The sequence below is a fragment of the Polaribacter gangjinensis genome, assembly GCF_038024125.1.
Lineage (GTDB): Bacteria > Bacteroidota > Bacteroidia > Flavobacteriales > Flavobacteriaceae > Polaribacter > Polaribacter gangjinensis.
In genome coordinates this window covers 767,229-1,689,974 of sequence record NZ_CP150662.1, presented here as the reverse complement: position 1 = coordinate 1,689,974, position 922,746 = coordinate 767,229, and the positions used below count along the sequence as shown (strand labels likewise).

The window sequence follows — 922,746 nt, the reverse complement described above, 5'->3', positions numbered from 1 at the left end:
GGTGTATTATCCTGGATTTGAAACGCATCCAAATCATGACATTGCCAAAAAACAAATGAAAGATTTTGGAGGAATGGTTTCATTTCGATTGAAAGATACTAGCAAAGCTGCTGCTTTTCAATTTTTGGAAAATACAAAAGTGTTTACGTTGGCAGAATCTTTGGGCGGTGTTGAAAGTTTGGTGAATCATCCAACAACAATGACACACGCATCCATTCCTGAAAAAGAACGTTTAAAAATCGGAATTACAGATTCTTTAATTCGTTTAAGTGTTGGAATTGAAGATATTGACGATTTACTGTCAGATTTAGATCAGGCTTTGCATGCGTAAAATCAAACTGATTTTCTAATCAACATCAAACGTTTCTTCTAAAAAGAAATTAGCCCTCAATTCAAAATTTGAAAGTTGATTATGATAGATAATTCGTTCAGGAAATTGTTTTTTGAGGAAATCTCCAGTATCCCATTGATTGTTTTTGTTTTTATCAACAATAACTCTAATCGTGTATTTTTTGGGTTCTAATAAATCAAAAACAATTTTATCAGAAGTATTTAAAAATTGTTGTTCAATCAACATATCTTGTTTGTTTCCAGAGAGCAATTCAACAATCAGGTTTTCGTTATTGAGATTATTGACATTTAGGGTAATTTTTCCATAATCTTCAATTTTTCTGGTTCCGAATTTTACAGAAATCGTATCATTTTTAAAAGCATAAATATCCTGAAAAGCTGCAGGTAGTGCTGTTAAAGTGTATTTTTCAGAAGGTTTTTTATCAAAAATAACCGCAATTTTATTTTCTTTTTCTGAGAATAATGTTGAGAAATTAACGGCCAATGTATCTTTATCAACCAAACTTATTTTAGAGCTATCAATTTGCAAAATAGGATGATTGCTATTTACATAAATAGTGTCTCTAAAATTCAGCGTGTTTTTTGGAGAAATATCAATGGATAAAGAGTCCATTTTTTCTTTGCGTAATTTTACAGTCAACGTATCTGAAAAAATGGCATTGGTTACAATAAAATTCAAAGAATCTGTTTCAAAAGGAGTAAACCAATAATTCAAAGAATCTTTGTTTTTTTCGAATTTAAAGACACTTTTAAAATTTTCAGGAACTTTTGAAGTTACGTGAATTTTCATATCAGTTTGTTTTCCTTCAAAAGCAAATTGCAATTTTCCTTTTGAAATCTCTCTTGCTCTGACAAATTTATAAGGCTGAATTTCCTTAAACAACGTAATTGGTTTTACTAAAATACTGTCTTTGGGCAACTGAATAGTGTCTGCTAAAAATCCTATTTTATCTAATTTAGGATTGAATATATAATCGCTCACTTCTTCTTTTAAAGCAACTACAAAATACTTTCCTTCTCTAACATTTGTGAATTTAAAATTCGTTGTATCTAGGGTATTTGTAACGTAATTTGGTTTCTTTTTGTAGATGATAGAATCTTTATACGAACTATCAATTCTATATAATAGTACATTTACGTTTCTTGGAATTTCTTTTAAAATGGCATCATTAATACTTCCTGCAGTAACTAATGAATCAATATAAGTTCCTGTTGAAAAAACATATTTAAAATTTTCTAAAACATTTGATTCATTGTTATCTTGAACAGCATTACCAAAGTTGAAAATATAGGTTGTGTTTTCTTGTAAAGTATCTAAAATTTGAATTTTGATTTCTTTACTTGGCGCTCCTTGAGGTGAAATTAAAGGCGGATTTTTCATTGGTGGAGAAATCACCAATTGTTTGTTTAATTCTTTTAAAGTTATGAATTCATTGAAATTTAATTTCACTACTTTTTTATCGAATTTTACGGTATTGTAAGGTGGAATAGAATTTACAAATAAGGGCGCATCTTCATCTTTTGGCCCCCCTTCAGGTCTTCCTGTTCTTGCGCAATTGGCTACAAAAAGTACCATTGTAAAAAGAAAAATAATTCTATAAAATGTTTTCACTCAAAATTAATTTTGACACAAATTAACGATTTATTCTAGGAATTTTAAATGTAAAAACCGAAATATTATCTTAAAATAGTAAATATCAATACATCAATTCTGCAATTGCCATAGTTAAAATACTGATTTTACAATTTTCTGATTTTTGAAACTCATTTGCACAAGATTCTAAAGTAGCTCCTGTAGTAATTACATCATCAATCAATACAATATGTTTGTTATCAAAATATTCAGGATTTTTCAATAAAAATTTAGTGTCAATGTTGCTAAATCGTTCAAAACGAGCTTTTAAAGTTTGTGTTTTGGTTGATGAAACTCTCACTAATTCATTTTCTAAAAACGGAATAGCCAACTGATTTGCTAATGTGATTCCAAATTTTGTAACTTGATTGTAGCCCCTTTGTTTTAATTTTTTTGGATGTAATGGCACAGGAATTATAAAATCTACATCTTTAAATGCTTCTTTTTCAAGTATAATTTCACCAATCCAATTTCCAAACAGTTCACCAATTTCTTCATTTCCACGATATTTTAATTCGTGAATTAATTTTTGAGTGATACCTTCTTTTCTAAAAAATAATAATGCATAGCCTTTTTCAATGTCAATTCTGCCATAAAAAGTTTTAGTTACAGAATTGTTCGTAAAACTTAAAAAGTTAGTTAATGGTAAATCGTGTCTGCAAAGTGTGCAAATCGTTTTTTCATTAAAAACTAATTGTTCTTCACAATTTCCACAAAGTTTTGGATAAAATAGATGAAAGAAATCCCTAAGAATTCTCATTTTTTGCAATTTTTTTGTTTAAAAGTACTCAATATTTTTAAAAATTAAAGCTCTAGTGTATAACTTTTTTAAAGACAAAAAACTACTGTTACTTTTTTCTTGAAAAAAACACGCAAACGTTTATCTTTGCGCTCATTATGGCAATACAAGAAGATCACTTTAAAAAAGTTTTATCGCACGCAAAAGAATACGGATATGTATTTCAATCATCAGAAATTTATGATGGTTTAAGCGCGGTGTATGATTACGCTCAAAATGGTGTTGAGCTTAAAAAAAATATCAGAGAATATTGGTGGAAAGCAATGGTGCAAATGCACGAAAACATTGTTGGTATTGATGCTGCAATTTTAATGCATCCCACAACTTGGAAAGCTTCTGGGCATGTAGATGCTTTCAATGATCCTTTGATTGATAATAAAGATTCAAAAAAACGCTACAGAGCAGATGTGTTGATTGAAGAATATTGTGCAAAAATTGAAGCAAAAATTGATAAAGAAGTTGAAAAAGCTGCCAAACGTTTTGGAGATGCTTTTGATAAAGAAACTTTTTTATCAACCAATCAACGTGTTGTTGAATATCAAGAAAAAATCAATGCGATTTTATCAAGAATGTCAAAATCTTTATCTAATGAAGATTTGGCAGATGTAAAAGCCTTGATTGAAGAATTGGAAATTGCTGATCCATTAACAGGTTCTAGAAATTGGACAGAGGTAAAGCAATTCAATTTGATGTTTGGAACTCAAATTGGAGCATCAGCTGAAAATTCGACACAAGTATATTTACGTCCAGAAACTGCTCAAGGAATTTTTGTAAACTTTTTAAACGTTCAAAAATCTGGCAGAATGAAAGTTCCTTTCGGAATTGCTCAAACTGGAAAAGCCTTTAGAAATGAGATTGTTGCAAGACAATTTATCTTTAGAATGCGTGAATTTGAACAAATGGAAATGCAGTTTTTTGTAAAACCAGGAACTCAAAAAGAATGGTATGAACAATGGAAACAAACGCGTTTAAAATGGCATTTGAGTTTAGGAATGGGCGCAGAAAATTACCGTTTTCACGACCATGAAAAATTAGCACATTATGCGGATGCAGCTGCAGATATTGAATTCAAATTTCCTTTTGGATTTAAAGAATTAGAAGGAATTCACTCAAGAACTGATTTCGATTTAAAAGCACATGAACAATATTCAGGAAAAAAATTACAGTATTTTGATCCTGAAGAAAACAAAAGTTATGTGCCTTATGTAGTGGAAACTTCTGTTGGTTTAGACAGACTATTTTTAGCTGTTTTTTCTAATTCTTTGCAAGAAGAAGCGCTTGAAAACGGAACTTCAAGAACGGTTTTACGTTTACCAGCAGTTTTAGCACCTTATAAAGCTGCTATTTTGCCATTGGTAAAAAAAGATGGTTTGCCAGAAATAGCACGTGAAATTTTTGAGGATTTGAAATGGGAGTTTAACGTAGATTATGACGAAAAAGATGCTGTTGGAAGACGTTACAGAAGACAAGATGCCAATGGAACTCCGTTTTGTATCACAGTTGATCATGAAACCTTGCAAGATAATTCAGTAACAATTAGACATAGAGATTCTATGGAGCAAAAGCGAGTACCTATTACTGATGTAAAAGCAATTATAAAAGCAGAAGTTGATGTAAAAAATTGGTTACAAAGAATGTAACTTTTATAAAAAATAAATTAAAAACGCATCTTGAAAAAGATGCGTTTTTTTTATGTTATTTATTATTTTGATTTACAAGTTGAAATTCCAAATGGAACGTATAAAGGACAAAAACTGATGAAACTTGTTGCTAAAAAAATACCTCCGAAAATCAGTAGAATCAATCCTAAAGTTCCTGAAATTGTTCCCGTAAAATATAAAACTGCAATCACAATCGCAATAACACTACGAATGATTTTGTCTGTTGAGCCCATGTTTTTTTTCATAATATTGAGAATTAATTGATTATAAATTCAAATAAATAAACAGCAAGAAACCTTAGTTGTTTTCTGTAAAGTTTTATTTTTTACGAGAAACTACTTAAAATCTCCATCCAACATTTAAGCCTAATCTTGGGACAATTACAGGAGAATCTGAACCAAATAAATTACGTCCCAAACCTCCATAAACATCAATCACTAAACCACCTTTTGCAATGTATTTCATTCCAACTGCAACTCCTAGTGCACCATCAGTATAAGAAATGTCATAATTTCCAGAATCTTTTATTGTTTCTTTTTTCCCAGAATTTATTCCCACAAAACCTTCTCCGAAGAAATTCCAATCAGCACTAGTAGTAAAATAATGGCGATAATAAGGAGTGATCATAGTATTTTCGTTATAACGAAACCCAACATCTTGTTTGGATAAATTAAACAAAGCAGACACACCTATAGACGATTCTTCAGATAAGTATTTTTCGTAAGAAAACTCTAAACTTCTTATAATCAAAGCATCAGCAACATCCAATTTAATTTCTTGTTGCGAAAATCCTAAAGAACTGATACAAAGTGTAAATGCAAAAAATAATTTTTTCATAATTTTTCTTTAATTAAATAACTTTTTCATGTGTTGTAATTCTATACAAACATACTAAAACTAAAGATGTTTTAAGATATGAATTCTAAAATTATAGCATAAATCCGCCTTTTAATAGAATGTTTTTTCCTTTAAAATCCGTAAAATTGATAATCTGTACATAATTTTCGTCCTTTTTTCCTAAAGTAACAATTACTTTTTCAAAAACAGTTTCTTCATTTTTTTGGGATTTTACCACATAAATAAATGTTTGATTTTCTTCCGTATGAATTGCTGAAATTGGCAATCCAAATTCGATAGAACTTTCAAAAATAATTGATGCTTCTACAAACATTCCTGCCATGAATTGTTGTTTTTCATCATCAATATGACCATGAACTTTTACTGTTTTATTTTCAGTAATTGTGGTTCCAACCAAATAAACAGAGGCATCAAAATAAGTATTTGAAGATTCAGGAACTTTGAATTTAATTTTTTGTTCTTTTTTCACATTCAAAATATCTTTTTCAAAAACATTCAGTTCTAAATGAATATGATTGGTATTTACAATCTCCAAAATTTCGCTTGCCGATGAAACATAAGCCCCTGTGCTAGTCATTACTTTTGTGATATAACCATCAATTGGTGCATATAAATTGATATTAGCACTTATGTTTCCTTTCTCGACTTCTGTTGGATTGATGTGCAACATTTCTAGTTTTTTTCGCAAACCATTATAAATTGCCAAATTACTTTTGTACGAACTTTCGGCTCTTAAATAGTTTTTTTCAGAGGAGATTTGTTCGTTAAATAATGTTTTTTGACGCTCAAATTCATTTTTTAAAAAACGATTTTGTGAGGCAACTTCTAAATAATTTTGCTGAATATCTACAATTTCGGTATTTGTTAATTGAGCAACAAATTGTCCTTTTTTTACAAAATCTCCAATCAATAATGGAATTTTTGTAACATAACCACTCACAAAAGTGCTCACACTTGCTCTGTTTTCTGGCGGAACATCAATCATTCCATTGGCATTAACAACTGATAAAAATGGATGTTCTGCTATCGAACCAATCTCCATTTTTTCATTGTCAAATTGTTGTTTTGTGATGGTAATTTCGTTGCTATTTTCAGAGTTTTCTGAGGTGCTTTCTGCTGGAATTTCCTTTTTTCCACAAGCTACAAATGCTAATGAAATTAAGAATATAGATATATTTTTCATGATTAAAATGTATTTAAAATAAGATGATTGATGTTGATAACAGTTTGGTTGTAGCCATTTAAATTGTCTAAATATGACAATTCAATATCTTTGGCTGTTTCCAAACTTTGGATGTATTGAAAAAAGTCGATTTCACCTTCAGCAAAATTTCTATTTGCAGTTTTTATAATTTCTTCTTTTAACTTTTTTCCTTCTGCTTCGTAATAATTGATGGCTTCTTCAAACTGATTTAGTTTTGCTAAAAGTGCTTTATAATTACTTTCTAAAGTAGTTTTATATTCTTTTTCTTTCTCAAAAATGGTATTTTTTGCCAATTTTGAGGCTTTAATTTTGGAGGCATTTCCACCAAAAAACAAAGGAATTTTCAAGCCAATTTGATAACCTCTTAAAAATGTATTTAATTGATTATTAGTTCCTTGAAAATATTCTACACTAATATCAGGCAACAACGTTTGTTGTTCTTTTTTAAACAACGCATTTTGAACATTGGTTGCTTTTGAAAAATATTCCAAACCAAGATTTTGATTTATAGCATTTTCTTGCAAATCAACTTTTGATAAAGGCATGTCAACAATGTCAATAGTTTCAATTTGAACTACGCTTTTCAGCTGTTCTTTTGCCAATTCAACTTCTTGCAAAGCCTGTTTATATAAAGTTTGCAATTGTTTTTGTTTCGATTTTGCAGTAATCATTTCTAGATAATTGGTTTCACCCAATTGAAATCTACGTTCCGATTTTTTCGCAAAATCTTGATACAAACTATCTAAAAACTGATATGTTTTTGCTTTGTTTTTAGCATAACTCAATTGATAAAAATTCATGGTAACTGCTTTCTCCAACTGATTTTTAGTGATGTTATAATTCACTTCTTCTAAACTTGCTTGGGCTTTTTTTACCTTTTTATCAGCAAAATAAAACGTTGGAAATTTAAAATCTTGGGCAATTCCAAAAACACGAATTGGAAAATTATTGATGGCTAAATTATTTTCATCATAACTATAATACACACTCGTTTTATCAATTTCAAAAGCACTTGAAATCAATGCCTTTTGTTCATCAAGCTGAGAAAGTGAAGCTTTTAAACCCGAATTATTTTTAAAGGCTAAATTGAGCGTTTCTTGTAAAGTTACTTTAGTTTGCGCATTAGAATTTGGAATCAAAAAGAAACCAATCAAAAGTAAAAGCAGTTTTTTATTCATTTTTATCACTTTTTTTTCTTCAAACCAAGCATATAAAACTGGTAAAACTATCAATGTTAAAACAGTTGCAGAAACTAAACCACCTACAACAACAGTGGCTAAAGGACGTTGAACTTCTGCACCAGCATTGGTTGAAATTGCCATTGGCAAAAATCCTAAAGCTGCAGCAGCAGCTGTTAAAACAACAGGACGTAGTCGTTCTTTTGTTCCTTTTTTGATGCGCTCTTCAATATCTTCAATACCTTCTTCTTTGAGTTCTTTAAAATGTTCTATCAATACAATTCCGTTTAAAACAGCAATTCCGAAAAGCGCAATAAAACCAACTCCCGCAGAAATACTGAAAGGTAAATCACGCATCCATAATAAAAATACTCCTCCAACTGCCGAAAGTGGAATGGCAGAATACACTAATAAAGCTTCTTTGATAGAGTTGAAAGCGAAGTATAATAGTAAAAAAATTAAAGTTAAAGCGATTGGCACAGCAATCATTAATCTTGCTTTTGCGCTCAGTAAATTTTCAAATTGTCCTCCATAAGTAATGTTGTAACCTGAAGGCAATTGCAATTTTTTATCGATGATTTTTTGAACATCATCAACCACAGATTGTAAATCTCTGTCACGAACGTTTATTCCCACAACAATTCTACGTTTGGTATCATCTCTTGAAATTTTTGCAGGACCAGTTGTATATTTGATAGTTGCCAATTCACTTAAAGGAATTTTATTGCCATTTGGCGTATCAACATATAAATTTTGCAAACTTTCTAGGTTTTGACGTTGATCATTGTCAAAACGAATAGCCAAATCAAATCGTTTTTCACCTTCAAAAACATTTCCAACAACACTTCCTGCAAATCCCATTGTAATCAGTTGATTGATGTCAGCAATATTCAATCCATAACGTGCAATTTTACTTCGATCATAAGTAACGCTCATTTGGGGTAATCCTTCTACTTTTTCAACAATAATATCTGATGCACCAGGAACTTTTGATATTAAACTTTTAACTTCCTCAGCTTTTGCAGCTAAAATGGATAAATCTTCTCCAAAAATTTTCACTGCAACATCTGCTCTTACACCAGTTATGAGTTCATTAAAACGCATCTCAATAGGTTGTGTAAATTCGATTTCAATTCCCGGAATTACAGCCAAAGCCTCTTTAAATTTACTTGCTAATTCATCTTTACTTTCGGCACTTGTCCATTCGCTTTTTGGTTTCAGTTTGATAATTACATCACTTTCTTCCATAGACATTGGATCTGTTGGCACTTCTGCAGCACCAATTCTACTTACAACTTGATCAACTTCAGGAAAGTTTTTTAATAAAATTTGTTCAATTTTAGTAGTTGTTTCGATTGTTTTTCCCAAAGAAGTTCCAGTTTTTAAAACGGGCTGAATTACAAAATCTCCCTCATCTAAGGTTGGTACAAATTCTCCACCCATTCTACTGAATAAGAAAACACTTGTTGCAAGAAGCAAAATAGCCATAGAAACCACTATTTTTTTATGTGCTAAAGCCCAATGAATGGAAGGTTTGTAAAAATGATTCAATAGTTTCATCAAACGAACAGAAACATTGTTTTTTCCTGGTTTATCAGGTTTTAAAAATAATGATGAAACTACAGGAACATACGTTAAACATAAAATCATTGCGCCAACCAAAGCAAAGCTAAATGTCATTGCCATGGGTTTAAACATTTTTCCTTCAACACCACTTAATGATAAAATTGGGATGAAAACTATCAAAATAATAAGTTGTCCAAAAATGGCAGAATTCATCATTTTTGAAGCACTTTTTAGGGTGATTTTATCTACTTCATTTTGTTTTTCATCTTTGGATAAAAGCCCTAATTTTTCACTTTCTCGCATGATTCTAAAGGCAATAAACTCAACAATAATAACTGCTCCATCTATGATAATTCCAAAATCAATTGCGCCTAAACTCATCAGATTGGCATCAACCCCAAACAAATACATCATTGAAATTGCAAACAATAAACTTAATGGAATTACTGAGGCAACCACTAATCCAGAACGTAAATTTCCAAGCAATAAAACCACCACAAAAATTACAATTAAGGAACCTAAAATTAGGTTTTCAGAAACGGTAAATGTGGTTTTTCCTATCAATTCACTGCGCTCTAAAAACGGATTTATATACACTCCTTCAGGTAAAGAATTTTGAACTTCAGCAACACGTTCTTTGACATCATCAATAATTTTTTTTGAATTTCCGTCTTTCAACATCATGATTTGACCCAAAACTTTTTCACCCTCACCATTTCCAGTAATGGCTCCAAATCGAGTGGCACTACCAAAACCAACTTTGGCAACATCCTTTATGTAAATAGGATTTCCATCATTTTTTACAACGATATTTCCTATATCTTCAAAGTTTTTTACCAAACCTTCTCCTCTAATAAAAAAAGTTTCATTGGTTTTTTCAATATAACCACCACCTGCAACACTATTGTTTTTTTCTAAGGCTGTGAAAATCTCAGAAATTGAAATATTCATAGCAACCAATTTTTTTGGATTGATGGCAACTTCGTATTGTTTTAAATAACCACCCCAAGTATTTACTTCTACAACTCCAGGAATTCCTGATAATTGACGTCGTACAATCCAATCTTGAATCGTTCGCAAATCAGTAACTGAATAGCGATCTTTAAATTCGGGTTTTACATCTAAAATATATTGATAAATTTCGCCTAAACCAGTTGTGATTGGACCCATTTCTGGAGTTCCAAAACCTTGTGGAATTTTTTCTGAGGCTGTTTTTATTTTTTCTGCAATCAATTGTCTTGGTAAATACGTACCAATTTCGTCAGTAAAAATTATGGTTACTACAGACAATCCAAATTTTGAAACAGAACGAATTTCTTCAACTCCAGGCAGGTTTGCCATTTCCAATTCTACAGGATAGGTAATAAATTGTTCCACATCTTGTGTGGAAAGATTTCGTGAAGTAGTGATTACTTGCACTTGATTGTTGGTGATGTCAGGAACAGCGCCAATTGGAATTCTCATCAAAGAGAAAAATCCGAAGCCAATAATAAAGGCTGTAAAAAGAAAGGTAATCAGTTTATTTTTTAAACTGAATTTGATAATATTTTCTAACATTATACATAATAAATTTAAGATTTATAATTTTTCTACTTTGTTGTAGAAACTATTTCTAAAATATATTATGAATGTTTTGGTGGTTGAAAAATGCTAGGTTTTTCAAAATTTGATTCACTTTCTTCGTAAAAAAAGCAAGGTTTTGAAAATAGGTTTTTTGGAATTTTCAGTTCGAATTTGTTAGAATTTAACTCTAAAACTGGTGAAATATGATTGAAGTGAGAAATACCTTCTTTAAAAGGCAAATCTTGATGTTCTTGATGTTGTTTATCTGCAGGAATTTCTCTTTCTATGTAATGTTCAAAAACAAAGTCAACAAAAGAATCTCCGTATTTTTCTTGATGCAATTTCGCATGATTTAAAAGCACACTGAGTTTGTCAATGTCTTTAAAATCAACATGTAAACTTTGTAAAAGTACTAAGTTTGTTAATATGATTGCAATTGTTTTCATCTTACAGAATGCAATATTAGATATTTTTTTCAGATAAAAAATGATAACCTTGTTAATATAATTTTAAAAAATGGCTCTTAGTTGCACATTTCCAGTGTGAATTGTTTTCGAATTTTCACTTTTTCTGCCTAAGTAATTCAATTGTAAATTTAAAAATGAATTCAATTTTTTATTGAATAACACATTCCAAGTGTAGTTTTTCCCAGCTTGCAAACCCTCTAACATTTGGTATGCAACTGGCGAATTGGCATTTCCTGTAAAATCATTCAAAAATAACGTAACATTGGCAGATATCTGATTGCTATTTTCACCCAAATAAAAATATTCCAACCCAAATTTTTGCTGTTGCAATTGTTCTAAATTCTGAATGTTATTTTGCTTGTTTTTAAAGTGATAAAATGCAGAAAATCGATTGTTTTGACTGTATAAAAAACTGATTTTTGGTTCAATTTCATAGGAATTAATTTCGTAATTTCTGTCGTCAAAATTTTCTGTAGTTAAGTCATTATTTGTGAGTTTTCCAGTTACATCAATCAACCAAAAATTGGCAAATTTATGTGCATAATCTAGTTGATGTAATGAAATGGTATTTTCTTGATTTCCAATAAAATACTGTTGCTTTAAACGAGAATCTCCAAAGGTAAAAGTTACACTGTGATTTTGCAGATCTTTATGGTAAAACAAGCTGTTTTTAAAGTTGTAATTCAATCCAATAAGTGCATCACTATTGATGTCAAATGGATTTAATTGAAACGTATTTCCTGTTCGTTTTTGCTCATTTTCAACAGTTAAAAAAGTGCTGTTGTAAAAGTGAGAAATCAGCTTTTTCAATCCTGATTTTACGGCCCAATTTTTCGGATTTAAAGTTAGTGTTTGTTTAAAACTTGCTCTTTGTGTCGCCAAAAATCGCAAGTTGGGTTTTGGCAATCGCAAATATTCAGCTTGGTCTTGAAATTGTGCAATTTCAAACTCATTAAAATCTTGAATTCCGTCATTATTATAATCAATCCACGTATAAAATCCCAAACCAGGCTCTGTTTTTACATACACAAAATCTTGTCTTGCAACATTTCCTGAAGAAGTTTCATAAATCGTAGATAAATTGATGAAATTATCAAACAATTTTTGACTAAAAACTACTCTTGAATTCAGTGTTTTTTCATCCTCTGTAAAACTATTTTCGGTGATTCTATAATTGGCAAAAATGCTCAAATTGGTATTTTTATTTTTGATGAGTTTGCTATCAACATAAAATGTTTTTCGATTGTTTATTTCTGCAAATTGATTGGATTTGATACTGTCATTTGTGCGATAATTCACTCCAAATTTGGCAAAAATTGCAGTGGTATCTCCAATTCCAAAATACCCTTCATACTCTTTAAAACGATGACTTGTATTGACAAATTCATTAGTATTGATGTTTTTTCTTGAGTTATTTTCGAAGTTTACAAAAGAACCAATCCACGATTTTTGAAAGCGATGTTCCAATTGTGCTTTTGCTATATAAAACGAATTGTCTTCTAAAGTTGAGGTGTTTGTAAGGAAACTTCCTTTTCCAGAAAAAGTGGTGTTTTTAAGATTAAATTTCGCCTGAATCTCATTTTTATTTCCTTTAAAAGCACCTGTATATTGCAAATTTTCATATTTGTATAACAGAAAATGTTGCTCTTTTTTTTGCAATACAATTTCTGATTGAAAAAAGTTTTTGGTGGGTAAATTGGTTAAAATATTCCATTCTCTATTAAATTCAATAGGTTCCCAACGTTGAATAGTTTGAAAATTTCGCTGTACAAATTGATGTTTCAGATTGCTTTTCAATTGCCAATTTTTATCAATATAGGTTTGTTGCCAACCAATTGTTGCAGCAACAGCAACATTTTTAGTATCATCAATTGATGAAAATAAATTTTTATCATTATTTGAAATAGCAATTTCAGTATTCAATTTTGTTTTTTCTGATGGAGCAAAATCAGATTTTACCACAAAAGTTTGAAATTTATTTGGTGGAATTAGTTTTACAATCGGACTAAAATCTCCTTGATTTACACCAACAAAAACAAAAATACTTCCAATTGCTGTAGTTCTATCTAGTTGATAATCACCATTATTTTGACCAACATTTGAAAAAGAAACAAAATACAATTCATCACTTGGATTTGTGGAATATTCAAAGATTTCTGAGGCTCCTTGTACAATTTTTTTGTAGAGAATTTTATTGTCATCAAAAGTGTCAATAAAAGCACTTTCTGCAGTCATTTCCTCTGTATTATTGCCTGCATTTGCTAAAATTTCTTTTTGTTCATTGGTTAAACTTTGTTGCAAAGGTTGATTTTTCGCATCATTTTCCGAATAGAAAAATCCACTAATGGCAAATTTTTCACTTTTGTAAGAAGCTTCTTCAAAAGTTACAAATCGCGTATAATTTCTTTCTGCATATTGAAATTCGACCACAATTCGCATGTCATTGGTAATTGGAAAAGTCGTATTGAAAATGATTTCACCCAAATTGTAATTGATGATATAGTCTTTATTTTCGCCACGTTTTATTTGAATTCCATTTACAAAAACACGTTCACTTCCTTCAATAATCAGAATTACAGCTTCATTATTTGCGCCAAAAAGTTTGTATGGACCTTGATTTCCTTCAATAGCCGTAAATCGAAAATTGTTGAATTTTCCTCTTACTACAGCTCCAGAAGCACCAATTTTAAAATTTTCATTGATGTTGGCTGCTACCTGCAAACCCGAAATTTGTTTGTTGATAGGCATAAACAAACTTTCGGTATTTTCTAGTGCAATATTACCAGCTTTTACACGCCAATTTTTGCTATACATTTCAATAAAAATTCGATCAAAATCAGTTAAATTTTGCGAATATCCATTTTGTTGAATAGGAATATTGGTATCAAAAATTTTTGCTCGTAGACTGGTATTTTCTGATAATTTGCCTGAGATTTCTAAATCTAAAGAAGCATTTGTAACCGCATTTTGATTGTTTCCAGAAGTGATGCCTCTTGTGATAAATCCACGTGTTTGCAATCCTTCAAAAAGTGTAATTTCTGATTGCTTTTTATTGGTAGTTAAACTGTATAAAACGCCTTCATTTGTGGAATTTGGTAAAATACGACTTTCATCAAAAGGGGTGTATATTTTGGTTAAAAATTCAGGAAATACAAAATACTCAACTGTAATTTTTGGATATTTTTTGGAGTTGATAATGACTTTTGCTTTGTTGAAATCAATACTATATTCAAGTGTTGGAATTTCATTTTTTAAAGCATCAAAAAGCTTGAATTTTTGGGGATTTATAGGGACAGAATCAAGCTGAATCGTATCATTTTTGATTTCTAAAGTTTTGGTTTTAAATTCACTAGAAATTGTTTGTGATTGGATGGAAAATCCAAGCAACAATACAATAAAAATGAATCCTTTTTGAAACATAAAAACTAGTTATCTAACAAACGTAAAAATATGTTTTTATGTTTTAAAGTAAAGAAAATTAAAAAAGCGATTCTTGTTTTACAGGATTTTCATGCGCTAACAACCATTTTTTACGCCAAAGTCCTGCTGAAAAACCTGTTAATGAACCATCTGAACCTAAAACTCTGTGACAAGGAATTACAATTAAAATCGGATTTTTCCCATTTGCTGATGCAACAGCCCTAATGGCTTTTTTATCTCCTAAAAGAGAACTTTGTTCTAGATATGAAGTTGTTTTTCCGTAAGGAATTTGTAGCAAAGATTTCCAAACTTTGATTTGAAAAGCAGTTCCTTTTGGATTGATTGTTAAATTAAAACTAGCTCTTTTTCCTCCAAAATATTCGGTTAATTGATTTACACAATCTTGCAAACATTCAGGAGTTTTTTTTAATTCATCCACTTTTTCATCAATTATTGAAATAGTTTGAATGCCGTTTTCATCTCCAGTAATTTTTACTGTTCCAATAGGAGTTTCTAAAAAAGCAGTTTCTATTGTCATTAAATTCCGAAAATATCTTTTGAATTTTGGGTGGTTATTTTGGCAATTTCATCAAAAGAAAGTTGGTAAATAGTAGCTAATTTATCAACAACTTCAGTGATATAAGCACTTTCGTTTCTTTTTCCTCTGTAAGGAATTGGTGCTAAATAAGGAGCATCTGTTTCTAAAACAATGTGTTTGAGTTCAATTTCATTCAAAAACTGATCAATTTTTCCGTTTTTAAAAGTCACAACTCCACCAATTCCGAGTTTCATATTGTAAGAAATTGCTTTTTCAGCTTGTTGTTTTGTGCCTGTAAAGCAGTGAAAAATCCCGAATAAATCATCGCTTTTTTCACTTTCTAACACTTCAAAAATTTCATCAAAAGCATCTCTGCAGTGAATTACAATTGGCCATTTTTTTTCTTTTGCCCACTGAATTTGCGTTTTAAAAGCCTCTTGTTGCTGCTTTAAAAAACTTTTATCCCAATACAAATCAATTCCAATTTCGCCAATTGCGTAAAAATGTCGTTCATCAATCCATTTTTTTACGTGTGCTAATTCTTCTAAATAATTTTCTTGAACATGAGTTGGATGTAAACCCATCATCAAAAAAACATCATCTGGAAAGTCTTTTTCCAATTGAAACATACTTTTTGAATACGAAGAATCGATTGCAGGAATAAAAAATCGAGAAACACCTGCATTTTTTGCACGCTGCATCATGGCTTTTCTATCGTCATCAAACTGCTCTGAATATAAATGGGTGTGCGTATCAGTGATCATTTTTATCTTAAGTTTTCGATGGCAAAACTACTAAAAACCAAAGTAGAATACTATTGAAACCCATTTTTTAAAACGTATCTTTGCAAAAAAATAAACCATGACTTTTGCAGATTTAGACCTTTCAAATCAGCTTCAATATGCCATTGATGACTTAAAGTTTGAAAAACCAACACCCATTCAGCAAGAAGCTTTTCCGGTAATTCGTTCAGGAAAAGATGTTGTTGGAGTTGCCCAAACTGGAACAGGAAAAACGTTTGCTTACATGTTACCAATTTTAAGAGATTTGCCTTTTTTAAAGACGCAACATCCAAGAGTTTTAGTGTTAGTTCCTACTCGTGAATTGGTTTTGCAAGTTGTTGAAGATATTGAAAAATTATCTAAATATCTCAATATTCGCGTTTTAGGGGTTTATGGTGGTGTAAATATCAATACGCAAAAACAAGGAATTGCTCAGGGGCAAGATATCATTGTGGCAACTCCAGGACGTTTGTACGACTTGGCTTTAAGCAACGTTTTAAAGTTGAAAACAATTCAAAAATTGGTGATTGATGAAGTTGATGTAATGTTGGATTTGGGTTTTCGTTTTCAACTGATGAATATTTTTGATTTGCTGCCAGAAAAAAGACAAAATATCCTATTTTCTGCTACTATGACTGAAGAAGTTGCTTTTTTGATTGAAGATTTTTTTAAAAATCCAGAAAAAATATCAATTGCAGTTAGCGGAACTCCACTCGAAAATATTTCGCAAATCGCTTATGATGTTCCTAATTTTTTTACGAAAGTAAATTTGTTACTTCATTTGTTGAAAGACAAAACAACTTTCAAAAAAGTATTGATTTTTGTTGGATATAAACGAACCGCAGATTTGTTGTTTAAACATTTAGAACCTGTTTTTGGTGATGAATCTTGTATCATTCATTCCAATAAAACTCAAAATTATAGAATTCGTTCAATCAAACAATTTGATGAAGGTTTTAATCGAATTTTATTGGCAACTGATGTGATGGCTCGTGGTTTAGATTTTGACAATGTGAGTCATGTTATCAATTTTGATACTCCTGATTTTCCGGAAAATTATATGCATAGAATAGGTAGAACTGGTCGTGCTGAAAAATTAGGAAATGCTATTTTATTATCTACCGCAAAAGAACAAAAATTTAAAGAAGCAATAGAGGCTTTGATGGATTACAAAATTCCATTGAATAAGCTTCCAGAAGAAGTCAAAATATCGGAATTATTAACCGAAGATGAGCGCCCAAATCAAGAGCATTTGCAATCTAAAAACCGAGTTACAGCTGAATTTAAATCAGGTGATGCTTTTCATGAAAAAAGTGAAAAAAATAAGAAGGTAAATTTGGGCGGTTCGTATCGAAGAGAAATTGCAAAAAAATATAAAAAGCCCAAAACAAGAGGGGATAAAAATTACAACAAACGAAATAAGAAAAAATAATGCAAATTTTAACCAAGCAAGAATTGCACAATTTGGCCATGAATATCGTAGGTGAAAAGTTGGTTGCTATGGGATATGAGTTTCAAGCAATTAATAGTCAGTTAAAAAGACATCCTCAATTTGTATTGTTTAAAAAAGGAGAACCTACCATTTTTGTATTGGTAAAAGCTACCAATAATCTACAAAATCCAAATGAGTATGATGCCATTTGGATGGAGACTTTTGTTTCGCATGCCAAACTGCAAAATGCCAAAGTTTGGTTTGCAGGTGTAGGAATAGCTAATGCTGAAAGTGTTGAAAATCCTGTTTTTAAAGACCAACCTTACTACGTAGCTTTTGATGATTTTGTGAAGATTTTGTAGTAAAGAAATATAATAGAATTTATTTAAAACAAAAAAACCATCTGAAATTTAGATGGTTTTTTTTGTTTTTTAAGATGGTTAAAATTATTTTCCATCTTGCTCTAATAAACTAAAAAACTGATCTAGTTTAGGCATGATGATAATTTTTGTTCTTCTGTTTTTTGCTTTGTTTTCAGCAGTATCATTTGCTGCTAAAGGTACATATTGACTTCTTCCAGCTGCAATTAATCTTTCAGGTTTTACGCTGTATTTTGTTTGCAAAATTCTAGTGATTGATGTTGCTCTCAATACAGATAAATCCCAATTATCTTGAATCAAATCTTTTTTGATTGGAGTTGAATCTGTATGACCTTCAATCATTACCTCCATTTTAGGTTGGTCGTTGATTACTTTTGCAATTTTTTCTAACACAGTGTAAGCATTGTCTGAAATATTGTAGCTTCCACTTTTAAATAAAAATTTATCAGAAATAGAAATCATAACAACTGTTTTTTCAACATTTACTTCAATGTCTTTGTCTTGAATTCCGTCAGTTAAATTTTTAGTTAAATGATATTTGATTGCCAAATTCAATGAATCTTTAGCAGTCATTGCTTTTCTGATTCCATTGATATACTTGTCTTTTTCACTCAATTGAGAAATAACATTTTTAATGTTATCAGAAGATGATTGCGTTAAAACTGTTAAGTTTTCAACTTGTTTTAAAGCTGTTTTTTTGTCTTCTTGTAAGTATTTTACTTGTTCAGTCAAAGCAAAAACTTTAGAATCTTCTTTTTCTTTTTCAATCAAACACTTTTGAAGGTTTGCTTTTACATCTACTAATTCTGTTTGAGCTTTGTCGTGTTTTGCTTGCAATTCAACAAATTCTTTTTTAGAAACACAAGAGCTAATTAGAATTGCAGTTACGAAAACGATTATGATTTTTTTCATGATTTACATATTAAATTTATGATTGCAAATTTAGCAAAAGCAACTGATAAATGGTTGATTTTTCTATAATTTATGAAAATTTTAAATACTATTTTTGTCTTAAATATTCACAAATTCATGAAAAATAAATTTACAAGCTCATTAATTATCTTATTATCAATTTTTTTAAGTTGTAATGATGATCTTCAAAAAAAAGACTTCGTTTTGCAAGGTGAGGTTTTTGGCACAACTTATAAAATCACCTATTTAAATGCATCAAAAGACTATCAAAAATCACTTGATAGTTTATTTTACGATTTTAATCAATCATTGTCAACCTATATTCCAACGTCTGATATAAGTAAAATTAATGATGGAAATACAGCTGTAGAAGTAGACAATTATTTTGTAGAGGTTTTTGAAAAGTCAAAAAAAATTCATCAACAAACTGATGGTTTTTTTGACCCTACTGTTGGAAACTTAGTCAATGCTTACGGATTTGGGCCTGAAAAAGGAAAATTAAATCCTTCTGATTCATTAATAAGTGAATTAATGAAAACAGTCGGTTTTGAAAAAGTTTCTCTTAAAAACAAAAAAATTTACAAAGAAACACCTAATATCTATTTAGACTTTAACTCAATTGCCAAAGGTTTTGCCATAGACATTGTTGCACGTTTTTTCGATTCAAAAAATATCGATAGTTATTTAATTGAAATTGGTGGTGAAATTAGAACAAAAGGCTTTAAAAAAGATCAAAAACCTTGGGCAATTCAAATTGTAAATCCTTCAAATGTTGAGGAGGAAAATGGTTTTACAATTTTAAAACTTTCTAATATTTCAATGGCAACTTCTGGAAACTACAGAAAATTTAGAATAACCAATGATGGAAAAAAATACGTACATACCATCAATCCAAAAACAGGTTTAGCCACAGAAAGTAATTTGTTAAGTGCCTCTGTTTTCACCAAAACAGATTGCGCAGATGCAGATGCGTACGCAACTGCTTTTATGGCTATGGGTTTTGAAAAATCTAAACAATTTTTAGAAAAAAATCTGGATATTAAAGCGATTCTTATTTACACAGACGCATTTAACAAAATTCAGGTTTTCGATAATTTCACAGAAAATTAAATTTTTTGGAGTGTTTTTTTAATTATATTTTTTAATTTTAGAGAAACAAAAAATAATTACAATGAAAAAGTATTTGCTAGTAGTTTTATGTTTTTTCTATTTCTTGCAATTTCAAGCGCAATCAAACAATGAAATTGCGAGTGTTTATATAAAAAGAGCTAATGAAAGTCTTAATAATCTTGATTTCTCTTTTGCAAAAGAACATTTTGAAAAAGCCATGAAATATTTAGACACCATCAATACATCTGATGTTGCAAGACTTGGTACTTTCATCTACTTTGAATTAAAGCAATATGAAGAGGCAAAAAAGTATGCTAGTTATTATTTCTCTTTGGCAAAAAATAAAAAAAGTGAAGAATATACAGAAATGTTAACACTTTCTGTTGATATAACCGAATTTTTAGAAAAGATTGCTATAGAGAAAAAAAGGCAAGAAGAAGAGAGAATTCGCCAAGAAAAAGAGTACAAAAGAATCGATTCTTTACGATTACTTTGGATGACAAAGTCTGATATGTTATCAATTAAAGTTGATAGTATTTATCAATTTAATGCAAATAACGTTGCGATTTACAAGAAGAATGATTTTTTTGGATTAATGAATGATCTTGGCAAAGTTTTAGTTGAGGCAGATGAATATGAAGATATTGTAAGTTTTGATGGATATTTTATCTTTAAAAACAAAGAAAATGAACCAACAAAATTGTTTTGCTATAACTCTAAAACAAGCAAAGGATTTTTAATTCCTAGTATTTCAGATTTTAATACGCTAGCTACAAATTACGGAAAAGTAATGTTGCCAAGAGGTAATGGAAGATTGGTTACGTATCCAAATAATGCTAAAGAACCCTTTGTTTTTGACTTAAATGAACAAAAAACAGTTAAGTTTTTACAAGTAGAAGAGGTGTTAAAAAGCCTAAAAAAATCTAATTTTATCGATAAGTATAATAATGATGGTGAGGTTAAAATTGATAAGGAGTGGTATCTTTTTGGTGGACATTTAGGAGGAGGGATTCATCCAATATATTCTCAAGAGGGGTATGATTTAGAGGGCTTTTTATGTTCAATTGATGGTCGATTTTTAAAGAAAGATTCTCATTTCGATTTTGTTGGATTTTTCTATAATAATAGTGCTCAGGCTGTAAAAGGTTCGCAAGTTTTTTGGATAAATCAAAACGGAACTGTGTTAAATGAGACAATCGATGAAGATGTAGATTATCAAGGCAAAACAAAATTGACAAAATTATCAAACAAAAACTATCAGCTTCTAAGAGATGAATTAATTATTCTTGGAGATGAAAAACTTGAAAAAATGGAGGATTTTATAAAAAAATCTTCTGAAAATTAATTTTTATAACAAACAGGTAATATTTCGCCTTTCATTAAACAAAATCGTTCTAGTTTTTCTGGGGCGATTTTTTTAGTATAATCAATTTCATCTACTTTAAAACCTACGTTTCTTAATCTGTTAAAATAATCTTTTCCATAAACCCGAACATGATCATATTGCCCAAAAATCTTGGCTCTTTCTTTTTTTTCAGTGATAGAATTATCTTCAAAAGTAGTTTTTCTACTTAAATCTTGTGGTACTTGAAAAATTCCAAATCCGCCTTTTTTTAATACACGAAATAATTCTTGCATCGCTTTTGTATCATCATGAATGTGTTCTAAAACATGGTTGCAAAAAATAACATCAAACGAATTGTCTTCAAAAGGAAGATTGCAAATATCTGCTTTTACATCAGCAATGGGCGATTCTATATCACTCGTGATATACTCTAAATTTTGCTGTTTTTTAAATAGGGATAAAAAACATTGTTCAGGTGCAATGTGGAGTGTTTTAAGCTTTTTTGTTGATGTAAAAAAATCAGTTTCATTTTTTAAAAACAACCACATCAATCTGTGTCTTTCTAATGATAAGGTTGATGGTGAAAGTGCATTTTCGCGTTGTTTTCCATAACCATAAGGCAACATTTTTCGGAAACTTTTTCCATCAATTGGATCTGTAAAATTATTTCCTTTTAAATAAAGTGTGATGATTGGACGAATCCAATAACTCATTTTGATGAGCCAAGGTCTTGGGATTGTATTTAATATTACTTTGAATATAGACACGAATTACACAAATTTCACAAAATAACTCTTTTGTAGGTTAAACTATCTTCTCCAAAATTCACTAATATTCCTAATTTTAATTTTTTGATGCTGCCAAATAATTGAGTGTTTGTTTTACATGGCTATTGTTGAGAATTTCTATTGCCTTAATTTCCAAAACTATCTTATTTTCAATTATAAAATCTGCCACATAAAAATGTGGTAGTAAGTTTTCTTTATAGGAGATGTTAAATTTTACTTCTCTTTTATAATTTACACCAGCATTAATTAATTCAATTTCTAAAGCATCCCCATAAACATTCTCTGAAAAACCTTTTCCTAATTCCTTATGAACTTCCATACAGACTCCAATAATATTATAACTTTCTTGTTTGTAAATTAGTGAATTCATTTTTTGTGAAATTAGAGAAATTAGTGTCTAAAAATTATTTATAATCTTCTCTAACAGGACAAAAAACATCTGTAAGTTTACAAGCTGTAATTGCTTTTCCTCCATGTTTTGCAAACGAAGGAATTGTTACTAACATTCCAGGAGTATAAATTTTTGTAACACCATCAACAGTCATTTCGAATTCGCCCTCTATGACTTGAGTGGTTTGTTCGTGAACATGGGAATGAATTGGAATTTCAGCACCAGCTTCAACTTCCCAAAAAGCAAGTGTAAAGGTTTCCATGTGTACAAATCTTCCTTTATAGCCTTTTACAATTTCTTTTTGTTCGATATCTTGAATGTTCATTTTTGTAATTTTTACAATTTTTGTCTGAATTCTTTTTCTTCATCAGAAACGATTCCTAATGCATCATAAATGTATTGAAAGGTAGAAAGTAATTCTGGTTTTCCGTTTACAATTGCCACATTGTGCTCAAAATGCGCAGAAGGTTTTCCATCTAAAGTTGTAATTGTCCATCCATCTTTGTGTTGCTTAATTCTGTGAGTTCCCATATTTGTCATGGGTTCAATAGCAACTGTCATTCCTTCTAAGAATTTTTTTCCAACACCTTTTCTACCGTAATTTGGCATTTCTGGATCTTCGTGCATTTTACGTCCTAAACCATGACCAACCAATTCTCTTACAACTCCAAAACCATGTTTTTCAGTAAAATTTTGGATGGCAAAGCCAACATCTCCAACTCTATTTCCAGCTTTGAATTCTTTAATTCCAACATATAAACTTTGTTTTGTGATATCTAATAATTTTTGCGTTGCTTCATCGATTTCACCTACTGCAAAAGTATAGGCATGATCGCCATAAAATCCGTTTTTGATGGCACCACAATCAATAGAAATAATATCTCCTTCTTGTAAAGGTTCTTTGTTTGGAATTCCATGAACAACTTGTGAGTTTGGACTCATACAAAGTGTATTTGGAAAATCATACAACCCTAAAAATCCTGGAATTGCGCCTTGTTCTCTGATAAAATCTTCTGCTAATTTGTCTAGATATAAAGTAGAAACGCCAGGTTTTACTTCTTTAGCAAGCATGCCTAAAGTTCTCGAAACAACCAATGCACTTTCGCGCATGATTTCAATTTCTTCTTTGGTTTTAATTACAATCATTTTCAAAAATAAAGCGCAAAGTTACTATATTTATTGATAAATGGATTTATTTATAATCTACATAAGAATGCTTGTAAGGCATACCAGAAACAATTTTTAAGAAGTCTTTTTCAATAGTTTCTCTTGGATATTCTACAAAACGTCCAATTTCTTTGCCGTTTTTGTAAAAAATGATGGTAGGAACTCTAAAAATAGTGAGTCCTTTCTCGTAATTGTCATATTTTTTTGATCTGTCAACCGCAATCAACTGTAGATAATTGACATCAAATTTTGTTTCATCTAAAATTTTATAAAATCTAGGAATTTCTCTTCTGCTATCACCACACCAAGTTCCCATAAAAACTTTGATGGTTAGTTGATGAATATGTTTTGATATTTCACTAATCACTTGTTTATCAGTTGTATATTCTTCGTAACGACTATCAAACCATTCTTTGTAAGCAGTATCTTGAAAATCAAATCTATTCGCAATTCCTACTAAATAACCATCTGCATCTTTTTTTGAAGTAACTAAAGTTTCAAAAGGGATTCTTGTAATAACTTCTTTTTTTTCTATTACAGGAGTTACAATTGTCGATTTTTTATCAATAGTTGGCTTTTTAGTTGAACATCCAAAAAAACAAACAATACATCCTAAAAGAAAGCTTTTTTTGATCATTATAATAAAGATTTTTGAGTCATTTCTGGAGGTTGTTGCACACCCATTAATGCCAAAATTGTAGGAGCAATATCACCCAAAACTCCACTTTTTACAGATTTAATTTCATCATCAATCAAAATAAAAGGAACAGGGTTTGTGGTGTGTGAAGTGTGTGGTGAACCATCAGGATTCATCATCGTTTCGCAATTTCCATGATCGGCAATTAAAAGCGTTGTATAACCATTTGCCAAACCAGTTTCTACGACATCTTTTGTACAGATATCAACAGCTTCACAAGCTTTGATGGCTGCTTCCATGATGCCTGTATGGCCAACCATATCGCCATTTGCAAAATTTAAACACACAAAATCAGCTTCGCCAGTTTTTAAATCTTCACACAATGCATCACGCAATTCGTACGCACTCATCTCAGGTTTTAAATCGTAGGTTGCTACTTTTGGAGAATTTCTTAAAATTCGTTTTTCTCCTTCAAAAGGAGTTTCTTGCCCTCCAGAAAAGAAGAAAGTTACGTGTGGATATTTTTCAGTTTCAGCAATTCTGATTTGTTTTTTTCCGGCTTTTGATAATACTTCTCCTAAAGTATTTTTCAAATTATCGTTGTTGTAAATCACATTAATTCCTGTAAATGATTCATCATACAAGGTCATTGTAGTGAAATACAAATTCAGTTTTTTCATGTTTTGCTCAGGGAAATCTTGCTGAGAAAGTGCATTTGTCAATTCTCTTCCTCTGTCTGTTCTGTAATTAAAGAAAATTACAGCATCACCTTCTTTGATGGTTGCTGTCGGATTTCCATCAGCATTTGTCAAAATAATTGGCTCTAAAAATTCGTCAGTGATATCTTTTGCATAATTTTCTTTGATCAAACTAATGGCATCTGTCGTTTTTGTTCCAATTCCATGAACCACACAATCATAGGCTTTTTTGACACGTTCCCATCTATTATCTCTGTCCATTGCAAAATAACGACCTGTAACTGTTGCCAATTTTCCGGTAGTTTTTTGCATATAATCTAATGCTTCTTTAATAAAAAATGCACCCGATTTTGGATCGCAATCACGACCATCAGTAAACGCATGAAGAAAAACGTTTTCAACATTATTTTCTTTAGCAACATCCAACAATCCCTTTAAATGATTGATGTGAGAGTGAATTCCTCCATCAGAAACCAATCCTAATAAATGAACATTTTTGTTATTTTTTTTGGCATACTCAAACGTATCAATCAATACTTTTTCTTCGCCCAATGTTTTTTCTCTTACAGCTTTATTGATTCTTGCCAAATTTTGATACACGATTCTTCCTGCACCTAAATTCATATGACCTACTTCTGAGTTTCCCATTTGTCCATCTGGCAAACCAACATGTTCACCATCTGTTCTTAATTCAGCATTTGGATATTTGTCATATAAGGAATTGATAAAAGGCGTTTTTGCATTGTAAATTGCAGACACTTTTGGGTCTTGAGTGATGCCCCAACCATCTAAAATCAGTAAGATTACTTTCTTGTTCATTTTGAAAAATTAAAGAGTAAAATTACGAAAGTTTTCAAAGGTATTTTTAAAATTTTACGAAACCGATAACGTAAATGAGTATAAAAATCACAATTGTGATGAGGATTATATTTTTTTGAAACGCTTTTTTATTCTCTTCTTGAATTTTTTCTCGAATTCTGATAAGTTGACTTTTGGTTGCTTTATTTTTAAAAGTCACTTGAAAATTAGTTCCTTTTTTAAAATTTTTGATTTTATCGTAAGTTGAAGCGCGTGATCTTTTATCACTTTTTATGGTTTCAAAAATATGTGCAACAAATCCTTCTTTAGCCATTTTTAGAGAAAAAACTAAATGTACCTAATTTTATTTATAAAAATCGTTAATTAAGTTTTAACAGGTATTTTTTTAAGAATGATTTACAAAATCCGTAATTTTACGACATAATTTTTATGAAATATACAATGGAATCTCATTTTGAGCTGAATGAAGTCACTAAAAAATTACCCAAACATTTGCATAAGTTTGTTGTAAAGCAACCTTATGAAGAATATACTCCACAAAATCAGGCTGTTTGGCGCTATGTAATGCGCATGAATGTAGATTATTTAAGTAAAGTTGCTCATAAATCGTATTTACCTGGATTAGAAAAAACAGGTATTTCTATCGAAAATATTCCTCAAATGGAGGGTATGAATCGTATTTTAAAAGAAATTGGTTGGGCTGCAGTTTCTGTTGACGGATTTATTCCACCAAATGCTTTTATGGAATTTCAAGCGTACAATGTGTTGGTGATTGCTTCTGATATGCGCACCATCAATCACATTGAATACACGCCAGCTCCTGATATTATTCACGAAGCTGCTGGTCATGCACCCATCATTTCAAATCCTGAATACGCTGAATATTTAAGACGTTTTGGCGAAATTGGTAGCAAAGCAATTTCATCATCCAAAGATTATGAAATGTATGAAGCTATTAGATTGTTGTCTATTTTGAAAGAAGATCCAAATTCAACAGAAGATGAAATTTCAGCAGCTCAAGAAAAAGTAGAATTTTTACAGGAAAATATGGGTGAATTGTCTGAAATGGCTCAAATCCGGAATTTGCATTGGTGGACTGTAGAATATGGCTTGATTGGAACCTTAGAAAATCCTAAAATTTATGGAGCAGGATTGCTTTCATCAATTGGCGAAAGTGCTTGGTGTATGCAAGATACTGTAAAAAAAGTTCCCTATTCTATTGAAGCCGCAAATGTAAGTTTTGATATCACAAAGCCTCAACCTCAATTGTTTGTAACGCCCGATTTTGCTTATTTAAGTTTGGTTTTAGATGAATTTGCCAACACAATGGCTTTGAGAACTGGAGGCTTAAAAGGCATTCAAAAATTGATTGATTCCAATAATTTAGGAACTATTGAATTGACTACAGGAATTCAAATTTCAGGAGTTTTTTCGAGAGTCATTCAGGATAAAAATAACAAAGTTGCCTATTTTCAAACAATTGGAGAAACAGCTTTATCTAACAGAGATAAAGAATTGATTGGTCATGGAATTTCGCATCATAAAAACGGATTTGGAAGTCCAGTTGGGAAATTAAAAGGCATCAATTTGCCAATTGAAGACATGAGTCCAAGAGATTTAAAAGCTTACGGAATTTATGAAGGCGAATTTATGACGCTCGAATTTGAAAGTGGAGTGATTGTAAAAGGAAAAGCAATTACAGGAACTAGAGATTTGCGTGGAAAAATTTTACTAATTACATTGGATGAATGCACAGTAACTTTTAAAGACGAAATTTTATTTAAACCTGAATGGGGAATTTATGATATGGCTATTGGAAAAGAAGTAATTTCAGCGTATGCAGGTGCTGCAGATGTAACTTCTTTTGGTGATGTAGGAAAAGTTTCAACCACAAAAACACATAAAATAACCTATTCAGAAACTGAAAAAAGATTGTTTTCATTGTATGAAAAAGTGCGTGAAATGAGAAATTCGAATGTTATTTTAGAGCAGCGTATCAAAACAATTTTTGAGGAAGTTTCTACAAATTTCTCTAAAGATTGGCTGTTGTTATTAGAATTATATGAAATGGCTATCAAAAATGAATTTGCTATTCAAAATGATATTTTAAAAGTTTTGATTGATTTGAAAAGTAATAAAAGTTACACAAAATTGATTGAAAATGGTTTAGTTTTGTGCCAACATTAAAAACAGATACAACATGGGTTTTTTTGACATGTTTAAAAGAAAAGATATGAGTGCACAAATTAAAGAGTATTTAGAAAAAAATGCGGTAATTCTTGATGTAAGAACTCAAGAAGAATGGAATGATGGTCATATTGATGGCGCAAAACACATTGTTTTGAATTTAGTTCCTGTAAAAATGGATGAAATAAAATCTTGGAAAAAACCAGTTATTGCTGTTTGTAGAAGTGGGGCAAGAAGTGGACAAGCAACACAATTTTTACAACAACATGGGATTGATATTATTAATGGTGGTCCTTGGCAAAATGTTGATCAATATATTGGGAAATAGTTTTTTCTAAATCAAATTGCGTTTTTGAGCCAACATTACAGCTTCCATTTTACTGTGAACTTGTAGTTTTTTGTAAATATTTTCAATATGTTTTCTAACAGTAGAAGGAGAAATGATGAGGTTGTCAGAAATTTCATTGTAATTTAATCCTTTGCTCAATTGCATTAAAATTTCGATTTCTCTTTTGGTGAGTTCAACTTCATCAAATTCTTCTGATTTTATTGAAATTCTTTCAGGATTTCTCAATAAATTCAAGGTCTTTAGTGCAATACTTGGTGTCATTGGTGCGCCACCTTGCGTAACTTCTAGAATACAATTGTGCAAATTTTCGGCTTCAATTTCTTTTAACAAATAGCCATTTGCACCTGCTTTTATTGATTTAAAAACATCTTCATCATCATCAGAAACTGTTAGCATGATGATTTTTATATGCGGATATTTATTTTTGATTAGTTCTGTTGCTTTAATTCCGTCCATTACTGGCATTTGAATATCCATCAAAATAACATCAATATGATGATTTTCTTCTAACTTACCAATCAATTCAGCACCATTATTTCCTGTAAATTTTATAGAAATATCATCAAAAAAAGAAAGCTTTTCTTTGATAGCTTTCATTAAAAAGTAATTGTCTTCTGCAATGCAAATTTTTAAATTCATAAATGCTATTTTAATTTTTCAATGGCAACTGAATCATGATTTTTGTTCCTTTTTCTAGAGTTGAATCAATTGAAATGGAGGCATTTATCTCAGAAATACGTTGTTCCATGTTTGCCAAACCATTTCCTAAATCTACTTTTTTAATATCAAATCCTTTTCCATCATCAATAATTGAAGCTTTAAAAACGGTTTCATCTTTAAACAAGTGAATCGTAATTTTTTTTGCATCAGCATATTTAATGGCATTGTTGATGGCTTCTTGAATAACCCTAAAAATATTGATGCCAACTAAAGATGAAAATCCCATATTGGTATCAATATCATAATTGATATCAAATTCGGTATTTGGAACCGCTTTTTTGGCTTTTTGAACAAAAGATAAGACTCTTGTATGCAAATCTTCTACTGAAATTTCGGCTTTATTCATTGCCCAAATTGTGTCTCGCAGTTGAAAAATAGTATCAGATGTAAACGAACTGATGTTGGTTAATTTTTCTTTTAAAGAATCGTTTGCGTCTTTAGAAAGGTATTTTAAATTGTCTAAAGATGAAATGATAAAAGTGAGTTGCGCACCAATATTATCATGCAAATCTCTTGAAATTCTAAGGCGTTGCTCTTGCAATCTATTTTGAGTTTTGATGGTTGCCAAAGCATCTTTTAAGTCAATTTCTTTTTGCATTTGTCTGCGTTTAAACTGATTTTTCTTGAAGTTCGCAAAGAATAACAATCCTAAAAATAGCAAAGCAAAAGTTACAATGGTTGCATATAAACTTTTGTTTTTAAGTGCCAATTCTTTTTGTAAAACGATTTCTTTTTGTTCGGCAATTTCAGCTTCTTTTTTAGCAGTTTGGTATTTTGTTTCTAATTCTGAGAGTTGTTGAATTACTTTGTTATTTATCAACAATTCTTGCATTGCTATGAATTTTTCTTTGTAAAAGCTTACGCTATCAGGCTGTTTTAAATAAGCTTTTAATTCCATGAATTGTTTGTAAGCATCTTGCTGCAATTCATTGGCTTTCACTGTTTTTGCAATGGATAATCCTTGATGCAAATATCTTTCTGATTCCAGATAGTTTTTTTGTTTCATTTGCAAATCGCTTAAACTTAATAAAGTACTTGCAATGCCATAATTATCTTGAAGTTGTTGCCTTATTTGCAATGATTTTTTGAAGTTTGCGAATGATTTTGTAAAGTCGTTTTCGCTTTTATAAAGGGTGCCTAAGTTGTTGTAGATTGTAGATAATTCGTTGATAGCGTTTAGTTTAGTGCCAATTTCTAAACTTTTTTCATAGTAAACTTTGGCACTGTCGTTATTTTTAAGTGCAATATGAACATTTCCAATACCCACAAACGACTCTAAAATTCCTTTTTCATCATTTAATGAAGTTCTAATTTTTAGTGCTTCTTGATGTTTTTCAAAAGCTTTTTGGTATTGTTTTGTGTCTTTGTAAAGATTTGCAATGTTATTTAAATTGGCAGCTACAAACTTTTTTTGACCTAATTTTTCATAAATTTTTAAAGATTCGAAAGCATAAAAAATGGCAGAATCTAATTGAAATAATTGATTGTGAGCAATACCCATTTTGTTGTACAAACTGGCAATACCTACATTATCATTTATTTTTTTTCTGATAGTTAATGATTTTCTATAATAAACTAATGAAGAATCAAATTGCGACAAACGATAATGCACAATTCCCAAATCGTTATAAGCTTGTGAAATTCCTCCTAAATTGTTTGTTTTTTTGGAAAGTGCTAAAGCAAGTTTGTTATATTTAAAAGCAGAATCTGATGAAAAACTTGAGTAATACCAACCTAAATCACCCAAATATTTTATTTTAAGCGAATCTGAAAGTGAGCGATTTTTAAGTTGCTCTTTTAACGCATCAATTTGTTTTTGTTGTGAAAAATTTGAAATTGAAACAATGCAAAATATCCAGAGAAAAATAATACGCAATTTGATGTGTTTCATATGAATATATTAAGTCTCTAAATTTATAAAATTTCTTGTAAAGTAAACTCTAGGTTTACAATGCCAACTCTAATTTTTAAAAATTGTTGTTGTGTATTTTTTTCTAAATGGCTTATTGTCTCAGAAACAGCCAATAATTTAGCCTCATTTTTTCTTTCTTTTTCAATTTCAACCTCTAAAAAAGTATTTTTTTTAGAAATTGTTTGCTGATATTTTTGAAGTCCTAAAAATATCCAAATCGAAAAAATCAGAAATAAAAAGGTCAAAAAGTAGGGGATTGTATCCATTTTTATAATAAGTAAAATGATATTTTATTATCTTCTGCACCCATCATCAACAAACCTTTTACAGTTTTTTCTCTTAAAACCATAGGAGTTTGAAAGATGCACAAAGTTCCTTCGCTCACATTATTGGTAGTTTTCATCAACCAAAAATGTCTTTTTGTTGCTTCATCATAATAATAACTATTTACATTATACTCTAAAACTTTTGTTTCTGCACCTGTAATTTCGACCGTAAATTTTGCTTGAGCTCCTGAATCTAACTTTGATTTCCCTGAAACAGTCATGAAAATATTTCCAGAAATATCTGAAATTTTTTCTTTCATGTTTACAAACGTATAACTCCAATTGGTGTTGCCAATTGTTGGCATTCCAGAGTTTGTATTGTTATTTACAGTGTTATTATTGGTGTTATAATTTGTTTGTTTTTTTACAATTGGAACAATAGTTACATTCGGAAAATTTCCATATCTGTTGATATATTGTTTATCAAAATCGATGCTTCCTGTAACTTCACCATTATCAAAATGAATTTCTCTGAAATAAAAATATTGGTATTTACCTGATTTATAGTGCTTTTTTATCCAATTGTCTTTATTATCATATTCATAATCATAGGTTGCAGTGTAAGTGTTTGTTTTTCCAACATCAACTGATTTTGTGATATTCCCAAATTTATCATACGAATAAGTGGCTTTGTTGTCACTGTATTTACCTTTTGATAGATAGGTGGTTTTTATATCGTTTTCATACAAAGTTGTGTAGGTACCAATAATGCTTCCATCTTGACTACTGTAACTTATGTGAACATTTGTTTTGTCTTTTCCACTATATGAATTGGTGTTTTCGGAAGTTAATTTTCCGGTATTATCAAAATTTTGTTCTTTGATTTGTCTTCCTTTATTGTCAAAGGTATAGATGGAATATGAGCCACCTCCACTTTTATAAATTGTTTCTTTTTTTGCAAGATTTCCTTTTGAATCGTAAGTGAAAATGTAGTTTGATGAATACTTACCAATTTCATCACTAATATCAGTAATTTCGGTAAGTTGCCCTTTAGAATTGTATTTGTATGCTTTTTTTACAGGTTTTGGCTCTCCATATTTTCCATCGTAAAATGAATAGGTTTCTATTAAGTTTCCTTCATCATTATACATATTAATATTTACAGATGTTTTTACAAAACCACCACTTTCCTCATCATAATTGTAATAGTGTTCAATGGTTTTTCTAACTTTTTTGTGTAAATTTTGTGAAGCTAAATTATACGCTTCTGTTTGTCCGAACGTGCATAAGTTTGAAATACAAAAGATAAAAACTAAGTTGATAAAATGTTTCATTTTTTTTCGATTTATAGATGATGAAAAAGAAAATAGTTTGGATTGTTGGGTGTGTTACCTAAAACACACCCAAATTTTCCTAAAATACTACTTGTTCTCTTTCAATGATTATCGCATAATTGAAGTATCAAAATTGTAAGAAATTCAATCTTATTTCAATAAGGCATCTGCCTTATATTTGCCTAATTATCATCACTATAAAAATTTTCAACTAATTTTTCGGCTTCTGAAAGTTTGTTTTCTGGAATTAAAATTCGGAATTCATCATTCGTTGGACCTTTTCTTGTAGCCCATTGAATGTCAACTTCTAAGAGTTTTTTATTGCTTTTTGCATCAATAATTTTTAAATTTTTAATTCTTTTTCTTTTTGATGCGACTTCAATTCTATGATTATTTATCAACATGTAATCATTGTATAGTATTACATGCGGGTTGAATACATTTTTTTGCAAATGTTTATAGCTGAATTTCATTCGTAAAAACGGAATTAAAACAGCAAACGGAATAGAAAATAGCAATGAAAATAAGAAAGATGTGCCTCTGTAAAACATCAATCCAAAAGGTACAATGAGTAGAATTGCAAGGCCAAAATAAATATTGTCTTCTTTTTTGTTGGCTTTTTCAATATCCACAAATTCATTCCATTCTTCCTGAGAATACTGCCATTGTATTAGTGGATTTTCAGTTTTCATGAAATAAAAATTTACTTTTAAAATATAGTAAAATATTGATTATCAATTGTTTTTGGAATAGTTACTTGCCTTTATTCCGTAAAATTGATGAGTTGTTTTTTGATTGTTTCTTTAGGTGCTTTATCATTACTTAATTTTTCTGAAACAAAATCCAACACTTCTGAGTTTTCTTTGATAGCTTCCATCACCAAATCAATGAAAAATCTGAAAAGGATTAAAAGAATCGCCGCAAAAATTCCTGATTCTGAAATTATGATAAAAAACGAAGATAAAATCACCACAAATTGCTGAATAAAAATGCGAACATAAGGAGAAAACATAATCTCTTGAATATCGAATTTCAAGTATTTTTGATGTCCTATAAAATCCGTAAAAAACTTTCCAAGATGTGTAAAAATGATGGCTGGCAATGCATATTTTATATCTTGTAGATTTAAAATTATGCCATAATTATGAATCAAATCAAAAGGTTCTTTAAAAACAACAGTGTCACCAATACTAAAAATAGCAAATGCAAAAATTGATTGTATTGCTATAAAAAATCCGTAGTGAAATAAGAAAAAAATAATGGTTCCATATCCTTTAGAATTGCCAAGCTGAATAGTACATAACATTTTTACAGCATTAAAAATTCCAATGATGATGGTTTCTAAAAAATAGACAAAAAGTACAGTTAGTGGATTTATTTTACCCAAATAAAGTAAAAACAAAAGGTAAACAGTACTTAGCCAAATAAACACATTTTGTGAAGTTGGATAGAATATATTTTTAAGCATGTTTGTTTTTTCTGGTAAAGTAAGCAAAAAATCAATATGATTTTACATACGTACTTTGACGTATTTTTCAAACGATGCTTTTAAAATCTTGGATGCTAAAAAACTAAAATTGAATTGAAGTAAATTGTTTTTGAATTTCGGCTATTTTAGAATTTACTTGTTTTAAGAAAGCTCGATGTTGTTCAGAATTTTCGTGAAAAGGTCTGTGTAACATTGCTTTTTGAATACTATCAACTTCATTCATAATAGGAATGCTATCTTCAGAAAACCAAGTAGTTACTAATTTTTTCCAAATATAATCAATGGCAATTTTAGATGGATGAATCATGTCTTCTGCATAAAAGCGATAATCGCGCAATTCATCCATCATGATTTCATAAGAAGGAAAATAACAACCATTTTTACCTTTTAAAACCGAATGAATTCCTGCAATTAAATGCGCTTTGCTTTGAGTATTTTCTACAAAACCATCCTTTAAATGTCTTACTGGCGAGACTGTAAAAATTATTGTAATTGTTGGATTTATAGATTGAATTTGGGCAATAATATTTTGTAAACTTGCTGATATTTCAGCTACAGAAAGCAATTCTTTGGTAAAATTTTTTTGAGGAATTTTATGACAATTTGCTACAATTTCATTGGTTTCAATATTTCTATAAATCCATGAAGTTCCTAGAGTTATAAAACAATGAGTTGCGTTTTTGAGCGCCAAATTTGTAGATTCAATCTCTAAATTTAGGTTTGATAATAAAATTTCTTTGTTTGAAGAACTCAAACTAGAATGCGCGTCAAAACAATGCCAACGCTCATTTTCAAAGAAAATATCGTTTTCAGAGAATACTTTTTTGGAGATAACTTGTTGTATGAACTTTTCAATCGCTTTTGGATGAAAAAAAATTCCGAACGGATTTTGCAAATTTTGAAACTTAAAATAGTCAAACTTCGCTCCAATATTTTCAGAAAAACAAGAACCCAACAATACCATTTTTGAATGGTAATTGATTGGGTTTTTAGTTTCTTTTTGAAGCGGAATTTGCGTTTGAAGTTTCATGTTATATTACATATTCTTTGGCTTTTTCCAATGCTTTTGGAATTCCTCCTGGATTTTTTCCTCCTGCAGTGGCAAAGAAATTTTGACCACCTCCACCACCATGAATCAGTTTTCCTAATTCACTTACTACTTTTCCTGCATCAAAACCGCGTTCTTTTGCCAATTCTTTTGATATATAGCAAGTAATCATGGCTTTGTCATTACCTGAAGAAGTTGCAAAAACCAAGAATAAATTTTGGTGTTTTTGTCCCAAACCAAAAGCAATATTTTTAATGCTATTGGCATCTAAATCCACTTTGGTTGCTAAAAATTGTACGCCACTAATTTCTTGCAATTGATTTTGAATGGTTTCAGCAACGTTTGCAGCTTTTTCTTTTAATAATTGTTCTATTTGTTTTTTCAAATCAGCATTTTCTTCTTGCAAATTTTGAACAGCTTTAACGGGTTCTTGAGCATTGTTCAAAACACTTTTAATTTCAGAAAGTGTGCTATGCGTATCAAAATAAAAGTTTTTTACAGCTTCATTGGTAATTGCCTCAATACGTCTAATTCCTGCAGCAACTGCACCTTCAGAGATAATTTTAAAATGCCAAATATCACTTGTGTTTTTCACATGAATTCCACCACAAAGTTCTACTGATTTTCCAAATTTGATACTTCTAACTGTATCTCCATATTTTTCTCCAAACAATGCCATTGCTCCGTCTTCAAGTGCTTGTTTTAATGGAATATTTCTTTTTTCTTCCAAAGGAAGTTTGCCTTCAATACGTGCATTTACAAAATTTTCGATATCTCGCAATTCATCCGCAGTTACTTTTGCAAAGTGCGAAAAGTCAAAACGCAAAGAAGCTGGTTTCACTAACGAGCCTTTTTGTTCTACATGCGTTCCTAAAATACTGCGCAATGCTTGATGTAATAAATGCGTTGCAGAGTGATTACTTGCTGATAATTTTCGATGTTCACTACTTACAACTGCTTGAAAAACATCATTCAAATGCGAAGGTAAATTTTTGGTGTAGTGAATGATAAGGTTGTTTTCTTTTTTGGTATCAATGATGTAAACCAAGTCCCCTTGATGATCTTTTAAGAAACCTTTATCACCAACTTGACCTCCTCCTTCAGGATAAAAAGGTGTTAAATTGAACACCAATTGATACAATTCTCCGTCTTTTTTTGAGGTTACTTTTCGGTATTTGGTAATTTTAACTTCGGCTTCTAAATAGTCATATCCAACAAATTCTTCAAAAGCATCTTCTCTAATTACAACCCAATCTTCGGTAGAAGTTTCGCTTGCAGCTCTTGAGCGATTTTTTTGTTTTTGTAGTTCTTCTTGAAATCCTTTTTCGTCCAAAGTAAATCCTTTTTCGGCTAAAATTAACGATGTTAAATCGATAGGAAAACCAAATGTATCATACAATTCAAAGGCTTTTTCGCCAGAAATTTGAGTTGATTTTGAAGATGAAATAATGCCATCTAATAACAATAAACCTTGTTCTAAAGTTCTTAAAAATGAGGCTTCTTCTTCTTTGATTACGTTTTCAATGAGTTGTTTTTGCTCTTTCAATTCCGGAAAAGCAACACCCATTTTTTCGCTCAAGACAGTCGTCAATCTATAAATAAATGGTTCTTTTTTGTTTAAAAATGTAAATCCATAACGCACAGCACGTCTTAAAATTCTACGAATTACATAGCCTGCACCAGTATTACTTGGCAATTGGCCATCAGCAATTGAAAAAGCAACTGTTCTTATATGATCGCAAATAACGCGAATGGCAATATCTTGTTTGTCATTTACGCCGTACTTTGTATCAGAAATCGTTTCAATTTCTCTGATAATTGGTGTAAAAACATCAGTATCATAATTGGATTGAACACCTTGCAACACCATGCACAAACGCTCAAAACCCATTCCTGTATCAATATGTTTATTGGGTAAATTTTCAAGTGAGCCATCTGCTTTTCGGTTGAATTGCATAAAAACCAAATTCCAAATTTCTACTACTTGAGGATGGTCATTGTTCACCAAATCTTTGCCATCAATCTTTGATTTTTCCTCTTTTGAACGAATATCCACATGAATTTCAGAACAAGGTCCACAAGGTCCTTGATCACCCATTTCCCAAAAATTATCTTTTTTGTTGCCTTTTAAAATTCGATTTTCTGGGATAAATTGCTTCCATAATTCATAAGCTTCAGTATCCATAGGAAGATTGTCTTCTTCACTTCCTTCAAAAACAGTAACATATAAAATGTCTTTGTCGATTTTGTAAACTTCCGTCAACAATTCCCAAGCCCAAGCAATTGCTTCTTTTTTGAAATAATCTCCAAAAGACCAATTTCCCAACATTTCAAACAAAGTGTGATGATAAGTATCATAACCAACTTCTTCCAAATCATTGTGTTTTCCTGAAACACGCAAACATTTTTGAGTATCTGCAATGCGATTATTTTTAGGAATACCATTTCCTAAAAAGTATTCTTTAAAAGGCGCCATTCCTGAGTTGACGAACATTAATGTTGGATCGTCTTTTGGAACTAAAGGTGCAGATGGAACAATAAGATGCGATTTTTCTTCAAAAAAGCGTAAAAAAGTAGCACGAATATCTTGAGATTTCATAGATAAATGGATTCTAATGGAAGTTAGATTGTGTTAATTAATTTTAAAAAAGCCATGTAAAAAAAAGTACTAATAAAATATTTTTTAGATTTGTAAGTTCATAAACATGGATTTTTCAGTTAAAAATCTATTTAACAGGGCAAAAATAGTACATTTAGCAATATGGCGAAAGTAAAATATTATTATGATGAACTCACTTTATCTTATCGAAAAATTAAGGTAAAAAAAGGAGATTATTATCGAAGAATACTTTTTAGCTTTTTAGCGATAATATTAATTGCTTTTTTAGGATTTATTACTTTTAGTCAGTTTATCATGTCTCCAAAACAACGTGCTCAAAAACGTGAATTAGAGAATTTAAAATTGCACTATGAATTGTTAACTAAAAGGTTAGAAGAAACTGCTGTTATTTTAGATGAAATTCAACAACGAGATAACAATATTTATAGAAGTTATTTTGAGGCAAATCCTATCACTGATGAGCAGCGAAAAGCTGGTTTTGGAGGTATTAATAGATACAAAGATTTAGAAGGTTATGACAATTCGCAATTAATTATAAACCTAACCAAAGAAGTAGATATTTTATCAAAACAATTGGTGGTTCAATCAAAATCTTTGGATGAAATTGTAAACCTAGCAAAAGATAAAGAAAACATGTTGGCATCAATTCCGGCAATATTACCCGTAAAAAAAGAAGATTTTTATGTAGCATCGGGTTTTCAAATGAGAATGCATCCTATCTTGAAAATCAATAAATTCCATAAAGGAATGGATTTTTCTGCAGCAAAAGGAACTCCAATTTATGCCTCTGGAAATGGCAGAGTTATTTTAGCTGAAAGAAGCAGTACTTACGGAAATGTTGTGTATATTAGTCACGGTTATGGATATCAAACAATTTATGCTCATATGAGTAAAATTGCCACTGCAAATGGCAGGTATGTAAAAAGAGGCGATTTAATTGGATATGTTGGTAACACAGGATTGTCAGTTTCTCCACATTTGCATTATGAGGTTTTGAAAAATGGAGTATCATTGAATCCAATAAATTTTTACTATGCTGATTTGACTTTAGAAGAGTTTGCAGCATTGCAAAAAGCATCAGAAGATAGCCAATCTTTAGATTAAAAAATATGCATATAGATTTACCCGAAAAAAGATATTATAAAATTGGTGAAGTAGCACAAGCATTTCAAGTAAATACTTCGTTAATTAGATTCTGGGAGAAAGAATTTGATGTTTTAAAACCCAAAAAAAACGCCAAAGGAAATAGGCTATTTACACAAGAAGACTTAAAAAATATCAAGTTAATCTATAATTTGGTAAAAGAAAACGGATTTACTTTAGAAGGAGCCAAACAAAAATTAAAGAAAAATCCAACAGCAATTTTTCACAATCACGAAATTATTAGCAGATTAGAAGCTGTAAAAGCAGAGCTTATCAAAATAAAAAATCAACTTTAAATTATTGCTAAAAAGTATGTACTTGAAGGTTTTGTAAAATACATACATAGTAACTTTCAGAAGGAATTTTTTCAATAAAAAGAGTACCAAATATCAAAATTTTGGATGAATTGGTTGGATAAGAGATGTAACCAAAAAGTTTACAAGAGTTCATCAATTTAGCTTTACATGTTGTCAAAATATATATTCAAAAAAAACTTATAGAAAAGGATCCGTTGTCCGCATTTAATGGTACTTATTGATGCAAGTTTTCAAAAAAAAGACAATTATGCATTTTAAAAATAAAATTGTAATCATCACAGGAGCAGCTTCAGGCATTGGAAAAGCCTGTGCATTTCAATTTGCAAAAAAGGGTGCGACTGTCGTGGTTGCTGACATCAATTTAGAAAATGCGCAAAAAATTGCTGATGAAATTGTAACAAATCAAGGAAATGCGCTTCCAATAAAAGTAAATGTGGCAAAGTTTACTGATGTTGAAAAACTAATAAATACCACAGTAGCTGAATTTGGTAAAATTGATATTATGATCAATAATGCAGGTATTGGACCTAGTTATTTAAAAACCCACGAAGCAACTTTAAGAGATTGGGATCGTGTAATTTCTGTAAACCAAACAGGTGTTTTTTATGGGATGAAACTCGCATTGCAGCAATTTTTGATTCAAGGTTATGGAAACATTGTAAACGTTGCTTCTTTGGCAGGTTTAAAAGCTTCATCTCACAATATCAGTTACAGTGCTAGTAAATTTGCGGTCGTAGGCATGACTAAATCTGCAGCTATGGAATATGCTTCTCAAAACATCCGAATCAATGCGGTTTGTCCTGGGTATACAGCATCTCCTTTATTAGATCAATTGCGAAACACCAAACCCGAAATGGATGCTAAGTTAAAAAGTGTCATTCCAATGAAACGATATGCAAAACCTGATGAAATTGCAGCTGCTGTACTTTGGTTGGCTTCTGATGAAACTCAATTTATTACAGGACAAACAATTACCTTGGATGGTGGCACATCTTTGTAAAAGTGTAACGCAGATTTTGTAAATTTGAAAACTAAATAGAAATAATTCATAAAAATCATCAACAAAAAATAAATTTTAAATCAAGGAAATTATGAAAAAATGGCTTATCCCAGTAATTATTATAGTAGTTGTCATCTTCGGATTTTACAGTTGGGCAAAAAACTTTAACAATACAGCAGTTGTTTTACAAGAGGATGCAAAAACTACTTGGTCTAATGTAGAAAGTGCTTATCAACGAAGAAACGACTTGATTGGAAACTTGGTAAAAACAGTACAAGGTGCTGCAGATTTTGAAAAAGAAACGTTGACTCAAGTGATTGAAGCACGATCAAAAGCAACCTCAACAACTATTGATGCCAATAATTTGACAGCTGAAAATATGGCGCAATTTCAACAAACTCAGGCTGGTTTAACGGGTGCGTTATCAAAATTATTATTGGTGGTGGAGCGTTATCCTGATTTGAAAGCAAATGCTAACTTTTTGGAATTACAGAGCCAATTAGAAGGGACTGAAAACCGAATCAATGTAGCAAGAGATCGTTTTAATGAAGGTGTAAACAACTACAATAAACATATCAAAGTATTTCCAAACAGCTTTTTAGCAGGGATTTTTAATTTTGATGAAATGAGTCGTTACAAATCAAATCCTGGTTCAGAAAACGCACCAGATGTAAACTTCGATTTCAATAAGAAAAAAGAATAAATGTCTGAAATAGAAGCTTTTTTAACTCCAAATGACGAGCAAGAAATTGTTGCAGCCATAAAAATCGCAGAAAAAAACACTTCTGGTGAAATACGCGTTCATATTGAATTTTCTTCTGAAAAAGATCATTATGAACGCGCATTAGAGGTGTTTTATTTATTAGAAATGGATAAAACAGCTCAACAAAATGGCGTTTTGATTTATGTGGCTGTTCACGATCATAAATTTGTGATTTGTGGCGACAAAGGCATTAACGATTTAGTACCCAAAGATTTTTGGAATACGACTAAAGAAATTATGCAAGCACATTTCAAAAAAGGAAATTTTAGGCAAGGGTTGATTGATGGAATTCTCAAAGCAGGTGAGGAGTTGAAAACGCATTTTCCTTGGGAAAAAGATGATGAAAACGAACTTTCTAACGAGATTTCAAAGTCATGAAAGAAAAAGTTTTTAGTTTTCAGTTTTTAGTTTTTAGCAAAAAGTGGTTTCTTTTAATTTTCACTTTTTGTATCCAATCAGCTTTTTCTCAGGGATTTAAAATTCCTGAAAAGCCTTCTTTTCAAACCAGTGTTTATGATTATGTAAACTTATTAACGAAAGAACAAAAAGCCAGTTTAGAAAGCAAATTAGTTAGGTATTCTGATACAACTTCCACTCAAATTGTAGTGGCAATTATTGCTTCAACAGAAGGTGAAAATATTGCCTATTTAGCAGCAAATTGGGGCGAAAAATGGGGAATTGGAGATGCTACAAAAGATAACGGAATCCTAATTTTATTAGCTAAAGATGACCGAAAAATTACCATTCAGTCAGGAAAAGGTGTTGAAGAATTTTTGACTGATTTTCAATCTAAAAGAATTATTGATAAAGTAATCATTCCTGAATTTAAAAAGGGTGATTTTTACAGTGGTTTGGATTTGGGTTCTGATTATATTTTTAAGACACTGCAAGGTGAATTTAAAGGTTCAAGAAAAAGTGATGCTGAAGGCGATTTTCCTTTTGGCGTCGTTATTTTCGTGGTTATTGTAATAATCATTATTATTTTATCCTCTAAGGGAAATAACAACAATGGAGGAAAAAAGTACCGAACTCAATCCCCACTTGAAACTATTTTTGACACCATCATTTTAACAAATGCAGGTAGAAGAAGTGGCGGATTTGGAGGTGGTTTTGGAGGAGGATCTTCAGGCGGAGGCTTTGGTGGTTTTAGTGGCGGATTTGGTGGTGGTAGTTTTGGAGGTGGAGGTGCCTCTGGAGGATGGTAATTTCAATGAAAAAAAGGTTTTATTTTGTTAGTTTTTTGATGATTTTAAGTTGTCAAAAAGAAAAAGTAGAACCTGTTTTAGCCAATTTACCAAATATTTTACGTGAAGTTTCAGGAACTGAAGTTTTGATAAATTCTTCATTCATTTGGATGATTAATGACAGTGGAAATTCTTCGAATTTATTTGGGGTAGACAAGCAAGGAACCATTCAGAAGGTATTAAAAATCAACGCTAAAAACCACGATTGGGAAGATTTAGCCAGTGATGAGAAAGGCAATTTATATATTGGCGATTTCGGTAATAATTCTAATACTCGTAAAAATTTACGAATACTAAAAGTAGCGTCATCAGATTTAAAAAAGGACAAAGCTAAAGCTGAAATCATTGAATTTAAATTTGAAAATCAGCGCGATTTTCCTCCGAAAAAAAGTCAGCTTTCTTTTGATGCAGAGGCATTTTTCTATTTTCAAGATCACTTTTATATTTTTACAAAAAGCAGGATTCCTGAAAAATATGGTCAAACATTTTTGTATAAAATACCTGCCAAAAAAGGGAAATATAAAGCAAAATGTATAGGTAAATTTTTTAATGGTAAAGAAAATTCAAGTTGGATTACTGGGGCAGATATTTCTAATGATGGGAAGACAGTTGCTTTATTATCCCAAAAAAATGTGCTGATTTTTTCTAATTTTACCGGAGATGATTTTTTCTCTGGCTCGCTAAAAATAATTCCCTTTATCAAACAAACTCAAAAAGAAGGAGTTTGTTTTACAAATCACAAAACGCTATTGATTACAGATGAAAAATTTATATTTAAAGGAGGTAATTTGTATGAGTTTTCCATAAAATAGCGAAGTGATTTCTGTTTTACTTCATTTTTTTTGACAATTAATGTGGTTGTATTTTTTTAAGGAATTAAGTTAATGATATTTCTCTTTTAAAAATAATTTTAATTCAAATAATGCCTAAATGCTTTGATACCAATTATCTTAGAATTTAACAAATCTTCTATAAAAGTTAAAATTTAAATTTATTTAAACTTAATCTAAATAATATTTGCGTGACAAAAATTCTGTTTTTACATTTGCAAAATAGAATTAATCTAAATAAACTTTAATGAAAAATCTTTATGCTATTTTCGCTTTTGGATGTTGTTTTTTTACACATGCACAAAATCAGAATTTTATTTTAAATGATACGATTGTAAAATTAGATACAGTCGTGGTTTCAACCATTAGGTTGAGTCCAGAAAAAATGCCCGAAACAAAAAAGAATGCCATTTATTCTGGAAAAAAAAGTGAAGTATTAAAATTATCTTCTTTTAGTGCCAATTTAACTACCAATAATGCTCGTGAAGTTTTTTCGAGAGTGCCAGGGGTAAATATTTGGGAAAACGATGGTTCAGGAGTGCAAATAAATGTTGGGGTGAGAGGTTTAAGCCCCAATAGAAGCTGGGAATTGAATGTTAGACAAAATGGCTTTGATATTTCTTCGGATGTTTTCGGCTATCCAGAAGCGTATTATAACCCTCCATTAGAAGCTGTTGAAAGTATAGAGTTGATAAGAGGTGGTGCTGCATTGCAATATGGGCCTCAATTTGGTGGGATCTTAAACTATGTATTAAAGCGTGAAAACACCAAAAAATTCTCGTTCGAAACTCAAAATACCATTGGCAGCTATAATTTAATGAGTAGCTACAATGCTATTGGTGGAAAATTGGGTAAATTTTCTTATTATGCCTATAATCATTCTAGAAGTGCAGATGGATGGAGAGAAAATAGCCAATACAAAGTGCGAAACACTCATCTCTTTTTGGAGTATGCTTTTACTGAAAACACCAAACTATCAGCAGAATATACGAATATGGTGTATGAGTTACAACAAGGAGGTGGTTTAACTGATGCACAGTTCAATGATAACCCACGTCAGTCTTTGAGAGACCGTAATTGGTTTGGTGTGCCTTGGAATGTATTTTCTTTGAATTTTGATACCAAAATATCTGAACGTTTAACTTCCAATACTAAGTTTTTTGGTTTGGTTGGAGAGAGAAACAGTGTAGGTTTTACAGCTACTCCAAATATTCCAGATGAAATCAATCCCGCTACCAACCAATTTGCCAATCGAAGAGTGGACAGAGATTTCTATGAAAACTTTGGATTAGAGAATAGAAATTTATTAAAATATAAATTAGGAAATATAGAGAATAATTTGACATTTGGAGTTCGATTATATCGCGCAAATACCACCCGAAATCAACAAGGACGTGGAACTACTGCTTCAGATTTTGATTTGAGTGTGGAGGATATTTTTCCAAGATCGTTAGATTTTTTCACAAACAATGTAGCTGCCTTTGCAGAAAATCAATTTAAAATTACTGAGAAATTCAGCATTATTCCCGGAGTTCGATATGAATATATTGAAAACATTGGAAGTGGTAGATTTGGTTTGCAATCTGGTAACGAAATACCTTTTGATGACAAAAATATTTCCAGAAGTAAAGCTTTATTTGGTTTAGGATTGGAATATAAGTTTGGTTCCACAAATTTGTATGCGAATATTACACAAGCATTTCGTCCGGTATTGTTTTCTGACTTTACTCCACCAGCAGTTACTGATGTAATTGATCCTAACCTTAAAGATGCTGATGGTTACAATGCCGATTTAGGTTATCGCGGGTTTATAAACAATTATATTAATTTTGATGTAAGTTTGTTTTACTTAAGATATAATAACCGAATTGGAGGAATTCGTCAGTTTATAAACAACGATCCAAGCCAAGGAACTTTTTTATACCGAACCAATTTAGGTGAAACTGTTAACCAAGGGATAGAAAGTTTTGTAAATTTTAATGTTGCACGATTTTTTAATATTTACAATACCTTTGGGAGTTTAGAACTATTTGCCACTATGAGTTTTATTGATGCTCGTTACTCGGATTTTAGTGTGTTTAATACTAGTGGTACTGCACCTAATGAAGTAATTACAGAGAGTAATTTAAAAGGCAATCGCGTAGAAAATTCTCCAAGATATGTACACAATTTTGGGTTGGTTTACAGCAAAAATAATTTTTCTTCCACCTTGCAATACCGCACTTCAGGGGGTATTTTTACAGATGCCAACAACACTCAAAACCCCTCTGCTAATGGAGTTACAGGTTGGTTAGATGGCTATGAGGTGATGGATTTTTCTTCAGAGTACAAATGGTTAAACAACTATAATATCAAAGCAGGTATTAATAATTTAATGAACCAAATGTATGCGACTAGAAGAGCTGGAGGTTATCCAGGACCAGGGATTTTACCTGGTGAAGGCAGAACCTTTTTTGTATCTATTGGGGCTAAGTTTTAAAATGGAGCTTTAAAATTAAGCGACATTTTTTTTAGTAAAAATATGTGAAATAGCTTTGTGAATTTTCAGTTTGCAAAGCTATTTTTTACAAAGCTCTACTAAGTCTAACATCTTTAGAGGATATCATACGTTTATATATTTAAAAAAGAGGTATCAAAAGCAAATTATTTTGTCTCTATAATTAATAAATAAAGGGATATAATTACAAATCAACTGATAAATTGATTCAATTTGTCATTCGGAATAAATCCTTTTAACATTAAAAAAACGCCACAAACAATCAAAATAATACCCATGATTCTTTTGATGCGAAAAATCAAAATAGGCGTCATTTTATCTTTCAGTTTTTTTGCTAAAAATATTTTTCCTAAATCTGTGATGAAATAGCCTAAAATAATGATTCCGAAATAAGAAAAAATGGCATTTCTACTCATGTCTAATGAGGGACCAATAACCAAAACAGCTCCCAACCAGAATGTTAAAACACCAATATTGATAAAGTTTAAAAAATAACCCTTTAAGAAAAGTTTTAAGTAATTATTTTTTACGGAAATATTTACCAACTCTTCACTTTCTTCAACCTGTTTTTTGTTTTCTTTGTCAAAATAAGTAATCAAACCGTAAATAATCAGTACCATTCCACCAATAAAAAATAATCTAGGATCATCTTTTATTTTTTCTAACAAAGGTCTACTTCCATAATACGCTAAAAGAATAAAGCTAATATCACCCAAAATAACACCCAAATCAAAAACAATGGCTGCTCTAGCACCTTTTAAAATACTGGTTTGAATCAGCATAAAAAAAACAGGTCCTATCATGAAAGCCATGAAGAAACCAATTAGAAGTGCATTTTTAATATCAAAAAAACTCATAGAGCGTAAAAATACAAATTTTATACGTCATCAAAGTCAATTGTTATTTTTGGTGTTATTGGATGTGCTTGACAGGTTAAAATAAATCCTTCAGCAACTTCTTTGTCTGTTAAAATAGAGTTTTTGACCATTACAGCTTTTCCGTCTGTAACTTTTCCTAAACACGAACTGCAAACACCACCTTGACAAGAATAAGGTGCATCTACATGATGTCGCAAAGCAGCAGCCAAAATGGTATCAGTTTGAGTCATGGTAAATGTGGTAGTTTCATCATCCAGTAAAATCGAAATTTCAGTAGTTCCGTCTTTTATTTTTGAGGCTTCTTCTTCGTTTTCAGAAGTTGTAAACAATTCAAAATGAATGTTTTCTGATGGAAATTCGGCTTCTTTTAAGGTGTCAGAAACTGTGTGAATCATTTCTTCAGGACCACACAAATAAGCGCTATCAAAAGAAATGTTTTTGTATTTATTTTTGATAAAAAAGTTGGTAAATGCTTTGTCAATTCTACCAAATAAGGCATTTTCTTGACGCTCTCTACTACAAATAAATTCTAAATGAAAGTTTGAATATTGTTTTTTAAACTGCAACAATTCTTCATAAAACATGGTTTCTGCCACAGTTCTATTACCATAAACGAGTGTAAAACTAGCACTTGGTTCGTTTTCTAAAACGGTTTTCAACATCGATAAAATCGGCGTAATTCCACTTCCTGCAGCAAAAGCAATATAATTTTTGTTTGGTTTTGGTTGCAATTGAAAACGACCTTCAGGAGCTGAAATTTCAATACTATCACCCACTTTTAATTCGGATGTTGCATAGCTAGAAAATACTCCTTTTTCTACAGCTTTAATAGCAACTTTTAGGTCGCCACTTTGTGGGGTTGAACAAATTGAATAAGCTCTTCTAACCAATTCACCATGAATTTCTTTTTGCAAGGTGATGTATTGTCCTGCTGTAAATTGAAAAGTTTTTTCTTGATTTTCAGGAATTTGGAATAACACAGAAACCGCAAATGCGGTTTCGTGTGTAATTTCTTTAATAGTGGTTTTATAAAATGTTGACATTATAAAAATTAAAATTATACCAAGTTGTGTGCGATTAAATATTCAGCAATCTGAATTGTATTTGTTGCAGCACCTTTGCGTAAGTTGTCAGCAACAATCCACAAATTTAAGGTATTTTCTTGAGATTCATCTCTTCGAATTCGTCCTACAAAAACTTCGTCTTTGTCATTGGCAGTAATTGGCATTGGATAAATATGGTTTGCCAAATCGTCTTGCACAACAATTCCAGGAGTTTCACTTAATATTTGACGAACTTCATCCAAATCAAAATCATGCGTAAATTGCACATTCACAGCTTCTGAATGTCCTCCAGCAGTCGGAATTCGAACAGCAGTAGCAGTTACCGAAAAAGAATCATCACGTAAAATCTTTTTTGGTTCTTTTACCAATTTCATTTCTTCTTTGGTATAACCATTTTCTAAAAAAACATCACATTGCGGAATGGCATTTCTACCAATTTTATAATGATATGCCATTTCGCCATCAATTCCGGCTTCTTCATTTGCCAATTGTTGCACCGCTTTTACTCCAGTTCCAGAAACAGATTGATAGGTAGAAATCACCACGCGTTTCATTTGATATTTTTGATGTAAAGGTGCTAAAGCCATTACCAATTGAATGGTAGAACAATTAGGGTTCGCAATGATATAATCGTCTTTTGTCAACACATCACCATTGATTTCAGGAACTACCAGTTTTTTATCAACATCCATTCTCCAAGCAGAAGAATTGTCAATCACTTTTGTACCAACAGCTGCAAATTTTGGAGCCCATTGCAACGAAGTTTCACCTCCTGCCGAAAATAATGCAATGTGTGGTTTTAATGCAACAGCTTCTTCAAGGGTTACAATCGTGTATTCTTTACCTTTGAAAGTCAATTTTTTACCTGCAGATTTTTCAGATGCAACAGGAATCAATTCTGTGATTGGTAAATTGCGTTCTTCTAGAACTCTTAACATAACTGTGCCAACCATTCCTGTGGCACCAACAACTGCTATTTTCATTGTAAATAAAATTTCAAAAAATTATGAGTGCAAAGATGCTAAAAAATTGAAGGACAAATTGGGTGATCAATACCAAAAATTCGCTAAAGTTTAAAATTAGAGCAACTAAATTTGTGGTGTTTAAAATTTAACTTTTCAATTAAAAAGACAATATACTTATGCAATACTTAACTCCTTAATTCTTTGTTTTTCAGATTTTAAAATAGAAAATTTCATTAAAACTGAGATGATAAAAGCAATTACAAATAAGCCTGCAAAAATCAATAATGTTGTATCAAGAGATCCTGTTTGCTCTTTTACCAAATCGTAAATAGTTGGGCCTGCAACACCAGCTAAAGCCCAAGCTGCTAACACATATCCATGAATTGCGCCTAATTGTTTGGTGCCAAATAAATCGCCTAAAAATGCTGGTAATGTTGCAAATCCTCCACCATACATAGTAATAACTGTAAAAAGCACTAATAAAAACACACTTTCAATTCCTATTTTTGGTAATAGATAAAAGGCCAAAATTTGAAATGCAAAAAACAATATATAGGTGTTTGCTCTTCCTAAATAATCAGAAAGGGTTGACCATAAAAGCCTTCCTAAGCCATTGAAAACTCCAATAAATCCAACAATTGTTGCTGCTTGCATAGAGGTATAATTTAGTTTTTCTTGCATCATGGGACTTGCAGCAGAAATGATGGCAATTCCGCAAGAAATATTGATAAACATCATCAACCATATGTAATAAAATCGTTCAGATTTTAGTGCTTCATTGGCAGTAACATTCGAAATATCTTCTTTTATGGCATTTTTTGCTTCACCTTCAAATCCTTCAGGAAAATAGCCAACAGGAGGTCTTTCAATATAACTAGCGGATGCTAAAATGATAATAGTATAAATTGTTCCTAAAATATAAAATGCATTTGCAACGCCCACTGTTTCAAATAATTTTGCCATGATTGGGCCAAAAATTAGTGCTGCAAATCCAAATCCCATAATTGCCATTCCTGTAGCCAAACCTCTTCTGTCTGGAAACCATTTTACCAAAGTACTCACGGGAGTTATGTAACCAATACCCAAGCCAATTCCGCCAATAACTCCATAACACGCATAAAACAACCACAAAGAACCGAATTGAACTGCCAAACCTGAACCTAAAATTCCAGCTCCATATAAAATTCCTGCTGTAATTCCACTTTTTTTAGGACCCACTTTTTCAACCCATTTTCCTAAAAATGCGGCAGACAATCCTAACAATAAAATAGCAATTTTAAAAGCCCATTTTACAGTACTTCCCTCTACTTCAAAAATATCTTTTACAGGATTTGTCATCACAGAATAGGCATAAACTGAGCCAATAGAAATGTGAATTCCAACTGCAGATGCTGCAATTAGCCAACGGTTTTTAAGTTTTTGTGCAATCATAATTAATTAATTTTTACTTTTTTAAAGTAGTTTTCTAAAATTGATTTTGCAGTTTGTAATTCTTCAGGGGTATTTTCTCTGGCATCTTTTAACTCATATTCCCAACCCAAAGCTTCCCATTTATGGACACCTAATTTGTGATAAGGCTGAATTTCTATTTGCTCAATGGTTGTAAAATCTTTGAAATAGTTGCCTAATTGATGTAGCAACTCAGGACTGCTTGTGATTCCGGGAATCAATACGTAACGCAACCACATTTTTTTTCCAGAAGCCTCCCTGTATTTTGCAAGATGAAAAGCAGTTTCTTTATTTTTTTGTCCTGTTATTTTTTGATATCCTTCTTCAGTCATGTGTTTGATATCAAGCATGATCAAATCTGCGTAATTGTCTAACAGTTCCATCACAGGATGGTTTAGAATACGCCCATTGGTATCGATATTTGTGTGGATATTTTCCTCTTTTAATCGTTTAAAAAAGTGAACCAAATTATGTGCTTGCAACAAAGGTTCTCCTCCAGAAACAGTAACACCTCCAGTTTCTCCAAAATACGATTTCATTCTGATGGCTTTTTGTACCAATTCTTCAATCTCGATATCTTCTCCACCTTGTGTATCAATGGTATCAGGATTGTGGCAATACAAACATTTTAGTTTGCAACCTTGTAAAAAGACAACCATTCTGATGCCTGGACCATCATGAGTCCCAAAAGATTCAATGGAATGAACTCGTAATATGTTTTCTGTTGTTTTGATAGTGTTTGGTTTTCTTTTAAATAAAAAGGGATTCAAAAAAGAATTCTTTTTTGAATCCCTAAATCAACTAATTACAATTTATAAAGACTCGTGAAATGATCTTGAGATTACTTCCATTTGTTGTTCTTTGGTCAATCTAACAAAATTGACTGCGTAACCAGAAACTCTGATGGTTAACTGTGGATGATTTTCAGGATGTTCCATCGCATCAATCAAGGTTTCTTTATCAAAAACATTGACATTTAAATGCTGTGCACCATGCTCAAAATAGCCTGTCAAAGTGTTAACTAAATTGTCAATTTGTTCTTCTTTGGTTGCTCCTAATGATTTTGGAACAATCGAAAACGTATTTGAAATTCCGTCTAAAGAATCACGATAATCAATTTTTGATACTGAGTTTAAAGAAGCAATAGCTCCGTTTGTATCTCTTCCATGCATTGGATTTGCACCAGGAGCAAAAGCAACTCCATAGGCTCTTCCATCTGGAGTAGCACCTGTTTTTTTACCATACACCACATTGGATGTAATGGTTAATACAGACATGGTTGTTTCGGCGTTTTTATAAACCGTCAATTTTTTTAATTCATCATTAAATGCTTTTACGGCATTTTTGGCAAGTAAATCTACTCGATCATCATCATTTCCGTATTTTGGGAAATTACCTTCGATTTTAAAATCAACACTCAAACCTTCTTCATTAAAAATAGGCGTTACTTTGGCATATTTAATGGCTGATAATGAATCTGCTACAATTGATAAACCTGCAATTCCGTAGGCAATATTTATTTGAGGATTGGTATCAATCAATGCCATTTGTGCTTTTTCATAATAATATTTATCATGCATATAATGGATGATATTCATGGCATCATTATATACTTGAGCTACTTTTTTCATAGCAATGCTAAAGTTTGCCATTACTGTATCAAAATCTAAAACACCTTGCAGAGGTTCAATTCCGTCAACAATTTTTTCGCCTGTAATTTCGCATTTTCCTCCATTGATAGCTAATAAAAGTGTTTTTGCCAAGTTGGTTCTTGCCCCAAAAAACTGAATTTGTTTTCCCAATTCTTGGTAAGACACACAACAAGCAATTCCGTAATCATCAGAGCCTCTAAGAGTTCGCATCAACACATCGTTTTCAAATTGAATTGATGAGGTATCAATGGCAACTTTTGAACAGAATTTTTTAAAGTTTGATGGTAAATATGGCGACCATAAAACCGTAATATTTGGTTCTGGTGATGGACCTAAATTGTATAAAGTATGTAAAAATCGGAACGCAGTTTTGGTAACTTTTGTTCTACCATCATTCAGCATTCCGCCAATTGCTTCAGTAACCCAAGTTGGATCGCCTGCAAAAATTTCGTCATAAGACGCCATTCTTAAATGACGTACCATTCTCAATTTCATCACAAATTGATCAATATATTCTTGCGCTTCTGATTCAGAAATAAGCCCATTTTCTAAATCTCTTTCAATATAAATATCAAAAAAAGTAGAAACATTTCCTAAAGACATGGCAGCACCATCTTGCTCTTTTACAGCCGCCAAATACGCCATGTAAGTCCATTGAACAGCTTCTTGAGCATTTTCTGCAGGACGATTTAGTTCCAAATTGTAATGTTTTCCCATCACAATCATGTCTTTCAAGGCTTTGATTTGTTCAGCTACTTCTTCGCGCAAACGAATTACAGCATCCGTCATTGGGCCTTTGATGGCTGCTAAGTCTTGTTTTTTAGCTTCAATCAAACGATCTATACCATATAAAGCAACTCTTCTGTAATCACCAATAATTCTTCCTCGCGCATAATTATCTGGCAAACCTGTTAAAAATCCTAAGCTTCTAAGTTTTTTTATTTCGGAATTGTACACATCAAAAACACCATCATTATGGGTTTTTACATATTTGCTAAATAAAGTATTGATTTCTTCACTAGGTTGTAAACCTTGCTCTTCTAGGGCTTTTTGTACTACTTTATATCCGCCAAAAGGTTTCATCGCTCTTTTTAAAAGAACGTCTGTTTGCAAACCAACAATCACCTCATTTTCAGGGTCAATATACCCCGCTTTAAAATTGGCAATTCCCGAGATTGTTTCTGTATCTACAGAGTGAACACCATTTCTTTCACGTTCTTCTTTGGTAAATTTTTTACAAATAGTCCAAAGGATATTCGTTCTTTTACTTGGACCTTCTAAAAACTCATCATTGCCAAAATAAGGGTTGATGTTTTGTACGATAAAATCACGTACATTAATTTTTGTATTCCAAATTCCTTTTTTAAAATTCTTTTTGTCTGTTTGTATTGCTACAAGTTCTTCTAAGACCATATATTTGAGATTTATTTTTTTACTTTTTGATGAGTACAAAATTAGGCTCACAATTCACCTAAAAACATGATAAATGTTAGGTTTTGACTATTTATTTAAGAAAACGTTATAGTAGTAAATAGCTGTTAATCAAAAGATTAGTATATTCAAATAATTGTCTAAATTTGTACCAAAATAACGTCTAACTTAAAAACGTATAGCATGCAACTGTACAACAAGTTAAGCGCACAAGAACGCGCTGCATTAATTGATGCTGCTGGTAAAGACCGCATCACAATTTCTTTTTACAAATACCATAAAATTGAGAATCCTCAATTGCTGAGAAACAAACTTTTTTTAGAGTGGAATACCTTGGATGTTTTAGGCAGGATTTATGTGTCTTATGAAGGCATCAATGCACAATTATCTGTTCCGTCAGAAAATATGCACGCATTAAAAAATCAATTAGATGCTATTGATTTTCTGAAAGATATCCGTTTGAATGTTGCTATTGAACAAGATAATAAGTCATTTTTAAAACTCAAAGTAAAGGTTAGAAACAAAATTGTAGCAGATGGTTTGAATGATGATACGTTTGATGTAACTAACATTGGTGTACACGTAAATGCAGCTGAGTTCAACAAGTTATTGCAAGATCCAAACACAATTTGTGTGGACATGCGCAATCATTACGAAAGTGAAATTGGACATTTTGAAGGTGCAATTACACCTGATGTTGACACTTTTCGTGATTCTTTAGACATCATTGAAGAAGACTTAAAAAACCACAAAGAAGATAAAAATTTATTGATGTATTGTACTGGCGGAATTCGTTGCGAAAAGGCCTCTGCTTATTACAAACACAAAGGATTTAAAAATGTTTTTCAACTGGAAGGTGGCATTATTGAATACACACGTCAAGTAAATACTTTAGGAATTGAAAACAAATTTGTTGGAAAAAACTTTGTTTTTGATGACAGAAGAGCAGAAAAAATTACTGATGATGTGATTGCTCATTGCCATCAATGTGGAAAACCTGCAGATACGCATACCAATTGCGCCAATGAAGCTTGTCATTTGTTGTTTATTCAATGTGATGAATGTGCTGAAAAAATGGAAAATTGCTGCTCAACTGCATGTCAAGAAATGATTCATTTGCCTTACGAAACTCAAAAAGAATTGCGCAAAGGAAAACACGCTAGTAACAAGATTTTTAAAAAAGGACGAAGTGCCGTTTTGAAGTTTAAAGGATGATGAGGTTGTTTGATTTTATCTTTAATTAAAATAATAACCTCATAGAAAATAGTTTTTAATCCTTTTTTTCTATGAGGTTTTATAAGTGTTCTATTTTAAAATTTTAGTGGTAAAACTCAAGATTTTTTATTTTATAAATCTGAAATTGGACGGTATTTTGGCACCAATAGTTTCATCACAAACCAAGCAATTAAATAGGCCACAGCACAAAGTACAAACATAATGGTATAACCAGTTTGTATATGACCCAATCCATCATAATAATCAAAAATATAGCCACCTAATTTTGAGACCAAAACGCCTCCAATTCCACCAGCCATTCCTCCAATTCCAATGATAGATGCAACCGCTTTTTTAGGAAACATATCAGATACTGTTGTAAAAATATTGGCAGACCAAGCTTGATGAGAAGATGCTCCAATTCCGATTAATAAAACAGGAATCCAAAAACTGATATAACCAAGAGGTTGCGCCAATAAAACTACCAAAGGAAATAATGCAATTACAAACATGGCTTTCATTCTACCAATATAAGGATTGTAACCTTTGTTGATAAAATACATTGGAAACCAACCTCCACCAATACTTCCAAACATGGTCATACTGTACAAAACTGCTAAAGGAAGTACAATGTCTGTACCTTTCATATTGAATTGTGCTTCTAAATATTTTGGCAACCAAAACAAGAAAAACCACCAAATTCCGTCAGTCATAAATTTACCAAATACAAAAGCCCAGGTTTGCTTGTATCCTAACAACTTGACCCAAGGTACTTTTACCGTTTTTTCTTCGGTTTCGATTACTTCTTCAGAATCTTGATGAATATAATCAAACTCTGCTTTTGACAGACGTTTTTGTTTTGAGGGAGCATCATATAAAATATACCAAAAAATTATCCATACAAATCCTACTGCACCAATCAATATAAAGGCAAATTCCCAACCGTAAAATTCAGCAATAACAGGTACTGTTAAGGGAGCTAAAATTGCCCCAATATTAGAGCCTGAGTTAAAAATTCCGGTTGCAAATGAACGTTCTTTTTTAGGAAAATACTCAGCAACAGCTTTAATTGCAGCAGGGAAATTTCCTGATTCTCCAAATCCTAAAACCGCCCTAGAAATCATAAAACCTGCAATGGATATTGGTACAGCACCCAATCCAACCCATACCATAAGTTTTGAGAAAGCAGTTCCAATTGGCAATGAATATGCATGCATAATAGCACCTAAAGACCAAACTGTAATTGCCAAAATAAACCCTGTTTTAGTACCTAATTTATCAATAATTCTTCCGGCAAAAATCATGGAGATTGCATAGACAAATTGAAAAACAGCTGTAATATTCGCATAATCGCTATTAGACCATCCAAATTCTTCAGACAAACTTGGAGCTAATAAACTTAGTACCTGACGATCCAGATAATTGACAGTCGTTGCAAAAAAAAGCAAGCTACAAATTGTCCATCTGTATTTGCCAATTGTGGTGTTGGTTGTTGTCATTGCTTCTTAGTTTAGTTATTTTTAATTGTTTGAATCAGGCTCAATACTTTTTTGGTTTCAGATTCTATACTTGCATAATCGTTGTTTGCCATGAGTGTTTTGCTCACTAATTTACTTCCCATACCCACTGCAGAAACACCTGCTTTAAACCATGCATTGATGTTTTCGGCAGTTGTATCTACACCTCCTGTTGGCATGAAAAGTAAGTTGGGAAAAATATCTTTTATCGAACTTAAAAAATCTGGTCCCAACATATTTCCGGGGAACAATTTGATAAATTTTATGCCTGCATTTTCTGCAACTATAATTTCAGTTGGAGTCATACAACCAGGACTGTATAAAATTTCCTTTTCTTTAAGTAATGCAGCTACCTCTGGCACAAAACCAGGACTTATAAAAAAATCAGCACCTATTTCAATATATGCTGCTGCTTGTTCTTTAGTTTTAATAGTGCCAATTCCTAATAATAAATCGGGCATTTCTTCATTCCTCAAAGCTACCAATTTGGTAAAATTTCTTGCGGCAGTTTCACCTCTACTTGTATATTCTATGGCTTTTATGCCAGCGCGATACAAAGCTCTCAGCACGTCTATAGTGATATTTTCGTCTGCATGGAAATACAATGGAAGCATGCCTTGTTGAACAATGGTATTGATGACGTCTTGAATTTTGCTCATTTTTTTAGATTTTAACTTTAAAAACCAATTTTTTAATTATATCAGTACTTATCATAGGTGCATGAACGTCTTCTGGAAAAAAAATCACAAACTGACCTACATTTAATTGAAAAAACATATCAGGGACATCATCAAAAAAAAGTACATCTTTTTCTGGACTATAATCGCCTTTTGGATTGTTACATTTTTCTCTAGGTTTCCATCCCATAGTTTCTGTACCTTGCAAACATACCTGAATATCAATGTTTTGGTTGTGACACTCAAAACTAGTAAGACTCATTTCTTTTGATTTGCCCTGAGCTGTATTTACAATTACTTTTAAACCCTCTTCAATTATAATGACATCATTTTCGATTGATGAAAAATCATTTTTTTGAATATAATCAAAAGCTCTCGCAAAAAGAGGATGCAAGTTGGTGTATTTTGAAGCGTTGTGAAGAGAATCTATGATCATTTTATTTAATTTATCTTGCTACTTTTCCAGAGGAATCTCCTTCCATTAATTTGGTAACTTCTTCAACAGAGACAAGATTTACATCTCCTTTAATGCTGTGCTTTAAACAAGAAGCAGCCACTGCGAAATCTACTGCTTTTTGATAATCGTCAGTGTACGTATTTAATCCATAAATCAAACCAGCCATGAAAGAATCACCACCACCAACTCTATCTACAATCGGATTTAATTGATGTGTTTTTGTTTTGTAAGTATTTTCTCTATCGCACAAGATTGCAGACCAAGTATTGTGCGAAGCTGAAATGGAAGTTCTCAGTGTTGTAGCAATTTTTCGTGCGTTCGGAAATTTTTTAAAAAGTTGCTCAATTACCGATAAAATATCATTTTCTCTGTTAGTTTCTGTTGCTGATTTTGCGGGATGAATTCCAAAAAAAACAGCGGCATCCTCTTGATTGCAAAGGATGATATTGCAATAAGAGCTTAATTCGGTCATGATATTTTTTCGAAGATTTTCATCACAATAATTCCAAAGTTTTGCTCTGTAATTGAAATCTGTTGAAATGGTAATTCCTTTTGCGCTTGCAACTTTTAAAGCTTCTAAGCAAACATCTGCAGCACTTTGCGAAATGGCAGGAGTGATGCCTGTCCAGTGAAACCAAGTGACGCCATCTAATGCTTTTTCCCAATCAATCATACCTGGTTGAATGGTTGCCATAGACGAATGTGCCCTATCATAAACCACTTTACTGCCTCTTGAGATGGCTCCTGTCTCTAAGAAATAAATCCCTAAACGTTCACCACCATATACAATTTTATCAACTCCAACTCCGTGTTTTCTGAGTTCCATTTTTGCACAATCTCCAATATCATTATTAGGTAGTCGTGTAATAAATTCTGTAGAAAGACCAAATTTAGACAACGAAATAGCTACGTTAGATTCACCTCCGCCAAACTCAATATCAAAATGTGAAGCTTGTGAAAATCGTAAAAATTCAGGCGGAGATAATCGAAGCATAATTTCTCCAAATGTGACTATTTTGCTCATTTTTGATTGTTTTTAATTTCAATAATTAGCGGATTATTGATTTTTTTTGAAAAATCATTCAAATAATTTTCCCAAGCGAGTTTGTCTTTAAACTGATTGGATTTTTTCCAAGTAAAACCGGCGTAATAGATAACCTTGTTGTTAATGACATTTAAATGCATGTATGCGTTGCTTTCATCTTTTAATGATGTTTCATACTTTTCATCACCTGCAAAATAGTTTTTTTGTGTAACTATGGCAGTTGCAAGTTCAGAGTCTGCATGCGGTTGCCAATAACTTACCCAATGATGGTTTTTATCAGAATTTACCACGCCATCATTTTCGTGCAATGTCAATCCTACAGAGATTTGTGCTGATCCTTTTAAAGAAATATCAAATTTTGAAAAATTATTACCATAATCAAGAGTAATTGTTTTTGATTCGCTGATGTTTTTATCTCCGGCTTTCCAATCTTCGTAATCTAACACAAAACTTGTGCGTATTGGCCCTGTTGTAATGGTTCGCCATTTGGAGAAATTCTTAGAATAATGATAGGTATTTTCATCTTTAATTGCAATTCCTCCAACACCTCTGCTAACACCAACATGAAAATTATCCAATCCTTCACCAGAATCTTCATGATAGCTGCCTTTTTTTTCAGCATCTTTTTTATACCACTTATTAATGATTGGATAGTCAACTCTTTTCAACCAAGCGTCAATTCCACTTGAAAGTGTTCCTCCTTTTATATTTTCTTCAACCATTTTTTGAGCAGTAGGTCCATAAGTTCTAAACGCAACTTTGTCATTTTCCCAAGCGTAATCATCTGTTCTTTCTGGAACAAATCGAGAGTAGCAATGAATAGTATCTGGAGTTTTTTTGGTTTTGGAAATTAAAACAATTTCAAAATGTTTGGTATCATTTGCTTTTATTTTTGGTTGAAAAAGCAATTGATCTGAGATTCCATCTCCATCTAAATCAACAGTTTGTGTGACTAAAATTTCATTTGATTTTGCATCTTTAATTGTGTAAAGGTGTAAATCTTTTAAATTTAATTGTTCTTTTGTTAGTTCAACAGTTTCAAATTGTCTGTTAATTGTAAGGGTATTTTTTACATTGATTATAATTTTTGATGAACCTTTATTGCAAGAAAAAAACAATGATATAAAACTTGCCAAAAATAAAATGCGATAGTTTTTCATTATTTTATTCATTAGAAGGTTTACCAATAGTAGCTAAAATACCACCATCAACATACAAAATATGACCGTTTACAAAATCACTTGCCTTAGAACTTAAAAAGATTGCGGCACCTTGTAAATCTTCAGGTTCTCCCCAACGTGCGGCAGGCGTTCTTTTGATGATAAACTCATTAAACGGATGTCCATCAACTCTAATAGGAGCGGTTTGGCTGGTAGCAAAATACCCAGGTCCAATACCATTTGTTTGAATATTGAATTTTGCCCACTCAGTAGCCATGCTTCTGGTTAGCATTTTTAATCCTCCTTTTGCGGATGCATAAGCACTTACAGTATCTCTACCTAATTCACTCATCATAGAGCAAATATTGATAATTTTTCCACCACCTCTCTGAATCATCCCTTTTGCTACATTTTTTGAAACTATAAAAGGACCCACCAAATCAACATCAATCACCATTTTAAAATCAGATACTTCCATATCAACAATTGGAGTTCTTTTGATGATACCAGCATTGTTTACCAATATATCAATAGGACCAACTTCACTTTCAATTTTTTGTATGGCATCAAACACTTCATTTTCTTTGGTGACATCAAATACATATCCAAAAGCCTTAAATCCACAGGCTTTGTATTCAGCAATAGCATCAATAAGAGCCTCTTCTGAGTTGTTATTTACAACAATTGTGGCACCAGCATTTCCAAGTCCTTTGGCCATAGCCATTCCAAGTCCGTGAATTCCACCAGTGATTAAGGCTGTTTTTCCAGTTAAATCGAATAAATTGATTGACATAATTTTGTAAGGTTTATTAATTATTTTAGTTCGTTAATTTTACAATGATCCATATCTCCATAATCTAAATTTTCACCAGCCATTCCCCAAATAAAAGAATAACTGCTAGTACCAGAGCCTGAATGAATAGACCAAGGTGGAGAAATTACAGCTTGATGATTTGCCATCCAAATATGTCTTGTTTCTTGTGGCTCTCCCATAAAATGACATACTGCTTGGTTTGGGTCAATTTCAAAATAAAAATACACTTCCATTCTTCTATCATGCACATGTGCTGGCATTGTGTTCCAAGAACTGCCAGGTTTTAGTGCGGTCATTCCCATTTGTAATTGGCAAACATCTACAACAGTACTAACAATATATTTTCTTAAAGTTCTTGCGTTGGCAGTTTCAGGAGAACCTAATTCAATGGTTTCAACATCCTCTTTTCCAATTTTTTTTGTTGGATAGGACTTGTGAGCGGGAGTAGAGTTTATATAAAATAGTGCAGGATTTTCTGAATTTTTACTAGAAAAAATAACTTCTTTATTTCCTTGACCAACATATAATGCTTCTTTATTTTCTAAAATATACTCAGTTCCATCAACAATGACACTTCCAGACTCACCAACATTGATGATACCCAATTCTCTTCTTTCTAGAAAAAATTCCGATTTCAAAGCATCAATACTTTCTAATTTTAAGGTATCACTTTTTGGAACAGCACTACCAGCAATAAACCTGTCAAAATGTGAATAAACCAAACTGATTTTATCTTCTTGCATCAACGTGTCAATTAAAAATTCTTCACGTAATCGTTTGGTATCGTAAGTTTTAACATCTTTTGGAGAAGAGGCGTATCTTGTTTGGTATCTTGTTTTCATTTTAGAATTATTTCAAAATTTTGGTAAAAATAAAAAATTATTTCAAAAATACAATCGATTGTATAAATAAAATTTTCATATTTTTGTTTTAAATATTTCGTTATCTTTAGCTTATGAATCAAAAAAAAGTAACCATTCACGATATTTCTAGGGTCTTAGGAATAGATAGCTCAACCGTTTCAAGAGCTTTGAATGATAGTGATAGGGTCACAAAAAAAACGAAAGAATTAATTTTACAAAAGGCCAAAGAATTAGGTTATCAACGCAACATATTAGCTTCTAATTTACGAACAAATAAAACCCAAACCATAGCTATTGTATTGCCTCGAATTTCCAGATACTTTTTTGCTACGGTTATTGCAGGAGTTGAACAAATTGCTCAAGAAAAAGGATACAATGTAATCATTTGTCAAAGTTTTGATAGTTTTGAACGAGAGAAAAAAATCATTTCAAATTTAATTTCAAATAGAGTTGATGGTATTTTAATTTCCATCTCAATGGAAACTTCAAATTACGATCATTTAAAGTCGTATCAATCATTTAAGAATCCGATTGTTTTTTTTGACAGACCTTGTAATTTAGAAAACTGTGTAAACATCAATATTGATAATTTCCGTGCAAGTTTTTTAGCAACTGAACATTTATTACAAAAAGGATGCAAACATATTGCTCATTTTTCAGGAAAACAGAATATCGAATTATACAAACAACGAAAAAATGGCTATTTAGATGCATTGAAAAAACATCAAATCGAACTTGACGAAAGTTTAATTTTCGAATCGAATCTTTCAGAAGAAGATGGTATTTTGATGGCTAAAAAAATACTTGCAAATCCAAAAATTGATGGACTATATTCTTCGAATGATACTGCTGCCATCAGTGCCATTCAATATTTAAAATCAGAAGGAATAAAAATTCCTGAAGATATTGCTGTTGTCGGTTTTAACAACGATCCAATTGCAGCTGTAATTGAACCTTCTTTGACCACTGTAAATCAGCCTGCATTTGAAATGGGGAAAAAAGCTTCTAGTTTATTAATATCTCAAATTGAAGATAAATCAACTGTAAATCAATCATTTTTGTTGGAGTCAGAATTGATCATAAGAGAATCTTCAAATAAAAAATAATTCCATGAGAATTTTTACTGTTTAATTATCAATAATTAAATAAAAATCCATCATCAAAAAGCTTCTTTCTTTATTAGCAAAAATTTAAACTTCACTTCTCAATCAGATTTTATATATTTACTGATTGTACTTTGTAAAGTTGTAATTTTACAAATACTTAAAAATCAATAAAATAATTTACAAAAGCAGTACGCTTTTCTAAAAATAAAAGAATTACATGGCATGTGGAAGTTGTGGAACAACCGTAAATGGTGTTCCTAGAGGTTGTAAAAGTAATGGAAATTGTGGCACTGGCACTTGTGGTAGTGGCAGTGAAAAATTGGCTGTTTTTGACTGGTTATCAAATATGACATTACCAAGTGGTCAAGAACGATTCAATATTTTTGAGGTACGTTTTAAAAACGGACGCAAGCATTTTTACAGAAATACCGAAAATTTAACCATTTCAATGGGTGATGTTGTGGCTGTAGAAAGTTCACCAGGACATGATATTGGTGTGGTTTCTTTGGCAGGAGAATTGGTAAAAGTGCAAATGAAAAAAAGAAATATTGCTATTGATAGTGATGAAATCAATAAAATCTACAGAAAAGCAACCCAAAAAGATATTGATATTTGGCAAGCAGCCAGAGACAAAGAAGAGGAAACTCAACGAAAAGGAAGAGAAATTTTAAGTCGTTTAGGATTGCAAATGAAACTCTCTGACGTTGAATATCAAGGAGATGGAAACAAAGCAACCTTTTATTATACAGCCGAATCAAGAGTCGATTTCAGACAATTGATTCGCGATTTTGCAAGCGCTTTTTCAGTGCGAGTAGAAATGAAACAAGTGGGCGCAAGACAAGAGGCAGCAAGATTAGGAGGTGTAGGTTCTTGTGGAAGAGAGTTGTGCTGCTCAACTTGGTTAACAGATTTTAGAAAAGTTACTACTTCTGCAGCACGTTACCAACAATTGTCATTAAATCCGTTAAAGTTAGCGGGTCAATGTGGCAAATTGAAATGTTGTTTAAATTTTGAATTAGATTCTTATTTAGATGCATTGAAACCTTTTCCAAAACAAGAATTGGTTCTAAAGACAGAAAAAGGGGAAGCTATTTTCGTGAAAATGGATATTTTCAAAAACTTTCTCTGGTATACATACAAAGATGAAAGCTCTAAATGGTATCGTTTAACGCTAGATCATGTTCTAGAGATTATTGAGTTGAATAAAAATAATGAGCTTTCAGCTTCGTTAGAAGAATATGAATCAGAAATTGAATTACCAACAAAAGTAAGTTTTGAAGATGCTGTAGGTGAAGATAGTTTAACTCGTTTTGATGTACCTATCAAAAGCAAAAGAAGAAAAAAATCAAAAAAGAAATTTACAGAAGTTGCTGAAAAATCGATTGTTGATACTCCTCAAAAATCTGGAAATCAACCTAGAAAACCACAACCTCAAAAACAAAAACAACAACAACAGCCTCAAAAGCAAGCTCAAAAACCAGCGTCTGTTAACAATCCAGAAAATGTAAATCAGCCGAATGCAACCACTCAAAGCACTAATAAAAAAAGGTATAATAACAGAAATAGAAAAAATAGAAAGCCAAAAAATGATTCCAATTCGCAATAAAAAAAGCGTCTTTTTAACATTGTTTTTTGTAATCTCTTTTTTATCCTGTGATGATACTATTGAGTTCATACAATTTGAACCCATAGAAAATGCTGCATGGAAAACTTCCCAAAAAGTTAGGTTTGATTTTACAATTCAGGATACTATTTCACCCAAAAACTTGTTCATTCATGTTAGAAACACCAGTGAATATCCCTTTAGCAATTTGTATGTCATTACAACACTAACATTTCCTGATGAAACAAAAGTTATAGACACTTTACAATATGAAATGGCAGATGTCTCTGGGAAATTTTTAGGAAAAGGCATCACAGATATCAAAGAAAGTAAGTTGTTTTACAAAGAACAAAAAATATTTCCAAAAGCAGGAAAATATCAATTTCAGGTGCGTCAAGCAATGAGAAAAAATGGCGAAGTAAAACCATTACAAAAACTAAATGGAATTCAAGATATTGGATTCAGTATTGAAAAAGTCAACGAACTATGAAAAAACAAGAAACGCAATTTAAAAAATACATCAAATGGTTTTGGAGCATCTTTTTAGGAGGATTTGCTTTCGTTTTTTTGCTATTTATCATTGCAGCTTTGGGCGGTTTTGGTCCTTTACCTTCTTTCCAAGATTTAGAAAATCCACAATCTAATTTGGCAACTGAGGTCATTTCAGTTGATGGAGTAACTATTGGAAAATATGCCAAAGAAAACAGAACACCAATTAAATATAAAGATTTGCCTCAAAATTTGGTTCATGCATTAATTGCTACTGAAGATGAACGTTTTTACGAACATTCAGGAATTGATTTTAAAGGAACTGCAAGAGCTGTTGTAAAACTAGGAAGTGGTGGTGGAGCAAGTACAATTACCCAACAATTGGCTAAAAATTTGTTCACAAAAAATGCGTCAAGTAATAAAATAAAACGTGTTTTACAAAAATTAAAAGAGTGGGTTGTTGCCATCAAATTAGAAAGGCAATATACCAAAGAAGAAATCATTGCCATGTATTTGAACACGCAAGATTTTATTTTCAATGCTGTTGGAATTCGTTCAGCATCAAGAATTTATTTTGGAAAAGAAGCCAAAGATTTAGATGTGCAAGAATCAGCCATCATTGTGGCAATGCTAAAAAATCCAAGACAATACAATCCGAATAGAAAAATTTCTAAAGAAAAATCTTTAGAAAGAAGAAATGTAGTGTTTAGTCAAATGGAAAAAAACGGTTACTTAACTGAAGAGGAAAAAGATTCGTTACAAAAATTGCCTCTAAAAATCAATTTTACTCCTGAAAGTCATAGTGATGGATATGCCACTTATTTTAGATCGCATTTGCAAAAAGTAATGCGTGATTGGGTAAAAAATAATCCAAAACCAGATGGCGAGTATTATGATATTTTTAAAGACGGATTAAAAATCTACGTAACTATTGATTCTCGAATTCAAAAATACGCTGAAGAAGCTGTAAAAGAGCACATGGCAAACTTACAATCGTATTTTTTTGCTGAGCAGAAATACAACAAAAAAGCGCCTTTTTACGATATTGATAAAGAACAAATTGATGGTATTTTAGAACGTGCAAAAAGGAATTCTGACAGATATTATCGCTTAAAAGCAGCAGGAGTCTCTAAAAAAGAAATTGATAAAATTTTCAATACAAAAACTGATATGAGTGTGTTTTCTTGGAAAGGAAACATTGATACCATCATGTCACCAAATGATTCTATCAAATATTATAAGTTTTTCTTACGATCTGGATTGGTTTCTATAGAACCACAAACGGGTTACATCAAAGCTTGGGTAGGTGGTATTGACAACAAACACTTTAGTTATGATGCTGTTTCTCAACAAAAAAGACAAGTAGGCTCTACCTTTAAACCATTTGTGTATGCGACAGCAATCAATCAATTAAGTATGTCTCCTTGCGAAGAATTGCCTAACATCAGATATACAATTCCTACCGGAAAATATGGATTAATTCAAGATTGGACTCCAGAAAATTCTGACAACAAATACGGAGGAATGTTAACCATAAAAGAAGCTTTAGCGGGATCTGTAAATACCATTTCAGCAAGATTGATTGATATGGTTGCTCCAGAAAATGTAGTGCGTTTGGCAAAAGCTGCAGGAATTGAAACTCCCATCAAACCAATGCCATCCATAGCTTTAGGAGCTGTTGATTTGTCTTTGCTAGAAATGACAAGTGCATACAGTACTTTCGCCAACAAAGGTTTGCGAGTCGAACCTATGATTATTACCAGAATTGAAGATAAAAACGGAACAGTTCTTAAAGATTTTACACCAAAAACACAAGAGGTGTTGAGCGAAGAATCAGCATACGTAATTATTGATTTGTTAAAAGGTGTAACCAATGCTGGCTCAGGAATTCGTTTGCGCTCAAATTATACATCCGCAGGAAAAGTAGCTACAGGGTTTCCTTATAGTTTTACAAATCCAATTGCAGGCAAAACAGGAACTACTCAAAATCAATCTGATGGATGGTTTATGGGAATGGTGCCTAATTTAGTCACTGGAGTTTGGACAGGTGGAGAAGATAGAGCAACACACTTTAGAGGAATTATAAAAGGTCAGGGAGCAACAATGGCGCTACCAACTTGGGCAATTTTTATGAGAAAATGTTATGCTGATAAATCATTGAACATCAGTAAAGATGATTTTGAAAAACCTGAAAATGTAACGATCAATATCAATTGTAGTGGAACTTCAGAAAATACATTGAATGAAATTCGAGGTGGAGACACGGATTTTTAATTAAGAATTAAGAATAATTTTTATCATTTAAACTAAAAACTAAAGACTCAAAACTAAATCTGATGATCAACAAAAAAGTAAACAACGTAACAGAGGCACTCAAGGGAGTTGAAAACGGCATGACACTTATGTTAGGCGGATTTGGATTGTGTGGCATTCCAGAAAACGCAATTGCTGAACTTGTTAAAAGAAATATTAACGAACTTACATGTATTTCTAACAATGCAGGTGTAGATGATTTTGGATTGGGATTGTTATTGCAAAAAAAGCAAATCAAAAAAATGATTTCATCTTATGTTGGTGAAAATCAAGAATTTGAACGTCAGATGTTGTCGGGAGAATTAGAGGTTGAATTAACTCCACAAGGAACTTTAGCTGAAAAATGCAGAGCTGCACAAGCAGGTTTTCCTGCTTTTTACACACCTGCAGGATTTGGAACTGAAGTAGCAGAAGGCAAAGAAACTCGTGAATTTGATGGCAAAATGTATGTATTAGAACCTGCTTTCAAAGCCGATTTTGCATTTGTAAAAGCTTGGAAAGGAGATGCAGCAGGAAATTTAATTTTTAAAGGAACAGCTAGAAATTTCAATGCAAATATGTGTGGAGCTGCAAAAATTACAGTTGCTGAGGTAGAAGAATTGGTTCCTGTTGGCGAATTAGACCCAAACAATATTCATATTCCAGGGATTTTTGTACAACGAATTTTTCAAGGAACAAATTATGAAAAAAGAATTGAACAGAGAACCGTAAGACAAAAACAATAACCATGGCACTAGACAAAAATTTAATAGCAAAAAGAATTGCTAAAGAAGTAAAAAACGGATACTATGTGAATTTGGGAATTGGAATTCCAACGTTGGTTGCGAATTATGTTCGTGAAGATATTGAAGTAGAATTTCAATCAGAAAATGGGGTTTTAGGAATGGGACCTTTTCCTTTTGATGGTGAAGAAGATGCTGATATTATCAATGCTGGCAAACAAACAATTACTACTTTACCTGGAGCAAGTTTTTTTGATTCAGCAACAAGTTTTTCCATGATTCGTGGAAAACATGTCCATTTAACCATTTTAGGAGCAATGGAAGTATCACAAAATGGTGACATTGCCAATTGGAAAATTCCTGGAAAAATGGTCAAAGGAATGGGAGGTGCCATGGATTTAGTGGCCTCTGCAGAAAATATCATTGTTGCCATGATGCACACCAATAAAGAAGGAGAATCTAAAATTTTAAAACAATGTACGTTGCCATTAACTGGTGTTGGTTGTGTTAAAAAAGTGGTGACTAATTTGGCAGTTTTAGAAGTTAAGAACAATGCTTTTTATCTCTTAGAAAGAGCTCCTGGAGTTTCAGTAGAAGAAATTCAAAATGCTACTGAAGGCACTTTAATTGTAGAAGGTGAAATTCCTGAAATGAGTTTTTAATCATTAAAACGCATCTTCTCTTTATCAATTTTTGTTTAATTCCTTAATTGATTCTTAAAATTTTGAATAATGAATCAAATATTGTTAATATTGCCAATTCAAAAAAATATTTTCCAACAGTTTACACTGTTCATAAAGTAAAACGTTTCTGAAGAGCAAGTTAAATAATTGTTTTTCAATAAATAAGAAAACAATAAGATTCAGATTTTTGCGTTTCTCAACTTTCGGAAAATTAAAATTTAACTTTTAATGAAAATCATATCATATAACGTAAACGGAATCAGAGCTGCTTTAAACAAAGGATTTATACAATGGTTACAAGCTGCAAATCCAGATGTGATTTGCATTCAAGAAACCAAAGCACATCAAGAACAATTGGATGTTTCTGAATTCGAAAACGCTGGATATCCTTATCATTACTGGTTTTCTGCACAAAAAAAAGGCTATTCTTCAGTCGCAATTTTTTGCAAAGAAAAACCTAAAAATGTGGTGTATGGAACAGGAATTGAATCCATGGATTTTGAGGGCAGAAATTTACGGGTTGATTTTGATCAGGTTTCTATTATGAGTTTGTACCTTCCTTCAGGAACAAATGATGACAGGTTGAGTTTTAAGTTCAATTATATGGATGAATTTTTAGCCTATATCAATGAGCTAAAAAATGAGATTCCGAATTTAGTGATTTGTGGCGATTACAATATTTGTCATGAAGAAATTGACATTCATAATCCGAAAATGAAAGACGTTTCTGGATTTTTACCTGAAGAGCGTAAATGGATGAGTGAATTTATAAATAACGGATTTATAGATAGTTATCGTTATTTGAATCCTGAAAAACAAGAATATTCTTGGTGGAGTTACAGGGCTAATTCTAGAGCAAACAACAAAGGTTGGCGTTTGGATTATGCCATGGTTGCAGCTCCACTAAAAAAACATATTTCAAGAGCATATATTTTGTCAGAAGCAAAACATTCTGATCATTGTCCAATTGCACTAGAACTAAAATTTTAAAGATTATGAACAGGTTTTTAATAATTCTCTTTTTTTCATTCACCGCTTTTTCACAGACAAAAGTTGACAGTATTTCAATAAAAAAAGATTCTTTAAGAGCATATAAAAACAAGCCTTTTTTCTCAGACAAAGATTTAAAAAAAATTGATAGTTTGTTAGTACAACAATCTTTTAGTGCCTCTTTTGTGGATACGCTTAATTTTGTGATGAATGACAAAGACATTGAAAATAATACTGTTGTTGCTTTAACAACAGATGTTTTAAAGGCCAGATTGTATCAATTAAATCAAAATACGCCTTTCAATTTAGCCTATAATCCAGCATTAGAAAAAGTAATCAATAGTTATTTGGTTCAAAGAAGAAAACAATTTCCAGAGTTGATGTCTAGAGCTAAATACTATTTTCCAATGTTTGAAAAATATTTGGATAAGTATGATATTCCGCTAGAAATGAAATACTTAGCCGTTGTTGAATCAGCATTAATTCCAAACATCAAATCGCATGCAGGTGCAACTGGTTTGTGGCAATTTATGTTTGGTACAGGAAAATTATATGATTTAAAAGTAAGTTCGTATGTTGATGAACGTCAAGATCCTGTAAAATCAACCATTGCTGCTTGCGAATATTTGAGCAGATTGTTTAAAGTTTTTGGTGATTGGGATTTGGCATTAGCAGCCTATAATTCAGGTCCAGGAAATGTTTTAAAAGCCATTAAACGTTCAGGAGGACAAAAAAATTATTGGAATATTCGTCAGTTTTTACCAAGAGAAACCGCAAGTTATGTGCCTGCTTTTTATGCCACAATGTATATTTTTGAATATGCAGAAGAGCATCAATTGTATCCAAATATGCCTAGATTTTATGATTTTGAAACCGATACAGTTCAAGTAAAAAGAACCATTGGTTTTGATCAAATTTCTGAAATTATTGGGTTAGAGCAAGAGGTTTTAACATTTTTAAATCCGTCTTATAAATTAGATGTGATTCCTTATGTTGAAAATAGAAATTATGCATTGCGTTTGCCAAAACACAAAATCATTGATTTTTTAGACAAAGAACACGAAATTTATGCTTTGGCAGATTTAGACGACTCTAAAAGAGAAAAACCATTACCCGAAAATTTTGCAATGGACAAGAGCATCCGTTACAAAGTAAAAAGTGGTGATAATTTAGGAAAAATAGCTATGAAATTTGGTGTTAGAGTTAGTGATTTAAAAAGTTGGAACAAGTTAAAAACCAGCAATATAGATGTAGGTCAAAGGCTCAATATCTTTCCTAAAAAGAATGCTACAATAGCAAAAGAAGAACCTAAAAATCAAGTGAAAACTACTTTTGTAATTCCTGAAAATGCGAAATTTGATATTTATGAGGTGAAAGAAGGAGATTCACTTTGGATCATTTCTAAAAAATTTGATAAAGTTTCTATCGATGATTTGAAAAAGTGGAACAATATTTGGAATGAAAATATTTTGAAACCCGGAATGAAACTCAAAATATTAAAAAGCTAACTTTATGAAAAATTTTCTATTTATTGCAATTACTTCCTTTTTATTGATCTCTTGTACAGGAAATGACAAATACGTTTTAAAAGATTCTATTGGAAGCCTCAACAAAGTGATGGTTGTTGCAAAAGTAAGCGATTGGACAAGTGACATTGGTCAAGAAATTAGAACTTCTTTTGGTGAACTTATGGTAGGATTGCCTCAACCTGAACCAATTTTAACACTTTCACAAGTTGCACCAAGTGGATTTTCAGCAATGATGAAAGCACACAGAAATTTATTAATCATTTCAGAATCAGACAATGAAGGATTTTCTGTTAGAAAAAACGTTTTTGCCCAACCACAAACCATTGTATATGTTCAAGGAAAAAATGATGAAACCATCATCAAATTACTACAAAAACATAAAAACGATATCAAAGAAATTTTTATTGATGCAGATGTAAAGTTTACACAAGCAGTTTTTGAAAAAGATAAATTGGCAGAAAACCAATTTAAAACCATCAAAAATTTAGGAATTTCTTTAACCATTCCAACATCATATAAATTGGTTGACGACACAGGAGAGTTTCTTTGGTTACGTCAGCATTTATTAAGTGGTATTGCAAAAACTGGTAGCAATAACATTTTAGTATATTCCATTCCATTAGAAAATGAACAAATAGTTTCCGAAAATATTGTAGCTGTTAGGGATAGTATTGGTAAAAAATACATTCCAGGTTCGTTCGAAGGCATGTATATGATTACTGAAGCAGCTTATACACCATTTATTTTTGATGCAACTATTGATGGTAAAAAAGCCTATGAGACTCGTGGAAAATGGGAAGTAAAAGATGATTTTATGGCAGGTCCGTTTTTAAATTATTCAATCATTGACAAAAAAAATAACAGAGTTGTTGTTTTTGAAGGATTTACCTATGCGCCTTCAGTAAACAAAAGAGCTTTTGTTTTTGAATTAGAAGCGATTGCAAAATCGATAAAAATTAACTAAATCAATCAATTTAGTCAATAAAAAAATCCCAATTAAATTGGGATTTTTTTATGTTTAGAATTTAATATCCAATTTTTTTACGAACTCTTTTCAAAACTTCATTTGCAACCAAAGTTGCTTTTTTAGCACCAATTTCAAGAGCAGCGTCTATTTCTTCTTTGTGTGTTATAAAATGATTATAACGTTCTCTAATCGCTGAAAATTCTGATAAAATTAATTCATACAAAGCTTGTTTTGCATGACCATAACCATAATTTCCTGCTTCATAACTTGCTTTCATTTCTTGAACTTGCGTTTCTGAAGCCAGTAATTTATACAATGCAAAAATAGTGTCGTTTTCAGTATTTTTAGGCTCTTCTAAAGGAGTACTATCAGTTTGAATAGACATTATTTGCTTACGCAATTGTTTGTCTGGTAAAAAAATATTGATAGTATTTTCTCTTGATTTACTCATTTTTTCACCATCAGTACCAGGAACTAATTTTGTGTCATCCTGAATTTTTGCCTCAGGAATAATCAATGTTTCACCAATCAAATTATTGAATCTACTAGCTACATCACGCGTCATTTCTAAATGTTGCAATTGATCTTTTCCAACAGGAACAATTTCAGCATCATATAGTAAAATATCTGCAGCCATCAACATTGGATAGGTAAATAATCCCGAATTTACATCAGCTAATCTATCAGCTTTGTCTTTAAAACTGTGAGCCAACGTCAATCTTTGGTAAGGAAAAAAACAGTTTAAATACCAAGAAAGTTCTGTTACTTGGGGTATATCACTTTGTCTGTAAAATACGGTTTTGTTAATGTCTAAACCGCAAGCCAGCCAAGTTGCAGCTGTACTGTAGGTATTTTCTCTCAATTGTTTGCCGTCTTTAATTTGTGTTAAAGAATGCATATCAGCAATGAATAAAAACGATTCATTTTTAGGGTCATTTGCCATTTTTATGGCAGGTAAAATAGCACCTAATAAATTCCCTAAATGTGGCGTTCCTGTACTTTGTACTCCCGTTAAAATTCTAGACATAAGTTTGTTTTTTACAATTTTTTGACGCTTCAAAAAAATGTGTTGGCAAAAATAAGGTTTTGTTTCAAAAAATCAATCAAACAACAAAATATTAGTATTTTTGGATCGTATGAAATTTTTGAAAATTCCGTTTTTATTTCTTTGGAGGATGTGGTTTTACATCCTTTTATTGATTACAATTTTAGCAATGATTCCATTTTTGCTAATTCTTACTACTAGTGAAAAGTACTATCCAACTTTTTGGAAAATGGTGCGTATTTGGGCTAAAATTTTGGTTTATGGAATGGGTTTTCGTTTAAAACTGATTGCAGATCAACACATTGAAATGAATAAAAGTTACTTGTTTTGTCCCAATCATTCTTCATTATTAGATGCTTTTATTTTAATCATTTTGAGTAAAAATCCCATCGTTTTTATTGGAAAACAAGAGTTTGTGAAAATTCCTATTTTCGGATTTTTCTACAAAAGAGTGGTAATCATGGTTGACAGAAGTAGTCCTGAAAGCAGAAAAAATGTATACGAAGAAGCTAAAAAACGTTTGAAAAATGGTGTTAGTTTGGGAATTTTTCCAGAAGGATTAGTGCCTACAGAAAATGTAATTTTAGCACCCTTTAAAAACGGCGCTTTTAGCTTGGCTATTGAATTTCAAATTCCCATTGTTCCTCAGGTTTATTTTGATGGAAAACGCTTATTTTCTTGGGATTTTTGGAAAGGTGGCCCAGGAACAATAAGAGTGCGCCAACACAAATTTATTGAAACATCTCATTTGCAAATGCAAGATGTGGAATCATTGAAACAACAAACTTTTCAATTGATTTACAATGATTTGGTAAATGACAAAAAATATATGGACGACACAAACAGACCGAATAATGACAAAGAATTTAAATCACCATTATCCTGAAAAAGAAGAAACACTTAACATTATTTCTCATGGTTTTGGGTTGGTATTAAGTGTTGTTGCATTTCCTTTTTTAATTTTAAAATCTCAAGAATTTGAGGGTTTTTGGAAACCCATCAGCTATATAATATATGGGCTAAGTATGATACTTTTATATGCTGCTTCTACATTTTATCATGCAGCTAAAGAGCCAAAAAAACGAAGAAGACTCAATATTTTTGATCACGCAGCTATTTACATTCTCATTGCAGGCAGTTATTCCCCTTTTTGTTTGGTTGGTTTGGATTCAAAATTAGGTTGGTATATGTTTTTGTTTGTGTGGATTTTTGCATTGGTAGGCGTTATTTTGAAGCTATTTTTTACCGGAAAATACGACAAAATTTCAACGGCTATGTATTTGTTAATGGGATGGCAAGTAATGGTTTTTATCAAACCTTTGATGCAACAATTAAGTGTAGAAAATTTTCAATATTTGGTTGCTGGAGGAATTTTTTATTCAGTGGGAGCCATTTTGTATTCCATTAAAAAAATTCCATACAATCATGCAATTTTTCATGTTTTTGTGTTGTTAGGAAGTGCAAGTCATTTTTTAGCGATTTATAATTTATAGCTAAAAATATAGCTATTTATTTCCAAGATGAAAATGGTAATTTACTCAAAGAAGCATTGTAATACTTAGAATTTCCAGTGACTTCTTCACCCAACCAAGAAGGTTTTTCAAATGTTTCATTTTCTGAATTTAACTCAATTTCGGCTATCAATAAGCCTTTATTTGCTCCAAAAAACTCATCAATTTCAAAAATATGAATTCCTTTTTTTACTAAAAATCTCGTTTTTTCGATAATATTGGGTTCGCAAAGTGTTAGCAATTGTTTTGCTTCTTGTACATCAATTTCTTTTTCCCATTCAAAACGAGTGGTTCCTGAAGTGTTAGAAACTCCTTTTATGGTAATAAATCCTTGATTATCAGCAATTCGAATACGAACTGTTCTGTGTTTGTCTGAATTTAAATAGCCTTGTTGTAGTATTTTTTGTTGAAAAGCAACTTTTTTAAAATCATCATTTTTTACTAAAAATTTTCTTTCTATTTCTAAACTCATAAATTTATCTGATTTTTACACGAATATACCCGTTTTTATCGTTATTCTATAATATTTAAATATCTTTGATTCTCTGAATATTTTTATGAAAAACATACTCAATTTATTGTTTTTTTTGTTATCAACAAGTGTATTTTCACAAGTTGATTATAGTGATTCTTGGGAAGACTTCTATTCATACAACAATGTTAAAGATTTTGTAAAAGTTGATAATCAAATTTTTGCTTTGGTTGATAATGCCGTTTTTACGTTCGATGAAACAACTTCTGAGACCAAAAAATTCTCTTCTATTCAAGGTTTATCAGGCGAAATTACTTCTGCAATTTATTACGATACAACCTCAAAAAGATTGGTAATTGGCTACGAAAATGGCTTGATTGAAGTAATTGATGAAAATAATTCCATAACAATTTCATCAGATTTGGCGAATTTTAATCAATCACAAGAAAAAAGAGTCAATCATATTTCGGGTATTGGAAACACTTTGTACCTCTCAACACCTTTTGCAATTGTTGAGTATGATATTGAACAATTAGAATTTGGTGATACTTTTTTTGTAGGAAATAATTCTTCTTCTGTTCGAATTAACGAGACAACTATATTAAATAATACCATTTTTGCGGTTACTGAAGAGGGAATTTTTACGGCAGACATTACTAATAATTTATTAATCGATTTTAACAATTGGACACAACAGTTTCCTGGAAGAGATTTCACGCATATTGTACAATTTAATAATCAAATTTTTGTAACGGAAAACTCGAAATTATTTCAATTAAATGGGGCAAGTTTGATAGAAACAAAAGATTATTCTCAACCCATTTTAGGAGTAAAATCATCTGCTACTCATTTGGCAATTTCACTTCAAAAAAGTGCTAGTATTTTAAATTTATCAATGAATGAAATATTGAATTTTGGTACTACATCTGATTTTGATTTTTCACTTTCCAATGCTTTTTTTGAAAATAACACCATTTATTTAGCCACTCACGAATTCGGAATTTTAAAAACAACGTCAACTCAATCAACCAATTACCAGGAGATTCATCCTGAAGGGCCATTATCAAACGATGTTTTTTCAATAGATGCAGAAAATGAGCATCTTTGGGTTGTTTTTGGAGGTTATGATGCAACATATACGCCATTGCAAAGACGAAGAGGTTTTAGTCATTTTGATGGTCAAAAGTGGATCAATACTCCTTTCAATCCCACTTTTCCTTTTATTGATTTGAATCATGTTACCATTGATCCGAATGCAAAAAACAAGGTTTTTATCAGTTCATTTGGTGATACTAGAGAAATAAATTCTGTTTCAACAGGTGGTTTATTGGTGGTTGAAAATGATCAAATTACAACATTTTATAATCATTTAAACAGTACTTTAGAAGATATTGTACCCAATGAAATCAATAGAGTAACCATTAGGGTTAGTGGAACAGCCATAGATCGTCAAGGAAATTTATGGGTAAATAATATCAATGCAAATCAAGAATTGAAAAAATTATCAAACTCTGGAGCCTGGAGTAGTTTTGATATAAGTTCATTAAAAACGGATAGTGCATTAGGGTTGTCAGAAATTTCGATTGATAGAAATAACACAGTTTGGATTGGAACAAGAAGAAATGGGGTCTATGTTTTTAATGAAAATGGCAATCGTAAAGCACGTTTAATTGCTACTCCAAACCAAGGAAATTTACCAGATTTGCAAGTTTTTTCGGTTGCTGTTGATAATAGCAGCAGAGTTTGGATTGGCACAAGTAGAGGCTTGGTTGTTTTTAGAGGAACATCCTCAGTTTTTGATGCTACGGTTTTGAATGCACAACCTGTTATCATTGAAGAAAATGGTGTTGGAGAACGTTTGTTGGGAGATTTAAGAGTCAATTCTATTGAAATTGATGGTGCAGATAATAAATGGTTTGGAACTGATAGTGGAGGTGTTTTGTACACAAATCCTTCAGGTCAAAGAACTTTAGCAAATTTTAGTAGGCAAAATTCTCCATTGCCATCTAATAGAATTTTGAAAATTAGAGTTGATGATAGTTCTGGAAAAGTGTTTTTTGCCACAGATAGAGGTATTGTTGCTTATAACAGTAAAGTAGCCCCTTTTGGTGAAGTTTTAGGAGATGTATATTCGTATCCAAATCCGGCATTGAAAAATCATGAGACAATTACGATTACTGGTAGAAATGGTACTAGTTTACCACGCGGAACCAATGTAAAAATTTTGGATGTTGCCGGAAATTTAGTCTATGAAACCAATGTTGTAGAAGGTCAAGAAGTGCAAGGTGGAAAAGTAGTCTGGAACAAAAAAAATTTGGCTGGTAAAAAAGTTGCATCAGGAATTTATGTTGTGTTATTAGCTGCTGAAGATGGTACACAAACCGCTGTTACTAAAATTGCGATTGTTAATTAATGCCCATTATTACTACAAATGCTATTGTTTTAAGTTCGCTAAAATTTGGTGACTCGAGCTTAATTGTAAAATGCTTTACTCAACAAGATGGCGTAAAATCGTATCTAGTAAGAGGCATTTTAAAAGCTAAAAAAGGCGGATTGAAAGTTGCCTATTTTCAACCGTTAACTCAGTTGAAATTGGTGGCAAATCACAACATAAAAAGCACTTTAAATTCGATCAAAGAAATTCAAGTTTTACAGCCGTATCAAACTATATATCAAGATATTGTAAAACAATCCATCACTTTCTTTTTATCAGAAGTAGTTTCGAATGTTATTCAAGAAGAAGAGACAAATTCAGCATTGTATGATTTCTTAGAAAGTTCTTTTCATTGGTTGGATTCTCATGAAAAAATTTCGAATTTTCATTTGGTATTTTTAGTAAAATTAACCAGTTTTTTAGGATTTTACCCAGACATTTCAGATTCTAATAAAAAGGGTTTTCATTTATTAGAAGGCTTTTTTACGGATGAAACCTATGATAAAAATGTAATTTCTGAGAATGTTTTTTTTCTATTTAAAAAATTATTGAATGTCAATTTTGAAAATAGCGATCAACTTTCTTTTAGTAAATTTGAAAGGCAACAGGTACTGCAAGTTCTCATTTCTTATTACAAATTGCACATAGATAGTTTTAGAAATCCAAAATCATTGGATGTTTTAGAGGCTGTTTTTCGTTAGATAAGTTTAAGAAACCACTTTCAAACCAACAATGGAAGCAATTAATGTCGAAATAAAAAACAATCGCCAAAATGTGGTGGGTTCTTTAAATATAAAAATTCCTACGAGTACAGTTCCAACTGCGCCAATTCCTGTCCAAACAGCGTAGCCAGTTCCAATCGGAATTGTTTGTGTTGCTTTTACCAATAACGACATGCTGATTCCTAAACAAACCAAAAATCCCAAATACCAATAAAAGGTTTCATTACCTGAACTTTCTTTAGCTTTTCCTAAACAAAAGGCAAAGGCAACTTCAAAAAGTCCGGCAATGATGAGAAAAATCCAGTTCATATTCTAAAATCCAATAGTTCATTTAAAAAAAGCCAACAAATTATTTTTTCAAAGGTCGCAACAATCCTTCTTGTGCAAAAGAAGCTATTAATTTTCCGTTTCTTGTAAAAATATTTCCTCTTGATAAACCTCTTGCACCAAAAGCATTGGGTGATTCAGCTGAATATAACATCCAATCATCAAAATCAAAATCTCTAAAAAACCACATAGAATGATCTAAACTGGCTGTCATTGTATTGCCAAAATGATAGTTTTTTGCATTCGGTTTAAAAATAGGATTCAACACATTGTAATCAGAAATGTAAGTCAAAATTTGATGTTTTTTCTGAATTGTCATCTCAGGAATTGGACCTTTTAATTTGAACCAAACTTCTTCTTTTGGTGGTAAATTTTGCCTTTCTAAAGGATTTTGGATATGAACAGGTTTAAAAGCAATTGGACGTTCAATGCTTAAAAACGATTTGGTTGATGCAGGTAAAAATTCACCAAATTGAGCTAACATTTCATCCCAACTTAATAAATCTTCTGGTTGTTTAATGTCTTGATTCATTAAGGCTTGATGCTCAAAACCTTCTTCTCTTTGATGAAAAGAAGCTGCCAAGATAAAAATCGTTTTTTCCTGTTGTTTTGCAGTAATTCGTCTTGTAGAAAAACTGCCTCCATTTCTGATAATTTCCACATGATATTGAATATCCGTTGTTAAATCTCCTGCTTCTAAAAAATAGCCATGTAATGAATGTAAAAATCGGTTTTCAGGAATTGTTCTATAAGCGGCATTTACAGCTTGCGCTAAAACTTGTCCACCAAAAACAATCGCACTTCCAATGGTAACACTTTGTCCACTAAATAAGTGTGTTTCCAATTGTTCAAGATGTAATAAATTGATTAATTCCTGAGCGTTTTTCATATTGTTTCTGTGTTTTTAAAAGGAAATTTTTGTTGAAATGCAGTGGGTTGCACGCGTTGCAAAAATAGGTGTAAAATTCGGTTTGTGATTCGTTTTTTGTGACGAAAATAGATGGTTAAATCTTGTGGAATGGCACCAACAGAACTTTTTATTTCACTTGCTGTGCGTCCAAAATTAACAAATTTTAAATTTTTATCAATGGCAATTTTAATATAATCATACAACATTCGTTGATAAATGGCATATTGTTTATTTAGCGAATAATCAATACCAACAAAATGTGCATCCAAAGAATTGTTTGTAATCATTCCTGATAAAAATCCCACCATTTTGTCATCAATCCAATACGATTGTAATAGGTAATTTTCGCCAAAAGCCTGCTTCAAATCTTTGTAGGTAGCCACATTAAAATTTGCCAAATTAAAACCTGCATTCGAGCTTACTTTTTGGTATAATTCTGTCATTTTTATCAATTGATGTTCACAGTTTTCTGGACTAATTTCAATCAATTTTAATTCAGAGCTTTGTTGCAACGCTTTTTTTGCTTTTATTCGAAATTTGGTTTTTAATGCAGATAAATAATCATTAAAATTTTTCCAATTCTCATTAATTTCCATAACTAAGTTAGGTTCAACAGAGAATCGCTTGAATTGAAATTTCTCGAAAACTGAGGTACTTGATAAGGATTCATATTTAAAATCTTTACACAAAATAGCATCAATTTGTAGTTGGCTTTGAGAATTTGAAAACTGTAAAATGGCTTTTGAAAATTCTTTTAAAACCAATTTTTTATCCAAAGTTTCTTTGATAAAAAATCCATGTTCGCCACTTATAAAAGTGTTCCCAACAATCAAAATTTTGAAAGGTCTGCTTGATGGTAAAAACGGAATTTTATTGGTTACTTTTTGAATTTTTTTGATTAAAAGTCGAAAATTATTTTTAATACTATTAATTTCAAAATCAATTATTTGAATAGAAAAAATAGCGCAAGCTTTTTTGTTATTATCAAACAAAATTTGATAATAAAAATCAATTTCTGGATGATTTTTTTCAACAGATTTTAAAAAGTTACGATGAAAATAGCGATTATTTTCGCAATCCAAATCTTCCCAAATTTCTATTGAAATGGCATCAATTCTAGAAAAAAAAGAATGATTGAAATTTTTAGTTTGATAATTCAAAAGCGTAATTGCTGTTTTTTGCATTTCAAAAGTAGCTGAATTCGAACTTTACTTACGAAAATCATAGAATTATAACGTTTCTTTAACAAACAAAAAATTCTTTCCCGGGAATTTAATTTATTTAAAATTATCTTTGCTCTCTCAAAAATAACAATTTCTTTTTTCGAACCAAAAGTACAATTATCACATCATGAGGAATATCATTTTATCAGTTCTAGGAATTATTTTGGTTGTTGCCGCTATTTTTTTAGGAAAATATATTGTAGATAAAAACATGGCTCCGAAACCTACGTTTAAAAAAACAATCAATACCGTTTTTACAGAGCCAATTTTAAATAAAGAGATTCCAATTGTGTTATCGGCAAATGGCAATTTGATTGCTAAAAATAAAATCGAACTTTTTTCCGAGGTTCAAGGTGTGTTGCAATCTTCAAACAAAGCATTTAGACCAGGAACAATGTATGTTCAAAATGAAACTTTACTAAGTATTAATAGTGATGAGTTTTACGCAAGTTTGCAATCTCAAAAAAGCAATTTATTCAATTTAATAACTTCGGTTTTACCTGATATTCGTTTGGATTTTCCATCTGAATTCAACAAATGGGAAACCTATTTGCAAAGTTTTGATATCAATAAAACAGTTCCTAAAATTCCATCATTTTCATCTGAAAAAGAAAAATATTTTATCTCGGGAAGAGGTATTTTAACAGCGTATTTTAATGTTAAAAACCTTGAAGTTCGTTTGTCAAAACATCTAATAAAAGCACCATTTACAGGAGTTTTAACAGAGGCGTTAGTGACTCCAGGAACTTTAGTAAGATCAGGACAAAAGTTAGGTGAATTTATTGATACAAGTGTGTATGAAATGGAAGTGTCTATCAGTGCTAGTTATGCTGATATGTTGAAAGTTGGCAATACAGTTGAGTTGACCAATTTAGATAAATCAAAAATGTACACAGGTAAAGTGGTTCGTGTTAATGGAAAAATAGATCAAGTTTCACAAACCATTACTGCATATATCGAATTGAAACATCCAGATTTAAAAGAAGGCATGTTTTTAGAAGCCAATTTAGTGGCAAAATCGGTTCAAAATGCCGTAGAAATTTCAAGAAAATTAGTAGTTGACAATAAAGCCGTTTATACCATTGTAAATGATAGTATTTTAACATTAACTCCCATAAATCCTTTGTATTTTGGAAAAGATAAAGTAGTTGTTGGAGGTTTGAAAGATGGTGATATTTTGGTGTCAAAACCTGTTCCAGGCGCATTTGATGGAATGATTGTAAAAGCCATTAAAAACGACTAAGCATGAAAAAAATAATTACATTTTTTATCAAATATTCAGTTGCTGTCAATGTATTGATTTTGGCATTTATCATCTTAGGAACTGTAGGGATTTTCACCATGAAATCTTCCTTTTTTCCTTTGGTTGATTCACGTTTAATCATTATTAGCTTAGCATATCCTGGAGCTTCTCCTGCTGAAATTGAAGAAGGAGTTGTTTTAAAAATTGAAGATAATTTAAAGGGAATAGTTGGTGTAGAAAGAGTTACCTCGGTTTCTAGAGAAAATTCAGCTGTGGTAACTGTCGAGGTTTTTAAAGGACAGAATATTGATGTTGTTTTGTCTGATGTTAAAAATGCGGTTGATAGAATTCCCTCTTTTCCTGTAGGTTTAGAACCTCCTGTAATTGCAAAAGTGGAGAATTTACGACCAACTATTAGTTTTACAGTGAGTGGTCAAGGCGTTACTTTGAAAACCTTGAAACAATATGCCAGAAATATAGAAAACGATATTCGTGGTATTGAGGGAATTTCACAAATTGCCATATCTGGTTTTCCTGAAGAAGAAATTGAAATTGCGGTTCGTGAAAATGATTTATTAGCCTATAATTTATCGTTTACTGAGGTTGCAAATGCCGTAAGAAATGCCAATATTTTAATTACTGGTGGAAATATAAAAACACCTCAAGAAGATTATTTGATCAGAGCAAGCAATCGTTCTTATTATGGAGATGATTTGCAAAACTTAATTGTAAGAACACAACCAAATGGAACCATTATCCGTTTAAAAGATGTTGCAAATGTTAAAGATACTTGGTCTGAAATTCCTGATAGACTGTATTTTAATGATGATTTAGCAATTGATATTACAGTGAGTAATACCAATAGCGAAGATTTGCTATCTACAGCCGATAAAATCAAAGACTACATTTACGAATTCAATCAAAAGCAACAAAATATTCAGTTAAATGTAACCAGTGATAGAAGTACAACATTAAATGGAAGAACAAAATTATTAATAGAAAATGGTATTGTCGGCATTTTATTGGTACTCTTTTTCTTGGCACTTTTTCTAAATGTTCGTTTGGCAATTTGGGTAGCTTTTGGTTTGCCAATCGCATTTTTTGGGATGTTTATTTTTGCAGCGCAATTCAATGTTACCATCAATGTATTATCACTTTTTGGGATGATTATTGTAATCGGAATTTTGGTGGATGATGGAATTGTAATTGGTGAAAATATTTACCATCATTATTACGATTTAGGAAAATCAAAAATTAGAGCCGCAATTGATGGAACTATGGAAGTAATTCCGCCCATTGTTTCTGCAATTTTAACAACATTGATTGCCTTTTCTACCTTCTTTTTTGTAGACGGAAATATCGGAAGTTTCTTTGGTGAAGTTTCTACCATTGTAATTTTAACTTTGTCAGTTTCGTTATTAGAAGCGTTAATTATTTTACCTGCACATATTGTTCACTCAAGAACTTTAGAAAGAAAGAAAACTGAAAATGGCGAAGAAATCAAACAAAATAAATTTGATACTTTTTTCAATAAAGTAAATCTAGTTGCTGATAGTTGGTTAGTAAAAGTAAGGGATAATTATTACATGCCGTTTTTGAGATTTTCTTTAAAAAACAAACTATTTGCTTTTTCAATTCCTTTGGCTTTATTGATTTTTAGTTTTTCAGCAATTGGTGGAGGCATTGTAAAAACCTCGTTTTTTCCCTCTATTGCAAGTGATCAGATTCAAATATCCTTGAAAATGCCACAAGGAACCAATGAAAAAATCACAGATTCAATCATTTCTATGATCGAAGAAAAAGTGTGGTTAGTTCATAAAGAATATACAGAAAAACAAACTGGAAATATTCCTGTGGTTGAAAATATCATCAAAAGAATTGGTCCTGGAAGTGCAAGCGGGAGTTTGACAGTCAATTTATTACCAGGTGAGGCAAGAGATTTTTCATCTCCAGAAATTACTAATAGAATTAGCGATGTTGTTGGAAAAGTCTATGGTGTTGAAAGTCTAGTATTTGGTTCTGGTGGAAATTTTGGAGGAAGTCCTGTTGCAGTTTCTTTGCTTGGTAATAATATTGGAGAATTGAAAGCTGCCAAAGAAGAATTAAAACAATCGCTTTTAAATAATGCCGCATTAAAAGATGTTGTTGATAATGATCCTGCAGGAATCAAAGAAATTAAAATCACTTTAAAAGACAATGCGTATTTATTAGGCTTGAATTTACAGTCAGTAATGGCGCAAGTGCGTGATGGTTTCTTCGGATTTCAAGCACAGCGTTTTCAACGTGGTCAAGACGAAATAAAAGTGTGGGTTCGTTATGACAAAAAAGATCGTTCATCGATTAAAAATTTAGATGAAATGCGCATTATTGCTCCAAATGGAAGTAGAATTCCTTTTTCGGAAATTGCCAATTATACTATTGAGCGTGGTGATATTGCTATCAATCATTTGTCTGGAAAACGTGAAATTCAAGTAACTGCGGATTTAAAAAACAAAGCAGATACAGCTACAGAAATTTTAGAGGATATTAAAACACGTGTGATGCCTCCAATTTTATCAAAATATCCTTCAGTTTCACCTTTGTATGAAGGTCAAAATCGAGAAGCAAAAAAAACCACAGATTCTGTGAATGTTGTAGGCCCTATCATTTTATTGTTAATTTATTTAGTGATTGCATTTACATTCCGTTCTTACAGTCAGCCAATTTTATTGATTTTAATGATACCTTTTAGTATGATTGGTGTGGTTTGGGGACATTATATTCATAGTTTTCCAATCGGAATTTTATCATGGTTAGGAATCATTGCTTTAATCGGAATTATGGTAAATGATGGTTTGGTTTTGATTGGTAAATTTAATGGTTATTTAAAGGAAGGTGTTAAATTTGATGAAGCTTTAATTATGGCTGGTCAATCAAGATTTAGAGCTATTTTATTAACCTCAATCACTACAATTGCAGGGTTAGGGCCGCTGATTTTTGAAAAAAGCAGGCAAGCTCAATTTTTAATTCCGATGGCAATTTCCATTGCTTACGGAATTGCCATTGCAACCCTTTTAACTCTTGTAATGTTACCTATTTTATTATCTGTTTCAAACTCCATAAAAGTGGGTATCAAATGGTTAAAAACAGGAAATAATGTTACTAAAGAAGAAGTAGAAAGAGCTTTAATGGAAATTGAATATGAACAAGAAAGTGATGATAATGATGCTGAAGATGCACTTAAAAAATAATCTTATGAAATCAATAAAATACAATCTCTTAATAATTATATTTCTTTCGGTTTTTCAAGGATTTTCTCAAGAAATTTTAACCAAAAAACAAGCGCTGGAAATTACACTTGAAAACAATTTCGGAATTAAAATTGCCAACAACAATCTAGAAGTTGCCAAAAACAATGCCTCTGTTTTAAACACTGGATTTTTACCAACAATTGCAGCAACATCAGGTACAAATTACAGAAGAGAAAATCAAGATGTAACATTTCAAGACGGAACAAATAGAAGTATTGATGGTGCTGTAACAAAATCGTACAATGCAGCTTTGAGTTTAAATTACACTCTTTTTGATGGTTTAGGACGAAAATACAATTATCAACAATTAAAAGAAACCTATAATTTAAGCGAAATCCAAGCTAGAGAAACCATTGAAAATACCTATGTCCAATTGTTTACCATTTACTTTCAAATTGCTAGATTGTCTGAAAATACTCAAAATTTATCTGAGGCACTTTTAATTTCAAAAAGACGTTTAGAGCGTGCTAATTATCAATACAATTTCGGGCAATCAACCAAATTAGAATTGCTAAATGCTGAGGTAGATGTAAATAATGATAGCATTTCTTACATCACCGCAAAGCAACAACTAAACAATGCAAAACGTGGTTTAAACGTCATTTTAGGAATTGACAAAGAACCAAATTATGCTGTTGAAACAGAGGTTGATTTCAATAAAATGATGAATTTTGATGATTTGTTGCAAAAAACAATGGCAAACAATGCGTTGTTAAAACAAAACGAACAAAATATTGCCATTAGTGAATTCAATATCAAAATTAATAAATCGCAATATTTACCAAGGTTGGGTTTGACATCTTCTTACGGATGGAATCAAAGTGACAACCCTGCAACATCATTTTTGGCTGGAGCAACTATTACAGGTTTAAATGCAGGATTGAATTTAACATGGAATTTGTTTGATGGAGGCGCAACAAAAACACGAGTTGCCAACGCAAAAATAGCCTTAGAAAATCAGCAAATTTTGTTAGAACAACAAAAAACAACCATCCAAAATAATTTAAAAAATACCTGGGAAAACTATCAAAATCAGTTGTTTGTGTTAAGTGCTCAAGAAAAAAATGTGTTGACAAATCAAAATAATTTCAACAGAACAGAAGAGCGTTATAAATTAGGACAAGTAACATCTATTGAATTTAGACAAGCTCAAATCAATTTAATCAATGCAAAAACGGCATTCAACAATGCAAAATTCGATGCAAAATTAATTGAAATTCAGTTATTGCAATTGAGTGGAGATATTTTAAATGTTGCCTTTTAATAGTATTTTTTTGAGTACTATTTACTAACTTTATCTTTTTACTAAAATTAGTATCTATGTCTGATGAAAAACACTACTTGCAAACCAATTTTGGATATTTATTTGAAGAGGAATTAATTGATGAAATTCAAAAAGTTGGTGTGTACAAAACCATTCCCAAAAATACTCCCATAATTGGAGTTGGAGAATATATCAAATCCATGCCACTCATTTTAAAAGGAGCAATCAAAATCTTGCGAGAAGATGAGCAAGGTGAGGAATTGGTTTTGTATTATTTAGAAAAAGGCGATACTTGTGCCATGACATTGTCTTGTTGTCTAGGACAAACCAAAAGCAAAATTGCTGCAATTGCCGAAACTGATGTTGATATCATTATGATTCCCAAGGAAAAAATGGGAGAATGGTTGGCAAAATACAAATCTTGGCAAGCTTTCATATTGCAAAGTTACCATGCGAGAGTAGATGAATTGTTAGAAGCTATTGATACGATTGCCTTTTTAAAAATGGATGAACGATTGTATAAATATCTGAAAGACAAAGCAATGATTACGCATGATGATGTAATTTACACAACCCACAATGAAATTTCTGATGATTTGCACACTTCAAGAGTTGTTATTTCAAGACTTTTAAAAAAGTTAGAAAACGAAGGTAAAATCAAACTGTTTAGAAACAGTATCAAAGTATTAGTATTGTAACTTTTGTTACTGAAAAAAATGTTTAAAGAATATAATTTTGTAATCAAATGAAACAGTATATCACCATTTTTATAATTGCTATTTTTTTCGGATGTCAAAAATCTGAAAAACCAGTTTATGCAATGAAATCTATAGCACCAGATGTTGTTCAAGAAAAACATCCAGGAAAAAAACTTATGGAAATGCAATGTTACATTTGCCACAATCCAAAAACAGCAGAACAAAACAGAATTGCTCCTCCTATGATTGCCATCAAGAATCATTATTTAACAAAAGGGATTAGCAAAGAAGATTTTATCAAAGACATTCAAAAATTTGTGAAGAATCCTACTGTTGAAAACTCCAAAATGCCAAACGCAGTAAAGAAATTTGGATTGATGCCAAAACAATATTATTCTGATAAAGCCATTCGTGAAATTGCAGATTATTTGTTTGATAATGACGTAGAAAAACCTCAAGGATATGATGAAAATCATGGAAAAAAAGGGCAAGGAAAAGGCATGATGAAAGAGCAAAAAAATGAAGCAAATCTTTATAAATCAACTAATTCTTTTAAAGAGTATGGGTTGAGAATTGCCTTAGAAACCAAAGCTGTTTTGGGTAAAAATTTGATGGGAAAAATACAAAAACAAGGCACAATTGCTGCTATAGAATTTTGTAATATCAAAGCATTGTCTTTAACAGATAGCATGGCTTTAGTGAATAATGTTTCTATAAAAAGAGTTTCTGATAAACCAAGAAATAGTAAAAACAAAGCAACTTTAGAAGAAGAAAAGTACATTGATATTTTTAAAGAAGAAATCAAAAAAAACATAGATTCTGAGCCAATTCTAGTTGAGAAGAATAATATTGCTAGTGTTTATTATCCAATTGTTACCAATAGTATGTGTTTGCAATGTCATGGAAATCTAAAAGGTGAAGTTTCGGATAATACTTTTGCAGTTATTCAAAAAAAGTATCCAAATGATAAAGCTATTGGCTATGATATTAATGAAGTAAGAGGAATTTGGAATATTACGTTCAAAAAATAAAATAAATTATGAGCAATTTTTCATCACTAATCAATCAAGAAAAACCAGTTTTGGTCGATTTTTTTGCAGAATGGTGTGGACCTTGCAAAATGATGAGTCCAATTTTAAAAGAAGTAAAAGATGAATTGGGTGAAAAAGTTTCCATCATTAAAATTGATGTAGACAAAAATCAAAATTTGGCGTCTCAATTTCAAGTGAGAGGTGTGCCAACATTGGTTTTGTATAATAAAGGTCAGCAAGTTTGGAGACAATCAGGCATGGTTCAAAAAAGAGAGTTAGTTTCAATTATTAATAAATTTAGTTAGTTTTTTATAATAGTTGGTTAGTTGGCACCTGGAATTTATTTCAGGTGCTTTTTTTATCATAAAAAGTATAATTTTAGAGGATGGATTTATCAGCAGATTTTTGGAATACAAAATATAAAAACAATCAAATTGGATGGGATTTAGGCGAAATTTCTCCGCCATTAAAAGCATATTTTGAACAACTTACACATAAAAACATCAAAATTTTAATTCCTGGTGGAGGCAATTCTTACGAGGCGGAATGGCTTTTTAAAAACGGATTTCAAAATGTTTTTGTAGTAGACTTGTCAGAAATTGCGTTGAAAAATATCCAACAAAGAATTCCTGATTTTCCAACTTCACAGTTAATTCATGCTAACTTTTTTGACATCAATAATTCATTTGATTTGATTGTAGAACAAACCTTTTTTTGTGCTATTCATCCAAATTTAAGAGCAAATTATGCCAAAAAAATGAACGAACTTTTAAAGCCAAATGGCAAATTAGTTGGTCTTCTTTTTGATGCAAAACTGAATGACAATCATCCGCCTTTTGGAGGCAATAAAGAAGAATATAAAGCCTATTTTGAACCTTATTTCTCCATAGAAATTATGGAAAATGCTTTTAACTCAATAAATTCTAGAGCAGGAATGGAGTTGTTTTGTGTTTTTAAAAATACAATAACTAAGACTTAAATATTTTAGTTTAAAGAGGACATTTTTTAAAAAATGTCCTCTTTTTAATTTAGATTTTAAAATACATAATTCAAATTCACATAAAAATTCCTTCCCATTCTTGGAATATTGTTCCAATCAGCATAGGTAGAATAATTTTTATCAAATACATTTTCAACTCCTGTTTTTAACATCAAATCATTTTTGTCAAATTTAAATGTATAACCAGTATTGGTATTTATAATCGCAAAATTAGGTGTTTGATCTTCGCCAAATTCAGGATTGAAATTGGATTGAGTTGCATTGCCAACTAATTGAATTTCACTAATAAATTTATTTTTTTTGAAACTCAACGAACTTATATAACTAAATGGACTGATAAATGGCAAATATTCGTTGTCATTGGTTTTACCTAGTGCATACGTTGTTTGTACATTCCAAGTAAAAAATTGATTTATAAAATATTCAAATGAAAGGCTGGTATTTAAAATTGCAGCATTTTCTAAGGCCGAATAAACACGAACACCATTTGCTCCAAGTGTCATTGGTGATAAACTTGAATCTGTTTTAGCAATGATATAATCATAAAAATAAAAGTAAGAGGCATTTGCTTTTATCCTAAATTTTTCTTTTTTCAATCCAATTGAAAAATTGCTTTCAAATGCTGATTCATTTTTCAAATTTGGATTTCCAATATTGTCATAACCATCAAAACTATTGAACAGGTAAAATCCATAACCTTCAGATACAGAGGGTGCTCGTTCACTATAAGCAATTCCAAAATGATACTCAAATCCTGATTTAGAAAAATGGTAATTAGCCCCAAAACTTTTTAGAAATCTATTTTTTTTATCAGACATTTCTGGATAAAAAATTTGTAAACTTTTCAATCCGAATTGACAAGCAACTGTATTCAAATGGTTTCCTAATGAAATATTCAATGTAAGATTTGAATTTTTACTCACATTAAAACTGTCTTCAATAAAAACACCATTATACAAAGTTCGTACATCTGGCCAAGTAAGCATAAACATCAAGTTTTCGTTTGGATTATTGGGATACATCGTCATTTCAGCCAGTGATTTATTGTAAAATGAATTCAAATTGACTAAAAAATGATGTTTTTCAAAACTATATGTCAACTTTGAATAAAATCCAAATGTTTCGCTCCAACCTGGCATATCCATATGAATAGGTACATTTGGACGCGTTGTATCATCCATTACATGTTTTATGGTGTTAAAATAAATTTTGGTTTCCCAATTTTCGATTGTTGAATTCTTAGGAATTACTTCATATTTTAAGGATGTTATGAGAGCTTCAGCCAAAGAAACATCCATAGTCAATGCAGGATATCCAACATCAGTTGCTTTATCATAAATTACAGAGGTTTCTAGCAATTTGTTTTCTTTTATTTTAAAACCAAAAATATTCGAAAAATTGAGTTTGTTAAACTGAGAATATAAAACTTCTTGATTGTTTGCTGCGCTATAGTTTTCTGCATTTCTGATCATTACATCCAAATCAAAGTAAAATTTATCATTTTTAAAATTCAAGGAACTTCCTAATATTTTTTGACTATTATTTGATTCAAATCCCGATTGAAATTGGACTTCCAGTTTTTTTTCTCCAAAAATTGTTTTGTTCCTTTTTAAATCAATAGAGCCACCAATTGTATTGCCAAAAAGACTTCCTGATTGTCCATCTTTTACTGTTGCTTCTGAAAGATTGGTAACTTCAACATACGATGTTATAGGATCCATTTTATCAGTACAAGCACCAAAAATTCGCATTCCATCAATTGTTACCAAGGTTCTTTCAGTTGCCATATTATTGATGATTGGTTCCCAAGCATACGCTCCACGTTTTATCATATTTATGAGTGAAGATTGGTTTAAATACCCATCAATACTACCCAAAGACTTTGCTTGATTTTGATAAATAGCTGCTTTTTTACCTATTAAAACAATTTCTTTTAATTGTATGATTTTAGTAGTGTCTTTTTCTTTGTTTTGAGCTGATAAAAATCCAAAACCCAAAAACAGCAAAAACACTGTTGATAAATCTCTCATTTAGAAAGGTTTAAATCAAAGTTCAAATTTGAACTTTGATTAAATTAAAATTCAATTTCAAAGAAAATACTGCTAGATTCAACAGTACTTGTAATTTCTTCTCCTTTCAAAATAGTACCATCCGCTTTTGCCAATTGCAGATTTATTTTCCAATAACCAGTCATTGTTAATGATAATTTTCCTTCATAAAAATCATCAGGATTGCTTTGAGTTGCATTTTCATTATTGGGTGATGAGTGATTTCCCATACTTGGCATTCTTGGGTCAATTTTCACGGTGTAATCATTTACCATTGGAAAACTCATCATATTTTCCATTTTCCAAACCCCAATTTTCATGTCGTTAATGGCAACTTTAGGTTCAGTTGGTTCTATGTAAGTGACTAAATATCTTTCATTATCTGAACCAGTAAATGAATTAACAGTTCTTTTTTCAGTTGCAAGCACATCAATTTCAGAAGTAATTGAATAGTCAACACCATTTATGGTATAATCAATTGTTAAATCCCAATATTCTGATGCATTTTCAGCCATTTGAAACATGATATATCCTTCGTATAAATTTCCTTCATCAGCCACTTTTTCTACAGTTGATTTTGGACAAGAATGATTCATCATCATCATGTGCATTACTGGCATCCAAGAAACTTGTGCATTTTTTACAAAAATATCTGAAGTGTTATCTAAAATTCTTAGTTTTATTTCATTAAAACCTACAGTTAATTCTCCTTTTTTTGAGTACAATTCTATAGTATGTGTTGAATTTGACAGTTCTCTTATTTTAGTTAATCCCTCTAATTCATTCATTTCTGTTTCATTTACCTCTTTTGAACAAGATGCAAATGCAATGGTTGCAACCAATAAGATTGCTATTTTTTTAAAATATGGTTTCATTTTAATTTTATTTATTTTTAATATATGTGTATAACAAAAACCTTTAGTTTAAGAGGTAAAACTTAAACCAATTGATACATTTTTGCATGATTCATAATCTAGAATCAAAAAAATAAATTAAACTTTTGGTGGATGAAAACTCGATTCTGTATTTAAATAGGTATAGTTGTTTAAATACGAAAATAAGGTGAGATTTTTTTCAAAAAAAGACAATTTTGTATAAGATTGTAGAGTTTCTTTGTATAAGATAAGTTCTTTAAAATCAATTAAATTGACAGGTACTTTCTCTGAAGATTGACTACTTTCTGATACCTTTTTTAATTGACATTTTCCATTACATTGCATTTCTGGAGTGTCTTTGTTTTCGCACAATTCTTCAATAAAACCAATTGGATCAACAGTATAATATATATACGTAAATGAAACCCTCAAAGTGCTATACAAAAGGATGAAACTGAAAAACACTGAAAAAAATAATGGATGTTTTTTCATGGGGGTAAAATTACTATAATGGATTCTAATATTTGAGCAATTAGACTTTTTTTTAAATGCTTTTTCGGTAACATTAGTTACCAAAATCACGCAGTAATTTTCAGAAATTTGTAAATACTAACCTAACAAATTATGAAAAATCATACCTTTTTACTACTAAATTTATTTCTTTTGATGACCACTTTATTGGTTTCTCAAGAGCAATTTACAGTACAAATAGAACCATTAACCATTGCAAATGCCCCAAATGTTCATTCATATTCTGTAGGAAAAACTACGGATGGAAAATGGATCATACTAGGAGGAAGAATAGATGGTTTGCATCAAAGACAGCCTTTTTCATCGTTTTTAGAAAATGACAATAACAAAAATGTTTTTGTTGTTGATCCCCAAAATAATCAAACTTGGAGTGCTTCTTTGAGTGTTTTATCAGCCCCAATTTTTGAACAATTACAAGCAACCAATCAAGAGTTTTATCAGCGTGAAAACACCTTGTATATTATTGGGGGTTATGGTTTTAGTGCAACTCAAAATGATCATGTAACGTATGATAAATTAACTGCAATTAATGTAGATGGTTTGGCAAATGCTGTTATCAATAATCAAGCAATTTCATCTTTTTTTAGACAAATTTCAAATCCGAATTTGGCAGTAACTGGAGGACAATTGGGTTTTTTGAATAACACTTTTTATTTGTGTGGAGGACAGTATTTTAAAGGAAAATACAATCCACAAGGACCAAATAATGCCACTGGTTTTACCCAAGTTTATACCGAAGAAATTAGAACTTTTCAAATTATTGATGACGGAACAAATCTTTCAATAACAAATTATAATGCCCAAAAAGACAGCAATAATTTACACAGAAGAGATTATAATATGGCGCCTCAAATTTTTCCTGATGGTTCTCAGGGATTTACCATGTTTAGTGGTGTTTTTCAACATTCTGTGAATTTACCTTGGCTAAATACAGTTGATGTTTATGAAAATGGGTATACAGTAAACAACACTTTTAATCAATATTTGAGTCAGTATCACAGTGCAAAAATTCCGGTGTTTGATAGCGAAAATAACTCTATGCATACTTTATTTTTTGGAGGAATGAGTCAGTATAAATTAGATGCAAACAATAATTTGATTAAAGACGACAATGTTCCTTTTGTAAATACCATCAGTAAAGTATCAAGATTTGCTGACGGTTCAATGCTCGAGAGTATTTTAGATATTAAAATGCCAACACTTTTGGGTTCAGGGGCAGAATTTATTCCGATTTCAAATGCAAGTTTATACATGAATCACGAAATTTTGAATTTAAACAATTTACCAACCGAAAAAACTTTGATTGGTTACATTTTTGGTGGAATTGAAAGTACACAAGAAAATATCTTTTTCATTAATAATGGCACTCAAAGTTCTGCTAGTAATTTAGCATTCAAGGTTTTTATCACAAAATCAACCTTGAGTCTTCAAGAAACAAAATTGACAGATAAAAATGTGTATCAACTAAATTTATATCCAAATCCTTCAAAAGATTCTATTACGCTCGAAGTTTTTATTCCAAATATTGAAAAAAGTACTGTTGAAATTTTTGATTTATTAGGAAGAACTATTCAGAAAATTGATATTGAAAAATCAATTGGAAATAAAAAAATACCTATTGACATCTCAAAATTTGCATCAGGAGAATATGTGCTGATTTTTAAAAATTCCTCGAAAATCATTGAAAAGAAATTTATAAAAAATTAATTTTCAGTATCAATAATGTATTGATTAGATTTTGATAAACGTCAAAATATATCAATTTTGTTAAGTAACTAATGTTACTGACTACACTTTTTTTTCATCCTAATTTTGCTTCATCAAAAACATATAAATGAAATATCAAATGAAGTATCTTACCATTTTTATCTTGATTTTGTATATTCCAATACAAGCGCAAGAAATGATTACGATTGAAAAATCTGCAGTCATTCAAAAAATAAAAGAACGCAATTTATCATTGAAAATTTCTTCGGAAGAATTCAATAAAGCAAAAGCAGATTATCGTCAAACCAACGCAATTTTTTTGCCCAATATCACTGCAAGTCACACAGGATTTGCCACCACAAATCCTTTAATGGCATTTGGCTCAAAATTAAATCAAGGGATTTTAACTCAGGCTGATTTCAATCCTGCGTTGTTAAACAATCCAACTCAAACTCAAAATTTTGCTACAATTATTAAAGTTGAGCAACCTTTGATCAATTTAGATGGAGTTTTTCAACGAAAAGCAGCCAAATCAACCATGGAAGCAAAATCGTTGCAAACTCAAAGAACAGAAGAATATTTACTTTTTGAAGTTGAAAAAGCTTACATGGAATTGCAATTGGCTTATAAAGCTTTAGCAGTTTTAGAAAAAGCGTTAGAAGCTGCAAATGCGAATAAACAATTGGCTGAAAATAGTTTCAAACAAGGCTATTTGCAAAAAGCAGATGTTTTGAATGTTGAAGTTCGCGTTACTGAGGTTCAAAATCATTTGCAACAAGCCAAAAGTAATGTGCAAAATGCATCCAATTATATGTCTTTTTTGATGAACGATGAAAGCTATGTGCAATACATTCCTAGTGATGAATTAAATATTCAAACTGTTTCAATGATTGATGCGAAAATTTCTGAAAATCGTAGTGATATCAAGGCAATGCAATTGGCAACTGAAGCATACAAAGACATGAACAAAGCTGATAAAATGGCTTTTTTACCACGTTTGAATGCCTTTGGAAGTTACGAATTGTATGATAACAACATTTTTCAAGCAGATGCCAATGGATATTTAGTAGGTGCGCAATTGAGTTGGGATATTTTTCAAGGTTCAAAACGCATTGGAAAAGCACAAAAAAGCAAGGCCGAATTTGAAAAATCAAAAATGGAATATACTCAATATGTTTCTAAAAGTAATTTAGAATTAAACAAAGCAAAACGTATGTTGATAGATGCTGAAAACAAACTTCAGCTTTCAAAATTAGCGTTAAATCAATCAGAAGAATCTTTGCGAATTAGAACCAATCGTTTTAAAGAAGGTTTAGAAAAAACAACGGATTTGCTGAATGCTGAAACGCAATTTTCTCAAAAACAATTAGAGTATTATCAAACAATTTTCGAGTACAATTATGCGCAAGCGTATGTTCAGTTTCTAACAAAAGAATAATCAATTTAAGATCAAAATTTAAAGTTTAAAAAATCAATATAAAATGAAAAAAATATCCATAATTATATCACTTTTAGCGACTGCATTTCTAGCAAGTTGTGGTAGTGAAGACACAAAAAAAGCTGTTGATAATACAGCAGCAATAACAGTAACAGTGAGTCAAATTTCAGAAAATACCAACAGCCCACTTTTATCCGTAAGTGGAAAAATTCAATCAGAAAAAAGTGCGACACTAAGCACAAGAATGATGGGTTTTGTAACCAATGTTCCTGTAAATGTGGGTGATAAAGTAAGCAATGGTCAATTGTTAGTTGCCATTAATAATGATGATTTACAAGCAAAAAAAGCTCAAGTAAATGCGAGTATTTTAGAGGCAACTGCCGCTTTTAAAAATGCTGAAAAAGACTACAATCGTTTTAAAAATTTGTTTCAAGACAAAAGTGCTTCTCAAAAAGAATTTGACGATGTAACTGCTCATTATCAAATGGCAAAAGCACGTTTAGAGGCAGCCAATCAAATGAAAAATGAGATCAATTCTCAATTTGCATATACCAATATCACAGCACCTTTTAGTGGAGTGATAACTGCCAAAATGATTGAAAAAGGTGATATGGCAAATCCTGGTCAACCGTTAATTTCTATGGAAGCTCCAGGCAATTTTGAAGTAATTGCTATGGTTCCAGAATCTGAAATTTCTGTTATCAAACAAGGAATTTCTGTAGATGTTTCTATAAAATCAATCAATGAAACTGTAAAAGGAATTGTAAAAGAAGTAAGTACTTCCTCTAAAAATACAGGAGGTCAATATTTGGTGAAAATTCAATTGACAAAAACTCCGAATACTATTTTATCAGGAATGTTTGCAACTGTTCAGTTTCCTGTAGCTAAAACTGCGAAATCAAATAGTATTCTAATTCCAAAGGATGTTATTATTTCAAACGGACAATTATCTGGAGTTTACACGGTAAGTCAATCAAATACAGCCATTTTACGATGGTTGACTTTAGGAAAATCGTATGGTAATCAAGTAGAGGTTTTATCAGGATTGAATGCAAACGAAAGTTACATTGTTTCTGCTAATGGAAAATTGTTTAATGGAGCTAAAGTTAGTATTCAGTAATCAGTATTCAGTAATTAGTATTCAGTGATCAGTTTAAAAAGATAGTTATTAATTAAAAAATACCCGCAACAATTCCCTTTCTTTTGGAAAGGGTTAGGGATAGAAATATGAAAGAAGGTTTAGCTGGCAAAATTGCCAAAGTTTTTATGAATTCGAAATTAACAGTGCTGTTGATGATTGTTTTTATGGTCATTGGCGTGTACAGTTCGTTTCTAATTCCGCGTGAAGAAGAACCACAAATTGATGTGCCAATGGCAGATATTTTTGTGGGATATCCAGGAGCAAGTCCTACAGAAGTAGAATCGAGAGTTATCAAACCACTAGAAAAATTGATTTCCAATATCAAAGGTGTTGAGTATGTATATTCAACTTCTATGAAAGAGCAAGGAATGGTGATTGTTCAGTTTTATGTGGGTGAAGATATTGAACGTTCGTTTGTAAAATTGTACAACGAAATCAATAAACACATGGATCAAATGCCAAAAGGCGTTACGTTTCCATTGGTAAAAACAAGAGCTATTGATGATGTACCTATGTTAGGATTGACACTTTGGAGTGAAAATTACGACGATTATCAATTAGGCCAAATGGCGCAAGAACTGGAAGCTGAAATTAAAAAAGTGAATGATGTTGCAGTTACTAACAAAATTGGTGGAAGAGAGCGTCAAGTGCGTGTGGTATTGGATAAAGATAAATTAGCATCAGCTGGATTGGATTTCTTGTCTGTTTCTGAAATGATCAATGCGAATAATGCACAATTAAATTCAGGTTATTTTGATAAAAATGATACTGAATTTATCATCAATACTGGTAAATTTTTAGAAAGTGCACAAGATGTAGAAAATTTAGTAGTTGGCGTTCAACAAAATCAACCCATTTATTTAAAACAAATTGCTACAATTATTGATGGACCAGAAGTTCCTAAAAACTATGTGAGTTTAGGTTTTGGAAAAGCGAGTGAAAAATCATCCAAATTCAATTCAGAATATCCAGCAGTAACGATTTCTGTTGCCAAAAGAAAAGGTGCAGATGCCATGAAAATTGCAGATGTAATCATCGATAAAGTGGATCATTTAAGAACCACATTAATTCCTGATGATGTTCATGTTGAAATCACCAGAAATTATGGGGAAACAGCTTCTCATAAAGTATCAGAATTGTTGTTACACCTTATAGGATCTATCATTGCTGTTACTTTGGTGGTAATGTTAGCCATGGGTTGGAGAGGTGGATTGGTCGTGTTTTTATCAGTACCAATCACATTTGCATTGACATTGCTGAGCTATTATATGTTGGATTATACCCTGAACAGAATCACACTTTTTGCGTTGGTTTTTGTAACAGGAATTGTGGTAGATGATTCCATCATCATTGCCGAAAATATGCACAGGCATTTTAAAATGAAGCGTTTACCATTTAAACAAGCAGCGTTGTATGCGATTAATGAAGTAGGAAACCCAACAATTTTAGCAACTTTTACAGTAATTGCATCAGTATTACCAATGGCATTTGTATCAGGATTAATGGGGCCTTACATGGCACCAATGCCAATTGGAGCTTCAATTGCCATGATTTTATCGTTGTTTGTTGCGTTGACAATTACTCCTTATTTAGGATATATTTTTTTAAGAGAGAAAGACAAAGCTGGAGCTGAAGAAAAACCAGAAAAACCTATTGAAGAAACCTTAATTTACAGAATTTATAGCAAGTTTGAAACACCTTTATTAGAAAATAAAACAAAACGTTGGATTTTTTTAGGAGGTACTTTCGCCCTTTTATTAGCAACTTTTGGATTGTTTTTTACCAATTCTGTTGCTGTAAAAATGCTTCCTTTTGATAATAAAAATGAGTTTCAAGTAGTCATTGATATGCCAGAAGGAACCACGTTAGAGAGAACTTCGTTGGTGGCAAAAGAAATTTCACAATACTTAGCTACAAGACCAGAAGTGGTGAATTATCAGAATTATGTGGGTACTTCTGCACCTATTACTTTCAATGGTTTGGTGCGTCATTACGATTTGCGTGGAGGAAGCAATATGGCAGATATTCAAGTAAACTTAGTTGATAAAAGCGAACGTTCTGCACAAAGTCATGATATCGCAAAATTATTACGAGCTGATATTCAAAAGATTGCGTCAAAATTTAATGCCAATGTAAAATTAGTTGAAGTTCCGCCAGGACCACCTGTTTTATCAACAATTGTTGCTGAAGTTTATGGGCCTGATTACAATCAACAGATAAAAATTGCAGACAATATTCAAAATATTCTAAATAATACAACTGATGTAGTTGATGTTGATTGGATGGTAGAGGCTGACCAAACTGAATATCAATTTACCATTGATAAAGAGAAAGCCATGTTATATGGTGTTGCTCCTCAGCAAATTGCCTATACCATGAATATGGCATTATCAAACAGAGCCGTTACTACATTGTATGATGAAGATGCTGTAAAACAAATTGGTTTGGTGTTGGCTTTGGATGAAAGTGACAAATCTACTGTAAAAGACATAGCGCAATTAAAAGTAAAATCAAACCAAGGAAATTTAGTTCCAATAACTGATTTGGTGACAATTGAAGAAACTACTGCTGCAAAAAGTATTTATAGAAAAAACCAAAAAAGAGTAGTGTATGTTTTGGCAGATATGGCAGGAGAATTAGAAAGTCCTGCATATGCCATCTTAGGAATGGACAAAAAACTAAAAGAAATTCCATTGCCAAAAGGATATGAATTGAACGAAATGTATTTAGGTCAACCAGATTTTGAAGATGATTATACGGTAAAATGGGATGGAGAATGGCAAATTACCTTAGAGGTTTTTAGAGATTTAGGAATCGCATTTTTAGGCGCAATTATCTTGATTTACATTTTGATTGTAGGCTGGTTTCAAAACTTTAAAGCGCCTGTGGTTATGATGGTTGCTATTCCTTTATCATTAATCGGAATCATTTTAGGACATTGGATGATGGGAGCATTTTTTACAGCAACATCTTTTATTGGAATGATTGCTTTGGCGGGAATCATGGTGCGAAATTCGGTTTTATTAATCGATTTTATCAACCTTAGATTAGAAGAAGGAATTCCGTTAAAACAAGCAGCTATTGAGGCAGGAGCAGTGAGAACAACTCCTATTTTGTTAACTGCAGGAACTGTTGTAATAGGCGCTTTTGTGATTTTATTTGACCCAATTTTCCAAGGATTGGCAATTTCATTAATGGGAGGAACCATTGTTTCTACAATCCTTACTTTGCTGGTGGTGCCTTTAGTGTATTATATGATCGAAAAAAAGAACTATAAATAAAAATTAACTATCATGAAATTAGTAATCGTAACAGCAGTTCAAGAGTTTCATAATGATATTTTGAAGCTCTTCAAAAAAGCAAATATTGAGAATTTTAGTGAATCAACTATTGATGGATATAAATCATCAAACGGATTCGTAGTTACACCAAATTGGTTTGGCAGTAATAAAGGAGGTAATGAGTCTAATATGTTTTTCTCTTTTACAGAGGAAACTCAGATTGATGCATTACTCGAACTTATAAAGGAATTCAATATTCATTTAGAAACTAATAATCCAGTTCGGGCCGTCGTTTTACCCATAGAAAAATCAATATAAATTTTAAAAATCAAAAACAATGTTAAACAAATATTTTAGAGCAATCGTAGGCACTTTCATCATATTAAGTGTTGTATTAACTGTTTATGTTCATCACAATTGGATGTGGTTTACCGTTTTTATTGGCGCAAATATGTTACAATCAGCATTCACAAAATGGTGTTTGTTAGAAATCATCTTGCAAAAATTAGGTGTTAAAAAGTAAGTGACAAACTTATAATTCAGAAATTAAAACAGCATGTTAAAAACCTGATTTTTATCATAAAATAGAAGAATTCTTCTCGTTATTTTTGATAAAAATTTGAAAGATGACATCACAATTATACAATATTTCGTTGGTTTCATGGACGAATGGTATTATCATGATCGGAATTTTTGTTCTGGTTGTAGTAGGGTTAGTAGCAGCTGTTTTAATGTTAATGAATAGCGATAAACCAAAGAAATAGAAAAGGGCATGTATTGGGGGATTCATGCCTTTTTTCTTGTTTTATTTTTATTTATTCTAAATAAATAGTATTTTTGTACTTTATTTAGAAAAAATATGATTGTTTTTTATACTAATAGCAAACGAACCATCCAACTTTCTGAAATATCAAATTGTAATGCAAACTGCGCTATCAATTGTGTAAAACCTAAAGGGAGTTGCTGCGAGAAGTACAAAAAAAAGGGCATCAATTGTAAAAGATGCCCTCATATTTTAGTAAAACATGCTTCTTAATTCTGAATTTTTTCCAACGCAAAAGGCAATATTCTTCCAACAAATTTTGTGTAAGCCAATGTTGATGGATGCAAGTTATCTGAAGCAACTAAAGCAGTATTTGTCAATCCTTCACGAGTAATGTCTGTAATATTTACAAAAGTAATTCCATTGGCTTCACAGTAATTTTTTGCAAAGTTGTTATAGTTATCTATATCACTTGAAATACTTGTATTTCCTCTTCCAAAAGGAGTAAAAGCATAATCAGGAATTGAAACTGTAAGCTTCCCCAAAATTCGGCCATTTAAAAATAGAATTCGACAAGCGACGAAGGAGCGCGTTCAGTAAAAATTATTAAATTTAAAGCCGAAAACTTATGAAGACAACCCAATTTACCGAAAACCAGATTGTTGCCATGTTAAAACAACAAGAGCAAGGAGTTAAAGTTACCGATATTGCCAGAGCCAATGGTATATCCGACAAAACGTTTTATCGTTGGAAAAGCAAATATGGAGGTATGGATGCCACAGAACTAAAACGCATAAAAGAACTAGAAGCAGAGAATTCAAAGCTCAAAAGAATGTATGCCGATTTAGCACTGATGAATCAAGCATTAAAAGATGTGATTGAAAAAAAGCTTTAACGCTTTGCGAGAAAAAAGAACTAGTCACTTACATCACAAGTAATTATGCTATAAGTGAACGTAAAGCGTGTAAAATAGTCACAGTTCCTAGAAGTAGCTTCAGTTACAAGGCGGTTGTTAAGCAAGATGATGTATTTATAAAACAACTTGATTTGCTGGTACAAAAACATGTAACCATTGGTTTTTGGCAAAGTTATCATCGCATACGAAAGTCAGGAACTCTTGTTAATCACAAAAAATTATATCGCATTTATACATCCATGAAATTAAATATAAGAAGACGTTCCAAGAAAAGATTACCTGCAAGAGTCAAACAACAACTATTTCAGCCAACGCAAATGAACGAAGTTTGGAGTATTGATTTTATGAGTGATTCTCTGTGGAATGGTAGAAGAATCCGATTATTAAACGTTATAGATGATTATAATAGAGAAGTATTGATGATTGAAACAGATACCTCATTACCAACACTAAGAGTTATTAGATGCTTAGCCCAAATAGGCGAACGTAGAGGATTACCAAAAATGATTAGGGTTGATAATGGTCCCGAATTTATAAGTGCAAAACTCGATAGTTGGTGCAAAGAAAATGAGATTAAACTCATATTTATCCAACCAGGAGAACCAACACAAAATGCTTTTATTGAAAGATTAAACGGGACTTTTAGAAGAGATATACTCAATGCTTACGTGTTTAAATCTATCCAAGAAGTAAAAGATATAAGCCAAGAGTGGATAAACGATTATAATTACAATAGACCACATAAATCACTTAAAAATAAATCACCAATTGAATACAGATTAAATGAATAAAATTCTATTTTTGAATGGATCGAATTTAAGGGAAGCTTACAAAACTACAATTATATTTTTTTTGTCATTATTGCCTGCTTTGATAGCTGTATTTACCAATTTTGGAAATTCAGACTCATAAATAGAAAAATCTTTACGTTGGTATTGGTTATTTACACCAATTAAAAGCGTTACCAAATCATAATCTGCAGTGAGATTTTCAGCATCAATTGCATCAATTAAATTGGTTGTTGTCCAACCAGTTCGTGCAATTACTTTCAAATCAATTGTTGTTTCTGAGCTAAATTCTTTTAGCAAACTGTCTTTCAGCTGTTCAGGAAATTTACATTTTACACAAACACTTTCACCAATGGTATAACTATCTCCTAAAGAAAGGATTTTTAGATTTTTTTTGATGTTTGTTTCTTTTATTGGATTGTCTTCAGGAATAGTAATTTCTTGTGATGTTTCTTCTTCCAAAGTATTTCCACAAGAAAAAACAATTAAAATAGTTACAAAAAATATCCACCAATGTTTCATAAAAAAGAATAGTTACTTATTTAAACGCATTCAATCCTGTAATATCTAATCCTGTAATTAATAGGTGAATATCGTGAGTTCCTTCATAAGTAATTACACTTTCTAAATTCATAGAATGACGCATGATAGAGTATTCTCCAGTAATTCCCATACCACCTAGAATTTGTCTTGCTTCACGTGCAATATGAATTGCCATAGCAACATTATTTCTTTTTGCCATTGATATTTGTGCAGAAGTTGCTTTGCCTTCGTTTCGTAAAACACCCAATCTCCAAGCCAATAATTGTGCTTTGGTAATTTCTGTAATCATTTCAGCTAATTTTTTTTGTTGCAATTGAAATTGTCCAATTGGTTTTCCAAATTGTTCTCTTTCTTTACAGTAACGCAAAGCTGTGTCATAACAGTCCATTGCTGCACCAATTGCGCCCCAAGCAATTCCAAAACGTGCAGAATCTAAACATTGCAAAGGCGCTCCCAATCCAGATTTGTTGGGTAACAAATTTTCTTTAGGAACTTTTACGTTGTTAAAAATCAATTCGCCAGTTGCTGAAGCTCGCAAAGACCATTTGTTATGAGTTTCGGGAGTTGAAAATCCTTCCATGCCACGTTCCACAATCAAACCATGAATTCTTCCTTCTTCACTCTTGGCCCAAACCACTGCCACTTGTGCAAAAGGTGCATTCGAAATCCACATTTTTGCGCCATTTAGCAAATAATGATCGCCCATATCTTTGAATTTCGTTTCCATTCCTGCAGGATTTGAGCCGTGATTTGGTTCAGTCAAACCAAAACAACCCATCCATTCTCCAGAGGCTAATTTGGGTAAATATTTTTTACGTTGTGCTTCATTTCCAAATTTATAAATAGGATACATTACTAAGGATGACTGCACAGAAGCTGTAGAACGCACACCAGAATCTCCACGTTCTATCTCTTGCATGATCAATCCGTAAGCAATTTGATCTAAACCTGCGCCTCCATATTCTTCAGGAATATAAGGACCAAAAGCCCCAATGTCTGCCAAACCTTGAATGATTTGCGTTGGGAATTCTGCTCTTTGTGCATAGTCTTCAATGATTGGAGAAACATCTCTTTTTACCCAATCACGAGCAGCTTCTCTAACCAATTTATGTTCATCAGTTAGTAAATCATCAATATTGTAATAATCAGGAGCTTGAAAGTTATCTGGTTTCATTTGTTGGTTTTTATTCAATTTTACCACAAATTTATTGAAAAAACCGTAAAAAGAAGTTCTTTTTCTAAGAATAAAATAATCGAATTGCAACACTAGTATCTTTTTTACCTCAATACAACTTGAATCCTTTTTTTTTGGCAAAAGTCTGAGTAAGTTTGTTGCAATGAAATTGACCTTAGGAAAACAAGAACGATTAAAAAGTAGAAAGTTGATTGAAAAACTTTTTACAGATGGAAAATCTGTCAAAAATTTTCCACTAAGAATGGTTTTTTTACAAGTTCCACATACATCAACATTTCCAATTCAGGCTGCATTTTCAGTGCCAAAAAGAAATTTTAAAAAAGCTGTTGATAGAAATAGAATCAAAAGATTGTTGCGCGAAACCTATCGTTTGCAAAAAGAAATAGTATATTCGAAATTAGATAAGCCAACTATTTGTATGATTTCGTATATTGGTAGAGATGAAATGCCTTTTGACCAACTTTTTTTGAAAATGACAAATTTGTTACATTTATTGATTAAAGAAACAAGCAAAAACGATGAAACAGTTTAAGTTTAAAAACCTCTTTTTGATACTTATTTTAATTGGAGCGATTTCTTTATCGTTTTCATTTAAATCAAACTTTTTTGAAATAGCAAAACAGATTGAAATTTACAATACACTTTTCAAAGAGTTAAATATGTATTATGTGGATGAAATAAATCCGGCAGAATTAACCGAAAAAGCGATTAAAAATACCCTAAATTCTCTAGACCCATATACCAATTTTTACAACGAACAAATGGTTGAAAATGCCAAAATTGCTAGAGAAGGCGAATATGGTGGTGTTGGAGTAAATGTGTTTTATACCAAAGAAGGAATTCATATCAGAGAGATTTACAAAGGTTTTTCAGCAGACAAAGCAGGTTTAAAACCTGGAGATATTATTGTTTCTGTAGGTAATCAATCTTTAAAAAATATGAATGTTGATCAGCAATCAGAGTTTTTAAAAGGTGTTCCAAATAGTAAAGTATTGGTTGAAATTGAGCGTCAAGGAAAAAAAATCCAAAAAGAATTGACTAGAGAAAAAGTGGTTTTAAACCCAGTGCCTTTCTCTGAAATGATTGATTCAGAAACAGGTTATATTGTTTTGACAGAGTTCAATGAAAAAGCATCTTTTGAAGTAAAAAAAGCCTTTAAAGATTTGCAACAAAAAGGGATGAAAAAGCTGGTTTTTGATTTGCGTTCCAATCCAGGAGGATCACTTTTAGAAGCAATCAATATTACCAATTTCTTTATTCCGAAAGGAAAAACTATTGTTTCAACCAAAGCAAAAGTAAAAAGTTTGAGCACTGTTTATAGAGCCTCAAATGATCCTTTGGATTTACAAATTCCGATAGTAGTATTAATCAATAGACGCTCAGCCTCCGCATCAGAAATCGTGATTGGCGCTTTGCAAGATTATGACAGAGCTGTAATCATGGGACAACGTTCTTTTGGAAAAGGTTTGGTTCAACGTTATAGAGAGTTGACTTATGGTACGCAATTAAAAGTAACCATTTCTAAATATTATACGCCAAGTGGACGCTGTATTCAGGAGTTAGATTATACAAACAGAGACCCAAAAACAGGCGAAGTTCCGAAGTTTTCTGATAGAGGAATTCAGGCTTTCAAGACAGAAAATGGACGAACAGTATATGATGGAGGAGGTGTAACTCCAGATATAGTTTTGGAAACAAGCAAAAGATTGCCAATTACAGAAACACTTTTAGATTCGAAAGCTATTTTTAATTTTGGTGTTGCCTATTTATATAAAAATCCGAAAATGGAGTCTTTTGAAAATTTCCGTTTTACAAATGCTGATTTTAAAGAGTTTACCAACTTTTTAGCCATTGACACCACCTTTGTTACCAAGCAAGAAAAGCTATTTCAAGATGCTTTTGAGGCTTCAAAAAATGCCGATATCAATAAGGAACATCAAAAGATAAAAGAAAAATTAGTACAGGATAAAATCAGTGAAGTTGCAAAAAATGAAGATATTATCACAGAAATCATCAAAGAAGAAATCTTAAAAAATTATTTTTACGAAGAAGGATGGTTTCAATATCAATTGAAAAATGATCAAACGATTTTAAAAGCAACGCAACTACTCAAAAACAGTAAAAGTTACACTCAAATTTTATCTAGTAAATAATTTTATCTTTGCCCCTTAAAAAACAAGCATGAAACCAATCAGAATTATAGAACGCACAAGAGCTCAAGAGTCTACAAACGCAATTGAAAAATTGTATATTTCAATGCGTCATTTATTCACAAGAGGTTTTTACAAACCAATGGGAGTTTCTGGTGAAACTTTGCGAAAATCACTGTTGTTATTGCGTCCTGAAATTTATGGATCAATTGCAGAAGACAGAGTAGAGTTAAATGGATTGGTGTATGTAATTGAACGTTTGCCAGAAGGAATTGAAGAGTGTCAATTCATTAATTTAACTACGGACGAGGGCTATAAGAATTCTCATTTTAAAGCCATTGTTCCACCAAAAAGAAGACGAAATTGCTACAGAATTGATAAAGATCAAATGAATATTGAGATTACCAGAGGAAGATCTGAAATCTATGATATTTTAACCCATTTGACGTTTTTATTTATTGAATCTCATAAAATATTCCAAAGAATTTCTATCAACGAAGGAGAAGATTACATTCGAGAATGGAAACATTTAGAGGATGTTGTGTTGTATCAAAAACCAATTTCTGACAAAGAAAAAGAAGTACTTATTGTTCATTTAGGAAATATTTTGGGACGAACTTTTGATGAAGTTTCATCAGTTTATAACAGTTTTTCATCGGAACAAAATCCGCATAAATTTTTCAATTTAATTTATTGGTTAGGTAAATTAGCCATTAATGAATTGATAGAATCAAAAAAACGAACGATTACATTTAGTTCAGTTTTAGTAGAAGAAATTGGGCATCATATTTATGGGGAAATTTGGGCAAATGACATCAAAAAAGTTTTAAAAGAGCATAATTTATTACAAAGACCAATTCACATTATCAGTGCCAATATGCACAGTGTGATGAATTCGATTTACGCAAAAAATGCCTTGCCAGAAGAGGCAAAAAAACACAAAGATTTTGAATTATTCCGATTGTTAAGTTCATCTGAAAGCAAAAATTTACAACATAAAGTAAAAGAATTTGCTTCAAAAAATGGCTTAATTTCTATAGATTTCACCTCAGGGACAAATATTGATGTACAAATAATTGATACCGATAAAATAAACTTCGATGTTTTTTCGTTTCAAAAAGGAAAATCATCTGAAAATCCTGTCATATTTGTAATGGATTATGCTTTTGGAGAACAGGCTTTTGAGACTATGGACGAGTTGTTAAAACCGTATAAAGAAGGAAAAAAGAAAATTCATTTAGATGTAAAATCAATCTCAATTATGGGAAAAGCAGGAATTTTAGAGGGAGGAAAAGGAGATATCATGATTCCAACATCACATATTTTTGAAGGTACAGCTGATAATTATCCTTTTAAAAATGAATTATCAAAAGAAGATTTAGAAGGTTTTGGAGTAAAAGTTTTTGATGGAGCTATGATTACTGTTTTAGGAACCTCACTTCAAAATAAAGATTTACTGAAATTTTTCCATGACTCTACTTGGAATGTTATTGGATTGGAAATGGAAGGTGCACATTATCAAAAGGCAATTCAATCTGCATCAAAAATCAGAGGGAACATTTCTGAAAATGTAAAAGTAAGATATGCGTATTACGCTTCTGATAATCCAATTGAAACTGGTGCTACTCTGGCTTCAGGAGGTTTAGGAATGACAGGAGTCGTACCAACTTATGCTATCACACAACGAATTTTAGAACAAATTTTATAAAATATTTAAGCTAATTTTTTTTATAATGTTAACAAACCAAACGCAAAAAAGTAACGAAGAAGAAGTAGATTTAGGATCGTTATTTGTAATTATTGGAAGAGGATTTTCTAAATTTTTCAATTTTATTGGAAGTATTTTCAAAGGAATTTTTCATGTTGTTATTTTATTTTTGATTTTTATAAAAGAAAATATTTTAAAAATAGGGATAGCCACCGTTATTGGTTTAATAGTTGGAGTTTTTTTAGAAGTAAAATCTCCAAAAACATATGGGTCAGAATTGTTGATTGAACCCAATTTTAAAAGTAGTTTACAATTATACAACAATGTGAATTATTACAATGATTTGGTAAAACAAAAGGACACGTTAAAGCTGCAAGAGACTTTCAATTTAACAAAATCAGAAGCTGCTTCTCTAAAAAAGTTTGCCATTGAGCCAGTAAAAAACGAAAAAGATATCATCAATGCTTATGATGAATTGATTTTGTCTGTAGATACATTAACTATAAAAAGTTATGAATTTGATAAATTTAAAACAGCATTCACTAATTATGACTACAAAATTCATAAAGTATCAGTAATTGCTGAAAAAAGCGATGTATTTGATAAATTGGATGATGTCATCATATCTTCAGTGGTAAAAAATCAATATTTCAATAGATTGAAAGAATTGACAAACGAAAATTTGAATAGAACAGATTCTGTTTACAAGGAGAATTTATCACAAATAGATTCGTTGCGAAAAGTGTATATGCAAGTAATGTTAGATGAAGCAAAAAAAGTAACTTCAGGAACCAATATCAATATGAGTGGCGAAAAGGAAACTACTAAGGAATTAGAACTCTTTGAAACTAATCGAAAAATAAATAACGATTTAAAAAATATTGCATTTGAAAAGTCAAATAAATATGAAGTTATCAATGTAATTTCTAACTTTCAGCCAGTAGGTTATGAAATCAAAGGAATTACAAAAAATTATGCTTTTCAATTAGGAGGTTTAGGTGCAGTTTTAATGATTCTTTATTTAATGATGTTGAAATTGAATATTTATTTGAATAATTATAAGAAATAAAAATTTTTATTAAATATTTTAAAAGTTAATAAAACCTCTCTTAATTGGTATTTGGAAATAAATAAAATGATAGTTTGTAAATTAAAGTGATAGAAAAAAGTTTATAAGAGTGTTTTATATGGTACCACAATCTTTTAAAGATAACATCGACAGTTTTTTAATTTGTTTTAATCAATCTGAGTTTGAGAAAAAGAAGGGTATTGAAACGAATTTTATTTTAGACAACCAGTCAATTTCACATTATGGGGTTTTAAAAGGTTTGCACATTTAAAAAGGTCAATTTGCACAAGTAAAATTAGTACGAGTTACAGAGGGAAAAGTATTAGATGTTGTTGTTGATGTCCGAAAAAATTCTCCAACATTTGGACAGAAATTTTCAATCATATTTTCCTCTATAGATAACCAATAGTTATTTATTGCAATGGGGTTTTTACATGGATTTACAGTATTAGAAAACAATACAATTTTCTCTTATAAATGAGATAATTATTACAATTTTGATGCTGAAGTTGGTGTAATTTAAAATGATTCCACTTTGAATATAGAATAGATGTTGAAAAAGAGGATATTATTTTATTATAGAAAGAAAAGACATTAAAAGAATTTAAAGATTTTATTTTTTTAAACTTTAATTAATTTCGTTACAATAATATTTTTTAAAACTTAAGATTTAATTTTTATTTAAAAATATTATCAAATAATTTAATAGCATAAAATATCTATAACTAAATCAGCAAAAACCCACAAGAAACTCAGAAATAGTAATTATATGACTAAGATTTTTCAAAAAAACATCTATGAAAACTTTATTTATTACAAACTTACCAAGTCCTTATAGAGTTAATTTTTTTTCGGAACTATCAAAATATTGTGAATTAACTGTTTTTTTTGAAGGAAGGAGAACAAAAGATAAAGAAATAATATTTAATTGGAATGATAAAACTATTTCCTCATTTAAAGCTATTTTCTTTAATGAATTTTTTGATGAGTATAAAGTTATATTTCCGATTATTAAAAAAGTAATATTTGGCGACTTTGATAAAATTGTAATTTCTACTTATAATACTAGAACACAATCTTTATTAATTCTTCTATTTAAAATTTTAAATAAGAATTACTATTTTGAGACTGATGGTGGTTTGATAAGGGATAATGAGTCAAAATTAAATAAATTTTTTAAAAGACTCTTAATTGGGAATGCAAAATCCTACTTCAGTACTGGTGATCAATGTGATAAGTATTTAATAAGTTATGGTGCTAAGCCAGAAAATATTACTAGATATACCTTTACAAGTTTATTTAAAAAAGATATACTGAAAAACATTGTTTCTAAAGAAGAAAAAAGTAAATTCAAAACTGAACTTCATATACCATACGAAAAAATAGTTATTGGAGTAGGAAGATTTATCAATATTAAAGGATTTGATATACTTATCAAAAGTAGTATTTTTTTAGACAAAAATGTTGGAGTTTACATTATAGGTGGAAATCCTACAGAAGAGTATCTCGATATAAAAAATAAACTAAATTTGAGTAATATACATTTTATTGATTTTTTACTAAAAGATGAATTAGAGGTTTGGTTTTTAGCTGCTGATATTTTTGTATTACCTACAAGAGGTGATGTTTGGGGTTTGGTGATAAACGAAGCTATGTCAAAAGGCCTTCCAGTAGTTACAACAGATAAATGTCCTGCTGGTCTTGATTTGTTAATGGATAAAGAATGTATCTTTCCAGTAGATGATTATGTTTATTTGGGTAAAATTCTAAAAAAAATTAGTGAAGATGATGATTATGCTCATAAGTTGAGTTTTAATAATTTACAAGTAATTAAGAACAAAACCTTTGAAAATATGGCTATTGAACATATGAATGAATTTAGAAAGAATGATTAAATCTAATATTCAAAAACACTTTCACAATTATTTTTCTTCTTTTTTGCAAAGGTTTTGTATGCTGATTTCACAATTGTTTTTAATTCCTGCATTTATTTTTAATTTAGGAATTGAGCAATATGGAGAGTGGCTAATTTTAACGACAATTCCAAATTATTTGCTTTTAAGTGATTTAGGTTTAACATTAACAGTAACAAATGAAATTTGTAGGTTAATAAACCTAAAAGAGTTTTCTAGTCAAGAAAAATTATTTAAAGCTACATTAAGTTTTCTTTCCGTAATTGTAGTATTTCTTATTTTTATTTTTTTAATATTATCTAATATTATTGATTTTAAGACTTTATTAAACTTACTGTTTTTTTCAAATAAAGATGTTCTTCTTATCCTAGGGGCATTTATGATAAATATTTTTAGTTATTTAATTTTCCTTGTTACGATAGGATATTTTAAATCTTTAAATTTATTTCATAAACACGAGTATTTTTTAGCCCTCACTCTTTTTTTAGATTTTATTGCAACATTAATTATTTTAAACTTTAAAATAGCGCTATATTTTATTCCAATCACAATGTCAACTATACGTTTAGTAATGATATTTATAGTCAACAAAGAATTAAAGAAATTCAAATTTTATAAATTTGGTTTCTCATTAGATTGGAGTAAGGCAATAAAATTGTTGCCTGTATCTTTAAAGCTTAGTTTTTTTCAGTTGGGAACTGCTTTTTTTATCCAAGGAAGTACTTTTTTGGTAGGAATGGTATTAGGTTCATCTATGGTTGTAATATTCAATACAATTAGAACTTTAGTAAATTCATTAAGATCTTTTATAAATATATTATATATTCCTACAATGCAGGAATTTACAGTTTTATTAACAAAAAACTTAAAAGAAAAAGCATTTGTTAAATTAAAAAAATTATTAGCTTTAATTTTTTTGGTATCATTGATTTCTTGCTTTGGGATATACTTTTTTAGAGATTTTATTTTTGAATTATGGTTTAAAAATAGTTTTTTGTATGATGTTAATTTTTTAATATTAATGTTATGTTCAATAATTGTGTATAATATCTGGAATGCTGCTAGTATGTTGCCATTATCCATTAATAGAATGGATAAGTTAGCATATTATCCAATCTTAAGTATTTTAGTATTAGTAGTCCAATATTTTATATTACCAATAACAGGGCTTACAGGTTTAGCGGTTAGTTTTATTTTTATAGATTTAATAATGTTGATTATAGTTTTGAAACTTAATTATTCCATATTAAATAAAAATTAAAAGAATATAAAAAGTTATATAAATGAAAAAACGTTTATTTATTTTATTAATTTTTCTTATTGTTTTTATAGTTCTTCAAGTAAGTAACTCTGCACCAATACAACATAGAGTATTGTTTATTGTTAGTTTTTCAATAATATTTTTCTTTACAGCATTTTATTTACTCAATGAAAAAGACTTTTCTCCCTTTATTGGCTCATATATAGTGTTTTCATTTTTGTTTTTTATTATGGCGCCAATTTTGCAATTAGATGAATTTTTTAATAAAGAAAACCAACGGTTTTTTAACGGTTTAATTTATTCTAATTCACTTATTTTAAAAGCTAACTTTTTAATAATTTTATTTAATCTTATTTTTTTTACTGTTTATTTTTCATTCAACAAATATTTTAAGAAGCAAAAAAAAATAATACCAAACAGATATATTCCTTTTTACATTTTATTTTTTTTTCTTGTGAATGTTATTATTTTTATTTTAAAATATGATTATTTGATAACTAAAATTAGTTTAACCTCATATATAAACAATACAAGTAAAATGAGTGGGATACTTAGCGATAAGTTTTTATTCTTTCTGCCTTTCGCTCCTCTTATTCTTGGAGTAAATTATTTAAAAAATAATTGGAAAAATAAAAGGCAAAATTTTTATATAATTTACTGTATCGTAATTGTAATCCTATTTATTTTTTTACTATATAAAAACCCTTTAACAGAAAAAAGAAATGCACTTGGTCCTGTTTATATCTCTTTAATTTTTCTGTTTATCCCAAAATGGATTAATACAAATTTTAAGATTTTATCTATATTATTGTTAAGTTTAGTTATTTTTTTTCCACTATCAAGTTTAATCACACATAGTAATAAGAATTTGTCGGAAATGTCTTTTAAAGAAATGATTTCTTATAAGAATGTAAAAAAAAGTGTTTCTAATCAGTTTACAAGTTTAAATTTTGATGCTTTTTTAATGACGGCATCTACAATTGATTATGTTGAAAAGAATGGTCACTCTATGGGTCGTCAGTTATTGCCCACTGGATTATTTTTTATACCAAGAGCTATTTGGAAAAATAAACCAATTTCATCAGGAGAGTTGATTGGTAAACATATTCAAAAGCATCATGATAAAAGTAAATGGTTTCATAATTTAGCATTACCTTTTGTAGCTGAATCTTATATAGATTTTGGAATTATAGGAATTATAATTTATGCTATTCTTTTGGCTTTTCTTTGTTTAAAGTTTGTGAATTGGTTAAAATCCGATGATCCTTTAAGACAATTAAGTGCATTTTATTTTGCAATTCATCTTATTTTTTTATTGAGAGGAGATTTTACAAACGGGTTTGTATATTTTTTTCTTCCATTTCTAGCATTCTTTATTTTTCCTAAAATTTTTATGAAATTATTAAAATGATACTTAATAAAAAATTCAATTTAATTTTTACAATTATTCTTTGCTTAAACGCAACTTTACTTCTTTTTCCAAGGAACTTCAAATTTATACCAATCCTTTTTTTATTCATTCTTTCCTTCTATAGTTATATGACAACTAGGAGAGTAGATAAATATTTTTTTGTTTTTACATCAATACCTTATTTAATTTTACTTTTGGGCATGTTAAATACACAAAACATTTATTATGGTTTAAAAGCATTAGAGACTAGATCATCACTTTTATTATACCCTTTATGTTTTGCCTTGATTCCAAAAAAAGAAATAAAATGGCAAATAGAAAATAGATTAAATTATATTTTAGGTTTTTTCTGCTTTGCTACCTTTATCTTTTCTTTATCTATTTTTTTTTACTTTAAAATTTTCGAAGAGCGAACTTTAAGTTATATAATACAGCATAATAATACTTTGATGAACATATCTATTTATTCAAAATATCAAATACATCCAATTTATTTAGCCTTAAATGTAGGTGTTAGTCTAATTTTTTCTTTTTTTATTCATAAAACCTTAAAAAATAATAATCTGAAATTATTAAATTCAATATTCATTTTATTTTCAGTTTTGCTTTTAGCGATAATTAATAAAAGAATGGCAATAATATCTCTAATTATTGTAGGTTTAATTTATTTAATTTTAAATTTTAAGAAAAATGTTAATAAAAATCGAACTTTGTTTTATTATGTCATTTTTATTATTCTTATTTTTTTAGGAGTTGTTTTTTTTCCAAGATATAAAGACCAAAATAGTTTTAATGAATTTAAAAAAATATCATCAGTTATTTATGATCCAGAAACCTCAATTGGTAAGAGAGTTTATTTATATAGAACAGCCATTGATATATTTTTAAAAAATCCTTTATTAGGTATTGGCACTGGAGATGCTGATATTAATTTATCAGATAGATTAGTAAATAAACTTCAAATTAAATATCAGAATTATAACACACATAATCAATATTTAAGTTATTTAGTATCTCTTGGATTATTTGGGTTTATTATATTTATGGTTTATTTATTTTATATTTTAAAAATATCAATAATTAGAAATGATATTTTGTTTATCTGCTTATTTGTTTTTTTATGTTTAAATATGTTGTCCGAAAATATTTTAGAGAGAGAATCAGGAGTTTTAGTTTATGCTTTTTTTATAAATTTCTTGCTTAAGTCTAATTGGAATTTTAAGAATAAAAATATCAAATGAAAAAAATTTTAATGATTGGCCCATTTCCAGATCCTATTTCAGGAGTTTCAGTCTCAAATAAAGTAGTAAAAAACATACTTAAAAAACAAAGCGAAGTTTCAATTATTAATACTTCTTTTCCAATTTTTAGTGATTCAATTGGATCATTCTCATTCAAAAAATTATTTTTTTTTTTAAAACTTAATGTTTTTTGTTACAAAGTTTTCAAAAGTGACATTATTTATACAACACCAGGACAAACTTTTTTTGGAATTTTAAAATATACGACTTTTATATTACTAGCCTCTTTACTGAAAAAAGAACTTATTATTCATGTTCATGGAAATTATTTAGGACTTCAATACAAACAATTAAAGGGTTTTAAAAAGAAATTATTTAAGTTTTTGATTTCTAAATTCACAAAAGGAATTGTTCTTTCATCTTCATTAAAAAGCAATTTATTGCCATTTATAGATGAATCTAAAATTACTGTCGTTCATAATTTTGCGGAAGAATATCTGTACCAAAATATGCATGAAAAAAGTTTCGACAGCATTAAAATTGTTTTTTTAAGTAATTTAATGGAGGAAAAAGGAATTTTCAATTTGTTAGAAGCTTTAAAACAGCTTGAAGCAGAAAATATTCAATATGAAGCAAAAATTGCTGGAAATATTGATGGTTCCTTAGAATATAAAATTTTAAGCAAAATTAACGAATTGAAAAACACTCAATATGTTGGCATAGTTTCAGGAGAAGACAAGAAACAATTATTACAATGGAGCACTATTTTTATATTGCCAACGTTTTATAAAATGGAAGGTCAGCCAATATCAATTTTAGAAGCTTTAGCAACTGAAAATTTGATAATTACGACTAATTTCGCAGGAATTCCTGATATTTTAAAAGAAGGGATTAATGGATTTTTTGTAGATGCAGAAAATTCAAATGATATTGTTATGCGTCTTTTAGAAATTGATAAAAATAAAAGTATAATAAAGCAGATTGCAACTAACAACAAAAACTATTTTTTAGATAATTTTACCGTTTATAAATTCTCAGAGGAAATATTAAAAGTATTTTATGCAAATTCAACAACTTAATAAGTCAATATTACCAAAGAATTTTAGGGGAAGAAATGCCTTTACAGTTCAACTTTGGTGGTTAGTACAGAGTCTTTTTTTTGGAACATCTCCACAATTTATGTATGGTTTTAGACGTTTTTTATTAAGACTTTTTGGCGCTAAAATTGGCAAAAAAGTTATAATAAGACCAACAGTTAGAACAACATATCCATGGAAAGTTTCAATAGGAGATTTTTCTTGGATTGGTGATGATGTGGTTTTATATTCTTTAGGAGAAATTGAAATTGGAAACAATGTTGTTATCTCTCAAAAATCATATTTATGTGCCGCATCTCATGATTATACAAGAGAGGATTTTTTGATTTATTCAAAGAAAATTACCATCAAAGATCAATGTTGGTTGGCAGCAGATGTTTTTGTTGCTCCTGGAATTACAATTGAGAAAGGTACTGTAGTTGGATCTAGAAGCAGTGTTTATAAAAATTTACCAGAAAATAAAGTTTGCATGGGTAATCCTGCGAAAGTTATAAAAAATAGATTTAGTTAATTTTAAAATACCTATCACCAATTTAAATTATTTATTTTTAGCATTTGTTTATTTATTGTTTAATTTAAAAGTATCAATCTATTTTGAAAAAGAGGATTACAATTATAGGAATAAACTATTTTCCAGAGGATACTGCAATTGGATTGTATACAACTCAATTTGCTGAATATTTAAATGATAATGATTTTGAAGTAACTGTTGTCACAGGTTTTCCATACTATCCAGCATGGAAAATAAATGAAAAGTATAAGTTTAGAAAATTTTTTTTAAATGAAAATATTAATGGTGTAAATATTTTTAGGTATAAACAATATGTTCCCAAAAACCCAATTTTAACAAAAAGAATTCTTCATTTAATTGATTTTTCTTTTGGAACTTTAATTAATTGTTTTAAAATAAAAAAAGCAGATGTAGTTCTTTGTATAGTTCCTTTTATAGGAACAGTTTTAATAGGAAAGATGTTGTCTAAAGTTAAAGGAGCAAAACTTTGGGTTCATATTCAAGATTTTGAATTTGACGCAGTTTCCGATTCTAATTTGATTAAAAATAAAGTCAATGTTGGTATATTATTTAAAACTTTATTTTGGATAGAAAAAAGACTATTAAAATCAGCTGATTTTTTAAGCACTATAAGTAATTCAATGACTTTTAAATTAAGCCAAAAAGTTGGTAATAATAAAAATCAAAAATTATTACCAAATTGGGTTGATCCTAATTTTATTAAACCGAATAACTTTAAAAGGCATAAATTTTTAAGTTCTTTAAAGTTTAAGATTCTTTATTCAGGAAATATAGGAGAAAAACAAGATTGGGAATTTTTTATAGACTTTGTAAAATATTTAGAGCCTTTAAAAGATATTGAGGTTATTGTGGTGGGTAATGGAAGTAAAAGAGTTTGGTTAGAAGAAAAATTATTAGATTTAAATAATATTTATTTTTATAGCCCAGTTAAATATTCTGAACTTTCTGATTTATTGTGCAGTGCTGATTTACATGTTTTATTTCAGAAAAATGATGTAATAGATACAGTTATGCCATCAAAGATTTTAGCAATGATGTCAAGTAAAAGACCATCAATAATAACAGGTAATTTAAAATCTGAAGTAGCAACAATAATAAATTCATCCAATGCAGGTAAATATTTTCATGAAAAAGATATCAATCAAGTAGTAGATTTTGTAAAAAAAATTAAAGAAGATTATGAATTAAAAGAAATTTATGGAAAAAGTGCTAGAGAGTTTGTTATAAAAAATTTCTCTAAAGATATGATTTTAAATGAGTTCAAAAATACTTTAAATTTAATAGTTAAATAGTGTTTGCCAAAATAAAAAAATACTCAATTCTAATAAGTCCACTTATAATTTTATTTGATTTAGTGACTATTAATACTGTTGTATATTTATTCTCAGATATTGAGATTTTAAATTTAAAATTCAGTGCTTATTTAACTTTACTTTGGTTATTAATTTCTATCTATACGAAATTTTATTATGTTTATAGATATACTCATTTACTAACTCTACTTAAATTATTATTTACTCAGTTTTTTATTTTTACTTTAGCATTTTTCTCTTATTTTTCTATTTTTGAAGAAGGGCATGTTGTAAGTAAACAATCAAATATTTTTTTTTCTATTATTATTTTCATTACTCTTTTTAAATTCCTTACCTTTTTTCTTTTAAAATACTATCGTCAAATTGGAAATAATTATAGAAGAGTTGTTATTTTTGGACAAAGTAAGTCAGCTCAAAGCGTAGCAAGCTTATTCAATAAAAGACAAGATTTTGGATATCGTTTTCATGGATTTTTTTCAGATAAGCAGAGTAAATTAAATAAACATATAGGAACAATAAAAGAAGGTTTAGAATTTATAGAAAAAAACGAAATAGATGAAGTCTATTGCGAAGAAGAATCTCTTGCAATTCATAAAATTCATGAAATTAGAAAGTTCTGTGATAAAAGAAAGATTATGTTTAGGTTAATTCCTGAAAATAAAGCTATTTATAGTAAAGATTTTACATTAGAATACTATGGTACTTTGCCAATTATAAAACCAAAGGAGCTTCCTTTCGAAAAGATTGAAACTCATATAATTAAAAGACTTTTTGATATTATATTTTCTTTAATAATATGTATTTTCCTTCTTTCTTGGTTATTACCAATACTTTGGATTGTTGTAAAAATTGATTCTAGAGGAAATTTTTTTTTCAAACAAAAACGAGATGGTATTAAGGGAAGGCAGTTTTACTGTTATAAAATTAGATCCATGAAGAATAACGATTTAGCAGATAAAATATCCGCATCAAAAAATGATCATAGATTAACAAAAGTAGGTGCTTTTTTAAGAAAGACAAGTTTAGATGAATTACCTCAATTTTTCAATGTTCTTTTAGGAGATATGAGTGTTGTTGGTCCAAGACCTCATATAAATGTTCAAACTGAAAAATACCTTTTAGAAATAGAGAATTATATATTAAGAAATTCGGTAAAACCTGGAATAACAGGTTTAGCTCAAGTTTCTGGATATAGGGGAGAAATAAAAGAAAAATCAGATATAGAAAATAGAGTTCGATTAGATATATTTTATATTGAAAATTGGTCTTTATTTTTAGATATAAAAATTATTGTTCTGACAGTTTTAAATGTTTTTAAAGGGCAAGACAAAGCATACTAAAAATGGAGGAAAAAAAAATAGATATTTCAGCATCTATAGTATTATACAAAGAAAACATTGAAGAATTAACACATACCATTCATTGTTTTTTAAACACTCCTCTAAAAAAAAAGCTTTTTTTGATTGATAATAATGAAAAGAGTGATTATAAGAACTCATTTAATCATATAGATATAGAATATATTGCTGTAGGAAAAAATATTGGTTTTGGAGCTGGTCATAATATTATTTTAAACAAAATAAAAAACCTCTCTAAAAATCATTTAATATTAAACCCTGATGTAAGCTTTCTTCCTGAAGTAATTCCAAACTTAATAAAAAAGCTAAATAGGCACGAAATTGTTTCAATGATTGCTCCAAAGGTAATTTTTCCAGATGGGAAACATCAATTTTCATGTAGAAGGTATCCAAAAATACTTGAGTTGATAGCAAGGAGATTTAAGTTTTTAGAGTTTTTTTTTAAGAATTATATTGAAAAAGGAAAGTATAATGACAAAGATTTACATTCTTCTTTTTTTGCAGAATATATTACTGGTTGTTTTCATATATACAAAACTAAAGACTTTTTAAGGTTACAAGGTTTTGATGAAAGATATTTCTTATATATGGAAGATGTTGATATTTGTAAAAAAATTGAACGTTTAGATATGCAAAAATTATATTATCCCAAAGAGGAAATTATTCATGTGCTAAAAAAAGGCTCATCTAAAGATTTTAATTTGTTTTTAAGACACACTTCATCCGCAATAAAATATTTTTTAAAATGGGGATTTTAATTGCCAACTTTTTTTAAAATATATTTGCAGTCAAATCAAAACAAAAATCATGAATGTACTTATTTTAGGATCAGGAGGAAGAGAACATGCTTTTGCATACAAATTATCTGAAAGTAAAAGGATTTCTAAACTTTTTGTAGCTCCAGGAAATGCAGGGACTCAAGAAATAGCAATCAATGTAAATATCAATCCAACTGATTTTAAAGCGGTTAAAAAAATAGTTTTAGACAACCAAATTCAAATGGTTGTGGTTGGTCCTGAAGCTCCTTTAGTTGCAGGTATTCATGACTTTTTTTTGTCAGATGATGAGTTGAAAAACATTCCAGTTATTGGGCCAAAAAAAGACGGTGCTTTGTTAGAAGGAAGTAAAGATTTTTCAAAACAATTCATGCAAAAGCACGGAATTCCAACTGCTAAATACCAATCATTTACAAAAAATAACTTATCTGAAGGCTTTGAATTCTTAGAAACCCTACAACCTCCGTATGTTTTAAAAGCAGATGGTTTAGCTGCAGGAAAGGGCGTTTTGATTTTAAACTCTTTAGAAGAAGCTAAATCAGAATTAGAAGAAATGGTTTCTAATCAAAAGTTTGGTGAAGCCTCATCAACAGTAGTTATTGAAGAGTTTTTAAAGGGAATTGAATTGTCAGTTTTTGTTTTGACAGATGGAAAATCGTACAAAATTTTACCTTCAGCAAAAGATTATAAACGAATTGGTGAAGGTGATACAGGATTAAATACTGGTGGAATGGGAGCAATTTCTCCTGTGCCATTTGCTGATACTACTTTCATTAAAAAAGTAGAGGATTTGGTTGTAAAACCAACAATTGCTGGATTACAAAAAGACGGAATTGATTATCGCGGTTTTATTTTTATTGGATTGATGAACGATGCTGGAAATCCATCAGTAGTTGAATATAATGTAAGAATGGGAGATCCTGAAACAGAGGTAGTTATTCCAAGAATTGAATCGGATTTGTTTGATTTATTTGAAGGTGTTGCCAATCAAACTTTGGATGAAAAATCATTCCAAGTTTCCTCAAAAACAGCCACAACAGTCATGTTAGTTTCTGGAGGATATCCTAATGATTATGAAAAAAACAAAGAAATCTCGGGTTTTGAATCTGTAGAAAATTCGATTGTTTTCCATGCAGGAACTTCAATAAATAATGGTAAAGTTGTTACAAATGGAGGTAGAGTAATGGCAATTACCTCATTTGGAAATACAATTGATGAAGCACTTTCAAAAAGCTATAAAAGCATTGATAACATTTGTTTTGATAAAATGTATTTCAGAAAAGATATTGGGTTTGACTTACTGTAAGTTTTAATTATTTTGCTTTTTCTACCGTAAAAGAAAATTCAGAACCTTCGCCATAAGTGCTTTTTAGCAAGATATTTTCATCATGTGCTTCCAAGATGTGTTTTACAATTGATAAGCCTAACCCAGAGCCACCTTGCTCTCTTGACCTGCTTTGATCAACTCTGTAAAAGCGTTCAAACAATCTTGATAAATGTTGTTTTTGAATACCTTCGCCGTTATCAATCACTTTTACAATGAATTTTTTATCATTATAACTTTCCACACCAACAATGGTGGTGCCATTTGGTTTGCCATATTTAATTGAATTTACAACAAGATTTATCAATACTTGTTCAATTTTTTCAACATCAGCTTTAACAAAAACTGGGAATTCATAAATACGATCAAATTTTAAAGAGATATTTCTTTTTTTGGCTTTCATCTCAAACAAATCAAACACATTTTGAATGAGCTCTAAGATGTTAAATACTTCAATATTTAGCTTTAAACTCTCCGTTTCAAGTTTGGCAATCATATCTAAATCTTTGATAACAGCCACCAATCTTTCAACACCTTTATTGGCTCTATCCAAGTATTTCATCCGGATTTGCTTGTCATTGATAGCGCCTTCCATTAAGGTTAAAATATAACCCTGAACAGTAAAAAGGGGCGTTTTTAGCTCATGAGCAACATTGCCTAAAAAATCTCTTCTAAAAGAATCTCTTTCCGTTAAACTTTTTATTTCTAGCCTTTTACCTTCTACAAATTCTTCCATACTTTTAGATATATTATCAATATCGGTAATGGTAGAATCTTTTTTTAATTTTTTTTCATCTAAAATAGAAACATCGTTATAAATCTTTTTTAAACGCCTATAAATAAAATGTTCTGCTCTGTATTGTATGAAAAAAAAGGAAATTAAAAAGAAAAATAATATATCAACCAAAATGGTATAATTACCTAAAAAATCCCTGAAATAAAAATAAGAAAGAGCTGCAATAATTACAAAAAGCAACGTTAAATATAACGCTGACCAAAATGCATATGCGTAGGTTTTTTTAAATTTCATACCTACAAAACTACTTATCTTGACCTTTTAATACAAATTTATAACCAACTCCTTTTACGGTTTTAAAGTAATCATCACCAATTTTTTCGCGAAGTTTACGAATATGAACATCAATAGTTCTTCCGCCAACAACCACTTCATTTCCCCAAACTGTATCTAAAATAGCTTCTCTTTTAAAAACTTTTCCTGGTTTTGAAGTAAGTAATGAAAATAATTCAAATTCTTTTCTTGGAAGTTCAATTTTTTTATTGGATTTGTAAATTACATACTCATCTCTATCGATTACAATATCACCAATTTTTAAGTTATCTTCTTCTTCAATCGTGTCTGATTTTAGCCTTCTTAACAACGATTTGATTTTGCTAATCAATACTTTTGGTTTGATAGGTTTGGTAATATAATCGTCTGCACCAGCTTCAAAACCAGCGACTTGAGAATAATCTTCGCCTCTTGCAGTTAAAAATGCAATGATTACATTTTCTAAGGTTTTTATTTTTCTGATTTTTTCACAAGCTTCAATACCATCCATTTCTGGCATCATAATGTCTAATAAAATCAAATGAGGCAATTGTTTTTTTGCGACTTTTATAGCCTCTAAACCATTTTCTGCGGTAAAAACTTCGTAACCTTCGTTTTTAAGATTATAACCAACTATTTCTAAAATATCTGGTTCGTCATCTACCAATAGAATTTTAATATCGTTTTTATTCATAAAACTATTATTGATAAGAAATCGTTCAAATTTACTCATAATTCTTTTAGAAATTGTTGTTGTTAACAATCATTTAATTTTGAATAATTTTGGTTACAATAATTTAATATGAAGTAATGGGTTGATATACAAGTAATTTTTATTGATTTTTAAGGACTTAACAATTTCTTAATCGAATTTTTATGAATCATACATCAAAAAAATTTGTAGTTTTGAAAGATTAATCAATTAAATTCAAATTCAATGAAAAAAAATTACTTTTTAAGTTTATTCACTTTACTTTTTATTACAGTTTCAGCATTCGCACAAGATCCTGTTATTAATGAATTAGATGCTGACACTCCAGGAACTGATACTGCTGAATTTATCGAAATAAAATGGACACCCAATACTTCATTAACAGGCTATATTGTTGTTTTGTATAATGGTAGCAATGATTTAAGTTATTATACAATTGATTTGTCTGGTAAATCAACAGATGCAAATGGCTTTTTTATGATAGCAAGTGCTGGATTAGCCTCAGGAGATGATATTGTAATTCCAGATAATACTTTACAAAATGGTGCAGATGCAGTTGCATTATATCAAGCAGCTGCAGGAGATTTTCCAAATGGAACAGCTGTAACCTCAACAAACTTAATTGATGCATTAATCTATGATACTAATGATCAAGATGATGCTGGGTTATTAAGTGGTTTAGGTGAGACTGTACAGTATAATGAAGATGGCGGAGGAAATAAAGACAATCATTCCATACAAAGAAAAGATGATGGTACTTATGCAGTTGCCATACCAACATATAGAGCAGAAAATGTTTTTGGAGATCCATGTGTTTTAAATTTAACGACCATTAACACTACTTGTGATGCAAATACAAATGGAGTAGATACTTACACAACAACTATTGATTTTACGGGTGGTAACACTGGTATTACATACACTATTACTGCAAAAGATGGAAGTAGTGCAGATGTGGGTTCAATAGGTGGCGATAATCCAAATTCTGTTGAATCTGGAACTATAATAATTACAGGGGTTAATGAAGTTGTAAACTTTACGGTAAACGTTAAAGGAGGAGCAGGTAGTAGTTGTGATATTGATAGAAGTATCAATGCTCCAACATGTTTACCAGCCGCAACTTGTCCTGCACAAGGAGCTGTAATAATTACCGAAATTATGCAAAATCCAAATTTTGTAGGTGATGATGCTGGTGAGTATTTTGAAATATACAATACAACAAATACTCCCATAGATTTAAAAGGTTGGATTATTAAAACTGCATCAACTGGCTCACCTGTAGAACATGTGATTCCAACTTCTTTAATTTTACCTGCAAACGGTTATTTAGTTTTAGGCGAAAATGCTGATATTAATTCAAATGGAGGGGTAACTGTAGATTATCAATATGATGCTGCTCTTTTTTTAGGAAATTCAACGAGCACTGTTACCATCGAGTGTAGTCAGTCTGTTTTTGATACAGTTACTTATGATGATGGAGCAACTTTTCCAGATCCAAGTGGTGCTAGTATGGAATTGGCGACAAATAAATATTCTCATACAGATAATGATAATGGTATAAATTGGGCAACTGCCACTGCAGAAATAATTACAGGCGGAGATAAAGGTACTCCAGGTGCTGCAAATTCATTTGTATTGAGTGTTATTAAAAACAATATTATCGAAGGTTTTGCAACTTATCCAAATCCAGTAATAAGTGACAACTTTACAATTACTAGCAATAGTGCTGATAAAAAAGAAGTTACTATTTTTAATGTTTTAGGTAAAAAAGTATTGTCAACAACTTTTTCAGGAACAAAATCTGACATTAATGTTGCTACAATTTCCTCAGGAATTTATATTTTAAAAGTTTCTGAAGGTTCAAAAATGTCAACTTCAAAGTTAATCATCAAATAAAATCATATTTTTTTGATGAATTTATAAGCCCTGATTTTTCAGGGCTTTTTTTTACTATTTTTAGCAAGAAGAAAAATTACTTGCTATGAACCTAACTTATTCCTTAAACGACATTTTATTTTTAGATATTGAAACAGTTCCTCAACAACAAGATTGGAGCAATTTATCAGAGGAAATTCAAGAATTATTTGAAAAAAAGACCCAGTATCAACGAAAAGAAGAGTTTTCTGCTGATGAGTTTTATGAAAGAGCTGGAATTTGGGCCGAATTTGGCAAAATAATCTGCATTTCTGTGGGTTATTTTGTCGAAATAGAAAATGTAAAACAACTCAGAGTTACTTCTTTTTTTGGTGAAGATGAGTATAAAATTTTAATAGATTTTAAAATATTGCTCGATAAACATTTTGCCAAAAAGCAACATGTTTTATGTGCACATAATGGCAAAGAATTCGACTTCCCTTTTATTGCTAGAAGAATGATTATCAATAAAATAGAGTTGCCTAAAAAACTAAATTTATTCGGGAAAAAGCCTTGGGAAGTGCCGCATTTAGATACTTTAGAATTATGGCGTTTTGGAGATTACAAACACTATACATCACTCAAATTATTAACCGCAATTTTAGGAATTCCCTCTCCAAAAGATGATATTGATGGCAGTGAAGTAGCAAAAGTGTATTATATCGAAAAAAATTTAAAAAGAATTGTTTCTTACTGTGAAAAAGATATGATTGCTGTGGCTCAAATAATTTTACGATTCAACAATGAAAATTTGCTTCAAGAACATCAAATTGTGAAGGTGTAATGCTGAAATAACCTATTTTTGAGGAGTTTTGAAAAAGGATCAATTGTAAACTGTTAATAGTATTAATTTTTATTTTCCATGTTCTCAAAAAAAAATATTGGTTTATTGCTTGGTCCAATCGGTTTTCTATTGGTGAGCTATTTTTTTCATCCTAAAGGATTGTCATCAGAGGCAAATGCCATTTTAGCGGGTACAATTTGGATTGCCATTTGGTGGATTACAGAAGCAATTCCGATCGCAGCAACTGCTTTGTTACCCATCATTTTATTTCCATTAACAGACGGTTTGAGTTTGTCAGAAACCACAGCTTCATACGGACATATGTATGTTTTCTTATACATTGGCGGATTTATTTTAGCAATCGCTATCGAAAAATGGAAATTGCACAAACGAATTGCGTTAACAATTATCAAAATTGTAGGAACGAACGTGCAATTCATCATCTTGGGATTTATGATTGCTACTGCCTTTTTATCCATGTGGATTTCAAATACAGCTTCTGCAGTGATGATTTTACCAGTTGGAATGGCAATTGTATCGCAATTGAGAGACAATCCTGCAACCATCGAAAATGAAAATATCATTTTTGGAAAAGCGTTGATGTTGGCAATCGCCTATAGTGCGTCTATTGGCGGAATTTCAACGTTGATTGGAACGCCTCCAAATTTGGTATTAGCAGGAATTATCAAACAAACTTACGGAATTGAAATATCTTTTGCTCAATGGTTTTCATTCGGATTTCCCATCGCAATCATCCTTTTATTTTTGTGTTGGATATATTTAACACGTGTTGCTTTTCAATTCAAACAAAAAGAATTTCCTGGTGGAAGACAAGAAATCAAAAAGCAATTGAAAGAATTAGGACCCATTTCTTATGAAGAAAAAGCGGTGTTTTTAATTTTTTTATTGACGGCTTTTGCGTGGATTACCCGTTCTTTTTTGCTAAAGAATTTCATCCCAAAAATTGATGATACCATAATTGCCATATTTTTTGCTGTTTTGCTATTTATTGTTCCTTCAAAAAATAAGGAAATCAAATTAATGTCTTGGGAAGATGCTGTAAAATTACCTTGGGGAATTGTATTGCTTTTTGGTGGTGGAATGGCTTTGGCTTTGGGATTTGAAACTAGTGGTTTGGCAATTTGGATTGGCAAACAAATGACTTCTCTAGAGGCAGTTTCATTATTTACACTTTTGTTAATTTTGGTAGCTTCTGTGAATTTTTTAACCGAAATCACGTCTAATTTAGCAACAACAGCCATGTTATTGCCTGTTTTGGTTTCATTAGCAGCAGCTTTAGGATTACATCCGTTTTATTTGTTAGTTGGAGCAACTTTGGCAGCTTCTTGTGCATTTATGTTGCCAGTTGCAACGCCTCCAAATGCAGTAGTTTTTGGTTCAGGATATTTAAAAATTGAAGATATGGTTAGGAAAGGGTTTGTCCTAAACATTATTTCGATTTTTTTAGTAACTTTTTTTGTTTACTTTTTACTACCAATCATTTGGGATTTACCAGAAATTACTGCACTAAAAAAATAATCCTGAATCTTGAATTTTAAATTCTAGTCCTCTAATTTCATAGAAAGTTCCAACCAACGTTCTTCTTTCTCCTCTAAAGAAGTAATGATTTCTTGCAGTTCTTCTGATTTTTTTTGAATTTCATCAGTGGAAATTTCAACATTCAAAAACTGATTTTCTATGGTCAATTTTCTGTTTTGAAGACGGTCAATTTCGGCTTCTAAAGCACCAAATTCTCGTTTTTCTTGAAAACTCAAACTATTTTTTGAGGGCTCACTTGCTGTTTTTTCAATGACAATTTTCTCGATTTTTTCTTTCGGAGTTGAATCTTCATAGGCTCTAAAATCGGAGTAATTTCCTGGAAAAGTTTCTACAACTCCTTCACCACGAAATACAAAAAGAGCATCCACAATTTTGTCCATAAAATAACGATCGTGCGAAACTACCAACAAATTTCCTGGATAATCTAACAAGAAATTTTCCAGGACATTTAAGGTGACAACATCCAAATCGTTTGTTGGTTCATCCAAAATCAAAAAATTCGGATTTTGTATCAAAACTGCACACAAATACAGTCTTTTTTGTTCACCTCCTGATAGTTTTTCAACAAAATCGTATTGCTTTTTTTTGTCGAATAAAAAACGTTCTAACAATTGTGATGCTGATATTTTTTGACCTTTGTTTAAAGGAATATAATCCCCAAATTCTTTGATGACTTCAATTACTTTTTGCCCTTCTTTGATCGTAATTCCTGATTGTGTGTAATAGCCAAATTTGATGGTTTCACCAATAGAAACTGTACCTGCATCTAAAGGATTTTTTTCAGTAATGATATTTAAAAAGGACGATTTTCCTGTCCCATTTTTTCCAATAATTCCAATGCGTTCTCCACGTTTAAAAACATAATCAAAACCGTCTAAAATTTTCTTTTCTCCATACGATTTTTTCAATTTATGCAGCTCCAAAATTTTACTTCCCAAACGCTCCATATTGATTTCCAACTGCACTTTATGCTCTGTTCTTCGTTGTTGCGCTTTTTCTTTGATTTGATAAAAATCATCAATACGCGATTTAGATTTGGTAGTTCGTGCTTTAGGCTGTCTGCGCATCCACTCCAACTCTTTTTTGAATAAGTTTTTTGCTTTTTCTGTGGTAACTTGCTCTAATTGAATGCGTTCTTCTTTTTTCTCAAGATAATAAGAATAATTTCCTTTGTATTTATAAATGTTTCCTTCATCCAATTCTATGATTTCATTACAAACACGCTCTAAAAAATAACGGTCGTGAGTTACCATAAAAAGGGTGATTTTTTCTTTTGCAAAATACGCTTCCAACCATTCAATCATTTCTAAATCTAAATGATTTGTTGGCTCATCTAAAATCAAAAAATCAGGTTTGTGAATCAACACAATTGCCAATGAAACACGCTTTTTTTGTCCTCCAGAAAGAGAAGAAACTTTCTGACTTAAATCGTCAATTTTTAATTTTGATAAAATTTGTGTGTATTGCGTTTCAAAATCCCAAGCATTGTATTGCTCCATCAACTCAAAAGCTTTTTGATAAGCCTCTGAATCATCTAAATTTTTCAGCGCTTTTTCATATTGATTTACAATAGAAAGTATTTTATTTTCGGTCGCAAAAATCGTTTCTTCAATTGTTAAATCAGGATTTAACACATCATTTTGTGATAAATATGCCACAGAAATTTCTTTTCTACGGATAATTTGACCAGTATCAGGAGTGTCTAAACCAGCAATCATATTTAAAATGGACGTTTTTCCACTGCCATTTTTTGCTACGAAAGCTACTTTTTGGTCTTTATTGATGCCAAACGAAATGTCTTCAAACAATACACGTTCTCCATACGATTTCGAGATATTTTCTACTGATAAATAATTCACTTTTTATAAAATTTTTGCAAAGAAACGAAAAATTGAGCGCATAAATCGTAAACACTCGATGTGTTTTTGTTTTTGAAACTTTGTAAACTTAGCGAAAAATTTGCCTCTTTGAGGTTCAACTTTTTTTGATGAATTTGTCTCTAAAAAGTATTTTTTGTATCACTCAATTAATAGTATCTTGCATCAAAATTTGAAATTTTAAAATATGAAAATTATAGTTCCTATGGCAGGAATTGGTTCGCGTTTAAGACCTCATACGTTGACTGTTCCAAAACCACTAACTGTTATTGCTGGCAAACCAATTGTACAACGTTTGGTAGAAGATATCACAGGTGTTATCAATCAAAAAATTGATGAAATTGCATTTATTATTGGTCCAACAGCAAAAGGTTTTCCTGCAGATACTGAACAAAAATTATTACAAATAGCATCAGAATTAGGCGCAAAAGGAAGTGTGTATGTACAAGAAGAAGCGCTTGGAACAGCACATGCAATTTATTGTGCAAAAGAATCTTTGAGTGGTCCTTGTGTTGTGGCGTATGCAGATACTCTTTTTAAAGCTGATTTTACTTTAGATACCAATGCTGATGGTGCAATTTGGGTGAGTAAAGTAGACAATCCAAGTGCTTTTGGTGTGGTAAAATTAGAAGGCGGATTTATCACCGATTTTATTGAAAAACCCAAAGATTTTGTCTCTGATTTGGCAATCATTGGAATTTATTTCTTTAAAAGTGGTGAAAAACTATTGGAAGAAATTCAATATTTAATCGATAATGATTTGCGTGAAAACAACGAATATCAATTGACAAATGTATTAGAATCTTTAAAATCGCAAGGCGCAAAATTCATTCCTGGAAAAGTATCAGCTTGGATGGATTGTGGCAAAAAAGATCCAACAGTTGATACCAATAAACAAGTATTGGGTTTTGAACATGCAGATGGAAATAATTTGGTTTCAGAAGATGTTGTTTTGAACAATTCAGAAATTATTCAGCCATGTTTTATTGGAAAAAATGTGGTTTTAACCAATTCAAAAATAGGACCTTATGTTTCTTTAGGCGCTAATAGCGTTGTGAACAATTCAACTATCGAAAATTCGTTAATACAAAGTAACGTAACCATTTTAAATGCCGATTTAAACAATGCAATGATTGGGAATCATGCCATTTATAATGGAAAATTTACCTCAGTAAGTATTGGAGATTACACAGAATTGACATAAAAATGAATCAAAAAGTAGCGATACAACATCATAAAACAGCTAAAAAAGTGTCTTTGCTGCCTTTTTATGGGTTATTTCTATCCTTATTTTTTAGTAGTTTATATACATTTTCTCAAGATAGTATTCCTGATAAAAAAGATTTAACAGAAGAAAAAACAATCAAATTTCAAGAATTTTTTTTCAAGGCATTATCAGAAAAATCCATTGAAAATTACCAAAAAGCAATTGAAAATTTAGAAAGTTGTAACCAAATTATAGAAAATCAAGTAGCCGTTTTTTTTGAGTTTTCAAAAAATTATGTTGCGCTCAATAACTACAGTTTAGCCAGAGAATACGTGCAAAGAGCTTTGCAAAAAGAACCTGAAAATTTATGGATGTTGAAACATTTGGTAACGATATATGAACGAGAATCTAATTTTTCAGAAGCAGTAAAAACTCAAGAAAAAATAGTAGCTCTTCATCCGAAAGAGCGAGAATATTTGGTGCGTTTGTATTTTATGAACAATCAATTGAAAGAAGCTGCAGCTTTGTTATCAACCTTAGAAAAAGAAACAGGATTATCATCTGAGTTTTCTTTTTTAAAAAATAGGTTGGATAATTCCAAAGTTCCAGATGTAAAAGAGGTGAAATTAGAGGATTTAGAGGGTTTAAAACTTCAATTTGAAAACGACAAATCCTATCAAATTTTGGAAAAAATTCTCCAAAAATTAGAGAATAATTTTGATGATTTATTAAAGTTTGGCAAAGAAGGCATCACACTTTTTCCAGAACAACCTTTGGTGTATTTACAATATGGCAAAGCATTGAATCACCAAAATGAGTTTCAAAAAGCACTAAATTCTTTGAAAAATGGCTTGGATTTTGTGATTGATGAGTCTATGGAAATTGATTTTTATACTGAAATTGCAAAAGCATACAAAGGTTTAGGAAACACCATTGAAGAGAAAAAATATTTACAAAAAGCAACCAATTTGAAAAGTTAGCATGAGGTTTTTTATATATAGTGCCATTTTTATACTTTTATTCACTTCTTGCAAATCCACTAAAAATATGGTTGATAAGACTGCAATTGCTTCTGAAACTTCCGCTAAAAAAGTGGCTAAAAAGCATGTGGATGCAAATTTTGATAAAAAAACAATTGATGCAAAACTAAAAGTGAATTTTGATAATGGAAAAATAAATCAAAGTTTGTCAGTGAATTTGCAGATTGAAAAAGACAAAGTAATTCATATCAAAGGCACCAAATTTATTACTGTTTTTAAGGCGAAAATAACACCAACTTACGTGAGTTATTATTCGCCATTTGCAAAAAATTATTTTGAGGGTGATTTTTCATTATTAGAAGAATTATTAGGTGTTGAAATCAATTTTGAACAATTGCAAAATTTATTTTTAGGACAAGCTTTACAAAACCTAAAAAAGGAAAAGCAACAACTCGAAATTTTTAATAATACTTATGTTTTGTCGCCTGAAAAACAATCAGAATTATTCAATATCTTTTTTAAAATCAACCCTTCACATTTTAAATTAGAAGGTCAAACCATTGTAAATGAAACTAAAAATTTGCGTTTAGATATTAATTATAGTGGATATAACATTATTGAAAAAACACTTTTTCCTGAAGAAATTAAAATCATTGCAAAAGTGCCAAATACAGTTACCAATATCGATTTAATATACAAATCAGTTGTATTTAACACCTCATTCAATCCTCTTTTCGAGATTCCAAAAGGGTATAAAAGAATAGAATTCTAATGAAAATAAAATCAGTTTACTTCCTCTTTTTTCTTTTTTTGTTGATTGGTTTTTCATGTTTTGGACAAACCAGAAAACAATTGGAAGAACAGCGCAAAAAATATCAAGCTGAAATTGTGCAGCTCAATAAATTGCTTTTTAATGAGCAAAAAAAGGAACAAAATGCCATGGATGATTTGAAAGATATCAAACAAAAAATTGAAGTTAGAAATAAATTGATTGCGACAATCCAACAAGAATCGTTATTATTGTCTATAGAGATTACCGAAAAACAAAGAGAATTAAACAGGTTAAACAAAAAATTAAACGATTTAAAGGCAGATTATGCTGATATGATTTACAAATCTTACAGAAGTAAATCACAACAAAGTAGATTGATGTTTATTTTGTCATCACAAAATTTTTATCAAGCTTACAAACGCCTAGAATACATGAAGCAATATACGTCTTTTCGAAAAAAACAAGGAGAAGAAATTATTGTTCAATCAACAGAAGTTAAAAAACTTTTTGACGCTTTAAGCATTCAAAAACAGGAAAAAGAAACGTTGTTAGCCTCTGAAGAAGCTGAGAAAAAAGAGATGGAGTTGGATAAAATAAAGCAAGAAAACTATTTGGCCATCATCAAAAAGAAAGAATCTCAATACAAAAGAGACATTCAAAAAAGAATCAATGATGAGAAATTGATTGTAGCTAAAATTGATAAATTAATAAAAGAAGAAATTGAAAGAGCCAATAGAAAGATTGTAAAAAAGGATGTTAAAACGACCAAAGATGAGTTTTTTTTAACGCCCGAAGCAAAAGCATTGGCAAACGAATTTATCAGTAATAAAGGAAGATTGCCTTGGCCAGTAAAAGAGGGCATTGTAGTGCGTAAATTTGGTGATCAACCTCATCCAACATTTCCTGGAATTACCATTTCAAGCCCAGGATTACACATTGTTACAAGCAATGGAAGTTATGCGAATGCCATTTTTAACGGAGAAGTGATGAATGTTTTAGTAGGTACAGGAGGTGTGAAAAATGTATTGATAAGACATGGAAATTTTATAACTTCATACAATAATCTAGAAAATTTGTTAGTGAAAAAAGGGGATAAAGTAGTTACTGGTCAACGAATAGGGCAGATTTTTACAGACAGGCTATCTAACAAAACAACACTTATATTTGTAGTGTTTAAAAATACCACTCGATTGAATCCTTCTGAATGGATTTTACCAAGGTAATGCTTCTTATTTCGATTGAAATTTGATGTTTTTTTGTAAAATAATTGAATTTGGAATGGTTACAAATTCATTTTCTTCGGTTTTGAGTGTAATGAAAAAAGCCCCAATATCTTTAATTTCACCACTAACATTGTTGTCTTTTTCTAAAATGGTAATGGTGTCACCGATTTTTACAGGATAATTTACAAAAAGTATCAATCCTGCTGTAATATTTGATAAAATAGACCATTGAGCAAAAAAAGCAATTCCTAAAATGGTTAAAAATGATGAAACAAATAAAAACAATTCTTTTTCATCTACACCCCAAATAAAAGAAATGATAACGATAACAGAGGCGTAAATTAAAAGGGTGATTATTTTATTGATTAGAACTACTCTGTTTTTTTGAAATCCAAATTTTTTTCGAACATTGGTGAGTGATTTTGTTGCAAAAATTCGTAATAATGTTCCTAAAGCAATCACAATGATCGATTCAATAGTTCTAAAATTGACAAAAAATTCTTGGATTTCTTTCATAGGATAAAATTTAAAAATATGCTATTTCTATATATGAAGCTTTTTTTCAAAGCCATTTGTTCATCGAAATTTTTTTTATAAAAACAATGCCTTAAGTTCAGTTGCTTCACTAGGTTTTAATTTTCCTGCTAATATTAAACTGAGTTGCTTTCTTCGCAAAGCACCATCAAATCGTTCTTTTTCTAGTTCAGTTTCTGGAATAATTTGAGGGATTTGAACAGGTTTTCCTGTTTCGTCTACAGCAACAAACGTATAAATTCCCTCGTTTACTTTAGTTTTTTGTCCTGATTGACGGTCTTCAATCCAAACATCTACATAAATTTCCATCGAAGTTTTAAAAGCTCTAGAAACTTTTGCCTCTAAAATAACCACACTTCCAACAGGAACAGATTTGTTAAACGCTACATGATTTACAGAGGCTGTAACCACGATTCTTCTTGAATGACGTCTTGCTGCAATACTACAAGCTCTATCCATTCTCGCCAATAATTCACCTCCAAAAAGGTTGTCTAAATAGTTGGTTTCTCCTGGTAATACTAAATCCGTAAGAATTGTCAAAGAATCGTTTGGTGTTTTTGCGTCCATTAAAAAAATTTCTGCAAAGATACGTATCAACGCATTAAAAAACTAGTTTTTAATCAGTAACCAAGCGTCTTTTGAAGTGGATTTTTGAATTTTGTATAAATAATTGGTGGCGTCATTTTTATCAGAAAAACTGGCAAAAACTACCTGAGTTAATCCCCATTTATTAACACCAATAATAGATGCATCATGGCCTTCTGCTTTTAATTGAGCCACTTTTCTTTCAGCATTTTCTGGTATTTGAAAAGCACCTGCTACTACATGATATGGTTTTGGAAGTTCTTTAGCAACAGTCAAATCAATGGTTGGTAATGGGTTTGATATTACAAAAGTGGCTGTTTGAATTTTCTTTTCTAAAGCTTTTTGTTGTTTAGCAAATACTTCTTTTTGAACAGTAGCTTCGTAATTTGAATACAAAGAAACGCCTAATGCCACTAAAATTGCAGCAGAAGCAGCGTATTTTATAAAAGGCGGAATGCCTTTTTTATTTTTTACAGTTGTTTGTGGAATGAATTTTTTAACTTCTTTTTGATGTCTTTCTATAGTTAATGCCTCAAAAGAGTTCAATCCGAAAGCATCAGTTAAAAAATTCACTTGAACTGTAGGTTCAAAAATTATCTGACGATTTTCATTCAATTTTAAAACTCCAATTCCTTCTAAATCAATAGGTTTTGTTTGAATTTCATTTTGCCATTTAATAACAGACAAAGCAATTGCATTGGATGCTTTCTCGAAAGAAATATTTTCAACAGAGGCAATATAATTTGCCAATAAACCATCATTATTGTTTAAATTTCTATTGAAAGAAAGTTGTTTTGATGGCGGAAAAAACTGATGCGTATTTTCATTGATTTTTGCACTAACTCTTTTGGTTACAAAACCACCAAAATCAGGAACAATTACGCAATCGTATCTGTATAATAAATCTTTGATGTAAGTTACTAAATTCATAAAACAAATATAGTTTTTTTGATTTTTTATGGAAGAAAATCAATAAAAATTTATCAACAAAATTCTATATCTTGTTCGATAAAATGGAATGTCTTGAAAAATGAAAAATTACTAGCCATTTTGCGACTCCAAAAAAGCAAAGCAATTGGCGATATTTTAGCAAAAAAACTCATTGTTGCAGTAGGTGATGTTGAACAAATTTTTAGAGAGAAACCCTCTAAACTTCAAAAAATACATGGAATTGGAAGTTTTGCAATTCAACATTTGTTCGACAAAGAAAATACTAAATTGGCTGAGCAAGAGTTGGCTTTTCTAGAACAAAATAACTATGAAGCTATTTATTTTTTAGATGATGCATATCCTCAAAACCTACATCAATGTATTGATAGTCCTATTTTATTATTCAAAGACGGCAATATCAATTTACAAAATAATAAAATACTCTCTATTGTAGGTACCAGAAACATGAGTACGTATGGAAAGGATTTTTGCGAACAAATGATTGAAGAATTAGCGGTTTACAATCCGATAATTGTAAGCGGTTTTGCTTACGGTGTTGACATTTGCGCGCACAAAGCAGCCATGAAAAATGGGTTACAAACCATTGCAGTGTTGGCTCATGGATTTGAACAAATTTATCCAAAAGTGCATAAAAAGTATATGCGTCAAGTAATGGAAAATGGGGGATTTTACACAGAATTTGGGTTTGAAGAAAATCCACTCAGAGAAAACTTTTTAAAAAGAAATCGCATTGTAGCAGGAATTTCAGAAGCAACCATCATTATAGAAAGTGCTGAAAAAGGTGGTTCGTTAGTCACTGCAGATATTGCCAATTCGTACGATAGAGAAGTGTTTGCATTGCCAGGAAGAACCACTGATTTGTATAGTAAAGGATGTAACAATTTGATAAAAAATAATCAAGCAGTATTGCTAACATCTAGTAGTGATATTGTAAAAATGCTCAATTGGGATATCGTTTCAACACCCCAAAAAGCAATTCAACAAGAACTCTTTATCACGTTAACAGATCAAGAACAAATCATTTACAATCATTTAAAAACGCATGGAAAACAATTGTTAGATGAAATTTCATTGGATTGTAACATACCTATGTATCAATTATCGTCCATTTTATTGCAAATGGAGCTCAAAGGAATTACAAAACCTTTGCCAGGAAAGATGTTTGAATTACAATTTTTATTGTAAAACAGTTATTTTTCTTCAAGAGATTTTAAAATATCCTCTTTTGTATACTCTCCAAAATAGGTAGCTTTTAATGTTTTTTCTTTTAATATTTTTTGATATTCTTTTACTTTTTGAATGTCTTTTAAGCTTTTATAATTTTCAATCATATCCACATAAAAATCTAAATATTCAGGATAATAACTAATGCCAAGTTGTATAAAGTCCAACGCAGTTTTAAAATCCTTTTTATCATAGGCATAATTACTTGATAAAGAAAAGAGTTGTGTGAGATTGGGGTTTAATTTCACTCCCAACTCTTCATTCACATTTTCTATGTCTTTTTTAAATTCATCAACAGGATTTGCAATAGTTTCTTTCTTTAGTTTTTGATCAAACCAAAGGTTTAAAATTGAATTATAAGGTGCATAAGCATCCATTAAAATGGTGGGTATAGAAACCCAAAAATTACTGATGTGATTGGCATTTGGTGTTTCTTGAAAAAAAGTTTTTACATTTTTTGGTAAGGTGATTGTTTGTAAATATGAATTTAATTGCCTGTATTGTTTTAAATAGTTTTCTTCTTCTGAAGTGGTTCCAGCAGTAAAATAGTAAGAGAATTTTTTAGGAAAATTAGATGATTCTGATAAAAATTCTTGAAAAGTGTTTATTGATAAGGTGTCCTCTTCAAAAAATCCACTCAATGCAATGCCAATCGAAACTTTATTAGAGGGATTTGCGGATAAATAATTCACCAAAAAAGCGGTTCTTGAATGCCCAATCAGGGTAATAAATTCATTGGCTTTGTTTTCTTTTTGGAATTTTGGTATCAATTCTGAGAACAAAAAACGCTCCATTCGTTCAATGCCTGAAAGTGAATCTCCTTGTTTTTTTTGATTAGAGGTAAAATACAATCTATTATGCATCGTAAAAGGAACTCCAATGATAATACTTTCAGGAATTTGTGATTCACTAGTTAATAAATCAAAACTATGAATAATGTGGGGATATGTTCTTTCATGTTGGCTATCAAATACAATCGTAATTGGATATTTTGTATTGCTTGATGAAAAATGAAAAGTCTCAGGAAAATGAATTCGTAATTGAATGGGTTCATTCAAAAAAGAAGTATTTATGCTTAGACTGTCATTAGAATACAAATTAAAATTTTGACAATGACTAATTTTTGCATTAAATACAAATAGAAAAAAAAGTATAGGTGTAAAAACTTTCATTTTCAAAGAATTTAAGGTTGTTAAAATTATAAATTTTCGTATAAAATTCCAAAATATAGCCTACATCTTAAAAATCAATTCTTAAAAAACCTTTGTATGAAAGATGTTTGAACTCGCTTAATATTTCTTATTTTTGAAGGAAATCAAAAAGAATATCATGAATTCTCAAGAAAAATTAATTTCAAAAAAAAAGCCCACTTTTCCCATCTCAAACTTACTAAGTGATTATTTAAAAGAGCACAGCAGAAGTATAAAAATTCCTATTTTTTATGATGATTTGTTGCGTTTTCATGGTTGCGTAATTTTATATGATAAAAATGAAGAAGATACACTTTGGGTACGAACTTATTTTTCGGAATTTGAAAGAGAAGAAATTGATTTGTGCTTAAAAAAAATATACACATTATTACATTCTGATGGAAATGAAGAAACCATTCCTTTTTTAAATGTGGATGCAATTGACTATTGTACCTTTGGAAATTCAAAACCATTTCGAATTAAAATCAGAAATATTCTCAATGACAATTACACCTATTTTTATGTAAAAAAAGCGGATGCTTCTAGGGTTTACGGATTAGAATTAGAACATATTTTATCTCCTCATAGCATCAATTTTTTAATTTACAAAGACACCTTAATTGAAGAGCATATTGCAGGAATTCCAGGAGATGTTTTTATCACAGATTTTTTACCCAAATGTTCTGAGTCCGAAAAATCCCAAATTGCCAAAGAGTTTGTAAAGTTTAAAGAGCGTTGTTTGGTTCGTTTATTGGGCGACATGCGTTCATACAATTACGTCATTGCACCAACACACGATTTTGATCAAATTGTATATAAAATTCGAGCCATTGATTTTGACCAACAGTCATTTGAAGGAAACTTAAAAGTATATGACCTTCAGTTTATGAAAGAAAATAGAAAAATGATTGAAATGGTGAGCGAAAAACTAAAAACAAGTTCCATCATACAATATAAAATTGAAGAACGTTCCTACATGGCGAAACGAATGATTATGTATCCTAACAGAATAGAAACGTTATTGAACTGTATGAAAAATGATGTTATTTCCTATCCAGAAAATATCAAAAATCTAAAAAAACAAGTTGAAGATTATACTAGTGATCCTAAATTTAGAGATTGCGAAAATATGGGAGATATTTTAGAAAGTATTTTAGCTTTTGTAAAACGAAATTATTTGAATATTAGCAATAAAGAACTTTTTTAATAATTTTATTGAAATTATTATAAAAAAGCGCAATTACTAACCCTATTTTGAACAATTAGTCCCTTTTCTATTCATGAAATAAATTTATATTTGTTTTCTTAAATTATAATGTATTGTTTTTTAAGCAAAAATTTAGATATTGCATGCAATCTACAATATAGTATCAATCAAACTAAACTAATTATTATTCTATGACAGCAAGTTTCGAATTTTTAGATTACGCCATCTTTGTAGCCTATGCTATTTTAATTTTAGGTGTAGGATTATGGGTTTCTAGAGACAAAGAAGGACATCAAAAAAACGCAGAAGACTACTTTTTGGCAAGTAAATCTTTGCCTTGGTGGGCAATTGGAGCCTCATTAATTGCGGCAAATATTTCAGCAGAACAATTCATTGGAATGTCAGGTTCAGGTTTTGCATCTGGTTTGGCAATTGCCTCTTATGAATGGATGGCAGCAATCACATTGATTATTGTTGGTAAATATTTCTTACCAATTTTTATCGAAAAAGGCTTGTACACCATTCCTGAATTTGTTGAAAAACGATATTCAACCAACTTAAAAACCATTTTAGCTGTTTTTTGGATTGCCTTATACGTATTTGTAAACTTAACAACCGTTTTGTATCTAGGTTCTTTGGCATTAGAGACCATCATGGGAATTCCGATGATGTATGGTGTGATTGGTTTAGCACTTTTTGCGGCTGCATATTCATTATATGGTGGACTTTCTGCAGTGGCTTGGACAGATGTAATTCAAGTAGTATTTTTAGTAATTGGAGGATTAGTAACTACCTATTTAGCCTTAAATACAGTTTCTGATGGACAAGGAATGTTTGCAGGATTATCAACTATTTATGAAGCAGTTCCTGAACGATTTGCGATGATTTTAGACGAATCAAATCCTGAATATAAAAACTTACCCGGAATTGCAGTTTTAGTAGGAGGGATGTGGGTTGCGAACCTGTATTATTGGGGTTTTAATCAATACATCATCCAAAGAACTTTGGCAGCAAAGTCATTAAAAGAAGCGCAAAAAGGGATTTTATTTGCAGCAGGTTTAAAATTGGTAATTCCATTAATCGTGGTAATTCCTGGAATTGCAGCGTATGTAATGGTAAATGATCCTGATATTATGGCACGTTTAGGGGCAGCAGGTTTAGAGAATTTACCAACAGCAGCTCAGGCTGACAAAGCTTATCCATGGTTATTACAATTTTTACCAACCGGATTAAAAGGTGTAGCTTTTGCAGCTTTAGCAGCAGCCATTGTATCGTCTTTGGCTTCTATGTTGAATTCTACTTCAACCATTTTTACAATGGATATTTATAAACAATACATTAATAAAAATGCTTCTGATAAAGCTACTGTAAACATGGGAAGAATTTCAGCTTTTGTTGCTTTGATTATTGCATGTATTATGGCACCATTATTAGGAAACTTAGACCAAGCATTCCAATTCATTCAAGAATACACTGGTGTGGTAAGTCCAGGTATTTTGGCAGTATTTTTATTAGGATTATTCTGGAAAAAAACCACCAACAAAGCAGCAATTATTGGAGCTTTAGTTTCCATTCCAATTGCCATGTATTTTAAAGTAGCTCCAAAAGGATGGTCAACAAGTGCATTTTTTGTAGATGTTCCTTTTATGGATCAAATGGGATATACTTTGTTATTAACAATGGGAGTAATAGGATTGGCAAGTTACTTGCAGCACAAAGGTGCAGATGATAAAAAAGGAATTGACATCACCAAAGAAATGTTTAAAACAAGTCCGTTGTTCAACATTGGCTCGTTTGCAATCATCCTTATTTTGGTGGCATTATATTCAGCTTTTTGGAATTAATAATTCCAATTTCATAAAATATAAAACACGTTGTTTGATAAAAGCAACGTGTTTTTTTGTTTTTTTTAGTCACGAATTTCACGGATTTTCACGGATAGGTTTTGGTAAACTATTTTTAAAAGAATTCAATTCGAGTAATCAGTGCAATTAGTGTCTTAATTTTTACAAATCACTTTTTCTTCAACTTTTCAATCAATTTTAAAAGTGCTTCTCTGTTTTTAGCTTCGTGATAAAATTTAGGTAATTTTTCTAACAAGGTAAAATGCGATCGGTCTTTGTGTTCACGTAATTTAGCGCCAATATATTGTTCTAAATACAATAGGTGAGCTTCATTATACGCAAAAAAATAATCGTTTTTAAAAGAAGCTGCATACCAAAGAGCTACATCAAAATAACTATTTGCAGATGTTTGATAGTGCGCAGCAAAGCCCAAATGCGTTAAAAGGGTAGATTTTGATTCATAAAAACCACAATGAATACAAGCAAGTTTGGCTTTTTTTTCTTCAAAATTTACAGATGCTTGCGCTTTCTTTTCGCATCTTGGACAAGTTACTGCTACTTCTTCTTGAAAATCTTTGAGGCGTAAATTTTGGTCTTGAAAACGGTTTTGCATTTTTTAACAGTAATTCATTGAAATGTAGTAAATATTTTTTGAAAAACGACAGTTGAAATTCTACTGTAGAAAATTCATATTATATAACTACATTTTTAATAATGATTCCCTAATAGAATATTAAACTCTAAGTTGTTTATATAGTCTGATAATGGTTGATGATGTTACCAAAATAGACTAATGATAAAATGACTTATAAAACTTGAAATTTTTAATTGATAAATTGTTTCAATACCAGTCAATTGAAAAAAAATAACATAAAAAAAGGGTTAAAAGTTATGTAACCTTTAGCCCTTTTTTTTTATATTTCTAACCTCTAACCTCTAACCTCTAACCTCTAACCTCTAATACTTACTCTTATCCATCTGATATTGCCAACTCTTCACCACCACATCATTTTCAAAAATCAATTCTAGGCATTCTTGTTGGGTATTTAAGGCGCCAGGTTTAAAACCTAAGTTGTAATTCCATTTGTCGGGCGAATTTGCTTTGATGCGGTCATCCCAACCATACCATTCACTAGTGCCCAGTAACTCTTTTACTTCGCTTTTTGTTTTTCCTTTAAACAAATCGTTATTTACAATTTCAGTACTCATTTCATAGCGCAAAGCAGGTTTTGTTTTCCAAGCAACTGCATCAAAATGTTTTTCATGATGAAAGGTGCTAAACACGTTCAACAACGGATAAAAAATATAAAAATACACCACTGGTGTCAACACAACACTCACTAAAATATTGAGCCATTTACGCTCATCAATGGTTCTAACAAAAAGCCACACCAATACAAACGTAATGAGTAGCATAACAATAAAAAAAGGAGTGAGTACCATACCCTAATAAGCTATAAATAATGTAATGTGTTTGTTTTCAATAAAACAGTTGCAAAATTACAAAACAGAAACTACTTGGGCAATAACCGAAAATCGATCATCGACTAACGATCATCGATTTTCGCCTTACGCCTTCGCCTTATGCCTAAGTTTTCAAACTCTGTTTGTCAGTGCAGCCTGTCCCGAACTTGCTTCGGGAAGTTTGGTTTCGAGGCATGAGAAACCAAGTATCAAGAACACGCGTCTTCTCTTTAAAAATTTCTTTTAAAAAGTTAGCATTTATTGCATGAAGCTCATTAATATACTTTTTTAAGCTCAATGTAAATACATTTTGAGCTATATTTTGATTTCTAATGAGCTTTATTTCAATAAAACAATAAACCAATGTAATCATGTAGCATTGAAGCAGTAAAGAAATATTGCATTGAGTACAAAAATCGATGAAAGCCTAAGTCTAAGTTTTAGCCTTATCCTTCGCCTTTTGCCTTCGTCCACCAAACAAAAAAAACTCGGCGAAACCCCCAGCCTGCAGCAGCCAGGTGTGTAAAACTCCGCGAAACTTTGTGAAACAAAAAAAACACTAAAAACAATTTTTTTCCCTATTTTAGACCCACCAAACACACCAAAAAAAGCCAACTATGAAAAATCCAAAGAAAAGCCTTCACCTTAACTTTGATAAAAACCCGGTAAACATTGAGTATCTAAAGCATGCCAATGGCATGAGCTACATAGAAATTACCGAAACTGCCCCCGACGAAAACGGCAAAAAGAAACAAGCTCGTTTAAGCAAAGCTCAGTTTGATACATTTGTAAACGGCCTTTTACAATTTCAAAAAAACTTTCAAGAAGCACTAAACCAAGAGTTTCAAGCATTGACCGATGCTGAAAAACAACACATTACCCAGCAATACCAAGCAGGTGCTGCTGCCAAAGAATTGGGCGACAGCCTACACACCACAGAAGCCCTGATTAAAATGGTGTTGCAAAGCCAAGGGATTAAAAATCCTTAGAGAGGGATTGAAAGGGGAATTGGGGAGGTTGTTGGAATTTTAATGTTTGGGTATTAATAAAATTTGCTTTTTATCAATTATTTATTAAATTTTATTGGGATTTTTCATAATTGTTAACTACAAAAAATAATTAAATGATAAATGTAACTTGTGCAATTATTGAACATAATGAAAAAATAGTAGTAGTTCAGCGCAGTGAATTTATGAATTTACCTTTAAAATGGGAGTTTCCAGGAGGTAAGATTGAAAATAACGAGACAGAAGAAGCGTGTATAAAAAGGGAAATTAAAGAGGAATTAAATATTGAAATTGAATTGATTTCAAGACTTTCTCCAGTTACTTATAAATATCCTTCTTTTGAAATAAAGTTAATACCATTTATTGCAAAGTATATAAATGGGGAAATAAATCTCTCTGAACATAAACAGTTTGATTGGCTTACAAAAGATAGACTGAATAATTTAGATTGGGCTGAAGCAGATATTGCAATTTTAAAAGAATACCAAAGCTTATGATTGAAGGAATTTATGAAGAATTAGTAACAAAACTTGTTTCTCAAAAACTTAAAGAGATTGATAGAAATCTTTTTTATGTAAATAAAAATGTTTTAGATAAAGAGGAAGCGTCTTCAATTTTGGCTAGGCATCTTTCTTTAACTATCAAAAATGCACTGAATTACATTAAAGGTGAAAATCAAATTGAACTTCAAATTGCTATTGCCAATAAAATCATTTTATTCCTAAAAGAAGAACTTAAAAAAGAGGATTTCAATAATGATTTGATTGAAATTGAAGGAGAAATATTAAAAGCGGTATTTTCAAAAATTGATTCTCATTTTTCAGATTTTAATCTTCACTTAAAAGAAATAACACCTTATACAAGATTAACACATAGTGAATTATTTACAGGAGGAAATGTTGGATTATCTCTTGAAAGTGAATTGAAAAAGGAAATTTCATCTTCTAATAGAATCGACCTTCTTGTTTCGTTTATAAAGTTCAAAGGAATCATAATTCTTGAAAAAGAGTTAAAAGAGTTTACTTCACGTGGTGGAAAGCTAAGAGTAATAACCACTACTTATATGGGGGCTTCTGACTATAAAGCAATATTATTACTTTCTAAATTAGAAAATACCGAAGTAAAAATATCTTATAATTCTGGAAACGAAAGGTTACATGCTAAAGCGTATTTATTTAAAAGGAATACTGGATTTCATACTGGTTATATAGGATCTTCTAACTTTTCTCGTTCAGCTTTAACGGATGGTTTGGAATGGAATATTAAGATAACAACAAAGGAAGTAAGTCATATTATTGATAAATTTCAGAAGACTTTTGATTCATATTGGCAAAGTGATGATTTTGAATTATTTGATGATGATATTCACAAAGAAAAATTAATTGAATCACTAAATAAGGGTAAAATTGGAAAAACATTAGACTTAAATCTTTCCTTTTTTGATATAAAACCATTTCCGTTTCAACTTGAAATTTTAGAAAAATTAGAAGTTGAGCGAACAGTTCATTATCGAAATAAAAATTTAGTAGTTGCCGCAACAGGAACAGGGAAAACTGTCATTTCAGCTTTTGATTATAAAAGATTTAAGACGGAGAATAAATCAGCAAAATTACTTTTCTTAGCTCACAGAAAGGAAATTTTGGTACAATCAATGACCACTTTCAGAGGGATATTAAAAGATAATAACTTTGGGGAATTATGGGTAGATGGTTTTGTTCCTAATTCTTATGAATTCGTTTTTGCATCTGTCCAAACAATTAATAATCGTTTAGTTGATTTAAATCTTTCTCCTGAATATTTTGATTTTATTGTGATAGATGAGTGTCATCATTTAACTGCGTCAAGTTATCGCGGAATCATCAATTATTTTAAACCAAAAATCCTAATTGGTTTAACTGCAACGCCTGAGAGAATGGATGGAGGAGATATACAAGAGGATTTTCATCATAGAATAGCTGCTGAAATTCGATTACCAGAAGCATTAAACAGAAAGTTGCTTTGTCCATTCCAGTATTTTGGAATTACAGATAGTGTTGATTTAACTAATGTAAGTTGGATAAGAGGTAAATATGTTGCAAGTGAATTATCATCTGTATATACCGCAAATGATAGAAGAATAGGAGAAATTATTGATGCGCTAGATAAATATACCAAAGACTTAAATGATGTTTGTGCAATTGGATTTTGTGTAACAATGGAACACGCTAAATTTATGGCAGAGAAATTCAGCCTTGCTGGTCTAAAGGCAGATTATTTAACAAGTGCAAACAATCAAAATAGAGATAACGTTAAAAGTTTATTGTTAAAAAAAGAAATAAATTACTTATTTGTAGTTGATATTTTTAATGAAGGTGTTGATATTCCTGAGATTGATACAGTTTTATTTTTAAGACCAACAGAAAGTCTAACTGTTTTCCTTCAACAACTTGGCAGAGGTTTAAGACTTGCAGATAATAAAGAATGCTTAACAGTTTTAGATTTTGTTGGCAATACAAGACCTGAATATAATTTTGAAAATAAATTTAGAGCACTAATTGGGAAAACTAAGACAACAGTTATAAAAGAAATTGAAGATAACTTTCCTCACTTGCCTCTGGGCTGCTCAATTATTTTAGAACAAAAAGCAAAACAAATCATCCTTGAAAATATTAAAACTGCAACATCCATTAATAGAAATCAGTTAATTCAAAAGATTCAAAATTTTCAACATCAAACAACTTTAGTCTTAAATCTGAGAAATTTTGTTGAGTTTTATAATATTCCTTTGCAGCTTATTTATAAGAGAGGAGGATGGACAAGACTTTGTCAAGATGCAGGCAAACTTGAGAATTTTAATAACAAAAATGAAAAACAAATTGTTAGTGCAATTTCAAAAAAATGGTTATCATCAAGTTCATCAAGTTATTTTCAATTCATTTTAGATTTAGCAAAAAAACATTTTAAAATAAAGCTTTTTGATTTTAATGAAACTGAAAAACAGATGTTGTTAATGTTGCATTATGATGTTTGGCAAACAGCAGCTGGTTTTGTTTCTCTTGAGGAGAGTATAAATGAAATTGGAAAAAGTGATTTGATGGTTAAAGAAATTATTGAAGTTTTGGAGTTGTTATTAGATACTATTGATTTTAAAGAAATTAATATTGAGTTACCATATAATCAGCCTCTTAAACTTCATGCTCGATATACTAGAGATCAAATTTTGGCTGCATTTCGTTTGAGTACTTTCGAGAGAAAATCACCAAGTAGAGAAGGTATTGCTGAAAATGTAAAATTAAACACTGAACTTCTTTTCATTAATCTTATAAAATCAGAAGAAAATTTTTCTCCTACTACAATGTATGATGATTATGCAATTAATGAGACTTTATTTCATTGGCAAAGTCAAAATTCAGCTGGTCCTGAGACACCTAAAGGAATCTCTTACATCAAACATCAGAAAGATGAAAAGAGAATTTTACTTTTTGTTCGTGAAAAAAATAAAGATGAGTTTGGTAATACTATGGGTTATATTTTTGTTGGTGAAGGTACATTAAAGGAATACTATGGCGCTAAACCTATGAATATTAAATGGGAACTAAATGAACCATTGCCTCACTATCTATGGAATAATGCCGCGAAATTAAGAATAGGGTAATTAAATGAATTATAATAATTTCTTAAAAATTAACTATCAGTAAAATATAATTTACATTTATTTCAGCGCAAAAAAAAATACAGAATGAGTCACAAATAGATACTAGGGAGATACTTAGGGGATACTAGGGGGATACTTAGGGGATAGTGTTGGGTAAGCCAAAAAAGGGGCTAATAATGTACACCTTACATCCTCAGCTCAACTTGCCAAGATGCTCAGAAAGGGTTATAGCGCACCAAAGCCAATGCAAAGTCAATACAAAGCCGATGTAATCCAATACTCAAATTTTAAAAAAAATACTAAGATTTCGTGCCATTCAAAGTTGCAAAACTACATTGGTGAAATTTGTGCAATTAGTGTCTAATGCTTAAAAAACTAAATCTTCGCTTGGTAGGTATACAAATCATAATAGCGGCCTTGCGAGGCAATCAATTGCTCGTGCGTACCTCGCTCAACAATATGCCCAGCTTCAATTACTAAAATTTGGTCTGCTTTTTTAATCGTACTCAGTCTGTGAGCAATCACAATCGTGGTGCGATCTTTGATTAATTCCGATAAACTTTTTTGAATCAGTGCCTCACTTTCGGTATCTAAACTAGAAGTCGCTTCATCCAAAATAATAATTTTTGGGTTTGCCAAAATAGCACGCGCAATCGCCAAACGTTGGCGCTGACCTCCAGAGAGTTTCACACCACGCTCACCAATCAAGGTATCCAAACCATCGTCAAAACGATCGGTAAATTCGTTTACATAGGCTGCTGTGACCGCATTTTGCAATTCAGCTTCAGTAGCATTCGGTTTGGGAAACAAGATATTTTCTCTGATGGTACCTTCAAACAAAAACTCATCTTGCAACACCACTCCCAAATATTGGCGATAACTGGGCAACACTACTTTCGACAAATCATGCCCATCAATCAACACTGTTCCAGAAGTAGGCGTTAAAAAAGTAGCAGACAATCCTGCAATGGTCGATTTCCCTGAGCCCGAGCTACCAACCAAGGCAACTACACTGCCTGCTGGGGCAGTAAAACTGATCTCGTGCAACACCTCTTTGCCTGCTTCATACGAAAAAGAGACATTGCGAAAAGTAAGTTCGCCTTTCAAATCTTGCAACTCAATATCGCGTTGATGGTCATCGGCTTCAGAGGTAGCGTTCATCAATTCTTCGGTACGATCCAAACCCGCCAAAGCTTCTGTCAATTGACTCCCAATATTGCTCATTTGTACAATGGGCGCAATCATAAACCCTAAAATAAGGGTAAAAAACAAGAAATCACCCGTAGTCATTTCCCCTTGTATCATATAATAGCCGCCAATTCCCATAATTCCTGTGGTAGCCACCCCAATTAAAAAGGTAGAAGCACTCGTCATAAAGGCAGTGGCAGTCAAGCTTTTTTTGATATTTTGATAGAGTTTGTCCACGCCTTTTTCAAAAACTACTTGTTCTTGCGCTTCTGCATTGAAGGCTTTGATGACACGTACACCTGCCAAAGTTTCGGTCAATCTACCAGTTACTTCCGCATTGATTTTTCCACGAGTTCTAAAAATAGGGCGAATGTATTTGAACGCTTTCAAAGCGATATAACCAAAAATAGACAAGGGCACAAACACAAATAAGGTCATCCATGGATTCAATTTGATCAAAATCACCAAAGAGACAATAGCGGTAAAACTTCCACCCACCAATTGCACCAAACCAGTACCAATCAAGTTTCGTACACCTTCAACATCGGTCATAATGCGCGAAACCAAAGCTCCTGATTTGGTATTGTCAAAAAAACGAATGGGCAATGACAACACCTTTTTTTGCACTTGTGCGCGCAATTCACTAATCAAATATTGGGCTTGCACACTCAAAATGCGCGTTAATAAAAAAGAAGAAACCGCTTGCACCAAAATAGCGCCCAATACAATGCCAATGAGTTGGTACAAGTGCGAGAGGTCTTTATTCGGTATCACCACGTCTAACAACACCTTACTTTGCCAAGGCAATATCAATCCTGACAAACTTTTAATGACAATCAATCCCAAGCCAATAAATACCAAATTGCGACGAGGCCAAATGATGGTGGTAAAGGCTTTCGCCATCGTTACTTTTGGGGTAGAGGTATCGGTTTTTTTGGAAGCGGTTTGTAACTGTTTCATGCGATGAATGGTTTCCTTATTTTGAGATGTAAAATTAACCATTTTAATGGGTAGTTTGGTCAAATTTGCTGTATAAAAAAACCACTCTTAATGAGTGGTTTTAAGAATTTATATTGTTTTTACACATTTGTGTTTTGATCTTGGTTGATTTTACAGAGTAAAATATCTACCAATATAAAACCTATGCTTTGCGTATCTGTTTTTATAAGATCTAAAAATTTAATTTAACAAATTCTGTTATTCATTTTTGATACAACGAACAGAAAGACCACTAGTTCTCTCAATGTTTTGAATTCCGGCACCGTTTAAAAACACGTCTAATGCACGAGAGGTACCGATATTGCTGTCACTTGTAATTGTACTACTCCAATAGTAACCGTTTAAATTTGCATAAACTTCACCATTACCACCATTGCGTCTTGATGCTGCAGGTAAAGCTATCATGTTGAAAGCACCATCAATGGTCTGTGCCGACCAACTTTCTAGTTCACTTTGCCATTCTGCTTCAGTTGGTAAACGGTATCCTGTTGGACAGGGGTTGTTTATGCCATTTTCACCTTGCCACAAATCTGTGTTGGATGTGTTGAGCCAATTGTTCTCAGTAATTGAAATTATAAAATTACCATGATCGGGCTGGGCAGTACTACTTATCACAGTTGTTGTAGTAGAGGTGCGACATTGATGGCCGTCCGATCGCCTTCCCCATTGATACAAATCACCATAGGCTTCTTGATCACTCTTATTAGTTGCTCTTCTCGAAGCTCCTAAATTTCTATCCATCCAGGTTTTTCCTGTAAAAGGATTTCTAATATCAACAATAGTTGTAAACTCAGAAGAGCAAAGTATTTGGGCGATTGATGTTAAACCTCCCGCTAGATTGGTCCAAGCTGTTCCATTAAAAACTTGAAGTTCTCCATTTCTACCACAGTTATTGCACCATATGATTAATCCATCTGGCGGACGGCTAATATTGTCGCGCTGAACATTAGACATTCGCGGAGGTAAAAACCCTTTTTCAGTAGATGATATTTCAAGAGCTGCAGAACTATTGGAATCAATTGCACCTATTTTTAACTGACAATAAGACGTGTTTTTAATCAGTAAGAATGTTAATAAAAGAAATGTATATTTCATTGATTCATTGTGTTTTTTAACAATAAAGTTTAATTTTATGATTGATTACTACAATCTTCATAATAACTGGTTTATTCTAATAATTTCAATTTTTTAATCTTTGTAAAATAAAAATAAATGGGATTTGTTTATAAAAGCAATTTTGTCCGATTTAATACTTTTCAATAAAATCCATATAATTGAAATAGTTGTTTTTTTAAAAAAAACCTTTACCCATTATAAGTTTTTAATGCAACGAACAGGAAGCCCACTTGATTTTGCTGCAGTAAAACCACCAATAGAAGTTGAAGTAAAAGCCAAAGCTTTAGCTGATGTGTCGTTATTAATGGTACTGCTCCAATATAATCCAAAAGTAACAGATATTGACCCATCTGAGCCGGATCTAGTACTGGCCACTGGAAGTTTTAAAAATGAGTTAGAAGCACCAGCACCATCATCATTCCATCCTGTTAATTCGGTAGTCCACTCGGCTGATGTTGGTAAACGATAACCCGTTGGGCACGGATTATTAATTCCGCCATCATTACCTTGCCATAAATTATTGTTTGGTGAGCTTCGCCAATCACCTGTATTAGATAGAATAAATTTCCCATTAACGGGATTGTCTATATCACTTAGCGTAAAGGTTGTTGATTGAGATCTACATTGATGCCCGTCGTTTCCTCTTCCCCATTGGTATAAGTCCCCAAAACTATCAACATCATTTGCTGAAGTAGCCACTTTTGAGGCACCTAAATTTCTATCCATCCAAATTCTGCCTGTATAGGGGCTGGTAACTTCAATTATTTGTGTATTATAAGTGGGACAATTTATTGGGTCTAATTCACCTGATTGTGCTGCACCTCCTGTTACATTGGTCCAAGTGTTTCCATTATACACCTGTAATTCTCCATAAGAGCCGCAGTTGGTACACCAAATCATTAAACCAGATGTTAAAGTACCACTTATGTTTTCTCTTTGGCTATAAGTTAATCTTGGTAATAAAAAACCCTTGTTTGTAGAAGTAATATCTAAAGCAGCAGCAGCATTAGGTGTCGTTGTACCTATACCAACTTGGGCAACAGTTGTAACAGTTACGAATACTGTTGCTAAAAGTGTAAATAGTTGTTTCATTTATATCAAATTATTTTTTTATTTATTTATTGCCTTGAACTAAATACCAATCTACCCAAGCATCCATCTGATTTACGGAGTTAGGCCTCAATATGATTTCTCTTTTATTATCTAATAAAAACATTGTTGGTGTTGAAAAAACATAGTAATCTTTCACTATATTACTTTCCCATTTTTTTAAATCGGAATAGGATGGAAATGGAAATGTTGCACTAAAATCAGCAAAAGCCTTTTTATCTTCCTCTAAAGCTATAAAAATAACTTCTACTCCTTTTGATTTCCATTTATCGTAGTTTTTAGAAATTGAAGGCAATTCTTCAGTGCATTTAGGGCACCAACTGCCCCCAAAAACGATTACTGTATAAGGAGACTTAATATCTGATAATTTAGTAAGTGTGGTTTTTGAATTTACGAAGTTTGATTTGTCAAAAATAATATCAGCTGCAATATTCCCTTTTTTCATGGCTCGGTAGGTTTCTAATTGATTGGCAAGGTCATTATTAATTGTACAACTACTCTCATTTAAAACCTTTAACGCCAAGTATTCTGATGCTTCAAACAAACTGTGTTTTTCTAATAAGTCGAATAAGTAATTGGTAACTTCGTTGAATATTTTTTCGTTAGTTGCTAATTTTGGCAGCATAGCATCAATAGATATTTTCATTTCTTGAAATACCTTATCTAAAGGATTGCCACTATTTTCTAATAACCAAAAATGACTTTCAATAGCATCTTTAAATAACCCACTTTTGTACAATCTTATATCGGTATAATCTAAGTTTCTAAAAGCATTGATAGTTGCAGGGATTTCTTCGGTACGATATTGAGCTATGGTAGAAGCATTACTTACCAATTTTCTGGTAGGTAAAAACCATTTTACATAGCTATCTTTTGGTAATTGTTCTAAAAAAGCAGCATCTTCATTTTTTATACGAAGTTTTTCTTCTTGTATGGCTTTTATAGGTGCTTTTTTAACTAAAAACAAGGTATCTGTTGCATATATTTTCTCTAAAAATAACCAAGCGCTTAAAGCTTGTTCACGCTTTGGGTGTTCTTTGGCATATTGTTCAAACCATTGGTTTTGTTGTCCTTTTTTTATGTTGATGGTTTTTGGATTACTTAGTGATTCACCAGCTAATTCTATATCTTCACCACTTAATATAACAAATAAGGGTTTGTTATCTGAAGCTAGTAAATACCCTATACCAATATCATTTTCAGAATAATTAAGTGTAAAATTACCTTTTTCATCAACAGTGGTCTTATCTATAAGATAAGTTTTTAAGCCGTCAAAACCATCTAGATGAAGATTTTGTCCTGCTAATTGCTTTAAGTTACCGCTAATGCTTTGTGCATTAAAAAGCGCTGTGTAAAGCAAAACTGTAAGTAACGTTGCGATTCTTATTTTCATCAAATCATTTTTCAAAATAAATTTTACTACTCAAAAGCTTTGCTAATATTTTTTAAAATGTAATGAAAAATACTTAGCGTTATAAGGATCAATTAATTCTTGATACAACGAATAGACATTCCAGTTGCTGGAAAGTATTCTGATGTACCAGAGCTACTACTTCTTAAGCTAAGGGTTTGGGGGGCTGAGGAATAAGTACTACTCCAATAGCTTCCAAGACTTCCCACGCTAAAAATATTAGCACTAGACCCAGAACGGTACCCCGCCATAGTTAATTTTAGTGGTGATGTTAAAGCGCCTTGGCTATCTGGACTACTCCAGCTTCCGCGCTCAACATTTAGCTCTGCTTGTGTGGGTATACGATATCCGTTTGGGCAAGGATTGTTAACGCCATTTACACCTTGCCATAAATTGGTATTCGTCGGGCTACGCCATTCCATGTTACTATAAGTGTCAAGGGTATAATTGTTATCTATTATAAAATCACCGTGTCCAGGTTGATCAGTGCTACTTAATATTGTTGTAGTCGCTGAATTTCGGCATTGGTGCCCATCTGCACCACGACCCCATTGGTATAAATCGCCATAACTGGCTGCATCTGTTGAACTTGTAGCTACTTGTGTAGCTCCTAAATTACGGTCCATCCATATTTTTCCGGTATTAGGATTTATAACATCCACAATTTGTGTTGGTCCAGAAGCACAAAATACAGTACCTTCTGGATATTCCAGATAAACATTTCCGCCACAGGTATTATGCCAAATGCCATTACCAACATAAAATTCTAAACATTTAACTGTGGTATTATAAATCACCAAACCATCCCCCGGCGAGGAAATGGAGTTACGTTGAGTTGTAGTCATTCTTGGTATTAATAATCCTTTTGTGGTAGAATTAATTTCTAAGGCTGCTGAGTTGTCTGGATTTGTTGTGCCTATACCCACTTGAGTATAGGTTGTTATAGTTAAAAATACTATTGCTAAAAATGTAAATAGTTTTTTCATTGGTCTGTTTATTTTTATTTATTTGATAGGTTTATTAGTTGTTCATTTATTACCAGTTACCCCCAGGATTTGGAGGTGCAGATGTTGCTTGTGCTTTTTTAGGGTTTAAAATTAAAAATGTACCCATAGCGGTTAAGGCAGCATACTTACTCATTTTCTTGATGGCCTCTTTTCTGTTGATATCGGTTGTCTCTTTAGACGAATGGTTGTTATTTTTCATGAATATTTTGTTTAATCTATGAATATCTTTTTAGTATAAACACTCTTGTTATAATTTATTTGAAGTATATAAACCCCTGCTTTGATACCTATTGTAGATAGCGTTTCTTTTTGTGAGGGGTTTGGGATGTTCTTTGATTGTATTTTCATCCCTAATAAATTATAAAGGCTAAAGTTTGCCGGTTGTGAAAACTGCTGCAATCCTTCTATTGAGATGTAGGCATTGCCTACACCTTTATATGCAGTTAAGAATGAGGTACTGCTTACTGTATCTGCAGAAAGAGTACTTCTAGTAAAGTGTATATAAAACCTACCTGAACCACTTAGCTTAGTCGTTGGTATTAACTCAAAAGAGTTGTTGGTTAGAAGTGTAAAGGTTTTTTCTAAAGTATCCTCTATATATACATTAATGTCTTGTGGTATTGTACTGTTAGCAATTTCAATTTTAAGCGAAACCCCAGCCTCTTGGTGTATAACAAGCGGTACTGTTACACTACTCATATAATCTACAGACATTGCATTGATACCCATACCAATACCCTTGTCCTGTTCTAAAAGTCGTGAACTTATTCCTTTCGTTTGATTAAAAGCTCCTGCATCAAATCCAGGGTCTAAACCTAACGTAAGACCTTCTTTAAAATAAAACTTTGTGTTTCCTAGTTTCTGCTTGTTTTGATACATATCCAATACCAACTCATAACTTGTTGTAGCGTTTTTTGAGGCAATAAAATCATCTGTTCCCACTACTGTTTGCATAGCTTTGGTAAAATTGATTGTTTGATTCTCTCCAGTTCCAGCTGCGGCTACAAAAAAACCTTGACCAGGCGCTATGTATGTAGCTGCGCTTGTGTTGTTGTAGATGGTATATCCTGTTCCATCAGCATTCCAGCCATAGATTGCTTCAAAAGCATCGTCTATTGCTGCTGCGTTTACTGTTAAAAAATTGTTAGTCGTTTCTGAAGGACTGTTAGCAAATACATACGATGCAAATGGATTGGCAATCAAATTCCAACGTCTTCCCGCACCAGAATTGGCAGCATCATTATTAACGATACTAACGGTTTGATCACCATTGGCAATAGTACCCGTAAAGGCTAAGGTTGCTCCACTAGTGGTAGCCATTTGGTATCCTTGCCCTAACATTAAATTACCTGCGGTGGCATTCGTTGCGTTTACCCAAGTGTCTGTGGTATTATCATAAGCACCCACTGCATAAACACCACTACCATTATTTGCAATATTGGCATCTTGTATCAATGTACTAAATGCCATCCCAGATACTGGTGCACCTATTAAATCCCACTCACCAGAGCCTACTATATTAACATAGCGATTGTAGGTAATTGTACCAGAAGTAATACCATTTACCAACAACGATGAAAATTCATCAGAATCGGAGTTTAAAGTAACTATTCCTGAAGCGTTAGTAAAATCACCGCCAACAAACAAATAACTGTCTTTTGAGATTGATAGAGATCCTCCATTGCTAACTGTAAAATTCTGGGAGTGTGTATAGCTTTGGAAAAGTAAACAAATAATAATCGTTAACGTAATTTTACTCATAGGATTGATTTTTTCAAATTAGATTGATAAGAATTCTAAAATTTTTGATTTAAAATACTCGCAAAAATATCCTATAAAAACAATTAAATTTAAAATCCACTTTTAAAATTGTGTCATTATGCTATTTTGAGACATTTTAAAAAAAATGTTATTCAAAAAAATATGAGTTTAATTTCATTAAATTATATTTTTGTCAAAACTAGAGGATTGTAAAAATTTTGTTTTTTACTTAAGATTCTCAAAATAATTATGTTTGTTATTAATTAGCAATACATTTATTTTTGTAAATCAGAAATATATTTCTTCTATTGAATTGTATATAAGTAAACTTTTTATGATTATTGACCTTTTATTTTTTCTTACAGTAAGTTTTTCATTGTTTATAGGTTTTTTTTTAATTTTTAAATTAAAACCACGTAAAGAAAAATTTCATATAATTACAATTGGTTTGTATTATATTATCCATGCCTTGTGTTTTAGTTTTTATTTATTAATTAAATATGAATTGATTATTTATTTTCCTTACTTATATAAAATACCCGCACCGCTTACTTATTTAATTACACCTCTTTCTTTTTTTCATATTCGCTCTCTTATTTACAATAAAAAATCATTAAGGGCTTTTGACATAATTCATTTTACACCCTTTATAATTTTCTTAATTTCGTATTTTCCTTTTTACTTTATGCCTTTAGCAGAAAAAGTAAACTACTTAAAACTAGTTTTTTTAGATTTCAATTTAACTTTTACTGATAATATTGGTTTGATACCAGAAAGCATCAATTCTCTTGGCCGTATTCTACATCCATTATTTTATTTGTTACTTCAATGGATGATGATCTATTCAATGAAAGGTAAAAACTTTAAGTTAATAAATAATAAATTGTACAGTTGGGTGTTTAATTTAACACTGATGCAATCATTTTTTTCAATTAGTCTTGTTGGAGTAGTTATTTTTTCATTTTTATTTCCTGTTTATTTTAAGTTTAGAATATTTGAATATCTGCCTACAGTTTTTACAATTATCTTTTTCTTTAGTATTAGTGTTTATCTAATATGGAATCAAGATGTTTTACTAAAATTAAAATATTTTTCTTTTGAAAACGACATGAATCATACGTTTAATGAAATTAATTTAGGTTCCTTAACTGATATAGTTCAGGAGAAGTTATACTTCACAGATAAAAATTTATCTATCTCTAAATTATCTTTATTATTAAATATAAGCCAAAATGATTTGTCTAAAATTATTAACAAAAGCTATCCCAATTATAATTTTTGGATAAATGAAATAAGAGTTAAATATAGTATTGATTTGATAAAAGAGGATTTTTTAAAAAATTACTCGGTAGAGGCTTTAGCTGAAAAATCAGGATTTAAATCAAAGAATACTTTTTATAGATCTTTTAAAAAATACACGAATACAACTCCAATAATTTTTGAAAAGGAATTAAACTTTTTGTAATTATTTTTCAATAAAAAAGAAATATTGAAAATGTTTAGAAATGTTTTACACAAGTAGGCATTTATAATCTCTTTGTTAATTTAGGTATTGATTAAATTAGGAAATAGGCAATGACAAGACCTATTTTTGCACTTGTGCACGCAATTCACTAATCAAATATTGGGCTTGTTCACTCAAAATGCGCGTCAATAAAAAAGAAGAAACCGCTTGCACCAAAATAGCGCCCAATACAATCCCAATCAAACTATACAATTGCGTCATGTCTTTCTTCGGAATCACCTCGTCTAACAAAATCTTGCTTTGCCAAGGCAATATCAATCCTGACAAACTTTTAATGACAATCAATCCCAAGCCAATAAATACCAAATTTCTACGTGGCCAAATGATGGTGGTAAAGGCTTTCGCCATGGTAACTTTTGGGGTAGAGGTATCGGTTTTTTTGGAAGCGGTTTGTAAATGTTGCATGGGTTGTATTCGTATAGTAATGAATGACAAAAATAACCATTTTAGTGGGTTTATTGCTAAAATACGATATACAAAAAAAACCTTATATTATTTAACCACATAGTAAATATAGAAAAAGGGTTTCATAGCCCAATTCTTGGGATTCACATAGCTATGGTCTACTAAAATTGAGTGAAACGTCTATAAAAAACAATAAAGCTATGTGCCTATGTGGTTTATAACATAAGTTTCTAGAATTATTTACGATTCGCTTTCTTTGCAGTTTTAGCAGCTTTCTTTTCTTTGGGTGTTAACACCGCTTCTTTTTAACGTTCTTTTTTGCGTCTTGTGATTTTGCCATGGTGGTTATTTTTTATGAGTTGATGAATGTTTTGAAATAATTTTAGCCACATAGTAAACACATAGCTATTTGACTCCTAAAATATGGGAATCTATTCCTTTTTCTATATATTCTATGTGGTTAAATACTGTTGCGATAATTACACTTTCAACACAATTCGAAAACGCGCTTTTCCAGCTTCTAAATGTGCAATGGCAGCATTCACGTCTGCCAAATTAAATTCTTCCACTGTGGGATAAATATCATGACGTACACAAAATTCCAGCATTTTTTTAGTCAAGCCAATACTACCAGTCGGACTTCCACCAACCGATTTTTCGCCCATAATCAAACTAAATGCAGGGATGGCCATAGGCTCTAAAACCGCACCAACTGTATGCAATTTTCCTTGAGGAGCCAAAGTAGTCAAGTAAGAATTCCAATCGAGGGTTACATTGGTGGTATTCAAAATAAAATCCAACGAACCTGCAATGCCTTGCAAAGCATCTGGATTGGAAGAATCCACTACTTGGTGAGCTCCCATTTTTAAAATCTCAGCTGTTTTATTCGGATTCGAGCTAAAAGCAGTAACCTCACAACCCCAAGCTTTTAGGAATTTAATAGCCATATGACCCAATCCACCAACACCAATCACACCCACTTTGTCTGTAGGTTGCACGCCCGACAATACAATGGGACTAAATACAGTAATACCCCCACAAAACAACGGACCTGCTTTTGCCATGTCTAAGTCTTTTGGCAACGGAATTACCCACGACCAATGCCCACGAACATAATCTGCAAAGCCACCATGACGTCCTACAATGGTTGCTTGCGAGTCACCGCACAAATGCTGTTTGCCATCTAAACATTGGTTGCAATGCATACACGCTGCCGAATTCCAACCCATGCCTACTTTATCACCAATTTGTAGCCCTTTCACATCCTTACCAATGGCTGCCACTTCACCCACAATTTCATGACCAGGCACTAACGGAAATTGACTCATGCCCCAATCGTTGTTGATCATACTAAGGTCGGAATGGCACATGCCACAGTAAGACACTTTGATGTCTATTTCTTCGTTACCAATGGCAGGCAATTCGTATTGAAAGGCAGTTAATTTTGATCCTGCTTCAGTAGCAGCATAAGCGTTGATGGTTCTCATAATCAATTTTTTAAATGAATGTTGTAAGATACAAAATAAAACCGAACTTCGAACATCAAGTTTCGATCATCGACCATCGGCCTTCGATCATCGAAAATCGCTCATCGAACAAGAAGATACATAGGGGATACGTACGGGATACTTGGGGGATACTTACGGGATACTAGCGGGATAGTGTCTGCAAACTTGTCACAGCAATTTACTATTGTATTTAATTAACAATATTTGAATATTGATTAAGGATAAAAGTATTATTAATATTTACAATATCTTTAAATAAAGTAAAAATCCTATTCGTAGTTTTTATAAAACCTTAGTGTCAATAAATCATGAACAATAAATAAATAGTTTTTAGGGAGCTGTCGTAATAAATTCACTCACAGATACACCTATAAATTTTTTAAAATTTTGAGAAAAAGTATATCGAGATTTAAACAAACTTTCTTCTCCAAGTGAGGCTACAGTATGTTTTTTTAAATAGCCATTTTTTATCAATGATACTGCATAATTAATTTTAACGAGGTTACTAAAATCATTCACAGAGTAATGACAGTAGTATTTAAAAATGACATCCAAATGATGTTTAGGAATTTTTAATTCTTGAGCCATTGTTTTGGTTGTCAACGTTATTGTTGAAATTATGGAGATATTTTTTTGAAGCATTTGAATATCAAGTAAAATCATATCAATTTTGGGAAAAACAACATCAAATACTTTTCTGTCTTTTTGCTCAATGGTTTTTAAAGGTTTTGCGTTCCAAATCAAAATTTCTTGAGGTGTGTTTTCTCGTATTTTTTTTATTAAATGCTGCTCTCCAAAAATTATGACAGGGTTTCTAAACATATAAACAATAAGGATAAGCCATAATAAAGAGGAAAATTTATAGAAAATATTTAAATTTTGATGAGGATTAAATTCACTAAATAAAAAATAATTGGAATAAATTACCAGTAAAAAAGTAATTGTAGCCATTAAAATGGCCCATGTTTTTATAGTTTGGTAATTTTTTTTTTCAAATTGTGAAAGTTTATTTTTTAATACGAGTTCCTTTAGTAACAATACTATTGAAAAAAAATAAGAGACAGAGAAAATAAGATACAGCAAATAATGAATTTTAAAAGAATCCACATAAATATCAATCAAAACTATTGAAATTGGGACAAAAAAATGCAATAATTCTTTCCATCGATTATTATTTTCACGGATAAGTCTGTAGAAGAATAAGTAAAAGATTGGAACTATAAAAAAAGCCAAACTCATTCTAAATTTTAATGGACTATAGGTGTTAGTTGAATACCCTAAAACTTCAATCCCATTTAAAAACCGCTGCAATCCAACAATCAATAAAATAATTAAAAAATAAACATTTGTTTTACGATTTGGTTTGGTATAGCAAATCATTAGAACCATAACAAAGAGACACAAGAATCCTATTAGGAGGGATAAAAGGTTTAATAGCATGTGGCAAATACTTGAAATATGTAACAAATATAGTGTAATATCACTTTACACTCTCAGTTTTGTTTTTACAATGCAGTTATTTGTAAGATGATAAATCCCGATTAATTAAAATAATGAAAAAATCTTACCTACTTTTAGAATTCATCACTCTTTTACTTCTTTCTATTTCCAATTCAGGCGCACAAACTAATGTAACTTCATCTGGAATGTCTATTCAAGGAATTGCTCGTGATGACAAAAATGAAGCGCTAGCAAACATAGATCAATTGGATCTTACATTTATGGTATATTACTTAGTAGGCAGTTCAACCTCACCAACGGAAATTTTACGGAGTACAGCAACAGTAAGAACAGATAATTTTGGGGTATTCTCTTATGTTTTAAATATAAGTATGGATCATTACAATCTTATCAGTAATCAATCTTCGTATTTAAGAGTCAGCTCAGGAAGTGTAATTTTTTCTGATGAAAAATTACAAGCTGTTCCTTATGCAATTCATGCTCAAAATGGGGTACCTACAGGTACTATTGTTGCATTTATTGGTTCAGTAGCACCTTCAGGATGGTTACTTTGTGATGGTTCAGCTATTCCTAACACCCCTTTTACGGAAAATTTAAAAACATTGTTAGGAGCAAATAACACACCCGATCTTAGAGCCATGTTTTTACGCGGTGCTGGAAATGGTAATGGAAAAATAGGTCCTACTTTAAAACAAGTGGTGCAAGATGATATGAAATCGCATTTACATGCTGTAAATATCAATACTAATACAACAGGGAATCATAACCATACAATAACTTTCTCAAATGACGATTTTAATGGTAGTGGAGGTTCTAATAAAAATGGATTAGAAGATGATACCAATGGCGATTCTAGATTTAACCGAAATTTAACGACAAATACAACAGGGAATCATGCTCACAATGTAAATGGCAATACAGCCGATACTGGAGGTGAAGAAACACGCCCAATAAACTACGGAGTTAATTATATTATAAAAATATAAAAACAAAGCACATTTTATCATTATTTACAATCCCTCATTAAATTTTAATGTAATGAAATATATTATTGTATTGCTTGTTTTTTTATTTTGTTGTAATGACATCTTTTCTCAAGACAAATCTGGTGTAAAATCTGTAATTGGAGCTTCCTCATCTCAAAAAAAGAACATAAGGAATACCCGAACACAAACTGTTAACGGAGTAAATAAAACTTTTACTATAGAGAGTGTTAATATTTTAGTGGGGTCCCCTTATCTAGGCTTAACAAAAGGAGCTACTTCTGGAGCCCCATCTACACAAAACTATCAGAAAGATTTGGGTTTCCCTTGGGGTATTCGTTACCTATACAATACATTTTCTGAAGATGCTTTTACAGTTTCTAAAGGCTACTACAGTGATCGAATAGAAATTAATTGGGATATAAAAAAGAATCAGGAAAAAATAGTAAGCATCATAGTTTTTAGAACTGAGGATATCACAAGTACAATACCCAATTGGGGAAATCCACTTAAAATATTAGCTGCGGATGTAGGTACTTTTTCAGATACCAATGTAGAGGGAGGAAAATTATATCGATACAAACTACTAGCAAAGGGTGTTGAGGCTGAAGGCTTAGAAGTTCAATACTCAAATTTTATTACAGGAATTGGGTATAGAAATCCAACAGGCGTTATTACTGGAAATATCAGTTATACTGGAGGAAATCCAGTAAGAGATGTGTTAGTTACTGCAAATCCAACAGGTGCTACTTTGCGTTTTGGGAGTTCACTAAAACTACCCACAAACAGTTACATTTCAGTTCCAAAATTGCACAAAGGATTAAAAGACTCTATTACAATGCAAGCTTGGGTAAAACCTCTAGGTAATTTTACCAATGACGAATTAGTTATTTTTAATTTATTAGGAACGGGAGCAAATGAATCTATCCCTTTTAGCATTGCGTTGCATAACAACATTTTATCTGCAAAAGTGCTAAATCACACCATTTCCTTAAGTAATTTTATTCCAAGTGGTGAAATAGATAATAAAGGCGATGATGTATTGATTCCCATAAATAGCATTAATAACGCTTTCAACCATTTTAGTGTCGTATTGAGAAATAATGAAGTTCCTGAAATTTATATAAATGGACGATTAATCTCTCAAGAATACATTCAAAAAATGAATGCAGTATTAGCGCAAAATAGTTCCACAGCATCACAAACAGTTGCGTTTTCAACGACAAACAAACCTGTTAATATAAATATTCACACAGATAGGCCAACATGGATTAGTTTTAGATCCGGAGGTAAAAAATCAGCATATATTGATGAATTAATAGTGTGGGAAACAGCACTAAATTCATCTCAAATTCAAAGAGATTACAGACGTTATTTGAAAGGAAATGAATCGTATTTACATACATATATCAGAGCTAATGAAAAAACAGGGGATTTTGCTTATGATTTAGCTCATACTGGTTTTAATTTTCATGGTAACGATGCTAAATTAAGTCATTCGCCCATAGCGCCTAGTTGGGCTAATAGTGAAGATAATATCAACAACATTCCAACAAATACTCAATTAGGGGTTTTAGGGGTTTCTGACGAGTTTGGCAATTACGTTATATCTTCTGTCCCCTTCAGTGGTAATGGAGATTCTTTTACAATTGTTCCTTCTCTTGGTAAGCATGAATTCAATCCAAAACAAGTATTGGTTTTTTTAGGAGTAGGATCAACAGTGGTAAATAATGTAGATTTTATTGATAAGTCTTCGTTTGTGTTTAAAGGATTGGTTGTTTATGATAGTAGAGGGGTTTTTCCAGCGACGTCAGATGCTCCTATAACAGGAGATATCAAAGAAGATGAATCATATAATGCATATGTAATAGGAAATCTTAAATATCAAAAAGGAGAATATTGGGCAGAAAAAGACAAAGATGGTACTATTATCCAATTAAATAGATATGCAACCATACCTGTGCCTGATGCATATGTTTATATTGATAATATCCAAGCAATTGATGCAAATAATGTTCCTGTTCAAACAGATATTCATGGTCGTTTTACCATCGAAGTTCCAATAGGAAAGCATGCAATTAGTGTAAGTAAAAGTGCACATACCTTTGATTTTGAAGGCCGATTTCCTGCTAGAGATAGTACTATAATAAATGGAGTAACCTATTTTACCAATACCTATAAAGATTTTTTTGAAGACAGCGACGAACCAATAACTTTCATAGACAATACCAAAATAACTGTTATAGGAAGAGTTGTAGGAGGAAAAATAGAATCCGATAAAACCATTGGATTTGGATTTGATGGTAAAAAAACATTTACATACAATGACACCTCAGGTGCAGAAATAACAACAACTTACACTTCGATTAACAATATTGGTAGCGCACAATTAACTTTAGGTTATATGCCTGTGGGTGCAAATTCAATAACAAATGAATATAAAACTAGTTTTACAACTAATAACGAAACAGGAGAGTTTAGGGTTAATTTATTGCCACTAAGTTATATAATTTCTCAAAATGATTTGAGGTTTGTAAGTGGTATAAATCCAGACAATAATCCACTTTTAACGGCAGATATGCCAATAAATTTTACAGCTATAAAAGCATTCCAATACCCAACATTTGTTCAAGGAAGCACAACAATTACTGGCGAACCATATCAAGAAATTCTAAAATTTACTCACATTGCAATTCCACAACATAATGTAATAAATCAAACTAGTGATACTACAATTACTGCAGATGGCATTAATTACACCATATCACCTAACCAAAATCCACCAATTTATACCCAATTTGCAGATTATTCCATAAGTATTCAAAGCTTAGAAAGGTATTTCAACTACGATATCAATCCTAATGATCCTGAGATAAGTGTTGTGCCTGTTGTAGGGAGCACTTTAATTAAAACTAATAATTTAGCTCTAGAAAACAGTGAAAGTATCAAAGTCTCAGATTTAGATCCAAGCATACTTATTTATAGTTTTAAAGGAGGTATTCCTAACACAGATTCAGCAACTAATTTTAAAAGAACTCTCAATTTAAAAATTAGATCTAACGGTATTGATTATCCTGTAATAAACTATAAAACTGAGGGTATTATATTAGGAGGTGTTGCTGATGGAAGTCAAACTTTTGTGACTGCAGGTCCTGAAATTCCTGATTTTGTATTGCGTGATCCTCCAGGATCGTTTAGTTCTGCTAGTATTGAAAAAGGGTCTTCTTTTAGTTTTTTAAGAGAAAATACCTCAAATACGACCATTGGTAATGAAACAAATGCGACTGTATCATTGGGTTTTACATTAAGTGTAGGTGGTGGACTTGCTGGACCAGTGATGGAATCAGAAACGGTTGCTGATACCACCACAGGAATACTAATGCAACAATCTTCATCTAATGGAAAAAGTATAACAAATACCTATACTTTTAACCAAACAATTACTACAAATAGCGATCCAGATTGGATAGGTAGTGACGCTGATTTGTACATAGGAACTTCGGCAAATCAGTTTTACGGTACGTATGATGAATTGGTGGTTTCAAGTACCTCCACTAATTCAACACCTATTAACGTATTGAATGCTTCAGGTGTTTCGATGATTTTACATCCTAAAATTAATAAAGCACTGTATTTTAGTGAATCACCAGAAAAAACTTTGTTTGTATATTCTCAAAGAAATATTTTGAATGATGTGATTCCAAAATATCAAAACTTTATCGATCAAATAGATAATGGAACTTTACTAGAAAATCAAAATGGGGTACTTTCTAGGGAAGCATATGTTTCTTCAATAAATCTTTGGAGAAAAATTATTCTTAACAATGAATTGGTGAAATATCAAGCTTTTAAAAATAGAAATGCTCTTAAAACCTCTTTAGATGACATTGTTGAGAGCTTGAAAGATCCAGAAACTGGAGCACTCTCTGAAACAGCAAAACAACTAAAAGACTTATTGGATGCTACTTTCTATGAAAACATTTCTTTTGATGCTGGTGTAGGCGAATTTACAAAAGGATTTTCTGTAGAACGGTTAACTACTAGCACCCTTTCATATGAATTACAAATAGATAGTTCAGTGGCAGTGGCTATTGGTGCAGATTTTAATGATACAGGGTTTCAAATGGAAACTACAACAAATAATACGGGTAACTCTTCAAATACAAATGAAGATACTTCAGATGAAACAACTACAATAAGTTATACACTAAGTGATACAGATCCTGGGAATATATTTAGTGTCGATGTAATCAATCCTTTTGATGGAAACGGTCCTATTTTTATTACCAAAGCAGGAGAGACATCTTGTCCTTACGAAACAGAAGAGCTTTCTTATTTTTACAACCCAAATCATGAAAATGTAAAAAACCCATCTGCATTAATAATCAATCTTCCAGAATCTGAACGCATTCCATTATCAGTTGCAACGATAGCTATTGAAAGACCCGAGATAACAGTTGCAGATGCTGACGTATCAGATATTTTTGAAGGGCGTAATGCAGAGTTTGTGCTTAATTTAAGAAATACAAGTACCATCAATAAAGACGCAACCTTTATTTTGATGGTAGATCAATCTACCAATCCAGACAATGCGGATATCAATATAGAGCCAAATGGAACTTTAATTACAATCCCTGCAGGGAAGACAGTGTTTTATACAATGACATTAAAAAAAGTAAAACAAGACCAATATGTATATGATAACATTCGTATATTTTTAAAATCTTCTTGCGATGATGATGCAATAGATGAAGTATTTGTATCTGCTAGTTTTGTTCCTGCATGTTCTCCAGTGACTATCATGGAGCCATCTAACAACTGGCTTCTTAATAGAAATGCTGCATTTGATGGAGTAAATACGAAACCATTAAACATTAAATTAGGTGATTACAATACTACTTTTGATAGTTTTGAAAAAATTAATTTAGAATATAGGTTAAAAGGCACACCCAATTGGGCTAGGATAAAAACCTATTACAAAAACCAATCGGATTATGATATTGCATTGAATGGTGGTGATACTGATATTGAACTTATTGTTGGAAATCAGTTAAATTATGCATGGGATATTGCAGGACTTGGTTTGCCAAACGGTACCTATCAACTCCGTGCTCGTTCTTCTTGCTACAATAATACTACTTTTGAGTCAGATATTATTGAGGGGAATGTAGATCTTACAGCTCCTGTAGTTTTTACTACACCAACTCCTAAGGATGGCATATTAAATCTTGGTGACGATATTACCATTAAGTTTAACGAACCAGTAAAAACAAACAGTACTGTTACAAGATTCGAATTTTTAATTCAAAAAAACCAATTACCTGTAGAACATGGTGTATCGTTAGCTTTTAATGGAGAAAGCAATAAAGGTACGATTACCAAGCCAGCCATTGCAAACGGAGATTTTAGTATTGAGTTTTGGTTAAAAAATTCAAATCCAAATGGAACTTCTACATTATTAATGCAAGAAAATGGCTTAAAAATAGAGCTGTTAAATAACGTATTGAGATATACCATTGGTAACGAAAGTATTGAAGCTTTTATAGCTAATGATGATACGTTTAATCATTATGCACTTTCCTATGATAATTCGGGATTAGTATTAAGCATCATAGAAAATGATATTGAAGTGCAATCTCAACAAGTTTCCAACAGATTGCAATATACCAATAGCGAATCAATTGTTATTGGTGGAAATACTTTTAAAGGAAATATACACGACCTTCGTTTTTGGAAAAAATATATATCAAGAGAAGAGGCTGTTGCCAATATGAACACCATTTTAAATGGAAACGAAAAAAGTCTTTTAGGCTATTGGCCAATAAACGAAGGAAATGGAAACATTGCCAATGACTTGGCTCGTTTTAAATCACTAGTAATAACAAACGCAAATTGGGATATAAAGCCAAAAGGAACATCGTATGAATTTGACGGGACTAATTATTTAAATTTTGATAAAGCAAATAAAGTAATTATTTCTGATGAGATGGACGCTACACTTTCTTTTTGGATGAAAACAAATCAAACTACACAAGGTACAGTTTTATCTAATGGTAAAGGAAATACTACCGATCCAATTGAAGCGAATGGATTCCGAAATAAGTGGGCAATTAGCATAAACGCAAATAATAATCTTGAGTTACAAACAGAAGGAAAAACATATTCTTTTGGTAATAAAAACATAAATGATGACACATGGCATCATTTTGCATTAAGTTTAACTAGAAAAGGAACTATAAGAATGTATGTTGATGGGGAACAATTAGGCTCTTTTTCAAGTGCAGAAATTGGTGGTTTCTCTTCAGCTAATTTATTTTTAGGAGCAAGAGGACAAATACAGGCTTCAGGTGAAATTATCATAGATAATTATTTTAATGGATTCGTTGATGAACTTTGTATTTGGAATATGGCTAGAAATGCTGAACAGATAAAAAATGATCAGTTTTTTGAGTTGGATTATGAAAGTACTGGTTTACTCCTATACTCACCGCTTAATAAACCAGAGGTTACAAATTCTTTTGGACCAAAATATTACTATCCATTCAATGCTTTTGAAAAAACAAGTGATTATGCAGTTTCTAACAAATCAATTTCATTTTCAGAAGTTACCCCTGGCATTAAGCCTTTTCGTCCAACAGAATCGATTGTTTTAAATCCTATTTTTAATGGAAGTGAAATTGTACTTGTTCCAGATATTGCAGATTGGGCAAGTATTGAGGGTAAAGTAGCGCACATCAAGGTTTCTAACCTTAATGATTTATCGGATAATAGTCAGCTTTCACCAGTAACATGGACTGCTTTTATCAATAAAAACCCTGTAAAATGGTTTATTGAAGGACAAAGTGGAATTGTTAATTTAATGCAGCGCACCAATGAAAGCATGTCTTTCGAAATTACTTTAATAAATAAAGGTGGAGTAGAACAACCTTACTCTATTGATCTGCCTAACTGGATATCTGTATCTGCAAAATCGGGAAAATTAGCACCAAATACGACACTTATATTAAATGCCACTGTAGACAAAAACTTGGCAATTGGGAGCCATAACGCTGTTTTATCATTAACAACAAATTATGGTTATAATGAACAAATTCATTTAGATTTTAGAGTGCTTGAAAAAGAACCAAATTTATTTTTAGACCCTACCAAATATACAGAGTCTATGAATATTATTGGGAAACTAAAACTTAATGCTGCCTTTACAGATGATTTTTATGATAAAGTTATTGCAGTTGTAAATGGTGAAGTTCGTGGAATTGCTAGTGTTGTATTTGATGATACTTTCAACGAGTATTTTGTTTTTTTAACTATATATAGTAACCAAGTGAGTGGAGAAAATGTAATTTTTTACATTTGGGATGCATCTGAAGGAAAATTAAAAGAAGCAACTTTAAATGATACTCTTTCTATTGCGTTTCTAGCCGATGAAATTATTGGTAGCTATACAAATCCTGCAATATTTAACAATACGCTTGTTACGGGTCAACAATTATTACTAAATCAAGGATGGACATGGGTATCATTTAACGTAAATGATGAACGTTTCAATAGATTAAATAATCTTACTAAAGATTTAGTACTAAATACCGGTAATTTATTTCAATCTTATGCGCCTGCACTTTTAGATGTTTACCAATATGATGAGCTGAATCCATCCGAAAGTAGTTGGAATGGAACTATTTCTAGCAATGGTGGAATAACAAGTGATAAAATGTATAAAATCAAGTTGTCCTCGCCTCAAAATTTTAATATCAAAGGAATACCAGTAGATTTAAAAACATGGTTTTTTGATGTTTCACAAAATTGGAATTGGCTACCTTATGTAGTTTCAAAAAATACACCTATTGGAGAGGCATTAGCTAATTTAAATGCCACTGAGGGTGACTTTATAAAATCTCAATCTCTGTTTGCTTCTTTTAGTAGTAGTGTTGGCTGGAAAGGATCTTTAACTTATTTAAAAGCAGGTGAAGGTTATATGTTAAGATCAAATTCTGCTCAAAGATTTACATATCCTGATTATTTAAATCAAACAAGTGCAAAAAACAGTTTTATCAAATCAAATAAAAAAGGTGACATAGAAGATGATATTTTACCTTATCAATATGCCCAGTTTCCTAATACAATGAGTATCATAGCCAAATTACCAGATGGTTTTGAGAATCTTTACTTTTATAATGACATGGGTCAACTTAAAGGAAACGCAACAACTCAAGATGTTAATGGAAATAACCTTGCCTTTATAACAGTTTATGGTGACAAGCCCGAAAAACTTATCGCGTATATTGGTTCTGGAAACACTAAACAAGTAACTAATAAATTGTTTAGTTTTTCAACAGATGCCATAATGGGAAGTATTTTAGAGCCTATTATAATTGATTTATTGGAGGATAAAATAACCTTGTATCCAAATCCGTTTCAATCAGATTTAGAAATCGCAATTAATGCAGATGAGGTTGGGGTTGCTCAAATAACAATGAATAACATGTTAGGACAATTAGTTTATGAAAATACATTTGATTTAAAATCAGGTCTGAATAATTTGAAAATAAATCCAAACATTGCAAATGCTACCTATATTCTTAGAATCAAAATAGCAGGAGAAACAATGGTTTATAGGATAATTAAAAATTAAAATAATTATTCAGCAAAAATTGTAGCATCATTTTTATGAAGTAAATTTTAAAATATGAAAATAATAACTTTCTTATGTATTCAATTTTTTTTAATATCAAATTTAGTTGTAGCTCAAGTACCAAGTTGGAAAGTTGATGAAAATACATATCAGTACTCTATGACCTTTTTAGCAAAACTAAATGCTAATGGTAAACAATTAGTGAGTGCAAATGATAAAGTAGCAGCATTTTTTGGCAATACATGTAGAGGTGTAAGTGGACTAACATATGTAGCCTCTAAAAATAACTATTATGCGTATCTTACAGTATTTTCAAATACTCAAGGTGAGGTAATAAAATTTAAATTATATGACAGCACCAATGACAAAGTCATTGAAGTAAGTAAACAAATTTCATTTAATGTAAATGAACACAAGGGGAATTTATTTCAATCTTATAGCATTGCAGAACCTACATTAAATAATAAAGCAGAGGTATTAACTTTTGATTTTATGAATATAAAAACGGTATCATCATCAATTAATAATGGAAAGATATCAATTAATATTTATGATATTAATGATCTAACCTTATTAAAACCAATTTTTAATGTAAGTAAAGGAGCTAAATTATTAAAAAATAGAGTTTTACAAAAATCAGGAGAAAACACAGTTAATTTCACCTCCGAAATACTGTATGAGGTTTTGTCTGAGGATGAATCGAGTTTAAACAATTACATAGTATTTGTACAGAAAGTTCCCACACCTACTTTATTTTACAAAAAAGATGCTGTATGTTATGCTCGTGGAGCCATAAAGGTAGTATCAAATAAAGAAGGGAAAACGGTTACAATTAATAAAAATGGGAAAGTAATTTTCACAAAAAAAATTATAAATGGAGAGGCTACTTTTACTGATTTAGAGGTAGATTCTTATATAGTTTCTATTGATTCTGAGGTGAAACTCATAAATATTGATTTAAAAACAAAATAATTATGAAACAAATAAATAGTAATAAATTAAAGGTAGTATTGGTTCTTTCAATTATACTTTTATTTTTACAGTGCGAGAAAGGTCAAGATTTGAGTTGTAATGAGGTTTCTCAAGGGGATTTTGTTTTAGTGGAGTAATTTTTTAACCTACCAAAAACGATAAAAGGAATTAATTGAAATTTTAGATAAAACATAGCTAAATTTTATCTAAAATTTCAATTATATTCTTAAACTATTCTAATTGTTAATTTCAATAAAACTTAAAGAAAAAACTTTAAACTTATTGAACAACAATCTTTTGAGTTCCAAAATTCACTTCCGAACTGATTACTTTCATCAACACAATTCCGGGAGCCAAAGAAACAGTCATTTCAAATGCATTCATTCCTTTTTGCAAGGTCATTGTGCTGCTGTATACAACTTTTCCGGTAACATCCATTAACAATACGGTTGCTTGGGTGGTATGTGTACTGAATAAGGTTGTTTTTAAATATCCTTTAGACGGATTTGGATACGTTGAAAAGCTATTCTCTTTGAGGCCAAATTCAGTTGCATCATTTCTAGCTTCAAAGTTATCTTTGATAGCTGTTTTTGATTGAGCTTCTCCCACAGTTACAGTAACATAGCCTGTATCTGCAAAACCTTTTGCATCGGTAATCGTATAATCAAAAGAATCAATTCCTGTAAAACCGTTTTTAGGAGTATAGGTAACTTTTCCGTTTACTATGGCAATGTCTCCGCCTTTTACACTCGCATGAAATATTTTACCATTGGTTAAGGTCAGTGCATGCGTTGCGTTAGGGCCATTGGCGCCAAAGCTATCGTTGGCAAGCACATCAATAATGGTATTAGAATTTCCAGGTTGAACGGTAATAGCATCGTTCACAGCATTCAAAGGGCCACTAGCAACAACGGCTTCTTTTATAGTAAGGGTAACTATGGCAGTGGTTTCATCGCCATTTGCATCGGCAATAGTATAAGAAAAACTGTCTGTTCCTAAAAAACCTCCAGTTGGAGTGTAAGTTAACGAAGAAGAGTTACCGGTAACCGAAAATCCTTGAAGGCTATTAGCATCATAAGAAATAATATACAAACCTGTACCAGTATCGTTGGCCAATACGTCTAAATTAGTAGCCGTATTCAAGATCACATCAAAAGCATCGTTTGTAGCAACACCAGATACGTTTCCTCCAACAGTTACTGTTACAATCCCCTGAGCAGCAAATCCTTTTGAATCGGTAAGCGTATAGGTAAAAGTGTCAATACCTGCAAAGCCTGCTTTAGGCGTATAATTTACTTTTCCATTGACTACGCTGATGTCCCCACCATTATTACTTGCATGGAATATTTTACCATTTGTCAGTGTCAAAGGATGCGTTGCGTTAGGGCCATTGACACCAAAATTGTCGTTAGCAACAACATCAATAGGAGTGTTGGTACTATTGATACCTACTGTAACTGCGTCATTCACGGCGCTGAGTACACCACTTGAAACCACAGCTGCTTTTACAGTAAGGGTAACTGTAGCTGTAGATTGGTTTCCATTGGCATCTTCTATGGTATAATTAAAACTGTCTTGTCCAACATATCCTCCAGTAGGAGTATAGGTCAACAATGAGCTAGTGCCTGAAACGGAAAAACCTTGTGCGCTTGTTACATCATAAGAAACTATGGTAGAATTGGCAGTATCATTGGCTAAAACATTTAAGGGGGTTGCTGTATCAACCTCTACGTCAAAAGCATCATTTACAGCCACAGCTGCTACTGCACCACCAACAGTAATGCTAACAATTGCTTTGTCTGCAAATCCTTTGCTATCTGTTAGAGTATATTCAAAAGAATCCACTCCTGTAAATCCGGTTTTAGGAGTATAGTTTACCTTGCCATTTACCACGGCAATATCTCCTCCATGAACGCTCGCAGTTACTAATTTCCCTCCGGGTAAGGTCAAAGGATGTGTGGCGTTAGGGCCATTTACTCCATAATTGTCGTTAGCAACCACATCAATAGGGGTGTTGGCGCTATTGATGCCCACAGTAATAGCATCATCTACAGCATTCAGCACACCAGCTGAAACCACAGCGGCTTTTACAGTTAGCGTAACTGTAGCAGTAGATTGATTTCCGTTAGTATCTTGAATGGTATAACTAAAACTATCTTCACCTAGATATCCTCCAGTTGGAGTATAGGTTACATTTGAAACAGTTCCTGAAACTACAAAACCTTGGGCACTAGTTACATCAAAAGAAACTATGGTAGTATTGGTAGTATCGTTTGCTAAAACATCTAAAGCAGTAGCTGTATCAACTACTACATCAAAAGCATCATTTACAGCCACAGCAGCCACAGCACCACCAACAGTGATAGTAACCAATCCTTGGTCAGCATATCCATTGCCATCTGTAATGGTATACACAAAAGTATCAATCCCTGCAAATCCGGCTTTTGGGGTGTAGTTTACCTTACCATCAACTACGGCAATATCTCCGCCATTGGCACTTGCAGTAACCAATTTACCTCCAGGCAAAGTCAATGGGTGAGAAGGATGCACTCCGTTAGGACCATAGGCATCATTCGCAGTTACATCAATTGGAGTATTGGCACTATTGACGCCCACAGTAATGGCATCATCAACGGCACCAAGAGGCGCAACATAGGCTTCTACAGTAATAAATACAGTAGCAGTTGCTTGCCCTCCATTGGCATCTTCGAGGGTATACGTAAAACTATCTTGACCGATAAAACCAGTTGCAGGGGTATAGCTTAATAATGAGGCAGTATTGCTAACTGGAAATCCTTGTGCACTCAAAGCATCAAAAGCAACAATACTTGTATTGGATGAATCGTTTGCCAAGACATCCATAGAAAGCGTAGTGTTTTCTACCATGGTATACTTATCATTCGTAGCAAAAGTGATGCTTTCTAAAGGTTCAATTTTTAAATAGTCAATAACCATTGTATGTGTACCTCCCCAATTAAAGGCTCCTGCCCAAGGCAATTGACGAAATCCGATGATAACCTCAGAGACTCCTTTTGCAATGCTAGTAGTGATGGTTTCTTGCAAAACACCATCAATAAAAAAGTCTATTTTGTCTTCTCTCCAGTCAATGGTGTAGATATGAAATTCATCATCAATCAATGATATTTTTTCATTCAGTTGATTCACCACAGGTTTCATAGTACCCGTAAAAGGTTGGTTGGTGTTTTCATTGGCGTTGCCCCAAGTGTTGTATCGAGCATCTGTCCAACCTCCATTAAAAGGGAGAGTTTCATGCCAAGGAACTGCGCTATCTCTTGCAACAACCTCAATATCTACTTCGTTAAAGATTTCTCCTTCTTGATTGTAGGTAAAAAGAAATCCGACCAAACCGCCATCAACAACGGCACCTTTCATACGAACTTCTAGGCGATGGTTTTGGGCAACACCACCAAATTCGAGGGTTTGAAAGGGATGAATCCAATCCAAATCATTACTGATATCGGCATCTACCGTTAAATAGGCATAACCGTCACCAGGCATAAAATCGGTCCATGAAACTTGGTTTGGATATATTTCATTGTGAAATGTCCAATAGCTTCCAACGGGCAGATTCGTAGGATATCCTTGCGAATTAAAATCTTCAAAATAGGTAATGGAATTTGCGTTTGTTTGTGCAAATACATTGTAGGAAAGTAAAAAAAGTGCACACAAAGATGCCATTCTTTTACGTATTACTAGTATACTAGTAATGCTAGGGGTATGCTTTTTAATCATTTTTAGGGTGTGGGTTTAGGGGTGATTAAAAGTCTGATTAAAATTATAATGAACGTGAAAGGTTGCAAATATATAAAAAAATCATTTGAAAATTACAATCATATAAAAATGAAGTGAATAGAGCAATGAAATGAAAGGTTTTCCAAGCAAACAAAAGGCATCAGAAAGTATATGCTAAAGAACCCACGAATATATTTTAAAAGAAAATAAAAATGCGAAGCTCCAATAACCAACCAACAAAAAAACAGGCAACCATTTTTTAAAATGGCTTTCCTAAGCCATAAACTAACAACCAAAGGAAACTGGTTTACGCTTTTTGAATTGTTATCGTTTCAGATTGGAATTTGTTTTTACCAAAATCTAACGTACGAATTGGAAACGGAATATTGATAGCATGAGAATTATAAGCCGTTTTGATGGCCATAATGCCATTACTTTGCGCCTCTAAAATCTCTCTTTTACCAGTGGCATCTGTCCAAAAACGAATCATATAGTTGATGGAGCTATCTCCGAATGCAGTGTAAAAAAATTCAATTTCTTCTTGAGGTTTTTGTTTAAAAATACCTGCAATTGCTTGAATGGTTATTTTTTTCACATCCTCTAAATTGCTCTCATAACCAACACCACAAGTAATGGTAATTCGAGAGCGTTTGGTAGCACTGTAATTTTTAAAAGGTGCATCAATAATTTTAGAATTCGGAATAGCAACCAAATTATTATCTGCCTCTTTAATGGTTACATTTCGTAAATTGATGTCTGTTACTTGACCTTCATGACCATTAGACACAATCCAATCTCCAATCTGAATATTGGGTAAAAAAGACAAGATAAAACCAGAAAAGGTATTGTGTAATGTGCCTTGCAATGCCAAACCAACCGCCAATCCAACCACACCTGCACCTGCAAGTACAGAGGTGAGTACTTGGTCTAAATCTAAGATGGCTAAAGCAGTGAAAAATCCAATCAGGGTAATGATGATAGACGAAGTGCGGCCTAAAATCACTTTGATAGATTCTTGCGAAACCTTTTTTAAAACCACATTTTTGATAAAGGTGCTCACATATTTGGCAGCGTACCAAAAGATTGTAAAAACAATGATTGCGAGTATAAAGTTGGGAAGTTTTAAAATAATCGATTCGCCCCAACCATACATTTTTTCTACTACTTTTTCAAACGTTTTGCTGAGATCGAAGTTTTTAATAAGTAAAGAGATCATGTATCAATGTTGATTTTTAGGTGTGAGAAATTCAAAGATACTATTTTTTGAGTTTTGATAAAAGTGGGAGATAGTTAGAATTTGTAATGAAGCTTTAGTTTACACCCTTACATGTCCATCACCAAAAACATAATATTTATTAGTAACCAATTGTTTCAGTCCTAAAGGACCTCTGTGATGCAACTTATCCGTACTTATTGCCAACTCAGCACCAACACCCATTTGCCCTCCGTCTGTAAAGCGAGTTGAGGCATTGTGATATACAGCAGCACTGTCCACCTGCTGCATAAATGTAAGGGCAGTATCTTTGTTTTCAGTGATAATACTTGCAGAATGCCCCCCAGAATATCGATTGATTTTTTGTACAGCTTCTTCTAAACTGCTTGTTTTTGCCACTACTATTTTCATTGCTAAAAACTCCTCATACCAAATTGTCTCTGAGTTAATTGTTGGGACATCATTTAGTATTTTTGAAGTTGCGTCATCTGTTAAAATCGCTACCTGATGTTCATCAAGCATGTTTTTAAGTGCTTTGAGTTTTTCAGGAAATTGGGCAATATCTTCATGAATCAATACTTTGTCAAGGGCATTACATCCTGATATTTTATGAGTTTTTGCATTGAGAATTACGCTCATGGCTTTTTCCCAATCTGCATCTTCATGAACATACAAAAAATTATTTCCTCTTCCACTTATCAACACAGCACAAGTAGCGTGCTCTTTTACAAACTGAATCAAACGTTCTCCACCACGTGGTACAATCAAATCTATTTTTTCAGGCGGGTTTTTTAAAAATGATTGAGTTTCTATTCTGTTCAAATGCAATAAGCGAATCCAATCTTTTTCAAGTCCGTTTGCTGTTAAAGCTTCGTGCCAACATTGTTCTAAAATACGATTGCTATGAAATGCTTCTTTACCTCCTTTTAATAAAATTTTGTTGTTTGCTTTAAATGCCAATACAGCAGCTTCAATTGTTACATCGGGTCTGGATTCGTAAATAATCATGATAGTTCCAAAAGGAGCCGTTTTATTGATGATGTGTAAGCCACTATTTAAAGTAATATTAGAAATGTCTTTGCCAACAGGGTCTGATTGCGCTTGGACTTCTTTGATGGCTTTAATCATTTCATCTACTTTTTTTGAATTCACCACCAATCGATCATAAAGCGCTTTGTCTTCTTGATCAAAAGCAGCTAAATCTTTCTTGTTTTCAGCGATAATTTCCTCTCTTTTACAATCTAATAGATGTATCATCGTTTCAAGTACATTGTTTTTTAGGTGGCTAGGTATGAGTTTCATATAGAGTTTTTTAAGGTTATAAAAATGATAGAATAGGCGTTATAAAATAAATTTAGTCCCTATTTGTTTGTGGTCGATAATGTCAACAATTACGTTGTGTTTTTTACCATTGGCGATATAAGTGGGGATATTTTTTCGAGCAGTACCTTTGGCAACCTTTAATTTAGAAGCCATTCCACCACGACCTTCACCTTCTTTTTTATCAGACGATTGCACATAATGTTCTACTTTTTGATCTGTAGTAACCACATTGATTTTTACAGAATCTTCATCATCAGGATGACCAGTAAACAATCCGTCTGTATCCGATAAAATAATCAATCGATCTGCATCTAACAATTCAGCAATCAAACTTGCCAATTCATCATTATCAGAAAACATGGAAGTGGTTAAAGAAACGGTATCATCTTCGTTGGCAATCGGAATAACCCCTTCTGAAAGCAATCCTTCGTAACAATTGATCATATTTTCACGATACTTACCCGGATCAAAATCTCGTTTGGTCGCCAATACTTGTCCACAACGCATTCCGAAATCCTGAAAAAGCGTGTAGTAGCGACGCATGATTCTTGGTTGACCAACAGATGAGTAAACCTGTCGTCTTTGTGATTTGTCTTTTATCTTGGTATCGCCTAAAATTTCAATTCCTGCAATGGCTGAGCCCGATGAAACTAAAATTACTTGAATGTCTCTTTCGTACAAAACGGCAATTTGCCTCACCAATTCTCTTAATATAGGACCTTGAATTCTGTTGTCCTTGTTGGTCAATACATTGGTTCCTACTTTTACTACGATTCGTTTGATTGTGTCTTCCATATTATGAGTCTTTTCCTAATTCAACAGCCCTATCAAATGCAGCATAGGCAGCATCTTGAATGAGTTGTTTTACATTATTATCGTCCATAGAATCTATGGCTGCTTGAGTGGTTCCTCCTTTTGAGGCAACTCGACTAATCCATCCTTCAGGAGATAAATCAGATTGACTGAAAAGTTCAATAGCACCTTCAAATGTATTGCTAACCAATACTTTTGAGTCGTATTCTGAAAAGCCCATTTTGAGAGCAGCTTCCAACATGGATTGCATAAAGTAAAACACATAAGCAGGACCACTTCCTGAAATTCCGGTTGATGCATCAATAAATTTTTCGGTTTGTACATGAATTGAGGTTCCTGTAGTATCTAAAAAATGACGAATACTCATCAATTCTACTTTTGATACTTCTTTGGATGCTGTGTAAGAGGTAACTCCTTTACCCACCTTAGCAGGTAAATTAGGCATGGTTCTTACTACTTTTTTAATGCCCAAACTATCTTGAATGGTTTGAATATTGACACCTGCCATTAAAGAAACCACTATATGCTCTTGATGGATATACGGAATCATGTTTTCAAAAAGGGTAGCACTGTGATAGGGTTTTACAGCGATAAAGACAATGTCTGCACTCGGCAAACAGTCTTTTAAATCTGTATAAACTTCAAAATGATTTTCTTTTTTTAGAGCTGCAATTTTATTGGGATCAGTATCATAAATTTTAAGTCTTTTACTCCCTAATAAGGTAGATTTGGACATGCTTTCGGCGTAGGTGAGTCCCATATTTCCTGCGCCTATTACTAATAGTTTCATTTGATCTTTTGTTTTATTTACATCAATAATGCCGCAAGGACTGTGCAATAGTGCCAAAAAAATAAAGAAATTTCAGGAATTAAGAGATTGCCACCAAATACGCTGTTTTGTTACGAACTTCAAAATAGATTCATACAGCAGCTATCATATTGAAAAATGAGGCCTTAGTTTTGGTGACAGGCTGTCAGTGACAAATGTGGGAAAAACAGCTTTTTATTTTAAAAACTGTTTTTAAAACACATTATTTTATTGATTATGAACTTCTTATCATCTATTTGTAAAAATGTATTGAACAAAAAAAAGACTGTTTATATAAACAGTCTTTTTAGAATATAAGGAAGCGTTAAAGATTAGTCTCTTCTTGGCTCTCTTGGTTTACGATCATCACGCCCACGATTGTCACGACCGCGATTGTCACGATTGTTGTCTCTTGGACGATCGTTATTTTCTCTTGGTGGTCTTGCTACGTAACCTTCTGGTTTTGGTAAAATTGCTTTTCTAGATACTTTTTCTTTGCGCGTTTTAGGATCAATTCCGAAATATTTCACTTCAAAAACATCGCCTAAATTCACAACGTCTGTAACGTTTTCTGTGCGTTCCCAAGCCAATTCACTTACATGCAATAATACTTCATTTCCAGGAGCAGCTGTATATTCAACAACAGCACCAAAGTCAAGCATTTTAATTACTTTCACTTCATATACATTGCCAACTTCTGGTTTGAAAAGCATTGATTCTAAACGTTTCAAAACCGCTTCAACACCTGCTGGTTTGGTACCTAAAATTTCAATAATACCTTCTCCAGTAGTTGGGTCTTCATTGATAACAATGGTAGTTGCAGTTTCTTTTTGCAATTCTTGAATGTGTTTGCCACCTGGACCAATAAATGCACCAATCAAACTATTAGGAATTGTTCTTGTGATGATTTTTGGAGCATGAGCTTTTACTTCTGGGTTTGGTACAGCAATCGTATCTGTCAACTTACCTAAAATATGAATACGTCCATCACGTGCTTGTTTCAATGCTTGGATAATTACATCATAAGGCATCCCTTTGATTTTCATATCCATCTGACAAGCCGTAATTCCATCAGCAGTACCAGTTACTTTAAAGTCCATATCACCCAAGTGATCTTCATCACCCAAAATATCAGACAATACTGCAAAACGCTCTCCATCAGAAATCAATCCCATAGCAATACCAGATACGGGTTTTACCATTTGTACTCCTGCATCCATCAACGCCATAGTTCCTGCACAAACAGTTGCCATAGAGGATGATCCGTTTGACTCTAATATTTCAGAAACGATTCTTACAGTGTAAGGACAATCTGCAGGAATCATATTTTTTAAAGCACGTTGTGCCAAGTTTCCGTGACCAATTTCTCTACGTGAAGTGCCTCGTAAAGGTTGTGCCTCACCTGTAGAAAAAGGAGGGAAGTTATAATGCAAATAGAATTTTTCCTCTCCTTGATACGAAGGCATATCTACTTGATTTGCCTCTCTTGAAGTTCCTAAAGTTACGGTTGCTAACGCTTGAGTTTCTCCACGTGTAAAAATAGATGAACCATGAACTGATGGTAAATAATCTACTTCACACCAAATAGGTCTGATATCGGTAGTTTTTCTTCCGTCTAAACGCAAACCTTCTGATAAGGTCAACTCTCTTACCGCTTCTTTTTCAACTTTATAAAAATAGGTTTTAATCAAACCTTCATTTTCAGCCAATTCTTCTTCAGTAAATGCAGCAATTACTTCATCTTTTACAGCTGAAAAAGCATCACTTCTGTCTTTTTTACTATGAGCTCCTTTTGCAATTGCATAAATTTTGTCATAGGCTAATTCTCTTACTTTTGCAGCAATCGTTTCGTCTGTTTTTGCAGGCGTATATGTCCTAGGTTCTTTTTTACCAAAAGCCTCTGCCAATCGTACTTGTGCTCTACATTGGATTTTAATAGCTTCGTGGGCAAAACGGATTACTTCTACCATTTCTTCTTCAGAAATTTCTTTCATCTCGCCTTCAACCATCATTACAGAATCTTCTGATGCACCAATAACCATATCTACATCCGACAATTCTAATTGTGCTTGATTTGGATTGATGATCAATTCACCGTTAATTCTTCCTACACGAACTTCAGAAATTGGGCATTCAAAGGGAATATCTGATAATTGGATTGCTGCAGAAGCTGCTAATCCTGCTAAAGCATCAGGCATTACATTTTCGTCATGAGACATCAACTGAATCATTACTTGTGTTTCTGTTCTATAGTCTGATGGGAACAATGGACGTAAAACACGGTCTACAATTCGCATTGTCAATACTTCACCATCACTAGGACGTGCTTCTCTTTTGAAAAATCCTCCAGGAAAACGACCTGCAGAGGCAAATTTTTCACGATAATCAACAGTTAATGGAAAGAAATCTAATCCGCTTTCTTTGTATGAAGAAACTACGGTACATAATAACATGGCATTACCCATTTGAACAACAACTGAACCGTGCGCTTGTTTCGCTAATTTACCGGTTTCTAAGGAGATGGTTCTTCCATCTCCAAGGTCAATGACCTCTCTAAATACTTTTGGAATCATAAATGTTTACTAATAAATTTTTTAATTTGTTTGTTGTTGTTGTGTTGTGGTTGTTTGCCATGGAAAATCAAAAATGCTGTTACTATTTTTGAAGTTTTTTTATGCTGTTTTTTTAAAACTTATTTTAAAGCAACTAAGATATTGAAAAAAACAGTGTTGGAAAGTATGCTTACTTATTTTTTTGATAACAAAAGAGGCACATTTTCAGTGCCTCTTTTAAAAACATTATTTTCTAATGTTCAATTCTTTGATAATTGTACGGTATCTTTCGATATCTTTTTTCTTTAGATAATCTAATAAACTTCTACGTTTTCCTACCAACATTACTAACGAACGCTCTGTGTTGAAATCTTTACGATTTGCTTTTAAGTGATCTGTTAAGTGGTTGATTCTGTGCGTAAATAACGCTATTTGACCTTCTGTAGAACCGGTATCATTCTTTCCTTTACCGTATTTTTCGAAGATGTTTTCTTTTACTTCTTTTGTTAAGTACATGCCAATATTATTTAAATGATTTTTATGCAGTTCAATGAATTTTTTCCATTGAGGGTGCAAATATAGGATTTATTTTTTAAAACAATAATTTTGATATTATTATTAATATTATTATTATGAACTTCTTGGCTATGAAGACAAAATAAATTTTAACAAATTAAAAAAATTATTACGAAAACAACATTTTTTTCAAGATTATTTGTATCATTATTTTTTCAATTTTTTTTATGAGCTGCACAGAAAATGAAGCACATCAATTTTCTCACAATGAGGATATAAACCAATGGGTAAATGAAAACAAAATACAATTACTAAACTTCGAAAGAAAAGAAATAAAGGAGTTAGATTTCGAAAAGCAAAAAGCAGTAATGAGACTATTGCCTCCTGAAAAAAGAAGGAAAGTATGGGCGCAAAAAATAAATTATATTTTACAAATGAATTTATCAGAAGCAGAATTAAATCATATGAAATATTTTGCTGAGGAATTCAAAAAAATAGATTATAAAGCACCTATTTCAGATGAATTTTCAGACGAATTGTATGAAAAAGTAATGATAGGGGCTAAGAAATTTAATTGGAATGAAGAGTTTATTTATACAGCTTTTTTTACTGTAGGTGATGTAAGTTATTCAAAATTAAATGAAGATTTGAATTCAAATAATTTAACAACAGAAGGTATAGATCCTCCTTGTGTTTGTAGATATAGTGCCTCGTGTTTTGGGTATAATAATACTTGTCATAAACCCGATAAATGTACAGTAGCAAATACTGATTGTGGTGTATTTGGAACTTCAACCTGTAATGGATATTGTACAGATGATATTTTTATACCTAATTAGTATAAAATGTTAAAAAAAGTATTCATAAATGGTGGTTTAGTCATATTATTATATATTACTTTCGTTTTTCTATTTAAAACACAAACTATAATTTTTCCTTTATTTATGATAGGAGCATTTGTAGCTAGTATGTACATGAGCTATAAAAATGTTCTGGCTTCTTTTGCTCCTTTATTAGCAATTTGGTTTATTCAATTATTTTTGCCTGATATAAAATTGAGTTCTGTAATAATTTATATAGTTTTTACTCCTCTATCTTTTTTATTAGGTTATTATTTAAAAAATAAATCCATATTTTTAAAATTAGGGTATCCTATTATCATAGTTTTTGTAGGTATTTATGGTTTTGTAAATTTCTTGTACGTTGTTGAAAATCATGATTCTTTTAAGAGGATTCAATCCCCTAAAATGGAATTTTCACATAATGAAAATCAAATAAGAGTTGATACTATTCAAAATAAAGTAATTGTTTTAGATTTCTGGACAACAAGTTGTGGAGCTTGTTTTCAACAATTTCCAGAATTTGAAAATATTTTTAAAAAATATAAAAATAGCACATCTGTTTCACTATTTGCTGTAAATATTCCTGAGAGACGAGATACAATTGGCTATGCAAAAACTCGTATTGAAAGATATAATTATCAATTTCCTGTTTTATTTTCAGATTCAGATACGATTCCTAAACAGTTAGGTTTTAATAAATATCCTACACAAATAATTTTAAAAAATGGGATTATACGTTTTATAGGAAATTTAAATATGAATGAAAAAAATGTTTTTATTTATAAATTGGAATATGAAATTGAAAAATTATTAAATGAGTAACAAAAAAGCCAGCAAACGCTGGCTTTTTTGTTATTTCCTTATAGGTAAATTCTGAATCAAATCGATATACAAATTAACCATTTTCTTTAGGTCTTTTCGTTCGTAAATAGCATCTAAAAAACCGTGTTCCAAAACAAATTCTGATCGTTGAAATCCTTCAGGCAATTCTTTTCCTGTTGTGTCTTTTACAACTCTTGGCCCTGCAAAGGCAATCAATGCATTGGGCTCAGCAATGTTAATATCTCCTAACATGGCATAAGAAGCGGTTGTGCCTCCTGTTGTTGGGTCTGTACACAAAGAAATATACGGAATTTTAGCATCTGCCAACTGCGCTAATTTTGCAGAGGTTTTTACCAATTGCATCAACGAAAGTGACGCTTCCATCATACGTGCACCACCTGATTTTGAAATCATCAAAAACGGAATTTTATGTTCAATAGAATAGTTGATGGCACGTGCAATTTTTTCTCCCACTACAGATCCCATAGAACCTCCAATAAAAGAAAAATCCATAGCAGCAATTACCAAATCTTTACCTAATGATTTTCCAACAGCTGTTCTTACAGCATCTTTTAATTTTGTTTTGGCTTGGGCTTCTTTTAAACGATCAGGATATTTTTGAGTATCTTCAAATTTCAATGGGTCTTTTGAAGTCAAGTTTTCGTTTAATTCTGTGAACGTATTGTTGTCAAAAAATAATTCAAAGTATTCTTTACTTCCAATTCTTACGTGATATCCGTCTTCTGGACTTACGTATAGATTCTTTTTTAACTCTTCTGTATCAATTATTTTACCACTAGGAGTTTTGTACCAAAGACCTTTGGGCGTGTCTTTTTTATCCTCAGTAGCTGTTTGAATTCCTTTATCTGTTCTTTTAAACCAAGCAGTCATATGATTCTTTATTTAAAGTTGTTGTTTGTATTTCAAAAGTACTTTCAACTTTTCTGAACAGCAAATGTAAAAGATTTTTTGTAGACGATTAAAATTTACTCCATAAAAAAAGCATCTTTCATTTTTGAAAGATGCTTTTTAGTTATTTATGAAAACTTTTTACAAAGTATTTACGTTATTCAAGTCTTGAAAGGCTTGTTTTAAACGAGCTTTAAAAGTTTCTTCGCCCAAACGCAACCATTTTCTTGGATCGTAATGTTTTTTATTGGGTTGATCTGCGCCTTCTGGATTTCCAATTTGTGACGCCAAATAAGGTGCCATTTTTTGCATATAATCTCTGATACCTTCTGTGTAAGCGAATTGTAAATCGGTATCAATATTCATTTTGATAACCCCATAACCAATAGCTTCTCTGATTTCTTCAACAGTTGACCCTGAACCTCCATGAAATACAAAATCAATTGTATTATGAGGTACATTGTAGGTTTTTGAGATGTATTCTTGTGAATTACGTAAGATTTTTGGAGTCAATTTTACGTTTCCTGGTTTGTAAACTCCATGTACATTTCCAAATGCTGCAGCAATAGTAAATTGTGGAGAAACTTTTAATAATTCTTCGTAAGCATACGCCACTTCTTCTGGTTGCGTATATAATTTTGAAGAATCAACATCCGAATTGTCAACTCCATCTTCTTCACCACCTGTAATTCCCAATTCGATTTCTAAAGTCATGCCCATTTTGCTCATTCTTGCCAAATATTCTTTGCAAATTTCGATATTTTCGTGCAAAGGCTCTTCTGATAAATCAATCATGTGGGAACTGTACAAAGGTTTTCCAGTTTCTGCAAAATGTTTTTCAGATGCATCTAACAATCCATCAATCCAAGGTAATAAGTTTTTGGCACAGTGGTCTGTGTGTAAAATTACAGTAACTCCGTAAGCTTCAGCTAGTTCGTGAATGTGTTTTGCACCAGCAATTCCGCCAGCAATAGCTGCTTTTTGATTTTCGTTTGATAGTCCTTTTCCTGCATTAAATTGCGCTCCACCATTCGAAAATTGAATGATTACAGGTGCATTTAATTCTTTGGCAGTTTCTAAAACGCCATTAATGGTACTAGAACCAATTACGTTTACAGCTGGGATTGCAAATCCTTTTTCTTTAGCAAGTTGAAATATTGCTTGAACTTCTTTTCCTGTGGCTACTCCAGGTTTTATTGTATGACTCATGTTTGATGTATTGATATTATTCTTCAAAAGTACTAAAAATATGCCTTTTTTTAATTGAAAATTGACTTTAAAATAACGAAAACGATGTATTTTTTAGAATGGATAGTTGATTCCGATGTTATACACAGCATTCGAAAAATTATAGTTGCGAAACCATTTATTGCCTTCTAAATAAGGTTCGTAGGTTTTAAATCCGATGTCAAAACGCAGAATTAGAAAGTTAAAATCCAACCTTGTTCCAAATCCTGATCCAACTGCAATGTTTTGTAAAGAGGATAGATTTTTGAATTTTGCATCATCATCTACAAAATCAGAGCCTGTAATATCCCAAATGTTTCCTGCATCCACAAAAAATGCGCCTTTAAGTTTGCTAAACATGTCAAAACGATATTCAGCACTTGTTAAAATTTTAAAACTACCAGTATTAAATTCTAGTCCGGTATTTCTTCTTCCTGGACCTAATTCGTAGGTTTGCCAAGCTCTGATATCATTAGAGCCTCCAGCAAAATAACTTTTGATAAAAGGAATGTCAGAATTGTCATAAGTTATAATGGCTCCTAATTGAGTTCTAAAAGCAAAAACGGAATTATTTCCTGTATCCCAAAATTTCTTGTATTCAATATCAAACTTAAAATATTGCGCCAAAGGAATATTTAAAAATGTTTTCTTGTCGTTACTATTTCTGTTTTTAGATAAAAGTCCTAGTATATTTCCTGAGTTGGCAATTCTTACTTTTAAGAATGAAAAATTATTGTCTTTAACGCCCAATTGATTGTTATATGTAAATGAATATCCAATAACTGGAATTAAGAAATCGGAAGTGACAATATTGAAACGATTTTGGATGTTTAAAACAGTGTTGTATTCGTCAGGATTTGTAGCTTGAAAACCAGCATCATTGGCAACTGACGACATAAATTGTACAGTTTCATCAAATTTGGTTTCATCAGTTGGTAAATTTCCTCCAATTCCAGGATAGATTTGCGCAATTTCATTCAGTCTTGAAAATTCGGAACTATAAATATCAAAAAAGCTAGTAACATTCAGATTTTTAACATATTGCGTATTTAAAATTTCTAATTGTACTGTTTTTTTAGCATTGAATTGCCATTTAAAATCGGTCATAAATGTAAAGGTTTGTCTATCCAAACCAATATTTTTTTGAAAACTAGAACCCAATGAAATATAGGTTCTTGGAGACATCTCTTTAGGAACAAGTCTACTAAGTCTAAAAGGCGCTAAAAAACGAGGAACTTCTATAGAAATATCAGCACCTAATTCCCATCCAGGACCATTATTGGAGTTGAACCAAGATCCTAAAACAGACATTTTTAACAATTCTGCTCCTTTAAAAGCATTTCTATTTGTGATAGAAAATTTGGCTGATGTTCCAATATTTCGAATGTTAGAGTGGGTAATTTCAGTTTCCAATCCCAAGTTGTATTTTTCTAAAGGAGTTAAAAAAACATCCATACGTAAATCGCCAGAATCTTCTGATATTGGTGTGAATTTTAAAGTAGTTGACTTAAAATTTTGTAGCGATTTTAAATGATTTCTTGTTAAATTCCTTAGAGTATCTTTATAAACTTCTCCCGGTTTTAAGAAAATAGATTGCGATAAATATTTTGGATTGAATTTGATTTTGTCATTTGCATAGAATGAAATTCCGTCATAAGAAATTGTATCCTTACTAATTTCATCTTTTTTGGTAAATGAATAATCCGTATGAACAGCAACTTCTTTTATTTTATGAATTTTATAGGGTTTTTCAACATAATTCCCATTTTCCTCTGTCAATCTATTGGCTGAAATTAAAAACTCTACATTGGTTTTATAATCAGCTCTTGTTGAATCTACATAAAATCCTAAAGCGGCCTCTGTAAAATGAAATATTCCGCTATTTCTAAAAAGTTTTACCACACTACTTGCCTCGTTTCTAAAATCTTGGTCTTTGTACTGATTGCCACTTTTTAAATAACTATCACGTTTGGTATTTTTAAAGATAGAATCTAAATCAGGGGAAGCAATTTTTACAAGAATGCTATCTAACAAGGTTGGTTTTCCTTTGTTAATGTGATATTCAACTAGGGCTTTTTTATCGTTATTTCTTTTGATAACAGTATCTACACTCGATTTAAAGTATCCTTGAGTTTTATAATATGCCCATAAATTATCGGCTGTTTTTTTAATTTTATTTTCGTTTAAAATTACGGGAGCATCATTTTTTAAATACCAATTATTCAAATTAATAAACGAGTTTGCATAGGCAATACTTTGTTTTTCAGAAAAAATACTTTTGATAAATTGATATGACTTTGGGTTTTTTACAGCCCATTCTGAAGGGGTTTTGGGTTTGTCAGGATTTCCTAAATTGTAAAAATACAATCCAAAAGGAAGTCCTAATAGGCGATTGTTGGGTTTTTGTAAGATATATTTTTCTAAATCGCCACTTTTTGATTTTACGCTATCAATAAAAAGTACATTTTCTCTAAGTAGGTACTTTCCCTCTGTAACCCTTTTAGTAGAATCACAGGATGCAAAAAAGACTGTCAATAAAAAGTAGAAAGCGAGTTTTTTCATTATTTTAGCAACGGTAATAATGCCAAAAATAGTATTTTTCATTGGTATATTTTTATTTACAATCAATTAATGAGCATCTCTAAAAATCAATTAAAACTCATACAGAGTTTAACTCAAAAAAAATACCGATTAAAGCACCAATTATTTTTGGCTGAAGGCGTAAAAGTGGTCAATGAATTACTGCAATCTTCTTTTGAAATCTTCCAATTATTTGCCACAAATGATTTTAGTTGTGAAGATTTTCAAGATAAAAGAACCCTCATTTCTGAGGCTGATTTAAAAAAAATTAGTCAGCTAAAAACACCCAATGAAGTGGTAGGATTGTTTAAAATTCCGACACAAAAACCAATAAAAAGTTCAGGTGTAACAGTAGTTTTAGATGCCATAAACGATCCTGGAAATTTAGGAACTATTATCAGATTGTGTGATTGGTTTGGGGTTACACAATTGATTTGCTCTGAAGATACTGTAGATTGTTACAACCCAAAAGTAGTGCAAGCAAGTATGGGGTCTTTACCAAGAATTGCGATTCATTATACTACATTAATAACTTTTTTGCAGCAAAGTAATTTGCCCATTTTTATGGCAGATATGGATGGTGAAAATGTGTATAAAACCAAACTTCCTGAGGAAGCAATTTTAATTATGGGAAATGAAGCAAATGGTGTTTCATATGAAATAAAACAATTGGCAAACCAAATTATTTCAATTCCGAGATTTGGAGAAATACAACAAACAGAAAGTTTGAATGTAGCCACTGCAACAGCTATTTTGTTGAGCGAATTTAAAAGAGGAAATTAATTTTTTAAACAGCTATTTACTCAAAAGCAAAACTCAAGAAAACACCACGTGTTCCCATATAATTGATAGGAGCTGTCCATTGACTATTAGGGTCATCATCATATTTTACCTCGTTATTAATGGCAAAAACGCCACGAATTGACGGTGAAAATTTAAAGAAATACAAGTAAATGTCAATGCCAATGCCAACTTCATACATGAAATTGTGCGTTTTCATTCGGAATTCGCCAGCCGAATTATCATCTTGATTGGCTTCATTACTCGAAAAATTATGATCATAAGAAATTCCTGCCAACACATAAGGGCGAATATTTTTATAACGATCTGTGCTAAATTTCAGTAATAACGGAACGTGTAAATACGTAGAACCAATTTCGCGAACACTATCTCTAGGAATTGCCAAATGATTGAAATAAATTTTCTTAGAATTGGTAACCAAACCTGGTTCAAAACGCAGATTTAAATTTTTGTGTAAGCGCAAATCTGCAATCAAACCCACATTAAAACCTGCTGTGGGTGATACTGTAATGTCGGCATTTGCTATGGTGCTATTTCGTAAATTCAGTTTAAAATCATTCTGATTAAGACCCAAGTAAAAGCCATAATGTAATTTTTTATTATCAAAAGTGGGTAGGTTGTCAACTCGTTCTCTTTGTCCAAAAATAGTCAAAGAAGAAATAAAAAAGATTGTTGTAAAAACCGTTTTTTTTATCATATTATTTTCTCGCTGTATAAATTGTTGCTACTCCAAAAGTAACAGGATTGTGCTTTACATCACTAAACCCATTTTTACGCAAAATATTGTTGAAGACCTCACCAAATGGAAAAGAATTTGCAGATTCTGAAAGATAAGTGTACGCAACTTTGTCTTTAGAAAACAATTTTCCAACCAAAGGCAATATGAAATTCGTATAGAATTTATAACCCTGTTTGAAAGGAAATTTTGTTGGATTGGAGGTTTCTAAAATTACTAAAACGCCTGTTGGTTTTAAAACTCGTGCGATTTCTTTGATGCCCTTATCAAGATTTGCAAAATTTCGAACGCCAAAAGAAACCGTAATCGCATCAAAAGTATCATTTTCAAAAGGCATTTCTTCTGAGTCGCCCACAATCATATCTATTTTTTTTGACAGATTTGCTTTGTTGATTTTTTGTTTACCAACTTCGAGCATTCCAGCAGAAATATCCAAACCAATAATTTTATCAGGATTCAAATTTGCCATCATCAGCGCTAAATCTCCAGTACCAGTAGCAATATCTAAAATTTGTTTGGGTTTATTTTCGCCTACAATTTTCACTACTTTTTTTCGCCATTTTACATCAATTCCTAAAGAAATTACTCGGTTTAAACCATCATAATTGGTTGAAATGGTGTCAAACATTTGAGTAACTTGTTCTTTTTTTCCTAGTTGAGAATCTCTGTATGGTTTTATAATTTCAGACATTTAAAGCATTTTTATCCATTAATTGCAACAACGCCATTGATTTGGTTTGGCAACATTTCTTTCAATAAATTTTCAATTCCGTTTTTTAAGGTTGCAGTTGATGATGGACAACCACTACAAGCACCTTGCAATACAACACTTACAATTTTATTGCTTTCATCATACGAACGAAATGCGATGTTTCCACCATCACCAGCCACAGCAGGTTTGATGTATTCATCTAAAATATCAACAATTTGTCCAGCAATTCCGTCTAATTTTACTTCAGGAATTACAGTTGATGAAGTTGTTGAATTTTGTTGAGAAGGCAATTCAGAAAAAATGGTTTTTCCTGCAACTAAATATTCTCTGATAAAACTGCGAACTTCTGCAAAAATTTCATTCCATTCAACCATATTGTATTTGGTAATGGAAATATAATTGTCGGAAATAAACACTTCTTTTACAAATGGAAATGAAAAAATAGCTTGTGCTAATGGTGAAATTTTACTGGCCTCTTCTATGTTTTTAAACTCAGCATCAGTTTGAGTTAATACTTTGTTGGTGCCAAATTTCATTACTGATGGATTTGGAGTTACTTCAGCATACACTTCAATTGCTTCTTTTTTAGAAGCAGCAGTTTCTTCATTTACAACAACATTGCCTTCGTTGATATAATTTTCAATTTGCTCACGAACTTCTTCTTGTACATCATCCCAAGAAACAATATCATAACGTTGAATGGCAATAAAATTGGGAGTTATAAACACTTTTTTTACAAACGGCAAATAAAATAATTGCTGCGCTAAGGGCGATTTTTTCGCTTCATCAATATTTCCATATTCATAACTTCCTGCATTGATTAATGTAGTATTGCTATTGAATTTTAAAATGGTTTCGTTGGATGAATTTTGAATGCTAATTTTAGTCTCTTGCATGATTTTCAAATAAAAAGCAAAATTACGGCAAAAAAATCATTTCTAATAAAAAAGACCTTGCATGTTTTTGATGCAAGGTCTTTTTTAATGTGTTAAACTTCTTATAAATTGATAGAAACGGATGCTGTAAATATGCGATTGTCTAATGTTAAATTTGCAGGGTTTACATTAAATCCTGAGTAAAAATTGTAGGCTGCAGTTCGATTATTGGTTCTGTAAGCAAAATCCAATTTAAAATTTCCGAAGTTGTAGCCTGCCCCAAATGAATATTCATTCAAGTCATCTGAATTCAATGCAAAAGCATCTGGACTTTGCTCAAAACGATAACCACCTCTGATGCTGAATTTATCAAAACGCCATTCTGTTCCGATTGAAAAATTGTGGGTATTTACAAAATCGTTTTGAAATGCCTGATTTTCTTGCATAAAATTGGCGCCTGAAAGTTTTGTTCTGGTGTAATTCATGTTTGAATAATCAACACTAATCAATCCTATTTTTCCAAAGACGAATGCAGTGCTCGCAGTTAATCTACTTGGAGTTCGTAATCTGTAAATAAGAGATTGTGAGGGGAAAAATCCGCCAGCTGTATTGTTATAAACTGCATTATCATTGCTTACGGCAATTTCCGTGTCTCCAAAATATCCGTCGTTATTTACAATATTGCTGTCTTCTATAATTTCTGAAAACCAAGTTGGGGTTTGATAAGATAATCCAAATCGAAAACTATTGTTTACTTTATAAATAAATCCTGTATTGAAAGAAAATCCAGTTCCGGTAGTAAAATTTTCTTGGTATAAATTGGCATCCAATTCATTGCCATTGATATCACTGTTGAACTCTGTTAAATTTGAGCGTTGCGTAAAATTCAAATCATAAAAATTTAAAGATACTCCAACATGTAATTTTTCTTGATACACGGATGAAAATCCGATATTGAATTCGCTCAAATCGCCATTGTAGGTATTGTTAAAGAGTTGTTCATCAGCAATATCATATACAAAAGGATTTGTATTGGTGTCTAAAGGAAAATCAACAAAAGTGGCAACTCCACTATTTCCTTGAGCGATGAATCCATCAGTAAAATCTTTAGTGATTCTGTAATTAAATCCCATTGCAAATTTGCTCCAATTACTTCTATAAGCACTATCAAAAACCAATACACCACCAGCTTGAGATAAGTCTATGAATTGATCTTGAGTTGTAAGTCTGTTGCCATAATAATCAGCTATAATATCTGAACTTCTAGAATTAAAACTTCCAGAAAACATACTATTATTAAATACAGATAAACCTGCAGGATTGATGTTAATGCTTGATATATCTCCTCCAAGAGCTCCAAAAGCACCACCCATTGCTGTAAAACGCGCAGTTCCGTTATTATCATTTTGAGAGAAAAGGATTCCTAAATCTTGATATCCTAAAGATTGAGCATTTGTAGCAGCCACGGTTGCCAACAAAATTGCTGATGCGATAATTTTTTTCATTTTAAAACCTTTTGTAACTAAAAGTGATGATTTAATTTCCTCCTCTTCTTCCTCTTCCAGAAGTAGAACCTCTGCCAGAGTTCGAAGTATTTCCACTACTTCTTGAAGAAGTTGTTGTTGATCTTCTTGTTGATGAATTGGTATTGTTATTTGTGTTTGAACTATTTCTTGATGAATAATTTGAGTTTCGATCATTATAATTATTTCCTCTAATAGTAGAGCTTCTTCTTACAGGAGTTCCAATAGTGCTTCTTCTAAAATTATTTGAATTCTGATTGTAATCAAAATAGTTTCTTCTGTTGGTTATAGAATTGTTTCTGATAATTCCGTTTGAATCTCTTCGCCCGTAAGCATAATTTGTATTTCTTCGTCCGTAAGTATTATTTCTGTAATACCCGTTATTTCTCCAAGAATTTCCATAAAAATAAGGATTGTAAAATCCACCATTCCAGCCCCAATTATAAGCATACGGATGCCAATATGGGTTTCCATAAAAACCCCAATTGTTCCAACGATTCCAACCCCATCCTACATTCCAATTGTTCCATCCCCAATTGTTCCATCCCCAATCATTCCAACCCCACATTCCAAAACCATTTCCATACCAAAAAGGGTCATTCATCAAATTTACATTGACAATTACATTGTCATTTTGATATCCCCAAGGTTCATTTTGATTGTAATTTCCATTAGGATCCGAATAATTTGGATTTGAACTATATGAATCGATGTCAGTAAATATTTCATACTCAGAGATTCGTTCTAAGCTGTCTAATTTTTTTGTAAAATAGTTTTCTTCAAAATTATTGTTGTTGTTTCTTTCAACAACAACAATTTGTCGTTTTTCTATATTATTTGGAGAGCTATAAATACCATCTTCATAATACGCAGTTTGGTATGTTCCGCATGAAACCAATACCAAATTAGCGGTTGCAAAAATTATAAATGATTGAATGCTGAATAGTTTATTTTGTAGTTTCATGATCATATGTTTTTATAAAAGTACTGAATTAATTATAAAATTTGTGTTAAAAAGACTTATTTATAGTAGTTTTGTAACCGTTTTAAAAAAGAATTAACACGAAATTAATAGTTAAAAAATAACAATATTTGTGCCAAAGTAAAGAAACATGAGCAAGAGTTTAACAAAAAGAGAAGAAGATTACTCAAAATGGTATAATGAGTTGGTTGTAAAAGCGGATTTAGCAGAAAATTCAGCGGTAAGAGGTTGTATGGTTATCAAACCTTATGGATACGCAATTTGGGAAAAAATGCAAGCAGAATTGGATAGAATGTTTAAAGAAACAGGACATCAAAATGCGTATTTTCCATTATTTGTTCCTAAAAGTTTGTTTGAAGCAGAAGAAAAAAATGCAGAAGGTTTTGCCAAAGAATGTGCCGTTGTTACCCATTATCGTTTGCAAAATGATCCTGAAAATCCAGGAAAATTACGAGTTGATCCTGAAGCAAAACTAGAGGAGGAATTGGTTGTAAGACCAACATCCGAAGCAATAATTTGGAGTACTTACAAAGGTTGGATTCAATCCTATAGAGATTTGCCTTTACTAATCAATCAGTGGGCAAATGTAGTAAGATGGGAAATGAGAACGCGATTGTTTTTAAGAACCTCAGAGTTTCTATGGCAAGAAGGGCATACAGCACATGCCTCAAAAAGTGAAGCAGTTGCAGAGGCAAAACAAATGCAACATGTCTATGCAACATTTGCTGAAGAGTTTATGGCGATGCCTGTTGTAAAAGGAGTAAAATCAGACAGTGAGCGTTTTGCAGGAGCTGAAGATACGTATACCATTGAAGCTTTAATGCAAGATGGAAAAGCGTTGCAAGCAGGTACAAGTCATTTTTTAGGACAAAATTTTGCAGAAGCTTTTGATGTTAAATTCACGAATAAAGATGGAAAGCAAGAATATGTATGGGCAACTTCTTGGGGAGTTTCTACACGTTTAATTGGAGGTTTAATTATGACACACTCTGATGATTTTGGGTTGGTTTTGCCACCAAAATTAGCCCCAATTCAAGTAGTTTTTGTTCCTATTTATAAAGGAGAAGATCAATTGTTATTGCTTTCTGAAAAAATTCAGACGTATGTGAGTGCTTTCAAAAAATTAGGAATTTCTGTAAAATATGATGACAGAGATACATTAAGACCTGGTGCAAAATTCGCAGAATATGAACTAAAAGGAGTTCCTGTAAGGATCGCCATGGGAAGTCGTGATTTGGAAAACAATACTGTTGAAGTTGCCAGAAGAGATACGCTAACTAAGGAGAGTATTTCACAAGACAATCTTGTGACGTATGTTTCAGAGTTATTAGAGAAAATTCAAATTAATTTGTTTGATACTGCCTTACAATTCAGAAACAATCACATTACTCAGGTGAATTCTATGGATGAATTTAAAGATGTAATTGAAAACAAAGGTGGATTTGTTGCTGCACATTGGGACGGAACTGCAGAAACTGAAGAAAAAATAAAAGAATTGACAAAAGCAACTATTAGATGTATCCCAAATGATGCAATTGAAGAGGCTGGAAACTGTGTGTTTACAGGGGAATCTTCTTCCAAAAGAGTGCTTTTTGCGAAAGCGTATTAATTTTTAAAATTTTTTTAAAAAAAAATTGTAGGATTTTAAAAACGTTGTATATTTGCATCCGCAATTAAGGAATACAAAATTGTGATGGTCCGTTCGTCTAGGGGTTAGGACGCCAGGTTTTCATCCTGGTAACACGGGTTCGATTCCCGTACGGACTACAAAGTTTTAAATAAAAACGAAGAATACAATATTATGGCAAATCATAAGTCAGCATTAAAAAGAATTAGAAGTAACGAAGCTAAAAAGTTACGTAATAAATATCAACACAAAACAGCAAGAAATGCTGTAAGAGATTTGCGTGTTTTAGAAGATAAAGCTGAAGCTGAAGGAAAATTAGTTAACGTTATTTCAATGTTGGATAAATTGGCTAAGAAAAATATCATCCACAAAAATAAAGCTGCAAACTTAAAATCTAAATTGACTAAGCACGTAGCTGCGTTGTAAGATTTTACAGTTTTAACAATATAAAGGCTCTGAATTTTCAGAGCTTTTTTTATGACCTATATTGAGATTATCAATATTTTACAAGAGGAGTATTGCTATATAAAACAATTCAATTACTTCATTTTAAATTACCAATCGTATTTTTTATGAGCGTCTAATCTGATAAAAATAAAAAGTAATATGGTAAAACCCCACAAAGAAGAACCTCCATAACTGAAAAAGGGGAGAGGTATCCCTACAGTTGGCAGCAATCCAATCACCATTCCAATATTTACAGTTACGTGGAAAAAAAGTATGGATGCTACGCCATATCCATAAATTCTTCCAAATTTATTGGTATGTGTTTCGGCTAAATAAATGATTCTAGCAATCATCAGCATGAATAAAATGATAACCAAAGAACTTCCTAAAAATCCCCATTCTTCGCCAACAGTACTAAAAATATAATCTGTATGTTGTTCAGGCACAAAATCGCCTTTGGTAATATCTCCGTTTAAAAATCCTTTTCCAGTTAAACCTCCAGAGCTGATAGTTAATTCAGATTGATAAGAATTATAACCAATGTCTTTGGTATCAATTTTCAATCCTAATAACACTTCAAAACGATCTCTATGATGTTGCTTAAAAACATTTTCATATACAAATCCAGTTCCATAGATAAACATTCCTAAACCTATATATGTTATTAATATTTTATGCCAACTAAAACGTAACAATCGTTTTCCGCCTTTGTAAATGAGGTAAAATAAAATGATTGTTATAATTGAAAACAACCAAACAGATATTTTGTAAGTACCAACATAAATTGTAAGAATAAATAAAGCTATTGATAGAGTTCCGAAGATGATGTAGTTTAAGGTTAATCCTTCTCTATTGAGAACTAAAATGAAGGCTAAGTAAATTAATGCAGAACCTGGGTCAGGTTGTAAAACAATTAAAATGGCTGGTAAAAAAATAACTGTAAATGCCTTTATTTGGTTTTTTATCAGTGAAAGATTGTATTGACGATCACTTAAAAGTTTAGCGATTGCAAGGGCTGTAAACGTTTTTACAAATTCTGCTGGCTGCAAACTCATAGAACCAAAATTATACCAAGCTTTAGCACCATTGATTTCTTTTCCGAGTGGAAAAATTAATACTAGTGAGAGAATTGCTAAAAGGTAGAAGATACTTGCAAAACGTTCGTAAAATTTAGAATTAAAAAATAAGACTAAAATAATGATCGGAAAACAAAGGGAAATCCAAAGTAGTTGTTTTCCATAGTTTGTATTGAAATTAAAAACATCAATATATTCGTCATTTTGTGAGGCAGCAATAATATTTAACCAGCCAAAGCCAACTAGAATTAGGTAGAAAAAAACTAGAATCCAATCAATTCCTTCAAAAATATTATTCTTCTCTTGACGCAACTTCTCTATTTTTTGGTCTGTAATAATTGTAAATATCTTGCAAACTTAGGTTCAACATGTTTGTTTCTCTTAGTTTGTTTTCCTCTGAAATAAATCCGTTTAAGTATTTTTCAATTATCAAACTGGTAATTGGTGCGGCAATTGTAGAACCATAACCACCATTTTCTACAAATACTGCCAATGCAATTTTTGGATTTTCTTTAGGGGCAAAAGCTACCAAAATGGAATGGTCTGGCAATTGTTGTTTGTAGCCATTTATGCGTATAAAATTTTCTGATGTACCTGTTTTTCCACAAATTTCAATTCCTTTAACTTGACTCCATCTTCCTGTTCCGGTTTTAAAAACTTCATGCATTGCTTCAATTACTGGTTCAAAATATTCGCTTTTAATAGTAGTTTGCTTTTTGATGGTATAATTTGGATTATTAATAGGTTTTCGTGCTATTTTTTTAACGATGTGAGGTGTGTAAAAATATCCTTTATTGGCAATTGCAGCAGTAAAATTGGCCAATTGAATAGGTGTTGTTAAAATTTCACCTTGTCCAATTGCATTTGAAATGGTGGTTGATGCACTCCATCTATATTTGTAACGGCTGTCATAATAAGCACCATCAGGTATCAATCCTGGGGATCCTGAGGGCAAATCATAACCAAGATAACCGCCTAAACCAAAGCTTGTTACGTGCTTATTCCAAATATCAAGAGATTCGCTTGCTTTTCTTTTTTTCTCAACAATTTTTTTATAGGTATTGGAAAAATAACTGTTGCAAGATTTTGCAATAGCTGTTTTTAATGCGATGGGTGAATCGTAAATTCCGCAATGGCAACGCATAAAATCTATTGCTTTTCCTCCATATCTGTAGCCACCATAACATCTAAAACTTGTTTCGGTATTGATGGCATTTTCTTGCAAACCAACCAAGGCATTCATCATTTTAAAGGGTGATCCAGGAGGATATGCAGCTAGTAAAGCTCTATCAAAAGTTGGTTTTTCTGGATTTTTTGGATTCATTAAAATCAGCGAATTTTTAGTACGATCACGTCCAACCAACATATTTGGATCATAAGATGGAGACGTTACTAATGCTAAAATTTCTCCAGATGATGGTTCGATTGCTACAATTCCCCCTCTTTTGCCATTCATCAATTGTTGTGCATACATTTGTAGCTCAATGTCAATGGTTAAGGTTAGGTCTTTGCCACTTTCAGGTAATGTATCCATTTGTCCATTTTTGTACGAACCTGTAATTTTATTAAATCGGTTTCTATTGTAATATTTTTTACCTTTTCTACCTCTTAAAACTTTTTCATATTCTCTTTCAACACCTTCTTTTCCTTCCAATTCACCTTGTTCATAATCATCGTTTGTTCGGGCTTTTTCTTCATTTACTTCACCTATATACCCTAAAACATTGGCTGCTGCATTCACTGGATAATCTCTAATAACCCTTTTTTGAATATAAAATCCATTGAATTTATGAAGCTTTTCTTGCAAAAAGGCAAAGTCATCTTTGGCAAGTTGTTTTAAAAAAACTGATGGTAAATAGGTTGCGTAATTTTCGGCTTTTTGGAATCTTTTTATAAAATCTTCTTTGTCAATTTTAAGGAGTTTACACAACTCAATAGTGTCAAAAGATTTCACTTGATTAGGTTGCACCATCACATCATAAGAAAGCTGGTTGGCAACTAAAAGTTGACCATTTCTATCATAAATGTAACCTCGTTCAGGATAATCATACTCAATTTTTACGGCGGCATTATGCACAGGATCAAACTCAACTCCTTTTACAATTTGCAATTGAAAAAGTCTTCCAATAAAAAATAATCCAACAGCTGAGATTAAAAAATAAAGTAAAAAACTTCTTTGCATTATTCGTTTCTTGTGAAAATAGCTGAGCCAATAAAATATAAAAACAGTGTAAAAATACTCGAAAAAAATGTATTACTCAGTACATTAAAAAAATTATGAAAGCTAAAGTTAGCCAAAGAAAAAAATATAAAGTGATGTATGACTGTTAAAGTTACTACATAGTTGAAAATTTTTCCAAAAGATTCTGTTTTTAAACTAAAAAATGGAAAATCTATTTCTAATTTATTAAAATAAACTTTTACAAAAAACAGGCGTATGTAGGCAATAACTGTTAATGAAAAAGCATGAATTCCTCCTGTATCTGAGAAAAAATCTACTCCTAAACCTAATAAAAAGGAGAAAAATAATATGGGTATTTTATTTTCTTTTAGCGGATATAAAAAAACAAAAACAATATATAAATACGGATTTATAGCATCGAACAATAAAATATTATTCAATATGAATACTTGAAGAAATAGCAGTGAAAAAAATAAAAAAAACAGTTTGAATGGATTATTCATTTTCTAAGTTTTCGATTTTTTGTATTTCAAGTTTGTCAAAGTTTTTAATTACATAAACAGTGCCTAAATTACTCATATCATTAAAAAGTTTTATAACAACTCTATTCTCTGCAGAGTTTCCTTTATTAATTTTTGAAACAGTACCTATTAAAATTCCTTCTGGAAAAATGGTTGATTTTCCTCCAGTTTCAATGGTATCACCAATTTTTAAGGGAGCTTGTCTTGGAATGTCAATCAGCTGAACTGTTCTGTAATCATCTCCATTCCAATCTAGAGTACCAAAATAATTGCTGTTTCTTAAACGAGCATTGATTTTACTATTCTTATTTAAAATAGATTGAACTCTTGCATATTTATCAGAAGTATTATCAACAATTCCCACAATTCCCAAGCTATTGATAACTGCCATTTCTTTTTCAATTCCTTGATTTTTTCCGATGTCAAGCGTTAAAAAATTGAATTCTTTATTGTAATTATTATTGATGATTTTGCCTGTTGTAAATGAAAATTTTTGAAAATATCTTACAGTATCAACAATCGTTGAATCGATTACCTGAGAAGTGATAACTTTTCGCTGAAGCTCATTTTTTAAGCGTGCATTTTCAGCAGCTAACAATTCGTTTTCAGATTTTAGATTGAAATAAGCTGTAATTTTTGATTTTTGAAAATAAATTTCACCAACAATTGAATTGGTTGAATTCACGAATTTGCTTTTTTGAAAATTTAAATTCGTTAAAATCAAGCTAAACGCAATAGATTCTAGCAATAAAAAAAATAAGAAATATTTAAACCTCTGAATAAAAAAAATCAGTTGTTGCATTGATAGAATTTAAAGACTAGTTCATAAGTACATTCTTATATTTTACAAGTTCTTTTAAAGCAACTCCAGTTCCGCGAACTACGGCTCTTAGAGGATCTTCTGTTACATAAACTGGCAAATCTGTTTTTCTTGATAAACGTTTATCCAAACCTCTAAGCATAGAGCCACCTCCCGCTAAATAAATCCCTGTATTGTAAATATCTGCGGCTAATTCTGGTGGAGTTTTTGATAAAGTTTCCATCACAGCATCTTCTATTCGTAAAATTGATTTGTCTAATGCTTTTGCAATTTCGCGATAAGAAACTTGTACTTGTTTTGGTTTTCCGCTTAATAAATCTCTTCCTTGAACCAACATTTCATCTGGTGGATTATCTAAATCTTCTGTAGCTGCTCCAATAGTAATTTTTATTTTTTCCGCAGTTGATTCTCCAACATGTAAATTATGTTGGGTACGCATATAATACATAATATCATTCGTAAACAAATCGCCCGCAACTTTTACAGATTGATCGCAAACTATTCCTCCCAAAGCAATTACCGCGATTTCTGTAGTTCCACCACCAATATCAATAATCATGTTTCCTTTTGGCTCCATAATATCAATGCCAACACCAATTGCTGCAGCCATTGGTTCATAAATCAAGTAAATTTCTTTGGCATTCATATGTTTTGCAGAATCTCTTACAGCGCGTTTTTCAACTTCTGTAATTCCTGATGGAATGCAAATAACCATACGCAAAGCTGGAGGAAATAATTTCTTTTTGATGGAGGGAATTTGTTTTACAAACTCTTTAATCATTTCTTCAGATGCTTGAAAATCTGCAATCACCCCGTCTTTTAAAGGACGAATTGTTTTGATGTTTTCATGGGTTTTTCCCTGCATAAGACTTGCTTCATGACCAATTGCAATGATTTTACCTGTAATTCTATTTCTTGCAACTATTGATGGACTGTCAATTACTACTTTACCATTATGAATGATTAATGTGTTTGCAGTGCCTAAATCAATGGCAATATCTTCCGTCATGAAATCGAAAAAACCCATAAATTTCTATGTTATTTTTAAATGATGTAATCTTACAAAACTACTAAAATAAATTTGTATTTTAGTTGCTATTTTATTAATGTTTAAAATGCCTAATTCCAGTGGTTACCATTGCTAAGTTGTGCGCATTACAGTAGTCAATACTCAACTGATCTTTGATGGATCCTCCTGGTTGAATCACGCTTTTAATACCTGCATTATCAGCAATTTCTACACAGTCAGGAAATGGAAAAAATGCATCACTTGCCATGGCAGCTCCATTCAAATCAAAACCAAAGTTTTTTGCTTTTTCAATGGCTTGATTTAGAGCATCAACTCTACTTGTTTGTCCAGTTCCACTTGCCAATAATTGTTTATTTTTTACCAAAACAATGGTATTAGATTTGGTGTTTTTGCACAATTTTGATGCAAATAACAAATCTTCAATTTCTGCTGTATTAGGTTTTAAATTGGTAACGTATGTTAAGTGCTCAATAGTATCTGTTATGAAATCTTTATCTTGTACTAACAACCCGTTTAACGAAGTTCTAACCAATTGCTGTGGTAATTTCACGTCTTTTTGCACTAAAATAATTCTGTTTTTCTTTGCCTTTAAAATTTCTAATGCATCCTCATCGTATTTTGGAGCAATAACCACCTCGCAAAATAAATCATTTATTTCATTAGCGGTAGCAGCATCAAGAGTAGTATTTGCAATTAAAATTCCACCAAAAGCAGATACAGGATCACCAGCCAAAGCATCAATATAAGCTTGTTTTAAGGTGTCTCTTTGCGCAAAGCCACAAGCGTTGTTGTGTTTTAAAATGGCAAAAGTGGGAGCTTCACCTTTAAATTCATCCATCAAATTTACAGCCGCATCAACATCTAACAAATTATTGTAGCTCAATTCTTTTCCATTCAATTTATCAAACATCGCATCTAAATCTCCAAAGAAATAGCCCTTTTGATGTGGATTTTCACCATAACGCAATACTTGAGATTGTTGTTCGCTAGCTTTAAAAACCACTTCATCTTCATTAAAATAATTGAAAATAGCAGTGTCGTAATGCGAAGAAACATTAAACGATTTTGCAGCGAATTTTTTTCGTTGTTCTAGGGTTGTAATGCCTTTATTTTCGGAAATGATATTTAAAAATTCTTCATATTGTTCCATAGACGAAACAATAAAAGTGTCTTTAAAATTTTTGGCAGCTGCTCTGATTAATGAAATTCCTCCGATATCAATTTTTTCAACAATATCAGCTTCTGATGCTCCAGAGGCCACTGTTTTTTCAAAAGGATACAAATCAACAATCACCAAATCTATTTGCGGAATTTCATATTCTTTCATTTCAACAATATCTCCTTTGTGATCTTGTCTATTTAAAATTCCACCAAAAATTTTTGGATGTAAAGTTTTTACTCTTCCGCCTAAAATAGATGGATAAGAAGTAACATCTTCTACTGGAATTACATCAATCCCTAGTTCTTTGATAAAAGTTTCTGTACCTCCTGTAGAATAAATGGTAACGTTTAGTTCGTTTAATTTTTGTACAATTGGTGCTAAACCATCTTTATGAAAAACGGAAATTAAGGCAGATTTGATTTGTTTTGAAGTGCTCATTTTATGTAAAGTTGTTAAGCCCGCAAAAGTACACAATCATACCTTGAACCGCAATAAAAAGATAGTAACAAATTTGGTAATTAATTAACAGTCAAAAGAATTTAGAATAAGTTGGCTACTTTTTCACAAACATATTCTAAAAGTATTTCATCATCTTTGGTAAATGGACTCACGGAATGCGAATCAATATCAATTTGACCAATATTTTCGCCGTTTACAAAAATCGGAATTACAATTTCAGATTTTACTTTCCAACCACAAGAAATGTAATTTTCTTGTTCACTAACATCTTGAACAACAAAGTTTTGATTGCTTACAGCTACTTGTCCACAAATTCCTTTTCCAAACGGGATGATGGTGTGTTCAGTTGGTTCGCCAGTAAATTGTGCCAATTTCAACTCTCTTTTATCTCCGTTTTTGAAGTAAAAACCTACCCAATCATAATAGGAAATTTGACTTTCTAAAAAATCACAAATTGCTTGTAGTTTTGCTTCTCTTATTTTTTCAGAGTTGATGATGGTATCAATTTCTTGTTCTAAAAATGCTAAATTCATATTGATAATTTTGAAATGCAAAAATAGTTGAAAATTTGGAGTGATTTTTTTCTGAATTTATTTTAACAGAAAATTTGCATGAAGTTTTGTAAATTTGCAACGAATTATGAAACAGCAATTTATTAAAATTACTTCTTACGCACTTTCATTATTGGTGCTTTTTTCAACGGTATCTTTTACAGTTGAAAAGCATTTTTGTGGCGAATTTTTGATGGATGTTTCATTTTTAGGGGATGCTGATGATTGTGGCATGGATATGGAAAAAGTAGCAACTACCAAGAAAAAAGGATGTTGTAAAGACGAAGTTCATCAAATTGAAGGTCAAGATGAATTGCAACAGTTTTCTTTTGAAGATTTTGATTTAGAAAAACAACAATTTGTTGTCGCTTTTGTACATTCATACCAAGCACTTTTCTTAGAAAAAAGCACCAAAAAGGACTTTTATAAAGATTTCTCTCCACCAGATATTCCTAAGGATTATCAAGCACTTTTTCAGGTTTACATCATTTGATTTTTATTTATTGACTCGTAAAATCTTCTTATTTGAAGATTTAAAACACGTTAATACATTAAAAATCATTTAATATGAAAAAATATATCCTCAGTTTTTTACTGTTTTTTGTTGCTTCATTCCTTTTTTCACAAACCTCTTTTACAGGAATGATTATGGATAAAAACAACCCAACAAATGCTTTGGGAGTAGAAGGCGCAAGCGTTCATTGGTTGAATACCAATGTAAGCGCAATCACAAATAAAAAAGGTTGGTTTACCATTGATTATAAATCAGAGTATAAAAAATTGGTGATAAGTTATGTTGGATTTAAAACGGACACAATAACAATAACTAATTTAGAGCCCATTCATCATTTTCTAACTCCAGAAGGTGATTTAGATGAAATTACCATCAAAAGTAAAAAGAATACCGTACAAAAATCACTTTTTACAACAACCAATGTTTTTACAGTAAATAGTGCAGAGTTGCTAAAAGCAGCATGTTGTAATTTGGCAGAAAGTTTTGAGACAAATCCATCTATTGATGTGAGTTTTTCTGATGCTTTAACTGGAACAAGACAAATCAGAATCTTAGGATTGACAAGTCCGTATTTGTTAATTACCCAAGAAAATATTCCTTCTGTAAGAGGTGCAAGTCAGGTTTTCGGACTCACTTTTACACCTGGAACTTGGGTGGAAAGTATTCAAATTACCAAAGGTGCAGGAAGTGTTGTGAATGGTTTTGAAAGTATTTCTGGACAAATCAATACAGAATTGGTAAAACCATCAACAGACAAAAGTTTCTTTTTGAATGCGTTTGCATCACAAATGGGACGTTTTGAATTGAATACTCATTTCAATAAAAAAGTGTCTGATAAATGGGACACAGGTTTGTATGTTCATGGAAATTATACCGGTCAAAAATTCGATATGAATGACGATAATTTTTTGGACATGCCACTTTCAAAACAACTCAACGTATTGAATCGTTGGCAGTTTACAGACGCTGAAAAAGGTTGGGTGAGTTTTATCAATGTGCGTTTTATGAATGATGAAAAACAAACTGGCGAACTCGATTTTAATCCTGAAATTCACAAAGGAACAACACAATTTTGGGGAAGTGAAATTGATACCAAACGTTTTGAAACTTCTGCAAAATTAGGGTACGTTTTTCCAGAAATGCCCTATCAAAGTTTTGGTTTTCAAATTGCCTATAGCAATCATCAACAAGATTCTTATTTTGGGTTGAATTCGTATGATATTCAGCATCAAAGTGTGTATTCGAATTTGTTATTTAATTCGATTATTGGTGATACTCGTAATAAGTTTAAAACTGGTTTGTCTTTTACGCACGACAATTACGATGAATTAGTAAACCTGTTGGATTTTGGCAGAAAAGAAACTTCTGTAGGTGCTTTTTTTGAATATACGTTTGATAATTTGGATGATTTTTCATTGGTTGCAGGTTTGCGAGTAGATTCTCATAATTTATTGGGAAATTTTATCACTCCACGTTTGCATTTGCGCTACAATCCTTGGGATGATGGAGTAATCAAAGCTTCTTTTGGTAGAGGAAAAAGAAGTGCGAATATTTTTGCTGAAAATCAACAATTGTTTGCAAGTTCAAGACAAATCAATATCGAAAATAACAACGGAAATATTTATGGATTAAATCCTGAAATTGCTTGGAATTATGGGATTTCGTATTTGCAAAAATTCAATATTTTCAATCAAAAAGGAGATATTACGTTTGATTACTACAGAACTAATTTTAGCAATCAAGTAGTTGTTGATTGGGAAAACCCACAAGCGATTTCTTTCTATGATTTGGATGGGAAAAGTATTGCCAATAGTTTTCAATTGGAGGTGAATTATACACTAGCTACCAATTTAGAATTGCGAACTGCCTATAAATATTTTGACATTGTAACGACTTATAAAAGTGGAAATTTGCAAAAACCAATTCAACCACAACATCGATTTTTTGCAAATCTTTCGTATGAAACTGAACCTCAAAATGCAAAACAATGGCGTTTTGATGTTACTTTCAATGCCATTGGAAAACAACGTTTGCCAGATACAAGTTCAAATCCTGCTCAATATCAATTGCCTGAATTTGCTGCCCCTTATCAGTTGTTGAATTCGCAAATCACAAGGGTTTTTTCAGATAGATTTGAAGTATATATTGGCGCAGAAAATTTGACAAATGTGCAACAAAGAAATCCTATTTTAGGAAATGACAATCCTTTTGGACCCAATTTTGATACCACTATTGTATATGCACCCATTTTTGGACGTGCCATTTATACAGGCTTACGATTTAACATAAATTAACCATTAACATAAATAATCATGAAAAAAATCATTGTAGTAATTAGTATTTGTTTGATTGGATTTTCGGTTCAATCTCAAGAAGTAAAAAAAGATAAAAACGCCAAAGTTACCATGGAAGTTGACGGAATTTGTGGCATGTGCAAAAAGCGAATTGAAACAGCATCTTTAAAAACTCCTGGAGTAAAATTTGCTTTATGGGATGTAAAAACGCATCAATTAAATTTGATCTTGGATGAAAATAAAACAGATGTTACTACCGTTCAAAAAAATATTTTAGCAGTTGGACATGATATTATTTTGAGCAAAGACAAAAAATTATCAGCAAAAGAAGAAGCTTACAATGCTGTTCATCCATGTTGTAAATATCGTGATGAAGAAATTATTTTGGATCATGAAGGTGGAATGAAAAAACAAAAAAAACAATAATGTCATGAAAAAAAATCTAATCATTATCGCAATTATTCTTGTTTCAAGTTTTTCAGTTATTTCCTGTAAAAAAGAGAAAACAGCACCTCAAAAAGAGGAAGTGGTTACTGAAAAAGTAGCATATCAATGTCCTATGAAATGCGAAGATGAAAAAACCTATGATAAAGAAGGTACTTGTCCTGTTTGTAAAATGAAACTGAAAGAAAAAGTTTCAGAGGAGGAAAATCATGATCATAAAGATCATTAAAATTATAAAACCGCCTTTATTTCTTATAAATACTGGCGGTTTTTTATATAAACTATAAAAAAAAATTAAAATGAAACATACTTATATTGTAAGTGGTATGACCTGTAATGGATGTAAAGCTAGCGTCGAAAAATCGATTACTTCTTTAGAGGATGTTACAAATGTAACTGTTGATTTAGAGACTGCTGAAGTAGTAATTGAAATGAAAAATCATATTAAGTTATCAAAATTGCAGGAAGCTTTATCATCAAAATATACAATCTCAGAAAAGAAAATTGAAAAAGTAACAATGTTTGATTTATCAAAAGAGAAATCAGAAATTCAACAACTATTTCCGTTGTTTTTGATTTTTGGATATATTACAATTGCAGCAATTATTTCGGCAATAAATCCTTGGAATATGAATGATTTTATGCTCAATTTTATGGGACTTTTTTATATTGTTTTCAGCTTTTTTAAGTTGCTAAATGTAAAAGGTTTTGCAATGAGTTTTGGAATGTATGATCCATTGTCAAAAGTTATTCCGACTTATGGTTTTGTATATCCATTTATTGAGTTGGCTCTAGGAATTTTCTTTTTAATGCGTTTTCAAATTTTTGCTTCGTTAGTAATTACGATAATCATTCTGGGAATTACAACTGTGGGAGTTACAAAATCGTTGTTAGATAAAAAATCGATACAATGTGCGTGTTTAGGATCAGTACTAAATTTACCTATGACCAAAGCTACATTTATTGAAAATTCAATTATGATTTTGATGGCTATTTTTATGATTTTACAGTAGTATTCGTTTGATTTTTATTTATAGCTGTTTGTTATTTTTTTATTTGTATTTGTTTTACAAGTAATTTTCCGAGTTCATCTGTACCCTCTAAATTTAGCAATATAGAATCTATATTATTATCAGGAATTGTAATTTCAAAAGTTGAATTAGCTTCAATTTCTATTCCAGCTTTCCAGAAAATTGCACCATAATCAAGGTATGCTTTTTCAGAAAATGATGGGTATTTTGGAGCATAATACTCTTTTGTTTTGCTAAAGCCAAAAGGCACTACAATTGTTGATGGATCATACAGCTTTTTATCTGTAAAAATAGGTTCGGACAAACTACCATAATCTCTAAACTTTACCATGTTTGATGTTGATACGATTGATTGAAATTCATTGTTAATACCAAAGTTTACATTCCAAGCATTCCCACTTCTATTATTTAAAAAACCATATTTATCAGTTCCAAAATAAAAGCTTTCAATATAATTGTAGTATTTTGAAATCACTTTCATTTGTAGTGCACTATTTTCTTGTTTTTTTTGATCTTGTAGCTTACTTTTAATAATAACATCATCTAACATTATGTAATCATCAAATAAATAGGAAAAATTAGAAAGTTCATTTGGCGTATTAACTAACTCCTTTATTTGATTTTTGTTGATGTTGTCATATATAAATGTGTTTGTGTATGAGATACTAGGACTAATTTTATATAAATTTTCGCCTGATTTTATTCCAAAGTGCAACATCGTATTTTCTGTAATAAAACTGTTTTCTAAGGTGAAATGGTTATTCTTATTAAGAGGAATCGTTAACGCATAGTTTTCATTATTCTCGTCATCAACATACTGCATTTGAACTTGTTGTGAAGGGAGTATTTTGCGATTAAAAGCGAATGTGATGTCAATTCCATTTTCAAATTTAAAATTTTCAGATGGTGGATTAGTGAATATTTGATTCCAATCGAATTTACTCCAACCCTGAGTTAAGAGTAAGAGGTCTAAATCTACTAGTCTGTTTTTTTGTTGTTCATTGAAATAATATGCAGCATTTTCAATATTCCCTTTTATGTAAGGATTTAATAAAATTGATGAAGCAATATTTTTGTCAGGGCGATAAGCCTTTGTGAGAGGTGGTAAAAAAGAACCACTTATAAAAAGTTTTTCAGAGTGATTATTTGTCAAGGTAACTTTTAAAGAATCGTTTATTTTAGAAGTTATTGAGGCTTTAATTGAGTTTGTAAGTAAATTGTTAGTTTCATTGTAGAAAACGCGCTCTAAAATAGGTTTGTTTTCTTCATTAAAAACAGTAATAATATTAATTCCTTTTAAAATGTTGCTTTTTTCAAGTATAATAGCATATACTTTTTTTGATTCATCAAATTTTAAATCATAATGAATGTATTTTCTAGTATTATGAAGCCATATCTTGTAATTTTTTCCGTGAATATTTTGAAGTGTTTTTGAATTTGTAAGGATATTGACAATGACGTTTTGGTTTTTTTCATCATTGATTAAGTTGAGAGTGATTCCTAATTTTTTTACAACAGGTGTAATAACTTCAATTCTCTCGCCACTTGGCAGTATTGCCTCAAAGATATATTTTTGATTTTCTTTAAACGGTAAAAATGCTTCACCTAAACCAAAGGAGTTGGTTTTAAATACATCAATTTCTTTTCCGGTTTCATCTTTAATAGTTCCTTTTGAAATCTCAATACCTTTGTTATTTGCATCTTTAAGCAAAATTCCAATTCTATTAAAAGTATTGGCAACAATATGTCCACCTTCGGGAAATAATTGAAAATCAAAAAAGGAATCTTTTTTGATTTTTTGAGCACTGGTTTCTCTATTTTTTACCACAATAATTTTTTGGGAAAACGAAACATCTTCATTAAAGTTTCTCATCCAATTTGTAGAGGCTTTGATAAAATAAGAAGCATTTGTAAAAGAGGAGTCAATTTTAAAGTTTCCTTTTCCAATGCCATTTTGAATATGAATGAGTTTTTGTTTTTTTAATTTACCCGATTCATCAAACAATGAAACATATAAATTTGAGGTTGGATTATGTAGTTTCTGAGAGTTTTGCTCAAAAACATAAGCCTGAAACCATATATTTTCACCTTGCAAAAATGAGGTTTTATTAAGATGTAAATGCGGAATTTCACGAACTTTTTTAAAATAGTTATTATAGGCACTATCAATTTTTTGAACAGATTGGCTTTGTATACTTACATTAAAAAATAGGATACACGTAAAAAGAAAGTTTTTTAAATTCATAGCTTAAAATTAAAATTTAATACTAAATAGAAATGCAATTTGATTGCTTATTTTTTCTTTAAAGAATCAATAAATATTTCTGTATCAATTCCTGCTCTTACTCTTTTGATGGTTTTAACATCTTTCATTCTCACTTGATCAATAATGTAAAGTCTATTGATGCCTTCACCAAATATTATTTCACCATTATAAAAAATAGTTGTTAAACTTGGACTTGCATAACCAAATGATTTCGTGCTTCTCAAGTTTTGATTCTCGTAACTTCCTCCATTTGAATTTCTCTGTTCTTCAATCATTTTTGATAATTTATCATTGCTAGATCTAGCATCTCTTGTTAAAAATTCAAGTAATAATTGATTTTGTTTGAATTCACCATCCACATTAATAATGTCGAAAGCTTTTTTATCAGTATCCTTTTTTTCTCTTGTGCTGAAAGAGTAAAAGATAGTAAGGTAATGATCGCAAATAGGTAGTTTCTTTTTTTCATAATGTTTTGGTGTTTAGTTTAAATCATTGAAAAATTATCAATAATTATGCCTAAAATTAAAAAATACAATAAAAAAATCCGTTAGAAATTTTCTAACGGATTTTTGTAAATAAATATTTTGATGATTTTTACATCATTCCTGGCATTCCACCACCCATTCCTCCTGGCATTGCAGGAGCATCTTCTTTGATGTCAATTAAGGCACATTCTGTAGTTAAAATCATACCAGCAACAGAAGCAGCATTTTCTAAAGCGATTCTAGTTACTTTTTTAGGATCAATAATTCCAGCTTCTAACATGTCTACATAAGCGTCTGCTTTAGCATCATATCCAAAGTTCTTTTTACCTTCCAACACTTTGTTAATAACTACTGAGCCTTCACCACCAGCATTTTCAACAATAGTTCTTAAAGGAGCTTCAATAGCTTTGTTTACGATTTGAACTCCTGTAGTTTCATCTAAATTAGAAGTTGTTAAACTTTCTAATACTTTTTTAGCACGCACTAAAGCAACTCCACCACCTGCAACAATTCCTTCTTCAACTGCAGCTCTTGTAGCATGTAATGCATCGTCAACTCTGTCTTTTTTCTCTTTCATTTCAACTTCAGATGCTGCTCCAACATACAATACTGCAACACCACCAGCCAATTTCGCTAAACGTTCTTGCAATTTCTCTTTGTCATAATCAGAAGTTGTAGTTTCGATTTGCGCTTTGATTTGGTTTACTCTTGCTTTGATGTTTTCTGCATTTCCAGAACCATTTACAATGGTAGTGTTGTCTTTATCAACAGTTACAGTTTCAGCAGTTCCTAATAAATCTAACGTTGCATTTTCAAGTGAAAAACCTCTTTCTTCCGAAATTACAGTTCCACCAGTTAAAATAGCAATATCTTCTAACATTGCTTTTCTACGATCGCCAAAACCAGGAGCTTTTACAGCTGCGATTTTTAATCCTCCACGTAATTTATTTACTACTAATGTAGCCAATGCTTGTCCGTCAACATCTTCAGCAATAATTAATAATGGTCTTCCAGATTGTGCTACAGGCTCTAAAATTGGAAGGATTTCTTGTAAGTTTGATATCTTTTTATCAAACAATAAAATATAAGGATTGTCTAAATCAGCAACCATTTTATCAGCGTCAGTAACAAAATATGGAGATAAATATCCTCTGTCAAATTGCATTCCTTCAACAACGTCCACATAAGTGTCCATTCCTTTTGCTTCTTCAACAGTAATTACACCTTCTTTACCAACTTTTGAGAATGCTTTTGCGATTAAATCTCCAATAACATCATCATTATTTGCTGAAATTGCAGCAACTTGTTTTATTTTTTCAGAAGAGTTACCAACTTGCTGTGATTGTTTTTCTAAATCAGCAACGATTGCAGCAACTGCTTTGTCAATTCCGCGTTTTAAATCCATAGGATTTGCTCCTGCAGCTACATTTTTCAATCCTTCTTTTACAATTGCTTGCGCTAAAACTGTAGCAGTTGTAGTTCCATCACCAGCTAAATCATTGGTTTTTGAAGCTACTTCTTTTACCATTTGCGCTCCCATATTTTCTAAAGGATCTTGCAATTCAATTTCTTTTGCAACAGAAACTCCGTCTTTGGTTACAATTGGAGATCCAAAAGATCTTGAAATAATTACGTTTCTTCCTTTTGGACCTAAAGTTACTTTTACTGCATTTGCTAATGCATCTACTCCACGTTTTAATCCATCACGTGCTTCAATATCAAATTTTATATCTTTTGCCATTTTATTATAAATGTTTAATTGTTTAAAAGTTTATTTGTTTTACTGTTTACTGAAACTGTAAACTGATTTTTTAGATAATTGCTAAAATATCAGATTCACGCATCATCAAATAATCTTTTCCTTCTAATTTTAAGTCTGTTCCTCCGTATTTACTATACAAAACAGTGTCACCAACTTTTACGGTTAATGGCTCGTCTTTTTTTCCATTTCCAATGGCAACAACAGTTCCTTTTTGAGGTTTTTCTTTTGCATTGTCTGGAATGATAATTCCTGAAGCGGTTTTTGTTTCTGCTGGAGCAGGTTCTACAAGAACTCTGTCTGCTAAAGGTTTAATGTTTACTCCCATTTTTTATATAAATTTTAGTGATTTAAATATTTTTTTCAGTTTCTAGATTAGTCAGAAACTATGCCAATTTGATGAAACTGACATTTTTTCGTTGATTCTCTTTTTTGATTTTCTGAATGGTAAAAAAAAATGCCAACGTGTCATTTTCGTTGGCATTTTTTTGTCTAAAAACGGTAGCTTATTTCAGCGTATCGTTTGTTGTATTTGTAGTTTTTGGAGCAGTTGACTCAACTCCATCTAAAGTTTTGTCTAATTTAAAATCTTTCTCTCCTTCTCTTGGAATGGCAAAATTCGCTAATAAAATCAACGCAAACATTGCAATTGCCAATGTCCAAGTTGTTCTGTCAAGAAAATTATTGGTATTTTGAACACCTCCTAAAGTTTGTGCTCCACCACCAAAAGAAGAAGATAGTCCTCCTCCTTTAGGATTTTGTACCATCACAATTAATATTAATGCAACAGCTACAATCAAAATCAGAATTAAAAATGCGGTATAATTCATTGTTTGTATTTTTGTAAAATTTGTACTCTTTTAATTTGGTCTGCAAAGAAACCACTTTTTTCTGGATATTTCAAACTTAAAATTCGGTAAGCTTGAATTGCATTTTCATATTTTTTTTGTTCTAAATATACTTTTGCCAAAGTTTCGGTCATTAAAGACGAATCTGGTTTGGTCTCTTCAACCGTAACTATGATATTTTTGTCTTTTGGAAGTGGAATTATTTTAGGATTGTTTTGAATAAACTTTTCGATAATTTCTTCTTTTTCAGGTGCAATTTTTGAAGCTGTATTTTCTATTCTTTCAATTGGTTTTTTTGAGGCTAATTGCAGCCATTGATTGAAAGAATAAGTCTCAGAACTTTTAAAAGAGATAGGTTTTCCAATCGATAGTTTTTCTTCTATTTCTTCGGATGAATTTTCAATAATTGATGTTTGTTGAATCTCTTGAACTTCTATTTTTTTCTCTTCAGAAATCTTTTCTTTAAGTTGTTGATGAATGTCTTTTTGGGGATTATCAAAATTAGCAGCTGTGATAAAATCAAACAAAACAGTTCTATCTGTGGTATAAGCTGCTGTGATTTTTAGTTCGTTATTGTATTTAAAACTTTCTTGATTTTTTAATCCTTTCAAATACAAAGCTCTGGCTGATTGAAAATATGGAAAAGCATCAATAATCCCTTTTAATTCAGCAGTTTCTACCTGTTGAATTGGGCTATTTTTTTGCAATATGTCTAAAAAACTTCCTTTTTTCATCTGCTTAGATTTTTACCATTTTGCTACAGAAGCGTTGAAAATATCTTGTGTAATTCGTTCAACAATTTCATCTAGTGCATTTTCTAAAACAGCTCCTGTTAATTGCGCATTTGCATCATAATCTGAATAAAATGAAAAGGTTTTCTCGAAATTATCTTTTTCAACCAGCTTGTTTACAAAACGGACATTTACAGAAACTGTCAACCTGTTTTGAGCGGCAGTTTGATCTGATGTACCACTCATTGGAGTTACTCTAAAATCAGTAATTTCTCCACTAAAATGCAAATCTCCATTAGCGTTTGTCAATGTTAAATTGGTTTGACGTGTAAATAAATCTTGCAAATCGTTTGTAAAACGCTGTGTTAAAGCAGGTTCAACTAAAGGGGCTTGATTTGGAAAAAAATCAATTTGAATGGTTTTGGCATCTCCAGTATTTCCACCAGTAAATGAATAGGCACCACAAGCAATCATTAGCAAACTTGTGATTGCGAAAATGGAAATATATAGTAGTTTTTTCATGCTATCAGTTTAAAATTCAAAATTCAAAATTTAAAGTTCAAAGCTTAACCTTGAATTTTAGACTTTAAATTTTGAACACTTTATAAATCGTATTGTTTTATTTTTCGATACAACGTTCTTTCAGAAATGCCCAATTCTTTCGCTGCTAATTTACGTTTATTATTATTTTTTTCTAAAGAACGTTTGATCATTTCGATTTCTTTGTCTTGTAGGGATAAACTTTCGTCTTCTTCAATGGTCTCAATGAAATCATAATTTTTTTCAACAGCGACTTTTTGTGGGATGTTTAACACCTCAATATTCGAACTTTTTGGTTCTTTATTTCCGTAGATTTTTTCAATCAATTGATGATTTTCTTGCTGAACTTCTTCAATATTCTCATTGTTCAATAAATCTAAGGTCAATTTTTTCAAATCGTTGATGTCATTCCGCATGTCAAATAAAATTTTGTACATGATATCACGCTCATTTGAAAAATCATTTTCTTTTTTTGAACCTCCAATAATTGCGGGTAGATTTCCTTTATTGTCAGGTAAATATAGTTGTAATTTTGATGCAGAAATGTTTCTACTTTCTTCAATTACAGATATTTGTTCTGCTAAATTTTTTAGTTGACGAATGTTTCCTGGAAAACGATAATTTAGTAAAACTTGTACTGCATCATCTTCTAATCTTACAGCTGGCATTCTGTATTTCTGAGCAAAATCCGAAGCAAATTTTCGAAATAATAGGTGAATATCTTGATTGCGTTCTCTAAGTGCAGGAAGATGAATTTCTACAGTACTCAATCTGTAATATAAATCTTCTCTAAAACGTTCTTTTTCAATTGCTTGAAACATGTTTACGTTGGTGGCAGCTACAATTCTTACATCGGTTTTTTGCACGATGGATGAACCTACTTTTATAAATTCGCCATTTTCTAAAACACGTAATAACCTTACTTGAGTTGTTAAAGGCAATTCACCCACTTCATCTAAAAAAATTGTACCCCCATCAGCCACTTCAAAATAGCCTTTCCTGTCTTGAGTTGCGCCAGTAAAAGCCCCTTTTTCATGTCCAAATAATTCACTATCTATAGTTCCCTCAGGGATTGCTCCACAGTTTACAGCAATGTATTTTGCATGTTTTCTGTGTGATAATTGATGTATAATTTTAGGAATATTTTCTTTTCCAACACCACTTTCACCAGTAACCAGCACAGAAATGTCAGTAGGAGCAACTCTTACAGCTTTCTCCAAAGCCATATTGAGATGCACATCATTTCCTATGATGCCAAAACGTTGTTTTAATGCTTGTAAATCTTCCATAAGCCCCTTTTAATTTCCCCAAAGAGGAAAAATACTAAACTTTATATTTTGTTTTTTTACAACTGTTACTTTCTTTTTGGGAAGGAAATGATGGGATATTAGTTATTATCAGAATATCCAACAGCAGTTCCTCTTAAAGTAGCAGAGGTGCAATCTTCTACTTTTACCATTACAAAATCTCCTAATTTATAATGTTCTTTTGGAAAAACAATCACTGTATTTTGGGTATTTCTTCCTTTCCATTCATTCGGATTTTTCTTAGAAACGCCTTCAATCAACACTTCTTCTACTTTTCCTAAATGTTGTTGTGTTCTAAACAATGCGTGCTTTTGTTGTAAGGCAATCACTTCTTCTAAACGTCTTTTTTTCACTTCTTCAGGAACATCATCAACCATTTTTTTTGCTGCTAAGGTTCCTGGTCTTTCAGAGTAGGCAAACATAAATCCGAAGTCATATTTTACGTATTCCATCAAATTCAATGTATCTTGATGATCTTCTTCTGTTTCGCCACAAAATCCAACAATCATGTCTTGAGACAATGCCATTTCTGGAATTATTTTAAAAATATTATCCACCAATTGCATGTATTCTTCACGAGTATGTTGTCTGTTCATGGCTTTTAACATTCTGTTACTCCCACTTTGTACAGGTAAATGAGTGTATTTGCAAATATTTTTGTGTTTTGCCATTACTTTAATTACATCCAAACTCATGTCTTGTGGATTGGAAGTTGAAAAGCGAAAACGTGTTTTTGGAAATTCGGTAGCACACATGTCTAACAATTGAGCAAAATCAACTGCAGTAGCTTGCGCCATTTCTGATGCTTTATTGAAATCTTTTTTCAAACCACCACCAAACCAAAGGTAACTGTCAACATTTTGTCCTAATAAGGTAATTTCTTTGTAATTGTTGGTGACCATACTTCTAATTTCTTCTATGATACTCTGTGGATCGCGACTTCTTTCACGACCACGTGTAAAAGGAACCACACAAAAAGTACACATATTATCACAACCTCTTGTAATAGAGACAAATGCAGAAACTCCGTTTGAATTTAAACGAACTGGAGATACATCACCATACGTTTCGTCTTTTGATAAAATGACATTTACAGCATCTCTTCCAGCTTCAATTTCTTCTAGTAAATTGGGTAAATCTCTATAAGCATCTGGTCCAACAACCAAATCAACAATTTTTTCTTCTTCTAAAAATTTTTCTTTCAAACGTTCTGCCATACAACCCAAAACACCCACTTTCATGTTTTTATTGATTTTTTTAACAGCATTGTATTTTTTTAAGCGATTGCGAACTGTAGTTTCTGCCTTTTCGCGAATAGAGCAGGTATTTACCAAGACTAAATCAGCTTCTTCTAATACTTGAGTAGTATTAAATCCTTGATCAGCAAGAATTGAGGCAACAATTTCACTGTCATTCATATTCATTTGGCAGCCGTAACTTTCGATGAATAATTTCTTTGTATTACCTTCTCTAGATTGTGTTACAAGTGCTTTACCTTGTAGTCTTTCGTCAATTACTTTTTCAACAGATTCCATGTGTTCAATTTACCTTTAAATGGTTTGCAAAGATACAACCAAAATTCGTTTTCTATGACAAATTGGCAGAAAAAATATATGTGTCTTTTGTTAAATCGAAACGAAATTTTAAGAATAAATTTGAATTAAAAAAAAACTACATACTTTTGCAGTCCATAATGAAACACTGAAACAGCGTGTTTTTAGCTACAAATCAAAAAAAATGGCAAAAAATTTAGTTATTGTTGAGTCTCCTGCAAAAGCAAAAACCATTGAAAAATTTCTTGGAAAAGATTTTCAAGTTGAATCCAGCTATGGGCATATTGCAGATTTACCCTCTAAAGAAATTGGAATTGATATTGAAGGAGATTTCTCACCAAAATATATAGTTTCTGATGATAAAATAGCATTGGTTGATAAACTAAAAAAATTAGCTGATAAAGCTGATACAATTTGGTTAGCGAGTGATGAGGATCGTGAAGGAGAGGCAATTGCATGGCATTTAAAAGAGCAATTAGAATTAAAAGATGCCAAAACAAAACGTATTGTTTTTCATGAGATTACTAAAAACGCCATTCTAAAAGCCGTTGAAAATCCGAGAGACATTGATTATAATATGGTGAATGCTCAACAAGCACGAAGAGTGTTGGATAGACTTGTAGGCTATGAATTATCACCCGTTTTATGGCGAAAGGTAAAAGGTGGTTTGTCAGCAGGAAGGGTGCAATCAGTAGCTGTAAGATTGATTGTTGAAAGAGAAAGAAGCATTCAAGAATTTGTTTCAGAAACCTATTATAAGGTTATTGCTGAATTTTTAAATTCTGAAGGAAAAACATTTAAAGCAACCATTCCTAAAAATTTTGATACAAAAGAGGAAGCACAAGAATTTTTAACATCTTGTAAAAATGCTATATTTTCTATTGCTGATTTATCAAAAAAACCAGCAACAAAATCGCCAGCTGCACCATTTACAACATCAACCTTGCAACAAGAGGCATCTAGAAAATTAGGTTTTGCTGTTTCAAGAACCATGCAAGTTGCACAACGTTTGTATGAAGCAGGATTGATTACTTATATGAGAACAGATAGTGTAAATTTATCTGTTGAGGCCAGAAATGCTGCTGCCAAAGAAATTACCAATTATTATGGAAAAGAATATAGTTTTCCGAGAGTTTTTAAATCGAAAGCGAAAGGTGCTCAAGAAGCTCACGAAGCAATTAGACCAACAAACATGGAAATGCATGCTATAGATGTTGAAAGTGATCAAGACAGATTGTACGATTTGATCTGGAAAAGAACTTTAGCATCGCAAATGAGTGATGCGCTTTTGGAGAGAACCAATGTAAGAATCGAAAATAATGCAAATGATAAAATTTTCACAGCAAATGGCGAAATGATTCAGTTTGATGGTTTTCTAAAAGTATATTTAGAAGGCAATGATAATGAGGATGAAGAGCAAGATGGCATGTTACCAAACTTATTCGTTAATGAAAAATTAGGCTATCAATATATCAACGCAACTCAGCGTTTTTCAACGCCACCTTATCGTTTTACAGAAGCATCTTTGGTAAAACAATTAGAAGAATTAGGTATTGGACGTCCTTCAACCTATGCACCAACAATTTCTACCATTCAAAAAAGAGGGTATGTAGAAAAAGGTCAAAATGAAGGAGAATTAAGAGAGTATGAACAAATCAGTCTGAAAAAAGGAACTGTTTCTAGTAAAATTTTATCAGAAAAAACAGGAGCTGATAAAGGAAAATTAGTTCCAACTGATATTGGAAATATCGTAAACGACTTTTTAGTAGCCAATTTTTCATCCATTTTAGACTTCGGATTTACCGCAAAAGTAGAATCGTCTTTTGATGACATTTCAGAAGGAACAGAAAATTGGACAGCCATGATTCGTGATTTTTATAAAAAATTCCACGATAATGTAGAGGATGTAAAAGAAAATGCGGAAAGAGAAAGTGGTGAGCGAATCTTAGGAGTGCATCCTGAAACAGGAAAAACAGTTTTAGTTCGTTTAGGAAAATTTGGTGCAATGGCTCAAATTGGTGCTCCTGATGATGATGAAAAGCAATTTGCAAGTTTAAATCCTGATCAAAATTTAGGAACAATTACTCTAGAAGAAGCGCTTGAATTATTTTTATTGCCTAAAACATTGGGTAAATTTCAAAATGAAGATGTTATTGTTTCTAACGGACGTTTTGGACCTTATGTGAAATTCGGAGATCTATTTGTTTCTTTAGACAGAAATGAAAATCCTATGGAAGTGGATTTAGAAAGAGCCAAAGAATTGATTATTGCCAAACAAAAAGCTGATGCTCCAGTTGCCACTTACGAGAATTTACCAGTACAAAAAGGTGTTGGACGTTTTGGTCCTTTCTTAAAATGGAACAATATTTTTATCAATGTATCTAAAAAATACGATTTCGAAAACTTATCAAAAGGAGATATTGTTGAGTTGATAGAAGATAAAAAACAAAAAGAGCTAGATAAAGTAATTTACGACTGGCAAGATGTTGGTATTGTAGTTGAAAAAGCAAGATGGGGTCGTTTTCATATCTTGAAAGGAAAAATAAAAATTGAGTTGCCAAAAACTACCAACATCGAAAAGTTGACCAAAGAAAAGGCAGTTGAATTAGTAGAAGCAAAAACGCCAAAGAAAAAACCAGTAAAAAAGAAAGCGACTGCAAAAAAGAAATAAGGATTTACTATCTTGCGACTGCAAAAATAATACATGAATACAGCCTTTTTAACCCCTGTTGAAGAACATGCCATTGCACATTTGGTGCTTCATTCGCCATCATGTATTGGTAGAAAAATTCAAATTCATACTCAAAGAGAAGGTTTTCCTGATTTGGATAATGTGAAAATTGCCATTTTTGGTGTTCAAGAAGATCGTAATTCAGAAAATAATTTTGGATGTGGTGATAATTTGCATTTCATCCGAAGAAAATTTTACGAACTTTTTCCTGGAGATTGGCACACTGAAATTGCAGATTTAGGAAATGTTTTAAAAGGAAATGAAGTAAATGACACCTATTTTGCTGTGGCTGAAATCATCAATTATTTGTTGAAAAAAAATATTATTCCAGTAATTTTAGGAGGAGGTCAAGATATTACGTACGTAAATTATCGCGCATATGATACGTTAGAGCAAACTGTAAATATTACAGCTGTTGACAGTCGTTTTGATTTGGGAAGTTTTGAAGAAGGATTGACTTCACAATCGTATTTGAGTAAAATCATCATGCAAGAGCCTAATAATTTATTCAATTATACGAATGTAGGATATCAAACGTATTTCAATCCGCAAGATGAAATTGATTTATTAGAGAGTCTTTATTTTGATACTTTTAGATTAGGAAAAGCCAAAGAATTAGAAAATATTGAGCCTGCTTTTCGCGATGCAGATATTGTTTCTATTGATATTGGTGCAGTAAAACAAAGTGATGCGCCAGCCAATAATAATGCTTCGCCAAATGGATTTTATGGAGATGAAATTTGTGCAATTGCAAGATATGCTGGTTTGAGTGATAAAGTTTCTTCCTTCGGAATTTATGAATACAATTCAAAATACGATCAAAATCATCAAACAGCCAGTTTGATAGCGCAAATGATGTGGTATTTTATTGAAGGTGTGAATTATAGAGTGAAAGATTATCCGTTCTCAAACAAAGAAAATTATCAGAAATTTACAGTTTTATTAGAAGATGATGATCCATTGGTTTTTTACAAAAGTCACAAAACTGGCAGATGGTGGATAGAAGTTCAAATTTTATCAGATAATAAATTTAAAAGGCATGCGTTAATACCATGTACATATCAAGATTATCAGCAAGCAACAGCGCATAAAATTCCTGAAAGATGGTATAAAGCAATGAAAAAATTGATGTAATCAAAAAAATATTAAAAATTGAAAGTTAAAAACATTCGTAAGATTGTATTTTAGCAAAAAAAATAATAGGTTTACGAACTTTTAGTAAAGACAAATTTTTTATGAAGAAAGCAGCAGTATTTGCACTTTTAATAACCTTTTTTTATAGTTGCGGTTCCAAAGATAGAGGAGAATTAGTAGGAGTAAAAGCCAAGAAAAAGTGGTTTTCTGAAAAACCTTTTGGTATGGCGCTAATTCCAGGAGGTTCATTTACCATGGGAAAACAAGATCAAGACATGATTGGTACTTTAAATGCACCAACAAAAACGGTGACTGTAAGACCTTATTACATGGATGAAACTGAAATCACAAACAATGAATACAAAGAATTTGTATATTGGGTAAGAGATTCAATTGTAAGAACTCGTTTGGCATATCAAGCAGAATTTGCAGCATTAGGAAATACAAATCCTGATCCGAATGGAAGAAATCGTGCTGCAGGAATTCAGCAATACGCTTTTAAAACAGCAGACACAACCAATTTATCTCCGTATCAAAAATACATGTTTGAAAACTATTATCAGTTTGATACCATTCAACCTTTGAATTGGGAAACAGAATTGGTTTGGAAAAAAGATGAATATCCTGATGCAGATTATGTAGAAGTGATGGATTCTTTATACATCAAAAAAGAAGATGCTGTTGATGGAGTAAGAACTTTCAATACCAAGTTTTTAAATTATAAATATTCTTGGTTTGATAGAGATAATGCCGCAAGAAAAGGTGGGGACAGAAAAAAATTCGTTCAAACGGAAGTGTTGAATATTTATCCAGATACCACAGTTTGGGTAAAAGATTTCAATTATTCGTACAACGATCCAATGCATCAAGATTATTTTTATCATCAATCTTATGGAGAATATCCTGTTGTTGGGGTAACTTGGAATCAAGCAAATGCTTTTTGTAATTGGAGAACCAAAAAGAAAAATAGTTTTTTAAGAACTCAAAAAAATGTAACGCTTGTTCCAGATTTTAGATTACCAACAGAGGCTGAATGGGAATATGCTGCAAGAGGTGGTTTGGAATTTGCAACCTATCCTTGGGGAACAGGAAGCACTACAAGTGACAGAGGTTGCTTCTTAGCAAACTTTAAACCAGTTAGAGGAAATTATGCAGTAGATGGTGCATTGTACACCATGGAAGCAAAATCGTTCAATGCAAATGATTATGGTTTGTATAATATGGCAGGAAACGTTTCTGAATGGACAAATACTGCATATAATTTGTCTTCTTATTATATGGCATCAACAATGAATCCTAATGTAGAAGATCGAAAAAATAGAAGAAAAATAATCAGGGGTGGTTCATGGAAAGATGTAGCTTATTATCTAGAAGTTGCATCAAGAGATTTCGAGTATGCAGATACTGCAAGGAGTTACATTGGTTTTAGAACCGTTCAAAATTATTTAGGCACAGAAAAAAAATAATAAAAATTAAAATTACATAATAACATTAAAAATGGCACAGTCAAGATCTTACAAAAAAACAATGAATTTCATATACGGAATGGGAGCTGCAGTAGTAATCATTGGGGCGTTATTCAAAATTCAACATATTACTTTAGGTCCAATTACAGGTGGTTTAATGCTTACAATTGGTCTATTAGTAGAAGCAGGAGTTTTCGCGGTTTCTGCTTTTGATACTCCAGAAGAAGATTTTGATTGGACAAAAGTATATCCTGAATTAGGACAAGAAGGATTGGTTGCAGATGAAAAAGTTGGGGCTGAAGGAATGCTTTCTCAAAAATTAGACAACTTGTTGCAAGAAGCAAAAATCGATGCTGCGTTAATGGCAAGTTTAGGTTCAAGTATGAAAAATTTTCAAAATGCTGCTGAAGGATTATCTGCAGCTTCAGAAAGTGTAGCTTCAACAAACAAATACAATGAGCAAGTTTCTTTGGCAGCTGTTCAAATGGAAACATTAAATAATTTGTACAAATCTCAAGTTGAAAATTCTAGTAAACAAGCAGAATTAAATGCTGAGGTTGTTGAAAATACACAAAAATTAAAAGAGCAAATGGAATCCTTAGCTAAAAACTTATCATCATTAAATGGAGTTTATGGAGGAATGCTTTCTGCAATGACTGTTAAATAATTAGTGAAAATAATCACGTAAACTTTACAAAAAAAACTAGTTAAAAATGGCAGCAGGAAAAATGTCGGCAAGACAAAAGATGATTAACCTAATGTACCTCGTTTTCATTGCAATGTTAGCAATGAACATGAGTAAAGAGGTGTTGTCAGCTTTTGGTTTTATGAATGAAAAACTTACAGAAAACAATCTTTCCACAACGTTAAAAAATAATAGTGCTTACGAAAATTTAGCAACCAAAGCTTCTGAACAAGCAGCTAAATTTGGAGTTTTATACGAACAAGCAAAAGAAGTTAAAAAATATTCATCGGATTTTTATACCTATTTAGATAGTTTAAAAACGAAGATGACTGCAAGCATTGAAGATAAAACAGATTACGAATCTATGGATAAAACTGACTTTTTAGATGCTTATTTCTTTAAAGGTGATGGTTTTACAAAAGAGGGAAAAGAGTTTCTAAATCAAATCAATAGCTACAGAACAAATTTGATAAAAATTGTTGGTGAAAAAAGTCAGTTTGCGTCTGTAATCAATAAACGATTCAATACAGATGATGTTCCTGTTCCTGATACCAACAAAAAAACAGCTTGGTTAAAAGCACGTTACGAAGGTTTTCCAATGGTAGCTTCGTTAACAAATTTTACACAAATGCAAGCGGATATTAAAAATACTGAAAGTGATATTGTAACAAGTTTATTAGGTGGAAAATTAGAAGAATCCTTATCTCTTAGCAATTATACAGGAATCGTAAGTTTAGACAAAACTGCCTATTTTGCTGGTGAAAAAGTTACTGGAAAAGTAGTTTTAGGACGTTATGACGCTACATTAGTACCAAACAAAGTAATTTTAAATGGCGCTGATGTTACCAATACAGTTAAAGACGGACAAGTACTTTTAAACATGCCTGCAGGAAACGTAGGTGAAAAAACCATCAAAGGAACTATTTTCTTTATGGAAAATGGACAACCAATTCCTGTGGATTTTGCAAGTGCTTATTCTGTAATTCCAGAGCCAAGCAGTGCTGTTGTTTCAGCGGATAAAATGAATGTGGTTTATAGAGGTTTAGACAATCCGATTTCGGTTTCTTTGCCAGGTGTTGGTGCAAACAATATCAATGTTTCTGCTTCAGGTGGTGCTTTATCAGGAAGCAATGGAAAATTTAGCTTAAAACCAGGAGGTGGCAATGAAGCAGTAGTTACTGTAAGTGCAAAATTAAGCAGTGGAAAAACGGTTACTTCAAAAGCTGTTTTTAGAATCAAAGATATTCCACCTGCAATGGGTTCTGTTCGTGAACAATATGGTATTGTTTCCATGCCAAAATCAGGATTGGCAAATGCTCCAATCGCGGCTGGATTGCCAGATTTTGAATTCGATTTACAAATTGCAGTACAAAGTTTTAAGATAAAAGTTCCAGGACAATTAACAATTATTGTAAATGGTTCAACCTTAAATGCAGCTGCAAAAGCAGCTTTATCAAAAGCGCAAAGAGGTGACATTATTAATATTTACGACATCCAGGCAACTGCAAATGGTGTACCTATCAAAAAAGTATTGCCTGTAAGTATTGACATTACAAATTAGAAAAAACAAACACTATGTTTCAAAAGATTTATATCGTATTTTTCATAAGTATTTTCAGCTCAGCTGTTTATGCACAAACCAACTTGTTAAACGCAAAAACCGTTGAACAAATTGGTAAAAAAAATGAAAAACAATTGATGGCTGATAATGATGGTCCAATTCCTTATGGTTATGTAGATGACAGAGACATCATGTGGTCGAAAGTAGTTTGGGAATTTGTTGATTTGAATCAAAAAATTAATTTGCCTTACTATTTTCCTATTGATACTACCAATATTTCTTCTGACAGAAGATCATTATTTGATACCTTAATTCGTGGCATCAAACAAGGAAAAATCAAAGAAGCATATTCAGATTCATTTTTTAATTCAAAAATTACACAAAATGAAATTGAATCAAGATTGGTAAATATTCGTGAAGAAAACGGTTATAAAGATACTTTCAGAATCCAAACGCAAGATGTACAAGGTTATATGTTGAAAGGAATGTGGTATTTTGACAAACGTCAAGGAGAATTAAAATATCGTTTATTGGCTCTAGCGCCAATGGGTAGAGACGTGCAAACATTGGGTGTAAAAGAAATTGAAGATGAAAATCTATACGAATTATTTTGGATATTTTTCCCATCAGCAAGAGAGGTTTTACACGATACCAAAGTATTTAATCCAGACAATGCTGTCAATGCAATTTCTTTTGATCACTTGTTAAACGCACGAAGATTCAGCTCTGTAATTGTCCGTGAAGAAAATATTTACGGTAACAGAGCTATTGCAGATTATGTTCGCGGAAACTCATTATTCCAGTTATTAGAAGCTGATAAAATCAAAGAAGACATCAGAAACAAAGAAATAGATATGTGGAATTATTAAAACTCCAATTTCAATAAAACTACAAAACGTTTGCGAAAGCAAGCGTTTTTTTATTGAAAGCTATTTCCTGCTTTTCGCTTCAATCAGGGCTAAGCCAATTTACAAACTCAGTTTAATTTTCTAGAAATTAGCGTACAACTTGCGTATTTTTGTCCTGTGAAAATAGATTATATAATTGTAGGTTTAGGATTAGCAGGTCTTGCTTTTGCAGAAGAATTATTGCATGCCAATAAATCATTTCTCGTTTTCGAAGACGATTCTCAAACGTCATCTTTGGTTGCAGGTGGTGTGTACAATCCTGTAATTTTAAAACGGTTTACGCCAGTTTGGAATGCCAAAGAACAATTGGAAATTGCCTTACCTTTTTATGAAAAGTTAGAGCGAAAATTCAATCAAAAGTTCGATGAAAAGTTTCAAACAAAAAAAGCATTCAAATCAATTGAAGAACAAAATAATTGGTTTGCAGCACTAGATAAACCAAATTTAACGGATTATTTAGATTCAATAATTGACACCAACAAATATCAAGGTGTAATAGGTGATTTGGGTTTTGGAAACGTCAAAGAAACAGGCAGAATTGATACACTTACATTAGTGGAATCATACCGAAACTATCTTCAAAAAGAACATAAAATACGATTCGAAAAATTTGATTATTCTCAAATAGTTTTTCAAGAATCTACAATAAGTTATAAAGAACTCACAGCAGATAAAATTGTTTTTTGTGAAGGATTTGGAATGAAACAAAATCCGTTTTTCAATCAGTTGCCTTTAAATGAAGCAAAAGGTGAATTATTAATTATTCACGCTCCAGATTTGCAAATTGATTTTTTATTGAAGTCAACTTTATTTGTGTTGCCTTTAGGAAATGACTTGTACAAAGTAGGCGCAACTTTCAATTGGAAAGACAAAACTTCAACACCAAGTGAAGAAGGAAAAAATGAATTGATTGAAAAATTACAAAAAGTACTAGATATTCCATACGAAATCATAGATCAAACTGCCGGAATTAGACCAACTGTAAAAGACAGAAGACCTTTGGTTGGTGTACATTCAAAATACAAACAATTGGCACTATTAAATGGTTTAGGAACGCGTGGTGTAATGATTGCACCTACAGTTGCTAAACAATTGTTTCAGCATTTAGAACATCAACAAAAATTAGATGCAGAGATTGATATCAATCGTTTTTCTTCGTAAATCTTTTATCAAAACTTACAAACATATTGATCCAAAGAATTCTGGAAAGTCTCAGATTAAAAGGTGCTAAAACTACCAAAACCAAGAAAATACTTAAAAAAGATTGTAATAAATTCAGTTCAATAAACACTTTCGTAATTACAAAAACAGCCACAGAAATTGCCACTGTAATTCCATAATTTACATACATGGCACCATAAAAAAATGAAGGTTCCATCATGTATTTCAAATTACAATTCGGGCAATGAGAATGTATTTCTGTCACTTTTGAAGGTCGATAATTGAACTTATTTTTATAGAACTCACCTTCATGACATCTAGGGCATTTTGCCTTGAAAATACTATACAATTTGGTGCCTTTTTTAAACATGATACAAATTAAAATTTACATACTTTTGCAAAAGTAAAATTAAAAACTCATACTGAGTAACAATTATCACATTTTATGTTAAACGTACACAATTTAACAGTGACCTTTATGGGAACTGACTTATTTTCAGGCATTACTTTCAAATTAAATAAAGGCGATAGAATTGGTCTTATTGGAAAAAATGGTGCTGGAAAATCCACTCTATTAAAAGTTTTATCAAGAGATATTGAAAGTAGTGGAGGAACTATGGCTTTTGACAAAGATGTGAGAATTGGTTTTTTACGTCAAGATATTGACTTTGTTCAAGGACGAACTATTTTAGAAGAAGCATACCAAGCTTTTGTAGAAATTAAAGAAATTGAAGTTCGCTTAGAGCATATTAACGAACAATTGGTAACAAGAACCGATTATGAAAGTGAAGAATACAGTCAATTAATTCATGATTTGACAGATTTAACAGAGCGTTATGAATTGTTGGGAGGTTACAATTATCAAGGAGATACTGAGAAAATTTTACAAGGTTTAGGATTTCAAAGAGAAGATTTTGATAAATTGACAGATACCTTTTCTGGTGGATGGAGGATGCGAATTGAATTAGCAAAACTACTTCTACAAAACAACGATATTTTATTGCTAGATGAGCCAACAAACCACTTAGATATTGAATCTATCATTTGGTTAGAAAACTTTTTAAAGAGTTATCCAGGTGCAATTGTATTGGTTTCGCATGATAAAATGTTTTTAGACAATGTAACCAATAGAACTATTGAAATTTCGTTAGGTCAAATTTACGATTACAAAAAACCCTATTCTCAGTTTTTAGAATTGCGTGGAGAAATCAAAGAAAAACAGTTACAAGCACAAAAAAATCAAGAAAAAGAAATCAAAGCAAAACAAATGTTGATTGATAAATTCCGTGCAAAAGCCAACAAAGCTTCTATGGCACAATCTCTTATCAAACAATTGGATAAAGTAGAACGCATTGAAGTTGATCAAGATGATAATGCTGTGATGAATGTGCGTTTTGCCATTTCAAAAGAACCAGGAAGAATCATTGTTGAAGCTGAAAATGTTTCTAAATATTATGGAGATAAAAAGATTTTAGAAAACGTCAATTTATTGATTGAACGCAATAGTAAAATCGCTTTTGTAGGTCAAAATGGACAAGGAAAATCTACATTAGCCAAAATGATGGTTGGCGAAATTCCGTTTAAAGGACATTTAAAATTAGGTCACAATGTGCAAGTAGGGTATTTTGCCCAAAATCAATCTGAATATTTACCGCCAGAAAAAACGGTGTTAGAAATCATGGAAGAAGCCGCAACTGATACCAATAGAATGCGCGTTAGAGATATGCTTGGAGCATTTTTATTTGGAGGTGATGCAGTAGATAAAAAAGCCAAAGTGTTGTCAGGTGGAGAACGTAATAGATTGGCTTTGTGTAAGTTATTGTTGCAACCATTCAATGTGTTGATTATGGATGAGCCTACAAATCACTTGGATATTGCCTCTAAAAATGTATTGAAAGAAGCGTTGAAACAATTCAATGGAACATTGATTTTAGTTTCTCACGACCGTGAATTTTTACAAGGATTAACCACAACAGTTTACGGATTTAAAGACCACGTAATCAAAGAATATTTAGGTGATATTGATTATTTCTTAGAACAACATAAAATGGAAAGTTTGCGTGATGCAGAAAAAAGAACCGTAATCAAAGAAGAAAAATCTGTTGAGAAAAAAGAAAATATCCAAGCATCAAAAGAGCAAGATAAAGATTTGAAAAAGCTGAATAACAAGCTTTCTAAAATTGAAGCAGAAATTTCGGCTTTAGAATTAGAATTGGAAAAATTAGATGCTGAATTAGAAAAAAATTATGCAGAGGTTTCTACAAAACCAGAATTCTTTGAGAAGTACAATGCCAAAAAAGCATCTATGGAACAATTAATGCACGAATGGGAACGTATTGAAGCCGAAGTTGAAAGTTTTAGTTAATGGTATTAAAAGCGTAAAGAAACTTTTATTTGGAAACAACTCCTGATTTTTTTAACCAACTAATTTCAACAAGAAACCAATCCATTTTTTTGCCGATATTAGCTGAAAAACAAGTGGAATTGTTTATCAAAAGAGAAGATGAAATTCATCCTTTTGTGTCAGGAAATAAATTTCGAAAACTTAAATACAATCTTCAAGAAGCTAAAAATCAAAGTTATAAAACATTAGTAACTTTTGGTGGCGCGTTTTCTAATCATATTGTGGCTACTGCAGTTGCTGGAAAAATAATGGGTTTTAAAACCATTGGAATTATTAGAGGTGATGAGTTGGCAATGAATTTTCAACAAACAATTCTTGAAAATCCTACTTTACACGAAGCTCACAAAAACGGAATGACTTTCGAATTTGTTTCAAGAGAAATTTATAGGAATAAAACTTCAACTATTTTTTTAGAAGAGTTAAAACAAAAACTTGGTGACTTTTATTTGATTCCTGAAGGTGGAACAAATGAATTGGCAATCAGAGGTTGTGAAGAAATTTTAGTAGCTGAAGATTCAATTTTCGATTATATTTGTTGTGCAGTTGGTACAGGAGGTACAATTTCAGGATTTATAAATGCTTCTGAAAATCATCAAAAAGTAATTGGATTTCCTGCGTTGAAAGAGGATTTTTTATCATCAGAAATTGAAAAGTATGCAAAGAAGTCTAATTGGGAGTTGCAAACCAATTTTCATTTTGGTGGATATGCAAAATATAATCAAACATTGATTCGTTTTATCAATGATTTTAAAAAAGAAACAAATGTGTTGTTAGACCCAATTTATACTGCAAAAATGATTTTTGGTTTGTTGGAAATCATTAAAAATGACGGATTTCAAAAAGAATCAAAAATTTTGGCAATTCATACAGGGGGTTTGCAGGGAATTCAGGGAGTAAATCAAAAATTACAGAAAAATAACGAGGAAATTATACATTGATAATGAGTTTTAAAAATATACTATTTTGCTTTATTTTACTGGTTGCAGCAAGTTGTGCATCCAAAAAAACGTTCGTAAAACCAGGAAAGAAAAAAGTGGTAAAAGTTGTTGAAAAAGAACCTGTTAAATTGCCATCTGTCAACGAAACAAAACATGTTGAAAAACTGAAAGATACTGAAGTAAATCTGAATAAGTTTACATTAGAATATATTGAAAAATTTGCTCCAATTGCGGTTAAAAAAATGCATACTCATAAAATTCCTGCAAGTATTACATTGGCCCAAGGAGTGTTAGAATCTGGAAGTGGAAGAAGTGAATTGGCCTTGAAATCAAACAATCATTTTGGCATCAAATGTCATACAAATTGGACAGGAGAAAGTGTTACGCATGATGATGATGAAAAAGGCGAATGTTTCCGAAAATATGAATATCCAGAGACTTCATATGAAGATCATTCTGCATTTTTAACACAAAGAAAAAGGTATGAATTTTTGTTTTCTTTCGGAACAAAAGACTATAAAAAGTGGGCTAGAGGTTTGAAAGATGCTGGATATGCAACAGATCCAAAATATCCTGAAAAACTCATTAAAATTATTGAAGATTATAAATTACATGAGTTTGATGATGTCAAAGAGAAGGATGTTAAATACGCAAAAGTTGATAAAAAAATCGATGAAAATCCTGAGGAGAAAATAGATAAAAATGTTTTGTACGAAGTGCAAAAAGGAGATACTTTATATTCTATTTCTAAACGATTTATGATTTCTGTTGAAGATTTAAAAGATCGTAATGGGTTGAAAGACAATACGATTTCAATTGGACAAGTATTAAAAATAAAATAAGCTCCAAATTTTGGAGCTTATTTTATTCATTTATTTATTAATTGTTATTTACCAAGAATAATTTTTCAACAAAGCTTGTTTTTTAATTGATTGAATCATCACATTCTCTAAAACATCTTTTTCATTTGTTTCGAGTTGTTTTGTAGCAATAAACTTTTTTCTTTTAGTATCTAATTCTCTAATTTTTGTTTGAATTTCTTTGCGTTCTTTTGTTTTTAACGCAATGAAATTTTTCAATTCACTAGCTGATTTATTTTGAAGTTCTTTTGGCAAGGATTTTTTGTCAATTTTCTCTAAATCAACATTCTTTTTCTCTAAAGCATCTACAAGATCCCACGTTGAGTTTTCATATAAACGTGAGCTTTTACTGATGGCTCTATTGACAATAACCATTTCATTTAGTTCTGCGGCATTTACATCTTGTTTGTATTGTTTTGATTTATTTTCAGAACCCTTTTCTCCATAATAAATATATGTTCCGTTTAATTTTTTATTCAAAATGATAATTTCATCATCATAAGGAGTAATGATTTGAACAATTTTTTTATTGTGATCAATCGTCATATAATCTCCTCCACCCAATGCTGCACCATCTTTCCACATTCCTGAAATGCCATTAGAATAGTCTCCACAAAAAATAGTATTTACTAAAATTCCTTTTTCTTTTGCAGTTGAAATGGCTTCTTTATAACTAACTTTTCCTTGTGTAAATGGCTCATTTCCAGCTATAAAAAGCAGTTTTAAATCATCTTCATTTTTTCCCCAAGCCAATTCTTTTACAGCCATATCAATCACTTGTCCACAATATTCACTTCCGCCATTGGTTTTTAAAGAAAATAATTTTTCTGAAATTTCATCTAAATCACTATTAAAAGGTAAAACCATTCTTATAAATCCTTCTTCAGCAGCCAAACTTGCATTTCCATATTCATAAATTGAAATTTCTAAATCGGGTTTTGTAATGCCATATTTTGCATAAGACAATTCATTTACAATTTGCCAAAGTTGTGCTTTAGCTTGATCAATCAAACCATCCATACTATTGCTAGTATCTAAAAGAATTGCCATTTTAATGGTTTGTTTTTTAACTTTTTTTGAAGAAGTTGGATTCGCAAATCCAATTTGAGTACAAATGAAAAAAAGTGCTGTAGTTTTTAAAATTAGTGATTTCATAAGAATGTTTTTTGAGATGATATTTTTTATAATTTATATTTTTTGAAATATCAATTGTGATGCCAAAAAATATTTTGGGTTAAAATCAGTACAAATTTCTAGAGCGAGTTTGATTGTTTTTTATATCTTTATTGATGAAATATAATCTCAAAAACCATTATAAAATGCCCATTATAAAGCCTGTTAACGGAAAACATCCACAAATTTCTGAAGATTGTTACATTGCAGAAAATGCGACCATTGTTGGTGAAGTTTTTATTGGTAAACAATGCAGTGTTTGGTTCAATGCTGTGATTAGAGGTGATGTGCATTACATAAAAATGGGTGATAAAGTAAACATTCAAGATGGAGCTGTAATCCATGCAACGTACCTAAAATCTCCCACAAATATCGGAAATAATGTATCAATTGGACACAATGCAATTGTGCATGGTTGTACAATTCACGATAATGTTTTGGTTGGTATGGGAGCTATTATTATGGATGATTGTATTGTTGAATCAAATTCAATTATTGCTGCAGGAGCAGTTGTAACCAAAAATACACATGTTGAAAGTGGCAGTATTTATGCAGGCGTTCCTGCTAAAAAAGTGAAAGATATTTCTAAAGAATTAATTTCTGTAGAAATAGACAGAATTGCCAACAATTATGTAAAATATTCCAGTTGGTTTAAAGAATAAAAAAGCTCAACTTTACAAAGAAAGTTGAGCTTTTAAAAACCAATTAACCAAAATTACTATTTTTTACCCTCGTTTTCGTGCATTCTTTTTTTCATGCCTTTTCGAGCTTCCATCATTTTTTTACCTTTCATTTTTCTCATTTTAGCCATTTTTTCAAATTTATCAAATTGCTCTTTTGTTAAAATTTCTTTCATTTTGTTTTTCATTGCAATTTGATTGTCCAATTTTTGATTTTCCATCGCAAAGATTTCTTCATCAGTAGGTCTTTGTTTGTTTTCTCTGGCTTTTTTAATTTTTTCCATGGCAGCTTTTCTTTGAGTAGCTTGTGCCATTAACAAAGGTTTGATTTGATTTTGTTGCTTTTCGTTCAAATCTAACGCTAAGGTCATTCGTTTTACAGTTAATTCTGTATGTTGTTCAACAGTAAACTGAGGTCTGTTTTGTTTGTTTTTTTGTGCTGTTTTTTCTTGAGCATTTGCTGTAAATGTAACTGCAATTGCAAGTAAGATTAATGTTGCTAAATTTTTCATTTTTTAGATTGTTTTATTTTTTATTGTTGCTCCTTTGACATATAATTTTGTAAAAGGTTTAACTTTGCAGTTGATTTTAATTTACAATTAACATCCAACCACTATGAAAAAAATCATTTTTCTTTTTTTATTTTCTACTCAATTTTTTGTTGCTCAAGAAAAAGTCAATGTCGATTTAAGCAATCCTAATGCTACAATTTATACGCATTTGTATTTTTTGCAAGAAGAAACATTTCAACCGATAAAAGCTTCCAAAACTTTTTTTGGATTGAAACAAAAGGATGCGATTGATAAAGCCATCAAACTGAAAAAAATTTTGGATGGAAAGGGTTTATTTATTGATTTCAATAAAATCCCAAATGATCCAAATTATAATGATACCATTGGCTATAGAAGGGTTTATAAATATGTCATTTTTCCTCTAAGAATGCCGCAAATTTCTGTAGAAAAGATAAATGGAAGCTGGTATTATTCTGAAGAAACTGTTGCACAAATAGATACTCTTTACAATCAGGTTTTTCCCTGGTATGTGCATAAATTGCAAGAAATGATTCCTGTTTCTGGTTATAAAAAAGTATTCGGAATTGAACTTTGGCAGTTTGTGGGTATTTTACTTTTACTTGCTTTTACTGTTTTGATGGTAATTATTATCAAAAAAATATCCTTTTGGATTTTGCAAGCTCTTCAAGAAAAAATCACTCATAAAGATTCTAATTCTGAAGCAAAATTAATACTCAAAAAATTAGCACATCCAATTAGTTTGGTAGTTGGAATTAAAATTATTGATGCGGTTTTTCCTTCATTACAGTTCTCTTTAGATGTAAATGCTTGGGTTTTTATGACTTTAAATATTGCAGAAACTATCTTTTGGATTTATGTTTTCTTAAAGTTAGTGAAAGTTGTAATGAAACTTTATGAAGATTTTACAAGTAAAACTGAATCGAAATTAGACGATCAATTGGTACCTATTTTACGTAATTTTTTAACAGTTGTTGTAGTAGTAATTGGTTCTTTTAGAATGTTACACATTTTAGGTGTTGATACAACAACTTTATTAGCAGGTGCAACAATTGGAGGTTTGGCATTTGCATTGGCGTCTCAAGATACTGTTAAAAATTTGATAGGAACTATCATGATTTTTATTGACAAACCGTTTCATATTGGTGATTGGATTGTAACGTCAGAATTAGAGGGTACAGTTGAACAAGTTGGTTTTCGCTCCACAAGAGTACGTGCAGCTGACACTTCAATTTTTCAAATTCCGAATAGTAAATTATCTGAAATTGTAATTAATAACAGAGGAATGTTACTTTTTAGAAGGCATAGAACTGAGCTGGGTTTGCGCTATGATACACCACCAGAATTAATTGATGCTTTTGTAAAGGGAGTTCGTGAACTAATCATGGTTCATCCAGATTCTAGAAAAGATGCTTTTAATGCCGAATTTATTGGATTTGGTGACTCAGCTTTATTGATTTTGGTAAATGTTTATTTTAGAAGTTTAGATTGGAATTTAGAGCAATCTTCAAAACACAAATTACATATTGCAATCGTAAAATTAGCCAAAGAATTGGGTGTAGAATTTGCGTTTCCATCAACAACTGTTACTATCGAAAATTTCCCTGAGAAAAAAGGAATTAATCCAAGGTATGATACTGATAAAGAACGAATTGAGATAGCTATTTCATCAGTGGTCTCTAACTTTGAGGAAGAAAATCCTACAGAGAAAAATGAAATTTAAGATTAATTAATTTTTGAAATTTGTTAAAACTCAAAATTTTATACATCTAATTACGCTTTAGATTGTAACAAAACAAGTTTATATTCGACTTGTTAAAAAAATATTTTATGAAAAAAAGCATTCTATTTGGATTTTTTTTGATGACGTCAATAATTTCAGCGCAAGTTAAAGGAATCATTACTGATACCAATAAACAACCACTTTCTTTTGTAAGTATTTATTTGGATAATACCATTACAGGAACAACGTCTAATGACAATGGTTTTTATATTTTAGATATTAAAAAAACAGGAAAATACACTATTGTTTTTCAGTTTTTGGGTTATAAAACACTTAAAAAAGAAGTTTCAATTACATCTTTTCCATTTCAATTGGATGTTGTTTTATCAGAAGAAAATATTGAGTTAGAAGGAATTTCGATTTCTACAAAAGACAATCCTGCTAACAAAATAATGCGAAATTTAATCGCCAATAAAGACAAAAACACAGATAAATTTGCAACATATACAGCCCAGTTTTATTCTCGTGGTTTGTATAAAATAAAAGATGCTCCAGAGAAATTTTTAGGACAAACTTTGGGCGATTTTGGTGGTGGATTGGATTCAACCAGAAGCGGAATTATTTATCTTTCTGAAACTGTTTCTGAAATAAAATTTCAAAAAAAACCAAAGCGATTTCAAGAAAAAATCATTGCCTCTAAAGTTTCAGGTCGCGATAATGGCGTAAGTTTTAATAGAGCAGAAGATGCCAATATCAATTTTTATGAAAACAGTATTGAGTTTGGAAATGAATTGGTTTCACCAACATCAGTCAACGCTTTTGGATATTATAACTTTAAATTGGTAGGAACTTTTACTGATAAAAACGGCAAACTCATCAATAAAATTAACATTATTCCAAAACGAAAAAATGACAGAGTTTTTGCAGGTTTTTTATACATTGTAGAAGATGATTGGGCAATTTATGGAGCTGATGTTACTGTTACAGGTGCACAAATTAATATTCCTGTGGTAGATTTATTGCACCTTAAACAAGATTATAATTACTCAAAACAGCATGATGCTTGGGTTTTAATTAGTCAAAGTATTGATTTTAAAGTAAATTTCTTCGGATTTAAATTTGATGGACGATTTTCATCTGCTTACAAAGATTATAATTTTAAACCAAATTTTACAGCAGCAACTTTTACAAATGAAGTATTGTCTTTCGAAAAAAATGCTACAGAAAAAGATTCTTTGTACTGGAATTCCTTACGTCCTGTACCTTTAACGATTGAAGAATTGAAAGATTACAAGGTAAAAGATAGCATAAAAATCCTTAGAGAATCAAAACCGTATTTAGATTCTTTGGATCAAAAACGCAATAAATTTAGTTGGAGTTCACCAATTAGTGGTTACACATATAGAAATTCTTTCGAAAATAATTCATTTTCATACAATGGACCTTTGTTGCAAACAGGTTTCAATACAGTACAAGGATTTTATACTTCAGTTGGACTGAGTTATTTTGAACAAATTAATAAAAAAGGAAAATGGTGGAATGCAGGTTTGAATGTTAACTATGGTTTTTCTGATGAAAAAGTGCGTCCAACTTTTTTCTACTCCAAAAAATGGAATAATTTTTCCAGACCAACACTCACTTTTTCCGGAGGTAATACAATTGCTCAATTCAATGAAAGAGAGCCAATTATGAAATTAAATAACACCATTAGTTCTTTGTTGGATCGTAACAATTACATGAAAATATATGAAAAATCATTTGCTAAAGTCAATTATTCTGAAGAAGTTGTCAATGGAATTTATCTCAATACATCCTTAGAATATGCCAATAGAAAACCACTTTTCAATACCACTGATTATTCATTTGCTGCTCAAAATAAAAACGGAGGATATACCTCAAATAACCCCTTGAATCCAACAGATTTTGTCAATTCAGCGTTTGAAGAACATGGTATTGCAACGTTAAAAGTGGGAGCAACATTTGTGTTTGGTCAAAAATATTTGTCATATCCAAATAGTAAATTCAATATTGGAAATGAAAAGTTTCCTACCATAAATCTTACATATACAAAACGCTTTGGAGCAGGCAATGGCGAATTAAATTCTGATGTTTTTATCACCACAATTCGTCAAAATATAAATGCTGGAAATTACGGAGCATTTCAATATAATATTAGAGCAGGAGCATTTTTAAAGCAAAAAAATATTGCATTCATGGATTTTTTACAAGCTAATGGAAACCAATTTTCTTTTCCATTAGACAATCAATTGACAAGCTTTAATTTGTTAGAATACTATAAATTTTATTCAAATAATAGTTACTCAGAAGCACATGTTGAGCATAATTTCAAAGGATTTTTACTTGGAAAAATTCCGTTGATAAACAAACTCAACTTTCATTTAGTTTGCGGAGCAAAAACACTAATGATGGCTGATAAAAAACCATATACTGAATTTTCAGTTGGATTAGATAATATTGGCTTTGGAAAATGGCGATTTTTACGAATTGATTACGCAAAATCCTATTATGGAGGCATTCGTAATGACGGATTTTTATTTCGCTTGAATTTATTGAACCAGTAATTCGTTGTATTTTTGATTTCTATGAAACTAAAAATTCTTTTTTTTGGGATTGTTGCTGAGCTGGTAAAAGCATCAGAAATAGAAATTTCTTTATCTGAAAATGCTACCGTAAAAGACTGCAAAATAGCATTACAAAAAGCATATCCTAACTTACAAAATCTCAATTCGTATGCAATTGCTGTGAATGAAAGCTATGCAACTGATGATTTTATGGTAAAATCAGGTGATGTTTTAGCTTTAATTCCACCTGTAAGTGGAGGTTAATTATTGTAAGTATTTTTTATCTACATAAAAAGTTCCAAATGGAATAATTGAACCTAAAAAGACAATTGTCAAGTCTTTTATTTTCCATTGCATTTCATCTTTGATTAAATAAGCCAAAATCAAATATAGCATAAACAATATTCCATGAGGCATTCCAAAAAGTTTTACAAAACTTGGGTCATTCAAAACATATTTATAGTATAAACCTAAAGACATCAATAGTAAATAGGAAATTCCTTCTAAAAATCCGACAATTCTAAATATTTTTTTCATGATGGCAAGTTCAAGATTTTAAATTCTAGATTCAATATTTTACAAAGTTGCAAAGATCCAAAATCTAACTTTTGAAATCTAACTTTTAATAGCTAAATCTTTGTTATTTTTGTACAATTATGCAACGAACTTCTATAAAAATTTCCACTGAAAAACTCGATTTACAAACGTGCTACGATTTTGTTTTTGATGAATCTTGTGGTGGAATTTCAGCTTTTATAGGCACAGTTCGTAATGATACTTCAGGCAGAAAAGTAACTCAACTCGATTTTTCTACCTACAAACCAATGGCAATCAAAGAAATGCAACTTATTGCTGATGAAGCTTTGGCAACATTTGATATTCATAAAATTGCCATTCATCATGCTGAAGGATTGCTGCAAATTGGTGATGTTCCTGTAATTATTACAGCTTCAGCAAAACACAGAAAAGCTGCATTTTTAGCTTGTGAATTTGCTATTGATTCGCTTAAAAAAACAGTTCCTATTTGGAAAAAAGAGTTCTTTGAAGATGGCGAAGTTTGGGTAAATGCACATCCTTAAAATAGTTTAAAGTTTCAAAGTTTAATTTTCACTAAAAACTAAAAACGAACTTTCTTACTTTGTTGCCACAGGTAAAATTGCAATCCGAATAAAAATGCACCTGCTAATAAATGAATTGCTTGAGTTCCCATAGGGATTTCAGCATAATACATTAAAATTCCAGTGATAGTTTCTAGAAAAATCAAAAATACAATCCAATTAACCAATTTGTAACCCAAATTTTTTACTTGATTCAAATAAAACATTCCAAAATTTACCAACACAATTGCAATGGTAAAAGACCTATGAAAGTAAAATTTAAAACTGGGGTTCATCAAACTATAATTTTTGTTTTCAAAACCATATAGCTTTACTTGTTCATCAATAAATTGACGAACTTGAGTTCCCATGGCAATTTGTATCAATGAAAAAATTACTGAAATAATCAACAATCTGTTGAATAGTTTGTCATATTTATATACCGTATTTTTTTCTGAAATGATGAATTTCAATCGTAATAAAATTCCAATAATGATCAAACCAACAACCATATGAATGGTAATAATTGTAGGAGTTAAATTAGAATCTACGACTGTTTTTCCAAGCCAAGCTTCAAAAAGCATCAAGAAAAAGGCTCCAAAAGAAAGTAATGGAATTGTTTTATTTTCTTTCCAGAATTTAGTGGATGCGTAAATCAAAAATAAAAAGACAAATCCTGCTAAAACCGAAACTAATCTGTTGATATATTCTGTCCATGTATGAAATTTATTGAAAGTTGCATAATCGTGTTTGGTGTATTCGCTCCAATTATTTGGGTTGAATTCAACACCAGTTTTCAAATCATTTTCTGCAACAAATAAGGTTTCATTTTTAATGATTATCATTCCTTTTTTGAACTCAGTATTGGGTTTCCATGTAATTTGTGCTACTTCAGTTGGTGGAATATAATACCCAAAACACTTAGGCCAATCAGGACAACCCATTCCTGAGCCTGTCATTCTAACAACTGCGCCAGCTAAAAAAATAAGATATAAAGAAATGATAGCAATGGTAACAATTTGAGGAAACCTTTTTTTCATTTTGTATAAAGTTTTTGCAAAAATACAACAAAAGAAAAGTCGCTTAAAATATTTTAAGCGACTTGTACTAATGTAAAAAAATTCTAAATAGTTATATAACTTTTACGTTAACCGCGTTTAAACCTTTTCTACCTTCTTTTAATTCAAATTCAACAGTGTCACCTTCTCTAACCTCATCTACTAAGCCAGAAATGTGAACGAAATGTTCTGTTTTTGAACCATCTTCAGTAATGAATCCAAAACCTTTAGATTCGTTGAAGAATTTTACTGTACCGTTTTTCACTTTAAAAAAATAAATGTTAATAATGTATCAAAGATACATTTATATTTTTTGATTTTTACTTATTTTAAAAAATAAATTTCTGATACTCTTTTTATTATAAAAATATAAGTCAATTTTTTTGCAGGATAAGCGCTTATAAAAGAATTTTTTAAGAAAGTCCCTAAAATGAATGGTTTGCAAGGTTTTTATTTTTTAACTTGTTGATATTTAATGAATTGTATTTTTTAGGTTTTTGTCTAAAATTCCTAAAATTACCAAAATTGTTAAAAACTTTAAGCAATTTGTGAATAAGTATCGCTTTCATTTTGCTTTAAAAATTTCAATCTTTGTAAACATCGTTTAAAGCAATTATTTTCGATTTTTTAACCTTCAAAACAATATATAAATGTCTTTTACAGAACCAATTTTAAAACCTAATGACAATCGCTTTGTAATTTTTCCAATTCAGCACAATGATTTATGGGAATGGTACAAAAAACAACAGGCTTGCTTTTGGACTGCCGAAGAAATAGATTTACACTCAGATATCGTTGATTGGACAACCAAGTTAACAGACGATGAGCGTTTTTTTATAAAACATATTTTGGCGTTTTTTGCAGCATCAGATGGAATTGTGAATGAAAATTTAGCTGAAAATTTCGTGAATGAAGTACAATATTCTGAAGCAAAATTTTTCTACGGTTTTCAAATCATGATGGAAAATATTCATTCAGAAACGTATTCTTTATTGATTGATACTTACGTAAAAGATGAAGTTGAAAAAGATCGATTGTTTAGAGCAATTGAAGTCTTTCCAGCTATAAAAAAGAAAGCAGAGTGGGCATTGAAATGGATAGAATCTGATTCTTTTGCAGAACGTCTAATTGCTTTTGCAGCTGTAGAAGGAATCTTTTTTTCAGGTGCCTTTTGTTCTATTTTCTGGTTGAAGAAAAGAGGATTGTTGCCAGGATTAACATTTTCTAACGAGTTGATTTCAAGAGACGAAGGCATGCATTGTGATTTTGCAGTTCACTTACATAACAATCATATTGTTAATAGAGTTCCTCCTGCAAGAATTAAAGAAATTATTGTAGACGCATTAAATATTGAGCGTGAGTTCATTACAGAATCTTTACCTGTAAGTTTGATTGGGATGAATGCCAAATTAATGACTCAATATTTAGAATATGTAACAGATAGATTGTTGCAAGAATTTGGTTGTGAAAAAGAATACGAATCAACCAATCCATTTGATTTTATGGAAATGATTTCACTAGAAGGAAAAACCAATTTCTTCGAAAAAAGAGTTTCTGAATATCAAAAAGCGGGAGTAAAATCAGGAGGAACAGGAAGTATCAGTTTTGATTCTGATTTTTAATCCAGTTTTGCTCAATAAGAAAAAGTGATCCTGTTAACTGAATAATTTCAGTATAAATTTTAAAAACTCCCAAAATTGGGATGTTTTGGTGGCTAAAAAAACAACTAACAAAATTAAACAAGTAAACAATGTTCGTAGTAAAAAGAGATGGTAGAAAAGAACCTGTGATGTTCGATAAGATCACAGCTAGAGTTAAAAAAATGTGTTATGGATTAAACATTATTGTTGATCCAGTAAAAGTTGCAATGCGTGTTATTGAAGGATTATATGATGGTGTAACTACCTCAGAATTAGATAATTTAGCAGCGGAAATTTCGGCAACTATGACCACAGCTCACCCTGATTATGCCAAACTTGCCGCACGAATTGCTGTTTCTAACTTGCACAAAAACACCAAAAAATCATTCTCTGAAACGATGGATGATTTGTATAATTACGTAAATCCGAGAACAGGAAAAAAATCGCCACTGATTGCAGACGATGTGTATGAAGTTATCAAAGAAAATGCTCAAAAATTAGATTCTACCATCATCTATAATAGAGATTTTAGTTACGATTATTTTGGTTTTAAAACTCTTGAACGTTCTTACTTGTTAAAATTAAATGGACATATTGTTGAGCGTCCACAACAAATGTTGATGCGTGTTGCAGTTGGAATCCACAAAAGTGATATTGATGAAGCGATTGCAACTTACGAATTGATGAGTAAAAAATATTTTACACATGCAACACCAACATTGTTCAATGCAGGAACACCAAAACCACAAATGTCATCTTGTTTTTTACTACAAATGCAAGATGATAGTATTGATGGAATTTACGATACGTTAAAACAAACTGCAAAAATTTCACAATCTGCAGGCGGAATTGGTTTGTCTATTCACAATGTAAGAGCCACAGGAAGTTACATTGCAGGCACCAATGGAACATCAAATGGAATTGTACCAATGTTACGTGTTTTCAATGATACTGCACGTTACGTAGATCAAGGAGGAGGAAAACGTAAAGGATCATTTGCAATTTACATTGAAACTTGGCATGCTGATATTTTTGATTTCTTAGATTTAAAGAAAAATCATGGAAAAGAAGAAATGCGTGCAAGAGACTTGTTTTATGCTATGTGGATTTCAGATTTATTCATGGAACGTGTGCAGGAAGATGGAAAATGGACATTAATGTGTCCACACGAATGTCCACATTTGTATGATACTTATGGCGAAGAATTCGAACGTTTGTACACCAGTTATGAAGCCGCTGGAAAAGGAAGAAAAACCATCAAAGCACGTGAATTATGGGAGAAAATCTTAGAATCGCAAATTGAAACAGGAACTCCTTACATGTTATACAAAGACGCTGTAAACAGAAAGTCGAATCAAAAAAACTTGGGAACTATTCGTTCGTCAAATTTGTGTACAGAAATCATGGAATACACTGCTAAAGACGAAGTAGCAGTGTGTAATTTGGCATCTATTGCTTTGCCAATGTTTGTTACAGAAAACGAAAATGGCGAGAAGTTTTTCAATCATAAAAAATTATTTGATGTCACTAAAAAAGTAACTCGTAATTTAGATACAGTGATTGATATGAATTATTATCCTGTACAAGAAGCAGAAAATTCAAACTTTAGACATAGACCAATTGGATTAGGAATTCAAGGTTTGGCAGATACTTTTATCAATTTACGTTTGCCTTTTACATCCGAAGAAGCCAAAAAATTAAACCAAGATATTTTTGAAACTATTTATTTTGCTGCAGTAACTTCTTCTATGGAAATTGCAAAAGCAAAAGGCGCTTATTCAAGTTTTAAAGGTTCACCAATGTCTGAAGGAGAATTCCAATTCAACATGTGGGGTATTAAAGATGAAGAATTGAGTGGCAATTGGGATTGGGCAAAATTGCGCAAACAAGTCATGAAACATGGTGTAAGAAATTCATTGTTAGTAGCGCCAATGCCAACTGCATCTACATCACAAATCCTTGGAAATAATGAGGCATTTGAGCCATATACTTCTAATATTTATACAAGAAGAGTATTGTCTGGAGAATTTATTGTGGTAAACAAACATTTGTTAGAAGATTTAGTGGAGCTAGGTTTGTGGGATAATGATATGAAAGAAGACATCATGCGTGCAAATGGTTCTATCCAACACATCGCAAAAATTCCTGCAAACATCAGAGAATTGTATAAAACAGTTTGGGAAATGAGTATGAAAGACATCATTGATATGGCGCGTCACAGAGGCTATTTCATTGACCAATCACAATCTTTAAACTTGTTTATGAAAGATCCTGATTTTGGAAAATTAACCTCAATGCATTTTTACGGATGGAAATCTGGTTTGAAAACAGGAATGTATTATTTAAGAACAAAATCGGCTGTAAATGCAAAACAATTCACGTTGAATGTAGAAAAGAAAGAAGAAGAAGTTTTGGTTGAAAAACCAATGACACCCGCAGAATTTAGAGCAATGGTGGAAGCTTCTAAAAATGCAGGACCAGATGATTGTGAAATGTGTGGATCTTAAATAATTATCATTCTGAATTCTTTTCAGAATCTATAAAATAAAAAATAAGATATAAAGAGAAGTAGCAATGCTTCTCTTTTTGTATTTTCGAAAACTTAAAATAGTTACTGAACTAAATTCAGCATACCATGAACTGGGAACAACTCCTTTCTTTAAAACGATTTGGCGATACACAAAAACGACCAAGAATAGCTCAAGATGAAACACGTTTGGGTTTTGAAGTAGATTTTGATAGAATTATTTTTTCTGAAGCTTTTAGAAGTTTGCAAGATAAAACTCAGGTAATTCCACTTTCTGAAACGGATTTTGTACACACACGTCTTACGCACAGTTTAGAAGTTTCGGTTGTGGGTAGAACTTTGGGCAGAAGAGTTGGAAAAGTATTGTTAGATCGTCATCCAAATTTGGTTGATTTGGGCTATACTTTCAATGATTTTGGAGCTATAGTTGCAGCAGCTTCAGTGATGCATGATATTGGAAATCCACCTTTTGGACATTCAGGAGAAAAAGCAATTGGAGAGTATTTTAAAACAGGAAATGGTACTAAATTCAAAGATCAATTATCTCCAAAAGAATATCAAGATTTAGTCGATTTTGAAGGAAATGCCAATGGATTTAAAATCTTAACAGAGAACAGAGAAGGCATCTCAGGGGGTTTGCGTTTAAGCTATGCAACTTTGGGTGCGTTTTTAAAATATCCAAAAGAAAGTTTGCCAAAAAAACCTACATCGCACATTGTAGATAAAAAATTCGGATTTTTTCAATCGGAAAAGGAAGCTTTTTTAGATGTTGTTCAAGAGCTTGAAATGAGTCAAAAATCATCAGAAAACATCTCATTTTTTAGACATCCATTAGCGTATTTAGTAGAAGCTGCTGATGATATTTGTTACACAATAATCGATTTTGAAGACGGTATCAATTTAGGTTTGATCGAAGAAGAATTTGCTTTAGAATACTTAATCAAACTAGTAAAAGATACCATTGATATCAAGAAATATCATTCTTTACAGCATAAAAAAGACAGAGTTAGTTATTTACGAGCATTGGCAATTGGAGTATTGATTAATGAAGCTGTTGCTATTTTTTTAGCTAATGAAGCAAAAATTTTATCAGGAGAATTTGAACGTTCTTTATTGGATAAATGCCAATTTGAAGCGCAAATTAATGACATCATCAAAATTAGTGTTTCAAAAATTTATCAAAGTAAAGAGGTTGTTGAAAAAGAAGTTGCAGGTTATCGAATTATTGCAGATATGTTAGATGTTTTTATCACTGCTTTAAATAACGATTATAATGGAACAGCGTCTAATTATGATTCTTTGATTTTGAAGATGTTACCAGAAGAATATAAATCAAATATAGCTACAGAATATCAAAGAATTATGAGTATTTGTAGCTATATTTCTGGAATGTCTGATGGTTTTGCCATCAGAATACATAAAAAATTAACAGGGAATAGTATTTAAATCCGGTTAATATTTTACAATTTTTTCAGTGAATCTCAAGTTAGATGAGGTATTTGTGATTGTCATAAAATAAATTCCTTTTTGTATACTTCCTAAATCATTCAAGTAAATTGAATAATTTCCATCGTAAGTAATTTGTTTGGAAAATATCATAGAACCTTTGATATCAAACAGTTTTATCTGTAATTTAGTACTATTCAAATTCGTAAATCCTACAGAAATTTGATCCGTAAATGGATTTGGCCAAACATTCACTTTTGATGAAACATTCACTTCATCAATACTTAATGTAGAGCAGATTCCCCATCCCATATCTTTAAAAAAACCTATAGTGATATCTCCGGGATTGTGATTAGCCTCGCCACTTGCTATTCTTGGTGTCATTAATGAGTTTGAGTTTCCTGCTGGAAATACAAATTCGTCCCAATGACTGTAGCTTGATCCTTGATTAAATTCAGATGGAGCATATATTTTTGGTAAAATGTTATTATTTCCAGAAATTGCATTTTGACTATTTGAAAATAAATTATTACTTGTCAAACTGGCAAATAATTCCGAAGATGGATCAGGAAGTGAAAGTATAGATAAATTTTCACTATTTACAATGAAGTTATCATATATTGAAGCTCTGTTATTAGATCTAATTTTACCATTTAAGCCATCTATGTTAGCAAAACCTACAAATCCTAAACCATGACCAAGTTCATGTAAAACAACTGAAACAAAGTCGTGTTTACCTGAAGGAGGATTTCCATCTAAACCAAAATAAAAATCGAATTCACTGTTAAATCTTGTATTAATGTCGTTTGCCTCCTCAAATTCACCTCTATCTTGCCCTAATAATTTTTCATATAGTGCAGCTGGATACCATTTATTAGGATCAATTGTAGGAACTCCGCTTACAGTGTTAAAACTTGCAGGAGATGCGCTCCCTAGCGTATTTTCATCTAAAGGTTCAAATCTTGCTACTATTCTTATTAAAACGGGGGATTCAATTATGTGAGACCAAATATCTACTGCATGTTGAAATGCAGCTTGAGCCTCTGGAGTAAAATCTATGTATGTTACATCAAAATTTGAACAAGGAGAATTGGTAAGATTTACACTTTTTCTTAGAGCTTCTATTTTTGATTTATCAAATGGCTCTGGATCAGGATGGTAAACACAAATTGGTTCTGTTATTTTTATTTCTCTAAAATTATATTTTTGTGAAAAAGTATCACAAAACGACATTACAAAAAGTATTACTAACATGCTGTTTAATACTTTTCTTGTTTTTAAAAATGTAATTTTTTTCATTTATTGGTTTTTTTTACTGCTTTTTGAATTAGAATTAAAAAAAGCTAAAATAATCTTTTTTGATTATTTCTTTATATTAAATGCCTTATATGTTATTTGAAAAAATTATAATATAATTTGTTTTTCTAATTTTAGTAATTTTAAAAATTTAACAGTCATTGAATTTTATAAATAAAATTAAAGTGCTACTTTTAAAACTTAAAAACAGTAATTTCTAAAATATAATTGAATGTTAAAAAAATACTTAGTTGTTATTTTATCTCTTTTATCAATTACAATCTTCACAAATTGTAAATCAAAAATGATACAAACCACTGACAAAAAGGAAATTGTGATTCAAAATAATACTATTCAAAAAGAAATTCCAAGTCCAGATAAATCAAAAGTTTTAGTTTTAGAGTATGTTGATAAGATGGAAATACCAATATCATTCAACTATAGAGTAATAGATGTCCAATCAAAAAAAGAATTGATTTCTGGCATATTTTCTGGAGTTAAAATGGAATGGGAAACCAATACAAGCATAAAAGCTCACAGTTATATTGGCATTGTAGAAAAGGATAATCAAAATCCTGAAAAATTATTTGAAATAATAAAAGTTGAATAAATAAATCCTCATATGAAAAAAATAATACACATTTCAAAATACGTTTTCTTTTCTTTTTTATTTTTAACAATATCTTGTAAAAAAGAGATTGATAAAAATTCAATTAATGAAGATTTCAAAATTACCCCAATTCAATACAAAAAGGCTAAAAGAAATCCTAATCAAAACCATAAAAAAGGGATTGAAGAAATGGCTGAATATCAGTTTCAAATTAGAAAAATAATTACTGATAAAGAACCTACTTACAAAAAAGGATATTTATTTGAAGAGTTTAAAAAAGCAGTTGAAACTAAAAAACGCTATAAAAGTGCAAAAACTTTAAATCCTGTATTTATTGACAGAGGACCTGCAAATGTTCCCGGAAGAACAAGAGGAATTGCGATAGATCCTACAGATAATAAACGTTGGTTTGTGGGAACTGTAAGTGGAGGTGTCTGGTTGACAGAAGATGAGGGAGTCACATGGAAAAACTTAACAGACAATACAATTCCTAATTTATCTACTTCAACAATTGTAATTAGCCCACAAGATAAAAATACTTTGTATGTTGGTACAGGAGAGCCTTTTGGAAATTTAGGAGCAGTTGGAGGAGCAGGACTTTTTAAAACAACAAACGGAGGAACAACTTGGACAAGCTTAAGTAATTCAGCTTCTTTTGGAGATGTTGGAAGAATAATTTTAAATCCAACAGATAAAAATAATGTTCTTGTTGCAGCAACAAAAGGAATTTTTAGAACAACAGATGGAGGTTTGACTTGGATACAAACGTATGTTTCTCCAAATTCATCTAATTGGGTTCAAGATTTAGATTTTGAACCTTCTAATTTTAATATTCAATACGGTTCAGTAAGGAATTTTGGATTGGTAAAAAGCTTAGATGGCGGAATAACTTGGTCAACAATTTTTGATAGAGCTAATTTTAATTCTAGTCACAGCAGATTTGAAACTTCTGTTTCACCTGCAGATACTAATACTCTTTTTATAAGTGTTTATACACCAAATTCTCAGGCAACTACAGGAGTTAATACTGATTTTTATGTATCAAGAAATAAAGGCGGAACTTTTACAAATCTTAAAACATCAGGTTCAGCTGCAGCAGCAAATTTAGTAACTGGTCAAGGTTGGTATGATAATATAATCATGGCTCATCCTTATGATACCAATGTATTTTATGTTGGAGGAGTTGCCGTTTTTAAAGTAACTATAACAGGAACAAATTTTATTTCAACTTCTATTGCTTCTGGATATGACGCTTCAAAAATCAACAATGAAGTTCATGTTGATCAACATGGAATGGAGGTAATTCCTGGAAATAATCAACAATTTAGAATTTTATTAGCCAATGATGGTGGCGTGTATAGTACTTCGTTTAAAACAGATCCAGGAAATACTGAAGGCGATTGGTCTGGTATTGCAATTGGAAAAAACAGTACACAATTTTATGGGGCTACAAAACAAAATGGAGCAGATAATTATTTAGCAGGTGCTCAAGATAATGGAACTTGGATTAGTTTTGGAAATAACTCAAACTCAACAAAAAATTATCAAGCTATACTTGGTGGTGACGGTTTTGAAGTGATTTGGCATTACAACAAACCTGGCAACTTTCTCGGAGTTTCTCAAAATTACGGTCAAGTTGGCAGATTTATAAACTATGATGGAGTATTATCTAATTTTGCGGATTCTGGTAATGGTGCAGTTGCTCCTTTTTATGCAAAATTATCGAATGCAGATAACAATCCGGATGTAGTATTTGCAGTTACAATGAACGGAGTTTGGCGCTCAACTGATTTTGCAGGAAGTTGGAATTTAATTCCAATTACTGATGGATTTAAACCAACATATAGTAGTTCTTTAAATGTGGAAGTTTCTACTGCCGATCCAAATGTGGTTTGGGCTGGAGGAGCAATGACCGAAGATGGGTTAATATCACTTCATGTATCAGAGGACAATGGACAAACATTTACCAAAACCAATACTTTCGATAATCCAAAAAATGATCATAGTTTAAACATTTCAGGCATTGGAACTTCATTAATCGAAGGAAAAAGGGCCTATGCATTGTTCTCTGCACAAGGTGCTGCAAAAATTTTAAAAACAGAAGATTTAGGCGCAACATGGACTGATATTTCTGGTTTTGCAGGAACAGCAAAAACAGGGTTTCCTGATGTGGCAGTTCATTCAATAATAGAAATGCCATTTGATAAAAACATTATTTGGGCAGGAACTGATATCGGAATTTTTGAAACAACTAATGGAGGAGCGAATTGGAGTTTGCTCAGTAATTTCATTCCTGTTGCAGTATATGATATGAAAATTGTAAACGATCAAGTAGTAATTTCTACTTATGGAAGAGGAATTTGGTCAGCCACTTTATCACAACTTGCAAATTATACATTACCTGCTTATTTATCAGCTCCTGAAATAACTTCAAATCAAAAATCAATTGAAAGTTTGCAAACAATTATTAATTACAATGTAACAACTGATGCAGTGAATAAAGTAAAAATATTTATTGATGGTAATGAGCAACCTGAAATTATTCAAGATTTCAATACCGGAATAACATATCAGTATGAAACGTCAAATTTATCAGAAGGAACTCATAAATTTGGAATTCAGTTGTTTAATGATTCGAATGGTTCAAAATCGATCTTGAAAGAGCATAATTTTTTAGTAATCGATTTTGATGCGCCCTCTCAAAGTGTTGGAATCAGTGAATTTACGAATCAAGATTTATTTACAATTAACGGAGAATTTGTCATTAATACTATAGCAGGGGCTATTTCTCAAAATGTATTAAATAATTTAAATCATCCTTATGAAAATAGTAAAGTTTCCACAACTTTTCTGAGAAAACCATTGACAATTTCGGAAGTAAATAAAAATTTCACCTATGAAGATGTTACAATTGTAGAGCCTTTTACTGATAATTTATCAGATTTAAATAGTTTTTTTGATTTTGTAATCATTGAAGCTTCATCAGATTTAAAAAATTGGAAAACGTTGGATAAATACGATTCTAGAAGGTTTCCTGAATGGCTAGAAGAATTTAACAAAGGTGCACAAGCTACCATAAATGATAATTTGTTCAAACCACAAACAATAGTATTAACAGATAAGGGTTTTTCAATAGGTGAGACGATTGTGTTGAGATTTAGGTTGGTAACTGATCCTTCAGTAAACTCTTTTGGTTGGGCAATAAAATCCATACAGGGTGCAACTGCATCTATCCAAGAAGTGTTGAATGATGTAAAAGTGTTTTCAGTTTATCCAACAATTTCAAAAGGAAAATTTACTGTTTTTGCAAAAAATACATTAGGGCTTTCTAAAATTCAAATTGTTGATGTAAATGGGAAAAAAGTCTATGAAAATAAGATTGATTTCGTTAAAAACGAAAGACAACCAATTTCGGTAAACCTTAAAAAAGGAGTTTATATATTGCAACTTATTGGAAATCAAAAAAGAGCCAGTAAGAAAATAATTATTGAATAAAAAGATTTTAAATATTACAAAAAAAAGACGTCAAAAATTGGCGTCTTTTTTTATAATAAATCAAAATATTTTGCCAAACTTTTCACATCCAAATGCAATTTATTTTGGAGTTGTTCAACACTTCCATGTTCAATAAATTCATCCGGAATTCCTAAAATCTTGCAATCGTTTTTGTAGTTATTTTGTGATGCAAATTCTAAAATTGCACTTCCAAATCCTCCTGAAATAACGCCATCTTCAATTGTAATTATTTTTTCGTGATTTTTGAAAATGTCGTGTAATAAATTTTCATCTAAAGGTTTTACAAAACGTATGTCATACAAAGAAAATTCATCACTATTTTTTGAGTTTTTAATAGCTTCTTGAACTGTTTTTAGCATTGTACCAATTGATAAAACTGCTACTTTGAGTCCTTTTTGTAAACAAATTCCTTTGCCAATTTCAATTGCTGAAAACGGTTTTTGCCAATCTGCAATGGCTCCAAATCCTCTTGGATAACGAATGGCAATCGGATTTTTCAATCCTTTTTGAGCAGTAAATAACATATTACGCAATTCAATTTCATTGCTTGGTGCAGCAATAATCAAATTTGGAATGCAACGTAAATAAGCAATATCAAAAACTCCATGATGTGTTGCGCCATCTTCGCCAACCAAACCTGCTCTGTCCAAACAAAAAATTATAGGCAAATTTTGCAAAGCAACATCATGAATTACCTGATCATAAGCACGTTGCAAAAAAGTTGAGTAAATAGCACAAAAAGGAATCAATCCTTGTGTTGCCATTCCTGCAGCCAAAGTTACTGCATGTTGCTCAGCAATTCCCACATCAAAAGTACGTTTTGGAAACTGTTCCAGCATTAAATTCAAAGAACTTCCTGTCAACATTGCTGGCGTAATTGCTACAATTTTATCATTTTTGGTTGCCAATTCAACCAGCGTTTTTCCAAAAATATCTTGGTATTTTGTAAAAACACTTTTTTCTTTTGGAATGCGTTCTCCAGATATTTTATCGAATTTTCCTGGTGCGTGATACGTTACTTGGTCTTCTTCTGCTTTCTGCAATCCTTTTCCTTTTGTGGTGATGACATGCAAAAACTTAGGTCCTTTAACCGCTTTTAATCTGGAAATTTCTGAAAGTAATTTTGGGATATCATGACCATCAATTGGACCAGAATAATCAAAATTCAATGCTTTAATAATATTGTTTTGAGCAGCGAGTTTTTTATCAGTTTTTACTTTTGTTAAATATTCTTTCAAAGCACCAACTGATGGATCAATTCCAATAGCATTGTCGTTTAAAATAATCAAAATATTCGCATCAGAAACCCCTGCATGATTCAAGGCTTCAAAAGCCATTCCACTCGCAATTGAGGCGTCTCCTATAACAGCAATATGATGTTTTTTTTCATCGCCTTTTATGTGAGATGCAATTGCCATTCCTAAAACCGCAGAAATTGAAGTAGAAGAATGTCCAACTCCAAAAGCATCAAATTCGCTTTCATTTCTTGATGGAAATCCAGCAATTCCTCCAAATTGTCTATTGCTATTAAAAATATTTTTTCTTCCAGTCAAAATTTTATGACCATAGGCTTGATGACCAACATCCCAAACTAATAAATCATTTGGCGTATCAAACAAATAATGCAAGGCAATTGTGAGTTCAACTACACCTAAACTTGCACCTAAATGTCCTTCTTTAGTAGCAATAATATCAATGATAAATTCTCGCAATTCCTTTGCCAAATCGGGCAATTGAGTTGGATGTAATTTTTTCAAGTCTGATGGATTTGAAATTGTATCTAACAACGATTTTATCATGTTGCAAAAATACGATTTAACTTTAGTGTTTTTAAAATTGATGAAAAGAATTGTAAATCTATCTTAAAAAAGTGTACTTTAGAATTTGAAAATGTAATTTTTTATGATTAATCCATTTGACGACACTTATTTTATGAAAAAAGCCTTACGAGAGGCTGAAACTGCTTTTGAAAAAGGCGAAGTTCCTGTGGGTGCTGTCATTGTTTTTAACAATCAAATTATTGCAAGAGCTCACAATTTAACTGAAACTTTGAATGATGTAACTGCTCATGCTGAAATGCAAGCTTTTACTGCAGCAGCAGATTTTTTAGGAGGTAAGTACTTGAAAGATTGTGTTTTATATGTCACTTTAGAACCTTGCCAAATGTGTGCAGGCGCAAGTTATTGGACCCAAATTGGCAAAATTGTTTATGGAGCTTCTGAACCTGAAAGAGGATTTGTTCATCTCAAAACCACCTTACATCCTAAAACCGTTGTTTTGGGTGGAATTTTAGAAAATGATTGCTCGCAAATTTTAAAGCGTTTTTTTATTGAAAAACGAAATTTAAATTGATTTTAATTTGTTAAAATTTTAACAAAAAAGGGGGAATAATTTGTCATGTAAATCCTTTTAAGGAACTTTAGCTTTTTAATTCAAATTTAATCAAACACTTTTTTATGAAAAATTCAGTTGTCATTTATCTTTGCGCACTGTTTACCACCATAGTTTTTGCGCAAGAAACTCCCAAACCAAATTACAGACAGGCTGCCAGATTTTCTCCTGAAAATATCGCAAAAATGGTTCATTCAACCACTGTAAATCCGAATTGGTTACAAAACGGAAATCGTTTTTGGTATCAATACAAAACAGCTTCAGAAGGTTCTAAATATTATTTAGTTGATGCAGATAAGAAAACCAAAACTCCACTTTTTGATAATGTAAAAATGGCAAAATGGCTGTCAGAAATCACTAAAGATCCTTATGAAGCGAAGCATTTGCCTCGTTTTAATTTTACATTTACCAAAGATGAAAAAGCAATTCGTTTTTATGTGACTTCTAATGAGGAAGTAGATGCAAAAGAGGATGATGCAAAAAAGGATGATAAAAAAAAGAAAGGAACTCCAAAAAAAGAAAAGAAAATTTATCATTTTGAATATACTTTAGGAGGAAATGGTTTAAAAGTTTTAGACAACGAAAAAGCTCCTGAAGAAAAGTGGAAACAATGGGCAAATATTGCTCCTGACAGTTCAATTGTGTTGTTTTCTAAACACAATAATATCTATTGGATGGACAAAGCTAACTTTTTAAAAGCGGTTAAAAATGAAAAGGATTCTACAATTGTAGAAAATCAATGGACCAAAGATGGCGTTGAAGATTTTAGTTATGGTGGAGGTTCTTTTGGTAAAACAGATAAAGAAAAAATCAAAGAAAAAGATGATAAAAAATATTTAGGAGGATTTTGGACACACGATTCAAAAAAATTCGTAACCACAAGAACAGATTCAAGACATATTGAAGATTTATGGGTAATTCATGCTACAAAAAGTGGCAGACCAGAATTGGAAACCTACAAATATCACATGGCTGGAGAGCAAGAATTTTACAAAGAAGAAATGTTAGTTTTTGATATGGCAAGCAAATCTAAAATGGAAATAAAATTAGATTCTACCATTCAACAATCCATCAGTATTTATAGATTTCCTAGAAAAAAATCATCAAGAAGAGATGAGCATAATCCTACTTTATTATTGTCAAAAAAAGGAAAAATTTATTTCAATACAGTAAGTAGAGATCGCAAAAGATTGGATGTTCATGTAGCAGATATTGCTACTGGCGAAGTGAAAACGATTATCAAAGAGCATTCGAATGTGTATATTGAAAATCGTGGAAAGTCGATTGTATTATTCAATAATGAACAAGAAATATTGTTCTGGGCAGAAAAAGATGGTTGGGGACATTTTTATTTATATGATGCGAATGGAAATTTGAAAAATCAAGTTACAAATGGTCCTTTCCATGTAGATTCTTTTGAAGGAATTGATGAAAAATCGCGCACTTTGTATTTTTCAGCAAATGGAATTCCGAAAGATGAAGATCCTTACTATTTGCATTTGTATAAAATCAACTTAAATGGTTCAGGATTAACTGCTTTGAATCCTGGAGATTTCAATTCGAGCATTGAAATGGCAGATTCTAATCAGTATTTTGTTAGTAATTTTTCAAGAGTAAACACCGTTCCAAAATCAGAATTAAGAGATTCCAATGGAAAATTAGTAATGAAATTAGAAGAAGCAGATTTATCTCAATTATTTGCAGCTGGATATCAATTTCCAGAACCTTTTAAAGTAAAAGCTGATGACGGAATTACAGATATTTACGGAGTGATGTACAAACCATATGATTTTGATTCTATCAAAAAATATCCAATCATTGAATATGTATATCCAGGACCACAAACTGAAGCTGTAAATAAATCATTTTCAGTGAGTATGGATAGAACAGACAGATTAGCGCAAGTTGGTTTTATTGTAATTACACTTGGAAATAGAGGAGGACATCCTGATCGTTCTAAATGGTATCACACATTTGGATATGGAAATTTGAGAGATTATGGTTTGGCAGATAAAAAATATGTAGCGGAACAATTGGCTGATAAACACGCTTTTATCGATATTGAAAAAGTGGGGATTTTCGGACATTCAGGAGGTGGATTTATGTCAACTGCAGCCATGTTAGTGTATCCTGATTTCTTTAAAGTAGCGATTTCATCTGCAGGAAATCATGATAATACTGTGTATAATAGTTGGTGGAGTGAAACGCATCATGGAATCAAAGAAGAAGCTGATGAGAAAGGAAATATCAAATACAAATATTTGATTGACAAAAACCAAACGTTAGCGCAAAATTTAAAAGGAAAAATTTTATTAGCAACTGGTGATGTTGATAATAACGTGCATCCAACAGGTACCATTCGTATGGTGAATGCCTTTATAAAAGCCAACAAGCGTTTTGATTTTATGTTGTTTCCAGGAAGCAGACATGGATTTTCTGACAGAGAATACTGGTTTTGGAAAAATGCAGATTATTTCAGCAAACATCTTTTAGGAGTTGAAAATACTGATGTTGACATGATTGAAATGAATCGTGATAAGCCATTAAAAAATTAATTTCTAATGATTTTATATAGAAAACGCTGAACGAAAGTTCGGCGTTTTTTTATGAATTTATTTTTCGGTAAATTTTAAAAACTATAATTTTTTAATCACATTGGTTACAATTCCCCAAATCATAAAATCGTTTTCTTCTGTGATTTTTATGATAGGATAATCTGGATTTTCAGGTTGCAACCAAATGCCATTTGCATCAACTTTGAGTCTTTTTACTGTAAAATCGCCATCAATAAAACAGACTGCAATTTTGTTGTTTTCAGGTTGTAAACTTCGGTCAATTACCAACAAATCATTGTCATTCAAACCTGCACCAATCATTGATTGACCTTTTACTTTGGCAAAAAAAGTAGCATTTTTATTTTTGATGAGTTCTTCATCTAAAGAAACTTTGGTGGCTTCAAAATCATCAGCTGGAATTGGAAAACCCGCTGAAATTCCAGTGTCTAATAAAAATGCGCCTTCAGAAGTAGAAGGTTTTGGTGTAAAAAAAATAAGATTTTTTGAGGTAATCATTGATGAATTATAACCTTGTAAAGATACCAAAAAGTATGAAGAAATTTAAAAAGAAGTTCAATCAAAAAGGTGCTTTTTTAAAACCAACTCATAAGCATCTTTTAGTTTTTTTACAACAATTTCAATTTCTTCTTCGTTTAAATGTCCAAATCCAAATCGAATTGCACAGTTTTTTTTATCTTGATACAAAATTGTTTTTGGAATGAAAAGATCTTGTTTTTCAGCTTCTTCAGCAAGTTGTAATAATGATATTTTTGTTTGAAATTGCAACCAAATAGCCAAACCACCTGCAGGTTTTTCCCAAGAAAGGATGTTTTTAAAATGAATTTCTAACTGCTTACAAAAAGCTTCTTGTCTTTTCTTGTAAACGATTCCATTTTTTTTCATTAAACGAACAATTTCACCTTCGTGAATCAATTCTGACAACATTTGCTCTTGAATCAAATCTCCTTGACTGTCTAATAATTGCAAATAATTTTTAGCTTCAGAAATTAAATTTTCAGGAGCAACTACAAATCCTGTTTGAAAACTAGGAAATAACGATTGCCCTAATTTTCCTAAATAAATAACCATTCCATTGGAATCTGAACTTGCCAATGGTAAAATTGCATTGCCTTCAAACTGAAACTCATAATCGTAATCGTCCTCAATAATTGCAAATCCGATTTCTTTTGCAAGTTGCAATAACTCCAATCTACGTTCAGCACTCAATTTTACGGTTGTTGGATAATCTCTGTTTGCACAAACATAAACGCATCTAATTTGTTGATTTGCAAAGTTTTGTTTGATGTATGAAATATCCAATCCATCAGCATCTACAGGAATAGTTTTGATAGTAGCACCTGCTTCTTGAAAAATCATATTGGCAGCATAATTGCTCAAATTTCCTACCAAAACCAACTCATTTTTTTTTATTAATAACTGAGAAACAATATATAAGCTCATTTCTGTGCTTCGTGTATTCAAAATATTTTCTGGTAAAATTCGAAAATCTCTAGTCGCATTTAAATAATTACACAATTCAGATTGAAATAATGAATACGAAAGATCATTTTTTTTATTCCATTTTTTGGACAAGGTTTTTCGTTTCATAGCAGCACTGTACCATCTGTTAAATTCATTCACAGGATGCAAACGTAAGTCTGGTTTTCCATCATTTATGATGAATTTTGCATGAGATATTTGTACTGTAGAAGCTAAATGAAATGATTTTTGAAACGGAAATCCGGTAGTATTCGCATACGCATAAACCTCATTTATTTTCTCTGAACTTCCCTTCATTTTTATGCTTTTTCTGGGCGTTTCTAATACAAATGTGCCTTTATTCGGAATAATTTCAACCCAACCTTGTGAGGCCAATTCATTGTAAATAGCAACTGCTGTATTTCTATGAACCTGTAACAATTTTGATAATAAGCGAGTTCCAGGAAGCATGGTGCCTTTTGAAAAATAATTGCGCTGAATGGCATTGATGATTTGCTGAGAAACTTGAATATAAATCGGATTTGATGCATTTTTTTCAATACCAATCAATTGTTTGAAAAAATTAAAATCCGGACTATCATTCATTTTAAAACTGGACTATTTTTATAGTCCGGAAAATTACGACTTTTACCTCGTTTTTTAAATCATTATTTATGAAAGTTACAATTATGTTTTTAGGATTTTCTTTGCTGAGTTTGATGCAATTTCAAGCACAAGACGAAAACTCAAAAAGAGATACTTTAAAAGAAGTAATTATTACATCCACAAGAATTGAATTGCCTTTTAAAAAAGATTCTAGAACAATGATTATTATCAATGCAGCAACTATCAAAAATAGTGCAGCAACCAATGTCGCAGATTTGTTGCAACAAGTTGCTGGAGTGGATATTAGAAGACGTGGAACTGGAGGAGGACAAGCAGATTTATACATTAGAGGTGGAGGTTTTGACCAAACTTTGTTGTTGATTGATGGTATTAAAATGGACGATGCACAAACTGGACATCATACTTTAAATGCAGCTTTACCCATTGAAGTGATTGAGCGTATTGAAATTATCAAAGGTCCTGCAGCAAGGGTTTTTGGACAAAATGCATTCACTGGAGCCATCAATATTGTAACAAAAAAATCACTAGAAGATACAGTTTCTTTAAATGCTGAAACAGGTTCATTTGGTCAAATTAATAGTTCAGTAACTGTAGGAAAAGAATTTTCGAATAGATCAATTATAGCACATGCAGGAATTTTGACTTCTGATGGCTATCGAAATAATTCTGATTACAACAATGCCAATTATTTTTTAAAGGGAACTTTTAATAAAAAAAATCAACCTATTGAATTGTTAGCGACATTTTTTGATAAAAAGTTTGGAGCTGAAAATTTTTACACAACCAATCCAACTTTCAATGAATATGAGGAAACTCAAAATAGTTTAGTAGGTGTTTCAACCACATTTCAAACAGAAAAATTGAAAATAAAACCCAGAGTTTATTGGAGACGTGGTCAAGATATTTTTTTATTGCGAAGAAACAATCCTGCTTTTTACAGAAATTTACATATTACCAATAAAGTGGGTTTTGAAACCAATGCTTCATACACTTCTAATATAGGAATTACAGGTTTTGGAATTGATATTTCACGCGTTTCTATCAGTAGTAATAATTTAGGAAAACGTGATAGAATGATGGCAAATCTATTTTTAGAACATCGTTTTCAATTGTTGGATGCTAAATTAGACATTACACCAGGAGTTGCTATTACCTATTTTTCGGATTTCAAATTTCAGGCATTTCCAGGAATTGATGTTGGATATCAAGTTTCAGAAAATGTAAAAATTTATGGAAATTTAGGAACAACCTACAGAATTCCAACCTATACAGATTTATATTATGCTGATCCTGTGACTATTGGAAATCCGAATTTGCAACCAGAAGAAGCATTTTCTCAAGAAATAGGCGTAAAGTTCAATCGTGGAAATTTCTCAGGAAGTGTGGCTTTTTTCAATAGAGATGCTACCAATTTGATAGATTATATCAGACCAAATACCAATGAAACTGTTTTTTCTGCCAATAATATTACAGAAGTGAATACCCAAGGTTTTGAATTTGATGCCAATTATAATTTTAAAATATCTGATTTTTATCAAACATTAGCTATTGGATATTCGTTTTTAGAAGATGATATTTTAGATCAAAACAAAGACTTATCACGCTATTCTTTAAACACTTTAAGACATCATTTTACAACGCGTTTTTCAAGTAAATTTTTCAAAAATGTTACTCAAAATATTATTTATAAACACGCAGAAAGAACAACTGGGCAAAGTTATAATGTGTGGGACGCATCAGTAATTTTTAATGTATCAAAATTTGATATCACTTTTACAGCCAATAATATTTTCAATACAAATTATATCGAATCTGGATTTGTGCCTATGCCAGGAAGTAATATTTTGTTGGGATTAAGATTTGGAATGTAATATTTTTAAAAGCCTTTTTTAATTTTTATTTAGGATTTTCAATCATTTTTTTTGAGCAAAAATTTCATAACCTTTTCTTAACTTTGCAGTTTTAAAATTGTTAGTTATGAGTTTGAATTTATCTCAAATTGATAGGGTTGATACTATCACAAAAGAAGAATTCTTAAAAAAATATTTCAAGCCTCAAAAACCAGTTGTTATTGAGCGTTTTATTGAAGATTGGCCCGCTTTTTCAAAGTGGAATTTGAGTTATATCAAAGAAGTTGCTGGAGATAAAATTGTACCTCTGTATGATGATAGGCCTGTAGATCATAAAGACGGATTTAATGAACCTCATGCCAAAATGAAAATGGCTGATTATATTGATCTGATTGAAAAAGAACCTACCAAATTCCGAATTTTTTTGTGGAATGTTTTAAAAGAAGTTCCTGTTTTACAAAAAGATTTTACCTATCCAGATTTTGGATTAAAATTGTTGAAAGGTTTACCAATGCTATTTTTTGGTGGAAGAGATTCTTACACTTTTATGCATTATGACATTGATTTGGCAAATATTTTTCACTTTCATTTTCATGGAAAAAAAGAAATTATTTTGTTTGATCAACAACAAAACGATTTTTTATATAAAGTTCCTCATTCTTTAATTACTAGAGAGGATATTGATTTTTCCAATCCGGATTTTGAAAAATGGCCTAGATTAAAACAAGCCAAAGGATACATTACCAATTTAGAACATGGTAATGTTTTGTACATTCCTGAAGGTTATTGGCATTATATGAAATACATTACTCCAGGCTTTTCAATGAGTTTGCGTTCTATTGCTCAAAAGCCTAAAAATTTGGCAAAAGCAATCTATAATATTTTTGTCATGCGTAATTTTGATAACGTAATGAGAAAAATTCAAGGTCAAAAATGGATAGAATGGAAAAATGAGCAAGCGATTTTAAGAAATCCTTAATAATTTGTTTCTTTTTTGGTAAGTGCCTGAATATAAGTATCTTTGGTGCTCACCTAAGAAAATTGAAATGAAAAGATGCCCAAAATGCAAATGTGAGTCTAATCATAGACTTAGAAGAAAAGGTTTCGTTAGATTAATTCCAGGTACCAAAAGTTATTCTTGTGATAAATGCAATACACATTATACTTGGTTTTCATTTATAAATAGCTCGTTCAGAATATAATAAAAAAGGCACTCAAATTTTTGAGTGCCTTTTTTATTAATCTGTAATAAGGATGTTGTTATTTAAAAAGTCTTATAACATCATTTCCATTTGCGAAAAGTAGCAATGCTATCAAAATGATAAAACCAGCAACTTGCGCATATTCTAAGAATTTATCTCCAGGTTTTTTCCCTGTAATCATTTCCCAAAGTGTAAAAACTACGTGACCACCATCTAATGCAGGAATTGGTAATAAGTTCATAAAACCAAGCATGATTGATAAAAATGCAGTAATATTCCAGAAAGTTTGTGCACTCCATTCTTCAGGAAAAATACTTCCAATTGAAATAAAACCGCCCAAACCTTTGTAAGCTCCTGTGTTTGGATTGAAAATCTTTTTCAATTGTTTTACGTAATCTGTCAAAGTTTTCCATGATTTTTCGAAACCAGCAGGAATTGCTGCTGCAAAAGAATATTCGATGGTTGCCAAATCATAGTAGCCTAATTTTTGCATATCATCAAAAGATAAGGCTCCTAAAGCAACTCCAATTTTTCCTTGATTAGTTACTTTTAGTGAAACCTCTTTAGTTTCATTACCTCTTTTTACAGTGACTGTAATTTCTTCATTTTTGTATTTATCCAACTCTGCTTGAGCTTCATCAAAATAAGTGATTTTATTTCCATTAATGGCTGTTACAATGTCTTTTGATTTTAAATCAGCATTTTTATTTGGAGAATCTTCAGAAATTTCTGCAATTGCAAAAGGATATCTTGGAAATAAAAACGGACCAGCATCTTTGCCACGATCCATCAATTGAGAAATGAAATCTTCGGGAATTTCTTTTGAAATTACTTCGCCATTTCTTTCAATTTCATACTTATTTCCGTTGATAAATTCAAGTGACAAATCAGAGAATTTTTTTACTTTTTCACCATCAACACTTATGATTTTATCACCAGTTTGCAATCCTAGTTTTGTGGCTAATGAATCTTGAACCCAAATACCATCTTTTAAATTTTCGTTTGGTAAATATTTTTCACCATACGCCCACATCAGGCATATATAAATAAAAATACCCAACACAAAGTTTACAAAAACACCACCCAACATAATAATTAGACGTTGCCAAGCTGGTTTTGAACGAAATTCCCAAGGTTGTGCAGGTTGCTTCATTTGCTCAGTATCCATGCTTTCATCAATCATTCCAGAGATTTTTACATAGCCTCCTAAAGGAATCCAACCAATTCCATAAACAGTTTCACCTACTTTTTTCTTGAAAAGTGAAAACTTGTAATCAAAAAATAAATAGAATTTTTCAACTCGGGTTTTGAACAATTTTGCGGGAATAAAATGTCCCAACTCGTGCAGTACAATTAATAAAGACAAGCTTAAAATAAATTGCGATGCTTTGATAAGTATTTCCATGCAGCGTTACATCAAATTTTTAAAACGCACAAATGTACGTTTTTACAAAGAGTTTCAAAAGAACTAAATTCAGTTGATTTTTATTTTAACAAAGATTTTTGACCGCTTTTGGCAATACTTGTTTTTTTGCCGTTTTTTTAAGTCGTAAATTTGTATCATAAATCAATTTTATGGAGCTCAAGTTTTTTAAAAAATCACTTCCAACACTTATTTTTTTAGCTATTTTTTCGGCAATTGCTATTCCAATTTTCTATCATTTACTAAAAGTTGATGAAAAATTGAAGGTTTACAGTCCTGCAGATGTCAATCCGAGTTTGGTTGATTTTTCTGTGAAACACATTACAAAAGATCATACAATCGCTGATTTTTCACTTATCAATCAAAATGGCGAAATCATCACTCAAAACAATTATAAAAACAAAATTTACATAGCAGATTTTTTCTTTACAAGATGTACAAACATCTGCATTGCAATGGCTTATAATATGAATCAATTGCAGGAATATTATAAAAATGACGATGATATTTTATTCTTATCCCACTCTGTAACTCCTGAAATTGACAGTGTTTCTGTTTTAAAAAAATATGCGATTGATAAAGGTGTGATTGATGGAAAATGGAATGTGACCACAGGTGATAAAAAACATATTTATGAACTTGCCAGAAAAAGTTATTTCGCCGTAATTGATGATGGAGATGGAGGAGAAGATGATTTTATCCATACAGAACAATTTGTTTTGATTGATAAAGAGCGCAGAATTCGTGGATTTTATGACGGAACAGACTTAAAAGATATGGACAAACTAAAGCAAGATATGATATTGCTAAAAAAGGAATATGAAAATTGATAAAATTTATTTAACAAAAAAAATCAGGGTAATAACTTGTTTAGAATCATTCTAAACTTGTATCTTTGTGTCAAACTTAATTCCCGCTTTTTGCGGGACTTTTTTATATCAAAATTTGAGCACAATAGCGTCTTTACAAATTGGTGAAATAGGGTATATTTCTGAAGAAACTTTGGATAGTATTCCTTTAAAATTATTAGAAATGGGTTGTTTGCCTGGTGCAGAAGTGCAATTGATTCAAATCGCGCCTTTAAATGATCCAATTTATATTTGTGTAAATGGCAGTCATTTAGCTATCAGAACAGAAACTGCTGCGCAAATAAAAATCCTAAAAAGCGAGTAAATCAATGGCAAATAAGCATATAAAAGTTGCCTTAATAGGAAATCCAAATACAGGTAAAACACTACTTTTTAATCAATTAACAGGTTTAAATCAAAAAGTGGGAAATTATCCTGGAGTAACTGTTGATAAAAAAGAAGGACTTAGCAAACTTTCATCAACGCAAACTGCCATTATTACTGATTTGCCAGGAACCTATAGCATCAATCCAACATCTATGGATGAAAGTATTGTGCTAAAAACCTTACTCAAAAAAGATATCAAAGAATCTCCAGATGTAATTTTGGTTGTGGCAGATATTGAAAATTTAAAGAGAAATTTGTTGCTTTTTTCGCAAATCAAAGACTTAGAAATTCCGACAGTTTTGGCAATCAATATGGTTGATCAAATGCACAAAAAAGGCATCAGTATTGATGTTTCTGTGTTGAAAGAAGAATTAAATACAGAAGTAATTCTAATCAGTGCCAAAAAAAATGAAGGAATTAAAGAGGTAAAAGAAGCCATAATTCGTTGTCATGTTGCTGCAAAAGCTTCGCCTTTGTGTGGCATCAATCATAAAATAGATCCTGATTATTTTGCCAAATTAAAAGAAATCAGCCCAAATCATACATTATACGAATTGTGGTTGATGATTACTCAAAATAATTTTCCCGAAACCATTACAGCTTCTGAAAAAGCGGCTTTATTATCTTTCAAACAAGACATTTCAAAACTCAAAAAATACCAACATAAAGAAACCATTTACCGCTATCAAGAAATCAACAGAATTCTGAAAAAAACGTATCTGGTTGATAAATCTAAAGCAAGTGATGTTCGTAGTAAATTGGATAAAATCTTTACACACAAAATCTTTGGGTACATCATTTTCTTCCTGATTTTACTGGTAATTTTTCAATCAATTTTCGATTGGGCTTCAGTGCCTATGGATTTCATTGACGGACTTTTTGCTCATTTTTCTGAGCTTGCCAAAGAAGCACTTCCTGTGGGAGTTTTTACAGATTTATTAACAGATGGCATCATTCCAGGGATTGGAGGAGTGGTTATTTTTATTCCACAAATTGCCATTTTATTTCTTTTCATTGCAATTTTAGAAGAAACAGGCTACATGAGTCGCGTTGTTTTTTTGATGGATAAAATCATGCGTCGTTTTGGAATGAATGGCAAAAGTGTTATTCCGTTAATTTCTGGGACGGCCTGTGCAATTCCTGCAATTATGGCAACAAGAACTATTGGAAATTGGAAAGAACGATTGATTACCATTTTAGTAGTTCCTTTTACAACATGTTCAGCAAGATTACCAGTTTATGCTATTTTAATTGCATTAATTATTCCAGATACTAAAATTTTTGGATTGCTAAACTTACAAGGTTTGGTATTACTTTCTTTATATGCTTTGGGTTTCGGAACAGCTATTTTGGCAGGGTATATTTTGCACAAAACATTGAATATCAATTCGAAATCATTTTTTGTAATAGAAATGCCGAATTATAAAATTCCGTCTTTTAAAAATGTGTTTTTTGAAGTTGTAGAGAAAACTAAAGCTTTCGTCTTTGGGGCAGGAAAAATCATTTTGGCATTGTCAATTGTTTTGTGGTTTTTAGCTTCAAATGGTTCATCTGATTTTAAAAATGCGGAAAAGAATGTCACAAATATGGAGGTTTCTAAAAACTTACCATCAGAAGAATTGGACAAAAAAATTGCCTCTTACAAACTCGAAAACTCTTACATTGGAATGTTAGGCAAATCAATAGAGCCTGTTATCAAACCTTTAGGTTATGATTGGAAAATAGCTATCGCTTTGATTACGTCATTTGCTGCACGTGAAGTTTTTGTAGGAACTTTGGCTACCATTTATAGCGTAGAAGCCAATGATGATGATGTTACAACCATCAAACAAAAGATGGCTTCTGAGATGAATCCTGAGACAGGAGAGAAGCGTTTCAATTTTCCAGTTGGAATGTCATTATTGATTTTTTATGCTTTTGCAATGCAATGTATGGCAACGTTAGCAATTGTTAAAAAAGAGACAAAAACATGGAAATGGCCTTTGATTCAGTTAGTTAGCATGGGTCTTTTAGCTTATGTATCATCGTTAATTATCTATCAAATTTTAAGTTAATGCAACAAATTTTAGTTTATGTTTTAGTAGGTGCAGCCGTTTTATTTCTGTTGAGAAAATATGTATTCAATTCAAAGAAATCTAAAAATTGCTCAAGCGATTGTGGCTGTCATTAAAATCTTAACACAAATTTAGTACCTTTGATAATCAAGGTTTTATAATTTTGATTTTCAAAATAAATCCAATAAATTTAATTCACAAATACATGAAAAAATCTATTTTATTCTTCGCATTGTGTGCGATTTTTTTAGGAACAAGCTCTGATATTACAGCGCAAAAATTTGTCAAAATTGATGCAAGTCCTATGGATGCTGCAGCTTTTCCATCAAATTGGAGAGAAGCAAACAAATTGGTAAAAGTAGTTTATAGTCGCCCTCAATTAAAAGGGAGGACTATAGACAAGTTAGCGCCAAATGATAAAGTTTGGAGAACAGGAGCTAATGAGGCTACAGAAATTACATTTTATAAAAATGTTGTTTTTGGAGGAAAAGAAGTTGCTGCAGGAACCTATACATTGTTTACAATTCCAACAAATGAAGATTGGACAGTAATTTTAAGCAAACAAAAAAATGTTTGGGGTTCTTATTTTTATGATGAAAAAGACGATGTTGTAAGAGTTAAAGGAACAGTTACGACTTCAGAAGAGCCAATTGAAGCTTTTTCAATTGTTTTTGAAGGAGAAAATAATGATGCAACCATGTATTTAGGTTGGGGAAATAAAATAGTTTCTGTGCCTGTAAAAGGATAATTTCTTAAATACCTTTAAAACGAAAGCCTCAAAATATTGAGGCTTTTTTTATGTATTAAAATTTGTAAGTTTTGTGAAAATAATAAAATGAAAAAGCCTTAAAAATCTTATGATTTTTAAGGCTTTTTGCGGTCTGGACGGGACTCGAACCCGCGACCCCATGCGTGACAGGCATGTATTCTAACCAACTGAACTACCAAACCGTTGCTACCAATAGTGGTATTGCGGATGCAAATATACTCTTGTTTTTATTTCTGACAAAGAAAATTATAAAAATTTTCTTCTACTTATCAAATAGTTTGTGAGCACTGTGTTAAACCCACTTTTAATATCAACAGCAACATAATCTATTTTGTATTGTAAGCATTTATTTTTCAATGCTTTAAAGTAGTTTTCAATCAATATTTTGTAGCTACTTTGAATATTTTCAGCATATAAATCTATAGATTCTCCTGTCTCAACATCTACTAATTTTTTGGGCGAATTGTCAAAATTGAAGTTCAATTCTAATTCAGCATCATACGTGTGGAATAAAACTACCTCATGTTTGTTGTATTTTAAATGGCGCAAAGCTTCAAACAAAGCTTCACTTTCGTGATCTGTTTGAAACATATCTGTAAATAAAAATATCAAAGATCTTCTGTGTATTTTTTCTGCAATTTCATGTAAATATTTATAAGTATCTGTAGTTGTTTTAGAGGTTGAAACCAATAACTGCTCTAATTGATGCAACAACATTTTTCTGTGTCGCTCACTGCCTTTTTCAGGAGCATAATATTCGTAGGTATCTGAATAAATACTCAATCCAAAAGCATCTCTTTGACGTTTTAAAATTTCCATCAAGCAAGCTGCAGCAACTGTAGAAAATCCAATTTTATTTAAAGAATCCAATTTTTGTGATTTTACGATCGGAAAATGCATAGATGCTGAATTGTCAATGATAATATGGCATCGCAAATTGGTTTCTTCTTCATATTTTTTGGTATATAATTTTTCGGTTTTTGCGAATAATTTCCAATCAATATGTCGCGTGCTTTCGCCTTTGTTGTATAATTTGTGTTCAGAAAATTCCACTGAAAATCCATGAAACGGACTTTTATGCATTCCTGTAATGAACCCTTCTACAACTTGTTTTGCCAACAAATCAAGGTTTTTTATTTCTGAAGTTTGAAGTTGAGATAATTCCATATTATTTTTTGATGCTTTGAGCTCTATTTAAATTATCTGTAGTTTGTTGTAGTTTTTTCAATAAAATAGGATTGTATTTTGGGTTTTCATTCAAAAAATCCTGTAGAATTTTATAGGCTTCTTTCGATGAATAGTTACCAATAGAACTTGCTAACCATCCTTTTGGAAAGAAAATATCGCCAGTTAATTGTACTTCTTCTAATTTTTCTAAAATTGATTTTAGGTGTTTTACTGATGATTTTTGACGCAAAGGATGATGTAAGTTGTTCAAAGCAACTTCAACCCAAGATTCATTTTCTCTGTTTTCTTTTTTCAAAAGTGATTTCATAAACGAATCACGTACTTTTTCATCTGCAGAAAGTGAAGGTAACAACCATTTAAAACGCGCTAATCTGTCTTGATTTGTAATGTTTTTAGCTTGCTGTTCTAAAATTTCTGATGCTTTTGGATGTTCATAAATTGCCAATACCATCGCTAATTTTGTAAAATCATTTTCATTCAAGAAAAGATTGTCAACTCTTTTTTTGTTGCACCAAAGTTGGTATAAAATTTCTTTTCCATGATTGGAAATTGCGATTGATTCATACAGTCCAAAAATAGTTTTTTTGATATTTGCAGGTAAATTACTTTCAAGCAATTTTAGTAAATTTTCTTCCGTAATTTTTTGTACTTCTTTCTGTTGATTGTCAGTCAAAAATGTCCAATAAATAGTTTCTAAAACTCTCGATAAATAGCTGCTTATCAATTCGTTTTTTTCAGATTTTATGGCTTCTAAAAAGATGTTGTACGTTTCAGTTGCTGAAATTTTTTGAAGCAACATATTTTCATATAAATTGATGATTTGATAGCCTCTAGAAACTTCATTCGAAAGGTTTTTATATTCGTGAATTTTATCTTTATAAATTGGAAAAACACCATAACCAAATCCGTTAGAATTGTAAATAATTTGTCCCGGTTTAAAATCTTTTACAGCAGATGAAATATCAAAAGATTTTCCAATATTTTTAAGATTGATGGTTTTTTCATAACCTCTTTCATCCTTTAGCATGATTGAAAATGATTGTGTCCAAATTTTATTAGAACCATCTTCTGCTTTTTGATGAATCACAAATTTGGTCACATTTCCTTTTTCATTCAATTCAATTTCTTCATAAAAAATGGGTCTTCCTGATGAATTTACCCAAACATCACTCCAAGATTTCAAATCTCCAGCAAAATTTTCATCTAAAATTGATACCAATTCTTCCCAATCTGCATTGTTATTTTCATAGGATTTGAGATACTTTTGAATGCCCTTTTGAAACAATTCTTCACCCAGCAAAAACTCCAATTGACGCATCATAATTGGTGCTTTGTTGTAAATGATTCTTCCATAAAGCGAACCAGCATCTTTTAAATTCGCTAAATTTTGACGAATGCTATTGGTGCCTTTTGTGCGATCTTCAGAATAAGCACTTGGATAATGCGTCATCATAAAACTCAGATTATGATTGATTTCAGGAAACTCAGGATTTACGATTTTATCCGCCATAAAATTGGCAAAAACTTCTTTCATCCACACATCATTAAACCATTTCATAGTCACTAAATCGCCAAACCACATGTGAGCAGTTTCGTGCGCAATGAGTTTTACACGACCTAAAAGTTGATTTTGAGTGGCATATTTATCTAAAAAAAGTGAAGATTCTCTGTATTGAATAGCACCAACATGTTCCATTCCACCATATTGAAAAGGCGGAATTGCCGCAAAATCCATTTTTTGAAATGGGAATTTTATTTGAGTATAGTTTTCTAAATACGAAATAGCATTTTGATGCAATTCAAATATTTTATTGACACTTTCTTCAATTTTTTCAGGATTGTTTTCTCGGTATAAAAAGCGCATGACAAACTTGCCAGGATTTTTTGTGATTTCAGAAAAATTACCTGCCACAAATGAGAATAAATAAGTGCTCATTAAATCGGAAGTTGCAAATTTATGTTGTGTAAAATCGCCTTTTTCGATGGTTTCTTTTTCAAAAGCACCACACATCACTTTCCAATCTTTTGGTGCTGTGATAGTTAAATTATATTTCGCTTTGATGCCTGGTTGGTCAAAGCATGGAAATAATGTGCTTGCTCTGTCAGGAACCAATAAAGTGTATAAAAAATCGTCATTTCTGTTGAGTGATTTTTCACCAGCATTAAAATGAATTTCAATCGAATTTTTGCCTAAATTCAGTTGGTTTTTATCTATAATGAGATGCTCTTTTTGGTGATTAATCTTTGCATTTTTCTTATTGACTTTTAGAGATTTTAATTTGGAAGTTTTTTCATTAAAATCCAAAATTAAGTCATTTTCAAGATCATTAATAGTGATTTCAAGATATAAAGAAGATGGAATTGGAGCCGTTTTTTCTCTCGGAATTTGAAATTCTAAATTGTAAACAACTTCTGAAATTTGTTGTTTTCTGTATTGAGCAAGTTCATAAGAAATGCCTTTTTCAATGGTAACTTTATGGTTTTTATTATTACAAGAAATTGCAATAAAAAAATAAATTAAAAGGAAATAAAAGTATTTCATGAGTTGATTTTCAATCTATAAAAATAAAAAAAGGTTTGACCTAAGCCAAACCTTTTGCAATATATAAATTGTTAATTACTACTATAAAGCAGCATCAATTTTACTTGTATATACATTTTTTGGAGCAACACCCACTTGTTTGTCAACAACTTCACCGTTTTTAAAGATTAAAACAGTTGGAATATTTCTAACCCCATATTTAGCTGCAAACTCTTGATTTGCATCTACATCTACTTTTCCAATGATTGCTTTTCCTTCGTATTCTGCGTGAATTTCGTCAACGATAGGACCTACCATTCTGCAAGGACCACACCAAGCAGCCCAAAAATCTACCAATACTGGTTTGTCTGATTTTAATACAACTTCCTCAAAAGTTGCATCTGTTATTTCTAATGCCATTGTATGTTTGTTTTATTTAATGAATTGATTTCTTGATTACAAAAGTACGTAAATTATTTACTTACAAGATTTCAAAAAATTGCTTTTCCCTATTTGCCTATCAATTCAAGCTATGCTTACATTTAGAACAATTCTTTTGCGATTTCGCGAATATTATCACTTTTTCCCATAGAATAATAATGCAAAACTGGCACTCCAGCAGCTAACAATTCTTTAGATTGTTGAATTGCCCATTCAATGCCAACTTGCCTTACTTGTTGATTTGTACTACATTTTTCAATTTCTGATATCAAAGTTTCTGGTAAATCAATTCTGAAAACTTGCGGTAATAATTGCAAATGACGTTTAACAGCCAACGGTTTTATGCCTGGAATTATGGGTACAGTGATTCCCATTTTTTTGGCAGCTTCCACAAATTCGAAATATTTATTATTATCAAAAAACATTTGAGTAACAATATAATGTGCGCCTGCATCAACTTTTTCTTTCAAGCGTTTTAAATCAGTTTGTAAAGAAGGCGCTTCTAAATGTTTTTCAGGATAACCAGCAACACCAATACAAAAATCTGCTTTGTTGTTTCCTTCAACAACATCATGCAAATATTTTCCACGATTCAAATCATGAATTTGAGCAACCAAATCTTTGGCATATTCATGACCACCTTCAATGGGTTCAAAATATTTTTGATGACTCATGGCATCACCTCTCAAAGCCATTACATTGTCAATTCCTAGGTAATGACAATCTACCAAAACATATTCAGTTTCCTCTTTGGTAAAACCTCCACACAACACATGAGGCACAGTATCCACATTGTATTTGTGTTTTATTGCAGCGCAAATTCCCACTGTTCCAGGACGCATTCGAGTGATTTTTCTGTCTAATAATCCATTGCCTTTGTCAATATAAACATATTCTTCTCTTGATGTGGTAACGTCTATAAATGGAGGTCTAAACTCCATTAAAGGATCAATATTATTGTATAATTCTTGAATGCTATTGCCTTTTTTTGGCGGAATAATTTCAAAGGAAAACAACGTTTTTCCGTTTGCATTTTTAATGTGATCTGTTACTTTCATAATCCTCCCTTAATCCCTCCAGAGGAGGGAAATTTATGCTCCTAAAACTCTTTTTTAATGAATAAAGAAGCTGTTTAATTTTATTTTATCTTACAAATTCGTTTTTGTTTTCCAAAACCAGTTCCTTCCCTTAGGGAAGGTTAGGATGGGTTTTTATTCTTCTGCTAATGAAGGGAATAACCATTTTTTTGCTTTTTCTAAGGAAATTCCTTTTCTGTTTGCATAATCTGCAACTTGATCTTGAGTGATTTTTCCCAAACCAAAATATTTGGCTTCTTCATTTGCAAAATAATATCCAGAAACTGCTGCTGCTGGCCACATTGCCAAACTCTCTGTTAAAGTAACACCAATCTGATTTTCAACGTCTAACAAATTCCAAATGGTTTCTTTCTCTAAATGATCTGGACAGGCTGGATATCCTGGAGCTGGACGAATTCCTTTGTATTTTTCTTGAATAAAATCATCGTTTGTCAATTGTTCATCCTTTGCATAACCCCAATGTTTTGTTCGGATTTGATGATGCAAATATTCTGCAAATGCTTCTGCAAAACGATCTGCAATGGCTTGCACCATAATTCCGTTGTAATCGTCTTCTTTGGCTCTGTAACTCTCTGCGAGTTCTTGCGCTCCAAAAATTGCGACACAAAATGCACCCATATAATCTGTTTTTTGAGATTCTTTAGGAGCAATAAAATCTGCCAAAGCAATGTTTGGAATGCCTTCTCTTTTTGATAATTGCTGACGCAAGGTTCTAAAAACAGCAATTTCTTTTTCTTTTTTGTAAATGGCAATATCATCATCATTGATGGTATTTGCCTCAAACAATCCAAAGATTGCTTTGGGCTTTAATTGTTGTTTCGAAATGATTTGTTGTAGCATTTTTTGAGCATCTTCAAACAATTCTGTTGCTTGATTGCCAACAATTTCATCTGTTAAAATGGCTGGAAATTTTCCATGCAAATCCCAACTTCTAAAAAATGGACTCCAATCAATATAAGGTACCAATTCTTTCAAACTGAGTTGTTCAAAAACTTGAATTCCGAGTTCTTTTGGTTTTACAATTTTTGAGTTTTTCCAATCTATGGCATATTTTCTTTTTCGAGCTTCTGCAATAGAAATGTAATTTTTTTCTTTACCTCGTTTTAAAAATTGAATTCTGAATTCATCGTATTCTTTTTTGAGATTGGCAACATATGTTGAGGATGTTTTTTTATTTAATAAATCGCCAACAACAGTTACTGCCCTTGAAGCATCATTTACATGAACCACCGCATTTTTATATTGAGGGTCGATTTTTACGGCTGTGTGCGCTTTTGATGTTGTTGCACCACCAATTAATAAAGGAACTGTAAAATTTTGACGTTCCATTTCTTTGGCTAAATACACCATTTCATCCAAAGAAGGTGTAATTAATCCACTCAAACCAATAGCATCTACATTTTCTTTTTTGGCAGTTTCAATAATTTTTTCAGGAGGAACCATCACTCCTAAATCTACAATTTCATAGTTATTACACGCCAATACAACACTCACAATATTTTTACCAATATCATGTACATCGCCTTTTACAGTTGCCATCAAAATTTTTCCAACAGGTTCTTGTTTGTCAGATTTTTCAGCTTCAATAAATGGATTTAAATAGGCTACCGCTTTTTTCATCACTCTAGCTGATTTTACAACTTGTGGTAAAAACATTTTTCCGGCACCAAATAAATCGCCCACAACATTCATCCCAATCATTAAATGTCCTTCAATAACATCAATTGGTTTCGTTGCTTGTTGTCTTGCTTGCTCAACATCTTCAATAATAAAAGCATCAATTCCCTTGACTAATGCATGTGTAATTTTATCTTGCAAAGAGCCTTCTCTCCAAGATAAATCAGCTGTTTTTTCAACAGATTTTCCCTTAACGGTTTCAGCAAAATCGAGCAAACGTTCAGTTGCATCTTCGCGTCTGTTAAGGATTACATCTTCAACGCGTTCTAATAAATCTTTCGGAATTTCATCATACACTTCTAACAAAGCAGGATTTACAATTCCCATATTCATGCCAGCCTGAATAGCATGATATAAAAACACTGAATGCATAGCTTCTCGCACAGTATCATTGCCTCTGAACGAAAAAGAAACGTTGCTAACGCCCCCACTTACAGAAACATTTGGCAAATTTTCTCTTACCCATTTAGTAGCTTTTATAAAATCGAGTGCGTTTAATTTATGTTCCTCCATTCCTGTGGCAACTGGAAAAATATTCAAATCGAAAATAATATCTTCAGGTGGAAAATGAACTTTATTGACCAAAATATCATACGAACGTTTGGCAATTTCTATACGTCTTTCATAATTATCAGCCTGACCAATTTCATCAAAAGCCATAACAATTACTGCAGCACCATATCTTTTAATTTGTTTAGCCTCCCAAATAAATTTTTCTTCACCTTCTTTCAATGAAATGGAATTCACTACACATTTTCCTTGCACAACTTGCAACCCTGCTTCAATAATTTCCCATTTTGAGCTGTCAATCATGATAGGAACTTTTGAAATATCAGGTTCAGCAGCGATTAGATTTAGAAAGCGAATCATGGCCTCTTTTCCATCAATCAAACCATCATCCATATTGATGTCGATAATTTGTGCACCACCATCAACTTGATGTCTTGCAATCTCAAGCGCTTCATCAAATTTTTCATCTTTAATCAATCGCAAAAATTGACGAGAACCAGCAACATTTGTTCGTTCACCAACATTTATGAAATTGCTGTTTTCATTTAAAATCAGAGGTTCTAACCCTGATAAGCGCATGTATTTTGTTTGCTTCACTTTCATTAATCTATCAGTTCTAAAACTTTACGAGGCTTGTATTTTTGTGCAATATTTGCAATAACTCTGATATGTTCAGGAGTTGTACCACAACAACCACCAATAATATTGATGAGATTTTTTTTGAGATATTCTTCAATTTGTTCGCCCATTTCTTCAGGAGTTTCATCATATTCTCCAAACGCATTTGGCAAACCAGCATTTGGATGTGCAGAAATTGCAAAATCCGTTTTGTTTGAAATTGCTTCTAAGTGAGGTTGTAATAAATTTGCTCCTAATGCACAATTAAATCCAACAGATAAAAGCGGAATATGAGAAACAGAAATCAAAAAAGCTTCTGCAGTTTGCCCAGAAAGTGTTCTTCCTGAAGCATCTGTAATAGTGCCACTCAACATGATTGGGACATTAATTTTTCGTTCTTCTTTAACTTCTTCAATCGCAAATAAAGCTGCTTTGGCATTTAAGGTGTCAAAAACGGTTTCTACTAATAATAAATCAACTCCGCCATCAAGTAAAGCTTCCACTTGTTGTTTGTAAGCAATTCGCAAATCGTTGAAAGTTACGGCTCTAAATCCTGGATCATTTACATCAGGAGACATGCTTGCTGTTTTGTTAGTAGGACCAATAGAACCTGCAACAAAACGAGGTTTTTGAGGTTCTTTTGCTGTAAATTCATCAGCAACTTCTCGTGCAATTTTTGCAGATTGAAAGTTTAGTTCATAAACCAAATCTTCCATTTGATAATCTGCCATAGCAATTGTTGTTCCTGAAAAAGTATTGGTTTCTACAATATCAGCACCAGCTTCAAAATATTTAGCATGAACTTCTTTGATTGCTTGTGGTTGGGTAATGGAAAGCAAATCATTGTTGCCTTGCAATGAAGTTGGATAATTTTTAAAGCGTTCGCCCCTAAAGTCGGCTTCAGTAAATTTATATTGTTGAAGCATGGTTCCCATAGCTCCATCTAAAACTAAAATTCGCTCTTGTAAAGCTTTGTATATGTTTGACATTTTTGATGTTTTTAATCAATTTGTCATCAGGAAAGTGTGAGATTTCGCTGTTATCTGTCAAGAAAATGCCAATTTAAAAATAGCCATAACTTGTAGAATGTAGCACCTTTTCTTTTTAAAAAAGGAGGTTGCTAAGGTTTCAACGGGTCTAATCCCTCTGCCTTTCGTGATAACGTTTTGTAAGTGTAAGAACTCGCTGCAAAGAAACGTAATATTTTTTTATTTGCAGCCTGTATTGGATTTAAAAATTAGTTTTTATCAAACAAATCCGAAGATAAATAACGATCACCTCTGTCGCAAACAATGGCAACAACTACTCCCTTTTCTAATTTTTCAGCAACTTGAATAGCACAAGCAATGTTACCACCACTACTCATTCCTGCGAAAATTCCCTCTTCTTCAGCCAATCTTTGTGTCATTGCTTTTGCCTCAGCTTCTGTAACTTCGTACACTTCATCAACCTTTTTTCGATTAAAAATAGCAGGAATATAATCTCCTTCCCATTTTCTAATTCCAGGAATTTTAGAATCACTATCAGGCTGAACACCTACAATGGTGATGTTTTTATTTTTTTCTTTTAGATAATCAGAAACGCCCATAATGGTTCCTGTTGTTCCCATAGATGACACAAAATGAGTTACTTCACCTTCAGTATCTCTCCAAATTTCGGGTCCTGTAGTTTTGTAATGCGCTTTGGAATTGTCAGGATTATCAAACTGATTTAATCTGTAATATCCTTTTTTATATTTTAATTTTAGTGCGTAATCTCTTGAGCCTTCAATGCCTAATTCAGCAGGAGTTAAAATTACTTTTGCACCATAAGCACGCATGGTTTGAACCCTTTCAATGGTTGAATTTTCAGGCATTACCAACACCATATTTACGCCTAAGACTTTTGCCATTAATGCCAAAGCAATTCCCGTATTTCCGCTAGTTGCTTCTACTAAAGTGTCGCCTTTTTTGATGTTTTTTTTATTGATTGCTTCATTTATCATGTTGAAAGCTGCCCTATCTTTTACACTTCCTCCAGGATTGTTTCCTTCTAGTTTCAACAACAAAGTAACTCCGTCTTTTTTAAAAATATTTTGAACCTCTACTAAAGGGGTATTTCCTACAAAATCAATGATGTTTTTTGTCTTCATAATCCTTCTTTTTTAAATATTTTATTTTCGTATTGTACAGTTACTACCGAATTTTTTTCGATAGATTCTCTGATACAAACGTTTGCGCCAATCACTGAATTTTCACCAATCACAACATTTCCTCCTAAAATAGTAGCATTTGCATAAATGATAACATTATTTTCGATTGTTGGATGCCTTTTTGTGGATGCCAAACTTTTTTTCACTTGCAAACCTCCTAAAGTTACACCTTGAAAAATTTGCACATTATTTTTGATGATGGTGGTTTCACCAATGACAATTCCAGTTGCATGATCAATGAAAAAAGAATCTCCAATAATTGCTCCAGGATGAATATCTGTTCCAGTATATCTGTGAGCAAATTCGCTCATCATTCTTGGTAAAACTGGTACATTCATTTGCAATAATTGATGGCTTAAACGATATACTGCAATGGCATAAAAGCCAGGATAAGCTAAATAAATTTCTTCTAAACTTTTTGCTGCAGGATCATTTTTATAAGCAGCTTCTGCATCTAAATCTAATTTTTGACGAATCAATGGAAATGAATTTTTATAAGATGTCCATAAAGTGTCACCTTCTTTAATACGAAGTCTTTCTAAAATTTTCAGAAATTTTTCTTCAGTTTTTTTTCCATGAATTTCTTGATATTGTTCATCAAAAACACCATTTATGAGTTCTTTTGTAAAATTTTCAACAGCATCTCTTAAGCACATACTGTAGTTTTTTACTGTCGAAAGTTCAATAGTTTCTTTCATATTTTCTTATGATTCAGGTGCTAACGTTACTTCTAAACCATCCAAATTTGGAGTCATTTGAATTTGACATCCTAATCTGCTATTTTCTTTTACATGAAAAGCTTCTGCCAACATTGCATCTTCATCATCAGACATTTCTGGTAATTCGTGATTAGAATTTACGTAACATTGGCAAGAGGCGCACATTGCCATTCCTCCACAAATACCAATAGTTCCTTCTTCAGCAAGTTCGTATGAACGAACCACTTCCATCAAATTCATAGCCATATCTGTAGGTGCAACAACTTCGTGAGTTATTCCATTTCTATCCGTAATTTTCAGTTGGATGTCTTGCATGTTTGTTTATTCTAATTTGTCGCAAAGTTACTGAAACCTAACAAGAATTTTATCAATCTATAGATTTAATTACCGCTTTTGGAGCTTCTTTTCTTGTACCATCAAAACCTTCAACTCCACCAACTGTGGTGTATTTCATTACGTATTTTTTATCTGGAAAAATGCGTTGATAGGCGCTTTGACACATTAATGTTGCTTCGTGAAATCCGCATAAAATCAATTTTAATTTCCCTGTATAGGTATTTACATCACCAATAGCATAAATTCCAGGAATGTTGGTTTGATAATCTAAAGCATTGTTCACTTTAATCGCATTTTTTTCGATTTCTAAACCCCAATTCGCAATCGGACCTAATTTTGGTGACAATCCAAAAAGCGGAATAAAATGATCAGCATCAATAATGAAATCATCAAAACCTTCTTTTTCTACGACGACTCCTGTTAATTTTTCTTTGCCCAAAAGTGCTTTTACTTCAGCTGGAGTTATCAATGTAATTTTACCTAAATTTTTTAATTCTTGTACTTTTTCAACAGAATCTAAAGCACCTCTAAATTCATTTCTTCTATGGATTAATGTAACTTCGGAAGCAACATTTGTTAAAAATATTGACCAATCTAAAGCAGAATCTCCACCTCCAGAAATAACCACTTTTTTATTGCGATACAATTCTGGGTCTCTAATGATGTATTCTACACCTTTGTCTTCAAAATCGGCAATGTTATCAATTAGTGGTTTTCTAGGTTCAAAACTCCCTAAACCACCAGCAATAGCAACAACTTTTGCGTGATGTTTAGTGCCTTTATTGGTTGTTACAATAAAGGTTTCATCTGCTTGTTTTTCTATGGTTTCAGCACGTTCACCCAAAGTAAACCCAGGTTTAAATTGCTTGATTTGTTCTAGCAATTTATCAGTCAAATCACCTGCTAAAATTTCAGGATATGCAGGAATATCATAAATAGGTTTTTTGGGATAAATCTCAGAACATTGTCCTCCAGGTTGTGGTAACGCATCAATTAAATGACAGCGTAATTTGAGTAAACCTGCTTCAAAAACTGTAAATAATCCTGTTGGACCTGCACCTATTATTAAAATATCTGTTGTAATCATTTTTTTTAATGCTTTATACTATAAGCTTTTTGATAATTGCAGAAAGCTAAAAATTATTTTATTTTTCTACTAAACTCTTTGTGAATTCATTCAATTTTTCCACTTTCTCCTCAAAATTTCCTTTGATTGTTTTTCTATATTTATTCAAATTTTTTACCAAATCATCAATATTATCAGGAATTACATCCTCGAAAAATTGACGTAATCTTTTGGCTGTTGTTGGCGATTTTCCATTGGTTGAAATGGCAATTTTTACATTTCCTTTTGTGACAATTCCGCCCATAAAAAAATCGCAGTAAGGTGGATTATCAGCAACATTTACTAGAATATTTTTCTCTTTGCAATCGTGATAAACTTGAATGTTTACCTCCAAATTATCGGTAGTTGCAATCACCATTTGTTTGTTTTCTAGATATGATTTTTGATACGAATCATGAATCATATGTAGTTGAAATTTTTCAGCCAATTCTTTAGTTTCTTCTCTAAAAAATGGCGCAACCAACGTAACTTTTGAATTGGGACTAGATTTCAATAAAAAAGAACATTTTTCAAGTGCCACAAATCCACCACCAACAATTAAAATTTCTAATTGATGTACTTTTAAAAAAATAGGATAGAGTTCGTTTTGTTCCATAATTTTTATGAATTATAAGCAACAGCTACTTGCTCTTGAATGTGTAAAATTGATTCACGATGACGCACAACTTCTCCTAAAACGATGATTGCAGGATTACTTAACTCTTGATTTTCAACAACTTTAATAATTGTGTCCACAGTTCCAATTCCGATTTTTTCATCAGCAGTTGTTCCATTTTGAATGATGGCAACAGGCAATTGATTTTTTCCTTGAGCTTGAAATAATTGTACAATTTGGGGCAATTTACTCATGCCCATCAACACCACAATTGTAGCATTTGATTTTGCTGCCAATGCAATATCTGCTGATAATTCGTGTGTTTTTGTAGTTCCAGTTATTACCCAAAAACTTTCAGAAAATCCACGTTTAGTTAAAGGAATATGTTGCGTTGCAGGAACAGCCAAAGCTGATGAAATTCCTGGAACAACAGCAGTTTCTAATCCGAATTTTGCAGCGTATTCTAATTCTTCTGCACCACGTCCAAAAATGAAAGGATCACCACCTTTTAAACGAACAACATGTCCAAATTTTTGCGCACGAGCCACAATCAATTCATTGATTTGTTCTTGTTGATAGGCATAACAACCTTTTCTTTTTCCAACAAAAATGAGTTCAGCAGTTGGATTTGCATACTCCAAAATTTCTTCATTTACGAGTGCATCAAACAAAATAACATCTGCAGTTTTTAAAACTCTGATGGCTTTCAAAGTGATTAATTCTGCATCTCCTGGACCTGCACCAACAACCGTTAATTTTGGATTTTTAAATATCATTTTTTCTAATTATTATTTTGCAACTGCAAGTGATTCAGCTCTATAGCTTCTTACTTTTTTTAGAAAATAAAGAGCATCTTTTGTATATTTTTCTGAAAACTCAGCTGATGGTTCGTGTTGTTGAATTTGATAAATCAATGCTGAAAAACTAGTTTGTAATTCTATTTTTTGAGAGTTAATAAAGTAATCATCAAATTGTTGAATGATGCTTGCATGTGAATTTGTACTGATGTCCTCTGCCAATAACAATGCTTTTGCAGCATTTACCAGTGCTGAATATGAATGATAAATTGCGCTTGGAAAAATCTTATTTTGATGACATTCTTTTGCTTTTTCAATTTTTTCTTCACTTTCTAAAAACAAGGTTTCTATCAAATCAATGACAACTCCTGCACATTCTCCAATACCAATTTCTTGCACATAAGTTTCGTTATTTCCCCAGTCAATAAAATCATCTGGAGACAAATTGGATGCATCTTGCAAATCGTTTAAAAAATCATAAAAATATTTTTTCCCTTTTTCTTTATAATATGTTGTAAAATCAATTCCGTTTGCATTTTGTTCAAAATCATTTAATATTCTACGCAATGCCTCAGGACCTCTTTTACTAGGGATTTTTACAACTTTATCAGCAAAAATGCCATTTCCATTTCCTAAATTTCCTCCACCTAATAAGACTTGTAAAGCAGGTGCAACTAGTTTTTCTGGAGTTCTGACAGACATTCCTTGGAAACCAATATGCGCCATATTGTGTTGTCCACAAGCATTCATACAGCCACTAATTTTAATAACCAAATCTTGATTATTTAAAAACTTTGGATAGTCATTTTTGATAACATCTTCTAACTTTTCTGCAATTCCTGTGCTGCTTGCAATTCCCAAATTACAAGTATCTGTTCCAGGACAAGCTGTGATGTCTACAACTTTATTGTATCCAGCTTCTGCAAAACCTAACGCATTTAGTTCGTTATAAAAAAATGGAATCAAATCTTTTTTTACAAAGGGAATTAATAAGTTTTGACGCAATGAAAATCGGATTTCTGATGCTGCATATTTTTCAACCAAATCAGCCAATTTTCTGGCAACATCTGTAGTGAAATTTCCTAATAAAACTTTTACTCCAATTGCTACAAAACCCTCTTGTTTTTGAGGAATGATGTTGGTTGATTTCCAAGTTTCAAAGGCTTTTTCATCAGTAATAGTTGCGTTAGGAATTGTTGAAATAGTTACTGGTTTTGAGTACGAATAATTTTCTGCATCAATTTCAACGGTTTTAAATTCGATGGCATTTTGTTCAGCATCAACCAATTTGATGAATTCTTCCAAACCAATATCATTGATTAAGAATTTTAAACGTGCTTTTCCACGACTTTTACGCTCTCCATATCTGTCAAAAACCCGTAAAATTCCCTCCATAGTTGGAATGATTTTGTTGGATGGTAAAAACTCATACAACACATCTGCATGACGTGGTTGTGAACCTAAACCTCCTGCAATCATTACTTTAAAACCATGAATTCCATTAGAAATTTTAGCAATAAAACCCAAATCATGCATGTAAGAAAGTCCTGAATCTGCATCAGAAGCTGAAAAAGAAACTTTGAATTTTCGTCCCATTTCTTGACAAAAAGGATTTCTTAAAAAGAATCTAAAAACGGCATCTGCATAAGGAGAAACATCAAAAGGTTCGTCAATATCAATTCCTGCAGTTTCAGAAGCTGTTATATTTCTAACCGTATTTCCACAAGCTTCACGTAACGTAACATCGTCTTTTTCCAATTCAGCCCACAATTCAGGGGTTCTGTTTAAATCAACATAATGAATTTGAATATCTTGACGTGTAGTAATGTGCAATTTTCCGGTGGAATATTCATCAGAAACTGCTGCAATTCGTCTTAATTGTTTGCTGTTTACTTTTCCATAAGGCAATTTGATGCGGATCATTTGAACGCCTTGTTGACGCTGACCATAAACGCCTCTTGCCAAACGCAAACTTCTAAATTTTTCTTCATCAATTTGTAGATTATTGTATTGTGCAATTTTATCTGCCAATTCAATAATATCTTTTTCTACAACCGGATTTTCAATTTCTGTTCTAAAACTTCTCATACTTTCTATTTTATAAAACCAACCCCTACAGTATTGTTTGTTTTTGGATTGATAAGGATAAAAGCGCCATTGTATTTGTGCTGTTTATAACTATCAAAAAAGAGTGATTTACTCACTTTTAATTGCACATCACCAATTTGATTTAATGTTAATTTTGATGGATTTTCCTCCAATCCAGAAAAATCAGTATGTAAAATAGTTGACAAATTTGTGATTTTTGCTTGTACATCATTCACGCCATGTTTTAGATAGTATTTTTGTGAAACTTCTAAAGGCTCTTTATCCATCCAACAAATTGTTGCTTCTAAATCTTTAGAAATTGTAGGAGTTTCATCAACTTTTACAATCATATCACCTCTACTGATATTTACATCATCAGTCAAAGTGATTGAAACGGAACTTCCTGAAGTTGCTTTGTCAAATTCTTGATCAAAAAAGTAAATGTTTTTAATGGTTGATTTTGTTAAAGAAGGCAACACAATTACTTCATCACCAACTGAAAAGTCTCCTCCATAAATTTTGCCAGCGTAGGCTCTAAAATCATGATAATCAGTAGTTTTTGGTCTGATTACAGTTTGTACAGGAAAACGTGCTTTTGCGTGATCACTAGTTAATGTTGTATCAATTTTTTCTAGATGATGCAATAAAGTTTCTCCTTGATACCAAGGAATTTGGGTTGATTTTTCAACAACATTATCTCCCTTCAAAGCAGAAATCGGAATGAACGTAATTTGTTCTTTTTTAAAATCGCTTTTGGTAGCCAAATACTCAATTTCATTTTTGATGTTTTGAAACTTTTCTTCTGAAAAATTTACCAAATCCATTTTGTTTACGGCAACAATTACCTCTTTAATTTTCAATAAATTATTGATAAAAAAATGACGGTATGTTTGTTCAACAACTCCATTTCTTGCATCAATTAAAATGATGGATGCTTGCGCAGTTGAAGCTCCAGTAACCATATTTCTGGTGTATTCTATATGACCAGGAGTGTCTGCAATGATGAAGCTTTTATTGGGTGTAGAAAAATAAATATGTGCTACATCAATCGTAATTCCTTGTTCGCGTTCTGCAATCAAACCATCAGTTGCTAAAGAAAAATCGAGGTAATCAAAACCACGTTGCTTGCTTTTTTCTTCAATGGCTTTTAATTTATCAGTAGTTAATGATTTTGTATCGTATAAAAGTCGCCCAATTAAGGTGCTTTTTCCATCATCTACACTGCCTGCTGTTGCTATTTTTAAGAGTCCCATCCCAACCTTCCCCAAAGGGGAAGGAGTTGAATTCGTTTGTGTTTTAATATCAATCATAAAATTTAATTTTCTTGTTAAGAAAATATAATAGTGTTTTTTTTGTTATAATTTTTCCCCCTTTTGGGAAAAGGGGGATTAAAAATATCCTTGTTGTTTGCGTTTTTCCATGGCTGCTTCTGAACGTGAATCGTCAATTCTTGCTCCTCTTTCTGAAATTGATGAATCTCTGATTTCTTCTACAACTTTTTCAATAGTTGTTGCATCAGAAATAACTGCAGCTGTACAACTCATGTCACCAACAGTTCTAAAACGGACAATTCTTTCTGTAATTTCTTCATATTCATCTCTATACACAAATTCGTCATTGGCTGACCAAATGAAACCATCTCTTAAAAATGTTTTTCGTTTGTGTGCAAAATAGATAGAAGGAATTTCTAATTGTTCTTTTTCGATGTAAGACCAAACGTCTAATTCTGTCCAGTTAGAAATAGGAAAAACACGCACGTTTTGCCCCAATTCAATGCGACCATTTAGCATGTCAAACAATTCAGGGCGTTGATTTTTTTCATCCCATTGTCCAAAATCATCTCTAACCGAAAAAATACGTTCTTTGGCTCTTGCTTTTTCTTCATCTCTTCTTGCGCCACCAATACAAGCATCAAAATCAAACTCTTCAATAGTATCTAAAAGTGTTTCTGTTTGCAAGATATTTCTGCTGGCATATCTTCCTTTTTCTTCTTTTACTCTACCTTTATCAATATTGTCTTGCACATTTCTAACAATCAATTCTACGCCTAATTCTTTGACCAATTTGTCTCTAAATTCAATAGTTTCAGGAAAATTATGACCTGTATCAATATGCAATAATGGAAAAGGAATTTTTGCAGGATAAAAGGCTTTTTGTGCCAAACGCACCAAAGTAATGCTGTCTTTTCCGCCAGAAAAAAGCAAAACCGGTCTTTCAAATTGTGCAACAACCTCTCTTAATATATAAATTGCTTCACTTTCTAAAGCATTTACTTCAAGGACTTTTTGACTCATTTTATTCTTTTTTTAAGAATGTAATCCACATTCTCTATTGTTTTCTACTTTTGTTGGATCAAAATATACAAACTCATTAGGTAGTTGTTTTTCAGATAAATACGTATCTAAATCTTCATCTGACCAATGATAAAATGGACTCACTTTTAACACACCATCTTTACTTTGAGAAACAATATCAATACTATCTCTGAAAGCAGTTTGTCCTTTTCGTAAGTTTGTGAACCAAACATCTGGTTGATGTTCTTTCATCGCTCTCGAAAATGGTTCTAATTTTACTTGTTCAGTAAAAAGTTGATGTTTTGGATCATCAATACTTGGCACACCCAAAACCACATTTCTATGCGCAACTGTTTGTTTTGGTGTGTATAAATGAATGTTTAAATTCAATGTTGAAATCAATAATTCTGCGTGTTTGTATGTTTGAACAGTATTGTAACCTGTATCACACCAAATTACTTTGATGTCTTTTTTAACTTCTGTAACTGCATTTAAAATCGCCACTTCATAAGGGCGAAAATTGGTTGTAATTACTGGATTTTTTGCAATACTGATTGCCCAAGAAATAATTTCATTCGGGCTTTTATTTTGCAATTCTTTGTTTATTTTTTCGATATCTAAACTCATTTTTTTCCCCATTTTACTGTGTTCCAAATTCTTTCGTGAAAAAAATACAACACCATTTTTGTCAAAACTTCAAGAGATGCAATTGATGCTGCTAAAGATATTTTTTGAGTGATAAAAAATGAGATTATCAATGTATCAATTGTACCAACAATTCTCCAACTGATGGCTTTAACAACGCTTCTTAATGGTTTTTCGGATTTTTTATCTTCTTCAAAACTTGTTTTGGATGTTGTTTTACTGAAAATCATTTCACTTGCAATCATATTTATATAAATCCTATCGTTTTAATAGGGTATGCAAACTTACGGCAAATAGAAAAATAAAACAGTAAAAAAAATGTGAAATTTATTTTAATCCTATAGTTTTAGTAGATTATAAAAAAATCAACTAAAATATTGTCAAATTAACAGTATTTGTAATAAAATTATCAAGTATTGAAACACTAAAAGGAGATAATCAAACCTAAATTAAATATTTGGACTAAAATGTTTTTCCGAGAGTAAATTGCAACGGAATTGCAACACCATCATTTCTAGTAAAAATATTTCCATTAGAATAATGCATAATACGCAGTTCAGCATTGTATTTTCTGTTTTTTCCGAAGAAAACTCCAAAACCCATCGTGTCTTGAAAAATTACTTTTGGACCTGTTTCTAATCCGTCAATATCACTTTTAGTCAATAGAGTAGGTCCAATTAAGGAGTAATTTGTGTAAAAATCATAGCCATTTCTTCGTAATAAATAAAAACGCAATACCGGGAAAATGGAAAAAGCAAACACATTTTCATTGTTTAAAGACGATTGAAAAGCAGTAACACTTGCACCCCAATCCAATGAAAATATTTTTTCTGAACGATAAATCAATCTTTGATATGTTAACGAAAATGCATTGGTAGCTTTGGCTTCACCAACCCAAAATATCGGAATTCCAAAACTCTCGAAATTGCCCACTTTTAAGCTCATTCCGAAAAAACGATTCACACCAAAACCAAGTGCACTTGTTCCATAACTGACTTGGAAAATGTTGTTTGGAAAAAAATATTCGTTTTTTGCATAATCATCCGCAGTTTTATCATCTACTTGTTTTAAATGATATTCAAAACCCAAACTTGCTTGCGAAATAGAAGGTTGATTGTGTTTGGTTGATTTTGGTAAAAAAGTACCATTTGCAGACAAACGCCATTTATCTGATAACCAATATTGTATGCCAAAACCATATAATAAACTTGCAAAATGAGCATCCTTATAAATTATTTGATCATTGATTGAAAATCCAAATCTGGTGACATTTGCTATACCAGATTCTACATAAAATGAAGTTTTTTCGGCAAGTTTAAAATCTTTTTTTAACGATAAAGACCAAGCATTGATCCAAACACTTCTGTCATAACCTATATTATTTACGTTGTCATATTTAAACCAAGCTGCTGGACGCATTGTACCAAATTGCACCGAAAAATCATCCGTAATTTTGTGACCTAACAACAATCTTCCAGAAAACCAATTGCGACTAAAAGTTTCCGTTTCGAAACCGTAAATCAAATTATCATTAGAAAATGGATAAAAAATTCCACCTAAATTGATGCTGTAATATGATTTTGATAAAAAATTGGTAAACTTTGTTTTTAAAGGTTTTTCTGTTTGAGAAAAATTTTGAAGTGAGTAAAAAACCACTAAAATGAGGATTGTTTTTTTCATCAAATCAAAACTCATTATTTGTCAATTTTTCTAAAGAAGTATTTTTGAAAATTTGAAGTGTACTATCTCTAACTTGAATCATCAAATTGTGCACTGAGCAGGCATTTTCATCAGGACAATCATCGCATTTTTCGTAAAAATTCAAACTAACACAAGGAATCATTGCAATAGGACCTTCTAAAACGCGCATTACATCTGTCATTAAAATTTCTGAAGGATGTTTTAACAAATAATAGCCTCCGCCTTTTCCTTTTTTAGATCCTAAAAATCCTGTTTTTCTGAGAGTTAACAGGATACTTTCTAAAAATTTCAGTGAAATATTTTCACTTTTTGAAATCGTAGCAATTTGCACAGGACTTTTGTCATGTTGCTTCGCTAAATAAGTCAGCGCTTTGATTCCGTATTTTGTTTTTTTAGACAGCATGAAACAAAGCTACACAAAAAAAGCAATTATTTAGCATCCAAAGCTTGTGCAATGTCCGAAATTATATCTGCGACATTTTCTAAACCAACAGAAACGCGCACTAAACCATCTGTAATACCAACTTCCAATCTGTCTTTTTCAGCTAATTTACTGTGAGTTGTGGAAGAAGGATGTGTTACAATTGTTCTTGTATCTCCCAAATTTGCTGATAATGAACACATTTTGATGTTATTTAAAAAAGTTCTACCAGCATTAATTCCGCCTTTTATTTCAAAAGCTACAATATTTCCACCCAAACTCATTTGTTTTTTAGCAATTTCATATTGAGGATGTGATTTCAAAAACGGATATTTTACCATTTTTACATTTGGATGACTTTCTAAAAACTCCGCAACTTTTAACGCATTTTCAGCATGTTTTTCAACTCTGATTGCCAAAGTTTCCAAACTTTTTGACAAAACCCATGCATTGAAAGGCGACATTGCAGGCCCAGTATTTCTAGCAAAAATGTAGATTTCATGCATTAATTCTTTGTTGCCCACAGTAATTCCGCCCAAAACTCTTCCTTGACCATCCATCAATTTTGTAGCGGAATGAATTACTAAATCTGCCCCAAATTTAATAGGTTGTTGTACGTAAGGTGTTGCAAAACAATTGTCTACAATAAAAATCAAGTTGTGTTTTTTTGCGATTTTTCCAACTTTTTCCAAATCCAAAATATCTACAGCCGGATTTGTAGGTGTTTCAATGTATAAAATTTTGGTGTTTTCTTGAATCAAACTTTCAAGTAAATCTACTTCATCAACCTTAAAATAGGAAGTCTCAATATTCCATTTTGGTAAAAATTTCGTAAACATTGCGTGTGTAGAACCAAAAACAGAACTGCAAGAAACAATGTGATCACCCGCTTTTAACAATGCTGCAAATGTGGTAAAAATCGCAGCCATTCCTGTAGCAAAAGCGTAACCAGCTTCAGCACCTTCCATGGCAACAACTTTATCAACAAATTCTGTGGTATTTGGATTTGTAAAACGGCTGTATAAATTGCGTTCTTTTTCTTCAGCAAATGAAGCACGCATGTCTTCTGCATCCTCAAAAACAAAGCTAGATGTTACATATAAAGGTGTGGAGTGTTCCAAAAACTGACTTCTTTCAGTTTGTGTTCTAATGGCTAGTGTTTCGAAATGTTTTTCAGTACTCATTTTTTATGTTTATCAGATTCTGAAACATGTTCAGAATGACATTATGTGTCAATTATTATTTTTTGCCAATCGTAAAATATCTCCAAAAACGCCTCTCGCAGTGACTTTTGCGCCTGCTCCAGCACCTTGAATTACAATGGGTTGCGCTCCATAAGATTCTGTGTAAATTTCAAAAATAGCATCAGAACCTTTCAATGAACCTAAAGGTGAATTTTTAGAAACGGAGACTAATTTCACTTCTAAAATTCCTTTTTCTTGTGATAGATCGCCACTCAAATCACCAATATAACGCAATACATGATTGGGTTTTTGATTGTTTTTTAAGGTTTGATATTCATCATTCAACAACGCTAAATTATTGATAAAATCAGTTGCAGTTCCACCTCTCAAATTTTCTGGAATAAGATTTTGAACATCCACTTCATCTAATTCGTTTTCTAAATCCAATTCTCGTGCTAAAATTAGTAATTTTCTTGCCACATCAACACCTCCTAAATCATCTCTTGGATCAGGTTCTGTAAATCCTTTAGAAATAGCATCTTGTAAAACATTCGAAAATGAAATTTCTTCTGCTGAAAAAGTATTGAATAAATAGCTCAAAGTTCCTGAAAAAACACCTCGAATTCTTGTGATATTTTCTCCTGATTCGTGCAATAATCTGATGGTATCAATCAAAGGTAAACCTGCACCAACATTGGTTTCGTATAAATATTGTTTTTTGTATTCTTTTAATTTTGAGCGTAATTTTTTATAAAAATCAAAGGATAATGTATTCGCAATTTTATTGCAAGAAACCAAATCAAAACCAGCTTCAATCAACGGAATATATTGCTTTACAAAATCGGCACTTGCAGTGTTATCAACTGCAATTAAATTTTCTAAATGATGCGTTTTTGCAAAATTAATGACATCAATTATGCTCGCATTTTCATTACCATTTGTTGCTAATTCCTGTTCCCAATTAGTAGAAACACCTGATTTATTCAACAGTATTTTTTTAGAATTTGCTACTGCAAAAACATTCAACTGAATTTTTCTTCTCTCTAAAATGGAAGCACTATTTTCTAAAATTTGATTGATTAGTGTGCTTCCAACCAAACCTTTTCCAAAAATTGCGATGTTCACTTTTTTAGAAACTCCAAAAACTTGTCCATGAATCACATTGACAGCTTTGTGCAATTGTTCTTTTTTCACAACAATACTCACATTTTTTCCTGTGATGGTATTGTTGAACAATAACGGAATAATTTGATTTTTAATCAACGCATTGAATGGATGATGAAATTCGCTCAAATCCTGACCAATAATCGAAATAACAGCTACATTTTTGATAATTGAAATTTGATTGACATCTTGCGAATAAAAATCACTTTCAAACTCATTTTCTAATGCCTTTACAGCCTCTTCAGCTTTGTTTTCTTCAATTACAAAACCAATTCCTCTTTCTGAAGAACCTTGAGAAATGATGCTCACACTGATATTTTTTGCACTCAACGTTTTAAAAATTCGTGCATCAACACCTACTTTTCCCAACAAACCTCTTCCTTCAAAATTCAAAAGACAAACATTGGTAATCGTGGAAATTGATTTGATGCCTTTTGCATCACTTTCTGAGGTGATTAACGTGCCTTTGTCCTCTTTATTAAACGTATTTAAAATACGTAAATTGATGTTTTTTTCTAATAACGGAATGATGGTTTTTGCATGCAAAATATTGGCTCCGAAATTGGCTAATTCATTTGCTTCTGAAAAAGAAAGTTGTTCGATTTTTTTGGCATCTGCAACCAATTCAGGATTTGCAGTGAAAATTCCGTTGACATGCGTGTAGTTTTGCAATTCATCCGCATCTAAAAAATTCGCTAATAATGCAGCTGTATAATTGCTGCCATTTCTACCTAAAGTAGTGGTTTCATTTTTTTGATTGCTCGCAATAAAACCCGTAACAAGATTTAGTGTTTTTGAATTTTCTTTGAAAAATTGTACCACATTTTCTTTGGAAACTGTTTTTAAAGGTTGCGCATTTCCAAAATTTTCATCTGTAATAATTAGTTTTCTTGCATCAACAATGGCAACAGGAATTCCTTGATTTTCTAATAAACTTGCCAACAATTTTACTGAAAGCAATTCTCCATGAGCCAAAACTTCATCTTTTATTTTTTCACTATAATCACCCAACAAAGAAACGCCTTCAAAAATGCTTTTTAGTTTGTTGAATTCTGATGAAAAATCTACAGTTAAATTAGGAGCAGATTGATAAGCTTGCAGTTTTTCAAAGTCATTTTGATAGTCTTTTTTTGCAGCTGCTTTTTCTAAAATGGCTTCCAATTCATCTGTGGTATTTCCTCTGGCAGAAACGACAATCGTGAATTTTTCTTTTTGTTTGATTTTATCAAGAATGATGTCAATGGCATAAGGCAATCCAGTTTCATTTGCTAAAGATTTTCCTCCGAATTTTACAACTTTCATTTTTTTAGCTCTGTAATCTTTATTAAAAATAGGTTCAATAATTTTTTGCAATTGGTCGTATTCTATTAAAAATGCATCATGACCATGTTCAGAATTGATTTCATTATAGGTCACATTTGCTTTTGTCAAAGCCAATTTTCTATGCGTTTCTCTGTTTTCATCTGCCGTAAAAAATAAGTCAGAATCAACACCAATAATGTGAATATTTGCCTCAATAGTGTCTAAAATTTTTATCGGAATTTTTCCATTATTGGTTACATCAATTGATTTTAACAACTGATTCATCAATTTATAAGAAGACAATTGATAGCGTTCTTGCAATTTTTTACCATGATGCAATAACCAACTTTCTACATTAAATATGTTTGAATTTTCATTTTTAGAACGTTGAAAACGTTTTTTAAAAGATTCAGGTGTTCTGTAGCACAACATGGCATGCATTCTTGCATCGTGCACAGGATTGTTGGAATTCACCAAAAATTGTTCTTGAATTTGACAATTGGCAATCAACCAATCTGTGGATTTCCAATCTGTAGCAACAGGAATAAAATGTTGGGTTAATTTGGTATTTAAAACCACCATTTCCCAAGCAATTCCTCCACCTAACGAACCTCCAATCAAGGCAAAAAGTTGGTTGATTTGTAACTCTTTCAATCCGATTAAAAAAATGCGAGCAATGTCTCTTGCTATAAAACTTTTATAATCGTCAATTACAAATCCGTCAAAACCATTTCCAGGAATATTGAAAGTAAGTATGGTATATTTTAGCGTATCAATCGTTTTTTCATCACCAATAATATCAGACCACCAACCATTTTCGCCAGCAACATTGCTATTTCCTGTCAATGCATGATTTACTAAAACCACAGGCGCAGTACCCAATTGCTGCCCAAATAATTGGTAGCTCAATTCAATATTTTGAAATTCAGTGCCACTTTCTGTAGTGAAAGTTGGAATGATGATAAAAGGCAAATCGTGCTTCACAGTTTTTTTTATTTTGATATTTTAGCAAATGCTGCTTTTAAATCGGCTTTTAAATCTTCAACATCTTCAATACCAACAGAAAGTCGAATTAAATCAGTAGTTACTCCAGTACTTTTTTGTTGCTCTTCATTTAATTGTTGATGAGTTGTGCTTGAAGGATGGATAATCAACGATTTTGTATCGCCAATATTTGCCAATAATGAAAATAATTTGGTTTCATCAGCAATTGTTTTTGCAGCTTCAAATCCGCCTTTTGCACCAAAAGTAACAATTCCACTTTGTCCATTTGGCAAGTATTTATCAGCCAATGATTTGTAAGCACTACTTTCCAATCCTGGATAATTTACCCAAGCAACCTCATCTTGTTGTTCTAACCATTTGGCAATTTCTAGGGCATTTTGAGAATGTTGTTTGATTCTAACAGAAAGTGTTTCCAAACCTTGAATGATATTGAAGGCATTTGTTGGACTCAATGCGCCACCAAAATCACGCAATCCTTCTAAAATCAATTTGAAAGTATAAGAAGCTGCTCCAAGTGTTTCATAATATTTCAACCCATGATAACCAGCAGAAGGCTCTGTAAATTCAGGGAATTTTCCATTAGACCAATCAAAAGTACCTGCATCAATAATGGCTCCTCCTAAAGAATTTCCTTGACCACCAATGTATTTTGTTAACGAGTGAATTACAATATCAGCACCATGTTTTATGGGATTTAATAAAGCAGGAGTTGCCACAGTATTATCAACTATAAAAGGAACTTTTGCTGTTTTTGCTTCTTTAGAAATGGCTTCTAAATCCAATACATCCAACTTCGGATTTCCCAAAGATTCTACAAAAAAGGCTCTCGTATTATCTTGAACTGCTGTTCTAAAATTATCAGGATTTGAAGCATCAACAAACGTAGTAGTTATGCCTAATCTTGGTAAAGTTACATTTAGTAAATTATACGTTCCTCCATACAAACTACTAGATGCAACAATGTGATCGCCCGCTTTTAGTAAAGTTAACAATCCTGTTGAAATAGCAGCTGTTCCAGATGCAAAAACAACAGCGCCAATTCCACCTTCAATGGCTGCCAATCTGTCTTGTAAAATTTGATTGGTTGGATTGTTCAATCGTGTGTAAATAAACCCTAATTCTTTCAATGAAAAAAGGTTTGCAGCATGATTTGAATTATTAAAAACATACGACGTTGTTTGGTAAATAGGCACAGCCCTTGTTCCTCCATTTTTTGTTACATCATGTCCTGCGTGTAACGCGTTTGTTGCGATTTTTTGTGTACTCATTTTTCTATTTTTTTTTGAGTTAATAAATAATTAAACCAAAAGCCAACTACATCAATTTTGTTGATGTACTTACTAGAAAAATGTTATTAAGAATAGTAGAAATTTCTGTAGTGTAAGAAATTTCTTTTTTGTTATCTATCCATTTTATTGGGTAGAATTTAGCACCTTTTCCAATAATTGGGAGGTTGCTAAGGCTTCAAAGGGTCTAGTCCCTCCACCTTTCTTGATAACATTTCAATAAGTTATTGAACTTTGTGAGCACAAATATTGCAACAGAAAATTGGAATATCCAAATAAAAATCTATTTTTTTTCGGTAAAAGAGATTTTCTAAATTCACGAGCTCTTTTTTATTCTGATAATTTTTTCTTAAAAATGCAAATCAATTTAGAATTTAACTCTAAATTTGCAACTCGAACAAAGAGGAAAAATTTGAACTGATTGCAACCTCTAAAACTGAAAGTGTTTCAGTTTAAACAAAAATGCTAAAGCAGTACATTTCTACTACTTTTAGCTATTTGCAATCCGATTTTATTTTTCACAAAAACAGATTAAAACTATAGTTATGTCATATTTATTTACGTCAGAAAGTGTTTCTGAAGGACATCCTGATAAAGTTGCCGATCAAATAAGTGATGCATTGATTGATCATTTTTTAGCTTTTGATAAAAACAGTAAAGTTGCTTGCGAAACGTTGGTAACAACAGGTCAAGTAATTTTGGCGGGTGAAGTAAAGTCTCAAACTTATTTGGATGTGCAGCAAATTGCAAGAGAGGTTATCAATAAAATTGGCTACAACAAAAGTGAGTATATGTTTGATGGCAATTCTTGTGGCGTTTTATCGGCAATTCACGAGCAATCTCCAGATATCAATCAAGGAGTTGATAAAAAAAATCCAGAAGAACAAGGTGCAGGAGATCAAGGAATGATGTTTGGTTATGCCACTGACGAAACTGAAAATTATATGCCTTTAGCGTTAGAATTATCTCACAGATTGTTGAAAGAATTGGCTGAAATCCGAAGAGAAAATACTCAAATTACGTATTTAAGACCTGATGCAAAAAGTCAAGTTACCATAGAATATTCAGACGATAATGTACCGCAAAGAATTGATACGATTGTAATTTCAACGCAACATGATGATTTTATCAAACCAGCATCAAAAAGTATTTCTGATAAAAAAATCGCTGAGGATGCTATGTTAAAAGTCATCAATAATGACATTAAAAATATATTAATTCCAAGAGTGATTGCAAAGTTGCCCAATCATATTCAACAGTTGTTCAATGATAAAATCAATTATCACATCAATCCAACTGGTGTTTTTGTAATTGGAGGTCCACATGGAGATACAGGATTGACAGGCCGTAAAATTATTGTTGATACTTATGGTGGAAAAGGTGCTCATGGAGGAGGAGCTTTTTCTGGAAAAGATCCTAGTAAAGTAGATCGTTCAGGAGCTTATGCAACAAGACATATTGCTAAAAATATGGTTGCAGCAGGACTGTGTAAAGAAGTTTTAGTACAAGTTTCGTACGCTATTGGTGTTGCAGAGCCTACAAGTATCAATGTAAATACATATGGAACATCCAAAGTGAAAATGTCTGATGGTGAAATTGGAAAAAAAATCAAAGAAATATTTGACATGCGTCCATATTTTATCGAAAAGCGATTTAAATTGAGAACTCCAATTTATTCAGAAACTGCTGCTTACGGTCATATGGGAAGAACTCCTGAAATAAAAACAGTAACATTTACAAATCCAATGGGCGAGACAGTTTCTCAAGAAGTAGAAACCTTTACTTGGGAGAAATTGGATTATGTAGATAAGATTAAAGAAGCTTTTTCTTTGTAGAAAAGTATATAAAAAAGCCTCTTGAAATTTTCAAGAGGCTTTTTTATTCGATATGGGTGTATTTAAAATCTCTTTAACATTATTTTAAGACCTCATCTTTACAGGTTTGTGTACTTTGTGCGGCAATTCAAATCACACACAATTATGACAAAAAAAATAGTATTGCAGCTGCTTTCAGTTGCATTTGTTTTTGCTTTTTCTTTGGATGCAACTGCACAAAGAAAGAAAAAAGAAAGCAAAGACGACAAAAAAGCCCCTGTAGTTACTCCAGCTACAAAACCTGAACCTAAAAAAACAGGTCCTCAACCTTATGCAAAGGTAGTTACAAAAGACATGACAACTGACAAAGGGTTGTTCAATGTGCATTCTAAAGATGATACTTATTTATTTGAAATTCCAGATTCACTTTTCGAAAGAGAAATGTTGATGGTTACTCGTATCGCAAAAACCGCTAGCGAAATTGGTTTTGGTGGCGGAAAAACTAATACACAAGTATTGCGTTGGCAACGTAAAGGTGAGCAAGTATTATTGAGAGTTGTTTCTCATGATGTAGTTGCTGACACCATTTTACCAATTCATGAAGCTGTTGTAAACTCAAACTTCGAACCTGTTTTATTTGCTTTTCCAATCAAAGCATTCAACAAAGACACTACAGCAGTAGTAATTGATGCAACACCATTATTGAAAGAAGATGTAAAACCATTAGGATTTCCTGAAGGATACAGAACTCGTTACAGAGTATCAAGATTAGACAACGCACGTTCGTATATTGAGCGAGTAAGTAGTTATCCGCAAAACATTGAGTTGAGACATGTAAAAACATACATTGCTTCAGCACCACCATCAAACCAAAGTGTGGGTTCTATCTCTTTAGAGATGAGTAATTCTATGATTTTATTACCAAAAGTACCTATGAAACGTCGTTATTTTGATGAACGCGTTGGATGGTTTGCACGCGGTCAATACGATTATGGATTGAAAGATCAACGTAGTAAAACAGTTACCTATTTAGACAGATGGCGTTTGGAAGTGAAAGATGAAGACATCGAAAAATTCAAAAGAGGTGAATTGGTAGTTCCTAAAAAACAAATTGTATATTATATTGATAGAGCAACTCCAAAAGAATGGGTTCCTTACATCAAACAAGGAATTGAAGATTGGCAAGTAGCATTTGAAGCAGCTGGTTTCAAAGAAGCTATCATCGCAAAAGATCCACCAACGAAAGAAGAAGATCCAGATTGGTCTCCAGAGGACGTACGTTATTCTGTGGTGAGATATTTGGCTTCTCCAATTCCAAATGCAAACGGACCTCACGTAAGTGACCCACGTTCAGGAGAAATTTTAGAATCAGACATCAACTGGTATCACAACGTAATGACATTGTTGCACAATTGGTTTTTTATCCAAACTGCAGCCATCAATGAAGATGCTCGTGGTAACTCATTCAAAACTGAAGTTATGGGACGTTTGATTCGTTTTGTATCATCACACGAAGTAGGTCATACCTTAGGATTGCCTCACAACATGGGAAGTTCAGTGGCATATCCTGTAGATTCTTTGCGTTCAGCATCATTTACAGCAAAATACGGAACCGCACCATCTATCATGGACTATGCGCGTTTTAACTATATAGCACAACCAGAAGATAAAGGAGTTGCATTGATGCCAAACATTGGTATTTATGACAAATACGCTATTGAATGGGGTTATAGACCTATTTTAGACAAAGATGCTAAAGGTGAAAAAGAAACGTTGGATGCTTGGATTTTGAAACATGCAGGAGACCCAATGTATCGTTTTGGACATCAACAAGCATCAGGCGTTGTAGATCCAAGTTCACAAACCGAAGATTTGGGTGATGATGCTATGAAAGCGTCTATGTACGGAATTAAAAACTTGAAACGTATTTTGCCTAAATTAGAAGAATGGACCTCTGAAAAAGGAGAAACGTATGCTGAGTTGAGCACCATGTATGGCGAATTGTTAGGTCAGTTTAACAGATATATGGGACACGTAACTGCCAATATTGGTGGTGTATATGAATACTACAAAACTACAGATCAAGAAGGCGCAGTTTATACACACGTTAACAAAGCAAAACAACAAGAAGCATTGAAATTTTTGATTGATAATTTATTCAAAACTCCTACTTGGATGTTGGATAAAAATATCTTTGGAAAAATTGAGTTTTCAGGTTCAGTAGAAAGAGTAAGAGGCTTGCAAGCACGTAACTTGAACAACATTTTAGATGCAGGAAGAATGGCACGAATGATTGAAAACGAAACACTTAATGGTACAGCAAAAGCCTATACTTTGGTAAGTATGATGAATGATTTAAGAGCAGGTATTTGGACAGAATTGTATAATGGTGCTGCTATTGATACCTACAGAAGAAACTTGCAAAGAGCTTATTTAGATCGTATGAATTATTTATTAAACGAGGCAAAAGACCAACGTGAAATCAATAATGGTTATGCAAAACAAAGTGGTATTACTGTAAATCAATCTGATGTAAAAGCAGTGGTTAGAGGCGAGTTGAAACGCATTCAACGTGATGCAAAAGCAGCTGCAGCAGCTGGCAATACCTTAACAAGATACCATTTGCAAGATGTTGCAGATCGTATTGGAATGATTTTAGATCCAAAGTAGCTATTGGCTTCTAGCTTTTTGCTATTAAAATTGAAAAACCCTGTACAATTTGTTCAGGGTTTTTTATTTAAAAGATGAATAAGATTAAAAACTATCCCTGTTTCAACTGCCATTTCCAAGCAGAAGCTAAGGCTTCTTCTAAGCTGATTTCTGTTTTCCAGTTCAATTCTTTGTTGGCAATAGTTGTGTCTGCATACGCAGCAACAACATCTCCTTCACGTCTGCCAACGATTTTATAATTTAATTTTAGGTTGTTTACTTTTTCAAAAGCGTTGATCACTTCTAATACCGAACTTCCTTTTCCAGTACCAATATTAAAGTACTCAAAAGTAGTTTTGTTTCGTTTTTCCATCAAGCGTTTTAGTGCAGCAATGTGAGCTTTTGCCAAATCAACCACGTGAATGTAATCTCTTACAGCTGTTCCATCAGGAGTTGGGTAATCATCTCCAAAAACAGACAATTCTTTGCGAATTCCTGCAGCAGTTTGTGTAATAAATGGAATTAAATTTTGTGGCACACCTAATGGTAATTCTCCAATTTTAATACTTGGATGCGCTCCAATTGGATTGAAATAACGCAATGCAATACAATTAATTTTATGCGCATTGCTGGCATCTCTAATGATTTCTTCGCCAATTTGTTTGGTGTTACCATACACAGATTCAGCCGCTTTTACAGGTGCTTTTTCAGTAACTGGTAATTCATCTGCCTGACCATAAACTGTACAAGAGGAAGAGAAAATAAAGTTGTCTAAGTTACGATCTCTCATTTCTTGTAATAAATAAATCAACGAACTTAGGTTGTTTTCATAGTATTCTAAAGGTTTGCCCATACTTTCTCCTACAGCTTTGTACGCTGCAAAATGGATAATGCCATCAATATCATGGCTATTGAAAAGTGTTTTTAAATCCTCTTTTTTACGAGTATCCATTTGATAAAAAATAGGCTTTTTACCAGTAATCGAAGTAATATTATCTAAAACATTGATAGTTGTGTTTGATAAATCATCTATAATGACTACTTCAAAGCCTTCGTTTTGCAATTCTACGACTGTGTGAGATCCAATAAAACCTAAACCTCCTGTTACTAAAATTTTTTTCATGATGGGTTGTTGATTGATACTTTTTTAATTTAAAAATTTAATGATGGTTTCTGTGATAAATGTCAATTGTTCTTCATCCAATTCTGTATGCATAGGTAAAGAAATGACTGTTTTTACCAATTGATTGGTTACAGGAAAATCTGCTTCCTTATATCTTTCATCTTGATATGCTTTTTGTGCATGCAAAGCAACAGGATAATAAATGGCATTCGGAATTCCGTTATCTAACAAATGTTTGTGCAAAGCATCGCGTTTTCCATTGGTGATTTGTAAGGTATATTGATGAAAAACATGGCAATCACAAAAATCACACAATTCACCACAGTTTTTGGTAGTGTTCGATTGTGTAGTTGGAGTTATGATTGCTGGATGATTTTTAAGCGCTTTTGTATAAAAACGAGCTGCGTTTCTACGCGTATTACAATACGTATCTAAATGCGGCAATTTTATTTTTAAAACGCCTGCTTGAATAGAATCCAATCGCGAATTTACACCTACAACATCATGGTAATAACGTTCGTACATTCCGTGATTTACAATACCACGCAATTTGTGCGCTAAATCATCATCATTGGTAAAAATCGCACCTCCATCTCCATAACAACCTAAGTTTTTAGATGGAAAAAAAGAGGTTGTACCAACAGTGCCAATAGTTCCTGCTTTTTGTTTGCTTCCATCAGAAAATGTATAATCAGCACCAATTGCTTGCGCATTGTCTTCAATGACATATAAATTATGCTCTTTGGCAATTTCTAAAATGGCTTCCATATTGGCAACTTGCCCAAATAAATGCACAGGAACAATTGCTTTGGTTTTTGGAGTAATGGCTTTTTTAATCGCTTCAATATCAATATTGAATGTTTTTTGATCCACATCAACCAACACAGGTGTTAATTGTAGTAATGCAATTACTTCAACGGTTGCTGCAAATGTAAAATCGGCTGTAATAACTTCATCACCAGGTTTTAAATCCAAACCCATCATGGCAATTTGCAAGGCATCTGTTCCGTTTGCACAAGGAATGACGTGTTTTACATTCAGGTATTTTTCTAAATCTTCTTGAAATTCTTTTACTAATGGGCCATTGATATAGGTGGCAGTATTGAGTACCTGTTGAATGGATTGATCAACAGCATCTTTAATTTTTTCGTATTGACTTTGCAAGTCAACCATTTGAATTTTCTTCATGTAGCTATAGATTCTTTGAACATCAAAAATACGATTTAAATCTGTTATCTTTGACAAGTTCAAAAACTTTCCAGATGAAAAATTTAAAAAAATTTTTAAAAATAAGTGGAATCGTGTTGATTCTTTTAGTGATAGTCGTTTTAATTTATGCAAATTCACTAAAACCTACCTATGATGGAAAAATTAGTATCAAAAATCTTTCTCAGGAAGTTGCTGTTCATTTTGATGAATTTGGTGTGCCTCATATCAATGCCAATAATCAAGAAGATGCCTATGTTGCTTTGGGATATTTGCATGCACAAGAGCGTTTGTGGCAGATGGAATTGATTCGCAGAATTGCTCCAGGAAGATTGTCAGAAATTTTTGGAAAAGATTTACTAAAAACAGATGTTTTTTTCAAAGGTTTAGGCATTGAAGAAGCTGCTTCAACCACGATTGCAACTTTAGATAAAAGTTCAAAAGCATATATTTTAACTCAAAAATATTTAGACGGAATCAATCAATTTATTGAAGAAGGAAGCACACCCATTGAATTTACTTTGGTAGGTGTAAAAAAAGAAAAATATACTATTAAAGATGTATATAATGTTTTTGGATACATGGCTTTTAGTTTTGCTGTGGCGCATAAAACAGATCCATTATTAACAGAGATCAAAGAGAAATTGGGTGATGCGTATTTGAATGAATTGATGAATTCTTATAATGAGAATTTGACTATTATTCCAACAGAAATCAATCCTATCAAAGCCAATTTATCAGTTGCTGTGAATGACATTATGAAAACCTTACCAGTATCTACATTTATTGGAAGTAATTCTTGGGTTATTGGCGCTGAAAAGACAAAAAATGGCAAAGTTATTTTTGCAAACGATCCTCATATTGGTTTTTCTCAACCCTCAGTTTGGTATCAAAATCACATCAAAACTCCTGATTTTGAAATATATGGTTTCAATATTGCGTTGATGCCTTTTCCTTTATTAGGTCATAATAAAAAGTTGGCTTATGGTTTAACGATGTTAGCAAATGACGATTTGAATTTTTACACAGAAGAAAATAATCCGAAAAATGATAATGAATACAAAACTCCAATTGGATTTCAAAAATATAAATTGCGTACAAAAACCATTAAAATTAAAGACAATCCTGATACTACTTTTGTAGTAAAAGTTAGCAAACATGGCCCAATTATGAATGGTTTGGTTGAACATATTCAGGATGAAAAACCCATTGCCATGTATTGGTTGTACACACAATTGGAAAACAAAACCTTGGATGTTGCTTATGGAATGAGTCACTCAAAATCCTTATCAGAATTTAAAAATGCGGCTGAAAAAATTCACGCTCCAGGTTTGAATGTGATGTATAGTGATGCAGACAATAATATTGCGTGGTTTGCTTCTGCAAAATTGTATCAATTGCGCGAAGGTTTGTCATCAAAAATGTATTTGAATGGTGCTTCTGGCGAAGATGAAATTTTAGAAATTTTACCTTTTGAAGAAAATCCGCAAGCCATCAATCCAAGTCAACATTTTGTGTTTTCTGCGAATAATCAACCAGATTCTGTTCGTGGAAAATTGTATCCTGGATACTATCAGCCAGAAGATAGAGCCAAAAGAATTGTGAGTTTGTTGAAAGATAAAAATGATTTTACCAAGCAAGATGTTGCCAAAATGTTGTTTGATGTTACTTCATCAACAACACCAGAAATCAGTAAATATTTACTTAAAAACATCAACAAATCTAACTTGTCAATTGCTGAAAAAACTGCTTTTTCAATTTTAGAAAAATGGGATGGAAATCATTTAAAAAATGCTGTTGCGCCAACCATTTACAATCGATTTTTGTATGAGTTTTTAGCGGCAACTTACCAAGATGAATTGGGTGAAAGCTTTGAATTATTTTTAAATTCACAATTGCAAGATCAAGTGTTGGTATCGCAAATTAATCATGAAAATTCGGTTTGGTGGGATGATATTACCACGAAAAATATTAAAGAAACACGATCAATAATCATAGAAGAATCATTTAAAAATGCGATTTCATTTTTAGAAAATCAATTGGGTAAAAATGTAGAAAGTTGGAAATGGGAACGTGTTATTTCAGTAGAACATGAGCATCCAATTGGAAAAGCAGGAGGTATGTTGCGAAAACTATTCAATGTAGGTCCATTTCAAACAATTGGAGGAAATGAGGTTATCAACAATCAAATTTTTAAATTGGATAGCACAGGAATTTACAAAATCACAGCAGGTCCTTCAACAAGAAGAGTGATTGATTTTTCGGATATTGAGAATAGTTTGTCGATTTTACCAACAGGACAATCAGGAAATTTATTCAGCAAACATTACAAAGACCAAGCTGAAAAATACTTGAATGGAGCGTTTATCAAAATGGCTTTAAATGCGGAAGAAATCAAAAAAATGAAAAATGTGTTGATTTTGGTTCCTGAAAAATAGCAAATTTTTAATTTAAACTTGTTTATAAACTTCCTCAAAAGGAATTCGAAAACGTTCTCCGTAAACACCTTCAGGTTTTCTGATGCCGCAAGAAACAATCATATTTATTTCTGCGCCAAAAGGCAAGCCCAACAATTTTTTTACACGCAAGGTATCAGAACCCTCCATTGGACACGTGTCATAACCTGCTGCTGCCATAGAAAGCATAAAGGTTTGTGCTGCCAAACCACAAGTTTTGTGTGCCACAATGCGCATATCACTATTGCGAACTTCTCTGTAAATTGGTCTAAAAATTCCAACAAGTGAAAAAAGTAAAAACTTTAAATACCCGAAAATTCCTAAAAAATCAGCATAGGTAAATGGAATCAGTTTTCCATAATAATTTCTGGCAACTTTTTCTCTTTTAGATTGTTCAGATTTTGGTTTATTCGCTCCAAAATTTTGATCCATAAAAGACAAATTTGCTTTTGCTCTTTTTTTCCATAAATCTTTTCTAGTGACAAAAACTACTAATTGTTGTGCTGTTCTAGCAGCATTTTGGTTGAAACAAAACGGAGCAATTTGTGCAATAACGTCTTTAGAAGTGATGTGATAAAATTCCCACAATTGCATATTGCTACTATTTGGTGCCAAAGAAGCTTGTTCAATGCATTTTTTCACAACTAAAGTATCAATCGTTTTTTCAGCATCATACACACGTACAGATCGTCTGAAATGTATGGCTTCAGAAACCGTTTTTTCTTGATTCATTTTTGATATATTGATTATTCAGTATTTTTATTTTTTATTTCTAAAAATATAAATTTCTTAATTCTTTTATTCATCACCCAAAACCATAAAGGAGGAAAAAGTGATAATAACATCATTCCTGGATAACCTGTTGGCATTTGCGGACTTTCTGGCAAGCTTTTCAATAACTGATAATGTTTGCTGCCATTGTAATGATGGTCTGAATGACGTGATAAATTGAACAACAACACTTGTCCAACTTGATGATTTGAATTCCAAGAGTGATTTCTTTTTACTTTTTCATATCGCCCAAATTCGTTTTTGTTCCGCAACAAACCATAATGTTCAATATAATTTACGGTTTCTAACATGATGATGCCAGAAACTGCAGCAGCAATAAAACATAGCAACACGAATTTTCCGAAGAAAAAGAAAATGAAACTCAATAATAAAATATTGCAAATAGTATAGATAAGCATTCTATTTTGATAGTGAAACCAAGAACGATTTTCTTCACGCATTCTCTTATTTTCTAATTTCCAAGCTTCTACATAACTCGAAAAATGAGAACGAATCCAAAAAAGGTATAAAATTTCATTTTTTCTTGCTGTTGCAGCGTCTTCAGGAGTTGCCACATTGTAATGATGACCTCCATTATGATAAGGCAAAAAATGCGTATTGAGCGATGTTAACAATAAAATTTCGCCAATAAATTCGTCAAAACGATTGTTTCTATGACCCAATTCGTGACCAACATTAATACCAATTACACCACACATAATTCCCATGGCAAAAATTCTTCCAGCCAATTCCGAATTTGAAAGTGGCTCTTGAATGATATAAAAAAAGAAAATTAAAAAACCAATTTGAATTGGTAAAGTGAGGTATAAAAGATAGGTATATAACTTATTTTCTTTTTCTGCTTGCTCTTCTTCAACAGAAAAATTTGACGTATTTGGTTTGATAAAAAACTCCAAAAGCGGTACAAATCCAAAGAAAATAATGGCAGGTAAATGTGTTAACCAACCTTTGTTTGTGAAAGAAACCCACACAACAATGGGCAAAATAAGTATCGAAAAATATTTTAATGCTTTCATATCCCAAAAAATGATTCTAAAGATACTGATTAGTTGCATTCGTTCCAAATAACATCATTTGGAGTTGGAGCTATAATACTTATAAGTTCTTTAGATACAGGATGTTGAAACTCAATTTTACGGGCATGCAAATGAATACTTGCATCTTTATTGGATCTTGGAAAACCATATTTTAAATCACCTTTTATCGGAAATCCAATAGCCGATAATTGCGAACGAATTTGGTGATGTCTGCCAGTTTCCAAATCAATTTCTAACAAGGAATAATTGTCTAATTTTTTTAACAATTGATAATGTAATACTGCTTTTTTGGAATCTTTTATTTCGTGATTGTAAACAGCAGATTTATTGTTTGTTGGATTCTTTTTCAAGAAATTGATAAGTGTGTCTTTCTCTTTTTCTGGATGATTTTTTACAACAGCCCAATAGGTTTTTTGTATTTTTTTATCTCGTAACATTTTGTTCAATCGTTCCAAAGATTTGGAAGTTTTAGCGAAAATAATCACTCCAGATGTTGGTCTGTCTAAACGATGTACAACTCCCAAAAATACATTTCCTTTTTTTTGATATTTATCTTTCAGATATTCTTTCACAACATCACTCAAAGGAATATCGCCAGTTTTATCACCTTGTGTGATATCTCCTGCACGTTTATTGACAATGATGATATGATTGTCTTCAAAAAGAACCTGTAAATTATCTTTGGTTGATTGCATTTTAATTTAGTTGGAATCTTTCTCCATGTTTTTATTGATGTTGTCAATAAAATCTAAAAATTCTTTTCTCCCGAAACCAGTTTCTGATGAGGTAATGAATGAAGTTGGTAAAGGTTCCCAAAAATTCAGCAATTCTTTTTTATAAGATGTTAACTGTTTTTCCAATTGATTGGCACTTAACTTATCAGATTTTGTAAAAACAATGCAAAAAGGCAATTGATTTTCGCCCAAAAATTGCATGAATTCCAAATCGATTTTTTGAGGATTATGTCTAGAATCAATCAGTACAAAAGTGCAAACCAATTGTTCTCTTTCTTTGAAATAATTTTCAATAAAATACTGAAAAATAGTACGCTTTTTTTTAGAAGTTTGAGCGTAACCATAACCAGGTAAATCAACCAAAAACCATTCATCATTGATTTTAAAATGGTTGATTAATTGCGTTTTTCCTGGTTTTCCAGATGTTTTTGCCAAGTCTTTACGTTCCATCAACATATTAATTAATGATGATTTTCCAACATTTGATCTTCCAATGAATGCATATTCAGGAATTCGTTCTTTGGGAGCATTGATTACATTACTGTTGCTCATCACAAATTCGGCAGATTTTATTTTCAAAACGGTACGTTTTAGATTCCTTTTTTAAAAAGAAAAAGGTGTTATATTTTTTTAGAAATCAACCAATTATGAAGAAATTTGTTGAACTCTTCAGGTTTTTCCATCATGGCAGCATGACCACATTCATCAATCCAAAACAGCTCAGCATCAGGTAACAATTTTTGAAAATCAATCGCAACTTCAGGTGGAGTTACAGTGTCTTGTTTTCCCCAAATAATGCAAGTTGGTTGTTTCATTTCAGGTAAATCGTTTGCCATATTATGGCGAATGGCGCTTTTGGCAATTGCCAAAGTTTTTAAAACCGTGTTTCTGTTATTTACAATGGCATAAACGCCATCAACAATTTCTTTGGTTGCAACCTCAGGATTGTAGAAAACAGCTCTCGCTTTTTGCTCAATATATTCGTAATTTCCTCTTTTTGGGAAACTATCTCCCATTGCTTTTTCGTACAAACCAGAACTTCCTGTAAGCACTAAAGCACTCACTTTTCCTTTGTAATGTTTTGTAAAATATAGTGCAATATGACCACCTAACGAATTTCCTAATAAAATTGCTTTATCAATTTTTTTATGAGCTAAAAAATCTTTCAAAAACAATGCTAAATTTTTCACATTAGTCTTTAAAAGCGGCAATGAGTATAAAGGTAATTCAGGTATCAAAACTTTGTAACCATTGTTAGAAAAGTAATTAAAAGTAGCTTCAAAATTACTTAAAGCACCCATTAATCCATGTAAAACAATGATTGCAGGTCCTTCTCCAGCTTCTGCATATGTAAACTTTCCTTCAGTTTTTAACTTGTCAGTCATTGAGTTTTGTTTGGTTTCACTTTTCGCAAATGTAGGTTTTTTTTATTACATAGAAATTCTTTTTGCATTAAGTGAAACAAGGTTTTTAACAGGGTAAAAATACCCCAAAATAAAGGGAATTTTAATTATTTATTAACAATGTGGTAAAAAGTGGTAAAAAGTGGTAAAATTTATATATTTTTGATGTTAAATTATTTTTTACGTGATACATCTCATTGGAACATACGAATGCAAAGCAGACACCAAAGGAAGGGTGATGTTTTCGGCTGCTTTTAAAAAGCAGTTATCGCCTGTTTTTGAGGAAGGTTTTGTAGTAAAAAGAGCCGTTTTTCAACCTTGTTTGGAACTCTATCCAATGAAAGAGTGGAATTTGATGATGGAAAAAATCAACAAATTGAATCGATTCAACAAGAAAAATAATGACTTTATAAGAAGATTTACAGCAGGTGTAAAAATCGTAGAAGCAGATGCTTTAGGAAGAATACTAATTCCAAAAGAATTATGCGATTTCGCTAAGATAGACAAGGAAGTTGTAATGGCTTCATCTGTAAATATTATTGAGATTTGGGATAAAACGAATTATGAAAAAGCCATTGACGAAGCAGCTAATGATTTTGCTGATTTAGCTGAAGAAGTAATGGGAAATACCAATGCAGATGAGTTATCATAATCCAGTTTTATTACACGAAAGCGTTCAAGCGCTGTCAATCAAAAAAGATGGCATTTATGTGGATGTTACTTTTGGTGGAGGTGGACATTCAAGAGAGATTTTAAATCATTTGGGCGAAAAAGGAAAATTAGTTGCTTTTGATCAGGATGCAGATGCATTGCAAAATAAGATTGATGATGAACGATTTGTGTTGATTCCAGAAAATTTCAGATTCATTTCGCGCTATTTACGTTTTTACGGAATCAAAAAAGTAGATGGAATTTTAGCTGATTTGGGCGTCTCTTCTCATCAATTTGATGAAGCTTCAAGAGGTTTTTCAACACGTTTTGATGGAGATTTAGATATGAGAATGAATCAAAAATCGAAAATTTCTGCCAAACATATCATCAATAAATATTCTGAAGAAAAACTTTCTGAAATATTGTTTTTGTATGGCGAATTAAGAAATGCAAAAAGCATTGCAAAAACCATTGTTGAAGAGCGAGAAAAAGAAAAAATTGATACGAGTTTTCAACTAAAAAAAGTGTTGGAAAAGTATTTGCCAAAAGCAAAAGAACACAAAATATTGGCGCAAATCTATCAAGCTTTTCGAATTGAAGTGAATGAAGAATTGGAAGCTTTGAAAGAATTTTTAAGTCAAACTCCCAATTTATTAAATGAAAATGGACGATTAAGTATCATTTCATACCATTCTTTAGAAGATAGATTGGTAAAGAGATTTATCAATTCAGGAATGTTTTCTGGAGAATTGGAAAAAGACATATTTGGCAATACAAATGAGCCTTTAAAAAAAGTTGGAAAATTAATTGTGCCATCAAACGCGGAAATTAAACAAAATAATAGAGCTAGAAGTGCAAAATTGAGAATTGCAACTTTGAAAAAGTAAGATATGGAAACAAAAAGAAAAAATATTTACGATTTTCTTCGTGGAAGTTTTTTAACGGATGAATCCTCATTTAATAACTGGCGCATCATCATTTTTGTGGTTGTGTTGTTGTTAATCATGATTTCAAGTGCGCATAATATTGATAGAAAAGGTGTTAAAATTTCTGAATTAAATAAAAAGAAACGAGAATTAAGAGCTGAACATATTGATATTGGGACCATTTTAATGCGAACCAAAATGGAATCAACCATCAGAGAAAAAGCCTTAAAAATTGGGTTAAAACCATCAGAAACACCACCTAAAATAATTAAAGTAACTCAAAAAAAATAATACACCTTGGCAACTCATAAAAAAAATATTATACAAAAAGTTCTTTGGATAGGAGCCTTTATGACTATTTTTTTTATTGCAATAGTGATTCAACTTATTGATATTCAATATTTTCAGGCGAAAAAATACAAAGCTTTAGCAACCGAACTTACGATTAGACAAGATACTGTTTTTGCTAATAAAGGAAATGTGTATGCTGCTGACGGAAATTTATTGGCAACCTCCATGTCAAAATTTACTATTAGAATGGATGTTGTTGCAGTTGATGATAAAGATTTCAGTGAAAATGTTGATGATTTGGCAAAAGAATTATCGAAAATGTTGGGTAAGCCTGCCTCGTTTTATTTATCAAAATTAAAATACGCTAAAAAAACCAACAACCGATATTTATTACTTGCCAGAAATGTTGGATATACAGATTATCTAAAAATGAAAGAATTTCCAATCTTTAAATTGGGAGTTTATAAAGGTGGTTTTATAGCTGAACACAAAACAGTGCGTGCACATCCAATTGGAAAAATTGCAGAAAGAACCATTGGTTATGATGATTTTAGAGGAGAATCAGGTATTGAAGGTGCTTTTGCAGATTATATGCAGGGTGAAAATGGTTTGCGTTGGAAACAAAAAATTGCCAAAAATCAATGGAAACCAATTTCTGATGTCAATGAAAAAGAACCAATTGATGGTCATGATATCATCACAACAATTGATGTAAATATTCAAGATATTACACATCATGCATTGTTGCGTCAACTAGAATATTTCAATGCAGAGCATGGTTGTGCAGTCGTTATGGAAACCAAAACTGGCGAAATCAAAGCTATTTCAAATTTAGGAAGATCTGATGTAGGTACTTATTTTGAAAAAAGGAATTATGCCATTTGGGAAAGTCACGAACCTGGTTCTACGTTTAAATTGGCGAGTTTGATGGTTGCTTTAGAGGATAAAGCAATTGACACTTCAACAGTTGTTGATACTGATGGCGGAATTATGTTTATTCACGGTTCAAAGGTAGAAGATTCTAGAAAAGGCGGATATGGAAAAATTTCTGCTGCAAGAGTTTTTGAAGTTTCATCCAATGTTGGAATTGTAAAATTGATTAGACAGCATTATGATGATAATCCTCAAAAATTTTACGAAAAAATAAAAAAATTCGGTTTTACAAAACCTATTGGATTTCAAATTAAAGGTGAGGGAATACCTTACATTCCAAATCCAAAAGATAAAAATCGTTGGAATAAAATTTCATTAGAATGGATGTCTTGGGGATATGGAATTTCGGTTACTCCTATGCAAACCTTAATGTTTTATAATGCAGTTGCCAATGATGGAGTGATGGTAAAACCTCGTTTTGTAAAAGAGTTGCGAAAACAAGACAAAACAGTAAAAACTTTTAAAACGGAGGTTGTAAACCCAAAAATTGCTTCAGATGAAACGTTAAGAAAAGTTAGAAAAGTAATGGAAAATGTAGTGATTAAAGGTACTGCTACAAACATTTACTCACCCAATTTTTCTATGGCAGGTAAGACAGGAACTGCAAAAAAATATGTGGCTGCACATATCAATGAACTAGGAGAAAGAATTCCAGGTCAATATTCTAGTGAACGATATGCAGCATCATTTGTTGGCTTTTTTCCGGCTGATAATCCAAAATATACCTGTATTGTAATTGTTCATGACCCTGAAAAAAGAAAGGGATATTATGGCTCTACAGTTGCTGGACCAATTTTTAAAGAAATCGCTCAAAAAATTTACACATCAACACCCATCGATTTTCAATCTGTTGATGATTCAGTACAATTTGCATCCATTGAAAACGATTTTAAAAATTACGAAAAATTACTTCAAAATGGGCAAGATTCTATCCCTAATGTAATTGGTATGCCTGGAATGGACGCAGTTTCATTATTGGAAAATAAAGGATATAAAGTAAAAGTTTCTGGCATTGGGAAAGTGAAAAATCAATCTTTTTCAAAAGATAATAAATCAGCAAAAGAGGGTACTATCATTTTAAAATTATTATAGTTGAAAAATTTAAAAGACATATTATACAAAGTTGCTATCCAAGAAGTTTTTGGAGTTACTGATTTGTCTATAAATCAGCTAGTTTTTGATTCGAGAAATGTATCAAAAAATGATGTTTTTATTGCAGTCAAAGGTGTCTCTGTAGATGGACATTTATACATTGATAAAGCAATTTCATTGGGTGCAATTGCCATTATTTGTGAGGAAATTCCCGCTGATAAAAGAGAAAATATTAGCTATATAAAAGTGGCTGATTCTCAAGTTGCATTAGCGATTATGGCAGCGAATTTTTATGAAAATCCTTCTTCAAAATTATCATTGGTTGGGGTAACTGGTACCAATGGAAAAACCACAATTGCATCACTTTTATATCAATTATTTAAAAAAGCTGGCTATAAAGTTGGATTGATTTCAACAGTAAAAATTTTGGTTGATGATACTGAATTCAAAGCTACACACACCACTCCAGATTCGTTGACCATCAATTATTATTTAGATATGATGATTGAAAATGCTGTTGAATATTGTTTTATGGAAGTGAGTTCGCATGGGATTCATCAAAAAAGAACTGAAGGTTTAGTATTTGCTGGTGGTATATTTTCAAATCTTTCTCACGATCATTTAGATTATCACAAAACTTTTGCAGCGTACAGAAATGTAAAAAAATCATTTTTCGATAATTTACCATCAACCGCTTTTGCTTTGACAAATCTTGATGATAAAAATGGGTTGGTAATGCTGCAAAATACCAAAGCAACCAAAAAAACATATGCTTTAAAAACCATGGCCGATTTTAAAGCAAAAATTTTAGAAAAGCAATTTTCTGGAACACTTATTACCATCAATGGAACTGAAGTTTGGACAAAATTAATTGGCGAATTCAATGTCTATAATTTGTTAGCAATTGCTGCAACAGCTGAATTATTAGGGCTAGAAAAAATAAAAACTCTTACGATTTTAAGTCAATTAGAAAGTGTAAGTGGCCGTTTTCAGTATGTAGTTTCCTCAAATGGAGTGATTGCAATTGTTGATTATGCTCATACTCCAGATGCGCTAAAAAATGTGTTAGAAACTATTAATGATATTAGAACTGGAAACGAAAAAGTAATTACTGTTGTAGGATGTGGAGGAGATAGAGATGCAACAAAAAGACCAAAAATGGCGCACATTGCATCACAATTAAGTAGCCAAGCGATTTTCACTGCAGACAATCCTCGTAGCGAGAATCCTCAAACAATTATTGATGAAATGGAAACAGGAGTTGCTCCTGAAAACTATAAAAAAACACTGTCAATTTTAGACAGAAAACAAGCTATCAAAACCGCTTGTAAATTATCATCACAAGGAGATATAATTTTGATTGCTGGAAAAGGACATGAAAATTATCAAGAAATTAACGGAATTCGAATGCATTTTGATGATTTGGAAGAAGTAACCAATTGTTTTAATCAACTAAAAATGAACTAATATGCTGTATTATTTTTTCCAATATTTAGATAGTCAATTCAATATTCCTGGAGCAGGAGTGTTTCAATTCATAACTTTTAGAGCTGCAGCAGCTTTCATTTTATCATTATTGATATCTGCCATTTATGGAAAAAGAATCATCAATTTTTTAAGAAAACAACAAGTTGGTGAAACCATTAGAGATTTAGGTTTAGAAGGTCAGCAACAAAAATCAGGAACGCCAACAATGGGAGGAATCATCATCATTTTGGCAACATTAATTCCTGCAATTTTATTGGCAAAATTGGATAATATTTATGTGATTCTATTGCTAGTAACCACACTTTGGATGGGTTTTATAGGATTTTTAGATGATTATATCAAGGTATTTAAGAAGAATAAAGAAGGATTAAAAGGAAAATTCAAAGTTTTAGGACAAATAGGTTTGGGGCTTTTTGTGGGTTCTATGTTATATTTTAATGACAATATTACCATCAAAGAAAAATTACCCATTTCACAGCAAATTGAAGATGAAAATGGAAAAAGAATTGTTTTTGGTGACGCACATAAATCAATAAAAACAACGTTGCCATTTCTTAAAAATAATGAATTAGATTATGCGAAAGCATTAAGTTTTTTGGGAGATGGTTTTGAAAAATATGGTTGGATAATTTTCATTTTCGTAACTGTTTTTATTGTAACAGGAATTTCAAACGGAGCAAATTTAACAGACGGAATTGATGGTTTGGCTGCAGGTTCATCAGCCATTATTGTGGTCACTTTGGCAGTTTTTGCATGGGTTTCTGGTAATATCATTTTCGCTGATTATTTAGATGTGATGTACATTCCAAATTCAGGAGAAATGACAGTTTTCATCCTTGCTTTTGCAGGAGCTTTGATTGGTTTTCTTTGGTATAATACCTACCCAGCTCAGGTTTTTATGGGCGATACAGGAAGTTTAACAATTGGAGGGATCATTGCTGTAATTGCGATTGCTGTTCGTAAAGAATTATTACTTCCGGTTTTAGCAGGCATTTTTGTGATTGAAAATCTCTCTGTGATTTTACAAGTTTCTTGGTTTAAATACACCAAGAAAAAGTTTGGCGAAGGAAGACGCATTTTTAAAATGTCGCCTTTACATCATCATTATCAAAAGTTGCAATATCACGAAAGTAAGATTGTAGTTCGCTTTTGGATTGTAGGGATTTTATTAGCCGTTTTTTCAATTGTAACATTAAAATTGAGATAAAGCCCACCCTAACCCTCTCAGAGGGAAGGGATAAATTGAAAAAAATATAAGTTTTTATAAAGAAGTTAAATAATGAATCAAGATACAAACAATAAGAACGAATTCTCCCCTTTGGGGGAAAGGGGGCTTTTGGTTGTTTTAGGTGGAGGAGAAAGTGGCGTAGGAACTGCCATTTTAGGAAAGCAAAAAGGCTTTGATGTCTTTGTATCTGACAGCAAACAAATTGTCGAAAAATACAAACAAGTTCTTTTACATCATGAAATAAATTTTGAGGAAAATCAACATACAGAAAATCTGATTTTTAGGGCTAATGTGGTTATGAAGAGTCCTGGAATTCCTGAAAAAGCACCTATTGTAAAAAAACTATTGGAATTGAAAATCCCTGTGATTTCTGAAATTGAATTTGCAGGTCAATTTACAAATGCCACTATTGTAGGAATAACAGGTTCAAACGGAAAAACAACAACAACCTTATTAACGCATCATATTTTGAAAAGTGCAGGATTGAATGTTGGAATGGGAGGCAATATTGGAAAAAGTTTTGCGCAATTAGTTGCTGAAGAAAGTTATGAAAATTTTGTTTTAGAATTGAGTAGTTTTCAGTTGGATGGCATTGAAAAATTTAACAGTCATATTGCTATTATAACCAATATTACGCCTGATCATTTAGACAGATATGACTATGATTTTAATAAGTATATCGCTTCAAAATTTAGGATTACAAAAAATCAAACAGAAAATGATTATTTGATTTATGATGCAGATAACGAAGCCATTAATAATTGGCTTCAAACGAATACAACAAAAGCAACCTTAGTTCCATTTTCTATAGAAAAAGAACTCGAATTTGGAGCGTTTTTAAAAGATAATACACTAACAATCAACATACAAAAAGAAATATTTACTATGCCATTATCAGGGTTAACATTAAAAGGAAAACACAATACTAAAAATGCGATGGCTGCAACTTTAGCAGCACAATTACTGAAAGTTAGAAAAGATTTTATTAAAGAAAGTTTAGAAAATTTTGAGGGTGCTGAACATCGTTTAGAATTTGTGGCAAAAATCAATGGAGTTGAGTTTATCAATGACTCTAAAGCTACAAATGTCAATGCTACTTTTTATGCCTTAGAATGTATGGACAATACTACAGTTTGGATTGTTGGTGGTGTTGATAAAGGAAATGATTACACAGATTTGTTGCCTTTAGTTCGTGAAAAAGTAAAAGCAATAGTTTGTTTGGGGATTGATAATGAAAAAATTAAAGACACTTTTGGAAGTGTGGTAGACATCATTGTAGAAACTCTTGGTGCTGAAGAAGCAGTGAAAGTTGCTCAAAAATTATCAGAAAAAGGTGATGTTGTTTTGTTGTCTCCTGCTTGTGCAAGTTTTGATTTGTTTGAAAACTACGAAGACAGAGGGCGTCAGTTTAAAAATGCAGTGAAAAACCTATAAATAAATTAATTAAAAATAAATAATTTTCACTAAACAGTAAAAATTGAAGACTATTTTAAAACACATACAAGGAGATAGAGCTATTTGGGCTATTGTTGCAGTTTTAGCAATTTGTTCATTTATGCCTGTATACAGCGCAAGTACAAACTTGGTGTATGTTGTTGGTACTGGTGGCTCTACTTTTGGATATTTACTCAAACACATGATGTTATTGCTTATGGGTTTTGCCATCATTTATGGGGTGCATAAAATTCCTTATCGATATTTTTCAGGAGGATCTTTGCTGATGTTGCCAATTGTAATTGTATTGTTAATTTTTACGTTATCACAAGGAACTACGATTGGTGGTGCCAATGCAAGTAGATGGATTCGAATTCCATTTGTTGGTATTGGTTTTCAAACATCTACTTTAGCAGGTTTGGTTTTGATGGTGTATGTTGCAAGGTATTTAGCGAAAAATAAAGAAAAAGTAATCAGTTTAAAAGAGAGTTTATTAACACTTTGGTTGCCAATTGCAGTTGTTTTAATGCTCATTTTACCTGCAAATTTTTCTACTACAGCCATCATTTTTGTGATGATTTTAATGCTTTGTTTTGTAGGGGGTTATCCAACAAAACATCTTGGATTAATTCTAGGAATTGGAGTGATAGCATTGGTATTTTTTATTTTGATAGCCAAAGCTTTTCCTGATGCAATGCCTAATAGAGTTCAAACTTGGCAAAGTAGAATTGAAAATTTTTCAGATGAAGATGGTAAAGATGCTTATCAAGTAGAAAAAGCGAAAATTGCCATTGCAACAGGAGGTTTAGTTGGAGTTGGACCTGGAAAAAGTGTGCAAAAAAACTTTTTACCGCAATCAACTTCCGATTTTATCTTTGCTATTATTGCTGAAGAATATGGATTAATAGGCAGTGTTTTTATCCTGTTTATTTACTTTTTGTTACTATTCCGAATTTTTATTGTGGTCAAAAAAACCAAAACCATTTTTGGTTCCTTATTGGTTGTTGGAGTTGGAATTCCTATAATTTTTCAAGCTTGTATCAACATGGCAGTTGCCACCAATTTATTTCCAGTTACAGGACAAACTTTGCCGTTAATTAGTAGTGGAGGAACATCAATTTGGATGACTTGTTTTGCACTTGGAATGATTTTAAGTGTAAGTGCATCAAAAGAAGAAACAGAAGAAGATATTTTAGAAGATAACCCTTTAGATATTTTGCATGAAACCGTATAATATTTTAATTTCTGGAGGCGGAACAGGAGGTCACATTTATCCTGCAATTGCGATTGCAAACGAAATAAAAGTGCGTTTTCCTGATGCTAAATTTCTGTTTGTTGGCGCAAAAGACAAAATGGAAATGGAAAAAATTCCACAAGCAGGATATGAAATTAAAGGTTTGTGGATTTCTGGAATTCAACGTAAACAATTGGCAACCAACCTTTCTTTTCCGTTTAAAATGATGAGTAGTTTGTGGCGTGCAAAACGAATTATTGATACGTTTAAACCAGATATTGCAATTGGAACTGGAGGTTTTGCAAGTGGGCCAACATTAATTATGGCAAACAGAAAAGGAATTCCAACGTTGATTCAAGAACAGAATTCATTTCCTGGAATTACCAATAAATATTTAGCAAAAAAAGCCACTAAAATTTGTGTGGCTTATGACAATTTAGAACGTTTTTTTCCTGCATCAAAAATGATAAAAACAGGAAATCCAGTGCGTCAAGATTTGTTGAATATTCATACAAAAGTTAAGGAATCTCAAGATTTTTTCCAACTAGACAAATCAAAAAAAACAATTCTGATTTTAGGAGGAAGTTTGGGAGCCAAAAAAATAAATCAACTAATTGAAAACAATTTAACTTTCTTTAAAAATCAAGAAGTTCAATTGATTTGGCAATGTGGCAAATTGTATTTTGAAGAATACAAAAAGTACAATTCTCAAGAAAATGTGCAAGTTCATCAATTCATCAACAGAATGGATTTAGCATATGCAGCTGCAAATATCATTATTTCTAGAGCAGGTGCAAGTTCAGTTTCTGAATTGTGTATTGTAGGCAAACCTGTCATTTTTATTCCTTCACCCAATGTTGCTGAAGATCATCAAACCAAAAATGCGAAAGCAATTGTGGATAAACATGGTGCAATTTTGTTGAAAGAAGAAGAATTAGATACGTTTCCGATTGTTTTTGAAACGCTTATAAAAGATAAAGGAAAACAAGAACATTTGTCTGAAAATATCAAAGAATTGGCATTGCCAAAAGCAACAACTGATATCGTAAACGAAATAGAAAAATTATTAGAAAAGTGAATTTAAATAGCATACATAACGTTTATTTTGTCGGAATTGGAGGCATTGGAATGAGTGCCATTGCTAGATATTTTGTATCGTTAGGAAAAAATGTTGCTGGTTATGACAAAACGCCTTCTCAAATTACGGACGATTTAAGTGATTTAGGTGTTCAAATTCATTTTGACGATGATATCAAAAACATTCCGATTTCTTTTTTAAATACAGAGAAAACCTTGGTGATTTTTACGCCAGCAATTCCGAAAAATCATTCAGAGTTGATATATTTTAAAGAAAATAATTTCAACATTTTGAAAAGAGCTCAGGTTTTAGGAATGATTTCAAAAAATACATTTTGCTTGGCTGTTGCAGGAACTCATGGAAAAACAACCACTTCTGCAATTTTAGGGCATATCATGACAAGGGTAAATGCAACTTCATTTTTAGGTGGAATTTCAGAAAATTACAATTCGAATTTATTTTTGGGTGAAGACAAAATTTGTGTAGTTGAAGCAGACGAATTTGACAGATCTTTTTTGCAATTGTATCCAAATATTGCTTGTGTAACTTCTATGGATGCTGATCATTTGGATATTTACAAAGAAGCTTCTGCTTTAGAAGAATCGTTTGTAGCATTTTCTCAACAAGTTTCTGAAACCTTGATTGTTGCAAAAGGATTGCCTTTAAAAGGATTGACATATGCTATTAATGAAACCGCAGATTATCAGGCATATAATTTAAAAATAGCAAGTGGCAAATATATTTTTGATGTAAAAACACCTGTTTCAGAAATCAAAAATATTGAATTTCATTTGCCAGGAAAACACAATGTCATGAATGCTTTAGCAGCTTTGGCAATGGCGGATTCTTATGGAATTTCTTTGGAAGAAATCAAACAAAGTTTGGCAAATTTTAAAGGAGTTAAAAGAAGATTTACTTACAAAATTAAAACCAACGATTTTGTATTGATTGATGATTATGCACATCATCCAACAGAAATTTCAGCAGTGCAAAATGCCATCAGAGAAATGTATCCAACTGAAAAAGTGTTGGTCGTTTTTCAACCGCATTTATTTTCAAGAACACAAGATTTTGTGGATGATTTTGCGAGTGCACTTTCAAAATTTGATGAAGTGTTGTTGTTGAATATTTATCCAGCAAGAGAATTGCCAATTCCGGGTGTAACAGGAGAGTGGTTGTTAGGTAAAATTAACAATTCACATAAAAAAATGACTCAAAAAGAGACACTTTTAAAAGATATTCAACAATCGTCAGCAAAAGTTGTAGCGATGTTAGGTGCTGGAGATATTGGCGTAATGATTTCTGAAATTACAAGTCAACTTTTAAAAAAGAATCAACATGAAGTTTAAAAAAATTTTAAAATACATCTTGTTCTTTTGCTTGTTGATAAGTGTAGGGTTTTTGTACAGTTTTTCAGCTGCTAGAAATCACCGAAAGAAAGTATCAAAAATTGACATCAAAATAGAGTCAGGAATTAGTAAGTTTTTAAATCATTCAATGGTTAATAAATTGTTAATACAAAAAAATGAAACTGTAAAAAACCTACCAAAATCCGTGATAAATTTATACGGTTTAGAAAGTAACATTTCAAAAAACCCTTATGTAGAAAAGGCTGTTGTTTTTTTAACAATCCGGGGAGAGTTAAAAACAGCAGTAAAACAACGCACACCTATTGTTAGAATTATTCAAGATGATGAGGTTTACTATGTTGATAAACAAGGTGTAAAGGTTCCTTTATCAGAGAATTATTCAGCGAGAGTTTTGCTGGTTTCTGGGGTTAAAAACGATGTTGAAATGAAAGAAATAATGCCTTTAATTTCAACAATTTTAGAGGATAATTTTCTAGAAAAAGAGATTGTTGGCGTTGAAAAATTAAAGAATGGAGAGGTGCAATTGGCGGTAAGAAGTGGTGATTATAAAATCGATTTTGGAACTGTCTCTGAAATCGAATCAAAATTTAGAAAGTTAAAAGCGTTTTATAACAAAACATTTAGTGATAAAACGATTCAGAATTATAAATTAATAAATGTAAAATATCACAATCAAGTTGTGTGCACAAAATAAATCAAGATGGGAAACAATAAAATAGCTGTTGGTTTAGACATTGGTACTACCAAAATTGTTGCCATGATTGGTCGTAAAAATGAATACGGCAAAATTGAAGTTGTTGGCACTGGAAAAGCGAAAAGTTTAGGTGTTAAAAGAGGTGTTGTTAGTAATATTACACAAACCATTCAATCTATTCAGCAAGCTGTAGAAGAAGCAGAAAGTGTTTCAGGAATTACCATAGATAATGTTGTTGTAGGTATTGCAGGTCAACACATTCGTAGTTTGCAACACAGTGATTATATCACAAGAAACAATGCTGATGAGGTAATTGATGATAATGATATTGAAAATTTAGTAAACCAAGTTCACAAATTAGTGATGTTGCCTGGAGAGGAAATTATTCACGTTTTACCACAAGAATTTAAAGTAGATTCTCAACCCGATATCAAAGAGCCAAGAGGTATGTATGGTGGACGTTTAGAAGCAAATTTCCATGTGGTTGTTGGGCAAGTTTCATCCATCAGAAACATTGGAAGATGTGTAAAAAGTGCTGGTTTAGATTTGAATCAAATTACGTTAGAACCTTTAGCATCAGCATCAGCAGTGTTAAGTCAAGAAGAAAAAGAAGCAGGAGTTGCATTGATTGATATTGGAGGAGGAACTACAGATTTAGCGATTTTTAAAGACGGAATTATACGTCACACAGCTGTGATTCCTTTCGGAGGAAATGTGATCACAGATGATATTAAAGAAGGATGTTCCATCATCGAAAAACAAGCAGAATTGCTAAAAATCAAGTTTGGTTCAGCTTGGCCAGGTGAAAATAAAGAAACAGAAATTGTGTCAATTCCTGGATTGAGAGGAAGAGAAGCTAAAGAAATTACGCTTAAAAACTTGTCAAAAATCATCCATGCTAGAGTTCAAGAAATCATTGAATATGTGTACACAGAAATCAAAGATTATGGTCATGAAACCCAGAAAGGAAAATTGATTGCAGGAATTGTGTTGACAGGTGGAGGTGCTCAATTAAAACATTTAAGACAATTGGTTGAGTATATCACAGGAATGGATGTAAGAATTGGATATCCAAATGAGCATTTAGCTGGTGATTCTGAAGATGCATTGTCGAGTCCAGCTTATGCAACCGCAGTTGGTTTGTTGATTGAAGGATTGAAACATGAAGAAAAAGGAGATCAATTAGTTCAGGAGCCAACACCACAAGTTGTTCCAGAAACTAAAACAATGATTAGTGAGAGAATAGAAGAATCACCAAAAGTAGAAGAAAATCCAAAGCCTAAAATGAAAACTTTCTTAGAAAAATTTACAGATCGTTTCAAAGATTTTTTAGACAATGCTGAGTAATTCACTCAAAAAACAATACAGTAAAGAAAACAAACAATAATAAAAACCCAAAAATAGATACGTTATTATGAGCGCAGAATTTGATAACATTTTATTTGACATGCCAAAAACACAGTCTAACACTATTAAAGTAATTGGTGTTGGTGGTGGTGGAAGCAATGCAGTAAATCACATGTTCACCCAAAACATCAAAGGTGTTGATTTTGTAATCTGTAATACAGATGCACAAGCCCTTGAAAACAGTCCAGTTCCTAACAAAATTCAATTAGGTGCCAATTTAACCTCTGGGTTAGGTGCAGGTGCAAATCCAGAAATTGGAGAACAAGCAGCTAAAGAAAGTATTCAAGAAATTCAGCAAATGTTAAATACCCAAACAAAAATGGTATTTATCACTGCAGGAATGGGAGGTGGCACAGGAACAGGTGCTGCACCAATCATCGCAAAAATTGCGAAAGATATGGATATTTTAACAGTAGGAATTGTTACAATGCCATTTCAGTTTGAGGGAAGAATGCGCTCAAATCAAGCTCAAATTGGTATCGATCAATTGCGAAAAAATGTTGATTCATTGATTGTTATCAACAACAATAAATTGCGTGAAGTTTATGGAAATTTGGGTTTTAAAGCAGGATTTTCTAAAGCAGACGAAGTTTTGTCAACTGCTTCAAGAGGAATTGCTGAAGTAATTACACATCACTACAAGCAAAATATCGATTTGCACGATGCAAAAACCGTGCTTTCAAATAGTGGAACAGCGATCATGGGTTCTGCAAAAGAAGAAGGTAAGAACAGGGCAAAAAACGCCATTGTAAAAGCACTTGACTCTCCGTTATTGAACGATAATAAAATCACAGGAGCTAAAAATGTATTGCTATTAATTGTTTCTGGAACATCCGAAGTTACTTTGGATGAAATAGGAGAAATTAACGAATATATTCAGACAGAAGCTGGCTATGATGCTAATATTATCATGGGTATTGGAGAAGATGATGAACTAGGAGAAGCTATTTCTTTAACAGTTGTTGCAACAGGTTTTGCACTCGATCAACAAAGTGCGATCACAAATACTGAGGCAAAAAAAATCATTCACACTTTAGAGGATGAGCAAAAAGCAACCTATAATTTTGGTGAGAAAACACTTACAAAAGCACCTTCTTTAAACGAACCCGAGCCTGTAGTAAATGAGCAAAAAGTGACTTATGTGTTAGAGGATACTGAAGATGAATTGCCAAAAATGGATTTGATTCCAACTTCTAATATCATAGCTGAAATTCCTGTTGTTTACGAAGAAATTGCCTTAGAATTTATTTCTGATGATGATTTTTTCATTACAGAAGCTCCAAAAAAAGAAGTGAAATCTGAATTTAAAGAAGATGAAATTTCACAAGAATTAATTTTTGAATTTCCTCTGAATTCTTTTACAGAAATTAAAGCAGAAAAAGAAAGTCCGAAAATTGATAATCAAAGAAATATCAACGAAATTGAGGTTTTTGGTGCTCAAGAAATTACTTTTAAAAGACATGTTTTAGAAGATTTTGATGTGAAACCAACAATTTCTAAAAGTTCGAATATTACCGCTAAAAAAGAATTGGAAGAAGATGCTTTCGGATTTACTTTAAAAACAGCTAAACAATCAGAAATCAATCAAATTGAAACTGACAGTGAAGAAATTTCTCCATTGAGTTTAACGATTGCTGAATTAGCTAAAAGAGCTGATGACAGACGTAGTAAAATGAAAAGTTTCAATCATAAATTCAACGAAAAATATAACAAAAACGTTGATGAAATTGAACGCGAACCTGCTTTTTTAAGAAATGGTATTGATGTGGGAAGAAATTCACCTATAAGTAAAACAGAACCTACGTTAAAAAAAGAATCTGAAGATTTGAATTTTAAATCGAATAATTCTTTTTTACACGATAATGTAGATTAATTTTCCCAATCAAATTTCAATTATTAAAATCACATCTCAAAAGGATGTGATTTTTTTTATTTCTAATTTGTTGATTCTCAAAACTTCATTTTGTAACAATTTATTTTTGATGTCGTCTAAATTTACAATCAATCAATATACAAAATCATGAAATCAACACATTTATCCCCGATAGAAAGAGGTATTTTAACATCATCTTATAAAAGAGAAATTAGAAATAATATCAGAAATATGAAAGCTGACTCTTTATCGAGAATCAAAGAATCTATCTTATATCAGTATGCAAATTCATTAAACAGTACTGTTGAGATTTTAAGAGTTTCCTTCATTTTAGTTGCCATTTTTATAATAGTGGCATAAAAAAATCTCATAGGAAACTATGAGATTTTTTAAAGGAAGTCTGTATGTTTTAGCTAACTGCTACTTTAATTCTTTTCATGGCTTCTCTAATTTGGCTTTCTGAAGCTGCATAAGAGATTCTTATACAATTTGCAGCGCCAAACGCTTCACCACTAACTGTTGCTACATTAGCTTTTTCTAATAAAAACATGGAGAAATCTCCTGCATTGTTGATTGTGTATCCATCAATTGTTTTGCCTATAAATGCAGAAACATCTGGGAAAACATAAAATGCCCCATCAGGAATATTAATTTTAAAACCAGGAATTTCATTCAATAAATCAACGATGATGTTTCTTCGAGTTTTAAACTCTTCCACCATAAATTGAATTTTTTCAACAGGAGCTAAAACTGCTGTAATTGCCGCTCTTTGTGCGATACAGTTTGTTCCGGATGTAATTTGCCCTTGCATTTTTGTACATGCTTTTGCAATCCACTCAGGGGCTCCAAGATATCCAATTCTCCAGCCTGTCATAGCGAATGCTTTTGCCAAACCATTTACAGTGATTGTTCTATCGTACATACTTTCAATGGCTGCAAAACTGAAAGGTTTTACATCATAATTGATGTGTTCGTAAATTTCATCAGACAGAATATAGATATTTGGATGTTTTTCTAAAACTTCAGCAAATGCTCTATACTCAGCTTCTGTATAAATAGTACCACTTGGATTATTTGGTGAATTAAAAAATACCATTTTTGTTTTTGGTGTAATGGCAGCTTCTAATTGCGCTGGTGTAATTTTGAAATTCGTTTCAATTGTTGAGGGAATTTCAATAGAAATAGCCTCACATAAAGTTGCAATTGCTGAATAACTAACCCAATAAGGTGCAGGTAAAATTACTTCATCACCAGGATTTAATAATACTTGAGCAACATTTGCAATAGATTGTTTTGCGCCTGTAGAAACAACAATTTGACTTGGTTTATAAGTCAAATCATTATCACGTTTAAATTTCGTGCAAATGGCTTCTTTCAATTCTACATATCCATCAACTGGTGAATATGAATTGTAATTTTGATTGATGGCTTCAATAGCTGCATCTTTGATAAAATCAGGAGTGTTAAAATCTGGTTCTCCTAAACTTAATCCGATAATATCTTTTCCTGCTGCTCTTAATTCTCTTGCTTTAGCAGCCATGGCTAATGTTTCAGAAACAGGTAAACTGTTAATTCTGTCCGATAATGGATGTGACATTTTTATAAAAAAATTATTTAAGTTATGCTAATTCTGGTTTTTTTCCTAAAACTCCTAGGTGTCTAAAATGCTCAAAAATGGCTTTGCGTGTAGTTTCGTACTCATTATAAGGCAAATTAAATTCTTTGGCAGTTTCTTTGACAATTTTAGCTAATTTGTCATAATGAACATGAGAAATATGTGGAAAAATATGATGTTCAACTTGATGATTTAAACCTCCTGTATAGAAGTTTACCAACCAATTACTGGGCGCAAAGTTTGCAGTTGTGTATAATTGATGGACTGCCCAAGTATGCTCTAAATTTCCATTTTCATCAGGAATTGGCATGATAGTTTTTGGAACGATATGAGCCAATTGAAAAACCAAACTCAAAATCATCCCTGCTGTGTAATGCATCACAAAAAATCCTACCAATACTTTCCACCAAGCGATATCTAAAACAGCAATCGGTAATACAATCCAAAGTGAATAATAGACCAATTTTGAGATAACCAATTTCGTCCATTCAGTAGCAGGATTTGGAAACTCTCCATAAGAAAGTTTTCTTTTCAAATACCTGTGCATTTGTTTGATATCGGTTGTTATTGCCCAGTTGATGGTTAATAATCCGTATAAAAAAATTGAATAGTATTTTTGAATTTGATGAATTTTAAACCATTTAGAATGCTGAGAAAAACGAATAATTCTTCCAGCATCAATATCTTCATCATGGTCTTTGATATTGGTAAATGTATGATGTAATACATTGTGCTGAACTTTCCAATTGTACACATTACCAGCAAGAATGTAAATACTACTTCCCATCAATTTATTTACCCATTTTTTGCTCGAAAAAGATTCATGATTGCTATCATGCATCACATTCATACCCACTCCAGCCATACCAATTCCAGTAATAACTACCATGAGAATCATTAACCATTGTGACATTGAAACTGTTAAAATAAGAATGAAAGGAACTAAAAAAAGTAAAAACATAATGATTGCTTTACTGTATAATTTCCAATTTCCTGTTTTTTTAAGATTGTTTTCTTTGAAATAATCGTTTACACGTTTGTTTAGAGTTTTAAAGAATTTTGCGTTGTCAACTCTAGAAAAGTTTATAGTACTCATTAATAAATATTAGATTGCAAAAATATGCATTTTGGTATACACTAAATACAAAACGAATAAAATTCTTACTAATTGTATGAAAATAGTAACTATTTTTGTGCTTCTATTCGATTTTTATGGAAATTATTCAAAAGTATTTTACAAATTTAACTCCTCAGCAAATTGAACAATACACAAAGTTGCAGGACTTATATCAAGATTGGAATTTGAAAATTAATGTTGTGTCAAGAAAAGATATTGATGAGTTGTATTTAAGACACGTACTTCACTCGTTAGGAATTGCAAAAGTGACGCAATTTCAACCAAATGCAAAAATAATTGATGTTGGAACTGGAGGTGGTTTTCCTGGAATTCCTTTAGCAATTTTTTTTCCTGAAACCCATTTTCATTTGGTAGACGCTATTGGAAAAAAAATAAAAGTGGTGGATGAAGTTGTTGCAGGTTTGGGATTGAAAAATGTAAAAACTTCCAACTGTAGAGTAGAAGAAGTAAAAGATACCTATGATTTTATCGTGAGTAGAGCAGTAGCGCAAATGGAAACTTTTGTGCATTGGACAAAAGGTAAAATAGCTAAAAAACAAAATCACGAACTCAAAAATGGGATTTTATATTTAAAGGGAGGTGATTTAACAGAAGAATTGCAAAAATATACCTCAGCAACAATTTACGATCTAACCAATTATTTTGACGAACCATTTTTTGAAACCAAAAAAGTCGTGCATTTGGGGTTGAAGTTTAAAGGATAATTTTTTAATGAAATTATGTTGAAATTTTAATTAGTTGATTTTAGATTTTTTACTAAAAAAACTATCAATTTCAAAAGATTAAAAGCGGTTATTTATAGGTATTCATTTATGATTTTACAAAAAAGATAATTGATTTTACTTTAGTTAAGTATTCTAAAACTGATATCTACTGTTGCAAAAGTGGTACTTGTTCCTCTATCAAATCTCTCTACAATAAGTTCACCATTGACATAAATTTGAACTCTTAACTCAGATGTGCTAAAATTATTTCGAAAAGCTTCACCATCTAAAAACTTATATTTGTAATCATCAAATTTTAGAACTAATGGCAATGGTTTTCCGTCATTATCGTAAACGAAATTGTGTGGTCCAGAAACATTATCTGCTTTAGCAATGTCATAATAAGTGATCATTATTTCATCAGTATTTGGCTCGGTAGTTGTAAAAACAATTTCTACATTATTAATCTTGTTTTGAGGTAAATCTGGATTATCGGAAGTTGTTGTACAAGAAATTGTACCAAGAAGTAACAAAAACAAAAAGAATTTTTTCATTTTAACTGATATTGATAAGCAAAAGTAATTAATATCAAGGATTTTTTTATTTTTAATTTTCAAATTTTATGTCTAAAAAGCCATTTCAATTCAAAGAATTTACAATTCATCAAGACAAAACTTCAATGAAAGTTGGCACTGATGCTGTATTATTGGGTGCTTGGACTTCTTTGGATAATTTACCAGATAAAATTTTAGATATTGGCTCAGGAACTGGAATAATTTCGTTGATGTTAGCACAACGTTCTGATGCCGGAACTATTGATGCTGTTGAGATTGATGAAAATGCGTATGAACAATCTGTTGAAAATTTTGAAAAATCAGATTGGGCAGATCGTTTGTATTGTTATCATTGTTCATTTGAGGAATTTGTTGATGAAATTTCATCCGAAGAAGAAACTTATGATTTGATAGTTTCAAATCCGCCTTTTTATACTGAAAATGCTGAAACTTCTTCTAAAAGCAGAACTAAAGCACGTTTTACAAGTGCATTGTCTTTTGAAAATTTATTATTGGGTGTTTCTAAAATTTTAGCAGAAGAAGGAGTTTTTTCAGTAATTATTCCATTTAAAGAAGAGGAAAATTTTGTAAAAATCGCAAACAATCAAGGATTCTTTTTGAATGAAGTTTGCAGAGTTCAAGGCAATCCAACATCCGAATTGAAAAGAAGTTTATTGTCTTTTTCTTTTCAAAAAAAGGATGTTACAGAATCTTATTTGATTATTGAAATGGAACGTCATCAATACACAGCAGATTATATCAATTTGACGAAAGATTTTTATCTAAAAATGTAATTATCCAATGACATTGTTTGGATTATATCCTAAATAAGGCACTTCTTTTTCAATAAATTTAATATCGCATTTCTCCAATTCTTTTAAAATTGGTTCATATACTTCTCTTGAAATGGGAATTTGAACTCCAGGAGTTGTTATTTCCTTTTTTAGAATTTTGATTGCTGCAATAGCAACAGGCAATCCTACTGTTTTTGCCATTGCTGTAAATGATTGATTTTCACCTAAAACTACCAAACTACTTTCTATTTGTTGTTTTTTTCCATTTAATTCAAATCCAAAAAGATGCTGCATTACAATCATATCTTTGTCATTTTCTTGTAAAGTCCAAGAATTTTCTAAGATTTTTTGCAACATTTGAGCAGGTGTAGCATTTTTCAAACCAATTTTTTTGTTTGGATTGAAAATATCTAACTCAACTAATTTTTCCCAAATCAAATCATCTTGATCAATTTTTAAATATGAACGCAATTTTAATTCTACAGAATCTGAAGGTGAATAGGCTAAAAATAAATTCACAAAATCTCTGTAACTCATATGTTCAGAATTTTCGATTGTGTAAGAATCATCTGTCATGCCTAATTGTACAAAAATATTCCAAGCTCTCGAAAAACCAACCCTTCTAATGGTACCTCTATACATGGTAGGAATATCATCCAAACCATAAACACTTCTATATTTTAAGGAATCTCTGTTGGCATACGCTTCAAATTTTCCATATTCATTGATGGATAAAAATTCCGTTCTTCGAAATAATTTGTGATATGGAATGTATTTATAAGTTCCCTCTTGAATAAACATGGCTGCTCCACCTTGACCAGCTAAAACAACGTTTCTTGGATTCCAAGTAAATTTATAATTCCATAAATTTGTATCACTTTCAGGTGCTACCAAACCACCACAAAACGACTCAAAAAGCAACATTTTTCCGCCTTTATTTTTGATGTTATCAATTACTTTCATGGCACTCATATGATCAATTCCTGGATCTAAACCAATTTCATTCATAAAAATAAGTCCATTTTTTTTCACAACCTCATCCAAAGATTTCATTTCATCTGAAATGTAGGATGCAGTAACCAAATGTTTTTTAAATTCTAAACAGTCTTTAGCAGCTTGAATATGCAATGAAGCAGGAAGCATAGAAATAACCAAATCAGCTTTTTCAATTTCTTTTTTACGGTTATTTTCATTGAAAATATCCATAATAATCGCTTTTCCTCTTGAATGATTATTGATGATTTTTGAGGAATTTTCAATGGAAATATCACCAATTGTTATAAATAAATCTTCTTTGATAGAATTTTCTAAAAGATATATTATTAACGATGAACTCGATTTTCCTGCCCCAATAATTAGAATATTTTTCATAAAGAAAGCTGTATTTTTGTAATCCTACGAAGATACTATTATTGTTTAAAATTTAACAAAAAGCTTTTAAAATGTTTAAAAATTTAGTTATCGCTTGTTTTTTTGGAGTTACAGCGATTGTATTAGGTGCTTTTGGATCGCATGCTTTAAAAGAAATTCTCACATTTGATCAATTACAAAGTTTTGAAACTGCAGTTCGTTATCAAATGTATCATGCAATTGTGTTGTTATTTATTGCCATTTTTGATGGAATTTCAGCAAAACAAAAACAACTAATAAATGCTTTTTTTTACTTCGGAATTTTATTTTTTTCAGGCTCAATTTATCTCATTCAATTAACCTCTATCCAAGCCAAATCAATTTGGTTTATTACGCCTTTGGGTGGCCTATTTTTAATTGTTGGTTGGATAAGTATGATTATACTATTCATAAAAAAAGTGAATATGAAATTATAATTCAATAATTTTAATCAAGAAAGTTAAGTTTTTGTATTTTTTTCATAATTTTGCATGCAAGAAATTTAAAAATATTGATATGGTAGATTCAAATACGAAATCGATTTCGTTACAATATCTAGGAATCAAAAATCCAATTATTCGTTATCAGTTAACATCCAATGAGTTACATGACGAAACAATTCAAAAAGGTCAGGGAGTCGAAACTTCTTTAGGTGCCATTACAGTAAATACTGGTGAGTTTACAGGAAGATCTCCTTTAGATCGTTTCATCGTAAAAGATGAAATTACTGAAAACGAAGTTTGGTGGAGTAACATCAATATTCCTTTTTCTTCAGAAAATTTTGACAAACTTTATGATAAAGTTGTTGATTATCTCTCTGAAAAAGAACTCTTTGTAAGAGATTGTTTTGCCTGTGCTGATGAAAATTACAAATTATCCATTCGTGTTGTGAATGAATTTCCTTGGAGTAATATGTTCGCTTACAATATGTTTTTACGTCCAACTGAAAGCGAATTAGATCATTTTTCAGCAGAATGGACAGTAATAAATGCACCAGGATTTTTAGCAAATGCAAAAGAAGATGGTACAAGACAACACAATTTTGCGATTTTAAATTTTTCTAGAAAAATTGCTTTGATTGGTGGAACTGGTTATACTGGCGAAATTAAAAAAGGAATTTTTTCAGCGCTGAATTTTATTTTACCAGTTTATAAAAATACGTTGCCAATGCATTGCTCAGCCAATGTTGGAAAAGATGGTGATACTGCTATCTTTTTTGGATTGTCAGGAACTGGAAAAACAACCTTATCAACAGATCCAAACAGAAGTTTGATTGGAGATGATGAACATGGCTGGACTGCAGAAAATACAATTTTCAATTTTGAAGGTGGTTGTTATGCGAAAGTCATTAATTTATCGCAGGAAAATGAGCCTGAAATTTATGCAGCTATAAAAAAAGGTGCCATTTTAGAAAATGTGGTATTGAAAGATAATGGTGATGTAGATTTTTCGGATACTTCTATTACCGAAAATACCAGAGTGAGTTATCCTTTGTATCATATTGATAATATTCAAAATCCATCCATTGGAAAAAATCCAAAAAATATTTTCTTTTTAACTGCAGATGCTTTTGGAGTATTGCCTCCCATTTCTAAATTAACGCCGGCACAAGCAGCATATCATTTTATTTCAGGTTATACTGCAAAAGTTGCAGGAACTGAAGCAGGCATTACAGAACCAGTGCCAAGCTTTTCTGCTTGTTTTGGTGCGCCATTCATGCCTTTACATCCAACAAGATATGCTGAGATGTTGAGTAATAAAATGAAAGAATCTGGTGTAAATGTTTGGTTGGTAAATACAGGTTGGTCTGGTGGAAAATATGGTGTTGGAAAACGAATGCCATTAAAATATACACGTGCCATGATTACAGCAGTTTTAAACGGAAGTTTGGGTGATTATACTTATGAAAATTATCATATTCATTCCGTTTTTGGAGTAGCGCAACCAAGAAGTTGTCCTGGAGTGCCAACAGAATTGTTGAGCCCAAGAAGCACTTGGGATAATGATGAAGCTTACTATGAAACTGCATTTGCATTGTCAAATGCTTTTAGAGTTAATTTTAAAAAGTACGAGGAATTTGCTAGTGAAGAAATTCGTAGAGGAGGACCTCAAAGGTATGCATTTTAGTATGTAATTAAAATTTTTAGTTTTTAGAAACACCTCTTTTTGAGGTGTTTTTTTGTTTAAAAAAACTATCTTTAGTGTTTCAATAGCATTTTTTAAATGAAAAATTGGTTTAAAAATATTGGTCCAGGTCCATTAATTGCTGCTGCATTTATAGGTCCAGGAACAGTTACTTTATGCACGCTTGCAGGTGTTAATTTCGGATTTAATTTATTGTGGGCAATGTTATTGTCAATTGTTGCAACTATTTTTTTACAAGAAATGGCAGCAAGATTGGGGATTATTTCTCAAAAAGGATTGTCTGAAATCATCAAGCAAGAAATCAAAAATCCGATTTTTAAAAAAATAATTATTGGACTTATTTTAGTAGCAATTGTCATTGGAAATGCTTCTTATGAAGCAGGAAATATTAGTGGCGGAATTTTAGGCTTGGAAACTATTTTTGGACAATGGATTGTAAAAAAATCTTTTTTTTCATTCAATCTTATGAGTATTTTGGTGGGTGTTATTGCGTTTGCAATGTTGTATGTAGGCAGTTATAAATTTTTAGAAAAAGCGCTTATTTCTTTTGTGATTTTAATGAGTTTGTCGTTTTTTATTACTGCTATTATTACCAAGCCTAATTTGCTTGAAATTATGAAAGGTTTGTTGGTTCCAAAACTTCCAGAACACAGTTTATTAACGGTTATTGGATTAATTGGCACCACAGTTGTTCCGTATAATTTATTTCTTCATGCTTCTCTAGTAAAAGAAAAGTGGAGTACTAAACAAGATTTAAAATTTGCCAAAAGAGACACTATCATTGCGGTTTTATTGGGTGGTTTTATTTCAATTGCTATAATTATTTCAGCAGCTGCAATCTCTGTAAAAGAAATTTCAAATGCGGCTGATTTGGCTTTAGGATTAGCACCTTTGTATGGTGATTTTGCAAAATATTTTTTGTCAATAGGATTGTTTGCAGCAGGAATTACCTCTGCTATTACAGCGCCTTTAGCAGCAGCTTATGTTGCTAAAGAATGTTTTGGATGGAAATCCAATTTAAAATCGAATTCATTCAGAGCAGTTTGGATGACAATATTAATTTTGGGTGTAATTTTTTCATCTGTAGGAATCAAACCTATTGAAATTATCAAATTTCCACAAATTGTAAATGGATTATTACTACCTATAATCACAGTAATTTTACTGTGGATGATGAATCAAAAATCGGTTTTGGGAGATTTTACAAATTCTAAAATGCAAAATAGTATCGGATTTTTCATCTTTCTGATTACCTTATTTTTAGGAATAAAAATGATTTTGAAAGTATTTAATTTATTTTAAAAATGATTGTTATCAATTGTGATGTTGGCGAAGGAATTGCAAATGAGCATTTATTAATGCCCTACATTACGTCTTGTAATATTGCTTGTGGAGGTCATTTTGGTGATAAAAATTCAATGGATACAACCATACTTTTAGCCCTGAAAAATAATGTTTTGATTGGTGCGCATCCTTCTTTTCCTGATACAGAAAATTTTGGACGAAAATGGATAACAATTTCTGATGAGGAACTACAAAAAAGTATCGAAATTCAATTGGATATTTTTCAGGAAAGAATGAAAATTCATAAAGCAAAATTGCATCACATAAAACCACATGGAGCGTTGTATAATGCGATTGCTGTAGACGAACATTTGGCAACTGTTTTTGTGAATTCTATAAAAAAATATACTGAAAATGTATATTTATTTGTACCATATAAATCAGAAATTGAGAAAGTTGCATTAAATAATAACATCAAAATTATTTATGAAGCTTTTGCTGACAGGAATTATAATGACGATTTAACTTTGGTCAATAGAAATCACAAAAATGCACTAATTACAGATAAAGAACATGTTTTTCAACACGTTTCAAAAATGGTTTTTGACGGAAAAGTGAAAACCTTATTAGGATTTGAAAAATCGATTAAAGCTGATACTTTCTGTGTGCATTCTGATACTGAAAATGCGTTGGAAATTGTTCAATATTTATCAAATAGATTCAATAAAATCACTATTTGATGCACAAACTTCAATACAAATCTTTTGGAGAAAAAGCAATTCTGATTGAATGGCAACCAACAATTTCAATTGAAATTTTAGACGACATATTGCAGTTTAAATCAAAAATTTTGTTTAAAAAAGCAGCATCGATTGCAGATATTATTATAGGATATCACTCATTAACAATTGTATATAAAACGTTTATTTCCAATCATGTAGAAGAAGTAAAGATATTGCAGTCAATCTATATTTTGGAGGTTACAATTGAAAAAAATCCACATTTTCTGTGGGAAATTCCAGTATGTTACGAGGATGAATTTGGGTTGGATTTGGAAGAAATTTCCAAGAAAACAAAACTCTCTAAAAGTCAAATTATTCAAATTCATTCAGAGGCAATTTATACTGTTTTTTTCATCGGATTTTTACCCGGATTTTTATATTTAGGAGGCTTGAATTCAAGATTATTTATAGATAGAAAATCAAATCCACGTTTACAAATCGAAAAAGGATCTGTTGCAATTGGTGGAAAACAAACAGGAATTTATCCATCTAATTCTCCTGGAGGTTGGAATATCATTGGCAAAACGCCCATTACTTTTTTTGATGTTGAAAATGTAAAACCCTGTTTTGCTTCACTAAAAGATCGAATTCATTTCGTTTCTGTTAGCAAAGAAGAATTTTTTGAAATTCAAGAAAAAGTGAACAATAAAACCTATCAACTTCAACAAAAAGTCATCCATGATTAAAGTTTTAAATCCAGGTTTTTATACTACAATTCAAGACAAAGGAAGAGTTGGTTTTGCTACATTTGGTGTGCCAATTTCTGGAGTTATGGATTCGTTTTCAGCCGATTTTGCCAATATAATTTTGAATAATTCACTTGAAGATGCCTTTCTAGAAATCACTTTTGGTGGATGTTCTTTGCAATTTCTTGAAAAAACGATCATTTGTATTTCTGGAGCAGATTTTTCTCCTACTTTAAACCAAACAAAAATCAATTTGAATACCAAAATTGAAGTTCAAAAAAATGATGTGCTGACTTTTGGAAAAAGAAATTTTGGAGCGTATGCTTATTTGGCAGTTAAAGGAGGTTTTCAGACAGAAATTAAATTAAAAAGTCGCAGTTTTTATCAGAATATTACTAAAAATTATCTTTTAAAAAAAGGTGATTTACTTCCTATTTTGTCTATTCATGAAGAACTTTCAACATCCAATGCTAGTATAAAATTTCCAAATTATCACTTTGATTCAAAAGAAATTTTTTGTTACAAAGGGCCAGAATTTGAGTTGTTGAATGAGTATCAGAAAAAAATTCTTTTCAAAAATTCATTTACAATTTCGAAAGACATTAATAGAATTGGATTTAAATTAGAAGAATTGATGGAAAATGAATTGCCTCAAATTTTAACATCCGCAGTTTTTCCTGGAACTGTGCAATTAACACCTTCAGGAAAATTGATTGTTTTGATGAGAGATTGTCAAGTTACAGGAGGATATCCAAGAATATTACAATTGAGTGAAAAAAGCATCAATCAGTTTGCTCAAAAAACAACCAATGATACTTTTCGATTTTCACTTTTGGAAAGTTAACATCAAAAAAAATCGCTTAGATTTATTTCTAAGCGATTTTTTCAATTTTATTTTATAGAATAATTACTTATTTCCATTGATTTCATTGGCTTTCTTTTCAATTTCTTGAAGTGTGCCTGAAATAGTTTGTGTTTCTGTAAATGTTTTTCCGTTTACAGTTTTCGTTGTAATAATAATTGCAGAAGCTAATTGATCATTTTGACTGTTTACAGTTACTTGAATTTCTTTTTTCACTTCTTCTTTAATAGTGGAAACTGGTTCAGTATGACCCCCTAAAATTGGCGCAATTACCAAACCAATCAAACAAGTTAATTTGATTAAAATGTTCATTGAAGGCCCAGAAGTATCTTTAAAAGGATCGCCAACAGTATCTCCAGTTACAGCAGCTTTATGTGCATCAGAACCTTTAAAAGTCATTACTCCATTAATTTCAACTCCCGCTTCAAAAGATTTTTTTGCATTATCCCAAGCACCACCAGCATTGTTTTGGAACACAGCCCAAAGTACACCAGAAACAGTAACTCCAGCCATATAACCACCTAACATTTCAGCAATTAATTGGTTGTTATCACCATAAACAAGTTTGCCTAAAATTACAATTGCAATTGGAAAACCAATGGTTAAAATACCAGGCAACATCATTTCACGTAAAGCTGCTTTTGTAGAAATTTCCACACATTTTCCGTATTCAGGTTTTCCAGTTCCTTCCATAATTCCAGGAATTTCTTTAAACTGACGACGAACTTCATATACCATATCCATTGCAGCTTTTCCAACAGAATTCATAGCTAAAGCTGAGAAAACTACAGGAATCATTCCACCTACAAATAACATTGCCAATACAGGAGCTTTAAAAATATTGATACCGTCAATACCTGTAAAAGTAACATAAGCAGCAAATAAAGCTAACGAAGTTAATGCAGCAGAAGCAATTGCAAAACCTTTTCCTGTTGCTGCTGTTGTATTTCCAACTGAATCTAAAATATCAGTTCTTGTACGAACTTCTTTTGGTAATTCGCTCATTTCTGCGATTCCACCAGCGTTATCAGAAATTGGTCCAAAAGCGTCAATGGCTAATTGCATTGCTGTTGTAGCCATCATTGCAGAAGCTGCTAAAGCCACACCATAAAAACCTGCAAAAGCATAAGAAGCCCAAATTGCAGCTGCGAATAGTAATACTGTTGGGAAAGTAGAAATCATACCAGTTGCTAAACCTGCAATTACGTTTGTTCCAGCTCCAGTTGATGATTTTTGAACAATTGCCAAAACTGGTTTTGTTCCTAATCCAGTGTAATATTCTGTTACTGATGAAATAACTCCACCAACAACCAATCCAACAATAGTTGCATAAAAAACACGCATTGAAGAAATTTCTTTTGCACCTTCTCCATAAAATTCCATAGTCATTACTTCTGGTAACATAAAATCTACCAAGAAATAACATGATACTAATGTTAAAATAATTGAAACCCAGTTACCAATATTTAATGCACCTTGCACTTGCTTTTCTTTTGCGTCATCAGATGAAATTTTTACCAACATAGTTCCAATAATCGAAAATAAAATTCCAAAACCTGCAATTGCCATTGGTAATAAAATAGGACCAATACCACCAAAAGCGTCATTGATACTTCCTCCCATATCTTTAATTACGTAATTTCCTAAAACCATTGCTGCTAAAACTGTAGCCACATACGAACCAAATAAATCTGCTCCCATACCAGCAACATCTCCCACATTATCACCCACGTTATCTGCAATTGTTGCAGGGTTTCTTGGATCATCCTCAGGAATTCCTGCTTCAACTTTTCCAACTAAATCTGCTCCAACATCAGCAGCTTTTGTATAAATTCCACCACCAACTCTTGCAAATAGTGCAATGGATTCAGCTCCTAATGAAAATCCTGCTAAAGTTTCTAAAACGATGGTCATTTGTTCAGTTGTTGTCCAAGCTCCACCCATAAAATAATGATAGAAGAAAATAAAGAATGCTGTTAAACCTAAAACTGCTAATCCAGCAACACCTAAACCCATTACTGTTCCACCACCAAAAGAAACTTTTAAAGCTTGAGGTAAACTTGTACGAGCTGCTTGTGTTGTTCTTACGTTTGTTTTGGTTGCGATTTTCATCCCCATATTTCCAGCTAATGCTGAGAAAATAGCCCCAAAAATAAAAGCTACTACAATTAAAATATGTGTAGTTGGAACGATAAATGAAATTCCTGCTAAAAGGATACTTGCACCAATTACAAAGAAAGTTAATAATCGGTATTCTGCTTTTAAGAATGCCAAGGCTCCTTCATAGATATAATCTGAAATTTCTTTCATTTTACCATCTCCAGCATCTTGTTTCAAAACCCAAGCTCTCTTGACATACATAAAAAGTAAGCCAATCACTGCCATTACAACTGGCACATAAATCATTAATTCCATAAGATATAGTTAAATTGATTAGTTAAAAATGGCGGTAAAAGTAATAAAATCATAATGAAATAAAAAACCTCAAAAAGGTTTAATTTTTTGAGGTTCTTATTTTTTAGAGTGATATTTTATTAAATCGAAAAATAATTGGTCTTTTTATATTCACTATTGTTATATCTCTCAACACAATCTTTATAGATTCTCTCAGCTTCTGATGCATCTCCCCAACCTCCAACAGCTACTTTTTTCTTTTCTAAATCTTTATATACTTGAAAAAAGTGTTCGATTTCTTTTAATCTATGAGGATTTAAGTCGAAAATATCTTTTCTCTTACTCCAAATTGGATCGGAAACAGGTACACAAATTATTTTTTCGTCTGGACCTTTTTCATCTGTCATGTGAAAAACTCCAATTGGTTTTACTTCCATAACACACATTGGAAAACTAGGTTCATGACCTAATACTAAAACATCTAATGGATCACCATCTAACGCTAAAGTCTCAGGGACAAAGCCATAATCTGCAGGATACATCATGGATGAAAATAGCATTCTATCAAATCGGATTTTATTCAATTTAAAATCATATTCGTATTTGTTTCTACTTCCTTTAGGAATTTCAATTAGCACATCAAAAGTTATATTCATTTTTTTATTTTTTGTCAACAAAAATAGGGAATTGTATGACTACAAATAGGAAATTTTAAACAGAATTACGCAAAGGTTTTCGAATTATAGCAAGAAAAAAGCCTTTCATTTTTTGAAAGGCTTTTTTAGTTTTTAGTTATTTTTTCAAATACAATACTTCTTTTACAGCTTTGATAACATCATTTGAATTTGGAATCCATTTTTCAAATAATGCTGATGAGTAAGGAGCAGGAGTATCAGCAGTGGTGATTCTTTTGATTGGCGCATCTAAAAAATCGAATGCTTCACTTTGTATTCTGTATGTAATTTCTGATGAAACACTGGCAAATGGCCAAGCTTCTTCTAAAATTACCAATCTATTTGTCTTTTTTACTGACTTTATAATGGCAGCATGATCCATAGGACGCACTGTTCTTAAGTCAATAATTTCTATAGAAATGTTTTCTTTCGCCAATTCATCTGCAGCTTTGTATGCTTCTTTGATAATTTTTCCAAAAGAAACTACAGTTACATCTGTTCCTTCTCTTTTGATATCTGCAACTCCAATCGGAATTAAATATTCACCTTCAGGAATTTCCATTTTATCACCATACATTTGTTCAGATTCCATGAAAATTACTGGATCATCATCACGAATTGCAGCTTTCAATAATCCTTTTGCATCATATGGATTTGATGGAACAATTACTTTTAAACCTGGCGTATTTGCAAACCAATTTTCAAACGCTTGTGAGTGTGTAGCGCCTAATTGACCTGCAGAAGCTGTTGGGCCTCTAAAAACAATAGGACAATTGAATTGGCCTCCAGACATTTGTCTAATTTTTGCTGCATTATTTATAATTTGATCAATTCCAACCAACGAAAAATTAAACGTCATGTATTCTACAATTGGTCTATTTCCATTCATGGCTGATCCAATAGCAACTCCAGCAAAACCAAGTTCTGCGATAGGTGTATCAATTACTCTTTTTGGACCAAATTCATCCAACATTCCTTTACTCGCTTTGTAAGCACCATTGTATTCAGCAACTTCTTCACCCATTAAATATACGCTCTCATCTCTGCGCATTTCTTCACTCATTGCTTCACAAATAGCTTCTCTAAATTGAACTGTTTTCATGTAAAATTAAATCTAGTATTGTTTTCAATTTTGCAAAAGTAAGCAATTAATTATCATTTTTTTTGAATCAAAATCAGAATCTACTCTTAAAAATTCATTTCAAAAGCGCAATCGTTTTCGAAAAATGTTAAAATCTTGAAAATTTATTATGCATGCATAGTATTTTTTAAAAAAAAGATGTAATTTCGTTGCGAATAAAAATGATAAATTAGAGAGATTATGAAAATTTTGGTTTGTATAAGTCATGTGCCAGACACCACTTCTAAGATTAATTTTACAGATAATGATACAAAATTTGATACAAATGGAGTGCAGTTTGTAATCAATCCTTATGATGAATTTTGTTTGACAAGAGCCATGTGGTTTAAAGAAAAACAAGGAGCTACTGTAACTGTTTTAAATGTTGGAAACGCAACTACTGAGCCAACTTTGCGAAAAGCATTGGCGATTGGAGCTGATGATGCAATTCGTGTGAATGCTGAACCAATTGATGGTTTGTCTGTAGCCAAAGAAATAGCTGCTGTTGTAAAAAATGGAAATTATGATTTGGTTTTAGCAGGAAGAGAATCTATTGATTATAATGGAGGAATGGTTCCTGGAATGATTGCTTCTCTCGTAAACTATAATTTCGTAAATGGTTGTGTGGGAGTTGAAATTGATGGAAATTCAGCAACTCTTGTAAGAGAAATTGATGGAGGAAATGAAACATTGAGTTCGTCTTTGCCAATGGTCATTGCAGGTCAAAAAGGAATTGTTGAAGAAAAAGATTTACGCATTCCAAATATGAGAGGAATCATGATGGCACGTCAAAAACCATTGCAAGTTGTTGAACCTGTGTCTACTGCAAATGCAACTGAAGTTCAATCATATCAAAAGCCAGCTCCAAAAGGTGCTGTAAAATTGGTAAGTGCAGACAATATTGATGAATTGATCAATTTATTGCATAACGAAGCAAAAGTGATTTAATTTTTTGTAAAAAAATAAAATCACTCCGAATTTATTTCGGAATCAAAAGAAAAATAATAATAATAATACCCTGAAACAAGTACAGGGTGAAAAAATAAAAAATATGTCAGTTTTAGTTTTTGCAGATGCCGCAAATGGCAAATTTAAAAAAAGTGCTTTTGAAGTAGTTTCTTACGGAAAAAAAGTAGCAGAACAATTGGGTACAAATTTAGTTGCACTTACTATCAACGTTTCTTCAAACGAAGAATTGTATAAATATGGTGCAGAAAAAGTAGTTTCGGTTTCAGAAAATAAGCTAGCTACTTTCAATGCAAAGGCATATGCATCTATCATAAAACAAGTTGCAGACGCTGAAAATGCAACAGTAATTGTGTTGGATTCAAGTATAGATACGTTATATCTTGCGCCTTTAGTTTCAGTTTCTTTGGATGCTGGTTACGCTTCAAATGTGGTTGCATTACCAAGTTCAACAGCGCCTTTTACCATCAAAAGAAAGGTTTTTTCAAATAAAGGATTTGCAAATACTGTGATTTCAACAGATAAAAAAATTATTGGAGTTGCAAAAAATTCATTTGGGATTCATGAAAATCCTGTTTCAGGAACTGTTCAAAATATGGAAGTTTCTCTATCAGATGGAGATTTCACAGTAAAATCAGAAAAAGTAGAAAAAGTTTCAGGAAAAGTGACCATTGCTGATGCTGATGTGGTGGTTTCTGCAGGAAGAGGTTTGAAAGGTCCAGAAAATTGGGGAATGATTGAAGAATTGGCCAATGTTTTAGGAGCAGCAACTGCTTGCTCTAAACCAGTTTCAGATTTAGGTTGGCGTCCTCATGGCGAACATGTTGGGCAAACAGGAAAACCTGTTGCATCTAATTTGTATATTGCTATTGGAATTTCGGGAGCTATTCAGCATTTAGCAGGAGTCAATGCATCAAAAGTAAAAGTTGTTATCAATACTGATCCAGAAGCCCCGTTTTTTAAAGCTGCTGATTACGGAATTGTTGGTGACGCTTTTCAAGTTGTACCTGAATTAATTACAAAATTAAAAGCATTCAAAGAAGCCTAGTCATTTCTTTTTGAGTGTTTTACCTTTAAAAACCCATTAGTTTAAATGCTTTTGGGTTTTTCTATTTATAAAAACAACTAAAATTAATTTATAGACTACATATTTTTAGTAAATTGTGCCACAATTCTACAAAACAATTTTCTAGTTTTAAATAAGGTGTTTTTTAGTTTTTTGTTGAGATATTTATGAGTTTAATACAACTAACAATCAAAGGAATTTCATACAGTCAAACACAAACTGGTGCTTATGCATTGGTTTTGAGTGAAATAGAGGGTACTAGAACTTTGCCAATAATAATAGGTGCTTTTGAGGCGCAATCTATTGCAATTGCTTTAGAAACTGAAATAAGACCTCCAAGACCATTAACTCATGATTTATTTAAAACATTTTCTGATACTTTTGGCATCAAAATCAAAGAAGTAATCATTCATAAATTGGTTGATGGTGTTTTCTTTTCTAGCATGATTTGTGAAAAAGATGGAAAAGAAGAACAAATTGATGCTAGAACTTCGGATGCAATTGCGATCGCTGTTCGTTTTGATGCGCCAATTTATACCTATGAAAATATTTTAGACAAAGCAGGAGTGTATCTAAAAATTGAAGAAGAAATGGCGCTTGAAGGAAAAAAGGAAGTTGAAAAAATTCCTGCTGATTTGAGCGAAACAAAAGATAAATCGAGTTTTTCAAAATTTACTTTATCACAATTGCAAGACCAACTAAACCAAGCTGTTGTTAATGAAAATTATGAATTAGCTGCAAAAATAAGAGACGAAATAAGCAAACGCACCTAAAATTTTAAAATATGAAAAATAGCATTATAGCGCTTTTTTGCTTTTTTACTTCAATTACTTTTGCTCAACAATTAGAAAAAAATTGGAAATTTTCATCTGTTAAAAATCAATCAGAATCAGTTTCAATTGCTATTGATTCTTCTGATATTTTATCGCTAATTGATGGGAAATTTACTTTTCAACTAAAAGAAAAAACGAGCTCTGCAAATACAGGAAATTTCATCCGTCAAAATAATTTATTGATTTTTCATTTCAAAAATCCAAAAGACACAGTTCGTTATTTTAACATCGTTTCTTTAGATGAATCATCCTTAGTTTTAAATGAAAATGATATTGTTTATAAATTAGTTTCTTCTGAAATTTTACAAAAAAACAGTGTTGATGAAGCTAAAAATACCCAAATTGATGCTTCCAATTCTATAAAACCAAGTCAAGGTTTTTCTATTGAAAGTTTTTGGCGAGGTGTTTTAGGAATGGTAGTATTGATTATAATTTCCTTTTTATTTAGCAGCAACAAAAAAGCGATTGACTGGAAAAAAGTAGGAATTGGAATTTCCTTGCAATTAATCATTGCAATTGGAGTGTTGAAAGTACCTTTTATCCAACATATTTTTGAATTTGTTGGTGGAATTTTCATTTCTATTTTAGAGTATACCAAAGCTGGAAGTGAATTTTTATTTGCAGGAATGGTGGGTGATATGACTACTTTCGGATACATTTTTGCATTTCAAGTATTACCAACAATTATCTTTTTCTCGGCATTAACATCCTTGCTATTTTACCTTGGAATTATCCAAAAAGTAGTAAAATGGTTGGCAATTGCTTTGTCCAAATTTCTTGGAATATCAGGAATGGAAAGTTTATCAGTTGCAGGAAACATTTTTTTAGGACAAACAGAAGCACCTTTATTAATCAAAGCATATTTGGAGAAAATGAACAAATCCGAAATGTTGTTGGTAATGATTGGAGGAATGGCAACTGTTGCAGGGGCTGTTTTAGCAGCATACATTGGTTTTTTAGGTGGAGGTGACAAAGCGTTGGAATTGGTTTTTGCCAAACATTTATTAGCAGCATCAGTAATGGCAGCACCTGGCGCAATTGTAATTTCTAAAATTCTATATCCTCAAACTGAAAAAGTAAATACAGATGTAAGTGTTTCACAAGAAAAAATTGGCTCTAATATTTTAGATGCGATTGCAAACGGAACTACTGAAGGCTTGCGTTTGGCGGTAAATGTAGGAGCAATGTTGTTGGTTTTTGTAGCAATCATTGCAATGTTAAATGGTATTTTGGGTTGGATAGGAGACATCACTTCTTTAAATGATTGGATGGCAAAAAACACTGCTTATACATCCTTTTCAATTGAAGCAATTTTAGGTTATTTATTTGCGCCTTTAATGTGGTTGATTGGTGTTGCCAAAGAAGATATGGCTTTAATGGGTCAATTATTAGGAATAAAATTAGCAGCAAGTGAGTTTATTGCATATATTCAATTAGCTGATTTAAAGAATATTACAAGCGTTATTCACTTAAATTACGACAAATCAATCATTATGGCAACTTACATGTTATGTGGTTTTGCCAATTTTGCATCTATCGGAATTCAAATTGGTGGCATTGGTTCATTAGCACCAAAACAACGAAAAACCTTGTCAGAATTTGGAATGAAAGCATTGATTGGAGGTACCATTGCATCCTTAATGTCTGCTGCCATTGCAGGTATGATTATTGGTTAATTTAATAATGATAAAAGTCTAAAGTCAAAAGTTGAAAGTTTAGGAAATGAGGAATTTTAGAAAACTAGATATATGGAATGAAGCTAGGTTTTTAGCTAAAGAAGTTTATTTAGTTTCATCAAAATTACCATCTTCTGAGCAATTTGGATTGATCTCTCAAATAAATAGGTGTGTAATTTCTATTCCTGCAAATATAGCTGAAGGTTCAGCAAAGGATTCTCAAAAGGACTTTATTAGGTTTTTGCAAATTAGTTTGGGTTCTGCATTTGAACTAGAATCTCATTTAATTTTATGTATTGAATTAAATTTTTTTAATGAGAATGATTTAAATTTAACAATTGATAAAGTTCAAGTTTTGCAAAAACGAATCTCAGCATTAATAAAATATAATCAAAATTCAACTTTAACCTTATAACTAAAATCTTTCACCTAGAAAATGAAACAATACCATGACTTAGTAAAACACGTTTTAGAAAACGGAAATGAAAAAGGAGATAGAACAGGAACTGGAACAAAAAGTGTTTTTGGTTATCAAATGCGTTTTGATTTGAGTGAAGGTTTTCCTATGGTAACCACAAAAAAACTACACTTAAAATCAATTGTATATGAATTATTGTGGTTTATAAAAGGAGATACCAATATCAAATATTTACAAGAAAATGGCGTCAGAATTTGGAATGAATGGGCAGATGAAAATGGTGATTTAGGGCCAGTATATGGACATCAATGGCGCAACTGGAATAGTGATGAAATTGATCAGCTAAAAGAAGTAATTGAAACATTGAAAAAAAATCCGAATTCAAGAAGAATGTTGGTTTCTGCTTGGAATCCATCAGTTTTGCCTGATACATCCAAATCTTTTTCAGAAAATGTTGCCAATGGAAAAGCAGCTTTGCCTCCTTGTCATGCATTTTTTCAGTTTTATGTAGCAGATGGTAAATTGTCTTGTCAACTATACCAAAGAAGTGCTGATATTTTTCTAGGAGTTCCTTTCAATATTGCATCATATGCACTTTTTACTATGATGATTGCACAAGTTTGTGGTTATCAAGCAGGTGAATTCATCCATACTTTTGGAGATGCCCATATTTATAACAATCACATTGAACAATTAGAATTGCAATTGTCTAGAGACATTAGACCTTTGCCAACCATGAAAATAAATCCAGCAATAAAAAATATTGAAGATTTTACTTTCAAAGATTTTGAATTGATTAACTACAATCCACATCCTCACATCAAAGGAATCGTTGCTGTTTAGAATAAAAACAAAAAGAGCTTTCAAACTATTTGAAAGCTCTTTGTAATTTTTACAAACTCAATACGCTGTTTTCTGCTCCAGCAAAATCGCTCCAAGCATATCCATCAGCTTCTTCATCATTTACATAGTTTCCATCAACTAAGTATCTAAATTCATATGAAGTTCCTGATTCTAAATCAATTGTGCCTTTAAATGTACCATTTTTCAATTTACTCAAAGGAGTTGCACTTTCATCCCAACCATTAAAACTTCCTACAACTGCAACATTTTCAGCTTCTTCAGGTTGTATAGAAAAAGTTACTTTACAAACTGGTTTACTTTTTAAAAATTGTTTTTTAATTGCCATAATTTTGTATTTAAATTATGTGGTAAAAGTAGATAACAACTTTTTGATGACAAACTTTAATGCTTTCTAATTGATTCGATTTGCGAGTTCAACAAAATCTTTGCTAAAAAATACAAGTATTCAAAAAATATCAATAAGTAAATTATGGGATTTTTAATTTTTTGAAGATTATTTTTATCCTGATTTTCAGTACTTTTGCTCCTAAATCGGTTTCGTAAAGGGGTATTTTTTTGTCAAAAATGAAGAAAAACGTCAAATTTCATCACTTTTACATTATTTTTGAAATATGAATAGAACTTTTTTTGTTTTTTTTTTAGTGTTCACCAATGTTGTTTTTTCACAAGAACAAATAAAATCATTTAATTTATCGGAACTTGATGAGTTACCCATTTTTCATCAATTCGAAATTCCCAAGAGTCAAAAAAATAACATTCTATTATTTCAAGCAAAATTGCAACAGTTTTTTATCACTAATATTGATTCAAAATCGTTGATTTATTTTAATGAACAACCTTCTTATGCATTGCATCTAAAAACTACTTTTGATGGAAGTATAAAAATCAATAATTTATCAGAATTTACAAATATTCAAAAAGAAGCTTTAGAAAAAGTACTTGAAAAATTGAACATCAAAAAAGGGGCTCAAAAAAATGGACAAGTCGTTTCAGTTGAATTTTCAATACCATTACAAATTAAGTTTACTGAGATTAAAACCATCAAATAACCCATGATTACACTCATTGCAGCCATTGCCAAAAACAATGCTTTAGGTAAAAATAATGATTTGATTTGGCATTTACCTGCTGATTTAAAGCGTTTTAGACAACTTACAACAGGGCATCATATGATTATGGGAAGAAAAACGTACGAATCTATTGGAAAACCTTTGCCCAATAGAACCACGATTATTGTGAGTAGAAATCCTGAATATTTTCAAGAAGGTTGTTTGATGGCTTCAAGTTTAGAGGATGCTATTCAAATCTCTAAAAATGAAGAGGTTATTTGTATTGTTGGTGGAGAGCAAATTTATAGACAAGCGTTAGAAAATGATTTAGTTGATGCTTTAGACATTACTTTAGTGCATCATGAATTTGATGCGGATGCTTTTTTTCCTGAAATTGACACAAAAATTTGGGAAGAAATTTCAAGAGAAGATTTTAAAGCTGATGAAAAAAACAAGTTTGATTACAGTTTTATAAAATACCAAAAAAGAGCTAATTAATTCGGATATTGTTAAATCCTCCACCTAAATTCATTCGATATTTTTGTTGTGCAAATAAAAAATAATTGAATAATTTATAATTTACCTCATAACCATAATCTATATTTGGTTGATAATCAATGGTGTTTTCGTAAATATTAGGATTGTACTGCAAAGGATTTTGTGCTCTCAAATTCCAAGTTGTTACCCAAGCAATATTACGAGCTTCCATATAATTTTGAGTGTAATAACCAACAGGTTGTGCAACTGCATTTAAAAAATAGTTAAATCCAGGATCTATAATGATAATTTCATACTCTAAACTATCATTGGCAATCACAACAGGTTCCTCATTTTCAATGTTTTTTTTTGATATTGGCACAGAACTACAAGCCCATAAAACAAGTGTAATTAGCGATAGAAAAATAAGTGATTTTAGAATTTTCATTATTCAAAGAATTTCACATTGGTAAATTTGCAAAAAATATTTCAGATTTGATAGGTTTTCAATTCTTTTAACAGTATTTTTAAAACGTAAAAAAATAGATAATGCTTAAAAATTTCTTGCTCATTTGCCTCTTTTTTCTGTGTTTTTCTTGTCAACAAAACACTGAAAATCAAAAACATTATGATATTTTATCTGAAAAAGAAAGAGCCATTTTAAAAGACGAACTTTTAGAAGATCGCTTGTCAAATTTATTACCAATCTTAATGGATGATACAGATATTGACATGTGGTTGTTAATTTCAAGAGAATACAATGAAGACCCCGTTTTAAAAACATTGTTACCTGCAACTTGGTTAAATGCACGCAGAAGAACCATTATTGTTTTTTATCGAAATAAAGAAAAAAATACCCTTGAAAGATTGGCTGTTGCCAGATATGATATTGGGAAAAGCATACAATCTGCTTGGAATAAAGAGCAACAACCCAATCAATGGGAAGCTTTAACAGCCATTATCAAAGAGAAAAATCCAAATAAAATAGGACTGAATTTTTCAAAACATTTTGCCTTGGCAGATGGTTTGGTAAAAACTGATTATGAAGAATTTTTGGAGAATTTACCTGTAGAATTTCACTCAAAAATTGTTTCCGCAGAAAATTTAGCCATAGCTTGGTTAGAAACCAGAACAGCAAAAGAAATGGCTTTATACAAAAATTTGGTAAAAATTACACATGATATTATTGATGAAGCTTTTTCTGAAAAGGTTATAAAACCAGGCATTACAACCACAGAAGATGTTGTTTGGTTTATGCGTCAAAAAGTTACAGATTTAGGTTTAGAAACTTGGTTTCATCCAACAATTGATGTACAAAGAAATAACGAAGCTTTAAAATCGCATATTGAATCTTTTTCAAAACAAAAAGCCGAAGAAATCATTCAAGAAGGTGATTTGCTGCATTGTGATTTTGGCATCACTTATATTGGTTTAAATACTGATTGTCAGCAACATGCTTATGTTTTAAAAAAGGATGAAAACGAAGTTCCAGCGTTTTTGAAAGCTGCTTTTGAGGATGGAAATCGTGTGCAAGATATCTTAACATCAAACATGAAAATTGGAAAAACTGGGAATGAAATCTTAGCAACTTCTTTAGCTCAAGGAAAAAAAGAAGGTTTAAGACCATCAATTTACACACATCCTTTAGGAACTTTTGGGCATAGTGCAGGAACCACAATTGGTATGTGGGATTCTCAAAATGGTGTACCTTTTAATGGAGAATATCCTTTGCACAAAAATACAGTCTATGCCATTGAATTGAATACCACTGTTGCTATTAAAGAATGGAAAAAAGATATTAGAATTATGCTGGAGGAAGCTGGTTTTTTCGGTAATAACTCATTTGAATATGTCAATGAAAGACAAACTAAAATCAAACCAATTAAAACAAATTAGCAATGAAAAATCGATGTTTTTGGGTAACAGATAGCAAATTGTATCAAGAATATCATGATTCAGAATGGGGAGAACCTGTGTATGATGATGCAGTTTTATTCGAATTTTTATTACTAGAAACTTTTCAAGCAGGGTTGAATTGGTTGACAATTTTGAACAAAAGAGAGAATTTTAGAAAGGCATTTGACAATTTTGATTATCAAAAAATTGCTAATTATTCTGATAAAAAGCAGCAAGAATTATTACAAAATGAAGGTATTATCAGAAACCGTTTAAAAATACAAAGTGCCATAACAAATGCGCAATTATTTATGGAAATTCAGAAAGAATTTGGGTCGTTTTCTAATTTTATTTGGCGTTTTGTAGATGGAAAACCAATTGTGAATTGTTTTCATCAACGAAATGAAGTTCCTGCAACTACCGAAATTTCGGATGCAATTTCCAAAACTTTAAAAAAGCGAGGCTTTAAATTTGTAGGTTCTACAGTTATGTATGCGTTTATGCAAGCAGTTGGCATGGTCAATGATCACACATCATCCTGTTTTAAATTTCATCATTCATGCTTGTAAGCATCAATTTTTAAAATACTGGCTTATTTTTATATACAGCCTTAGAAATTATCTGTTTTAAAAGAACTAAAAAATTAAAAAAAAATGAGAATTTGGAATTAATTTCCTAATAGTATTCTCAACGCAACAAAAATGGCAATGATAATTCCGCCATAAATAGCTACTTTTTTTCCTGCATTTTTATAATATCGTTCATGATTTTTGGTGTCTTTTTTGTAACTCCAAACTAATACTGCTGAAAAAGCAATTACAAAAAAAATGATAAAAATGATTCTTCCAGTTGAAAAAAAAGCGTTTAAAAACATCATATAGTTTTTGATTTTTTATGCAATATTCTCAAAATTTACTTCAAAAGTTTTGCTATATTGTCAGTTGCAAAATTACATATTTATTCACAAAAAATATACAATAAGTGAATGTTAAAATCTAATAAAAACAATACAAATGAAAGATAAAATTAATGCAGTTCATCAATTTCATACAGCTTTTAAATTGGGTATCAAAAATAAACCCACAGCAGATATTGGCGAAGAACGAAATTTATTACGCTATAAATTGATGCGTGAAGAAAATGAAGAATATCTAGAAGCTGCCAATAATAATGATTTGGTTGAGGTTGCAGATGCTTTGGGTGATATGTTGTACATTCTTTGTGGTACTATTATCGAGCATGGAATGCAAGATAAGATTGACGAAGTTTTCAATGAAATTCAACGAAGTAACATGAGTAAATTGGGCGAAGATGGCAAACCCATTTACAGAGAAGATGGGAAGGTTTTAAAAGGACCAAATTATTTTAAACCTAATATTGAGGAGATTTTGAAAAAATAAAAATCACTGATCAATTACAAAAATCTTATTGGTAATCTTCCACTTTTCCTCAATTTTTTGAATTGATAAAATATCAATATAAGTGATTTTCTCTACTTTCATACTGATTTTTGCACTTGCCATTTGTGTATTTACATTGTCAATATTTAGAATTGTTAACTTACATTTTTTTATTATTTCTTCAGTCAATTTTTCTCTTGAGCTCCATTTTTGAATCAAATGTTTGAAGAAGTTATTTTGATAACCTATGATTTTTTCATCCTTCAAAATGGGTACTTTCATGGTGCCATTTTCAGTATCAAATGCTTTTTCTAAAAGAGAATAATCTCTTAGTATATAACCATTATAATAGTTTTCAATAGTGGTAATGATGTTTTGTAAATCATCATCTTTTTCTTGTGAAATCAAAGAAAACGAAGCAAACAAAAAACAACAAATAAAGATTTTTCTTAAAAGTATTTTCATGAAATTTATTTTTCCTTAAAAGATTCCAATTCTAATTTCCCTGTTTTCAACCCTTTTCCAGAAACTTTCAATGCTATTTTTCCTGCTTCTTTGGTCGTTTTTACTAGTACAACCAATTTTCCACTAAATAGTTTCATAGTTGGTAAATGAAAAAGTTCTAAAGAGGTTGCATCTCCATTGCAAGCAGCTCTGTAAGTTCCTTTTCCTGAAACTTCAAACTGTAATTGATTGGTGGCTGTTGGACAAAAAACTCCGTTTCTATCAACTACAGAAACTGTAACAAAACTTATATCATCACCATCAGCAGTGAGTTTTGTTCTGTCAGCTTCTAAAATAATTTGATGTGGTTTTTCGGCAGTTTTGATTTCTTTTTCAGCAGTTGGTTTTCCGTTTTTGTCAAATGCAATTACTTTCAACGTTCCAGGTTCATAAACAACATCATTCCAGATCAAGCGATAACGTACTTGTGGATTTCCATTTTTGATTTTTTTCTGAATTCCTTGACTTTTTCCGTTCACAAATAATTCAGCACTTTCATAATTTGTATAGACAAAAACAGGCGTTTTTTCGCCTTCACGTCCTTTCCAATTCCAATGTGGTAAAATATGTAAAGTTTCATCTTTGGTGTTCCATCTGCTTCTGTATAAATAATAACGATCTTTAGGAATTCCTGCTAAATCAATCATCCCAAAATACGAACTTCTTGATGGCCATTTTTCGTCATAAGGTGTTGGTTCGCCCAAATAATCAAAACCTGTCCAAACGAATTCGCCAATAACCCAAGGTTTATCATCTTGCAAAATGAAATCATCTTCAGGCAAATTAGACCAACTACAATATTCCAAATCATAAGATGAAGATTGAAAATCATCATATTGTTTCATAGACCCTTTTTCAACTGGGAATTTATAAACACCTCGTGAACTTACTGTGGATGCTGTTTCTGAACCTAAAATAAATCCTTGAGGAAATTTTTCGAAAGCCTCTTCATACAAATGAACGCGATAATTCAATCCAGGAATGTCCATAATTGCTCCAAAACCAGATTCCATTACTGCTTTTACTTGATCCATTCCAACAGTTACAGGACGAGTTGGATCTTCTCTGTGAAAAATATCTTGCAACCATTTGGCACGTTTTACACCTTCAGTTCCCCATTGATCAGGCACTTCATTTCCTGAACTCCACATGACAATGGAAGGATGATTTCTTGTAGCACGAACTAAATTTACAATGTCTTTTTCTGCATAATCATCAAAAAAACGATTGTATCCATTTTCGACTTTTGGTTTTTTCCATTCGTCAAAAGACTCAGCTAAAAATAAAAATCCGAGTTCATCAGCCAATTCCAATTGTTCAAAAGAAGGCATATTATGCGAACTTCTGATGGCATTTACGCCCATATCTTTCAAAAGTAACATTTGTCTTTTCAAAGCAGCTTTGTTGATAGCAGTTCCTAAAGGACCCAAATCGTGATGCAAACAAACGCCTTTGAATTTGGTGATCTTGTTATTCAATACAAATCCTTTTTCACGATTGTATTCAATTTTTCGGATGCCAAAACGAGTTGTAGTTTCATCAGAAAGTTGATTATTTATAAAATATTGAGTTTTTGCAGTATATAAATAAGGTTGCTCAGGACTCCATAATTTCGGATTTTTTAGCGGAATATTTTGTTCAAATTCATTACCGAATAAATTTTTGGATTCTTGTGAAGTGATTTCAATTCCTGCTGCATCATAAATAGTTGTTTTTACAAAACCACGATTCGAATTTATACTAGTTTTGATATTGATTTTGGCAAGAGAATCTGTCACAAAAGGCGTTATAATAAAAGTGCCCCATTGCGAAATATGTTCTTGATTTTTGATAATCAAACGCACATTTCTATACAAACCAGCTCCAGGATACCAACGTGAAGCAAACTCTTTGTTGGTTAGTTTTACTGCTAAAGTATTGTTTCCCTTTAAAATAGCTTTTGAAATATCAAAGTAAAAATAGCTGTAACCATATTTCCATTCGCCCACTTTTTTTCCATTCAAAAAAACCTCTGGTTCGCTCATGGCTCCTTCAAAAAGTAGGGTGAAATTTTTGGATAAATCATTCTCAGAAATATCAAATTTTGTGCGATACCATGCTTCTCCAATATGAGGTAATGAGCCTGTTCTTCCAGTTTTTTCAGTTGGAATTTCCTCCCCATTTTGAATAATCGCTACATTCTGTTTGTCAATTTCTTTATCAAAAGGACCATAAATTGCCCAATCATGAGGCACTGAAACATTTTGCCATTTTGAGTCATCAAAAGAAATGGATGTAGCATTTTTTTGGTTGCCTTTTTGAAATTTCCATCCATCATTAAAAGTGATGATTTTTCGGTTTTGAGAGTTGATTGTATGTGAAAAAAAGAGCACGATAAAGAGTGCAAAAAAATGTTTCTGATAAAATAGTTTCATGCTTTAAAAAATCGAAATTTCAATTATTGAACAATGGTCAAAGCGCCAGAAGGACACTTTGCAACTTGGTCAATAATGGCTTGTTTGGATGCATTTTCTGGATGAATCCAAGGTTGATCTTTAGGTTTAAAAACGGCTGATAATCCTTTTACACAATTAGCAGAATGCGTACATTTTTCTGGTTGCCAACCAATTTTAATTTCTTCTTTTGGATATGTTTTCATCAGATAAGTTTTAGTGATTTGAAAGATACTTAAAATTTATCAAACAAAAAAAACACCAACTTTTGGTTGATGTTTTCTGTATTTTTAATATTTGGTTACTATTTCAAACTATACAAATATTCTCCATCCATAAGGATCTGCTACTTTATTTGTTTGAATATCAGTAATTTTTTTCTTTAATTGAGCCGCAAATGAATTTTCTAAAACGGGCAATTCATAATCATTTTCTTGATATCCAAAACCAGCAATTGGCGAAATTACAGCAGCAGTTCCTGCTCCAAACATTTCTTTTAAATTGCCATTTTTAGCAGCTTCAACTACTTCACCAACAGAAATTTTACGAACTTCTGTTTGAATTCCTGCATCCTCAGCAATTTGTAAAATACTTTTACGTGTAATTCCATCTAAAATTCGATCGCTTGTTGGACTCGTAATTAAGGTGTCATTGATGCGAATAAAAATATTCATGGCACCAGCTTCTTCAATAAATTGATGCGTGTTATCATCTGTCCAAATAACTTGATTATAGCCTTTATCCATAGCTAATTGAGTTGGATAAAATTGTGCTGCATAGTTTCCACCGGCTTTTGCATAACCAACACCACCATTTGCTGCACGTGCGTATTTTTCTTCAATCAATACTTTTACTTTTCCAGCAAAATAAGCTCCTGAAGGTGCAGTTGCAATGATAAATTTATATTCATTTGCAGGCGATGCATGAAATCCTGATCCTGTTGCAAACATAAATGGTCTTATGTATAGAGAACTTCCTTCATTTGTAGGAATCCAATCGTTGTCAACTTTCAACAAAGCTTTTAAACCTTCCATGAAAATTTCTTCAGGAATTTGAGGAATCATCAAACGCTCTGCAGATTTATTTAAACGTTTCCAATTGTCTAAAGGTCTAAAAAGCAAGGTATTATTTTCTGCATCTTTGTATGCTTTCATTCCTTCAAAAATAGATTGTCCGTAATGAAAAATCTTAGATGATGGATCTAATGAAATTGGTGAAAATGGCTTAATTACAGGAGTTTGCCAAGCGCCATTTTTAAAATTACACTCTAACATATGATCAGAATACACACTTCCAAAAGGTAAGTTGTTGAAATCTACTGAAGCAATTTTCGATTTTTCAATACGTTGAATTTCTATTTGAGAGGACATTAGTTTTTGATTTATTTTATGCGATGCAAAGTTACACAAATTATTTATTGGAAAAAGTGCTAAAAGCGAGCTTTGTTTTTTAAAATTCATACCTTTGTATTTCAAAATCAAAATCAAAAAACATGAGAGTATTTTTTAAATTTTTGGCTGTTGCTATTTTATTTGTAACTGCTTGTAAAACAGATAAAAAATCAACAGAATCTAACGAAGATCAAACAGAAATTGCTACAAATTTTGATACATTTGGAGCAGTTATTTCAGCAGATAATGCGTTGTCATCCAAAGAAATGTTGACAAAATTCAATTCATTACAAGTTGGTGATACTATCAATATCAAATTTGCTTCATCTATAAAAGAAGTTTGTTCTAAAAAAGGTTGTTGGATGAAATTGCCATTAGATCAAGAAGCTGAAACAATGGTTCGTTTTAAAGATTATGGATTTTTTATGCCTTTAGATTCAAAAGATCGTGAGGTAATTGTTGAAGGAAAAGCATTTGTAACGGAAGTTTCTGTTGAAGATTTAAAACATTATGCTGAGGATGCTGGAAAATCAGCTGAAGAAATTGCTAAAATAACCACTCCAAAAAAGGAATTTGCTTTTGAAGCGAATGGTGTTTTGATGAAGAAATAATGAAAAACTTCTTTATTTTTTGTGCATTAATGTTAATGATTTCTTGTTCTGAAAAAAAACAAGAAAATCAAAATCATCAAAATGAAAAAATTGTAAAGCAGTCAGAAATGGCTGCTTTAATGTTAGAAATGTATTCGTTGAATTTTGAGAATAAATCACTCATTTTAGCTGGTAAAAACCCTCAAAAACTACCCAAAGAATTTTATAAAATTCATTCCGCAAAATTGACTGATTCTACTGACAGAAATGCTTCATTTGAAGCTTTTTCGGAATTTTATTTAGATACCTATCAACAACTAATGAATTCTTCAAAAGATTCATTAATTTCAAATCACAACAAAACAGTTAATAGTTGTATTGCTTGTCACAAAACAACTTGTATTGGACCAATTCCTAGAATAAAAAAGCTGCTAATTTCAACAAATTGAAAAGAGAAATTCTCCATACTTCAGATGGTTCTACAACCATTTATTTGATTGATTGGGATGAACATTATCATTCCAAACATGGGGCGATTCAAGAAGCATATCATGTATTTATCAAAAATGGATTAGCACAAGTTTCTTTGGATGAATTTTCGATTTTAGAAATTGGTTTTGGAACAGGTTTAAATGCATTTATCACTTTTTTAGAAGCTCAAAAAAGTTCAAAAATCATTGATTATGTTGGAGTGGAAGCATATCCAGTTGAAATTTCGGAAATTAAACAACTCAACTATGTTTCTGAATTAAATGCGAATGAATTTCAGTCAATTTTTGATGAAATGCATCATATCTCTTGGGAAGAAAAAAATCAAATTTCAACCAATTTTTCATTGACTAAAAGGAAACAATTTTTTCACAATATTGATGATGAAAACACCTTTGATTTGATTTATTTTGATGCATTTGGGGCAAGAGTTCAGCCTGAACTGTGGACAGAAGAAGTTTTTGAAAAAATGTATAAAGCGTTAAAAATCAATGGCATTTTAGTGACTTATGCAGCCAAAGGAAGTGTTAGAAGAGCTTTGCAAAAAGTTGGATTTAATGTAGAGCGTTTACAAGGTCCTCCTGGAAAAAGAGAAATGTTACGTGGAGTAAAATAATTGTTTTATAGAGGAGTAAGTCAATAAATTGTATAAGCTTATTTTAATTTATCTTTACATTTTTAGAGTCTTAAAAATAGAATCATGGAATTTAGAAGGAAATTTGGAAGGAAAAAAGAAAAAAAATCAATAAAAGGATTGTTTTTAGTTGTTTTATTGGTGGTGGTTTTATATTTGTGGTTCAATGCTGATGCTTTGATAAAAGCATTTTTTTAAATCCTACTTTTTGATAACAGAAAAAATTATTTTAGGGATTGATCCAGGAACAACCATTATGGGTTTTGGACTCATCAAAGTGGTTGGAAAAAAAATGGAATTCATTCAAATGAACGAATTGCAACTCTCAAAATACGATGATCATTATCTAAAATTAAAGCACATTTTTGAACGAACTATTGAGTTGATTGACACTCATAATCCTGACGAAATTGCCATTGAAGCGCCATTTTACGGTAAAAATGTACAATCCATGTTAAAGTTGGGAAGAGCACAAGGAGTTGCCATGGCTGCTGGTTTATCACGCCAAATTCCAATTACAGAATATCTGCCAAAAAAGATAAAAATGGCCATTACAGGAAATGGAAATGCGAGTAAAGAACAAGTTGCTTTGATGTTAAAATCGCTTTTAAATCTCAAAAGTTTACCAAAAAATTTAGACGCTACAGATGGTTTGGCTGCTGCAGTTTGTCATTTTTACAATTACGGAAAAATAGAAGGTGGAATTAGTTATTCAGGATGGGAGAGTTTTGTGAAGAATAATGAAAAGAGAATAAAAAAATAGTTTTCAGTCTCAGTTTTCAGTTGGGTTATTTAATATATAATTATTAATTATGGATTTTACAAGTCTTTTAGCATTCAAAAAATCATTTCAATTGGCAATGAGAATTTTTGAAATTTCAAAGTCATTTCCAATTGAGGAAAAGTATTCACTTACAGATCAAATAAGAAGATCATCAAGAAGTGTTCCTGCAAATATTGCTGAGGCCTATAGAAAAAGAGCATACCCAAAACATTTTACAAGTAAACTTAGTGATAGTGATGCTGAAAATTCAGAGACCTTTACTTGGCTCTTGTTTGCAAATAAATGTAATTACATAAATTCAGAAATATTCCAAGAACTTTCAAATGAAATTGAAGAAGTTGGAAAATTGACACATTTTATGATGAACAATCCATCAAAATTCGGAGTTAAATTAAAATGAATCTCAAACTGAAAACTGAGACTGAAAACTGAAAACTAATTCAATGGGGGCCGTTTATATTCACATTCCATTTTGCAAACAAGCTTGTTATTATTGTGATTTTCATTTTTCTACTTCTTTGACTCGAAAAGATGAAATGATTGCTGCCATTTGTCAAGAAATTGAACTTAGAAAAAGTGAACTGAATAATACCATTATTGAAACCATTTATTTTGGAGGAGGAACTCCTAGTATATTGTCAATCAATGAGATAAATAAAATTATTGATGTTGTTTATCAACGTCATTCAGTAGTTTCATCACCCGAAATTACGTTAGAAGCAAATCCTGATGATTTATCTAACGAAAAAATAATTGAACTTTCTGAATCAAAAATAAACAGATTGAGTATTGGTATTCAGTCTTTTTTTGAACAGGATTTACAATTGATGAATCGCGCTCATAACTCAGATGAAGCAAAAAAATGCTTGGAAATTGCCACTCATTATTTTAAAAATATTTCCATTGATTTGATTTACGGAATTCCAGATTGCAACAATAAACAATGGATTGAAAATATTGAAACTGCACTCAGTTTCGGAATTCCTCATATTTCTAGTTATGCTTTAACTGTTGAGCCAAAAACAGCTTTGGCAAGTTTTATACAAAAAGGCATCATCAAAAATGTGGATGATGAAAAAGCGCAAGAGCAATTTTACATCTTAAAAGACATTTTAAAAAAGCATGATTTTGTGCATTATGAAACCTCCAATTTTGGGAAAGAAGGGTTTTTTAGTAAAAATAATTCGGGGTATTGGCAAGGAAAATCTTACCTCGGAATTGGTCCTTCAGCACATTCTTTTGATGGAAATCAGCGCAGTTGGAATGTGAGAAATAATACCAAATATATCAAAGCAATTCAAGAAAATAGCCTGCCAATTGAACGTGAAATTCTGTCAATAACTGATAAATACAATGAATATATCATGACAGGTTTACGAACAATTTGGGGAGTTTCTGTAGATAAAATTACCCAAGATTTTGGAGAAAAATATGCATCGTATTTGGCAATGCAATCTCAAAAATACTTGGATGACGAATTGTTGATTTTTGAAAATGGAATCTTAAAAACAACTGCAAAAGGTCAGTTTTTATCTGACGGAATTGCATCTGATTTATTTATGTTGAATTTGGTTTGATTTCTTTCAAAAAGAAAATTTCAAAATAAAGTTTTGAAATGCTATCTTTGAGAAACATCAATCAACAATTACTAAGTTCCCTTTATGAAAGCAACCATCGAATACAATTCTAGAAAAATTCAAATAGATGTTTCAAAACCAATTGATATTTCTATTGCAATTGATCCTCATAAACAAGCTGTAAATGCTTGGTATATTGATGATCCAAAAATTTTTCCACAAGAATTTGATGATGAAAAGGTCTTGGTTTCTGAAGGGGCTGTAGTTAATTTTAATAACATTCATTTCAATCCGCATTCGCACATTACGCATACAGAATGTGTAGGTCATATCACTGAAAAAATTCATTCTGTAAATCAAAATTTAAAGCATTATTTTTTTGTTGCAGAAGTTATAACTGTTGCTCCAGAATTTAGAGATGGTGATTTTGTAATATCTCAAAAACAATTGCAAACTGCGTTGAGAAATAAAAAACGAGATGCAGTTGTCATTAGGACTTTGCCAAATTTAAGAAGTGATAAAAAAGGAATGAGATATTCCAATACAAATCCGCCTTATTTATTAGAGGAAACTGCCATTTATTTGAGAGAAAAAGGTATCAAACATTTGTTGGTTGATTTACCTTCTGTAGATAAAGAAAAAGATGGAGGCGAATTATTGGCACACAATGCTTTTTGGAATACAGCTGGAGAAATCAGGATGGATGCAACAATTACAGAGTTCATTTACGTTTCTAATAAAGTAAATGATGGCGAATATTTATTGAATTTGATGATTGCACCTTTTGAAAATGATGCCACTCCAAGCAAACCAATTTTGTATGAAATTTTATCATAATTTATGAGAAAAGGATGGCTTTTAAAACGGTTTTTTTTGGGAGTTTTATTATTGATTATTGTGCTTCTTTACCAAGGATTTTACGCTGATATTTCACCAGAAGAACTCAAAAAAAATTATGCAAACGAACATTCTAAATTTATTGAAATTGATGGAATGCAAGTGCATTACAGAGATGAAGGAAAAGGATTTCCAATTGTTTTAATTCATGGAACTGCAGCTTCTTTGCATACTTGGGATGCTTGGAATCAAGAGCTTATCAAAAATTACAGAGTCATCAGAATGGATTTGCCAGCATTCGGAATTACAGGTCCCAATAAAAATGCAGCTTATTCTATTAAAAATTACACCCAATTTTTACATCAGTTTTTATCAAAATTACACATCGAAAAATGTTATTTAGCCGGAAATTCTCTAGGAGGAAATATTGCATGGAATTACACAGCTGAACATCCTGAAAAAGTTACCAAACTCATTTTGATTGATGCAAGTGGATTGCCAACTAACAAATCACAACCTTTTGTTTTTAAAATGGCAAAAACTCCCATTTTAAATTCACTTTTCTTATACTTTACTCCAAAATATTTTATTGAAAAAAATATCCAAGAAGTATATGCAGATGATTCAAAAATTACAGATGAATTGATAACGCGTTATCACAAAATGGCTTTGCGAACTGGAAATAGACAGGCTTTTATTGACAGAGCAAAAACCGATTTTACACCAAATGAATTCAAAAATTCTGAAAAATTGAGAAGTATTCAAACACCAACAATTTTAATTTGGGGAGCAAAAGACGAATGGATTCCGTTAGATAACGGAAAACGAATGAACAATTTACTGCCAAATGCAACTTTGTATGTTTTGGAAAATTCAGGTCATGTTCCAATGGAAGAAAATCCTAAAGAAAGTTTGTTAATTTTAAAGGAATTTTTAAATTGATGTTTTTTGCTGAAAGCAAATCAAAACCACTTTTTTCTTTTAAAATACCAAACAATAAAAAGGCTAATTACAAACATAAACCCAAGTAATAAAAAATAGCCATACTGGAATTTCAATTCGGGCATATTTTCAAAATTCATTCCATAAATTCCAGCTAAAAATGTCAATGGAATAAAAATGACAGATAAAATTGTTAACGTTTTCATGACCTCGTTCAAACGATGTCCTTGAATACTAAAAATCAAATTGATTTTACTCTCTAATTCTTGCAATTCAAAATCGATATTCGTCAATAAATTATTGATTTGTTCTTTTAATTCACTAAAGTATTTGTTGTTAAATCCTTTAATTTCAATAGTTTCCAATTTCATAACAACATCTCTTAAACTCAATGTTGCTTTTTTAAAATTGAACAATTCTTGCTTTCTTTTTTCAACTAAAGATGTAAATTCAGGCGTAGGTTTTACTCTAGAAATATCCAATTGATCAGAACTAATGGCTGCATTTTTTTGATACGTTTCTAAGTAATTATCCACAATAGATTCTAATAACAAAAACAATAAATAATCACTTTTTTTCTTTCTAACAACACCTTTATTTCCCTCAATTCGTTCGCGAATCCAACCAAAATAATCGCCCTTTTTTTCTTGAATACTCCATAAAGAATGAGTTGAAATCATGAAAAGAATTTGTTCTGAACTTAAATTCTTTTGATCCGTTTTTAAAACTCTAATTGTTAAAAAAATCAAATTATCTAGTAAAATTACTTTGTTAGGATGTTCATCATCACTCAATAGTTTTAATAAAAAATCATCTAAATTCGAATTTTGAACGACTGTTTTAAATTCATTTTTAAAATACAATCCATACGTATTTAACCATTTTATTTCATCTGGATTATCTGTCAATAATATTTCAGAAATATCAGTAAAAGTAGTTCTTTCGTGTTTTTTTGGTGCGTATGTAATTAATGAAGTTTGGCTAAGAAAATCTGGTTGCATATTCAAAAGAATTGTATTTTTGAAACGAAAGATACTTTTTTTAGTTGGAATTTGAGTTGTTTTTTTTAAATCATTCTTTATGCATATTGATGAAATTCGGGATTTTTGCCTTTCCAAAAAAGGTGTTACTGAACATTTTCCTTTTGATGATGTTACACTTGTTTTTAAAGTCATGAACAAAATGTTTGCATTGGTAGGCTTGGATTCTTGGGAAAAAGGCGATCAAAAAATCAATCTAAAATGCAATCCAGATTGGTCTGAAGAATTGAGAAGTGAATATGAAGGTATCAATCCAGGTTGGCACATGAACAAAAAATTATGGAATACAGTAACATTGAATACTTCAGATATTTCTGATGAATTGGCCAAAAAACTCATCAATCATTCTTATGATGAAGTTGTGAAAGGTTTAACCAAAAAATTACAAAAAGAATTAGCTGAAATGTAAATCATATTTTCCTGCAAGGTTTTCAAAACCTTGTAGGTATTAAAATGATGAATCACTTTTACCCATTTTTCATAGATTTTCAATAACTTTAAAGCATCAAAAAAAAACTTCAAATATGACATTCAATTGGGAAGGTGTAATGCCTGCAGTGTTTACATGGTTAAAAGAGTCAAAATCAGGTGGTCTTGAAATTGACTTTGATACAACGCAAAAACAGGCCGCAGGTATTTTAAAAGTTCAAGGAAAGGGTGGAAGCAGAATGAGCGGACTTGTCGGTTCTGGTACTCTGGGTGAGAATAGTTATTTGAGTACCAAACAGCGACTTTCTTTGCTTACATCCCTTTCTGAGGTTGCTAAAGAATACAATGTTCCATTGATTAGCGGAGCTTCTGCAGAAACTAAGGAAGAGCTTACTAGAATCATTGAAGGACTTGCAAAAGTCGGAGTTGATACAGTCATGGTTATGCCACCAAAAACGAAGGCGGTTCCTTCTGAAAAAGAAATGTATGAGTATTTTGCACTTTCTGAAGCCACTGCAAAAGATGTACATGTAACCATTATGCCTTATAACAATCCTGATGCAGCTGGTTATCATGCGCTATCAACAGACCTTCTCTTAAGGCTTTCAGTGCTTCCTAAAGTAACTGCGCTTAAAATATCGACTATAGATGTTTCAATTATTGAAACGCTGATGTTAGAGAACAAAGATTTAAAAATTTTAGTAGGAGTAGATACAGTTACTGTACATGCAGGACTAGCAGGAGCATGTGGTGGAATTACAGGTGTTGGTTGTATCTTTCCAAAAGCTAGTGTTACTATGCAGGAGTATATTTTAAATGGAGAATGGGCTGAGGCAAACAAAATTTCACAGGCTCTAAATTCGATGTCGTATTTAGATGCTCAACCGCTGCTTTTGGAATATCTTAAGTTAGCTATGGGAATTCATCACAATGATGTTGCAGGAGGTTTACGAACCTTTGGCAAGAAATTAACAAAACAGCAAATTGATGATGTACATGCAAGATACATTCTGGCGAAAGAAAGACTTGAAGTTTTAGATTTAATAAGTTGATTTTTTAAAAAAATCGCAAATGACAAATTTTCATTTTAAACAATAATCACAGATACACTCATCATAAAAACACTTACAAAATAGTAAATTTACAAAAGTTCATTTAGAAAAAAAGTAAAGATGATTACAGGAAAAAACTACATAGGAAATCAAGTATCAGCCAAAGGGAATAAAACATTTAAAACGTTTAATCCTGAATTAGACCAAGAAAACGATACCGTTTTTGTAGAAGCAACTCCTGATGAAATTGATGAAGCAGTTTCGCTTGCTTACATAGCTTTCAAAGAATACAGTAAAATTTCAGGTGCTAAAAAAGCGGCTTTTTTAAATGCAATTGCAGATGAAATATTAGCTTTAGATCAAGAATTGATTAACATGTATTGTTCAGAAACTGGTTTGCCAGAAGCAAGAGCGCTTGGAGAAAGAGGTAGAACTGTTGGGCAATTGCGAAGTTTTGCAAATTTAGTAGCAGAAGGTTCTTGGTTAGAAGCAACTATTGATTTGGCCCAACCTAAAAGAGAGCCATTGCCAAAATCAGACATCAGAAAAATGCTCATTCCTTTAGGACCAGTCGTTGTTTTTGGTGCTAGTAATTTTCCATTGGCATATTCAACTGCAGGAGGAGATTCAGCTGCTGCATTGGCTGCAGGTTGTCCTGTAATTGTAAAATCGCACCCAATGCATGCTGGAACAGGAAGTTTAGTGGCTTTAGCAATTGTAAAAGCTGCGCAAAAAACAGGCATGCCTAATGGAGTTTTTTCCAATTTAAATTCAAGCGGAATTGAAGTTGGCCAGCAATTAGTTTCACATCAAAAAGTAAAAGCTGTTGGATTTACAGGAAGCATCAAAGGAGGAAGAGCTTTGTACGATTTAGCTGCTAAAAGAGAGGAACCAATTCCCGTTTTTGCTGAAATGGGCAGTATCAATCCAGTTGTAATTTTACCAAATGCTTTAAAGAATAGACATCAAGAAATTGCAAAAACCTATGCTAATTCAATCACTTTAGGAACAGGACAATTTTGCACTAATCCAGGTTTGTTATTGGGAATTAAAAGTGATGCTTTAACTAGTTTTATAGAAAATTTATCAGAAGAAATCCTAAAAATTCAACCTACTTGCATGTTGCATCCGAATATTAAAAATGGATATGAAGTAAATAAATCCAAAATCATTTCTCAAAAAAACGTTTCAATAGTTGCAAATTATGATTCAGAAGTTTCAGATAATTTTGCTCAACAAGCAATTGTAAGTGTTGATGGAGCTACTTTTTTAGAAAATCCAACGTTGCATTTGGAGGTTTTTGGTCCTTTTTCTATGGTTGTTCAATGTGAAAATGAAGCTGAATTGGAAAACGTAATTGCTCATTTAGAAGGGCAATTGACAGGAACTATAATTGCAGCTGATCAAGAAATTGAGGATTATCAAAACATCATTTCAGCGTTGCAAAATAGAGTTGGACGCATCATTTTCAATGGTGTGCCAACTGGTGTTGAAGTATGTGAATCTATGGTTCATGGTGGTCCATATCCAGCTTCTACTGATAGCAGATTTACTGCTGTTGGTGTGAATTCCATCAAACGTTGGGTTCGTCCTTTTTCTTACCAAGATTGGCCTAATGAATTGTTGCCAAAAGAATTGCAAAATGAAAATCCGTTAGGAATTATTAGAAAAGTTGACGGAATTAGCACCACTGAAAAAATATACTTATGAAAAACCTGATAGCTTATTTTTTATTCTTTTTTGTTGTTTTCAATTCTACTGTAAATGCAAATGAAAAATGTGAATCATCAAAAAAACAACTTGAAAAAATTATCAAAACTTATGAAAGTCATGAAGGTTTTGATCGTCAAAAATTTCCTTTAGGGCTTTACACCAAAGAATATTACAAAGCTGAAGCCGATTTTGCTACCTCACTTTTAAAAGAATTTGAGTGCATTCAATTAGATGACTTATCAGAAACTGAAAAGATTTCTTGCAAATTATTGCAATTTGTTTTGCAAGATGACATTGATTTTTACAAGTTTGAAAGGTTTTTAAATCCGCTTTTATCAGATGCTGGTTTTCATAGCAGTTTAAATTATCAAATTAGACCCATCAATAATTTATGGCAAGCAAAAGCGTATTTGAATAAATTGAATGCGTTGCCAATATTTGTAGATCAACATTTTGTCAATTTAAGAGAGGGTTTGCAAAAAGGAGTTTCACAGCCAAAAGTAATTTTTATTGGATACGAATCTACTTATAATGATCATATTGTGGATGATTTTAGGAAAAGTCCCTTTTATAAGCCATTTCTAAAACTGCCTGAAAGTCTCTCTGCAAAACAAAAAGATTCTATTTTATTGGCAGCAAAAGATGCCATTGAGAAAAAAGTTGTTCCACAATTTCAACGAATTAAGACATTTTTTGAAAAGGAATATTTACCAAAAACCAGAACCACTCTAGGCGTTTCACAAACCCCAAATGGAGCAGCGTATTATCAAAACAGAATTAATTTTTACACTACAAGTAAACAATATACAGCTGAAGATATTCATCAAATCGGATTGAAAGAAGTAGCAAGAATCAAAGCTGAAATGGAAAAAATCATCCAGGAATTGAATTTTAAAGGAAGTTTTGCTGATTTTTTTCAATTTTTAAGAACTGATCCACAGTTTTTTGCAAAAACTCCTAAAGAAATTTTGATGATTGCAAGAGATATTGCCAAAAGAGTAGATGCTGAGTTGCCACGTTTTTTCAAAACCTTACCAAGAAAACCTTATGGAGTTGCACCTGTACCAGATGCAATTGCGCCAAAATACACAAGTGGACGTTATATTGGAACATCCAAAAACAGCACAGAACCTGGTTATTATTGGGTAAATACCTATGATTTGCCAAGTAGAACTTTGTACACATTACCAGCATTAACCGTTCATGAAGCAGTTCCAGGACATCATTTACAAGGCAGTTTGAACAATGAATTGGGAGAATCTATTCCGCAATTTCGACGAAATTTATATCTTTCTGCATATGGTGAAGGTTGGGGATTGTATTCCGAATTTTTAGCAGATGAAATGGGAATATACACAACACCTTATGAACAATTTGGAAAATTGACTTACGAAATGTGGCGTGCTTGCAGATTGGTTGTTGATACAGGAATTCATGCAAAAAATTGGACAAGAGAGCAAGTTGTCAAATACATGTCAGAAAATACAGCGCTTTCATTACACGAAATCAATACTGAAACTGACAGGTATATTTCTTGGCCAGGACAAGCCTTGTCTTATAAAATGGGAGAAATTAAAATCAGAGAATTACGAACAAAAGCCGAAAAAATCCTTGGAAATAAATTTAATATCAGAGATTTTCATGAAGTTATTTTAGAACAAGGAACAGTTTCTTTAGCCATTTTAGAAGAGCGAGTTCTCAATTATATTCAAAGAGTTTTAAATGAGTAAACATACTTTTGTGTGTATTGATGCACATACTTGCGGAAATCCTGTAAGAGTAATAAAAAGTGGAGGTCCTGATTTGGTGGGAAAAACCATGAACGAAAAGCGATTGCATTTTTTAAAAGAATTCGATTGGATTCGCAAAGGCTTAATGTTTGAACCAAGAGGTCATGACATGATGAGTGGCAGTATTTTGTATCCTCCACACAATCCTGAAAATGATTTTTCGATATTATTCATAGAAACTTCAGGCTGTTTGCCTATGTGTGGACATGGAACAATTGGCACGATTACCATTGCAATTGAAGAAGGATTAATCACTCCAAAAATTCCTGGAAAAATCAAAATGGAAGCTCCTGCAGGTTTGGTTGAAATTGAATATCATCAAAAAAATAATAAAGTTGAGTGGGTAAAACTAACTAATGTGAAAAGTTATTTAGCTGCTGAAAATTTAACGATTGATTGTCCAGAATTAGGAGAAATTACGTTCGATGTTGCTTATGGAGGAAATTTTTATGCGATTGTAGATCCTCAAAAAAACTTCTCTGGAGTTCAAGATTTTACAGCATCAAAAATCATTCAATATTCGCAAATAATTAGAGAGCGCATCAATCAAAAATACCCAAATTGGTTTGTGCATCCTGAAAATGAAAGTATCAAAAATGTAACACATTTATTATGGACAGGAACTCCAATCAATCTAAATTCTAATGGAAGAAATGCTGTTTTTTATGGTGAAAAAGCGATTGATAGAAGTCCTTGTGGCACAGGAACATCAGCAAGATTGGCGCAATTGTATGCTAAAGGAATACTTAAAGTGGGTGAAAAATTCATCCATGAAAGCTTTATTGGAAGTACTTTTATTGGTTGTGTTGAAGAGGAAACTACTGTCAATGAAAAATTGGCAATCATTCCAAGTATTCAAGGTTGGGCAAAAATTTATGGTCAAAATACCATTACAATAGATACAGAAGATGATCCATATGCCTATGGATTTAGTGTTATTTAGTGTGATTTAATGATTTAATGAATTAATTTGAAAATGATTTAATGGAAAAATTAAATGAAAATTTATGAATAAATCAGATTTTATTGAAGTTTTAAAACAGAGAACTAAACAGTTAGCAATTGATGTAATTCATATGTATGATAAAATTCAAAAAACTGATGCAACAAGAATAATTGGAAGACAATTAATTAGGTCTGTTACATCTACTGCTGCAAATTATAGAGCGACTTGTATTGCTCGATCTCAAAAAGAATTTTTTTCAAAAATAAGCATTGTTGTTGAAGAAGCAGATGAAACTTTATTTTGGTTAGAAATATTAAAAGAGGCAAATTTTGCTTCATCAGAAACTATTGATCCATTGATTAACGAAACATTAGAAATATTAAAAATAATGTCTAAAGCCAGAAAAAATGCAGGCAATAACTAATTCATTCAATCATTCATTAAATCATTAAATCAATGAAACATTGTATCATTATAGGTGGTGGAATAATAGGTTTATGTTCGGCATATTATCTCCAAAAAGAAGGTCATCAAGTTACTGTTATTGACCAATCTGATTTTTCAAGTGGTGCATCTTATGTAAACGCAGGATATATTACACCAAGTCATATAATTTCATTGGCTGCTCCAGGAATCATTACAAAAGGGATAAAATGGATGTTTAATCCAGCAAGTCCATTTTATGTAAAACCACGTTTTGATTTGGATTTTTTTAAATGGGCAATTGCTTTTAAAAAATCGGCAACTGCAACAAAAGTGGCTAGTTCCATTCCTGTTTTAAAAGATATGAATTTGATTAGCAGGACATTATATGAAGAAATGCAAACATCCAAGGATTTTGATTTTTTCTACGAACACAAAGGTTTGATGATGTTTTACAAAACCGACAAAGCTGGAGAAGAAGAGTGGAATGTTGGAAAAAAAGCCATTGAATTGGGTTTGAAAGTCGAAAATTTATCAAAAGAAGAAGTTCAAAAAATTGAAAAAAATATCGATTTAAATATCAAAGGTGCTGTATATTATCATTCAGATGCGCACATGACTCCTAATGAATTTATGCCTCAATTAAAATCATATTTATTAAAAAATGGAGTTTCAATTTTAGAAAATCAAACCATTGAAGAACTGCAAATTTCAGGTGATAAAATATCTGCTGTCAAAACAAAAAATCAAGAATTTAAAGCGGATGAATTCGTTATTGCAGCTGGTTCTTGGACTCAAGAATTGGTTAAAAAATTAGGAATATCCATTCCAATTCAAGCAGGAAAAGGATATAGAATCAATGTTGAAAGAACAACCAATATTAGCATTCCAGCAATTTTGATGGAGGCAAAAGTAGCAGTAACACCTATGAACGGATTTACACGTTTTGCAGGAACAATGGAAATTGGCGGCATCAATCATACCATAAATCCAGTTCGTGTAAATGCAATTGCAAATGCCGCTGAAAATTATTATAATGATTTGAAAATTTATCAAGAAGAAAAAGCTACAGCACAATGTGGTTTGCGACCTTGTTCTCCTGATGGATTGCCATTTATTGGAAGAATTTCATCCGTCAAAAATGCAACAATTGCCTCAGGACATGCCATGATGGGTTGGAGTTTGGGACCTGTAACTGGAAAATTAGTTTCGGAAATTATTGATAATAAAAAAACATCTTTAGATATTCAACCATTTTCTGTGGAGAGAAAATTTTAAAATTGATTTTACAGTGAATAAAAAGCAACTCAGAGCAACATATAAACAAAAAAGAGAGAATTTATCATCTGCTGAAAAGAACTTTTTACAAGAAAATATCTATCAGCAAATTTATAATTTGGATATTTCTGATGTTAAAATTATTCATATCTTTTTAAGTTTAGAAAAGTTTAATGAGATAAACACAAGCCCAATAATCAACTATTTTAGAACTAAAAACATAAAAATAGTTGTTCCTAAAACTAATTTTAAAAACAATTCCTTAACTCATTTTTATCTAGAAGAAGATACTGAATTAGCAATCAATCATTATGGAATTCCTGAACCTAAAGATGCCATTGAAGTATCAGAGAATGACATTGACTTGGTTTTTGTTCCTCTTTTAATTTCGGATAAACAACATCACAGAATTGGTTATGGCAAAGGCTTTTATGACCGATTTTTAAGTAATTGCAGACCCAACTGTAAAAAAATAGGTTTAAATTTCTTTAAACCTATTTCTGAAATTAAGGATATTAATGAGTTTGATATTCCTTTGGATTTGGTATTGTATCCAAAGTAATAAAATCAATTACTCATGACAACTACAATTCGGAATTGTAAAACTATTCGTTTTTAAATTCAAAGGAACTCCTTCATTATAACCATTCATTTCAAAATAAAATTGGCTGCGTTTCACATCATAATTACCAATTTCGTTCATGGTTTTTACATCGTATAAACGACCATTAATCATCGTATAAATTACTGAATTTGAGTTTTTTATGTCTTCTAAAGGGTTTTTATCCAAGATGATTAAATCCGCTAATTTTCCTTTTTCTAAAGAACCCAATTCATCTCCAACTCCAATATAATGTGCGCCATTTATTGTTGCAGCTTTCAACGCTTCATGATTGGATAAACCACCTTGTTGCAACATCCACAATTCCCAATGAGCGCCCAATCCTTGCAATTGTCCATGTGCGCCTAAATTGACTTTTACGCCTAATTTTGCTAAATCTGTTACGGTTTTTGAGGTTAAAATATGCCCATTTTCATATTCTTCTTCAGGAACCATAGTTCTATGTCTTGCACGTGTGTCAACTACAAATCTTGGTGTGTATTTTAACAAAGTTTCATTTTCCCAAACATTCATTTTTTGATAAAATTCAAACTCACCATTCATACCTCCATAATTTACAATCAGCGTAGGTGTATAGCCAGTTTTACTGTTTTTCCAGAGTGATAAAACATCCTTATAAACCGGATTTACAGGGATATTATGTTCAATTCCTGTGTGGCCATCAAAAATCATACTCATGTTCGCATAGAAATTTGAACCTCCTTCAGGCACTACATTTACGCCAAATTCTTTAGCAGCTTGCATGATTTGTTGACGTTGTTCTCTTCTTGGTTGATTGTAACTTTTGATTGATTTTGCGCCAAAAGCTTTGGTTCTTGCAATCGCAAAACGAGCATCTTCTAAATTATTGATTACGGCTTTAAAATCGCCTTCAGCACCATATAAAATAAAGCCTGTTGAAAACATTCTAGGTCCAACTGTTTGTCCATTTTTTTGTAGTTCTTCTAAAGTAAATGCAGCAGCTGTATGTACAGAAGGATCATGAGAAGTAGTTACACCAAATGCCAAATTTGCATAAAATTGCCAATGTTTTTGAGTGCTCAATCCATTTCTAAAAGCACCCACATGCGCATGAACATCCACCATTCCTGGCATAATAGTTTTGCCATTCATGTTATAGACTTTTGCATCTGAAGGAATCGTGATATCATTGGTATTTCCAACTTTTTCGATTTTATTTTTATGGATGATAATAGTGCCATTTTCAATTACCTCATTGTCATTCATAGTGATGATTCGTGCATTTTTAAAGGCAATTCGTCCTTCAGGAATATCTGATGTTACTTTTAAATTGATGTCAATTCCTGATGCTTCTTCAGCAACTAAATTCGTTTTTACAAACGGATTTGTGGTATTGTTTACAATAGATTTTGAATAATATTTGTCACCCAAAGTCCAAAAAACTTTGTCATTTTTTTGATTCCAATGCAAATTGATTCCTGCATTTTTTGACAAGCTTTCTACTTTTACAAATTGTGAATTTTGGTCAACATTAATTTCTGAACCATTCATCACTAAAGGAGCCATAAACAATTTGTGCAAATGGATAAACGCAATCCAATTGTTGTCTTTGCTAGGCACTAATCTGTTTGCCAATTTTGAAGAAATATGACTTCGTTCTTCTTTTCCTTGCAAATCAACACTCATTAATTTTTTGGTCAAACCTCCAAAAAACTCTCCTCCAGTTTGAAAGAAAATGCGTTTGTCATCTGCAGAAAATTGAGGAAATTCTCCTGTTTTTGAAACTAATTTAGCTTCAGAGCCATCTGCATTTGCGATATAAATTCCGGTATTTTTAGTGTAATCAAAACCTTGGTCACTGTTTCCTTCTTCTTTTACAAAAGCCATTTTTGTTCCTGAATTGTTGTAAGTTGGCATTCTGTAAATCCCTTTTTCTTGGGAAATTTTTTTCAATTCTGAACCGTCTAAATTTACGGTGTAAATAGCACCTGAATTTTCATCATTCCAAGTAACAAAAACGACTGATTTTCCATCTACTGAAAAACTAGGTTCTGCTTCAAAATCAGTCAAATTTGTGATTCTTGTCGGAATTCCATCAGGCAATGTTTTTTTGTAAATATGTCCTAAAGAAGTAAAAATTATTGTTTTTTCATCTGGAGAAGTTTGTACATTTTTTATCATTTTCGATGTAAATTCGGCTTCAAAAGCAGCTCTTTTTACACGATGAGTTTCTGCAAGTTTTATAGTTGCATCCACTTGAAAAGGAATGTTTTCAATCTGTTTGGTGTCAATATTTATTTTATTGATTTTTCCTTGTGCCCAAATAATAATGTCTTTGTTATTTGGCAACCATGCAAAATAAGGATACACTCCAAAAACCGCCCAAGCTTCTTGTTGGTCTTTGCTTAAATTTTCATAAATTGGATATTCTTTTCCAGTTTCCAATTCATGAATGTATAAAACCGATTTTGTTCTAACTCGTTTTACGAAAGCCAATAATTTTCCGTCTTTAGAAATTACAGGTCTTGCTGCACCCCCTGGACCACCAGTAATTTGTGTGATTTCGCCAGTTTCAAAATTGTATTGATAGATGACATAAATTTGATTATTTGGATCTTTATTATATTGAAAATAACCTCCAGGATACATATCTTCAGCATAGTACAAATATTTTCCGTCCGAAGAAATAGACGGATCATTTACATCTTGTTGATCATTTTTACGTTTTGTTAATTGCAATCCTGCAGTTCCAGAAAGTGGATATTGCCACATTTCGCCTGCACCAACTGAACGTGTTGAGGTAAAATGTTTTCTAGCCACCAACGATTTTCCATCTGGAGTCCAAACAGCATTATTTAATAATTGGAATTTTTCTTCGGTAATTGCTTTGGCATTTTTACCATCTGCAGTCATCACCCAAATATTATCACCACCTTCTGCATCACTAGTAAACGAAATATATTTTCCATCTGGACTAAATCTTGGTTGTACTTCATATGCCAAACCAGCTCTCAAAACAGTGGCTTTCCCTCCAGAAATTGGCATGGAATAAATATCACCCAACATGTCAAAAACAATGGTTTTTCCATCAGGAGAAACGTCTAAATTCATCCAAGTTCCTTCGTTTGTATTCAACTTAAAAGTGTTGAATTTCCAATCTTTATTTGGATTGTTTACATCCCAAGTTACAGGTTTTTCGTCTTTTTTTTGTGCGTTTAAAAGAATGGAAACGCTCACAAAAAGTAGCGAAAGAAGAGGTTTTTTCATAATGATGTTTGTATTAAGATTGTGCTATAAAAGTACTAATAAATTCAAAGACCTTCCAATTTAAAAAGTAAATTCGGATTTGGGCAGGTGTTTTTCCAAGCTTCCAATTCACTTTCAAAAGCTACTCCTGGAAAATCATTTTGATAATCTAATAAAGTTAACATGATTTGAAAATGCAAATGTGGCACCCAATCTCCGTTTTCAGATGCATCACCCAAAACAGCAATTTGTGAACCTTTTTTGATAAAATCTCCTGATTTTTTCTCAGAAACACTTTTTTTAGACAAATGTCCATACAAAGTAAAAAAGTGAAAATTTTCAACTTTATGTTTTAGAATTATCAAACCTCCATAACCTTTGTGTTCATTGTCATTTGTTGAAAAGATAACTTCTCCATCCAAAATTGCATACACAGGAGTGTTTTTTGGAAGCCAAAAATCAACGCCTAAATGGGTGTTTCTTCTATCAAAAGTTTCGTTTATTTTTCTGACATACATTTCAGATGTGTACAAAGCACGCTTTTCTAAATAGCCACCTGCAATAATTTTTGTTGGATTTTCAGTTTGTAATTTTTGCAATTTTTCTTCAAAAAATGGCAAATTGTTAAACTCTTCTTCACCACCAATCCAAGTACTATTGATGCTAACATCCAAAGGACAAATCGAATTTTTTTGTATGGAAGGAAATAATTCTTTGAGAGAAAAAGTATTGTTTTTTGTCCAATTGTTAAATAGGGTTTCATTTGGATGTTTTAAAAACCCAAACTTTTTTTCAAAAGCTTTTAGAAAATCATGTTCTTTCATGAAATAAAAATAGGATAAAGTTTAGAAATGCGAACAATTTCATTTTTTATTCTTTGTAAATTTGTGTTAAAAATATTCGAAATGATCATTCAAGGAAACATTGTTGATATTCCAAATCACACAATTTTTAAAGGTGAAATTCTTATTGAAAAAGGTAAAATAGTTGATGTTCGAAAAGTCAATCATAATATAGAAACTTTTATTTTACCGGGTTTTGTTGACGCACATATTCATATTGAAAGTTCAATGTTAGTCCCATCAGAATTTGCTAAAAAAGCAGTGATTCATGGAACAGTTGCCACAGTTTCTGATCCTCATGAAATTGCCAATGTTTTAGGAGTGAAAGGTGTAGATTTCATGATTGAAAACGGAAAAAAAGTACCTTTTAAATTCAATTTTGGAGCACCAAGTTGTGTGCCTGCCACTAATTTTGAAAGTGCAGGAGCCATTATCAATGCTGATGATATTAAAAAGATGATGGAAAATCCGGACATCAAATATTTAGCAGAAATGATGAATTATCCTGGAGTGTTATTTGATGATGCTGAAGTTTTAGCAAAAATTCAACACGCAAAAAACAATCAAAAACCTATTGATGGTCATGCACCAGGTTTAAGAGGTGAAAAAATCTCAAAGTATATTGCAGCAGGAATTTCAACAGACCATGAATGTTTTTCGTATGAAGAAGGTTTGGAAAAATTGCAAAAAGGAATGAAAGTCATTATCAGAGAAGGAAGTGCTGCAAAAAACTTTGATGCTTTGATTGATTTACTGCCTGAACATTACGAAAATATGATGTTTTGTTCCGATGATAAACATCCAGATGATTTGTTGTTGGGTCATATCAATCAGTTGTGTAAACGCGCTGTTGCTAAAGAAATGGATGTTTTTAAAGTGTTGCAAATGGCGTGTATCAATCCTGTAAATCATTATAATTTGGATGTTGGTTTGTTGCAAAATGGAGATGCTGCTGATTTTATTGTAGTCGATAATTTGAAAGATTTCAACGTTTTACAAACTTTTATTGACGGAAATTTAGTTGCTGAAAAAGGAATTTCCTACATCAATTCTGTTTCTTTTAAGATTTTGAATAATTTTTCTGCTGTTAAAAAACAAGTTTCAGATTTTCAATTTTTATCAAAATGCGATAAAATCAATGTGATTGAAGCCTTAGAAGGTGAATTGGTTACTAATAAAATAGCAGCAACTTCCTTGATTGAAAATGGAAATTTGGTTTCCAATACAGCAACTGATATTTTAAAAATGGCTGTTGTAAATAGGTATAAAAATGATGTCCCAGCAATTGCATTTATCAAAAATTTTGGATTGAAACATGGCGCAATTGCAAGTTCTGTTGCACATGATTCCCACAATATTATTGCAGTTGGTGTTTCTGATGAGTTGATTTGCAAGGCTGTAAATTTAATCATTGAGCATAAAGGAGGAGTTTGTGCAGTGTCAGAAACTGAAGAGAAAATACTGCCTTTGCCAGTTGCAGGAATCATGTCTGAAAAATCTGCTGAGGAAACAGGAAAAGCGTATGCATCAATTGACAACATGGCAAAAGAAATGGGAAGCACTTTAAAAGCACCTTTTATGACACTTTCATTTATGGCTTTGTTGGTAATTCCGTCTTTAAAATTATCTGATAAAGGTTTGTTTGATGGAAATGCGTTTCAATTTACATCCTTAGAAATTAAATAAAAAGAAGCAGTACATTTGCAAAAATCAACCAAAAATGAGTTTATTATCAGAATTACAAAACAGAAGCAATCATCAATGTGAATTGTGTACAAGTCAAAAAAATTTAGCTATTTACGAAATAAAACCAGTTTCAAATGGAGGTTTTGATGGCAGTATTTTAGCATGTGAAACCTGTATTCAACAAATTGAAAATCCTGAAATGATGGATTCCAATCATTGGCGATGTTTGAATGATGCTATTTGGAGTGAATTTTCACCTGTAAAAGTGATTGCTTGGCGAATGTTACATCGTTTAAAAAATGAAGGTTGGCCCAAAGATTTGTTGGAAATGATGTATTTATCTGATGAAGAATTGGCAATTGCAAAAGCAACTAATGAACATTTGGATGATAGTGAAAAAGTAATTCACAGAGATTGCAATGGAGTAATTTTGGAAGCTGGTGACACAGTTGTGTTGATTAAAGACTTAAAAGTAAAAGGCTCAAGTATGGTTGCAAAACAAGGCACAGCAGTTCGTAGAATTTCGTTAGATCACGAAAATGCCAACTATATCGAAGGCAAAGTTAATGGAACTCAAATTGTCATCATCACAGAATATGTGAAAAAAATGGCAGATAAAGAGTAACCAAAAAGTACATTTTCACTTCATTTTATATTGCTATTTTCAATAAGCATTTTATTGAGAATCCTGTTTTACATAAAAAAAGAACTAAAAAATTAGTTCAAACTAAATATTTAGTTATATTTGTCAAATCAAACTAAAAAATTAGTTGTAAAATGAAAAAACAATTGACCAAAGCAGAAGAGGAGATTATGCAGGTTTTGTGGGATTTGCAAGCAGGTTCCGTAAAAGATGTTATTGATAAACTTCCTGAGCCAAAACCAGCATACAATACTGTTTCCACGATCATCAGAATTTTAGAAACCAAAGAATTTGTGGCGCACAAACCTCAAGGCAGAGGCTATGATTATTATCCTTTAGTTGATAAAGAAACCTACAGCAATCAGAGTTTGCATAAAATTATGAATGGTTATTTTGATGGATCATTCAAAAGTATGGTGTCGTTTTTTATGAAAGAAAATGACATGGATATTGCTGAATTAGAATCGATTATGAAAGAAATTAGTAAAGACAGTAGTCAGTAATCTGTTGACAGTAGACAGTTAGTTTCAAATATTAAAACAAAAAAGCTATGATACATTACATCCTTCAAGTCATTTTATTTCAGGTATTATTTTTGGCTGTGTATGATTTCTTTTTGAGCAAAGAAACATTTTTCACCAAAAACAGATGGTATTTATTAAGTACACCATTGTTGTCTTTTTTAATTCCATTAATAAAAATACCAAGTTTTCAAAAAGCAGTTTCAGAGGAATTTATAGTGGTTTTACCTGAAATTGTGTTATCTCCAGAAAAAACAATTCAGAGAACTTTTCATGAAACAACCATTGTTGATTCTGTAAATTATGTAACTATTTTATTTTGGGTTGGAGTTGCTTTCTTCTCACTATTATTTTTGTTCAAATTCCTTAGAATTTTTAGCCTTACCAAAAAACACGAAATCATCAAAAAATCGAAATTTATATTGATTTTGATTCCGAATCAAACCAAGGCTTTTTCGTTTTTCAATTACATTTTTTTGGGGAAAGAAATTCCAGAAACACAACAAGAAAAAATCATTCAACATGAAATGGTTCATAGTCAACAAAAGCATTCTCTTGATTTGTTTTATTTTGAGTTTCTTAAAATCAGTATGTGGTTTAATCCTATGATTTATCTCTATCAAAAACGAATTTCGTTGGTTCACGAATATATTTCTGATGCCATTGTTGCAAAATCAGAAACCAAAGAAACCTATATCAATAGTCTACTTTCCCATTTTTTTCAGGTTGAAAATATTTCATTTGTCAATCAATTTTATAAACCCTCTTATCTAAAAAAACGAATTATGATGATTACAAAAAAACAATCCCGCAAAATGAATCAACTCAAATATTTGGTTATGATTCCAGTATTATTGAGCATGCTTTTTTATAGTGCTTGTTCTGATAATGAAAGAACAACAAAAGATTTGCAAGGATATATTCCAGAAAAATCAACACAAATAGTTTATTATGAAATTGATGGAAAGGTCATAAAAGGACGTGGAGATAAAAAAACATATTTAGATAGTTACATTGGAGTTAATATTCCTGAAGGAATAGAAGTTTCTTATGATGATTTAAATAATTTTGAAAGAGAAGAATTTGATGTAATATTTAATAGATTTAAACAGAGAGAGTCTTCAAATAGAACCAATTTTAAATCTTTGAAAATTTATCAGAAAAAAAATGGAAGAAAAACTTTGGCAGCATTTTTAGACTTAGATAAAATGTCCAGTTTTAAAACAGAAAAAAAAATGTTGTCTGATGGTTCGTTTTCTGTTTTAGATGTTCAAAAAACCCCAGTATTTCCTGGTTGTAAAGAAAGAGATTTAGATTGTTTTTTTAAAAAATTAGATGAACATTTCAAGAAGAACTTTAATACAAACATTACAAAAAATTTAGGATTAAGTTCTGGAATAAAGAAAGCTTTTGTCTCGTTTAATATTGATACAAATGGAAAAGTTGCAGATATTAATGTTAAAGCACCACACGAAATCATTAAAAAAGAAGTTGAGCAAATTATAAACTCTTTACCAAAAATGACTATTGGAGAAAATGATGGAACGCCCGTAAAAGTAAAATATACTTTACCATTTTCTTTTTATGTAGAATAAAAAATATGCTTTTATGAAAAAGAAAATTATATTCATTTTATTATTTGTAATTGTAAAAGTTGGAGCGCAAACTCCAACTTTTCATTTTTCTTCAATTTTATAAAAGGCTACTTTACTTAGATATTAAATAAGTTTTAAAAAAGACTATTTTTTAAAAGGAGAAACTTTGGATTAAAATTCGGTAAAATTTATTAATTTCACACAATAAACAAATTTATGTTTTTGCGTGTTTTTTTTGTGTTTTTTATATTGATTTTTTGCAGTGCTTGCGATTATTTTCCGCTATCAAAAAAACAACAATTGCTTGATTTAGATACGATTATCAATTTTAATGAAGTTGATTTTTCACCTTCTTTTGCAATGTGTGATTCCTTAGTAGAAAAAGAAGCAAAATCCACTTGTTTTAGAACGAATATCCATCAAAAAATAGGTGAGGAGTTACAAAAGCAAGTTTTTACCATCAAAGATTCTATTGATGAAATTGTTACCGTTCATTTATTAATCGATAACAAAGGTGATGTGAAATTAGAACAAATGGAAGCCTCAGAAATCATCAAAGAGCAATTGCCATCATTGGATAGTTTATTAGCAATCAGTGTTCAAAATTTACCTAAAATCTATCCAGCAATCAAAAGAGGAATTCCTGTAAAAACAAAGTATATTTTGCCAATCAGAATTCAGTTGAAAGAGTAGTTTTGTAAGATTTTAGTTTACAAATGAAGAATTTTCCACAGTTTGTCTTTCAACTCCATTAATCCAATTTCAGCTACAGACGAAATAAAAACGGTTTCAATTCCTTTAGGAAGTGTCTCTCTAATTTCTGTTTTTAATTCTTCATCTAATAAATCTGATTTAGAAATTGCCAATAAACGATGCTTGTCTAACAGCTCGGGATTGTATTTTTTGAGTTCATTCAATAAAATATCATATTCAGTATTGATATCATTGCTGTCTGCAGGAATCAAAAATAACAATACTGCATTTCGTTCAATGTGACGTAAAAAATAATGTCCTAATCCTTTTCCTTCAGCAGCACCTTCAATAATTCCTGGAATATCTGCCATTACAAAAGTTTGATGATTTCGATATTCAACAATTCCTAAATTTGGTTTTAATGTAGTAAAAGCATAATCTGCAATTTTAGGTTTTGCAGCTGTAACCACAGAAAGTAAGGTTGATTTTCCTGCATTTGGGAAACCTACCAAACCAACATCAGCCAAAATTTTTAGTTCAATGCGAAACCATCCTTCTTGGCCGTCAATTCCGGGTTGTGCAAATCTTGGAGTTTGATGAGTTGCTGTTCTAAAATGCCAGTTTCCTAGTCCGCCTTTACCACCTTCTAGTAGAATAACTTCTTTTTTATCTTCGGTAATTTCTACAATAATTTCATCAGTATCAGCATCTCTAATGATGGTTCCTAAAGGAACATCAATATACACATCTTCACCATCAGCACCAGTACTTCTACTTTTGCTTCCTGCACCACCTTGAGTTGCTCTAAAATGACGTTTAAACTTTAAATGAAAAAGTGTCCATAAATTTTTGTCACCTCGTAAAATGATATGTCCACCACGTCCGCCATCACCACCATCAGGACCGCCTTTTTCGATAAATTTTTCTCTATGCAAATGCGTTGAACCTTGTCCGCCTTTACCAGAACTTGCATAAATTTTTATATAATCAACGAAATTGCCTTCGGTCATTTGGAGTTTTTAGTTTTTAGTGTTTAGTTTTTATTTCAAAACTTTGAACTTATAAAGTTTCAAATACAGTTGAAATTCGATGGGTAATATCTTCAATACTTCCAACACCATTGATGCCAAAATATTTGTTTTGAGCTTGGTAAAAATCTTTTAAGATAGCGGTTTTTGTATTGTATTCGTTGAAACGATTTCTTATTTTTTCTTCATCAGTATCGTCTGTTCTTCCACTTGTTTTTCCACGTTCTAAAATACGTTCAACCAAAATATCTTCAGGCACTTCTAACGCAATCATGGCATCAATTTGCATGCCTTTTTCAGTTAAAAATGCATCTAAAGCAGTTGCTTGTGAGGCTGTTCTTGGAAATCCATCAAAAATGATTCCACAAGCATCACTATTTTTTTCAACTTCATCCTTTAACATATCAATAGTAACTTCGTCAGGAACCAAATCGCCAGCATCAATATAACTTTTTGCTAATTTACCAAGTTCAGTTTCGTTTTTGATATTGAATCTAAAAACATCTCCTGTAGAAATATGTACTAAATTATATTTCTCTTTTAAAACGATTGCTTGTGTCCCTTTTCCTGCTCCTGGAGGACCAAATAATACAATATTTTTCATTGTTGGTTTGTTTGTTAATTGATAAATTGCTGGATAATTTCTGCCTAAACCATTGTAATCTAAGCCATATCCAACAATGAATTTGTCTTCAATACTTTTTCCAATATAATTGATATGCAATTCTTTTTTAAAAACATCAGGTTTAAAAAATAGCGTAACAATTTTTAATTCTTTTACATTTTTATCTCTAAAGATATTATAAATTTCTTGTAAAGTGCTTCCGGTATCAATAATATCCTCTAAAATAATAATGGTTCTTCCTGTTAAATCCTCATTAATACCTACCAAATGTTTTACATCATCTGTTGATTTTGTTCCGTTATAAGAGGCTAATTTTACAAATGAAACTTCACAATTTCCTTGATACGCTCTTATAAAATCAGCTGCGAATAAAAAACATCCATTTAAAATTCCGACAAAAATAGGAATTTCATTTTCAGATAAATCTTCTTTTACTTGCCAAGCTAAGTTTTTTACAATCGCAGCAATTTCATCCTTTTCAATAAAAGAACTAAAATATAAATCGTGTAGTTTTATAATTTTCATCAGGATGTAAATATAATGCCTATCTGTGAAATGAAAAAACCGTTTTTAATCTGATAATCAGTAGTTAAAAACGGTTTTTAAATAGGTTTAAAAAGTTAACTATTTTTATCTTCTTTTTTTGTGGTATCGTACATAATTGGTGTTGCCACAAAAATAGATGAGTATGTTCCAACCACAATACCCACAATCAATGCGAACATGAATCCTTTGATGGAATCCCCTCCAAAGAAAAAGATTGCTAATAATACCAATAAAGTTGTTAATGAAGTATTGATAGTTCTTCCTAAAGTTAAATTGATGGCACTATTGATTAATTCGTTATGTTTTCCTCTTCTTTCGTTAGTAAATTCTCTAATTCTATCGAAAATAATTACAGTATCATTCAACGAATACCCTACAACTGTTAGAATTGCAGCTATGAATGATTGATCAATTTCCATGTCAAAAGGCATGAAAGTGTATGTTAAAGAGAAAACTCCTAATACAATCAACACGTCATGGAAAACTGCAGCAACTGCTCCAATTGAGAAAGATACTTTTCTAAAGCGTAATAAAATGTATAAGAAAACAATTAATAATGAACCAATAACTGAATATAAAGCTGAAGTTTTAATATCATCAGCAATTGTTGGTTCAACTTTTAAGAAACTCATAATTCCTGCACCTTGTTTTTCAAATCCAGGTTTAAAGTTTTCGTAAGAAGTTTTTGCCAAATATGGTTTTAAACCATTGTATAAAGTTTCTTGAATTTCTTCATCAACTTCTTGTCCTTCTTCATCAATTCTGTAAACCGTAGTGATTTTTAATTGATTTGCGTTACCATAAGTTTTAACTTCTGGAGCACTTCCAAAAACCGATTTCAATTCTTGAGCAACTTTTGTAGGTGTCATTTCTTGATCAAAACGAACTACATAAGAACGACCTCCTTTAAAATCAACTCCTTGTTTTAATCCGATAGTAAATATAGAAACTAAACTGATGATAACTAATGTACTTGAAATTACATAAGCAACTTTACGTTTTCTAATAAAAGCAACATTGATATTTGTAAACCAACCTTTTGAGAAATTCGTGTTGAAAGTTAAATTCATTTTTTTGTTTACAGCGCTATCAACCAACAATCTAGTAATAAATACGGCTGTAAATAATGAAGTTGCAATACCAATCATTAATGTCAATGCAAAACCTTTAATTGGTCCTGTTCCAAAAACATATAAAATGATACCTGTTAATAATGTAGTAATGTTTGCATCAATAATTGCAGAAAGTGCTCCTTTGATTGAGAATCCTTCTTCAACTGCTTGTTTTAAGCCCATTTTTGCAGCCAAACCTTCTTTGATTCTCTCAAAGATAATTACGTTTGCATCAACAGACATACCAATAGTTAAAATAATACCTGCAATACCAGGTAAAGTCAATACAGCGTTGAAAGATGCTAAAATTCCGAAAATGAAAAGAATGTTCACAACTAAAGCAATGTTTGAGAAAATTCCTGCCTTTCCGTAATAAAAAATCATCCAAAGTAATACCAAACAAATTGCAATCATGAATGAATTTACAGAAGCATCAATTGATTGTTGACCTAAAGACGGACCAACAACTTCTGCTTGAATGATTCTTGCAGCAGCTGGTAATTTACCTGCTTTCAATACAGTTGCAATGTCTTCAGCTTCAGCAATCGTCATTGTACCTCCAGAAATAGATGTTCTTCCTCCAGTGATTGCTTGGTTTACAGAAGGAGCTGTATATACATAATTATCCAAAACAACAGCTACAAACTTGCCTACATTGTCTGCAGTCATTTTTGCCCATTGTTTGGTTCCTGTACTATTCATGGTCATACTAACTTCTGGTTTGTTCAATTGATCAAACACTTGAGCAGCATCTAAAATAACATCACCTTCAATTGGAGCAACATCATTTCTATTTCCTTTGATAGCATATAATCCAATCAATTCTGTACCATCAGTTCCTTTTTCAGATTTGTAATCCCATAAGAATTTTACATAGCGCAATTCAGTAGGCAATAACGCTCTTACTTCTTTTTTAGCTAATAAATTGTTTACAGTTGCAGTATCTAAAACTCTAGCTTGACCCACTAAAGAGCTAACTTGTTGTTGAGATTGTGCTACATTTGGGAATAAATAAGTAAAAAGATTTTTTTGAACTTTTGTAGAATCAGTAGTTTCTCCTAACAAGTCATCAATATTTCCTTTCTTTAGAGTATCTTTTTCAACAGCAGTATCGTCTTTTAACATTTCTGCAACTACTGCATTTGCTTCAAAGAAAAAGTTTTGAACTTCTACATTCGAATGCACTTCCCAAAACTGTAATTCAGCTTTACTTGTAATTAATTTTGTAACACGTTCAATATCTTTTGCACCTGGCAATTCAATTTGAATTCTTCCTGAAGTTCCGATTCTTTGAATGTTTGGTTGTGTAACTCCGAATTTATCAATTCTACTTCTTAAAACTTCAAAAGCAGTTCCAATTGAGCTATTAATTTCTTCTTGTAAAGTTTCTTTAACAGTAGCATTATCTTCATTTAAAGAGATTTTTTCACTCAATGCTTTTGTTCCAAAAATTGATGGATCACTTAATTTTGTTTTACCAGCAATTTTTTCAAATTCTTCAAAAAAGAGGGTTAAATAATCTGAATTACTATTTTTTTGTCTTTCGTCAGCAGCCGCTAATGCTTTGTTAAATACTTCATTCTTAGAATCGTTAGATAAGCTTATCAACACTTCTTTTACAGAAACTTGTAAAATGGCATTGATACCACCTTTCAAATCAAGACCAAGATTCATTTCTTTATCTTTCACATCATTGTAGGTATATTTTGTAACACCTAAGTCAATAATGTCTTTGTTAGCAACGCTGTCTAAATACTTTTTTTCGAAAGCAGCTTTTTCTCTAGCATTGTTATTTTTATCCATATTTTTAGCGTAGGCAGCAGCATCGTTTTCTACTTTGGTTGCCAAAAATGTGAATGATAATTGATATAAACTTACCAATCCAAAAAGGATAGCAAATAATTTAATAAGTCCTTTGTTTTGCATCTTCTTTAATTTATGTCGACTTCTTTTTTTTAAAACGTGCAAATATAGTATTTCATAGTAGGCTAAGCAATTATTTTATAATATTTATTGTATTAGCCTAAAACAGGCTTTTGTACTTTTAAATTTATACCGACAAAAACCTGTTAAAATTCATTATATTTAAACTCTAATTTCTATAAATATATAAAATGAGGTATTTAACTGATATTGAGATTGCTCAAGCAAAAAATCCTTTACACATCAAAAATATTGCTGAAAAATTAGGTATAGATGAAGACGATTTGGAGATGTATGGAAAACACAAAGCAAAACTACCTTTGTTTTTGATTGATGATGAAAAAGTAGCACAAAACAATTTGGTTTTAGTAACTGCATTAACGCCAACTCCAGCAGGAGAAGGAAAAACTACGGTTTCAATTGGTTTGACAGAAGGGTTAAATAAAATTGGAAAACAAGCTGTTGTAGTGTTGAGAGAACCTTCTTTAGGACCTGTTTTTGGTATGAAAGGTGGAGCTGCAGGAGGAGGCTATTCTCAAGTAATTCCAATGGAAGAAATCAATTTGCATTTTACGGGTGATTTTAACGCAGTTGAAAAAGCTAATAATTTACTTGCAGCGTTGATTGATAACAACATCCAAAATAAAACCAATAATTTAAATATTGATCCAAGAACAGTTCTTTGGAAACGTGTGATGGATATGAATGATCGTTCTTTACGAGAAATTATTATTGGTTTGGGAGGCACTGCAAATGGTGTTCCGAGACAAGATGGATTTAATATTACACCTGCATCAGAAGTGATGGCGATTTTATGCATGTCAACTGATTTAGATAATTTAAAAGAACGTTTGGGAAATATTTTTATAGGGTTTACTTTTGATAACAAACCTGTTTTTGCCAAAGATTTGAAAGCTGAAAATGCGATGGCAATTTTATTAAAAGAAGCTATTAAACCAAATTTAGTGCAAACTTTAGAAGGAAATCCTGCAATTCTTCATGGAGGTCCTTTTGCGAATATTGCACAAGGAACCAATACCATTATTGCCACAAAAATGGGACTTTCTTTGGCTAATTATGCAGTCACTGAAGCGGGTTTTGGAGCTGATTTAGGTGCAGAAAAGTTTCTAAATATCAAATCAACTTTTGCGAAACTCAATCCAAAATGTGTGGTTTTGGTTGCTACAATTAGAGCGTTACGTCATCATGGAGGTGCAAAAAGTGAAGAATATAATACGCCAAATTTAGAACGAGTTTCTGAGGGATTTAAAAATTTAGAAAAACACATAGAAAATGTTCGAAAGTTTCATGTTGAGCCAGTAGTTGCAATCAATTCATTTATTTCTGATTCTGACGAAGAAGTGGCATTTGTTATTGAAAAATGTGCTAAGTTAGGTGTGAAAGCAGTGGTTTCTGAAGGTTGGGCAAAAGGTGGTGAAGGAACCAAAAAATTAGCTGCAGCTGTTGTTGATGTTGTTGAAAACAAAGCAACTCAATACAAACCTTTATACGATTGGAAAAGTCCTATAAAACAAAAAATTGAAACTATTGCCAAAGAAATGTACGGAGCAAAAACGGTTGAATATAGCAAACAAGCTCAAATTGATTTGAGAAGAATTGATAGGTTAGGGTTCAATGATTTTGCAGTTTGCATGGCGAAAACTCAAAAATCATTTTCTGATAATGAGTTTTTAATTGGAAGGCCAGAAGGTTTTACAGTTACAGTTCGTGAAATAGAAATTGCTGCAGGAGCTCAATTTGTAATTCCTATTTTAGGAAAAATGATGCGAATGCCAGGATTGCCTGTTATTCCTGCATCTGAAAATATGACTATTGATAAAAACGGAGTAATTTCTGGGTTGTCATAAATATAGATTAACACTTATTAATTGTTAGACAATAGAAATAAAAAAACCTCACAAATGTTAGTTTGTGAGGTTTGTATTTTTAATGGAATATTATCTAAAAAGATTAAAAGTTTAATAAGTCGTTTACAGCAGAAACACCTTCAGCAGAGGCAACCATAGTTTCTTTTTCTGCATTATTCAATGTGATTTCAACAATACTCTCAATTCCGTTTTTTCCTATAACAACAGGAACTCCTAAGCAAATATTATTCATTCCGTATTCACCACTTAAGAATGTTGAACAAGGAAATACTTTTTTCTGATCACAAGCAATTGCTTGAACCATAGCACTTACAGCAGCTCCAGGTGCATACCAAGCTGAAGTACCCAATAATTTGGTTAAAGTTGCACCACCAACTTTGGTATCTTCTTTTACTTGTTCTAATCTTTCAGGTGAAATGAATTCAGAAACAGGAACAGAATTTCTTGTTGCTAATCTTGTTAAAGGTACCATTCCTGTATCAGAGTGACCACCAATTACCATTCCATCAACATCCGAAATTGGAGCATCTAAAGCTTCAGCCAATCTATATTTAAAACGAGCAGAATCTAAAGCTCCACCCATTCCAATAATTTTATTTTTTGGTAAGTTTGTTGTTTTGTGAACCAAATATGTCATTGTGTCCATAGGATTTGAAACTACAATCAAGATTGTATTTGGGGAATAAGTTAGCAAATTTGAGGCTACTGTTTTTACAATTCCGGCATTGATGTCAATCAATTCTTCACGTGTCATTCCTGGTTTTCTTGGAATTCCAGATGTAATTACGCAAACATCAGAATTTGCAGTTTTTGAATAATCGTTTGTACTTCCCGTGATTTTGGTATCAAACCCATTTAAAGAAGCAGTTTGCATCAAATCCATTGCTTTTCCTTCAGCATAACCTTCTTTGATATCTAGTAAAACTACTTCGGATGCGAAGTTTTTAATAGCAATATACTCTGCACAACTTGCGCCAACTGCACCTGCACCAACAACTGAAACTTTCATATTTTTTAGTTTTTAATTAATGATTAATTGTAAGCTACAAAAATACGATATTCTCAATAATTTATATGTGATAATTTTCATAAAAAAAGACACCTTTTGGTGTCTTTTTTTATGAAAATATCTTATTATTTTATCTGATACTTATTGCAATTCCTGCATTTAAAGCATTGTATTCTTGTAAGGTATAAGAGGCAAATATTTTAAAGAAACCTAAACTTAATCTCGCTCCTACAGATGTAGTAAATCCGCTTGCGCTAAAATCTAAATTTGGAGCACTTAAATTGATTGTTTCAGTATATTGTTGCCCTCCAACTGTATAGTTATAATTACCTTGATAAGTTCCTGGCATTCTATAAGATGAACTACCACTACTGTAACCAATACCACCAAATAAATTGATAATCGGAAAATTCAATGAAGCTAAAGCTTGAACAGTGAAGGCTTTTAATTCAAATTCAGCTGAAGCATTGTTTATAATTAAACTCCCAGAATTTTGATTCTCTATACCATATGTTACACCCATTGTTGTATATGCAGCAAGAAGAGCAACGTGTAATGGTGTTTTTTCCATTGGTCCAAACCAACTTGTAATTTCTTTTTTTAATCCTAATCCTAACATATTTACTTGACCTCCATCATCTCCTAAATCTATTTTTGGAACGATTCTTAACATACCTTCTAATTTCCAAGGCAAACCAACATTTAATTGGGCTATTGGTGCTGGTATTGCATTTAAAGGTAAATCATCTTTAATACCTCCAGGAAGTGTTAATCCAGCAGTAACAACCTGTGATTGTCCAAATGCAGGTGAGTTTGGGTTTTGAATGGTAACGGTTCTAGTTACAGTTAAGTTTGTTTGTGTTCCAACTCCAGCAAAAGAAGGTGCTGTTGAAGCGCCAGATATTGAAGTCAGTCCAGAAAGACTAAAAATTTCTTTTTCTGAAGGTACCATAGAAGCACTCAAACCTAAAGTTAAGTCAAAACCTAAAACTTTATGAACTTTCGCTGTATGTGCCCATCCATTATTCATACCATAAATAAATCCCTCCATAGCAGGAGCAAAATAACCTTGCATTATTTTGTTTACATCACTACCTTCTGCAAGTAGGATGTTTTCAAAACCGTCTTGCGCTTTTGTATTGGTTGATAGAACAAATACGCCTATAAAAATTAAAGTATACTTTTTCATTTTTTTTAAATAGTTTAGATTCGTTGATAAATTTGGTTAATTTTTTCTTAAATTCTAGGCTAAAGTAAAAAAAAAATGCACAACTTTAATAAAAGTGTGCATTTATTATATGTTGTTAAATTTTATTAAACATCTATTTTAGCATATTTCGCATTCTTTTCAATGAAATCTCTTCTTGGAGGAACTTCATCACCCATTAACATAGAGAATACTCTGTCTGCTTCAGTCATGCTGTCTATAGTAATTTGACGTAAGGTTCTAAATTCAGGATTCATGGTTGTGTCCCATAATTGCTCAGCATTCATCTCTCCCAAACCTTTGTAACGTTGAATGGTAACTCCACCACCCATTTTTTGAGAAATTAAATCACGTTGATTGTCGTCCCAAGCATATTCTCTTTTTTGTCCTTTTTTCACTAAATACAATGGAGGAGTAGCAATATAAATATAACCCTGTTCAATCATTTCTCTCATAAAACGGAAGAAGAAAGTTAATATTAAGGTTGCAATGTGCGAACCATCAACGTCAGCATCACACATAATTACTACCTTATGATAACGAATTTTTGATAAATTCAATGCTCTTGGATCTTCTTCTGTACCAATAGAAACCCCCAATGCAGTAAACATATTTTTAATTTCTTCGTTTTCAAAAACTTTGTGCTGCATGGCTTTTTCTACGTTCAAAATTTTTCCACGTAAAGGTAAAATAGCTTGGAAGTTTCTGTCTCTTCCTTGTTTTGCAGTTCCACCTGCAGAATCTCCCTCAACCAAGAAAATTTCACATTGAGCTGGATCAGTTTCAGAACAATCAGATAATTTACCTGGCAAACCACCAATACTCATCACCGTTTTTCTTTGAACTAATTCACGGGCTTTTTTGGCTGCATGACGCGCTGTTGCTGCTAAAATTACTTTTTGTACTATAGCTCTAGCATCATTCGGATTTTCTTCTAAATAAATAGTCAACATATCAGAAACAGCCTGAGAAACTGCTGCTGTAACCTCTCTGTTTCCTAATTTGGTTTTTGTTTGACCTTCAAATTGAGGCTCTTGAACTTTTACAGAAATAATGGCTGTTAATCCCTCTCTAAAGTCATCACCAGCAATTTCGAATTTTACATTTTTCAACAATCCTGAATCGTCAGCATATTTTTTTAAAGTAGTGGTTAAACCACGTCTAAAACCTGCTAAATGAGTACCTCCTTCATGCGTATTGATGTTGTTTACATATGAATGTAAATTTTCAGCATAGGAAGTGTTGTAAACCATCGCAACTTCTACTGGAATACCATTTTTTTCTCCTTCCATAGAAATCACTCTTGCAGTCAAGCTTTCACGAGTTGAATCTAAATATCTTACAAATTCTGGTAATCCTTCGTCTGAATAAAAAGTCTCTGAAATAAAATTACCTTCATCATCTGTTTTTCTTTTATCTGTTAATTTGATGGTTACACCTTTATTTAAAAACGACAATTCGCGCATTCTGTTAGCTAATGTTTCATAGCTGAATTCAGTAGTTTGCTGAAAAATTGATTTATCTGGTAAAAAGGTAACTATAGTTCCTGTAAAATCGGTCTCACCAATTGTTTTTACAGGATACAATGCTTTTCCGCGTTCGTATTCTTGTTGCCAAATTTTTCCATTTTTATGAACAGTAGCTGTTAAATGGTCAGAAAGTGCGTTTACACACGAAACTCCAACTCCATGCAATCCTCCAGAAACTTTATAAGAATCTTTATCAAATTTTCCTCCAGCACCAATTTTTGTCATTACTACTTGTAATGCAGAAACGCCTTCTTTTTTGTGAATATCTACTGGAATTCCACGTCCATTATCTTTGGTTGTAACAGAATTGTCTTCATTGATAGTAACTTCAATAGTGTCACAGTGACCACCCATAGCTTCGTCAATGGAATTGTCTACAACTTCGTAAACCAAATGATGTAAACCACGCACTCCAATATCGCCAATATACATGGAAGGACGCATTCTTACATGCTCCATTCCTTCTAATGCCTGAATACTATCTGCTGAATATTCGTATTTTTTTTCTTCGCTCATTGTTCAATGAATTGTTTGATTTTTAAAAATTTCAAACTCAAATTTACAATTTTATGAATTGATTTCAAGACTTTTTAGCAAGATTCTTTTAAAATTATCAACATTTATTAAAAAAGAGAAAGTGTCTTAAATCGTCTATAAATGGCTTTATTTTTAAAATTTCGAATTTTTTATGTTTTAAAAAAGTTGTAAATAAAAAAAATCTCGCATTTGCGAGATTTTGAAATTTAATATTTTTTAAAAAGCTTACTTTTTGATGACTTTAACGTTCATTTCTTCTACTTTTTTGTCAGAAAGTGGAGATGGACTTCCAAAAAGTAAATCTTCTGAGGTACCTGTTTTTGGGAATGCCATTACTTCTCTGATAGATGATTTTTTCTCTAAAATCATCATCAAACGATCTATTCCCCATGCAATTCCTCCATGAGGTGGTGCTCCATATTGAAAAGCTTTATACATGGTTCCAACGCTTTTAAGCATTTCTTCTTTGTTGTACCCCATGTTTTTATAAGTTGCTTCTAAGATTTCTGATTTGTGCGCTCTCACAGATCCACCACCAATTTCGTAACCGTTTAAAATCAAATCGTATTGTTGCGCAATAATACTTCCAATTTCATTGTCATTGCCATCCAAATGTTTTGCTAAATCTTTTACAGCAGGCATTGAAAATGGATTGTGGGTAAAAGTCCATCTTCCATCATCGTTTTTTTCAAACATTGGAAAATCAATTACCCAAGCAGGTCTCAGTTCTTTTGGATTGATGAGTTTTAGAATTTTCCCCATTTCTTGACGAACTGCATCCAATGCTTTATTAGCAGTTGCATAATCAGCAGCTGAGAAAAATACAATATCACCAATTTGAGCTTTGGTTGCTTCAATAATTTTTACGGCAATTTCCTCTCCTAAAAATTTAATAATTGGTGATTGCAACTCATTTTCATTGACAATAATATACGCTAAACCTCCCAAACCATGTTGTTGTGCAATCGCAGTTAAGTTTTCAATTTGACCTTTTGACATTCGTTTATTGCCTTGTTCTTTTGCTGAAACTTTAATGCATTTTACAATTCCGCCATCTTCAATAGGTTTGCTAAATACTTGAAAAGTAGTTTCTTTTACAATATCAGTAATGTCTTGCATTTGCAATCCAAAGCGTAAATCAGGTCTGTCACAGCCATAAAAATCCATGGCTTCTTTATAAGTAATGATTTCAAAAGGTTTTAAAATCCATTGATTTCCATAGATTTTTGTAACCACTTCATTGAATAGTTTTGTATTCAAATCGATGATTTTTTGCATACTTGTGTATGCCATTTCCATGTCTAGTTGCGTAAATTCGGGTTGACGATCTCCACGCGAATCTTCGTCTCTAAAACAACGCGCTATTTGAAAATATTTTTCAAATCCACCAACCATCAACATTTGTTTGAATTGTTGTGGCGCTTGTGGTAAGGTATAAAATGAACCTGCTTGTTTTCTTGTTGGCACAATGAATTCTCTTGCTCCTTCGTCAGTTCCTGCAGTTAAAATAGGTGTTTCAATTTCTAAGAATTCTTCTTCATCCAACAAATCACGTAACAATTTAATCACTTTATGACGATTGATAATTGCCTTGCGAACTTCCTCATTTCTATGGTCTAAAAACTTATATTGAAAGCGAACATTTTCATTCGATTTTGTAGCTCTTTTGATTTCAAAAGGCAAGGTTTTGGATAAATTCAGAATTTCTAAATGGGTTGTTTCCAATTCTATTTTTCCAGTTCTTAAACTCAAATTATAGTCGTCTTCATTTCTTTGGACGACAATTCCTGTAACCATAATGACAGTTTCAGGTTTTAATTTAACCAAATCATCTAAATTCGGGAAAGATTCTCTACTCAAACGAACTTGAAAAATTTCGTAACTAGAATCCCGAACATCAATAAAAATCAATTCTCCATGATCACGAACACTTGAAACCCAACCAGCCAAAGTAATTTCACTAGAAATTGAGTTTTCAGAAAGTTCAGAAATTTTATGAGTTCTGTAGTTTTCTTTGATGATGATTGGAATTTTTTGTAATTCCTCTTCGTCTTTATTTTCAGATTTTTGAGTTTTTACTTTGGATAAAACTGAATTAGCTCCAATTTTTTGAGGGATAGTTATTTCTGAATCGCTTTCTAATTGTCTCAAAATTTCTTCACGAACAATTTTCCCTGAAGCGCCTTTTCCGATAATTGCAATTACTTTTCCAACTAAAATTCCTGATTTTCCTTCATTTCCTGCTTTTATTTCATCCGCAATTGAACTATTATCTTGAATCACTTTTTGAACAGCTGCAATTATTTTTTCGTTTGAAATGGTATTTTCATCAAAATATTTATTGTAGTCAAAAGTTTGATCTTTCAAATAATTTAAAATAGCATTTTGAACTAAAACAGCCGTGATTTTTTCATCCTTAAAAAGTTGAAAAATCTCTGTCAAATGCGAAACATCGTGGATGTTTTTATATTCGTCAGCGCCAATATTATTCACCAATGTTTTGGCAACAAAAGATGGATCTTGAAGTACATTATTGATTGCTACAAAAGTTTCTGAACGCAAAGAATCTGCTGTGAAAAATTTGGCATCTTGAGGCAAAACTCCGCCTTTAATCAAAATAGATTCCACCGCAAAAGGCAATGAACTAATATCAACATCAATCGAATCAATTGCATTTTTGATATTTACAAAAGGAATATCTGGCTCAGTTATAAATCGATAATCCGCTTCAAATTCCTTTTTACGCATGGTTTTGGTTTGCTTCAAATCAGCATCAAACAAAACTGTGGTTTGTTCGGGTCTAAAAGCTTTATTTTCAATAAAGTAGTTGAGTTGTTTTTCAACTTCTTCTTTCAAAGCTTCCACCATAAATTTGAATGAATTCAAGTTTTTAATCTCCGTTCTTGGATTCAAATGATAGCTGTGTTTTTTTCTGAGTGATACAGAAACATCCGATTTAAACTCACCTTTTTCTAGATTTGCCTCAGAAATTTTTAAATTCTGAACAATTCTATGAATGTATTGTGCATACGTTGAAGCATCTTCTATATGACGAATGCAAGGTTCTGTAACAATTTCAATCAAAGGAACACCCGCTTTGTTGAAATCAACTAGCGAAATTTCTTTTTCATGGAGCAATTTTGCGGCATCTTCTTCAATATGAACTTGCGTTAAATTTACGGTAAATTGCGATCCATCATTTCTGAAACAAGACACTTGTCCATCAGGAATGATAGGATTATGAAATTGCGTTATTTGTATATTTTTTGGGTTGTCAGGATATTCGTAATGTTTTCTATCCCAAGAAATTATCTCATTTGAAAAGGATGATTTTACTGCTTTTCCAAAATAAATTGCTTTTTTAATCGCTTCTTTATTTACAGCTGGCAAAACGCCCATTTGTCCAGTACAAACCGAACAAATATGTTGATTTGGTTGATCAGTTTCTTGAGTTGGACAAGAACAAAACAATTTTGTTTTTGTATTCAATCGCACATGCGTTTCCAAGCCAATTACGAGCTCTAAATCATGTATTTTCAGCAATTCGTTTACTTGTTCTAGTTCCATTATATGACCTCTTTTAAGAAGTTTGCGAATTTTAGTAACAATTCGTCGTTATTTTTTGCGGCAGAAAGTTGCATTCCTGTTGATGTTCCTTGTGGAATTGTAAGCGTAGGCAATTGCCCTAAACTAAATCCAACTGTGTAAGCATCAGACAGATACATAGCTAAAGGATCTTTTAAACTATCGCCAATTTTTGGAGGTGAATTTGGAGTAACTGGAGATATAATTACATCTACTTCTCGAAAATCATTTTCAAAATTTTCAGCAATTTGATCTCTAATACTCAATGCTTTTAGATAAATATCATCAGAAAAACCTTGAGATAATACTTGATTTCCACCCACAATTCTTCTTTTTGTTTCTTCAGAAAAATTTTCAGAGCGAGTAATTGAATAGGTATCTTTTAAATTTTTTTCTTCCATTCTATTGCCATAATTTGTACCATCTAATCTTGATAAATTAGAGGCAGTTTCAGCCATAGCCAATGTGTAATAAGTTGCTATTAAAATTTCTGAGTCAAAAAAATCGAGTTCTTTCACTTGAATTCCTGCAGCTTTTATTTTTTCAATTGCTTTTAAAAAATCTGATTTTATGGTTGCATCAATAGCATCATTTTCAATGAAATTTTTAAAATATCCAATTGTTTTTATTTCATCGGATTTTGAAATTTTTTCATCAGAAATTTCTTCAGAGAAATATGTGGTTTGATCTTTAATATCAATACCACTAATGGTATTTAATACAATTCTGAGGTCTTCAATACTTGTTGTAATTGGACCCACACAGTCTGTAGAAGAAGCGTATGCAAGCAATCCAAAACGTGAAATGCGTCCATAAGTTGGCTTTAAACCATATACTTTATTGTATCCTGCAGGTTGCCTAACTGAACCTCCAGTATCACCACCAATTGAAAAAGTGGTATAGTTTTTTGCCACATTTACAGCAGATCCTCCACTTGATCCACCTCCAACTAAATCTGAATTTAAGGCGTTTTTTACAGCGCCAAAAATAGTATTTTCAGAAGATGAACCATGGCCAAAACTATCACAATTTTCTTTTACAATAGGAATTGCACCAGCATCTATCAATTTTTGAATGGCAGTTGCAGTGTATGCAGCTTTGTAGTTTTTTAAAAAATTAGCACTTGCAGTTGTGTAAGTTCCTTGAAGCATAAACACATCTTTTACGCCAAAAGGGATGCCTTCTAAAAGTCCTATTTTTTCGCCTCTTTTAATTTTTTCATCTACTTTTTGCGCTTTTTCCAAAGCCAAATTTTCTAAAAGTGAATTGACAGTGTTGTACGTGTTTGGTTTAAGTAAATTCAATTTTTCTTGAACCAATGCTGTACAAGTTATTTTTTTATCAACGAGTTGTTGATGAATTTCTCTAATTTGTGATTCCATATTTATTCTTCAATAACTTTGGATACCACTAAATATCCATTTTTTTCTTTTGGAAAGTTTTCAATGATAATTTTTTTCTCTAAATCGCTACTTTCTATGATGACATCTTCTCTTAATTGTTCCAATGAAACTGCATTTTGATGATTTTTTGAGCTAAAATTGGATGATGATGAATTGGCATTTTTAATAACATCAAACAATTTAGATACAGTTTCAGAAGGTTTTGCGCCTTTGATACTCGACAAAATATCAACAGTCATTAAGTTACTCATCAGTCAATTTTATTTAAATTATCTTTTAATTCCGGGTCAAAACTACAAAAGTTTTATGAGTGATTAAACTTTCTATAAATAAAACACACCAACAATTTTAATAAAAAATCATTGGTGCGTAGATTAATTCAGTAAATTCAAATCAAACACATGTTTTGAAATGCAAATGACCAATATATTATGATTAATGTAAATTAAAAGTCTATAAATGATTATAAAATATAACTAAAATATTGAAATAAGTTATAATTTGTAATTAAAAAATTTATAATTTAAGAAAGTGTTAAGAAACTTAAAAAAATCATCATAAAATTTGTGCAACTAAAAAACCCTTTCTACATTTGTTGCTCAATGAAGAATCAAAAAAACATATGGTGGTGGAACTCTCTTAACTAACTAAGTGAGAAAAAATCCTATACTTAAAAATATATAAAAGGCTTATCTCACGATAAGCCTTTTTTTAATGATATTGAAATCAATTCAATGAAATGATGAAAAAAATTCAATTTAAAACCATTTTTAAAACAAAAATTGCAGATACTATAACGCCTGTAGGCTTGTATTTGCGTTTTCGTGACAAATATGCAAATACATTATTATTAGAAAGTTCTGATTATCATAGCAAAGAAGAAAGTTACTCTTTTATATGTATTGAACCTCTGATTACAATTCAAGCTAAAAATCATTGTTTGAGTTTTTCTTATAAGGAAGAAGTATTGTCTAATGAAAAAATAGGAAAAAATTTCAATCAACTTTTTGAAAATTACAGCAAGAAAATCAGTTTAGATTGTCCTGATGAATTGAAATCTTTCAACGGATTGTATGGTTATACAACCTATGATTCCGTTCAATATTTTGAAAATATTGTATTAAATGTAAAGGAAGCACCTTCTGCAATTCCGTTGTTACAATATAGCTTTTACAGATTTATTATTGCCATCAATCATTTTAATGATGAAATGATGTTGATTGAAAATATTGAATCAGATCAAGAATCTCGTATTCAAGAAATTCAAAAAATCATTGATGCTCAAGCGTTTAATACTCAAAAATTTGAAACTGTTGATGAGGAAACTTCCAATTGTACCAATGAAGATTTCAAAGAGTATGTAGTCAAAGCAAAATCGCATTGCAAACGTGGAGATGTTTTTCAATTGGTTTTATCACGTCAATTTCAACAAAAATTCAAAGGAGATGAATTCAATGTTTACAGAGCTTTACGTTCTATAAATCCTTCACCATATTTATTTTATTTTGATTATGGTTCATTCAAATTGATGGGTTCATCACCAGAAGCCCAAATTAAAATTTCAAAAGGAAAAGCCATCATTAATCCAATTGCAGGTACTTTCAGAAGAACAGGTGATATGGCGCAAGATATTCAATTAGGAAAAAAGTTAGCTGCAGATAAAAAAGAAACTGCTGAACATGTAATGCTGGTTGATTTAGCACGAAATGATTTGAGTAAACATGCTGATAATGTTGAAGTAGAGGTTTTTAAAGAAATCCAATATTTTAGTCATGTAATTCATTTGGTTTCTACTGTTTCTGGGCAATTAAAAGGAAATCCCATAGAAATTGTGGGGGATACTTTTCCTGCAGGAACCTTGAGTGGTGCTCCAAAATACAAAGCAATGCAATTGATTGATACCTATGAAAATCAATCTCGTGGATTTTATGGTGGTGCAGTTGGGATTATTGGTTTGGATGGTTCTGTGAATTTGGCAATCGCAATTCGTTCTTTTGTAAGTAAAAATAACGTGTTGTATTATCAAGCAGGAGCAGGAATTGTGATTCATTCTGATGAAGAAAAAGAACTACAAGAAGTAAATAATAAGCTAGCAGCTCTAAAAAAAGCGCTGATTTTAGCGGAGAAAATATAAATCAGCTATTAGCCATTTGCTAAAAGCTAAAAGCCAAAAGCTAAAAGTAAAAAAATGAACATATTAATTTTAGACAATTACGATTCCTTTACATACAACCTAGTTCATATGGTTGAAAAAATCACTGGTAAATTTCCATCAGTTTTTAGAAATGATGAAATTAGTATTGAAGATGTTGGAAAATTTGACATGATTGTGTTGTCTCCAGGTCCAGGAATTCCTGATGAAGCCGGAATTTTAAAAGAAGTTATTAAAACTTATTCAGGAAAAAAACCGATTTTTGGAGTTTGTTTAGGATTGCAAGCAATTACCGAAGTTTTTGGAGGAAAAATCATCAATTTAGACGATGTTTTTCATGGAGTTGCAACAGAAATGACAGTTACAGATTCAACAGCTACCATTTTTAAAGATGTTCCTGAAAAATTTATGGCAGCAAGATATCATTCTTGGGCAGCAACTGATGAAGGATTTCCAGAGGAATTGAAAGTTACAGCTCGAGATGAAGATGGTGGAATTCAGGCATTAGAACATATTCATTTTCCAATTTCAGCAGTTCAATTTCATCCTGAGTCAATTTTAACAGATGTTGGTGAACAGTTGGTTCGTAATTTTATTGAAAGTCAAAAAGCTAAAAGCCAATAGCGAGTAAAAAAATGAAAGAAATTCTAAACAAACTATACAATCACGAACGTTTATCAAAATCGGAAGCAAAACAGGTTTTGAAAGATATTGCTGCTGAAAAATTCAATGAAACTCACTTAGCATCTTTCATGACAGTTTTTATGATGAGACCAATTTCTGTAGATGAATTGGCTGGTTTTCGTGATGCGTTGAAAGAATTGGCTATAAAAATTGATTTTTCTGATTTCAATACGATTGATATTGTTGGAACTGGAGGAGATGGAAAAAATACGTTCAATATTTCAACAATAACCTCATTTATTGTTGCAGGAACAGGACAAAAAGTTGCCAAACATGGCAATTATTCTTTGTCATCGCAATCTGGCTCTTCAGATATGTTAGAAAGTTTTGGATACGAATTTACGAATGATGAAAGCATTTTAAAAAATCAACTAGAAAAAGCAAATATTTGTTTTTTACACGCACCCAAATTTCATCCAGCCATGAAAGCAGTTGGGCCCACAAGAAAAGCGTTGGCTTTGAAAACATTTTTCAATATTTTAGGACCTTTAGTAAATCCAAGTTCGCCAAAAAATCATTTTTTAGGAACTTATAATTTAGAAGTTGCACGTTTATATCATTATATTTTACAAGATGAAAATTGCAACTACGGAATTGTACATGCTTTGGATGGTTATGACGAAATTTCATTGACAAGTGCTTTCAAAATTTTTAGAAAAACAGGAGAAATAATGATTTCTCCAGAAGAATTAGGATTTAGAAAAGTTCCGCAAACAGCCATTTTTGGAGGAAATTCAGTAGCAGATGCTGCAAAAATTTTCAAAACAATTTTAGATGGAAATGGCACAGAAGCACAAAATAATGTAGTGTTAACAAATGCTGCTTTTGCCCTGCAAATTGTAGATGAAACCAAAACTTTTGAAACAGCTCTAGAAGAAGCAAAAAATTCGCTTTTTGGATTAAAAGCAAAATCAACCTTAGATAAATTAGTAAGTATAAGATAATGACTATTCTCGATAAAATCATCGCATTCAAAAAAAAGGAAGTTGCAAAAATCAGAGCAGAAGTTCCTTTGAAAAAATTAATAGAAAGTCCAAATTTTAACAGAGACGTTTTTTCATTAGAAAAATCCTTACTCGATTTGAATTCTACTGGAATTATTGCCGAATTCAAACGTCAATCTCCATCAAAAGGAATCATCAATGACAAAGTGAGTATTACCGAAGTTACACAAGGTTATTTAGATGCCAATGTTGCTGCACAATCTATTTTAACAGATTTGTCTTTTTTTGGAGGAACTATGGCAGATTTGATGGAAGCAAGAGTTATCAATCAAGAAAAACCCATTTTAAGAAAAGATTTTATTGTAGATGGATTTCAAATTGTGGAAGCAAAAGCCATTGGTGCTGATGTTATTTTGTTGATTGCAGCCTGTTTAACTCCTTTAGAATTGAAAAATTACGGAATTCTTGCTAAAGAATTGGGGTTGGAAGTTTTGTATGAAGTGCATACTCAAGAAGATTTGGATAAAATTGGTGATTTAGACAATAAAATTATCGGAATCAATAATCGAAATTTAAACACTTTTGAAGTTGATTTAGAACATTCCATTAAATTGGCAAGTCAAATTCCTGATAGTTCTATTAAAGTTTCAGAAAGTGGAATTTCTGATCCAAGAATTATTACAGGATTAAAAGAATACGGATTTCAAGGATTTTTGATTGGTGAAAATTTTATGAAAGAAGAAAATCCAGGAGAAGCTTGTTTGGAGTTTATAAACCAAATAAAATAATAAGCCTATCCTAACCTTCCCAAAGGGAAGGAACTCATGCTTAAAAGAAATAGAGTTACGATAAATTAATGAATAGTAAATTTTGAATAATAAAGAAGTAAATAAATCAGAAATTTCAGGATTTCCCCCTTTGGGGGGAAGGGGGCTTTTATTAAAAGTTTGTGGAATGAAATTCACGGAAAACATCCTTCAAGTTGCTGAATTGCAACCTGATTATTTAGGATTTATTTTTTATGAAAAATCAAAAAGAAATTTTGAAGGAATCATTCCAACATTATCAAAAAGCATCAAAAAAACAGGTGTTTTTGTTGATGAATATATAGAAATTGTAGTTTCATTATTAGAAGAATATCAGTTAGAAGCTGTTCAATTACATGGAGATGAATCTGTTGATTATATCAAAGAATTGAAAAGTCATTTACCAAAAGTTGAAATTATCAAAGTTTTCAGTATCAAAGATTCGTTTTATTTTGAAACTTTAAAACCATATTTAGAAGTGGTAGATTATTTTTTATTTGACACCAAAGGCGATGAAAAAGGAGGGAATGGAATTCAGTTTGATTGGCGCGTTTTAGAAAAATATCCTTTTGAAAAACCTTTTTTTTTAAGTGGAGGAATTGGTTTGGAAGATGTTAAGAAAATAAGAGAGATTACCAATTCAACATTGCCAATTTATGGTATTGATATCAATAGTAAATTTGAAAGTAAACCAGGATTTAAAAATATTGAAGAGATAAAAAACTTCAAAAAACACATATTATGACATCAAAATATCAACCAGACAAAAATGGTTATTTCGGACAATTTGGAGGAGCATTTATCCCAGAATTATTGTACCCAAATGTGAAAGAATTGGAGGATAATTACATCCAAATTATTGAATCAGAAGAATTTCAAAAGGAATACAAATCCTTATTGAAAGATTTTGTGGGACGTCCAAGCCCTTTGTATTTTGCAAAACGTTTATCCGCAAAATATGGTGCTCAAATTTATTTGAAAAGAGAAGATTTAAATCACACAGGAGCTCATAAAATCAACAATACTATTGGACAAATTTTAATTGCTCAAAAATTGGGTAAAACAAAGATTATCGCTGAAACTGGTGCTGGTCAACATGGAGTTGCAACAGCCACAGTTTGTGCATTAATGGGATTAGATTGTACCGTTTTTATGGGCGAAAAAGATATAGTGCGTCAAGCTCCAAACGTTGCAAGAATGAAAATGTTAGGTGCAAAAGTAGTACCTGCAACAAGTGGCTCAAAAACTCTAAAAGATGCAACAAACGAAGCAATTCGTTATTGGATTCAACATCCTGAAACTTTCTATTTAATTGGATCTGTGGTCGGTCCACATCCTCATCCTGATATGGTTGCGCGTTTACAAGCTGTCATTTCCGAAGAAATGAAATGGCAATTGAAAGAAAAAACGGGTAATGAAAATCCTGACACCATTATTGCTTGTGTTGGTGGTGGGAGTAATGCTGCAGGGGCATTTTATCATTATATGGATGATGAAGAGGTTGAATTAATTGCTGTGGAAGCTGCAGGTTTGGGCGTAAATTCTGGTGAAAGTGCAGCAACCTCTCAACTAGGTCAAGTAGGGATTATTCACGGGAGTAAAACCATTTTAATGCAAGATGAATATGGACAAATTGTGGAGCCTTATTCCATTTCAGCAGGATTAGATTATCCTGGAGTAGGTCCTTTGCACGCGTTTTTATACGAAAGTGGCAGAGCAACATTTATGAACGCAACTGATCAAGAAGCTTTGGATGCAGCTTACGAATTGACAAAAATTGAAGGAATTATTCCTGCTCTAGAAACGGCTCATGCTTTGGCAGTTTTACCAAAAATGACTTTGAAAAAAGACCAAGTGATTGTGATTAATTTATCAGGTAGAGGTGATAAAGATTTAGAAACTTTTATCAAACATTTAAAAGAGTAATCAATGAATTCAGTTAAGAGAATTTTTCAACATAAAAGTCAGCAAATTTTATCCATTTACTTCACAGCAGGATTTCCAAAATTAGCAGATACAACTACAATTATTAAAGAATTAGAAAAATCGGGAGTTGATTTTATTGAAGTTGGTTTGCCATATTCTGATCCTTTAGCAGATGGTCCAACTATTCAAAAAAGTAGTCATGAAGCATTGCAAAATGGTATCAATTTAGATATTGTTTTTGAACAATTGATGTCTATCAAAAACACGAATAAAACACCACTAGTTTTGATGGGTTATCTAAATCAAATGCTAAAATATGGTGAACATAAATTTTGTCAAAAAATAGTTGAATGTGGAATTGATACGGTTATTTTGCCAGATTTACCAATGGTTGAATTTGAAAATCACTATAAAGAATTGTTTGATGCTTATGGCATAACAAACGTATTTTTAATTACACCACAAACTACTGAAGAACGTATCAAAAAAATTGATGATTACACCAAAAGCTTTATTTATATGGTAGCTTCAAGTTCAATTACAGGTGCAAAAGGCGAAATTTCTAAACAGCAAATTGATTATTTCGAGCGGATTAAACAAATGAATTTAAAAAGTAATTTGGTAATTGGTTTCGGAATTTCTGACAATAAAACATATTCAAAAGCTTGTGAGTATGCCAATGGTGCAATCATTGGTTCAGCATTTATTAATTTTTTAGAACAAAATAGCGTTGCTAAAATTGATGAATTTGTATTGTCTATTAAAAAATAAATAATTATTTTAAAGTGTTTGAACAATAATTACTCCATTTGCGCCCCTTGAGCCATAAGCTGAGGTTTCAGTTCCTTTTAATACTTTAATATATTTAATGTCAGTAGTTACTATATTACTAAATGCATCTTGCTCTATAGGGTTTCCATTTAATATTAACAAAGGATTTCTACTGCCATTAATAGAATTATAACCTCTAATAATAATTCTGTTTTCAGAATCTATATTAACACCTGGTACTTTACCTCTTAGGTAATCGTAAATATTTCTGTATTGTATTGGATTGTCATTTTTGTAATTAGTATTTTCAGATAATAGATTAAAATCCTTGTTTTCAGTTAAAACTAATTCAAGGTTAGTTTCTCCTTTATATTTTATTTTTTTTATTCCAATACTTGGAAAAAATGCGGCTATTTCATCTGGAGCAATCTTAGAAGATATTTTAAAATTTCCATTTTCATTTGTTGTTCTATTTTGCTTTTTGTTATTAATTAAAATAATTGCCCCAGGAATAGGTTTGTTGTTGAAATCTTTTACGGTTATTGTTAATTTGATGTCTTCGTCTTTTTCTTGAGAGAAAGTTATTGCTGATAATAAAATCAGAGCAAATAGAAATGTTTTTTTAAGGATGTTCATGATTGAGAAAATTTATATTTTTAAAAATTGATATTAATTTACACTAGGTAAAAATACTGCATTATGATTTTTTTTAAATACAAATTTTGTTAATTTTTAAAAAAACTACAAATAAAGTCAGATTTTAAAGCGTATTTTAAATTTTAATAGACTTTTTCTCCATGTAAAAAAGTTGATTTAACATTAGTTTTTGGAATTTCTTTTCCTTCAACTTTCATGATATCTTGACTTAAAATCACGAAATCTGCAAATTTCCCCACTTCAATACTGCCTTTTTCATGTTCTTCAAAATTGGAATAGGCTGCCCAAATTGTCATTCCCTTCAGTGTTTCTTCTCTTGATAATGCATTTTCCATTTGAAATCCTTTTTCAGGATAATTTGCTTTGTCTTTTCTAATAGTTGCTGCATAAAATGTTAAAAACGGATTAACTTCTTCTACTGGAAAATCAGTTCCTAAGGCTATTTTGCCGTAAACGTTTAATAAATCTTTAAAAGCATAAGCTCCTTTCATGCGTTCTTTTCCAATTCTGTCTTGTGCCCAATACATATCAGAAGTTGCGTGTGTAGGTTGCACAGAAGGTAAAATATTATCAAAATTTTTGAAATCCTCTGGAGAGATTATTTGTGCATGCTCAATTCGCCAACGACTATTTTTTTTGTTTTTCAACACTTCTTTATACGTTTTTAATAGCCAAGTGTTTGCTGAATCTCCAATTGCATGTGTATTCATTTGAAATTCTGAAGCAGCAATTTGTCTTGCAATTTCACGATATCTTTCAGGGGCATAAATTAATGCACCAAAATGATTTTCTCTATCTGAATACGATTTGCGCATTGCAGCGCCTCTTGAGCCTAAAGCGCCATCACCATACACTTTAAATGAGCGAACATTTAATTTATCAGTTTTGTAAATTCCTTTGTTGATGTAGTAGTCAATTTGTGCTTGATTATCTCCTGAAATCATGGCATAAATCCGCATTTTTAAATCATTAGTTTGATGTAAACTATCTATCAATTCAATCGTATTTTTGTCAATTCCTGCATCATCAACTGTTGTTAAACCGTAAGAAAAACAAATTTTTTGTGCATCAAGCAAACCTTGAATAGCTTCTAGTTTTGATGGCTCAGGAATTTTGATAAAATCCATAGCAGCATCAATTAAAACTCCTGTCATTTTTCCATCTTTTACGATGATTTCACCACCCGAAACTTTGGTGTTTTCATCAATTCCTGCTAAATCAATGGCAGCTTGATTTACCAAAAGTGCATGACCATCAACTCTTCTAATTGCTACAGGAATTTTTGGAAACAACGCATCTAGTTTGTCTTTTGTTGGAAATTCTTTTACCTCCCAATCATTTTGGTCCCAACCACGACCTGTAATAAAAGTGGCATTTTTTTCTTTTTGAAAAGCAACTAATTTTTCTAATACTTCATCATAACTTTTGGTACCTTCTAAACTTACTTTTTGTTGTTGTAAACCCATTCTATAAAAATGGCAGTGAGCATCAATCAAACCAGGAACTATGGTTTGATTTTGAGCATCAATTAAATTATCAGATTGATATTTTTTCTGAATTTCTTCATTGGAACCTACAGCAACAAATTTTCCGTTTTTCACAGCAAATGCTGCTACAACATCAAATGAATCGTTAACAGTATAAGTATTAGAATTGATGACAATTAAATCTACTTTTTCTTTTTGACAAGCGATAAAAAGAAACAAAAAAGCAATAATTAAACTTAATTTTTTCATGATAATTTATGAGTTTATATACACAAAATAGATTCCGTATAAGAGTAAAAACTGCAAAGGAATTCTAGCAATTGCAACTTTTTTAGAACCAATTGCGGGTCTTTTTTTAGTAACATCCCAAATATGGATAGGCAAGAAAATTACCAATAAAATGATGATTCCAAGAGAAGCTAGTTTTATGGTATCTTGAAAAAACAAACCAAATCCAACACTAAATTCTAAAATTCCAACAACATAATTCACCAATTTTTTAGGTAAAAAATCAGGAATGAAATGTTTGAAAAAATTTGGTTTTACAATATGCATTATTCCTGCAAAACAGAAAAATCCACCATAAATAATTTTCAATACCAACATTGTAATTACCATACAATTAAGGCTTTACAGGAGTATTATTGTAAAGATATTTATCCATTAAATAAATGATTCCTGCCATTGAAGCACTTCCTAATTCTAGTTCACGTTTGTTAACTTTATCAAAAGTATCTCTGCTTGTGTGATGATAATCAAAATAGCGTTGAGAATCTGGTCTGTACCCAACTAAAGTAATATTTTCGTTTTTTAAGGGACTAATATCTGCTCCTGATCCTCCTTTTTCAATATCATGCAAACCATAGGGAGCTAAAAGTTTTTTCCAACTAATCAATAAATCTGTATTTGCTGTATTTGCATCAATTGAAAATCCTCTTGGAGTGTGGCCACCAGCATCTGATTCTAAACCTCCAATATGATTTTCTTTATTCAGTTTTGCCAATTCAGCATATTTTTTTGCACCTCTTGTGCCATTTTCTTCATTCATAAAAAAGACAACTCGCAACGTATTTTTTGGTTTGATGTTGTTCTTTTTGAACAAATAAGCCACTTCTAAAGATTGTACAATTCCTGTTCCATCATCATGAGCGCCTTCTCCTAAATCCCAAGAATCTAAATGACCACCAACTACAAAAATATTTTCAGGAGTTTTGCTTCCTTTAATTTCCCCAACAACATTGAATGATGGTGCGTCTGTCAAATTTTTACAACTTTGTTTGAAGTAGAATTGTAAGGTTGGATTTTGTTTCAAATCGGCACTCAGTATTTCAGCTGCTTGACTACTAATTGCAGCTGCAGGAATGTATTTTTCTTCTGGTAAATCAACATAACTCATGGTTCCTGTGTGTGGAAAATCGTCAATAGAATTGGTCATTGAACGAACAATTACGCCTTTTGCACCAAATTCTCCACAAACTGCTGCGCCTTGAACACGTTGATCAACACAACCTCCATAAGCTTTAAAAGTATGTATTTGTGTGTTGTCAAAAGCTCTATTGAAAAAGACAATTTTTCCTTGCATTTTAGTTCCTAAAGCTCTAGCTTCATCTAAACTTTTTACTTCTATGACTTCTGCAGAAATACCTTCAGATGGTGTTGCAATAGAAAAACCGAGCGCACAAATTGCTACATTTTTTTGTTTACCATTGATGGTGTAATTTGCAATTTCTTTTTCACCACGAATCCAATGTGGCACCATAACAGGTTGCAACCAAACAGAATCTAAACCTACTTCTTTCATTAATTTTTCACCCCATTCAACTGCTTTTTGAGCTTGAGTAGAACCAGACAATCTTCCTCCAATATTTTGAGTTAAATCGCGCAACCATTCGTACGATTTTCCTTCGATTAAAGCGCTGTCAAATAGTTGTTTGATGTTTGTAGAATCCTTTATTTCTTCTACTGATAATGCATCAGAAATAATTGCTTTTTCTTGCTTTTGTGCACATGAAAAAAACAAAAAAGAAGTAAAAATTAAAAGTGTGATTGCTCTCATTTGTGAATTGTAAATTTAGTTGCTAAAACTACAAAAAATAAAATGAAGAGTAATCTACCAATTTTTAAAAATCAAATTTATAAGTAACACCAGCTAAAAGCTGAAATCCTTGAACTTCAAAATTTGAAAATCGTTGGTAATTCGAATTTAACATATTATTCATTTTTAAAAACACCGTAAATTTGTCATTAAGATGGTATCCTCCATTCAAATTCAAGTCTAAAAAAGATGGGATGGATTGAGTTGTGCTGGTTGTTGAAGGAAAAACATTGGTATAAAGAACGTCTTTTCGGTTTCCAACAAATAATAAAGTTGAGGTTGCATACCATTTTTCATTTTTATATTTAGCCATGAAATTTGCTTGAATTGCGGGTAAATTCCAAGCTTCGTTTTGATTGGTTGTTGTATAATTATCAAATTGAATATGCGTTTCAAAATTGAGTCTTTTGCTAAACTCGTAATTCAATTCTGCGAAAATCGAAGTTGTTTTTACATCATCATAAACTACTCCAAATGAATTTCCGTATTCATAACCTCTCAACACAATTCCGTTTGAAGAAGTAGTTGTACCATCGGATTTTGAATTATTTTTTATAAACAAAGGTTTGTCTTGTTCGTTTTTGAAACTTGCAGAAATTGTATAGCTAATAGAATTGTTTAAAACACCATTAAATCCAACAAAAGCATTGAATCTTTCAGCTGTTTGTGTAATAAACATTGTTGGTGAAACAAACGGATTATCATCAACAAAATCTTTGTACGTATTAGTTTTTAAATTTCCTGAAATTCCCCCAAAAAACTGTAAATTTTCTTTTAATAATGCTTTTTGAACTTTAACATCTGGATACACTAAAAAATTAGTTACACTATTTTCTGCATCAAATGAAGTAAATATTTTTGCTCCTAATTTTATAGTAAAATCTTTGTAGGTTGTGTTGTATTCAGGAGCAATTTTTATAGTAAAAATATTGTAATTCAACACATCTGTAATTGCATAATTTGAAGCAAATGAGCCATTTAAATACTCTAATTTGGTTCCTATTTTTACATTTTCTCTTAAAAATCTTGTTGGAATGTCTAAATCAGTATTCAAGCCAATTAGAATTTCTTCACTATTAAAATCATCATTAAAATAAGAGATTGACAAATTACTTTTATCTACATAGGCATCTAAAAAATCCATTTCTCCAGTAGCATTGAAAAAATTGTACTCTTGTCTTTCATTGATAAATCTTGTGGTAGCATTGTTAATGAAATTCTGGTCAATTCCATACCAATTGTAATGATTTCTTTCTGAGTTTATAGTTACTTTCCAGTCAAAATAGCGTTCATCTTGTTTGTAAAAAATACTCATTCCGAGGTTTGAAAAATCACTATTTAAAACCGTATTTTCAATATTGTCAAAAGAGGCATTGTACTTGGCTGATAACCCAAATTCACTCTGAAAACGAGTGTTTTTATGTAAAAAAGTTTCGAAATAGGGTGAAGTATAATTTCCAAAACCAGCTGCTAAAAAATTGTCGTAGATTCTTTCTTTAACACCAACATCAATACCTTTTATAACCCCACTTTTTGGAATAAATGTAGAGGCAACAGGCACTGAAAAAATGGTATATTTTAGTGGTTGTTTTTTTGTTTTTTCTAATAAATTAATGCTTGGATTTGTAGATATTTTATTAGCATCAGCTATTTTTGGATTGTAAGTTGTTACAACTTCAACCACTTCTGTTTTTACGGTGTCTTTTACTTTTTCAGTTGTTTTCTTTTGAGAAAAAACATTGAAAACGCTTATGAATGCAAGAATTAGAAAACCTTTTTTCATTAATTTTTAATTTGTGGATTGATAGAATTATTCGTTTTAGATTCTGCGTCTTTAATTTTTATAAGTTCTGTTTTTGCTTCTCTGACAACATCTTCAAATTGAGGAAAATTTTTAATTACATTTTCTAAAATAAAAGTTGCTTGGTAGGCATCTTTTAAACCATAATAATTTTTTCCCATGATTACATAACTTTTCACTCCCCAATATTTGTAAGATGCATATTCAGCAATCAATTTTTTTACAATTTCGTTTGATTTTCCAAACGCTTTTTCTTGATTTTGAAAAAATGCTTCGTGATATAAAATTTCTGCTTTTAATTCTCCAACTGCTTTATTTTCAATGGTTTTATAATATTCTTTAGCTGTTTCAAAATCATTTAATTTAAATGAAGATCTTGCGATAATAGATTTTGCGTCAAGCTCTAAAGTAGGAGAAATACTCTCTTTCGATAATACTTTCTTGGCAAAAGTCAAAGATTTTTCAAAAGCTTCTTTAGAAAAATAAGCTTTCATTAAATTACTTTGCGCAAAAGCTGCATTTTCTGTAGCATATGCTTCTTGTTCTAAACGTTCTAATAATGGAATTGCAACATCATAATTTTCTTTTGATAGTTGAATTTCAGACAATTTTGCTAAGGCATCTTCACTAAAATTTGATTGTCCTGCTTTGATTACTTTCTCAAAATATGGAATGGCATTGTCAAACTCTTTTTCTTTAAAATAGGTGCTTGCCAAATAGTAATTTGCCTTTAAATCATTGGCTCCATCAGGATAATTTTGCAAATATTTTGTCAAACTTAAAATGGTATTTTGATTATTTGTGTCGTCAAAATATTTTCTTTCAGCAATTGTAAAAGCTGATTTTTCAAGCTCAGATTCACTCACATTTACAAAACGCAATGTTTTTGTCCAAGCCACAAAATCATCCAATTTATCTTCATCTATATAAATGTTTTTGGCATTGTTTACAGCCTCTAAAGCATCAGGCGAATTCGGAAATTTTGTAGTCGTAAGCTTGAATTTTTCAAGTGCTTTCCCGTTTTCATTACCATTGTAATACAACAAACCTTGTCTCACCAAAGCTCTTGGAATGAAAACACTTTTTGGGTAGCTTTTTTGCAAACGATCATAAGCTTCATGGGCTTCTTTCGAATTTTTTAAAGTTGTAAACGTGTTTGCTAATTGAAATAAGGCATCATCTTTTAAATCAGAATTTTCAAAATTATTGACTACTTTTTTTAAAGCATCAATTTTTTGCAAATTTTCGCCTCTAAAACCATGACTCATCCCAATTTGGTATTGAGCATAATCAGCTCCAATTCCGGTTTCATTTACAACTAATTGATAAGATTTAATAGCATCACCAAAGTTGCTAATTGCAAAATAACTATCAGCCAAACGCAAAGTTGCATCTTGTTTGATGGTATTTTCTAATTCCTTTTTTTGAAGCACCATTTTAAAAGAACGAATGGCTTCTGCATATTTATTAAGCTTAAAATAACAGTATCCCAAATTATAATCAACTACTTGAAGTTCTGGAGTTTTGCTTGTTTTTTCTAAGGTTTGTGAAGATAAAAATTTGGTCAAAGCTTCTTCAAATTTATTCAATCTGAACAATGCTTCTGCTTCCCAATAATAGCCTTTTTGAAAAATTTCGGGCGCTAAAGATTTCTTACTGATTGTAAAATAAGGCAATGCTTCTGCGTATTTTTTATCTGTAAATAATTGAATTCCTCTGTATAAAGAAACCTCTAATGTGAGTGTTGTATTGTCTTCTGATTTTTTCTTTTTCAAATAATTCAAGGCGCCTTCATAATCTTGTTGATGTATAAATGAATACACAACTAATTGATTTATTTCTTTGTAAGAAGTTGAATTTGGATAATTTTTCAGGTAATTTTGAAGTACATCAGCCACATTTTCAAACGGATTTCCTTCTTCATAACTCAATTTAGCATAATTTAAAGCTGCATCTTCTTTGATTTTTTGATTAAAATCCATTTCGCTTGCTGTTTTAAAAGCATTTAATGCCTCATTTTTTTTCTTAGTATTTAAATAACATTCAGCCAAATGATAATAGGCATTTTGAGAAACAGCATTTTTTTGATCGATAATTTTATTGAAAAAAGCAATGGCATTTTCAAAGTCATTTTGTTTGTAATAGGCATAACCCAATTGATAAAAATCGGTATTATTCCATTTTCCTTTTGTCCCTTTATAGTTTTTTAAATAAGGAATTGCAGCTGCATAATTTCCTAAATTGAAGTAACTTTCACCCACAATTTTTGAAATATCAGAAGCATCATCTCTCTTTTTATCCTTTAATAATTCCTCACCAACTTTAATACATCTTTCAAATTTTCCTGATTTAAAACTGATATCCAATAAATAATATGAAATTTCTGCTTTGTAAGATTCATTGTCAGCAATTTCTTTCAGAGTAGATTCTGCAATGCCATAATCCTCTAATTTATAGGCAATAAATCCGTAATAATATCTTGCATCATTACCATATTTTCCATCATTTATCAAGGGTAAAAAAAGATTTTTGGCTGCTGATAAATCTCCAGAAACCAATAAACTATATCCTGATTTAAAATTGAGTTCTTTTCTGTTTTCTTCCGAAAGCACTTCTTTATTTACTTTTTGATACCATTTTAAGGCGTATGCAGGTTTTTTGTTGGCGAAATAATAATTGCCAACATTAAAAAAAGCTTGATTTTTCTTGGTGCTGTTTGGATATGTTGCCACAAAATCCAATATTTTTTGATCAGCTGAAGTTTGCTGCAATTTTAAGGCGCACATTGCCTCAAAATAGGCTGCATCTGCTTTTAAATTTGAGTTTTCTTGACTATTTCTTACTACTTTTTCAAAAGATTTTTGAGCAGCTGTATAAGCTTTATTCTGATACAATTGCAGCGCATTAGTAAAATCGGTTAAAATACTCGTTTCAATACTAGATTGCTGGGAAAACTGCAACCCAGTTACTAATAAAAATAGGAAGGTGAGCAAATGATTTTTTGAAAAGCATTTTTTCATATCAATGAATTTAGTTGTATGGATAACGAATAAATATTCGATTTGTTTGAATAAATGTAAAATTTTATAAAATTTTAATACTTCAAATGTAAGAATTGTTATGATTTATTGAGGTAAAATCAATAGAAACTTATAAGTTTGTAGTGTTAACTTTTTTTTATGGAAAATACTGTTTTGCATCTAGAAAATGCAAATATTTATCAAGGAGATTCACTCGTTTTGTCGAACGTAAATTTAACCATCAATAAAGGTGATTTTTTTTACATGATAGGAAAAACTGGAAGTGGAAAAAGCAGTTTGATGAAAACTTTATATGCAGATATTCCTTTACTGGATGGAAAAGGAACTGTTGTTGGTTTTGATTTGGAAAAATTAAAAGATAAAAATATTCCGTATTTAAGAAGAAAAATCGGCATCGTTTTTCAAGGTTTTAAACTACTAACAGATAGAACTGTTTTTGCCAATTTGGAGTTTGTTTTAAAAGCTACAGGTTGGAAAAATAAAGAAGACATCCATAAAAAAATCGATGAAGTTTTAGAAAAAGTAGGAATGCAATCAAAAGCATCCAAAAAAGCCTACGAACTCTCGGGAGGTGAACAGCAAAGAGTTGCCATTGCAAGAGCTTTATTGAATGATCCAGAGTTGATTTTGGCAGATGAACCAACAGGAAATTTAGACCCTAAAACATCTCTAGAGGTTATGGAATTATTGAATAAAATTCATCAAAGTGGTAAAACCATTTTAATGGCTACTCATGATTATCAATTGATTGTAAAATACAAACACAAAACGTTGAAAGTGGAAGCAGGAGAGGTGTTTGAGGTGGTGCAACAACTTGCAAACTAGCTTTAAAATCAATAACTTTTGAAAAAAAAACTCTTTGTTGCAGTTACAAATGATATCTCTACAGATTATCGAGTGCACAAAGTTTGTTCATATTTGCTCCAAAAAGGCTATCAAATTGAGGTTTATGGAAGAGTTTTACCCAATACTATTTTTGTAAAAAGAGATTACGAAATTGTCCGTAAAAAGCATTTTTTTAATCACAATTTTCTGTTTTATGCAGAGTTTAATATCCGCCTTTTTTTCTATTTACTTATTAAAAAGTACGATTGTATTTTAGCAAATGATTTGGATACGTTGCCAGCTTGTTTTTTTATTAGTAAGTTTAAAAAAACGCCATTAGTCTTTGATAGTCACGAATTATTTTCAGAAGGTCCTGAATTGCAAGGAAGAAAATTTGTACAAAGTTTTTGGCGAAAATTAGAAGATTTTTTTCTTCCAAGAATCAAAAAATCCTATACAGTTAGTCAATCAATTGCGGATTTTTACCATAAAAAATATCAAAATAATATGGGAGTAATCAGAAATATTCCATTAAAAAATCAAGCATATATTTCTGAAGAAGTTTCTTTTCCAACACTACAAAGAACTATTTTATATCAAGGAGTTTTAAATCCAGGTAGAGGTATAAAACCGATGATTGAAGCCTTACAATACTTAGAAAATTTAGATTTGATTATCATTGGTTATGGCAAAGTTGAAGCCGAATTGAAACAATTTGTAAAGGATAAAAAAATGGAAAATCGAGTTTTTTTCTTGGGTAGAATTTCGAGAGAAAAATTACTAAATTACACTCAAAAAGCAACTTTAGGAATGGTTTTAGAAGAGCCTTTAGGATTGAGTTTTCAATATTCATTACCCAATAAATTGTTTGATTATATTCATGCTCAAATTCCAATTATTGCTGGAAATTTGATAGAAATTTCAAGCATTATAAATGAATATAAAGTTGGAGTTATTGTAGAAAATTATACTCCAAAAGCAATTGCAACTGCGATACAAGATTTATTGAATGATGAAAATAAAATGTTAGCAATTAAACAAAACCAGCTAAAGGCATCTGAGGTTTTGTGTTGGGAAAAAGAACAGCAAAAATTAGATATTTATTTTAACTAGCATACTTATCGAACCAAAAATTTCCATAATAATTCCTGTTTTAAACAATCTTTCTGGATTGCAAAAAAGTATTAAAAGTATTCAAATACAGACATTTACAGATTTTGAAGTTTGGATTATTGACGGAAAATCCTCCCAAGAAACACAGCATTATTTACAAAATTTAAAACCTCCATTTCATTTTTTATCCGAAAATGATACAGGAATTTATGATGCTATGAACAAAGGAATTTCACTTTCTAAGGGTGAATGGATTTATTTTTTAGGTGCTGGAGACTGCTTTGAAAATGCGCAAATTTTAAAGGAAGTTTCAACTTTTTTTTCATCAGATATTAAAATCGTTTTCGGAAATGTTCGTTATAAAAATCAGCAATTCAAATCTTCATTTTCAAGATTACTTTGGATAAAAAATTCGATGCATCATCAAGGAATATTTTATCAAAAATTAGTATTTGAAAAACATCGATTTACAACAAAATATAAAATTTTAAGTGATTACGAATTGAATTTAAAATTGCTTATTGACAAAGTAACCTCAAAAAGAATACTAAAAACTATTGCTTTTTGTGAAGATTTTGGTGTTTCAAAAAAATACGATTGGTCATTATATGAAGAAGAAATCGCAATAAAATCAGATTTGACTACTGTTGCATTTTATCCTTTATTTTTAATTTTAGGGTTATTTAAGTTTTTATTTAAAAAAATATAACCCTGAAATACAATGTATTACAGGGTTAAAAGTGGAGACGCCGAGAATCGAACTCGGGTCCAAACAAGCAGCTAAAAAGCTTTCTACATACTTAGTTTTTGTTTGTTTTTTCGTTGAAAAGCTGGTCAAAAACAACCTACTTTTCACTTAGCTTTTTTGATTTTCGAAAACCCCTCAAAGCAAAAGATTTTCTATGTTTACTTTTACGATGCCCATAAATGAAACGCCGTAAACCAAGGCTTTTCGTGGACATAAAGCTTGCTCACCTTGTGAGCCGAGGCTAATCTTACTGTAAATTCAGATTAAGCAGCTAAAGCGTAGTTATCTTCGCCGTTTATAGGTTTGAAATAAGTTTTACAAGAATAATTTCATTCCTTGGTATGCTTACAATTTCACTGACCTTGCTGTCAAAACCAGTCGTCCCCAAATTGTCAAAGATTCTTTTAAGTTACTAAAAAGAGGATTGCAAAAGTATAAAAAAAACTCATTGCGATTCTCTTTAAAACCAATATCTTCGAAGAATATTTATAAAAAAATTAATACTTTTCTACTTTAAAATATTAAAATACTCAACATATGAAATTTGGCATTATCAGAGAACGTAAAAATCCACCAGATAAAAGAGTAGTGTTTTCACCTGAAAAATTACAAGAATTGATTGGAAAATATCCGTCAGCAAAATTTGTAGTTGAAACTTCTGATATTCGTGTTTTTTCTGATTTAGCCTACAAAAATGCTGGATTTGAAGTGGTTTCAGACGTGTCAGATTGTGATATTTTATTGGGTGTAAAAGAGGTTCCAGTTGATGCTTTAATTCCCAATAAAAAATATTTTTTCTTTAGTCATACCATCAAAAAACAACCTTATAATCGCAAATTATTACAAGCCATTTTAGCTAAAAATATTGAATTGTATGACCATGAAACAATTGTCAAAGAAAATGGTGCACGTTTAATAGGTTTTGGACGTTATGCAGGAATTGTAGGTGCTTATAATGGATTTAGAGCTATTGGTTTTAAATTGAATTTATTTCAGTTGCCAAAAGCAGCGACGTTGGAAAATCAACAAGCGTTAATTGCTGAATTACAGAAAATCAACATACCAAATCTTAAAATATTGTTGACAGGAAATGGTAAAGTCGCTTATGGAGCGAAAGAAATGTTGGATGCTATGCATATTAAACAAGTTTCTGTTGAAGAATATTTACATCAAAACTTTAGTGAACCTGTTTTTTGTTTTGTAGATGTGTTGGATTATAACAAACGAAAGGATGGAAAAATCTTTGACAATGCTGATTTTTACAATCATCCTGAAGCTTATCAAGCTAATTTTTTACGATTTGCCAAAGTAACCGACTTTTTTATTGCAGGACATTTTTATGGAAATGGAGCACCTGTATTTTTTACCAAAGAAGATGCTAAAAATCCTGAGTTCAAAATCCGTTTTATAGCTGATATTTCTTGTGATATCAATGGTCCAATTCCAACTACAATTCGTGCATCTACCATAGAGAATCCTTTTTATGGATATCATCCTGAAAAAGAAACTGAAGTTGATTTTCTTGATGAAAATGCGATTGTTGTGATGGCTGTTGATAATTTACCCTGTGAATTGCCTAAAGATGCTAGCGAAGGTTTTGGAGAAATGTTTCTTGAAAATGTCATTCCAGCTTTTTTTGATGGAGACAAAAACGGAATTTTAAGCCGTGCAAAAATCACTGAAAATGGAAAATTAACGGAACGATTTTCTTATCTACAGAATTATGTTGATAGTATGGAATAATTACGCAGTAATCTTTTGCAGTTTTTTAGTGAAAATGTTTTTAAAAAATTAATAAATAAAAAAAATGAAATCTAAAATTATATCAATTTTCATTCTAACTTTTTTAATATCAAATTGTAAAAAAGAAAATTTATCATTAGAAAATAATCTTAGAAATTTGATTTTTAATTTTAGTGAGAATACCTCTATTAGTTATAGTTTAGATTATAAAATGAAGTATTTTGATTATCCTGATACAATTAATACAAAATCAAGTGAAATTATAATAAGGGAAAAATCAGATTCACTTTTTGGGGGTTATATTTGGCATCATAGAAAAGATAGTACAACTGATTATATAAAATATTACGATTTAACATCTTTTTATATCATTGATAATAAAACAAAAAAAGTAACACGTTTTAATCCTAAAGAACCAATTCCCTATGGTTTTACTGGTAATTTTGATGGTGATTTATTAAATACTTATTTTCTTAAATATAATGGTCTTTATAAATTTATTGAAGATTCTATTTACAATGCTAAAATTTCTAAAAATAAAGAATCACTTTCATTAAAAGTTTTTCATCCTGATGAAGTTGATGTGAAGAATAAATGGAAAGAAATATATTTTGATGATACAAAAAATGCAATCAATAAAATAGTTTTTAGGGCAGAATTGGATAGTTTATATCAATATAATGAGTGGAATTTGAGCGCGATAAAATTTAATAATTACACTGCTAAAGATTTAGCAGATAAGTTTGTTTTATTAACTAAAAACTATGAGTTTACAGAATATCAATCACCTTCCAAAGAAGAGAATCTCCCATTATTAAAAGGACAAAAAGTAACGAATTTTAAAGGAGAATTTTTAAATAAAAATAATTTTGTACTTAGTGATTTTTATGATAACATAATTATTCTTGATTTTTGGTATAAAAACTGCCCACCATGTATAAAGTCAATTCCTCAATTAAATAACATTTACAAAAAATATAAATCTAAAAACATCAAATTATTTGGAATAAATGATGTTGATGTTGATTCGATTTCTAGAGAAAATTTGTTGCCCTTTATTAAAAATATGAAAATTATGTATCCAACTATTATAGTAAATCAGACAGTTTCAAATAATTTTAAAGTTAAAGGTTATCCAACATTTTACATAATCAATAAAAAAGGAGAAGTTCAATATTCTAAATTAGGTTATTCAGAATTTCTAGAAAAAGAAGTAGATAGTGTTTTAAAACAACTTTTAAAGTAAAAAAATGGAGCAAAACAAACAATTTCTTATAGATTTAGCAACTGCTAAAATGCCTTTTGGGAAATATAAAAATCAGTATTTGATTGATTTGCCTGAATTTTATATAGTTTGGTTTAAAAATCAAGGTTTTCCAAAAGGAAAACTGGGGAATCAGTTGGCATTGATTTATGAGCTAAAACTGAATGGTTTAGAGGATTTAGTGAAAGGAATTAGAAATAAAAACTAATCTTTTACCACAATTCCAAAAGTAATATGTGCAATTCCAAGAATAGAAATGGAAGCATACCAATAACTAGGAATTAAAAAACAAATGACAGCCAATAACGCGCAAATTCCTGTGATAATTTGTAGTTTTTTATTTGATTTTTGATTGATTAAAAATAAAATCAATCCATAAAAAAACATAAAAATGGGTGAAAGTAAATCAATAAAACCTTGACTCATTAAAAAGTAGAGAAGTAAAAAAAGTATTAAAAAACTTCCTAAATACCTCCATATATTATTTTTTGAAGCGGGATTCCAAAGTGATATTTCCATTTTTTTTGAACGTCTTTTAGCGCTAAAAAATAAAGCTAATGACGAAAATAAAAATAAAAAAATCAAAATTGAAATGATAGTGATTTCAATAATTTGTGCAGACATCATTCCCATTGGATTGTCATCAATCAAAAAACCATCTAACATATTTTTTATCAAATAGGAAGCTGCTAAAAAATAAATTCCTATTTGAATTGCTGTAAATCCTTTCAATGAAAATGGAGAAGAAAATTCCATTTGATTATGAATTAAACTGATTGATTGTTTTTCGAATTGCCACCAAATTCGATAATAATTGTTCTAAATTATTTAAATGCAACATATTAGCACCATCGCTTTTTGCATTTGCAGGATCAAAATGAGTTTCAATAAATAATCCGTCAACATTATTCACAATTCCAGCTCTGGCAATGGTTTCAATCATATCTGGTCTTCCACCTGTAACTCCAGTTGTTTGATTGGGTTGTTGTAAAGAATGTGTTACATCTAAAATTGTTGGCGCAAATTGTCTCATTTCAGGAATTCCACGAAAATCAACAATCATATCTTGATAACCAAACATAGTGCCTCTGTCTGTAATCCATGCTTTTTCATTTCCAGCATCTTTTACTTTTTGAACGGCATGTTTCATAGAAGCAGGACTCATAAATTGGCCTTTTTTCAAATTTACCACTTTTCCAGTTTTTGCAGCAGCAACCACTAAATCTGTTTGACGCACTAAAAACGCAGGAATTTGCAAAACATCTACATATTCTGCAGCTTTTTCAGCATCCGAAGTTTCGTGAATATCTGTAACAGTTGGCACATGAAAAGTTTCTGAAACTTTTCTCAAAATTTTTAAGGCCTTTTCATCGCCAATTCCTGAAAAACTATCAATTCTGCTTCTGTTTGCTTTTTTAAAACTGCCTTTAAAAATGTAAGGAATTTGTAATTTATCGGTAATTGCAACTACTTTTTCAGCAATTCTTAATGCCATTTCTTCGCCTTCAATAGCACAAGGTCCAGAAAGTAAAAAAAAGTTATTTGCGTTTGTATGTTTAATTTGTGGAATTTCTATTAAAATCATTTTGATGAAAATTTCTGTAAAAGTACAAAATTATATTTGCTATCTTTCAACTCTTAAAATTCAAAATTATGAAAAAATTAAACTTCCTTTTAGGATTCATTATCTTAATTTCCTCAATAGAAACAAGTGTTTTAGCGCAAACTAAAAATATCAACAAGACAAATAACACTTTTTTTATCGATTCAACTTTGGTAAAAAAGCATCTATACATGTTGGCTTCTGATAAAATGGAAGGAAGAAAAACAGGAACTCCAGGAATTGAAAAAGCAGCGCAATACATTGAAAATGAATTTTCTAATTTGGGTTTAAAAACATTTGATGGATTAGATTCTTACAGGCAAACCTTCACTTTTACCAACAGAAGAACCAAAGAAGAAATTACAAGTGCTAATATTATAGGTGTTTTAGAGGGGAAATCAAAAAAAGATGAATATGTGATAATTTCTGCTCATTATGACCATTTAGGAATCATTAAAAAAGACGGACAGTTAGATAGTATTTATAATGGTGCAAACGATGATGCATCAGGAGTTACTGCAGTTTTGGCTTTGGCAAAATATTTTAAAGAACAAAATTCCAATGAAAGAACCATTGTTTTTGTGGCTTTCACAGCAGAAGAAATGGGATTGATTGGGTCAACTCATTTCGGAAAAGGTATTGATGCAAGTAAATTCGTAGCCGGAATCAATTTAGAAATGATTGGAAAAACGCCAAGTTTTGGACCAAATACAGCTTGGTTAACTGGATTTGACCGTTCTGATTTTGGGAAAATCATACAGAAAAATTTAGTAGGTACAGGATACCAATTATTTCCTGATCCCTATGCTAAATTCAATTTATTTTTTAGATCTGATAACGCTTCTTTAGCAAGATTGGGCGTTCCATCACACACATTTTCAACGACACCAATTGATGTTGACAAAGAATATCACCAAGCTTCTGATGAAGCTGAAACTTTGAACATGACTGTAATTACACAAACAATTCAGGCAGTTGCAAAAGGTACTGAAAGTATAATCAAAGGAATTGATACACCATCAAGAGTAATTATTGAGGAAAAAAAGTAAGCTTATGAAATATCTTTTAATCGTTTTTGGATTTTTTTTGATGAGTTGTTCATCTGCAAAAGTGATTACAGATTTTGATGATAAAACTGATTTTGAAAAGTTCAAAACTTACGGATTTTATGAAAATGTTGGTAAAGATTTAAATGATTTGGATATTAAAAGGATACTTAAAATTATTGATACAACATTGCAACAAAAAGGATTGACATTTAGTGAAACACCCGACTTTTTTATTGATTTCAATATCGAAAAATCAGCTGAAGTTGCCAGAAATACAGTCGCTGTTGGATTCGGAAATGCAGGTCCTAATAGTATTTTTGGAGTTTCTGGAGGAATCCCAATTGGATCAAAGAAAATAAGAGAAGTTTTAACAATTGAATTTTTAACACCTATCAAAGAAGAACTTTTTTGGAAAGCATCTTTAGAAAGTACCGTAAAAGAAAAACGATTACCACAAGAAAAAGAGGTTTATTTTCAATTAATCGTTCCAAAAGTATTGAGTAAGTATCCACCAAAATAAAAAATCCTCAACAGCTGTTGAGGATTTTAGTCATTTTAGATTTTCAAAAATTGAAAACCTTCTATTTAAAATTGATATCTTACTGATAAAGCAATATCTGATTCCAATCCGTTTAAACCACCTGCTACACCAACTTCTGGACGATAGTCAATTGAAAGTAAAATTGGCGCTTTAAAGTTATATTCAATTCCAATAACACCAGCAGCGTATATTCCAGTACCTCCTGCAGAAACCAATCCTCCACCAACACCTGCATACCAATTAAATCTGTCTTCTAAATTCCAAACCCATTGATACAAACCTGTTGCTTTAAAGTTGGTAAACTCATTTGCCAACCCTAAATCAATTTCTAAACGATTGCTACTTCCTAAAGCTTTTTGATAAGAAATTTCACCTCCAACACCATTTCCTCCACCAAAACGTAGACCAATTGCATTTTCTGAAATTTCTTGAGCTGTCAAAGTCAATGAACAAGCTAGGATGAAACCTAAAGCAAAAATTATTTTTTTCATATGTTATTTGTTTTTTAGTTATACAAATGTATCAATTAAAATATATTTCGATGGTAAATGTTCTCTTTCTTTTTTGTTAAAATCATTTTTCAAGTTGTTATAACATTCTTTTAGTCTGTGAAAATTGATTTTTATTTCTTTAGATTTTCTGAAAATTCTTAAAGTTTTTTGAAAAGCTTTTTATCAAAAGCCATCATTCAGCCCCATTTATTGCCATCACTTTTGTAATTTTACGGATTAAAATTTTAGACATGAACATTCATTTTATTGCAATTGGTGGAAGTGCCATGCACAATTTGGCAATTGCTTTACATCAAAAAGGAGAAAAAGTTTCAGGAAGTGATGATACCATTCACGAACCTTCAAAATCAAGATTGGAAAAATATGGTTTGTTGCCTGAAAGTTTTGGTTGGTTTCCTGAAAAAATCAACAAGACTATTGATGTGGTTATTTTGGGAATGCATGCTAAAAAAGACAATCCAGAATTGGTAAAAGCGGAAGAGTTAGGGTTGAAAATTTATTCATATCCTGAGTTTTTATTCGAGCAATCTAAAAATAAAACTCGTGTGGTTATTGGAGGTTCACATGGAAAGACAACCATAACTTCTATGATTTTACATGTAATGAATTATCATGAAAAAGCTGTTGATTATATGGTTGGCGCACAATTAGAAGGTTTTGAAACGATGGTGCATCTTACAGAAGAAAACGAATTTATGGTCTTAGAAGGTGATGAATATTTGAGTTCGCCCATTGATAGACGCCCAAAATTTCACTTATACAAACCCAATATTGCGCTTTTGAGTGGTATTGCTTGGGATCATATCAACGTTTTTCCAACATTCGAAAACTACAAAGAACAATTTAAAATCTTCACTGATTCCATGATTAATGGTGGAAGTATGGTGTATAATATCGAGGATGAACATGTGAAAGATGTTGTGGAATCGTCTGAAAATCACATCAAAAAATATCCTTATAAAACGCCCAATCATTTTATAGAAAATGGAATTACTTATTTAGAAACCGCTGAAGGTGCTTTGCCCTTAGAAATTTTTGGCAATCACAACCTACAGAATTTAGCTGGTGCAAAATGGATTTGTCAACATATGGGAATTGACGAGGATGATTTTTATGAGGCGATTGCTAGTTTTAAAGGTGCAAGCAAACGTTTAGAAAAAATTGCAAGCAACAAAAACACTGTTATTTTTAAAGATTTTGCTCACAGTCCAAGTAAAGTAGCAGCAACTACAAAAGCGGTGAAAGAACAATTTAAAGATTGGACATTGTTAGCATGTTTAGAGCTGCATACCTATTCTAGTTTGAATGCCGAATTTTTAGCAGAATATCAAAGTGCTTTGGATTCAGCAGATAAAGCAGTTGTTTTTTATTCGCCAGATGCAGTTAAAATAAAACAATTAGAAGCCGTAACTCATGAGCAAATCGCGAATGCTTTTCAACGAGAAGATTTGATTATTTATACAAATCCTAAAGAATTTAGTGATTTTTTATTTGATCAAAATTTAGCAAAAACAGCTCTTTTATTGATGAGTTCTGGAAATTATGGTGGATTGGATTTTGAAAAATTGAAGGGATGCAATTAGAAGTATGATATTAAAAGTTAGATTTTCTTGAGCTATTTCACAAAACCCACAAAGTGATCTAAAAGTTTCACAAAGTTTTTTTATTAAGAATCTCTTTGTGTTTTTTGTGTCTTCTTTGAGGCTTTTGTGGAACAACTTTCAACCCTCAAACAATAGAAACAACAGAAACCTTTAAACCCTTGAAACCTCAAACAATTCACGAACTGCTGCAATCATTTTTTCATTTTCAGAGTATTTGATTTGAAAACATTCTAATTGTGCAAACCAATCCAGAAAAATAGCTGCATTTTCAGGTAAAGGCGACAACCAAGAATCAGGAATGAGTTGTTGAAAAGCGTCTAATTTCGAAATGGAATTTACTTGTAAATCTACTTCTTTTTCATATTTGATGAAAATCAATTTTTTACAAGGCAAATGCGTTGTAAAGTCAGCATTATTTGGAGGTAAATAACGCACAATTTTGTTCAAACGGATATAATCATATTCAATAGCATCTGCTAAACTTGGATACAAAGAATCCAATACTTGCAAACTATTTTTTTTGATGGAAATGGCTGCAGGAAAACTATACACTTCTTTATTTTCTGCTGCTATTGGCACAAAATCATCCGCCAAACAAGTAAATCCATTGGCTTGTAACAAGGCCAATGAAGTACTTTTCCCATTGCCAGAATCCCCCAAAAAAAGGATGCTTTGTTTGCCATCACTCACAGCAGAGGCATGAAAAACTCCCATCCATTTTGATTCTTCTTTTTGATGAATTTTTTGAATCAATTCCATCGAAAATTTTCCTTGAAAATAATGAACTTCTTCAGGATGCCAAGTGCCAATAAACGAATTATTTACGTATAAAATAATTTCATTATTATTGATAAACACTTCAAACAAATGATGATGTAAAGGCGCATCAGTAGTTACCAAATGTGCAAATTTAGGATGCACCAATTCACGTTCTTTTTTAGATAAAAACGAGACTTTACAGACAACATCATTGATCAAATAAGTTTCAGAAATTTCAAATTTCTTTGGCTTTTGTATTTTTGATGCTTCTTTTTCTAACGGAATGTGTTCAACCAATGTTTTGTTTAAAAACTGTTCTTCTAAATTTTCAATAAAGTCTTTAATTTCGGTAAAAGGAATGTCCATTTTACTAGAAATTTCCAATGCAATTTCATCAATAGAACTTCCAGAAATGCGCTGTTGTAATATGCTGGCAACCTCATTTTCAAAAACCACATATTCATTGCTAGCAGCAAACCAAACAATGGTTTTGTCTTCAATAGGCAACAAAAGGATTTTTTTGGGTGTAGTCATATAAAAATTTAGTCAATCCAAAAGTACTATTTTCAATGGTACTTTTTTAGATTTTTCTAAATTTTATTGAAAGATCTTACAATTATTCAAACATGATTTTTTTCTGAAGGATTCCCTTTTCAGAAACCAAATGCACTACATAAATTCCACTAGCTAATTTTGGCAATTGCATGTCTTTTACAGCAGTTGCATTGAAAGAAGTTTCAAACACTTGTTTTCCATGGATACTGTAAATTTTCACACTTGCTTTTCCTTCTGATAACCCAGCAATTCTCAGTGTTGATGCATCAATAGAATAGATACTTATGTTATTCAATGCAATTGTGTCTATACCTAAAACTCCAGATGATTTAGTGTGTAAATAAAAACGTCCAATACCATCTAAAGCATCAGTCAATGTTACTTTGTAAGTAGCATTAGCTTCGCTTAATAAAGTTACAGTGTTTGCAGTTTTATCTTCTAAATACACATTGATGCCATCAGGAATGTTCATAGATTCTACAGAGAAAGTAATTTCTTTTCCTGTAACAGCTTTTACACCCACAGGAACAACCATGTTTTCAAAATCGGAGTTTGGTAATGATTGTACTTGGTATTTTTTACCTTCGCTGTTTGCTACTAAATGTGTAAAAACATCCAAAGTATTTTCAATTCCACCAAAAGTTTCTCCATCATAACCATTGTCAAAACCAGTGGTTGCATTGTATAGATAATAGATTTTTGTAAATCTAGAATGTGTTCCATCAGTTATGTTTAGTTTGATTTCATTTTTGATGCTTTTTTGAAAAACATCACCTGTTTTTACTTGACGAAATTTTGCAAAATTCAAGTTGGCAGAAGTAGTTGCTTTTACAAAAAATCCCTTAGCAGGAGCTAAAACAATGGTTTCAATCAAATTTTTTACATCGTAATAACTCGTTTGTGAATTCCAAACCCAAATCTGATTTCCTGAGATATTTGCACTATTATCATTGATAAAAGTTTCATTATTTACATACGATGTAAAAGGATTTCCAATCAAATTAAATCCACTTCCGCTATTGTTAGGTGTAATTGTGATATTAGTGGTGTTGATGTTTCCTGTAAACGAAATAGTTCCTGCACCTTGTCCTGTTGCTCTTCTAACAGAATATCCTTTTCCAGTAATAAAGTTTGTGACTGCTCCAGTTTGCATGTAAGACCAAGTGTTGTTCAATGTTGTATAGGTTGCAATGGCATTGTTTTGACCATTAATTGCCAAATTATTGGCACTTACAAAGTCATTATCATAGGTTTCTCCTGAAACCGGACTTGAAACCAAATACCAATTTTCGCTCGGTAAGTTTCTTTGATAGGTTACATTTCCTGTTGAAATTCCGTTGACAATCAATGATCCACCTGAATTGATGGTTAAGCCTTCAGGTTCATCAATTATCAAATCATTTACTGTATTATTGGTGCTATTACTGATAATTGGCGCATTCAAAACATCTGGAATGATTGCATTTACAATGGCAGTTGGCACACCTGCTGTCCAATTAGTTGGATTTTCCCATTCATTGCTAACACTTCCGTTCCAAGTGGAATTAATAACAGGTTCGCTTTCTGCAACATAGATGAAAAATCGTCCAAAACTATCTATTGCTTGATTTGTAGTAAAGGTATAATGGGTATTTTGTTCGTCAATTCGTGTAATGGTATTTGTCAGTTTGTCTTCGAAATAAACTTTCAATCCAACAGGGAAATAAAAAAGTTCGGATGTCACCACCAACTGTTTTCCGGATATCGATCTAATATTTATGGGAATTATCATCGCTGATATTTCATCCAATGGCAATGATTGTACTTGAAATTTTCTTCCGTCATTTCCTGAAAGCAGATGTGTAAAAATATCGAATGAGCTTGTAATGCCGCCAAAAGTTTCGCCATCATAACCATTGTCAAAACCTTTGGTAGCGTTTTCTGACAAATAATAGACTCTACAAAGCCTTGTTGTGCTACCATCACTTAGATTTACTTTTAATTGAGTGAAATTATTAATTTCAAAAGGCTTTTCGATTTTTGAATTCGCAATCAATAAAAAGTGGCAAAATACCAACAAAAGAAGGGTTACTAATAAGTGCTTTTTCATTTTTCAATTTTTGCCAAAAAATACTCAAAAATGCTCAATAGAATATGTGTCTTTATAACTATTTTTTTAAAAATAAATGATACAAAAAACGCCTCACTGAAAAATGAGGCGTTTGTAAAAATAACTTTATGTTAAAATTAAAAACCAGTTCCTGGTGCAGCTGGGCTTTGCGCTTGTGCTTGTTTTGGACTCAAAATTAAATAAGTTCCAATAGCAGTTAAAGCTGCATATTTGCTATAAGTTCCTATTCTTTTGATAGCTTCTTTTCTTGTAATTTCTGTTGAGTTTGTATCTTGATTTTTCATGGTTGTGTCTTTATTTAGTTGATTGGAAAATTACTCTAACGTTATTTTTTTGTTCAACGTTCCTTTTTCAGTAGCCAATTGCACTACATAAATTCCACTAGCTAATTTTGGCAATTGCATGTCTTTTACAGCAGTTGCATTGAAAGAAGTTTCAAACACTTGTTTTCCAAGGATGCTATAAATTTTCACACTTGCTTTACCTTCTGATAACCCAGCAATTCTTAATGTTGATGCATCAACTGAATAGATACTTACGTTGTTTAAAACAATATTCTCAATGCCTAAAACACTAGAAGATTTGGTGTGTAAATAAAAACGTCCAATACCATCTAAAGCATCAGTCAATGTTACTTTGTAAGTAGCATTAGCTTCGCTCAATAAAGTTACAGTATTTGCAATTTTATCTTCTAAATACACATTGATGCCGTCAGGAATGTTCATAGCCTCTAAAGAGAAAGTAATTTCTTTTCCAGCAGCAGCTTTTACACCCACAGGAATTACCATATTCTCAAAATCTGAGTTTGGTAAGGATTGTACTTGGTATTTTTTACCTTCGCTGTTTGCTACTAAATGTGTAAACACATCTAACGAATTTGTAACTCCACCAAAAGTTTCTCCATCATACCCATTGTCAAAACCAGTAGTTGCATTGGCTAAATAATAGATTTTTGCAAATCTGTTATTTGAACCATCATTCATATTTAGAGAGATTTCTGTTTTTGAAGTTTTTTGGAAAGCGTCTCCTGTAGAGGTTTGGTAGGATTCTGCAATCGTTAAATTGGTTGCTTTGTTTGCTCTTACAAAAAAACCTTGAGTAGGAGCTAAGACAATAGTTGTTGATAGGTTTCTTACATCATAATTATTGGTTGTTTGATTCCAAACCCAGATATCCTTAGTAGTTAAATCATTTGAATTATCATTTAAAAAATCGACAGTATTTAAGTACGATGTAAAAGGATTTCCAATCAAGTTATAATTATAAGTACCACCCAAAACTACTCCAACAGAAACATTTGTTGTGTTGATGGTACCAGTAAAAGATATATTTCCAGCGGCACTTAATTTTGCAGAATATCCCTGACCAGTAACCAAGGCATCTGCTGAACTTGTACTAAAATAGTTCCATTTAGTAGTTGCTTGAGAATCATCATAAGTGGCAAAACCAATTTTAGTATTATCATTTGGACTAACTAAAAATGAATTATTAGTTCTCATGGAAATCATATTTTCTCCCACAATTGGACTTGAAACCAAGTACCAGCCTTCTGCTAGTGCAACCTTAAAGTCAAGGGTTCTTTTATAAGTTACAATTCCATTTAAATCTCCTGATGAGGTTACTAAAGTAGCATCATTATTAATTGTAGTGATTCCTTTATTTACAATTGCTCCATTTATAACCAAACTTGCTCCAGTTTGTAAAGTAATATTTCCAGTATTGAATGAACCTGTAATTATTGGGTCATTTGTTACATTAGTGATGAAAACATTTGAGTCTGAAGTTGGAATTCCATTATCCCAATTTCCGGCTTCATTCCAATCTGTAGATATATTTCCTGTCCAGTTAGTAGTGTTTATAGTAAAGGCTTCTTGGGAGAAGGGTAGAACTGTTTGTCCATTACTTGTTTGAGAAACCCATTTTGTTTTATCGATTATTTCAGGTAAATACAAATTATAGGATAATTTATCGGATCTAGAACTATTGAAAAACCCAGCATTAGGACTTGAAGTTATGTTAAATTCTAAAAAATTAGCACCAGCAGTAAGACCTGTTCCATCTAACTCATTCACTGATAAAGTGGAATTTTTTAGACCTGTTAAAAAAGTTGTTGGTGTATCTTCATTACTACCCAAGTAAGCCAAAAGAGTATCTCCTGCCTCGGATAGGTTAAAACCTGAGTCAGGTTCAGTTATACTTCCAATACTTACTGTTCTTGTCTCATCTACAGTAACACTCGAAAAAACAACGATTGTTCCAACTTTGATAGTTTCATTACCAGATGACCACTCTAAAGTTCCTTCAGTGCTATTTGGAAATGAAGTCCCACTCCAATTATTATCGGTAAAATAAATTGTAGTATTCGGACTGATATCTACCAATACAACAATTGAGAAATCGTCTTTGTCATCAAAGTTAAATGCAGTGAAAGCAATATCACCAGTATTTTGAGCCTTCAATCCATAGGACAGTGTTAGCGTTAACAAAAACGCAATAGCAATTTGTAAAAAGTTTTCTTTTTTCATTATTTTTTGTTTTTAAGTTGACTTGAAATCTAAAAACAAAAAAGTTTAAATGATAGGGGAAAAACCCTGTTTTTTTTAAGGAAAAATCCTGTATGCCAAACAGTATAAAAATAATAATCCTAAAAAAAGGAACCTTTAATATATGATATTCCTAAAATAACTGTGTTTTTTTCTTTAAATAATAAAAAGAAGAAATTAGTTTTTACTCCAAAAGAAAGGTGTAAATAAAATCAAAACTGTAAAAAGTTCTAAACGCCCAATGAGCATTAAAAATGAGCAAAACAGTTTGGCAGCATCCGTTAAATGGTTAAAGTTAGCTACTGGGTTTACTGAGCCAACAGCAGGGCCAATATTGCCTAATGAAGAAGCTGCTGCACCTAAGGCTGAGAAAAAGTCCATCCCAAAAAGCGTTAGTATCACTGATGCCAAAATAAATATCAACATGTAAATGATAAAAAACGACAAAATGTTGAATACAATTTGGTGCTGTACCGATTTTCCGTCATAACGCACAGGGATAATCGCACTGGGGTGCAAGGCTTTTTTAAACTCTAAAAAGCTATTTTTTAGCATGATGATGTGGCGAACAATTTTTACGCCTCCACTAGTAGAGCCTGCTGAGCCGCCTGTAAAAAACAAGGCAAAGAAAATTCCAGTGGCAAATAAATTCCAAGTTGTGTAATCAGCAGACACAAAACCTGTGGTGGTTACTACGGATGTTACCATGAATAACGAATGCCTGATGGCATATTCCAAATCGCCCCAAACTTTGGGATGTACAATAGATGATGACAAAGTAGGGTCTTGAAAGTGGTGTACTATTACAGTAACAATTGCGGATACCCCAATAATACCAAACAAATAATATTTAAATTCCTCACTTTGAAAAACTTTCTGAATTTTTCCTTTCAATGCGAAATAGGTCAATACAAAATTGGTACCTGCCACCATCATAAAAAAGATGATGATGTATTGCACCAAAGGCAAGTGATTGTAAAAAGCCACACTGCTGTTTTTGGTTGAAAATCCTCCTGTACTAACGGTTGCCATGGCATGATTGATGGAGTCAAACCAAGTCATTCCTGCTGCTTTTAACATGAAGAATTCAGCGAAAGTAAGCGTCACATAAATCAAGTATAAACGTTTGGCAGTATCAGTAATTCGTGGATGCAATTTATCTGCTGATGGTCCAGGAGCTTCCGCCATAAAAAGCTGCATTCCCCCAATGCCTAACAAAGGTAAAATAGCGATGGTGAGCACGATAATTCCCATGCCACCAATCCAATGTGTTGCAGAGCGCCAAAACAAAATGCCTTTAGGCATGGTCTCAATATCGGTTAAAATAGAAGATCCTGTGGTTGAATATCCAGAAATGGTTTCAAAAATAGCATTGATAACATTGGGGATACTGCCTGATAATAAGTATGGCAACATCCCTGTAAACGTTAGGGTTAACCAACCTAAAGTTACGATGAGATAACCCTCTTTTTTTTGAATATTGGTGTTGTTGGGTTTGTTAAAGTAGTATAACAATGCTCCAATAAGTATAGTTATGATACCTGCATTTAAAATTCCCCAAGCGGCTTTTTCGTCATTAAAAAAACTGAATGGAAAAGAAATGAACATGAAAAATCCGTTTAAAATAGCAGTAATGCCCAAAAAACGATAAATGATTTTTACGTTGAGCGATGCCATTTTTATTTGAATAAGTTTTCTACAGTTTCAATGGCTTCAGGCAAACTGAATACAATTACTTTATCGCCTGCAAGAATTTGCATGTTTCCAGAACACATCATGGCTTTACCATTTCTAATGATGCCTCCAAAAACAGCTTCGCGAGGAATTCGCAATTCTCTGATTGGTTTTTTAGTGACTTTGGCATCTTCACGAACTTCAAATTCAAAAACTTCAGCATCAATATTGTGCAAGTTTGCCATTTCTAAAATTTCACCTTTGCGAATGTGTTTGAAAATATTACTTGCAGCAATTAGTTTTTTATTAATCAACGATTGGATACCTATGGTTTGAGAAATATCGATATAATCCATGTTTTCAACCAAAGCAATGGTCTTTTTCACGCCTTTTGATTTTGCGACCAAACACGACATGATGTTGGTTTCAGAATTTCCAGTAACTGCAATGAAAGCATCCGTTTCGCGAATGTTTTCTTCTTCTAGCAATTCTAAATTTCTACCATCACCATTGATCACTAAGGTGTCACACAATTCTTCGGCAAGCGCCTCTGCTTTTTCTTTATTTTTTTCAATGAGTTTTACATTGAATTTTTCTTTTCCTAAGTTTCTAGCTGTTTTTTCGCCAATACTACTGCCACCTAAAATCATTACATTTTTAATATGAAATTGTTCTTTTCCAATGATTGGATACAAATCTTTCATACTGTAATTGGGCACTGAAAAATACACTTGGTCATTCATTTCAAAAGTAGTATCTCCTCTTGGAATGATGGTTTGAGATACGTTTTCTCTTTTGATAGCTATGGCAGTATAATCGATATTCGGAAATGTTTGTCTAGCTTCTTTTACGGTTAAATCAATCAAAGGAGATTTATAGGTTAATGTAGCACCCAACACATTAAAAACACCACTTTCAAAAGCCACAGTATCATTGAATGATGCTTGATTTAGCAACATTTTAATTTCATTGGCAGCCAATTCTTGTGGAGAAATCATAAAATCTACACCCAGTTTTTTAAAATCTACCTCACAGCCATTTAAAAACTCAGGATTGTCAATTCTGGCAATTGTTTTTTTGGCGCCCAATGATTTTCCAATAACGGAAATGGTAAAATTGGTATTTTGACTTTCGGTAACTGCAATTAATAAATCAGCAGAATGTACGCCAATTTCTTTCAATAATTTGATAGAAGTTGCATCGCCTTTTTTAGTGATAACATCTAAATGATTGTTGATGTAGTTTAAACGCTCACCATCAAAATCTATAATATACGTGTCTTGAGACTCGTAAGAAAGCAGTTTCGCTAAGTGAAAACCAACGTCTCCAGCACCTGCAATGATAATTTTCATTTTTTCAATGATCTAAGAAAACGTTGCAAAGATAGAAAGATTTATGAACTAAGAATTGACAATTATGGATTGATTTTTTTTGAGCTTGATATTGTCTTTTTTTTAAACTAACAAATATTTTAAACGCAAAGGACATAAAGGTTTTTCGCAAAGGGTACAGAGTTTTTTAAAAGTTTCTTTTTGATTTTTATGAATATTCATAAAATTTGGCTTTGCTAATTTGTGTTTACATAAAATAATCTCTTACTTTTAGAGAAAAAAATTACATGGAAAAGTTATCAATAAAATCATGGGCTTTGGATGACAGACCTCGTGAAAAATTAGTCGCCAAAGGAAAAACAGTTCTGTCTGATGCTGAATTGATGGCAATTTTAATTGGCTCTGGAAACAGGCAAGAATCAGCAGTGGCTTTATCACAAAGAATGTTGCAATCTGTAGCAGGAAACATCAATGAACTTGCCAAATTATCGATTGAAAAGTTGATGACTTTTAAAGGAATTGGAGAAGCAAAAGCCGTAAATATTGTTGCAGCTTTAGAATTAGGTAAAAGAAGACAGTTAGAAAACTTGCTCGAAAAACCAAAAATAGGAGGAAGCAATGACGTTTTTAAACTGATGCAACCCATTATTGGGGATTTATCACATGAAGAATTTTGGGTACTTTTTTTGAATAATTCCAACAAAGTTTTGGCAAAACATCAGGTCAGTAAAGGAGGTATGACAGCAACAGTTGTAGATATCAGATTGCTTTTTAAACAAGCATTAGAGCTTTTTTCAGTGGCCATTATTGTGTGTCACAATCATCCTTCAGGAAAATTAAAACCTAGTGATGCTGATATTCAGCTAACACAAAAAATTAAAAATGCAGGAAATACTCTGGATATAAAATTGCTAGATCATTTGATAATTACCGAAAAAGCGTATTTTAGCTTTGCAGATGAAGGCATTTTGTAATGATTTACTGAATATATGAAATAATGAGAAAATGTAGCAATTTGTGTATGATTATACTAATAATTAAACACTCAAAACTAAACACTTAAAATTCAATACTCATTTTGATTTTAATTTATACCCATAAAATTACTCCTAGAGTTCGTTATATTTTCAGACATATATTGTCTAGAATATTATTGATTCCTGTAAGTTTTACATCAAAAATTGAGGATTTTGTTGCGCATGATGGTCCTAAAATTTCATATACCAAAATGCCTTTGGGAAATGAATTTTTTATCAAAAGCAATGAGTTACTTTTTGAGCAAGGTGTAAATGATTTGGAAATTAGCATGCAAAAGTGGGATGACATTCCTTGTTTTTTTGCAACCAATGCAAGGTCTGCAATTCCGTTTGACATTTTTGCCGCAAGTTTTTATTTGATTACTCGTTATGAAGAATATTTACCGCACGTAAAAGACCATCATGGACGCTATATTGCTACGCAAAGTTTGGCTTTTAAATACCGATTTTTAGAAAAACCTGTGGTAGATATTTGGGCTTTTAAACTCTTGAAAATTTTACAAGAAAAGTTTCCAAATTATACCTTCAAAAAAAGGACTTATAAATTTATCTCAACAATTGATGTTGACAATGCATTTGCCTACAAACACAAAAATTTGATTAGAACTTTTGGCGGATTTTTCAAAGATCTCATTCAATTGAAATTAGGAGAAGTTTGGTCGCGTTTGATTGTTTTGCTCAACTTTAAAAATGATCCATTTGATACTTTTCAAAAGTTATTGCGACTAAAAAAAGATTTAAAAGTTCCTACAATTTTCTTTTTTTTAATTGGCAATTACACTTCATTTGATACCAATGTTTCTGCGTCAAAGAAAAAGTTTCGATTGCTCATCAAAGACATTGTAGATTATGCGCCTGTAGGCTTGCATCCATCGTATTTTTCTTCACAAGATGCATCCATTATTAAAAAAGAAAAAGAGCGGTTAGAGAATATTACAAACATGCCTGTGGTAAGATCAAGACAGCATTATTTGCGATTTAATTTGCCAGAAACGTATCAAATTTTGATTGATTTAGAAATTCAAGAAGATTATTCAATGGGCTATGCAAGTCATATTGGTTTTCGAGCAAGTACGTGTACGCCATTTTATTTTTATGATTTGGATTTTGAAATTCAAACCCCTTTAAAAATATTTCCTTTTGCCTTGATGGATACTACGTTGAATGATTATATGAAGCTAACACCAAAGCAATCTTTAGGTAAAATAAAAGAGTTGAAAGATGAAGTAAAAGCCGTAAATGGTACTTTTATTACTTTATTTCACAACGAAAGTTTGAGCGATTATTTGCGATGGAAAGGTTGGAAACGATTGTATGAATCTATGATAAAAATCGCTACTTCATAATATGATTTCTTTCGTTAAAAGAGCCAATTTAGATATTGAAAAATACGATTTTTGTATAGAAAACTCCTTGCAATCAAGAATTTATGCTTTTTCTTGGTTTTTGGATATTGTTGCTGATAATTGGGATGTGATGGTTTTGAATGATTATAAAGCTGTAATGCCCATTCCTTGGAAACAAAAATTAGGATTAAAATATATCACACAACCCAATTTTTGTCAACAATTGGGGATTTTTTCAATGGAAGAAATTTCAGAAGAATTGCAACTACAATTCATAAATAAAATACCCATTCAATTTTTAAAAGTTTCACTTGCTTTGAATTCTCAAAATAGATTGATTGGGCAACAAACAAAGAAAAATTTGTTTTTACAATTGAATAAAAATTATGAGTTGTTGCGTAAAAATTTTTCAAAAGGAAGAAAACACGCATTGAAAGTTGCAGAAAAAAATCAATTACAAGTTTTAGAATCTTCCATCGAAAATTTAATTGAACTTCAAAAAAAGTTATACAAATATCAATTTTCAGAAGAAAAATTGATAAAACTATCCAAAAATGTTTTACAGCAAAAAACAGGTAAAGTTTTGGGAGTTTTTAAAGACGATATTCTTTTGGGTGGTGCATTTTTTTTATTCTCTAAAAAACGGATTGTGTATCTATTTTCAGCATTTTCAGAGCAAGGAAAGGAGTTACAAGCAGCCAGCTTTTTATTAAATTATATGTTGAAAAAGCACGAAAATTCTTCGCTTATTTTTGATTTTGAAGGAGGAAACATGCCAAATATGGCTACTTTTTACAATAGTTTTGGTGCTGAGGTAGAGACTTATTCTTTGGTAAGGAGAACTTTATTGTAAATTTTCCAGAATACAATCATAGAAATAATTCCTGAAAGCCACATTAAAATAGCTGTTGTTATTGCAGCACCTAAAATTCCGTATTTGGGAATCAAATAATAATTAGTTACGATGTTGAGAATCAAGGAAAAAGTAGCGATATAATAATTAACATGGGCTTTTCCAATTGACGACAACAAATTGCCATACAATCCTCTGAAAATATAAATTCCAACAATTCCTATCATCAAAATCAGAAAACTATCAGAAAATTTTACAAAATTCTTATCTAAAAGAGCGAGGATAACATCTGAAAAAAGAAAACTTACCAAAAGCATTAAAACACTGATAATCAAGAAAAAAAGCATGTAGCTTTTCATATAATTGACAATGTATTTTTTATCAAAAATATTTTCTGTAAATACCACAAAATCAGTGGACATAAAAACTCTTGGCAAAAACAGCAAGCTAAAAGGAATCAATGAAACGTATCTATAATTTGTAACCATTTCAGTGTCTTTTAGCAAATATCCAATTAGTAAAATATCAATCACAAAAAGCAATTGCGTAACTACGTTTGATAAACTTGCGAAAAATCCGTATTTCCAAAACTCAAAATTGATGTTATTTACTTTTTTTGATACTGTAAATTTAATTTTTAGTTTTTTGATAAATAGGAGTGAAGTGATTAACGGAGCAATAATCAAGGCAATTGCATAGCCAATTTCTTTGAAAAAGTAACTTAACACAAACACATTGATTACTAAAAAAAGACTCATAAAAAACTCGGTATACGCAAAAGATTTGTTGTCGTGTTTCAATCTAAATTGTGCCCTTATAACTTCAAAAAAATAAGTTGGAATCAACACAAATGATAAAATAATAACATACAATTGTGTATTTTGAAACTGAAAATCAATTAGAAAACTTCCCAGAATAATTAGTAAAATTAGTGCAATAGTAGCCCAAAATCCTTTTTTTGAAACATACACAAAAAGCGCATCTTTTTCTTCTTGAGTTTGTAAAAGGGCTCCATATCGAATCAAACTTTGGTTCAAGCCAAAACCACTAATTGGAATCAAAAATACGATGAAATTATAGGCAAAAAGAACTACTCCCAATTCTTTATGATCGATCAATTGTAAGGCAATCCATGACGCTAAAAAAGACAAGGCTTTTGAAGCCAAAGTTGCCGTAAAAACATAGCTTCCTGCTCTACTTAAAAAATTTTGGATGTAATTTCTAAGCATATTTAAGCATGGGTTTTTAAAGATGAATGATACAATTCAGAAAACGAATTTGCAATAGCATTTTTACCAAAATTTTGGATTGCATATGCATGCATCTTGTCTTTATTTATCGGTTGTTTTTTGGAAAATTGCAGCAAACTTTCTAACAATTGTTCTTCGTTTTTAGGTTGAATGAGGGTTCCAAAATCTTCAGGAAAATATTCATGAATTCCACCAACATTCGTTGAAATAGCTTGAATTCCGCACGAAAAAGCTTCTAAAATTACACAAGGTAAATTTTCGTAATTGCTAAACAAAACAAAAACATCCGCAGATTGCAAATGACTTACCATTTCTTGTTGCGGAATGTGATTGATAAATTCAATTTTAGCTTGTTTAAAATCGTGTTTTTTAAGTTGATTTTTAAAATGATCCTCAGTTCCACCAATAAATTTCCAGGTGAAATTTCCTATTCTTTCTTCCAGTTTTTTGGCAACATTCAACATTCCAGAAACATTTTTATGAGCATCATTCAAACTAGAAATGTGAATAATGATAAAAGTCTCTTTTGTATTTTTTATTGGATAAAACATATCAGTATCCACCACATTTGGCACTTTGCAATAGTTGCCTTTTAAACCCAATTGCAGCATAGAATTTGCTAAATCATCACTTACAGGACATACAAAAGAGGCGTTTTTGACAATGATTTTTGATGCTATTTTTTGAAAAAATCCAATGTTTTTTGATTGTGGAAAATGATATCCAGTCCAATGTTCAGAAATGATGTAAGGTATGTTTTTTGTCATTTTCAAACACCAAGCAAAAATCCCAAAAGGAAATAAAGAATTTACATGAATTATTTGAAAATCATCAATCTTAGAAGTCAACTCCATAAACATGGTTATATATCTTTTCCACTTTAAAATCGGATTTTTTGTCTTTTGTATATAACCAATAAAAGTATCAACTCCATTTATTTTAGAATATTCAATTTCTTTTTGGGTGGCTAAATTTTCATCAGTAATAATGTGCACAACACTTACTTTTTGTTGGGTAGCAACAGCTTCAGCATGCCTTTGAATAAAGTCGCCATTTGTTGGTAAAATTCGTGAAGGATACCATCCACAAAGAAAAAGAATGTGCAATTTATTGTTCAAAAGTTTTACTATTAATTCACACAAATATAAAGGTATTCTGTGGTTTTGTTTTTATTTTTGATACATGAAAATTCAACACGTTTTTTTTGATTTAGATCACACACTTTGGGATTTTGAAAAAAATTCTGATTTAACCTTTCAAAAAGTATTTGACAAACAACAAGTTCAGGTAAATCTGCAAGATTTTTTAACGGTTTATAAACCCTTAAACAGAGAATTTTGGAAATTGTATCGTGAAGAAAAAATCAGTAAAGAAGCCTTAAGATATCAGCGTTTAAAAAAAACGTTTGACACCATAAACTACTCAATTTCAGATGCTTTGATTGATGTAATTGCCATAGAATACATTGAGTTTTTACCACATTTCAATCATCTTTTCGATCATACTTTTGATGTTTTAGACTATTTAAAACCAAAATATCAATTGCATATTATCACCAATGGTTTTGAAGAAATACAAACAAAAAAAATGCAATCTTCAAACATTCATCATTATTTTGATAAAATAATTACTTCAGAATCTGTAGGAGTAAAAAAGCCAAACCCGAAAGTTTTTGAACATGCTCTTGCGATTGCAAATGCCACAAAAGACAATTCCATTATGATTGGAGATAGTGTTGAGGCAGATATTGAAGGTGCATTGCAAGTTGGCATGGAAGCAATTCACTGCAATTTTGAAGGAGAAGAAGTTACTGCAACAAATTTTAAAAGCATTACTTCTTTGCTAGAAATAAAGCAATATCTATAAACAAATAACGTTTTAAAACAAATAGTATTCCTTATGAAATCCTCTTCAAAATTTGCAATCATTGCAAGCTTTTTTCTGTTTATTTCTTGTGCTGAATCATTGGATTTCAATCAGATAGATGATTATGTTTATAAGCCAATTTTTACAGGTTCATTGACATATTTTACAGTGGTTCCTGCTGATTTTTTTGATTCTTCAGGTACAATCCAACAAAATAGTATTTCAGAAACCACCAATTTTGATGTACTTCAATCGCAATTTGTTAAAGAAAATTTAGTGAAACTCGATTTGGATGTGGCAGTTAAAAATGAATTCAATAGAGAAGTTACGATTCGTGTTGAGTTTTTAAATAGTAATAATGTAACTGTTTACACATTTACACCCATTATTATTCAAGGAAGTAACTTAAATTTTAAGTATAAAGAAGAGATTGAGATTTCTGCAAATCCATCAATCCTTAATACCACCCAAGTAAAAATTACTGCTGAACTAGAAAATACAGGAATTCAAATGAACTTAAACGATCCAAGTGAATTCGAATTCAAATCATCCGTTACAATGTATATTGAATCTAGTTTCTAAAACATGAAAAAACTTTTATTAGTTATTGGTTTGTTTGCAACAACCATTATTTCTCAAAACAAACAAGTTTTGTATGATTTTGCTGATTTACCTCAGTCATTATTATTAAATCCTGCTTTAGAAAATAAAAATAAGTTTCATGTAGGCATTCCTTTATTATCAGGGTTTTCAACCCAAATTGGTTCATCAGGAGTCGTTTTAACAGATGTTTTTTCGGTTGATAATCAAAACATCAATGATAAAGTATCACAGGTTTTAAATTCTTTGACAGCTGATGATTTTATGATGTTAAATACACAAGTTGAGCTTTTAAATATTGGGTATCGTTTAAATGAAAAAACATATTTAAGTGCTGGTTTTTATCAAGAAATTGATGCAATTGGATATTTTCCTAAAGATTTATTAGTATTATTTTCTGAAGGAAATGATGCTTTTTTGGATAGAAGTTTTAGTGCTTCACAAATAGGTTATAAATTTGATGTTTTAGGCGTTTTACATGCTGGAATCACTAGAAAAATTGATGAGAAATTGACATTAGGAGGGAGGTTTAAAATTTATTCATCAGCCTTAAATTTAGAGTCATTTAACAATACAGGAACATTTACTACTGTGCAAGGAACCAATAATTTGTTTACTCATTACATAAGCAATGTAAATTTAGAGGAACGTTCTGCAGGATTTATTGATAGTAATGACGAAGTTTTTGATGATCCAAATGACTATTTAAAACGTACTTTTTTAAGTGGTAATTTAGGAATTGGTTTTGATGTTGGAGTTAATTACCATATAAACAAGCAATTACAATTTTCTGCAAGTCTAATTGATATTGGTTTTGTAAATCATAAAAAAAATGTCAAAAATTATAAAGAGGAAGGAAGTTTTGTTTATGAAGGCTTTGAATATGAATTTGATGCAAATAGCAACAGGGATTTTTGGGAAGAAATCAATGATCGTTTTAATGAGGAATTACCTACAATAGAAAATGAAGATTCCTATATATCATGGAGACCTACAAAAATGAACATGGCTTTAAAATATAGTTTTGGTGAGAGAAGAAGTGCCATTTGTTATGATAATAGTTATCAAGATTTTTATACAGATGCAGTTGGCGCACAACTTTTTTCAGTTTTTAGACCTTTATCCACCAATTTGGCATTGTCAGCATTTTATCAAAAGTCATTTTCAAGAAAAGTCCATGCAAAAGTGACTTATACTATAGATGATTTTTCGTATTCGAATATAGGAGCAGGATTGTCTATGCAACTTGGAAAAGTCAATTTTTATGGCATGTTTGATAATATTTTATCCTACGGAAATTTATCTTCTGCGAATTCAGTATCTTTACAATTAGGAATTAATTTTATAATGAATTGATATGTATAGATTTACCTTTACTTTATTGGTTGTGTTTTCATCTTTTTTTGCAATTGGACAAGAGTTAAACTTAGACAATTATAAGTATATAATTGTTGCTGATAAATTTCATTTTGTGAGAGAAGTTGATGGATATCAAACAAGTTCTTTGACAAAGTTTTTATTAGAGAAAAAAGGATTTCAAGTTTTTGTAAGCAATGAAAATTTTCCAGATGATTTATCCCTAGATAAATGTAAAAATGCCTTATTTGCTGATGTAAAAGACCAATCTGATTTCTTAACGACAAAATCAATCATTCTTTTAAATGATTGTAAAGGAAATATTATTTACACCTCAAAAGTAGGAAGAAGTAAACTGAAAGAATATAAAAAAGCATATCATGAATCCATTAGAAATGCCTTTAATACTATGACTGACGTAAGATACAGTTATAAACCATCAGAAAAAATCGAACCAAAAGTTAATATTAGCAACGATTTATCAAATAAAAATAATAGTAGTAAAGACACTTTAATTGAAAAGAAAATCGAGTTTAAAGAGATTTTAAACCCAGAAATTTTATATGCACAACCCATTTTAAATGGATTTCAATTGGTAAATGCAATACCAAAAGTTGTGATGATGATTCAAAAAACAACTCTCAAAGACTTGTTTTTAGTGAAAGATAGTCAAGGGATTGTTTATAAAGAAGGGAATGATTGGTTTTTTGAATATTATGTTGACAATCAAATCGTTAAAAAACAACTTCAAATTAAATTTTAATATTCGTATTTATCTTTCCATCGATTTTTTAGCAATTCTCTGAATTGTTGCTCACGCTGATTGTTGCCAGGTTCATATAATTTCGTATTGGCTATTTCATCTGGAAGAAATTCTTGATTTACAAAATTGCCAGGAAAATCATGTGCATATTGATAGTTTTTACCATAATCTAAGTCTTTCATTAATTTTGTTGGTGCGTTTCTTAAATGAAGAGGAACAGATAAATCTCCCGTTTTACGAACCAATTCTTGTGCAGCATTAATTGCCAAATACGAAGCATTACTTTTGGTTGAATTTGCCAAATAAATAGCACATTGACTCAATAAAATTCGAGATTCAGGATTGCCAATCACAGCAACTGCCTGAAATGTATTATTGGCTAAAATTAGTGCAGTTGGATTTGCATTTCCAATATCTTCTGATGCTAAAATGAGTAATCTTCGTGCAATAAATTTTACATCTTCACCAGCTTCAATCATTCTTGCTAGCCAATAAACAGCTGCATTTGGATCACTTCCACGAATCGATTTTATAAAAGCGGAAATAATGTCATAATGTTGTTCGCCAGTTTTATCATATCTGGCAGTATTTTTTTGAACTTTCTCTAAAACGAGTTTGTTTGTAATTTCAATGTCATTTTCTGATGCTACTAATAATTCAAAAATATTCAGCAATTTTCGAGCATCACCTCCTGAAACTTGCAACAATGCTTCCGTTTCTTTTAAAATTATTTTTTTAGATGCTAAAAAAGCATCTTCTTTCATAGCTCTTTCAAGCAACGCAATTAAATCTTCTTTATCAAAAGAATTTAAAATGTACACTTGACACCTTGATAACAAAGCAGGAATAACTTCAAAACTTGGATTTTCAGTAGTGGCTCCAATCAATGTAACCCACCCTTTTTCAACGGCTGCTAAAAGAGAATCTTGTTGAGATTTACTGAATCTGTGGATTTCATCAATAAATAAAATGGGATTTTTGGAAGTAAATAAACCACCACTTCGTTTGGCTTTGTCAATGACATCACGAACATCTTTTACACCTGCATTAATAGCGCTTAGCGTGTAAAATGGTCTTTTAGATGTTGTTGCAATGATGTTTGCCAAAGTTGTTTTTCCAATGCCAGGAGGTCCCCAAAAAATTAAAGAAGGAATGACACCTTGTTGAATTAATTTTGTTAAAATGCCATTTTTTCCCACCAAATGTTGCTGACTGATGTAGTCATCAAGGGTTTTAGGACGGATTCTTTCTGCCAAAGGTTCATTCATTTTGTAAAATTACTAAAGATTTCTGACAGAAATTGTAAAATTGAGAAATGGTTTATTTTTTGTTATTTTTATGGATATGCAAAATGAAAATCAATTAACATTCAAAACTTCCATGCTTGTAATTCCTGCAATTTTTGTGGGTTTTATTTGGATTGTGTATTGGTTTGAAATTCAGTTTGGATATAATTTTAATAAATATGGTGTATTTCCACGAACAATAAAAGGTTTGAGAGGTGTATTTTTTACCCATTTTATTCATGGTGATGCGAAGCATTTATTTAATAATTCAATTCCTTTAGGTGTGCTTTTAAGTTCAATATTATATTTCTACAGGGAAGTTGCTTTAAAAGTACTTATTTATGGAGCTATTTTGACAGGTTTTTTAACTTGGTTGATTGCACGAGAATCTTATCATATTGGCGCAAGTGGCATTGTCTATGTATTGTTTAGCTTTATTTTTTTTAGTGGAATTTTAAAGAAACATTATCGATTAATTGCTCTATCATTAATCGTCATTTTTTTATATGGAAGTATGATTTGGTATGTTTTACCAATAGAGGAGGGGATGTCTTGGGAAGGACATTTATCAGGTTTTTTAGTAGGACTTTTCTTTGCCTTTTTCTATAAAAATAAAGGAATTGTAAAAGAAGAATTTCAATTTTCACCATCTGAAATAGATGCTTTCATTGATGAAAATGGAAATCTTATAGAAACTACAGAAGAAAACTAAATTTTTATTTTTGACTAAAGAATAAAGACTAAAGACTAAAGATACCTCTTTGTCTTATGGTTTCATATAATATTGCTCCACAAGCCACAGAAACATTTAAGGATTCTATTTCACCAAGCAATGGTAATTTTGCTTTATAATCTACCAATTTTAAGATAGAAGGATTTACACCTCTATCTTCAGATCCCATTATAATAGCAATTGGTTGATTTAGATTGATATCATAAACTGAATCATCCGTTTTTTCAGTTGCAGCCACTGTTTTAATTTCGGATGCTTGTAATAAATACAAAGCATCTTTAATGTGTTCTACTTTACAAATAGGCATTTTAAATGCTGCTCCAGCTGATGTTTTTACAGTTTCAGCATTTACAGGAGCACTTCCATTTTTTTGAATGATGATTCCATTAACTCCTGCACATTCTGCTGTCCTGATGATTGCACCAAAATTTCTAACATCAGATATTTGATCTAGAATTAAAAATAATGGTATTTTATTTTTTTGAAGTGTATCTTCAATCAACTGTTCTAAATCATAAAATGTAACAGGTGATATTTGCGCAACTGCTCCCTGATGATTATTGTTTTTTGATAAGCGATTTAATTTCTCAACAGGAACTATACTTGTAGTTAAACGATTTTCGCTTATTAATTTTTCTAATTCTACATAAAGTGAACTTCTCAGTCCTTTTTGAAGATATATTTTATTAATAATTGTTCCACTTTGAATGGCTTCAATGATGGCTCTTAATCCGAAAATAATAGTGTTCTCTGTTGTCATATTGCAAATGTATGGTAATTTTTGAGCAAAAAAAAACCATCTCGAAAGATGGTTTTTAAAATTTGTTATTAGGTTATTTTGTATCGAATGCAGTTGCTTGACTAGCTCCAAAATCACCACCTCCGGTAGCTTTAACAACACCACCAATAGTAAGTGAATATGAACCATTTGCTGGGAAACTTAAACCATCACCGTAAGAATCAGTGATTGTGAAAGTATAATCTCTTCCGGCACACAATGTAATAGTTTCTGATGCAGAAGCTTGTCCATCAGCGTAAGCACCAGCAGTTTTAGAAGCAACAACTCCTCCTAACGCGTCAGTAACTGTCCAACCAGTTTCACTTCCATAACCGTCAAATGTAATACTTAATGTTGCAGTAACTTCTGAACAATTTTGAAAGTAACTTAAAACTGTGTTGGGTCCTGTAGATAAACCTTCTTGTACACCAAAACTTAACCTTAGGGTATTTATTCCAATTCCTAAATTTGTATCTGATAAAGCAATTGATAATGTACCTTCATTTGATCCAGCTGGTATTGTTATTGTTTCTGGAACTGTATAAGATCCTGCAGCTGCGGTTGATGTTGGTAAAACTGATATTACAAATGATCTATCAGAACTAGTGATATTAGCTGTGTAAACAGGGATTTCAACAGTTTCTGAACCTCCGATATCTATACCAGTAGAGTAAGTTGTAGAAGCAAAAGTAATATAATTTGTTTGTCGAGGCTCAACTTCTTCAGTACAACTATTAAAACTTAATAGAAATGTAAAAGATAATAATATTAATAAAATTTTTTTCATAAAATTATGTTTTTAAAATATAGCTACTTTTTAAGATATTATTCTTAAAAAGTAGCTATTAAAATTATTGATTTTGTTCGCTTACGAAAGGATTGTTTTGAATTTCATCTAAAGGAATTTCAAACTGCATTCTTTCATCATTATATGGTATTGGGACACCAACGAAAGATAAATGATTAGTTCCTCTTACTGTTGTAGCTTTATTTCTCTTCATGGCTAAATAACTTTTGCCTTCTCCCCACAATTCAATTCTAGTTTGCTTATAAATTTCATCTTTTAAAGCCTGTCCAGATAGACCATCTATATATGATGCATCTGGAACTCTTCTAGATACCAATGCTTTAAGACTAGTTCTAGCTAAACCATCATTTCCTGCATTTGCATTAGCTTCAGCATTAAGTAAATAAGCCTCTTCAACACGCATGTAAACATAGTCAGTTGTTATTGGTCTTGGAGCAGATCCAATTGCGTTTGATGCTCTAAACTTAAATAATGGTTGTAAATATCTTCCACTTGCTGGATTGTTTAAAAATTGTCCTTTTCTTCCATCATTTGCAGGTATCATATCATATAAGCTTTTATCAATAACTTTATAATCTCCTGCCCATGCATAACTGTAAGACCATGCATCTACCTGACCCCACCAAGAAACTAACCCTAAACCATTAGTTCCAGTAATATCAAAGCCCCACATCCAACTTGGTGAATTTACATCAATGAAGCCATTCACACCAGCCGCAGTAGAAACTAATTGAGTCTGTGAAAGCATTGTATAATTACCAGAATTAATAACATCTCTTGTAAGAGAGGCTACCTCAGCATCTCTACCACCTTTAGCCCCAAGTACATATCCTAAAATCATTTTGGCAACATCCTGATTCACTTGGTTTTTTGCCTCTCTATTGAATCCATTTAACAAGCTTATTGCATCTTCTAAATCTTTTTCCATTAAATTATAAATATCTTCAGCACTTGATTTTGGTAAATTTGTACTGATAGCTTCTGTATATAATGGTAAAATCATTTCGTTTGCTACATACTCTTTTTGAAAGTATTGTGTTAGGTAAAAGTAACTATGGGCACGCATGGCTTTTGCTTGACCCATTGCAAATTTATTTTCATCTAATGAAGGTACAAAATCATTACCACCTAAACTTTTAATAACATTATTACAAGATCTAATAATTCTGTAATAATATCTCCAAACCATTCTATTTCTGCCTCTTGTGAAATCTAAAGGGGCTTGAAACTCTGTAATATCTGCACGATACCAACCATAGTTACTTACACTTAAAGCCATATCTCCTGACAACATATCTCCAAATATATCATACCCTTTTTGACCAAAATCATCATGGTTTGTCGTGCCTCCAGTACCAGTTTGTACCATTTGTGCATAAATACCATTAACGAATGCTGCAGGAATGTCAGGATTTGTAATTGCCCCTTGTTCTAGTTGTGCATTTGTAAATACATCTGTAGGATTACTTGCATTAGAAACCCCATCATTTCTTAAAATATCTTCGCTACAACTATATGTTATAATTAAAGATAGTAGCATTACTAAATTAAAATGTTTTTTCATTTTTATTATGTTTTTTAAAATTTAACTCTTACTCCCATTGTAACAGTAGTTGCTGGCGCATAAATATTTCTTCCAGAGTTACCAGCTTCTCTTATTGATGGGTTAAAACCATCTCTCACTGTTCTTTGAAATAAATTATCACCTGAAACCCATAGATTAACTTCATCTAAACCAGATTTTGATAAAAATGATTTTGGAACTGTATATCCAACTCTTGCATTGTTTAAAGCTATAAAATCAGTACTAGTAATAAAACGAGTAGATTGACTAGCCCCATCTGTTACAAAATTATCAGCTAGAACAGGAACATCTGTCAAATCCCCAGGATTTTGCCATCTGTTTCTAATATCTGTATGGTAATTTTGACCAGCAGCACCGAAACGATCTTGCATCAATTCGCCATATTGTGCATCATATGCATATCCACCAAGACTGTAGGTGAACTGTGTAGAAAAATCGAAGTTTTTAAATCTTCCAGATAATCTAAAAGCACCTCTTAATTTTGGAATAAAAGACTTTCCGATATATGTTTGTGTTGCATTTGCATATGTTTTTGTAACTGTCTTTTTTATATTCGCATTCGGGCTTAATTTTTGATATTCAAACAAAGAACCTGAAGTGTTAGTCTCTAAGTTATTAGCATCAAGAACACTAAATGAGCCTTCACCACTATCTAAAATTCCATTATTATTTTTATCATCGTAATATTGATACCACATTGGTTTTCCATCAGCAGGGTCAACACCAGCCCATTCTCTCATCCAAAAATCAAAAATTGATTTACCAACTGCATATGCATAAGCTCCATCACCACTTGAGTTAGAATCAATTACTTTTTGTCTTCCTGTAGATGGCTCTATAGGCATTGCTAACAATTTATTTTGAAGCATTTCTCCATTAACAGAGAGATCTAATGAAAAGTCTTCTTTTTTAATTAAATGGCCAGTTATATCAAATTCAAATCCAGCATTTAGAACCTCTCCATCATTTACTAATATACTTGATAATCCGTTTGATGGACCAACTCTTTGGTTAAAAAATAAACCATCTGTATTTTTTCTATAGTAATCAAAGTTTGCATCGATATATTTACCTAAGGATAATTCTAATCCTGCTTGAATTTGACTTGTAGTTTCCCATGTCAAATCAGGATTACCATTCAACCTTTCAACTAATGCTAAACTTCCACCAGCGATATCACTATTGAATGTATCAAATGATCTAGATGTAGATACTCCTCCTTGATCTCCAGTTAATCCCCATGATGCTTTTAATTTCATATAAGAAATAAAACTATCTTTAAGAAAATTTTCTTCACTAATTACCCATGATCCACCAATAGAACCAAAAACACCCCATTTATCATTTATGAATCTTGAAGATCCGTCCGTTCTTAAAGATCCTGATAAAAAGTATTTGTTTGCATAATTATAGTTTAATTGTGTAAAATAAGATTCTATACCAGAACCATCTGCATATCCAAAAGCATCTCCAGAATTGGATAAATAGTTATTGAATTGATAGACACCTGGTACAATCACATTTTGTTTTGTTGATTGATTTGTTGTAAATCTTTCTCTAAAAGTCTCACTAGCCAACAATATATCAAAATTATGATCCTTTATTGATTTTTCGAATCTCAATATGTTTTGAATCGTTTTAGTCCATCTTATTTGATCTGTTATACTTAATGTTCCATTTAAAGGTCTAGCAGTTCCATATGCATGATTTGACATGTTATTTCTTCTTAAAGCAGAGTATTGCCCTCCAAATTTAGTCTCAAAAGTTAAACCACTCATAATTTGAAACTTTGCATAAAAGTTACCATTCAAACCATGAGTATCTCTACCATCAAAGTCTAACATTGCTTGACCTATAGGATTTAATAAATTAGCATTTGGCCTAGCTCTTTCAAAACCAAAATTATTGATATCAGAAGTAGGAGATCCATAATCATACTGAAAGCCACCAAAAATTGGATCTGGAATTTTGTCACCTGTACCAGGAAATCTTGCAAATACAGGATAAATTGGAGCCATTTTATCAGCTTGTTCAGAAAGATTTTCTGAACCATTAATTTGTCCGTTGTTCGTGGATTCTGAATAAGCATAACCAAGATTAGCGCCTACATTTAACCATTTGTTTACTTCTGATGAAACATTTAATCTCGTACTATATCTCTTAAAATCTGAATTGATGATATATCCTTTATCATTTAAATACCCTACAGATACAAAATATTTTGTTTTTTGAGAACCTCCTCCAATTCTTACATTTGTTTCTGTTCTGAATCCATTTCCAAGACCTAAATCAGCATATCTTTCTGGTGTAAATAATCTATTAACACCGGTTCTTACTGTTTTTGTAACAGGATCTATTAATCCACCGCCTACAGGTGAGACATCCCACATATTATATCCACGACCAGCTCCTGTTCCAAAACCTGATCCACCTTCACCAAAAAGTGAACCATTTGCATAATCGATAGCAGGTCTTGTAATTGTTCCATCACGAAGTGCTCTGTTATATAGCCCTTCCCAAACGTAACCAATATATTCTTCAGGAGATTTAATTACATCATATCTCGCAATACCTTGCCAGTTTACACCAGATTTAACATCAACCTCAACGTAACCTTTTTCACCTGCTAGAGAACCACTTTTAGTTGTTATTAAAATTACACCATTTGCCCCTCTTGATCCATAGATTGCTGTTGCAGTTGCATCTTTTAAAACAGTTGTACTCGCAATATCTGATGGATTTATTGAGTTTAATTCAAAAGTTCCGTCAAAAGGAATGCCATCAACTACATAAAGTGGAGCTCTATTTCCTAAAGGAGATCCATAACCTCTGATACGAACTGTTCCAATTGTTCCTGGTTGACCAGATGTATTGATTACTGTTACACCAGCAACTTCACCAGCTAAAGCTTGAGTAACATTGGTAAAGTTTTTTGCTTCTAAATTTTTAGAAAGCACTGTTGTTGCAGTTCCAACGTAAGATTTTTTTGTTGTTGTACCATATCCAACTACAACTATCTCATCCAATACATTACTTTCTTGTTCTAACTTTACGTTAATTATGTTAGCACTACCTACAGTTCTTTCTACAGTTTTGTATCCTAAATATCTAAATACTAACACATCGCCAGCTTTAGCTTTAATAGAATACTTTCCATCGAAATCTGTTTCTTGACCACTTAAGGTTCCTTTTACAAGAACACTTACGCCTGGCAAAGCACCAGATTCTTCAGTAACCGTACCAGAAATAGTCTTTTCTTGTGCAAATGAAATTTGCACCACCAACGCTAGTAATAGCGTTAAAAATCCATTAAACTTTGTCTTCATTGTATAATTATTTGAATTAATTAATGCCAAAAGTCTTAAATTAAACTTAAAAAAACAATTTTTTAACATTAAAAAAAATAGTAACTATGTTAAATAAATAAAAAAACCAACCTAAATAGGTTGGTTTTAATGCGAATTATGTTTTTTTATTATTTAAATAGCCACAGTTTAGTGTCTAATTCGTCTGGTCCTTGCGCCGCAATTGCAGCATTATAGTTTGCTTCATTTAATGAACCTGCAGTAGCTGAGTATCCATGTCTTTGAGGAATTCCAGTTGCATTCGATAATAAATCTGCAGCAATAATTAACGGAATTTTTGAGTCAGTACCTTCAGCTTTGAATCTTCTCCATTCTGCCCAGCTGTTGTAGCCTTGCATGAATAAAGAAACCCATTTTTCATATGCAATATCTGCGATTCCTGTATATGGATTCGCTGCAATGTAAGTAGTAATGTCAGATGCGCTAACACCCCATTGTTGCATTGAAGCAGTGATTCCTTGAGCATATAGTGTAGCTGCATTTTCTGTTGTCCATCCTTTTGCAGCAGCTTCAGCTCTTGCAAATAAAACTTCAGCATAAGTGTAAATCATCAACGGAGCATCTCCTTTAGTGATAATGTTAGATGTAATGAATGAATAATTTGCTGTAGCTGAGTTTGATTTTCCATAAGGAGCACCTACAAATGTGTTTGAAGAAGTTGCACGATCAGCAAATTTTGCTAGTCTTGGATCTTCTGGAGCAACATTTGTTCCTGAACCGATTAATGCATTTACAAAAACATCACTCATTAAGTAATCTTTTCTTCCTTGATCAACAAAATGATCTTGCCATGGATTGTCATTAGTATCTTCAGTTAGGTAAGTGTATTGAATGTTACCTGCATTTGAAGAGATAGCTCCAGTTCTTGCTTCATTAAATTTGGTTCTACCAGTTGTTGGATCTGCTTTTGATAAACGTAATCCCATTACCATTTTAATGGTGTTGGCAAAAGTTCTCCATCTTGTCATATCTCCTCCAAAAAGAATGTCTCCATCAGGACCATTTCCTGAATCAATCATTCCAATTGCTGAATCTAATTCTGATAATAATCCCATATAGATATCTTGTTGAGAGTCATATTTTGGTTTTGTATTATTAGCAGCATCGTTAGCTTCTGAGTATGGTAAATAACCCCATCTTTCAGTCATTAATTGGAAATAATAAACTTTAAGAATTGTTGCAGCAGCTATTTGATTTCCATTTGAACCATAAGCTTGCGCTCCTACTTTTAAGTCAGCATTGGTATTGATTCTGATGATTTCTTTGATATCTTGCATTAAAGCATAAAAACCATTTGGATCCCAGTTTAAAGTTTGATATCTAGATTCTTCGTCATATTGTCCATTTGATAAATATTGAACATATAAATTTGAAGTAGTGCTTGATACAACTCCATTTATACCTCTTTGAACATTTGTTAAAAGAAGTGATGGAACGGCATTACTCGGACTATTTGGGTCAACATTCGTATCTCCAAAATCTACTGTTTCACAACCTGTAAATGTTATAAATACAGAAAGGATTAGTAATTTTATTTTGTTAATTTTTTTCATTTTTATACTATTTTTAAATTAAAACGTCATTCTAACATTGATACCAATCGTACGTACGTTTGGTAATTGTCCTCCTTCTGTCCAGTTTACACCATTTGCAGTTTCAATCTCAGAAGGATCTAATCCTGGGATAGCTGAATGAATTAACCAAACATTATTTGCAAACACCCCTAAATTTAATTTTTTAAACGGAGTTTTTTCTAACAATTTTGCTGGCAAATCATAGTCTAATCTTACTGTTCTTAATTTTACATAAGAAGCATCATATAACCATCTTTCGTGCAAAGCAAATAAACGACCCCAATATGTTTGCGCTTCTACATTGTATGAAGCTGGCAATCCTGTAGTAGCATCAACACCTTCAATTAAAACACCACCACCATCAGCTACAGCGTCTCTAACAGGGTTTCCTAAGTTGTTTAAACCAACAGTTTCTATTCCTAAACCAGAGTAGTTGTTGAACATTCTAGTTACAGAAAATACTTTACCACCACTTTGGAAATCAATATCAAATCCTAAATTGAAATTTTTGTATCGAATGTTGTTTGATAAACCTCCTGTAAAATCTGGTAATACGTTTCCTAAGTATTGATTAGTATCGTACAATGGATTTCCTGTTGATGATAAAATCATATTTCCATCAGCATCTCTTCTGAAAGCTCTACCATAGATAGCTCCCCATTCTTCACCAACTCTTTCTTGTAATTGAATACCTCTCCATGATTCTGATAATACGTTTACATCAACTCCATCAGCAATAGCGTCTACTTTTCTTTTTAATGTAGAGAAGTTAGAGTATACATTCCACTCAAAATCTTCAGATTTGATTGGAGAGAAATTTACACCAATTTCTATACCACTTGATGTTTGTTGACCGCTGTTTAAGAAAGTTTGAGTAAAACCAGTAGATCCATCTAAAGATACTCTTGATGGTAAGTTTTTATCTTTTCTGCTGAAGTAGGTCACATCTAAATCTACTTTATTATTAAATAATTTTAGCTCTGTACCAAACTCAAAATCTTGTCTTTGTCCACCAGATAATTGTGGGTTTGCAAAAGTACCTTGACTGCTTAAAGTACCAGAACTTCCATAAGGAGTTCCAATATCAAAAGTTGGGCTCAATACGTATCTTGCAGGTAAAAATGGTCCAGATGCAGCACTAGCTCTTAATTTTCCGAAAGAAATAATGTCGTTTTGTGGAATCAATTTAGAGAAAATAAAACTCACAGATCCACCATATGTTTCTACTCTATTATCATTTGGATTTGCAGTAGAACCCCAGTCAAATCTTGCAGAACCGTCTACAAATAACATGTCTTTATATCCAAAAGAAACTTTAGAAAATACTCCTTGAGATTTTTGTTTGTATTGAGAGTTTGTTACTGTAGGTCTGTCAACTGAGGTACTTAAACTATAGAAATTTAAGGTAGTTAATCCTCCAACAGTACTTCCATTCAATGTTTCACCTCCTAAAGTGATCAATTCAAAACCAGCACTTGCATTGAAATCAAGATCTTCACTTAAATCTTTTGAATAATTCATAATTCCAAATACCTCATCTCTATAATCAAAACTATCGCTTTCACTGTATGATGGTAAATTTAGACCGCCAAAAGCAGTTCTGTCATTTGATGTATATGAACTGTATGTTTTTCTTAGTTCAATATATCCATTTAAATTATCATTAACTGTATAATTTAAACCCATTCTACCATAGGTAGCATTTTTAGTTTGAAAATTTAAGTTTTCATTCGTTTCAAAAAATGGAGAATCCCAATATAATGGTCTTGTGTCTGTTGGTCCATTAATATTCCATGACACAAAAGAACCATTTCTGTTATAGTTTCTTACTCTGTCCATGTCTAATTGACGTTGCCACCATTGATTAAAGTTAGAAGCTACGTTTCCATATCCATTGTCTGGAAAGTTTCTAGTTCTACGATCTTGATAGTTGATATTAGCATAAGCTTCTAATTTATCAGTGATATTAAAACGAATGTTAGTATAAGCTTGTACTTGTCTTCTGAATGAGTTTGGCATAACACTAGTTCTATCAATATTTACGATACCACCTTTAATGTTATAGCCTTCTCCACCTTTTGTGAAATCTACTGTAGTATTGTTTACAACACCTGTATCAAAAAAGTTTTTTACGTTATTTGGATTTGGAGAAAATGGTCTTAATTTTCCAAACTCAGGATCACCTTGAATCCAAGAATCCCAATGACGAACCATTTGACCATTCATTTTTGGTCCCCAGCTTTCATCTGCATAATACTCAACCATAGATTGTCCGTCAAAAGCAGCCCATGAAGCTGGGTGTTGTGCTGGATTGAAGTTGAATGTATTAAATTCTTGTGAATATCCACCACCATATTCATTTTGATAATCTGGCAATAAATACACATTTTCCATTGCTGTACTGTGATTTAATGTAATTGTAGACTGCCCTTGTTTGGCTGATTTAGTAGTAATGATAATGATACCACTAAATGCCTCAGGACCATATAATGCTGTTGCAGCTGCTCCTTTAAGTACTGTTAAATCAGCAATATCATCAGTGTTGATGTCTGAGATACTATTTACTTTTACGTTATCAACGATATAAAGTGAAATACTTTGACCTCTTAAACGAATCCCAGAATTACCAAAACCTGCAGAAGGAGCTCCAACTGCTTGTACCCCAGAAACTCTACCAGCTAAAGCGTTGTTTAAGTCAGTTTCTCTTGTTCTTACTAAATTTTCTGGTTTAACTGATTGTTGAGAAAAACCAAGAGCTTTTTTATCTCTTTTAATACCTAGTGAAGTGATTACAATTTCATCTAATAATCCAGCATCTTCTACCAATACTACATCAATAGTATTTGAAGCTCCAACTTTTTTATCAGAAGTTTTGTAGCCTACATAACTAAAACTCAAGATGTCACCCACTTTTGCTTTAATTGTGTACTTTCCATTAAAATCAGTTTCTGTTCCGGTTTTGGTTCCTTTTATAAGAACACTTACCCCAGGTAAATTCCCAGAGCTATCGGAAACAGTTCCAGAAACTGTTTTTTCTTGTGCAAATGAGACTTGCACAACCAACGCCAATAATAGCGTTAAAATTCCTTTTAACTTTGTTTTCATTGTTTGTTATGTTTGAATTAATTGCATCAAATATCTTAATATTTTGTTAACAAACAAACGAAAACCGTTAAAAAATGTTAAATTGGTTAATATTTTTGAAAATATTTTACTCTTTTTATTTCAGAAAAATTCCTTTTAAAAGTAATTTTTCCAGTTAATAATTAGTTTAACTTCCTTAAAATCAATAGTATTACTATCATTTTTTCCCACTGACGCATTTAAATTTATTTGTGAATTTCCAGTGTTAAAAAGATATCCAATTCCTAAGCCTAAAACATTTTTTTGTTGATTAATTGATGAAAATTGACCAAAATCAGTAATCGTATACAAATAAGAAGTCGGATTTGTTAAAATTCTATACTCAATATTGAAAAAAGTGTACCTTTCTGAGAAAATGCTTTGTTCGTTAAAACCTCGAATTGAATTTGCACCACCAATTCTAAAAAGCTCATTGGTCAAATAAGAATCGGAATTTAAATATCCTGTTTCATTTTTGATAAAAAGACTGTTTCTTAGATTTAAATCCCAAATGTAAGAGATGCTTGATTTTATTTTAAATTGATTTGAAATATCATTTGTTGATTTTCTTTTTCCGAATGCGGGACTAATCTCAAATTGAAATTTATTAAAATAAAAAACATCATTTCTTGGTTTTGTGTACGAAAAATATATTCCATAAAAATTATTTGAGAATGTTTTTATATTATTTTCAACTAATTGCGCTAAATTTTCTGATGACTCAGATTCATACTGAATCCCTAATTTATAAAAATGATCGAGGTTGAATTTTAAATTTGCTTTAAAATTCGTGTTTAAAAATGTAGAATCTTGTTTGTAAATTGAAAATGCAATTTCAGGACTTAAAATCGAATTGATAATGTAAGGTATTTCTTTGGTAATTTTTAGTTCTTGTCGTTCTTCAGCAATACTATTCCAAAAAATTTCAAATCGTTCGCCTGTATTAATAATGTTTTGAAAACGCACATCCAACATTCCATTAAATAAAACACCACCATTTTCCTTAGATGCGAAATTTATAATTCCGTCTATACTATTATTTTCTCTTTTTGATAAGTATATAAAAAGTTGTGTGGAATCTTTTGTAAACAAGACTTCAGGAGGTTTTATTTCGTTGATAAAAGGTAAATTTTTGCTATTAATTGAGATTTCTTCCATTTTTTTCTGATTAAAAATGGTTGACGGTTTAATCCTAAAGTAATACTTCAAAAATGAGGGTGGAAAATTTTCGTATCCTTTAATATTAATTCTTTGGATAGTTCTTTTTTTGGAAGGATTAATTTCTAAATCAGCAAAAAGAGTCTTGTTTTTAATTTGGATGTTTTTCAATTGAACTTTCGAAAAGGATTTTCCTTGATTGTCTAAAGATTCAGAAATGGAAACTAAAATTGATTCTAAATTTTTGATAGGAGTTTCAAAAGAATTATTTTCAATTTTGATGTTTTTAATAATACTGCTTTCAATTGAATCAACCTTAATGATTGCTTTTTCTATAAGTTCGTTTAAAGAAAAAAAGGCAAAATATTTTTTGTCAATATTTTTGATGCTATCTAGAGTATTTGTGAAATACCCCAAATTTTTTAAAACATTCGCAATTTTCTCAATTTCCGAATTTATTGAAGTACTGTTTTTTGATTTCTTTTGATAATTAATTTTATCTAAAATAATTTGTTCTTGTTTTTTTTTTGAAATCAATTCTAAAGAGTATTCTTGAGAAAATCCCTCCAATGAAATTATTAGAAAAAAAACTACATATATATAATGTATAAAAGTAACTCTCAATATTTGATTTATTAGACTGTAAATGTACTTCAAATTGATAAAAATTTAGAGCTCAAAAATTTCTGATAAAAAAATAACTTATTGATTTTTGAATAATTAGAAATTAATTGTACATTTGCACACCCAAAAAATAGGGGAAAGTTTAAATATAAACGAAAAACAGTAATAATTTAGTATGCCAACTATTCAACAATTAGTTCGTAAAGGAAGAACCAAAATAACTAAGAAGAGTAAATCGGCTGCTTTGTCGTCTTGTCCTCAAAGACGTGGAGTTTGTACGCGAGTTTATACTACAACACCAAAAAAACCTAATTCTGCAATGCGTAAAGTTGCCAGAGTTAGATTGACAAATGGTAATGAGATAAACGCATACATTCCAGGTGAAGGACACAACTTACAAGAGCACTCGATAGTATTAGTTAGAGGTGGAAGAGTAAAAGATTTACCAGGTGTAAAGTATCACGTAGTTCGTGGAGCTTTAGATACAGCAGGTGTTGCAGGAAGAACGCAACGCAGATCTAAGTACGGAGCAAAACGTCCAAAACCAGGTCAAGCAGCTGCTGCACCAACAAAAGGTAAGAAAAAGTAATTTAAAATCTTTTAATGTAAAGACATGAGAAAAAGAAGAGCCAAAAAAAGAGAGCTTTTACCAGATCCAAAGTTCAATGACCAATTGGTTACACGTTTTGTAAATAACTTAATGTGGGATGGTAAAAAATCTGTGGCGTTTAAAGTATTTTACGATGCATTAGATATCGTAGAACAAAGAAAAACTGACGAAGAAAAGTCAGCTTTAGAAGTTTGGAAAGAAGGATTATCAAATGTAATGCCTCACGTAGAAGTTCGTTCAAGACGAGTTGGTGGTGCTACATTTCAAATCCCAATGCAAATTAGACCAGATCGTAAAGTGTCTATGGCAATAAAGTGGATGATTACGTACACAAGAAAACGTAATGAAAAAACCATGGCTCAGCGTTTAGCTGCTGAAATTTTAGCTGCGGCTAAAGAAGAAGGGGCTGCTGTTAAAAAAAGAATGGATACACATAAAATGGCAGAAGCTAATAAAGCATTCTCTCACTTCAGATTTTAATAGAAAATGGCAAGAGACTTAAAATACACAAGAAATATTGGTATTGCAGCGCATATTGATGCTGGAAAAACTACGACTACAGAACGTATTTTGTACTACACAGGTGTTTCTCATAAAATTGGTGAAGTACATGATGGAGCTGCAACAATGGACTGGATGGAGCAAGAGCAAGAAAGAGGTATTACAATTACTTCAGCAGCAACAACTTGTACATGGCAATTTCCAACTGATAATGGTAAACCAGTAGACAATACTATGGGATATCATTTCAATATTATTGATACTCCTGGTCACGTAGACTTTACAGTAGAGGTTAACAGATCTTTACGTGTTTTAGATGGTTTGGTTTTCTTATTTTCTGCAGTTGATGGTGTTGAGCCGCAATCTGAAACTAACTGGAGATTAGCTGATAATTACAAAGTGCCAAGAATTGGTTTCGTAAATAAAATGGATCGTCAAGGATCAGATTTTATGAACGTAACCAAGCAAGTAAAAGAAATGTTAGGTTCTAATGCTGTGCCTATTGTATTGCCTATTGGTGAAGAAGCTGATTTTAAAGGTGTAGTTGATTTAGTTAAAAATAGAGCTATAATTTGGCATGATGAGTCTTTAGGAGCAACTTTTGATGTTGTTGAAATTCCTGAAGATTTAAAAGAAGAAGCAAAACAATACAGAGCATTGTTAATTGAAGAGGTTGCAGGTTATGATGAAAATCTTCTTGAAAAATTCATGGAGGACGAAGAATCTATTACTGAAGAAGAAATTCATGCTGCATTAAGAGCTGCTGTTATGGATATGGCAATCATTCCAATGATCTGTGGTTCATCTTTCAAAAATAAAGGAGTTCAATTTTTATTAGATGCTGTTTGTAGATATTTACCTTCTCCTTTAGATAGAGAGAAAATTGTGGGTACAAACCCTGAAACAGGAATGGAAGTATCTAGAAAACCAGATGCAAAAGAGCCATTTGCTGCTTTAGCTTTTAAAATTGCAACAGATCCTTTCGTAGGACGTTTGGCTTTCTTTAGAGCTTATTCAGGAAGACTTGATGCTGGTTCTTATGTGTTAAACAATACCTCTGGAAAGAAAGAGCGTATTTCAAGAATTTATCAAATGCATGCGAATAAGCAAAATGCAATTGATTTTATTGAAGCTGGTGATATTGGTGCTGCTGTTGGATTTAAGTCAATTAAAACAGGTGATACACTTTCTGATGAAAAACATCCAATTGTTTTAGAATCAATGAATTTTCCTGATCCTGTAATTGGTATCGCTGTTGAGCCTAAAACAAAAGCTGATGTAGATAAATTAGGAATGGCTTTATCAAAATTAGCTGAAGAAGATCCTACATTTACTGTAAGAACAGACGAGGCTTCTGGTCAAACTATCATTTCAGGTATGGGTGAGTTACACTTAGATATCATTGTAGATCGTTTGAAACGTGAGTTTAAAGTTGATGTAAATCAAGGTCAGCCACAAGTTGAGTATAAAGAAGCTATTACAGCTGCCGCAGAGCATAGAGAAGTTTATAAAAAGCAATCTGGTGGACGTGGTAAATTTGCGGATATCGTTTTCAGAATGGAGCCTGCAGATGCTGGAGTACAAGGTTTACAATTTGAGTCTGTAATCAAAGGTGGAAACATTCCAAAAGAATTTATTCCTTCTATTGAAAAAGGATTTAAAGAAGCAATGAAAAATGGTCCTTTAGCTGGTTATGAAATGGATTCTATGAAAATCACTGTATTAGATGGTTCTTTCCATGCTGTCGATTCTGATCAATTGTCATTCGAATTAGCTGCAAAAATGGGTTACAAAGCTGCCGCAAAATCTGCAAGAGCAAAAATTATGGAGCCTATAATGAAGCTAGAAGTATTGACACCAGAAGAAAATATGGGAGATATTGTAGGTGATTTAAATAGAAGAAGAGGTCAAGTATCAGACATGTCTGATAGAGCTGGTTCAAAAGTTGTTAAAGCTACAGTACCATTATCAGAAATGTTTGGTTATGTAACAGCTTTAAGAACAATGTCTTCAGGTAGAGCTACATCAACAATGGAGTTCTCACACTATGAAGAAACTCCTACTAACATAGCTGAATCAGTAATTGCTGCTGCAAAAGGATAATCTACTAAATACAAAACGATGAGTCAAAAAATTAGAATAAAATTAAAATCTTACGATTACAATTTGGTAGATAAATCTGCTGAAAAAATCGTAAAGACAGTAAAGAGTACAGGAGCTGTTGTAAATGGTCCTATTCCTTTACCAACAAATAAAAAAATATTTACGGTTTTGCGTTCACCTCACGTAAACAAGAAATCTAGAGAGCAATTTCAATTATCTGCTTACAAACGTTTGTTAGATATTTATAGTTCTTCTTCAAAGACAATTGATGCTTTGATGAAATTAGAACTACCAAGTGGAGTTGAAGTAGAAATTAAAGTATAAATTTATTAATTATTTCGGTTTATCTTTTGGTAAACCGAAATAATTTAATACTTTTGCAACCCGAATCAAAGTAGGGTTCGGCTATTTTTCTGATTTCATTAAAATAGTAACATGTCCGGAGCGTTTCGCGAAGGAAAAACGGTAAAAACAAATTCAGCGTTGAAAGTGTTTTTGCGCTTTTTTTTTTTTTTAATGAAATTCATAGGAATAAAAACAAACAATAAAAATTAATTAACAATTAAAACATGTCTGGGTTAATAGGTAGAAAAATTGGAATGACCAGCTTATTTGATGAAAACGGGAAGAATATTCCTTGTACAGTAATTGAAGCAGGTCCTTGCGTTGTTACCCAAGTCAGAACCAAAGAGGTTGACGGCTACAATGCGTTACAACTTGGTTTCGATGACAAAAAGGCAAAGAGTTCTAACAAAGCGTTAGACGGTCACTTTAAAAAAGCTGGCACTTCTGCTAAGAAAAAAGTCGTTGAATTTCAAGGGTTTGAAGAAGATTATAAATTAGGGGATTCTCTTACAGTAAGTGTATTTGCTGAAGGTGAATTCGTTGATGTATCGGGAGTTTCTAAAGGTAAAGGTTTTCAGGGTGTTGTTAAACTTCATGGTTTTGGTGGAGTTGGACAGTCTACTCATGGTCAACATAACCGTTTGAGAGCTCCAGGATCTGTGGGTGCTGCGTCATATCCAGCTAGAGTGTTTAAAGGAATGCGTATGGCAGGTAGAATGGGTGGAAATAATGTAAAAGTTCAAAACTTAAAAGTATTAAAAGTAGTTCCTGAGAAGAATTTACTTGTTGTTAAAGGAGCAATTCCTGGACACAAAAACGCTTTTGTAACTATTCAGAAATAATGGAAGTAGCAGTTTTAGATATTACAGGAAAAGATACAGGTAGAAAAGTTGAACTTTCTAACGATGTATTCGGGATAGCGCCAAACGATCATGCAATTTATTTAGATGTAAAGCAATTTCTTGCAAATCAAAGACAAGGAACACATAAATCTAAAGAAAAATCAGAGGTTGCTGGTTCTACAAGAAAAATTAAAAAACAAAAAGGTACTGGTACTGCAAGGGCAGGTTCAATTAAATCAGGAGTTTTTAGAGGTGGAGGACGTTTTTTTGGGCCAAGACCAAGAAGTTATTCTTTTAAATTGAATAAAGGTTTAAAGCGTTTAGCTCGTAAATCAGCTTTAAGTATTCAAGCTAATCAACACAATTTAGTTGTTATTGAAGATTTTAATTTTGAATCTCCAAAAACTAAAAATTTTATTGATGTTTTAAAAGCTTTAGAGTTAGATACAAAAAAATCATTATTTGTCTTTGGTGAGATGAATGAGAATGTGTATTTATCTTCAAGAAACCTTAAATCATCAAAAGTTATAAGTACATCAGAATTAAATACTTATGGTATTTTAAATGCTAATAAGGTTGTGATTACTGAAGGTTCTTTAGAAGCAATTCATACAAATTTAAATAAATAGGGATTCAAAATGAGTATTTTAATTAAACCTATTATTACAGAGAAAGCAACTAACGATAGTGAAGTTAACAATCGTTATTCATTTATAGTTGCAAGTAAAGCTAATAAATTAGAAATTAAATCAGCTGTTCATGCAGCTTATGGGGTTTCTGTAGAAAGCGTTAAGACTTTGAATTATCCTGCTAAAAAAAATACAAAGTATACTAAAAAAGGTTTAGTAACTGGTGTTAAAGGTGGATTTAAAAAAGCGATCGTTCAATTAGCTGAAGGAGAAAGTATTGATTTTTATAACAATCTATAAGAAAATAGACAACAATGTCAGTTAGAAAATTAAAACCAATAACGCCAGGTCAGCGTTTTAGAGTTGTAAATGGGTTCGACGCCATTACAACTGATAAGCCGGAGAAAAGTTTAATTTCTTCGAAAAAAAGTACTGGTGGTCGAAATAGTCAGGGTAGAATGACAACACGTAATATAGGTGGTGGTCATAAACAAAAATATCGTGCTATCGATTTTAAAAGAGATAAAACTGGTATCCCTGCAACCGTTAAAACTATCGAGTACGATCCTAATCGTACAGCATTCATTGCATTGTTATTTTATGCTGATGGTGAAAAACGTTATGTAATCGCTCAAAACGGTTTAGAAGTTGATCAAGTAATTATTTCTGGTAGCGGTATTGCTCCTGAGATTGGCAACACATTACCACTTAGCGAAATTCCTTTAGGTACAACTATTTCTTGTATAGAATTACGTCCAGGTCAGGGAGCTGTTATGGCTCGTTCTGCAGGTTCTTTTGCTCAATTAATGGCAAGAGATGGTAAATATGCAACTGTAAAACTTCCTTCAGGTGAAACAAGACTTGTTCTTTTAACTTGTATGGCTACAATTGGAGTTGTTTCGAATTCTGATCACCAATTATTAGTTTCAGGAAAAGCTGGTAGAAGAAGATGGTTAGGAAGAAGACCAAGAGTGAACGCTGTAAGAATGAACCCTGTTGATCACCCAATGGGAGGTGGTGAAGGACGTTCTTCTGGAGGTCACCCAAGATCTAGAAACGGAATTCCTGCTAAAGGATACAAAACTAGATCTAAGACGAAAGCTAGTAACAAGTATATTGTAGAACGTAGAAAGAAATAATAAGTTATGGCAAGATCATTAAAAAAAGGACCTTTCGTTCACTATAAATTAGAGAAAAAAGTGTTAGCTAATGTAGAGGCTGGAAGCAAAACTGTAATTAAAACTTGGTCAAGAGCAAGTATGATTACTCCAGACTTTGTAGGACAAACGATCGCTGTTCATAACGGGCGTCAGTTTGTACCAGTATATGTTACAGAAAACATGGTAGGGCACAAATTAGGTGAATTTTCACCAACTCGTTCTTTTAGAGGACATGCAGGTGCTAAAAATAAAGGTAAAAAATAGTAGGAAATGGGAGTTCGTAAAAAAAACATGGCAGATCAGATAAAAGCAGACAAAAAGCAACGTGCTTTTGCAAAGCTTACTAACTGTCCTACATCACCAAGAAAAATGCGTTTGGTTGCTGATCAAGTTAGAGGAGTTGAAGTTGAAAAAGCTTTAGCAATTTTAAAATTCAGCCCAAAAGATGCATCTAAAAATTTAGAGAAATTATTGTTATCTGCAATTGCCAATTGGCAAGCTAAGAATGAATCATCTAGTATTGAAGATGCTGGTTTGTTTGTAAAATCTATTTGTGTAGATAGTGCTGGAATGTTAAAAAGACTAAGACCAGCTCCACAAGGACGTGCTCATAGAATTCGTAAACGTTCTAATCACGTTACATTAGAATTAGGAAGTAAAAATTTAAGTAATTAATCTAAGTAGAAATGGGACAAAAAACGAATCCAATAGGAAATCGATTAGGAATCATCAGAGGTTGGGAGTCTAACTGGTATGGTGGAAATGACTACGGAGATAAAATTGCTGAAGATGATAAGATAAGAAAGTATGTAAATGCTAGATTATCAAAAGCAAGTGTTTCTAGAATATTTATTGAGCGTACTCTAAAACTTGTAACCGTTACTATCACTACAGCACGTCCAGGTATCATTATTGGTAAAGGAGGTCAAGAGGTAGACAAGTTAAAAGAAGAGCTTAAGAAAATCACTGGAAAAGAAGTTCAAATTAATATTTTTGAAATCAAACGTCCAGAGTTAGATGCAAATTTAGTTGCAATTAGTGTTGCTCGTCAAATTGAAAATAGAATTTCATACAAGAGAGCTATAAAAATGGCAATTACTTCAACTATGAAAATGAATGCTGAAGGAATTAAAATTCAAATTTCAGGTCGTTTGAATGGTGCAGAAATGGCACGTGCTGAACATTTTAAAGAAGGAAGAATTCCTTTATCAACGTTCAGAGCAGATATTGATTATTCACTTGCTGAAGCTCATACTACCTATGGAAGATTAGGAATTAAAGTATGGATTATGAAGGGTGAAGTTTATGGAAAAAGAGAGTTATCTCCTTTAGTTGGCTTATCTAAAAAGCAAGCTCCTACAAAAGGTGGTGCTGCAAGTCCTGCTAAACGTCAACCTCGTAAAAGAAAATAATTTTTAAATTAGAAATTAAAAATGTTACAGCCAAAAAGAGTTAAATACCGTAAGGTACAGAAGTTGAAAGGAAGTATGTCTGGAATCTCAGGAAGAGGTACCCAACTTTCTAACGGAATGTTTGGTATCAAATCTTTAGATCAAGATTTATTAACTTCAAGACAAATTGAGGCAGCTCGTATTGCAGCTACCCGTTTTATGAAGAGAGAAGGGCAGTTGTGGATTAAAATATTTCCAGACAAACCTATTACTAAAAAGCCTTTAGAGGTACGTATGGGTAAAGGTAAGGGAGCACCAGATCATTATGTCTCTGTCATCAAGCCAGGAAGAATTTTATTCGAAGTTGGTGGAGTTCCTCTTGAAGTTGCTAAAGAAGCTTTAAGATTAGCTGCACAAAAGCTTCCTGTGAAAACAAGATTTATTGTAGCAAGAGATTTTGATTTTAACGCATAATTCTAACTAAAATGAAACAAGCAGAAATAAAAGAATTATCATTAGCTGATCTTCAAGAGAAGCTAGTAGTGTTGAAAAAGAACTACACAGATCTTAAAATGGCACATACAATTACACCGCTCGAAAATCCGTTGCAATTAAGAAGCCTAAGAAGAACTGTAGCAAGAATTGCAACAGAGTTAACAAAAAGAGAATTACAATAATTCTATAGTCAGTTTTAAAGATGGAAAAAAGAAATCTTAGAAAAGAGAGAATAGGTGTTGTTTCTAGTAACAAAATGGAAAAATCTATTGTTGTTTCAGAAGTAAAAAGAGTTAAACACCCAATGTACGGAAAGTTCGTATTAAAAACTAAGAAGTACGTTGCACACGACGAAAAGAATGATTGCAACGAAGGTGATACTGTTAGGATTATGGAAACTAGACCTATGAGTAAATCTAAACGTTGGAGATTAGTAGAAATCCTAGAAAGAGCGAAATAATATGTTACAAACAGAATCAAGATTAAAAGTAGCAGATAATACTGGAGCTAAAGAAGTTTTAGTAATCAGAGTTTTAGGAGGTACAAAAAAGCGTTATGCTACTATTGGTGACAAAATTGTTGTTACTATAAAAGCTGCAACTCCTAACGGTACTGTAAAAAAAGGTCAAGTATCTAGAGCAGTTGTTGTTAGAACTAAAAAAGAAGTAAGACGTAAAGATGGTTCTTACATTCGTTTTGATGACAATGCTTGTGTATTATTAAATCCTGCAGAGGAAATGAGAGGTACACGTGTATTTGGTCCTGTAGCTCGTGAACTTCGTGAAAAACAATTCATGAAAATAGTATCATTAGCACCTGAAGTGCTTTAAATCATTACACAATGAAGAAATTTAAAATTAAATCAGGTGATACTGTAAAAGTAATTGCTGGTGACCACAAAGGTTCAGAAGGCAAAGTATTACAAATCATCAAAGACAAAGACAGAGTTTTAGTAGAAGGTGTAAATTTAGTTTCTAAACACACAAAACCTAGTGCACAAAATCCACAAGGAGGTATCGTAAAAAAAGAAGCTTCTTTACACATCTCTAATGTTATGTTGGTTGATGGTGGTGTAGCTGTAAGAGTAGGTTATAAAGTTGATGGAGATACTAAAACTAGAATCTCTAAAAATACTAAAAAATAAGAATAATCATGAGTTACGTACCAAGATTAAAAGCAGAATATAAAGAAAGAGTAATTAGTGCTCTTACTGAAGAGTTTAGTTATAAGAATGTAATGCAAGTACCAAAATTAGAAAAAATTGTTATTTCTAAAGGTGTTGGTGCTGCTATTGCTGATAAAAAATTAGTTGATTATGCTGTTGAAGAGTTAACTAAAATAACTGGTCAAAAAGCTGTTTCAACAATTTCTAAGAAAGACGTTGCCAATTTTAAATTGCGTAAAGGCATGCCTATTGGCGCAAAAGTAACTCTTAGAGGTGATAAGATGTATGAGTTTTTAGATAGATTAATTACAGCTTCTTTACCTCGTGTTAGAGATTTCAATGGAATAAAAGCTAACGGTTTTGATGGAAGAGGTAATTATAACTTAGGTATTACTGAGCAGATTATATACCCAGAAATCAATATTGATCAAGTTAAAAAAATTAATGGTATGGACATTACTTTTGTAACTACTGCCAATACTGACAAAGAAGCTAAATCATTATTAGCAGAATTAGGTTTACCATTCAAAAAAAATTAAGAAATGGCTAAAGAATCAATGAAAGCTCGTGAGCGTAAAAGAGCTAAAACTGTTGCTAAATACGCTGAGAAAAGAAAAGCTTTAAAAGAAGCTGGAGATTTTGAAGGATTACAAAAATTACCAAAAAATGCATCTCCAATAAGAATGCATAATAGATGTAAATTAACTGGTCGTCCAAGAGGATATATGAGACAATTTGGTATTTCTCGTGTTACATTCCGTGAAATGGCAAACCAAGGGTTAATTCCAGGTGTTACCAAAGCAAGTTGGTAATATCAAAAATAAATTCATAAAAATAAAATAGAATGTGTATCTTTGCGCGCTCTATTTTTTTGAGTAATAGAATTTTTAACTGATTATAGGTTCAAACATCACAAGTTAATCTTGTAGGTTCAATAGAGATTTTGAAAACCGTAATCGCAATTTAAATAGATATGTATACAGATCCAATTGCGGATTATCTTACCAGAGTAAGAAATGCAATCTCTGCAGGCCATAGAGTTGTAGAGATTCCTGCTTCAAATTTGAAGAAGGAAATGACTAAAATCTTGTTTGATCAAGGTTATATTCTTAGTTATCAGTTTAATTCTGATAAAGTACAAGGCTCTATTAAAATTGCCTTGAAATATGATAAAGACACGAAAGAGTCTGTTATCAGAAAAATCCAACGAATCAGTACTCCAGGTTTACGTAAATACGTTGGCTCAAAAGAGATGCCAAGAGTATTAAATGGTCTTGGAATTGCTATTGTTTCTACCTCAAAAGGTGTAATGACAAACAAGCAAGCTCGTCAAGAGAATGTTGGAGGTGAAGTTTTATGTTACGTTTATTAAACCTTAAAAGATGAGTAGAATAGGAAAAAATCCCGTTAGCATCCCACAAGGTGTAGATGTAAACATAGATGGTAATTTAATTACTGTTAAAGGAAAGTTAGGAACTTTATCGCAAACTATTTCTGAAGGAATTACTATTAAAGTTGAAAATTCAACTGTTTTTTTAGAAAGATCTTCTGATAGTAAAATTCATACAGCTCAACACGGTTTGATGAGAGCTTTAATCAATAACATGGTTGAAGGTGTAAGTAAAGGTTGGACTAAAGAATTGGAATTAGTTGGTGTTGGATATAGAGCTTCAAGTCAAGGACAAAAATTAGATCTAGCACTTGGTTTTTCTCATAACATAATTTTCGAATTAGCTCCTGAAGTAAAAGTAGAAACTATTTCTGAAAAAGGTAAAAATCCAATCGTTAAATTAACCTCATTTGACAAACAATTGGTAGGTCACGTTGCTGCAAAGATTCGCTCTTTCAGAAGCCCTGAACCATACAAAGGTAAAGGTATTAAGTTTGTAGATGAAAAATTAAGAAGAAAAGCAGGTAAATCTGCATAATATATAGGTATTATGGCATTATCAAAGCTAGAAAGAAGAGCTAGAATTAAAAGTAGAATTAGAAAGATTGTTTTCGGTACAGCTACCAAACCAAGACTTTCTGTTTACAGAAGTAATAAAGAAATCTATGCTCAATTAATAGACGATGTAAACGGAGTAACATTAGCTTCTGTTTCATCAAGAGACAAAGATATTCAAGCAACAACGAAAGGAGAAGCAGCAATTGCAGTTGGTACATCAATTGGAAAAAAAGCTTTAACAAATGGTATTGAAAGTGTTGCTTTCGATAGAAATGGTTATTTATACCATGGTAGAGTTAAAGTATTGGCTGATGCTGCAAGAGAAGCTGGTTTAAAATTTTAAGAATTATGCAAGGATATAAAAACGTAGAAAGAGTTAAACCAAGCGGTTTAGAGCTTGTAGATAGATTAGTTGGTGTACAACGTGTTACCAAAGTTACAAAAGGAGGTAGAGCATTTGGTTTTTCTGCAATTGTAGTTGTTGGTGATGGAAATGGAGTTGTTGGTCATGGATTAGGAAAATCTAAAGATGTTTCTTCTGCAATTGCTAAAGCAGTTGAAGATGCAAAGAAAAACTTAATCAGAATTCCTTTAGTTGACGGAACACTTCCTCATGAACAAAAAGGAAAATTCGGTGGAGCAAATGTATTCATCAAACCTGCTTCTCCTGGTACAGGAGTTATTGCTGGTGGTGCAGTACGTGCGGTATTAGAGTCAGTTGGAGTTCATGATGTGTTATCAAAATCACAAGGTTCTTCAAATCCTCACAATGCTGTTAAAGCTACATTTGATGCTTTATTACAATTACGTAGTGCAGCTTCAATTGCTAAACAAAGAGGGATTTCTTTAGAAAAAGTGTTTAACGGATAAATCTAAGAAAAATGACAAAAATTAAAGTTACACAAGTAAAAAGTCAAATTAGACGTCCTAAAGATCAAAAAAGAACTTTAGTGTCCTTAGGTTTGCGTAAAATGAACCAATCTGTTGAGCACGACGCAACGCCTTCAATTTTGGGAATGGTAAATAAAGTTTCACATTTAGTTTCTGTAGAGGAATTAAAATAAGATATTTAAAATGAGTAGTTTACATAACTTAACACCTGCAGAAGGATCTGTAAAAAAAGATAAAAGAATCGCTCGTGGAGAAGGTTCTGGTCACGGAGGAACAGCAACTAGAGGTCACAAAGGTGCAAAATCTCGTTCAGGTTATTCTAGAAAAGTAGGTTTTGAAGGAGGTCAAATGCCACTTCAAAGACGTGTGCCAAAATTTGGTTTCACAAACATCAATCGTAAAGAATATCAGGGAATCAATCTAGAGAAATTACAAGCTCTAGTTGATAGTGGAAAAATAACTGATACAGTAAATCAAGACATTTTAGTTTCTTTAGGTTTAGTTTCTAAAAATGATTTGGTTAAGATTTTAGGAACTGGTGAATTAAAAGCCAAACTTACTATTACTGTTCACAAATTTACAGCAACAGCAAAAGCGGCTATTGAAGCTGCTGGTGGTCAAGCTGTAACTTTATAAGATTTTGTAAATGATGAATTTTATAAATACATTAAAAGACATTTTCAAGATTGAAGAACTTAAAAATAAGATTCTTCTTACAATCGTTTTAATAGCGGTTTACCGTTTTATGGCTGCAGTTCCTTTACCTGGAATTGATCCATTACAGTTAGCAGCTTTAAAAGAAAGTACTTCAGGAGGTCTTTTAGGTTTATTAAACGCATTTACTGGAGGTGCATTTGCAAGAGCATCAGTAATGGCTCTTGGTATTATGCCTTATATTTCTGCATCTATTGTAGTTCAGTTAATGGGAATTGCGGTTCCTTATTTGCAAAAATTACAAAAAGATGGAGAAAGTGGAAGAAAGAAAATTACACAGATTACAAGATGGTTGACTATAGGTATTACTTTAGTTCAAGCTCCAACGTACATCACTGCTATTAAAACTCAGTTTGGATTAGGTCCTGAAGCGTTTTTAGTAAGTGGTGCTACATTTTGGATTTCATCTATCATTATTTTAACCGCTGGTACTATTTTTGCAATGTGGTTAGGAGAGCGTATTACTGATAAAGGTATTGGTAATGGTATTTCATTATTAATTACAGTTGGTATTATTGCTAACTTCCCTGCTGCATTTTTACAAGAGTTTGTTGCTAAAACAACAAATGCTGGTGCAGGTGGTGTAATGATGGTTTTGATTGAAATTATCCTTTGGTTTGTTGTAATTTTATTGACTGTTTTACTAGTTACTGCTGTTAGAAAAATAGCTGTTCAGTATGCTAGAAGAACTGTTGCAGGAAATGTTCAAAATGTTGCTGGTTCAAGAGATTATATTCCCTTGAAATTAAATGCTGCTGGTGTAATGCCAATCATTTTTGCTCAGGCAATTATGTTTTTACCAGTTGCTTTGGCACAAAAATTTCCAGTTATTTCAAGTTTACAAGACATTAATGGTTTGTGGTATAATGTAATATTTGCAGTTTTAATTATTGTTTTCAGTTTTTTCTATACTGCAATTACAATACCTACCAATAAAATGGCTGATGATCTGAAGAGAAGTGGAGGTTTTATTCCTGGAATAAGACCAGGAAAAGATACTGCTGATAAATTAGATTCTGTTTTATCTAAAATTACATTTCCAGGTTCTTTATTTTTAGCAGCTTTGTCTATTTTACCATCAATTGTTGTTCAATTTGGTGTACAACAAAGTTGGGCTATGTTTTATGGTGGTACTTCATTAATCATTATGGTTGGTGTAGCAATTGATACCATGCAACAAATAAATTCGTATTTGTTAAATCGTCACTATGATGGTTTAATGAAAACGGGAAATAGCAATAGAAAATCGATTAAATAATATGGCTAAACAATCAGCGATTCAACAAGACGGAACAATTACAGAAGCATTATCAAATGCTATGTTTCGTGTAGAATTAGAGAATGGACATATTGTAACAGCTCACATTTCAGGAAAAATGCGTATGCATTACATCAAGTTGTTACCTGGTGATAAAGTGAAATTAGAAATGAGTCCATACGATTTATCGAAAGCAAGAATTACTTACAGATACTAAATAAAAGACAACGCAGATGAAAGTTAGAGCATCAGTTAAAAAAAGAAGCGCCGACTGCAAAATAGTTCGCAGAAAAGGCAGATTATATGTAATAAATAAACAAAATCCTAGATTTAAACAAAGACAAGGGTAATGGCAAGAATAGCAGGTATAGACATTCCAAAGAACAAAAGAGGAGTTATTGCTTTAACTTACATCTTTGGTATAGGTAACAGTAGAGCTAAAGAAATTTTAGCTAAAGCAAACGTTGATGAAAACATTAAAGTTCAAGACTGGAATGATGATCAAATTGCAGCAATCAGAGAACAAGTTGGAGCTTTCACAATTGAGGGTGAATTACGTTCTGAGGTTCAATTAAACATTAAGCGTTTAATGGACATTGGTTGTCAAAGAGGAATTCGTCACAGATTAGGTCTTCCTTTAAGAGGACAAAGAACTAAAAATAATTCTCGTACTAGAAAAGGTAAGAGAAAAACAGTTGCTAACAAGAAAAAATAAGTTAGAGATTAAACTAGCTGATGTATTTAGTGTGCCGTATTTTTATAAATACAATTTACTAAACAACATCGCTTAACAACAAAAAATTATGGCAAAAGCAAGTGCAAAAAAACGTAAAGTAATCGTAGATGCGATTGGAGAAGCTCACATAAATGCAACTTTCAATAACATCATCATTTCTTTAACAAACAAAAAAGGAGACGTAGTTTCTTGGTCATCTGCAGGTAAAATGGGCTTTAGAGGTTCTAAAAAGAATACTCCTTATGCAGCTCAATTAGCAGCAGAAGATTGTTCAGGAGTTGCTAAAGAAGCAGGTTTACGTAAAGTAAAAGTTTTCGTAAAAGGTCCAGGAAATGGTAGAGAATCTGCAATCAGATCTTTACACAATGCTGGTATTGAGGTAACAGAAATTATTGATGTTACGCCAATTCCACACAACGGATGTCGTCCTCCAAAAAGAAGAAGAGTATAATTTAATTATTTAATTCTGATAGGATTTAGATTATCGAAGGATTAGCCTTAATTCATAATCCCTATCTTTAAAATCAAAACAAATGGCAAGATACACAGGACCAAAAACTAAAATTGCTCGTAAATTTGGTGAAGCAATTTTTGGTGAAGACAAAAACTTCGAAAAAAGAAATTATCCTCCAGGACAGCATGGTGCTGCAAAACGTAGAGGTAAAAAATCTGAATATGCTACCCAGTTAATGGAAAAGCAAAAAGCAAAATATACTTATGGTATTTTAGAGCGTCAATTCAGTAATCTTTTCAAAAAAGCTCAAGCTTCTCAGGGAATTACAGGTGAAATTTTATTACAATTATGTGAGTCTAGATTAGACAATGTTGTTTATAGAATGGGAATTTCTCCTTCAAGAAGTGGAGCACGTCAATTAGTTTCTCACAGACACATTACTGTAAACGGTGAAATCGTTAACATTCCATCTTACAGTTTGAAAGAAGGTGATGTTGTTGCTGTAAGAGAAAAATCAAAATCTTTACAAGCAATTGAAAATTCTTTAATCGCTTCAAGTAATACTGTTTATGAATGGTTGACTTGGAATTCAGATAAAAAAGAAGGTACTTTTGTAAAAGTTCCAGCTAGAATTCAAATTCCAGAAAACATCAAAGAACAATTAATAGTAGAATTATATTCTAAATAATAAATTATTCATATTGGTATTTAGCCAAAGGGTTTATTCGTACTTCTTCACACTTATAAATCGCGCAACTAAATAACAATTAAAACGAAGAACAAAAATATGGCAATTTTAAATTTTCAAAAACCTGATAAAGTAATCATGATCGAATCTACCGATTTTAAAGGTAAGTTCGAATTTAGACCTCTAGAACCTGGATTTGGTTTGACTGTAGGAAATGCTTTAAGAAGAGTTTTATTATCATCTTTAGAAGGTTTTGCAATTACTTCATTAAGAATTGATGGAGTTGAACACGAATTTTCTACTGTAAGTGGTGTTGTTGAAGATGTTACAGAAATCATTTTGAATTTAAAACAAATACGTTTTAAAAAGCAAATAGATGAAACAGATAGAGAAACAGTTTCAATAAACATTTCTGGTCAAGAACAATTAAAAGCTGGTGATTTACAAAAATTTATTTCTGGTTTTCAAGTTTTAAATCCAGAGTTGGTTATTTGTAATATGGATAAATCTGTAAAATTAAATGCAGAAATTACCATTGAAAAAGGTAGAGGTTTCGTACCTGCTGAAGAAAACAAGAAGCCAGGTGCTCCAATCGGAACTATTTTTACAGATTCTATTTACACACCAATCAAAAACGTAAAGTATTCAATTGAAAACTTTCGTGTTGAACAAAAAACGGATTTTGAAAAATTAGTATTTGATATTGACACAGATGGTTCAATCAATCCAAAAGAAGCATTAACAGAAGCTGCAAAAATTTTGATTCACCATTTTATGTTATTTTCTGATGAGCGCATTACTTTAGAAGCTGATGAAATTGCACAAACAGAAACATATGATGAAGAATCATTACACATGCGTCAATTGTTAAAAACAAGATTAATTGATATGGATCTTTCTGTTAGAGCTTTAAATTGTTTAAAAGCTGCAGAAGTTGATACTTTAGGAGATTTAGTATCATTTAACAAAAGTGATTTAATGAAGTTTAGAAACTTTGGTAAAAAATCTTTAACAGAACTAGAAGAACTAGTAATTGTAAAAGGTTTAAGTTTCGGAATGGATTTAGCAAAATATAAATTAGATAGAGATTAATCTTTCATATTTTGCTCCTCAAAATGAGTTGAGCAAGATGAAAGCATAAAACAAACGTCATGAGACACGGAAAAAAAATAAATCATTTAGGAAAAAAGACAGCTCACAGAAAATCAATGTTGGCTAATATGGCTTGTTCTCTTATTGAGCACAAACGCATCAATACGACTTTACCAAAAGCAAAAGCTTTGAGAGTATTTTTAGAGCCAATCATTACAAAATCAAAATCAGATTCTACTCATAATAGACGTATTGCTTTTGCAGTTTTACGTGATAAATATGCTGTAACTGAATTATTTAAAGAAATCTCTGTAAAAATTGCAGACAGACCAGGAGGTTACCTACGTATTATTAAATTAGGAAACAGACAAGGTGATAATGCTGCAATGGCTATGATTGAATTTGTTGATTACAACGAAATTTACAATCCAAAAGGAGCAAAAGCTAAGAAAACTACACGTAGAGGAAGAAGCAAAAAAGCTGCTGCACCACAAGTAGAAACAATTGCAACTGAAGAAAAATCAGAAGAATAAATGATTTTATCATTCACATATAAAGGGATAAACAGTACTGTTTATCCCTTTTTTTATATTTTTACATCAAATTAATTATTACAAAAATCAATGAAGTATCAAACTCGAAAAAAAGCACTTATTTTATTAGCAGATGGCACCATTTTTTACGGAAAATCTGTAGGAATTGAAGGAACTGCAACTGGAGAAATTTGTTTTAATACTGGAATGACAGGATATCAAGAAATTTTTACAGATCCTTCTTATTTCGGTCAACTAATGGTTACCACAAATGCACATATTGGGAATTATGGTGTTAATGATTTAGAAGTTGAATCTGAAGGAATTAAAATTGCTGGTTTGATTTGCCGAAATTTTAGTTTTGTTCACTCAAGAGTTGATTCAGATGGTAATTTATTAGATTGGTTTAAAAAACATAATTTGGTAGCAATTTCTGATGTTGATACAAGAGCTTTGGTTTCTTACATTAGAGATAATGGCGCAATGAATGCCATCATTTCTACTAATATTGACGATATACAAGGTTTAAAAAATCAATTAGCAAACGTTCCAAGTATGCAGGGTTTAGAGTTGGCCTCTAAAGTTTCCACAAAAGAACCGTATTATTTTGGTGATGAAAATGCTGATATTAAGATTTCAGCATTGGATATAGGTATCAAAAAGAACATTTTAAGAAACCTAGCTAAAAGAGGAGCTTATATAAAAGTGTTTCCATACAATGCTACTTTCCAAGATTTAGCTTCTTTCAATCCTGATGGTTATTTTATTTCAAATGGTCCTGGAGATCCTGAGCCTTTAGTAAACGCTCAAAAATTAGCTGCAGAAATTATCGAGAAAGATTTGCCTTTATTTGGTATCTGCTTAGGACATCAAGTAATTGCACTATCACAAGGAATTTCTACCTATAAAATGCATAATGGCCATAGAGGAATCAATCATCCTATAAAAAATTTATTGACAGGCAAAGGAGAAATCACCTCTCAAAATCACGGATTTGCTATTAATAAAGAAGAAACAGAAGCGAATGAAAATATCGAAATTACACATGTTCATTTAAATGATCATACAGTTGCAGGTATTCGTATCAAAAATAAAAATACATTTTCTGTGCAATATCATCCAGAGGCAAGTCCAGGTCCTCATGATGCTGAATATCTTTTTGACCAATTCATAGATACAATTAAAAAAACGAAAGAGTTGGTTTCATAAAAATTTACTCAATCCCCATTATAATATCTACTTAGTTTTCTGAGTAGATTTTTTTGTTTGATAGGAATAGTCTATAGGAATCGTTTTCGTAATTATTCAAATTCAATTTATAAAATGCGTTCAATATTTTGTAAATTAGCGGTCATTAAATAATAACCAAAACTTACCGAAACTAAGTTTATAAATTTTAAAATCCATGAGTATTATAATAAACATTCACGCACGTCAAATTTTTGATTCAAGAGGAAATCCAACAGTAGAAGTAGATGTAACTACCGAAAACGGTATTTTAGGGAGAGCTGCAGTTCCTTCAGGAGCTTCAACAGGTGAGCACGAAGCTGTAGAATTGAGAGATGGTGGAAAAGCCTATATGGGAAAAGGTGTGTTGAATGCCGTGAAAAATGTGAATGAAATTTTAGCAGAAGAATTGTTAGGAACTTCGGTTTTTGAACAAAACTTGATTGACAAAATCATGATTGATTTAGATGGTACCCCAAATAAATCAAAATTAGGAGCAAATGCTATTTTAGGTGTTTCATTAGCAGTTGCAAAAGCTGCTGCAGCTGAATTAGGAATGCCATTATACAGATATGTTGGAGGTGTTTCTGCAAATACATTGCCTGTTCCAATGATGAATATTATCAATGGTGGTTCGCATTCTGATGCGCCAATTGCGTTTCAAGAATTTATGATTATGCCAGTAAAAGCAACATCTTTTTCACATGCCATGCAAATGGGATCTGAGATTTTTCATAATTTGAAAAAAGTGTTGCATGACCGTAATTTGTCAACAGCTGTTGGTGATGAAGGAGGTTTTGCACCAAATTTAGCTGGTGGAACAGAAGATGCTTTAGAGACTATTGCATTGGCTGTTAAAAATGCTGGATATGTTTATGGAGAAGAAGTGAAAATAGCGTTGGATTGTGCCTCAGCAGAATTTTATGTAGATGGAAAATACGACTACACAAAATTTGAAGGAGAAACTGGAAATGTGAGAACTAGTAAAGAACAAGCAGATTATTTAGCAGAATTAGTAAGTAAATATCCAATTATTTCTATTGAAGATGGAATGGATGAGAATGATTGGGAAGGTTGGAAATATTTGACTGAAAAAATTGGAGACAAAGTTCAATTAGTCGGAGATGATTTATTCGTTACTAATGTATCACGTTTATCAAGAGGTATTGAAAACGGAATCGCCAATTCAATTTTGATTAAAGTAAACCAAATAGGTTCTTTAACAGAAACTATTGCAGCTGTAAACATGGCAAAAAATGCAGGTTATACTACTGTAATGTCTCATAGATCTGGAGAAACAGAAGACAACACGATTGCTGATTTAGCAGTAGCATTGAACTGTGGACAAATTAAAACTGGTTCTGCTTCACGTTCTGACAGAATGGCGAAATACAATCAATTATTGCGTATTGAAGAAGAGTTGGAAGATGTAGCTTATTACCCACAAGAAAAAGCTTTTAAAATTTAATATAGTTTTAAGTTTTATAAATCAATCCTCCTAGAATTTCTAAGAGGATTTTTATATTTTTACAGAAATTCAAATCTATTTTTAGTTTTGATTAAAAATTAAAATGAAGAATCTAATCCTAACATTTTTTTTATCGTTTTCAGTTTTGACAATTTGGAGTCAAATAAGTATTCAAGATGCATTAAGAACTGGTGCTGAAATTTCGAAAAATGATAAAAAATTCAATGAATTACCAGCAGAATTAATTCAGACTTTCAGTTTCGGAATTTCTTTACCAGATGATATTTCTTATCATTTTAAAAATGGTGGTGGAGAAACTTTAAAAAGTAGGTTGTCATTTGAGTTGTTTTACACTATCAATTATCCTATTTTTAAAAAAGTAACTTTTGGTTTAATTACAGGATTTCAACATCAATCTCAAGGAAGTATTACTGCTTATAAATTAGGTGGTTTAGTTCGATATTATTTCAAAAATTATGATTCTACAAACTTTTATATCATGACAGCTAGGGGTTTTGGATTAGATTCTAAAGTTGAAAATTCATCAGGATATGGAAATATTAGATTTGGATTAGAATTTCCAATTGAAAAATATGATGATTACAATGTTATTTTTAAAATATTTTGGGATAATGATTCTTATAAACTAAAAAAGCCACTTATCTCCAATGAAAATCCTAGAGATATAATTTATCATAGTGGTTATGGATTAGGAATAGGAATTCGATTTTAAATATTTTTTCAAAACTATATGCGTTTTACTTAAATCCTCTTAGAATTTCTAAGAGGATTTTCTTTTTACTAAAGAATTGTTAAATCAGTAATATTTATTTTTAAGTACTAAAAATCTATCATTTTCAACTTTTTAAATTCTTAATTTATTGGTATCTTCGCAAAACACTTCAACAAAAAAAATAAGATTGAATATGTCAAATACTGCAAAGTTAGTAATAGGAGAAAATTCGTACGAATTTCCATTAGTGAAAGGAACTGAGAATGAGGTTGCTATCGATATAAAAAATTTAAGAACAGCCACTAATGGCGTTATAACTTTAGATTCTGGTTACAAAAATACAGGTTCTTGCGAGAGCAGTATTACGTTTTTAGATGGTGAAAAAGGAATTTTACGTTACAGAGGTTATGACATAGAAGAGTTGGCTGAAAAAGCTACTTTTTTAGAAGTTGCATACGCTTTAATTTTTGGAGATTTACCTACTAAAGAACAATTAGAAAAGTTTTATGCCGATATCAAAGTACAATCTGTAGTTGATGAAGATGTTAAAAAGATCGTAGATGCTTTTCCAAAATCAGCCCATCCAATGGGAGTTTTATCTTCTTTAACAAGTGCATTGACTGCGTTCAATCCTTCTTCGGTAAATGTAAAATCTGAAGAAGATATGTACAAAGCTATATGTAAAATTATGGGAAAATTCCCAGTTTTGGTAGCGTGGACAATGCGTAAAAAACAAGGTTTGCCTTTAAATTATGGTTCAAAATCGTTGGATTATGTTGAAAATATTATGAAAATGATGTTTGAGCAACCAAACGAACCTTATGTTGTAAATCCAATTATTAAAGATGCGCTAGACAAATTATTGATTTTACACGCAGATCATGAACAAAATTGTTCTACATCAACTGTAAGAATTGCAGGTTCATCTCATGTTGGATTATTTGCTTCTTTATCAGCCGGAATTTCTGCACTTTGGGGACCTTTGCATGGAGGCGCAAATCAAGCAGTTTTGGAAATGTTGGAAGCTATTAAAGCGGATGATGGTGATACCAAAAAATACATGGCGAAAGCAAAAGACAAAGATGATCCTTTCAGATTGATGGGTTTTGGTCACAGAGTGTATAAAAATTTTGATCCAAGAGCAAGAATTATTAAAAAAGCAGCTGATGATGTTTTAAATGATTTAGGCGTAAATGATCCAATTTTAGCTATTGCAAAAGGTTTAGAGCAAGAAGCTTTAAATGATCCGTATTTTGTAGAAAGAAAATTATATCCAAACGTAGATTTCTATTCGGGAATTATTTACAGAGCAATGGATATTCCAACAGATATGTTTACAGTAATGTTTGCTTTAGGACGTTTGCCAGGTTGGATTGCACAGTGGAGAGAAATGCGATTAAATAATGAACCAATTGGAAGACCACGTCAAATTTACGTTGGCGAAACTTTGCGATCATTTAAATCTATATCAGAAAGATAAAAACTTTTGTTATTTTTACGACCGAAAGCTTCATGATTCATGGAGCTTTTTTTATCTCTAAAGCATGTTACAACTCAATATAACAAACGAAACTTCTCAATTAAAAGCGGTGGTTTTAGGCATTGCAAACAGCAATGGCTCAATTCCTAAGCTAGAAGATTGTTATGACCCAAAAAGTAGAGAACATGTTTTGAATGGGACTTATCCAAAAGAGGAGGATATGATTGAAGAAATGGAAGCTGTTGCTGCTGTTTTTAAAAAATATGATATCGCCGTTTACAGACCCAAAGTCATCAAAAATTACAATCAAATTTTTTCTAGAGATATTGCATTCGTCATTGAAGATAAATTGATAAAAGCCAATATTTTGCCAGATAGAGAAAAAGAATACATTGCAATTCAGCATGTTACCAATCAAATAAATCCTATAAATATTATTGAGCTTCCAAAAGAATGCCATATTGAAGGTGGAGATGTCATGCCATGGAATGAGTATATTTTCGTTGGAACTTATACAGGTGATGATTATGCAAGCTTTATTACAGCTCGTACAAATAAACATGCAGTCTTAGCATTACAACAATTATTCCCAAACAAAATTGTAAAGTCTTTTGAATTAAGAAAACATAATACTGATCCAAAAGAAAATGCATTGCATTTAGATTGTTGCTTTCAACCTATTGGAAAAAACAAAGCAATTTTACATAAAAATGGCTTTTTGATTGAAGAAGAATATAATTGGTTAGTAAATTATTTTGGGAAGGAACACATTTTTGAAATAACCAAGGATGAAATGTACGACATGAATAGCAATGTTTTTTCAATTTCTGAAGATGTTATTATTTCCGAAAAAAACTTTACAAGACTTAATAATTGGTTACGCAAAAATGGATTTATAGTCGAAGAAGTTCCTTATGCAGAAATTGCAAAACAAGAAGGTTTGTTGAGATGCTCAACATTACCTTTAATTCGAGAATAAAAAAAAGCTGCATTTAATGCAGCTTTTTCCTCTTGAAACAAGAATGGTAATTATGGCAACAAGACTGTGTCAATTGCATGGATAACTCCATTTGTTCCTTGTACATCATTTGTTGCAGCTCCTACTAATATATTCACAGTTTGAGAACTCGATGTTTGAATTTGAGCCCCATCAGTTAGATTTATTGTGATGCTTCCACCAAGAGTTGTAACACTTCCATTGGTTAATTGATTAGCTTGTACATTTGCTCCATTAACAACGTGGTATTTTAAAACTGCATCTAACGTTGCAATTGGCACATCAGCTAATGAGTTCCAATTTGGATTTGAATCTAATAATGCCTGAAAAGCAGCATTTGTTGGAGCGAATACTGTAAAAGGACCATTTCCTGATAAAACTGAAACGAAATCAGTTGTATGTCTACTATCAGTTAAAGCAGCAACTAAACTTGTAAATCCTCCATTGTTTAAAGCTAATGTTACAATATTTGGAGGTAACATTACTTTGTTAATTACATGAACAATTCCATTTGATGCATTCACATCAACATTAACTGGAGTTGCATCACCATTAAAAGCAACACCACCTGTAACTTTAACTTGCAAAGACAAGGGCTCATCATTTGGTCCTGTTGACAAAGTATTTACATAGGTATCTGATAAATCTGTAGATCTTACAGTCCCATCTAAAACGTGAAATAATAATACTGCTTGTAAAGTTTCAACTGGAATATCATTTATTGAATTCCAATTCTGATTTGAATCTAATAACGCTTGAAAAGCTTCGTTAGTTGGGGCAAAAACCGTAAAAGAGCCATTGGCAGATAAAGTTGATGCTAATCCTGCTCTTTGAACAGCAGCTACTAAACTAGTTAAATTGTTTTTAACTGCAACATCAACAATCGTGTTTGTTTCCATTACAGTGTCATTGTCGTCATTGCAAGATGTAAAAACGATTCCTGCAAATAATGCTAAAATAATACTCGTTACTTTTTTCATAATATATTAGTTTTAGGTTTATGTTTGTTTAACAAATCTAATAATTGATTAAACAATAAAATCTTATCATTTTGTTAAACTATTATAAAAAAATGTTAAACAAAATATTTTATTGCTTTTTAAATTGGTTATATACAAACTTCATTAAAAAAGTATAATTTTGTTGTACATAAAATTCATATGCAACAAACAACTAATTCTATTTTAATGATTCGTCCGATTAATTTTAGGATGAACGAACAAACAGCCGTTAATAATTATTATCAAGAAGCGTTAGATTTAAAAAATGCTGAAATCAATAAAAAAGCTCAATTTGAATTTGATACTTATGTTGACAAATTAAAAAGTCATGGAATTGAAGTTGTTGTCATCTCAGATACAGATGAATTTGACACTCCTGATGCACTTTTTCCTAACAATTGGATTTCATTTCATGAAGATGGCACAGTAGCATTATATCCTATGTTTGCTGAAAATAGAAGGCATGAAAGACGTGAAGATATTTTAGATATTTTAGAGGAAAAAGGTTTTTTGATTGAAAATGTAATAGATTATACAAGTGCTGAAGAAGAAGAAATATTTTTAGAAGGTACAGGAAGTTTGTTGTTAGACCGTGTAAATAAAAAAGCATATTGTGCCTTATCACCAAGAGCTGATGAGGATTTATTTATAGAGTTTTGCGAAGATTTTGAATATACTCCTGTAATTTTTACAGCATATCAAACTGTTGATGGAAAAAGAAAACCAATTTATCATACCAATGTTATGATGTGTTTGGCAGAAACTTTTGCAGTGATTTGTTTGGATACCATTGATGATAAACAAGAACGAAAAAATGTTGTAAAACATTTAAAAGAAGACAGAAAACACATCATTGAAATTACGGAAAACCAAGTCACTCATTTTGCAGGGAATATGTTGCAAGTAAAAGGAACAAATAACGAACGATTTTTAGTGATGAGTCAAGCAGCTTTCGATTGTTTAACTCCAACCCAAATTCAACAAATTACCAAACATTGCAAAATAATTTCTAGTTCTTTAGAAACCATTGAAACTTGTGGAGGGGGGAGTGCACGTTGCATGATGGCTGAGATTTTTTTACCAAAAATGTAAAAAATGAGTTTACTTTTATTGGCAATTGCGCCAGCAATGATTATCATTCTGTATATCTATTTCAAAGATAAATTTGAAAAAGAACCTGTTCGTTTTTTATTCAAAAATTTCTTGATGGGCGCTATAGTAAGTGTTGTTATTACATTGATTTTAAGTGCAGTTGCAAATCATATTTATCCATTGACTGATACAACTAGTATATATCAACAATTTATAAATGCTTTTTTTCTTGTTGGTTTGGTCGAAGAATTTTCGAAATATATTATTGTAAAATATTATGCTCAAAAGAACTCAGAATTCAATGAACCTTTTGACGGAATTGTATATGCAGTAATGGTTTCTATGGGATTTGCAGCCTTAGAAAACATTTTATATGTTTTTGAACATGGAGCTGCAACAGGAATTCTTAGAGCTTTTACAGCAGTTCCTGCACACGCAACTTTCGGAATTTTAATGGGCTATTTTATGGGATTAGCTAAGTTTTCAAAAAACAAACAATTGTTAAATTTTACAGGATTGGTAGTTGCAACCTTTTTTCATGGATCCTATGATTTTTTCTTGTTCATTAATTTTATTCCTGGAATTGCAATTGGCGCTTTTGTTTCACTAATTATAGGAATTATTTTATCCAAAAAAGCGATTAAAATTCATCAAAAAAATTCACATTTCAGATTTTAATTTTTACTTAAAAACTTCTTCAATAATTTTTCCTGTAGTCGAATTTGGTGCCTCAATTTTTAATAAATTGGCGATTGTTGGAGCGATATCTGTAATTTCATAACGCTTTTTTGTAGTTCCTTTTTTAATACCATTTCCATAAAAAATAATGGGAACGTGCGTGTCATAAGAAAAACCAGAACCATGAGTAGTTCCTGTTCTTTTTCCTGAAATTGTTCCTGGATTGGGAATCAGCAGTACATCTCCAGACAATTTTTGATTGTATCCGTTTTGTAAAACGTTTAAAATTCCTTTTGTAAAATTCGTTTTTTGCAAAGTTTTTGCAGTTACAGCTTTATTTATTGTCTCAAAATTTACCAATTCATCAGCAAATATTTCAGCAACTTCGTCCAATTTAAATCCAAGAGTACTTATTTTTTCTTTATCTAAAAACAATTGATAATTGGAAAAATTCTCAACCAATTCTGTGGATTTAAAATGTTTTGTTGAAACAGAATCTAAAAAGTTTTTAAATTTTCGAGTGTTAAAATATTTTGCAGGAATTTTTAAAGAATCTAAATATGCAGGAACTCTTATAGCACCATGATCTGCAGTTAAGAAAATGGTATATTTTCCTTTTCCAACTTTTTCATCTAAAAATCGAAATAATTCTGCTAAATCTCTGTCTAATCTGAGATAAGTGTCTTCAGTTTCAACAGCATCAACACCATATTTATGGCCTACATAATCTGTACTTGAAAAACTAATAGCCAAAAAGTCAGTATCTTTTCCTCTTCCTAAATTTTCTCCAATGATGGCTGCTTTTGCGAAATCTAAAGTCAATGAATTTCCAAAAGGAGTTTCTGAAATGATGCTTAAATTTCCATTTTCTTTTTTCAAATTCGGAATGTCGTGTGGAAAAACAGGTAATTTTTCTCCTGTAAAAACACCTTCAAAAATTGAATTATCTGCAGTGCTGTTTGTGTAAGTTTTAATGTCATACAATGTATTCCAAAGTTTTGAAGTGTAATAATCCGCTTTTTGCAACTTGTTAAAATCAGTTACCCAAGTTGGCAAATCATTTCTATAAAACGAACTTGTTATAAAATGACCTTTGTCTTTTCCTTCATACCAATATGCAGCAGTTGCAGTGTGTCCAACAGGCAAAATGGCAGATCTATCTTTTAAGGCAATTCCAATAGATTTTCCACGCATATTTTGCGCCAATAATAATTGGTCTGTAACAGTTGTTGTGGCCAATCTGTAAGGTGATTTTTGCCCATAATCTGACTCTGTTCCTACAGAAGTGTAGTTAAAATCATCTACGCAATAAATGGATTTTTTTAAAAATTTATCATACCAATTATTCCCGATAATTCCATGATGATCTGGAGTTGTACCTGTATAAATGGATGTGTGACCAACAGCTGTATAAGTTGGGATATAATTAAAATGAGCATTTTCTACTGAAAAACCTTCATTTAAAAGACGTTTAAATCCATCATTTCCAAAGCGATGATAATATCTTGTAAGATAGTCATAACGCATTTGATCTACCACAATTCCAATTACTAATTTTGGTTTTTCAGAAGTTGTTTTTTCTTCCGTAAAATTTAAAAAAATGAAAGATAAAAAGAGAATAAAAATGATTTTTTTCATTTCGAATTAGTTTTTTTTGAATGCTCAAAAGTAATTATTTTATAGTTTGATTTTAGTAATTTTACATTCTATTCATCTAAATTTAATACTTTAGCATAAAATTACATCTATGAACTACATAGAACATGTTGGTAAATATTTCATGATGCTTTTTCAGGTTTTTAAAAAACCTCAAAGACGTCGTTTTTTTTACGAATCACTTTTCAAAGAAATTGAAGAATTAGGGCTGAAATCTTTAGGAATTATCATGTTTATTTCCTTTTTTATTGGAGGTGTTATTGCTTTGCAAACAGCATTAAATGTTGAAAGTCCTTTTATACCAAAATCTCTGATTGGTTTTGCCGCAAAACGATCGGTAATTTTAGAGTTTGCTCCAACTTTTTGTTCAATTATTTTGGCAGGAAAAGTAGGGTCTTATATTACGTCAAGTATTGGAACTATGAGAGTTACAGAGCAAATTGACGCTCTTGAAGTAATGGGAATTAACTCTCTGAATCATTTGGTTTTGCCAAAAGTAATTGCCACTGTTTTCTTTTACCCTTTTTTAATTTCTTTGGCAATGGTATTGGGTATTTTTGGAGGATGGGTTGCAGGTATCATATCTGGATTATTTAGTGGTCTAGATTATATAGAGGGTTTGCAAATGGAATTTAAACCATTTTTGATAACCTATGCTATGATTAAAACCTTAGTTTTTGCATTTTTAATTGCTACTGTTCCATCTTACCATGGATATTATGTAAAAGGAGGTTCGATTGCTGTTGGAAAAGCAAGTACCAAATCTGTTGTTTGGACCACAATTTTGATTGTAATTTTTAATTATTTCTTAACTCAAATGCTGTTGACGTAATTATGATAGAAGTTGATAATATTCATAAAGGATTTGGTGGAGTTAAAATTTTAAAAGGAATTTCAGCAAAATTTTTACCAGGAAAAACAAGCTTAATCATCGGTCAAAGTGGTTCTGGAAAAACGGTTTTTTTAAAATCTTTGATTGGTTTACATACGCCAGAAGAGGGTTTTATTTCTTTTGATGGAAGAATAAATACGAATTTTACAACCGAAGAAAAACGTCAATGGAGACAAGAAATTGGCATGGTTTTTCAAGGAAGTGCACTTTTTGATTCTCAAACTGTAGAAGAAAATGTAATGTTTCCGTTGAAAATGTTTACCAAAAAAACAAATTCTGAAATGTTAGATCGTGTGAATTTTGTTTTAAAAAGAGTCAATTTAGAGAATGCCAATAAAAAAATTCCAGCAGAATTATCAGGAGGAATGCAAAAAAGAGTTGCCATTGCACGAGCGATTGTAATGAATCCAAAATATTTATTTTGTGATGAACCAAATTCTGGTTTAGACCCTCAAACAGCTATTGTTATTGATAATTTAATTCAAGAAATTACCCAAGAATATAACATTACAACTGTTATAAATACTCATGATATGAATTCTGTAATGGAAATTGGAGAAAAAATTATTTTTTTAAAAAATGGATTAAAGGCTTGGGAAGGAAGTAGTGAAGATATATTTAGAACTGATAATGAGGCGGTTGTGGATTTTGTATATTCATCAAACCTTTTCAAAAAAGTACGAGAGGCATATTTAAATGAAACAAAATAAAAAATAGGTTTGTTTTTTAGAATATAACTCATATATTTGCACCCGCTAAAAAGAAAAGAAGACCTGGTAGCTCAGTTGGTAGAGCATTTCACTTTTAATGAAAGGGTCCTGGGTTCGAATCCCAGCCCGGTCACATAAAACTCCGTATTTTTTACGGAGTTTTTTTATTTACACTCCTTTTAAACGTATTTTTGTAATGTTTACAATCGCGATGCAAAAAAGTTTAACTTCAATTTTATTTCTTTCTTTATTCATGAACTCAGGGCAGCTTATTTTTGATTTTTCAAGAGATACAGATGTTTCTGTTTGGAAAGTAGTTAATGATGTTGTAATGGGAGGCAAATCTTCAGGAAAATTTAGTATCAATAACGAAGGTAATGCCGTTTTTTATGGAAATGTATCTCTAGAAAATAATGGCGGATTTTCATCTGTAAGACATCAGTTTCTAAAGAAGAAAATAAATTCTTCAACTAAAATCAAAATTCGGTTAAAAGGAGATGGAAATGCATATCAACTGAGAATTAAAAAAAATCAGAGTGATTATTATTCATATGTTGCAACTTTTCAAACGAACAATAATTGGGAAATTATCGAAGTTAATCTTTCAGAAATGCAACCAAAATTTAGAGGAAAATCGCTGAGTTTGCCTAATTTTTCAGAGAATAGTTTCGAGGAAATAGCATTTTTAATCGGTAATAAAAAAGCACAAGATTTTTGTTTAGAGATTGATAAAATTTATTTAGAATAATATTTTAGCCGCAAAACTTAGTAAGATTTTTGTATCTTACATTTTTTAATATTCAATTATGAGAGAAGATTTCACGAATCAAAATGGTAAAAATGAAGAAAAAACGATTTCTGAAAATAAAAAAGAAGACTTTTCTAGAGTTTTTACTCATGCAAAAACATTTCTAAACAATCTTTTTGATTTTAGAGATGATACAGATCATGAAGCAACCATCGAAGCAATAAAAGCCGATATCACTTTTAAAGGTGCAACTGCTTGGATTTTGATTTTCGCTGTATTTGTGGCCTCTATTGGCTTAAATGCAAACTCAACAGCAGTTGTTATTGGAGCCATGTTGATCTCTCCTCTAATGGGACCTATTTTAGGAATAGGAATGTCTTTTGCTTTGAATGATATCAATACCTTAAAAAAATCAGTCAAAAATTTGGGTGTGATGATTGTGCTGAGTTTGTTTGCATCTTTCATGTTTTTTTATCTTTTTCCTTTAAGTGAAGATACCTCAGAATTATTAGGAAGAGTTAGTCCAGATATTCGTGATGTATTGATTGCATTTTTTGGTGGGACAGCCTTAATGGTTGCGAAAACAAAAAAAGGAACTATTGCTTCAGTGATTTTTGGTGTTGCCATTGCCACAGCTTTAATGCCTCCTCTTTGTACTGCTGGTTATGGATTGGCAAAAGGGAATTTTTCCTACTTTATTGGAGCTATGTATTTGTTCACAATCAATGCAATTTTTATTGCCTTAGCAACTTTTTTGGTACTGAAATTATTGAATTTTCCAATGTTTGAATATGCCAATGCAAAAAAGAGAAAACAATATGCAACCATGGCAACAATTATTGGAATATTAGTAATGATTCCTGCAATTTTTACCTTTGTAAAGGTTTTTAATGAAAATAAAATCAACAATCAAATTTTTAATTTTATTAAAAATGAAATCAAAGAAAACGAATCTTTAACTTTAATTGATTGGGAGAAAGATTTAGAAAATAAAGAAATATTATTAAATTTTTTCAATGAAGTTTCTGATGCTACAAAAAACGACCTAAATAATGAATTGACTAAAAACATTTTGTATCCGAATTTGGCTGATTTTAAATTGAAAATTAAAGGAAGTGATACTAAAAGTTTCGAGTTGATAACTACTGCTTACAAAGAAAAAAGAGAGGAATTACAACAAAGTAAAGAGAGAATTACTGAACTTGAAAATGAAATTTCACTTCTACAGCAAACCATTTTTCAACTCAATACACGTATAGAGCAAGATGCGCTTGCAAAAGACAAAAAAGCAATAGCTTTTAGTAGAATTGCGAAAGATGTAAAGATAAGATATAGTGAGGTTGAGCAAATTGGCTTTGCAAAAATGCTGTACTCAAAAGATTTTATAAAAATTGATACAATTCCGATTGCAACAGTTAAATGGAATCCAAAAACACTTGAAACTACCATCAATCTTAAAGAATCAGAATTGCGTGCTTGGCTTCAAAAAGAAATGAAATTGGATACATTATTTATCAAAAGAGAAAGATAGTTTTAGAATAAATTAGTTGCTAAAAACTTCTGTTACTTCAACATTTTGATGAAATAAGTAGTTTTTATGTGTTTTGATATTCTGGCATTCAATCCTTGTTCTTCGTTGATTTCCACGTTTGTAGATGGTGTTTTTAAATTCAAAAAAACCTCCATTCGGAATGTTAAAAACAAATAATTTTCCAGATTCAGCTTCATTACCTCTCAAGGCAAGTGATAATTTAGCATCTGCATCTGTACTCGCTTTTGGATTTTTTAAGTAGGTTGCTAAAGGTCTTAAAATCTCTGGAGGATAAATTTCAGGATGTAAAAAAGGCAACATCAAATGCTGGAAAACCGTTTTCCATTCTTTTCCATGAGGTTGTGCTCTACCAAATTTTTCATGGGTAACATGATGTGCAATTTCGTGAACCAATGTCAATAAAAATTGATATTTATTCAGATTATTATTGATAGTTATTTGAAATTTTCCATTCGGAAGTTTTCTAAAATCTCCATGTTTGGTAGCTCTTTCATTGACAATTTTTAGCGCAAAAGAATGTTTTTCAACTAAAAAGTCAACAAAAGGAATGGCTTTTATCGGAATGTAATTTTGATAATCTGATTTCAAAAACTATGGTGTTGTTGAGGAAACTTGCAATACTTTTCCGTTATAAAATTTGTTGCCATTCAAAGCAAAATCATACATATATTCAGCCATTTCTGTAGCAGAAAGTGGCGCTTTATAATCAGGGAATGCTTCTGCTAACATTTCAGTTTGAACAGCTCCAATTGCCAAAACATTGAATGCAATTTGCTGCTCTTTGTATTCTTCAGCCAACAATTCTGATAAGGTAATTACTGCGCCTTTTGCAGATGAATAGGCCGCTAAACCCGGAAATTTCATACTTCCTTGAATTCCACCCATAGAACTGATTGTTACTACATGACTGCCTTTTTGCAAAAACGGAATCATATTTTTGGTAAGTTCAGCAACTCCGAAAACATTTACTTTATACACTTCTAAAAAATCGTCAGTAGTTAATTCAGTAAAAGGTTTATTGATGAGTTTCCCTGCATTATTGATGAGAATATCTACTTTTTTCCAATTGATTTCTACAAATTCGCTAATTTTTTTCAAATCAGATGTTTTAGAAACATCCACAGAAATTGTAGTGATATTTTCATGATTTATTTTTGATAAAGGGGTAGTATTTCTAGAAATTGCCAATACTTTATGTCCATTGTTTGCGAAGATTTTTGCCAATTCAAATCCAATTCCTCTACTAGTTCCTGTAATAATTACATGTTTCATCTATCAAAAATTTATTCAGCAAATTACTCAAATTTTCATACATTTAGAAACTAAAATAATCCAAATGAAAAAAATATTCTTATTTCTAAGTGCACTTTTTTTGATTCAAACTAGCATTGCCCAAACAACACATATTTTATGTGGAAAATTGATTGATACCAAATCAGGAAAAATAGAAACTAATAAAACTATCATCATTGAAAAAAATAAAATTATTGATGTTGTTGACGGATTTTTAGTAGCAAAAAGTAAAAATATTACCACTATTGATTTAAAAAATAAAGTGGTAATGCCAGGTTTGATTGATTTCCATGTGCATATAGAACAAGAATTCAATCCAAAAACGCAACTAGAAAAATATGTTTTGAACGAAGCAGATGTAGCATTTAATTCAGTTGGTTTTGCAAAAACTACTTTATTAAACGGATTTACAACAGTAAGAGATTTGGGTGGAACAGGCGTAAATATTTCCATCAGAAATGCTATAGATCAAGGAAAAATTCCTGGACCAAGAGTTTTTACTGCAGGAAAATCATTGGCAACAACTGGAGGTCATGCTGATCCAACAAATGGTGGAAATAAACTATTTATTGGTGATCCAGGACCAAAAGATGGCGTTGTAAATTCTATTGACGATGCTAAAAAAGCGGTTAGACAGCGTTATAAAAATGGTGCAGATTGGATTAAAATTACGGCAACTGGTGGTGTATTGAGTGTTGCAAAATCAGGAGACAACCCACAGTTTACTATCGAAGAAATCAAAGCTATTTGCGAAACTGCCAAAGATTATGGAATGTTTGTAGCTGCTCATGCTCATGGAGATGAAGGTATGAAAAGAGCTATTTTAGGTGGCGTAAAAACCATAGAACATGGTACTTATATGAGTGAAGAAACTATGGATTTGATGATTAAATATGATGTGTTTATGGTGCCAACAATTACAGCAGGGAAAGAAGTTGCAGAGAAAGCTACCATCAAAGGTTTTTATCCAGACATTGTTGTTCCAAAAGCATTGGCTGTTGGACCTCAAATTCAAGGGACTTTTGGAAAAGCGTATAAAAAAGGTGTAAAAATTGCTTTTGGTACAGATGCAGGTGTTTTTAAACACGGAAATAATGGTAAAGAATTCGGATTCATGGTTGCTGCAGGAATGCCAGTTATGGAAACAATTCAATCTGCCACAATTACTAATGCGATGTTATTGAAAATGGAAAATGAATTAGGACAGATCAAAAAAGGCTTTTTTGCTGATATTATTGCTGTTGATGAAGATCCATCAAAAAACATTGCAACAATGGAAAATGTTGTTTTTGTAATGAAAGATGGAGTTGTTTATAAACAATAATCAATCAAAAATGATGTGTTGATATGCACCAATATCTGGAGAATTGGTTCTGTTTACGCCTAAAATATCAAAAGGAAAACTGCTTGATATGGCTTTGTTAATTCCTGCAGAATTTTCGCCAATTATAAAATCTTCATTTTGTGTATTTCTGAAATCAGCCAAACCATTTAGGATGATATTTTGATAATTGGGATTGTTTGTAAAAATCATTTCTGCGTTTCCAACAAATGAATTATTTGAATCTGTAAACGAAATCATACAATTTCGGATGTTATAATTGAACAAACTTCCTTCAACTTTATCCAATAAAAATTCGATGTTATTGTTTCCTTCAAAAATACAGTTTGTAAAATTTGCAGCTTTTAAATCTCTAGTTTCTATAATTTCTTGTCCTGATGCATTTTCATAAACGAAAAAATTATTCACCAAAACTGCTGGTAATTGCCTGATACCATTATTCCAAAAATTGGCAAAAGTACTGTGCGTAAAATTATAAGTTCCTCCAACTGTTGCAGCTAAAGAAGCTTGTCCTGCAGAACCAATCACCACATTAAAAGCTTCGATGTTTGTTTCTCTTGCTAGAATCCCGAAGTTGGAATGATTGTAAATTTCAGTATTTGAAAGTTGTAAAGTAGGAGTGGAGTTGGATCCAATACTGTCAATCAAGATGCCAATAACACCATTTTTTATTTGTGCATGATGAATTTCGTTGTCTTTGCTTCCTGCTCTCATCCAAATAGTGCCCCATTGTCCAGGAATTTTACTGAAACTATTTTCCAATCTGTCACCTTCAAAAATTACCTTTTCATTCAAATTTCCATTGACTTTTAAGGTCGCTTTTTTGTCAATAATCAATCCTGAATTGCTGTGAAAATGAACTCTTGCTCCTGCATTTATGGTTAAGGTTTTGTTCTCTGGAACTGCTGCATATCCATAAATTACAGTTGGTTTTGTATTGCTAAACGTTAATTCAGCATCTGTTAAAAAACGTCCTTTTATGGTAGTTGGTTGACCATCAATAGTTAAACTATCAATTTTCATTGAAATGGGATTTCTTCCTGGAAAAATAAAATTGGCATCTTTTACCAAAGTTACCAAATCCACATCTTGCTGATTGTTGCCATTATCAAACAAAATTCGGTCTGTATATAAAGGATTTGAAACAGCATTTACGTCAATAGTTGTTTCAATAAAAATATAAATACTGTCTTTGGCTAAAATGTCAATATCCACAAATTCTTTTCCAGGAATTCCATCAACATTCAATCTGTAGTTGGATGATGTTCCATTTTCGAGTGAAATTCTAGGAATTGTAATTGCTTTATTTCCTCTGTTATACACCTTTAAATTGTAGGTTGCTGAACCAATATTGGTAAAAATGGTATCTAAAAAAACGGTGTCTTTAGAGAATTCTAAATTTCCAAAACTGGGAATTGTAGAAAAATCTTTTCTACAAGAACTTACTGAAATCAGAGCTATAAAAAGTAAAAAAGCTAAAAAAGTACGCATGCTAAATTTTTTATAAAAATAGAACTTTTAAATGATTGATTTATTGTTTTTTAATCAATTCAATTTCGAAAAGTTTCCCCCAGTTTTTTCCAGTTACAAACAATCGGTTGTTTTCTTTATCGTATGCAATTCCGTTTAAAACTTCGTCGTTGGCAACTAATTTTTGAGTTTTTTCCATTTCTGTTTTCAAACCTGTCAAATCAGCAACTCCTAAAACTTCGCCAGTTTTTATGTCAATAATCACAATGGCATTTTGTTGGTATTTGTTTGCGTATAGTTTATCATCAATTAATTCCAATTCATTCAAATCATCAACTGCATATTTATTGGTATAAACCTGAATAAATCGTTTTTCTTTTTGAGTTTTCGCATCTAAAAACCAAATTTTGTGAGTTCCATCAGATTTTATCAATTCTTCACCATTATTAGTAAAACCCCAACCTTCAACGCTATTATTGTAAGAAAATTCTTTTTCTTGAGTAAATGTTGCTAAATCAAATACAAAACCTTTTTTAGCTTGCCAAGTCAACCAAAAGATTTTTCCATTCAAAATGGTCATTCCTTCTCCAAAATACTGTTTGTCTATATCTATTTTTTGAAGTACTTTTCCAGTATTAATCTCAACTTTTCTTAAAGTTGATTGTCCTCTTCTTCCAGTTGTTTCGTATAAAAAACCTTGATGATATTCCAATCCTTGTGTGTACGCTTTTGTATCATGAGGATAAGAATTGATAATTTTATAGGTATAAACTTCTGGTGATTTTGACGCTAAAACTTCAAAAGAATTGTTTAATTTTTTTGTTTTTCCAGGATAAAAAATCAATGCTGAAATTTGATGTTTACCAACGCCAAAATCTTTCGTATTAAAATTAGCAGTATTTACTGAAGAGATACTTTTTATTCCGTTGATATAAAAGTGAACGCTATCAATTGGTTTGTTATTTTTTTCTTTAACAATGGCTGAAATTGATTTATGTAAAGAGGTGTTTTTAGGGACTTCTAAAGTGAATTTGTAATTATCATCGCATGAAATTATAAAAAGAGATGAAATTATTGAGAAAATAATGATAATACGAATTTTCATATGTGTTGTTTTGTCTTAATTATTGCTTGATGTACTCAAGAATTGTATTGTTTTCTGTGAGCTAATTTTTAGTTACAAATAAATGTAAATTATTTATTTGTAAATTAAAAAAATAACTTAAATTTGCAACCTCAAAATAGTAATATTTAGCTATTTAAAGAAATCGTGTAAAACCTTACCAACTTTACGCAAGCAAACATAACAATAAAGTATTAAAATATTATAAAATGAAAAAAGGAATTCATCCAGAAAATTATAGAATGGTAGTTTTTAAAGATATGTCTAATGAAGATATCTTTATTACACGTTCAACTGTTGACACAAAAGAGACTATTGAAGTTGATGGTGTTGAGTATCCTTTAGTAAAATTAGAGATTTCAAGAACTTCTCATCCATTTTACACTGGTAAATCTAAATTGGTTGATACTGCAGGACGTATTGATAAGTTTAAAAACAAATACTCAAAATTCAGCAAATAATTTTTCTGAATTTAAAAAATATAAAACCTCAACAATTTTGTTGAGGTTTTTTTTATGTATAAAAAAACCACTTTTTGAAAAAAGTGGTTTTTGTTTATTATAGTTTTAAAATATTAAACATAATCTTCAATTGGATTGCATGAGCAAATTAAATTTCTGTCTCCATAAGCATCATCAACTCTTCTTACAGTTGGCCAAAACTTATTTTCAGCAATATAATCTAAGGGAAAAGCAGCTTGTTTTCTAGAATAGGGTAAATTCCATTCATCTGAAGTTAGCATAGATTGAGTGTGTGGCGCATTTTTTAACGGATTGTTTTCATCCTCTTTGTTTGCAGCATCAATCTCTTTTCTGATGGAAATCATCGCATCACAAAAACGATCTAATTCTGATAAACTTTCAGATTCTGTTGGTTCAATCATCATTGTTCCTGCTACAGGGAAAGAAACTGTTGGCGCGTGAAAACCATAATCCATCAAACGTTTTGCGATGTCAACCACTTCAATTCCGTTTTGTTTAAAATCTCTACAATCAATAATCATTTCGTGAGCAGCACGTCCTTTTTCACCAGTATATAAGGTGTCATAATGTCCTTGCAAACGAACTTTGATGTAATTTGCATTTAAAATGGCATTTTTTGTAGCATTAGTAATTCCGCTAAATCCAAGCATTTTAATATATCCGTAAGAAATTAAACATACCAAAGCAGAACCCCAAGGTGCAGCAGAAATTGCTGTTATGGCTTGTTCTCCTCCAGTTGCAATCATCGGATTTGTAGGTAAAAATGGTACTAATTGAGGAGCAACACAAATTGGACCTACTCCTGGACCTCCACCTCCATGTGGAATTGCAAACGTTTTATGTAGATTTAAGTGACACACATCTGCACCAATTGTTGCCGGATTTGTCAATCCAACTTGCGCATTCATGTTAGCACCATCCATATACACTTGTCCTCCATGATCATGAATAATTTGCGTAATTTCTTGAATAGCACTTTCGAAAACTCCATGTGTTGATGGATATGTAACCATCAAAGCTGCTAAGTTTGCAGAATGTTCAATAGCTTTTGCACGCAAATCTTCTACATCAATATTTCCTTTTTCATCGGTTTTTGTAACCACAACTTTCATTCCAGCCATAACAGCTGAAGCAGGATTTGTTCCATGAGCAGATGCAGGAATGATACAAATATCTCTGTGTTCATTTCCGTTTGCTTGGTGATAAGCTCTGATGGTCATCAAACCAGCAAATTCTCCTTGTGCACCTGAATTTGGCTGCAAAGAAGTTCCTGCAAAACCTGTGATGATATTTAATTGATGTTCTAATTTTTTCAACACAATTTGATATCCTTCCGCTTGATTTAATGGCACAAATGGATGAATATTTCCCCATTGTGGATTGCTTAAAGGCAACATTTCTGAAGCTGCATTCAATTTCATAGTACAAGATCCTAATGAAATCATAGAATGATTCAAAGCTAAATCTTTACGTTCTAATTTTTTGATATAACGCATCATATCTGTTTCTGAATGATACGTATTGAAAACAGCATTTTCTAAAAATGGGGTGTTTCTTTTTAAATTTTCTGAAATAACTTCAAAATTTGCAGAGAAAGATTCTTGCGTTAAGATTTGATGAAAATCTCCTTTTCCTTCAGCTTCAGCAGTATTAGGTTGTTTTTTTAATTGACCAAAGATGGTAAACAAGGTCATTAAATCTTGTTGAGTAGTTGCTTCATTAATAGAAATTGACAGTAAATTTTCATTAATGTAATTGAAGTTTACTTTATGCGATTCTGCAATTGGTCTTATTTTTAAACAATCAATTTCTACTAATAAAGTATCAAAATAAGAAGTGTTTAATTGTTTAAATCCTGATTTTTCTAAATAATCAGCAAGTAATTTTGTTTTATTATGAACAGCATCAGCAATGTATTGAATGCCTTCTTTTCCATGAAAAACAGCATACATTCCAGCCATTACAGCCAATAAAACTTGCGCTGTACAAATATTTGAAGTTGCTTTTTCGCGTTTAATGTGTTGCTCACGCGTTTGCAATGCCATTCTCAACGCACGATTTCCATCTCTATCTTTTGTAACTCCAATAATTCTTCCTGGAATACTTCTTTTATAAGCTTCTTTGGTAGCAAAAAATGCTGCATGTGGTCCTCCATAACCTAATGGAATTCCGAATCTTTGCGAAGTTCCAACAACAACATCAACTCCAAATTCTGCAGGAGCTTTTAATTTTACCAACGATAAAATATCAGCAGCAACTGCTACTTTAATGTTATTAGCATTTGCTTTTGCTACAAAATCTGTGTAGTCAAAAATTTGACCATGTTTTCCTGGATATTGTAAAATAGCTCCAAAAAAATCATCAGAAAAATCAAAATTTTCATGATTTCCAACTACTAATTCAATGCCAATTGGTGCTGAACGTGTTAATAAAACAGACAACGTTTGTGGTAAAATTTCTTCAGAAACAAAGAATTTTGATGCTTCAATTTTCTTTTTATCACGTTCTCTTACATCAAACAACAAAGCCATTGCTTCAGCAGCTGCAGTTCCTTCATCTAACAAAGAAGCATTTGCCAATTCCATACCTGTCAAATCACAAATCATAGTTTGATAATTCAACAAAGCTTCCAATCTTCCTTGTGCAATTTCTGCTTGATAAGGCGTATAAGCAGTATACCATCCTGGGTTTTCTAATATATTTCTTTGAATAACACTTGGCACAATTGCTTCATGATAGCCTAAACCAATGTAACTTTTAAAAACTTTGTTTTTTTCAGAAAGTTCTTTGATATGAGCTAAATATTCATACTCGCTCATGGCAGGATCTAAATCTAAATCATTTTTTAAACGAATATTATCTGGAACAGTTTCATTGATTAGCTGCTCTAAACTATCAACTTTAATAGCTGATAACATGATTTCTTGTTCCTTTTTACTGGGACCAATATGTCTTAGTTGAAACGAATTTGTATTCATTAATTTAGGTTAAAGTGTCTATATTTCAAACGATTTAGTAAGTTCTAAATCCACAAAAAATATTATTAATTTTTGCGACACAAAAGTACGGATTTTATAACGTTATTTTTTGTTAGAATTTACCCAAAATTAAATTATTATCAACCGTTTTTTAAGGTTATCAACAGAAACACTATTTTTGTGAAATGGATGTACTAAAAAAAATTACTAATTTTTATCTCAATGCTAGCATTCATGTAGCTTTTGCTGTGTATGCATTTTTGAGAATTACGGAATTTTATTTTGATTTTTCGTATCAAAAAAATCTTGACTATTTTATTTTTTTTGGAACCATCACAGGTTATAATTTTGTGAAATATGCAGGAGTTGCCAAATTGCATCACAGAAGTTTGACAAGTGACTTAAAAATCATTCAAATTTTTTCCCTTTTTTGTTTCGTTGCAATGTGTTACTATGCATTTTTACTTCCATTAAACACTTTGTATATCAGTTTTCCATTTGCAATGTTGACATTTTTATATGCTGTGCCTTTTTTTGGTGGATTTGAAAAAAACTTACGAAATATTGGATATTTAAAAATCATTATTGTTGCCTTGGTTTGGGCAGGTTTTACAGTTTTAGTTCCTTATTTTCATAAAACAAATGCTATTTCGTATCAAGCTTTTTTACTGTTTATTCAACGATTTTTAATTGTAATTGTACTGATTTTACCTTTTGAAATCAGGGATTTACAATTTGATGCGATTTCATTACAAACCATCCCTAGAAAAATTGGCATACCTCAAACCAAAAGATTGGGTTTAATTTTGATACTCATTGCTTTATTGATTTCTTATGCTTTAAATACCAATTTCGAGACTAAAAATACCTTTATGATTTTCTTTTTTTTAGTTATAATTTTCTTGATGCGAGCCAAAGTGAATCAATCAACATATTATAGTTCATTTTGGGTGGAAAGTTTACCCATATTTTGGTGGCTACTTCTTTTAGGATTTCATAATTTTTAGGGATTAAAAGTTCTATTTTTATCAACTTTTATGCATAAAAGCACAAATAAAATTGATATGATAAAACTGCATCAATCTTTTATCAATCTGATTGATATTTGTAGATTTACATCTTGAATTGAAGCGCTTTTTTACGCATGATAACCACCAAAAGAAATTACGTTTTTGACTTTGACAGCACGTTAACTCGTGTAGAAGCTTTGGATGTTTTAGCAGAAATTACGTTGAAAAATAATCCCAAGAAGGATGAAATAATTCAACAAATCATTGATATCACAAATCTTGGTATAGATGGTGAAATCTCTTTCACAGAATCTTTAAGACGAAGAATTGCATTATTAAATGCCAATAAAGCTGATTTGAGCGAATTGATCAAACAACTCAGAAAACAAGTTTCATCATCCATTGAAAGAAACAAAGAATTTTTTCAAGAGTTTAAAGATGATATTTATGTAATTTCTTGTGGATTTAAAGAGTTTATTGATCCAATTGTTGCAGAATATAACATTCCTTCTCACCGTGTTTTTGCCAATACTTTTGAATTTGGTGAATCTGGAGAAATTATTGGTTTTGACGCAAAAAACGTACTTTCGCATCATAATGGAAAAATTGAATGTTTGCGAAACATGCATTTAGAAGGCGAAATCCAAGTGATAGGTGATGGTTACAGTGATTATGTAACGCGCGAAGCTGGAGTTGCAGACAAGTTTTTTGCTTACACAGAAAACGTTTCTAGAAAAAAAACAACGGAGAAAGCAGATCATATTGCTCCGAATTTTGACGAATTTTTATACATCAACAAGTTGCCAAGAAATATTTCATACCCAAAAAACAGGATTAAAATTTTACTATTAGAAAATGTTCATCCTGATGCATTTAAAAAATTATCAACAGACGGATTTTCAGTAGAATCAATCTCAAAAAGTTTGTCTGAAGAAGAATTGATTGAAAAAATCAAAGATGTTCACGTTTTAGGAATTCGCTCTAAAACAGATGTAACTCGTAAAGTAATTGAAGCTGCTGAAAAATTAATGGTAGTAAGTGCATTTTGCATTGGTACCAAACAGATTGATTTAGAGGCTTGTAAAGAACATGGAGTAGTGGTTTTCAATGCGCCTTATAGTAACACACGTTCTGTGGTTGAATTGGCAATTGGTGAAATTATCATGTTGATGCGTTCTACTTTTCAAAGAAGTACTGAAATTCATAACGGAAAATGGAACAAAACTGCTGATGGCTCAAAAGAAGTTCGTGGTAAAAAATTAGGAATTGTTGGTTATGGAAACATAGGAAAGCAATTGTCAATTTTGGCTGAAGCACTTGGAATGGATGTTTGTTATTATGACATTGAAGATAAATTATCTCTTGGAAATGCTACCAAAATGTATTCTTTAAACGAATTGTTAGCAGTTTCAGATGTAGTTACTTTGCATGTTGATGACAATCCTGCCAATAGAAATTTCTTTGGTGAAAATGAATTTGCACAAATGAAAGATGGTGCTCATTTCATCAATTTAGCTCGTGGATTTGTGGTGGATATTGAAGCGTTGGTTGCTGCTTTAAAAAGTGGAAAATTAGCGGGTGCTGCAGTAGATGTGTATCCATCAGAACCTGCAAAGAATGGTGAATTTTATACAGAATTACAAGGTTTACCCAATGTGATTTTAACACCTCATGTTGGTGGAAGTACAGAAGAGGCGCAAAAAGATATCGCAGATTTTGTTCCGAATAAAATTATGGCTTACATCAATTCTGGGAATACAGTTGATGCTGTAAATTTCCCCAATATTCGTTTGCCAAGACAAGTAAATGTGCATCGTTTTTTACATATTCACAAAAATGTTCCTGGAGTAATGGCAAAAATCAATAAGATTTTAGCAAAATACGACTTAAATATTAATGGTCAATATTTGTCAACAGATCCAAAAGTGGGTTATGTAATTACAGATTTAGACAAAGAATACAACAAAGAAGTAATTGAAAAACTACGAAATGTTGAGGGCACAATTAAGTTTAGAGTGTTGTATTAAAATGAATAAAAAAATCCTTTGAAATTTTCAAAGGATTTTTTTTGAGATATATTATTATACAGTTACTGCTGCTTTTTTAATTTTTCTATATAAAAACGAATTGAAAATATTTCTTCTTCCAAAGTTGTTCATCGATTTTGCATTGATAAATTTTCCAAAAAGAATTTTACTCACACCAAAATATTCATAAGTATTTCCATCAGAAAAAGTAACTTCCAGCAACATACTTTTATGGCGCCAATCAACCACTTGACATTCAGAAGTTGTAATTTTGTATTCCTCTAAATTTGCCACTTTTGTTTCAGGTGCAATGCTCACCAAAAAGTGGTATCCATCAATAATTTTTGTACTAATTTCTTCAGCTTCTTGTTTCGCTGTTTCGTCCAAAAATTTATCTGGATGATATTCTTTTACTAAATTTCTGTAAGTAGTTTTCAACTCTTTTAAATCAATTTGACCTTCAATGTTGAATAATTTTTTGTATTCTTTAATTCGCTTCATGTATTTTTATTGAAATAGCGCGCAAAAGTATGGATAATAAATGGATAGGTATCTTTTTTGATGTTAATTAAAGATGAAATTTTACTCTTTTAAGTTAATTGTGGTCTTTAAATCAACAATTTGTGCATCTTTTTCGCCCAAATAACGTTTGCTACCTAAATATCTATTTTTATTTAGCTCATCAAAATGAGGTTGAGTTGAATCCATAGAACTAATGTGTACATTTCCAGAAGCATGAATAAATTCTTGTTTATCATTTCCCAACCAAATGCCAACATGAGTTACTTTTTGTTTGGAATTTTCAGTAGCTTTTTTACCAAAAAAGAGCAAATCGCCTTTTTGTAAATCAGCAAAATTGAGATTTTTATCAACAATTTTTCCTGCATTGATTTGTTGTGAAGCATCTCTTGGAATGATAAAACCGTTCATCAAATACACCATTTTTGTGAAACCACTGCAATCCATTCCTTTGGCAGAAGTTCCTCCCCACAAATATGGGAAACCTTCCATTTTTTTTGCAAAAATCTCAATATTTTCTTCTGAAGGAATTACGGATTGCAACCAATTTTCATACAAATTTGCTTCACTTTTTTTCAAATATCCAACAGTATTATCAGGCATTTTTACTTGATAAAAATTAGTATCTTCATCCAAATATTGTAAAATTCCGCCCAAAGAAATATCAGAGACAATGCCTTTTTCAGTTGATTTTTCTTTGTAAACAAATCCAAAAATTTCTGTAAAAATCACTTTTTTTGAGGCGTTCCAAGCGTCAAATTCGGTTTTTGTCATTCGAACAATTCCACCTTTATCAACCCAAGAAATATACTTATCTGGAGTTTGAATTTGATAAAAATCGCCCTCTCTATCCAATACTTTTAAAGGCATTCCTAGCAAAGCTTGTGTTCCTAATTCAGCTGAATGTTTTGCCTCTGAACGAATATTGATGACTGAGTTTTTTGCTACAGCAAATTGTTGATTTCCAACAGCAGTATCAGGCAAAACGCGCACCTTATTTTCAATGGAAATATTTCGTTTTTGAAGGCTGTCTAATAGCATTTGCAATGCCATTTTCGATGTTGTTTTTCCTGATAAAACAATCATTTTATCATTATTTTCAAAAGCAATATCAAACAATTCAACACGGCTGTCAGGAGCCATTTCTTTTTTGATTTCATTGGAAATTTCAGATAATTCTGAAAGATTTACAGTGTCATTTTTACATGAAAAAAGAATCAAAACACTAAAAAATGCTATAATATTTAAAAATTTCATCCGAAGTAATTTTTAGCGAATTTACAAAAAATCAAACCTTAAAAAATTGAAATCTCAAAAGGATTGTTTTATATTTGATGAATATCAATTAATTTCATGCAATATCAAAATTCTTTGGCATTTGCCAAACAGTTAGACCAAGAAGATTCTTTGGCTTTTTTGAGAGATGAATTCCACATTCCTAGAGATGCTCCCGAAAATTCGGGAGGAAAAGAATGGATTTATTTTACTGGGAATTCATTGGGTTTACAGCCAAAAATGACTCAAAAATATCTGCAACAAGAATTGGATGATTGGGCAAATTTAGGAGTAGAAGGTCATTTTGAAGCAAAAAATCCTTGGCTGAATTATCATGAAGATTTGTCGATAAAAATGGCAAAAATTGTAGGTGCAAAACCCATTGAAGTTACCATTGCAAATACACTTACTGTGAATTTGCACTTGCTGATGGTTTCATTTTACCAACCCACAAAAAACAAATATAAAATTCTGATAGAAAGTGATGCTTTTCCATCTGATAGATATGCTGTAGAATCGCAATTGAAATTTCATGGTTTTGATCCAAAAGAAAGTTTAGTAGAATGGAAATCTAGAAAAGGAGAAACCTTGTTGAACTTGGAAGATTTAGAGCAAATCATTCAAAATCAAGGAGATGAAATTGCTCTGTTGTTGATTGGAGGCCTGAATTATTACACAGGACAATTCTTAGATTTGAAAAAAATTGCTGCAATTGGACATTCAAAAAATTGCAAAGTTGGCATTGATTTAGCGCACGGAGCTGGAAATATTCAACCCAATTTACACGATTCTAATATCGATTTTGCAGCTTGGTGTACTTATAAATATTTGAATTCAGGACCAGGAAGTTTGGGTGGAATTTTTGTCCACGAAAAATACGCAAAAAATAACGATTTACCACGTTTTGCAGGATGGTGGAATCACAATAAAAAAACACGTTTCAACATGCGAATGCCTTTTGATGTAATGGAAGGTGCAGAAGGTTGGCAATTGTCAAATCCGCCAATTTTATCAATGGCAGCCATCAAGGCTTCTTTGGATATTTTTGATAAAATAGGAATGGATGCTTTGAGAGCAAAATCAGAAAAACTAACAGGTTTTTTCGAGTTTTTAATTCATCAATTAGATTCTGATAAAATCAAAATTATTACGCCAAAAAATCCATCAGAAAGGGGTTGTCAATTGTCTATTCAAGTCAAAAATGCAGACAAAAGTTTACACAAAAAATTATCAGCGAATAATATCATTACAGATTGGCGTGAACCAGATGTAATTCGTTGTGCGCCTGTGCCAATGTACAATAGTTTTGAGGATGTATTTCAAATGGTTTCAGTTTTAAAAAATCTTATTAATGAACAATAAAAACGAAAGTGTATTGATTATTGGTGCTGGTTTATGTGGAAGTTTACTGGCTTTAAGACTCGCACAAAGAGGCTATAAAGTAGCAGTTTATGAAAGCAGACCCGATTTACGAAAAGTAGCTATTTCAGCAGGACGTTCCATCAATTTAGCTTTGTCTGACAGAGGTTTGAAAGCCTTGCGTTTATGTGGAGTAGAAGAAAAAGCAAGAAAAATTTGCATTCCCATGAAAGGAAGATTAATGCATGATGCACTTGGAAATACGTTTGCATCCAATTATTCTGGCAGAGAAGGTGAATTTATCAACTCCATTTCTAGAGGAGATTTGAATGCATTATTGTTAAACGAAGCTGAAAAGCACAAAAATGTTACCATTCATTTCAATCAAAAATGTAAAAAAGTGGATATCGAAAATAACATTGCTTTTTTTATTGATGAAGAAACCAATGAAGAATTTTCAGTTACTTTTGATGTGATTTTTGGAACTGATGGAGCAGGTTCAGTGTTGCGTAAAAGTTATATTTCTGAACGAAAATTTTTGTTTAGTTATTCGCAAAATTACTTAAATCATGGATATAAAGAATTGGAAATTCCTGGAGATAAAAACCGAAATCATCAAATAAGCAAAGAGTATTTGCACATTTGGCCAAGAGGCGATTTTATGTTGATTGCCTTACCAAATATGGATGGAAGTTTTACAGTGACACTTTTTTTAAGTTATGATGAGGGTGAATTTAATTTCAATAATTTAACATCCGAAGAAACTATTACAAAATTTTTTGAACAAGAATTTCCTGATGCTTTGGCATTGATTCCCAATATCAAAGAGGAGTTTTTGAACAATCCAACAGGTCCTTTAGGAACTGTAAAATGTGCACCTTGGTGTTATAAAAATACCCTTTTGTTAGGTGATGCAGCGCATGCAATTGTTCCGTTTTATGGACAAGGAATGAATGCTTCTTTTGAGGATGTTTTCGTATTGGATGAAATTTTGAATCAAGGTTTTGAAGATTGGAATTCGGTTTTTAAAGCCTATCAAAAAGCAAGAAAAAAAGATACAGATGCTATAGCAGATTTGGCGATTGACAACTTTTATGAAATGCGTGATCATGTGGCAAATCCGTTATTTAAAGAAAAACGAAAAATAGAAATGGACTTAGAAAAGCATTTTCCAAATCAGTATTTTTCGAAATATTCTTTGGTAACTTTCAATGAACATATTGGTTATGAAGAAGCTATGAAAAAAGGCAGAGCTCAAGACAAAGCCTTGCTAAATTTGATTGCTGATGATACTGTGCAAACTCATGAAAACATGACAAAAGAAGAATTAAAAACAATTTTAGAACTTGTTATTGATCAAACAAACGAAATTCTTGCAAAAGATTCTGTTGCAGGATTAAAAATATAAAAAATGGAAGAAAAAAAAGTTACACCAAGAGGCGCTTATCCACATGTAAAAGTTGTTGGCGATTTTATTTTTGTATCAGGAACTAGTTCAAGAAAATCGGATAATTCGATTGCAGGAGTTCATATTATCGATGAAATGGGCACTAAAAAATTGGATGCTTACATTCAAACCAAAGAAGTTTTACAAAATATTGACAATAATTTAAAAGCTATTGGAGCTAGCTTAAAAGATGCAGTAGATGTAACATCATTCTTAGTAAATATGAATGATTTTGCTGATTATAACAAAGCGTATGTTGAGTTTTTTAATAGAGAAACTGGACCTGCAAGAACCACTGTTGCTGTGCATCAATTACCTCATCCTGATTTGGTGGTTGAAATTAAAGTGACTGCTTATAAAAAGAATGAAGCTAAAGAGTAAAATGATGACCATCCAAAACTACATCAATGGCGAATTTGTAAATCCGATTGCTAACAATTGGTTGGATAATTACAATCCTGCAACTGGTGAAATTTATGGACAAATTCCAAATTCTGATGCAAATGATGTAGAAAAAGCAGTGGAATCTGCTACACTAGCTTTTCTAAAATGGTCAAAAACAACGTTGGATGAACGCAGTAAAATCTTATCAAAAATTGCCAATTTAATTGTAGAAAAAATCGACTTTTTAGCAGCAGCAGAAAGCAAAGACAATGGCAAACCAATAAGTTTAGCTAAACAAGTTGATATTCCAAGAGCTGCAGCAAACTTTCAGTTTTTTGCAAATGCAATTACGCAGTTTTCATCAGAAAGTCATGAATCTGTTGGATTAAATGCCATCAATTTTACATTAAGACAACCAATAGGAATTGTAGGTTGCATTTCGCCTTGGAATTTACCTTTGTATCTTTTTACTTGGAAAATTGCTCCAGCAATTGCTGCAGGAAATTGTGTCATTGCTAAACCAAGTGAAATTACGCCAATGACAGCTTATTTGTTAGGTGAAATTTGCAATGAAGCAGGTTTGCCAAAAGGAGTTTTGAATATCGTTCATGGTTTAGGAAATACAACAGGTCAAGCAATTGTGCAACATCCAAAAATAAAAGCAATATCTTTCACAGGAGGCACAAAAACAGGTGCACAAATTGCAAAAATTGCAGCACCAATGTTTAAAAAATTGTCTTTAGAATTAGGAGGGAAAAATCCCAATATCATTTTTGCAGATTGCGATTATGACCAAATGTTAGCAACTACTGTGCGTTCGTCATTTTCAAATCAAGGTCAGATTTGTTTATGTGGAAGTCGCATTTTGGTAGAAGAATCAATTTATGAAAAATTCAAAATTGATTTTATCGAAAAAGTTTCTCAACTAAAAATAGGAAATCCAGCTGATGAAACTTCAGATATTGGCGCATTAGTCTCTAAAGAACATTTAGAAAAAGTAAAAAAATACATTGATATTGCAGAAAATGAAGCAGGAAAAATTTTGTTTGGTGGGAGAAATATAATCATTAAAGGTTGTGAAAATGGCTATTTTCTACAACCAACTATCATAGAAATTACGGATAATCAATGCAAGTTGAATCAAGAAGAAATCTTTGGGCCTGTTGTTACTATCCTATCTTTCAAAACTGATGAAGAAGCATTATCTTTAGCCAACGAAACAAAATATGGTTTATCTGCAACAGTTTGGACAAACAATTTAAAAAGAACGATGCATTTTTCACAAGAATTACAAACCGGAATTGTTTGGGTAAATACATGGATGTTACGTGATTTAAGAACTCCTTTTGGTGGAATCAAAGATTCTGGAATTGGACGTGAAGGTGGTTTTGAAGCATTACGCTTTTTTACGGAAGCAAAAAATGTTTGCATAAAAAGCCTCCTTTAATCCCTCCAAAGTAGGGAAATATTGGAGCGAATAATAAAAATAATTATTAACACTTAATAAACTCCCTTCCCTTTGGGAAGGGTTGGGGATGGGCAAATGAACTTAGGAATTCAAAATAAAAACGCACTCGTTTGCGGAAGTACAGCTGGAATAGGAAAAGCAACAGCAATTCTTTTAGCAGAAGAAGGTGTAAACGTTACTCTGTTGGCAAGAAATGAAGAAAAATTAAAGTCAGTTTTGGCAAGTTTGCCAAATCCTGAAAAACATTCTTATTTGGTAGCAGATTTTTCAAATCCTACTGAATTAAAAGAACTTGTACAAAATTTCATTGCTAAAAATCATGGGTTTCACATTGTCATTAACAATACTGGTGGCCCAAGAAGTGGTACTCTTTTAGATGCAACTTTAGCTCAATTTGAAGACACATTTACCATGCATTTAAAATGCAATCATGTGTTGTCGCAAGCTACAATTCCGTTTATGAAAACACAATGTTTTGGTAGAATTGTCAATGTAATTTCTACCTCAGTAAAAGAACCAATTCCTGGTTTGGGAGTGAGCAATACCATTAGAGGTGCAGTTGGAAATTGGAGCAAAACTTTGGCAGATGAAGTTGCTGCATTCGGAATTACCGTAAATAATGTTTTACCTGGTTTTACAGAAACAGAACGTTTGAACGAAATTATCAAAGTAAAAGCTACCAAAGAAAACAAAACTTTTGATGAAATGGCTGAAATAATGAAACATTATACACCAGCAAAACGTTTTGCGAAGCCAGAAGAAACTGCTAATGCAATTGTTTTTTTAGCAAGTGAAAAATCAAGTTATATCAATGGAATTAATGTTCCTGTTGATGGAGGAAGAACAAAAAGTTTGTAGCCCATCCCTAACCCTTCCCAAAGGGAAGGGAATTGATAGCGAATAATAGTTACATTATAAAAAAATAAAATTTAGTATAAACCAAAAATTCCAAATTTACCCAGTTTGGAGTTCCTTCCCTTTGGGAAGGCTAGGATGGGCTTTAGATATGAATTTAGTACAGCCTTTAAATTTTAAAAAATGGATTGATGAACATCGTCATTTGTTAAAACCTCCTGTTGGAAACAAACAAGTGTGGGAAAATGGCGAATATATTGTCATGGTTGTTGGTGGTCCAAATAATCGAAAAGATTATCATTATAATGAAACTCCTGAGTTTTTCTATCAATTAGAAGGGAATATGATTCTTAAAATTATTGATGAATCTGGAAAAATGATTGATGTTGAAATCAATGAAGGAGATATTTATTTATTGCCTGCAAAAGTGCCACATTCACCTCAAAGAAAAGCAAATACTGTTGGTTTGGTCATTGAATATCCTCGCACAAAAGAAATGTTAGATGCTTTGGAATGGTATTGTGAAAACTGTGGTAATCAGCTGTACAGAGAATCTTTTGCCTTAGCAAATATAGAAACTGATATGCCAAAAATATTTGATAAGTATTATTCAGATGTTCAAAAATGCACTTGTACAAAATGTGGAACTATCATGCAACCACCTCAAAAAGCTTAAAAAATGTCTCGCAAATTAAGAATTAACGGTCATTCGCATTTATTGCCTTATCCTGAGGAAATACCTCAGTTTATGAAAGAAAAAGAAATTTTTTGGGTAGATGATGAACGCAAACACATGTTTCAAAAAGGATGGAAACGTCCAGTAACAGATTCTAGTTTTTTCTTAGATGAAAAACTAAAATGGATGGAGCGCAATAAAATTGATCACGCTGTTGTATTGAATTTATCTCAATTATATGGCAATGGTTTGCGTTTGGAAGAAATGAAAAAAGCCTTGCGTTTTCAAAATGATTTCAATGCGAAAGTGCAAAAAAATCATCCTGATAAATTTACGTGTGGTTTTGTAGTACATCCTGGATTTATATATGGAGCTTTAGATGAAATGAAACGTTGTGTAGAAGAATTACAATTGAAAGTTTTATGTTTACCTACACATTTTATGGATTCAATTGGTCAATGGAGGAGTATTTTTGATGAAGAAAATGACCGAATTTTTGAGTTGGCTAACCATTATAAATTAGCCATTGAAATCCATCCTTATGATGGAGATAAAATGATCAAATTAGAAAATTCCAATTGGCGTTTTCACCTCATTTGGATGTTGGCACAATGTGGAGATGCCTATCATTTTTACACCTTAAATGGCATGCAAGAACGCTATCCAAATATTCGAACTTGCTTTGCTCATGGAGGACAATTGGCGCAAATGAACTTAGGAAGACGCATTCAAGGTTTTGATGGCAGACCTGATTTATTTGTTGGTAAACATCATCCAAGAAAAGCTGTTGGCCATCCTAATATTTTCTTTGATACCTTAGTTCACGATACAGATTCATTGCATTTGATGTTTAAAAGGCAAGGAACCAAACAAGTTTTGATGGGTTTAGATGATCCATATCCTTTAGGTGAAATGGAAAGTGATGCACAATCTTCTTATCCTGGAAAAATTTTAGATTTAGCCATTCAGAAAAATATTATTACTGAAGTAGAGAAGGAGCAAATTTGGGAAGACAATGTATTGCAATGGCTTTTTGGAAATGATGAGGAAGCCAAACAAAACTTGATTCAAAAGATTTTGAGTGAAAATTAAAAGCTATACAGCTATCTTTTTGATTTTCAAAATATTAATTAATGAGAGTTCGATTTATAAGTCATTGAATATCATTAAAATACATTTGTATTCTAGACAACTTAGTGTTTTTTGTGTCTTCTTTGTGAATTTTGTGTAATAGCCATAACACAAAGCCACACAAAGGAAGCACAAAGTTTCTCAAAGAATAATTAAAAAAGAATGATCACTAGGATACAGAAAAAGTAAAGTCGAATTTATGTTAATTAAGTTTTATAGCAATAGTTTTATCAGCGTTCAAACTAATTTTTGAATCTTTAAAACTTGGTGGTCCCATAAAACCAGTGGCATTATTTGAAAAAGCATAGGGTTCTTTCGGAATTCCTATAAAATTAGTGTCCAACTTATTGTTGTTATTTTTATCATGAAACAATGAAAGGGCATAATCGCCTTTTTTTAATCCTTTGAATTGTGCTATGGCTTTGTTATTTACAATAATAACACTCATTCCTTTTACTTCTTTGTCTGTTTTTAAAAATGTTCCTTCGTTATCGAAAACAGCTAAAAAAACTTTTCCTGTATTTTTTTTAAGTCCGAAAACTTCAACAGTTAATGTAAAAGTTTCGTCTTGAGCTTTTATGGTTTGAAGACTGAAAATTATAAAACTGGTAAAAAGGAAAATCTTTTTCATTAAATATAAATTGTAAATGATTTTTTATTCTGAAACACTATCAATTAAAATAGTCAATAAATCAATGGCAGCTTGTGCGATTTTTGTGCCAGGACCAAAAACACCAACAGCACCTGCATCAAACAAAAACTGATAATCTTGCGCAGGAATAACGCCTCCAACAATGACCATGATGTCTTCGCGACCGTATTTTTTTAGCTCCTCAATAACCTGTGGTACTAGTGTTTTATGACCAGCAGCCAAAGAAGATATACCTAAAATGTGTACATCGTTTTCTACAGCTTGTTTCGTAGCTTCTTGTGGCGTTTGAAAAAGCGGACCAATATCTACATCAAAACCCAAGTCTGCATAGCCAGTTGCAACTACTTTTGCACCTCTGTCATGGCCATCTTGCCCAAGTTTTGCAATCATAATTCGTGGACGTCTTCCTTCTAATTCGGCAAACTTATCTGCTAATGTTGCTGCTTTTTTATATAAGGAATCGTCTTTTATTTCTTTACTATACACGCCAGATATGGTTTTATGAGCGGCTTTATGTCTGCCAAAAACAACTTCTAAAGCATCAGAAATTTCGCCTAAAGTGGCTCTGTTTTTTGCTGCTTTTACTGCCAAAGCTAGTAAATTTTCTGATTGATTTTTTGCAGCATTAGTTAAAGCGACTAAAGATTTTTGCACTACATCCGAATTTCTTTCGGATTTTAATTTTTGAAGTCGTTCAATTTGTGATTTGCGAACGGCTTCATTATTCACTTCTAAAGTATGAATTGGATCTTCTTCTTTCAATCGGAATTTATTAACACCCACAATGACTTCATTGCCACTATCAATTTTTGCTTGTTTGATAGCAGCAGCTTCCTCAATGCGCATTTTCGGAATTCCTTTTTCAATGGCTTTGGTCATGCCTCCTAATTTTTCAACTTCATTGATAAGTTTCCAGGCATTTTCGGCAATTTCAGCAGTTAATTTTTCCAAATGATAACTGCCAGCCCAAGGATCAACAGTTTTGGTGATTTGGGTTTCTTGTTGTAAATAAATTTGGGTGTTTCTAGCAATTCTTGCAGAGAAATCTGTAGGTAAAGCAATGGCTTCATCCAAAGCATTTGTATGCAAACTTTGTGTTCCTCCAAAAACAGCAGCCATGGCTTCAACAGTGGTTCTAGCAACATTGTTAAACGGATCTTGTTCCGTTAAACTCCAGCCACTTGTTTGAGAATGAGTTCGCAAAGCCAACGATTTTTCGTCTTTTGGTTGGAATTGTTTTACGATTTTCGCCCATAACATTCTTGCCGCTCTTAATTTGGCAATTTCTTTGAAATGATCCATGCCTATTCCCCAGAAAAAAGACAATCTTGGTGCAAAAGTATCAATATCCATGCCTGCTTCAATTCCTTTTCTGATGTATTCTAAACCATCTGCCAAAGTGTAAGCCAACTCAATTTCTGGAGTTGCACCTGCTTCTTGCATGTGATAGCCAGAAATGGAAATCGAATTGAATTTTGGCATATTTTTACTTGTGAATTCAAAAATATCCGAGATAATTTTCATAGATGGAGAAGGAGGATAGATGTACGTATTTCGTACCATAAACTCTTTCAAAATATCATTTTGAATCGTTCCTGAAAGTTGATTCATTGTAACTCCTTGTTCTTCAGCAGCCACAATATAAAATGCTAAAATGGGTAAAACTGCGCCATTCATGGTCATTGAAACCGACATTTTATCCAATGGAATTTGATCAAAAAGTACTTTCATATCTTCAACAGAATCAATGGCAACACCAGCTTTTCCTACATCACCTTGCACACGTTCGTGATCAGAATCATAACCTCTGTGCGTTGCTAAATCAAAAGCAACTGACAAACCTTTTTGACCTGCTGCTAAATTTCTTCTGTAAAAAGCGTTGCTTTCTTCGGCAGTTGAAAAGCCTGCATATTGCCTGATTGTCCAAGGTTTTTGGACATACATTGTTGGATAAGGACCTCTTAAATTTGGCGCAATTCCGGCTGCAAAATCTTCATGAAGATAAGTTTCACCCAAAATCCTTGAAGGAGTGGAGTTTTTGTTAGTACTCAATAATTTAATATTTGAAAAGTCTTTTCTACTCATTGTCAAGTCTTTCTTTTTCAATGGTTTCTGAAATTCGTTTTCTTTGGATTGGCGTTAGCAAAGTTTTGATATTTCGTTGTTTTGCAAACGGATAAATTTCCAAGTCATTTTTCATAAAATCCTTGTTATTTTGCTGAAAATTGGTTCCAACTAAAACAACTTTTTTTGCTAAAAATTCGGCTTCTTCTTTCTTTGCGCTTTCTTTGATTTTTTTCTGAATGATGCCTTCTTTCAACTGTTGTAAAAATCCACCACCTTTTTCAATTTGCTTGAAAATCAATAATGCTTTTTCAGCTAATTGTGCTGTTATGGACTCAATATAATAACTCCCGTCAGCAAAATTTTGGGCTTCTTTTAAATAGCTTTCTTGCTGTAAAATGAGTAATTGATTTCTTGAAATTCGTTCTCCAAATTCATTTGATTTATGAAAAATAGCATCATAAGAAACATTAGAAATGGTGTTTGAACCTCCTAAAATTGCACTCATACTCTCAGAAGTTGTTCGTAACATATTTACATTATAATCGTAAATAGTTTTATTTCGCAAACTTGGCTGTGTAAAAATATGCGCTTCACAATTTGTGATTTCGTATTCATTTAATAAGGTTTCCCACAAAATTCGGAAAGCTCTGATTTTTGCAATTTCAAAGAAATAATTGCTTCCAACTGCAAACGAAAAATGGATATTTTCAGCAATTTCTTTTCCAAAATGAATTAGATATTCATTGGTATGTGCTAAGGTATATCCCAATTGTTGGGAAATAGTTGCCCCAGCATTTTGATACAAATCCAAGGAAACTGAAATTGAATTTTTGCAATCGTTTGCAATATTTTCGAGTTTTTTGTGATCCTCTTTTAAATTAACAAACCAATTGCCAGTTTCAGCTAAATTCCCAATGATATCATTTTGAAAAAAAGTGTTTTTTGAATTACAAAAATTGTAGAGTTCAATTTGAAAATCGTCATCTAAAAATGAAAACTGAAAATAGATGTTTACTGATTTTATATCAATATGTTGCAATACTTTTTGATAGTCAAATTTTTTAGTTGCTTTGAAATGAATGGCTGAAGCACCTCTTTGCAAAGCATCTTTTGCTAAGAAATTGGCTGTTTTTTCACTGTCGATAAAAACTTTTTGGCAAATTTCAAATCCTTTTTTAGGAAGTAGAATGTTGAGGTTTGTTCTGTCTTCTTTGGTGTAAAAGGGTTTTACTGTAATGCCTTCGTCAGTTTTCCAAAGTAAGGTTTCGTTATAATCAGCGCCTTTTAAATCCGCCTGAATTTTTTGTTTCCAAGCTGCTGCTGAAACAGGTGAAAATTCGTTAAATAAAAAAGTGCTCATTTTTTTGGAATGGTATCAAATTCAATCAAATAAATTTCTTCATTTTCTTTTTTCATCAAATATTGTTCTCTCGCAAATCGTTCTAATTCTAGTGAATCTTGCAACTTTTTTATCGTGCTTTTGTCTTCTTCAATTTTGTTTTTGTAGAACGTAATAGAACTCTCTAATTCTTCAATTTCTTTGTCAAATTTCCTATGAACTAAATACGAATTTTCATCAAAGAAAAGCATCCAAATGATGAAAGGAATCAAAATCATTACAAAAATATTTGTAAAGAATTTATAAAATCTATTGCCTTTTATGTTGTTTAAAAAACCCATTTTACAAACGCTCGTTAATTACAGTTCGAACAATATCTACAGCTACTGTATTGAATTTATCATTTGGAATAATGATGTCTGCAAAATTCTTAGTTGGCTCTATAAACTGCTGATGCATAGGCTTTAAGGTGTCTTGATAACGATTTAAGACTTCGTCAATATCTCTGCCTCTTTCTGTAATATCTCTACGAATTCTGCGAATTAAACGTTCATCTGTATCTGCGTGTACAAATATTTTGATGTCAAATAAATTCCGCAATTCTTCATTGTTAAAAATCAAGATTCCTTCAACAATGACCACTTTTCTTGGATGTGTTTGAATGGTATCAATCGTTCTGTTATGCGTTACAAAAGAGTACACAGGTTGTTCAATAATTTTTCCTTGTTTCAACTCTTTTAAATGTTGCACTAACAACTCAAAATCGATGGCTCTAGGATGATCAAAATTGATTTTTGTGCGTTCTTCGTAAGACAAATTGTCTGTTGCTCTGTAATAAGAATCTTGAGAAATTACGCAAACTTCATCCGAAGGAAAATGTTTAATGATTTGATTTACAACAGTGGTTTTTCCACTTCCTGTTCCTCCAGCAATTCCTAAAACTAACATAATTGATTCCCTTTTTTTGTAAATAAAGTACTAAAGTAATGAGATTTTACAAATTGATGAAATTATTGATGCGAATGTCTTTTGCTTTTAAATCAAACATTAAATTATACAATCCAAAAAACGTGCGATTCATGTAAATAAAATGTTTGGAACCTCTACTAGCATTGTAGGAACGCAATTCCGTATTTTTTGAATAACGTTCGCCAAATTCAGCAATTTTTCCAAAGAAAGTTTCATCCGAAAAATCAAATGTTTCCACGTGAAATGGTTTCGAAAAAATACCTAACATTTCATGAAACATTTCGCTAAAAAACTCTAATTCCTCTTTACTATCATCTTTTCTCAGAATTTCTAATTCGAACATTTTTTCTTCAAAAAGTGTCTTATCTAAAAGGGTTTCTGCTTTTGCCAATTCAAAATACGGATTGTAAAAATCTAGAGGAATGGTTTTCATACAACCAAAATCTAAGGCAATTAATTCTCCTTTTTCAGACACTAAAAAGTTTCCAGGATGAGGATCTGCATGTACTTTTTTTAGATTATGTATTTGAAACATATAAAAATCCCACAAAGCTTGCCCTAATTTATTGGCAACATCTTGATTGGTATTTGTGTTTGTAAATTCGGACAAATGAATGCCATTCATCCAATCCATTGTAATGATTTGTTTGGATGATAATTCTTCGTAATAATTTGGAAATAAAAGGTTTGGAATGTTTTTACAAGCTTCAACAACAGCTTTTCCTTGTGCAACTTCTAAGACATAATCTGTTTCTTCCAACAATTTATCTTGGACTTCAAAAAAGTATTCATCAGAAGTTTTTCCTTTCATGTTGAACATTCTAATCACAAAAGGTTTTAGCAATGCCAAATCTGATTTTATACTTTCAGAAACGCCTGGATATTGAATTTTTACAGCTAATTTTTTACCATTTTTTTCGGCTTTGTGAACTTGACCAATACTTGCAGCATTGTAGGCTTTTGTATCAAATTTATCAAAAGTTTCTGATGGAAATTTTCCGAAACTTTTTTTGAAAGTTTTTAAAACCAACGCTTCAGAAAGTGGAGGTACAGAAAACTGCGCTAATGAAAATTTTTCTACATACGCTCTTGGTAAAATACTTTTTTCCATGCTGAGCATTTGCGCCACTTTTAGTGGACTACCTTTCATGTCTTTAAGGCTGTCATAAATGTCTTCAGCATTGTTTTTATTGAGATTTTCACGGGCATCTTCTTCAGAATTCACCATTTTTTCTCCATAATATTTGAGGTAATTTACCCCAACTTTTGCACCTGTTTTTACCAACTTTGATGCACGTTGGATTTTTGAAATTGGAATACTACTGGCTTTTTTCATTTCTTATTGGGCGTTTTTTTGAAAAGATTCTTTATAAATAAACTTCCCAAGGTCAAAGGCATTTTTTAGAAATTTGTTTTCCAAAAGTTCGAAGCTGGTGTTGATTGATTTTTCGATAAAAATGTCTGTTTTTTCAAAAGATTCTGAGGTGTCATCCAACCAAAATTTTATGGTAAAAAACAGTTGAAACCACAATGATTGACTAATTAATTTTTGTTGAAATTTTTCTAAACCTTCAATAGGCAATATGCTTTCTGAAATTTGTAATTCGTCAATAAAAAGGATGAAACTTTTTTGTAAGCTTGATAAAATACTGAAAGATTGCACTTGATTTTTACAGCCTTTCAATGAAACTAACACAAATTCTCTATTAAGCGTTAGATTTTCAAAAAAAGTAAAATACAGACTGATTAATTTGTTTTTTGTATCAAAAGTTGAAAATTCTTCACTTTCATGAAGCACTTCTAATGAATTTAAAAAGAGTTCTTTGTAGATTGCTTTTTCTACTTTTTTTAAGGAAGTAAAATGCGCTAAAAAATCATCTTCTTTGATTTTTGTTTCTATGCAAAAGTCATTAATATCAGATGGTTTCTCTTCATTTTTGATGACATAATCCATGTAAATGGTAAAAATGTCATCTCTCGTAATTTTCTTCTTTTTAGCCATACAAAAATTTATTGTGCAAAAATACGAAACGTTTTACTGTTCAAAGAAAATCTGACGCATATAAAACAAAAAACCAAGTTAAAATTAACTTGGTTTTTTAAAATTGAAGTGGAAAATTTTAAGCGAATAATTTGCTGAATCTTTTTTTTCCTTTTACTAAATGATTTTTGTAAGTTTCTAAAGCATCAAACACAATATTTTGTTGATTTTCCATCAATTTAATACCTGATTTCAACGCTTTGTCAGTTACTTGTTGCCATTGAGTGGCTACAGAAATTCCCTCTGTAACTACTTCTTCTGTTTTGTTTAACGCAAATTCATTTGCTTTTTTTGCGTTTACTTTTGCTGTTTCTATCGCTTTTGTTACTGTTTCAGCGATGTTTACTTTTTTAATTTTAGTATTCATAATTTCTGAATTTTAAAAGATTAAATTATTTTTTTGACCAATTTTTTACGGCTTCTAAATCGCCTTTCATCGCTAATTTAGCCTGAGCTTTCCAACCTGATAAATCGTAAATTTTTGCATTTACACCAGCATCATTCAACAAATTTGTCAAATCTTTGATTGTCATATTTGCAATTTGTGCATACGAAGTGATGTTCAATTCATTCAATGATTTTTCTAAAACAGGACCAATTCCTTTGATTGCTTTTAAATCATCCACAACATCTGTTTTTTCTACAACAACTTTTTCAGTCGTTTTTTTTACAGGAGTATTTTTTTTAGCTTTTGGAGCTGCTTTTTTTGGTTCTTCTGTTAAAATATCTTCTGTATAGTTCTCAACTTTTTCTTTCACTTCTTCAATAGTTTCAGTGATGTTTTTCTTGATTTTATCAGCAATTTTTTCAGCTTTTTTTACAAATTTATTGTTTGCAACTTCTTTTTCAATTTTGTTTTTTACCTCTTCAGCTTTTTCAACTAAAGGATTTTCAGTAATTTTTTTCTTTGCATTTTCTACCATTTTGTGGTCATAACCAACCAAAGTTTTCAATCGTTCAGTACCATTTTCTAATTGACTTTTGATTGATTCAGCAGTTTCAACCATCATATTGATTTGTTGCTTTGTTAATGGTTCTGCTTTTTTAAGCAATTTAGCCGTTAATTTTTGCCATTTTTCTCCAGTTTTTACGGTAGTTTCAATAGCATTGAAAGAAGCATCAATCAAATCATTATTGATTTTTTTTACGATTGCTTTTGCTTTTCCTATGTTTTCTTTTTTTGACTTTTTTGTTGCCATGATATATTGTTTTTTATATTTTTTTAAATTTGATAATACAAATGTACGTTTGATGAGTTACAACTGAGTTACATTTACAAGTTGACTAATTTTTCTAAAACTCAGTTTCCTAAATTTTTATACAAATGTAAAATACAGGAGTTGCAAATGAGTTACAAAAATATAACTTATTGATAATTAATGTATTTCTTCTATGAGTTGTAGTAATTTTTTCGTTTCAGGCAAAGGTGCAATTCCATATTCTTCCTCTAAAATAACTTCACATTTTAGATAGGTTTTTAATGCTTGTGGTCTATTTCCTTTTATAAGGTAACCTTGCATTTGAATACGATAAGCGTCTTCCCAAGTAGCATCAATTTCTAGTGCATTTTGCGCCAAACGAATGCTTTCTAGTGGGTTTTCATCCAACATTAATTCGGCTAAAGTAATGTAGGTTCCTAAAATCAATAACTGATTTTTTTCGCGTTCTTCTGATGTCCAATCTTCATAAATTCTTGATGGTAAAAAGGAGCCTTTATATAATTCAATAGCGTTTTTGTAAGCAATTTTTGCGATTGATTTGTCAATGGTAAAAGCTTCATTACCAATAATTACGTATTTTTCTAAAGCTTCTACATCAATCCAAACTTTTTCTAAATCAATTTGATAACTTACTCCTTGTCTGATGATAAAATTGGGTTCAGTTCTATTGATTCTATTGGGTTCTAATACTTTTTGAATGCCATGAAGTGCGACTTTAAAATCGCGATCATCCCAATCTTCCCACAAATGATCCATGATTTTTTCTTTGTGAAGCGCATTTTTTTTTCTGTTGGAAATAAAGTATTGAAATAGTTGCATGGATTTATCACGACTCCATTCTTTGTCGTTAATTTTTTCTTGATTTCTCCACAATACAAAATTCCCAAGTGTCTGAATTTTAATTTCAGCTTGTTCTTCAAAGGATTTTAATTGTTTTATTTGTTGGAGTAAATCAGACATTTAACAAGAATTATTTCTTTTGATTGTCTATTTTTTTTGACAATTTTTTGATTTCAGCAGTCAAATCTTCAATTTGTTGTTGCACTTTGTGAAAATCAGATTTTGAGGCATTTTTCCATTGATCAATTTGTACTTTTTCACTGATTTCTTCACCAATTGTAGTGATTTGGTCTTGCAATTGATCTTGTAAATTATGTAATTGTTTTTTAGGATCTTTTAAAGTTTCTTTCAGTACTTTTGGACCTACATCTTTAATGGTTTTCCACATAGAAAGACTTTTTTGTAAGATGTTTTCTTGCTCCTCTTGAGGTTGATTTTTGGTAGCTTCTTCAGTTAGGGCATTTAATTTTTTTTGCATGAATTGAAGTGCATCCTTGAAATCAGCAAAACGTTTTTCATCACCATCTTGAATGTGAGATATTTTCCCTTTCCATTGTACTTTTGATTCGCCATTTTCTTCAAAAATCTCTTGCTGAAAACGAACCATAAAAGAGGCAGTTTGTTCTTGTTTTTTGTTCATAATCGCATGTTTAACCTGGTTCTTTTTCTGAACCAACTTCATATTTAATCAATCCTTTAAAGGCGTCATTTACGGTATTTCCTTCGTATAAAACTTTGTAAATTTCTCTAGAAATTGGCATATCAACTTGATATTCTTTCGCTAATTCCATCACGACTTTTGCGGTTTTTACACCTTCAGCAACTTCATTCATTTCACTGATGATTTCTTCCAATTTTTTGCCTCTTCCCAATTGAAATCCAACGTGATGATTTCTACTTTTTGAACTTGAACATGTGGCAACCAAATCTCCCATTCCAGCCAAACCAGCAAATGTACTTTTTTTACCACCCATAGCAACTCCCAAACGTGTCAATTCAGACAATCCTCTTGTAATAATGGCTGCACGTGTGTTATCACCAGCATTTGCGCCATCACCCATTCCAGTTGCAATGGCAATAATATTTTTTAAAGCTCCACCTAATTCACAACCAATTACATCATCATTTGTGTAAACTCGAAATAAACCTGAGCTAAAAACAGTTTGTAATCTTGAGGCTATGTTGTGATCAACCATAGCAATTACAGCTGCAGCTGCTTTTCCAAAATGAATTTCTTTCGCCAAATTCGGACCTGTTAATACTCCTGCAGGATTTTCGGGTAAAATTTCTTCGATAATTTCTGTCATTCGTTTTTTGGTGTTCAATTCTAATCCTTTTGCCAAATTAATTACAGGAACCCAAGGTCTTATGTATGGTTTTGCCTCTTCTAATACTTTGCGCAAACTTTGAGAAGGAACTCCCATAACTATGACATCAGCATCTTCAACAGTTTCTTTGATGGAGGTTGAAGCTCTTAATGAAGGTGTTAGTTTAGCATGAGGTAAATATTTTTCGTTTGTATGAAATTCATTGATTTCATTAACAATTTCTTCATCTCTTGCCCAAATTATGGTTGGGCTATTTTTTGCAGTTAATGAGGCAACTGTTGTTCCCCAAGAACCTCCTCCCAACAATCCAACTTTTAGTTTCATAAGTATTGATTTTAATTTTCTAACTCTTTTATGAACATATTTCTAACTTCCTCCACATACAAATCTATGTTTTTAGGTTTCCATTCAGACGTGTCAACAGGATCTAAAATTACCACTTCAATTGCAGTAGGATTGAAAATATTGCTTCCTTTTGGCATAGCCAAATATGCATTTTTAATGACAATAGGTACAATAGGAACACCACCTTTCATTGCCAAGTGAAAAGCTCCTTTTTTGAAAACTCCTAATTTTTTGCTGCCACTTCTGGTTCCTTCTGGAGCAATTACGATTGATGTGCCATTTTTCAGTGCTTCAACAGCTGGTTTCATTGCTTCAATGGCTTTTTTCTTATCAGCTCTATCAATAAAAATAGCTCCTAAAGCTTTAAAAACAGGTCCTAAAGGTGTCATTTCAAGTTCCTTTTTTGCAACTCCTGCAATATCTTTTCGCAAGATTTTTAATAAGATGAAAAAATCAGCAGAACTTTGGTGATTGAAACAAAAAACAGCGGGTCTATTTTCTTCTAAAATGTGTTTTCCTTTGATGGCAATTTCCAAACCTGCAAATTTGGTTCCTAAATCGCCAATACTTGCCAAAGTAGTGTTTCTACCCTCTTTGACATCTAACAATAAACTTCCTTTTAGCAATCCTTTCAATGCTGATGGATAAATACTGGCAGCTGCTAAACCTGTTCGTAAACCATTGACAAGTGGTTTTTTACTGTTTTCTTTGAATCGTAAAATGGGCCAATTATTTTCAAAAGCCACTTGCGAAAGTCTTGAATCTGGATTTGTAGCAATGGGTTTTCCAACCAATTCTAATAGAGGGAAATCATCAAAACTGTCTGTGTAAAAAAAGCTTTTTGATAAGTCAATGGTGTTTTTTTTAGCGAATTTTTTGGCAGCTTTTGCTTTTCCTTCAGCCCAACAAATCTCATTGATTTCTCCTGTGAATTTTCCTCTTTTTACTTCCAATTCTGTTCCGAAGATGTCTTTTATTCCTAACTCTTTTGCAATTGGTTCAATTTGATAACTTGTTGCTGCAGAAATAATTACAACTCTATGTCCTTTTTTAAGATGAGAATCAATCAAAATTTTAGCCTCTGGATAAATCGTATTCATTAAATAATCTTGATATACTTCTTCACCCAATTTAATAAATTCATTTTCTTTGACGCCTTTGATTCCTAAAGCAGCAATTTTAGTAAGCGTTTCAAAATCACGATTTCCTGCTGCATACACTAATATGGAAGCAAATTGAGATAAAATTTCTTTGGTGGTTGATTGTCCACTTAACAATCTTGATTTTAAAAATTGTTTCGCTGAAAAATCATTGATTAATGTTCTATCTAAATCAAAAAAAGCAGCAATATGACTTCCTTCTTCATCATCTAAAACAACTTGGTTTGTATCAATTCCAGGAACAAGCTTTTCTGTAAAATCTTCTTTTATTTTTTTAGAATTGACCAATTCTAATTTTTGTAAAAATTGCAAACGATCCGTCAAATTTTCTAATAAAATCATCCAATCAGCTAATAATTTAGAATTAATTTTATTGTTTGAGGGTGTTAATTTGCTGTTTTTTGCCAATCGCAAAGCACTGATTAAAAACGGTTTAGTTGCGCTCTCTAATCTGCTAATCCTATTTTGCCAATGCAATTCTTTTCCTTTGAAAAGACACAATTCTACGAAAGTTTCTTCATTAAATTCATCCTCTAAATCCCACGTTTCTAGTGTGTAACAAACAACTTTGTTGGCTTCTAAGTAAGTTAATAACAATGCTTTTGAAACAAACAATTCTTGTTTTGAAAGTAATTCTTCAATTGTAGCCTCAGGATTTGATAAAATAGTTCGCCAATTTTTATCAAACAATTTCATTTCTGCTTCAATTTCTGAACTAAATTGGGGCTTATTTGTGTAGAAAAACTCAAATTTAAAGAGATTTCTGAGGTTCATAATTTCTTCCCAAAAAGCAACAATTCGTTCAGAAGCTTCAACTTCTCGAATTTTTACCAAAGCCATTTCTATAAAAGCTCTGTGGTACAAATGCGCAGCAGCCATGTTTGCATAATAGGTGGCTGATAAAAATTCTGACGCATCTATATTGTATTGTGTTTTGTAGCCTGCTTTGTTTTTTTGAATGATACCTGCACTTTTCAATAAATTCAATGCTTTTTGAACAGCTGCACCAATACTTTTTCCACGTTCAATCAATACATTTTTTTTGCGCTGCTCAATATAATTCATCAATTTAATGACATTGAATTCTATTTCCTTTTTTGTCAATGCAAAATTGTTCAATAAAATCGTACAAACCAGTGAAACTGTGGTTACAGGAGTTATCATATTTGCTTTATGAATCAGTTCAAAAGCAAATCTTGGTAAGGTATTTTGATGCGCATAATTGTCTTCATCAATATCTGGAATTAGTGCATTTTGATGTTCAGAAGCATCAACAGGATCTCCAAAACGTATGGCTGCTTTTCCAAACTCATTGCCTAATTTTTTGATATAATTCACAAAAACACCAATATCTTCGGATTTTTTTTCTTTGCCTTTTCCTTCTTCCGTCATTTCTTTTACATCAGGAATCAAGTCGTACACAATAGAAACAGGAACATATTTGATGTTTCTGCTGCTAGCTTTTTCACCTTCCATGATGTATTTTAAAATCCCCATTTGAGGATATACAATTTTTCCAGTTCTAGAGCGAGTGCCTTCAATATTCCAAGTTAAATGATCGCCATTTTCAATCAAACATGAAATATAATGTTTTAAAGAGGCTTTATAAATTTGATCATCTTTAAAACTTCTTCTGATAAAAATAATACCCGATTTTTTCGCCAATTGTTTAAAACCTGGAAATGCTAAATTGATTCCGCCAAACGAATATGGAATTGGCATTCCGTAACTTGCTAGTGTTGAAACAAGTACAACTGTGTCTAAATATGTTTTGTGAGTCAAAATAAATGCTACTGAATTTTGACGCATGAGTTTCATCAAATTTTTGATTTCTTGCGTATTAACATCAATTTTGTTGTTATAAGCTTTTTTCATCATCAACTGGAATCCTTTGATCGAAAGCATGTTTGCAATAGGATGCTGTTCAGAAAAAAGTTCTTCCATGCAAATAGTACCTTTTTTTTGAACTTCAGTCAAATCCATTTCAAGTTCTTGAGCTATTTTGGCAAGCTCTTCTTGAAATTTTGGATGTTTGATACAGTTTTCTAGAGTATGATTCATAGCTTAACTAAAAAAAAGATTTGTAAATTTTGAGATGCCTTTTTGTTTCCAAAAATGAGGATAAAAAAGTTTTTCTGCTTTAGAAATAATTCCTTTTTGATGCGAGTTTTCGATATTTTCATGCAAGGTTTTAGCAACAGTTAAAAGCACAGTTGCATTTGCGCCCATGCCTGAATGACTCCCAAAAACCTCAATATTTTTGATATCATCTCTAAACGTTTCTGCCTCTAAACAATGTTTCCAAGGAACTAATCCGTCTGTTTTTGTATAAATACATGTAATTGGAATTTTAGGAATTTGTTCTAATTCTTTGATGAGTTTTTCATTTCTCTCGCGCAATTTTCTGCCTCTTAAAAACTCTAAAGATCTGATTACAGGTGTTTGCATGTGTTTTATTCCCCAAACTGGAGATCCAATTGTAATGAGTTGAGCTACTTTTTCAGGATGTCTGTTGGCAATTATTTTCGCAAAAATGCCACCTCCACTCCAGCCAACTAAACTTACTTTTTCTTGATGTTTTTCATAAATTTCATCGAGTTTTTCAATCAGTTTTGGCAAGGATTTAGAATTGATCATGTTGATACCTAAATCCCATTTATAAGTTTTAAATCCGGCTGATTTTAGATATTTCCTTACAAAAGTGGTGGAATAGTCATTTCCTAAGTAAGGAGGCATCAGCAATACAGGTTTTTCATGCGCACTTTTATATCTTGGAATCAAATGATACAAACCAATCATAGTGGTCCATTCTACTAAAGATCTACTTTCTAGCAACACATTGTACAAAGGAGGAGGAGGGATTTTAGCATTGATTCGTTCAATTTCTTTTCTAAACTTTTGGATGATATTTGCAATGGTATCTTTTTCGATTTTTTCTACAACTTCTTTTTTGTAGATATTTTCGAGCAATAAAATCAAGGTGATATAATCTCTGTCAGGTCCAAAATCTTCACAAATTGTAATGCAATTTTGACTTAAAATAGTGAGATTCTCTTTTCCTAAAGTTGTTTTTTTGATGATTTCATTCAACTGCTTTTTATTTGGATGATTTTCAAATTCTTTACGAATACGATTCTTAGCTTCTGCTAAAGTTTCGCCTTGAGAAACAGCGATTGCAATTGCAAATTTTATAAAAGAGGTATATACAATTTTGATACTTTCCATAAGTTATTTGTTGGCTGTTACTTTTTGGTTTAGCCAGTTTAAAAGGTCTGTTTCAACCTCGATTTTATTAATTTCGTTCAGCATTTCGTGTCTTCCGTTTTTGTAAAGTTTCAGGGTAAGGTCTTTTATGCCTGCTTTTTTATAATTTTCTGCAACTTTTACAACCCCTTTTCCCATTTCTCCAACAGGATCTTGGTCCCCTGAAAATAAGTACATAGGGATGTTTTTTGGAGTTTCTAAAAAAGCATCAAATTCGTTTATTTTTTTTGTTGCTTGTAAAATATCTAAGAAAATACTCAGCGAAAAATCTTCTATTCTTAATGGATCAGCCTCAAATAAATCCACTTGTTTTTCATCACTACTAATCCAATCAACTGCTGTTCTGTTGGGTTTAAAAGCTTTGTTGAATTGTGTAAAAAATAAATTTTTAAGCAATTCATTACTTTTATGTTTGCCATTCATTTTAGTGAAAAACTTAGCACTTAAAATTCCGAAAGCGCCCAAACCTTTCATAAAACTTCCAGTTCCTGATAAGATTAAAATTTTTACATCTTTACCAAATTTGATCACATAAGCCCTGCTTAAAAAGGAGCCCATGCTGTGGCCAAATAAAATGATTTTATTTTTTGGATGCTCTTTTTGAATTATTTGAGATAATTGACGCATATCATTTAGCGCGTCTTCAAAATAATCTTCACCATCATAGTAGCCCAAATAATCTTCATTTTTTATTGAATTTCCGTGATTTCTATGATCGTTTGCATATACTTCAAATCCTTCGTTTTGAAGTTTTTCAGCAATAGAATGATACCTTCCTGCATGTTCTCCAATTCCGTGAGCTATTTGAACAACTCCTTTAAAAGGTTTGTTTTCAGCAGCAAACCATTTGTAATAAAAAATGATTTGATTTTCAGGAGTTTTAAAAGTATCTGTTGTAAAATTCATGGATTATTGATTGAAAAAAGCAGTTAATGTTTTTAAAAACAACGCTTTATTTTTTGAATTTCCAGCAATTTTAATTCGCTCTTGAATTATCACTTCTTTTAAAAGTAATTTTTTTCGGGATAAATGATACAACACCAAATCATCAATTTCTAAGGTTATTAAGGCATTTTCTGAAGCTTCTTTTTTCACTGTAACACCTTTTTCTGAAACCACTATTTGAGTAGGAAAAACAGTTTTTTCGGCAGTGATTTGAAAATCAATTATGCCTTCAAAATCACTTTTAAAATCAATAGTTTCAGTTAAATATTTCTTGAATTTTATAAAAAATGAATAGCTTTTCAAGGTTTCGTTTTGAGGTTTTGGATGACGTTTTCCTCTCTCTAAAATAACAGCTTCCAATTCATTGGCAGCTTCTCTAATATATCTTGAAAACTTATCAGCATCAGGCATTGTTTTAGCGTCAGATGTTGTAGTTATAGAAACTAATCCATTGTAACTGAAAGCAGCAATAATCAATCCAAATCCATCCAAAACAGGGGTCAATCCAAAAATAGAAAGTATTTTTTGACCTCTTAAATACAGAGGGCTTTGAGGGCCAGGAACGTTGGTTATTGTTACGTTAAATGGTGGTTTGATAAACTCTTTGATATTGTATTTGCTATACAGGCCAGCTGCCAAATTTGCCAATCCAAAAGGAACAGCTTCAGCCATTTGTGCCAACGATTTTGCTCCTACTGTTTTGTGTTTTTTTTTGCCTAAACTTGTTTGCTTGTAAATATATTCTAAACGCTCAATGGGATCTTTGATATGAGTGGCAATTTTAACCAACATATTCGAAATTTGATTGTTCATTGCTTGGTTTTCTTCATTTCCGCGAATAGAAATAGGAACATTGGCTACCAAAGGCTGTGAAGGAAGTTTTTCTCTTTCTTCTAAATATCTTCTAATTCCGCCTGCACAAATAGTTAAAATCAAATCATTGACAGTTACACCCATTATTTTGCGAAGTGTATTGATTCTTTCAAAAGATAAAATGGCAGTTCCCCAAGTTCTTTTTGGAGAAACATTTTTATTGAAAATAGTATTTGGAGTAGCAAAATTTTTGAAAACGGTTTTTTTTGGACTCAGCTGTTTGCTAATTTTTCCTTGTAAAAAATACAAGGCTGTTTCACTGGCTAATTTTGGAATTTTAAAAGGACTTTTAAAAAAATCTTGAGAACTTTTAATCAATAATGAGATTTCATCTGGTAAAGGTTCAGGATCAAAAGGAATTGGTTTTGGAATTTCTTTGTCTTTTTCATCCGCAGTTTTATCGAACAAAATACCCATAATTCCGACTCCTGATGCACCATCAATCATCACATGATGTACTTTTGAAACAATGGCAACTGAGCCTTTTGGTACTTGCGAAACTTCGTCTAATCCTTCAATAAAATCAATTGACCACAAAGGTCTTCTTAAATCTAATGGATTGCTAAAAATAGAGGATGTCAATTCGCGCAAAGTTTTCCAGTTTGCAGGTTCAGGAAGTCTGATTCTGTTGATGTGCAAATCAATATCAAAATTTGGATCATCTACCCAATAAGGATAATCTAAATTCATAGGAAGGTTTAGCAATCTTTTTCGAAACTTTGGAATTAAATGCAATTTCGAAGCAACAATTGCTTTGAAGTCCTCAAATTTTAACGAACCTTCTACAATTACCAAAGTTGCGACATGCATAGGACTTGTGGGCGATTCTGCATATAAAAAAGTGGCATCTTGTCCAGAGATTTGTTCAAAAGAATTGCTTTTAACTTCTTCTAATAGATTTTTTATTAGCTTTTTTGCCATAAAATTTTACCGTTATTTAATTTTTTGCACTTAAAAATAAAGTAAAACTAGTTTTTTGCTTTACATTTTAGCAACTCTGCAAGATAAAGAATTTTCAGAAGATTTTCTAATAAATTAGGATGTGCAATTTTAATAAAATCAATAGCACTTAAATAAAGTTGAATGTAGTTTTTTAGAAGAAATCAATAAAAAAATCCCAAAAATGGGATTTTAAATTTTATGATTTTGATTTGATATTTGAGGGATTTTTTTTGATTTTTAAGCGGATTCTTTAAATCCTTTTACAATTTTTACAAATTCTTCTGGTTTTTCTAACATAGGAAAATGTCCACAATCCTCAATCAATGCCATGTTTTTTGGATTCAATTCGAGCAAATCTTTTATTTTTTCGAAGGTTTCAACTGAATCATTCTCATCATTTTTGCCCCAAATTACAAACTTGTTGAATGTTGATTTTTTTAGATTTCTGAGTCTTCTTTTTCCAAATTTTGTGGTTTCTAACACATAATTATCAATATAATTCATTGTTTTGATACCGTTGTTATACGTAAGTAATTGCCAATGATTTTGGAGCTCCTCTTCACTAACGGCCTCTTTTTTGTAAAAAGATACTTTCATGTATTTTTGAAACATTTCGTAAGAAAGTGACAGTTTTAATAAAGATGAAGTAATTTTTTTTCTTTGATTTTCAAGGTCTTTATCATCTTTAGTTAGTGCCATCTGAATTCTTGAGTTTAAAAAGAAAACATTTTTTATAGCTATATCTACAAAACCAAGATCAAGAATACTTTCAATTTCGTCTAAAATACAAACTCCAAAACCTTGTGCCATGATGGAAAGATTTTCGATTTTTAGTTCTCTTAAAAAGACTGTTAAAAGACTTGCTTGGTCTTTTGCTGTGTAAAAATAATGTTTGGGTTTTGATGAATATCCAAAGCCAATCAAATCAGGAATAATAACTCTGTATGATTTTTTTAATTCATCAACGATTTTATGATAATCATAAGAGCTTGTTGCAAAACCATGAAGAATTAACAAAGTTTCGTCTCCTTGCTCAGAATCTATATACGAAATATTTTGTTCGTGTAAACGGATTGTTTTATGATGCTTTTTCCATTCCATATCATTTTTTTTAGATTAACTTACAAATGTTTCTCTTTTTAAAATATGGTAAGTTGACTTATTTATTTCTTCTAAAATCATTAATAACCAACTTTTAGGCTCGTTTTCTATAGTGTAGCAATTTTTATTTTCTACCATCACAAAATTTTCTTTTTTGTAAGTAGATGATAACAATAATGCATCTTGAATATTGGTAAAATCATCTTTTCTCCAGAAATAGTGAATTCGTACATTTGACTCTTTCATTGCATTGATCCACCTGTGCCAGTACAAAAATATTTCTTCATTGTAGTTGCTTAAAATCAATACCTCTTTCTGTCTTTCTTTGGTTTGAAAGTTTTCCCAAATTACACGAACTTTTTCTTCGTCTTTATATTTTTCATCAAATACACCATTATCATGAGTGTTGAAAAGTGCTTTATCATCATGATTTGCCAATACTTCTTTATATTTTGGGATATGTTTGTTGCTATTTAAATAGTAAATAGCATTGATGCTTGAGTATAACTGATCACTATTGTTTTTTGTGATAACAACGTCTTTGATGTTGAAAGGAATTAAGTTGTAATTTTTTTTATGCAATATTTCTTTTGCAATCATTGCTCCATATTGTGATGCTAAAATGGTGAAGTCTTTTAACTTTAATTTGCTATACAATTTCACACAATCATTGGCATGATCAAGAATAGAGTAGTTGAAATCTTTTGGTTCGTCAGAAAATCCAAATCCAGCATGATCATGAATGATTACTCTATAATAATCTTTTAACATGTCAATTATTTGATGGTAATCAAAAGAGTTTAAAGGGTAGCCACTAATAATTACGATGGTTTCTTTATCGGATGTTGCTGGATCTGTATCAATTACAAAAAGTTTATTTTCGTTGATATCTATAAATTTTCCTGAATCTTTCCAATCTTGAGCAGTCATGTGTTTAATTTTAGAGGATTAAAATTCTTTTTTTAATAAAAAGACATCACAAAGTTATTCTATAATTATAGTTTCTTAATGAGAAATTGTAAAAGGGTATTACTTGAACATTAGGTATAATAAGTGGAGTGTTTTAAGGAATAAGTGGATTTTTACAATAAGCTATAATGATGAATTTTTGACGAAACTGTAATTAATTTTAATGTTTTATAAAATTGTTGTGCTTTAATTTTGATTCATTACTAACAACTTTAATCAAAATATATATCATAAAAAAAACTTCTAGAATTAAGGGGAAATTCTAGAAGATTTTTCAGATTTAGGGGAATCAGGGGTTTTGTTGAGGGGTTTATTTTTAGTAACTTTATTTGATCTTTTTTACACTATAAAGGTACAAATTTAAAAGGGGTAAAATGCCTAAAATCTAATTGGGTAAGTATTCGAACTTTTTAGAAAATAACTGTTTGTTTTATTGGAATAACTGTTTTTGAAATTGAATTATGAATGAAAATTAATTCAAAAAAAAATCTTCTAGAATTGATGGGGTGAATTCTAGAAGATTTTTGAAGATTTAGGGGTTTTAGGGAAAATGGGGATTTATTTTTATGAACTTTATTTGATCTTTTTTACATGGTAAAGTTACATTTTAAAAAGCGTTTTAGAAAGTAAAAAGGTGTTTGGTAAGTTCACGAACCTTTAAACATATAAGTGTACTTTTATAAGGAATAAGTGGTTGAATACAGTGATTTCAGTATGATATTTCGTTTATTTTTAATGTTATAATTTCATTTATTTTGGAACTGTATTTTTTGTTTAAAATAAAACTCCTAGAATTCGGGGGAATATTCTAGGAGTGAATTTCTAACAATTTGCATGTTAGTTAAAACTAAAATTACACTATGAAACATTATTATTAACAAAACAAAATTATATGAAATTTATATCTCTATAAATTAAAATCAATTTCAGTTATTAGTTGTGCTTATTTAAGTATAACTGTATTTTTTTTTTGGAATAAATGGATATTTATTCCAAATATTTGAAATGTTTGTGCTAAGTATTTTATTATAAAACGAGATTAAAATCTTAGATATTTGGCACTTTTAAAATAAAAGTAGAGCCTTTATCTAAATCAGATGCTAAAGTTATTTCAGCGTTTAAATTGTCAGCAATTTTTTTGCAAATAGCCAATCCTAAACCAGAGCCTTCGTATTTTGAGTTCGGATGTAAGCGTTTGAATGGTTTAAAAATATAATCGAAAAACTTTGACTCAATGCCAATTCCATTGTCTTTTATTGAAAAAATCAAGAATTCATCATCCTGTAAACAATTGATTTCAATAATTAAAGGTTCTTCATCTTTTTTATACTTGATAGCATTTGATAAAAAGTTGGTAAACAGAACCGTAAACGCAATTTTTGATGAGTAAATTTTTGGCATATCACCACATATCAATGTAGGTTTTTCATTCAAATTGAAAATTAGATTTTTGAAAAGTTCTATTACTAATTCTTTAACATCAAAGGTTTCAAAATTTTCATCTGATTTTGTGCTTTTTGCATATTCTAACAAATCAGTAATTAAATTGGTCATTTTAACAGTGCTTTGCAAAATGAATTCAATATACTTTTGGTCTTTATCATCCCAATTTGCTTGATGTTTTTTGTCTAAAAGTTTCATGAACGAATCAATAGACCTTACAGGAGCTTTTAAATCATGAACAGCTATATTCACAAAATCTTCCATCTCTTTAGCAGCTTTCTCAATTTTTTGTTGGTATTCGTTTATCAATTTTGTTTTTGAGCGCAACTCAATCAAGTATTCTACGTGTTTTGATAAAATGATTAACATCTCTTTTTGTTCATCTGAAAGTATTTTTTCTTTGTAATCAATTACGCACAAAGTCCCTAAAGGTATACCTGAAGTTGATTTTAAAGGAACTCCATGATAAGAAACAATTTTTGGATCGTCATAAACTAAGGGATTGTTTGAAAAACGACTGTCAATTCGAGCATCTTTAACGCTGAGTATTTCATCAGGTTTCTCGATAGCTATTTTACAAAAGGCTTGTTCAATAGGAGTTTCTGAAATTGACAAGCCAAATCTTGATTTAAAAAGCTGTTTATGGATATCTAAAACAGTGAATAAAGCGACTGGTGTTTCGCATATTTTTGAGGCTAATTTTGTGATATCGTCAAACATTTTTTCAGACTGCGTATCTAATAGACTCAATTCAACTAGCACTTTATGTCTTTGAATATCATATATTTTCATTGTGGTAGGGATTTTGCAATAAATATACTAAATTATTTGTATTTTTGAAAAATAACAGCTCATATCCTATCAAACTAAAATGAAAGTTTTACAAGCAATAGTTATTGAAAATGACATTGAAGTAATTAAATTGCTACAACAATTTGAGATTGAAAATTCTGTTTTATTTTCAATTTTAGATATTGTTGAAGATTGTAAAAACATCACAAAACTTATAAATGAAAAAAAGCCAGATGTTCTTTTTATCAGTCGAGATGAGCATGTTTTTGATCCTAAAATATTAAATGATTTAACTGTAAGAAAACCAAAACTCTTATTTGCATCCAAAGATAAATGCCAGGCTTTTGAGGCATTTGGTTTTAATGCAATTGATTTTTTATTAAAACCTTTAACCACCAATTCGCTAATAATTTCTATTTATAAAACCATCAAATATTTAGAGATGGAAACTGTTTTTCAGGATGATGTTTTAGGTAAAATCAAAACTATCAATGCGTTGCCTCAAAATTTCGAATATGTTTCTATTTCATCTGTTGATAAAATAGAGCTGCTTAAAATGGATGATATTATTTTCTGTAAAGCTGATGGGAAATACACTGAATTCAATACAATTAATGCTTCAGTAATAATTTCTAGTAAAAATCTTGGAGAGTATGCGCTTTCTTTTAACAATAATTTTTTTAGAATACATCATTCATATGTTGTGAATATTAAATATTTAGTGAAAATTATTAAAAATAATGGCCTTTTTTGCGAATTAAAAAATGGTCACATTTTGCCAGTTGCAAAAAGAAGGCAAGAAGAATTTATGAAATTTATCAACCATCAATAACCTTTTAAAAATTAATTACCATGAGTTTCAAATACAAAACAATAATGATTGTCGATGATGATGCTATTGATAATTATTTAGTGAATGTTCTTATAAAAACAAATAACATCGCAGAAACTATTTTAGAGTTTGATAATGGTGAAAAAGCAATTGAGTATTTACACAATAATAAAAATAACCATGATAATTTACCAGAAATTATTTTATTAGATATTTATATGCCAAGAATGAATGGTATTGAATTTATAGATAAACTAGATGAATTAGATATTAAATGTGGGAAAAAATGCAAAATTTGTGTAGTATCAAGCAGTATTAATGACAATGATATTTTGAGAACAAAATTGAATGCCAATGTATTTAAATATACTACAAAACCGATAACACCTGAGTTTTTATTATCGTTATAATTTAACTGGCTATTTTTTGTATTGCAGTTTCAATGGTTTCTTTCAATAACGTAGGATTTAAATCATCTTTCAGTAAAAATTTAAAAGCTCCCATTTTCTTAGTTTTCTCTATAATATTTTCATTTTTGTGTCCTGACATTAGTATAACAGGAATTGAATTAGCATTTTCTAAAAGATTGTTTACTAATTCTAAATCATTTGCATCAGGTAAGTTTAGGTCAGAAAAAATCACTGAAATTGATGAATTTTTTTCTAAAAATGATACTGCATTTTCTAGATTTGAGCAATGATTTGCCACTATGTTTGGTGAAGCTTCACTCAAGTATTCTTCTATTAAGAAAAAATCTCCAGGGTTATCTTCAATTACCAAAATATTTATTAAAGATAATTCACTAATAATTTGATTCATTAATTACTCTGCTAAATTTGATATTTTAAACCAAAATTCTTCGATTTTTTGAATTGTTTCTAGGAAATCTTGAATTTCAATTGGTTTCGTAATGTAACTATTTGCATGATTTTTATAAGCCCTATCAATATCTTGCTGATTTGAAGAGGTTGTTAGCATAATTACAGGTATTTTTTTTAAATGAGAATCATTTTTAATTTTTTCAAGTACTTCATGACCATTTAATATTGGCATGTTGATGTCTAAAAGAATTAAATCTGGTTTTTCAGCATTAATAAAATCTCCTGTCTTGTACAAAAAGTCTAATGCTTCCTGTCCATTTCTTGCGACGCTTATTTTCGGATTGATGTTACTCTCCTCAAAAGCTTCAGTTGTTAAGAGAATATCTCCCTCATTATCTTCAACAAGAAGAATGTGTGCTTGACTAAAATTCATATTATTAATTTTGGAGGATACACAAATATAATAAAACGAAATCGATTTTAATAATTTTTTTAAAAATGATATGTTAAGAAGCTATTATCATTTTGGGAATTGTAAAGAAAAATGTAGCACCTTTTCCAATTTCTGAAATAACCCCAATTTCTCCACCCCAAGATTCTACTTGCTTTTTAGCAATTGCCAAACCAATTCCAGTTCCCTCATAAGTATCTTTATTGTGAAGTCTTTGAAATATAACAAATATTTTTTCATGGAATTTTGGGTCAATACCTATGCCATTATCTTGAATGGATATTTTATAATGATCATCTTTTTCTTCAGCAAAAATGGTAATTTTTGGGGGTATATCTTTTGAAGAATATTTAATGGCATTATCTATCAATCCATGTAATGTTTGAATGAAGGGGGATTTATAACATTGAATTACAGGTAATTCTGAGAAAATAATTTCTGCATTTTTTTCTTTAATTATTTGATTTCTTAAAAATTGATATTCTTTAATTATATCAGTTATAGCAAATGTTTCTCGTTTTTCATTTATTTTTCCAGCCCTTGAAAAATCTAATAAGTCTAAAATTATTTGTCGCATTCTTTTAGCGCCATCATTTGCAAAATTGATGTATTGATTACCTTTTTCATCTAATAAAGTTTCGTACCTTCTTTTCAACAACTCCATGAAACTAGTAATCATTCTTAAAGGCTCTTGCAAATCATGTGAAGCAATAAAAGCAAATTGTTCTAATTGTTGGTTTGTTAATTCTAAATCTTTGGTATATTTTTTTAAAGAATTATTTAAAGTTATTAGCTCTTGTTCTTGATTTTTTTGTTTGGTTAAATCTGAAATTGAACCGAACATTTTTTCAGCTTTTTGATTGTTATTTCTTAAGAAAAGACCTCTATCTATTACAAATAGTTGTTCTCCATTTTTTTTGATAAAACGATATTCTTCAGCCCATTTCATGATGTTTGGATTTTCAATAGCATCAAATACACTTTTTCGAACACGTTCTACATCATCAGGATGAATCTGATCTAACCATAATTTTGACGATGGTTTTTCAGTTTTTAAATCATAGCCCAAGATTGTTTCAAAACCTGCACCCCAATAATGCGTGTCATCAATAATTCCCCATTCATAAATGGCATCACTTGTTGCTACTGATACATTTTCAAATCGTTCATTGGCTTCAAGTAGTTTTAAATCGGCTTTTTTTCTTAAAGTAATATCTTTAAAATATACAGATAAGCCACCATTTGAAGGATAAGCATTAATTTCTAACCATTTTTTTAAGATTACTGAGTAAATTTCAATATTCAGATTTTGTTTTGTTTCTAGAGATTTTTTAAGGTTTTTATAGATGCCAAGATTTATACCTTCTTTGAAAATTTCCCAAAAATTTTCTCCTAAAATTTCGGATCGTTTTTTTCCAATTAAATTTTCAGCTTCTCTATTCCAATAGGTTACAATCCATTTTTTATCAACTGCAAAAAAGGCATCACCAATACTTTCTAATATTTTGTTTTTTTCATTTAAAATTGAAATCGCTTTTTCATCAGCCATTTTTTTCTCTGTGATATCAATTCTTATGGCCATAAATTGAAATGGCTTGTTATTTGAGTCTAAAAATGGGATTACAGTACTTAATGCCCAATAAAAAGAACCGTCTTTTGCTTTGTTTTTTACTTCTCCTCTCCAAACTTTTCCTGCTGTTATGGTGTCCCAAAGTTCTTTAAAAAAGGCTTTTGAATGGTATTTTGAATTGATAATTTGGTGCGTTTTTCCAACTAATTCTTCTCTTGAATATTTAGAAAGATTACAAAAACTATCATTTACATATTTTATAATTCCATTTGAATCGGTAATTGTAATACTTGCAGATTCGTCAAGAGCAAACTTATAATCTTCTATATTTTTTAAACTTGCTTTCAGAGCAATTTCATTGAGTTTTTGTTGATTAATATCTTGAATACTTCCATAAATTCTTATGACTTTTCCATTGATTATTTCAGCATTTCCATGGGTTCGTATCCAAATTTCATTATTTTTTGCGGTAACCAAAACTGCTTCAAAATTATATGGTTTTCCGTTTTTAATACAATCCTGAACTCTGCATGCAATCAAATCTCGAAAATCTTTTCGATAAAAATTAATTGCTGTATCAATATTTGGATTAAAATCAGTTATTGAAGTTTCATGAATTTCATAAACAATATCAGACCAAAATAATTGGTTATTGATCAAATCAACCTCCCAACTTCCAATTCTGGCTAATTTTGATGTTTGCTCTAATAATTCCTTGTTTTTTTCTTCATAGGTAACATCTAAAACAACTGAGTTAAAAAGTATGGTACCATCAATTAAATAACTAGGAGTTCCTAATCCTAAATAGGTTTTAACTTCGCCATTTGGTTTTACATTTCGCCAAGTTGCAGTCCATTTTGATTTTGATGTGATAGAATCTAAAACGGCTTGTTTTACTCGTTCTAAACTTCCTCCAAGTTCAATTTGTTTCCAAAGTAAATTTATATTAGCAATTACCTCCTCAGGACTATATCCCCAAAGTTCATATGAACCTTTCGTGACATATCGAATAGAATCAGTACCATCAGGATGTATTAGATATTGATATGCAACACCAGGTAAATTATCTGCTAAGGATTGATAACGTAATTCAGTTTGTTTGCGGTCGTTAATATCTTGAAAACTACCAAAAATTCTATGACATTTTCCATTGACAAATTCAGCATTTCCAATGCTTTTTATCCATAATTCATTATTTTTTGCGGTAACTAAAACAGCTTCAAAGTTAAAAGGTATTCCAAATTCAACACAGTCATTTACTTTTTTTGTAACTAAATTTTTAAAATCTTCTCTATAAAAATTTATACTTGATTCAATTTCTGGAATAAATTTTTGAGGGTCAGTTTCATGAAGTTCATGAACCATATCTGACCAATAAATTTTGTTATTAATAGTATCAACTTCCCAACTTCCAATTCTTGCTAATTTTGATGTTTGTGTTGTTAAGTCTAAAAGTTTAATTTCTTGAGTAATATTTTTTGCAGACGCATAAATTAATCCTTCCACTAAATTAGCATTACTTGTCCAGCTTAACCAAACAATTTCACCATTCTTTTTAATGTATCTGTTCTGAAAATTTATAATGCTTTTACCACTATTAAGAATTTCTAAATCTGAATTAGAGATATTTTTATCTTCAGGATGAATAAATTTTTCAAAATTGTAATGCAATATTTCATCTTCATTATATCCAATCATTTCACAGCCTGCTCTGTTTATCTTTAGAAATTTTCCATTCAAATCAGTTACACAAATTAAATCAGGAACAGCATCATATAAATGGTTTAAATCATTTTCTAGTTTTTTACGATTGATTTCAGAGCCAATAAATTCTTTTAAATCTTCAAGAGTTTTTTGATGGTGTTTTAAACAAGTAGATTTGTTTTTTGTTCCAATCATCATCACACCAATTACTTCATTATTAAATAAAAGTGGAATACCAAGTGCTGTATTAATACCTGAATTTTCAGCAGCATCTTTCCTTACAAAATCTAAGTTTTTACCAAGATCACCCCATATTACTGATGATTTTTTTTGCCAAACTACTCCTGGAATTCCTTCTTGTGGGTGTAAAGAAGTTATATCAAAAGATGATTTATAAAATTTTTCAGCAATTTTCGAATTGCTATTTTTTGTGATAAGATTTATTTTTGTTTTATCAAGATTTGGGAGCCAAATTTCTACAAAATCAAAATTTCCATAGTCACAAATTGTTTGACAAACTTTGTTTGTCGAAGAAACTAATGAGTCTTCATTTTTAAAATTAGCACTGATTTTAGCTAATAAATCTTTTTTAAGTTGATTTTGTTTTTCTTCTGTAACATCTCTTTGTATTGATATCCAATTTGTAAAAGTGCCAATTTCATTTGCAATTGGAGTAATTGAAAGATTTACCCAAAATTCTTCTCCATTTTTTTTATTATTGATTGTAGTTATTTCGCAAGGTTGCCAGTTTTTAAGGGCATTTTTAAGTTTATTTAGCTCGCTTCTATCAGAATTAGGTCCTTGTAAAATACGAGGAGTTTTTCCTATAATTTCTTCTACTGTATAACCAGTCATTTCTGTAAAAGCCTTATTTGCATAAATAATTTTAGGACCGGTATTTTCAATAGGTTCTGCTTCTGTGATTAAAATAGCATCATTAATATTTGTTATAACGCTTTCAAGTAATTTTAATCGGTCTTCTTCCTCTTTTCGTTCTGTGATATCTTGTACAGTTCCTTCTAAACTTATTGGATTTCCGTTTTCATCTTTTTTTAAACTACCTATTTCATGAACCCATTTTATTGTTGAATCTGGTAAAACAATTCTATGGATAGCATCATGAAAACCTTCTTCTCTGATGGACTTTTCATAACGTTCTAAAAGATTTTCTAAATCATTTGGATAAATGGTATCAAGGACACCTTGAAGGGTTAATTGTTTTTTTTCATTTTTTCCACCCCAAATTTGACTAACTTCTTCTGTCCATGTAATTGTATTTGTAGCGAGTTCAAGTCTCCAATAACCTAATTTAGCAATATTTGCAGCTTCTTTAAATTGTTCTTCTGTTTTTTTAAGTTTTGCTAGTTGAACCTGTTTTTCAGTAACATCTTGAGAAATAGTTAAAATAGATTTTTTATTATTAAAGTTTACTTTATGACCCACCATGTCTATTTGAATAAGGTTGCCATTCTTTTTTTGATGAGATAAAATTCCGAAGTGAATTTTTCCTTCAGTGGTATCAATGTTTTTTAAAGAACCATCTAATTTTAAAAAAGTTTCTTTTGGTTGTAAATCTTTTAAAGTAAGAGAAAGAAACTCTTTTCTAGAGTACCCATAAAGTTCAATTGCAGCCGCATTTACTTCCAAAATTTGAAATGTTGCAATTTCATAAATCCAAGAGGGAAGAGGATTTAAATTGAAAAAATCAGTACAATTAATATCTATTTTACTCATTTCAAATTCAAAGATTAATAAACTTTTATGTAAATCTTTCGATTATAAGTTTGTTAGTATTAGCAATATGAGTAAATGTAGTAAAAAATTAGTTAAAATTATTTAATAATATTATCTAAAAAATATCAAAAAATAACTATCTATTTTAGCCAAAATGTGTCTTGTAATAAAGCTGTAATTGCTTGAAAAGGAAACATTAAAATTGTCGGGATGACAGGATTTGAACCTGCGACCACACGACCCCCAGCCGTGTACGCTACCAGACTGCGCTACATCCCGAAAATTAATTAAAAAAGAAAAGTCTCAAAACTCATTTTGAGACTTTTTAATTGAGCCGATAGAGGGACTCGAACCCACGACCTGCTGATTACAAATCAGCTGCTCTAGCCAGCTGAGCTACATCGGCTTTTGATGCCGCAAATTAATGATAAAAAAAGTAGATGTACAAGAAAAAAATAGTTGTATTCAATATTTTTTTATGTTTTTTATTATTATTAGCCTAAGGCTTCTTTATAAGTTTTCAAACAGCGATCTCTCGCAAAAGAATGTTCTACAATAGGTTTTGGATAAGTAAATTCTTGAAAATCAGGAACCCATTTTTTGATATATGTTAAATTTTTATCGAATTTTTCAATTTGTGATGTTGGATTGAAAATTCGAAAATAAGGCGCTGCATCTACTCCAGAGCCAGCAACCCATTGCCAGTTACCAACATTACTTGCCATTTCGTAATCGTGTAATTTTTCTGCAAAATAGGCTTCTCCCCATCTCCAATCAATCAACAAATGTTTGCATAAAAAACTACCAACCAACATTCTAACTCTGTTGTGCATAAAACCTGTTTCGTTCAGTTGACGCATTCCTGCATCCACTAATGGATAACCTGTTTTTCCTTCGCACCAAGTTTTGAAGTCAGTTTCATTATTTCGCCATTCAATTCGATCGTATTTTGGTTTAAAACTATCTGAAACTGTGTGCGGAAAATGCCATAAAATTTGCATGAAAAATTCTCTCCAAATCAATTCTTGCCAAAAGATTTCATTTTTCTCTGCGATTGCTTTCGCAACCATTTTACGAATACTTACGGTTCCAAAACGCAAATGGGGTCCTAATTTTGATGTAGCATCTTTTGCAGGAAAATTTCGAGTTTCTTCATATTCTTGGATCAATTTTGAAGAAACTGTGTAAGGAACAATTTTTTGATTGGATGTTTCGAATCCAATATCAGTAAGTGATAAGTTTTGAAAATCAAACTCTTTTAAAAGATTGTTGAGATGATTTTCTGAATCGAAATGTATTAGTTTTTCTGCTTTGAACTTCTCTTTCCAAGCTCGCATAAATGGCGTGTAAACTACATACGGATTTCCATCCTTTTTTACAATTTCATTTTTTTCAAAAATTACTTGGTCTTTAAAAGTATGAAATTGAATATTTTTTTCATTTAAAAAATTTGCTATTACTTGATCGCGTTTTGTAGCATAAGGTTCATAATCATGATTCGTAAAAACGCACTCGATTTCTAGTTTTTCACTAATTTGATTGAAAATTTCTATTGGTTTTCCGTTGAAAATTGCAATATCTCCTAAGTTTTTTTCCTGTAATTCTAAACGCATTTGTTGTAACGTTTCATGGATAAAAGTTACTCTTGCGTCATTTTTTGGTAATTTATAAAGAATTTCAGTGTCAAAAATAAATATAGGAAGTACCTTATTTTTTGATTGCAAGGCATTGAAAAATCCACAATTATCATCCAAACGCAAATCTCTTCTAAACCAATATATGTTTATTTTCTCTTTCATTTATTTACATTTTTCCGAATAATTCGCTCATCTTTTGTTGTCTGTATTGAAAAATTTCTTCCAATTTAGGTTTTACCAAAAATGGATGTACCATTTGTCCTAAAATTCCTAATGGAACTTTGTAATCAATGATATCTTCTAATTCAACGCCACCATCAATTTCATGGATAAAATGTTTGTGATGCCACAAAGCATAAGGACCATATAATTGAACATCAACAAAATATTTTTTTTCTTCAAAGTGTGTGATTTCTGAAACCCATTTGGTTTTAATTCCTAAAATGGGCGTTACTAAATACTGGATAATTTGACCAGCAAACATGGGTTTTTCGGCTCCAGAAATAATATCAAAACTCATGTAAGCAGGAGTGATGATTTTTAAATTTCTGGGATTTGACAAAAAAATCCAAGCTTCATCAACAGCTATTGGAAGTTGTTGCTTTTTGTGAACTGTATAAATTTTCATTTTAATTATTAACTAATACATATAAATTTAATGAAGTTGCAATGCACAACCAAATCATATATGGTAACAATAGAAATTTATATTTTTGAGCGTTTTTACTAAGGCTAAAGTAAAAATAAAACACTACGAATGTAAGTAAAATGATGCCTATTAAAGCAATAAATACCCAATGTTTATTGAAAAATAAGTAGTTCCAACTCACATTTAATACAAACTGAATTAAAAATGTGATAGAAATAATTTTTTTGTCATTTTCGGTAGTGAAAAGTTTTGTCAAATAAAATGAAAAACAAATCATAATAGTTGTCCAGGCAACTCCAAAAACCCAGCCTGGAGGCGTCCAAGGAGCTTTATTTAAATTCAAATACCAATCAGAAGTTGGACCGTTATTCATTAACCAACTTCCAAAAGCTAAGCCTCCAAAATTGAGTACAAAGAATATAAAAAAATAGGTAATTGGCTTCATTTTTTTTGTTCTAAAAGCGTTATTTTCTTTAAAATTTCATCAGCTTCTACATATTTTTGATCACTTTCACTTCTATTTACGGATTGTAATTGATACGCTTCTTGCATAAGTTTTTTATATTTTTCATGAAGTTTTTCTACTTCAGACTTTTTTTTAAACAATCCAAACATTGGTTTATTTTAAGTGATTTGTAATTTTTGAACTTGTTGGTTTTGTGATGGAAAAGTAATAATCAATCAATTCGCCATTTTTATCAACTAAATATTTTTGAAAGTTCCATTTTACAGAAGAACTTTTCTTTCCATTCAAACTTTTTGATGTTAACCAAGTGTATAAAGGATGTTGATTCTCGCCTTTTACATCAATTTTTTCTAACATCAAAAAAGAAACTCCATAATTTACCTCGCAAAATTCTTGAATTTCAGTTGCATTTCCAGGTTCTTGTTTTCCAAATTGATTGCAAGGAACTCCAATCACAACCAATGTATCTTTATACATTTGATGTAGTTTTTCCAAATCTTCATATTGTGGTGTAAAGCCACATTTAGAGGCAACATTTACAAATAGCAAGTATTTACTTTTAAAATCAGAAAGATTAACTTGTTTTCCTTGTAAACTATTGATTTTGATATCGTATAAACTCATTTTTTTAGATTTTAAAACTTACAATGCCACAATCCAATTCAAAAATTTGACCAGAAATTGACAATGCTTTTTCAGAAATTAAAAAACTTGCCATGGCTGCAACTTCTTTAGGATTTAAAAACTTTTTCAATGGATGACGTTCAGTGATGTTTTCAATCATTTTTTCGTTGCGCAATAACTTCGAAGCTAAATCAGTATTGGTAACTGTTGGAGCAATAGCGTTAACGCGAATTGTTGGTGCTAACTCAGCACCCAATGATTTTGTTAAACCCTCAACAGCTGATTTTGCAGTAGCAACACTTGCGTGAAAAGGCATGCCTAATTTTGCTGCAACAGTACTAAATAACACAATTGAAGGATTTTTTCCATTCTTTAAAACAGGTAAAAAATGCTGAATAGCTTTTACAGCACCAATCACATTGATTTCAAAATCTTCTCTGAATTCTTCCAATTTTAATCTTGATATTGGTTTCAAATTAATGCTTCCAGGACAATAAATTAGACTATCTATGGCATCAATTGTTGGTAATTCGTCTGTTAAAATATCACAAGAGTAATGTACTAAGTTTTGATGTGTTTGTTCAGGATGATTTCTACTGATGTTGATGATTTGATTTTCAGAAACCAAGGCGTTTACAATAGCATTTCCAATTCCTCTACTTCCGCCAATTACAACTATTTTTTTCATTTTTTTTGAAAATCTTTAGGTTAAATGTAATTCAATTTTATTACACAAATGTTAATTTATATTTTATTTAAAAAACAGGTTCTTCATGTTAATAGAAAAACCTGTTTTTATATCAGTAAAATAAAAGGAATTTTCTTTTGATACTTAAAAGTGAATCCAAAGAAATTTTAAATTATGCAGCAGGAACTTTAAAACCTTTCAAACGTTTTTCTATTTTTTGTTTGATAGCAGTTAAACGCTTCATAATTTCCATGATTTGTTGATCTTTTGTTTGTTTATAAATTTCATTCAAGCTTAAAATCAACGATTTTACTTCTCTTGAAGCTAAAATTCTATCACTTGTAGTTACGAATTTCATTGGTCTTTGCTCGAATTCAAGCGCTTTATTAATGATTTCCATGTCTTAGTAATTTAAAGTATTTTGTAGTTCAGCGATTTTTTCAGGAGTATTGAAAGCACCCCCAAAATATGAGGTTACTGTAGCAGAGGTATCATCTTTAATACCTCTTGATGAAACACATAAATGTTTTGCATCAATAATTACAGCTACATTTTCAGTTTGTAAAACAGCTTTCAATTCTTCTGCAATTTGATTGGTTAAACGTTCTTGTACTTGTGGTCTTTTTGCGAAATATTGAACAATTCTATTCAATTTTGATAGCCCAATTACTTTTCCTGATGAAATGTAAGCAACATGCGCTTTTCCAATAATTGGCACAAAGTGGTGCTCGCAATTAGAGTAGAAAGTGATATTTTTTTCAACCAACATTTGGTTGTATTGATATTTATTGTCAAACAAAGCAATTTTTGGTTTGTTAGCAGGATTTAATCCAGAGAAAATTTCGTCAATGTACATTTTAGCAACTCTGTTTGGAGTTCCTCTCAATGAATCGTCAGTTAAATCTAAGCCCATTACATCCATAATTTCTGCAAATAATGATGTAATTTTTTTCTTTTTTTCTTCATCAGAAATGTCAAAAGCATTTGGTTTCATAGGAGTTTCAATTCCTGTGTACAAATGGTCATCTCCAATTTCTTCGAATGAAAATCCATTGAACTTTTGCTCTGTTTCTTTTTCTTTTAATACGACTTCTGTAATCATCTTTTTGTTTCTTTTTAATGTGCTGTCTTTAAGTACTCCAAGCTTAAAAGCAAAGCACGAGGTTTATCTTTTTGATATAGAGTTATTTGATATTGATTTTTGTCTTGAACATTTGAAGCGTCCTTGCTCAAAAGTTCGTAATTTTTCATGTTTTGTTTTTCGTCCTTGAACACGTTCTTTCCACATTTTGAAACTTTTTGGTTTCATCTCTTTGCGCATCAATTCAATGACTTCTTGTTCTTTTAGGCCAAATTGAAACTGAATTGCTTCAAAAGACGTTCTATCTTCCCAAGCCATTTCAATGATTCTATCTATTGCTATTGTGTCTAAATTTTCCATTTAATATAATTCGTACAATTTTCTGTTTTCAATTTTTAAATCAACTAGTTTGTCGAGAAAACTTTTATTTTCTTTCAACAAATTATTCTTTTTAAATTGAACGAAATTTCCTTGAGCATGAATACTAAAAGTTTGTGTGTTATAAATGTGCAATTGATAAAAAGGAATTGCCCAACTGTAGTTTTTTAAACCTTTGTTGATGTGAACTAGTATCCCTTTTTCTCTCAGTTCAATATTTCCATAATTGATATCAGAAACATTGTTCATCATTGATGAAAATTTAGGACTTACTTTTTCAATCATCATCCTTTTTGAACCAACTCCACCCAATTTTAATGCCTTCAAAAATGAGTAAGGTTTTCCTAATAAGTCCTCAAATACTTCTTTGGCTTCTATGTTGGTATGTGTTGTGTCGTAAATCATAACTATGTCAAAGATAGTTATGTTTAATTAATATTTAATAACGTTAAACAGAAATTAACAAAAAATTATCTTTTAAAAAACCAACTTTTTTACTCATTTCTAAGCATTCTTGTTCGATCTTTAAGGGTATGCTTTAGTAAGATTTTGGTGCTTTCGTGAATAACTTCAGGATCATTTCTTAAATTCCACAAAATTTCACTAGCTTTTTTTCTAGCAGATTTTGCATTTATAATAGGATAAGGATAATCAACACCCAATTCAAAATTGTTAAATTGTTGGTCTAAAGGTGTCATTAAATAGGGCTCATGAATAAATGCCAAAGGTAAATTTCTCAATTCAGGAATCCATTCTTTGATGAAAGTAGCATCTTCGTCATGATCTAAACTATTTTTTACAGGATTGTAAATTCGGATGTTATTGATGCCAGTTTCTGCAGCTTGCATTTGCAATTGAGGGAAATGAATTCCCGGTTCAAAATCTAAAAACATTTGTGATAAATGATGCGTTGCTTCTTGCCAAGGTTGCCACAAAATATGTGTAAAAAACGATACTAATAATGAACGCATTCTAAAATTTAAATAACCAGTTTCATTCAAACAGCGCATGCTTGCATCAACTAAAGGAAATCCAGTTTTTCCTTCAATCCAAGCTGTTTTATATTCTATAGAAATACTTTTTTTTAGTTTGTGATAGCCTTTATTGATACTTGCATTTTCCATAGTATGCTCCATTTCAAACTTTTGGATGAAGTGTGCTTGCCAACGCAATCTGGAAATAAATGCACCTAAATGACGTTTGTTTTGGTCGGTTTTTACAGTTTGTGCTTTTTGAAAAACTTGTCTGATAGACAAATTTCCCCAAGCAATATAAGGCGATAGTCTGCTACTACTTTTTCTTGATAAAGCCGGTTTTGAAATATGAAACATGTAATCTTTGTGGCGATCTTCAAAAAATGAATTTGCATATTTCCACCCTATTTTTGTTCCCCCTTTTTGAAATTTTTTATGGTCAGGAGTTGATAGATCCGTTACTAAAAATGATTTTTCTAACTGATTTATTTCGTCAATACTTAGTAATTTTTCTGATTGAAATTCATTGAAAATTTGAGGTTCATTCATGTAATCTTCCCACTTTGCGAACCAATCTTCTCTATCAAGCAAACCTCTTAAAACACCATTATTGATGTTTTCAATCCATTCAATACTATAGTTTCTGCAAAATCTTTTAAATTCTTTATCTCGATTAAAAGTGATGAGTAAACCTGTTTCTTGATGCGAAAAGACACTTTGGATGGAATAATAATTTAAAATTTGATTGAAAGCAGTTACAACTTCAGTAGTTACGCACAAAACTTTCGAGTTGTAAATTGCCAAATCTTGATTCAAATCCACCAAAGATTGTTTGATGAAATTCCAATGACGTTCATGATAATGAGGATCTTCTAACAAAGATTTTTCGAAAACATACAAGAATAGTACTCGTTTGTTGGATGATAAAGCATTGAAAATGGCCTCATTATCTTGCAAACGCAAGTCACGTTTTAACCAAACAATTGATATTTCTTCTTTAATATTCATCCAAATTATTGATAATGTGATGCGCTTTTTCTTGAATTGCAGCTATTTCTGATGCAGTCATTTTGTTGAGTAAACTATACATCATTTTCATCCTAAAATTGGAGGATAATTGTGCTTTTTTTTCATCTAAAAAATTCCAATATAAACTATTGAAAGGACAAGCATTTTTGGTCGTTTTTTCCTTGTAATTATAGCTGCAAGAATTGCAATAATTGCTCATTTTTTGAATATAACTTCCTGAGGAAATATAAGGTTTTGTGGCAATTTTTCCACCATCAGCAAACTGACTCATGCCTCTTGTATTGGGCAATTGTACCCATTCAATCGCATCAACATAAATTCCCAAATACCAAGCGTCAATTTCATCAGGATGAATTTGTGTGAGCAAAGCAAAATTCCCAGTAATCATCAAACGTTGAATGTGATGTGCATAGCCATTTTCTAATGAATTTTTAACGGCATTTTTTACACAATTCATTTTTGTATTTCCAGTCCAGAAAAAATCTGGAAGTTTGGTTTTATTATCCAGAAAATTTTCAGTTTTGTAACTTGGCATCAACATCCAATACATGCCTCTCATATATTCGCGCCAACCAATAATTTGACGGATAAAACCTTCCACTTGCGAAATGTCAATTTCAGCTGAATTTTCACGATAGGTTTGCAACACTTTTTCGATAATTTCTTTGGGAGAAATCATTTTGGTATTCATTGCAAAAGACAATTTTGAATGAAAAAGAAAAACGGTATCTGTATGCATAGCATCTTGATAATCACCGAAATGAATTAATAAATGCTCGCAGAAATAATTTAATTGTTCTAATGATTGTGATCTATTTATGGGATATTCAAAATACCTTTCATTGATATTTCCAATGGTTTTGATGTTTGCAATTTTGATTTCTTGAACAATTGTTGATACATCATTGTCAAAATTTTTTGCAGGCGGAATCAATACTTCTTGATTCCATTTTTTTCTGTTGGATTTATCATAGTTCCAGATGCCACCTTCAGGTTGATTATTCACCATTAAAATCTGGTGTTTTTTACGCATTTCTCGATAAAAATTTTCCATCAAAAATTGCTTTTTTCCTGAAAAAAATGTCGCTAAATCTTGCTTTTCTGTGTAAAAATGTTCTGTTGAAAATACTTTTGATTTTATATTGATTTCTTTGCAGAAATCTGACAATTGTTTGTCTAATCGAAATTCATCCGGTTCTTGATATTCAAAATTTTCGATCTGAAATTCATCAAAAATGTTTTGTAAATTTTGAGTTAGATGTTGACTATTTTTTGGGTCGTTAATTTTTAAATAAATAACCTTGTGATTTGCTTTTTCAAGTTCCTTTGCAAAAGTTCTCATAGCAGCAAAAAATCCGATCACTTTTTGAATATGATGCGTTACATAATCAGTTTCTTGACGCATTTCAAACATGCAATACATTACATTTTCATCCACTTTGGTAAACCAAGAATGATTGCTATTTAACTGATCACCAAGAAGTAAGCGTAGTATTTTCATTTTAAAACAAGGTTTTTTCTAACCAAAGATTTCTGAATTTATAGTTTCCATCATAATTTTGTGCTTGCAACTTCGTATTGAATTTTCGATCTCTAGGATCATTGCCAACTCCTGAAACATACAACCAATTTCCGTAATTGCTATGCACATCATAATCCATCAACATCGATTCAAAATAAGCAGCTCCAATTCTCCAATCCAACAATAATTCTTTGGCAAAATAAGAAGCTACATTTTGTCTTCCTCTATTACTCATCCAACCAGTTTCTTTAAGTTCAATCATATTTGCATTTACAAAATCGTCTTTTGTATTTCCTTCAATCCAATTATTGATGTTTTTTAGATTAGAATTCCAATAATAATTTCTGTCTAAAATTCCTCCAATTGAAAAGATTTTATTGCCATATTTTAATGAAATATATTTGAAATAATCACGCCAAATCAATTCGAAAATCACCCAATATGTTGAGTCGTTTGCAGTGAATTCTTTTTCGAATTTTTTAAGTTCCCAATAAATTGTTTTGGGAGAAATGCTACCATTTGCCAACCAAGGAGAAAATTTGGTGCTATAATCAACGCCCACCAAACCATTTCTAGTATTTTTATAAACCGCTACTTTTTTAGATTCAAAAAGGTAGTAATTCAATCTTTTTAAAGCTTCATTTTCTCCGCCTTTAAAAGGAAAAGCTGAATTTCTATGCGTGTCAAAAGTTTCAAAACCCAACTCTTCTAAACTCGGAATTTTTGTAAAATTTTCAATCAAATTTGATTCATTCAATTTTGAAATCGGAATTTCAGCATCAATTTTTACTTTTTTTTCAACTCCTTTTCTGAATTCAGTAAATACATTCGGAATGTTTGAAAAATCAGTTGAAACCGCATTTGGATGATATAAAAATTGATTAAAATCTTCTATTAACTGAACAGTTGGTACCTTTTTTTTAATTGCTTTGTTCGTTTCAACTTCGTCTCTAGTCCATTCTTTTTGCGTGTAAATTGATTGTACAGAAAAATCAGCACAAATTTTGGATAAAATTTCCTCAGGATTGGAAAAATAGGTGAGGAGTGTAATGTTAAGATTCGCTAAATTCTGTTTTAATTCAGTTACAGTTTCAATTAAAAATTGAGCTCGGAATTTTTCTGTTTTTTTAAATCCGAAAGTATCTTTTTCAAAATACTTAGGATCAAAAAAATACACTGCAATTACTTTTTCATGATGGTGAATTGCTTTAAAAAGAGAGACATTGTCATGAATTCTTAAATTATTTCGAAACCAAATTATGCTTGTTTTTTCTTGTTTCTGCTGCATTTTTCACTACAATATTTTACGTTTTCCCAATTTTTCTCCCATTTTTTTCTCCAACTGTAAGGTTTTTTGCAAACCAAACAAATTTTTTGAGGAAGATGTACTTTTTTCACTTTTTACTTATTGATGTTATTGATCATTCCATTAAAAACAAACCAATGAAAAGGCATTACAGCATACCAATACAATCTGCCAGCAATTCCTGTAGGTCTAAAAGTGGCAGTTTGAAACAGATAATTTCCTTCTATTTTAAACTCTAACCAAGCTTCTCCAGGTAAAATCATTTCTGCATATAATAGCAATTTCCCTTTTTCTTTATCAGCATAAATTACGCGCCAAAAATCCAATGCATCACCAGCATTCAATTCTGTTGGATGCCTTCTGCCTCTTCTTAAACCAGCTCCACCAAAAAATTGATCTAAAAAACCTCTGATTTTCCACAAAAAAGTACCATAATACCAACCCGTTTCACCTCCAATTGCCCAAATTTTATTCAATGCTTTTTCTCTATCTTTTAGTTTTCGTTTTTTATAATCCTTAAAACATCCATACTCAGGAACATTTATAAATTCGTGAACGTAATTTTTTAATTTTCCACTACTGATGTAGGAATCTTTCCAACTTGAAATGATGCTATTTTGTTCTATTTTTTTGAAAGCCAATGCTACAGCTTCTTTGTAAGTCATTGGATTGACATTCAAAATTTTATTGATATCACTTTTATTCCCAATTACTTCAACACCCATTGAATTTACAAGTGAACTCGCTAATTTATAAGAAGTTGATGTTACAAAATACAACCAGTAAGAGGATAATTTTGGGGTCATTACTGGAACCGTTAAAATCCATCTTTTTAGTTTTCTAACTTCAGCAAATTGTAATAACATTTCTTTGTAAGTCAATATTTCAGGTCCAAAAATGTCAAACGATTTATTGAAAACTTCCTTTTTATTTAGTGAATTTTGCAGAAAGCTCAAAACATCTCTGATTGCCAAAGGCTGCGTTTTTGTATTCAACCATTTTGGAGCAATCATAGCCGGTAATTTCTCAACCAAATCTCTAATGATTTCAAAAGACGAACTTCCTGATCCAACAATAATCCCAGCTTTAAAAGTTGTTAGTGCATATTTTTCAGAGGATAATGTGTTTTCAACATTTTTTCTGGATAATAAATGTTTAGAAAGCTTGGTATCATTGGTAATTCCGCTTAAATATATTACTTGTTGTATGCTCGATTTTTCAGCAAAACGTTTAAAATTCAACGCACATTTTTCCTCCAAAATATGAAATTCTCTGGCAGAATTCGTCATAGAATGAATCAAGTAATATGCAAAATCAATATCTGTGGGAATTTTTTCAATACTTTTTGAATCTAAAAAATCAGCTTCAACTAAAATGATTTGATCTCTGTTTTTAAAGTAATTTTCAGCTCTTTTTAAATCTCTTACAGGGCAAATGATGGTGTGACCATCATTTAATAATAATGGAATCAGGCGTTTTCCAATATAGCCTGTTGCACCTGTAACTAGAATTTTCATCTTATTCTGTGATTTTTTTGGGTCTTTGATAAGAAAGTTGTTTCTTAAAATTTGGAGTAGCATACGTATCCAAACCGTTGATAGCAACCACTTTTCCTAACGATAAATTGATGAGACCATCCTCTTGTAACAATTCATCTTTTACATACAATTCCTGAATTTGCGCAACAATCAAAATTACATCATTAGAAGGAACATAAATTTCTTCTATAAATTTCATGCTCATTTGCACTGGTGAATTTTTTACAAAAGGAGCTTTGAAATTTCCTTTAAATTCAGGTTCTAAATTTGTCATATCAAACTCAGAAATCTTCTCATCATATTTTGCAGAAGTATGATGCGCATCATCTATAATTTCCTCCCAAATATGATTGATAGTAAAAAATCCAGTTTCTTTGATGTTCTTATAAGTATCTCTAGGAACTGTTGTTGGCCTTAAAATAAATCCTAAAGTTGGTGGATTTGATCCTAAATGAGTCACTGAACTAAAGATTGCAACATTAGTAATTCCTTCATTAGAAACTGTTCCTAATAAATTTGCTGATTTAAATCCAGAACAACTGTTGATGAGATTTATTTTATAAATTTTATGAAGTTCACTTATATCATTTGCGTCAAAAAATTTCATTGATTCAATTTTATAACACAAAGGTACAAATTGTTTAATCAACAACTATTTTTGTTAAACAAAAATTACGTTAAAATTTGGTCGAAAAAAAACCTCGTAATTTCTTACGAGGTTAAAAGTCGGGGTGGCAGCTCCGAAATTTTGGATGAACCTGCGACTGTAATTTATAAATAAGAATATTTTAAAAAGAAGTTATAAAAAAACCTCGTAATTTCTTACGAGGTTAAAAAGTCGGGGTGGCAGGATTCGAACCTGCGACCTCCTGCTCCCAAAGCAGGCGCGATAACCGGGCTACGCTACACCCCGAATGTATTTTCATTGGGATTGCAAATATACATTCTTTTCACAGATTACAAAGAAATCGAAAAATTATATTTAAAGTATTTTTAAATTAGCACTTCTTATGTTTTGATTGTAAAAACTTATAAACATTCATATTGATAAGAATTAAAAAATTCTATTTTTACAACTTAAATTAGTTAGCAGTATGTCAAATTCAATTGAAAAAATAAAATGTCTAATAATTGGTTCAGGACCTGCAGGTTACACAGCAGCAATTTATGCTGCAAGAGCAGATATGAAACCAATCATGTACACAGGAATGCAAATGGGAGGTCAGTTGACAACCACAACTGAGGTTGATAATTTTCCTGGATATCCAAATGGAACAGATGGAACCATGATGATGGAAGATTTAAAAAAACAAGCTGAGCGTTTTGGAACAGATGTTCGTTTTGGGTTGGTTACTAAAGTTGAATTGAGCAAAGAAATTGGAGGAGTTCATAAAATAACAGTTGATGAGTCGAAAGAAATTGAAGCGCAAACTATTATTATTTCAACTGGAGCAACCGCCAAATATTTAGGTATTGAAAGTGAGCAAAGATTGATTGGAGGAGGAGTCTCGGCATGTGCAACTTGCGATGGATTTTTTTATAAAGGACAAGATGTTGTTGTAGTTGGAGCAGGAGATACAGCTGCTGAAGAAGCTACTTATCTTTCAAATATTTGTAGCAAAGTTACCATGTTGGTTCGTAAAGATTTTATGAGAGCTTCAAAAGCGATGCAACACAGAGTAAGTAAAACTAAAAATATTGAGGTTTTATATAATACTGAAATTGAAGAAGTTTTAGGTAAAAACGTAGTTGAAGGCGTACGAATTATCAATAATAAAACAAAAGAAACTTCAATAATTCCTGTTACAGGTGTTTTCATTGCAATTGGTCATACTCCAAATACTGATTTATTTAAAGGTGTTTTAGATATGGATGAAACAGGATATTTAATCACTAAAGGAAAATCGACAAAGACAAATTTACCAGGGGTTTTTGCTGCAGGAGACGTTCAAGATAAGGATTATAGACAAGCTGTTACTGCTGCAGGGACTGGTTGTATGGCTGCATTAGATGCCGAGCGTTATTTAGGATCTTTAGAATAAATTAAAAATTTATCAATAAAAAAGAGCATTCAATATTTATGTATGCTCTTTTTTATTTTGCATTAAAATATTACTTTTTTTCTATCAGATATGCATCTAAAGCTTCAATTGATCTAATAATTACTTTTACAGACTCTGTGTAAAATTTTTGATTTATAGTAGCAAATTTATCAGTTGGTCTGTGGTAATCTTTATGATCTTCAACTCCAAAATATAAAAACGGAATTTTTTCTTTATAAAAAACTTTGTGATCAGAAGAAAGTGTCCAATCAGATTGTTCAATTTTTTCAGGATCATCATGACCAAATAAAATGGTTACTTCATCTGATTTTACTCTTTCTAAAGTCTTTTTTAAGTTTGGATGATGGTACGTACCGCAAATGTATAATTCGGGATAATAATCACTATGTGCAATCATATCCATATTAATGTTTAGTGCGATATTATTTTTATCAGAATAATTTTTTAAGAAAATTTCTGCTCCTACTGAGCCAATTTCTTCACCATCAACAGCTGCAAAAATCAAAGTATGTTTTATTGGATTATTCTTAAAATATTCGGCAATAGTAAACAATGCTGCAACTCCAGATGCATTATCATCAGCACCATTAAAAATCAATTTATCACGAATACCTAAGTGATCATAATGTGCAGTAATGACAATTGTTTTGTTAGAACTTCCTCTTAATTTTCCAATAACATTTGATCCAGAGGCAGTAGTATCTTTAACATTTGAAAAATTGATTCCTGGATTTTCAATAGGAAAAGCTTCTTGTCTTTTTTTACCTTTAAAAGTGTAATCAAAAGCTTCTATATAGCTTCCATTTTTATATTTTTCTAATCCAATTTCAGAAAATCTTTTCTGAATAAATTTTTGAGCTTTTATGTTTCCTAGGGAAGAGAAAGCTCTTCCTTCCATTGAATCGCTTGCTAAAATTTTTATATTTTCAAGCAATCTTTTATTATCAATTGAAATTGGTTTGGGTGGTTTTGAACAGCCCCAAAGTAATGTCAATAAAATAATTATTGAAAATAGATTTTTTTTCATCGCTTTTTATTTATGACCAACAAAAATGGGGGGAAAACTATTACAAATATAAGAAAAAAGACCATTTACGAAAAATGGTCTTTTCAAATTAACAACTAAATTTCAAAATTTTTGATTTTGAAATGCTAACTAAATTTTAAAAGCAATATTTACCTTCTGATTTTAATTTTTCAGCAATTACATCTCTTAAGGCAATTACGTTTGGATAGTTTTGATATTTAGTAAATCGCTTTAATCCCATTAATAACATGCGTTGTTCATCACCTTCAGCAAATGAAATGATTCCTTCTTTTCCGTTTTTAGCGATAATTTCAACAGCATTGTACAAATATAATTTTGCCATTGCAATTTGAGCTTCCTGCTCTTTTTCACCAAAGCGTTTTGCATTTTTTTCAGCTCTTAATAAAGTAGATTCTGCCATATAAATTTCATTCAAAATATTTGCAGCTGCTAAAAGTAATTGTTGGTGTTGTTCTAAATCAGGCCCATATTTTTGAATTGCAGATCCAGCTACCATCAAAAATACTTTTTTCAATTTAGCAATCATTTCTTTTTCTTCGGCAAACAATTCAGAATAATCTGGAGTTTCAAATGAAGGAATTCCCATCAATTCTTCACCAACAGCAGTTGCAGGACCTAATAAATCAACATGACCTTTCATTGCTTTTTTGATTAACATTCCTACAGATAACATTCTGTTGATTTCATTGGTTCCTTCATAAATTCGAGCAATTCGTGCATCTCTCCAAGCAGCTTCCATAGGTGTTTCTTCAGAAAAACCCATTCCTCCAAAAATTTGAATTCCTTCATCAGCACAATTTTGCACATCCTCAGAAACCGTAACTTTTAATATAGAACATTCAATAGCATATTCTTCAACACCTTTTAATTCAGCTTCTTGATGTGAATTTCCAGCTGCAATTCGCATTGCAATTCTATCTTCAATGTCTTTTGCAGCTCTGTAACTTGCAGATTCACCCGCATACGTATTGGTTGCCATTTCTGCCAATTTTGCTTTTATAGCGCCAAAATCGGCAATTGGAGTTTTAAATTGTTTGCGTTCTAAAGCGTATTTTAGTGCATAATCAGTAATTCTTCTTTGAGAATCTAAACAAGCAGCCGCTAATTTAATTCTTCCAACGTTTAGTGCGTTTACAGCAATTTTAAATCCACCACCTCTTTCTGATAACATATTTTCTGCAGGAACAATGGTATCATTAAAAAATACTTGTCTTGTTGATGAAGCACGAATTCCGAGTTTGTGTTCTTCTTCGCCTAATGTAATTCCATTTGGATTTTCTTTATCATATTCAACGATAAAACCAGTAATATTTTTATCATTTTCAATACGTGCAAACACAATCATCAAATTGCAAAAACCTGCATTTGAAATCCACATTTTTTGGCCATTGATTTTGTATGATTTTCCGTCAGCAGAAATTTCAGCAGTGGTTTTTCCAGAATTTGCATCTGAACCAGCTCCAGGTTCTGTTAAACAATAAGATCCCATCCATTCACCAGAAGCTAATTTTGGAACATATTTTTTCTTTTGCTCTTCTGTACCGTATAAAGTAATTGGCATGGTTCCAATTCCTGTATGCGCACCAAATGCAGTACTGAAAGAGCCAGTTCCACTGGAAATATAATCGCAAGTAAGCATGGTAGAAACAAATCCCATTCCCATTCCTCCATATTCTTCAGGAACAGCAACTCCTAGAAAGCCTAGCTCACCCGCTTTTTTCATTACATCTTCTGTAAGTTTGTAATCTTTGGCTTCAAAACGAGCTTTGTGTGCAATGATTTCACGTTCGTTAAATTCTTTTACAGCTTCACGCATCATGATTTGTTCTTCTGAAAAATCTTCAGGTGTAAAAATATCTTCGCAGTTTGATTCTTTCACCAAGAATTGACCACCTCTTAATACGTTTTTTTCTAATGTTTCCATGATTTTATATTGTTTACTAATTAGTTTAAAAATTCAAAAATTCCTGCAGCACCTTGTCCTGTTCCAACACACATGGTTACCATTCCATAGTTGTTTTTCATGTTTCTTTGACGCATTTCATCAAATAATTGCACAGACAATTTTGCTCCTGTACAGCCTAAAGGATGTCCTAAAGCAATAGCTCCACCATTTACATTGATGATAGTTGGGTCTAAACCTAATTCGCGAATTACCGCTAAAGATTGAGAAGCAAAAGCTTCATTCAATTCAATTAAATTGATGTCTTTTTGTTGCAATCCTGCTTGTTTTAAAGCCTTTGGAATTGCAGCAATAGGTCCAATTCCCATAATTCTTGGTGGTACACCAGCTGCAGCATAACTTACCAACCTTGCAATTGGAGTCAAGTTTAACTCTTTTACCATGTCTTCACTCATTATTAAAACGAAAGCAGCTCCATCACTCATTTGTGATGAATTTCCTGCAGTTACACTTCCATTGGCAGCAAAAACAGGACGTAAACTTGATAATCCAGCTAGAGAAGTATCTTTTCTTGGACCTTCGTCTTTAGAAACAGTATATTTTTTAGTTTCTTTTTTTCCGTTTTCATCAATATAAGTTTGAGAAACTTCAATCGGAACAATTTGTTTTTCAAATCGATTTTCACTTTGAGCTTTCAACGCTTTTAAATGCGATTGTAATGCAAATTCATCTTGATCAGCTCTTGAAATTTTGAATTCGTTGGCAACAGCTTCTGCAGTATTTCCCATTCCCCAATAATATTCTTCATGACCAGCAGCAATGGTGTCGTAATTTAGTTCAGGTTTAAAACCTGTCATTGGCACTGAACTCATGCTCTCTGCACCACCAGCAATGATACAATCTGCCATTCCTGATTGAATTTTTGCAGCAGCCATTGCAATTGTTTCTAATCCAGAGGAACAAAAACGGTTTACAGTAACTCCAGGAACATCTTCAATTTTTAATCCCATCAACGAGATTAAACGTGCCATATTTAATCCTTGAGCTCCTTCTGGCATGGCATTTCCAACAATAACGTCGTCAATTCTTTTTTTATCAAAATCAGGCAGTTCATTCATCATAAATTGAATGGTTTCTGCGGCTAATTCATCAGCTCTTTTAAAACGGAACAATCCTTTAGGAGCTTTTCCAACGGCTGTTCTGTATGCTTTTACGATATATGCTTGTTTCATAATCCTATCCCTAACCCTTTCCAAAGGAAAGGGAATTTGTTCGGGCTATTTTTTTTAAATTTTAAACTTCATTTTAGTTTTACACTTTTAAGTCTTCCTTTTGGGAAGATTTAGATGGGATTTAATTACGCAATGGTTTCCCGGTTTTTAACATGTGTTGAATTCGTTCTAAAGTTTTGCGTTCTGTGCACAAACTCAAAAAGGCTTCACGTTCAATGTCTAATAAATATTGTTCAGAAACTCTGGTTGGTTCTGATAAATCTCCTCCTGCCATTACATACGCCAATTTGTTTGCGATTTTTTGATCGTGAGCTGAAATGTAGTTGCTAGCTTCCATAGAATCAGTACCAACTAAAAACATTCCTAAGGCTTGTTTTCCTAAAACGAGAATATCTTTACGTTTTACAGGTTGTGTATAGCCTGCTTCTGCCATCAAAACAGCGTGTTTTTTAGCTTCCGCAATTTGTCTGTCTTTATTTACAACCACCACATCTTTTCCTTTTTGTAGCAATCCTAAATCAAAAGCTTCATATGCAGATGTTGCTACTTTTGCCATTCCAATGGTTAAAAAATGTTCTTGTAAAACATTGAGTTGAACATCACCTTTGTGAAACAAGTCTTGTGCTCTCAGAGCCATTTCTTTAGATCCTCCACCACCAGGAATTACGCCAACTCCAAATTCAACTAAACCAATATACGTTTCAGCAGCAGCAACAACTTTGTCAGCATGTAACGAAATTTCACAACCACCACCTAAAGTCATTCCATGTGGAGCAGCAATTGTTGGGATTGATGAATAACGCATACGCATCATAGTATCTTGAAAATATTTGATAGCCATGTTCAATTCTTCATATTCTTGCTCTGCAGCCATCATAAAAATCATTCCGATATTGGCACCAACTGAAAAATTAGCGGCTTGATTTCCAACAACCAAACCTTGGAAATCTTTTTCTGCTAAATCAATTCCTTTGTTGATAGCAGCCAAAACATCTCCACCAATCGTGTTCATTTTTGATCGGAATTCAATGTTTAAAATTCCATCTCCTAAATCTTCAATTACAGCACCTGAATTTTTCCAAACCTCGTTTGATTTTCTGATATTGTCTAAAATAATGAACGAATCTTGTCCTGGTTTTTTAACTTGAGATTTTGAGGGAATATCATAATAATACGTTGCTCCATTTTTAACGGTGTAAAAAGAAGTTTCGCCATTTGCCATCATTTCAGTAACCCAAGTTGCAGGTTGATGACCTTCAGCTTTCATAATTTCAATTCCTTTGGCAACTCCAATAGCATCCCAAATTTGAAATGGTCCATGCTCCCAACCAAATCCGGCTCTTAAACCATCATCAATTCTATACAGTTCATCAGAAATTTCTGGAATTCTATTTTGAACATATGCAAACATGGCTGCAAATGATTTTCTATAAAATTCACCAGCTTTGTCTTTTCCTCCAACCAAAACTTTGAATCTGTCAGAGACATTATCAATCGATTTCGTGAGCTCTAAAGTGGCAAATTTTGCTGATTTTTTTGTGCGATATTCTAAGGTATTTAAATCCAATGACAAAATATCTCTATTTCCTTGAGCATCTTTGGTCATTTTGTAAAAACCTTGTTTGGTTTTGCTTCCCAACCATTTGTTTTCCATCATTTTATTTACAAAATCAGGAATCACAAATTGGTCTCTCATTTCATCATTTGGACAATTGTCTTTTACGCCATTTGCTGTGTGAACTAACGTATCTAAACCAACTACATCAATCGTTCTGAAAGTTGCTGATTTTGGACGACCTATTACTGGACCTGTCAATTTATCTACTTCTTCAATCGTTAAATCCATTTCTTTTACAACGTGAAACAAACTCATGATTCCGAAAATTCCGATTCTATTTCCAATAAAAGCAGGTGTATCTTTTGCTAAAACAGCTGTTTTTCCTAAAAATTTATCTCCATGCATCATCAAGAAATCAGTAACTTCTTGTTTGCATTTTGCACTTGGTACCACCTCAAATAACTTTAAATATCTTGGAGGATTGAAAAAGTGCGTAACTGCAAAATGTTGCTGAAAATCTTCACTTCTGCCTTCACTCATAAATTTTATTGGAATTCCAGAAGTATTGGAAGTAATCAAAGTTCCTGGAGTTCTGAATTTTTCAATTTTTTCAAAAACACTTTTTTTAATGTCTAAACGCTCCACAACAACTTCTACAATCCAATCAACATATTTGATTTTGTGTAAATCGTCTTCTAAATTTCCAGTAGTAATTCTGTCTGCAAATTTTTGATTATAAATAGGAGAAGGACTTGATTTTAATGAAGCAGTCAATGCGTCATTTACCAAGCGATTTCTTACCACTTTATCATTTAGCGTCAGTCCTTTTGCTTTTTCAATTTCATTTAATTCTCTTGGAATAATGTCCAATAAAAGCACTTCTACGCCAATATTTGCAAAGTGACAAGCAATCCCTGAACCCATAATTCCAGAGCCAATGATTGCTACTTTTTTAATTTTTCGTGTCATTAAAATATAGTTTTTAATTTTATTTTTCTTGATGAATTGATTCAAAAATCTTTTTTTCTGCAATTAATTTGTTGATAGTAGCAGTAACTTTAAAAAAACCATCGAGATCATTTTCAGTTACTTGCGATTTCACAAAATCATTAAATTGATACACATGACCTTTAGAAATTTCTCGCATTTGTTTGCCATATTCTGTCAATTTAATCATTACACTTCTGCCATCCTCAGGATTTTTTTCTCTATAAATGGCACCTTTATCTTCCATTGATTTTAAAATTCGTGAAAGACTTGTGGGTTCCATTCCCATCATAGGTCCTAAAGCAGTTGAGGGTGTTCCATCTTCTTTGTGAATGCTCAATAAAACGAAAGCCATGGCCATAGTACTTCCATGATTTGCAGCTTGCTCATTATACATTTTTGCAACTGCTTGCCATGTGGCTCTTAATTGATGATCGATTGTTCTATTTTTATCCATACAAGTTCAAAGATATAAAAATTTATTATGCACGCATAGTAAATTTAAAAAAAGTTATGCGCGCATAGTAAATTTAACATTTTATTTTACTGTAACGAATGCTAAAATTCACTGTCTAATCTCATTAAAATATGTAGTTTTGTACAAAAAGTACTTTTAAATAAAGGATTTTCTATGAAAAATTTACTCGAAATTAACAATGTCATTAAAACGTATGGCGATTATACAGCATTGAATAACGTTTCATTGCAAATTCCAAAAGGAAGTGTTTTTGGTTTGTTGGGTCCAAATGGTGCAGGAAAAACATCGTTAATCCGAATTATCAATCAAATTACCATGCCAGATTCTGGAACGGTTTTCTTGGATGGAGAACCTTTGTCGCCAAAACATATTGCTGATATTGGCTATTTGCCAGAAGAACGCGGTTTGTATAAATCCATGAAAGTGGGTGAGCAAGCTTTGTATTTGGCGCAATTGAAAGGATTATCAAAAGAAGATGCTAAAAAACGATTGAAATATTGGTTTGAAAAATTTGACATTGCTTCTTGGTGGGACAAAAAAATTGAAGAGCTTTCGAAAGGAATGGCCCAAAAAGTTCAGTTTATTGTAACGGTTATGCATCAACCAAAATTATTGATTTTTGATGAACCTTTTTCTGGTTTTGACCCTATAAACGCCCAATTGATTGCGAAAGAAATTTTACAATTGCGTGATGAAGGTGCCACCATTATTTTTTCAACACACAGAATGGAATCTGTTGAAGAATTGTGTGATGACATTGCATTGATTCATAAATCCAACAAAATTTTAGACGGAAAATTGATTGATATCAAACGAAAATTTCGTTCAAATGTGTATCAAATTGGTGTATCAACCGAAAATAAAGAAGCAGTCTCATCCTTATTACATCAAAATTTTGAGGTATTGCCTGCTGATTTTAAATTGTTTGGTGATGAATTTATTTGCAATGTAAAACTTTCAAAAAATCAATCTTCTAATGATTTGTTATCAGTTTTATCAAATCATGGAGAAGTGAAACATTTTGTGGAAATGATACCAAGTGCCAACGATATTTTTATTGAAGCTGTAAGTAAAAACAACTAATTATGAGTAAGTTACAACTAATTATTAAAAGAGAATTTATTGCGAAAGTGCGTAATAAATCATTTATAGTGATGACTTTTTTAAGTCCATTAATCACAGTTGGTATGGGAGCTTTGGTTTATTTTTTGATGAAAAAAAATGACGAAAAAGTAAAAAAAATCGTTTATGTTGATGAATCACGAATGTTTTCTGAAGAAGATTTTACCGATTCAAAAACGGTTCAATATGTCGATTTTTCGGCAATGGGAATTGAAGAAACTAAAAAACGAGTTGAAGCGGGTGATTATTATGGAGCGTTATATATCCCGAAAATTGACAGTTTAGAAATCTTAGCAACATCCATCGAATTTTATTCAAAAGAATCTCCAGGTTTGTCGATCATGAATTCTTTAGAATCAAAAATTGAAACCAAATTACGCAATAACAAACTCACAAATTTGGGAATTGATTTGGATAAAATAGCTTCTTCAAAAATTAAATCCGACATCAAAATGTATAATTTTTCTGGAGAAGAATCTTCGAAATTAATCAATGGTTTAAAAATTGGAGTTGGTGCAATCTCAGGCTATTTATTAATGATGTTTGTCATCATTTATGGAAGTTCTGTAATGAGAAGTGTTATTGAAGAAAAAACAAGCAGAATTATCGAAATCATAGTTTCATCAGTAAAACCATTTCAATTGATGTTGGGAAAAATTATCGGAAATGCCTCAGCAGGATTGTTGCAATTTTTGATTTGGGGAATTCTAATACTTATTTTAGGAACGATTGCCACTTCTGTTTTTGGAGTAAATATGTCCGAAATGCAAACTTCAGGATTGTCAGCTGAACAAATCGAAACCGCAAAACAAGCTGCAGGTGTTGATAAAATGCAATTGATTGTTCATGAAATTATGCGTTTACCATTGTTGAAAATGTTTGTGTTGTTCATCTTTTATTTTTTAGGAGGCTATATGTTATACAGTTCACTTTTTGCGGCTGTTGGAGCAGCAGTTGATAATGAAACAGACACGCAACAATTTATGTTACCTATTATGTTGCCATTAATTTTGGGAGTTTATGTGGGTTTTGCTACTGTAATTAACGATCCTCATGGACCTATTTCTGTCGCATTTTCTTACATTCCGTTAACAAGTCCAATTGTCATGTTAATGCGAGTTCCATTTGGAGTTACTTGGATAGAATTGGCAATTTCTATGACCTTATTAATTGTTACCTTTGTAGGTATGGTTTGGTTGGCTGCTAAAATTTACAGAGTCGGAATTTTAATGTACGGAAAAAAACCAACCTATAAGGATTTATATAAATGGTTGAAATACAAAGCATAATTACATAAAATATAGATCAATCATATTTCAAATTAAAAAACAAAACATGCCAAAAATACTGATTATTGAGGATGAAGCTGCAATTCGTAGAGTATTGAAAAAAATAATTTCCGAAGAAAATGAAACCTATATTGTTGAAGAAGCAGAAGATGGTTTAGAAGGATTAGAAATGCTCAAAAACAATGATTTTGATTTGATTTTGTGCGATATCAAAATGCCAAAAATGGATGGTGTTGAGGTACTTGGTAAAGCAAAAATGCTAAAACCTGAAGTACCAATTGTCATGATTTCTGGACATGGAGATTTGGATACTGCTGTAAACACCATGCGTTTAGGTGCATTTGATTACATCTCAAAACCACCAGATTTAAATAGATTACTGAATACCGTAAGAAATGCTTTGGAGCAAAAAGTATTGGTGGTTGAAAATAAATTACTGAAGAAAAAAATCAGTAAAAATTACGAAATGATTGGCGAAAGTGAAGCCATCACTCATATCAAAGAAATTATAGAAAAAGTTGCCAATACAGATGCAAGAGTATTAATAACTGGTCCAAATGGAACAGGAAAGGAGTTGGTTGCACATTGGTTGCACGAAAAATCAAGTCGTTCACAAGCCCCATTGATTGAAGTAAATTGTGCTGCAATTCCATCAGAACTTATTGAAAGTGAATTGTTTGGACATGTAAAAGGGTCTTTTACAGGCGCTGTAAAAGACAGAGCAGGAAAATTTGAATCTGCCAATGGTGGAACTATTTTTTTAGATGAAATTGGCGATATGAGTTTGTCAGCGCAAGCAAAAGTATTACGTGCTTTGCAAGAAAATAAAGTAGCCAGAGTTGGTTCTGAAAAAGATATTAGTGTAAATGTAAGAGTAGTTGCAGCCACCAATAAAGATTTGCAAAAAGAGATTGCTGAAGGAAATTTCAGAGAAGATTTGTATCACAGATTGGCTGTTATTTTAATCAAAGTTCCTGCGTTGAATGATCGTAGAGAAGACATTCCGTTGTTGGTCGATTTTTTTGCGGACAAAATTTCTGAAGAGCAAGGCACTGTAAAAAAGCAGTTTTCAAAAGAGGCAATTCAGTTGTTAAAAGAATATAATTGGACAGGAAATATCCGTGAATTGCGAAATGTTGTAGAACGCTTGATTATTCTTGGAGAAAAAGAAGTCTCTGCAAAGGATATTCAACTATTTGCTCAGAAATAATAAATCATTTTTTTTGAAACACACTCAAACGTTCTAAAATATTTTGAATTTAATATTCAAAATTGAACTACCTTACACAAACAATTGAATCTAAAATTTTAAATTTTGAACCTAAACCTAACAAAACCGATTGTATTTTTTGACTTAGAAACCACAGGAGTAAATATTGCTACTGACAGAATTGTAGAAATTTCAATTTTAAAAGTTTTTCCAAACGGAAACAAAGAAAGCAAAACTTGGTTGGTAAATCCTGAAATTGAAATTCCTGCTGAAGCCTCTGAAATTCATGGAATTACCAATGAAAAAGTAGTGATGGAACCAACTTTCAAAGAATTGGCAGCAACTGTAAATGATATGATTTATGATTGTGATTTGGCAGGTTTCAACTCCAATCGTTTTGACATTCCGTTATTAGCGGAAGAATTGATGCGCGCAGGAATTGATTTTGATATGAAAAACAGAAAAGCCATAGATGTGCAAGTTATTTTTCATAAAAAAGAACAACGAACTTTGAGTGCTGGTTATCAATTTTATTGCGGAAAAGAATTGGCAGATGCACATAGTGCTGAAGCTGATACCAATGCAACTTACGAAATTTTGTTAGCACAAATAGAAAAATACGATGATATTGAAAATTCGGTGGAAGCTTTAAGTGACTTTTCATCACATAGAGATAGAGCCGATTTTGCTGGATTTATATTGTATAATGAACAAGGAAAAGAAATTTTTTCATTCGGAAAATACAAAGGAAGAACAGTAGAAGAAGTTTTAATAGAAAATCCAGGGTATCATGCTTGGATGCAAAATGCCGATTTTCCTTTATATACCAAAAAAGTGTTAAAAGAGATTAAAGAGCGCATGAATTCTACCAAAAATGAATTGTCTGATGCAGAAAAATTAAGAGCTTTGCAAGAGAAGTTTAATCAGAAATAAGGTTTCAAAAAACAATAGTATGTTCACCGAATATAAAAATTTACCAAGCAATTCCAGAGTTTGGATTTATCAATCAAACAGAGCGTTTTCTGATTCAGAAATTGAATATATTTCTGAAAAAGCAACTGCTTTTATAAACAATTGGACACGTCATGGAGATGATTTAAAAGGTTCATTTACAATAAAATATAATCAATTTTTGATTTTAGCAGTTGATGAAAATTTCAACAATGTTTCTGGCTGTTCTATTGATGCTTCTGTGCGTTTTGTGCAGCAATTAGAACAAGCATTGCAATTGGATTTGATGGATAAAATGAACATCACTTTTAAAGATGGTGACAATATAAATTTGATAAAATTACCACAATTTCAAGAGTTTGTAAAATCAAAAAAAATCAATGAAGAAACCATTGTTTTCAATAATTTAGTAGCAACTAAAGACGATTTTGAAAACAACTGGGAAGTTCCTGCAAAGCAAAGTTGGCATAAACGATTTCTGGTTTAAATTTTTAGTTTAAAATTTCTGATATTCCTCACAAAATTGACCTCATAATTTTCCAATGAAAAAAATAATTTTTCTATTATTTCTTGTCCTTTTTACGAATCTTTTAGTTGCACAAAGAATAGATCCTTTGAAAACGAGCGATTTTCAAAAGCAAGAAATTTGGGTTGATAGCATCCTAAAAAACATGACAATTGACGAAAAAATTGGTCAATTATTCATGATGCAAGCGTATTCTAATTCTGATAAAAAACACGAGGATTTCATATCAGAACTTATCACCAAATATCATGTTGGAAACCTGATTTTTATGCAAGGAACTCCTGAAAAACAAGCAGTTTTAACTAATAAATATCAATCAATTTCCAAATTACCATTGATGATTGGTTTTGATGGTGAATGGGGTTTAGATATGCGTTTAAAAAATACGTACAAGTTTCCTTGGAACATGACTTTAGGTGCCATTCAAGATGAAAATTTGATTCAGAAATTTGGAGAACATCTTGGAAAGCATTGCAAAAGATTGGGAATTCATATCAATTTTGCACCAGTTGTTGATATTAATACAAATCCTGAAAATCCCATTATTGGCAATCGTTCTTTTGGAGAAAATAAAGAAAACGTTACCGAAAAAGCCATTGCATTTTCAACAGGAATCCAAAAAATGGGTGTGTTAGCCAATGCCAAGCATTTTCCTGGTCATGGAGATACAGCAACAGATTCTCATTTAACTTTACCCACAATTTCTTTTGATAAAATCAGATTAGATTCTGTAGAAATTTATCCCTACAAAAAATTATTTGATACAGGAATTGCTAGTGTTATGACTGCACATTTGAGTGTTCCAAGTTTAGAATCGGATGCAAAATTACCTACTTCACTTTCAAAAAACGTCATCACGAATTTATTGAAAAATGAATTAGGTTTCAATGGTTTGATCATTACTGATGGATTAAACATGAAAGGTGCTTCTAATTATGCAACCTCAGCCGAAATCAATTTGGCAGCAATTATGGCTGGAAATGATTTGTTATTAATTCCAAATGATGTTCCAGGAACTGTAAAAATCATCAAACAAGCCTTAATGCTAAAAACCTTAACAGAAGAGCGCATTAATTTTTCTGTAAAAAAAATCTTAAAAGCCAAATATTGGTTGAGTTTGCAAAACTACAAACCAGTTGATTTAGTGAATCTTAATGAAGATTTAAATACGATTCAAGATGAATTATTACACAGAAAATTGGTTGAAAACTCATTAACGCTAATTAAAAATAATCAAAATCAATTGCCATTTACTGATTTACAAACAAAGAAATTTGCTTATGTAAAATTGGGTGATGATGCTGGAACTGATTTTTTACAAATGCTAAAAAATTATACTAAAGTTGATGAAATTTCTGATCAAAATTTAGATGGATTAATCAGCAAATTAAAACCCTATTCACATGTGATTATTGGTTTTCATAAATCCAATGCAAATCCTTGGAAATCTTATAAGTTTACCGACAAAGAATTGGTTTGGTTGCAAGAAATTGCGCGGGTAAAAAATGTGATTTTAGATGTTTTTACAAGTCCTTATAGTTTGTTGCAAATCAAGTCTTTTACCAATATTGAATCAATTGTGGTTTCGTATCAAAATAGTACCATTTCTCAAGAATTATCAGCGCAATTATTGTTTGGAGTTTTTCAAGCAAAAGGAAAATTACCTGTTTCAATAGGTGAAAATTTTGAAGAAGGAATAGGTTTTGCAACCCCCAATTTAAGCAGATTGGGCTATACAATTCCGGAAGCTGTAAACATGTCCTCTCAAAAATTGGCCAAAATTGATGCTTTTGCAGATACCATTTTAAAAGAAAAAATGGCTCCAGGTTTTCAAGTATTGGTTGCCAGAAAAGGCAAAGTAATTTTTCAAAAAAGTTATGGATATCACACAGATGAAAAAAAGATCCTTGTAAAAAATTCAGATGTGTATGATTTGGCTTCATTAACCAAAATTTTAGCCTCTTTGCCTATGATTATGAAAGCAGAGCAGGAGCAAAAAATTCCCATAAATGCAAAGCTTTTCGAAATTTTACCAAGTTTTAAAAACTCCAACAAAGCCAATATTTCCGTAAAAGAATTGTTGTCACATTATGGTAGATTGCCAGCTTGGATTCCGTTTTATCAAAAAACGCAAGTTAAAAATACCAAAGAAAACTCACCAAAATTTTACAGTGCAACCAAAAGTGATTCGTATCCTTTAGAAGTTGCTGAGAATTTATACATCACAAAATCCTATACAGACAGCATTTACAAGCTTATAAAAAAGGCCGATCTTATTGCTAATCAAGAATATTTGTATAGTGATTTAGGGTATTATTTATTCAAAGAAGCCTTAGAAAACAGCTATAAAAAACCATTAAATACATTGGTTGATGAATCTTTTTATCAATTTTTAGGTGCAGACAGAATGACGTATTTACCGCTAGAAAAGTTTGATAAATCGCAAATTGTCCCAACAGAAAAAGACGATTATTATCGCAATCAATTGGTGCATGGTTATGTGCATGATATGGGCGCAGCTATGCTTGGTGGAGTTGGAGGCCATGCAGGTTTATTTTCAAACGCAAATGATGTGGCTAAAATTATGCAACTATATTTGCAAAAAGGCTATTATGGAGGCAAACAATTGCTGAATCCAGAAACTGTTGACAAGTTTAACAAACGCTATTTTGCCAAACAAAAAGTGCGTAGAGGTTTAGGTTTTGACAAACCTGAATTGACAAAAAATGCTGCTGCAACTTGTGGTTGTACTTCTGATGAGAGTTTTGGACATTCTGGTTTTACAGGCACATTTACTTGGGCTGATCCAAAATCCGAAATTGTGTATGTGTTTTTATCCAACAGAGTGTATCCAAATATGAACAATACAAAGTTGGTAAAATCGAGTGTAAGAACCAAAATTCAGCAAGCAATTCAAGATGCAATTATTGATTAGAAGCTAATCCTGCTTTCGCTACTCGCTTTTTTCGTTCCTCAAAAGAGCTCAAACAAACCGCTCAATCAGGGCTAAGTTTCCTTGCCAATTTTCAGGTTTTTATCAATCTTCAGTGTTTGTTGGCGCAGTTTTCGTGTAGAAAAAAACCAATAAAATCGAAAACAGAAAATAAAAAAATCCTGTTTTAATATCAAAAAGTACACTTAAAATCAATGCCTGTAAACTATAAAAAAATAGACAACTCAACAAGTTTACTGAAAATTTCATGGTATCAACAAATTCAATTTCTTTGATGTTTTTTGAAAATCGTTTCCAAATTAAATATGGTAAAATACTATTGATTAGAATCAAATAATACAAAGGTCGTAACAAGTTGATTTGTTTTTTTTGCGCTTTAGGGAATGTATTTGTTGCAATGAATTTGTTTACCAAATCTACATTTGTAAAATCTACATTTGCTGCATTTAATTTTGACAACGTAGATTCGTATTTTTCATCATCAGGAATGTGAACTGTCAATTTTTTCAACTGATTACTCACTTTTTCTTTTAAAATCAAACTTGCTTTTGCAGCTGGATTTTCAAGAAAAATCTGTTTAGAATCTATTACTTCTCCAAATTGAACACATACTTTGCTTGGATAAACAGACGAATTTTGATAGGTAATTCCAACAGGAATCACTGTAATTTCCAATTCAGGAAAACGTTCTAAAGCCCCAAAAACAATGCGTGTAAATCCTTTGCTCAAAGGTTGAATGGTTCGTTTTCTTGAATGTCCACCTTGTGGAAAAATAATCAAAGTTTGTTGTTTTTTTAGAATTTTAAAGCACTTTTCAAAAACTTCGTCATTGTTAGACAATTGTTTGATGCCATCTCGAATTCTGAAAATAGGCATTAAATTTAAACTTGCTAAAAATTTGCGAATCAAAGGTTTTTTAAACACATCAGCTCTTACCAAAAAATGATTTTCTCTTGGGTTAAAAGTAGTCACAAACAAAGGATCCATCAATGCATTTGGATGATTTACAGCAAATAAAATAGCACCTTTTTTTGGTATATTTTCCCTACCTGTAATGATGATTTTTTGCGCATAAAAATGCAAGCTAATCTTCAAAAATAGCTTTACAGATTGATACCAAATTTTTTTCAAAATCATTTCTCAACTTTTTTTCTACCCCAAAAAGCAGCTAATGCCATTCCAGAAAACACATCCCAAATTCCCCAAAAAGCAGCCAACAATGCCATTCCTCCTAAACCATCAAAAAATCCAAAAATCAATAATAAGCCTAAACCACCATTCTGAATTCCAGTTTCAATGGATATTGTTTTGGTGTCTTGTTCATTCAAACCAAAAGATTTGGCTGCATAAAATCCAATAATATATGCAAAAATATTATGAAAAACAACCAAGTAAATGACATGATGAATATGATTTACAAATACATCTAAATTTTGAGAAAAAGCAATGAAAATCAATGCAATAAAAACGAGCATTGATAATGGTTTTAACAATTTTTCAATTTTATCAGCCATCTCAGAATGATAATGTTTGATGAGCATTCCAAAAAACAACGGAATTCCCAATATCAAAGAAACAAGTTTTAGTAAATCCATCCAATTTAACTCAACTGTTTTTAAAATTTCATTGGTTGGTTCGTACAAACTTCCCCAAAATTGTAAATTAAAAGGCGTCATTACAATGCAAATCAACGTTGAAAAAGCCGTTAAACTTACTGATAAGGCTGCATTTCCTCCAGCCATTTTACTAAAAAAGTTGGAGACATTTCCTCCAGGACAAGCTGCAATAAGCATCATTCCCAAAGCAAAACTAGGATGAGGTTTTATGAGTAAAATTGCCAAAAACGTCAATGCAGGTAATAAAAAAAATTGCGATAAAACACCCACAAAAACAATTTTTGGATTTTGAAACAAGCGTTTAAAATCATCCAGTGTAATTCCTAAAGCAACACCAAACATGATAATAGCAATCGCAATATTCAATACCCACAAACCACTAGAGTCAAAGTTTATTTTGATGGCATCAATGTCAATTTCTGTGGTCATAGTTTGTGGTTCGATATTTAAAATTCAAAATTCATTTTTTTTGACTGAAGCTTATAAGCCTAATTCTTAAACGCATATTCAATAATATTTGCGCCCATTTTTAAGGCTTTTTCACGAACTTCTTTTGGATTGTTGTGTATAATTTCATCTTCCCAGCCATCACTTAAATCCGTTTCAAAATCGTAAAATACAACCAACCTTCCTTCGTAGAAAATACCAAAAGCTTGTGCTGGTTTTTTATCATGTTCATGAATTTTAGGAATGCCATTTGGAAACGAAAATGTCTGATTAAAAATAGGATGTGAACTCGGAATTTCTTGCAATTCTAAATTTGGAAATACTTTTTTAAGTTCTTTTCTTATGAATTTATCCAAGCCATAATTATCAGAAATATGCAAAAATCCTCCAGAAATTAAGTATTTTTTGAGGTTTTCAATTTCATCATCAGAAAAAACAACGTTTCCATGACCAGTCATAAAAACGAGTGGAAAGTTGAAAATATCTTCACTATTTACCTGAACTGTAATTGGATTTTCAGCAATTTGAGTGCGAATATTTTTATTCGCAAATTGTATCAAATTTGGAACAGCAGTTGGATTTGCGTACCAATCTCCACCACCATTGTATTTTAAAATCGCAACGTCTTGTGCTTTAGAAAACGAAAAAATCAAAAAGAAACTTATCCATATCAATTGTTTCATTGGAAAAATGAAAATTAAGAATTTGAAGCAAGATAGTGAAAATCACAATTTCCTTTATCAAGTAAGAATGTAATTTTTACAAACAATTACGGAAAACTTACTCCAATTGCATTTCCTACTCCTTTTAAAAGTAAATTTAAAACTATAAAGAGAAGTGAAATGGAGATAACACCTCCTAATAAACTCGTTTTTAATAATGAAAATTCTCTCTTTTTTATTTTTTTAATTTCTGAAATTGAAATGTTTTTAGTTTTTGATATTGTTTTTAAGAAAATTTCTTCATTCTCAATATTGATGATTTTTCCTTTTATTATTTTTGAATCGAGTAATTCTATTTTTACTTTCTTAGGTTTTATTTGCGGATAATTTTTTAAATCAAAAGTCTTGTAAGAATAACAACTTTGAAATAAAAGTAAAATTGATAAGAAACACGCTATTTTTTTCATACTGACGGTTTTTAAGTTCATCACAAAAGTAGCATCCATAAAAAATAAGGAGTCCAGAATTTCTCGAATTCAAGAAATTCTGGACTCATTTTATCCCGAAATTTCGGGACTGGACTAATTTGTTTGCTCTAAATGATTTTTTTGAAAATCAAAAGGGGTAATTCCTGCGTGTTTTTTGAAAGTTGCATAAAATCCAGATTTCGAATTAAAACCTGATTCTAATCCAATTGCAGTAATTGTATAATGTTGATAATCCGAATCAATAAGTAATTTTTTGGCAAAGTCAACCCTGAATTCATTGATAAAATCATTGAAATTTTTATCAGAAAATTGTTTGATAATGATTGATAATTTGGTGGCATTTACATCAGCTTCATTCGCTAAAAATTCTACTGTTAGTTTTGGCTCTGTAAACAATTGTTTTTCTAATAACAATGATTTTATGTTATTGAAAAGTTCTTGTTGATTGGTATTTTTATCTTCAATAATTTTAGAAGAATCCTTTTTTATGGATGAAACAGCCAATTGTTTTCGAAGTTTTTTTCGTTCTTTAAGCAATCTCAATTGATTTATTGCTTGATAACCAATCCAATAAATTAAAACCGTTGTTAAAACTCGTAAAGGATAATACGAATAAATAAATTCTTTAAAATTCAAAGCAACTGTAATTGCTAAGGCAATCATCCAAAAAATGTAGGTGAATAATCCTAATTTAAAAAAGGTATAAATCCATTTTAGATTGTCAAAAGATAAAATTTTAGCAAATAATTTTTCTTTTTTTGTTAAAATATGAAATGAATACACAAACACAGCCAATGAAACTAGCAAACTAAAAATCTCTTCTATGGAAGTATATTTTTCGAAAATATACTCCGTATTTTCAGCAGTTTTTTTACTATAAAAATAGATAAAACCAATTCTTACAACAATGGTTAACAGAAAAGTGGGAAGTATGATTTTTAAAATATTTTTTTGCTGTTTTTCGATTTCTAAATAATAGATTAAAAACATATAAAAAAACGGCGCAATCAAAAAATGCCAAGGAATATGACTGTAATCAAGGATAAAATAATTGCTAAAAAAGTTTTTGGTAACAATCCACGATTGCAAATTGTTCAAAGAAATTGTGAGCACCAAAAGATTGATAAATTGCATGCTTTTTTCAGTGCCATTTTTAGAAAAAAGAATAATGCAACAAAACAGAAATCCATGCAAAGCACTGATTAATAGAAATAAATTAAAGATTTCTGAAACAGCCAATTTTTAGTGGGGATTGAGTTTTTATATTTTTATGATTGCTAAATTAGTGAATTTTGAATTGTTAAATATTAATAAATTTTGTGTTTTTTATGCTTAACTTTTAGGCAGTTGTTCGTAGCAACTGCTTTTTTTTAATTCTTTTTACTGTCTATTGATAAATTAAATTTTCCATTTGTTACTTTTAATTCATCTCCATTATCATTGTATAAAGTACATTCAAATGTTCCAATTGCTCTGGTTTCTGAAAATTCCGTGAATGTGATGGAACCATTATTCTGATTATTTTTTGTATTGTAGAAGATTCGTTCATTTTGTAAAATCATTCCTGAATGAGAGAAATCAACAGTGTCATCTAATTTTTGATTAAGATTATTCACTCCAATATTTGGCTCAATAGAAACAATTGATAAAGTATACTCACCCCCACTTTTTATTTTAAAAAACATTGGAATATTAGAGTTATTCAAATTTGAGTACGCCCATGAAAAAGGTCTAATATCCCCGCCATTAATTCCAGTACCAGCAGAAGGTATGTAAAGTTTACCATTAATGTAGCAAGAAAATGTGTCATTGCCAACAGAGTCATTATTTAAGTTAGTGTTGTCTTCGCAATTATAAAATGTAATTGCAAAAAGTAAAATTGTTGTTTTTAAAAATAATTGTTTCATAATTATTGGGTTTTAGATTTTTACTGTAAAAATATTTTATAATTAAGTTTTAGGAGTCCAGAATTTCTTAAAAACAAGAAATTCTGGACACATTTGTGAAAAAAAACAAATGAGTTTCTAAAGATTTTTTAAGAAAAAGTAAAATAGAAGCTATTTCAAAAATTCATATTGAAATAGCTCAAAAAAAGTTGAGAGTGATAAAAAACAGTAAATCAATTATTGATTGATAAAAGAAACCAAATTCACAGCAACCAAACCAGCAGTTTCTGTGCGCAACCTACTTTCGCCCAAAGAAATAGGAATGTAGTTCTTTGCTATTGCTTTTTTGATTTCATTCAAAGAAAAATCACCTTCAGGTCCAATTAAAATCGTGGTTTTTTCATTGGGTTTTAGAATCTCTTTCAACAATTTTTTTTCCTGCTCTTCACAATGAGCAATGCATATTTTTCCTTCAAATTCTTGATTGATAAATTCCGAAAATTTCACAGGTTCATTCAGTTTTGGTAATGTAAATTTTAAGGATTGCTTCATGGCAGCTTGCATGATTTTTTCAAATCGGTCGTTTTTAACAACACGTCTTTCTGAATTTTCGCAAATAATGGGCGTGATTTCGTCAATGCCAATTTCAGTAGCTTTTTCTAAAAACCATTCAATTCTGTCATTATTTTTGGTTGGTGCAATTGCAATGTGTAAGTAATAATTCCAAGGTTTTGGTTTTGGTTCGGTTTTGATGATGTTTGCCAAACATTTTTTGTCGTTAGCAATCACAATTTTTGCATCAAACAAGCATCCTTTTCCATTGGTAATGTGTAAAATATCACCCTCTTTTTTTCGCAAAACTCGCACAATATGAGCACTTTCTACCTTATTAAAAATAATTTCTTTGGTGGTTTCTAGGATTTCAGGATTGTAGAATAGTTGCATAAATCAATAGTAAAAGTTAAAAGTACAAAGTTGAAATTTACCAAACTTCTTTTTTATTGTAATGAGGATTTTAAATTTCTTAATCAAATAGTTAATATCAAACTTTTAATATTTAATATTGAATATCTTTTTTATAAGTTCTTCTCCTTTTATGAGTAATTGGATTGAAATCTTCCCAAATCTTTTTGATGGCCAAATTGTCTTCCAACTCTGGAGTTCTGATGCAATTTACAATGCCTTTTTGTGAAAAAGTTTTGTGATATTGTTCAAAGATAATGGCATGCACACCTTTGTTTTGATAGTCTGGATGCACACCTATCAAATAAAATGTAACATCCTTTGCATATTTTCTAGCATATAGTAAATGAAAAATTCCGAAAGGAAATAATTTTCCTTTTGCTTTTTGCAAGGCTTCTGAAAAAGAAGGCATTACAATCGCAAAAGCAACTATTTTATTATTTTTGTCAACTACAAACTTAATGTACTCAGGATTGATAAATGAAATGTATTTCTTTTTAAAAAAGGCAATTTGCGCTTCAGAAATGGGCACATAACTGGATAATTTTGAATACGATTTGTCAAAAACTTCAAACATTTCATCCACATAAGGCAAAATAGCTGAGGTTTTGGTAAAATCTAAACCAGTTAATTTAAAACGTCTTTTGATGATATTGCTAATTCTGTCAAAATAAACACCATCTACGTTTTTAAATAAGAATTTATTTTCCAAATATTCTTTCTCTTTTACAAATCCCAATTGCTCTAAATGTTCCTTATAATATGGATGATTATACCACGTAATCATGGTGCCAATATGATCAAAACCTTCAATTAAAACGCCAGTTTTATCCAAATTATTGAATCCGATTGGACCTTCTATATATTCCAAATGATGTTCTTTTCCAATTTCTTGCACTTTTTCAATCAATATTTTTGAAACTTCCAAATCATCAATCACATCAAACCAACCAAAACGCATTTTTTTAATTTGTTGTTGATTCACTTCAAACCAATTGATAATGGCTGCAACTCTTCCAACAATTTGATTGTTTTTATACGCCAAGAAAAATTGCGCTTCTGCATTTTGAAAAACAGGATTTATCTTTGGATCAAAATTGGCAATTTCGTCTTTGATAATAGGAGGAACCCAATATTTATTGTCTTTGTATAACGAAAAAGGAAAAAGTACAAACGCTTTTAGTTCCTTTTTAGAAGTCACTTTTTTTAGTGTAATCTCACTCATAAATCATCAATTATTGCGTCTTCTTTTAGTTCTTTTTCGGTTTGATTTCTTCTGATTTTTGTTTTTTGAACCAAAAATTCTACTGAAAAAACTGCCTTGTTTTTTGTTGTAACGACTTATTGGCGTGTCAGAAATTTCATTGCCATTATCATCAACATTTATAAAACTGTCTTTGTGTTTGTCAATTCGATAAGAAACTCCCAAACTTCCGTAAAAACCACTCGCATTTCCTTCTGCTAAAAATCTTGCTGAGGCATTGAATTGCATGTTTTTTGTAAATAAATACGCTAATCCACCACCAATATTGGTATGATTGAAATTTTCTTGAAAAATGGTTTGATTTTCTATAAATCCTGACCAACGTTGATTGAAGTTTTGAGTAGCAGTTATGATGTATGAAAACTCAGGAAAATCAGTACCTACTTTGTCGTAAAAAATGTTGGTGATTAAGTTAAATTCGTTCGTTAAATCATTTTGTAATAAAATTCCGAATTTAGGAGACATGCTTCCAGTTTTGTAATTTTCGGATACAAAATCGGTGTTAACTCCTGCATAAACTGCCACTGAAGGAATCAATCTTTTTTTATCAAAAGCATTTCTACGAACCCAACTTCTTACTTCTTTGCTTTTATCCTCATATTTTTGCTCAAAAATCAGGTATTTTGCGCCAATCACAAATCGTCCAAATCCAGTAACATTCATTTTTTCTGATGGATTTATGGAAGAAAAAATTTGATCTCTTTGCAATGACATTTGGGCATTCAGTTCCAATCTTTCTAAGAAAAAACTAGTTCTAAAAAGCATGTCAAATCCAAAAGATTTTGGGACTGAAAATGAATTATCAGTATTTAAATTTCTCAAAAATAAGCTGTTTTCAAATTGATAAACACCTGTTCCAACGCTATAAGGACTCTCAGAAAAGCCTGGTTTATTCGAGTTGATAACATCAGTATATTGTGCGAAAACACTTTCAAAACCCAAAAAAAGAATCACAATTGCAAAGAGTATTTTTGGTTTTTTCATCCTGAAAAATGTGTTTTTAGTTTAAAAATGATGCTTCACAAACTTACCATAAAAAAGCTATTTTTTAAAAGCTTTGCATACTTTTTTACTTTTATCAAAGTTTTATCCTTTGTAAACGTTTCAATTGTTCTCAAATTGTTACTTTTGATTGATTTTTTAAAAATAAATACCACATGCTTATAGGTTTATTAAGAACAATCCTTTTTATCATTTTTTTTTATTACGTTGTTAAATTTTTAATGCGTTTATTTGCGCCTTTTTTAATCAAAAAAGTAGCTGAAAAAATGCAACAGCAAGCCAATCAACAATATGGAAATCAACAACAATCTACTGTAAAAGAAGGTGAAACTGTGATTGACAAAGCGCCAAGAAATCAACGTCAAACTAAAGATGATGTTGGCGAATATGTTGATTTTGAAGAAATAGACAAACCATGAATTTAAAGAAATTTATACCTGCCATTGTTGCAATCATTATTTTTATTGCTGCATCTGTTATTTATTTTCATCCTGTTTTAAAAGGACAAAAAATTCCACAATCAGATATTACTCAGTTTCAAGGAATGGCGAAGGAAATCAGCGATTTCAGATCAGAAAATGATGCAGAACCTTATTGGACAGGCGCTTCTTTTAGTGGCATGCCAGCCTATCAAATCAGCGCTTATTATCCCAATGATTTTGTAAGAAGTTTAGATAGTTTGATTCGTTTTTTACCAAGACCAGCTGATTATACTTTCTTGTATTTTCTGAGTTTTTTTGTGCTGATGTTGGCATTGAAAGTGGAATGGAGATTGGCAATTTTAGGGTCACTTGCTTTCGGATTTTCAACCTATTTGATTATTATTTTTATTCCAGGACACAATGCAAAAGCACATGCAATTGGTTATATGCCACTAGTTTTAGCAGGGATTTTATGGATTTTTCAAAGAAAATACATTCTAGGATTTTTAGTTACAGGTTTGGCAATGGCACTAGAAATCTACGCAAATCACATTCAAATGACCTATTATTTAGGGTTTTGTTTATTGATTTTAGGAATAGTAGAAGCAATTCATGCCATCAAACAAAAAACGCTTCCTGAATTTTTAAAACAAGTTTCAATCATTTTGATAGCAGTAATTTTAGGAGTTGGAGCAAATTCTTCAAGATTATTAGCAATGAAAGAATATGCAGATGAAAGTACGAGAGGAAAATCAGAATTGACAATCAATCCTGATGGAAGTTCAAAAGAAGCTACAAAAGGATTGGATAAAGATTATATTACGCAATTTAGCTATGCAAAATTAGAAACTTTCAATTTGGTTATTTCTCGTTTTATGGGAGGAGGAACTGTAGAAAAATTGGATAAAAATTCTGAATTTTATAAATTAATTGAAGAAAAAGCAGGCAAAAAAATAGCTGATGATTATTCAAAACAAGTACTTACGTACTGGGGAGATCAGCCAATTGTTGAAGCACCAGCCTACATTGGAGCTGTTATTTTCTTTTTGTTTTTCCTCGGAATTTTCTTAGTAAAAGGTCGATTAAAACAATGGTTAGTTGCGGCCACTGTATTTTCAATTTTGTTGAGTTGGGGACGAAATTTTGAGTTTTTGACCAACTTTTTCATTGATTATGTGCCTTTATATAACAAATTTAGAGCGGTTTCATCCATTCAAGTGATTGCAGAATTGTGTGTTCCTATTTTAGGAATTTTGGCATTGAAAAACTTCTTTTCATCAGAAATTTCAATGGATGAAAAGAAAAATTCGTTGAAAATGGCAGTGTACTTTTTTGGAGGTCTGATTGTATTTGGATTTTTTGCAGCTCATTTTTCTGCCACTTTTGAAGGTTTGAGAGATGATAATTACAAAGATTTACCTGGTTTAATTGATGCAGTAATTTCAGATAGAAAAGCTTTATTGTTTTCAGATTCCATTCGTTCTATCATTTTTATGTTTATTGCAGCAACACTTTTATGGTTTGTACTTCAAAATAAATTAAAGCAAGTGCTTGTTTTTGTTGGATTGGGATTGTTGATTTTAGTCGATCAAATTTCTGTTAATAAAAGATATTTGAATGAAGATGATTTTGTATCTGCCAGAAAAGTAGAAAAACCATTCACAGCTTCTGAAGCTGATAAATTGATTTTAGAAGACAAATCACATTTTAGAGTTGCCAATTTCTCCACAAATTTGATGGAAGATGGTGCAACTTCTTATTTTCATCAATCAATAGGAGGCTATCATGCTGCCAAAATGAGACGTTATCAAGAGCTATTTGAATATCAAATTGCCAAACAAAATATGCAAGTGTTGAACATGTTAAACACTAAATATTTTATGATTCCTGATGATAATGGCGTTTTACAAGTGCAACAAAATCCGGAAATAAATGGCAATGTTTGGTTTGTAGAATCTCTACAAAAAGTACAAAATGCTACTGAAGAGATGAATGCGTTAGATTCTTTAGATACTAAAAATCAAGCTGTTATTGATGTTTCAAAATTTTCTGAACTTAAAAATTACAGCGTACAAAAAGATTCAACTGCAAGTATTTCCTTAGAAAAATATGGTGTAACAAACCTAACCTATCAATCAAAATCAGCAAAAGAACAATTCGCAGTTTTTTCTGAAATATATTATGACAAAGGTTGGAACGCCTATATTGATGGAAAATTAGTGCCTCATTTTAGAGTGAATTATGTATTGAGGGGTCTAAAAATTCCTGCTGGAAATCATATGATTATTTTTAAGTTCGAGCCAAAAGTCATTCAGCAAGGAAGTTTAATTTCATTATCATCATACGCATTATTACTATTGATTTCTGTAGGATGGTTTTTTATGAGAAGAAAAAAGAAGTCAAATAGTGAGTTTTTTCAATAAAAGACTTTAAAAAAATCAATCTTTATGAACATTGGGATGATTCTTGACGCCACTTTTCCTCCAGATCCAAGAGTGGAAAATGAAGCGATTTCATTAATTGCAGCTGGTCATAAAGTGTTTCTTTTTTGTTTGAAATATGATGCAAATCAGTCAGATGAAATAATCAATGGAATTCAAGTTAAAAGGTTTATATCTAATAAGTTAGAGTATAAATTGTCAGCTTTAGCTTATACAATTCCATTGTATTCTTTTTTGATGAAAAAGAAAATTGTACGATTTTTACAATCAACCAAGATTGATGTGTTGCACATTCACGATATCAAAATTGCTGAAGCTGTTTTTTGGGCAAATAATCAATATAAACTTCCAGTAATTTTGGATTTGCATGACAACTTGCCAGAAGTGATGAAATTGTATCCTCATCTTCAAAAGTTTCCAGGAAAATATGTTATTTCTCCAAAAAAATGGAAAGAGAAAGAGTCAGTATTTATCAAAAAAGCGGATAAAGTAATCACTGTTTCTCCACATTTTATCAACTCTTTGCAGCAAAGAATTCCTTCTGAAAATAAATATGTTTTAGTACCAAATACAATTCGTAAAGCATTTTTTGAAGAGTATATGGTAGATAATTCCATCATCGAAAAATATAGAAATCATTTTGTGATGTTGTATTTGGGCGATACACATATTAGAAGAGGTTTGCAAACAGCAATTGCAAGTATTCCAAAATTGAAAGATGCAATTCCCAATATCAAATTGGTAATTGTTGGAAAAAATACAACAGATTCCATTTTAAAATCACAAGTTGCAGCTTTAGGAATTGAAGATTTTGTAGATTTTGAAGGATGGCAAAACGTAAATTTATTTCAGTCATATATTATTAGTAGTGCTATTTGCATTTCTCCATTGCACAGAAATTTGCAACATGATGTGGCGTATGCAAACAAAATTTTTCAATATATGAGTTTTGGAAAACCTTTGTTGGTGAGTGATGCCACTGCTCAAAAAGAATTGATTGAAAAAGTGAATTCGGGTTTGGTACATCAAGAAAAAAATGTTGATGATTTTACCAATCAGTTTTTAAAATTATACCATGATGAAAACTTGAGACAAACTTTAGGTAAAAATGGTCAAGATTTTGTGAGAAATGAATTTTCTTGGGAACAAACTTCAAAAAACTTAGTACATTTATACGAAACTATAGGCCATTGAAAGCATTAATTATTACTTATTATTGGCCTCCTGCAGGAGGAAGTGGCGTTCAACGTTGGCTGAAGTTTGTAAAATATTTACCGCAATTTGGCATTGAACCCATTGTATATACAGTTGATAATGCGAAATATCCAAAAGAAGATTATAGTTTGCAGAATGAAATTTCAGAAGATATTGTTGTTTTAAAAAATCCAATTTTCGAACCTACAGATGTGTTTTTTTGGAAGCAAAAAGGAGTAAAAAAAGAAGATGTTGCCAACAGTACCAATAATGGTTTGTTGTCTTTTATCAGAGGAAATTTTTTTATCCCTGATCCAAAGATTTTTTGGGTATCGTCCTCTGTAAAATTTTTGCAAAAGTATGTGAATGAAAACTCTATTGACGTTATTATTTCAACAGGTCCACCTCACAGTATGCATTTGATTGCAAAAAGAATTAGCAAAAAAAACAACATCAAATGGATTGCTGATTTTAGAGATCCTTGGACGGATTTGTATTATAATAATGAATTCAAACAGCTTTCTTTTGCGAAACAGAAAAATAAAAAATTAGAAAAATCGGTTTTAGAAAATGCTGATTTGATTTTGACAGTAAGTAATGCGTTGAAAAATGATTTTTTAAAAATTGCCAAAAATGTTTCAGTGATTACCAATGGTTTTGACTCGGAAGTTTTAAAAGATGAACAGGTAATTTTGGATTCAAAATTTACGATTTCATATATTGGTTTATTACCAAAACAAAGCAACCCAAAAGTGTTTTTTAAGGTTTTAAAAGATCTTTGTGATGCTAATCAAGATTTTAAAAATGATTTAAAAATGCTTTTTGTAGGCGATATTTCACAAGAAGTTCTTTTGGAAATTGAAAAAAATAACTTGATTGAAGTTACGGAATTTAAAGGATATGTTTCTCATTCAGAAGCAATTGAATGTCAAAAAAAATCGCAAGTGTTGTTGTTGTTAATTCCGAATGTGCCAAAATCAGCCGGAATTTTAACAGGAAAACTTTTTGAATATCTAACCGCAAAAAGACCTATTTTAGCCTTGGGTCTAGAAGATGGTGATTTGGCTGAGATTCTGGAAAATACGAATGCAGGTGTTGTAATTGATCACCAAAATGAAGCAAAGTTATCAACAGAAATTTTGAAACTTTATAAACAGTTTAGAGAAGGAAAATTGAGCGTAAATTCTAAAAATTTGGAGCAATATCATCGTAAAAACCTGACAAAACAATTGGCAAAAATCATCAAAAATCTATAAAAATCATATGGGAATTGTTTTAAAGCAATCATTCAAAAACACCCTTTTTATCTACCTTGGTTTTGTCATTGGTGGTATAAATACCTTGTTTTTATATACTCGTTTTTTAGAAGATGAATATTATGGATTGGTTACTTTTTTATTATCAACCTCGAATATTTTAATGCCTTTGATTGCTTTAGGCGTTCATCATACCATCATCAAATTTTATTCGAGTTATTTTACCAAAATTGAGCAAGATAAATTTTTATCTTCTGTACTTTTTTTGCCTTTATTGGTTGCTATTCCAATGGGATATTTTGGGAATTTATTTTATGAAGAAATTAGTGATTATTTATCCATAAATAATTCAATCATAAAGAATTATACGTTTGTTATTTACTTGATAGCCTTTACGTGTGCGTATTTTGAGGTTTTTTATGCATGGGCAAGAGTTCAATTTCATTCTGTTTTTGGAAATATTTTAAAAGAATTATGGAATAGAGTAGTAGTAATGTTGTTGCTTTTTGCGGTCTATTTTCAATGGATTTCAAAAGAAAATTTCATCTATTATTTAACAGGTTTCTATTTTTTAAGAATGTTTGTGATGATGGTGTATGCGTTTTATTTGTATTTCCCAAAATTCACTTTTTCTAGACCTGATAATTTCGCAGAAATTTTTCGATTTTCATTATACATCATCATGGCAGGAAGTGCAGGTGCCATTATTTTAGATATTGACAAATTCATGATTCCCGGAAAAGAAGCCATTCAGCAAGCAGCTTATTACTCGGTTGCAGTTTTTATTGGTTCGTTTATTGAAGCGCCAAGTAGAGCTATGATGAATATTTTACAACCATTGACATCTAAAACTTTGAATGAAGAAAATCATACAGAAGTGGCTTCATTATACAAAAAAAGTTCTATTAATTTACTGTTAATCAGTGGTTTGTTTTTTGTGTTAATCAATGCAAATGTCAATCAATTATTCAATTTATTACCGCAACAATATGCAGGAGGAGAATTAGTGGTATTTATGATTTCATTTGTAAAAATGTACAATGGATTTTTAGGAAATAATGGAGCAATCATCAATAATTCTCAATATTACAAAATTACGTTGCCTTATAGTTTTATGATGGCTATTTCAGTGTATGCTTTAAATTGGTTATTTTATTATAAACTAGAAATGGGTACAGATGGCCTTGCATTGGCAACGCTTATCGTGATCTTTTTTGCAAATACAGGAAAAATATTGTTTGTAAAAAGAAAATTTTCAATGACTCCTTTTACAGATAAATCGTGGTTGATGATTGGAATTATTTTGGGAATTTACATAATTTTTACTTTTTGGGATTTTCCATTTCACAGTCTTTATATATGGAAAGTTCCAGTTCATCAAATGATAAATATTCTTTTGAAAAGTATTTTAATAACAATTTTGTATTTGTATTTGGTAATGAAATTGAAAATTTCAGATGAAATAACCAAACTTTTAAAACGATTTTATAAATAACAGTCTATAAAATCCGTCAATAAGTGGAATAATAATGCAAAAGATAGGATATGCGTTTTCCTAAAAAACAATCCAAATACATAAACGATTGCTGCATAATATGTATGTAAAGGATGAAAATTGATGCTACATCTATTGCTATCAAAAATAGGATTTGCCAATAAATGATCCATATCAATTAGCATAGAAGCTAAAAAAATCAAATACACTTTTTTCCAATTTTCTTTGAAAAAAAAGTAAGAAAACAAGAATGGAACTAAAAAGTGAAGGCTATAATGAATAATGAATTTCAGTGTCATTTTAAAAATAACTTACTGCATTTGGGCCTTCCATAAACAATAAATCTAAGATGGATAAATTGGGTATAAAACCGTGTTTATCATCAAACATTTGTTTGTAAATAGTAAACTCTTTTTCTGGTTGTAAATTCTTTTCAGCTAAAAATCGAAAGTCATTTTCTGTTTTTTCCAATTCGTAAACTGAAGTTTTTGAAAAATTCGGATTTAATTCCAACGCATCAACAATAAACAAATAAGAATCAATATTTACATCGTGTAAAAACTTGTATTTTTTGGTAAAAATAGGCATTAAATCATCCTCAAAATATTCAAAATACGGAGAAACTCTGTAGGATGTTTGTAAAGATTTAAAATGCTGATCTTGCCATGGAAAATCATTTTCTACAAGGGTATCTTTGGTTTTTTTTCTTCCTATTTTATCAGATTGTTTTACAGGTATACTCAGTAGTTGTTTTCCATTGCCATTATAGATATAACAACGGTTTCTGTAGCTTTGTTTTTGAAAATTATCTTCCATTTCAAAAATAATTTCGTCAGATTTTACAATTTCCGCGTATTGAGAAATTGGCGAAAAATAAGTTGGAATAAATAATGACATTCTTTGAGTATTCAGTTTTGAGTATTCAGTTTTCAGTGTCAGTAAACAGTGGTATTTTACAATTGAAAAGCTAACTGAAAACTGCGACTGTAAGCTAAAAACTATTTTGTAACTTTCTTTTTTCCTTTAAAATAACTCCATCCAATATACATTGCAATCAATGCAAAAACAATATATCTGTAAGAAACAGGTTCTCCATCACCATGAACTGTAGTAAACATTCTGTCCCAACGAATTGATTTTATTTTTGCGACAAAACTTGGTGCATTTGCATCCCAGCTAAACCAAACCATAACAGGTTTTCCTAAAACATGATCAAATGGAACATAACCCCAATAACGGGCATCTAAAGAATTGTGTCTGTTGTCACCAACCAACCAAAAATAGTCTTGTTTAAAGGTGTAAGTTGTTGCTTTTTTTCCATTGATAAAAATATCATCACCATTCACAACCAAATCATTATTTTCATAATTTTTGATGATTTGCTCGTAAAAAGGCAAAGATTCAGCATCTAATTTTACAGTAGCACCAGCTTTTGGGATATAAATAGGGCCAAAATTATCTTGACTCCATTGTAATTTTTCAACATGTGGAAAAATTGCTTTGTCTGGAGCGTGATTTATTTTTGTAACAGAAACTGCTAATGGATACTTTTTCAATCTATCAACTTCTTCTTGTGTTAAATTGATGTTGATTTTTGTATTTACAGAACTCATTTTTAAACGCTGAGCTAAATCAGGATTGATACCACCAGCAACTTCAGTATATAAAGAATCTTGTCCAATTTTCGTCAAACTTCCATTCTTTTTGATAGCTTCTTGTACTTTGTCATTTTCCCAATATTCAGACAAAATTCGGTAAACCCCTGTACGTTCTTTATCAAGTAAAAATGCAGGAAATGTATTCGCATCAATAGGTGATTTTGATTCATACGTATAGTAAAATTGCAATTTGGCTCTGTAAGGCAAGTCGTTCTTTTTTCCATTGATGTAAAAATAACCATCAATCATTTGCAAGGTGTCACCTGCAATTCCCACACAACGTTTTACATAATTGGTCTTTTTATCAACAGGTTTGTAGGTGAATTTCCCAGAAGTATCACCCCACATTGTCGCCAAAGAATCAGCAGGCCAATTGAAACATACAATATCATTATTCTTTATTTTTTGCAAGCCTGGCAAACGCAAATAAGGCAATTGTGGCCATTTTAAATAAGATGCAGTTCCCGTAAAAGGCAATGAGTCATGAACCATTGGCGCTGCAATTACAGTAGATGGAACTCTTGCTCCATAATGAAATTTACTTACAAATAAATAATCTCCAACTAACAACGATTTTTCTAAAGACGAAGTTGGAATCGTAAATGGCTGCATAAAATAGGTGTGTACTAAAGTTGCAGCAATTATTGCAAAAGTGACGGAGCTAATCCATTCACCCAACTCTGATTGAGGTTTTAAACTTCTGTCCTCATTAAATGTTGCATCTTTTGTATAGTTGATGTAAAAAATATACAACCCTAAAGTGGCAATGACTAAAAACGAATCTAATTTTTTATAAAAACCAAAAGTTCTGATGGTTTCTATCCAAATTACAGGAAATAGCAATAAGTTGATGATTGGAATAAAAAGTAGGATAATCCACCATTTTGGACGCTTTATAATTTGCATTAAAATGATTCCATTATAAATAGGAATGGCAGCTTCCCAAGCTTTTCTACCTGCTTTTTGATACAATTTCCAAGTACCTAAAAAATGAATAATTTGGATACTAATAAAAAAAAGAAACCATTGAGTAAATGTCATAATCGATATTTTTTTTCCAAAAAGGAAATTTATGTCAAGTTTATAAGGCGCAAAATAGCAAAAAAGTTACAGTTTTTAACGAATGTTTAAGACATCTTTCATTGAAAATACGCCTGTTTTTCCAACAATCCACTCTGCTGCAATTACTGCTCCTAGTGCAAATCCTTTTCTACTATGAGCTGTGTGTTTTATTTCGATAGTATCAACTTCGGATGAATACCAAACTGTGTGCGTTCCAGGAACATCAGGAATTCTTTTTGCTTCAATCGGAATATTTTCAAAACTTAAATTTGTGCCCAATTCCCAACCTTTTTTTGAGGTGTTTTCTATAATTCCTTCAGCTAAAGTAATGGCAGTTCCACTTGGTGCATCTAATTTTTGAGTATGATGAATTTCTTCCATAGAAATTTGATAATCTTCAAGATTACTCATCATTTTTGCCAATTGTTTGTTGAGCTCAAAAAAGATATTGACACCCACACTAAAGTTGGATGCATATAAAAAAGCGCCTTGTTTTTGATTACAAAATGCTACAGCATCATCATATTTTTCTAACCATCCTGTAGTTCCAGCAATTACAGGAACGTTGTTTTCAATACAATTGGTTATATTGTTATAAGCAGCAGTGGGAATACTAAAATCAATAGCAACATCTGCTAAAGTGATGTCAATTATGTCTTCAACATCTTTTCTGATGACGATTTCATGACCACGAGAAAGGGCGATTTTTTCAATTTCTTTTCCCATTCTTCCATAGCCTAATAATGCGATTTTCATTCTAAAAATTATATTTAAAAGTGAGTCCAATACTCGGAGTTTCAATGCGTATTGGATCAAAAATTAATTGAGGTTTTACAGTTAAATTATCATCGGTATTAAATTGAATTAAATGTGCATTTACACTCGCTTCAACGATTTGTAAAATATACAAAATAACACCTGTTAATAAAGACATATCTCTGTTTTCGCGCAATTGCTCTTGTGCAGTTTCTAAAGTTTGTGTGGAAACAATTTCAACGCCATCAACTGTAAATTCATCTGGCAATCCGTTTTTTCTGAGTTTATAAGCTGTTCTGTAACGTTTGTAATCGCTATTGTTTATCTGATAATAATATACTGGCAAAGCCAATGCTCCCCAAACTATTGGTGCTTTCCAGTACTTTTTATTGTAAATCTGACCCATTCCTGGAAAAATTGCTGAGTAAAATGCCGCTTTTGATGGTGCTAAAGGATCGTAAATTGCAGGTTTTTTTTCTTTTTTCTTTGAAACTTTTAAAGTATCAATTGTTTCAATTTTTAATAATTTTACTTTTGTTGTATCTATTTTTAGTGAATCATTTTGCGCAAAAAAACTTTCAGATAAAAAACTGAGACATAAAATAAGTATGATTTGTTTTAAATTCACTTATTTTAATAGATTTTTAATACGGTTAAAATCTTCTTCTGAGTTAAAAGGAATACTAATTTTTCCTTTGCCATTTGAACTCATGTTTACAGTAATTTTTTGACCAAAAAAATCACTCAAGGGCTTGATATTGTTTTTAACAAAATCGGGAATTTGTTTCGCTTTTGGCTTAGAAACAGGACCTGATTTTAAGTTTTTCACCAAATCTTCAGTTTGTCTTACCGAAAGTTCTTCTCTTAAAATGCGTTCGTAAATTGCCAGTTGATCTTCGGTATTTTCAACATTAATCATGGCACGTCCATGGCCCATTGAAATAAATCCATCACGCATTCCTGTTTGTAAAATAGGATCTAACTTTAGCAAACGTAAATAATTGGTCACTGTCGATCTTTTTTTTCCAACTCTTGTGCTCAATTCTTCTTGTGTCAACTTTATTTCGTCAATCAAACGTTGATAGGAAAGTGCCACTTCAATAGGATCTAGGTTTTTTCTTTGAATATTTTCAACCAATGCCATTTCTAGCATTTCTTGGTCATTGGCAATTCTGATATAAGCAGGGATTGTAGTGTTTCCAATCAATTTTGATGCTCTAAAGCGTCTTTCTCCAGAAACCAATTGAAATTGATTTCCTTCCATTTTACGAACCGTAATTGGCTGAATGACTCCTAATTCTTTGATAGAATTGGCTAATTCAACCAAAGATTCCTCATCAAAATAAGTTCTTGGCTGAAATGGATTTACATCAATACTGCTCAATTCAATTTCAATAATTGAACCAATTAGTTTGTCTGCATTTTTGTCTGAAGCACTATTGATATTAGGTGTTTCTTGTAATAATGCTGATAATCCTCTTCCTAAAGCTTGCTTTTTGGTTGCTTTTGCCATTTTATGAATTCTTTTTTAAGATTTCTTGCGCCAAATTTAGGTAATTTACTGCACCTTTGCTAGTAGCATCGTACGCAATAATGGTTTCACCATAACTTGGAGCTTCTCCTAAACGTGTATTTCTACTGATAATTGTATCAAAAACCATACTAGAAAAATGTTTACGAACTTCATCAACTACTTGATTTGAAAGTCTTAAACGCGAATCAAACATGGTTAATAATAATCCCTCTATGTCTAATTGTGGGTTGTGAATTTTTTGAACACTTTTAATGGTATTTAATAATTTTCCTAAACCTTCTAGTGCAAAATATTCACATTGAATAGGAATCATCACAGAATCTGCTGCAACTAAAGCGTTTAAAGTTGTTAATCCTAAAGATGGAGCACAATCAATTAAAATATAGTCATAGTCATTTTTAACATCCTTTAATGCTTTTTTGAGCATATACTCACGATCTTCTTTATCAACCAATTCAATTTCAATAGCAACCAAATCAATGTGAGCAGGAATTATATCAACATTAGGTGAAGTTGAAGGAATAATTGCATCTTTTGCATCGCAAGTAAGTTCTAAAACTTGATAGGTGCCAATTTCAATAGTATCCATTTGAATACCCATTCCTGAAGTTGCATTTGCCTGAGGATCAGCATCAATCAATAATACTTTTTTTTCTAAAACACCTAAAGAAGCAGCAAGGTTAACACAACTTGTTGTTTTTCCAACTCCTCCTTTTTGATTTGCAATTGCAATTATTTTTCCCATTAAAATAGACTAGTTTAATAGGGTAAAATTACAATTTATTCTGTTTTAAAAATCTGAAAGATGTTAACAAAAAGATAAAAATATAAATTACTGAATAATAGTTTATTGTAATTCATTTTTTAAAGTTTTTAAACAAATAACAACCTATTAAAAATGCATACTTATACACAATTCTCTGTAAAATTTATATTTTTTTTTCAGGAATATTTTTCAATACTTCTTGCAATAATTTCCAAAATTTTTGAGTGGATGAAATTTGTGCTCTTTCATCTGGAGAATGTGCTCCTTTGATGTTTGGACCAAAGGAAATCATATCCATTTTTGGATAATTTTGTCCTAAAATGCCACATTCTAATCCTGCATGACAGGCCATTATTTTGGGTTCACTATTAAATAATTCTCGATAGTTATTTGAAACAATTTGTAAAATTTCAGAATTCATGTTTGGTAGCCATCCAGGGTATGCTCCTGAAAATTCCACTTCAAAACCTGCCAATTCAAATGATGAGCGAATGGAATTAGCCAAATCTAATTTGCTACTTTCAGAAGAAGAACGAGTCAAACATCCTACCAAAATCTGTCCATTTTTCACTTCAACTTTGGCGATATTGTTCGAAGTTTCAACCAAACCTTCAACATCAGGACTCATTTTATAAACGCCATTCAAAGCTGCATACATCGCTCTTGAAAAACCTTCTTGAACACCTAAATCCATCACTTTTTTGGGTGGTTCAGTTGTTTCAATAGTTATTTTTAGTTGAGGTTCAATGTTTGAAAATTCATGTTTTATTTGATTGATGAATTCGTTGCTTTCAAACAAAAACGGTTCTTTTGAAATCGAATCAACAACTACTTTAGCAAAACTTTCTCTTGGAATTACATTTCGTAAACTTCCGCCATTAATTTCAGCAATTCGCAATCCAAAATTGGTAAATCCATCAAACAACAATCGATTCAAAATTTTGTTGGCATTTCCCAAACCTTTGTGAATATCCATCCCTGAATGTCCACCTGTTAAACCAGTAATTGAAATGGAAAATGCAGTGGTGTTGTCAGGAATTTCCTCTTCGTCATAGTTTCTTGTGGCTGTAACATCCAAACCTCCTGCACAACCAATTCCGATTTCATCATCTTCTTCTGTATCTAAATTCAGTAATATTTCGCCAGTTAAAATATTAGCATCCAAATTCATAGCTCCAGTCATTCCTGTTTCTTCATCAATTGTAAACAAAGCTTCAATTGCTGGATGAATGATTGTTTTTGAAGATAAAACTGCCATAATTGCAGCAACTCCCAAACCATTATCTGCCCCCAAAGTGGTTCCTTTTGCTTTTACCCAATCACCTTCTATAAACATATTGATTCCTTCTTTTTCAAAATCAAAATCAGTAGTGGCATTTTTTTGATGCACCATGTCTAAATGACCTTGTAAAACAATGGTTTTCTTCGTTTCCATTCCTTTAGAAGCTGGTTTTTTGATGATGACATTTCCAACAGCATCAGTAAAGGTTTCCAAGTTTAAATTATTTCCAAAATCAACCATAAATTGAATGATTTTTTCTTCTTTTTTTGATGGACGTGGAACTGAATTTAAGGCTGCAAAATGTGACCAAACTTCAATAGGTTCAATATTTTTAATATCTTGGTTCATGGAAAGAATTTCTTTTTTGAGGCTCAAAAATACGACTATTATTGGCTAAAAAAAAGCCTTCATAAAGAAGGCTTTTCAAATTTACTGAGGATTTATGAGAAGTTTATAACCACTTCATCTATATTTTTTCGAACCTTTTTCAAATCTTTCATGTAATCATCTTGAGCTCTAAAACCAACAGGCAATACTAAAACTGAGGTTAAGTTTTGCTCATGCAATTGTAAAACTTCATCATATTTTTCAGGAACAAAACCTTCCATAGGACAAGAATCGATATTTTCTAAAGCACAAACCGTAAGTAAGTTTCCTAGAGCCAAATACGCTTGATTTTTATTCCAAATAAGCAATTCTTCTTGCGTTTTTTTCTCAATTTCTGCTGTTAAAAACTTTTTAAAAGGATTGATAATTTCATCAGGAGTGTTTCTGATTTTTTGAACTAAATTAAAATAATTTTGTACTTCTTCTGTACTGTAACTTTTTGGAACACAAATTACTAATAAATGTGAAGCGTCAACAACTTGCCTTTGATTCCAAGAATGTGCCATCAATTCATTTTGAATTTCTTTATTTTGAATTACCAAAAGTTTTGCAGGTTGCAATCCATAAGAAGTTGCTGTTAAATTAAATGCTTCTTTTAATATTTGTATTTGTTCATTTGATAAAAATTTAGTGTTATCAAATTTTTTCACTGCATATCGCCATTGTAATTTTTCTATAGTCTTCATTGCTTTTAAATTTCCCGCAAAATTAGATGATTTGATTCTGTTACTTTTTTGAATTCTATTGTTAATATTTATGAGGAAATAAATTTTTCAGTATCTTCAACCAAAAAAAAGATGAAAGAGGAATTTTTATACTACGTTTGGCAATATCAGTTATTTTACAAATCGAAATTAAAAACGGTTCATAATCAGGAAATCACTTTGTTAAAAATAGGAGTTCAGAATAAAAATGCTGGTCCTGATTTTTTAAATGCGCACATAAAAATTGGTGATAAAACTTGGGTTGGCAATGTTGAAATGCATGTAAAATCGTCTGATTGGTATGTTCACAATCATGAAAATGATTCCAATTACGATGCTGTAATTTTACATGTTGTTTGGGAACATGATGTGGAGGTTTTTGCAAAAAATAATCAACCAATTTTTACTTTAGAATTGAAAAATTATATTGATAATGATTTGATTATCAAATACAATTCTATTGTAAATGATTCAAAAAGATGGATTCCTTGTGAGCAACAAATTCATCAAATTGAACCATTTTTACTGAATAATTGGTTGGAAAGATTGTATTTTGAACGATTGGAAAACAAGTCTGAATTCATCAAAGAATTGTTGCAAAAAACACATTTCGATTTTGAAGCTGTACTTTTTATGCAACTTGCTAAAAACTTTGGATTGAAAATAAATGGCGAAGCTTTTTTTAAATTGGCAACTTCCTTAGATTTTTCAATAATTCAAAAAGTGCGTTTTGATGAAATGCAATTATCAGCCTTGCTTTTTGGACAAGCTGGATTTTTGGATGAAGATGTAGAAATTCCTTTTCACAATCAATTGCGGACAGAATATTACTATTTAAAACACAAACATCAGCTCCAATCCATTCATAAAAGTCATTTTCAATTTTTTAGAATGCGTCCTCCTAATTTTCCTACAATTCGTTTGGCACAATTGATCAATTTGATTCATCAACATCAAAATTTATTTTCTAAAATCATCGAAATTGACCAAAAAGAGGATTTTTATAAATTATTTAATGTAGATGTTTTAGACTTTTGGAAAACGCATTTTACGTTTGAAACAACATCCAAAAAAAGTGCCAAAAAACTCACAAAATCATTTGTGGATTTATTATTGATAAATACTATTATTCCTCTAAAGTTTGTCTATTTACAGACCAAAACCGATTTTGATGAAGAAACAATTTTACGATTAATTCAACAAATTACACCTGAAAAAAACAGCATTATTGATACTTTTTCTTCTTTACAAATTACAGCTAAAAATGCGATGGAAAGTCAGGCTTTGATTGAGTTAAAAAACAACTATTGCACAAAGAAACGCTGTTTACATTGTGCAATAGGAATAAAATTGATAAAAAATAATTAGTTTATTTTGGGTCTAAAATTTTGTTTATTTTCTCTAAACAGTCTGCATAATGATATTTAGAAATTTTGTTGATAAACCTACTTTTTGCAATCGATAATTGAATCTTCATAGTATCCAATTCTCCTCTAACAATAGATGGAATATCAGTATTTTGCAAATTTTTATCATTCATTAAATCGCCCATTTTTTCAATAAAAGCTTTTTGTAAATTTCTTCTGAAAAGATCTACATTGCTTGTGTAATTTGCTTCAGAAAAAATACCATTTCTCAAATCCTTGAATAGGTCTTCAACTGGATAAAAATCTGTTTGGATTACTGATGCATCCAACATTCTTTTTAAGCGAGATTCATTTAATAATCCATTTAATTGTCGGGTTTGTAAATTCAGCATATTTGTTGTGTACCCACTTTCATTAATATTCGCCAAGATGTTTTTATCCAATAACCAATTTTGCGTTTCAAATACATTTTTGAGCAACCATTGCAAAGATTCTTGCTGTTTTGCTTTAGAAACATACTCATAAACAACGCCAGTCTCAACTGGTTTTTTATTGAATTCATACACGCCACCAATATTTCCTGCAACATGACCTGCATATCTGCTCCAAACGCCTAATAATTCATCAAACAATTCTGATAAATCTTCGTAATTATTGGTTTTATCTGATGTCCATTTGGGTAAATTTTTAGCAACAATTTTTAAGTTTTTAATTCCGTATGTTGATGCTTTTATTTGGTCATTTCCAATTCCTTCAGTTTGCGCTGAAGGGTCAAAAGACTGACCTCCAAATCTGTAAATCGGATTTCCTGCTTTGTCAGAAATCCATTTATCTAAAGTTTTTACTTCTTCTTCTGGAGTAGTAACATTTGGAATTTTGCGATATCCCCAGTTGATGGCATAATGATCATAAGGCCCCATTTGTCTGATGTAACGTACATTTTTATCTTCAGGTTGTGCTACATAATTATAACGCGCATAATCCATAATAGTAGCAGCAATTCCCATTTTTTGAGTAAAACTCGCTGATCGTAAAGAATCTACAGGATAGGCAAAACTAGCAGCCATATTGTGAGGCAAACCAAGTGCATGACCAACTTCGTGTGCAATAACCATGCGCATCATTTCACCAATTTCTTCATCAGGAGTGTCTAACGTTCTTGCAGATGGATTTGCAGCACCCGTTTCTAGTAAATATCGATTTCTATAAGAACGCAAATGATTATGATACCAAATAATATCACTTTCTATAATTTCTCCAGAACGTGGGTCTGAAACACTTGGACCAACTGCATTTCTGGTGGTACTTGCTACATATCTAATAGAAGAATAACGAATATCTTCCATGCTAAATTCTGGATCTTCTTCAGCAGTTGGTGGCATTTTTGCTACAATGGCATTTTTAAATCCTGCAGTTTCAAAAACTTTTTGCCAATCGTCAACACCTTGTTTGATGTATTTTCTCAATTTTTCAGGAGTTGCAGGATCTAAATAATAAACAATTTGTTTTTTGGGCTCTACTAATTCTCCACGATTGTAAGCAGCTTCATCTTTTGGTTCTAAACGCCAACGTCTGATGTATCTTTTTTCATCAGATTTTAAGGCTTCTGAACTATAATCGATGTTTTCAATGGAAAAATACCCCACTCTTTTGTCATAAATTCTGGGCATCATGGGTTTTTCTGGCAATAAAATCATGGATTGATTGATGCTCATTGTAATGGTACCTGCAGCAGCATTGCTTGGTGGTTCGTCAGCTTCGTATGTGAAATTTTGGATCACTTCAATATTTTCAGGATAACTTTTAATGCTGTTGATAAAACTTCTTGATGGATCTAATCTTCGAACTTTATAACGTGATCTATAAGAAGCTGGTAATGCTGAAATCGCTTTTACATCCGAAGAAAAAAACGAAGTTACATCAATCAAAACAGCAGTAGAATCATTGTTTTGCGTTTTGATGTCGAAAGCATAAATAATGGGTTCTAAATTATTTGCTTTTACAGATTTGTAAATTGGCAATGAATCGTTGGCAATAGCATTGTATGATTTTACTTTTAACAACATCTTATTTTTATAGTGTTCCCAAACTACAACCTGAGTATTTGTTTTTGAGCCGGCATTTACGTAACCACCACCCAATCCTGAAGGCAATTCTTTGATGCGAGTTACCAACAGCATTTCTTTTCCAAAATAGGATTTCGGAATTTCATATAAAAATGCTTCTTTATTTTCGTGAACTGTAAATAAACCTTTATCTGATGTAGTATTTTTGGTTACAAAATCGCTATAACTAGGTGATTTCTTTTTTTGAGGAGTTGCAATTACTTCTTGATTTTTGTCTTTAGATTTTTTTCTTTGAGCATTTATTTCAGAAGGAAAAATAACTCCTAAAATAAATGAAAAGAGTAAAATATTTTTCATGTTTAATAGATTAGAAAATTGAATCGTCTAAATTAAGGAAAACTTGTTCTAATTTTAATAATTGATTTGTTAAAAAATAAATCCCAATCAAATTTGATTGGGATTTACAAAATTTTAAATTATTTTTTTAATACAATCTTTTAAATTTATAAGGATTGTATTCGTGCATCATTTCATATATTTTTTCAAAAATATCTTCTGTTGAAGGTTTTGAAAAATAATCTCCATCAGTTCCGTAAGCAGGTCTGTGAGCTTTTGCAGTTAATGTTGCAGGTTTGCTGTCTAAGTACAAATAACCATTTTGGTTCTCTACAATTTCTTGTAAAATATAAGCTGATGCTCCACCAGGAACATCTTCGTCAACCACTAATAACTTGTTGGTTTTTTCCAAACTTTTTACACATTCGTGTTTCAAATCAAAAGGTAATAAACTTTGCGCATCAATAATTTCAATATCAATACCCACTTGTTGCAATTCTTTGGCAGCTTCTTCTACCAAACGTAAGGTTGAACCATAAGAAACTACAGTCATATCTGAGCCTGATTTTATTGTTTCAACAACGCCAATTGCCGTTTTAAATTCGCCTAAATTGGTGGGTAATTCTTCTTTTAAACGATACCCGTTTAAACATTCAATCACCAAAGCTGGGTCATCACCTTCTAATAACGTATTGTAAAATCCTGCTGCTTTTGTCATATTTCTTGGAACCAATACATGAATTCCTCGTAAACTATTGATGATTGCTCCTAAAGGTGAACCTGCATGCCAAATTCCTTCCAATCTGTGACCACGAGTTCTAACAATTAAAGGTGCTTTTTGTTTGCCAAAAGTTCTGTAACGAAGTGTTGCCAGGTCATCACTCATAATCTGGAGCGCATATAGTAAATAATCCAAGTATTGTACTTCAGCAATTGGACGTAAACCACGCATTGCTAATCCAATACCTTGACCAATAATAGTAGCTTCTCTGATGCCTGTATCTGAAATTCGGATGTTGCCAAATTTTTCTTGCAAGCCTTCTAAGCCTTGATTTACATCGCCAATAAAACCTGCATCTTCCCCAAAAATTAAAATTTCGGGATGCTTTGTAAGGAGTGCATCAAAATTATCTCTCATGATTACCCTTGCATCAACTATATTTTTTTCTTGAGAATAGCTGGGTAGTTTTTCAGAAATATGCAACACACTTTTTGAAGATTCATTTGTTAAATGTGATGAATATTTGTCAAAAGCAATGTCAATGGCATTTTTTATAAATTGTTGTAAAGCTGTTTTTTCTGCTATATTTTCATCTTTTAAATATCGTAAACATTTTCTTGCAGTACTTAAAACATCTTTTTTAGTAGGTTCTATAAGTGCTGATAAATCAGATTTGTATTTGTTGATAAAAGCACCATTTTTACTTTTTTTAGCAACATCATCTAAAATTGAAACAACTTTAGAAAGATCCAATTTAATTTCATTCAAATATGCATTCCAAGCTTCTTTTTTAGCTTCAGCAACTTCTTTTTTAGCTTGTTTTTCTATCAGAATTAACTCTTCTTCAGAATCTACAAAACGTAAAATTTCTCCATCTTGAGTTTCCAATTCAAATTCTAAGATCCATTCGCGCATTTTGTTAATACAATCATGGTCTTTTTCCCATTGCAAACGCTCTTTTTCTTTATATCGTTCATGTGAACCTGAAGTAGAATGCCCTTGAGGTTGCGTCAATTCTTTAACATGAATCAACACAGGAACGTGCTCTTCTCTGGCGATATTTGCTGCTTTTTGATACACATCCATCAATTGCACGTAATCCCAACCATTTACTACAAAAATTTCGTAACCATTATGTTTCGAGTCTCTTTGAAATCCTTTTAATATTTCAGAAATACTTTCTTTGGTAGTTTGATATTTTGCGTGAACTGAAATTCCGTATTCATCATCCCAAACACTCATTACCATAGGTACTTGTAACACACCAGCAGCATTGATAGTTTCGAAAAATAGACCTTCACTGGTACTTGCGTTTCCAATTGTTCCCCAAGCAACTTCATTTCCATTGATAGAAAAATGGGTATTTTTTTGAACACTTTTTTCGTTTCGGTATACTTTAGATGCTTGTGCTAAACCCAACAAACGAGGCATTTGCCCAGCAGTAGGTGAAATATCAGAACTTGAATTGTATTGTTTTGTAAGATTTTTCCAACTTCCATCCTCGTTCAAACTATGTGTTGCAAAGTGGCCTCCCATTTGTCTTCCTGCAGACATTGGATCAGCTTTGATGTCTGCATGAGCGTACAATCCAGCAAAAAATTGTTGAGCAGAAAGTTCGCCAAGAGCCATCATAAACGTTTGATCTCGGTAATAACCAGATCTAAAGTCGCCTTTTTTAAAGGCTTTTGCCATAGCTAATTGGGGCACTTCTTTTCCATCACCAAATATCCCAAATTTTGCCTTTCCTGTTAAAACTTCACGTCTGCCTAATAAACTACATTCTCTACTAATTTTGGCTATTTTATAGTCGTTTAAAACTTCTTTTTTAAAATCACTGAATGAAATTTCATTAGAGGTAATTGATTTTGTTTCTTGCAACATGTTTATTTATTTAAACTGCAACAAATATAAAATATTTTAATTGATATTTAAAAATATTTATAAAAATTAAGAATATGATAATATTAATAACAAATTCCATTGCATTGTTATAAAATATACAATAAAAATCAATTAGTTTGAGTTTACAAAACTCCTCTTCTTATGAAGCTAAAAATTGCGTTTAAATCAGCAGTGAAAGTAAATCGGATTTTTTCTTGGTAATTTCCTTTAGAAATTTCCCATCCATTGTTTGAGTATAATGGAAAATAGACTTCTAAAATTTGATGAACAAAGTTTAAACGAATTCCGTTGTTATAAGCAAAAAATACGGGTGAGTTTCTGCTTTTTAAAAATGCAACATCATTATAAAACTCAACCCATTTCCACAGTCCAAAACTCGAGTTGAATGAGGCCATGAATTGATTGGCAAATCTGGTTGGTAAAACTGATTTGAATCCACCTTCTGCAATAATAAACTGTTGACTAAATAACCCTGTTGCTTCAGATCGTCCAAAATAATTAAGTTGAAATAAGTAATCATTGGCTCTATCCAAACCAAAACTAAAATAATCTCCAGTGGTTTTATTGCTTAAAAATGTACCTATAAAAAGTCTGAAATCTAATTGAGTATCTGAAGTTGTTAAAGAACGAAAACGTATATCAGCTGCTATTTTTGAGAAATTTTTAGCAAGTTCAGCACTAAAATTGTAACGAAATTCTTTAACAATATCAGGATTTATATAGCTATAATTAACACTTAAAACACTGTAATTGTCTTGATCAGTTTTAATGGCATTTGGTAAAACTTCCTTATCAATGTGTACCATTCTTGCACTCAAAATTTCGGAAGTTGCATCTCTTAAATCCTTTCTTTTAAATTCCATATTTATAAATGGCATTAAGGAAGTATAGGATAAATTAGGTGCATAATCTAGTGTCAATCCCGATAACCCATATCGAATTCTATAGATGGATGTTTTTTCGAAATATTGATTTAACAACAATGAAAATTGACCAATTACTGAAGCACTATTTGTTGCGTAAGCTGGTGCAAATGAAGCTTCTAAGTTTCTTTTAATCAATGGTTTATTGTGTATTCTTACTCCTAGAATGATGCCATTGTAAAAGTTATAACTAACATTTGGTTGATAAAAAAGTTGATTGTAATAAGGGTCGTCAATATCCTTTATCAAATTGAATTTCAGTGGTTTGTTAAATATTTTTTTCTCTAAACTTTTCCAATTATCAAGTGTGTTTAATTCTGGATAAGTATTTTCATAATTCAATGCAACTTTGTTGATATTTTGATTGGGAATACTCACTGTTGTTGTATCATCAATATTTGTAAACCATTTTTTAAAAATGATTTCTTTATCATTCAAACCATATAATAAAACTGGAGCTGTAATATTCCTTTTGTTTCTAATAGCAATTTTTATACTGTCTTTTTCGGTAAAAACATCATCAATTGTATAATCGATTTTTTTATTGGTTTTTATAAAATCTTCAAAAAACCAATCTAAATTCTTGGTTGTTTTTTTTGTGATAATCTCTCTAAAATCAGCTGTTGAAATTAATTTTGTGCTTTTTTCTTGATACAATTCTTTAATGCTACTATTTAAAATACTGTCACCCAAATAGTTTTTTAAATACTTTATTGCCAAACCTGCTTTGTATTTATTGGCAATTTTTCTGTTGAAATTAGACAAAGAATCAACAGGAGTGTCTAGAGCTTGATCTAAAAATTGCCTAGAAACAAATTGATAAATTAATGGATATTTTTCATTGAATTTCAGTTTCGAAATATTGAAATTTTTCAAATACCATTTGTCTGAAACTTTTCCTAATAATTTTATTTCTGGATAATACGTTTCTATATATTCAATCATCAAATAATTTTGAATACCGTCTAAAAGCCAATATTCTTCTCTTAAATTTAGAAACATTCTGTTCTCTAAATACGCAATTGAAAGGGCTTTGAAAAGGGTAATATCCCATTTGAATTCCTCTGAAAAAGGACGAATAAAACTTGGCAACTGACTTAATCCTACAATCGGATTTTTATCTTGCGTAATTTTGTCAATGTAAATTTCTTTATGAGGATATTTTCCCAAATATTTTTCGATAAAAAGAAGTTCACGACTCAAAATATCAACGCATTTTGAGTCTTCAATTTTATCATTTAAAATATCTGTATAAATAGCAACATCATTGACTTTATAGGTTTTTAATTGAGGCGTTTTATTGATAGATAAAATAACATTTGTTTTGTTTTTTCCTACCAAATAATAGTCTGTATCCTTTTCATTTTTAGTTTCATATTGATACAAATTACTCTCTAAAACGTATGGTTTTGGAATTTGAATTTCGATGGTAAAATCGGTTGTATTTTCAAATAAATCATCTGTATTTAGATTGCTCATCAATTTCCATTCATTTTGATAAATGGCTGGCGTCATATACCAAAAACGAAGGTGATAGCCAATAGCTGTTTTTCCGTAACTTGTAAATTTTGCATCCGGAATTTTTAAACTATATGCAATAGTGATGGTTTTTTTTTCTGATGGAAGTAAAGGTGTATTTAGTTGAATATCAATTATATCAGCCTGTTTTGGGACTTCATTAAAAACAACATTTTCAAAATCAACCGTTAAATTTTTGATGGTTGTAAAACCAACTTCATCTGGTTTTGCAAAGTATAATTCTTTCTTAAAATCTTTAATCAATCTTTTTGATAAAGGAGTTTTTCGATCTCTAAAACTATTTCCCCAATTGTGAAGATAAATATGGTTTAAAATAGAATCTGAATTGTTGATAAATACAATTTCTTGCTGAATTTTCAGTTCATCTTTTTCTGGATTAAAAGTTGCTTTTATGGCAATTGTGTTATTTTGAGCCATTGAAAAAACGGACCAAAACAGAAAAAATGTTTTTATGATTTGATGTATTTTCAATTTATAATTTCACAAATTTTAGCGGTCTAGAAGTCGCAGTTTTTAAATAATATATTCCTTTTGGAAATTTACTTGTTGCAATTTTGAGTTCAGTTTTCTGTTGAACTTTCGTTTCAAAAATCTTCTGCCCTAATTGGTTGTATATGATTATCGATGTTATTTCTTCGGATAAATGTAAACTTAAAAAATCAGAAACCAAATTCGAACCTATAAATTTAATAGGATTAACACTTTTAGTTACTGACAACGTATTTTCAGGAGTTTCCAATTCTAAAGAAATGGGCAAATGATCACTAAAAAAATACAACGCATCTCTTAAATTTTTCGAATATTCTCCAGTGCAATCAAAATTATTAACAGATGAATTGTAGCAGTTTTTATTGTTACCAATGGTTTTGTAACTATTTTCAACAAAATACAGTGTTGAATTTGTTTTTAAATTTTCGGACATCATAATGAAATCAAAACGATCATCCATTCCACCTCCAGCACCATCACCATTTAGTTGTGATGATCTTGTGGATTGTGAATGCACGTCAGCAAATGACGAATTGTTCCAAAAATAGGTATTGTTAAAATTGTCTTCATTAAAATAATCAACCCCATTTTCAGGAAAAGGTGGGCATAATCTATTAATAGGATCTATTATTTTGATTGAATTTGAAGTGTCAATTAATTTTAAAAATCCTTCTTCATTACTGGTATAAAAATTAAAATCGCCTGCGAATAAAATGTTACTATTGTTAGGTAATTTGTCCAATTCAGCAACAAAACGTTCAACAGATTGTAATCTGTCCATTCTATTGTTAAAGCCTGTTGAGGCTTTTAAATGAGTCACAAAAACCTCAATTTTGATTGGATTTATTTCTATATTTTCAGTGTTGATTTTAAATGTGTAATGATTAATGTCTCTTACGTTTGTCGTAATAACTTGATTTGCTAATAAAGTCAGTTTTTCGGAATTGTAATACACCATTTGTGACAAATCTTTTGCAGGCGATTGCACAATTCTGTAAGGTGCTTTTTTGAAATTTGCGTTGAAAGGAATAATGGCATTTTCAAAAAGATAATCAGAAGCTGGCTCATTTTTTATTTCACAAATCATGAATAAATCTGGCTGAACAGTTTCTAAAATTGTTTGTAAATACGGCGTTTTTTCTTGACTTACAATATCAATCGTATAATTTAAGGTATTGTAAAATAGTGTTTTAATTCTTGTTTGAGAAAACAAACAAGAACTTAAAATCACAAAAAAAACAACGAGCTGTTTTCTTAAAAAGTACATTAAAAGTTTGGTTTTAACTTGTATTTCTCGTAGAATTTATTGAAATGTTCTACAGCTTCATCAGCAGTATCAACCAATCTAAAAAGATTTAAATCTTCTTCTTTAATGTTTCCTTCAGCAATCAAAGTGTCTTTGATCCAATCAATCAATCCACTCCAAAATTTCTTACCAACCAAAACAATTGGAAAACGACCAATTTTTTTTGTTTGAATTAAGGTAATGGCTTCAAAAAGTTCGTCCATAGTTCCAAAACCTCCAGGCATTACCACAAATCCCTGTGAATATTTTACAAACATTACTTTTCTTACAAAAAAGTAATCGAAATCTAAACTCTTTCCTTTGTCAATCCAAGGATTGTCATGCTGTTCAAAAGGCAATTCAATATTCAATCCTACAGATAAACCTTTGCCTCTGTGAGCACCTTTATTTCCAGCTTCCATAATTCCAGGACCACCACCAGTAATTACTCCAAATCCACTTTGCGTTAATTTGAAAGCAATTTCTTCTGCTAAAATATAATATGGATTGTCAGGTTTGGTTCTTGCTGATCCAAAAATAGAAACACAAGGACCAATTTTACTCAAAGTTTCATAACCTTCAACAAACTCAGCCATGATTTTAAAAATCGCCCAAGAATCGTTTGTTTTTATTTCATTCCAAGTTTTTTGTTGGAGTCTTTCTCTTATTTTTCTGTCGTCATTTGTCATAAATTCTGATTTTTTAAAACGTCTAAATTAATTCTTTTTTCAAAAAAGCAGCCGTATAACTTTTTTTGTTTTCAGCAACTTCTTCAGGAGTTCCTGTACATAAAATTGTGCCACCTTTTTTACCACCCTCCAAACCTACATCAATAATATGATCTGCCAATTTTATGACATCTAAATTGTGTTCGATAATCAATACAGTATTTCCTTTGTTGGCGAGTTTGTTTAATACTTCCATCAACACACGAATGTCTTCAAAATGCAAGCCAGTTGTGGGTTCGTCTAAAATATAAAACGTATTTCCAGTATCTTTTTTTGATAATTCTGATGCTAATTTTATTCTTTGTGCTTCACCACCAGAAAGTGTGGTAGATTGTTGTCCAAGAGTGATATAACCCAAACCAACATCTTTAATAGTTTTTAATTTTCGATGAATTTTAGGGATATTTTCAAAAAAAACAGTGGCGTCTTCAATGGTCATATTAAGGATATCAGCAATTGATTTTCCTTTGTATCGAACTTCCAAAGTTTCTCTATTGAAACGCATTCCTTGACAAGTTTCACATTCTACATGCACATCTGGCAAAAAATTCATTTCTATAATTCGAACTCCTGCACCTTCGCAAGTTTCACAACGTCCGCCTTTAACATTGAATGAAAAGCGTCCAGGTTTGTAACCACGAATGGAAGCTTCAGGAGTTTGAGCAAATAAAGTTCTGATTTCATCAAAGGTTTTGGTGTATGTTGCAGGGTTTGAACGCGGTGTTCTTCCAATTGGCGATTGATCAATGTCAATTACTTTGTCAATATGTTCTAAACCTTCAATTTTTTTGTAAGGCATTGGTTTTTTTACACCTTTGTATATGTATTCGTTCAGAATAGGATACAAGGTTTCGTTTATTAAGGTAGATTTTCCACTTCCAGAAACTCCTGTCACACAAATCATTTTTCCCAAAGGAAACTCAACTGACACATTTTTTAAATTATTTCCTGATGCACCTTTTAGTTTGATGAATTTTCCATTGCCTTCACGTCTTTTTGTAGGAACTTTAATTTTCTTTCTTTCAGTCAAGTAATCTGCAGTTAAGGTGTAATGTGTTTTTAGTTCTGTAAAAGTTCCTTCACTTACAATTTGACCTCCATGTCTTCCAGCTTCAGGACCAATATCTATCACATAATCAGCATGTTCAATCATGTCTTTGTCGTGTTCAACAACCAAAACTGAGTTGCCAATATCGCGTAATTTTACCAAAGAATCAATCAGTTTTTGATTGTCACGTTGATGTAAACCAATACTTGGTTCATCCAAAATATATAGAACACCCACTAATTGTGAACCAATTTGTGTTGCTAAACGAATACGTTGTGCTTCACCACCAGAAAGCGATTTTGACGTTCTATCTAAAGTTAAATATTCCAAGCCAACATCCACCAAAAATTGAATTCTAGTGCGAATTTCCTTTAAAATTTCGGAGGCTATTTGTTGCTGTTTAGGAGATAGTTTTTTTTCAATATTTTCAAACCAAGTAGCTAATTCAGTAATGTCCATTTGCACCAAATCACTGATGTTTTTATCCGTGATTTTAAAGTGAAGCGCTTCTTTTTTTAAACGTTTTCCTTCGCAAGTTGTACAGGTTATTTCGTCCATAAAACCATTTGCCCAACGTTTTATACTGGTGCTTTCTGCGTTATTGTATTGATTTTGAATGAATGAGATGATGCCTTCAAAATCAATTTTATAATTTCGGGTAACACCAACAGTTTTAGAAGTAATTTGAAAAGACTCATTGCCGCCGTTCAAAATCATATCCAAAGCTTCTTTTGGAATATCTTTGATAGCATCCGTTAATTTGAATTTGTAACGCTCAGCTATGTGTTCAATTTGTTTAAAAATCCAACTATTTTTTTGATCTCCTAAAGGAATAATTCCTCCATTTTTGATAGAAATTGCATCATTAGGAATCACTTTTTGCAAGTTGATTTCATTGGTAATTCCCAATCCATTACAAGTTTCACAAGCACCTTTTGGAGAGTTGAAAGAAAATGTGTTTGGTTCAGGATTTGGGTATGCAATTCCGGTTTCAGGACACATCAATTCTCTACTAAAATAACGTGGTTGATTTTCATCAATCGCAAGTACCATCATAATATTATCTCCAGCATACATAGCTGTTTTGATGGTTTCTTCTAACCGTTTTTCAGAGGCAGAATTCACCAATAATCGATCAATTACCACTTCAATATCATGTGTTTTATAACGATCTAAACGCATGTCTTTTTCAATATCTCTGATTTCGCCATCAACACGAACTTTTAAAAAGCCTTGTTTGGAAATTTGTTCAAAAAGCTCTCTGTAATGTCCTTTTCTCGATTTGATTAAAGGTGCTAAAACTGCAATTTTTTTATCTGTAAAATCACTTAAAATCAATTCTTTTATTTGCTCGTCAGAATAGCTAACCATCTTTTTTCCAGTATTATAGGAATAAGCATCAGCAGCTCTTGCAAATAATAAACGTAAAAAATCGTAGATTTCAGTAATTGTTCCAACTGTAGATCTTGGACTTTTATTGGTGGTTTTTTGTTCAATAGAAATAACTGGCGAAAGGCCTTCAATTTTATCTACATCAGGTCTTTCTAATCCTCCTAAAAATTGACGAGCGTAGGCAGAAAATGTCTCAATGTAGCGTCTTTGGCCTTCAGCATAAATGGTGTCAAATGCCAATGATGATTTTCCACTGCCGCTTAAACCTGTTATTACAACCAATTTTTCGCGTGGAATTTTTACGTCAATATTTTTTAAGTTATGAACTCTTGCTCCATAAACTTCTATGTACTCTTGGTCTTTCAAAAAAATGCGGTTTTTTAAAGAAAAACGCAAAGTTACTTAATATAAAATCAATTTTAAATGAAAAATAATCAACAAATAAATGGATTGTACTATCTTGCATCCAAAAGAAATATTATGAATTTTATGCATTCTATCCGCTATTTTTTTGAACGTCATGGTTTTGGCGTTTTCACAAGATTGGCTGATAGGTTGGGAATGAGAGCAAAAAATGTTCGAATCTATTTTATTTATGTGACTTTTTTCACAGTTGGATTGTCTTTTGGATTTTATTTGACTTTAGCGTTTTTAATAAAATTAAAAGATTTAATTTACACCAAAAGAAGTTCTGTTTTTGATTTGTAAAAAATTGAATTATTGTTTTAAATGAAAAAAATTGTAATCACTGGGAGTAATGGATTATTAGGGCAATCTTTATTGAAATTATTGCTTAAAGAAAAAAACAATTATGAAGTTTATGGTTTTTCAAAAGGAGAAAATAGGAGCGGAAGAACTGATTTTAATTATGTCTCTATAGATATTACTGACGAAGAAAATCTTAAAAAAACTTTATTAAAAGTAAAACCTGACGCGATCATAAATACGGCAGCAATGACTCAAGTAGATGATTGTGAAATCTATAAAGAGACATGTGATATTTTAAATATTGATGTTGTTAAATGGTTGAAAGAAACATCTGAAATCATTAATTGTCATTTAATCCATTTATCAACTGATTTTATATTTGATGGTGAAAAGGGCTATTACAGAGAAACTGACAAAGCAAATCCATTGAGTTATTACGGAAGGTCAAAAGTAAAATCAGAAGAAATTTTACAAGAATCAAATATCGATTTTACCATTATAAGAACTATTTTGGTTTACGGAAAAGTGTTTGATATGAGTAGAACGAACATTGTACTTTGGGTAAAAGAAATGCTTGAAAATGGAAAAGAAATAACAATTGTTAACGATCAATTCAGAATGCCAACTTTTGTAGATGATTTAGCGCTTTCGTGCAAATTAGCAGTTGATAAACAGGCAACAGGTATTTTTCATATTTCTTCTACAAAATTGATGAGTGTTTTTGAAATTGTGCAAGAAATAGCCAATGTTTTTGAATTGGATTTAAATCTAATCAAGCCAACATCATCTCATATATTAAATCAAAAAGCAAAAAGACCGCCAAAAACGGGTTTTGATGTCTCAAAAGCCAAATCAATTTTAGGGATAAATCTGCAAACTTTTGAAGAAGATTTGCGAAGATTTAAAGATATCTTATCATTAAATTGATATTTCGTAATAAAAAGTTGTGATAAGGGCTTTTTTTTAAGATATTGCGTGCTCAATTAAGAATCATAAAAATCATTTAGAATATAGTATTATGAAGAAAAAACTTCTATCGTTATTATTTTTAGTAGCTCCATTTTTTATTTTTTCGCAAGAAAAAGGTTTAGATGAAAAAATCAATGATGCATTCATGCCAATCGCTTCTTGGTGGGAAGGATTTGTTTTAACAACAGTACCATTAGGATCTTACAATGTGCCCTTTGTAGTGCTTTTATTAGTTGGTGGAGCCACTTTTTTTACAATATATTTTAGGTTTCCGAGCATTACAAAATTCGGAACTGCAATAAGAACAGTAAGAGGTAAGTATGTTGATATTGAAAAGCATGGAGTAGATAAATTGTATAATAATGACGAGACATTAGGTGTTGAGGATATTAAAGACACTATTCGTGATGAAAGTGCTCATGGTGAGGTTTCTCATTTTCAAGCTCTAGCAACAGCTGTATCAGGAACAGTGGGATTGGGGAATATTGCAGGAGTGGCAGTAGCTATCGGTTTAGGAGGTCCAGGTGCCACTTTTTGGATGATTATTTGTGGTTTGTTAGGAATGTCAACCAAATTTGTTGAATGTACTTTAGGAGTTAAATATAGAGATGTTGGACCTGATGGTACAGTTTATGGAGGGCCAATGTACTACTTGTCTAAAGGTTTGAAAGAAAGAGGTTTTACAACTTTTGGTAAAATATTAGGGGTTCTTTTTGCTGTGCTTTGTGTTGGTGCTTCTTTTGGTGGAGGTAATGCATTTCAATCAAATCAAGCAGCAGTTCAAATTAGCTCATTATTAAAATTAAATTCTGGTTCTGACGGTGTGATTATCGGAATTTGTTTGGCAATTTTAGTCGGAATTGTGATTATTGGTGGAATTAAAAGAATTGCAAAAATTACTGAAAAAATAGTCCCTTTTATGGCAGGGATTTACATCTTAGCTTCATTAGTCATTATTATTGCTAACTTTAGCGATATTGGCTTGGCATTTACCATTATTTTTGAAGGAGCTTTTACGCCAATGGCTGGATTGGGTGGTTTAGTTGGAGTATTGATTGTTGGTTTTCAAAGAGCGGCATTTTCAAACGAAGCAGGTGCAGGTTCAGCTGCAATTGCACACTCAGCTGTAAGAACTAAATATCCAGCATCAGAAGGTGTTGTGGCGCTTTTAGAACCTTTTATTGATACCGTTGTGATTTGTACAATGACTGCACTTGTTATTGTGTTTTTCAATATTGATGGTACAAATGTTCAAAGTGTATTCAATTACAGTGCAGAAACAAGTAGTGTAATTTTAAACGCTGATGGGCGTTCTATAGGAGGGGTAGATTTAACTTCTATGGCTTTTGATTCTGTGATTCCTCATTTTTCTTATATACTAACTATTGCCATTGTTTTATTTGCTTTTTCAACGATGATTTCATGGTCTTACTACGGTTTACAAGCTTGGAAATTTTTATTTGGAAAAACCAAAACAGCTGATATAGTTTATAAATTATTATTCTTAGTTTTTGTTGTCATTGGAGCAGGAGCAACTTTAGATGCGGTTATTAAATTCTCAGATGCTATGATTTTGGCACTGGTATTTCCAAATATGATTGGTTTATTTTTCCTTTATCCAAAAGTAAAGCAAGAAATGAATCGCTATTTGAATGCAATTTCAATTAAAAAAGAAGCAATTGAAGAGGGAGCTATTGATGTGACAAAACACATGTAATTTTCTTAAAATGATAAATTTTACATCCCATTTCTGGTACCACAAAAGCCAAAAAAATGGGATTTTTTTATTGGCAATTCTCATCATTTGCCTTCAAGCATTCATTTTTCTAGATGTTTTTTCATCCGAAGAAAAAATAGCCAAAAAAACTCCTGAAGTTCTGGCATTTCAGCATCAAATAGATAGTTTGAAAATGATTGCTATCGAAAATAGAAAACCTAAAATATTTCCTTTCAATCCCAATTATATTACCGATTTTAAAGGCGAACAATTAGGCATGTCTTTAGAAGAAATTGATAGACTGCTAGCTTTCAGAAAAACAGGGAAATTTATCAATTCAAAAAATGATTTTCAAAAAGTAACAAAGATTTCAGACAGTTTGTTGGCGAAAATTGCACCATTTTTCAAGTTTCCTGATTGGGTAGAAAAGCAAAATTCACATCAAAAAGAAAATTCATTTTCAGAGAAATTCACGTATCAAAACTACAAGAAAACAGCAAAAAGTGATTTGTCAACCAACGATCTAAATAAAGCAACTGCAACAGATTTGCAATACATTTCAGGAATTGGAGAAAAAATAGCAGAACGTATTATTCAGTATCGTTCTAAATTACAAGGATTTACTTTCAAAGAACAATTGTATGAAGTTTGGGGTTTACAAAAAGAAATTGCAGATAAAACCCTAGAAACCTTTATTATCAAACAAAAACCAATTATCAAAACTGTTAATATTAATTCATTATCTTTCAAAGAGTTATTGCGAATTCCATATATGAATTATGAACTTTGCAGGAAAATTTTTGATTACAAAGACGAGGTAGCTGAAATTCAACAAATATCAGAATTAAAAAATATCAAGGATTTTCCATTAGATATATACAATAGATTAGTCTTATATTTGCACGCTGAATAATTAATTCAATTTTATCAAATGAATAGCATGTACTTTACAGAAGAACATCACGCATTTCGTGCGAGTTTTAAAGATTTTTTGCAGAAAGAAGTAGTTCCTCACATCGAAAAATGGGAACAAACAGGAACAATTGAACGCTTCATTTGGAAGAAATTTGGAGAAATGGGTTATTTCGGATTGTCAACTCCACAGGAATATGGTGGTTTAGATTTAGATCTTTTTTACACTGTAATTTTTTTAGAAGAATTACAAAAAGTAAATTCAGGTGGATTTGCAGCCGCAATGTGGGCACACGAATATCTAGCAATGACACATTTAAATAAAGAAGGAAGCGAAGCCATCAAACAAAAATATTTAGTACCAAGTGTTGAGGGTGATATGATTGGTTGTTTGTGTATTACAGAGCCTTTTGGAGGAAGTGATGTTGCAGGAATGCGTTCAACAGCCATCAAAAATGGAGATCATTATATATTGAATGGTTCAAAAACATTCATCACAAATGGAGTGTACTCTGATTATTTGATAATTGCTGCAAAAACAGATCCTTCTGATAAATATAAAGGAATCAGCATTTTTGTTGTTGATAGAAATACAAAAGGAATTTCAGCAACCAAATTGAATAAATTGGGTTGGAGAGCTTCTGATACTGGAGAAATCGCTTTTGATAATGTAAAGATTCCTGCTGAAAATTTATTAGGTGAAGAAGGAAAAGGCTTTCCTTATATCATGCAACATTTTGCATTAGAACGTTTAATTATGGGAATTAATGCACATGCAAGAGCAGAATTTGCCTTAGATTATGCTATTCATTATATGAAAGAGCGAGTTGCTTTTGGTAAGACAATTGATCAATTTCAGGCATTAAGGCATAAAATTGCAGAAATAGCAAGTCAGGTTGATATGTGTAAAGAGTATAATTATTCCATTGCGAAACGATTGAATGACGGTCAATATGTGGTGAAAGAAGCAAGCATGTCTAAGTTGTTATCAACCAAAATGGCTGATGAAGTAATTTATGATGCACTTCAATTATTAGGAGGTTATGGTTATATGGAAGATTATCCAATGGCACGATTGTTTCGCGATAGCAGATTAGGCCCAATAGGAGGAGGTACTTCTGAAATCTTGAAAGAGATTATCGCAAAAATGGTTATTGATAGTAAAGAGTATAAGCCAGCAACTTAAATGAATTCAGAGATTTAAAATGCTGAATTTGAAAAAAAACTTGATTCTTAATTCTAAAATCAAAATTAATTGTACCTTTGCAAACCAAAATTTAAATAACAACAGTAAATCTGTTTAAAATATAAAAGATACGTATGAAGGGAGGTGCTAACTTATGTTAATTATACCAGTAAAAGAAGGAGAGAATATAGATAGAGCTTTAAAACGTTACAAACGTAAATACGATCGTACAAAAACGATGAAACTTTTGCGTAACAATAAAAACTTTACAAAACCTTCAGTAGCAAAGAGAGCTCAAAAAATTAAAGCCTCTTACGTTCAAAGATTAAGAACACAAGAAGAAATAGGTTAGTAACTTACTAAAATGAACAAAAACTCGTATCAATATTTTGATACGAGTTTTTTTTTGATTGAAATTTTGTAAATTTACAGAAACCAAAACTTTTAAATTTTGATTGATTCATTTCTCGAATATTTGTTTCTTGAAAAAAAGTATTCAATAAATACAATATCTGCTTACAAAACGGATTTGTTAGCTTTTAAGGATTTTTGTGAAACAGATTTCAATGTCAATAATTTATCAGAAGTAGAATATCCAATAATCCGAAGTTGGATTGTGAATTTGGTACATCAAAAGATATCAAATAGGAGTATCAATCGTAAAATAACCTCTTTAAATTCTTTTTACAAGTTTTTGCAGAAAACTCACCAAATTGAAATAAATCCACTTTCAAAACACAAATCGCTAAAATCAGTTAATAAGTTACAAATACCATTTAGTGTAAAAGAAATTAATGATGCCATAAACAGTGTGTCAGAAAACTCCGATTTCAAATTGATTAGAAATAAATTAATTATAGAACTCTTATATTCAACAGGCGTCAGAAAATCTGAATTAATTCATATAAAGGAAAGCGATATTGATTTTGGTAATAAAACAGTAAAAGTTCTTGGAAAGAGAAATAAAGAACGATTTGTTCCGTTATTAGAATCAGTCATTGCAAAGATAAAACAATATCAAATTTTAAGAGATGAATTTTCAGAAGGTGCAGAGGAATTATTGATAACTGAAAATGGAAATAAATTAAGCAAATCACTTGTATACGGAGTTATAAATTCGTACTTTAGTAATGTCTCAACAAAGACAAAAAAAAGTCCTCATATTTTAAGGCATTCATTTGCGACACATTTGTTAAATGAAGGTGCAAATTTAAATTCGGTTAAAGAATTACTAGGGCATTCAAGTTTAGCCTCCACTCAAGTCTACACACACAATAGTCTTGAAGTTATTAAAAAAGTGTATAATCAAGCTCACCCTAGGAGTTTAAAAAAATAATATCTTATGAAAGTATTCACTCAATCAGTAAACTTTAATGCAGACAAAGATTTAATTAAGTATGTAGAAAAAAAGGCAAATCAATTGGTAAAGTTTCACGATAAAATTGTTGATGCCGAAGTATTTTTAAAAGTTCAAAACACCAGCGACAAGGAAAATAAAATAATAGAGATAAAATTAAACATTCCCGGAAGTGAGTTGATTGTAAAAAGAGAAACCAAAACTTTTGAAGAAGGTATCAATTTAGCTATAGATTCACTGAAAAGACAACTAAAAAAATCTAAAGAAAAAACAAGGGATTCTTTGATTTCATAAAAAAATAAAAATTATTACAAAAAGTTTCTCGAAATAAAAAAAACTTTATACATTTGCAATCCGTTAGAAATAGCGGATTGTTTTTTTGTAAAAAAGCCGATGTAGCTCAGCTGGCTAGAGCAGCTGATTTGTAATCAGCAGGTCGTGGGTTCGAGTCCCTCTATCGGCTCAAAAAAATAAAGTTCATTTACATAGTGAGATTTATCTTTTTTAGGGGAGATTCCAGAGCGGCCAAATGGGACGGACTGTAACTCCGTTGTTTTACGACTTCGCAGGTTCGAATCCTGCTCTCCCCACAAAAAAAATATTGCGAGAGTAGCTCAGTTGGTAGAGCTTCAGCCTTCCAAGCTGAATGTCGCCGGTTCGAACCCGGTCTCTCGCTCGAAATTAATTCCAACAAAAGCCGGTGTAGCTCAGTTGGTAGAGCGCATCCTTGGTAGGGATGAGGTCACGGGTTCAAATCCCGTCATTGGCTCATAGAGCATTTACAAGAGTATTATTAGACACTAAATATAACTTAAGAATTAAAATTAAATATTATGGCAAAAGGAACTTTTGACCGTTCGAAACCACACTTAAATATTGGTACAATCGGACACGTAGATCACGGTAAAACTACCTTAACAGCAGCTATCACTAAAGTATTAGCTGATAAAGGATATTCTGAAGCAAAATCTTTTGATCAAATTGATAACGCTCCAGAAGAAAAAGAAAGAGGTATTACAATCAACACTTCTCACGTAGAATATCAAACAGCTAATCGTCACTATGCTCACGTTGACTGTCCAGGTCACGCGGATTACGTTAAAAACATGGTAACTGGTGCTGCTCAAATGGACGGTGCTATTTTAGTAGTTGCTGCAACAGATGGTCCAATGCCACAAACTAGAGAGCACATCTTATTAGGTCGCCAAGTAGGTATTCCACGTATGGTTGTTTTCTTGAATAAAGTTGACATGGTTGATGATGAAGAGCTTTTAGAGTTGGTTGACATGGAGGTAAGAGAATTGTTGTCTTTCTATGAGTATGATGGAGATAATGGTCCTGTTATCCAAGGTTCTGCTTTAGGTGCTTTAAATGGTGAAGCAAAATGGGTTGATACTGTTATGGAATTAATGGATGCTTGTGATTCTTGGATTGAAGAGCCAGTTCGTGATATGGATAAGCCTTTCTTAATGCCAATCGAAGACGTATTCTCTATTACTGGTCGTGGAACTGTTGCTACAGGTCGTATCGAAACAGGTATTGCTAAAACTGGTGATCCAGTAGAAATTATTGGTATGGGTGCTGAGAAATTAACTTCTACTATTACTGGTATCGAAATGTTCCGTCAAATCCTTGATAGAGGTGAAGCAGGAGATAATGCTGGTATCTTATTAAGAGGTATTGCAAAAGAAGATATCAAAAGAGGAATGGTTATTTGTAAGCCAGGTTCAGTAAAACCTCATGCTAAATTTAAAGCTGAAGTTTACGTTCTTAAAAAAGAAGAAGGTGGTCGTCACACGCCATTCCACAATAACTATCGTCCACAGTTCTATGTAAGAACAACAGACGTTACAGGTACTATTACATTACCAGCTGGTGTTGAAATGGTAATGCCTGGTGATAACTTAACAATTAACGTCGATCTTCTTCAACCAATCGCATTAAACGTAGGTTTACGTTTTGCAATCCGTGAAGGTGGTAGAACAGTTGGAGCTGGTCAGGTAACTGAGATTTTAGACTAATTTTTTAGTTTTTCACTTAAAATATGAAGGTGTTCCGTTTTTTACGGAACACCTCTATTAATGATTAAGAAACGGGTTTAGCTCAGTTGGTAGAGCACTGGTCTCCAAAACCAGGTGTCGAGAGTTCGAGTCCCTCAACCCGTGCAAAATAAAAGTAACATGAACTTTATACAATATATCAAAGATTCTTTTGACGAGTTAAATAACAATATGACTTGGATATCAAAAGAAGATGCTCAAAAAACAACAGTTACTGTTGCTGTTTTTACGATTTTATTTGCATTGGCAGTTGCTGGTATTGATTTTGTTTTTCAAACTGGATTAGATAACTTTTTTAAATTATTTTAAGAAAATAAGATTATGACTGATTCTGTAATGAAATGGTATGTTGTTAGAGCTATTGGCGGACAAGAGAACAAAGTAAAATCTTACATTGAAACTGAAATTTCAAGAGTTGGATTATCTGATTTTGTAAGTCAAGTAATTGTTCCTACAGAAAAAGTTGTTCAAATTAGAAATGGGAAAAAGGTAAATAGAGAAAAAGTTTATTTTCCTGGATATATCATGATAGAAGCAAATCTATCTGGAGAAGTTCCTCACGTAATTAGATCTATTACTGGAGTGATTGGTTTTCTTGGAGAAACAAAAGGCGGTGATCCTGTTCCAATGAGAAGATCAGAAGTTAATAGAATGCTTGGTAAAGTTGATGAACTTTCTGTACAAGATGAAAATATTGCGATTCCTTTTAATGTAGGAGAAACAGTAAAAGTTATTGATGGACCATTCAACGGTTTTGATGGTACTATTGAAAAAGTAAATGAAGAAAAGCGAAAACTTGAAGTAATGGTAAAGATTTTTGGAAGAAAAACACCATTAGAATTGAGTTATATGCAAGTAGAAAAGATATAAGTGTTACATATTATATACCGATTTGTTTTTTAGCTTCCAATTTTAAAACAGGTCACTAAACATTTTTATAATGGCAAAGGAAATTAGTAAATTAGTTAGATTACAAGTAAAGGGAGGTGCAGCGAATCCATCGCCACCGGTTGGACCTGCTTTAGGATCTGCTGGAGTTAACATTATGGAATTCTGTAAACAGTTCAATGCAAGAACGCAAGACAAACAAGGAAAAGTTGTTCCTGTTGTGATTACTGTTTACAAAGACAAATCATTTGAATTTGTTACCAAAACAGCTCCTGCAGCATTACAATTACTAGAAGCAGCCAAGGTCAAAAGTGGTTCGGGTGAACCAAATAGAAAGAAAGTAGCATCTGTTACTTGGGATCAAATCAAAGTTATCGCAGAAGACAAAATGGCAGATTTAAATGCTTTTGAATTGACTTCAGCAATGAAAATGATTGCAGGTACAGCTCGTTCTATGGGATTAACAGTAACTGGTGTTGCACCAAATTAATCTTTATAAAAAAGTAGTAAAATGGCAAAATTAACAAAAAAGCAAAAAGAAGCTCACGCAAAAATTGATAAGTCTAAATCTTATGATTTGGCAGCAGCTTCATCGCTAGTCAAAGAAATTACTAATGTAAAGTTTGATGCATCAGTAGATATTGCAATTCGTTTAGGTGTTGACCCAAGAAAAGCAAATCAAATGGTGAGAGGTGTTGTTACACTTCCTCATGGAACAGGTAAAGACGTAAAAGTTTTAGCATTAGTTACTCCAGATAAAGAAGCAGAAGCTAAAGAAGCTGGCGCTGATTATGTTGGATTAGATGAATATCTTCAAAAAATTAAAAACGGTTGGACCGATGTTGATGTTATTATTACATTACCAAGTGTAATGGGTAAATTAGGTCCTTTAGGAAGAATTTTAGGTCCTAGAGGTTTAATGCCAAACCCAAAAACTGGTACTGTAACAATGGATGTTGCAAAAGCAGTTCAAGAGGTGAAAGCTGGGAAAATCGATTTTAAAGTTGATAAAACTGGTATCGTTCATGCTGCAATAGGAAAAGTATCTTTTGATGCTGAGAAAATTGCAGAAAACGCAAAAGAAATTTTACAAACTGTTATTAAATTGAAACCAACCACTGCAAAAGGAACGTATTTAAGAAGTATCCATATTTCTAGTACAATGAGTCCTGCTGTAATTGTTGATGTTAAAACTGTTTAATACGTTAAAACTTAGAATTATGACTAGAGAAGAGAAATCACAAGTAATACAAGATTTAACTACAACATTAGCAGATACAAATACAATTTATCTAGCAGATATTTCTGGAATGGATGCATTAACAACCTCTAACTTACGTAGAGCTTGTTTTAAAGCAGGAATCCAATTATCAGTTGTAAAAAATACATTACTAGCGAAAGCAATGGAAGCTTCAGACAAGGATTTTGGAGCATTACCATCAGTATTAAAAGGCAATACATCCATAATGATTGCAGAGTCTTCAAATGCTCCTGCAAAACTAATCAAGGAATTCAGAAAGAAAACTAAAAATAAACCTATTTTAAAAGGTGCATTTGCAGAAGAATCTGTTTACATTGGTGATGATCAATTAGATGCTCTTATTGAAATTAAATCAAAAGATCAACTACTTGGAGAACTTATTGGATTATTACAATCGCCAGCGAAAAACGTTGTTTCAGCGTTGCAATCTGGTGGACAAAAACTTTCAGGAATTGTTAAAACATTATCTGAAAAATAATTAAGCGCACAAATAAACTATAATAAACAAAAATTTTTAAAAACAATTAAAATGGCAGATTTAAAAGATTTCGCAGAGCAATTAGTTAACTTAACAGTAAAAGAAGTTAACGAATTAGCTAAAATTTTAAAAGACGAGTATGGTATTGAGCCAGCAGCAGCAGCAGTAGCAGTAGCAGCAGGTCCTGCAGCAGGTGGTGGAGAAACAGCTGAAGCTGAAGAGCAAACAGAATTCACAGTTATCTTAAAAGACGCTGGTGCTTCTAAATTAGCAGTTGTTAAATTGGTTAAAGAATTAACTGGTTTAGGATTGAAAGAAGCTAAAGGTGTTGTTGATAGTGCTCCTGCACCAGTAAAAGAAGGCGTTTCTAAAGATGAGGCTAACAGCCTTAAAGTAGCTTTAGAAGAAGCTGGAGCTGTAGTAGAGCTTAAGTAATCACTTATCCCGCTTTATTTTTTAAAGCGGGAAAACAAATTTAGGTTTAGGTACTAAAACGCAGGTTTTAGTCCTAAACCATTTTGTGTATATATTCGTTCTTTATTTTAATTCAGATTTTAATCAAAAATATATTCTCTTTTGGCAACGAAAAACACTACTGAAAGAATCAACTTCGCAACTTCTCAAATGATTAAAGAATATCCAGACTTTTTGGATATTCAGGTTAAATCTTTCCAAGATTTTTTCCAACTTCAAACTAAAGCAGAAGAAAGAGGTGAAGAAGGTTTGTACAAAACCTTCATGGATAACTTTCCAATTACAGACACAAGAAATCAATTTGTACTCGAATTTTTAGATTATTTCGTTGATCCTCCTAGATACAGTATTCAAGAATGTATTGAAAGAGGTTTAACATACAGTGTGCCGTTAAAAGCACGTCTAAAATTATTTTGTACAGACCCAGAGCACGAAGATTTCGAAACTATTGTTCAAGATGTCTATCTTGGTACAATTCCTTATATGACAAACTCAGGTACCTTTGTTATCAATGGTGCTGAGCGTGTTGTTGTTTCTCAATTACACAGATCTCCAGGTGTATTTTTTGGTCAATCTTTCCATGCAAATGGAACAAAGTTGTACTCAGCTAGGGTAATTCCTTTTAAAGGTTCTTGGATCGAGTTTGCAACAGATATTAATCAAGTAATGTATGCTTACATTGATAGAAAGAAAAAATTACCAGTAACCACATTATTCAGAGCCATTGGTTTTGAAAGAGATAAAGATATTTTAGAAATTTTTGATCTTGCAGAAGAAGTAAAAGTTTCTAAAGCTGGATTGAAAAAAGTTTTAGGACGTAAATTAGCAGCTAGAGTTTTAAAAACTTGGCATGAAGATTTCGTGGATGAAGATACAGGTGAAGTAGTATCAATTGAAAGAAATGAAATCATTTTTGATCGTGATACAATTTTAGATAAAGATCATGTAGATGAAATCATAGAATCTGGTGCTAAAACTATCTTGTTACACAAAGAAGATAATCAGCAAGCAGATTATGCTATTATTCACAATACATTACAAAAAGATCCAACAAACTCTGAAAAAGAGGCTGTTGAACATATTTATAGACAATTACGTAATGCAGAACCACCAGATGAGGAAACTGCAAGAGGTATTATTGATAAATTATTTTTCTCTGAACAACGTTATAATTTAGGCGAAGTTGGTCGTTTTAGAATGAACACCAAACTTGGTTTAGATATTAACATGGATGAGAAAGTATTGACAAGAGTTGATATCATTACCATTATTAAGTATTTGATTGAGTTAATCAATTCAAAAGCTGAGGTGGATGATATTGATCACTTATCAAACAGACGTGTAAGAACTGTTGGTGAACAATTAGCAGGTCAATTTGGTGTTGGTTTAGCACGTATGGCAAGAACCATTCGTGAGCGTATGAACGTTCGTGATAACGAAGTGTTTACACCAATCGATTTGATCAATGCTAAAACATTATCATCAGTAATCAATTCTTTCTTTGGTACAAACCAGTTATCTCAGTTCATGGATCAAACAAATCCGTTAGCAGAGATTACCCACAAACGTAGATTATCTGCATTAGGACCTGGAGGTTTATCAAGAGAAAGAGCAGGTTTTGAGGTTCGTGACGTTCACTATACACATTATGGACGTTTGTGTCCAATTGAAACTCCTGAGGGACCAAATATCGGTTTGATTTCTTCACTTTCTGTTTTTGCAAAAGTGAACAATTTAGGATTTATTGAAACTCCATACCGTAAAGTTGAAAACGGAGCAGTTGTAGGTGATGATTTGATTTATTTAAGTGCAGAGGAAGAAGAAGGAAAGAAAATAGCACAATCAAATTTAGAGTTGAATGCTGATGGAACTTTTGTTTCTGATAGAGTTATTGCTCGTGAAGAAGGAGATTTCCCTGTAGTTTCTCCAGATGTAATTGATTATATGGACGTTGCTCCAAATCAAATTGCTTCGATTTCTGCGTCATTAATTCCATTTTTGGAACACGATGATGCAAACCGTGCTTTGATGGGATCAAACATGATGCGTCAAGCAGTTCCATTATTACGTCCTGAAGCTCCAATTGTTGGTACAGGATTAGAAAGAAGAGTTGCAAAAGATTCTCGTATTTTGATCAATGCTGAAAGAGAAGGAGTTGTAGAATACGTTGATGCCAACAAAATTGTTATCAAATACGATCGTTCAGAAGAAGAAAAATTAGTAAGTTTTGATTCTGATGAAGTAACCTATAATTTGATAAAATTCAGAAAAACCAACCAAGGAACATCAATCAACTTGAAACCAATTGTAAAAAGAGGTGATAGAGTAACTGAAGGACAAGTTCTTTGTGAAGGCTATGCAACACAACAAGGAGAATTAGCTTTAGGAAGAAACATGAAAGTTGCTTTCATGCCTTGGAAAGGATACAACTTCGAGGATGCAATTGTAATTTCTGAAAGAGTAGTTCGTGAAGATATTTTTACGTCTATTCATATTGATGAATATTCATTGGATGTTCGTGATACCAAATTAGGGTCAGAAGAATTAACGAATGATATTCCGAACGTTTCTGAAGAAGCTACTAAAGATTTGGATGAAAACGGAATGATTCGTATTGGAGCAGAAGTAAATCCTGGTGATATCTTAATTGGTAAAATCACACCAAAAGGAGAATCTGATCCAACTCCCGAAGAAAAATTATTACGTGCCATTTTTGGTGACAAAGCAGGTGATGTAAAAGATGCATCATTAAAAGCTTCACCATCGTTAAGAGGAGTAGTAATTGATAAAAAATTATTCAAAAGAGCTGTTAAAGATAAAAACAAGAGAATTAAAGATAAAGAAGCAGTTGCTGCATTAGAGGCATCTTTCATATCAAAATTCGAAGCTCTAAAAGATCAATTAGTTGAAAAATTATTCAACTTAGTAAGCGGAAAAACATCTCAAGGAATCTATAATGATTTGGGTGAGGAAGTATTGCCAAAAGGTAAAAAGTACACTCAAAAAATGCTAAACTCTGTAGATGATTATGTTCACTTATCAGGTTCTTGGACAACTGATGATGATTTAAATGTTTTAGTAGGAGAATTAATTCACAACTACAAAATTAAAGTAAATGACTTGCAAGGAAATCTTCGTCGTGAGAAATTTACCATTTCAGTTGGGGATGAATTACCAGCAGGAATTTTAAAACTTGCCAAAATTTACATTGCTAAAAAGCGTAAATTAAAAGTAGGTGATAAAATGGCTGGACGCCATGGAAACAAAGGTATTGTTGCTCGTATTGTAAGAGCAGAAGATATGCCGTTCTTAGAAGACGGAACACCAGTTGATATTGTTTTAAATCCATTAGGTGTACCTTCTCGTATGAATATTGGTCAGATTTATGAAACAGTTCTTGGATGGGCTGGTCAAAAATTAGACAAAAAGTTTGCAACACCAATTTTTGATGGAGCATCTTTAGACGAGATCAACAAATATACAGATGAAGCAGGCGTGCCAAGATTTGGTCATACCTACCTATATGATGGTGGTACTGGAAAACGTTTTGATCAACCTGCAACTGTTGGGGTAATTTATATGATTAAGTTAGGACACATGATTGATGATAAAATGCACGCGCGTTCTATTGGTCCTTACTCATTAATTACTCAACAACCTTTAGGAGGTAAAGCTCAATTTGGTGGTCAACGTTTTGGAGAGATGGAAGTTTGGGCATTAGAGGCTTATGGAGCATCTAGTATCCTAAGAGAAATCTTAACTGTAAAATCTGATGATGTAATGGGTAGAGCTAAAACTTACGAAGCTATCGTAAAAGGCGAACCAATGCCAGAACCAGGTTTACCAGAGTCATTTAACGTATTAATGCACGAATTGAGAGGTTTGGGCTTAGACGTAAGATTAGAAGAATAATTTTTTATAGTTAATGGTTGATAGTTTTTAGTTGGTAGTTTCAAAACCAACTAAAAACTAAAGACTAAAAACTAAAGACTATAACAAGACATGACAAGAAAACAAGAAAAGTACACCGTAAAAAAGTTTAATAAAATCTCTATAGGTTTAGCGTCTCCTGAATCTATTTTAGAAGTTTCTAAAGGAGAGGTTTTAAAACCAGAAACGATTAATTACCGTACACACAAACCAGAGAGAGATGGTTTGTTTTGTGAGCGAATTTTTGGTCCTGTAAAAGACTATGAATGTGCTTGCGGAAAATATAAAAGAATTCGATACAAAGGAATTGTATGTGATCGATGTGGAGTTGAAGTTACCGAAAAGAAAGTTCGTAGAGATAGAGTTGGTCACATCAATTTAGTAGTTCCTGTTGCGCACATTTGGTACTTTAGATCATTGCCTAATAAAATGGGATACCTTTTAGGATTGCCATCTAAAAAATTAGACATGATTATTTACTACGAGCGTTACGTAGTAATTCAAGCAGGTATTGCAAAAAATGCTGACGGTGAACCGTTACGTAAATTAGATTTCTTAACAGAAGAAGAATATTTAGATATTTTAGACAGTCTTCCAAAAGAAAATCAATATTTAGACGATTCAGATCCAAACAAGTTTATTGCTAAAATGGGTGCTGAATGTTTAATCGATTTATTAGCAAGAATTGATTTGGATGCATTGTCATTCGAATTAAGACACAAAGCAAATACGGAGTCTTCTAAACAACGTAAAACGGAAGCTTTAAAAAGATTGAATGTTGTTGAGGCGTTTAGAGAATCTGTTTTAAACAGAGAAAATAAACCTGAGTGGATGATTATGAAAGCAATTCCAGTAATCCCACCAGAGTTACGTCCATTAGTGCCTTTAGATGGTGGTCGTTTTGCAACTTCCGATTTGAATGATTTGTACAGAAGAGTAATCATCCGTAACAATCGTTTAAAAAGATTGGTTGAAATTAAAGCTCCTGAGGTAATTTTACGTAATGAAAAACGTATGTTGCAAGAATCTGTAGATTCATTATTTGACAACACACGTAAATCATCTGCTGTAAAAACAGAATCTAACAGACCTTTAAAATCATTATCTGATTCCTTAAAAGGAAAACAAGGACGTTTCCGTCAAAACTTATTAGGAAAACGTGTTGATTATTCAGCTCGTTCTGTAATTGTTGTTGGACCAGAATTGAAAATGCATGAATGTGGATTGCCAAAAGATATGGCAGCAGAATTGTACAAACCATTTGTAATCAGAAAGTTGATTGAAAGGGGTATTGTAAAAACTGTAAAATCTGCAAAGAAAATTATTGATAGAAAAGAACCAGTTGTTTGGGATATTTTAGAAAATGTAATTAAAGGTCACCCAGTATTACTAAACAGGGCTCCAACGTTACACAGACTTGGTATTCAGGCATTTCAACCAAAATTAATTGAAGGAAAAGCTATTCAATTACACCCATTAGTGTGTACTGCTTTCAACGCCGATTTTGATGGTGACCAAATGGCTGTTCATTTACCTCTAGGACCAGAGGCTATATTAGAAGCTCAAATTTTAATGTTGGCTTCTCACAATATCCTAAATCCTGCAAATGGTGCTCCTGTAACTGTACCTTCTCAAGACATGGTTCTTGGTTTGTACTATATGACAAAAGAAAGACTTTCTACTCCTGAGGTAAAAGTGAAAGGAGAAGGCTTAACTTTCTATTCTCCTGAAGAAGTTACGATTGCTTTCAATGAAGAAAAAGTAGACTTGAACGCAAGCATCAAAGTAAGAACACAAGATATTGATGATAAAGGAAATCAAGTAACTAAAATTATCAAAACTACTGTTGGTAGAGTTTTGTTTAATGAGGTTGTTCCTGCTGAAGCTGGTTTCGTAAATGAAGTACTTACTAAGAAAAACTTACGTGGAATTATTGGTAAAATTTTAAAAGTTACTGACATTCCTACTACTGGAAAATTCTTAGATGAAATTAAAAATATGGGATTCAAATTTGCCTTCCAAGGTGGATTGTCCTTCTCTTTAGGTGATATCATTATTCCTGAAGAAAAATATAAGATGATTGCTGAGGCTAATGAAGAAGTAGATATCATTGTTACAAACTATAACATGGGTATGTTAACGCAAAAAGAGCGTTACAATCAGGTAATTGATGTTTGGGGATCAACCAACAATAGATTGACTGAATTATCTATGAAAAACTTACGTGAAGATAAGCAAGGGTTTAACTCAGTATATATGATGCTTGATTCTGGTGCAAGGGGTTCTAAAGAACAAATTCGTCAGTTAACAGGTATGCGTGGTCTGATGGCAAAACCTAAAAAATCTACCGCAAGTGGAGGTGAAATTATTGAAAATCCAATTCTTTCTAACTTTAAAGAAGGATTATCAATCTTAGAATACTTTATCTCAACGCACGGAGCACGTAAAGGTTTGGCGGATACAGCTTTAAAAACTGCGGATGCTGGATATTTGACTAGAAGATTGGTTGACGTTTCTCAAGACGTAATCATTAATGAAGAAGATTGTGGAACTTTAAGAGGATTAGAGGTTACTGCATTAAAGAAAAATGACGAAATTGTTGAGTCTTTAGCTGACAGAATTGAAGGTAGAGTTATTTTACAAGATGTATATCATCCATTAACTGATGAGTTAATTATCAAAGCGAATCAACCAATATCATCTAAATTAGCTGAAGAAATTGAAGCTTCTGGAATTGATGTTGTTGAAGTACGTTCTGCATTAACTTGCGAATCTGCTCAAGGAATTTGTGCAAAATGTTATGGACAAAGTTTATCAACATTAAACAAAGTTCAAATTGGTGAAGCTGTGGGTGTAATCGCTGCTCAATCAATTGGTGAGCCTGGTACACAGTTAACTTTACGTACATTCCACGTTGGTGGTGTTGCTGGAAATATTTCAGAAGAGAATAAATTAACAGCAAGATTTAGTGGAAATGTAGCTATCGAAGATTTAAGAACAGTGGAAGGAAAAGATAATGATGGAAACAAAGTTGATATCGTTATTTCAAGAACTGCTGAAATCAAAATTATTGATAACAAAACAGGAATTACGTTAAGTACAAACATCATTCCTTATGGTTCTATAGTTTTTGATAAAGACAGAAAAACCATTAAAAAAGGTGAAGTAATTGTACAATGGGATCCATTTAACGGTGTAATTGTATCAGAATTTGCTGGAATCGTGAAGTTTGATAATTTAGAGCAAGGTATTAACTATGCTGTAGAAATTGACGAACAAACAGGTTTCCAAGAAAAAGTAATTACTGAGTCTAAAAACAAACGTTTGATAGCTTCTTTGATTATCGAAGATAAAGATGGCAATGCTTTGCGTTCATACAGTTTACCAGTTGGTGCTCACCTAATGGTAGATAATGGAGACAAAGTTGAAAGTGGAAAAACATTGGTAAAAATCCCAAGAAAATCAGGAAAAGCTGGGGATATTACAGGAGGTTTACCACGTGTAACTGAGTTATTTGAAGCAAGAAATCCTTCAAACCCATCAGTAGTTGCTGAAATTGACGGAGTTGTATCATTTGGAAAAATCAAAAGAGGAAATAGAGAAATCATTATCGAGTCTAAAACTGGCGAAGTAATGAAATATCTAGTAAAACTTTCGAATCAAATTTTAGTTCAAGAGAACGACTTTATCAAAGCTGGTATGCCTTTATGTGATGGAGCAATCACTCCAACTGATATTTTAAATATCAAAGGTCCATCTGCAGTTCAAGAATTTATCGTAAATGAAATTCAAGAAGTATATCGTTTACAAGGGGTAAAAATCAACGACAAACATTTTGAGGTTGTAGTACGTCAAATGATGCGTAAAGTTAGAATTATTGATTCAGGTGATACATTATTCCTTGAAAATCAATTAGTTCATAAAAATGACTTTATCGAAGAAAATGATGCAATCTACGGAATGAAAGTGGTTGAAGACGCTGGAGATTCTGAAAACTTAAAACCTGGTCAAATTATTTCTGCACGTCAATTGAGAGATGAAAACTCATTATTGATTAGAAATGATCAGAAATTAGTGGAAGCAAGAGACGCAAGACCAGCAACAGCTGAGCAAGTGTTACAAGGAATCACAAGAGCTTCTTTACAAACAAAATCGTTTATTTCTGCTGCTTCTTTCCAAGAAACAACGAAAGTATTGAACGAGGCTGCTGTAAGCGGAAAAGTAGATACATTAGAAGGATTGAAAGAAAATGTAATTGTAGGTAAGAAAATTCCAGCAGGTACTGGTATGAGAGCTTATGACAACATTATTGTAGGTCCTAAAGATGAAATAGAAAGAAGTTTCTAAAAAAATAGAAAACTTCAAATTTTTAAAAAGTTGAATTGTTTATTGTAGTTTTTACATTATTCAATTCAACTTTTTTTATTTTTACAAAATAAGAATCTAAAACACGAAATCATGGAAGAAAATCAACATAAAGACGGACAATTAAATATAGAATTAGATCAAGAGATTGCTGAAGGAACGTATTCTAATCTAGCAATCATAAATCATTCTATTTCAGAATTTATTGTCGATTTTATCAATATCATGCCAGGAGTCCCAAAAGCAAGAGTAAAATCAAGAATCATTTTAACGCCACAACATGCCAAAAGATTGGCAAAAGCGTTGGCAGATAATGTACGTAAATTTGAACAAGCGAATGGAGAAATTAAAGATTATGAGCAGTCTCCAATTCCTATGAATTTTGGACCAACAGGACAGGCATAAAAAAAGGTGAAAGAAATATTCTTTCACCTTTTTTTATAGTTTCCTACTTTTATTAATCAACCAAAAATCGGCTAAAACTAAAGCAGTTAAAGCTTCAATAATAGGAACAGCTCTAGGAACAACACAAGGATCATGACGTCCTTTTCCGGTAATTTCAGTTTCTTCACCTTCAGAATTGATAGTTTGTTGATTGGTCATAATGGTAGCAACTGGTTTAAAAGCCACTCTAAAATAGATGTCCATTCCATTGCTAATTCCCCCTTGAATTCCTCCAGATAAGTTGGTTTTTGTTGTGCCATCAGCATTAAAAATATCATTGTGTTCAGAACCTTTCATTCTAGCACCACAAAATCCACTCCCAAATTCAAAACCTTTTACGGCGTTTATAGAAAGCATCGCTTTTCCTAACTCAGCATGTAATTTATTAAAAATAGGTTCACCCAAACCAACAGGCATGTTTTGTGCAACACAAGTTATGGTACCTCCAATAGTATCACCTGCTTTTCTAATTTCTTTGATTTTTTCAATCATTTTTTCAGCAGAAGCTTCATCAGGACAGCGTACAATATTCGATTCTATTTTTGAAAAATCGACTTCTTGATACGGTTTTTCCATAAAAATATCTCCCACAGAAGAGGTGAAAGCATTTATTTTGATGGATGAAATTAATTGTTTTGCCAAAGCACCAGCAACTACCCAGTTGGCAGTTTCACGAGCAGAACTCCTACCTCCACCTTTGTGATCGCGAATCCCGAATTTTTTATCATACGTAAAATCAGCATGTGAAGGTCTGTAAACGTTGGTGTTATGATTGTAGTCGTGACTTTTTTGATTGGTATTTTTGATGATAAAACCAATAGAAGTACCAGTAGTTTTTCCTTCAAATATACCTGATAAAAACTCAACAGTATCAGGTTCTTTACGCTGAGTAACGATTTTAGATTGCCCAGGTTTACGTCTGTCTAATTCTTCTTGAATCGCCTCAAAATCAACTTCTAAACCAGCAGGAAAACCATCAATAATTCCGCCAATAGCAGTACCATGAGATTCACCAAATGTTGTTACTTTTAATAAATTTCCAAAAGAATTAAATGACATTGAAATAAATTTAAAAAAAACAAAGATAGCAAACTGAAATTCATCAAATGTGATTTTTAAAATCATTTCTATGAATTTCTATATGAATTTGTAATCTTTTTACCATTGATTTTTAAATACTTATTGATTAAAATCAATGATATTCAAATTTCAAAAAAAATATTGATATTTTTGTTTCAAGAAATAAAAAAGCTTTCTATATTTGCAGCCGCAATCAGTTAAACCTGATTTTCTGGAGAAATGGCAGAGTGGTCGATTGCGGCAGTCTTGAAAACTGTTGACTGTAACAGGTCCGGGGGTTCGAATCCCTCTTTCTCCGCTGAAAAAATCCTAAACGGTAGCAAAACCCTGTAAATCTTATGATTTACAGGGTTTTTTCTTTTGCAGACATACCAAATTATTCATTCAATCTTATACTAATCGAGATAAAATCGAGACCCTAAAAAATTACAAAATTAGGGTCTCGCTAAATTCTCGAAAGCATTGCAAATAGGCAGTTTAATGACTTGTTCAATAGCTTGTTCATTCATCAAACATCTTGTTTGTTTTCAATTAGAAAATTAAATTGAGTAATAATTAATTGGTCACCACAATGAAAACAAAAATCACTCTTCACTTTTATGCCAAAAGCACAAAAGCCAATGCAAACGGACTACTTCCCATTTATGTAAGATTAACAGTTGATGGAAAACGTTTAGAATTTAGTACCAAAAAATTTGTAGAAAAATCAAAATGGTCTAATGAGTTATCCAAAATGAAAGGTACTACAGAAGAAGCACGTTCAATCAATAGCTACCTTGATTTGATGAAATCAAAAGTATTAGATGCACAAATGGAACTAATTCATCGGAACCAGACTCTATCTATTGAAAACTTCAAAAGCAAACTACTTGGTACTGAAGAAAGACAAAGAATGTTAGTCCCTATCTTCAAAGACCACAACAACAAAATAAAAGAGCTTGTTGGAAAAGAATACGCTCCAGGAACATTAGAACGCTACACTACTTCACTCAAGCATACTATTGAATTCATGCAGTGGAAATACAATGTTTCCGATATCGATATTACAAAAATTGATCATGCTTTTATAACCGATTATGAGTTTTGGCTAAGAAGCGTAAGAAATTGTGCGAATAACACAGCTGTAAAATACATCAAGAACTTCAATAAAATTATCAAGCTATGTTTGGCCAATGACTGGTTAGATAAAAACCCATTTGCTAACTATAAATCAAAAGTCAAGGAAGTTGAAAGAGTTTATCTTACTGAAGAAGAAATTCAATCTATGATAGGAAAAGACTTCAAAACAGAAAGACTATCACTAGTTCGCGATATATTCCTTTTTAGCTGCTTTACTGGTTTGGCTTACATAGATGTCAAAAACTTAACAAAATCACATATAAGCTACGGAATCGATGGCGAGAAATGGATATTCACTCACAGACAGAAAACCGAAAGTGCTTCCAAAATTCCAATCCTACCAGTTACACAAATGATAATAGATAAATACGAAAATCATCCACAATGTAATAACGAGTATAAACTACTACCTATCCTATCGAACCAAAAGATGAATGCGTATTTAAAAGAAATAGCTGGAGTTTGTGAAATTGAAAAAGAATTAACCTTTCATATTGCTCGACATACTTTTGCTACTACGGTAACGCTTACCAATGGCGTTCCAATTGAAAGCGTGAGCAAAATGCTTGGGCATAAAAATTTAAGAACTACACAACATTATGCAAAAGTATTGGATAGGGAAGTAACTTACTTTCTTTTATTTGTTAACCCATTGTTATTGTTGACTTTATAGTATTTTATCTTCTTTTATTTGTTGTTTATTTGCTCTTTTTTGATTAAATTTGTTGTATATCTGTTGCTTAAAATATAGAATTGTTGCCCATTTCTGTTGGCGAAGATACTGGCGAAATGATGCACCATAACGCACCACGTTGCACCATTACGCTACATAAAGCACCATTTATGAGCAGTAATTTATTCATTCCTAAAACTTGTAAGCATTGCGGTAATGCTTTTACAGCACGTACAACAGTTACTAAATACTGTGGTGATACTTGTGCAAAAAGAGCCTATAAAGCACGCAAGCGCAAAGAAAAAATTCAAGCTACTCTTACTGAAGATATACAACAACAAAAAGAAATTGTTGAGGTTCACAATTCTAATGCTGTAAATAACAAAGATTTTTTAAGTGTTACAGAAGCCTCACAACTTATTGGCGTGAGTAGATGGACCATTCAAAGAATGATACAACAAGGACGTTTAAAAGCAGTTCCTTTTGGTAGAAAGCGTATTGTGGCCAGATGGCAAATAGAAAACCTCTTTAATTAATTCCATTATGAAAGTAACATTAAGACAACGCAAAAAGAATAATAAGATTAGCCTGTATTTAGATTACTATCATAAAGGTAAACGTAAAACTGAATACTTGCGTTTATACCTTACACCAAATCCTAAAACCAAAACGGAAAGAGAGGTCAACAAGAAAACCAAGCAATTGGCTGAAACTATTTGTGCTCAAAGACAGATTGAAATTCAAAACGGTATTTATGGCTTTCAAGATATTGAAAAGCTAAAAGGCAGTTTTATTACTTACATCACAGCTTTAGCAGAAAAGAAAAATACAAGCTCTGGCAATTATGGTAATTGGAATAGTATGCTAAAACATTTAAAAAAGTTTTGTCCAACAGATGTTAGTTTTCAAGATATAGACAAATCGTTTGTTGAACGTTTCAAAGAGTATTTAGATAAAGATGCAATAGGTAGAGCAGGTAAGCAACTGTCTCAAAATTCAAAATATTCGTATTACGGTAAATTTTCAGCTGCATTAAAACAGGCGGTCAAGGATGGCATATTAAAAGTAAATCCTGCAAATGGTGTAGAGTATTTTAAACAAGGCGAACCTCAACGAGAATTTTTAACGCTTGATGAATTACAAAAGGCAGTTAATACAGAATGTGAACTGCCTATTTTAAAGAATGCTTTTATTTTTTCAGCTTTAACCGGATTACGTTGGTCAGATATTGAAAAACTAATATGGTCAGAAATCCAGCACTCAAAAGAAATGGGATATTATATCCGATTTAGACAAAAGAAAACTAAAGGTGTCGAAACCTTACCAATATCAGACCAAGCAAGAAATCTATTAGGAGAAAAAGGTAATCCAGATGATAAAGTATTTGATGGTTTACATTATAGTGCCTGGTCTAATTTAAAATTACAACAATGGATGATGAAAGCAGGCATTACTAAAACTATTACTTTTCATTGTGCGCGTCATACCTACGCTACCTTACAATTAACTTTGGGTACAGACATATATACTGTATCAAAATTATTAGGTCATAAAGAGTTACGCACTACACAGATATATGCCAAAGTAATTGACGATAAAAAGAAAGAAGCTGCTAACCGTATTCAACTGGATTTATAATGAAAGGAAGTATATTTTCAAGTTTGGTTTCTATAACCAATGGCTTACATAGAGATAATAGACAGGAAAAGGATTTTAAATACTTATTGTCTGATTATAAATTGAACCAAAAAGCTAATAACGCAGTTTTTAAAGTAACCTTTAAAAAGCCTTTAAATGCCAAAAAAGAATATTATCAAAAGCTAATATTTAATGAAACAGAAAATGCAGTAGCATCATTTGCGAAGGAATTTCCGAAAAATGCAACTACACCAGAAAATAAATACAGCTATACCATTCTACTTAATAAATTTGATAAGTACTTAAATGACATTTCAACTTATATCAATAAAAGAGGAATAACAGCAGATTTAAATAATGATGACAATTATATTATAAACTACTTAAAAGTATCTGTAATAAGGTTGTATGCTGAACTACAAGAGCAATGCGGACAGTTTTCGGAAAATACAAAATTCTCTATTTCTGAAATTGCAGAAAAATACTTTAATGATGAAACTTTTGATGTTAGCTTAATAGAAAAGAACACCACTAAAAAAGTTGCTACCAAAAAAACATCAAAATCTAAAGCAACACCCAAGACTTCTTTTGGATATAAAAGTAATGACACTTCAACTTTGCTAACTGTACTTAAACAAGTAAATCTAAAAATCGATTTGTTAGATAACCGCACAACTGTTGAACAGTTGCACCAATTGTTATTAGCAAAAGATTTTGCAAATACAGAATCGCAAATTTATCTTCAATGTGAAACTACACAGTTTAGTTACCTTGTAACAAAACTTAAACCATTTTTTAATGGTTTCAATCCTACCTCAATAGAACGTTCTGGAAAATTTGTTACTAAAACAGGTACGCTATTAAAGGCGAATAATCTTCACAAAAACAAAGTTCACAACCCAAAAGAAAAGGAAGAAATAGATAAAATCATCCAACAACTGCAATAAAAAACAGTAAGAATAGTAAGAAACCTTACTGTTGTCTTACCCTTGTTTTACACTCTTACTAAAATCGGAAAGCCAATTTTGAACCTTTGTCCTGTTCTTGAAAACCAAGAATGACATTTGGCCAGATGTCCATTTACTATAAACTAAAATTTTATTAGTTATGGACGAAATATTAGAACGTCTCAAAATTATCGAACAGCACGTTTTAGACAGAAACATTATTGTAAAAAACGTATTGAGTTTTAACGAAGCGTGTAAGTTTTTGGAATTATCACAATCCCATTTATATAAACTTACAAGTACGGGAGCCATTCCACATTATAAACCGAATGGAAAAAAAATCTATTTCCAACGTCAGGAGTTAGACCAATGGTTACTGCGTAACCGTATGGATTCCCAAGATGAAATCGAACAGCAAGCTGCCGATTACCTAATCAAAAAAGGAAAGGTAAAGTTATGACTGAAATCATCGATTTACTCTTGGCACTCTCACAAGAGATTAAGGATTTAAAAGCACGTATCGAATTAATAAAAGCTACGAGAGCAGAACGCTTAAAAGATACGTGGATTGACAATCAGGACGTAATGCAAACGCTACATATTAGCCAACGCACATTGCAAACATTCCGTTCAAATGGCACGATTCCATATAGTAAGATACAAGGAAAGTTTTATTACAAAGTATCTGACATAGAGGAACTATTACAAAGCAATTATTATAACCCAAATTTTAAATGCGATGGAAATAAGTAAAGAAAGCATTTTAAAGAAAACGCATTACGGGTTAAATATTTATGCTTATGTATTAAGGCAGTATTATCCTAAAACAACAGTCCTTTCCTTAAAAGGAAGGGACTGCGGGTTAACCCGTAACCCTTTTAACGGTGGTAAATCAACATTACAAATTAATGTTGTTGAAAATAAGGCAATGCATTACGATACTGAATTAACCGATTTTAAAGGCGATGTATTCGATTTTGCATCCTATCATTTTAAAATCATTAATGAAGAAGATTTGTTACTTAAAATTAATGAGGAACTGCATCTAAATTTTGAAGTTAAAAAAGAAGATGAATTATCCTGGTTAGATGAACCCGATGATACTTGGTATGCTTACAGCAGTTTTTATAAATCACCAATTAGAAATGTTTTTCCAACTGAAAAAGTAAGATTACATCAAGTGTTTGAGCGTATTACAAGCGATAAGTATAAAAGTATCACAGAGCAATTTAGAGCGATTAAAGACCCTAAAGAAGCACGGAAATTTAAAGCAAATCATTTTGATTATGTAACATTTTCAGGTGTGTTTTCTAAACGAAATGATGATAGCTTAATTGAGCATTCATCATTATTGACAATCGATTTTGACCATTTAGAAAATCTTGAAGAACTAAAACAACAATTATTAAACGATGAATATTTCGAAACCGAAATGTTGTTTACATCACCTTCTGGAGAAGGTTTAAAATGGATAATTAGAATCGATGTATCTAAAGTGTCACACAACGAATATTTTATTGCGGTGGCCAATTACATAAAACATACATATAACATAGAGGTTGACCAATCGGGTAAAGACATTTCCAGAGCGTGTTTTTTATCCCACGATCCATTGGCATACCTACATAAAAGACATCAAAAGATATGACAAAGATATTCAACCCGAAAGATTGGTTAGCTGTTCCAGAGCAAAAAGAAGTACCTAAAAAACTAATCAACAACAAACCGACAACGGTTGTTGCAAATGATATTGAAACATATATCAACGCTTTAGAACAATCAGGTATCGATATTACTGATACTTATGAAAAGTGGCGTGATATTGGTTTTGCTATTTCAGAGGAATACGGTGAAGCTGGACGTGATTACTACCATAGAATTAGCAGAAATTATTCAGGTTACGACCATAAAGAATGCGACGAACAGTATAATAAATGCTTACAAGCAAAAGGACACGGTATAAGCATAGCAACCTTATACCACCATTTGCATCAAGTCGGTATTAAACCAAAACAGCAACAACAAGTTGTTGAAATGTTGCAGCAACCAGAGGAAATTAAACAACCATTGCCAACAATACCTACAACAGTTTACGACAATATTCCAACATTTTTGCAACAAGTGGTACAACCATCAAGCAGTAATGAGGAACGAGATATTTTGTTGTTGGGAGCATTAACAGCGTTTAGTGCTTGTTTTACTAAATTGTTTGGCGTGTACGACCAACGTAAAGTGTTTAGCAACTTGTATTTATTTGTTACTGCACCAGCTTCAGCAGGTAAAGGAAGATTAAACCAAATTAAAAATTTGGTAAATCCTGTTCACAAACAAAAACGCGAACAATCCAAAACCCTAAAACAACAGCATCAGGTTGAAATGGCTACTTATAATATAAATAAGGGCAAAAGTGAAACTATGGAAAAACCAAGTAAACCACCTGAAAGAATGTTGTTTATTCCAGCTAACAATAGTGTGACAGGTGTATATCAATTAATATCTGATAATGAAGGTAGAGGGTTAATTTTTGAAACAGAAGGAGATACATTGGCACAAGCTTTTAAAAGTGATTACGGTAATTATTCCGATGGATTTCGTAAAGCATTTCATCACGAAACCATTAGTTACTATCGTAGAACCGATAGAGAGTATGTAGATATTGAAAGACCTTGTTTGTCAACTGTGTTATCTGGTACACCAAAACAAATTCAAGCATTGGTTCCAAGTGCTGAAAATGGGTTGTTTAGTCGATTTATGTTTTATTATATGAACATCAAACCTACTTGGAAGAACGTTTTTCAAACGGATACAACCAATGGTTTAGATGAATATTACGACCAATTAGGAAAAGAATTTTTTGGGTTATACAAAACCCTAAAAAACAATCCTGATATTGAAGTTAGGCTAACAACAGAGCAACAACAAAAGTTTAATGTGTTTTTTGAGAAGCTTCAAACCAAATACCTCAATCTTCAACCTGATGACTATATAGCAACCGTTAGACGTTTGGGGTTAATAGCATTCAGAATTATAATGTTGTTTTCTGTATTTCGCATTATGGAAGATGGTGATGTAAACCAAGTACGATATTGTGAGGATATAGATTTTGAAAACACATTGGAAATGATAAGCGTATTAGTAAAGCACAGTAGTAAGGTGTTTAACGATTTACCTATCGAACAAAAAGAAGTAAAAAGAGCCAATCGTAAAGAGCGTTTTTTAGAAGCACTACCTTATCAATTTTCAAGACAAGATTACCTAAATATAGCCGACAAAAACAAGATTCCTCATAAAACAGCAGAAGGCTATATTACTAAATTTGTTGATGCTGGTTTAATACATAGGGAAGCACATAACAATTATACAAATCCCACAAAAGCACAATAAGGATTTTGAGGATTTTAAGGAAACGAGGATTTATAAAAATACTTTATATCCTCAAATCCTTAACTTCCTCATTTCCTGTTTATAATTGTTAATATCTTTTTGTTAGTTCTTATTTTCTTTTTCTTACATTAGACAAATATTGACAAGTCAAAATATCCCCAAAATGACGTTTGGAGAATACATCAGAGAAATACGAGAAGAAAAGCAATTATTATTAAGAGAAGTTGCTTCTCAAATGAATATTGATACGGCACTTTTAAGTAAAATTGAACGTGGTACTCGTATAGCTCGTAAAGAACAAGTTGAAGCGTTAGCTAAAGCATTAAAGCAAAACAAAAGCGAATTACTTCAATATTGGTTAGCAGATAAAATTGTCTTTATGTTAAAAGAAGAAAAAAACATTACGGAAATCCTCAAAATTGTAGAACAAAAAATTAATAGATTGAGCAAGAAGTAGAATTAATAAACCCAAGTCTTATGAGTCAGGAACTTTATTTTAATATCATAACATTTGATTTACCAGACAAACCAATAACTTTTTATTTAAGTAAAGAGAAAATTGGTAATGCTCAAAAGTTGTATAAAACAAAGTTTCCAACCAATATAGAAGATTTGTTTCCTGGTATAAAAGAAGAAAATCCTGATTTTATCTACACATCATTTATTTATGAAAAGGAAGGTTATTTGCCTTTAAAACTCAATCTAAAAGAACAACCAACCGACCTAATAAAGCATTACTATAATTGGCGAATCAAAAAATTCTTTAAAAGCATAAAAAAACTTGTTGGTCAAAACTTTGTGAATGATAATCAAATTTGGATAGGTAATAGATCATATCAAAATAAAAGTTTTGCACAGTATTATAAGTTTACTGTCAAAGTACAAATTAAAGAAGTTAGTGAATATGGTGAGTTAGTTATTTCTTATGATGGTATGGCCAAAGTGTTTAAAAAACCTATTTCTGAAATTATAAAACATACCTCAACAACAAATCTTAATAAAGTTGTATATAAAATGAGGTTATTAAAATATCATAAGGAAAAGGAATTTATTGATGATAACACAAAGGCTTTTGCCATTTTGAATAACGATTTACGAACAGCTTTTAATATTCAACCAGAACCAAAAGATGAGTCCAATAAATATATTGGTTATAAACACAAAATCGATAAGTTTATTCAACATTTCATTTTAAGTGAAGAATTTAAGAAAGTTATCCCTGTTAATAATAACGATTACTTACCTGTAGAAATAAATCGAATTGGTGAAGTTACTGATGAAAGCAATGATTTAGTGTTTCAAAATGGTGTTGGTAGAAATCCCAAAATAGATTTTAAAAATTTAAAGCCTTTAAATCCTTGTCAGTTAGATAATGTGCATTTCTTCTTTATACATCATACAAGTTATGCTAAAGAAGTAGAAGCATTGCAAAAATTATTGGAAGATGGTACAAGTTGGTATAAAGGTTTAAATATTTATGCAGGTGTTTTAGCACATTTCGATAATAATGTCAATATAGTATTTGATGATTTAGAAAATCCATTACCTCAAATAGCAAAGGGTATAAAAGATTTTAAATCAGACCCTAATATTAATTATGTTGCTATTTATTTAAGTCCTTTTAACAAGCACGAACCCAATCTTGAAAAAAAGTTAGTGTATTATAAGGTTAAAGAACAGCTTTTATATAAAAGAATTATATCTCAAGTAATAGAGTTTGATAGATTTAGAAGAAATCAACATAAGTTCATATATGATTTAACAAACATTTCATTAGCCTTATTAGCAAAATTAGATGGTACACCTTGGCAACTAAATGTTAAACCTAAAAATGAATTAGTTATAGGTGTAGGTGCATTTAAAAATACCGAAGAAAACATACGATATGTAGCTAGTGCATTCAGTTTTAAAAATAATGGAAGGTTTAATGAATTTCATTATTTCAGTAAATCAGATACAAAGGGATTAGCAGGAGCAATTAGTGAAGCTATATGGCAATATGTTCCAACGAACAAAACACCTGAAAAAATAGTTATTCACTTTTATAAGGATATGAAGGATGAGGAAATACAACCTGTTTTAGAAATGATGGATAAACTTAAATTGCCTTGTCCTCTATTTGTTCTAAATATCAATAAAACAAAATCAGAAGATATAATTGCTTTTGACCAAAATTGGAATGGCGTGTTAATTCCAATGAGTGGTACATATATAAATATTGGTCCCAAAGGAGTATATAAATATTTACTCTTTAATAATTTGAGGTATTACAATACTGTAAAATATCCAAGTAATTCAAGTTACTCATTTCCAATAAAACTTAAAATATCAAGCCCAACACCAGAGGCTTTAAATGATAGTAAAATGATTAGAAAGCTAATAGAGCAAGTGTATCAATTTAGTAGACTGTATTGGAAGTCATTAAGACAACAAAATGTACCTATAACTATAAAATACCCTGAAATGGTGGCAGAAATAGCACCTCGTTTTAATAGCAAGGAAATACCACCTTTCGGTCAAGAAACCTTATGGTTTTTATAATCCGAAGCCTTTTTTCTTTGCACAACCATTGCATTAAAAAATTCTTATATTTGCCTTAATGAAATTTTTAGCATTCATATTGTCAATCTATATCTTCACACTAAATTTAGTGCCTTGTGAAGATACAGGTACTTTTGACAATGAAGTTAAAACAGAAATTTCTCAAGATTTAGGTGATAACCACCAACATCAAGATGCAGATTTATGTTCCCCATTTTGTATTTGCCAATGTTGCCATTTAAACGTAACTTATTTCAAATTCGCAGAAATAAAATTTGAGTTTAAATACATTTCTTCTCAAGATTTTCTCTACTTAAACGGTATAAAAAAAGATTTTACCACTTCCATTTTACAGCCACCACAGGCATAATTCAGTTTTTTAAAGGATAGCTATATCCTTACGCAATGCTTTTTAACAAAAGCATTGCTTCGCTTTTATTTTGCGCGAAGCGCAAAATGATATGTTTAACTGAATTAAAATTTTACTATGATTAATAAAATCATTGATTTTTCAATCAATAACAAATTCATTATTGGTTTGCTTACGCTTACCATAATTGGAGCAGGTATTTGGAGTATGACCAAAGTGCCAATCGATGCTGTTCCAGACATTACCAATAACCAAGTACAGGTTATTACACAAGCACCTAATTTAGGTACAGAAGATATTGAACAATTTGTAACCTACCCTGTGGAAGTTGCAATGAGCAACCTTCCCAATGTACAGGAAATTAGGTCTATTTCTCGTTTTGGTTTATCTGTGGTTACCATCGTATTCGACGATGATATGGGAACCTATCTACCTCGCCAATTAGTAGCCGAAAAACTAAACGAAGTCAAAGAACAAATTCCTGCTGGTTTTGGAGAACCTACTATGGGACCTATTTCCACAGGATTAGGGGAAATTTATCAATACACCTTAAAAGTAGCACCAGAGTATAAAGACAAATACGACATTGCAGATTTACGCTCAATGCAGGATTGGATTGTACAACGTCAAATGGCAATGGTAGAAGGTGTGGTTGAGGTTAACGCCATAGGCGGTAAAATTAAACAATACGAAGTCGCGGTTGACCCAAACGATTTAAACGCAATTGGATTGACCATTACAGATGTCTTTAATGCACTTGAAGCCAATAATCAAAATACAGGTGGTGCATATATTGAAAAGAACCATCAGGCTAATTTTATTCGTGGAGAAGGCTTGGTACGGAGTTTAGAAGACATTAAAAAAATTACGGTAAAAACCGTTAATAATATTCCTGTAACTATTAATGATATTGCAACTGTGCAATTCGGTTCTGCCATACGTTACGGTGCATTAACCCAAGATGGTGAAGGTGAAGTTGTAGGTGGATTGGTGATGATGCTAAAAGGTGCAAATTCCAATGATGTTATTGCCAATGTAAAAGAGCGAATGGCTCAAATTGAAAAGTCATTACCTGAAGGTGTAATTATTGAACCCTTATTAGACCGAAGTAAATTAATTGGAGAAACAACTTCTACTGTAACCACAAATCTTATTGAAGGTGCATTGATAGTTATTTTTGTGCTTATCTTCTTATTGGGTAATTGGCGAGGTGGTTTAATCGTTGCTTCAACAATACCATTATCCTTATTATTCGCTTTTATTTTAATGAACGTGTTCGATGTGTGGGCAAATTTAATGAGTTTAGGAGCAATAGATTTCGGTATTATAGTTGATGGCGCTGTAATTATTGTAGAAAGTACAGTATTTCTCATTGCATCACAAGTACTAAAAAAGAAACAGCTTACATCCAAAGAGCGAGATAAAGTGGCGTCTAATGCTTCAAAAAAGATGATGAACGCTGCGTTTTTCGGTCAGTTGATTATCCTTATCGTTTTTCTACCCATTTTAGCCTTACAAGGTATTGAAGGAAAGATGTTTAAACCAATGGCATTGACCTTTATTTTCGCTATGATTGGTGCAATGGTACTGTGTTTAACCTATGTGCCAATGATGTCTGCTTTAGTGTTAAGAGCACCAAAAAATGATAAAAAATCTTATGGAGATAGATTTGTACATTGGGTTGAAGACAAATATCAACCTTTATTGGTTAGAGCCTTGCGAAAAGGTAAATGGGTAATTGGTATTGCAGTTGTGTTGTTTGGGATAACCGTTTTTATGTTTTCAAGAATGGGTGGTGAATTTATCCCGCAACTCGATGAAGGTGATATTGCATTTCACGCTATTTTAAAACCAGGTAGTTCCCTTACTGAAACCATTGAAACTACCACTAAAATAGAGCAAATAGTAAAAGCAAAATTTCCAGAAGTAGAAAAAATTGTTAGTCGTATTGGTGTTGCCGAAGTGCCTACAGACCCAATGCCGATGGATTTTGCGGATATTTTTGTAATCCTAAAACCTAAAAGCGAATGGACAACAGTGTCTTCAAAAGATGAACTCATTGAAGAAATAAAAGAGGCAGTCGAAATTATTCCTGGCGTTAATTATGAGTTTACCCAACCTATTGAAATGCGTTTTAACGAGTTGCTTGAAGGTGTTCGTGAAGATATAGCCATAAAGCTCTATGGTGAAGATATTGACATCCTATCCCAAAAAGCTGAAGAAATATCTAAAATTATTGCAGGTACAGAAGGCATTGGCGATATGAAAGCGGAAGCCACAACTGGGTTGCCACAAATGACCATTACTTACAATAGAAATAAATTGGCACAATACGGACTTCAAATAAACACGTTAAATCAAATTGTGCAATCAGCTTTTGCAGGAGGAGTAGCAGGTACTATATTTGAAGGAGAAAAGCGATTTGATTTGGTGGTTAGGTTAAGTTCTCATAATCGTAAAGACATAACAGATGTGCAAAATTTGTTTATCAACTTACCTTCTGGTGCACAGATTCCACTTCGCGAAGTAGCTGATGTAAGTTACAAAGCAGGACCAATGCAAATAAGTAGAGACAATACCAACAGAAGAACCTATGTAGGTATCAATGTCAGAGGTCGAGATGTAAAATCTTTAGTAACTGAAATAAAATCAAAATTAGATGCACAATTGGAACTACCATCGGGTTATTTTATTCGCTATGGTGGTGCATTTGAAAATCTGGAACGTGCCAGCAACCGATTACAAACCGTTGTTCCTATCGCCTTATTACTCATATTTATACTAATATACTTTGCATTAAAATCACTACCTCAAACCTTAATGATTTATATAGCCATCCCAATGGCAACTATTGGTGGTGTAGTAGCCTTATGGTTGCGTGATATGCCATTTAGTATTTCGGCAGGTGTTGGTTTTATTGTGTTGTTTGGTGTTGCGGTATTAAATGGATTGGTAATGATAAGCGGACTCAACGAATTAAAAGAAGAAGGTGTAACCAATCTAAAGGATAGAATAGTTGAAGGTACTAAACGAAGAATCAGACCTATTATGCTAACTGCTTTTACAGATGTATTAGGCTTTCTACCAATGGCTATTTCATCATCAGCTGGTGCAGAAGTACAGCGTCCTTTGGCAACTGTAGTTATTGGTGGATTATTAACTTCAACTTTGCTTACCTTATTTGTTTTACCAATTTTATATCATTGGGTAGAAAACAAATCTTTTACGTTTAAGCCAAATAAAAAGTTAGTAACAGCAACAGCAGTTGTATTATTACTATTTGGCTTTTCACCACAAAGTAATGCACAAGAGTTGAATGATACAATTCCCGAAATTTCATTACAGGAAGCTGTTAAACTCGCAAAAAGTAATTATCCATTATTGAAGCAAAAGCAGTTGGAAATTACAAAACAAGAACAATTAAAAGCGACTGCCTATGATTTCGGAACGACTCAAATTTTTACAGGTGGAGAAGAAGTTAATAGTGACAATGGTATTTATACAACCATAGGTATTGGTCAATCTAATATTGATGTGTTTGGTATTGGTTCAAAAAGGAAGTTACAAGAACAACGCATTCAGTTAGCACAAAAAGCCTTTCAACTTTCCGAATTGGAACTGGAATTGGAAGTAAAAAAAGCGTGGTCTAAATGCTATCAAATGAAACGGAACTATAACTTGTATAAAGAACTGGATTCCATTTATTCCAAATTTGAACAAGCAGTAGCTTTAAATTATGAAGTCGAAGCCATTTCTAAATTAGAATATTCAGCAGCAAAAAATCAAGCATTTCAAATTCAGAATAAAAAAGCGCAAGCCTATAGTAATTATCTTATTGCCTTACAACAATTCAATTTGTGGTTGGTATCAGAAGAAGTTTTTACAGTTTCAGATGAGTTTGACGTAGTGATGGAGAATGATATGGAAACGTTCAGTATTGAAAATCATCCATTGTACAGTATGTCGCAGAACATTGTAGATGAAGCAGAAGCCAAATATAAAGCTGCAAAGGCAGATAATTTACCGAAGTTCAATCTTCAAGGTGGCTTACAGCGTGTCAATGGCAATTCAGGATTTTACACCTATCAAGCAGGAATTTCAATTCCGTTTTTATCAGGTTCTAACAAAGCACAAGTTAGAAGTGCCAGAATTGATAAAGAAATAGCAGAAACCAACGTAGCGTTCAAAAAACAGGAAGTACAATCAAGGTTTGTTCAGGCTAAAGAAAATTATTTCAAATGGAAAACGTCTTGGGAGTTTTACAAAGACCAAGTTTTACCATTAACAAAAGAGCAAAAAACAGGTGCATTACTGGCATATAGAGAAGGCGAAATTGATTATACTGCATTTACGCAGTTGATAAAAGAAGCAATTCAATCGGAACTTGAAGCACAGACTGCATTAGTAAACTATTTAGAAAGCACATTTCAATTACAATATTTTAATCAATAAGACAATGAAAAATAAAATATATAAAATTCTTACCGTAATGGTGTTAACCATTTTTGTTTCAGCTTGCGGAAATAAAGAAAATCATAACGAGAATGATGGTCATTCCCACGATGAGGAAGAAAAAACAGAAGTTAATGAAGAACATAATGAAAGCGAAGAAGTAATCCTATCACAACAGCAATTCGATGCTTTAAAAATGAAAATAGATACGTTGGCATTACGTAATATGAGCGGCTATGTAGAAGCAAACGGAACGTTAGAAGTACCACCACAAAACGAAGCAGCTATTACTACTGTTGTTGGTGCAAATGTCGTTTCAATTGAAGTGATTGAAGGTGATAAGGTTAATAAAGGTCAAGTTGTGGCTTATCTATCGCACCCAAATATCATACAAGCGCAAACGGATTATTTAAACGCTTATAGCAATAGCGAGCTTGCAAAGAAAAATTATGAACGTCAACAAAAATTATACGATGCTGGTGTTGGTTCTGGTGCTAATTTCCAGAAAGCAGAAGCAGAATATCAAGCATCAAAAGCAATGGTTAATGGTTTAGAAGCGCAATTAAGAATACTCAACGTTAACACTACATCAGTTCGCAATGGAACAATTGCACAGCGCATAGCATTGCGAAGTCCAATAGAGGGTTTCGTACAAAAAGTTAAAGTAAAAACAGGTCAATATGTAGAACCGCAAACCGAATTATTTGAAATTGTAAATACGCATCACGTTCACGCCGATTTAATGGTTTTTGAAAAAGATGTTTATAAAGTACAGAAAGGTCAGAAAGTTAACTTTACGGTACAATCCATACCAGATGCAGAGCTTATCGCAGAAATCTATTCCGTAAGCAAAACCTTTGAGGACAACCCAAAAGCAGTCCACGTTCACGCAGAAATAGAAAACAAAAAAGGTAACTTAATTCCTGGTATGTATATTCAAGGTAAAATTCAAGTAAATAATACCCAAACTAAAGCATTACCGGAAAGTGCCATTTTTAAAGAAGGAGATAAACATTATATATTTTCAGGAGAAAAAGAAAATGATGATTGGAGCTTTAAACCTGTTGAAGTGATTGTTGGAGAAAAAGATGGCAAATGGGTAGCAATTAAATTTACTGAAGAAATAGATGAAAACACAAAATTCGCTTATAACAATGCTTATTATCTTATGGCAGAAATGAAAAAAGGAGAAGCGGAAGACCACGATTAATTATGGAAACAATAGAACAAGTATTAGAGTCAAAAAATATACGTGTTACCGCAATGCGTATGTTAATTTATAAGTTTCTTGCAGAAAAAGAGGTCGCTGTTACTTTAAGTGATATTGAAAATGCTTTCTCAAAAGCAGACAGAACCACTTTATATAGAACTATTAAAACCTTTGAAGAAAAGGCTATTGTGCATCAAATAGACGATGGTACAGGGATTACAAAATATGCATTATGTGAAAAGGGATGTAATTGTGAAATTGAAACCGATTTGCACTTACATTTCCATTGTAATAATTGCAATGAAACCATTTGCTTAACAGAACATAAAATACCTCAAATAAAAGTGCCAAATGGTTTTGTGTCAGAGAATGTAAATTTGGTGGTAAAAGGTATTTGTGATAAATGTAGTGGACAATAATTGCACTTCCATTGCACTGTTTTTAATTGCATTTTTGTAATCAAAGAATTAAGTAATTATGAAAAGTAAATTAGCGATAACAAGTTTGCTTACAGCAATTACAGCTTCATTATGTTGTATAGCCCCAGTTTTGGCTCTAATCGCGGGAACAAGTGGATTTGCTTCAACTTTTTCTTGGATAGAACCATTTAGACCTTACTTAATAGGGCTAACAATAGTAGTTCTTCTATTTGCTTGGTATCAAAAACTAAAACCAGAAAAAGAAATAGACTGTGAATGTGAAACGGATGAAAAACCAAAATTTATGCAGTCAAAAACCTTTTTAGGTGTTGTAACAGTATTCGCAATAGTGTTGTTGGCTTTCCCATACTACTCAAGTATGTTTTATCCCAATTCAGAGAAACAAATTGTTGTCGTTGATAAATCAAATATAAAAACAACAGAGTATAAAATAAGTGGAATGACTTGTGCCAGTTGTGAAGCTCACGTAAACCACGAAGTAAATAAACTTAACGGAATTGTAAACTCAAAAACATCATACGAAAATGGTAACGCAATCATTGAGTATGATAAAACTAAAACAAATGAAGCGGAAATTGAGAAAGCAATTAACGCAACAGGTTATAAAGTAACTGATAAAAAAGAAAATTAATGAAAACCATATTAAAATCGGAAATCACTTGCCCTAACTGCGGACATAAAAAAGAAGAAGATATGCCAACAAATGCTTGTCAATTCTTTTACGAGTGCGAGAATTGTAAAACGGTACTAAAACCAAACGAAGGTGATTGTTGTGTGTATTGTTCTTATGGTACAGTTCCTTGTCCACCAATTCAACAAAACAAAAGTTGTTGCTAAAACAAAACTAAATGAAAAAAAAGAAAGTCAATTTAAGAGATTTAAAACCAAATTCAGAAGAACAACATTCTCACGATGATGGTCACAATCATAGCAATCCTAAAAGTGTTTCAAATTTAAACACCTATTTACCAGCTATTTTCAGTTTCGTAATGTTAATAGTTGGTATTGCTGTAGATTATTTTGAAGCATTTCCTCATTTTTCTGGATGGATTCGTATTCTTTGGTATGTGGTAGCCTATATTCTTGTTGGTTTTCCTGTGGTAAAAGAAGGATGGAAAAATCTTATAAAAGGCGATGTTTTTACCGAGTTCTTTTTAATGTCTATTGCCACAATTGGTGCGTTTATAATTGGTGAATATCCCGAAGGTGTTGCAGTAATGCTATTTTATGCAGTAGGAGAATTATTTCAAAACGCAGCAGTTAATAGAGCAAAAGGAAATATTAAAGCCTTATTAGATGTTCGACCAAAAGAAGCCAATGTATTTCGTGATGGTGCTTATAAAAGTGTGTCGCCAGAAGACGTAACTATTGGTGAAAAAATCCAAGTTCGAGTAGGCGAAAAAATTCCGTTAGATGGTTTATTATTATCCGAAAAAGCATCATTGAATACCGCAGCTTTAACAGGCGAAAGTAAACCCGATTCTATACTTAAAAAAGCGAAAGTGTATGCAGGTAGCATCAATTTGGAAAGCGTTATTGAAGTTGAAGTTACTAATACCTTTGAAGATAGTTCCATTGCCAGAATATTAGAGTTGGTTCAAAATGCAACAGCACGTAAATCTAAAACAGAATTATTCATCAGACAGTTTGCTCGTATCTACACACCAATTGTAGTGTTTTTAGCTATTGGTGTTACTTTTATACCTTACTTTTTTGTAGATGATTATGTGTTTAGAGATTGGTTATACAGAGCATTAATTTTCTTGGTAATATCTTGTCCTTGTGCGTTAGTGATTTCAATTCCATTAGGATATTTCGGTGGATTGGGAGCAGCTTCAAAAAATGGAATCTTATTTAAAGGTGCTTCATTTTTAGATGCAATGACCAAGATAAATACTTTGGTAATGGACAAAACAGGAACCGTAACTAAAGGTGTTTTTAAAATCAAAGAAGTAAAAGCAATTGATTGGAAAGAAACCGAATTTATGCAATATTTAATGGCGATGGAAGAACAATCCACGCATCCAATTGCTAAAGCAATTTTAGAGTATAAATCAGAAGGAGAAGATTTTGAAGCTCAAGACGTTTCTGAAATTGCAGGTAAAGGATTAAAAGGAATTGTAAATGGTAAAACAGTTTTAGTAGGAAATAAAGCCTTAATGACTGCGAATAATATAAATGTTCCAACGGAAACGGAATCTATTGTAGAATCGATAGTATTAGTTGCAATCGATAATCAATTTGCAGGTTATGTAGTCATAGCAGATGAATTAAAGGAAGATGCAAAAGAAACAATTACAGCATTACACAAAGTAGGCATTAAAAATATTATGATGCTTTCTGGTGATAAAGATTCCATTACTCAACAAGTCGCTAAAGAACTAAATATTGAAAATGCTAAAGGTGGTTTATTACCAGAAGATAAGTTAAACGAAGTTGAAATTTTAAAAAAGAATCCTGAAAATAAAGTAGCATTTATAGGGGATGGTATAAACGATGCGCCTGTTTTAGCAGCAAGTAACGTTGGAATTGCAATGGGTGGTTTGGGTAGTGATGTAGCTATTGAAACAGCAGACGTTATCATTCAAACCGACCAACCTTCAAAAGTAGTTAGAGCCATTAAAATAAGTCGTTCCACACGAAAAATTGTTTGGCAAAATATCATTTTAGCGTTTGGAGTTAAAGTTATTGTCTTGATATTAGGAGCAGGTGGTTTAGCCACAATGTGGGAAGCTGTTTTTGCAGATGTAGGAGTAGCATTATTAGCAATTTTAAATGCAGTTCGATTGCAGAAAATGAAATGGGATTAAGCAGATTAATCAATTAAACTTCTGTTAAACAAAATCAATAGTTGTTAAAATTTTTTATACCTTTGCAAATAGATATGAAGCAATTTTTCCATAAAATAATGTCTTTAGCAATGGCTTTTGTAGTGTTATTCTCTACAATGTCATTTACTGTGAATATGCATTATTGCGGAGATACGTTAGTAGAAACTGCTATTTTTCATAAAGCCAAAGGGTGCGGAATGGAAATGGAAAAGCCTTCAACCGAAGGATGTTCTATTACCAAGAAAAATTGTTGTGATGATAAACAATTAGCAATTGAAGGTCAAGACGAATTACAATTGCAAGTTGACAAAATCACATTTGAACAACAAGTATTTTTAGCTTCATTTGTTTACACTTACATTAACCTTTTTGAAGGTTTAGAAAATAACGTTTCTACTTACGAAGAATATAAACCGCCACTCGTCATAAGGCAACTCTACAAGATTGACGAAACATACTTAATTTGATTTTTAAACAATAGACTTTTTTATCCTATGACTGCAATGTCGTAAGGATAATTTGCTGTATTCGGTGTTTTTCTTACACCAATGTCTAACTGTTTAATAATCAAAACCAATGCTCAATAAAAGCATCAAATTTTTAATAGAAAACAAACTCGTAGCAGTTCTGCTACTCGTCCTTTTTGTAGGATGGGGAACGGTTAATGCACCTTTCAATAGGGATACTGGTTTCTTACCAAGTAATCCAGTTGCTGTAGATGCCATACCAGATATAGGCGAAAACCAACAAATCGTTTTTACCAAATGGGATGGTCGCTCACCACAAGATATAGAAGACCAAATTACCTATCCATTAACCACATCATTATTGGGTATTCCTGGAGTAAAAACCATTCGTAGTTCCTCTATGTTTGGCTTTTCAAGTATCTATATCATTTTTGAAGAGGATATAGAATTTTACTGGAGTAGAAGTCGTATTCTCGAAAAACTTAATTCCTTACCAAGTGGTTTATTGCCCGAAGGTGTTAATCCTGCTTTGGGTCCAGATGCAACAGGATTAGGACAAATATTTTGGTACACTTTAGAAGGTCGTGACGAAAAAGGAAATGTAACTGGTGGTTGGGATTTACAGGAATTACGAAGTATTCAAGATTACTACGTAAAATATGCTCTGTCCTCTGCAAGTGGTGTTTCTGAAGTCGCCTCTATCGGTGGTTATGTTCAAGAGTATCAAGTGGATGTCAATCCAGAATTGATGCGTCAGTATAATATTGGATTGCATCACGTTGTAAAAGCGGTTAAGGAAAGTAATAAGGATATTGGTGCACAGACTTTGGAAATTAACCAAGCCGAATATTTAGTTCGTGGTTTGGGTTATGTGAAATCCATTTCAGACATCGAAAATGCAGTAGTCACTTCAGAAGATTATACTTCAATTAGGATAAAGGATATTGGTAATGTTTCATTAGGTCCTGCAACAAGACGTGGTTTATTAGATAAAGAAGGTGCAGAGGTTGTTGGTGCTGTTGTGGTGGCTCGTTATGGCGCAAATCCAATGGAAGTCATTAATAATGTAAAAGAGAAAATTAACGAGTTAAGCGCAGGTTTACCTTCGAAAGTATTAGCAGATGGAAGAACGTCCCAAATAACCATTGTGCCTTTTTATGACAGAACTGAACTCATACAGGAAACCCTTGGAACACTTAATGAAGCACTGACTTTAGAAATACTGATTACCATTTTGGTCATCATTGTAATGGTTTTTAATCTGCGTGCATCTATACTTATTTCAGGATTATTACCAGTGGCAGTGTTGATGGTGTTTATAGCCATGAAGCTCTTTGGTGTTGATGCTAATATTGTTGCTTTATCTGGTATTGCAATTGCAATTGGTACTATGGTCGATGTCGGCGTGATACTTTCAGAAAACATTATAAGGCATCTGGATGAGGATGATAAAAAACTACCCATAAACACCGTTGTTTATAATGCTACAGCCGAAGTTTCAGGAGCTATTGTTACAGCAGTTGCGACAACAATCATCAGTTTTATCCCTGTATTTACCTTGATAGGAGCCGAAGGCAAATTGTTTAGACCATTGGCATTTACAAAAACCTTTGCTTTAGTTGCAGCACTTGTTATTGCACTCTTTTTAATTCCACCATTCGCTGCTTCTATATTTAAAAAGGTTAACATCCGTAAAACAACGAATTACGCTTTAAACAGCTTGATGGTTGTTATTGGTCTTTTGATTATGATTTATGGCTATTGGATTGGAGGATTATTGATTGGTTTTGGCATTACTGCTGTTTGGTTTGCAGTGAAGCAACGAGAGGCATATAGTTTTTCGGTTGTGAATTTTAATTTTTTAATCACTAAAAATACCATCAATATTGTCTTATCAGCAGTAGCTATTGTTTTTCTATTAGCAGAATATTGGAGACCATTGGGCCTTGATAAAAGTATTTTTTTAAATCTGCTTTTTGTCAGTATTGTTTGTTTTGGACTGCTTGGCATTTTTGTTTTGTTTCAGAATTATTACGGTAAAATCTTAAAATGGGCATTAGAAAATCGATTGCTGTTCTTGACGATACCGACAACCTTGTTGATTTTTGGTTTTGTCATTATGAAAAACACAGGCAAAGAGTTTATGCCATCCTTAAATGAAGGTTCTTTTCTCTTAATGCCAACCTCGATGCCTCATTCTGGCGTGGAAGAAAATAAACGCGTTTTACAGCAATTGGATATGGCAGTAGCCAGTATTCCAGAAATTGAAACTGTAGTTGGTAAAGCAGGACGTACAGAATCCGCATTAGACCCAGCACCTTTATCAATGTATGAAAATGTGATTCAATATAAATCAGAATATATGCTGAATGAAAATGGTGAACGTCAACGCTATAAAGTAAATGATGATGGTGAATATATATTAAAAAACGGAATGTCATTGCGAGCGGAACAGCGTGAAGCGTGGCAATCTCTTAATGCAAAAGAACAACTCATTCCAGACAAGGATGGCGAGTTCTACCGCAATTGGCGTCCAGAAATTGAATCACCAGACGATATTTGGAATGAAATTATAAGAGTAACCAAATTACCTGGGGTTACTTCTGCTCCTAAATTGCAGCCTATTGAAACACGACTGGTGATGCTTCAAACAGGAATGCGAGCACCCATGGGAATCAAGGTAAAGGGTCAGGATTTAAAACAAATTGAAGCGTTCGGTGTACAATTGGAAAATATCTTAAAACAATCAGAGGGTGTTAAGCAGGAAGCTGTTTTTGCAGACCGAATTGTAGGTAAACCGTATTTACTGATTGATATTGATAGAGAAAAAATAGCACGTTATGGCGTTACCGTTGAAGAGGTTCAAAACGTATTGAAAGTTGCAGTTGGCGGTATGGTGTTAACCCAAACGGTTGAAGGTCGAGAACGCTATGGTGTACGTGTGCGTTATCCAAGAGAATTAAGAGCAAATCCAGACGATTTAAAACAGATTTATGTGCCAGTAGAAAAAGGCAGTCCTGTTCCATTAAGTGAATTGGCAACCATACGATACGAACAAGGGCCGCAAGTCATTAAAAGTGAAGATACTTTTTTAATCGGTTATGTATTATTTGATAAGTTAGATGGTTTTGCAGAAGTGAATGTAGTTGAAAATGCACAAGCACTTATTCAACAAAAGATTGATTCAGGAGAACTCATAGTCCCAAAAGGCATCAGTTATAAATTCACTGGTACTTATGAAAATCAACTTCGTGCAGAAAAAACCTTGTCGGTTGTTGTGCCATTGGCATTACTCATAATTTTCTTGATTCTGTATTTCCAATTTCGTTCAGTTTCAACGTCATTAATGATTTTCACAGGAATTACTGTGGCGTTTGCTGGAGGTTTTATCATGATGTGGTTGTATGGTCAAGATTGGTTTTTGAATTTCAACTTCTTTGGAGAGAATTTAAGAGACTTGTTTAATATGAAAACCATCAATTTAAGTGTTGCCGTTTGGGTTGGATTTATTGCCTTGTTTGGTATCGCAACAGATGATGGAGTTGTTATGGCAACTTACTTAACACAAACTTTTGATAAAGAAACGCCAACAGACAAGAAAGGCATTCGTTTAGCAACTTTAGAAGCAGCAGGAAAGCGAATCCGACCATGTTTAATGACTACAGTGACAACCGTTTTAGCATTACTTCCTGTATTAACATCAACAGGACGTGGTAGTGATATTATGATACCAATGGCAATCCCCATTTTTGGAGGTATGATTATCGATATCACATCTTATTTTATAGTTCCTGTTCTGTTTAGCTGGAAAAAGGAATTTCAACTTAAAAAGATAACAAAATGAAACATAGAAGTATATATATAAAATTCGTTTTGGCTCTTGGTTCTTGTTTCTTGGGTTTATTTGCAAATGCACAGCAATTAGAAACATTAATCAACGAAGCTGTAGAGAACAATCCAGAGATTCAAAAGTTCGAGTTGCAATATAAGAGAGCTTCCGAAAAAGTAAACGAGGTCAACACCATTCCTAATACCGAATTTGGTGTTGGTTATTTTGTGAGTGAGCCAGAAACACGAACAGGTGCACAACGCTTTAAAGTATCTGCTAAACAAATGTTACCGTGGTTTGGGACTATTACTTCGAGAGAAAATTACGTGAGTTCATTGGCAGATGCTAAATACGAAGACATTGTCATCGCAAAGCGAAAACTAATGGCTTCGGTATCACAATCCTATTATAATCTATACGCTAACAAAGCAAAGCAAGAGGTTTTAACTGAAAACATCAAACTATTAGAAACTTATGAAACGTTGGCATTAACTTCTGTAGAGGTTGGTAAAGCATCCGCAGTAGATGTGTTGCGATTGCAAATGCGTCAGAACGAAATGCAACAATTAAAAGATGTATTGCAACAACAGTTTTTAGCAGAACAAACTAACTTCAATAATCTATTGAATAGAGATAATGATGTTACCGTGAATGTGGTAGATAGTTTAATGATACCTTCAGAAGACTTTGATATTACTTTTGAAAAATTAGTATTACATCCTGAATTACTAAAATTTGATAAACTCTATCAATCCATAGAGCAATCAGAATTATTGAATCAAAAAGAAAGCAGTCCAATGATTGGTTTTGGATTAGATTATATCAATGTTGCTGAAAGACCAAATATGGATTTCAGCGATAACGGTAAGGATATTGTAATGCCAATGGTTTCGGTATCTATCCCAATTTTCAATAATAAATATAAGTCCCAAACTAAACAGAATAAGTTGGAACAGCAAGAAATTACTGCTCAAAAACAAGAACGTTTAAATTCATTGGAAACACTTTTGGACAAAGCCATTAACGAACGCATTTCTGCAAGAATAAGCTATGCAACCCAAACCAAAAACTTAAAGCAAGCCAAAGATGCAGAAGACATTTTAATCAAAAGCTACGAAACAGGAACTATTGATTTTAATGATGTTTTGGATATTCAAGAGTTGCAACTAAAGTTTCAAATGAACCAAATAGAATCCGTGAAGACCTACTATGTGCAGACAACAATTATTAATTACTTAACGAATTAAAGATGAAACATACATTATTTATAAAAAATATGGTCTGTAATCGCTGTAAAATGTCAATTCTTAAACTTTTAAATGATGAAGGCTTCGAAGTAGAAGCTATTCAACTTGGAAAAATAACAGTTAAAGAAAATCCAAATAATGATTATTTAAAATTTGAAAAGAATTTAAATGAATTAGGTTTTGAATTGATTAAAGACCCTACAAAAGCATTGGTTGAAAAGATTAAGGTGAATCTTATTGAACACATAGAAAAGAACGATACAAATGTTATTCTCGCTAAACTTGAAAGTGAGATGGGTAAGAGCTATTCCATATTGAGTAAAACCTTTAGTAAGTCAGAAGGTATAACATTAGAAAAATACTTTATAAACCTAAAAATTGAAAAGGTTAAGGAATATATCCAGTTACAAGAGCTGAATTTTTCAGAAATAGCATATAGTCTCAATTATAAAAATAGTAGCCATTTAGCAAAACAGTTTAAGCAGGTCACAGGAATGTCTATGACTGATTTTAAAAACCTACAAATTGATAACAGAAAACCATTAGACGAAATTGTATAAATATTATCCAATATTAGGAAAACCATACTAGGAAGTGAAAGGTAGTTTTGTGGGTTAATTTTAAAATATGAAAATAATGAAACACAAATATCAAATTCAAGGAATGACCTGCAAAGGTTGTTTGAGAACTGTTAATAATGCTATATCAGAAGTTGAGGGTGTAAAAAATGTAGAGATTGATTTTGAAACATCAACAGCTGTTATAGAAATGGAAAAGCATATTCCATTAGTTACTTTTGAAAAAGCATTGCAAGAAAAGAAAGCAAAGTACCATATTCATCCCTACAAAAACGATGAAACTGTCACGCGTACTTTTCCTGTAAATGGAATGACCTGTAATGGTTGTAAATCTCACGTAGAAACTGTGTTATCTAAAGTAGATAGTGTTACGGATGTTTCTGTTAATTTGGAAAAAGCCGAAGCTACCATTAATATGAAATCTGAAATCCCGATTGAAACATTTCAAGACATTTTTAAAAATGACGGAGGCACTTACAGCATATACAAAGCAGGTCAACGACCAGAATCTAACCAAGAAGAAGAACAGAAACCCAATGGAAAAGGCACAGGCACATTTTATTGTCCTATGCATTGCGAAGGCGATAAAACTTATGATGAACCAGGCGATTGCCCTGTTTGCGGAGTGGATTTGGTGGAAGAACAAAATTTATCCACAGCTTCAGCAGAACAATGGACGTGTCCTATGCATCCAGAAATTGTCAAAGACGAAGCAGGTTCGTGTCCTATTTGTGGGATGGATTTAGTACCAATGGAAGCAGATAGTTCAGCAGAAGAAAAAACGTATAAGAAGCTATTAAATAAATTTTGGATAGCATCTGTATTCACATTACCCATTTTCTTAATTGCTATGAGTGAAATGCTTAATAACAATCCATTGTATGATATAATGGAACAGAAAAATTGGAACTGGATTCAATTTGCATTATCCATTCCAGTTGTCTTTTACGCTACGTGGATGTTCTTTGAGCGTGCTTATAGAAGCATAAAAACGTGGAATCTCAATATGTTTACACTCATTGGAATTGGTGCAGGTGTGGCTTGGTTATTTAGTGTATTTGGGATGTTGTTTCCAGATGTATTTCCTGAACAATTTAAAACTGAATTAGGCGCAGTTCACGTCTATTTTGAAGCAGCAACGGTAATTCTAACATTGGTGCTTTTAGGTCAATTGTTAGAAGCTCGTGCGCATAGTAAAACCAATTCGGCAGTAAAAGAGTTATTAAAGTTAGCACCTAATAAAGCCATAAAAATAGTAGATGGTGAAGAAATTGAAGTCAGCATTGACGAGATAGAACTCAACGATATTCTCAAAGTAAAACCAGGCGATAAAATTCCTGTTGATGGTGTGATAATCGAAGGTGAAACAACCATTGACGAATCTATGATTACAGGTGAACCTATTCCTGTAAACAAATCTCAAGAAGATAAAGTAAGTAGCGGAACAATTAATGGTAATCAATCCTTTTTAATGAAAGCCGAAAAGGTAGGAAGTGACACGCTATTATCGCAAATCATTCATATGGTTAATGATGCCAGTAGAAGTCGCGCACCTATTCAAAATTTAGCAGATAAAGTTTCAGGTTATTTTGTGCCAGTTGTAGTTCTTATTTCTATTATCACTTTTATTGTATGGTCTATTTGGGGACCAGAACCAGTTTATGTGTATGCGTTTGTAAATGCGATTGCAGTACTAATCATTGCGTGTCCTTGTGCTTTAGGTTTAGCAACACCAATGTCTGTAATGGTTGGTGTGGGTAAAGGTGCTCAAAATGGTGTATTGATTAAAAATGCTGAAGCTCTTGAAAAAATGGATAAGGTAAATACGCTTATCGTTGACAAGACAGGAACAATTACCGAAGGAAAGCCAACAGTTGAAACCGTTGGTGCTTTTAATGATGCTTTAAGCGAAAAAGAAGTGTTACAATACATCGTTTCATTAAATACCAATAGCGAACATCCTTTAGCAGAAGCGACAGTTAAATATGGCAAAGAACACAACGCAGAAATTTTAAAGTCCGAAGATTTTAGTGCAGTCACAGGAAAAGGTGTTGAAGCGACCATAAAAGATAAAAAAGTAGCATTAGGTAATCCTAAAATGATGGAATATGCCAAAGCAGATATTATCTCTAAAATGAAAGACGAAGCTAAATCTTACCAAAAACAGGGTAAAACAGTTTCTTATTTGTCAATAGATGAAACCGTTGTTGGGTATGTAGTTATAGGCGATAAGATAAAAGAAACAAGTGCTAAAGCGATTAAAGCACTTCAAGATAAAGGGATAGATGTAATAATGCTAACAGGTGATAATCACGATACAGCACAAGCAGTAGCATCAGAACTAAATCTTGCAGATTTTAAAGCCAGTATGCTACCAGAAGACAAACTCAAAGAAGTAGAGAAACTACAAAAAAATGGAAAAGTAGTTGCTATGGCAGGTGATGGAATTAATGATGCACCAGCATTGGCAAAAAGTGATGTAGGTATTGCAATGGGAACAGGAACAGATGTAGCGATAGAAAGTGCTATGATAACTTTAGTAAAAGGCGATTTACACGGTATTGTAAAAGCAAAAAATTTGAGTAATGCTGTAATGAAGAACATTAAGCAAAACCTATTTTTTGCACTTATCTACAACACTTTAGGTGTACCTATTGCAGCAGGTGTGTTGTTTCCATTCTTCGGAATACTACTCTCGCCAATGATAGCAGCTTTAGCAATGAGTTTTAGCTCTGTTTCGGTAATAGGTAACGCATTACGATTAAGAACAAAAAACATTTAATTATATGCAGAAAACAGTTTTCAAAATATCAAAAATGGATTGTCCTTCTGAAGAAAATCTAATCAAAATGAAACTTTCTGATATAGATGGTATCAAACAACTTGATTTTAATTTAGAAGAAAGAATCTTAACACTATATCATAATTCAAATGTAAATGAAATTGGTAATGCCTTAAAAGAATTAAAATTAAATGAAAGTTTAATCAGTTCAGAAGATACCGACACAATTATTACTGAATCTACAAGGAGTCAATCCAAACTGTTGTGGACAGTTCTAATCATCAATTTTGCATTTTTTATTATTGAAATGAGTACAGGACTTATTTCAAAATCAATGGGATTAGTTGCTGATAGTTTAGATATGTTGGCAGATTCATTTGTTTATGGATTGAGTTTAATAGCGGTTGGTGGTACAGTTTTAAAAAAGAAACGTATTGCAAAATATGCAGGCTATTTTCAGATAACACTTGCAATTATCGGAATCGTTGAGGTAATACGTCGGTTTTTAGGCTATGAATCGCTACCTGTATTTTCAACAATGATTATCGTTTCAGTATTTGCTTTGATTGCAAATGGCATTTGCTTGTACCTCTTACAAAAATCTAAAAGTCAAGAAGCACATATGCGTGCCAGTATGATTTTTACCTCTAATGATATTATAATAAATCTTGGCGTAATTACAGCAGGCGTTTTAGTCAATTGGCTGCATTCTGGTATTCCAGATTTAATTATAGGAATCATTGTATTTGGATTGGTGATACAAGGTGCATTCAGGATATTAAAATTAAGTAAGTAAAAAGTTTAACTATAAAATCAAAAAATATGGAAAATTCAAAAGAACACTCAAACAAAGGAAATTACAAAACCTTCTTTATAATGTTGGCTTGCTCATTTGTAGCAATGTACATCACAATGTACTTAAACACCTATTCCATAGACCACGTATGGTTTAGTTTAACACGATTCTATATGACGTGTTTAGGAATTTCAACAATGGCAGTAATAATGTGGTTTTTTATGCGAAAAATGTATAATGATAAAAAGAAGAATATCGCCATACTCGCAGGTAGTTTTATTCTGTTTGTAGGTGCATTAGGGTTGGTAAGAACACAAGCACCAATTATTGGTGATGTCCTTTGGATGAAAGCAATGATACCACACCATTCTATCGCTATTTTAACAAGTGAAAGAGCAGATATTCAAGACCCAGAAGTTAAGAAATTAGCAGAAGACATTATAAAAGCACAACGTAAAGAAATAGGAGAAATGAAAGCAATGATAAAACGATTAGAGAATGAAAAATAATAAAATAGTCATATATATTGGCATACTCGTAGTAGGTGTGTTATTGGGTTGGTTGCTTTTTGGTGGTTCATCAAAAAAAGATACAGAACATAATCACGATACCATTTCAGAAACCAATCAAATGTGGACGTGTTCTATGCATCCACAAATTATGCAACCAGAATCAGGCGATTGTCCTATTTGTGGTATGGATTTAATTCCTGCTGATGGTGGAAGTGATGGTTTATTAGCAGACCAATTCAAATTGACTGAAAACGCAATGGCTTTAGCTAATATTCAAACATCTATTATTGGTAAAGGCAATGTTGAAGGCAATACTATCAAATTATCTGGTAAAATTGCTGAAAACGAAGAAGCTAATGCAGTACAAGTCAGTTACTTTTCAGGTAGAATTGAACGCTTGAATGTGAGTTTTACAGGTGAAGAAGTTCGTAAAGGTCAATTATTGGCAACCATTTATTCACCAGAACTCTATGCAGCACAACAAGAATTAATTACAGCAGCATCTTTAAAAGAATCACAACCTGCTTTATACAAAGCAGTCCGTAATAAATTGAAATTATGGAAGCTCTCTGAAAATCAAATCAATCAGATTGAAGAAACAGGGAAAGTAAAAGAAAACTTTCCTGTTTATGCAACCGTTTCGGGTACTGTTACAGAAAAATTGGTAGAGCAAGGCGATTACATTAAACAAGGACAACCCTTACTTAAAATTGCTAATCTAAACACGGTTTGGGGAAATTTTGATGTGTATGAAAATCAGATTGACCGCTTTAAAAAAGGACAGGAAGTGATGATAACAACCAATGCTTATCCTAATAAAGAGTTTAAAGGTAAAGTAGATTTCATTGACCCAGTTTTAAACACGAAAACAAGAACTGTAACCTTACGTGTTGTTTTAAGTAATAAGGACGATGTATTTAAACCAGGAATGTTTGTAACCGCAAATATTGAAGGCAGTACAGCTAATAATGATGACCTATTAACAATTCCTTCATCTTCTGTGTTATGGACAGGTGAACGTTCTGTGGTGTACCTTAAAACAAATCCAGACCAACCTATTTTTGAAATGCGTGAAATTAAATTAGGCAATCAAATTGGTAATGAATATGAAGTTGTAGAAGGATTATTTGTTGGAAATGAAATAGTGACTAACGGTACATTTACGGTTGATGCAGCAGCACAATTACAAGGGAAAAAGTCTATGATGAATAAAGATGGTGGTAAAGTAATGACTGGACACGAAGGTCATTTAGGTATGGATAACAATGCATCTAACAAAGAAAGTGACCACACTAATATGAATGAGCGTTTGGAAGTATCAGCGAAATTTCAAGAGCAGTTAAAAGCTGTTTTCAATGCGTATATCAATTTAAAAGATGCTTTAGTAAAAGAAAATTCAAAAAGTACTTCAACAAGCACAAAAACTTTATTAAATGAATTGAACAAAGTAGATATGAAATTGTTGTCAGATAATAAGGCGCATAACCATTGGATGTCATTAGAAGGCGAAATAAAATCTTCTGCAACTTCAATTTCTGAAACGTCCGATATAAAATCACAAAGAGACCATTTTAAACACTTATCATCACATCTAATCAATGCTGTACAACTATTTGGTGTCAATGAAAAGGTCTATGTGGAATTTTGTCCAATGGCAGATAACAACAATGGTGCATATTGGTTGAGTAAAGAAGAAAAAGTAATCAATCCATACTTTGGCGAAGCAATGCTAACCTGTGGTGAAGTAAAACAAGTAATAGAATAATAAATCAAGTAATAACAATTAAATTTTAAACAATGAAGAGAGTAATCTTAAGTATCGCTGTAATAGCAGCATTAGGTTTCACAAGTTGTAAAAACGAAACCAAAAAAGAAACAGAAACCACAACTACTGAAATGTCAAAAGATATGGCAATGACAGACCTGTCTTTTGGTGTAAGAGGAAATTGCGGAATGTGTAAAAGCACTATCGAAAAAGCAGCTAACGGTGTTGAAGGTGTTGCAAGTGCTAATTGGGATGTCGATAAAAAGAAGATTGACGTGTCTTTTGATGATACAAAAACCGATGTAATGGCAATCCATAAAGCAATCGCAGCTTCAGGTTATGATACCGAAAAAGTAGCAGGTGATGAAGAAGCATATGATGGTTTACCAGGTTGTTGTAAATACGACCACGAAATGATGATGAATCAATCTGGTGAAGAAGAAAGTGATGACCATTCAAATCACGACCATTAAACAAAAATGAAAGAGTCTTTTTCGGAAGGCTCTTTTTTTATTCGCCACAACCCAAAACCCAGTTTTTTCGTACCTCAAAATCCTCTGTCTTTTGTGTTGTTCCGCACGCCAATGCATAATTGGTTTTATGTCATAATACTTGTAGCCAACGCTATAATAGCACATTTCTTTTTTTATTTAAAAGTATCCATTTTAATAAATTGGTACAATAAAAAAGCAAAGAGCTATTGCCAACGCTCAAAACAACTATTCCGCCACAAAACCAATCCCAAGCTATGTTACATAATAGAAGTTATAGGAGCAAAAATCCTTTCAGAGGTTGCCTACGGCGTGTTATTATATTTTCGTCGCTATAACTGCTATTATGTAAAATATCCACTCACCATCCGCACAAATCGGAACTAAAATTAAACTGTGGATATTCACGAGTACATTAATTTAAAATAAAAATGAAACGAGCTAAATATCCGCTCATCCAACGCTCACATCCAAATTTCTAACCACATTTTGAACAAGCATTAAACAGTCGCACATTCAAAGGATAATGTTAATTTATTATAATATTCGTTATCTCACTCATCTGCACAAAACCATCGTTAAGTCCAAGTATTCCTTACCTCAAGTCTTTGTTTGTCTCATTTCGTTAACAAATATTAAAGACCACTTTTCCCCACCACCCAAGAAATAGGATATAAAAAAATAGGTTTACAATATTTTGTAGTACGCCATAGCACATTACTTTTTATCGTGCCTCAAAAAAGCAATAAGCTATTGTCTAAAAGTCCTGTATAAGTAGCTTGTTTAAATGCTGTTTTATCAAACAACTATTTAAAACGCTACATATACAAACGCTTCATCCAACGCTCAAATACGAACTGAAACCTATTTTTTTAAGTGTTAATTCCCCAGAAAAGTTAAAAGTAAATTGAATCAAGTTTAAACCGATTTGAAATATTAAAATAAAAAAAGATGGCAAATATATGTGGCTACCTCTGCCAACCGCACAAGGCTATAAAGGTCAAGCCCTACGGGTTTTGAATAAAACTTTTTTCAATACCCTTTTTCTTTTGATTTAGACATTCAACTCAAAAAACTTTTATCCAAAAACCTTGACAGCCTTACCCACGCCACAACAACTATAGCTATCTTTTTTCTTTTCAAAAAAAATAATGGCGCGAAGCGTAGCGAAGCAATTTTAAATTGGATAGCTATGTCAACTTTTGAACTAAAAACACACCAAATCGGAAGAACCTACTCGAACCCTCATTTTTTCATTCTAAATAAAGGTCTAAACAGCGGAAAACCACTCTTAAAATCCTGTGCTAACTGTTTCGTTGTCACTACTACAACAGAAGAGGTAAAACACACACTTTTTCACTTATCTATGATGTTGCAAATAGGCGGTTTTTACGCTTACTATTTAAAAGGTAGTGTTATTCCGTTTATTTCAATAGATGATTGTAGGAACACTTTGAAAAACAGCTACAGCTCATTGTTTTATGATGCAATTCAGTTGCAAAAACATATTAATATTGTGTCAGCAATTAATAAAAAGGAAAAGGAGCTTCATAAAATCATTTCAAAAATGGGAGATTTGAAAGTATCATATATTCAAAGTTTATTTTCTAAAATGCAAAAAGAAGCAATCTAAAGCAATAAAATCCATATCAAAAGAATAGCATAAAACTTGCCATATATTTCAGCGGAAGGTACAACTTCGTGTTAAGTCCGTACCAAGTCCGAAGAAAATTATGTTTCATTTAAATTATTTATGTTATGGGTAAAATTGCTCAAGGTATTTTAGGAGGTCTTTCAGGTAAGGTTGGTAACGTTATCGGTGGAAGCTGGAAAGGAATTGATTACATTAGAATTAAACCTTCAAGTGTAGCCAATCCAAGAACTGTTGGTCAAGTAAACCAAAGAACCAAGTTTACTGCCACTTTAGAATTTTTACAGGCTGTAAAGCCTTTTATTAAGTTAGGATATAAAGGGTTAGCTGTTAAGAAAACAGAATTTAATGCTGCAATGTCGTATGTATTGAATAATGCGATTACAGGTACTGAACCTAACTTTGTTGTTGACTATCCAAACGCTTTAGTAAGTCGAGGAGGTTTATCTGGTGTGCTAAACCCAACGACTGATTTAGCAACTGCTGGAGAAGTAACGTTTGGTTGGGATGATAACTCTGCTGAAGGTAACGCAAATGCTACTGACAAGGCGATGTTATTGGTTTACAATCCTTCAAAAAAGGAATCCATTTCTTTACTTGATGGAGCAGACAGAACAGTAGGTTCTCAAATTATTCCAATCCCAACAACTTATGCAGGAGATACAGTAGAGCTATTTATGGCTTTTATTTCTGCTGATGGTAGTCAAGTATCAAACAGTATTTATTTAGGCTCTGGTACAGCTAATTAATGCTTGGTGTTTTTATTTGGAAACCGCTCTAATCGAGCGGTTTTTTTTATGCTATATTTGTTGCTCTATTTATTAATAGTTGTTACTAATCTTCTCTTATTATCCATTTTTTGTATGCTATTTGTTGCCCAAATACAATAGCACCAATGAATACAAAGGTAGTTAAATATTGTATCGGAAAGTTAGTGATGATATGAAGATTTTAAAAGATAAATTTTCAATTTTAGACAATAATATATTGAAAAAATCTTCAGTCACAAACTAAAAATTTCTAGTAATCAAGGCTATTTAAAGCTATTAAGACTTTATTATTTGTTAAAAAAAGCATAAATACTATTTTAGTAATTTTATTTTAGTAAATTTGTTAACCAAATAGTTAAACTATATAATTAAACAATATGGATAAAATTAAAACTGAAAATACTGAAACTGAAATATTAATAGCAGCAAAAGAAATCTTTCAGCAAAAAGGAATGGCAGGTGCAAGAATGCAAGAAATAGCAGATAAAGCAAAAATTAATAAAGCATTATTGCATTATTATTATAGGAGCAAACAATTATTATTTGAAGCTGTTTTCAAAAGTGCTTTTTCGCTTTTAGCACCACAATTAAATAAAGTGCTAAATGATGATAGCGATTTATTTGAAAAAATAAGAAAATTTACTGAAAATTATGTCTCGTTTGTAATCAGACATCCCTATTTACCAAATTTTGTAGTACAAGAATTAAATAAAAACCCAGAATTTGTTCAAAAGCTTCGCTCTGAAAAAAATTTTCCTTCCATTGAAAAATTTAAACTTCAAGTAAGTGATGCTATAAATCAAGGAATTATTAAACCAATCGAAGCCGAACAGTTATTTATCAATATTATCTCTTTAAATATTTTTCCTTTTATCGGAGAACCGCTATTGATGGCGCTTGTTAATGTGGATAAAGAAAGCTACAATAAAATACTAGAAAATAGAAAAACGGAAGTGGCTGAGTTTATCATTAATTCAATAAAAATATAAATTATGAAAACTAAGTTAATCATACTGATAGTATTGTTTATATCAATATATGCAAATGCACAACAGACTTTAACCTTGGAAGATTGTTACTCATTAGCTACAAAAAATTATCCTTTATCAAAACAAACAGGTTTATTAGAACAGAAATCAAGTTATGAAATTGACGCATTAAGCAAAGGAAAATTACCAAAAATCGATGTAAACGCACAAGCAACTTATCAATCTGATGTGATTGGATTACCTACTTCACTTCCAGGGGTTCAATCTTTAAATAAAGATCAATATAGAGCAACTTTAGATGTAAATCAATTAGTGTACAATGGTGGAATAATTGATGCAAATGCAAAATTAAAAGAGGCACAAACCAAAACACAACAACAACTAATAGAAGTTAGTTTATACCAAATAAAAACTCGAATCAGTCAATATTTCTTTTCTATTTTGTTACTTCAAGAAAAAAAAGCACTACTATCTTCAAAAAAAGAGTTATTAATTTCCAAAGTTAAGGAAGTGAAATCGGGAGTCAAATTTGGAGCAATTCTTCCGTCATCAGAACTGGTTTTAGAAGCAGAAATTATTAAAATAGACCAGCAATTAATAGAAATTAAATTCGAAAACATCAAATTATTAAATAATCTTTCTGAATTAACTTTTTCTGATATTGATACCGAAACAACTTTAATAAAACCAGTTTCATATCCAAACAGCACAAATATAACAAGGCCCGAAATTGCTTTTTATGATTTACAAAATCAGCAATTAGAGTTCTCAAAAAATGTTCTATCTAAATCAAATCTTCCAAAAATAAATGCTTTTGGTCAAGCGGGTTATGGTAATCCCGGATTAAACATGTTAGACAATTCTTTTCAAACATTTTATGTTGTTGGCCTAAAAGCGAATTGGAATATTTTTGATTGGGGCAAAACCAAAACAGATAAAAAAGCATTGGATATATCTAAAGAAATAGTGACATCTGAGAAAGAAACATTTGAATTAAATAACAAAATACAATTAGAAGAGCAAGATTTTGAAATTAAAAAATTAGAACAACTGCTGCTTTCTGATACCGAAATAATTCAAATACGTGAAAAAGTTATTAAATCCTCAGATGCCCAATTAAAAAATGGTGTGATAACATCGTCTGAATATCTTATAGAATTAACCAATTTATTTGAAGCAAAAAACACTTTAAAGATGCATGAAGTTCAATTAGCAGCAGCTAAATCAAATTACGAAATAATTAAAGGAAAATAAAATAGTACCCGAAAAATTTAAAAAAATGAAAAAAATAAGCATAATAATTTTAGCAACGATAGGGTTAATTTCTTGTAACAAAAATAACGACAAAGCTGACGGTTATGGGAACTTTGAAGCAACTGAAATAACTATTTCTTCAGAAGCTAACGGTAAAATAGAGTTTTTAAAAGTCGAAGAAGGAGATGAATTAAAATCTCAATTACAAGTAGGATTAGTTGATACATTACAATTACATTTTGCGAAACAACAATTAATTGCCTCTAAAAGCACCGTGTCGTCAAAATCCGCAAATATAATATCACAAAAAAGCGTCTTAAATGAACAATTAAAAACAGCTAAATTAGAGAAAAACCGAATCCGTAATATGTATGCTGAAAATGCTGCAACTAAACGACAAGTAGATGAAATTGAAGGAAAGGTAAAAGTTATCGAAGAGCAAATTAAAAGTGTCGGAACTCAAAACGCACCTATTTTAAATGACTTAAAATCGATAGATGTACAAATTGCTAAAATCAATGACCAAATAGCAAAAAGTAAAATTATTAATCCTATTAATGGAACTGTTTTGACTAAGTATGCAGAACCAGGCGAAATATCAGCATTTGGAAAACCACTATACAAGATAGCTGATGTTTCTGAAATGACTTTGCGAATCTATGTAAGCGAAACACAGTTGTCAAAAATAAAAGTTGGACAAAATGTATCGGTAAAAATTGATGCTGAAAAAGATATGAAATCATATCCAGGAACCATTTCATGGATTGCATCTTCGGCAGAGTTTACTCCTAAAATTATTCAAACAAAAGAAGAACGAGTAAATCTCGTTTATGCCGTAAAGGTAAAAGTAAAAAATGACGGTAGTTTAAAAATAGGAATGCCTGCAGAAATGTGGATTAAAGATGGAGATTAAATAATTAATAATTATGAAAAAAAAGCTTCATTATCTAATCGCATTATTGTTAGCTACTTTTGGTTTACTTACTATGTTTTTGAGTGCTTCAGTAATTTTTGACTTATTTGGAATTAGAGCCAAAGAAGGAAATTATGTTTTGTTCATAGTTTGGACAAATTTCATCAGTAGCATAATCTATTTAGTAGCAAGTTATGGTTTCATTAAAAACAAAAATTGGACATCAACTATTTTAGGAATTTCGGCACTAATTCTCGTAAATGCATTCATAGGTTTTATTATTTATATCAACGCAGACGGAGTGTATGAAACCAAAACAATCGGAGCAATGATTTTTAGAATTGTCGTAACCATAATCTTTGTTGCATTTGCTTATTTCACTATCAATAAGAAGAAACAAATTAATATTAATTAAAAAATTACAAGAAATGTTAAAAATAAAAATTGCCTTTTTAGCTACAGTTGTATTACTCCTTTTCTCTTGTAACACGAAATCAAAAGAAGAAAAAACTACTGAAATTAAAACTGAAGAACACCAACATTCTGAAAGCGAAACAATTCAATTAAACAATGGTGAAAAATGGAAGGTAGATGATAATATGATGCTACACATTCGTAATATGGAAAAAGATGTAGTCCATTTTGACCAAGAAAAAGGCACTAATTATTCATTATTAGCTAATAAATTAAAGACAAATATTGATATACTAACATCAAATTGTACCATGAAAGGACAAGCTCATGACGAACTTCACAAATGGTTAGTTCCATATATAGAATTAGTCGATTCGTTTTCTAAAGAAAAATCAGCAAATCAGTTTACAGAAATTCAAAATTCGTTCCTAACATTTAATCAATATTTCAAATGATTTTAAAAAACTTACATACCGAAAATAAACCAGTTCAAACACAATTATTATTTGAACCAAAAGACGCTAAAGTAATTTCATTGCAAATAGCAAAAGGAGAAACACTTAAAGAGCACATTTCAAAAATACCAGCATTGTTGGTTTGCATTTCAGGAAATGCTGTTTTTACAAATGAAAAAGGAACAGTCATTAATCTCAATTCTGGCACTTATGTAATGATTGAAGAAAATGTAAAACACGCTGTAAAAGCAATCGATGAAAGTAATTTCTTATTGATGAAATAATGAGTATTGCTGTAAACAACATATCAAAATCTTACAAAAAGTTAAAAGCTGTCGATAGCATTACTTTTAAGGTAAATGACGGAGAATTATTTGGTTTAATTGGACCTGATGGTGCAGGGAAAACAACTATTTTCAGAATACTAACTACGCTTTTAGTTGCTAATGAAGGAAGTGCAGAAGTCGCTGGATATGATGTAGTCAAACAACTCAAAGAAATCAGAAACTCTGTTGGCTATATGCCAGGAAAATTCTCGCTATATCAAGATTTAACTGTTGAAGAAAACTTACATTTTTTTGCCACTATTTTCGGAACCACAATTGAGGAAAATTATGATTTAATTAAAGACATATACATTCAAATTGAACCATTCAAAGACAGAAGAGCAGGTGCTCTTTCGGGCGGAATGAAACAAAAATTAGCATTATGTTGTGCGTTAATTCATGCTCCAAAAGTATTATTTCTTGACGAACCAACTACAGGAGTTGATCCCGTTTCTCGAAAAGAATTTTGGATAATGCTAAAAAGATTGCAACAAAAAGGCATTACAATATTAGTTTCAACACCTTATATGGATGAAGCTTCTCTTTGCGATAGAATTGCATTAATTCAAAAAGGCAAAATTTTAAAAATAGATACACCTCAAAATATCATTAACAACTACGAAAAAGTAATTTATGATGTACAAGCAAAAAACACACACGGATTGATTCACGATTTAAAAAATTATCCTAATCAATACAGTGTTTATGCTTTTGGTGAGTTTGTACATTACATAGATAAAAATGCAACTTTCAATCCAAACGATTTACAAACCTATTTGAAAAATAAAAATCATACGGATATAATTATTAAACCTGCTACAATAACCATTGAAGATGTTTTCATGGACTTATAAACAAAAAAATGGAAAGAGAAAAAATAATATCTGTAAAAAATTTAACGAAAGAGTTTGGTCATTTTACTGCTGTAAAAGGCATTTCATTTGATGTTTATAAAGGAGAAATTTTTGGTTTTTTAGGAGCCAATGGAGCAGGGAAAACAACAGCTATGAAAATGTTGATTGGAATTTCAAATCCTACTTCAGGTGAAGCCAATGTTGCAGGTTTTGATGTTCACTCACAAGCCGATATGGTAAAAAAAAGCATTGGTTATATGAGTCAAAAATTCTCAATGTATGATGATTTAACTATTAAAGAAAACATTACTTTTTTTGGTGGAATTTATGGATTATCAAGAATACAAATCAAACAAAAAATCGCACAATTAATAGAAGAATTAGAACTTCAAGAAGTAGCCAATAATTTAGTAGGTTCGTTACCATTGGGTTGGAAACAAAAATTGTCGTTTTCAGTTGCATTACTGCACGAGCCAAAAATTGTTTTTCTCGATGAGCCAACAGGAGGCGTTGACCCAATAACCCGAAGACAATTTTGGGAAATGATTTATACACAAGCTTATAAAGGTACTACCATTTTTGTAACCACACATTACATGGATGAAGCAGAATATTGCGACCGTGTTTCTATTATGGTTGACGGCTCTATTGAAGCTTTAGACACCCCAAAAAATTTGAAAGAACAATTCAAAGTAGATTCTATGAATGATGTGTTTTTAAAATTAGCGCGGAATATTGAATAAATAATTAAAAAAGAGGAGAAGATTGCTTCGTTCCTCGCAATGACAATTATGAAAAGATTTATCGGATTTGTAAAAAAAGAATTCTACCATATTTTCAGAGATAAACGTTCTTTGTTTATTCTGTTTGGTATGCCGATTGCCCAAATTTTATTGTTTGGTTTTGCCATAACAAATGAAATTAACAATGTTGACATTGCCATTTTAGACCAATCAAATGATATAGAAACACAAAAAATTATCTATAAAATAAAAGCATCACCCTATTTTAATGTGGCAAACCAAATTGAAAAAGAAAGCGACATAGAATCAGAATTTAAAAAAGGAAAAATCAAGGCAGTTCTTATTTTCGAACCAAATTTTAGTAAAAATCTAGAAACCAAAAAAGTAGCAGTAGTTCAAGCAATTACCGATGCGACCGAACCTAATGTTGCCAACACAATTGCAAATTATACCTCAGCAATTATACAAAATTATCAATCGCAAAAAAAACAATCCAATAGTAATCCGGTAAAGGTTGAAGTACAATCGAGAATGTTTTATAATCCTGAACTCAAAAGTGTTTTTAATTTTGTTCCAGGTGTAATGACTGTTATTCTAATGCTTGTTTCAGCTATGATGACCTCTATTTCTATCACACGAGAAAAAGAATTAGGCACTATGGAAATTCTTTTAGTTTCTCCATTAAAACCATTTCAAGTAATTATTGGAAAAGTATTTCCTTATATTTTTCTTTCAATTATCAATGCAATAGTAATATTAACATTAGGCTATTTTGTGTTCAAAATGCCTATAAATGGAAGCATCTTTTTGTTAGCTTTTGAAAGTATATTATTTATCATTTCTGCTCTTTCATTGGGGATATTAATTTCTACCGTTTCTAATTCTCAACAAACCGCAATGATGTTATCATTAATGGGTTTGATGCTACCAGTAATTATTCTATCAGGATTTATATTTCCTATAAATAGTATGCCTTTACCCATGCAAGTAATCAGTAACATCATACCTGCAAAATGGTTCATTATTATTGTAAAAGCCATTATGCTCAAAGGTGTCGGAATTCAATATATATGGAAAGAAACCCTTATATTAATAGGGATGACTGTGTTTTTTATAACATTGAGCATCAAAAAATATAAAATTAGACTAGAGTAAGAATAGTATTACTGTAAAGGTTTAAAAACAATCATTGGGATATAAAAATAAATTATGAAATCGCCATTAACAAAAGTTTGCGCAAGCAAACACCAATGAAAAAAGCGATACATATGCACCAAAAAACAAATAATATTTACATATGAAAACAATATTATTCATCATACAAAAAGAATTCAAGCAAATTTTTAGAGATAAAAGCATGCTTCAACTTATATTTATATTACCCATTTTGCAATTATTAATTTTGTCAAATGCAGCTACATTCGATGTTAAAAATATTGCAATAACCTTTGTTGACAATGACCAAAGTCGGGAATCAAGAGATTTAATAAATGCTTTTAAATCCTCAACCTATTTTAAAGTTACAGCACCTCATTTTTCTGAAAAAGAAGCTATCCAAGAAATGCAAAAAGGGAAAACCGATATTATTGTAAATATTCCTGTTCACTTCAATCGTGACCTGCAAAAAGACCAAAAAGCGAGCATTTCAGTAAGTATTAATGCCATTGATGCCGCAACGGCTGGCGTTGAAAATGTATATGTAACACAGATACTAAACTCCTACAATCAAAACATTCAAATGCAGTCAAAATACTTCTCTGAAAATAAAGAAGTCCCCCAAAACATAATGGTTATTCCCTCTTTTTGGTACAACAATACTTTAAATTATAAAACTTTTATGGTGCCTGGTATTTTGGTTTTATTGGTTACCATGCTTACTTTATTTCTGTCATCAATGAATATAGTTAGAGAAAAAGAATTGGGCACATTAGAACAAATAAATGTAACACCCATAAAAAAATACCAGTTTATTATTGGAAAATTATTTCCGTTTTGGGTGCTTGGATTAGTGATTTTAACGGTGGGTTTAGTAATATCCAAAGTTGTTTTTAATGTTCCTATGTTAGGTAATATTTTCCTTGTTTATGGCTTCACATCGGTGTATTTACTTTTAATTTTAGGTTTCGGACTGTACATATCTAATCATACCGAAACCCAACAACAAGCCATGTTTATTGCCTGGTTTTTTATGGTAATTTTCATATTAATGAGTGGTTTATTTACACCTATCGAAAGTATGCCAAAATGGGCACAAAGCTTAACATTGTTAAACCCTATTCGATACTTTGTAGAGTTCATAAGAATGGTTCTACTAAAAGGATCCGGATTTTATGAAGTATTGCCAAACCTATTAATTGTTACCGGATTTGCAGTATTTGTAAACGGCATGGCGGTTTGGAGTTATAAAAAATCAAATTAGAAGTTTAAGTTTTTAAAAGGTATTAAAAATGAATGGTAATAAATTAGTTACGAATGAATCTTTATTCTTTCGAGGTCCACTATCGAGATTTAAAGAGCTAATGTTCACATTTAGGGTTCAAATTAATTTTATAAGAGCATTTAGAAAATTACATTTCCTTGGTCCATGTGTAACTATTTTTGGTTCGGCTCGGTTTACACCAGAATCAGAACATTATAAAAATGCTGAAAAAATTGGTGCAGAAATTTCTAAATTAGGTTTTACAATAATGACAGGTGGCGGACCAGGAATAATGGAAGCCGCAAATAAAGGAGCATTTGAAAATGATGGTTATTCTGTTGGTTGCAATATTGTATTGCCAAGAGAACAAAAACCAAATCCATATTTACATAAATGGATAGATATTCCTTATTTTTTTGTTCGTAAAGTTGTTTTGATAAAATATTCGTATGCCTTTGTAGTGATGCCAGGTGGAGTTGGTACTTTAGATGAATTATTTGAAGCACTTACATTGATACAAACTAAAGTAATTAAAAACTTTCCGATAATTATTTTTGATTCAGATTATCATAAAGAACTTTGTCATCATATTAAAATTATGCTTGAAAATGAAAGCATCAGTCCAGAAGATATGAAGCTCCTTTTTGTAACTGATTCTATTCCTGATTTAATTACACATCTTGAAACGCATGCAATCAAAAAATTTGGGTTAGTAAATAAACAATATAAACCAAAATGGTGGTTTTTAGAAAAATAAAACAATTCTTGTCTATGTCTTTTTAATTAATACTAAAATGTAGAAAAATATTATTTTCTTTCTTGTAAAATATCTGAAAATATAGACGAATTAGCAATAAAATATGAAAAAGAATATAGTATTAGTTTTTATTATTGTAATAACGACCATAACTTCAGCTCAAACTAAAGTAGATACAACAGCAATTCTATCTTTAGATAAAATTACACAAGTAAATCAAGGAGAAAGTTATGTTACTTTTCCCTTTGATATTGGGAATTTAGAACCTTTAATGTTTGAGGCAAATGTTAGTCCTAATTTTAAGATCAGAGAACGTAAAGATTCAAGATTAATGGCAGTGTTAACTTCTCAAATTATTATAAGAATGTTTGATGAATATTCATATCCTGTAAAAACACCAAGTTATATACCTCAAATTGCGTTCTATTTTTTAACAGGACATAAAGATGCAGCCAATAAATTAACTTTATTTGGTAAAATTGCACATCACTCTAATGGTCAAGATGGTAATTTTTATACAGATGATGGAAAAGTCAATTTACAATCCGGAAATTTTGCAACAAATTATTTAGAATTAGGATTTTTACAATCATCATATAGTCAAAACTTGAAAGCTTTCAAATTTATAAAAAGCTCATTTGAAATCCACCCAAAGAGTTGGATGTTAGAAGAACTTCAAGGTCAATATAGTGGATTGCGATGGCACAATACCTTTTTAGCTTATAAACTTCCTATGAAAACAAATCCACTTCCAAACGAAAAACAAAGAGCAAACTTCTCAATTAAAGCTGAAACGACAATAATGTTAGATAATTTTAATAATTGGAACTATTTTGACGCCAAAAGATTAAATGCAAGTCTAATTCTCTATTATCACCCAAAATTCTTAGAAGATATTGGATTTTTTGTTCAATTCTATCATGGTATGGATTATTATAATATTTATTTTCAACATCAAATCAGCTCAATAAGATTTGGTATAATGACAGAAACTTTACGTTTTTAATATTTTAATTATGAAACAAAAACCAATTTTTATTAAAAAGAATTCTTTTGATGTTGAACCATTTTCAACTCAAAAATTAGAACATTCACTACTACGTAGTGGTGCATCTGAAGAAGAAATTGAAAACATTATTTCAAAAATACAAACTGAAATTTATGATGGTATTTCTTCAATTGAAATATATAAAAAAGTGTTTGCTTATTTAAAAAAATCAAACAGAACATCTGCTTCTCGATATAGTCTAAAACGTGCCATTTTTGATTTAGGTCCAACAGGTTATCCTTTTGAAAGATTAGTTGCAGCATTATTGAGAGAAAAAGGATTTAAAACCTCGGTCAGTGTAATTTTAAATGGCGAATGCGTTACCCACGAAATAGATGTTTTAGCTGAAAAAGAAGGAAGCGTTTATGCAATTGAATGCAAATTTCATTCTGACGCTAATGCAGTTAGTAATGTAAAAATTCCTTTATACATTAATTCAAGATTTTTAGACATCCAAAAACAGTGGAATACTAATTCTAAAAACACTACACATCTCAAACAAGGCTGGTTGGTTACTAATACCAGGTTTACTATTGATGCAATAAATTATGCGAAATGCGTTGGTTTAACTTTACTTAGTTGGGATTATCCGTTAAATAACGGAATTAAAGACAATATTGATTCATTTGATCTTTATCCAATTACTACTTTAATAAATCTTTCAAAAGACGAAAAAACAACTCTTATTTCTAAAGATATAATTTTAGTTAAAGAACTTTATGAAAATAAAATTGTATTAGAAAAAATGCAGATTACATCTGATAGAATAGTAAAAATTCTGAATGAAGTAAAGGAACTTTATAAAATATAAATATTTATTCGATTAGGAACTCATCAAATTATTAAAACTATATCCTTAAATATTTTAAGACTTTGAATCAAAAAATAATAAATCTACAAACAGACCTAAATGAACAACTTAATTTCATTGATCTTGAAATAGACAATGAAATTAAGCGTTGTGAAAAGGCTATTGAGATAACTTTAAAAGCTAAAGAGAATTTAAAAAATGTAGTTATTAAAAGTCAATTCAAAAGTCAAGATGAAGAAATATATTTTTTTAAGGAAATTAAACCCCAATTTACATCAAAGATTATTTATTACAATTCAATCCTTAAAATTGAAATGAAAAAGCCAAATGGAGGCAATCGTATTTTAAAAAAATATTACAATAATGAACTTATAAAACTTAAATCATTTTTTGATAATGAATTAGAATTTTACAAATATTTTCGCTCTGGAAATAATTATTTGGATTACAAATATTTTCTAAGAGGGAAGTTTGATGTGAAATTAGCATTAAATAGCTATTATTTTGAAACAGATACTAATTTTTCAACTTCTCATGATTATAAAGTAGCAAAAATATTAGCTAATGACTTAATTCAATTATATCTTGAAAATAAACTAATTATGATTGAAAATAAAGGAACTACTGAAAAATCACAACGCCAACCGAACATAAAAATGATGTGGACAGGCTCAAAAGTAGCGTTAACTGAACTTCTTTTTGCATTACATACTGAAGGAGCTTTTAATAATGGTGCTGCAGACCTTAAAGATATTGCTGAATATTTTGAGCATATTTTTGAAATTGATTTAGGGCAATATCGTAGAACATTCCTTGAAATTAAAGCCCGTAAGAATGATAGAACAAAGTTTATAACAACTTTAAATGAAAAATTATTGACTAGGATGAACAATTCAGATGAGGTACTTTAAATAAAAATCGTTCACAACATGAACCCCGTTGTGAAAGAAAATAAATCAAACGCCACAATTTTGTACCATAACAATCTAAAACATCAGTTATGGCAGTACAAATTATTACTATCGAAGATTTAAACGAATTCCGTAGTCTTCTTTTGAATGATTTAAAAGAAATCATTCAATCCAAACCACAACAAACAAAACAGTGGCTCAAATCCAATGAAGTCCGTAAACTGTTAAACATTTCTTCAAGTACTTTACAAAACCTCCGTATCAATGGAACACTAACTTACACCAAAGTTGGTGGGATTATGTATTATGACAATACAGACATTCAAAAGCTCCTTCACGGCAATAAAGTAAATGCCTTGCCTACACTTTTCAAATAAATGTGCTTTGTCAACCTGAACTTAAATCCAGAGCTTGACGAAGGACAGGTTCTTGTCTTAATACTTAATACTCCAATCTTAATACTTCAGCAATGAATTACATAAAACACCTAACCGGTTTCTTCATTCGCATAGCATCTGAAGAAACCATTTATCCAACACATATAAGTCTATATCTAGCTTTATTTCAAAGTTGGAACATCAATCGGTTTAAGAACCCAATTGCAATTTCTCGTGATGAAATGATGAAAACCAGTCGCATAGCTTCCAAAGCTACTTATCACAAATGCATAAAAGAATTGCAAAACATGGGATTTATTGATTATCTACCTTCATATAATCCGTATTCAGGTTCTGAAGTAATTCTACATGATTTATCAGATAGAAAAGCGGTTTTTAAAAGTCAAACCAGTTCAATTATTGTCCAAACCATACCAATAAATAACCAAGCTAATAGTAACGTCACTGAACAAGTCAATGAACCCAATATATATAACAATAACAAAACATCTAAAAACAATAAAAACATATCTATAGACACCAATTTTAAAATTTTTAATGAAGGTGAATTTTTAGAAGTTGAAAAAAAAGAGAAAAAAAGTTCCGCGAAAAAAAGAGAAATAGAAAATCCATCAATCGAACAAGTCAAAGAATATTTCAAACAAGAAGAGTATTCAGAATTTGAAGCCGAACGATTTTATAATTATTACACTAGCAACGGTTGGCTTATTGGTGGTAAAACAAAAATGATAGATTGGAATGCAGCAGCTCGGAATTGGATGCTAAATACCGCAAAATTCACAATAAATCTTCCTCAAAATAATCAAGTTAAAGAACAACCAAAAGCGAAACATTTACAAGTTGTAGAAGACAAAAATTATGCAGAACCATTGTGACAATCTTGTCATCCTGAACTTGTTTCAGGATCTGTTCATATTACAAACAATCTGTAAACTGGTAACCGTTAACTTTCAACTATGGGCTCACAATACAACTATCCAGAAATCCTAACATGGTTAGAGACAAAAGCCAAACAAGAGTATGGCCCAAATTTTCATTTCATCGATGACGATATGGAAAACATTACAAAACTGATAGCTTATTTTTTAAAAGATGAGAGAACAACAAGTCGATTTGGTATTGATCTATCAAAAGGAATTCTTCTTTCTGGACCGGTAGGCTCGGGTAAAACCTCATTAATGACAATAATGAAATACATAACCCAAAAAGAAAATAAATTCTTTATAAGAACATGTCGCGATATAAGTTTTGAATTCATAAAAGAAGGCTACGAAATCATACATCGATACAGCCGTGGTAGTTACTCTCAATCCCAATACAAAAATTATTGCTTTGACGATTTAGGAGTAGAAAGCAATTTAAAATATTATGGAAATGAATGCAATGTGATGGCAGAAATAATTCTCTCAAGATATGATCTATTCATCTCAAGAAAAGTTATAACACACATCACTACCAACCTATCAGCTTCAGAAATCGAAACGATGTACGGCAACCGAGTTCGCTCAAGATTACGAGCCATGTTAAACCTCATCGCATTCGATAAAACCACACAAGACAAACGCTAAATTAATATAATCCAACTGCTTTGCGAACATTGCGAAAATCTTTGTGCTCTTTGCGGTTAAATAAAACAAACTATGAGAAAAATAAACACCTTCTGGAACTGGTTCCAAGACAACAACCAAACCATAAAAAACTTCCTCAACGAAACACCAAAATCGCAAAAGCAAATCAGCCATTGGATAAAACACCGTTTAGGTTTCTATTGCAAAGAACTCGATTACATGATTATATTCCCCAAAAAGCCAACCGAAAAAACCGAACTAATCATTACGGCAAACGGAAATCCTGAATATTTTACACGGGTAACCGAATTAATAAAACACGCTCCAGTACTCAAACATTGGAAATTCACAGCATTTATTCAACCTACAGTACATATTGAAAAAATTATGGATGGTTTAGACGAGCCGTATGTATTTCAAGAAATAACTATAAAAACTAGCGAAATAAAATTTTTGCCACTAGCTTACGACGAAAAAACAAAAAAACTCAACATCATAGTGTATTTAAAAAACTACAACATCCATTGCGATACCAAAACTTGGAACCAAGCAATCTACATCATCATGCAAGACCTATTGGGAGAAAAATCATTATATCAGAATATTAACTTTGTGCAATTAGCATGTTTACCAACCAACACAGAGGAGTTGATTGAATTGTATGATTTACAGTTTTACATTGATACTATTAATAAAAATGATGTTTCGTAGTAAAATAATCAGGTTTATCCTGACAATGCTACTATAAAGAATAAATTTAAAACAAATGATACAAACTATAATTATATTTTGTATCATTGTAGTCAGGTTAATCCTGACAATAAGACTATGAAGCATAAATACATCTCAACACAGTCAAACGAACTTTTATCATACTTCAATGATAAAGGGAAAGTGTGTTTTGAGTCTAAAACAGCCTTAAAAGCGTTTCCTGATGCCAAAGAAAGCACCGTTAGAGAATTATTAAGCGACATGACCAAAAGAGGTTTATTAATGCGTATTAAAGACGGTGTGTATTACATTATCCCTTACGAAGAAAATGCAGAAACCTTTATGCCCGATTGGCATATATTGGTAAAGTATTTAGTTAAAGATGCCAAGCATTACATAGGCTATTATTCTGCATTACAAATCCATAATCTAATAACACAACCATCATTAAAAGAACAAATTGTGGTGGCAAAACAAATCAGGCCTTCTGAAATAAAAATCAAAGACATCACTTTTCAATTTATCTATCATAACGAAAGTCACTTTTTTGGAGAAAAGAAAACATGGATTGATAATTTCAATAAAGTAAGCTGTTCTGATATAGAAAAAACAATAATAGATTGCCTTTTTAAACCGGATTACGCAGGAGGAATTGTAGAGGTGGCAAGAGCAATTTATAGTACAAAAGAGAAATTAGATTATAAGAAGCTTTTAGAATACACCATAAAATTCGATTCTCAGGCAGTAATAAAAAGACTAGGGTATATTTTAGAACTCTTTGAAATAGAAACAGAAATAATCAAAGAACTACAAAAACTAAAAACCGCTTCTTATGTAGTTTTAGATACCGAATTACCTAAGACTGGTAAAAGAAATAGCCGTTGGAGTATTCAACAAAATTTAGACATAGAAACCATTAAATCAGCCATGTTCACATGATTAAACCGGGCGAAATACAAAAGAAAGCCAACCAAGTTGGAGTTCGCGACCAACAAATCGAGAAAGATTACATTTTATCCTGGATACTTTGGGGTGTAGCAAATCACGAACAACTTTCAAAAATATTAGTATTCAAAGGAGGAACCGTATTAAAGAAAGTATATTTTGAAGACTATCGATTCTCAGAAGATTTAGATTTTACATTGTTGAATAATGAAATTTCAAACGAACAAATTTTTGAATGGTTCAAAGAAACTTTCGAAGAAATAAAGGAAGAATCCAATATTCCTTTAGAAATAATTGATGATAACGAGCACGAAGATGGAGGCATCAATTTTTATATAGGTTATGTAGGTCCATTGGGTGGTTTCGGTAACAACAAAAAAGTAAAAGTAGACATCTCCAGAAGTGAAAAATTAGAGTTTGAACCAGTAGTAAAAAATGCTATTGTAGATTATTCAGATTTAGAGGATTACAAACTAGTATGCTATCCTTTAGAAGAACTATTAGTCGAAAAATTACGCTGCACTATGCAACGCACACAACCGAGAGACTATTATGATATCTGGTATTTAGTAGAAGTAGAAAAAATGGAGGTAGAATATTACACCAATGAGTTCCGGAACAAATGCATCAGTAAAGAATTAAAACCCGAAGATTTTCATGCCAAACTAGAGCAAAAACTACCACAATACAAAGCAAGATGGCAAAAATCCATGAGTGACCAAATCAAAGATTTACCCGATTTTGAACAAGTGGAAAGAGAAGTGAACAGAAAGATTAAAAATTTTATGGTATAACCAACGAAATAAACAAAAGAAAAATAATGACAAGCATAATTCAAAAACAAGAATTACAAAATAAAATTTGGAAAATCGCTAACGATGTAAGAGGCTCTGTGGATGGATGGGATTTCAAACATTTTGTATTGGGAGCACTTTTCTATCGATTTATCAGTGAAAATTTCACAAAATATATAGAAGGTGGTGATGATAGTATTGATTACGCTAACATATTAGACAAAGTAATAACACCAGAGATAATTGATGATGCTGTTAAAACAAAAGGATATTTCATTTACCCTAGCCAGCTTTTTGTAAATGTTGCTAAAACTGCTAATACTAATCCAAACCTTAATACAGATTTAAAAGCCATCTTTAATGCAATCGAAAGTTCTGCAAATGGGTATCCTTCAGAAGAAGATATAAAAGGCTTATTTGCCGATTTTGACACTACCAGTACTCGACTTGGAAACACCGTTGAAAACAAAAACAGTCGTTTAGCTGCCGTTTTGAAAGGTGTTGAAGAACTCAATTTTGGTGATTTTGAAGACAGTGAAATAGAACTTTTTGGTGATGCCTATGAATTTCTAATTGGCAATTATGCAGCCAATGCAGGAAAATCAGGTGGTGAATTTTTTACACCTGTGCACGTGTCTAAACTCATTGCTCAATTGGCAATGCACAAACAAGAAAAAGTGAATAAAATTTATGATCCGGCTGCAGGTTCAGGTTCATTATTATTACAAGCCAAAAAACATTTCGATAACCACATCATCGAAGAGGGTTTCTTTGGCCAAGAAATCAACCATACCACCTATAACTTGGCTCGTATGAACATGTTTTTACACAACATCAATTACGACAAGTTTAATATAGCTTTAGGCGATACGCTTCATCATCCTCATTTCATAGACGATAAACCTTTTGACGCCATTGTATCAAATCCTCCTTATTCGGTAAAATGGATTGGAGATGACGACCCAACGCTGATAAATGATGACCGTTTTGCTCCTGCAGGAGTTTTAGCTCCAAAATCGAAAGCTGATTTTGCTTTTGTATTGCATGCATTAAGTTATCTATCCAGTAAAGGAAGAGCAGCCATTGTTTGTTTTCCTGGAATTTTTTATCGTGGTGGTGCCGAACAAAAAATTAGGAAGTACTTAGTTGATAATAACTTTGTAGAAACCATTATTTCAGTAGCACCGAATTTGTTTTATGGTACTTCTATAGCGGTAACAATTCTGGTACTTTCAAAGCATAAGACCGATACTAAAACTCAATTTATTGATGCAAGTGGTGAAGATTTCTTCAAGAAAGTAACCAATAACAATATGATGACAGATGATCATATTGATATGATAATGGAGCTATTTGATAGCAAAGCAGATGTTCCTCATGTAGCCGTTTCAATCGACAATTCTAAAATCGCAGAAAACGATTACAACTTATCCGTTAGTTCCTATGTGGTAGCCAAAGACAATAGAGTGAAAATTAATATTGAGGAATTAAACAACGAAGTTTCCAAAACTGTAAAAAAAATTGACAAACTTCGTACAGATATTAATGCCATCATAAAAGAAATTGAAGCATGAGTTATCTAGAAAAATTATTAAACGGTATTAAAGTAGAATGGAAACCATTGGGTGAAGTCACCGAGCTTAAACGAGGTACGACTATCACTGCAAAAACAAAAATCGACGGCAATATTCCTGTAATTAGTGGTGGTCAAAAACCAGCATACTATAACTCTGTACATAATCGAGATGGTGAAACAATCACAGTAGCGGGTAGTGGTGCTTATGCTGGTTTTGTTATGTATTGGAATGAACCGATATTTGTTTCAGACGCTTTTTCGGTTATACCTTATCCTTCAGTTTTAAATACTCGGTATGTTTATCATTTTTTATTAAATAACCAGACATGGATTCATAATTTACAGAAAGGTTCTGGTGTTCCGCATGTGTATGCAAAAGATTTAGCAAACCTGACAATCCCAATTCCATGCCCAGATAATCCCAAAAAATCACTTGAAATACAACAAAAAATAGTTGCAATTCTCGATTCATTTACAGAGCTTACAGCGGAGCTTACAGCGGAGCTTACAGCGGAGCTTACAGCACGAAAAATGCAATATAGTTATTATAGAGAAAAGTTGTATTCCTTAGATAAAAATAAAGTACAATATTTACCTTTGGGAAATGAAAATATCGGCAAATTTATTCGTGGTGGTGGTTTACAGAAAAAAGACTTTACTGAAACAGGAGTTGGTTGTATTCACTATGGACAAATCTATACCTACTATGGGACATATACAGATAAAACTAAATCATTTGTTTCAGAAGAATTTGCTAAGAAAGCGAGAATGGCAAAATGTGGAGATTTAGTAATAGCAACCACTAGTGAAACCGATGAAGATGTTTGTAAAGCATTAGCATGGCTTGGAGATGAAGAAATAGCTGTAAGCAGTGATGCTTGTTTTTACCGACATAATTTGAATCCAAAATACGTTGCCTATTTTTTTCAAACAGAACAATTTCAGAAACAAAAAAGACCTTTTATTACAGGAACAAAAGTCAGACGTGTAAACGCTGATGATTTGGCTAAAATTAAAATTCCTGTTCCTTCCAAAGAAGAACAAGAACGCATAGCTACAATTTTAGATAATTTCGACACGCTTACCAACTCATTAAGCAAAGGTTTGCCCAAAGAAATAGAGTTAAGAAAAAAACAATATGAGTATTATAGAGATTTGTTATTAACTTTTAATAAGTAAACCGTATGTCTAAGGTTTCCATACGTTTTTTTGATGATCGCGAAGTACGGGCCGTTTGGGACGATGAAAATTCCAAATGGAGGTTCTCGGTATTAGATATTGTAGCGGTATTGCGAAACCAAGACGATTATACTAAAAACCGAAACTATTGGAAATACCTAAAAGCCAAACTTAAAAAAGAAAATAGTGAGTTGGTTAGTAGCACTACCCAACTGAAATTAGTAGCCAATGATGGCAAATGCTATTTGACTGATATGCTCGACTACGAAGGCATTATAACCTTAGGAAAAGAATTTCCCAGCAAAACTGCCAACCGATTTATAGAATGGTTTACGTATAGCCCAGAAAGCATAGATGGTAAAAGTAAAACCAAGGCGTATGCCTTATTTGAAACCAGTTTTGCAGATAGCATTGAAGTAGGCACAGCCAAAGGATTACAACAAATACACGCCTACATTTTTGGCGGATTATATGATTTTGCAGGGCAAATAAGAACCAAAAACATTGCCAAAGGGGGCTACAGATTTGAGTATGCAAACTATTTAAATAGCACTTTGCTACAAATAGATAGTATGCCACAAACCAATTTTGATGAAATTGTAGAAAAATATGTATCGATGAACAAAGCCCATCCATTTATGGAAGGTAACGGCAGAAGTACCCGAATTTGGTTAGACTTGATATTGAAAAAGCAATTAAAAAAATGCGTAGATTGGAGCAAAATAAGCAAAACTAATTATATGAATGCAATGATTATAAGCTCGGTAGATAGCAGCATTTTAAATTCACTACTCAAAACAGCACTTACCACCAACATCAACAGCAGAGAAATGTATATGAAAGGCATAGATTATTCATACTATTATGAAGAAAATGAATAAAATAGGCTCAATAACTAAACAAACATGACACAATTTAAAACCATAGCAGAATCGAATAATTTTATTGTTTTAGATAAATATACCAAATATTCAGAGGTAAATGAACCACCTGCGGTTTATCAAACGGAAGCCGCTTTGGAGAAAGAATTTATCCAAGACTTATTCAATCAAGGATATGAAAATCCAAGTATAACTAATATAGAAGCCATGTTGGCAAATGTTAGAGTGCAATTGCAAGCACTTAATAACATGGAGTTTTCAGATAGCGAATGGACTCGTTTTTTAGAAGAATACTTAGACAAGCCAAGCGATAATTTGATTGAGAAAACTAGAAAAATTCATGAGAATTATATCTACGATTTTGTTTTTGACGATGGACATATCCAAAATATTTATCTGGTAGATAAAAAAAATATAGCTCGTAATAAAGTACAGGTCATTAAACAGTTTGAACAAAAAGGAACGCATGCCAATCGTTATGATGTGACCATTTTAGTCAATGGCTTGCCTTTGGTGCAAGTAGAATTAAAAAAACGAGGCGTAGCCATTCGTGAAGCATTTAACCAAGTACATCGTTATACCAAGGAGAGTTTAAATAGTTCGAATTCTCTTTTTAAATACTTGCAGATTTTTGTAATTTCCAACGGAACGGACAGCCGCTATTTTGCGAATACGGTGGAACGAAACAAAAACAGTTTCGACTTTACCATGAACTGGGCAAAAGCCGACAATACACTGATTAAAGATCTTAAAGATTTTACGACAACATTTTTTGAAAAACGCACGTTGTTAAACGTATTGCTAACCTATTCAGTTTTTGACACAAGTGATACCTTGCTGATTATGCGACCATATCAAATTGCAGCTACTGAAAGAATGTTATGGAAAATTCAAAGTTCCTTTCAAGCTAAAAATTGGTCTACGGTAGAAAGCGGTGGCTATATTTGGCACACAACAGGTTCCGGAAAAACATTGACTAGTTTTAAAGCGGCTCGTTTGGCCACTGAATTAGATTTCATTGATAAAGTATTCTTTGTAGTGGACCGTAAAGATTTGGACTTTCAAACCATGAAAGAATACCAACGTTTTTCACCGGATAGTGTTAACGGTTCAGATAGTACAGCAGGATTAAAGAGAAACTTAGAGAAAGACGATAATAAAATTATTGTCACCACTATTCAAAAGCTCAACAATCTTATGAAAACGGAGAGTGATTTGGCTATTTATGAAAAACAAGTAGTTTTCATTTTTGATGAAGCACATCGTTCTCAGTTTGGAGAAGCTCAAAAAAACCTTAATAAGAAGTTCAAAAAATTCTACCAATTTGGATTTACAGGTACTCCAATTTTTCCTCAAAATGCTTTAGGTGCTGAAACTACAGCTAGTGTATTTGGTCGTGAGTTACATTCTTATGTAATAACAGATGCGATTAGAGATGAAAAAGTATTGAAATTCAAAGTAGATTACAATGATGTTCGTCCACAGTTTAAAAGCATAGAAACAGAGATTGATGAAAAGAAATTAACGGCTGCAGAAAATAAAAAAGCATTTTTACATCCTGCACGTATTAAAGAAGTTTCGCAATACATTCTTAAGAATTTTAGAATTAAAACGCATAGAAATCAAGGTACCAACAAAGGTTTTAATGCCATGTTTGCGGTGAGTAGTGTGGATGCGGCCAAATGTTATTACGAAGAATTAAATCGCCTACAAAAAGAAAGTGAAAAACCATTAAGAATAGCAACGATATTCTCTTATGCTGCCAATGAAGAGCAAAGTGCTATTGGTGAAATTGTCGATGAAAATTTTGAACCAACTGCATTGGATAGCAGTGCCAAAGAATTTTTAACGGCAGCAATAAACGACTACAACACGATGTTCAGAACTAGTTTTGGAGTCGAAAGTAAAGAGTTTCAAAATTATTACCGTGATCTTGCAAAACGTGTGAAAAGTAAAGAAATTGACTTGATTATTGTAGTGGGTATGTTCCTTACTGGCTTTGATGCTCCAACATTGAATACCTTATTTGTAGACAAGAACCTGCGTTATCATGGTTTAATGCAAGCTTTTTCACGTACTAATCGTATTTATGATGCTACAAAAACCTTTGGAAACATCATTACTTTCAGAGATTTAGAAACTGCTACTGTAGATGCCATAACGTTGTTTGGTGATAAAAACACTAAAAACGTAGTACTTGAAAAAAGCTACAAAGAATATTTAGAAGGTTTTACAGACATTGCAACAGGACATGCACGTAGAGGTTTCATAGAGGTAGTAAATGACTTAAATGGAAAGTTCCCGAATCCCGATAAAATTGTAACGGAAAAAGATAAAAAAGAATTCTCAAAATTATTTGGAGAGTATTTACGAGTGGAAAATATCTTGCAGAATTACGATGAGTTTACCAATCTCAAAGCGTTTAAAACTATTGATATAAATGATGCGGAAGCTCTTCAGGAATTTAAAGAAGCTTACTTTGTATCAGACAACGATATTGCAATAATGCAAGAGATAAGTCTATTGCCGGAACGAACAATTCAAGATTATCGTTCTACTTATAATGACATCCGTGATTGGTTAAGACGTGAAAAAAGTGGCAAAGAATCAGAAGAATCCACAATCGACTGGGACGATGTAGTCTTTGAAATAGACCTACTAAAATCACAAGAAATTAACCTTGATTATATTCTTGAATTAATTTTTGAGCATAACAAAAAGAACAAAGACAAAGCTACTTTAATAGAAGAAATCCGCAGAGTGATTCGTGCAAGTATAGGCAATAGAGCAAAAGAAAGTTTAGTGGTAGATTTTATTAATGAAACTGACTTGGAAACTATTCAAGATAAAGCAAATGTTATAGATTCATTCTTCAAATATGCTCAAGAAAAACAGAAAAAAGAAGCTTCAGAATTAATTACGGAGGAGAACTTAAATGAGGAAGAAGCAAAACGATACATTGCAGCATCGTTGAAGCGAGAATTTGCAAATGAAAACGGAACAGAACTAAGCAATTTATTACCAAAAATGAGCCGTTTAAATCCTGAATATTTGACTAAAAAGCAAAGTGTTTTTCAAAAAATTGTTGCTTTTGTAGAGAAGTTTAAAGGTGTTGGTGGCCAGATATAAAAGTTATTTTACAACATCGGAGGGATAACAGGTTATGTCAAACAAAACAATCTTTACTTTAGAATCTAGAGAAAATTTTTATTTGGAAGTTATGAAAGAAAATTTCAAACTTTCCGATAAGCAAATGTATGAGGCTATTCAGCAAGCTTTTAATCATTTCATTGAAAATTTACATTCAAAAAAGAGAATAGAGTACAAAGATTTAAGGAATGCATTAACACCCAATATCAACAAAAAAGAAATCGCTCTTGTTTTTGATAGTTCAAAAGTAAAATCCGCTTGGTATGGTTATGAAGTTTTTGACAAAGTAATTCCAATATTTGATAAAAAGACAAAACATAGTATTCTTTCAGGGGATTTAATCATTGATCAAAATTTTCACTATTAGAAAGATGTTTTTTTTGAGGAATTAATATCAGAAAAGAATACAAATTTCTTAAACATAAATGACTGCTATATAGTTTATATTAATAATCTTTCAAACACTTTTTTTAATAAATTTCATCATCAATTAAGTTACTATGAACCATATGTTGGATTTCTTGATACAACTACTCAGACGAATCTTAAAACAATGTTGTCATTCATTTTATGTAAAGTAGCCATTGTAAACAATAAAGAAGTAATTCTTCCTTATGAAGATGAGGACTGGGAAACAAATGAAAATACCCAAGGATTACCTTTTGACAGCAATAACTTTTCAATCAAAAGTATTCCAAGTCTTTACTATGATTTGTTTTTATCTTATAAAATTGAACGTGAGGATTTAAAAGGATATAGTTTAGACACTAAAATTGCTTTAAATGCCATAACACCCATTGTTACCGATTTAGAAAAACTCAATATTGAAATTGAAGAGCAAAAGTTTGATTATCTTATAACTACAAAAGGTGGTAAACTCAAAAAAGCACAATTAGAAAACTATACAATCAAAGATTTTGAAAAATTAATAAAAGAAAAAATAAAAGATAACTACATTTACGAAATGTCAGAGTTAAGAGAATATAAAGTAATTAAATTTAATGTGATTATTGAATTAGAGGTTCTATATTCAAAAGAAAAAGTCAAATGTCAAATAACACTTCATTATCAACCAGAAGAAAACAAATTAAAATTGATTACATTTTTTTAGTACTTTCGAAATAGGAATCTAGAAAGTATCCTAGCAATCCCAGCAAATTTAAAAATTCATTATCTCATTCAGACTGCACAAAAACCGTCTTTAGTCCAAGTTTTCCTAAAGCCAATTCTTTGTTTGCTTCATTTCGCTAATTTCATTGACTAAAAAAACTTTTAAAAAAGATAGAATTATATTTTAAATTGATAATGGTTTTATATCCATATTTTACAAAGTAAAATTCAAGCACTTTTTTAATCATATACAAGTCATTCTATTTGTGAAAATTAAAATTGTATTAAACATTTTTTTCATAAACACCCCACGTATCAATATCTAGTGTTGGGTAAATATAATCTTTAGTAATTCCATCTTCAGCAAGCTTTTGCTCAATATATGATGCAAGTTCTTTGTTAATATTAAAGCATTCGCAAAATCTGTACTCGTCAGGATTCGCATTTTCTTTATCTGCAAAATACAGCTCTGCACCAACAACTTCCAAAGGTTTGCTCGGACTTGCATTCCAAACAAATACTCCAGATTGGTTCAATATATTTTTGCTATTATTTAACGAAAATATAAAACCAGTATTCGCATCCTTGTCACTGAAGAAACTAAGTGGAAATTCTATCATATGTTCAACCCTCGTTACGTATTCTATCATACCAGAACCAGGAATTCTATCTTTATCAAAGATCTTCCTTCCCTTAAAATGTTCTGTCATTTCTAAGCGTTGAGCTTCATCCTTAGAATACTTCGCAATCATTTCTGCAGAGTGTTCTTCATCAAACACATCAAGGCTGTCATCCATTACTTGTCTCATCCCACCACCTTCCATATCTTTTTGGTTGATAAAATAAACACTAAAATAATTATCAATTTCACGAGATCCAGTATTTTCTTCTAATTTATCTAATCCAAAATAGAGAGCTGTTTGAAATTTATAGGTCCAGTCTAGTAATGGTGTCGGACATCCATGATGTTGTAAAAAGCCAAGTACTGAAATATTATTTATTACATCAATATGATGAACATCTAGAATTCCAAGAATCATTTCTTCAAAATCAGCTTTTCCATCAATAACAAACTTTGACAATAATTCTTGATAACTATATCCTTTCTCATAAAGGTTATCTATAATCCACTGTCTTTGCAATCTGTTGTATAAACGCCAACTTGCTTCACGTTGACCACGAAACAGAATGTCTTCTGACGTTTTATACTTTTCATAGATTTCATCAAACTGCTCTTTTGTATCAATAGCATATTGGTCAAAACAAAATGATTTTTGAACAAGCGATTTATACTCTGAAACTGATTGTTCTGAAAAAAAAAGGCGGTCGTGAATGCATATTTAACTGCAAATTCATAAAAGCTCTCATTCTACTAGTAGTAGTTTCTGGTCTCAATTCATCAAAATCAATTATATCTTGTAGCAAATATGGGTCTTCTATTTTTTGAGTACCACCACTTCTTAAGTATTCGTTTGTTAGTTGAACTTTTAGTTTAAAAATTTCATCTTCATTCATAATATCAATCTTTTAGAATTGCAAAATTACGAAATATTAAAGTACAAAACCCCTTTGCAATTGCCACTCCTTCCCAACGCTCCAAAAGTTTTTGTATGCCAGAAGTTTATCCCTCCGATAGATAAATAGTGCAAGGCAACAAAAACTTTTCCCAAAGCTTAGTTACATAATGTGGCATTATAGGGCAATAAAGAAAAGAGTGCTCCAAATCAAGATGGTGCATTGCCCTATAATAACATTATGTAAAAAAGCCGCTCTCCCCACGCTCAAGTGCCCCGCTCCAGCCACACATTTTTGGCAGCTTTCCTCGCACCACCCAGCTACCAAAAACACGTGGCTTCGCGGGTCACCCTTCGGGTTTTCATAAGAACGTTTATACTTTAAAAGAAATTTAATACTTCGTAGGAAATCCATCAATTGTTTTTATCAGCTGTGTGTTTAAAGCGGTAGTGTTTGCATTATCTTTTGAAGGTGCTTCCCATCTACGAAACAACTGTACACTATAATCTGAATACTGAACACTTTCAAGCACCCTCAAAAGATAAAATTGCCCAGCAAGAGTGTGGTTTTTTGATTTGTCAGAATATGGAGTAGTAATTGCTTTCCGGTTGCTGATGTTTTTAGAATTTCTAAGAAAATTATTCAAACTTCAAGCCTTTCTATTCAATGACAAGTGAAGCATCTGCACCCAAAAAAGCAATCAGAAAGTAAGTGCAAACAAATCAAAAAAACCACATACTTGCTTTCGCTACTGCCAACGCACTCGGTAGTATTTGCATTGTTTTTTGAGGTGCTTCACATCTCCGAAACAACTGAATGACTTGTCCTGAATTAGGTTTACACAAAAAGTGTAAAAATGAAAGAAAAAAGCAAAGTGATTTTAGGACAATGGCGCAACAACAAGCTGTATTTTTCAGATCATGAAAAAAAGTTAATAATCGATGATTATTTGTCTGGAAATGAGACTAAACAATCGATTTATAAGCGTTATACGGGCTATCCAACAGAAAATGGTAAAATAGGGATGTGGATGCGCAAGTTTGGTATTGAAGATAAGTTTGTGAAAAACACTAATTTTGTTAGCATGTCAAAGAAAAAAAAACAACAAGAGGAAAGTTCGGATGATTTTGAGATGCTAAAACTCAAAAAGCGAATAGCTGAACTAGAAAAACAACTTCAAACAGCAGAGATGAAAGCTATTGCGTTTTCGACAATGGTTGATATTGCTGAGAAAGAGTTTAATATTCCTATTAGAAAAAAGCACAATACCAAGCCATAGAAACAATGAAGGAAAACTTCAAGGGCATAGGTTTAGCCGACTTATGCTCTTGGTTTGGTGTAACAAGACAGGCTTATTACCAAAGTAAAAAACGCGTTTTACAGGACTTAATTGAGCAGGAGATATTGCTTGATAGAATCAGTAATATTCGTAAAGATCATAAGCGTTTAGGTGGGCGAAAATTATTTTATAAACTAGAAGATTTTATGAATGAACATAATATAAAAATGGGTAGGGATGCGTTTTTCGACCTACTCAGAGAGCATAATTTGCTCATAAAACAGCGTAAAAGATATCATATAACAACAAACTCCAACCATTGGATGAAGAAGTATCCGAATTTGATTAAAGGTCTGGAACCACTCGGCCCCAACCATATATGGGTAAGTGACATAACGTATTGGAAGACAAAAGGCGGTCATTATTATATAAGCTTTATCACAGATGCATATTCAAGGAAAATCGTTGGTTATCATGTTGCAGATACTATGGAGGCTATAGAAAGCATTGCAGCTTTAAAAATGGCTATAAAAACGCTGACCCCAGAAGCGACAGGACTTATACACCATTCAGACAGAGGTTCTCAATATTGCAGCTCCGGGTATGTGAAAACATTAAAGAACAAAGGCATAAAGATATCAATGACCGAAAATGGAGATCCATTGGAAAATGCTATAGCAGAACGTGTTAACGGAATAATCAAAGGAGAATATTTGTTTGATTACGAAATAAAATCACTTTCAAAAGCAAAAGAAATACTGAAATCGGTTGTCAAGCTATACAACGAGGATCGTCCTCATTCGAGCATTGGGAATGCAACTCCCTCTGAACTACACGATAATTTTACGGATAAGGAAATAAAACGATTATGGAAAAACTACTATCGAACGTACTCAAAATGCGAAACTGTAACATAGATTACTCTGAACGAGCTTCACGAGTACATCAAAAAAAATGTAATACTATTTTAGGACTAAATTTAAAGTGTAAATTTGTCTCAGGACTATCAATAAATAAAAGTTAAATCTGTAAACTTTTTTTAGGACGGGTCAGAACACTTATTTGTGCATACTGAACACTTCCACGCACCCCAAAAAATCAAACAGTGCAGCAAGAGTTTCAAATTTCGGTTCTGGACAAAAGCGTTTATAATTGACTTTTTGTTTTTTTTCCAGCCCCAAAATTTGAAACCCTTGCAAGACGACCCCAACTCTGTAACAAAAAAATCCGCCCTCAAAAGAAAATCCTGCTCCGTGATCAAAAAAATAAAATAAAAAAAAGAGAGCAAAGGTAAGTTCCAGGTTTACAAAAAAGCAAGTTCAAGCCCTGCGGGTTTTTTAAAAAATCTCCACCACCCATACGTTCTCAAAACAACTTTTCTACCAAGCAACAAATTCCGACTTCCAAAGGACGAATTAGGGTGGTAGTATTTTTTAAAAAAAACTTGCTTTTTTGAAACCCTCCACTAGACGAATGGCTTTCTTTTTTTTCTTTTTTTCTTTTGAAATGAATATTCTTCGCTTCCAATTTAAAATAACATTTGGCGAAAAAATTTTAATGGGCGAAGCGTAGCGAAGCAATCCAGTATTTCAGATGAAAATAAGAGCAAAAGAGAAGCTAATATTTAAAATCGGAAGTCATGCTAAACTTTATTATTAAAACCCATCAGAAAGGAACGTTTTACCCACAACCACATCTATTTATTCTAAACAAAGGGTTAAATAGTGGAAAACCTCAAAAAGAACCATTTACAAACAGCTTTGTTATTATCTTTAAAAATGATGAAGATTTAGAAAATGTATATTTCATTGCTTATAGTCTATGGAAAACAAAGTTTTGGCATCAATATTTAGTAGGTTCAGTAATTCCATTTTTAAGGTTACCTGATTTCAAAAAAGAATTTTTCCCAAAATCTAAAGCATTAATGGCAGAACATGAAGAGCATGTAAAACATGTTGAAGCTTTGAAAATTTTAGAACAAAAAGAAAATCAATTTCATCAAAACATCAATCTAATTAACGATATGCGTAGGGTAATTTTATACCGCTATTGCAATAAATAAATAAATAAAGCCTGGTCTTACGACTAGGCTTCATTTTATTTAACCCAAAGGTCACCACAACTAGGGCTAAACTTATTTTTTGTGCTTCCTGTTAAGGCTTTTAAGCAGTAACGAAATTGTAAAACTAACAATTGCTCCAACGGTAGCTAAGATAACCGTTTTGGCAATATCTTCAGATTGAATATTCGGAACAATACTTAAAAATGTGCCTCCAGCTGTACCCATTAAAGTATGGTTATTCGCTGTCATTCGTTGTGGTCAACTGACTTGCAGCTGTCAAAACTCCACCAGCTACTGCAACATATCCACCAATAGTAATAACAATTGTGGGCAAAGCAACTGGAGCAGCCAAAATAGTTCCACCAACAGCAGCCAAAGTCAAACCAACAGTTCGAAGCACTTTAAAAAACTTTGGTATAGGAGCAGAAACTCGATTCAATATCTTTTTCATAATTTATAATTTAGAAATAATTAATAATTCAACAACTTCTTGTCTGTCTAAGATTGTATAAACTAAAGTTTTAAGCTTCTCAAAAGCTTTTCTTGATAGTAAACCTAAACCTGGTCCAGAAAGCTTAGTAACGGGAGCGATACAACCATTTAATTCTTTCATAGCATTATTAGCAGGATGAAATAAAATCAAACTTCTATTTTCAACATCTACCACTTCTAAATGCCATCTAAATTTCTTACTATATCGCTTTCTAATAAAATATTTCCCTTCCGGAATACAGGAAACTCTCTTTCGGTTCATTCTCCAAGTCAATTCAATTGTATTACAAATCAATTTACCTTCGTATTCGAGTTTACCATTGGTTCCATCAGGGAAATAAGTTCTAGTTAATAAAAGTACCATTACTGAATACTGTCAACTGTGACTGAATACTGATTATACACCGCTATCAACTTTTGCAATCGATAATGGGTTAAAAGCACCATTTTTCAATGGATACATTTGCCCATTAATCTGTTGATAAAACTCAACACCTAAAGCCAAAAACAAAGGTTTTGTACTAGCTGGTGTAACCGCATTCACTTGATTAATTGGAGCAGTAGCAGTTCCGTCCCATGGCAAAATTGCCGTTTCCGAGGTAGCAACTACATACGTTTCAGCTTCAAAATCAATTTCAGCTCCACCAGAAATGATTTTATAGTGAGTTGTTCCGCTTGGAGTAGCAATCATATTCGCAGGAATAAATGATGCCAAATCCACAGTAATTTCACCAGCCACACGGTCAATAGTTGCTACAAAAGGAGCAAACAGAGTAGTACCAAGTTTTCCACGAATATTAAATTCAAAACCAAATAACAATTCTGCTTCACCATCAATCACGTTACGTAAACCACGTTCACTAACCAAATCCGCTTGAATAACCTTCATCATTGCTTGCGTTAATCTGCTCACCATTCTACCATCCGCAGAATTTAAAAGCAATGGTCGTAAAGCGTTTCTAAGCATTTTTCCTGCTTTACCAGCTCTACCAAACTCGGAACCATTCTCACGAGTTCTTTGAAACGCAGGATCACTCGCAATTCTGCTCGCGTCAATTCCACCTTTTTCTCTTGCTAAGTGACCATCTTGCGTTTTGTAAAAGGTAATATCTCCGATAGTACCTTTTAGTTTAATTATGCCTTTCTGTCTAGCCATAACATCAAAATTTTGTTAAACATTCATCTAAAATCTCCTTCATTCTATACATCAGTTGCAACTATTCTTGAATGATTTAAAGCAAATTTGAAACAAGATTATATACAAAAAGAAACGATTGTCATTTTATGACACAGATGACCATAATCTACACAAAAGGCATTACAACAAGTTCATTAATCGTTTCTGAACCAGTTCAAAGAATGATTAATTTTATGGCTTCAAGTGTTTAATTCAGATAGGTTTTAGGTAACTCAAAGCCTAGTCAAAGGCATGGATAAAGTATGAAAATTGAAAAAAAGAGGTTGTGTATCTACCCAAAGGACATACAACGCATTACAGGAAAGAGTTATAGACAAAGTGCAAGATTATTGCAAAAGATAAGAAGTGACCTGAATAAGCTTGAAAATGAGTTTGTATCAGTTGAGGAGTTCTGTAACTACACTAGCTTAAAGATTGAACAAGTAGAACCTTTGATTATCGGATGAGGTTTATAAAAAATGTATCAATTATTAAACTTCATTCTACATACTTTTTACAGTAATAACCAGTTCAATAAATGAACAATAATTTCAGTAAATCACTTTGTTTAATCATCTAATTTTCATAGATTTGTACTATAAGATTTCGAAAAATTTGCACGTCATTTATAGATGCAAAAGCGAGACCCTAGGAATTCAAAAGATATTAAAATCAACAATATCAATCGGTTAGAAATGGATGACAAATCCCTCTTTCTCCGCGAAAACAATTTCAAAATGAATCAAAACCCTTTAAACTCAACGTTTAAAGGGTTTTTTCTTTTCCAGATATACCAAATTGATTTATAAATCTTTAAATTGTAAACAGAATAATACTTTAATTACCGTAAGAAATAAATTTTTTAATTGTTGAAAACTATTTTGATTTTGAAAATATTTTAGTATTAAGTTCAAACTAAATTAAAAAAAACACAATCCTTATTACTTATATTATATTGGTAGTGGCTTTTACATTTTATCTATGATTTATTTTATAGAAAAGAAAAATGCTTAGTTTATAGGATACTTAATCTAATTAAATTGGTTTTCATGAGAGATTTTAAAAATAAAAATTGGAATACTTACGATTTTGAAAAGACTCTCTAGTTTTATTTTTAAATAAGTCTACTTTTTGCTACCGATTTAATAAAATGGAGCTAATTATTTAAGTTGTTTGTAAATACAAAATGTAAGCGCCTATTGAAATTATTGTAATTGATAAACTGTTTTTAAGTGAAATAGTTTCCTTAAAGAAAAGAGAACTAAATAAAATAGTGGTTAATGGACTAGCTAAAAAAAACAACCCAGAAATTAAAGGGTTTGTAATCTTTAAACCTAAAAAACTAAACAATAGAGCACATAAAATTACTATACTCATAATGATGGTATTTTTAAACCGACTTTTTAATAACTTTAAGAGATCAACTTTTTTATATTGATTCATTGTTACACTTAAACCAACGATAAAAACTAAAAATTCTTGATTGGCAATAATAAAAATTGGTTCAATTTCTTTTGTTAAATTTTTCCAATGTATCAAAGAAGATATTGTAAAGCAGAGTATCATAGTCAATAAAAGCAAATGTTGCTTTAAAGTAATTTTAAGATTAGTATTTAAACTATCAAATACATAAAAAGTAAAACCTAAAATGATAATTAAAAAACCTAAAAGACTTTTATAGATATCTAAATCTTCAAAAATCCAAAGGTATACTGCCGTGAATACAATCCCTATTAAATTGTAAATACCTAGCCATTGTAGAGATTCTTTTTTAATGACATGCAACATGGAAAACAATCCAAGAACTCCAAATAAAGACCCTAAAGAAATCTTCATAAAATTGACAAAAGTTAATTGTTGATTAGAGAAAAAAAGCACACTAACTAACAGAGCAAAAACACTAGTAAAAAATGCTCGATATGAAACTAAAAAGGACACATTAGTGTTAGTTAAGTTTTTTTTCCACAAAACATTATTAAAAGAAAATAATAAAACACCGAGTACAATATAAATCATCTTTTAACAACTATTTGATTGAGTATTTCTTAGCTTCTGAAATGAATTTTTTAAATCCAGTAATTTTTACTATTTTTTTTATCATCTCAAAACAATGTTTGTTTTTTACTTTATTATTTTCTAAAAGTGATACCTTAAGTTTAATAAGGTAATAAAATAGAGAAACATAGTTTTCATAACTAAGTTCTACTTTATCCAATTCAACTAATTCGAGACTAGAAATAGCTGATTTAATGTTATTATTAATAAAATTTACATTTGCTAAAGCAATTAAATATATAGCTGTTGATGTCACATGATCCCATCTATCAGATTCAAATAAATCCTCATAATATAGATATATCAATTCTTCTAAAAAAGCAAATTCTTCTTTAATAATTAATGCGGGAACTATTTCCTGTAAAAATTTATCGACTCTTACACTTTTACAAATTTTAAGGATCTCTTTTGTTAAATCTGAATCTAATTTTTTACTTTTCAAAATACAATATCCATAAAATCGTCCTCTAAGCACAACATGAAAAGTTTCAAATTCTTTAGGCTTTTTGATATCTAAAATTGATAGCTCATTAACCTCAATATAGAAATTACTGTAGGCTCTCATCAATTCTAAAAAAAATAAATCTGAAGGATTATTGCTTGTTTTTTTTACAATATTTAGAATTTTTCCATACCTACCATTTAAGTTGGTATAATCTATATACAACAAAGGAACATTATTTTTAAAAACATCATAAACCATTAATTTTTCATATATAAAAAGTGCTTTTTTTTCTGAAACACTTAAAAGGGTTGAAGATATTATTGTTGAAAATTTATGAAAATTTGTACCAGTTATGGGTTTGAAATTCACATTTTTAAAAATAAAATCCAGAATTTGTAAATTATTTTCTTGAATTTGAAAGGATAAGAAATAAGCTAAATAAACAATATTTGTATCATTTAGAAGGCCAAAATTTATAGAAATTACATCATCAACAGTTATTTTTTTTAACAATTGTATACGTCTTAAATTTTGTTGAAAATACCATTCGTCATAATTTAATTGATGATTCTGATATTTATAAAATGAATTAAAACCAATATAGGCAGCTAACGTATTTAATGTTTTAATCGAAGGTTTGGTTTTCTCCAAAAAACCAAATAATCTTCGTAGTGTATTAAAGCCAATGTTATTCGTTGTTTCAATCTCAATTTCCTCTTTTAAAAACTTAATGTCTGAAATATTACTAACAACAATATTTGCTTTTTTTTGAACATCAATTAATAATTGAGAATAGTTGTCTAACATGTGAATTTTTAAATGGGCTGTAATTGGGCTAAGTTAATAAACTAGAATTATATATTTGTAAATATTCAACAAATAAAATCACAAAAAAAGCATGAAAAAATTTGTTACATTATTAATTGTAATTTTTGTTTTTATAATGTAGCCATGAAGAATACTTAGTTCTAGGAAATGATACCAATAAGTAATAATGAAATTTTATATTCTACACATAAGTAAAAAAATTATTACAAATAGTTGTAAAAGATTATTAAATTTTAAAAAATCAAAAAAACAATGAAAAATCAAATAAATACTTATAACAATAGTTCTTTCTTCGAATCAGTTGCACATCATAATCTCGAAAGATTTCATTCTGAGAAAATAGCTTGGATTTTTAATACTAATTATGAAATTAAATTTTATTAAAAATATTTTTTCAAATGAAAGTATTAATAAATTTCAAACTTTTGGTTGGCTTAATAGTAAATTATAAAAAAGTTTTAAAAAGTAACAAATAAAATAAGCGTTAATTAAAATATAGGAAAATGATAATATGTAATAAATGTTCTAAATTTGGGTTAGAATACAACAACTCAAATTTAAATTCTCCTTCAGATTTTATTGAAGGAAATTTAGATGCCAAAGTTTGGATAATTGGCTTAAATCCAAAAACAAATCAAAATGAAATATTTGATCCTTCATTTGATGATTTAAGAAATTTCAAACCCAGTAACCACAGTTACTTCAAGGATTTTAAAAAAGTATCGAATAAACTCTATGAAAATTGGGAGAGCAAAAATTCAAAAATAGCACATACAGATTTGGTCAAATGTGGCTCTGCTTCATTTCCTCCAGCTCATCCAGTAACATCAAAAAAACTTTCAAATAAAGAAACAAATGTGATAATTAATAATTGTTTTGAACACTTGAAAAATCAACTTTTAATACATAAACCCTTACTTCTAATCTGTAACGGTTCTTATACATCTGAATCTATCTTCAATTTCTTTTCTCCAGATGACTTATCAATTAAATCAATTAAATCTGTTGGGTCCTACAAATCAACTTTTGAAGGACATACTTTCACAATCGTTCTATCAGGTTTTATTGGTCGAATTGATGATTGGAGTAAAAGAAGATTAGGCCTTGAAATTGAAAATGCTATTGATAATTTAGGAATTAAATTGTGAATTAAAAAAAAATGAGAGTTCTCTCTAAATCACTATTCAAATTAGGCCTTGAATGTCCCAACAAACTCTATTTTACAAACGATAAAACATTTGCAAATAAAAAGTCAGAAGATACCTTTTTACAATCGCTGGCAGAAGGTGGTTTTCAAGTAGAAGAATTAGCTCGTTTGCATTATGAAAATGGGGTGTTTATTGATGCTGAATCTTTTGAATACAACAAACCAGTAGATTTGACTAATAAAGCTCTTTTGAAAGATAATGTGATTATTTATGAAGGAGCTTTTTCAGTAAATGATTATTATGTACGTTGTGATATCATTGAAAAGAAAGGTAACAAAATACGTTTGATTGAGGTGAAAGCCAAATCATTTAATCCTACAGATGATTATCTTTTTATTGGCAAAAACGGTAAATTAGTCAGCGGTTGGAAACCCTATTTGTTTGATTTAGCCTTTCAAAAGAAAGTGGTTCAAATGGCATTTCCAAGTTATGAGGTGGAAGCTTATTTGATGATGGCTGATAAAACCAAAAAGGCATCAATTGATGGATTAAATCAACTTTTTAGAGTTCCAAAAAATGGCAATCCAAGAACAGAAATCGTTAAAAGAGTAACCAAAATTGAAGAAATTGGTAAATCCGTATTATCTGAAATAAATGTAGATAGTATAATCAATTCTATCCTTGAAAATAAATTTTCGTATTATGAAAATTTAAATTTTTCAGAGGCAATGTTGCTGTTTAGGGAGGCATATAAACAAAAGAAATACTTAAATTGGCCATTAAAATTTAGCAATTGTAAAGCCTGTGAGTTTAAAACTTCTGAAGAAGAAAAGCAACAGGGTTTGAAATCTGGATTTGAGCATTGTTTTAAAAAGCAATTAAACTGGAGTGATGCGGATTTTAAAAGACCGAATGCAATGGAAATCTGGAATTATAGAGGTGGGAATTTGATAGAAGAGAACCGTTTATTTTTAGATGATTTAACTGAAGATGATTTGAAAGTCACGCCTATTGCCAATAAAATTTCTCCAAGTGAAAGACAATGGATTCAAGTTGAAAAAGCAAGAACAGCAGATGCATCGGTTTATGTTGAAAAAGAAGGTTTAAAAGCCGAAATGGAGCGATGGATTTTTCCATTACACTTTATTGATTTTGAAACGAGTACTGTGGCGCTTCCTTTCACAGTAGATAGACATCCTTATGAACAAGTAGCTTTCCAATTTTCACATCATGTTTATCATGAAGATGGTACAATTGAACACAGAACAGAATTTATTAGTAATACACCTGGTGAGTTTCCAAATTTTATATTTGCAAGAGCACTTAAAGAGGCGTTAATCCATGATGATGGAAGTATTTTTCGATTTGCAACACACGAAAACTCCATATTAAATGCTATTATTCAACAACTTAAAAATTCAAGTGAAGCTGATAAAGAGGAGTTGATTTCATTTCTTAAAACAATAACAGTATCTAAAAAAGATAGTGCTGAATCTTGGGATGGAGATCGAAAAATGATTGATTTGAATGTAATTGTAAAGGACTACTATTATAATCCATATACTAAAGGGTCCAATTCCATAAAAGCAGTTTTACCAGCATCTTTAAATTCTAGTGAATTTTTAAAAAAGAAATATGAAAATTGTTTAGAAAAAATTAATGTGAGTAGCAAAAATTTTAGTGGAAACCATATTTGGTTATCAATAAAAAACAATGAAATAATTAACCCATATAAAATGTTACCTCCACTTTATGAAGGCTGGGATATTGAGGAAATAGAAGATACAGTTTCGGAAATTGAAAACATTGCAGATGGTGGTTCTGCATTAACAGCATATGCAAAATTACAATACGAAGATATGACCGAAAAGGAGCGAGGTGAAATTACAGCTGGACTATTAAAATACTGCGAATTAGATACGCTTGCTATGGTGATGATTTATGAGCATTTAAAAGAACTTACAATTTAATTAAAATGGATTTGAATTCTTTTTGTGAATTATATGCAAAAGGTATTATTTTATTGGAGGGTAAGCGAAATGTTCCTGAAAAAGATAAAATAAAACTGATTGAAATCGGTAAATTATTAGCTGAAAAAATGCCACATGCCACTTTTAGAAGTGGTAATGCTGATGGTAGTGATTATTTTTTTTCTCAAGGAGTTGCTTGTGTTAGTCCTAAACAACTGCAAGTAATAACTCCTTATGTGAATCACCGTAAAAAATATAATTTAGCTGAAACCATCTTCGACTTAGATTCCATTGATTTATTAAATGAACCCGATATTGTGTATCATTCAAAGAATCATAAAGGGACTAAATCATTGGTTGAAAAATATGTAGCAGGAGACAAAGATAAATATGCCATAAAAGCGGCTTATATTTTACGAGACACTATAAAAGTGATTGGAACACAAGCTGGGATACCACCTATTTCAGTTGGTTTGTTTTACGAAGATTTAAATAATCCAATGCAAGGTGGAACAGGTCATACACAAAGGGTATGTATAAACAATGCCATTCCATTATTTACCCAAGAAACTTACTTTAATTGGTTAGAATAAAATCATTTGTTGGTCAAAATATTTAAAATTAATCAAGCAAAAAAATGAAATCAATTGACGAAATCAAACAAGAAATAATTGAACTGCATAAAAAATGGTCATCTGTTGGAGAGAGTTTAAGTGATTTTAAAAATGCTGAATATTTTGAACAAGCAGTCAATGAATTATTAATTACTTATTGCGAGGACAATAAATATGAAATTGATGGATTTCCTTTTGTTCATAGGGAATTAAGTAAAACAAATGACGAATTTGATGATGATTATTTTTCTGAACGATATGATTTATATCTTTTTCGAGTTGCCAAAGAAAAGGATGATGTTTTTGAATTATTAAATTACTACTGGAATTTGTTTTGGCCTGATACCATTGAAAACAAAGAGGATACCCGTAATTCAATTCTACAAGAGATTCACTCTAATTTATTAAATTTCCACATAAAATAATTTAAGAACTGTAAATCGACAGTAAAAAGCTAACTAATTGAAATCAAATACAAGGCAGTGTTAAGTAAAACAATAAGATTTTTTACTAAAATATTTTTTTAGAAGAAGTAAAGTTTGCTTCTTATAAACTTATCAATAAGTATCAGCTGCCTAAAAAAAACTCATTGCATTAATGCAATGAGTTTTTAGTGAAATTAGTATTAGTTATAGGAAAAATAAATTAATCATTCTTTTTTTAATTCTTATGAAGGCTTTTTTCTTTGATCCTCTCGAGATTTCAAATGGTAATAAAATAAATAATTGAATGATTTTTAAAAACTTTAATAATCTTTTCATAGTTATTTCTTATCAATATTTAGTTTGTAATAACAAGAAGTTTAGTTTTTGATAAGTAATTGATTTTTTGAGTAGTTTAAATTGGTATATGTAAAAATATAAGAACCTTTAGATAACTTATTCACATCAATTGTATTTATACCTTCTATAATTTGATATTTCATAATAGACCTTCCTGAAATATCAAATACTTCAAGTAGAAATGTTTTAGAGCTATTAATAATAATATAATCTTTAAATGGGTTTGGATAGCTTTTAAAACCAATACTACTGAAATCATCTGTACTTAAAACCGATCCTAAAAGAGTAATTAAATTCCCTTCTTTTTTGTAATAAAGTAGTTCGGGTTCACCTACGTTACCATTTGGATCAGTAACTATCAATTCAAACTTATAAACACCATTCTCTAAAGTTTCTAACGCTATATTTTCTATTGTGTTTGATTCAGCAAGTAGAACTCCCTCTAATTGTAATTCATTGACTTGAGAATTGGATTTAGGGGAATTATTGTTATTTATATTTAATTGATAACTTCCTCCAACATCTACAGACTCCACAACTACATCAATAACAAAATCGTCTAAAGAGCTACTGCCATTATTTTCTAAATTTGTTCTAGAATAATAGGCTTTTGGGTAAATTACATCTTTTGTGTATGCTGTCGTTTTTGTAGCTACTAATCTATCTTCAGCATCTGTAAGTTGTACAGTTAAATTAACTTCTCCATCTAAAATACCAGTAGTATTTAAGTTTTCTACTATAACCTCATCTGCACTTAATACTCCTTCACTTCTCACTACTGATCCTCCTCCAAAACGAGAATAAATAGTTGCAACATAATTTAGATTCATACAAGGCTTGCAGGACATTTTTGCTTTTACGGAGTCCACATTTCCAGCATTAATCACCTTATCGATAATTTCTACCTCTAAAGGAACCTCTAAAACAATGTCAGAAGCAATAATGTCAAATCGTATATATTCTTCAAAATTATAACTTTTTGTATTTCCTACTTTATCACGGATAACAATATCAGAAATCCCCCATAAGCCTGGTGCAGAGCCTACTGGTAATGTTAAGTCAAACCGATAATTTCGCCATAGCGAATCTAAAACGGGTTCTGTATCTCCTGGGTTAAGATCAGGATGATTCATGGTTGAATTGCCCGTTTGATAACCAAATTTCTTGCCTTGAGGATCTCTTAAAGTGAGATCAACTAGATAAACCCCTGCCTCATGCCCTGGAAAATCAGACAAATCTCTTGCATTAAAATTAATATCTACTCTTGTTTCTCCATTGGGTGCTTGTGGGTTGGTAGGCTCAGCAATTACTTTAATATTGTTTAGGTCTATTTCTGGTTTTCTAATATCTGGATATTTGGTTGATACATAAACACTGTCTTTTAAAGCAGAAAAGCTATTAATCCCATTAGCCCAGCCATTATTAGCAGGGTCATTTGAAAAATTTACCCAACTAAGATTGCCTGCTTGATCTCCTGTATAAGCGTTTGTTACACTATAATAACCAGAAGGATAATAATCTTCTATAAAGAAGAACCCAGTTCCTTGTTTAATTAATGCTTCTGGTTCTTTCATTACAGTTCTCGATTCTTTGAAATAAGTTTCGGCTTGATCTGGGTTAGGAAAGTCTATTCTGTAAGTTGCTCCATTGCCACTAACCAAGAGAGGCTCTTCCCATTTATCTTCTAATTTTATAGCTTGCCCAAGTTCTCCACTAGGGTCTATTTCTTTATTAGAATTAAAAGTACTATCTATAACTGACATTTTAAATTCTAAAAATTTTGGAGGTACTATATCTTCTAAAGGGTTTTCTATAAATAATTTTGCTCCAACTGTTGAGGTGTTTTCAAACCTTTGATTGCCCACTTTATCCCAAGTTCTTAAACTAGCTAAACTCCAATAACCAGATTTAGCAAATTTACTCAACGTTGAAGAACCAACTAAAACTGAGTCTAAATCTCCGTTTTGAGCATGTAAGCCAATATCAAAAACAGTTCCTATGGAAGATGAAAAGCGAACATAACCTTGTTTTGCTCCATCTATGGCAGGGTCATTAGAATTTAACCGAATTTTCATAGTCACTTTTTTATCTTCCTCTGATCCTCCTTCAACTACTAAATCAAGTTCTACAATTTTTCCTGGAAAAGTATAATCTGGGTATAAATTGTATACGGTAAAGGTTAAATCTTCTCTAATAAGAGATATGTAGCGTGTACCATGCATGATACGATCTCTTATGAATTCATATTTTTTCTGAGAAACATTAATAAGTCTATCAGGGTTGGTCAAATAAATGGCAATAGATTCGGCCATATCTTCATTTGGGTTTTTTGAGTGCGCGTAAGCAGAAACAAACTCGGTGGTATTATAAGTAGACCAACCAGAGGCAGAAGTAGGGTCTTGAAACCATCCTCCAATCTCAGCCCAATCATCTTTTGTTTTATCATCAAAAGTGTATTCCCATAAAAAGTGTGCTTTTTCATGAAGTATCAAACGTCTTACATCACTTAAATTACCACTGATAAAGGCTTTGCTCATAAATTCTATGGTTTTTAAGCCTGTCCAAGCAATAGCAGCAGCTTCTCTATACGCTGGGTCTGGATGGTCTTGACCATCGATTCTTCTTGCAAGGTATTGCAGTCCTTCTTGTTTGTGAAAACCTTCTGGTAATTCTTCGAACATGGCTAAAATCTCTAACTTTTCGGTCTTATAAAATTCTTGAAAGTTGGATTTATCATCTCCCATAAAGGTTCCATTTTCTTCTTGAAAAGCTCCGCTAAAATCAGATGGTTTTAAAAATTGTATTCCAAAACGCTCTCTAGCCAACCAATTTAAAACTTCCTCATTATTCGCAAAATCGGTAATAAAGTTTACCACAGCATGGTACAATCTTTTAGAAAAAAACTTACCTCGTATACCATCTATTTTAACAATTTGTGGCTCTGCATAGGTAAATGCACTTTGACTAACGGTTGCATGCGGAATTCCCTCTTTTTTTTCAATAGAAATATCTTCGTAAATTTCATCTTTAGATAAATAAAATACACCTCTAATATTTGTGCCTGTAATATAATCTAAAGTGCTTCCCTCTCCAAATTTATGATAAGGTAAATTTGAAAACATTTTGTATAACCTATATGCATCCTCATTCGTCCACTTTTCCTTATCATCAGACAATATGACACCATATTCAGTCCTTAATTTTATAGAAGAAAAATCTGTTGGTACAGATATCGTATCATTTAAAACTATAATCTCCGTAGGTTCTGCAATGTAAGATTGTGTTGCATGGCCTGCAGCAGAATCATCATCTACCCAATTATATGTATAGTTACCACCCATCATTTCTGTTAAAGCAAACGTTGCCGATACATCATTAGGAATAGTAACTACTTTTTGCGAAGGGTAGGTGTAACCAGTCGCATCTATTTTAATAGCCCAATCGCCTGTAGATAAATTAAAAGTAGCTGCATTTGGGGTATCTGAACTTTTTACCCATTTTTTGTAAAACTTATCTGAACTTTGTATTGCAATTACTGTTACAGAATCACCTTCTTTCAAGTTCTCAATATTTACTGTAAAGTTTTGTGAAGAAATTGCAAGGTTAGTGATAACAAATAAAATGGTAAGTAATTTTTTTATCATAATAAAACTAAATTTTTCATTGTCAAAAATATATTTTTTAAAATTGAATTAAGCCCACATATAGCCCATATATTTTTTTTATAAGTTGTAAGCAGATAGCGAGCTGATTTAATTAAAAACTAACTGATAACTTTCACAGAAATATTCAGCTTAATTTCTTTCAATCTCTTATCAAACTCATTATTTCTTGTTAAGAAAACCGATTCTTTTGAAATACCTAAAAGTGAAGATATCTCAAGCGCTAATTCTTTTAAAACACGTTCACGTCTTTTATTTATGGTTATATAATTTTCTTTATCTAAATCTTCAGATAAAATTATATTCAATTCACATATAGAAATAAAAACTGATATTATCAATAAACAGTGTTGGGTTTGGTAAATTAGTTATCGCTCCTTTTAGTTCGGATAAAGCTCTACTGGAAGTAATAAGTTTTTTTAAAATTACTTTCGTTTCTATATCAGCTTTAGGAGGTAAAAACGGTAATTCGTTATAAGGTTTTTTAGAATCATAATTTGCTACCATTGTATGTTATTTTATGAAGGTTATTTTTAGGGTTATTTACCTTCGTTATATTTTCGAGAATAAAAATAGTAAAAAATGACCTTCGAAATGATTTTCAAGAGTAAAAATGTAGATATTTTACCTTTGTATAATATTTGAAATGTAAAATTTATTGAAATTGACTCTCATTCTTTTCTAAATATTAGAATTGCCAACAGCATTGTCTGATTCTTAAATAATGATTGTGGTTTATTTTTGTTGTGTCTTGTCCTAAAATAGCTATACATAAAACGAGTGTATATGAAACACGAAGAACAAGAGATTTATGCAAAACGCGACAACAAACAAAGTCGTTATGACAAGCGTTTAATTTTAAAGATTGTACAAGAAGTTGAAAATGGCTTGCCCAGAAAAGAAGCCACCCGGATTTATGACTTAGGTAAGAATTCCATAAGTTCCTGGATGCGCGAGTATGGCTCGAACAAATATCAAGAAACTATCAAACGAAGAAGTTATACAAAGCTTGAAAAACGTACCATTGTAAGTGCTATAGAACAGGGTAGATTCAATGTAAAAGAAGCTAAAATAGCTTATAATATTAAAACAGAAAAAATAATTCGTGGCTGGATTCTACAGTTTAAATCAGAAAAAGTCGAGATTTGTACTGCAAATACTTCTGCAATGACTCAAGATAGATCATCTTCAAATGAAATAGAGAAAGAAGCTCTGCAAAAAGCTTTACAAGAAGCAGAGCTTAAAATTAAAGCCCTGAACACGCTCATTGATGTGGCTGAAGAACAACTCAAAATTGAGATTAGAAAAAAGTCTGGTGCCAAACAGTCTTAAGAATGAAACAAGACTTTCCTAAGTTAGGAATAGCTGTTTTATGTCGATTGTTTGGCAAAACAAGGCATGCCTATTACGATTGTTTATGGCGAAAAGAAAGTAGTTTAGTCAAAGAAGATATCATCCTTCAGGAAGTACTTAACATAAGGAAACACTTACCAAGGCTAGGAACGAGAAAATTACATTATGTATTGCAAAACAAGTTGACGTCACATCAAATAACCTTTGGTCGAGATTATTTATTTGATTTATTGTCAGAACATAAATTGCTAATTCGTCAAAGAAAAAGAAAAGCGATAACAACCGATTCTAGACATTGGATGAGAAAGTATAGTAATCTAATAAAAGAGGTTGATATAACAAGACCAGAGCAAGTTTGGGTTAGTGATATTACTTATATTCGATTACCCAACCAATGGGGCTATCTAAGTTTAATAACGGATGCTAATTCTAGAAAAATAATGGGATATAGTTTTCGTCAGGACTTAGCAGCAGAGGGATGTATAAATGCATTAAAAATGGCTCTGAATAATAGACTGTATAAGGAATCAATCATTCATCATTCTGATAGAGGTTCACAGTATTGTTCACACAATTATGTTGATTTATTACTAAAAAACAACATTGGTATTAGCATGACCGAAAATGGAGATCCCTATGAAAATGCATTGGCAGAAAGAGTAAATGGGATCATTAAAACAGAGTTTAATCTTTACGCTAGTTCCTTAGGTTTTGAACAAACAGGGTCTCAAGTTAACAAAAGTATAAAGTCTTATAATGAATTAAGACCTCATGCAAGTTGTGATTATTTAACTCCGAATCAAGCACATTTGCAATCAGAGAAATTAAACAAACGATGGAAAAAATATTATAAAAATTTTAATCATGAAAAAACAGATGTATAGTTCGTTTAGGATTAAAATTTATATTTGTATAACTATAATAGGATTTATTTAATAACCTGTATAGTTATTTTAGGACGGGTCATATAGTTATTTTAGGACGGGTCATAATAGTAGTTATAGCATAGTTATAGCGTAGTTATAGCGTAAATTACTATGGGTTATATCGTACCATACCCATTACATATTCTGGTAATATAATACTTAAAGACTAGCCTAAATTATATTTTATTGCTGCTTTTAGAGCAATAATCGAATTGGAATAAGTAATGTAGAGTCAGTAAAAAGGATAAATTTTTAGTTAATTAATGTCAAAATAATTCATAATTTCTGCTTTCAAACTGCCAATTATATTTCATTTTTGATTTACTAATTTCAGCAAATTTTCGGTGCTTTTTCAATTGGTTTTTTACCTACATTTGAGCCGTTTTAAACACCTATAAAAATGAAATATTATTGTTTTTCACTTTTTCTTTTTCTTGCAAGTTCAAATGTTTTTTTCTCGCAAAATACGGCAGTTAATACAAATGAAAAATTAGTATACACAGCATCCTACACATTATCAGGATTGTTAACCGAAATTGCACAAATTTCTTTGGAAACCAGTCCTGTAAAAACATCAACTGCCACTTTATTGAAATTAAAATTTACTGCTACAACCTTTAGTAAATTTGATAACTTTTTTAAAGTGAGAGATTTATATGAGAGTTATGTAAATCCAAAAACCTTAACTCCTCTGTTATATAAACGTGACATAGCGGAAGGTGGATTTAAAAAAATGGAGCAATACAAGTTCAATCACAAAGATAAAAATATTGATTGTGTAATTCGTAAGTTTCAAAAAGATGGTGAATTTGAAGACAAATTAACTGTTCCGAATACTGGAAATACAAGAGATTTAGTAGCTACTATATACAACGTTAGAAATCTTGATTTTTCTAAATTAAAAACGGGAGAATCTAAAAGTTTTTCTTTTTTATTTGATGCGAAAGAAAAATTTATGATCATAAAATATCTTGGAAAAGAAACGATTAGTACCAATTTAGGAAAAAAAGAATGTTACAAACTGGCAGTGAGTTTAAAAAATGACAATTCGTTAAAAGGAGCGAATGATAATTTGTTATGGCTTTCTGCTGATGTGGTAAAAATTCCTGTTTTGGCAAAATTTAAAATTGCCATTGGAACAGGTGAACTAAAAATTAAATCTGCAACCGGACTTTTAAAATAAATATCATGGAAAAAATTGTAAGTATTTTTGCTTTTACTTGTGCTATTTTAGCATTAATTTTATCATTACTTCCCATTTTCATAATCGCTTATATTCCTGCAGCAATTGGCATTATTTGTGCGTTTATTTTGTGGAAAATCAATCATAAAAACAATTCGAATTCAATTTCTCTTAAAGTGTTGGTTCTCTTATTATTTGTTTCATTAAGCATCATTTCATACCAAGTTTTTTTTACAAAATCTGAGGTTACTGATACTAAAAAATTAGAGCAAAAAGAGCAACAATCTGAAGAAGAGGCAATTGAAGAGTTAGAAGGTTTAGAATTGGAAGAGTAAAATTGATTGTAGGAAAAGAGTCAATATCTCATTTTTTACTATTTTTATGCAATGGATTTATTTACTACTGAAAAAGTCATCAATATTTTACCTTTTGACGGTATTACCAATAATCACGGTGTTTTTTTAACAAAAATTGAAGCCGATTTTTATTATAAGAATTTCTTTGAAACCATTCCTTGGGAACATGATCAAGCCATTATTTTTGGTAAAATCATCACTACAAAACGAAAAGTAGCTTGGTTTGGTGACGAAGAATTTGATTATACTTATTCCAAAATAACCAAAAAGGCTAATATTTGGACGAATGAATTACTAGCATTAAAACAAATTGTTGAAAAAGAGTCTGAGGAAACCTATAACTCTTGCTTGCTAAATTTATATCATTCAGGGGAAGAAGGCATGGCATATCATTCAGATGGAGAAAAAATGTTGAAAAAAAATGGCGCAATTGCCTCAGTTTCTTTGGGGGCTACTCGCAAATTTTCGTTCAAACATAAAGAAAACAATCACAGAGTTGATGTAATTTTAGAACACGGAAGTTTGTTGGTGATGAAGGGAGAAACACAAACACATTGGTTGCACAGATTGCCTCCTTCAAAAAAAGTGATTTCTCCTAGAATTAATTTAACATTTAGAACCATTCAACGTTAATAGATTGCCTATTTTTGCAACTGAATTGTATAAAAAATCATGACTCTAGATTCAATTAATCTTAATAAATTTATAAGTTCCACAGGTATTTGCTCACGCAGAGAAGCTGAAAAATTTATTTTAGAAGGAAGAGTTACCATCAATGGAAATCCTACAAAATTAGGCAATAGGGTTTCAAAAAATGATGTGGTAAAATTGGATGGACGTGTTGTCAATTTCAAACCAAAAACACTTTACATTGCTTACCACAAACCAGTTGGAATCGTTTCAACTACGGATACAAAAGAGAAAAATAACATCTTAAAAGAAATCAAACATCCTGAACGTTTGTTTCCTATTGGACGTTTAGATAAACCATCTGAAGGCTTGATTTTTTTGACAAATGATGGCGATATTGTCAACAAAATTTTACGTGCTGGAAATCAACACGAAAAAGAATATATTGTGACTGTTGACAAAGTTATTGATGATGTGTTCATTCAAAAAATGAGCAATGGAATCCCAATTTTAGGAACCACCACCAAAAAATGTAAGGTTGAAAAAATATCAGAAAAAGTCTTTAAAATTATTTTAGTTCAGGGTTTGAACCGTCAAATTCGAAGAATGTGTGAATATTTGAATTACGAAGTTGTAAAGCTAAAACGCACTCGAATTATGAATGTTGAGTTGGGCAATTTACAATTGGGTGATTGGCGAGAACTCACTGAAAATGAGCTTTCTGAAATTCAAAAAATGATAGCAACCTCATCAAAAACAGAGGAAGCTTCAATAGAAGAAAAACCAAAAAAAAGTACCAAACCTAAAAAGAAACTCACTTCTTTGAAAGATGATTTCAATAAGAAAAGCAGTGTTTTTAGAAAATCTTCTCCAAAAAACAAAAAGAATAATTCTGGCTTTTCATCAAAATCAAAGCGAAGATTTTAACACGTATCTTTAAAATTATTTTAGTTTTTCACTTCTCACAATATTGGTATCTTTGCCGACAATGAAATTCGATTTAAAACTCACAGACCCAAAAAGTAAAGCCAGAGCAGGAGTTATCACTACTGATCATGGCGAAATTCAAACACCTATTTTTATGCCAGTTGGAACAGTTGGTACTGTAAAAGGTGTGCATCAAACTGAATTGAAAAACGAGATCAATCCTGATATTATTTTAGGAAATACCTATCATCTTTTTTTACGTCCTAAAACATCCATCTTAGAACAAGCTGGAGGTTTGCATAAATTTATGAATTGGGATCGAAATATCTTGACAGATTCTGGCGGTTATCAAGTGTATTCTTTGTCAAGCAATCGTAAAATTAATGAAGAAGGCGTAAAGTTTAAAAGTCATATTGATGGCTCAACACACGTTTTTACTCCCGAAAATGTGATGGAAATTCAGCGTGAAATTGGTGCAGATATCATCATGGCTTTTGATGAATGCACTCCTTATCCTTGTGATTACAATTACGCAAAACGTTCTATGCATATGACTCACAGGTGGTTGGATAGATGTATCAATCATTTAGAAAAATTGCCATTCAAATATGGTTATGAACAAACGTTTTTTCCTATTGTTCAAGGAAGTACCTATAAGGATTTGCGCAAACAATCTGCAGATTATATCGCCAATGCTGGTGCTCAAGGAAATGCAATTGGCGGACTTTCAGTAGGTGAACCTGCTGAAGAAATGTATGCAATGACCGAAATTGTAACCGCAATTTTACCAGAAGATAAACCTCGATATTTGATGGGAGTTGGCACACCTATCAATATTTTAGAAAATATTGCACTCGGAATTGATATGTTTGATTGTGTAATGCCTACAAGAAATGCCAGAAATGGAATGCTTTTTACGGCACATGGAACCATAAATATCAAAAATAAAAAGTGGGAAAATGATTTTTCGCCAATTGATGAAATGGCAATAACTTATGTAGATACTTTATACACAAAAGCCTATCTTCGTCACTTATTTGCTGCAAATGAAATGTTAGGAAAGCAAATTGCAACCATCCATAATTTAGGATTTTATTTGTGGTTGACAAGACAAGCTAGAGAACATATTTTAGCGGGCGATTTTAGAGAATGGAAAGACAAAATGGTCATTCAAATGGATAAACGTTTGTAGTTTTGAAAATTATAGATAGGTACATATTAAAGAATTTTTTGGTAACTTTTTTGTTTACCTTATTGATATTGATTCCTATTGCGATTGCCATTGATATTGCAGAAAAAGTAGATAATTTTTTGCAACATCCTAACTTGGGTTTATCAGAAATTGTGAATGATTATTACATCAATTTTACGATTTACTATACCAACACATTCATGCCATTGGCACTCTTTTTGGCAGTAATTCTATTCACAACAAAACTCTCTAATAACACAGAAATCATAGCAATTAATAATGCAAAAGTTTCGTTTGTTCGTTTTTTATATCCTTATTTCGTTGGCGCAACTTTGGTCACATTTTTATCACTTTTGATGAATCATTTTGTGGTACCCAATAGTAGTAAAACACGGAAAAAATTCGAACAAGAATACCTTGCTAGTAATACTCAACAACAAGAATTTAAATTTGTAAATGATTTTAGTTTACAACTTACAGATAGTACCTATATTTTTATCAAAAGTTTTAATACAGATAATAATTCTGGGTATGATTTCACCACAGAAGTGTATGATGGATTACAATTGAAATCGAAATTGGTAGCTGATTATATCACATTCAATCCAAAAGATTCTGTTTTTTCATTGACAAATTGGCGATTGAGAAAATTATACGACAAAAGAGATTTCATTTCTTCAGGAAATAAAATAGACACACTTTTTAATTTTACACCTAAAGATTTGATATACAAATCGGCATTATCTCAAGAAATGCCATCTCCTGAATTGATCAATTTTATTGATGTTTCTCAAAAAAGAGGTGTTAAAAACCTCAATGCCTATTTGGTTGAATTGCATAAAAGAACAAGCCTGCCCATTGCTTCTTATATTTTAACTTTGATAGCTGTTTGTTTGGCTTTCAGAAAAAGAAGAGGAGGTACAGGTGTTAATTTGGCAATTGGTGTTGGTTTGATGTTTGTGTATGTTTTTTTACTGAAAATATCCGAAGTTTTAGGAGCAGTTGCAGGCGTAAACTCGCTTTTATACGTTTGGATGCCAAATATGATGTTTGCAATTGTGGCATCTTATCTTTTTTATCATGCTAGAAAATAAACTGAAGAATTATCTTCTATTACACCTCATCGTTTTTATTTGGGGATTTACAGCAATTTTAGGTGCCTTGATTTCTTTAGAAGCAATTCCACTAGTCTTTTTTAGAATGGGATTAGCAGTTTTCTTTATCTTCTTGTTTTTTTTATATAAAAAAAAGTCATTTTTACTGGACAAAGAAGGAATTGTAAAATTTTTATTAACTGGAATAATCATTGCAACTCATTGGATTTTCTTTTTCAAAGCAATCAAAGTATCTAATGTTTCTGTGGCTTTAGTTACCATGAGCACAGGCGCTTTTTTTACATCGTTAATTGAACCTGTTTTTTTTAGAAGGAGGATAAAATTCCTTGAAATTGTTTTGGGATTATTAGTAATTGCAGGATTGTATATCATATTTAATTTTGAAAGCCAGTATCAATTAGGAATTATGTATGCATTGCTTTCTTCCTTTTTAGGATCACTTTTTGCAGTTTTCAACGGACTTTTCGTTAAAAAATATGATGCTAATAGTATTTCGTTATATCAACTTTTTTTTGGGACAGTTTTCGTAGCAATCTATTTATTTTTTTCAAACGGATTTTCATCAACTTTCTTTATAATTCCTACTATGGATTGGGTTTTCCTAGCGATTTTAAGCAGTGTTTGCACAGCTTATGCATTTATTGCTTCTGTAAAAGTCATGAAATATCTATCTCCTTACACAGTAATGTTGACTATTAATTTAGAACCAATTTATGCAATTATCCTAGCTTTAATAATTTTTGGAGAGAAAGAAAAAATGAATCCAGCATTTTATTTTGGAGCTTTAATTGTTTTCGGAGTCGTTTTAGCAAATGGCATTATTAAAAACCAGGCAACAATCAAACAAAAGTTTAAAGAACATACACAGCTAAAAAAGTAACTTTTTTTCTGAAAAGAGTATTTTTTATAGTATGTTTGTTACATCAAATAATGAATTCAAAATACCTACAAAATGGAATATCTAGACTTTGAAATGCCAATTAAAGAACTTCAAGAACAACTTGAAAAATGTCAAATAATTGGCGAAGAAAGCGATGTTGATGTTACTGCAACTTGTAAAAAAATTGAAAAGAAATTAGCGGAAGCTAGAAAAGATATCTACAAAAACTTAACTCCTTGGCAAAGAGTTCAATTGTCAAGACATCCAAACAGACCTTATACCATGGATTATATCCGTGCAATTTTTGGAGAAACTTTTATGGAACTTCATGGTGATAGAAACGTAAAAGATGACAAAGCAATGGTGGGTGGTTTAGGAAAAATTGGTGATCAATCGTTCATGGTAATTGGTCAGCAAAAAGGATACAATACCAAAACTCGTCAGTATAGAAACTTCGGAATGGCAAATCCTGAAGGATATAGAAAAGCGTTGCGCTTAATGAAAATGGCTGAGAAATTCAGAATTCCAGTTGTTACTTTGTTAGATACTCCTGGTGCATATCCTGGATTAGAGGCAGAAGAACGTGGACAAGGTGAAGCCATTGCCAGAAATATTTTTGAAATGACACGTTTAAAAACTCCGATTATTGCCATCGTTATTGGTGAAGGAGCTTCTGGTGGTGCTTTAGGAATTGGAGTAGGAGATAGAGTGTATATGATGGAAAATACTTGGTATACTGTAATTTCTCCTGAATCTTGTTCATCTATTTTATGGAGAAGTTGGGAGTTTAAAGAGCAAGCTGCTGAGGCTTTAAAATTGACTGGTGCTGATATGAAAAAGTTAAACTTGATTGATGGCATCATTAAAGAACCAATAGGTGGTGCACATACAGATAGAGAAGGGGCTTTTAAAGCAGTAGAGGCTCAAATATTGGAAGCTTTTGATGAATTAAAAGATTTGTCTGATGCTGATTTAGTAGCGAAAAGAATGGATAAATATTCAGAAATGGGTGTTTATAAAGAATAATATCTTATTGCAAACATTAACAAAAAAGGCAAAATTCAATTGAATTTTGCCTTTTTTGTTTGCTTAATTTTAGAAAACCGAAACTAGTTCGTCTAAAAAATATTTCCGTTTATCGACACTTATTTGCAGTTTAACTAATAATAAATTTTAAAATCAATATTATGTAGAACTTTGGGGTATAATTTTAATATAAACCCTCTAAAACTTAAATTATGTACAAGAGCACTTTTCAACAAATTATCTTTTTCCTTATTACTTTTTACATCATTATGAAAGCTGGAAAATATTTAATGAATTTGAATGACGTAGAATCATTTTTAGATTTCGGAATTATCATGGTGTTTTTTAGTTCATTAATTCTTTTCATCAATTTCTTTACAAGATTGACAAGCAAATTAATCAAAATTTTAAGTTTCTAAGAATATAAAATTAGATTCATTTGATTTATAAATCAAATGAATCTAACAATGTTCTTAAATTTGGATCAGAAGGGCGAGGAGCATCAGCACTTACAATTTTTCCATCTGGATCTATCAAAATAAATCTTGGAATTGCGTTGATTTCATAAGCTTGTTGAAAACTAAAATCTCTTCCTGACCAAAGTTGCACATCACCAAGATTTTTTTCTTTTACAAAGTCACGCCATTTTTTTTCAGCAGCTTCCCAAGAGCCTCCATTTCTTGAATCTTCGTCTGTTGAAATTCCCACAAAAACAATATTTTTATTTTTATAAACTGTTTTTAACTCTTTTAAATACGGAAATTGTGCAATACAAGGACCACACCAAGTTGCCCAAACATCAATATATACATATTTACCTATGAATGAATCTAGTGATTTTTTACCACCTTTGTAATCTACATAATTTTCAAATTTTGGTGAAGGCTTTCCTTCTCCCATAATTTGATTTTTTGCATAAGCACTCTCAAAATAACCAATCAATTGCTGATTTTGAGATTTAACATTTACAAAAAGAGTACTATCTAAGTTTTTATAAGAATGTAAAATACTATCGTACGAATTTTTGATTTGATTAAGTTTTTTTTGAAACTCAGAAGATTCTAACGCTAATATATCTTTTGGATCTCCTAAACTTCTGCTTTGTTTTATTTGAGCGATGATAAAATTGCTGTTTTCAGCACCTTCTCCTGAAAATACGAAAGTTTCAAAAAAGTCTGATGCTTCGCCCTTAATCGAAATATCATATCCATTTTTTAAGAAAATTGGCACATTTTTGTTGCTTTCTGTGGTAAAATTATAAATTGCTGCTTCCTTCACTTTTAGTGTATCTTTAAAACTTCCGTCTTTATTGATAGCGAATTCTTTTACAATACCTTCTCTGTTAAAAATTCTGATAATAGAATCTGTATTATTTTCAATGTTTCCTGAGAGGGTTACAAAATCTTTTTTTTCAGAGTTTTTACAGGCACTTAAGAGTAAAATACTAAGAAAAAGAATACTAATATTTTTCATCGATGTTTATATAAATTTTTGCAAATATATAGTTTTTAAAACGCATAATATTGTTAAAATCGTTTGCATATACAATTGGGAATTTGCACTTTTGGGGTTCAATCAAATCAATATGAATTTCATTCACTTAATAGATACAAATCCGTTAGATTTATCAAAAATTCAACAAATCATTGTTGAAAATAAAAAACTTATCCTATCAACTTCAGCCATAGATAGTATTAACAAGTGCCGTCTTTTTTTAGATCAAAAAACGAAATCGATTGCGAAACCTTTGTATGGTATTAATACTGGTTTTGGCGCTTTGTATAATGTTAAAATTTCAGAAAATAATTTGCAAAAATTACAAGAAAATTTGGTGAAAAGTCATGCTTGTGGAACAGGGGAAGAAGTACCAAAAGAAATTGTAAAATTGATGATGCTTTTTAAGATTCAATCGTTAAGCTATGGTCATTCTGGAGTGCAATTGACAACTGTGCAAAGGTTGGTAGATTTTTATAATAACGATATTATTCCAGTTGTTTTTTCACAAGGTTCTTTAGGTGCCTCAGGAGATTTATCTCCCCTAGCTCATTTGTCATTACCATTGATTGGTCTGGGTGAAGTTTATTACAACAACGAAAAAAAATCATCCAAAGAAGTTTTAGAAATTTTTTCTTGGGATATCATAAAATTACAATCAAAAGAAGGTTTGGCTTTGTTAAATGGTACACAATTTATGACTGCTTTTGGAATTTTTTGTCTGTTAAAAGCGCACAAATTATCGTATTTATCTGATGTAATTGGAACAATTTCTTTGGAAGCTTTTGATGGTAGAATTGAGCCATTTAATGAATTGATTCATTTGGTAAGACCACATTCTGGTCAATTAAAAACTGCAGAAAGAATAAGGGAATTATTAGATGAAAGTGAATTGATTGCACAAGAAAAACAACATGTTCAAGATCCGTATTCATTTCGTTGTATGCCACAAGTTCATGGTGCATCAAAAGATACTATTCGTTTTGTAACCCATACTTTTTTAACAGAAGTTAATTCAGTTACTGATAATCCGAATATTTTTGTTGATGAAGATGAAATTATTTCTGGAGGAAATTTTCATGGTCAACCTTTAGCCTTAGGATTGGATTTCTTAGCCATTGCATTATCGGAATTAGGAAATATTTCTGAAAGAAGAACCTATCAATTGGTTTCGGGTCACAGACATTTACCTCCTTTTTTGATTTCAAATCCAGGCTTAAATTCAGGATTTATGATTCCACAATATACAGCTGCAAGTATTGTAAGTCAAAACAAACAATATGCAACTCCAGCAAGTGTAGATTCGATAGAATCTAGCAACGGTCAAGAAGACCATGTTTCAATGGGCGCAAATGCCGCTACAAAATGTAAAAAAGTGGTTGATAATTTACAAACTGTTTTAGCCATCGAATTGTTTACAGCCTCGCAAGCATTGCATTTTGCAAAAGCAAAGACATCCCCTTTTTTAGAAACATTTATCAATGCTTTTAGAGAAGAAATATCATTTGTTAAAGAAGATAGAGTATTACATTATGATATTGTAAAAGCTTCTGAGTTTATAGAAAATTTAGAAATTGATAACGAAGAATTATTTTAATGAAATGGTTCAAAGTTATTGATTGGTAAATCTTTTCAAGTCTTTATTTTCTCCGTAAATAACCAATATATCATTTTCTTCAAGAATTGTATCAGGTGAGGCAACTCCTTGCACTTTATCCTCATTTCTAGATTTTCCAACGACACTTTTTACTTCAGTTTTTTTGATGGTAGTAAGGGCTAAAATATTGTAGTTTTTGCGTAACTGGATTTCGAGAATTGTTTTTCCTACATATTTTTTAGGAATACTGATTTCAATAATACTATAGTTATCACTCAATTCAAAAGAATCTACCACATTAGCCATGCATAATTTTTTTGCCCAACGCTCAGCAGTTTCTTCCTCAGGATGTACAATTTCATGAACACCAATTGCGGTTAAAACCTTTTCATGGAGAGGGTCAATAGCTCTACTAATTAGTCTTTTTACCTGTAAATTTTTAAATAATGCAGTGGTCATCACATTTGCTCCTTTATCTTCGCCAATGGCAACAATCACCACATCTGTTTCATTTAATGGCAAACCAGATACAGTAAACTCATCAGTAGAATCCATGCATATGGTATGGGTAATTTTTTCTTTATATGCGTCAACTTTGGTCATATTGTTATCAATTCCTATGACCTCATTTCCTTGAGAAGTTAATTTTATTGCCAAAGAAGCGCCAAAATTTCCAAGTCCAATAATTATATATTTCATTTTATTCATTTAGTTGATGGTTATTTCTTCAGTTGGATAGCGATAATTTTTATGCTTTATTTTCTTAAAAAATGCTACAAAGATAGATAGCATACTGACTCTTCCAATAAACATGACACCTATTAGGATGAATTTACTGGCTGTACTTAAGTTGGCAGTAATTCCTAAACTCAAGCCAACAGTACTGTATGCCGAAAAACTTTCAAAAGCAATTTTTAAAAGTTCAATTTCAGGATCAAAAGTGGTGATTAAAAAAATAGCACATCCAATTACTGCTAATGACAATGAAATGGTTGCAAAAGCTCTTTTTACAGAAATGTCAGCAATTTCTCTTCTATAAATTTCAATCCTACTTTTACCTTTTGCCAAGCTTAAAATATTTAAAGTGGCAATGGCAAAAGTACTTGTTTTAATTCCACCACCAGTTGAAGCAGGTGAGGCACCTATCCACATTAGTAAAACAGTAATCATGATAGTTGGGGTTGCCAAAGCAGTCATGTCAACAGTATTAAATCCTGCAGTTCTTGGGGTTGCAGCACCAAATAAAGCATTGACTAACTTTCCAAAAAACGAGTGTTCTGCTAAGGTATTGTTGAATTCTAAAATTAAAAATAAAAAGAATGCTATAAATGTTAATGTCAAAGTTGTTATCAAAGTTATTCTGCTATTCAAATTAATTATCCAAGGTTTGTAAACCCTTTTATTATCTTGAAATCGAAATAAATTAGTGAGTTTGTGTTTGCAATATTTTACAATATTTACCACAATAGGAAATCCTAGTCCACCTAAAATGAAGGTTGCTATAATTACTAGTTGTAAAGGATAATTGAATCGAAAATCACCTTCGTAAATACTGTTTGTAAGTGTTGAAAAACCAGCATTACAAAATGCAGAAATTGAATGAAAAATAGAGAAAAATGCCCTGTCTGAAAAACGTTCTATTAAATTTTTATCAAGTGTAAAAAAAAGTAAAATTGCCGCAACAAGTTCTACAGTAACTGTTATAATAATAATATGTTTTAGGGTTTTAAATACATCTCCAATTTTTTGTGAATTGGTCATTTCTGAGAGTGTAAGTTGATTTTCGTAGGTTGTACCACCTTTAAAAAAATAACTAAAATAGCTTGCAAAAGTTAAAATTCCCAAACCGCCAACTTGAATCAAAAATAAGATGATAGTTTGTCCAAATACAGTGAAATAAGTACTCGTATCTACCACAATAAGTCCTGTAACGCAAACGGCACTTGTGGATGTAAATAAAGCATCAATAAATGAAATTCCGTTATAGGTTGCTTTTGGAAGCATCAATAATAAAGAACCAATGAAAATTATTGATAAAAAACTAAATATAAATAATTGTGCAGGATTAAAATAAGTACGTGTTAAATTTAATTTTAATTCAAAAAATTCTCTTATAAATGATAAAATTACCGCCAAAACTACCCATGTTGGATTGGCTAAAATTAAATCGGTTTTAAAGGCTTCTCCAATAAAAATGTATAAGAAAAGAATGTAAAGAGAGTAGCTAATTGTTATAAAATCAAAAAAGAATAATTTTCTTTTGAAAAGCGTTTTATTAGTAAGGTATCTTGCAATTGTTGATGAAATTCCTAAGGTGATTACTATAAAATAATATCCATCAATAATTTGTTGATAAACTGTATTTTGAGCAAATCCAAAATCTATGATAAAGGCAAGAAAACCTAAAACGCTTGCCCAAAAAGCGATAGTATGTAATTTGTTTTTATTTAAAATCATTTTAAAAGTATGCACAACTTATTAGACATTCAGCAACAAAAAAGTATGAAAAAACCTCAAACTTTCGCTTGAGGTTTTTAGGTTTATAAACCCGTTTCTGTTCTTGTTTCTGTCTTTTTTGAGCCTTTTCTAATTTTTACAAAAAGTTCACTTTTTTCTTCATCCAATTCCATAGTAATAGTGTCACCTTCAGAGAGTTTTGAGTTTACAATTTCTTCTGCAAGTGCATCTTCAACATATTTTTGAATGGCTCTTTTTAAAGGTCTTGCGCCATACTTTTTATCAAAACCTTTATCAGCGATAAAGTCTTTTGCTTTATCACTTATTTGCAAGGTATATCCTAAATCTGATATTCTTCGCAATAATTTATTCATCTCAATATCAATGATAGCATGGATGTCTTCTTTTTCAAGAGCATTGAAAATGATAACATCATCTATTCTGTTTAAAAATTCAGGGGCAAACGATTTTTTTAAAGCACCTTCTATCACAGATTTAGCATATTCTTCAGTTTGAGCAGTTTTAGCTGCAGTACCAAATCCAACTCCACTTCCGAAATCTTTAATTTGACGAGCACCAATATTAGATGTCATGATGATTATCGTATTTCTAAAATCGATTTTTCTTCCTAAACTATCCGTAATATATCCGTCATCTAAAATTTGTAACAACATGTTAAAAACATCAGGATGCGCTTTTTCAATCTCGTCTAAAAGTACTACTGCATAAGGTTTTCTTCTTACTTTTTCAGTCAATTGTCCTCCTTCTTCATAACCAACATAACCTGGAGGTGCACCAATTAAACGAGAAATTGCGAATTTTTCCATGTATTCACTCATGTCAATTCTAATCAAAGAATCTTCAGAATCGAATAATTCTTTGGCTAAAATTTTAGCCAATTGCGTTTTTCCAACGCCAGTTTGTCCTAAGAAAATAAACGAACCAATTGGTTTGTTTGGATCTTTTAATCCAACTCTATTTCTTTGAATCGCTTTAACAACCTTAGTTACAGCTTCATTTTGGCCAATTACTTTTCCTTTAATTAACTGGGGTAATTCATATAAACGATGACTTTCTGCTTCTGCAACTCTGTTAACAGGAATTCCAGTCATCATAGATACTACTTCAGCCACATTATCTTCTGTTACAACAACTCTATTTAATTTAGAATCTTCTTCCCATTGTTTTTGAGCTGAATGCAATGCGGCTTCCATATTTTTTTCATCATCACGTAATTTGGCAGCTTCTTCATATTTTTGACCATTTACAGCTTTCGTTTTGCGTTCACGAATTACTTCCAATTGAGCTTCCAATTCCAAAACTTGTTTTGGAACCACAATATTTGTAATATGAATTCTAGATCCAGCTTCGTCCAAAGCATCAATCGCTTTGTCAGGTAAATAACGGTCTGTCATATATCTATTTGTTAATTTTACGCAAGCTTCAATAGCTTCATTGGTATAATTAACATTGTGATGTTCTTCGTATTTATTTTTGATATTGTGCAATATCTGAATGGTTTCTTCAACAGATGTTGGGTCAACAATTACTTTTTGAAAACGACGTTCTAAAGCACCATCTTTTTCGATATTTTGACGATATTCATCTAAAGTTGTAGCACCAATGCATTGAATTTCACCTCTTGCTAAAGCAGGTTTCAACATGTTTGATGCATCTAAAGAACCGGTTGCACCTCCTGCACCAACAATGGTGTGAATTTCATCGATAAATAAAATGATATCATCATTTTTTTCCAACTCGTTCATCAAGGCTTTCATGCGCTCTTCAAACTGACCTCTGTATTTTGTGCCAGCAACCAAACTTGCCAAATCTAGAGAAACAATACGTTTGTCGAATAAAATTCTGGAAACTTTTCTTTCGATAATTCTAAGTGCCAAACCCTCAGCAATTGCCGATTTTCCAACTCCAGGTTCCCCAATTAACATGGGATTGTTTTTCTTTCTACGACTTAAAATTTGTGAAACACGCTCAATTTCTTTTTGTCGACCAACAACTGGATCTAATTTTCCTTCTTCAGCTAAAACAGTTAAATCTCTTCCGAAATTATCTAAAACAGGAGTTTTTGATTTTTTTACGGTTTTACCTCTTTGAGATTGATCAAATGGATTGCTTCTTTCAGATGAATAATCATCATCAGAAGGAGTTTCTGCTATAGGATTTGAGGGTAAATCTTGGTCATTATCAGTATCATTTTCTTCAACATGTAATTGTTTGTATAATGCTTTAGCATCATCATAATTTACATTGTATTTTTGAACTAACTTTGTGGTTGGATCGTTCTCATTTCTAAGAATGCACAACAACAAATGTGCTGTATCAATAGATTCACTTTGGTAAAGTTTAGCCTCTAAAAATGTCGTTTTTAGCGCTTTTTCTGCTTGTCTTGTTAGTTGTAAATTAGGTTTATTAGCATTGTCTACAAATGTTGGATTTGAAGGGTTTAATTGCTCTAATTTTCTGCGCAATAAATTCAAATCAACATCAAATGCAGTGAGTATTTCAATGGCTTTTCCATCGCCTTTTCTAATCAATCCTAATAATAAATGTTCAGTTCCAATAAATTCGTGCCCTAATCTTAAAGCTTCTTCTTTACTGAAAGTAATTACATCTCTAACTTTTGGTGAAAAATTATCGTCCATACTTTTATCTATATTGATGTAAATTTAAGTCTTTTTTTTTCAAAATTTAGACAAAAAAAATGCCAATAAAAAAAACTGACAAGTTGGCAAGTTTTTTATGAAGCGAATTTACTGAAAATCAAGTAAATATAAACATGTTAAATTTTATTAAAAAATGTTGATAACTAAAGGGGTTAAAGCGCTTTAAAAGCTTTGTCAAAAGGGTAATAAATTGTATCTTGCCTTGTTTTAAAAATCAACAATAAATAGTAAAAATACATTTATGGCAGAAGGTGAAAAGTTAATTCCAATTAATATTGAAGACCAAATGAAATCAGCTTACATTGATTATTCAATGTCAGTGATTGTTTCGAGAGCATTACCAGATGTAAGAGATGGTTTAAAACCAGTTCACAGAAGAGTACTTTTTGGAATGCATGAATTAGGAATTAAAGCAACAGGAGCGTATAAAAAATCAGCAAGAATTGTAGGAGAGGTACTAGGTAAATACCATCCACATGGAGATACTTCAGTATATGATTCTATGGTGCGTATGGCACAAGATTGGAGTGTTCGCTATCTAATGGTTGATGGCCAAGGAAATTTTGGTTCTGTAGATGGTGATTCTCCAGCTGCAATGCGTTATACAGAGGTTCGTATGCAAAAAATATCAGAAGAAATGTTAGCTGATATTGAAAAAGAAACTGTAAAATTTCAATTAAACTTCGATGATACCTTAGAAGAACCTACAGTTTTACCAACAAGAATCCCTAACTTATTAGTTAATGGTGCATCAGGTATTGCAGTTGGAATGGCAACAAATATGGCACCTCATAATTTAACAGAGGTAATTAACGGAACTGTAGCTTACATTGATAATAGAGATATTGAAGTTGAAGAGTTGATGCAACACATTACAGCTCCCGATTTTCCTACAGGAGGTATAATTTATGGCTATGAAGGTGTTAAAGAAGCCTTTGAAACTGGTCGTGGAAGAGTTGTAATTCGTGCTAAAGCAGCATTTGAAGAGGTTCAGGGTAGAGATTGTATCATTGTTACTGAGATTCCTTATCAAGTGAATAAAGCTGAAATGATTAAAAAAACAGCTGATTTAGTTAATGAAAAGAAATTAGATGGAATTGCAAATATCAGAGACGAATCTGATAGAAATGGAATGCGCATTGTTTATGTTTTAAAACGTGATGCAATTCCGAATATCGTTCTAAACAAATTATATAAATACACCCAGCTTCAAACGTCATTTAGCGTAAACAATATTGCATTGGTTAATGGACGTCCTGAACAATTAAACCTAAAACAATTAATTCATTATTTTGTTGAACACAGACATGAAGTAATTGTAAAAAGAACAGAGTTTGAACTTAAAAAAGCAGAAGCAAGAGCCCATATTTTAGAAGGTTTAATCATTGCATCTGATAATATTGATGAGGTAATTGCCATTATTCGTGGTTCAAACAATGCTGATGAAGCTCGTGAAAAATTAATGGAACGTTTTTCATTGACAGAAATTCAGGCGAAAGCTATCGTTGAAATGCGTTTACGTCAATTAACGGGTCTTGAACAAGATAAATTGCGATCTGAATATGAAGAAATTATGCTTGCAATTGCTGATTACAAAGATATTTTGGCCAATGAACCAAGACGTTATCAAATCATTAAAGACGAATTATTACTCATCAAAGAAAAATACGGAGATGAACGTAGATCAGCCATAGAATATGCTGGTGGTGATATGCAAGTTGAAGATATGATTCCTGATACCCAAGTTGTAATTACCATTTCAAATGCAGGGTATTTAAAACGTACCAATTTAGACGAATATAAAGTTCAAAATAGAGGAGGACGTGGTCAAAAAGGAGCAACAACCAGAGATGAAGATTTCTTAGAACATTTATTTGTAGGAACCAATCATCAATACATGTTGTTCTTTACTCAAAAAGGAAAAGTATTTTGGATGCGTGTGTATGAAATTCCTGAAGGAGGAAAAAACACTAAAGGAAGAGCTATTCAAAACATCATCAATATTGAGCAAGATGATAAAGTGAAAGCATTTTTAGTTACCGAAGATTTGAAAGACGAAGCCTATGTTAATAGCCATTACGTCATCATGGCAACTAAAAAGGGCCAAGTTAAAAAAACATCATTAGAGCAATATTCTCGCCCAAGAGCAAACGGAATTAATGCGATAACAATCAAAGAAGATGATGAATTGTTAGAAGCAAAATTAACAACAGGAGATAGCCAAGTTATGTTGGCTTTAAAATCTGGAAAAGCCATTCGTTTCGAAGAAGCTAAAACAAGACCTATGGGAAGAACTGCTTCTGGAGTTATAGGTATAACCCTTCAAGATGAAAATGATGAAGTAATTGGCATGGTTGCTGTGAATGATTTGAATTCAGATATTTTGGTGGTTTCTGAAAAAGGCTATGGAAAACGTTCGAGTTTAGAAGATTACAGAATTACCAATAGAGGAGGAAAAGGTGTAAAAACACTAAACATTTCAGAAAAAACAGGTAGTTTAGTAGCCATCAAAAATGTGGATGATAAAAATGATTTGATGATTATTAATAAATCTGGATTAACCATCAGAATGGCAGTGGAAGATTTAAGAGTTATGGGGCGTGCAACACAAGGAGTTCGTTTGATAAATATCAAAGAAGATGATGCAATTGCTGCTGTAGCAAGAGTTGTTCATGAAGATGAAAACGAAACACAGGCAGAAAGTGACTCAGAAATTGAAAATGGCACAGATATTGAAAACGAATCAAACGAAAATCAAGAATAATTTTAATCTAAATTAAGTAACAATGAAAAATCAATTAGTAGCGCTATGTTTAGGATTCATGACTATTGGAACTTTTGCGCAAAAGGACGAATTAAAAGATGCCGAAAAAGCTATAAAAGGGGGAGATTTTAAAGGAGCTCTTGCTATCATTGAATCTTTGAGTAGTATGGAAGATACAATGGATGATAAATACAAAGCTCAATATTATTTCTTAAAAGGAGAAGCTTATGGTACAAGAGATGTTAAAAAAGCTGCAGAGGCTTACAATAAATTAACAGCTTTTGAAAAACAAATTGGTAAACAAAAATATACCAAAGAGGCTGAGCCAAAGTTGAACAATTTATTAACTTTTGTATCAAAAAAAGCCATTGATCAATACAATTCAGGAAATGACTATAAAGCAGCTTCTGAAAATTTTTATTTAACTTATCAATTAAGTCCTAAAGATACTTCTTTCTTATATAATGCAGCTATAAGTTCATCATTAGCGAAAGATTACACTACTTCTTTAGAGTATTACAAAAAACTTCAAGAATTGGGTTATACAGGAATTGAAACTGTTTATTATGCAGTTAACAAAGCTTCAGGTGCTAAAGAAAATCTTGGTTCTAAACAAAATAGAGACACTATGGTTAAATTAGGTCAGTATTCTGATCCAACTACTGAAGTTACAAAATCTAAAAGAGCAGATATCATCAAAAATATTGCTTATATTTATGTTACTGAAGGAAAAACAGAAGAGGCTATGACTGCTTTGCAGGAAGCTAGAAAATCTGATCCAAAAGACATTAATCTAATTTTGAATGAAGCTCAATTGTACATTAAATTAGAAAAAATGGACAAGTTTGCTAAATTGATGGAAGAAGCTATTGAGTTAGATCCAAATAATCCAACGTTGTTTTTCAATTTAGGTGTTGTAAATCAAAATGAAAAGAAAATTGAAGAAGCTATTGGATATTACAAAAAAGCCATTGAATTAAAACCTGACTATGCAGATGCTTATATGAATACTGCTGTTGCAATTTTAGCGGGTGAAGAAGCAATTGTTAATGAGATGAATAAAAATTTATCGAATAACAAAAAATATGAGGAGTTAGAGAAGCAACAAAAAGAGTTGTATAGAAAAGCATTGCCTTATATTGAAAAAGCTGATGAATTAGCAAGAACTGAAGATACTGTTAGATCTTTAATGAATATTTATGATATCTTAGAAATCACTGATAAAGCTGATAAATTAAGAGCTATCTATAAAAAAATGAGAGAATAGTATTTAAATCTTACATAAAAAAGCCGAAATCAAATTTGATTTCGGCTTTTTTTATATCATTTTTTTGATAACTCTTAATTTATGCGTATGCTTTTGAAGTTCAGCATTAAAAATTCCACTGTGGTCAAGCGTGTCAATTCTAACTTTTCCAAAAGCATGAATGATATGATAATCTTTTAAGATGATTCCTACATGGGTAATTTCGCCATTTTCATTGTCAAAAAAAGCCAAATCTCCAGGTTCACTTTCTTCAATAAAACTTAAAACTTCACCTTGAGTGGCTTGGTTTTTTGCATCTCTCAAAAGTTGGTATCCACATAGTTTATAGACTATTTGTGTAAAACCTGAGCAATCGATTCCGAAAGGAGTTTTTCCTCCCCATAAAAAAGGGGTGTTTAAAAAAATAAATGCCTTTTGAATAATTTCTTTTTTAGGAAGTTTTTCAGAATAGACTTTTCCATCATAAATGTATCTTTTGGTGTTAATAGTAAATTCATTTTTGAAAAAAAAAGGCAATCTCGATCCTATAGGAATTGTGGTAAAATCATTATTTGAGTCAGAAATAAAATCAATAATTTCTCCTGAGTAAATTGGCTCAGAAGTTGAAAGCTTTGTAAAGTAATCTTCAGTAATTTCTTCAAATTGTTTATTATCTACAAATCCTTCATAACCATCTGAAAAAATCTTTATTTTACTCCAATTTTTATGTTTTTCAAGAATTGTAAAGTGCTCACCAAAAAGCAATTGCGTAACCATTTCTGATTTTTCTGAAGCTTCAAAACGAACAGCAACAATACTAAGATTACAAATTCCGTAAAACAAATTTGATATTTTAAATGGTTGATTATAATTACAATCTTTCTATTACAATAGCGCTTGCGCCACCACCACCATTGCAAATTGCAGCAGCCCCAATTTTGGCATTATTTTGTGCTAAAATTGATGTCAATGCAATAACGATTCTAGCACCAGAAACACCTAAAGGATGTCCTAGAGAAACTGCACCACCATTTACATTTACGTTTTCTTTTGACAATCCTAAAATTTTCATATTTGCTAAACCAACAACCGAAAAAGCTTCATTCAACTCAAAATAATCAACATCATTTATAGTGATATTTGCTTTGGCAAGGGCTTTTGGCAATGCTTTTGCGGGTGCAGTAGTAAACCATTTTGGCTCGTGAGCAGCATCAGCATAACTCAATATTTTTGCCAAAGGTTTCAGGTTTAATTCAGCTGCTTTTTCTGTAGACATTAAAATCAACGCAGCACCACCATCATTAATTGTTGAGGCATTTGCAGCTGTAACTGTTCCGTCTTTTGTAAATGCAGGTCTCAAAGAAGGAATTTTATCTAAAAATACATTTTTATATTCTTCATCTTCTGAAAAAAGAATTGGATCGCCTTTTCTTTGAGGAATTTCAACAGGTACAATTTCGTTAGCAAATTTGCCCTCTTTCCAAGCATTAGCTGAACGTTTATAAGATTCTATGGCAAACGCATCTTGGTCTTCTCTTGTAAATTCGTAGGTTGATGCACATTCATCTGCACAAACACCCATGGCAACTTTTTCGTAAGCATCTACCAAACCATCTTTTTGCATACCATCTTCCATAGTAATAGAACCAAATTTCGAACTTACTCTTGCATGTTGGTAATGAGGAATCAAGCTCATATTTTCCATCCCACCAGCCACCACAATTTCTGCATCACCCAATGCAATTGATTGTGTTGCTAACATGATTGATTTCATCCCTGATGAACAAACTTTATTTATTGTAGTGCAAGGAACCGTATCTGGAATTCCAGCATGAATTGCTGCCTGTCTTGCAGGAGCTTGTCCTAAACCTGCAGAAACTACATTTCCCATGAAAACTTCATCAACCAAACTAGGATTTAAATTTATTTTTTGTAAAGCTCCTTTGATTGCTGTAGCTCCCAATATTGGTGCTGGAATTGTAGATAAACTTCCCATAAAACTACCAATTGGAGTTCGTGCAACAGATACAATTACGACTTCTTTCATTTGTTTAGATTTTGTTTTATCAATAAATTGTAGCGTAAAATTAACCATTTTTAATCAAAATGAAATCTTTATAGATGTCTAATTTTTAACCTTCATAATTTTATGCTAAGTTTGTTGTTATTAGCCAACATTTATGAGCGAATTAGTAAATAAACTTTATAGAAATAATTCGATTATTTATAAAATAATCCTATTCATACTTACCACAATTGCAATTGTTTACTTGTTTCCTAAAGGAGGACAATTTAAATATGATTTTAGCAATGGACAACTCTGGAAATATGATAACTTGTATGCTCCTTTTGATTTTGCCATTCAAAAAACGGCTGATGAAATTGCTACCGAAAAAAATGAAATCATTGCCAATGCAACGCAATATTTTGAGTATAACACAAAAATTGTTACTGAGGTAAATGAAACATTTGTAAAAAAGATATATTCAATTAAATCAAAAGATTCTTTGAGTGATGAAGATGTAAAATCGCTCAGAAGAATTGGTGAAAAGGTGTTACAAAAAGTTTATGAGCAAGGATTTTTAGAGGATTTAATTACGGATGTTTCTTTTAAAAATGATGAGATTGTTGCATTAAAAAAAGACAATGTTGTTTCTGATGTACTGTTTAAAAACTTGTTTACTACCAAAGATATTTTATCGATAATTAATGCAAACCTTGGAAAAAAACCTTACGATTTTAAACAAGAAATATTGTTGAATATTTTGGTGAATTCGATAAAACCAAACGTTTTTTATGATGAAGAATTTACTGCTAAAATCATCAATAATCAACTTAAAAATATTTCCTTAACACAAGGAAAAGTTGCATCTGGAGAATTAATTATTTTAAAAGGCGGCATTGTTGAAGGTAAAAAATTAGCCATGCTGAACTCTTTAAAAACAGAATCTGAATCGAAAATATGGACAGAATCTAACTACAATTGGATTGTTTTAGGTTATACAATACTAGTTTCATTGGCATTGCTGATGTTGTTGTTATTTCTTCATAAATATAGAATCGAAATTTTCAACAACAATAACAAGGTAACGTTTATATTTTTCAATGTTTTTGCGATTATATTCGTTCAAACATTGGTTATTAAATACAATGCAGATTATTTATATGTTGTTCCATTAAGTATTCTGCCAATAATTATAAAAGCCTTTTTTGATGCGCGTTTAGGATTATTTACTCATGTTTTAACAGTATTACTTTTGGGATATATTGTTCCCAACAGTTTTGAGTTTATTTATTTGCACATTATTGCTGGAATTGTAACAATTTTAACGGTTTCAGAATTATACAAAAGAGCCAATTTATTTATTTCTGTTGCGCAAATTACATTTATTTACATGCTTACTTATTTTGCTTTTTCGGTCATTAAAGAAGGCAATGCATCGCAATTAAATTTTGATTATTTCACTCTATTTGCCGCAAATGGATTGTTATCTTTTTTGTCAATAATTCTAATTTATTTATACGAAAAAGTATTTGGATTGGTTTCGGATGTTACTTTATTAGAGCTTTCAAACACAAACACAAAATTATTAAGAGAATTGAATGAAAAAGCACCAGGGACTTTTCAGCACTCCATGCAAGTTGCCAACTTAGCAGAAGCTGCAGCAAATGAAATTGGCGCAAATTCAATGTTAGTAAGAACTGGAGCACTATATCATGATATTGGAAAAATGTATAACCCTTTATACTTTGTTGAAAATCAGACTACAGGAGTAAATCCACATAGTGATTTATCTCCAAAAGATAGTGCGAAAATCATCCTTGATCATGTTATAAAAGGTATAGAATTGGCAAAAAAGCACAATATTCCTGATCGAGTAATAGATTTTATTAGGACACATCATGGTACAACAACTACATACTATTTTTATAAAAAAGAACAAGAGTTAAATCCTGATTCAAAAGTTGATATGAAGCAATTTCAATATCAAGGACCCATACCATTTTCTAAAGAAACTGCCATTTTAATGATGTGTGATTCATCAGAAGCAGCTTCAAAAAGTATTAAAAACCCAACAGCACAATCTATAAGTGATTTAATAGATAAAATTATTGAAAAACAAATGGCTGATAATCAGTTTTTAAATTCCGATATTACTTTCAGAGAAATTAAAATAATTAAAAAAGTAATTAAGAAAAAATTGATGAATATTTATCATTTACGAGTAGATTATCCTGAATAAAAAAAGAATTATAAAAAGAATAAAAAGTCTTGCTAAATTGTTTTTGGAGTAGTACATTTGCACTCGCAATTTTTATTTTTAAAGTTTTCGGATTTTAAATGTAAGGAGAGGTGGCAGAGTGGTAATGCAGCAGATTGCTAATCTGTCGACCTTTGGGTCGCCAGGGTTCGAGTCCCTGTCTCTCCGCTAAATTGCTTTCGGGGTGTAGCGTAGCCCGGTTATCGCGCCTGCTTTGGGAGCAGGAGGTCGCAGGTTCGAATCCTGCCACCCCGACATTATAAGGTTTTCTTGTTTAAAGCAAGATTGAAATTTTAAAGACTTAGGTCGCGTAGCTCAGTTGGATAGAGCAACTCACTTCTAATGAGTAGGTCCCAGGTTCGAATCCTGGCGCGATCACATAAAGAACTGTTAATCTGTTGATTTTCAGTTCTTTTTTGTTTATAAGATGTTTTTATTTTAATATAAAACAAAAAAACTTGAGAAATTATTCCTCAAGTTTTTTTATTTTGTTTTAACGACAAAATATAAATTTTTACTTCAGTCCTTTAAATTAATAGTTTCTAAAACTTAATAAAGATTTTAAAAATCTAATAACGAAAATTGTAAAAAGACTTAAAAATGGGAATAATGAAAAGAAAAAAATCATTACTACCAATCCATCAAATAAACTTTTTAATTCTCCAATTGTAGTCAAATAAGATCCGCAAAAGTAAAGGAGCACTGAGGTAACTACAAGCATAAATACTTGTTTCATGGTATCTTTATCCATTCTGTAGGGGTATAAGGGGTTAATAGTTTTCAAAAATACAAATATTTTTTACAAATCAAAATTTATTTTCATTTTCAAAAGAATTATAAAAAATTATTTTTTAACTTTTTCCAAATTTTTGATAATAAGTAAATTGAAATTGTAACCAACAGTGTTATAGAAATTGCAGTTTTGGTATTTCCATAAATCCAATGGCCAGTTGCGAAAAGTATGGAGTAAATCAATAAACATCCTAGTAATATTGCTTTGATTTCAGAGGATAGATTCCAACTTTTTTCATAATTAATATCAATATTTTTTTCTTTTACAATTGAGGTAAAATAAAATTTCCAACTAGGTCCACCTGGAATGGTCTTTTTATAAAAATTAGTGAGAGTTTCTTCATTTTCTGGTTTTGTAAGATAAGTAACTACTATCCAAATTATGGAAGTTATCAAAACAGTTAAAGGAAATTTTGCCCAACTAGGAAAAAATCCTTGCGCTCCAAAAAATAGTTCGTTTATAACATCTGACGAAAATAATAGAGAAATAACTCCAGAAACAATCATTGCTGATATTTCACTCCATGCATTTATTCTCCACCAAAACCATCTTAAAATAAAAATCAATCCAGTTCCTGCACCAAACATAATGATGATATCAAAAAGTTGCTTGGCATTTTGAAGGTATAATGCAAATAAGGCACTAAAAATCATCAAAATTATTGTTGAAATTTTTCCTGTAAATACCAATTCTTTTTCTGATGCATTTTTGTTGATATGTTGCTTGTAAAAATCATTGACAATATAAGATGAACCCCAATTTAAATGAGTAGAAATAGTGGACATGTAAGCAGCAATTAGCGATGCCAATACAAGTCCAAGAAGTCCATTCGGTAATTTTGTAAGCATTGCAGAATATGCCAAATCATGTCCTAATTTATTATCGGCAATATTCGGAAAAGCTTCTTTAATACTTGCAACATCTGGAAAAACTACTAACGAAGCTAAAGCCACCAATATCCAAGGCCATGGGCGCAAAGCATAATGCATGATATTAAAGAAAAAAGTAGCTCCAATAGCATTATTTTCATCTTTTGCAGCCAACATTCTTTGTGCGATGTAACCACCTCCTCCTGGTTCGGCTCCAGGGTACCATGAACTCCACCATTGAACAGAAAGCGGAATAATGAGTAATGTGATGATAGCTTCAGTGTTTGAAAAATCTGGAAGAATGGATAATTTATCAGTAACATTTTCATTAGATAATAACGCTTGAATTCCGCCAACTTCAGGAATATTTACTAAATAAATTGCGGCACCAATTGCACCAGCCATAGCTGTGAAAAACAAAATAAAATCAGTGTAAACAACGCCTTTAAATCCTCCTAAAGTACTAAAAATGACTGTAACTGTTCCTGCATAAATAATGGTTTCCCAAGGTTCTAACCCTAACATTATTCCACCAATTTTTATAGCAGCCAAAGTAACGCCGGCCATTGCAAAAATGTTGAATAAAAACCCTAGATATAAGGCTCTAAAAGCTCTTAAAAATTTGGCAGGTTTTCCTCCATAACGCAATTCATAAAACTCAATATCTGTTTTTAAATCTGATTTTCGCCACAATTTTGCATATACAAATACAGTTAATAACCCTGTTATTAAAAATGCCCACCACATCCAATTTGCTGAAACTCCGTCTTTTCTTACAATATCTGTTACAAAATTTGGTGTATCTGTAGAAAAAGTTGTGGCAACCATTGAAACTCCCAAAAGCCACCAAGGCATATTTCTTCCAGAGAGAAAATATTCAGTAGAATCTTTACTAGATTTTTTTGAAACATAAATTCCAATGAATAGAGTAAGAGCAAAAAAGCCAATTATCAAAATATAATCAAAAGTATTGAGTGAAATCATAAGTTATTTTTAGTTCAAAAAAATGTTTGTTATATTGAATTTTACCAGTTCAAATTTTCTGGGTAATGATTTTTTAAATATTCTTTGATGATGCTAATATCTTCTTTTGAAGTCAAATCAGGAACATGCTCTGAAATCGGAATTCCCAAAAAAGCTCTTGCATCATCTTTTACACAATTCAACACAGCTGTTGGTAATTCTTTTTCATTTCTTTCAGGATTTACAGGGCAATTTTTCAAATATGAAAACATATTTTCACCATCAAACTTAAAAATATTCATGCTTACACGAATTTTTCCTAAAGAATCTTTATGATTATTGGCAATTGCTTCAGATGGTTTTTCAATAATTGACTTCAAGTAGTTTTGGGAGTCTAAATTCATGACAGCAAAACCTAATATTTTATCAGTTGAAAAATGTAAAGCATCTCTATCATAAGAAATAAACGCATTTTTATTTTGAGTTTCTCTTAAGATTTTCAAAGATTTTTCTGAGTATAAATTATCGCTATTGCAAATGGTATATTGTTGATGATTTAACTCAGGAAACTGTTCAACTGTTTGAAAAACAGCATCTGCTGTTCCAAATGGTTTTTCTCTATTTTCAGGAATATATTGGATTGCAAAAGAAATTGATAAACCGTGAAATGGATTGTTTTCTTTTTTTTGACCATACAATTCTTTGAAAAGTGTTGCTTTTTCATTGATGACAATATAGATATTTTTATATCCTGCTTTTTTAGCATTGAACAACAGATAATCTAATAACGGTCTGCCATTATTTCCTACACTTATCAAACTTTTACTTCTTTCATTGGCTTGAATTTCCTCTTCTTTTGACAAAGAATTAGAAGTTGAATTTTTCTTCATTCTGGAAGACATTCCACCAGCTAAAATTATCAGATTATCGTGCATTTTTTATTGTTAAAAGTGATTTACAAAATGAACATTGGCACCTCTATCAACAGAAACTGCATACGCATCTTTGGCTCCTGTAGCTAAAATTGCATCTAAAATTTGCTGTTCATTTTCTTTTTTAGACAGCACAACAATACTTCCACCACCACCAGAACCAACTATTTTTGCTCCTAATGCTCCAGCTTTTAAAGCAGCATCAATCATATCGTCAATTTTTGGAACGGTAATTTTTAGGAGATTTTTTAAATAATGGTGATGTAAATTCATCAAACTGCCTATTTTTTCGAGATTTAAAGTTTCTTTTTTAAATTCGTGAAGTGCTTTTTTGGTGACATCATAATTTCCTAAAGCTGCTTCAAAATAAGGTTTTAAATCATCTGTCAAACAATCAAAATACATATTTAAATCTTCGATTTTAGCATCATTTATTGAAAAATTTGGAATCTGTTTTTCAACTTCTTTAATGGCTTTCCAAGAATTTTCTTTGAGTGTTTTTAGCAATCCAATAGTATCTTTTTTTACTCCAGATTCAGCAATAATTAATCCATCTAAAGGCGAATTTATAACATCAACCAAAAAATCATGTCCAGTTTCTAAATAAATTATATTGCCCAAAGAAATACTAAATTGATCCATTTTTCCACCAGGAAAATTGTATTCTAAAACTTCCGATTCAAAAGCAATTTGAGCAATACTTTTTGGAGATAATAATTCTTGTGGACCAAATGCTTTCAATAAAAATTGTACCCAAGCAACTACAACTGCTGACGAGCTTGATGTACCCGCATTTATTGGAATTGTTCCTGTAATTTTTATGTCATAACCGCAATTTGGAATGCAACCATATCTTTTTAAAACTTGTAATGTTGATAGGAAAAAATCTGCTTTTTCAGGTAAAATAATATCATTTTTAAAATAGATTTTTCTTTTTATTTTGATATCTGGTTTGTCTAGAAAAAAATAATCTTTATTATTTTTTACAGCCATTAAAGTGATGTGCCTGTTGATTGTACAGGCTATAATTGGCAAACCTAAATAATCCTGATGATCCCCAAATAGGCAAGTTCTTCCTGGTGCAATTGAAAGTATTTTATCCAATTTTAAAAAATTTAATTTTTTTCAACTTCAGCATTTGGCGCAAAATAAATACCCTTTTCAGTCCATCTTTTTTCTAATGATGATAAGTTTGATTTGAAAGAATCAAAATCTTTCAATTCTTTTTTTGTCCATCCAATTTCGGCATAAGCAGCAATTCTCGGAAAAACTTGAAAATGCATATTTCCTCTTGTAGGAATCCATTCTCCCCACATTTGACAACCTAAACCGATAATTTTATCATGATATTTGGCATCCAAATCTTCAGGAATTGGGTCAAAACTGTACGCTTTTGATAAAGGTAAATTTTTATAGTGGTAATCTAAATACGAAAAATTGTGAAACGAATTTACGATTTCATAACCATTACTTGCTGCAGCTGTTGCTAATTCAATATCTCCTTTCCAAAAATGGACAATAGTTTCTTTAGCAAGCATTTGCGAAGTTTTTGTGTCATTTTTTTGTTGATAATCATGCAAATTGTGTCCCATAATTTCATTCCAACCCATCATTCTTCTGTTTTTACTTTGAATAAAATTTGAAATATTATTTGTAAAATGAACTTGTAAATCAGCAGGGGTTTTTAGGTTGTTTTTCTTCATGTATTCATTCACTGATTTTGATGATTTCCAATGATTGTATTTCACTTCATCACCACCAATATGAATTACTTTTGATGGGAAAAGCGCCATAACTTCCTCTAAAACATCCGTTAAGAATTGATAGACTTTTGGGTCAGCAACATCATAAACATCAGTTCCAACGCCAAATTTGATGGGAACTTCAATGTCATTTTTTGAAGTTCCTAGCCAAGAATAAGCGGCAATTGCTGCTGAAGAATGACCCGGCATTTCAATTTCAGGAACAATGGTAATGTGTCTTTCATTTGCATACTCAATAATTTCTTTGATATCCTCTTGTGAGTAAAAACCCTCATGAACTTCTCCTGATTGAATGGGGCTATCCCATTCTAAAGGACCAATTTGAGTACTTTTTCTTGTTGCTCCAATTTGGGTTAAACGTGGGTATTTTTTTATTTCGATTCTCCAACCTTGATCATCTGTCAAATGCCAATGAAATACATTCATTTTTAAATGCGCCATTTCATCTAACAGTAATTTTACTTGTTCTTTTCCTTTAAAATAACGTGCTTCATCCAACATAAAAGCTCGCCATTTAAATCTTGGAGCATCATTTATGGTGGCTTCCTTAAGTTTTAAACTTTTTAATTCTTTTGAATAAAAAGCATTGTAATCACAAATTTGAATTAGTGTTTGAATGCCATAAAACCAACCTTTTTCTGAGGAAGCCTCAATGTTTATAATTCCGTTTACAATTGTTAATTTATAACCCTCATCAGCAATTTTATCATCAAATTGAAATTGAATTACATTCGTTTTTTGAATGGTTTTCTCTGAAATTTTCAATGATATATCAAATGAATTTTTAAAATATTCTTTTAATAAATAGGCTGATTTATAAGTCTTTTCATTAGATAAAATGATAGTTTTTTGATCAATTTGAAAAGTTTCTTTCCTAAAAGAAATTTCATTTGGTTTTGGTATAATCACATCGTTTTGAGAAATTAGATTCAAAATGTTAAGAAACAATAAAAGGATGAATATTGACGAATTTTTAGGGTTCATTTATGAATTTATTTTTGATTCATTTTTAAAAATGAAATGTTGTAATTGATTCCAAAATTAAACATTGGACTACTTAAATTTCCCCCTTTTGCTTTTACATAGCCACCTTCAACCCTGAATCCTAAGGTATTTGTAACCTCATAATTCAAACCGGCACTTGGTTTTATGATGAGCCCTTGACCAGTACTTATATCACCACCACCAGCTGCACCAGCCAAACCTTGCAAGAAAAGGGTAGTTCTATCATTCATGAAAGGATTGGTTTTTACTCCCAAACCAACAATTCCTTCTGCGTAAGCACCTGCATTTCCATAAATTGCAAAGGATGTTTGCCCTGCAACATAGATGTTTTTGTTGAGGTTTAAATTAACTTGAAGTGAAATTTGATGTAAATCTTCCGTTGGTTGACCATCTCTTACTGCATCAAAGTAAATATCGTGTTTGGTAATTACTTCAAGGCCTTTGAATTTTCCTGAAGAGAATGATTTTTCATCAGCAATAATTCCGTTTCTTTCTAAATAATATTTTAAACCAATACCGTAAGAAGAGGTGTAAAAATGTGAATTAGGTGACATGACGTATCCCTTGTTAATAGCAATAAAAGTGTCTTCAAATAATCGCTGTTCAATTGATAAATCAGGATAAATTAAAAAACCTCCTTCGCTATCAACACCACCACCACCACCTGCGCCAGCTCCAAATTTCACCAAAATATTGGTGCGATTTTTATTAAATGCATAATGATAACCAGCACCTAAAAAAACATCCATATAACCAGCTTTGATGCCATCGTAAGCTCCATCAACTTTTACAAATCCGAACCAATTTTTTGAAAAATAGTTTGCAAATTCAAAACCAGCTAGACGAATTGTATTTCTTCCTAATAATCTTACATTTCTATTATCGTCATTTCCACTAATTTTTAAATTATTAAAATGTAGCATGAATGAAGTTCTTTTAGAAGGGATATTCCAACCTGATTTTTGTAAACCTTCAAAATTGTATTCACTTTCTGAGGCATCATAATCAGCATATTCGTAGTTTAATGGAATTTCTACACCCACATTCAATTGATGACTTTTAATTTCTCCACCATCAAAAAAATTCACATAACTCCATCCTGCATTGATTCCGAAATTTTTGAATTGATATCCTAAGTTTACATGAGGTTTTACAAAAATTCCACCACCATCTGGAGCACCTGCACCACCACCACCACCATAATGAAACCCAAAATCGGTGTACAAATTATCAGTGATGAATTTTTTGATTCCAGCATTTACTCCCAATGTAAAAAATCCACCTCTTATACCTGAAACGGCTCCATAAATTCCTAAACCAGCATAAGCGTAGTCATTTAAAAATATGTTGTAATGTATTCCTGTAAAACCCATATCTGCCTCGTTATTAGGCATGTTTATTGGTAGGAAATCCATTTTTGCAAACCCTTTTTGAAACTTCATTTCTGGAATTTCTTTTTCTTGAGAATAAGATAATTGTGCTAAAAATAATGAGGCAACTACTAAAATAATTTTTTTCATAAACATTTAATTGATTTTTTAATACTTATTATAATTGTCTTTGAAGTGGGCGTATTACTGATATCTGCTACACTGTTAAAAGGTACTAAAACATTTGTTTCTGGATAATAAGTTGCGGTACATTGTTTAGGGATATCATAAGGAATCACTAAAAATTGATGGGCATTTCTTTCTTCTCCATTGAAATGACTGGTTAAATCAACCAAATCTAGTTTTTGTAAACCAAGATTTTTCATGTCTTCTTTGTTCATAAAAATGACTCTTCTTTCATTTAAAATGCCTCTATATCTATCGTTTAAACCATAAATAGTTGTGTTATATTGATCATGAGTTCGAATGGTCATCATTAAAAATTGATTTTCTTTTAGATCAATTTCTGAAGTTTTATTGATGCTGAAATTTGCTTTTCCTGTTTTGGTTGTTGAAAAATTATTTTCTCTGGCATTGTTTGGTAAATAAAATCCGCTTTCTTGACGAATTCGTTTGTTATAATCTTCAAATCCCGGAATTGTTGCCTCAATTTTATTGCGTATAAAATCATAATTTGAGATGATATTTGTCCAATTTGTAGTTGAATTTTTCAATGTTGCATTGGCAATTCCTGCAACAATAGCAGCCTCACTAAACAAACTTTTTGAACAAGGTTCTAAATGACCTTTTGATTGATGTACAATTCCCATTGAGTTTTCAACAGATACAAATTGTTCACCAGAAGCTTGAATATCTTTTTCAGAACGTCCTAAACAAGGTAAAATCAATGCTTTTTTTCCATGAATCAAATGACTTCTGTTTAGTTTTGTAGATATTTGAACCGTCAAATTACAATTTTGTAAAGCGGTTGCTGTATAATTAGTATCGGGAGTTGCTGAAATAAAATTTCCTCCCATTCCTATAAAAACACTTGCTTTTTTTTGATGCATTGCTTCAATAGCATCAACAACATCATAGCCATGATTTCTAGGAGTTTTAAATCCAAATTCTTTTTCCAAACTATCTAAAAATTCCTTTTTGGGTCTTTCCCAAATTCCCATAGTTCTATCTCCTTGCACATTTGAATGTCCACGAACAGGGCAAGTTCCTGCACCTTTTTTCCCAATACTTCCTTTTAAAAGCAATATATTGACCAATTCTCTAATATTATCAACCGCATTTTTATGCTGTGTTAAACCCATTGCCCAACAAATAATGATTTTCTCATTGTTGATGATTAATTGAGTTGCTTCTTTAATTTTTTCATACGAAATGCCAGTTTGAGGTAATAATTCTTCTATAGAATAACGATCTAGATCATTCAAAAAATCATCGAAACCAGCTGTTTTTTCTTGAATAAATGAATAATTAAATACCGAATTTGGATGCAATTCTTCTTGCTCTTTCATCAATTTAAGAATGATTTTCAACAAAGCTACATCACCATTTATTTTAACTTGTAGAAAAATATCTGTTAAACTCTCACCTGAACCAACCCATTTTAAGGGATTTTGAGGGTCTTTATAACGCATCAAACCAACTTCGGGCAATGGATTTATGGTGATTATTTTTCCACCATTTTTTTTGGTTTCATGCAATGCTGTTAACATTCTTGGATGGTTTGTTCCTGGGTTTTGGCCTATTACAATGACCAAATCTGCATGATTAAAATCATCTAAAGTAACAGAACCTTTTCCAATTCCCAATGTTTCAGAAAGCGCTACACCACTAGATTCATGACACATATTAGAACAATCTGGTAAATTATTGGTACCAAATTCTCTTACAAAAAGTTGGTATAAAAATGCAGCTTCATTGCTGGTTCTTCCTGATGTGTAAAAAATGGCTTCATCAGGAAAATTCAAGGCGTTTAATTCTTTTCCAATCAATTCAAAAGCATCTTTCCATTCGATTTTTTGATAATGTTCAGCACCTTCTGCCAAATACATTGGATGTGTAATTCGTCCGCTTTTTCCTAATTCAAAATCTGACATTTCAGATAATTCTTGTATAGAATGTGTTTCAAAAAAAATAGGAGATACTATATTTTTACTGGCTTCTTCAGCAATTGCTTTTGCGCCATTTTCGCAATATTCAGCCAAAAATGCTCTTTTTTCATCAGGATCAGGCCAAGCACATCCTGGACAATCAAAACCATCTTTTTGATTTAAGTTTTTGAGTAATCCAATGCCTTTTAAAAGTCCTACTTCGTTATTTATGGTTTTAAAAACAGACGTTATTGCCTTAAAACCAGCAGCAGAAGTTGGAATTTCTGTGAGTTCAATTCCTGTCAATTTTTCTGGAGGTGTTGCTTGAATTTTTTTTGACATCTTACGTAGTTTTTAAATTTGGATTCGCATACACTGTCATTTTATCTTCTCTTGTAAAACCTATTAGACAAATTCCAAATTCTTTTGCAAAATCAACTGCTAATGAAGAACATGCTGAAACTGCTACAATAATAGGAATTTTTGCAATAAAAGCTTTGGTGACAATTTCATAGGAAACTCTGCCACTCACTAATAAAAATTGAGCTTTTTTTAAATGATTTTTTTGAAGTAAATCACCAATAACTTTGTCAACTGCATTGTGTCTACCAATATCTTCTTTGATGCTTAAAAGTTGGTTTTTTTCATCAAAAATTGCAGCAGCATGACTTCCTCCTGTTTTTTTGAAATTATGTTGAAATGAACTCATTTTTGAATACATTTCTTGTTTTTTTTCAAGAGAAATTGCTTGATTTTTCTCAAATTTTTCTCCAGAAATTTCAATATCTTTTAATTCTTTTTTACCACAAATTCCGCAAGAAGAAACGGAAAGAAGTGTTCTTTTATTTAAATACCCTTTTCCAAGATTGTTATCAGGAATTGTAACATTTACAATTGTTGGAATTGAGTTTTGAGATTCAATAATTGAAAAATTAAAATTGACGACACTTTTATAAATATCCTCTGCAAATAGCAATCCTCTAACCAATTCCATATCATCATCAGGAGTTCTCATTACGACCGTATAAGGTTCATTGTTGATGTTTATTTGAAGAGGCGCTTCAACCACCAATTCATCTTCAAAGACTTGATGAGAATTTCTTGTGATTTTTATTCCTTGATAAATGTGTGATTGCATAAAATATTACAGCATTTTATACAAACTTAGTGAAAAAAGTGTAGCCAAAAAAAAAGTCTCGATACGAAATCGAGACTATGTTTTTAGTGTTTTATACCCCTAAAAATAAAACACATAAAGTTATGCAAATATAATACTTTTTTTTAATTTAAATTGTTTTAATCGAAAATTATTCTTTAAATCTTGTTAATTTATTAACATTTTTTTGTTAATAAACATATTAGCTTTTCGTTTATATCTGTTGTGAAAAAAAGATACAAATTTCCACCATCTTTTAGGTTGGTTTCTTTTCGAATTTGAGCCACAGTTTTTGGGAAATTTCTAGTAGTAATATTTGCTTTATTTTCTGGAATCAATTTCTTAAAAATCTTTTTATCGTATTTAAAAATATTTTCAATTTTAAAACGTCTTCCAGGAAAATCAATCAATGAGTTTGAAGTGTATAAATGTGAATGTTTATGTAGTTTAAAAAGATTGAATTCAGTGCCAATTTGGTCAAATCCACCTGACTTTAAAATAGCTGCATTTGGTTCGTATAAATAGGAGAGAGGTAAGTTATACTTTGCTGTTATTTGATTGTTGATAAAAAAATCAAATTTTTGATTTTCGGTATTTAAAATATTGATAGTTAATATTTTAATTTCTTTAGTTGAATTTTTATTAATCAAATAAAGTAACTCTTTTACCTCGTTTTGAACAGCGATAATATGAATTTCTGAAACAAATTTTAACTCATTTATGGTGTTTGTGATATCTAAAATCGGAGAAACTTTGATGAGAATTTGATTGGTTTTTGTAAATAGAAAATCCAAATATTTTGTAACGTCAGGCAAACAATCTTTCAATAAAAACACTTTTTCTTTGTGATCGTTTCTTCTTGATGGATCTATGTAAATCCAATCAAAAAAATCATTGGTTTTTTCTAAATAATCAATTCCATTACCCGAAATTGTGGTTATATTTTTTGCATTTAATTGTTGATAATTATGCGCCACAATTGTTGATAAGTCAGGGACAATTTCACAATGAAATACTTCTGAAATTTGTTTAGAAAAATAGTAACAATCTACTCCAAATCCACCTGTAATATCAATCAATTTTTTTCCTGAAACTAATTTTGATTTGTAGTTGGCAGTGATTTCTGATGAAGTTTGTTCAATGCTAATTTTCTCAGGATAATAGATTTTTTCTTGCGAAAACCAAGTGGGTAATTTTTTTTCTGATTTGTTTTTCGCTACAATTTGATTTGCCAATTCTTGAATGGAAACTCCTGCGATTGGACTTCCTTTAAAAATCAATTTAGTTAGATCATCGTATAAATGATTTTTTATAAATTGTTGTGATTCTTCAAGTAAAATATTGGCATTCAAGTGGATTAAATATTTTTAGTTAAAGATTTTACAATCTTATTTTCAGATAAAAATTCTTTTAAAATCACTTTTAATGCAGTGTAACTTGGTACTGCAACCATCATTCCAATAATTCCGAATAATATGCCACAAATGATGATGATGAGAAAAATTTCTAACGGATGTGATTTTGTGGTTTTTGAAAAAATTACAGGTTGGCTTACCAAATTATCAAATAATTGTGCTAAAAAATACCAGCATAAAATCCACAATGATGTTGGAAGAATGTGTGTTTGAAAATCTTGCCCAATGTTACTTGTCATGGATAAAATAAATATGATGATTCCTCCAATTAATGGACCTATATATGGAATTAGGTTTAATAATGAGCATAAAAATGCAATTACAAGTGCGTTTGAAATTCCGAATGAGAGCAATATAATTGTATAGAAAATGAGTAAAATACTGATTTGTAAAATGAGTCCAATAAAGTACCTAGAAAGTAAATTATTGATTTTTTCTAGAGAATCTGAAAAACGAGTTTCTGTATTTTTTGGGATAATTGTAATGATGCCATTTTTTAACAATCTACTATCTTTCATAAAGAAAAATAAAATAAATAAAACTGAAAAAAGTCCCGCACTAAAATCTCCTAAACCTCCCAAAATGACATTAAAAATCGCTGGAATTTCTTTTAAATGACTGGCAATATTGATTTCTTTTAGATTTTCTAACAAGTCAATTCCTTGAGATGAAAAATAGCTAGAAATCTGATTGTAAATACTTTGCAAATTTTGATTTAGTTCATCAACTTTTAATAAGGATAAATTTTTTCCTTGTTCAATAATCAGCGGAATGAACAAAATGACAATGCCAATGATAAAACTTAGCATGATGATCATCGTTAGAATTACTGCTAAAGTATTATTCATTTTTAGTTTTCTTCTTAAAAAAAGAATGAAAGGACGTCCAATTAATGATAAAACTCCAGAAATTAGTATGTAAATAATTACTGCCTGAATTAAGTATAAAAAATACAGCAAAAACGAAATTCCAGTAAGAATTGCGATTGCTCTTAAAATTCCGTTTGAAATTGTTTTTGATTCCATCAGTTATAACCTTTTACATTACCCATAGATAAAATAGTTTTTCCTGCAACTAAATGATTTTTAGGTAATAAGGTTCCACTTTCTGTGGTAATCCAATCTTCCCAAGTTGCATCTAAACCCTCCATATTCATACTTGGAACGTACATTTTAAAACTTTTCGGAATGAAATTTTCATCTAAAATCCAAGTGTATGAATCTCCAGGAGTTGAACCTCCGGAAGTATATTTTATATGTAGAGCGTCTTTTCCATCTACTTTTTTAATGGTTCTTATAGTGCCATTATCAAATAATTTATGAGGCGCAACCAACCAAAAAGAATCATTGTTAAAAATAGCTTCTGCTCTTTTGACAAGAGTTTCATCAGCATCTTTTTGCAAACTTTCATGAATAAAAACAGTGCTTTTTTCAATATGATTTGGATGTAAATTCACACGAATAGAGTCCCAAGAAACATCAACAATATGTTGTTTTTTATTCCATTTAAAGAATCTTTTTTCTCTAAAACTCCATTCTAAAAATGTCGTTTTTTGATAAGATTCGTGTTTTATTGCTTTTAAAATTTTATTTGCAAGAATATTAGCTCCTTCATTGTAAGCTTTTACATTACCCATATCAATTTCCATTTCAAACAAAGAAAGGGTATGTTTTGTTGGTAATTGAAATCCTGATTCTGTATTTTTCCAATCAGACCAACTTGCAGAAACTCCACCAATAGGAATGATGGATGTCCACATTTTATATGAAGTAGGGAAGTGGTTTTCATCTAAAATCCATAAATAAGAATCTCCAGGAGTACTTCCTCCAGATGTATAAGTGACCAAAAGAGCTTCTTTTCCTTCGTGTTTTACAATACTTCTTTCTGTTCCAGCATCAAATATTTTATGTGGAGCAATCAACCAAAATGAGTCATTATTGAAAAAATCAGTTGCTTTTTGAACCAATTTTTGATTTTCAACTTTTTGATTGTCAACATAAACTGTTGATTTTTTTGGGTTTTTTAAATGAAGAATTACCTTGTTTTTATCCCAAGAAACTGCTACAATATTTTCTTGTTTGTACCATTTATAGGAGTGATTTCCTGTAAAAGTCCACTCTAAAATTTCGGTATTTTTAAAATTTTCATGATTGATAGCAATCAACATTTTTTGAGCAAGTTCATCAGCTTCTTTTCCTTTTTTTCCTTGAGGAAGTGATTCGTTATTTACAAAATAGTAAACAGTAATTGCAGCAATCATGAGCAATAATACAACTCCTAAAAATTTAAAAAGCATCTTCATTTTTATCAATTAAAAATTCGGAAGCTAAGTTAGGTAATTATTTAGAGAAGTTGAATTAATTGAAAAAAATGAATTCATTTATTTCGCAAACAACTGACTAATGTCTTTAAATGCCTTGAATTCAAGGGCATTATTTTCAGGATCATTGAAAAACATTGTGGCTTGCTCACCTACTTTTCCTTGAAAACGAATGCCAGGTTCAATCACAAATTTTGTATTGGCTGCTTTTAGTTTTTCTGCCAGTTTGTGCCAATCTTCCCAAGTTAAAACAACCCCAAAATGTGGCACAGGAACATCATGACCATCAACAGGATTTGATATTTTTTGTGCAACAAAATCATCTTTTTGATGAATTACTAATTGATGTCCAAAAAAATCAAAATCTACCCAATGTGTATCACTTCTACCTTCTTTACATTCTAAAATATCTCTGTAAAAAGTGCGACATTTTTCTAAATTTTGAACAGGAATTGCGATGTGAAATGGTTGAATCATAAAAACGGGTTTAATTGTTTAAAAGTTTAAAGTTACTGAATTGGATAGTTTATAAGAAAATTAGCTGAATGAAATTTTAAATCCTCAAAAAAATTCAAAAAATCGTTTTCAAAATCTTTTTGAAATAATTGCAAATCCTCGATTGCTAAATCCATTTGAGATTTTCCTTTGGTTCTGTGATTCATACCTTTCAAAACCATTTCAATGCCATTTTCGAATTGATAATTGTAGAGAATATTATGATCAATCATGTATTTTATAAAATTGATTGATTTTACAGGCAATATTTCACTGTTTTCTTGCAGGATTTCATAAACACTAGTTGCGAAAGTTTGCAATGGAATAGTTGAATAGGTTGCCCAATTTTTTGCTAAAAAATGATCGTAAAAAATATCAATAATTACACCATCATAATGCCTGTAACGTTCATGCAATCTGCGTTTGCTTTTCCTTACAATTTCGTGTGCATCAGTAAAAGTATCAATTTCTCGATGTAAAAAAATACCTTTTTGAATCTCTAAATTGTAATGCTTGAATTGATTTCCTCTGATATGATCTGCTATAAAATTACCAATCATGATATTTTTATTATTGTCAGATAAATATAAATGCGCGAGAAAATTCATTCGTTAAAAGTAACAAAAAAACCACAATGAAATCTGAGTTACTCTAGATCATTGTGGTTTATTGTAAATTATAGTTGTTTTTAATTGTTCAACATCACAGGCATTACTAACATGGTAATTTGTTCTCCTTCTTCAGTTCCATCAATTGGGGTTAAAATTCCAGCTCTGTTTGGCAATGACATTTCAATTAAAACTTCGTTTGAACTTAGATTGCTTAACATTTCACTTAAAAAACGCGAGTTGAATCCAATTTTCATGTCATCTCCTTGATAATCACAACTCAAACGTTCGTCAGCTTTGTTAGAAAAATCAATGTCTTCAGCAGAAATATTCAATTCTGTTCCAGCCATTTTCAATCGAATTTGGTGTGTAGTTTTGCTTGAAAAAATAGAAACACGTCTTACAGAATTCAAGAAAGAAGCTCTATCAACAGTCAATTTATTCGGATTTTCTTTAGGAATTACAGCTTCGTAATTTGGATATTTTCCATCGATTAAACGACACACCAATGCAACATTATCAAAAGTAAATTTCGCATTTGAGTCATTATATTCAATAGTTACTTCGCTATCAGAGCCACTTAAAATTCCTTTCAACAAGTTCAAAGGTTTTTTTGGCATGATAAATTCAGCTGTTTTATCAGTAGTAACATCCGTTCTTGAATATTTTACCAATTTGTGAGCATCTGTAGCTACAAATGTCAAACTTTGAGAACTAAATTGAAAGAAAACACCACTCATTACTGGGCGTAAATCGTCATTTCCAGCCGCAAAAATAGTTTTTGAAATCGCTGTTCCTAAAATATGAGCAGGAACAATTGTTTTACTCGGTGAAGGTAAATTTACAGCTTTCGGAAATTCATCACCTGAAAAATATGCCATGTCATAATTTCCTTGATCAGAAATTATTTCAATTTTACTACTTCCGTCAGTTTTAAAAGTTAATGGCTGATCAGGAAAAGTTTTTAAAGTATCTGTTAATAAACGAGCAGAAACTGCAATAGATCCTGAACTATCACTTTCTACCTCAACCACAGAACTCATAGTGGTTTCTAAATCTGATGCAGATATTTTTAGTTGATTTTCAGACAATTCGAATAAAAAATTATCTAAAATTGGCAGTGTATTGTTGCTATTAATAACGCCACCTAATACTTGTAATTGCTTTAATAATTGAGAACTAGATACAATAAATTTCATTAAATTTTCTTCTTAGTTTATTTTACAAATATATTCTAAATATGTCATTTTAAAAATTAATTTATCAACAGGTTACCCTATTTTGTTAACGATTTTACGTTATTTTTATGTTAATGAAAGTTCACAAGAAAATAAAAAAGGTATTTTTGTTCGTTTTGAAAATAGTATTACATGAATAAAACTTTTTTTATATCAATCTCATTACTGTTTATTTCAATAGTGTCTTTAGGGCAAAAGCCTGCAAAACTCTCTTCGAATCAAATTTATGAGAAAATTCAAAAGCTCAATTTTTTAGGAACTGCTTTATACATTGCAGCACATCCAGATGATGAAAATACACGATTGATTTCGTATTTGGCAAATCATGTAAAAGCAAGAACTGGATATTTGTCTTTGACAAGAGGTGATGGAGGGCAAAATTTGATAGGTCCTGAAATTAGAGAATTATTAGGAGTCATAAGAACTCAAGAACTTTTAGCAGCCAGAAATTTAGATGGAGGAGAACAATTTTTTACAAGAGCTAATGATTTTGGCTATTCAAAACATCCTGATGAAACACTTGCTATTTGGGAAAAAGAAAAAGTGTTGAGTGATGTAGTTTGGGCAATTCGAACTTTTAAACCCGATGTAATTATCAACAGATTCAATCACAGAACTCCGGGTTCGACACATGGTCATCATACAACTTCTGCCATGTTGAGTGTAGAAGCTTTTGATTTGGTGGCTGATGAAAATCAATTTTCAGAGCAATTGAAATTTACAAAAGTGTGGCAACCAAAACGATTATTTTTTAATACTTCATCTTGGTTTTATAGAAATTCTGATGATTTTGAAAACGCCACAAAAGAGCTTTCAAAGGTTGATGTAGGCGTTTTTTATCCTTTAAAAGGTTTGTCTAACAACGAGTTAGCTTCAATGGCAAGTAGTCAGCATTTGTGTCAAGGTTTTGGAAGACTCACAACCAGAGGCAGTGAAAACGAATATTTAGAATTTTTAAAAGGGGATTCTTTATCAGTTAAAAACGATATTTTTTCAGGAATTGATACTACTTGGAAAAGGGTAGAAGGAGGTAGTGAAATTGGCGAAATTTTATCAAAAATTGAACAAAATTTTGATTTTGTAAATCCGTCTAATCATCTACCAAAATTGTTAGAGGCCTATCAAAAAATTGCTTTGCTAAAAGATGATTATTGGCGAGAAATCAAACAAAAACAATTATTGGAAATTATTGAAGCTTGTGCAGGTTTGTATTTAGAGGTTTCTGCAGATTCATCAACTGCCATTCCTGATGAGAAAATATCTGTAAATTTCGAGTTGATCAATCGAAGTCAAATTCCAATTATGCTAACTTCTATCAAAAGTACTCTTGATGATAAAACCACTTTTAAAGGGTTGGATTTGAAACATAATCAAAGATTGAATTTTAAAGAAACAATTGGTATTCAAACATCAAATTTCACGTCACCTTATTGGTTGAAAAACGAACCAACGTTAGGTTTGTATAATGTGGAAAATCAATTATTGATTGGAAAACCAGTCACTCCAAGAGAAGCAAAAATCGAATTTAATTTGGTGATTAATTACATTCCGATAATCATTACAAAAAATATCATTCGAAGATATGCAGAAAGTGATAAAGGTGAAATTTACGAACCTTTTGAAATTTTACCTAAAGTAACCACCAAACTTACTGAAAAAGTGCTTATTTTTTCTGATAGTATTCCTAAAAAAGTAGCTGTTGAAATTCGTGCAGGAACCAATTACATCAATGGAAATGTTACTTTAAAAGTTCCACAAAACTGGAGAATAGAACCAGAAAATCATCACTTTGATATTTTACAAAAAAATGACAAACAAGTAGTAGAGTTTTTAGTTTTTCCACCAAAAAATCAGCAAGAAGCAATGCTTAAAGTGGTGGCAACTATTAATGAAAAAGAATTCGATAAAGAGTTGATTGAAATCAATTATAACCACATTCCCAAACAATCTATATTATTAAATTCTGAAGCAAAAATTGTACGATTGAACATTGAAAAATCTGGAAATAATATTGGATATATCAAAGGTGCAGGTGATTTAATTCCTGAAAGTTTACGTCAAATTGGCTATAAAGTTGAAGAAATTATTCCATCAGAAATAACTGAAGTAAGTCTTCAAAAGTATGATGCTATTATACTGGGAATCAGAGCTTATAATGTGATTGATGAATTGAAATTTAAACAAAAATATTTGCTAGATTTTGTTGAAAATGGAGGGAATTTAATTGTACAATACAATACTGATAGAGGTGTAGATGTTGCTGCGCCTTTCATGTTGAAATTGTCTAATGACAGAGTTACTGATGAATCATCTGAAGTTGTTTTTTTAGATGAAACTCATCCAATTTTAAATTTTCCAAACAAAATAACGCAGGATGATTTTAAAGGTTGGACACAAGAAAGAGGTTTGTATTTTCCTAATTCTTGGGGCGAAGAATTTACCCCAATTTTTTCAATGAATGACAAAGGTGAAACTCCCAAAAAAGGAAGTTTATTAGTCGCAAAATTAGGTAAAGGAAATTACATTTACACAGGTTTAAGCTTTTTTAGAGAATTGCCTTCAGGAGTTTCAGGAGCGTATAAATTATTTGCAAATATGTTATCATTACCAAAAAATGTAGAAACAAAATCAGCAATAAAAAACTAGTTTTTGAAAAATAAAAGTATGAATCAACCCAAAAATATAGGGCGTAAAGAATATGCAATTGTGCTCCTAGCCAACCTAATTTATATTCTTGTATGCTATTTTTTGATGCAACTTTTTATAATTTAGCTCATGGAAATCCAACCCAACTTACATACAATTGATTGGATTGTTCTTTCAATAACGCTGATTTTTATTGTTGTTTATGGCACCTATGTAACTAGGAAAAATACCAATGTTCAGGATTATATCAAAGGTGGAAATGATACAAAATGGTGGACAATTGGTCTTTCTGTGATGGCAACTCAGGCAAGTGCCATTACTTTTTTATCCACACCAGGACAAGCTTTTCACAGTGGAATGGGGTTTGTTCAGTTTTATTTTGGATTGCCTATTGCTATGGTTATCATTTGTGTAGTTTTTATTCCAATGTATCATAAGTTAAAAGTTTATACAGCTTATGAGTTTTTGGAGGGTAGATTTGATGTAAAAACAAGAACGCTCACAGCCATTTTATTTTTGATTCAAAGAGGACTTTCTGCAGGAATTACCATTTTTGCTCCTGCCATTATTTTGAGTGCAGTTTTAGGATGGGATTTACTTTCGCTAAATATCATCATTGGTTTTTTAGTAATTATTTATACAGTTTCAGGAGGAACAAAAGCGGTAAATGTTACTCAAAAGCAACAAATGATTATCATTTTTTTAGGAATGTTCATTGCTTTTTGGATGATTGTAAATCAACTTCCTACAGATATTACATTTACAAAAGCGCTTGAAATTGCTGGAGCTTCTGGCAAAATGGGAATTCTTGATTTTTCATTTGATTTGAATAATAGATACACAGTTTGGTCTGGTTTTATTGGCGGAACTTTTTTGATGTTGTCTTATTTTGGAACAGATCAAAGTCAAGTACAACGTTATTTATCAGGAAAATCTGTCAGAGAAAGTCAGTTAGGAATGGTTTTCAACGGTTTGTTAAAAGTGCCCATGCAATTTTTTATTTTGTTGGTTGGTGTTATGGTTTTTGTGTTTTATCAATTCAATTCATCTCCTTTAAATTTCAATCCAAAAGCTAATGAAGTTGTTCAAAAATCAAGTTATAAAGCTGATTATCAAAAATTAAATGGAGAGCACATTGTAATTGAAAATACCAAAAAAGCATTATTAGTTGACGGAATTCAAAAGCATGAAGTGGCTGAAATTCAAATGTTAAACTCAAAAGATTCGACTTTAAAAGTCGCTTCAAAAGAAATTATTGATAAAATAAATTTAGAAAATCCGTTAGAAAAAATAGAATCTAATGACAAAGATTATGTATTTATTCACTTCATTTTAAATAACTTACCCAAAGGTTTGATTGGTTTGTTGTTGGCCGTAATTTTATCAGCAGCTATGTCTTCAACTGCTTCAGAATTGAATGCCTTAGCAAGTACAACTGCCATGGATTTGTACAAACGAAGCAACAAAACTGAAAAAAGTGAAACTCATTATGTAAAAGCCTCCAAATGGTTTACACTTTTGTGGGGAATTATTGCAATTTCTGTGGCTTGTGTTGCTAATTTATTTGATAATCTGATTCAATTAGTAAATATTATTGGTTCTATCTTTTATGGAAATGTATTGGGAATTTTCTTACTCGCATTTTTTATCAAATATGTCAAAGGAAATGCGGTTTTTATAGCAGCAATTATTACTCAAATATTGATAATTATTGTGTGGTATTTGGATTGGTTGCCTTATTTATGGCTCAATTTATTAGGATGTATTTTAGTGATGATAATTGCCATTTTATTCCAATTTTTACAAAAAACTACGGATTATGTCAACAACTAAAACCATCAAATGGGGAATTTTAGGTTTGGGAAAAATTGCCCATAAATTTGCTTCGGATTTAAAAACAGTTTCTGGATGCGAATTGTATGCAGTTGCTTCTAGAAATCAAGAAAAAGCGGATGAATTTGCACAAATCTATCAAGCAAAAATTGCCTATGATTCCTATGAAAAATTAGCTAAAGATCCAGCAATTGATGCTATTTACATTGCAACTCCCCATAGTTTGCACAAAGAGTTATCCATACTTTGTTTGCAACACAAAAAAGCAGTTTTTTGTGAAAAAGCATTTGCAATGAATTTTGATGAAGTTTCTGAAATGATTCAAACAGCAAAAGAAAATGATACTTTGTTGATGGAAGCACTTTGGACACGTTTTTTACCTCATTATCAGTTTGTTATTGATGTTGTAAAATCTGAAAAATATGGAAAAATTAAACAATTAGAAGCTGACTTCGGATTTTATGCACCTTATGATTTGCAAAACAGGGTTTTTAGAAAAGAAGTTGGAGGAGGAAGTTTGCTAGACATTGGCATTTACCCCATTTTTGCAGCACTTTCTACGTTAGGAATTCCTGAAAAAATTGAGGCAAAAGCTACGTTTTTTGAAAATGGTGTTGACTCATCTTGCAACATGCTTTTTCAATATGCAAATGCCAAAGCCTATTTGAAAAGTACGCTTTTAGAAAACACACCAATTACAGCCATTTTTCAATTTGAAAAAGCGACACTTACCATTAATAGACCTTTTCACGGCCCAAGTAATGTAACTATTTTACAAAATAATATTGAAGAAACGATTGATTTTAACTACTCAACACATGGATATAGTTTTGAAATCGAGCATTTTAACAACTTGTTGCAATCGAATAAAAAAGAAAGTGATTTGATGACTTTTGAGTTTTCAAAATCATTAATGAAAACTTTAGATACAGTCAGAAATTGTATTGGATTAACATATTAGAGAATAAAAAAATCCCAATTTTTCAATTGGGATTTTTTTATAAAATGAAAATCAAATTACATTGCTCCCCATTCTTTCAGAGAATCTTTGTTCATTTTAATGTAATCAGGATTTTTTCCTTCCTCAGCATATTTCAAAGAAGCTTTTGCAGCAGCAATTGCGCCTTTTTTGTTGCCTGCTTTTGCATGAATCAATGATTGTTGACGTAAAAACCAATATCTTGGTTTGTCTTTAGTCATTTCAACAGCTTTGTCAATCCATTCTTGAGCTTGTTTAATATCTTTATTTGCTTGCAAATAATACACTGCAGAAGCATAAAAATCATCAGCTGATGGACCTGCCATCATTTTTTCGATTTGAGAACTTACCATCATATCAGTTGGAGTTTCAAATTTTATACCAACATACACTTTCTCCCAAAGAATTCCGATTACAGCTGAATCGTTTGTAATATCATCAAAAGTCATGGTAAAAGTTTCAATATTCATAGGCATTTCCTGAACATTTACACTAGTTTGCAACGCAACTTTTGATTCGTCCCAAGTTCTTGGTGCTCCCCAATTTGTAGCATCAGAATAAAAAATTACATCCCAAGATTTTTCATTTGGTTTTGTAAAAATGGCATATGTTCCTTTTTTTAAACTTTTTCCATCAACAGTAACATCTGTCGAAAATGTAATTTTTGTGTTTGCATTTGCGCCTGTTCTCCAAACAGATCCATAAGGAACTAAATCCCCAAAAATGGTTCTGCCATTCATGTTTGGTCTTGAATATTCTAATGTAATATTTGTTAAACCAACAGCTTGTTCAATTTTTTGAGCAGTACTTGGTTGTGGAGTTTTGATTTGTGCATTCGTGCTAAATCCAACAACGGCAATAAATAGACTTAATATAATTTTTTTCATGATGTATGTTTTTTTTAAGTGAATCAAAATTACGATTTCATAATGGAGCAATTGTTAATAAAAACATAAAAAAAAAGCGACGTATCTTTGCAATTATTCAATGATTTTTAGATGCAAAAAGTAAGTATTTTAGGTTGTGGTTGGTTAGGAAAACCATTGGCGATTTCTCTGATTTCTAAAGGTTTTTTAGTGAAAGGTTCAACAACTTCTGAAGAAAAATTGAAATGGTTAGCTGATGAAAATATCATTCCGTTTTTGGTTGATATTTCTCAAGAAGAAATCAGTAAAGATTTTTTAGATGCATCAGTTTTAATCATCGCAATCACTTCAAAGAATGAATCGGATTTTAAAAGATTGATTTCACAAATTGAGAAAGCAAACATTCAAAAAGTAATTTTTATCAGTTCTACTTCTGTATATCCAAGTCTCAATAAAATAATGACCGAAAATGATGCCACACAAGAGCATCCTTTAGCAATTATTGAAAATTTATTTCGAGAAAATACCCATTTTAAAACCACCATCATTCGTTTTTCAGGATTGATTGGAGGTGTAAGACATCCTGCAAATTGGTTTCAAAACGGACGAAAAATTCCTCAACCAAATGGATTTGTAAATATGATTCATTTGACTGATTGCATTGCTATTATTGAAAAAATAATACAACAAAACTGTTTTGGAGAAACATTTAATGCGTGTTCAAATCATCATCCAACAAGAAAAGATTTTTATGAAAATGCTCGAAAAACTAAAAATTTTGAGCCACCAATTTTTGAGGAAAATGAGACACTGAATTGGAAAATTATCTCTTCTGAAAAATTACAAAAAACGTTGAATTATCAATTTTTAGTGGATAATATGCTTTGGGATTCTGAATTCGAAATTTAAGATTTTAACTGTACTTTCTTTTTCTCAAATAATTGAAAATTATTCCGAAAACAGCTAATAAAACCAAAGGTAAAATTACGTTGAAAAACTGCCAAAAAGTTCTTTCTTTATAGGCTTTTTGTTGGTCTAATTGTGCAATTTTGATGGTTTTATTTCTCAATTGCATCAGGCCAACATCATCCAATAAATAATCAATAGAATTTAGTAAAAAATCCTTGTTTCCAAAGGTTTCATTGGTCCATTTATCTCTTGATAAATCATAGGGATTTCCTTTTAACAATTGATTTTTTCCAACATCTCCATCAGCAATTACAATCATTTTGTTGTCATTTGAATTTCCTTTAAAAAGCTTTGTTTCAAAAGGTTTGATTCGGTTTTTGTAAGCAGATGTAAATTCGCCTTCTAATAAAATGGCAAACAACTGATTTCCATCTTTATAATCTTCTTCTTTGGGTTCTTCAGCAATGGATTGTAACTCAATAATTGAGGGAGTTCCTACTTTTTTTGTCAAAACCGAACTTTGCAACAACACCGTTTTTTTTAGATTATTTTGCAAAACATCAATCTGATTTGCAAATTGCAAACGAACAGGCATCAAATTTCTTGTAATTGCATGAGTTGGATTTCCATTTACAAGTGGATGAAAAAACCAATCAAAATTTTGAAATTGTGGTTGATTGCCAATATTTCCAGTTGCCAAAGCGATTTTTGCTGCATACAAATCTTTAATCAAATATGTGTTAATTCGAATTCCGTATGAAAATAATAAATCCGTTAAATTCAAATCTAAAGGATATGCCAGCATTTTTCCACCATTACTCAAACTGTCTTGTTCAGCTTGTACATTGTCTATCATCCACAAAGTTTTTCCACCATTTGTGATGAATTGATCTAAGGTAAACTTCTCTTTTTCAGTGAATTGCTCTGTTGGTTTTGCAATGATTGCCAAATCAAAAGTGGATAAATCTTCCAAAGTTTGTGCAGGATTTGATGCAACAGAATCTAGTGTAAATTTGGCTAATTTGTATTTTTTAGCAACTTCGCTCAAATAACTGTATTGAAAAATATCCTGTAATTCTCCATTTCCTGTAATAATTGCAACATTTTTAGTCTTATTTTGAGAAATAGTATGAATGGCATTACTAAAACTGTAACTCAAATTTTCAATGGCTTTTTCTAGTTGCTGTTCTTGTGAAACTGCGATTGCATTTGGCAGCAAAGAAACAAGCATTGTTTTTTCATCAAAATTGATTTCAGCCCAAGGAAAAATAATGGCTTCAGAAAATTTTCCTTCTTCTTGAATCGTTAACTGACTTGGCATCATTCCTTTTTTGATCAAAGCTTCACGTTGATCATCAGGATTTTCAAAATGGATTTTTATGTTCGAATTTTCGGATGAAAGTTCTTCTAAAAATTGTCTAGTTTCAGTTTGTAATCGTTTGAATTCTGATGGAAAATCACCTTCTAAATAAATGGTGATATGTAAAGGTTTTTTGATTTCGGAAAGGATATTTTTTGTAGTTTCTGAAAGTGTAAATCGCTTGTCAGCAGTTAAATCAAATCGTTTGTAAACGTATTGATTTACAATGTTTAACAAAATAATAATCCCCAAAAAAATACCGATTTTTTGAATCTTTTTAGTCATTTTCTAATCGGATTTTAGTGATGAATAAAAAGAAGCTTGTAACACTTACAAAATAAATCAAATCTCTTGTATCTATAACTCCTCTTGAAATACTTTTAAAATGCTCATTGATTCCTAATTTTTGAATTAGTAAAGCATCATTTCCAAACGAATTTGAAACGGCATCAAAACCATAAAAAAGTAAAAATGTGATGAAAACTCCCAAAATAAAAGCCACAATTTGATTTTTAGATAATGTGGATGTAAATAATCCAACAGAAGTATATGTTGAAGCTAAAAAAAGGATTCCTAAATAAGAACCAATTGTACTTCCAAAATCGATATTTCCAACAGGATTTCCTAGTTCATAAACAGTGTAAACGTATGTTGTTGTTGGAATAATTGCAATAACAGCTAAAAGTAATGATGCCCAAAATTTACCCAAAACAATTTGCCAATCAGAAATTGGTTTAGTTTTTAAAAGTTCTATGGTTCTGTTGTTATTTTCATCAGCAAAACTTTTCATGGTTATTGCAGGAATTAGAAATAACAATACCCAAGGTGTGAGGTAAAAAAACGGAGTAACATCAGCAAAACCAGCATTTAAGATGTTGAAATCATCATCAAAAAACCATAAAAATAAACCATTAATCAACAAGAAAAATCCGATGACTAAATAGGCAATGGGCGATGTGAAAAAGGAATTGATTTCTTTAATCAGAATAGCTTTCATTTGAAGGGTTTATTTTTTGTTTCTGTTGTTTTTTTTGTTTGCTGATTAGTTTTAATTTTTGGAAATTTCAATTCAAAATTCAAAACTCATAATTTATTAACACTCCAAGCTTGTGGTTTATCATTAAAATACGTTTTGGTTTGTGCCCAAGTTTCAATAAATAATTCAGAATTTCGATAATTTTCCAAATCACTTTCATTTTCCCAATGAGAATAAGTGAAAAAGATTTCAGGATTTGATTTGTCTTGATATAATTCTAATAACAAACATCCTGCAGATTTTTTTACCAGCGATTTTTTTTCATCAAACATTTCCAAAAATTCAGGAATAAATTTTGAATGGAAACTCATTTTTACGATTCTTACCAGCATAATTTATTGTAAAGGTGAAAATTCAGGTTCATTTTCTGAATGGAAATCAATGGTTACTCTATCTCTATATTTCAAACCTAATAAAGTTGATGCGCCACCTAACGACTTTAAATTACTTCTAAAAATAGCCAATTCAAGATAGTCTGCTGAGTTGAATAGCGCTAATTTTTCACCATCAAAAATGGTTGAATTTGTGCCATATTCTCCAGTAATTTCATTGTATTTATTGAATATTTTAGTGAATTTATGTTTTGACGCGCTCACAGTAAATTTTCTATTTTTACCAATTTCCTGAAACATTTTTCTGCTAATATTGGTAATTAAATTTCCAAAATTATCAACATACAAAACCCCTCCAATAATTTGATTTTGAAGTTCATTTATTTTTGGTTTGATTTCGGTATTTATTTTAATCTCTTTAATTTCTTTACCAATAACGGTTAAATTTCCTCCTCTAGCAATAAAACAAGCTACATTCACAAAAACGTCCAACACAGGAAAACTAGTTTCAATTCGATCGTGAATATTGATTTCCACCATTTTTGTAGGCTGAATTTCAGAGACAATCATTGATATTGAACCATTATCAGGACACACAAAAAAATGATTATCAATTTCTAATGCAATGTGTTTGTTGTCATCACTTAACTCAGAGTCTACACCCACAATATGAATAGTGCCTTTCGGAAAACTTTTGTAAGAATTTTTTAAAATGTAAGCAGTTTCTGCAATGTTAAAAGGTGAAATTTCGTGCGAAATATCCACGATTTTAGCATCTGGAAGTTGCGATAAAATAGCCCCTTTTACTGCACCAACAAAGTGGTCTTTTGTCCCAAAATCAGTAGTTAATGTAATAAAAGACATTCTATTTTTTGTTGTTAATTAATTGTGTAAAAGTTGTTAACTATTTAACGCAAATCTACTAAAATAAGTACTTTTTATTACTATTTTTAAAATATAAATTCTAGTCACTATAATCCTAAACTGAATCATTTGAACGAGAGAATCATAGAGTTAACGGAAATAAGTCCAAAAGATTTTTTTGGCACACAAAACAGTACTATCGAACAACTAAAAAAGTACTTTCCTAAGATTAAAATTGTTGCAAGAGGATCTAAATTAAAAATTTATGGAGAACCAGAAATTTTAGATGAATTTGAAATTCGATTAGACCGTTTGATAAAATATTTTAATCGCTATAATAAGTTAGATGAAAACAGTATTGAGCGAATTTTAACATCTAATGGAGAGGATGAAAAATCAATTGCTTCACAAAATTCAAAAGATGTTTTATTACACGGTGTAAGTGGAAAATTAATAAAACCACAAACTGAAAACCAACGTAAAATGGTGTCACTGATGCATGAAAACGATATGCTTTTTGCTGTTGGTCCTGCAGGAACAGGAAAAACTTATACAGCAGTTGCATTAGCTGTGAAAGCTTTAAAAGAAAAGCAAGTTAGGCGCATTATTTTAACAAGACCCGCAGTTGAAGCAGGAGAAAATTTAGGATTTTTACCTGGAGATTTAAAAGAAAAATTAGATCCTTATATGCAACCTTTATACGATGCATTGCGCGATATGATTCCGCATGAAAAATTAGAAGCTTACATTGAAAATGGAGTTATTCAAATTGCGCCTTTGGCTTTTATGAGAGGGAGAACTTTAGACAATGCCTTTGTAATTTTAGATGAAGCTCAAAACACTACTCACAATCAAATGAAAATGTTTTTGACACGAATGGGAATGCATGCAAAATTCATTATTACAGGAGATCCTGGTCAAATTGATTTGCCAAGAAAACAGGTTTCAGGATTGAAAGAAGCCTTATTGGCATTGAAAGATATTGAGGGAATTGCACATGTTTATTTAGATGATAAAGATGTGGTAAGACATCGTTTAGTGAAAAAAATAATTCACGCATACAAAAGCATTGAAACAGAATAGATAAAACATTGATTTTTTGTGTTCTATTAACATATTAACGCTGAATTTTTTCAAAATCATTCAGTATTTTTGTTTTTAATGAAACATTTTTTTCAATTACTATTTTTTCTTGTAAGTTTTTTGGGTTTCTCCCAATGTCCACCTCCAGGTGAAATTGTGCTTTCTTCTCAAGAAGAAGTTGATCAATTTGTTGCTGATTACAGTGGAACTTGTGATGGAATTTCGGGTGATTTAATACTTTTATCAAAACTTACTGGTGTCAATACAGATAATCCTGCAGCTTCTGAAATTACAGACATTTCAGGGTTGGACTTTCTGAAATCTATCAATGGATCATTAACAATTACTATTAATGCATCTGAAATTATTGGATTTAATTTGTTGACTAGTGTTAGAGGAGATATTGAAATAACTAGCTCATCTTCAATTCAAAAGATCAATGGTTTTAACAATTTGACTTTTGCAAGAAGAATTGTAATTGCTAACAATACACAACTTAAAATTATAGAAGGTTTTCAAAAAATCGAATCTTTAGAGAGTAGTATTGAAATCGGTAATAATGATTTACTAGAAGAAATTCAGGCATTCAATAATATTTCATCAATAAAAGGCGAGTTAAACATTAGTAATAATGAAGCACTACAGAAAATCCCATCATTTTCTAAGCTGATAGAAATTTTTAGTGATTTGAATTTAACTTCAAATCCAAAATTATTTTCTATTGATGGGTTCAATGAATTACGGGTTATCGGCAATGACTTGAATATTGAATTTATAAAAGAGATTCATGGATTTGATAATCTTAGGTTTGTGAATCGTTATTTAGATTTCAGAAATGGTATTGAAAAAATCCCAAGTTTTAATAATCTTGAGAAAGTTGGTGCTGGTTTTAGAATTCAAAATACAAGTTTACAGAGCATTAATGGTTTCAATAGTTTGTTAAAAACTGGTGATGATTTTTTTTTAGAAGATTGGTTTATCATCTCAGAAAATCCAATTTTAAACGAAGTTCGTGGTTTTGGCAGATTCATTTTTGTTGAGGGGATGTTAGAGGTTAAAAATAATCCTCAATTAAATGATTGTTCATGGCTTTGTAATATCTTAAATAACGGAAAAATTACTGGGAATTTAATAATACAAAATAATTTAGGAAGTTGCCTAAATGCTTCAAAAGCAATAGAAAATTGTAATAAAGATTTTGACAATGATGGCATTGCAAATGTCATTGATTTAGATGATGATAATGACGGAATTTTAGATATTGACGAAGGAAATGGTTTGATTGATACTGATAATGATGGTTTTCCTGATTCAATGGATTTAGATGCTGATAATGATAACTGTTTTGATGTTATAGAAGCTGGTTTCGAGGATGATAATGGTGATGGAATTTTAGGAAATTTACCTACAAATGTTTATTTTAACGGAAAAGTTATTTTAGTTTCTTCAGGATATACAACTCCTTTGGATGCAAATTCAAATGGAACTTTTGATTTTCAAGAAGAAAGTACCTTGAATCCTGGAAAAAACGGAATAATTGAAATTTGTTTAAATTCTCCACAAACTGATTTGATTGATGGTTTAAATGGAAATCCTGAACCAGGTGGATTTTGGACACCAGCTTTACAAAGTGGTACTGGGATTTTTAATCCGTTTGTTGACAAAGCAGGAATTTACACATACACACATACAAACAAAACACTGAATTGTGGTGAAAGAACTGCACAAGTGTTAGTTGAAATTCCCTCCACGTTAAATGCGGGTTTAGATACAGAAATTACTCTTTGTGAAGAAAAAAGATTGATCAACTTATTTGATTTATTAAATGGAAATCCCTCTCAAGGAGGTTCTTGGTCTCCTGAGTTGGCAAGCAAAACAAATATTTTTGATCCCACAATTGATAAAGCTGGAGTGTATACTTATACAATTAATGATGAATTTTGTGGACGAATTTCATCAAAAATCACTCTTAAAAAAAGCTCAAAACCCAATGCAGGAATTGGAACAAAAATTGAAATTTGTGAATTTTCTCCAAGTATCAATTTGTTTGATTTTCTTACAGGAAATCCAGATATAAACGGAACTTGGTCGTCAAATTTACCAAACGGAATTTTTAATCCTTCAATAAATTTATCAGGTAATTATACGTATACGGTTGATAATGGTAGTTGCGGAATTGATACTGCTACAATTGAAGTTGTTGTTTTAAAAGACAATCCTTTAACAAACGTTACTGTAAATGTCAATGACTTTTCAGCAACAAATAACCAAATTCAAGTGTTTGTTTTCAGTACAAGAAAATATGAATATTCTTTGGATGGTGTTCAATATCAATTAGATAATGTGTTTAATAATGTTGTTGGTGGTGAGCAAACAGTTTATGTAAGAGGTGTTGATGGATGTGAATTTTATTCCGAAAAAGTTTTTGTAAAAACATATCCTACATTTTTTACTCCAAATAACGATGGAGAAAATGATTTTTGGCGTTTGAAAGATTTCCCTTTTGATAACTATAAAATTCTAATTTACAATCGTTTTGGAAATGTTATCAAAGAAATCTCAAGCAATTCAGGTTTTTGGGATGGTAATTTTAATGGAAATCCCGCACCATCATCAAATTATTGGTTTAAAGTTGTAACAGATTCAGGACAAATATTTACAGGTAATTTTTCACTACTAAGAAAATGATTTCATAAAAATTAACCCTATTTTTGCCAAAATAACAAGTATTTCATGAACACAATTAACGAAACAAACTTCCAATTCCCAAACTTAAAATCAGTTTACAAAGGAAAAGTAAGAGAAGTATATAATATCAATGATGAACTTTTGGTAATGATAGCAACTGATAGATTGTCTGCTTTTGATGTGATTTTACCAAAACAAATTCCATTTAAAGGGCAGATATTGAATCAAATAGCTACTAAAATGATGGACGAAACTGTTGATATTGTTCCAAATTGGTTGATAGCAACTCCTGATGAAAATGTAGCAATTGGTCATTTATGTAAACCTTTTAAAGTTGAAATGGTGATTCGTGGATATTTATCAGGTCATGCAGCTCGTGAATACAAACTTGGAAAAAGAGTGTTGTGTGGTGTGGAAATGCCAGAAGGATTAAAAGAAAATGACAAATTTCCTATTCCAATGATTACGCCTTCTACAAAAGCAGATAATGGTGATCATGATGAAGATATCTCAAGAGAAGATATTTTAACAAAAGGAATTGTATCAGAAGAGGATTATTTGGTATTAGAAGATTATACTCGAAAATTATTTCAAAGAGGTACTGAAATTGCGGCTAAAAGAGGGTTGATTTTGGTCGATACAAAATATGAATTTGGGAAAACAAATGATGGAAAAATTGTTCTGATAGATGAAATTCACACACCAGATTCTTCTCGCTATTTTTATGCAGATGGCTATCAAGAAAGACAAAATAACAATGAAGCACAAAAACAATTATCCAAAGAATTTGTGCGTCAATGGTTGATAGAAAATGGTTTTCAAGGAAAAGAAGGGCAACAAATTCCTGAAATGAATGATGAAAAAATCACTGAAATATCCAACAGATATATTGAATTGTTTGAACAAATCACAGGTGAAAAATTCGTCAAAGCAACTACTGATGATGTGTTAGCAAGAATTGAAAAAAATGTGATGGATTTTCTATCTAAATGAAAGCAGTAACGCTCAAACAACTTAAAGACGAACTTTCTCATAAATCTGCCAATGAATTGAAAGAGTTGTGTTTGCATTTGTCTAGATTTAAAAAGGAAAACAAAGAATTATTGACCTATTTATTGTTTGAGTCTCATAATGAAGAAAGTTACGTTGCATCTATAAAGGCTCAAATGGATGATCAATTTGAGGAAATTAATACAAAAAACTATTTTTTTATCAGAAAAACAGTTCGTAAAATTCTTACCCAAACAAAAAAATACATTCGTTATTCAAAAAATAAAGAAACCGAAGCTTCACTTTTATTACATTTTTGTAAAAAATTAAAATTGATGAAACCTTCAATTCATCAAAGTCAACGCTTAGAAAATGTATATTTTTCACAGCTAAAAATGGCGACGAAAGCCATTGAAAAGTTGCATGAAGATTTGCAATATGATTTTCAAATAGAACTTGATAACATTACAAATGCCTAAAGAAAGACCCATTATAAAAAATATTATTTCAGATACTACGTTGACTTTTGAAATATTTCAAAATGCTACTTTACGTCCAGTCATTAAAATGCAGCATGATTTGATTTTAGCATTGTTTCAAAGCTATGTTCAAAAGAAGAAAATTGATATAATAACCCTTGAAAATCATAAGGCAAAAGATAAAATTAAATCAATATTTGAGAAAGATATCAATTTCAAACACTTGATTTTTGGAATCATTATTGGTCATTTTTCATCAGAAGAGTTTGAAATTTACAATTCAAATACTTCTGAATTTCACAAACGAATCATTCAAATCACAGTTCAAAGAATTCAAGATACTTTTTTAAAATGACAAAACCACTACCTAAGTAGTGGTTTCAATCAATCAACCAAAAAACTTCTTTTAAACTTTCGCACAAAATGCAAAATAACTATGAGAAGTGTTTACTTTATAATATTTTACTGAATTACGTTGTAAAGATATGGATTATATGTTTAACAAAATGTTAAAAAAATGAAACAATTAGTTATTTTGGCATTACTACTGTATCAATTGCATGAATAACACCATTTGATGCAGCTACATCTGTCATAACAACTGTTGAAACATTTCCTTTAGCATCTGTCAATATTACTTTTCCTCCTTTTAATGATGCAGTTAATGTATTTCCTTGAACAGTTTTAATTTCAATCTTACCTTTATTGTCTTTGATAGCTTTCAATACATCTTTTGCAACGAATTTACCAGCAACAACGTGATATGTTAAAATTGCAGTTAATAATTCTTTATTTTCTGACTTTAATAATGTGGTAATTGTTCCTTCAGGTAACTTAGCAAATGCTGCATTTGTTGGCGCAAATACTGTAAAAGGTCCATCACTATTTAATACATCAACTAATCCTGCAGCTTTAACTGCGGCTACCAAAGTTGAAAAATTTTCATTTCCTACTGCAACACCAACAATAGTTTCTTGAACAGTTGCATTTTTAGTAGTTTCTTTTTTATCCTCGTCAGGATTTGTTGTATTTGCTATTGTAGAAAATGAAATAACTGTTACTAATACGAATGGAATAATTTTTTTAATAAACATGATTTAGATTTTAAGTTCGATACAAACTTAGAACTAAATCAAATTCAAAATGTTTAATTAAAAGTTAAAAAAAATAAACAAAAGTTAAATTACATATTTTAACAAAATACGGATACTTACAAATGCAATTAAAATTGCTGTAGCTTTTTTTAATAAAATAGGAGATAAGAATTTTGAGCTAAGCCTATTTCCGATTTGACCACCAATAAAAACTGCTATTAAAAGAATTGATGTCAAATGCCAACTTACCTTAAAATTTGGATTAGAAAGTTGACCACCCAAACCAGCTAATGAGTTAACTAAAATAAAAATACTGGATGTTGCTGCGATTTTTTTTGGAGTATCCCAGTTTGTTAAATGCAAAATAGGTGATAGAAAAATTCCACCACCAATTCCAACCATTCCTGAAATAAAACCTATAAATCCACCCAAACCAATATTCTTTACAAAATTAGTTTTCTCTAAAAAATTATTTTCAGTGTAAATTTTTTTTGAAATCCACATGGTTATAGCCGCAAATAAAAGTGTGAATCCTAAAAGAATAAAAAATAGTTGTTCTGTTATTTTTAAATATCCTCCTAAATAAGCCATTGGAACACTAAATATAACAAGAGGTAATATCTTTTTAAAATCAATTATTTTTTCTTGATAAAATAAAACAACATTTCCACTAACTACAACAATATTACAGAATAAAGCTATTGCTCTCATTTCTGTGAAAGCAATGGATGATAATGCTAAAATGGCTAAATAACTTGATCCACCACCAAAACCAACTGAGGCATAAAGTAATGCAACTGTAAAAAATAATAACACCAAATGCCAATTGTTGATAAAAATGTCTAACATATTCATTCTAAAATCAAAAACAATATTACTATACAAAAACTATTTTATAATGTTTTTAATTATTTTTTTTATTATTATTGCTAAATTAATATATCTATGCTAAAAAAATATATATGAAATTAAATACCTGTCCAAATTGCTTATCTGAAGAGTATATTAAAAGTGGTGTTATTAATGAGCGTCAAAGATTTAAGTGTAAAAAATGCAATTATTATTTTACTGTAAATAAATTAGGTAAAAAGATTGATGACTATTTTGTTAATAAAGCACTCCAATTATATCTGGAAGGATTGAGTTATAGGGAGATTGAACGAATTTTAGGAATATCGCACGTAAGTATTTTAAACTGGGTAAAAAGATATGGAATCAAAAGACCTTTAAATAAAAATTATCATCCAACGTATAAAATTTTAAATGCTTTAGAATTATCAAGTTACTTTCAAAAAGCAGAAAATTTAAAAGGAGCAGGAGTTGTGGTTACTGAACTAGGAGATAAATTTATGCTAATAAAATGGGAGCGTTTTAAAGAATAACTATTTTAAATTTACATAAAACTATATATTATTTTTTTTCAGATAAGTTTTTATTGACATTCGTTGGAAGTTAAATCAATCACAACCAAAATTTATCAATTAAAAACTTATGAGAAATCTTCATAATTTTCTACTTGTATTTTTACTATCAATTTCTTTTAAAGTGTTTTCTCAAGGATCACCAAATTATGATGGAGGAATCAAAGTTACTTTAAACAAAGATGGTAAAAAATATATTCGGATTATTTCTTGGGCTCAGGTTCAAGCTTCTTACGCTGATCAAGTTGCAGATAATGAATCAAATACCAGTTTCAATTTAAGACGCGCACGAATTTTAATGTATGCACAACTTAATAGCAAATTTTTAATTCTTACTCACTTCGGATTAAATAGTTTGAATTCTTCTAATATGTCTCCAATCGGAAAAGGTGAGGCTTCTCAACTATTTTTTCATGATGTTTGGGTACAATATCAAATTGCAAAAAATCATACAGTTGGTGCAGGCTTGCATTATTTTAATGGTATTTCTAGACTGAATAATCAGAGCACTTTAAACTTTTTAACACTTGATAATAACAGGCAATCTTGGGCTACTTTAGGATTATCAGACCAGTTTGTTAGACATATAGGAGTTTTTTTTAAAGGTAATTTTGAAAAACTTCAATACAGATTGGCAATTAATGATGCTATTGTTAATGGATTAGATCTAAGATCTCCTACAAACAACGGAAGTGCTGTTTATGGTGGAGCAAGATTATTAGGTACAAAAGAAGCAGGTAAAACTTTCGCAGGATATTTTGACTATCATTTTTTAGATCAAGAGTCCAATTTATTACCATTTAAAGTTGGAAGTTATTTAGGAGAAAAACGAGTTTTCAACCTTGGTTTTGGATTTTTTGCACACCCAAATGGTGCTGTATTTGCAGATAATCTTGGAAACATTTCTGGTGAAAATGTATCAATTTTTGCAGTTGATACATTTTACGATGCTCCACTTTCTGATAAAGGAAGTTCAATTACAGCATATGCAGTGTATCAAAATAACAATTATGGAAAAAATTATTTATTCAATGCTTATGGAACAGGCTCAATGATATACTCTCATTTGGGGTATACATTAGCTGGTGATACCTCAAAAACTAGATTTCAGCCTTATGTTTCTTTTGCAAAGAATTCATATGATGCTACTAAAGATAACAGAAATATTTTAGGAATTGGCGCAAACGCTTATTTTAATGGGCACAATTCTAAAGTAACACTAGAATATCAACATCAAAAATTTGGTGTTTCTTCTTTAAATACACTAACACTTCAAGCAATGATTTACCTTTAAATTTATAACTATGTCAAATACAAACAATGCAAAAAAATATTGGAAAGAAAATATTAGATATCTTTCAGTATTACTAATTATCTGGTTTTTAGTTTCTTATGGATGTGGAATTTTATTCCGAGAGGAGTTGAATCAATTTAGATTGGGTGGTTTTAAACTCGGTTTTTGGTTCGCACAACAAGGCTCAATCTACGTATTCGTTATTCTTATTTTCGTTTATGTTCGATTGATGAATAAATTAGATAAAAAATACGGTTACGACGAAAAGTAATCAATACTAACCTTTAAAATTTACAATTATGAATGTTCAAACTTGGACTTGGATTATCGTCGGAATCACGTTTGCCCTATATTTTGGGATAGCTATTTGGGCAAGAGCTGGCTCTACAAAAGAATTTTACGTGGCAGGTGGAGGCGTTTCTCCGTTAGCAAACGGAATGGCAACTGCTGCTGATTGGATGAGTGCAGCTTCTTTTATTTCAATGGCAGGAATCATCTCTTTTGCTGGCTATGATGGCTCAGTTTATTTGATGGGTTGGACTGGTGGTTATGTTTTATTGGCTTTACTTTTAGCTCCTTACCTCAGAAAATTCGGAAAATTTACAGTACCTGATTTTATTGGTGACCGTTATTATTCAAATGGAGCTAGAACAGTTGCTGTAATTTGTGCATTGATTGTTTCTTTCACTTATGTTGCAGGACAAATGCGTGGAGTTGGAATTGTGTTCTCTCAATTTTTACAAATTGATATTGTTTATGGAGTAATAATTGGGATGGTAATTGTACTTGTTTTTGCATTTTTAGGTGGAATGAAAGGAATTACCTACACACAAGTTGCGCAATATTGCGTATTGATTTTTGCTTTTATGGTGCCTGCAATATTCATTTCTTTTCAAATGACAGGCAACATTATTCCTCAAATTGGAATGGGAGGCACTGTTGAAGACGGAACTTATTTGTTGGATAAATTGGATTCACTTCATACACAATTGGGCTTTAAAGAATATACATCAGGAACAAAATCCACTTGGGATGTTTTCGCGATAACACTAGCTTTAATGGTTGGTACAGCAGGATTGCCTCACGTAATTGTTCGTTTTTTTACAGTTCCAAAAGTAAAAGATGCCCGAAAATCTGCTGGTTTAGCATTATTATTCATCGCTATTTTATATACTACAGCTCCTGCAGTTTCAGTATTTTCTAGAACAAATTTAATTGAAACGGTCAGCGAAAAAGAGTATGTAGCTATTCCTCAATGGTTTAAAAATTGGGAAAATACAGGTTTAATTGCTTGGATTGATAAAAATAACGATGGAAAAATTCAATATGTAAGTGGCAATGCTCTTGACGGAAAAAAACCAATTTATAAAGAAACTAGAGGCGATTCAGGTGAACGTTTAATTGCTAATTCAAGTGCTGAAAATAATGAATTATATGTTGATAATGATATCATGGTTTTAGCAAATCCTGAAATTGCTGGTCTTCCTGATTGGGTAATTGCTTTGGTTGCTGCTGGTGGTTTGGCAGCAGCTCTTTCTACAGCAGCAGGTCTTTTGTTAGTGATCTCAACGTCTATTTCTCACGATTTAATTAAAAAACAATTAAAACCAGATATTTCTGATAAAGCAGAATTGATGTGGGCAAGAATATCCATTTTTGTTGCTATTGTGGTTGCAGGTTTATTCGGAATTTATCCTCCTGGATTTGTAGCAGCTGTTGTTGCACTCGCTTTTGGATTGGCAGCAGCTTCTTTTTTTCCTGCTATTATTCTTGGGATTTTTGACAAAAGAATGAATAAAGAAGGTGCTATTTCAGGAATGATTGTCGGAATTACATTAATGCTGTTTTACATGATTCGTTTCAAAACAGGTTTGATTGGGGTTATGGAACCTTTACCAAGCAGTGAATGGTGGTTTGGAACATCACCTGAAGGTTTTGGTACCATTGCCATGTTGTGCAATGTAGTTGTTTCTTTTGTAGTATCAAGATTTACAAAAGCACCACCAAAAGAAGTCGTTGAAATTGTTGAAAATATCAGAATTCCTTCAGGAGCTGGAGAAGCAACTTCTCATTAAAATAAATAATCATTGAGGCAACTTTTTAAAGTTGCCTCATCAAATACAAATTTTCATTTTGAAAAAAAGGCACGAACAAAAACTCATTTTACAAGCAATAGTGCTATTGCTCATATTAAATATGCCCTTTGTTTTCTTGTTCAATTCATCAAGTTTAATTCTTGGGATTCCTATTTTTTATTTTTCAATCGGAGTAATTTGTTTTTTTTCTGTCATTATTTCTTTTGTGATTTTAAAAAAGTTCTATGAGTAGTTTTGTCTTATTTGCCATCATAATTCTCTATTTGACGTTCTTGTTTTTGATTGCATTTTTCGCAGAAAAAAACAAGCGTAGCAAATGGGTAAACAATCCAATTGTTTATACACTTTCTTTTGGGGTGTATTGCTCAGCTTGGACGTATTATGGAAGTATTGGTGAAGCAGCAGAACAAGGAGTTCGTTTTTTAGCCATTTATATAGGGCCAATTATTGCAGCTCCTTTGTGGATCATTTTGTTAAGAAAAGTAATTCGGATTTCTAAACAGCATAAAATATCATCATTGGCAGATTTCATCTCTCTGCGTTATGGAAAAAACCGATTTTTAGGAGCTCTTGTAACGGTTGTTTGTCTGATGGCAATTTTACCTTATACCTCTTTACAATTAAAATCGGTTTCAGAAACTTTCGAAATTATGACACAAAAGAGTTTGATGAAATCAAATTCAATTTTTACGGATTCCACTTTTTACATTGCTTTGATTTTGGCAGTTTTTGCTGCATTATTTGGAACACAAACTACAGATGCTTCCGAAAAAAGAAGGGGAATTATTTTTTCAGTGGCTTTTGAATCATTGATAAAATGGTTGTTTTTTATCATTATCGGTATTTATTGTACCTATTTTTTATTTGATGGTACTGCAGATATTGTTAATCAATTTAAAAGCCAACCCAATTTCGAAAGTTTAGTTACTTTAGGAAGTTTTGAAGGTGGTTTTAATTGGTTTTTTATAATAATGTTGTCATTTATAGCTATTTTTTTATTACCAAGACAATTTCAAGTGGCGGTTTTAGAAAATAATAGAGAAAAGCATTTGAAAACGGCAATTTGGCTTTTTCCTTTGTATTTATTGCTTTTCAATATTTTTGTGATTTTTATTGCTTGGGCTGGAAAAATTAGACTTGGAAATGATGTCAATGCTGAATATTTTACCTTGTTACTGCCACTTTCTGAAGGAAATATTTTTTTAGCAATGTTGGTTTTTTTAGGAGGATTATCAGCTGTAATATCGATGGTAATTGTTTCTTCTTTGGCTCTTTCAATCATGATTAGTAATAATTTGATAATTCCATATGGTTTTTTATCAAAATTTGTTAAAAATGAACCTGAAAAAAATGAGAAATTCATCAAAAATATTCGAAGAGTTGCTATTTTTTTTATCATAATAGTTTCATATTCTTTGTTTTATAGCTTTTCTGCTAAAATGTCTTTGTATTCAATTGGATTGATATCCTTTGTTGTTATTGCTCAATTAGCGCCTTCGTTTTTTATCGGATTATTTTGGAATAGAGGCTCATCAAAAGGGGCAATCATTGGAATTCTCATGGGATTATTGATTACTTTTTTTACGTTATTAGTGCCTTTTTTATTAGAAGCGAATTCGTTACATCCACAATTTTTAGAAGAAGGATTATTTTCAATTGATTTGTTAAAACCTCATGCTTTATTTGGAATTGATTTTTTAACCCCTCCAACGCATGCATTTTTTTGGAGTTTTACTGTTAATTGTTTTTGTTATGTTTATTTTTCTTTAAGTTCTAAAGGAAATTATAGAGAGAGAAATTATGCTGAAATGTTTGTTGACAGTAAAAATTTTACGGATTTACAAGACAATGCTTTTGTTTGGAAAGGTGAGGCTTATGTGAGTGATATTAAAGAAGTTTTAATGCGATTTTTAGGACAAGAAAAAGCGACAAGAGCCTTAAATATCTTTTTTGCAAAATACAATTTGCCCAGAAACACGCAGTTTGCAGACGCTAAATTGATTCATTTTTCAGAGCAATTATTAACAGGTTCCATTGGTTCAGCTTCTTCAAAAATTTTAATTCAAAGTGTTGTAAAAGAGGAAGAAATTAGTTTGGTTGAGGTACTTCGAATTTTAGAAGAATCGAAAGAGGCAATTGCAAAAAGCAAAGCTTTTAAAGAAAAATCCTTAGAATTATCAAATTTGGCAAATCAATTAAAAGAAGCCAATTTGAAACTTATCGAAAAAGACAAACAGAAAGACGAATTTTTAGATACTGTTGCACACGAACTAAAAACGCCAATTACTGGGATTAGAGCAACCACTGAATTATTGTTGGATGATGCAGAAATGCCTATTGAAATGAAAGAGCAGTTTTTAAACAATATGTTACAAGATGCTGAAAGGTTATCAAGATTGATTCATACAATTTTAGATTTTGAAAAATTATCAAGTGAGCATCATCAACTTACTAAATCAACCAATGATATTTCAAAAACCATTGCAAGGGCAATTGCTTCTTTACAAACAATGGCTGCAAAAAAAAATTGTGCAATCATTCAAAAGTCAACCTATTCTGTAACAATCAATTATGATGAAGATAGAATGATTCAAGTTTTCACAAATTTGATTGCAAATGCCATAAAATTTGTTGAACCCAATGAAGGATTTATTACGATTGAATATCTTTTTGAAGACAAACAGCTAAAAATAACAGTTACTGATAATGGAAAAGGAATTCCAGAACAAGATCAGCAATTTATTTTCGATAAGTTTTTTCAATCTAAAAATCAAAATACCATAAAACCAATAGGGACAGGATTAGGATTGGCGATTTGCAAACAAATTATCGACAAACATCAAGGTGCTATTTGGTTAGACAATTCCTACAAAAATGGTGCAAAGTTTCACATAAAAATGCCTTTGAACTAAATGAAAAAAATACTAATAGTAGATGATGAACCCAATATCTTAATGGCATTAGAATATGCTTTTAAAAAACAAGATTTCGAGGTTTTTATTGCTAGAGATGGCAGTGAAGCTCTTGAAATTTTAAAGAAAGAACACCCCAATGTGGTTCTTTTAGACATTATGATGCCAAAGGTTGATGGCTATCAAACATTGCAATTAATAAAACAAAATGAAAATTTAAAAGATGTAAAAGTGGTTTTTTTAACTGCAAAAAGTAAAAAAGAAGATATTGAAAAAGGCTTTTCATTAGGTGTTGATCAATATTTTACAAAACCATTTTCAACAAAAAAAATAATCGCAGAAATTAATTTACTGCTTCAAAATTAATATCATTTAAAAATCTAAAAATTATGAGTAATTATCACATCAAAAATTTCCCAGAATACTTTCACGTTTATAGAAATTCAGTTAGAAATCCCGAATTATTTTGGGAAGAAATAGCAGAGGAACATTTTTTATGGAGAGAAAAATGGCATAAAGTGGTAAGTTGGGATTTTTCAAAACCTGAGATAAAATGGTATGAAGGTGCAAAATTAAACATCACAGAAAATTGTATTGACCGTCATTTATATACTAATGCGCATAAAACTGCTATCATTTTTGAGCCAAATAATCCTGATGAAGAAGCGCAACACATCACCTACAAAGATCTTCACGAACGTGTAAATCAAATGGCTAATGTATTGAAATCAAAAGGAATACAAAAAGGAGATAGAGTTTGCATTTATTTGCCTATGATTCCTGAATTAGCGATTTCTTTGTTAGCATGTGCCAGAATTGGTGCAATACATTCTGTGGTTTTTGCTGGATTTTCATCAACAGCTTTATCAACAAGGATAAATGATAGCGAATGTAAAATGGTCATCACTTCTGATGGTTCTTACAGAGGTGCAAAAACAATCGATTTAAAAGGAATTGTAGATGAAGCGTTGGTAAGTTGTCTTTGTGTTGAAGCGGTATTGGTTGTAAATCGAATCAATTCAGAAATTGAAATGAAACCTGAAAGAGATTTTTGGATTGCACCATTATTAGCTGAAGCTTCTAAAGAATGTGCACCAGAAATTATGGATGCAGAAGATCCGTTATTTATTTTATACACCTCAGGATCAACAGGTAAACCAAAAGGAATGGTGCATACAACTGCAGGTTATATGGTTTACACAGCCTATACTTTTAAAAATGTTTTTCAGTATACAAAAGGAGATGTGTATTGGTGTACTGCTGATATTGGATGGATTACTGGGCATAGTTATATAGTTTATGGTCCGTTAGCAAATGGTGCAACAACTGTACTTTTTGAAGGTGTTCCTAATTATCCAAATTACGGAAGATTTTGGGAAATTGTAGAAAAACACAAAGTAAATCAATTTTATACAGCGCCAACAGCCATAAGAGCTTTGGCAAAAGAAGGAGTTGATTTTGTAGATCATCACGATTTGACTAGTATCAAAGTTTTAGGAACGGTTGGAGAACCAATTAACGAAGAAGCTTGGCACTGGTATGATGATAATATTGGTAAAAAGAAAGCACCTATTGTAGATACTTGGTGGCAAACTGAAACTGGTGGAGTGATGATAACGCCAATTCCATTTTCAACACCCACAAAACCAACGTATGCAACTTTACCTTTTTTAGGAATTCAGCCTGTTTTAATGGATGAAAATGGAAATGAAATCACAGGAAATCAAGTGGATGGTAAATTGTGTATCAAATATCCTTGGCCATCAATCGCACGAACAATTTGGGGTGATCATCAACGATTCAAAGACACCTATTTTTCAACTTTTAAAAATATGTATTTTACAGGTGATGGTGCTTTGCGCGATGAAGTTGGGTATTACAGAATTACAGGAAGAGTAGATGATGTGATTATTGTTTCAGGACATAATTTAGGAACAGCTCCAATTGAAGATGCAATTAACGAACATCCAGCAGTTTCAGAATCAGCTATTGTTGGTTTTCCTCATGATATCAAAGGAAATGCATTGTATGGATATGTAACCTTAAAAGAAACTGGTGAATCCAGAGATCATGATAATTTACGAAAAGAAATTAACCAAATGATTACCGAGCAAATTGGCCCAATTGCAAAATTGGATAAAATTCAATTTACAGAAGGTTTGCCAAAAACACGCTCAGGAAAAATTATGCGAAGAATATTGCGTAAAATTGCTTGTAAAGACACTTCGAATTTAGGAGATACAAGTACGCTTTTAAATCCTGAAGTTGTGCAAGATATTATGGATAATGTTTTGTAAGTATTTTTAAATCAATCCAATATGTTTAGCAGGTCTTTTTAAATAAGCAATGCTAAGCGTATTGTTTTTTGATAATTTCTTGGTGATTTTCAAGAATAATTGTGCTGTAATCATAGCATCACCCAATGCATTATGACGATCATGTGGAGTGATTTTGTACATTTTGATGAGTTCGTCCAATGAAAAATGATGATCAGTTGTATCAAGCAACGTTTTTTTATGCAGATTTCCTGTATCTAACAGAATATTTTTCAATTTTGGAACACCCATTTTTGAGAGTGAATTATTCAGCATTTCAATATCAAAATTGATATGATGTCCAACTAAAACAGCATTTTTTATAAATTTCAAAAAATCCTGAATGGCTTTTTCTTCGGCTATTTTTTGCGAATCATATTTTCTAATACCATGAATTTCAACAGTATTTTTATCAAAAATGGCTTGTTTTACAAAACATTCAAAACTGTCTGCCACATTAATTGATTCATTTTTTACAGCGATTGCACCTATTGAAAGAATTTTATCATGTTTTATGTTCAAACCAGTAGTTTCTGTATCTAGAATAACAAAGCGAATTTCCGAAAATGTTTTTTTAGAATCATTTTTAAAATGCGATAGATATTCTTCCCAAAATGGCGGATATTTTTTTCTGAAAAACATAAAAAATTACATAAAATTAGCCAGTTGAAATCTATTTATAATCAAACTTTGGATTTCTTTAACTGCTTTAAAACACTCTTTCAGCGTTAATTTTTCTGATTTATTCAATGAATTTAAATCAATATATCTTCCAGAATTATTGTTTTGCAATCCGTATTTTGTCCTGAATTTCAATAATGTTTTGTAAGCATTCAAACATTGCGTATAAATTTCTTCATTTTGAGGTTCTTTCAAAATCAAAGCTGCAAAGCGTTCAATCGTATTTTTTACATCAATTTTTTGATGAATGCTCAACAATCTTGCAGCATCAACCAAAGGCATCATGGCTCTTGCTTTGATGTCAAATTGTTCTTTTTGCGCGCCAGAAGCTTCTAATAAAAACTGCCTAAAAAATCCGAGTGGAGGTGGATTTTGAGTGCTATTTAAAGCTAAAAAATTCAAGAAAATAGTATTTTTTGAAATATTTTGGTAAATGGAATGCGTTACATCAACCTCTAATTTTTCATCTCCATAAATGGTTTCAATATCAAAAAAAATTGTACAAAAAAGGATGTTTTCAGGAACTGGTTTTGAGATCCAATTGGCGTATTTTTCTTTCCATTCTTGAGTGCTCAAACACCATTCTTTATTAGATGCCATCATATTTGCAGGGCAATATTCATAGCCAATTTCATGAAGTTGAGTTGTAACTATCTTGGCGAGTTTTAAAAAATAATCTCTGTTTTTTTCATTGTCTTTGCTATCCCTAAAAATTATTGCATTGTCTTGATCTGTAAGTAATAATTGCTCTTTTCTTCCCTGACTTCCTAAGGATAACCAAGAAAATGGCACAGGAGGTTTTTCTTGAAGTTGCTCAATTGCCAGATCAATTATTCTTGCTGTAAGTGTGTGCGTAATTTCCGAAATTATTTTATTGATAAAATCAATATCTAAATCTTGAAAAAGGTATTTTTTAAGTAAATCAAAGGATTGAATTCGTATTTTTTTCAATTCATCAATTGTCAGGGAGCGTTTGATTTGTTTGATCAAAACAGACGGATTGTTTTCACGAATTAAAATAATATCATGCTCAGATAAAACGCCTAAGATTTCTTCATTTTTCATTCCAGATTTTGTAATGCACAAATGAGTAATTTTATTTTTTAGCATCACAATTTGAGCTTCAGCAATCGAAATTTTATCAGAAACACAAATCACTGGCGAAGACATGATTTTTTCAACAGACAATAAAATATCTATTTTTCCAGTCGCAATTTTGGTTCTAAAATCTTTGTCAGTGATAATGCCTATTGGAAAATTATGCTCTTCAATCAGAATGGAACCCACTTTTTTGTCAGTCATTAGCTGAGCTGCATCTTTGATACTCGTTTCTTTTTTACAAGTAACAGGATTTTTTGAAAAATTTATTGTCAGTTTTTCTTCTGTAATGATTGCTTTTTGATTTTCAAAAGCATTAACATTTAGGTAATTAGTGCTCGCGAAATTTCGGATGATAAATTGAACAACATCGTTGTTTTTACTTAAAATTTCATCATAAATTTCAGATGGAAAAGTGTATAAAATACACTCCTCTAAGGCTTTAGCTGAAAGTTTATACGTGTCATTTCTAATAATGGCTCTTAAGCCAAAAATATCACCTTCATCACATTTTTCAAGAAGTTGATTTTGTTGATTGTACAAACCAACTGCACCATCTTTTACCAAAAAAAAGTGATTTAAAAGAGGTTTTTCGATATCAAAAATCGATTCATTTTCTTCCACATATTTGATGGAACAATTTTTGGCAATTTCAAGTTGTTCATCAGCATGCAAAAATGAAAAAGGATGATGCTCTTTTAAAAAATCCTTGATTCTATAAGAAATTGTATTCATTTTTTTGTTGATAAACTGCTGAAAGTTACGCTAATAATTTATCAAAATGAAATTTTTACAGTGATTTTGTTTTCCTAAGAAATGTATTTTACGATGCTTTCATAAACACTACAATAATATTCATGAAATCTTGAAAGCAATACATTTTCGAGGTTTTTTGTGTTTTTTAAAACTGTCAAATCAAACAATTGAATAGCATCAACTTCTTCTTTTTGAATGCTTAATTGATTGATGGGGACTTTTAATTCAGATATAAAAACATGATGATGTTCATTATCTTGAATACCATTTGCATGCGAAACTTGATGAATTCTTGTGCCGATTTTTTTCAAATCTGAAGCATTGATTTTTAATCCTAATTCCTCATCAACTTCTCTGATGGCTGCTTCTAAAATGCTTTCTCCAGCTGCAATATGACCAGCAACAGAAATGTCCCACAAACCAGGAAATACTTTTTTGGTAAGCGCTCTTTTTTGCAATAAAATCTGATTGTCTTTTGTGTATAACCAAATATGAACTGTGGCATGAAACCAACCGTTTTTATGCGCTTCTGATTTTAAAGCAACTTTTCCTGTTGGTTTTCCTTCTGGAGTTAAAATATCTATGAGTTCGTCCATATTTTATTATTTGTAGTAGCTACATAAAAAGAATCTTAATGAAAAAACTGTTACACAAAAAACACAAAGAAGACACAAAAAACACAAAGCAAAAATGATTAGTATAATTTTCTTTGTGAAACTTTGAGCTTTCTTTGTGTAGCTCTGTGCAATAACTTGTTAACTATTTAAAATAAGAAAAAGTTTCTCCAGATTTGATTTTCAACAAGGTTTCGTAAATCATTTTGATGACGTTTTCAACATCTTCTCTGTGAACCATTTCAACAGTGGTATGCATGTAACGCAAAGGCAATGAAATCAATGCAGAAGCCACACCACCATTGCTATACGCAAATGCATCAGTATCAGTTCCTGTGGCTCTTGATAACGCATTTCTTTGATACGGAATGTTGTTTTCTTCAGCAGTTTGCGTAATCAAATCGCGTAATTTTTGTTGTACTGCAGGTGCATACGCAATTACAGGACCTTTGCCCAATTCTTGATGTCCTGTTTTTTTAACATCAATCATTGGTGTTGTTGTATCATGCGTTACATCAGTTACAATGGCTACATTTGGTTTGATGGTTTGTGTGATCATTTCTGCGCCACGCAATCCAATTTCTTCTTGAACAGAGTTCGTTACATACAATCCAAAAGGCAATTTGATGTTGTTTTCTTTCAACAAACGCGCAACTTCAGCAATCATAAATCCACCCATTCTATTGTCTAAAGCTCTGCAAACGAATTTGTTACCGTTCAAAATATGAAATTCATCAGGATAGGTAATTACACAACCAACATGAACTCCTAAATTTTCAACTTCTTCTTTGGTAGCACAACCACAATCAATAAAAATATTTTCAGGTTTTGGAGATTCTTCAGTAGCTCTTTCTCTTGTATGAATTGCTGGCCAACCAAAAACACCTTTTACAATGCCATTTTTGGTATGAATATTTACAATTTTACTTGGTGCGATTTGATGATCACTTCCACCATTTCTAACCACATAAATCAATCCTTTGTCTGAAATATAATTAACATACCATGAAATTTCATCAGCATGACCTTCAATCACAACTTTGTAAGGAGCATCAGGATTGATGATTCCAACTGCAGTTCCATAAGTATCTGTGATAAAAGTATCTACATAAGGTTTTAAGTATTCCATCCAAATTTTTTGACCTTCCCATTCATAACCTGTTGGAGCAGCGTTGTTTAAATATTTTTCTAAAAATTTGAGCGAATTTTCAGTAAGTATAGATGTATTTGACATGTTTTATTTTAATTTTTTTGTAAAAATAAAACGATTTTTCAAGACTTTGGATAAAATAATCTCAAAAAATTGTAACAAAATACCCTATTTTTACACAAATAACAACGATTTAAAATCTTCATAAAACCAACAAAATGAAATTAGTCATCAAAAATTTAACAAAAACCTACTCAAATGGCGTAAAAGCTATTGATAATTTAAGTATCGAAATTGGAACGGGAATGTTTGGTTTGTTAGGACCAAATGGCGCAGGAAAATCATCTTTGATGAGAACAATTGCTACTTTACAAAGTCCTGATGCTGGTGAAATTTATTTTGGCGACATTAATGTATTGGAAGATAAAATGGCTTTACGTAAAGTGTTGGGCTATTTGCCTCAATCTTTTGGAGTGTATCCAAAAATGTCAGCAGTAGATTTGTTAGATTATTTTGCGACTTTAAAAGGTGTTTCTGATAAAAATGAGCGTGAAGCTTTGGTAAAAGAAGTATTGGAAATCACGAATTTATATGATGTTCGTAAAAAATACGTAGCTGGTTATTCAGGTGGAATGAAACAGCGTTTTGGCATTGCACAATTGTTGTTGAACAATCCAAAATTGATTATTGTTGACGAACCAACTGCGGGTTTGGATCCAGCAGAAAGACATCGTTTTTTGAATGTGTTGCGTGAAGTTGGCACAAATTGTACTGTAATATTTTCAACGCATATTGTGGATGATGTAAAGGAATTGTGTAATGAAATGGCCATTTTAAATGGTGGAAATATTTTAAATCACACCACTCCACAAAAAGCGACTGCTGAATTGGAAGGAACAATTTGGAAAAAAGTAATCAACAGAGAAGATTTAGAAGAAAATCAACAACAATTTGATATTTTATCATCAAGTTATAATCAAGATAATACATTGAATATTAGAGTGCATTCTTTAGAAAAACCTTCTGAAGATTTTGTGTCAGTTGCACCTCAATTGGATGATGTGTATTTTATTGCTTTGAAAAAAGATGAACCGCAAGCAGTTTAAAGTTCGAAATTTAAAGTTCAAAGTTTCACTTCTCACTTCTAACATCTAACTTCAAATATTAAAACGTATGTTTTCAACAATATTCAAACAAGAAATTAAATACTGGTTTAACAAGCCAGCATTTTACATTTATTTGGTCATCTTTTTTTTATTATCCTTCTTTTTATCTGCAGCAGCAGCTGGTTTTTTTGATTCAATTACAGCAACCACAGGTTCATCAAGAATTGTGAATTCGCCAATTGGAGTAAATAATTTATTGAATGGTCTTACCATATTTATTTTCTTTTTATTTCCATCAATCATTGGCGTTTCCATTCATAGGGATTTTAAAAGCGAAATGCACACCATTTTATATTCCTATCCTTTTACAAAAGCGAATTACTTATTTGCCAAATTTTTCAGTGGAATTGTAGTTGTTACCATCATTGTATTGTCAATTGCCATTGGAATGATGGTTGGTTTTCGATTTCCAGGAACCAATCCGGATTTGGTAGGTCCTTTACAATTGTCAACCTATTTAAAAGCGTATGTTGTTTTTATTTTGCCCAATATTTTATTGTTTGGAGCAATTGTTTTTGCAGTCGTTACTTTTTCTAGAAATATTGCTGCAGGATTTATCACGGTAATTGTGTTGCTTTTTGTACAAGGCGTCTTAGAAAGTTCACTTTCTGAGCCTGAGCAAAGAGGTTTATTGGCAATTTTAGATCCTTTTGGAGCGGCTTCTGTAAATTATTACACCAAATATTGGACGCCATCTGAACAAAATGAATTGCAAATACCCATTGAAGAAATGATAATTTACAATCGTTTGTTGTGGTTGGCAATTGCTAGTTTGGTCTTTGGATTGGTTTTTCGTTTTTTTACATTCAGTCAAAATGCGATGTCATTTTCGTTTAAAAAATCGAAAGGAGAAAGGGTTATCAAAACCAATTTCAGTGGAATTACATCCATTTCTTTACCCAAAGTTTCTTATGATTTTTCATTTTTCCAAAACCTAAAAACACTTTGGAAATTATCCAATATCGATTTTAAATACATCATCAAAAGTTGGCCATTTATTTCGATTGTTTTGGTTGGTTTGGTGTTGATGATTGTTGGCTTATCAGAAATTGGAGATATTTTTGGAACTCCCACACTGCCAGTTACTTGGAAAATGTTGAATATCGGAAACGTTTTCTCATTGTCAATCATAATCTGTACTTTTTTATACGCAGGAATGTTGGTGCACAGAGCAAAACTCTCCAATTTGAATCATTTGGTCGATTCAACTCCAATTCCAAATTGGACTTTGTTGTTTTCAAAAGTGCTTGCTTTGGTAAAAATGCAATTCGTTTTGTTAGCTTTAATTATGGTTTCAGGAATGTTATTCCAAATCTATAAAGGCTATTATAATTTTGAAATTGGTCATTATATTGTAGAGTTATTTTTACTAGAATTTCTGAATTATTTTATTTGGGCAATGTTGGCGATTTTCATTCAAACATTGATTGGAAACCCCTATTTAGGCTTGTTTTTATTGTTGGTACTTTCTATCGGAATTCCATTTTTGTCATTGGCAGGTATTGAACAAGAAATTTTTAAATACAATGAAGGTCCAGGATTTAGTTATTCTGATATGAATTCGTACGGATTTTTAACACCCTATTTAGTGTATAAATTGTATTGGACTTTGTGTGGATTTACCTTATTAATTCTCTCAGCAATGTTTTGGGTTAGAGGAATTCCGAATTCTTTCAAAGAGCGAATTCAAATTGCAACTTCAAGATTTAAAGGTGTTTATGTGGTATGTTTTGTAATTTTCTTTGCTGCTTTTTTAGGTTTAGGATTTTCTATTTATCAAGAAACAGGCACTAAATCAAAAAGAACTTCTTCCAAAGAATTTGAACTTAGAAGTGTAGAGTGGGAGAAAAAATATAAAAAGTTCGAAAACTATGCGCAACCCAGAATTGTAGGTGTAAAAGCTAAAGTAAACATGTATCCAAAAGAGCGATTTTTTGATGCGACTGCCATTTTTAAAATGGTTAACAAAACTGATCAGCCAATTGATAGCATCTTTTTAAATCACAATTCTTTGAAAAGTACTTTTGTTTTTGACAAGGCAAATACTTTGGTTTTAGAGGATACCATTCATAATTTTGATATTTATTACTTCAAAAATAAAATCATGCCAGGAGATAGTTTGCAGTTAATTGTTACTGTAGATAGTAAAAAGAATACTACATACAGGCAAAATTCTCCTGTGATAAATAATGGAACATTCATCAATAATTTTTCAATGTTTCCTTCTTTAGGATATTCTTCAAATGGCGAATTGACAGACGATCAAACTCGAAAAAAATATGGGTTGCCTAAAAATGATTTGCGCCCTCATCCTTCAGATTCAACTGCTTTAGGTAATACTTACATTTCAAAAGATGCAGATTGGATTGATTTTGAAGCAACCGTTTCAACATCCAAAGACCAAATTGCAATTGCTCCAGGTTATTTGCAAAAAGAATGGATGGAAGGTGACAGAAGATTTTTTCATTACAAAATGGATGCAAAAATCTTAAACTTTTATGCATTCAATTCTGCGAGATATGAAGTAAAAAAAGAACTGTATAAAGGCATTAGTTTAGAAATTTATTACCACAAACCACACACGTTTAATTTAGACAGAATGATGAAAGGAATGAAAGCTTCTTTAGATTATAATGCTAAAAACTTCAGTCCATATCAACATAAACAAGTTAGAATTATTGAGTTTCCAAGAACAGGAGGAACCTTTGCACAATCGTTTCCAAATACGATTCCGTTTTCAGAAAGTATCGGATTTATTGCAGATGTTGATGATGAAAATAATGATGGAGTTGATTATCCTTTTGCAGTAACAGTGCATGAAGTGGCGCATCAATGGTGGGCACATCAAGTAATTGGAGCAGATGTTTTGGGAGCAACCATGTTATCTGAAAGTTTGTCAGAATACGTTTCTTTAAAAGTATTGGAACATCAACAAGGAAAAGAAAAAATGCGCACTTTTTTAAAGAAAGCGTTGGATGATTATTTATCGCAAAGAACTTTTGAAAGAAAACGCGAAAATCCATTGATGTATAATGATGGTCAAGGTTATATTCATTATCAAAAAGGATCTATGGTTTTGTATGCCATGAGCGATTATATTGGAGAAAAAAAGCTAAATGGAGCTTTGAAAAAATATGTTGAAAAAGTACAATTTCAAAATCCACCTTATACAACTTCTATTGATATGGTAAATCACATCAAAGAAGTAACTCCAGATTCTTTGCAATACCTAATTCACGACATGTTTGAAACCATCACTTTGTACAGAAATAGAGTAGTAAAAGCGAAATCAACAAAGTTGAAAAACGGAAAATATCAAGTAGATATTGAGTTTGAAGTTTCAAAATATCGCAATGACAATCAAGGAAAAATCTATTATGGTGAAAATGTTGGAGATACCTTAAGCTATAAAAATGACAAGATGAAAAAACCAGTTTTGTCTGTGCCATTGAAAGATTATATTGACATCGGAATTTTTACAGAAGAAACCGTAAATGGAAAAAAGAAAACCAAAGAACTCTATTTGCAGAAACATAAAATCACTAAAATTTTCAATAAAATAACCATTATTGTTGATAAAAAACCATCGGAAGTTGGTGTTGATCCATACAATAAATTGATTGATACACAATCTGATGATAATCGAATTAAGATTTAGATTTTAAAGATTTATTGAAAAAACCTCACAGTTTCAACCTATTGAAATGAGAGGTTTTTTTATTGACAACAATTTATCCATACTAAAAGAATTGTTACATTTATTGATTTCTTTTCTCTAACTCTTTCATAAAGTAAGATGGTTTTATGCCTTTCAACTTAAAAAAGGCTTTGGAAAATGATTCTGTATTATTAAATCCAGCTTCCTTGGCTAATGCATGTAGTGTGAATTTTCTCAGTAAAGGATTCACTTTAATTTCTGATATTATGTATTCTATCTTTAAATTATTTATATAGTTTGAGAAAGAGGTATTTTTATAATGATTGATCACCTTAGAAAGGTAATTTGTATTGGTATCTAGTTTTTTTGCCAAAGAATTTAATGTAATTTTATTGGATGTAAATTTTTTACTTTTCTCAAATTCATCAAGTTTTGCTAGAATGTCGTTGACGATATTTTCTGGAACATCTATTTTGTTTTTGTCTAAATTTCCTTTTGTATCGCAATCATTCTGATCATTATTATTTAGTATTTGGAGAAATCTTTTTTTGTATTTTTTTCTTTTGTTGAATTGATGATACAATAAAAAAAGTAATCCTAAAACAATACATGTAAATAAAGTAATAATGGATTTCAACCTTACTTTGCTGTTTTCCATTTCACTTTGAATCAATGCTTTTTCCTTTTTTAATTTGGGAATGTCATATTCTTTAAACATTTTATTACTTAGATAGCTTTCTGTAGCATTTAAAATACTATCAAAATACATCAGTTTATCTATATAAAATAACTGTTTTTTTAAATTGTTTTCTTCTTTATAATAGCTTATTAAATATTCATAGGATTCCCTGAATTCTTTAGTGTATTTTGAATTTGGATTAAAAAGTGAATCAATTTTTTTGTGATATTTTACAGCTTCCTTTTTATTTGCTTTTGAATCATATAATTTGCCCAAATAAAAATAGATGTAAGCCAAATTCATAGTATCCTTATTTTTCTCAAAATAAGTTGTGTGTTTTAAAAGACTGTCTAAAGCAGTTTCATACCTTTTCTCAATAAAATGAATGATACCTTGATTCGCAGCAAAGTGATGGTATTTTTCGATATCTTGTTGCTTTAAAGATTCTTTTACACCAAGTCTGTTATAGTATTTTGCAGAATCTACTTCTTTCAGTTCATAAAAAACATTAGACATCGCCAATAATGTAAGTAAGTATGTATAACTATTTTTTGATAAATCTTTCTTTGAATATGACAAACAAAATCTATAAAGAAGTAATGCTTCGTCAAATTCGCCAATTTTTCTTTTAATAGTTCCAATACTGTAGGTATTTAAAAAAATTAGTTGGTCGTTTTTTTCTAATTCTGCGAATTTGTTTGATTGTAGGTAATTTTCTAATGCATTCTTATAATCCCCTTTTTCGTGATAATAAATAGCTTTGGTATTGTAAGCAACAGTTGGATAGTTTTTTAGTGGAGCATTTTTAGATAAATTGATAACACTATCCAAATAAAGTAATTTTTTTTCATCATCATTTAATGATGAAAGTATTTGATACCCTGATAAAACTCTTTTTTTGATATTCTTTTTTTTGGCAACATATACAAAAGCGTTTATGTATTTTATTTGCTCATTTTTTAAAGAAGAGTTGCTGTAAAGATTGAATAGTTCCTCTAATGATTTATTTTTAAGGGTATCATTTTGAGTTTGACCCAAAAATGGAACATGGCTAGAAATGAAAAAATAAATTACTATAAAAAAGTATATTTTTTTACAATTTGCCATTTCTAATGTATTTAGTTTTGATTTCTTAATCATCAAGGATTTATTTCAATTCCTTGAAAAAATTAGAGGTCGCTTATTTTAAAAAATAGTACCCTTAAGAATTAAATTTACTCAAAACTAAAAAAAATATTGTCATTTACTTTAATTTATATGCTAATGTTGACAATTAGAGGTTTTAGCCATTTTTTGGATAACATCCACATAAATATAAATCTAACCATTTATTTATCAGTAATTTAAATTTTAGTTATTGCTATAAAATTCATAAATGACATGTCGTTATTTATAAATCTTGATATATAAAGTTTTTTATACAATCTGTTATGACGTATTATTGAGTAAATAATTATTATTTAATGGTAAAAAATCTATTATCAGAAATTATAAATGAATTATTAAAAAGAAATAAGATTACACTTATTTTCAGATCTTAAATCATCAAATACGTATATAAATTATAAGCTTAATCCAATTTTAACCTGTAGTCAAATTTTAGGAAGAGTCAAAATTTGGAGTTAATATTTAAAAATTTAAAAATAATGAAAATAAGAATTGTAGTTGTTTTTTTAGTATTTATTTTAAGCTGTAATAAGGGAAATGAAAATCATAAATCAATTGAAAAAGTTAAAATCGAAAAACCTAAAGATGAGGTTTATTTATCACTAAATAACTCATCAAGTCCGATATCGATAAATGTAATTAGTGAAAAAGATCAAGTAAAGCCTGATTTAATTTCTTTAGGGAATCAGGAAAAATCAAATGAAATAGTCATTCCTACTGATAGTATTCTTGATATTGTTATTGGAAATAAATTTTATGTAGCTAAAGCTCAATTCAAAAAAGGGGACTCCGTTTTAATTTCAATGAAAGATTTTAAGCAAAATAAAAGAATCCAAAAATTCCCATTCTTTTTTATTAAAAATAGAAATGAATATGAATTAAATTTCGATTTCTATGTTATTTCAAAAACTCCAACAAGAAATAGTTATAAAATTCATTTGATGAATTCAATATTTGACAAAAAACTACATAAGTTTACTATTGCAGAAGTTGAAAAAAACACAAAAAACACAGCAGATAGTTTGTTATCTAAGAAATTAATCTCAAAAGACTTTTATGAAAATGAAATTTTTGAATTGGAATATTACAAAGAAAACTTTTTATTAGAAGAAGCTCTTAAAACAAAAACAAAGTATTTAGAAATAAATTTAAAAAAAATTATAGACACTAAAAAACTCTCTTCAAACAGTAATTACATTACTTATTTGATTAATTCAGTAAGATATAAGCATTTTTTTAATGAAGGTTTATATGTAAAAGATGCTAAAGTTTTGCAATTTTTATTAGAAAATAGACCTTTTAAATTTGACAATAAATTAGAATATTTAGTTAACGACAAATTACTATCATCAATATATCTTTATGAAAGAAAAAATTTAGATTATTTATTAGAATCTTTAATAAAATCAAATCAATTTGTTTTAAATAAAAAGTACAAAAATATTATCGCTAAAGAAAATGAAGAAATTACTTCAAAAAGAAATTTAAAATCTTTAAATGTTGAATTACTTCAATTTGATGAAACTAATCAGGTCCTAACAAGTTTTGATGAGATTATAAAATCAAATAAAGGAAATTTACTTTTAATTGATTTTTGGGCTAGTTGGTGTGCGCCATGTAGAAATCAAATGCCCAATTTAAGACTAATTAAAAAAGAATTAGAGAATTCTAATTTTTCGATTATTTCCATATCAATTGATGAAAAAATATCTTCTTGGAAAAAGGCTGTTAAACAAGAAAAATTATTAGAAAATAGTTTTTTGTTGCTTAATCATAAAGAGTCTGAAATAGTCAAAAAATATAAAATAGAAACCATTCCTAGATATATGCTTTTTGATAAAAATGGCATTTTAATTTCTGATAATGCTCCTATTCCAAGTGACGAAATACTTAAAAAAATTATTTTAGAAAATTTGAACTGATTAATACATTATAATCCTCATTAATTATGACATATAAAAAAATAAATTTCCTGATTTTTTCAATAATATTCTTAGTTTTTATCAATTGTACCAAAACTGATAAAACGAATGAATCCAATTTTTATGAAATAAATGCAACAATTAAAGGAGTTAAAGAAAACTCAAAAGTTACATTAGTTAACTATGAAGAAAACAAAGTGATTGATTCTACTATCATTAAAAATGGTAAATTTCGTTTTAAAGGAAAAGTAGATTTTCCATTTTTTGCAGCTGTTTTTGTAGATGATGATTGGTTTGATATCCAATTTTGGGTGGAAAAAGGGGAAATACTGATAAATACTGACAAGCAGACTATTTTAAAATTTAGAGAAGATGGTTCTAAATATTTTGCAACTGGAAATGAAATCAATCCTTTATATCAACGATATAATACTTTTATGAAACCATCTGAAAATAAAAAAGGTGAAAAATATCAGCTAATGAAAAAAGGAATTATTTCTGAGAAAGACTTTCAACAACAAATTGATACAATTTATAAATTGGTTTTTCAATTTTTCAATGATGAATCTAACGCAGATAATTATCTGTCATTATCTGAAATGATCAATTACAGAGAAGGAATTCCAAAAAAAGATTTGAAAATCTATTATAATAAATTATCCAAAAAACTTAAAAACACACCAAAAGGAAAAGCATTATATGATTATTTTACCTACGATGGCGTGAAAGTTGGTGAAATAGCTCCAGAAATTATTGCTAAAAATGTAAATGGAAAAGAAATCAGTTTAAAAGATTATAGGGGAAATTATGTTTTATTAGATTTTTGGGCTTCTTGGTGCATGCCTTGTATTGCAGAAATAAAAACAACTTTGCCAATTTTATATAAAAAATACCAATCTGATAATTTTAAGATTATTAGTTTTTCAACTGACAATGATACAGAATCTTGGCTTAAAAAAAGTACTGAATTAAACATGAATTGGGATAATATTTCAAACAATATTAAAGCAAATATAAATCCTGTTGCCATTAAATACGGGGTGAAAGTATTGCCAACTAGATTTTTAATAGATCCAAATGGTGTTGTAATTAAAAGATTTACCAATGAAGAAGATTTATTGGTAGAAATTGAGAAATTGATGAAATGATTTGTGTTGAAAATAGAATATGCTAAAAGATTTTAAAAAAAGTAAAACCTAAAAATGATTATTATAAATTTTGTAAACTTTAACAAAATAAAATGAAAAAGACATTCTTATTAGCATTTATCATTCTTGGTTTTTCGTGTAAAAAAAAGGATGATTCAAAATCAATAACAATTGATGTTGTTGGAATTGATAAAAACTTTTCTATCAAACTCGATAGTATCGATTTTGAGAATAACACTTTTAAAGTAGATTCTTTAAAAGGTTCAAATCTTCATAAATTTGAAATCCCTCTTAGTAAAAATACTATTCATTATCAGCTTAAAATCGTCAATGATTCATTAAAACAAACTGTTTTGTACCTTCCTGTATGGTTTGAGAATGAGAATATTGTTGTTCGTGGAAATTTGAATGATTTACAATCTATTAGAGTAAAAGGTGGTGAGTTAAATAACATTCAATATCAATTTGATGTTATTTTAGAAAAGTATGGTATTGACTACGAAAAGGAGTCTTTAAAAGCTAAAACTGATGCTGAAAAGGATTCAATTTTTGATAATTATGTAAAAAAGATTGAAAAGGATCAAATAGATTTTATTTTCAAAAACCCCAATAATTTACTTTCACTTTCTAAAATGATAAAATTGTCAGGAAATGTTTCTAAAGACAGTTTAGAATCATTTTACAATCTGTTAGATACAAATTTGCAATCATCCAAAAAAGGAAAAATTCTTTTTGAGCAGAAAAAGGTTCAAAAATTAAAAGTTGGAGATATAATCCAGAATTTTACAGCTAAAGACTTGAATGATAAAGAAATATCACTTTTTGATTTTAAGGAGAAAATACTGCTTTTAGATTTTTGGGCTTCTTGGTGTGTTCCATGTCATGAACAAAATCAAAAGGAATTTTCACAACTTCACAAAAAATATGGAAAAGATCATTTGGTCATCATTAGCTATTCTCTGGATAAAATCAAAGACAAAGAGAAATGGAAAGAAGCTTCATTAAATGATGGTATTACTTGGGTAAATATTTCAAATTTAAAAGGATTCAATGACCCAATTTCAAAACAATACAATATTTCAGCAATTCCAAATAGTTTTCTGATTGATCAGAATGGAGTAATTGTCAAATCTTTTTTAGGGTATAATGATGGTAATCAATTAATTGAAAAAGAAATTTTAAGGTTGATGAACCATTAATTTTTATAAAAATGAAACCAATTAATTTACTTTCAATATTTTTTATTTTACTGTCTTGTAATAGTAAAAATAATCAAACTCAAAAAGCGCAAACTATTATAAAATTAGAACTAAAAAAAGGCGATTATTCTTTTTTTGAACCTATTGAAAACACAATACAATTCTCATCACAACATGAAAAATACCCAAAATATTATCAAGATTTATTGAGTAATTCTGATTTTGACACAAAAGATTCACTCATTATTGCTACTTTAAAAACGAACTATTTTTCATTTATCCTTGAACAATTTAAAAAGGGTTTTGTAAGTAAAGAAGAATTTATAAGAAAAGGAATTGACTCTCTAAAATATCAAAATGCTCCAAAAGACAACAAACTTTTAGTAGGTATTCAATTTAAAAATGATCATCAAATATTGTACATAGATCAAAATAAAAATGGAAATTTTAAAGACGAAAACCCCATTTTTTTTAAATCTGATTTCAGAAACCATGATTCTGATAGTGTTAATTTAAAAGGCATACCTGAAATAAGTTATGATTATTGGGCTGAACACGAAGGAGTTATAACTCGTTTTAAACGAAAAGCAATTATTTATCCTTCTTTAAATGATTATAGATTTTATGGTGATCCAGATGATGAGATTTCAAAAAAATCTAGACTGTTATTAAAGTTCAAAGATTATTGGGAGGCAAAAGCTGTTTTTGATGATGTTGAATATACTTTTGTAATTCAGGGGCGTTTCAAGGGTGATTTTTCGCTTTATATAAAACCATCAACTCAAAATTTTGATGATAAAAATCCAACAATAAATCAAAATTATAAATACGAAATAAAAGATTCTATAAAACTTGGGAATAAAATATTTGTATTAGAGGAAATCTCTAATGACTTAAATAATTTAAAAATCAAAGAAATTAAAGGTAAATACTTTGTTTACGGGAATAAAGTTGGTCAGAAATTAAAAAATTTTGAACTAGAAACCCTTACTTTAAAAAAAGAAAAATTAGCTGATGTTTTGAAGAAAAAAAAATATACCATCATTGATTTTTGGGGAACATGGTGCAAACCTTGCAGAGAACAAATACCAACTTTAAAGGAATTTTACGATAAAAACAAAGACCAAATTAATATTATAAGTATTGCTTATGATAAAAATTTGAATGATGTAATTCAATATACAGCCAAAAACAAGATGAATTGGTCACAGTATTTCTATCATAGAAATAATGGGAAAGGTATCATCAGTGATCTTCGTATTATATTTTATCCAACATTATTATTGGTTGATAGTGAAATGAATATACTTTTTAAAGAAAGTGGCACAAGTGATTTGAAGGAAGTGAATAAGATTTTAGAAATCAATAAAGTTAAATAGTGCATTTTAAATTTATAAATGAGAAAATAATGACTGAAGAGGTTTTATTTTTATCACTTTAATTTACAAATAATGAAAAAAATATTGTTCATTTTATTTTTAGCTAACATAAATACTTTCTCACAATCTAAATTGTCAGAAGTTGAAAAATTTAAACAGACTGGTTTAATTTGGGGGTTATTAAAATATCACCATCCTAAAATTAGTTATGGTTTATATGATTGGAATTTAGAATTCATAAAACTTACCGAAGAAATAAAAGGAGATATTAGTCAAACAACATTGAATGACAAATTATTGAAATTTATAATAAAATTTAATTCAGGTGCAGATTTCAAAACAAAAAAAATAAACATCGATTTTGATAAAGTATTTAAAAAAAACATAAATTATTCATGGATAAAAGATTCTTTATTTGGTGTGGAGCTAACTTACGAACTGAATAAAATAAAGGAAAATGGAAACTTGGGTGATTACTATGCTTCACTTGATAAGAGTAAAATGATGGATTTCAGTAACGAAAAAGGAATGCCAGATTTCAACTCATCATTACAAAATTATAGATTGTTAGAGTTTTATAGTTTTTGGAATATTATACAATATTGGAATGTAAATAAGTACTTAACTGATAAAGAATGGTTAGAAGTATTAGAGGAGTTGACGGAAGAATTTATTAACGCTACTACTACATATAACTATGAAATTGCTAAGTTAAAAATGTTTGCAAAGTTAAATGATTCACATAGTTATAAAATTTCTGATTTTTTTAAAAGCACATTATTTAATAAACACCCAGTATTTTCTGGAGAAATATTAAATGACACTGTAATCGTTACAAAAATTTATAATAAAAAATTAGCACAAAACGATTCTATTGCTTTAAAAGATATCATAGTTGGTATTGAAGGATTAAGTATTAAGAATTATATAGATAAAACATTTGACCCCATTATTTCCTCTTCTAATAGAACATATTTAAATGGCAGACTAGAAAATAGTTACTTATTTTCAAGTAATAAAAATTCATTAGAAATTGAGGTTATTAATAAGTTTGGAAAAATTGAAACAAAGTCTATAAAGTTGTATGAAAAATATACCTCAGATAATTTTGAAACATTATATAATAATAAAAAAGATCATTGGAAAAAAATAAAGCCTACTATTACTTACATAAATTTAGATAACATTACAAGCAAAGAATTAAGTATTGCTTTTACAAAAGCTCATAATGATAAGGGAATAATTTTGGACTTAAGAAATTATCCTAAAAATATTACAAATTCAGATTTGGCAAAATACTTATATCCTGAAAGAAAGTTATTTGTTGATGTTTTATTCCCTGTGAAAAATAATCCATCATTAGGCGAACTTAATGGCAATACACCCCTCAAGATTATATTAGATCCATTTAAAGCAGGAAGTAAAAATTCAAATTATTATAAAGGTAAAGTTTTACTACTAGTAAATAGTAAAACAGGAAGTAAAGCAGAATATTTAGGCATGTTAATACAACAATCTCCAAATTGTATTACTATAGGAGAACAAACTGCTGGTGCTGTCATGAATATTTCATCTTCAATATTACCAGACAATCAACAGTTTTATTTTACAGGTCTTGGAGCATTTTATCCTAATGGAACAGGATTGCAAAGGCAAGGTCTAAAAATAGATTATGAAATTAAAGGTAGCGTTTCAAATTTTGACACAGAATTATATATTAACGAAGCTGTAAAAATTATAGAAAATTAAGTTTAAAAAATATGATCTTCTTGTAAATACTTATCCAATAATCATCCATTTAAAAAAAGAATTATGAAAACAAAAAAAATAAATTTAGCAATCATTACACTTTTACTTTTCATTTTTTCGAATTGCAAAAATGAACAAAAAAGTAATCATTTTGAAATAAACGCAATTATCAAAGGAGTTAAAGAAAACTCAAAAGTTGTATTACTTAACTATGATGAAAAAAAAGTAATTGATTCTACAATTATCAAAAATGGAAAATTTTATTTTAAGGGAAATATAGAATTCCCTTATGAAGCTGCTATTTCAATTGATGATGAATGGTTAATGATACCATTTTGGGTTGAACAAGGAGAAATTTCCATTAGTACTGATAAGCAAACTTTAAAAAAATCTAATTTAGGATATCATGAAATTATAAAAGGAGGTGTAATTAATGATATGAATCTGAAATTCAATAAATATATTGAGCCTTCACAGAATAAAAAGGGATTGAAATATAAGGAAATGAAAGAAGGTGTCATTTCAGAAAAAGAATTTCAAAATCAAATTGACACCATATTCAAAAATGTGAATGCTTTTTTTAAGAATGATTCAAATGCAAATAATTATTTTTCTTTATCTCAAATGATTAATTATAGAGAAGGAATACCTAAAAAGGATTTGAAAATTTATTATAATAAATTATCCAAAAAACTTAAAGATTCGCCAAAAGGAAAAGCATTACATGATTATTTTACTTATGATGGCGTAAAAGTTGGTGAAATTGCTCCTGAGATTATTGCTAAAAATGTAAAGGGAGATGAAGTCAACTTAAAAGATTTCAGAGGAAATTATGTATTATTAGATTTTTGGGCTTCTTGGTGCATGCCATGTATAAAAGAAATGAAAACAACTTTGCCACTTTTAAAAAATAAATACAAATCTGATAATTTTAAAATCATCAGTTTTTCATTTGATGTTGATAAAAAATCTTGGTTAAAATCAAGTACTGATTTGAACATTGATTGGATTAATATTTCCGACAATAAAAGGTTATCAACAAGTATAGTTGCTTTCAAATATGGAGTTAGCGAAATTCCCTCAAATTTTTTGATTAGCCCTGAAGGAATTGTGTTAAAAAGATTTAAATATGAAGAGGATTTATTAGTGGAAATTGAGAAATTGATGAAGTGATTGTTATTTAATTTTTTTAGATTTTTTTAAATCAGAAAAAATACCTTTGTAAAAACTTTCTGAAAATGAAAAAATCATTTTTTTTACTGCTTTTACTATTAATATTTTCTTGTGCAACAAAGAGAAACTTCACTCTAAGCTACATAGATGAATACATCATTCCAGATTCGTTACAATTTCAAAATCAAACAATTGGAGGTATATCAGGAATTGATGTTGTGAATAATGATTTCTATTTTGTGATTGACGATTCCAATAATCCAAGAATTGTAAGTGCTAAAATCGACATTAAAAATGATAGATTTCAATCTGTTGATTTTAAAAAAGTAATCTTTTTAAATAATGCTACAAATACTTTTTTTAAAGAAAATGTACTCGATTTAGAATCCATTTTTGTAGATGAAAAAACAAACGAAATTCATTTGGTAAGTGAGGGTGAAATTAACAAGAAAAAGCCACCAACAATTTTTAAAATCGATGCAAATGGCAATTTTATTTATCAATATCAATTGCCAAAAACATTCTCAAAAATTGAAAATTTTAAACACAATGGTGTTTTTGAATCTTCGTGTAAAAGTATTGATAATCAAGGTTTTTGGGTTGGAGTAGAAGCGCCATTGGTTGCAGATGGTGAAGAACCAAATGGTTCTGAAACTTCTTCTCCAATCAGAATTACTTATTTCGATTTTCAAACCAAACAAGCTACCAAACAATTTGCCTATCAATTAGAAAGAATTCCAAAACCTTACAAAGGAAATGTAAATGTAACAGGAGTAACTGCCTTGCTTGAAATTGAAAGAAATCATTTTTTAATTGTAGAAAGAGCCTATCAAAATAATTATGGAAGTTATGGAAATACGATTCGTATTTTTGAAGCGTTTGTAGATAAAAATACCACTGATATTTTGAACATTGAATCCTTAAAAAAATCGCCATTTACGCCTTTAAAAAAAAGGCTGTTATTTGATTTTGATACCGTAAAACAGTTTTTAACTGACGGAATTATTGATAATATTGAGGGAATTTCATTGGGTCCCAAATTAAAAAACGGAAATCAATCCTTGATTTTAGTGGCTGATGATAATTTTCAATTGTATGGAAAACAACTAAATCAATTGATTTTATTGGAAATAAAAACAAATAAATAGTATTTTTACAAACTCAATTTTAAAAATTCAACGTCATTTTAGCAATTAAAAAAGCCTTTTTAAAAAAGAAGTTCTTTAAACTTCTTGCAGACAAAGAAAATACAAGAGTGGTTTCTGACAAAGAAATCGTTTCTGTTGGTGTAATTGCATCCCAAAAAATTTCTAATTTCATACAAATCGAAGAAGAAATAAAAAAAACATTGGGATTTGAAAATGTGAAAGTGGTTACTTTTTTAGATTATGATAAAAAAAATCACCACGCACAATTTTATTATTCTGACAAAGATGTGGATTGGAGTGGCGCTTTTCAACAAACAGCTTTACGAGATTTTTTAAACGAACCTTTAGATTTATTAATTGGATATTTCAACACCAACAATGTGTTTTTAGAAATGGCAGTTTTAAAATCAAAAGCAACATTTAAAGTAGGATTTTCAGAGGTAAATCAGCAATTGTATGATATGGAAATTGCTGAAATTCCTAGTAAAATTGATAATTTTTTAAATGAATTGAAAAAGTATTTGGTCATTTTAAAGAAAATGAAAAATTAAACGACAACGAAAAAGTTGTGTATTCTTTTTACGAACTTCTTTTTTGACGATTTGATTCACTTTTAAATCGTAATTTTGTCCATCAAATTTAAACAGAATGCAACAATTTATTGGAATGGGTGTAGCTTTGGTAACGCCTTTCAAAGATGATTTTACTGTGGATGTTGACGCGCTTACAAAATTAGTGAACTTCAATATCGAAAATGGCACTAACTATTTGGTTGTCAATGGTACAACTGGCGAAAGTGCTACCATTTCTAAAGAAGAAAAAGAGTTGATTATTGATGTAATTGTCAAAGCCAATAACAAACGTTTGCCATTGGTTTTAGGAGTTGGAGGAAATAATACGTTGGAAGTTGTAAAAGAATTAAAAACCAGAGATTTATCACAATTTGACGGAATTTTATCAGTAGCACCTTATTACAGCAAACCAACTCAAGAAGGCTTTTATCAACATTACAAAGCGATTGCAGAAGCTACAGAAAAACCAATCATTTTATACAACGTTCCTGGAAGAACAGCCAGAAATATGGAGCCAAGTACTACTTTACGTTTGGCAAAAGATTTCAAAAATATTGTTGCTGTCAAAGAAGCAGGCAACAATCAACAACAATATTACACACTTTTAAAAGACAAACCTGCTGATTTTTTAATCATTTCTGGTGATGATGATTTGGCTTTGGGTGTAACTTTAGCTGGTGGTTCAGGAGTAATTTCTGTGATTGGACAAGCGTTTCCAAAAGAATTTTCGGACATGATTCGATTAGGTTTGGAAGGAAAAAACAAAGAAGCCTATAAAATTCATTATAAATTGATGGATATTATCAATCTTATTTTTGAAGAAAATAATCCAGCAGGAATCAAAGTATTGTTATCTCAATTCAATATTTGTTCAAACAAAGTTCGTTTGCCTTTAGTTTCAGCAAGTGAAAATTTACATCACAAAATCAAGAATTTCATTTCGAATTTTTAGATTTTTATACACATAACTTTTTTTAGATTTTAAAACCAAGAGTTCATGAATTTATTGATTAGATAAAATCGTGAACTTTTGTTTTTTTTCATTTCTTAATTATCAAAAACAGTTCAGTTCTTTCAATTTTACCGATTTTTTAAGAGATTTCCTTCTATAAAAATTGTATTTTTGTTTTTCGTTAAAATTACAAAATTCAAATTATGTTATCACCAGTTATTGAAGAAGCTTTAAATAATCAAATTACCGTTGAAGCACAATCATCACAAATATATTTAGCTATGGCTTCTTGGGCAGAAGTTCTTGGTTTTGAAGGCGTTGCTCAGTTTATGTATGCACATTCAGATGAAGAAAGAATGCACATGTTAAAGTTGGTAAAATTCATCAACGAAAGAGGGGGGCATGCAAAAATATCTGCTTTAGAGGCGCCTCCAACACAATTTGGTTCTTTTAAAGAAATGTTTCAAGAATTGTTCAATCACGAAGTAAAAGTATCAGCGTGTATCAATGATTTGGTTGATATTTGTTTGACTGAAAAAGATTACGCAACTCATAATTTCTTACAGTGGTATGTATCAGAACAAATTGAAGAAGAAGCACTTGCCAGAAATATTTTAGATAAAATTAAATTGATTGGCGATGATAAAGGAGGTTTTTATTTGTTTGACAATGATATCAAATTATTAATAACAGCAGCAAATAAAGCTTAAATTTTACCGTTATTATTGAAGATGTAAACGTTTTTATATTCGATTTTTATCTGTAAAATATCATTTTACTAATCCATATTTAATTCCTAATTTTGCCGAATGCAAAAAATTAAAAATTTAGCGTATTTACTAGCAATCAGCCTTTTGTTATTCTCTTGTGGAGAATACCAAAAAGTGTTGAATAAAGGTACTGTTGAAGACCAGTATAAAATGGCAGTAAAAATGTACGAATCTCAAAAGTTTGGGAAAGCCATTCGTTTGTTCGAAAAAGTAACACCTGCATACAGAGGAAAACCACAAATGGAAAGAATCCAGTTTATGGTTGCTCAATCGAATTTTAACGAAAAAAATTACCAAACTGCAGGATATTATTTTGACCGTTTTGCAAAGAACTATCCAAAAAGTTCAAAATTAGAAGAAGCATCTTTTGCTTCAGCGTTGAGTTATAAGTTAGCTTCACCAGAATTTAGTAAAGATCCAACAGATACAAATAAGGCATTAGAAGCTTTTCAGACTTTTATCAATGCATTTCCAGATTCTGACAAACTAGAAGAGGCAAACAAGCATTACAAAGAGTTGCGTTATAAATTGCAGAAAAAATACTTTGAAATTGCAAAAACCTATTATACAACTGCAGATTATGATATGAGAAATTACAAGGCTGCAATTCAAGCTTTTGATAATTTGTTAGAAGATTACTTAGGTTCAGAATTCAAAGAAGAAGCGTTGTATTACCGATTAAAAGCAGCACATGATTTTACTTTTAAAAGTTACGACAGAAGAAAACCAGAGCGTATCAAAGATGCAATGGAAGCTTATGATAAATTAATCAGAAATTATCCAGATACAAAGTATAAAACGGAAGTGGATAAAATGGTTACAAGATTGCAAAATGAAAAAGTAAGAATAGATGATCTTATCGAAAAATCAAAAGAATTAGAAGATTCAAAATAAAAATAGTAAAATGGATTATAAAGATACAAAAGCTGCAATAAGTACAGTAACTTATGACAGAAACGAAGTTGAAGCGCCTACTAAAAATATTTACCAAGCGATTTCAATCATTGCCAAAAGAGCTGAGCAAATCAATTCTGATTTAAAAATTGAATTGGTTGATAAGTTAGATGAGTTTGCAACTTATAATGATAGCTTAGAAGAAGTTTTTGAAAATAAAGAGCAAATAGAAGTTTCTAAATATTATGAGCGTTTACCAAAACCAACTGCATTAGCTGTTGAAGAATGGTTAAAAGGAAAAGTTTATTTTAGAACTCCAGATTCGGAATAATGTCTGTTTTAAGCGGAAAAAAAATTCTTTTAGGCATTACTGCTGGAATTGCCGCTTATAAATCAGCAAACTTAGTTCGATTATTTATAAAATTAGGCGCAGAAGTCAAAGTTATTATGACTCCTGCGTCTAAAGATTTTATAACACCTCTTACACTTTCTACACTTTCCAAAAATCCTGTTCATTCTGAATTTTACGATACAGAAAACGACAACGAACTTTGGAACAATCATGTTGACTTGGGTTTATGGGCAGATTATCTAGTAATCGCTCCTGCAACTGCAAATACCTTGTCAAAAATGGCACATGGCACTTGCGATAATTTGGTATTGGCAACTTATTTGTCAGCAAAATGCCCAGTGTATTTTGCACCAGCAATGGATTTAGACATGTATAAACATTCATCAACCAAAGAAAATCTTCAAAAATTACAAAGTTTTGGCGATAGGATGATTCCTGCAACTTCAGGAGAATTGGCTAGTGGTTTAGTTGGTGAAGGAAGAATGGCTGAACCTGAGGATATTGTTGCTTTCATTGAAAATGATATATTGTCAACATTGTCTTTGCGTGGAAAAAAAGTACTAATTACTGCAGGTCCAACTTATGAAGCGATTGATCCTGTGCGTTTTATTGGAAATCATTCTTCGGGTAAAATGGGTTTTGAAATTGCCAAAGAAGCAGCAAATTTAGGCGCAGAAGTTTTTTTGATTTCAGGACCATCTAATGAAAAAATCAATCACTCTTTGGTTCATAGAATTGACGTGATTTCTGCAGAAGATATGTATCAAGCAGCTCATAAATATTTTGATACAGTTGATATTGCAATTTTATCAGCAGCAGTAGCAGATTACAAACCAAAAAATGTTGCAACTCAAAAAATAAAAAAGACGGATGCTTCGTTAACTATTGAGTTAGCACCAACCAAAGATATTTTAGCTTCTTTAGGAAAAATTAAAAATCAGCAATTTTTAGTTGGTTTTGCTTTAGAAACGGAGAATGAATTTGAAAATGCAAAAGCAAAATTACAACGTAAAAATTTAGACATGATTGTTTTAAATTCTTTGCAAGATAAAGGCGCAGGTTTTGCTACTAACACAAATAAAATTACTATTATTGATAAAAATTTGAACAGTACTGATTTCGATTTGAAATCAAAAACAGCTGTTGCCAAAGATATTATCACTAAAATTATACAAAAATTAGATGCGTAAACTTGTAATTTTTATTTTCTTTTTAGGCTGTTTCAATTTAGTTTCACAAGAAGTAAATTGTTTGGTAAAAATCAATTATGAACAGATTGGAGGTTCAAATAGACAAATTTTTCAAACTTTAGAAAAAGCGTTGACAGAGTTTATCAACCAAACAAAATGGACAAATAGAGTTGTAAAACCCGAAGAACGAGTTGATTGTGCTATCAATATCATCATCACAACTAGAGAAGACAATACGTTTACAGGTACTTTACAAATTCAATCTTCAAGACCCGTTTTTGGCTCAACATATGCAACACCTTTGTTAAATATCAAAGACAACGATTTTACTTTTCGTTACAACGAATTTGATCCGTTAATTTACAATCGAAATTCTTTTGATAGCAATTTGGTTTCTACCATCGTATTTTATGTGTATACAATTTTAGGTGTTGATGCAGATTCTTTTTCAAAATATGGAGGAGAATTTGAGTTGAAAGAAGCACAAAATGCCATGTTACAAGCACAACAAAGTGGTATTGCAGCTTGGCAAAATGTGGTTGGAAAACAAAATCGATTTTTATTGATTGACGATTTATTATCTCCGAATTTAAAAACATTCAGAGATGTGATGTACGAATATCATATCAAAGGCATGGATAATTTTGCTGCTAATAAAGAATTTGCAAAGCAAACCATTGAAGATAGTGTTTTAAAAATGGAAACTTTGTTCAATAAAACTGTTGGAAATTATCTAATCAGAGTTTTTTTTGATGCCAAAGCTGATGAAATAGTAAACATATATGCAGATGGACCTAAAACCAGAAATGCAGCTAGGTTAGTTACTTCACTCAGAAAAATTTCTCCAACAAATAGTTCTAAATGGCGAAAATTAGAGTAAGATTTTACTACTATCAATGAAAAGAATTTGTTAATTTTATTCTTTAAAATTTACGAATTTTGCTCACACACTTATCCATCAATAACTACGCTTTAATCAATCAATTAGATATTGATTTTTCTTCGGGTTTGTCTATCATTACTGGTGAAACTGGTGCTGGAAAATCCATTTTGTTGGGTGCTTTAGGATTGGTTTTAGGAAACAGAGCTGATTTATCATCCTTAAAAGATACATCCAAAAAGTGTGTTGTTGAAGCAAAATTAGACATCACAAACTACAACTTATACGAATTTTTTGAAGCTGCAGAGTTGGATTATGAAAATCTGACGATCATCAGAAGAGAAATTTTACCTTCAGGAAAATCAAGAGCTTTTGTGAATGATACTCCTGTAAATTTGATGGTTTTAAATGACCTAAAATCGCAACTGATTGATGTGCATTCGCAACATCAAACCCTGCAATTGTCTGATACCAATTTTCAGTTTTCAGTGATTGATGCTTTGGCTAAAAACCACGAAAATATTGACTTGTATGCTAAAGAGTTGCAAACACTTTCTAAACTGAAAAAAGACTTAGAAAACTTAGAGAAAAATCAACAAGAAGCAACCAAGCAATATGAGTATAATTTATTCTTATTCAATGAATTAGAAAAAGCCAAATTGCAAATTGACGAGCAACAAGACTTGGAAGAAAAATTGGAAAAGTTGAATAATATCGAAGATATCAAGCTCAATTTGTCTGAAGTGTTGGCAATTTCTATCAATGATGAAATTGGGATTCAAAATTTGGTATTTATTTTAGAAAATCGTTTGTCGAAAATTGCTCCTTTTTCCAAAGAATATCAAGAATTATTTACCAGAATCAACAGTTTAAAGATTGAATTGGATGATATTGTTACAGAATTGGAAAATGCCAACGAGCAAGTTGAATTTGATCCTTTAGAAGCTGAACAAATCAATGATAGATTGCAACTGATTTACAATCTTCAAAAAAAACATGCCGTAAATTCTATTGCTGAATTATTAGAAGTGCTTGATGAATTGTCAGAAAAAGTAAGTCAAGTTGAAAATGCAGACGAGTTTATCAAACAAAAGAAGAAAGAAATTCAAGAAGTTTCCTCAAAACTAGATGCAATTGCAGCAATTATTTCTAAAGCAAGAACAACTGTAATTCCTGATTTACAAAAAAGTTTAGAAGAATTATTAGCTGATTTAGGAATGCAAAATGCACGTTTTTCAATCAAAATCACACCAACTAAAAATTATTTTTTCAATGGAAAAGATGAGTTAGATTTTTTATTTTCTGCTAATAAAGGGGGCAATTTTGGGGAATTGAAAAAAGTTGCTTCAGGTGGAGAATTGTCAAGAATCATGCTTTCAATCAAAAAAATATTATCAGAAAATACCCAATTGCCAACCATTATTTTTGATGAAATTGACACAGGCGTTTCTGGTGAAGTTTCTAATAAAATTGCAGCAATTATGCAATTGATGAGTCAACATATGCAAGTAATTACCATTACACATTTGCCTCAAATAGCATCCAAAGGAACACAACATTACAAGGTTTTCAAGGAAGAAATTGATGGAGAAACAACCACGCAATTAAAAAAATTAGCTTCAGAAGAACGTGTCAAAGAAATTGCAGAAATGTTGAGTGGAAAAGAGTTATCGGAATCAGCCATTATTCATGCAAAAGAATTATTAAATTAAAGTTTATATTTGCAAAATAGTTTAAAGTTCAAAATTTAAAATTCAAAGTTATAAGTTTAAAGTCTAAAGACTAAAATCAACAACAAAAAACTAACAATATGTACAATTTATTAAAAGGAAAAAAAGGAATCATTTTTGGGGCATTGAACGAGCATTCAATTGCTTGGAAAGTAGCAGAAAGAGCACATGAAGAAGGAGCACAATTTGTGCTAACAAACGCGCCAATTGCAATGAGAATGGGAGAATTGAATGGTTTGGCTGCAAAAACAGGTTCTCAAATTATTCCTGCTGATGCAACTTCTATGGAAGATTTAACCAATTTGGTAGAGAAATCTATGGAAATTTTAGGTGGAAAATTAGACTTTGTGTTGCATTCAATTGGGATGTCTGTAAACGTTCGTAAAGGCAAACATTACACAGATCCTAGCTACGATTTCACTACAAAAGGTTGGGATGTTTCTGCGGTTTCTTTTCACAAAACAATGAACGTTTTATACAATAAACAAGCCATGAATGATTGGGGAAGTATTGTAGCATTGACGTATATGGCTGCTCAAAGAGTGTTTCCAGATTACAATGACATGGCTGATAATAAAGCATATTTAGAAAGTATTGCTCGTAGTTTTGGGTACTTTTTTGGACGTGATCATAAGGTTCGTGTCAACACAATTTCGCAATCTCCAACTCCAACAACAGCTGGAAGTGGCGTAAAAGGTTTTGACGGATTTTTAGCTTACGCTGATCAAATGAGTCCATTAGGAAATGCAACTGCTTTAGAATGTGCAGATTACACATTGACATTGTTCTCTGATTTAACGAAAAAAGTAACCTTACAAAATTTATTTCATGATGGTGGATTCTCAAATATGGGAGTTAGTGATGCTGTAATGAGTAAATTTGTAGATGAAAAATAATTTTTTTTAGGAAGCTATTTCCTGCTTTCGCTACTCGCTTTTTTTGTACCAAAAAAGAGCTCAAACAAACCGCTCAATCAGGGCTAAGCTGGTTTGCCAACCCTAGGAAAACGCTAAATTTAAAAGTAAATCAAAGTTGAAAGGCATTCATTGTTTTTCAACTTTTTTATTTCTTATTTTTGAACCCAATTACAAAGAATAATTTTCCTTTGAAACTCAATTTCTCTATCATCATTCCTGTATATAATCGTCCAAACGAAATTGACGAATTGCTAGAGAGTCTATCAAAACAAGATTTTCATGAAGATTTTGAAGTGTTGATTATTGAAGATGGTTCCTCAGAAAAGTGTGATGTTGTTGTTGAGAAATATCAAGAAGATTTAAATATTCGTTATTTTTTCAAAGAAAATTCAGGTGCTGGAAATTCTCGCAATTTTGGTATGCAAGAAGCTTTTGGAAATTATTTTATCATTTTAGATTCGGATGTGATTCTTCCAAATCACTATCTATCAGCAGTTAAAAATCAATTGGAAATAAGCTTTACAGATGCTTTTGGAGGTCCAGATGCAGCACACAAAAGTTTTACATTGCTGCAAAAAGCCATCAATTATTCCATGACTTCTCTGTTAACAACAGGTGGAATTCGTGGAAAGAAAAATGCTGTGGGTACTTTTCAACCTCGAAGTTTTAATATGGGAATTTCTAAAATTGCTTTTGAAAAGACACAGGGTTTTTCAGCAATGAAAATCGCAGAAGATATTGATTTAACGTTTAGATTGTGGCAACATGGTTTTAAAACTCAGTTAATTGAAGCAGCTTTTGTCTATCATAAAAGACGAACTTCACTGCAACAATTTTTCAATCAAACCTTTCAATTCGGAAAAGCAAGACCATTTTTGAATCAAAAATATCCGAAAAGTGCAAAGTTAACTTATTGGTTTCCAAGTATTTTTATTATTGGTTTTGATATTAGCATCTTTTTATTAATTTTTGGTTTTCCTGAATTAATGTTGATTTATGCCTTTTATTTCTTACTCATTTTTTTAGATTCTCTTTTCCAAAATAAAAATCTGAAAGTTGCTTTTGTAAGTATCATAACAACTTTTACCCAATTTTATGGCTATGGTTTGGGTTTCTTAAAATCACAGTTAACATGATGTAAATCATTGGTGTATCGTAAATTTATTAGAATCAATATTACATCAGTTATACTAATAATTTTATATTTTTACTGATGATTAAATTGTAAAGTCTCAAAATTATTTTTCTAAAATACACTTTCAATAAGCATGTCAAAATCATTACTTTCTTTGCTCTTTGTGTTGGTATTTTACTCTCAAATTGTTAGCGCTCAAAAGATTTTTAAGCATATTGAAACAGTTTCAGGGTTTGGAGATTTAGCAGAAAACAATGGAGTTTCTGTAGCTGATTTTGATGGAGATTTTGATCTTGATATTTTGGTGGTTTCGATTTGGAAAGATGAAATTGGAAAAGACAAAACACATAGCAAACTTTATAGAAACAATAATGATGGAACATTTACGGATGTAACTGAAGGATCAGGATTAGAAAATTTACTTGAATTTTCGGAACTAGATGCTTCTTACAATAATTTTTTAGGATTAAAAGGATTCAAATTTGGAGCTTATTGGGGAGATTATAATAATGATGGTTTTCCAGATATTTTTTTCACTCACCTAACAAAAGTGCAACTTTTTAAAAATCTTGGCAATGGAACTTTTAAAGACGTAACAAATGAAGCAGGAATTCTTGGTAAAAATAACTGTAATAATACTGGAGCAGTTTGGTTTGATTACAACAAAGATTCTTTTTTAGACCTTTACATTGTTGATTGGAAAGGCTGTAAATCAAATACTTTATACAAAAATAATGGTAATGGAACCTTTGTAAATGTTACCCAAAGTGTTTCAATAAATTCAGCCATAGGATTGCCAGGATATAATCCTTTTCCTTTTGATTTTAATAAAGATGGATGGATGGATTTATATCTTACCAATGATTTTAGAGAACCTAATCAACTTTTTATCAATAATAATGGAACTTCTTTTACTGAACGAGCCAATTTTTTCAAAGCTGATATGAGGTTTAATGATATGGGAATTGCTATAAGTGATTACAATAAAGATGGATATTTTGACTTTTTTATTTCAACAATTGCAAATAATTCTCTTTTAACAGGCAAATCTGATGGCACTTTTGATGAAAATGCCTCTCAAATGTTGGTAAAAAGAACAGGTTGGTCTTGGGGAACTAAATTCGGAGATTTTGATTTGGATGGTGATGAAGATTTAATCGTTGTAAATGGTTTTCAAAATGCGATTGTTGATGAAGAGGTAAACTTTTATTTTGAAAATAAATTCAATAACGGAATTTCATCTTTTTCAAATACAAATGATCAAGGTTTAGGAGAGCTGTCTGTAAGCGTTGAAGTAGTAGATTTTGATTTTGATCATGATGGAGATTTAGATGTGTTTATATCCAATTCTCAACACAACTCCTATTTCTACGAAAATACCATCATCAATACTTTTGGTTCGCAAAATAATAACTGGTTTCAACTTTCCTTACAAGGAACAATTTCCAATAGAGATGCAATTGGCACCAAAATTACAGTGCAAACAGATAAAGACAAATTGATAAGATTTTATACAGGTGTCGGATTTTTAGGGCAAAATTTAAAACCTGTTCATTTTGGTTTAGCAGATGCTACAACAATTTTAGAACTCAAAATTGAATGGCCTTCAGGTCATGTTGATGTTTATAAAGATTTAGAAATCAATACTTTTGCAAAAGCTATTGAAAATTCATCTTATCAAAAATTAGCCATAAGTCCTGCAACAAAAAGGGTAGGATGTACTGATCCAAATTCCTGTAATTTTAATCCAAATGCAACAGTTAGTGACGGATCGTGTACATATGCTCAAGTAAGTGAAATTATTACAGGTCCTCAAAAAGTGAGTTATTTTAGTATTACTAATTATGCGTATAATTTAAATGATGGTGATTCAATTCAATGGAGAGTTGAAGGTGGAGAAATTATCTCAGGTGAGGGAACTCCAAATATTTCTGTAAAATGGGATTTTGCCACACAAGGAAAAATAACCATTGTGGTTACTACAAGCCAATGTAAAAGCAAAGAAATTTCAAAATTAATCAATCTTAGTGTACAAAATATTGCTGAAAACAAATCCATAGCACGAATTTGGAATGAAGCTCTTTTAGAAGCAATTCGAGGCGATTTTGCAAGACCAACAATCCATGCAAGAAATCTATTTCATACAAGTATTGCCATGTACGATGCTTGGGCAATATACAGTAATAATGCGTTACCATATCTTATGGGCAACAACATAAATAATTTTACAAGTACTTTATCCAGTTTTGTTCCACAAGAAGAGATAGAATTATCCCGAAAAAAAGCCATTAGTTATGCTGCTTACCGTTTATTATCCTATAGATTTAAAAACTCACCAAATGCAACATCAACTTTAGCAAAGTTTGATATTTTGATGAATCAATTAGGGTTTGATTCCGCTTTTACAAGTACGAATTATGAAAATGGAGATGCAAGGGCTTTAGGAAATTATATAGCAAAAACAATTATTGATTATGGAAATTTAGATGGTGCAAGAGAACAATTTGGATATGATAATGCACATTACGCTCCTGTAAACATTGCATTAGCCCCAGAGATTCCAGGAAATCCTACATTAAGCAATCCAAACAGATGGCAATCACTCAGTTTAGATACTTTTATTGATCAAAGTGGCAACGTCATTGAAGGTGAAGATATTGATTTTTTAAGTCCTGAATGGGGAAATGTTTGGACTTTCGCCATGAAAGATTCTCATAAAAAAACCTATCAAAGAAATGGGTTTGATTATCATGTGTATCATGATCCTTCTTCACCTCCTTTTTTAGATTCTCCTGATCAATCTTTATCAGACGCCTATAAAAAAGGCTTTGCACAAGTGGCTATTTGGGCCAGCCATTTAGATTCTTCAGATGGAGTTTTATGGGATATTTCTCCTAAATCAATTGGGAATATTTCTAAAGATGTTTTGCCAACTTCATTTACTGAATATTCCAATTTTTACAAGTTTTTAGAAGGTGGAGATATTGGAAAAGGGCATTCTGTAAATCCAATTACCAAAGAATCGTATCAACCTCAAATTGTTCCAAGAGGAGATTATACCAGAGTTTTAGCGGAATTTTGGGCAGATGGACCTCACTCAGAAACACCACCTGGACATTGGTTTACAATTTTAAATTATGTTAATGATCATTCATTATTTGAGAAAAAACTTGCAGGAGAAGGAGAGGCTTTAAATCATTTAGAATGGGACGTAAAATCTTATTTTATATTAGGAGGAGCCATGCATGATGCTGCTGTGGCAGCTTGGAGTATCAAAGGTTGGTATGATTATATCAGACCAATTTCTGCCATTCGTTATTTGGCTGATTTAGGTCAAAGTTCAGATACCTCTTTGCCTAACTATCATCCAAATGGAATACTTTTAGAACCTGGATATATTGAATTGGTAAATGAAAATGATCCTTTAGCCATTAGAAATCCTGAGAATGTTGGAAAAATAAAATTATTTACTTGGCGAGGTCACAAAGCAATTGGAGATACCAATACAGATCAAGCAGGAGTTGGTTGGATTCTTGCCGAAAACTGGTGGCCTTATCAAAGACCTAGTTTTGTAACACCTCCATTTGCAGGATTTGTTTCAGGGCATTCAACCTTTTCTAGAGCAGCTGCTGAGGTAATGACATTGCTTACTGGTGATGCTTTTTTTCCAGGTGGAATAGGGGAGTTTAAAGCTAAAAAAAATGAATTTTTAGTCTTTGAAGAAGGACCTTCAGTTGATGTAACTTTACAATGGGCAACTTATAGAGATGCTTCAGATCAATGTAGTTTGTCTAGAATTTGGGGAGGAATTCACCCTCCTGCAGATGATATTCCAGGAAGATTGATTGGTGTAAAAGTAGGCGTAGAGGCTTTTAATTATGCAGTTCCATACTTTACAAAAAAAGCATCACTCTCTTCAGAAGTAGAAAATAATATTCAAAATAGAAGTATTATTTTCCCAAATCCAGTTGTCAAATCCAATGAAATCGTTGTTACAAATACAACAATGGAAGATACTTTCTCCTTGTATGATATCAATGGGAGAATAATTCAAATTCAACAATATTTTGCTCAAAGCTTACAAAGAACGATTCTTAAATTTCAATCGCTTGCTGCTGGAATTTATGTATTAAAAAACACAAATGGAACTTCTTGGAGGTTGATTATTCAATAAATCAACTCATTCTTGAATGGATTGTAAGCTCTTTATGGATAGTTGTTGTAAATTAGTTGAATTACTTTTAAAGTGAATGGTTTTAGAAGTATTGGGTAATAAATCAAAAAAATTATCTGAAAAATGCCCTTTTTCTGATGTAAATAAAAATACATCTTTTTGCAAAACATTACTTTTTAACGTAATTGAAAAGCCGTTTTTTGTTTTTGAAATAGTTCGTTCAATTGGCTCTTTTGGTAACATTAAATCTTTTGGTTTTGCGAAATAAAAGAAGGATGATGAGTTATTAAATGTAACTGAAAGGAAATGTTTTGTATGATCAACATCTGTTTTTAACAATTGATAAACTCGCTGACTAGCATCAGCTTTTACAGTAATTCTTGATGTATCTGACCAAATTTCTTTCCCGAAAAAGTCCATGATTTTTATTTGTAAAGTTCCTTTTGTTTCTAATAAAAGATCGTTTACGATATAAATTTCATATCCATTTTTTGATTTTACAGTTGAAATTAACACATTTTCAAAAGCTTTTTTTGCTTTGTATTGCAATGCTTTCCAATTGCCAAAATAATCAATACTTGACCATGAAATAGCTGGCCAACAATCATTTAACTGCCAATATAATGTTCCCATATTGTAAGGTTTTGCTCTTCTTTGAGCTTCAATTCCCATTACAATTCCTTTTGCTTGCAACAACTGACTTACATAAACGTAATCTTCATCAGAAGTCGGAATTTTATAATCACGCTTCATGTATTTTTCTATCAATTCAAAACCTTTTGGATGTTTTTGATGTGATTTTATTGCGTTAGTTTTTAAATCAATTTCATCTTTTTGATTGATATATTTTACAGTTTCAAAGCTTGGAAAAGATTGAAAACCAAATTCACTCATGAATCTTGGAACTTTTTCTTGCAAGTGTTCAAATGGATATTCATCATGCCAAATCCACCAGTCATGTGCATCACCTTCTGAGATGTATTTTGGATTTCCTCTGCCATATTTTGGCGATGTTTCCCAATAATCAGTATTGCTATTTTTTGCAACAATGGATGGTAAAATAGAATCAAAAAGCATCAAATAATTATCCCAAATTTCTTGCTTTTCTTTTTCACCTCTATTTTCTTGCCATCCCCAACGTTTCCAAGCTTCAGAATTTTCGTTATTTCCACACCACAAAGCAATTGATGTATGATTTCGCAATCTTTTTACTTGATATTCAGCTTCCTCTGAAACATTTTGCAAAAAAGTTGCATCTCCAGGATACATGGCACAAGCAAACATAAAATCTTGCCAAACTAAAATGCCTTTTTCATCACACAAATCATAAAAAATGTCGTTTTCATAAATGCCTCCTCCCCAAACGCGCAGCATATTCATGTTGGATGTTACAACATGCGAAAGTAATTTTTCATATTTTTCGTTGGTTACTTTATCCTGAAAACTATGCATTGGAATTAAATTTGCACCTTTTGCATAGACTGGTTTTCCATTCAATTCAAAATAAAAAGATTGACCAATAGTATCTCTTTCAGCAATTAATTTAATAGTTCTGATGCCTTTTTTGATGATTTTTTGATCTAATAATTTGTTTTTTCGAAACAATTTAAAATCAAATCGATATAAATAAGGTTTTCCTAAATTGTGAGTCCACCAAAGTGTAGGATTATCAATTTTAATGGGAATTGTAAGTTTGTTTTCTCCTTTTTTAAGGTGAATTCCTGTGAGTATTTTTTCAGAATTAATCCAAGTTTCTAATTCTACAAATTTCTCGATGTTACTTTCAATAATAATATCGGCTGATAAAACCGCTTTTGTTACTGTCAAAGAATCTTGTTTGATATAAATATCAGAGAAGATAACATCATCCCAAGCTTTTATAGAAACCTCTTTCCAAATTCCGTAAGAATTTAAAACTGGTCCCCAATCCCAACCATATTGAAATTGCGCTTTACGCGTATAAACTCTATTTTGTACTGGTAATTTATACCAAATTTCAGCTTCTTTTTTTAGTTCGATATCATTAAAATTTTCAAAAACAACTCGTAAATTATTGGATTCTTTGGCACTTTTTTTAATATCAATAGTATATTTTTTAAAAGCATTGTTAGCTTTTAAAATGATAGAATCATTCAAATAAATGGTTGCATAGGTATCTAAACCCTCAAAATGAAGTTCGATATTCTTTTTTTGTAGTTGTTTTTTGGAAAGTGAAAAAGTGGTTTTGTATTCCCAATTTTTTTTTGAAACCCATTGCACAGAATCTTCATTCGTTTTTATAAATGGATTTGGAATCATTTTTTTTTCTAGTAAATCTGAAAAAATATTACCAGGAACTCTTGCTGACTGCCAATCTAAAGTGTCAACTCCTTTGAATTCCCAATTTGTTGTAATTGCTATTTTTTCAGGTAAATTTTTATTTTCGCAACTTAACATCGCTAAAACTAAGAGAAAAAGTAAAAATTTATGCATTATTGATTGATTTAAGAATCGTTTTAATTGTTTCAATATCTGAGACTGTTTGCGTTGTTTTATCGAAAAAAATACTTTTTTTATCGGTAATTATTTTTGATGCGGAAGTATGAATCTCTTCAAAACCAGCATTTTTAAAAAGTGTCACATTATCTTTATTAATGCCACTTCCTGGTAAAATAATCAATTTATTTTCTGTTATTTTTTTAAGTTCAATTAGTAAATCAATCCCATCTGAAGCTTTTTCTTTGGTTCCTGAAGTTAAGATTCTGTCTACTCCTAAATCTTGTAAAATTTGAACTGTTTTTTTTGGATTGACAACTACATCAAAAGCTCTGTGAAATGTGAATTTAAGTGGTTTTGAAAGGGAAATCAATTGTTTGGTTTTTTCAATATCAATTTCATGATTTTTAGTTAAAACACCAGAGACAATTCCTTGAAAACCTAATTTTTTACATAGTAAAATATCAGTTTTCATTTGTTCAAATTCTGAATTTGAATAGCAAAAATTACCACTTCTAGGTCGAATTAAAACATGCACAGGAATTGAAATTTCTTTCGAGATTTTTTCTAACAATCCAACACTTGGAGTGATGCCACCTACTGATAATTCTGAACAAATTTCGATTCTGTGAGCGCCAGCAATTTGAGCATTGATGGCTGATTCATAAGAGTTTGCGCAAATTTCTAATATCATTATTCAAAAACTATTTCATCAATAAATGTCCAAGCTTTGTTTCCTGCGCCTTGTTTTCCTTCTGGAATAATTCCGTAATTTGGAATGGTTAATTTTATTTTTTTTATTACTTTTTGTTCAAACTTTTCATTAAAATTCACCAACAAATCACGATTATTTTTAAGCACAAAACTTCTTTTTTCTTCATTATCAAACTCAATAGAGATTTCTTTAGGTGCATAAATCCATTGACCATTTCCATTGTGAAAGCGTGTTGAAATCGTATTTATTTCAGTGGGTTTGTTAAATTCGATAGTAATTTCTAAATCTTCACCTGAAAAACCCAACCATTCACGATCTCCAAATCGTTTGTTATTTCCAGAAATTCCGTTTATGAGTGCTTGTTTTCCTCCTGAATTATATGCTTTATGAGGTTCAATATTTAGCGTTATTTTTTGCCCAACTGCTTTGTGCAAATTGATTTTTTGTGCAAAAACAGCCCCTAATTTTTCTTGATTTTCATCAACCACAAATGCTTTTATAGAAGTTGATTTTTCAATAGGAATGGGATTTTTATAAACTAAATTTTCATTTTTTCCATCTAAAGTATACACAATTTTCTTGTCGGTAATTGTCTCTAATTGATAATTCAACCTACCATTTTCATTTTGTAATTTTCCAGAAACTTCATACAAATGATTGGCATAATTTACCTTTAAAACCTTCAATTTTTTATTGAATTGTTCTAAACGTTTTACAAAATTTGTATAATTTTTGGTAGCATCACTCCAAACAACTTCGCTCAAAGCAACCATTCTTGGAAATGCCATGTATTCTACTTTTTCAGGAGTTGATAAATATTCTGTCCAAATATTTCCTTGTGCGCCCAACACATATTTGGCCTCCTCTGCTGTCAATTCATCAGGAATTGGATTGAAATTGTACACTTTTTCCAAAGGTAAAAAACCGCCAATTGCCAAAGGTTCATCCTCATTTTCAGATTGATAATAATCAAAATAACAATGCGAATTTGGAGTTAAAATTACAGTGTGTTTTTGTTTGGCAGCATCAATAGCACCTTGATTTCCTCTCCATGACATCACAGTTGCATTGGGTGCTAAACCACCTTCTAAAATTTCATCCCAACCAATAATTAATTTTCCTTTAAAATTGATGTATTTTTCCATTCGAGTTATAAAATAACTTTGCAATCCATGAGCATCTTTCAATCCTTTTTCTTTGATATTTTTTTGACATTGTACACAATTTTCCCATCGAGTTTTTGGAGCTTCATCTCCACCAATATGAATATATTTTCCTGGAAATAAAGGAATAACTTCATCAATAACATCCTCAAGAAACTCGAAAGTGTTTTCATTTGTACAATAAATATCTTCAAAAACTCCCCATTTTGTGGCAACTTCAACTTGTTTTTTGGTACAGCCTAATTCAGGATAAGCTGCAATTGCTGCTTGTGAATGGCCAGGCATTTCAATTTCTGGAATTACTGTAATTTGCCTTTCAGAGGCATAACTTACAATTTCTTTTATTTGTTTTTGTGTGTAAAATCCGCCATATTTTTTTCCGTCAAATTGTTGTGGTTCATCAGAATAATGACCTATCAAAGTTTCCTTTCTAAAAGCTGCAATTTCTTGCAATTTTGGATATTTTTTAATTTCAATTCTCCAACCTTGATCATCAGTTAAGTGCCAATGAAACGTATTCATTTTCAGCATTGCCATCAAATCCAGGTATTTTTTGATAAAATCAACTGAAAAAAAATGACGAGAAACATCCAAATGCATGCCTCTGTATGCAAATTTTGGCTCATCTTTTATTTCTAAACACTGAATGGCAATGGATTTTGATGTTGTTTTTGAAGGAATTAATTGCAATAAACTTTGCACAGCGTAAAATGCACCTTTGCTTGATTTTGCGCTTATTTTTATTTGATTTTTATTGATTTCTAAATGATATCCTTCTTCATTTTTAATAGTTGAATCGAAATTAAAAACTATTTTTTTTGCATCCTTTTTTGATGATAATCGGATTTTATGAAATTCTTTCAAAGAATTTTTTAAAAAATCAGCAATTTTTGTGAATGATTTTTCACTTTCAATGGAAGAATTTTCATCCAATAAAAAAAATCCATCAGTAATTTTTTGATAAAGTGGTTTGGGAATGATGCTGGGTTCTATTGGTTTTGCATTTTCTGAGGTACATCCAAAGAAAAATAAAAGAATTATAAATTTTAAATAACCGTGAATTTTCATTTTACTATCTTGTGTGCATAAAAGTAACAATCTATTTCCATGAAAATACAATTTTATGCAATTTTAGTTTCGCTATTGCTGTTTTTTTCTTGTAATTCTGGTTCAAAATCAACAATTGCTAAAAAAATCAAAAAACGAATTGATTATGTGAATCCTTTTATAGGGACAGGTGGTCATGGTCACACTTTTCCGGGAGCGACTATGCCTTTTGGAATGATGCAACTTTCTCCTGATACACGTTTGGATGGTTGGGATGGCTGCTCAGGATATCATTATTCTGATAGTGAGATTTATGGTTTTTCACACACACATTTAAGTGGAACTGGCGTTTCTGATTATGGAGATATTTTGTTGATGCCCACTAATAAAATTATTTTTAACAATGGAGCAGATGGAAAAGAAGGTTATAAATCTAAGTTTTCTCACAACAAAGAAATTGCAGAACCTGGTTTTTATAAAGTGCATTTGGATGATACTAATATTGATGTTGCTTTGACAGTTTCCAAAAGAAGTGGCATTCATCAATATCAATTTCCTAAAAATTCAAAACAAATTATCATTCTAGATTTGGAACATCGTGATGAAGTTTTGGATTCTAAAATACTAGTTACAGATGAAAATACCATTCAAGGTTATAGACATTCAAAAGCTTGGGCAACCAATCAACAGTTATTTTATACCATCAAATTTTCGAAAAAAATCAAAAATATTAGCTATTTGAATGAAAAAACGGAAGGAAAATCAGTCAAAGCTGCTTTCGAATTTGATGAAAATGATGGAAATACTATAGAAGTAAAAGTGGGAATTTCTGCGGTTGATATAGATGGTTCAGCGAAAAATTTAGAACAAGAAATAGGAAATAAATCTTTTGATGAAGTAAAAAAAATAGCCCAAGAAACTTGGGAAAAGCAATTGGGAAAAATCGTTGTTGAAGATAAAAACGAAAACAATAAAATCAATTTTTATACGTCTTTATATCATACAATGATTGCTCCGAATTTGTATCAAGATGTAGATGGAAGATACAGAGGAATGGATTTAGAAATTAATCAAACAGCTGATTTTGAATATTATACCGTTTTTTCTTTGTGGGATACTTACAGAGCAGCACATCCTTTATACACCATCATTGAGCAAAAACGAACCAATGATTTTATCAACACTTTTTTAGCAAAATATGATGAAGGTGGCATCATGCCCATTTGGGATTTAGCCGCAAATTACACAGGGTGTATGATTGGTTATCATGCAGTGCCTGTGATTGCAGATGCTTTTTTGAAAGGAATCAAAAATTATGATGCAGAAAAGGCTTTTGAAGCGATGAAACATTCTGCAATGCAAGATAAATTGGGATTGGAATCTTATAAAAAATTCGGATTTATTCCTGTGGAGAAAGAATCAGAATCTGTTTCAAAAACCCTAGAATATGCCTATGATGATTGGACAATTGCGCAAATGGCAAAATCTTTGGGCAAGGAAAATGATTACAAAATCTTTATTGAAAGAGCTCAGAATTATAAAAACGTTTTTGATCCCGAAACGCAATTTATGCGAGGTCGTTTTAAAAATACCTGGTTTTCGCCATTTGATCCTTATGAAGTAAATTTCAATTATACTGAGGCAAATGCTTGGCAATACAGTTTTTATGTTCCGCAAGATATTACTGGATTTGCAAATTTATTGGGAGGAAAAAAGTCATTAGAAAATCAATTGGATAAACTATTCACTGCAAAAAAGGAAACTTCAGGAAGAGATCAAGCAGATATTACAGGTTTGATTGGGCAATATGCACATGGAAATGAACCAAGTCATCACATGGCTTATTTGTATAATTTCGTGAATAAACCTTCGAAAACGCAAGAAAAAGTGCGTCAAATTTTATCAGAAATGTATCAAAATACACCTGATGGAATTTCAGGAAATGAAGATTGTGGACAAATGAGTGCTTGGTATATTTTCAGTTCTTTGGGATTTTATCCTGTAACTCCAGGCTCTAATCAATATATTATTGGAAGTCCGTTGTTTGATAAAGCAACCATCAATTTAGAAAATGGAAAATCTTTTACAATTCAAGCAAAAAATAATTCAGCTGAAAATAAATACATCAAATCAATAAAATTAAATGGTAAAAATTATGAGTATTCTTACCTAAATCATCAAGACATTATCAATGGTGGAACCTTGATTTTTGAAATGACCAACAAACCTACAAATTGGGGAACAAAAGATGCATTTATTCCATCAACAGAAATTAAAGAACATTTAATTGTTGCTGCACCTTTTATTGCAAAAGGTGATATTGCGTTTAAAGAAAAGACGACTATTACGCTTGCTATTGCTGAAAAAGATTCTCAGATTTATTATAGTTTGGGAAATGGATTTGAACAATATAAAAAGCCATTTATCATTTCTGAAAAAGCAACATTTAAAGTATTTGCTCAAAAAGGAACCTCAAAAAGTGCAATAATAAAAACCGAATTTTACAAAATCAATCCAAATATCAAAATTGATTTGCAATCTGAATATGCAAATCAATACAATGCAGGTGGTGATAATGCCTTGATTGATGGCGTTTTAGGAACAGAAGATTTTAGAACGGGAACTTGGCAAGGGTATTTTGATACAGATATAATTGCAATTGTTGATTTGGGTGCTGTAAAACCAATTCAACAACTCCAAATCAATTTTTTAAAAGATCAAAGAAGTTGGATTTTCTTACCAAAATCAGTAGAAATTTACACTTCCATTGATGGAAAAGTTTTTAAAAAAATCGATAATTTCTCTTTTCCAATTCCTAAAAATGAAGAAATTGTAACTATAGAATCTATGAAATTATTAAAATTAGGAAATGCACGTTACGTAAAAGTAATTGCGAAAAAATTAGGTACACTTCCTACTTGGCATTTAGGCTTTAAAGAAAATGGAAGAAGTTGGTTGTTTATAGATGAAATTCAAATAAATTAAGAACATGAAACGTAGAAATTTTATAAAAAATAGTTTGGCAACTACTGTTGGTTTGATGGCAGTTTCCAATACTTTGTCAAGTTGTGATGAAAAACCGGCAAAAAAAACTGCTTTGATTTCAACACCAATCAGACCTTTGGTAATTGCAACTTGGGATACACCTTTGGCAGTTGAAACTGCTGCAAAAGTTTTGGAAAATGGAGGCTCAGCTTTGGATGCTGTTGAGCAAGGTTGCAGAATTGAAGAAGCCAATGAAAAAGGACAATCTGTAGGAAAAGGTGGTTTGCCAGACAGAGATGGGAATGTCACTTTAGATGCCTGTATTATGGATTCTAAAGGGAATTATGGAGCGGTTTTGGCGGTAAAAAACATCAAACATGTGGTTTCTGTGGCTAGAAAAGTGATGGAAGAAACACCTCACGTGATGTTGGTTGGAGAAGGAGCTCAACAATTTGCCATTTCAAAAGGCTTTGAGAAAGAAGATTTATTGACAGAAGCTTCCAAAAAAGCGTGGGAAAAATGGAAAGAAACATCCGAATACAAACCTATCATTAATATCGAAAATCATGATACGATTGGCATGTTGGCAATTGACAAAGATGGCAATATTTCTGGGGCTTGCACTACAAGTGGTTTGGCTTATAAAATGGCTGGTAGAGTAGGAGATTCGCCTATAATTGGAGGAGGTTTGTTTGTAGATAATGAAATTGGTGGCGCATCAGCTACTGGTTTGGGAGAAGAAGTTTTGAAAACAGTGGGCAGTTTTTTGATTGTAGAATTGATGCGTCAAGGAAAATCGCCACAAGAAGCCTGTGAAATTGCGATTGATAGAATAGTGAAAAAACCGGGAAAAAATTTCAAGGATTTTCAAGTGGGTTATATTGCTTTAAATAAACAAGGCGAAATTGGTGGTTATTCCATTCACGAATGGTTTAGCTACAATGTATATCAAAATGGAGAAAATAAAAACATCAAATCAGATTTTTATAACAAAGGATAACCATGTCAAAAGTCAATCAAAAATCGTATAAAAGTGGTTTTATTTTTTTAACAACACTCTTTTTTCTTTGGGGATTTATCACAGTTTTGGTTGATAGTTTGGTGCCAAGATTAAAAGATGTTTTTGAAATGTCGTATGCAAAAACGGTTTTGGTACAATTTGCTTTTTTCATGGCATTTTTTGTATTTTCAGTTCCTGCAGGATTTTTATTATCCAAAATTGGATACAAAAAAGGCATTGTGTTGGGATTGTTAATCATGGCTGCAGGTTGTTTGTTGTTTTATCCAGCAGCAGAATTTAGAATTTTCGGAATTTTTTTAGCAGGGTATTTTTTATTGGCTGGAGGAATTACAGTTTTGCAAGTGGCTGCAAATCCGTATGTTGCTTTGTTGGGAAATGAAGATGGAGCAAGCAGTCGTTTGAATTTATCTCAAGCTTTTAATTCTTTAGGTACAACAATTGCGCCTATAATTGGTGCGTTGTTTTTGTTGAGCGATTCCATCAAAACATCACAAGAAATTAATTTGTTAACGGAAGTAGAAAAATCCGATTATTTCATTGCTGAAGCAGCAACAGTACAAACGCCTTTTTTGATGATTTCGTTTTTTATTGTGATTTTGGCATTGATTTTTTCATTCATCAATTTGCCAAAAGTGATGCAAGAAAATCCGAAAGGAGGTTATCTTTCTTTGTTAAAAAACAAATTGATGTTGATGGGCGTTGGAGGAATTTTTGTGTATGTAGGTGCAGAAGTGGCTATTGGGAGTTTTTTAGTAAATTATTTTGTAGAGATGAATTTGCCTGCAATTGTCTCTGAAAATCAATTGATGATGAACATCGCAAACACCATTGCTAGTACTTTTAACAAATCATTTTCCAATTCTGATCCAAAATCTTTAGTGGGAATTTTTGTCGTTTTTTATTGGGGAGGAGCTATGATTGGACGTTTTGTTGGGGCATATTTAACCAGAATTTTTGCGCCAGCAAAAGTGTTGAGCATCTTTGCAACAATGGCAATTATCATGATTTTGATTTCTATAAATAGCTCTGGATTGCTATCTATGTGGGCTATTTTAGCTGTTGGATTGTTCAATTCGATTATGTTTCCGACAATTTTTACACTAAGTTTAGAAGGTTTGGGAGATTTAAAAGCGCAAGCTTCAGGATTGTTGTGTATGGCAATTGTAGGTGGAGCCATCATTCCTTTTGCATTTGGAAATTTGATTGATAACTTTGGATTTAAAACTGCCTTTTTATTGACAATTGGTTGCTATGGGTATATTTTGTTTTATGGGTGGTTTAAGGGGAGAAGAGTTTCGTTTTATGAATCAAATTAACTAAAAAAATCTAAGGTAATTGTTTGACTTTAATCAATTTAAAACAAAGCTAGTTTTTTAAAACGATTAAATCAAAAGGAAAAATCACAAAACCAAAAACCCAAAACTTGATTGTTTTGGGTTTTTTATAATCTTTAAAAAGCGAAAAGCCTACTTCTTTTTCTTTTGTTGTTTAGCTTGTTGTTCTTGTGCTTGTTTCATTGCATCGTCAATTCGTTGTCTGAATTTACTTACTTTGACAGGTTTTTTCTTGTTTTCCTCAATTTGAGCATGAATTTTTTCTTCATCAATAACAAAATGTTTGATAAATAACATGATGAAAATCGTTAATAAATTCGAAACAAAATAGTATAAACTCAAACTACTTGCATAATTGTTAAAGAAAAATAACATCATGATTGGTGATAAATAAATCATGATTTTCATCATTTTAGCCATATCAGGCATGCCTTCTTGAGGTGGCATTTGCATATTTGCTTGCTGACTTTGATTCATTTGCATGTAAAAGAAAATAGCTACTGAAGCCAAAATCGGGAACAAACTTACGTGATCACCATAAAATGGAATTGAAAATGGTAAGGTAAAAATAGTATCATAAGAAGACAAGTCTGGTGCCCATAAAAAGCCTTCTTGTCTTAAGGAAATATTTGTTGGAAAAAATTTAAACAACGCAAAGAAAACAGGCATCTGTAAAAGTGCAGGAACACAACCAGAAAGCATGCTTACACCAGCTTTTCGTTGAATTGCCATAGTTTCTTGTTGACGTTTCATAGCATTTTCTTTGCCAGGATATTTTTCTAAAAGTGCATTTAATTCTGGGCGAATTACTTTCATTTTGGCACTTGATAAATACGATTTATATACCAAAGGCGACATTAAAATTCGAACAACAATGGTCATCAAAATGATTATCAATCCGAAATTGGATAAAAATCCTTTCAAAAAGTTAAAAACTGGATAAAAAACAACTCTGTTTAAAAATCCAAAAATTCCCCAACCTAAATCAGAAATTTCAGCTAAATCTGTATTTTCATAATTTTTTAATAAATTATAATCACTTGGTCCGTAAAACCATTTCATGTTGTAATTCAACTCACCACCAGCCAAAGCCAAAGGCGTTTTCAGTTCGTATTTTTTGGTAAAGACAGTGTCAATTTCTTCATTTAAAACTAAATCAGTAGAAGTAACTGTTGCTTTATCAAAAGGTTTGTCTGTTAACAAGTTTGATGTAAAAAAGTGTTGTTTATAAGCAACCCAATCCACATTATTTAAAACTTCAGATTTTCCAGCATTTAAATAATCAACTTCATCTTCAGCTTTAAAATAGAAATAAGAGTACATGGTGTTTTCAGTGCGAATACTTTTTTCATTTCTGTAAGCATTTAATTTCCAATCTAACACTATTGGATTAGAGGTATTGAAAACATTATTTAAACCAGTAGAACGTACTGAGAAATCAACCATATATTCATTTGGTTTCATTTCGTATCTGTATTCTAAAAACTGCGAATCAGAAACTTTTGATTTCAAAGTCAACACTTGACTTTTACCATTTTTTGAGAAAGTTGGCTCAAAAAATAAATCTTTGGTATTTAAAATTCGGTTGTCAGTGGTACCAAAATTGATGTTGAAAGAAGCATTTTGATCTTTGATCAAATACAAAGGCAAAGAGTCGTATGTTTTATATTTTTTTAATAAAACTTCTACAATTTGTCCGCCTTTATTATCAACAGTTAATTTTACCAAATTATTTTCTAAAACAGTAACACCCTCTTTTGCTTGCAAAGCCCCAAAGGCAAAAGCCCCAAATTTATTGGTCAATGCTATTTGTTTTAAAGAATCATTGGATGAAGTTGGTGCTAAATTTTCTTCAGCTTTTTTAGTTGCTGTATTTGATTTAACAACTTTTTCTTTTTTTGTTGAAGGTTTCTCAGGCGTAACTTCAGGTGCATTTGTGTTGAAATACCAAAGCATGATTGCTCCTAAAAGGATCATACCAATTAGCGAATTGTAGTCGAATTTTTTTTCTTCCATGTGTTTGTATAAATGTCAATTTGTCAGTATATCAAAAAAACGAATTGATAAAAGCGCGACAAATGTAGGTAAAAACCCAGTTTATGAAGGTTTTTTGTTGTTATATATTTTTTTTTACTTTTGTTTCAAATACTATTCCTAAATTACTTTTTAGACTGTTTTAAAGCTGCTTTGATAAAATCAACAAATAAAGGATGAGGTTTTAAAACCGTACTTTTATATTCTGGATGGTATTGAACTCCCACAAACCAAGGATGATTTGGAATCTCAATTACTTCAACCAAACCAGCTTTTGGATTGGTTCCTGTGGCAATCATTCCAGCGTTTTCAAACTGTTGTAAATACTCATTATTAAACTCATATCTATGTCTGTGACGCTCTTTAATCATTTCTGATTGATACGCTTCAAAAGCTTTTGAATTTTTTGTCAACTGACAATCCCAAGCTCCTAAACGCATGGTTCCACCTTTTTCAGTTACATTTTCTTGACTTTCCATCAAATTGATTACAGGACTTGCGCAATCAATTTTCATTTCTGTTGAAAATGCATCTGGCAAATTCAATACATTTCTGGCAAATTCAATTACGGCCATTTGCATTCCTAAACAAATTCCAAAAAACGGAATATTATTTTCTCTTGCATATTTTACAGCATTTATTTTACCTTCAATTCCACGATCGCCAAAACCTGGAGCAACTAAAATTCCATTAACTCCTTTTAATTTTTCCTCAAAATTATCAGCCGTTAAACTTTCAGAATGAACCCATCTCACATTTACTTTGGTTTCGTGAGAAGAACCAGCATGAATAAATGCTTCTGAAATGGATTTATAAGAATCTTGCAATTCGATATATTTCCCAATCAACGCAATTTCAACTTGTGATGTTGGATTTTTGTGCTTTCTTAAAAATTCGTTCCAAGCTTTCAATTCAGGTTTTTTCTCTGTAGATAAATGTAATTTTTTCAAAACAACTTCATCCAACCCTTCTTCCAACATCAAATTTGGAACATCATAAATGGTTTTTGCATCAATAGATTGAATGACATCTTCTTTTTTTACATTGCAAAAAAGCGCCAATTTACGTCTGATATCATCCGAAATGTGATGTTCAGTTCTACACACTAAAATATCTGGGCTAACTCCACTTTGCATCAACATTTTCACAGAATGTTGTGTAGGTTTTGTTTTTAATTCGCCAGCAGCAGCCAAATAAGGCACTAAAGTTAAGTGAATTACAATGGCATTTTCTTCACCTTTTTCCCATAATAATTGACGAACAGATTCTACATAAGGTAAAGATTCAATATCACCAACAGTTCCTCCAATTTCAGTGATAACGATATCATAATCACCAGTTTCTCCTAAAATTTGAATTCGGTGTTTGATTTCATCAGTAATATGAGGAATTACTTGCACAGTTTTTCCTAAAAACTCCCCTTTTCGTTCTTTATTGATAACAGATTGGTAAATTCTACCAGTTGTTACATTGTTTGCTTGAGAAGTTGGAATGTTTAAAAAACGCTCATAATGACCTAAATCTAAATCGGTTTCAGCACCATCATCAGTTACATAACATTCGCCATGTTCATATGGATTTAGCGTTCCAGGATCAATATTAATATAAGGATCTAATTTTTGAATGGTTACAGAAAAGCCTCTTTCTTGCAGTAATTTTGCCAAAGAAGCTGCAATAATTCCTTTTCCAAGTGATGACGTTACGCCTCCTGTGACAAAAACGTATTTGGTATTTTGCATGGTATTGTTAGGTTTGCGCAAAAGTACTATTTAAAGGTTTTATTACAAATAAAAAACACTAAAAACATTCAAAAAAGAGAAGGATTGAATAGGTAAAAAATATTTTTAAAATTTTTACAAATACTATTTGTCAAAAATAAAAACAGTTGTATATTTGCCCACGCTTTAAACGAGGTACGTTTATGGCATATAAAATTAGTTTAGAAGACATTTAAGATAAAAAGAAATGAGCAAAAGAACATACCAACCATCAAAAAGAAAGAGAAGAAACAAACATGGTTTCAGAGAAAGAATGGCTTCTGCTAATGGAAGAAAAGTGTTGGCACGTAGAAGAGCTAAAGGAAGAAAAAAACTAACTGTTTCATCTGAATCTAGACCAAAAAAATAAATGATTAACAATTGTTAATATATAAGGTGTTACTTTTTCTAGTAACACCTTTTTTTATACCTATCAAGTAACTATTTTTACAAATTCATAATTTACAACTACTTATCATGCCAAAAAGAAACGACCTCAAATCAATTTTAATTATCGGATCTGGACCAATTGTTATTGGACAAGCCTGCGAATTTGATTATTCTGGCTCACAATCTTTACGCTCATTAAGAGAAGACGGAATTGAAACAATATTAATCAATTCGAATCCAGCAACAATTATGACTGATCCTTCTATGGCAGATCATGTATATTTATTGCCACTTACTACAAAATCAATCATTAAAATTCTAAAAGAACATCCTCAAATTGATGCAGTGTTGCCAACAATGGGAGGTCAAACCGCTTTAAATTTATGTATTGAAGCAGATACCAAAGGAATTTGGAAAGATTTTGGAGTGAAATTAATTGGAGTGGATATAAACGCCATCAACATTACAGAAGATAGAGAACAATTTAGAGAATTAATGTTGAAAATTGGAGTTCCCATGGCTCCTCAAGCAACTGCAACCTCTTTCCTAAAAGGAAAAGAAATTGCACAAGAATTTGGTTTTCCCTTGGTAATTCGTTCTTCCTATACTTTGGGTGGAGCAGGAGCTTCAATAGTTTATAAAGCTGAAGATTTTGATGAATTATTAAGAAGAGGTTTAGAAGCATCACCTATTCATGAGGTAATGATTGATAAAGCCATGATGGGATGGAAAGAATATGAATTGGAATTATTGAGAGATCGCAATGACAATGTGGTGATTATTTGTTCTATCGAAAATATGGATCCAATGGGAATTCATACCGGTGATTCAATTACTGTTGCGCCAGCAATGACATTATCAGACAAAACCTATCAAAAAATGCGTGATATGGCGATTCATATGATGCGTTCTATTGGCGATTTTGAAGGTGGTTGTAATGTGCAATTTGCAGTTTCTCCTGATGAAAAAGAAGATATTATTGCGATTGAAATCAATCCTCGAGTTTCTCGTTCATCAGCTTTGGCATCAAAAGCAACAGGATATCCTATTGCTAAAGTGGCTACAAAATTAGCAATTGGGTACACATTGGATGAATTAGAAAATGGAATTACCAAATCAACTTCAGCACTTTTTGAACCAACCTTAGATTATGTCATCGTAAAAATTCCACGTTGGAATTTTGATAAATTCGAAGGTTCAGATAGAACTTTAGGATTGCAAATGAAAGCAGTTGGAGAAGTAATGGGAATTGGACGTTCGTTTCAAGAAGCCTTGCATAAAGCTACACAATCACTAGAAATTAAGCGAAATGGTTTAGGTGCAGATGGTAAAGGATATACAGATTATAACCAAATTATAGACAAATTAACGAATGCAAGTTGGGATCGTGTTTTTGCTATCTATGATGCAATTGCTATCGGAATTCCATTGAGCAAAATTTATGATATCACAAAAATTGATATGTGGTATTTGAAACAATATGAAGAGTTATTTCAATTGCAAAAAGAAATTTCAACTTACAATATTGATACAATCACAAGGGAATTGTTACTAGAAGCCAAGCAAAAAGGGTATGGTGATAGACAAATTGCACACATGTTAGATTGTTACGAAAGTGAAGTGTATAAAAAAAGAGAGGAGCTAAAAGTACAGCGTGTTTACAAATTGGTTGATACGTGTGCGGCTGAATTTACAGCAAAAACACCTTATTACTATTCTACTTTCGAAAACGAAATTGAAACTACAAATGGAGAAATTGTCATTGCAAACGAAAGTATTGTTACTGATAAAAAGAAAATTATTGTTTTAGGTTCTGGTCCAAATAGAATCGGACAAGGAATTGAGTTTGATTATTGTTGTGTGCATGGAGTTTTAGCAGCAGCAGAATGTGGTTATGAAACTATCATGATTAATTGTAATCCTGAAACGGTTTCTACGGATTTTGATACAGCTGATAAATTGTATTTCGAGCCTGTTTTTTGGGAACATATTTACGACATCATTCGTCATGAAAAACCAGAAGGTGTCATTGTACAATTAGGTGGACAAACTGCCTTGAAATTAGCAGAAAAATTAACCAAATACGGAGTTAAAATCATAGGAACTTCATTTGAAGCTTTAGACATTGCTGAAGATAGAGGACGGTTTTCAACTTTGTTAAAAGAAAATAACATTCCTTATCCAGAGTTTGGAGTAGCAGAAACTGCAGATGAAGCTTTGGCTTTGGCTGATGAATTGGATTTTCCAATTTTGGTAAGACCAAGTTATGTATTAGGTGGTCAAGGCATGAAAATTGTTATCAATAAAGAAGAATTGGTTGAACATGTGGTTGACTTGTTGCGTAAAATTCCAAATAATAAACTGTTGTTAGATCATTATTTAGATGGTGCTATTGAAGCAGAATCTGATTCGATTTGTGATGCTGATGGAAATGTTTACATCATTGGAATCATGGAGCATATTGAACCATGTGGAATTCATTCAGGAGATTCAAATGCTACCTTACCAGCCTTTAATTTGGGAGATTTGGTAATGCAACAAATTATAGATCATACACATACCATTGCAAGAGCCTTAAAAACAGTAGGTTTAATCAACATTCAATTTGCTATCAAAGACGATGTAGTTTACATCATTGAAGCCAATCCAAGAGCTTCAAGAACGGTACCTTTTATCGCAAAAGCGTACAAAGAGCCGTATGTAAATTATGCTACAAAAGTGATGTTGGGTCACAATAAAGTGACTGATTTTAAATTCAATCCACAGTTAGAGGGTTATGCCATCAAACAACCTGTTTTTTCGTTTGATAAATTCCCGAATGTGAATAAAAAATTAGGACCTGAAATGAAATCAACAGGAGAAAGTATCCTATTTATAGAAAACTTAAAAGATGACGATTTCTATAATTTGTACTCAAGAAGAAAAATGTATTTGAGTAAGTAATTCAAAATAAATATCATTACAAAGCATCCATTTTTGGATGCTTTTTTTATGTAACTCATCGTTGAAATAAATTTTCAAGATAAAAATAAAGAGAACAAATTTTAATAGACATCGTAGTTTTAAACTATGTAATAATCTGTTAATAAGATAATTACATTAATGATTGAACGTTGGATATAATGTATTAAATAGTAGTCAACTTGATGTAAATAACAGAAAGGTTACTTTTGAAAGCTAGTAGCAATTACAAAAGAAAATTATAGAAATATGGCAAAAACATTGTTTGACAAAGTATGGGATTCACACGTAGTCAGAAGTATTGAAGGAGGTCCTGATGTATTTTTTATAGACCGTCATTTTATTCACGAAGTGACAAGTCCTGTTGCTTTTTTAGGATTAGAAAGTAGAGGAAATTCGGTTTTATATCCTGAAAAAACCTTTGCAACTGCTGATCACAATACGCCAACAATCAATCAACATTTACCTGTAGAAGATAAACTTTCTGCAAATCAGTTAGACGCTTTAGAAAGAAATGCCGCAAAACACGGAATTTCACATTGGGGTTTAGGAGATAAAAACAACGGAATTGTGCATGTTGTTGGGCCTGAAAACGGAATTACATTACCAGGAGCAACTATTGTTTGTGGAGATTCTCACACATCTACTCATGGTGCTTTTGGTGCAATTGCTTTTGGAATTGGAACATCAGAAGTTGAAATGGTGTTGTCAACACAATGCATTATGCAACCAAAACCTAAAAAAATGCGCATCAATATCAATGGCAAATTAGGATTGGGAGTAACTCCAAAAGATGTTGCATTATTTATTATTTCTAAACAAACTACTTCAGGTGCTACAGGATATTTTGTGGAATATGCAGGACAAGTTTTTAGAGACATGTCTATGGAAGGAAGAATGACAGTGTGTAATTTATCCATAGAAATGGGTGCAAGAGGTGGAATGATTGCTCCAGATGAAAAAACGTTTGAATATATTAAAGGACGTGCATTAACTCCGAAAGGAAAAGATTGGGACAAAGCCATGGAATATTGGAATACATTGTTTACGGATGAAGATGCCACTTTTGATATCGAATTCAATTACGATGCTTCCGAAATTGAACCTATGATTACTTACGGAACCAATCCTGGAATGGGAATGGGAGTTACCAAATCAATTCCAAATGCTGCTCAAGTTGAAGGTGGCGTTGAGACTTACAAAAAATCGTTAGGTTATATGCACTTCAATGAAGGCGAAAGTATGATTGGTAAAAAAATCGATTATGTCTTTTTAGGTTCATGTACCAATGGAAGAATTGAAGATTTTAGAGCATTTTGTTCCATCATTGAAGGTCGTAAAAAAGCTCCTCATGTAATTGCTTGGTTAGTTCCAGGATCACACAAAGTGGTAGAGCAAATCAAAGCAGAAGGTTTGGATACCATCATTGCTGATGCAGGTTTCGAATTAAGAGAACCAGGATGTTCTGCTTGTTTAGCAATGAATGATGATAAAGTTCCTGCAGGAAAATTAGCAGTTTCAACATCAAACAGAAATTTTGAAGGACGTCAAGGACCAGGTTCAAGAACATTGTTGGCATCACCATTAATGGCAGCAGCTTCTGCAGTAGAAGGTGTAGTTACTGATCCAAGAGTTTTGATGGTGGGGTAAAAAAAGTTTACAGTCTCAGTTTTCAGTAGACTGTTTAATAATAAATTTAAGATATAACAACTGCCAACTGTAACTGGCAACTGAATACTCAAAATAATATGGCTTACGATAAATTTGTAACATTAAAAAGCACAGCATATCCATTACCAATTGAAAACGTTGATACAGATCAAATTATACCAGCGCGTTTTTTAAAAGCAACCGAGAGAGAAGGTTTTGGAGATAATCTTTTTAGAGATTGGCGTTACAATGCTGATGGAACTCCAAAATCTGATTTCCCATTGAATAAAGAAATCTACTCAGGAAGTAAAATTTTGGTAGGAGGTAGAAATTTTGGTTCAGGTTCTTCAAGAGAACATGCAGCTTGGGCTGTGTATGATTTTGGATTACGTTGTGTAATTTCATCCGCTTTTGCAGATATTTTTAAAAATAATTGTTTAAACATTGGCGTTTTACCAGTGCAAGTTTCTGCAGCTTTTGCAGATACATTATTTGATGCCATTTTTGCAGATCCAAAAACAGAAATTTTAGTGGATTTACCTTCACAAACAGTAACACTTTTGTCAACAGGAGCATCAGAAAAATTTGAAATCAATTCTTACAAAAAAGAAAATATGTTGAATGGTTTTGATGATATTGATTACCTAAAAAATATCGAAAACGAAATTACAACTTTCGCACAAACAAGACCTTTTTAAGTTTTTTTAGCTCATGGAACCTAGGAAAATTGAAATAATGGATACCACACTTCGTGATGGAGAACAAACATCTGGAGTGTCTTTTTCTGTTCCCGAAAAACTAACAATTGCAAAATTATTGTTAGAAGAACTCAAAGTTGACAGAATTGAAATCGCGTCTGCAAGAGTTTCTGATGGTGAAATGCAAGCTGTTAAAAAAATTACTGAGTGGGCCTTTCAAAATCATTTTTTAGATAAAGTTGAGGTTTTAACCTTTGTTGATGAAGGAAAATCTATTGATTGGATGTTGTCAACAGGTGCAAAAGTTCAGAATTTATTAACGAAAGGTTCCTTAAATCACCTCACTCATCAATTAAAAAAAACACCTGAACAACATTTTTCTGACATTCAAAAAACCATTGAATTGGCTTCTAAAAATGACATCAAAACAAATGTTTATCTAGAAGATTGGTCAAATGGAATGCGAAATTCAAAAGAATATGTTTTTCAATATCTGAATTTTTTGGCAACACAACCTATTGAACGTATTTTATTGCCAGATACTTTAGGGATTTTAACTCCTTCAGAAACCTATCAGTTTATCAAAGAAGTTCGAGAAAAGTTTCCTACAATTCACTTAGATTTTCATGGTCATAATGATTACGATTTAGGAGTTGCCAATGTAATGGAAGCTGTAAAAGCAGGAGTAAATGGATTGCATTTAACGGTAAATGGGATGGGAGAACGTGCAGGAAATGCACCCATTGCAAGTACAATTGCAGTAATTAATGACTTTTTAAAAGGTGTAAAAATTACTGTAAAAGAAAATGCACTTCACAAAGTAAGCAAGCTTGTTGAAAATTTTTCAGGATTTAGAATTCCTGTAAACAAACCAATTGTTGGTGCAAATGTTTTTACACAAACAGCAGGAATTCATGCAGATGGAGATAATAAAAACAATCTGTATTTCAATGATTTGATGCCAGAACGTTTTGGAAGAAAGCGAAAATATGCACTAGGAAAGACTTCTGGAAAAGCCAATATTCAAAAAAATTTACAAGATTTAGGAATCAGCTTAAACAACGAAGAACTAAAAAAAGTTACCCAAAGAATTATAGAATTGGGTGATAAAAAAGAAGTTGTTTCTCAAGAAGATTTGCCATATATCATTTCTGATGTTTTGGACAGTGATGCTATTGAAAGAAAAGTTAGTGTTGAAAATTATGTGTTAGGACATGCAAAAGGATTAAAACCTTCTACAACTTTACTACTAAAAGTAGAAGGTGTTTTATATGAAGCGCATGCACAAGGTGACGGACAATTTGATGCTTTTATGAATGCGTTAAAAAAATTATACAAAACACATAGTAAAAAATCACTTCCAAATTTGATTGATTATGCCGTTAGAATTCCACCAGGAAGTAATTCTGATGCATTGTGTGAAACCATCATCACTTGGAAAAGTGAAACTAAAGAATTTATTACTAGAGGTTTAGATTCAGATCAAACTGTTTCTGCAATCAAAGCCACTGAAAAAATGTTGAATATTATATAGACTTTTGTCTTCAGACGGTAGTCAGTTGAAAATTAAAAATAGAAACTAAAAATTGAATTCGACAGTTTACTAAAGTCTAACGACTACTGTCTAAAAACTTACATAATGAAATTAAAAATAGCACTATTAGCAGGAGATGGAATTGGTCCTGAAGTTATTGATCAAGCAGTAAAAGTTTCTGATGCAGTTGCCAAAAAATTCGGACATGAAATTACTTGGAGACCTGCATTGACTGGTGCAGCAGCTATTGATGCTGTTGGTGAACCTTATCCTGATGAAACTCATGAAATTTGTGTAACTTCTGATGCTGTTTTGTTTGGTGCAATTGGTCATCCAAAATATGATAACGATCCATCAGCAAAAGTTCGTCCTGAGCAAGGTTTGTTAAAAATGAGAAAAAAATTAGGATTGTTTGCAAATGTGCGTCCAACTTTTACTTTTCCATCATTATTAGATAAATCTCCTCTGAAAAGAGAGCGAATTGAAGGAACAGATTTGGTTTTTTTAAGAGAATTAACTGGCGGAATTTACTTTGGCGAAAAGGGTAGAAGAGATGATGGAGAAACTGCTTTTGATAATTGTGTGTATACAAGAGAAGAAGTAAAACGTTTGGCAAGAAAAGGTTTTGAATTGGCAATGACTCGCAGTAAAAAATTGTGTTGTGTAGACAAAGCGAATGTGTTAGAAACCTCTAGATTGTGGAGAGAAACTGTACAATCTATGGAAAAAGACTACCCAGAAGTAACGGTTTCTTATGAGTTTGTTGATGCAGTTGCCATGCGTTTGGTACAATGGCCAAACAGTTATGATGTGTTAATTACAGAAAACTTATTTGGAGATATTTTAACCGATGAAGCCTCAGTGATTTCAGGTTCTATGGGATTAATGCCAAGTGCTTCAATTGGATCAGAAATTGGTTTATTTGAGCCAATTCATGGGTCATATCCGCAAGCTACTGGAAAAAATATTGCAAATCCGATGGCAACAGTATTATCTGCAGCTATGATGTTCGAAAATTTTGGTTTGATGAATGAAGGCAAAGCAATTAGAGATGTTGTTGAAAAAGCCTTATCAGAAGGAGTTGTTACTGAAGATTTAGCTGATGGTGGAAAATCGTTTGGAACAAAAGAAGTAGGTGATTGGTTAGCGAAAAATATTTAATTCATTTGAATTATAAAAAAAGCTCTCAAAATTTTGAGAGCTTTTTTTATTGGTTACTTATTTTTTAAAGCTTTATTAATTTCAAAAAGTAAATCATCAGGATTAAAAGGTTTAAAAATAAATCCATTCATACCACTTTGATTGATACTGTCTTTAACTTCCGAAAAAACAGATGCTGATAAAGCTAAAATGGGAATTGTTTTATTGAATTTACGAATTTCTTTAGTAGCCTCATATCCATCCATAAAAGGCATTTGAATATCCATCAAAATTACATCATACTTATTTTTTTCAGCCATTTTCATGCCCTCAATACCATTTTCTGCAACTTCTACAAGTAATTTTTCTTTCTCTAAAATTTGTTTTGCCACTAAAATATTATATTGATTGTCTTCAACCAACAGAATCTTTTTTCCATCAAAATTATATACTTTATGATCTGCTTCTTTTTTCAAGTCAACTTCAGTAGCTTTTGTTAGAGTTACATCAAAATAAAAACGACTTCCTTGATTAATTTTACTCTCAACAAAAACATCAGATCCCATCGCTTTTACAATACTTTTTACGATTGGCAATCCTAAACCTGTACCACCATATAATCGGTTTGTAGATGTTGAAGCTTGTGTAAAATCTTCCCAAATTTCAGAAAGTTTATCTTCAGGAATTCCTAAGCCAGTATCAATAACTTCTGTGGTGATTGTAATAGTTTTAAAAGTTTCAATATTTTTTTTAATTCTCAGTGTAACACTTCCATTATCGGTAAACTTAATAGCATTACTTACTAAATTATTGATAACTTGATTAAATCTCACTACATCTAAAAGCACTAAAGGAATTCCTTTTTCAATGTCTAAATTCATTAAAATTCCTTTTCGTAAACAACTAGTCTCATGAATTTTTTTTATCTGTTTTATGGCGATATATAAATCTGTTGGAATTTCATCTAATTCTACTTTACTAGATTGCATTTTGCTGAAATCTAGCACATTATTTAATAGATTCATTAAAATTTTACCAGAGTAATTCAAGGCTTTAATGTTTTCTAATTGGTCTTTTCTAGGATTATTATCAGCTAAAATATGAGATAGCCCTATGACTGCATTTAAAGGTGTTCTAATTTCATGACTCATTGTGCTTAAAAATTTTGATTTTGCATTAGAAGCTTGAAAAGCGTCATCATGCTGAATAATTACATTTGATGCATAACGAGTATTTAAAACTGAGAAATAAATCAATTGAAAAAGAACCAGCAAAACCGTACTTACCATCGCAATTGGATAAATAATTTCGTCAGCTACTTTTGTATCAAATTTTTGATTTGTAAATAAATTAAAATCGGTTAAAAAAAGTAAAAACCAAAGCAATATGGGAAGTATAGCAAAAATGATTACATACAAACGCTCCCTTGTAAAAGAAAAAATAAAATAGGGCAATCCAATGGTAAAAATAAACACAAACTCAACTCCAGCAGGTCGTCCAACAAAGGATGCAATTATGGTAATCCCAAGATTAATTGTCAATAAATAAAAAGGTCTTGCAATTGTTAAAAGTCCTTTTTTTGCTAAATATGCTACAACTCCATAAAGAATAATATTGAAAGCCAGATAATTTCTAAGCCAGTAAAAATTGTATTTATGAGCAATGAAAGAGCAAAAAATGGAAAACCCAATGCTTACTAAAGCCAAGGCAAAAACCAATTGGATTCTTCTTTTTGAAAATTCTTTCATATTCTAATTAAATTAATTGAGAGGTTTTTTTTATTGATAAATGAATCAATTTCCTTTAATAATTCTTTCGGATCAAAAGGTTTGAAAATAAATCCATCCATTCCACTTTCATTGATTTTGTCTTTTACTTCCATAAAAATGGAAGCAGAAAGTGCTAAAATTGGAATTTCTTTATTAAATTTTCTAATTTCTATGGATGCCTGATATCCATCCATTACAGGCATTTGTATATCCATCAAAATAACATCATAGAAATTTTCTTTTACCTTTTGTACAGCAATTTCACCATTATTAGCAACCTCTACAGTAAGTTTTTCTTTTTCTAAAATTTGTTTAGCAACCATAACGTTGATAAGGTTATCTTCTACTAAAAGTACTTTTCTTCCTTCAAAATTATACGTATTTTTGATAGATTCTTTTTTCAGATCTGAATCTAATGCTTTGTTTAATACCAATTTAAAATAAAATCTACTTCCTCTACCTACCACACTTTCTACTTTTACTTTAGAACCCATTTTTTCAATAATACTTTTTACAATTGGCAACCCCAATCCTGTACCACCATAAAGTCTGTTAGTTGTAGATGATGCTTGTGTAAATGCTTCCCAAATTTCTGGTAGTTTTTCTTTTGGAATTCCAATTCCTGTATCAATAATTTCTGTAATTACGGTAACAGTAGTATTTGTTTGGCTTCCTTTTCGAATCCTTAGAGTGATTCCTCCTTTGTCAGTAAACTTTATAGAATTAGTTAATAGGTTATTGATTATTTGATTAAATCTTACAATATCTAATAATACAATTGGTAAATTATCATCAATTTCTATGATTAATTTGATGCCTTTTTTCTTACAATTTGCTTCATGAATTTTTTGAATTTGCTTTACACCATCGTATAAATTTGTGGGAATATTTTCAAGAGCTATTTCAGTTGATTGCATTTTACTAAAATCAAGCACATTATTTAATAAATTCAATAAAATTTTTCCTGAATAATTTAAGCCTTCAATATTTTGTCTTTGATCTTCTCTTGGGTTTGTATCTGCCAAGATATGTGATAATCCTACAATGGCATTTAAAGGTGTTCTAATTTCGTGACTCATCATGCTTAAAAATTTTGATTTAGCAGTGGATGCTTCTAGGGCTCGTTGCTTTTTAAAGTATATTCTTTTATAGTGAGCACTATTTAGATATGAAAAATATGCCAACTGAAAGGTGATTAAGAATAGGGTTGTACCCAAAGAGAGTGGATAAATGAATTTTGATGCAATTTCTGGATCTAATTTTTCGGTTGTAAATAAGTTGAATTTTGTAATAAATAATAAATACCACAATAGTAGCGCGAATGTTGAAAAAATAGCAATAAATTTTTTTTCTCTTCTAAATGAAAATATTAAAAACGGAAGTGCAAAAGCAAATAATAATAAAAATTCAACACTTCCAGGTTTTCCGATGTAGGAAGCTGTTAAAGTTACGGAGAGATCAAAAGTGATAAAATATATAATTCTTGAGGCATTAAGTTTTCTTTTTTCGACAATGAAAGCGCAGAAAATTAATATAAAAACACTGGCAAGATGATATAAACTTAAAATTTTATAATTTATGAAAAAACCAATAAAAAAATATACCAAAGCAAAAAACGCAGTAACTAAAGAGAGTGTAAAAACAAGTTGAATTCTTTTTTGGGAAAAATCTGACATTTTTAAAATGCTAATAGGTTTTTAAATATACAAAATCTATAATTTACTTTACAAAAAAAACCATCTCTTTTTAAAGAGATGGTTTTAAAAAGTATATTGCAATTATATAATTTATTTAACTTTCATCAATTCAACATCAAAAATTAAAGTTGCATTTGGTGGAATTACACCACCTGCACCACGTTCTCCGTAGGCTAAATCAGACGGAATAACTAATCTTGCTTTATCACCTTCTTTTAAAAGTTGAATTCCTTCATCCCATCCAGAAATTACTTGACCGATTCCAAGAGTAAAATCAATGGGTTCTTTTCGTTTATAAGACGAATCAAAAACGGTTCCATCTAATAATTGACCTTTGTAGTGAACTGAAACTTTTGAACCTTTTTCAGCTTTTTTTCCATTACCTTTTTGAATAATTTGATAACGTAAACCACTTTGTGTTTCATTAAACCCAGCAGCAATTGTATCTAAAATTTCTTTTTGTTTTCTTTTAGCTTCAGCTTCGCGTTTTGCTCTTAACCCTTCAAAATTTCTAAAAGCTTCAACTGCATTGAAGTTCTCTGCTTCAGGCCCAACCCTTAAAATTTCGACAGTCATGGTATCACCTTGCGAAACAGCATCAACCACATCTTGCCCTTCAACTACTGAACCAAAAACGGTATGTTTTCCATCTAACCAAGGAGTAGGAACGTGTGTGATATAAAATTGACTTCCGTTTGTTGCAGGACCTGAATTAGCCATCGCTAATTTTCCTGGAGCATTGTGTTTTAATTCTGGATGAAATTCATCGTCAAATTTATATCCAGGATTTCCAGTTCCTGTTCCTAAGGGACATCCACCTTGAATCATAAAATCAGCAATAACTCTGTGAAATTTTAATCCGTTATAGTATGGAGTACCTTGTGGTTTGGAGCTGTTTTCAAGATTTCCTTCAGCTAAAGCAACAAAATTACCTACTGTTCCTGGTGTTTTTTCGTGTTCTAATCGTACTAAAATTTCACCTTTTTCGGTGGTGAATTTTGCGTAAATTCCGTTGTTCATATCTTAATTTTATATGGTTTCTATTATTTTCTTGAGTTTAAAATGGATAATCCATAAGATAATCCTATATTGATATTTGATGAATTTACATTTCCAAAGGGAGACCACATTTGACCACCTGAAGCATGAATTGAAAAATCATCATTAAAATGATAGTTTATTCCAAGAGTTGGTCTTACTAAAATTCCTTCTCCAGAATCAACTCTTCCTCCACCAGCTACACCTCCTGATAATTCTAAAAATGTTGAAAATTTTTCATTTAAAAACTTGTTACTTTTTATTCCAATACCAAAAATGCCGAGTGCATAACCTCCAGATTCACCTTCGTAAGCAAAAGATGCCTCACCAGCTAAATAATATCTATGATTCAAATCGTAGTTTATTTTAATTGCAATCAAATTTAAATCACTGTCAGGAATTCCAAATTTTGCTACATCAAAATATGTTTGATTTTGTGCGGAAATTTGTATTCCTTGAGTTTTTATTTTAGTAAATTTCTCATTGCTAAAGGGATCTGAAGTTCCTCCACTTAAGTTGTAGTATTTTAAACTAAATCCTGCAGTGTAAGCTTCAAAAGTTCCTCCAATTGATCTGTGATATCCTCCGTGAAAACTAATTCCGAATTTTTCTGAAAGCTTTACATCAAAACCAGCATTTGGATACATCGTTAAACCATTTTCAGGAAAAATTCTGCCTCCTGCTGCACCAATTCCCATTTTTGCAAAGAAGTTTATATGTTTTGTTTCTATAAAATTTTTTCCTACTCCGAAAAAAACATCCATAAATCCTGCAACTAATCCACTATACATTGCATCAGCATGAGCGAAAATAAAAGTGTTCTTATTTAAATAGCGTTGATATTCAAAACCTAAAATTGACAATGTATTATTGATTGTCGTGTATGGAGGATTTGTACTAGCATCCGTTCTTGACATTCCAACAGGAAAAAAGTAATCAAAAGTAACTTGTTGAACACTTTTTACAGCGGGTTTTTCCCAAAAACTATCTGTTTTTATGTTATTGATTTCAAATGTCCTTTGTGCATTTTTATATGAACTTGCTCTAAGTAAACTAGGAATTTCTATAAAAAATGATACATTATCACTTTTTTGAATTCCTGTAAAAAAGTTCACATATCCATACTGAACTCCAAATGAAAAACCATCTGCTTTGTATTGCAATCCTGCATTTGGATATAAAATTCCACCACCATTTACCAAACTTCTAAAACCACCACCACCACCAAAATGAACATTAGCATCAAAAAAAAGATTCTTATAAATAGGAGTATTTACTCCAAGATTTACACCTAATGTAAATAAACCACCTTGATCTCCTGTTATTGCCGTATGAAATCCAGCTCCTGTATAAAGCCAGTCATTTAAAGGTACATTATAATTTAAACCCACAAAACCCATTCTTGGCTTTAGGCTGTAATTTACTTTATCAGTTGGTTGATGAACTAAAATATAATTTAATCGAATTGAATTTTTAAATTCTCTACCCTTAATTTCTGAAAATGAATACGTCTGTGAAAAGCTTTTATTGATTATTATAAAAAAGATAAAATAAATAATTTTTTTCATAGAAATTTTATTTGAATTCACTCGTAAAATGTAATTTTACTGTGGGATATTTACTCAAAGTCATTTGAATCGTAAACTCAGAATCTGTCAAAAAAACCAATTGTCCTTGCTTATCTTTAGCCAAATATCGTTGTTTTACTCTTAAAAACTCTTTGTACTCTTCATTTTTTGGATTGGTTGCTTCTACCCAGCAAGCTTTGTGAACTTGTAAAGGTTCATAAGTACATTTAGCTCCATACTCATGTTCTAAACGATATTGAATTACTTCGTATTGAAGCGCACCAACAGTTCCTACAACTTTTCTACCATTCATTTCTATGGTGAATAATTGCGCAACTCCTTCATCCATCAATTGATCCAAACCTTTGAATAATTGTTTGGCTTTCATTGGATCTGCATTATTTACATATCTAAAATGTTCAGGAGAAAAACTTGGAATTCCTTTAAAATTCAAAACCTCTCCTTCAGTTAAAGTATCTCCAATTTTAAAATTTCCAGTATCATGTAATCCTACAATATCTCCTGCATACGATTCTTCTACGATTTCTTTTTTCTCAGCAAAAAAGGCATTTGGACTCGAAAATTTTAGATTTTTTCCATGTCTAACATGCAAATAAGGAGAATTTCTTTTAAAAACTCCTGAAACAATTTTTACAAAAGCGAGTCTGTCTCTGTGCTTTGGATCCATATTTGCATGAATTTTAAACACAAATCCTGTCATTTTTTCTTCTTTAGAATCTACTAATCTCTCTTCAGATTTTTTTGGTTGAGGCGAAGGTGCAATTTCTATAAAAGCATCTAGCAATTCTTTTACTCCGAAATTATTCAATGCAGAGCCAAAAAAAACAGGTTGTAAATCGCCTCTCAAATATTCTTCTCGAGAAAAAGGTGGATATACTTCTTCTATTAAGTGTAATTCTTCTCGTAAAGTATTTGCAGCTTTTTCTCCAATTGCTTTCTCTAACTCAGGATTAGAAACATCCGTAAATTCGATACTTTCTGTGATGGATGTTTTTGATTTTTCAGAAAAAAGGTTTAATTTCTTTTCCCAAATATTATAAATTCCTTGAAAATCATAACCCATTCCGATTGGAAAACTCATTGGGGTTACGTGCAATCCTAATTTTTGCTCAACTTCATCCAACAAATCAAAGGCATCTTTTCCTTCTCTATCTAATTTATTGATAAAAACAAGCATAGGAATACTTCTCATCCTACAAACTTCTACCAATTTTTCGGTTTGTGGTTCTACTCCTTTTGCAACGTCAATAACTACGATTACACTATCAACTGCAGTGAGTGTTCTGAAAGTATCTTCGGCAAAATCTTTATGACCTGGTGTATCTAAAATATTGATTTTCTTATCTTTATAGATAAAAGCTAAAACCGATGTTGCTACAGAAATTCCACGTTGACGTTCAATTTCCATAAAATCGGACGTGGCTGTTTTTTTAATTTTATTATTTTTTACAGCTCCTGCTTCTTGAATTGCGCCCCCAAAAAGTAATAATTTTTCTGTTAGAGTCGTTTTTCCTGCATCTGGATGTGAAATAATTCCAAAAGTTCTTCTGCGTTGTATTTCTTCTAAAAAACTCATTTACAAATTTTGAGGTGCAAAGATACAGTTTAGATTGGCAATTATCAATCTAAAATTTCAATCGTTAATTTAATCTCTTCAATAGGCCACTCGTCTGAGCCTACTTTTACATTGGATATTTTTTCCATTGTTTCAAATCCAGAAATTACTTCTCCAAAAACGGTATGTTCTCCATCCAAATGATGAGCTCCTGATTTTTTTTGGACGATATAAAATTCAAAAGGACTGGAAAGTTTTTTTGGGTTGTCTTCCCATTCTCTTGCAGCAGCAAGTGCTCCATATTTGTGAGTCCGGTTTTTTCTAAATTCAGATTTTAGCAAATAGTTACCGTATTTACTTCGTTGTTTTCTCGTCAATAAATTATCAGAATTTCCTCCTTGAATCACGAAATTTTTGGCTACTCTATAAATAACAGTAGAGTTGAAATAGCCCATTTTTGTTAAGAAAATAAAATTTGCTCTGTGAATTGGCACATCCTCAAAAAGGCGCAATTTAATATCTCCAAATCTTGTTTTGATGATGACTTTTGTTTCTAGATTTTCTTTACCATAAGCTTCTAAAAAGATTTCGGTATTTTTATTATTCAAACTGTCTTCATCAATTTCAACTTTTTTCTCAATCTTCTTTTCGACTAAATTTTTGTTTGGTTTTATAGTTTTCTCTTCTTTTTCAGAAGTTTTTGAATTGCATTGAATTGAAAAAGCAAGGATAATTAATAAGAGAGTTCTGTAGAATAAATTCACTTTTAAAAGTTTCGAATTGACTTTCAAAGATAAGACATCAAAATAAAACAATAGAAAAATGTAATTGTTTTAGCGGAATTTTAAGTTTTTTATGCAAGTAGTTTGGTTTATCTTTGCCAAATATGGAAGAATTGGTAATTTTAGTCGACGAAAATGACAATCAGATTGGGTTGATGCCTAAAATGGAAGCACATGAAAAAGCATTACTTCATAGAGCTTTTTCTGTTTTTGTCTTCAATAAAAATGGCGATTTGATGATTCAACAAAGAGCTGCTACTAAATATCATTCACCTCTTTTATGGACAAATACTTGTTGTTCGCATCAAAGAGCAGGTGAGAGCAATATTGAAGCAGGAAAAAGAAGATTGTTTGAAGAAATGGGTTTTTCAACTGATTTACAAGAGATTTTTTCTTTTATTTACAAAGCTCCTTTTGACAACGGACTTACTGAACACGAATTGGATTACGTTTTAGTTGGAAGTTTTGATGGTGAACCAAACATCAATAAAGAGGAAGTTGAAAGTTATAAATGGATGCCTTTAGAAGATGTGAAAACAGACATTGAAAACAATCCACAAATTTATACTGCTTGGTTTCAAATTATTTTTAATAAATCTTACGAAAAATTAGCTAATGCCAAAAGTAACCGTTCATAGAAAAGCACATTTTAATGCTGCGCACAGACTTTACAGAAAAGATTGGAGTGATGAAAAAAACTTTGAGATTTTTAGCAAATGTAGCAATCCAAATTTTCACGGTCACAATTACGAATTGATTGTTTCTTTAACTGGAGAAATCAATCCAGAAACGGGTTATGTGTATGATTTAGGGATTTTAAAGAATTTGATTAAAACTGAAATCGAAGATTGTTTTGATCACAAAAATCTGAATATCGAAGTTCCAGAATTCAAGGAATTAAATCCAACTGCAGAAAATATTTGTGTAGTTACGTATGATAAATTACGTAAACATTTACCAAAAACCTTAGATTTGAAAATTACATTGTACGAGACTCCAAGAAATTTTGTTAGTTATTCAGGGTAATTTTTAATTAAATTTTAATCGTCAATATTAGTTCCTTTTTGACTTTTTAAGTAGCTATAGTAACTATGCGATTTTTTAAAATAACTATAAGTGTAGTAAATAAAGCCATTACAGCTTAATTTTTTTGATATTTCAGGATCATTTTTTTCCATTTCTTTGATGAATTCAGCCTCAGCTGTTTCAGGTAAATTCTTTTCAAAATATTTACCCATAAATTTGTTTTCAGCTGAAAAAAGTATAGAAACATTTGTCTTTGCATTTATTGAAGCCAAATAATTCAGCCGTTTTTTTACAAAGTGGTATGCACTTTGAGGACTTTGAACATAAGCATGAATTAAAAGTCTATCAACGTATTTGATTAATTTTTCAGTTTCATTTTCTTTAAAAGTACCTACGTAAGCCTCCGTTTTAATTTTGTGTTTACTTTCGCTAGCAAGTAATTTCATGATGTTTAAAGACTCCATAAAATAAGCAAAAGTTCCCTCTCTTGTACAAGGAATTCCATTGGGTTTTAAATATTCTTCACAATAATACCCTTTTGGAGCACTGTCATTTTCTTTCCAATATTCATATTCTAAATTGTAGACATCAAATTTTTCATAAGAAGAATTTCTAGATTGATTGTATTTGTGAATGACATTGATAAAAAAACTACCATTTTCTCCAGATGCGCCAACTTCCACAATTCCAAATTCCTTTTTCGCTCTCGAAATAAAATTTGCCAAAACTTTATTGGTATTTTTATCAGCTAACGGTGTTGATTTATTTACCTTATTTAGATCATAAATAATTAAAGCATTGAAATTGTGGTCTTTGCAATATTTTAATAACTCTGTTTCTGAATTATAACTACCTAATATTGAGTTAAAATTATCAATATAAAAGGCTCTATGCCTATTTTCTTTTTTTTGTGCTATTAGACTTGTGGTAAATAGTAAAAAAAATATAGTCTTAACTATAAATCTAGTCATGATTTTTAATTTTAATAAATAATAGCCATATTACAAGATTCAAAAAAAATTTTATATTAATTTTTTATTATTATTAGAAATACTTATTTAGATATTAGTTATTTTATTTATTTGTTAAAAATATACAATATTTTTTAAAATAAGGACTATTTTTTAAAAATTTGTAATTTAACTTCTTTAAATTTTATTTTAAAAGTATAAAAACTATTTTTTATTGAAATGATGTTTAAAACTATTTTCCAAATAGCCATAATTATAATAAGTAAATCCTTTTAAGTTTATTTTATTTTCTAATCCAGGTTCTTCAGATAACAACTCTTTTTTAAATAATTTTTCGATGTCATCCAAACTATGATTTGATAAATATTTACCTATAAAATTCATTTCTGAAGAAAAAAGTATATAAATATCTGCTTTTGATTTATAATTAACTAAAAGGTCCGACCTTTCTTTAATGTAATGGAATAAATTATCTGGATAAGTAGTATAATCATAAACCGAAATTCTGTCAGCATATTTTTCGATTTCATTAATTTCTTTTTCATTGTAATTAGCTACATAAACTCCAACTTTTACCTTATGTTTACTTTTGTTTGCTAGAGATTTCATTTCTTTTAATGATTTCATAAAATAAGAAAAAGTTCCTTCTCTAGTGCAAGGAATTTTATTTTGTTTTAGATAAGTTTGACAATAATAGCCATCTTCTTTGTTTGATTCTAAATTCCAATATTCATATTCAATATTAAAAATATCAAATTTTTCATTGGATGATTTTCTTGAATTATTGTAAGGAACAATTGCGTCTATAAAAAATTTTGATGTTTCTCCTGATGCAGCTATTTGATTAATGCCATATTCTGTTTTTGCTTTAGAAATGAATTTAGCCAAAATTCCATTCTGTTTTTTATCAGACAATTTATACACTTTATTTACTTTATTTAAATCGTAAAGAATAATACTATTGATTTTATTTTCTTTACAAAATTCAAATAATTTTGTTTCATTGGTATATGAGCCTAATATATTCATAAAATTATCAACATACATGATTCTTGATGCTGAAATTTGTAGGAAAAATAATAGAAAAAAGAAAAGCAAGAATTTAGATTTTAGCTTCATATTTTAAAATTATATACCCAAAAATAATGTAATTTTTTTGATTTTTATTTTTTTTTAAAACTTTCAATTAACGGGTTTATAAATTTTTTGATAAAAATAAGTTGAGTTAGTTTTTATTGTAAGAATAATAACTCACTGATTTTTCTAAAAAAGTATATGTATGATAAGTAAATCCTTCAATATTTAATTTCTTTTTCAACTGGCTGTTTTTGTTATTCATTTCAGCTAAAAATAATGTTTCACCTTTGTTTAAACTATCAAATTTTAACCAATAACCTAGGTCTTTCATAGTTGTTGAAAATAAAATGGTAGTTTTTATTGCGCTATTGGCATTAAAAATCAACTCTAAATTATTTCTTGCAGTTTCAAAACAAAACTTAGGATCTTTTCCTATAGCTTGTACCACTAAACGATCGCAGTTTTTGGCAATTTCAATAATTTCGTTTTGAGTGTAATAACCTACATAAGCATCAACTTCTACTTTGTGAGATTTTCCTTTTGAAAGATTTTTTAATTTTTTTAAATTGTCAATAAAAAATTTAAACGAGCCCTCTCTTCCACAAGGAATGCCATTTTCTTCTAAATAATTTACACAATAATAGCCATCAATTCCTGATGCTTTGGAAGACCAATATTCATATTCTAGATTATAAATATCGAATTTTTCAGTTGATTTTTGACGTGAATTGTTATAAACATTGATGATTTTCACAAAAAAATCAGCAGATTCACCTGAAACTCCTATTTTTTTTATTTGATACTTTTGCTTTGCTTTGTGAATGAATTCGGAAAGAATATTATTACTTCTTGGATCTGATAATGAAATTCGTTTGTTTATTTTATTTAATTCGTATAAAATCAATATTTTAATATTGTTTTTTTGGGCAAAAGAAAGCAGTTTGTCTTCTTTTATAGGACTTCCCAAAATTTCATTAAAATTATCAACGTACAAAGTCCTTTCTAAGCCATAAAATAGGCAAGAAGTCAATAATAAAATAATAAATAATAGTTTTTTCCCCACAAAAAAATCGAAAACGGCCGAAAGATAACCAAAATAATATTTTAAAATATACTAATCATAAGATTTTAACTTTATAACAATGTAATTATTTTGATTTAATTTATTGATTATAAGTTATATAAAAATATCTTAATTTTATTTTTACTTGTTTTTAAAATACTCTTTCAATAGCCTAATTCCTAAGCGTACAAATAAAATAATACTTATGGTCATTTTTTTATTATAATTAACAAATTAGTTACTTTATCGAAGTTAATTATTTTTTAAGTATTTACCATAATGTTTTATAAATCGTAAATTTGCACTGAAAAAAATAAAAATGAAAGATTTACAATTATTAAAATTTACGCCCATTTTAAAGGATAAAATTTGGGGTGGAGAAAAATTATCTACCTTGTTACACAAAAATTCTCAGAGAAATGATATTGGCGAAAGTTGGGAAATATCGGATGTTGAAGGAGATACATCAGTAGTTTCGAATGGATTTTTGAAAGGTAAAAACTTAAAAGAATTGATTGCTGAATACAAAAGTGATTTGGTTGGAACTAAAATTTACAATCATTTTGGAGAAAAATTCCCGCTTTTAATCAAATATATTGATGCAAAAGAAGCATTAAGTATTCAATTGCATCCTCATGATGATTTGGCAAAAAAGCGCCACAATTCATTTGGAAAAACGGAAATGTGGTATGTAATGCAAGCAGACGAAAAAGCCAATTTAATTGTAGGTTTTCAAAAAGAGGTAACTCCTAAAGAATATTTGCATCATCTTGAAAACAAAACCTTGACAGATATTTTAAATATTGATGAAGTGCAAAAAGGCGATGTATATTTTATTCCAACTGGAAGAGTGCATGCAATTGGAGCTGGAGTTTTATTGGCAGAAATTCAACAAACTTCTGATATTACCTATCGAATTTATGATTGGGATCGTGCAAATCCTGATGGAACTTTTAGAGATTTGCATACAGATGAAGCGATTGATGCCATAGATTATTCCGCAAAAGAATCATACAAAACAACGTATTCAAAACATCAAAACGCATCATCAGAAATTGTTTCTTGCCCTTATTTTACAACAAATGTACTTCCTTTAAAAGGAAAAATTAATGTAAATCACAACGATAAAGATAGTTTTGTAATTTATATGTGTGTAGAGGGTTCAACTACTTTTACATATCAAAATCAAACAGAAAAACTTGCTATGGGCGAAACAATTTTGATTCCTGCATCTATTAAAAATATAGAAATTGTTGCTGAAAATCAATCAGAATTGTTAGAAGTTTATATCAAATAATACATTTATGAAAATAATTGCCATGATTCCTGCACGTTACAGTGCCACTCGTTTTCCAGGAAAATTGATGAAAGATTTAGGAGGAAAACCTGTCATTGTAAGAACATATGAAGCCGCTTTGCAAACCAATTTATTTCAAGAGGTTTATGTAGTTTCAGATTCTGATGTTATTGCAAAAGCTATTCAAACTGTTGGAGGAAATGTAATTATGAGCAAAAAAGAACACGAATGTGGTTCTGATAGAATTGCAGAAGCTGTTGAATTTATGGAGGCAGATATTGTGATTAATGTGCAAGGTGATGAACCTTTTATTGATGCAATTTCATTATCAAAATTAATTGAAGCTTTTAAAAATGATACTGAAAATCTCATTGATTTAGCTTCTTTAAAAGTTCAAATCACTAACAAAGAGGATATTGAAAATCCCAATAATGTGAAGGTTATTACAGATAATTTTGGTTTTGCCATGTATTTTTCTAGAAGCGTTATTCCTTTTCATAGGGATCAAGAAATTGATGTAAAATATTACAAACACAAAGGTGTTTATGCTTTCAGAAAAGAAGCTTTGCTTGATTTTTATAAAAGAGAAATGACGCCTTTAGAAGCTGCTGAAAAAATCGAGGCAATCAGATATTTAGAAGTTGGGAAGAAAATTAAAATTATTGAAACTAATGTGGAAAGTATTGGAATTGATACTCCTGAAGATTTAGAAAAAGCTATTCAATTTTTAAAAAATGCATAAAAATATCAAAGTAATTGCTTTTGATGCTGATGACACACTTTGGGTTAATGAAACCTATTTTAGAGAAGCCGAATTAGCGTTTGCAAAATTGTTAGCAAAATACGAAACTGCAAATACTATTGACCAAGAACTGTTTAAAACCGAAATTCGGAATTTAGAGTTGTATGGTTATGGAATCAAAGGTTTTGTTTTGTCAATGATTGAATGTGCGTTGGAATTATCCAATTATAAAATCAATCCAAAAGTAATTCAGGATATTTTAGAAATTGGTAAGCAAATGTTAAATAAACCTATAGAATTGTTGGATGGAGTAGAGGAAGTATTGCAAAATTTACAGCCAAATTATAAAATTATTTTGGCAACTAAAGGTGATTTGTTAGATCAAGAACGCAAATTAGAGAAATCGAATTTGGCGCAATATTTTCATCATATTGAAGTAATGACTGATAAAAAAGCAGCAGATTATCAAAAACTCATCAAACATTTGGACATTGATTCTTCTCAATTTTTGATGATTGGAAACTCATTAAAATCAGATGTGTTGCCAGTTTTAGAAATTGGTGCATCAGCAATTCACGTTCCATTTCATACCACTTGGATTCATGAAGAGGTTTCGGAAAGTGATACATCTGATAAAAATTTTCATACAGTATTAAATATCAAAGAAGTATTGCCATTTTTTTAAAGAAATAAAGTATCTTTGCACTCGTTAAAAACCGAATTATGGCAAGTATTAAAAATTTAAAAAAAGATATCAATTATGTTTTAGGTGACGTAATTGAGTATGCACTGGATGTTGCTGCTTTGAAAAATCAACCTAAAAAAGGTAATGAAATTATTGACGAAGCAATCGTTATTTTTGATGAATTAATTGCAAAGATTAACACTAAAAAAGTTCAAGATAAAAAAGCACATTTTAAAATGTTAAACCAAGAGTTAGAATCAAAAGCAAATCATTTGATTGAAAAAATCAATAGTCTGTAATATTAACTTTTAATCAACAAAATTTTAAGACCAACATTTTTAAAAATGTTGGTCTTTTTTGTTAGATTTGTTTCATTGAAATCGATTTCGAAAATCATTTCAAGATTAATTAAATACATATATAAATATGGCTAGAGCAATGTTTGAGTACACAAAGACTGTGTTACAAAAAGTGAGTTTTAATTCAGAATTGTTTTGCAGAGAATTAGAAAAAGCCCTTCAAAGATTGTTGCCTTACGAAATCAAAGAATTGACAATCTGGTTGAAAGAATTTACGGCAAACAAACCTGAATTATTTGTTTGTATGACATTAGTCAAATAAAAAAGGGAGCTTTTTGCTCCCTTTTTTATTCTTTTTTATCTCTTTGGTTGTATTTTTTAAGAAGTTTTCTACCAAACTCTATTTCAGCCATTTGTAATTTAATGATTTTCTTAAAAGAAATAATACTACTTATTTTTTGAATAAATTCTTTTTCAGATTCATGCAATTGCTTGTCTGTAGCCAATTTTAGATTGATTAATTTCTCAGCTTCTTTTTCATCCATTGCATCATAAGCGCCCTCTTTTCTTAAAGCTTTTCTCATTTCAAAACGTTGTTTGCTTCTTAATTCATGTTGCTCTTTATCAAAAGCATTATAAATAGGCCAAAACTTTTCTGCTTCGTTAGTTGTAAGTGCAAGTTGCTCAGTTAGATAAGCAATTTTTAATGCTTTTATTTTTTCTCTGCTCTCATTTCGTTCTTGTGCAATAGAAGAAAATCCGAAAGTTATTGTTAAAAAAAGACAAGTTATTAGTGTTTTCATGTAATTTTAGTTATTTATTTCGCTCAATAATTCTTGAGTATCAATAGTTGTTAAATAATCTTCTAAATTTTCTGTTTTTAAATCTGCAAATGAAAAATCATTCATGTTTAAAAAGTCATCTCCTATTGCATTAGCAATTTCAGTATTAGTAAAACTTTTTGAATCTAACCAATTTTCGATATCATTTTGTGATATTGAATCTAGAGAAAATGTGGTAGATTTTTCAAAAAAGAAGGAATTTAATGAGATAAACAACGCAATAGAAGCTGCAGCAACAAAAGGAATAGCTTTTAAAATTCTGCTCTTAAAATGAATAATTTTTGATTCTTTTTGTGGTACTAGATTGGATAAAATATTGTTTTCAAAGTCATTAAAATAATTATTTGGAGTCGTAAAACCAGTATCTTTTGGTAAAGACGAAGTTGAAACTTCAGCAAAAATTGATTCCTCTACTTCCGAAAAATAATTTTCTGGAACAGATAAACCCGATTTTTTTTCTGTTTTTTTGTTCAAAAAATCAATACTATTTTTTAAATCTTCTTTCATACTTGTTTAGACGCTTAGTTTATGGAATGGTTTAATTAGCTTTTGATTTAATATAATATTCTATTTTCTTGACAGCATGAAAATATGAAGCCTTCAATGCGCCAACTGATGTTTCTAAAATTTCAGAAATTTCTTCATATTTCATTTCATCAAAATATTTCATATTAAATACAATTTGTTGCTTTTGAGGTAAAGTTGCAATCGCTTTTTGTAAAATTAATTGAATTTCTCCGCCAGAAAAAAAATCATCAGTTTCTAAAGAACCAGCTAATTCTTTATAAACATCAGCAATATCAATGTTTTTTTCTTTGGCTCTTTTGTTTATGAATGTTATTGATTCATTCGTGGCAATTCGATACATCCAAGAGTATAACTTACATTCTTGATTGAAAGATTCAATATTTTTAAAAATTTTTATGAAAGTATTTTGAAGTACATCATCAGCGTCATCATGTGAAATTACAATTTTTCTGATGTGCCAATACAATCGTTCTTTGTATTGTTTCACCAATTCTCTGAATGCATCATTTTTTGTTGAGGCATTTTTTAATTGTTCAATTAAAGTAATTTCGCTTATCAAAAAAATAAGAATTTCTTATAAGACTGAAAGTTTTTAAAATGGTTTAATTACCAGAAACTTATTTTTTAGTTCTTGATTTTGAGTAACCAAATAATCTTTTTTGCTTGATGGTTTCAGCAATTCCTTCAGGCAACATTTCTTCCCATCCTTTCTCACCATCCATAATCATTTTTAGAACTGTTCTTGAGAAAATATCTAAATTACTTTTATCAAAGTCTTTGATATCAACCAAGCGCCCATTATTTTTAAAGAATTTGTACAATTCTTTCATTCTAGGATGTACTTTCAGGTTTTCACTATTGATATATTCGCCTGTATCAGGATCGTGATAAGGATACATGTAAACCTTTAAGTCTCTAAAAAACAGTTTTCCGAAAGCTTCTAATATTCCTCCACTCAAATCTCGATAATATTTTTCATCAAAAATTTGAATTAAATTATAAACTCCCATAGCTAAAGCCATTCTCTCTTTGGTAAATTCACTGAAATATTCAACTAATTTGAAATATTGTTGGAAGTTTGTAATCATTACATTTTGGCCTAATGAACACAACAATTCTGCTCTATCCAAAAAGTCACGTTCATTGATTTTTCCTTCAGAAGTTAGGTTACTTAGTGTAATTTCAAAAATGATTTGAGTTTTATCTTTATCAACTTTTTTTTCTGATAAAAAGAGTTTTTTTGAGTTTTCAAACATGTCCATATTAACCTTGGTTACAGGTCTGAAACTTCCTCTTAATGCTAAGATATTTTTTTTGTAAAGTACTTGTGCTGGTAACAAATTATTGCCATCAGGACCAAACATAACAGCGTTTGTCATGCCATTTTTTAACAAAGTTAAACTCATGAGTCTGTTATCAACGTACATGAATCTAGGTCCAGAGAAGTTCACCATATCAATCTCTAGCTGATGACTTCCTAAATTATCGTAAAATGACTTTACCAATTCTTTCGGATTGTCATTCAGATAAAATGCTCCGTAAATCAAATTTACTCCCAAAACACCCAGTGTTTCTTGTTGTAATCGAGCATCAGTTTCTTTAAACCGAAGGTGCAAAACAATTTCATTATATCCTTCTAAAGGATCTAGCTGAAAACGTATTCCTACCCAACCATGACCTTTAAAAGTTCTAGCAAAATCTATAGTTGTAACCGTATTTGCGTAGCTGAAAAATAATTTATTTGGATGTTTTTCTCGACTTAATCTGTCTTCAATTAAATCCATTTCATGACGCAACATTCTTTGCAATCGAGATTGAGAAACGTATCTACCGTCTTCTTCCATTCCGTAAATCGAATCAGAAAAATCTTTATCATACGCGCTCATTGCTTTTGCAATTGTACCAGAAGCACCACCAGATCTAAAAAAATTTCTTACAGTTTCTTGTCCTGCACCAATTTCTGCAAAAGTTCCGTAAATATCTCTATTTAAATTAATTCTTAGCGCTTTGCTTTTAGTGTCTAAAACATTACTAATTTCTTGATCGCCCTTTAAAGAAATTGCCATTTTAAAGTTTTTTTAAGTAATTACAAATGTACAAAATTAGGGTGCTATTCATCAATTTTATCTTATTTTTGTTTTAATGAACACTACTAAAAAACTGTTAAAGATTACTTTTTTGGGAACGGGCACTTCTCAGGGAATTCCTATGATTGCTAGTAATGATCCTGTTTGTTTGTCAAAAGACTTCAAAGACAAACGATTGCGTTCATCTATCATGATTTCTTTTGATGACTTTACAATTGTAATTGATTGTGGTCCTGATTTTAGACAACAAATGTTGCGAGAAAAAGTACAGTCTATTCAAGGAGTTTTTTTTACACACGAGCATGCAGATCATACAGCTGGTATTGATGATTTAAGACCATTTTGCTATCAAATAGGAGAGATGCCTATTTATTTGAATAAAAGAACATTACAGAGTTTAGAGCGGAGATTTGAATATGTTTTTAGCAAAGAAAATAGATATCCTGGTGCACCAAGTGTTTTTCCTGTGTTGGTTGAAAATAAGCCTTTTTATTTTCATGATTTGGAGGTTTTGCCAATTTCAGTAATGCATGGAAATTTGCCCATTTTAGGATATAGGATTCAGAATTTTGCTTATTTAACTGATGTTAAGTCAATAGCTAAAATAGAGAAAGAGAAATTAAAAAATTTAGACGTTTTGGTGGTAAATGCATTAAGAATTGAACCACATCCAACACATTTTAATTTGCAAGAAGCTTTGGATTTTGTTGCTGAAATTCAACCAAAAACCACCTATTTTACTCATATTAGCCACAAACTTGGCTTTCATGAAGAAGTTTCTAAAAAGCTGCCAAAAAATGTTTTCTTAGCCTATGATGGCTTGAAAATTGAAGTGTAATCTTTTAAAAATATTACAATCTATCTTGTATCCAAGATTTTAAACTGTAAAAATTTTGAGGTGCCACTCCATGACCTACAGGATATTCAAAATACACATTTTTTAATCCTAAGTTTGTTAAAAAAGGGCTGCTTTTTCTTGCCCATTCAATTGGCAAAACTTGATCAACAGTTCCATGTGAACAATAATAATCAGTTTTGATTGATTTTGAAATTTCCTTTGGTAATAATTCCTGATTGATATAACCACTCAAAGCAACAACATGTTGTACTTTATTTGGGTAAAAGAAACTCAAAGAATAGCTTAAAATAGCACCTTGACTAAATCCTAAAATAAAGGTTTTATCAGGATTTGTTTGGTATTTTTCTTTGATTTCATCAATAAAATTCGCAATTATATCAATTGATTTTTTTGCTTGATCCAAATCTGAAAATTTTCCATTGATGGCGTCAAAATTAATGGCATACCAAGCAAAACCTCCAAAACCCATTTCATGAGGAGCTTCTGCACTAATGATTAAAAGTTCGTCTTGTAATTCATCAGCGAATGAAAATAAATCTTCTTTATTACTTCCATAACCATGTAATAAAATTAATAAAGGCGGATTTTCTATTACTTTTTTAGGAACTCTAACTAAGTATTGTAAACTCATGATTTTTATTTAAACAGAAGATTTTTATTAATTAAAATAACTTAATTATTAGGATAAAACAAGTTGATTATTTGCAAAGATTCCATACACTTTTCCTTGTAGGTTTTTATCAAGAAAAGGACTGTTTTTTGAAGCTGAAAGGATGTTTTTTTTTGAAAACACAATTTTTTCTGATGGATTAAATAAGGATAAATCAGCTTTTGCACCTTCTTTAATGCTTGTTTTTTCTATTCCAAAAATACTTCTTGGTTTTGAGGTTAATAACGGAATGAAATCTGTCAAATCTAAAACACTATTCAATGCTCCAAAAGCACTTTCTAAACCAATAACACCATTTTTGGCTTCACTAAAATCAACTTTCTTATGCTCAATATCAATCGGATTGTGATCAGAAGTAATCATATCAATAACTCCTGATTTTACAGCTGTTTGCAAAGCTTTTACATCTTCTTTTGTTCTTAATGGAGGAGTTGTTTTAAAATTGCTATCAAAACCATGCAATTCATCATCTGTCAACACCAAATGATGCACAGAAACGCTACACGTTACTTGCAATCCTTTCTTTTTGGCTTCTTTAATTAAATCAACAGATTTAGAAGTGGAAATTGTTGGAATGTGCAATTTGCCTCCTGTATGTTCTAATAAAAACAAATCTCTAGTGATTTGAAGATGCTCAGCCAAAGCCGGAATTCCTTTCATGCCTAATTGTGTACTGTTGACTCCTTCATTTGCAATTCCTTCTGCAGCAATTGAATTGTTTTTAGGGAAACTCAATACCAAACCATCAAAATTTTGAGCATACAATAAGGCAATTTTCATCAAATTATCATTTGAAATGGATTTTGTATAATCTCCAAAAGCAATTGCTCCTGATTGTTGCATGTCAAATAATTCTGACAAATCTTTGCCTTCGCAGTTTTTTGTCAATGCTCCAATTGGAAATAATTTTGTTGCAAATTTTGAAGCCTTATTGATGAGAAATTCAACATCTGATTTAGAGTCAATTACAGGATGAGTATTCGGATTGACAGCAACAGCCGTAAACCCACTTTTTGCAGCTACTTGCAAACCATTTTTGATGGTTTCTCGTTCTTCAAAACCAGGTTCACCAAAACAAACACTTGTATCAAACCAACCACAAGAAATATGTAAGTTTTCTAGGTTTACTAAATTAGTATCTGAAGAAACTTCAATAGAATTCTCAATTTTTTCTATAATTCCATTTACAATTAAAACATCTTTTTTTTGAAGGTGATGCTGACTTTCAGTATCTATAATTGTTGCGTTTTTAAGAAGTGTTTTCATGGTTTATAGAATTTCAAAATTAAAATTTCTAAAAACAAAGATACAATTGCCAACGCTAAAAACCATTTCCAAAGTGATTGAACTTCATTTTTTTTCTTGATGTTTTTAAAAACAGTTGAAACAGCATCAGAAACTGTGATATTTGGATTTGTTTTTTCTAGTTGTGCAACATCTAAAAATTGTAATAAACTTTCTTCTTTTGGTGTGTTAAAAGCAATGGTTTCTATTATTTCACCTTTTTTGTTGATGTTGTAAAAACCAGCTTCAGAAGGATTTTCTTTAGTTGTTAAAGTTACTTTGTTTTGAAAAGTTTGTTGAATAGGAATAAAAGTAGTTGTTGTATTTGAAATCTCTAAAATTTCATCTTTTTGAAGTTGAATATCAACATCAATTTTATTTTCATCATCCAAAAAATAATACAATTGCGATTGTAAAAAACTAAATTTCCCGAAATTGTAAAAAATAGGAACAATTAAAGGAGAATTCTGAAACGAACTATTTTTTTTGTTGATAGCACTTGTAAAAACATACAAAGCTCCTGAAGGAATATTTATTTGACTTAGAAAAGATGAGTTGTTTTCGAAAGTGACCATTTTGGTATCATTTTTTGAATTGATTTCATAAAAATGATTGACTGTTGGATATTGAAAATTTTCTACTTTTTTTGAAAATACATTTTTAAAAAAAGGATGACTTTCAATAATGTTTGTAATTTTTAAAGAATCGATATTTTTATTTGAAAAAGTTGAAGAAGAAAATTTTTGTAAAAATTGATTGTAAGAATTTATGTCGGAATTTGGATTTGGAATCACTACAACACTACCACTTTTTGAAATAAAATCTTGTACACTTTTTGATAAAATTTCTGAAATTTTTTCCAACTCAAAGAGTATTAAAATTTCTTGTTTTGGTATCAAATTATAATTGATATTTTCAGATAAATTTTGAGTGAAATTAAACTCATCTTCAGTGTATATTTTTGATAAAAAATCAACCTCATTTCCGATAGCCAAAACATTAATTTTTTTAGCAGTTTTTAGATGAAAATAAAAGGTGTTATCAAAAGAAAAAGTATCGCTAGAAGAGATACTTATTTTTCCGTTAAAAGCTTCTTTTTTTTGGATGGAAAATAAAATGGTTTTTGTTGAGTTTTCTTCAATTGAAAAAGATTGTTTGCTTGATAATTCTTTTTCATTATACAACGCAATTGGAACATTTTGTTTTGATGATCCTTGATTTTTTACAACAACATGTAACGTAGTTTCATCCATAGAGTTACTCGTAAAAACACTGTCTATAGAAATATTGTTTTTTTGAGATTCAGTCAATTTTATTACTGAAAAAGGGGGTGTTACATTTGTAAACTCATTATTGTATATATTCTGAAAATCAGATATTAAAATAGTTTCATTTAAAGTTTTTGTTTGTTTTTTTGAAAGTGCATCTATTTTTAATAAAATACTATTTAAAGAAGGCTTTTTTGAGGAATAATTTAGTTCTAATACTAGCTTTTTAAGCTCAGAAAATGAAATATCATCGTAAAATTCATCATTGGTTAACAAAGAATATGTATTTGATTGTGGCGCATTTTCTATGATTTCTTTGGCTGCAACTTGCAATAAAAAACCCTTCTCACCTTTAGCTTGTGTGCTTAATGAGTTATCTAAATAAACAATTATTTTCTCATTTTTGGTGCTTTTGTCATCACTAAAAAAAGGTTGTGAAAATGCAAAAAGTATCGCTGAAAGTAATAGCATTCTTGTGGCTAAAATTAACCATTTTTTTAGCCTTGAACTCTTTCTAGAATCTTGGATTATTTTCTGTAAAAAAGCAACGTTTGTAAAAGGTACTTTTACAAATTTTTGCAACTGAAAAAGGTGGACTAAAATGGGAATAATTAGCAGCCACAAAAAGTATAAAATTTCCGGATTTTTAAATTGCATTTACTAGTATTTTGCAGATTTATTTTTTGATAAACTTTGTAGAATAAATGCTCTCAAATCGTCATTCGATTTTTGTAAATCTTCGCTTCTTAAATACATCATGTGTCCACTTCTGTATCCTTTAAATGTAAATCGATCTTTCATTTTTCCACTTGGATCTGTTTTCCACATGGTATATTTTGCGCTAAAATAGGTGGTTGCACCATCATAATATCCTGATTGAACAAGCACTTTTAAATATGGATTTTGAGCCATTGCTTGACGCAAACCTTCTCTAACATTATCGTTCGAATTATCCCAAGGAGAAACAGGGCCAAATAGATTATATTTTACATCTGTTTTAAAATTCAATTCTTCACGAATGTAATAATTAATTGCTGGTGTAAATGAATGCAACCATGAAGTCAATTCAGGATTATAATCGGTATTTTCGCCAATTTCGCGCTTATCAATGCCTAAATATCTTGAGTCTAATCTTCCAATAGTTTGTCCGGTTTTATCTCTTAATAATTCTTTCCAAAAGAAATTTGGAGAAATTTCTAAGTTATTTTGAAGTACTACTTTTTTAGATAATCCTGAATAAAATGCTACTTTCTCTGCAATGTCATTTTTTTCAATTTCACTGATAAATCCGCCTTTTGCAATGGCTGGTAATAATTTGTTGATAGCAAAATCTTCAGCCTCTGGTAAAATTTCTAGTAAATCTTTATTTTGTAATTCAGGTGAAAGCATTTTGTGATGCCAAGCTGTAGCTGTAAAATAGGGTAAATTTATAGCATAATCAACTGAACTTTCTGTGCGTAAAACTTTATAATCTGCTGGCGAAACCATGATTACACCATTCAAATACATCCATTGTTTATTTTGTAATTCAGCGGCTAAACCCATTACTCTTGTACCACCATAACTTTCGCCTATGATATATTTTGGAGATTTCCAACGATTATTTCTCGTAATAAAAGTGTTAAGCCATGTTGCTAAATAGGTAATATCTGCATTGATTCCGAAAAACAATGATTTATCTAATTTCTTTCCATCAGCAACAACTGGTCTTGAATATGCTGTATTTACAGGATTTATATAGACAATGTCAGCAACATCTAAAATTGAATTCGGATTATCTTTGATTCCATAAGGTTGTACAGGATATCCTTCATCATCAATTTTTAACACTTTTGGACCTGTGTAAGCAATGTGCATCCAAACAGATGCAGAACCAGGACCACCATTAAATGACATGATTATAGGCCTTTCTTCATCATTTTTAATATCTGTTCTTTTGTAATAAGTGTAATATAAAGCAGCAATAATTTCGCCATTTTCATTCCAAACTGGTTGCATGCCAGTAGTGGCTTTATAGGGAACTGTTTTTCCTTTGATGACAACAGAATTTGTAGTAACAACCATGGTGTCTAAAGGGATTCTTGGATCTTGAGACCATAATATTTGTGATATTAAAGCAAATAAGAAAACTATTTTTTTCATGATATTCAAAATTTAGCAGTCTAAAATATCACAATTAAAATGAAAACAAAAGGATTGTTGATTTCTTATGAAAACTTTTCGAAAACGCCTAATCCAAAAAGTGCAAAATCGTATTTGACAGGGTCATTTTTATCAAATTTTCGAAGTTTTTTATCTAACTCTGATAAAGCTTTCCAGTCGTTTTGTTCTCTTTTTAAAATGCCTAATTTTCGTGCAACATTCCCTGAATGAACATCCAAAGGGCAAGATAAATTCGCAGGATTATGGGTTTTCCAAATTCCAAAATCAACTCCACTAGTATCGTTTCTAACCATCCAACGTAAAAACATATTGATACGTTTTGCGGCCGAATTTTTCATTGGGTCTGAAATGTGTTTTTGTGTTCTATTTGAGTGTGGAATTTCAAAAAAAAGTTTTTTAAATTGATGAATTGCCTTTTGATAGGTATCTGATTTATCTGAAATCAACAATGTATTTTCCAATCCACCATGATTTAAATAAATATGTTGTAATGATTTTATAAATTGCTGGAAATCAATAGAATTAAAAGTTCTATGAACAAATTTATCAAACGATTTTAAATCATTTTCATGATGATTCAGAATAAAATCATGAGGAGAAAATTCTAACAATTCCATCATTTTTGAAGCATTTTGAATGATCATTTTTCGATTTCCCCAAGAAATTGTTGCCGTTAAAAATGCTGCAATTTCAATGTCTTCTTTCTTAGAAAATTGATGCGGAATTTGAATAGGATCAGATTCAATAAACGAAGGATTGTTGTAAAAACGCGCCTTTTCGTCTAGGAATTCTTTGAGTTCGGTTTGCGTCATTTATTCTGTCATCTTTCCATCAATCATGGTCAATTTTCTATCTGCCATGTTTGCCAATTCTTCATTATGTGTAACTAAAACGAAAGTTTGTCCAAATTCATCTCTCAAAGTAAAAAATAATTCGTGTAAATTTTTAGCAGATTCACTATCTAAATTTCCACTAGGTTCATCAGCCAAAATAACAGCAGGATTGTTAATTAATGCTCTTGCTACAGCTACTCTTTGTTGCTCACCCCCAGAAAGTTCATTTGGTTTGTGTTGTAATCTATGTGACAATCCTAAAAAAGAAAGAATTTTTTTAGCCTCATTTTCGACTTCATTTTTCGATTTTTTTGCTATAAATCCAGGAATACACACATTTTCTAAGGCTGTAAACTCGGGTAATAATTGATGAAATTGAAAAATAAAACCAATATGTTTGTTTCTAAATTCAGATAATTGCTTATCGGATAATTTTTTTAACGAAATATCATTGATGCTAAGCTGAAAATCAGTTTCTTTTTCAGGTTTGTCAAGAGTTCCTAAAATTTGTAAAAGGGTTGTTTTTCCAGCTCCAGAAGGACCAACAATCGCTACAATTTCTCCTTTTTTGATGTGTAAATTCACACCTTTTAACACTTCAACATCACCATAATATTTGTGAATATTTTCTGCAACAATCATAATTAGTATCAAAATTTTTAACGAAAGTATAAAAAATCAAACGGACTTTTTAAAAGTATTTTGTTTTTATCAATTTTTAAAGAGAAAGAATGGACGTCAATTGGAAATATTTTAATTTTCATCATTTTAACCTCATATTTTATAAAATATTATAGGAATTTTAGTGATTGAATTTGTATTTTTGCAAGCGTTTTAAAAGCGATACAAATGAATTTACACGAATACCAAGGAAAAGAGATATTAAGTAGTTTTGGAGTAAGAATTCAAAGAGGAATTGTAGCAAGTACTCCTGCTGAAGCTGTTGCAGCTGCTAAGAAATTAACAGAAGAAACTGGTACAGGATGGCATGTGATTAAAGCACAAATTCACGCTGGAGGTCGTGGAAAAGGAGGAGGAGTTAAATTGGCTAAAAACATAGCTGATGTTGAGCGTATTTCTGGAGAAATTTTAGGAATGATGTTGATTACACCACAAACTCCTGCAGAGGGAAAATTGGTTAATCAAGTATTGATTGCCGAAGATGTGTATTATCCAGGTGATTCTAAACCAGAGGAGTTTTATATCTCTGTTTTGTTAAACAGAGCAACTGGTAAAAATATGATTATGTATTCTACAGAAGGTGGAATGGATATTGAAACGGTTGCTGAAGAAACACCACATTTAATTTTTACAGAAGAAATTGATCCTTTATTAGGAATTATGCCTTTCCAAGCTCGTAAAATTGCATTTAATTTAGGCTTATCAGGAACAGCTTTTAAAGAAATGACACAATTTGTAACGGCTTTATATACAGCTTACATCAAATCGGATTCTTCTATGTTTGAAATCAATCCTGTTTTAAAAACTTCGGATGATAAAATTATGGCTGTAGATGCAAAAGTTTCTTTGGATGAAAATGCTTTGTATCGTCATAAAGATTATGAAGCAATGCGTGATTTGCGTGAAGAAAATCCGATTGAAGTTGAAGCAAAAGCAGCTGGTTTAAATTATGTTAAATTAGATGGAAATGTAGGATGTATGGTAAATGGAGCTGGTTTGGCAATGGGAACAATGGATTTAATTAAAGAATCAGGAGGAGAACCAGCAAACTTTTTAGATGTTGGTGGAACTGCAGATGCTCAAAGAGTAGAAACTGCTTTCGGAATCATTTTGAAAGACCCAAATGTGAAAGCCATTTTGGTTAATATTTTTGGTGGAATTGTACGTTGTGACAGAGTTGCTCAAGGAGTAGTTGATGCTTATAAAAATATGGGTGATAAAATTACAGTGCCAATTATTTGCAGATTGCAAGGAACAAATGCAAAAGAAGCCAAAGAATTGATTGACAATTCAGGAATGAAAATTATTTCAGCTACCGAGTTTCAAGAAGCTGCTGATAAAGTACAAGAAGTATTAAGTGCTTAAATTTTTAAGTTTATAATTAAAAAAGCCTCATTGAAAAATGAGGCTTTTTTGTTTGAGTTATTTTAAATTTTCACAAACTTTCTTTCAAAGCTGCAATTTCATCTCGCAATTTTGCAGCAACAATAAAATCCAATGATTTTGCAGCTGTTTCCATTTCTTTACGCTTTTCTCTGATGCGTTTTTCAATTTCTTCTTTTGGCAAATATTCTAATGAATTTTCGGCAACTTTTTGAATGGCATTGTCATAATGATAACTCGAAATCGCACTTTTTGACAATGTATCGTCTATTTTTTTTGAAATTTGAGTAGGAGTAATGTTGTTTTTTTGATTGTAAATAAGCTGTTTTTCACGTCTTTTGTCAGTTTCATCAATCGTTTTTTGCATGCTATTGGTTATTTTATCTGCATACAAAATCGCTAAACCATTTACATTTCTTGCAGCTCTACCAATAGTTTGAGTTAATGAACGATGTGAACGTAAAAATCCTTCTTTGTCAGCATCTAAAATGGCAACTAACGAAACTTCTGGTAAATCCAATCCTTCTCGTAATAAATTAACTCCAATCAAAACATCGAACAAGCCTTTTCGTAAATCTTGCATGATGGCAACTCGCTCTAAAGTGTCCACATCAGAATGAATATATCTACAGCGAATATCAACTCTAGTTAAGTATTTTGTCAGTTCTTCAGCCATTCTTTTGGTAAGAGTTGTTACCAAAGTTCGTTCGTCTTTTTCAACTCGAAGTTGAATTTCTTCAATCAAATCATCAATCTGATTGATACTTGGTCTGATTTCAATAATTGGATCTAACAATCCTGTTGGACGAATTACTTGTTCCACAAAAATTCCTTCCGTTTTTTGCAATTCATAATCTGCAGGAGTTGCACTTACAAAAATTGTTTGGTTTTGCAAGGCTTCAAATTCTTCAAATTTCAAAGGACGATTGTCCATGGCTGCAGGCAAACGAAATCCATATTCCACCAAATTTTCTTTTCTGCTTCTGTCTCCTCCATACATGGCATGCGTTTGCGGAACTGTAACGTGACTTTCGTCAATAATCATCAAATAATCATCAGGAAAATAATCTAATAAACAGAAAGGTCTTGTGCCAGGTTCACGTCCATCTAAATAGCGAGAATAATTTTCAATTCCTGAGCAATAGCCTAATTCACGAATCATTTCTAAATCAAATTCTGTGCGTTCTTTCAAACGTTTTGCTTCCAAATGTTTCCCAATTTCAGTGAAAAAATCCACTTGTTTCATCATATCTTCTTGAATTTGATGAATGGCATTTTGCAACACATCAGGAGACGTAACAAACAGATTTGCAGGATAAATTGTCAATTCTTGAAAACGTTCAACAATGGCATTACTTTCCAAATCAAAGGATTCAATTTCTTCTATTTCATCCCCAAAAAAATGAATTCTGAACCCAAAATCGCCATAAGATGGATAAATAGTAACCACATCACCTTTTACTTTAAAAGTTCCGCTTTTGATATCGTGTTCAGTTCGTGAATACAAACTCGTTACTAATTGATGTAAAAATTTGGTACGTGCAATTTGCTGACCAATGGCAACTGGAATGACATTTTTTTTGAATTCTGCAGGATTACCAATTCCGTACAAACAAGAAACTGAGGCAACAACCAACACATCACGTCTGCCAGAAAGTAGGGAAGAAGTGGTGCTTAATCGCAATCTTTCAATATCATCATTGATAGATAAATCTTTTTCTATATAGGTTCCAGTTACAGGAATATAAGCTTCTGGTTGATAATAATCATAGTAAGAAACAAAATATTCAACAGCATTTTTTGGGAAAAACTGCTTGAATTCTGAATATAATTGCGCAGCTAATGTTTTGTTGTGAGCTAAAACCAAGGTTGGTTTTTCTACATTTTTTACAACGTTCGCAATCGTAAATGTTTTTCCTGAACCAGTAACGCCTAATAAAGTCTGGAATTTTTCTCCTGAGAGAATTCCATGAGTTAATTCTTTGATAGCTTCTGGTTGATCTCCAGTTGGTAAAAAGTTGGATTCTAACGTAAATTTCATACTGCAAAAATACGCATTGAAAACCGTTGTTAATTTCTAATCAAACTAAAATTTCCAGATTTTTTAATCAAATTATCATTCTTATCAATAATTTCAGATTTGAACCAATAATTATTTTCGGGTAAGTTTTTTCCGTTGAAACTACCATCCCATCCTAGAGAAGTAAAATCAGTTATGGAATGAATAACTTTTCCATAACGATCGAAAATGCTGACATTTATGGATTTAAATGAATTGCTATCTAAACCTTTAATATTCCAAAAATCATTAATTCCATCACCATTTGGTGTGAAATATTTATTATAACCAATTACAGAAACTGTTCTTTGAATCTGTTGTTCACAAGAGTTTACATCTCTTACAAAAATGGTTTGTAATCCTGCAGCTACATTTGAAAATGTATAAGAATTTCCATTTCCTGAGAAATTGATATTGTCTAATGAAAATTCATAATTGCTATTTCCATTGATTAAAACATCAATAATATTGTTTGTTTCATCTTCAGTATTCACTAAAATTTCTGAGAATTCTGGAGGATTTGGATTGACAACTCTAAATGTTTTTGTATTTGAACACTCCAAATTATTTTCAGTTTTATAAACCGTAAGCGAAAATTCACCAACGGCACTTAGAACAAAATTTCGAGTACTTCTAATTATAACGCCATTACTATTTCTCCATTCAAATCTTTCATTACTAATATCTCCAAAAAGTACAATTGGAGGTTTTAAACTAGGGTCAAAACAAATGGTGTATTCTTCTTGTAGATTGATAATAGGTTCAGAATTTACAACGATTTGAAAAGCCTTGATTCCTCCACAACTTTGATCGGCTTCAACAATTTTCAGGTAAATTGTTTTGGAGGTTTCTGAAAATAAACCTGTATAATTATTGGTGCTTGTTTGAGCATTTTCAAAAGTTGGATAAAATGAAAGTCTTGAATTTGCTGGGATTGTTAACTGACTTCGAATATGAGATTCTAAATTTAAAATATTAAATTGACCTTTTGCATTTCCAGAAATTCCATCAGAATTTTCACAGACAAAAATTGTTGGAATATTACCCAATTGCACAAAACGAGTTCTAATAGTGAAGGAACCTATCTCAAAACATCCATTTTCATTCGTTGCTTTAATAAATATCTGTTGATTGGAAATGGTATTCTGAAAATTTTCTGGATTAGGAATTTTAGTATCTGTTGAAATATCATTCAAACTAAGATAATAATCTATGTTTTCAGTGGCTCCTCTTCTTAAAATTTTATCTCTAATGTTCTCTAAATTGAAAGTTGTAAGTCCGTCTAAATCTTCATCACACTCTACCAATTCCTGATTCGGAAGAATGATAGGCAACTCAAAAGCTCTTACCAATTTTGTAACTGTGATATTTTTATTAGCAACAGATAAAATGGCTGTAACTATATAAGTTCCTGGAGAATTATAAGTGTGTTTGGTATTGATTTCTGTACTTGTATTTCCATCACCAAAATCCCAAGAAATTCCTGAAATTGGAGCAAATGATTCCGCATAAAATGAAAATTCATCGATATAACAAACATTTTCTGTGATAATTTTTGATGCAAAATACGATTGAATAAAATTTGGCAATCCTCTTTTTGATGTATTTGGAGAAAGGCGAATTGCATTGTGTTTATAGTTTGCTAAAAAGCCTTTTTCATTAGGATTTTCAATAACTCCTAGGTAATCATGGCCATCAGCTTCGTCATCCAAAGCCACATAAATTTTTTGATCGTTTCCTATTTGAAGTCCGTTTATTTTAATTGCATTACTTGAATATAAAAAAGATCTTGCCTCATCAAAATCTTCAATATCTTCGAGTTGATATTGAATAATTCCATTTCTAGCGCCATTACTATAACTTATGTAAATAAATTTTTCATTTGGTGAAAATTCAATTCCTTTTGAGGGCCAAACAGCAAAGGTGTTTTCAAGAGGAAAATGAGTAACAAAAGTTAGATTTCCGGTTTCAGTATCAAAATTATATTCATGAAGATATCTTAGAGAATTATTTTCGGTATTTGAAGTAATAAGTAATTTTTTTCCTGATGGAGAAAGTTTCATTGTTCCTAAATTTTCAATTTCAAAACTAACAGGAGTTTCTTTTGGAACTCTATTCAAACCATTTGTGTCAATTTGAAAAACTTTAAAAATTTTCTTTGATTTTGAAATGTCATTATCCAATCCTTCAACAGTAACTAGCCAAAATCTCTCTCCATCTTTATGATGAACAGCAGTTATTTTTTCGGATGGTGAATTATAGCTTAATGAAATATTTTTTTCTGTAACTCTTCCTAAAGGAAAAGTTGTACTAAAATTAATTTCAGCGTAATAAATTCCAATTGCTTGTTGTAGATTTTGGCTTACAACTTGCCTCGCATAAATTAAATAGTAACTATTTTTATCTCTTGGTTTAGGGATAATTATTGTGGATTGAAGTAGTGTATTTTCACCAAAAAGCCCAGAACCATTCTCCATAATCTCATGATTTCGATTCCAAACTGTTGCCCCATCAGAATAAAATAACAAATTTCCTTCTTCATCAGAAATTGATGTCGAATTTGCAGGAGCATCCATTTCACTATCATCGAGATTGATAACTCTTCCATTTTCAAATTTAATGGCAGCTTTATTTCCAAAATACCAATTCTTAGTTTCATTTTGAGAGAACATTGATAATGATAATAAGAAGATAAAAAATTTGAAACCTTTATACATTAATAATAGAACCTGATGGATATTTGCCTGATTTTAATGGATTCATAAAATTCAAAGATATTTAAAAAAGATTTGAGCCTTACTTTTTTTAACATTCAAATTTGTAAATGATTTCTTTAATAAAAAAAACAGCTTTAAAGAATTTTCTTTAAAGCTGTTTTCTTGTAATAGTTAAGAATTATAAATCTCTTTTTTCAAGTAATTTATACGATGAAAAAATGAAAATGAAAGTCCAAAATAATACAATTAAAATCGTTAAAAATTCTACGTCATAACTTTTTGTAAACGCTTCTCCCATAGTGTTTGCAGCACTTCTAATTGCTCCTAATTTAGAAAATGGTTCTTTTATTAAATTACTCATTGCTTCTAAGGGTAGAAATTGCATGATACTATCTACTTTTTCACTAGGAATTTTCTCGCCTCTAAAAGACCAATACAAATATCCTTTGAAAATACTTTCACCAATGAACCAAACCAACATACCAGCAACAGCAAAGGCTGATCTTTTGATGAGAATTCCTAAAAATAATCCAAAAGAGAAAAAGCCAAGGAGTTTTATAAAAAATGCTAATAAATATTCTAAATCAGAAAAAATGATAGAAAATTCATTGTAATCTGAATAAAAAAATCCTAAAATCAATGAAACCACAAAAACAAAAACAGTAGAAATCAGAGAAAATGCAATAACTGTATAAAATTTTGATAGTATAAATTCTTTTTTACTCAAACCATCTATTAAATTCTGTTTCAGTGTTTTATAGCTATATTCATTAGACATCATTGATACAATTACCAATAATAAGAAGAATTTTAAGATGGCTGCAATAAAAGTATTGAAATGCCAGATGTAAGGAAAATTAAAAATTCCAGCTTCTGCTAAATGCAATTTAAAATTACCAAATTCAAATTTTATTGCGGCAATTAGGGCAATTGAAGTTAATAGTCCAAAGTAAATAATAGATAAAACTTTACTGGCTCTGTTGTATTTTAACTTGTGAAATTCTATAGATAATAGTCTAAACATAACGCGTTTTTTTGGAAATTAATTATTGTTTGTTAAGTCTAAAAATTGTTGTTCTAAACTTGGTTTTCGTTTTACTAAATGCGATAAAACGAGTCCATCTTCAAACAAATATTGATTTATTTCAGTCGCAGAAATATCTTTTTTTAAAGTTGCAATGATGGTTTCATGATCTTGAGTAATTCGATCAATAGCTTCATGATTTTCTAAAATCTGAATCAATTTTTCTTTATTATTCTCAATTTTTAATTCAAACAAACCTTTTGATGCTGTCATTTCGTCTACACGTCCACTGTATAGTTTTACTCCTTTTCTAATAACAACCACATGCGAACATACTTTTTCAACTTCATCTAGTAAATGCGATGCCAATAAAATAGTAGTGCCATTTGCAGCGATACTTTTTATAATTTGACGAATTTCGTGAATTCCTTGAGGATCTAATCCATTGGTTGGTTCATCTAAAATTAAAATTTCAGGATCATTTAATAAAGCTGATGCAATTGCCAATCGCTGTTTCATTCCCAAAGAAAATGTCTTGAATTTGCTATCTTTTCTCTCAAAAAGATTGACTGTTTTTAATTTTTCATCGATTTTTTCGGTTGAAATTCCTTTGATTTTGCATATCAAAGCTAAGTTTTGAGTAGCAGTCATGTAAGGATAAAAGTTGGGTCGCTCAATAATAGCGCCCACTTTTTTTAAAGCATCATGCGTAGAAAGATTGCCATCAAACCAAGAAAATTCTCCTGAAGTTTTATTGACAACATTTAAAATGATTCCTAAAGTAGTTGATTTTCCACTGCCATTTGGTCCTAAAATTCCGTAAACAGCTCCTTTTTTGATATCAAAAGAAAGGTTATTAACGGCATGAACAGCACCATATTTTTTGTCAAGATTTTTGATCGAAAGTATTGTTTCCAAAAAAAGTAGTTTTTTAGTTAGTTGTATATTTAGGACGATTTAAGAATCATATTGTTACACAAATAAACCGAAAAACTATTAGAAAAACTCTTAAATTCTAGTATTCAGGGTATTCAATGTCATCAAAACTATCAAAATCTTCATCAATCATATCATCATCTCCAAATTCGTCAAATTCGTCCTCAAAATCCTCTGCAGTGAATTGTTTTTGAGGAGCTTCTTTTGGTACTTCACCAACAGCTAAAATTGTTTTCGGTAAATCAGTTCTTTTTTCGTTAGAAATTTCTACAACGTCAACATAAAAAGTCCACATATTTAAAAAATCATACACATAAATCAATTTGTCATTTTCATCAGGTAACGTTTCATTTAAAATACAATTTTCCATTGAGATATCTTCACCAGCTTCAGCCATGTTAAATAACGGAATTTCTTCTCCTTGATTCCAATCTTCATCTGCTCTGTAAAATGATGCCATTTCATGACCTTCAAAACCAAAAGATTTTGCAATAATTAGGTGTAATTCTTCTAAATTAATAGTATCATCAACCAAAATAGTTCTGATAATATCTTCTTGTGTATCTAAGATTGCGCGAATTTTGTACATAAACTTCTATAAAAAACGTAACAAAAATACGATAAATTATGTGTATTTTTACGTCTTTAAATTTCAAATTGATTGGACAAGCAAAAAATTCTTGATACTTGTAATCGTCTTTCCAAAAATACGTTAATGCAAACTTTGCAAATTGAGTTTGTAGATGTAACAGAAGATTCTTTGACTGCAAAAATGCCAGTAAATAGCAGTGTTCATCAGCCTTATGGAATTTTACATGGAGGTGCAACTGCTGCTTTAGCTGAAACAGTTGGAAGTTGTGCATCAGCAATTTTTATTGATAATGAAACGAAAATTATCAAAGGAATTGAACTGAGCATCAATCATTTAAAAAGTGTTAAAGAGGGTTTTGTTTATGGTGTTGCCAAGCAAATCCACAAAGGTAAAACAATTCATTTGTGGGAAATTAAGGTATTTGATGATGAACAACAACTCATTTCTATTTGTAAACTCACTAATATTGTATTGGATAAAAAGTAAAGGATGTTTATTACCGGTTTTTTAAAAAGATTTTTAAAAGTTTTCTCAATTATTGTATTCATTTTGTTTACCATAATTTATGCACTTTTTTATTTCTACACATCACCAAAATCTGACAAAGCTATTTTAAGTGAATTTGAAGATGTAGCATTAACTCCAAAAATTTCATATCACAATTTTAAAAATCTGAAATACAGAAAATTATCAATTGTAAACGATACTGTTTTACCAACTATTGTTTTTGTGCATGGTACTGTAGGATCGTGCATTGATTTTATAAGCTATATGAAAGATCCTATGATTTACTCTAAAGCGAATTTTATAAGCTATGACAGAGTTGGTTACAATTACGAAGATGCAAATGATGTGCAAGAATCTATCGCTTTTGAAAGAGATATGTTGCAAAGCATCACCAAAGATTTACCTAAAAACAAAACAGTAGTTGTTGGATATTCGTATGGAGGACCCATCGTTTTAGCAGATACAACACGTTACAAAAAAGCAGTTTTGTTAGCACCTGCAGTTTTTAGTAATAGAGAAGTAATGCCTTGGTTATTAAATCTTTATAATTGGAAAGTTACTCGTTGGTTGGTTCCTCCAATTTGGAAACAAGCTGCAAAAGAAAAGCTTTCACACAAAAGTGATTTGAAAATATTTGAAAAAAAATGGAATCAGAATTCTAATGAAATTTTAGCCATCCATGGTGAGAATGATCATTTAGTTCCGTATGCAAATTCTGAAAAATTGGCAACTCAATTTCCAAAAGAACAATTTGAGTTGATTCAAATTAGAAGAGGTGATCATGGAATTATTTGGAATAGATTTGATTTTATTAGAGAACAATTGATCCTTTGTTTGAATTGAAAATATTCTCAAAAATAGCAACTTCTTACCAAGAAAATCAACCTTTTGTTGTTTACAGAAAACCGAATACAAAAGAGATTTTGGCGTTATTTTCTAAAAATGATTCTTTGTTTCTTTTAGAGGATTTTTCTGAAAGTGGATTTGTTTTTGCGCCTTTTGATGCTGTTGAAAAACCTATTTTTTTTCCGTTCGACGAATTTGATTTTTTTTCAGAAAACATCAATTTTATTGACGTACCAATTGAAAACAACAATTTTGCTGAAACTGAAATACAAAAAGAAAATCATCAAAAAATTGTTGAAAATGCCATTAATGAAATCAAGAAAGAAAGCTTTAAAAAAGTAGTTATTTCTAGAAAAGAATCAATTCCTTTAGAAAATTTTGATGTAGTTTTAACCTATAAAAAATTACTTCAAAATTATCAAAATGCTTTTGTGTATGTTTGGTTTCATCCAAAAGTAGGTTTGTGGTTAGGTGCAACTCCAGAGACGCTTTTAACTGTTGAAAATCTTCATTTTGAAACCATGTCTTTGGCTGGTACACAAGTTGCAGACAATTTAGCAGCTGTAATTTGGCAACAAAAAGAGTTGGAAGAGCAATCGTTAGTTACTGATTTTATTGAAAGTCAGCTTAAAAATAAAGTTGAACATTTACAAATTAGCAATCCTGAAACTGTAAAAGCTGGTAATTTATTTCATTTAAAAACGGCAATTTCTGGAACCTTACATCCTTCAAAATCAACTTTAAAAGAATTGATTGAAAGTTTGCATCCAACCCCAGCTGTTTGTGGATTGCCAAGAAATATTGCTAAAAATTTCATTCTTGAAAACGAAAATTACAATAGAGAATTTTATACAGGTTTTTTGGGAGAAATGAATGTAATTTCTAAAGAATCAAAATCGAATAAAACACAACTTTTTGTGAATTTACGCTGTATGAAAATCGAAAATAATTTTGCTAATCTATTCATTGGTGGTGGTATTACGAAAGATAGTAATCCTGAAAAAGAGTGGCAAGAAACCGTTTCTAAGAGTAAAACTATGAAATTGGTTTTATAAAAAAACCGCAAACAAAATGCCTACGGTTTCTTAGTGTAAATAAAACTTGAATTAAAAATTTTTAGAAAATTTTGCCATTTGATTTATGGGCAAAATTGATGTTTTTCTTTAAATATCGTCAAATGAAATATCAGTAAAACTACTTGAAGATTTTATTTCTTCGTTTTCATTTTCTTCTTCATCTTCCTTTTTAAAGTCTTTTTGATGACGCTCACTAATTACTTCATCACCTTTTTCATTCAAAATATAATCTGTTGCTTTTGTTAGCATTTCTTGAAAATCATTGAAATCTTCTTTGTAAAGATAAATTTTGTGCTTTTGATAATGAAAAGAACCATCATCGTGTGTAAATTTTTTACTTTCAGTGATTGTTAAGTAATAATCATCTGCTTTTGTAGATCTTACATCAAAAAAATATGTTCTTCTTCCTGCTCTTAAAACCTGTGAAAAAATTTCTTCCTGTTCAACTCTCTCTGCCATAATTCTTTTAAATAGTGTTATAATTTCGTTTTTGACTTGCACAAATCTAATAAAATATTTTACTTGATACTCATAAAGTTTATATTTCTTTTTCTAAAAGTTGTTGTTCGTACAAGTTTTTATAATAGCCATTTTCGGTTATCAATTGATTGTGAGTTCCTTGTTGTATAATTTTACCTTCTTCTAAAACAATAATTTTATCAGCATTTTTTGCTGATGACACTCTATGACTGATTATAAATGTGGTTTTACTTTTTGATATTTTTTCCAAATTCGCTAAAATTCGCTCTTCAGTTTCTGTATCAACTGCCGATAAACAATCGTCAAAAATCAAAATTTTTGGATTTTTAATAATGGCTCTTGCAATGGAAACTCGTTGTTTTTGTCCTCCAGATAACGTTACACCACGTTCGCCCAAAATAGTTTTATATCCGTTTGCAAAATCGATGATATTTTCATGAACTACTGCATTTTTTGCAGCTTCCATAATTTCTTCTTCAGTGGCATCTTGTTTGCCAAATTTGATATTGTTTTCAATAGTATCTGAAAACAAAAATGGATCTTGAGGTACAAAACCAATTTGATTTCTTACCTCATTCAAATTCAGTTCTTTAATAGGTTTGTCATCTAATAAAATCAATCCTTCAGTAACATCATACAATCGTGAAATTAATTCAATAATCGTCGATTTTCCTGAACCTGTATTTCCTAAAATCGCTAAAGTTTCACCTGAATTTACTGTGAAATTGATGTTTTTTAAAGCTGTAATATTGGTGTCTTCATACGTAAAAGTAACGTCTTTAAAAGTAACTTTTCCTTCAATTTCTAAGGATTCATTGCTGTAGTTTTCAATTTCAGGAACTTCCTCTAAAAACTCATTAATTCTTGCTTGAGAGGCTTCTGCTTCTTGCACCATAGATGTAACCCAACCAACAACTGCTACAGGCCAAGTTAAAATATTTACGTACAATAAAAACTCAACAACAACCCCAATTTGAATTTTATTTTCGACATATAAATTTCCTCCTACATAAATTACAATGATATTACTAATGCCAATTAACAGCACCATTAAAGGAAAAAATAGCGCATTTGCAAATTGTAAATCAATGTTTTTTTCTTTGCTTTCATCAGCAATTGCATCAAAATCTTTGATAATAGATTTTTCAATTCCGTATGATTTTACAACATTTATTCCTGAGAAATATTCTTGTGTAAACGTGGTTAATTTTGAAAGATATTGCTGAACTATTGTACTCCGTTTATTGATAATGGTACTTAAAAAATAAATAGAAATTGCTAAAAAAGGAAAAGGAATCAAAGTGTATAACGTTAATTTTACATCTACTTTTAGCATTTGTGCAAAACCAACAATAAAAAGAACCAACATATTCATGGTGTACATGATAGCAGGACCTACGTACATGCGCACTTTTGAAACGTCTTCACTGATTCTATTCATCAAATCACCAGTTCTATTTTTCTTATAAAAATTCAGGGAAAGTCGTTGATATTGTTGATAAATTTCGTTTTTTAAATCAAATTCTATCAATCTTGATGTAACAATGATAGTTTGTCTCATTAAATAGGTGAAAAATCCACTTAATAAAGCAACTCCGATAATGATAAAAATATTCCACAATAATTCTTTTTTTACAAGAACTAAATCAGTTATTTTTCCTTGTTGATATTCTTCAACAACATTCAATGATTGTCTGATAATTTGAGGGATTTTAAGCGCTAAAATTTTGGAGAGAACTGTAATTAACAATCCAATTAAAATTCGCCATTTATATTTCGCTAAATATTTGTTTAAATGTTGTAGTGCTTTCAAAAGTGTTTTTTGATAAAATAGAGCACGAAGATACCAATTTCAGTGTAAATTGAATTCTTAAAAAAGAATTAAAAGATTTCCTTCAAAAAAAGAAAATAGTGCTATTTTTGCATCGCGAAAAACGCATCTTATTTAAGTTCTTTTAGATGATAAACAGAAGACATATTCGAGTTAAAGTAATGCAATCTATTTATGCTATGCAACAATCTCAAAGCGATGATCTCGTGAAAGAGGAAAAATTTTTAAAGCTTAGCATTCTTAAAATGTTTGATTTGTACGTTCTTAATCTTTTACTAATTATTGAAGTACAGAAACTTGCAGCAAAAAAAATTGCGCTTTCTAAAAAGAAAATTCTTGCTACAAAAGAAGATTTAAAACCCAATACCAAATTTTTAAACAACAAATTAATCAACACAATAAAAGAAAGTGTTAGTTTGATTAGTTATTGTGAAATCAATAAATTAAAAAATTGGGAGGTTGACGATGAATATGTAAAAATAATTTACGAGGAATTGCTAAACAGCAAGATTTATAAAAATTATTTAGATACTGTTGAAGATTCTTTCAATGTAGATCGTGCTTTTGTAATTGATTTTTTTAGAGAAATCATTGCTCCTAATGAAAAATTAGCTGAGTATTTTGAAGATAAAATGATAACTTGGGTAGATGATATTCCGTTTGTAAATACTTGGGTTTTAAAGTCATTGAGCAAATCTAAAAATAATGATAATTTTTTATTAGGTAGTCTTTACAAAGACAAAGATGATGAAGAGTATGTTTCGAAATTGTTTACAAAAACAATTTTAAAATTGAGTGAGTATGAAAAAGAAATTTCAGAAAGGACTCCCAATTGGGAAACTGATAGAATCGCAGATATTGACATGATTTTAATTAAAATGGCAATCACTGAATTTTTAAATTTTCCGTCAATTCCTGTAAAAGTTACCATCAATGAATATATTGAAATTTCAAAAGATTATTCAACTGAAAAAAGTAGTTATTTTATCAATGGTGTGTTAGATAAAATTTCGAAAGAGTTCGAAAAGAACAAAAAAATAGTTAAAATAGGAAGAGGATTATTATAAATACTTATTTGAAAAAAATATTTGTTACTTTTACAAAAATTTTAAAATCATGAGAAAAACAGCCATTTTAGCAATCTTTTTTAGTGCATTATTTGTAACAGTTTCTTGCACAACTAGCGACGCAAAAGCAAAAATAAATGAAGAAAATTTAGAAGAAGCAAAATCAAGAGACAACGAAATTCAAAAAGGAGCAGCAACAATTGCTTTTGATAAAGTTGAGTATGATTTTGGTACGGTAAATGAAGGCGAAATTGTAGAGACAACTTTTAAAGTAACCAATGCTGGTAAAACAGATTTAATCATTACTAATGCTCAAGCATCTTGTGGATGTACAGTGCCAACTTGGCCAAAAGAACCAATAAAACCAGGAGATTCAGCAGACATTGAAGTTTCATTCAACACTTCTGGTAAACCAAACAGACAAAATAAAACCATTACCTTAACAACCAATACTGAATCAGGAAGAGAAATTTTAACTTTGAAAGGTTCTGTAATTCCAAAAACAAACTAAGCATGTTTTCAATTATTTTTTTACAAGCAGGAGGAGGTTTAGCAAGTATGCTACCTTTCTTAGCAATGATTTTAGTATTGTATTTCTTTATGATACGTCCGCAGATGAATCGTCAAAAGAAAGAAAAAGTTTTTCAAGCGGGTATTAAAAGAGGTGCAAGGGTAGTAACTTCTAGTGGAATTCACGGAAAAATTGCTGATATTCACGAATCTGACAATACAGTAACTATTGAAACAGCTGCAGGAAAAATCAAGTTTGAGCGATCTGCAATTTCAATGGAATTGAGCAAAAAATACAACAACTCAGACGCAAGTTAGTTTTTTATAAAACAAAATATTAAAGTGAACTTTTTCTTTTTTCTGAAAATGTTCACTTTTTTTATGCAAAAATAAGTATATTCGAAGGTACTAATCGTAATTTGCATTTGAAAACTTCACAAACCATATCAAAATCATTTTTAGGATTTTTAGGAGCTTCTTTTTTGATTTGGGTGCTCATTACTTTTTCCAAAGAGTATAAAACCGTTATTGAGTATGAGGTAAATTTCATAAATATCCCTCAAAAAAACATCCTTTTAGAAACGACCCCACAAAAAATAGCTAGCTATGTGAGTGGTTCTGGATTTCGACTTTTTTGGTCACAACTTTTTGATCAAAAAATCAAATTAGATGTATCTAAATTTGCTAAAACCTCACAAAATAAAACGTATGTTTTACCAAAAAATCAATTGTCAAATATTCAAGAGCAATTGATGTCTGGTGTAGAAATTGAGAATATTTTAAAAGATACACTTTACGTAAAAATGGGGTTTTTACACACTAAAAAAGTTCCTTTAAAACCCAATTTGAATATCAATTTTCAAGTAGGATACAATCTTTTGGGAGATGTGAAAGTAACCCCAGATTCAGTTCTAATTTCTGGGGATGAAAATCAATTAAAATCAATTCAATTTCTTGATTTAGAAAGTTTGAAACTTACCAATGTTAAAGGCAATTTTTCAAATAAAGTAGCAATTTTAAAACCTTCGCAAAGTAAAAGTATAAAGTTAACTGCTTCAAAAGCACTAATCTCTGCAAAAGTTGATAAGTTTACAGAAGGAAGTTTACAGGTGCCATTTAAAATAACAAATGTTCCTACGGATATAAAAATAACTACCCTTTCAGAAACGGTTTTGGTGACTTTTGTGGTTGCATTGTCACAATTTTCTAGAGTTTCAGAAGCTTCCTTTATAATTGAATGCGATTATGAAATGTCTACCAAAAATGAGTTAGGATATTTGATTCCGAAAATAGTTTTAAAACCTGATTTTGTTGATAATATCAAGATAATTCCCACAAAAATTGATTTTTTAATACAGAAATAAATGATGATTGTTGGTTTAACAGGTGGCATTGGAAGTGGAAAATCTACAGTTGCAAAACTTTTTGCAAAATACCCAAATACAGCAATTTATATTGCTGACGAAGAAGCAAAAAAGTTGATGAATTCATCTAAAATAATTGCTGAAAAATTAATTTTTGAATTTGGAAATGAAACGTATCAAAAAGGGAAATTACAAAGAGATTTTTTAGCAAAAATTGTATTTCAAAATCCCGAAAAATTAGCAAAACTTAACGCAATAGTACATCCTGAAGTTCGAAAACATTTCCAAGATTTTATAAAAATAAATCAAGATAAATCGTTGGTTTTTTACGAGAACGCCATTTTATTTGAAAGTAAAAGCAATCTAATTTGCGATGTAATAATTACGGTTTTTGCAACTTTATCAGTTCGAGTTGAGCGAGTTATGCAAAGAGATCATTGTACTGAAGAAGCTGTCATGAATAGAATTAATAATCAGATGAGTGAAGAAGCAAAAATGCTACAATCTAATTATATCATTAACAATGACACTCTATTACATACCCAAAATCAAGTAAAAAATATTCATAATATTTTAACAGAAAAAAGGATTACTATTTGAGTATTTGTAATGAATTTGTTAAAACACTCTTAAATTTAAGTTATTTCAGTTAATATTTATTAGAAAATTTAATTTTCAATTCTTTTATCACGTAACTTTGATACGTGGGTAAAAAGATGTTTATTTTCATTGTTGTTTTGATGAGCATTTCCTTAATAGGAATTATTGCTGTTCAACTCTATTGGATAAATAATGCTGTTGAAAGTAGAAAAGAACAGTTTAGAAATGATGTTCAAAAATCTTTAGGACGTGTTGCAGAGAGAATCAATGAAAAGGAAGAAAGGCTTATTGAAATTCAGATTCAGGATATTTTAGAGCATAAAACACTTGCTGACAACGCACAAATTAAAAACTACCTTTTTCAGCAAATTGACACTGCAAATAATACCAAAATAACTTTTGGAACAACAGTTTTAGAGGAAAACTTTGAAATTCCCTTAGATTTTTTAGACGACGAAAAAATAATTTTTACTAGAGTAACTGGAAAAAAAGATTTTTTTCAAAGTAAATTTATAAAAAGTCAAGACAATCTTTTCAATGCTGAAGATGTTGAACGTTTTTCTTTTTTGGGCAGAATGAAAAGCCTTGAGAAAAGTCAGTTTGCTCAAATCATGAAAGATTTTAAAAGAGTAAATCCTCTAAATAAAAGAGTTAGTAATAGAGAACTGAATGCAACTATAAAAGAAGAGCTAATAAAAAATAATATCCATTTAGATTTTAAATACGGTGTTTATACCAATGAAGGATTAGCAACTAAATTAAAATCAGGGTATTACACAATTAATATCAACGAAAGTTACGAATATCCGCTTTTGTATGATTCAGAAAATAAACCTGAATACAATTTATTTGTCACTTTTCCATCAAAAAATGAACATATTTTATCCGGAATTTCATCTATTTTATTGTTGTCTGTATTTTTCATTTTTGTCATTATAATCGCTTTTTCAAGTTCACTGTATCAACTAATCAAGCAGAAAAAAATATCAGAAATCAAAACTGATTTCATCAATAATATGACTCATGAATTTAAAACACCTATTGCGACTATCAATTTGGCTTTAGATTCTATAAAAAATCCAAAAATTATCGGAGATAGTGAAAAAGTATTGCAATATGTAAAAATGATTCGCGATGAAAATAAGCGAATGCATTCGCAGGTTGAAAATGTATTACGAATATCTAGATTAGAAAAAAATCAATTAACAATCAGTAAGGATACTGTTGATGTTCACGACATTATCGAAGACGCAATCAATCATGTAAGTTTATTGATTGATGATAGAGGAGGAAGTATTACAAAACATTTTGAGGCAATTTCATCAGAAATATCGGGGAACGAATTTCATTTGTTGAATGTTGTTGTAAACATGTTAGAAAACGCAATTAAATATTCAGCTGACGCTCCAAAAATTGATATTTATACAGAAAGCACCAATAAATTTTTCATTTTTAAAATAAAAGATGAAGGAATTGGAATGGGTAAAGCAGCTCAAAAAATGGCTTTTGATAAGTTTTATAGAGAGCAAAAAGGAAACATACATGATGTAAAAGGCCATGGTTTAGGATTGGCTTATGTTAAGGAAATTGTAGAAAAACATCATGGAACAGTATTTGTTGAGAGTGAAAAAGGAAAAGGAAGCATATTCACAGTTAAATTACCTTTAAATTAATATACAATGGGAAGTAAAAAAATTTTATTAGTAGAAGACGATCCAAACTTTGGAACCGTTTTAAAAGATTATTTGTCTTTAAATGACTACAATGTTACACTTGCAAAAGACGGAATTGAAGGCTTAATAATGTTTAAAAATAGCGATTATGATTTGTGCATTTTAGACGTTATGATGCCTCGTAAAGACGGATTTTCGTTAGCGCAAGACATTAGGGTAACCAATAAGGAAATTCCAATTATCTTTTTGACAGCAAAGACTTTAAAAGAAGATGTGTTAAAAGGATATGCAGTTGGTGCAGATGATTATTTAAATAAACCATTTGATTCAGAAGTATTATTGCATAAAATTAAAGCTATTTTACAACGTAAAGAATCAGACAAAACCTCAGAATCTGACCAAATTTTTGAATTTACAATCGGAAGTTTTTCGTTCAATTCTAAATTGCGTTATTTATCATCACCATCCGCAATAGAACCAATTAAATTATCGCCAAAAGAAAGTAAATTGTTACGAATGTTAGCAATTCACAAAAACGATTTAATGCCTCGCGAATTGGCTTTGACAAAAATCTGGAGAGATGACAATTATTTCACATCTAGAAGTATGGATGTTTACATTGCAAAATTGCGTAAATATTTAAAAGATGATGAAAATGTAGAAATTTTAAACATTCATGGAGAAGGATTTCGTTTGATTGATAAATCATAAAAAATCCTAACTTCCCAGAAAAAATCAAAACTCTATTTGTTATTACATCTAGAGTTTTTTGTATTTTTAAATCATGGCAGAATTCATCAAATTATACAACGAAAATCCGAATCAAAGGCAAATTGATAAGGTTGTTAAAATATTGAAAAGTGGAGGATTAATCATCTATCCAACAGATACTGTCTATGGTTTGGGATGTGATATTACCAATATCAAAGCACTTGAAAGAATTGCTCAGATTAAAGGAGTAAAACTTGAAAAAGCAAATTTTTCTTTTGTTTGTAATGATTTGAGTCATTTATCAGATTATATAAAACAAATTGATACTCCTACTTTTAAAATCTTAAAACGTGCCTTACCAGGACCATACACGTTTATTTTACCAGGAAGTAACAATTTACCAAAAGTTTTTAAGAAAAAAGAAACTGTCGGAATTCGTATTCCTGATAACAATATAGCAAGAACGATTGTGGAAAATCTTGGAAATCCAATAGTATCTTCATCAATCAGAGATGATGATGATATTTTAGAATATACTACAGATCCAGAATTGATTTTTGAAAAATGGCAACATTTGGTTGATGTTGTGATTGATGGAGGTTATGGAGATAATTATGCCTCTACAATTATTGATTTGACTACTTCTGAACCCACAGTAATCAGGGAAGGGAAAGGGAGTTTGGATATCTTATAAACTTTAATCCAAATCTTGAAACCTCTTTTTTCCCAACACAAAATATTGCCAAACAATACTAATGTGGATAAAATAAGTTTGTTTTTTGATAATTTTCCGTCTTTTTTTAAGGAATAATGGTAGGTTTTTATAAAAACTGAGATGCGCTTTTAAAATGGCAAATGTGTGAATGGGTCTTAATTCTAGTAAAAATTTGATTCCTGCAATTCCGTCTAAAATCAACCTTGAAAGAACAACAATTAAAAACCATCTTTTGGGTACATTTTTAACGACATTTAACAGACTATTTCTAAAATTCAAATAGGTTTTATGCGGATTTGTTTCTTGCAAAGTTGCACCACCAATATGAAAAACAGTAGATGTCCCAACATATTTGATGTCAAAACCTAAATTTTGAGTTCTCCAACACAAGTCGATTTCTTCTTGATGTGCAAAATAATCTTCATCAAAACCATTAAGATCGCGAAAAACTTTTGAACGAATAAAAAAACAAGCGCCTGAAGCCCAAAAAATTTCAGCAGTATCATCAAACTGTTGTGTGTCTTTTTCTAGTGAATTAAAAACACGTCCTCTACAGTATGGATATCCAAAAAAATCAATAAATCCACCTCCAGCTCCTGCATATTCAAAGCTAGATTTTTCTTTATAATCTAAAATTTTTGGTTGAATGATGGCTACATTTTTCTCTTTTTCAAAAACTTCAATTACTGGTGCTAACCAATTTTTTGTAACTTCAACATCCGAATTTATCAAGCAATAAATATCGGCTTCAATAGCTTGCAAAGCATCATTATACCCTTTTGCATAACCTCCATTTACGGCATTTTCAATGATATTTACAGACGGAAAATGTTTTTTGACGTAAGAAATAGAATCATCCGTTGAAGCATTGTCTGCAACAAATATTTCAGCTTTTTCTGAACTAAAATTCACAATGGAAGGAAGAAATGTTTCCAACAGTTTTTTACCATTCCAATTTAATATGACGATCGCTATTTTCACAAGGTGCGAATTTACACTTTAAAAATGAGTTTCATTATAAAGTTTTCTTAATAAAATCAGGAAGTTCTTTCAAGAAAATATAAGTTTCATTTTCAAAATCCATCTGACAATAAAAATGGTCTAAACCATTGGTTACAAAGAGATAATTTGCTTTTATTTTTAAATTATATCGTGCAATTTGATCAAAAGTTTTTTGTGTAATTTTTATTGTAGGTGCTTTGCATTCCACCATGATTTCAGGATTTCCAAAAGCATTGAAAATAATAATGTCAGTTCGTTTTTTTAAATTATTGATAAGTAACTGTTTTTCAATAGAAATCAATGAAATTGGGTATTTTTTCTCTTCATGTAAAAAATGAGCAACATGTTGACGAACCCATTCTTCGGGAGTTAATACCACATATTTTTTTCGGAATTTATCAAAAATAAGCGTCTTGTTTTTCGTATTTTTGAAATTGAACGAATAGGATGGAAGATTGAGTTTTTGCATCAATCAAAAGTAATAAAATGACTGAAATTAATAATATAAAAGCTGATATAAAAAGGAAAATCCTAAAGCCAATTTACTTTTTGATGGGTGAAGAACCTTTTTATATTGATGAGATTTCCAATTTTATTGAAGAAAATGTATTGGATGAATCTGAAAAGGGTTTTAATCAGCAAATAATGTATGGAAGAGATGTAACTATTGAAGAGATTATTGCTGCTTCAAAACGCTATCCTATGATGGCAGATAAACAGGTAATTATTGTAAAAGAAGCTCAAGATTTAAGTAAAACTATCGAAAAGTTAGCTACATACGCAGAGAATCCGCAACCTACTACTGTTTTAGTATTCAATTACAAATACAAAACCTTAGATAAACGAAAAAAGCTTTACAAAGATATTTTAAAATCAGGATTGATTTTTGAAAGTAAAAAGATGTATGAAAATCAAGTTTCTGATTGGATTCGTAGAGTTTTAAGTGAGAAAAAATACCAAATTGAACCAAAAGCTGCATTGATGTTGGTTGAATTTTTAGGTACAGATTTGAGTAAAATCTTCAATGAATTAAATAAATTGATGATTATTTTACCTGAAGGAACTATCATCAATGACAAACATATTGAAGAGAATATCGGAATTTCAAAAGATTTCAACAATTTTGAGTTGCGAAAAGCAATAGGAGAGAAGAGCGTTTTAAAATCGAATAGAATTATCAATTATTTTGCTGAAAATCCCAAAGGGAATCCCCTGATTGTAACCATTTCATTGCTGAACAGTTTTTTTACACAATTACTTTTTTTTCATGGTTTGCAAGATAAATCAAAAAAATCAGTAGCTTCAGCTTTGGGAATCAATCCTTATTTTGCAGATGAATATTTTTTGGCGGCAAGAAATTATCCCATTCAAAAAGTAACAAGTGTCTTGTCATTTTTGAGAGATGCAGATATGAAAAGTAAAGGAGTTGGAGCCAATCAAAATGAGGGAGATATTTTAAAAGAACTAATATTTAAGATTTTACACTAAATAAGTTTCTTAAAATAAAAAGCAGCTACTAAATTGTATAAAACTAGTAGCCGCTCTTTGTTTGTTGAATTTTACAATTTTAGTTATTGTATATTTTGTTGTATAAATCTTTGTAAATTTCTTTAATTACATCGCGTCTCATTTTCATGGTTGGAGTTAATTCACCACCATCAATAGACCATTCATTAGCAGTCAATTCAAAACGTTTAATTTGTTCCCATTGACCAAAGTTTTCATTGCATTTGTCAATTGCTTTTTGAATTTGCTCCAAAACTTTTGGATTTTCAATTAGATCTTTGTTGGTAGAAAAAGTAATTTCATGCAATTTTGCCCATTCTTTTAGGTATTCAAAATTAGGTTGAATTATGGCAGCTGGCATTTTTTGACCTTCGCCAACAACCATCACTTGTTCAATAAATAAAGATTGTTTTAACTCGCCTTCTAATAATGGTGGCACTACATATTTACCTCCAGAAGTTTTAAACATTTCTTTCGTTCTTCCTGTGATTTTTAGGAAACCATCTTTGTCGAATTCGCCTTTATCACCCGTATGAAAATAGCCGTCTTTCATTACTTCAGCAGTTTTTTCGGGATCTTTGTAATACCCTTGCATTACATTGTGACCTTTCACTAAAATTTCGCCATTGTCTGCAATTTTTACTTCAATTCCATCAATAATTTTCCCAACAGTTCCAATTCTAAAACCATCATTATTTTGATCATTTACAGAAATAACAGGTGATGTTTCTGTTAAACCATAACCTTCCATAATTGGCATTCCTGCAGCCGCAAAAACTCTAGTTAATCTTGGTTGTAAAGCAGCACTTCCAGAAACCATCAACTTTAATTCTCCTCCTAAAGCTGCTTGCCATTTAGAAAAAATAAGTTTTCTTGCAATGCCTAGTTGTTTTTCATACCACCAACCATTGGCTCCATAAGGTTCGTATTTTAACCCTAAATCCAAAGCCCAGAAAAATAATTTCTTTTTAATTCCTGTTAAGTCTTTTCCTTTTAAGACGATTTTATCATAGATTTTTTCATACAATCTTGGCACAGCAGTCATAACGTTTGGTTTTATCTCTTGTGCATTTTCTGATAATTTTTCAATAGATTCAGCAAAATAAATATCAACCCCACAATACTGATATAAATACAAAATCATACGTTCGAAAATATGACACACAGGTAAAAAACTCAATGCTCTTGAATTTCCATATTCTAAAGGAACTCTGTCTTTGGAATACATTACATTTTTTACAATATTATCATGTGTTAAAAGTACGCCTTTTGGTTTTCCTGTAGTTCCAGAAGTATAAATAATTGTTGCTAAATCGCTTGGTTTTACTACATTTTTTATGTTTTCAACTTCAGCTTGATTGCTTTCATCTATTCCCAAATTCAAAACTTCTTTCCAACTTTTCTCTCCTTGAATCTCATCAAAAGTAAAAACACCTTTTAGATGTGTATTTTGCTTAATTTGATTTAATTTTTCTAAAACAGAAATATCAGAAACAAAACAATAAATAGATTCAGAATGATTGATTATGTATTCATAATCTTCTTTACTAATTGTTGGGTAAATTGGTACAGTTTGAGCGCCTAATTGCAAAGCTGCAATATCACAGATATTCCATTCTGTTCTGTTATTAGTTGATATAATGGCTATTTTGTCACCTGGTTTAACACCCAATTGCAACAAACCTCTACTCATATTATTTGATAAATCAACATATTCTTGAGAAGAAATTGATTCCCATTTTCCATTGTATTTGGTTGAAAATGCTTTTTGTAATTGATATTTTTCAAGTTGATAATAGGGGAAATCAAATAATCTACTAATTCCTGATTGCATAAAGTTTTATTTTGAAGAACGCCAAATTAGTGAAATTCCTTTGATTTTACAAATAGAAAATTAAAGTGAATATTTTTATGAATTATATATTTTTTGGACTAAGTTTTTATATTTTTCTTGAATTACTTTTCGTTTCATTTTCATAGTAGGGGTTAAATGACCCGCCTCAATTGACCATTCGTCAGGCGTAATTTCAAACTTTTTGATTTGTTCCCATTTTCCAAATTTTTGATTGTAATAATCAATTTCTTTTTGAATTCTTTTAAGAACATTTTGATCAGCAGTCACATCAATAATTGAGTGATTATGGCGTTTTGCCCATTCTTTTACAAACTCAAAATTTGGTTGAATTAAAGCTGCAGGCATTTTTTCTGATTCACCAATAACCATAATTTGTTCGATAAAACGTGATTGTTTAAACTCACTTTCAAGTGCTGCAGGAGCAATGTATTTCCCTCCAGAAGTTTTGAAAATTTCTTTTTTTCGATCGGTAATTTTTAAAAATCCATCAGCATCAATAATACCAATATCACCTGTATGCAAATATCCATTTCTGATGGTTTCATTCGTCAAATCTTGGTTTTTGTAATAGCCTAGCATGACATTTTTTCCTTTGATTAAAATTTCGCCATCTTCTGCAATTTTTACTTCAACATTTTCTAGTGGTTTTCCAACAGTACCAATCTTAAAACCATTATTTTTTAGTTCGTTTAAAGTTCCTGCAGGTGAAGATTCTGTCAAACCATAACCCTCAAAAATAGTCATTCCAGCAGCTGTAAAAACTCTAATTAATCGTTCTTGTAAAGGCGCACTTCCCGAAATCATAAATTGTAAATTTCCTCCCAAAGCTTCTTGCCATTTAGAGAAAATTAGTTTTTTAGCAATGCTCAATTGAAAATGATAAAAAGCACCATTTTTTTGATAGGGTTCAAATTTTTCAGCAACTTCAATCGCCCAAAAGAATAACCTTTTTTTGATTCCAGACAATTGACTTCCTTTATCGACAATTTTGTCAAAAATCTTTTCTAATAATCTAGGAACAACAGCCAAATAGTGAGGTTTTACTTCTTTGATAGTTTCACCAATGGTTTCTAAGCTTTCTGCAAAATACACTTCAAAACCCATCATTTGATTGTAATAGCAAGCAGCTCTTTCAAAAATATGACAAATAGGCAAGTAGCTGATAATCTTTTTTTTACCGTGATTTAAATCGATTCTTTGTGCAGTTTTTAAAACTGTAAAAACAATATTTTCATGTGTCAGCATAACACCTTTTGGAGTTCCAGTTGTTCCTGAAGTATAAATAATTGTAGCTAAATCCTTTGGTTGAATGCTATTTTTTATTGTGTTAATTTCATCAGTATAATTGTGAGATATTCCTATTTCTAAAAAAGTTGACCAATCATCATCTGATTGAAAATCTTGCAAATAAAAAACTCTTTTTAGGGATGTTTTGTCTTTAATTGAAGTAACTTTTTCATATAAATTTTTATCGGTCACAAAACAAAACAACGCATCAGAATGATTTAAAATATAGGCATAATCTTTTTCGGAAAGTGTAGCGTATAGAGGGACATTTTGTGCGCCAATTTGTAAAATACCAATGTCTAAAATATGCCAATTAGGATGATTATTTGATGCAATTACAGCAATTTTATCAGTTGGTTTGATGCCTAAATGTAATAATGAACTACTTACTTTTTGAGCATCTGAAAGATACTTTTCAGTAGAAATTGATTCCCAAATGGAATCTTGTTTATAATTAAAACATTTTTCAGAAGGATGATTTTGCAATTGTTGATAAGCAAAATCAAAAACACGAGAAATGGATGTTGACATTGTTCAAGATTTGAGATTGACAATGTAGTAATTTATTTGTAAATCGAAAAAACCTTTAAAAGTTGTTTTAGTTAATCAAAAAATTGGTTTTACTTTACTTCCAAAAGTATCATCAGAAGAAGAACAATTTACGTAAATCGCACAATTTGGCATTCGTTCTTTCAACAGAAAACCTTTTTCAAGAAGGCTTTTTTCATCCTCTTCTGAATCTAAAAAAACTTCTTTGAGAGATTGAGTATCCAAAGAATCACACAAATCAGAAAGTGTAATTTTTGTTTTTGTAACATTTAAACTTTCCAACTTAGGCATTTGGTTGATAAAAGGAATGCATGCTTTTGTGATGGTTTGATGTCTTCTTAAAAAGAGACTTTTCAACTCTTTAAATTGCAGCATATATTCCACAGCTTTGTCTGTGATTAAAGTATCTTTCAAATACACATCCTGAATTGTAGTCACTCTTTTGGTAAAAAAGTAAAAAAAGTCGTCATCTTCATTGCCATCAACAGACCAAATTTGTTGCCAATTTTCATGAAGCTGAGAAGGTTTGTCAAAATGATAATGCGTTTGCCAAAACTTTTTTTCTTCTTTTGTGAACTTCATTATTCACGATGCTTTTCTACCCAAATTCGTGCATTTACAAAGGCTTCTAACCAAGGAGAAACTTCGTCTTTTCTTCCTTTTGGATAATTTGCCCAATTCCATTGAAACGTAGAACGCTCAATATGTGGCATAGTTACCAAATGACGCCCAGTTTTATCACATAGCATAGCTGTATTAAAATCAGATCCATTAGGGTTGTTTGGATAGCCTTCATAGCCATATTTTGCAACAATATGATAATTTTCTTCAGCTTCTGGCAACTGGAATTTTCCTTCTCCATGAGAAATCCAAACACCTAATTCTGATCCTGCTAATGTGGATAACATCACTGAATTATTTTCTTGAATTTTCACTGATGTAAAGGAACTTTCGTGTTTTTTAGAATCATTATGAACCATTTTTCCATGCACAGCATGCTCAGGATTGATGAGTTCTAATTCCATAAAAAGCTGACATCCATTGCAAATTCCAACTGATAAGGTATCTTCTCTTTGAAAGAATTTTTGCAAAGCAGTATTTGCTTTTTCATTGTATTTGAATGCGCCAGCCCAACCTTTTGCAGAGCCTAAAACATCCGAATTTGAAAATCCGCCAACAGCACCAATAAACTGAATGTCCTCCAAGGTTTCACGACCTGAAATTAAATCGGTCATGTGGACATCTTTCACATCAAAACCCGCTAAATACATGGCATTTGCCATTTCTCTTTCAGAGTTTGAACCTTTTTCTCTGATGATGGCTGCTTTTGGACGAGATTGCTTCACTTCGTTCGCAATGACGTCTTCTAACTTACCTGTAAAATGAGTAGGAAATTTATAGGTTAATGGTTGATTTTTATAATTTTGATATCTTGCTTCAGCTAAATTATTGGCAGTTTGTTTTTGATCGAATAAATACGATGTTTTGTACCAAATATCTCTCATTTCAGTCACATCAAAAGTGAAGGTGTCTTCCTGGTTTTTGATGTTGATTTTTCCAGAATTATTACAAGTTCCAATGGTAAAGAATTCAATGTTTTTTTCGATTAAAATTGCTTCAATAGTTTCATCTGCTTGAAAAACAATTCCCGCATTTTCTGAAAATAATAGCTTTATAGAATCCATTTCATTCAATTCAGAAAGATCAAAATCAGCCCCTAAATTTACTTCTGCAAAACACATTTCTAGCAACGTGGTAATCAATCCACCAGAAGCAATATCATGACCACTTTGTATTTTATCCTCTTTGATAAACTCTTGAATTGTATTGAATGCATTACTTAAAAAAGTAGCATTTTTCACATCCGGAGTTTCATTTCCAATGGTGTTTAAAATCTGATTGAAAGAACTTCCTCCTAATTTAAAATTATCTTGAGAAATGTTGATATAATAAATTTTTCCACCATCAATTTGCAAAACAGGTTCTACAACTTTGCTGATTTCACTGCAATTTGCAGCTGCTGAAATAATTACAGTTCCAGGAGAAATTACTTCTTCATTCGGATATTTTTGCTTCATAGATAGCGAATCTTTTCCTGTTGGAACATTGATTTTTAGATCAATAGCAAATTCAGAAACAGCTTTTACAGCTTTGTACAAACGTGCATCTTCACCCTCGTTTTTGCAAGGCCACATCCAGTTTGCAGACAAAGAAACTGATTGCAAACCATTTTTTAATGGCGCCCAAATAATATTTGTCAATGCTTCTGTAATCGCATTTCTACTTCCGGCTTCAGGATGAATCAATGCCGAAATTGGAGCGTGTCCAATTGAAGTTGCAATTCCTTCTTTTCCGTTATAATCCAAAGCCATTACACCCACATTATTCAACGGAATTTGTAAAGAACCCACACATTGTTGTTTGGCAACTTTTCCGCCAACACATCTGTCCACTTTATTTGTCAACCAATCTTTACACGCAACAGCTTCTAATTGAAGTACTTGCTCTAAATAAATGTATAAATTTTTAGTTTTATATCTCGGGTTTTTATAATTTCTAACCACAGTTTTGTCGGTCATAACAGTTTTGGGAGATGAACCAAACATATCTTCCAAAGCAAAATCCATAGGTTTAATTCCTGTTGATTTTGATTGAAAAGTAAAACGTTCATTTCCTGTAACTTCACCAACATCATATATGGGTGAACGTTCTCTTTCTGCAATTTTATGAAGCGTTTCTAAATGTTTATCAGCAATTACCAATCCCATTCTTTCTTGAGATTCGTTGCCAATAATTTCTTTTGCAGATAACGTTGGATCACCAACAGGTAATTTATCCAAATCAATCAAACCTCCTGAATTTTCAACCAATTCTGATAAGCAATTCAAATGTCCTCCTGCACCATGATCGTGAATAGAAACAATAAAATTTTCATCACTTTCTACCATTCCACGAATGGCATTTGCAGCCCTTTTTTGCATTTCTGGATTGGAACGTTGTACGGCATTTAGTTCAATTCCTGATGCAAATTCACCAGTATCAGCTGATGAAACAGCAGCACCACCCATTCCAATTCGATAATTTTCACCACCTAAAATAACAATTTTATCTCCTACTTTTGGTGATTCTTTCAAGGCTTGAGCTGCTTTTCCGTAACCAATTCCTCCAGCTTGCATAATTACTTTATCAAAACCTAATTTACGTGCTTTTGCAGTACTTGAAGCTTGATTTTCTTCGTGCTCAAAAGTAAAAACGGAACCTGTAATTAACGGTTGTCCAAATTTATTTCCAAAATCAGATGCACCATTAGAGGCTTTTATCAAAATGTCTAACGGAGTTTGATACAACCATTTTCTGGCTTCGAACTTTTGTTCCCAAGGACGATTATCTTCTAAACGTGAATATGAAGTCATGTACACAGCTGTTCCTGCTAATGGAATTGAGCCTTTTCCTCCAGCCAATCTGTCTCTGATTTCTCCTCCAGAACCAGTTGCAGCACCATTAAAAGGCTCAACTGTAGTTGGAAAATTGTGCGTTTCTGCTTTTAAAGAAATAACGGAATCAAATAATGATGTTTGATAATAATCAGGTTTATCCGCAGTTTTTGGCGCAAATTGTGCCACTTTAGGACCTTTTATAAACGCAACATTGTCTTTGTAAGCAGAGACAATTTCATTGGGATTTTTCTTAGAAGTTTCCTTAATCATTTTGAATAGGGAAGTAGGTTGCTCTTCTCCATCAATCACAAAAGTTCCATTAAAAATTTTATGACGACAATGTTCTGAGTTTACTTGACTAAATCCAAAAACTTCAGAATCAGTTAGTTTTCTTCCTATTTTTTTAGCAACATTCTCTAAATACGTAACTTCTTCATCGCTCAAAGAAAGGCCTTCTTGCGTATTGTAAGCAGCAATATCATCAATTTCTAAAATTGCTGCAGGCTGAATATCAATTGTAAAAATTGCTTGATGCAAATCCTTAAATTTTTCAGAAATCATAGGATCGTATCCTGAAAAATCAGCAGTACATGCTGAAAATTCTTCAATTCTGATGATGTCTGAAATGCCCATATTTTGAGTAATTTCAACGGCATTTGTACTCCAAGGAGTAATCATAGCTGCTCTTGGGCCAACAAAAAAGGCGTCAATAGACGCCGCATTTATTTTGGGTTGGTTGCCAAATAACCAAGTTAATTTAGAAATAGTTTCAGTAGAAAATTCTTGTGTTGATTGAACAGCAAATACAGTTGTTTTTTGGTCACCAAAGAAATGAATCATGGGTTGCTAATTTGATTAAAAATAAAGTGCAAATTTACTTTTTTTCAATAGATTTTTAAGACATAACTTTAAAGAAATTTAGGAGTTATTCACGATGTTGTAAACAACTTTTCTTATTTAATGAATTTTACGGTTTTAAGTGCTACATTATTTTTTTGAAACTGTAAAAAGTAAATTCCTTTTGTCAAGTTTGTGATATCAATTTGTTGATTTTGAATGAGTCCTTCTTGAATTATTTTTCCTAGCACATCATAAATTTTATAAGAATCAACTTCAAAATCGCTATCAATTCTTAAAAAACTACTTGCTGGATTTGGATAAACAGTTACTTTTTTTGCAGTTGTTTCATTTGTTGATAAAATTCCTGATCCCCATTGATACCAAATATCCTGGGTTACGTTTGTAATATCTTCTGTTTGATTTCCACTTCCACCTGAACTATTATTGAAAATTACATTGATGGATGTAACTCCTGAAAAAGTATGTTTAAACCATTCATTATCATGAACTTCCATATTAATTCCGGGCCAAGTTTGATTTGATAAACTTCCAGTTGGAGCTGCATTCCACCAATAAATTTTTGGTGTAACAGACCAATTAGTAGGAGGTTTAAAATAAACTGTGATATTTGGAATTGAACCTATAGTATATGTTTTTGTGGAAATATCTGATTGATTTCCTTCACTATCAATCGCAAAAGCTTTAATTGTAGTAGTTTCAGAAATTGAAATACTCACTGTTTTTGAGGCAAAAGTTGAGTTTAAAGTTGGAGTAGAACCATCAATAGTGTAATAAATTTTAGGGTTTTCATCTAAAGCGTCTTCAGCTGAAATGGTTACTTCAATTGCATTTTGAGAATAATTACTCTCAGGAGTGAAAGTTAATTTTGGTGCTAAATCTAAATTTTTTCCTACCCAAACATGTTGAATTTTAGACTTGGTAATATTGCCTTTTGTATCAGTAATTTCAACATAATAATCAACTAAAACTTCTGAAAGTCCTTTAATTTTTGCATAGTATAAATTCGCAATAGATTCTGGAAGCACAAAGAAATTAATCTCTGCATCATTAGTTATATTTCCTTTTGGAAATACTTTTTCTGTCATTGAAATATTTTGCCAACTTTCTACACTTTCTCCTCCTGCATAAGTTTCATTATCATTATTATCTAACGGATTTTTTCCGTCTTTGTCAACCCTAAATTTTAGTATTGCAGACTGTATGCCACTTACGTCATAAGCAAATGTCCAAACTGTAAAATCGGCAGAATTTAAGTGTTGTTTATAACCATAAGTGGGGCCAAAACCAATCTCACCAGGATTGTAAGGATATCTTTGCGGAATAAAAACAGATGGTTTTGTAGTATCGGTATTTGGATTTGCATCAATTACTTCTTTGGCATATGAAATGGCATTATTTGAGGCGATTGTTGGTTTTATTTCCATATCAATTGATTTTCCATAATACATATAACCACTTGTAAAACCTGGCAAAAGTGCATTCCAAGCCAATGCTGACTTTTTGGAGTTGGATGTTGGACGAACAATGTTTTCAATGGATGAAATGCCTTCTAAATCTTCGGACATGATTACATAATTTTCGGCAGCTGTTAAAACAGCCCAATTTCTTGCATCTTCTGTCCAACCATTTGGATCAAATTCAAAATTAGATGTGTAAAGAGGCCATAACCAATTGATAAATTGTGGACTTCCCCAGTCATTATCAGCATTTACCCAAGAACCATCTTCAACTTTAACCAATGAGGTTTCTGGTACAGGATTATCATTTAAAAATTGTTGAATTGTATTTGGAGTATATCCTTTATTGGCAGCAGCATTCGTGAAATTTTTTACAGCTTCTTTATAATAACTTGCTCCTCCTCCCCAAGCATTGTCTCCATCATGAGCCAATAATATAATTGAAGGATGATTTGCATTTGAAAAAGGTGCAATATGCGTGTCAATATCTTGGGTACTTTGCTCAGAAAAACCATCTTTATAACTTAACAAATCAGCCATTGGAACTACTGTAATTTTATACTCATTACCAGTTTCTGGATTAACATATTTGGCTTTGTGAGCCTGATAAGAATAAGGAGCTGCAAAAGTGCCTCCTCTTCCATCAATTTGACCATTCCACCAATTGATGCCATTTGTTGATACTTTATCTGCCTTATTTGGTGGATTTGTGTTTACTCCTGAAGTTCCAAAATTTGTATTTGGATAATCATTAAGTGTACGTGCTAAATGACTATTGGCAATTACAGACCACTCAAATCCTTCTTCAACCAATACTTGAATAATTCGCTCAGAAAATGAACATTCTGCAGGCCAGAATCCTTTTGAATAACTGCCATCAAAATTTTGTTGAATGATGTATTTATGACCTTGAATTTCTTTTTTCAAAACACGATCACTTACTAAAGGACTCAACACATGATGCCAAGAAAAACCTGTAATCTCCATTCTTGAAAATCCTCCAGAAGTTTTCCAGTTTTGTGCTTCTTTGATGTGGTTTTGCCAATTTGGCACATATCCCCAAGCATTTTTTTCGGCCAAAGAATTCATGTTTTCAATCAAACAAGCTCCATAATTTACTTGCGCACCAGCATTGATATGTTGTCTAATAGAATTTATTGCATTTTTAGTTTCCCATTGATATGCATTTACTCTGTCTGCTTTTCCAAAAATTTCCTCTAAATTATTTAAAGGATGATGCAGTCCACTTGCATATAAATTTCCTCCATTATTTTTCAAAAAATTCGATTCCCAAACTTTTTGATATTCAAAAGGATTTGATACACTTTTTTCAGGCCAATAAATAGGTTGCTGCATATGCCACAAATAAGTTGTATGTACCTGTGAAAAAAGGGAAAAAGTAAAAAAGAAAACTAAAAAACGGAATAAATTCTTCATGAAAAAGCTTATAAATTCTGATGTATAAAGCTAGTTTTCAAGATTATAATTTACAAAGAAAAGATATCAACATTACGAACACGTGTTCGTAAGTCAGTAAAAAAGAAATTTAAGAAAAGCTATTTTTTAATCAATTTTTTAGTCGAAGTTCCATCATTAGAAGAAATTTTCACCAAATAAATTCCGGGTTTCAAAGATGAAATATCGATTTGAGATGCAGTATTTTCTAATTTTTGATTGATTAATTGTTTTCCTAAAATACTTACTATTTGAACAGAAATGGTGTTTTTTGATTTAAAAAATAAGGTATTTCCGTCTGCAGGATTTGGGTACATTTCAATAGCATCAATTAAGGTAAAGTTATTTGTAGAAAGTACATTACTCCAAATTTGAGCAACAAACTCAGGATGATCAATAAATGGATTTCTATTTCCTTGATACTGATAAGCTTCGTTATTTCTTGTAATTTCACGCTGATTTACAGGGTCTTGAGCGTGCCATTTGTATAACAAACGAATATACCATGATTCATAAAACTGGTTTTTAGTACCATTCAAAGGATTGCTTTCAGAACTATCGTGATTATCCCAAGTGCCGTCTAAAACTTCATCCTCATAACGTGTTGCAAAATATAACAACATTCGTGCAATATCTCCTTTAAATTCATTGATTGGCTCAAAAACAGTTCCTCTGAATGAGTCAAAAGTATTTGTTCCTAATTTTGAATTGTTATTTGATGTCCAACTTGCATTTGAAACTTCACCAAAAGGAAAATTACTTCTTCTACCATTCACATAACCATCTGTTGGTACAACATGATGAATATCAGAACGCATAGGCAAACCTTCATTAAAATATCCTTGAGGAAAAATATGTTCTCTATTGTAACAGTCGTTTTCTGAATTGTAATTTCCACAATTTCGTTGATTGTGTTGAAAATTGTAAGGGTCTTGTCCAGTTGGATTCTCAGAATACATATCCAAAACTGAATTGTCATTTTCATAAAATATATCTGAATCGGTATTGATGTAACCATCTAGCAAAGCACTGTAACCACGATCAATATGACCATTTTTAATAATGTTTTTTAACTGAGTTTTTAAAGTATAACCAGTTCCTGTAGCACTATTATAATAATTAGTTGGTGGTTGACTATATCCAACCAAAAAAACTAAAAATAGGAGTAGGGATAGTAATTTTTTATACATTATTCTTTCACAAATTTCGTTGCAAAGATACCTTTTTCAGTAGAAATTTTTATGAAATAAATTCCTTTTGATAAATACTGTACATCTAAATCTTTTGAAGTTTGGTTACTTTCAAAAACCTTTATACCAATAGCGTTGAAAATTGAAATTTCTGAAATTTCATATTCAAAAGTGTTTTTGATAAATAGTTTCGATGTCACTGGATTTGGATAAACTATAAAACCTGATTTTTCAAAAGATTGAACATTTAAAATACTACTATGAGTTCCTATATCATCAACAGAATCTTGAGGAAATTCATCCCATTCATTCACCAAATTGAAAGTAGAATTTGGTTTTGAAACTCCACTTTTTCTGCGTAACGTTTTATTAATCGCAAAGTTGGCACTACCACCATTGTAAGTTCCTATAATATCTACTAAAACCCCGTTTTTAAACAATCCTACAGGATCATTTCCATTGAAATTAATGGGTGCGCCAAAATTAGTTTCACTTGCATTGGGCTGAACAAAATCAGCTTCATCTTTTAATTTTTGAAGACTTGCACTTCCGTTTATGATAACATATACATCTTTCTTTAAAATGGTTCCAGAAAGTTGTAATTCATTTTCCCAAACATCACCATCAACACCACCATCTTTTTGACGTTTGATACTAAATCCTGTCAAATCAATATCAGCATCTGTATTATTTACAATTTCCAAAGCTTTATTATTGGATGAACCTTCAACATATTCAGAGAAAAATAATTCACTAGAAACTTGATTGATATCAGCTGTGGTTGCATCAACAGCAGTAGAAAAGTTAGAGATGTTATTTTTCGCATCTTTGGCACGAATTTGAACGCTGTACGTTGTTGAAGCTGTTAAATTTGAAACAGTAAAACTTGTTTCAGAAGTTGTACCATTTAAAACCGTATTTACAAAAATATCATAAGCAGTTACAGCAGTATTATCCGTTGAAGCATCCCAAGTAACTACAAAAGAAGTGGTTGTTTGATTGCTAATGACAATATTGGTTGGAGTAGTGGGAGCTTGATCATCAATCAATGTTTTAATGTTGATTGCTGTACTTTGAGCAGAACTATTATTAGCAATGTCTTTAGCCAAAACACTCAAACTATACTCAGTATCAGAATTTAATCCATCTATAGTTAAATGCGTAGTTGTTGTATTTTTATACAGATTTCCGTTCACAAAAACATCATAACTGGTTACTGCAACGTTGTCTGTAGATGGTGACCAAGACAAATCAACAGAAAAAGTAGTGATATTAGTTGCAGTTAGATTTGTTGGAACAGAAGGAATTTCAACATCTGAACTTGTATAAATTCCCCATGTATCTTCAGCCTCAGGTCCTCCCCAAATTCGTGTTGCCAATCTTGGATTATCAATGAAAGGATTTCTATTTCCTTGAGCTTCAGGATTATTGGTATTTTCATGATAGGTATTTCGTTGTCTTTCAAAATCAGAAACAGGGTCTTCAGCATTCCATTTTAAAAACAAATCAATCATATCATCTCCAGTATTCGCATTATTTCCAAGACCAATATTAGAAGGTAAACAACGATTTCCATAGCGTAAATACATGTACATAACCATTCTTGCGACATCACCTTTCCATTCATCTCCAGGATACCATCCTGCAGAATTTGTCCCATCAATTGGATCAGTATAAATTTCTGAAGTTGCACCTGAATTTCCTGTTGCATTAGAAAACTTTCTATTTCCGCGAGATGAATTTCTTTGAACGTCAGTTGGTCTTAAATGATGCGCGTCTGCTCCAGGACCAGATTCACCTAAATTTGGAGTTCCTAATGATCGAGAATATACGTGTTCTCTATTCCAAGTTCCTGTAGCAGAACCATTTGCATTAATTCCTCTAGACCTGTCATTTGTAACATCATTATCAGTTCCATTTTCCCAACCATACATCAATAAAACTTGTGCAGGATTGCTTGGATTTACATCAGTAGCTTTACTTGCATTCCAAATTTGGTCATAAAACAAGGTTCTTGTATGTGTATTGATGATTTTTACGGCTAATTCCTCTTTTAAAGTTAGTCCTGTAAGATTTAAATTCACATCATTATAATACGCTTGTTGAGAGAGGATTTGTAATGAAAATGCGATAAATAGTAAAAAAGTAAAACGAATATTCATTTTATAAATGTTTGAATTATCAAATAAAATCGTTTTCTTTTTCTAAGCAATTTGTTTTACAAAAAATGATGTAAAACATTATTTTTTTTCTAGTAGCGCCATGTAAAATCCGTCAAAACCTGAAAGATGTGCATAAATATTACTATCCTTTACAAAGGTAAAACATTTTCCAGCCTCGGATGTTAAGAAAAGGTCAACTTGTTGACGATTTTCAGAAGGTAAAATAGAGCAAGTTGCATACACCATTTTTCCACCAGGTTTTACCATTTTGGAATAATTTTGAAGAATTTCTTGCTGTGTTTTTTTGATTTCATTAATAAATTCAGGTTGTAATTTCCATTTAGAATCAGGATTTCTTCGCAAAACTCCCAATCCTGAGCAAGGTGCATCAATCAAAACTCTATCTGCTTTTTCATGCAGTTTTTTAATGACTTTTGTTGAGTCAATCACGCGTAAATCAATATTGTGAGCTTTGTTTCTACGAGCTCTAATTTTGAGTTTTTTGAGCTTACTTTCATAAATATCCATAGCAATGATTTGCCCTTTGTTTTGCATCAAAGCAGCTAAATGCAAGGTTTTTCCTCCTGCACCAGCACACGCATCTACTACTTTCATTCCAGGTTCAACATCCAAATAAGCAGCAACTAATTGCGAAGAAGCATCTTGCACTTCAAACAAACCTTCGTGAAATGATTCAGTTGTAAAAACATTGGCTCTTTCAACCAATTTTAACGCATTTGGATAATCAGTAATACTCTCAGTTTCAATATTTTCAACCTTAAGTTTTCGTTGCAACATTTCTTTGGTGGTGTTCAACGTATTGGTTCGTAAAACCACCTCTGCTTGTTTGTTAAGTGCTGCAATTTCTTTTGTCCAAAGTGCTTCACCTAATTCTTGTGCACCCAATTCATCCATCCAATCAGGAATGGATTCACGATATTTTCGGATTTTTGACAGCTCGTCAAATTTCCCTTTGATTCTTCTAACGGGAACATCACCAATTTGATTCCAATCTGGCAAAGGAATCCCTCTTAAAACACACCAAACAGAAAATAATCGCCAAATATTATCACGCTCATAAGGAACTTTTACTTCAGCAATTTCTGCATACAAACGATTCCAACGAACAATATCATAAATAGTTTCAGCTACAAATTTGCGATCTCTTGCGCCCCAACGTTTGTCTCTTTGCAAGGCTTTTTCAACAGCTTTGTCTGCATATTCACCTGCATTAAAAATATCACGAATGCTATCAATAACTGCGAAGGTTAAGTTTCTGTGTAATCTCATGGTTTATTTTAATCGGCAACAAAGGTACAAAATAGCTTTGTGTAGGCAGAAATAAAAATAAGGGAATTGTAGCGATTGTTTTTTTGATATAAGATTTTCAATATGATTAGATCCCAATTTCCACTTGAAAACGCAAATACCAATTTTCTTGTTTGGTATTATTAAAGAAATTCAAATTGGTTTTGGTTAATTCAGCTTGAATTTTAAAAGCATGCTCCCAAATATATTTGGTAATTCCGAGTGTATATTGATTGCTTTTTGGCGTTAAATTTTCGATAGATTGAAAAGGTTTTTGATGAGAAAATCGTGTTATAACTTCATAATTATTATCAAAAATATAACTCAATTGAGTATCAAAACCATTGCCTACAAAGACAAATTGTGTTTCATTAATGTTATTTGGATTTACGGTTATAGGGTCTTTAGCAGAACGTTCCATATAAGAAGTTTGGAAAGATAATCCTTTGTATTTAAACATAGCATCCAATAAAATAGAAGTCATATCGCGACTTTCAAAAAGGTTATTCCCTAAGGTACCTTGAGTTCTTCTGGCTTTTTCATTGAAATGAAATGAACCAGAAAGCATTACTTTAGGAGTTGATTCACGCTTGATATCACCTTCATATAAAGTACCGTCATTTTTAAAAACTCCAAGAGGAAACAATTCTAATTTTCCTGTATAAGCTAAACCATTATCAGGTTCTCTTGTCCAGTTTCTACCTTCACCAGTACTAATAGCTGTTTTTATATTGTAAGAAAATGTATTTTTAGATTCATTTAAATAATACACTTGCAATCCGAAATCACGATCAATGTTAAAACGGGCATTGTTGATAGATCTATCTGTTAGCTGCAAAGCCCCAGAAGAATTGACACGCTGTCTATTTCCAGGTAATTTGGTTTGTCCAAAACCAATATTCCAATGTTTGTTTGGTCTGTAAAAAACAATGGCATCTCTAATGACATTTAAGTTTTGACCATCTTCAATAGCACCAACATCATTAGGAGAAAAAGATAATTGAATCACATAAATAAATCTTGGATCACCAACATAACCATCAAATCGCAAACGCAAACGTCTGATGGCAGCTTCATAAGCAGGATCTGTATCTTCATCAACAATATAGGAAGCTCTGTTTTGCATCCTAAAACGGATATTTAATTGAAAAATACTATCAGGAGAGGTAATTCCAACTCCTTTTCCAAAGCTGTAATAAGGTAATGCAGATAATTTGATGTCATTGTTTTCCTGTGCTATACTATAAAAACAGGTACAAAAAAGAAGGAGTCCTAAAATATGTTTTTTCAAAAGGTTGATTTTAAGTTGCAAAATTACTATTTAAAAATTGATGTAATTAACATAAAAGTTGATAAAATTTATGTTTTTTTCCACACAAACAATGCTAAAACAACTGATGTGATTGCTGCTCCAATCCAAAAAATAGAAATGGTATCAAAATTGTAAATGACAATACCATCAACTGATGATTTGTTATTTTCTATCAAATAACCACTAGCAATATCTTGAATTCCTGCAGCAGCATAACTCATAATTCCAACAATACCCAAAGCAGCTCCAGAGGCTTTTTTAGAGACAATATCAACAGCCATTAAACCACCTAAATAGCAAATTAAGGCACCAATTCCTAAACCAAAGATAACCATGCTAAAAGCATCTAGCCACCACAAATTTTTTGGACCTAACAAGAAAAGACAAAGAGCCAGAACATTTAGTAATCCAAAAAATAGGGCAGGTTTATTTCTTCTGCCTTTAAAAAATTTATCAGAAACAAATCCTGAAGATGCTGTTCCTAAAATTCCACAAACAGCACTAATAGCCACTAAACTATTTGCTTGTGTGAGTGAATATCCTTTTGCAGTTTCAAAATAGTAAGGCCCCCAACTATTTACAGCATATCTAGAAATGTACATAAAAGCACTTGACAAAGCCAAAATCCAAACATAAGGATTTTTTAAAACGTCTTTTTGTTCTTGTAATGTGGAAGTTTTAACTTTTGAAAAATCTTTATTAACAGGAGGTAACCCTTTATTTTCTGGAGAGTCGTGAAAAAAGATTGAAATCATCAAAGCACCCAATAAGCCCACAATTGCTGCAGCTCTAAAACCCCATTGCCAACCAAAATAAGAAACAACAACAGCCGTTAAAATGTAAGTTAATGCTTCACCAATATTATGACTAGTACTCCAAAAACCATAAAAACTGCCTCTTTCAGCATCTTTATACCATCTTGATAATGAAACCACACTTGCTGGAGCACCCATAGATTGTACCCAACCATTAATTCCCCAACAAACAGCAAAAAACAAAAAAGAACTGGTAAATCCCATGATTAAATTCGCCAAAGCAGAAACTAAAAGTCCTGTTGCCATAAATCGTTTAATATTGCTATGGTCAGCTAAAAAACCATTGGTAAACTTACCAATTGCATATGCAAAAAATAGGGTAGAGCCTATGATTCCTAATTCTGTTTCTGTTAAAATTCCGGCATCAACAATAGGTTTTTTAACCACATTTAAACTCAATCTGCACACATAATACAGTCCATAACCTAGAGTTGCAGAGATAAAAACTTGCCATTTTAGTGATTTATATAATTTTAACTGTTCTGATTCAGAACCAATAATTGCGCTTGGAATTGATTTTTTGAAATATTGTATCATTTTTTTCAAATTAAAAAGGATGCAACTATGTTGTCACATCCTTAGTGTTAAATTAACTCAAATTAATACTCACTAAAATAATTATTGATGCAATCCTCTACTTCTTAAATATGTAAGAAGTAATTGAGGTCTGTCTGTTTGAATAATATCAATATGATTTTTAATAAACCAATCATATATTTTTATATCATTTACTGCGCTTTCATCATCATGACCAGCATTGTGTTGTGGCCATAAAGCATTGACCCAAATACTTGCACCTTTCTCTCTAATTTTTTTAAACTCTTTTAGAAATTTGATAGTATCTGTTTTTACAGTAAACTCAAATGCAATTGGTGGATATTCAGAATTCAAATATTCAGTTACAAATTTTTCAGATTCTTTATTTGGTAAACTTAATATGGGCATAAAATGTACTTTATTTAGGTACTCACCAAATTCTGCTTTTACTTGCGAAAGTTTTTTAGAACCCTTGATAACCACTTGTTGTAGTGTTCCTGTTTCTAAAATAATTTCATAACATTTATCAAAAATGGGATAACTTTTATCAAGATTTACTAATATTTTGTCTTTTGAAACAAGTAAAGCTTCTTTTAAAGTAGGAATTTTATGTTTAGTAACCATTCCTAATCCATCAACAAGATAAAGTTTTTTTAAAGAATCTAAAGTCCAATCTTTTACATATCCAACACCATTTGTAGTTCTATCAATAGTCTTATCATGCATTAAAACCAAATGACCGTCTTTAGTTTCCATAATGTCAATCTCAACCATATCAACTCCCATATCTATGCAATTTTGTATTGCTTGTAAAGAATTTTCAGGAGCATTTCGCCAATCTCCTCTGTGGGAAACAACAATAACTTGATTGTTATTGGAATCTTTCAAGTTGTCTATTTTTTCTTGAATAGATGATTTTTTTTCAGATAAAAATTTAGGTTGATTGGATTTACAACCTGCATTTAGTAAAAACAAACTAAAAAAAAGAAGGTAAAATGGTTTCATAAAGAAATATGAATTTTGTTAAAAATTTTAGAAAAACAAAAGCAATAAACCAATGTATTGCTTCTGTTTTAGTGTTGAATTATAGTATAATTATTTGATAATCAATTTTGTAGTGGCTACTTTATTATCAATAGTTACTCTTAAAATATAAATACCAGCATTTAAATTACTTGTACTAATTAGTTCGTTGTTTTCAATATTTTTTGAAAATACTTGTTTACCAAGCATATTTATAATTTCAATTGATTTCATACCATTTAAACTACTTGAAATATAAAATCCTCCATTATTTACAGGATTTGGATACACATTAAAATCATCAATAGCAGATATGTTTACAGTAGATAATGTAGCATCATTTGCATTTGATGTATGTCTTGCATTTCCACCATACATTGGCCATGCACCAGCTTGCAATCCTGTTGCAGTGGTTGTTAAAGCATACAATTTTCCTACACCTGCATCAGTAGCTGCAACATAAATTTTTCCATCTTTATCAATACCAACAGAAGAATTGATTTTATCTCCCAAGTCTAACATATCATAGGCTTCAGTACCATTACTATTCAACACATAAAAATTTCCTGTTGTAGTTCCAAAATAAATCCTGCCAAAATTGTCAATTGCAGGTACTACTTCAATTCCTCCACTTGCAGTAAAAGACCATTTTACTGAACCATCTGCAGGATTATATGCATTCAAAATACCTCCTGTATTTCCTAAATATACAGTTCCATCTGCTGCTACTGATGGTCCTCCTTGTTCAACATTCGTTCCTGTTAAAGTTACTGACCATTTTTCAGTTCCATCTACTGGATTGTATGCTTTTAATACTCCATCACCTGCTGTATTTAGTTTTGCTGATACATACACAGTTCCATCATTTCCTAAAGCAATTGCAGAACTAGCATAACCTCCAGTTTCTCCATATACAGCAGTCCATTTTTGAGTTCCATCAGGATTAATTGCATAAATACTTAAATTTGTGCTTACTGCATAAATGGTTCCATCTTTGGCAATTGCAGGAGTGCTATTAAAATCAATTCCAGCAGCAAAAACCCAATTTTGTGCTGTCAAATCAGCTTTTAAATTTCGAACTCCTCTGTCATTATTATTTCTTCCTAAAACATAAACATCACCATTTGTTGCAAAGGCTGGTGCTGTATAACGAATTCTAGAACCAATGTTCATTGTTCGTAAAGTATCTCCAGTTGCTGCATTAAAACGGAAAACTCTTCTGCTAAAATGTCCACCAATGTAAATTGAACCATCTGCACTTACAGAAGGACTTGATTGTATTTGATCAACTTTATCAAGCAATGTCCCTTCATTTACAGGTGCTTCCCATTTTAAAGTTCCATTAGGATTTATGGCAAATATATTTCTTGGTGTTGTGGCATAGGTAAGTGTATTTCTCGTGGTGTAATCGCAAGCAATATAAATGGTTCCATCTGATGCAATTGCAGGATTTGTTCTGTCAATTTTTTCAGGTAAGGCATAATTCCAAACTATTGTTGGAGTTTGCGCAAAAGCGAATAGTGTAAAAAATAATCCTAGTAAAGTGTAATTTTTTTTCATGATTGTTTGTATTAAATTAAAAATTAAGTTTAGAATGTTGATTGTTAAGACAGCTCTTTTTGAGAACCATCAATGATTGTATAATTAGTAAATTGTGATATTCGTTTACCTACCTGAATGCTTAGCGTTTTTAGCAAACATTGGCCATCCACTTGTTGCTAAACCAGTAGCATTTGTTTTTAATGCGTATAACTTTCCAATGCCAGCTTGGTTTGCGCCCACATAAATAGTTCCATCATTTCCAATTGCAGCAGCAGAAGTTATTTGATCTCCCAGTTTGGTGACTTTCCATTTCTTTTCTCCTTCTGGAGAAACTACGTGAAATGATCCTCCTGTATCACCAAAATAGATGTTTCCATCATTGTCAATGGCAGGCACAACTTCAATTGGAGAATCAACAGGATATACCCATTTTTGAGTTCCATCAGGATTGTATGCAACCATTTGTTTGTCATGACCACCTAAATAAATTGTTCCATCAGGAGCAATAGCTGGTCCTCCATGATTTACTTTTTCTGTTAAACCAACTGTCCATTTTAAACTACCATCAACAGGATTGTAAGCAGATAAAATTCCTTTGAATGTTGGGTTATCAGCATTTCCTTCACCCGCAAAATAAATAGTGCCATCTGCACCAATTGCAGGTGTGGTAGCTGTCCAAGTTCCGTATTTTACATTCCATTTTTCAGTACCATCAGGATTGATTGCGTATAAAAATCCGTTCATAGCACCAATATATATAGTGCCATCTGTTGCAATGGTTGCAGTTGCATTGAAATTGATTCCCACACCAAAAATCCAATTTTCAGTGGCTAAATCAGGGTTCAAATTTCTGACACCTCTGTCATTGTTATTGTAATTTCCAATAATCACAGAACCATCTAAACCAAAAGTTGGTGCACAATAACGTATTCTTGAATTGGTTTTAAAACTATTTTCAATTGCTCCATTTCCTGCATTTATTTTGTAAATAAAGCGTTCAAATAAACTTGTCATATAAATAGATCCGTCATTTGAAATAGATGCAGAAGATTGTATTTGGTCTGATTGCGCTCCATTTGGGAGTAATGTTTTCCAAACTTCCGAACCATTTTTTAAAGCATAAAAGTTAGGATTTCCAGCAGCTCTGTTAGGTTCTGTAATTCCTATAAAAACAGTTCCATCATCTGAAACAGCAGGAGAGGAGTATGAAATTGATCCGGGTAAATCATAAGACCATAATCGAATTGGTTCAACAACTACAGTTAAATCCAACACTTTAAAAAATTCATTGACATTTACGTTTCCGTTATTATCAGTAACTGTTAATACCACTGTATAATTACCTAAGTCAAAGGTATGAGTTGGCGATTGTTCTGTTGAAGTTGTGCCATCACCAAAATCCCAATGCCAAGAAACAATTTTTCCATTTTGGTCAAAAGAAGCATCTTTAAAAATACCCAAAACTGCAGTGTTATTGTTAACTATTCTTATTTCACTTGAAAATGCTGCTACTGGTTTGGTATCTATCACATCATTGTCATGAGTACATGAAATCATTCCAAACATGAAAATGACCATAATCAACGGAAGTGTTTTTATAATTTTTTTCATAATTCGTTAATTTAAATTTTTTTGTTGTAAATAGTTTTTGATATAGGCAGGATGATCTGTTTGTACAACACTTCCTTTTAAAAAAATAAATCGATCTATCAACTGATTATTATTAGATTGTGGAGTTACACTTGTGTTTACATAAACGTTTGCATATACAGCCCATCCTTTTTCTTTGGCTTTGTCAATTAATGTTGCATTAAAAGAGTTTTCAGAATAATGAATAGTAGTCAAGTTTGTGGTATTGTATGCATTGAATTGAGTTTCATTATCAATAAAAGGAAGCACAACTATAGTAGCATCTTTTGCAATCATTGATCTTATGAGATTATTGTCTTTGGTATAAAACTGTACTTGTTTTAACATGCCATATTGTTTAGCCAAATCATAAACTTTTGTAAAAGGTGCTTTGTTATCAATATCAAGATTGATGTATATTTTTCCTCTTGTTTTGGTAAATACCTCTTTTAAAGTTGGAATTTTTTCATTCGTTAAAGTACCATTTGATTTTTCTAAATTGAACTGTTGCAATTCTTGTAAGGTGAAATTACTTACATCTCCAGTTCCGTTTGTGGTTCTTTGAATTGTGGCATCATGCATTAAAACCAATTGACCATCTTTGGTTTGACGAATGTCAATTTCAATCATTTCAATGGCATTGTCTATAGATGACTGAATTGCAGATAGTGAATTTTCTGGTTTGTCTATTGCAATTGCTCTGTGAGCACAAACCATCATTTTACCATTCAATGAATTCAGTTTGTCTTTCAAGGTTACTCTTCCATTGATGTCGCTTGAAATGGACACAGCCAATTCTTTAGAAACTGATTTTTGCTGACCTGAAGAGGTAATAGTTAATTTTACAATATAATTTCCTACGGTTGTAAAGCTGTGTGATGGGTTTTGTTGATTGGAACTATTTCCATCACCAAAATCCCAGTTTACGGCATCAATTGTTCCAGTAGAAGTATTTGTAAACTGTACACTTTCTCCTGCAAAAATATCTTCGCTGTTTACCGAAAATGAAACAGTAACAGTTCCTGGATTTACAATCGTTTCATCTGCTGAACAAGCAACTAAAAGAAGAAAGACAAAGACTTTTGATTGTTTTACAATATTTAAAATTATTTCTTTCATAATGATTTACCAGTTAGGATTTTGAACTAAGTTTGGGTTTAATTGAATGTCACCTAAAGGAATAGGATAGAGGTAATCTCTGCTTTCATTGAACAGTTTTATCCTATCAGCAAAAGGAACTAAATTGCCACTATTACCATTTGATAAAGTAATTACGCCTCCAATTTCTACTTTTTGAGGTGCAGAAGTTGATGATGAACCTCTGTATAATTCTATGTCTAATGATCCATTGTTATCCAAATCAAAAGCTCCTAAACCACTGAAATACATTCCTTTAAAATAATTTTCTAAAAGTTTTCCACTTTTCCATCTCATCAAATCATCATACCTAAAACCTTCTAATACAAGTTCTATTCTTCTTTCTCTTCTTATTTCTAAGATAATTCCACTGCTTACATTTGGATATGTTGCTTGTAAAATTGGATCAGGAGTTGCGTTTGCAGTAGTTAAACTTAAATTAGGCATGCCAACACGATCTCTTAATTTTTTGATAGAAATATCAATATCATTTTGAGTAATATTTCCTAATTCAGCTTTTGCTTCAGCATAGTTTAACAATACTTCTGCATAACGAATTATAGGCAAATCTTGATATCCTGCTTGAAAACCATCTTGTGAAACATCAGCCACAAATTTGGCAATTTGATAGCCACTGATTGCTGCTGAAAAATCTGGTAAAACTGCAGTATTAGAACCTATACGTCTGTATCCTGGAGTACGAATTGTTTGATACATTCTTGGATCTCTATTTCTTGTTTCATCAAAAAATCGAAATGTCTGGTAATTGGGTAAAGAGGTAAAAGGTTGACCGTTATTTAGCAAATAAGAATCTACAATAGATTTTGTTAAACCTACATCACTTTGAGTAGGAGAGGTGAAATAATAGTTGATACTGTTAATAACATTCAAACCTAAACTATATCTTCTTGTAAGCATTATTTCATCTTCAATTGCATCATCAGCAGCAAATAAATCTCTGTAATCATTTGCAGTATTTCCTGTATAATATATTTGATATGGTCCTTCGTCAATCACTCTTTTTGCAGCTTCTTGCGCCAAATTCAACAGTTCATTTGCTCCAGAAAGTCCTAAATTAGTATGGTATTTTCTAAAAGTACCTTCAAATAAACAAACACGTGATTTTAATGCTAAAGCTGTCCATCTGTTTACTCTATCTGATGCTTTTTCAATACCTAGGTTTTCAATTGCTTTGTCTAAATCTTCAATAATTTTTTCTACAACAAATTGTCTTGAATCTCTTGGTTTTAATAATAGCTCAGTATCTCCAGTTCCAATTACTTGGTCATACCAAGGCACGCCTCCAAATCTTTTTAGTTTGTTGTAATAAAAATAAGCTCTAAAAAAGTAGGCAACACCACTGTATTCTTTTTTAGCAGCTTCATCTGTACAACGTTCGTAGTTTTCGAAAAAGATGTTTATTTTTCGCAAATCATCCCAACTCCAACCACTACTTCCAGCTTCTGCAGGAATTAATCTTTGTCCTGTTTGTTCTAATGGAACTCCATTAAAAAGAACATTGTCACTTAAATTATCGCTTTCAATAACACCACCAAAACCTGGTAAATCATTGTAAAAACTATTGGTGTATAATTCTAAATCTGCTGCTGTATTAAATGAGTTTTCAGGAGAAATTTCAGACAATGGAAATCGATCTAAAAATTCATCATTACACGCAGAAAAAGAAATCAATAACGTAAATAAAATCGCTGTTTTTTTCATTTTATATTTTTTAAAGTTTGATGTCAAGTCCAAAAACATAGGTTTTTGTAAATGGATAATCATTGCCATTTCCTAATTGTTCTGGGTCAACTGTTCTATCAGGATTGTTTTTATACAAAGGAGAGAATGTAAACAAATTGGTTCCTGTTGCATACAAACGCAAACTACTTACATGAAGTTTTTTTGCAATATTGTCTGGTAACGTATATCCAAGTGTGATATTTTTGATTCTCAAATACGCAGCATTTTGTAGGTATTTATCAGAATTTACTCCTAATTGAGCACCTTCATAAGGTCCACCTCTTTCAGCATATACTGCCAATCTTGGAAAATAGGCTGTTGGATTTTCAGGAGTCCAAGCCATACTTTCGATACTTTTTGGATAAAAATTGTTGTATTGTCTTGAAAAAGGTCCCCAGAAAAAGCCATTATCAGTTCCAGGATTCCAATCACGTTGCATAATTCCTTGTGCAAAAATGTTCAAATCAAAACCTCCAAATTCTGCTCCAATCACAAAGTTGTAGTTGTATCTTGGATTGGTATTTCCGATTCTTCTCAAATCTCCAGGATTATTCAATGTTCTATCTCCTGAAGAAATAATCCCATCTCCATTTAAATCTGCAAATTTAATATCACCTGCAACAGGATGATTGATTAAATAGTTGTTTCTAATGCGCTCATTTACCCTAGTTTGGTCAGCGTGATTTAAGTATTCATCATCTGTTTGAAAGAAACCTTCTACAGTATATCCCCAAATTTCACCAACTTCTTGGCCAATATAAAACTGTTGAAAATCGCCATTTGGATTGTCAAATTTGGTGATGTGTGTTCTACTATCACCCAAAGAAAAAGCCAAGTTATATTTGAAAGGTTTTGTGCCAATTTCAAATTGATCACGCCATTTTATAGAAAGTTCAAATCCTTTTGTTCTTAAATCGGCTGCATTTTCATCTGGTTCGTTTGCGCCAAAAACCGATGGTAATTGTGCGCCTTGTGTAAGCATATCTTTGATATCTCTAGTATACCAATCAAAACTTGTACTGAACTTATTATTGAATGATGAAAAATCGATACCAAAATTCAGTGTTTCTGATTTTTCCCAAGTAAAGTTTGATGAAACAGGATTTGGCGAAGAAAAATAATTGATTCTAGCATCATCAACAATATAATTACTTTGGTTGATAGATAAGGAAGAAATGTAATCATAAGCTCCTACATTTTGGTTTCCTAAAGATCCAAAAGAAGCTCTTAACTTTAAGTTATCAATATATGGTTTAAATTTTGTCCAGAATTTTTCTTCACTAATTTTCCAAGCTGCTGAGGTTGATGGAAAAAATCCAAGTCTGTTATTTGAGGGAAATCTAGATGATAAATCGAATCTACCATTAAATTCAATCAAATATTTATCGGAAATATTGTATTTAAATCTGTAGAAACCAGCTCTAATTGCCCATTCTTCTTCAACTGAATTTAAGAAAATATTAGTACCTGTAGCTAAATTGAAAGAGTTTAAATTGTCTGAAAGATTTCCATTTCTGCTAGCAATATTTCGTTTAAAAGTTTCCCATTCTTGATTGTAACCAACCAAAGCTGTCAACGTATGATTTTCTATTGGATTAAATGTGTAATCTACATAAGCATTGATTGCTTGATACAAGCTTCTTCGTTCTAATTCTTTGTAAATCTGTGTATTTTCTTTGTAAAGTTCAATGCCTGCTCCATTTGGTTGATTTGTAAATGGAGTAGAAATAATGCGAACCCATTCACTTTGACTTCTATTTCTAAAACTATAATCTGCTTTTACTTCAAGGCCTTCAATAATATTGATAGATACTGTACTTGTGTTGAAAACTTCAAAATCGTTTTCTTCAGCACCACTTTTTCCATATAATAAATCTGCAAAAGTTCCGTCTGCAATATCTCTGTTATTGGTATAAGCACCTCTAATAATTAAAGAACCATCAGGATTTCTAGGCAAATAAAGTGGCGAAGCGTGATAGGTAAATTTTCGCCAATCTTCGCTATTGCTTGCTCCACTTACATTTCGTGCATTTGTTGCAGGTTCTGTATAATTTTTACTAAATAAATTGATGGAGTTTGAGACGTTCAACCATTTGTTTGGTTTTGCTTCAATTTTAGCTCTGATATTATAGGTATTTAAAACATCTTTATTGATTTTATAAATTCCATCTCTAGCATAATATCTCCCTGATAAATAAAATTTCATTTTTTCATTTCCACCAGATAAACTCACATTATGTTCTTGTGAAGCTTGCATATTGCTAAACATGGTATTCCACCAATCTGTATTTCCATAATGCACATAACGTTCAGCACCATTAACTGTTTTTATCAAAACTGATGGCAAAGTTGGGTCTAATCTTCTGGCTTCTAAATAATCGTAATCTTCTTGAGTATAGCCAAGATAGGTGCTTGAATTTTCTAAAAGACTCAATTTATCACTCAATCTTGCCCAATCCAATCCATCAGTAATAAAATTATCGGTTCTAATTGTTGGAGAACTCCAACCAAAATTGGTGTTATAATTTACTTTTATATCTCCTGATTTTGCGCCTTTGGTTGTAATTAAAATAACCCCAAAAGCTGCTCTAGCTCCATAAATAGAAGCTGATGCAGCATCTTTTAAAACCGAAATAGATTCAATATCTCTTGGATTAATTCTGTTTAAATTTCCTTGAATTCCATCAATTAAAATAAGTGGATTTCCTCCATTTATAGAGCCAATTCCACGAATATTAATATCTGCTTCTTCATTAATACCACCATTACTTAGCGTAACATTTAAGTTTGGAGCAACTCCCTGTAAAATTTGACTGGTATTTGTACCAATATTGTTGGCTATTTGACGCTCGTTAATAGATTCAATTGCGCCTGTAAGATTTGCTTTTTTTACAGCTCCATAACCAACAACTACAATTTCATCCAATTGGCTGGCATCCTCTTTTAACACAACTTTGAAAAAAGTTTCTTTACCTATTGCAATTTCTTTGCTAGAATATCCTAAAAATGAAACTACTAAAATGGTGTTTTCATTGTCAATTTCTAATGAAAATTTACCATCAAAATCAGTTTGAATTCCTTTGGTTGTTCCTTTTATAAGAACTGAAGCTCCTGGTAAAGGAATGTCATTTTCATCAGTAATAATTCCTGAAATTTTAATTGGTTGTATATTATTGTCTAAAATCGGGGGAACAATAACAGTAGTTTCTTTAGATTTTAGAATAATTTGATTTCCTGTAACCGAAAATACAATAGACGAATTTGAAAATAATTTCTTTAAAACATCCGAAAGCATTTCATTTTTTGCCTTGATAGTTGTTTTTCGTTGATAATCAATTTCTTTGTCTTTGTAAATAAATTTGAAAGTAGTTTCAGATTCTATTTTATTAAATACCGTTTCTAAACTTACGTTTTCTAAATCTAAGGTAACTTTAGTCTTTTGCGAATAGAGATCTGTCGCATAAACTTGAAAAAGAGATATTAAAATCAATAATAGCGTAGTAATCCTCATTTTTGTAGTGAGATTTAACGGAAAAGAGTGATGAACTCTCATCCTAATTACTTTTTTCATATTTTTGTAGTGTATTAAGTGATTAATTAGTTGTAGTCACAAAATGTAATCGGAAGGTGTTCCAGCATCTTTCGATTTTTTTTTCAATTTTATGACTTTGATTGTAGGTGTAAAATTGTTATGTCATAGAATTTTATTTTTTAAGTTTATTGATTAGTATTTTGTTTCCATTGATTTGGTAGTTGATAGGATGAATCTCGTTAATTACATCAAAAACTTGATCAATAGTTTCTGTATCAAAAGTTGCAGTGATAAATTCTTCACCTAAATCACTATCATTATTAGTGATTTCAACATTGTAATGTCTTTCTAATTTTTTGATAATACTATTAAATTTCATGTGTTTCAAAATAATTTTACCATTAATCCAAGCTGTATGTATTTCAATATCAGCTTTTTCAATTGTGGCTTTTTGTAATTTTGAATTCCAATCTGCTTTAAATCCGGGTTTTAATAAAGTGGCTTTTGTTACATCATAAGCTACATCTGTAGCATATAAATTTACAGCTCCTTCTACTAAAACAGTTGAAATTGTGGCATCTTCAGGATAGGCACTTACATTAAATTGCGTCCCTAAAACTCTTACATTTACATTGTTGTTTTGAACAATAAATGGATGATTTTCGTCTTTAGTAACATCAAAATAAGCCTCTCCTGATTCTATAAATACTTGTCGATTTTGACCTTTTAAAAATCGAACTGGATATTTCAAAGAAGTTCCTGCATTTAAGGTAACTTTTGTTCCATCAGACAAAACAACAGCAAAACGTTTTCCATAAGGAACTTTCAAGGTATTGTAAACAAGTTTTTCAATACCGTCTTTTGCTTCATACACCAATTCATTGCCTTTTTGGTTTCCAAGAACTGTTCCTTTTGCATCTTGAATCGTAAAAGAACCATCTTCTTCCAACACTTTTATATTCCCATTTTCTAAGGTTAATGTTATTTTTTCAGAAGGAATTTCGATGGTATTTTCTGTTAATTCGTTTGTGTTGAAATAGAAATATCCCACAGATAATAAGAGTGCAATTGCTGCAGCATAAGAAATGAAAACAGAAGTTCTTTTCAATTTGCGTACTTTTTTCTCTTTTTTGATAAAAGTTTCTAATTTTTGTTGAGCCAAATGGGTATCAAACTCTTTCAAGTTTAAATCAATCAAATAATTTATTTTTACATAATTGATAAAATACTTTTGATGAGTTGCATCTTCTTCCAACCACTTTTCCAAAGCTTCTAATTCCATGACAGAAGCCTGCTTATTAAGATATTTTATAATAATATTTTGAAATTTTTCTGAAGTCATCTTTATTAAGATTATATTACTAAAACGTTACAATTTTGCTATACCCTAACTTTTTTAGGTACTTTTTTTCTACATTCGCATTATTAATTTCAAAAAAATATAATATTCAAAAATGAAGGTTGTTTATTTAAATGACATAGATTTGATTGCAGCTCTTAAAAAGGGCGATACAAATGCCTATAATTTTTTAGTAAACACCTATCATAAAAAATTGTGTGTCTATGCTTTTAGTCTTACAAATGATAATGATTTAGCAGAAGATATTGTACAAAATGTGTTCATGAATATTTGGAAATCTAAACGCAAATTGAAAGAAGATTTTGTCGTTAAAAGTTACGTGTATAAATCTGTTTACAATGAGTTTATAGACCAATATCGAAAAAACAAAGCAGTACTTTCACTCGAAAAAAAGCATATTGAAGCCTTAACGTATATTGTAGAAGAAGAGGATGAAAAATCGATTGAAAGATTGGTAGCAATCGTAAAAAATGAGATTGAAAATTTACCACCAAAATGCAAAGAAATTTTTTTATTAAGTAAAGAAGAAGGACTCACCAATATCGAAATTGCTGAATATTTGAATGTTTCCATAAAATCTGTTGAGGCTCATATTACCAAAGCATTTGCTATATTAAGATCCTCGATTGGCGATAAAATTGAAGGGATTTTGTTTTTGCTTTTTGGCAAAAAGGGAGTTGTAAATTTAAGTAACAATTAAAAATCCCAACAATACTATATTCATATTTTTTTTGAAGATATTTATATACTTTATATTTTAATTTCAATAAATTAAATCCTCAATTTATCAAAGAAAAAATAATTATTTAAAAGGATTGCTCCATTTAGCATTAGTATCAATACTAGTATCTGTCAATGTTTTTAAAAAGGCCACCAAAGCGGCTTTTTCAGTTTCCGTAAAATTTAGGCGAATTGGATTTCCATTGGCATCTGTAAGTGCTGGAGAGAGAGTAGGATGTGCTTGTATACCACTATTGTAATGTTCTACAACTTCTTCTAGAGTTGCAAAACGTCCATCGTGCATATAAGGCGCAGTCAATTCTATATTTCGTAAAGTTGATGTTTTAAATCGTCCCACAAAAATTGGATTAGGAAAAACAGCACCTGCACCTAAATCGTTTGTTGAGCTGACATCCAATCCGTTATTTTGAGGTCCAGGATTTGCACTAATAAAAGCCTCTGTAGTATGACAACCAAAACACGCACCACCACCATTCGGAATTGTTTGAAAAAATAAATTTTTACCCATGTTTTCTTGTGCAGTAAAATTAGAAAAATTTGCACCTGGAGCTGCAGCTAATGCTCTGCCTTGATCGTATTTGCTATTAAAACTAACAATACTTCTTACAAATTGTGCCAACGCTTTCGAAATTTTGTCTGATGTTATTTCTCTTGATCCAAACGCACTTTCAAACAAGTCAAGATAGTAAGTTTGCTTTGCTACATTGCTCACAACTTCCTCTAAAGTCATTCCCATTTCTACAGGGTCTTGAAAAGGCATCAATACTTGTTCTTCTAAAGTGCTGGCTCTTTCATCCCAAAAAAAACGTCCTCTTTGATAAAAGCGAGCATTGATCAATGTCATGGAATGACGTCCTGTAAATCCGCCTTCAAAACCAATACTTAGCTTTTCATCATCCGAAAAACCTTTATCCTGTTTATGACACGAAGCACAAGAAACAGTGCCGTTAGCACTCAAACTTTTATCATAAAACAACACGCGTCCAAGAGTTGCACCTTCATTGGTAATTGGATTACTAGTAGGTGTATTGTCAGTACCATTGATGGATGTTGGTAAGGGCTGCCCAGGAACATTGGTTGTAAAATGGCTTGGTAAATTTAAATTGATGTAATCAAATGGAGTAGAGGGGAGATTTAAAGGGCTCTCTTCAATAGCAGTATAAGTTTCTTCTTTACTACAAGACAAAAGGGTGCTTACAATTATAACTGCAATCGCTAAAAAAACTGGATGGACGCTTTTCATTATAAATGGGTTAAGTGAGTGAGTACGCAGTTTAGACCCTTGAAATCTGTAAAAGTTTAACTGTTGAATTTTATTTATAAAAAAATCTATAAAATACTTTATGAAATTTTATTCAATAAACACATTTTCAATAATTTACAAATTTACGATTTATAAAAAATCCGCAAAACAAGAAGTTACTTTGCGGATTGTAAATCTATTTTAATAAGTTGTGGTTTATTTTACTACCCAACTACCACTTTCTATCAACGGAATGGCTTGCTTGAATTTTACTTCTTTTTCTTCACCAGTCATTACATTTTTAATGGTTACTTTTTCGTTTCTACCAATTTTGGGTTGCTCTCTTACAATCGTTTCAACAGGTGCTTGTTGCTGTTGTCTTGAATTGGCAATGGCTTGTTCAGTACTGTTTTTAACATCAGCTTTGCTGGTATTTAAACGTTCTCTTTTTGTTTGACGCGCTTCCGAAATTTGATTTACGCTTTGATTAGGCAATTCTCCCTTAAACAAGAATGATAAAACTTCTTTATTAATTTCATCAACCGTAAGTTTAAACAATTCAAAAGCTTCGAATTTATAAATCAATAATGGATCTTTTTGTTCGTAAGAGGCATTTTGTACAGACTGTTTCAAATCATCCATTTTACGCAAATGCTCTTTCCAATTTTCATCAATAATTGCTAGGGTGATGTTTTTTTCAAAATCGGTAATCAAACTTTTTCCTTGCGTTTCATAAGCCTCTTTTAAGTTGGTAACTACTTGCAATGATTTGATACCATCTGTAAAGGGCACTACAATTCGCTCATAACGATCACCTTCGTTTTCATAAACACCTTTAATTACAGGGTAAGCCAACACTGCATTTTTTTCAATTTTCGATTTGTAATGAGCCGTTACAATTTCGTATAACTTATCAGTAATTTCTTTCTCTGATAATTTTTCAAAATCTACTTCACTAATAGGAGAAGTCATGGATGAAAAACGAATCAATTCAAACTCAAAATTCTGAAAATCTTTTACAGCTTTGTTTTTAGTTACAATCGATTCGCAAGTATCATAAATCATGTTAGCAATATCAACTTGCAAACGTTTTCCGTCTAAAGCATTGCGTCTTCTTTTGTAGACAAATTCACGTTGTGCATTCATAATATCATCATACTCTAACAAACGCTTACGAATACCAAAGTTGTTTTCTTCTACTTTTTTCTGAGCACGTTCAATAGATTTTGTAATCATAGAATGCTGAATCACTTCGCCCTCTTTCAAACCCATTCTGTCCATCATTTTGGCAATTCTGTCAGATCCAAACAAACGCATCAAGTTGTCATCTAAAGCTACATAAAATTGTGATGAACCCACATCTCCTTGACGTCCAGCACGTCCACGTAACTGTCTGTCAACACGTCTTGAGTCATGACGTTCTGTACCAATAATTGCCAAACCACCTGCTTTTTTTACTTCTTCAGTTAGTTTGATGTCTGTTCCACGTCCTGCCATATTAGTTGCAATGGTTACCACACCAGGTTTTCCTGCCTCAGCAACAATATCAGCTTCGCGTTTGTGTAATTTGGCATTTAAAATATTGTGTGGAATTTTGCGCATTTGCAACATTCTTCCTAACAATTCCGAAATTTCAACAGAAGTAGTACCAACTAAAACGGGTCTTTTTTCAGAAACCAATTTTACAATATCTTCAATAACCGCGTTGTATTTTTCGCGAGAAGTTTTGTACACTAAATCTTCTTTATCTTCTCTAGTTACTGGTTTGTTTGTGGGTATTTCAACAACATCAAGTTTATAAATTTCCCAAAATTCGCCAGCTTCAGTAATTGCAGTACCTGTCATACCTGCCAATTTGCGGTACATTCTAAAGTAGTTTTGCAAGGTAACTGTAGCAAAAGTTTGAGTAGCGTCTTCAATTTTTACATTTTCTTTGGCTTCAATGGCTTGGTGCAATCCGTCTGAATAACGACGACCATCCATAATACGGCCAGTTTGCTCATCAACAATCATCACTTTGTTGTCCATCACTACATACTCTACGTCTTTTTCAAAAACGGTGTAGGCTTTTAACAATTGATTCATGGTGTGAATTCGCTCACTCTTAATGCTGAAATCGCGGTACAATTCTTCTTTTAAAGAAGCTTTTTCTTCAGCAGATGCATTAGATTGATCAATTTCGCCCACTTTTACGCCAATATCTGGCAATACAAAAAAGTTATCGTTTTTAGTGATTTCAGATAAATGCGCAATTCCTTTATCGGTTAAATCAATTTGATTGTTTTTCTCTTCAACAACAAACCACAAATCTTCGTCCACTTCTGGCATCAATTTGTTGTTGTCTTGCATGTAGTGATTTTCGGTTTTTTGCAACAATTGTTTTACACCTTCTTGTGATAAAAACTTAATCAAAGCTTTGTTTTTGGGTAAACCTCTGTAGACTCTTAATAATAAAAATCCACCTTCTTTATCTTTTCCTTCTGAAATTAGTCTTTTAGCTTCTGCCAAAACGCCCACCAAATGTTTGCGTTGCAAATCTACCAAATCAGCCACTAAAGGTTTTAGTTCGTTAAATTCGTGTCTGTCTCCTTGTGGCACAGGACCTGAAATTATTAATGGCGTTCTTGCATCATCAATCAAAACAGAATCTACCTCATCAATAATGGCATAATTAGGTGCTCTTTGTACTAAATCATCTTTTGAGCTGGCCATGTTATCACGTAAATAATCAAAACCAAACTCGTTGTTTGTTCCGTAAGTTATATCTGCATTGTAGGCTTTTCTTCGGGCATCAGAGTTGGGTTGATGATAATCAATACAATCTGTAGAAAGACCGTGAAATTCAAAAATTGGTCCCATCCAAGCGCTATCACGTTTTGCCAAATAATCGTTTACAGTAACCACATGAACTCCTTTACCAGAAAGAGCATTCAAATACACAGGCAGAGTAGATACCAAGGTTTTTCCTTCACCAGTCATCATCTCAGCAATTTTCCCTTGATGCAAAACAGATCCCCCAATCAATTGCACATCATAATGAACCATATCCCAAGTAACTGGTTTCCCAGCAGCATCCCAAGAATTTGCCCAATATGCTTTGTCATTTTCTAAAGTGATGTGTTTTCTAATGGCAGATAATTCTCTATCAAAAGGTGTTGCAGTAACTTCAATTTCTTCGTTATTTACAAAACGAATGGCAGTTTCTTTTACCACAGCAAACGCCTCAGGCATTATCGCAGATAGCACTTCTTCTGAAGCCTTATAAGAAGCATCTTTTAAATTGTCAATTTCGGTGTAAATCTCTTCTTGACGATCAATTGTTGCAAGTTTTGCTTCTTCTTCTAAAATATTGATTTTGTCTTCAAACTCTTTAGTGGCTGCAGCAATTCTTTCTTTGAATTCTACTGTTTTTGCACGTAATTCATCATGGGAAAGTTTCGAAATTTCGGCCTCAAATTTTTTGACGTTATCTATAATAGGTTGTAAACTTTTTAGGTCTTTTTGTTGTTTGTCTCCTACAAAAAGTTTGATAAGATTATTTAAAATATTCATTTCGTATGTTTTAGTTCAGCTGTTTTCTTGGCTGAATTTTATGGTTAGTACTCAGAAAAAACTTTTCTGAAAAATACGGTTTGTTGTTATTTTATGTAACAAAAAAAAAGCCTCTTGAGAGACTTTGTTTTTATGTTTTAATATTCATCCTCATTCCAAAGATAATCTTCTTCAGAAGGATAATCTGGCCAAATCTCAATGATAGAATCGTAAGGCTCTTCTTCATCCTCGATATCTTGTAAATTTTCTACAACTTCCAAAGGTGCACCAGTTCTAATGGCATAATCTATTAATTCGTCTTTGGTTGCTGGCCAAGGTGCATCTGCTAAATAAGATGCTAATTCTAATGTCCAATACATTTCTTATCGTTTAATTTTGTGCAAAAATAATTTTTTTACTCAATTACGCAAGTCTTTTTTAAGAAATATAAAATAATAAAAAAAGAACGTGCTATAACTTTTCGGGAATCCATTTGATTTCCTCTATTGATAGGTCATGAGACAACTTTCGTGCCAACACAAAAAGGTAGTCAGAAAGTCGGTTTAAATACATCAAAATAGTTTGATTGATACTTTCTTGTTCGTTTAATGCCACTGTTAAACGCTCAGCACGTCTGCAAACACATCTTGCAATGTGACAGAATGACACAGTAGTGTGACCACCTGGCAAAATAAAATGCGTCATTTGTGGCAAAGTAGCTTCCATTTGATCAATTTCGTTTTCTAAAAACAAAATGGAGTTCTCATCAATTTTTGGAATATTCAAGCGATCAGTGCCATTTTTTAAAGTTTCCTTTTCAGGAGGTGTTGCCAACATAGCACCTAGGGTAAACAAATCATGCTGAATTTTTAATAACGATTGTTTTATTTCAGTGCTAATTTCTTGATCTTTAATCATGCCAATATATGCATTCAATTCGTCAACAGTTCCATAACTTTCTATGCGCAAGTTGTTTTTTTGAACTCTTGTACCGCCAAAAAGTCCTGTAGTTCCTTCATCACCTGTTTTTGTATATATTTTCATTTTTTCTTTGATAGAATGTGTTGTCAAAGTTACAAAGATTGTTCTCTAAAAAATTGTTAAACTCGAATTTTAAAATGCTCTTTTGCTTGTTCATTTCTGAAGAAAATCATTCCGAAATAAAACAAATCAATCGTTACTGTAGCTTTAGGGTTTTTGCACAATGTTACCCATTTTTCTTGATTTACTTTGTTTGAGTGAATATCTTGAAATACTACAATTAGTTTTGAGGATGTAACTGAAATTGTATCGAAATTAAATTTATTTATAGTATTGATAAATAATAATTTATAATTATTGTCAAAAGTATTTTCTAATTCATCTACAGTGGTGTAAATTGTATCAATTTGAAAGTAATTGATGATTTTTAAAAGGATTTTTTGTTCTTTTTTTCGAAGCTTTTGTGTTGCTAAAAAATCATTGGTAGCTACTGATTTTGGTAACTTTTGATACAACCCTTTGGTAACAAAATCAAATACAAAAGGAGAATGTACTCCATGTTGATTGGTAGAATTTACTAAAAAACGAATTCTTGAAATGAGTTTGAAAAACAATAATATTTATTTTTAAATTTTAAAAGCTTTCTACAATTATTTAAGATGCAAAAGTAGCATCTATTTTTTAGGAATCAATACTTATAAGGTTTTTATCCCGAAATTTTGGGACTTGTAGGATTTGAATATTAATCACTATTTTCGTACCTACAAACAATTCATTGATATGATTTCATCACACGAATATGCACCTTATTATGAAGGCTACATTCAGCCATTGGCACAAAACGGAAAATCGATTGTAGAAAATCTAGTAATTTCTCAAGATAATTTTCAACAATCCTTACAAAATATTTCCATAGAAAAACAGCTTTTTGCTTATGATTCTGGAAAATGGACTGTAAAAGAAGTGGTGCAGCACATCATTGATACAGAGCGAGTTTTTTGTTACAGAGCGTTATGTTTTGCAAGAAATGATAAAACAGCTTTACCAGGTTTTGACCAAGATCTGTTTGTGACAAATGACAATGCAAATGCCCGTAATTGGAATGATTTACTCGATGAAATGCGTGTTGTTAGACAAGGAACAATCCTTCTTTTTAATAGTTTTACGGATGAAGCTTTGCTTAGAATTGGTTCTGGGTCAGGCAAAAATATGTCAGTAAGAGCTATTGGTTTTTTGTGCTCTGGACACCAAATGCATCATTTAAAAGTGCTGCAAGAAAGATACTTATAAAGTTTAAAATTCAAAATTTCGAGTTCAAAATCTAACTTTAAACCTCAAACTCGAAATTTTGAACCTATTTAGTATTCAATTTTATCTTGCTTTATTGTCCATTTTTCAAAAGGCTCTAAGGCAATTTCTCTTCCAATTTGTTTAAAAGGAATACTTCGTTTTTCGTATGGCAATGGAATTTCTTTATAAATAAAAGCATCATCAAAACCTATATTTGCTGCATCTTGTTGATTGCTCCCATAAAAAACTTTGGCAGGTCTAGCCCAGTAAATAGCCCCTAAACACATAGGGCATGGCTCACAAGAAGTATAAATTATACAACCATCTAATTGAAAGGAATTTAGATTTTTACAAGCATCTCTGATAGCCGTTATTTCAGCATGTGCAGTTGGATCGTTGGTTGAGGTTACTTTGTTATTTCCTTTTCCGATGATTTTTCCGTCTTTAACAACAACACATCCAAAAGGACCTCCTTCGTTGTTTTGCATTCCATGCAGAGCTGCATTTACAGCTTCGGTCATATAGTTTTCGTGAGTCATTTTTTGATTTTCAACTTTTGCTTTTTTTAATATTAAAATTGCAATATTGGATTTTTTATATAATAATTATCAAACTTCTAATATTTAAAATCGTACTTCTAATATTTTTTTTACTTTAAGCTCCCAATCATATCCTCAGGTTTTACCCAAGCATCATACTCTTCAGGGGTTACATAACCCAAACGTACAGCTTCTTCTTTCAAGGTAGTTCCATTTTCGTGAGCTGTATTTGCAATTTCAGCCGCTTTGTAGTAACCAATTTTTGTGTTTAAAGCAGTTACCAACATCAATGAATTATTTAATAATTCTTTGATTCTTGGATGATTTGGCTCAATTCCGATAGCACAATTTTCATCAAAAGAAACACAAGCATCTCCTAACAATTGCGCGGATTGCAACACATTTGCAGCCATCATTGGTTTAAAAACATTCAATTCATAATGTCCTTGTGTGCCACCTATAGTAACAGCCACATCATTTCCCATTACTTGTGCACACACCATTGTCATGGCTTCGCATTGAGTTGGATTTACTTTTCCAGGCATAATGGATGAACCTGGTTCGTTTGCAGGAATGATGATTTCTCCAATTCCTGAACGAGGTCCTGATGCCATCATACGAATATCGTTGGCAATTTTATTCAATGAAACTGCTAATTGTTTCAATGCACCATGAGTTTCTACTAAAGCATCATGAGCCGCCAACGCTTCAAATTTATTTTCGGCAGTAATAAAAGGCATTCCTGAAAATTCGGCAATGTATTTGGCAACTAAGACATCATAACCAGCAGGTGTATTTAATCCTGTACCAACAGCAGTTCCTCCCAAAGCCAATTCTGATAAATGCGCTAAAGTATTTTTCAAAGCTTTCAATCCGAAGTTCAATTGTGCAACATAGCCTGAAAATTCTTGTCCTAAGGTTAGGGGAGTAGCATCCATCAAATGGGTACGTCCTATTTTTACTACGTTTTTAAAAGCTTCTGATTTTGCTTGTAAAGTATTTCTCAATTGTTCTACACCAGGAATGGTAGTTTCTACAATTTTTTTGTAAGCGGCAATGTGCATTCCTGTTGGGAATGTATCATTGGAAGATTGTGATTTATTCACATCGTCATTAGGTTGAATAGCTTTTTCACCTTCACCAATTTTTCTTCCAGCCAATTCTTGCGCTCTGTTGGCAATCACTTCATTTACATTCATGTTTGATTGTGTTCCAGAACCTGTTTGCCAAATTACCAATGGAAATTGGTCGTCTAATTTTCCGGCTAAAATTTCGTCACATACTTTAGCAATCAAATCTCTTTTTTCAGCAGATAAAACGCCTAAATCGCAGTTTGCATAAGCAGCTGCTTTTTTTAGATAAGCAAATCCATATACAATTTCCAAAGGCATGGAAGCTGCAGGACCTATTTTAAAATTGTTTCTAGAACGTTCAGTCTGTGCGCCCCAATATTTGTCAGCAGGAACATTTACTTGTCCCATAGTATCTTTTTCAATTCTGAATTGTGTCATTATGTAAGGAAGTTTTTTTCGAGGTACAAATTTACAAAATCTCGAACAAAAGAGTGAAGGAAAGTTCTAAAACTGTGACAGGTATTTGTTGATTTTTTTATGAATTGTTGATAAGAAATTTGCTTTTTAATATAAAATTAATCGATTTGATAGTAAAATTTGAAAATATATTTTTTATTTTTGCGTTATTAAAATATCAAATAGAATACAATGTTAGATTTTTCGCAATTTTCAGGATTAGTGTTGTTCATGTTTATTTTCACAGCAGGTTTTTGGTTGTTATTATTTTTACTAACATTTGTTGTTCCTTATTGGATTGGAGGAACTATTTGGGAAAACATGAAATTAAAAAAAGAAGCTAAAAAAGCGGCTGAAGCTGCTGAAGAAAAATAGTTTTTCTTTTATACATATTAAAAAAGCTCGCAAATTGCGAGCTTTTTTTATGTTTCTTATTTGAATGGTTTAAAGTTGAAAGTTTTTAGTTGCCAGATTTATTAACTCACAACTAAAAACTTATAACTAAAATTTCAATAATTAACCTTCAAATTCATCTAAACCATTGTAATCTTGACCTCCGTTTTTCTTTTTATCAATTTTTGTTTGATTAAAACGATAAATGAAACTCAAACTAATTTGACGCTCTCTCCACTGAAATTCACTATATTGTTCTGTAAAACCAGGAATTAATGTAGTGCTCATTCTTTTACGACTATTAAAAACATCGCTAATATTAAAGTTTATAGAAGCTCTTTCTTTCATGATTTCTTTACTTGCGGCAAAATCCATACTAAAAATTCCTTTATTTCTAGATTGTGCATTTCGTGAAGGACCACTATAGTTGGAGTTGATTTGGATATCTGTTTTGTTTGGCAATGAAATTTTTTGATTCAATCGGATAAAATAGGAAGTGTTTTCAAAATCAAAATTTTGAGTAAAACCTGTAGTTGGATTTGTGTAATCGCCATCAGTAGTTACGTGAAACAGGTTAAAATCACTGTTGATGTTCCAAACTTTAAAAGGTTTGTAATTCAATGTAAATTCAAAACCAACTCTTTCAGAGGTTGATAAATTAACAGGAAATCTTCTTAAAACAGCGTCACCATTGTCTGTAAGTTCACCCGTGTTTTCTTGAATAAACTCCCAATTGTCGTTACTAATATTGTAATAGATAGACGTACTTAGTGTGAATTTCTCCCATCTTTTTAGGTAGCCTACATCAAAAGCATCTGTCAATACAGGATTCAAATCTACGTTTCCACTAAAAATATTACTTTCACTAGAACGACTTGGAAATGGATTTAAAAAACGACCTCTTGGACGTCTGATTCTTCTGTTATAACCAATAGTTACATTTTCACCTTCTTTGGTCTCAATTCCGATATTAACTGTTGGAAATAGATTCCCATAGTTTTTTTTGGCGGGAGAGTTTAAAATTATTTGATCAATTTCAACAGAAGTATATTCATAACGCAATCCTCCTAAAATAGAAATTTTATTAAATTTTTGACCGTATTGAAAATAAGCAGCATTTACCAATTCTTTATAATTGAAATTATTATCAATTAGAATTTCAGTTGGCTTGTTATTTTTAAAATCGGTTTGTTCAAGAAAAAAGCCATTAAAAATGTCTCTATAATTTCCTCTATAACCTGCTTCGTATTGAATATTTTCTCCAACTGGATGAATATAATCTACTTGCAATAAGGCACTATTTTCATCCTGTCTTTCTATAACTTTTTCAATTTCATCTACAAAATTTATTTGAGTATTAGTTTCAGGTATTTCATTTAAAATATCTTCTACTTCAGCTGAGTACTGCAAACTTGCTGTAAGCTTTTTACCTTTTCCATCAAAATTATTCACATAATCTAAGGTGTATTGTACTCTTTTTTCATCTTCACTTTCATTTTCAATACGACGTGTTGCTTCGTTGATATTGCCAAAGCTATCAAATCTATTAATTGTATTAGTGTTTACATCATCATCATTACCCAAATTGTAAACAATATTTGCTACAATACTTGAGTTATCATTAATAAAATATTCCGTTCCAAAACTTGTAAATAAAGATCTTCCCAATCTATCAAAATTTCTGGTTTCTACTACTTTTGCATTTTGCGCATCAGAATCAAAATATTCAGAATCGTTGAATGCATTTCCAGGAACAGCATTGTATCTAAAACCTGTATTGGTAAAGAAATTCCATTTTTTTGAACGTAGATTAAAGTTTAAAGCACTTCCATAGCGTTCAGGAATTCCTAAATCAAATTGCATAGAACCGTTAAATCCTTTCAACTGATTTTTACGTAAAATAATATTCAAAATACCTGCAGTACCTTCTGCATCATATCTTGCAGATGGTGAAGTAATTACTTCAACACGCTCAATAGCCTCAGCTGGAATTTGACGTAAAGCTTCAGCACCATTGATTCCTACAAGTGCGCTCGGTCTTCCATCAATCAAAATTGTTACGTTGTCATTACCACGCAAACTTACATTTCCTTCTACATCTACTTGTACAGATGGCACGTTTCCTAAAACGTCACTTGCGTTTCCACCACGAATTGATAAATCTTTTCCGATATTGAATACTTTTTTATCTAATCGAATGTCAACTGTCGTTTTTTCAGCAATTATTACGACTTCATCCAAACTATTGGTATCGTCTTTAAGTTGAAAAGTTCCTAAGTTTTTGTTAGTTGTATAATTTTGTGCTGGAATTTTAATTGCTTTGAATGAAATAAATTCAATGCTGATAGCATAATTTCCTGCAGCAGTTTGCACGCTAAATAGTCCATTTGCATCAGTAATACCACCAGAAATTTTTTGAGTTTTGGTATTTTTTAGAATGATAGTTGCATACTCTAAAGGTTGTTTTGTTGCTTCATCAATAACTTTTCCTGAGAGAGTAATTTCTTTATTTGTTGAAGAGGGACTTTGAGAAAATAAGAACGTTGTCAAAAAAAGACAAAAAATCAAAAATGAATATTTTTTAGTCAAAACGATTTGGTTTTTGGGTTATTTTATTTTGACTGCAAATTTCCAACTTAGTTTATCTTGTTTTAGTTAAAATGATGTTAAGAATATTTTTTTAAGTTATGTAACGTGAAATTATCATTTGTAAAATAATTGTAAATCATTGTAAATGAGATTTTTATTTAAATTACAGCAGCGTTTTTTTGAAATTTAGCAGTCAATTAAATATTTTAAAAACTCAATTCAAATAAATCATGAAAAACAAGATAGCTTTATGTACAATTCTTAATTATCATCAACATTAATGTTTAAAGATAATTGACAATAATTGTATAAGTATTTCAATAATTTAAAATGATTTTCCGAATATCAAATTTAAAATTAATGGGAGCAAATTTGTGAGAGTATTTTAATTTTTGTACTATTAGAGTAGTTTTCAAACGAAATGATAACAAGTCAACTTTCAAGTCAATTTTTAGACCAATCAAACGAACTTATTTGGATGGTTGATTCAAATTTTTGTCTGGTATATGCAAACAGAGCCTATTTTTCTTTTACATCTGATATTCTGGGAGATGAAAAAAAAATAGCAGAAACTGTTTTTTCGAAAGGGTTTGATGATCATTTCATAAAAAAATGGAAAACCTATTATAATAGAGCATTCAATGGCGAAACTTTTGAAGTTGATGAAGATTTTTTTCATCATCAAGCCATTGATAAACATGAACTACGTATCTCTTTTAAACCCATTTTTGATGATGCTAAAAAAATTATAGCAGTAGCGTGCCAATCAAAAGAAAGCAAAACTTCTATTTATCAAAAATTTGAATCTAACAAATTACTTGATACTTCTATTGATGTATATTGTGTTGTAAATGAACATGATTTTTTTACCTATGTAAGCGCAGCTTCCTATAAAAATTGGGGATATTTACCAGAAGAAATGATTGGAAATTCAATTCATGATTTTATCTTACAGGATGATGCAAAGAAAACCAATCAAACAATTTCTGAGATTGTAAATGGCAATGAAGTTAAATCATTTTTTAATCGCTATCGAAAAAAAGATGGCAGTACAGCTTATAATTTATGGTCAGCAAAATTCGATTCAGCTACAAAATTACGATATGCAGTTGCTAAAGATGCCAAAGAAATTATTCAAGAAAAGCGACATTTAAAGTTGCTAGAAAGTGTAATTACTAATACACATGATGCTGTTTTAATAACAGAAGCAGAACCATTTGATAATCCAGGGCCAAAAATCATTTATGTAAACGAGGCTTTTACAAAAATGACAGGTTATACTGCTGAAGAGGTTATTGGGAAAACACCCAGAATTCTTCAAGGACCAAAATCTAACTATCAAGAATTGCGAAAACTTGGAGAGGCATTAAGAAAATGGCAGTCATATGAGATAACTACAATCAATTACAAAAAAAATGGCGAAGAGTTTTGGGTAAATTTTAAAATAAATCCTGTAGCAGATGAAACAGGATGGTATACGCATTGGATTGCTATTGAAAGAGATGTTACTGAAAGCAAAATAATAGAAGAAAATTTAATTAAAGCCAAAGAAATAGCAGA

797 protein-coding genes, 15 tRNA genes, 1 other RNA gene, 2 pseudogenes and 2 riboswitches (2 of these 817 running past the window's edge) are annotated in these 922,746 nt (G+C 31.3%); of the genes and pseudogenes, 442 read left to right on the top strand and 373 right to left on the bottom strand.

The features are described 5' to 3' along the window. Positions 1 to 331, top strand: the final stretch of a protein-coding gene (locus WHA43_RS07520; protein ID WP_105046464.1) for a cystathionine gamma-synthase. It extends 818 nt beyond the left edge of the window; only the last 331 of its 1,149 coding nucleotides appear in the window; its start codon lies beyond the left edge, outside the window; the stop codon is at positions 329 to 331. Positions 332 to 346: 15 nt separating this feature from the next. Here the strand turns inward: WHA43_RS07520 and WHA43_RS07515 are convergent, their stop codons facing one another. Next, positions 347 to 1,963 (bottom strand): Ig-like domain-containing protein, encoded by a 1,617-nt coding sequence (locus WHA43_RS07515; protein WP_211290320.1) that lies wholly within the window; start codon positions 1,961 to 1,963, stop codon positions 347 to 349. A gap of 85 nt (positions 1,964 to 2,048) precedes the next feature. Beyond that, positions 2,049 to 2,744 (bottom strand): ComF family protein, encoded by a 696-nt coding sequence (locus tag WHA43_RS07510; RefSeq protein ID WP_105047331.1) that lies wholly within the window; start codon positions 2,742 to 2,744, stop codon positions 2,049 to 2,051. Positions 2,745 to 2,881: 137 nt separating this feature from the next. Here WHA43_RS07510 and WHA43_RS07505 point away from each other — a divergent pair, with 137 nt between their 5' ends. After that, entirely contained in the window at positions 2,882 to 4,423 is a 1,542-nt protein-coding gene (locus WHA43_RS07505; protein ID WP_105046462.1) for a glycine--tRNA ligase, read from the top strand. 62 nt (positions 4,424 to 4,485) lie between these two features. Here the strand turns inward: WHA43_RS07505 and WHA43_RS07500 are convergent, their stop codons facing one another. From WHA43_RS07500 to WHA43_RS07465, 8 genes are all read right to left on the bottom strand, one after another. Beyond that, a complete protein-coding gene (locus WHA43_RS07500) occupies positions 4,486 to 4,689 on the bottom strand; it encodes a YgaP family membrane protein (RefSeq protein WP_105046461.1) in 204 nt (67 codons plus the stop codon). 94 nt (positions 4,690 to 4,783) lie between these two features. Next, positions 4,784 to 5,281 carry a DUF3575 domain-containing protein gene (locus WHA43_RS07495; RefSeq protein WP_105046460.1) on the bottom strand — a complete coding sequence of 166 codons (498 nt, stop codon included), beginning with the start codon at positions 5,279 to 5,281 and terminating at the stop codon, positions 4,784 to 4,786. Between the two features lie 91 nt (positions 5,282 to 5,372). Next, the gene (locus WHA43_RS07490) at positions 5,373 to 6,485 is read right to left on the bottom strand and encodes an efflux RND transporter periplasmic adaptor subunit (protein ID WP_105046459.1); all 1,113 of its coding nucleotides are present in this window, start codon (positions 6,483 to 6,485) and stop codon (positions 5,373 to 5,375) included. A 2-nt stretch (positions 6,486 to 6,487) separates the two neighbouring features. After that, on the bottom strand, positions 6,488 to 10,807 hold the full coding sequence (locus tag WHA43_RS07485; protein ID WP_105046458.1) for a CusA/CzcA family heavy metal efflux RND transporter: 4,320 nt from the start codon (positions 10,805 to 10,807) through the stop codon (positions 6,488 to 6,490). A gap of 65 nt (positions 10,808 to 10,872) precedes the next feature. Next, positions 10,873 to 11,259 carry a hypothetical protein gene (locus tag WHA43_RS07480; RefSeq protein ID WP_105046457.1) on the bottom strand — a complete coding sequence of 129 codons (387 nt, stop codon included), beginning with the start codon at positions 11,257 to 11,259 and terminating at the stop codon, positions 10,873 to 10,875. 63 nt (positions 11,260 to 11,322) lie between these two features. After that, entirely contained in the window at positions 11,323 to 14,700 is a 3,378-nt protein-coding gene (locus WHA43_RS07475) for a hypothetical protein (RefSeq protein WP_105046456.1), read from the bottom strand. Between the two features lie 58 nt (positions 14,701 to 14,758). Beyond that, positions 14,759 to 15,238 (bottom strand): methylated-DNA--[protein]-cysteine S-methyltransferase, encoded by a 480-nt coding sequence (locus tag WHA43_RS07470; protein WP_211290319.1) that lies wholly within the window; start codon positions 15,236 to 15,238, stop codon positions 14,759 to 14,761. Beyond that, positions 15,238 to 16,002 (bottom strand): TatD family hydrolase, encoded by a 765-nt coding sequence (locus WHA43_RS07465; RefSeq protein ID WP_105046455.1) that lies wholly within the window; start codon positions 16,000 to 16,002, stop codon positions 15,238 to 15,240. Before WHA43_RS07465 ends, WHA43_RS07470 begins: the two co-directional genes overlap by 1 nt. A gap of 97 nt (positions 16,003 to 16,099) precedes the next feature. Between WHA43_RS07465 and WHA43_RS07460 the strand changes: the two genes are divergently transcribed. Then, a complete protein-coding gene (locus WHA43_RS07460) occupies positions 16,100 to 17,452 on the top strand; it encodes a DEAD/DEAH box helicase (RefSeq protein WP_105046454.1) in 1,353 nt (450 codons plus the stop codon). Continuing rightward, positions 17,452 to 17,814, top strand: a complete 363-nt coding sequence (locus WHA43_RS07455) for a Na(+)-translocating NADH-quinone reductase subunit F (protein WP_105046453.1) — start codon at positions 17,452 to 17,454, stop codon at positions 17,812 to 17,814. Before WHA43_RS07460 ends, WHA43_RS07455 begins: the two co-directional genes overlap by 1 nt. A gap of 84 nt (positions 17,815 to 17,898) precedes the next feature. On the opposite strand, the gene WHA43_RS07450 is transcribed toward WHA43_RS07455, so the two are convergent. Beyond that, positions 17,899 to 18,744 (bottom strand): OmpA/MotB family protein, encoded by an 846-nt coding sequence (locus WHA43_RS07450; protein ID WP_105046452.1) that lies wholly within the window; start codon positions 18,742 to 18,744, stop codon positions 17,899 to 17,901. A gap of 117 nt (positions 18,745 to 18,861) precedes the next feature. On the opposite strand from WHA43_RS07450, the gene WHA43_RS07445 reads away from it, so the two are divergent. Further along, positions 18,862 to 19,854, top strand: coding sequence for an FAD:protein FMN transferase (locus WHA43_RS07445; RefSeq protein ID WP_105047329.1), 993 nt, complete (start codon positions 18,862 to 18,864; stop codon positions 19,852 to 19,854). 61 nt (positions 19,855 to 19,915) lie between these two features. Continuing rightward, a complete protein-coding gene (locus WHA43_RS07440) occupies positions 19,916 to 21,199 on the top strand; it encodes a hypothetical protein (RefSeq protein ID WP_146104909.1) in 1,284 nt (427 codons plus the stop codon). On the opposite strand, the gene WHA43_RS07435 is transcribed toward WHA43_RS07440, so the two are convergent. From WHA43_RS07435 to WHA43_RS07405, 7 genes are all read right to left on the bottom strand, one after another. Further along, a complete protein-coding gene (locus WHA43_RS07435; protein ID WP_226742859.1) occupies positions 21,196 to 21,966 on the bottom strand; it encodes a class I SAM-dependent methyltransferase in 771 nt (256 codons plus the stop codon). The two genes, WHA43_RS07440 and WHA43_RS07435, sit on opposite strands and share 4 nt — an antisense overlap. A 76-nt stretch (positions 21,967 to 22,042) precedes the next feature. Beyond that, positions 22,043 to 22,357, bottom strand: coding sequence for a GxxExxY protein (locus WHA43_RS07430; protein ID WP_317197470.1), 315 nt, complete (start codon positions 22,355 to 22,357; stop codon positions 22,043 to 22,045). Positions 22,358 to 22,391: 34 nt separating this feature from the next. Then, positions 22,392 to 22,703: a cupin domain-containing protein gene (locus tag WHA43_RS07425; RefSeq protein ID WP_105046450.1), complete on the bottom strand. Its 312-nt coding sequence runs from the start codon at positions 22,701 to 22,703 to the stop codon at positions 22,392 to 22,394. A gap of 11 nt (positions 22,704 to 22,714) precedes the next feature. Continuing rightward, on the bottom strand, positions 22,715 to 23,524 hold the full coding sequence (map, locus tag WHA43_RS07420) for a type I methionyl aminopeptidase (RefSeq protein ID WP_105046449.1): 810 nt from the start codon (positions 23,522 to 23,524) through the stop codon (positions 22,715 to 22,717). A 46-nt stretch (positions 23,525 to 23,570) separates the two neighbouring features. Next, positions 23,571 to 24,182, bottom strand: a complete 612-nt coding sequence (locus WHA43_RS07415; RefSeq protein ID WP_105046448.1) for a thioredoxin family protein — start codon at positions 24,180 to 24,182, stop codon at positions 23,571 to 23,573. Next, positions 24,182 to 25,699 (bottom strand): 2,3-bisphosphoglycerate-independent phosphoglycerate mutase, encoded by a 1,518-nt coding sequence (gene gpmI / locus WHA43_RS07410; protein ID WP_105046447.1) that lies wholly within the window; start codon positions 25,697 to 25,699, stop codon positions 24,182 to 24,184. Before gpmI ends, WHA43_RS07415 begins: the two co-directional genes overlap by 1 nt. Positions 25,700 to 25,745: 46 nt before the next feature. After that, the gene (locus tag WHA43_RS07405; protein WP_105046446.1) at positions 25,746 to 26,012 is read right to left on the bottom strand and encodes a hypothetical protein; all 267 of its coding nucleotides are present in this window, start codon (positions 26,010 to 26,012) and stop codon (positions 25,746 to 25,748) included. Between the two features lie 128 nt (positions 26,013 to 26,140). Here WHA43_RS07405 and WHA43_RS07400 point away from each other — a divergent pair, with 128 nt between their 5' ends. Both WHA43_RS07400 and WHA43_RS07395 read left to right on the top strand, forming a co-directional pair. Further along, on the top strand, positions 26,141 to 27,886 hold the full coding sequence (locus tag WHA43_RS07400; RefSeq protein WP_105046445.1) for an aromatic amino acid hydroxylase: 1,746 nt from the start codon (positions 26,141 to 26,143) through the stop codon (positions 27,884 to 27,886). A gap of 46 nt (positions 27,887 to 27,932) precedes the next feature. Beyond that, positions 27,933 to 28,214 carry a rhodanese-like domain-containing protein gene (locus tag WHA43_RS07395; protein ID WP_105047327.1) on the top strand — a complete coding sequence of 94 codons (282 nt, stop codon included), beginning with the start codon at positions 27,933 to 27,935 and terminating at the stop codon, positions 28,212 to 28,214. Between the two features lie 6 nt (positions 28,215 to 28,220). Here the strand turns inward: WHA43_RS07395 and WHA43_RS07390 are convergent, their stop codons facing one another. The 8 genes from WHA43_RS07390 to alaS form a co-directional block, all read right to left on the bottom strand. Beyond that, complete coding sequence (locus WHA43_RS07390; protein ID WP_105046444.1) at positions 28,221 to 28,874, bottom strand: response regulator transcription factor; 654 nt, start codon at positions 28,872 to 28,874, stop codon at positions 28,221 to 28,223. Between the two features lie 10 nt (positions 28,875 to 28,884). Then, positions 28,885 to 30,846: a tetratricopeptide repeat-containing sensor histidine kinase gene (locus tag WHA43_RS07385; RefSeq protein ID WP_105046443.1), complete on the bottom strand. Its 1,962-nt coding sequence runs from the start codon at positions 30,844 to 30,846 to the stop codon at positions 28,885 to 28,887. A 23-nt stretch (positions 30,847 to 30,869) separates the two neighbouring features. After that, positions 30,870 to 31,133, bottom strand: coding sequence for a hypothetical protein (locus tag WHA43_RS07380; RefSeq protein WP_105046442.1), 264 nt, complete (start codon positions 31,131 to 31,133; stop codon positions 30,870 to 30,872). A gap of 2 nt (positions 31,134 to 31,135) precedes the next feature. Next, on the bottom strand, positions 31,136 to 32,467 hold the full coding sequence (locus WHA43_RS07375) for a hypothetical protein (protein WP_105046441.1): 1,332 nt from the start codon (positions 32,465 to 32,467) through the stop codon (positions 31,136 to 31,138). 182 nt (positions 32,468 to 32,649) lie between these two features. Next, positions 32,650 to 33,159 carry a hypothetical protein gene (locus tag WHA43_RS07370; protein ID WP_105046440.1) on the bottom strand — a complete coding sequence of 170 codons (510 nt, stop codon included), beginning with the start codon at positions 33,157 to 33,159 and terminating at the stop codon, positions 32,650 to 32,652. A gap of 71 nt (positions 33,160 to 33,230) precedes the next feature. After that, complete coding sequence (locus WHA43_RS07365; RefSeq protein ID WP_105046439.1) at positions 33,231 to 33,935, bottom strand: DUF6498-containing protein; 705 nt, start codon at positions 33,933 to 33,935, stop codon at positions 33,231 to 33,233. A 103-nt stretch (positions 33,936 to 34,038) separates the two neighbouring features. Next, complete coding sequence (locus tag WHA43_RS07360) at positions 34,039 to 34,986, bottom strand: GSCFA domain-containing protein (protein WP_105046438.1); 948 nt, start codon at positions 34,984 to 34,986, stop codon at positions 34,039 to 34,041. Between the two features lies 1 nt (position 34,987). Continuing rightward, positions 34,988 to 37,603, bottom strand: coding sequence for an alanine--tRNA ligase (gene alaS / locus WHA43_RS07355; RefSeq protein ID WP_105046437.1), 2,616 nt, complete (start codon positions 37,601 to 37,603; stop codon positions 34,988 to 34,990). 162 nt (positions 37,604 to 37,765) lie between these two features. Between alaS and WHA43_RS07350 the strand changes: the two genes are divergently transcribed. The 8 genes from WHA43_RS07350 (at position 37,766) to WHA43_RS07315 (ending at position 45,400) form a co-directional block, all read left to right on the top strand. Then, entirely contained in the window at positions 37,766 to 38,728 is a 963-nt protein-coding gene (locus tag WHA43_RS07350) for a M23 family metallopeptidase (RefSeq protein WP_105046436.1), read from the top strand. A 5-nt stretch (positions 38,729 to 38,733) separates the two neighbouring features. Continuing rightward, positions 38,734 to 39,063 (top strand): MerR family transcriptional regulator, encoded by a 330-nt coding sequence (locus tag WHA43_RS07345; RefSeq protein WP_105046435.1) that lies wholly within the window; start codon positions 38,734 to 38,736, stop codon positions 39,061 to 39,063. A 268-nt stretch (positions 39,064 to 39,331) separates the two neighbouring features. Beyond that, positions 39,332 to 40,084, top strand: coding sequence for an SDR family NAD(P)-dependent oxidoreductase (locus WHA43_RS07340; RefSeq protein WP_105046434.1), 753 nt, complete (start codon positions 39,332 to 39,334; stop codon positions 40,082 to 40,084). Between the two features lie 91 nt (positions 40,085 to 40,175). After that, positions 40,176 to 40,787, top strand: coding sequence for a LemA family protein (locus WHA43_RS07335; protein WP_105046433.1), 612 nt, complete (start codon positions 40,176 to 40,178; stop codon positions 40,785 to 40,787). Beyond that, the gene (locus tag WHA43_RS07330; protein ID WP_105046432.1) at positions 40,788 to 41,225 is read left to right on the top strand and encodes a TPM domain-containing protein; all 438 of its coding nucleotides are present in this window, start codon (positions 40,788 to 40,790) and stop codon (positions 41,223 to 41,225) included. Continuing rightward, positions 41,222 to 42,052 (top strand): TPM domain-containing protein, encoded by an 831-nt coding sequence (locus tag WHA43_RS07325; RefSeq protein ID WP_105046431.1) that lies wholly within the window; start codon positions 41,222 to 41,224, stop codon positions 42,050 to 42,052. Before WHA43_RS07330 ends, WHA43_RS07325 begins: the two co-directional genes overlap by 4 nt. 5 nt (positions 42,053 to 42,057) lie before the next feature. Then, a complete protein-coding gene (locus WHA43_RS07320) occupies positions 42,058 to 42,903 on the top strand; it encodes a hypothetical protein (protein WP_226742858.1) in 846 nt (281 codons plus the stop codon). Positions 42,904 to 43,168: 265 nt separating this feature from the next. Continuing rightward, positions 43,169 to 45,400 carry a TonB-dependent receptor family protein gene (locus WHA43_RS07315; RefSeq protein ID WP_105046430.1) on the top strand — a complete coding sequence of 744 codons (2,232 nt, stop codon included), beginning with the start codon at positions 43,169 to 43,171 and terminating at the stop codon, positions 45,398 to 45,400. Between the two features lie 209 nt (positions 45,401 to 45,609). Here the strand turns inward: WHA43_RS07315 and WHA43_RS07310 are convergent, their stop codons facing one another. From WHA43_RS07310 to pflB, 6 genes are all read right to left on the bottom strand, one after another. Beyond that, entirely contained in the window at positions 45,610 to 46,275 is a 666-nt protein-coding gene (locus WHA43_RS07310; protein ID WP_105046429.1) for a LysE family translocator, read from the bottom strand. Positions 46,276 to 46,295: 20 nt separating this feature from the next. After that, positions 46,296 to 47,339 (bottom strand): ferredoxin--NADP reductase, encoded by a 1,044-nt coding sequence (locus tag WHA43_RS07305; RefSeq protein WP_105046428.1) that lies wholly within the window; start codon positions 47,337 to 47,339, stop codon positions 46,296 to 46,298. Positions 47,340 to 47,353: 14 nt separating this feature from the next. Further along, positions 47,354 to 48,343: an aspartate-semialdehyde dehydrogenase gene (locus tag WHA43_RS07300; RefSeq protein WP_105046427.1), complete on the bottom strand. Its 990-nt coding sequence runs from the start codon at positions 48,341 to 48,343 to the stop codon at positions 47,354 to 47,356. Positions 48,344 to 48,499: 156 nt separating this feature from the next. Beyond that, a complete protein-coding gene (locus WHA43_RS07295) occupies positions 48,500 to 49,756 on the bottom strand; it encodes an L-lactate MFS transporter (RefSeq protein WP_105046426.1) in 1,257 nt (418 codons plus the stop codon). A gap of 2 nt (positions 49,757 to 49,758) precedes the next feature. Further along, positions 49,759 to 50,544 carry a pyruvate formate-lyase-activating protein gene (gene pflA / locus WHA43_RS07290; RefSeq protein WP_226742857.1) on the bottom strand — a complete coding sequence of 262 codons (786 nt, stop codon included), beginning with the start codon at positions 50,542 to 50,544 and terminating at the stop codon, positions 49,759 to 49,761. A 42-nt stretch (positions 50,545 to 50,586) separates the two neighbouring features. Beyond that, a complete protein-coding gene (gene pflB, locus WHA43_RS07285; protein WP_105046425.1) occupies positions 50,587 to 52,839 on the bottom strand; it encodes a formate C-acetyltransferase in 2,253 nt (750 codons plus the stop codon). A 201-nt stretch (positions 52,840 to 53,040) separates the two neighbouring features. Here pflB and WHA43_RS07280 point away from each other — a divergent pair, with 201 nt between their 5' ends. Next, complete coding sequence (locus WHA43_RS07280; protein WP_105046424.1) at positions 53,041 to 54,072, top strand: rhodanese-related sulfurtransferase; 1,032 nt, start codon at positions 53,041 to 53,043, stop codon at positions 54,070 to 54,072. A 131-nt stretch (positions 54,073 to 54,203) separates the two neighbouring features. On the opposite strand, the gene WHA43_RS07275 is transcribed toward WHA43_RS07280, so the two are convergent. From WHA43_RS07275 to kduI, 7 genes are read right to left on the bottom strand one after another with little or no spacing between them, the layout of a single operon-like run. Further along, positions 54,204 to 55,571: an MFS transporter gene (locus tag WHA43_RS07275; protein ID WP_105046423.1), complete on the bottom strand. Its 1,368-nt coding sequence runs from the start codon at positions 55,569 to 55,571 to the stop codon at positions 54,204 to 54,206. An 11-nt stretch (positions 55,572 to 55,582) separates the two neighbouring features. Then, complete coding sequence (locus tag WHA43_RS07270) at positions 55,583 to 56,248, bottom strand: bifunctional 4-hydroxy-2-oxoglutarate aldolase/2-dehydro-3-deoxy-phosphogluconate aldolase (protein ID WP_105046422.1); 666 nt, start codon at positions 56,246 to 56,248, stop codon at positions 55,583 to 55,585. Positions 56,249 to 56,252: 4 nt separating this feature from the next. Continuing rightward, a complete protein-coding gene (locus WHA43_RS07265) occupies positions 56,253 to 56,702 on the bottom strand; it encodes a YhcH/YjgK/YiaL family protein (protein ID WP_105046421.1) in 450 nt (149 codons plus the stop codon). Positions 56,703 to 56,712: 10 nt separating this feature from the next. Next, the gene (locus tag WHA43_RS07260; protein WP_105046420.1) at positions 56,713 to 57,747 is read right to left on the bottom strand and encodes a sugar kinase; all 1,035 of its coding nucleotides are present in this window, start codon (positions 57,745 to 57,747) and stop codon (positions 56,713 to 56,715) included. Then, positions 57,744 to 58,928, bottom strand: coding sequence for a DUF4861 family protein (locus WHA43_RS07255; RefSeq protein ID WP_105047324.1), 1,185 nt, complete (start codon positions 58,926 to 58,928; stop codon positions 57,744 to 57,746). Before WHA43_RS07255 ends, WHA43_RS07260 begins: the two co-directional genes overlap by 4 nt. 4 nt (positions 58,929 to 58,932) lie before the next feature. Then, complete coding sequence (locus WHA43_RS07250) at positions 58,933 to 59,721, bottom strand: gluconate 5-dehydrogenase (RefSeq protein WP_105046419.1); 789 nt, start codon at positions 59,719 to 59,721, stop codon at positions 58,933 to 58,935. Between the two features lie 20 nt (positions 59,722 to 59,741). Continuing rightward, the gene (gene kduI, locus WHA43_RS07245; RefSeq protein WP_105046418.1) at positions 59,742 to 60,584 is read right to left on the bottom strand and encodes a 5-dehydro-4-deoxy-D-glucuronate isomerase; all 843 of its coding nucleotides are present in this window, start codon (positions 60,582 to 60,584) and stop codon (positions 59,742 to 59,744) included. A gap of 113 nt (positions 60,585 to 60,697) precedes the next feature. Here kduI and WHA43_RS07240 point away from each other — a divergent pair, with 113 nt between their 5' ends. The 9 genes from WHA43_RS07240 (at position 60,698) to WHA43_RS07200 (ending at position 71,004) form a co-directional block, all read left to right on the top strand. Then, complete coding sequence (locus WHA43_RS07240; RefSeq protein WP_105046417.1) at positions 60,698 to 61,711, top strand: LacI family DNA-binding transcriptional regulator; 1,014 nt, start codon at positions 60,698 to 60,700, stop codon at positions 61,709 to 61,711. Positions 61,712 to 61,928: 217 nt separating this feature from the next. Beyond that, on the top strand, positions 61,929 to 63,317 hold the full coding sequence (locus WHA43_RS07235; protein ID WP_105046416.1) for a PSP1 domain-containing protein: 1,389 nt from the start codon (positions 61,929 to 61,931) through the stop codon (positions 63,315 to 63,317). After that, positions 63,298 to 63,804, top strand: a complete 507-nt coding sequence (locus tag WHA43_RS07230; RefSeq protein ID WP_105046415.1) for a gliding motility lipoprotein GldH — start codon at positions 63,298 to 63,300, stop codon at positions 63,802 to 63,804. The genes WHA43_RS07235 and WHA43_RS07230 overlap by 20 nt, the downstream gene beginning before the upstream one ends. Beyond that, the gene (locus WHA43_RS07225) at positions 63,801 to 66,077 is read left to right on the top strand and encodes a penicillin-binding protein 1A (RefSeq protein ID WP_105046414.1); all 2,277 of its coding nucleotides are present in this window, start codon (positions 63,801 to 63,803) and stop codon (positions 66,075 to 66,077) included. The genes WHA43_RS07230 and WHA43_RS07225 overlap by 4 nt, the downstream gene beginning before the upstream one ends. Positions 66,078 to 66,139: 62 nt before the next feature. Beyond that, complete coding sequence (locus WHA43_RS07220) at positions 66,140 to 66,841, top strand: CoA transferase subunit A (RefSeq protein ID WP_105046413.1); 702 nt, start codon at positions 66,140 to 66,142, stop codon at positions 66,839 to 66,841. A 2-nt stretch (positions 66,842 to 66,843) separates the two neighbouring features. Next, a complete protein-coding gene (locus WHA43_RS07215) occupies positions 66,844 to 67,500 on the top strand; it encodes a CoA transferase subunit B (RefSeq protein WP_105046412.1) in 657 nt (218 codons plus the stop codon). A gap of 249 nt (positions 67,501 to 67,749) precedes the next feature. Continuing rightward, the gene (locus tag WHA43_RS07210) at positions 67,750 to 68,511 is read left to right on the top strand and encodes an exodeoxyribonuclease III (RefSeq protein WP_105046411.1); all 762 of its coding nucleotides are present in this window, start codon (positions 67,750 to 67,752) and stop codon (positions 68,509 to 68,511) included. A gap of 5 nt (positions 68,512 to 68,516) precedes the next feature. After that, complete coding sequence (locus WHA43_RS07205; protein ID WP_105046410.1) at positions 68,517 to 70,019, top strand: lytic transglycosylase domain-containing protein; 1,503 nt, start codon at positions 68,517 to 68,519, stop codon at positions 70,017 to 70,019. A 4-nt stretch (positions 70,020 to 70,023) separates the two neighbouring features. After that, positions 70,024 to 71,004 (top strand): DUF4837 family protein, encoded by a 981-nt coding sequence (locus WHA43_RS07200; protein WP_105046409.1) that lies wholly within the window; start codon positions 70,024 to 70,026, stop codon positions 71,002 to 71,004. A gap of 61 nt (positions 71,005 to 71,065) precedes the next feature. Here WHA43_RS07200 and trpS read toward each other — a convergent pair whose 3' ends face one another. Further along, positions 71,066 to 72,034: a tryptophan--tRNA ligase gene (gene trpS, locus WHA43_RS07195; protein ID WP_105047323.1), complete on the bottom strand. Its 969-nt coding sequence runs from the start codon at positions 72,032 to 72,034 to the stop codon at positions 71,066 to 71,068. Positions 72,035 to 72,143: 109 nt separating this feature from the next. Here trpS and WHA43_RS07190 point away from each other — a divergent pair, with 109 nt between their 5' ends. Both WHA43_RS07190 and trhA read left to right on the top strand, forming a co-directional pair. Further along, positions 72,144 to 72,938, top strand: a complete 795-nt coding sequence (locus WHA43_RS07190) for a lysophospholipid acyltransferase family protein (protein WP_105046408.1) — start codon at positions 72,144 to 72,146, stop codon at positions 72,936 to 72,938. Next, positions 72,907 to 73,545, top strand: coding sequence for a PAQR family membrane homeostasis protein TrhA (gene trhA / locus WHA43_RS07185; RefSeq protein ID WP_105046407.1), 639 nt, complete (start codon positions 72,907 to 72,909; stop codon positions 73,543 to 73,545). The genes WHA43_RS07190 and trhA overlap by 32 nt, the downstream gene beginning before the upstream one ends. Positions 73,546 to 73,561: 16 nt before the next feature. Here trhA and WHA43_RS07180 read toward each other — a convergent pair whose 3' ends face one another. Beyond that, on the bottom strand, positions 73,562 to 74,035 hold the full coding sequence (locus WHA43_RS07180) for a CYTH domain-containing protein (RefSeq protein ID WP_105046406.1): 474 nt from the start codon (positions 74,033 to 74,035) through the stop codon (positions 73,562 to 73,564). An 85-nt stretch (positions 74,036 to 74,120) separates the two neighbouring features. On the opposite strand from WHA43_RS07180, the gene WHA43_RS07175 reads away from it, so the two are divergent. Both WHA43_RS07175 and recO read left to right on the top strand, forming a co-directional pair. Then, positions 74,121 to 76,448 (top strand): hypothetical protein, encoded by a 2,328-nt coding sequence (locus tag WHA43_RS07175; RefSeq protein WP_105046405.1) that lies wholly within the window; start codon positions 74,121 to 74,123, stop codon positions 76,446 to 76,448. Beyond that, positions 76,448 to 77,170: a DNA repair protein RecO gene (gene recO / locus WHA43_RS07170; RefSeq protein ID WP_105046404.1), complete on the top strand. Its 723-nt coding sequence runs from the start codon at positions 76,448 to 76,450 to the stop codon at positions 77,168 to 77,170. The genes WHA43_RS07175 and recO overlap by 1 nt, the downstream gene beginning before the upstream one ends. A 6-nt stretch (positions 77,171 to 77,176) precedes the next feature. Here recO and WHA43_RS07165 read toward each other — a convergent pair whose 3' ends face one another. From WHA43_RS07165 to WHA43_RS07155, 3 genes are read right to left on the bottom strand one after another with little or no spacing between them, the layout of a single operon-like run. Further along, positions 77,177 to 77,500 (bottom strand): DMT family transporter, encoded by a 324-nt coding sequence (locus WHA43_RS07165; protein ID WP_105046403.1) that lies wholly within the window; start codon positions 77,498 to 77,500, stop codon positions 77,177 to 77,179. 40 nt (positions 77,501 to 77,540) lie between these two features. Further along, complete coding sequence (locus tag WHA43_RS07160) at positions 77,541 to 78,407, bottom strand: acyl-CoA thioesterase (protein ID WP_105046402.1); 867 nt, start codon at positions 78,405 to 78,407, stop codon at positions 77,541 to 77,543. Further along, positions 78,404 to 79,612, bottom strand: coding sequence for a GNAT family N-acetyltransferase (locus tag WHA43_RS07155; protein ID WP_105046401.1), 1,209 nt, complete (start codon positions 79,610 to 79,612; stop codon positions 78,404 to 78,406). The genes WHA43_RS07160 and WHA43_RS07155 overlap by 4 nt, the downstream gene beginning before the upstream one ends. 166 nt (positions 79,613 to 79,778) lie before the next feature. Here WHA43_RS07155 and WHA43_RS07150 point away from each other — a divergent pair, with 166 nt between their 5' ends. The 7 genes from WHA43_RS07150 to WHA43_RS07120 all read left to right on the top strand — a co-directional run bounded on the left by WHA43_RS07150 (position 79,779) and on the right by WHA43_RS07120 (position 88,156). After that, a complete protein-coding gene (locus WHA43_RS07150; RefSeq protein WP_105046400.1) occupies positions 79,779 to 80,894 on the top strand; it encodes an efflux RND transporter periplasmic adaptor subunit in 1,116 nt (371 codons plus the stop codon). 2 nt (positions 80,895 to 80,896) lie between these two features. Continuing rightward, on the top strand, positions 80,897 to 84,124 hold the full coding sequence (locus WHA43_RS07145; protein WP_105046399.1) for an efflux RND transporter permease subunit: 3,228 nt from the start codon (positions 80,897 to 80,899) through the stop codon (positions 84,122 to 84,124). Positions 84,125 to 84,128: 4 nt separating this feature from the next. Continuing rightward, entirely contained in the window at positions 84,129 to 85,448 is a 1,320-nt protein-coding gene (locus WHA43_RS07140; RefSeq protein WP_105047322.1) for a TolC family protein, read from the top strand. Positions 85,449 to 85,504: 56 nt separating this feature from the next. Beyond that, on the top strand, positions 85,505 to 86,146 hold the full coding sequence (locus WHA43_RS07135) for a Crp/Fnr family transcriptional regulator (protein ID WP_105046398.1): 642 nt from the start codon (positions 85,505 to 85,507) through the stop codon (positions 86,144 to 86,146). Positions 86,147 to 86,193: 47 nt separating this feature from the next. Next, complete coding sequence (locus WHA43_RS07130; protein ID WP_105046397.1) at positions 86,194 to 87,177, top strand: Tll0287-like domain-containing protein; 984 nt, start codon at positions 86,194 to 86,196, stop codon at positions 87,175 to 87,177. An 8-nt stretch (positions 87,178 to 87,185) separates the two neighbouring features. Further along, positions 87,186 to 87,482 carry a thioredoxin gene (trxA, locus tag WHA43_RS07125; RefSeq protein WP_105046396.1) on the top strand — a complete coding sequence of 99 codons (297 nt, stop codon included), beginning with the start codon at positions 87,186 to 87,188 and terminating at the stop codon, positions 87,480 to 87,482. Between the two features lie 80 nt (positions 87,483 to 87,562). Further along, positions 87,563 to 88,156 (top strand): methyltransferase domain-containing protein, encoded by a 594-nt coding sequence (locus WHA43_RS07120; RefSeq protein WP_105046395.1) that lies wholly within the window; start codon positions 87,563 to 87,565, stop codon positions 88,154 to 88,156. 56 nt (positions 88,157 to 88,212) lie between these two features. Here the strand turns inward: WHA43_RS07120 and WHA43_RS07115 are convergent, their stop codons facing one another. From WHA43_RS07115 to WHA43_RS07105, 3 genes are all read right to left on the bottom strand, one after another. Further along, positions 88,213 to 90,207 (bottom strand): TonB-dependent receptor, encoded by a 1,995-nt coding sequence (locus WHA43_RS07115; RefSeq protein ID WP_105046394.1) that lies wholly within the window; start codon positions 90,205 to 90,207, stop codon positions 88,213 to 88,215. A 44-nt stretch (positions 90,208 to 90,251) separates the two neighbouring features. Next, complete coding sequence (locus WHA43_RS07110; protein ID WP_105046393.1) at positions 90,252 to 91,100, bottom strand: hypothetical protein; 849 nt, start codon at positions 91,098 to 91,100, stop codon at positions 90,252 to 90,254. Between the two features lie 117 nt (positions 91,101 to 91,217). After that, positions 91,218 to 91,592, bottom strand: a complete 375-nt coding sequence (locus WHA43_RS07105; RefSeq protein ID WP_146104908.1) for a hypothetical protein — start codon at positions 91,590 to 91,592, stop codon at positions 91,218 to 91,220. Positions 91,593 to 91,724: 132 nt separating this feature from the next. On the opposite strand from WHA43_RS07105, the gene WHA43_RS07100 reads away from it, so the two are divergent. The 6 genes from WHA43_RS07100 to WHA43_RS07075 all read left to right on the top strand — a co-directional run bounded on the left by WHA43_RS07100 (position 91,725) and on the right by WHA43_RS07075 (position 99,721). Then, complete coding sequence (locus WHA43_RS07100) at positions 91,725 to 93,338, top strand: T9SS type A sorting domain-containing protein (RefSeq protein ID WP_105046391.1); 1,614 nt, start codon at positions 91,725 to 91,727, stop codon at positions 93,336 to 93,338. 127 nt (positions 93,339 to 93,465) lie between these two features. Continuing rightward, positions 93,466 to 94,776 (top strand): TolC family protein, encoded by a 1,311-nt coding sequence (locus tag WHA43_RS07095; RefSeq protein ID WP_105046390.1) that lies wholly within the window; start codon positions 93,466 to 93,468, stop codon positions 94,774 to 94,776. Positions 94,777 to 94,819: 43 nt separating this feature from the next. After that, positions 94,820 to 95,896: an efflux RND transporter periplasmic adaptor subunit gene (locus tag WHA43_RS07090; protein ID WP_105046389.1), complete on the top strand. Its 1,077-nt coding sequence runs from the start codon at positions 94,820 to 94,822 to the stop codon at positions 95,894 to 95,896. A gap of 107 nt (positions 95,897 to 96,003) precedes the next feature. Beyond that, a complete protein-coding gene (locus WHA43_RS07085; RefSeq protein WP_105046388.1) occupies positions 96,004 to 99,198 on the top strand; it encodes an efflux RND transporter permease subunit in 3,195 nt (1,064 codons plus the stop codon). 12 nt (positions 99,199 to 99,210) lie between these two features. Further along, complete coding sequence (locus tag WHA43_RS07080) at positions 99,211 to 99,516, top strand: hypothetical protein (RefSeq protein ID WP_105046387.1); 306 nt, start codon at positions 99,211 to 99,213, stop codon at positions 99,514 to 99,516. Between the two features lie 19 nt (positions 99,517 to 99,535). Next, on the top strand, positions 99,536 to 99,721 hold the full coding sequence (locus WHA43_RS07075; RefSeq protein WP_105046386.1) for a YgaP family membrane protein: 186 nt from the start codon (positions 99,536 to 99,538) through the stop codon (positions 99,719 to 99,721). A 509-nt stretch (positions 99,722 to 100,230) separates the two neighbouring features. Here the strand turns inward: WHA43_RS07075 and WHA43_RS07070 are convergent. After that, the gene (locus tag WHA43_RS07070) at positions 100,231 to 100,506 is read right to left on the bottom strand and encodes a hypothetical protein (protein ID WP_226742856.1); all 276 of its coding nucleotides are present in this window, start codon (positions 100,504 to 100,506) and stop codon (positions 100,231 to 100,233) included. Positions 100,507 to 100,589: 83 nt separating this feature from the next. On the opposite strand from WHA43_RS07070, the gene WHA43_RS07065 reads away from it, so the two are divergent. Then, positions 100,590 to 101,668, top strand: a protein-coding gene (locus tag WHA43_RS07065) for an IS3 family transposase (protein ID WP_226742795.1) whose coding sequence is annotated in 2 segments (ribosomal slippage) — positions 100,590 to 100,851 and positions 100,851 to 101,668 — 1,080 coding nt in all. Because the reading frame shifts where the segments join, the coding sequence is not laid out codon by codon here. Between the two features lie 36 nt (positions 101,669 to 101,704). Here WHA43_RS07065 and WHA43_RS07060 read toward each other — a convergent pair. Further along, complete coding sequence (locus WHA43_RS07060) at positions 101,705 to 102,187, bottom strand: GDSL-type esterase/lipase family protein (RefSeq protein ID WP_226742805.1); 483 nt, start codon at positions 102,185 to 102,187, stop codon at positions 101,705 to 101,707. A gap of 16 nt (positions 102,188 to 102,203) precedes the next feature. Continuing rightward, positions 102,204 to 103,382: an acyl-CoA dehydrogenase family protein gene (locus WHA43_RS07055; protein WP_105047321.1), complete on the bottom strand. Its 1,179-nt coding sequence runs from the start codon at positions 103,380 to 103,382 to the stop codon at positions 102,204 to 102,206. A 163-nt stretch (positions 103,383 to 103,545) separates the two neighbouring features. Between WHA43_RS07055 and rnpA the strand changes: the two genes are divergently transcribed. The 15 genes and pseudogenes from rnpA (at position 103,546) to purD (ending at position 120,538) form a co-directional block, all read left to right on the top strand. Then, the gene (gene rnpA / locus WHA43_RS07050; protein WP_105046385.1) at positions 103,546 to 103,935 is read left to right on the top strand and encodes a ribonuclease P protein component; all 390 of its coding nucleotides are present in this window, start codon (positions 103,546 to 103,548) and stop codon (positions 103,933 to 103,935) included. A gap of 16 nt (positions 103,936 to 103,951) precedes the next feature. Next, complete coding sequence (locus tag WHA43_RS07045) at positions 103,952 to 105,556, top strand: S41 family peptidase (protein ID WP_317197463.1); 1,605 nt, start codon at positions 103,952 to 103,954, stop codon at positions 105,554 to 105,556. A 28-nt stretch (positions 105,557 to 105,584) separates the two neighbouring features. Continuing rightward, positions 105,585 to 107,261, top strand: a complete 1,677-nt coding sequence (locus WHA43_RS07040; protein ID WP_105046383.1) for a DUF6909 family protein — start codon at positions 105,585 to 105,587, stop codon at positions 107,259 to 107,261. Between the two features lie 25 nt (positions 107,262 to 107,286). Further along, the gene (locus WHA43_RS07035; protein ID WP_105046382.1) at positions 107,287 to 108,330 is read left to right on the top strand and encodes a hypothetical protein; all 1,044 of its coding nucleotides are present in this window, start codon (positions 107,287 to 107,289) and stop codon (positions 108,328 to 108,330) included. Positions 108,331 to 108,448: 118 nt separating this feature from the next. Continuing rightward, positions 108,449 to 108,739 (top strand): annotated as a pseudogene (locus WHA43_RS07030) (dTDP-4-dehydrorhamnose 3,5-epimerase family protein). Between the two features lie 388 nt (positions 108,740 to 109,127). Beyond that, the gene (locus WHA43_RS07025) at positions 109,128 to 110,225 is read left to right on the top strand and encodes a glycosyltransferase family 4 protein (protein WP_105046381.1); all 1,098 of its coding nucleotides are present in this window, start codon (positions 109,128 to 109,130) and stop codon (positions 110,223 to 110,225) included. Next, on the top strand, positions 110,203 to 111,504 hold the full coding sequence (locus WHA43_RS07020) for a lipopolysaccharide biosynthesis protein (RefSeq protein WP_105046380.1): 1,302 nt from the start codon (positions 110,203 to 110,205) through the stop codon (positions 111,502 to 111,504). Before WHA43_RS07025 ends, WHA43_RS07020 begins: the two co-directional genes overlap by 23 nt. Positions 111,505 to 111,526: 22 nt before the next feature. After that, positions 111,527 to 112,915, top strand: coding sequence for an O-antigen polysaccharide polymerase Wzy (locus WHA43_RS07015; RefSeq protein ID WP_105046379.1), 1,389 nt, complete (start codon positions 111,527 to 111,529; stop codon positions 112,913 to 112,915). Between the two features lie 200 nt (positions 112,916 to 113,115). Further along, positions 113,116 to 114,156, top strand: a complete 1,041-nt coding sequence (locus tag WHA43_RS07010) for an O-antigen ligase family protein (RefSeq protein WP_170039562.1) — start codon at positions 113,116 to 113,118, stop codon at positions 114,154 to 114,156. Continuing rightward, the gene (locus WHA43_RS07005) at positions 114,153 to 115,235 is read left to right on the top strand and encodes a glycosyltransferase family 4 protein (protein WP_105046377.1); all 1,083 of its coding nucleotides are present in this window, start codon (positions 114,153 to 114,155) and stop codon (positions 115,233 to 115,235) included. Before WHA43_RS07010 ends, WHA43_RS07005 begins: the two co-directional genes overlap by 4 nt. Further along, positions 115,216 to 115,764, top strand: coding sequence for a putative colanic acid biosynthesis acetyltransferase (locus WHA43_RS07000; protein WP_105046376.1), 549 nt, complete (start codon positions 115,216 to 115,218; stop codon positions 115,762 to 115,764). The genes WHA43_RS07005 and WHA43_RS07000 overlap by 20 nt, the downstream gene beginning before the upstream one ends. Positions 115,765 to 115,847: 83 nt before the next feature. After that, entirely contained in the window at positions 115,848 to 117,077 is a 1,230-nt protein-coding gene (locus tag WHA43_RS06995) for a WcaI family glycosyltransferase (RefSeq protein WP_105046375.1), read from the top strand. After that, positions 117,077 to 118,438, top strand: a complete 1,362-nt coding sequence (locus WHA43_RS06990; protein WP_170039559.1) for an exopolysaccharide biosynthesis polyprenyl glycosylphosphotransferase — start codon at positions 117,077 to 117,079, stop codon at positions 118,436 to 118,438. Before WHA43_RS06995 ends, WHA43_RS06990 begins: the two co-directional genes overlap by 1 nt. 2 nt (positions 118,439 to 118,440) lie before the next feature. Next, entirely contained in the window at positions 118,441 to 119,214 is a 774-nt protein-coding gene (locus tag WHA43_RS06985) for a glycosyltransferase family 2 protein (protein WP_105046374.1), read from the top strand. A 49-nt stretch (positions 119,215 to 119,263) separates the two neighbouring features. Beyond that, positions 119,264 to 120,538 (top strand): phosphoribosylamine--glycine ligase, encoded by a 1,275-nt coding sequence (purD, locus tag WHA43_RS06980; protein WP_105046373.1) that lies wholly within the window; start codon positions 119,264 to 119,266, stop codon positions 120,536 to 120,538. A 7-nt stretch (positions 120,539 to 120,545) separates the two neighbouring features. Here purD and WHA43_RS06975 read toward each other — a convergent pair whose 3' ends face one another. Together WHA43_RS06975 and WHA43_RS06970 are read right to left on the bottom strand one after the other, a co-directional pair. Then, positions 120,546 to 121,586, bottom strand: a complete 1,041-nt coding sequence (locus WHA43_RS06975; RefSeq protein ID WP_105046372.1) for a sensor histidine kinase — start codon at positions 121,584 to 121,586, stop codon at positions 120,546 to 120,548. A gap of 10 nt (positions 121,587 to 121,596) precedes the next feature. Then, positions 121,597 to 122,298 carry a response regulator transcription factor gene (locus WHA43_RS06970; RefSeq protein ID WP_105046371.1) on the bottom strand — a complete coding sequence of 234 codons (702 nt, stop codon included), beginning with the start codon at positions 122,296 to 122,298 and terminating at the stop codon, positions 121,597 to 121,599. 243 nt (positions 122,299 to 122,541) lie between these two features. Between WHA43_RS06970 and WHA43_RS06965 the strand changes: the two genes are divergently transcribed. The 3 genes from WHA43_RS06965 (at position 122,542) to WHA43_RS06955 (ending at position 126,553) form a co-directional block, all read left to right on the top strand. Further along, on the top strand, positions 122,542 to 124,212 hold the full coding sequence (locus WHA43_RS06965; protein ID WP_105046370.1) for a lamin tail domain-containing protein: 1,671 nt from the start codon (positions 122,542 to 122,544) through the stop codon (positions 124,210 to 124,212). Between the two features lie 85 nt (positions 124,213 to 124,297). Beyond that, entirely contained in the window at positions 124,298 to 125,014 is a 717-nt protein-coding gene (locus tag WHA43_RS06960; protein ID WP_105046369.1) for a 3'-5' exonuclease, read from the top strand. A gap of 78 nt (positions 125,015 to 125,092) precedes the next feature. Further along, positions 125,093 to 126,553 carry an SLC13 family permease gene (locus tag WHA43_RS06955; RefSeq protein ID WP_105046368.1) on the top strand — a complete coding sequence of 487 codons (1,461 nt, stop codon included), beginning with the start codon at positions 125,093 to 125,095 and terminating at the stop codon, positions 126,551 to 126,553. 23 nt (positions 126,554 to 126,576) lie between these two features. Here the strand turns inward: WHA43_RS06955 and WHA43_RS06950 are convergent, their stop codons facing one another. Beyond that, positions 126,577 to 128,433: an ABC-F family ATP-binding cassette domain-containing protein gene (locus WHA43_RS06950; RefSeq protein ID WP_105046367.1), complete on the bottom strand. Its 1,857-nt coding sequence runs from the start codon at positions 128,431 to 128,433 to the stop codon at positions 126,577 to 126,579. A 205-nt stretch (positions 128,434 to 128,638) separates the two neighbouring features. Between WHA43_RS06950 and WHA43_RS06945 the strand changes: the two genes are divergently transcribed. From WHA43_RS06945 to WHA43_RS06930, 4 genes are read left to right on the top strand one after another with little or no spacing between them, the layout of a single operon-like run. Then, positions 128,639 to 129,655: a sugar phosphate nucleotidyltransferase gene (locus WHA43_RS06945; protein WP_105046366.1), complete on the top strand. Its 1,017-nt coding sequence runs from the start codon at positions 128,639 to 128,641 to the stop codon at positions 129,653 to 129,655. A gap of 2 nt (positions 129,656 to 129,657) precedes the next feature. Further along, positions 129,658 to 130,638, top strand: coding sequence for a tetratricopeptide repeat protein (locus WHA43_RS06940; RefSeq protein WP_105046365.1), 981 nt, complete (start codon positions 129,658 to 129,660; stop codon positions 130,636 to 130,638). A 1-nt stretch (position 130,639) separates the two neighbouring features. Continuing rightward, positions 130,640 to 131,410, top strand: a complete 771-nt coding sequence (locus WHA43_RS06935) for a DUF4292 domain-containing protein (protein WP_105046364.1) — start codon at positions 130,640 to 130,642, stop codon at positions 131,408 to 131,410. Then, positions 131,410 to 132,633 carry a murein hydrolase activator EnvC family protein gene (locus tag WHA43_RS06930; protein WP_105046363.1) on the top strand — a complete coding sequence of 408 codons (1,224 nt, stop codon included), beginning with the start codon at positions 131,410 to 131,412 and terminating at the stop codon, positions 132,631 to 132,633. Before WHA43_RS06935 ends, WHA43_RS06930 begins: the two co-directional genes overlap by 1 nt. Positions 132,634 to 132,639: 6 nt before the next feature. On the opposite strand, the gene WHA43_RS06925 is transcribed toward WHA43_RS06930, so the two are convergent. The 3 genes from WHA43_RS06925 to WHA43_RS06915 all read right to left on the bottom strand — a co-directional run bounded on the left by WHA43_RS06925 (position 132,640) and on the right by WHA43_RS06915 (position 134,682). Next, positions 132,640 to 133,149: a mechanosensitive ion channel domain-containing protein gene (locus WHA43_RS06925; protein WP_105046362.1), complete on the bottom strand. Its 510-nt coding sequence runs from the start codon at positions 133,147 to 133,149 to the stop codon at positions 132,640 to 132,642. Positions 133,150 to 133,224: 75 nt separating this feature from the next. After that, a complete protein-coding gene (locus WHA43_RS06920) occupies positions 133,225 to 133,734 on the bottom strand; it encodes an acyl-CoA thioesterase (protein ID WP_105046361.1) in 510 nt (169 codons plus the stop codon). Between the two features lie 42 nt (positions 133,735 to 133,776). Then, entirely contained in the window at positions 133,777 to 134,682 is a 906-nt protein-coding gene (locus tag WHA43_RS06915) for an SPOR domain-containing protein (protein WP_105046360.1), read from the bottom strand. A gap of 93 nt (positions 134,683 to 134,775) precedes the next feature. Here WHA43_RS06915 and dprA point away from each other — a divergent pair, with 93 nt between their 5' ends. Then, the gene (dprA, locus tag WHA43_RS06910) at positions 134,776 to 135,888 is read left to right on the top strand and encodes a DNA-processing protein DprA (protein WP_105046359.1); all 1,113 of its coding nucleotides are present in this window, start codon (positions 134,776 to 134,778) and stop codon (positions 135,886 to 135,888) included. A gap of 5 nt (positions 135,889 to 135,893) precedes the next feature. On the opposite strand, the gene WHA43_RS06905 is transcribed toward dprA, so the two are convergent. Further along, positions 135,894 to 137,099 (bottom strand): alpha/beta hydrolase-fold protein, encoded by a 1,206-nt coding sequence (locus WHA43_RS06905; protein WP_105046358.1) that lies wholly within the window; start codon positions 137,097 to 137,099, stop codon positions 135,894 to 135,896. A gap of 157 nt (positions 137,100 to 137,256) precedes the next feature. On the opposite strand from WHA43_RS06905, the gene WHA43_RS06900 reads away from it, so the two are divergent. Both WHA43_RS06900 and WHA43_RS06895 read left to right on the top strand, forming a co-directional pair. Beyond that, positions 137,257 to 138,324, top strand: coding sequence for a hypothetical protein (locus WHA43_RS06900; protein WP_105046357.1), 1,068 nt, complete (start codon positions 137,257 to 137,259; stop codon positions 138,322 to 138,324). A gap of 191 nt (positions 138,325 to 138,515) precedes the next feature. After that, complete coding sequence (locus WHA43_RS06895) at positions 138,516 to 140,168, top strand: sodium/sugar symporter (protein WP_105046356.1); 1,653 nt, start codon at positions 138,516 to 138,518, stop codon at positions 140,166 to 140,168. 169 nt (positions 140,169 to 140,337) lie between these two features. Here the strand turns inward: WHA43_RS06895 and WHA43_RS06890 are convergent, their stop codons facing one another. Continuing rightward, on the bottom strand, positions 140,338 to 140,781 hold the full coding sequence (locus WHA43_RS06890) for a hypothetical protein (protein ID WP_105046355.1): 444 nt from the start codon (positions 140,779 to 140,781) through the stop codon (positions 140,338 to 140,340). Positions 140,782 to 141,125: 344 nt separating this feature from the next. Next, positions 141,126 to 141,584 carry a hypothetical protein gene (locus WHA43_RS06885; RefSeq protein WP_226742804.1) on the bottom strand — a complete coding sequence of 153 codons (459 nt, stop codon included), beginning with the start codon at positions 141,582 to 141,584 and terminating at the stop codon, positions 141,126 to 141,128. A 665-nt stretch (positions 141,585 to 142,249) separates the two neighbouring features. On the opposite strand from WHA43_RS06885, the gene WHA43_RS06880 reads away from it, so the two are divergent. From WHA43_RS06880 to WHA43_RS06870, 3 genes are all read left to right on the top strand, one after another. Continuing rightward, the gene (locus WHA43_RS06880; protein WP_105046352.1) at positions 142,250 to 142,621 is read left to right on the top strand and encodes a hypothetical protein; all 372 of its coding nucleotides are present in this window, start codon (positions 142,250 to 142,252) and stop codon (positions 142,619 to 142,621) included. A gap of 134 nt (positions 142,622 to 142,755) precedes the next feature. Beyond that, positions 142,756 to 143,136, top strand: coding sequence for a (deoxy)nucleoside triphosphate pyrophosphohydrolase (locus WHA43_RS06875; RefSeq protein WP_105046351.1), 381 nt, complete (start codon positions 142,756 to 142,758; stop codon positions 143,134 to 143,136). Beyond that, the gene (locus WHA43_RS06870) at positions 143,133 to 146,273 is read left to right on the top strand and encodes a DEAD/DEAH box helicase (protein ID WP_105046350.1); all 3,141 of its coding nucleotides are present in this window, start codon (positions 143,133 to 143,135) and stop codon (positions 146,271 to 146,273) included. Before WHA43_RS06875 ends, WHA43_RS06870 begins: the two co-directional genes overlap by 4 nt. A gap of 375 nt (positions 146,274 to 146,648) precedes the next feature. Here WHA43_RS06870 and WHA43_RS06865 read toward each other — a convergent pair whose 3' ends face one another. The 7 genes from WHA43_RS06865 to WHA43_RS06835 all read right to left on the bottom strand — a co-directional run bounded on the left by WHA43_RS06865 (position 146,649) and on the right by WHA43_RS06835 (position 154,865). Continuing rightward, positions 146,649 to 148,421, bottom strand: coding sequence for an ABC transporter ATP-binding protein (locus tag WHA43_RS06865; RefSeq protein WP_105047319.1), 1,773 nt, complete (start codon positions 148,419 to 148,421; stop codon positions 146,649 to 146,651). A 237-nt stretch (positions 148,422 to 148,658) separates the two neighbouring features. Further along, a complete protein-coding gene (locus WHA43_RS06860; protein ID WP_105046349.1) occupies positions 148,659 to 149,555 on the bottom strand; it encodes an FISUMP domain-containing protein in 897 nt (298 codons plus the stop codon). Positions 149,556 to 149,771: 216 nt separating this feature from the next. Beyond that, positions 149,772 to 150,668 (bottom strand): FISUMP domain-containing protein, encoded by an 897-nt coding sequence (locus tag WHA43_RS06855; RefSeq protein ID WP_105046348.1) that lies wholly within the window; start codon positions 150,666 to 150,668, stop codon positions 149,772 to 149,774. A 22-nt stretch (positions 150,669 to 150,690) separates the two neighbouring features. Then, a complete protein-coding gene (locus WHA43_RS06850) occupies positions 150,691 to 152,079 on the bottom strand; it encodes a peroxiredoxin family protein (RefSeq protein WP_146104907.1) in 1,389 nt (462 codons plus the stop codon). A gap of 92 nt (positions 152,080 to 152,171) precedes the next feature. Then, complete coding sequence (locus WHA43_RS06845) at positions 152,172 to 153,083, bottom strand: FISUMP domain-containing protein (protein ID WP_105046346.1); 912 nt, start codon at positions 153,081 to 153,083, stop codon at positions 152,172 to 152,174. Between the two features lie 49 nt (positions 153,084 to 153,132). Next, positions 153,133 to 153,303 (bottom strand): hypothetical protein, encoded by a 171-nt coding sequence (locus tag WHA43_RS06840; RefSeq protein ID WP_170039538.1) that lies wholly within the window; start codon positions 153,301 to 153,303, stop codon positions 153,133 to 153,135. An 11-nt stretch (positions 153,304 to 153,314) separates the two neighbouring features. Beyond that, on the bottom strand, positions 153,315 to 154,865 hold the full coding sequence (locus tag WHA43_RS06835) for a T9SS type A sorting domain-containing protein (RefSeq protein WP_105046345.1): 1,551 nt from the start codon (positions 154,863 to 154,865) through the stop codon (positions 153,315 to 153,317). Positions 154,866 to 155,118: 253 nt separating this feature from the next. On the opposite strand from WHA43_RS06835, the gene WHA43_RS06830 reads away from it, so the two are divergent. Next, entirely contained in the window at positions 155,119 to 156,330 is a 1,212-nt protein-coding gene (locus tag WHA43_RS06830; RefSeq protein WP_146104906.1) for an AraC family transcriptional regulator, read from the top strand. Between the two features lie 123 nt (positions 156,331 to 156,453). On the opposite strand, the pseudogene WHA43_RS06825 reads toward WHA43_RS06830, so the two are convergent. The 3 genes and pseudogenes from WHA43_RS06825 to WHA43_RS06815 all read right to left on the bottom strand — a co-directional run. After that, positions 156,454 to 156,795: pseudogene (locus tag WHA43_RS06825) on the bottom strand (ABC transporter ATP-binding protein); the annotation flags it as partial. Positions 156,796 to 157,274: 479 nt separating this feature from the next. After that, positions 157,275 to 158,282 (bottom strand): NADPH-dependent aldehyde reductase Ahr, encoded by a 1,008-nt coding sequence (gene ahr / locus WHA43_RS06820; protein ID WP_105046343.1) that lies wholly within the window; start codon positions 158,280 to 158,282, stop codon positions 157,275 to 157,277. Between the two features lie 351 nt (positions 158,283 to 158,633). Further along, a complete protein-coding gene (locus tag WHA43_RS06815; RefSeq protein ID WP_170039532.1) occupies positions 158,634 to 159,626 on the bottom strand; it encodes a helix-turn-helix domain-containing protein in 993 nt (330 codons plus the stop codon). A 230-nt stretch (positions 159,627 to 159,856) separates the two neighbouring features. On the opposite strand from WHA43_RS06815, the gene WHA43_RS06810 reads away from it, so the two are divergent. The 3 genes from WHA43_RS06810 to WHA43_RS06800 are packed head-to-tail and all read left to right on the top strand — an operon-like array spanning position 159,857 to position 170,351. Beyond that, positions 159,857 to 160,750: a tail fiber protein gene (locus WHA43_RS06810; RefSeq protein ID WP_105046341.1), complete on the top strand. Its 894-nt coding sequence runs from the start codon at positions 159,857 to 159,859 to the stop codon at positions 160,748 to 160,750. Positions 160,751 to 160,802: 52 nt separating this feature from the next. Further along, entirely contained in the window at positions 160,803 to 169,379 is an 8,577-nt protein-coding gene (locus tag WHA43_RS06805; RefSeq protein WP_105046340.1) for a LamG-like jellyroll fold domain-containing protein, read from the top strand. A 54-nt stretch (positions 169,380 to 169,433) separates the two neighbouring features. Further along, entirely contained in the window at positions 169,434 to 170,351 is a 918-nt protein-coding gene (locus WHA43_RS06800; RefSeq protein WP_105046339.1) for a hypothetical protein, read from the top strand. A gap of 279 nt (positions 170,352 to 170,630) precedes the next feature. Here the strand turns inward: WHA43_RS06800 and WHA43_RS06795 are convergent, their stop codons facing one another. The 7 genes from WHA43_RS06795 to rpsO form a co-directional block, all read right to left on the bottom strand. Then, a complete protein-coding gene (locus WHA43_RS06795) occupies positions 170,631 to 174,050 on the bottom strand; it encodes an Ig-like domain-containing protein (RefSeq protein WP_170039529.1) in 3,420 nt (1,139 codons plus the stop codon). 361 nt (positions 174,051 to 174,411) lie between these two features. Further along, entirely contained in the window at positions 174,412 to 175,320 is a 909-nt protein-coding gene (locus tag WHA43_RS06790) for a mechanosensitive ion channel family protein (protein ID WP_105046337.1), read from the bottom strand. 99 nt (positions 175,321 to 175,419) lie between these two features. Further along, complete coding sequence (locus tag WHA43_RS06785) at positions 175,420 to 176,619, bottom strand: glutamate-5-semialdehyde dehydrogenase (protein ID WP_105046336.1); 1,200 nt, start codon at positions 176,617 to 176,619, stop codon at positions 175,420 to 175,422. Positions 176,620 to 176,658: 39 nt separating this feature from the next. Then, positions 176,659 to 177,435, bottom strand: coding sequence for a glutamate 5-kinase (gene proB / locus WHA43_RS06780; protein WP_105046335.1), 777 nt, complete (start codon positions 177,433 to 177,435; stop codon positions 176,659 to 176,661). Position 177,436: 1 nt separating this feature from the next. Further along, positions 177,437 to 178,243, bottom strand: coding sequence for a pyrroline-5-carboxylate reductase (gene proC / locus WHA43_RS06775; RefSeq protein WP_105047318.1), 807 nt, complete (start codon positions 178,241 to 178,243; stop codon positions 177,437 to 177,439). A gap of 350 nt (positions 178,244 to 178,593) precedes the next feature. Further along, entirely contained in the window at positions 178,594 to 180,834 is a 2,241-nt protein-coding gene (locus tag WHA43_RS06770) for a polyribonucleotide nucleotidyltransferase (RefSeq protein WP_105046334.1), read from the bottom strand. A gap of 225 nt (positions 180,835 to 181,059) precedes the next feature. After that, positions 181,060 to 181,329: a 30S ribosomal protein S15 gene (gene rpsO, locus WHA43_RS06765; RefSeq protein ID WP_105047317.1), complete on the bottom strand. Its 270-nt coding sequence runs from the start codon at positions 181,327 to 181,329 to the stop codon at positions 181,060 to 181,062. A 227-nt stretch (positions 181,330 to 181,556) separates the two neighbouring features. On the opposite strand from rpsO, the gene WHA43_RS06760 reads away from it, so the two are divergent. Continuing rightward, entirely contained in the window at positions 181,557 to 182,168 is a 612-nt protein-coding gene (locus WHA43_RS06760; RefSeq protein ID WP_105046333.1) for a bacteriocin fulvocin C-related protein, read from the top strand. A gap of 6 nt (positions 182,169 to 182,174) precedes the next feature. Then, on the top strand, positions 182,175 to 182,993 hold the full coding sequence (locus WHA43_RS06755) for a TlpA family protein disulfide reductase (RefSeq protein ID WP_105046332.1): 819 nt from the start codon (positions 182,175 to 182,177) through the stop codon (positions 182,991 to 182,993). A 30-nt stretch (positions 182,994 to 183,023) separates the two neighbouring features. On the opposite strand, the gene accD is transcribed toward WHA43_RS06755, so the two are convergent. The 3 genes from accD to WHA43_RS06740 form a co-directional block, all read right to left on the bottom strand. Then, positions 183,024 to 183,884: an acetyl-CoA carboxylase, carboxyltransferase subunit beta gene (gene accD, locus WHA43_RS06750; RefSeq protein ID WP_105046331.1), complete on the bottom strand. Its 861-nt coding sequence runs from the start codon at positions 183,882 to 183,884 to the stop codon at positions 183,024 to 183,026. A gap of 159 nt (positions 183,885 to 184,043) precedes the next feature. Next, positions 184,044 to 185,111, bottom strand: coding sequence for a class II fructose-bisphosphate aldolase (gene fbaA / locus WHA43_RS06745; protein ID WP_105046330.1), 1,068 nt, complete (start codon positions 185,109 to 185,111; stop codon positions 184,044 to 184,046). Between the two features lie 93 nt (positions 185,112 to 185,204). Then, positions 185,205 to 187,733 carry an outer membrane protein assembly factor gene (locus WHA43_RS06740; RefSeq protein ID WP_226742803.1) on the bottom strand — a complete coding sequence of 843 codons (2,529 nt, stop codon included), beginning with the start codon at positions 187,731 to 187,733 and terminating at the stop codon, positions 185,205 to 185,207. A gap of 27 nt (positions 187,734 to 187,760) precedes the next feature. Here WHA43_RS06740 and WHA43_RS06735 point away from each other — a divergent pair, with 27 nt between their 5' ends. Next, positions 187,761 to 188,492, top strand: a complete 732-nt coding sequence (locus WHA43_RS06735; RefSeq protein WP_105046329.1) for a TrmH family RNA methyltransferase — start codon at positions 187,761 to 187,763, stop codon at positions 188,490 to 188,492. Positions 188,493 to 188,508: 16 nt separating this feature from the next. On the opposite strand, the gene WHA43_RS06730 is transcribed toward WHA43_RS06735, so the two are convergent. From WHA43_RS06730 to WHA43_RS06710, 5 genes are all read right to left on the bottom strand, one after another. Next, positions 188,509 to 189,207, bottom strand: a complete 699-nt coding sequence (locus WHA43_RS06730) for a porin family protein (protein ID WP_105046328.1) — start codon at positions 189,205 to 189,207, stop codon at positions 188,509 to 188,511. Between the two features lies 1 nt (position 189,208). Then, positions 189,209 to 189,937 (bottom strand): bifunctional demethylmenaquinone methyltransferase/2-methoxy-6-polyprenyl-1,4-benzoquinol methylase UbiE, encoded by a 729-nt coding sequence (ubiE, locus tag WHA43_RS06725; RefSeq protein WP_105046327.1) that lies wholly within the window; start codon positions 189,935 to 189,937, stop codon positions 189,209 to 189,211. An 11-nt stretch (positions 189,938 to 189,948) separates the two neighbouring features. After that, complete coding sequence (locus tag WHA43_RS06720) at positions 189,949 to 190,854, bottom strand: NifU family protein (RefSeq protein WP_105046326.1); 906 nt, start codon at positions 190,852 to 190,854, stop codon at positions 189,949 to 189,951. Between the two features lie 101 nt (positions 190,855 to 190,955). After that, a complete protein-coding gene (locus WHA43_RS06715; protein ID WP_105046325.1) occupies positions 190,956 to 192,338 on the bottom strand; it encodes an OmpP1/FadL family transporter in 1,383 nt (460 codons plus the stop codon). 31 nt (positions 192,339 to 192,369) lie between these two features. Continuing rightward, positions 192,370 to 193,320 (bottom strand): hypothetical protein, encoded by a 951-nt coding sequence (locus WHA43_RS06710; RefSeq protein ID WP_105046324.1) that lies wholly within the window; start codon positions 193,318 to 193,320, stop codon positions 192,370 to 192,372. Positions 193,321 to 193,468: 148 nt separating this feature from the next. Here WHA43_RS06710 and proS point away from each other — a divergent pair, with 148 nt between their 5' ends. From proS to rpsT, 3 genes are all read left to right on the top strand, one after another. Continuing rightward, a complete protein-coding gene (gene proS / locus WHA43_RS06705; protein ID WP_105046323.1) occupies positions 193,469 to 194,947 on the top strand; it encodes a proline--tRNA ligase in 1,479 nt (492 codons plus the stop codon). An 86-nt stretch (positions 194,948 to 195,033) separates the two neighbouring features. Next, positions 195,034 to 195,105, top strand: a tRNA-Glu gene (locus WHA43_RS06700). Between the two features lie 34 nt (positions 195,106 to 195,139). Next, positions 195,140 to 195,391 carry a 30S ribosomal protein S20 gene (rpsT, locus tag WHA43_RS06695; protein WP_105046322.1) on the top strand — a complete coding sequence of 84 codons (252 nt, stop codon included), beginning with the start codon at positions 195,140 to 195,142 and terminating at the stop codon, positions 195,389 to 195,391. Positions 195,392 to 195,519: 128 nt separating this feature from the next. Here the strand turns inward: rpsT and rodA are convergent, their stop codons facing one another. From rodA to WHA43_RS06660, 7 genes are all read right to left on the bottom strand, one after another. Further along, on the bottom strand, positions 195,520 to 196,800 hold the full coding sequence (gene rodA, locus WHA43_RS06690; RefSeq protein WP_105046321.1) for a rod shape-determining protein RodA: 1,281 nt from the start codon (positions 196,798 to 196,800) through the stop codon (positions 195,520 to 195,522). Continuing rightward, positions 196,781 to 198,670, bottom strand: a complete 1,890-nt coding sequence (gene mrdA / locus WHA43_RS06685) for a penicillin-binding protein 2 (RefSeq protein ID WP_105046320.1) — start codon at positions 198,668 to 198,670, stop codon at positions 196,781 to 196,783. The genes rodA and mrdA overlap by 20 nt, the downstream gene beginning before the upstream one ends. Beyond that, the gene (mreD, locus tag WHA43_RS06680; protein ID WP_105046319.1) at positions 198,670 to 199,173 is read right to left on the bottom strand and encodes a rod shape-determining protein MreD; all 504 of its coding nucleotides are present in this window, start codon (positions 199,171 to 199,173) and stop codon (positions 198,670 to 198,672) included. The genes mrdA and mreD overlap by 1 nt, the downstream gene beginning before the upstream one ends. Beyond that, complete coding sequence (gene mreC / locus WHA43_RS06675; protein WP_105046318.1) at positions 199,166 to 199,993, bottom strand: rod shape-determining protein MreC; 828 nt, start codon at positions 199,991 to 199,993, stop codon at positions 199,166 to 199,168. Before mreC ends, mreD begins: the two co-directional genes overlap by 8 nt. Positions 199,994 to 200,009: 16 nt before the next feature. Then, complete coding sequence (locus tag WHA43_RS06670) at positions 200,010 to 201,038, bottom strand: rod shape-determining protein (RefSeq protein ID WP_105046317.1); 1,029 nt, start codon at positions 201,036 to 201,038, stop codon at positions 200,010 to 200,012. Between the two features lie 76 nt (positions 201,039 to 201,114). Next, complete coding sequence (gene purH, locus WHA43_RS06665) at positions 201,115 to 202,641, bottom strand: bifunctional phosphoribosylaminoimidazolecarboxamide formyltransferase/IMP cyclohydrolase (RefSeq protein WP_105046316.1); 1,527 nt, start codon at positions 202,639 to 202,641, stop codon at positions 201,115 to 201,117. Between the two features lie 101 nt (positions 202,642 to 202,742). Next, positions 202,743 to 203,195, bottom strand: a complete 453-nt coding sequence (locus WHA43_RS06660; RefSeq protein WP_105046315.1) for a GAF domain-containing protein — start codon at positions 203,193 to 203,195, stop codon at positions 202,743 to 202,745. A 106-nt stretch (positions 203,196 to 203,301) separates the two neighbouring features. Between WHA43_RS06660 and WHA43_RS06655 the strand changes: the two genes are divergently transcribed. The 5 genes from WHA43_RS06655 to WHA43_RS06635 all read left to right on the top strand — a co-directional run bounded on the left by WHA43_RS06655 (position 203,302) and on the right by WHA43_RS06635 (position 207,478). Beyond that, complete coding sequence (locus WHA43_RS06655) at positions 203,302 to 203,706, top strand: HYC_CC_PP family protein (protein WP_105046314.1); 405 nt, start codon at positions 203,302 to 203,304, stop codon at positions 203,704 to 203,706. A 74-nt stretch (positions 203,707 to 203,780) separates the two neighbouring features. Further along, positions 203,781 to 206,021: a TonB-dependent receptor gene (locus WHA43_RS06650; protein WP_105046313.1), complete on the top strand. Its 2,241-nt coding sequence runs from the start codon at positions 203,781 to 203,783 to the stop codon at positions 206,019 to 206,021. Positions 206,022 to 206,039: 18 nt separating this feature from the next. Then, entirely contained in the window at positions 206,040 to 206,447 is a 408-nt protein-coding gene (locus tag WHA43_RS06645) for a heavy-metal-associated domain-containing protein (protein ID WP_105046312.1), read from the top strand. A gap of 4 nt (positions 206,448 to 206,451) precedes the next feature. Next, positions 206,452 to 206,694, top strand: a complete 243-nt coding sequence (locus tag WHA43_RS06640) for a heavy metal-binding domain-containing protein (protein WP_105046311.1) — start codon at positions 206,452 to 206,454, stop codon at positions 206,692 to 206,694. Between the two features lie 70 nt (positions 206,695 to 206,764). Beyond that, entirely contained in the window at positions 206,765 to 207,478 is a 714-nt protein-coding gene (locus tag WHA43_RS06635; protein ID WP_105046310.1) for a heavy-metal-associated domain-containing protein, read from the top strand. Positions 207,479 to 207,509: 31 nt separating this feature from the next. On the opposite strand, the gene WHA43_RS06630 is transcribed toward WHA43_RS06635, so the two are convergent. From WHA43_RS06630 to miaB, 9 genes are all read right to left on the bottom strand, one after another. Further along, positions 207,510 to 209,741, bottom strand: coding sequence for a hypothetical protein (locus WHA43_RS06630; RefSeq protein WP_105046309.1), 2,232 nt, complete (start codon positions 209,739 to 209,741; stop codon positions 207,510 to 207,512). Positions 209,742 to 209,788: 47 nt separating this feature from the next. Further along, positions 209,789 to 210,121, bottom strand: coding sequence for a hypothetical protein (locus tag WHA43_RS06625; RefSeq protein WP_105046308.1), 333 nt, complete (start codon positions 210,119 to 210,121; stop codon positions 209,789 to 209,791). 235 nt (positions 210,122 to 210,356) lie between these two features. Then, positions 210,357 to 211,988 carry a chaperonin GroEL gene (groL, locus tag WHA43_RS06620; RefSeq protein ID WP_105046307.1) on the bottom strand — a complete coding sequence of 544 codons (1,632 nt, stop codon included), beginning with the start codon at positions 211,986 to 211,988 and terminating at the stop codon, positions 210,357 to 210,359. A 70-nt stretch (positions 211,989 to 212,058) separates the two neighbouring features. Continuing rightward, on the bottom strand, positions 212,059 to 212,334 hold the full coding sequence (locus tag WHA43_RS06615; RefSeq protein WP_105046306.1) for a co-chaperone GroES: 276 nt from the start codon (positions 212,332 to 212,334) through the stop codon (positions 212,059 to 212,061). Positions 212,335 to 212,512: 178 nt separating this feature from the next. Continuing rightward, the gene (gene secG, locus WHA43_RS06610) at positions 212,513 to 212,836 is read right to left on the bottom strand and encodes a preprotein translocase subunit SecG (RefSeq protein ID WP_105046305.1); all 324 of its coding nucleotides are present in this window, start codon (positions 212,834 to 212,836) and stop codon (positions 212,513 to 212,515) included. Beyond that, positions 212,833 to 213,588 carry a hypothetical protein gene (locus WHA43_RS06605; protein ID WP_105046304.1) on the bottom strand — a complete coding sequence of 252 codons (756 nt, stop codon included), beginning with the start codon at positions 213,586 to 213,588 and terminating at the stop codon, positions 212,833 to 212,835. Before WHA43_RS06605 ends, secG begins: the two co-directional genes overlap by 4 nt. A gap of 12 nt (positions 213,589 to 213,600) precedes the next feature. Then, complete coding sequence (locus WHA43_RS06600) at positions 213,601 to 214,107, bottom strand: LptE family protein (RefSeq protein ID WP_105046303.1); 507 nt, start codon at positions 214,105 to 214,107, stop codon at positions 213,601 to 213,603. Positions 214,108 to 214,187: 80 nt separating this feature from the next. Further along, entirely contained in the window at positions 214,188 to 215,414 is a 1,227-nt protein-coding gene (locus tag WHA43_RS06595) for a sigma 54-interacting transcriptional regulator (RefSeq protein ID WP_105046302.1), read from the bottom strand. Between the two features lie 98 nt (positions 215,415 to 215,512). Further along, on the bottom strand, positions 215,513 to 216,967 hold the full coding sequence (gene miaB, locus WHA43_RS06590; protein ID WP_105046301.1) for a tRNA (N6-isopentenyl adenosine(37)-C2)-methylthiotransferase MiaB: 1,455 nt from the start codon (positions 216,965 to 216,967) through the stop codon (positions 215,513 to 215,515). 202 nt (positions 216,968 to 217,169) lie between these two features. Between miaB and topA the strand changes: the two genes are divergently transcribed. The 7 genes from topA (at position 217,170) to WHA43_RS06555 (ending at position 226,631) form a co-directional block, all read left to right on the top strand. Continuing rightward, a complete protein-coding gene (topA, locus tag WHA43_RS06585; RefSeq protein ID WP_105046300.1) occupies positions 217,170 to 219,656 on the top strand; it encodes a type I DNA topoisomerase in 2,487 nt (828 codons plus the stop codon). Between the two features lie 33 nt (positions 219,657 to 219,689). Then, positions 219,690 to 220,850 carry a formimidoylglutamase gene (locus WHA43_RS06580; protein ID WP_105046299.1) on the top strand — a complete coding sequence of 387 codons (1,161 nt, stop codon included), beginning with the start codon at positions 219,690 to 219,692 and terminating at the stop codon, positions 220,848 to 220,850. A gap of 101 nt (positions 220,851 to 220,951) precedes the next feature. Continuing rightward, positions 220,952 to 222,316, top strand: a complete 1,365-nt coding sequence (gene gldK / locus WHA43_RS06575) for a gliding motility lipoprotein GldK (protein WP_105046298.1) — start codon at positions 220,952 to 220,954, stop codon at positions 222,314 to 222,316. A gap of 31 nt (positions 222,317 to 222,347) precedes the next feature. Further along, complete coding sequence (gene gldL / locus WHA43_RS06570) at positions 222,348 to 222,983, top strand: gliding motility protein GldL (protein ID WP_105046297.1); 636 nt, start codon at positions 222,348 to 222,350, stop codon at positions 222,981 to 222,983. 46 nt (positions 222,984 to 223,029) lie between these two features. After that, on the top strand, positions 223,030 to 224,562 hold the full coding sequence (gene gldM, locus WHA43_RS06565; protein WP_105046296.1) for a gliding motility protein GldM: 1,533 nt from the start codon (positions 223,030 to 223,032) through the stop codon (positions 224,560 to 224,562). Between the two features lie 14 nt (positions 224,563 to 224,576). Next, a complete protein-coding gene (gldN, locus tag WHA43_RS06560; protein ID WP_105046295.1) occupies positions 224,577 to 225,431 on the top strand; it encodes a gliding motility protein GldN in 855 nt (284 codons plus the stop codon). Between the two features lie 156 nt (positions 225,432 to 225,587). Further along, positions 225,588 to 226,631: an NAD(P)/FAD-dependent oxidoreductase gene (locus WHA43_RS06555; protein WP_105046294.1), complete on the top strand. Its 1,044-nt coding sequence runs from the start codon at positions 225,588 to 225,590 to the stop codon at positions 226,629 to 226,631. On the opposite strand, the gene WHA43_RS06550 is transcribed toward WHA43_RS06555, so the two are convergent. Further along, positions 226,612 to 226,896, bottom strand: coding sequence for a DUF983 domain-containing protein (locus tag WHA43_RS06550; RefSeq protein WP_317197462.1), 285 nt, complete (start codon positions 226,894 to 226,896; stop codon positions 226,612 to 226,614). The two genes, WHA43_RS06555 and WHA43_RS06550, sit on opposite strands and share 20 nt — an antisense overlap. A 180-nt stretch (positions 226,897 to 227,076) precedes the next feature. On the opposite strand from WHA43_RS06550, the gene WHA43_RS06545 reads away from it, so the two are divergent. From WHA43_RS06545 to WHA43_RS06535, 3 genes are read left to right on the top strand one after another with little or no spacing between them, the layout of a single operon-like run. Further along, positions 227,077 to 228,996, top strand: coding sequence for an ABC-F family ATP-binding cassette domain-containing protein (locus WHA43_RS06545; protein WP_105046292.1), 1,920 nt, complete (start codon positions 227,077 to 227,079; stop codon positions 228,994 to 228,996). Positions 228,997 to 229,025: 29 nt separating this feature from the next. Continuing rightward, positions 229,026 to 229,973, top strand: a complete 948-nt coding sequence (locus WHA43_RS06540) for a 1-aminocyclopropane-1-carboxylate deaminase/D-cysteine desulfhydrase (protein ID WP_211290318.1) — start codon at positions 229,026 to 229,028, stop codon at positions 229,971 to 229,973. 2 nt (positions 229,974 to 229,975) lie between these two features. Next, positions 229,976 to 230,815, top strand: coding sequence for a glucosaminidase domain-containing protein (locus tag WHA43_RS06535; protein ID WP_105046291.1), 840 nt, complete (start codon positions 229,976 to 229,978; stop codon positions 230,813 to 230,815). Positions 230,816 to 230,863: 48 nt separating this feature from the next. Here the strand turns inward: WHA43_RS06535 and WHA43_RS06530 are convergent, their stop codons facing one another. Next, positions 230,864 to 231,988: a vWA domain-containing protein gene (locus WHA43_RS06530; RefSeq protein ID WP_105046290.1), complete on the bottom strand. Its 1,125-nt coding sequence runs from the start codon at positions 231,986 to 231,988 to the stop codon at positions 230,864 to 230,866. Between the two features lie 164 nt (positions 231,989 to 232,152). Between WHA43_RS06530 and WHA43_RS06525 the strand changes: the two genes are divergently transcribed. Further along, positions 232,153 to 232,668 (top strand): gamma carbonic anhydrase family protein, encoded by a 516-nt coding sequence (locus tag WHA43_RS06525; protein ID WP_105047314.1) that lies wholly within the window; start codon positions 232,153 to 232,155, stop codon positions 232,666 to 232,668. Positions 232,669 to 232,724: 56 nt separating this feature from the next. Here the strand turns inward: WHA43_RS06525 and WHA43_RS06520 are convergent, their stop codons facing one another. Beyond that, complete coding sequence (locus tag WHA43_RS06520) at positions 232,725 to 233,198, bottom strand: hypothetical protein (RefSeq protein WP_105046289.1); 474 nt, start codon at positions 233,196 to 233,198, stop codon at positions 232,725 to 232,727. Positions 233,199 to 233,301: 103 nt separating this feature from the next. On the opposite strand from WHA43_RS06520, the gene WHA43_RS06515 reads away from it, so the two are divergent. The 3 genes from WHA43_RS06515 to moaD all read left to right on the top strand — a co-directional run bounded on the left by WHA43_RS06515 (position 233,302) and on the right by moaD (position 237,785). Beyond that, positions 233,302 to 234,939 (top strand): mechanosensitive ion channel family protein, encoded by a 1,638-nt coding sequence (locus WHA43_RS06515; protein ID WP_105046288.1) that lies wholly within the window; start codon positions 233,302 to 233,304, stop codon positions 234,937 to 234,939. A 107-nt stretch (positions 234,940 to 235,046) separates the two neighbouring features. Next, the gene (locus WHA43_RS06510; RefSeq protein ID WP_105046287.1) at positions 235,047 to 237,521 is read left to right on the top strand and encodes a DUF5686 and carboxypeptidase regulatory-like domain-containing protein; all 2,475 of its coding nucleotides are present in this window, start codon (positions 235,047 to 235,049) and stop codon (positions 237,519 to 237,521) included. A gap of 21 nt (positions 237,522 to 237,542) precedes the next feature. After that, positions 237,543 to 237,785, top strand: a complete 243-nt coding sequence (moaD, locus tag WHA43_RS06505) for a molybdopterin converting factor subunit 1 (RefSeq protein WP_105046286.1) — start codon at positions 237,543 to 237,545, stop codon at positions 237,783 to 237,785. Here moaD and WHA43_RS06500 read toward each other — a convergent pair whose 3' ends face one another. Continuing rightward, positions 237,786 to 238,058, bottom strand: coding sequence for a DUF3817 domain-containing protein (locus WHA43_RS06500; RefSeq protein ID WP_105046285.1), 273 nt, complete (start codon positions 238,056 to 238,058; stop codon positions 237,786 to 237,788). A gap of 119 nt (positions 238,059 to 238,177) precedes the next feature. Here WHA43_RS06500 and WHA43_RS06495 point away from each other — a divergent pair, with 119 nt between their 5' ends. Next, complete coding sequence (locus tag WHA43_RS06495) at positions 238,178 to 238,600, top strand: molybdenum cofactor biosynthesis protein MoaE (RefSeq protein WP_105046284.1); 423 nt, start codon at positions 238,178 to 238,180, stop codon at positions 238,598 to 238,600. A gap of 38 nt (positions 238,601 to 238,638) precedes the next feature. Here WHA43_RS06495 and WHA43_RS06490 read toward each other — a convergent pair whose 3' ends face one another. After that, positions 238,639 to 239,658, bottom strand: a complete 1,020-nt coding sequence (locus tag WHA43_RS06490; RefSeq protein ID WP_105046283.1) for a COX15/CtaA family protein — start codon at positions 239,656 to 239,658, stop codon at positions 238,639 to 238,641. A 91-nt stretch (positions 239,659 to 239,749) separates the two neighbouring features. After that, positions 239,750 to 239,941 (bottom strand): cold-shock protein, encoded by a 192-nt coding sequence (locus WHA43_RS06485; RefSeq protein WP_105046282.1) that lies wholly within the window; start codon positions 239,939 to 239,941, stop codon positions 239,750 to 239,752. Positions 239,942 to 240,326: 385 nt separating this feature from the next. Between WHA43_RS06485 and WHA43_RS06480 the strand changes: the two genes are divergently transcribed. From WHA43_RS06480 to WHA43_RS06470, 3 genes are all read left to right on the top strand, one after another. Further along, the gene (locus WHA43_RS06480) at positions 240,327 to 241,298 is read left to right on the top strand and encodes a ribonucleotide-diphosphate reductase subunit beta (protein ID WP_105046281.1); all 972 of its coding nucleotides are present in this window, start codon (positions 240,327 to 240,329) and stop codon (positions 241,296 to 241,298) included. Between the two features lie 128 nt (positions 241,299 to 241,426). Next, the gene (locus WHA43_RS06475; protein WP_105046280.1) at positions 241,427 to 243,823 is read left to right on the top strand and encodes a ribonucleoside-diphosphate reductase subunit alpha; all 2,397 of its coding nucleotides are present in this window, start codon (positions 241,427 to 241,429) and stop codon (positions 243,821 to 243,823) included. A 128-nt stretch (positions 243,824 to 243,951) separates the two neighbouring features. Then, the gene (locus tag WHA43_RS06470) at positions 243,952 to 245,289 is read left to right on the top strand and encodes a deoxyguanosinetriphosphate triphosphohydrolase (protein WP_105046279.1); all 1,338 of its coding nucleotides are present in this window, start codon (positions 243,952 to 243,954) and stop codon (positions 245,287 to 245,289) included. Positions 245,290 to 245,295: 6 nt separating this feature from the next. On the opposite strand, the gene WHA43_RS06465 is transcribed toward WHA43_RS06470, so the two are convergent. Continuing rightward, complete coding sequence (locus tag WHA43_RS06465) at positions 245,296 to 246,588, bottom strand: T9SS type A sorting domain-containing protein (RefSeq protein ID WP_105046278.1); 1,293 nt, start codon at positions 246,586 to 246,588, stop codon at positions 245,296 to 245,298. A gap of 301 nt (positions 246,589 to 246,889) precedes the next feature. On the opposite strand from WHA43_RS06465, the gene WHA43_RS06460 reads away from it, so the two are divergent. Further along, positions 246,890 to 247,195, top strand: a complete 306-nt coding sequence (locus tag WHA43_RS06460; protein WP_105046277.1) for a hypothetical protein — start codon at positions 246,890 to 246,892, stop codon at positions 247,193 to 247,195. 12 nt (positions 247,196 to 247,207) lie between these two features. Continuing rightward, positions 247,208 to 250,690: a VPS10 domain-containing protein gene (locus WHA43_RS06455; RefSeq protein WP_105046276.1), complete on the top strand. Its 3,483-nt coding sequence runs from the start codon at positions 247,208 to 247,210 to the stop codon at positions 250,688 to 250,690. A gap of 50 nt (positions 250,691 to 250,740) precedes the next feature. On the opposite strand, the gene dxs is transcribed toward WHA43_RS06455, so the two are convergent. Next, positions 250,741 to 252,510 carry a 1-deoxy-D-xylulose-5-phosphate synthase gene (gene dxs / locus WHA43_RS06450; RefSeq protein ID WP_211290316.1) on the bottom strand — a complete coding sequence of 590 codons (1,770 nt, stop codon included), beginning with the start codon at positions 252,508 to 252,510 and terminating at the stop codon, positions 250,741 to 250,743. Positions 252,511 to 252,613: 103 nt separating this feature from the next. On the opposite strand from dxs, the gene WHA43_RS06445 reads away from it, so the two are divergent. Further along, positions 252,614 to 253,063 (top strand): nucleoside deaminase, encoded by a 450-nt coding sequence (locus WHA43_RS06445; RefSeq protein ID WP_105046275.1) that lies wholly within the window; start codon positions 252,614 to 252,616, stop codon positions 253,061 to 253,063. A gap of 104 nt (positions 253,064 to 253,167) precedes the next feature. Beyond that, positions 253,168 to 255,657 carry a S9 family peptidase gene (locus WHA43_RS06440; RefSeq protein ID WP_105046274.1) on the top strand — a complete coding sequence of 830 codons (2,490 nt, stop codon included), beginning with the start codon at positions 253,168 to 253,170 and terminating at the stop codon, positions 255,655 to 255,657. Between the two features lie 81 nt (positions 255,658 to 255,738). On the opposite strand, the gene WHA43_RS06435 is transcribed toward WHA43_RS06440, so the two are convergent. Both WHA43_RS06435 and WHA43_RS06430 read right to left on the bottom strand, forming a co-directional pair. Continuing rightward, positions 255,739 to 256,173, bottom strand: coding sequence for a LexA family protein (locus WHA43_RS06435; protein WP_105046273.1), 435 nt, complete (start codon positions 256,171 to 256,173; stop codon positions 255,739 to 255,741). 57 nt (positions 256,174 to 256,230) lie between these two features. Beyond that, positions 256,231 to 257,742, bottom strand: coding sequence for a PLP-dependent aminotransferase family protein (locus WHA43_RS06430; RefSeq protein ID WP_105046272.1), 1,512 nt, complete (start codon positions 257,740 to 257,742; stop codon positions 256,231 to 256,233). A 68-nt stretch (positions 257,743 to 257,810) separates the two neighbouring features. On the opposite strand from WHA43_RS06430, the gene WHA43_RS06425 reads away from it, so the two are divergent. Together WHA43_RS06425 and WHA43_RS06420 are read left to right on the top strand one after the other, a co-directional pair. Continuing rightward, on the top strand, positions 257,811 to 259,634 hold the full coding sequence (locus tag WHA43_RS06425) for a TonB-dependent receptor plug domain-containing protein (RefSeq protein WP_105046271.1): 1,824 nt from the start codon (positions 257,811 to 257,813) through the stop codon (positions 259,632 to 259,634). A 106-nt stretch (positions 259,635 to 259,740) separates the two neighbouring features. Beyond that, positions 259,741 to 260,592, top strand: a complete 852-nt coding sequence (locus WHA43_RS06420; protein ID WP_105046270.1) for a cupin-like domain-containing protein — start codon at positions 259,741 to 259,743, stop codon at positions 260,590 to 260,592. Between the two features lie 281 nt (positions 260,593 to 260,873). Here the strand turns inward: WHA43_RS06420 and rseP are convergent, their stop codons facing one another. After that, positions 260,874 to 262,220, bottom strand: coding sequence for an RIP metalloprotease RseP (gene rseP / locus WHA43_RS06415; protein WP_105046269.1), 1,347 nt, complete (start codon positions 262,218 to 262,220; stop codon positions 260,874 to 260,876). A gap of 170 nt (positions 262,221 to 262,390) precedes the next feature. On the opposite strand from rseP, the gene WHA43_RS06410 reads away from it, so the two are divergent. The 5 genes from WHA43_RS06410 (at position 262,391) to WHA43_RS06390 (ending at position 266,275) form a co-directional block, all read left to right on the top strand. Next, the gene (locus WHA43_RS06410) at positions 262,391 to 263,068 is read left to right on the top strand and encodes an SCO family protein (RefSeq protein ID WP_105046268.1); all 678 of its coding nucleotides are present in this window, start codon (positions 262,391 to 262,393) and stop codon (positions 263,066 to 263,068) included. A 115-nt stretch (positions 263,069 to 263,183) separates the two neighbouring features. After that, entirely contained in the window at positions 263,184 to 263,411 is a 228-nt protein-coding gene (locus tag WHA43_RS06405; RefSeq protein WP_105046267.1) for a FeoA family protein, read from the top strand. Between the two features lie 4 nt (positions 263,412 to 263,415). Next, the gene (feoB, locus tag WHA43_RS06400; RefSeq protein ID WP_105046266.1) at positions 263,416 to 265,527 is read left to right on the top strand and encodes a ferrous iron transport protein B; all 2,112 of its coding nucleotides are present in this window, start codon (positions 263,416 to 263,418) and stop codon (positions 265,525 to 265,527) included. Then, positions 265,527 to 265,643, top strand: a complete 117-nt coding sequence (locus WHA43_RS06395; protein WP_105046265.1) for a FeoB-associated Cys-rich membrane protein — start codon at positions 265,527 to 265,529, stop codon at positions 265,641 to 265,643. Before feoB ends, WHA43_RS06395 begins: the two co-directional genes overlap by 1 nt. Positions 265,644 to 265,732: 89 nt before the next feature. Further along, positions 265,733 to 266,275 carry a DUF2911 domain-containing protein gene (locus tag WHA43_RS06390; RefSeq protein WP_105046264.1) on the top strand — a complete coding sequence of 181 codons (543 nt, stop codon included), beginning with the start codon at positions 265,733 to 265,735 and terminating at the stop codon, positions 266,273 to 266,275. A 129-nt stretch (positions 266,276 to 266,404) separates the two neighbouring features. Here WHA43_RS06390 and WHA43_RS06385 read toward each other — a convergent pair. The 23 genes from WHA43_RS06385 to WHA43_RS06275 all read right to left on the bottom strand — a co-directional run bounded on the left by WHA43_RS06385 (position 266,405) and on the right by WHA43_RS06275 (position 293,184). Further along, positions 266,405 to 266,478 (bottom strand) — tRNA-Asp (locus WHA43_RS06385). 64 nt (positions 266,479 to 266,542) lie between these two features. After that, on the bottom strand, positions 266,543 to 267,463 hold the full coding sequence (locus WHA43_RS06380) for a DUF58 domain-containing protein (RefSeq protein ID WP_105046263.1): 921 nt from the start codon (positions 267,461 to 267,463) through the stop codon (positions 266,543 to 266,545). A gap of 1 nt (position 267,464) precedes the next feature. Continuing rightward, on the bottom strand, positions 267,465 to 270,026 hold the full coding sequence (locus WHA43_RS06375; protein WP_105046262.1) for a M1 family metallopeptidase: 2,562 nt from the start codon (positions 270,024 to 270,026) through the stop codon (positions 267,465 to 267,467). 81 nt (positions 270,027 to 270,107) lie between these two features. Then, the gene (gene trxA / locus WHA43_RS06370) at positions 270,108 to 270,425 is read right to left on the bottom strand and encodes a thioredoxin (protein WP_105046261.1); all 318 of its coding nucleotides are present in this window, start codon (positions 270,423 to 270,425) and stop codon (positions 270,108 to 270,110) included. A 122-nt stretch (positions 270,426 to 270,547) separates the two neighbouring features. Then, positions 270,548 to 271,504, bottom strand: a complete 957-nt coding sequence (gene metF, locus WHA43_RS06365; protein WP_105046260.1) for a methylenetetrahydrofolate reductase [NAD(P)H] — start codon at positions 271,502 to 271,504, stop codon at positions 270,548 to 270,550. Between the two features lie 153 nt (positions 271,505 to 271,657). Then, on the bottom strand, positions 271,658 to 274,333 hold the full coding sequence (metH, locus tag WHA43_RS06360) for a methionine synthase (RefSeq protein ID WP_105046259.1): 2,676 nt from the start codon (positions 274,331 to 274,333) through the stop codon (positions 271,658 to 271,660). After that, positions 274,333 to 275,337: a homocysteine S-methyltransferase family protein gene (locus WHA43_RS06355; RefSeq protein ID WP_105046258.1), complete on the bottom strand. Its 1,005-nt coding sequence runs from the start codon at positions 275,335 to 275,337 to the stop codon at positions 274,333 to 274,335. Before WHA43_RS06355 ends, metH begins: the two co-directional genes overlap by 1 nt. 47 nt (positions 275,338 to 275,384) lie before the next feature. Further along, positions 275,385 to 275,513: riboswitch (SAM riboswitch) on the bottom strand. A 72-nt stretch (positions 275,514 to 275,585) separates the two neighbouring features. Continuing rightward, entirely contained in the window at positions 275,586 to 276,479 is an 894-nt protein-coding gene (gene cysM / locus WHA43_RS06350) for a cysteine synthase CysM (protein ID WP_105046257.1), read from the bottom strand. After that, complete coding sequence (epsC, locus tag WHA43_RS06345) at positions 276,476 to 277,237, bottom strand: serine O-acetyltransferase EpsC (RefSeq protein WP_105046256.1); 762 nt, start codon at positions 277,235 to 277,237, stop codon at positions 276,476 to 276,478. Before epsC ends, cysM begins: the two co-directional genes overlap by 4 nt. A gap of 6 nt (positions 277,238 to 277,243) precedes the next feature. Next, entirely contained in the window at positions 277,244 to 277,573 is a 330-nt protein-coding gene (locus WHA43_RS06340; RefSeq protein ID WP_105046255.1) for a 2Fe-2S iron-sulfur cluster-binding protein, read from the bottom strand. Positions 277,574 to 277,625: 52 nt separating this feature from the next. Beyond that, complete coding sequence (locus tag WHA43_RS06335) at positions 277,626 to 278,681, bottom strand: NAD(P)/FAD-dependent oxidoreductase (protein ID WP_340828624.1); 1,056 nt, start codon at positions 278,679 to 278,681, stop codon at positions 277,626 to 277,628. Positions 278,682 to 278,739: 58 nt separating this feature from the next. Then, positions 278,740 to 279,315 carry a precorrin-2 dehydrogenase/sirohydrochlorin ferrochelatase family protein gene (locus WHA43_RS06330; RefSeq protein WP_105046254.1) on the bottom strand — a complete coding sequence of 192 codons (576 nt, stop codon included), beginning with the start codon at positions 279,313 to 279,315 and terminating at the stop codon, positions 278,740 to 278,742. A 5-nt stretch (positions 279,316 to 279,320) separates the two neighbouring features. Further along, the gene (gene cobA / locus WHA43_RS06325; protein WP_105046253.1) at positions 279,321 to 280,091 is read right to left on the bottom strand and encodes a uroporphyrinogen-III C-methyltransferase; all 771 of its coding nucleotides are present in this window, start codon (positions 280,089 to 280,091) and stop codon (positions 279,321 to 279,323) included. A gap of 12 nt (positions 280,092 to 280,103) precedes the next feature. Next, complete coding sequence (locus WHA43_RS06320; RefSeq protein ID WP_105046252.1) at positions 280,104 to 282,200, bottom strand: HEPN domain-containing protein; 2,097 nt, start codon at positions 282,198 to 282,200, stop codon at positions 280,104 to 280,106. A 5-nt stretch (positions 282,201 to 282,205) separates the two neighbouring features. Continuing rightward, positions 282,206 to 283,453, bottom strand: a complete 1,248-nt coding sequence (locus tag WHA43_RS06315) for a sulfate adenylyltransferase subunit 1 (protein WP_105047312.1) — start codon at positions 283,451 to 283,453, stop codon at positions 282,206 to 282,208. Between the two features lie 135 nt (positions 283,454 to 283,588). Next, on the bottom strand, positions 283,589 to 284,494 hold the full coding sequence (cysD, locus tag WHA43_RS06310) for a sulfate adenylyltransferase subunit CysD (protein WP_105046251.1): 906 nt from the start codon (positions 284,492 to 284,494) through the stop codon (positions 283,589 to 283,591). A gap of 12 nt (positions 284,495 to 284,506) precedes the next feature. Then, positions 284,507 to 285,121: a phosphoadenosine phosphosulfate reductase family protein gene (locus WHA43_RS06305; RefSeq protein ID WP_105047311.1), complete on the bottom strand. Its 615-nt coding sequence runs from the start codon at positions 285,119 to 285,121 to the stop codon at positions 284,507 to 284,509. Continuing rightward, positions 285,118 to 285,384, bottom strand: a complete 267-nt coding sequence (locus WHA43_RS06300; RefSeq protein ID WP_105046250.1) for a DUF2061 domain-containing protein — start codon at positions 285,382 to 285,384, stop codon at positions 285,118 to 285,120. Before WHA43_RS06300 ends, WHA43_RS06305 begins: the two co-directional genes overlap by 4 nt. A gap of 217 nt (positions 285,385 to 285,601) precedes the next feature. Next, on the bottom strand, positions 285,602 to 286,819 hold the full coding sequence (locus WHA43_RS06295; RefSeq protein WP_226742836.1) for an acyloxyacyl hydrolase: 1,218 nt from the start codon (positions 286,817 to 286,819) through the stop codon (positions 285,602 to 285,604). A gap of 4 nt (positions 286,820 to 286,823) precedes the next feature. Then, positions 286,824 to 287,243, bottom strand: a complete 420-nt coding sequence (locus tag WHA43_RS06290) for an RrF2 family transcriptional regulator (protein ID WP_105046249.1) — start codon at positions 287,241 to 287,243, stop codon at positions 286,824 to 286,826. 26 nt (positions 287,244 to 287,269) lie between these two features. Beyond that, positions 287,270 to 288,445 (bottom strand): O-succinylhomoserine sulfhydrylase, encoded by a 1,176-nt coding sequence (locus tag WHA43_RS06285; protein WP_105046248.1) that lies wholly within the window; start codon positions 288,443 to 288,445, stop codon positions 287,270 to 287,272. A gap of 48 nt (positions 288,446 to 288,493) precedes the next feature. Continuing rightward, complete coding sequence (thrA, locus tag WHA43_RS06280) at positions 288,494 to 291,895, bottom strand: bifunctional aspartate kinase/homoserine dehydrogenase I (protein WP_105046247.1); 3,402 nt, start codon at positions 291,893 to 291,895, stop codon at positions 288,494 to 288,496. A gap of 8 nt (positions 291,896 to 291,903) precedes the next feature. Next, a complete protein-coding gene (locus WHA43_RS06275; protein WP_105046246.1) occupies positions 291,904 to 293,184 on the bottom strand; it encodes an O-acetylhomoserine aminocarboxypropyltransferase/cysteine synthase family protein in 1,281 nt (426 codons plus the stop codon). A 128-nt stretch (positions 293,185 to 293,312) separates the two neighbouring features. Continuing rightward, positions 293,313 to 293,417, bottom strand: a riboswitch (SAM riboswitch). Between the two features lie 330 nt (positions 293,418 to 293,747). Between WHA43_RS06275 and metK the strand changes: the two genes are divergently transcribed. Both metK and WHA43_RS06265 read left to right on the top strand, forming a co-directional pair. Beyond that, positions 293,748 to 295,037 carry a methionine adenosyltransferase gene (metK, locus tag WHA43_RS06270; RefSeq protein WP_105046245.1) on the top strand — a complete coding sequence of 430 codons (1,290 nt, stop codon included), beginning with the start codon at positions 293,748 to 293,750 and terminating at the stop codon, positions 295,035 to 295,037. 144 nt (positions 295,038 to 295,181) lie between these two features. Beyond that, positions 295,182 to 297,686, top strand: coding sequence for a zinc-dependent metalloprotease (locus tag WHA43_RS06265; protein WP_105046244.1), 2,505 nt, complete (start codon positions 295,182 to 295,184; stop codon positions 297,684 to 297,686). A gap of 91 nt (positions 297,687 to 297,777) precedes the next feature. On the opposite strand, the gene galE is transcribed toward WHA43_RS06265, so the two are convergent. Further along, the gene (galE, locus tag WHA43_RS06260; RefSeq protein WP_105046243.1) at positions 297,778 to 298,788 is read right to left on the bottom strand and encodes a UDP-glucose 4-epimerase GalE; all 1,011 of its coding nucleotides are present in this window, start codon (positions 298,786 to 298,788) and stop codon (positions 297,778 to 297,780) included. Between the two features lie 24 nt (positions 298,789 to 298,812). Then, positions 298,813 to 299,976: a DegT/DnrJ/EryC1/StrS family aminotransferase gene (locus tag WHA43_RS06255; RefSeq protein WP_105047310.1), complete on the bottom strand. Its 1,164-nt coding sequence runs from the start codon at positions 299,974 to 299,976 to the stop codon at positions 298,813 to 298,815. A 74-nt stretch (positions 299,977 to 300,050) separates the two neighbouring features. Here WHA43_RS06255 and WHA43_RS06250 point away from each other — a divergent pair, with 74 nt between their 5' ends. Further along, entirely contained in the window at positions 300,051 to 302,432 is a 2,382-nt protein-coding gene (locus WHA43_RS06250; protein WP_105046242.1) for a penicillin acylase family protein, read from the top strand. Between the two features lie 12 nt (positions 302,433 to 302,444). Here WHA43_RS06250 and WHA43_RS06245 read toward each other — a convergent pair whose 3' ends face one another. The 5 genes from WHA43_RS06245 to WHA43_RS06225 are packed head-to-tail and all read right to left on the bottom strand — an operon-like array spanning position 302,445 to position 306,398. Then, the gene (locus WHA43_RS06245; RefSeq protein WP_105046241.1) at positions 302,445 to 303,182 is read right to left on the bottom strand and encodes a nitroreductase family protein; all 738 of its coding nucleotides are present in this window, start codon (positions 303,180 to 303,182) and stop codon (positions 302,445 to 302,447) included. 14 nt (positions 303,183 to 303,196) lie between these two features. Further along, the gene (locus WHA43_RS06240; protein ID WP_105047309.1) at positions 303,197 to 304,258 is read right to left on the bottom strand and encodes an alkane 1-monooxygenase; all 1,062 of its coding nucleotides are present in this window, start codon (positions 304,256 to 304,258) and stop codon (positions 303,197 to 303,199) included. A gap of 29 nt (positions 304,259 to 304,287) precedes the next feature. Next, on the bottom strand, positions 304,288 to 304,974 hold the full coding sequence (locus tag WHA43_RS06235) for an RluA family pseudouridine synthase (protein WP_105046240.1): 687 nt from the start codon (positions 304,972 to 304,974) through the stop codon (positions 304,288 to 304,290). A gap of 6 nt (positions 304,975 to 304,980) precedes the next feature. Further along, positions 304,981 to 305,592, bottom strand: a complete 612-nt coding sequence (gene yihA / locus WHA43_RS06230; protein WP_105046239.1) for a ribosome biogenesis GTP-binding protein YihA/YsxC — start codon at positions 305,590 to 305,592, stop codon at positions 304,981 to 304,983. 41 nt (positions 305,593 to 305,633) lie between these two features. Continuing rightward, positions 305,634 to 306,398 (bottom strand): alpha/beta fold hydrolase, encoded by a 765-nt coding sequence (locus tag WHA43_RS06225; protein ID WP_105046238.1) that lies wholly within the window; start codon positions 306,396 to 306,398, stop codon positions 305,634 to 305,636. A 202-nt stretch (positions 306,399 to 306,600) separates the two neighbouring features. On the opposite strand from WHA43_RS06225, the gene mraZ reads away from it, so the two are divergent. From mraZ to WHA43_RS06155, 14 genes are all read left to right on the top strand, one after another. Beyond that, a complete protein-coding gene (mraZ, locus tag WHA43_RS06220) occupies positions 306,601 to 307,068 on the top strand; it encodes a division/cell wall cluster transcriptional repressor MraZ (protein ID WP_105046237.1) in 468 nt (155 codons plus the stop codon). Beyond that, positions 307,055 to 307,954: a 16S rRNA (cytosine(1402)-N(4))-methyltransferase RsmH gene (gene rsmH / locus WHA43_RS06215; RefSeq protein ID WP_105047308.1), complete on the top strand. Its 900-nt coding sequence runs from the start codon at positions 307,055 to 307,057 to the stop codon at positions 307,952 to 307,954. Before mraZ ends, rsmH begins: the two co-directional genes overlap by 14 nt. A gap of 3 nt (positions 307,955 to 307,957) precedes the next feature. Next, positions 307,958 to 308,284: an FtsL-like putative cell division protein gene (locus WHA43_RS06210; RefSeq protein WP_105046236.1), complete on the top strand. Its 327-nt coding sequence runs from the start codon at positions 307,958 to 307,960 to the stop codon at positions 308,282 to 308,284. Positions 308,285 to 308,344: 60 nt separating this feature from the next. Further along, positions 308,345 to 310,309, top strand: a complete 1,965-nt coding sequence (locus WHA43_RS06205; protein WP_105046235.1) for a penicillin-binding transpeptidase domain-containing protein — start codon at positions 308,345 to 308,347, stop codon at positions 310,307 to 310,309. Beyond that, positions 310,310 to 311,776 carry a UDP-N-acetylmuramoyl-L-alanyl-D-glutamate--2,6-diaminopimelate ligase gene (locus WHA43_RS06200; protein WP_105046234.1) on the top strand — a complete coding sequence of 489 codons (1,467 nt, stop codon included), beginning with the start codon at positions 310,310 to 310,312 and terminating at the stop codon, positions 311,774 to 311,776. A 1-nt stretch (position 311,777) separates the two neighbouring features. Next, the gene (gene mraY / locus WHA43_RS06195; protein ID WP_105046233.1) at positions 311,778 to 313,004 is read left to right on the top strand and encodes a phospho-N-acetylmuramoyl-pentapeptide-transferase; all 1,227 of its coding nucleotides are present in this window, start codon (positions 311,778 to 311,780) and stop codon (positions 313,002 to 313,004) included. 72 nt (positions 313,005 to 313,076) lie between these two features. Beyond that, entirely contained in the window at positions 313,077 to 314,459 is a 1,383-nt protein-coding gene (gene murD / locus WHA43_RS06190) for a UDP-N-acetylmuramoyl-L-alanine--D-glutamate ligase (RefSeq protein ID WP_105046232.1), read from the top strand. A 43-nt stretch (positions 314,460 to 314,502) separates the two neighbouring features. Continuing rightward, a complete protein-coding gene (locus tag WHA43_RS06185; protein WP_105046231.1) occupies positions 314,503 to 315,693 on the top strand; it encodes an FtsW/RodA/SpoVE family cell cycle protein in 1,191 nt (396 codons plus the stop codon). Then, positions 315,680 to 316,771, top strand: a complete 1,092-nt coding sequence (gene murG, locus WHA43_RS06180) for an undecaprenyldiphospho-muramoylpentapeptide beta-N-acetylglucosaminyltransferase (RefSeq protein ID WP_105046230.1) — start codon at positions 315,680 to 315,682, stop codon at positions 316,769 to 316,771. Before WHA43_RS06185 ends, murG begins: the two co-directional genes overlap by 14 nt. Then, a complete protein-coding gene (murC, locus tag WHA43_RS06175; protein WP_105046229.1) occupies positions 316,768 to 318,120 on the top strand; it encodes a UDP-N-acetylmuramate--L-alanine ligase in 1,353 nt (450 codons plus the stop codon). Before murG ends, murC begins: the two co-directional genes overlap by 4 nt. 205 nt (positions 318,121 to 318,325) lie before the next feature. Beyond that, positions 318,326 to 318,835, top strand: coding sequence for a cell division protein FtsQ/DivIB (locus tag WHA43_RS06170; protein WP_226742837.1), 510 nt, complete (start codon positions 318,326 to 318,328; stop codon positions 318,833 to 318,835). Between the two features lie 6 nt (positions 318,836 to 318,841). Then, the gene (ftsA, locus tag WHA43_RS06165; protein ID WP_105046227.1) at positions 318,842 to 320,182 is read left to right on the top strand and encodes a cell division protein FtsA; all 1,341 of its coding nucleotides are present in this window, start codon (positions 318,842 to 318,844) and stop codon (positions 320,180 to 320,182) included. Positions 320,183 to 320,249: 67 nt separating this feature from the next. After that, positions 320,250 to 322,115, top strand: a complete 1,866-nt coding sequence (gene ftsZ, locus WHA43_RS06160) for a cell division protein FtsZ (protein ID WP_105046226.1) — start codon at positions 320,250 to 320,252, stop codon at positions 322,113 to 322,115. Positions 322,116 to 322,262: 147 nt separating this feature from the next. Next, positions 322,263 to 322,475 carry a hypothetical protein gene (locus WHA43_RS06155; RefSeq protein WP_105046225.1) on the top strand — a complete coding sequence of 71 codons (213 nt, stop codon included), beginning with the start codon at positions 322,263 to 322,265 and terminating at the stop codon, positions 322,473 to 322,475. Positions 322,476 to 322,524: 49 nt separating this feature from the next. On the opposite strand, the gene WHA43_RS06150 is transcribed toward WHA43_RS06155, so the two are convergent. Next, the gene (locus WHA43_RS06150) at positions 322,525 to 323,712 is read right to left on the bottom strand and encodes a pyridoxal phosphate-dependent aminotransferase (protein WP_211290315.1); all 1,188 of its coding nucleotides are present in this window, start codon (positions 323,710 to 323,712) and stop codon (positions 322,525 to 322,527) included. A gap of 22 nt (positions 323,713 to 323,734) precedes the next feature. Continuing rightward, complete coding sequence (locus WHA43_RS06145) at positions 323,735 to 324,826, bottom strand: fatty acid desaturase family protein (RefSeq protein ID WP_105046224.1); 1,092 nt, start codon at positions 324,824 to 324,826, stop codon at positions 323,735 to 323,737. A gap of 116 nt (positions 324,827 to 324,942) precedes the next feature. On the opposite strand from WHA43_RS06145, the gene rsmG reads away from it, so the two are divergent. Then, positions 324,943 to 325,572 (top strand): 16S rRNA (guanine(527)-N(7))-methyltransferase RsmG, encoded by a 630-nt coding sequence (gene rsmG / locus WHA43_RS06140; protein WP_105046223.1) that lies wholly within the window; start codon positions 324,943 to 324,945, stop codon positions 325,570 to 325,572. A gap of 140 nt (positions 325,573 to 325,712) precedes the next feature. On the opposite strand, the gene WHA43_RS06135 is transcribed toward rsmG, so the two are convergent. Further along, entirely contained in the window at positions 325,713 to 326,126 is a 414-nt protein-coding gene (locus WHA43_RS06135) for a hypothetical protein (protein ID WP_105046222.1), read from the bottom strand. 68 nt (positions 326,127 to 326,194) lie between these two features. Between WHA43_RS06135 and WHA43_RS06130 the strand changes: the two genes are divergently transcribed. Next, entirely contained in the window at positions 326,195 to 326,920 is a 726-nt protein-coding gene (locus tag WHA43_RS06130; protein ID WP_105046221.1) for a tRNA1(Val) (adenine(37)-N6)-methyltransferase, read from the top strand. Here the strand turns inward: WHA43_RS06130 and WHA43_RS06125 are convergent, their stop codons facing one another. Beyond that, entirely contained in the window at positions 326,921 to 328,291 is a 1,371-nt protein-coding gene (locus WHA43_RS06125; RefSeq protein WP_105046220.1) for a saccharopine dehydrogenase family protein, read from the bottom strand. Between the two features lie 71 nt (positions 328,292 to 328,362). Between WHA43_RS06125 and WHA43_RS06120 the strand changes: the two genes are divergently transcribed. From WHA43_RS06120 to WHA43_RS06095, 6 genes are all read left to right on the top strand, one after another. Beyond that, positions 328,363 to 328,746, top strand: a complete 384-nt coding sequence (locus tag WHA43_RS06120; RefSeq protein ID WP_105046219.1) for a DUF423 domain-containing protein — start codon at positions 328,363 to 328,365, stop codon at positions 328,744 to 328,746. 79 nt (positions 328,747 to 328,825) lie between these two features. After that, positions 328,826 to 330,436: a phosphoenolpyruvate carboxykinase (ATP) gene (gene pckA, locus WHA43_RS06115; protein ID WP_105046218.1), complete on the top strand. Its 1,611-nt coding sequence runs from the start codon at positions 328,826 to 328,828 to the stop codon at positions 330,434 to 330,436. 96 nt (positions 330,437 to 330,532) lie between these two features. Next, positions 330,533 to 331,756, top strand: coding sequence for an Nramp family divalent metal transporter (locus WHA43_RS06110; RefSeq protein WP_105046217.1), 1,224 nt, complete (start codon positions 330,533 to 330,535; stop codon positions 331,754 to 331,756). 2 nt (positions 331,757 to 331,758) lie between these two features. Beyond that, complete coding sequence (gene pxpA, locus WHA43_RS06105; RefSeq protein ID WP_105046216.1) at positions 331,759 to 332,478, top strand: 5-oxoprolinase subunit PxpA; 720 nt, start codon at positions 331,759 to 331,761, stop codon at positions 332,476 to 332,478. Further along, the gene (pxpB, locus tag WHA43_RS06100) at positions 332,478 to 333,206 is read left to right on the top strand and encodes a 5-oxoprolinase subunit PxpB (RefSeq protein ID WP_226742838.1); all 729 of its coding nucleotides are present in this window, start codon (positions 332,478 to 332,480) and stop codon (positions 333,204 to 333,206) included. The genes pxpA and pxpB overlap by 1 nt, the downstream gene beginning before the upstream one ends. Further along, positions 333,199 to 334,050, top strand: coding sequence for a biotin-dependent carboxyltransferase family protein (locus WHA43_RS06095; protein ID WP_105046214.1), 852 nt, complete (start codon positions 333,199 to 333,201; stop codon positions 334,048 to 334,050). Before pxpB ends, WHA43_RS06095 begins: the two co-directional genes overlap by 8 nt. Positions 334,051 to 334,113: 63 nt before the next feature. Here WHA43_RS06095 and WHA43_RS06090 read toward each other — a convergent pair whose 3' ends face one another. The 3 genes from WHA43_RS06090 to WHA43_RS06080 all read right to left on the bottom strand — a co-directional run bounded on the left by WHA43_RS06090 (position 334,114) and on the right by WHA43_RS06080 (position 338,238). Further along, complete coding sequence (locus WHA43_RS06090) at positions 334,114 to 336,483, bottom strand: sodium-translocating pyrophosphatase (RefSeq protein ID WP_226742839.1); 2,370 nt, start codon at positions 336,481 to 336,483, stop codon at positions 334,114 to 334,116. Between the two features lie 119 nt (positions 336,484 to 336,602). Then, positions 336,603 to 337,118, bottom strand: a complete 516-nt coding sequence (locus WHA43_RS06085; protein ID WP_105047306.1) for an inorganic diphosphatase — start codon at positions 337,116 to 337,118, stop codon at positions 336,603 to 336,605. Positions 337,119 to 337,254: 136 nt separating this feature from the next. After that, positions 337,255 to 338,238: a pyruvate dehydrogenase complex E1 component subunit beta gene (locus WHA43_RS06080; RefSeq protein ID WP_105046212.1), complete on the bottom strand. Its 984-nt coding sequence runs from the start codon at positions 338,236 to 338,238 to the stop codon at positions 337,255 to 337,257. A 219-nt stretch (positions 338,239 to 338,457) separates the two neighbouring features. Between WHA43_RS06080 and WHA43_RS06075 the strand changes: the two genes are divergently transcribed. The 6 genes from WHA43_RS06075 (at position 338,458) to WHA43_RS06050 (ending at position 344,058) form a co-directional block, all read left to right on the top strand. Beyond that, positions 338,458 to 339,204, top strand: coding sequence for an electron transfer flavoprotein subunit beta/FixA family protein (locus WHA43_RS06075; protein ID WP_105046211.1), 747 nt, complete (start codon positions 338,458 to 338,460; stop codon positions 339,202 to 339,204). A gap of 103 nt (positions 339,205 to 339,307) precedes the next feature. Further along, positions 339,308 to 340,270: an electron transfer flavoprotein subunit alpha/FixB family protein gene (locus WHA43_RS06070; RefSeq protein WP_105046210.1), complete on the top strand. Its 963-nt coding sequence runs from the start codon at positions 339,308 to 339,310 to the stop codon at positions 340,268 to 340,270. Positions 340,271 to 340,455: 185 nt separating this feature from the next. Next, positions 340,456 to 341,061, top strand: coding sequence for a bifunctional nuclease family protein (locus tag WHA43_RS06065; RefSeq protein WP_105046209.1), 606 nt, complete (start codon positions 340,456 to 340,458; stop codon positions 341,059 to 341,061). A gap of 11 nt (positions 341,062 to 341,072) precedes the next feature. Further along, complete coding sequence (locus WHA43_RS06060) at positions 341,073 to 342,797, top strand: NupC/NupG family nucleoside CNT transporter (protein ID WP_105046208.1); 1,725 nt, start codon at positions 341,073 to 341,075, stop codon at positions 342,795 to 342,797. A 46-nt stretch (positions 342,798 to 342,843) separates the two neighbouring features. Next, positions 342,844 to 343,212 carry a four helix bundle protein gene (locus WHA43_RS06055; protein WP_105046207.1) on the top strand — a complete coding sequence of 123 codons (369 nt, stop codon included), beginning with the start codon at positions 342,844 to 342,846 and terminating at the stop codon, positions 343,210 to 343,212. A 21-nt stretch (positions 343,213 to 343,233) separates the two neighbouring features. After that, the gene (locus WHA43_RS06050; RefSeq protein ID WP_105046206.1) at positions 343,234 to 344,058 is read left to right on the top strand and encodes a thymidylate synthase; all 825 of its coding nucleotides are present in this window, start codon (positions 343,234 to 343,236) and stop codon (positions 344,056 to 344,058) included. A gap of 49 nt (positions 344,059 to 344,107) precedes the next feature. Here the strand turns inward: WHA43_RS06050 and WHA43_RS06045 are convergent, their stop codons facing one another. Next, positions 344,108 to 344,404 (bottom strand): isoamylase early set domain-containing protein, encoded by a 297-nt coding sequence (locus WHA43_RS06045; RefSeq protein WP_105046205.1) that lies wholly within the window; start codon positions 344,402 to 344,404, stop codon positions 344,108 to 344,110. Positions 344,405 to 344,690: 286 nt separating this feature from the next. Here WHA43_RS06045 and WHA43_RS06040 point away from each other — a divergent pair, with 286 nt between their 5' ends. Together WHA43_RS06040 and WHA43_RS06035 are read left to right on the top strand one after the other, a co-directional pair. Continuing rightward, positions 344,691 to 345,128, top strand: a complete 438-nt coding sequence (locus WHA43_RS06040; protein WP_105046204.1) for a hypothetical protein — start codon at positions 344,691 to 344,693, stop codon at positions 345,126 to 345,128. Between the two features lie 3 nt (positions 345,129 to 345,131). Then, positions 345,132 to 345,626 carry a dihydrofolate reductase gene (locus WHA43_RS06035; RefSeq protein ID WP_105046203.1) on the top strand — a complete coding sequence of 165 codons (495 nt, stop codon included), beginning with the start codon at positions 345,132 to 345,134 and terminating at the stop codon, positions 345,624 to 345,626. Here the strand turns inward: WHA43_RS06035 and WHA43_RS06030 are convergent. After that, positions 345,619 to 346,053, bottom strand: a complete 435-nt coding sequence (locus tag WHA43_RS06030; protein ID WP_105046202.1) for a DUF6146 family protein — start codon at positions 346,051 to 346,053, stop codon at positions 345,619 to 345,621. The two genes, WHA43_RS06035 and WHA43_RS06030, sit on opposite strands and share 8 nt — an antisense overlap. Before the next feature lie 101 nt (positions 346,054 to 346,154). Here WHA43_RS06030 and WHA43_RS06025 point away from each other — a divergent pair, with 101 nt between their 5' ends. Then, positions 346,155 to 347,501 carry a M24 family metallopeptidase gene (locus tag WHA43_RS06025; protein WP_105046201.1) on the top strand — a complete coding sequence of 449 codons (1,347 nt, stop codon included), beginning with the start codon at positions 346,155 to 346,157 and terminating at the stop codon, positions 347,499 to 347,501. Positions 347,502 to 347,503: 2 nt separating this feature from the next. Continuing rightward, complete coding sequence (locus WHA43_RS06020) at positions 347,504 to 348,070, top strand: DNA-3-methyladenine glycosylase I (RefSeq protein ID WP_105046200.1); 567 nt, start codon at positions 347,504 to 347,506, stop codon at positions 348,068 to 348,070. A 98-nt stretch (positions 348,071 to 348,168) separates the two neighbouring features. Here WHA43_RS06020 and WHA43_RS06015 read toward each other — a convergent pair whose 3' ends face one another. Next, positions 348,169 to 348,378, bottom strand: coding sequence for a hypothetical protein (locus tag WHA43_RS06015; protein WP_226742840.1), 210 nt, complete (start codon positions 348,376 to 348,378; stop codon positions 348,169 to 348,171). Positions 348,379 to 348,514: 136 nt separating this feature from the next. Here WHA43_RS06015 and WHA43_RS06010 point away from each other — a divergent pair, with 136 nt between their 5' ends. Next, the gene (locus tag WHA43_RS06010; protein WP_105046198.1) at positions 348,515 to 348,901 is read left to right on the top strand and encodes a nucleoside triphosphate pyrophosphohydrolase family protein; all 387 of its coding nucleotides are present in this window, start codon (positions 348,515 to 348,517) and stop codon (positions 348,899 to 348,901) included. 3 nt (positions 348,902 to 348,904) lie between these two features. Here the strand turns inward: WHA43_RS06010 and WHA43_RS06005 are convergent, their stop codons facing one another. From WHA43_RS06005 to WHA43_RS05990, 4 genes are all read right to left on the bottom strand, one after another. Next, on the bottom strand, positions 348,905 to 349,366 hold the full coding sequence (locus tag WHA43_RS06005; protein WP_105046197.1) for a nuclear transport factor 2 family protein: 462 nt from the start codon (positions 349,364 to 349,366) through the stop codon (positions 348,905 to 348,907). Between the two features lie 5 nt (positions 349,367 to 349,371). Further along, positions 349,372 to 351,819, bottom strand: coding sequence for a DUF4982 domain-containing protein (locus WHA43_RS06000; protein WP_105046196.1), 2,448 nt, complete (start codon positions 351,817 to 351,819; stop codon positions 349,372 to 349,374). Between the two features lie 23 nt (positions 351,820 to 351,842). Next, the gene (locus WHA43_RS05995; RefSeq protein WP_105046195.1) at positions 351,843 to 352,043 is read right to left on the bottom strand and encodes a (4Fe-4S)-binding protein; all 201 of its coding nucleotides are present in this window, start codon (positions 352,041 to 352,043) and stop codon (positions 351,843 to 351,845) included. Positions 352,044 to 352,151: 108 nt separating this feature from the next. After that, positions 352,152 to 353,207, bottom strand: a complete 1,056-nt coding sequence (locus WHA43_RS05990) for a branched-chain amino acid aminotransferase (RefSeq protein WP_105046194.1) — start codon at positions 353,205 to 353,207, stop codon at positions 352,152 to 352,154. Positions 353,208 to 353,329: 122 nt separating this feature from the next. Here WHA43_RS05990 and WHA43_RS05985 point away from each other — a divergent pair, with 122 nt between their 5' ends. From WHA43_RS05985 to WHA43_RS05945, 9 genes are all read left to right on the top strand, one after another. After that, positions 353,330 to 353,839, top strand: a complete 510-nt coding sequence (locus WHA43_RS05985; protein WP_105046193.1) for a DUF4920 domain-containing protein — start codon at positions 353,330 to 353,332, stop codon at positions 353,837 to 353,839. Next, on the top strand, positions 353,839 to 354,267 hold the full coding sequence (locus WHA43_RS05980; RefSeq protein WP_105046192.1) for a hypothetical protein: 429 nt from the start codon (positions 353,839 to 353,841) through the stop codon (positions 354,265 to 354,267). Before WHA43_RS05985 ends, WHA43_RS05980 begins: the two co-directional genes overlap by 1 nt. After that, the gene (gene mnmD / locus WHA43_RS05975; protein WP_105046191.1) at positions 354,264 to 354,923 is read left to right on the top strand and encodes a tRNA (5-methylaminomethyl-2-thiouridine)(34)-methyltransferase MnmD; all 660 of its coding nucleotides are present in this window, start codon (positions 354,264 to 354,266) and stop codon (positions 354,921 to 354,923) included. The genes WHA43_RS05980 and mnmD overlap by 4 nt, the downstream gene beginning before the upstream one ends. Positions 354,924 to 355,007: 84 nt before the next feature. After that, complete coding sequence (locus tag WHA43_RS05970; protein ID WP_262903973.1) at positions 355,008 to 355,139, top strand: hypothetical protein; 132 nt, start codon at positions 355,008 to 355,010, stop codon at positions 355,137 to 355,139. Between the two features lie 10 nt (positions 355,140 to 355,149). Further along, positions 355,150 to 355,704, top strand: a complete 555-nt coding sequence (gene ruvC, locus WHA43_RS05965; protein ID WP_105046190.1) for a crossover junction endodeoxyribonuclease RuvC — start codon at positions 355,150 to 355,152, stop codon at positions 355,702 to 355,704. A 49-nt stretch (positions 355,705 to 355,753) separates the two neighbouring features. Next, positions 355,754 to 356,125 (top strand): four helix bundle protein, encoded by a 372-nt coding sequence (locus tag WHA43_RS05960; RefSeq protein ID WP_105046189.1) that lies wholly within the window; start codon positions 355,754 to 355,756, stop codon positions 356,123 to 356,125. A gap of 43 nt (positions 356,126 to 356,168) precedes the next feature. Continuing rightward, positions 356,169 to 357,302, top strand: a complete 1,134-nt coding sequence (gene hemW, locus WHA43_RS05955) for a radical SAM family heme chaperone HemW (protein WP_105046188.1) — start codon at positions 356,169 to 356,171, stop codon at positions 357,300 to 357,302. An 84-nt stretch (positions 357,303 to 357,386) separates the two neighbouring features. After that, a complete protein-coding gene (locus WHA43_RS05950) occupies positions 357,387 to 358,139 on the top strand; it encodes a cyclase family protein (RefSeq protein ID WP_105046187.1) in 753 nt (250 codons plus the stop codon). Positions 358,140 to 358,175: 36 nt separating this feature from the next. Beyond that, positions 358,176 to 359,081: an alpha/beta fold hydrolase gene (locus tag WHA43_RS05945; protein ID WP_226742841.1), complete on the top strand. Its 906-nt coding sequence runs from the start codon at positions 358,176 to 358,178 to the stop codon at positions 359,079 to 359,081. 20 nt (positions 359,082 to 359,101) lie between these two features. Here the strand turns inward: WHA43_RS05945 and WHA43_RS05940 are convergent, their stop codons facing one another. After that, a complete protein-coding gene (locus tag WHA43_RS05940) occupies positions 359,102 to 360,082 on the bottom strand; it encodes a CorA family divalent cation transporter (RefSeq protein ID WP_105046185.1) in 981 nt (326 codons plus the stop codon). Positions 360,083 to 360,161: 79 nt separating this feature from the next. Here WHA43_RS05940 and WHA43_RS05935 point away from each other — a divergent pair, with 79 nt between their 5' ends. From WHA43_RS05935 to WHA43_RS05900, 8 genes are all read left to right on the top strand, one after another. Further along, complete coding sequence (locus WHA43_RS05935) at positions 360,162 to 360,530, top strand: MmcQ/YjbR family DNA-binding protein (RefSeq protein ID WP_105046184.1); 369 nt, start codon at positions 360,162 to 360,164, stop codon at positions 360,528 to 360,530. Between the two features lie 115 nt (positions 360,531 to 360,645). Further along, positions 360,646 to 361,602 (top strand): dihydrodipicolinate synthase family protein, encoded by a 957-nt coding sequence (locus tag WHA43_RS05930; RefSeq protein ID WP_105046183.1) that lies wholly within the window; start codon positions 360,646 to 360,648, stop codon positions 361,600 to 361,602. A gap of 120 nt (positions 361,603 to 361,722) precedes the next feature. Next, on the top strand, positions 361,723 to 363,312 hold the full coding sequence (locus WHA43_RS05925) for an aldehyde dehydrogenase (NADP(+)) (protein WP_105046182.1): 1,590 nt from the start codon (positions 361,723 to 361,725) through the stop codon (positions 363,310 to 363,312). Continuing rightward, entirely contained in the window at positions 363,309 to 365,045 is a 1,737-nt protein-coding gene (locus tag WHA43_RS05920) for a DUF885 domain-containing protein (RefSeq protein WP_105046181.1), read from the top strand. The genes WHA43_RS05925 and WHA43_RS05920 overlap by 4 nt, the downstream gene beginning before the upstream one ends. Next, positions 365,038 to 366,048 (top strand): 4-hydroxyproline epimerase, encoded by a 1,011-nt coding sequence (locus WHA43_RS05915; RefSeq protein WP_105046180.1) that lies wholly within the window; start codon positions 365,038 to 365,040, stop codon positions 366,046 to 366,048. Before WHA43_RS05920 ends, WHA43_RS05915 begins: the two co-directional genes overlap by 8 nt. Before the next feature lie 64 nt (positions 366,049 to 366,112). Then, complete coding sequence (locus tag WHA43_RS05910) at positions 366,113 to 366,475, top strand: four helix bundle protein (protein WP_105046179.1); 363 nt, start codon at positions 366,113 to 366,115, stop codon at positions 366,473 to 366,475. A gap of 32 nt (positions 366,476 to 366,507) precedes the next feature. Beyond that, entirely contained in the window at positions 366,508 to 367,752 is a 1,245-nt protein-coding gene (locus WHA43_RS05905; protein ID WP_105046178.1) for an NAD(P)/FAD-dependent oxidoreductase, read from the top strand. Between the two features lie 13 nt (positions 367,753 to 367,765). Then, entirely contained in the window at positions 367,766 to 368,314 is a 549-nt protein-coding gene (locus WHA43_RS05900) for a 5-formyltetrahydrofolate cyclo-ligase (RefSeq protein WP_105046177.1), read from the top strand. Between the two features lie 9 nt (positions 368,315 to 368,323). Here the strand turns inward: WHA43_RS05900 and WHA43_RS05895 are convergent, their stop codons facing one another. Continuing rightward, the gene (locus tag WHA43_RS05895; protein WP_105046176.1) at positions 368,324 to 371,602 is read right to left on the bottom strand and encodes an amidohydrolase family protein; all 3,279 of its coding nucleotides are present in this window, start codon (positions 371,600 to 371,602) and stop codon (positions 368,324 to 368,326) included. A gap of 44 nt (positions 371,603 to 371,646) precedes the next feature. Beyond that, positions 371,647 to 372,405, bottom strand: a complete 759-nt coding sequence (locus WHA43_RS05890) for a peptidoglycan DD-metalloendopeptidase family protein (RefSeq protein WP_105046175.1) — start codon at positions 372,403 to 372,405, stop codon at positions 371,647 to 371,649. Between the two features lie 81 nt (positions 372,406 to 372,486). Between WHA43_RS05890 and ade the strand changes: the two genes are divergently transcribed. The 5 genes from ade (at position 372,487) to WHA43_RS05865 (ending at position 377,561) form a co-directional block, all read left to right on the top strand. After that, complete coding sequence (gene ade, locus WHA43_RS05885; RefSeq protein WP_105046174.1) at positions 372,487 to 374,109, top strand: adenine deaminase; 1,623 nt, start codon at positions 372,487 to 372,489, stop codon at positions 374,107 to 374,109. Positions 374,110 to 374,143: 34 nt separating this feature from the next. Beyond that, positions 374,144 to 374,734, top strand: a complete 591-nt coding sequence (locus WHA43_RS05880; RefSeq protein ID WP_105046173.1) for a PhnA domain-containing protein — start codon at positions 374,144 to 374,146, stop codon at positions 374,732 to 374,734. 152 nt (positions 374,735 to 374,886) lie between these two features. After that, complete coding sequence (locus WHA43_RS05875; RefSeq protein ID WP_105046172.1) at positions 374,887 to 375,255, top strand: BlaI/MecI/CopY family transcriptional regulator; 369 nt, start codon at positions 374,887 to 374,889, stop codon at positions 375,253 to 375,255. A 47-nt stretch (positions 375,256 to 375,302) separates the two neighbouring features. Then, the gene (locus WHA43_RS05870; RefSeq protein WP_105046171.1) at positions 375,303 to 376,868 is read left to right on the top strand and encodes a M56 family metallopeptidase; all 1,566 of its coding nucleotides are present in this window, start codon (positions 375,303 to 375,305) and stop codon (positions 376,866 to 376,868) included. A gap of 300 nt (positions 376,869 to 377,168) precedes the next feature. After that, entirely contained in the window at positions 377,169 to 377,561 is a 393-nt protein-coding gene (locus WHA43_RS05865; RefSeq protein WP_226742842.1) for a hypothetical protein, read from the top strand. Between the two features lie 17 nt (positions 377,562 to 377,578). Here WHA43_RS05865 and obgE read toward each other — a convergent pair whose 3' ends face one another. The 3 genes from obgE to secDF all read right to left on the bottom strand — a co-directional run bounded on the left by obgE (position 377,579) and on the right by secDF (position 382,798). Further along, positions 377,579 to 378,571, bottom strand: a complete 993-nt coding sequence (gene obgE / locus WHA43_RS05860; RefSeq protein ID WP_105046169.1) for a GTPase ObgE — start codon at positions 378,569 to 378,571, stop codon at positions 377,579 to 377,581. A gap of 49 nt (positions 378,572 to 378,620) precedes the next feature. Then, entirely contained in the window at positions 378,621 to 379,739 is a 1,119-nt protein-coding gene (locus WHA43_RS05855) for an adenylate kinase (protein WP_105046168.1), read from the bottom strand. 95 nt (positions 379,740 to 379,834) lie between these two features. After that, the gene (gene secDF, locus WHA43_RS05850) at positions 379,835 to 382,798 is read right to left on the bottom strand and encodes a protein translocase subunit SecDF (RefSeq protein ID WP_105046167.1); all 2,964 of its coding nucleotides are present in this window, start codon (positions 382,796 to 382,798) and stop codon (positions 379,835 to 379,837) included. Positions 382,799 to 382,986: 188 nt separating this feature from the next. Here secDF and WHA43_RS05845 point away from each other — a divergent pair, with 188 nt between their 5' ends. Continuing rightward, positions 382,987 to 384,663 carry a formate--tetrahydrofolate ligase gene (locus WHA43_RS05845; RefSeq protein ID WP_105046166.1) on the top strand — a complete coding sequence of 559 codons (1,677 nt, stop codon included), beginning with the start codon at positions 382,987 to 382,989 and terminating at the stop codon, positions 384,661 to 384,663. A gap of 103 nt (positions 384,664 to 384,766) precedes the next feature. On the opposite strand, the gene mdh is transcribed toward WHA43_RS05845, so the two are convergent. The 6 genes from mdh to WHA43_RS05815 all read right to left on the bottom strand — a co-directional run bounded on the left by mdh (position 384,767) and on the right by WHA43_RS05815 (position 394,205). Beyond that, the gene (gene mdh / locus WHA43_RS05840; RefSeq protein ID WP_105046165.1) at positions 384,767 to 385,693 is read right to left on the bottom strand and encodes a malate dehydrogenase; all 927 of its coding nucleotides are present in this window, start codon (positions 385,691 to 385,693) and stop codon (positions 384,767 to 384,769) included. A gap of 130 nt (positions 385,694 to 385,823) precedes the next feature. Next, on the bottom strand, positions 385,824 to 386,882 hold the full coding sequence (locus WHA43_RS05835; protein WP_105046164.1) for a DUF6588 family protein: 1,059 nt from the start codon (positions 386,880 to 386,882) through the stop codon (positions 385,824 to 385,826). Between the two features lie 125 nt (positions 386,883 to 387,007). After that, complete coding sequence (gene gyrB, locus WHA43_RS05830; RefSeq protein ID WP_105046163.1) at positions 387,008 to 388,945, bottom strand: DNA topoisomerase (ATP-hydrolyzing) subunit B; 1,938 nt, start codon at positions 388,943 to 388,945, stop codon at positions 387,008 to 387,010. A 246-nt stretch (positions 388,946 to 389,191) separates the two neighbouring features. Then, entirely contained in the window at positions 389,192 to 392,533 is a 3,342-nt protein-coding gene (gatB/aspS, locus tag WHA43_RS05825; RefSeq protein WP_105046162.1) for a bifunctional amidotransferase subunit GatB/aspartate--tRNA ligase AspS, read from the bottom strand. Then, on the bottom strand, positions 392,533 to 393,933 hold the full coding sequence (locus tag WHA43_RS05820) for an amidase family protein (RefSeq protein ID WP_105046161.1): 1,401 nt from the start codon (positions 393,931 to 393,933) through the stop codon (positions 392,533 to 392,535). Before WHA43_RS05820 ends, gatB/aspS begins: the two co-directional genes overlap by 1 nt. A 2-nt stretch (positions 393,934 to 393,935) precedes the next feature. Beyond that, positions 393,936 to 394,205 carry a hypothetical protein gene (locus WHA43_RS05815; protein ID WP_211290314.1) on the bottom strand — a complete coding sequence of 90 codons (270 nt, stop codon included), beginning with the start codon at positions 394,203 to 394,205 and terminating at the stop codon, positions 393,936 to 393,938. Positions 394,206 to 394,696: 491 nt separating this feature from the next. Between WHA43_RS05815 and WHA43_RS05810 the strand changes: the two genes are divergently transcribed. From WHA43_RS05810 to trpA, 7 genes are all read left to right on the top strand, one after another. Further along, positions 394,697 to 396,088 (top strand): anthranilate synthase component I family protein, encoded by a 1,392-nt coding sequence (locus WHA43_RS05810; RefSeq protein WP_105047305.1) that lies wholly within the window; start codon positions 394,697 to 394,699, stop codon positions 396,086 to 396,088. Positions 396,089 to 396,142: 54 nt separating this feature from the next. After that, the gene (locus WHA43_RS05805) at positions 396,143 to 396,730 is read left to right on the top strand and encodes an anthranilate synthase component II (RefSeq protein WP_105046159.1); all 588 of its coding nucleotides are present in this window, start codon (positions 396,143 to 396,145) and stop codon (positions 396,728 to 396,730) included. Between the two features lie 11 nt (positions 396,731 to 396,741). Further along, positions 396,742 to 397,734 (top strand): anthranilate phosphoribosyltransferase, encoded by a 993-nt coding sequence (gene trpD / locus WHA43_RS05800; protein WP_105046158.1) that lies wholly within the window; start codon positions 396,742 to 396,744, stop codon positions 397,732 to 397,734. Next, on the top strand, positions 397,734 to 398,522 hold the full coding sequence (gene trpC / locus WHA43_RS05795) for an indole-3-glycerol phosphate synthase TrpC (protein ID WP_105046157.1): 789 nt from the start codon (positions 397,734 to 397,736) through the stop codon (positions 398,520 to 398,522). Before trpD ends, trpC begins: the two co-directional genes overlap by 1 nt. Before the next feature lie 166 nt (positions 398,523 to 398,688). Then, positions 398,689 to 399,285, top strand: a complete 597-nt coding sequence (locus tag WHA43_RS05790; RefSeq protein ID WP_105047304.1) for a phosphoribosylanthranilate isomerase — start codon at positions 398,689 to 398,691, stop codon at positions 399,283 to 399,285. Beyond that, positions 399,282 to 400,466: a tryptophan synthase subunit beta gene (gene trpB / locus WHA43_RS05785; protein ID WP_105046156.1), complete on the top strand. Its 1,185-nt coding sequence runs from the start codon at positions 399,282 to 399,284 to the stop codon at positions 400,464 to 400,466. The genes WHA43_RS05790 and trpB overlap by 4 nt, the downstream gene beginning before the upstream one ends. Before the next feature lie 3 nt (positions 400,467 to 400,469). Continuing rightward, positions 400,470 to 401,237 (top strand): tryptophan synthase subunit alpha, encoded by a 768-nt coding sequence (trpA, locus tag WHA43_RS05780; protein WP_105046155.1) that lies wholly within the window; start codon positions 400,470 to 400,472, stop codon positions 401,235 to 401,237. A gap of 9 nt (positions 401,238 to 401,246) precedes the next feature. On the opposite strand, the gene WHA43_RS05775 is transcribed toward trpA, so the two are convergent. From WHA43_RS05775 to WHA43_RS05750, 6 genes are all read right to left on the bottom strand, one after another. Beyond that, positions 401,247 to 401,873 (bottom strand): TonB-dependent receptor plug domain-containing protein, encoded by a 627-nt coding sequence (locus WHA43_RS05775; RefSeq protein ID WP_105046154.1) that lies wholly within the window; start codon positions 401,871 to 401,873, stop codon positions 401,247 to 401,249. Positions 401,874 to 402,016: 143 nt separating this feature from the next. Next, positions 402,017 to 403,630, bottom strand: a complete 1,614-nt coding sequence (locus WHA43_RS05770) for an amidohydrolase (protein WP_105046153.1) — start codon at positions 403,628 to 403,630, stop codon at positions 402,017 to 402,019. 6 nt (positions 403,631 to 403,636) lie between these two features. Then, the gene (locus WHA43_RS05765; protein WP_105046152.1) at positions 403,637 to 403,999 is read right to left on the bottom strand and encodes a DoxX family protein; all 363 of its coding nucleotides are present in this window, start codon (positions 403,997 to 403,999) and stop codon (positions 403,637 to 403,639) included. 4 nt (positions 404,000 to 404,003) lie between these two features. Further along, positions 404,004 to 405,437 carry a M20/M25/M40 family metallo-hydrolase gene (locus tag WHA43_RS05760; protein ID WP_105046151.1) on the bottom strand — a complete coding sequence of 478 codons (1,434 nt, stop codon included), beginning with the start codon at positions 405,435 to 405,437 and terminating at the stop codon, positions 404,004 to 404,006. A gap of 64 nt (positions 405,438 to 405,501) precedes the next feature. Then, positions 405,502 to 407,259, bottom strand: a complete 1,758-nt coding sequence (locus WHA43_RS05755; RefSeq protein ID WP_105046150.1) for a TonB-dependent receptor — start codon at positions 407,257 to 407,259, stop codon at positions 405,502 to 405,504. After that, on the bottom strand, positions 407,259 to 410,297 hold the full coding sequence (locus WHA43_RS05750; RefSeq protein WP_105046149.1) for a tetratricopeptide repeat protein: 3,039 nt from the start codon (positions 410,295 to 410,297) through the stop codon (positions 407,259 to 407,261). Before WHA43_RS05750 ends, WHA43_RS05755 begins: the two co-directional genes overlap by 1 nt. 159 nt (positions 410,298 to 410,456) lie before the next feature. Here WHA43_RS05750 and WHA43_RS05745 point away from each other — a divergent pair, with 159 nt between their 5' ends. Genes WHA43_RS05745 through WHA43_RS05735 form a run of 3 tightly spaced genes read left to right on the top strand, consistent with a single transcriptional unit; the run spans position 410,457 to position 412,965 of the window. After that, a complete protein-coding gene (locus WHA43_RS05745) occupies positions 410,457 to 411,143 on the top strand; it encodes a cell division ATP-binding protein FtsE (protein ID WP_226742843.1) in 687 nt (228 codons plus the stop codon). An 18-nt stretch (positions 411,144 to 411,161) separates the two neighbouring features. Beyond that, positions 411,162 to 412,256, top strand: coding sequence for a glycosyltransferase (locus WHA43_RS05740; RefSeq protein ID WP_105046147.1), 1,095 nt, complete (start codon positions 411,162 to 411,164; stop codon positions 412,254 to 412,256). Then, positions 412,240 to 412,965 (top strand): glycosyltransferase, encoded by a 726-nt coding sequence (locus WHA43_RS05735; RefSeq protein WP_105046146.1) that lies wholly within the window; start codon positions 412,240 to 412,242, stop codon positions 412,963 to 412,965. The genes WHA43_RS05740 and WHA43_RS05735 overlap by 17 nt, the downstream gene beginning before the upstream one ends. 29 nt (positions 412,966 to 412,994) lie before the next feature. On the opposite strand, the gene ssrA is transcribed toward WHA43_RS05735, so the two are convergent. Beyond that, positions 412,995 to 413,390, bottom strand: a transfer-messenger RNA (tmRNA) gene (ssrA, locus tag WHA43_RS05730). Between the two features lie 151 nt (positions 413,391 to 413,541). Here ssrA and WHA43_RS05725 point away from each other — a divergent pair. The 3 genes from WHA43_RS05725 (at position 413,542) to WHA43_RS05715 (ending at position 416,219) form a co-directional block, all read left to right on the top strand. Beyond that, positions 413,542 to 414,747: an NAD(P)-dependent oxidoreductase gene (locus WHA43_RS05725; RefSeq protein ID WP_105046145.1), complete on the top strand. Its 1,206-nt coding sequence runs from the start codon at positions 413,542 to 413,544 to the stop codon at positions 414,745 to 414,747. Between the two features lie 64 nt (positions 414,748 to 414,811). Continuing rightward, the gene (locus WHA43_RS05720; protein WP_105046144.1) at positions 414,812 to 415,993 is read left to right on the top strand and encodes a TlpA family protein disulfide reductase; all 1,182 of its coding nucleotides are present in this window, start codon (positions 414,812 to 414,814) and stop codon (positions 415,991 to 415,993) included. Positions 415,994 to 415,997: 4 nt separating this feature from the next. Continuing rightward, positions 415,998 to 416,219, top strand: a complete 222-nt coding sequence (locus tag WHA43_RS05715) for a DUF3820 family protein (protein WP_105046143.1) — start codon at positions 415,998 to 416,000, stop codon at positions 416,217 to 416,219. On the opposite strand, the gene WHA43_RS05710 is transcribed toward WHA43_RS05715, so the two are convergent. Together WHA43_RS05710 and kdsA are read right to left on the bottom strand one after the other, a co-directional pair. After that, a complete protein-coding gene (locus WHA43_RS05710) occupies positions 416,216 to 416,767 on the bottom strand; it encodes a hypothetical protein (protein WP_105046142.1) in 552 nt (183 codons plus the stop codon). The genes WHA43_RS05715 and WHA43_RS05710 overlap by 4 nt on opposite strands. A 4-nt stretch (positions 416,768 to 416,771) precedes the next feature. Continuing rightward, a complete protein-coding gene (gene kdsA, locus WHA43_RS05705; protein WP_105046141.1) occupies positions 416,772 to 417,596 on the bottom strand; it encodes a 3-deoxy-8-phosphooctulonate synthase in 825 nt (274 codons plus the stop codon). Between the two features lie 68 nt (positions 417,597 to 417,664). Here kdsA and WHA43_RS05700 point away from each other — a divergent pair, with 68 nt between their 5' ends. Together WHA43_RS05700 and WHA43_RS05695 are read left to right on the top strand one after the other, a co-directional pair. Next, entirely contained in the window at positions 417,665 to 418,663 is a 999-nt protein-coding gene (locus WHA43_RS05700) for a M20/M25/M40 family metallo-hydrolase (RefSeq protein WP_105046140.1), read from the top strand. A 4-nt stretch (positions 418,664 to 418,667) separates the two neighbouring features. Further along, positions 418,668 to 419,183, top strand: a complete 516-nt coding sequence (locus WHA43_RS05695; RefSeq protein ID WP_105046139.1) for a DUF4136 domain-containing protein — start codon at positions 418,668 to 418,670, stop codon at positions 419,181 to 419,183. Positions 419,184 to 419,248: 65 nt separating this feature from the next. Here the strand turns inward: WHA43_RS05695 and WHA43_RS05690 are convergent, their stop codons facing one another. Further along, a complete protein-coding gene (locus tag WHA43_RS05690) occupies positions 419,249 to 419,695 on the bottom strand; it encodes a hypothetical protein (RefSeq protein ID WP_105046138.1) in 447 nt (148 codons plus the stop codon). A gap of 251 nt (positions 419,696 to 419,946) precedes the next feature. Here WHA43_RS05690 and WHA43_RS05685 point away from each other — a divergent pair, with 251 nt between their 5' ends. Beyond that, positions 419,947 to 421,299, top strand: coding sequence for a UDP-N-acetylmuramate--L-alanine ligase (locus WHA43_RS05685; RefSeq protein WP_105046137.1), 1,353 nt, complete (start codon positions 419,947 to 419,949; stop codon positions 421,297 to 421,299). A 171-nt stretch (positions 421,300 to 421,470) separates the two neighbouring features. Here the strand turns inward: WHA43_RS05685 and WHA43_RS05680 are convergent, their stop codons facing one another. The 6 genes from WHA43_RS05680 to trkA all read right to left on the bottom strand — a co-directional run bounded on the left by WHA43_RS05680 (position 421,471) and on the right by trkA (position 430,313). Continuing rightward, a complete protein-coding gene (locus WHA43_RS05680) occupies positions 421,471 to 422,613 on the bottom strand; it encodes a hypothetical protein (protein WP_105046136.1) in 1,143 nt (380 codons plus the stop codon). An 82-nt stretch (positions 422,614 to 422,695) separates the two neighbouring features. Beyond that, positions 422,696 to 424,723, bottom strand: a complete 2,028-nt coding sequence (locus WHA43_RS05675) for a T9SS type A sorting domain-containing protein (RefSeq protein WP_105046135.1) — start codon at positions 424,721 to 424,723, stop codon at positions 422,696 to 422,698. A gap of 137 nt (positions 424,724 to 424,860) precedes the next feature. Beyond that, entirely contained in the window at positions 424,861 to 425,028 is a 168-nt protein-coding gene (locus WHA43_RS05670) for a hypothetical protein (protein ID WP_170039520.1), read from the bottom strand. A 30-nt stretch (positions 425,029 to 425,058) separates the two neighbouring features. Next, positions 425,059 to 427,269 carry a T9SS type A sorting domain-containing protein gene (locus WHA43_RS05665; protein ID WP_105046134.1) on the bottom strand — a complete coding sequence of 737 codons (2,211 nt, stop codon included), beginning with the start codon at positions 427,267 to 427,269 and terminating at the stop codon, positions 425,059 to 425,061. A 195-nt stretch (positions 427,270 to 427,464) separates the two neighbouring features. Beyond that, positions 427,465 to 428,964 carry a TrkH family potassium uptake protein gene (locus tag WHA43_RS05660; protein WP_105046133.1) on the bottom strand — a complete coding sequence of 500 codons (1,500 nt, stop codon included), beginning with the start codon at positions 428,962 to 428,964 and terminating at the stop codon, positions 427,465 to 427,467. Between the two features lie 2 nt (positions 428,965 to 428,966). After that, positions 428,967 to 430,313: a Trk system potassium transporter TrkA gene (gene trkA, locus WHA43_RS05655; RefSeq protein ID WP_105046132.1), complete on the bottom strand. Its 1,347-nt coding sequence runs from the start codon at positions 430,311 to 430,313 to the stop codon at positions 428,967 to 428,969. Positions 430,314 to 430,579: 266 nt separating this feature from the next. On the opposite strand from trkA, the gene radC reads away from it, so the two are divergent. The 3 genes from radC (at position 430,580) to WHA43_RS05640 (ending at position 433,528) form a co-directional block, all read left to right on the top strand. Further along, positions 430,580 to 431,266 carry a RadC family protein gene (gene radC, locus WHA43_RS05650; protein ID WP_105046131.1) on the top strand — a complete coding sequence of 229 codons (687 nt, stop codon included), beginning with the start codon at positions 430,580 to 430,582 and terminating at the stop codon, positions 431,264 to 431,266. Positions 431,267 to 431,370: 104 nt separating this feature from the next. Then, entirely contained in the window at positions 431,371 to 432,675 is a 1,305-nt protein-coding gene (locus tag WHA43_RS05645) for a polysaccharide deacetylase family protein (RefSeq protein ID WP_105046130.1), read from the top strand. A 1-nt stretch (position 432,676) separates the two neighbouring features. Further along, positions 432,677 to 433,528 carry a hypothetical protein gene (locus WHA43_RS05640; protein WP_105046129.1) on the top strand — a complete coding sequence of 284 codons (852 nt, stop codon included), beginning with the start codon at positions 432,677 to 432,679 and terminating at the stop codon, positions 433,526 to 433,528. Here WHA43_RS05640 and WHA43_RS05635 read toward each other — a convergent pair. Both WHA43_RS05635 and WHA43_RS05630 read right to left on the bottom strand, forming a co-directional pair. Further along, positions 433,498 to 434,757 (bottom strand): polysaccharide biosynthesis C-terminal domain-containing protein, encoded by a 1,260-nt coding sequence (locus tag WHA43_RS05635; protein WP_105046128.1) that lies wholly within the window; start codon positions 434,755 to 434,757, stop codon positions 433,498 to 433,500. The two genes, WHA43_RS05640 and WHA43_RS05635, sit on opposite strands and share 31 nt — an antisense overlap. Positions 434,758 to 434,759: 2 nt before the next feature. Then, positions 434,760 to 435,896 carry a glycosyltransferase family 4 protein gene (locus WHA43_RS05630; protein WP_146104904.1) on the bottom strand — a complete coding sequence of 379 codons (1,137 nt, stop codon included), beginning with the start codon at positions 435,894 to 435,896 and terminating at the stop codon, positions 434,760 to 434,762. Between the two features lie 64 nt (positions 435,897 to 435,960). On the opposite strand from WHA43_RS05630, the gene WHA43_RS05625 reads away from it, so the two are divergent. Genes WHA43_RS05625 through WHA43_RS05610 form a run of 4 tightly spaced genes read left to right on the top strand, consistent with a single transcriptional unit; the run spans position 435,961 to position 439,363 of the window. Beyond that, complete coding sequence (locus tag WHA43_RS05625; RefSeq protein ID WP_105046126.1) at positions 435,961 to 436,644, top strand: YjjG family noncanonical pyrimidine nucleotidase; 684 nt, start codon at positions 435,961 to 435,963, stop codon at positions 436,642 to 436,644. Between the two features lie 33 nt (positions 436,645 to 436,677). Beyond that, positions 436,678 to 437,226, top strand: coding sequence for a hypothetical protein (locus WHA43_RS05620; RefSeq protein ID WP_105046125.1), 549 nt, complete (start codon positions 436,678 to 436,680; stop codon positions 437,224 to 437,226). A gap of 3 nt (positions 437,227 to 437,229) precedes the next feature. Continuing rightward, positions 437,230 to 438,600, top strand: a complete 1,371-nt coding sequence (locus tag WHA43_RS05615; protein WP_105046124.1) for a DUF5723 family protein — start codon at positions 437,230 to 437,232, stop codon at positions 438,598 to 438,600. 1 nt (position 438,601) lies between these two features. Next, positions 438,602 to 439,363, top strand: coding sequence for a hypothetical protein (locus tag WHA43_RS05610; protein WP_105046123.1), 762 nt, complete (start codon positions 438,602 to 438,604; stop codon positions 439,361 to 439,363). Here WHA43_RS05610 and WHA43_RS05605 read toward each other — a convergent pair. Then, positions 439,360 to 440,631: a replication-associated recombination protein A gene (locus WHA43_RS05605; RefSeq protein WP_105046122.1), complete on the bottom strand. Its 1,272-nt coding sequence runs from the start codon at positions 440,629 to 440,631 to the stop codon at positions 439,360 to 439,362. The genes WHA43_RS05610 and WHA43_RS05605 overlap by 4 nt on opposite strands. Positions 440,632 to 440,671: 40 nt before the next feature. On the opposite strand from WHA43_RS05605, the gene WHA43_RS05600 reads away from it, so the two are divergent. Beyond that, a complete protein-coding gene (locus tag WHA43_RS05600; protein ID WP_226742844.1) occupies positions 440,672 to 441,361 on the top strand; it encodes a rhomboid family intramembrane serine protease in 690 nt (229 codons plus the stop codon). A 28-nt stretch (positions 441,362 to 441,389) separates the two neighbouring features. On the opposite strand, the gene rlmB is transcribed toward WHA43_RS05600, so the two are convergent. The 7 genes from rlmB to WHA43_RS05565 form a co-directional block, all read right to left on the bottom strand. Continuing rightward, the gene (gene rlmB, locus WHA43_RS05595) at positions 441,390 to 442,142 is read right to left on the bottom strand and encodes a 23S rRNA (guanosine(2251)-2'-O)-methyltransferase RlmB (protein ID WP_211290313.1); all 753 of its coding nucleotides are present in this window, start codon (positions 442,140 to 442,142) and stop codon (positions 441,390 to 441,392) included. Positions 442,143 to 442,215: 73 nt separating this feature from the next. After that, on the bottom strand, positions 442,216 to 442,947 hold the full coding sequence (locus WHA43_RS05590) for a hypothetical protein (RefSeq protein ID WP_105046121.1): 732 nt from the start codon (positions 442,945 to 442,947) through the stop codon (positions 442,216 to 442,218). Positions 442,948 to 443,011: 64 nt separating this feature from the next. Continuing rightward, positions 443,012 to 444,532 (bottom strand): RagB/SusD family nutrient uptake outer membrane protein, encoded by a 1,521-nt coding sequence (locus tag WHA43_RS05585; protein WP_105046120.1) that lies wholly within the window; start codon positions 444,530 to 444,532, stop codon positions 443,012 to 443,014. 14 nt (positions 444,533 to 444,546) lie between these two features. After that, complete coding sequence (locus tag WHA43_RS05580) at positions 444,547 to 447,879, bottom strand: SusC/RagA family TonB-linked outer membrane protein (RefSeq protein WP_226742845.1); 3,333 nt, start codon at positions 447,877 to 447,879, stop codon at positions 444,547 to 444,549. 149 nt (positions 447,880 to 448,028) lie between these two features. Next, the gene (locus tag WHA43_RS05575; RefSeq protein ID WP_105046119.1) at positions 448,029 to 449,471 is read right to left on the bottom strand and encodes a SusD/RagB family nutrient-binding outer membrane lipoprotein; all 1,443 of its coding nucleotides are present in this window, start codon (positions 449,469 to 449,471) and stop codon (positions 448,029 to 448,031) included. Between the two features lie 18 nt (positions 449,472 to 449,489). Then, the gene (locus WHA43_RS05570) at positions 449,490 to 452,597 is read right to left on the bottom strand and encodes a SusC/RagA family TonB-linked outer membrane protein (RefSeq protein WP_105046118.1); all 3,108 of its coding nucleotides are present in this window, start codon (positions 452,595 to 452,597) and stop codon (positions 449,490 to 449,492) included. Positions 452,598 to 452,732: 135 nt separating this feature from the next. Next, positions 452,733 to 454,343, bottom strand: a complete 1,611-nt coding sequence (locus tag WHA43_RS05565) for a ShlB/FhaC/HecB family hemolysin secretion/activation protein (RefSeq protein WP_105046117.1) — start codon at positions 454,341 to 454,343, stop codon at positions 452,733 to 452,735. A 229-nt stretch (positions 454,344 to 454,572) separates the two neighbouring features. On the opposite strand from WHA43_RS05565, the gene rpsL reads away from it, so the two are divergent. From rpsL to WHA43_RS05380, 37 genes are all read left to right on the top strand, one after another. Then, positions 454,573 to 454,986, top strand: coding sequence for a 30S ribosomal protein S12 (rpsL, locus tag WHA43_RS05560; protein WP_105046116.1), 414 nt, complete (start codon positions 454,573 to 454,575; stop codon positions 454,984 to 454,986). Positions 454,987 to 455,010: 24 nt separating this feature from the next. Further along, positions 455,011 to 455,487 (top strand): 30S ribosomal protein S7, encoded by a 477-nt coding sequence (gene rpsG, locus WHA43_RS05555; RefSeq protein ID WP_105046115.1) that lies wholly within the window; start codon positions 455,011 to 455,013, stop codon positions 455,485 to 455,487. 6 nt (positions 455,488 to 455,493) lie between these two features. Beyond that, positions 455,494 to 457,611 carry an elongation factor G gene (fusA, locus tag WHA43_RS05550; RefSeq protein WP_105046114.1) on the top strand — a complete coding sequence of 706 codons (2,118 nt, stop codon included), beginning with the start codon at positions 455,494 to 455,496 and terminating at the stop codon, positions 457,609 to 457,611. An 18-nt stretch (positions 457,612 to 457,629) separates the two neighbouring features. Then, on the top strand, positions 457,630 to 457,935 hold the full coding sequence (gene rpsJ / locus WHA43_RS05545; RefSeq protein WP_024740605.1) for a 30S ribosomal protein S10: 306 nt from the start codon (positions 457,630 to 457,632) through the stop codon (positions 457,933 to 457,935). A gap of 245 nt (positions 457,936 to 458,180) precedes the next feature. Then, positions 458,181 to 458,798 (top strand): 50S ribosomal protein L3, encoded by a 618-nt coding sequence (gene rplC, locus WHA43_RS05540; RefSeq protein WP_105046113.1) that lies wholly within the window; start codon positions 458,181 to 458,183, stop codon positions 458,796 to 458,798. Further along, positions 458,798 to 459,427 carry a 50S ribosomal protein L4 gene (gene rplD / locus WHA43_RS05535; protein ID WP_105046112.1) on the top strand — a complete coding sequence of 210 codons (630 nt, stop codon included), beginning with the start codon at positions 458,798 to 458,800 and terminating at the stop codon, positions 459,425 to 459,427. Before rplC ends, rplD begins: the two co-directional genes overlap by 1 nt. A gap of 9 nt (positions 459,428 to 459,436) precedes the next feature. Further along, positions 459,437 to 459,727: a 50S ribosomal protein L23 gene (rplW, locus tag WHA43_RS05530; RefSeq protein WP_105046111.1), complete on the top strand. Its 291-nt coding sequence runs from the start codon at positions 459,437 to 459,439 to the stop codon at positions 459,725 to 459,727. A gap of 14 nt (positions 459,728 to 459,741) precedes the next feature. Beyond that, on the top strand, positions 459,742 to 460,566 hold the full coding sequence (rplB, locus tag WHA43_RS05525; RefSeq protein WP_105046110.1) for a 50S ribosomal protein L2: 825 nt from the start codon (positions 459,742 to 459,744) through the stop codon (positions 460,564 to 460,566). Positions 460,567 to 460,572: 6 nt separating this feature from the next. Next, a complete protein-coding gene (rpsS, locus tag WHA43_RS05520) occupies positions 460,573 to 460,851 on the top strand; it encodes a 30S ribosomal protein S19 (protein ID WP_105046109.1) in 279 nt (92 codons plus the stop codon). A gap of 6 nt (positions 460,852 to 460,857) precedes the next feature. After that, a complete protein-coding gene (rplV, locus tag WHA43_RS05515) occupies positions 460,858 to 461,262 on the top strand; it encodes a 50S ribosomal protein L22 (protein WP_105046108.1) in 405 nt (134 codons plus the stop codon). A gap of 11 nt (positions 461,263 to 461,273) precedes the next feature. Further along, positions 461,274 to 461,999, top strand: a complete 726-nt coding sequence (gene rpsC, locus WHA43_RS05510; protein WP_105046107.1) for a 30S ribosomal protein S3 — start codon at positions 461,274 to 461,276, stop codon at positions 461,997 to 461,999. Between the two features lie 21 nt (positions 462,000 to 462,020). After that, on the top strand, positions 462,021 to 462,452 hold the full coding sequence (gene rplP / locus WHA43_RS05505; protein WP_105046106.1) for a 50S ribosomal protein L16: 432 nt from the start codon (positions 462,021 to 462,023) through the stop codon (positions 462,450 to 462,452). A gap of 11 nt (positions 462,453 to 462,463) precedes the next feature. Next, positions 462,464 to 462,655, top strand: coding sequence for a 50S ribosomal protein L29 (rpmC, locus tag WHA43_RS05500; protein ID WP_105046105.1), 192 nt, complete (start codon positions 462,464 to 462,466; stop codon positions 462,653 to 462,655). 20 nt (positions 462,656 to 462,675) lie between these two features. Continuing rightward, on the top strand, positions 462,676 to 462,933 hold the full coding sequence (gene rpsQ / locus WHA43_RS05495; protein ID WP_105046104.1) for a 30S ribosomal protein S17: 258 nt from the start codon (positions 462,676 to 462,678) through the stop codon (positions 462,931 to 462,933). Position 462,934: 1 nt separating this feature from the next. Continuing rightward, positions 462,935 to 463,303 carry a 50S ribosomal protein L14 gene (rplN, locus tag WHA43_RS05490; RefSeq protein ID WP_105046103.1) on the top strand — a complete coding sequence of 123 codons (369 nt, stop codon included), beginning with the start codon at positions 462,935 to 462,937 and terminating at the stop codon, positions 463,301 to 463,303. Positions 463,304 to 463,314: 11 nt separating this feature from the next. Continuing rightward, positions 463,315 to 463,617 (top strand): 50S ribosomal protein L24, encoded by a 303-nt coding sequence (gene rplX / locus WHA43_RS05485; RefSeq protein ID WP_105046102.1) that lies wholly within the window; start codon positions 463,315 to 463,317, stop codon positions 463,615 to 463,617. Between the two features lie 8 nt (positions 463,618 to 463,625). Next, positions 463,626 to 464,177, top strand: a complete 552-nt coding sequence (rplE, locus tag WHA43_RS05480; protein WP_105046101.1) for a 50S ribosomal protein L5 — start codon at positions 463,626 to 463,628, stop codon at positions 464,175 to 464,177. A gap of 3 nt (positions 464,178 to 464,180) precedes the next feature. Then, complete coding sequence (rpsN, locus tag WHA43_RS05475) at positions 464,181 to 464,450, top strand: 30S ribosomal protein S14 (RefSeq protein WP_105046100.1); 270 nt, start codon at positions 464,181 to 464,183, stop codon at positions 464,448 to 464,450. Between the two features lie 161 nt (positions 464,451 to 464,611). Further along, positions 464,612 to 465,010 carry a 30S ribosomal protein S8 gene (gene rpsH / locus WHA43_RS05470; protein ID WP_105046099.1) on the top strand — a complete coding sequence of 133 codons (399 nt, stop codon included), beginning with the start codon at positions 464,612 to 464,614 and terminating at the stop codon, positions 465,008 to 465,010. Between the two features lie 10 nt (positions 465,011 to 465,020). After that, positions 465,021 to 465,566, top strand: a complete 546-nt coding sequence (rplF, locus tag WHA43_RS05465) for a 50S ribosomal protein L6 (protein WP_105046098.1) — start codon at positions 465,021 to 465,023, stop codon at positions 465,564 to 465,566. 12 nt (positions 465,567 to 465,578) lie between these two features. Next, positions 465,579 to 465,929 carry a 50S ribosomal protein L18 gene (gene rplR / locus WHA43_RS05460; protein WP_105046097.1) on the top strand — a complete coding sequence of 117 codons (351 nt, stop codon included), beginning with the start codon at positions 465,579 to 465,581 and terminating at the stop codon, positions 465,927 to 465,929. Positions 465,930 to 465,931: 2 nt separating this feature from the next. Then, positions 465,932 to 466,456, top strand: coding sequence for a 30S ribosomal protein S5 (gene rpsE / locus WHA43_RS05455; protein WP_105046096.1), 525 nt, complete (start codon positions 465,932 to 465,934; stop codon positions 466,454 to 466,456). 11 nt (positions 466,457 to 466,467) lie between these two features. Then, complete coding sequence (gene rpmD / locus WHA43_RS05450) at positions 466,468 to 466,650, top strand: 50S ribosomal protein L30 (protein WP_105046095.1); 183 nt, start codon at positions 466,468 to 466,470, stop codon at positions 466,648 to 466,650. 10 nt (positions 466,651 to 466,660) lie between these two features. After that, complete coding sequence (rplO, locus tag WHA43_RS05445) at positions 466,661 to 467,113, top strand: 50S ribosomal protein L15 (protein WP_105046094.1); 453 nt, start codon at positions 466,661 to 466,663, stop codon at positions 467,111 to 467,113. 13 nt (positions 467,114 to 467,126) lie between these two features. Next, positions 467,127 to 468,449, top strand: coding sequence for a preprotein translocase subunit SecY (secY, locus tag WHA43_RS05440; RefSeq protein ID WP_105046093.1), 1,323 nt, complete (start codon positions 467,127 to 467,129; stop codon positions 468,447 to 468,449). Position 468,450: 1 nt separating this feature from the next. Next, a complete protein-coding gene (gene infA / locus WHA43_RS05435; protein ID WP_004568721.1) occupies positions 468,451 to 468,666 on the top strand; it encodes a translation initiation factor IF-1 in 216 nt (71 codons plus the stop codon). 16 nt (positions 468,667 to 468,682) lie between these two features. Continuing rightward, on the top strand, positions 468,683 to 468,799 hold the full coding sequence (gene ykgO, locus WHA43_RS05430; protein ID WP_004568720.1) for a type B 50S ribosomal protein L36: 117 nt from the start codon (positions 468,683 to 468,685) through the stop codon (positions 468,797 to 468,799). Next, complete coding sequence (gene rpsM / locus WHA43_RS05425; protein WP_105046092.1) at positions 468,799 to 469,164, top strand: 30S ribosomal protein S13; 366 nt, start codon at positions 468,799 to 468,801, stop codon at positions 469,162 to 469,164. Before ykgO ends, rpsM begins: the two co-directional genes overlap by 1 nt. Positions 469,165 to 469,252: 88 nt before the next feature. After that, the gene (rpsK, locus tag WHA43_RS05420) at positions 469,253 to 469,636 is read left to right on the top strand and encodes a 30S ribosomal protein S11 (protein WP_105046091.1); all 384 of its coding nucleotides are present in this window, start codon (positions 469,253 to 469,255) and stop codon (positions 469,634 to 469,636) included. Positions 469,637 to 469,718: 82 nt separating this feature from the next. Beyond that, positions 469,719 to 470,327: a 30S ribosomal protein S4 gene (gene rpsD / locus WHA43_RS05415; protein ID WP_105046090.1), complete on the top strand. Its 609-nt coding sequence runs from the start codon at positions 469,719 to 469,721 to the stop codon at positions 470,325 to 470,327. A 99-nt stretch (positions 470,328 to 470,426) separates the two neighbouring features. Beyond that, positions 470,427 to 471,419, top strand: a complete 993-nt coding sequence (locus tag WHA43_RS05410; protein WP_105046089.1) for a DNA-directed RNA polymerase subunit alpha — start codon at positions 470,427 to 470,429, stop codon at positions 471,417 to 471,419. Positions 471,420 to 471,478: 59 nt separating this feature from the next. Further along, positions 471,479 to 471,952, top strand: a complete 474-nt coding sequence (gene rplQ / locus WHA43_RS05405; RefSeq protein WP_105046088.1) for a 50S ribosomal protein L17 — start codon at positions 471,479 to 471,481, stop codon at positions 471,950 to 471,952. A 90-nt stretch (positions 471,953 to 472,042) separates the two neighbouring features. Then, positions 472,043 to 473,161, top strand: a complete 1,119-nt coding sequence (gene carA, locus WHA43_RS05400) for a glutamine-hydrolyzing carbamoyl-phosphate synthase small subunit (RefSeq protein WP_105046087.1) — start codon at positions 472,043 to 472,045, stop codon at positions 473,159 to 473,161. Positions 473,162 to 473,357: 196 nt separating this feature from the next. Beyond that, positions 473,358 to 474,647, top strand: a complete 1,290-nt coding sequence (gene eno / locus WHA43_RS05395; RefSeq protein ID WP_105046086.1) for a phosphopyruvate hydratase — start codon at positions 473,358 to 473,360, stop codon at positions 474,645 to 474,647. A 103-nt stretch (positions 474,648 to 474,750) separates the two neighbouring features. Beyond that, the gene (locus WHA43_RS05390; RefSeq protein WP_146104903.1) at positions 474,751 to 475,380 is read left to right on the top strand and encodes a hypothetical protein; all 630 of its coding nucleotides are present in this window, start codon (positions 474,751 to 474,753) and stop codon (positions 475,378 to 475,380) included. Between the two features lie 193 nt (positions 475,381 to 475,573). Then, positions 475,574 to 476,860: a citrate synthase gene (locus WHA43_RS05385; protein WP_105047300.1), complete on the top strand. Its 1,287-nt coding sequence runs from the start codon at positions 475,574 to 475,576 to the stop codon at positions 476,858 to 476,860. A gap of 64 nt (positions 476,861 to 476,924) precedes the next feature. Beyond that, positions 476,925 to 477,839 carry a dimethylarginine dimethylaminohydrolase family protein gene (locus WHA43_RS05380; RefSeq protein ID WP_105046084.1) on the top strand — a complete coding sequence of 305 codons (915 nt, stop codon included), beginning with the start codon at positions 476,925 to 476,927 and terminating at the stop codon, positions 477,837 to 477,839. A 50-nt stretch (positions 477,840 to 477,889) separates the two neighbouring features. Here WHA43_RS05380 and WHA43_RS05375 read toward each other — a convergent pair whose 3' ends face one another. Further along, a complete protein-coding gene (locus tag WHA43_RS05375; RefSeq protein WP_105046083.1) occupies positions 477,890 to 478,837 on the bottom strand; it encodes a fasciclin domain-containing protein in 948 nt (315 codons plus the stop codon). Positions 478,838 to 479,017: 180 nt separating this feature from the next. Between WHA43_RS05375 and ctlX the strand changes: the two genes are divergently transcribed. Beyond that, positions 479,018 to 479,950, top strand: a complete 933-nt coding sequence (ctlX, locus tag WHA43_RS05370; RefSeq protein ID WP_105046082.1) for a citrulline utilization hydrolase CtlX — start codon at positions 479,018 to 479,020, stop codon at positions 479,948 to 479,950. Between the two features lie 3 nt (positions 479,951 to 479,953). Beyond that, positions 479,954 to 480,628 carry a PrsW family intramembrane metalloprotease gene (locus WHA43_RS05365; RefSeq protein ID WP_105046081.1) on the top strand — a complete coding sequence of 225 codons (675 nt, stop codon included), beginning with the start codon at positions 479,954 to 479,956 and terminating at the stop codon, positions 480,626 to 480,628. Positions 480,629 to 480,631: 3 nt separating this feature from the next. On the opposite strand, the gene pafA is transcribed toward WHA43_RS05365, so the two are convergent. Beyond that, entirely contained in the window at positions 480,632 to 482,266 is a 1,635-nt protein-coding gene (pafA, locus tag WHA43_RS05360) for an alkaline phosphatase PafA (RefSeq protein WP_105046080.1), read from the bottom strand. A gap of 109 nt (positions 482,267 to 482,375) precedes the next feature. Between pafA and WHA43_RS05355 the strand changes: the two genes are divergently transcribed. The 5 genes from WHA43_RS05355 (at position 482,376) to WHA43_RS05335 (ending at position 486,165) form a co-directional block, all read left to right on the top strand. Next, positions 482,376 to 483,116: an MlaE family ABC transporter permease gene (locus WHA43_RS05355; RefSeq protein ID WP_105046079.1), complete on the top strand. Its 741-nt coding sequence runs from the start codon at positions 482,376 to 482,378 to the stop codon at positions 483,114 to 483,116. A 2-nt stretch (positions 483,117 to 483,118) separates the two neighbouring features. Next, positions 483,119 to 483,886: an ABC transporter ATP-binding protein gene (locus WHA43_RS05350; RefSeq protein ID WP_105046078.1), complete on the top strand. Its 768-nt coding sequence runs from the start codon at positions 483,119 to 483,121 to the stop codon at positions 483,884 to 483,886. Positions 483,887 to 483,946: 60 nt separating this feature from the next. After that, positions 483,947 to 484,019 (top strand) — tRNA-Lys (locus WHA43_RS05345). A 63-nt stretch (positions 484,020 to 484,082) separates the two neighbouring features. Then, positions 484,083 to 484,634: a CIA30 family protein gene (locus WHA43_RS05340; RefSeq protein ID WP_340828504.1), complete on the top strand. Its 552-nt coding sequence runs from the start codon at positions 484,083 to 484,085 to the stop codon at positions 484,632 to 484,634. Between the two features lie 58 nt (positions 484,635 to 484,692). Continuing rightward, a complete protein-coding gene (locus tag WHA43_RS05335) occupies positions 484,693 to 486,165 on the top strand; it encodes a DUF389 domain-containing protein (protein ID WP_105046077.1) in 1,473 nt (490 codons plus the stop codon). Between the two features lie 12 nt (positions 486,166 to 486,177). Here the strand turns inward: WHA43_RS05335 and WHA43_RS05330 are convergent, their stop codons facing one another. Together WHA43_RS05330 and WHA43_RS05325 are read right to left on the bottom strand one after the other, a co-directional pair. Continuing rightward, positions 486,178 to 486,774: a SprT-like domain-containing protein gene (locus WHA43_RS05330; RefSeq protein WP_105046076.1), complete on the bottom strand. Its 597-nt coding sequence runs from the start codon at positions 486,772 to 486,774 to the stop codon at positions 486,178 to 486,180. 3 nt (positions 486,775 to 486,777) lie between these two features. Beyond that, positions 486,778 to 487,458 (bottom strand): SDR family NAD(P)-dependent oxidoreductase, encoded by a 681-nt coding sequence (locus WHA43_RS05325; RefSeq protein ID WP_105046075.1) that lies wholly within the window; start codon positions 487,456 to 487,458, stop codon positions 486,778 to 486,780. A 64-nt stretch (positions 487,459 to 487,522) separates the two neighbouring features. Here WHA43_RS05325 and WHA43_RS05320 point away from each other — a divergent pair, with 64 nt between their 5' ends. After that, positions 487,523 to 488,803 carry a metal-dependent hydrolase family protein gene (locus tag WHA43_RS05320; protein WP_105046074.1) on the top strand — a complete coding sequence of 427 codons (1,281 nt, stop codon included), beginning with the start codon at positions 487,523 to 487,525 and terminating at the stop codon, positions 488,801 to 488,803. Here the strand turns inward: WHA43_RS05320 and WHA43_RS05315 are convergent, their stop codons facing one another. Further along, positions 488,804 to 490,312, bottom strand: coding sequence for a hypothetical protein (locus WHA43_RS05315; RefSeq protein WP_105046073.1), 1,509 nt, complete (start codon positions 490,310 to 490,312; stop codon positions 488,804 to 488,806). Positions 490,313 to 490,352: 40 nt separating this feature from the next. Then, positions 490,353 to 491,396 carry a glutaminyl-peptide cyclotransferase gene (locus WHA43_RS05310; protein WP_105046072.1) on the bottom strand — a complete coding sequence of 348 codons (1,044 nt, stop codon included), beginning with the start codon at positions 491,394 to 491,396 and terminating at the stop codon, positions 490,353 to 490,355. A 227-nt stretch (positions 491,397 to 491,623) separates the two neighbouring features. Between WHA43_RS05310 and WHA43_RS05305 the strand changes: the two genes are divergently transcribed. Then, entirely contained in the window at positions 491,624 to 491,875 is a 252-nt protein-coding gene (locus WHA43_RS05305; protein WP_105046071.1) for a type B 50S ribosomal protein L31, read from the top strand. 113 nt (positions 491,876 to 491,988) lie between these two features. Here WHA43_RS05305 and gcvP read toward each other — a convergent pair whose 3' ends face one another. Further along, complete coding sequence (gene gcvP / locus WHA43_RS05300) at positions 491,989 to 494,874, bottom strand: aminomethyl-transferring glycine dehydrogenase (protein WP_105046070.1); 2,886 nt, start codon at positions 494,872 to 494,874, stop codon at positions 491,989 to 491,991. 185 nt (positions 494,875 to 495,059) lie between these two features. Between gcvP and WHA43_RS05295 the strand changes: the two genes are divergently transcribed. Next, positions 495,060 to 495,881, top strand: coding sequence for a hypothetical protein (locus WHA43_RS05295; RefSeq protein WP_105046069.1), 822 nt, complete (start codon positions 495,060 to 495,062; stop codon positions 495,879 to 495,881). A 137-nt stretch (positions 495,882 to 496,018) separates the two neighbouring features. Next, positions 496,019 to 497,911 (top strand): phosphoglycerate dehydrogenase, encoded by a 1,893-nt coding sequence (serA, locus tag WHA43_RS05290; RefSeq protein ID WP_105046068.1) that lies wholly within the window; start codon positions 496,019 to 496,021, stop codon positions 497,909 to 497,911. Positions 497,912 to 497,965: 54 nt separating this feature from the next. Here serA and WHA43_RS05285 read toward each other — a convergent pair whose 3' ends face one another. Then, a complete protein-coding gene (locus WHA43_RS05285) occupies positions 497,966 to 498,412 on the bottom strand; it encodes a KTSC domain-containing protein (protein WP_105046067.1) in 447 nt (148 codons plus the stop codon). 81 nt (positions 498,413 to 498,493) lie between these two features. Then, entirely contained in the window at positions 498,494 to 499,687 is a 1,194-nt protein-coding gene (locus WHA43_RS05280; protein ID WP_105046066.1) for a C40 family peptidase, read from the bottom strand. A gap of 96 nt (positions 499,688 to 499,783) precedes the next feature. Here WHA43_RS05280 and kynU point away from each other — a divergent pair, with 96 nt between their 5' ends. From kynU to WHA43_RS05245, 7 genes are all read left to right on the top strand, one after another. Further along, positions 499,784 to 501,067, top strand: coding sequence for a kynureninase (kynU, locus tag WHA43_RS05275; RefSeq protein WP_105046065.1), 1,284 nt, complete (start codon positions 499,784 to 499,786; stop codon positions 501,065 to 501,067). Beyond that, positions 501,057 to 502,472: an FAD-dependent oxidoreductase gene (locus WHA43_RS05270; RefSeq protein WP_105046064.1), complete on the top strand. Its 1,416-nt coding sequence runs from the start codon at positions 501,057 to 501,059 to the stop codon at positions 502,470 to 502,472. Before kynU ends, WHA43_RS05270 begins: the two co-directional genes overlap by 11 nt. Before the next feature lie 3 nt (positions 502,473 to 502,475). Beyond that, positions 502,476 to 502,892 (top strand): RidA family protein, encoded by a 417-nt coding sequence (locus WHA43_RS05265; RefSeq protein WP_105046063.1) that lies wholly within the window; start codon positions 502,476 to 502,478, stop codon positions 502,890 to 502,892. A 4-nt stretch (positions 502,893 to 502,896) separates the two neighbouring features. After that, entirely contained in the window at positions 502,897 to 504,342 is a 1,446-nt protein-coding gene (locus WHA43_RS05260) for an aldehyde dehydrogenase (protein WP_105047298.1), read from the top strand. A gap of 96 nt (positions 504,343 to 504,438) precedes the next feature. Then, positions 504,439 to 505,221 carry an SDR family oxidoreductase gene (locus WHA43_RS05255; protein WP_105046062.1) on the top strand — a complete coding sequence of 261 codons (783 nt, stop codon included), beginning with the start codon at positions 504,439 to 504,441 and terminating at the stop codon, positions 505,219 to 505,221. 148 nt (positions 505,222 to 505,369) lie between these two features. Next, on the top strand, positions 505,370 to 505,894 hold the full coding sequence (locus WHA43_RS05250; RefSeq protein ID WP_105046061.1) for a 3-hydroxyanthranilate 3,4-dioxygenase: 525 nt from the start codon (positions 505,370 to 505,372) through the stop codon (positions 505,892 to 505,894). 3 nt (positions 505,895 to 505,897) lie between these two features. After that, entirely contained in the window at positions 505,898 to 506,986 is a 1,089-nt protein-coding gene (locus WHA43_RS05245) for an amidohydrolase family protein (RefSeq protein WP_105046060.1), read from the top strand. 241 nt (positions 506,987 to 507,227) lie between these two features. Here the strand turns inward: WHA43_RS05245 and WHA43_RS05240 are convergent, their stop codons facing one another. From WHA43_RS05240 to WHA43_RS05150, 19 genes are all read right to left on the bottom strand, one after another. Beyond that, positions 507,228 to 507,656: a DUF2141 domain-containing protein gene (locus WHA43_RS05240; RefSeq protein ID WP_105046059.1), complete on the bottom strand. Its 429-nt coding sequence runs from the start codon at positions 507,654 to 507,656 to the stop codon at positions 507,228 to 507,230. Between the two features lie 24 nt (positions 507,657 to 507,680). Continuing rightward, positions 507,681 to 509,762: a methylmalonyl-CoA mutase gene (scpA, locus tag WHA43_RS05235; RefSeq protein WP_105046058.1), complete on the bottom strand. Its 2,082-nt coding sequence runs from the start codon at positions 509,760 to 509,762 to the stop codon at positions 507,681 to 507,683. Next, positions 509,755 to 511,104, bottom strand: coding sequence for a methylmalonyl-CoA mutase subunit beta (locus WHA43_RS05230; RefSeq protein WP_105046057.1), 1,350 nt, complete (start codon positions 511,102 to 511,104; stop codon positions 509,755 to 509,757). The genes scpA and WHA43_RS05230 overlap by 8 nt, the downstream gene beginning before the upstream one ends. After that, the gene (locus WHA43_RS05225) at positions 511,101 to 511,361 is read right to left on the bottom strand and encodes an FtsB family cell division protein (RefSeq protein WP_226742847.1); all 261 of its coding nucleotides are present in this window, start codon (positions 511,359 to 511,361) and stop codon (positions 511,101 to 511,103) included. The genes WHA43_RS05230 and WHA43_RS05225 overlap by 4 nt, the downstream gene beginning before the upstream one ends. A 64-nt stretch (positions 511,362 to 511,425) precedes the next feature. Next, entirely contained in the window at positions 511,426 to 512,031 is a 606-nt protein-coding gene (gene udk, locus WHA43_RS05220; protein WP_105046055.1) for a uridine kinase, read from the bottom strand. A gap of 46 nt (positions 512,032 to 512,077) precedes the next feature. Continuing rightward, complete coding sequence (locus tag WHA43_RS05215; RefSeq protein WP_105046054.1) at positions 512,078 to 513,388, bottom strand: ABC1 kinase family protein; 1,311 nt, start codon at positions 513,386 to 513,388, stop codon at positions 512,078 to 512,080. Positions 513,389 to 513,391: 3 nt separating this feature from the next. After that, complete coding sequence (locus WHA43_RS05210) at positions 513,392 to 514,054, bottom strand: TetR family transcriptional regulator C-terminal domain-containing protein (protein WP_105046053.1); 663 nt, start codon at positions 514,052 to 514,054, stop codon at positions 513,392 to 513,394. Positions 514,055 to 514,172: 118 nt separating this feature from the next. Next, the gene (locus tag WHA43_RS05205) at positions 514,173 to 514,460 is read right to left on the bottom strand and encodes a hypothetical protein (RefSeq protein WP_105046052.1); all 288 of its coding nucleotides are present in this window, start codon (positions 514,458 to 514,460) and stop codon (positions 514,173 to 514,175) included. A gap of 25 nt (positions 514,461 to 514,485) precedes the next feature. Then, on the bottom strand, positions 514,486 to 515,292 hold the full coding sequence (locus WHA43_RS05200) for a hypothetical protein (RefSeq protein WP_105046051.1): 807 nt from the start codon (positions 515,290 to 515,292) through the stop codon (positions 514,486 to 514,488). A 177-nt stretch (positions 515,293 to 515,469) separates the two neighbouring features. Next, positions 515,470 to 516,273: a BTAD domain-containing putative transcriptional regulator gene (locus tag WHA43_RS05195; protein ID WP_105046050.1), complete on the bottom strand. Its 804-nt coding sequence runs from the start codon at positions 516,271 to 516,273 to the stop codon at positions 515,470 to 515,472. Positions 516,274 to 516,283: 10 nt separating this feature from the next. After that, positions 516,284 to 516,793, bottom strand: coding sequence for a hypothetical protein (locus tag WHA43_RS05190; RefSeq protein ID WP_105046049.1), 510 nt, complete (start codon positions 516,791 to 516,793; stop codon positions 516,284 to 516,286). A gap of 10 nt (positions 516,794 to 516,803) precedes the next feature. Then, on the bottom strand, positions 516,804 to 517,805 hold the full coding sequence (locus WHA43_RS05185) for an NAD(P)H-dependent glycerol-3-phosphate dehydrogenase (protein WP_105046048.1): 1,002 nt from the start codon (positions 517,803 to 517,805) through the stop codon (positions 516,804 to 516,806). A gap of 11 nt (positions 517,806 to 517,816) precedes the next feature. After that, positions 517,817 to 521,047 carry an HAD-IB family hydrolase gene (locus WHA43_RS05180; RefSeq protein WP_105046047.1) on the bottom strand — a complete coding sequence of 1,077 codons (3,231 nt, stop codon included), beginning with the start codon at positions 521,045 to 521,047 and terminating at the stop codon, positions 517,817 to 517,819. Between the two features lie 3 nt (positions 521,048 to 521,050). Next, the gene (locus tag WHA43_RS05175; RefSeq protein WP_105046046.1) at positions 521,051 to 522,211 is read right to left on the bottom strand and encodes an alpha/beta fold hydrolase; all 1,161 of its coding nucleotides are present in this window, start codon (positions 522,209 to 522,211) and stop codon (positions 521,051 to 521,053) included. Between the two features lie 3 nt (positions 522,212 to 522,214). Then, positions 522,215 to 523,156 (bottom strand): alpha/beta hydrolase, encoded by a 942-nt coding sequence (locus WHA43_RS05170; RefSeq protein ID WP_105046045.1) that lies wholly within the window; start codon positions 523,154 to 523,156, stop codon positions 522,215 to 522,217. 3 nt (positions 523,157 to 523,159) lie between these two features. Beyond that, on the bottom strand, positions 523,160 to 524,989 hold the full coding sequence (locus WHA43_RS05165) for a WS/DGAT/MGAT family O-acyltransferase (RefSeq protein WP_105046044.1): 1,830 nt from the start codon (positions 524,987 to 524,989) through the stop codon (positions 523,160 to 523,162). A 258-nt stretch (positions 524,990 to 525,247) separates the two neighbouring features. Continuing rightward, on the bottom strand, positions 525,248 to 526,111 hold the full coding sequence (locus WHA43_RS05160) for an alpha/beta fold hydrolase (RefSeq protein ID WP_105046043.1): 864 nt from the start codon (positions 526,109 to 526,111) through the stop codon (positions 525,248 to 525,250). Between the two features lie 15 nt (positions 526,112 to 526,126). Next, positions 526,127 to 527,041 carry an alpha/beta fold hydrolase gene (locus WHA43_RS05155; protein WP_105046042.1) on the bottom strand — a complete coding sequence of 305 codons (915 nt, stop codon included), beginning with the start codon at positions 527,039 to 527,041 and terminating at the stop codon, positions 526,127 to 526,129. Between the two features lie 1,086 nt (positions 527,042 to 528,127). Further along, the gene (locus WHA43_RS05150; RefSeq protein ID WP_105046041.1) at positions 528,128 to 529,315 is read right to left on the bottom strand and encodes a GAF domain-containing sensor histidine kinase; all 1,188 of its coding nucleotides are present in this window, start codon (positions 529,313 to 529,315) and stop codon (positions 528,128 to 528,130) included. Positions 529,316 to 529,394: 79 nt separating this feature from the next. Between WHA43_RS05150 and WHA43_RS05145 the strand changes: the two genes are divergently transcribed. After that, positions 529,395 to 530,147, top strand: coding sequence for a LytR/AlgR family response regulator transcription factor (locus WHA43_RS05145; RefSeq protein ID WP_105046040.1), 753 nt, complete (start codon positions 529,395 to 529,397; stop codon positions 530,145 to 530,147). 20 nt (positions 530,148 to 530,167) lie between these two features. Then, positions 530,168 to 530,557 carry a response regulator gene (locus WHA43_RS05140; RefSeq protein WP_105046039.1) on the top strand — a complete coding sequence of 130 codons (390 nt, stop codon included), beginning with the start codon at positions 530,168 to 530,170 and terminating at the stop codon, positions 530,555 to 530,557. A gap of 1 nt (position 530,558) precedes the next feature. On the opposite strand, the gene WHA43_RS05135 is transcribed toward WHA43_RS05140, so the two are convergent. The 22 genes from WHA43_RS05135 to WHA43_RS05030 all read right to left on the bottom strand — a co-directional run bounded on the left by WHA43_RS05135 (position 530,559) and on the right by WHA43_RS05030 (position 549,232). Then, positions 530,559 to 530,966, bottom strand: a complete 408-nt coding sequence (locus tag WHA43_RS05135) for a response regulator (RefSeq protein WP_105046038.1) — start codon at positions 530,964 to 530,966, stop codon at positions 530,559 to 530,561. 3 nt (positions 530,967 to 530,969) lie between these two features. Beyond that, positions 530,970 to 531,401, bottom strand: a complete 432-nt coding sequence (locus tag WHA43_RS05130) for a response regulator (protein WP_105046037.1) — start codon at positions 531,399 to 531,401, stop codon at positions 530,970 to 530,972. Between the two features lie 73 nt (positions 531,402 to 531,474). Beyond that, positions 531,475 to 536,427, bottom strand: coding sequence for a PAS domain S-box protein (locus WHA43_RS05125; RefSeq protein ID WP_105046036.1), 4,953 nt, complete (start codon positions 536,425 to 536,427; stop codon positions 531,475 to 531,477). A 205-nt stretch (positions 536,428 to 536,632) separates the two neighbouring features. Further along, positions 536,633 to 536,706 (bottom strand) — tRNA-Pro (locus WHA43_RS05120). Between the two features lie 53 nt (positions 536,707 to 536,759). Beyond that, positions 536,760 to 536,833 (bottom strand) — tRNA-Thr (locus tag WHA43_RS05115). An 88-nt stretch (positions 536,834 to 536,921) separates the two neighbouring features. Next, positions 536,922 to 538,226, bottom strand: coding sequence for a cryptochrome/photolyase family protein (locus WHA43_RS05110; protein WP_105046035.1), 1,305 nt, complete (start codon positions 538,224 to 538,226; stop codon positions 536,922 to 536,924). A 4-nt stretch (positions 538,227 to 538,230) separates the two neighbouring features. Then, entirely contained in the window at positions 538,231 to 538,692 is a 462-nt protein-coding gene (locus WHA43_RS05105) for an SRPBCC family protein (RefSeq protein WP_105046034.1), read from the bottom strand. Position 538,693: 1 nt separating this feature from the next. Further along, positions 538,694 to 539,158 carry a TspO/MBR family protein gene (locus WHA43_RS05100; protein ID WP_105046033.1) on the bottom strand — a complete coding sequence of 155 codons (465 nt, stop codon included), beginning with the start codon at positions 539,156 to 539,158 and terminating at the stop codon, positions 538,694 to 538,696. After that, positions 539,155 to 539,328 (bottom strand): Lacal_2735 family protein, encoded by a 174-nt coding sequence (locus tag WHA43_RS05095; protein WP_105046032.1) that lies wholly within the window; start codon positions 539,326 to 539,328, stop codon positions 539,155 to 539,157. The genes WHA43_RS05100 and WHA43_RS05095 overlap by 4 nt, the downstream gene beginning before the upstream one ends. Before the next feature lie 4 nt (positions 539,329 to 539,332). Further along, positions 539,333 to 539,803: a glutathione peroxidase gene (locus WHA43_RS05090; RefSeq protein WP_105046031.1), complete on the bottom strand. Its 471-nt coding sequence runs from the start codon at positions 539,801 to 539,803 to the stop codon at positions 539,333 to 539,335. A gap of 4 nt (positions 539,804 to 539,807) precedes the next feature. Beyond that, entirely contained in the window at positions 539,808 to 540,491 is a 684-nt protein-coding gene (locus WHA43_RS05085) for an SDR family NAD(P)-dependent oxidoreductase (protein WP_105046030.1), read from the bottom strand. A gap of 172 nt (positions 540,492 to 540,663) precedes the next feature. Continuing rightward, positions 540,664 to 540,891: a hypothetical protein gene (locus tag WHA43_RS05080; RefSeq protein WP_105046029.1), complete on the bottom strand. Its 228-nt coding sequence runs from the start codon at positions 540,889 to 540,891 to the stop codon at positions 540,664 to 540,666. Positions 540,892 to 540,894: 3 nt separating this feature from the next. Next, complete coding sequence (gene folE / locus WHA43_RS05075; protein WP_105046028.1) at positions 540,895 to 541,593, bottom strand: GTP cyclohydrolase I FolE; 699 nt, start codon at positions 541,591 to 541,593, stop codon at positions 540,895 to 540,897. A 63-nt stretch (positions 541,594 to 541,656) separates the two neighbouring features. Beyond that, entirely contained in the window at positions 541,657 to 541,932 is a 276-nt protein-coding gene (locus WHA43_RS05070; RefSeq protein ID WP_105046027.1) for a TIGR03643 family protein, read from the bottom strand. Next, entirely contained in the window at positions 541,933 to 542,355 is a 423-nt protein-coding gene (locus WHA43_RS05065) for a hypothetical protein (protein WP_105046026.1), read from the bottom strand. 89 nt (positions 542,356 to 542,444) lie between these two features. After that, on the bottom strand, positions 542,445 to 543,932 hold the full coding sequence (locus tag WHA43_RS05060; protein ID WP_105046025.1) for a cryptochrome/deoxyribodipyrimidine photo-lyase family protein: 1,488 nt from the start codon (positions 543,930 to 543,932) through the stop codon (positions 542,445 to 542,447). Further along, positions 543,922 to 545,454 (bottom strand): cryptochrome/photolyase family protein, encoded by a 1,533-nt coding sequence (locus WHA43_RS05055; protein WP_105046024.1) that lies wholly within the window; start codon positions 545,452 to 545,454, stop codon positions 543,922 to 543,924. The genes WHA43_RS05060 and WHA43_RS05055 overlap by 11 nt, the downstream gene beginning before the upstream one ends. A gap of 1 nt (position 545,455) precedes the next feature. Next, on the bottom strand, positions 545,456 to 546,763 hold the full coding sequence (locus WHA43_RS05050) for a DASH family cryptochrome (RefSeq protein ID WP_105046023.1): 1,308 nt from the start codon (positions 546,761 to 546,763) through the stop codon (positions 545,456 to 545,458). Continuing rightward, positions 546,733 to 546,873 (bottom strand): DUF2256 domain-containing protein, encoded by a 141-nt coding sequence (locus WHA43_RS05045; RefSeq protein WP_105046022.1) that lies wholly within the window; start codon positions 546,871 to 546,873, stop codon positions 546,733 to 546,735. The genes WHA43_RS05050 and WHA43_RS05045 overlap by 31 nt, the downstream gene beginning before the upstream one ends. Before the next feature lie 3 nt (positions 546,874 to 546,876). After that, a complete protein-coding gene (locus WHA43_RS05040) occupies positions 546,877 to 548,298 on the bottom strand; it encodes an SDR family oxidoreductase (RefSeq protein ID WP_105046021.1) in 1,422 nt (473 codons plus the stop codon). Between the two features lies 1 nt (position 548,299). Next, positions 548,300 to 548,926 (bottom strand): flavin reductase family protein, encoded by a 627-nt coding sequence (locus WHA43_RS05035; RefSeq protein ID WP_105046020.1) that lies wholly within the window; start codon positions 548,924 to 548,926, stop codon positions 548,300 to 548,302. A gap of 231 nt (positions 548,927 to 549,157) precedes the next feature. Beyond that, a tRNA-Pro gene (locus tag WHA43_RS05030) sits at positions 549,158 to 549,232 on the bottom strand. A gap of 181 nt (positions 549,233 to 549,413) precedes the next feature. On the opposite strand from WHA43_RS05030, the gene trxB reads away from it, so the two are divergent. Beyond that, positions 549,414 to 550,361, top strand: coding sequence for a thioredoxin-disulfide reductase (gene trxB / locus WHA43_RS05025; RefSeq protein WP_105046019.1), 948 nt, complete (start codon positions 549,414 to 549,416; stop codon positions 550,359 to 550,361). A 70-nt stretch (positions 550,362 to 550,431) separates the two neighbouring features. On the opposite strand, the gene WHA43_RS05020 is transcribed toward trxB, so the two are convergent. The 5 genes from WHA43_RS05020 to WHA43_RS05000 all read right to left on the bottom strand — a co-directional run bounded on the left by WHA43_RS05020 (position 550,432) and on the right by WHA43_RS05000 (position 557,567). Then, the gene (locus tag WHA43_RS05020; RefSeq protein WP_105046018.1) at positions 550,432 to 551,409 is read right to left on the bottom strand and encodes a M28 family peptidase; all 978 of its coding nucleotides are present in this window, start codon (positions 551,407 to 551,409) and stop codon (positions 550,432 to 550,434) included. A gap of 136 nt (positions 551,410 to 551,545) precedes the next feature. Continuing rightward, positions 551,546 to 553,354, bottom strand: coding sequence for an acyl-CoA dehydrogenase family protein (locus WHA43_RS05015; RefSeq protein WP_105046017.1), 1,809 nt, complete (start codon positions 553,352 to 553,354; stop codon positions 551,546 to 551,548). 20 nt (positions 553,355 to 553,374) lie between these two features. Continuing rightward, on the bottom strand, positions 553,375 to 554,565 hold the full coding sequence (locus WHA43_RS05010) for an acetyl-CoA C-acyltransferase (RefSeq protein WP_105046016.1): 1,191 nt from the start codon (positions 554,563 to 554,565) through the stop codon (positions 553,375 to 553,377). 121 nt (positions 554,566 to 554,686) lie between these two features. Beyond that, the gene (locus WHA43_RS05005) at positions 554,687 to 557,092 is read right to left on the bottom strand and encodes a 3-hydroxyacyl-CoA dehydrogenase/enoyl-CoA hydratase family protein (protein WP_105047297.1); all 2,406 of its coding nucleotides are present in this window, start codon (positions 557,090 to 557,092) and stop codon (positions 554,687 to 554,689) included. A 19-nt stretch (positions 557,093 to 557,111) separates the two neighbouring features. After that, complete coding sequence (locus tag WHA43_RS05000) at positions 557,112 to 557,567, bottom strand: MarR family winged helix-turn-helix transcriptional regulator (RefSeq protein WP_105046015.1); 456 nt, start codon at positions 557,565 to 557,567, stop codon at positions 557,112 to 557,114. Positions 557,568 to 557,741: 174 nt separating this feature from the next. Between WHA43_RS05000 and WHA43_RS04995 the strand changes: the two genes are divergently transcribed. From WHA43_RS04995 to WHA43_RS04970, 6 genes are all read left to right on the top strand, one after another. Next, positions 557,742 to 558,671: an ABC transporter ATP-binding protein gene (locus WHA43_RS04995; RefSeq protein WP_105046014.1), complete on the top strand. Its 930-nt coding sequence runs from the start codon at positions 557,742 to 557,744 to the stop codon at positions 558,669 to 558,671. Between the two features lie 2 nt (positions 558,672 to 558,673). After that, positions 558,674 to 559,999, top strand: coding sequence for an ABC transporter permease (locus WHA43_RS04990; RefSeq protein ID WP_105046013.1), 1,326 nt, complete (start codon positions 558,674 to 558,676; stop codon positions 559,997 to 559,999). A 46-nt stretch (positions 560,000 to 560,045) separates the two neighbouring features. After that, entirely contained in the window at positions 560,046 to 561,209 is a 1,164-nt protein-coding gene (locus tag WHA43_RS04985) for a sigma-54-dependent transcriptional regulator (protein ID WP_105046012.1), read from the top strand. Between the two features lie 105 nt (positions 561,210 to 561,314). Further along, entirely contained in the window at positions 561,315 to 562,142 is an 828-nt protein-coding gene (locus tag WHA43_RS04980) for a 3'-5' exonuclease (RefSeq protein WP_105046011.1), read from the top strand. A gap of 19 nt (positions 562,143 to 562,161) precedes the next feature. After that, a complete protein-coding gene (locus tag WHA43_RS04975; protein WP_105046010.1) occupies positions 562,162 to 562,647 on the top strand; it encodes an ABC transporter ATPase in 486 nt (161 codons plus the stop codon). A gap of 55 nt (positions 562,648 to 562,702) precedes the next feature. Continuing rightward, positions 562,703 to 565,621: a glycoside hydrolase family 3 N-terminal domain-containing protein gene (locus WHA43_RS04970; protein ID WP_105046009.1), complete on the top strand. Its 2,919-nt coding sequence runs from the start codon at positions 562,703 to 562,705 to the stop codon at positions 565,619 to 565,621. Positions 565,622 to 565,723: 102 nt separating this feature from the next. On the opposite strand, the gene WHA43_RS04965 is transcribed toward WHA43_RS04970, so the two are convergent. The 9 genes from WHA43_RS04965 to WHA43_RS04925 all read right to left on the bottom strand — a co-directional run bounded on the left by WHA43_RS04965 (position 565,724) and on the right by WHA43_RS04925 (position 573,949). Next, positions 565,724 to 566,776 (bottom strand): 1-acyl-sn-glycerol-3-phosphate acyltransferase, encoded by a 1,053-nt coding sequence (locus tag WHA43_RS04965; protein WP_211290312.1) that lies wholly within the window; start codon positions 566,774 to 566,776, stop codon positions 565,724 to 565,726. After that, entirely contained in the window at positions 566,773 to 567,684 is a 912-nt protein-coding gene (locus tag WHA43_RS04960) for a bile acid:sodium symporter family protein (protein ID WP_105046008.1), read from the bottom strand. Before WHA43_RS04960 ends, WHA43_RS04965 begins: the two co-directional genes overlap by 4 nt. Before the next feature lie 59 nt (positions 567,685 to 567,743). After that, complete coding sequence (locus WHA43_RS04955) at positions 567,744 to 568,385, bottom strand: DUF4159 domain-containing protein (RefSeq protein WP_105046007.1); 642 nt, start codon at positions 568,383 to 568,385, stop codon at positions 567,744 to 567,746. A gap of 86 nt (positions 568,386 to 568,471) precedes the next feature. Then, the gene (locus tag WHA43_RS04950) at positions 568,472 to 568,831 is read right to left on the bottom strand and encodes a hypothetical protein (RefSeq protein WP_105046006.1); all 360 of its coding nucleotides are present in this window, start codon (positions 568,829 to 568,831) and stop codon (positions 568,472 to 568,474) included. A gap of 114 nt (positions 568,832 to 568,945) precedes the next feature. Further along, positions 568,946 to 570,091 carry a helix-turn-helix domain-containing protein gene (locus WHA43_RS04945; protein WP_146104902.1) on the bottom strand — a complete coding sequence of 382 codons (1,146 nt, stop codon included), beginning with the start codon at positions 570,089 to 570,091 and terminating at the stop codon, positions 568,946 to 568,948. A gap of 131 nt (positions 570,092 to 570,222) precedes the next feature. After that, entirely contained in the window at positions 570,223 to 570,759 is a 537-nt protein-coding gene (locus tag WHA43_RS04940; protein WP_105046004.1) for a hypothetical protein, read from the bottom strand. Positions 570,760 to 570,975: 216 nt separating this feature from the next. Beyond that, entirely contained in the window at positions 570,976 to 571,683 is a 708-nt protein-coding gene (locus tag WHA43_RS04935; protein ID WP_105046003.1) for a 16S rRNA (uracil(1498)-N(3))-methyltransferase, read from the bottom strand. Between the two features lie 112 nt (positions 571,684 to 571,795). Next, positions 571,796 to 572,926 carry a GTP cyclohydrolase gene (locus WHA43_RS04930; protein ID WP_105046002.1) on the bottom strand — a complete coding sequence of 377 codons (1,131 nt, stop codon included), beginning with the start codon at positions 572,924 to 572,926 and terminating at the stop codon, positions 571,796 to 571,798. 6 nt (positions 572,927 to 572,932) lie between these two features. Further along, on the bottom strand, positions 572,933 to 573,949 hold the full coding sequence (locus WHA43_RS04925) for a transporter (RefSeq protein WP_105046001.1): 1,017 nt from the start codon (positions 573,947 to 573,949) through the stop codon (positions 572,933 to 572,935). 173 nt (positions 573,950 to 574,122) lie between these two features. Here WHA43_RS04925 and WHA43_RS04920 point away from each other — a divergent pair, with 173 nt between their 5' ends. Genes WHA43_RS04920 through WHA43_RS04900 form a run of 5 tightly spaced genes read left to right on the top strand, consistent with a single transcriptional unit; the run spans position 574,123 to position 580,775 of the window. Then, the gene (locus tag WHA43_RS04920; protein WP_105046000.1) at positions 574,123 to 574,386 is read left to right on the top strand and encodes a DUF4834 family protein; all 264 of its coding nucleotides are present in this window, start codon (positions 574,123 to 574,125) and stop codon (positions 574,384 to 574,386) included. Further along, positions 574,383 to 576,812: a YfhO family protein gene (locus tag WHA43_RS04915; protein ID WP_105045999.1), complete on the top strand. Its 2,430-nt coding sequence runs from the start codon at positions 574,383 to 574,385 to the stop codon at positions 576,810 to 576,812. Before WHA43_RS04920 ends, WHA43_RS04915 begins: the two co-directional genes overlap by 4 nt. Before the next feature lie 24 nt (positions 576,813 to 576,836). Continuing rightward, entirely contained in the window at positions 576,837 to 578,024 is a 1,188-nt protein-coding gene (locus WHA43_RS04910; protein WP_105045998.1) for a glycosyltransferase family 4 protein, read from the top strand. Next, complete coding sequence (locus tag WHA43_RS04905; RefSeq protein ID WP_105045997.1) at positions 578,021 to 579,280, top strand: glycosyltransferase family 4 protein; 1,260 nt, start codon at positions 578,021 to 578,023, stop codon at positions 579,278 to 579,280. The genes WHA43_RS04910 and WHA43_RS04905 overlap by 4 nt, the downstream gene beginning before the upstream one ends. A 7-nt stretch (positions 579,281 to 579,287) precedes the next feature. Beyond that, positions 579,288 to 580,775, top strand: coding sequence for a lipopolysaccharide biosynthesis protein (locus tag WHA43_RS04900; protein WP_105045996.1), 1,488 nt, complete (start codon positions 579,288 to 579,290; stop codon positions 580,773 to 580,775). Here the strand turns inward: WHA43_RS04900 and WHA43_RS04895 are convergent. The 9 genes from WHA43_RS04895 to WHA43_RS04855 form a co-directional block, all read right to left on the bottom strand. Next, positions 580,766 to 581,074: a DUF6122 family protein gene (locus WHA43_RS04895; RefSeq protein WP_105045995.1), complete on the bottom strand. Its 309-nt coding sequence runs from the start codon at positions 581,072 to 581,074 to the stop codon at positions 580,766 to 580,768. The genes WHA43_RS04900 and WHA43_RS04895 overlap by 10 nt on opposite strands. A gap of 1 nt (position 581,075) precedes the next feature. Next, positions 581,076 to 581,672 (bottom strand): WbqC family protein, encoded by a 597-nt coding sequence (locus WHA43_RS04890; protein ID WP_105045994.1) that lies wholly within the window; start codon positions 581,670 to 581,672, stop codon positions 581,076 to 581,078. Between the two features lie 101 nt (positions 581,673 to 581,773). Next, a complete protein-coding gene (gene lepB / locus WHA43_RS04885) occupies positions 581,774 to 583,474 on the bottom strand; it encodes a signal peptidase I (protein WP_105045993.1) in 1,701 nt (566 codons plus the stop codon). A 75-nt stretch (positions 583,475 to 583,549) separates the two neighbouring features. Next, positions 583,550 to 584,251, bottom strand: coding sequence for a 4-hydroxy-tetrahydrodipicolinate reductase (dapB, locus tag WHA43_RS04880; RefSeq protein ID WP_105045992.1), 702 nt, complete (start codon positions 584,249 to 584,251; stop codon positions 583,550 to 583,552). Between the two features lies 1 nt (position 584,252). After that, complete coding sequence (locus WHA43_RS04875; RefSeq protein ID WP_105045991.1) at positions 584,253 to 584,879, bottom strand: DUF5683 domain-containing protein; 627 nt, start codon at positions 584,877 to 584,879, stop codon at positions 584,253 to 584,255. Then, complete coding sequence (locus WHA43_RS04870; protein WP_105045990.1) at positions 584,880 to 585,764, bottom strand: ParB/RepB/Spo0J family partition protein; 885 nt, start codon at positions 585,762 to 585,764, stop codon at positions 584,880 to 584,882. It lies immediately after the preceding gene. A 1-nt stretch (position 585,765) separates the two neighbouring features. Next, complete coding sequence (locus WHA43_RS04865; protein ID WP_105045989.1) at positions 585,766 to 586,530, bottom strand: ParA family protein; 765 nt, start codon at positions 586,528 to 586,530, stop codon at positions 585,766 to 585,768. A gap of 184 nt (positions 586,531 to 586,714) precedes the next feature. After that, positions 586,715 to 588,181: an aminoacyl-histidine dipeptidase gene (locus WHA43_RS04860; RefSeq protein WP_105045988.1), complete on the bottom strand. Its 1,467-nt coding sequence runs from the start codon at positions 588,179 to 588,181 to the stop codon at positions 586,715 to 586,717. A gap of 92 nt (positions 588,182 to 588,273) precedes the next feature. Beyond that, positions 588,274 to 588,906, bottom strand: a complete 633-nt coding sequence (locus WHA43_RS04855; protein ID WP_105045987.1) for an NAD(P)H-dependent oxidoreductase — start codon at positions 588,904 to 588,906, stop codon at positions 588,274 to 588,276. A gap of 111 nt (positions 588,907 to 589,017) precedes the next feature. On the opposite strand from WHA43_RS04855, the gene WHA43_RS04850 reads away from it, so the two are divergent. Next, positions 589,018 to 590,292, top strand: a complete 1,275-nt coding sequence (locus WHA43_RS04850) for a DUF2851 family protein (RefSeq protein ID WP_105045986.1) — start codon at positions 589,018 to 589,020, stop codon at positions 590,290 to 590,292. A gap of 1 nt (position 590,293) precedes the next feature. On the opposite strand, the gene WHA43_RS04845 is transcribed toward WHA43_RS04850, so the two are convergent. From WHA43_RS04845 to uvrA, 6 genes are all read right to left on the bottom strand, one after another. Beyond that, the gene (locus WHA43_RS04845) at positions 590,294 to 592,714 is read right to left on the bottom strand and encodes a zinc-dependent metalloprotease (protein ID WP_105045985.1); all 2,421 of its coding nucleotides are present in this window, start codon (positions 592,712 to 592,714) and stop codon (positions 590,294 to 590,296) included. 127 nt (positions 592,715 to 592,841) lie between these two features. Then, entirely contained in the window at positions 592,842 to 595,295 is a 2,454-nt protein-coding gene (locus tag WHA43_RS04840; protein WP_105045984.1) for an alpha-ketoacid dehydrogenase subunit alpha/beta, read from the bottom strand. Between the two features lie 143 nt (positions 595,296 to 595,438). Then, entirely contained in the window at positions 595,439 to 598,195 is a 2,757-nt protein-coding gene (locus WHA43_RS04835) for an aminopeptidase (RefSeq protein WP_105045983.1), read from the bottom strand. 55 nt (positions 598,196 to 598,250) lie between these two features. Continuing rightward, the gene (locus WHA43_RS04830; protein ID WP_105045982.1) at positions 598,251 to 599,534 is read right to left on the bottom strand and encodes a T9SS type A sorting domain-containing protein; all 1,284 of its coding nucleotides are present in this window, start codon (positions 599,532 to 599,534) and stop codon (positions 598,251 to 598,253) included. Next, on the bottom strand, positions 599,534 to 600,241 hold the full coding sequence (locus WHA43_RS04825) for a TIGR00730 family Rossman fold protein (protein ID WP_105045981.1): 708 nt from the start codon (positions 600,239 to 600,241) through the stop codon (positions 599,534 to 599,536). The genes WHA43_RS04830 and WHA43_RS04825 overlap by 1 nt, the downstream gene beginning before the upstream one ends. 22 nt (positions 600,242 to 600,263) lie before the next feature. Next, a complete protein-coding gene (uvrA, locus tag WHA43_RS04820; RefSeq protein WP_105047295.1) occupies positions 600,264 to 603,086 on the bottom strand; it encodes an excinuclease ABC subunit UvrA in 2,823 nt (940 codons plus the stop codon). A 114-nt stretch (positions 603,087 to 603,200) separates the two neighbouring features. On the opposite strand from uvrA, the gene WHA43_RS04815 reads away from it, so the two are divergent. From WHA43_RS04815 to WHA43_RS04705, 23 genes are all read left to right on the top strand, one after another. Continuing rightward, positions 603,201 to 603,428, top strand: a complete 228-nt coding sequence (locus WHA43_RS04815) for a PspC domain-containing protein (RefSeq protein WP_170039640.1) — start codon at positions 603,201 to 603,203, stop codon at positions 603,426 to 603,428. A 21-nt stretch (positions 603,429 to 603,449) separates the two neighbouring features. Beyond that, entirely contained in the window at positions 603,450 to 604,355 is a 906-nt protein-coding gene (locus tag WHA43_RS04810; RefSeq protein ID WP_105045980.1) for an SDR family oxidoreductase, read from the top strand. Between the two features lie 91 nt (positions 604,356 to 604,446). Continuing rightward, the gene (locus WHA43_RS04805; protein WP_105045979.1) at positions 604,447 to 606,114 is read left to right on the top strand and encodes an alanine/glycine:cation symporter family protein; all 1,668 of its coding nucleotides are present in this window, start codon (positions 604,447 to 604,449) and stop codon (positions 606,112 to 606,114) included. Positions 606,115 to 606,184: 70 nt separating this feature from the next. Further along, positions 606,185 to 607,027 (top strand): helix-hairpin-helix domain-containing protein, encoded by an 843-nt coding sequence (locus WHA43_RS04800; protein WP_226742848.1) that lies wholly within the window; start codon positions 606,185 to 606,187, stop codon positions 607,025 to 607,027. A gap of 18 nt (positions 607,028 to 607,045) precedes the next feature. Continuing rightward, entirely contained in the window at positions 607,046 to 608,212 is a 1,167-nt protein-coding gene (locus tag WHA43_RS04795; RefSeq protein ID WP_105045977.1) for an acyl-CoA dehydrogenase family protein, read from the top strand. Positions 608,213 to 608,366: 154 nt separating this feature from the next. After that, positions 608,367 to 608,564: a 30S ribosomal protein S21 gene (gene rpsU, locus WHA43_RS04790; RefSeq protein ID WP_105045976.1), complete on the top strand. Its 198-nt coding sequence runs from the start codon at positions 608,367 to 608,369 to the stop codon at positions 608,562 to 608,564. Between the two features lie 99 nt (positions 608,565 to 608,663). Further along, positions 608,664 to 609,548, top strand: coding sequence for a tyrosine-type recombinase/integrase (locus WHA43_RS04785; RefSeq protein WP_105045975.1), 885 nt, complete (start codon positions 608,664 to 608,666; stop codon positions 609,546 to 609,548). 6 nt (positions 609,549 to 609,554) lie between these two features. Further along, complete coding sequence (hpf, locus tag WHA43_RS04780) at positions 609,555 to 609,863, top strand: ribosome hibernation-promoting factor, HPF/YfiA family (protein WP_105045974.1); 309 nt, start codon at positions 609,555 to 609,557, stop codon at positions 609,861 to 609,863. Between the two features lie 95 nt (positions 609,864 to 609,958). Next, positions 609,959 to 610,032, top strand: a tRNA-Thr gene (locus WHA43_RS04775). Between the two features lie 44 nt (positions 610,033 to 610,076). Continuing rightward, positions 610,077 to 610,159 (top strand) — tRNA-Tyr (locus tag WHA43_RS04770). 13 nt (positions 610,160 to 610,172) lie between these two features. Further along, positions 610,173 to 610,245, top strand: a tRNA-Gly gene (locus WHA43_RS04765). A 20-nt stretch (positions 610,246 to 610,265) separates the two neighbouring features. After that, positions 610,266 to 610,338: transfer RNA gene (locus WHA43_RS04760), tRNA-Thr, on the top strand. 64 nt (positions 610,339 to 610,402) lie between these two features. Then, a complete protein-coding gene (tuf, locus tag WHA43_RS04755) occupies positions 610,403 to 611,590 on the top strand; it encodes an elongation factor Tu (RefSeq protein WP_105045973.1) in 1,188 nt (395 codons plus the stop codon). Between the two features lie 71 nt (positions 611,591 to 611,661). After that, a tRNA-Trp gene (locus WHA43_RS04750) sits at positions 611,662 to 611,734 on the top strand. 15 nt (positions 611,735 to 611,749) lie between these two features. Beyond that, positions 611,750 to 611,938, top strand: a complete 189-nt coding sequence (gene secE / locus WHA43_RS04745) for a preprotein translocase subunit SecE (protein WP_105045972.1) — start codon at positions 611,750 to 611,752, stop codon at positions 611,936 to 611,938. A gap of 12 nt (positions 611,939 to 611,950) precedes the next feature. Beyond that, the gene (gene nusG, locus WHA43_RS04740; RefSeq protein ID WP_105045971.1) at positions 611,951 to 612,499 is read left to right on the top strand and encodes a transcription termination/antitermination protein NusG; all 549 of its coding nucleotides are present in this window, start codon (positions 611,951 to 611,953) and stop codon (positions 612,497 to 612,499) included. Positions 612,500 to 612,569: 70 nt separating this feature from the next. Next, positions 612,570 to 613,007, top strand: coding sequence for a 50S ribosomal protein L11 (gene rplK, locus WHA43_RS04735; RefSeq protein ID WP_105045970.1), 438 nt, complete (start codon positions 612,570 to 612,572; stop codon positions 613,005 to 613,007). A gap of 21 nt (positions 613,008 to 613,028) precedes the next feature. Next, positions 613,029 to 613,718, top strand: a complete 690-nt coding sequence (gene rplA, locus WHA43_RS04730) for a 50S ribosomal protein L1 (RefSeq protein WP_105045969.1) — start codon at positions 613,029 to 613,031, stop codon at positions 613,716 to 613,718. Between the two features lie 19 nt (positions 613,719 to 613,737). Next, positions 613,738 to 614,256, top strand: a complete 519-nt coding sequence (gene rplJ, locus WHA43_RS04725; protein WP_105047293.1) for a 50S ribosomal protein L10 — start codon at positions 613,738 to 613,740, stop codon at positions 614,254 to 614,256. Between the two features lie 51 nt (positions 614,257 to 614,307). Beyond that, positions 614,308 to 614,691, top strand: coding sequence for a 50S ribosomal protein L7/L12 (gene rplL, locus WHA43_RS04720; protein WP_105045968.1), 384 nt, complete (start codon positions 614,308 to 614,310; stop codon positions 614,689 to 614,691). 141 nt (positions 614,692 to 614,832) lie between these two features. Beyond that, a complete protein-coding gene (gene rpoB, locus WHA43_RS04715) occupies positions 614,833 to 618,642 on the top strand; it encodes a DNA-directed RNA polymerase subunit beta (RefSeq protein ID WP_105045967.1) in 3,810 nt (1,269 codons plus the stop codon). Between the two features lie 90 nt (positions 618,643 to 618,732). After that, positions 618,733 to 623,007: a DNA-directed RNA polymerase subunit beta' gene (gene rpoC, locus WHA43_RS04710; RefSeq protein ID WP_105045966.1), complete on the top strand. Its 4,275-nt coding sequence runs from the start codon at positions 618,733 to 618,735 to the stop codon at positions 623,005 to 623,007. Between the two features lie 111 nt (positions 623,008 to 623,118). Beyond that, positions 623,119 to 623,430 (top strand): DUF3467 domain-containing protein, encoded by a 312-nt coding sequence (locus WHA43_RS04705; protein ID WP_105045965.1) that lies wholly within the window; start codon positions 623,119 to 623,121, stop codon positions 623,428 to 623,430. A gap of 33 nt (positions 623,431 to 623,463) precedes the next feature. Here the strand turns inward: WHA43_RS04705 and aroC are convergent, their stop codons facing one another. Continuing rightward, positions 623,464 to 624,528: a chorismate synthase gene (gene aroC, locus WHA43_RS04700; protein ID WP_105047292.1), complete on the bottom strand. Its 1,065-nt coding sequence runs from the start codon at positions 624,526 to 624,528 to the stop codon at positions 623,464 to 623,466. 234 nt (positions 624,529 to 624,762) lie between these two features. Between aroC and WHA43_RS04695 the strand changes: the two genes are divergently transcribed. From WHA43_RS04695 to WHA43_RS04425, 55 genes are all read left to right on the top strand, one after another. After that, positions 624,763 to 624,847 (top strand) — tRNA-Ser (locus WHA43_RS04695). Positions 624,848 to 625,120: 273 nt separating this feature from the next. Further along, positions 625,121 to 626,341, top strand: a complete 1,221-nt coding sequence (locus WHA43_RS04690; protein ID WP_105047291.1) for a site-specific integrase — start codon at positions 625,121 to 625,123, stop codon at positions 626,339 to 626,341. Between the two features lie 83 nt (positions 626,342 to 626,424). Beyond that, complete coding sequence (locus WHA43_RS04685; protein ID WP_226742849.1) at positions 626,425 to 626,877, top strand: helix-turn-helix domain-containing protein; 453 nt, start codon at positions 626,425 to 626,427, stop codon at positions 626,875 to 626,877. 7 nt (positions 626,878 to 626,884) lie between these two features. Beyond that, positions 626,885 to 627,979 (top strand): site-specific integrase, encoded by a 1,095-nt coding sequence (locus tag WHA43_RS04680; protein ID WP_105045964.1) that lies wholly within the window; start codon positions 626,885 to 626,887, stop codon positions 627,977 to 627,979. Next, positions 627,979 to 628,926: a DUF6617 family protein gene (locus WHA43_RS04675; protein WP_105045963.1), complete on the top strand. Its 948-nt coding sequence runs from the start codon at positions 627,979 to 627,981 to the stop codon at positions 628,924 to 628,926. The genes WHA43_RS04680 and WHA43_RS04675 overlap by 1 nt, the downstream gene beginning before the upstream one ends. 160 nt (positions 628,927 to 629,086) lie before the next feature. Continuing rightward, a complete protein-coding gene (locus WHA43_RS04670) occupies positions 629,087 to 629,386 on the top strand; it encodes a helix-turn-helix domain-containing protein (RefSeq protein WP_105045962.1) in 300 nt (99 codons plus the stop codon). Further along, a complete protein-coding gene (locus tag WHA43_RS04665) occupies positions 629,383 to 629,679 on the top strand; it encodes a helix-turn-helix domain-containing protein (protein WP_105045961.1) in 297 nt (98 codons plus the stop codon). The genes WHA43_RS04670 and WHA43_RS04665 overlap by 4 nt, the downstream gene beginning before the upstream one ends. Further along, on the top strand, positions 629,666 to 630,574 hold the full coding sequence (locus tag WHA43_RS04660; protein WP_105045960.1) for a BT4734/BF3469 family protein: 909 nt from the start codon (positions 629,666 to 629,668) through the stop codon (positions 630,572 to 630,574). Before WHA43_RS04665 ends, WHA43_RS04660 begins: the two co-directional genes overlap by 14 nt. Next, positions 630,571 to 632,310: a DUF3987 domain-containing protein gene (locus tag WHA43_RS04655; RefSeq protein ID WP_105045959.1), complete on the top strand. Its 1,740-nt coding sequence runs from the start codon at positions 630,571 to 630,573 to the stop codon at positions 632,308 to 632,310. The genes WHA43_RS04660 and WHA43_RS04655 overlap by 4 nt, the downstream gene beginning before the upstream one ends. Before the next feature lie 163 nt (positions 632,311 to 632,473). Further along, entirely contained in the window at positions 632,474 to 632,767 is a 294-nt protein-coding gene (locus WHA43_RS04650; RefSeq protein WP_099215414.1) for a helix-turn-helix domain-containing protein, read from the top strand. 20 nt (positions 632,768 to 632,787) lie between these two features. Then, the gene (locus WHA43_RS04645) at positions 632,788 to 634,851 is read left to right on the top strand and encodes a Piwi domain-containing protein (RefSeq protein WP_105045958.1); all 2,064 of its coding nucleotides are present in this window, start codon (positions 632,788 to 632,790) and stop codon (positions 634,849 to 634,851) included. A gap of 58 nt (positions 634,852 to 634,909) precedes the next feature. Next, positions 634,910 to 635,221 (top strand): DUF6660 family protein, encoded by a 312-nt coding sequence (locus tag WHA43_RS04640; protein ID WP_105045957.1) that lies wholly within the window; start codon positions 634,910 to 634,912, stop codon positions 635,219 to 635,221. A gap of 117 nt (positions 635,222 to 635,338) precedes the next feature. Beyond that, positions 635,339 to 639,673, top strand: coding sequence for a CusA/CzcA family heavy metal efflux RND transporter (locus tag WHA43_RS04635; RefSeq protein WP_105045956.1), 4,335 nt, complete (start codon positions 635,339 to 635,341; stop codon positions 639,671 to 639,673). Between the two features lie 4 nt (positions 639,674 to 639,677). After that, entirely contained in the window at positions 639,678 to 640,883 is a 1,206-nt protein-coding gene (locus tag WHA43_RS04630) for an efflux RND transporter periplasmic adaptor subunit (protein WP_105045955.1), read from the top strand. Between the two features lie 2 nt (positions 640,884 to 640,885). Further along, on the top strand, positions 640,886 to 641,302 hold the full coding sequence (locus WHA43_RS04625; RefSeq protein WP_105045954.1) for a Fur family transcriptional regulator: 417 nt from the start codon (positions 640,886 to 640,888) through the stop codon (positions 641,300 to 641,302). 58 nt (positions 641,303 to 641,360) lie between these two features. Then, on the top strand, positions 641,361 to 641,954 hold the full coding sequence (gene merTP / locus WHA43_RS04620; RefSeq protein WP_036122966.1) for a mercuric transport protein MerTP: 594 nt from the start codon (positions 641,361 to 641,363) through the stop codon (positions 641,952 to 641,954). Continuing rightward, positions 641,954 to 642,160, top strand: a complete 207-nt coding sequence (locus WHA43_RS04615) for a GDCCVxC domain-containing (seleno)protein (RefSeq protein WP_084176750.1) — start codon at positions 641,954 to 641,956, stop codon at positions 642,158 to 642,160. Before merTP ends, WHA43_RS04615 begins: the two co-directional genes overlap by 1 nt. Positions 642,161 to 642,171: 11 nt before the next feature. Further along, the gene (locus WHA43_RS04610) at positions 642,172 to 644,133 is read left to right on the top strand and encodes a heavy metal translocating P-type ATPase (RefSeq protein ID WP_105045953.1); all 1,962 of its coding nucleotides are present in this window, start codon (positions 642,172 to 642,174) and stop codon (positions 644,131 to 644,133) included. A gap of 74 nt (positions 644,134 to 644,207) precedes the next feature. Then, positions 644,208 to 644,621: an HYC_CC_PP family protein gene (locus WHA43_RS04605; RefSeq protein WP_226742850.1), complete on the top strand. Its 414-nt coding sequence runs from the start codon at positions 644,208 to 644,210 to the stop codon at positions 644,619 to 644,621. Between the two features lie 109 nt (positions 644,622 to 644,730). After that, positions 644,731 to 648,465, top strand: a complete 3,735-nt coding sequence (locus WHA43_RS04600) for an efflux RND transporter permease subunit (protein ID WP_105045952.1) — start codon at positions 644,731 to 644,733, stop codon at positions 648,463 to 648,465. Next, positions 648,462 to 649,697: a TolC family protein gene (locus WHA43_RS04595; RefSeq protein ID WP_105045951.1), complete on the top strand. Its 1,236-nt coding sequence runs from the start codon at positions 648,462 to 648,464 to the stop codon at positions 649,695 to 649,697. The genes WHA43_RS04600 and WHA43_RS04595 overlap by 4 nt, the downstream gene beginning before the upstream one ends. A gap of 2 nt (positions 649,698 to 649,699) precedes the next feature. After that, positions 649,700 to 650,257 carry a helix-turn-helix domain-containing protein gene (locus tag WHA43_RS04590; RefSeq protein WP_105045950.1) on the top strand — a complete coding sequence of 186 codons (558 nt, stop codon included), beginning with the start codon at positions 649,700 to 649,702 and terminating at the stop codon, positions 650,255 to 650,257. A gap of 76 nt (positions 650,258 to 650,333) precedes the next feature. Next, positions 650,334 to 653,057 (top strand): heavy metal translocating P-type ATPase, encoded by a 2,724-nt coding sequence (locus WHA43_RS04585; RefSeq protein ID WP_105045949.1) that lies wholly within the window; start codon positions 650,334 to 650,336, stop codon positions 653,055 to 653,057. 4 nt (positions 653,058 to 653,061) lie between these two features. Beyond that, positions 653,062 to 653,853, top strand: a complete 792-nt coding sequence (locus tag WHA43_RS04580; RefSeq protein ID WP_105045948.1) for a cation transporter — start codon at positions 653,062 to 653,064, stop codon at positions 653,851 to 653,853. A 26-nt stretch (positions 653,854 to 653,879) separates the two neighbouring features. Further along, positions 653,880 to 654,362: a DUF305 domain-containing protein gene (locus tag WHA43_RS04575; RefSeq protein WP_105045947.1), complete on the top strand. Its 483-nt coding sequence runs from the start codon at positions 653,880 to 653,882 to the stop codon at positions 654,360 to 654,362. Beyond that, positions 654,352 to 656,130, top strand: a complete 1,779-nt coding sequence (locus tag WHA43_RS04570) for an efflux RND transporter periplasmic adaptor subunit (RefSeq protein WP_105045946.1) — start codon at positions 654,352 to 654,354, stop codon at positions 656,128 to 656,130. Before WHA43_RS04575 ends, WHA43_RS04570 begins: the two co-directional genes overlap by 11 nt. A 32-nt stretch (positions 656,131 to 656,162) precedes the next feature. Then, entirely contained in the window at positions 656,163 to 656,603 is a 441-nt protein-coding gene (locus WHA43_RS04565) for a heavy-metal-associated domain-containing protein (protein ID WP_105045945.1), read from the top strand. A 1,210-nt stretch (positions 656,604 to 657,813) separates the two neighbouring features. Continuing rightward, on the top strand, positions 657,814 to 658,254 hold the full coding sequence (locus WHA43_RS04560) for a DUF6943 family protein (RefSeq protein WP_105045944.1): 441 nt from the start codon (positions 657,814 to 657,816) through the stop codon (positions 658,252 to 658,254). A 125-nt stretch (positions 658,255 to 658,379) separates the two neighbouring features. Next, positions 658,380 to 659,021 (top strand): DUF6266 family protein, encoded by a 642-nt coding sequence (locus WHA43_RS04555; protein WP_013622785.1) that lies wholly within the window; start codon positions 658,380 to 658,382, stop codon positions 659,019 to 659,021. 398 nt (positions 659,022 to 659,419) lie between these two features. After that, the gene (locus tag WHA43_RS04550; RefSeq protein WP_105045943.1) at positions 659,420 to 660,031 is read left to right on the top strand and encodes a TetR/AcrR family transcriptional regulator; all 612 of its coding nucleotides are present in this window, start codon (positions 659,420 to 659,422) and stop codon (positions 660,029 to 660,031) included. 3 nt (positions 660,032 to 660,034) lie between these two features. After that, positions 660,035 to 661,285 (top strand): TolC family protein, encoded by a 1,251-nt coding sequence (locus tag WHA43_RS04545; RefSeq protein WP_105045942.1) that lies wholly within the window; start codon positions 660,035 to 660,037, stop codon positions 661,283 to 661,285. A gap of 25 nt (positions 661,286 to 661,310) precedes the next feature. Beyond that, on the top strand, positions 661,311 to 662,198 hold the full coding sequence (locus WHA43_RS04540; protein ID WP_105045941.1) for an HlyD family secretion protein: 888 nt from the start codon (positions 661,311 to 661,313) through the stop codon (positions 662,196 to 662,198). Positions 662,199 to 662,211: 13 nt separating this feature from the next. Continuing rightward, positions 662,212 to 662,613 carry a hypothetical protein gene (locus WHA43_RS04535; RefSeq protein WP_105045940.1) on the top strand — a complete coding sequence of 134 codons (402 nt, stop codon included), beginning with the start codon at positions 662,212 to 662,214 and terminating at the stop codon, positions 662,611 to 662,613. A 13-nt stretch (positions 662,614 to 662,626) separates the two neighbouring features. Continuing rightward, entirely contained in the window at positions 662,627 to 663,067 is a 441-nt protein-coding gene (locus WHA43_RS04530) for a hypothetical protein (protein ID WP_146104901.1), read from the top strand. After that, on the top strand, positions 663,064 to 663,351 hold the full coding sequence (locus WHA43_RS04525; protein ID WP_105045938.1) for a hypothetical protein: 288 nt from the start codon (positions 663,064 to 663,066) through the stop codon (positions 663,349 to 663,351). Before WHA43_RS04530 ends, WHA43_RS04525 begins: the two co-directional genes overlap by 4 nt. Further along, positions 663,351 to 664,247: an ABC transporter ATP-binding protein gene (locus WHA43_RS04520; protein WP_211290310.1), complete on the top strand. Its 897-nt coding sequence runs from the start codon at positions 663,351 to 663,353 to the stop codon at positions 664,245 to 664,247. Before WHA43_RS04525 ends, WHA43_RS04520 begins: the two co-directional genes overlap by 1 nt. A gap of 8 nt (positions 664,248 to 664,255) precedes the next feature. Next, positions 664,256 to 664,990 carry an ABC transporter ATP-binding protein gene (locus WHA43_RS04515; RefSeq protein WP_105045936.1) on the top strand — a complete coding sequence of 245 codons (735 nt, stop codon included), beginning with the start codon at positions 664,256 to 664,258 and terminating at the stop codon, positions 664,988 to 664,990. Between the two features lie 48 nt (positions 664,991 to 665,038). Continuing rightward, positions 665,039 to 666,145 (top strand): ABC transporter permease, encoded by a 1,107-nt coding sequence (locus WHA43_RS04510; protein WP_105047288.1) that lies wholly within the window; start codon positions 665,039 to 665,041, stop codon positions 666,143 to 666,145. Between the two features lie 142 nt (positions 666,146 to 666,287). Continuing rightward, positions 666,288 to 667,409 (top strand): ABC transporter permease, encoded by a 1,122-nt coding sequence (locus WHA43_RS04505; protein WP_105045935.1) that lies wholly within the window; start codon positions 666,288 to 666,290, stop codon positions 667,407 to 667,409. Between the two features lie 100 nt (positions 667,410 to 667,509). Then, entirely contained in the window at positions 667,510 to 668,166 is a 657-nt protein-coding gene (locus tag WHA43_RS04500; protein WP_226742851.1) for a TIGR00730 family Rossman fold protein, read from the top strand. A gap of 103 nt (positions 668,167 to 668,269) precedes the next feature. Further along, complete coding sequence (locus tag WHA43_RS04495) at positions 668,270 to 669,172, top strand: hypothetical protein (protein WP_105045933.1); 903 nt, start codon at positions 668,270 to 668,272, stop codon at positions 669,170 to 669,172. A 10-nt stretch (positions 669,173 to 669,182) separates the two neighbouring features. Beyond that, positions 669,183 to 670,025 (top strand): restriction endonuclease, encoded by an 843-nt coding sequence (locus WHA43_RS04490; protein ID WP_105045932.1) that lies wholly within the window; start codon positions 669,183 to 669,185, stop codon positions 670,023 to 670,025. A gap of 62 nt (positions 670,026 to 670,087) precedes the next feature. Next, positions 670,088 to 670,936, top strand: a complete 849-nt coding sequence (locus tag WHA43_RS04485; protein ID WP_105045931.1) for an RteC domain-containing protein — start codon at positions 670,088 to 670,090, stop codon at positions 670,934 to 670,936. A gap of 89 nt (positions 670,937 to 671,025) precedes the next feature. Then, a complete protein-coding gene (locus tag WHA43_RS04480) occupies positions 671,026 to 671,313 on the top strand; it encodes a helix-turn-helix domain-containing protein (protein ID WP_105045930.1) in 288 nt (95 codons plus the stop codon). A 92-nt stretch (positions 671,314 to 671,405) separates the two neighbouring features. Beyond that, positions 671,406 to 672,209, top strand: coding sequence for a transcriptional regulator (locus tag WHA43_RS04475; protein WP_105045929.1), 804 nt, complete (start codon positions 671,406 to 671,408; stop codon positions 672,207 to 672,209). A gap of 312 nt (positions 672,210 to 672,521) precedes the next feature. Continuing rightward, positions 672,522 to 672,902, top strand: a complete 381-nt coding sequence (locus WHA43_RS04470; protein ID WP_317197469.1) for a hypothetical protein — start codon at positions 672,522 to 672,524, stop codon at positions 672,900 to 672,902. 72 nt (positions 672,903 to 672,974) lie between these two features. Then, positions 672,975 to 673,613, top strand: a complete 639-nt coding sequence (locus WHA43_RS04465; protein ID WP_105045927.1) for a hypothetical protein — start codon at positions 672,975 to 672,977, stop codon at positions 673,611 to 673,613. Between the two features lie 117 nt (positions 673,614 to 673,730). After that, positions 673,731 to 674,552 (top strand): type IV toxin-antitoxin system AbiEi family antitoxin domain-containing protein, encoded by an 822-nt coding sequence (locus WHA43_RS04460; protein ID WP_105045926.1) that lies wholly within the window; start codon positions 673,731 to 673,733, stop codon positions 674,550 to 674,552. Further along, the gene (locus WHA43_RS04455) at positions 674,549 to 675,352 is read left to right on the top strand and encodes a nucleotidyl transferase AbiEii/AbiGii toxin family protein (protein ID WP_105045925.1); all 804 of its coding nucleotides are present in this window, start codon (positions 674,549 to 674,551) and stop codon (positions 675,350 to 675,352) included. Before WHA43_RS04460 ends, WHA43_RS04455 begins: the two co-directional genes overlap by 4 nt. Positions 675,353 to 675,378: 26 nt before the next feature. Beyond that, entirely contained in the window at positions 675,379 to 676,926 is a 1,548-nt protein-coding gene (locus tag WHA43_RS04450) for a type I restriction-modification system subunit M (RefSeq protein WP_105045924.1), read from the top strand. Continuing rightward, a complete protein-coding gene (locus tag WHA43_RS04445; protein WP_105045923.1) occupies positions 676,923 to 678,107 on the top strand; it encodes a restriction endonuclease subunit S in 1,185 nt (394 codons plus the stop codon). Before WHA43_RS04450 ends, WHA43_RS04445 begins: the two co-directional genes overlap by 4 nt. 5 nt (positions 678,108 to 678,112) lie before the next feature. After that, the gene (gene fic / locus WHA43_RS12950; protein ID WP_105045922.1) at positions 678,113 to 678,988 is read left to right on the top strand and encodes a protein adenylyltransferase Fic; all 876 of its coding nucleotides are present in this window, start codon (positions 678,113 to 678,115) and stop codon (positions 678,986 to 678,988) included. A gap of 24 nt (positions 678,989 to 679,012) precedes the next feature. Then, the gene (locus WHA43_RS04435) at positions 679,013 to 682,117 is read left to right on the top strand and encodes a type I restriction endonuclease subunit R (protein WP_105045921.1); all 3,105 of its coding nucleotides are present in this window, start codon (positions 679,013 to 679,015) and stop codon (positions 682,115 to 682,117) included. A 34-nt stretch (positions 682,118 to 682,151) separates the two neighbouring features. Beyond that, on the top strand, positions 682,152 to 682,505 hold the full coding sequence (locus tag WHA43_RS04430) for a hypothetical protein (RefSeq protein WP_105045920.1): 354 nt from the start codon (positions 682,152 to 682,154) through the stop codon (positions 682,503 to 682,505). Positions 682,506 to 682,691: 186 nt separating this feature from the next. Next, positions 682,692 to 683,249, top strand: a complete 558-nt coding sequence (locus WHA43_RS04425; RefSeq protein WP_105045919.1) for a hypothetical protein — start codon at positions 682,692 to 682,694, stop codon at positions 683,247 to 683,249. A 283-nt stretch (positions 683,250 to 683,532) separates the two neighbouring features. Here the strand turns inward: WHA43_RS04425 and WHA43_RS04420 are convergent, their stop codons facing one another. Together WHA43_RS04420 and WHA43_RS04415 are read right to left on the bottom strand one after the other, a co-directional pair. Then, positions 683,533 to 684,435, bottom strand: a complete 903-nt coding sequence (locus tag WHA43_RS04420) for an FRG domain-containing protein (RefSeq protein ID WP_262903979.1) — start codon at positions 684,433 to 684,435, stop codon at positions 683,533 to 683,535. A 100-nt stretch (positions 684,436 to 684,535) separates the two neighbouring features. After that, positions 684,536 to 684,763 (bottom strand): hypothetical protein, encoded by a 228-nt coding sequence (locus WHA43_RS04415; protein WP_105045917.1) that lies wholly within the window; start codon positions 684,761 to 684,763, stop codon positions 684,536 to 684,538. An 856-nt stretch (positions 684,764 to 685,619) separates the two neighbouring features. On the opposite strand from WHA43_RS04415, the gene WHA43_RS04410 reads away from it, so the two are divergent. From WHA43_RS04410 to WHA43_RS04400, 3 genes are all read left to right on the top strand, one after another. Next, positions 685,620 to 686,042, top strand: a complete 423-nt coding sequence (locus tag WHA43_RS04410) for a hypothetical protein (protein ID WP_226742834.1) — start codon at positions 685,620 to 685,622, stop codon at positions 686,040 to 686,042. Between the two features lie 5 nt (positions 686,043 to 686,047). Beyond that, the gene (locus WHA43_RS04405; protein WP_226742833.1) at positions 686,048 to 686,959 is read left to right on the top strand and encodes an IS3 family transposase; all 912 of its coding nucleotides are present in this window, start codon (positions 686,048 to 686,050) and stop codon (positions 686,957 to 686,959) included. Between the two features lie 722 nt (positions 686,960 to 687,681). Beyond that, complete coding sequence (locus WHA43_RS04400; RefSeq protein ID WP_105045915.1) at positions 687,682 to 688,104, top strand: DUF6943 family protein; 423 nt, start codon at positions 687,682 to 687,684, stop codon at positions 688,102 to 688,104. Positions 688,105 to 688,176: 72 nt separating this feature from the next. Here WHA43_RS04400 and WHA43_RS04395 read toward each other — a convergent pair whose 3' ends face one another. From WHA43_RS04395 to WHA43_RS04370, 6 genes are all read right to left on the bottom strand, one after another. Beyond that, complete coding sequence (locus WHA43_RS04395; RefSeq protein ID WP_162833738.1) at positions 688,177 to 688,353, bottom strand: hypothetical protein; 177 nt, start codon at positions 688,351 to 688,353, stop codon at positions 688,177 to 688,179. Next, a complete protein-coding gene (locus WHA43_RS04390; RefSeq protein WP_026726274.1) occupies positions 688,340 to 688,555 on the bottom strand; it encodes a hypothetical protein in 216 nt (71 codons plus the stop codon). Before WHA43_RS04390 ends, WHA43_RS04395 begins: the two co-directional genes overlap by 14 nt. Positions 688,556 to 688,558: 3 nt before the next feature. Beyond that, the gene (locus tag WHA43_RS04385) at positions 688,559 to 688,960 is read right to left on the bottom strand and encodes a DUF5675 family protein (RefSeq protein ID WP_105045914.1); all 402 of its coding nucleotides are present in this window, start codon (positions 688,958 to 688,960) and stop codon (positions 688,559 to 688,561) included. A 33-nt stretch (positions 688,961 to 688,993) separates the two neighbouring features. Further along, positions 688,994 to 689,752, bottom strand: a complete 759-nt coding sequence (locus WHA43_RS04380; protein WP_105045913.1) for a hypothetical protein — start codon at positions 689,750 to 689,752, stop codon at positions 688,994 to 688,996. 1,185 nt (positions 689,753 to 690,937) lie between these two features. Next, a complete protein-coding gene (locus WHA43_RS04375) occupies positions 690,938 to 691,789 on the bottom strand; it encodes an EamA family transporter (RefSeq protein WP_105045911.1) in 852 nt (283 codons plus the stop codon). A 10-nt stretch (positions 691,790 to 691,799) separates the two neighbouring features. Next, positions 691,800 to 693,080 carry a hypothetical protein gene (locus tag WHA43_RS04370; protein ID WP_105045910.1) on the bottom strand — a complete coding sequence of 427 codons (1,281 nt, stop codon included), beginning with the start codon at positions 693,078 to 693,080 and terminating at the stop codon, positions 691,800 to 691,802. Between the two features lie 524 nt (positions 693,081 to 693,604). Here WHA43_RS04370 and WHA43_RS04365 point away from each other — a divergent pair. Genes WHA43_RS04365 through WHA43_RS04350 form a run of 4 tightly spaced genes read left to right on the top strand, consistent with a single transcriptional unit; the run spans position 693,605 to position 697,258 of the window. Continuing rightward, complete coding sequence (locus tag WHA43_RS04365; protein WP_105045909.1) at positions 693,605 to 694,249, top strand: uracil-DNA glycosylase family protein; 645 nt, start codon at positions 693,605 to 693,607, stop codon at positions 694,247 to 694,249. A gap of 11 nt (positions 694,250 to 694,260) precedes the next feature. Then, the gene (locus WHA43_RS04360; protein ID WP_105045908.1) at positions 694,261 to 696,219 is read left to right on the top strand and encodes a DUF2779 domain-containing protein; all 1,959 of its coding nucleotides are present in this window, start codon (positions 694,261 to 694,263) and stop codon (positions 696,217 to 696,219) included. Positions 696,220 to 696,224: 5 nt separating this feature from the next. Continuing rightward, the gene (locus WHA43_RS04355) at positions 696,225 to 696,812 is read left to right on the top strand and encodes a hypothetical protein (RefSeq protein WP_105045907.1); all 588 of its coding nucleotides are present in this window, start codon (positions 696,225 to 696,227) and stop codon (positions 696,810 to 696,812) included. A gap of 44 nt (positions 696,813 to 696,856) precedes the next feature. Further along, entirely contained in the window at positions 696,857 to 697,258 is a 402-nt protein-coding gene (locus tag WHA43_RS04350) for a hypothetical protein (RefSeq protein ID WP_105045906.1), read from the top strand. A 377-nt stretch (positions 697,259 to 697,635) separates the two neighbouring features. On the opposite strand, the gene WHA43_RS04345 is transcribed toward WHA43_RS04350, so the two are convergent. The 3 genes from WHA43_RS04345 to WHA43_RS04335 all read right to left on the bottom strand — a co-directional run bounded on the left by WHA43_RS04345 (position 697,636) and on the right by WHA43_RS04335 (position 701,784). After that, positions 697,636 to 701,259, bottom strand: a complete 3,624-nt coding sequence (locus WHA43_RS04345; RefSeq protein WP_105045905.1) for a T9SS type A sorting domain-containing protein — start codon at positions 701,257 to 701,259, stop codon at positions 697,636 to 697,638. 119 nt (positions 701,260 to 701,378) lie between these two features. Continuing rightward, on the bottom strand, positions 701,379 to 701,585 hold the full coding sequence (locus WHA43_RS04340; protein ID WP_105045904.1) for a hypothetical protein: 207 nt from the start codon (positions 701,583 to 701,585) through the stop codon (positions 701,379 to 701,381). Position 701,586: 1 nt separating this feature from the next. Then, positions 701,587 to 701,784 carry a hypothetical protein gene (locus tag WHA43_RS04335; protein ID WP_105045903.1) on the bottom strand — a complete coding sequence of 66 codons (198 nt, stop codon included), beginning with the start codon at positions 701,782 to 701,784 and terminating at the stop codon, positions 701,587 to 701,589. A gap of 279 nt (positions 701,785 to 702,063) precedes the next feature. Here WHA43_RS04335 and WHA43_RS04330 point away from each other — a divergent pair, with 279 nt between their 5' ends. The 11 genes from WHA43_RS04330 to WHA43_RS04280 all read left to right on the top strand — a co-directional run bounded on the left by WHA43_RS04330 (position 702,064) and on the right by WHA43_RS04280 (position 711,284). Then, positions 702,064 to 702,609: a hypothetical protein gene (locus WHA43_RS04330; RefSeq protein ID WP_340828453.1), complete on the top strand. Its 546-nt coding sequence runs from the start codon at positions 702,064 to 702,066 to the stop codon at positions 702,607 to 702,609. A 2-nt stretch (positions 702,610 to 702,611) separates the two neighbouring features. Further along, positions 702,612 to 703,514, top strand: a complete 903-nt coding sequence (locus WHA43_RS04325) for an IS3 family transposase (RefSeq protein WP_340828452.1) — start codon at positions 702,612 to 702,614, stop codon at positions 703,512 to 703,514. Between the two features lie 442 nt (positions 703,515 to 703,956). After that, a complete protein-coding gene (locus tag WHA43_RS04320; RefSeq protein WP_105045902.1) occupies positions 703,957 to 704,739 on the top strand; it encodes a DUF3108 domain-containing protein in 783 nt (260 codons plus the stop codon). 5 nt (positions 704,740 to 704,744) lie between these two features. Continuing rightward, positions 704,745 to 705,074 carry a hypothetical protein gene (locus WHA43_RS04315; protein ID WP_105045901.1) on the top strand — a complete coding sequence of 110 codons (330 nt, stop codon included), beginning with the start codon at positions 704,745 to 704,747 and terminating at the stop codon, positions 705,072 to 705,074. Between the two features lie 51 nt (positions 705,075 to 705,125). After that, positions 705,126 to 705,728 carry an alpha-ketoglutarate-dependent dioxygenase AlkB family protein gene (locus tag WHA43_RS04310; protein WP_105045900.1) on the top strand — a complete coding sequence of 201 codons (603 nt, stop codon included), beginning with the start codon at positions 705,126 to 705,128 and terminating at the stop codon, positions 705,726 to 705,728. Positions 705,729 to 705,767: 39 nt separating this feature from the next. Further along, complete coding sequence (rluF, locus tag WHA43_RS04305) at positions 705,768 to 706,652, top strand: 23S rRNA pseudouridine(2604) synthase RluF (RefSeq protein ID WP_105045899.1); 885 nt, start codon at positions 705,768 to 705,770, stop codon at positions 706,650 to 706,652. Between the two features lie 61 nt (positions 706,653 to 706,713). Beyond that, positions 706,714 to 707,844, top strand: coding sequence for a tRNA guanosine(34) transglycosylase Tgt (gene tgt, locus WHA43_RS04300; protein WP_105045898.1), 1,131 nt, complete (start codon positions 706,714 to 706,716; stop codon positions 707,842 to 707,844). Positions 707,845 to 707,846: 2 nt separating this feature from the next. Further along, positions 707,847 to 708,938: an LptF/LptG family permease gene (locus WHA43_RS04295; protein ID WP_105045897.1), complete on the top strand. Its 1,092-nt coding sequence runs from the start codon at positions 707,847 to 707,849 to the stop codon at positions 708,936 to 708,938. Continuing rightward, positions 708,925 to 709,839 (top strand): DMT family transporter, encoded by a 915-nt coding sequence (locus WHA43_RS04290; protein WP_105045896.1) that lies wholly within the window; start codon positions 708,925 to 708,927, stop codon positions 709,837 to 709,839. The genes WHA43_RS04295 and WHA43_RS04290 overlap by 14 nt, the downstream gene beginning before the upstream one ends. 72 nt (positions 709,840 to 709,911) lie before the next feature. Continuing rightward, positions 709,912 to 710,865, top strand: a complete 954-nt coding sequence (locus WHA43_RS04285; RefSeq protein WP_105045895.1) for an acetyl-CoA carboxylase carboxyltransferase subunit alpha — start codon at positions 709,912 to 709,914, stop codon at positions 710,863 to 710,865. Positions 710,866 to 711,077: 212 nt separating this feature from the next. Beyond that, on the top strand, positions 711,078 to 711,284 hold the full coding sequence (locus WHA43_RS04280) for a hypothetical protein (RefSeq protein ID WP_146104899.1): 207 nt from the start codon (positions 711,078 to 711,080) through the stop codon (positions 711,282 to 711,284). Between the two features lie 25 nt (positions 711,285 to 711,309). Here WHA43_RS04280 and WHA43_RS04275 read toward each other — a convergent pair whose 3' ends face one another. Then, the gene (locus WHA43_RS04275; protein ID WP_105045894.1) at positions 711,310 to 712,338 is read right to left on the bottom strand and encodes a TlpA family protein disulfide reductase; all 1,029 of its coding nucleotides are present in this window, start codon (positions 712,336 to 712,338) and stop codon (positions 711,310 to 711,312) included. 112 nt (positions 712,339 to 712,450) lie between these two features. Between WHA43_RS04275 and hutH the strand changes: the two genes are divergently transcribed. Next, the gene (gene hutH / locus WHA43_RS04270) at positions 712,451 to 713,956 is read left to right on the top strand and encodes a histidine ammonia-lyase (RefSeq protein ID WP_105045893.1); all 1,506 of its coding nucleotides are present in this window, start codon (positions 712,451 to 712,453) and stop codon (positions 713,954 to 713,956) included. A 15-nt stretch (positions 713,957 to 713,971) separates the two neighbouring features. Here the strand turns inward: hutH and WHA43_RS04265 are convergent, their stop codons facing one another. The 3 genes from WHA43_RS04265 to WHA43_RS04255 all read right to left on the bottom strand — a co-directional run bounded on the left by WHA43_RS04265 (position 713,972) and on the right by WHA43_RS04255 (position 719,073). Continuing rightward, the gene (locus WHA43_RS04265) at positions 713,972 to 714,655 is read right to left on the bottom strand and encodes a potassium channel family protein (protein ID WP_105047287.1); all 684 of its coding nucleotides are present in this window, start codon (positions 714,653 to 714,655) and stop codon (positions 713,972 to 713,974) included. A gap of 9 nt (positions 714,656 to 714,664) precedes the next feature. After that, positions 714,665 to 716,413 (bottom strand): TrkH family potassium uptake protein, encoded by a 1,749-nt coding sequence (locus WHA43_RS04260; protein ID WP_105045892.1) that lies wholly within the window; start codon positions 716,411 to 716,413, stop codon positions 714,665 to 714,667. An 83-nt stretch (positions 716,414 to 716,496) separates the two neighbouring features. Next, positions 716,497 to 719,073, bottom strand: coding sequence for an ATP-dependent Clp protease ATP-binding subunit (locus tag WHA43_RS04255; protein ID WP_105045891.1), 2,577 nt, complete (start codon positions 719,071 to 719,073; stop codon positions 716,497 to 716,499). A gap of 262 nt (positions 719,074 to 719,335) precedes the next feature. Between WHA43_RS04255 and gyrA the strand changes: the two genes are divergently transcribed. Both gyrA and WHA43_RS04245 read left to right on the top strand, forming a co-directional pair. Further along, the gene (gyrA, locus tag WHA43_RS04250) at positions 719,336 to 721,858 is read left to right on the top strand and encodes a DNA gyrase subunit A (RefSeq protein WP_105045890.1); all 2,523 of its coding nucleotides are present in this window, start codon (positions 719,336 to 719,338) and stop codon (positions 721,856 to 721,858) included. 22 nt (positions 721,859 to 721,880) lie between these two features. After that, positions 721,881 to 723,125 (top strand): tetratricopeptide repeat protein, encoded by a 1,245-nt coding sequence (locus WHA43_RS04245; RefSeq protein WP_105045889.1) that lies wholly within the window; start codon positions 721,881 to 721,883, stop codon positions 723,123 to 723,125. A 51-nt stretch (positions 723,126 to 723,176) separates the two neighbouring features. Here WHA43_RS04245 and WHA43_RS04240 read toward each other — a convergent pair whose 3' ends face one another. Then, the gene (locus WHA43_RS04240) at positions 723,177 to 723,947 is read right to left on the bottom strand and encodes a C40 family peptidase (protein WP_105045888.1); all 771 of its coding nucleotides are present in this window, start codon (positions 723,945 to 723,947) and stop codon (positions 723,177 to 723,179) included. Between the two features lie 28 nt (positions 723,948 to 723,975). Next, positions 723,976 to 725,151: an acetyl-CoA C-acyltransferase gene (locus WHA43_RS04235; RefSeq protein WP_105047286.1), complete on the bottom strand. Its 1,176-nt coding sequence runs from the start codon at positions 725,149 to 725,151 to the stop codon at positions 723,976 to 723,978. Positions 725,152 to 725,284: 133 nt separating this feature from the next. Here WHA43_RS04235 and WHA43_RS04230 point away from each other — a divergent pair, with 133 nt between their 5' ends. The 4 genes from WHA43_RS04230 (at position 725,285) to WHA43_RS04215 (ending at position 727,744) form a co-directional block, all read left to right on the top strand. Further along, a complete protein-coding gene (locus tag WHA43_RS04230; RefSeq protein ID WP_105045887.1) occupies positions 725,285 to 727,348 on the top strand; it encodes an HD family phosphohydrolase in 2,064 nt (687 codons plus the stop codon). 104 nt (positions 727,349 to 727,452) lie between these two features. Then, positions 727,453 to 727,534: transfer RNA gene (locus WHA43_RS04225), tRNA-Ser, on the top strand. Positions 727,535 to 727,546: 12 nt separating this feature from the next. Beyond that, a tRNA-Pro gene (locus tag WHA43_RS04220) sits at positions 727,547 to 727,621 on the top strand. Between the two features lie 49 nt (positions 727,622 to 727,670). Beyond that, positions 727,671 to 727,744, top strand: a tRNA-Arg gene (locus WHA43_RS04215). 456 nt (positions 727,745 to 728,200) lie between these two features. Here the strand turns inward: WHA43_RS04215 and WHA43_RS04210 are convergent. The 13 genes from WHA43_RS04210 to dnaN form a co-directional block, all read right to left on the bottom strand. Beyond that, positions 728,201 to 730,012, bottom strand: coding sequence for a sodium:solute symporter family protein (locus tag WHA43_RS04210; RefSeq protein ID WP_105045885.1), 1,812 nt, complete (start codon positions 730,010 to 730,012; stop codon positions 728,201 to 728,203). A 41-nt stretch (positions 730,013 to 730,053) separates the two neighbouring features. Next, positions 730,054 to 730,926, bottom strand: a complete 873-nt coding sequence (locus WHA43_RS04205; RefSeq protein WP_105045884.1) for a sugar phosphate nucleotidyltransferase — start codon at positions 730,924 to 730,926, stop codon at positions 730,054 to 730,056. 9 nt (positions 730,927 to 730,935) lie between these two features. Continuing rightward, the gene (locus tag WHA43_RS04200; protein ID WP_105045883.1) at positions 730,936 to 732,027 is read right to left on the bottom strand and encodes a mevalonate kinase family protein; all 1,092 of its coding nucleotides are present in this window, start codon (positions 732,025 to 732,027) and stop codon (positions 730,936 to 730,938) included. A gap of 11 nt (positions 732,028 to 732,038) precedes the next feature. Beyond that, positions 732,039 to 733,595, bottom strand: coding sequence for a beta-N-acetylhexosaminidase (locus WHA43_RS04195; protein WP_226742813.1), 1,557 nt, complete (start codon positions 733,593 to 733,595; stop codon positions 732,039 to 732,041). A gap of 83 nt (positions 733,596 to 733,678) precedes the next feature. Then, positions 733,679 to 735,211: a hypothetical protein gene (locus WHA43_RS04190; RefSeq protein ID WP_105047285.1), complete on the bottom strand. Its 1,533-nt coding sequence runs from the start codon at positions 735,209 to 735,211 to the stop codon at positions 733,679 to 733,681. Then, on the bottom strand, positions 735,208 to 737,511 hold the full coding sequence (locus WHA43_RS04185; protein WP_105045881.1) for an FdhF/YdeP family oxidoreductase: 2,304 nt from the start codon (positions 737,509 to 737,511) through the stop codon (positions 735,208 to 735,210). Before WHA43_RS04185 ends, WHA43_RS04190 begins: the two co-directional genes overlap by 4 nt. A 1-nt stretch (position 737,512) precedes the next feature. After that, positions 737,513 to 738,307, bottom strand: coding sequence for a formate dehydrogenase accessory sulfurtransferase FdhD (gene fdhD / locus WHA43_RS04180; RefSeq protein WP_105045880.1), 795 nt, complete (start codon positions 738,305 to 738,307; stop codon positions 737,513 to 737,515). A 194-nt stretch (positions 738,308 to 738,501) separates the two neighbouring features. Next, positions 738,502 to 739,677, bottom strand: a complete 1,176-nt coding sequence (locus tag WHA43_RS04175; protein ID WP_105045879.1) for a THUMP-like domain-containing protein — start codon at positions 739,675 to 739,677, stop codon at positions 738,502 to 738,504. 5 nt (positions 739,678 to 739,682) lie between these two features. Then, on the bottom strand, positions 739,683 to 740,765 hold the full coding sequence (locus WHA43_RS04170) for an AI-2E family transporter (RefSeq protein WP_105045878.1): 1,083 nt from the start codon (positions 740,763 to 740,765) through the stop codon (positions 739,683 to 739,685). Next, on the bottom strand, positions 740,765 to 742,036 hold the full coding sequence (locus tag WHA43_RS04165) for a hypothetical protein (protein ID WP_226742812.1): 1,272 nt from the start codon (positions 742,034 to 742,036) through the stop codon (positions 740,765 to 740,767). Before WHA43_RS04165 ends, WHA43_RS04170 begins: the two co-directional genes overlap by 1 nt. 84 nt (positions 742,037 to 742,120) lie before the next feature. Next, on the bottom strand, positions 742,121 to 742,537 hold the full coding sequence (locus WHA43_RS04160; RefSeq protein ID WP_105045876.1) for a VOC family protein: 417 nt from the start codon (positions 742,535 to 742,537) through the stop codon (positions 742,121 to 742,123). A 32-nt stretch (positions 742,538 to 742,569) separates the two neighbouring features. Next, the gene (locus tag WHA43_RS04155) at positions 742,570 to 743,163 is read right to left on the bottom strand and encodes an ACP phosphodiesterase (RefSeq protein ID WP_226742811.1); all 594 of its coding nucleotides are present in this window, start codon (positions 743,161 to 743,163) and stop codon (positions 742,570 to 742,572) included. Positions 743,164 to 743,243: 80 nt separating this feature from the next. Continuing rightward, complete coding sequence (gene dnaN, locus WHA43_RS04150; RefSeq protein ID WP_105045875.1) at positions 743,244 to 744,362, bottom strand: DNA polymerase III subunit beta; 1,119 nt, start codon at positions 744,360 to 744,362, stop codon at positions 743,244 to 743,246. Positions 744,363 to 744,533: 171 nt separating this feature from the next. Here dnaN and WHA43_RS04145 point away from each other — a divergent pair, with 171 nt between their 5' ends. The 3 genes from WHA43_RS04145 (at position 744,534) to WHA43_RS04135 (ending at position 749,841) form a co-directional block, all read left to right on the top strand. Further along, complete coding sequence (locus WHA43_RS04145; protein WP_105045874.1) at positions 744,534 to 747,047, top strand: PIG-L family deacetylase; 2,514 nt, start codon at positions 744,534 to 744,536, stop codon at positions 747,045 to 747,047. 129 nt (positions 747,048 to 747,176) lie between these two features. Beyond that, positions 747,177 to 748,880: a sodium:solute symporter gene (locus WHA43_RS04140; protein ID WP_105045873.1), complete on the top strand. Its 1,704-nt coding sequence runs from the start codon at positions 747,177 to 747,179 to the stop codon at positions 748,878 to 748,880. Beyond that, on the top strand, positions 748,867 to 749,841 hold the full coding sequence (locus WHA43_RS04135) for a Gfo/Idh/MocA family protein (RefSeq protein ID WP_105045872.1): 975 nt from the start codon (positions 748,867 to 748,869) through the stop codon (positions 749,839 to 749,841). Before WHA43_RS04140 ends, WHA43_RS04135 begins: the two co-directional genes overlap by 14 nt. 56 nt (positions 749,842 to 749,897) lie before the next feature. Here WHA43_RS04135 and WHA43_RS04130 read toward each other — a convergent pair whose 3' ends face one another. Next, on the bottom strand, positions 749,898 to 750,746 hold the full coding sequence (locus WHA43_RS04130) for a DUF2911 domain-containing protein (protein ID WP_105047283.1): 849 nt from the start codon (positions 750,744 to 750,746) through the stop codon (positions 749,898 to 749,900). 111 nt (positions 750,747 to 750,857) lie between these two features. On the opposite strand from WHA43_RS04130, the gene WHA43_RS04125 reads away from it, so the two are divergent. Continuing rightward, complete coding sequence (locus WHA43_RS04125; protein ID WP_105045871.1) at positions 750,858 to 751,634, top strand: NAD(P)-binding domain-containing protein; 777 nt, start codon at positions 750,858 to 750,860, stop codon at positions 751,632 to 751,634. 4 nt (positions 751,635 to 751,638) lie between these two features. Here the strand turns inward: WHA43_RS04125 and gldG are convergent, their stop codons facing one another. The 4 genes from gldG to WHA43_RS04105 all read right to left on the bottom strand — a co-directional run bounded on the left by gldG (position 751,639) and on the right by WHA43_RS04105 (position 755,226). Then, entirely contained in the window at positions 751,639 to 753,279 is a 1,641-nt protein-coding gene (gene gldG, locus WHA43_RS04120; protein WP_105045870.1) for a gliding motility-associated ABC transporter substrate-binding protein GldG, read from the bottom strand. Beyond that, positions 753,272 to 753,991, bottom strand: coding sequence for a gliding motility-associated ABC transporter permease subunit GldF (gene gldF / locus WHA43_RS04115; RefSeq protein WP_105045869.1), 720 nt, complete (start codon positions 753,989 to 753,991; stop codon positions 753,272 to 753,274). Before gldF ends, gldG begins: the two co-directional genes overlap by 8 nt. Before the next feature lie 86 nt (positions 753,992 to 754,077). Further along, positions 754,078 to 754,362 (bottom strand): putative quinol monooxygenase, encoded by a 285-nt coding sequence (locus WHA43_RS04110; protein ID WP_105045868.1) that lies wholly within the window; start codon positions 754,360 to 754,362, stop codon positions 754,078 to 754,080. A gap of 3 nt (positions 754,363 to 754,365) precedes the next feature. Then, positions 754,366 to 755,226: an SAM hydrolase/SAM-dependent halogenase family protein gene (locus tag WHA43_RS04105; RefSeq protein WP_105045867.1), complete on the bottom strand. Its 861-nt coding sequence runs from the start codon at positions 755,224 to 755,226 to the stop codon at positions 754,366 to 754,368. Positions 755,227 to 755,355: 129 nt separating this feature from the next. Here WHA43_RS04105 and WHA43_RS04100 point away from each other — a divergent pair, with 129 nt between their 5' ends. From WHA43_RS04100 to WHA43_RS04080, 5 genes are all read left to right on the top strand, one after another. Beyond that, positions 755,356 to 756,309, top strand: coding sequence for a PhoH family protein (locus tag WHA43_RS04100; RefSeq protein WP_105045866.1), 954 nt, complete (start codon positions 755,356 to 755,358; stop codon positions 756,307 to 756,309). A gap of 78 nt (positions 756,310 to 756,387) precedes the next feature. Beyond that, a complete protein-coding gene (locus tag WHA43_RS04095; RefSeq protein WP_105045865.1) occupies positions 756,388 to 758,997 on the top strand; it encodes a T9SS type B sorting domain-containing protein in 2,610 nt (869 codons plus the stop codon). 45 nt (positions 758,998 to 759,042) lie between these two features. Continuing rightward, the gene (locus WHA43_RS04090; RefSeq protein ID WP_105045864.1) at positions 759,043 to 759,990 is read left to right on the top strand and encodes a phosphoribosylaminoimidazolesuccinocarboxamide synthase; all 948 of its coding nucleotides are present in this window, start codon (positions 759,043 to 759,045) and stop codon (positions 759,988 to 759,990) included. Beyond that, a complete protein-coding gene (locus WHA43_RS04085) occupies positions 759,987 to 760,466 on the top strand; it encodes a hypothetical protein (RefSeq protein WP_105045863.1) in 480 nt (159 codons plus the stop codon). The genes WHA43_RS04090 and WHA43_RS04085 overlap by 4 nt, the downstream gene beginning before the upstream one ends. After that, complete coding sequence (locus WHA43_RS04080) at positions 760,459 to 760,821, top strand: glyoxalase (RefSeq protein ID WP_105045862.1); 363 nt, start codon at positions 760,459 to 760,461, stop codon at positions 760,819 to 760,821. The genes WHA43_RS04085 and WHA43_RS04080 overlap by 8 nt, the downstream gene beginning before the upstream one ends. A 175-nt stretch (positions 760,822 to 760,996) precedes the next feature. Here the strand turns inward: WHA43_RS04080 and WHA43_RS04075 are convergent, their stop codons facing one another. Both WHA43_RS04075 and WHA43_RS04070 read right to left on the bottom strand, forming a co-directional pair. Then, positions 760,997 to 761,560: a fasciclin domain-containing protein gene (locus WHA43_RS04075; RefSeq protein ID WP_105045861.1), complete on the bottom strand. Its 564-nt coding sequence runs from the start codon at positions 761,558 to 761,560 to the stop codon at positions 760,997 to 760,999. Between the two features lie 84 nt (positions 761,561 to 761,644). Further along, positions 761,645 to 762,445 carry a sulfite exporter TauE/SafE family protein gene (locus WHA43_RS04070; RefSeq protein ID WP_226742809.1) on the bottom strand — a complete coding sequence of 267 codons (801 nt, stop codon included), beginning with the start codon at positions 762,443 to 762,445 and terminating at the stop codon, positions 761,645 to 761,647. 77 nt (positions 762,446 to 762,522) lie between these two features. Here WHA43_RS04070 and WHA43_RS04065 point away from each other — a divergent pair, with 77 nt between their 5' ends. The 7 genes from WHA43_RS04065 to acs all read left to right on the top strand — a co-directional run bounded on the left by WHA43_RS04065 (position 762,523) and on the right by acs (position 771,580). Beyond that, positions 762,523 to 762,942 (top strand): IS1/IS1595 family N-terminal zinc-binding domain-containing protein, encoded by a 420-nt coding sequence (locus WHA43_RS04065; protein WP_105045859.1) that lies wholly within the window; start codon positions 762,523 to 762,525, stop codon positions 762,940 to 762,942. A 109-nt stretch (positions 762,943 to 763,051) separates the two neighbouring features. Next, positions 763,052 to 764,275: a hypothetical protein gene (locus WHA43_RS04060; RefSeq protein ID WP_105045858.1), complete on the top strand. Its 1,224-nt coding sequence runs from the start codon at positions 763,052 to 763,054 to the stop codon at positions 764,273 to 764,275. Between the two features lie 10 nt (positions 764,276 to 764,285). Beyond that, a complete protein-coding gene (locus tag WHA43_RS04055; protein WP_105045857.1) occupies positions 764,286 to 764,546 on the top strand; it encodes a DUF4212 domain-containing protein in 261 nt (86 codons plus the stop codon). Positions 764,547 to 764,574: 28 nt separating this feature from the next. After that, on the top strand, positions 764,575 to 766,350 hold the full coding sequence (locus tag WHA43_RS04050; protein ID WP_105045856.1) for a sodium:solute symporter family protein: 1,776 nt from the start codon (positions 764,575 to 764,577) through the stop codon (positions 766,348 to 766,350). Between the two features lie 245 nt (positions 766,351 to 766,595). Continuing rightward, positions 766,596 to 769,283: a sensor histidine kinase gene (locus WHA43_RS04045; RefSeq protein ID WP_105045855.1), complete on the top strand. Its 2,688-nt coding sequence runs from the start codon at positions 766,596 to 766,598 to the stop codon at positions 769,281 to 769,283. Then, positions 769,284 to 769,649, top strand: coding sequence for a response regulator transcription factor (locus tag WHA43_RS04040; RefSeq protein WP_105045854.1), 366 nt, complete (start codon positions 769,284 to 769,286; stop codon positions 769,647 to 769,649). It abuts the gene before it with no gap. 23 nt (positions 769,650 to 769,672) lie between these two features. After that, positions 769,673 to 771,580 (top strand): acetate--CoA ligase, encoded by a 1,908-nt coding sequence (acs, locus tag WHA43_RS04035; RefSeq protein WP_105045853.1) that lies wholly within the window; start codon positions 769,673 to 769,675, stop codon positions 771,578 to 771,580. Between the two features lie 6 nt (positions 771,581 to 771,586). Here the strand turns inward: acs and WHA43_RS04030 are convergent, their stop codons facing one another. The 4 genes from WHA43_RS04030 to WHA43_RS04015 all read right to left on the bottom strand — a co-directional run bounded on the left by WHA43_RS04030 (position 771,587) and on the right by WHA43_RS04015 (position 775,981). After that, complete coding sequence (locus WHA43_RS04030; RefSeq protein ID WP_105045852.1) at positions 771,587 to 772,240, bottom strand: 3'-5' exonuclease; 654 nt, start codon at positions 772,238 to 772,240, stop codon at positions 771,587 to 771,589. A 6-nt stretch (positions 772,241 to 772,246) separates the two neighbouring features. Continuing rightward, positions 772,247 to 774,112 carry a DUF294 nucleotidyltransferase-like domain-containing protein gene (locus WHA43_RS04025; protein ID WP_105045851.1) on the bottom strand — a complete coding sequence of 622 codons (1,866 nt, stop codon included), beginning with the start codon at positions 774,110 to 774,112 and terminating at the stop codon, positions 772,247 to 772,249. Between the two features lie 74 nt (positions 774,113 to 774,186). Next, a complete protein-coding gene (locus WHA43_RS04020; RefSeq protein ID WP_105045850.1) occupies positions 774,187 to 774,729 on the bottom strand; it encodes an NUDIX hydrolase in 543 nt (180 codons plus the stop codon). A 163-nt stretch (positions 774,730 to 774,892) separates the two neighbouring features. Beyond that, on the bottom strand, positions 774,893 to 775,981 hold the full coding sequence (locus WHA43_RS04015) for a M42 family metallopeptidase (RefSeq protein ID WP_105045849.1): 1,089 nt from the start codon (positions 775,979 to 775,981) through the stop codon (positions 774,893 to 774,895). A gap of 134 nt (positions 775,982 to 776,115) precedes the next feature. Here WHA43_RS04015 and WHA43_RS04010 point away from each other — a divergent pair, with 134 nt between their 5' ends. Continuing rightward, the gene (locus WHA43_RS04010; RefSeq protein WP_105045848.1) at positions 776,116 to 777,003 is read left to right on the top strand and encodes an ABC transporter ATP-binding protein; all 888 of its coding nucleotides are present in this window, start codon (positions 776,116 to 776,118) and stop codon (positions 777,001 to 777,003) included. Positions 777,004 to 777,070: 67 nt separating this feature from the next. Continuing rightward, positions 777,071 to 780,721, top strand: coding sequence for an ABC transporter permease/M1 family aminopeptidase (locus tag WHA43_RS04005; protein ID WP_105045847.1), 3,651 nt, complete (start codon positions 777,071 to 777,073; stop codon positions 780,719 to 780,721). Between the two features lie 100 nt (positions 780,722 to 780,821). Here the strand turns inward: WHA43_RS04005 and WHA43_RS04000 are convergent, their stop codons facing one another. After that, complete coding sequence (locus tag WHA43_RS04000) at positions 780,822 to 782,540, bottom strand: helix-turn-helix domain-containing protein (protein ID WP_105045846.1); 1,719 nt, start codon at positions 782,538 to 782,540, stop codon at positions 780,822 to 780,824. 506 nt (positions 782,541 to 783,046) lie between these two features. Between WHA43_RS04000 and WHA43_RS03995 the strand changes: the two genes are divergently transcribed. The 18 genes from WHA43_RS03995 (at position 783,047) to WHA43_RS03910 (ending at position 805,851) form a co-directional block, all read left to right on the top strand. After that, positions 783,047 to 784,489, top strand: a complete 1,443-nt coding sequence (locus WHA43_RS03995) for a TlpA family protein disulfide reductase (RefSeq protein ID WP_105045845.1) — start codon at positions 783,047 to 783,049, stop codon at positions 784,487 to 784,489. A gap of 26 nt (positions 784,490 to 784,515) precedes the next feature. Continuing rightward, complete coding sequence (locus tag WHA43_RS03990; protein WP_105045844.1) at positions 784,516 to 785,637, top strand: TlpA disulfide reductase family protein; 1,122 nt, start codon at positions 784,516 to 784,518, stop codon at positions 785,635 to 785,637. 92 nt (positions 785,638 to 785,729) lie between these two features. Continuing rightward, positions 785,730 to 786,836 (top strand): TlpA family protein disulfide reductase, encoded by a 1,107-nt coding sequence (locus tag WHA43_RS03985; protein WP_105045843.1) that lies wholly within the window; start codon positions 785,730 to 785,732, stop codon positions 786,834 to 786,836. 11 nt (positions 786,837 to 786,847) lie between these two features. Then, entirely contained in the window at positions 786,848 to 788,215 is a 1,368-nt protein-coding gene (locus tag WHA43_RS03980) for a TlpA family protein disulfide reductase (protein WP_105045842.1), read from the top strand. 72 nt (positions 788,216 to 788,287) lie between these two features. Further along, positions 788,288 to 789,964: a S41 family peptidase gene (locus WHA43_RS03975; protein WP_105045841.1), complete on the top strand. Its 1,677-nt coding sequence runs from the start codon at positions 788,288 to 788,290 to the stop codon at positions 789,962 to 789,964. A gap of 63 nt (positions 789,965 to 790,027) precedes the next feature. Next, complete coding sequence (locus WHA43_RS03970) at positions 790,028 to 791,137, top strand: TlpA disulfide reductase family protein (protein ID WP_105045840.1); 1,110 nt, start codon at positions 790,028 to 790,030, stop codon at positions 791,135 to 791,137. 65 nt (positions 791,138 to 791,202) lie between these two features. Then, positions 791,203 to 792,285 (top strand): esterase-like activity of phytase family protein, encoded by a 1,083-nt coding sequence (locus tag WHA43_RS03965; RefSeq protein WP_105045839.1) that lies wholly within the window; start codon positions 791,203 to 791,205, stop codon positions 792,283 to 792,285. Positions 792,286 to 792,320: 35 nt separating this feature from the next. Then, positions 792,321 to 792,836 carry a DUF6913 domain-containing protein gene (locus tag WHA43_RS03960; protein WP_394372824.1) on the top strand — a complete coding sequence of 172 codons (516 nt, stop codon included), beginning with the start codon at positions 792,321 to 792,323 and terminating at the stop codon, positions 792,834 to 792,836. 97 nt (positions 792,837 to 792,933) lie between these two features. Then, positions 792,934 to 793,809 carry a 4-hydroxy-tetrahydrodipicolinate synthase gene (gene dapA, locus WHA43_RS03955; RefSeq protein ID WP_105045837.1) on the top strand — a complete coding sequence of 292 codons (876 nt, stop codon included), beginning with the start codon at positions 792,934 to 792,936 and terminating at the stop codon, positions 793,807 to 793,809. A 203-nt stretch (positions 793,810 to 794,012) separates the two neighbouring features. Further along, a complete protein-coding gene (locus tag WHA43_RS03950; RefSeq protein ID WP_105045836.1) occupies positions 794,013 to 794,519 on the top strand; it encodes a ferritin in 507 nt (168 codons plus the stop codon). Between the two features lie 99 nt (positions 794,520 to 794,618). Beyond that, on the top strand, positions 794,619 to 795,473 hold the full coding sequence (locus tag WHA43_RS03945) for an outer membrane protein assembly factor BamD (protein ID WP_105045835.1): 855 nt from the start codon (positions 794,619 to 794,621) through the stop codon (positions 795,471 to 795,473). A gap of 10 nt (positions 795,474 to 795,483) precedes the next feature. Continuing rightward, positions 795,484 to 795,804 (top strand): DNA-directed RNA polymerase subunit omega, encoded by a 321-nt coding sequence (locus WHA43_RS03940; RefSeq protein ID WP_105045834.1) that lies wholly within the window; start codon positions 795,484 to 795,486, stop codon positions 795,802 to 795,804. Further along, positions 795,804 to 797,015: a bifunctional phosphopantothenoylcysteine decarboxylase/phosphopantothenate--cysteine ligase CoaBC gene (coaBC, locus tag WHA43_RS03935; protein ID WP_105045833.1), complete on the top strand. Its 1,212-nt coding sequence runs from the start codon at positions 795,804 to 795,806 to the stop codon at positions 797,013 to 797,015. Before WHA43_RS03940 ends, coaBC begins: the two co-directional genes overlap by 1 nt. Further along, positions 797,008 to 797,895: a DUF4835 family protein gene (locus WHA43_RS03930; protein WP_105045832.1), complete on the top strand. Its 888-nt coding sequence runs from the start codon at positions 797,008 to 797,010 to the stop codon at positions 797,893 to 797,895. The genes coaBC and WHA43_RS03930 overlap by 8 nt, the downstream gene beginning before the upstream one ends. Positions 797,896 to 797,954: 59 nt before the next feature. Then, positions 797,955 to 799,607: a DNA repair protein RecN gene (gene recN, locus WHA43_RS03925; protein ID WP_105045831.1), complete on the top strand. Its 1,653-nt coding sequence runs from the start codon at positions 797,955 to 797,957 to the stop codon at positions 799,605 to 799,607. 98 nt (positions 799,608 to 799,705) lie between these two features. Beyond that, positions 799,706 to 800,521, top strand: coding sequence for an enoyl-ACP reductase FabI (locus WHA43_RS03920; RefSeq protein ID WP_105045830.1), 816 nt, complete (start codon positions 799,706 to 799,708; stop codon positions 800,519 to 800,521). A 209-nt stretch (positions 800,522 to 800,730) separates the two neighbouring features. After that, complete coding sequence (locus WHA43_RS03915) at positions 800,731 to 801,678, top strand: glycosyltransferase (RefSeq protein ID WP_105047281.1); 948 nt, start codon at positions 800,731 to 800,733, stop codon at positions 801,676 to 801,678. A 132-nt stretch (positions 801,679 to 801,810) separates the two neighbouring features. Next, positions 801,811 to 805,851 (top strand): FG-GAP-like repeat-containing protein, encoded by a 4,041-nt coding sequence (locus tag WHA43_RS03910; protein ID WP_105045829.1) that lies wholly within the window; start codon positions 801,811 to 801,813, stop codon positions 805,849 to 805,851. Positions 805,852 to 805,857: 6 nt separating this feature from the next. Here WHA43_RS03910 and WHA43_RS03905 read toward each other — a convergent pair whose 3' ends face one another. From WHA43_RS03905 to WHA43_RS03895, 3 genes are read right to left on the bottom strand one after another with little or no spacing between them, the layout of a single operon-like run. Beyond that, positions 805,858 to 808,323 carry a beta-mannosidase gene (locus WHA43_RS03905; RefSeq protein ID WP_105047280.1) on the bottom strand — a complete coding sequence of 822 codons (2,466 nt, stop codon included), beginning with the start codon at positions 808,321 to 808,323 and terminating at the stop codon, positions 805,858 to 805,860. Then, the gene (locus WHA43_RS03900) at positions 808,316 to 809,020 is read right to left on the bottom strand and encodes a copper homeostasis protein CutC (protein ID WP_105045828.1); all 705 of its coding nucleotides are present in this window, start codon (positions 809,018 to 809,020) and stop codon (positions 808,316 to 808,318) included. The genes WHA43_RS03905 and WHA43_RS03900 overlap by 8 nt, the downstream gene beginning before the upstream one ends. Next, a complete protein-coding gene (locus WHA43_RS03895; protein ID WP_105045827.1) occupies positions 809,020 to 811,272 on the bottom strand; it encodes a beta-N-acetylhexosaminidase in 2,253 nt (750 codons plus the stop codon). The genes WHA43_RS03900 and WHA43_RS03895 overlap by 1 nt, the downstream gene beginning before the upstream one ends. A 39-nt stretch (positions 811,273 to 811,311) precedes the next feature. On the opposite strand from WHA43_RS03895, the gene WHA43_RS03890 reads away from it, so the two are divergent. Genes WHA43_RS03890 through WHA43_RS03880 form a run of 3 tightly spaced genes read left to right on the top strand, consistent with a single transcriptional unit; the run spans position 811,312 to position 816,573 of the window. Continuing rightward, complete coding sequence (locus WHA43_RS03890) at positions 811,312 to 814,236, top strand: GH92 family glycosyl hydrolase (RefSeq protein WP_105045826.1); 2,925 nt, start codon at positions 811,312 to 811,314, stop codon at positions 814,234 to 814,236. A 4-nt stretch (positions 814,237 to 814,240) separates the two neighbouring features. Then, positions 814,241 to 815,236, top strand: a complete 996-nt coding sequence (locus WHA43_RS03885) for an isoaspartyl peptidase/L-asparaginase family protein (RefSeq protein WP_105045825.1) — start codon at positions 814,241 to 814,243, stop codon at positions 815,234 to 815,236. Positions 815,237 to 815,238: 2 nt separating this feature from the next. Next, positions 815,239 to 816,573 (top strand): sugar MFS transporter, encoded by a 1,335-nt coding sequence (locus WHA43_RS03880; RefSeq protein WP_105045824.1) that lies wholly within the window; start codon positions 815,239 to 815,241, stop codon positions 816,571 to 816,573. Between the two features lie 150 nt (positions 816,574 to 816,723). On the opposite strand, the gene yidC is transcribed toward WHA43_RS03880, so the two are convergent. Together yidC and WHA43_RS03870 are read right to left on the bottom strand one after the other, a co-directional pair. After that, the gene (gene yidC, locus WHA43_RS03875) at positions 816,724 to 818,607 is read right to left on the bottom strand and encodes a membrane protein insertase YidC (RefSeq protein WP_105045823.1); all 1,884 of its coding nucleotides are present in this window, start codon (positions 818,605 to 818,607) and stop codon (positions 816,724 to 816,726) included. A gap of 143 nt (positions 818,608 to 818,750) precedes the next feature. Beyond that, positions 818,751 to 820,364: a CTP synthase gene (locus WHA43_RS03870; protein WP_105045822.1), complete on the bottom strand. Its 1,614-nt coding sequence runs from the start codon at positions 820,362 to 820,364 to the stop codon at positions 818,751 to 818,753. Positions 820,365 to 820,590: 226 nt separating this feature from the next. Here WHA43_RS03870 and rpmH point away from each other — a divergent pair, with 226 nt between their 5' ends. From rpmH to leuB, 6 genes are all read left to right on the top strand, one after another. Then, entirely contained in the window at positions 820,591 to 820,752 is a 162-nt protein-coding gene (gene rpmH / locus WHA43_RS03865) for a 50S ribosomal protein L34 (RefSeq protein WP_075342879.1), read from the top strand. Positions 820,753 to 820,859: 107 nt separating this feature from the next. After that, positions 820,860 to 823,715 (top strand): carbamoyl-phosphate synthase large subunit, encoded by a 2,856-nt coding sequence (gene carB, locus WHA43_RS03860; protein WP_105045821.1) that lies wholly within the window; start codon positions 820,860 to 820,862, stop codon positions 823,713 to 823,715. Between the two features lie 267 nt (positions 823,716 to 823,982). Further along, positions 823,983 to 825,383 (top strand): 3-isopropylmalate dehydratase large subunit, encoded by a 1,401-nt coding sequence (gene leuC / locus WHA43_RS03855; RefSeq protein ID WP_105045820.1) that lies wholly within the window; start codon positions 823,983 to 823,985, stop codon positions 825,381 to 825,383. Positions 825,384 to 825,481: 98 nt separating this feature from the next. After that, positions 825,482 to 826,081: a 3-isopropylmalate dehydratase small subunit gene (gene leuD / locus WHA43_RS03850; protein WP_105045819.1), complete on the top strand. Its 600-nt coding sequence runs from the start codon at positions 825,482 to 825,484 to the stop codon at positions 826,079 to 826,081. Positions 826,082 to 826,094: 13 nt separating this feature from the next. After that, positions 826,095 to 827,615: an alpha-isopropylmalate synthase regulatory domain-containing protein gene (locus WHA43_RS03845; RefSeq protein WP_105045818.1), complete on the top strand. Its 1,521-nt coding sequence runs from the start codon at positions 826,095 to 826,097 to the stop codon at positions 827,613 to 827,615. A 105-nt stretch (positions 827,616 to 827,720) separates the two neighbouring features. Beyond that, positions 827,721 to 828,776 (top strand): 3-isopropylmalate dehydrogenase, encoded by a 1,056-nt coding sequence (leuB, locus tag WHA43_RS03840; protein ID WP_105045817.1) that lies wholly within the window; start codon positions 827,721 to 827,723, stop codon positions 828,774 to 828,776. Between the two features lie 53 nt (positions 828,777 to 828,829). On the opposite strand, the gene WHA43_RS03835 is transcribed toward leuB, so the two are convergent. The 6 genes from WHA43_RS03835 to WHA43_RS03810 form a co-directional block, all read right to left on the bottom strand. Continuing rightward, on the bottom strand, positions 828,830 to 830,503 hold the full coding sequence (locus tag WHA43_RS03835; RefSeq protein ID WP_105045816.1) for a response regulator: 1,674 nt from the start codon (positions 830,501 to 830,503) through the stop codon (positions 828,830 to 828,832). Further along, positions 830,500 to 832,200 (bottom strand): ATP-binding protein, encoded by a 1,701-nt coding sequence (locus WHA43_RS03830; RefSeq protein WP_105045815.1) that lies wholly within the window; start codon positions 832,198 to 832,200, stop codon positions 830,500 to 830,502. Before WHA43_RS03830 ends, WHA43_RS03835 begins: the two co-directional genes overlap by 4 nt. A 111-nt stretch (positions 832,201 to 832,311) precedes the next feature. Then, positions 832,312 to 833,241: a peptidylprolyl isomerase gene (locus tag WHA43_RS03825; protein ID WP_105045814.1), complete on the bottom strand. Its 930-nt coding sequence runs from the start codon at positions 833,239 to 833,241 to the stop codon at positions 832,312 to 832,314. 23 nt (positions 833,242 to 833,264) lie between these two features. Further along, complete coding sequence (locus WHA43_RS03820) at positions 833,265 to 834,827, bottom strand: hypothetical protein (protein ID WP_105047279.1); 1,563 nt, start codon at positions 834,825 to 834,827, stop codon at positions 833,265 to 833,267. Positions 834,828 to 834,834: 7 nt separating this feature from the next. Next, the gene (locus WHA43_RS03815; protein ID WP_105045813.1) at positions 834,835 to 836,424 is read right to left on the bottom strand and encodes a peptide chain release factor 3; all 1,590 of its coding nucleotides are present in this window, start codon (positions 836,422 to 836,424) and stop codon (positions 834,835 to 834,837) included. A gap of 44 nt (positions 836,425 to 836,468) precedes the next feature. Then, a complete protein-coding gene (locus WHA43_RS03810) occupies positions 836,469 to 837,167 on the bottom strand; it encodes a peptidylprolyl isomerase (RefSeq protein WP_105047278.1) in 699 nt (232 codons plus the stop codon). A 122-nt stretch (positions 837,168 to 837,289) separates the two neighbouring features. Here WHA43_RS03810 and idi point away from each other — a divergent pair, with 122 nt between their 5' ends. Beyond that, entirely contained in the window at positions 837,290 to 837,823 is a 534-nt protein-coding gene (idi, locus tag WHA43_RS03805; protein WP_105045812.1) for an isopentenyl-diphosphate Delta-isomerase, read from the top strand. Beyond that, positions 837,801 to 838,211: a 6-pyruvoyl trahydropterin synthase family protein gene (locus WHA43_RS03800; protein ID WP_105045811.1), complete on the top strand. Its 411-nt coding sequence runs from the start codon at positions 837,801 to 837,803 to the stop codon at positions 838,209 to 838,211. Before idi ends, WHA43_RS03800 begins: the two co-directional genes overlap by 23 nt. A gap of 14 nt (positions 838,212 to 838,225) precedes the next feature. Here the strand turns inward: WHA43_RS03800 and WHA43_RS03795 are convergent, their stop codons facing one another. From WHA43_RS03795 to WHA43_RS03785, 3 genes are all read right to left on the bottom strand, one after another. After that, positions 838,226 to 839,182 (bottom strand): hypothetical protein, encoded by a 957-nt coding sequence (locus tag WHA43_RS03795; RefSeq protein ID WP_146104898.1) that lies wholly within the window; start codon positions 839,180 to 839,182, stop codon positions 838,226 to 838,228. Between the two features lie 204 nt (positions 839,183 to 839,386). Then, entirely contained in the window at positions 839,387 to 840,301 is a 915-nt protein-coding gene (locus WHA43_RS03790; protein WP_146104897.1) for a hypothetical protein, read from the bottom strand. A 106-nt stretch (positions 840,302 to 840,407) separates the two neighbouring features. Further along, positions 840,408 to 841,322: a hypothetical protein gene (locus WHA43_RS03785; RefSeq protein WP_211290306.1), complete on the bottom strand. Its 915-nt coding sequence runs from the start codon at positions 841,320 to 841,322 to the stop codon at positions 840,408 to 840,410. A gap of 319 nt (positions 841,323 to 841,641) precedes the next feature. Here WHA43_RS03785 and WHA43_RS03780 point away from each other — a divergent pair, with 319 nt between their 5' ends. The 5 genes from WHA43_RS03780 to WHA43_RS03760 all read left to right on the top strand — a co-directional run bounded on the left by WHA43_RS03780 (position 841,642) and on the right by WHA43_RS03760 (position 844,667). Then, entirely contained in the window at positions 841,642 to 842,619 is a 978-nt protein-coding gene (locus WHA43_RS03780; RefSeq protein WP_105045808.1) for a type I phosphomannose isomerase catalytic subunit, read from the top strand. A 7-nt stretch (positions 842,620 to 842,626) separates the two neighbouring features. Further along, entirely contained in the window at positions 842,627 to 843,361 is a 735-nt protein-coding gene (gene kdsB, locus WHA43_RS03775; protein WP_105045807.1) for a 3-deoxy-manno-octulosonate cytidylyltransferase, read from the top strand. Further along, complete coding sequence (locus tag WHA43_RS03770) at positions 843,354 to 844,046, top strand: HAD family hydrolase (RefSeq protein ID WP_105045806.1); 693 nt, start codon at positions 843,354 to 843,356, stop codon at positions 844,044 to 844,046. Before kdsB ends, WHA43_RS03770 begins: the two co-directional genes overlap by 8 nt. Before the next feature lie 38 nt (positions 844,047 to 844,084). Continuing rightward, positions 844,085 to 844,345, top strand: a complete 261-nt coding sequence (locus WHA43_RS03765) for a hypothetical protein (protein ID WP_105045805.1) — start codon at positions 844,085 to 844,087, stop codon at positions 844,343 to 844,345. A 127-nt stretch (positions 844,346 to 844,472) separates the two neighbouring features. After that, the gene (locus tag WHA43_RS03760; RefSeq protein WP_105045804.1) at positions 844,473 to 844,667 is read left to right on the top strand and encodes a hypothetical protein; all 195 of its coding nucleotides are present in this window, start codon (positions 844,473 to 844,475) and stop codon (positions 844,665 to 844,667) included. Positions 844,668 to 844,692: 25 nt separating this feature from the next. Here the strand turns inward: WHA43_RS03760 and WHA43_RS03755 are convergent, their stop codons facing one another. Genes WHA43_RS03755 through WHA43_RS03740 form a run of 4 tightly spaced genes read right to left on the bottom strand, consistent with a single transcriptional unit; the run spans position 844,693 to position 847,781 of the window. Further along, a complete protein-coding gene (locus WHA43_RS03755; RefSeq protein ID WP_105045803.1) occupies positions 844,693 to 845,148 on the bottom strand; it encodes a sensor of ECF-type sigma factor in 456 nt (151 codons plus the stop codon). 6 nt (positions 845,149 to 845,154) lie between these two features. After that, the gene (locus WHA43_RS03750) at positions 845,155 to 845,694 is read right to left on the bottom strand and encodes a hypothetical protein (RefSeq protein ID WP_105045802.1); all 540 of its coding nucleotides are present in this window, start codon (positions 845,692 to 845,694) and stop codon (positions 845,155 to 845,157) included. A gap of 31 nt (positions 845,695 to 845,725) precedes the next feature. After that, the gene (locus WHA43_RS03745; protein ID WP_105045801.1) at positions 845,726 to 846,274 is read right to left on the bottom strand and encodes an RNA polymerase sigma factor; all 549 of its coding nucleotides are present in this window, start codon (positions 846,272 to 846,274) and stop codon (positions 845,726 to 845,728) included. Positions 846,275 to 846,332: 58 nt separating this feature from the next. Next, complete coding sequence (locus WHA43_RS03740; RefSeq protein ID WP_105045800.1) at positions 846,333 to 847,781, bottom strand: nicotinate-nucleotide adenylyltransferase; 1,449 nt, start codon at positions 847,779 to 847,781, stop codon at positions 846,333 to 846,335. 76 nt (positions 847,782 to 847,857) lie between these two features. On the opposite strand from WHA43_RS03740, the gene WHA43_RS03735 reads away from it, so the two are divergent. After that, complete coding sequence (locus WHA43_RS03735; RefSeq protein WP_105045799.1) at positions 847,858 to 848,640, top strand: MBL fold metallo-hydrolase; 783 nt, start codon at positions 847,858 to 847,860, stop codon at positions 848,638 to 848,640. A gap of 13 nt (positions 848,641 to 848,653) precedes the next feature. On the opposite strand, the gene WHA43_RS03730 is transcribed toward WHA43_RS03735, so the two are convergent. From WHA43_RS03730 to WHA43_RS03705, 6 genes are all read right to left on the bottom strand, one after another. Further along, a complete protein-coding gene (locus WHA43_RS03730) occupies positions 848,654 to 849,292 on the bottom strand; it encodes an alpha/beta hydrolase (protein ID WP_105045798.1) in 639 nt (212 codons plus the stop codon). 48 nt (positions 849,293 to 849,340) lie between these two features. Beyond that, positions 849,341 to 850,597 (bottom strand): dihydroorotase, encoded by a 1,257-nt coding sequence (locus WHA43_RS03725; protein ID WP_105045797.1) that lies wholly within the window; start codon positions 850,595 to 850,597, stop codon positions 849,341 to 849,343. Next, on the bottom strand, positions 850,594 to 852,540 hold the full coding sequence (locus tag WHA43_RS03720) for a BatA domain-containing protein (RefSeq protein ID WP_105045796.1): 1,947 nt from the start codon (positions 852,538 to 852,540) through the stop codon (positions 850,594 to 850,596). The genes WHA43_RS03725 and WHA43_RS03720 overlap by 4 nt, the downstream gene beginning before the upstream one ends. Before the next feature lie 3 nt (positions 852,541 to 852,543). After that, positions 852,544 to 854,025, bottom strand: a complete 1,482-nt coding sequence (locus tag WHA43_RS03715) for a S10 family peptidase (protein ID WP_105045795.1) — start codon at positions 854,023 to 854,025, stop codon at positions 852,544 to 852,546. 65 nt (positions 854,026 to 854,090) lie between these two features. Continuing rightward, entirely contained in the window at positions 854,091 to 854,858 is a 768-nt protein-coding gene (locus tag WHA43_RS03710) for a TIGR02757 family protein (protein ID WP_105045794.1), read from the bottom strand. Next, a complete protein-coding gene (locus WHA43_RS03705; protein ID WP_105045793.1) occupies positions 854,859 to 855,521 on the bottom strand; it encodes an ABC transporter ATP-binding protein in 663 nt (220 codons plus the stop codon). A gap of 207 nt (positions 855,522 to 855,728) precedes the next feature. Between WHA43_RS03705 and sucC the strand changes: the two genes are divergently transcribed. Next, on the top strand, positions 855,729 to 856,925 hold the full coding sequence (sucC, locus tag WHA43_RS03700) for an ADP-forming succinate--CoA ligase subunit beta (RefSeq protein ID WP_105045792.1): 1,197 nt from the start codon (positions 855,729 to 855,731) through the stop codon (positions 856,923 to 856,925). Positions 856,926 to 856,995: 70 nt separating this feature from the next. On the opposite strand, the gene uvrB is transcribed toward sucC, so the two are convergent. From uvrB to WHA43_RS03675, 5 genes are all read right to left on the bottom strand, one after another. After that, the gene (uvrB, locus tag WHA43_RS03695) at positions 856,996 to 858,984 is read right to left on the bottom strand and encodes an excinuclease ABC subunit UvrB (RefSeq protein ID WP_105045791.1); all 1,989 of its coding nucleotides are present in this window, start codon (positions 858,982 to 858,984) and stop codon (positions 856,996 to 856,998) included. A gap of 29 nt (positions 858,985 to 859,013) precedes the next feature. Continuing rightward, positions 859,014 to 861,674, bottom strand: coding sequence for a T9SS type B sorting domain-containing protein (locus WHA43_RS03690; protein WP_170039511.1), 2,661 nt, complete (start codon positions 861,672 to 861,674; stop codon positions 859,014 to 859,016). Between the two features lie 223 nt (positions 861,675 to 861,897). After that, positions 861,898 to 862,743, bottom strand: a complete 846-nt coding sequence (locus tag WHA43_RS03685) for an ABC transporter permease (RefSeq protein ID WP_105045789.1) — start codon at positions 862,741 to 862,743, stop codon at positions 861,898 to 861,900. Positions 862,744 to 862,761: 18 nt separating this feature from the next. After that, complete coding sequence (locus WHA43_RS03680; RefSeq protein WP_105045788.1) at positions 862,762 to 863,661, bottom strand: ABC transporter ATP-binding protein; 900 nt, start codon at positions 863,659 to 863,661, stop codon at positions 862,762 to 862,764. A 97-nt stretch (positions 863,662 to 863,758) separates the two neighbouring features. Continuing rightward, the gene (locus WHA43_RS03675; protein ID WP_105045787.1) at positions 863,759 to 864,268 is read right to left on the bottom strand and encodes an IS1096 element passenger TnpR family protein; all 510 of its coding nucleotides are present in this window, start codon (positions 864,266 to 864,268) and stop codon (positions 863,759 to 863,761) included. A 126-nt stretch (positions 864,269 to 864,394) separates the two neighbouring features. Between WHA43_RS03675 and WHA43_RS03670 the strand changes: the two genes are divergently transcribed. The 3 genes from WHA43_RS03670 to WHA43_RS03660 all read left to right on the top strand — a co-directional run bounded on the left by WHA43_RS03670 (position 864,395) and on the right by WHA43_RS03660 (position 866,679). Beyond that, positions 864,395 to 864,757 carry a PaaI family thioesterase gene (locus tag WHA43_RS03670; RefSeq protein WP_105045786.1) on the top strand — a complete coding sequence of 121 codons (363 nt, stop codon included), beginning with the start codon at positions 864,395 to 864,397 and terminating at the stop codon, positions 864,755 to 864,757. A gap of 63 nt (positions 864,758 to 864,820) precedes the next feature. Further along, the gene (locus WHA43_RS03665) at positions 864,821 to 865,621 is read left to right on the top strand and encodes an alpha/beta hydrolase family protein (RefSeq protein WP_170039509.1); all 801 of its coding nucleotides are present in this window, start codon (positions 864,821 to 864,823) and stop codon (positions 865,619 to 865,621) included. Beyond that, a complete protein-coding gene (locus tag WHA43_RS03660) occupies positions 865,618 to 866,679 on the top strand; it encodes an isochorismate synthase (RefSeq protein ID WP_105047277.1) in 1,062 nt (353 codons plus the stop codon). Before WHA43_RS03665 ends, WHA43_RS03660 begins: the two co-directional genes overlap by 4 nt. A 108-nt stretch (positions 866,680 to 866,787) precedes the next feature. Here WHA43_RS03660 and WHA43_RS03655 read toward each other — a convergent pair whose 3' ends face one another. Beyond that, positions 866,788 to 867,159, bottom strand: a complete 372-nt coding sequence (locus WHA43_RS03655; protein WP_105045784.1) for a PUR family DNA/RNA-binding protein — start codon at positions 867,157 to 867,159, stop codon at positions 866,788 to 866,790. Positions 867,160 to 867,238: 79 nt separating this feature from the next. Next, positions 867,239 to 868,993, bottom strand: a complete 1,755-nt coding sequence (locus tag WHA43_RS03650) for an ABC transporter ATP-binding protein (RefSeq protein ID WP_105045783.1) — start codon at positions 868,991 to 868,993, stop codon at positions 867,239 to 867,241. A 146-nt stretch (positions 868,994 to 869,139) separates the two neighbouring features. Here WHA43_RS03650 and nusB point away from each other — a divergent pair, with 146 nt between their 5' ends. The 8 genes from nusB to WHA43_RS03610 all read left to right on the top strand — a co-directional run bounded on the left by nusB (position 869,140) and on the right by WHA43_RS03610 (position 875,630). Then, the gene (gene nusB / locus WHA43_RS03645; RefSeq protein ID WP_105045782.1) at positions 869,140 to 870,078 is read left to right on the top strand and encodes a transcription antitermination factor NusB; all 939 of its coding nucleotides are present in this window, start codon (positions 869,140 to 869,142) and stop codon (positions 870,076 to 870,078) included. 49 nt (positions 870,079 to 870,127) lie between these two features. After that, positions 870,128 to 870,589 (top strand): DUF1573 domain-containing protein, encoded by a 462-nt coding sequence (locus tag WHA43_RS03640; protein WP_105045781.1) that lies wholly within the window; start codon positions 870,128 to 870,130, stop codon positions 870,587 to 870,589. Positions 870,590 to 870,591: 2 nt separating this feature from the next. Beyond that, a complete protein-coding gene (gene yajC / locus WHA43_RS03635; RefSeq protein WP_105045780.1) occupies positions 870,592 to 870,906 on the top strand; it encodes a preprotein translocase subunit YajC in 315 nt (104 codons plus the stop codon). Between the two features lie 107 nt (positions 870,907 to 871,013). After that, positions 871,014 to 871,952: a CdaR family protein gene (locus WHA43_RS03630; protein ID WP_105045779.1), complete on the top strand. Its 939-nt coding sequence runs from the start codon at positions 871,014 to 871,016 to the stop codon at positions 871,950 to 871,952. After that, a complete protein-coding gene (gene coaE / locus WHA43_RS03625) occupies positions 871,953 to 872,552 on the top strand; it encodes a dephospho-CoA kinase (RefSeq protein WP_211290305.1) in 600 nt (199 codons plus the stop codon). A 116-nt stretch (positions 872,553 to 872,668) separates the two neighbouring features. After that, the gene (locus tag WHA43_RS03620; RefSeq protein ID WP_226742808.1) at positions 872,669 to 874,225 is read left to right on the top strand and encodes a sensor histidine kinase; all 1,557 of its coding nucleotides are present in this window, start codon (positions 872,669 to 872,671) and stop codon (positions 874,223 to 874,225) included. A 6-nt stretch (positions 874,226 to 874,231) separates the two neighbouring features. Beyond that, complete coding sequence (locus WHA43_RS03615; RefSeq protein ID WP_105045777.1) at positions 874,232 to 874,936, top strand: response regulator transcription factor; 705 nt, start codon at positions 874,232 to 874,234, stop codon at positions 874,934 to 874,936. A gap of 73 nt (positions 874,937 to 875,009) precedes the next feature. After that, entirely contained in the window at positions 875,010 to 875,630 is a 621-nt protein-coding gene (locus WHA43_RS03610; protein ID WP_105045776.1) for an L-threonylcarbamoyladenylate synthase, read from the top strand. A 3-nt stretch (positions 875,631 to 875,633) separates the two neighbouring features. On the opposite strand, the gene WHA43_RS03605 is transcribed toward WHA43_RS03610, so the two are convergent. Together WHA43_RS03605 and WHA43_RS03600 are read right to left on the bottom strand one after the other, a co-directional pair. Next, positions 875,634 to 876,632, bottom strand: coding sequence for a glycosyltransferase family 2 protein (locus WHA43_RS03605; RefSeq protein WP_105045775.1), 999 nt, complete (start codon positions 876,630 to 876,632; stop codon positions 875,634 to 875,636). Positions 876,633 to 876,666: 34 nt separating this feature from the next. Beyond that, positions 876,667 to 877,122 (bottom strand): type I restriction enzyme HsdR N-terminal domain-containing protein, encoded by a 456-nt coding sequence (locus WHA43_RS03600; RefSeq protein WP_105045774.1) that lies wholly within the window; start codon positions 877,120 to 877,122, stop codon positions 876,667 to 876,669. Between the two features lie 17 nt (positions 877,123 to 877,139). On the opposite strand from WHA43_RS03600, the gene holA reads away from it, so the two are divergent. Beyond that, the gene (holA, locus tag WHA43_RS03595) at positions 877,140 to 878,141 is read left to right on the top strand and encodes a DNA polymerase III subunit delta (protein ID WP_105045773.1); all 1,002 of its coding nucleotides are present in this window, start codon (positions 877,140 to 877,142) and stop codon (positions 878,139 to 878,141) included. A 79-nt stretch (positions 878,142 to 878,220) separates the two neighbouring features. Here the strand turns inward: holA and WHA43_RS03590 are convergent, their stop codons facing one another. The 17 genes from WHA43_RS03590 to WHA43_RS03510 all read right to left on the bottom strand — a co-directional run bounded on the left by WHA43_RS03590 (position 878,221) and on the right by WHA43_RS03510 (position 908,332). Continuing rightward, a complete protein-coding gene (locus WHA43_RS03590) occupies positions 878,221 to 879,993 on the bottom strand; it encodes an AMP-dependent synthetase/ligase (protein ID WP_105045772.1) in 1,773 nt (590 codons plus the stop codon). A 75-nt stretch (positions 879,994 to 880,068) separates the two neighbouring features. Continuing rightward, entirely contained in the window at positions 880,069 to 881,832 is a 1,764-nt protein-coding gene (locus WHA43_RS03585) for an AMP-dependent synthetase/ligase (RefSeq protein WP_105045771.1), read from the bottom strand. 75 nt (positions 881,833 to 881,907) lie between these two features. Beyond that, entirely contained in the window at positions 881,908 to 882,432 is a 525-nt protein-coding gene (locus tag WHA43_RS03580) for a hypothetical protein (RefSeq protein ID WP_105045770.1), read from the bottom strand. Further along, a complete protein-coding gene (purL, locus tag WHA43_RS03575; protein ID WP_105045769.1) occupies positions 882,432 to 886,127 on the bottom strand; it encodes a phosphoribosylformylglycinamidine synthase in 3,696 nt (1,231 codons plus the stop codon). Before purL ends, WHA43_RS03580 begins: the two co-directional genes overlap by 1 nt. 113 nt (positions 886,128 to 886,240) lie before the next feature. Further along, a complete protein-coding gene (locus WHA43_RS03570) occupies positions 886,241 to 889,042 on the bottom strand; it encodes a starch-binding protein (RefSeq protein ID WP_105045768.1) in 2,802 nt (933 codons plus the stop codon). Between the two features lie 119 nt (positions 889,043 to 889,161). Then, complete coding sequence (locus WHA43_RS03565) at positions 889,162 to 890,250, bottom strand: endonuclease (protein WP_105045767.1); 1,089 nt, start codon at positions 890,248 to 890,250, stop codon at positions 889,162 to 889,164. Beyond that, the gene (locus WHA43_RS03560; RefSeq protein ID WP_105045766.1) at positions 890,250 to 892,412 is read right to left on the bottom strand and encodes an endonuclease; all 2,163 of its coding nucleotides are present in this window, start codon (positions 892,410 to 892,412) and stop codon (positions 890,250 to 890,252) included. The genes WHA43_RS03565 and WHA43_RS03560 overlap by 1 nt, the downstream gene beginning before the upstream one ends. Positions 892,413 to 892,490: 78 nt before the next feature. Further along, positions 892,491 to 893,702 (bottom strand): RsmB/NOP family class I SAM-dependent RNA methyltransferase, encoded by a 1,212-nt coding sequence (locus WHA43_RS03555; protein ID WP_105045765.1) that lies wholly within the window; start codon positions 893,700 to 893,702, stop codon positions 892,491 to 892,493. A 106-nt stretch (positions 893,703 to 893,808) separates the two neighbouring features. Beyond that, complete coding sequence (locus tag WHA43_RS03550; protein WP_226742807.1) at positions 893,809 to 895,011, bottom strand: porin; 1,203 nt, start codon at positions 895,009 to 895,011, stop codon at positions 893,809 to 893,811. A gap of 68 nt (positions 895,012 to 895,079) precedes the next feature. Then, entirely contained in the window at positions 895,080 to 896,384 is a 1,305-nt protein-coding gene (locus WHA43_RS03545; RefSeq protein ID WP_105045764.1) for an MFS transporter, read from the bottom strand. Positions 896,385 to 896,465: 81 nt separating this feature from the next. Then, entirely contained in the window at positions 896,466 to 897,389 is a 924-nt protein-coding gene (locus WHA43_RS03540) for a glycerophosphodiester phosphodiesterase family protein (protein WP_105045763.1), read from the bottom strand. 90 nt (positions 897,390 to 897,479) lie between these two features. Continuing rightward, entirely contained in the window at positions 897,480 to 898,967 is a 1,488-nt protein-coding gene (locus tag WHA43_RS03535) for a PQQ-binding-like beta-propeller repeat protein (protein ID WP_105045762.1), read from the bottom strand. A gap of 105 nt (positions 898,968 to 899,072) precedes the next feature. Next, positions 899,073 to 900,560 (bottom strand): PQQ-binding-like beta-propeller repeat protein, encoded by a 1,488-nt coding sequence (locus tag WHA43_RS03530; RefSeq protein ID WP_105045761.1) that lies wholly within the window; start codon positions 900,558 to 900,560, stop codon positions 899,073 to 899,075. A 6-nt stretch (positions 900,561 to 900,566) separates the two neighbouring features. Next, positions 900,567 to 901,697, bottom strand: a complete 1,131-nt coding sequence (locus tag WHA43_RS03525) for a glycerophosphodiester phosphodiesterase family protein (protein ID WP_105045760.1) — start codon at positions 901,695 to 901,697, stop codon at positions 900,567 to 900,569. Positions 901,698 to 901,703: 6 nt separating this feature from the next. Next, positions 901,704 to 903,437: a RagB/SusD family nutrient uptake outer membrane protein gene (locus WHA43_RS03520; protein WP_105047274.1), complete on the bottom strand. Its 1,734-nt coding sequence runs from the start codon at positions 903,435 to 903,437 to the stop codon at positions 901,704 to 901,706. Between the two features lie 10 nt (positions 903,438 to 903,447). After that, entirely contained in the window at positions 903,448 to 907,029 is a 3,582-nt protein-coding gene (locus WHA43_RS03515) for a TonB-dependent receptor (protein ID WP_105045759.1), read from the bottom strand. A 133-nt stretch (positions 907,030 to 907,162) separates the two neighbouring features. After that, positions 907,163 to 908,332, bottom strand: a complete 1,170-nt coding sequence (locus WHA43_RS03510; protein WP_105045758.1) for a FecR family protein — start codon at positions 908,330 to 908,332, stop codon at positions 907,163 to 907,165. A gap of 112 nt (positions 908,333 to 908,444) precedes the next feature. Here WHA43_RS03510 and WHA43_RS03505 point away from each other — a divergent pair, with 112 nt between their 5' ends. After that, the gene (locus tag WHA43_RS03505; RefSeq protein WP_105045757.1) at positions 908,445 to 909,050 is read left to right on the top strand and encodes an RNA polymerase sigma factor; all 606 of its coding nucleotides are present in this window, start codon (positions 908,445 to 908,447) and stop codon (positions 909,048 to 909,050) included. A 102-nt stretch (positions 909,051 to 909,152) separates the two neighbouring features. Here the strand turns inward: WHA43_RS03505 and WHA43_RS03500 are convergent, their stop codons facing one another. From WHA43_RS03500 to WHA43_RS03480, 5 genes are all read right to left on the bottom strand, one after another. Further along, entirely contained in the window at positions 909,153 to 910,334 is a 1,182-nt protein-coding gene (locus WHA43_RS03500; RefSeq protein WP_105045756.1) for a cytochrome-c peroxidase, read from the bottom strand. Positions 910,335 to 910,550: 216 nt separating this feature from the next. Continuing rightward, positions 910,551 to 913,886, bottom strand: coding sequence for a preprotein translocase subunit SecA (gene secA, locus WHA43_RS03495; protein ID WP_105045755.1), 3,336 nt, complete (start codon positions 913,884 to 913,886; stop codon positions 910,551 to 910,553). A gap of 137 nt (positions 913,887 to 914,023) precedes the next feature. Further along, on the bottom strand, positions 914,024 to 914,245 hold the full coding sequence (locus WHA43_RS03490) for a DUF2795 domain-containing protein (protein WP_105045754.1): 222 nt from the start codon (positions 914,243 to 914,245) through the stop codon (positions 914,024 to 914,026). Between the two features lie 91 nt (positions 914,246 to 914,336). Continuing rightward, positions 914,337 to 914,909 (bottom strand): cob(I)yrinic acid a,c-diamide adenosyltransferase, encoded by a 573-nt coding sequence (locus WHA43_RS03485; protein WP_105047273.1) that lies wholly within the window; start codon positions 914,907 to 914,909, stop codon positions 914,337 to 914,339. 56 nt (positions 914,910 to 914,965) lie between these two features. Beyond that, a complete protein-coding gene (locus WHA43_RS03480; protein ID WP_105045753.1) occupies positions 914,966 to 915,460 on the bottom strand; it encodes a hypothetical protein in 495 nt (164 codons plus the stop codon). 166 nt (positions 915,461 to 915,626) lie between these two features. On the opposite strand from WHA43_RS03480, the gene WHA43_RS03475 reads away from it, so the two are divergent. Beyond that, on the top strand, positions 915,627 to 916,136 hold the full coding sequence (locus WHA43_RS03475) for a DinB family protein (protein WP_105045752.1): 510 nt from the start codon (positions 915,627 to 915,629) through the stop codon (positions 916,134 to 916,136). A gap of 68 nt (positions 916,137 to 916,204) precedes the next feature. Here WHA43_RS03475 and WHA43_RS03470 read toward each other — a convergent pair whose 3' ends face one another. Both WHA43_RS03470 and fumC read right to left on the bottom strand, forming a co-directional pair. Beyond that, positions 916,205 to 916,675 carry a nucleoside deaminase gene (locus tag WHA43_RS03470; protein ID WP_105045751.1) on the bottom strand — a complete coding sequence of 157 codons (471 nt, stop codon included), beginning with the start codon at positions 916,673 to 916,675 and terminating at the stop codon, positions 916,205 to 916,207. A gap of 110 nt (positions 916,676 to 916,785) precedes the next feature. Further along, entirely contained in the window at positions 916,786 to 918,186 is a 1,401-nt protein-coding gene (fumC, locus tag WHA43_RS03465) for a class II fumarate hydratase (RefSeq protein WP_105045750.1), read from the bottom strand. Positions 918,187 to 918,396: 210 nt separating this feature from the next. On the opposite strand from fumC, the gene WHA43_RS03460 reads away from it, so the two are divergent. Beyond that, positions 918,397 to 918,579, top strand: coding sequence for a hypothetical protein (locus WHA43_RS03460; RefSeq protein ID WP_105045749.1), 183 nt, complete (start codon positions 918,397 to 918,399; stop codon positions 918,577 to 918,579). Between the two features lie 141 nt (positions 918,580 to 918,720). On the opposite strand, the gene WHA43_RS03455 is transcribed toward WHA43_RS03460, so the two are convergent. Continuing rightward, positions 918,721 to 921,147 carry an outer membrane beta-barrel protein gene (locus tag WHA43_RS03455; protein ID WP_340828442.1) on the bottom strand — a complete coding sequence of 809 codons (2,427 nt, stop codon included), beginning with the start codon at positions 921,145 to 921,147 and terminating at the stop codon, positions 918,721 to 918,723. 460 nt (positions 921,148 to 921,607) lie between these two features. Between WHA43_RS03455 and WHA43_RS03450 the strand changes: the two genes are divergently transcribed. Next, a protein-coding gene (locus tag WHA43_RS03450) for a PAS domain-containing protein (protein ID WP_105045747.1) crosses the window boundary here: on the top strand, positions 921,608 to 922,746 show its 5' portion. 2,242 nt of this gene lie beyond the right edge of the window; only the first 1,139 of its 3,381 coding nucleotides appear in the window; the start codon lies at positions 921,608 to 921,610; the stop codon falls past the right edge of the window.

Coding starts and splice junctions, on each gene's coding strand:
- WHA43_RS07510 (WP_105047331.1), bottom strand. CDS start 2,744: ATGAGAATTCTTAGGGATTTCTTTCATCTATTTTATCCAAAACTTTGT.
- WHA43_RS07505 (WP_105046462.1), top strand. CDS start 2,882: ATGGCAATACAAGAAGATCACTTTAAAAAAGTTTTATCGCACGCAAAA.
- WHA43_RS07500 (WP_105046461.1), bottom strand. CDS start 4,689: ATGAAAAAAAACATGGGCTCAACAGACAAAATCATTCGTAGTGTTATT.
- WHA43_RS07495 (WP_105046460.1), bottom strand. CDS start 5,281: ATGAAAAAATTATTTTTTGCATTTACACTTTGTATCAGTTCTTTAGGA.
- WHA43_RS07490 (WP_105046459.1), bottom strand. CDS start 6,485: ATGAAAAATATATCTATATTCTTAATTTCATTAGCATTTGTAGCTTGT.
- WHA43_RS07485 (WP_105046458.1), bottom strand. CDS start 10,807: ATGTTAGAAAATATTATCAAATTCAGTTTAAAAAATAAACTGATTACC.
- WHA43_RS07480 (WP_105046457.1), bottom strand. CDS start 11,259: ATGAAAACAATTGCAATCATATTAACAAACTTAGTACTTTTACAAAGT.
- WHA43_RS07475 (WP_105046456.1), bottom strand. CDS start 14,700: ATGTTTCAAAAAGGATTCATTTTTATTGTATTGTTGCTTGGATTTTCC.
- WHA43_RS07470 (WP_211290319.1), bottom strand. CDS start 15,238: ATGACAATAGAAACTGCTTTTTTAGAAACTCCTATTGGAACAGTAAAA.
- WHA43_RS07465 (WP_105046455.1), bottom strand. CDS start 16,002: ATGATCACTGATACGCACACCCATTTATATTCAGAGCAGTTTGATGAC.
- WHA43_RS07460 (WP_105046454.1), top strand. CDS start 16,100: ATGACTTTTGCAGATTTAGACCTTTCAAATCAGCTTCAATATGCCATT.
- WHA43_RS07455 (WP_105046453.1), top strand. CDS start 17,452: ATGCAAATTTTAACCAAGCAAGAATTGCACAATTTGGCCATGAATATC.
- WHA43_RS07450 (WP_105046452.1), bottom strand. CDS start 18,744: ATGAAAAAAATCATAATCGTTTTCGTAACTGCAATTCTAATTAGCTCT.
- WHA43_RS07445 (WP_105047329.1), top strand. CDS start 18,862: ATGAAAAATAAATTTACAAGCTCATTAATTATCTTATTATCAATTTTT.
- WHA43_RS07440 (WP_146104909.1), top strand. CDS start 19,916: ATGAAAAAGTATTTGCTAGTAGTTTTATGTTTTTTCTATTTCTTGCAA.
- WHA43_RS07430 (WP_317197470.1), bottom strand. CDS start 22,357: ATGAATTCACTAATTTACAAACAAGAAAGTTATAATATTATTGGAGTC.
- WHA43_RS07425 (WP_105046450.1), bottom strand. CDS start 22,703: ATGAACATTCAAGATATCGAACAAAAAGAAATTGTAAAAGGCTATAAA.
- map (WP_105046449.1), bottom strand. CDS start 23,524: ATGATTGTAATTAAAACCAAAGAAGAAATTGAAATCATGCGCGAAAGT.
- WHA43_RS07415 (WP_105046448.1), bottom strand. CDS start 24,182: ATGATCAAAAAAAGCTTTCTTTTAGGATGTATTGTTTGTTTTTTTGGA.
- gpmI (WP_105046447.1), bottom strand. CDS start 25,699: ATGAACAAGAAAGTAATCTTACTGATTTTAGATGGTTGGGGCATCACT.
- WHA43_RS07405 (WP_105046446.1), bottom strand. CDS start 26,012: ATGGCTAAAGAAGGATTTGTTGCACATATTTTTGAAACCATAAAAAGT.
- WHA43_RS07400 (WP_105046445.1), top strand. CDS start 26,141: ATGGAATCTCATTTTGAGCTGAATGAAGTCACTAAAAAATTACCCAAA.
- WHA43_RS07395 (WP_105047327.1), top strand. CDS start 27,933: ATGAGTGCACAAATTAAAGAGTATTTAGAAAAAAATGCGGTAATTCTT.
- WHA43_RS07390 (WP_105046444.1), bottom strand. CDS start 28,874: ATGAATTTAAAAATTTGCATTGCAGAAGACAATTACTTTTTAATGAAA.
- WHA43_RS07385 (WP_105046443.1), bottom strand. CDS start 30,846: ATGAAACACATCAAATTGCGTATTATTTTTCTCTGGATATTTTGCATT.
- WHA43_RS07380 (WP_105046442.1), bottom strand. CDS start 31,133: ATGGATACAATCCCCTACTTTTTGACCTTTTTATTTCTGATTTTTTCG.
- WHA43_RS07375 (WP_105046441.1), bottom strand. CDS start 32,467: ATGAAACATTTTATCAACTTAGTTTTTATCTTTTGTATTTCAAACTTA.
- WHA43_RS07370 (WP_105046440.1), bottom strand. CDS start 33,159: ATGAAAACTGAAAATCCACTAATACAATGGCAGTATTCTCAGGAAGAA.
- WHA43_RS07365 (WP_105046439.1), bottom strand. CDS start 33,935: ATGCTTAAAAATATATTCTATCCAACTTCACAAAATGTGTTTATTTGG.
- WHA43_RS07360 (WP_105046438.1), bottom strand. CDS start 34,986: ATGAAACTTCAAACGCAAATTCCGCTTCAAAAAGAAACTAAAAACCCA.
- alaS (WP_105046437.1), bottom strand. CDS start 37,603: ATGAAATCTCAAGATATTCGTGCTACTTTTTTACGCTTTTTTGAAGAA.
- WHA43_RS07350 (WP_105046436.1), top strand. CDS start 37,766: ATGGCGAAAGTAAAATATTATTATGATGAACTCACTTTATCTTATCGA.
- WHA43_RS07345 (WP_105046435.1), top strand. CDS start 38,734: ATGCATATAGATTTACCCGAAAAAAGATATTATAAAATTGGTGAAGTA.
- WHA43_RS07340 (WP_105046434.1), top strand. CDS start 39,332: ATGCATTTTAAAAATAAAATTGTAATCATCACAGGAGCAGCTTCAGGC.
- WHA43_RS07335 (WP_105046433.1), top strand. CDS start 40,176: ATGAAAAAATGGCTTATCCCAGTAATTATTATAGTAGTTGTCATCTTC.
- WHA43_RS07330 (WP_105046432.1), top strand. CDS start 40,788: ATGTCTGAAATAGAAGCTTTTTTAACTCCAAATGACGAGCAAGAAATT.
- WHA43_RS07325 (WP_105046431.1), top strand. CDS start 41,222: ATGAAAGAAAAAGTTTTTAGTTTTCAGTTTTTAGTTTTTAGCAAAAAG.
- WHA43_RS07320 (WP_226742858.1), top strand. CDS start 42,058: ATGAAAAAAAGGTTTTATTTTGTTAGTTTTTTGATGATTTTAAGTTGT.
- WHA43_RS07315 (WP_105046430.1), top strand. CDS start 43,169: ATGAAAAATCTTTATGCTATTTTCGCTTTTGGATGTTGTTTTTTTACA.
- WHA43_RS07310 (WP_105046429.1), bottom strand. CDS start 46,275: ATGAGTTTTTTTGATATTAAAAATGCACTTCTAATTGGTTTCTTCATG.
- WHA43_RS07305 (WP_105046428.1), bottom strand. CDS start 47,339: ATGTCAACATTTTATAAAACCACTATTAAAGAAATTACACACGAAACC.
- WHA43_RS07300 (WP_105046427.1), bottom strand. CDS start 48,343: ATGAAAATAGCAGTTGTTGGTGCCACAGGAATGGTTGGCACAGTTATG.
- WHA43_RS07295 (WP_105046426.1), bottom strand. CDS start 49,756: ATGATTGCACAAAAACTTAAAAACCGTTGGCTAATTGCAGCATCTGCA.
- pflB (WP_105046425.1), bottom strand. CDS start 52,839: ATGGTCTTAGAAGAACTTGTAGCAATACAAACAGACAAAAAGAATTTT.
- WHA43_RS07280 (WP_105046424.1), top strand. CDS start 53,041: ATGCAACTGTACAACAAGTTAAGCGCACAAGAACGCGCTGCATTAATT.
- WHA43_RS07275 (WP_105046423.1), bottom strand. CDS start 55,571: ATGACAACAACCAACACCACAATTGGCAAATACAGATGGACAATTTGT.
- WHA43_RS07270 (WP_105046422.1), bottom strand. CDS start 56,248: ATGAGCAAAATTCAAGACGTCATCAATACCATTGTTCAACAAGGCATG.
- WHA43_RS07265 (WP_105046421.1), bottom strand. CDS start 56,702: ATGATCATAGATTCTCTTCACAACGCTTCAAAATACACCAACTTGCAT.
- WHA43_RS07260 (WP_105046420.1), bottom strand. CDS start 57,747: ATGAGCAAAATAGTCACATTTGGAGAAATTATGCTTCGATTATCTCCG.
- WHA43_RS07255 (WP_105047324.1), bottom strand. CDS start 58,928: ATGAAAAACTATCGCATTTTATTTTTGGCAAGTTTTATATCATTGTTT.
- WHA43_RS07250 (WP_105046419.1), bottom strand. CDS start 59,721: ATGTCAATCAATTTATTCGATTTAACTGGAAAAACAGCCTTAATCACT.
- kduI (WP_105046418.1), bottom strand. CDS start 60,584: ATGAAAACAAGATACCAAACAAGATACGCCTCTTCTCCAAAAGATGTT.
- WHA43_RS07240 (WP_105046417.1), top strand. CDS start 60,698: ATGAATCAAAAAAAAGTAACCATTCACGATATTTCTAGGGTCTTAGGA.
- WHA43_RS07235 (WP_105046416.1), top strand. CDS start 61,929: ATGGCATGTGGAAGTTGTGGAACAACCGTAAATGGTGTTCCTAGAGGT.
- WHA43_RS07230 (WP_105046415.1), top strand. CDS start 63,298: ATGATTCCAATTCGCAATAAAAAAAGCGTCTTTTTAACATTGTTTTTT.
- WHA43_RS07225 (WP_105046414.1), top strand. CDS start 63,801: ATGAAAAAACAAGAAACGCAATTTAAAAAATACATCAAATGGTTTTGG.
- WHA43_RS07220 (WP_105046413.1), top strand. CDS start 66,140: ATGATCAACAAAAAAGTAAACAACGTAACAGAGGCACTCAAGGGAGTT.
- WHA43_RS07215 (WP_105046412.1), top strand. CDS start 66,844: ATGGCACTAGACAAAAATTTAATAGCAAAAAGAATTGCTAAAGAAGTA.
- WHA43_RS07210 (WP_105046411.1), top strand. CDS start 67,750: ATGAAAATCATATCATATAACGTAAACGGAATCAGAGCTGCTTTAAAC.
- WHA43_RS07205 (WP_105046410.1), top strand. CDS start 68,517: ATGAACAGGTTTTTAATAATTCTCTTTTTTTCATTCACCGCTTTTTCA.
- WHA43_RS07200 (WP_105046409.1), top strand. CDS start 70,024: ATGAAAAATTTTCTATTTATTGCAATTACTTCCTTTTTATTGATCTCT.
- trpS (WP_105047323.1), bottom strand. CDS start 72,034: ATGTCTAGAATTTTAACGGGAGTACAAAGTACAGGAACGCCACATTTA.
- WHA43_RS07190 (WP_105046408.1), top strand. CDS start 72,144: ATGAAATTTTTGAAAATTCCGTTTTTATTTCTTTGGAGGATGTGGTTT.
- trhA (WP_105046407.1), top strand. CDS start 72,907: ATGACAAAGAATTTAAATCACCATTATCCTGAAAAAGAAGAAACACTT.
- WHA43_RS07180 (WP_105046406.1), bottom strand. CDS start 74,035: ATGAGTTTAGAAATAGAAAGAAAATTTTTAGTAAAAAATGATGATTTT.
- WHA43_RS07175 (WP_105046405.1), top strand. CDS start 74,121: ATGAAAAACATACTCAATTTATTGTTTTTTTTGTTATCAACAAGTGTA.
- recO (WP_105046404.1), top strand. CDS start 76,448: ATGCCCATTATTACTACAAATGCTATTGTTTTAAGTTCGCTAAAATTT.
- WHA43_RS07165 (WP_105046403.1), bottom strand. CDS start 77,500: ATGAACTGGATTTTTCTCATCATTGCCGGACTTTTTGAAGTTGCCTTT.
- WHA43_RS07160 (WP_105046402.1), bottom strand. CDS start 78,407: ATGAAAAACGCTCAGGAATTAATCAATTTATTACATCTTGAACAATTG.
- WHA43_RS07155 (WP_105046401.1), bottom strand. CDS start 79,612: ATGCAAAAAACAGCAATTACGCTTTTGAATTATCAAACTAAAAATTTC.
- WHA43_RS07150 (WP_105046400.1), top strand. CDS start 79,779: ATGAGGAATATCATTTTATCAGTTCTAGGAATTATTTTGGTTGTTGCC.
- WHA43_RS07145 (WP_105046399.1), top strand. CDS start 80,897: ATGAAAAAAATAATTACATTTTTTATCAAATATTCAGTTGCTGTCAAT.
- WHA43_RS07140 (WP_105047322.1), top strand. CDS start 84,129: ATGAAATCAATAAAATACAATCTCTTAATAATTATATTTCTTTCGGTT.
- WHA43_RS07135 (WP_105046398.1), top strand. CDS start 85,505: ATGTCTGATGAAAAACACTACTTGCAAACCAATTTTGGATATTTATTT.
- WHA43_RS07130 (WP_105046397.1), top strand. CDS start 86,194: ATGAAACAGTATATCACCATTTTTATAATTGCTATTTTTTTCGGATGT.
- trxA (WP_105046396.1), top strand. CDS start 87,186: ATGAGCAATTTTTCATCACTAATCAATCAAGAAAAACCAGTTTTGGTC.
- WHA43_RS07120 (WP_105046395.1), top strand. CDS start 87,563: ATGGATTTATCAGCAGATTTTTGGAATACAAAATATAAAAACAATCAA.
- WHA43_RS07115 (WP_105046394.1), bottom strand. CDS start 90,207: ATGAGAGATTTATCAACAGTGTTTTTGCTGTTTTTGGGTTTTGGATTT.
- WHA43_RS07110 (WP_105046393.1), bottom strand. CDS start 91,100: ATGAAACCATATTTTAAAAAAATAGCAATCTTATTGGTTGCAACCATT.
- WHA43_RS07105 (WP_146104908.1), bottom strand. CDS start 91,592: ATGAAAAAACATCCATTATTTTTTTCAGTGTTTTTCAGTTTCATCCTT.
- WHA43_RS07100 (WP_105046391.1), top strand. CDS start 91,725: ATGAAAAATCATACCTTTTTACTACTAAATTTATTTCTTTTGATGACC.
- WHA43_RS07095 (WP_105046390.1), top strand. CDS start 93,466: ATGAAATATCAAATGAAGTATCTTACCATTTTTATCTTGATTTTGTAT.
- WHA43_RS07090 (WP_105046389.1), top strand. CDS start 94,820: ATGAAAAAAATATCCATAATTATATCACTTTTAGCGACTGCATTTCTA.
- WHA43_RS07085 (WP_105046388.1), top strand. CDS start 96,004: ATGAAAGAAGGTTTAGCTGGCAAAATTGCCAAAGTTTTTATGAATTCG.
- WHA43_RS07080 (WP_105046387.1), top strand. CDS start 99,211: ATGAAATTAGTAATCGTAACAGCAGTTCAAGAGTTTCATAATGATATT.
- WHA43_RS07075 (WP_105046386.1), top strand. CDS start 99,536: ATGTTAAACAAATATTTTAGAGCAATCGTAGGCACTTTCATCATATTA.
- WHA43_RS07060 (WP_226742805.1), bottom strand. CDS start 102,187: ATGAAACATTGGTGGATATTTTTTGTAACTATTTTAATTGTTTTTTCT.
- WHA43_RS07055 (WP_105047321.1), bottom strand. CDS start 103,382: ATGAAACCAGATAACTTTCAAGCTCCTGATTATTACAATATTGATGAT.
- rnpA (WP_105046385.1), top strand. CDS start 103,546: ATGAAATTGACCTTAGGAAAACAAGAACGATTAAAAAGTAGAAAGTTG.
- WHA43_RS07040 (WP_105046383.1), top strand. CDS start 105,585: ATGAAACCAATCAGAATTATAGAACGCACAAGAGCTCAAGAGTCTACA.
- WHA43_RS07035 (WP_105046382.1), top strand. CDS start 107,287: ATGTTAACAAACCAAACGCAAAAAAGTAACGAAGAAGAAGTAGATTTA.
- WHA43_RS07025 (WP_105046381.1), top strand. CDS start 109,128: ATGAAAACTTTATTTATTACAAACTTACCAAGTCCTTATAGAGTTAAT.
- WHA43_RS07020 (WP_105046380.1), top strand. CDS start 110,203: ATGAATTTAGAAAGAATGATTAAATCTAATATTCAAAAACACTTTCAC.
- WHA43_RS07015 (WP_105046379.1), top strand. CDS start 111,527: ATGAAAAAACGTTTATTTATTTTATTAATTTTTCTTATTGTTTTTATA.
- WHA43_RS07010 (WP_170039562.1), top strand. CDS start 113,116: ATGTTAAATACACAAAACATTTATTATGGTTTAAAAGCATTAGAGACT.
- WHA43_RS07005 (WP_105046377.1), top strand. CDS start 114,153: ATGAAAAAAATTTTAATGATTGGCCCATTTCCAGATCCTATTTCAGGA.
- WHA43_RS07000 (WP_105046376.1), top strand. CDS start 115,216: ATGCAAATTCAACAACTTAATAAGTCAATATTACCAAAGAATTTTAGG.
- WHA43_RS06985 (WP_105046374.1), top strand. CDS start 118,441: ATGGAGGAAAAAAAAATAGATATTTCAGCATCTATAGTATTATACAAA.
- purD (WP_105046373.1), top strand. CDS start 119,264: ATGAATGTACTTATTTTAGGATCAGGAGGAAGAGAACATGCTTTTGCA.
- WHA43_RS06975 (WP_105046372.1), bottom strand. CDS start 121,586: ATGAAATTTAAAAAAACCTACGCATATGCATTTTGGTCAGCGTTATAT.
- WHA43_RS06970 (WP_105046371.1), bottom strand. CDS start 122,298: ATGAATAAAAACGATATTAAAATTCTATTGGTAGATGACGAACCAGAT.
- WHA43_RS06965 (WP_105046370.1), top strand. CDS start 122,542: ATGAAAAAAAATTACTTTTTAAGTTTATTCACTTTACTTTTTATTACA.
- WHA43_RS06960 (WP_105046369.1), top strand. CDS start 124,298: ATGAACCTAACTTATTCCTTAAACGACATTTTATTTTTAGATATTGAA.
- WHA43_RS06955 (WP_105046368.1), top strand. CDS start 125,093: ATGTTCTCAAAAAAAAATATTGGTTTATTGCTTGGTCCAATCGGTTTT.
- WHA43_RS06945 (WP_105046366.1), top strand. CDS start 128,639: ATGAAAATTATAGTTCCTATGGCAGGAATTGGTTCGCGTTTAAGACCT.
- WHA43_RS06940 (WP_105046365.1), top strand. CDS start 129,658: ATGAATCAAAAAGTAGCGATACAACATCATAAAACAGCTAAAAAAGTG.
- WHA43_RS06935 (WP_105046364.1), top strand. CDS start 130,640: ATGAGGTTTTTTATATATAGTGCCATTTTTATACTTTTATTCACTTCT.
- WHA43_RS06930 (WP_105046363.1), top strand. CDS start 131,410: ATGAAAATAAAATCAGTTTACTTCCTCTTTTTTCTTTTTTTGTTGATT.
- WHA43_RS06925 (WP_105046362.1), bottom strand. CDS start 133,149: ATGAAAGAAATCCAAGAATTTTTTGTCAATTTTAGAACTATTGAATCG.
- WHA43_RS06920 (WP_105046361.1), bottom strand. CDS start 133,734: ATGGACGCAAAAACACCAAACGATTCTTTGACAATTCTTACGGATTTA.
- WHA43_RS06915 (WP_105046360.1), bottom strand. CDS start 134,682: ATGAATTTAGTAACTTACATCAAAGATTTATTATACAGATACGATTGC.
- WHA43_RS06905 (WP_105046358.1), bottom strand. CDS start 137,099: ATGAAAGTTTTTACACCTATACTTTTTTTTCTATTTGTATTTAATGCA.
- WHA43_RS06900 (WP_105046357.1), top strand. CDS start 137,257: ATGAATTCTCAAGAAAAATTAATTTCAAAAAAAAAGCCCACTTTTCCC.
- WHA43_RS06895 (WP_105046356.1), top strand. CDS start 138,516: ATGACAGCAAGTTTCGAATTTTTAGATTACGCCATCTTTGTAGCCTAT.
- WHA43_RS06890 (WP_105046355.1), bottom strand. CDS start 140,781: ATGCAAAACCGTTTTCAAGACCAAAATTTACGCCTCAAAGATTTTCAA.
- WHA43_RS06885 (WP_226742804.1), bottom strand. CDS start 141,584: ATGCTACTCATTACGTTTGTATTGGTGTGGCTTTTTGTTAGAACCATT.
- WHA43_RS06880 (WP_105046352.1), top strand. CDS start 142,250: ATGAAAAATCCAAAGAAAAGCCTTCACCTTAACTTTGATAAAAACCCG.
- WHA43_RS06875 (WP_105046351.1), top strand. CDS start 142,756: ATGATAAATGTAACTTGTGCAATTATTGAACATAATGAAAAAATAGTA.
- WHA43_RS06870 (WP_105046350.1), top strand. CDS start 143,133: ATGATTGAAGGAATTTATGAAGAATTAGTAACAAAACTTGTTTCTCAA.
- WHA43_RS06865 (WP_105047319.1), bottom strand. CDS start 148,421: ATGAAACAGTTACAAACCGCTTCCAAAAAAACCGATACCTCTACCCCA.
- WHA43_RS06860 (WP_105046349.1), bottom strand. CDS start 149,555: ATGAAATATACATTTCTTTTATTAACATTCTTACTGATTAAAAACACG.
- WHA43_RS06855 (WP_105046348.1), bottom strand. CDS start 150,668: ATGAAACAACTATTTACACTTTTAGCAACAGTATTCGTAACTGTTACA.
- WHA43_RS06850 (WP_146104907.1), bottom strand. CDS start 152,079: ATGAAAATAAGAATCGCAACGTTACTTACAGTTTTGCTTTACACAGCG.
- WHA43_RS06845 (WP_105046346.1), bottom strand. CDS start 153,083: ATGAAAAAACTATTTACATTTTTAGCAATAGTATTTTTAACTATAACA.
- WHA43_RS06840 (WP_170039538.1), bottom strand. CDS start 153,303: ATGAAAAATAACAACCATTCGTCTAAAGAGACAACCGATATCAACAGA.
- WHA43_RS06835 (WP_105046345.1), bottom strand. CDS start 154,865: ATGAGTAAAATTACGTTAACGATTATTATTTGTTTACTTTTCCAAAGC.
- ahr (WP_105046343.1), bottom strand. CDS start 158,282: ATGAGAACCATCAACGCTTATGCTGCTACTGAAGCAGGATCAAAATTA.
- WHA43_RS06810 (WP_105046341.1), top strand. CDS start 159,857: ATGAAAAAATCTTACCTACTTTTAGAATTCATCACTCTTTTACTTCTT.
- WHA43_RS06805 (WP_105046340.1), top strand. CDS start 160,803: ATGAAATATATTATTGTATTGCTTGTTTTTTTATTTTGTTGTAATGAC.
- WHA43_RS06800 (WP_105046339.1), top strand. CDS start 169,434: ATGAAAATAATAACTTTCTTATGTATTCAATTTTTTTTAATATCAAAT.
- WHA43_RS06795 (WP_170039529.1), bottom strand. CDS start 174,050: ATGGCATCTTTGTGTGCACTTTTTTTACTTTCCTACAATGTATTTGCA.
- WHA43_RS06790 (WP_105046337.1), bottom strand. CDS start 175,320: ATGATCTCTTTACTTATTAAAAACTTCGATCTCAGCAAAACGTTTGAA.
- WHA43_RS06785 (WP_105046336.1), bottom strand. CDS start 176,619: ATGAAACTCATACCTAGCCACCTAAAAAACAATGTACTTGAAACGATG.
- proB (WP_105046335.1), bottom strand. CDS start 177,435: ATGGAAGACACAATCAAACGAATCGTAGTAAAAGTAGGAACCAATGTA.
- proC (WP_105047318.1), bottom strand. CDS start 178,243: ATGAAACTATTAGTAATAGGCGCAGGAAATATGGGACTCACCTACGCC.
- WHA43_RS06770 (WP_105046334.1), bottom strand. CDS start 180,834: ATGATTCCAAAAGTATTTAGAGAGGTCATTGACCTTGGAGATGGAAGA.
- rpsO (WP_105047317.1), bottom strand. CDS start 181,329: ATGTACTTAACAAAAGAAGTAAAAGAAAACATCTTCGAAAAATACGGT.
- WHA43_RS06760 (WP_105046333.1), top strand. CDS start 181,557: ATGAGCTGCACAGAAAATGAAGCACATCAATTTTCTCACAATGAGGAT.
- WHA43_RS06755 (WP_105046332.1), top strand. CDS start 182,175: ATGTTAAAAAAAGTATTCATAAATGGTGGTTTAGTCATATTATTATAT.
- accD (WP_105046331.1), bottom strand. CDS start 183,884: ATGACTGCTTGGTTTAAAAGAACAGATAAAGGAATTCAAACAGCTACT.
- fbaA (WP_105046330.1), bottom strand. CDS start 185,111: ATGAGTCATACAATAAAACCTGGAGTAGCCACAGGAAAAGAAGTTCAA.
- WHA43_RS06740 (WP_226742803.1), bottom strand. CDS start 187,733: ATGAAAAATACTATTTTTGGCATTATTACCGTTGCTAAAATAATGAAA.
- WHA43_RS06735 (WP_105046329.1), top strand. CDS start 187,761: ATGAGCATCTCTAAAAATCAATTAAAACTCATACAGAGTTTAACTCAA.
- WHA43_RS06730 (WP_105046328.1), bottom strand. CDS start 189,207: ATGATAAAAAAAACGGTTTTTACAACAATCTTTTTTATTTCTTCTTTG.
- ubiE (WP_105046327.1), bottom strand. CDS start 189,937: ATGTCTGAAATTATAAAACCATACAGAGATTCTCAACTAGGAAAAAAA.
- WHA43_RS06720 (WP_105046326.1), bottom strand. CDS start 190,854: ATGCAAGAGACTAAAATTAGCATTCAAAATTCATCCAACGAAACCATT.
- WHA43_RS06715 (WP_105046325.1), bottom strand. CDS start 192,338: ATGAAAAAAATTATCGCATCAGCAATTTTGTTGGCAACCGTGGCTGCT.
- WHA43_RS06710 (WP_105046324.1), bottom strand. CDS start 193,320: ATGAAACTACAAAATAAACTATTCAGCATTCAATCATTTATAATTTTT.
- proS (WP_105046323.1), top strand. CDS start 193,469: ATGAGCAAGAGTTTAACAAAAAGAGAAGAAGATTACTCAAAATGGTAT.
- rpsT (WP_105046322.1), top strand. CDS start 195,140: ATGGCAAATCATAAGTCAGCATTAAAAAGAATTAGAAGTAACGAAGCT.
- mrdA (WP_105046320.1), bottom strand. CDS start 198,670: ATGCAAAGAAGTTTTTTACTTTATTTTTTAATCTCAGCTGTTGGATTA.
- mreD (WP_105046319.1), bottom strand. CDS start 199,173: ATGAATAATCCATTCAAACTGTTTTTTTTATTTTTTTCACTGCTATTT.
- mreC (WP_105046318.1), bottom strand. CDS start 199,993: ATGCAACAACTGATTTTTTTTATTCAGAGGTTTAAATATTTCTTATTT.
- WHA43_RS06670 (WP_105046317.1), bottom strand. CDS start 201,038: ATGGGTTTTTTCGATTTCATGACGGAAGATATTGCCATTGATTTAGGC.
- purH (WP_105046316.1), bottom strand. CDS start 202,641: ATGAGCACTTCAAAACAAATCAAATCTGCCTTAATTTCCGTTTTTCAT.
- WHA43_RS06660 (WP_105046315.1), bottom strand. CDS start 203,195: ATGAATTTAGCATTTTTAGAACAAGAAATTGATACCATCATCAACTCT.
- WHA43_RS06655 (WP_105046314.1), top strand. CDS start 203,302: ATGAAACAGCAATTTATTAAAATTACTTCTTACGCACTTTCATTATTG.
- WHA43_RS06650 (WP_105046313.1), top strand. CDS start 203,781: ATGAAAAAATATATCCTCAGTTTTTTACTGTTTTTTGTTGCTTCATTC.
- WHA43_RS06645 (WP_105046312.1), top strand. CDS start 206,040: ATGAAAAAAATCATTGTAGTAATTAGTATTTGTTTGATTGGATTTTCG.
- WHA43_RS06640 (WP_105046311.1), top strand. CDS start 206,452: ATGAAAAAAAATCTAATCATTATCGCAATTATTCTTGTTTCAAGTTTT.
- WHA43_RS06635 (WP_105046310.1), top strand. CDS start 206,765: ATGAAACATACTTATATTGTAAGTGGTATGACCTGTAATGGATGTAAA.
- WHA43_RS06630 (WP_105046309.1), bottom strand. CDS start 209,741: ATGAATTTAAAAAACTTTCTTTTTACGTGTATCCTATTTTTTAATGTA.
- groL (WP_105046307.1), bottom strand. CDS start 211,988: ATGGCAAAAGATATAAAATTTGATATTGAAGCACGTGATGGATTAAAA.
- WHA43_RS06615 (WP_105046306.1), bottom strand. CDS start 212,334: ATGGGAGTAAACATTAAACCTTTAGCAGACAGAGTTCTTGTAGAACCT.
- secG (WP_105046305.1), bottom strand. CDS start 212,836: ATGAATTATACCGCATTTTTAATTCTGATTTTGATTGTAGCTGTTGCA.
- WHA43_RS06605 (WP_105046304.1), bottom strand. CDS start 213,588: ATGAAAAAAGGAAGTTTTTTAGACATATTGCAAAAAAATAGCCCAATT.
- WHA43_RS06600 (WP_105046303.1), bottom strand. CDS start 214,107: ATGAAAAAACTACTATATATTTCCATTTTCGCAATCACAAGTTTGCTA.
- WHA43_RS06595 (WP_105046302.1), bottom strand. CDS start 215,414: ATGGAAGATTTACAAGCATTAAAACAACGTTTTGGCATCATAGGAAAT.
- miaB (WP_105046301.1), bottom strand. CDS start 216,967: ATGGAATCTGTTGAAAAAGTAATTGACGAAAGACTACAAGGTAAAGCA.
- topA (WP_105046300.1), top strand. CDS start 217,170: ATGGCAAAAAATTTAGTTATTGTTGAGTCTCCTGCAAAAGCAAAAACC.
- WHA43_RS06580 (WP_105046299.1), top strand. CDS start 219,690: ATGAATACAGCCTTTTTAACCCCTGTTGAAGAACATGCCATTGCACAT.
- gldK (WP_105046298.1), top strand. CDS start 220,952: ATGAAGAAAGCAGCAGTATTTGCACTTTTAATAACCTTTTTTTATAGT.
- gldL (WP_105046297.1), top strand. CDS start 222,348: ATGGCACAGTCAAGATCTTACAAAAAAACAATGAATTTCATATACGGA.
- gldM (WP_105046296.1), top strand. CDS start 223,030: ATGGCAGCAGGAAAAATGTCGGCAAGACAAAAGATGATTAACCTAATG.
- gldN (WP_105046295.1), top strand. CDS start 224,577: ATGTTTCAAAAGATTTATATCGTATTTTTCATAAGTATTTTCAGCTCA.
- WHA43_RS06545 (WP_105046292.1), top strand. CDS start 227,077: ATGTTAAACGTACACAATTTAACAGTGACCTTTATGGGAACTGACTTA.
- WHA43_RS06535 (WP_105046291.1), top strand. CDS start 229,976: ATGAGTTTTAAAAATATACTATTTTGCTTTATTTTACTGGTTGCAGCA.
- WHA43_RS06530 (WP_105046290.1), bottom strand. CDS start 231,988: ATGAAATCACTAATTTTAAAAACTACAGCACTTTTTTTCATTTGTACT.
- WHA43_RS06525 (WP_105047314.1), top strand. CDS start 232,153: ATGCCCATTATAAAGCCTGTTAACGGAAAACATCCACAAATTTCTGAA.
- WHA43_RS06520 (WP_105046289.1), bottom strand. CDS start 233,198: ATGAAAAATTTAGCAACATTAATCTTACTTGCAATTGCAGTTACATTT.
- WHA43_RS06515 (WP_105046288.1), top strand. CDS start 233,302: ATGAAAAAAATCATTTTTCTTTTTTTATTTTCTACTCAATTTTTTGTT.
- WHA43_RS06510 (WP_105046287.1), top strand. CDS start 235,047: ATGAAAAAAAGCATTCTATTTGGATTTTTTTTGATGACGTCAATAATT.
- moaD (WP_105046286.1), top strand. CDS start 237,543: ATGAAACTAAAAATTCTTTTTTTTGGGATTGTTGCTGAGCTGGTAAAA.
- WHA43_RS06500 (WP_105046285.1), bottom strand. CDS start 238,058: ATGAAAAAAATATTTAGAATTGTCGGATTTTTAGAAGGAATTTCCTAT.
- WHA43_RS06495 (WP_105046284.1), top strand. CDS start 238,178: ATGCAACGAACTTCTATAAAAATTTCCACTGAAAAACTCGATTTACAA.
- WHA43_RS06490 (WP_105046283.1), bottom strand. CDS start 239,658: ATGAAAAAAAGGTTTCCTCAAATTGTTACCATTGCTATCATTTCTTTA.
- WHA43_RS06480 (WP_105046281.1), top strand. CDS start 240,327: ATGTCTTTTACAGAACCAATTTTAAAACCTAATGACAATCGCTTTGTA.
- WHA43_RS06475 (WP_105046280.1), top strand. CDS start 241,427: ATGTTCGTAGTAAAAAGAGATGGTAGAAAAGAACCTGTGATGTTCGAT.
- WHA43_RS06470 (WP_105046279.1), top strand. CDS start 243,952: ATGAACTGGGAACAACTCCTTTCTTTAAAACGATTTGGCGATACACAA.
- WHA43_RS06465 (WP_105046278.1), bottom strand. CDS start 246,588: ATGAAAAAAATTACATTTTTAAAAACAAGAAAAGTATTAAACAGCATG.
- WHA43_RS06460 (WP_105046277.1), top strand. CDS start 246,890: ATGATACAAACCACTGACAAAAAGGAAATTGTGATTCAAAATAATACT.
- WHA43_RS06455 (WP_105046276.1), top strand. CDS start 247,208: ATGAAAAAAATAATACACATTTCAAAATACGTTTTCTTTTCTTTTTTA.
- dxs (WP_211290316.1), bottom strand. CDS start 252,510: ATGATAAAATCGTTGTTAGATACAATTTCAAATCCATCAGACTTGAAA.
- WHA43_RS06445 (WP_105046275.1), top strand. CDS start 252,614: ATGATTAATCCATTTGACGACACTTATTTTATGAAAAAAGCCTTACGA.
- WHA43_RS06440 (WP_105046274.1), top strand. CDS start 253,168: ATGAAAAATTCAGTTGTCATTTATCTTTGCGCACTGTTTACCACCATA.
- WHA43_RS06435 (WP_105046273.1), bottom strand. CDS start 256,173: ATGATTACCTCAAAAAATCTTATTTTTTTTACACCAAAACCTTCTACT.
- WHA43_RS06430 (WP_105046272.1), bottom strand. CDS start 257,742: ATGAATGATAGTCCGGATTTTAATTTTTTCAAACAATTGATTGGTATT.
- WHA43_RS06425 (WP_105046271.1), top strand. CDS start 257,811: ATGAAAGTTACAATTATGTTTTTAGGATTTTCTTTGCTGAGTTTGATG.
- WHA43_RS06420 (WP_105046270.1), top strand. CDS start 259,741: ATGAGTTTGAATTTATCTCAAATTGATAGGGTTGATACTATCACAAAA.
- rseP (WP_105046269.1), bottom strand. CDS start 262,220: ATGGAAATACTTATCAAAGCATCGCAATTTATTTTAAGCTTGTCTTTA.
- WHA43_RS06410 (WP_105046268.1), top strand. CDS start 262,391: ATGGAGCTCAAGTTTTTTAAAAAATCACTTCCAACACTTATTTTTTTA.
- feoB (WP_105046266.1), top strand. CDS start 263,416: ATGGCAAATAAGCATATAAAAGTTGCCTTAATAGGAAATCCAAATACA.
- WHA43_RS06395 (WP_105046265.1), top strand. CDS start 265,527: ATGCAACAAATTTTAGTTTATGTTTTAGTAGGTGCAGCCGTTTTATTT.
- WHA43_RS06390 (WP_105046264.1), top strand. CDS start 265,733: ATGAAAAAATCTATTTTATTCTTCGCATTGTGTGCGATTTTTTTAGGA.
- WHA43_RS06380 (WP_105046263.1), bottom strand. CDS start 267,463: ATGGAATTATCTCAACTTCAAACTTCAGAAATAAAAAACCTTGATTTG.
- WHA43_RS06375 (WP_105046262.1), bottom strand. CDS start 270,026: ATGAAATACTTTTATTTCCTTTTAATTTATTTTTTTATTGCAATTTCT.
- trxA (WP_105046261.1), bottom strand. CDS start 270,425: ATGGCATTAGAAATAACAGATGCAACTTTTGAGGAAGTTGTATTAAAA.
- metF (WP_105046260.1), bottom strand. CDS start 271,504: ATGAAAGTAACAGATCACATTAAAAATGCAAACGGAAAAACGTTGTTT.
- metH (WP_105046259.1), bottom strand. CDS start 274,333: ATGAAAGTGAAGCAAACAAAATACATGCGCTTATCAGGGTTAGAACCT.
- WHA43_RS06355 (WP_105046258.1), bottom strand. CDS start 275,337: ATGTCAAACATATACAAAGCTTTACAAGAGCGAATTTTAGTTTTAGAT.
- cysM (WP_105046257.1), bottom strand. CDS start 276,479: ATGAAGACAAAAAACATCATTGATTTTGTAGGAAATACCCCTTTAGTA.
- epsC (WP_105046256.1), bottom strand. CDS start 277,237: ATGAAAGAAACTATTGAACTTTCGACAGTAAAAAACTACAGTATGTGC.
- WHA43_RS06340 (WP_105046255.1), bottom strand. CDS start 277,573: ATGCAAGACATCCAACTGAAAATTACGGATAGAAATGGAATAACTCAC.
- WHA43_RS06335 (WP_340828624.1), bottom strand. CDS start 278,681: ATGATTACAACAGATATTTTAATAATAGGTGCAGGTCCAACAGGATTA.
- WHA43_RS06330 (WP_105046254.1), bottom strand. CDS start 279,315: ATGGAACAAAACGAACTCTATCCTATTTTTTTAAAAGTACATCAATTA.
- cobA (WP_105046253.1), bottom strand. CDS start 280,091: ATGATATTTAAAAATCCAAAATTAACGGTTGTTGGTGCAGGTCCAGGA.
- WHA43_RS06320 (WP_105046252.1), bottom strand. CDS start 282,200: ATGAGAAGTTTTAGAACAGAAATTGAAAATCCGGTTGTAGAAAAAGAT.
- WHA43_RS06315 (WP_105047312.1), bottom strand. CDS start 283,453: ATGGGACTCTTAAAAATAGCAACAGCAGGCAGTGTAGATGATGGAAAA.
- cysD (WP_105046251.1), bottom strand. CDS start 284,494: ATGAGTCAAAAAGTCCTTGAAGTAAATGCTTTAGAAAGTGAAGCAATT.
- WHA43_RS06305 (WP_105047311.1), bottom strand. CDS start 285,121: ATGAGTTTAGATATCGAAAAAATAAACAAAGAATTGCAAAATAAAAGC.
- WHA43_RS06300 (WP_105046250.1), bottom strand. CDS start 285,384: ATGATTGCAAGTGAAATGATTTTCAGTAAAACAACATCCAAAACAAGT.
- WHA43_RS06295 (WP_226742836.1), bottom strand. CDS start 286,819: ATGAAAAAAACAATCCTCATTTTAGTGGTTTTTTACTCACTTCAAAAT.
- WHA43_RS06290 (WP_105046249.1), bottom strand. CDS start 287,243: ATGCTGTCTAAAAAAACAAAATACGGAATCAAAGCGCTGACTTATTTA.
- WHA43_RS06285 (WP_105046248.1), bottom strand. CDS start 288,445: ATGAGTACTGAAAAACATTTCGAAACACTAGCCATTAGAACACAAACT.
- WHA43_RS06275 (WP_105046246.1), bottom strand. CDS start 293,184: ATGAGTACACAAAAAATCGCAACAAACGCGTTACACGCAGGACATGAT.
- metK (WP_105046245.1), top strand. CDS start 293,748: ATGTCATATTTATTTACGTCAGAAAGTGTTTCTGAAGGACATCCTGAT.
- WHA43_RS06265 (WP_105046244.1), top strand. CDS start 295,182: ATGACAAAAAAAATAGTATTGCAGCTGCTTTCAGTTGCATTTGTTTTT.
- galE (WP_105046243.1), bottom strand. CDS start 298,788: ATGAAAAAAATTTTAGTAACAGGAGGTTTAGGTTTTATTGGATCTCAC.
- WHA43_RS06255 (WP_105047310.1), bottom strand. CDS start 299,976: ATGAAGAAAATTCAAATGGTTGACTTGCAAAGTCAATACGAAAAAATT.
- WHA43_RS06250 (WP_105046242.1), top strand. CDS start 300,051: ATGAAAAATTTAAAAAAATTTTTAAAAATAAGTGGAATCGTGTTGATT.
- WHA43_RS06245 (WP_105046241.1), bottom strand. CDS start 303,182: ATGAATCAAGAAAAAACGGTTTCTGAAGCCATACATTTCAGACGATCT.
- WHA43_RS06240 (WP_105047309.1), bottom strand. CDS start 304,258: ATGAAAGCATTAAAATATTTTTCGATACTTATTTTGCCCATTGTTGTG.
- WHA43_RS06235 (WP_105046240.1), bottom strand. CDS start 304,974: ATGCAATCAACCAAAGATAATTTACAGGTTCTTTTTGAAGACAATCAT.
- WHA43_RS06225 (WP_105046238.1), bottom strand. CDS start 306,398: ATGACTGACAAGTTAAAAACTGAAGGAAAGTTTACATATGCAGAAGCT.
- rsmH (WP_105047308.1), top strand. CDS start 307,055: ATGAGTTATCATAATCCAGTTTTATTACACGAAAGCGTTCAAGCGCTG.
- WHA43_RS06210 (WP_105046236.1), top strand. CDS start 307,958: ATGGAAACAAAAAGAAAAAATATTTACGATTTTCTTCGTGGAAGTTTT.
- WHA43_RS06205 (WP_105046235.1), top strand. CDS start 308,345: ATGACTATTTTTTTTATTGCAATAGTGATTCAACTTATTGATATTCAA.
- mraY (WP_105046233.1), top strand. CDS start 311,778: ATGCTGTATTATTTTTTCCAATATTTAGATAGTCAATTCAATATTCCT.
- murD (WP_105046232.1), top strand. CDS start 313,077: ATGAATCAAGATACAAACAATAAGAACGAATTCTCCCCTTTGGGGGAA.
- murG (WP_105046230.1), top strand. CDS start 315,680: ATGAAACCGTATAATATTTTAATTTCTGGAGGCGGAACAGGAGGTCAC.
- ftsA (WP_105046227.1), top strand. CDS start 318,842: ATGGGAAACAATAAAATAGCTGTTGGTTTAGACATTGGTACTACCAAA.
- ftsZ (WP_105046226.1), top strand. CDS start 320,250: ATGAGCGCAGAATTTGATAACATTTTATTTGACATGCCAAAAACACAG.
- WHA43_RS06155 (WP_105046225.1), top strand. CDS start 322,263: ATGAAATCAACACATTTATCCCCGATAGAAAGAGGTATTTTAACATCA.
- WHA43_RS06150 (WP_211290315.1), bottom strand. CDS start 323,712: ATGTCACATCCATTATCGGACAGAATTAACAGTTTACCTGTTTCTGAA.
- WHA43_RS06145 (WP_105046224.1), bottom strand. CDS start 324,826: ATGAGTACTATAAACTTTTCTAGAGTTGACAACGCAAAATTCTTTAAA.
- rsmG (WP_105046223.1), top strand. CDS start 324,943: ATGGAAATTATTCAAAAGTATTTTACAAATTTAACTCCTCAGCAAATT.
- WHA43_RS06135 (WP_105046222.1), bottom strand. CDS start 326,126: ATGAAAAAATTCTTTTTGTTTTTGTTACTTCTTGGTACAATTTCTTGT.
- WHA43_RS06130 (WP_105046221.1), top strand. CDS start 326,195: ATGTCTAAAAAGCCATTTCAATTCAAAGAATTTACAATTCATCAAGAC.
- WHA43_RS06125 (WP_105046220.1), bottom strand. CDS start 328,291: ATGAAAAATATTCTAATTATTGGGGCAGGAAAATCGAGTTCATCGTTA.
- WHA43_RS06120 (WP_105046219.1), top strand. CDS start 328,363: ATGTTTAAAAATTTAGTTATCGCTTGTTTTTTTGGAGTTACAGCGATT.
- pckA (WP_105046218.1), top strand. CDS start 328,826: ATGGTAGATTCAAATACGAAATCGATTTCGTTACAATATCTAGGAATC.
- WHA43_RS06110 (WP_105046217.1), top strand. CDS start 330,533: ATGAAAAATTGGTTTAAAAATATTGGTCCAGGTCCATTAATTGCTGCT.
- pxpA (WP_105046216.1), top strand. CDS start 331,759: ATGATTGTTATCAATTGTGATGTTGGCGAAGGAATTGCAAATGAGCAT.
- pxpB (WP_226742838.1), top strand. CDS start 332,478: ATGCACAAACTTCAATACAAATCTTTTGGAGAAAAAGCAATTCTGATT.
- WHA43_RS06095 (WP_105046214.1), top strand. CDS start 333,199: ATGATTAAAGTTTTAAATCCAGGTTTTTATACTACAATTCAAGACAAA.
- WHA43_RS06090 (WP_226742839.1), bottom strand. CDS start 336,483: ATGGAATTAATGATTTATGTGCCAGTTGTAATGGCAGTGATTGGCTTA.
- WHA43_RS06085 (WP_105047306.1), bottom strand. CDS start 337,118: ATGAATATAACTTTTGATGTGCTAATTGAAATTCCTAAAGGAAGTAGA.
- WHA43_RS06080 (WP_105046212.1), bottom strand. CDS start 338,238: ATGAAAACAGTTCAATTTAGAGAAGCTATTTGTGAAGCAATGAGTGAA.
- WHA43_RS06075 (WP_105046211.1), top strand. CDS start 338,458: ATGAAAATTTTGGTTTGTATAAGTCATGTGCCAGACACCACTTCTAAG.
- WHA43_RS06070 (WP_105046210.1), top strand. CDS start 339,308: ATGTCAGTTTTAGTTTTTGCAGATGCCGCAAATGGCAAATTTAAAAAA.
- WHA43_RS06065 (WP_105046209.1), top strand. CDS start 340,456: ATGAGTTTAATACAACTAACAATCAAAGGAATTTCATACAGTCAAACA.
- WHA43_RS06060 (WP_105046208.1), top strand. CDS start 341,073: ATGAAAAATAGCATTATAGCGCTTTTTTGCTTTTTTACTTCAATTACT.
- WHA43_RS06055 (WP_105046207.1), top strand. CDS start 342,844: ATGAGGAATTTTAGAAAACTAGATATATGGAATGAAGCTAGGTTTTTA.
- WHA43_RS06050 (WP_105046206.1), top strand. CDS start 343,234: ATGAAACAATACCATGACTTAGTAAAACACGTTTTAGAAAACGGAAAT.
- WHA43_RS06045 (WP_105046205.1), bottom strand. CDS start 344,404: ATGGCAATTAAAAAACAATTTTTAAAAAGTAAACCAGTTTGTAAAGTA.
- WHA43_RS06040 (WP_105046204.1), top strand. CDS start 344,691: ATGAATAGAACTTTTTTTGTTTTTTTTTTAGTGTTCACCAATGTTGTT.
- WHA43_RS06035 (WP_105046203.1), top strand. CDS start 345,132: ATGATTACACTCATTGCAGCCATTGCCAAAAACAATGCTTTAGGTAAA.
- WHA43_RS06030 (WP_105046202.1), bottom strand. CDS start 346,053: ATGAAAATTCTAAAATCACTTATTTTTCTATCGCTAATTACACTTGTT.
- WHA43_RS06025 (WP_105046201.1), top strand. CDS start 346,155: ATGCTTAAAAATTTCTTGCTCATTTGCCTCTTTTTTCTGTGTTTTTCT.
- WHA43_RS06020 (WP_105046200.1), top strand. CDS start 347,504: ATGAAAAATCGATGTTTTTGGGTAACAGATAGCAAATTGTATCAAGAA.
- WHA43_RS06015 (WP_226742840.1), bottom strand. CDS start 348,378: ATGATGTTTTTAAACGCTTTTTTTTCAACTGGAAGAATCATTTTTATC.
- WHA43_RS06010 (WP_105046198.1), top strand. CDS start 348,515: ATGAAAGATAAAATTAATGCAGTTCATCAATTTCATACAGCTTTTAAA.
- WHA43_RS06005 (WP_105046197.1), bottom strand. CDS start 349,366: ATGAAAATACTTTTAAGAAAAATCTTTATTTGTTGTTTTTTGTTTGCT.
- WHA43_RS06000 (WP_105046196.1), bottom strand. CDS start 351,819: ATGAAACTATTTTATCAGAAACATTTTTTTGCACTCTTTATCGTGCTC.
- WHA43_RS05995 (WP_105046195.1), bottom strand. CDS start 352,043: ATGAAAACATATCCAAAAGAAGAAATTAAAATTGGTTGGCAACCAGAA.
- WHA43_RS05990 (WP_105046194.1), bottom strand. CDS start 353,207: ATGTCCTCTCAAATAGAAATTCAACGTATTGAAAAATCGAAAATTGCT.
- WHA43_RS05985 (WP_105046193.1), top strand. CDS start 353,330: ATGAGAGTATTTTTTAAATTTTTGGCTGTTGCTATTTTATTTGTAACT.
- WHA43_RS05980 (WP_105046192.1), top strand. CDS start 353,839: ATGAAAAACTTCTTTATTTTTTGTGCATTAATGTTAATGATTTCTTGT.
- WHA43_RS05970 (WP_262903973.1), top strand. CDS start 355,008: ATGGAATTTAGAAGGAAATTTGGAAGGAAAAAAGAAAAAAAATCAATA.
- WHA43_RS05960 (WP_105046189.1), top strand. CDS start 355,754: ATGGATTTTACAAGTCTTTTAGCATTCAAAAAATCATTTCAATTGGCA.
- hemW (WP_105046188.1), top strand. CDS start 356,169: ATGGGGGCCGTTTATATTCACATTCCATTTTGCAAACAAGCTTGTTAT.
- WHA43_RS05950 (WP_105046187.1), top strand. CDS start 357,387: ATGAAAGCAACCATCGAATACAATTCTAGAAAAATTCAAATAGATGTT.
- WHA43_RS05940 (WP_105046185.1), bottom strand. CDS start 360,082: ATGCAACCAGATTTTCTTAGCCAAACTTCATTAATTACATACGCACCA.
- WHA43_RS05935 (WP_105046184.1), top strand. CDS start 360,162: ATGCATATTGATGAAATTCGGGATTTTTGCCTTTCCAAAAAAGGTGTT.
- WHA43_RS05930 (WP_105046183.1), top strand. CDS start 360,646: ATGACATTCAATTGGGAAGGTGTAATGCCTGCAGTGTTTACATGGTTA.
- WHA43_RS05925 (WP_105046182.1), top strand. CDS start 361,723: ATGATTACAGGAAAAAACTACATAGGAAATCAAGTATCAGCCAAAGGG.
- WHA43_RS05920 (WP_105046181.1), top strand. CDS start 363,309: ATGAAAAACCTGATAGCTTATTTTTTATTCTTTTTTGTTGTTTTCAAT.
- WHA43_RS05915 (WP_105046180.1), top strand. CDS start 365,038: ATGAGTAAACATACTTTTGTGTGTATTGATGCACATACTTGCGGAAAT.
- WHA43_RS05910 (WP_105046179.1), top strand. CDS start 366,113: ATGAATAAATCAGATTTTATTGAAGTTTTAAAACAGAGAACTAAACAG.
- WHA43_RS05905 (WP_105046178.1), top strand. CDS start 366,508: ATGAAACATTGTATCATTATAGGTGGTGGAATAATAGGTTTATGTTCG.
- WHA43_RS05895 (WP_105046176.1), bottom strand. CDS start 371,602: ATGAAAAAACCTCTTCTTTCGCTACTTTTTGTGAGCGTTTCCATTCTT.
- WHA43_RS05890 (WP_105046175.1), bottom strand. CDS start 372,405: ATGAAAGAACATGATTTTCTAAAAGCTTTTGAAAAAAAGTTTGGGTTT.
- ade (WP_105046174.1), top strand. CDS start 372,487: ATGATCATTCAAGGAAACATTGTTGATATTCCAAATCACACAATTTTT.
- WHA43_RS05880 (WP_105046173.1), top strand. CDS start 374,144: ATGAGTTTATTATCAGAATTACAAAACAGAAGCAATCATCAATGTGAA.
- WHA43_RS05875 (WP_105046172.1), top strand. CDS start 374,887: ATGAAAAAACAATTGACCAAAGCAGAAGAGGAGATTATGCAGGTTTTG.
- WHA43_RS05870 (WP_105046171.1), top strand. CDS start 375,303: ATGATACATTACATCCTTCAAGTCATTTTATTTCAGGTATTATTTTTG.
- obgE (WP_105046169.1), bottom strand. CDS start 378,571: ATGACCGAAGGCAATTTCGTTGATTATATAAAAATTTATGCAAGTTCT.
- WHA43_RS05855 (WP_105046168.1), bottom strand. CDS start 379,739: ATGAAAATTATAAAACTACACGATTTATATTTTAGTTCTTTTATTGAA.
- secDF (WP_105046167.1), bottom strand. CDS start 382,798: ATGCAAAACAAAGGACTTATTAAATTATTTGCTATCCTTTTTGGATTG.
- WHA43_RS05845 (WP_105046166.1), top strand. CDS start 382,987: ATGAGGTATTTAACTGATATTGAGATTGCTCAAGCAAAAAATCCTTTA.
- mdh (WP_105046165.1), bottom strand. CDS start 385,693: ATGAAAGTTTCAGTTGTTGGTGCAGGTGCAGTTGGCGCAAGTTGTGCA.
- WHA43_RS05835 (WP_105046164.1), bottom strand. CDS start 386,882: ATGAAAAAGTATACTTTAATTTTTATAGGCGTATTTGTTCTATCAACC.
- gyrB (WP_105046163.1), bottom strand. CDS start 388,945: ATGAGCGAAGAAAAAAAATACGAATATTCAGCAGATAGTATTCAGGCA.
- gatB/aspS (WP_105046162.1), bottom strand. CDS start 392,533: ATGGAACTAGAACAAGTAAACGAATTGCTGAAAATACATGATTTAGAG.
- WHA43_RS05820 (WP_105046161.1), bottom strand. CDS start 393,933: ATGGAATCACAAATTAGAGAAATTCATCAACAACTCGTTGATAAAAAA.
- WHA43_RS05815 (WP_211290314.1), bottom strand. CDS start 394,205: ATGAGTAACTTAATGACTGTTGATATTTTGTCGAGTATCAAAGGCGCA.
- WHA43_RS05810 (WP_105047305.1), top strand. CDS start 394,697: ATGAAAAAAATTCAATTTAAAACCATTTTTAAAACAAAAATTGCAGAT.
- WHA43_RS05805 (WP_105046159.1), top strand. CDS start 396,143: ATGAACATATTAATTTTAGACAATTACGATTCCTTTACATACAACCTA.
- trpD (WP_105046158.1), top strand. CDS start 396,742: ATGAAAGAAATTCTAAACAAACTATACAATCACGAACGTTTATCAAAA.
- trpC (WP_105046157.1), top strand. CDS start 397,734: ATGACTATTCTCGATAAAATCATCGCATTCAAAAAAAAGGAAGTTGCA.
- WHA43_RS05790 (WP_105047304.1), top strand. CDS start 398,689: ATGAAATTCACGGAAAACATCCTTCAAGTTGCTGAATTGCAACCTGAT.
- trpB (WP_105046156.1), top strand. CDS start 399,282: ATGACATCAAAATATCAACCAGACAAAAATGGTTATTTCGGACAATTT.
- trpA (WP_105046155.1), top strand. CDS start 400,470: ATGAATTCAGTTAAGAGAATTTTTCAACATAAAAGTCAGCAAATTTTA.
- WHA43_RS05775 (WP_105046154.1), bottom strand. CDS start 401,873: ATGAACATCCTTAAAAAAACATTTCTATTTGCTCTGATTTTATTATCA.
- WHA43_RS05770 (WP_105046153.1), bottom strand. CDS start 403,630: ATGAAAAAATTAAGTTTAATTATTGCTTTTTTGTTTCTTTTTATCGCT.
- WHA43_RS05765 (WP_105046152.1), bottom strand. CDS start 403,999: ATGGTAATTACAATGTTGGTATTGAAAATTATTTATGGTGGATTTTTC.
- WHA43_RS05760 (WP_105046151.1), bottom strand. CDS start 405,437: ATGAGAGCAATCACACTTTTAATTTTTACTTCTTTTTTGTTTTTTTCA.
- WHA43_RS05755 (WP_105046150.1), bottom strand. CDS start 407,259: ATGAAAAAAGGTTTTCTAATTCTTGCATTCATAAGCGTTTTCAATGTT.
- WHA43_RS05750 (WP_105046149.1), bottom strand. CDS start 410,297: ATGAAAAAATGCTTTTCAAAAAATCATTTGCTCACCTTCCTATTTTTA.
- WHA43_RS05745 (WP_226742843.1), top strand. CDS start 410,457: ATGGAAAATACTGTTTTGCATCTAGAAAATGCAAATATTTATCAAGGA.
- WHA43_RS05725 (WP_105046145.1), top strand. CDS start 413,542: ATGAAATTTGGCATTATCAGAGAACGTAAAAATCCACCAGATAAAAGA.
- WHA43_RS05720 (WP_105046144.1), top strand. CDS start 414,812: ATGAAATCTAAAATTATATCAATTTTCATTCTAACTTTTTTAATATCA.
- WHA43_RS05715 (WP_105046143.1), top strand. CDS start 415,998: ATGGAGCAAAACAAACAATTTCTTATAGATTTAGCAACTGCTAAAATG.
- WHA43_RS05710 (WP_105046142.1), bottom strand. CDS start 416,767: ATGGAATTTTCTTCTCCATTTTCATTGAAAGGATTTACAGCAATTCAA.
- kdsA (WP_105046141.1), bottom strand. CDS start 417,596: ATGATTTTAATAGAAATTCCACAAATTAAACATACAAACGCAAATAAC.
- WHA43_RS05700 (WP_105046140.1), top strand. CDS start 417,665: ATGAAAAAATTAAACTTCCTTTTAGGATTCATTATCTTAATTTCCTCA.
- WHA43_RS05695 (WP_105046139.1), top strand. CDS start 418,668: ATGAAATATCTTTTAATCGTTTTTGGATTTTTTTTGATGAGTTGTTCA.
- WHA43_RS05690 (WP_105046138.1), bottom strand. CDS start 419,695: ATGAAAAAAATAATTTTTGCTTTAGGTTTCATCCTAGCTTGTTCATTG.
- WHA43_RS05685 (WP_105046137.1), top strand. CDS start 419,947: ATGAACATTCATTTTATTGCAATTGGTGGAAGTGCCATGCACAATTTG.
- WHA43_RS05680 (WP_105046136.1), bottom strand. CDS start 422,613: ATGACTACACCCAAAAAAATCCTTTTGTTGCCTATTGAAGACAAAACC.
- WHA43_RS05675 (WP_105046135.1), bottom strand. CDS start 424,723: ATGAAAAAGCACTTATTAGTAACCCTTCTTTTGTTGGTATTTTGCCAC.
- WHA43_RS05670 (WP_170039520.1), bottom strand. CDS start 425,028: ATGAAAAATCAAGATACAAACTCAACAGAAATTACAAGAAAAGAAGCT.
- WHA43_RS05665 (WP_105046134.1), bottom strand. CDS start 427,269: ATGAAAAAAGAAAACTTTTTACAAATTGCTATTGCGTTTTTGTTAACG.
- WHA43_RS05660 (WP_105046133.1), bottom strand. CDS start 428,964: ATGGCATCGCTCAACGTAAAAATCATTTATCGTTTTTTGGGCATTACT.
- trkA (WP_105046132.1), bottom strand. CDS start 430,313: ATGAAAATTATCATTGCAGGTGCTGGAGACGTTGGTTTTCACTTAGCG.
- radC (WP_105046131.1), top strand. CDS start 430,580: ATGGAAAAGTTATCAATAAAATCATGGGCTTTGGATGACAGACCTCGT.
- WHA43_RS05640 (WP_105046129.1), top strand. CDS start 432,677: ATGATTTCTTTCGTTAAAAGAGCCAATTTAGATATTGAAAAATACGAT.
- WHA43_RS05635 (WP_105046128.1), bottom strand. CDS start 434,757: ATGCTTAGAAATTACATCCAAAATTTTTTAAGTAGAGCAGGAAGCTAT.
- WHA43_RS05625 (WP_105046126.1), top strand. CDS start 435,961: ATGAAAATTCAACACGTTTTTTTTGATTTAGATCACACACTTTGGGAT.
- WHA43_RS05620 (WP_105046125.1), top strand. CDS start 436,678: ATGAAATCCTCTTCAAAATTTGCAATCATTGCAAGCTTTTTTCTGTTT.
- WHA43_RS05615 (WP_105046124.1), top strand. CDS start 437,230: ATGAAAAAACTTTTATTAGTTATTGGTTTGTTTGCAACAACCATTATT.
- WHA43_RS05610 (WP_105046123.1), top strand. CDS start 438,602: ATGTATAGATTTACCTTTACTTTATTGGTTGTGTTTTCATCTTTTTTT.
- WHA43_RS05605 (WP_105046122.1), bottom strand. CDS start 440,631: ATGAATGAACCTTTGGCAGAAAGAATCCGTCCTAAAACCCTTGATGAC.
- rlmB (WP_211290313.1), bottom strand. CDS start 442,142: ATGACAACAGAGAACACTATTATTTTCGGATTAAGAGCCATCATTGAA.
- WHA43_RS05590 (WP_105046121.1), bottom strand. CDS start 442,947: ATGAAAAAAATTTTATTAATATTATTATCTTTTACATTTCTATTAAGT.
- WHA43_RS05585 (WP_105046120.1), bottom strand. CDS start 444,532: ATGAAAAAACATTTTAATTTAGTAATGCTACTATCTTTAATTATAACA.
- WHA43_RS05580 (WP_226742845.1), bottom strand. CDS start 447,879: ATGAAGACAAAGTTTAATGGATTTTTAACGCTATTACTAGCGTTGGTG.
- WHA43_RS05575 (WP_105046119.1), bottom strand. CDS start 449,471: ATGAAAAAAATTAACAAAATAAAATTACTAATCCTTTCTGTATTTATA.
- WHA43_RS05570 (WP_105046118.1), bottom strand. CDS start 452,597: ATGAAAACAAAGTTAAAAGGAATTTTAACGCTATTATTGGCGTTGGTT.
- rpsL (WP_105046116.1), top strand. CDS start 454,573: ATGCCAACTATTCAACAATTAGTTCGTAAAGGAAGAACCAAAATAACT.
- rpsG (WP_105046115.1), top strand. CDS start 455,011: ATGAGAAAAAGAAGAGCCAAAAAAAGAGAGCTTTTACCAGATCCAAAG.
- fusA (WP_105046114.1), top strand. CDS start 455,494: ATGGCAAGAGACTTAAAATACACAAGAAATATTGGTATTGCAGCGCAT.
- rpsJ (WP_024740605.1), top strand. CDS start 457,630: ATGAGTCAAAAAATTAGAATAAAATTAAAATCTTACGATTACAATTTG.
- rplC (WP_105046113.1), top strand. CDS start 458,181: ATGTCTGGGTTAATAGGTAGAAAAATTGGAATGACCAGCTTATTTGAT.
- rplD (WP_105046112.1), top strand. CDS start 458,798: ATGGAAGTAGCAGTTTTAGATATTACAGGAAAAGATACAGGTAGAAAA.
- rplW (WP_105046111.1), top strand. CDS start 459,437: ATGAGTATTTTAATTAAACCTATTATTACAGAGAAAGCAACTAACGAT.
- rplB (WP_105046110.1), top strand. CDS start 459,742: ATGTCAGTTAGAAAATTAAAACCAATAACGCCAGGTCAGCGTTTTAGA.
- rpsS (WP_105046109.1), top strand. CDS start 460,573: ATGGCAAGATCATTAAAAAAAGGACCTTTCGTTCACTATAAATTAGAG.
- rplV (WP_105046108.1), top strand. CDS start 460,858: ATGGGAGTTCGTAAAAAAAACATGGCAGATCAGATAAAAGCAGACAAA.
- rpsC (WP_105046107.1), top strand. CDS start 461,274: ATGGGACAAAAAACGAATCCAATAGGAAATCGATTAGGAATCATCAGA.
- rplP (WP_105046106.1), top strand. CDS start 462,021: ATGTTACAGCCAAAAAGAGTTAAATACCGTAAGGTACAGAAGTTGAAA.
- rpmC (WP_105046105.1), top strand. CDS start 462,464: ATGAAACAAGCAGAAATAAAAGAATTATCATTAGCTGATCTTCAAGAG.
- rpsQ (WP_105046104.1), top strand. CDS start 462,676: ATGGAAAAAAGAAATCTTAGAAAAGAGAGAATAGGTGTTGTTTCTAGT.
- rplN (WP_105046103.1), top strand. CDS start 462,935: ATGTTACAAACAGAATCAAGATTAAAAGTAGCAGATAATACTGGAGCT.
- rplX (WP_105046102.1), top strand. CDS start 463,315: ATGAAGAAATTTAAAATTAAATCAGGTGATACTGTAAAAGTAATTGCT.
- rplE (WP_105046101.1), top strand. CDS start 463,626: ATGAGTTACGTACCAAGATTAAAAGCAGAATATAAAGAAAGAGTAATT.
- rpsN (WP_105046100.1), top strand. CDS start 464,181: ATGGCTAAAGAATCAATGAAAGCTCGTGAGCGTAAAAGAGCTAAAACT.
- rpsH (WP_105046099.1), top strand. CDS start 464,612: ATGTATACAGATCCAATTGCGGATTATCTTACCAGAGTAAGAAATGCA.
- rplF (WP_105046098.1), top strand. CDS start 465,021: ATGAGTAGAATAGGAAAAAATCCCGTTAGCATCCCACAAGGTGTAGAT.
- rplR (WP_105046097.1), top strand. CDS start 465,579: ATGGCATTATCAAAGCTAGAAAGAAGAGCTAGAATTAAAAGTAGAATT.
- rpmD (WP_105046095.1), top strand. CDS start 466,468: ATGACAAAAATTAAAGTTACACAAGTAAAAAGTCAAATTAGACGTCCT.
- rplO (WP_105046094.1), top strand. CDS start 466,661: ATGAGTAGTTTACATAACTTAACACCTGCAGAAGGATCTGTAAAAAAA.
- secY (WP_105046093.1), top strand. CDS start 467,127: ATGAATTTTATAAATACATTAAAAGACATTTTCAAGATTGAAGAACTT.
- infA (WP_004568721.1), top strand. CDS start 468,451: ATGGCTAAACAATCAGCGATTCAACAAGACGGAACAATTACAGAAGCA.
- ykgO (WP_004568720.1), top strand. CDS start 468,683: ATGAAAGTTAGAGCATCAGTTAAAAAAAGAAGCGCCGACTGCAAAATA.
- rpsM (WP_105046092.1), top strand. CDS start 468,799: ATGGCAAGAATAGCAGGTATAGACATTCCAAAGAACAAAAGAGGAGTT.
- rpsK (WP_105046091.1), top strand. CDS start 469,253: ATGGCAAAAGCAAGTGCAAAAAAACGTAAAGTAATCGTAGATGCGATT.
- rpsD (WP_105046090.1), top strand. CDS start 469,719: ATGGCAAGATACACAGGACCAAAAACTAAAATTGCTCGTAAATTTGGT.
- WHA43_RS05410 (WP_105046089.1), top strand. CDS start 470,427: ATGGCAATTTTAAATTTTCAAAAACCTGATAAAGTAATCATGATCGAA.
- rplQ (WP_105046088.1), top strand. CDS start 471,479: ATGAGACACGGAAAAAAAATAAATCATTTAGGAAAAAAGACAGCTCAC.
- carA (WP_105046087.1), top strand. CDS start 472,043: ATGAAGTATCAAACTCGAAAAAAAGCACTTATTTTATTAGCAGATGGC.
- eno (WP_105046086.1), top strand. CDS start 473,358: ATGAGTATTATAATAAACATTCACGCACGTCAAATTTTTGATTCAAGA.
- WHA43_RS05390 (WP_146104903.1), top strand. CDS start 474,751: ATGAAGAATCTAATCCTAACATTTTTTTTATCGTTTTCAGTTTTGACA.
- WHA43_RS05385 (WP_105047300.1), top strand. CDS start 475,574: ATGTCAAATACTGCAAAGTTAGTAATAGGAGAAAATTCGTACGAATTT.
- WHA43_RS05380 (WP_105046084.1), top strand. CDS start 476,925: ATGTTACAACTCAATATAACAAACGAAACTTCTCAATTAAAAGCGGTG.
- WHA43_RS05375 (WP_105046083.1), bottom strand. CDS start 478,837: ATGAAAAAAGTAACGAGTATTATTTTAGCATTATTTGCAGGAATCGTT.
- ctlX (WP_105046082.1), top strand. CDS start 479,018: ATGCAACAAACAACTAATTCTATTTTAATGATTCGTCCGATTAATTTT.
- WHA43_RS05365 (WP_105046081.1), top strand. CDS start 479,954: ATGAGTTTACTTTTATTGGCAATTGCGCCAGCAATGATTATCATTCTG.
- pafA (WP_105046080.1), bottom strand. CDS start 482,266: ATGAAAAAAATCATTTTTATTCTCTTTTTATCTTTCATTTTTTTAAAT.
- WHA43_RS05355 (WP_105046079.1), top strand. CDS start 482,376: ATGAACTACATAGAACATGTTGGTAAATATTTCATGATGCTTTTTCAG.
- WHA43_RS05350 (WP_105046078.1), top strand. CDS start 483,119: ATGATAGAAGTTGATAATATTCATAAAGGATTTGGTGGAGTTAAAATT.
- WHA43_RS05340 (WP_340828504.1), top strand. CDS start 484,083: ATGTTTACAATCGCGATGCAAAAAAGTTTAACTTCAATTTTATTTCTT.
- WHA43_RS05335 (WP_105046077.1), top strand. CDS start 484,693: ATGAGAGAAGATTTCACGAATCAAAATGGTAAAAATGAAGAAAAAACG.
- WHA43_RS05325 (WP_105046075.1), bottom strand. CDS start 487,458: ATGAAACATGTAATTATTACAGGAACTAGTAGAGGAATTGGATTTGAA.
- WHA43_RS05320 (WP_105046074.1), top strand. CDS start 487,523: ATGAAAAAAATATTCTTATTTCTAAGTGCACTTTTTTTGATTCAAACT.
- WHA43_RS05315 (WP_105046073.1), bottom strand. CDS start 490,312: ATGCGTACTTTTTTAGCTTTTTTACTTTTTATAGCTCTGATTTCAGTA.
- WHA43_RS05310 (WP_105046072.1), bottom strand. CDS start 491,396: ATGAAAATTCGTATTATCATTATTTTCTCAATAATTTCATCTCTTTTT.
- WHA43_RS05305 (WP_105046071.1), top strand. CDS start 491,624: ATGAAAAAAGGAATTCATCCAGAAAATTATAGAATGGTAGTTTTTAAA.
- gcvP (WP_105046070.1), bottom strand. CDS start 494,874: ATGAATACAAATTCGTTTCAACTAAGACATATTGGTCCCAGTAAAAAG.
- WHA43_RS05295 (WP_105046069.1), top strand. CDS start 495,060: ATGGATGTACTAAAAAAAATTACTAATTTTTATCTCAATGCTAGCATT.
- serA (WP_105046068.1), top strand. CDS start 496,019: ATGATAACCACCAAAAGAAATTACGTTTTTGACTTTGACAGCACGTTA.
- WHA43_RS05285 (WP_105046067.1), bottom strand. CDS start 498,412: ATGAAGCGAATTAAAGAATACAAAAAATTATTCAACATTGAAGGTCAA.
- WHA43_RS05280 (WP_105046066.1), bottom strand. CDS start 499,687: ATGAAATTTTTAAATATTATAGCATTTTTTAGTGTTTTGATTCTTTTT.
- kynU (WP_105046065.1), top strand. CDS start 499,784: ATGCAATATCAAAATTCTTTGGCATTTGCCAAACAGTTAGACCAAGAA.
- WHA43_RS05270 (WP_105046064.1), top strand. CDS start 501,057: ATGAACAATAAAAACGAAAGTGTATTGATTATTGGTGCTGGTTTATGT.
- WHA43_RS05265 (WP_105046063.1), top strand. CDS start 502,476: ATGGAAGAAAAAAAAGTTACACCAAGAGGCGCTTATCCACATGTAAAA.
- WHA43_RS05260 (WP_105047298.1), top strand. CDS start 502,897: ATGACCATCCAAAACTACATCAATGGCGAATTTGTAAATCCGATTGCT.
- WHA43_RS05255 (WP_105046062.1), top strand. CDS start 504,439: ATGAACTTAGGAATTCAAAATAAAAACGCACTCGTTTGCGGAAGTACA.
- WHA43_RS05250 (WP_105046061.1), top strand. CDS start 505,370: ATGAATTTAGTACAGCCTTTAAATTTTAAAAAATGGATTGATGAACAT.
- WHA43_RS05245 (WP_105046060.1), top strand. CDS start 505,898: ATGTCTCGCAAATTAAGAATTAACGGTCATTCGCATTTATTGCCTTAT.
- WHA43_RS05240 (WP_105046059.1), bottom strand. CDS start 507,656: ATGAAAAAGATTTTCCTTTTTACCAGTTTTATAATTTTCAGTCTTCAA.
- scpA (WP_105046058.1), bottom strand. CDS start 509,762: ATGAGTAGAAAAGACTTTTCAAATATTAAATTATTGAGTACTAACAAA.
- WHA43_RS05230 (WP_105046057.1), bottom strand. CDS start 511,104: ATGAGCACTTTTTTATTTAACGAATTTTCACCTGTTTCAGCAGCAGCT.
- WHA43_RS05225 (WP_226742847.1), bottom strand. CDS start 511,361: ATGATTTTGATTCCTTTCATCATTTGGATGCTTTTCTTTGATGAAAAT.
- udk (WP_105046055.1), bottom strand. CDS start 512,031: ATGTTAGTTTTAGGAATTGCTGGAGGAACAGGAAGTGGAAAAACCACT.
- WHA43_RS05215 (WP_105046054.1), bottom strand. CDS start 513,388: ATGAAAAAAGCCAGTAGTATTCCAATTTCAAAAATCCAACGTGCATCA.
- WHA43_RS05210 (WP_105046053.1), bottom strand. CDS start 514,054: ATGGCTAAAAAGAAGAAAATTACGAGAGATGACATTTTTACCATTTAC.
- WHA43_RS05205 (WP_105046052.1), bottom strand. CDS start 514,460: ATGAATACTAAAATTAAAAAAGTAAACATCGCTGAAACAGTAACAAAA.
- WHA43_RS05200 (WP_105046051.1), bottom strand. CDS start 515,292: ATGGCAACAAAAAAGTCAAAAAAAGAAAACATAGGAAAAGCAAAAGCA.
- WHA43_RS05195 (WP_105046050.1), bottom strand. CDS start 516,273: ATGTCTGATTTACTCCAACAAATAAAACAATTAAAATCCTTTGAAGAA.
- WHA43_RS05190 (WP_105046049.1), bottom strand. CDS start 516,793: ATGAACAAAAAACAAGAACAAACTGCCTCTTTTATGGTTCGTTTTCAG.
- WHA43_RS05185 (WP_105046048.1), bottom strand. CDS start 517,805: ATGAAACTAAAAGTTGGATTGTTGGGAGGAGGTTCTTGGGGAACAACA.
- WHA43_RS05180 (WP_105046047.1), bottom strand. CDS start 521,047: ATGAATCATACTCTAGAAAACTGTATCAAACATCCAAAATTTCAAGAA.
- WHA43_RS05175 (WP_105046046.1), bottom strand. CDS start 522,211: ATGGAAAGTATCAAAATTGTATATACCTCTTTTATAAAATTTGCAATT.
- WHA43_RS05170 (WP_105046045.1), bottom strand. CDS start 523,156: ATGAATTTTACAACAGATACTTTTAAAACTCCTGAAAATCAAATCATT.
- WHA43_RS05165 (WP_105046044.1), bottom strand. CDS start 524,989: ATGGCAAAAAAGCTAATAAAAAATCTATTAGAAGAAGTTAAAAGCAAT.
- WHA43_RS05160 (WP_105046043.1), bottom strand. CDS start 526,111: ATGGAATGGAAAAAGCATCATAAAACAATCCGTTTACACGAACAAAAT.
- WHA43_RS05155 (WP_105046042.1), bottom strand. CDS start 527,041: ATGACTGCTCAAGATTGGAAAGATTCAGGAAAATTTATAGATATCAAC.
- WHA43_RS05150 (WP_105046041.1), bottom strand. CDS start 529,315: ATGAAAATATATGATATTCAAAGACATAAAGTGCTAGTTGAATTGAGT.
- WHA43_RS05145 (WP_105046040.1), top strand. CDS start 529,395: ATGAAAGTTTTACAAGCAATAGTTATTGAAAATGACATTGAAGTAATT.
- WHA43_RS05140 (WP_105046039.1), top strand. CDS start 530,168: ATGAGTTTCAAATACAAAACAATAATGATTGTCGATGATGATGCTATT.
- WHA43_RS05135 (WP_105046038.1), bottom strand. CDS start 530,966: ATGAATCAAATTATTAGTGAATTATCTTTAATAAATATTTTGGTAATT.
- WHA43_RS05130 (WP_105046037.1), bottom strand. CDS start 531,401: ATGAATTTTAGTCAAGCACACATTCTTCTTGTTGAAGATAATGAGGGA.
- WHA43_RS05125 (WP_105046036.1), bottom strand. CDS start 536,427: ATGAGTAAAATAGATATTAATTGTACTGATTTTTTCAATTTAAATCCT.
- WHA43_RS05110 (WP_105046035.1), bottom strand. CDS start 538,226: ATGAAAGAGAAAATAAACATATATTGGTTTAGAAGAGATTTGCGTTTG.
- WHA43_RS05105 (WP_105046034.1), bottom strand. CDS start 538,692: ATGAAAATTTATACAGTTCACAAAAAGCAACAACTTCCAATAGCTGTT.
- WHA43_RS05100 (WP_105046033.1), bottom strand. CDS start 539,158: ATGAAGCCAATTACCTATTTTTTTATATTCTTTGTACTCAATTTTGGA.
- WHA43_RS05095 (WP_105046032.1), bottom strand. CDS start 539,328: ATGTTTGGATTGTTTAAAAAAAAGTCTGAAGTAGAAAAACTTCATGAA.
- WHA43_RS05090 (WP_105046031.1), bottom strand. CDS start 539,803: ATGAGTTTATACGATATCAAAATCAATAGTTTACAAGGAAAACAAGTT.
- WHA43_RS05085 (WP_105046030.1), bottom strand. CDS start 540,491: ATGAAAAAAATAGTTGTAATTGGCGGAAGTAGAGGAATTGGAAATGCT.
- WHA43_RS05080 (WP_105046029.1), bottom strand. CDS start 540,891: ATGGAAATCATTAATAAAGCGCTTGAATTCGAGCAAAGACCAATGAAA.
- folE (WP_105046028.1), bottom strand. CDS start 541,593: ATGATTACAGAAGTCGTATTAAAAGAAAAAGAAACAGAGCAAAAGTTC.
- WHA43_RS05070 (WP_105046027.1), bottom strand. CDS start 541,932: ATGGAAAATTTAGACACAATAGCAATAGATAGAATCATTGAAATGGCT.
- WHA43_RS05065 (WP_105046026.1), bottom strand. CDS start 542,355: ATGATTTACGACACAACACATACCAACATAGAAGCCAAAGAAGTATTT.
- WHA43_RS05060 (WP_105046025.1), bottom strand. CDS start 543,932: ATGAATATTAAAGAAGAAATATCAATTGTTTGGTTAAAACGTGACTTG.
- WHA43_RS05055 (WP_105046024.1), bottom strand. CDS start 545,454: ATGAAAATACTACGCTTACTTCTTGGTGATCAGTTAAATAGCAATCAT.
- WHA43_RS05050 (WP_105046023.1), bottom strand. CDS start 546,763: ATGCAGCAGAAACAAGAAAAAACAAGCATAATTTGGTTTCGAAATAAT.
- WHA43_RS05040 (WP_105046021.1), bottom strand. CDS start 548,298: ATGAAAATTCTAGTTACAGGTGCAACAGGCTATATTGGAAAACGCCTG.
- WHA43_RS05035 (WP_105046020.1), bottom strand. CDS start 548,926: ATGAAATTTTTTGACGCAAATGATATAAGTGAACTTCATAAAATTTAT.
- trxB (WP_105046019.1), top strand. CDS start 549,414: ATGTCAAATTCAATTGAAAAAATAAAATGTCTAATAATTGGTTCAGGA.
- WHA43_RS05020 (WP_105046018.1), bottom strand. CDS start 551,409: ATGAAAAAAAATCTATTTTCAATAATTATTTTATTGACATTACTTTGG.
- WHA43_RS05015 (WP_105046017.1), bottom strand. CDS start 553,354: ATGGAAACATTAGAAAAAAACGTATTAAGAGGTGGTCAATTCTTGGTG.
- WHA43_RS05010 (WP_105046016.1), bottom strand. CDS start 554,565: ATGAAACAAGCATATATCGTAAAAGCATACAGAACAGCCGTTGGAAAA.
- WHA43_RS05005 (WP_105047297.1), bottom strand. CDS start 557,092: ATGACACGAAAAATTAAAAAAGTAGCAATCATTGGCTCTGGAATTATG.
- WHA43_RS05000 (WP_105046015.1), bottom strand. CDS start 557,567: ATGGATAAAAATAGAACAATCGATCATCAATTAAGAGCCACATGGCAA.
- WHA43_RS04995 (WP_105046014.1), top strand. CDS start 557,742: ATGAAAAATTTACTCGAAATTAACAATGTCATTAAAACGTATGGCGAT.
- WHA43_RS04990 (WP_105046013.1), top strand. CDS start 558,674: ATGAGTAAGTTACAACTAATTATTAAAAGAGAATTTATTGCGAAAGTG.
- WHA43_RS04985 (WP_105046012.1), top strand. CDS start 560,046: ATGCCAAAAATACTGATTATTGAGGATGAAGCTGCAATTCGTAGAGTA.
- WHA43_RS04975 (WP_105046010.1), top strand. CDS start 562,162: ATGTTCACCGAATATAAAAATTTACCAAGCAATTCCAGAGTTTGGATT.
- WHA43_RS04970 (WP_105046009.1), top strand. CDS start 562,703: ATGAAAAAAATAATTTTTCTATTATTTCTTGTCCTTTTTACGAATCTT.
- WHA43_RS04965 (WP_211290312.1), bottom strand. CDS start 566,776: ATGATTTTGAAAAAAATTTGGTATCAATCTGTAAAGCTATTTTTGAAG.
- WHA43_RS04960 (WP_105046008.1), bottom strand. CDS start 567,684: ATGACCACAGAAATTGACATTGATGCCATCAAAATAAACTTTGACTCT.
- WHA43_RS04955 (WP_105046007.1), bottom strand. CDS start 568,385: ATGAAACAATTGATATGGATAAGTTTCTTTTTGATTTTTTCGTTTTCT.
- WHA43_RS04950 (WP_105046006.1), bottom strand. CDS start 568,831: ATGAAAAAAATAGCGTGTTTCTTATCAATTTTACTTTTATTTCAAAGT.
- WHA43_RS04940 (WP_105046004.1), bottom strand. CDS start 570,759: ATGAAACAATTATTTTTAAAAACAACAATTTTACTTTTTGCAATTACA.
- WHA43_RS04935 (WP_105046003.1), bottom strand. CDS start 571,683: ATGCAACTATTCTACAATCCTGAAATCCTAGAAACCACCAAAGAAATT.
- WHA43_RS04930 (WP_105046002.1), bottom strand. CDS start 572,926: ATGAGTGAGATTACACTAAAAAAAGTGACTTCTAAAAAGGAACTAAAA.
- WHA43_RS04925 (WP_105046001.1), bottom strand. CDS start 573,949: ATGAAAAAACCAAAAATACTCTTTGCAATTGTGATTCTTTTTTTGGGT.
- WHA43_RS04920 (WP_105046000.1), top strand. CDS start 574,123: ATGCTTATAGGTTTATTAAGAACAATCCTTTTTATCATTTTTTTTTAT.
- WHA43_RS04915 (WP_105045999.1), top strand. CDS start 574,383: ATGAATTTAAAGAAATTTATACCTGCCATTGTTGCAATCATTATTTTT.
- WHA43_RS04910 (WP_105045998.1), top strand. CDS start 576,837: ATGAACATTGGGATGATTCTTGACGCCACTTTTCCTCCAGATCCAAGA.
- WHA43_RS04900 (WP_105045996.1), top strand. CDS start 579,288: ATGGGAATTGTTTTAAAGCAATCATTCAAAAACACCCTTTTTATCTAC.
- WHA43_RS04895 (WP_105045995.1), bottom strand. CDS start 581,074: ATGACACTGAAATTCATTATTCATTATAGCCTTCACTTTTTAGTTCCA.
- WHA43_RS04890 (WP_105045994.1), bottom strand. CDS start 581,672: ATGTCATTATTTATTCCAACTTATTTTTCGCCAATTTCTCAATACGCG.
- lepB (WP_105045993.1), bottom strand. CDS start 583,474: ATGACATTTACTCAATGGTTTCTTTTTTTTATTAGTATCCAAATTATT.
- dapB (WP_105045992.1), bottom strand. CDS start 584,251: ATGAAAATCGCATTATTAGGCTATGGAAGAATGGGAAAAGAAATTGAA.
- WHA43_RS04870 (WP_105045990.1), bottom strand. CDS start 585,764: ATGGCAAAAGCAACCAAAAAGCAAGCTTTAGGAAGAGGATTATCAGCA.
- WHA43_RS04865 (WP_105045989.1), bottom strand. CDS start 586,530: ATGGGAAAAATAATTGCAATTGCAAATCAAAAAGGAGGAGTTGGAAAA.
- WHA43_RS04860 (WP_105045988.1), bottom strand. CDS start 588,181: ATGAACCAAGATATTAAAAATATTGAACCTATTGAAGTTTGGTCACAT.
- WHA43_RS04855 (WP_105045987.1), bottom strand. CDS start 588,906: ATGAAGACTATAGAAAAATTACAATGGCGATATGCAGTGAAAAAATTT.
- WHA43_RS04850 (WP_105045986.1), top strand. CDS start 589,018: ATGAAAGAGGAATTTTTATACTACGTTTGGCAATATCAGTTATTTTAC.
- WHA43_RS04845 (WP_105045985.1), bottom strand. CDS start 592,714: ATGAAAAATATTTTACTCTTTTCATTTATTTTAGGAGTTATTTTTCCT.
- WHA43_RS04840 (WP_105045984.1), bottom strand. CDS start 595,295: ATGTTGCAAGAAACAAAATCAATTACCTCTAATGAAATTTCATTCAGT.
- WHA43_RS04835 (WP_105045983.1), bottom strand. CDS start 598,195: ATGGCTCAAAATAACACAATTGCCATAAAAGCAACTTTTAATCCAGAA.
- WHA43_RS04830 (WP_105045982.1), bottom strand. CDS start 599,534: ATGTACTTTTTAAGAAAACAGCTCGTTGTTTTTTTTGTGATTTTAAGT.
- WHA43_RS04825 (WP_105045981.1), bottom strand. CDS start 600,241: ATGACAAATGACGACAGAAAAATAAGAGAAAGACTCCAACAAAAAACT.
- WHA43_RS04815 (WP_170039640.1), top strand. CDS start 603,201: ATGAATTTTATGCATTCTATCCGCTATTTTTTTGAACGTCATGGTTTT.
- WHA43_RS04810 (WP_105045980.1), top strand. CDS start 603,450: ATGAAAAAAATTGTAATCACTGGGAGTAATGGATTATTAGGGCAATCT.
- WHA43_RS04805 (WP_105045979.1), top strand. CDS start 604,447: ATGAAGAAAAAACTTCTATCGTTATTATTTTTAGTAGCTCCATTTTTT.
- WHA43_RS04795 (WP_105045977.1), top strand. CDS start 607,046: ATGAATAGCATGTACTTTACAGAAGAACATCACGCATTTCGTGCGAGT.
- rpsU (WP_105045976.1), top strand. CDS start 608,367: ATGTTAATTATACCAGTAAAAGAAGGAGAGAATATAGATAGAGCTTTA.
- hpf (WP_105045974.1), top strand. CDS start 609,555: ATGAAAGTATTCACTCAATCAGTAAACTTTAATGCAGACAAAGATTTA.
- tuf (WP_105045973.1), top strand. CDS start 610,403: ATGGCAAAAGGAACTTTTGACCGTTCGAAACCACACTTAAATATTGGT.
- secE (WP_105045972.1), top strand. CDS start 611,750: ATGAACTTTATACAATATATCAAAGATTCTTTTGACGAGTTAAATAAC.
- nusG (WP_105045971.1), top strand. CDS start 611,951: ATGACTGATTCTGTAATGAAATGGTATGTTGTTAGAGCTATTGGCGGA.
- rplK (WP_105045970.1), top strand. CDS start 612,570: ATGGCAAAGGAAATTAGTAAATTAGTTAGATTACAAGTAAAGGGAGGT.
- rplA (WP_105045969.1), top strand. CDS start 613,029: ATGGCAAAATTAACAAAAAAGCAAAAAGAAGCTCACGCAAAAATTGAT.
- rplJ (WP_105047293.1), top strand. CDS start 613,738: ATGACTAGAGAAGAGAAATCACAAGTAATACAAGATTTAACTACAACA.
- rplL (WP_105045968.1), top strand. CDS start 614,308: ATGGCAGATTTAAAAGATTTCGCAGAGCAATTAGTTAACTTAACAGTA.
- rpoC (WP_105045966.1), top strand. CDS start 618,733: ATGACAAGAAAACAAGAAAAGTACACCGTAAAAAAGTTTAATAAAATC.
- WHA43_RS04705 (WP_105045965.1), top strand. CDS start 623,119: ATGGAAGAAAATCAACATAAAGACGGACAATTAAATATAGAATTAGAT.
- aroC (WP_105047292.1), bottom strand. CDS start 624,528: ATGTCATTTAATTCTTTTGGAAATTTATTAAAAGTAACAACATTTGGT.
- WHA43_RS04690 (WP_105047291.1), top strand. CDS start 625,121: ATGAAAACAAAAATCACTCTTCACTTTTATGCCAAAAGCACAAAAGCC.
- WHA43_RS04680 (WP_105045964.1), top strand. CDS start 626,885: ATGAAAGTAACATTAAGACAACGCAAAAAGAATAATAAGATTAGCCTG.
- WHA43_RS04675 (WP_105045963.1), top strand. CDS start 627,979: ATGAAAGGAAGTATATTTTCAAGTTTGGTTTCTATAACCAATGGCTTA.
- WHA43_RS04670 (WP_105045962.1), top strand. CDS start 629,087: ATGGACGAAATATTAGAACGTCTCAAAATTATCGAACAGCACGTTTTA.
- WHA43_RS04665 (WP_105045961.1), top strand. CDS start 629,383: ATGACTGAAATCATCGATTTACTCTTGGCACTCTCACAAGAGATTAAG.
- WHA43_RS04660 (WP_105045960.1), top strand. CDS start 629,666: ATGGAAATAAGTAAAGAAAGCATTTTAAAGAAAACGCATTACGGGTTA.
- WHA43_RS04655 (WP_105045959.1), top strand. CDS start 630,571: ATGACAAAGATATTCAACCCGAAAGATTGGTTAGCTGTTCCAGAGCAA.
- WHA43_RS04650 (WP_099215414.1), top strand. CDS start 632,474: ATGACGTTTGGAGAATACATCAGAGAAATACGAGAAGAAAAGCAATTA.
- WHA43_RS04645 (WP_105045958.1), top strand. CDS start 632,788: ATGAGTCAGGAACTTTATTTTAATATCATAACATTTGATTTACCAGAC.
- WHA43_RS04640 (WP_105045957.1), top strand. CDS start 634,910: ATGAAATTTTTAGCATTCATATTGTCAATCTATATCTTCACACTAAAT.
- WHA43_RS04635 (WP_105045956.1), top strand. CDS start 635,339: ATGATTAATAAAATCATTGATTTTTCAATCAATAACAAATTCATTATT.
- WHA43_RS04630 (WP_105045955.1), top strand. CDS start 639,678: ATGAAAAATAAAATATATAAAATTCTTACCGTAATGGTGTTAACCATT.
- WHA43_RS04625 (WP_105045954.1), top strand. CDS start 640,886: ATGGAAACAATAGAACAAGTATTAGAGTCAAAAAATATACGTGTTACC.
- merTP (WP_036122966.1), top strand. CDS start 641,361: ATGAAAAGTAAATTAGCGATAACAAGTTTGCTTACAGCAATTACAGCT.
- WHA43_RS04615 (WP_084176750.1), top strand. CDS start 641,954: ATGAAAACCATATTAAAATCGGAAATCACTTGCCCTAACTGCGGACAT.
- WHA43_RS04610 (WP_105045953.1), top strand. CDS start 642,172: ATGAAAAAAAAGAAAGTCAATTTAAGAGATTTAAAACCAAATTCAGAA.
- WHA43_RS04605 (WP_226742850.1), top strand. CDS start 644,208: ATGAAGCAATTTTTCCATAAAATAATGTCTTTAGCAATGGCTTTTGTA.
- WHA43_RS04600 (WP_105045952.1), top strand. CDS start 644,731: ATGCTCAATAAAAGCATCAAATTTTTAATAGAAAACAAACTCGTAGCA.
- WHA43_RS04595 (WP_105045951.1), top strand. CDS start 648,462: ATGAAACATAGAAGTATATATATAAAATTCGTTTTGGCTCTTGGTTCT.
- WHA43_RS04590 (WP_105045950.1), top strand. CDS start 649,700: ATGAAACATACATTATTTATAAAAAATATGGTCTGTAATCGCTGTAAA.
- WHA43_RS04585 (WP_105045949.1), top strand. CDS start 650,334: ATGAAACACAAATATCAAATTCAAGGAATGACCTGCAAAGGTTGTTTG.
- WHA43_RS04580 (WP_105045948.1), top strand. CDS start 653,062: ATGCAGAAAACAGTTTTCAAAATATCAAAAATGGATTGTCCTTCTGAA.
- WHA43_RS04575 (WP_105045947.1), top strand. CDS start 653,880: ATGGAAAATTCAAAAGAACACTCAAACAAAGGAAATTACAAAACCTTC.
- WHA43_RS04570 (WP_105045946.1), top strand. CDS start 654,352: ATGAAAAATAATAAAATAGTCATATATATTGGCATACTCGTAGTAGGT.
- WHA43_RS04565 (WP_105045945.1), top strand. CDS start 656,163: ATGAAGAGAGTAATCTTAAGTATCGCTGTAATAGCAGCATTAGGTTTC.
- WHA43_RS04560 (WP_105045944.1), top strand. CDS start 657,814: ATGTCAACTTTTGAACTAAAAACACACCAAATCGGAAGAACCTACTCG.
- WHA43_RS04555 (WP_013622785.1), top strand. CDS start 658,380: ATGGGTAAAATTGCTCAAGGTATTTTAGGAGGTCTTTCAGGTAAGGTT.
- WHA43_RS04550 (WP_105045943.1), top strand. CDS start 659,420: ATGGATAAAATTAAAACTGAAAATACTGAAACTGAAATATTAATAGCA.
- WHA43_RS04545 (WP_105045942.1), top strand. CDS start 660,035: ATGAAAACTAAGTTAATCATACTGATAGTATTGTTTATATCAATATAT.
- WHA43_RS04540 (WP_105045941.1), top strand. CDS start 661,311: ATGAAAAAAATAAGCATAATAATTTTAGCAACGATAGGGTTAATTTCT.
- WHA43_RS04535 (WP_105045940.1), top strand. CDS start 662,212: ATGAAAAAAAAGCTTCATTATCTAATCGCATTATTGTTAGCTACTTTT.
- WHA43_RS04530 (WP_146104901.1), top strand. CDS start 662,627: ATGTTAAAAATAAAAATTGCCTTTTTAGCTACAGTTGTATTACTCCTT.
- WHA43_RS04525 (WP_105045938.1), top strand. CDS start 663,064: ATGATTTTAAAAAACTTACATACCGAAAATAAACCAGTTCAAACACAA.
- WHA43_RS04520 (WP_211290310.1), top strand. CDS start 663,351: ATGAGTATTGCTGTAAACAACATATCAAAATCTTACAAAAAGTTAAAA.
- WHA43_RS04515 (WP_105045936.1), top strand. CDS start 664,256: ATGGAAAGAGAAAAAATAATATCTGTAAAAAATTTAACGAAAGAGTTT.
- WHA43_RS04510 (WP_105047288.1), top strand. CDS start 665,039: ATGAAAAGATTTATCGGATTTGTAAAAAAAGAATTCTACCATATTTTC.
- WHA43_RS04505 (WP_105045935.1), top strand. CDS start 666,288: ATGAAAACAATATTATTCATCATACAAAAAGAATTCAAGCAAATTTTT.
- WHA43_RS04500 (WP_226742851.1), top strand. CDS start 667,510: ATGTTCACATTTAGGGTTCAAATTAATTTTATAAGAGCATTTAGAAAA.
- WHA43_RS04495 (WP_105045933.1), top strand. CDS start 668,270: ATGAAAAAGAATATAGTATTAGTTTTTATTATTGTAATAACGACCATA.
- WHA43_RS04490 (WP_105045932.1), top strand. CDS start 669,183: ATGAAACAAAAACCAATTTTTATTAAAAAGAATTCTTTTGATGTTGAA.
- WHA43_RS04480 (WP_105045930.1), top strand. CDS start 671,026: ATGGCAGTACAAATTATTACTATCGAAGATTTAAACGAATTCCGTAGT.
- WHA43_RS04475 (WP_105045929.1), top strand. CDS start 671,406: ATGAATTACATAAAACACCTAACCGGTTTCTTCATTCGCATAGCATCT.
- WHA43_RS04470 (WP_317197469.1), top strand. CDS start 672,522: ATGAAATACATAACCCAAAAAGAAAATAAATTCTTTATAAGAACATGT.
- WHA43_RS04465 (WP_105045927.1), top strand. CDS start 672,975: ATGAGAAAAATAAACACCTTCTGGAACTGGTTCCAAGACAACAACCAA.
- WHA43_RS04460 (WP_105045926.1), top strand. CDS start 673,731: ATGAAGCATAAATACATCTCAACACAGTCAAACGAACTTTTATCATAC.
- WHA43_RS04455 (WP_105045925.1), top strand. CDS start 674,549: ATGATTAAACCGGGCGAAATACAAAAGAAAGCCAACCAAGTTGGAGTT.
- WHA43_RS04450 (WP_105045924.1), top strand. CDS start 675,379: ATGACAAGCATAATTCAAAAACAAGAATTACAAAATAAAATTTGGAAA.
- WHA43_RS04445 (WP_105045923.1), top strand. CDS start 676,923: ATGAGTTATCTAGAAAAATTATTAAACGGTATTAAAGTAGAATGGAAA.
- fic (WP_105045922.1), top strand. CDS start 678,113: ATGTCTAAGGTTTCCATACGTTTTTTTGATGATCGCGAAGTACGGGCC.
- WHA43_RS04435 (WP_105045921.1), top strand. CDS start 679,013: ATGACACAATTTAAAACCATAGCAGAATCGAATAATTTTATTGTTTTA.
- WHA43_RS04430 (WP_105045920.1), top strand. CDS start 682,152: ATGTCAAACAAAACAATCTTTACTTTAGAATCTAGAGAAAATTTTTAT.
- WHA43_RS04425 (WP_105045919.1), top strand. CDS start 682,692: ATGTTGTCATTCATTTTATGTAAAGTAGCCATTGTAAACAATAAAGAA.
- WHA43_RS04415 (WP_105045917.1), bottom strand. CDS start 684,763: ATGAATGAAGATGAAATTTTTAAACTAAAAGTTCAACTAACAAACGAA.
- WHA43_RS04410 (WP_226742834.1), top strand. CDS start 685,620: ATGAAAGAAAAAAGCAAAGTGATTTTAGGACAATGGCGCAACAACAAG.
- WHA43_RS04405 (WP_226742833.1), top strand. CDS start 686,048: ATGAAGGAAAACTTCAAGGGCATAGGTTTAGCCGACTTATGCTCTTGG.
- WHA43_RS04400 (WP_105045915.1), top strand. CDS start 687,682: ATGCTAAACTTTATTATTAAAACCCATCAGAAAGGAACGTTTTACCCA.
- WHA43_RS04395 (WP_162833738.1), bottom strand. CDS start 688,353: ATGACAGCGAATAACCATACTTTAATGGGTACAGCTGGAGGCACATTT.
- WHA43_RS04390 (WP_026726274.1), bottom strand. CDS start 688,555: ATGAAAAAGATATTGAATCGAGTTTCTGCTCCTATACCAAAGTTTTTT.
- WHA43_RS04385 (WP_105045914.1), bottom strand. CDS start 688,960: ATGGTACTTTTATTAACTAGAACTTATTTCCCTGATGGAACCAATGGT.
- WHA43_RS04380 (WP_105045913.1), bottom strand. CDS start 689,752: ATGGCTAGACAGAAAGGCATAATTAAACTAAAAGGTACTATCGGAGAT.
- WHA43_RS04375 (WP_105045911.1), bottom strand. CDS start 691,789: ATGATTTATATTGTACTCGGTGTTTTATTATTTTCTTTTAATAATGTT.
- WHA43_RS04370 (WP_105045910.1), bottom strand. CDS start 693,080: ATGTTAGACAACTATTCTCAATTATTAATTGATGTTCAAAAAAAAGCA.
- WHA43_RS04365 (WP_105045909.1), top strand. CDS start 693,605: ATGATAATATGTAATAAATGTTCTAAATTTGGGTTAGAATACAACAAC.
- WHA43_RS04360 (WP_105045908.1), top strand. CDS start 694,261: ATGAGAGTTCTCTCTAAATCACTATTCAAATTAGGCCTTGAATGTCCC.
- WHA43_RS04355 (WP_105045907.1), top strand. CDS start 696,225: ATGGATTTGAATTCTTTTTGTGAATTATATGCAAAAGGTATTATTTTA.
- WHA43_RS04350 (WP_105045906.1), top strand. CDS start 696,857: ATGAAATCAATTGACGAAATCAAACAAGAAATAATTGAACTGCATAAA.
- WHA43_RS04345 (WP_105045905.1), bottom strand. CDS start 701,259: ATGATAAAAAAATTACTTACCATTTTATTTGTTATCACTAACCTTGCA.
- WHA43_RS04335 (WP_105045903.1), bottom strand. CDS start 701,784: ATGGTAGCAAATTATGATTCTAAAAAACCTTATAACGAATTACCGTTT.
- WHA43_RS04330 (WP_340828453.1), top strand. CDS start 702,064: ATGAAACACGAAGAACAAGAGATTTATGCAAAACGCGACAACAAACAA.
- WHA43_RS04325 (WP_340828452.1), top strand. CDS start 702,612: ATGAAACAAGACTTTCCTAAGTTAGGAATAGCTGTTTTATGTCGATTG.
- WHA43_RS04320 (WP_105045902.1), top strand. CDS start 703,957: ATGAAATATTATTGTTTTTCACTTTTTCTTTTTCTTGCAAGTTCAAAT.
- WHA43_RS04315 (WP_105045901.1), top strand. CDS start 704,745: ATGGAAAAAATTGTAAGTATTTTTGCTTTTACTTGTGCTATTTTAGCA.
- WHA43_RS04310 (WP_105045900.1), top strand. CDS start 705,126: ATGGATTTATTTACTACTGAAAAAGTCATCAATATTTTACCTTTTGAC.
- rluF (WP_105045899.1), top strand. CDS start 705,768: ATGACTCTAGATTCAATTAATCTTAATAAATTTATAAGTTCCACAGGT.
- tgt (WP_105045898.1), top strand. CDS start 706,714: ATGAAATTCGATTTAAAACTCACAGACCCAAAAAGTAAAGCCAGAGCA.
- WHA43_RS04290 (WP_105045896.1), top strand. CDS start 708,925: ATGCTAGAAAATAAACTGAAGAATTATCTTCTATTACACCTCATCGTT.
- WHA43_RS04285 (WP_105045895.1), top strand. CDS start 709,912: ATGGAATATCTAGACTTTGAAATGCCAATTAAAGAACTTCAAGAACAA.
- WHA43_RS04280 (WP_146104899.1), top strand. CDS start 711,078: ATGTACAAGAGCACTTTTCAACAAATTATCTTTTTCCTTATTACTTTT.
- WHA43_RS04275 (WP_105045894.1), bottom strand. CDS start 712,338: ATGAAAAATATTAGTATTCTTTTTCTTAGTATTTTACTCTTAAGTGCC.
- hutH (WP_105045893.1), top strand. CDS start 712,451: ATGAATTTCATTCACTTAATAGATACAAATCCGTTAGATTTATCAAAA.
- WHA43_RS04265 (WP_105047287.1), bottom strand. CDS start 714,655: ATGAAATATATAATTATTGGACTTGGAAATTTTGGCGCTTCTTTGGCA.
- WHA43_RS04260 (WP_105045892.1), bottom strand. CDS start 716,413: ATGATTTTAAATAAAAACAAATTACATACTATCGCTTTTTGGGCAAGC.
- WHA43_RS04255 (WP_105045891.1), bottom strand. CDS start 719,073: ATGGACGATAATTTTTCACCAAAAGTTAGAGATGTAATTACTTTCAGT.
- gyrA (WP_105045890.1), top strand. CDS start 719,336: ATGGCAGAAGGTGAAAAGTTAATTCCAATTAATATTGAAGACCAAATG.
- WHA43_RS04245 (WP_105045889.1), top strand. CDS start 721,881: ATGAAAAATCAATTAGTAGCGCTATGTTTAGGATTCATGACTATTGGA.
- WHA43_RS04235 (WP_105047286.1), bottom strand. CDS start 725,151: ATGAAAGAAGTCGTAATTGTATCTGTTGCACGAACTCCAATTGGTAGT.
- WHA43_RS04230 (WP_105045887.1), top strand. CDS start 725,285: ATGAGCGAATTAGTAAATAAACTTTATAGAAATAATTCGATTATTTAT.
- WHA43_RS04210 (WP_105045885.1), bottom strand. CDS start 730,012: ATGATTTCACTCAATACTTTTGATTATATTTTGATAATTGGCTTTTTT.
- WHA43_RS04205 (WP_105045884.1), bottom strand. CDS start 730,926: ATGCACGATAATCTGATAATTTTAGCTGGTGGAATGTCTTCCAGAATG.
- WHA43_RS04190 (WP_105047285.1), bottom strand. CDS start 735,211: ATGAAAAAAATTATTTTAGTAGTTGCCTCATTATTTTTAGCACAATTA.
- WHA43_RS04185 (WP_105045881.1), bottom strand. CDS start 737,511: ATGTCAAAAAAAATTCAAGCAACACCTCCAGAAAAATTGACAGGAATT.
- fdhD (WP_105045880.1), bottom strand. CDS start 738,307: ATGCAATCACACATTTATCAAGGAATAAAAATCACAAGAAATTCTCAT.
- WHA43_RS04170 (WP_105045878.1), bottom strand. CDS start 740,765: ATGGAATCAAAAACAATTTCAAACGGAATTTTAAGAGCAATCGCAATT.
- WHA43_RS04165 (WP_226742812.1), bottom strand. CDS start 742,036: ATGCTTTTTAAATTTTTAGGAGTTGTATTATTGCTCATGATTGCTGCA.
- WHA43_RS04160 (WP_105045876.1), bottom strand. CDS start 742,537: ATGATTCAACCATTTCACATCGCAATTCCTGTTCAAAATTTAGAAAAA.
- WHA43_RS04155 (WP_226742811.1), bottom strand. CDS start 743,163: ATGAATTTTCTCGCGCATTTATATTTATCTGACAATAATAAAAATATC.
- dnaN (WP_105045875.1), bottom strand. CDS start 744,362: ATGAAATTTATTGTATCTAGTTCTCAATTATTAAAGCAATTACAAGTA.
- WHA43_RS04145 (WP_105045874.1), top strand. CDS start 744,534: ATGAATAAAACTTTTTTTATATCAATCTCATTACTGTTTATTTCAATA.
- WHA43_RS04140 (WP_105045873.1), top strand. CDS start 747,177: ATGGAAATCCAACCCAACTTACATACAATTGATTGGATTGTTCTTTCA.
- WHA43_RS04135 (WP_105045872.1), top strand. CDS start 748,867: ATGTCAACAACTAAAACCATCAAATGGGGAATTTTAGGTTTGGGAAAA.
- WHA43_RS04130 (WP_105047283.1), bottom strand. CDS start 750,746: ATGAAAAAAATTATATTAAGTCTATTTATTGCCGTTGTTGGATTTAGC.
- WHA43_RS04125 (WP_105045871.1), top strand. CDS start 750,858: ATGCAAAAAGTAAGTATTTTAGGTTGTGGTTGGTTAGGAAAACCATTG.
- gldG (WP_105045870.1), bottom strand. CDS start 753,279: ATGACTAAAAAGATTCAAAAAATCGGTATTTTTTTGGGGATTATTATT.
- gldF (WP_105045869.1), bottom strand. CDS start 753,991: ATGAAAGCTATTCTGATTAAAGAAATCAATTCCTTTTTCACATCGCCC.
- WHA43_RS04110 (WP_105045868.1), bottom strand. CDS start 754,362: ATGCTGGTAAGAATCGTAAAAATGAGTTTCCATTCAAAATTTATTCCT.
- WHA43_RS04105 (WP_105045867.1), bottom strand. CDS start 755,226: ATGTCTTTTATTACATTAACTACTGATTTTGGGACAAAAGACCACTTT.
- WHA43_RS04095 (WP_105045865.1), top strand. CDS start 756,388: ATGAAACATTTTTTTCAATTACTATTTTTTCTTGTAAGTTTTTTGGGT.
- WHA43_RS04090 (WP_105045864.1), top strand. CDS start 759,043: ATGAACACAATTAACGAAACAAACTTCCAATTCCCAAACTTAAAATCA.
- WHA43_RS04085 (WP_105045863.1), top strand. CDS start 759,987: ATGAAAGCAGTAACGCTCAAACAACTTAAAGACGAACTTTCTCATAAA.
- WHA43_RS04080 (WP_105045862.1), top strand. CDS start 760,459: ATGCCTAAAGAAAGACCCATTATAAAAAATATTATTTCAGATACTACG.
- WHA43_RS04075 (WP_105045861.1), bottom strand. CDS start 761,560: ATGTTTATTAAAAAAATTATTCCATTCGTATTAGTAACAGTTATTTCA.
- WHA43_RS04065 (WP_105045859.1), top strand. CDS start 762,523: ATGAAATTAAATACCTGTCCAAATTGCTTATCTGAAGAGTATATTAAA.
- WHA43_RS04060 (WP_105045858.1), top strand. CDS start 763,052: ATGAGAAATCTTCATAATTTTCTACTTGTATTTTTACTATCAATTTCT.
- WHA43_RS04055 (WP_105045857.1), top strand. CDS start 764,286: ATGTCAAATACAAACAATGCAAAAAAATATTGGAAAGAAAATATTAGA.
- WHA43_RS04050 (WP_105045856.1), top strand. CDS start 764,575: ATGAATGTTCAAACTTGGACTTGGATTATCGTCGGAATCACGTTTGCC.
- WHA43_RS04045 (WP_105045855.1), top strand. CDS start 766,596: ATGAGTAGTTTTGTCTTATTTGCCATCATAATTCTCTATTTGACGTTC.
- WHA43_RS04040 (WP_105045854.1), top strand. CDS start 769,284: ATGAAAAAAATACTAATAGTAGATGATGAACCCAATATCTTAATGGCA.
- acs (WP_105045853.1), top strand. CDS start 769,673: ATGAGTAATTATCACATCAAAAATTTCCCAGAATACTTTCACGTTTAT.
- WHA43_RS04030 (WP_105045852.1), bottom strand. CDS start 772,240: ATGTTTTTCAGAAAAAAATATCCGCCATTTTGGGAAGAATATCTATCG.
- WHA43_RS04025 (WP_105045851.1), bottom strand. CDS start 774,112: ATGAATACAATTTCTTATAGAATCAAGGATTTTTTAAAAGAGCATCAT.
- WHA43_RS04020 (WP_105045850.1), bottom strand. CDS start 774,729: ATGGACGAACTCATAGATATTTTAACTCCAGAAGGAAAACCAACAGGA.
- WHA43_RS04015 (WP_105045849.1), bottom strand. CDS start 775,981: ATGTCAAATACATCTATACTTACTGAAAATTCGCTCAAATTTTTAGAA.
- WHA43_RS04010 (WP_105045848.1), top strand. CDS start 776,116: ATGAAATTAGTCATCAAAAATTTAACAAAAACCTACTCAAATGGCGTA.
- WHA43_RS04005 (WP_105045847.1), top strand. CDS start 777,071: ATGTTTTCAACAATATTCAAACAAGAAATTAAATACTGGTTTAACAAG.
- WHA43_RS04000 (WP_105045846.1), bottom strand. CDS start 782,540: ATGATTAAGAAATCAAAACTAAATACATTAGAAATGGCAAATTGTAAA.
- WHA43_RS03995 (WP_105045845.1), top strand. CDS start 783,047: ATGAAAATAAGAATTGTAGTTGTTTTTTTAGTATTTATTTTAAGCTGT.
- WHA43_RS03990 (WP_105045844.1), top strand. CDS start 784,516: ATGACATATAAAAAAATAAATTTCCTGATTTTTTCAATAATATTCTTA.
- WHA43_RS03985 (WP_105045843.1), top strand. CDS start 785,730: ATGAAAAAGACATTCTTATTAGCATTTATCATTCTTGGTTTTTCGTGT.
- WHA43_RS03980 (WP_105045842.1), top strand. CDS start 786,848: ATGAAACCAATTAATTTACTTTCAATATTTTTTATTTTACTGTCTTGT.
- WHA43_RS03975 (WP_105045841.1), top strand. CDS start 788,288: ATGAAAAAAATATTGTTCATTTTATTTTTAGCTAACATAAATACTTTC.
- WHA43_RS03970 (WP_105045840.1), top strand. CDS start 790,028: ATGAAAACAAAAAAAATAAATTTAGCAATCATTACACTTTTACTTTTC.
- WHA43_RS03965 (WP_105045839.1), top strand. CDS start 791,203: ATGAAAAAATCATTTTTTTTACTGCTTTTACTATTAATATTTTCTTGT.
- dapA (WP_105045837.1), top strand. CDS start 792,934: ATGCAACAATTTATTGGAATGGGTGTAGCTTTGGTAACGCCTTTCAAA.
- WHA43_RS03950 (WP_105045836.1), top strand. CDS start 794,013: ATGTTATCACCAGTTATTGAAGAAGCTTTAAATAATCAAATTACCGTT.
- WHA43_RS03945 (WP_105045835.1), top strand. CDS start 794,619: ATGCAAAAAATTAAAAATTTAGCGTATTTACTAGCAATCAGCCTTTTG.
- WHA43_RS03940 (WP_105045834.1), top strand. CDS start 795,484: ATGGATTATAAAGATACAAAAGCTGCAATAAGTACAGTAACTTATGAC.
- coaBC (WP_105045833.1), top strand. CDS start 795,804: ATGTCTGTTTTAAGCGGAAAAAAAATTCTTTTAGGCATTACTGCTGGA.
- WHA43_RS03930 (WP_105045832.1), top strand. CDS start 797,008: ATGCGTAAACTTGTAATTTTTATTTTCTTTTTAGGCTGTTTCAATTTA.
- WHA43_RS03920 (WP_105045830.1), top strand. CDS start 799,706: ATGTACAATTTATTAAAAGGAAAAAAAGGAATCATTTTTGGGGCATTG.
- WHA43_RS03910 (WP_105045829.1), top strand. CDS start 801,811: ATGTCAAAATCATTACTTTCTTTGCTCTTTGTGTTGGTATTTTACTCT.
- WHA43_RS03905 (WP_105047280.1), bottom strand. CDS start 808,323: ATGCATAAATTTTTACTTTTTCTCTTAGTTTTAGCGATGTTAAGTTGC.
- WHA43_RS03900 (WP_105045828.1), bottom strand. CDS start 809,020: ATGATATTAGAAATTTGCGCAAACTCTTATGAATCAGCCATCAATGCT.
- WHA43_RS03895 (WP_105045827.1), bottom strand. CDS start 811,272: ATGAAAATTCACGGTTATTTAAAATTTATAATTCTTTTATTTTTCTTT.
- WHA43_RS03890 (WP_105045826.1), top strand. CDS start 811,312: ATGAAAATACAATTTTATGCAATTTTAGTTTCGCTATTGCTGTTTTTT.
- WHA43_RS03885 (WP_105045825.1), top strand. CDS start 814,241: ATGAAACGTAGAAATTTTATAAAAAATAGTTTGGCAACTACTGTTGGT.
- WHA43_RS03880 (WP_105045824.1), top strand. CDS start 815,239: ATGTCAAAAGTCAATCAAAAATCGTATAAAAGTGGTTTTATTTTTTTA.
- yidC (WP_105045823.1), bottom strand. CDS start 818,607: ATGGAAGAAAAAAAATTCGACTACAATTCGCTAATTGGTATGATCCTT.
- WHA43_RS03870 (WP_105045822.1), bottom strand. CDS start 820,364: ATGCAAAATACCAAATACGTTTTTGTCACAGGAGGCGTAACGTCATCA.
- rpmH (WP_075342879.1), top strand. CDS start 820,591: ATGAGCAAAAGAACATACCAACCATCAAAAAGAAAGAGAAGAAACAAA.
- carB (WP_105045821.1), top strand. CDS start 820,860: ATGCCAAAAAGAAACGACCTCAAATCAATTTTAATTATCGGATCTGGA.
- leuC (WP_105045820.1), top strand. CDS start 823,983: ATGGCAAAAACATTGTTTGACAAAGTATGGGATTCACACGTAGTCAGA.
- leuD (WP_105045819.1), top strand. CDS start 825,482: ATGGCTTACGATAAATTTGTAACATTAAAAAGCACAGCATATCCATTA.
- WHA43_RS03845 (WP_105045818.1), top strand. CDS start 826,095: ATGGAACCTAGGAAAATTGAAATAATGGATACCACACTTCGTGATGGA.
- leuB (WP_105045817.1), top strand. CDS start 827,721: ATGAAATTAAAAATAGCACTATTAGCAGGAGATGGAATTGGTCCTGAA.
- WHA43_RS03835 (WP_105045816.1), bottom strand. CDS start 830,503: ATGAAAGAATTTTCAAAAAGAAGAATCCAATTGGTTTTTGCCTTGGCT.
- WHA43_RS03830 (WP_105045815.1), bottom strand. CDS start 832,200: ATGTCAGATTTTTCCCAAAAAAGAATTCAACTTGTTTTTACACTCTCT.
- WHA43_RS03825 (WP_105045814.1), bottom strand. CDS start 833,241: ATGAACAACGGAATTTACGCAAAATTCACCACCGAAAAAGGTGAAATT.
- WHA43_RS03820 (WP_105047279.1), bottom strand. CDS start 834,827: ATGAAAAAAATTATTTATTTTATCTTTTTTATAATAATCAATAAAAGC.
- WHA43_RS03815 (WP_105045813.1), bottom strand. CDS start 836,424: ATGAGTTTTTTAGAAGAAATACAACGCAGAAGAACTTTTGGAATTATT.
- idi (WP_105045812.1), top strand. CDS start 837,290: ATGGAAGAATTGGTAATTTTAGTCGACGAAAATGACAATCAGATTGGG.
- WHA43_RS03800 (WP_105045811.1), top strand. CDS start 837,801: ATGCCAAAAGTAACCGTTCATAGAAAAGCACATTTTAATGCTGCGCAC.
- WHA43_RS03795 (WP_146104898.1), bottom strand. CDS start 839,182: ATGACTAGATTTATAGTTAAGACTATATTTTTTTTACTATTTACCACA.
- WHA43_RS03790 (WP_146104897.1), bottom strand. CDS start 840,301: ATGAAGCTAAAATCTAAATTCTTGCTTTTCTTTTTTCTATTATTTTTC.
- WHA43_RS03780 (WP_105045808.1), top strand. CDS start 841,642: ATGAAAGATTTACAATTATTAAAATTTACGCCCATTTTAAAGGATAAA.
- kdsB (WP_105045807.1), top strand. CDS start 842,627: ATGAAAATAATTGCCATGATTCCTGCACGTTACAGTGCCACTCGTTTT.
- WHA43_RS03770 (WP_105045806.1), top strand. CDS start 843,354: ATGCATAAAAATATCAAAGTAATTGCTTTTGATGCTGATGACACACTT.
- WHA43_RS03765 (WP_105045805.1), top strand. CDS start 844,085: ATGGCAAGTATTAAAAATTTAAAAAAAGATATCAATTATGTTTTAGGT.
- WHA43_RS03760 (WP_105045804.1), top strand. CDS start 844,473: ATGGCTAGAGCAATGTTTGAGTACACAAAGACTGTGTTACAAAAAGTG.
- WHA43_RS03755 (WP_105045803.1), bottom strand. CDS start 845,148: ATGAAAACACTAATAACTTGTCTTTTTTTAACAATAACTTTCGGATTT.
- WHA43_RS03750 (WP_105045802.1), bottom strand. CDS start 845,694: ATGAAAGAAGATTTAAAAAATAGTATTGATTTTTTGAACAAAAAAACA.
- WHA43_RS03740 (WP_105045800.1), bottom strand. CDS start 847,781: ATGGCAATTTCTTTAAAGGGCGATCAAGAAATTAGTAATGTTTTAGAC.
- WHA43_RS03735 (WP_105045799.1), top strand. CDS start 847,858: ATGAACACTACTAAAAAACTGTTAAAGATTACTTTTTTGGGAACGGGC.
- WHA43_RS03730 (WP_105045798.1), bottom strand. CDS start 849,292: ATGAGTTTACAATACTTAGTTAGAGTTCCTAAAAAAGTAATAGAAAAT.
- WHA43_RS03725 (WP_105045797.1), bottom strand. CDS start 850,597: ATGAAAACACTTCTTAAAAACGCAACAATTATAGATACTGAAAGTCAG.
- WHA43_RS03720 (WP_105045796.1), bottom strand. CDS start 852,540: ATGCAATTTAAAAATCCGGAAATTTTATACTTTTTGTGGCTGCTAATT.
- WHA43_RS03715 (WP_105045795.1), bottom strand. CDS start 854,025: ATGAAAAAAATAGTTTTCTTATTTGCTTTAATATCACAAATATTATGG.
- WHA43_RS03710 (WP_105045794.1), bottom strand. CDS start 854,858: ATGACGCAAACCGAACTCAAAGAATTCCTAGACGAAAAGGCGCGTTTT.
- WHA43_RS03705 (WP_105045793.1), bottom strand. CDS start 855,521: ATGATTGTTGCAGAAAATATTCACAAATATTATGGTGATGTTGAAGTG.
- sucC (WP_105045792.1), top strand. CDS start 855,729: ATGAATTTACACGAATACCAAGGAAAAGAGATATTAAGTAGTTTTGGA.
- uvrB (WP_105045791.1), bottom strand. CDS start 858,984: ATGAAATTTACGTTAGAATCCAACTTTTTACCAACTGGAGATCAACCA.
- WHA43_RS03690 (WP_170039511.1), bottom strand. CDS start 861,674: ATGTTCTCTCAAAATGAAACTAAGAATTGGTATTTTGGAAATAAAGCT.
- WHA43_RS03685 (WP_105045789.1), bottom strand. CDS start 862,743: ATGTTTAGACTATTATCTATAGAATTTCACAAGTTAAAATACAACAGA.
- WHA43_RS03675 (WP_105045787.1), bottom strand. CDS start 864,268: ATGTACAAAATTCGCGCAATCTTAGATACACAAGAAGATATTATCAGA.
- WHA43_RS03670 (WP_105045786.1), top strand. CDS start 864,395: ATGCAAACTTTGCAAATTGAGTTTGTAGATGTAACAGAAGATTCTTTG.
- WHA43_RS03655 (WP_105045784.1), bottom strand. CDS start 867,159: ATGGCAGAGAGAGTTGAACAGGAAGAAATTTTTTCACAGGTTTTAAGA.
- nusB (WP_105045782.1), top strand. CDS start 869,140: ATGATAAACAGAAGACATATTCGAGTTAAAGTAATGCAATCTATTTAT.
- WHA43_RS03640 (WP_105045781.1), top strand. CDS start 870,128: ATGAGAAAAACAGCCATTTTAGCAATCTTTTTTAGTGCATTATTTGTA.
- yajC (WP_105045780.1), top strand. CDS start 870,592: ATGTTTTCAATTATTTTTTTACAAGCAGGAGGAGGTTTAGCAAGTATG.
- coaE (WP_211290305.1), top strand. CDS start 871,953: ATGATGATTGTTGGTTTAACAGGTGGCATTGGAAGTGGAAAATCTACA.
- WHA43_RS03620 (WP_226742808.1), top strand. CDS start 872,669: ATGTTTATTTTCATTGTTGTTTTGATGAGCATTTCCTTAATAGGAATT.
- WHA43_RS03615 (WP_105045777.1), top strand. CDS start 874,232: ATGGGAAGTAAAAAAATTTTATTAGTAGAAGACGATCCAAACTTTGGA.
- WHA43_RS03610 (WP_105045776.1), top strand. CDS start 875,010: ATGGCAGAATTCATCAAATTATACAACGAAAATCCGAATCAAAGGCAA.
- WHA43_RS03600 (WP_105045774.1), bottom strand. CDS start 877,122: ATGCAAAAACTCAATCTTCCATCCTATTCGTTCAATTTCAAAAATACG.
- holA (WP_105045773.1), top strand. CDS start 877,140: ATGACTGAAATTAATAATATAAAAGCTGATATAAAAAGGAAAATCCTA.
- WHA43_RS03590 (WP_105045772.1), bottom strand. CDS start 879,993: ATGCAATCAGGAATTAGTAGATTATTTGATTTCCCCTATTATCAACTT.
- WHA43_RS03585 (WP_105045771.1), bottom strand. CDS start 881,832: ATGTCAACATCCATTTCTCGTGTTTTTGATTTTGCTTATCAACAATTG.
- WHA43_RS03580 (WP_105045770.1), bottom strand. CDS start 882,432: ATGAAGTTCACAAAAGAAGAAAAAAAGTTTTGGCAAACGCATTATCAT.
- purL (WP_105045769.1), bottom strand. CDS start 886,127: ATGATTCATTTCTTTGGTGACCAAAAAACAACTGTATTTGCTGTTCAA.
- WHA43_RS03570 (WP_105045768.1), bottom strand. CDS start 889,042: ATGAAGAATTTATTCCGTTTTTTAGTTTTCTTTTTTACTTTTTCCCTT.
- WHA43_RS03565 (WP_105045767.1), bottom strand. CDS start 890,250: ATGTATAAAAAATTACTATCCCTACTCCTATTTTTAGTTTTTTTGGTT.
- WHA43_RS03560 (WP_105045766.1), bottom strand. CDS start 892,412: ATGAATATTCGTTTTACTTTTTTACTATTTATCGCATTTTCATTACAA.
- WHA43_RS03555 (WP_105045765.1), bottom strand. CDS start 893,702: ATGAGATTACACAGAAACTTAACCTTCGCAGTTATTGATAGCATTCGT.
- WHA43_RS03545 (WP_105045764.1), bottom strand. CDS start 896,384: ATGATACAATATTTCAAAAAATCAATTCCAAGCGCAATTATTGGTTCT.
- WHA43_RS03540 (WP_105045763.1), bottom strand. CDS start 897,389: ATGAAACCATTTTACCTTCTTTTTTTTAGTTTGTTTTTACTAAATGCA.
- WHA43_RS03535 (WP_105045762.1), bottom strand. CDS start 898,967: ATGAAAAAAAATTACACTTTACTAGGATTATTTTTTACACTATTCGCT.
- WHA43_RS03530 (WP_105045761.1), bottom strand. CDS start 900,560: ATGAAAAAAATTATAAAAACACTTCCGTTGATTATGGTCATTTTCATG.
- WHA43_RS03525 (WP_105045760.1), bottom strand. CDS start 901,697: ATGAAAGAAATAATTTTAAATATTGTAAAACAATCAAAAGTCTTTGTC.
- WHA43_RS03520 (WP_105047274.1), bottom strand. CDS start 903,437: ATGAAAAAAACAGCGATTTTATTTACGTTATTGATTTCTTTTTCTGCG.
- WHA43_RS03515 (WP_105045759.1), bottom strand. CDS start 907,029: ATGAAAAAAGTAATTAGGATGAGAGTTCATCACTCTTTTCCGTTAAAT.
- WHA43_RS03510 (WP_105045758.1), bottom strand. CDS start 908,332: ATGACTTCAGAAAAATTTCAAAATATTATTATAAAATATCTTAATAAG.
- WHA43_RS03505 (WP_105045757.1), top strand. CDS start 908,445: ATGAAGGTTGTTTATTTAAATGACATAGATTTGATTGCAGCTCTTAAA.
- WHA43_RS03500 (WP_105045756.1), bottom strand. CDS start 910,334: ATGAAAAGCGTCCATCCAGTTTTTTTAGCGATTGCAGTTATAATTGTA.
- secA (WP_105045755.1), bottom strand. CDS start 913,886: ATGAATATTTTAAATAATCTTATCAAACTTTTTGTAGGAGACAAACAA.
- WHA43_RS03490 (WP_105045754.1), bottom strand. CDS start 914,245: ATGTATTGGACATTAGAATTAGCATCTTATTTAGCAGATGCACCTTGG.
- WHA43_RS03485 (WP_105047273.1), bottom strand. CDS start 914,909: ATGAAAATATATACAAAAACAGGTGATGAAGGAACTACAGGACTTTTT.
- WHA43_RS03475 (WP_105045752.1), top strand. CDS start 915,627: ATGATTTCATCACACGAATATGCACCTTATTATGAAGGCTACATTCAG.
- WHA43_RS03470 (WP_105045751.1), bottom strand. CDS start 916,675: ATGACTCACGAAAACTATATGACCGAAGCTGTAAATGCAGCTCTGCAT.
- fumC (WP_105045750.1), bottom strand. CDS start 918,186: ATGACACAATTCAGAATTGAAAAAGATACTATGGGACAAGTAAATGTT.
- WHA43_RS03460 (WP_105045749.1), top strand. CDS start 918,397: ATGTTAGATTTTTCGCAATTTTCAGGATTAGTGTTGTTCATGTTTATT.